Raw genomic sequence first — 726,361 nt, 5'->3', positions numbered from 1 at the left:
GTCGTTCTGATTTCGCTATTGCCTAACAAGGCGCAGCAATTCGCGGCCGATGGCCGCCGGACGCCCTTTACATTGCGGCTGCGCCTCCATTACAAGGGCGCCGTTGTGCGCTGGCGTTAGGCCTTGAGGAGGTCCGGGTGCCGATGAAAGACGAGCTGGCAGTGAATTTTCGTCGGACCGCTACAGAGTTGGAGCTTGCATTGGACATCGTAGGAAACACGAAGTCTGATGCGACCAGCCATGTTCTAAGCTGTCTATTCAGAGAAGCCTATCGGGAAATTGAGCGCCTTTTCCAATTCTCTGATGATCTAACGTTCGCTAGCCTTTCAGTTAGAAACCTGTTTGAGTTGTATTTGATCTCACAACATGTGCACTCGGACAAAAAGGCGTTGAGCAGATGGCTTGGGCAGACGCATAAGGACTCGAAAGATGTGAGGGATGGCTTTATCACACTTATGCGAAAAAAGGGCTTCAACACCAAAGAATTGGAGGAGCTTCAAGAATTTGAGGATCGAGCGCTTGCTGAGAGCCCATTTACATCGAATGGTCCTTTTCAGATGAGAGACTTAGCGAAAAAATATGGTCATCTGGATGATTACTATTTCATTTATAAATTGAGTTCCAAGCTTATTCATCCAACGTCCATGAAGATTATGGGCTACGAAGCTTTAAACGAGGAGTCGAACTATTTAACTACCGTTCTTCAAGTTGGTGCCTATTTTAGCCATAGATACAGGGAGTTAGTTCATCATGTCGTCTCTGAAAAAGCCTAACAATTGCAGGCACGGCGACGTCTTTTACATGGCGGCTTTGCCGCCATTCCAAAGCCGCGCATGCTGCAGGCGTTAACCAGGGAGTGATCTATGAACGTTGAATCCATGATTGACGCTCTCGAGAAAGCATTAGATCGGTACCTGAAAACCTCTCCTGACCACTTTGCGATGCTCGAGGTTAGAAAGTTAAGAAGCGAACTTAGGTCTGATCCAGAACGGTTGGTGGTGGAAATATCGAATATATTTAATGACCCAAAGACCGTTGTAACGGATTCATTTCAATCGCAGGCGAGCCGGGATGCTGCATCCGAGGTTGAGGCTGCTAGAAAGCCTCTAGGTAATTACTTCGCGAGGCAGCGTAGAGAGCGGCGGAGTAATGGTTAACAAGTCAATTAAGTTCGTTCCGGCCGTTGGCCTCCACCGGACGCCCTGTACAGGGCGCCGCTTATTTCAGCGTTCAAAGTCTCCTTCTGTCGGAGTCTGAGAAAGGAAATCGATGAATTTCATTCGAGAAGTAGTTTGGGGAGTCCTAGGTTGGGTCTGGCTTGTGATAACTGGCTTGGCGTCAATAGCTAGCTGGCTTGGGCTTCCTTCAGGCATCAGTGATCGTGAGCGAATCCTTGTCGTTGTAGCTCTAGCGTCTGTATTGGCAGCGGTGATGCTCCTATACAGGTGCCATCAGATTTATGCTCAAGTCAGAGCGCCGGTGACAGTTCGAAAGATTGCCGACGGCAAACATCATTACCTCGGGTCGATGGTTCTGATACTAGACCGTTCAAACTGGATTCATGCGGAACAAATACTGGTACTTCTCCAAACGACTGATGACGTTCAGACACCCTTAGCCTTATTAAGGGTCGAAACGTTTACAACAAAAAAGTTCCCCCAATGTGTGGTTCTGAGGTCGCTAACTAACGAAAATCTTAAAGATTATTTGTCAGACCAGTCTCGCTGGGCAAGCATGAGTGTCGTGCCAGAGATACGGTCCCGGTTTCTAGAGGATAATGCAGATGTCGAATAAGCAAACTGAAGCCGATGATGTTGTTTTTGAGGGTCGAATCGCTCAAATCATTGATGACCATCGGATCGTTATCAACAAAGGCCGCGAGCACGGTGTCCGTGTAGGGCAGCGCTTTCTGATTTTGGCAATCGGTGATGAGATATTTGATCCGGAAACCAAGGAAAGCCTGGGTCAGGTGGAAGTTGTCAAAGGGAGAGGCGAGGTTACTCACGTGCAAGAAAAAATGTCGACACTCCAAACAACGGAAACCCATGAAATCAGGCGGAAGCCATCTACGTTATTTGCTCTAACGCAAGGAGCGGAGGTCACTCACGAGCCAAAAGCATTCATCGACCCAGAGATAGGCGATATTGCGCGGCGTCTTTAAAAGATTTGAACAAGTCGCTGTTGTCGGACAATTTTTCCGCCGCTTCGCGGCTCCAAAATTGCCGCAAAGCTTCGCGTTACATTGAATCCAGTTTCTAAAAAATAGGTGTAGATAAATGGAACAAATCAGGCTGAAGGATATTTATCTAGGGGAAAATGATGGCAAAAAAGAAGCTGTCTACAGGTCTGATTTTGAGAGATTTTTTGTAGATATAGATAAAAACTATGAAAAAATTCAAGATAAGCGGAATTTTCTCGTGTTGGGTAGGAAAGGCTCGGGGAAAACATTCTTCGGCCAATATATAAAGAAAATGGCCGAAAGTGACCCTCTTCAATTCTGCGACATAAGTTCGTATAAAGACTTTAAGTTCCAAGAGCTTATCCATTTAAAGTCTGGAGATATTCAGCCCAATGAATACTATGAAATATGGCGTTGGTTGCTGCTACTAGATCTGGCAAAATTGTGCCTGACGGATCAAGGAATTCCGGAATCTGACGCCAAAGAAAAATTGATAGCTTTTTTTGATGCAAACTATAAGTCGATAAGTATCGATACAAAAAAAGTGGTTGAAATAACAAAAAAACGTCAGGTGAGAGGCGGTTTTTTAAAATCCTTCGCCGACCTTTCTTCAGGGCAAAAATTAGAAGAAGGCTCCTATTTAGATTACATTGATGACCTTGAAGAGGTCGTGCTTGATCTGCTCTCTAATTCGCAAAGTAAATATACGACAATATACGATGAGCTAGATGATAGGTTTCGAGATGATGAATATTATCGTCATTCTATTATAAGTTTGCTCAAAGCTGCTGATCACATAAATTTAAAAGCTGCCGAAAAGTCTATTAATTCTAAAGCAATAATCTTGCTAAGGTCTGATATATTTTCCACTTTCAATGATCCCGATTTGAATAAAATAAAGAGAGTTAACACAATAAAGATCGATTGGGGTGACAAAGTATCCGTCAGTTCTCCGCTGATGAAAATGATTGTTTTTAAGGCGAGGATTTCTAGCACCCTTATTTCAGCACTAAGAGATGAAGAAATTTTCCGGAGTCTTTTTCCCCAAAGTATTGATCGAACGTCAGCCGAGCGTTTTATGTTGGAGAGGTCTTTTTTTAGGCCCCGAGACATAATTACGATGCTAAATTTAATAATTGAAAAATATCCAAACTCTACGTATTTTGGCTGGAAAAGCTTTAAAGATGTAAATAAGGAATATTCAGAGTATCTTCTAGATGAAGTTCGAAATGAGATGTTTGGACACCATGCAGATGAGCAAATCGAAGGAATAATCAAGCTTCTAAAGAATTATAATAAGCACTTCATTGAGTATGAGGAGCTGAAAACGTATATGGAGGCGAATAGATATCATTATGATGGCCTCGATTTGGAGAAAATGCTGATTGCACTTTTCAAGTTTAATGCAATCGGGAATAAATGGTATAACCAATATAAAAAGAAGGAATACTACACATGGGCACACAGGGATGACAAAGCTGATCTTGATTTAGACAAAACTATTGTCATACACAGAGGTTTGCGAGAAGCGTTCTCAATGTAACAAATGGCTGTTGTCGGACGCATCTGCGCTTTCGCTCCGTTGCGCCGCAAAGCCAAGCGTTATGTGAATTCAGTCATGAAAGCTCGATTACGATTTTCGTCCAGGGTAACTCCCCGGAAAGAGGTCTTGTTGAGGAGGTTGCTTGCGAGTTGTCTTGCGCTCTCGATGACTTCTTGTACTCCCTCTAGAAATGAGGACGCACTAAAAGTGTTTCAACCTTGGAAATCCGGATACGTTGGAAATGTCGCGGGCTGGAGGCAGTTCCTAAAATGCTGGCAAACCGAGACGATGGCATTTCTCCACAGTGACGGCGCTCAAACTCCAATGGATAAAGAAGTGTTGGATCGAGGCAGCTTGATGTTTGAAGAAGCGACTCGTAGCGCGATTGAAGAAGCGGAGCATCGACTTGGGATGAGCTTTCCTAAGTCTGTTAAAGATTTTTGGATGGCTAGTGGAGGTTGGATCCAATTACGACTGGATGCTGATGACGGGAAAATCTACGGGCCCGCCGAGATAGATCGGATTGCGACGTTATATCCTGACCTAATAAACGCAGATGCACTTCCAGACAGCTCAGACGAGGACTATTTTACATACTCTGAAAGTCAGGACAGCATCGATGTTCGTGAGAGTTATATTGAAACAGCGTTTGCAATGAGCGAAATGGTAGACGCTGGCCTCTACGTGTTAAATCCATCGGTAAAAACTGAAGATGGAGAATGGGAGGCATGGTTCTTAGGGTGGGAATTGCCCGGCGCCCTAAGGTTCAAGTCCTTTGCTCACCTAATGCAATACGCCTATCTAAACTCCATGCATAAGGAAGAGCGAGAACACATGTATTACTCGGGATCGGAAATCAAAGGTACATGCGCAGACGCCGGCTTAACGGACCTTACTTTGGATTAGGCCGTCATCACATAACAAGTTGTTGTAGTTCGTTCTGCACTTCCCCCACTTCAATAGACACGCATCGATAACTCCAACTTGGGAGAACAGCGATGCCTGCAATGACGACCGGCAAGAAAACCGAGCGGTATACCACCGAGTTCAAAGTCAAAGCCGTTGAATGGAGTCACCAGGCGCATCGCAGCGTGAAAAGCGTTGCCGAAGCGCTGGATATTCACCCGATGATGCTGTCACGCTGGCGAAAGGAGCATCGTGAGGGGAAGTTCGGTATGAAACGGGTCAAGCGAGCACCGGCAGAGGCCAAGAAGAAGATCAGCGAGCAGGATGAGATTGCCCGCTTGAAGCGCCAAGTGTCAGAGCTTCAGGAGGAAAACGACATCCTAAAAAAGTTTCAACGCTTTCAGGCCGAAGAACGAAGGAAGCGTACCGATTCGTCTGGCAACACCGACGAGAGCACGGCGTAAAGACGCTGTGTCGTCACCTCAACATTTCCCGCTCAGGCTATTACGCCTGGGCGAACCGCAAGCCAGGTCAGCGGGCGTCAGAGAATGCCGCACTGTTGCTCAAGATCCGCAAGATCTTCAATGACAGTGAGGGTCGCTACGGCAGTCCCAAGGTGTATCAGTCCCTTCGCAATCAGGGGATTCGGGTTGGAGAAAACCGTGTCGCCCGGCTGATGAGAGAATGGGGCATGAAGGCCAGATCTTACCGAATCTACCGACGACTGCTGACCCGTAGGGCCGTCCTCAGGGCATGGCCAAACTACCGACTGGCAACGGAGAAGCCAGTGGCGATCAATCAGCAATGGAGTAGCGACGTGACCTACATCAAGATGGGGCGGAAGAACGTGTTTCTGGCGGTGGTGTTGGACTTGTTCTCTCGTCGCATTGTGGGCTGGAAACTGGAGGCTAGTCTGAATGGAGAGCTGTCACGCGGCGCTCTCAAACAGGCACTTCAGCTGCGTTCACCACCGCCAGGGCTTCTACTCCATACCGATCGAGGCACTGAATTCAGAGCGCTGAGAATGCGCGACATGATGACCCGCCACCAGATCGTCCACAGCATGAGCCGGCCGGGATACTGTACCGACAACGCAGAGGTGGAATCTTTTTTTAAAAGCCTGAAAGGAGAACTGCTGCACGCAACCAGCTTTGTCACGCTTCGCCAATTAAGACACCATATAAAACAGTATATTGAGCGTTTTTATAACACCCAACGACTGCACAGCAGCCTTGGTTACCGGGCTCCACTGGAATTCGAGGGAGCTAACTGATGGGAGCGTGTCTGTTTTTTTGGGGGAATACCATTCCGGCCCGATGGGCCTCCACCGGACGCCCTTGTCAGGGCGCCGCTTAGCTTCGCGTTAGGTGTATATGAGTATTTCCTCAGCACAAGCATCAGCATTCTACAAAGAGGTTGCCGAAAACGGAGTCGTTTGGGGCATTAAAGATAGCGGTGGCTTCCCCGCTCCGCATGGGACAGAGGACAAGCGCACAATGCCTTTCTGGTCTTCGCGATCCCGGGCCCAGGCAGTAATAGAAAATGTTGGCGCCTATGAGGGGTTTGAACCCGTGGCCATTCCTTGGACGGAATTTTGTGAAAGATGGGTTCCGGGCTTGTCCAAAGATGGCCTTTTGGCAGGGATAAACTGGTCTGGCAAACGTGCCACTGGTTTTGACATCCATCCATCTGAGTTGCAGAAAAATGTCGAAGCTCTGCGCAACAACACCTAACCAGGCCATTAAGTCTGTTTCGGGCCTTCGGCCCTTCACCGGACGGCTTTCAGCAGCCGCTTATAGCCGGCGTTATGTGTGCGTTACCTGCGGGCCATAGAAGGGAATCCTATGACTAAGCATGTTGGTTCTTGCCTGTGTGGCACAGTGAGATTCGAGGTCCATGGAGACTTCGACAGCTTTTACCTGTGCCATTGTCAGTATTGTCAAAAAGATACGGGATCTGCTCATGCGGCAAATTTGTTCTCGCAGTCAGCTAAACTGACTTGGCTGGCGGGTGTCGATGCTGTGACTTCCTTTACGCTTCCAGGTACTCGCCACAACAAAAGCTTTTGTAGATCGTGTGGTTCAGCATTACCAAGCACTCAACTTACAAATCTGCTCGTCGTTCCCGCAGGGTGTTTGGACACTAAAGTCTCTTTGTTGCCAACTGCTCACATCTTCACATCGAGTAGAGCGGTTTGGGACGGGGCGATAGGGGACGTGCCAGAGTTCGAGGGCCTGCCAGAGTAAGCTAGGATCATACATAACCAGCGGCTGTTGGAGGACGCACCTTCGTTGTCGCTCCGGCTCGCCGCAAGGCCGAGGCGTTATGCGCAAAAGGAGGAAGCGTGCATCATTTGGCAGCCCAATGGATTGTGGGGTTACTGAGAGACAGGAATATCCCCTTTCTGATCTGTGGAGGACTCGCCGCAAAGGGATATGGCTCCGAGCGTGATCTGAATGACATCGACCTTTTCGTCCCCGGTGAACATTTCTCGTCGGTGGTCCAAGCCGGCCAGAAATTTGTATCCAAAGCTGCCGCTCACCGCCAAGAGGAAGGCTGGGATCTAACCTACGTCCAGTTCAAGTATGAAGGCATCAAAGTGGAGGTAGGTAGCGCTGACAGTGCGAAAATCTTCGATGCAGGCAACCAGACCTGGGTTCCGCTCAACATAGATTTTTCTCGCTATTCGACCGTGCATTTGCTGGGTCTTCAGCTTCCCCTCATGCTGAAGGACGATCTGGTCCAGTATAAATCTGCGCTCTCGCGTCCGGTGGATATCGAGGATGTCCGTGCTATCCGTGAGAGCGCATAATAATGCTATGCAGGCGAGCCTTTAGGAAAGCTGCTGTTAACGAGTCGTCAGGCCTCCTCGCAAATACTCACCAATAACCTGCGTAAACTCCCGAATTCGCCTCACCCGCTTCAGATCAGGATGGGTCAGAATCCAGAGTGGAATGTCCAACTCCCCAATGGAATCCGTCAGCCGGCAGAGCTCCGGATCTGCTTCGCCCAGATAGTCAGGAAGCACGGCAACAGCCGCGCCTGATCGCACGGCGGTTTGCATGCCCAGCATGGAGTCGACCCGGTAGCGGCAGAACTCATCCAGTCCATTCCGGGCCATCCAGGTTTCCAGGGCACGGTTGCCCATATGGTTGTCCGGGCCAATCCATGGGTGTCCAGTTAGGGTGTGCAGGGGCAACCGCTCGTTCTGCCAATGCTGCCGCTGCCCGTAAACGCTTTGGCGGATCAAACCAACTTTGCGGCCAACCAGGGTTTCCGGGGGGTTATCGGTGGGGCGAATGGCGATGTCCGCTTCCCGCTTGCTCGAGCTTTGTACCTGGTTGGAGATGACCACTTCAAGCTGGATGTCGGGGTAGTCCGCACGGAACGTGTCGAAGGGTTTGGCCAGAAGGCCTGCAAACAGGGTGTCATGGCTGATTCCCAGCTGCCTGCCAGATGTGGCGATACGGTCCCTTGAACTTGTGGGGCATACCGTCGAACTGGTCGATCTCTATAGGGAGGGGTTCGATCCGGTTGAACGCCCCAGCCATTCTGAAAGGCTGGTTTGACCGGGTGCTGGCGCTCCAGGTTAGTTATGGCATTCAGGGCGGGGGTATTCGTTATCAGGATGAGCCCGAATTCAGGGACCAGCTGGAGCAGAGTAAAACGGTGTGGGCGGACCGGTTGCCGGGGCTGTTTAACGAGTCACCCATTCCTTTTACCGGATGGGAAGACTGGGATCAGAACGGTGTTCTTGAACAGACTCATCCCATGCGTTGGCGGCTGTAGGCAATTACGTGGCGGCGGCGCTATATTAACGTCAGGAGCGCCGATGATGACGGTGTGGTTCGATCGTTTACTTGAGGACTAGGCCATGAAGCTTGCAGGTGGATGTCATTGCGGCGCGGTTCGCTACGAAGTGGAGGGAGAGCCCTACACTCATGCGCTCTGCCATTGCTCGGATTGCCGGCATCATTCGGGTGCCCCCATGGTGGGGTGGACCATGTATCCCCGGGAGGCGCTGACAATCACCAAAGGCCAGCCGAAGCTTTACGAGTCGTCCGAAAACGGACGGCGACACTTCTGCCCGGATTGTGGCACCGGGCTGTTCTATTCCAACGCGCACGCGCTGCCGGGCCTGATCGATATTCAGAGCGGCACTTACGATACGCCGGAAGAGATTCCGGCGCGGATTCAGATTCAGATCGCAGAGCGAATAAGCTGGATGGAGCGTGTTCACGAACTGCCGGTGTTTGATCGGTTTCCGCCGACTTAGTAAGTTGGGTGGCGCGCTCCTTGGATTGGAATAACAGATGCACGATCACGTATTTCCAAAAATAAATGAACTCTGTGTGTTTGTGGTCACTGTACTGCTATACGCCACGATCATTATCTCCCCGGAGCTCCATGAATTTTTGGGCCTTTACTGGCAGGAGCTATTGCAGGATTGGGAGAGGAAGTGGAGCCGGGCAAATACGCTTTTTCTGATGTTTGAATTTGTCGGCAGCCTAATTTTCGGGTTTGTTTTTCTGGCGATTATTTTTCTTGGACCGTTGTTTCTTCCATTTACCAAACGGGATATCAGAGCCGTTTGTATCTGCATACTCTGGCTGGATGCAGCTCTCATCATTTACTGGAACAGTCAAACGCGAAGCGAATTCTCCTTTATTCAAGCGGCCCTGATTCTATATTGGGGCGCCTGGCTGGTGTATTCATATTTCGTCCTCCGCGCTGACTCGACCAATGGGGTAAAGCGGCTAATTAATAATGAGCAAACGACGCCTGTAACCGCGTTGCTGATTTCAGGGTATGGATGCATTTTTTTGTTGATATTTAAACTCTTGTTGGGTTGGTGGTGGCTGGATTCATACATGGCAGCGGTCTTTATGGCTTTGCTCGCCGCGCGATTTGGAGAACGCTTTTTATCCGGAATTGAAGACAAAGAAGGGATTTCGTAATTCATATTGGCTGGCACAGTAAGCAGCGCCATCAAGTCGAAAAGGATTGATTGATGCAAGGTGAATGTCTCTGCGGTACCGTTAAGTTCGAAATTCACGGGGAAATTCGGAATCTCTATCAATGTCACTGTTCGCTGTGCCGCAAAGCGACTGGGGCGGCAGCCCCGTTCCCAATAGCCTGAAGGGCACTAACGTGATTTGGGTTCCAGCCGGCTTGCTGGATGGGCTGGTTACATCAAGGGTTTCGGTTCACCTGCATACATCCTCCGCTGCCTTATGGGAGCAGGAATCTAACGAATGCGTTCGGTTGGAGGGCGGACCAGAGAGCCTGGAAGCGCTGAACAGGCTGTTGATGAATGGGGTGCGACCGTAATAGGCGTCACAAAGCCATACTCGAGGAAAATCTGCACGTCGTCATTGGTGGGGGTAGCGGCTTTATCGGCACGGCACCTCAGGCGGCCTGTCGCATTATCGATTCAGCGTTGGATGATCTTGTCCAGATCACAATATAGATTTGGGATGGTGCCGGCACAAATGAGCCTTTTCGGAGTTTTATGAATAAAACACTTCACTCTGCACCCGGCGTAGCTTCAGGCGACCGGGTAGTTCTGTTTGATGGGGTATGCAGGCTGTGCTCAGCCTGGGCACGTTTCCTTATAAAGTTTGACCGCAAGCGCCAGTTCAAGCTGGCAACAGTCCAGTCGCCCGAGGGCCAGGCGATACTGCAGTGGCATGGATTTCCAACCGACTATTACGAGACCATGTTGCTCGTTGAGGGGTCGGAGATTTATACCAAGTCGTCGGCGTTCTTTCGAGTGATGCGGCGGCTTCCCTGGCCCTGGCCGCTTGCATGCGTTGGCTGGGTTGTACCTTCGTTTATTCGGGATTGGCTTTATGATCGTGTCGCGCTGAACCGATACAGGCTTTTCGGCCGATACGATGCCTGCGTTGTTCCGAGCAAAGATCACGATGCCAGGTTTCTGGGTGAATAGTACCTTGCTGAGTTACGCAATCTGCCGGTGCACAGTAGCCTTTGTCTGGTTCTATCAGGGGTTGGTGCCAAAACTGCTCAATCAGCATGAAGACGAGCTGGCAATGACCATGGCTATCGGGCTATCACGGTCTGGTGCGGAAACAATGGCAACGATTGGTGGAGTGCTTGAGATAGTGATCTCTGTTGCTGTTCTGGCATATTGGCGCCACCGCTGGCCACTACTTCTGACTGTCGCCGCGATGGTTGGTTTGCTGGACTTTGTGGCTTTGTTCCAGCCCGTGTTACTGGGCGCAGCATTCAACCCAGTGACAACCAACGTCGCTGTGATGGCGCTTTCAGTAGTTGGATTGTGCCTTTTACCGTGAGAAGGATATGGCGCGCTGCCCGGCCTGATCGGTTTCCGCCGACTGAGTAGGTGGGGTGGCGCTACCAGGTTGGCTTACTGTTTCTGGCCGCACAAGCGATGACCTCAGTTTGAGGCAGTCACATCCGCACTTGAAAATGTGGGGTAACCGGACGGCTTTCCGTTATTGATGTTGTTCAGGAAGTTGCTGTCTTTGACTGGCAGGTTTGCGGAACCGTAGTCAAAGCTGTTGAGTCTCGAACGCATCTGCTGGTTGGACAGTCCGTCTCCGACCATTTGATACCAGCTGACGATCGTCGGTGTCAGGAAAGAGCCGTAAGGGTTCTCGGCATACTCATTACTTTTCGCGAAGCGGAAGGCATGTGTGGTAACGCCATCCTTGTGATAGACGATCTTCAAATGGCCATTTTCAAACGGTAATTCCGAAGCGGGTTTTGTGGTCTGGTTGCCATGGGAACTGTAAGTGCCATGCGTCACCACGCCGTTTCTGGTCCAGACAACAGCATGCTCCCAGTCATGGCGGTGGCCGCCGCCAAAATAGTCGAACAGCTGGTCTTTTTCGAAGTAGAGCGCATAGATATGGCCGCAATACTGGCTCCCACCAGACGTTTTACAGACGTAGCGATGCATGGTGTTGGAGGTCAGCAGAAAATTACCGGAGCGGCAGTCGCCGGTGATTTTTCCCGACGTGTTAAGGCCATCATTCTTCTGACCCAGGCGACTGATACCCGCGCTGGGCAAACAGCCATCCGTGTCAAAATCAAAAACGGGATAGGTGTTGAGGATCGAAACGTTGCTCGGCAGGGTTTGATCCAGTTTGGCAAAGTCGCTGGCCAGGGTGAGTTCGGTGTTCAAGAACAGGGTCAGGAGGGCCGTCGGAATCGACAGTTTCATTGTCGTTTTTGCAGGCATAATGGTCTTTCCAGTGTCGTTTGTTTTTGTGTATGTACAGGGCCTTGGGCACCTGAAAAAAAGCGTGGCACCCAGCATTTGGAAAAACCATCCCCCGTATGGGGTGAGCGGTCAGATTCGTGAACTCAGTCATAAAGAAAGCCAACCACGCGGGCCGGGGCGGCGGAGCATCCTTTCAGGCGCAGCGGGAATACCCCCACATCAAAACCGTGGCTGGGCAGATTCTCCAGGCCGCGTAACTGTTCCATCTGCCAGTAAGGCTTGTGGCGTCCGACCAGGTGGCCTTCCCAGAAGCTCTCACTGTCCTGGTTTTTTCTCGCTTTGCGGATCTGGTCGTGGAACGGCAGGTCCCATCCCCATTGATCGATACCCATCACAATAACGCCATGATCAATCAGCCATTCCGTGGCGGGGCCGCTCATGCCGGTGCCGCGTTTCCAGTACTCCCGTGTGCCCTGGTATTTGCAACGGCCGGTGCGAATCAGGGCGATGGTGCCCTGGCTGATCTGTGCGCCGGACTTTTCCAGGTCCGCCTCCATATCGGCCACGGTAATGCTGTCGCCTTCGGCCTTGTGGGTCATGTCGAAGACCACGCCGGGGCCGAAGCAGTGATCCAGCGGAATGTCTTCAACGGATGGCAGCCGGTTGCCGTCGGGGTCGGTGGGCCCGTAGTGCCAGGGGGCATCAATATGGGTCGTAGAGTGCACGCCCATCCGGGTAATGGTGTCGTCGGCCCAGCCGGCAAATTCTTTTGGCATCAGCCGGAAGGGTAACCCCAGGGCTCGCATGAGCCAGCGGGCCTGGGCATGGGGTTTGTGGGTGATCTTTACCCGCATGAACAGGGGGTCGTTGCGGTTGTAGGCGATTTCTTTGGAAAGATCGATGATCTGGCTGGGCTGGATACGGGCATTCGGGTTCATGAGCTGGCCTCTACAGAATCTTGTGGGTGATGTCACCAACGCCGGACAGGGTCAGCGTCAGGGTGTCTCCGGCGTTCAGCCAGTGGCCGTTTTCCATTCCGGAACCGCCGGGCAGGGTGCCGGTGCCGAACAGTTCGCCGGGGAAAAGCTGCTCGTCGCGGGATACGTGCGCCAGGACCTCGCCCAGGGAATACTGCATTCCGGCGGTGGTCACGGTGGCCACCTGTCGGTCATTGATCAGCACCGCGCCTTCCAGATTGTCCAGCCGGGGTAGCAAGGTTCTGGCATCCACGGTATTGGCCGCCATCGAGCTGAGGAAGTGCTTGGATTTCTGCGGCCCGAAGCCACTGCGCATTTCAGGCAGTTGTATGTCCCGGGCGCTAAAGTCATTCAACAGAACAAACGCGCCGATGGCGTCGACGGCTGCTTCCACGCTCGCGTTCTTCAATGGCCTGGCCAGCACAAAGCCCAGTTCCAGTTCGTAATCCAGCGCGCTGGTGTAGGCCGGTGGGTTGACGTCAACGCCGCTGGGCACGAAAGCCAGGTGGTTCCCCATATAGTAAATGGGCTGCTGGTACCAGAGCGGGTGGGGCCTGAACTTCGGAAAGGTTTTGCCACTGAGTTTCTCGTAGGCGCTGGCCAGGCGATAGGCGCCGGGCATGAACCGCCGGGCGAGGCCTCTGGAGGCGTTGATGACATGGGATTCGTAGAGCATGAAGTCGCGGAACGACAGCGGCTGGAAGGGCAGGCTCAGATCGGAACCCGGATTCATCAGTGCATGGTGCGTGGTCTGCCACTGTTCGGTGAAGGCGCCGGGGGAGTCGGTGGAAGGCATGTTCGTTCCTCGCGTCTGGTCTCAGGGTGGCGTTGCTGGCCACGCTGTTCTGAATCCACTGTAAGCCGGTCACGAGGGGAAGGGCGTATCCGGGCGAACCAGAAGGGTTACCCTGGGCGCCAGAATTCAGCCAAAGTTCAGCCGGAAGCCTGATTCCGGTATTCGCTGGGTGCCCTGCCGGTCCAGCGTTTGAAGGCGCGGTTGAAGGCCTGGGGTGAGGAAAATCCCAGCAGGTAGGCCGCTTCGGTGGTGGACATCTGGCCTTTGCCAATCCAGCGCAACGCGCAAGCCTGCCGCCGCTGGTCCACGAGTTCGCTGAAGCTGGTGCCCAGTTCAGACAGCTTTCTTTGCAGGGCACGGCTGGACAGGCGATGGGCGTTTGCAACCTCCTGCAGCGTTGGGCCGTCGAATGCGATGGTGGCTTCGATGTGGTTCACAACGCTGAGGTAAAGCGGGTCGCCATCGCTGGCGCTCAGCTTTTTCAGTTCCTCATCGGCGTGGGCTTGCAGCATTTCCCGCACGTCGGGGTTGGCCTGGTCCATGGGACGGTCAAACCATGCCTGGGGAAGGCTGATGGAAATCTCCGGCTGGTCCCATTTTATGTTGTGGCCGAATACCCGCTGCCGTTCGGCAATATCGGGTGGACGGGTTGCGATGAAGCAGGTTGCCAGCGGGTTTTCATGCTGTGCACCCACCAACCAGCGCACCAGGGTCAGCAAGGAGCAGAGGTAGGCTTCCTGCATCGCCAGGCTGGTTTTCACGGCTTCAACCTTGGGCTGAACCCTGATGATGATTGACGTGGCAGTCTGCTCTACATCCGCTCCGTAAACGGCGTAGACTAGGGTCTGGTAGCGGCAGTAGAACGTCAGCAGCTCCCGGGCATCGGATGTTGCTGTGGCCAGCAGCCCGGCCGCCCCGTAGTGGCCGGGCTTTACGGCTTCACCTCGGTGAAGCCCGAAGGCAGGGTCTCCGGACAGGCGTTCAGCGGCCATAAAGGCGCGTATGTAGTGGCTGGCAGGGATTCGTTGGGCCGTATTCTCCAGGTCAGCCGGTGTCAGCCCGGCAGCGGTCAGCACCTGGTTGCCATTAATCTGGCGGTCCTGGCAGTAACTGAGCAGGCTTTTGAGAAAGACCATGGAGCAGGTCAGGTGTTCTTCCGCACCCGGCATCCGGGAGTGACTGTTAGCCATCGCTTGGCTCTGCAACCTCTGGGGCAGCCTGAATTATGTCTGAAGCATAGGAGCAGATTCCGGGGGTCGCCACTGGCTGAAAGGCGATCATTATCGACTCCTGGTACAAAAATGCCTCTCAATGGACGGCTGCTGTGCGAGGTGGTCAGATTGAGAGTCGCAGGCTCGTAACGGACAGGGCCATAGTCGATGCCGTGCTGATGTACTCTCCCGAATCGGTGATCGATATTGGGTGTGGCGAGGGATGGCTGGTTCGGGAACCCGCCTGCCGGAATCTTTGGCTACAATCACTATACATCGATCGGTCATTCAGGCGCGCCAGCCTGGCGTAAACTGCACGGGTGTTGGTTATATGGATTGCACAGTAAGGATGGAGCCATATCTGCGACGCTTTCTCTTCTTCGGATGGGTGAGTCTGTGCTTTGCGCCTGCCAGTGTCCTGGCTGAGACCCTTAGATTTGCCACCATTGATTATTGCCCCTTTACCTGTGATCCCTCAAAGGAGGACGGCAAGGAAGGGTTCATGACGGATGTTCTTCGGGAGGCACTCGAGCCTGCAGGGTACACGTTGGAACTCGAAATGTTGCCCTACGTGCGTGCGGTGGAAGCCGTTCGTGACCGACGATACGACGGTATCGTGGTGGTCGGTAAGGATTACGCGCCTGATCTGGTTTATCCGGCACAGCCAACCGTGGTGCAACGGGTGTTGTTTCTGGTGAATGCGACCTCACCGTGGCGATATCTGGGGGTGGAGTCGCTGGCCGATGTCAGGGTTGGCGTTGTCAGGGGGTTCCACTATGTTGACCCTGACCTGGTAGCGTATCTTGACCAGGAAAAGAACAATGAAGATCGGGTGTATGTGATGCACGGCAACACCACAACGTCTCGGGCGATTCGCATGCTGCGTAACGGGCGGATTGCGGCGTTTCTTGAAGGCGAATATTCCGCGGTTTACCAGCTCAAAAAAATGGGTATCTGGAATGAAGTAACGGTGGCGGGGTACACAACCAATGCCTTCGAAGACTACACCGGCTTCAGCCCCCATAATCCCAACGCGGCCGACTACGCTGGAATCCTGTCTGATGCCCTTGCACGGATGAAGCAATCCGGTCGGCTTGATGACATCCTGCGCCGCTATGGTGTGACTCCGGAACTGACACCTTGATCGATCGAAACGTTAAAAACAGCCTGGCCGTAAAATGACGACAATTCCTGCCAAAAATCTGGTCGATGGCGAAGTTTCCTGCTCAAACTGCCGGGCTTGCTGCTGTCGCCTGGAAGTCATGATTATTTCCGATACGGGTGTTCCGGAGCGGCACATCGCAGTGGATAAGTGGGGCGGCGAGACCATGCTGCGGCTGGACGATGGCTGGTGTTCGGCGCTGGATCGGGACACCTTTATGTGTACGATCTATGAAAACCGCCCCTGGATCTGTCGGGAGTTTGAAATGGGCTCTTATGAGTGTCTTGAGGAAAGAGCCCGAGATTGACTCCTTCAGTTCTGCATGGGTATGTCGTCCTTCCAGCGGAATCCCACACCACCAGCCTGCCATACGCCGTCCTGATTGAGCGGGTGGGGCCGGGATATCTGGATGTATTGCGGTAAACCAAAGTGCGGTGCCAGGTTCTGTCTGGATTTGATAGTGACCCGGTCCATGATCCTCAGCCCCTGCTGATCCGCCGGCAGGTGGGCCTCCGGCGATGCCCGGTGAGCCAGGGCCCAGTTATCGATGAACAGCAGATCGCCGGTGTCGTACTGGTATTTTATGCCGTAGCCCTTCTCGAAAGACGCGTTCATCAGGTCGTTGTAGTCATTGAACAACTGCTTCATTTCATCTTCGTTGAGAAGGCGAAGCTGGCCGGTGTCTGCGGGTTTTTGCTGCAGCTCATCGATGGACAGGCCGTCTTCCGGCAGCCGTTCGATCACGCCCCCGGTCATTCCCAGGTGCAGCCAGACGCTCTTGCGGCCGGAAATGGGATGGGTGTGTACCACCGGATGGGTTACGCCTGTGGCTGAATTGACGGACACAAGGCGCTCCCAGAATTCCTGCTTTTCCCGGGGCAGAACATCAAAAGCGGCGCCCTGATGCGCGAAGTGGGTGCCGCCGCCCTGTTCCGGCGCCCGGGCCATGTAATAGGCGGAATGGGAAAACGTTGCCGCTTCAAAGCTGCCGTCGTTGTGCCACTGCGGGCCAACGCCCAGTATTCCATGGCGGTTGTCGTTAGAGCAGCGGAAGATGTCCCGGTTCATTCCCGGCGTGGCGGGGTGGACACCGTGGGTGGAATGAATTTCACCCGCGCCCCACCATTTGCTGGCGTTGACCAGCTCATCCGCAGACAGGCCGGGCTGGTGTTTGAACACAATGAACCCGCGGTGGGCCATTTCTTCTTCCAGGGCCTTGATGGCGGGCTCCGGCAACCGGGCGCGGACGTCGGCGCCGTATATTTCAACGCCAAGCGGCTCCAGCTGTTTGACGGTCAGCCCTGCTTCTTCAAGGATGGAGACCCGGGCAGGGTCCAGCGGTGGAATGGTGGGGTTACTGCTGAATTTTTTAAATGCGGTTCCCATAGTCGCGATTACCTTTATGGGTGAATTGCGACCAGCTTAACGCAGTGTGTTTCAGTGACAAGCCCCCGGAATCTACTTAGTTAATCCGTGCTGTCGGATACGGTTACTCGGTGTTGGAGGGATTTTTTGCCTGCTCTGCGGCCCGCTTGTTGTCTCTGGCGGTAAAGCCCCAGCCAACGGCGGTGAGCAGAATCAGCCCGGTGATGATGAGAGGCACCTGGCCTAATGTGAATATGGCTGCGAGCACGGACGCGACAGCCGCCACGGCGGAAAGCTTCCAGGAATAGCCGCTGGTGCCGGACTGTTTTTGGGGTACTTCTGCCATGAAAAATTCCTCAGGATTCTGGGTGCAGCTTAGCAGTGAAGATGCATTTTAGTGGCTTCAGGGAATGATGTGTTACACCATATACGCTTTCTTTCCGGAAAAATGTTGTCCGCTAACGGAGGTTCCGATTCGTGAATTTCAAAAGTCTGATCGTGGTTGCGGTCATGGGTGCTCTGGCAGGCTGCCAGACATCGAACTATGTGTCGTCTGCCGCCACTGATGGCAACGGTATTACCTGCACTGAAATCAGCCAGGCGTTTTCAGCCTATAAACAGGACCGCCAGTCTGCCGACGCCTGGACCCAACTGGCCCAGTTGATCAGCCCCACGGCAGGCAACTATGCCGATATGGGCGTGCAGACCGCTGCCCGATATTACGAGCAGATCAAAGGCACAACCAATCTTGCGCTTGCGGTACGGGGCTGCCAGCCGGTTCAGTGAGCCTGAGCCGCCTGGGCGTTGCCGAGATTGAGCGGGTCCAGGCGGTAGAATCCACGAAGAGCCCGGTAAACCTCTGGCTGCTCGTGTTTCAGGTGTTCCGGCTGCTGGAAAAAGGCTTCCGTCAGCACTGCGAAGAATTCAGCCGGCTCGGTTGCGCCGTAAGGATCAAGCCACGGCTGCTGGTGGTGGCGCAGTGAATCACGCAGTTGCTCATAAGCCTGGGTCATGGTCTGTTGCCAGTGCCGGGCCTGTTCGCCACTGAGCGGCGGCGCGCCATCGGCGGTGCCGTCCAGATAATCAAGCTGGTGGGCGAACTCGTGAAGGATCACATTGTGGTGTCCTTCAGGGTTTACCGCGCCTTCCTCACATTCCGCCCATGCCAGCACCACTTGCCCGTGGCTGGAAGCCTCCCCGGCGCGGATCTGGCTGCTTTCACTGACCACAAAGCCATCACTTTCAACTTGCCGAACATGATAGGCGTCAGGGTAGACCAGGATGCTGCTGACCTCGTCGAAATCCGTAAAGCTGCGAGCAAGAATCAGCAGACAGGCGTGCCCGGCTATGGTGATGCGTACCCGGTCGTTTACCTCGAACCCGTCGCAGCCGTAAAACGATTTCTCAGCGATAAACAACTGCACGTGTTGTTGCAGTTGGCCTTTCAGTGCCGTAGGCAGCTTGCGGTACAGGGGAACCTGGGTTTCCAGTAACTGCTGCCAGTCTTCGGGAAAAGGTTCCTGCAGTCGCCTTTCGCGAATCCAGCCACGATAGAAAAACAGATAGAACACCGAGAAGCCGATAACGGCCAGAACGCACAGGGTATAGAGCAGCATAGTCGCTGCTCAGGCGCCGGAGCCTGGCTGCGATTTCTGTGCCCCTGCCGCCTTGTCAGCCCGCCAGGGCTTGCCGTCACAGGTTGCATAGTTGGGGCAGTCGGGCAGGCAGCCCCGGCAGGGAAGCCGGGGTGCAGCTTGCGGTCTGGTGTTGTTGGTGTGGTGAGACATGTGATACCCGCCTTGTGTGAATGCCCCAGTCTATACGATTCCTGACGCAATTGGATGATAGAAATAAATATTAAGTCAAACCTTAATATTGTCTGATTTATATTGATCGGTTTTCAAAAATCAGCCGACATTAAATATGAAATAAAACTGCCGCAAATATGTCATTCCTGCGAAATAAATCACCGCTAAGTTAGCGTCTCAAAGCCTGAGCCCCAACAAGGCTTTGAATTCATGTTGCGATTTGAGTGAACAAACCTTTAGCCGGGGCTTTGCCCCGGATTTTTTCAAATTCTTGATGTCCTGGCTGATGTTTGTATTTGCAATATGTAACCAGGAATTAATTTCAGAAATCAGAGCATTTAAAAACCAAACGATAGTGGAGTTAAAGTAAATGAAAAAGCTTCTTCTGGCTGTTGCCATGTCCTCTGTAGCCGCAGGTTCGGTTAACGCAGCCACCATCTACGAAAAAGACGGCCTGACCTACAAGCTCAACGGTGATTTTCAGGTTCAACTGCGTCAGAACATTGGTGACGACGAAGATCTGTACGTTGACTATGACGACCTGGAGCTGAAGAACTACATCAGCTACGACCTGGGCAACAACATGAAGGCCTTCGGTCGTGTTGATCTGGACTTCAAAGACCACGCCAATGACGGTGGCACTGAGGAACCGATGGAAGAAGCCTACGTTGGCCTTCAGTATGGCGCGGTTTCCGGCTCTCTGGGCAAGCAGAACTTCGCTTCTGACGAGTTTGGTATTGAAGAAGCTTATGAAACGCCTCTGGCTGAAGACCGTTATGACGACATCGCGACTGACGGTGACGATACCATCCGTTTCGACGTTGATCTGGATACCGTTTACCTGGTGCTGAGTCACGAACTGGAAGCAGAGAACAAGCAGGGCATTACCGGCGAATACACCGACCTGTTTGCTGCTACAGAAATCGCCGGCCTGGCCCTGGCGGCGGCTTACCAGACCTACACCCCGCTGGCACAGGATTCCCTGGACACCTACGGCGTGAGCGCTTCCTATGATTTCGGTATCGCTTCGCTGGGCGCCGACTACAGCAGCACCGACGACACCAACACCGATGTTGAAATATCGCTGTTGAACGTGGCCGCAACCTTCGACATCACCAACACCACCGGTGTTGCCCTGGGCATGCAGAATCAGGAAGAAGACAATGTAGATGACATTACCGGCTGGTACGCCAACGTGACCTACAAGTTCCCGCAGCACAAAAATGTCAGTGCCTTTGCTGAAGTGGCAGACACTGACGAAGACAATACCGATCTGGGCTTCCTGGCCGGTATGCGCGTAAAGTTCTGATGATCCGTTGAGATTAGAAACTCAGCCGCACGTCAGAAGGCCGGGCCATGCCCGGCCTTTTTGTGTTTGGCGAACGGGCAGTTTCCATGGTGCGCTGGCCGGCTGAGCCGTTTCGCCGGGGACAGAAAGGCACTATGATTGGCGGCAATCATCACGCTTGAATGGGATCAGAAGCATGAACGTTGAAAGGAGGCTCCGTTTGGGCGGCCCGATTAGTATGCTGCCGCTGGTTGCTCTGATGTTACTTACCGCCTGCGACACGGCTGAATTGATCGCGCCCGACGCGCGCCTGCCTGATGGCAGCGTGTATTCCGGCGGCATCGTTGACGGATTATTCCACGGTGAGGGTACCCAGGAGTTTCCCAGCGGCAAGGTTTACCGTGGGGAGTTCCAGAACGGCTACTGGCATGGCGAGGGTGAAATTGAATCCCCCACGGGCTGGCGTTATGAGGGGCAATTCCGGCAGGGGATGATGTCCGGCCAGGGCCGCTATCTGTATCCGGGTGGCCTGTATGTCGCCGAGTTTCTGGAAGGCCAGCCGGTTGAGGGCCGTCATATCACCGATTATGGCACCTATCAGGGCGAGTTCGAGGACTGGGATTACCACGGCGAAGGCACCTACGCCTATGTGGATGAATGGGAAGGGGCAGGTCGGCTGTCCGGCACCTGGGAAAAGGGCGAGTTTGTTGGTGGTGAAGAAGGCGGCACTGACGAGAGCGCTGACGCACCAGCCGCTCAAACACAACCAGAGCCGCTGACCGAAACCATTCTTGCTGAGGATCAACAGCGTCTGAACGATCAGATCAACAGCCTGGCGCAGGAACGGCCGGGGAAAAGCGATGCGTATTTTCTGGCGGTCGGCGGTGATGGCACCGAATCGGTGTTTATGCGGGACATCAAGGTTGCCAGGAATGGCGTGCAGACGCTGTTTGATGTGGACAGTCGCGCCATCATGTTGCTCAACCACCGGGATTATGAAACCTTCCCGCTGGCTACCCGGCCTTCCGTGAGCACCGCCCTGAAAGCACTGGACCAGAAGCTGAACCCGGAGGAAGACCTGCTGGTGGTGCACCTTGTCAGCCACGGTGCTCGTGACGGTGCGCTGAGTTTCCAGCAGCCGGGGCTCGACCTGCCTGACCTGTCGCCCCAGGCGTTTGCTCAAATGCTGGAACCCCTTCAAGCCCGACGCAAACTGATCGTGGTGTCTGCCTGTTTCTCGGGCCAGTGGATTGATTCACTGAAAAGCAGTGACACCTGGATAATGACTTCCTCCAGGGAAGACCGTACCTCCTTTGGTTGCGGCGATGATTCCGAGATGACGTGGTTTACCAAAGCGGTTTACCAGAGCGTTGGCCTGTCACTGTCGGAGCCGGATGCCATGTTTGAGCAGGTCACCCGGCAGATCCGCAGCTGGGAGGAAGACATCGGCATGGATGAGGAAAGTTGGTCCTACCCCCAGGTTTACCTGGGCGAGGGTATGCGGCAATGGCTGAGTCAATGAACAAGCCCTGATTTTCGCCTACACTGTGAGTTCAAATCTGTTCCGGTACGCTTCATGCAGTCAGATCCTTCAACATCCACGGCGGGCATCAGCAAGCTGATCGCCCGTGTTGCCCAGGCGGACCGTGCCGCCTTTTCCAGTCTTTACCAGGCGACCGCACCGAAACTTCTCGGTGTGGTATTACGTATCCTTAATAACCGGGCCTGGGCTGAAGAAGTGATTCAGGACGCCTACCTGAAGGTATGGCAAAAAGCAGGGCAGTTTGACGAAGACAAGTCCTCGCCAATTACCTGGATGGTATCCATCGCCCGGAACAGTGCTATCGATGAGCTGCGCAAGCACCCCACCGGCCGCACCGTTAACGACGACCAGCTGGACCAGGTGCCCGGTGGTCAGACGACAGCGCAGCAACAGGTAGAAGACCAGCAATCCGTGAACCAACTGAATCATTGCATTGACCAACTGGAAAAAGAACGACAGGACATGGTGCGCCTGGCGTACCTGAATGGTTGGTCCCGGGACGATCTGGCCGGCCAGTTTGGCCAGCCGGTCAATACTGTGAAAACATGGCTGCGCCGTGCGTTGCAGGACATCAAGAGGTGCCTGGAATCATGATTGAGCGCGACGATCTGGACATGCAAATTGCCGAGTATGTGCTGGGAACCCTGCCGGTTGATGAGCGCAACGCCCTTAACGCCCGGCGCGAGCAGGACCCGGCGTTGGAGGCCCGCATTCTTGAGTGGGAGCAGCGCCTGGCTGATCTGGTCGATGACGTTGAGCCGGTTGAACCCGGCCCTGAACTGTTCGGTAGAATCGAGCGGGCGCTGGAGCGGAATGACAGCAGCTCTAATAGTAACCCCGGCAGCAACGTAGTTGCCCTACGTCGCCAGTTGAATCGCTGGCGCTGGAGCACGGCAGTAGCCTCTGCTGCTGCCCTGGTGCTGGTGGCGGTGCTGACGGTCCAGCCCCAGCCGTCATCGGAATCCTTTGTGGCGGTGTTCCAGCATGACGATCAGCAGCCCGCGTTTCTGCTGACCGTTGACCTGGAACAGCGCCAGGTCAACATTCGGCCGGTGACCGCGGAGGCCAAGCCTGACAAGTCCTATCAGTTGTGGATCAAGGCTGACGAGCTCGGCCCCAACCCCCGCTCCGTCGGTGTGCTGGGTGATCAGTTCCAGCTTGATGAAGCGGCCCTCAGCCAGTACGACCCGGACCTGCTGCGTGAGGCCACCTTCGGTATCAGCGTTGAGCCACCGGGCGGCTCGCCCACTGGCCAGCCTACCAGCCCGGCCATCCACGGCTACCTTTACCCGACTGGTGACGATGCTCAGGGCGATAATCCGTGAAAGGGCGCCTGGGCTGAAACTTTTCCATTGCATCACCCGTAGCTGTGGTTAACCCGTTCCGAGTGACTGGACGAACGGGAAAAACCACAGCAAGGAGAATGCAATGAACAAGCAACTAAAAACCACCGCATTGATGGCAGCACTGGTTTCCGGTGCGATGGCTACAGGTATGGCCCAGGCAGGCCATGGCGAAGACAAGGTCTGGGCTGAAGATCAGTCCGTTGCTGACGGAACGGTGACTGCCGACAAGGTAAATACAGGCGCCAACGGCTGGCTGGTGGTGCACCGCACTGACGAAGCCATGAAGCCCGGCCCGGTGGTTGGTCACGCGCCCATCAAGAAGGGCATGACCGAAGATGTCGCCGCCATTCTGACTGAGGAAGTGGCTTCCGGTGACATGTTGATGCTGATGGTGCACAGCGAGGAAGGCGGCATGAAAACCGGCGTTTTCGAATACACCCTCGGCGCCAAAGAAGATGGCCCGATCAAGAAAGATGGCAAGCTGGTGATGTCTACCATTACCGCCAAATAAGCCAACCTTGAGCGCTGCCCTGGCCTGTATGAGCGGGGCGGCCTCAGGCTCCGTGTTTGTTCAGGTACATGTTGGTGTCGGCCCTGATCAGTAGTTGCCGGGCGGTATCGCCGTCTTCAGGATAAAGGGCGACGCCAATACTGGACGTAATGCTGAAACTCTGTCCCGCAAAGTCGATTGGCTTGGCAAGGATGTCGCGGATTTTTTCGGCGGCTGCCTCGACAACGGCCGCCGCGTCCGGAATATCGTTTAACAGTACCGTGAATTCGTCGCCACCCATGCGCCCGATGGTATCGCTCTGTCTTGTTCCCGCTTCCAGCCGCTGAGCCACGGCCCGGAGTACCTCATCCCCGGCTTCATGGCCCCAGGTGTCATTGATGCGTTTGAATTCGTTCAGGTCCAGGTACAACAATGCCAGCCGGCTGTTGTTGCGGCTGGCGGTGCGCAGGGCGGTCTCCAGTCGGTCGTAGAACAGGGCCCGGTTGGTCAGGCCGGTCAGCGGGTCGTGGTGGGCCATGAAACGCAGGGTTTCTTCGGCCTTTTTTCGCTCAACCATGGCGGCCACCTGGGTTGCCACGAACTCGAGCAGTTCCCTGTCTTTATCGTCAAAGGCGGCCTGGGGAACGGTTTTTTCAAGGGTGAGCCTGCCCAGTGTGGCGTTCTTCGAAACCAGCAGAATATCCACCACGCGGTCAGACCGTTGTTGCCCTGATTCAGGAGCCGGCAGGGCGGAGGTTTCAGCGTCGTGGAACTCCAGGTTCAGCCTGTCTTTGGGGAATAGTTCCGCGATGACCTTTTTCACCCCGATGCAAAGGCTGTCAAAGTTATCTGCCGCGTGGGCCGCTTCGGAAATCCGGTAAAGAGCGTTGCGGGTCTGATCAGCCCGGCGCAGGGCGGTCACATCGCGGGCAACGCCAATTCGCAACCGTTCCTCTTCGTACAAGCGAGCCGACCAGAGGATATGTACCACACGGCCTTCCTTGTGGAGGTATCGATTCTCAAAGTCGTTGTGCGGTAGGCCATTCATAATGCGCTGGGCAGAAGCCCTGGTGGCTTCAAGATCATCCGGGTGGATAAAGTCCAGAATGGGGCGCCCGATCATTTCTTCAGGCTGATAGCCCAGCAGAGAATGACAGGCATCGCTGACAAAGACGATGTGGTTTGACTCGTCGACCAGAAAGACCGTGTCCAGCAGCAGATTGACCAGTTTGGGAAAGAGGGCCTGTACGTCAATGGTCATGGGCGGTCTTGGCAGTGGGGATACGGTGGAGTCAGGACTCCTGGTGCAGGAACCACTTTTCAGTTACCACTTTTCGGGTAAACCAGTGGGAGCGCATCAGTGTACTCGCTATAGGCATTTTTACCCAGTTTGGTACCTGAAATCCAGCTTTCTGATTTTCGCTGCGATTGCCGAAGCGGCGGGCGATGGCTTCACCGTAGGGTTGCAGTGATTGCGCCGAAAACTCTTCCAGGCCCCAGATCAGATCGGCGGCCATGAGTGCAGATTCGATGGCGGGGCGAATACCCTCACCGCTCTGGGTATACGCCAGACCAGCCGCATCGCCAATCAGCATAAGCCCGTCATCAACCAGTGGTCGTTCGGCGTGGTCATACAGCAGATAAGCGTGGCCCTTGAAGCGGCCCGGTAGGTCATCCGGTATGCGGCCGCTGGCTTTCATTTCGGAGACGAAGGCGTTCAGGTGGTCGTTCAGTTTGTGGTTGTCTTCGCGGCCCAGGCCAATGTTGAGAAAGTCCCCCTTGCGGAATACCCAGGCGTAGCCTTTCAGGTCTTTGCAGAACCAGAGTTCCGGGGTATCGCCACGGGCCTGGCACCGCTGGGCCTGATCTGGCGTCATTTGGAATTCCACTTCCTTGGCCGCGACCACCGTTTCGTGGGCGCCCGGGCCGTCACCAAGCAGTTTGGCAACCGGGCAGAAATGGCCTCCGGCGCCGACAATCAGGGGTGCTTGCCAGGTACTGTTTACAACCCAGTTGCCGCCGTCCCGCTCAACACTCTTGACCGCCGTTCCGAGCGCTTTGGGCGAATCTACCCGGTCCAGCAGGTAGGCGTCGAACTCGCAGCGGCGGATGCCATAGCTGACAACTTCACCGTGATCATTCTCCACCGCCGGCTGGCCCATCATGCCAATGCGGAACTGGCTGATGGGCTGAAGCGTTCGGCCACGACTGTAATCGTCCAGGTTGACGTTAAGGCTTTCCATGACCGTGGGTGTTACCCAACCGGCGCAGGTTTTGTCCCGGGGGAAGGTCTGCTTGTCCACAATCAACACGCGTTTGCCGCTGTTGCGCAGAGCGTTGGCCAGGGTGGAGCCAGATGGCCCTGCGCCAACGATGATCAGATCATAGTATTCCATTGTTATGCCTCTGGAGCGGCCGGGCTCTGGTAAAGGTCGCGACGGCTCTGTGGCAACTGATTATTCGACCCGTGGGTAAACACCACCTGGAATAACTGCAGGGAACCGGCGCGAAAAGCCGCAATTGAACCGGCCAGATACATTTCCCAGGCTCGGGTGAAGTTTTCGTCGTACAGATCGGTGATTGTCTGGCGGTGCTGCTGGAATCGTTCCATCCAGTGGGCCAGTGTCATGGCGTAGTGCAGGCGCAGGTTCTCTACATCCAGTACCGAAAAGTCTCCCTGCTCGCAGATGCCCATGAATTCGGAAATGCTTGGGGGGTAGGCCCCCGGGAAGATGCGCTTTTCAATCCAGGCGTTCATCAGCATCGGGCGATTTCGCCCAATGCTGTGGAGCAGCGCCAGGCCGTCGGGTTTCAGTACCCGGCGGATCAGGTCGGACATGGCCGGGAAGTTGTCCTTGCCGACGTGTTCGAGCATGCCAACGGAGACGAAGGCGTCGTACTGGCCATCGATATTGCGGTAATCGTCTTCAATGTAGTCGATCAGGTGGTCCAGGTTCTGGCGCTTCGCCTCTTCCCGCGCGTAGTCAAGCTGTTCCTTTGAAATATTGTAGGCGTGGACTTTGACGCCGTATTCCCGTGCCATATATCGGCCCAGACCGCCCCAGCCGCAGCCTGCCTCCGCTACGATCATGCCGGGTTTCAATCGCAGCTTACGGCAGACGTGTTCCAGTTTGGCCAATTGGGCCTGTTCCAGGGTCAGTTCCGGTGTTTCGTAATAGGCGCAGGTGTACTGCATTTCAGCCGTGTCCAGCCACAGCCTGTAAAAATCGTTGCCAAGATCGTAGTGATGATGGATGTTCTCCCGAGCTTCCGTGAGCCCAGTCGAACGGGGGTTATGGTTGCGCCACAGTGCTTCAAGCCATTTGGGCCATTGCTGCTTCGCCTGATGAATATTGCGATACAGCGCCTCCATCAGGTCTGGCAGGTTGCCTGTTACCTCTAGCCTGCCGGCACTGTAAAGATCGCCAAAGGCAAGGTTGGGGTTGGAAACCAGGGTCAGGAGGGCTTTGTGGTCATTCAGGCGGATGGTGAATTGGGGCTGGGTGCCTTCCAGTTCTACCTGTTCGCCATTCCAGAGTTCAAAGCGGATGGGCGGGGAGCCCGCCATGCGCAGCAGCTTGGCAATCAGCCAGCGTTCATAGCTGTGGGGCTCGCGGTCTGCCTGGGTTGCCTCAAGAGGCAGATCGAGCATGTTGGAGTGCTTTTTCTCGGGCTGGTTGCGGTAATCCGCTGTATTACGGGCTGTACTGTCGCGCATGGTGCCATGATCCCCTCTGGCCGTTTCCATATAGACTTTAGTATAGAAAACGTTTGGCGTTTGTCATTCCGCCAGAGGGGATCAGGGTCGGTTCAGTAGCTTGAGCTCATCCCGAACCATTCCGGCATGATGAAGATTGCCGCCAGCACGGCAATCTGTATCAGAATAAAGGGCATTACACCCCGGTATATGTCGGTTGTTTTCACTTCCGGGGGCGACACCCCCTTGAGGTAGAACAGACTGAACCCGAAGGGGGGCGTCAGGAAGCTGGTCTGCAGGTTCATGGCAATCAGGATGGCAAACCACAGCATGTTGATACCCAACGCTTCTGCCACGGGCGCCAGAATGGGCACGATGATGAAGGAGATTTCCACAAAGTCGATGAAGAAACCCAGCACCAGAATGACCAGCATGGCCAGGATAACGAAACCCCATTTCTCGCCCGGGAGCGCCAGCATCCACTCTTCCAGCAGATAATCACCGCCGGTGTAGCTGAACACCATTGAGAAGGCGGTCGCGCCAATCAGAATGGCGAATACCATGGCGGTTACCTTGACCGTGTCCTTGGAGGCGTCCCAGATCATCTTGAACGAGAACTGGCGATAGATCAGGGCCAGAATCACCGCACCGACACCGCCGAGTGCAGATGACTCAGTGGGTGTGGCGATACCGGCAAAAATGGAGCCCAGGACCACAACCATCAGTGCCAGTGGCGGGATGATCGCCAATAGTGCGTCACGTATCTCTTTGCTCCTGGATTTGTTGTTGTCGTCTGGCATGGCTGGCGCCATCTCCGGTCTGAACCGGGTGAGAATAAGAATATAGACAATATACAGACCAATCAGCACAACACCGGGTAGAACCGCCGCCTTGAACAGATCACCTACCGGAAGGCCCAGTACGTCCCCCAGAATGATCAGGATGATGGACGGAGGAACAATCTGGCCCAGGGTGCCGGCGCCACAGATGGTGCCCGTGGCCAGCCGTTTGTCGTAACCGTGGGCGAGCATGACTGGCAGGGAAATCAGGCCCATGGCCACCACACTGGCGCCTACCACACCGGTCGAGGCAGCAAGCAGCGCGCCCACCAGAATCGTGGAGATGGCCAGGCCACCGGGCAGTCCGCCGAACAGGCGGCCCATGGAGGTCAGCAACTGTGCGGCCAGTTTCGTGCGCTGCAGCACGACACCCATGAAAATAAACAGGGGTACCGCCATGAGAGTGGTGTTCTGCATGACGCTCATGATCCGGTAGGGCATGAAGGCGAACAGATCCATGCCTTCGGCAAACACCCCGAAGAACAGCGCAACACCGCCAAAGGTAAAGGCAACCGGGAAGCCGAACATCAGCATCAGCAGGGCGACCCCGAACATAATCATGCCAATCATGCGAGACCCTCCGCGCCGTGTTTCGCTTCGTAGGTTTTCTCCCCGGACATGACCCGGAGGGCCTGTGTGGCCATGTTCAGGCCGGCTATGCCGGTAAACACGGCGGAAATCGGGATAACGCTCTTGATGATCCAGCGGTGGGGAAGGCCGCCCGGGTCAGCGCTGCCTTCGCCCATGCTGAAGGACTCTACGGCAAAGGCGTATCCGTATTTCCAGATCAGATAGGAGAAGGGAATAATGAAAATAATGGCGCCAATGAGGTTGATCCATGCCTTGGTTTTGTCACTCCAGCGGGCATAGAGCACATCAACGCGTACGTGTCCGTCTGTGCGCAGGGCGTAGGGGATACCAAGCAGGAAGACCACCGAATACAGGTGCCACTCCATTTCCTGCATACCGATGGACACGTCGTTCAGGACGTAGCGGGTAAAAACGTCGTAGAAGACGTTCCCCGCCATCAGTATCATCGCGGCACAGGCGACCCAACCACAAAAAGTGGACAGCCAGGCCAGGCCGTTATCCAGCTTGATAATCCAACGCATCGATCATCCTCCGCCAGAGTGCCTGGCGATTTTCCGGTTACTATAAACGATAAAAACCGGGGCCCCCTGAGGTGGTCCCGGTTCGTTACTGCCGCTAGCTTACTCGACTTCAGTCATCGTGTTGAGATAGGCCCGGGTTGAGATATCCGTGTAGGCACGGCTCTGGTTCAGGTAATTTTCCTGGGATTCAATAATGCGTGCCGCCTGCTCGTTGCCTTCGGCCGCTTCCGCCAGAAGCTTCTCGTTGGCGTCATACATGGCCTGGAAAATTTCCTTGGGGAACTGCTTGATCTGCACGTTCGGGTGCTTTTCCTTGATGGTGGCCCAGGCTTCAGCGTTGGCGTGCTGGGAGTGAATCAGCATGTCGTAGGACGCTGTACGCATGGCTATGCGCATGATTTCCTGCAGGTCAGCCGGCAGCTTTTCCCAGACTTTCTTGTTGACCAGGAACTGCAGTTCGGTCGCAGGCTCGTGCCAGCCGGTGTAGTAGTAGTCAGCGATCTGCTGGAAACCAAGACGCAGGTCCAGTGCCGGGCCTACCCATTCAACGGCATCAATGGTGTTACGCTCAAGCGCGGTGTAAAGCTCGCCCGGGGCGATGTTGGTGGGGTTAACGCCCACTTCCGCAAATACCTCACCCTGAAAGCCCGGGATACGCATTTTCAGGCCTTGAAGGTCTTCCAAAGTCTTGATTTCCTTGCGGAACCAGCCGCCCATCTGAACGCCGGTGTTACCGCCGGGGAAAGACAGCATGTTGTGGGGCTCGTAGACTTCCTGCATCAGTTCCATGCCACCGCCGTGGTAGAACCAGGCCCACTGTTCAACAGCGGTCATGCCAAACGGCATGCTGGTGAAAAACAGGGTTTCGGGCACCTTGCCTTTCCAGTAGTAGGACGCGGAGTGGCCCATGTCGTACTGGCCGGCCTTGACCATGTCGAAAACGCCCAACGGTGCCTTGTGCTTGTTGGCGGAGTCGATGCGGACTTTCAGGCGTCCGTCGGACATTTTTTCAACGCGCTCGGCGAAGTTCTTGGTGGTGTCACCGAAGATCGGAAAGTTGGGTCCCCAGGTTTCCGCCAGGCGGAGAGTGAAGGTTTCCTGGGCCAGGGCCTGTGTCGAAGCAAAGGTGGTTGCAATTGCCATCACGGCTGCGGATAGAACAGAACGGATTCTCATTGTTCAGCTAACCTCTTTTGTCATTGTTGTATTTTCTTATGGGTATTCTGGCCGTCTTGGGCCATTTAGTTTTCTTACTCAACGATAAGGTAACAATATCCGGTAGCCAGTGGAACGAAAAACCGGTGTTTGTTCGACCTAGGTCTTAGCTGCCTCAAAACAGTGCAATCTGCTGGCCGCCAGGGCGACGGAACCGGTCAGTGCGCAACGGTTCGGCTTCGTGGAGTGCCAGACTCAGGCTGTTTGCCTTTTTTGAAAATCGCTGGCGAATCAGATCGGAATAGGGGCCTGTTCCGGTCATGCGGCGCCCGAACGTGGAATCGTAACTTTTGCCGCCACGCAAATCCTGAATGCGGCCCATGACCCGCTCAGCCCTGTCCGGAAAGTGACGCTGAAGCCAGTCTCGGAACAGTTCGTCCAGTTCATGGGGCAGTCGCAGCATGATCCAGCTGGCCCGGCTGGCGCCGGCTTCCGCCGCTGCCACCAGTATTTTCTCGAGTTCATGGTCGTTGATAAACGGAATCACCGGGCCGAGAACAATGCCGGTTGGTACACCCGCGGCAGACAGCTCACGGATGATTTTCAGGCGAGTTACGGGCGCCGCCGTCCGGGGCTCCATTTTTGCTTTGAGGGTGTTGTCCAGGGTCGTCAGGCTGACCCGCACCGAGCATAGACCCTGACTGGCCATATCCGAAAGCAGGTCGAGATCGCGCAGAATCAGCGCACCTTTGGTAATGATCGATACCGGGTGCTGGTATTCAGCCAGTACTTCCAGAACCTCCCGGGTGATCCGGCGCTGCTTTTCAATCGGCTGATAGGCATCAGTGTTGACGCCCAGGGCTATGGGCTTTGGCTGGTAGCCAGGCTTGTCCAGCGTTTCCCGGAGTTTTTGCGCGGCGTTGGGTTTGGCGATCAGCCGGGTTTCAAAATCCAGCCCGGGGGACATGTCCCAATAGGCGTGAGTGGGCCGGGCAAAGCAGTATACGCAGGCATGCTCGCAGCCACGGTAAGGGTTGATTGACTGATCAAAGGGCACGTCCGGCGATTGATTGCGGCTGATGATGCTTTTTACCTGCTCGTCGGTGACCTGGGTTGCGATTGAATCCGGGCACACCTCGTCTGCAGGGTCCTGATACCATCCGTCATCCGTGTCCCGGTCGGTGACGATCGGTTGAAACCGGTTGTGCGGGTTGGTTGCGGTGCCGCGTGTTTTCATGGCTGCTCACCTGAATACTGTTTATATATACAGTAACCTTTCGGGGATAATCTGGCCAGTGGTTACTGGTGATTGGCGATCAATATCAGCTAGTCTGAAACGATATTTATGTTCTACCCGACAGTGGGAAAAGGCAGTCATGGCATCAGCGATTGAACTTGGCATTATCGAGGGCTTCTACGGGCCGCTCTGGCGCTGGGACGAGCGTAAGCAGCTGGTTGCACAGCTGGCGCCCCACGGTTACCGGTTCTATCTGTATGCGCCCAAGGCCGATGCCTATCTGCGCCGTCGCTGGGATCAGCCGCACCCGCCCGAGCTGGCGGCAGAACTGGCGGATTTTGCAACGTTCTGCGGTGAAAAGGGTGTTCGCTTCGGGGTCGGGTTGAGTCCGTTTGAGGTATTCAATAATTTCGACGAACGGGCCCGCTCGGCGCTGTCGGCAAAGCTGACGTTTCTGGATGAGGTTGGCGTTCAGGAGCTGGCTATTCTGTTCGATGACATGCACAGCGATCTCCCTGACCTGGCCGCGAGACAGGTGGAAATCATGGAATGGATCCGCGCCCGGACCGGGGCCAGCCGGCTTACCATCTGCCCTACCTATTATTCTGACGATCCGGTTCTTGACCGGGTGTTCGGGCCCCGGCCAGAGAGCTATCTGGCAGATTTGGGGGAACATCTGCATCCGGATATCCGGGTGTTCTGGACTGGCGAGGAAGTCTGCGCCCGGGAAGTGTCGCCAGGGCACCTGGAAAGAGTGGGGCAGCTGTTGCAACGTAAGCCGCTGCTTTGGGACAACTACCCGGTGAATGACGGCGACCGGATGTCTCGACACCTGCATCTGAGAGGCTTCACCGGCCGACCCGCTGCCAATGCCGAAAAACTGTCGGGCCACGCGATCAATCCCGCTTTGCAGCCCACGCTGACCGGCATTCCGGCGATCACGCTGGCGACGGCCTATGAGCAGGGTGCGAGTTATGAGTATGGCCGGGCGTTTGGGAATGCCGCCTATGAGGTGCTGGGTGATGCGCTGGCGGAACAGGTCGGTGCGGATCTGCTACTGCTTCAGGACACCGGGCTGCAGCGGATGACCGGCGAGCGCAAACAGGCGCTGAAGGCGACCTACGAAGGCTTCGATCACCCGGCCGCCCGTGAGATCGTGCGTTGGCTGAACGGGGAATATCAGGTTACAGACGAGATGGTACAGACCCAGTAATTCCAACGCTCAGCTGTCTGGTTCAGTCACAGGAATATTCGCCGGCCTCGCGGAACTGCGCCATCATTGCATCGCGCTGGCGTTCACTGCTTTTATACTGAGTTGGCAAAGGCTGCAGGAAATAGAGATAGTCGCCCTTACCCTTGTGGGCTTCCACCAGGCTGTCCAGATCATCGCCCGCCTGCCAGAATACCGGGCTGACAACCGCGACCTTCAGGTCCGCACGCTGCTTTTCCAGGGCAGCCACCATGCCCAGACGGTCTTCGGAGTGAAAGGTGCCGGTCAGGTGAACCACCTGATGGCCAGGGTTCTCTGCCAGGGCCCCGACGACACGGTCCGCCATGGTATTATCCCGTAGAAGCTGGGCCAGATAGCTGTTTTCAAGCCGTTTTCCGGGCTTTGCGCTGTCCTGGTCTGAGCCATGAGCGCCACCGAGCGCTGCAAAAAATTTCTTGCGATAAGCTGGCGTGTCTAGAAAGGGCTCATCCGGCAGCTGTATGCGCCGCCGGGCATCGAGTTGATCGAGATAGTAGACACCGTTGCGACCCACACACCGGACAATATCCGCTGGTGCATTGGCAGCAATGACCGGAATGCCCCGGCGCTTTGAGAACTCCACCAGCGGCCGGTAGGAAGCCTTGTAGTTTGACCATGCGTCGGCATCGGCAATCAGCTCTTCTTCACCGGTCTTGCCGGCCAGATACCGGTCCAGTTCGGACTGATTATCGAGGGTGAACTGCTCCATACTCAGCACTTGCCGGGGGCGCTGCTGATACAGGGCTGATTGCAACAGCGCCTGCAGCAGGTGGGCGCCGTGATGGCCGTGGTATTCGCCAATCACTACTACATCCGCAGGCGCGAGTTTTTCTGCCAGCTGGTTGATGGATAGAGGGCTGCCCTGGTTATCGGTAATGATAGAATCATATTGGGATTGCGGTGCCAATACGCCGGACCCATTGCCCGGCTGGCTGCCGGTGACCGCCGCGCAGCCGGCAAACATCAGGCTGGCAAGCAATGCGGGAAGGCGCAGGAGAGCAGGAAACCTGTGATTCATGTGTCGGGCATACTGAAAGTTGGTCATAGTTGCTTATACGACCATGAAATCCGGTTGGCTGTCAGCCTTTTGTTGTTCTGGCCTGTTTTTAGGGACTTTTAATGTCGCATCGTGCCCATCTTTTCTCGCTTCGGCTGGCTCATGCCCTGCGTGAAGCCTGTTTTGATGAGCGCTACAGCTCCAGACGATTCGGCCGCGACCTCCTGGCCGGCATCACAGTGGGTATCATCGCCATACCGTTGGCCATGGCGTTGGCGATTGCCAGTGGTGTTCCACCCCAGTACGGCCTTTATACCGCATTCATTGCCGGCTTTATCATCGCTCTGACCGGCGGTAGCCGTTTCAGTATTTCCGGCCCGACGGCCGCCTTTGTCGTCATCCTCTATCCCATTGCCCAGACCTACGGCCTGGGTGGCCTGCTGCTGGCATCCCTGATGTCCGGCCTGTTGTTGCTGTTGATGGCATTCATGCGCCTGGGGCGCTTCATTGAATACATCCCCGAAGCGGTCACTCTGGGCTTCACCGGCGGTATTGCGGTGGTGATAGCAACGCTGCAGCTTCGCGATTTTTTCGGGCTTGATATCGAGCAGATGCCCGAGTACTACTGGGATAAACTGGCGGCGGTCTGGCAGGCGCTGCCGGGCCTGGATGGTCTGACCACGCTGGTGGCAGCCGCCACCCTGGCGGTAATGCTGCTGTGGCCCCGCCTGAAAACACCGGTGCCGCCCCATTTGCCGGCGGTGATCATTGGCAGCCTGCTGGCCGTTGTACTGAATGCCAGTGGCGCGTCCATTGACACCATCGGTTCGCGGTTCAGTTACCTGCTGGCGGACGGCACCACCGGCGCCGGCATTCCGCCTTTTCTGCCAGAGTTTGCCTGGCCCTGGGAGCGCCCGGATGCCAGTGGTAAGCCGCTCGGCATAAGCTGGGATATGGTGGTGGAGCTGTTACCCGCGGCCTTTGCTATTGCCATGCTGGGCGCTATTGAATCTCTGCTTTGTGCGGTTGTGCTGGATGGCATGACCGGCAAGCGCCATAGTGCCAACAGCGAGCTTCTGGGGCAGGGTATTGGCAACGTGATCACACCCTTTTTCGGTGGCATTACCGCGACCGCGGCCATTGCTCGTTCAGCGGCGAATTACCGTGCCGGGGCCGAGTCCCCGGTTGCGGCTATGGTGCATGCACTGGTCGTTCTGCTTGCCCTGGTATCACTGGCGCCGTTATTGGCTTATCTGCCTATGGCCGCCATGGCCGCGTTGCTTATGATGGTGGCCTGGAACATGAGTGAGGCCCCGAAATCCGTTCACCTGATCAAAAAAGCGCCCCGCAGTGACATTCTGGTGTTCATCACCTGTTTCTCGCTTACCGTCGTGCTGGATATGGTGATTGCGATTACCACCGGCATCCTTCTGGCAGCGGTGCTGTTCATGCGGGAAATGGCCCAGATGACCCGGGTAACCGACATTACTGACAGCAAGCGCCTGGCGCAGACCACGCTTCCGCCGGGCTGGCAGGTGTTCAAGATCAACGGGCCCCTGTTTTTTGCCGCTGCTGACCGTGTTTTCGGGGACCTGGCGCAACTCTCGGCCAGCGCCCGGGGGCTGGTTCTCAACATGGATGGTGTCACCATTCTGGATGCCGGAGGGCTATCCGCGCTGACCAGGCTGATTGACACCTGCCGCCGCGATGGCACCCGGGTCGTTATCGCGGATCTACAGTTTCAGCCCCTGCGCACCCTGGCCCGGGCCGGGGTCAGGCCGGAAAAGGGCGTAGTCAGTTTTCACCCGACGCTGGAAGAAGCCATTAACGAAGAATTGAAGGACGAACATGCTGCCATTCCGACTCATTGATCGCGTTAAATTTCTGGTAGAGCGCCAGCTCGTCAAAGGGGCTGGCTTCCAGCTTCTGGTGGTGGGTGTATTCATTGGTCTGATCTCGCTGATCGGTGGCCTGCTGGTGCTTCCGTTGGGGGACTCGTTCAGCGATGTGGGCGATGCCATCTGGTGGGCGTTTCTGCGGCTGACCGATCCCGGTTACCTGGGCGATGATGTGGGTAACTGGAAGCGCTTCGTGTCAACGATTCTGACCGTCAGCGGCTACGTGGTGTTCATGGGCACCCTGGTTGCCATCCTGACCCGCTGGTTGATTGCCAAGATGACAGATCTGGAGCGCGGGCTGACACCGGTTACCCTGCGAAACCATATTGTTGTGCTGGGATGGACCAGCCAGACCATGCCACTGCTGGTGGAGCTGCTCGGATCGTCTGGCCGAATGCGGCGATTCCTGGAAAAACACGACACCAGCCGGTTGCGGCTGGTAGTCCTCTCAGAGACCGCGTCTGCGGCCCAGGTCCATGAGCTGCGAAGCGAGCCGGGCATCGGCCGCAAGGCTCGCCAGATCATTCTGCGAGCGGGTGCCGCGATTCAGCCGGATTCACTACAGCGGGTCGCCTGCCTGGATGCCTCGGCAGTGATCGTGCCCAGTGCGGCTCATGAGGCTGGCAGCCTGGTGACGTCGGATGTGGAAACCGTAAAGGCACTGCTGTCGATTGCTGCCCAGGCACGCCAGCGCAACGCGCCACTGCCTTTTGTAGTGGCTGAGGTTCAGGATGTTCGCAAGCACCCGGTGATCGAGAGAGCTTATCCCGGTGATATAGAGGTGGTTGCCGGTGATGCCACCATCAGCCGGCTGATGGTACAGAACATCCTGCATCCGGGGCTTTCGGAGATTTTTAACGAGTTGCTGACCGCCGGTGAAGGTTGTGAGCTTTATATCCGTGGTGGTGATTCCCTGGCGGGGCTGACCCTGGGCGAATTGGCTTCGCAGCGCCCGAAGGTCATTGTGCTTGGCATTCTCAAACAGGCTGGCAAGGGCTGGAACGTGCAGATGCCGGCCTCATCGGACACCCGGATTGAGCTTTCCGACCGGGTGGTGATGCTGGCCCGTGACTACGCTGAAACCGAACCTGACCTAAAGGTGCCAGCATTGCCTGTGATTCGCCGCGCAGAATCGGCCAGTCACTCCGTGGCAGCCTCGGACCGCGTTCACCGGGTGCTGGTACTGGGCTGGAACCGTCGGGTGCCCAGCCTGATCGATGAATTCTCCAGCTATAGCCAGAAGCGATTTGAAGTCGATGTGGTTTCGGTGGTGCCCGCCCCGGAGCGTGAACAGGAGATTAACCGATACCTGACCGAGCCGGGCCGGGTGGTCTGCCGCCATGTGGAGGCTGATTACATGGTGGAAGGCGAGTTGCGCCGGGTTGGCCCGTTGAATTACGACGCCATTCTGCTGCTCAGCAGCGACCGGCTGGCTTCAGGCGAGGAAGCGGATGCCCGGGCCATGGTGGGTTATCTGCAACTGGAAGACCTGCTCAGCGAAGGTGGTAAACGCCCACAGTTACTGATGGAACTCAGCGACCCGGACAACCGTGACCTGTTGACCGGCCATCAGAGCGAAATGATGATCAGCCCGATGATTGTCAGCCACGTACTGGCCCAGGTGGCCTTGCGTCGGGAGCTGCGGGTGGTGCTGGATGAGCTGTTTACCGTGGGTGGCGCCGAGATCCAGTTTCGCGACCCTCAGGATTACCCCTTGCCGGCCAGCGCGGATTTTCAGGTTCTGGAAAAAGTAATGGCGGAGCAGGGTGAGGTGGCGCTGGGCGTCTGGCGCAGTCAGGCTAATGAACGGGGTCGTCATGTCAGCCTCAATCCGCCCCGCGACGAGTATCTGGACCTGGATAACGAAGACCGCCTCATCGTTCTGTGCCGGACCTGAAATGGCCTCGACGGACATTCACCAGAAAAATGCCGAATATAGATAATATAAATTTCAATTATAAAAACAAACGTTTTAAAGTGGTCGCCAACGTCAGCTCTCTGGTTGTTTTTTGATCGCCCGCTGACGCACGGAAGTCGCTTTTAAAGCAGCACTTGAAGAGCACCTCAAACCTTAGAAAACAGGACTGAGATCATGCCATACGCAAACGACGTAGACGCCATTGCTTCCATTCTGAAGCAGAACCCCACCTGGAACGCCATCAAGCCTGAGCACGCGGCCCGCATGCGCGCCCAGAACAAATTCAAGACTGGTCTGGACATTGCCAAGTACACCGCCAAGATCATGCGCGAAGACATGGCTAACTACGACAAGGACACTTCCCAGTACACCCAGTCCCTGGGTTGCTGGCACGGCTTCATTGGCCAGCAGAAAATGCTGTCCATCAAGAAGCACTTTGGTTCCACCAAGCGTCGTTACCTCTACCTGTCTGGCTGGATGGTTGCCGCCCTGCGCTCCGAGTTCGGCCCGCTGCCTGACCAGTCCATGCACGAGAAGACTGCCGTTTCCGGTCTGATCGAAGAACTGTACACCTTCCTTCGCCAGGCCGACGCATGGGAACTGAACCATCTGTTCCGTGCTCTGGAAGAAGCCCAGAAAGCCGGCGACAACGCCAAGGCTGACCAGCTGATCAAGCAGATCGACAACCACGAAACTCACGTTGTGCCGATCATTGCCGACATCGACGCTGGTTTCGGTAACGCCGAAGCGACCTACCTGCTGGCCAAGCAGATGATCGAAGCCGGTGCCTGCTGCATCCAGATCGAAAACCAGGTCTCTGATGAGAAGCAGTGCGGCCACCAGGACGGCAAAGTGACCGTTCCCCACGCCGACTTCCTGTCCAAGATCAACGCTGTTCGTCTGGCGTTCCTTGAGCTGGGCGTTGACGATGGTGTCATCGTTGCCCGTACCGACTCCCTGGGCGCTGGCCTGACCCAGAAGATCGCCGTAACCAACGAGCCGGGCGATCTGGGTGACCAGTACAACAGCTTCATCGATGGCGAAGTGATCGAGAAGGCTGAAGACATCAACAACGGCGACGTTGTGATCAAGCAGAACGGCAAGCTGGTTCGTCCGAAGCGTCTGGCTTCCGGCCTGTTCCAGTTCAAGCCGGGCACTGGCGAAGACCGTGTAGTTCTGGACTGTATCACCAGCCTGCAGAACGGCGCTGACCTGCTGTGGATCGAAACCGAGAAGCCCCACGTTGGCCAGATCGCTGCCATGGTTAACCGCATCAAGGAAGTGGTTCCCGACGCCAAACTGGTTTACAACAACAGCCCGTCGTTCAACTGGACCCTGAACTTCCGCCAGCAGGTGTTCGATGCCTGGAAAGAAGAAGGCAAGGACGTATCTGCTTACGAGCGCGCCGACCTGATGAACGCCAAGTACGACGACACTGATCTTGGCAAGCTGGCTGACCAGTGGACGGCCAACTTCCAGCGTGACGGTGCCCGTGAAGCAGGTATCTTCCACCACCTGATCACTCTGCCGACTTACCACACGGCGGCCCTGTCTACCGACAACCTGGCCAAAGGCTACTTCGGTGAAGAAGGCATGCTGGCTTACGTTGCTGGTGTACAGCGCAAGGAAATCCGTCAGGGTATCGCAACCGTGAAGCACCAGGACATGGCCGGTTCCAACATCGGCGATGACCACAAAGAGTTCTTCGCAGGTGATGCAGCCCTGAAGGCTGGTGGTAAAGACAACACTATGAACCAGTTCTAAGACCCAGTCTTGAACGACGTTTAGAAAGAAGTTGTCGCTCCCGGTTCGCCGGGAGTCGCCCACAAAAAGCCCCGCCGGTTGAACCCTGCGGGGCTTTTTTGCGTCTGAGCTTTGATGTTTATAACGCCGTGGACTGGCTGCGAGCCTACACTGGAAAGTGGCCCTTTTAGCGCGATTTTCCCTGGAACGCCTTTCTGATCGCCGTCATTTTCAGACCTCAGAAACTCATGATCGACTTGGTTGCTGAGGGTGATCTTGGCCTTCAAAATTGCCGTCCCCATTCATTTCCTCCCATTTCAACCAACCGAGACGCGGCTCGTCGAAAGGAAAAGGCGAGATCATTGGCGGACGATAGTTGTGCCAGTGACACGCCAATTCGACCCGTCGCCGACCACTCATAATATTCTCCCTCTTTGGTGCGAATCATGGTGGTCGCAAAGGAACTTGAGTTTCCTCCCTTTTCATTGACTATCAATTCTTCATCTCTGTCGCTGCTTTCGACTTGCGCTTCAAAATCAACAAACAACTCGTCGAGCGGGACTTGTGCCGCCAGCACCAAGCGGGTGCGAGATTCATAACACGCGTCAATGAGGGTCACGAATCGTCGTGCTTCGTTGAGGTGATTGGCGTCCAGTTGGGGGACGCGCTCCATGATGATGACCGGAAATCGGCGGCAGAGAGAAATATAATCGGCCGCCCCGAGCGGTTGGTAGCACAACTCGGAAAAGTCAAACCAGGCGCACCGGTCATTCAATCGGGTCACCTGGACGGTGCGACCAAAGAGGACGGGAATGATCTCGGCCTCAGTTCCGGATGCAGTGCTACCAAATATTTCTTCCAACTGCGCCTGTATGTTGTTGTTAGTATTATTATCGCCATGAATATCACTGTTTGACCAAAAATAGGATTGACCATCCGCTCGATTTTCAAGTCGATAATCCTTGCCGGAATCCCCCATGGAAAAAATGTCGAATGTGTGTTTTAGCATGTCGATGAATGGCAAAAAGAGGGAGCGGTTAATGCCTCCCTCATACAAGGCATCGGGAGAGCGATTCGAGGTAGCCACTACCACCACATTCAAATCCAATAATAATAAAAACAGTCGCTTCAAAATCATGGCATCGGCAACGTCTGTCACTTGAAATTCATCGAAACAGAGGAGTTGGGCTTCTTGTGCCAATTGTTGCGCGATGACGGGGATTGCATCACCTTGTGGGTGTTCCTGTTTGTAGACAAAGATTCGATGATGGACGTCTAGCATGAATTCGTGAAAGTGGGCGCGGCGTTTGGTTATGTTTATGTGTTTGTGGCTGTCATTAGTACAGCAAGAATTATCATCAGGAACAGAAACCGACGCGTAAAAGAGATCCATTAGAAAGCTCTTGCCGACCCCGACCGGTCCATGAATGTATATGCCTCGCGGTGGTGGACCAAAAGACCACAAATGGAACTTCTTTCGAAGAAAAGACTGAGCGTGTGCCAAGGATCGCGCCAGTAACCGTAACAGTGGACTGCTGTTTTTAAAGCTGCCCTCTGTCGGTTCGTCGCTGCGTACTGGTACTGGTGGGAGCGAGGTAAGAGAACCGTGCAGGGCATCGAATTTTGCCGCCAAAGCGACCTGCGCGTCATCTCGTCGCACCTCCCCCGCATCCACCATGCGTTTATACGCTGCTGTCACGGGGCCTGTCGGGAAGGACCGCCAAGCGACGCGATGTTGTGCTGTCATATTCTCCATCACAGTCTTCATCATGGAACTGATGAGTTTATTAACATGGTGGTTTGGTACGCTAGATTTCTGTATGGGTATCAAATTAACCCTGACACACCTCCTCTATTCGACAAGCCCCGGGTTCTGCCCTGTCGCTGCGAACATTCCTAAAAAAGAGGCTTAATACAGCGGGGGGAGAGTATTGCTCCAGCCGCTTGAATGTTCGCTTTGCGACCAAGCCGAATAGCCACATTGGCAGATAGTTAGCAGTGTTTATCTGATTGAGCGGAGCTATGCCGGATTTGTCTCCGCTGACGCCTAACTGAGACCGAATCGACGATATCTGTCAAAAAACTCCCTTTCGCCTCGTTTGCGAAGTAACCTCGATCAACACCAATGTCATCCTCCAAACGTTGCAGGTGAGCTCTTCCATTTTTCTGCGCAAGCGTAGATTTTATCCAGTTCCGATAGCGATATTTTCTGTACGCCCTTATTAATACGTCCAATTTCATGATGCTACCCCCTACGTTGCTGACCTCCCAACATTAATGAAACTGATTGGGCAGCAACGTAGTCAGCTCATGGACGAATGAAACGGACACGAGTGCTATTTTCGGGTCTGTGCTGATTAGATGAGCGAGATCTGTGCTGTTGAGGGGAGAAAAGTCCTGTAGTTCCACGAATCAGTGGCGTGATAGCTTTAGGCAATGGAGAGTTACTGGATTCAGGAATGAACAGGAAGTATCAGGCAATTGCCGAAAAAATTAAGAAGCTGGTCATAGATTCGGAATACCGACTGGGCGGCAAGATTCCAAGCATTCGTGATTTGGCGCTCACATATGGCGTCAGCATTACTACAATCACGGCTGCTCTCAGGTTGCTTGAGAGCCAGGGAATCATCGAAGCTAAAGATCGCGTTGGTTATTTTGCATCTTCGCGTGTGCTCAAAGATGTAGAACGACACCGCGAATATGAGCCAGTTCCCAAAAATCTCGCTGACAATATATTTATTAGAGACCTCGCGACACTGAACCAGAACCATGCAGTTCCTCTTGGATCTGCCATTCCCGCAGATGAATATTTGCCTAATCGACAAATACAAAAGTCACTTCTGAGGGCTGCAAGGCGAACTTCAGAGACGCTCAATTACTGGTTTCCCGGAACCCCTGCCTATCTCTCAGCAATCGCCCGCAGAATGTCGAATATAGGTGTCAACTCAACCGGTTCAGACATTATTGCGACCAATGGTGCCCAAGAAGCCGTCATGATTGCTCTGGCGGCCCTGACCAACAAAGGGGATACAGTTGCTATTGCGTCCCCATCTTACCCGGGGATCTTGCATGCCCTTAAAATGCTTGAACTCCAGGTTGTCGAGATTCCCTGTTTCCCTCATGGCCCGATCAGTCTCGACACACTTGAATTTGCCACGCGTAATTTTGAGATCAAAGCACTTTGTGTCTCTGCGAACTGTAGCAACCCCACGGGATACTCTCTCTCCGATGAGGACAAACAAAGCCTGATAGACATTTGCAAAAAGTCAGACGTCGCCATAATTGAGGATGATGTTTATGGGGACATCTTCCACGGCAAATCTCGGCCAACTCCACTAAAAGCCCTAGATACAGACGGATCTGTGATTTATTGCAGCTCTTTTTCTAAGACCATTTCGCCAGGCCTAAGGGCCGGATGGATTCACCCTGGCCGCCATTACCATTCAATTGCTAATCAGAAGTACTTTCTAAATTTGTCGTGCCCGGCAATTACGCAAATTGCTGTCGCAGATTTTCTTGACTGCGGCACCTATGACCTACACCTGAGAAAGATGAGGAAGATCTACCAACGGAACGTAAATACTCTTCGGGACCTTGTACTCAGGCATTTTCCTGAGGGTACCCACTGTACGGTGCCAGATGGAGGTTACGTGTTTTGGGTGACCCTCCCATATACCGTCAATATGGAGGAAATCTACGAACAAGCGTTGCGCCATCGCATTTATTTTGCGCCTGGGAGTATGTTCTCTATTTCTAAGAGTGCGGCTAGGTGTTTGAGAGTTTCTGGCTCCAATCCAGTAACTGCTCAGGTCAAAGATTCCATCAGGTATCTGGCTGACCGCATTGAAGAGAGCCCTCACACTCAGACCGATGCTTGTGAGCCGAATTGATTTATCTGTCATCCTAGTAATCGATGCCTCTGTACCTTTAGCGACGTCCGGCTTTTGGCCACAATCCGGGAGTGGACTTTGGAGGAAACGAATGCATCTCTCATCAGTTGTGCCGTGGGGGCGTAACCTTGCCGAATATCGGCAAATGTTTGATCTCACGCCCAAGGACCTCAAAGGAAGGATCCTTGGCGTCGGAGATGGTCCCGCAAGTTTCAACGCCGAACTCTCTGCGAAGGGAGGACAGGTTGTTTCAATTGACCCAATTTACAAGTTCTCTGGCAAAGAGATCGCGCGTCGAATTGATGAAATCACGCCCGTCATGCGCGCAGAGTTGAATAAACACGTAGACAACTATTTGTGGAATGACTTCTCTGATGTCGGTGCTCTGGTTACTTGCCGCACCTCTTCAATGTCGATCTTTTTAGAAGATTATGAGAACGGCATCCGTGAAGGGCGTTACCTGGAGGGTGCTCTGCCGCGATTACCCGATTCAGGTTTCTATGACTTGGCACTTTGTTCGCACTTATTGTTCCTGTACGAGGAAAACTTAAATTTTGAATTTCACATTAGTTCGCTGCTTGATATGTGTCGCGTTTCCGACGAGGCAAGAGTTTATCCGCTTGTAAATCAGGCTGGTCGGCCGTCTCGTTTCCTCAATCCATCCCTCAGGCGACTCTATGAGGCTGGCTACCAGTGCGACATCGTCCAGGTAGGCTACTGCTTTCAGCGTGGTGCGAATGAAATGCTTGTCGTCCGGAGAACATGAATGACTTTGCTAACTCGCCTGTGCGAAGTGCCTTACTTTGCCGTTATCTTTTCTTCCATCAAGGCCCAGGACGACACTGGTTACGCCCCAATGGCCGATCGCATGATGGAACTTGCGGCACAACAGCCTGGTTTTATTGGTGTTGATTCCGCTCGAGAGGAGGTGGGAATCACGGTTTCATATTGGAGAGACTTAGCCTCAATTCAACAATGGAAGAACCAAATAGAACACAGGGAGGCGCAACGGCTTGGCAAGGAGCAGTGGTACGAGTCTTATACGATTCGAATAGCAAAGGTCGAGCGGCAGTATGACTTCGGGCTTTGAGAACCAGGTTTTAACCGCTTGGGAATCGAACGCGGCGAGTTGGATTGATGCAGTTTCCAGCGGAGAGATACGGGCGCCCGGTTCGGTAACTCGTGAAGCGCTGCTCGCGGTCTTGGAGCCATACCTAGCCTCTCAGCTTAAATTTCTCGATGTCGGCTCTGGAGAGGGCTGGCTTGTAGAAATGCTGGCAAACCGCGGTCACGACGCCATTGGCGTAGATAGCAGTGCCGCACTCATCGAGCATGCTAAGAAGTTTCGAAAGGGAAGGTTCTACAACGCTAATCAGGGCTCGCTCGCCGCTCTTCAATTAGGCGATTTTGAACTAGTGGTCTGCAACTTTTCCTTGTTTGGCGATAAGCCGGTTTCAGACTTTATTGCCTCTTTGCCTTTTCTACTCAAACCAGGAGGCGTGTGCGTCATCCAAACGCTCCATCCTGCGCATTTTTTAAAAGAAAGCTATTACTCGACCGGATGGCGAAGAGGCACTTGGGCAGGCCTGCCGGGAGCTTTTGGAGCCTCACCGCCGCTTTTTATGCGGACACTCGAAAGTTGGTGGGCACTCTTTCGCGCTTGTGGGATTCAAATCATTGATCTGAAGGAACCTTCAGATACTAGCGGAATCCCTCAATCGATCATCCTCACTGTAAGTCCGTCGCGTAATTGACTGCGAGTATTGAATGCGTTGCTTCTGAATAAGCTTCATTAACTTGTTAGGTCGAGGTCATTGAGAATCTTGAGACACTCTGATGGGAGCAGGTCATTACGACCAAAAGAGGAGAATGACATTGGTTACCTGTTATTTGCGCTACCTGATTGATCCATACAAACTCAAGGAATTCGAACATTACTCGAGACTTTGGATATCATTGGTCGATAAACTTGGCGGCCAACACCACGGTTATTTTTTACCCTCAGAAGGCGCAAACGACGTTGCGCTGGCCCTGTTCACTTTCCCGAGCTTTGCTGAGTACGAGCAATATAGGAAAGACTCTTTCAACGATCCTGACTGCATTGCAGCCTTCCAATATGCGGAAGAAACGCGATGTATTCACAGTTACGAGCGTAGTTTTTTTCGGCCACTTTTCGAGTGATTGGATAACCAGTGAATGATCCTAACCCCACGCAGGAGTTCCTCGAATTGGACCTTTCTCGATATACACAATGTATCCTAGCCTCAAATCGGACCTTTGTGACTCGCGTCCGAATGTCCGCTATGCGACCTCAGCGTGCTTTGTTTCCGAATAGCGGATTGGCTTGTCCCAAATTCATTCCATCCTTTCGTTCAATCTTTTCCGTGTTTCTAGCCGACCCTCGCGCCGTATTTCTGCATTTTTAAAACGTCGTTTCTGCTCTTCTGTTTGTGGTTCAGCCGCGGGAACGTCGACCGGTTCATCGTTCTCGTCCAGTGCTACAAAGGTAAAAAAGGCAGACAGAATGTGGCGGCTTTCACCGGTGTAGCTGTTCTCTGCTTCCACCCGCGCACCGATTTCCATGGATGAACCCCAGCTGCGGTTCAGCGACAGGCTGAATAGCAGGGTATCGTTGCCCTTGGCCGGTGCCCGGAAATGGATGGAATCCACCGCAGCGGTCACGCACACATGCCCGGAGTGGCGTTCTGCCACTACCAGGGCCAGTCGGTCACATTTGGACATGATCATGCCGCCAAACACCGTGTGATGGGAGTTCATGTCGTTCGGGAATACTTTATAGACATGCTGCTCGATGGCTGATGCACTGACGGGGCGTGAGGCGCGGGGTTCAGGACGGGTCGCCATGGATGATCACCTTGATGCTGTTCGAAACTATGTATGGGTCTGGATGTCACCGGGTAAGCAGACAGCATATCATTGATCGGCCACCCTGATTTCATCTGCACCTGTTGTGATGTGGCATTCATCTGAACCGTAGTTTGTTATCGTAGAACCCTAGACGTTTCATCTGGAGAGAATGCAGCGCGTGGATAAAGCAACCCTGCTAGCTGAGCTTGAAACGGCGCGCCAGCGAACGCGTGCCCTGATTACGACTCTGCCTGAAGATCAGCTGGATGTGCCCTATCATCCGGGCGTGAACCCGCCCCTGTGGGAAATGGGGCATGCGGCGTTTTTCTACGAAGTGTTCGTGTTCAGCCTTCTTGATGGCACCCCCAGTTATGATCCGGCCATGGATGACCTCTGGGATTCGTTCCACATCGAGCACACAGACCGCTGGCGTCGAGACCTGTTCCCGGGCCGGGAAGCCACCCTGGCTTACTTTGACACCATCTACGAGCGGGTTGCCGAGCGAATCCGGAACAGGCCTCTGACCGACGAGGAGCTTTACCTCTATCGCTACTCCATTTTCCACCAGAACATGCACATCGAGTCGATTATCTGGTGTCGGCAGACGGTGGGCTATCCCGCAGTACCCGATTTCCAGCCCGAGCGAATCGCCCCGGGTGCGCCCCTGAATGACGGTGAGCCAGTCGATGCTAAGATTCCTGCCGGGCGCTGGCTGATTGGGATGCCAGGCGAATCCGATGCCTATGCCGATGAAGATTTCGCGTTTGACAATGAAAAGCCGCACTTTGAAATCGAGCTGCCTGCCTTCGAGATCTCGAAGCTGCCGGTGAGCAACCGTGAATTCATGGCGTTCGTGGACGACGGTGGTTATGAGCGTCCGGGGCTCTGGTCGTTCGGCGGCCGCAAATGGCTGCAGACCGCGGTCGACGTCACCCTGGCCCAGGGGGAATCAGAGCCCCTGGTGCAGGCGCCGCAACACCCTCTTTACTGGCGCAGGCAGGATGGCCAGTGGCAGGAACGAGTTTTTGACCGATGGCAGCCGGTGAATCCGGATGCCCCGGTGGTTCATATTACCTACTGGGAAGCCGAAGCCTGGTGCAACTGGGCGGGTCGGCGGTTGCCCACTGAATATGAATGGGAGGTCGCTGCCCTGGCAAATCGCCCGGGCCAGCCGTTCCGCCGTTTCCCCTGGGGCAATGAACCTCCCAGCCCTGAGCTGGCGGATCTGGGCGGCCGCAATATGGCGCAGAATCCGGTCTGGGATTACCCGGCCGGTGACAGTCCTTTTGGTTGTCGCCAGATGATGGGCAGCGTCTGGGAGTGGACTAGCAGTCAGTTCTTCCCCTATGACGGCTTTAAAATCGATGTCTATCCATTCATGTCGACCCTGCAGTTCGGCGACCACAAGGTGACCAGGGGTGGGGGCTGTGCGACGTCGCCGAACCTGATCCGGGGCACCTACCGGCAGGCCTACCTCGCGCAGCGCAATGACGTCTACACCGGGTTCCGCACCTGTGCGCCCTAAACTGACAGAACCCAAATAAGGACACGCGATGAACGTGTATGAGACTGATGAGCTGCTGAGCCAGTATCTGGATTTCCATTTCGGTGAGAGTCACTTTGGCGTTGGTAACTATCCGGCCCGGTGCGCCCGGATCTGCCAGGAACTGATGGCCGGTCGCGACAAACTGAAGGCCCTGGATCTTGGTTGCGCCGTGGGTCGCACGGCCTTCGAGCTGGGCCGCGTGTTTGACCAGGTGGTGGGGGTTGATCTGTCGTCCCGGTTTGTCGGGGCGGCTGCCACCCTGCAGAAAGACGGCGCCATTGATTTCTTCCGCCGTGATGAGGGCGAGCTTGGCAAACGGGTCACGGTAGAACTGGAAAATATGGACCTGGCCAGGGCCGCGGAGAAAGTGTCCTTTGCCACCGGCGACGCCTGCAACCTGTCAGAAGACCATCGGAATTACGACCTGATCTTTGCGGGTAACCTGATTGACCGCCTGCAGGACCCTGCGGCTTTCCTGATGGACATCCACAATCGCCTGTCGGAGAACGGCACGCTGGTCATCAGCTCCCCCTATACCCTGCTGGAGGATTTCACGCCCCGCGCCAACTGGATTGGTGGCTTCGAGCACAACGGCCAGCCACGTACTGTTCTGGACGGCATGCGTGAAGTGCTTACCGACCACTTCGAGGAAATCCAGGCGCCCGAGGATGTACCGTTCGTAATCCGGGAAACACGCCGCAAGTTCCAGCACACCATTGCCGAACTGAGCGCCTGGCGCCGGGTTCGATAGCGCAAAATCCCGCTGATCAGTTCCGGCGGGTAAAGAACGCGGTCTGGGTGGGGTGGCCTACGTCAGGGACAAAGTCCCCGATGCCACCGAAGCGAACGTCGTAACCGTTGCGGTCCGCGACGCCTCGCGCCCAGCGCTGGAACTTGACCCGGTCCCATTCGAACTTGTGGTCTTCCTCGCGAAACTCGCCGGGCGCCAGATCAAACAGTGGGTTGTATTCGCGATTCGGTGTGGTCATGAACAGGCATCCGGGCCGGTACTGGCCGAACACCGCCAGTTCCACTTTTGAAAGCTGCTCGGGGCGAACGTGCTCGATGGTTTCGACCATGGCAGCGGCCTCGTATCCGGTCAGGGCGGTATTGCGCTCTGCATAGGATCCCCGGATCAGCTGGATTCGGGGCGGGTTCTGGCCCAGAAAGTCCGCCAGAACCGAGCGCGCCTGCCGCAGCGACACGCCCGAGTCTTCCAGCCCCGTAACCTGATCAAACTGGCTGTCGGCCAGCAGCCGGTAGAGCAGGGAACCGGAGCCGCAACCTAGATCCAGAACTTTCCGGGCGCCGGTATCCCTGAGGGTCCGGAACACAAAATCCAGACGTTCCTCGTGCAGGGAGGTCATCTGGGTCATGGTGTGTTCACTGGCATGGCCGGGTTGGTACATCAGGTATTGCCTGCGGTTTGCGAGGGCATGGCAGGCCGATGATCCATCAGGTGGCTTGCCAGGGCTACGCCGGTTTCGCTCATGGTGAGGTAGGCTTCGTCAGCGCCGGCTTCGCAGATTTTGCGGGCTTCGTCGGTGTACATGGTGTGCGCGACAATGTAGCCGGTAAACCCTTTGTGCCTGAGCATACGCGCCGCAATCAGTTTGCCTTCGATATCACCCATGGCGAGTACAACCGCTTCCAGGGCCGGCATATGAAGTCCCTGCCAGAAAGTATTATCTTCGGCATCGGCAAACACCACGTTACGGCCTGCCTCCTGATGCTGCTGTATTTTTGCCGGGTCTGAGTCCAGGCCCATCAGGTCCCGTTCGTTTTCGCTGAGCCAGTCATAGGCCGCCGCCCCGGTTCGACCCATGCCCATGACCAATACGCGAGTGTTGCCCAGCGAGACCGGTTGTTCGTCAGGATGGCGGGTGCGGCTTTCGAAGCGCTCGAGCGAGCTGCCAAGGCGCTCATAAAGCGCATGAGAATATCGATTCAGCGGCGCCGAAATCACGAACGACAGTGAAACCGTGATCGCCAGGGGTACCAGCCATTCCGGCAGGGCAACGCTGGCGACAATCAGGCCGAATTCGCTGTAATTGGTCAGCGACAGGGAGCTGAGGAAGCCGCTGCGGGCCCGCAACCGGAACAGCAGCAACAGGAAGAAAAACAGCAGGCCTTTCAGTGGCAGTACCAGAGTGGCAACCACTGCAAATATCAGCGCTTCACTGTCGGGCAAGCCGCCAATACCGATCTGCAGAAAGAAGCCCACCAGAAACACTTCTTTCACGCTCCAGAGGGATTTGGCCAGTTCCTGCGAGCGGGGGTGATTCGCCAGCATGGCACCAAAAACCAGGGCGCCCAGTTCAGAGCTGAGCCCGACTGCCTCGAAGCCAAGCCCGCCCAGTACCAGAGCCAGCAACAGTCCCAGAAGCACCAACAGTTCATCGTGGCCGCTTGCATCCAGAAGCCGGTAGAGCAGCGGGCGCAGAAGTGGCAGCCCGAACACCACCAATGCCCACTTTGACGGCGCCTCGCCGGCTGCCAGGCTCATTACCACCAGGGCAATGAGGTCCTGCATGATCAGAATGCCAATAGCGACCCGGCCATGAAAGGCGCGAAGCTCGCGTTTGGTTTCCAGAACCTTGGCGGCCAGCACGGTGCTGGAAAAGGATAGGGCAATGGCCAGAAGGAAGGCGGTTTGCCACTCCAGGTCCATCAGCAGATAGAGACCGGGGGTGAATATGGCACAGGTGATCCCGAAGTGAAGCAGGCTGCCACCGATGACCTCGGGGCTGATGATCGAGCGCAGTTTGAGCTTCAGGCCAACCGTAAACAGCAGCAACAACACACCCAGATGGGCGATGTGCGCCAGTACGTCGGTGGCCTCAATGGTGACCTCAGTGACGGCGGAGATGCCACTGAGCACAAAACCAGCGGCCAGGTAACCTACCAGCGGCGGCAGGCCTACGGTCTTGACCAGAAGGCCAAGGCCGAATGCGAAGGATATCCATATAGCTTCTGGCATGCGGTTAGTTCACGGTTGCCCAACAGACTCCGCCAAGGCTACCGTGTTTCGGCCAGAAACTCACGGAACAGGCTCGCGGATCTTTCCGGCGCCTCGATCATCGGGGCGTGCCCAATGCCGTCAAGAAGAACTTTGCGGGCATCGGGGATTTGCTGAACAAATATCTCGGCATTGCGGGGATCGGTGATGCGGTCTTCCTGACCCCAGATGATCAGCACAGGAGCCCCGATTGCGGTAATGTCTTCACTGAATTTTGAAGCCATGGTGCTGTCGCGGATGTCATTGAAAATAACCGTGTTCACTTCGCGGTTCGCGATGGCTTTCTCTTCCATAACGCTATAGATCGGCCAGGGTACGAAGGGCTTTTTCTCCAGAGCAAAATCCACCAGGCGTTCGAAGTCGCCTTCTTCCGTGGGGATCAGCGGATTCTTACCCGCCACCACCTGGTCAGCCAGATCTGATTCGTAGGCCCAGATTCCAGCCGGGTCGAACAGGACGGCCGAGTGGATAGCTTCCGGATAGTAAGCGGCGTAAAGCGCCGTGATGGCACCGCCCATGGAATTGCCCATCATGTGGAAACGGCCCAGGTCCAGTTTATCCAGGATCTGCTTCAGGCGGTGGGTCTGTTCATCAAAGTGATAGCCGATATCCAGGGGTTTGCTGCTCTCGCCGTGGCCCGGCAGGTCAATGGCGTAGATGTTGAAGTTGTCGCTCAGTTGACGGGCCAGGCGGGTCCAGTTGTCCTTGTTGGCGCCGAAACCGTGGATCATCACGATGGTGTCGCCCTGGACGGTCTCTTTATTCTGCAGGTAGGCGATGTTCAGGTTACCAACCTCAATGGTAGATGCTTCCAGCCCGGCACTGGAGCGTTCCCAGCCTATGGCGGTTTCATAAATGCTCTGGCGTGAACAGGCGCTGAGCAGCAACGCGCAGGCCAGCAGTGTGAACACGGACAGTGGGGGCCTGGTCATCATTCAGTCGACTCCGTAAGGAAGGAATTCAAACGTCTGTTTGCGAAAGCGCTAACACTACCCCAAAAAAAGACCCGGTCAAGGACCGGGTCGAAGGATTGCTGAGTTAATTTGCCCGAAGGCAAGGTTTGTCCTCTGGGGTATCAGAAATCGACGCTTACACCCACGTAACCCGTGCGAGGGAGGTTTGGCCGGGCACCGTCCGGGGAGCGCGCCACAATTTTCTGGTTGTCGAAAACATTGGCCACCTTGGCAAACATCCGTGCATTGGAGGTCAGGGCATAGCTGCCTGACAGGTCCACCACGGTCAGAGACTCGGTCTCGCTGAAGGTATTGTCACCGCCACGTTCGCAGGTGTTGTCGATGCACATGCTGTCGACGAAGCCGACATTGGCGTAAACGTCCCATTGGTCGCCGCCACGCAGGCCTGCGCGCAGGTTGAAAACGTTTTCTGGCAGGTAAGTCAGGTTATCTCCCTTAAGGACGCTGCCGTCATCCGCGGTTTCGGTAACTTCGCCGTCAGTGTAGGTCCAGTTTGCTTGCACCGGTGCGCTCACACCATTGGCCAGAGCGAATTCATGACCGATCAGGGCTTCGATACCCTGAACCCGCGATTCCCCCTTGCTGAAGGAGCCGGACGTGGAATTGTTCTGGTCCGAGCAGGGCGTGGCAACCGAGCAGTTCTCCACGGTGTTGGAGTAGTCACTGTAGAAACCGATCAGCTCGGCGCGGGTCGCGCCGCGGCTGAAGCGCGCGCCCAGCTCGTAGTTGACGCTGATTTCAGGCTCCACGTTGTCTTCGCTGCCGGGGCCCGCCGGCGCCAGGCCACGATGCACGCCACCAAGCAGGGTGATGCCACCGTCCAGTTCGTAGGTGGCGCCTACCCCGGGCAGCCACTCGGCGGTGTCGTTGCTGACGGTGCGATCGACCGTGGTGCGGGCCTGGTCAGAGTAACGGGTTGCCCTGGTTTCGATGTCCTCGTAGCGCAACAGTGTGGTCACGGTGAGACGGTCGTTAACAGCGATCCGGTCGGCGATAAAGCTGCTCCAGGCATCCGCCTCTTCAACACGGTTGTCGCCAGAGCCGATACCGGTAGTCAGGGTTGAAGACTGGAACTCCAGGGTAGGACGACCATTCGTTACAACCTGCTCGTAGGTATCAATAGGCTGGAAGCGATCCACTTCATCTTCGTGCAGGCGGGTTCCGAAGGTGAGGTCATGGCTCATGCCGGCAAGCTCGGTATTCCAGTCCGCTTTGAAGTCCAGGCCCTGTGACACGTATTCGCGGTTGTTGTTCTTGATATCAAATTCAACATCCGCTTCACCGCGGAGCTGCGCCTGGGCGGTAGCGTCGCCGTTGTTCGCGTCGTCAATCAGGCCGCCAAGGCCGGCGGCCTTGTACCAGTTCCGCGCGAATTCATTGCGGTAAGCCGTGGTGGTGAGGGTCAGATTGTCGTTCAGGTCTACCAGGTGACGGGCCATGTAACCGGTGCGCTGGGTGTCCATGTTGTCACGCTCGGAGGCAAAGTAGCGCTGGTTGGGATCCTTGGCGAAGTCCTCGTCGGTCAAGCCAAGGTAGGTCTCGTTGCTGAGCTCTTCGCTGTAGTCCACTTTCAGATTAAGCTGGTGGTATACGTCGGCGCTGGAGGGCGAGTTGAGACGCAATTTGGCCACGAAGTCCTGTTTGTCGAAGCCGGTCTCCCGGTCAGAGCCCTGAATGTTTTTAAAACCATCGCTTTCCTGCTGGTGTGCCTCGATCAGAAAGCCCGCCTGTTCGCTGCTGGCGCCGTACCAGGTATGTAGCCGCTTACTGCTGTCCTCGCCGATCTCCGTGGTGACATTACCGGCCGCTTCCCGGGGAATGGGGGTGGACCGGAAGTTGATAGCACCGCCAACGGTCTGCGGACCGTAGCGCAACAGATCCGGACCTTTCAGTACTTCCACGCTGTTAATGCGGCCAAATGATGGAAAGTAATAGGCCGCCGGGGCAGCGTAGGGCGCCGGTGCCATCAGCACGCCATCTTCCATCAGCGTTACCTTGCTGCTGCGGCCGCTGCCGGAGCCGCGAATGCCGATATTGGGGCGCAATCCATAGCCGTCTTCTTCCTGGAAGTAGACGCCGGGTACCTGGCGAGCAACCTGGTGCACGTCCGTGTACTTCATGGTCTCCATATCCTCGTTGGAGACAACATGAGCTGAACCGGGCAGGGCGGAAGCCGACGCTTCATCACCGATGATCACCAGTTCGTTCAGGCTCTGCTGCTGGGCCATGGCTGCCGCGGGGGCGGACATGATCGCCAGGGCAAGCAGGTTGCGGGAAAATTGCGTTGGCATATTACTCTCCTGTTACAGCGTGGTCAGTTTCGGGGGAGCACTATACAAATGATAATCATTAACAACAAGTAAAAATAATCATCCGCAACTGTGATTGATTGCAAGGCGGGGTTTCCGGTAGGCACAAAAAAGCCCGGCATTGCCGGGCTTGAGACTCAAGGCAGGGGCAAATCAGCTCTTTTCTCGTGCAATAGCCCGGAAGCCGATGTCTGACCGGCAGAAAACACCATTCCAGTGAATGCCTTTTGCCAGTTCGTAAGCCCGTTGCTGAGCTTCGGTAACGGTATTGCCCAGTGCCGTGGCGCAGAGAACACGGCCGCCGTTGGTGACAACCTTGTCGCCATTCAGGCGGGTACCAGCGTGGAATACTTTTTCGCCGTCAGTGTCGGTTTGCGGCAGCCCGGAGATTTCGTCGCCCTTACCGTAGCTGCCGGGGTAGCCGCCCGCTGCCAGCACAATGCCCACAGAGGCGCGATCGTCCCACTGGGAATCGCAGTCGCCAAGTCTGCCATCAATAGCAGCGTCGCAGAGCTCCACCAGGTCCGATTTCATGCGCAACATGATGGGCTGGGTTTCGGGGTCGCCAAAGCGGCAGTTGAACTCGATGACTTTGGGGTTGCCCTCACCATCAATCATCAGGCCGGCGTACAGGAAGCCCTTGTAGGGATGTCCCTCGGCGGCCATGCCTTTCACTGTGGGGTAGATCACTTCGTCCATGATGCGTTTGTGAACATCCGGAGTGACCACCGGGGCCGGTGAATAGGCGCCCATGCCACCCGTGTTGGGGCCGGTGTCGCCATTGCCGACGCGCTTGTGATCCTGTGAGGTGGCCATGGCGAGAACGTTTTCGCCGTCCACCATCACGATGAAGCTGGCTTCTTCGCCGTCGAGGAACTCTTCTACGACAACCCGGCTGCCCGCCTCGCCGAAGGCATTGCCTGCCAGCATGTCGCGAACCGCGTCCTCGGCTTCGGCCAGGGTCATGGCGACGATTACGCCTTTACCCGCCGCCAGGCCGTCGGCCTTGATGACGATTGGTGCGCCCTGCTGGCGAACGTAAGCCAGGGCTTCATCCACGTCGGTGAAGTTTGCGTAGGCAGCCGTGGGGATTTTCTGGCGATCCAGAAAGTCCTTGGTGAAGGCCTTGGATCCTTCCAGTTGGGCGGCGCCTGCGCTGGGGCCGAAGACTCTCAGGCCGCGTTCCTCAAACAGGTCGACGATGCCCTCAACCAGCGGGGCTTCCGGGCCGACGATGGTCAGGCCGACGTTATTGGCAGCGGCAAAGTCGGCGAGCCCTTTGAGGTCACCGACTTCGATATTGACGTTCTGCAGATTGGGCTCGCGGGCGGTACCTGCGTTGCCGGGGGCAACAAAGACGCGGTCGGCTTTGGGTGACTGGGCTGCCTTCCACGCCAGGGCATGTTCGCGGCCGCCGGAGCCTATAACAAGAATGTTCATAGTTGATTCCTGGTTGTCGGATTACGCCTCAATGCCTGAAATGCCGCATGCCGGTGAAGACCATGGCAATGCCGTGCTCGTTGGCGGCGTCAATCACTTCCTGATCACGCATCGAGCCGCCGGGCTGAATCACCGCGGTAATGCCTGCTGCCGCGGCAGCGTCAATGCCATCCCGGAAGGGGAAGAATGCATCAGAGGCCATCACTGAGCCTTTCACTTCCAGATTCTCGTCCGCGGCTTTGATGCCGGCAATCTTCGCGCTGTAAACCCGGCTCATCTGCCCGGCGCCAACGCCAATGGTGCGGCCGGCGCGGGCGTATACGATGGCGTTGGATTTCACGTACTTGGCTACTTCCCAGGCGAACAACAGGTCGTTCAGTTCCTGCTCGGACGGTTGGCGTTCGGTGACCATCTTAACGTCTTCCATCGCCACCATGCCCAGGTCCCGGTCCTGAACCAGCAGGCCACCGGTAACCCGTTTGTAGTCCAGGGATTTCGCGCGCTCGCCATCAAACTCGCCGCAGGCCAGCAGCCGAACGTTCTTTTTGGCGGCGACCAGTTCTACCGCTTCCGGCGAGATGGTCGGGGCGATGATGACTTCCACGAACTGGCGGTCGATGATGGCTTTGGCCGTGGCTGCGTCCAGCTCCCGGTTAAAGGCAATAATGCCACCGAAGGCCGATGTGGGGTCGGTGGCGAAGGCCAGGTCATAGGCCTGGGCGATATCGGTGCCGATGGCGACGCCGCAGGGGTTAGCGTGTTTGACGATAACGCAGGCCGGGTCGGCGAAGGGCTTGACGCACTCCAGTGCCGCGTCGGTGTCTGCCACGTTGTTGTAGGACAGCTCTTTGCCCTGCAGCTGAGTAGCGGTGGCAACACAGGCTTCCCGCGGATGGCGCTCCTTGTAGAAGGCAGCGCGCTGGTGCGGGTTCTCGCCGTAGCGCATGTCCTGCACTTTTACATACTGGCTGTTGAAGGTACGGGGAAAATCCGGGTTGTCGTTATCAGCCGTGCGACCGCCCAGGTAGTTGGCGATGGCGCCGTCGTAACCGGCGGTGTGTTCAAAGGCTTTCACCGCCAGGTCGAACCGGGTGGCGTGGGTCAGTTCGCCATCGTTCGCCTCCAGCTCTTTCAGCACGCGGCTGTAATCCGAGGCGTTCACCACAATCGCGACATCGTTGTGGTTTTTGGCCGCGGCGCGGACCATGGTCGGGCCGCCGATATCGATGTTTTCAATGGCCGTGGCCAGGTCGCAGTCCGGCTTCGCCACGGTTTCCTCGAAGGGGTAGAGGTTCACCACCACCATGTCGATGGGCTGGATCTGGTGTTCTGCCATCACCGCATCATCTGTGCCCCGGCGGCCCAGAATGCCGCCGTGAATTTTCGGGTGCAGGGTTTTGACGCGGCCGTCCATCATTTCCGGAAAGCCGGTGTAGTCACTGACTTCCGTTACGGGTACCTGGTTTTCTTTCAGCAGCCGAAAGGTGCCGCCGGTAGAAAGAAGCTCAATGCCACGCTGGGTCAGCGAACGGCCGAATTCTACAATGCCGGTTTTGTCGGATACGCTGATCAAGGCGCGACGAACGGGAGTATTAGCCTGATTTGCCATGGGTCACTTTTCTGCCGGATATGAACGAATGAAGGCCTCGCGAATGGTGTCCGGGAGGCCCTCCTTAACAAATGGGGTTGCTGGATTATAGCAAATCGTACTGTTTGAGTTTCTTGCGCAGCGTTCCGCGATTCAGCCCCAGCATGGTGGATGCGCGGGTCTGGTTGTTGCGGGTGTACTTCATCACCTGCTCCAGCAGAGGTGCTTCAACTTCAGACAGCACCAGCTGATACACTTCCGTCACCGGGGCGCCGTCGAGTTGGGCAAAATAGTTTTTCAGGGCAACTTCAACGCTGTCGCGCAGTGTAACGGCGTTGCCGCTGTGGTTCACCGTCTGCAACTGATGAACATCATCGTTGGCGGATTGTGTGGTGTTTTCTTTTGCCAAAGTGTCAGCGGTCATGCTGCGAATACCTCTCCATTTCGTAAGCTTGCAAAATATTGTTGGATGCTTTCCTTCTGCTCTAACGGATCATCAATGGCGTTAAAGCGCTTTCGGAACTGTTTGTTTTCGTCGTGGGACTGCAGGTACCAGCCCACATGCTTTCTTGCGATGCGCACGCCCATGGGCATGCCATAGAAACTGTGCAGTTCGTCCAGGTGCTCGCTGAGCACCGTTTCTACCTCATCCAGCGGCGGCTGTGCCAGGTGCCTGCCGGTCTCCAGGAAGTGCAGTATCTCCCGGAAAATCCAGGGTCTGCCCTGGGCGCCGCGGCCGATCAGCAGGCCGTCAGCGCCGGTGTGCCGGAGTACATCCCTGGCCTTCTCGGCACTGGTGATGTCGCCGTTGGCAAACACCGGGACGCTGACCTGTTCTTTCACCGCCGCGATGGTGTCGTATTCCGCTTCACCCTTGTAGGCATCCGCCCGGGTTCTGCCATGAACGGCCAGGGCCTGAATGCCGGCATCTTCCGCCATGCGCGCGATCAGCGGGGCATTGCGGTTATCTCGGTCCCAGCCGGTGCGCATTTTCAGGGTGACCGGGATATCCACGGCGGCCACCACCGCTTCCAGAATCTCCCGTACCAGTTTTTCGTCTTTCATCAACGCGGACCCTGCCGCCTTGTTGCACACCTTCTTGGCGGGGCAGCCCATGTTGATGTCAATAATCTGGGCGCCGGACTCCGCATTCAACCGGGCAGCGTTCGCCAGCATGTCGGGGTCGCCGCCGGCAATCTGCACTGAGCGTGGCTCGGGTTCGCCCTGGTGGTTCAGGCGGGTCTGCGATTTCCGGGTATTCCACATTCTGCTGTCTGCAATCACCATCTCTGACACCGCAAGCCCCGCGCCCATACGCCGACACAGCAGGCGGAAGGGACGATCCGTCACCCCTGCCATGGGGGCGACAATCAGCGAATTAGGCAATGTGTACGGCCCGATGGTTGCCGTTGGCAGCATGATCTCAGTCCGTGTCAGTGCGGATTTGGCGAAACCGAAACGGAACGATTGCTCAATAAATAACCGATTACCGATCCGAAGGGCGCTAATGATACCGCTGCTCCGGATGGTATTGAAGGGGCCAGTGCCTGAAAAAATTGATTATTTTTCGTTCTTTCTGGTTGACTTTTGGCCTGCCCGATGGCCCGGCGGGATCCCGGAACCTGCTCCGAATGGGACAGGTTTCCAGGTCAGGGCGTGTTGGCGCGGAATACGATGTTGTAATTCACGGCGTCTTTGCCGGGATCGCGGATGTTGATCAGAATACGCACCGGGGTGTCTGGTGGCATGGATTCCAGATTCTGCCCATCGCCGGCCAGGTATTCTTCCGGCGTGAAAACACTCTGGGCAACCACATCGTTGTTGAGGTTCGAAAAGGTCAGCGCGATCGCCGGGAACGGCTGTTCAAATGAAGCCCGGTTGATGATCACCGCGTCTACCACCAGCTGGCTGCGGTTTTCGGGGTTGGTTTTTACAATCAGCTTCCGGCTCTGAATGGACTGAACGTCGACCAGGGGCTTGAGTTCGCAGCCGAATATTTCGCAGCCCTGAACATAAAGCGGGCGTAACTGGGGGATGGCTGACAGCCGATCAAACTGGAACCAGACCACCTGCGACACCAGCCCACCAAGCAGGGCAAGAATGACCACAAACCACAGAAACCCCCTCAATCGCCCGCCGCCACCGCCGGAGACCGCAACCGGCTCGCGTCGGAGATCATGGTAGGGCGTCTCTTTGGGGCTTTCGTAGCCATAGACGGAGGGCTCTGGCTCATCAACAAAGAAGCCCTCGTATTCGTCCTCCGCCAGCGCCAGAGGTTTATTCTCCCGGGAGCGCGGGGGCTCATCCGGTTCATCCATCTGCGGGGCGGGCGATGGCTCCGAGCGGAACTCAGGCTCAGATTCACGTTCAGATCCAGGTTGGGTGGTCGGCTCAGGTTCAGGCCTGGGTTCCTGTTCTGGTCGTGCCGCCGGGGTACGCCTGGATTCGTCGTCAGAAAGCATGGCTTCGGCCCAGCTTTCATCGATGGAATCCGACAATTCCTCTTCATCTTCAGAGGGGTATCCGGTGCCCTTGCCCGGTTGATTGATCGAACGGAAGCTGTCACTGAGCTCGTCATCAGAAAAGGTCAGGCGCGTGCCCGTATAGTTGCTTTCGGCAGCATCTTCTTCCGGGTTGTCGGCGAATAACAGGTCGTCTTCGGTACTTGTTGGTTCATCGGGGGGTGCCCCCGAGGTTGAAGAGGGCTGCGATTTGTCAGGTGAAGGCGGGGCAGACTCGTCAATCTTGTGCTCAATGGCATTGAACACGGACATGCAGTTGCCGCACCGGACCTTGCCACCGGCTACGCTCAGCTGGGCATCCGTCACCCGGAAACGGGTGTCGCATTTTGGGCAGTGTGTCTGCAAGCTGCTCTGGGGCATGCCGGGGTCCTGTCAGCAAAGTCGCTATAAGTGAGGCAGTTTAGTCGGTTATGTGAGGTTCGTCATCCGTCAGTGCGTCGTCCTGTGAGCCTGACCCACTCTTCGCGCTGCTCGGGTTCGTCCATGGTGAACCAGGGCTCATAAGCCGCCATCACGTCTCTGGCCTGATTCGACAGAATGCCGGAAAGCACCAAGTGGCCGCCGGGCTTCACTTTGCCGGCCAGATGGCCGGCCAGGCCTATTAATGGTTGCGCCAGGATGTTGGCAAGCATCACATCTGCTTTAATAGCGGGTTCATCCTCCGGCAGATACAGGTCCAGCCGGGTTTCCTCGATCGCGTTACGGCGTGCATTTTCGCGACTGGCTTCAAGCGCCTGGGGGTCGGTATCCACGCCGGTTACATGGTCGGCTCCCAGCAGCAGAGCTGCCAGGCCGAGGATGCCGGACCCGCAGCCATAGTCGATGACTTCCTGCCCGCTGACGTCCTGGCCATCCAGCCATTCAAGGCACAAGGCTGTGGTTGGGTGGGTGCCTGTCCCGAATGCAAGGCCCGGATCCAGAGCCAGGTTGGCGGCGTCCGGGTCAGGGGCGGTATGCCAGCTGGGAACAATCCACAGGCGGCTGCCGAACTGCAGCGGCTTGAAGTCGTCCATCCACTCTCGCTCCCAGTCCTTGTCTTCCACCAGCGTGACTTCGATCTCGGGAAGGGATTGCTGGGTTTGCTGGTGCCAGGCATCTTTTACCTCGGCGCACAGCTGGTCGATGTCCCGCTGGGAATCAAACAGGCCGGTTACGCTGGTCTGGTGCCAGAGCGGGGTGGTTCCGGGGTCCGGTTCATAGAGAGGCTGGTCGGCGGCGTCTTCCATGGAAACGGCTTCCGCACCCATTTCCATAAGCAGATCCTCCAGCTGATCGGCATTATCCGGATCAGCGGGGATCTGGAGTTGTATCCAGGGCATGCTTAGTCCCGTATCAGTTTTTCCAGGTAGTGTATGGTGAAGTCTACCTGTTTAAAGCCGCCATCGCGCACCAGTTTACGGTGCAGGGACTGATTGGTCTTGATGCCCTCGACCAGCAGCTCGTCCAGCGCGTTCTTCATACGGCGCCGGGCAATCTCTCGGTCGTCACCCCAGGTGATCAGCTTGGCCACCATGGAATCATAGTAGGGTGGGACTGTGTACCCGCTGTATAGATGCGAGTCCACGCGAACACCGTTGCCGCCAGGCGCGTGGAAATGTTTCACCTTGCCGGGGCTGGGCACGAAGGTGACCGGGTCCTCGGCGTTTATGCGGCACTCCATGGCGTGGCCGGAGATCTTGATTTCGTCCTGGGTGTACTGCAGCGGCAGACCGCTGGCAATGCGAAGCTGCTCGCGGACGATATCAACGCCAGTGACCATTTCGGATACCGGATGTTCCACCTGAACCCGGGTGTTCATTTCGATAAAGTAGAAAGCGCCGTCCTGGTACAGAAATTCAAAGGTACCGGCACCGACATATCCGATTGCCTTGCAGGCATCGACACAGGCCTTGAGCGTTTTTGCCCGCGCTTCCGGATCAATGTTGGGGGCCGGCGCCTCCTCAATGACCTTCTGGTGCCGTCTCTGCATGGAGCAGTCGCGGTCGCCAAGGTGGATAACGTTGCCGTGAGTATCGGCCAGCACCTGAACTTCAACGTGACGTGGACGTTCCAGGTATTTCTCAAGGTAAACCGTGGCATCGCCAAAGGTGTTACTGGCTTCGCTCTGGGTGATCTGGATACTCTTCAGCAGGGAGGCTTCAGAGTGAACCACCTGCATGCCGCGACCACCGCCACCAGAGGCAGCCTTGATGATCACCGGATAGCCAATGCGCCGGGCAATCTGCAGGGTACGCTCATCGTCATCGGTGATCGGGCCATCGGAACCGGGCACGGTAGGAACGCCGGCCTTGATCATCGAGTTGATGGCGGAGACCTTGTTGCCCATCAGGCGAATGGTTTCAGCCCTGGGGCCGATGAACCGGAATCCGCTTTTCTCGACCTGCTCGGCAAAATCCGCGTTTTCCGCCAGGAAGCCATAGCCGGGATGTATACCAACCGAGTCAGTCACTTCTGCTGCGCTGATAATGGTCGGAATGTTGAGGTAGCTCTGCGTGGCGTTGTTCGGGCCAATACACACCGATTCATCTGCCAGGCGCACGTGCATTAGATCACGGTCTACCTGAGAGTGAACGGCAACGGTCTTGATGCCCAGCTCTTTGCAGGCGCGCAGGATTCGCAGTGCAATTTCACCGCGGTTTGCGATCAGAACTTTTTCTAGCATAGCCATGAGAGAGTCACCGGGTTCAGGAAATGATGATCAGCGGCTGATCGAATTCGACCGGCTGCCCGTTTTCCACGAGAATCTCCGCTATGGTGCCGCTCTTGTCGGCTTCGATCTGGTTCATCATCTTCATCGCTTCCACGATGCACACCACGTCGCCGGCTTTCACCGACTGGCCAACTTCAACAAAGGCCTTGGAGGTGGGTGATGGTGAGCGATAGAAGGTGCCCACCATGGGCGACTTGAGCGAGTGACCTTCAGGCTCCGCGCTTTTCGCCGGTTCAGCCGAGCCGCCGCCGGATGAGGGCGCGGAAGGCTCCTGCTGGTATGAGGGGGCTGGGTAGTGTGCCATGTACTGGGGCGCCGGGGCCTGTTCGCGACGACGTGAGATGCGAACGGAGTCGTCCGCTTCGTGAATCTCCAGTTCTTCGACGTCGGATTCTTCCAGCAGCTCGATCAGCTTCTTTATTTTGCGAATATCCATAGTCAGTCCAGTCCGTTTGTCAGATCTAGCGATGAATTCGTTGCAGGGCGGCCGTCAGGGCCAGATCGTACCCAAGGCTGCCCAGCCCGCAGATAACGCCGTCGGCGATATCAGAAAAATAGGAGTGATGGCGGAACGCTTCCCGCGCATGCACGTTTGAAAGATGCACTTCAATAAACGGAATGCCGGATGCGAGGATTGCATCTCTCAGGGCAACACTGGTGTGCGTGAAAGCGGCGGGGTTGAAAAGAATGAAATCCACCCCCTCGGCACGCGCATCGTGTATCCGTTCGATCAGTTCATATTCAGCGTTTGACTGTAAATGTAGCAGGTGATGGCCAGCTTCGGCGGCCTGATTGTGCAGGCGGTCGTTAATGTCAGTCAGAGTCTCGTGGCCGTACACCTCTGGCTCGCGGATTCCGAGCATGTTCAGGTTGGGGCCGTGGAGTACCAATATCGTCGACATTTGTGTCTTTACCTTGCTGACTTTCCTACAGGATCGCCGAATATAATGACATTTTCCAGCAAATGGACTGATTTTACCTGTTTAAAATTAGCTGGCCGGATTTACGGACCGATCATGTCCATTGTCTGACGGTTATTGTCGTGAAGGGGGGCGGTGACTTCTATAAGACGTTGGTTTCATAAACCGGCCCGGTGAAAATCCGGGCCGGAACGCGTGCTGGCGTCAGTCGGTAAAGGCTGCAACGCAATTTCGACCCTGTTCCTTGGCCCGGTAGAGCGCTTTGTCGGCCCGCTCACACAGGGACTGGGAAGTTTCACCGGGTCTCAGTGTGGCGACACCACAGCTGAAGGTGACGTTGAACTCACGGTCCCCGGCGGGCTGAAGGAGTTCCGCAAAACGCTCGCGGATTTCATTGAGTACGTTGCGGGCATCGCTTTCCCTTGTTTCCGGCAGAATGATGGCAAATTCCTCCCCGCCGTAGCGGCCGATGTGGTCGGATTTACGCAATCGCTGCTTCAGGAACATCGACAGACTGCGCAACACCCGGTCACCGATGGGGTGGCCGAAGGTGTCGTTCACCTTCTTGAAGTAGTCGATATCAATCATCGCGAAGCACAGGGAGTGGTCTTTCTGCGCGGCACGTACAATTTCCTGATCCAGCAGATAGAGGGTATGAGTGTGGTTGTACAGGCCGGTCAGGCTGTCGCGAATCATCAGCGCCAGCAGTGACCGGGCCCGGCGTCCCCGGTTGTGAATGGTGGATATCAGGTGTTTGGGGTCAATCGGCTTGGTCAGGAAGTCGTCGCCTCCCAGGCTCATGGCATGGAGCTGCTTGCTGACATCATCCTCTGCTGACAGGTAGATAATGGGCACGCTATGGAAACGGTCCTGTTGGCGGATCACCCGGGCGATCTCCATACCGGTGCAGCCGGGCATATACATGTCCAGGATAATGATTTCCGGCAGGAAGGATTCCAGGGCGGTAATGATCTGCATCGGGTCGGTGATGATGTGGCCGTTCATGCCGGCTTTTTTCAGCACCGTTTCCATGTATTTGGCCTGGGCGCGGGAATCGTCCAGCACCAATACCTTATAGGGCTCGACGGTATTGCCGTGGGTATAGGTCTCAATTTTCTCGATCAGCTGGCCGGGGTCTACGGCGGGGTAGAAAAACTCCTCGCCGCCGCAGCGGGATGCCCGCAGCCGCGTTTCGATGGTGCCGTCCTCATCGCTCATGAAAATGATCGGGATGGGGGTATCGTGACGTTCCTGAAGCTTTTCGATGGTGGCAAGCCCGTCAAGCGCCGCGGCACCGAAATTTACGTCCATCAGGATGGTTTCGGGTTTGTGCAGGCCGCAGGCTTCAATCAGATCGTCTTCATTGTGGAACGCGGAGGCGCGAAAGCCGAAGAATTCAAGCTGACGGATCAGGCGATGAGCCATCTCATGGTTGGCCAGCGCAATGTAAACCGGTGTGCGCCTGAACTGTTGTGGCGCCTCGGTGGCCTGCTGGTCGGTGCGGCGTAGGGTGCTTCGGGAAAGCTGTTCGATGGCTTCTTCAAGAGCGCTCTCCAGGCCAGCTGGCAGGCCCTCGCCCTGGGGCCAGTCGGCCATCAGTTCGAACACCCGTTGGCCGGCGTCACTGTGGCCTGCCATTTCGAAGCGCTGGGCGTAGCGTACAAGCTTGTCCGCAGCCCGGGAAAAATCGTCGCGAAACACCGCCGCCTGGGCCGGGTTTTCATGAATCTTCTGCCATGTATCCAGAACCACCCGAGCCTGGGTGGTCACTCGTCGGGCAAAGTGCTGCCTGAGTTTGTCCTTCTGGCTTTCGTCGTTCATTGTGCTCCGGCCTGCTTTTTTTAGTTTTTTGGGCCGTCCGGCTCCGTTCCGGACAACCAGCTTTCACATTAGTCGTTTTGGTGAGTTTATAGTGTTTAGTGTTGTGGGCGTAGGTGACGCTGTGTAAATCTTTGTCAACAATCACAAGACCCTAGCAGGCTATTCCGCCCGCAGCTCCGTACCCAAAGAATGTAAGGATCTAGAGTACCCAGAAGGGTGCCCTCGAGAGTGCCCTTGAAACCTCGCTTCAAATTGCATCTGCCTAGGCATTGCTGCATGGTTACCCTAGTGAGAATTTCACCATAGGAGAAGAAACAACTGATGGCTGGAAAAATCAGACAATATTTCAAGGATCGCAAGGATGACGCCCAGGATTTCGGTGGCGGCGGCGTGGTTGGCAAGTTTGTGCTGGCGCTTGTTGTCGTCTACCTGCTGGTAGCTCTGGTGCTGGGCATGTTCTGGAGCAGCGATCCGGACGTTTACTCGGTTCGAGACCACGTTCGTGCCCAGGCCAACGAGATGCAGCGTGAGCCCGTTACCGGGTTTGCCACCACGGTCACGATGATTCGTCTGGCAGAAACGCTGCTGAACAAGCCGGGCGGTTACATCTCCAATGACCTTTTCCCTCCCGGAGTCTGGCTGGACAATATGCCTAACTGGGAATATGGCGTGCTGGTGCAGCTGCGGGACTTCTCCAGGTCCATGCGTCAGGATATCAGCCGTTCCCAGAGCCAGTCTGCGGAAGATCCGGATTTGACCATTGCAGAGCCGCAGTTCCACTTCGACAGTGGCAGTTGGGCGATTCCCTCAACCGAGGCTGAATATCGTCGGGGGATAAGAGCGCTGGAAAGTTATCTTGACCGGCTGTCCAACCCTGATCAGCCAAAGGCTCAGTTTTTCGCCCGTGCTGACAATCTGGCGAGCTGGCTGACGAATCTGGAATCAAGGCTTGGCAGTCTGTCACGGACCCTGGGGGAAAGTGTTGGCAAAGCTTCGGTGTCAGACGCGGTCGCAAACATCAATCCCAACGATCCGCTGATGGAAGAGGCTCTGGGTGAGGAGGTAAAGACGCCCTGGACCGAAATCGATGACGTGTTTTACGAGGCCCGGGGCGGCTCCTGGGCTTTGCTGCACCTGTTCAAGGCCATTGAAGTCGATTTTCGTGATGTGCTGCAGGACAAGAATGCCATGTCCAGCATCAAGCAGGTGATCATTGAGCTCGAAGGGGCTCAGGGTGAAATGTGGAGTCCGGTGATTCTGAATGGCAGCGGCTTTGGCGTTCTGGCCAACCACTCCCTGACCATGGCGGCCTACCTTTCACGGGCCAGTGCCGCAATCAGTGATATGCGGGATCTTCTCTCGAGAGGATAGGAGCTTCCTGAACAAAAAAACCGGGCCAGTAAACTGGTCCGGTTTTTTTACGCCTGAGGTTTGTGCCAATCAGCCTTTATAGGCTTTAACAGACTCCTCAATCGCCTTCTTGGCTTCGGCCGCATTGGCCCAACCCTGAACCTTGACCCACTTGCCGGGCTCAAGGGTCTTGTAGTTTTCGAAGAAGTGCTGGATCTGGTCGCGCAGCAGTTGCGGCAGATCGCCTATGTCCTTGACGTCGCTATAGGCATTGGTGAGCTTGTCATGGGGAACCGCGACCAGTTTGGCATCGCCACCGGCTTCGTCTTCCATGTTCAGTACGCCCACCGGGCGGCAGCGAATAACCGAACCGGCCTGAACCGCATAAGGGGTGACCACGAGTACGTCAATCGGGTCGCCGTCATCGGCCAGGGTGTGGGGAATAAAGCCATAGTTGGCCGGATAGAACATGGGGGTCGCCATGAAACGGTCAACCAGCAGGGCGCCCATATCCTTGTCCAGCTCGTATTTTACCGGTGAGCTGTTGGCGGGGATTTCGATGGCGACATAGATGTCTTCGGGCGGATTCTTGCCAGCCGGAATGTGATCAAAGTTCATGAGTGATCCTTTATGCTGTTCGTGTGTGAATGCGTTTATAGCGCTTAAAAAGTGGGCGCAATTATACGGCACAAACCTGCGGATCGAAACTAGAGCTTGGTAACCGTCAGATCCGTAGCTGTTTGGCGATCAGTTCTTTCATGATCTCGTCAGTGCCACCGCCAATCGACAGAATCTTCCCGTCTCGATAAAGCCGCTCCACTACCGATTCACGCATATACCCCATACCACCATGAATCTGCACCGCCTCACGGGTGACTTTTTCACAAACCTCTACCGCAAAATTCTTCGCCATAGCAACTTGTTTGATCGGGTTCTTACCAGCCTGCATCAGTGCCGCGCAGCGGTAGGTGTATTCCCGGGCTACGTCCACTTGCGTGGCCATGTCTACCAGCTTGTGGCGTGTGACCTGGAAGCCGCTGATGGTGCGACCGAAGGCTTCACGCTGCTGGGCCCAGTGTGTGGCCGCTTCGAGTGCGATCTCGGCGGTCATGTAGGCCATGATGGCCAGGCTGAGGCGCTCGAACAGAAAGTTGCTCATGATCGCAATAAAACCGGCATTCTCGGCGCCGATCAGCCGGTTTGCAGGTACCCGGCAGTCTTCAAAGAACAGCTCGGCGGTATCGCTGGCCCACCAGCCCATTTTCTTCAGTTTTTTACCGTTGGAGAAACCGGGCATATCCCGATCAATCAACAGCAGGCTGACGCCACCGTGGCCTTCGCCGCCGGTGCGCACGGCCACCGTAAAATGGTCCGCTCGCATGCCACTGGTGATAAAGGTCTTGCTGCCGTTTACAATGTAATGGTCGCCGTTTTTAACGGCGCGGGTTTTCAGACTGGCCACATCTGAACCGCCACCCGGCTCGGTCACCGCCAGCGCCGCAATTTTCTCGCCCCGCAGAACCGGCGGCACAATCGCCTCTTTCACCTCAGGCCTCGCCCACTTCGCCACCGGCGGCAACCCGATATCCAACGACCCGAGGCCCGCCACCAATCCACCGGAAGTGGACCGCATCAGCTCCTCGGACACCGCCACTTTCATGAAAATATCATCTTCCCCGACACCGCCCAGACTCTCCGGAAAGCCCACGCCGAGTATCCCAGCCTCGCCTGCTTTCAGGTATAGGTCCCGCGGAAACTCTCCGGCTTCTTCCCACTCGTCGATGTAGGGGAGTACATGGGTGGCGATAAATTTGCGGGCGCTTTGACGCACCTGCTCATGGGTATCGTTGAAATAATCGGACACGGAAAGTCTCTCCCGGTGATAAGAGGGCGATCAAAATCATCGGAAGCAGTCTCACTTAATTTTCAGAACCAAGCAAGCGCTTGGTATTTTCAGGCCCGATATGATTCCGGGCTGCGGAGGGGTGGGTTCATCAGGGGATGTCAAAAACATGGATGTTTTTGTCAAGCGTACATGGATGGATTCACAGCGTGCCCCTGATGAACCCACCCCTTCGTGGCCTGCACCCAAGTCAGCAGGCCAGAGGCAGGCAACCAGTGGGTCAGACTCCCTTGCGCGGAATACTCTGAACGCCCTCAGAAGTGCCAAGCAGCAACAGATCAGCCGGCCGCCGGGCAAACAACCCATTGGTTACAATGCCCACGATATTGTTCAGCTTCTCCTCCATCTGAATCGGCCGCGAAATATCCAGATTGTAGATATCCAGAATCACATTGCCGTTGTCAGTGGTAAAACCCTCACGATAAACCGGATCGCCCCCGAGCTTCACGATTTCGCGGCCAACGTGGCTGCGAGCCATCGGCAGCACTTCAACCGGCAGAGGAAAGGCCCCAAGGATATCCACCTTTTTGGACTCATCGGCGATACAGATAAACGTCTTGGAAACCTCCGCGACAATTTTCTCGCGGGTTAGCGCGCCACCGCCGCCCTTGATCAGCTCCAGCCTCTCGTTGGCCTCATCAGCGCCGTCTACATAGAACTCCAGCGGCGCGGCACTGTTCAGGTCATACACCGGAATGCCGTGGCTCTTGAGGCGCTCCGCCGTGGCATCTGAGCTGGCAACGGCGCCATCGAAATCATTGCGTATCGTGGCCAGCAGATCGATAAAGCAGTTGGCCGTACTACCGGTGCCCACGCCAATGATGCTGTCCTGGTCCAGATGCGGCTTGATGTAGTCCAGCGCGGCCTGGGCAACGGCCTGTTTCAGTTCGTCCTGATTCATCATGAGCTCCGGTATTTACGGGAAATGGGGAAACGCCCGCTGATTATAGCCGTTCAGGGGGTCTGCCTTATAGACGGCACCCGTCCAAAGTTTCTACACTGTGCGTTTTTCCGACGAATCTCCGACTCTTGCCAACCGAAAAATGTGGAACGCGCCATGCCGCAACGTTATATCAAGAAAATCCTCGATGCCCGTGTCTATGACGTGGCCATCGAGACGCCGCTGACTGAGGCCCGCAGCCTGTCCAAGCGCTTTGGCAATAACATTCTGCTCAAACGTGAAGACCTCCAGCCGGTGTTTTCTTTCAAGATTCGTGGCGCCTACAACCGCATTGCCCATCTGTCAGAAGAACAGAAAGCCAAAGGCGTGATCTGTGCGTCTGCCGGTAATCATGCCCAGGGTGTTGCGCTGGGCGCCAAGCATCTGGGTATCAAGGCAGTGATCGTGATGCCCCAGACCACGCCGGAGATCAAGGTACGCGCAGTGCGGGATCACGGTGCCAGAGTCGTGCTCAAGGGCGATGCGTTTGACGAAGCCGCCACCCACGCCCAGGAACTGATCAAGAAGCACGGTTACACCTATATCCCGCCCTACGATGACCCGGACGTGATCGCCGGGCAGGGCACCGTGGCCATGGAACTGATGTGGCAGTTCTCCAAGCCCCTGCATGCCGTGTTTATCTGTGTCGGCGGCGGTGGCCTGATTGCGGGTATGGCGGCCTACATTAAATACCTGCGTCCGGAAGTGAAGGTGATCGGCGTGGAGCCGGATGACTCCAACTGTCTGCAGGCGGCAATGGCCGCCGGTGAGCGCGTCATTCTGCCGGAAGTCGGCATTTTCGCCGACGGCGTGGCGGTAAAACAGATCGGTGCCCATCCATGGGAAATCTGCAAAGACCATGTGGATGAAGTCATCACCGTTTCAACCGATGAAATCTGCGCGGCCATCAAGGATATTTTTGAAGACACCCGCTCCATCGCCGAACCGGCCGGTGCACTGGGCGTGGCCGGGGTAAAGAAATACATCGAGCGGGAAAAGATCGAAGGCGAAAACCTCGCGGTCACTCTCAGTGGCGCCAACATGAATTTTGATCGCCTGCGTTACATTTCCGAGCGTACCGAGATCGGTGAAAAGCGCGAGGCCATTCTGGCGGTGACTATTCCCGAGAAGCCAGGGGCGTTCAAAACATTTATCAACTCCCTGCACAAGCGCAGCATCACCGAGTTCAACTACCGTTATGCCGATGCCACCGAAGCGACAATCTTCGTGGGTATCCAGATCCAGGCCGGCGGTCTGGGCCGGGATGAGTTGGTGCAGGAACTTCGCGAGAGTGGTTATGGCGTGGTCGATCTGACGGACAGCGACCTGGCCAAACAGCATATCCGCCACATGGTGGGTGGTCATGCGCCGACCATCACCAACGAAAAGGTCTTCCAGTTCGAGTTTCCGGAAAGGCCGGGCGCGCTGTTGAAGTTCCTCATGTCCATGGGCACCCGCTGGAATATCTCCATGTTCCATTACCGCAATCACGGTGCCGCCTACAGCCGGGTATTCCTGGGAGCACAGGTTAACGATGAGGAGGTGGCGGACTTTGAGGCCATGCTGGACAAAATCGGTTTCCGCTATGAAAACATGACAGATAATGAGGCTTATCAACTGTTTCTGGGGGCGGGAAACGGCGGTAAACAAATAAAAGAATAAAAATTAAAAAAAATTAATCTGTCAAAAATTGTAAAACGAGAGTTGCGTGATAGTCTTACTCCAGATTGTCGAAACCGGCAATATCCCACTGATTTCGATCATTTTTAGAATCCGGGGCATCGGAGCTCGCTGACATGAATCGCAAGCCTGACATCATTCGCGCTATCGTGCTGATCTTCGCCGTGGGCCTGGTTATTACCGGTTTTACCTCGATGAAAACCCCCGAAAGCGGTTTCTCTGCGGCGGCAAATGCGTTTGTCAGTGAAGCCCCTGCGGCTGATGACCGGCCACGTCCCAACTGATCAAATCCCGGTTCAGGCCCGTTTTGCCTGATATCTTTTCCTGTCCGTGACAATGCTGTGCAAGGGTATATCCCAGCTTTCCGTCGGTAACTCCGAAACTTTCTGACATTCGTGGGCCAGCCCGATCAGCTTGGGTGCCAGCCTTGGCGTGTGCCGGGTAAACGCAAAGGTGCGGTCGTAGAAACCACCGCCCATTCCCAGCCGTTCACCCGCCTCATTAAACCCCACCAATGGAAACAGCACTGCGTCCAGTGCCCAGGGCGGCCGTTTCAGGCCATCGCGGAAAGCCGGTTCAGGGATGCCAAAACGGTTTGGCGCCAACCGGGTTTCATCGGTGAAAGGGCTGAATACAAGTCGCCCGGGATAAACCGGATGGAGCACCGGCAGATAGAACTGAAGGCCGCGTTGCCTTGCCAGACTGACGTAAACCGAAGGGTCTATTTCGCCATCATTGGGCAGGTAGACCGCGACATGTCTTGCCCGGCGTAAATCCGGATGGCCAAGAAGATTGATCGCCAGGTTGTCGGCGGCGTCCTGATGTTCCTGAGGACTCAGGGCATTGCGTTGCTGGCGGAGTTCTTTGCGCAGGGCTGCGCGTGAGGGGATGGTGTTCGACAAAATAAGCTTCCCGGGCTGCCGTTATCGGATGTGGCCCTTGAACCCAAAGTTCAAGGTCGGTGGCCGCTGTGACATATTAGGCTTTCCCCAGAAGGGGACGTGCTCACAATGCCCTAGAGTAGCCACCTGGGTAATACGCATCGGCTCGAGGACGAATCCGACCAGCGAACAGCCCAGGAAGTTGTTTCGATTATACGGGTAGTTCGGGGGTCGAATGCAAGGTCTGTAAAAGCGGACTTTGGTAACCGGTTCTGTCAGCGGCCGGAACCTTCACCCAGGGCGGTGTCGAGTTTTTCATCCATGGCGTTAAGGATGCTGCTGGCGGAATCAGACATGGTGTCCTTTTCCAGCATGTCATGGGTGATGTTCAGTGCAGCCATCACCGCAATGCGCTCGGTGCCGAATACTTTGCCACTGGCGCGGATTTCCCGCATCTTGGTGTCCAGGTGTCGCGCCGCCTGTAAAAGCTGGTCACGCGCTTCGTCGGGGCAGGCCACCAGATAGTCCTTATCCAGTATTTTCACTTCGACGGTTGTCGGCTTTTCTGCCATTAGTGATGCTCCAGGGATCTCAGGCGTCCGATCATGGCTTCGATCTTGTTTTTGGCAAGATCATTCTTGTGCATCAACTGCGCACGCTCGCGGTTCCAGTCGTCCTGAAGTTCCCGCAGCATGGCGTTGTCACGCTCAAGTTTGCCACAGTGTTCGATCAGCCTGTCCAGCTTGTCCGCTAATGCCTGAAGTTCGGACTGTTCCATGAGTCGCTCAACACCTGAATGAAAGAAGTGAACTAACTATAAGTGTGGACCGCAAGTTGGTCAATTTACAGGGATGTCATGGGCCGCCCAGCTCTGTGCATCGGCAAGGGGGCGGGCCTCTCCAGAACACGCTTTGAATACGTCCCTGTACGCTCGGCCTCCGCCATCCATGGCTCCGGACGGTTCTGGAGAGGCCCACCCCCTTGCCTCGATCCGGGCTTTTACGGTTATTCCGGCGTGGCGTGGCTCAGACCCTGTTTGCGGCTGCCCTGCCAGGCTTTGAGGGCGGGAATCAGGCTGACCAGCATGGCGGCGACGGGTACGGCGGCTATTACCAGCCATTCGGTGCTGTTGAGAGGCCGCAGGGTGATCTGTACCCCCCAGGTGTCCAGCAGCCAGGGGCTGAGCCCGGCGATGCCAGCGGCGCCGACGGCAAGGGCGACAGCGCAGGCGATCAGTGCGAGTACGAGGCATTCGATGACGTGGAGCAGGGCGATCAGCAGGGGTGAGGCCCCGGCGGCCCGCAGGATGGCCACTTCCTGTCTGCGTTGCACCTGTAGCGTCAGCAGCACGGCGGCCAGGCCGATCAGGCTGGTGACCACCACAAAGCCGGTAATGCCCAGCAGGGCCTTTTCAAACTGTCCCATAAGCCGCCAAAGCTCGCTCAGGGCTACACCGGGCAGGATGGCGGACAGTGGCTCGCCGGAATACTGGTTAACCTCCCGTTGAACCTGGAAGGTCAGAATCTGCCGGTCAATGCCCACCAGAACAGCCGTGATGGTATCCGGGGTCAGGTCCCGTTGCCGGGCCTGATCGGGGGTGACGGTGCGGCCGGGAATGGCAACGCCGGATTCCCAGCCAATATGGATGGCTTCCAGGCCTTCCAGGCTGACGTAAACTGCCTGATCAATGGGTGTGCCGGTGGGGGCAAGTATGCCGGACACGGTAAACGGCATGTCTTTGTGGTTGGAAAAGCTGGTGCGGCCGCCACCGTGGGACAGGGTGATGTCATCACCCACGGCATGCTGGTGGGCGCGGGCGACTTCGGCGCCCAGGACCACTTCGAACATATCGTCAAACCAGGCGCCGGTGGCCAGTTCGGGTGCCTGATCCTGGCCGTAGCGGAAATGCTCCGGATACTGCTCATTGGTGCCCACCACGCGATGACCCCGGTAGCTGTCACCCAGGGAAATGGGCACCATCCAGCCGATCCGCTCGTCGTCCTGCAAATCCTGGAAGGTTTCCCAGCGGATGTTGTTGGTGGCATCGCCGATGTGGAACACGGTGTACAACAGCAGGTTCAGCTGGCCGCTGCGGGCGCCGACGATCAGGTCGGTGCCAGAGATGGTGCTGGTGAAGGACTGTTTTACTTCGGTGCGCAGGTACTGGATGCCCAGCAGCAGGGTGATACTCAGGGTGAGCGTCAGGGTTACCAGGGCCAGCACGTTGCGCCGGTGCCACAGGCTGGCAAAGGCCAGCGAAAAAGCCAGTCGCAGGTTCATGGGGTTGCCTCCAGGGCCGGCAGTTCCAGCTTCTGGTCAAAACGCCCGGCCAGGCTCTGGTCATGGCTGACAAAGACGACGGAGGACTGCTGTTTTGCCGCCAGTTGAAGCAGCAGTTCGATAAACCGGTCGCGGTTATCTGAATCCAGGGCAGAGGTAGGTTCGTCCGCCAGTATCAGTTCCGGCGCCCCGATCAGTGCCCGAGCCGCTGCGACTCGCTGTTGCTGGCCCACGCTAAGCCCGGTAACGGGTCTGCGCCAGTGACTTTCCGGAATGTTCAGGGCGTCCAGTAGGAAAGTTGCAGCGTCAGTGGGTGAAGGCTTTGATCGGTCGCGACGTTTCTGAGACAGCCGGCAGGGCAGCAGCACGTTATCCAGAGCGTTCAGGTAGGGCACCAGGTTGAACTGCTGGAAGATTACGCCCATGTGATCCGCCCGGAACCGGTCCCGCTGGCCGCCTGTCAGGCTGGCGAGGTCGGTGCCCAGAACATGAACGGAGCCCGACGAAGGGATAATCAGCCCACCAATCAGGCTCATCAGTGTGCTTTTGCCGCTGCCACTGGGTCCCTGCAGGAAAAGGTGCTTGCCGGCCGGCAGTGCAACATCCGGATAGCCCAGCGGTTGGTGATGCCTGTTCCACTGAAAGCTCAGGCCGCTGATTTCAAGGGTCCTTCCGAGCGGACGGGAACCATCTCTGGTGGTGTCTGTCTTGCTGGTCATGTTGAGTGTCTGGTATCCGGTGTATGATTGCCGCAGTGAAAATGAAAGCGATCATCAAAAGACGTCATTGGTTTATGTTGCAGCAAAGAGAGTCCTACATGAGATCTTTCCCATTTGCCCTTCTGGCAGGCCTGTTTCTCGCGCTTTGTCTGCCCGCCTTTGCCAGTGCGGAACAGCCACAGGAGATTGACTGGCTGGAGCTGATGCCGGCGGAGGACCTGTACCTGCTCGAGAATATGCCAGAAGTCGATCACGAGGGCGATGGCCCTGCAGCCTTGCCTGATGAAATCATGACCGGCCGCGTGGTGCCGGAAATGGGCGGTAGATCCGGCCGCATTCCCGGTTTCGTGGTGCCCCTGAAAACCACCGAAGACATGCGCATTCTCGAATTTTTCCTGGTGCCGTACTATGGCGCCTGCATTCACGTGCCACCACCACCGCCGAACCAGATTATTCATGTGAAGTACAAAGAAGGCTTCAAGCTGGAAGCCCTGTATGATCCGGTCTGGATAGAGGGCACGCTGGAAATCGAGAAAACAGAAAACGATGTGGCAAAATCGTCCTACTCGATTGTCGCGAAAGACGTGACCCCCTACGAGGAGTAGCGCGCCTGGCAGCCTGCTCCTAGTTTCCGGGCGAAAAGCTTGTGTCTGGTGATGTAATACGGGCGCTGCCCTGGCCAGACGCGCTGACCCATTCAACGGACAGTTCCTTCAATTCCGGGAAGCGGCTCATCAACGGCGAGTTAAACGCCTGACGGCTGATGTCGCTGTCGCATTCCAGTTGCTGGGCCACCTCATAATCCCGGTGAGTCGACTTGTCATCGTGGTTATCACCGTGACCGTGCTTGTCCTCGTCCTTTTCCTCATGATGATCGCTGTGATGGTGCTCATCGTGATGTTCATGCGTGCCATGAGATTCACTGTCGCCCCCGAGTTCCACGGTCGCGGCCGTTACTTTACAGGCGTTTGACTCGGTATTGATCAGCGCGTTGGTTTGCAGCCACTGACGAATACCGGCGAGCTTTTGTTTTTGCTCGTCGGTTCTTGCCTCGTGTTCAAAGCCGGCCAGATTGTAGGCGGGCGAGGTGAACATCAGGTCGATCCGGTTGTTTTCCACGGCCATCTGTAACCGGGCGCTGCCATGTTCGTGTGCTCCCGGATTGTCTGCGGCAATGACAGGCTGGCCAAAGGCGCAGGCGGCGATCAGCAAAGTCGGAATTCTGTGGATAAAAGTCTGATTGGGCATGGGTCGAGGTCTCGGATTGATATGTTATAACATAATGCCCCGTTTCATCGTCTGGAATCAACAGTGCAAGTGTCTTAAATCGGCCTGAATGCTAGGATAGGCCTTCACTCATCGATACAGGAATGTCCCGTTTCATGTCCGAAACTGACCTTTCCAGCTCACAGGCGGCAGCCTTCGAACAATGGGCCAATGTTTTCACCGCACACCAGGCGTTCAGCCATCCTTCCGAACTTCATGGCGCGCTTTGTGGTCGCCTGGCCGCCGGTGCTCGTATGCAGGAAGGAGACTGGCTGACGATGGTCTGTGAGCATATGGGATTGCCCCCGACCGGCGGGGAAGACTCCGGTGATCTGGGCAACTTCATGGTAAACGCCTATGAGGAAACCCTGGAGCGGCTCAAGTCGGCGGATATGAGTTTCCGGCCACTGCTGCCGGATGACGATTACGCCATCGAGCAGCGTCTTGAAGCATTGATTTCCTGGGTCCGGGGCTTTCTTGAGGGTATGGCCCTGTCCGCCGGCGAGTCTCTGGGGCAGGCGCCGGACGAAATCCGCGAACTGATTGAAGATCTGGTGGCCATCAGCCAGTTGTCCGATGAAGAAGAACAGGACGACGAGAGCGAGCAGCAGCTGATGGAAATTGTTGAATACGTGCGGCTTGGCGCCCTGTCGGTGTTTACCGAGTTCAACCCGCCGGAGAAGCCCAATCAGGCATCGCCAACCCTGCACTGATGCATTCTGATCGAGATAAAACGCGAGAGACACTATGGCTGCAATGATACCCGTGAAGGAATTCAGTGACCGCAGGCGCCGGTTGATGGAGCGCATGACCCCGGACAGTATCGCCATACTGCCGGCGGCGCCGGAGCGCGTGCGCAACCGGGACGTGCTGCACCCCTTCCGCCAGGACAGCGATTTCCATTACCTCACCGGTTTCGGCGAGCCCGAAGCAGTACTGGTGCTGATCCCCGGCCGCGAACACGGTGAATCAGTGCTGTTCTGCCGCGAACGTAACCCGGAAAAAGAGCTTTGGGACGGCTTTCTGGTAGGGCAGGAAGGAGCGATCGAGAACTATGGCCTGGATGACGCTTTTCCGATTTCGGATATCGACGACATTCTGCCGGGCATGATTGAAGGCCGCAGCCGGGTCTATTACCCGCTTGGCAAGGATCACGATTTCGATGCCCGTGTGATGGACTGGGTCAAGCTGATTCGCAGCAAGGTGCGCACCGGTGCCCATCCACCCGGTGAATTTGTCGCCCTGGAACACCTGCTACACGACCTGCGCCTTTACAAGAGCGCGGCGGAAATCAAGGTCATGGCCAAAGCAGGCAAGATCAGCTCCGAAGCCCACAAACGCGCCATGAAACGGGCCCGGCAGGGCGGCTACGAATACAACCTGGAAGCCGAACTGATCCACACCTTCATGGAAAACGGCGCCCGTTCGACCGCCTACCCGTCCATCGTGGGCAGCGGCGCCAACGGCTGCATCCTGCACTACATCGAGAACAGCGCCCCGCTGAAAGAAGGCGACCTGGTGTTGATTGATGCCGGCTGTGAATACGAGTGCTATGCCTCCGACATTACCCGTACTTTTCCGGTGAGCGGCAAGTTCAGCCCGGAACAGAAAGCGCTTTACGAAGTGGTGCTGGCGGCCCAGTACGCGGCCATTGATGCGGTGCACCCGGACAACCACTGGGATCACCCCCACCAGGCCGCTCTGCGGGTACTGACCCAGGGGCTGATTGACCTGGGGCTGTTGAAGGGCACCCTGGAAGACGCCCTGGAACAGCAGGCCTACCGTCCTTTCTTTATGCATCGCACCGGCCATTGGCTGGGCATGGACGTCCACGATGTGGGTGATTACAAGATCGGCGATGCCTGGCGTCAGCTTGAGCCGGGAATGGCGCTGACTGTCGAACCCGGTCTGTATATCGCGCCAGATAATATGGACGTGGATGAAAAGTGGCGTGGCATCGGGATTCGAATCGAAGACGATGTGGTGGTCACCAAAGAAGGCTGCCGGGTATTGACTGACGAGGTCCCGAAAACCATCCCGGACATTGAAGCGTTGATGGCGAGCTGACGATACCGTGACAAACACCAGCCACGATACCGACATAGTCATCGCCGGCGGCGGCCTGGCCGGAGCCACCCTGGCTCTGGCCCTTGCCCGCTGTGTGCCGGAACTGCGGGTAACAGTGGTAGAGTCTTTTCCGCTGTCTGCGGATGCCGTTCCGGAATCCTATCAGCCCAGTTACGACGCCCGCTCCACGGCGCTGGCCTGGGGTTCCCGGCTGATCTTCGAACAGCTCGGCCTGTGGCAGCGCTTATCCGCACACGCCACGCCCATTCGCCATATCCACGTATCGGATCGTGGTCATTTTGGGGCCACCCGCCTGAATGCCAAGGACCACCAGCAGGAAGCCCTGGGCTATGTAGCAGATAACCGCTGGATGGGTCTGTGCCTGATGCAGGAGCTGCTGGAAACCGGCGTGCATTGGGAAGCACCTGCGGCGGTGACCGGTATGGACCCGCTGGCAGACGGCGTCGAGGTTTTTCTGGGGGAAGGCGAGCGCGCTGACACAAACCCCCGGTCGCTGACGGCTCAGTGCCTGGTGATCGCCGATGGCGGGCGCTCCGGCCTGCGGGAACAGCTCGGTTTCCGTGTCAATCAGCAGGACTATGGCCAGCATGCCCTGATTGCTAACGTGTCTACCTCCCAGAGCCACCAGAATACGGCCTACGAGCGTTTTACCGATGCCGGGCCCATGGCGCTGCTGCCCAACAGCCCGGCTGATCAGGCTGAAACCAGTTCGTCGCTGGTGTGGACCCTGGATGGCGATACCCTGGATGATCTGCTCGCCCGGGATACCGCAGAACAGTGCCGTCGCTTGCAGGCACGATTTGGCTGGCGGCTAGGTCGCTTCACCCGCATTGGCGAATGCAGCCATTACCCGCTGACCCTGCAGACCGTCGACGAATCCGTCCGGCCTGGCGTGGTGCTGGTGGGTAACGCAGCCCATACCCTTCACCCGGTTGCCGGGCAGGGCTTCAACCTGGCTCTGCGTGGGCTGATGGCATTGGTAGAGCAGTTCCGGCTGGCCGTTACTGAAGACCAGCCGCTGGGCAGTCTGGCGGTGTTAAATCGCTATCAGGCCCGGCACCGCCAGGACTGGAAACAGACGGTGCAGTTCTCGGATTCATTGATTGAGATCTTCGGCCAGTCCATGCCCGCTGTGGCGGCAGTCCGGGATATGGGGCTGACCGGCCTGGATCTGCTGCCGGGTGCCAAGCGCTGGTTTGGCCGTCAGGCCATGGGGCTTGGGGGTCGTCGATCGCAGATTTCGCCGGTGGGCGGTGCTGTACACTCTGGAAAGGAGTCTTCCAGCCATGACTGATTCAGCGGATTTCGACATTCTGGTCATCGGCGGCGGCATGATCGGCTCTGCCGCGGCTTTGGGTCTTTCCCGGCAGGGCTGGCGTGTTGGACTGGTGGAAGGTCAGGCCCGTGATTCGCTCATTGATGCCCTTTCACCGGCCACTGCCGTTGATGACTTCGAGCCACGGGTCAGCGCCCTGTCACTGGCCAGCCAAAAGCTTCTGGATCAGCTTGGCGTCTGGGCTCATGTTCGCGAAAGCAGACATTGCCCTTATCAGGCCATGACGGTCTGGGACGGTGACGGTACCGGGCGGGTTCACTTTGAGGCAGCGGAGCTTCAGTCGGACCTTCTAGGCACCATCGTGGAGAACCGGGCCGTGGTCAGAGGCCTGTTCCGGGAAATTCTTGAAAGCCCGGTTACGCTGATCGATGGGGTAAAGGTCACCGGCTGGTGGCAGAATGCAGACCGCAGTGGCGTCCGCCTGGATGATGGGCGGTCCATGGGCGCGTCTCTGGTGATTGCCGCAGATGGCCCCAATTCACGATTGAGGCAGTGGGCCGGTTTACCCACGCGGGAGTGGGATTACGACCAGCAGGCCATTGTGTGCACGGTAAAGACGGCCCAGAGCCACCGTTCAACCGCCTGGCAGAGCTTTTCCCAGACCGGTCCCCTGGCCTTCCTGCCCTTGTTGAACGAACAGGGCGATGACCATTTCTGTTCCATTGTCTGGTCCCAGGATACCGAAGAAGCCCGGCGGCTGATGGCGCTGGATGACACTGCTTTTGCCGCCAAGCTTGAGAGCGCGATTGAACGGGAACTGGGGGCGGTTGAAGCCGTGTCAAAGCGCTTTGCCTTCCCCTTGCGACAGCGCCACGCCAAGGATTATGTAGCCAGGGGTATCGCCCTGGTGGGTGATGCGGCCCACAGCATTCACCCGCTGGCGGGGCAGGGAGCCAACCTGGGCTACTCCGATGTGCGGGTTTTGCTGGAAGAGCTGGCTCGTTCAAGGTCGGCGGGGCTCAGCCCTGCAGATACTGCTATGCTAGCCCGCTATCAGCGCCGCCGGAAAGGCGAAAACCTGGCGATGATGGCGGCCATGGAAGGCTTCAAACAGCTCTTCGCCCGGGATGAATTGCCGTTGCGCTGGCTAAGGAACACCGGGTTGCGATGGTTTGAAAGACTGGGCCCGGTGAAGCACCGAATCGCCGCCCAGGCCATGGGATTGCAACGCTGAGCTGGTAAGTTCTCTCTACTTTTTACCGTTTTATTCAAACAAGGGACAAGAAATGGCAGGAAGCAGCCTACTGATTCTGATTGACGACATCGCTGCAGTGCTGGACGACGTGGCGTTGATGACCAAAGCCGCCACCAAGAAAACGGCAGGTGTGCTCGGGGATGACCTGGCGCTGAATGCCCAACAGGTCGCAGGTGTCCGGCCGGCGCGGGAGCTTCCAGTGGTCTGGGCCGTGGCCAAGGGCTCGGCGGTCAACAAGGCAATTCTGGTGCCGGCGGCACTGGCGATCAGTTTTTTTATTCCCTGGCTGGTCACGCCAGTATTGATGCTGGGTGGCGCTTTTCTCTGTTTCGAGGGTTTTGAGAAGCTGGTCCATAAATTTCTTCATCGTGAGGAAGACCAGCAGCACAAGAAAAAGCTTCGCGAAGCGCTCAAGGATCCGGATGCCGATCTCAAAGGGGTGGAGAAAGACAAGATCAAAGGAGCCATCCGCACGGATTTCATCCTCTCGGCTGAGATTATTACCATCACCCTTGGCACAGTAGCTACCCAGACCTTCGCCATGCAGGCGGCGGTACTGACGGTGGTTGCGATTATGGTGACGGTCGTGGTTTATGGCCTGGTGGCCGGCATTGTAAAGCTGGATGACGCCGGCCTTTACCTGTCTGAACAATCCAGCGTTATGGCGCAGAAATTGGGCAGTGGCATTGTCTGGGTGGCGCCCTATCTGATGAAGGGGCTTTCCATTCTGGGCACCATTGCCATGTTCCTGGTTGGTGGTGGCATTCTGGTTCACGGGGTTCCGCCGCTTTATGAGGCGGTCAGTGAGTTTGCCGGTGGTATGGGTGGCGTTTCCGGTGCCCTGGTGCCAACCCTGGCCAATGGCGTCATTGGTCTGATCGCCGGGGCGATTCTGGTGGCTGTGATTACACCGCTCACAAAGATCTGGCAGGCGCGAAAGGCCAGCGCCTGAGCTACACGCAGCCGTCGAATAGCCGTGAGACAAGCACGGGCACAGCGGTTTCTACCCGCAGAATCCGCTGACCCAGATGCACGGCCTGGCAACCGGCCTGCTCCAGTTTTTCCACTTCGTAGGGAATGAACCCACCTTCCGGGCCTATGCACAGCACTGTTGGCGCGTTCAGATGTGTCGGGCAGGGGGTGGACGTGCCGGGATGCGCCACCAGCGCCGTTCGGTCGCCAATCAGTCGGGGCAATTCATCTTCCACGAAGGGTTTGAACAGTTTGCGGATGTGCACCTCTGGCATAACCGTGTCCATGGCCTGTTCCAGGCCCAGAACCATGTTTTCGGTGAGCGCCGGCTGTTCCAGCCAGGGAGTCTGCCAGAAGCTTTTTTCCACCTTCCAGGCGTTCAGTAACCAGAGATCTTTCACGCCAAGCGCAGTCGCCGTCTGTAATACCCGGCGAAACATTTTCGGCCGTGGCATCGCCATCACAAGAGACAATGGCAAGGGCGCGGGTGGGTGCCGGTTCAGGGTTACCGCCAGTTCCGCTTCCGTTTCTGTCAGGCGGATGATTTCGCCATGGCCCATCTTGCCGTTCACCTGGCCAACGGGGATTCGGTCGCCTTCGGCGGCTCTGAGGACGGTTTCCAGATGGACGCGTCGGCGACCGGTCAAGAGGGCCCGGTCGGGCGCGGTAAAATCGGATTCGAACAGAAGTGCCAGATTCATCGAAGGGTGAACCTCACGGCTCTGGCGTTTCTTCGTCGCTCGCCGTGTTACGCGCTGCCAGCCGGCCAAACAGGATGCCGAGTTCAAACAGCAGCCACATGGGCACCGCCAGCAGTGTCTGGGAAATGATGTCCGGGGGTGTCAGCAGCATGCCGACCACGAAGCAGCCCACTACGATATAAGGTCGCTTGGCCGCCAGGTCGTCAGGTGTGGTGGCGCCGGTCAGAATCAGCAGAATAGTGGCGATGGGAATCTCGAAAGCCACGCCAAAGGCGAAGAACATCTTCAACACAAAATTCAGGTAGCTGCTGATATCCGGCAGCTCCACCACCCCTTCCGGGCCGATGGCGGTGAAGAATCCGAACACCAGCGGGAACACCACGTAATAGGCAAAGGCCGCGCCCAGGTAGAACAGGACGATAGAGGTAAACAGCAGCGGAAAGGCCAGGCGTTTTTCATGGGCGTAAAGGCCGGGCGCGATGAAACTCCAGATCTGGTAAAGGATGATGGGGATAGCGCCAAACACCGCCAGCACCAGGGCAAGTTTCAGGGGTGCAAAAAACGGTGAGGTAACGTCTGTGGCAATCATGGTCTGGCCGACCGGCAACAGTGACGTCAGTGGTTCTGATACCCACAGGTAGATTTCGTTGGCAAAGGGGTAGATCGCCGCAAAGCAGATCATCACCGCCAGAACCATTTTCAGCAGCCGGTCCCGCAGTTCCAGAAGGTGCTCAACCAAGGGCATTTCGCCCTGGGCCTGGTTGGCAGAGGAGCGGGCGTTACGGTCTTGCGGGTCGGTCATGTGCGTTTATCCGGCGACTGTTCCGGCGCTCCTCCCGACGGCTCCCGGGGGGCAGAGGTATCTTCCGGCGTTTCCAGGGAAGAATGGCCGGAGTTGTTGGCGGCTGACGGGTCTTCATCCGGCTCGAGGTTTTCAGGGGCTTCCGTGCGGGTGGGCTCGCTGGCCTGCGCCTGACTTTCTTTCACCCGTCGGGTCGCTGGTGCTGGACGATGCCTGGGTGTTTCGCTGTCCGGTAGCACCATGTGCTCATATTTTTTGGCTTCGTCCAGCGCACCGCGCACGGATTTCTGTACGTCTTCGAGGCCAATGTCACCGGCTTCGCGAAGCTCCTTGCGCAGTTCTTCCGCTTTCAGTTGGCTGTCGAGCTCGGATGAAAACTGGCCGACCATGCGGCGCGCTGCGCCCACCCAGCGGCCCGCCGCGCGGGCAGCCGTTGGCAGGCGCTCCGGACCCAGTACGATAAGCGCGATAACACCGCAGATCAGCAGTTCGACAAAGCCGATATCAAACATTCAGCCCGTCTCAGCTGTGGGACTTGTCCCGGGAAGTTTCTTCAGCCTTGGCGGGCTGTTCAGTCTGTGACGTCACTGTGGCATCGTCTTTCTTGGCTTCGATGACGTCGGCGTCTTCTTCTTTTTTGTCATCCTCGTTCATGGACTTCTTGAATCCACGAATGGCGCCACCAAGATCGCCGCCGATGTTGCGGAGTTTTTTGGTTCCGAACAACAGAATAACAATGCCAAGAACAATCAGAAGCTGCCAGATACTGATACCCATGTCGGGTTCCTCACGTTACGTGTCTGTTAAGATTAGTGTACGTCAAACAGGCGCTGATCCGGAAACTAGATCATCGTCTAGGATCAGGAGTTTCTGGATGCCTTTTCTTCCAGCCCTGAAAGGTCGAACCGGTTAGCCAGTTCCTGCAATACGTCATCGGGGCCCAGGCCCAGCCGGGACAGCATGACCATGCTGTGAAACCACAGATCGGCGGTTTCATTGACCAGATCCCGGGTCTCGCCGGAGTGCTCTGCATCCTTGGCGGCCAGTAGCGTCTCGGTGCACTCTTCACCCACTTTTTCCAGGATCTTGTTCAGCCCTTTATGATGCAGGCTGGCCACATAGGACGATTCCGGGTCGGCCTGCTTTCTGGCTTCAAGCACCTGCGCCAGTTGCTGAAGAATATCACTCATCCCGTTTACCACCTGCCATGTTAGCTGACTTGCTGTGTTTCTGGCCGTAAATTTCCTCCGGGTCTTTCAGAACCGGGTCAACGCTCTGCCACTGGCCGTCTTCCAGCTTGCGGTAAAAGCAGCTTTTGCGACCGGTGTGGCAGGCCATGCCGCCTTTCTGTTTCACCTTGAGCAGGATTACGTCCTCGTCGCAATCCAGGCGGATTTCGTGAACGACCTGCTGATGCCCGGAAGTCTCTCCTTTACGCCAGAGTTTACCCCGTGACCGGGACCAGTATATGGCCTGGCCCTCGGTTGCGGTCAGTTGCAGTGATTCGGCATTCATCCAGGCCATCATCAGAATATCGCCGGATTCGGCGTCCTGTGCAATGGCCGGGATCAGGCCATCCTGGTTCCAGCGGATTTCATTCAGCCAGTCAGCGGATGAGACTGTAGCGTTGGTCTTTTGCATTTCAATGACGTCCGTTAATGTTTGCGGCCAATACCGGTCACCAGCCAGGCCGCACCCGCCAGTAGAAACCAGCCGTGGGCGGGCAGGGACTGCGCCAGTTGAGCCAAGTCATGGTCGATGCTCAGCCAGGCAATGCCCATTAGGGCAAGAGCCCCGATGCTTCGGCGCCAGCGCCGGTCTGCCCGGGTGCGGCTTTCCCGCAGCAGTTCGATGGCCTGGCGGCTGGCGCTGTCGCTCGGGCCGGAATGGCGCAGTTGCATCAGCGCATCGTGCACCAGTTGAGGCATTTCCGGAGATTGTTCGATCCAGTCGGGCAAATGTTGTTTCAGGGATTTTAGCAGGCCTGCCGGGCCCACGCGCCCGCGCATCCAGTTTTCGAGGAATGGCTGGGCCGTGCTCCACAAATCCAGGTCCGGGTAGAGCTGGCGGCCAAGACCTTCCACGTTCAGCAGGGTTTTCTGCAGCAGCACCAGTTGCGGCTGGACTTCCATATTGAAACGCCGTGCCGTCTGGAACAGGCCGAGGAGGAAATGCCCGAAGGAAATGTCCTTCAGCGGCTTTTCGAAAATCGGCTCGCAGACGGTGCGGATGGCGGCCTCGAACTCGTTGACCCGGGTGTCTGACGGCACCCAGCCGGACTGTATGTGGAGTTCCGCCACCTGGCGGTAGTCGCGACGGAAAAAGGCGAGCAGGTTGCGCGCCAGATAGCTCTGGTCGTCCGGTGCGAGGGTGCCGACAATGCCAAAATCAATCGCAATGTATCTGGGGTCAGCGGGATTGGACACGTCGACAAAGATATTCCCCGGGTGCATGTCCGCATGGAAGAAGCTGTCGCGGAAGACCTGGGTGAAAAAGATTTCCACGCCCTTTTCCGCCAGCACCTTCAGGTTCACACCGGCTTCGCGAAGGGCCCCAACGTCGGCGATGGGAATGCCCTGAATGCGTTCCATCACCAGTACATTCTTGCCCGTGTAGTCCCAGTCGATCCAGGGAATGTAGATCAGCGAGGAATTCTCGAAGTTACGCCGCAACTGGCTGGCGTTGGCGGCCTCACGCTGCAGGTTCAGCTCATCGTGGATGGTGGCATCATAGTCCGCCACCACTTCCGTGGGGTGCAGCCGCGGGCCCTCGGACCAGTAGCGTTCCAGCAGTATGGCCATCAGGTACATCAGCGACAGGTCCTGATTGATCACCCGCTCGATGCCCGGGCGGATGACCTTGACCACCACATCGCGGCCGTCTTTCAGTGTTGCTGCATGAACCTGGGCCACAGACGCGGAGGCCATGGGTTCTCTGGAGAAAGTGGCAAACAGGTCGCCAACGCTTGCTCCCAGGGATTTTTCAATGATGGCCTGGGCCTCGGTGCCGGGGAAGGGCGGCACACGGTCCTGCAGGTGTTTCAATGAATCTGCCATGTCGTCTGGCAGCAGGTCCCGGCGGGTAGACAGGATCTGGCCGAATTTCACGAACACCGGGCCCAGCTCCTCCAGGGCCAGCCGCAACTGGTCGCCCCGGTCTATGTTGGGCTTGGGGAAAAGATGCCAGGGCGCCAGAATGAACAATACCTTCAGCGGAACCGGCAGTTCTTTCAGTGGCAGAAAGGTGTCCAGCCGATAGCGGCAGATCACCCAGAGGATGCGGAAAATGCGTTGCAGTCGCGTCACGATGGCTCCGGCCCGGTAGTGTCATTGGCGGCTTCTATCTGCCGGATGCGGGCATCAAGGCGCTCCACGCGAAGGCTGACCTGATCGATATCCTCGAAAGTGGCTTCCAGTTCCCGACGACCGGGCAGGCTGCGACTTTCCTCGTGGATGTACTCCTCCACGTTGGCGTTGAGGGACTGGAACGCCTGGCGGCTCCATTTTATGGTGCCGCGCAGCCGCTGGCCCAGAAAGTGGGCGGGGACGTCGCCAATGCGTTCGGCCATGGCGGCTTCCCAGTCGGGGTCAAGCTGGTCAATGGCCCGCTGGAACTGGTGCGCCAGGGCCATGTCACCGACAACGCGAATGCGGCCCTGGCTGAATACCTGGTCGTCACCGGTGGCCAGGGCTGCAAACGCCATCGGCCTGCCAGTCAATTCAAGGGCTGGGGCTTGCGGTGGCTGGCTGACAACCTGAACCCGGTTCTCTGCCGGAACAAGCCCCATGGTCAGGTTCAGAGGCGCTTCCAGCGTAAACTGAATCGGGCCGCTCAGCGCTGCCATCAATGCTTTCCGGCCCGCAGGATCCAGGGCCAGCGCCCGGTTGAGCCCACGCTCCAGAACGGCCGTGATGGCTGACATCAGCGTCGGACCGGGAAACATCAGGGTTTGATTCCCACGTGCAGGGCGACCACACCGCCGGTCATGTTGAAGTATTTGCAGTTCGCCAGCCCTGCGTCTTCCATCATGACCTTGAGGGTGTCCTGATCGGGATGCATACGGATGGATTCCGCCAGGTATTTATAGCTGCTGGAATCGCCGGCGATCAGCTGGCCCATCAATGGCAGGGCATTGAACGAGTAGGCGTCATAGGCCTTGCTCAGCAGGGGGTTGGTGGGCTTGGAAAATTCCAGCACCATCAGTTTGCCGCCCGGCTTGAGTGTTCGTGTCATGTCCCGCAGTGCCTGATCCTTGTCGGTGACGTTGCGCAGGCCAAAGGCAATGCTGACGGCATTGAAGCTGTTGTCAGGGAAGGGCAGATGTTCGGCATCGGCCTGAACGTATTCAATATTACCGGCGTAGCCGCGGTCCACCAGTCTGCCACGACCAACCTGAAGCATAGAGGCGTTGATATCGGCCAGCACCACTTTGCCGGTTGGACCCACCAGATCAGAAAATTTCATGGTGAGGTCGCCGGTGCCGCCGGCAATATCCAGCACCTGGTGGCCCTTGCGAACCCCGGAAAGCTCAATGGTGAAACGCTTCCACAGGCGATGGATGCCCATGGACATCAGGTCGTTCATCAGGTCGTATTTGCCCGCCACCGAATGAAACACATCAGCGACCTGGCTGGCCTTCTGGCTTTTCGGCACATTGCGGAAACCGAAGTGGGTTACGTCGTCGGCGGAATCAACCGCTGCCTTGTCTGGCGCTTGCTGCTCGCTCATTGCGTTGTCCTGGCTGAATCTGAACCCTGTATTCTAACGGCTGCCGGATTGTCTACAAGGCTGGCTACAGGTTTAATGGCAACTTACACTGTAATTCATCATCAATTCCCGGAGAAACCTGCTTCATGTCCGTTATCGACATCCATCGCCCCCATGCCCTCGATAAGGCCCATGCTCGTGAAGCGGCCGAAACGCTGGCGAAAGATCTGTCCCGCCAGTTTGACGTGAATTATGAATGGGACGGGGATCTTCTGCGGTTCAAACGTAGCGGCGTGAAAGGAAAGCTGGAAATTTCCGAGCAGGAATTACACGTTCATCTGGAGCTGGGTCTGATGCTGCGGGCGTTCAAATCCCGGATTGAGCAGGAAATCCATACCCAGCTGGATCAGATAACCGGCGCCTGACGCTGGCTAAAGCTCGTCAGGTACCCGGAAGGGTTGGGCATGATGGTTCAGGATGTTATCCAGAACCCGAGTTTCCCTGGCCACCAGTCGATCGATCAGCCGTTCTACGTCTTCCATCTTCCGAAATGCCGAATAGCCCCGATGCAGAAAACTGTGCAGGTCGGTCAGGTCCGCCATCTCCGCCGGGCCCCGGCTAATGGCCAGTAGCCATCCTAATGTACGGTTGCGTACATAGCGGTCAAGCTGGCGGCCCACTTCCGCAACCAGCGTAATCTGTCGGGTTCTTTCTTCCATGCATTTACTGTTACGAAGTGCCTCGCAATAGGCGTCCTCGGTCAGCGCGCCGGGGTCTTTATTGGTGGCCGCCAGCACTTCCACCAGGCCCAGATCCAGCCGCTGTGTCAGCAGGTTCAGCTCCATCAGCCCGGCAAAGGTGTCCAGCTGGTTATCCGGCAACCACTTAACCATCTTGGGGAACACCCGGTCGATGTTGTCGTCCCTGCCACTGTTGTTGGTAGGCGCGTAAAGGTCGGTCAGCAGAAATTCCAGGCCGGTGTGGTAACCGGGATGGTTATAAAGGTCCTGATGGGTGGCTTTCAGGCGTTCAGCCTGCCATTGGGCCAGCGTGAAGGTGTCACCGAGTAGTCTGTGGCCGTTTTTGTGCTGCCGGAAATCGTGGTAGGCCAGCAGCACCTGTTGCAGGCGGCGGGCGCTGGGCGTCGTTACTGGGGTGGCAACGAGTCGCTCACGGTACATGAAGGCTCCACTGAGGCTCTGAAAGAGCGCGTCAGTGTAACCAAGCCCGCAAGTTTATGCAGCTGTTCTAGCTCTGGGCGGCCAGGGGCAGGGTTTCAAACCCCGGGATCCACTCTTTGCTGTCCAGGGTAATAAAGTGGCTGGGCGCCTCGGTTTCCACAATCCGCATGGTGGTTGGGCTCTGACGGGCGCTCCTGAGCATGGCCTCGCGGTCCAGGATCCGGTCGACTGCTGGGATCAGGAAGGTGCCGTAACGGAGATTGTCGTAGGCCGAGGCGTCTGTTCGCTCCATCCAGGCCATCAGGTTCTCGATGTTGCGAACAATGGTCAGGTGGTCCTGGGTTGCCGAGAACAGCTTGGAAAGCAGCTGTTTCTTGCGAGGATTCATCTTGCCGAAGAAGGTCTGGCCGTAAGCTGAAGACGGCGCGCTGTTGATCAGACGGATGAGCCAGGGCCACATGCCGTGGCTGACCGGTTCAAGCACTGCGGTTACCAGTGCCGAGAGTCTACCATGGGGCAGAACCGGGGCTTCCAGAATCACTTCCACGTTCTCATAAAGGTCCGGCCACTGGCGGGCGGCCTCCAGAATGACAGCGCCCCCCCGGGAATGACCGTGGATGCGGATATTGTCGGTGCTGGGGAGGTTTGCAAGTGCCTGGTTGAGCATACAGGCATCGTATTCAATGGTGCCTTCCAGATGCTTGATCGGCGCTTCCCATTCTGGTGCTTCCGGCGTTACACCATTTACCGGTATGTGATAGTTGCTGCAGGTAAGAAGAATCAGCTCAGTGGTCGGTGCTTCATAGGCCTGGGTAAAATAACAATGGTTCTCCAGAAAGCCATGAACGCCAATAACTGTCTGTTCGGCATCGCCGCTGTGATTGCGGACAGACACCGCGCCCATGCCGACTCGATAGACCCGGCCCGAGAACATCTCGGAGTAGGCGCTCTCGATGGGCTTGATCAGTTTACGAACATGACTCGCTTTCATGGCCTTCCTCCAGCACCGCCTGACTTGTGTTATTGGTGTATGTCTATGCTGGTTACACTTTGACGCTGCAACGGCGCACGTTTCTTGGCTCCATATACCGCTTATACGCTGCTCAGCAGGCAATAGCTTTCAAATCCAGAGTATATGAAGCCACTATTACTTGCCTGTAACGTTTTGTAAACCTGTTGAGCGCGGTTATGGGGTGGCGTTATATGGAGCCGCCCTGGCATGTCTGGCACAATGTTCCGTCTCGTTCGTTCTATTGGTAGTTTCATCGTTCATTCGCTGCATCTGGCCGGGGATACACAGGTTTGAGTCAAACGGAATCGCACCTCCTGTTGCCTGTGGATTCGGCGTGGCTGGCCCTGGAGCGCCCGGACAACCCGATGACCATTACAGTCATGCTCAGGGTTGAAGACCTTACCGCAGCCCGCTTCCGGGAATTCGTTAGAATCTACTGGATGGCCTGGGAGCGCTTCAGCTATATGCCGGTTCGCCGTGCCCCTGGCTGGTGGTGGGAAAAAGACCCGGTATTTTCCCTGAACCACCACCTGGAAGTGGTTCCCGGCCATTTCGATGAGTCGGCTCTGCAATCCTGGGTGTCTGCACGGCTCAACCAGCCACTGCCGGACTATCGGCCACTGTGGAAGTTCTGGCTGGTGCCGGGTGCAGAAGGCGGCGCTGCGCTTTTGCTGCGGGTTCACCACTGCTACGCAGACGGGCTGTCTCTGATGGGAATCTTCGAACGACTGTGCCCGCCGTCGCCACAACAGGCCCCGGCTGTATACGGGACTGCCGAGCGCGGAGACCTGGGGCAGTGGAAGAGGGCCGCCAGTGCCTGGCTGAGTGAACTGACTGCGGCCGATGAGCCTCGTGAGTCCGGCTCTGATGGTATTTCGGTTGAGGAAATACCCGGCAATGGCGGAACAGCTTCTCGAAACGCCATCGAACGCGCGGCCCTGAAGAGCATGAAACTGGTGAACGAGTTGAGCCAGATGATGGTGGAGCCGGAAGATACTCCGACCTCCCTCAAGCGCGCTCTGCTCGGCCGCCGCCAGTGCCGCTGGTCGCCACCGGTTGAACTCGAGAGGTTTCGCCGGATTGCCAACGCGACCGGCGTCAAGATCAATGATGTACTGCTCAGCTGCGTTGCGTCTGCGGTGCGAGCCCACCTTCTGGGGGACTTGCGGGAATCGGACCTTCCGAGCCTGGAAGATGCCGTGTTGCATGCAGCTGTGCCGGTGGATATCCGCAGCCGGCTGCCAGAAGAGATCAAACCGGATGCCGATGCCCTGGGTAACTATTTTGGTTCGGTATTTGTGCCCCTGCCAGTGGATGGCGAGAGCGCCCTGGAGCGCCTGTTCCGCATCAAGCATGAAACCCGGCGGCTGAAAAAAAGCTGGCAGCCCGGCCTTTCCTGGGCACTGACCGGGTCTGCATCGCTGATCCCCGAAGCCTGGCGCCAGCCGCTGGCGGACCTTTTCTATCGCAAGGCCAGTGCAGTGGTTTCCAACGTGCCGGGTACCCGCGATGCCCGATACCTGGCGGGCTGCCGCATCACCGAACAGATGTTCTGGGTGCCCCAGGCCGGTGATATTGGCTTGGGGGTGAGTGTCGTCAGCTATGCCGGACAGGTGCAGTTTGGCGTGGTGGCGGATGAAGCCGTGATGCCCCGGCCGGAAACCTTTCTGAATGACTGCCTGAATGAACTCGATGCGTTCTGACTAAGACCAATGGACGAGTCGCGGTTGCCGCAGAATCATGTTCTTCAGGTAGCACCGGGTTTACAGTGAAATGGCCAATAAACACAACAAAAGGTCATAGCCATGATTTACGCAAATCCCGGTAAAGAAGGTTCCGTCGTTTCTTTCAAGTCCCGCTACGGCAATTACATCGGCGGCGAATGGGTTGCCCCGGTCAAAGGCCAGTACTTTGATAACATTACTCCGGTCACCGGCGAGGTGTTCTGCGAGATTCCACGTTCGGGCCAGGAAGACATTGACCTGGCGCTGGATGCTGCCCACAAGGCGGCGCCGGCCTGGGGCAAAATGTCCACCACCGAACGTTCCAATATCATGCTGAAGATTGCCGATCGCATGGAGCAGAACCTGGAGATGCTGGCCGTCGCGGACTGCTGGGACAACGGCAAGGCGGTGCGGGAAACCATCAACGCCGACGTGCCCCTGGCCATTGACCATTTCCGTTATTTCGCCGGTTGTATCCGCGCCCAGGAAGACACCTCCAGCGCCATCGACAGCAACACCGTGGCCTATCACTATCACGAACCCCTTGGCGTTGTGGGCCAGATCATCCCCTGGAACTTCCCGCTGCTGATGGCGGTGTGGAAGCTGGCGCCCTGCCTGGCGGCAGGCAACTGCACGGTAATGAAACCGGCGGAGCAGACGCCGGCGAGCATTCTGGTATTGATGGATTTGATTGGCGACCTGTTGCCACCGGGCGTTGTCAATATTGTTAACGGTTACGGCATCGAAGCCGGCCAGGCCCTGGCGACCAGCAAGCGTATCGCAAAAATTGCGTTTACCGGCTCGACTCCGGTGGGCTCACACATTCTCAAGTGCGCCGCCGAAAACATCATTCCGTCCACCGTGGAGCTGGGCGGCAAGTCCCCCAACATCTACTTCTCCGACGTCATGCAGGCTGAGCCTGAATTCATCGACAAGTGCGTGGAAGGCCTGGTGCTGGCGTTCTTTAACCAGGGCGAAGTGTGCACCTGTCCATCACGCGCGCTGGTGCAGGAAGACATGTATGACGAGTTCATGGCGAAAGTGGTCGAGCGCACCAAGGCCATCAAGCGTGGTAACCCGCTGGATACCGATGTTCAGGTAGGTGCCCAGGCCAGCAAGGAGCAGTTCGACAAGATCATGTCCTACCTGGAGATCGGCAAGCAGGAGGGCGCAGAAGTACTGACCGGCGGCGGCCGCCAGGAAATGGAAGGCGAGTACAACAACGGCTTCTACGTTCAGCCTACCCTGTTCAAAGGCCGCAACGACATGCGGGTGTTCCAGGAAGAAATCTTCGGCCCGGTGGTGGGTGTGACAACCTTCAAGGACGAGGAAGAAGCCCTGGCCATTGCTAATGACACCGAGTTTGGCCTGGGCGCCGGGCTCTGGACCCGCGACATCAACCGCGCCTTCCGCGTAGGCCGTGGTATCCAGGCGGGGCGCGTGTGGACCAACTGCTATCACCAGTACCCGGCGCACGCTGCCTTCGGTGGCTACAAGAAGTCTGGTGTTGGCCGCGAGAACCACAAGATGGCACTGGACCACTATCAGCAGACCAAGAACCTGCTGGTCAGCTACGACATTAATCCTCTCGGTTTCTTCTGATCAGGCAATGTGATTTCGAGCACAGGGACGTGCCGCCTTCCTTCCGCAAACCAGCACCGCAATCCTGACTGGGTTGAGCAGTCTTAATCCCAAAGTCCTGTTTTTACGGCCTCCTAAATGAGCAGAAAACCTGCTCCCTTGGCGCATTTCCCCCGTTCGAAGCTTGATCGACCATGTTTTCAGGCGAGACAAAACGCCCGAGACGCGAGACATCACTCGTCGATCAACACCCAACTCGAACAAGAATCCGGGGGAGTTATGAGCATAACATTCAGAAAGTCAGGGATTGCTGTCGCACTTTCAGCTGCATTGGTTGCCAGTGGCGGTGCCAATGCCGCAGTGGAAGTCTACAACCAGGACGGAACATCCTTTTCCGTGGACGGTTACTTCAACGCCTTCTATGTAAACCGCAGTGATGAACTGGCTGACACCCGCGATTCACGCATCAAGATGGGTTTTCTACCCAATACCATTGGTTTTAATTTCAGCAAGGACATGGGCGACCTGACTCTGGGTGGCCGTTCCTCATTCTGGACCACCATCAACGACAGCCTGGACAGCCCTACCGCGACCGCCATCGACGTGCGTCAGTTCTATGCGACCGTCGACGGTGATTTTGGCCAGCTTCTGATTGGTAAAGACTTTGGCCTCTATGCCCGTAACAACATCTTTCTGGATGAGATACTGATGGGCTTCGGGTCACCGGGTGCGGCCGGCGGTGTGTCATTTGGCAACATCCGCACCGGTTACCCCTATCCCACCCCTTCTGCCCAGATGACTTACCGGGCACCGGCGATGGGTGGGCTGAACGTGGCAGTCGGCCTGCTGGACCCGGCCGATACGGCCACTGGCGCAGGCGATGAGAATTCAGCGCCCAGGCTTGAGAGCGAGGTCAGCTACGCAATGGATCTTGAGGGAGTGTCACTGACCGGTTGGGTCAATGGCCGCTACCAGAGCGCTGAAAACGGCGCAACGGAAGTGGATACCTCGGGAGTCGGTTATGGTGTTAAAGCGTCTCTGGCCGGGCTGTCGCTGGCCGCCTCCGGTTTCAGTTCAAGCGGTGACAATCCGGTGCTGATCACGAACGCCGCCACCACCGAAGACGATGCTGACGGCTTCCTGGTGCAGGGTTCCTACACGTTCGGAGCAAACCGGCTTGTACTGTCTTATGGCGAAACCGATGCAGAAGTGCTCGACCTTGAAACCGAGAACACGACAGTCGGCTTCTTCCACGACGTGAACAGCAACTTCAAACTGGTGGCTGAGTACAACATGTACGAAAGCCAGGTCCGCTCCAGCGGCGCTGCGTCTGAGGAATTCGATACCGTTGCTCTGGGTGCGATTGTGACCTTCTGATTCGCTGTTTAGAAGCGTCAGACTGACCGTCTGTGTCCGACCTCTGTTGGCACAGGCGGTGTTCTGTTAGCACTAAAGTACCGGTTTGGGGCGCCGCAATGTCCGTCTAAAACCCGGCATTGATTTTGGAGGCTTTTAATCAATGACTTACGAGCAGTTTGGCGCGCCGGTTAAAAGCACTGAAGTTGAATTGGCTCCTGTGGCGGAACTCGTACAATCAGAACGACGCCATATTGTTCAGGAGCGCGCACCCATGCGCCCAGTTACCACTCTTCCTGCCGTCCGTGTTGCCAGCTCAAGCGCCCGGGATCCGATGGTGGCAGCGACAACTCTTGCCAGCGAGCTCAACCGGGATCATCTGGGTTGTGTACTGTTTTTCTGCTCAGCGGAATACGATCTGGGACGCCTGGGTATTGCGCTTGAGCACGTGTTTAGAGGCATCAGGGTCAGCGGCTGTACCTCGGCCGGTGAGATTACTCCGGACGGCTATGGCCGCGGCTGTATTACGGCCATCGGTTTCGATAGCCGGTTCTTTTCCATTGATTGTGCGTTGATCCGTGAACTTGACCAGTTCCGGCTGCAGGACGCCCAGACTGTGATTGACGACCTGCTGTCCACCTGTCGCGACGCCAACCTGGCGCCCATCAAGGGCAATACCTTTGCGATCACCCTGCTTGACGGGCTTTCCAGTCGTGAGGAGCTGGTGCTGACAACCCTGAATTCGGCGCTGGGTACCATTCCCCAGTTTGGTGGCTCCGCCGGTGATGATGAAAAGCTGGCGAACACCCATGTATACCACCAGGGACAGTTCCACACTGGTGCGGCCACGGTCATGCTGGTCAATACCACGCTGGATTTCCGCGTTTTCTCAACCCATCACATGGTGGCGGAAGACCAGAAGCTGGTGGTCACCAGGGCGGATCCCGAAAGCCGGACGGTTTACGAGCTGAACGCCGAACCCGCCGCTGACGCCTATGCTCGCGCCATGGGCGTTAGCGTCGAGGTTCTGAACCGCGAAGTGTTTGCGCTGAGACCGCTGGGTGTTCGCATCGGCGGGCATTATTTCGTGCGATCGGTGCAACGGGTCAATCCGGACCGCAGCATGACGTTTTACTGTGCGGTTGAAACCGGCATCGTGATGACCTCTATGACCCCTCAGTCTCTGCTGGCCAGCGTTCGCACCCAGATTGAGGCGTCGGAAAGAGTGGTGGGGCTGCCCCTTGTGACCATCGGTTGCGACTGTTTCCTGCGCAGACTGGAGGCGGAGTTGACCGGAGTTGCCGACGAAGTATCCGAATTTCTGCGCCACCATCGCGTCATTGGCTTCAACACCTACGGCGAGCAGTTCAATGGAATGCACATTAACCAGACGTTTACGGGGGTGGTGATTGGCCAACCTGATGCCGGTTCCGAACCTGAAGCAGACTGATCCACAGGACCCTCGGGATCAGCGAATTGCCGAGCTTGAGGCAGAGAATGAACGCCTCATGGCCATCCGTGATGCGCTGATTTTCCGTGTGGAATCGGGGTCGGCACACAAGCCGGAGCCCTACGCAGCGTTTGAACATTCGGTGATGCTGGCGGAGCAGGTCCGGGAGCGTACCGAAGCCCTCAACCATGCCATGGACGAATTGAAGGTCAGTAACAAGGCGCTCAATCGCGCCCGGGAAGATGCCGAAACCATCCGTCACCGATTGGTGGATGCCATCGAAAGCATTGCCGACGGGTTTGTCCTGTTTGATAACCAGCATCGCCTGATCCAGAGCAACAGCCGCTTCCGCAACTACTGGAATTACTGCGGGCTGGAAGTGCCCGCGGTGGGCACTTCGGTTGTTGAGGTTAAACGGCGGGTGCAGGAGTCGGGGTTGATTCGCGAAGAGCATACCAACGGCGATTCGGAGGGCGCGGTCTTCCTGCTGTCCAATGATCGCTGGGTACAGATGACGGAACGCACCACACGCGAAGGCGGCCTGGTGGTGCTCTATTCCGACGTTACTGATGTCAAGAACAGCGAAATGGCGCGCCGCATCAAGGCCCTGGAAGAGAGCGAACGGTGGATTCGAGTGGTCACCGACCATGTGCCAGCTCTGATCGCCTACGTCGGAGATGATCTGACCATCCGGTTCTGCAATAAAGTCTATGAGCACTGGTACAGTCGCAATGGTGAATCGCCGCTGGGCAAAAGGCTGGAGGAGGTCCATTCACCGCAACTCTATGCACGTCTGGTGCCCCGGATTCTGGAGGTCATGGCCGGCGACAATGTTACCTTCGAATTCGAGGAAATCGGCGAGTCGGGGGAAGTCCGGTATATGTTGCGGTCCTACGTGCCGAATTTTGACGGGCACGGCGACATTGTCGGCTTTTTTGTACTGATTCGGGATATTACCGATCGCCGCAAAACCGCACTGGCCCTTGAGCAGGCCTATGACAATCTGGAAAGACGCGTAAAAGAACGCACCGCAGAACTGACCGGCCTGAATGAACAGTTGCGTGACGAGATCAGCGAGCGGGCGGCCGTGGAGGCGCGGCTTCGGGACGCCAAGCTGGAGGCGGAGCGAGCCAACCTGTCAAAAACCAAATTCCTCGCTGCGGTAAGCCATGACCTGCTGCAGCCACTCAATGCAGCACGGCTGTTCACCAGTGCCCTGCTGGAGCAGTCCTTCGGCCCGAAAGCGGAAGGTCTGGTGCGATCTGTCAGTATCTCTCTTGATGATGTTGAGAACCTGCTTGGCACGCTGGTGGATATTTCCAAACTCGACGCTGGGGTAATCAAGCCGGACATTACCGCGTTTGACCTGCGCGACTTGCTGAACAACATCGCCCGTGAATTCCGTCAGATGGCCACTGCTGAAGGACTGGCGCTGGACTTTGTGCCGTCCTCTGTCGTGGTGAATTCAGACTCCCAGCTGCTGGCGCGAATCCTGCGTAATTTCCTCACCAACGCTATCCGCTATACCGGCCAGGGCCGAATCCTGCTTGGCTGTCGCCGGCAGTCAGACCATGCGCTGATTCAGGTATGGGACACTGGGCCCGGTATCCCCGAGGACAAGCTCTCGGAGATTTTTCAGGAGTTCAAACGCATACGCCCCACGGGGTCGCGGCCTGACAAGGGTCTGGGTCTGGGGCTCGCGATTGTCGACAAGATCTCACGCATGCTGGGACACGACGTGACGGTTCGGTCATGCGAGGGGAAGGGATCGGTGTTCAGTGTCCGTGTGCCCGTCGGTCAGTTGGGTCCCAAGCGGGCGGTAGAGGAGCAGCCATGTCCGGCCGGCATGACCCATGGCCTGAACGGTGCTCGAATCTGGGTTATCGATAATGATCACGGTATCTGTCAGGGCATGAAAACCCTGCTTGAAGGGTGGGATTGCAAAGTCGTGACCGCGGTGTCATCGCTTGATCTGGAGCGTCAGCTTGATCCAGCGAGCGCACCGGTGGATGTGATTCTGGCGGATTATCACCTGGATAATGACGAGAACGGCGTTGATGTGGTCGCAGACCTTAACGGCCGCCGCAAAAATCCCGCGCCGGTGATAATGATCACGGCCAATTACACTAATGAACTGAAACAGCACATACGCCGACTCGGGCATCTGTTGATGAACAAGCCGGTCAAACCCCTGAAGCTGCGCAGTGCCCTGAACCATCTCCTCGGCGACTGAGTGCCAGAGCGCGGCGGCGCTCTCTGAGGTCCTCCGGCCTGGCCTAGCGTTTAAGATACTGACTGAAATCCACGTCACTGGCAGAGAGAATGGCCTGAACCCGGTTGTGAACACCCAGCTTGCGCAGAATGGCCGACACGTGAGCCTTGACCGTGGTTTCGGCAATGTTGAGGTTGTACGCGATCTGCTTGTTGGCTTCACCCTTGGACATACGCTCCAGCACCAGTAATTGGCGTCGCGTCAGGGAGTTAAGCAGTTCCGGTGAAATCGGGTTATCTTCATGGCGGCTGCGGCGTTGGCTAGACATTTTACCGGTGCGAATGATGTCCGATGGCAGGTAGACGTTGCCGTTCAGTATCTGCTGAATCGCATCGGTCATCTGCTGGCGAGGAGAAGATTTGGTGATGAACCCGACGGCGCCATAGGTGATCGCCTGTAACACTACCTGCTTGTCTTCCTCGGCAGACACAATGACCACAGGAATGGTCGGCGCTTCGTTGCGCAGAGCGATCAGTCCGTTCAGGCCGTGCATGCCCGGCATGTTGAGATCCAGCAGAATCAGGTCAATGTCGTTAGTGGCGCGGGTGATGTCGAGGGCTTTGTCCAGATCATCAGTTTCAATGATTTCACTGCCCACAAAACCGGACGCGATTACACTGCTGATGGCTTCACGGAACAGAGGATGGTCGTCGGCGATGAGGATCTTGTAGGCCGGTTCCATGGACGGTTCTGCCTCTCTGTTGTCGTTACAGGGGACTGTGTCCGTTTCAGAATAGCGGGTTTTCGTGGCAAGCGTAGCATCAAGCTCATTCAGCATGTTGGTCTCCGACGCTGGAAGTCGGGAACAGTCGTGTCTCTCTTCCAGTCATTATTGTGATAATCCCATTACAGTCTATTTCAGTCTTCGGTTGAATGAGACCATCGCACCAAAAAACAGGCACTAAAGTACTATTCTTGCGGGCCCCGGAGCTTCGTATGGTGGGGTTATGAAACGCTTCCTCAGACCTGCTTCCCTCTCATTAATCACCCGTTGTCTGGTCTTCGTACTGGGCCTGCTCCCGTTGAATCTGCCAGCGGCCGAGAACGGGCAGGCAAAGCCGGAGATACCCGCGCTTAGCCTTAGCGTTCTGCAGTTCGGAACCGCCCACTGGGAACTGGCGCATCTGGTGTCTCATGGCCTGGACCGGGCCAACGGTTACCGGCTTGACCTGCGATTGGTGGCAAATCTACCGGCGTCCCGGCTGGCTGTCACCAGCGGCAGCGTGAACGGCGCGGTGGCCGATCTGCTCTGGGCCCAGTCCCGGTTCGCGGCTGGTGCGCCCTACCTGTATGTGCCTTTCTCGGCGCAGATCGGCGATATTGTCGTGGCTGATGACTCGGATATCGGGACTGTCGCTGATCTGGCTGGCCGCCGCGTCGGCGTCGCCGGAGGGCCCGACAGCAAGGGCTGGGTGTTACTCCGGCGAGTTGCTGAACAGCAGGGTTTGGACCTGGGCGTGCAAACCGACGTCCAGTTCGGCGCCCCGCCCCTGTTGAGTCAGGCTCTGAAGCGGGGCCAGGTGGACGTGATCGTCACCTACTGGCATTTTGCCGCCCGGCTGAAAGGCGAGGGCGGCTGGCGTTCCGCTTTCGCCATGGAGGACCTGCTGGCGGCCCTGGATCTCGGCCCTCAGTTGCCCGTGCTGGGGTATGTTTTTCCGGCGGACTGGGCGGCGGATCATCGGGCGCTGATCGACCGCTTTGCACTGTCATTGAAACAGACCAAACAGGCGCTGGCTGAAAATCCGGACAACTGGCAGCCGCTGCGCGAATTGATGAACGATCCCGCTGAGCCGGTATTTGACGAGTTACGGCGGGGATTTATTGCAGGTACGCCACCGCTCATGACCGACCAACGGCTGGCTGACCTGAAGCAGCTACTGATATTGACTGGTGCAGACGCCAACACACTGATGCCTGACCGCCTGTTCTATCGCGGACCCGGCCAAGGCAGCCAGCCGTGAACATGCCGGCAGGCGCGCGCCCTCCGGTCTGGAGCTACTGGATCGTCCTGCCGTCGTTCGTTCTGTTGTGGGCTATGGTGGCCCAGCTTCTCGAAACGGCCTTGCTGCCCTCGCCGCAGTCTGTTCTGAACCGGTTTTTGGAGGAGGCGAATTCGGGTCAACTCTGGCATCACCTCGGCGCCACGCTCGGTCGGGTAGTGGTGGCTTTCACACTGGCCATGTTGCTGGGCGCTGTCATCGGTCTGGCCATGGGCCGTTCCGCACTCATCAATGCGTTGTTCGATCCGTTGCTGCTCCTGCTTTTGAATCTGCCGGCGCTGGTGACCATCATCCTGATGTACGTATGGTTTGGTCTGGTCGAAGTGGCCGCCGTCATGGCGGTCGTCATCAACAAGGTACCCAACGTGGCGGTCACCGTTCGGGAAGGCGCCCGTAGCCTGGACTACCGTCTGGAACAGATGGCAACCGTATATTGCTTCACCGCCTGGCAGCGCTATCGGGATGTCTGGCTACCGCAGCTTTTTCCCTACCTAATGGCGGCTACCCGCGGCGGCCTGGCGCTGATCTGGAAAATCGTGCTGGTGGTGGAACTGCTCGGCCGCTCAAACGGCGTTGGTTTTCAACTGCACATGGCGTTTCAGGTCTTCGATGTTGCAGCGATTCTGGCCTACAGTCTGGCATTCATTGCCATGGTTCAGTTGATCGAGCTGGGCGTTCTCCAGCCCCTGGAACGCCGGTCCAGCCGCTGGCGCCAGCCGGAGCCTGCCCATGCTTGAGCTCAGTATCAAAGGCCGCAGTTTCGGCCAGCCCGTGCTTGGAGAAGTGTTCACCAGTGTCGAGCGGGGCGATCGAATCTGCCTTCTGGGCCCCTCGGGCGTTGGCAAAACCACCCTGTTAAATGCCATTGCCGGGCTGGATACTTCCATACCCGCTGATGCCGTGACTGGTCGTGATCAGGTGCGGGTGGGGTACCTGTTCCAGGAGCATCGATTGCTGCCCTGGCGTTCGCTGCTGGCCAATCTCAAACTCGTCGGTGCGACTGAACAGGACGCCACAAGGCTCCTGAGTGAAGTCGGGCTGACTGGATATGAAGCCTACCTCCCCGACCAACTCTCGCTTGGCATGGCCAGACGGGCAGCTCTGGCGCGATGTCTTGCGGTAAAGCCGGACCTGCTGTTACTGGACGAACCCTTCGCCTCTCTGGATCCCGTCATGGCGAAGGATCTCAAAATGCTGATTTCGGGTCTGATGGACAACTACCCTGACATGGCCATGATCTGCGTCACCCACGATAGCCAGGATGCGTCGACCCTGGCGAACCGCCTCTGGTACCTCGATGGCAAGCCGGCCACGCTGAAATGGGATGATGCCATTGGTGATTCATTTGTCGTCGATGGACTTCTTGCAAAGCTGAGGGAGCCCGAAGCTGCCGTGATCTGATGGCCAGCCGGCAGGTCAAGCTAGGCTGTCCCCAGAATCCTGGTGCGCTGGGGACGAAACCCGGTTGTTGCCAGCAGGGCGAGCACCACCGTCACCCCGGCGGTAATCCCGAACGCCATTGGATTCCATTCCAGATAAAGAGAGAAACGTATGGCTTCTACCGCATGCGTAAACGGATTGAACTGACATACCCAGTAAAGCCAGGGACTGGCCTCGTTCATCCGCCATAGCGGGTAAAGCGCCGACGACATGAAGAACATTGGGAAAATCACAAAATTCATAACGCCCGCAAAATTCTCCAGTTGCTTGATCCAGGTCGCAATCAGAAGCCCGAGGGCACCCAGCATCAGGCTGGTCAGAATCAGTGCCGGTAACACCGCCAGATAACCCCAGGCTGGCGGCTCTACATCCACCAGTAGCGCAAGCAGCAGGAAAACATACACCTGCCCGATGGACACCACACCCATCGCCAGCAGTTTGGTCACCAACAGAAAGGGCCGCGGTAAAGGGCTCATCAGTAGCACCCGCATGCTGCCCAGTTCCCGGTCATACACCATGGACAAGGCACCCTGCATACTGTTGAACAGAATGATCATCCCGCACAGCCCCGGCGCGATGTAGGTCTCATAGGTGATGTAGGTTTCGTAAGGCGGAATGATGGAAATCCCCAGCACCGCCCGGAAACCGGCGGCAAACACCACCAGCCACAAGAGTGGACGCACCAGCGCGCTGGCAAAACGGGTACGTTGCTGCCAGAACCGCAGCCATTCCCGGGTCTGTATGCCGATAAAGCAGTGCCAGTATTGGGTTGCATTCATCTCAGCCCGCTCCGGTCAGGGAATGGAAGGTCTCTGCCAGGTTCCGCGTGCCTTCGGTCCTGCAGATTGCGTGGCCCGCCCCGTCAGCCAGAAGCTGGCCCTGATGCAGAATCAGTACCCGATCGTCCTCCCGCACCTCTTCAATCAGATGGGTGGCCCAGAGCACTGTCAGGCCATCCTGCTGGCACAGCATTCGCACATGCTCGTTCAAAGCCCTGCGGCTGGCCACGTCCAGGCCCACTGTGGGCTCGTCCAAAAGCAGCAGCGAGGGCTGGTGCAGAAGGGCGCGGGCAATTTCCACTCGCCGACGGTGGCCGCCATTGAGTTGTCGAACCGGCTCATCGGCACGGTCCAGCAAGCTGAACCGCTCCAGTTCCCGGTCGCCGCGCTGGCGGGCCTCGTGCCTGGACAGACCGTGCAGTGCAGCGTGGTATTGCAGGTTCTGGCGTACCGTCAGGTCCAGATCCAGCGCGTTCTGCTGGAAAACCACCCCGATTCTGCGCATGGCGTCGGCAGGCTGTTTGTTCAGCGATTGCCCGCCCAGCAGAATGTCACCGGCCTGCAACGCCAGCAGACGGGTCAGCAACCCGAACAGCGTGGACTTGCCCGCGCCGTTGGGGCCGAGCAGGGCGTGGAACCGGCCCGGTGTCAGTGAGAAACTGACGTCCCGGAGTACCGTTTTATCGCCGTACTGAAAGCTGAGATTGCTGGCATCGATGGTCATATCGGGATCAGGACGACGGGTCGATGACCACGCCCCAGGGATAGCGGCCGACCTTGATGGATTTGATCACCTTCAGGTCCTCAACATCGATGACCGACACGTCTCCGGAGACGCCGTTGGTGGTGTAGAGGTATTTCTCGTCTTTATCCAGGTCCAACTGCCACACCCGGGCGCCGACCAGCAGGTAATCCAGCACCTCGTAGGTTCTGGCATCGACAACGGCGACGTGGTTGGAAGGCCCCAGAGCCACAAAAGCGTACTTACCATCAGAGGTGAGCTCGATACCCACTGGCTGCACGCGATCCTGGTTCACCCCCGGCACTTTGAAGGACATTTCGTGGATCTGTTCCAGACTGTCCACGTCAATGATGTGCACGGTGCCGCCGATTTCGGCCGAGGCCCAGGCGATTCTGCTGTCATTGGTGAACTCGACGTGGCGCGGGCGCTGGCCGACGACGATATTCTTTTCGATTTTGAAGGTCTCGGTGTTGATCCAGTGCAGCATGCTGGTGGTTTCACTGGTGTTCACAGCCCACTTGCCATTGGGGCTGACGGCCATGCCTTCGGGCTCGATGCCCACATCAATCTGGGCCAGTACATCCTTGTTGGTCACATCGACAACGGTGACGATGGCGTCGTCTTCATTGGCGATATACAGGTGTTTGTTGTTCGGATGCAGGGCGAACTGCTCCGGGTCCTCGCCGGAAGGTAAGGTGTCCACGATTTTACGGGTAGCCAGGTCCAGCACCTGCACGGTGTCGTCGTCGCTGGCACAGATATAAAGCCTGGTGTAATCCTTGGAGAGCAGGATGCCCCTGGGGCGCTTGCCCACCTCAATGGTTTCGACCACCTCATGGGTCTCGGTATCGATCACTGACAGGGTGTTGTCTTTTTCGTTCGACACATAGGCCAGACCAGCAAAAGCCGGCGCGGAGAGGCCGATCAGGCTGGCCATTAATGTGGTTTTGAGGAAAGGCTTCATGGTTGTGGTCCTTGTTATTTTAAGAGCTGCTGCAGGCGCAGTCAGCCGTTGATTCGACAGGCGCTCTCCGGCCGGTCGAACCCCAGGGTGTCAAGTGTGGTGTCCGGGTGCAGAAAACTTTCAAACGGGGCGCGCGCCACCAGACCGCGGGGATGCACCAGCGGTATTGGCTGACGCAACTGGCCGTTCCAGTCGCGATAGGTCAGCTTGCGACCCTTGAAAGCGGCGAGCTGAAAGCCATCGCTGAACAGGAAGTCGCGGATGGCTTTGGGGTCGACTTTGCCCAGTGCGGTCACGGCGGTGCCAATAGACCGGGTAGCCGCCCACGCAGCATAGTCCTCGCTGTTCATTTCCCGACTCGCCAGCTCCCGGAAGCGGTTCTGCAACTGAGCGGCGCCCCAGCTTTCCACCACCCGATGCCAGGCGACCGGTGACATGCCCTGGGTGCCCACGACAGGGCGGGGCAGCCAGGTGTTGAAGGGCACATACTCGCCAAAGTCGCCCCGCACGTCCGCTACCACCACGGCATCGTAGTCAGCCCCTTGTGTGAATAGCGGAAGCTCTTTCGAGGCGGTGCGGCGCAGGTCGGCATCAAAGGTCCAGAGTCTGTCCTGAACAATCTCCAGGCCAAAGCGCTTGCTGGCCCGGCGGAAGGCGCTGGCCCAGTGCTTGTCGGCGTCAGTGGGGCCGGTAATCAGAAAAACCTCCTCCCATTGCCTCTGTTTCAGCCATTGGCCCAGAGCATCGGTGAGCATGGCGTAGCTGGGAATGGTGTGCAGGAGGTTGGCGCTGCAGTGCTCGGTGCGCAGCGAATCGTCTTTTGCGCCGGCGTTGAAAATCAGGGTGTCCGGTTCTGCCAGTCGCGTAAGCGCCAGCAGTGTGGCTGCTGGTAGATTGGTCACAAACAGGCGGACGCCCTGGCTTTGCATCTCGGCAAAGCGTTGGGTCGCCGATTCCGCCGAATCAGCCAGGGCGGTTGCCAACTGGTAGTTCTGACCGAGAAATTTCCCGGTGGTCTGATTGTCTGCCAGGGCCAGCTCGGCGCCTCTCAGCCCTGCATCCTCTGGCTCGGGGATCACGTTTGACAGTATCGGCCCCGGATCAGGCACCCACTGTATGTAGGCCATCCTGACATCGACGGTTTGCGCCTGCGCTGGCGCAAACATAGCACCGGACACAAGCATCAGAGCCAGCGCTTTCAGACCGCGGATAACCATGCATGCCCCTTTAGTCAGAAGTTTCTGTTGTCACTCATCCGAGCATAGAGAAGCGGGGAGGTGCCGGAAATATTCTGAAAGTTGCAATCAGGCAGTACTTAGGGAGGAGATTTCAGCGGTTATCGTTGTTGAGTACTACCAAGGAACTAGGCCAAGGCCTCGAAAGTGGCATTCGGATCGGTTGGGGCTCTCCTTAGACTTGTGGACATTGACGGCAGATGGACGGACATCGATCCCTGCCCGCCACATTTTATCAGGTAGTCAAAGAGGTCGTTATCATGCCCCAGCACGTTTCATTGAAGCTGTTTGTTGCTTCCGGACTGATCGGTATTGCCGGTCTGGTATTCGCCCACGGCAACGTGACACCGCAGGAAGTGGACACCGGAAATCTGCCTGAACTGGGTACGGAGGTTCGCACCTCTAACCCGTTCCGCGAAGATAATGAGTTCGGAGAATTCAACGCCCAGGCGGTCAAGGTCGGTGAAAGCGGTTATGCCGGAAACTGTGCTGTTTGCCACGGCATCCGTGCCATGTCCGGCGGTTTGACGCCTGATCTGCGGGAACTGACCGAATGGGATGACGAATACTTCGTCAATCGCGTTCTCAATGGCACCGGCCGGGGAATGCCGTCATTCAGGGAGAACCTGGACCAGAATGCCATCTGGGCCATCAAGACCTATGTGGAGTCGGTTCCCAAGCCTGAATAACAAGGGCCTGTGACCAATCAACGTTCAGAATCGGGCCGGCTTTTCGCTGGCCCTTTGTCGTTCCGGGGGAAAGGCTATGAAACCTCTTTTTCTGAGTCTGCTGCTATTGATGTGTTGGCCCTGGGCGGGCGCCCAGGAGATGAATGACGGCGAACCATTATTGAACCGTCCGGCGGATCGGACCTACGACATTATCCTCGAGTCCGGTTATATCAAAGTGGGTGTTTACAGGGATTTCCCTCCTTACTCCTATGAGCGGAATGGCGAGCCGGCAGGCATAGATGTGGACATCGGACGCCGTATTGCCGAAGAGATGGGGGTTGAGTTCAAGGTGCACTGGATAACCCCGGACGAGACCCTGGGCGACGATCTGCGGAATAACGTCTGGAAAGGCCATTACCTGGCCAAGCAGCGGCTGGCCGATCTGATGCTGCGTGTGCCTTACGATAAAGAATACGCCTACATGCAGGACTCCACCGGCGAATACATCAATGAGCAGGTAGTGATGTTCGGCCCCTATCAACAGGAAACCTGGCAGATCGCCTATGACCCGCAGCAGCTGGATTCGGTGCAGACAATTGCGGTGTTTCAGTACAACCCTGTTGGCGTGGAAATTGACACCCTGCCGGATTTCTACATGAGCTCCGGGCTTCAGGGGCGCATGCGTGATCAGGTTCGGCACTACCCGAACCTGAGAGAAGCTTTCAGTGGCATGCGAGCCGGCGATGTTAGCGCGGTCATGGGAATGCGCGCGGAAATCGACCACGAACTGGCACAGGTTGAAAATGAAAGGTTCGTGAAAGCGGCTAACGGCTTCCCGGGTATTGGCAAACAGGCCTGGGATGTGGGGATGGCGATCAAACACACCCATCGACAGCTGGGCTACGCGGTGGAGGCCATCATTGGCGAGATCGTGACATCCGGGCAGATGAATGAGCTGTTTTCCCGGAACGGCCTCAGTTACAGCGTGCCCCAGTACTACCGGGAATTCCTGGATGAAGAGTCTATTGCCCGGGCTGAGGGTTCGCAGGGTCAAGGTAGTAATACCAAGTGATTAGAAAACCAGTGCCGGGGGGTAATTGTTGGTTTTACGGCCAACGCGAAGAATCAGGTGCAGAGGCGGGAAGAGTTCCCGGTTCGCCAAAACCGAAAACAAGAGAAACTGGAGAGCGCAACCATGAGAACCAACAAGTTCGGGATTCGCATTGCTACCAGCGCCCTGGCGCTGGGGGTGTCTCTCGGGGCCCATGCGGTGACCGACCAAGACATCATGAACGACCAGAATACGCCTGAGGACATCGTCAGTTATGGCATGGGCACCCAGGGGCAGCGGTACAGCACCATTGAAGATCTGAACAGGGACAACATCCGCTTCCTGCAGCCAGCCTGGGCGTTTTCCTTCGGCAGCGAGAAAATGCGCGGTCAGGAGTCCCAGCCGATGATCAAGGATGGCGTCATGTACGTGACGGCCTCCTACTCACGGGTCTACGCGATCGATGCCCGCACCGGTCAAGAGCTGTGGCAGTACGATGCTCGCCTGCCTGACGGCATCATGCCCTGCTGCGACGTGGTAAACCGGGGCGTTGCCCTTTATGACGACAAGGTGATCTTCGGTACGCTGGACGCCAAGCTGGTCGCTCTTAACAAGGACACCGGCAAGCCAATGTGGATCAAGACCGTAGCCGACTATCAGGCCGGTTATGCCATTACCGCCGCACCGATTGTGGTAAAGGGAAAAGTCATCACCGGTGTGTCTGGCGGTGAATTCGGTATCGTGGGCAAGGTTGAGGCCTACGACGCCAACACCGGCGAAATCATCTGGACCCGTCCGACGGTTGAGGGCCATATGGGCTACGTCTACAAAGACGGCAAGAAGGTCGAGAATGGTATTTCAGGCGGCGAGGCTGGAAAGACCTGGCCCGGCGATATGTGGAAGAACGGCGGCGCAGCGACCTGGCTGGGCGGCACCTACGATGCAGACACTGACTCGCTCTTCTTCGGTACCGGCAACCCGGCTCCGTGGAACTCGCACCTGCGCCCTGGCGACAACCTGTTTTCGTCTTCTCGTGTCGCGATTGACCCGGACGACGGCAGCATCAAGTGGCACTTCCAGACCACGCCGCACGACGGCTGGGACTACGATGGCGTCAACGAGCTGATTTCCTTTGATTACATGGAAAACGGCAAGAAGGTCATGGCGGCGGCAACGGCTGACCGTAACGGCTTCTTCTACGTGTTGAACCGTGAGAACGGCGATTTCATCCGCGGCTTCCCGTTCGTGGACAAGATCACCTGGGCCGAGGGCCTGGATCCGAAGACTGGTCGCCCGATCTATGCAGAAAACGGTCGCCCGGGTGACCCTGCTGAGATGAGCGAAGGCAAAGGCGAGACCGTTGTGGCGTTCCCGTCCTTCCTGGGTGGCAAGAACTGGATGCCGATGGCTTACAGCCAACAGACTGGCCTGTTCTACGTGCCGTCCAACGAGTGGTCGATGGACATCTGGAACGAGCCGGTGTCTTACAAGAAGGGTGCTGCCTTCCTGGGCGCAGGCTTCACCATCAAGCCAGCCAATGATGACTACATCGGTGTGCTGCGTGCGATGGACCCGAAAACCGGCAAAGAAGTCTGGCGCTATGAAAACCCTGCACCCTTGTGGGGTGGCGTGATGACGACGGCTGGCGATCTGGTCTTTACCGGCACGCCCGAGGGTTTTCTGAAAGCCTTTGACGCCAAAACAGGTGAAGAACTTTACAAGTTCAATACCGGTTCTGGCGTGGTCGGTACACCGGTGACCTGGACCATGGACGGCGAGCAATATGTGTCGGTTGCCTCCGGCTGGGGTGGTGCTGTGCCGCTGTGGGGTGGCGAAGTCGCGAAGGTAGTCAAGGACTTCAACCAGGGTGGTATGGTCTGGACCTTCAAGCTGCCGAGTGACCGTGTAGCCAGTAAATAATACTGGCAACATCGGTGTTACAAGAGGCTGCCTGCGGGCAGCCTTTTTTATTGGAATCGTGCCAGTTGATTCGGTTTGGACCAGCTCCTGAGCATCGTTTAACCGACACTCTCAACCGATCTGATAAGGAAAGCTGGTCGCACCAGGGTGGTTCAAGGGGAACATGTTAGTTGGGATAATGTTTCTTCGAGCCCGGTGTCCTGCTTCAGCGCTGATAAAAACTGTTGCGCCGATGGCTGGCCTCCTTCCTCTGCCGCCTGGATCAGGCACAGGCCCTCAGCCGTGCTGCCCTCGTTATAAAGCCTTTTGCCGAGCCTCCAGCGAGCATCGTTGTTACCTGCCTGTGCAGCCTTTTGATACCAGTGCACCGCCTGGTGCCTGTTGATGTCGGTGCCCAATCCCTGGTCATAGGCTCTTGCCACTTCAACCATGCTGATGGAGTCGCCGCTCTCCGCTGCCCGAAAATACCACTGAAAGGCTTTTTCCTGGCTTTTTTCGACACCCTGTCCTTGAGCGAACATATTGGCTACGTTCACCATGCCCTGGCGACTGCCTTCTTCCGCCAACTCAAGATACTGCTCAAACGCAGATTCATACTGCCCCATCTTGTAGACCGCATAGGCGTTAAGAGAACGAATCATGTCCCGTGTTACATAATCCTGATCGTCGGACTCGTTATCCGCAGCCGTGGCTACCGGTGTGGACAGCATCAGACCCAAAGCCAGAGCCGGGACGGCCGTTCGCGTTAACCATCGTCTGTTCATTCTGTGCTCCGTCGCTTTGCAAATGTTTCCAACGCTAACACCGGCTTGCCGGACGGTCTGTCCGTCGAAAGTACCGTCCGGCTCATACATTGGTATTCGGAAGCTCTGTAAGTCATCTTGGAGGATAGACAGACCGGGAGGCGTTCTGGAGCAGTGATTTTCGAACACTGACAAATCAGCAGTTCATTCAACCGGCGTCTGTGGCCAGAATTCTGGAGGCTTTCAACTGCTTCTTGTTCTCGAGGCGCTTGTCCACACACTGCTCTTTGTCGTTGAGTATCACGACGCACTCCAGGCACTGGATGCACTCGTCGTAATCAATCCGCCCGTCCTTGCGGATGGCATTGATGCCGCAGGCATTTTTACAGTGCTGACAGGGCGTGCCGCAAAGATCAACACGGTCAAGCCAACTGAACAGACGAAGCCTGCCAAGCACTGCCAGGCCCGCGCCCAGTGGACAAAGGTAGCGACAATAAAACTTGTGTATAAACATACCAATGACCAGCAGGCCAACGGCATAGGCAACGAAAGGCCAGTGGCGTACGAATAGCAGCGTAATGCTGGTTTTGAACGGTTCCACTTCCGCCAGTTGTTCGGCCAGCGTGAGTGAGTAGAAAGCCGTGCCTACCAGTCCCAGAAGGATCGGGTACTTGAGCAGAATCAGACGCCGGTGCCATTGCTCCGGGATTTTGACCTGGGGGAACTTGAGCTTTTCGCCAAGCCAGGCCGCCATTTCCTGAAGCGCACCGAAAGGACACAGCCATCCGCAGAAAAGGCCGCGGCCCCAGACAAAAAGGGTTAAGAAAGTGTAGATCCAGAGAATAAAGATCACCGGGTCAAGCAGGAAAACATTCAGGGAAAAACCATCCCAGATCGCCAGGAACAGGGTGTAGATGTTGACCACCGACAGCTGGCCCTGAGCATAGAAACCGATGAAGAAAAGCGTGAAAAACAGAAATCCCCAACGAAAACGGTGAACCAGCTCCGGGTGGCGGCTCAGCGATCGTTGTCGGGCGAAAAATACCGTGAGAACCGTCAGCCCCAGAACCAGCAGGGAAATCTGCCACCAGCGTTCTTTCCACAGACCGATCCAGACTGGCTGTCTTGAATCGGAAGGATCGGGTGCGATTTCGACGGCTTCAAACAGGGAGTCGTCGAACCTGACTGGCATACTGAGGTCGGCGCGATCCACCACCAGGTGATTCAGGGCAAGCTCTACGTTGAGTTTGAATTCGGCGGAAGCGCCAGGATTGAAGCCTGCGTTGCCGCCAACCCGGAACAGATGGCGGGCATCAAAGGAGGGAGCGCCTGCCGCCCGGAACTCCGTGGTGGATTCCAGCAGGTTGAGATCCCGCATTTCCACCGAGAGATTGTTCTGGGTCAGCCCAATACGGTTCGGTGTGCTGCCGGGTACAAAGGTTTCAGACACGTGGGGATAGGCGCCACGCGACATGACTGCAAGCACCTGGGCCTGTTCGCCGATGGTCTGCATGAGCTTTCGGTAGCCTTCGTCTCCCAGCAGGTTCCTGCCGACCATCGGGGCGTTGATGTAGCCCAGAAACAGCTCGGCGAACAGCTCGCCTTCGGCGGGTTCAATGGCTATCGGGTAATCCCGGAGCGGCCGGCCCAGCCTGGCCTCAATGGCTTCTGCGGTCACCTGTGACCGGATAATATAACCACGGTCAATTAACTGCTGCCATGATAGCGGCTCGTAAAAATCCGGCTTTGCCCGGGTCGGAGCGCTCTGGGCAAAGCCGTTGAGCTTTTTGCGTGCCACCTTCAAGGCTGACGAGAGCACGGTGTCATTGATGATCAGAACAGACACTGTTGCCTTGCTGACCCCGTCAAAGTGCACCACGTTGCCCTGGCTGGTACGCCCCGAGCGGTCGGAGTTGGAGGTGTTGACAATGATCTGCTCCCTCAGTGAACGGCCTTCGTACTGCTCCACAAAATCAAACAGGGGTTCTTCCCCAAGCCCGTGCAGAAAGACCGGTTCATGGTGGTTTAGCACTCTGACGCCGGTAAACCGGCCTCTGGTGTCAAGCCCGATCAGCATGCTGATGGGTTTGCCGGCAAAACCCTGCAACCGGCTATGGTCCATAGACTCATAAGCGTAGCCGAGCAGTTCCTGAAGCTGATAGACCGGGTAAACAGGGAAATCCGGCAAGGCGTCTTCGATCACCGTTGCAGAAGGGAAGAGCTCCTGGATCAATGCCTGCTTGCTGTCGGATAGTTCGGCCTTCACCGGGGACAGCACAAACAGGCAGACAAGAAGGAGCTTGATGCGCCCCGCCATGGGATACTCCTGAGGTTATTTCTGTTTAACCTCCCATGCTAGGGCTCTGGCCCAGGGTCTCAATGCGACCTCGGAGCCAGCTGTCTGCTACTTTGTGATGAAAAAAGCCTGTAGTAACGGCTGGAGATATCAGGGTCGAATCATTTCCGGTACTGATACCGGAGTCGCTTACTACCAAGGGATGAGTTTTTCGCCCCTATCGAATCATTCCTCTCAGGCAATTGCCGACCTACATTATTGCTGTATCACTGCGATGAACGCGAAATGCCGCGTCGTTATGCGATAACCACAACAAGAGGTCGACACCATGATCTACGCAAATCCAGGTAAAGAAGGCTCAATCGTCTCCTACAAGTCCCGTTACGGTAACTACATCGGTGGCGAATGGGTTGCCCCGGTCAAAGGCCAGTACTTTGACAACATCACCCCGGTCACCGGGGAGGCTTTCTGTGAAATTCCTCGCTCCACGGCCGAAGATATCGAGCTGGCTCTGGACGCTGCCCATAAAGCTGCTCCCGCATGGGGCGCCACCTCAACCACCGAACGTTCCAATATCCTGCTGAAAATTGCTGATCGCATCGAGCAGAACATTGAGATGCTGGCGGTTGCTGAAACCTGGGACAACGGTAAGGCAGTACGCGAAACCATTAATGCCGACCTGCCGCTGGCGGTGGATCACTTCCGTTACTTCGCCGGTTGTATCCGTGCCCAGGAAGACAGCTCCAGCGCAATCGATAACAACACCGTGGCTTATCATTACCACGAACCGCTGGGGGTTGTCGGTCAGATCATTCCCTGGAACTTCCCGATTCTGATGGCCACCTGGAAGCTGGCGCCCTGCCTGGCCGCTGGTAACTGCACGGTGATGAAGCCTGCCGAGCAGACTCCTGCCAGTATTCTGGTTCTGATGGAGCTGATTGGCGACCTGTTGCCACCGGGCGTTGTCAATATTGTTAACGGTTACGGCATCGAAGCCGGCCAGGCCCTGGCGACCAGCAAGCGTATCGCAAAAATTGCGTTTACCGGCTCTACACCGGTGGGTGCGCACATTCTCAAGTGCGCCGCTGAGAACATCATTCCGTCGACTGTGGAGCTGGGCGGCAAGTCCCCCAACATCTACTTCTCCGACGTGATGAAAGCCGAGCCGGAATTCATCGACAAGTGCGTGGAAGGTCTGGTGCTGGCGTTCTTTAACCAGGGTGAGGTGTGCACCTGTCCGTCCCGTGCACTGGTACAGGAGGACATGTACGACGAGTTCATGGCGAAAGTGGTCGCGCGCACCAAGTCGATCAAGCGTGGCAACCCGCTGGATACCGACGTGCAGGTGGGCGCCCAGGCCAGCAAGGAGCAGTTCGACAAGATCATGTCCTACCTGGAAATCGGCAAACAGGAAGGTGCTGAAGTACTGACCGGCGGTGGCCGCGAAGAAATGGAAGGCGATTACAACAACGGCTTCTACGTTCAGCCCACCCTGTTCAAGGGTCAGAACAATATGCGCGTGTTCCAGGAAGAAATCTTCGGCCCGGTGGTGGGTGTTACCACCTTCAAGGACGAGGAAGAAGCCCTGGCCATTGCCAACGATACCGAGTTTGGCCTGGGTGCCGGGCTCTGGACCCGCGACATCAACCGCGCCTTCCGCGTAGGCCGTGGTATCCAGGCAGGCCGCGTGTGGACCAACTGCTATCACCAGTACCCGGCGCACGCCGCCTTCGGTGGCTACAAGAAGTCCGGCGTTGGTCGCGAGAACCACAAGATGGCGCTGGATCATTACCAGCAGACCAAGAACCTGCTGGTCAGCTATGACATTAACCCGCTGGGCTTCTTCTGATCCCGGCACGACGGAATATCTGCAACCGCGGGTCTTTCACACGGGCCCCATGTTGAGTCGGCACAGGGATGTGTATTTATTGCCCGGCGACTGATCGGGCCAGGTTTTCCGGCGGCGTCAGCCAGCCGATAAAACAGGGGTTTTGGTGTCGTTCATTAGGTCCTTCCCGGGACCTTTTTTTATGGGGGCCAAAAGGAGGAGGTTCGGCCACCGAACGCCGGAAAATCAGTTCCAAAGTACCATATGAGTGAGCTGACGGACTCGCTAGCATTGTGAGTGAGTTACCGGGAACCCGGCTAACGGACCCTGAATGCGACGATCAACAACAAAAAGAGGTAAGTGTTATGTGGACCAAACCAGCTTATGAAGATCTGCGGATCGGCTTCGAAGTTACAATGTACTTCGCCAACCGTTAAGCACCCTCTCAATGGCCAGCCTCTCGCGCTGGCCATTGTTTTCCGGGAGTTCCCACCATGCAGATTCGCGTTCTTGGCTCCGCAGCTGGCGGAGGATTTCCCCAGTGGAACTGTAACTGCCGCAACTGCGACGGTTTCCGCAAACGCTCCCTGAAGGCCCGGGCCAGGACCCAGTCCTCTATTGCCATCAGCGAAGACGGGGAGCACTGGATTCTCTGCAACGTTTCGCCGGATATCCGCGCCCAGTTGGCCTCTTTCAGTGCAATGCAGCCAAACCGGACACTGCGCGATACGGGTATCAATGCCGTTGTTCTTTTCGACAGCCAGCTGGATCACACGACCGGCCTTCTGATGCTGCGAGAGGGCATGCCGCTGGACATCTGGTGTACGGCTCAGGTGCACGAAGATCTGAGCACAGGGTTTCCGCTGTTCAACATGCTCAGGCATTGGAACGGCGGGCCCAGATGGAACGAGATCAAGGCCGGCCCGGACACCTTTTTTAGCATTCCCTGTGCGCCTTCGCTCCGCCTGACAGCCATTCCATTGATCAGCAACGCACCACCTTATTCGCCGCGTCGTCATAAAACCCATCCGGGGGATAATATCGGGCTGTTTATTGAAGACACGGGCAGCGGCGAGACGCTGTTTTACGCGCCGGGTCTTGGCCAGCCTGATGACAACATACTGGAATGGATGGGAAGGGCCGGCACTCTGATGGTGGATGGCACTGTGTGGCACGATGATGAAATGCTGCGTTGCGAAGTCGGCACCCGCACCGGCCAGGAGATGGGGCACCTGGCCCAGAGTGGTCCCGGTGGCATGATCGAGGTGCTGGATGGGTTGAGCGCGCGGCGTAAAATCCTGATTCACATCAACAACACCAACCCCATTCTCAATGAGGCATCGCCAGAGCGCGCGGTGCTGGAAAGCCATGGCATTGAAGTGGCTTATGACGGAATGCATCTGGATCTGGCGGGGCAGTCATGAAGGCAGCTGCAAACACCACGATGAACCGTGATGATTTTGAAAAGTCGCTGCGGGCCAAAGGCGAGTTCTATCACATTCACCATCCTTATCACCGCGCTATGTATGGCGGAGAGTGCTCGCCGGAAGAAATCCGGGGGTGGGTGGCAAACCGGTATTACTACCAGATCAACATTCCCCGCAAAGACGCCGCCATCATGGCCAACTGTCCCGATGCAAAGGTTCGGCGTCTCTGGCTTCAGCGCGTGCTGGACCATGACGGCCACGATGGTGATGACGGAGGGATTGAAGCCTGGCTGGGTCTGGCAGAAGCGGTCGGCCTGACCCGCGAAGAGGTGATTGATCAGCGCCACGTGTTACCCGGCGTGCGGTTTGCGGTAGACGCCTACCTGAATTTTGCCCGCCGAGCGACCTGGCAGGAGGCCGCCTGCTCCTCCCTTACGGAGCTGTTTGCGCCAGAGATTCATCAGTCCCGGCTGGATAGCTGGCCTGCCCACTACCCATGGATCAGAACCGAGGGCTATTCCTATTTTCGCAAGCGGTTGTCCGAGGCCCGCAGGGATGTAGAGCATGGTTTGAACATCACGCTGGACCACTTTACCACGGCGGACCAGCAGGCCCGCGCCTTAGAAATTCTTCAATTCAAACTGGATATCTTATGGACTATGTTGGATGCCCTGACTATGGCCTATCGCCACCAGACGCCACCGTATCATACGGTCGCCGATCACCCGGTATGGCATCGGGGGCTGTGATGGAGACTGCGGAAACAAAAGGTATTCCACGGCTTCGCGTTGGCTTCCGGTTTCAGTGGGAGCCGGCCCAGAACGCATACGTGCTGCTTTATCCGGAAGGCATGGTCCGTCTCAATGAAAGTGCCGGCGCGGTGCTCAGTGAAGTGGATGGCGAACGCTCTGTGGCTGATATTGTCCAGAATCTGGAGCGGCGGTTTCCGGAGGCAGGCCCACTGACGGTAGACGTGCTGGACTTTTTGAGGGATGCACGGCAGCAAAGCTGGATTGACATCAGATGACGGATAACCCGAACCCCACAGCGAAGGCTTCGGGCCGGATCGGTCCGCCGTTCTGGCTTTTGGCGGAATTGACCTACCGCTGTCCTTTGCAGTGCCCCTACTGTTCCAACCCACTGGATTTTGACAACACCCGCCAGGAGCTGACGACGGATGAGTGGGTCAGGGTGCTTCGCCAGGGCCGGGAAATGGGAGCGGCGCAACTGGGATTTTCCGGTGGCGAGCCGCTGGTTCGGCAGGACCTGGCAGAGCTGATTGCCGAGGCCCGGCATCTTGGCTACTACAGCAACCTGATCACCTCCGGCCTGGGCCTGACCGAGGCCAAAGTGCAGTCATTTCAGAACGCGGGTCTGGATCATATCCAGGTCAGCTTTCAGGCGTCCGATCCCGAGCTGAATAATGCCGTGGCGGGTTCGCGCAAGGCCTTTGAACAGAAGCTGGCCATGGCCAGGGCGGTGAAGGACGCCGGCTATCCCATGGTGCTCAATTTCGTGATCCACCGGCACAACATTCACCAGATGAACGACATCATCGAACTCTGCGACCGCCTGGATGCAGACTATGTTGAGCTCGCCACCTGCCAATACTATGGCTGGGCGTTCAAGAACCGGGAGGGTCTGATGCCATCCCGTGAGCAGCTGGTGAAGGCGGAAGCCGAGGTGAATGCCTGCCGTGAACGACTGGCCGCCGCCGGTTCCCTGATGAAGCTGATTTTTGTTACCCCGGATTATTACGAGGAACGCCCCAAAGCCTGCATGAATGGCTGGGGCAGCCTGTTTCTGACCGTAGCGCCGGATGGCACGGCCTTGCCCTGTCACAGTGCCCGCCTGTTACCGATTGATTTTCCCAATGTGCGTGAGTCCGGCCTGAGCTCCATCTGGTACGATAGTGCCGGATTTAATTATTACAGGGGTGACAGCTGGATGCCGGAGCCCTGTCGATCCTGCGACGAGAAAGGCAAAGACTTCGGCGGGTGCCGCTGTCAGGCGTATCTGCTGACGGGCAATGCGGACAATGCCGACCCGGTATGCAGCAAATCACCCCATCACGACCGGATTCTGGCGGCCCGTCGGGCTGCCGACCACGCGACCACCGGGCTGGAGGATCTTACCTATCGAAACCCGGAGAACTCCCGGCTTTTTTTCCGGGGCTGAAAGTCGTCTCACTGCAGAACAGGCCGCCCAGTCACTGATTCAGCGAAGTGAACTGGTAGCATCGCGGGCCGGTGTTTATTGGCTGGAATCCGATCAGGTCACCGGCCTGAATCTTATCCACGCCTTAACCGGTCAGGATGCCGAAGCAGCGGTAGCGCCAGCGCCTCTGCTGAACGATCTCGTTGGCGTTCGCAGTAACGTAAACGGCTACGGCGGGGGAGCCCTGTGTGTTTCGCCAGACACGCTATATGCCGTCGAATCCACCAGCCAGCAGATTCTTGCAATTCACCCCGCCGCGGGCACCTATGACGCTCTGACCGCTGACTCCGGGGCCTGTTATGGCGGGCTGGTGTGGGATGAAAAAGGCGGGCGTTTGCTGGCCGTCCGGGAATCCGCAGGGGAACAGCAACTGGTCTGTATAGAGCGCGGCCAGCCCCGGATCCTGCATCAAGGGCAGGACTTTTACAGTGCTCCGGCGGTTTCGGCCGACGGGCGGCAGTTGGCATGGGTGAGCTGGCAGCTGCCAGATATGCCCTGGGTAATGTCGACGCTCTGGCTGGCGGAGGTCTCGGTTGATGGTTCACTTGTTAATGCGCGAACAATCCCCACTCCTGAACCTGCTTGTGTTCAGCAGCCGCTGTTCATCGACGCCAGTGTAACCGTGATGTCCGACCACGACGGTTGGTGGCAACCCTGGCAGTGGTCAGAAAGCGGCTGGCGTTGCCTGGATCCGGTTTCGGCGGACGGCGCCAACGCGCCCTGGCAGCTAGGGGAGAGCCATCATCTGGCTTTGCCCGGGGGCGGTTGGTTGCGGGTGCGTTTCAGGCAGGGCATCGGCGAACTCTGGTGGCAGGGAACGGCCGATTCAGAACCGGCCCGGCTGGCGGAAGCGTATGTGGACTTTCGTTGCCTTCGACGGTGCGGTGACACTCTCTACTGCATCGCCCGATCGACTGACCGGCTGGATACGGTCCTCCAGATCCAGGCTGGTTCCGGTGCAGTAGCCGCAATTGCCGGTGGTGAATCTGCGTTCGGGGACATCAGGCTGTCGGTACCCGAGCCCTTTTCGCTGGCTCCGCACCCCGATGAAAGCGCCCTCATAAGTGGATTCTATTATTCGCCCGTCACCGGGGCCGAATCTAACAGCCAGGCAGAGAGTGCCCAACATCCGGCACCGCTGGTCATGATCGCCCATGGTGGCCCCACCTCGATGGCTTACGCGGCCATCAACCCGGCGATTCAGTTTCTGTGTCATCAGGGCCTTGCAGTAGTTGAAGTGAATTATCGTGGCAGCAGTGGTTTTGGTCGGTCCAGTCGTATGGCACTTGGTGGCCAATGGGGTGTACTGGATGTTCAGGACATGGAACGCGTTGCCGCGTTTCTGTGCAGTACCGGTAAAGCGGCCGAGGGCCGGGTAGCTATCCAGGGGCGCAGTGCGGGCGGCTATACGGCGTTGATGGCGATGGTGACCTCCGATGTTTTCGCAGCCGGTGTCAGCCAGTTTGGGGTCAGTGACCCTGCAGGGTTACGGAAGCTGACGCATCGTTTCGAATCCGGCTACCTGGACTGGTTGCTGGGGCCGCCCGACACCCCCCAGGCCAGCTGGCAGGCCCGCTCGCCGCTGGCCCAGGCCCACCGTATTCGCAGGCCCATGGCTTTTTTTCAGGGCGGACAGGACCCTGTGGTTGTGCCCGAACAGACTGAAGCCATAGCCCGGGCCATACGGGAGAATGGCCAGACGCCGCTGGTGCGACTCTATCCGGATGAAGGTCACGGTTTCCGGAAAGCGGGCAATCAGGCGGACATGTTGAGGCAGCTTGCCGTGTTCTATTGTAAAACCTTGCAATAGCATTCCAGCGGTCGCACCGGAACTTGGGTTAAACTACAAGTGTCCTATAACAATAACAGTGGAGCGCCAGCCCATGGTCTACGACATTTCGGCTTTGCGAAAATTTGTGTCTCCTGAAATCGTTTTCGGCGCAGGCTCAAGACGGGCGGTGACTAACTTTGCCAGTAATTTTGGCGCCCGCCATGTTTTTCTGGTGTCTGACCCCGGTGTTGAAAAAGCGGGCTGGGTGAGAGAAATCCAGGAGCTTCTGGTGGCCGCCGGCATTCGGGTTACTGTGTATACCGGCGTATCCGCCAATCCCAAAGTGGAAGAGGTGATGACCGGGGCGGAGCTCTATCGCTCCGCCGGGTGCGACGTGATCGTTGCCATCGGTGGTGGCAGCCCCATGGATTGCGCGAAGGGGATCGGCATTGTCAGTGCTCACGGCCGCAACATCCTGGAATTCGAAGGCGTTGATACCATAACAATCCCCTCACCGCCGATGATCCTGATTCCCACCACCGCCGGAACGTCCGCTGATGTCTCCCAGTTCGCGATCATTTCCGACCCGGATCGACGGTTCAAGTTCTCGATCATCAGCAAGGCGGTGGTGCCGGATGTGTCGCTGATCGACCCTGAAGCTACCGAGACCATGGACTCTTATCTCACTGCCTGTACTGGCGTCGATGCCATGGTTCACGCCATCGAGGCGTTCGTTTCAACCGGTGCCGGACCGTTAACCGACACCAATGCACTGGAAGCCATACGGCTGATCAACCGCAACCTGGAGCCGCTGGTGCGCAATACCGCAGACACCGCGCTGCGGGAGCGCATAATGCTGGCGTCCATGCAGGCTGGTCTGGCGTTTTCCAATGCCATTCTGGGGGCGGTGCATGCGATGTCCCACAGCCTTGGCGGCTATCTGGATCTGCCCCACGGTCTCTGCAACGCCCTGTTGCTGGAGCATGTGGTGGCCTATAACTTCAATTCTGCCGAGGACCGTTTCCGCCGGGTTGCCGAGGCCATGGACATCGACACCCGTGGTATGTCCAAACCGGAGGTCAAAAAACGCCTTATGGGCCGGATTATTTCGCTGAAACAGGCTGTTGGCCTGGAAGCCAGGTTGGCAGAACTGGGGGTAACCACTTCTGACATTCCCTATCTTTCCGGGTTCGCGCTTCAGGATCCGTGCATCATGACCAATCCACGAAAGTCCTCGCGCCGTGACGTCGAAGTGGTTTATGAAGAAGCCCTCTGAGTCACCGGCCGAGGCATCTGGAAAGCCCGAGGGTGATCCCGCGCGCTACGGTATTGGTGACCTGATTGGCCTTGGGCGCCAATCGGTGCGCAAGAACTATTATCCGGTGCTTCAGGAGCGAATCGACGAGCTGGAGCAGGAGCGCAATCGCTATAAATGGCTGTTCGAGAACGCCTTACACGGCATTTTCCAGGCCAACCTCCGGGGTGGATTCATTGCCGCCAACCCCGCTATGGCACGCATCTGCGGGTATGACAGTACCGAGGACCTGATCAGCCAAGTGATCCGGTTGCGGGAGCAGCTTTTCTGTCACTCCGGCGAATTCGATGCTCTGCGGCAGGCCCTGCTGGACGAAGGCAGCCTCAGCCTGCGAGAAACCTACCTGCGGCGCAAAGACAATACGCCCGTTGCAGTGGCAATTACCCTGCTGCGTAGGCCCGACCTGGGCCCGGAGCGGGTTGAAGCTTTTGTGGCTGACATTACCGAGCGCTACCAGGCCAGGGAAAAACTGAAACAGCTGAACGCGGATCTCGAGCGCCGGGTGGAAGAACGCACGGAAGCACTTCAAAACGCCAATGTGGGGTTGCGTTATCAGATTGAACAGCGCGAAAAGGTGGAGCAGGAGCTGGTCGTTGCTGTGAATGCTGCGCGCGAGGCTAACGAGAGCAAAGACAAATACCTGGCAGCGGCCAGTCACGATCTGTTGCAGCCCTTGAACGCTGCACGACTCCTGGTGTCTGCACTGGAAGACAGTGCATTGCCAAAAAATGAAGCCGGTATTGTCCACCGCGTGCAGCGATCGTTGGAAAGCGCCGAGGAACTGCTGGCGGATCTTCTGGATATCTCGAAGCTCGATCAGAAAGCCATGCAACCGGAGCGGGTTCCGGTGGACATTGGTGGCCTGATGCGAGGTCTTGCCGAGGAGTTCGAACCCCTGGCGGAAAACGCCGATCTGGATTTCCGGTTACGTACCTGTCAGGTCATGGTGCAGACAGACCCGCGCATGCTGACGCGAATACTCCGGAACCTTCTGAGTAATGCGTTTCGTTATACCCGCAAAGGGGGCGTACTATTCGCGGCGAGGCGTCGCCGTAACGGCCTTGAAATCGGCGTGTGGGACAGCGGTATCGGCATAGAGCCTGACAAACTGGAAGAGATTTTCACCGAGTTCCATCAGATTCTGCACAGGGATAACGGTGGCCGTCAGGGTGTCGGGCTGGGGCTTGCGATTGTGGATCGGATGGCGCGGGTGCTTGATTACGAGGTTCGTGTGGCGTCACGATACGGCAAAGGATCGCGCTTCACGGTTGCGCTGCCACAGGCGGTCTCGACCGGGGCAGTATTGTCCGTGGTTGAACCGTCAGTAACACACCCCACGTCGTTTAATGGGTTGCTGGTTCTGGTTATCGACAATGAGAAGGTCGTGCAGGAAAGTATGCGGGCGCTGCTTGAGCTCTGGGGCTGTGACGTGGTGACGGCAGCAAGCGTTAAAGAGGCCGTGGCAGCCCGCAGAGAAATGGACATCATTCTGGCCGATTATCACCTTGATGACGATCAGACCGGTTGCGAAGCCGTATTGGCTCTGCGTCACCATTATGGCAGGGACATCCCGGCTGCCATACTGACTGCCGATCGCAGCGATGAGATCCACCGGCTGGTTGCGTCAGCATCGCTGCCGATGCTGAACAAACCAGTGAAACCAAACCGCCTTCGGGCTCTGGTGACCAGTCTGATGAGTGCCTGCCATGAAGGCAGAGCGCCAATGTAGTGATACACGGCGATAGCGATACAACGGCGATAATGGAGGATGCCATGACAGATTTCAGGACAGAAAAAGACAGCCTGGGCGAAGTTCACGTGCCTGCAGATGCACTCTGGGGCGCGCAGACGCAGCGGGCTGTGGAGAATTTTCCGGTCAGCGGGCTTGCCATGCCGCCTGCCTTCATCGCAGCGGTCGTGCGTATCAAGCAGTCCGCGGCCGACGCCAATGCGAGCCTGGGTTTGCTGGATGTGCAGCAGCGGGATGCCATCGTTGGCGCCGGCGAGCGGATTATCGCCGGTGAACTTGCCGACCAGTTCCCGGTGGACCGTTACCAGACCGGCTCCGGCACCAGCACCAACATGAATGTTAATGAGGTGATCTCGGCCCTGGCCAGCCAGGATGGGGTCGAGGTGAACCCCAATGATCACGTCAACATGAGCCAGAGCTCCAACGATGTGATTCCCACGGCCATTCATGTCAGCTCGGTCACCGAAGTTCAGGAACGGCTTCTGCCCGCGCTCACGCACTTATGTGGCGTGATTTACGAGCGTGAAGGCCTGTTCAGCGACCAGGTGAAAACCGGCCGTACCCATCTGATGGACGCCATGCCAGTGACCCTTGGCCAGGAACTGCGAACCTGGCGGGAGCAACTGCTGGCCACGGAAAAGCGCCTGGACGGAGCCATTGACGATCTGTTGTCGATTCCCCAGGGCGGCACCGCCGTGGGCACCGGTGTGAATGCGCCGGAAGAGTTTGCCGGCCAGTTTGTAAAATCCCTGAAAGATAAAACCGGTTATGGTTTCCGTTCGTTGAATCACCGGTTTGTGGGCCAGAGTGCGATTGATGCGCCGGTTAACCTGTCGGCGCAGTTGCGGGGTCTGGCCGTGGTACTGACCAAGATAGCGAACGACCTGCGCTGGATGAACAGCGGGCCGATTCACGGGCTGGCGGAGATCAGCCTGCCGGCTCTGCAGCCGGGTAGCAGTATCATGCCCGGCAAGGTCAACCCGGTGATTCCCGAATCCGTGGCCATGGCCAGTGCCCAGGTGATGGGGCTGGACAGCACCAACGCCATTGCCGGTCAGTCGGGCAATTTCCAGCTTAACGTGATGCTGCCTCTGGTCGGCGCCAATCTGCTGGATATGATTGCGCTTTTGAGTAACGCCATGAAGGTGCTGGCGGACAAGGCGATCCGAGGGTTTACCGTTAACGCCGATAACCTGAACGAAGCCGTCGGTAAAAACCCGGTTCTGGTGACCGCGCTGAACCCGGAAATCGGCTATGCCCTGGCGTCTGACATTGCCAAGGAAGCCTATCAGACAGGACGCCCGGTCATTGATGTAGCGGAAGAACGAAGCGGCCTGGACCGGCAGCGGCTGGAACAGTTGATGGACCCATTGAAACTGACGAGAGGAGGTCTTGCCTGAACATGACTGAGCCCCGGGAGCCGAAATCGGCGCTGGCGATTTTTCTTCTGTTCCTGCGCCTGGGGCTCACCTCTTTCGGCGGGCCTGTGGCACATCTGGGGTTTTTTCATAACGAATTTGTGAAACGTCGGCAGTGGCTGTCAGATCAGGCCTATGGGGAAGTCGTGGCGCTCTGTCAGATGCTTCCCGGGCCAGCGTCCAGCCAGGTCGGGCTGACCGTCGGCTATCTGCGCGGGGGTTATCCGGGCGCAGTCGCGGCCTGGGTGGGTTTTACCCTTCCTGCGGCGCTGATTATGGCGCTATTTGCCTCTGGCCTGGCGCTCTGGCCGGAAGCAAGCGCCGGTGGCTGGGTGGTCGGCCTCAAGCTGTTCGTGATCGCGGTGGTCGCACAGGCGGTCTGGCAGATGGCGGGTAACCTCTGCCCGGACCGGCCCAGGCGCACGATTGCGGTGCTGGTCGCGGCTTTTCTATTATTCGCAGGCAGTGTCTGGATGCAGGCGCTGGCGTTGATCGTGGCGGGGGTTGCCGGCGTTTGCCTGAGCCTGCCTTCGGATAAAACCGGTGGCGATCTGGGTGTGGCAATCCGGACCCGCAAACCGCTGGTTTTTTTTGCCGTTTTTGCGGTGCTGCTGGTGCTCGCGTTTCTGCCGTGGCAGGCTGGCTCTTTTGCGGCCATAGCCGCTGAGCTCTATCGAGCTGGTGCGCTGGTGTTTGGTGGTGGGCACGTGGTTCTTCCCTGGCTTGAGGAAGGCTTTGTCGGTAGTGGCGCCATGTCTGCAGACACCTTTCTGGCGGGCTATGGCGTGGCCCAGGCCATGCCTGGGCCCCTGTTCAGTTTTTCCGCCTTCCTGGGCGGTGTGGAGGGTGGCTGGCCCGGCGCCCTGGTGGCCGTTCTGGCGGTGTTCCTGCCGGGTTCCCTGCTGGTTTTTGCGGGCCTTCCGCTGTGGCAGTATGTTCGTAGCCATAGCCTTGCCCGCTCTGCTCTGGCCGGGGTAAATGCTGGCGTGGTGGGCCTGCTAATTTCTGCCCTTTACGATCCGGTTTGGGTTTCGGGCGTAACATCTCCTGCATCAGTAGGTTTTGCGCTGATTGTCTGGATTGCCCTGGCCCTGTGGCGTGTGCCTGTCTGGCTGCTTGCGATGCTTAGTGGGCTGGTAGGGATGTGGGTATTCTGAATAGCAAAAATCAGAGGTTTATATGACAAGTTCCTGCGATATTTCCGGAATGAATGTTCCCCGCAGCCGGTTTCCTGACCCGGAGCAAGACCTGACCGATGTCGTTGGCGAGCAGCAACTGGTGCTGGGCGGCGGCTGTTTCTGGTGTGTTGAAGCGGTATTTCTGGCGGTGGAAGGTGTAAGCGGTGTGGTTTCCGGCTACGCCGGGGGTGCCCCGGAAACGGCCAATTACGAATCCGTCTGTTCCGGCCGGACCGGCCATGCGGAGGTGGTCGCGGTCCATTATGATCCGTCGAAAGTAAGCTTCGGTCAGCTTTTGAAGATCTTTTTTTCGGTGGCGCATGACCCCACCCAACTGAACCGTCAGGGTAATGATCGTGGCACCCAGTACCGGTCAGTGGTGTTCTATGAGAACGCAGAGCAGAAGCAGGTCGCGGAGGCCTACATCCGTCTGCTTAACGAGGCCGGCGTTTATAAAGAGCCGTTGGTGACAACCCTTGAGCCCTTGACAGCCTTTCATCCGGCGGAGGAATATCACCAGAATTTTGCCGCCAGGAACCCTTACCAGCCTTACGTGACAGCGGTTGCCACTCCAAAGATGGAGAAACTGGCGAGCAGCTTTCCTGAACGTCTGAAACCCGAGTTCACCAATAACACCTGAGGAATCACCCATGAGTACATCTGCTGCCGGGTACGACCTGACCCCGCTGACGCGGGAACAAATTGAGGAAAAGGCAGCACACTTGTCGGAGGAAGAGCGTAGAGTGCTGCTGGATCATGGCACTGAGCGCCCGTTCTGCGGGACCCTGCTGGACAATAAAACGGTGGGTGTTTACGACTGTCGCCTTTGCGAGCTGCCGCTGTTCAGTTCCGATTCAAAGTTTGATTCCGGCACTGGCTGGCCCAGCTTCTTTCAGCCTTTCGATACCGATCACATCCGTTATCTGGAAGATTCCAGTCTGGGCATGACTCGAGTAGAGGTACGTTGCCCGCGCTGCGACAGCCATCTTGGCCACGTATTCCCTGACGGCCCTGAGCCTACAGGCAAGCGTTATTGCCTGAACTCCGTTGCCATGACCTTCCGCGCGACCGGCGATTAACGCCGGTCAGGCAACCATGGTTGAAACCAGAAAGGAAGCATAGCCGACGTAGACGAGGCTGAGTATCAGGCCATCAAGGCGGGTGATGATTCTCGGCCTGCCGGTAAGCCCGAAGCCCATCAGCATCAGACCCAGGGTCAGGGCCGTCATCAGGGTCCAGTCTCGATAGAGAACGTCAGATTCAACCGCAAGCGGGTGAATGGTGGCGGCAACGCCAACCACAGCCAGCGTGTTGAAAATACCGGAACCAATGATGTTGCCCAGAATCAGGTCGTGCTCGTTTTTCTTGACTGCGGCCAGGGCTGACGCCAGCTCCGGCAGGGATGTGCCAATGGCAACTACGGTCAGGCCGATGATCAGGTCGCTGATACCCAGGCTCTGGGCGATAAACACAGCACCCCAGACCAGCATTCTTGAGCTGATCAATAGCAGCACCAGGCCAATAACCAGCCACATGATCGCCTTGTTCAGCGGCATAGGGTGGTCAATGATTTCAGTGTCCACATCGCCCGCCAGGGAGTCGCCTTTGCCACGAATTCCCTGAAAAATCGACCATCCCATCACCGCAAAAAACACCGCCAGCAGAACCCACCCGTCCAGGCGGCTCAGTTCGCCGTCAATCAGCTGGTACCCGGCAATAAACGTGAGCGCCAGCAACAGCGGCAGTTCTTTGCGAAGCACCTGAGAATGCACGGCAATGGGTGCGATCAACGCCGTTATGCCCACAATCACCGCAATGTTGGTGATGTTTGATCCATAGCCGTTGCCCAGGGCCAGCCCCGGGTTACCGTCCAGCGCCGCCATCGCAGACACCGCCAGTTCCGGCGCGGACGTGCCGAAGCCGATAATGACCATACCAATCAGCAGCGAGGGCATGCCCAGATGCTTGGCGGTGGCAGCGGCACCCTCGATGAAGCGGTCCGCGCTCCAAACCAGAAGAATCAGACCAAAGACAATAGCGAGACTGGCCAGAAGCATAGTGAAGCCTTGAGTGAATGCGTCTTGAGAATCATGAGCCAACGCATTCTAATCAGTTGACCTGCTCCCGGCTAGTCGTCGTAGACCCCGATAGAAAAGCACTCATTCAGAATCCCGTTTTATTATCGGTTGAAAAACCGGGATAATCGCGCCACCTATCGTACAGGGGCCGTTTGCTGATCGTAGGCGGCCCGCAGGCTTTTCCATAGCTAGGGTGATAACCAATGGCCGTTAGACAGGCAGACGTAGTGCTGATTGGTGGGGGCGTCATGAGCGCTACCCTCGGCATGATGCTCAGGCAGCTGGATCCGTCCCTGGACATCGTCATGGTGGAGCGTCTTGATCACGTTGCCCATGAAAGCACAGACGGATGGAATAACGCAGGTACCGGGCACGCCGGCTACTGCGAGCTGAACTACACCCCGGAAACCGACGATGGCGATGTGACCATCGAGCGGGCACTGAAGATTAACTCGTCATTCGAAGTGTCTCTTCAGTTCTGGTCCTACCTGGTCGAGCAGGGAATGCTTCCGGACCCGAAAACCTTCATCAACCAGACCCCGCATCAGAGTTTCGTCTGGGGTGAGAAAAACGTCGAATACCTGCGGCGCCGCTACCAGAAGCTGAGCGGCCACCACCTTTTTCGTGAGATGCAGTTCACCGAGTCTCCCCGGGTTCTGGAAGAGTGGATGCCCCTGGTGGTGCGGAATCGCGACCCCATGCAGCCGGTGGCCGCAACGCGAGTAGAACATGGCGCTGATGTGGATTTCGGCTCGCTCACCCGCAGCATGGTGGAGTACCTGGAAACAACGACCAATTTCGAATTGATGCTGAGCAGCCCGGTTCATTACCTTGCGCAGCGCGACAACGGGCGCTGGAAAGTACGGGTCAAGAACCAGAAAACCGGTGAACTGACCAAGCTGGAAGCGGGTTTTGTGTTTCTGGGTGCTGGCGGCGGCGCCTTGCCGATGCTTCAGAAGTCCAATATCGAGGAGTCGAAAGGCTATGGCGGTTTTCCGGTAAGCGGTCAGTGGCTGGTGTGCCAGAAGCCGGAAATCGTCGAACAGCATCGCTCGAAGGTATACGGCAAGGCCCCGATTGGCGCGCCGCCCATGTCGGTCCCTCACCTTGATACCCGGATTATCAATGGCAAGCCGGCACTGCTGTTCGGACCCTTCGCCGGATTTACCACTCGTTTCCTGAAACAGGGTTCGGTCTTCGATCTTCTGGGCTCGGTGAGCCCGACCAATCTTGGCCCCATGCTGTCGGTCAGCCGCACCAACATGGATCTGACCCGCTACCTGATCGGCGAGGTGTTCCAGTCGCACAGCGAGCGTGTGGACTCGCTGCGTAACTACTTCCCGGACGCCCAAGAAGACGACTGGAAACTGCAGGACGCCGGGCAGCGGGTTCAGATCATCAAGAAGTCGCCTGGCGGCGGCGGAAAACTGGAATTCGGTACCGAAATTGTTGCCGCCAAAGATGGCTCACTGGCGGCGCTTCTCGGGGCCTCCCCGGGCGCATCCACCGCAGTGCACGCGATGATTGATGTGATCGAGCGGTGCTTCGGTGACCGTATACAGTTGCCCGAATGGCAGGAGCGAATGAAAACCATGGTGAATTCCTATGGTCAGTCGCTGGTGGAAGATGAGCAATTGCTCAAAACAGTGAGGGGGCGGACGCTGTCTACACTGAAACTGGGCTCATATTCTTAATTGTTCTAATACACCGGAAAGCGCTGGCATCACAGGCTAAACAGCCTGACGTGCCAGCGCTTTTTGTTTTCTAGAGCGCTCGTGAGTTGCGATTTGATCTCAAAGCGTTAGTTTATAAGAACATTCAACGAGGAGAACGCATATGAGTGAGCAAAAGTACGATCCCAATAAAGGATACGTCGCGCTCCTGGGCTGGAGCCTGAATGCGATCGAAGCTGCAGACAAGTTTGATCGTCGCTACGTTGTCGTAGCGCCGGACTGGGCGGAAGCCTACTGTAAGGAGCACGACATTCCCTATGTGCCCTGGAACTTCGAGCGCCTCAATGACCGTTCTGTAGAAATCGCGCAGACCCTCAAGGAGATGGGCGTAGATGTGGCCATTCCGTTATTTGAGGAAACCGTGGAATGGGCAGGCGCCATCAACTCGGTTTTGATGGACCAGCCCAAGCTGTTCGGCCAGTCCATGCTGCTGCGTGACAAGGCTCTGATGAAGCGCCGGGCCCAGCTGGGCGGCATCCGCGTCGGCATCTTCGAGGAAGCCCACGACCGAGACGACGTCATCCGCTTCCTCAAGCGGGTCAACCAGACCCTGCTGAAGCTGGACGGTGATCCCAACGACCCGATTCACCTCAAGGCATTCGACAAGGCTGGCTGCCTGGGCCACCGGGTGATTCGTACCCCGGACGAGGTGGATACCATCCCGGAAGAAGAGTTCCCGGTACTGATGGAATCCCACCTGGACGGCTGGGAGTTCGCCGTTGAGGCCTGGATCCACAACGGTAAGGTCGCGTTCCTGAACATTTCCGAGTACGTGACCCTGGGTTATTCAGTGTTCGTACCCGCGACGCCGGATCTTGAGAAGTATCGCGAGCAGATTACCCGCGAGATCGAAAAGCTGATCAAGACTTTCGACATTGAGTTTGGCTTTATCCACCCCGAGTATTTTGTCACCAGTGACAGCACCATGTACTTCGGCGAGGTGGCCTATCGTCCGCCCGGTTTCAAGGTGTTTGAACTGCTGGAGAAATCCTATGGCTTCAATGCCTATCAGGGCATGATCATGTGCTTTGACCCGAAGACCACCGAAGAAGAGGTCAAGGCCTTCTTCCCGAAAGAGGTGGTGGACGCGAAAGGTTACGCCGGCTGCTTCGGTGTGTACCCGCGCCGCCGTGTGGTCAGCAAGCTGGAAATGCCCGAAGAAACGGAAAACCACCCGTACTTCGAGTCTCACGAGCTGACACCGCCGCTGGAAGAAACCGTCACCAAGCGGACCGCCTTTGGCACCCATTGGGGCCTGGTGTATTTCTTCGGCGACGATGCCTACACCATGCGTGATTTGCTGAAACACCAGGAAGAACTGGATTTCTATGTATAATTCCGTAAGGAATCTACAACAACGGGCCTGGTCCAGGTCCTGAGGAAATCGTTTGAGCAGTTCCGACGCTGGAAACCCGGCACCTGTCGTTGATTTCGATAAGCTGGTTCAGCGACTGGACGATGCGATTACGGCTCTCGATGAGAGCCGGTCCTTTGCCAAAGCCGGCAAGTTGCCCCGGGTGTTCGATACGGTTCGCCGGGTGCTGCTTCAGCCGGGCGGATGCCAGGCGATTCAGGACCGCGCAGAGCGGCTTGAGAAGGCTGGTGTCTTTCTGGGCACAGACTGGGCGGAACCGTCCATTCTGTTGCCCCAGTTAACCACCTATTCCCTTCAAAGCACCGAGGCCGATACGGTCATCGTTGAAGCCATGAGCGAACTGCGGCTGCTGTCCGTCGCCCTTGGCCACTATGCCCACGACTCTGTGTCTGCCGAGCAGGCGCACCATTACCTGACCCAGGTTCTTGCCATCAACCTCCCGATGCTGTTCGGTGAGGGCGGCGAGACCGAGCGTGAACAGGGCAAGCTGGCGGTGATCAGCCGTTCCCTGGTTCAGCATGTGGCGTCACAGATCGGTTATGAACACGTCATCGACCGCCTGATTGACGAAATCTGGCGCATCCTTCAACAACGGCCGATTCAGGTGAACAGTGTTCGCCAGATGATTACCCAGATCGCCCTGTGCCGCAGTGATCCGGGCGTAGACCTTGGCAGCGCCGGTCAGGGGGCAGAACGTCTGATTTCAAGCCTTTACGGGCCGACCCAGGCCTGCCGCGAAGATCCGGGTGTGGCGGTTTATGAAGAACGCCTGAGCCACATGGATTCCAGCGCGCTGCAGGGTGAAGCCACCGGGTTTGCCCGATCGATGCACGACACCGGGCTGGTCTCTCCCTATCACGCCAGCTTCATGCGGTTCATTCTTGAGAACCAGGATTCGCTGATTGCGGAATCGCTGGGGCTTTCCATGACCGGGCGCGACTGCCTTCTGCGTTACCGTGACCTGGTTCTGACGCTGATTCGCGAAGGTGTGTTCCCGGAGACATCACAAGGTATTTATGGCCTTGCGCTGCTGCTCGAGCGGGGCATTCTGTACCAGCCACCGGTCGAGCCGGCGCTCTGGCGACAGACGGCACTGTCGATATGCCCGGAAGCCCGCCACCGCCTGGAGCTGGCCTTTGGCTATCAACCCCAGCCCAAAGCCTGGCTGATACAGGGGGTTCTGAACATGCTGGGCCAACCGCTGGGCGTGGGGCAGGGCAACAACCCGACCTGTCAGGCCGCCCGGGCACTGTCCATGTGGGCCTACAATGACCCGGATTATCTGTTGCAGATGGTCACCTGGGCAGCACGGGATAACGAGATCATCATGCATTTCGAGGGTACACCGGTGTCATCCGCCAGCAGTCGCGGAGGCGTTGCCTCCGAGGTAACCATCGATCTCGATCCGGTGTCACTGGTGGTTGTGCCCCACCTTGACCGAATCTACGCCGAGATGGGACGCCTCTGCATCGGCCGTGACGGCGATCCTCACCGGTGGGTGAATCCCGAATTCCATGGCTGGTCAGCGGGCCGGGGCTTTCGTATCAACGTGGACGTTGCCACCGGTAAGCTGGACAACCTGGAAGAGTTTTTGCGGCATTTTTATGCCAGCTATCATCCTGATTACAACGGCAATCAGCCGCTGGTTCATCCACAGCCTGCGGGTGTTGCGGTGACAGACAGCGCCGCAAGGTTTATCGGCTGGCACGCCATTACCATCCTGCGAATCGCGCGGGACCCGGAAGGGGTCATGCGGGTCTATTTCTATAACCCGAACAACGACAGCGGGCAACACTGGGGGGGTGATGTACAGGTCAGCACCGCCAGAAAGGGCGAACGTTTTGGTGAAGCGTCACTGCCGTTCGAGCAGTTCGCGTCCCGTGTCTACATCTTCCATTTCGATCCGCTAGAGCGTGGCGAACCGGCGGAAGTAGGCGCAGAAGAACTGGCTCGGGTTATTGATCGTGTTCACCAGAGCTGGGGCCGCGACAGATTACCCGCCGATACGTTTCAGGCCGAACCGCCGGTTGTCTGAGCCGCCTGATTGCACCACCGCAACCAAAGAGGAACCAGAATGTCGTCAGAGGACAGCAGTAACCAGGTCAACGGTGAAAGCGGCGCCGAGCTGTTTATACGGGCGCTGGAAAGCGAGGGTGTTCGCTATATATTTGGCGTGCCGGGGGAAGAAAACCTGGACCTGCTGGAAGCGCTTCGCAAGTCCCGTATCCAACTGATCCTGACCCGTCACGAACAGGCGGCTGGTTTCATGGCGGCCACCTATGGGCGCCTGACGGGGCGGGTAGGGGTTTGCCTGTCTACCCTGGGCCCGGGCGCCACCAACCTGGTGACTGCGGCCGCCTACGCCCAACTGGGCGGCATGCCCATGATGATGATCTCCGGCCAGAAACCCATCAAGTCCTCCAAACAGGGGCTGTTCCAGATTCTGGATGTGGTGGACCTGATGCGCCCGCTGACGAAATACACCCGCCAGATCAGCAACGCCAACACCATTCCGGCAAAGGTTCGCGAAGCTTTCCGGCTGGCATCAGAGGAGCGCCCGGGTGCAGTCCACCTGGAGTTGCCGGAAGACATCGCCTCTGAAATCGCAAGCCCCGATACCCATATCTTCCAGCCCAGTGATGCCCGCCGGCCTACCGCCAGCAGCAAGAGCCTGGATACCGCGTGCGAGATGATCAAAAACGCCAGGCACCCACTGATCATGATTGGGGCCGGCGCCAACCGCAAACGGGTATCCCAGGCGCTGATCAACCTGGTCAATGCCAGTGGGATTCCGTTTTTCACCACCCAGATGGGAAAGGGCGTGGTGGATGAACGCCATCCCCGCTATCTGGGCAACGCTGCTCTGTCTGCCGGCGATTTCGTGCACTGCGCTATTGATCATGCGGACCTGGTCATCAACGTGGGCCATGACGTGGTTGAAAAGCCGCCTTTCTTTATGAAACACGGCGGGAAGAAGGTCATTCACGTGAATTTTTCCGGTGCCGATGTAGACCCGGTCTACTTTCCCCAGCACGAAGTGGTGGGAGACATTGCCAACAGTGTCGATTACCTGGCCGAGCGATGTGGGCCATGCCCAAGCCATGACTTCAGCCGGTTCATGGAAGTGAAAGCGGCGGTGGACGAGCACCTGGCCCAGAAGGCCGACGACGATCGATATCCGATCATCCCCCAGCGTATTGTCAGCGACGTCCGCAAAGTCATGCCGGATGACGGTATCATTGCCCTTGATAACGGCATGTACAAACTCTGGTTCGCCCGCAATTATCCCGCCTACGACAACAACACGGTGTTGCTGGATAACGCCCTGGCGTCCATGGGTGCGGGCCTGCCCAGCGCCATGATGGCCTCCATGCTCTACCCCGACCTGAAGGTGATGGCGGTGTGCGGTGATGGCGGCTTCATGATGAACAGCCAGGAAGTGGAGACGGCAGTTCGCCTGAATCTGAACCTTGTGGTACTGATCATCAATGACAACGCCTACGGCATGATCAAATGGAAACAGGGACAGGAAGGCTTTGAGGATTTCGGGCTGGACTATGGCAATCCGGATTTCGTGAAATACGCCGAGGCCTACGGCGCTGCCGGGCATCGGGTGACCCGTGCCGAAGACCTGCAGCCGACGCTGGAATCGGCCCTTTCTGCCGGCGGCGTTCACCTGATCGATGTGCCAGTGGATTACAGCGAGAACCGCCGGGTGTTCGATGAAGAATTGGTAAACCTCACCTGTAACCTCTGATCGCTGACGTATAATTGGCCGCACATACCGAATCAAAAGGCACTCAGATGAAGTACAGATGGTTGATGCTCGTTGTTCTGGCGACCCTGGTTACGGTGTTCGCGGGATGCTCCAGGCCCGAGACGCCACAGCAGGTTGCCACAGAATTCTGGCAGGCCCTGGCGGAAGGCAAGGCCGATGCTGCGGCAGAACTATCGACACTGGCCGATACCGCAACCCTGGAAGGTTTTGATGCTGGCACGTTCAATACTCTTCCGGAGTTTGGCCGTGTCGTCATCGAAGCTGACAAAGCGACCATTGAGACAGTTCTGGCGGCAAAGAAGTCTGCTGGCGATGCGGCGGAAGGCGCGCGTCGGGAGATTACCACCTACCTGGTGCGGGTCAATGACCAGTGGCTGGTGGACTATCAGCGCACCCAAGAAGCCGTGGCGAGCCGTTCACCCATTGAGGGCCTGAAGAGTGATATCAGCCGGTTGCGTGAACAGTTCGACGATGCGGTTGGTCGCTCATCTGAGCAGATTGCAGAACAGGTGGATCAACTGGCGAAAGATTTTGAAACCTATTCGGAAGAAACCGGCAGGAAAGCGGGCGAGGCGCTGGAAAATTTTGGAGAATCGCTGAAGAACTTCAGAAAAGAGATTGAAGAGAAGCTGGACGAGGCTGAAAAAGAGCGTCAGAACTCCCGCGAACCGGATCAGACTACGCTGGAACAGGCCTCAATCTGACTGTCCTGGCGTGAAAGATACAAAAAACCGGCAGCCTGAGAGGCCTGCCGGTTTTTCATTTTTAACAGAACCCTTATTTGACCTGACTGAAGTAGTCCGTCAGGCGGTCCTTGTTGGTTGCCGCAGCAGCGGTCAGTTTCTCAACCGCAGCTTTCGCTTCGTCGTAGTTGGTTGGCTCACCCACCTTGATAACACCTGCCATATTCAGCGGCGCATGGGGGGTGCACTTGTACACGTACACACCTTCTGCATCCAGCGTGACCGTGATTTCCTTGTTGATCGCGCCGGACCAGCTTTCCGCGCCCTCTGGAACGACCTCTGATACCGAGTTGTGGGCGGGGTCGGTCATCACGAATTTCACCGTGTCACCTTTCTCCGCTTCCAGGTAGCCAGGCTCGAATACCATGGCACCATCGGCACCGGAGTTCTTCATTTCCACCACATGCTCGGCGGCCATGGCACTGGTAGAAACCATTGCTGCAAAAAGGCCTGCAGTCATTGCGCTATGGAATTTCATCGTATTACCTCTCAGCGATGTGTGAATTCAAGATGGGATACGGGACGGGTGCCGCTATGGACCCCGCCCGGGGGTTCGTGAATCTACGGATGCCGGGGCGGGTAAACCCGCTTAGTGGCCCGGATGTCCGGTCAGTGAACCGGACGTCCGAGAGATTTCAGTGACACCAGCCGCAGGATGTAGGACAGCTTGATGGCCGTCGCAAAAAGCAGTGTGCCAATATGGGCTGCGATCTGAATAGACATGTTGAATTGGGCTGCAAATGGATAGGACACTAGCACGGTAACGATCAGTGCAAGGGTTGCCAGTAGCAGTGCTGTGTTGGCAAAGCCGAGTAGTTTCTCCATGATTCCTCCAGACCCTTAAACATACATACAAAATATATGTTATTGAATTGAGTTTGGCAAGACAAGCCTGAACGCGTAGAAAGAATAAAAACCAGAGAGGTCGTCCATGATTTTTGATTACGTGATTGTCGGTGGTGGCTCTGCAGGTGCGGTGATGGCCGCAAGGTTAAGCGAAGACCCGGACGTCAGCGTCTGCTTGTTGGAAGCTGGTGGCCGCGGCGACCATCTTCTGATTCGTGCGCCGGCAGGGGTGGTCGCGCTGATGCCTGGCCACGGCAAGATCAATAACTGGGCCCTGCAGACCGAGCCCCAGTCCGAGCTGAACGGGCGCCGGGGGTTTCAGCCTCGTGGTCGCGGCCTGGGTGGCTCCAGCCTGATCAACGCCATGTTGTATGTCCGGGGCCACCGGGCGGATTACGATGGCTGGGCGAGCCAGGGCTGTGAAGGCTGGGGCTGGGACGAGGTTTTACCCTACTTCCGCAAGGCCGAATGCCATGAAAAAGGCGCCAGTGAATTCCACGGCGCTGATGGGCCGCTTCACGTCAGCCAGCAGAAATCCCCCAGGCCCATGTCGAACGCGTTCATTGAAGCGGCTAAAGAACGTGGCTACCGGCCCAAGGATGACTTCAACGACGGCGACAATGAGGGAGTGGGCCTTTACGAAGTCACCCAGTTTCATGAACGGCAGCGAAACGGTGAGCGTTGCTCGACCGCCGCAGCCTATCTGCATCCGATCATGGAAGAACGGTCAAACCTCAAAGTTGTGACCGGCGCCCGCGCGACACGGATTGTTTTTGAGGGCAAGCGGGCGACCGGCGTTGAATACCGCCTGAAAGGCCAGACCTTCAGTGTCTCCGCCCATCAAGAGGTGATCCTGTCCGCAGGAGCTTTCGGCTCACCGCAGCTGCTTCAGCTGTCCGGCGTAGGCCGCCCTGAAGATATTGAGCCCCACGGCATACCCATGGTTCACGAACTGGCGGGTGTCGGCCAGAACCTGCAGGACCATCTGGATTTCATCCTGGCTTACAAATCTGACGACACCGACAACTTCGGTTTCAGCGCCCGGGGCATGATGGACATGCTGCGCCACACCCTTCAGTGGCGCCGGGATGGCACCGGCATGGTAGCCTCACCGTTTGCGGAGGGCGCAGCCTTTGTAAAGTCTGACCCTGCGTTGGAAATACCGGACCTGCAGCTTCATTTTGTGGTTTCCATTGTGGAGGACCATGCCCGGAAGCTGCACTGGGGACATGGCTTCAGCTGCCACGTATGCAATCTGCGCCCGAAGTCCCGGGGCCGCGTGTTCCTGCAGAGCGCCGACCCGATGGCCGAGCCGGCAATCGACCCAAAGTACCTGTCGGATCAACGAGACCTGGCCCTGACCATCAAGGGTGCCAAAATTACCCGTGAAATTCTGGAAGCACCGGCGCTGGCGCCTTATCGCAAGTCAGAGCTTTTCGGCATACACGATGACATGAGTGATGAGGAATGGGCGCAACACATCCGCGCCCGCGCCGACACCATCTATCACCCGGTAGGCACCTGCAAAATGGGTGTCGATGATCAGTCAGTGGTGGACTCTGAACTCAAAGTCAGAGGGCTGGAGCGTATACGCGTTGTCGACGCCTCGGTGATGCCTACCCTGGTGGGCGGCAACACCAATGCGCCGACCATCATGATTGCTGAGAAGATTGCGGAGGCTATCCGGGCTGGCAGGGAAAACCGGTCGAAGCCCTGAATTGTGTCAGGAGATCGAGGTGAGCGAACAGTCACCACAGGACCTGCCATTGGTGTTGGCCGGGCCTGTGCTCAGGCACACTACCCGCAACAGAATCACGCTCTGGCTGGTGGGGTCCAGCCTGCTGACCCTGCGTATGCGGCTGCAACCAGAAGACGGTTCCGGCCTGCCGTGGTTCGATTGCGTACTGACTGACAAAGAAGTTTGTCGGGTGCGTTTCGGGGCTTCCGCCTGCCTGCACCTGATCGAGGTTGAACTGGACGAGGCGCTACCGTCTAACACCTGCATAGGGTATGACCTGGGCGTATACCGCTCTGGGGCTGCAGAAAACGGCGACACTGCTGAATCCTGGATAGAAGAGTGGGCGCCACACCTGTGCATGCCGGGAACCCGATGCCCCAGCTTCGTCATCAAGGACCGGCTGGACCGGCTGATGCACGGCTCATGTCGAAAACCTCACTCGACAGCAGCCGATGGGTTAGTGCGGGTTGACGACGTGCTTCTGGAAACCCGGTCCGACATTTCAGAACGGCCCGCCCTGATGCTGATGACTGGCGACCAGATATACGCTGATGATGTGGCCGGCCCAATGCTAAGGGCGATCCACAGCCTGATAGAGCGCCTGGGTCTTTATGATGAAGCGCTCACCGGTGGCTCGAAAAGTAACAGTGCGGCGTTGCGGGAAGATTCGAATACCTATTTTCATCGGGAAAAGCTGCTGCCGGATACCGACAGTAACGAAGCGCTGGTCGATCGGTTTTTTGGCGGCGCCAGAAAGCCGGTGTTCACCACCGTCAATGCGCACAATCATCTGATATCGCTGAATGAAGTGTTGGCGATGTATTTGCTGGTCTGGTCGCCGGTGTGCTGGGAGCTGGTTAATACGGATCCGCCGACACTGTCTCGGGAAGATGAAGAGGTTTATCAGCGCCAGCAAACCGCCATCAGTGGATTTGTAGCAGGATTGCCCCGGGCCGCGCGGGCCATGGCAAACCTTCCCACCTACATGATTTTTGATGACCACGATGTGACGGATGACTGGAATCTGTCCGCTTTGTGGGAGCTTACCGCCTACGAGCATCCGTTCTCTCGCCGCATAGTCGGGAACGCTCTACTTGCCTATCTGCTATGTCAGGGCTGGGGTAATAACCCCGATGCTTTTGCCGACATCATGCCAGCGATCGAGAGTTTCATGGCGGCACGAACACCGGATAAAATGTTCGACGAAAACCGGCAGGACCAACTGATTGAAGGCCTGCTGAAATTCCAGCACTGGCACTATACCCTGCAGACCTCGCCCCGAATTGTCGTGCTGGATACGCGTACCCGCCGCTGGCGTAGCGAAACCAATCGGGCCAGGCCATCGGGCCTGCTGGACTGGGAAGGTCTCACCGAATTCCAGCAGGACATCATCGGCGAAAACGCAGTGATTGTGGTTTCACCGGCGCCCATGTTTGGCGTCAAGCTGATTGAAGCAATCCAAAGCGTATTTACGTTTTTTGGCAAGCCACTGGTTGTAGACGCCGAAAACTGGATGGCCCACCGGGGCGCAGCCAGTGTGCTGTTAAACATATTCCGCCATCCCCGCACACCGGAAACCTTTGTCATTCTTTCCGGCGACGTTCATTACTCTTTTGCCTATGACGTGCGCCTTCGTAACCGGCCGGACCAGCCCAGAATCTGGCAGATTACCAGCAGTGGTATCAAGAACGAGTTCCCTCACACTCTCATAGAGTGGCTGGACCGTATCAATCGCTGGCTTTACGCACCCTGGTCTCCATTGAACTGGTTTACCAAACGAAGGCGCATGCGGGTAAGCCCCCGCAAACCCCAAGGCCGGGATGCCGGCGAAAGGCTATGGAACGCTGCAGGCGTGGGATTGGTTAAGCTGGACGAGCATGGAGTGCCTACAGGCATTCATCAACTGAACTCACGTTCCGGCGGAACCCGCTTTCTGGATCCCGGTGGTGGACCGGACTGGTAAAGGCTTTCTACCCCGGTGTGCAGTCTCGCGAGATCAGAGTTTCAGAGAGAATTTACAGACATAAAAAAGCCCCGGAAGTCCGGGGCTTTTTGCTGTTTGGTGGAGACGGCGGGAATTGAACCCGCGTCCGCCAGTACTCAGCCTTGAGCTCTACATGTTTAGCGTCTCTCTATTGATTTAAGTTCAAGCGACCCGAGAGCCAGGGTGCAAGAACCGAGTTCTTTAAATCTTAGCCGTTAGCCAGTGAACTCTGGATAACGGAGCATCCCGTAAGCGATGACGTCCTGAGATGGTGCTTCTGGGCTACGGGCGACCCAGTCAGGACGACTAGCAGCTTACGCTGCTAGTGAGTAGTTTTCGTCGTTTGCGACTATTGCGTTGCAGCTTTGGATTAACGAGATTGGCTGCCATCTCGACATGCACCCAAGGGTTCGCCACCAGCGTCGAAGCCATGTCGTCCCCTTAACTCCAGTATATGTGGCCGGGTCAGCCAACTTCAAGGGCTTTCACGGATTGTTCGTCGTCCTGGCTCTGTTTCTCCAGCGCCCAGTTATAAAGTTCAATGAAACTGTCGCGGAAGTATTCCATGGCGGATTCCGGGTCTACCGGAATATTGCGGTCGATGGTAATACCGAACTGCACTGTGCCGGCGTAGCTGAAGATGCTCATACCGATACCGATGTGCCCGCTCTGGGGAACCCAGAACATCGGTTGTTTCAGTTTGGCGCCGGCCAGGTACACGGGTTCTTTCGGGCCGGGGACGTTGGTGAGAACCGCCGAGGCCTTGTCGCTCAGGAGTTTCAGGGCCCGGCGTTCCAGTATATCCGGGCCCCGCCCGAACAGGTCCAGCAGGCTGTAGGTCACCTGAGCCTGATACGAACGCTTCAGGCGATTCATGTTGTGCTGGATCTGGCGAAACCGCATGACCGGATTGCTGACCTCAACGGGCAGTGTCACCAGCACCAGCCCGAAGTGGTTGCCCAACGTTTCGATGGGTTGATGCAACGGGCGCAGATTGAAAGGCACGGCGACCCGGATGCCACACTCCGGCGGGGTTTCCCCGGTGTTCACAAAGTGTCTTTGCAGGGCACCGGCGGCGGCACATAGCAGTACGTCGTTGGCGGTGCCTCGCAAGGCCCGGGCGCAGACTTTCACTTCCGCAAGGCTGAGTGGCTCGGCCCAGGCAACCTGTTTGCGCCCGCTCAATGCCGGGTTCAGGCAGGTTTTTGGTTCCGCTGGCGCCAGCCCCAGCTTGAGAAGGTCGAGGGAGATATTGCCTGCCGTCGACGCCAGTTTCATGGGGTAATCAGGCTCGGTGCGAAGCGATTTCATAAACAGGCTAGCCTGGTCTTTTGCGGCCTGACCGGTGCGGAACAGGCTGCGTGCTGCGTGGCCGAGCTTTCCGGCCCTGCGCCCCGGCTGACTTGCGGTGCCCGTTGGGCGTATCTGTCGCAGGGGGGACTCTGGCTGTCGGTCAGTCAGCGATAGCAGTACTCGCACCAGTGATATGCCATCGGCAATGCAGTGGTGTATCCGTACCAGCAGGGCGCAGCCGCCCTGGTACTGATCGATGTAGTGAATTTTCCAGAGCGGTCGCCGGAAATCCAGGGATGTACTGTTCAAGTCGCTGACCAGCGCCTGCAGTTCCTGCTTGCCAGCGTCTCCGGCCAGTGCGATGCGGTGAACGTGGTTGTCGATATGGAAAAGCGGGTCATCCTGCCAGTAGGTACGATCACCCTGATGAATTACCCGTTGTCTGAACCGCCGGAACTTAAGGAAGCGCTCATCAAGAACGCGTTTGAGGCGGTTAATGGAAAGCGCGTCTTCAAAGATCAGAACCGCAGAGATCATCATCGGGTTCTCGGGGCTTTCCATTCGCAACCAGGACCGGTCCACTGAGGACATCGGTGTCTGGAAAATGGGTGTCTGATGGGTCGGGGTCTGAACCGGTGCCATTACCTGCTCCTTCAGTGTCGTTTTCCCTAGGCTGCCCAGTGGGCAGCGACGACAGGAAGGTCAGTATAGGCCGGTCAGATTCTGATCGAAAGAGGATGCAGATGCGACATGATTCATGGCGTCAGAGATTGGTATCCCTGAGAATGCGTTGCTTCTGGCGGTTCCAGTCGCGCTCTTTTTCGGTGGCGCGCTTGTCGAACAGCTTTTTGCCTTTAACCAGCGCAATCTCGCACTTCACCCTGTTTTTCTTCCAGTAAAGTGCCAGCGGAATGCAGGTATAGCCAGCCTGGTTGACCTGGCCGACAATCTTGGCAATTTCCTTCGCGTGCAGCAGTAATTTGCGAGTGCGCGTCGGGTCTGCAATCACGTGGGTGGATGCGGCGATCAATGGCGTTATGTGGGAGCCAAGCAGCCAGGCTTCGCCACCTTTGAGCAGCACGTAGGCATCGGTCAGCTGGGCCTTGCCGGCTCGCAGGGATTTTACCTCCCAGCCAAGCAGGGCCAGCCCCGCCTCGAAGCGTTCTTCAATGTGGTACTCATGTTTCGCTTTTTTATTTAGCGCGATGGTGGCGCTTGGGGCGCCGGGTTTCTTTTTACTCATGAAGCGATAATCCGGGGTCGGATACGAATTTACCGGCCAGTAGGGTCGCCGGAAAAACGGGCATTGTAGCCCAGGACTGCCAGACCGGTCACGAAATTGAACCGGCAGTGAGAGATGCCAGTCGTGCGGTCGGGAAATCATCCGCTACAATGTGGGCTAATAATGCTGTGAAGGTACGGAATGCCAACCCCTTACGAAACCCACATTGGATCATGGACTCGCCCTACCACCTTCTTCTGGGCGGCACTGGGGGCGACCTTCGGGCTGGCCAATGTATGGCAGTTTCCCTATCTGGCAAGCCAGAATGGCGGCGGGCTGTTCGTGCTTCTCTATCTTGGTTGCCTGTTGCTGATTACCCTCCCGCTGATGGTGACTGAAACGACCATGGGCCGCTACGCCCGCCATGGCCTGGTATTGGCGATGGACGGCTTCGTGCGCAGCGCCCGCTGTTCCCGCTGGTGGCTGTGGGCAGGCCGGCTGGGCATTCTGGCCGCCTTCCTGGTGCTGTCCTTCACCGCCGTGTTTGGCGCCATCTCGCTCGCCTATGTTTTCTTCAGTGCCATCGGCCGGTTTATAAACGTCGGGGCAGGGGACGCATCAGACATTCTTGCGGGGCTGGTTTCGTCACCGGATGAGTATCGGGCCTTCATGGCCTGGCACGGTTTCTTTCTGCTGCTGGTGATCTGGGTTTCAATGCAGGGGGTTGTGCAGGGGGTCGAACGTGCGGTCCGGGCGGTTACGCCGATTATGGTGCTGTTTGTTGCGGTGTTCTGCGGATTCGCTGCATGGCAGGGTGAGTTTGGCCAGGCCGCTGATGCGGTGCTCAGTTTCAATGCCGCTGCATTGTCCTGGGAAAGCCTGAATTCGGCGTTGTTCCACGCCTTTTTCACCCTGGGTCTCGGCATGGGCGTATGGACTCTGTTTGGTGCCTATACGCCGGCTGAAACACGCCTCAAGCGTACGGTTCTGGCGGTGGTGTTGATGGATACGCTGGTTGCAATCGGTGCCGGGCTTGCCATTTATTCGGTGGTGCCCGGCGATCCGGGTATGTCCGGTGAGCGGGGCTTTGATCTGTTATTCCTGTCGCTGCCCGTGGCGATGTCTGACCTGCCGGGCAGTCAGTTTCTGTTGGCGGCGGTTTATCTGCTGATGGTTATGGTGGTCTGGAGTACGTCGCTTGCTCTGCTGGAACCCATCGTGGGCTGGTTTCGCGAGTGGACGGGTGCTCCCCGGGCGCTGTCTGTTTTTATGATCGGGTTGGCGGTATGGCTGTTGGGGTTGGGGTCGCTGTTTTCGTTCAATGTCTGGTCCGGCCTGGAGTTTGCCGGGGGGACCTTCTTTCGCTGGCTGGAACTGTTCACGGGTGGTTTGCTGGTGCCTCTGGTCAGCATTCTGATATCTGTATTCGCGGGTTGGTACCTCACCCGCAGTCTCGCTCTGAGAATGCTTGGGAATACACCTGGCCTGTTCAGCCGGATCTGGCTCTGGGTTATGCGCCTGGTTCTGCCGGTTGTGGTTGCCTATATCGGACTTCAGTACAGCTTTTCCGGTGTCAAGGCCATGTGTGACGGGGCGCCGGGAATACCCTGGTGTGAGCCGCAGTTGCTATTGGAGTCGCCGGTGTTTGAGCAGGATGCCGAAACCGGGGCAGATCCCGCCGGTGAAAGCGCTGAAGAATCCGGGCCAAGGACGGAAGATGGCCAGGCCCCGCCCTCTGACAGCCAACCGGATGACCGTGAACAGCCCCAGGAAGACGTGGCGCCGGGTAATGAGGACGTTCTGTTCCAGAGTGCGTGAAGAGCGGGTGAAGATTGCGTATTATTGCAACCCCAGATACTCCCAGGACCCCGGTTTCAATGCCTCATCAGATCGACAAAACAGCGTTGGTTATGCATTCCGCAGAGCGGATGTTTTACCTGGTAAACGACGTCGCCCGTTACCCGGAATTCCTGCCCTGGTGTGATCGCACTGAAATCCACGATCAGTCTGAAGAGCAGATCACGGCCTCGATGGATATTGCGAAGGGAGGTATCCGTCACCGGCTGACGACCATGAATCAATTACAGCGCCCTGAAATCATAGATATTACCCTGGTGGATGGACCCTTCCGGAACCTGTCAGGCCGCTGGCACTTCAAACCATTGGATTCCTCAGCCTGCAAGGTGATACTGACGCTCGAATTCGAGTTCACCGGCTCCCTGGCCAGGATGACCTTTGGTCAGGTGTTCAGTCACGCCGCAAATACTATGGTGGATGCGTTCTGTCGCCGCGCGGACCAGCTTTATCGTGAGGGTGGGCAATGATTCGGGTAGAAGTGGCTTTTGCGCGCCCGGACCGGCAGGAAATCATTGCCCTGAACGTAGAAGAAGGCATTTCCGCGGTGGATGCTGTGAAGCAGTCCGGCATTGTGACGCTTTTTCCGGAAATTGATCCGGACACTGCAAACATGGGGATTTTTGGCAAGGCGATAAAGGCGCCGGAGAGCCATCAACTGCGCGACGGCGATCGGGTTGAGATATACCGCCCACTCAAGATTGATCCCAAGCAGGCCAGACTTAACCGCGCAAAAAAGAAAGGCTGAATCAGTAGGCCGGTGTCTCTTCCATCAGCTGAGCTTCGTAGTGGGAGAAGCGGTCGTCGTTGTAGTACACAATCACCCTTTGCTCTTTTATGTCGCCACCGCTGCGCTGGAAGGTATAGATGTAATATTCACGGGAAGGATCAATCGGATTCACCATCAGCGGCGTACCCAGAACAGACTGGACCTGACTCCTGGACATCCCCTCAGACAGCGATGTCAGCTCTTCGTCCGTGAGAATGTTGCCCTGCTGGACGTTGATCTTGTACACGCCGGGGAAGGCGCAGCCTGCGATCAGAAGGGTAAGAAGAAGCGCTGTGAGCTTTTGCATCGCCGGGGGAAATCCTCTATCTTGGAAACGCCTGCGCCAGGCAGGTTTCACACGGGTTGAGCACGTAACGAATCAAGTGCGGCACCATCATACCGGAAGCCGCTGAGCACACCAAAGAGCGAATCGTAAACATGGCATCCGAAAACTCCGAATTACGCAAAGTCGGCCTGAAAGTGACGCTTCCGCGAGTAAAGATTTTTAATATCCTCGAGAACGCGGAGGAAGAGCATCATCTGAGCGCAGAAGATGTGTATAAAAAGCTGCTGGAGCAGGGCGACGATGTCGGGTTGGCAACTGTGTATCGGGTGCTGACGCAATTTGAGGCGGCAGGCCTGGTATTAAGGCACAACTTTGAAGGCGGTCATGCAGTGTTCGAGATGGCTGGCGATGATCATCATGATCATATGGTGTGCGCCCAGACTGGCCAGGTTATCGAGTTTGTCGACGACGTCATCGAAGAGCGTCAGAAAAAGATTGCCGAAGAGCACGGTTTCGAGCTGGTCGACCACAGCCTGATTCTTTACGTGAAGCCGGCAGACACAAAGTAAAAAAAGCAAAAAAAGGGGCGGGAAACTCGCCCGCCCCATGAAGCTCTCAGGATCGAGAGGGGAATAGGTTTAACCTGCTTTCAGTTTCAGTGATGGGTCGCCTGACCCTTGCTGAACATCTCCCGGGCGTGGGCGATGGTGTGTTCTGTCATGTCAACGCCGCCCAACATTCTTGCCACTTCCGTAATTCGTCCGGTGTCGTCCAGGCTTTCAATCCTGGAGAAAGTGGCGTCTGAATCGGTGAATTTGCTGACGAACAGATGTTGGTGACACTGGGCCGCAACCTGTGCGAGGTGAGTCACGCACAGCACCTGTCCATTATCGCCCAGGCTTCGCAGCAGACGGCCGACCACTTCAGCGGTACCACCGCCAATACCCACGTCGACTTCGTCAAACACCAGGGTCGGTGTTGTCGATGTCTGGGCGACTACCACCTGTATCGCAAGGCTGATCCGCGACAGCTCACCCCCGGAGGCCACTTTCGCCAGCGGCCGCGCCGGCTGGCCGGGGTTGGCGCTGACCAGGAATTCCACCTCTTCCATTCCATGGGGGGCGGGTTCATCGTCCTTGTTGCGGCTCAGGTGCGTTACAAACTGAACCGCAGGCATGCTGAGCTCGGCCAGTTCTTCGGCAATGCGCTGGTCCAGATTGGCTGCGGCGGCCTGGCGGGCGTCGGACAATTCCGCCGCCACTTTGTCGAATTCGGCCCGCTGTGCCTGTAACTCCGCTTTCAGTTTTTCCACGCTGCCCTCACCATCGTCAAGTGATGCCAGCTCGTTACTCAGGGACTGATGCAGCTCCCGCAGGTTTTCCGGCCCGATTCGGTGTTTTCTTGCCATCTGATAAATGGCGCTAAGGCGTTCTTCCACCTTCGCCAGCCTGGCGGGGTCAGCGTCATAGTCGTCCACAAAGTGGCGAAGGTTGTCTCCGGCTTCACTGATCTGTATCTGGGCCTCGCTCAGCATCTGAATAGTGTCCGCCAGTGCCGGAACTTCCACCGGAAGCTGCTCCAGTTGCTGAAGCGCTTGGCGAACCAGTGCTGCGGCACTGTTGTCGTCTTCGGTACACAGCATGGTCGCCTGGTGGCAGTTGTGGAGTACGCCCTCAGCGTGGCTGAGCTGTGACTGTTCGGTTTCCAGGGATTCCTGCTCGCCGTCTTCCAGTGCAAGCCGGTCCAGCTCTTCTACCTGGTAGCGCAATAGCTGGATCCGGGCTTCGGCTTCGTCAGCATTCTGCTGGCGTTCGTTCAGGCGTTGCCGGGTTGTGTTCCAGGTTTTCCACGCCTGCCGGGCCTGATCAGCCAGGGTTTCGGCGCGGGCAAATTCGTCCAGCAGTTTGCGATGGGTGTCTTTTCTCAGCAGCGACTGGTGCTGGTGCTGGCTGTGGATATCCATCAGCGTGCTGCCCAGGTCTTTCAGGTGCGCCAGTGGGCAGGGTTGGCCGTTGATGTAGGCGCGTGTCCGGCCATCCTTGCTGATAACCCGACGCAGGATACAGTCGTTTTCGTCGTCCAGTTCATGCTCTTCCAGCCACTGCTGCGCTTCGGTGATCCGGGATACATCGAAGGAGGCCGTGATGTCTGCCCGTTTGGCGCCATGGCGAACCGCCCCGGCGTCAGCGCGCCCGCCCATTGCCAGTCCCAGCGCGTCCAGCACGATGGATTTGCCGGCGCCGGTCTCCCCGGTGAGCGCTGTCATACCCTGGCTGAACTGCAGGTCGACGCGCTCTGCGATGGCGTAATTGGAAACGGTAAGTTGTGTGAGCATGTGAGTGACCTCCACCCGATGATGAAAACACTGTGATTACATACAGTGACTGTGAATATATACAGGGATTTTGTGGTTTGCAAATTTCCGGTGTTTTTTGTGGCCGAATGCAAACGCGAAAGGTTGAAACCCGGAATAGGGGCCCCATATCCGTTCGCAAACAGCTTGTCCCTGAGCGAATGGGCAGGGTTCACAGTTAATTCGGTGGGTTGAAGCCCCCCGACGAAGAAGCAGGAGTTGCCATGAGCGCTGACGAGAATCGCAACGACAAGGTCGAAGAAGAGGTGAAAGAAGCCGCTGATACGGCGGCGGATAATGAAGACACAGCATCCGCAGCTGAGCAGGAAGCTTCCGGTAACGAAACGGACGAGCTTGAGGCCCGGGTAAAGGAATATCAGGAGCAGATGTTGCGGTCCCAGGCCGAGATGCAGAATGTTCGGCGCCGGGCTGAAATCGATGTGGAGAAGGCCCACAAGTTTGCGCTGGAAAAATTCGTGAAAGAGCTGTTGCCGGTGGCTGACAGCCTTGAGAAGGCAGTAGAAAGTACTGAAGGACACGAGAACGCCGGTGAGGTGGTGGCCAATATCCGTGAAGGCGTGGAGATGACGCTGTCACTGTTCATGAACAGCCTGGGCAAATTCAACGTGAAGCAGTTGAACCCGGTAGGCGAGCCTTTTGATCCCCAGCAGCATGAGGCCATGTCCATGGTGCCGGCGCCGGATGCAGAGCCTAACAGCGTGGTGGCGGTGGTCCAGAAGGGTTACACCCTGAATGATCGCCTGGTTCGCCCGGCCATGGTGGTGATTGCCAAAGCGGAAAACGGACCAAAAGTTGACGAACAGGCTTGAAAAGCTGAGTAACGCGCCAATATAGCCATTAAACGGCGGCGCACCGGAAATTTCTGAAAAAATCCAGAAGGGATCCGGAAACGCTTAAGACCAAGCAGGAATTGAACTGAACTGACGAATTGGAGTGGTTTAGATGAGTAAAATTATTGGTATCGACCTGGGAACAACAAACTCCTGTGTTGCCATTATGGATGGCGACAAGGTCAAGGTTATTGAAAACGCCGAGGGTGATCGCACCACCCCGTCCATCGTGGCGTATACCGAAGACGGTGAAACACTGGTAGGCCAGTCTGCGAAGCGCCAGGCGGTGACCAATCCGAATAACACCCTCTATGCGATCAAGCGTCTGATCGGTCGTCGCTTTGAAGACGACGTTGTGCAGAAAGACATCAAGATGGTGCCTTACAAGATTGCCAAGGCTGACAACGGCGACGCCTGGGTAGAAGTGAAGGGCGAGAAAATGGCGCCGCCGCAGATTTCTGCAGAAATCATCAAGAAGATGAAGAAGACCGCAGAAGATTATCTCGGCGAGAAAGTGACCGAAGCGGTTATCACCGTGCCGGCCTACTTTAACGACAGCCAGCGTCAGGCCACCAAGGACGCTGGCAAGATCGCCGGTCTGGATGTGAAGCGCATTATCAACGAGCCGACCGCTGCTGCCCTGGCCTACGGCCTGGACAAGAAAAGCGGCGATCGTACCGTGGCTGTCTATGACCTGGGTGGTGGTACCTTCGACATCTCCATCATCGAGATCGCTGATGTAGACGGTGAGCACCAGTTCGAAGTGCTGGCCACCAACGGCGACACCTTCCTGGGTGGTGAAGATTTCGACATGAAGCTGATCGAGTATCTTGCCGATCAGTTCAAGAAAGACAGCGGCATTGACCTGCGTGGCGACTCACTGGCCATGCAGCGCCTGAAAGAAGCGGCTGAGAAGGCCAAGATCGAGCTCTCCAGCAGCCAGCAGACCGACGTAAACCTGCCGTACGTAACGGCGGACGCTAGTGGTCCCAAGCATATGAACGTGAAAGTGACCCGTGCAAAGCTGGAGTCACTGGTGGAAGACCTGGTTGAGCGCAGTCTTGCGCCCTGCCGTACCGCTCTGGAGGATTCCGGCGCCAAGATCGGCGAAATCGACGAGGTTATCCTGGTCGGTGGTCAGACCCGCATGCCACTGGTTCAGGAAAAAGTTAAGAACTTCTTCGGCAAGGAAGCGCGCAAAGACGTGAACCCGGACGAAGCCGTCGCCATGGGTGCTGCCATCCAGGCTGCCGTGCTTTCCGGTGACGTGAAAGACGTTCTGCTGCTGGACGTGACCCCGCTGACCCTGGGTATCGAAACCATGGGTGGCGTAGCTACGCCGCTGATCGACAAGAACACCACTATCCCGACCAAGAAGTCGCAGACCTTCTCCACAGCGGATGACAATCAGACTGCGGTAACCATTCACGTGGTTCAGGGTGAGCGCAAACAGGCGGCTCAAAACAAGTCACTGGGTCGTTTTGATCTGGCCGACATTCCGCCGGCACCGCGCGGCACGCCGCAGATCGAAGTCACTTTCGATATTGATGCCAACGGCATCCTGAACGTGTCCGCCAAAGACAAGGCCACGGGTAAAGAGCAGTCCATCGTGATCAAGGCGTCTTCTGGCCTGAACGACGACGAAATCGAGAAGATGGTCCAGGATGCAGAAGCCAACGCCGACGAGGACCGCAAGTTCGAAGAACTGGTGCAGGCCCGTAACCAGGGCGATGCCATGGTTCACACGGTTCGCAAGACCCTGACCGATGCCGGCGACAAGGTGAGCGATAGCGAGAAAGAGTCTATCGAGGCTGCTATCAAGGAACTGGAAGAAGCGCTGGCCGGTTCCGACAAGGATGCCATCGAGGCCAAGACTCAGAAGCTGACCGAAGCTTCTTCCGAAATGGCACAGAAGATGTACGCGGATCAGGCCGAGCAGGCCGGCGGCGCCGGGGCTGAACAGCCTCAGGGTGAAGCTGGCAAGAGCGACGACGCCGTTGACGCCGAGTTCGAGGAAGTGAAGGACGAAGACAAGCGATAAATCCTCGGTACATCAGGTAGTTGGAAAACGCGGGATCACACCCGCGTTTTCCTCGTTATAAAAACAGGGTTTAAGACATGGCCAAGCGCGACTATTACGAAATTCTCGGGGTCGCCCGGGACGCGGATGAAAAAGAGATCAAGAAAGCCTACCGAAAGCTTGCGATGAAATATCATCCTGACCGGAATCCGGATGACAAGGACGCCGATCACAAGTTCAAGGAAGCCAGCGAGGCTTACGAGATACTGTCGGACTCATCCAAGCGCGGAGCCTACGATCAGTTTGGCCACGCCGGCGTTGATGGCCAGGCCGGCGGCGGCTTCGGAGGCGGTGGCGGAGCCAGCTTCTCTGATATTTTCGGTGACGTGTTCGGTGACATTTTCGGGGGCGGTGGTCGCGGCCGAAACACCCGTGGTGCCGACCTTCGCTACACTCTGGAGCTGGATCTTGAAGAAGCGGTAAAAGGCAAGACCGTGCAGATCCAGATTCCCGGCCACAAAGAATGTGAAACCTGCGACGGCAGCGGCGCCGAAAAAGGCTCCAGCCCGGAAAACTGTGGTACCTGTGCCGGTATGGGCCAGGTGCGCATGCAGCAGGGCTTCTTCACCGTCCAGCAGGCTTGCCCGACCTGTCGTGGTTCAGGTCAGATCATCAAGAATCCGTGCAAGACCTGTCGTGGTGCAGGCCGGGTCACAGAACAGAAAACCCTGTCGGTCAAAGTGCCGCCGGGCGTTGATACCGGTGACCGTATTCGTCTGTCCGGCGAGGGCGAGATGGGCATCGACGGCGGCCCACCTGGTGACCTCTACGTTCAGGTCGCCGTGCGAGAACACTCCATCTTCACCCGCGACGGGCGCAACCTATACTGCGAGGTGCCCATCAGCATCGTCGACGCCTCGCTCGGCGGCGAACTGGAAGTGCCAACCCTTGATGGCCGCGTGAAGCTGAAGATTCCGCCGGAAACCCAGACCGGAAAACTCTTCCGCCTGCGCAACAAAGGCGTCAGCCCCGTTCGCGGCGGCCCATCGGGCGATCTGCTTTGCCGGGTAACCGTGGAAACCCCGGTCAACCTGACCAAGCGCCAGAAAGATCTGCTGGAAGAGTTTCAGGAAACCCTGGACGGTGGCGATAGCAACCACCACGGGCCGAAAAAGAGTTCATGGTTTGAAGGCGTGAAAAGCTTCTTCGACGAAATGAAATTCTGAGGGAAGACAAAATGCGGGTAGCAATCATCGGCGCCGCCGGGCGCATGGGCAAAGTACTGATCGAAGCCGTCGATGGCACCGAAGGTCTCGAACTGGGCGCAGCCATCGTCGAACCGGGCAGCAGCCTGATCGGCGCCGACGCCGGCGAAATGACCGGCATCGGCAAAACCGGCGTGAAAATGGCGGCCAGCCTGACCGACGTGAAAGATGACTTTGACGTACTGATCGACTTCACCTTCCCGGACCTGACCCTGGAAAACGCCGAATTCTGCAAAGCCAACGACAAAATGATCGTTATCGGCACCACCGGTTTGACCGATGCCGAGAAAGAACGACTGGCGCTGGCGGCAGAAGGCACGCCCGTGGTGTTTGCCCCCAACATGAGCGTCGGCGTCAACGTCACCCTCAACCTGCTTCGCACCGCCGCTGCAGCCCTGGGTGACGACTACGATGTAGAAATCATCGAAGCCCACCATCGCCACAAGAAAGACGCTCCTTCCGGCACAGCCTTACGCATGGGCGAAGTGGTCGCCGACGCCCTGGGTCGTGACCTGAAAGAATGTGCGGTCTATGGCCGCGAAGGCTTCACCGGCGAGCGCACCCGCAAGGAAATTGGTTTCGAAACCATTCGTGCCGGGGATGTGGTTGGTGATCATACCGTTCTGTTTGCTACTGAAGGCGAGCGCATCGAGATTACCCATAAGGCTAGTAGCAGGATGACCTTTGCCAAGGGTGCGATGCGGGCGGCGTTGTGGTTAGAGGGTAAGGCTGCCGGTCTGTATGACATGCAGGATGTGTTGAATCTGAAGTAGGCCAGGTGGCTGAGTTGTCGGATTACGCGGCTGGTGCCGCAAATCCGACCTACGCTGGAAAGCGATAGGCTTGCACTGAGGCAGGTGGCTGAATTGGTCTTCTGGAAATGTCGGAGGCCATGGATGGCCGGAGATCAAGCGCTCAGGGATGAGCTTGTAGCGTTTTCCAGAAGACCAATTCAGGCGCCGGCCGGACCCAGCGGCGTACAGTAAAGAAGCAGATTTCACGTGGACACAAACTGCCGCATTTCGTACAATAAGGCGGTTTAACTGCACCAAGCGTATCATCGAAAAGTTTTTAAAAGCGGGACCGGGTCTTCACTCAGTCTCGCTTTTTTGCAACCTGAATTTGCGCTTGCGTTCCCGTTCGTGACGAACCTGTACGCCACTCGATGAGGATACAAGCCTTGAGTACACCAGCCATTCTAGCGCTCGAAGACGGAAGCCTGTTTTACGGCACCGCCATCGGTGCGGAAGGGGAGACCAGTGGAGAGGTGGTATTCAACACCGCCATGACCGGATACCAGGAAATCCTGACCGACCCCTCCTATTCCCGCCAGATCGTAACCCTCACCTACCCGCACATCGGCAGCACCGGCGTTAACGAAGAAGACGTTGAATCGGACCGGGTACAGGCTGCCGGACTGGTGATTCGCGATCTGCCCCTGATGGCCAGCAACTGGCGCAGCCAGGGCACCCTGAAAGACTACCTCCAGCGTAACAACATCGTTGGCATCGCCGACATCGACACCCGCCGGCTTACCCGAATTCTGCGCGACAAAGGCTCCCAGAACGGCGCCGTTATAGCCGGCGCGGATGCCACCGCAGAGCGGGCGCTGGAACTGGCGAAAGCTTTCCCCGGCCTGAAAGGCATGGACCTGGCCAAAGAGGTCACCAGTGACAAAACCTGGACCTGGAGTCAGAGCGAGTGGACCATCGATGGCGGCTACGGTGAACGCACCGAAGCGAAATTCAAAGTGGTGGCCTGGGATTACGGCGTTAAACTGAACATCCTCAGAATGCTGGCCGGGCGCAATTGCGACATCACTGTTGTGCCCGCCCAGACCCCGGCCTCCGAAGTGTTGGCGATGAAGCCGGACGGCATCTTCCTGTCCAACGGCCCCGGCGATCCGGAACCCTGCGATTACGCCATCAACGCCATCCGTGAAGTGCTGGAGACCGACATCCCGGTGTTTGGTATCTGCCTGGGTCACCAGCTTCTGGCCCTGGCCAGTGGCGCAAAATCTGTGAAGATGGGTCATGGCCACCATGGCGCCAACCATCCGGTTCAGGACCTGAAAGACGGCACCGTGATGATCACCAGCCAGAACCATGGCTTTGCGGTGGACGAAGACAGCCTGCCCGCCAACCTGGTGGCGACTCACAAATCGCTGTTCGATGGCTCGCTTCAGGGCATACGCCGCACCGACAAGCCTGCATACAGCTTTCAGGGTCACCCGGAGGCCAGCCCCGGCCCCCATGATGTAGCACCCCTGTTTGATGAATTTATCCGCCTTATGGAGGCACGTTGATGCCAAAACGTACCGACATTAAAAGCATTCTGATCCTGGGCGCGGGTCCTATCGTTATCGGGCAGGCGTGTGAGTTTGACTACTCTGGCGCCCAGGCCTGTAAGGCCTTGCGGGAAGAGGGCTACCGGGTGATTCTGGTGAACTCCAACCCGGCCACCATCATGACTGACCCGGTCATGGCCGATGCCACCTACATCGAGCCGATTACCTGGAAAACCGTCGCCAAGATTATCGAGAAAGAAAAGCCGGACGCCCTGCTGCCAACCATGGGAGGCCAGACTGCGCTGAACTGCGCGCTCGAGCTGGAAAAGCAGGGGGTGCTGGAAAAGCACGGTGTGGAAATGATCGGCGCCAACGCCGACACCATTGATAAAGCAGAAGATCGAGACCGCTTTGATAAGGCGATGAGGAAAATTGGCCTGGAATGCCCCAAGGCCAATTTCGCCCATTCCATGGCGGAAGCCCAGAAAGTGGCTGACGAGATTGGCTTTCCTTGCATCATCCGTCCGTCGTTCACTATGGGCGGCTCCGGCGGCGGGATTGCTTACAACCGCGATGAATTTGAGGAAATCTGTAGCCGTGGTCTGGATCTGTCCCCGACCAACGAGCTGCTGATCGATGAATCCCTGATCGGCTGGAAAGAGTACGAGATGGAAGTTGTCCGGGACAAAAACGACAACTGCATCATTATCTGTGCCATCGAGAACTTTGACGCCATGGGCGTGCACACAGGTGACTCCATCACCGTAGCGCCGGCCCAGACTCTCACCGACAAAGAATACCAGATCATGCGGAACGCCTCCCTGGCGGTGCTGCGTGAGATTGGTGTGGAAACTGGCGGCTCCAACGTCCAGTTCGGTATCAACCCGGACACCGGGCGCATGGTGGTGATCGAGATGAACCCTCGGGTGTCCCGTTCCTCGGCCCTGGCCTCCAAGGCGACCGGTTTCCCGATTGCCAAAGTCGCTGCCAAGCTGGCGGTGGGTTATACCCTGGATGAGCTGCGTAACGAAATCACCGGCGGCGTGACCCCGGCTTCCTTCGAGCCCAGCATCGACTATGTGGTCACCAAGATTCCCCGGTTCACCTTCGAGAAATTCCCCCAGGCCGACGCCCGCCTGACCACCCAGATGAAATCCGTGGGTGAGGTGATGGCCATTGGCCGTACCTTCCAGGAATCTCTGCAGAAAGCCATGCGTGGCCTGGAAGTAGGGTCTGACGGCTTCGAAGAGAAAGTCGACCTGAACACCGTCGACGGCCAGGAAACCCTGATCCAGGAAATGAACGTGCCCGGTGCCGAGCGCCTTTGGTACATTGGTGATGCCTTCCGTTCCGGCATGACCGTCGACGATGTCTTCCGCAATACCCACGTCGACCCCTGGTATCTGGTTCAGATCGAAGACCTGATCCTGGAAGAGAAAGCCCTTAAATCCGCAGGCATGGCGGATATTGACCGGGACACCCTATTCCGTCTGAAGCGCAAGGGTTTCTCCGATGCCCGTCTGGCAAAGCTGCTGGGTATTTCGGAAGTCAGCCTGCGCAAACTGCGCCATGACATGGACATTCGCCCGGTCTACAAGCGGGTGGATACCTGTGCTGCGGAGTTCGCGTCATCCACGGCCTATATGTATTCCTCCTATGAGGAAGAGTGTGAGGCAGATGTTTCTGACCGCGAAAAGATCGTCGTCATCGGCGGTGGCCCCAACCGGATCGGCCAGGGCATCGAATTTGATTACTGCTGTGTACACGCGGCACTGGCGATGCGGGACGATGGTTACGAAACCATCATGATTAACTGCAACCCGGAAACCGTGTCCACAGACTATGATACGTCGGATCGGCTGTATTTCGAGCCGATCACCCTGGAAGACGTGCTGGAAATCATCCACATCGAAAAGCCCAAGGGCGTGATCGTGCAGTACGGCGGCCAGACGCCGTTGAAGCTGGCCCGTGGCCTGGAAGCTGCCGGTGTGCCCATCATCGGCACCAGCCCGGATGCTATTGATCGCGCGGAAGACCGGGAGCGTTTCCAGCAGATGATCGGCCGCCTGGGCCTGCTGCAGCCGGAAAACGCGACCGTGCGAAGCCACGAAGAAGGCGTGGTGGCGGCCCGTGAAATTGGCTATCCGCTGGTGGTGCGCCCGTCCTACGTACTGGGCGGCCGTGCCATGGAAATCGTCTATGACGAGGAAGAGCTCGTTCGCTACATGCGCAGCGCCGTCCTGGTCTCGAACGACAGCCCGGTTCTGCTGGATCATTTCCTGAACGCTGCCATCGAAGTGGATATTGACGCCATCAGTGACGGTAAAACCGTGGTGATCGGCGGCATCATGCAGCACATTGAGCAGGCCGGTGTTCACTCCGGTGACTCCGCCTGCTCCCTGCCGCCCTACAGTTTGCCCAAGGCCGTCCAGGACGAGATGCGCGAAGCGGTCAAGAAGATGGCCATCGAGCTGGATGTCGTTGGCCTGATGAACGTCCAGTTGGCTTGGCAGGACGGCAAGATTTACGTCATCGAAGTCAATCCGCGGGCCTCACGCACGGTGCCGTTCGTGTCCAAGGCCATCGGGGTGTCCCTGGCAAAAGTGGCGGCACGAGCCATGGCCGGAACCTCCCTGGAAGAACAGGGATTCACGGCAGAAGTGGTGCCGACCTACTATTCTGTTAAAGAGTCGGTATTCCCGTTCAACAAGTTCCCGGCCGTCGACCCGATTCTGGGGCCGGAAATGAAGTCCACCGGTGAAGTGATGGGCATTGGCGACAGCTTTGACGAAGCCTTTGCCAAGGCGGCACTGGCGTCCGGCGAGCGTTTGCCAGCCCAGGGTACGGCATTTATGTCGGTCCGGGATGTCGACAAGCCGGGCGCGGCCAAAGTGGCCCAGGATCTGGTGGATGCCGGCTTCAAGCTAATCGCAACCACGGGCACTGCCAAGGCGCTGCGGGACGCAGGCATTCAGGCGCAGCGTGTGAATAAGGTCCGGGAAGGTCGGCCGCACATTGTGGATGCGATCAAGAATGGTCAGGTCCAGCTGATTATCAACACCACTGAAGGTCGCAAAGCGATCGCCGATTCGGCGCAGATCCGCCAGTCGGCCTTGCAGACCAAGGTGACCTACACAACCACACTGGCAGGCGGCGAAGCTTTCTGCAGGGCGATCAAGTTTGGCCCTGAGCGCACCGTTCGCCGCCTCCAGGACCTTCATTCAGGGAAGTAAGATCATGGCTGACAGAGTACCAATGACCGTCGCCGGGGAGGCCAGCCTCCGCGAAGAGCTGAAAAAGCTGAAGTCGGAAGATCGTCCCCGTGTGATCGCGGCTATTTCCGATGCGCGTGAACACGGCGATCTCAAGGAAAACGCCGAGTACCATGCGGCACGGGAGCAGCAGAGCTTCATTGAAGGGCGTATTCAGGAAATTGAGGGCAAGCTGTCTTCGGCCCAGGTGATCGACGTGCACACCATTGAGAACACCGGCAAGGTGATTTTCGGTACCACTGTTCATCTGTTGAATGTGGATACCGATGAGCAGGTGGTTTACAAGATCGTTGGCGAAGACGAAGCCGACATCAAAAAAGGTATGTTGTCGATTTCCTCTCCGATTGCCAGGGCGCTGGTAGGCAAGAGCGAAGACGATGTCGTGGCCATTCGTGTGCCGTCAGGTACGGTCGAATACGAAATCGAAAAGGTGGAGCACATCTGAGGGCGGCGGCCCGTGGTTGCCTGTAGAAAAGCCGGCCGGGGATACCGGGCCGGCTTTTTGTTTTCGTGATATTGGTTCAGGCGAGTGCGTTTCAGGCGCGGCCACTTTTCTCGCGAAGCAGGTTTGAAAGCTTGGGGTTCGGCTTCTTTGCCCGACGCATGATCACGGCAATTTTGCCAATGGTCTGGATCAGCTCTGCGCCGGTGGCCTCACACAGGGCTGCAATGGCCTCCTGGCGGACTTCCCGTTCCTGGCTCGCAACCTTGACCTTGATCAGTTCGTGGTCATTCAGCGCCCGCTCCAGCTCTTCCTGGAGTCCCTCAGTCAGGCCTTTGTCGCCGACGATGATGACGGGCTTCAGGTTATGGGCAATGCCCCGGTATTCGCGGCGCTGTTCCGGTGAAAGACTCATGATGGGATATCCTGGGTGGGTTTTTCAGATAGACTGAAATTGTACCAGATCAATCAGGAGGTGACAGTTGGCTCGCTCCAAAACCAGTGACCGCTGGCTCAAGGAACATTTTGACGACGTCTGGGTCAAAAAGTCCTGCCAAGATGGCTATCGGTCCCGGGCCAGTTACAAGCTGATTGAGCTTGATAAAAAAGACAGGATTTTTCGGCCCGAGCAGTAGTTCCTGGAATTGCTGGGTGATCGCCGGGCAGACGTTGTAATTTCGGACATGGCACCCAACATAGGTGGTATAGCGGCCACCCGGCGCGCGCCTCAGAGTATATTACCGGGGTGGGCCAGTTGTGGTGGGCAGACGTATATTTGGTGTATGGTGACAACAAAGGGTTTCTTCTCGCGGAGCGGCTCTTCAATTCACAGGTGACGATCCTTGAACGATATGGCTAAAAATCTGGTTCTCTGGCTTATCATAGCCGCTGTACTACTGATGGTTTTTCAGAATTTTACTCCGACCACCAGTGGGCAACAGGTCAATTATTCGCAGTTCGTTGAGATGGTGCAGGACGGGCAAGTGACCCGTGTGACCATCGACGGACTGGAAATTCAGGGTACTCGTGGCGACGGATCACAGTTCCAGACGGTTCGCCCGCAGGTGGCCGATAACAAGTTGATGGACGACCTGCTGGCCAACAACGTGGAAGTGATCGGCAAGGAGCCCGAGCGCCAGTCGCTCTGGACCCAGTTGCTGGTGGCCGCCTTCCCGATACTCATCATCATTGCGTTGTTCGTGTTCTTTATGCGGCAGATGCAGGGCGGTGGCGGTGGCAAAGGGCCCATGTCCTTTGGCAAGAGCAAAGCCAAACTGATGAGCGAGGATCAGATCAAGACCACCTTCGGCGATGTGGCCGGTGTTGATGAGGCCAAGGAAGACGTGAAAGAGCTGGTGGATTTCCTGCGGGATCCCAGCAAGTTCCAGCGTCTTGGCGGTAGCATTCCGAAGGGTGTGCTGATGGTCGGTCAGCCGGGTACCGGTAAAACACTGCTCGCCAAGGCCATCGCCGGCGAAGCCAAGGTGCCTTTCTTCTCGATTTCCGGTTCCGATTTCGTTGAAATGTTCGTGGGTGTGGGCGCTTCCCGTGTCCGCGACATGTTCGAACAGGCCAAGAAACAGAGCCCGTGTATCATCTTCATCGATGAGATCGATGCGGTGGGCGGCCGTCGTGGCAACGGTATGGGCGGTGGCCACGATGAGCGCGAGCAGACGCTGAACGCTCTGCTGGTTGAGATGGACGGATTTGAGGGCAACGAAGGCGTTATCGTCATCGCCGCCACCAACCGGCCGGATGTGCTGGACCCTGCGCTGCTGCGCCCGGGTCGCTTCGACCGCCAGGTGGTGGTGGGCTTGCCCGACATCATTGGTCGCGAACAGATTCTGAAAGTGCACATGAAGAAAGTGCCGCTGGATGACGGCGTCGAGCCACAGCTGATTGCCCGTGGTACCCCCGGCTTCTCCGGTGCCGACCTGGCGAACCTGGTGAACGAGGCCGCGCTGTTTGCTGCGCGCCGGAACCAGCGCCTGGTGTCCATGGAAGAATTCGAGCTGGCCAAAGACAAGATCATGATGGGCGCCGAGCGCAAATCCATGGTCATGAGTGAGAAAGAAAAGCAGAACACCGCTTACCACGAATCCGGACACGCCATTGTTGGCCGTCTGATGCCGGAACACGATCCTGTCTATAAAGTCAGCATCATTCCCCGCGGCCGTGCGCTGGGTGTCACCATGTTCCTCCCCGAGGAAGACCGGTACAGCCACAGTAAGCGGTTCCTCATCAGCTCAATATGCAGCCTGTTTGGTGGTCGTATTGCTGAAGAACTGACGCTCGGCTTTGACGGTGTGACCACTGGCGCATCGAACGACATCGAGAGGGCAACCAGCCTGGCACGCAACATGGTGACCAAGTGGGGCCTGTCCGAGAAGCTGGGACCTTTGCAGTATGACAACGATGACCAGGGCGGTTACCCTGGCATGCCGTCAGCGCCATCCCATTCACCGGGAACCGCTCAGCGGATCGATGAAGAGGTTCGCGAGATTATCGACAGCTGTTATGAGAAGGCAAAGCAGATTCTGATCGATAACCGTGACAAGCTCGACCTGATGGCCGAAGCATTGATGAAATACGAAACCATTGATCGTCATCAGATCGACGACATCATGGAAGGTCGGGTGCCACGTCCGCCGAAAGGCTGGGGTGACAGCGGGCCCACCGGTGGTGTCACGTCTGATGAGCCGGAGCAGGAAGCCGCTCCGAGAGGCTCGGACGATGGTCGTCGCCCTGACATCGGGCGCCCTGCCGGCGAACACTGACGCCGGTCGCCCGTGCGCCTGTCAGGGCTCGCGGGATATAGACGACGCCGTCCCTGCGGGGGCGGCGTTTCTTTTTGTATATGGCAGCAAAGGTCATGGTTATGGATTTTGCCGGTAGAACCCTTGATATGACGCTGTGTCATGTTATGGGGGTGCTTAATGTAACCCCTGATTCTTTTTCCGACGGTGGCCGTTTCAACCATATTGATTCTGCCCTGGCCAGAGCCCGCCAGATGGTGAGCGACGGCGCCGCGTTTATTGATGTGGGCGGAGAGTCCACCCGGCCTGGTGCAACACCAGTGCCCCTGCAGGAAGAGCTGGACCGCGTCTGCCCGGTTGTGGAGGCTATCGCCCGTGAGCTGGATGTTATCGTGTCAGTGGATACCAGCGCACCGGAAGTGATGCGCGAGACCATGTCCCTGGGCGCCGGGCTGATTAACGATGTCAGGGCGTTGCAGCGGCCCGGTGCGCCTGAGGAAATGGCGAAAACCGGGGTGCCGGTGTGCATCATGCATATTCAGGGCGAGCCTGATCACATGCAGGATAACCCCAGCTATCGTAATGTCCGGCAGGAAGTTTCGACCTTTCTGGCCGAGCGCCTGCGGGTAATCGAAGCGGCAGGAGTGGGGTCGCACCGGATCATTCTCGATCCCGGCTTCGGATTTGGTAAAACCGTTGAGCACAATTTCCAGCTTCTGAATTCTCTGGAGCAGTTGCAGCAACTGGGCCACCCTCTTCTGGTGGGTATGTCGAGAAAGAGCATGCTGGGCCACATTACCGGGCGGGATGTTGGTGAACGCTTGTCCGCAAGCATTGCAGCCGCGACAATAGCAGCCATGAAAGGGGCATCTATCATTCGTGCCCATGATGTCAGAGAAACGGTGGATGCCGTAAAAGTGGTTGCGGCAATGGAGGGGGCCGGTTTATGAGCGACAAGAAATATTTTGGTACTGACGGCATTCGGGGCCGCGTGGGGCAGCATCCCATAACTCCGGAATTCATGCTGCACCTGGGTTGGGCGGCCGGTCAGGCGTTCAAGCGGTCCGGTCAGCGTAACAGTGTGCTGATTGGTAAGGACACCCGTCTTTCGGGGTACATGTTCGAGTCAGCGCTTGAATCCGGTCTGTCTGCCGCCGGCGTGGACGTAAAGCTGCTGGGCCCGATGCCAACACCGGCAATCGCGTATCTTACCCGCACCTTCAGGGCGTCTGCGGGCATTGTGATCAGTGCCTCGCATAACCCGCACCACGATAATGGCATCAAGTTCTTTTCCCACGAAGGCACCAAACTTGATGATGCCCTTGAGCTGGAAATTGAGCGCTGGCTGGACAAGTCGATTGAAGTCTGTGGCGCCAAGGAGCTTGGAAAAGCTTCCCGGGTTGACGACGCCCCGGGAAGATACGTGGAGTTCTGTAAAAGCACCGTGCCGAATTCATTTACTCTCGAGGGACTGCACCTGGTTCTGGACTGTGCCCATGGCGCCACCTACCACGTTGCTCCAAAAGTGTTCCGGGAGCTTGGTGCCCGAATCTCTCTGGTGGGCTCCGATCCTGACGGGCTGAACATCAATCTGGATGTGGGTTCCACCCATCTGGCTACCCTGAAAAAGGCCGTTGTTGAAAAAGGCGCCGACCTGGGCATCGCCTTTGACGGCGACGGCGACCGGGTTCTGATGGTTGACAGGGACGGCTCAGAGGTCGACGGCGATGAGCTGTTATTCATTATCGCGTCCCAGCGCCACGCAGCAGGCACCCTGGGCGGCGGCGTAGTGGGCACACTGATGACCAATCTCGGAGTGGAATTGGCGCTTAGAGAGCAGGGCATCGCCTTTGAGCGGGCAAAAGTGGGCGACCGTTACGTTATGGAGCAACTGGTCCAGCGTGGCTGGCTGGTTGGTGGTGAAGGATCCGGGCATATGGTCATCCGTGACTGCACCAGTACCGGCGACGGCATTGTTTCAGCGCTCCAGGTATTGCTGGCGCTGAGTCGCGCCGGGCAATCCCTGTCTGAGGTTCGTCGTGGCATGAGCAAGCTGCCCCAGAAAATGATCAACGTAAGGGTCGAGGCTCGTTTCGATCCCCTGCAGCGTGGCGATATACAGGGGGCAGTACGAAAAGCTGAAGACCGGCTGGGCAGCAACGGGCGGATTCTTCTGAGAGCGTCGGGCACAGAACCGCTGATTCGGGTGATGGCGGAAGGCCAGGATGAGGTCGAAATTACCCGGGTTGTAGAGGAACTTGCGGCTGTCGTAGAAAACTCTACGGCCTGAGGTGGGCGGTTGTCTGCATCTGGGGGCTCCTGTATAGTTCGGCCTCCCTTGGGTTCCACCTATGCTGGGCCATAACTGAGGTCGGTATGCGACGCAGAATCGTAGCTGGAAACTGGAAAATGAACGGGTCCCGGGCGCTGGTGCAGCAACTGTTGCCGCCGGTGAGTTCGGAGCTCGCATCGCTGGATAACGGCGTTGGGGTGGTTGTCATTCCTCCCGCACTTTACGTTGCCAGTGTGCTTGAAAAGGCCGGGGCCGGTCTTGAAGTGGGCGTTCAGAATATTGCCTGCCAGGATGCCGGCGCTTTCACCGGAGAGATTTCTGCATCGATGGCCAGTGACACTGGCTGTCGCTACGCGCTGGTAGGTCATTCAGAGCGGCGTCAGCTGTTCGGGGAAACTGACGACCAGATCGCAGCCAAGGTGAGTCAGGCGGTAAGCCATGGGCTAACGGCCATCCTCTGTGTTGGCGAGACGCTGGCGCAACGAGAGGCCGGCGCTGCAGAGCATGTGGTTGCAGGGCAGGTTCAGGCAGGGCTGGCGAAGGTGGCCGCCGGCCAATGGCAGAATATTGTGGTTGCCTACGAACCGGTATGGGCCATTGGCACCGGCAAAACCGCCACGGCGGGAGATGCCCAGGCCATGCATGCCGCTATTCGGCAGGAGCTGAAAAAGCTGGGTGCACCGGCCGATGAACTATCGCTACTTTACGGCGGCAGTGTAAAAGCGGATAATGCTGCCGCTCTGTTTGCACAGCCGGACATCGATGGTGGCCTTATTGGCGGTGCGTCATTGAAAGCAGACGAATTTCTGAGCATTTGCCGCGCTATGCCGGGCGAGTGCTGAAGCCTTAGAGAATTTGAGAATATTCGAGAGTCGTTATGGATTGGGTAGAAACACTGGTTGTCGTAGTACACGTGGTGATCGCCGTAGCGCTGGTGGGTCTTGTATTGATCCAGCAGGGCAAGGGCGCGGACGCTGGCGCGGCATTTGGTGGCGGTGCGTCCCAGACCGTCTTTGGCAGCCAGGGCAGCGGTAGTTTCCTGACTCGTGCCACTACGCTGCTGGCCATCGTATTTTTTGTCACAAGTTTTTCGCTCGCGGTCTTCGCGAAGCAGCGCGCAGAAGTTGCCGGCCAGGCCGGCATTCCTCAGGTCCAGCAGTCGTCTGCTGAATCCTCGCCTGCCGATGAAGAATCCGCAAATGAGAGCGAATCCGGGGCCGGGGACGATAATGCGCTCCCCGACCTCGAGTAAGGTTGTTGCCCAGGTGGTGAAACTGGTAGACACGCTATCTTGAGGGGGTAGTAGCGAAAGCTGTGCCGGTTCGAGTCCGGCCCTGGGCACCATTTTCAAAAACATTTTTAAGAGCGTTTTGAAGTAAGTTGTGGAGAGAGCGGCTTGGTTATTCCAGGCCGTTTTTCTTTGGTCAGTCCTTGACCAGTAAGGCCGTCATCTCTATACTCCGGCGGTTATTGGAGTGGGTCAGAAGTAGTGACTTCAAGCCCGTTTCTGACAGGCCAGGTGTCTGTCAGCAGAAGACTATTCAAGCGCATTGAGCGCGTCTTCTGCGAGTTCTTGCAACAAAGGGCCCCAGTTTTCAGGGGCTTTTTGATTAAGGGGCCTGGCGCATCAGGTCCTGGTGCATAAAAAGGGCTGATAAACAGCCCTTTTTTTGTTTTTGGGTTTTGAAATTTTGCAGCGGAGACGTCACAGCCTTGTCAGCAAAGTTGAAACAGCTGGAAGAAATACTCAGACCGGTGGTCGAAGGTCTCGGTTACGAGTTCTGGGGCATTGAATTTCGCTCCCAGGGACACCAATCGTTACTGAGACTGTTTATCGACGATGCCGAAAACGGCATCGGAATCGAAGACTGCGAGTCTGTCAGCCGTCAGGCCAGTGGTGTTATGGATGTTGAAGATCCGATCCGCACCGAATACACCCTGGAGGTGTCATCGCCGGGAATGGATCGTCCGCTGTTCCGTCTTGAGCAGTATGAAGCGTTTGTTGGTCACCAGGTTCAGCTCAGGTTGCGAATGGCCTTTGAAGGTCGGCGCAAGTTCCAGGGGCTGATCAAGGGTATTGAGGGCGATGAGGTTGTGGTTGTGGTGGACGACCACGAATATCTGCTGCCATTCGACAGCATTGAGAAAGCCAATATCGTTCCCGTTTTCGAATAGGTCACCGACGCAGTTCGAACAAGTCAGATTACGCAATGTTTAAATCAAGGGCAGGGCAAACCGATGAGTAAAGAGATTTTGCTGGTGGTTGAATCCGTCTCGAACGAGAAAGGAGTCGAGAAGGATGTCATCTTTGAAGCCATAGAGCTGGCGCTGGCCACCGCTGCCAAAAAACGCTACGACGATGAGGAAGCCGACATCCGCGTGTCGATTGATCGTCGTACCGGGGAATATGAAACTTTCCGCCGCTGGCTCGTTGTTGATAACGACGCAGTCCCGGCGTTGGGGACAGAGCTGACGCTCCAGGAAGCAGAGGAAATCGATACCAACCTGAAGCCCGGCGACATGCATGAGGAAAAGGTTGAATCCGTTGCCTTCGGCCGCATCGGTGCCCAGGCTGCGAAACAGATCATTTTCCAGAAAGTCCGTGAAGCCGAGCGGATGAAGATCGTCGACAGCTATCGCGACCGTGTTGGTGAGCTGGTCTCCGGTACCGTAAAGAAAGTGACACGGGACAACGTCATCGTGGATCTGGGCGCCAACGCCGAAGCGCTGCTGCCCCGTGAACAGCTGATTCCCCGCGAAACCTTTCGCATGGGTGACCGGGTTCGGTCGCTGCTACTGGAAATCCGCACCGATCACCGTGGCCCGCAGCTGATTCTGAGCCGCTCTGACTCGCAGATGCTGATCGAACTGTTCCGCATCGAAGTGCCGGAAATTGCCGAGGAACTGATTGAGATCCGCGGCGCTGCCCGTGACCCGGGCTCCCGCGCCAAGATTGCAGTGAAGACCAATGATCGTCGGATTGATCCGGTTGGCGCCTGTGTTGGCATGCGCGGTTCGCGTGTGCAGGCGGTTTCCAACGAGCTCGGCGGCGAGCGCGTGGACATCGTGCTCTGGGACGATAATCCCGCCCAGCTGGTTATCAACGCCATGGCGCCGGCGGAAGTCGCCTCCATTGTGATGGATGAAGACCGCCATACCATGGAAGTGGCAGTAGCCGAGGACAACCTGGCCCAGGCCATCGGCCGTAACGGCCAGAATGTGCGCCTGGCGACAGAGCTGACCGGCTGGACCCTTAACGTGATGACCGAAGAAGAGGCCGGTGAACGTCAGGAGCAGGAATACAACACCCTGCTTGAGCACTTTACGGCCAACCTTGACGTCGACGAAGAATTTGCCGGCGTATTGATTGAGGAAGGTTTCACATCCATTGAGGAAGTTGCGTACATTCCCATGGAAGAGATGCTTGCAATCGACGGATTTGATGAAGAAACGGTGACCGAGCTGCGCCGCCGCGCCAAGGATGCCCTGCTGAACCAGGCCCTGGCCAGCGAAGAGGCCCTTGACGGTGCCGAGCCGGCGGAAGATCTGCTGGCAATGGACGGAATGGACCGTGGCCTGGCATTCAAACTCGCCGGTATGGGCATTCGCACCATGGAAGATCTCGCTGAGCAGTCAGTTGATGATCTGATGGACATTGAAGGTATGGAAGAAGAACGCGCTGGACAGCTGATTATGACCGCGCGCGCACCCTGGTTTGAAGACCAGGCCTAATCGGGAGGAGGACCAGTATGGCTGATGTAACGGTAAAACAACTGGCCGCAGATATAGACGCTCCCGTGGATCGTTTGCTGCGACAGATCGTGGAGGCTGGCCTGAAAGCCCGCTCCGAAACAGACTCTGTCACAAGTGATGAAAAGCAACAGTTGCTGACTTATCTGAGAAAGAACCACGGAGACAGTGAGGCTGAGCCGAAAAAAATCACCCTCAAGCGTAAAACGACCACGACGCTGAAGGCCGGCCGCACCAAAACGGTCAATGTTGAGGTCCGTAAGCGGCGCACCTACGTCAAACGCGCCGAAATCGAACCGGAAGCTGCCAAGCCGGAAGAAGCGCCGGTTGCACCAGAGCAGGAAGCGCCAGTGACTGCCGAAGCTGCACCTGTGGAAGAGGCACCGAAGCAGGACACAGCGGCACCGGAAGCGCCGGTTGCCGAAGACAAGGCGACAGAAGAAGACAAGCCGGAAGAAAAATCTGCGAAGAAGGCCGCTGAGCCGGAGCCATCTCTGATTCCGGCACCTGAAGATATGCCGATTCCGCCACCTGAAGAGGGCGAAGGCAAAGATCGTAAAGCGAAGAAGAAGAAAGAAAAAGAGAAAGCCCGCAGCCGTGGCGACGAGCCTGAAGAAGGCAAGCCCAAGAAGAAGTCTGCGGGACATCGCGGCCCACGTAACCGTCCGGTGGAAGAGCCTCTCGTCATCAACGAGGACGAGGAAGACACCACCCTGCGCAAGCCGCTTCGTGCCAAAAAGAAACCCAAAGAAAAGCGTCATGCTTTCGAGAGGCCGACAAAGCCAATGGTAAGAGAAGTTGATATTCCCGAAACGATCACAGTTGGTGATCTCGCCCAGCGGATGGCCGTCAAGTCAGCAGACGTCATCAAGAAACTGATGGGCATGGGAGTTATGGCAACCATCAACCAGCCTCTTGATCAGGAAACGGCGGTTCTGGTGACTGAAGAGCTCGGCCACAAAGCCAACACCGTCAGTGACGATGCGTTCGAAGAAGAAGTGCTCCACGAGTTCACCTTCGAGGGCAAGGAAAAGGCCAAGCGTGCTCCGGTGGTCAGTGTGATGGGCCACGTCGACCATGGTAAGACGTCGCTGCTGGACTACATTCGCCGTACCAAGGTTGCGTCCGGCGAATCCGGTGGTATTACCCAGCACATTGGCGCCTATCACGTTGAAACCGATCACGGCATGGTGTCGTTCCTCGACACCCCGGGCCACGCGGCCTTTACCGCGATGCGCGCCCGTGGTGCCCAGTGTACCGACATCGTGATCCTGGTAGTGGCCGCCGATGACGGCGTTATGCCGCAGACCAAGGAAGCGGTCGAGCATGCCCGGTCCGCCGGTGTGCCGATTGTTGTTGCCATCAACAAGATGGACAAGGAAGGCGCTGACCCTGAGAAAATCAAGGGCGAGCTGGCCGGTATGGAAGTCATTCCGGAAGAGTACGGCGGTGATGTCCAGTTCATTCCCGTTTCCGCTCACACCGGTGAGGGCATTGATAACCTGATTGAGGCACTGCTGCTTCAGGCCGAAATTCTCGAACTGGAAGCCTCCCCGGACGCCCCGGCCAAGGGTGTAGTGGTTGAATCCAGCCTGGAACGCGGGCGCGGCTCGGTTGCGACCGTTCTGGTTCAGAACGGTACCCTGCGCCAGGGTGAGATGGTTGTCGCCGGTTCTTTCTTCGGTAAGATCCGTGCCATGACTGACGAAGCGGGCAAGCAGGTCAAATCCGCTGGTCCTTCAATTCCGGTGGAAATCCTTGGCCTCAACGGTACGCCGAATGCTGGCGATGAGTTCTTTGCCGTAGCTGACGAGAAAAAAGCCAAGGAACTGGCCGAATTCCGCCAGACCCGTGAGCGCGAACAGCGTCTGCACAGGCAGCAGGCTGCCAAGCTGGAGAACCTGTTCGAGAATATGGGCAAGGACGAGGTCAAGACCCTCAACGTGGTCCTCAAGACCGACGTTCGCGGTTCCCTGGAAGCCATTACCAAGTCGCTGCAGGATCTGGGCAACGACGAAGTTCAGGTGAAGATTGTCTCCTCTGGTGTTGGCGGCATTGCCGAAACAGACATCAGCCTGGCGATGGCAACCAACGCCGTCATCTTCGGCTTCAACGTGCGTGCGGACACCGCGTCCAAGCGGCTTGTCGAGCAGGAAGGTCTGGATCTGCGCTACTACAGCATCATCTACAACCTGCTGGATGACGTGAAAGCCGCGCTGACCGGCATGCTTGCGCCGGAATTCCGCGAGGACATCGTGGGCATCGCCGACGTGCGCGATGTGTTCCGTTCGCCGAAGTTTGGCCAGGTAGCCGGCTGCATGGTGACCGAGGGCAGTGTGCACCGTAACAAGCCCATCCGTGTGCTGCGGGACAACGTGGTTATCTTTGAAGGCGAGCTGGAATCCCTGCGCCGCTTCAAGGACGACGTGCCCGAAGTTCGCAACGGTATGGAATGTGGTATCGGCGTTAAAGGCTATGACGTGAAGGTCGGTGACCAGATCGAAGTGTTCGACCGGGTAAGGGTTGAGCGCAAGCTGGAATCCACCGGAGCCTGAGGCTCCCGCAGTCAAGAGAAGCATAATGCCAAGAGAGTTCAGCCGAATTGATCGCATCGGCGATCAGATGCAACGGGAACTGGCCCAGCTCATCCAGCGGGAAGTCAAAGACCCGCGGGTGGGCATGGTCACAGTCAATGCCGTCAAGGTAAGCCGTGATCTGGGCTATGCCGACGTTTACGTGTCGCTGCTGACCACAGAAGAACTGACCGAAGACTCACCGCAGGTGCAGGATTCGCTGTCGGTTCTGAACAAGGCCGCCGGTTTCCTTAAAGGACAGGTAGGTCGTGCCATGAAGCTGCGGGTAACGCCCCAGCTTCGGTTCCATTTTGATGCGCTGCTGAGTCACAGCCGGCGCATGGATAATCTGATCCGTGAAGCGGTGGGCGACAAGCCTGCGGTTTCCAGTGATGAAGGTGGTTCTGAAGAAACGGACAAGCCGGAGAAAGACGTTTGAGTCGACGCCGGAAAGGACGGGACGTTAACGGTATCCTGGTGATCGACAAGCCCATGGATATTACCTCCAACGGTATCCTTCAGCAGGTCAAGCGCCTGTTTGGTGCGGCCAAGGCAGGCCATACCGGCGCTCTTGACCCGCTGGCGACCGGCGTTCTGCCCTTGTGTTTTGGTGAAGCCACCAAGTTCTCCCAGATGATGCTGGACAGCGACAAGGCCTATATCGCGACAGCCAAGCTGGGTGTGCGCACGGAAACCGGGGACAGTGAAGGCGCAGTCGTTGAGGAAAAGCCGGTCCCGGCTGAGCTGACGTCCGACATTCTTGAACCTGTTCTGGACCGCTTCCGCGGCGACATCCAGCAGGTGCCCTCGATGTACTCTGCCCTCAAGCATCAGGGTCGTCCGCTCTACGAATACGCACGTGAAGGCATTGAGGTGGAACGTCCGGCCCGCCCTGTCACCATCTACGAACTGACCCTGATCGAACTGCGCGACGACGAAATGGATATCGCGGTCAGCTGCACCAAGGGTACTTACATTCGTTCACTGGTAGAGGATATTGGCGAGGCCCTGGGCTGCGGCGCTCATGTGACGGCATTGCGCCGGACCATGGCATCGGGGTTCACGCTTGCGGATGCCTGCCAGGTGCCAACCCTTGAGCAGATGCGAGAACAGGGCGAAAGTCTGGATGGCTTGCTGGTGGCACCGGACGCGGCTCTGTCGATGTTCCCGGAGCAGCAGCTGGAGGGCCAGGCGCTGGTGTCGATATTGAACGGACAACCAGTTAGAATACCCGGTCAGTCCGAGGAAGGCTTTATCCGCCTGTACGGTGATAGAGGCTTTATCGGGCTGGCAGAAAAATTCCCGGAAGGTGGGGGCACCAAACTGGTGCCCCGTCGACTGGTGAAGAGCGGCTGACAGCCCCCGAGGGGTGCGGTCACCGATTAGCCGGGCTGTAGAGATGCGCGGTTCGGCTGGATTTTCATAGCATCGCAAAACTGAGGTGAGTTATGGCACTTTCTGCCAATGAGAAAGCAGAGATCGTAAAGGACTTTCAGCAAGCTGATGGCGATACAGGTTCCCCTGAAGTTCAGGTTGCCCTGCTGAGCCACAACATCAACAAGCTGCAGGATCATTTCAAGGCCAACAAGCAGGATCACCATTCCCGCCGCGGTCTGATCCGGATGGTAAACCAGCGCCGTAAGCTGCTGGACTACCTGAAGCGCAAAAACGCCGATCGTTACCTGGAGCTGATCCAGCGTCTTGGTCTGCGTCGTTGATCTGATTGTTCAGAACGGACCGGCGGGGTGTAAAACCCTCGCCGGTTGTGTTTTTCCTCCGAACATTGTTTGCGTTTGAATTCTGAAGCAACTGCCTGTCATGACTGGAAGCTGAAATTGATAGCAGGTTGTTGAAAGGCCCGGATGGCGGAATAGAAAGCAGCCAACGCCCCGGGGTTTTGCAACAGCCTGTTAGCTTTCAGACAGGTTGCTTTCTGATTCATCCGCACAACAAAACAGACAGTCCGCATGGGCGGCTGCTCTGAGTCTATTGAACAGATGAAATCGAGATAAATCAGGAGCAATTGTGGATCTGAAGCCCGTTAAAAAATCATTCGAACTCGGCGGCAAGACCGTCACCATCGAAACCGGCCGCATCGCGCGTCAGGCGACTGGCTCCGTGCTGGTAACCGTCGATGATATTTCGGTACTGGGTACCGTGGTCGCGGCGAAAGAAGCCAAGCCCGGCCAGCCGTTCTTCCCGCTGACCGTCAACTACTTCGAAAAAACTTACGCTGTGGGCAAAATCCCCGGTGGTTTTTTCAAGCGTGAAGGCCGTCCGTCCGAGAAAGAAACCCTGACGTCGCGCCTGATCGACCGCCCGATTCGTCCGCTGTTCCCGAAAGGGTTCATGAACGAGACCCAGGTGATCACGACGGTCATGTCTTCCAGCAAGAATCAGGATCCGGACATCGCGGCCATGCTGGCAGCCTCTGCCGCACTGGCCATTTCCGGTATTCCGTTTGACGGCCCGATCGGTGCAGCACGGGTTGCCTACACTAGCGAGCGTGGCTACTTCCTGAACCCAACGTTTGAAGAACTGGAAACCTCCCTGCTGGACATGGTGGTTGCCGGTACTGACGACGCGGTGCTGATGGTTGAGTCCGAGGCTAAAGGTCTGACCGAAGACCAGATGCTGGGCGCGGTACTCTACGGCCACGAAGAAATGCAGTCGGCCATTACCGCCATCAAGGAATTTGCTGCTGAAATCGGCAAGCCCCGCTGGGAATGGCAGCCAGAAGCCGAGAACACCGAGCTTCTGAACGCGGTAAACGCTGAAGCGGCGACGGCGATCGAAGAAGCCTACAGCATCCGTGACAAGATGGAGCGTTATGCCCGTCTTAGCGAGATCAAGAACGCGTTGGTCGAGAAACTGGCCGGTGAAGAGGAAGGCCAGCCGTCAGAAGACGACGTCAAGAAGTACTTCGGCAAGGTCGAGAAGACCATTGTTCGTAAGCAGGTTATCGACGGCAAGCCCCGCATCGACGGCCGTGACAACAAGACCGTTCGCCCGATCGAAGTTGAAGTTGGCGTTCTGCCCAGCACTCACGGCTCGGCCCTGTTCACCCGTGGTGAAACCCAGGCCATCGTGACCACCACGCTGGGCACCGCCCGCGACATGCAGATCATCGATGCCCTGGAAGGCGAGCGTAAAGATCCCTTCCTGTTCCACTACAACTTCCCTCCGTACTCGGTTGGTGAAGCTGGCCGTGTGGGTACGCCGGGTCGTCGTGAAGTCGGCCATGGTCGTCTGGCGAAGCGTGGTGTGGCAGCGGTTATGCCGACCATGGAAGAATTTCCGTATACCATTCGTGCGGTGTCCGAGATTACTGAATCCAACGGTTCCAGCTCCATGGCGTCGGTCTGTGGTTCTTCCCTGGCGCTGATGGATGCGGGTGTTCCGATCAAGGCACCGGTGGCCGGTATTGCCATGGGTCTGGTCAAGGAAGGCGACAAGTTCGCGGTTCTGACCGACATCCTGGGTGACGAGGATCACCTCGGCGATATGGACTTCAAGGTGGCCGGTACCTCTGAGGGCATCACCGCGCTGCAGATGGATATCAAGATCCAGGGTATCACTGACGAGATCATGGAAATTGCGCTTGAGCAGGCTAATGCAGCGCGTCTGCATATCCTGGGCGAGATGGCGAAAGTAATCTCTGCGCCGCGCAAGGAACTTTCCAGCCGCGCGCCGAGCATCACCACCATCAAGATCAACCCGGAGAAGATCCGTGACGTTATCGGTAAGGGCGGTTCTACCATCCGCTCTATCTGTGACGAGACCGGCGCTTCCATCGATCTGGATGACGACGGCAATGTGAAGATCTACGCGGACAACCAGGATGCAGCCAATGCGGCGATGAAGCGGGTGATGGAAATCACTGCGGAAATCGAGGTTGGTGCTATTTACAGCGGCCGTGTTGAGCGCATCGTGGACTTCGGTGCCTTTGTTAACATCCTGCCTGGCAAAGATGGTCTGGTGCACATTTCCCAGATCTCCGAGCGTCGCATTGAGAACGTGACTGACGAGCTGAGCGAAGGTCAGGAAGTTCTGGTGAAGGTACTGGACGTGGACAACCGTGGCCGCGTGAAGCTGTCCATGAAGGAAGTGAAGGAAGGCGAGCAGCCGACGGATCTCTCCGCTCTGTAATTTTGCCTCCCGTAGGTCGGATTAGGCAAAGCCGTAATCCGACAAAAAAGCCCGCCACTCATCAGAGTCCGGCGGGTTTTTTCATTTTCAGGCCTGCTGGTTTCGGAGTTCTCGCACGCCGGGCAAGGCTGTTCAGGAAACGCCACAAGCACGTCCCTGTGGGCTCGGGCTCCGCCATCCATGGCTCCGCACGTTCCTGAACAGCCTTGCCCGGCGCGCTCTCCGGAACTGGTTCGCGCCTACTGTCTCATGAAATCCAGCACTTCTTGCTTGTACCCCGGAATCACAAACGTCGACGCATGCCCGGTATCCGTCTGTAAAAACTGCTTGGGTTCTTTCGCCGCGTCGTATAAACGCTGCCCGTGGTGAAACGGAATAATCCCGTCCCGAACACTGTGAATCACCATCACCGGCACTGGGCTGATATCGCCAATCTGGTCAGTAGCCTCGTATTCGTCTGTAATGGTCCAGCTCAGGGGAATCTGTAACGGCCAGGTGAGCCAGAAGTCGCCGAGTTTTTCCCGGGCGATGGAACGGAAGCCGTCGAAGGTGCCGTCGACGATGACGCCGTCCAGGGGTGGTTGTTCGCCGCGTTTGACCCATTCGCTGGCCAGGGCAATGCCCAGGGCGCCGCCGAGGCTTTGGCCGAGGAGGAACAGGGGCTGGTTCTGGGCGTCCGGGTGTTCTGTCAGCCATCTCAGGCCGGCTTCTGAGTCATGCAGGGTGCCTTCTATGTCCGGTGCGCCGGTGGAGCGCCCGTATCCCCGGTAGTCGATCAAAAAGACGTTGTAGCGCTCCTCAGGCAGCCAGGCGACGTTCATTACGTGGCTGCTGATGTTCTGGGCGTTGCCGTGGAGGAAGTAGACGGTGCCTTTGGGGTCGGATTGGGCGGGTAGCCACCAGCCGTGGAGGGTTTCGCCGTCCGTAGTTTCGATGAAGACGTTTTCGTATTCAAGGTTCAGGCGGTCCGGGGTCACATAGGTGACCTGGTCGGGGTAGAAAAAGACGCTGCTGCAGCCGGTCAGGAACATGAGTGTCAGCGCTGCGGCCAGGCCGGTCAGTGCTTTCCGGGTGTTTAAAAGTACGCGTGGAGTCCGAGTTGCCATTCGCTGCGGTACCTGTCGTAGTGGTCTTCACGGCTGAATTTTCCGAACAGGCTGAAGTCTCGCCCGATGTGCCAGTTGGCTTCCAGGTAGGCCTGGTCCTGGCGGTGCTGGCTGCTGACGATCCAGGCTTTGGTTTTCACGCCCCCTAGCAGGCTGAAGCGGTTGTTCTGGTGGAGGATGCCCAGGTCGGCGCCGGGGGCAGCGTCGTAGCCGCGGCGGAGGTCGTCGTCAATTTCCAGGTCGGCGGTGCCCAGGGCGAAAGCCTGGGTACCGGTGGCCAGTTGCCAGCTGAATCCAGCGCCGCCTTCCAGGTAGGGCGTAAACACCCGCCTGGTTTCGGTATCGGTACGGCGGCCGCCGAAGCCGACCTGCCAGGACAGGGGCGAGAAGAACTGGTTGCGCGGTGACAGGGAGCGGATTTCCACGCCGGTCAGTTGTTCGATCTGCAGTTCGTCATTATCCGTGTACAAACGCGCATCCAGGCGCAGGAACTGAAGCTGGGCCCCGCCACGGTAGCCGGCGGGCGGGTCCAGAATGTCGTGGTAGGCCGGGCGCAGAGTCAGTTCGGTGAAGTTGCGCTCGCCCAGGCGTCCGCCGCTGAGGCTGGCGCGAAAGGTGTCGTGGCCCTGGTCGTCGCGGATTTCGGGCTCTTGCGGGCCTTCCTGGGCGTCCACCCCGCGAATCCGGCTGCGTTCCCGCAGCAGGTCATGAGACAGGGGGGCGGCGTGTTCCCTTGGCCAGCCGTCGGCTTCGCTCTGATAGCGTACATAGTCGTAGGTGGTGTCCAGCACCCGGGCTCGCTCTTCATCATTCAAGGTTTTTACTTCGGGAGCGTCAGCGTCCACGTAGCCGTTGGCAATGGCGGCCGCCAGGGTCTGGTGATCATCCGGCAGCGATTCGATGGAATGATTGACTTTGGTTGCAGCGGAAGGGCGGTAGGTCACGTCTGCCACCAGGTTTCTATCCACTACCCATCGAACGGTATCCGAGGGAATGGCGTGGGTGCTGACTTCGCTCAGCAGGTCGGTGCCGGGGCGGGCCACGTCAATCAGGGCCAGCAGCCGGTAGGCGCAGTTTTCATCAAAGAAGTAATAGTCGAAATTGCGGTCCCGGATTTCCCAGGTGTGGGCCAGCATCATGTCGACCTCCGGCTGGGTCAGGTTCAGCTGGTACTCCCACAGGTCCCGATGCTCAATGTCTGAATAGAGGCGGATTTTTTCATAGTAGGGCTGTATGGAGGTAATGCCCGGATAGCCGCCAAAAATGCCTTTGTAGGCAAACAGGATTTCGCTGTCGTGGGCGGCCGCGTCTGCCGCGTAAGAAATGGTGTTCGCCAGGATCAGGTTGGTTTCATCGTCTTCACGGGGCGGGTCCAGCCGCAGGAAGGTGTGGCCAAACATGGAAGACGGGCTGTTCAGGTAGGAAGCGGCAAACACCAGGGTCACGGTTTCGGTGTTCAGTTCCTCCATCCACTGATCATAGGCCGGGCAGTCTGCCGGTTGTTGGGGCAGATCCAGTTGTTGGCGCAGCCACTGGTCCCGTGCGGGGAAACGGCAGCGGGCATGATCATCGCCACCGCCCGGCTGGGTAATGGCTTCGAGGGTGGCTTTCAGTTCTGCCTCCGGTGAGGTCTTGCCCCGGGGGCTGAGGAAAAAGTCGTCATCATCTGCCTGCCCGGTGTAACCACTGCTGAAGCGGTCAGGTTGGTAGTGCACCAGGGTCAGCCAGGCAGGATGTTGATGAAGGTCGCCGGTATCTGGAAGCGGCGTGGCGAAAGCATGAAGTGACGATGCCAGCCAGGATAGGGCCAGCGCATACTGAAGCTTGGTGCGCATGAATGGTCAATCAGTTCCGGGTTAGGCGAAGGGTGGGTGCGCCGTCCCTGGCGCGTTGTAGTCCTTCAGTGCTGATCAGGCTGCTACGTATTTGCTCAGGGTCTGATCGCCTTCCAGCAGAGCTACGATGGCATCAACCGCCTCACCAGATGTGGTGTCGGACGACGGGAAGATGGTCGCAAAGTTGTCCTGCAGAACCTTGCGGAAAGAATCACGGTCCGCTTCGTCTACGCCCAGCAGTACAGCCAGGGTATCCAGGTTCTCACCGGTGCCACGGGACATGTCGCGGGCAACCTTGTCTATGTTGCTGTCCATGTACATGGCCATGGATTGCACAGACGCGTTGGTCTGGCAACCGAGGGTGCCGGTGGTCATACCGAAGGTCTGGTTGCCAAAGGTTCCGTTAGTAGTTGCAGCCAGAACGTGCGGGGCAATACCGGACTGTCCTTTCCAGATCATTGCGCCAACACCACATCCGGGCTGAGCAAAAGCCAGGGTAGAGGCTCCCATGAGCAGTGCGCCTGCGATGATTTTCTTCATTATTAACTCCTTGTTTAATTTTAGCTGTCGTCGCTAACGGCCCTGACTGATTTCCAGTAAAGACAGATTGGCCGTTGATTCTGAGTATAGTTGAAATGCTGAAAAGGCAAGGCCGATGGTTGCTCAACCGCCCAGATAGGCGTTCTGCACGTCCGGATTCTCCAGCAGGTTCTTGCCGGTGTCGTGCAGGCGAATGCGTCCTGTTTCCAGCACATAGCCCCGGTCCGCAAGGTTCAGCGCCTGATGGGCGTTCTGTTCCACCAGAAACACGGTAATGCCTTCCTCACGAAGCTGACCTATGATCTCGAAGATCTGTTTGATCACCAGCGGCGCCAGCCCCAGGGACGGCTCGTCCAGGATGATCATGTTCGGCCTGCTCATCAGTGCCCGACCGATGGCCAGCATCTGCTGCTCGCCGCCGGACATGGTGCCTGCGCGCTGGTGCTCCCGCTCTTTGAGGCGCGGGAACAGTTCGTAGACATGTTCCTGGCTTTTGCGGATTTCTGCCTTGGTATTGAAGAACCCTCCCATGTGCAGGTTCTCTTCAACGGTCAGACCGGAAAAAACCCGCCGGCCTTCCGGCACTATGGCGATGCCCGAGCGCATGATATTGGAGGTCAGGTCATTGGTAATGTCCTTGCCCTGAAGTATCACGCGGCCTGAAGAGGCCCGGGGGTTGCCGCACACGGTCATCAGCAGGGTGGTCTTGCCGGCGCCGTTGGCACCGATCAGCGATACGATCTCGCCTTTGTTGACCTGAACGGAGACGCCGTGAAGCGCCTCAATCTTGCCGTAATGGGTATGGACGTCTTCTAGTACAAGCATGATAGTTCCTCAGGCCTCACCCAGATAGGCTTTGATAACGTCGTCATTGCGACGGATTTCGTCCGGCGTGCCACTGGCAAGCGGCCGGCCCTGGTTGATGACGTTGATCCGGTCCGATATGTCCATAACCAGGCTCATGTCGTGCTCAATCAGAACAACGGACACGTTGTAGTCTTCCTTGAGGCTGATGATCAGCTGGTTCAGCTCCTTGGTCTCGGCCGGGTTCAGACCGGCTGCGGGCTCGTCCAGCATCAGCAGCTTGGGCTCGGTGACCATGCAGCGGGCAATTTCCAGCCTCCGCTGCTGGCCGTAGGCCAGGTTGCCGGCTTCACGGTTGGCCATGTCGGTCAGCCCGACCCTGTCAAGCCAATAGGCAGCGCGGTCCAGGGATTTACGCTCTTTCTCCCGATAGTTCGGGGTATTCAGAATACCGGAGAGCAGGTTGGTGTTGAGGTGGCGATGCTGCGCTACCAGCAGGTTTTCCACCACCGTCATCTTGCTGAACAGGCGCACGTGCTGGAAGGTACGCACCAGGCCAAGCCGGGAAATCTTGTAGTCCGGTTTGCCCTGGATTTCCTGGCCTTCAAACACAATCTTGCCGCCGGTGGGCTTGTAGAAGCCACTCATGCAGTTGAAAACCGTGGTCTTACCTGCGCCGTTGGGGCCGATGATGGCCACAATTTCGTGTTCCTTTACGTCCAGCGAGACCTGGTCAACCGCCAGGAGCCCGCCGAAGCGCATCGACAGATCTTTAACTTCAAGCATTATCCGTCACCCCTGTGGTTTGAGTTCAATGTGAATGCGTCGCATGGGTAGCAGACCCTGGGGCCGCCACACCATCATCAGTACCATGGCGGCACCGAAGATCAGCATCCGGTATTCAGAGAACTCCCGGGCAAGCTCCGGCAGGATAGTCACGGCAATGGCCGCGAGGATAACGCCCATCTGGGAGCCCATGCCGCCCAGCACCACAATCGCCAGAATGATGGCCGATTCCAGGAAGACAAATGATTCCGGGCTGATAAAGCCCTGCTTGGAGGCAAACACGGTACCGGCGAAACCGGCAAAGAAAGCGCCAATGGTAAAGGCAGATAGCTTCACCGCAGTGCGACTCAGCCCCAGGGATTTAGCGGCAATCTCGTCTTCCCGCAGTGCTTCCCAGGCGCGGCCAACCGGCATGCGCATCAGGCGACGGATAACCAGAGCCGTGATCACCGCCAGCACCAGGGCAATCAGGTACAGGAAGATCACCTTGTGCTCGCCGGCGTAGGCAATGCCGAAGGTTTCGTGAAAGGAGGTGTTGCCCTCTTCCTTCACTCGACGACCAAATTCCATTCCGAACAGGGTGGGGTCGGGAATACCGCCGATGCCGTTCGGGCCACCGGTGAGATTGGTCATATTGTTCAGCAGGATGCGGATAATCTCGCCAAAGCCAAGAGTCACAATGGCCAGGTAATCCCCCCGTAACCGCAACACCGGAAAGCCCAGCACCAGCCCGAACAGGGCGGCCAGAAGGGCACCAATGGGCAGGGCAAACCAGAAGGATATGCCGAAATACTGGGACAGCAGGGCAAAGCTGTAGGCACCAACTGCGTAGAAAGCGACGTAACCCAGGTCCAGCAGGCCCGCAAGCCCGACGACCACGTTAAGGCCCAGTGCCAGCATGATGTAGATCAGAACCAGCGTGGCCAGATCCACAGCGCCCCTTGACGCGATGAATGGCCAGAACAAAGCGCCAATCAGCATCAGGGTGAGCAGAACGGATTCTACTTTCAGTCGCTTCCTCTGGGGCATCGGCGGCCGGTTTGCCATGGGGTTAAGAGCCGGGAGTTTACCCAGACCACCCATGATGGTGTCGCGGAAAAGCTGAAACAGGAAAACCACAACCGCAGCCGCAAAAACCCCAACCAGGGTAAAGGTGTCTGCGCCCTCGAGCTGGACTGAAATGCCTTCACTGACCAGGTTAAAGCCCAGAATCGGATAGGAGATAATCAGTGTTACAACGGCGCTGAACAGCGCATGTTTGAAGTTTTGAGCAGCCATCAGATCTTCTCAACCTCCGGTTTGCCAAGCAGGCCGGTGGGTTTGAACAGCAGGATCAGTATCAGCAGGCTGAACGACACGACGTCTTTGTATTCGCCACTGAGATAGCCCGAGGTCATGCTTTCCGCAACGCCAAGAATCAGGCCGCCCAGCATCGCACCGGGAATGCTGCCGATGCCACCGAGAACGGCTGCGGTAAAGGCCTTGAGGCCGGCAATGAAGCCAAACAGCGGGTCGATGGAGCCGTAGTACATGCCCAGCAGAAGACCGGCGACTGCCGCCAGCGCGGCGCCGATCACGAAGGTAGCGGAGATAATGCGGTTGGTATCAATGCCCAGCAGGTTCGCCATGCCCAGATCCTGCGATACCGCGCGGCAGGCACGGCCAATTCTGGATCGGGAGATAAACAGTGACAACACGGTCATACAGACCAGCGTGACCGCAAAAATCATGATCTGCATGTAGGAGATTGAGGTCTGGAACGAGTCTTCCGGGCCAAAGCGGAAACCGCCTTCAACCAGCGCGGGAAAGCCGATGTTGCTGGAGCCCTGTGCCAGGTGAACGTAATTCTGCAGAAAAATGGACATACCGATGGCGGAAATCAGCGGAATCAGGCGATGCTTGCCCCGAACCGGCCGGTAGGCGACCCGTTCAACCGCCCAGCCCATGGAGCTGGACACAATCATGGCGCAGATCAGCGCGACGATCAGGATCAGAGGCAGCCAGACAATGCCAAGGGCAGTCAGGCCGGTGATGGTGATCAATGCCGTGTAGGCACCAATCATGTAGATCTCACCATGGGCAAAGTTGATCATGCCGATGATGCCGTAAACCATCGTGTAACCGATGGCTATCAGCGCGTAGGTGCTGCCAATCGTCAGCCCGTTAATGAGCTGCTGAATAAAATAAAGGAGATCTTGCATGGATTTGGGACTCCGCTAGCCTGCCTCCTCCCCTACAAACAGACACCTCCCGGGTCGCGGGAGGTGCTGGATACAGGCTCAACAGAAGCTTAGAAAAACACCTTCTCCCGGATCGCGGTGAGAAGGTGCTCTCATAATTACCGTTTTTTAACGATTTTGGCTTAGTTTACCGGAGTTTTACTTCCATCTGAATGCCATTCGTACACAACAAACTCGAATGACTCCATATCACCGGCCTGGTTGTACTCAACGGTGCCGATTGGCGTCTGGAAAGTACCTGCGCGCAGGGCCTCGGCCACATCAAACGGATCCTTTGAACCCGCTTCTTCGATGCCTTCAGCAACCAGTTGAACCGCTGCGTAGGAGGTCAGGACGAATGGGCCGGATGGGTCTTCGCCTTTGTCTTCAAAAGCCTGGACCAGGTCCTGGTTTTCTTCTTTCTGATCAAAGCTCGGCGGCAGCGTAACCAGCAGGCCTTCAGCTGCATCGCCGGCAATGGAGTTGATGTCCTTGTTACCAACGCCTTCCGGGCCCATGAAGGTCGCGTCCAGACCAGCCTGGTCAGCTTGGCGCAGAATCAGGCCCAGTTCAGGGTGGTAGCCGCCGTAGTAGACGTAATCAACGTCTGCCTGCTTGAGCTTGGTTACCAGTGACGAGAAGTCTTTGTCGCCGGCAGTGATGCCCTCGAACATGGCTACTTCAACGCCTGCGTCAGTCAGGGTGTCGCGCACGGCAGTTGCGATGCCTTCACCGTACTGCTGCTTGTCGTGAATGATGGCAACGCGCTCGGGGTTCAGGCTGGCAAGGTGGTTGGCCGCAACCGGCCCCTGCATGCTGTCCAGACCGATGGTGCGGAATACCAGTTCGTAGCCGCGCTCAGTGATTTCCGGACTGGTGGACGCCGGGGTTATCATCAGAATGCCTTCGTCTTCGTAGATGTCAGACGCTGGCTGGGTAGAGCTGGAGCACAGATGGCCAATCACGAAGCGAACGCCTTCGTTGACCATGCTGTTGGCAACGGTCACGGCCTGCTTGGGGTCGCAGACGTCATCGTATTCAACCGCGACCAGTTCTTCGCCCATGACGCCGCCGTTGGCGTTGATCTGCTCAATGGCCATACGGGCGCCAGAGAACTGCATATCGCCGTACTGGGCGACCGGGCCGGTCATCGGGCCGGCGATGCCAATGCGAATTTCAGCGGCGGCCTGGCCGGCTGCCATCAGCGCGGTGGTGGCGCCAACAGCGGTAACGATTTTTTTAATGGAAGTTTTCATTCGTTATATCCTGTTAGGTGTCAGGGTTTCTTATGTTTCCAACGGGTTAAACAAACACCACCACTGATTCCTTGTCAAGATTCGTGGCTGTCTTCGTCATCCTGGTGAACCAGCTTCCGGAAGCTTTCATGCTCATGAAGCTCGGAGAAACTGGGGTCCACTGAAGCATCGTCCCTGTACGCCTCGGAGATTGTAACGGCTTTGTGCAATGTATTTACAGCATCCTCCCAACGGCCGATTTCGGCGTAGGCGCAGGCCAGTTGATAAAGCGCGTGGCCATTTTCCGGCGCCAGCTTCAGGGCGCGCTGGCAAAGGCTGATGGCCCAGAGCGGCTCCTGCATTTCCAGCACCGCGTCTGCCTTGTAGCTCAGCGCCTCGACGTCGTCCGGGCGCAAATCAAGAATGGCGTCATAAGCCGAAATCTTGTTCTGCTGCGACGTTTCCTGGCTTGCCTGCAACCAGAGTGAGTGCAGCTTGTTAGTGCGCTCAATGTCTTTCTGGTTCTGCTGGATGATATCCGATTTCTGCCGCAACTGGTCTTCAATAAATTCCAGCCGGTTTTCGTATTCCACCACAAGCTCATTTACGCGCTTTTCCGCAAGCGTGGTCAACTGGTTCCGCATATCGCGAATGGAATTCCAGCCGATCAGCACCAGAATCGAGGTTGCGCCGGCAATCAGGTAGAAGAAGTAGGTGACCGTGTCCGTCGCGTAGGACATGGTCTTGTCGGCAACGGACAGCTCCTTGTCCACCACCTTTTCGATCAGCTCGGCGCGGGTGTTCATCATTTCCTTGCGCAGGGCCTTGCTCTCTTCAAGCAGATACAGCTCGATGAACGGGGTATACATTGGCTTTTCCAGATGGTCCAGCTGGGCACGTACGTCTTCCGCGTCTATATCTTCCGGCGGTTGCGCCTGGGCCAGAACGGCATGAGGCTGAAACATCGCGATCAGCACCAGAGCCAGTGCTGTTTTAAAGGTTCTCATGGGGCAGTTTTCCCGTTGCTGTGACTCAAAACGGTGCAGACCTTATCATAGTGCGTTAACAAAAAGGCTGGTTGCATTCGCCACGGCAAAGACCTCTAATACTTAGTGGTATAAAGAATCTGGTTTCTGGAACCCGGGAGTGAAGATTTGAACAACTACGAAGGTGTACTTGTGGCGCTTCGCCGTGTCATTCGGGCAACGGACCTGCACTCGAAAAGGCTCAGTAAGCATGCGGGGCTGACCGGGCCGCAGTTGCTGATTATGCGCAGTATCCGGGATCTGGGAGAGGTGACCATCGGCACCATTGCCGACAAGGTCAGCCTGAGCCAGGCCACGGTCACCACGATCCTGGACCGGCTGGAGCATCGCAAACTGGTTTACCGGGTTCGCAGTACCCAGGACAAGCGCAAGGTGCACGCCCATCTCACCGAGGAGGGCGCCGATATTCTTGCCCGCGCGCCCCAGCCGCTGCAGGAGGATTTCATCAAGAAGTTCCAGAGCCTGGCGGAGTGGGAGCAGACCATGATCCTGGCGTCGCTACAAAGAGTGGCCAATATGATGGACGCCGACGATATTGATGCGTCGCCGGTTCTGGATGTCGGGCCGGTGCTTCGGGAGGACGGCTGGAAGGCGAAAGCCTGAGGTCCATCAATGCACAGACGCCCCTTTCCGCGGCTTGTCCGCAAAACACACCTGAAACACATCGCTGTACTGCTTCGCGAAGTTCACGGTAATGCCTTCTTTCAGGTAACCCGGCAGTTCTTCGTAATCGCCCCGGTTACCCTCCGGCAATATCAGATTGCTGATCTTCTGGCGTCTGGCCGCAATGACTTTCTCGCGAATGCCGCCAACCGGAAAAACCTGCCCGGTTAACGTCAGCTCACCGGTCATGGCAATATTCTGCTGGGGCGCTTCACCCCGGGCGATCGATAGCAATGCTGTCGCCATGGTGACGCCGGCACTGGGGCCGTCTTTGGGTGTGGCACCCTCGGGCACATGCAGGTGCACGAAGGATTTGTCGAAAAACGTCGGATCGCCCTTGAACCGTTTGAGGTTCGAGGACACATAACTGTGGGCGATCTCGGCGGACTCTTTCATCACATCGCCCAATTGCCCGGTCAGTTTGAACCCCCGCTGGCTGCTGTGCACCCTTGACGCCTCGATGCTAAGCGTGGCTCCGCCCATGGCGGTCCAGGCCAGGCCGGTGACCACGCCTATGCCTTTCATGGATTTTTCCTTGCGGAAGGCGGGCTGGCCCAGCAATTCGGTCAGGTCAGAGACGCCGACTTTGACCGGCTGGTCCGGGTTTTCCAGCAGTCGCACAATGCCCTTGCGGATGACCTTATGCAGCAGTTTTTCCAGGCTGCGCACGCCAGCTTCCCGTGCATAGCCTTCGATGATCTGGCGGATGGCCGCATCGGTGATGTTCATCTGCTTTTTCAGCAGCCCGGCCCGCTTCAGCAGCTTGGGCAGCAGGTAGTGTTTGGCGATCGCCACTTTCTCTTCGGCGATGTAGCCGGACAGGCGAATCACATCCATGCGGTCCAGCAGGGGCCGCGGGATGGTGTCCAGCTGGTTGGCGGTGCAGATAAACAGCACCTTGGACAGGTCCATCCGCACATCCAGATAATGGTCCAGGAATTCCCGGTTCTGTTCTGGATCCAGGGTTTCCAGCAGCGCTGAGGCCGGGTCACCCTGGAAAGAGGCGCCAATCTTGTCGATCTCGTCCAGCATGATCACCGGGTTTGAAACCTTGGCGTCTTTCAGGGCCTGAACGAATTTGCCAGGCATGGCGCCGATGTAGGTGCGGCGGTGGCCTTTTATCTCGGCTTCATCGCGCATGCCGCCCACGCTGAACCGGTAGAATTCCCGACCAAGGGCGTCCGCCACCGAATGGCCGATGGACGTCTTGCCAACGCCTGGCGGGCCCACCAGCAGCAGGATGGAACCGCTGACTTCACCCTTGAAAGTGCCTTCGGCGAGGAATTCCACGATGCGGTCTTTGACATCGTCCAGGCCGTCATGGTCCCGGTCCAGAATCTTGCGGGCGGCGGCCAGGTCGAAGTGGTCCTCGGAACTGATACCCCAGGGTACCTGGGTCAGCCAGTCCAGATAGTTGCGGGTAACGCCGTACTCCGGCGAGCCCTGCTCCAGCACCTGCAGCTTCTGCAGCTCGTCGTCGAAACGCTCTTTTACCTCTTTGGGCGGATGGAGTTTTTCCATGCGGTCGCTGAAGCGTTCCGCGTCTGCGGTCTTGTCATCCTTGGCCATGCCCAGCTCGCGCTGGATGACTTTCAATTGCTCCTTCAGGAAAAACTCCCGCTGGTGCTTCTGTACCTTGTCGTTCACTTCCTCGCTGATTTCAGCCTGCAGGCGGGCGACTTCCTGCTCTTTTGCCATCAGCAGAAGCACTTTTTCCATGCGGCGCAGCAGGGGAACGGTGTTCAACACTTCCTGCAGTTCCGGGCCCTTGGCACTGGTCATGGAGGCGCCAAAGTCTGCCAGCGGTGAGCTGTCTTCCGGGCCGAAGCGGGACAGGTACTGTTTTACCTCTTCGCCATAGAGCGGGTTGGTTCGCAGCAGTTCCTTTATGGCGCTGATAATGGCCAGGGTGTAAGCCTTCAGCTCATCTTTCGGTTCCTCCGGCTCCTGAGGGTATTCCACTTCCACCAGGTAGGGCGGCTTGCGACGCAGCCACTGGGTAATGCGGAAACGCTGAAGGCCCTGGGCGATGAACTGCACCTTGCCGTTATCTTCCTGGGCGTGATGTATGCGCACGGCGCAGCCGATGGTTTCCAGTTCTTCACTACCGGGAATGGCCTGTTCCGGGTCGCTGTCTTCCACAAAGCAGATGCCCAGCACCCGATGGTCGGTTTCGCCGACCCGCTTCAGGGTTTCCTGCCAGGGGTTCTGGTTTACAACAATGGGCTGAACCTGCGCCGGGAAGAACGGGCGGTTGGACACCGGTAACACATACATACGCCGCGGCATCTGCTGTTTGGGCAGAACCAGGCTCTTGCTGTTCTCGTCTTTGCCGATGTACTCGGTAATGTCTTCGTCGAGGGATTCGAAAGAATCGTTTCGGCTGTCGTCGTTCATCGAGTGCTGGCATCCTGTAAGTTCAGACTGAAAAATGGTGCGGTCCACTGGCTATTTAGCGGCGTTCCCGCGTTTTTCAAGGTGTGTCAAACCGTCTTGTGGGCTGTACGATAACGACTTGAATTCCGTTCATTTGCCCCAAAGTCCTGAGGCAAATCAGCGTTATTCATCCGTTCACAGCATTCAGGTGCCCTAATGACGAATTCCCCCCATGTATTCGAAGCCACCATGGAGAACTTCCAGCAGGATGTGATGGAAGCTTCCGCCCAAGCCCCCGTACTGATCGACGTCTGGGCTGAGTGGTGTGCCCCCTGCAAACAGCTGATGCCGATTCTGGAAAAGCTGGCGGATGAGTACAAAGGCGCCTTCCGGCTGGCCAAGGTAAACGCCGACCAGCAGGAACAGCTGACCGCCAGCCTGGGCGTGCGCAGCCTGCCGACGGTGATTCTGGTGAAGGATGGGCAGGCCGTAGACGGCTTTAACAGCGCCTTGCCGGAGGGCGAAGTTCGCAAAATCCTGGAAAAGCACGTGGAACTGCCGAAGGATGAAGAGGCGCCCTACGATAAGGCCCATCGCCTGTGGGAAGAGGGCGATATAGAAGCGGCGCTGGCCGTGCTGTCTGAAATGAACCGCAACGACCCGGAAGACCTGAAAGTGCTGATTGACCTGGCGCAGTTGAAGGCCGAGCTGGGTGACATCGACACGGCAGAGCAGGTACTCAACAGCCTGCCCGCGGAAGAAAAGATGCAGCACCAGGCCAAGCAGCTGGCGGCGCGCATCAAATTTCTGAAAGCATCCGCCGAACTGCCGCCGATTCATGAATTGAAGGATGCGCTGGATAAAGATCCGAAGGATCCCAACGCACTTCACCTTCTGGCTTTGCATCACATACTGCAGGAAAACAACGCCGACGCTATGGAGCTGCTTATTCGTCTGATGCAGGTAGACAGCAAGTACAAGGACGAAGTGGCCAAAACCACCCTGATTGAGCTGTTCGACAAGCTGGGTAATAACAACCCGGACGTTCGAACCTACCGGCGCAAGCTGTATACCCTGATGCACTGAATGATCCGCCGAGGCAGCAGCAAACGTAGGTCGGGTAGAGCCAAAGGCGAAACCCGACAGAACCCTTGCCCATGCCAAGACTTCCCGATCAGCCACCAAGCTGTGAACTCTGCGAACGCCCGGTTGGCAAGCTCACCCGCCACCACCTGATTCCCAAACACCTCCACCGGAAGAAACGCTTCCAGAAGCTGTTCAGCAAAGAAGACATGATTACCCGCACCCTGTGGGTGTGCCGGCCCTGCCATAACGCCATTCACAAGGCGCGGTCGGAGTTCGAACTGGGACTTTATTTCAATACCCGGGAGAAGCTGCTTGAGGTGGAGGAGCTGCGGACGTTTGTTGAGTGGCTGAAAGATAAGCCGGAGGGGTTTGTGCCGAAGTAATCAGCGAAATGACTCAATGCGTTAAAAGGTTATGATGCCGGGCTTGAGCCCGGCATCACCCGTTTAGGTTAGTTAACCTGTTTGATCAGTAATACCAGATTGGTGAAATCGAAGAGGTCCGGATTGGTCGCGTCACCGCCCTCGATACTTTTCTCCTGCAGCACCATCAGCCTGGGACCGGCCTTGGTGAAGGTCACCGAGCCACCCTCCGGGAAGGTCGCAATCACGCTGTTGCCATCCTCGGTCCAGGTCCCGCCTAGATTTTCCGTGGCTGTCTGGCTGAAGTCAGGCTGGTATGCCTGACGGCACTGCTGCTGCGTGCTATCGCAAAGCGTGGTATCGAAAAGAATCGAGAAGGTCTCATTGATAGTGCCAGAGAAAGTCCCGTCCGAGAGGAAGGTGAAGCTGCCCGTGCTGGACCAGGTACCGATCTGGGAATAGCCGTCGAAGAACCCTGTTCCAGGAGCGCCTCCCAGTTCCACCGCGATCTCGACGAAATTGTAGGTGCCTTCGGCGGTATTGATGCCGGCGGCCTGTTCCTCCAGGGCCGTGATGCGTTGATTGTTGTCGTTGATCGCACTAATCAGAGCGTTGAAGTTGGCGTTGATGTCTGCCGCCGTTGCGGCCGAGCCACTGGTGGCATCCGTGTATCCGGTTACTTCGCCTGCGATTGCGCCTGCGCTCAGGGCCATGGCCAGAAGGCCGGTCAGAAATTGCTTTTTCATGGTATTTACCTCATTCATCATTCTTTATGTCAGCCGGCAACAGATTATTGCCAGACTGCCTCATCCCAGTTGAAACTGTCCCAGACGGCGCTGGGTAAGGGCGTGTCGTTCTCCAAGAAGGTGGCGGTGATGGTGCAATCGCCGGTAATTCCTGCCGTGATGAAAGTGCTGTCGGTGAGCGTTCCGCCGCATCCGGTGACCGTGTCGATCTCGAAATTGGTATCAGGGGTCACATCAAACTGCTTGGCTTCGCCTTCAAGCGCCGGGGTGTCGCCCGCCGGGGTAATGCTGCCGCCTGCGCCGGCCGTGGCCGTGATGGTGAACAGGGTCCGGAACTCGGCGGTCACGGTGCAATCGGAGGTGACAGAGCCAGTGGTATAGACACCTGCAACTTCGCTTCCGGGGCATCCCTGAGCCGTCACATCAAACAGACCCGCACCAGCCTCTGGTGTCAGAGTCAGTGCTGCCGTATCGCCGAAATTCACCGTCGTTGATGCAGGAGCGACAGAACCCGGGCCAATTGCCGTTCCAGTCACAGTGTAAGTGATTGGCTCGAAGCTTGCGGTCAGCTCGCAGTCCGCCGTCACCGAAGTGAAGGTGAACACATCGTTGCTCAGCGTGCCTTCACAGCCCACAACACCCCCGGTGTCGACGGCGCCAATGGTAAAGCCGATTTCCGGAATTAGAGTGACGGCCAGCTCGGAACCATAATCGACGGTTATCGGGCCTTCGGGATCAAAGGTGCCGCTGTTGGCGGGAGAGGCCGTCAGGTCAACCTGGCGCTGCTGCAGTTCAAACACTGGTACGATTTCGCAATCGGCGGTAATGCTGCCGGTTGTGAAAGTCGTGCCTTCGAGTAAGCCGCCACAGCCGGAAGCCGAGATCAGGTCATAGCCGGTGTCAGGCGTCAGCTCGAAAGCGACAGTTTCCCCGAACAGGGCGGAAGCGCTGGTAGGGCTGGAAGTGCCACCGGTAACGTCAGCGACGGTTACGCTGTAGTTGATGGCGTCGAAAGTGACGCTGAGCGCGCAGGCTGAAGTGAGAGCGCCTGTGTCATAGACGTTGCCCGACAGGGAACCCGGGCAGTTGCCGGTTATGGCTCCGATTTCCGAACCCGGATTGGGCGCCAGAGTGAAGGCCACGCTTGCGCCTTCAAATACCGACACTGACAAAGGTGAGACGGTTCCGTCTCCAGTGGCTGAGGCTGTCACGGTGAAGCTAGTGACGTCAGTCAGGCCGTTATCCGGATTGGACGTAAAAGTTGTGGTGGCCTGGGTCACATCGTCAGCATCCAGATCAGTCCGGAGCGTCGTCGATGACCCTTCGATGGTCACGGCGGTGCCGTCCACCTGGCCGTCTACCTGGCCGTCGCTGGCGTCATCCAGAAGCGCGATCACGGTGTCCAGAGGGTCCGTGTCCGCATTGCCCGCGTCCGGGTTCTCGTTTTCGGCCAGTTGGGAGAGCCCGCCCAGAATCGCCGCATACTGCCGGGATTCGAGGGTTTCACCGTTGGCGTCGGGAGTGACGGTCAGTGGGTCAAAGTCGATGCCCAACGCGTTTCGCAGCGTTGTTTTGCCGCTCTCCACGCTTTCTTCCAGCGTTGCGCCCGTGTTGGTTGCCAGGAAACGCCGTGCAGCCCGAACCACCACTTCCGAGGCGGGGCTGATGGACGACGTCTCGGCGCCTTCGGGCAGGAAGGAGCTGAGCTTGCGATCGCCCACGTTGACCGTGGCTCCGGTGGCTTCGTCAGTGTAATTGCCCCCAGTGGCTTCCACCAGCAGCGGCCGGGCCGCGCTATCGGGAATGTCGGCACTCCAGGTGCCATTTTCATCCGCCGTGACCGGGCCGGCAATCGGTTCCCCCGATGCTTCTCCAGCGGCATTCATTGAATAGATACGAACGATTGCTCCGGCAACAGGCCCTTTGACCACTGAACCGCTGACGCTTGATGCCGTCGGTTCAGAAGGGGCCCTTGTGGATGAGCCATCACCACATCCGGACAGAGCAATCGTCAACGCAAGCAGCGTTAACTTTAACTTCATCGGATTTTCCTTTTCGTTTTTAGTCCCTCGCTCACGCTGGTGACCTGCATGGCCTTCAGGGCAGGGCGAGTCGAAACCGGCTAAGGGTGTAGTGTTTGTCTACATGCTAGCCTGCGAAAAGATTAGCAATTGTTAATGAAGTTGCAACCTGCAATTTTTGACGACAAAGGGCCTCGCGGCAGCTCGAACCATTGAATTGCCGGGGATTTCGTCAGCCAGCCTTTTGAAAACAGGCATATGCAAAGCACTCGTTCACTTCTGTAATTTGCCGGTCAAATTTTGTTATTGCGGACGTTTGTTGAGTAACCGGGGCGAGCGGGAGGGGATATGCCTGAAAAAAAGTGACAGACCGCCCGGTGGCGGCCTGTCCGTTTCAGCTTAATTGCGGAACATGAAACCAGGTTCGATATCATTCAGATCATTTTCGTGGGTGATCACGAAAATGAATCCATTTGCGCGATTTGCCATCTGCCAGACCTGTGCGGTTGCATCACTGTCGGCTCCGAAAGTAATGGAGGCCACACCATCGATGACATCCCAGTTACATCCTGTTCCGGAGTAGTTGCAGGAATCACCCTCGAAAATGACCAGTGTTTCGGTCGCTTCTTCCGTTGGAATCGCTACGGTGTAGCTGCCAACAAAGCTTGCGTCAGTGATTGGCTTGGCAATTGAAGTGGACGTGATCCGATTGACTTCGGAAGTATCTCCATCGGATTCTGATTTCATGGCGAAATACAGAGACGTCGCGGACAGCGCAACCCGATAGGTTTCAGAGCCTCCACCGGTTTCATTGAGGGTGAGTTCTCCGTTACTGACGCTCCAGGTCCCTCCTCGCGTACCGGCAGGCTGGCGCACATCGCCGTTGTAGCTGTCGTTGTAGTATTCAACGTAATTGTTGTCTGCCTGTAGCGAGAAGGTCACGACGTCATTAGCGTCTGACCGATAAAGCGACGTCAGCCCGCTCAGTTCTTCTGCAGTTGGCACTGCAGATACGATCGGCGCTGTGCTTTTGAAGGTTCCCAGCCTGGAGAAAGATCCGTCTTCACCAATATCAACATAGATCCCTGCACGCTTTGCCTGGCCTGAGAGAAACAGCAGCTGGTCGGTGGGTTCGCCGATTCCCCAGTTAATCGCGGTTCGGCCTTCGACGGTTGTTGTTGAAGCCGAAACCACATCTTCACCCTGAATATAGGTGAGGGCGTTGTCTTCGCCCACGGTTATGACGGCACCCGTTTCGTCCGGGAAGCCAAGCAGGTAAGTGCCGGCAGTGCGGGCACCATCGACAGCGGTATTCAGCTTGTAAGCTGTGCTTGTACCTTCGCCTGTTTCGAACAGTATGCTGTTGCCGGCATCACAAACGCCGTAAACCTCGTTCACCGTCTGGCCTTCGCTTTCGAAGGTCAGCGTCAGGGAGTCGGTGCTCTGGTTCAACGCCCAGGTGCCGGTTCGTTTGAATGCGCTACCCGGGGTGGTGGTATCGCTGTTGTATTCGGTGAACACGCCCTGACCAAATTCAAAAATCAGGGTTTCATCATCTTTGATGTGCCCGAGTGTCATGCCGGCGAGATCCGTCGCAGTCAGGCTTTTGGCGTTGCTGTCTGAACAGTCCAGAATTGTGGAATCGCCAAGGCTGTCGAGGGTCTCATTGAGGTGCGCTTCGGCCTCTGTCTCGGACACAAGCTGGGTGGCGCCATTCGATGCAATGGCCAGTATCTCCGCCGAGATTGTGTTCAGATCCGCCAGTTTGGAGATGTCTCTTGGCGTAGCGGCCTGGCTAGCCTGGGTGCGGACCTGGCTGCTGATGGTAATACCATTTGAAGGGTCCTGATCATCGTCCAGGGTCTGCAGCACTCTGGCAACGTTGATAGCGCCGTTGTCCTCACCGAGATCACGGGGCGACACGGTGCTTTTACCCTGAACGCTGCCAATGGTGTATTGGCCGATGCTGAACGTAATGTTTTCACCACTGGTGTAGGTGAACTGGCCGTTTTCATCGGTCAGGTAGCGGGTGTTGCCAGACTCAGAGCGCGTGTATTCAAGGCCTGCAACCGGGCTGTCAACGAAGGTGCCGGTCTGGGGTGTGCTTTTGCCACTTCCGGAGTCGCCGCCGCCAGAGGAGCTGCCGCCACCGCCGCAGGCTGCGAGTCCGGTTGTTAAAGTCGCCGCCAGAATAGACCTGAATAGAAGGTGTTTTTTAAGCATTATTGGGTTCCATTTGATATGCCAATCGAAATCCGCCGGTTCCGGGCGGAGGGCCCGAAAAGGGCAGGCCCAATGAAACCTATGCAATAGTCGGTAGCTTGGCAATCAAGAGGATGTTAACCAATGTAAAACATTGATATTGGATCATTCTTTGAGCGTTCAGATGATTTTTTGAGCAAAATCAGAGCTGGAAAAGCCTGGCCAGCACCCCATAGTGTCCCGCGCCCGCAACAAGTTCTGATCTGATTGGTTGCAGGTGGTGGACCAGTGCGCGGAAGTGCGGTTCATGAACCAGCAGGTCCTCATCGCCGTGGAACACATGATCAGGTTGGGGTGGTTTCTGAAGATTGAAGCGCCAGGGCAGCACCATCAGGCGCGAATCCCGCGCAAGTGCCATGGCAGCGTCTTTCGAGCCCTGCGCAATGGCAGTCTGCAGACTTTTGCGGAACGTCCACAGGTGGGAGTCCGAGGTGAGTTGCCGGATATCCGCCGGGCCCATAGCGCCCAGCATGGCCTCATAAAGCAGGTCTTCTGATTGGGTCAGTGATTCAAGCTCGTAGGCAAGATTTTCCGGATCGGCCAATGCCGCCTGCCAACTGCCGGCGGTAAGCTCAGAAGCATGCTCAAAGGGATTGGCCATCAAAGGCACCGCCGGAGTTGCGGCAATGGCGAGCTGTTTAACACGGTCGCCCAGATCATGCGACAGCGCCAGGGCAAACACTCCGCCCCCCGAGAACCCGGACACAGAAAACCGCTCCAGCCCCAGATTATCCGCCAACTGGCGAACGTCATTCGTGTGTTGGGCAAAGTCGTATCCGGGGCAGGGCGTCGAGCCTCCGTAACCCGGCCGGTCCGCAACGACGACCCGCAAGCCCGCGGCAGCCAGCGGTTCACTCAGGTGGGCAAGCTCATATCGTGAACCCGGAATGCCGTGGCAATGAACCCAGGTGCCGCCCTGCCCGGTTCCGGTGTCGGAATAGCTCAGAACCCGACCATCCGCGAGCCGGAGCTGCCGCGTGACAGAATTATCCATGGTTATTTTTCAGGGTGTCGGCGCACAGCAGAAGTTTGCGCTGCAGCGCCGCCTGTCTGTTTACACCGGCTTTGCGCATCATGGATTTCAACTGGGTGCGGCCGGTGTGGGGGGAAATCTGCAACAGCGCGCTGGCTTCACCGACGTCGAGCCCGCGCACCAGGAGATTTGCCAGCCGGTATTCGGCGGGCGTCAGGCTGTAGATGGCGGCCAGGTGCCTCTCATTGAGCTGTGAAGGGCGAGCCGGGTCCAGGAGGAAACAGAGAATGCCCGGGTTCAATGATCTGCCAATCTGAAAACCGTGGTTGGACCGGCGTGACTGGGTCAACACCAGGCAGGCGCCTGTTCGGTCCAGTTTCAGCGTTTCTGTCACGGAACGGTTTTCAATCAGTCGAGCAGCTATTGTTCGCAAGGCGTTTGCATGCTTGCCGTCAAAGACATTAAGGCGGTTACCGGCCAGCCCGAGTCCATAGGTATGTGCCGCCAGAGCTTCCTCGGCGGCAGTATTCATCCATTGCACCCTGAGCCTGCCGTCGGTCTGCCAGACCCCAAACGGAAGATTGTTGAGGGCGTGGCGCGCATCATTGACGGCCTGGTTCAGATCGGACATCAGGCGGGCCAGCCCGCACGCCCGGCGAAGGTGCGGGCTGAAGAGCTCCAGAGCCGACTGTTCTTCTCGGGTAAAGGTGCCTTTGCGTCGTGCCCTGTGAACGCCAATATGCATCCCCTGGCCGTTCTGCCGCTCGAACTGGGTACCCAGGGCGTAAAAATTGCCGTTGGGACGGAATATCCGCTGATAATGATCGGAGCGCTCAAAATCACGGTCGCTGATGATGGCGGTGCTCACCACCGCTTTTCCGAGCGGACTCGTTGCAAGCGTTTCCCGAAAGGGATCTCTTTCGACGGCGCCGGTTTCGTAAAACTGGTTGATGCTTTGGTGAAAACCGGTCGTGAATGACTGGTAGACCACAGGGTCATTCAGATCCGTCAGGCGGATGGTGGCGGTGTCGGTGCGGAACAGCCTTGCGAACTTCTCGAGAAATCTCGGCCACTCGTCAGGCGCTGTCGCGTGTTCGTAAAGATCGTTCAGCAGAGACGGAACGGCTGACACCAGGTCTTTCAAAACGAACGGCTCCTGTTGCTTTTTTCTACACATTTACTTGCAAACCTTAAGTAAAGCATAGGATTTTTCACGGCGCCAACATGCCAGGAAATTGTTACAGGTGAAAAAAAGCCCCGCCAAGGCGGGGCTGAAGTGAGAAGACGAGCCCGTCTAGTTACAGTTGTTGCAGATAGCGTAGGCTATGTAGGTACCGCCGGGGCCCATGGGTGTGCCGCCGGAATTGTCGTAGAACCTCGATACCAGAACCAGCAGCCGGTTGTCCGCAGAGGAATAACCCACTTGCTCACCAAAGCCTGTACCTCCGCCCGAGTAAGTATAGTTGGGCGATTCCATTCTGATCAGCCCGGTCGTTGTGTCCACCTGATAAGTCCAGGTGTTGGGATCAAGATTCGCGGATTGCCGGGTCGTGTCGAATACGTCTGTGTCCAGCCCGAAATTCGTAAAAGCAAAGGTAAGGCCTCTTTGCGATGTAGCTCCACCACTAGCGTCAAAGGCCAAGGTGGCCCCAGGCAGCCAGATGTCCGTTTCAAAATAATTCTGGCCGGCAAAATAGCCTTTCAGAATTACATCGTAGGACTTACCGGCGAGGTCAGCGGCCTGGAAATTCGGGTCCAACTTGACGCCAGTGAGCAACGACGATTCTTTGGTCTGCACCGTGTAAGGCGTGAACGGATTGGGCAGCGCCAGTGTCATGACATCCGCGCCCTGGGAGGCAAAGCCGCCGACCTCGCCGTTCAGCAGGCTCAGTGTGCCGTCAGCGGCAATGCTGAACGCGCCCAGGCTATCGCTCAAGCCGTTTTCTTCCATGATCGGATCGATTGATACGCCCTCATCCTGCAACGGTTTCAGGCCCTGCAGCAGCAGTAACTGAAGCTCGTCTGTCAACGTGGCGTTACCGGTCGCGTCAACGGTAATGTTGAGTGCGCCGGCCCCATAATCCATGAAGTTGGCCACAAGCACAGTGTCATCGATAGGGTCTGTTGTCTGGTTAATGCGTAGGGTGACGAACCCCCAGTCTCCCGCAAGCGCGTCTGCCGTTAGCGCAGGGTCTTTTTTGCTCAGCACATGAGTGTTCATGTCCCGGCCATCGGTGAAACTTCCATTGCTCTCTTCGTACTGGAAGGTATTCGCCTCATTGGCAATGAACAGGCTGCGCTCTGCGTCGAGAGCCCTGAAATCGATCTCGGTGGCACCGTTGATAATCTGGCTGCCATCCTCTGGGTCGATGAGTGTGTTTCCGGGAACCGCTGCGAAAAGCCCTGTGTCAGTGAAGCTCAGGTCAAAGTTGCCGCTTATACCCAGGCACTCGCTGACTGAGTCGAATACCGCATCCCGTCCATCCTCGCTGGCACCGGAATCGATCAGCAGGTCGCCTATGCAGAGGTCGGTCCAGCTAAGAGTGCCGGTTCCGTCGGTGTTATCCACAATGTTGGCACCCTCATGGGCGAAGTGCACCTGAAACACGGATGGTGGATTGCTCAGTCGCGAGCTTTCAATACCAACGGAAGAGCGAAGGTAGTGGAAATCACCTGTGACCGCTGGGCCAGGGGTGGTTTCATCGTCCGGGCTGACGTAGTTGACGGTAACCGTGCCGTCGCTAGGGGTAACACCCGGGGCAATTTCACTCAGCTGGAATGACTCGCCATCATCGATGATCAGGAAACCATCAATCACTGTGGCGTAATCGAAACCCTGAATCGGGTCTGAAAGGCCATACTCACCGTTCTGGTCGACAACAGCTGTCGGGTTGAGCACCAGAGTTGCACTGTCGTAAGTGAAGGTGCCGAATTCGAGGCCGGGCTGGCCTGTGGCGTCGGCTGGTTGAGTGGTGCCCAGGAAGTAGAAATTATCTTCCAGGATCGTCAGCACAGAGGTATTGGTAGGGTCTGCCGGATCCTGAATAATCCAGCTTCCGGCAATACCGGACTGATTCGTGGGTACCCTGGTAAACACTGTGCTTTCCGTCAGGCCAACGTCAGGGTTGTAGGCGGTGAGCGTATCGCCATCCACGACCAGGGCGAGGGGGTCAGGGTTGGTGCCGGCAAGATCGCTCAGGCCCCATTCGCCGTTGTCATCCCTTACGATAGATACATTGGTCACTTCGCCGGTCTGGTTGTCCCACTGGTACTGGCCGAATTCGAGGCCAGTCATACCCGCAGTGTCTTCTTCCGGGCGGAAGGGCAGGTCCAGTTCCTGGTGCATGTAATAGCCGTTTTCCAGGAAAGTCAGTTGCACCCAGGGTGCGTTATCGGTGCGATCAGGATTGCGGGCAATCCAGCTTCCGATCAGGGCATCTTCCGCCATGGGTGGTGGAACCTGATCTGCAAACGGGTTTGCAAGGCGTGTAGAGACAAAGACACCGAAAGGATCGCGGGCGATAATGCGAAGCTCGTCGCCCTCGCTTGGAACAAACGCCGCCGGGAGCTCGCCAGTGAAGCTTGTGGCTTCGTTATTCAGCGGGTTTCCGGTAAAGCCGTTGCCTTCGCCGCCCGTAGTTTGGCCGGTGAAATTGTTACGCACGGAAACAGAGTCATAGCCAGGTGGCAGTGTCCACTCGAAGGTGTAGGTGTCGGCATCGAGGTCGGCAGACTGGCTGGTGATTTCGGGAGCGCCGTTGCTTAAATCGGGAGTTCCACGCCTGATGGTGTAGGTGGCCTGGGCTTCGCCGTTCCAATTGAAAGTGACCTGATCACCCGATGCGATGGCGTTTGGCTCCAGCACTGCAAATTCTTCGTACCGACCAAGGCTTGAGTTAAGTGTAAGGTTGCCCTCAAGAATGGGCAGGTCGCCGCTTGTCACTGAAACGAACGACGGTGAGGCTGTCAGCGTATCTGCGGGAAAACCTGCATAGATCAGTGTTCCAATAGCCGTTACTTCCGGCGTTTCAGCGCCGCTCTGAACCACATGGGTTGGTTCTACGAACGCGAAGAATTGAAGCTGGTTGCCCTGAATCTGCCAATCGCCGCTATCAGTGTCCCGAACAACATTCCAGGGGCCCTGTGCGGCACCAATGTTCAGCTGTGCGGTTCCGGCTTCGGTGTCCAGGTCTGCCAGAGACCAGTTGCGAATCTCATCCGCCAGCTCTCCAGCGTCTTCAATACCGGGGTCTGAACCGAACAGACGATCCTGCAGGCCAGAAATGTCCTCTCCGTTGTTCAGGTAGTCCGCCGTGACCAGTGCTTCCAGGGCGGTTCCGTCCTGAGCGTCCAGGGCAGCTGCAAAAGCCGTTGCCAGAGTGTCCAGTGCCTGTAGCGTGGTTACGCCATCAGAGAGTTCGGTTTCATCGACCACGATGGGATCGGTCTCGACTTCTGGCTGGGTAAAGTTGTTCTGGATGGTCTGGGTCGGGTTGATGCGGTTGGTGATGGTGGCCGTGTTGGTAGCCGAGTCAATCTGAATGTCGATAACATCAAGCGCCGCATCGAATCCGCTGCGGTCAGCGTTAAAGGGTGTGTTTCGAAGGTCAAAATCCTCGTCCACGCCAACACCGTCGAACAGGGGCTTCAGGCGCGCCTTGAGGGCCGTTTCCGCTTCTTCAACCCTGGTCTGGGTGAGCTGAGTAAAGTCCGGGTTGTTGAAGAAAGTCAGGGGGTCACCACCCACGGCGTTACCCACGATCAGGTCGGTGATTGGAGTGATGTTAACCGTGCCGTTCACTTCATCGTCGAACACAACTGACAGCAGCTGGTAGGCGTTACCGCCGGCTATACCGCTGGCGTAGATCAGCACCGGCGGTGACAGGCCATCCAGTGGTAGCTCGAAGGAGCCATCAGCATTGATGTTGGCGGTTGCGGTTTCACCGGCATTATCCCGCGCGCCCACAAACCCCACCAGTGGCGCGCCTGCAGCGGCGGTACCGGATACGGACGAGGTTTCCTGGGGTGTAGAGGAACTGGAGCTGCCGCCCCCACCCCCGCCACCACAGCCGGTTAAAACAAGTGCGGCTGCCACTGCATACAGCAGCAGCCATAGACGACGTGTGTGTTGCCTGATCATCGGGTAACTCCTTGACGTTTTTTTTCTGGTTTCCGAGACCTTCAACCTAGAAAAACCGTCAGGAGCTGGCATCACCCATATGGTGTACGACTGTTATTTTAACCGTCTTTCACAAAACCTTTCTAAGCATTTGATGAAAACGCTCCGGCATTTCCACCTGCGGAAAGTGCCCGGCGCCGTCCAGCCGGTGCTCGGTCACATGGCCATTGCAGCGTGCCCTGGCGACTTCTGGCACCAGGTCGCCGTTGATGGCGTGAATGGGCATTTTCAGGCTGGAAAAGGCCGCCTCCGGTGTCCAGCGAAGCAGGTCAGACCACAGGGGCAGCATGTATCTGGGGTTTGCTGCCGCCATTTCAGCCTTCATCCGGTCCTTGTTCTGTTCGCTCGCCATGCTGGCGGTAAAATTGTCCACCAGGCCATGGATGGCACTGGGAAAATCGTCGTAAAACGGCTGGGCGGTCTGTTGTGCCTGTTCTTCTGTCAGGTCGCCGTAGGGAATCACAAAAGTGTCCACCAGCACCACGCTGCTCACATTGGCCAGTTTCCGTGCGGCCTCAAGCGCCACGGCGCCGCCCATGGAATGGCCAACCAGCGTGATCTGCGGCTCGTTGATGGTCTGGACAGCTTCTGCCACCGCGTCTGCCATGCCCTCAATGGTCCACTGCTCCGCCAGTTGCTGATGGCTGTCGCCATGGCCGGGCAGGTCAATGGCGGTCAGCCGGAAAGCATCCTGAAGGGCGGCCATGGCGGGGTGCCAGTCGCTTCGGCGGCAGGTCCAGCCGTGGATCAGCAATACCGCAGGTCCCTGAGTGCCAGCCCGGGTTACGGCTGCGTTGATACCAGAAGGCAAAGTTAGGGTGTCGTTCGTCATGGGGTTCCTCGTGTCGCCTGAATAGATATGTTTGTTTTTTGAGCAAGCGTTATCTATAGTTCAAAAACTGAACTTTTAACACAAGGATGTCCGATAGTTCTCCTGGCATTGAACTGCCATGGACCGGAAGATCATGAGTGATAACCCGACATTTCTGAATTACGTTCAAAAGCTCCCGGATCTTCTGGAACAGCTGTATAACACGCCCGCCGATGTGGGCCAGTGGCATGGCTTTCTGGAGAAACTGACGGATGCTACTGGCTCGCGTTCCGCCCGCCTTCTGGTGATGGACAAGGAAGCAAAGCGGGTCCATTACAGCGATAAGGTCAATATTGACGACGATCAGCACAGGGATTACGTCAATCACTTCGTGAATCTCTGCCCCTGGCGGCCGGAGCTGGCGCTTAAAGCGCCGGGGCGGCTTTATAACACCTACCACGACTTTTCCTGCAAGCAGGACAGGTTCTACCAGACGGAATTCTTCAATGACTGGGCCCGCCACCTGGACATTGAGCATGGCCTGTGTGGCACCGTCTATCACGATACCCGCTACACCGTGCAGCTTCTGGTTCAACGCACCGGCGGCCAGGGCGCTTTCCCCAAAACATTGACGGCGCAGATCAACCGGCTGATTCCCCACGTGCAGCAGGTTCTGCATCTGAACCGGGCCTTGACGCTGCAACAACAGCAGAATCTTTCGGTGCTGCAGGCGGCCGAGCGTACCTTTATGCCATTTCTGCTGATGAGCGGGCAGGGTGAACTGATCTATGCCTGCCCCCGCGCCGAAAGACTGGCCGATGGCTGTTCCGGCATGACGTTGAATGGGCAACAACTGACCCTGCAATGCCAGCGAACGCAGAATCAGCTACTGAACCGTGTCCGGGGACTAGCGGCGGGTATGGCGGCAGGCGTCGAGCCGGTTCTGGTGTTTTCCAGTGAGAAAAGAGCACCGCTGAGGTTATTGGTTGAACCCATGGAAATGCCGGGCGTTTCACCGGTGTTCTGGGCGGGTGAGGCAACGGTCGCGGTGTATATCCAGGACCCGGAAGAGCACCTGGATATCGATCATGAACTGCTGGCTCGGCTTTTCGGTTTAACGCCGGCAGAAAGCCGCGTGGGAGCCTGGATTGCAAAAGGCGGTGAGACCGCGCAATTTGCTGAACTGAACGATGTGTCGGTTCACACCGTGCGTACCCAATTAAAGTCGGCGATGGCCAAGCTGCGTGTAAGACGCCAGGCGGAACTGGTGGGCGTGGTGCTGTGCTCCGCAGCGGTCAGGTGCATCAACCGGAATCAGGCGCCCATTCTGGGCGCCGACGCCGGCTGATTCAGTGGGTCGGGCAGGTCGGCCCGGTTCAGCCGTTGCCTTTTTTCATCTGTTCGTACTCATCCTCGAAGAAGAACTTCTCCTCCCCAAGCGCCGGTTCCAGCTCGTGCAGCCAGGTGGCGGTCTCGCTGTACTTGGCAAAGAACGGGCGCTGAACCCAGTCCGGGTTGCGGGCCTGTATGAAGCGCAGAACGAATACTTTCTCGCCATGGATTTCGGTGATGCCTTGAACTTCTACTTTGCCCGGGCCTGCACTCATTGAGGGGCCACGCGCAGTGCGGGCCAGGCCGGATACCTGTTTGATGGCCTCACGGTAGATGTGGAAGGCTTCCACCAGAGGCACTTCAAAGTAGTTCTTGGCGCCGGTATCCCGCTCCACAAACATGTAGTAGGGGATGATGCCAAGCTGCACTTCCTTGTTCCAGAGCTTTGCCCAGTCATCGGCGTTGTCGTTCACATGCTTGATCAGCGGGCCCTGGGCGCGGATTTCTGCACCGGTGGCGCGGATGCGACGAATGGCTTCTTCCGCAATATCGGTGGTGATTTCCTGCCAGTGATTGTAGTGCGCCATGATGGCCAGATGCTTGCCGGCATCGACCAGGCGAGCGAACAGGTCGATCAGCTCTTCAGAATCCTTGTCGGTGACAAAGCGATAGGGCCAGAAGGTGAGCGCCTTGGTGCCGATGCGAATGGTCTGGATATGGTCGAATTCCGGCTGTAGCAGCGGCTCCAGGTACTGAACCAGATGTTTGGTTTTCATGACCATGGGGTCGCCGCCGGTCACTAGCAGGTCGCTGACTTCGGTGTGCTCTTTCAGGTAGCCGTGCAGCTTTTCCGCTTCGGTGCTGGCCATTTTCAGGTCCTTGTCACCGACAAACTGCGCCCAACGAAAACAGAAGGTGCAGTAAGAGTGGCAGGTCTGGCCCTGGGCCGGGAAGAACAGCACGGTCTCGCGGTATTTGTGCTGAACGCCATCCAGAACTTCGCCGTCCAGGGTGGGCATATTCATTTCCATCTGGCCCGCCGGGTGCGGGTTCAGCTCATCGCGGATTTCTTTCGCGACTGCCTGTATTTCCTGTTTGTCCGCACCGTTACGGTGAAGCTCGGCCATGCGTTCAAAGTGTTCTTCTTTGAGCATGCTTTTCTGCGGGAAAACCAGCTGGTAGATCGGATCGTTGGGCACCTTGTCCCAGTTGATCAGTTCGTTCATCACGTATTCGTTTACCCGGAAGGGCAGCACACTGGCTACAACCTTCATTTCAAACAGCGTGTCTTCCGGCAGGTTCTGAATCACTTCGATCTTGTCGAGCTGCTTGTCGGTGTAGACCTTGAAGCGCCGCTCTTCGAACTCCACCGCAGGGATGCGGTTCGGGAACGTGACGATTGAATTCATAGGTCGCCCTCTCTGGATGCCTGGGTTGAATGCGTTGGTTAAAAAACGGGCAACGGAGTATACATAATTAGAAACTCATTTTCAGGTCTAATTAAAAGCTTCGCGTCAGCGTAGTGAAAAACCGGTTAAAAACGAGATTATGTGGCTAAAATCGTCAAAAAATTGTTAAACGATAAAGTTTCGGTGGCAGAGTTCTTTAGCGCGGTAAGATTTTTGGCCGGCTGAGTGAAATACTACATTGGTCTCATGTCCCTTGTTTAGAACCCCCTATTTCGACAATATTGCGTAATTAAACTAAAGATAAGCCCTTTCCGGCCTGGTTTTTGCCAAGAACAGCGATTTACTGTCGTAATTTAATAACGACCTCGCGATTGCGGGCGGTCAAAACCGCCATCCTGTTCTATGCTTGATGGATTCGGTGCTGCACCTTTTTATCGACACAGAGAATAATTTACACAGAGCGTGTTAAGCGGAGGTTTTGATGTACCAGGACGATGATCCCACAGAGACCAGTGAATGGCTGGATGCGTTGGAATCGCTGATTGATCAGGAGGGCGTGGACCGCGCCAAGTACATACTCGAACGCCTGTCAGAGCGGGCGAGCCGAGATGGCACCGAGTTGCCCTATTCAATCACCACGCCTTTCCGGAACAGCATTCCCGTTACCCAGGAAGCCAGAATGCCCGGCGACCTGTTCATGGAGCGCAGAATCCGGTCACTGATTCGCTGGAACGCCATGGCGATGGTTATGCGCGCCAACCAGCGCCCGGGTGACCTGGGTGGCCATGTGTCGTCCTTCTCTTCAGCTGCCACGCTCTACGATGTGGGCTTCAACTACTTCTTCCACGGTGGTGATGAAAAGCGGGAATCGGACCTGATCTACTTCCAGGGCCATTCATCCCCCGGTATCTATGCCCGGTCCTATCTCGAAGGCCGTTTTGATGAAAGCCAGCTGGACAAATACCGTGAGGAAGTCGACGGCACTGGGCTGTCTTCCTACCCCCACCCCTGGCTGATGCCGGACTACTGGCAGTTCCCGACTGTTTCCATGGGCCTGGGCCCGATTCAGGCGATCTACCAGGCCCACGTCATGAAGTACCTGCACAGCCGTGAGCTGATCGACATGGGCGAGCGCAAGGTGTGGTGTTTCGTTGGTGACGGCGAATGTGACGAGCCGGAAACCCTGGGCTCCATTTCCATGGCCGGTCGTGAGCACCTGAGCAACCTCATCTTCGTGGTGAACTGTAACCTGCAGCGTCTGGACGGCCCGGTGCGCGGTAACGGCAAGATCATCCAGGAACTGGAAGGCATCTTCCGTGGTGCTGGCTGGAACGTGCTCAAGGTTGTCTGGGGCCGCATGTGGGACCCACTGTTCGAGAAAGACAAGGACGGCTTGATGCAACGGGTAATGGACGAAGCAGTCGACGGCGACCTCCAGAATTTCAAGAGCAACGGCCCGGCCTATACGCGCAAGAACTTCTTCGGCAAATACCCGGAGCTGTCCAAGCTGGTCGAGAACCTGTCTGATGAAGACATTAACCGCCTCAACCGTGGCGGCCACGACCCCTACAAGATCTACGCGGCCTATCACAAAGCCGTGAACGATCACGGCGACCGCCCGACTGTGATTCTGGCCCACACTATCAAAGGTTATGGCTTCGGTACGGCCGGCGAGGCACAGAACACCGCGCACTCCCTCAAGAAGATGGATATTGAACAGCTCAAGGCCTTCCGTGATCGCTTCGCGATTCCGCTGAAGGACGACGAGCTGAAAGACGTGCCTTACTTCCGTCCCGCGCCGGACAGCCCTGAAATCGTCTACATGAACAAGCGGCGTCAGGAGCTGGGCGGTTTCTATCCCAAGCGTCGTAAAGACTGCCAGCGTCTGGAAACCCCGTCGCTGGATACTTTCAAAGCGCTGCTGGACGGCTCCAACGGCCGCGAAATTTCCACCACCATGGCGTTTGTTCGCCTGCTGACGGCGTTGACCAAAGACAAGCGCATCGGCAAGCGGGTAGTACCGATTGTTCCGGACGAAGCCCGCACTTTTGGCATGGAAGGCATGTTCCGGCAACTGGGGATCTACACCTCCGAAGGCCAGAAGTATGTGCCGGAAGACCGTGAACAGATCATGTACTACCGGGAAGACAAGAAGGGCCAGATTCTGGAAGAGGGCATCAACGAGGATGGCTCCATGGCGGCCTGGATTGCGGCGGCCACTTCCTACAGCACCAACAATTTCCCGCTGATTCCGTTCTACATCTTCTATTCGATGTTCGGTTTCCAGCGGGTGGGCGATCTGGCCTGGGCCGCTGGTGATATCCAGGCCCGTGGCTTCCTGATCGGCGGCACCGCCGGGCGAACCACGCTTAACGGCGAAGGCCTGCAGCACCAGGACGGCCACAGCCACGTGCTGGCCCAGACAGTTCCGAGCTGCAAGTCCTATGATCCGTCCTACGGTTATGAGATGGCGGTGATCGTTCGCCAGGGGATCAAGGAGATGTTCGAGGACAACCAGAACGTCTACTACTACCTGACCATCGAGAACGAAAACTACGAGCAGCCGGCCATGCCGAAAGGCAAGAAGGTCGAAGACGGCATTATCAAGGGCATGTATCTGCTTGAATCAGTCGAGACCAAGGGCAAGAAGAAGTCGCCCCGGGTTCAGCTGATGGGGGCAGGCGCGATCCTGAATGAGGTCCGTGCCGCGGCCCAGATGCTGAAAGACGATTTTGATGTGGCCAGTGATGTCTGGAGCGTAACCAGCTACAACGAGCTGGCCCGCGACGGCCTTCACATCGAGCGCTGGAACCGTCTGCATCCGGACGACACCCCCAAGAAGGCATACATCACACAGTGCCTGGAAGGCCAGCAGGGGCCAGTGGTGTCATCCACTGACTACATCAAGCTGCTGTCGGAGCAGGTAAGGGCGTTTATTCCCAAGACCTACCTGACCCTGGGTACCGACGGATACGGCCGCAGTGACACTCGCGAGAAACTGCGTAGCCACTTTGAAGTGGATCGCTACTATGTCGCGGTCACGGCGCTGTCAGCCCTGGCTCGTGATGGCGAGATAAAACAGGATGTGGTTCTCGAAGCTATGCGCAAATACGGAATCGATCGCAACAAAACGAACCCGGTGCTGGCTTGAGGAGATCGTCATGAGTGAACAGGAAATCAAGGTTCCCGATCTCGGCGGCGCTGATGAGGTCGAAGTTATCGAAATTCTCGTCAGTCAGGGAGATTCGGTTGAAGCAGAAGACCCGATTCTGACCGTCGAATCCGACAAGGCCTCCGTTGAGCTGCCCTCTCCGGGTGCCGGCAAGATCACCAAAATCACCGTCAAGGTGGGTGACAAGGTCAAAGAAGGCGATGTGGTTGGCATGATGGAAACCAGTGCCGACGCGGGTTCGGACGATGGCGAGAAAGAAGAAGCCAAAGCCGAACCGGAAGCCAAAACCGAAGAAAAAGCTGAAGCACCGGCCGAAGAAAAAAAGCCTGCGCCGAAGAAATCCGGCGGTTCCCGCAAGGAAACCGTGCAGGTGCCGGCGCTGGACGGCTTCGACAATGTGCCGATCATTGAGATCAACGTCAGCGAAGGCGACGAGATTCAGGTGGACGACCCGCTGGTGACCGTGGAGTCCGACAAGGCCACCATGGAAATTCCGTCCCCCTTCGCCGGCAAGGTTGGCAAAATCCTGGTGTCCGAGGGCGACAAGATCTCCGAAGGCCATGACCTGATTGAAATGACGGTGGTGGAAGACGGGGATTCTGGCGATGACGAAGAGGCAGGCGAGGAAAGCGCGTCTTCCGAGCCCGCCGCCAGTGACAGCAAGCAGGAAAGTGAGTCCAGGCCTCAGGGTAAGAGCGAAGAGCCAAAGGCCGAGCCTGCATCGGCAACCTACGAACCGCCAGCGCCAGGCGCCAAGGTTCATGCCGGCCCGGCAGTTCGAAAGTTGGCGCGGGAAATGGGTGCAGACCTTACCCGCGTCAAGGGTTCCGGCCCCAAGAACCGGATCCTGAAAGACGACATTCAGGCCTATGTGAAAAGCCAGCTGCAGCAGACCCAGCAGGGTAGCGTTGTGGCAGGTGGTGGTGGCTCCGGTATTCCGGGCGTCAAGCTGCCGGACTTCAGCCAGTTTGGTGAGATTGAACGGGAATCCATGTCCCGCATGATGTTCGCTACGGCCAACAACATGCAGCGCAGCTGGTTGAACGTGCCCCACGTGACCCAGTTTGAGGATGCGGACATCACCGATATGGAGGACTTCCGCAAGTCGCAGAAAGCGGCGGGCGAGAAGAAGGGCGTGAAGATGACGCCGCTGCCGTTCCTGCTCAAGGCCTGCGCCACCGCGCTGGCGGAACTGCCGCAGTTCAACGTGTCGCTGGATATGGACCGCAAGGAAGTCATCCGCAAGAAGTTCATCCACATTGGTATCGCGGTTGATACGCCCAACGGGCTGATGGTGCCGGTGATCAAGGATGTGGACAAGAAGGGCCTTTGGGAACTGGCGGCGGAAAGTGCCGAGCTGGCCCAGAAAGCCCGTGACAAACAGCTGAAGCCGGCAGAAATGCAGGGCGCCTGTTTTACCATCACCAGCCTGGGTGGCATCGGCGGTACGGCGTTTACGCCCATCGTGAACACCCCTGAGGTGGCGATTCTGGGTGTTTCCAAAGCGGCCATGAAGCCGGTCTGGGATGGCAAGGAATTCCAGCCACGGCTGATGTGCCCGCTGTCGCTGTCCTACGACCATCGGGCGGTGAACGGCGCCGACGCAGCCCGTTTCACCACGCTGCTGGCCCAGTTGTTGGGCGACATCCGGTCGCTGCTGCTGTAACGCAATGTGAAGTGAAGCGCGGCCATAAGCCGGCATGCTTTCGAAGGAAAGCATGCCGGCTTTTTTGTGCCAGGCCCGATTACTTTTCTTCAAACCAACAAAAACCCCGGCCGAAGCCGGGGTTTTTGTATTCAAGACTTCTAAACGGTTGCTTAGAAGTTGTACTGACCTACGAACATCACGCGGTTGGCGTCGCCGTCGTCACCGTTCTGATTCTCGGTAGACAGGCGAGCGAACTCAACGCCCATGTTGACGCGGTTCACCGGCTTCCACTGGTAGTTCACGGCAACCATGGTGTTGCTCTCAGCAGTTGTAGCTGCGATTACGCCATCGTCAACGCCATCATCCAGGTCTTTCATTGTTGTGCCGTAACCGACGTTGATGGACCGACCGTTGCCCAGGTTCAGGCCAGCACCGATGTTGGCGCCATAGGCTTCGATGGTCTCGAGGTCACCGTTGGTTTTGGCATAGGCTTCAAAGCCGCCGAAGTTTTCACCGGACCGGTAGATGTAGTTTGCTGCTCCGTCAGTAAAGCTTGCAGAGCCCATGATGGTAAGCATATCCGTCACTGCAATGCGACCTGCAACGAAAGTTGCGAAACCGATTGCGCTATCGTCTTCTACAGTGTCGTCATAGGAAACCTGTTTCAGCAGTGCGCCAACCGAGTAGCTGATTCCGCCCGCTTTGTCTTCCAGGCGCGCAGTAAATACTGGAAGTGACGATTTGTCTCCAGTTGTGCCGGCAACGTTAGTTTGAGCGCTGGAGCTGCTGGTGTCATCCTCAATTGAGAAAGACAGGGCGCCAGTTGTATACCGAGCTTGCGTGATACGGCTCTGGAGGCCAGCACGGCCTGGCAGGTTGTCCCAGTCGAGGATAGAAGGGTTGCCTACAAAGCTGTTGTAGTTTGACCATTCCTGACCGATAAGAACACCCTTGTATTCACCGAAGCCGCGGCGCAGGCGAGGGTCGAGGTTCCCGCTATTGTCGAAGTCGAATTCGACCAGAACTTTTACGCCTTCTGGGGAAGTCGTGGTCAGACCCAGACGGGTACCGGTGGCGTCAGCGCCAAAGTGGCCGTCGTTCGTGTCACTGCCGTCTGTTGCAATGCTGGCGAAGTTGCCAGCGCGGCCGCCAGAGGCGATATCCTGATCAATGTCATAGGCCGCTGCCATACGAGCAAAACCATACAGGTCTGCTTTCCACTCTCCGGGGTTCAGCTCGATCGCATTAGCCTGACCTGCAACACTGAAAACAGCGGCGGCTGCCGTTGCACGAATAGCGAGTCTTAATTTGTTGCTTTGCATTATTGTTTTCTCCACACGTTATTATTGTTCGAACACCCTTAAAATAATTACCAATCAGTGACTACACAATTAAATTCGTGCATTAATCATACTAATGTCTATACAGCCGAATTTTCCTGCGATGAACTTTTGACGACCTTGCTGGTCCCCAACCATCCGCACTCTGTTCTGTGGCGTAGAATGGGCCATGGCCAACAAAGCAGATACCCTGACTTCAAACACCTTTGCGTTTCTCGACATCGAGACAACCGGCGGTAATTCATCCCGGGACCGGATTACCGAAATCGGCATTCGCTTCTGGCGGGATGGCGAAATGGTGGGGCAGTGGCAGACCCTGCTGAATCCCGAAACCCGCATCTCACCCTTCATCGAACGGTTCACCGGTATATCGAACGAGATGGTGGCAGACGCCCCCAGATTTGAAGCGATTGCGGATGATCTGGAAGCCCAACTTGAGGGCAAAATATTTGTCGCCCACAACGCGCGCTTTGATTACGGCTTTATCAAATCCGAATTTCGCCGCCTGGGCCGATTGTTCTCCGCGAAGGTGCTTTGCACGGTGAAGCTTTCCCGGCGCCTGTACCCGGAATTCCGTCGTCATAACATGGATGCGCTGATCGATCGACACAACCTGGCCCGGGTACAGCGCCACCGCGCCATGGGGGATGTGGCGGCTATGCTGGCGTTCTTCGAGCATGCGCTGGCCGAGCACGGGCCGGAGCCCATGAACGCGGCCCTGAACAATCTGCTGCAGCGGCCCAGCATTCCCTCCCACCTGCCGACTGACATACTCCATGATCTGCCCCGGGCGCCTGGGGTCTATCGCTTCTACGGTGAGAATGACGTACTGCTATACGTGGGCAAAAGCACCAACATTGCCCAGCGGGTGGCCTCGCATTTTTCCGGGGACCACAACACCAGCCGTGGGGTCAGAATGTCCGAAAGCCTGCGGCGGGTGGACTGGACCGAAACCGCCGGGGAACTGGGCGCACTGTTGCTGGAACTGAGACAGATCAAGCAGATGAAGCCGCTGTTCAACCGCCGCTCTCGGGCCGCCAAGAATCTGGTCAGCATTGAACTGACGGAGAACAGTCAGGGCTACCTTCAGGCGCGCCTGGTTCGGGAAATCGAGCCCCACAGGCTGGGGGATTACTTCGGTCTTTTCCGCAGCAAGAAAGACGCAGAAAAGGCGCTCAGCGGCATCGCCGCCAAGAACGATCTGTGCAACAAGCTGCTTGGCCTGGAGCCCGACCAGGAAGGCCCCTGTTTCCAGCGGACACTGGGGCGCTGCAAGGGTGCGTGCGACGGCGGAGAAGACAGGGTCAAGTACAACCTGCGCATGCAGATTGCCTTCCACGGCCTGCGTCTGAAAACCTGGCCATGGAAAGGGCCGGTAGGGGTGGTTGAGCATAATCCGGATCGTGAACGGACGGACATTCTCATAGTCTACAATTGGATGCACGTAGCCACGGTGCATGAACGCGAGGAGCTGGCGGACCTGTCTCTGAACAGCCAGGCGGTGAATTTTGATCTGGACTCCTACAAACTGATCGTTAAAACACTGATGGCCAGAAGTCAGCAGCGCCCACTGGAAGTAATCGAGCTGAATGCAGTGGGTTCTCCGGATGTGCTGATGCCCTGAGTGGCGTATCATCGAACTCATATCTGAGATAACGCTTGAGAGATGCCAATGAATAAACAGCCGGTCAGTCGCGAATTGTTTGATGAAGTCATGGTCCCTAACTACGCCCCCGGAAAGGTGATTCCGGTCAGGGGCGAAGGCTCGCGGGTATGGGATCAGGAAGAGCGTGAGTTCATTGATCTAGCCGGCGGCATCGCCGTGACCTGTCTGGGCCACTCGCACCCGGGGCTGGTGAGCGCACTGATGGAGCAGGCAGAGAAAATCTGGCATCTGTCCAATGTGATGACCAACGAACCTGCACTGCGCCTGGCGAAAACCCTGTGTGACCTGACCTTTGCCGAACGGGTGTTCTTTGCCAACTCCGGGGCGGAAGCCAACGAAGCGGCGTTCAAACTGGCCCGGCGCTACGCCTGGCAGCACACCGGGCCGGAGAAAAACGAAATCATTGCCTTTAAAAACGCCTTTCACGGGCGGACGCTGTTCACCGTCAGCGTGGGCGGGCAACCCAAATACCTGGAAGGCTTCGAGCCGGCTCCCGGGGGTATCCAGCATGCGGATTTCAACGATCTGGAATCGGTGAAAAAGCTGATTTCGAAAGACAGAACCTGCGCTGTAGTGGTAGAGCCGATTCAGGGTGAAGGCGGCGTCATGCCCGCTGATGAGGATTTCCTGAAGGGCCTTCGGAAGCTGTGCGATGAACACAATGCCCTGCTGGTGTTTGATGAAGTGCAGTCCGGCGTTGGCCGCACCGGTCACCTCTACGCCTACCAGATGTACGGCGTGACTCCGGATATTCTATCCACCGCCAAAAGCCTGGGTGGCGGCTTCCCGGTGGCGGCAATGCTCACCACAACGAAGATTGCTGAAAGTTTCGTGGTGGGAACCCATGGCAGCACCTACGGCGGCAACGCGCTGGCCTGTGCGGTGGCCCAGCGGGTGGTGGATACCGTCAGCCAGGGCGATATCCTGAAAGGCGTGGCGGCCCGCTCTGACAAGCTGCGTAAGGGCATGATGGACATTGGTGAGCGCTACGGCGTGTTCAGCGAAGTGCGCGGCGCCGGGCTTTTGCTAGGTTGCGTGATGTCTGACCAATGGCAGGGCAAGGCGAAGGAATTCCTCGCGGCAGGTATTGAAGAGGGTGTCATGGTGCTGATTGCCGGCCCCAACGTGATTCGGCTTGCGCCCTCACTGATTATCCCCGAGCCTGACCTGGACGAAGCCCTGACCCGTTTCGAAGCCGCTGTAAAGCGAGTGGTCGGTCAGTAACCGCCAACGAGAGGAGCTGCCTATGTGGCTGGTGCGACCGGCACAGCCGGGCGACCTGAAAGCTATTCTGGCGCTGGCCGAGGGTATCGGCCCCCGGTTGTCCTCAACGCTGCCCAGAAAAGATGAAGCCCTGGCAGCAAAAATCGAGCAGTCGGTTCGGGCTTTTCAAAATGCTGGTGGCACGACTGGACCCGACGAAACCCTGCGCTTTCTGTTTGTGCTGGAGAACACCGACACCGGCGACGTTCGAGGTGTTGCCGGTATCGACTCCAGCGCTGGGCACGGACAGCCCTTCTACAACTACCGTAAAGATGCTCTTATACACGCCTCTCACGAGCTGGGTGTGTCCAATCGGGTAGACGTTCTGTATCCCTCTCACGCACTGACCGGCCACACCTTGCTGTGTGCTTTCACTATCGACCCGGAACTCAAGGGAAGCGAAGCGTTCGAGCTGTTATCCCGGGCACGGTTGATGTTCATCGCCAGCCATCGACCGCTGTTCAGTGATCACACGGTTGTGGAAATCCAGGGCGTGCAGACTGAAAACGGCGAGGTGCCGTTCTGGGACAGCCTGGGGCGTCATTTTTTCAATATGGATTTCGAGACGGCAGACCAGCATTCCGGCGCGCTCAGCAAAACCTTTATCGCCGAGCTGATGCCGCCGAATCCGATCTACGTCACCCTGCTAACGCCGGAAGCCCAGGCGGCATTGGGTCAGGCCCATGAAAAAACCCGGGCCACCTATGAACTGCTTCAGCGTGAAGGTTTCCAGGCAGGGGCCTATCTGGATATTTTTGATGCGGGGCCAGTACTTGAAGCCCGGACAGACAGCCTCAAAACCATCGTTTCCAGTCTGTCTGGCAAGCTGCATGGCAGCCCGACCGATGACGGTGAACGCTGCCTGATTTCCGGCGGTATCCAGGCACAGTTCCGCTGCACGGTGACCTCGATGCAGGAAGCCCTGACCGGCGATATCAAAGTGCCGGTCAAAGCCTGGCACTGCCTGGGCCTGGATGCCGGCGACAGTGTTCGGGTGTCCCCATGCTGATTATCCGCCCGCTGCAGGACAACGACCTTGAAGCGCTCTATGCCATGGCCCAATCAGCCGGTAAAGGCCTGACTACGTTGCCCGCAGACCGGGAACTGTTGCAGCGCAAGATTCGCCACGCTAGGGATACCTTTGATCAGCGCTGCGCCCCGGAAGCCGGCCTTTACCTGTTCGCCCTGGAAGATACCGAACTGCAGCGATGCGTGGGCATCAGCGGTATCCAGGCTCGGGTTGGCCTGGACGAGGTGTTCTACAATTACCGGCTGAGCGTGACCGTCAATGCGTCCCGGGAACTGGGGGTTCACGTGCGAACGCCAACCCTGCACCTGTCCAACGACATGACGGACACCTCAGAGATCTGCTCACTGCTGCTGTCGGACTCCCATCGCGGAGGTGGCAACGGGCTGTTGTTGTCGCGATGCCGGTTCATGTTCCTGGACCAGTTTCGCCGGCACTTCTCAGAGAAGGTGTTCGCTGAAATGCGCGGTGTGTCAGATAAGGAAGGGCGCAGCCCGCTCTGGGATGCCCTTGGCCGCCAGTTCTTCGACATGGATTTTACCGAAGCCGATATGCTGTCCGGGCTTGGCAATAAATCGTTCATTGCCGAGCTGATGCCGAAGTTTCCCATCTATCTTCCAATGCTGCCGGACGAAGCCCGCTCGGTCATTGGCCGAGTGCACGACAACACCGCCCCGGCGCTAAAAATGCTGCAGGCAGAAGGCTTCAACTTTAACGGCATGGTGGATATTTTTGACGGCGGGCCAGTGGTCGAGGCCTTTGTCCACAACATACGCACGGTGCGCGAGTCGACCGACCGCATTGTGATGATCCGGTCAATAAAACCGGCGGTTGATCAGGTGGATGAGCAGGCGGACAGGAGCGAGATCATGGTCTGCAATGGGTCCTTCCAGAATTTCAGGGTAACGACGGTGCCGGCCAACTGCGTCGGCATTGAAACCATAAGTCTCAGCCAGCCAGTGGCCAGTGCCCTGGGCGTGGAAGCCGGGGATCGGGTTCGCCTGGCCCCCTTGAAGGACACCGGGCGGAATCCCACCTACAGTCGTAGGGATGCTGATCACGCCGGCCGGTCCTCCCGGGGCTGAATTTGCAAGTCGGCACTGTTTTTTAAGGAGTTTCTATATGGCTACCCTCACAGGTGACCTGTACATCAGGGGAGTCTGGATTCAGGGCCACGGCGATGAGTTCGAATCCATCCAGCCGGTAACCGGCGAGACGGTCTGGTCCGGCACCAGCGCCAGTTTTGAAGATATCGATGCAGCGGTGCGCGAGGCCCGTGATGCCTTTGCCGAGTGGCGTAGAACGCCCTTTGAGGTCCGGCAGGCCGTCATTAAAGCCTTTGGCGAGCAGCTAGAGCAGAACAAGGAAGCGCTGGCCCATCAGATCGGCCTGGAAACCGGTAAACCGCTGTGGGAATCCCGCACGGAAGTGGCGGCGATGATTGGCAAGATCGGTATCTCCATCAATGCTTACCATGACCGCACCGGACACAGCGAATCCGATGTGCCGGCCGGGCACGCGGTGCTGCGGCACCGGCCCCACGGTGTGGTGGCGGTGTTCGGCCCCTACAACTTTCCTGGCCACCTGCCCAACGGGCATATCGTGCCTGCGCTGCTGGCAGGTAATACCGTTTTGTTCAAACCCAGCGAACTGACCCCGGGTGTGGCAGAGATGACGGTCCGGCTCTGGGAAAAAGCGGGGCTGCCCGGGGGCGTGCTCAATCTTGTTCAGGGGGCGGCGCTGACCGGTAAAGGCCTGTCGGCCCATCCGGGTGTTGACGGCCTCTTTTTCACTGGAAGCTCCACCGTCGGTCACCTGCTGCACCGGCAGTTTGGCGGCCAACCGGAAAAAATTCTGGCCCTGGAAATGGGCGGCAACAACCCGTTGATTGTCCAGGATGTGTCTGATCTTGATGGTGCGGTGCACCACGCACTGCAGTCTGCCTTTCTCTCCGCCGGTCAGCGTTGCACCTGTGCCCGGCGCCTGCTGGTGCCGGAAGGGGACGAAGGGGATCGTTTTCTCCATCGCTTTGTCAGTGTGGTCAGCCAGATTTCAGTGGGCGAATTCGACGCTGATCCCCAGCCGTTCATGGGGTCGGTGATCTCATCCAACGCCGCGGACAGGTTGCTTGAAGCCCAGCAGAGCCTGTTGCAAAAAGGCGCTGAGTCGCTGCTGGAAATGACCCGCTTGCAAGATGACACCGGTTTGCTGTCACCGGGGATCATTGATGTAACCGGATTGGAGATGGTGGACGAGGAATTCTTCGGGCCCTTGCTGACGGTTCACCGTTATAAGGACTTCGATCATGCGATGGAGCTGGCCAACAACACCCGCTTTGGTCTGTCCGCAGGGATACTCACCGATGATCGGGCGCTTTATGAGCGGCTGACCGAAGAGGTCCGCGCCGGCATCGTAAACTGGAATCGGCCTCTGACCGGCGCCAGCAGCGCTGCACCTTTCGGGGGTGTCGGTGCCAGCGGTAACCATCGTGCCAGCGCCTATTACGCGGCAGATTACTGCGCCTGGCCCATGGCCTCCCTTGAGGCAGAGAAAAGCCAGGTGCCGGATACGCTCGCCCCGGGGCTCAACTTCGACTGACGGAACCGATCATGGCCAGACACGCGGTAGAAGCCAATTTCGATGGCCTGGTAGGGCCGACTCACAACTACGCTGGATTGTCCTGGGGCAATGTCGCGTCAAAATCCAACGTCCACGCGGTGTCCAACCCAAAGGAAGCGGCGTTGCAGGGCCTGGCCAAGATGAAACGGCTGGCAGACCGGGGCTATGTACAGGGCGTACTGCCGCCCCACGAAAGGCCTCATCTGCCAACGCTCAGGGCGCTGGGTTTTGAAGGCACGGATGAACAGGTGCTAAGAGCCGCCGCCGAAAACCACCCGTCGATACTGGCCGCGGTGTCTTCCGCTTCCACCATGTGGACGGCGAACGCGGCGACCGTATCGCCCAGTGCCGACACCGCAGACCACCGGGTGCATTTCACGCCTGCGAACCTCAGTGCCAAGTTTCACCGTTCCATCGAACACAGGGTTACCGGTCGCGCGCTGAAAGCGATGTTTGCGGATGACGCCTACTTCGCCCACCATCCGGCGCTGCCTTCAGTCAGCCAGTTCGGGGACGAGGGCGCCGCCAACCACACCAGATTGTGCAACGGTTACGGTGATCCGGGTGTTGAGCTTTTCGTGTATGGCCAGGTGGCGTTCAATGAGCAGGCACCAGCGCCAAAGCGCTACCCGGCAAGGCAGACACTGGAGGCGTCCCAGGCTATTGCCCGGTTGCATGGCTTAACGGACCGAAACGCGGTATTCGCCCAGCAGAACCCGGATGCCATCGACGCAGGTGTGTTCCACAACGACGTTATCGCCGTAGGCAATGGCAACACACTTTTCTACCATGAAATGGCCTTTCTGGACGAAGGTCGGGTGCTGGCAGATATCCGCTCGCGCCTGACCGGCGCAGAGCTGGAAGCGGTTAGAGTCAGCCGGGATCAGGTGCCCCTGGAAGATGCGGTGGCCTCCTATCTGTTCAACAGCCAGTTGCTGAATACACCCGATGGCATGATGCTGGCGGTGCCCGGCGAGTGCCGTGAAATTGATTCGGTCAGCCGTTATCTGGATGACCTGGTCAGTGGCCCGGGCCCGATCACCTCGGTGGAGGTGTTCGATGTCAAACAGTCCATGCGCAATGGCGGCGGGCCCGCGTGTCTGCGGCTTCGGGTGGTTTTGAACGACGACGAGCTGAATGCCATGCACCCGGGCGTATTGATGACGGATGCCCTTTATCAGCGGCTGACCACCTGGGTTGAAGCCCATTACCGGGATCAATTGAGCCAGGAGGATCTGGGCGATCCCATGCTGCTGGAGGAAGTCCGCAAGGCGCTGGATGAACTCAGCGGCATTCTGGGCCTGGGCTCGATCTACGATTTCCAGCTGTAGGCCGGTTATCCCGCCGAGATTGACGTCGTCAGCATCTCCATAGTGTGGCGGATCAGCGATTCCGCCGCGCCCTGGTCGAGGCCAGCCATGGCGTTAAAGCCTGCCTGCTCGCTCTGGCAAAGCATGATCACGCCGTGCAGGGCGCCCCTGAGATAAAGCGCGGTCTCCAGTGGGTCCTGAATACGGTTGCGGTCGATCGTGCCGTCTTCAAGCCCCAGGCGTATGGCGCCTACCATCAGTTCCATCATATCCGATTTGGAGCACATCATGGCCTCGGCCTGTTCCTCATCAGCGCTGGCCATGGCGGTTGATGCTGCGGTCAGTGCGTTGAAATAGTCCGGCTCGTCCCGGTAGAACTGGTAATAGGCCCGGCCCATGGCAGAAATCTGCGCCAGCCCGGTGCTGGCGGTCGCCCGTGCTTCCTTGAATCTTCTGCGAAGACTTTCGCCGGCCCGCAACATGATCCCCCGCTGGATCGAAGCCTTGTCCTTGAAGTAGACATAGAGAAGCGCCCGGCTGAGGCTGGCGGTGCGCGCGATGTCATCCATCGATGTTCGCTCGTAGCCTTTTTCCGAAAAGACCAGTTCGGCGGCGTCAAGAATGGCGTCGTATCGGGCCTGCTTTTCCTTCTCTCTTCGGGTTTTCAGGGGTTCGGTCATGGGTTTCCTGGGGCGGGTTGGCAACGTCAGTATAAAGGATAGGGTAAATGAAAACTCATTATTGACAATTTGTCAAAGAATGACATTATGTCGAAATAGTGGTTTTTACATTGAAGAACGGACTCTTTAAACAGGAATAACAAAATGACCATCCGGCGCCTTTCACTTCGCCCCCTGATTCGCCCCGTTACGCGCCTGGCAACTGGCGACTTGCGCAAGACACTGTTAAGCACGCTGATGGCTGTAATGGTGTTTCTGTTCGTGGGCTGTAAATCCACGGAGCCTTCAAATGATCGCGGCCAGCAACAGAGCAGCCAGGTGGTTCCGGTGCGAACGGCAGAAGTGACGGGTGGGCAGACCGAAGGCGTTCAGCTTCGCTTCTCCGGCATTGTGCAGGCAGCGCAGCGTGCAACTTTGACGTTTCAGGTCAGCGGTACGCTGGAACAGCAGTCGGTAGAGCTGGGCCAGAAAGTGGCGGCCGGGGATCTTCTGGGTAGGGTCTACAATCCCGCCCTTGAACCGGCCCGTGATTCGGCCGCGGCCAGGCTGGAAGAATTGCGGACCCAGTTTGATCAGGCCCAGCGCGAATGGGAACGTTCGCGGCGGCTGCACGAGCGCGGCATGGTGTCAGAGCAGTCCCTGGAACAGCTGGCTTCCCGCCGGGACAGCCTGCGCGCCAGCATGGCTACCGCCAACGCTTCGCTGGCGGAGGCGACACGGCTGCTGAAGGAAAGCGAGCTGCGGGCACCTTTTGCCGGCCGGGTTGAGGCAATTCTGGTGGAGCAGGACGAATTTGTGGCCGCAGGCCAGCCGGTCATGCGTCTGTCTTCCCCCCAGGGCCGCGAGGTAGAAGTGCGTGTGCCGGCATACCTGCTTGACCATGTGGCACTGGGTAATCTGCTGCCGGTCTGGTCGGTTCAGGACCGCAGTCGCCCGCCGGAAAATGGCTCGGTGGTGGAGATTGCCCAGGCAGGCAGTGTCCGCGGTGAGCTACATCCGGTGCTGATCAGCCTGCCAGCAGAGACCCTTGAGCCGGGTGAGCCGGTGGAAGTGGGGATAACCCCGACCAATCTGACGGCCACAACGGTACCCATGCTGGCGGTGATGAAATCCAACGGTGGTGAAAGCGTATTCCGGGTGGTCGATGGCAAGGCTGTCCGGGTACCGGTCACGGTGCAGCGGATTGTCGGGGAGCGGGTTGTTGTAAGCTCCAGCGAGCTCACCAGCGGCGACCAGGTGATTTACGCAGGCATGACCAAGGTGACCGACGGCGACGCCGTGGAGGTGCGCTGATGGTCTCCAGTCCGTCGAAGGCCTCACGCCTGCTGAAGTTCCAGCGTCTGCTGGGCATGATTGTGGTGATGATGTGCATACTGGGTATTGCCGCCTATAGCACCATGCCTCGCCAGGAAGACCCTACCTTTCCTTACCGGGCAGGTCTGCTGACGGTGAGCTACCCGGGTGCCAGTGCCGAGGCGGTGAATCGCCTGGTGGTGGACCCGCTGTCTGACGAGCTACAGCAGGTTGAGGAAATCGACTGGATTCAGGCCACCGGTCGTACCGGTGTGGCGGTGCTGAATATACGCCTGAATGACACCATCTATGAAACAGCCGCAGCCTGGGAACGGGTTCGCCTGGCCATGGAACGCGCGCGCCTGCAGTTTCCCGATGATGTTGGCGATATGGTGCTGGATGACCGGATGATCGATATTCCCGCCATCATCCTGGCGGTCGGCGGTTCTTCATCGGTGGTAGAACTGACGGACGTGGCGGAACGCCTGAAGGATAATCTGTCGGATATTCGCGGCATGTCGCGGGTTGAACTGGCAGCAGACGCCGATGAACAGGTCACCCTGGCGCTGGACGATGCCGCCATGTACCAGCTGGGCATTTCCCCTGCCCGGGTGCTGAACACCCTGGCCCAACGCAACCAGACCATTCCCGGTGGTTACATTGTTTCCGAGGGGCGCCGCGTGTCGGTGCTGCCCAACAGTGAATTCAGCAGTGTCGATGCCATTCGGGCAACCCCCATTGAATTACCGGATGGCTCCCAGGTGCCCCTTGCCGCTGCCGCCGACGTTTGGCGCGGCCCGGCGGAACCAAGGCAGCCAGAAGCCTGGTTCGATAGCGAGCGCGTGGTGTTGGTGTCGCTTTACCTTGAAGAAGGCTCAACGGACGCCATCCGTTTTGGCGAGCGGGTGCGGGAACGTCTGGCCCTGATCGAGGACAACTTTGCCCCCTATGAAATCCGCGAGATGTTCTTCCAGCCAGACAAGGTCAAGGACCGGCTGGATAACCTGGCCTGGAGCCTGGTGTTGTCTGTGCTCATTATCGTCGCGGTGGTGTTTACCGGCATGGGCATCCGCATGGGGCTGCTGGTGGCGTCAATACTGCCCATGGTGGCGTTGATCAGTATTGGCCTGTATGACCTTGGGGGCGGTGTGCTGCATCAGATCGCGGTGATCGGCATGGTGATTTCCCTGGGTATCCTGATTGATAACGCCATCGTGATTGTGGAGAGCATCCAGGGCTATCTGGACGACGGCATGCGCCGGCTGGACGCGCTGACCCGGGCGGTGAAAGAACTGGCTGGGCCACTGGGTGCGTCTACGGGTACCACCCTGGCGGCCTTTGCGCCGCTGCTGCTTTCCAAGGGCGGTACCGCCGATTTCACCCGGGGTGTGCCGGTCATGATCATGCTGACGCTGTCGGTCAGCTACCTGCTGGCGATTTCAGCGGTGCCTCTGCTGGCGGCCCGGTTTCTGAAGCGCCGGGAAGCCGGTGTGAAAGAGAACCCGCTGGTCGGCTTTTCCCGGTTTCTGGGGGCGCTGGTGTCCCGGCGGCCAGGGGTTCTTGTTCTGGCCGGTACCGCCCTGGTTGCGGTCAGCCTGGCCATGACACCCTTCATGAAGAAGCAGTTTTTTCCCAATGCTGATCGGCCCCAGGTGGTGGTTGAGCTCTACATGCCGGAAGGCACAGATCTTGAACGCACCTCTGATGTCGCCTCTGACCTGGAGCGGGCCATACGCACCCGGGAAAATGCGGTCAGGATTCACCGGTTCATCGGGTTTACGGGCCCGAGCTTCTACTACAACCTGCAACGGGAGCCCAAGGCGCCCAATCGTGGCCGTATTGTGGTTGAAACACCGACCCTGGAAGACACCACGGAAATGGTGCGTTGGATTCGCGAGCACGCCCGCAATGAATTCCCGGAGTTGCGGCTGACCGTGGGTATTCTCGGCCAGGGCCCACCCCGGCCGGCCCCGGTTGAGATAAGGCTCTATCACGCCGATGACCAGACTCGCGCGCAGGCGGTTGAGCAGGTGTATTCCGCATTGCGGCGTGTTGAAGGCACGGTCGACGTGCGCCATAACCTCGACCTTGGGGTGCCGAGCATTGCCATAAATGTGGACGATGCCAGCGCCGCGCGCTTCGGGCTGGACCGGTCGGACGTAGCCCAGAGCCTGTACGGCCAGAGTTTTGGTGTAGTGGCCGAGCAGTACCGCCAGGAAGAAGACCCGATTCCACTGGTGCTGCGCTCCCGTGAGGGCATCAATCTGTCCCTGTCCCGGTTGTTGTCGATCAATATCTACAACGAACAGGGGGATGCGGTGCCCCTGTCAGCGATTGCCTCGGTAGACACGGCCTGGGAATCCGCTGCGATATACCAGCGCAACGGCACGCCCATGAATTCGGTGTGGTCTAACCTGTTGGTGGGGTACAGCTTCAGTCAGGCTCTGGAGGGGCTGGACAAAGCGCTGGCAGACAATCCACTGCCAGAAGGTACACGGATGGAACTGGGCGGCGATGCCGAGGGTTCGGGCGAGGCCAACGACGCCCTGCTGACCACCGCTCCCATCGGGCTACTGCTGTTGCTGTTTTTCCTGTTGCTGCAGTTCAATTCGTTCAAGCGCGTGGGTATTATTCTGCTGACGGTGCCCCTGGCTACGGTGGGCATATTCCCGGGCCTGGTGATGTCGGGCTCGCCGTTTGGTTTCCAGTCCTTGCTGGGGGTTATCGCCCTGGTAGGTATCGTGGTGAACAACGCGATTGTCCTGCTGGATGTGATGGACCGTCAGCTGGAACAGGGCGATGCCATCCGTGACGCCGTCCGCAAGGCCGTGGAGCAACGCACGCGGCCAATCCTGCTGACCACAGCTACAACCGTGGCAGGGCTGCTGCCACTGGCGTTCTCCAGCTCCACCCTCTGGCCGCCTATGGCCTGGGCCATCATCTCGGGGCTGCTGGCGTCTACGGTGCTGACGTTGCTGGTGGTGCCGTCGGTGTGTATCTATGTGATTCGCTGTCGCGTGGCTGACCCGGTCAACGCACCGGCCTGACCATCAGGCCCACGCGTTGGCCCACTGGCACCCTGGGGTTCGGGAAAATAATGGCTTCCGGCGCGTCACCCACGGTATAGCGGGTGGCGGCGTCTTCCCAGATCGGGGCGCCAGTGTCGTACTCGGTAAAATTGGCCACATCGTCGGGAATGTGGAACCGGAAATCCTCTCCGGTGTTGATAATCTCGTGCACTACTTCAAACAGGGTGGGGCTCGCCGCGCCCGACTGCTCGGGTGGTGTTTCCCCCTTGAACCGACGACGCAGGGCATCGCGGATGCCGCTGAACTTGTTCAGGTCGTTCTGTCCGAAAGGCTGCACCTTGCCCAGCTCAATGGTAAAGCTTTCGGCGCCCAGTTCTGCTGACGAAAAAGCCGCAAAAGTCGTGGCTTCCCTGTGCTGAAGCAGCAGGGTTTCCACCCCGGCTTCCAGCAGGAAATCCGTCTGTACCTTCGGCAATTTTCGCCCTTCAACAAACGGATAAAGCGCAAACTTCTCCCGCAGGGAGGGGCGGATAGCGGTGTGCAGGTCGTAGTGGCTCAACCCGGCTGGGTGACGCGCGGCGAAGGCCCGGCAGGCGTCTTCCAGTTTTCGCGCCCGGTCTGCCTCCCGCAGGTTGGCATAGTCGGGTTTGCCGTGGGCACCACTAAACAACCGGTTGAGATTGACTTCCATGAAGCGCTCGCCCAGGTCGATGGCCAAGGGGTTGCCCAGAATCAGCAGCACCGGGCAGGCCAGCTGCCACTGGCCCTCAATTAGTTCATTGACCAGGCCGTTCAGCACTTCGATGGGGGCGGTTTCATTGCCGTGAATGCCCGCCGAAACAATCAGGGATTCAGCGTTGGGGTTGGGCCGATCTGCTGGCGGTATCAGGTACAGCAACCCGGCGTCCTGCAACTGTATGCCGGTGCCATCCGCCATGACCACGATTTTTTCTTCGGTCACCCGAGTCGTGGCCGAGGTGGTGTGGGACAGCCAGTCCAGATTGTTGCCAAAAAGCTGTTCGGTGACCGACGACATAGGGAGATTGCCTTAACCGTTGACCGGCCGTTGATGTCGCAGCAGGTAGTTTTCCAGTTTGCGGAATGCAAACACCAGCAGGAACGTCAGGGCCATGTAGATCAGTGCCACGAAAATGAAGGCATCAAAGGGCGCGTAGAACCGGGAGTAGATATTCCGGGCGGCGCCGGTCAGGTCTACCAGGGTCACCACGCTGGCGATTGCGCTGGAGTGCAGCATGAAGATCACCTCGTTGGAGTAGGCCTGCACCGCCCGCCTTGCTGCACTGGGCAGAATGATTCGGCGCATGCGCAGGGCCCAGCTCATGCCGTAGGCCTTCGCAGCTTCAATTTCGCCATGAGGTGTAGCAATGATCGCCCCGCGAATGATTTCCGTGGTGTAGGCCGCAGTATTCAGCGTGAAAGCGAGCAGGGCGGGGTAGAAAGCCTCCCGGAAAATATCCCACCAGAAGGTCTGCTGGATACCGTGAATCTGGGCGATGCCGTAATAGATGATGTAAAGCTGGATCAGTAGAGGTGTGCCGCGAAACACGTAGGTGAATAGCCAGATGGGGCCGTTGATCAGCGGGTTTCTGGAGGTGCGCATGATCGCCAGCGGCACCGCCAGAATCAGGCCCAGAATCAGTGACAGGAACACCAGCTGAACGGTGGTTACCAGTCCGCCCCAGTATTCCATGATGGTCGAGCCCACAAAAATCTCGTTGCCACTGAGCAGTTCGTTCAGAAATTCCGGCATGGCTTAACCTCCCTGAATCACGCCAACGTTGGCGCGTTTGTTAAGCCAGCGGATGAACAGTTCTGAACAGGCAGTCAGGCTCAGATAGACAAAAGCCACCGGAATGAAAAAGTGGAACGGCATACGTTCGGCCTTGGCAGCTTCCTCGGCAACCCGGACCATGTCGGTCAGGCCGATAATTGAAACCAGAGCCGTGGTCTTGAGCAGCACCTGCCAGTTGTTACCCAGGCCGGGCAGAGCATGGCGAAGCATCTGCGGAAGAATGATGCGGCGAAAGGTATGAAAACGGGTGAAGCCAAAGGCACGGGCGGCTTCAATCTGGCCACTTTCAACCGCCAGAAACGCGCCGCGAAAGGTTTCCGTCATGTAGGCACCGAAAATAAGCCCAATGGTCACCACGCCGGAAATAAAAGGATCAAACTGGAAAAAGAAGTCGTAGCCGTAGGCCGCGTAGATTGCATCTGAAAGCCGGTTCACCATCACCTGGCCGCCGTAATAGAACAGCAGCATCATAACCAGGTCGGGTACGCCACGAATCAGCGTGGTGTAACTGGTGGCAATGCCAACCGCAATTCGACTGCCCGAGAGTTTGGCCGAAGCGCCCACCAGGCCGAGAGCCAGGGCGAGCGCCAGGGAAAGGAAGGCCAGTTCTATAGTGACAATGGCCCCGTCCAGAAGTGCGGGGCCATACCCTTTCAGGTCGATCATCAATTTACATCTTGATGTCGTAGGCGAAGTATTTATTCATGATGGTGTCGTAGGTGCCATCTTCTTTGAGGGTCGCCAGTGCTGCGTTGACTTCCTTGGCTAGGTCAGCGTCACGCTTGCGCATGGCAACGCCAACACCTTCACCGAGTTTGACCGGTTCGCCAACTTCCTTGAAGCCGTCTTTGGTCAGGATGGTCTGCTCGCCCACCGGGTAGTCTACGAAGACCACGTCCAGACGCTGGCCTTCCAGGTCCAGGACCATGTCGTCAGCGGTGGTGTAACGGTTGATCGTCACGGTGCCGCCCATTTCCTCTGTCACGTAGGTGTCCATGGTGGTGCCGCGCTGAACGCCTACGGTCAGGCCTTCCATTGCGGCCATGTCCGTTACGTCAGTGTCGAAGTCTTCACGGGCGAACCAGCCGCCTGGTGTGTTGTAGTAGGGTTCAGAGAACAGTACCCGCTCAGCGCGCTCCGGGGTAATGGACATGGAAGACATGATCAGATCGAATTTGCGAGCCAGCAGGCCCGGAATCATGCCGTCCCACGCCTGAATCACGAATTCACAGTTGGCGCTCATTTCTTCGCACATGGCTTCGGCCAGCTCGACTTCAAAACCGGTGAGTTCGCCATTTTCGTCTTTGTATTCAAACGGTTCGTAGGGCACGTCGAATGCAATGCGCAGATCCCTTTCCTGGGCCTGTGCGACGCCTGCCACCATTGTAAGGCTGGCCAGAACGGCGCTTGCTGTAACTATCAGTTTTTTCATGAGTCACTTCTCCAGTTGTTATGTGCCTTGTGGGCTGTTTTTTACCTTGTACTGTCTGCATTCAAGATAGCACTGCGTATCAGAACTTGGGAGCCAGGAACTGCCTCATTCGTTCTGAGTCCGGATTGTTGAACACCTTATCCGGGGTGCCTTGCTCTTCAATCACTCCCTGATGCAAGAACAGGACCTGAGAGGACACATCCTTTGCAAACGCCATTTCGTGGGTCACCACGATCATGGTGCGTCCTTCTTCTGCCAGGTTCTGCATGACCCGCAGAACCTCGCCAACCAGCTCCGGGTCCAGAGCTGACGTGGGTTCGTCGAACAGCATTACTTCCGGCTCCATGGCCAGCGCCCGGGCTATCGCTGCACGTTGCTGCTGGCCGCCGGACATCTGGGCCGGGTAATAGTCTTTGCGTTCGTAGATGCCGACTTTGTTGAGATAGGACTCGGCCCGCTCGATGGCTTCCTTCTTGGGAACACCCAGCACGTGGATAGGGGCCTCAGTGATGTTTTCCAGCACGGTCATGTGGGACCAGAGGTTGAAGCTCTGGAATACCATTGAAAGCTTGGCCCGAATCAGCTCGACCTGTTTATTGTCAGCCGGAATCCGCTCGCCTTTTCGGTTGGTTGTGAACCGGATTGGGTCGCCGTGCACGATAATGTCGCCGGAGGTGGGAGTTTCAAGCATGTTGATGCAGCGCAGGAAAGTGCTTTTGCCGGAACCGGAACTGCCGATCAGTGATACAACGTCACCCTTCCTGGTCTCCAGGGAGATGCCTTTCAGCACCTCTAACTGGTCAAAGGTCTTGTAGATGTCCCTGCAGATCAGAGGCGCGGATTCCGCCATGGGGAAGCTCCTGCGGCTGGCTTCGGAAAGCCACTGTTGTACGGGCTGTGCTGTATGAAATCAACACCCATTGTGGATCACTTCACCAGCTATGCAAATCTTTTGCCGCCTAGACCCGGCTGGAGGGCTCATGGGCTTTGCCGGTGGTGTCGGTCAGGGGCTGGTCCATGGACACACGGATGATTTTCGTGCCCTGGCGTTCGATGTCCCTCATGGATTCGTGAACAAAGCGCACGTGGGCTGTTGCAAGACGTTTGGCGGCATCCGGCTTCCTGGCCATGATGGCCTGATAGATGCGCCTGTGTTGGGTAGTGATCCTGTTACGCATTTCTTCCCGCGGATTGAGATTGGCTACCGAGGCCTGCACGGTCAGCAGCATCAGGTTCTTCAGGCCGTTCAGCACGTGCACCAGTACCGGGTTATGGGAAGCCTCGACAATGGCCTGGTGAAACAGATGGTCGGGTTTGGCATTGCTGAGCGGGTCGGTCTGGTCCAGCGTTGAAAATGCCTTGGTGATCTTGTGAAGGTCCTGAGGGGTCGCCCGCAGGGCGGCCAGATAAGCGGCCTGGCCTTCCAGTTGCTCGCGCACTTCCAGCAGGTCATAGAGGGTGCGGGGGTGCCCGGCGAACATCTGTAGCAGTGGCCCTTCCTGGGAGGCTTCCGCTTCTGCCGAAATGATTCGCGAGACAAACGACCCTTTGCCGTGGCGGGTTTCAATCACGCCGCGGCCCTGCAGTTCGTGCAGCGCCTCGCGGATGACGGCGCGGGAAACCCCCAGTCGGGTCGCCAGTTGCCGCTCAGACGGCATTTTCTGCTCGGGGGCCAATCCACCGTCGAGTATAAGTTGTTCAAGTCTGAAAGAAATTTCCTGAGCAATCGCCATGATGGTGCCTGTGAAGCCTGACTGGTCTAACCAGTTAAATTTTATTGTTATGGAAAATGGAAACCCACATCCTATCCACTGAATATGGCTGATTTCAGAGGATTCGTCTATTGAACAACTGTAAAACTGGTCAGACCAGTGGGTAATCCTCTGGACTAAATCCCGGCTGCCAACGAATATCATGTAAATGTCGGTAGCTACCGACGTTTAACTGACGCAGATAACAACAAAGTCAACGGAGATGTGTCGATGAATACGAATAACAACGAACAGCAATCACTGGCTGGGCGCACCGGCGCGCGGTCATCGAAACGCGGGATCTTCAAATCAGTAGCGCTGGCTGCTGCGGTTGTGGGTTCAAGCCTGCTTGGCGCCGCTCAGGTTCAGGCCGCCACCACCTGGAAAATCCAGTCTGTTTGGGACGCCGGCACGGTCGGTTACGACCTGTTCGAAGAATGGGCCAACAGTATGGAGCAGAAGTCGGGCGGCGAGCTGATCATCAAGCCGTATCCTGCCAAATCCGTTGCAGCAGATAACAACGGTCTGTTTGAAGCCGTTCGGAACGGCGTATTGCAGGGCATGAACCCGTTCACTCTGTACTGGTCAGGCAAGATTCCGGCATCAGTATTTCTGTCGTCCTACCCGGCCGGCCCGGATCAGCCGCACCACTGGGATATCATGTTCTATTCCATGGGCATGCTTGAAAAGACCCGCGAAATCTATGAAAAGTTCGGTCTGTTTTACGTAGGCCCGATCCAGCACGACGCCAACATCATCCACTCCAAAAAGCCGGTAAACAGCCTGAAAGACCTGGAAGGCATGAAGATGCGTGTTCCGGGCGGCATGGTTGCCGAAGTATTCCAGGAGTTCGGCGTATCAACGGTCAGTCTGCCAGGCTCGGATATTTTCCCTGCGCTGGAAAAAGGCACCATCGACGCGGCTGACTTCGTAGGTCCTGCGGTGAACTACGAGCTGGGCTTCTCCCAGGTGACTGACTACATCATGTTTGGACCTCCTGGCGTTATGTCTATCTACCAGCCAGTGGACCTGATGGACCTGACCGTGAACCTGCGTGCTTGGAATGCTCTGGACCCAGAGCTGCAGCAGCTGGTTGAAGATGAAGTTCGCAACTACTCCCAGAAGCACTACCTGACCATTCAGGCGCGCAACATTGAAGCCATGAAGAAGTTCAAGGCTGACGGCTCTACGGTTACCCGCCTGAGCCAGGCTGATATGGAAGAATTCCGTAAAGCCGCCATTCCCATCTGGTTCAACTGGGCCGGCAAGAACGAGGACGCCCGTGCCATCCTGGACATTCAGCTTGAATACATGATGAACGAAACGGTTGGCTATCTGGAGCCGGAAGATATCGAAGGCATGTAAGCCCCATTAACTAAACAAAACTGATCACGGGGAAGGGCAGGTAGTGTGAAATTGGCACCACCTACCTTCCCCGCTCTGTGATTAAGGTGATAACAACATGTCTGATCTGAGTTCGTTCGGCTTTGTGTTGCCCCACTGGTTCTATTGGGGCTGGCTGGCGGTGATGCCGCTGATCATGATGGCGCTGGACCGCTGGTTGTCCAGTCGCGGCGTGGGAGCCGTCGACAAGAATGCCGAGGCCAATGAAAAGCTTCAGCAAATAGAAGCAGAACTTAAAAAAAGCGTCGATTACAGCGATGCGAATAACTGGTTCACTAACGCGGTGGACTGGATGAGTGAAAAATCTGGCGTATTCATCTCTTTCTGGACCGTGAACGCGGTGGTTTTCTACTTCTTTGAAGTAGTTATGCGTTATGTGTTCAACGAGCCCACGATCTGGGTTCACGAAGCCAGCTTTCTGCTGTTTGGTATGCAGTACCTGATGGCCGGAGCCTTTGCGCTCCTGCACGGCGCCCATGTGCGGGTTGACGTGGTTTACAACTTCTTGCCTGATCGCGGGCGCGTTGGCATGGATATTTTTACCTCCATGTTTTTCTTCATGTTCGCGATTGCGTTGATGATTACCTCCTGGACCTTCCTTGAAAACTCCTACTCCATGGACGAGCGAACCGTTGAAACCTGGGGTATCCAGTACTGGCCGGTCAAAGGCGTGATGATGTTCGGATCACTGCTGCTGTTCCTGGCGGGACTGTCAAAACTTCTCAAGGACATTGTCATCTTTATCAAACTCGGCCGGGAGCAACACGCATGAGCGCGGATACCATGACCAATTCCAACCCCGGCAACCCATTGATCGGCAAGCTTGGCACCTGGCTGATGATTGTCGCCACGGTTGCCCTGGGTTTTGTGATGCTGGTGGAAGTCATCAACATCCTGTTTTACGACCCCTGGAGCGATGAAAGATTCCTGTTCCGGCTTTCCGGCCTGCTGGCTGACGTCAAGATAGGACCGCTGACCTACATCATGTTCGGCTCGCTGGCCGTGCTGCTGATGATGGGCTTGCCCCTGGCTTTTGTTACAGGTGGCCTGGGCGTAATGTTCATCTATCTGGTGGGCGACTCGATGATGCTGAACATCATCCCCAGCCGCATCTTCCCGATGATGACCAACTCTGACCTGGCAGCGATTCCGCTGTTCATCTTCATGGCCTCCATGCTGGAGCGGGCGGGCCTGATCGAAGAAATGTTCAACGTGGTCTACAAGTGGATGGGCGGCCTTGGCGGCGGCCTGGCGATTGCGACCATATTGGCCTCGACGATTCTTGCGGCAATGGTGGGCGTTATCGGCGCGGCCGTGGTGACCATGGGTATTATTGCGCTTCCAGCGATGCTCAAGCGGGGTTATGACCAGAAAATTGCGCTGGGTTCGATTATGGCAGGCGGCACCCTGGGTATCCTGATACCGCCGTCCATTCTTGCCATCCTCTACGCCGTTGTGGCGCAGCAGTCAGTGGGCGAGCTGTACCTGGGCTCTGTTGTTCCGGGCCTGATCCTGTCCACCCTTTATATTCTTTACGTGGCCACTCGCGCGAAAATCAATCCGAAACTGGGGCCACCGGTGCCAGAGGAGGAGCGGATCAGCCTGAGGGAAAAACTGCTGCTGCTTAAAGACCTGGTTGCCCCTCTGGTTCTGGTGTTTCTGGTGCTTGGCCTGCTATTTGGCGGCGTTGCCACCCCGGTTGAAGCCGCAGGCATTGGTTCGTTTGGCGCGATTCTGGTAGCGATGAAGCACAAGGTATTTTCCATTGCAACCTTGCGCGATGCGTCGGTCACTACGGCTAAAGCCTCAGCCATGGTGCTGTGGATCATGTTCGGTGCCTCTGTCTTTGTCGGGTTCTACATCCTGCAGGGCGGCCAGGACTTCATAACGGAAACCATCCTGGGCATTGGTCTTTCGCCCTATATGGTTCTGCTGCTGCTGATGGTTTTGCTGGTAGTGCTGGGTATGTTCCTGGACTGGGTCGGTATTCTGCTATTGGCAGTGCCGATTTTTATTCCCATTGTTGAAGCATTGGAGTTTCCGGGCCTATTCGGCCTGCCAGGAGTGGAGGGCGCTGACGTAGTGCTCTGGTTCGGGGTGCTGTATCTGGTGAATATGCAGATGTCGTTCCTCAGTCCGCCGTTTGGCTATGCGCTGTTTTACATCCGTGGCGTGTGCCCGCCGGACATCACCATGGGTACGATCTTCAAGTCCTCGCTGGTGTTCCTGGCAATCCAGGCGTTCGGGCTGTTTATCTGCGTACTGATTCCGGGTGTAGTCACCTGGCTGCCAAATCTCGTTTACGGATAGAAACTAAGGAGAATTGATCGATGTTGACAGTTAACCGGCTTGATCTGGCGGATGCCAGACTCCTGATCGAAGGCGCGGCCGAGAAGGCCCGTGAGATTGGCGTACCCATGTGCATCGCCATCACCGACGAGTCTGGCAACCTGATTGCGTTTGAACGTATGGACGGCGGCAAGATCACCAGCGTGACCATTGCCCAGGACAAATCGTTCACCGCATCCGCGGCCAAAAAGGCAACACACGACTACAACGCAGTGAACGTGCCCGGCAAATTGGCCTTTGGCATCCACACTGAGGTGGGTGGTCGTATCAGCTCAGTAGGTGGCGGCCTGCCGGTGATTGTTGACGGAGAAGTTGTGGGCGGTATCGGACTCAGTTCCGGTACGCCCCAGCAGGACATGGACTGTGCCCAGGCAGGCATTGATTACTTTGAATCCAAACGCGGTTAGTCGTTGGAAAAGCAGTGACTTTCCCAGGCAGAGGCTGCTATGAAAACCAGGCCAAGCATCAGTAAAGCGGAGCTGGCGGAGAAATTCCGGAGTTTTATCGACCCGGACTTCGTCATTACCGACAACGAAACCATGAAGCCCTACGAATGCGACGGCATGTCGATGTATTGTGAGATGCCGATGCTGGTAGTGCTGCCGGAAACCGCATCCCAGGTTCAGCAGGTCATGCGCCTGTGTAATGAATACCGGGTGCCTGTGGTGGCCCGTGGTGCGGGAACCGGGCTGAGTGCCGGCGCCATGCCCCACAAAGAGGGCGTGGTGCTATCCCTGGCCAAGTTCAACCGCATTCTGGAGGTTGATCCTCTGGCGCGGACGGCACGGCTGCAGCCCGGTGTTCGTAATCTGGCGATCAGCGAGGAGGTTGCACAGCATGGCCTCTACTACGGGCCGGACCCTTCGTCGCAGATTGCCTGCACCATTGGCGGTAATGTCGCGGAAAACTCCGGTGGTGTTCATTGCCTGAAGTACGGCCTGACGGTTCATAACATCCTGAGCGTGGAAATGATCACCGCCGAGGGTGACCGGGTGGTTGTTGGCAACGACGCCCTGGACGGTTGCGGGATGGACCTGCTGGCGGTAATGACCGGTTCAGAAGGCCTGCTTGGTATTGTTACTGAAGTAAAGGTCAAACTGCTGCCCAAGCCTGAGGTGGCGCGGGTGGTGATGGCAGGCTTTGATAGCGTGCAGAAAGCCGGCGATGCCGTGGGCGGTATTATTTCCGCTGGCATCATTCCCGGTGGTCTGGAAATGATGGACGGCTACGCCATTGTCGCCGCCGATGATTTCGCCCAGGCAGGTTACCCAAGAGACGCCAAAGCTCTGTTGCTGTGTGAAGTAGACGGCACGGTGGAAGAAGTGCAGGAGCATATTGAGCAGGCCGAGAACCTGTTCAGGGAACTGGGTGCGACATCGGTGAAAACCTCCCAGAGCGAAGAAGAGCGTGCGCTGCTGTGGAAGGGCCGTAAATCTGCCTTCCCTGCGGTCGGGCGTATCTCGCCGGACTATTACTGCATGGACGGCACGATTCCGCGCCGGCAGTTGGCCCATGTGCTGCTGGAAATGGAAAAAATGTCCGAGAAATTCGGCCTGCGTGTCGCCAACGTATTCCATGCCGGCGACGGCAACCTGCACCCGCTGATCCTGTTTGATGCCAACGTGCCCGGTGAATTTGAACGCACCGAGGCCTTCGGCGGCAGCATCCTCAACCTGTGTGTGGAAGTGGGTGGTTGTATCACCGGCGAACATGGGGTGGGCGTGGAGAAAATCCGCCAGATGGCGGTGCAGTTCAACGACGAGGAGCTGCAGCAGTTCCACGACTTGAAAGTCGCGTTCGATCCCAGGGGCATACTGAACCCCGGCAAGGGCGTGCCTGCGCTGAAATTCTGCCAGGAATACCGCTCTCTTGAATACAAACAACACGACCATGACACGGTGGAAGTAGCGCATGGCTGATGAATCCGAGGCGTTAAGGAAACAGATCCTGAGCGCCCGAAAAAATAACCAGAAGCTCAACATCGTCGGCGGCGGTACCAAAGACTTCATGGGCCGCACCGCCGACAGCCACGCAGAAACCCTGAGCCTGGCTGAACACACCGGCATTGTGGAGTACCACCCGGTTGAACTGATCATGACCGTTCGCGCGGGCACCCGGATTGCCGACATCGAGGCGGCCCTGGCGGAAGAAGGCCAGTGCCTGCACTTCGAACCGCCGCGTTTTGGCGACGCGTCCACCCTGGGCGGCACTCTGGCCTGCAATCTGTCCGGCCCGGCCCGACCCTGGACCGGTTCCGTGCGGGATCAGGTACTGGGTATTCGTCTGTTGAACGGCAAGGGCGAACACCTGCGTTTTGGCGGCCAGGTGATGAAGAATGTGGCCGGTTATGACGTCTCAAGATTGCAGGCAGGTGCCATGGGTACACTGGGGGCGATCACTGAAATCAGTCTGAAGGTGATGCCGTTGCCGGCGTCATCGATGACTCTGGTTCAGGACATGCCGATGGCAGACGTCATCAGATACATGAACCAGCGTGCTGGCGAATCCAAGCCGATTACCGGCGCCGCCTGGGTCGACGGCAAGGTGTATCTGCGATTGTCTGGCGCCAGGTCCGCCGTGGAAGCCACGGCAGAAAAATGGTCTGGCGAGGTGATGGAGCAGGGCGAAGCCTTCTGGAAGCAACTGCAACATATGACCCATGAGTTTTTTCAGGGCGATGCACCACTGTGGCGTTTTTCTGTGGGTTCAACGGCACCCAATCCTGAACTGGACGGCCCGATGCTGATCGACTGGGCTGGTTCACAGCGATGGTATCGCGGCGAAGCCAACATGGCCAAGCTGGAGTCCATGGCAAAACCTGCCGGCGGACAGGTAAGCCTGTTCCGTGGCGGGGACCGCTCCGACGAGGTAATGCATTACCAGCCAGAGGCTTTGCAGAACATCCAGAAGCGGCTGAAAGAGTCCTTTGATCCTGACGGTCTATTTAATCCGGGGCGCCTGTATAGCTGGCTTTGAGCTCGGCATTGGAGTGGGCAGAGCCGCTGGGACCGTCGTTCCGAAACACGCTCCTTCGGCACATCCATGTGACGCTTGGGCTCCGCCATCCATGGCTCCGCACAGTTTCGGAAGGACGGCCCCAGCAGCTCCGCATCTGAGCTCCAGTCAGGCCGTTAGCAACAATTCAAGAGCAGGAAAATCATGCAAACCAATCTGGTTCAACAATTTGCGAATACTGCAGAGGGACAGGAAGCTGAATCCATCCTGCGTGCCTGCGTACACTGTGGGTTCTGTACTGCCACCTGTCCGACTTATCAGGAACTGAACGATGAGCGTGACGGTCCCCGAGGCCGTATCTACCTGATGAAGATGTTCCTTGAGGGTGAAGAAGTTACCGAGAAATCCCGGGAACACCTGGACCGTTGCCTGACCTGTCGGAGCTGTGAAACCACCTGTCCGTCAGGTGTTAAATATGGCCGTCTGGTCGACATCAGTCGTGGCCTGATGGAAAAGGAAATGCCTCGCGCGCCGAAAGAGCGCTGGATACGTTGGGGTCTGGGTCGCGTAATTCCGAACAGGAAACTGTTTGGCTTCCTGCTGAGAATGGGGCAATTCTTCAAGCCGATCCTGCCTGGTGCATTGGGCGCCAAGGTGCCACCGAAGAAGAGAGCCAGTCCTTGGCCCGCATCCAGCCATAGCCGTATTGTGCTGGCGTTGGCGGGCTGCGCCCAGCCTTCGGCGACGCCGAATACCAATGCGGCGGCTGCAAGGGTTCTGGATAAGCTTGGCATTACCATGGTGGAAGCACCCGAAGCCGGCTGTTGCGGCGCTGTCAATCACCACCTCTCGGAGCATGAGATCGCGCTGAACGCCATGCGCCGCAATATCGACGCCTGGTGGCCAGCCATTGATGCCGGGGCAGAAGCCATCGTAATGACCGCTTCAGGCTGTGGCGCCATGGTTCAGGACTACGGCCATCTGCTGAAGGACGACCCGGTCTACGCCCAGAAAGCGCAGAGAGTCAGCGAACTGTGTACTGACCTTGGCGCGTTCTTGCTGAAGCAGGATCTTGAGAAGCTCAAAGTGCACCAGAGCCCTGGCAAAGTAGCTTTCCACTGCCCCTGCACCCTGCAGCACGCTATGGGTCAGAGCGGCGTGGTTGACCAGGTTCTTGCAAAAGCGGGTATCGAGCTGGCGCAGACCAAAGACAAACACCTGTGCTGCGGTTCCGCCGGAACCTATTCGATTCTTCAGCCGGAATTGAGCCAGCGTTTGCTGAAAAATAAACTGGAAGCGCTTACCATCGACAAGCCGGATCGCATTGTCACCGCCAATATCGGCTGTCAGATGCATCTGGAAACCAAATCACAGGTGCCCGTGCAGCACTGGATAGAGCTGCTGGACAACTGATCGACAAATAAACACCACAAGGAGTGTGGATTCCATGCCAGGAAGGCATTTCGTATTTCTTTACCTATGGGTGCTGGCTTCGCCAGTCAGTGCTGAACTTTACACCTGGACTGACGACCAGGGGGTAACCCATTATTCCGACCGGGCGCCTGTTGCTCAGGATTCTGAGCAGGTCACCCTCGGAACTTCTTCGGTCATCCCCATGGCTGGCAATGTTCGCCAGAGCAGGGAAGTCAGCGCCATTCGCAGGGACGTTCAGCAAGCGCTGGAGCGGGACCGGCCGCGCCAGTCCCGCCCCGCAAATCGTGACTCTTCCGCTACAGAAACACAGTGTGACGGCCTTGCGCGCCGCATCAGCCAGATCCAGCAGCGCCTGCGCGCGGGCTATTCCAATGATCGCGGTAACAGCCTTCGGCGCCAGCGTAGAGAGCTCAGCCAGAAGCATTCCCGCGAATGCATTCTTGGCTGAGGTGCGTCAGGCGAAGTTCGTGGCTACCAGGTAAGCGGTGTAGCCCACGAACGCGGCCAGTAACAGCCCGCCTTCGATGCGGTTAATCCTTCCGGGCCCACGGAAGCCGTAGCCCAGAACAAACAGCGACAGGGTAAGTGCGGCCATCACCAGGATGTCCCGGGACAGGATTTCTGGTGCGACCTGCATCGGGCTGATAACGCCTGCAATACCAACCACAGCCAGGGTGTTGAACAGGTTTGAGCCCAGAATGTTGCCCAGGGCGATGTCGTGTTCGCCCTTGCGTGCGGCCGCTACCGAAGATGCCAGCTCGGGCAGGGACGTGCCCACCGCAACAATGGTCAGGCCGATGATCAGGTCGCTGACGCCAAAGGCCTGGGCAATGTCTACCGCACCCCAGACCAGCACCCGGGAGCTCAGGATCAGCAGTAACAGGCCAACCACAAGCCATATGACAGCGGTACGAAGCGGCATGGCGCGAATTTCCAGTTCGCCGGAAATTTCAGCCGCAAGTGCATCGGATTTTGCCGTCATGCCCTGGTAGATGGACCAGGCCATTAACATGGCGAATACGCCCAGCAACACCAGGGCATCAACCAGAGTCAGCTCGCCGTCAAGCAGCTGCCAGGCAGCCAGGGCGGTTACGCCAGTGAGTATCGGGAGCTCCTTTCGCATCACTGCAGAGTGAACGGCAATCGGGCTGATCAGCGCGGTGATACCCAGAATCAGCGCAATATTGGTGATGTTCGAACCATAAGCGTTTCCAAGCGCCAGCCCTGGATTGCCCTGGGTAGCGGCCAGGGCAGAGACCACCATCTCCGGTGCGGAGGTACCGAAGCCAACCACCACCATGCCAATCAGCAGAGGTGGCATGCCGAAATGCCCCGCTGTTACCGCAGCACCCTCTACAAACTTGCCCGCACTCCAGACCAGAAGTGCCAGGCCGAGGACAATGGCGAGAAGGGGTAAAAACATCAACATCTCCTGACTTAAATGGTGGAAAAAAACCACGGGTTGGATAGCATGGTAGAGATAACTAACTGATTGTCTATCTCAGCATTTATGCGGATAGCATCGGGTATGGTGTTGGCCCAGGAACTCATGACTTTGACGCCCCCGCTGAACGACGTTGAACCGACAGACATTCACCTGCTGACCGGCATGCTGGATACCATGACTGATCATGTGTTCCTGTTGCGGGTAGAGGGTGAGCGTTACCGGCTGGTTTACTGCAACGAGGCCATGGAACGGTTTATGAATCCTACGCAGGAATCCTTCTGTGGCCGGTTCCTGGATGACATAGTGCCCGACCCAGGGGCTTACCAACAGGTCGCAGACAACTACGCCCGAGCCAGGGCTGTTGGTCATGTTATTCGCTACGAGGAAAGCACCGAGGGGTTTGATGCCGCGCCACTGACATTCTTCGAAACAACAATCTCCCCCCTGGTCGCGCGGGACGGCAATACCGTCTATATCTGTGGAATCTCCCGGGATATTACCGCCCGCCGCTCGGCCGAACTGGCCTTGAAGCAGACCAACGAACGGCTCGCCCAGCAGCTAGCGGAAAACCATCGACTCCATGAAATACTGCACGAAGAGGCCATTCGCGACCCACTGACCAACCTGTTCAATCGCCGTTATTTCCTCGAGAGCCTGAACCGGGAAATGAACCTGGCGCAGCGTGAACGCCACCCGGTTACCCTGATGATGCTGGACATTGATCACTTCAAAAAGTTGAACGACCAGCATGGCCACGTTGTTGGGGATCAGGTGCTGGTGGAATTCAGTGAAAGGCTGAAAGAGGGCATGCGCAAAGCCGACGTGGTTTGCCGTTGGGGTGGTGAGGAGTTCCTGATCATGATGCCTGGTCTGTCCCAGGAAGACGCCTACAGGCGAATGCTGGAGTGGCGGGAAATCAACAGTCCCATGGTTTTCAAAGTGGCAGACCAACGGCTCACGATTCGCTTCTCATCCGGTCTCGCTACGGCACCGCAGAATGGAGTGACGGCAGATGAACTGATTACTGCTACGGATAAAGCGTTGTATCTTGCCAAGGAGGCCGGGCGGGATCAGGTCAAGTTGTCTGGGTAGGATTGGGTGCCTGATTCCCGGAAACAACAAAGCCCGCATAAGCGGGCTTTGTCTTGAATCTTAATGGTGCCCGGAGGCGGAATCGAACCACCGACACGGGGATTTTCAATCCCCTGCTCTACCAACTGAGCTATCCGGGCGTGTTGCGTCTGTGCTGCAACGGGGCGCTATTAAACCGGTTTAGGGGTTTTGAGTCAAGGCTGCGCTGTAAAAAATTGCCGGGTGCTCATTGCTCTGGCGGAACATAGCCTTCGGCCTTGTCGAAGGGTTCGTTATTGAAGAAGCGTTCCATCTGGGCCTGCAGGTATTTGCGGGTATTGGGGTCCATCAGGCTCAGATGTTTTTCGTTGATCAGCATGGTCTGCTGGGCCTGCCATTCTTCCCAGGCTTTCTTGCTGACATTCTCGTACAGGTCTTCGCCTTTTTTGCCGGGCATGGGCGGGAAGTCCAGGCCTTCGAGCTCTTCCTGATATTTGCGACAGAATACGGTACGGCTCATGTCTGCTCCTGTGGACTGCTTTGAGAACTAGTCAGAATGGTGCGAATGGGGGCGGGCAGGCCAAGTGTCAGCGCTTCATCCCGGTAAACCCATTGGTGGTTGCCATTGTCCGCAACCTGGCTGGTATTGGCAACGTTCAGTCGGGCAGGCTGGATGTGAAGATGGTAGTGGCTGAAAGTGTGGCGGAAGCCATCAGCCAGCTCGGGCTGGCTGCAGTCGTATCCGTAGGCCTGCTCACAGGCGTCTGGCAGTTCCTCCGGCTGGTAGGCCGGGTCCAGCTCTGGAAGGCTCCACAGGCCGCCCCAGATGCCGCTGGGCGGTCGCCGCTCGAGGAGTATGCGCCCTTCGCGGTCTTCTAGTATCAGCATCCAGGTGGTTTTTTCCGGCTTTTCTTTCTTGGGTTTGGAGCCGGGGTAGAGTTTCTGTTCGCCCCTGGCCTTGGCTTCGCAGTCGGAGTTGAGCGGGCAAACGTCACAGGCAGGGCGGCTGCGGGTACAGACCATGGCGCCGAGATCCATGATTGCCTGGGTGTAGTCGCGGATTCGCTCCTCTGGAGTATGCTGTTCGGCGCATTTCCACAGGCGGTTCAGGACACTGGTCTTGCCCGGCCAGCCGGGGACCGCGTGGTAGCGGGCCAGTACCCGTTTTACGTTGCCGTCCAGAATGGTGGCCCGGGTCTGAAAAGCCTGTGCCAGAATCGCTGCTGCGGTGGATCGGCCGATGCCAGTTAGTGATTCGAGCTGTTCCTGGTCAGCCGGAAATTCTCCGCCATGGTCACTAACAATCTGTTTTGCGGCTTTGTGGAGGTTGCGCGCACGGGCATAGTAACCAAGGCCTGACCAGTGGCTGAGCACGTCGTCCACGGGTGCTTCGGCCAGCGCCGCCACGTTCGGAAAGCGGCGCATGAAGGCTTCGAAGTAGGGGATAACGGTGGTTACCTGGGTCTGCTGCAGCATGATTTCCGAAACCCACACGCGGTATGGGTTCCGGTCATGATGCCAGGGCAGGTCGTGCCTGCCGTTTTTGTCGTACCAGGCCAGGAGCTTGCGGGCGAAGCTGTCGCTCATTGCCCGAACAGGCCCTTCAGCGCATCTTTGACCTTGGCACCATCTTCACCCAGACGCTTGTCGATTTCCTCGCTGGCTTTCTCTGCGGCTTTCTCTTTCGCGCGCTCTGTTTCTTCGCTGACTTTTTTACGGGCAGCGTTGGCGGCGATGGTTTTCAGGGTGTCGCGGAAGCGGGAGCCGTCGAAGGAGCAAAGGCCTGCAGGGTCTTCCGCAAAGTCGCCACGGCACTCAACGGGGATGACCACGTCCTCGACGTATTCTGTTACCCGGCAGGCTTCATCGCGGTGAATTTCGCCAACGATGCGCAGGCCGATTTCGTAATCCAGATCAGTGGCCGCCAGATCAACCGTGCCATCGCCCTCCAGCCTCATGCCGGCGAGTGCCGCCACCAGGTCGGTGTTGTTGAGGGTGTTGCCGTCAATCTTCAGGGTGCCTTTCATGTCGTTGAATGGGGTGCTGGTGCCCCAGCCTGAGGTGCCCAGGGTTTCCTGATTGACCATGGCAATGCCCTGACAGGCCATGCGTGTCAGGTTTACCCGGGTAAACTCGCCCTCGGCCAGGTTGAAGTTGATTTCCCCCTGGGCGTTGTTGCGCAAGGCGGAGATGCGGTTGCCCGTGGTTTTAACGTTTACGTTCATGTTGGCGCCGCCAGAGAGCATGTCCACTTCGGCCAGGTCGGTCAGCAACGGCAGGGTCTGGATGTTCTTGATGTTCTTGGTGATGGTCCATTGGGGATTATCCGTGCGCGCATCCAGCGTGACGCTGGAGGCAAAGGAACCCTCATAGAGCTTACCGCTGAAGTCTTCCACTTTCAGCAGGCCGTTGCGGGCGGTGATCACTGACTTGATCTCGTTGATGGTGAGGTTGCTGATAATCAGCTCACCCAGGCCGAGGTTGATATCCAGCGCGAGCGCACGAAGGGTTTCCAGTGGCAGCAGGTCACCTTCTTCGGCGGAGCCGCCTCCTTGTGGTGCCTCTTCAGTTGCCGCTGCTTCCTCTTCGCTCGCTGGTGGCAGGTAGCGGTCGGCGTTAATGGCATCACCCTGCAGGTTCAGGCCAATGCCGCTATTGGCGAGTGCGTAGCTGGCGCTGCCTTTGAAGGTGGTGTCGTCCAGGCTGAACATCAGGTTGCTCAGTTCCACGGTCCCGGCCGGGCCGCCAATGTCGGTCGAGAAGGCGATGGACTTCATTACATCCGGATCTTCGGTTTCGAGTTCCGGTTGACCGAGGGCCGCCAGCAGCGCCTTCAGAGAAAATTCTTCAATGCTGAGATTACCTTCAAGCTGAGGCTGATCGCCAAAGCCTTTTACCGACAGGTCGGTGTTCAGCGTCAGGTCCGCCAGGCTTGCGCTGAAGCCGCGGATATTGGCGGTTTCATTTTCCAGGTTGGCGTCCACTGAGCCGGCCAATTCGGCGCGAACAGATTCGCCGCCGAAGGGTTCGCCACTCATATCAAAGATGGCTTCAAGGCCAGATACGCTGAACTGATTGAGCGCCTCATTGGCCGCCAGGCTGGCGCTGATATCCCCCTGCACTTCAAATTGCGGCTGGTTGGTCGCGAAGCGAAACGTCAGGTTCAGGGGGAAGCTGGAACCCAGGGTGATTTCGCTGGCATTCAGGGTGAAATCTTCCAGGGTGACGGACTGGCCGGTTGTTCTGTCCTCATAATTGATGCGGGCGTTGCTGATTTCCACGCTCTCGACATTGAAGTTCAGCGGCTTGCTCGCCTCGCCGGTGCTTTCCTGAGCAGTTTCCTCGGGCGCGGTTTTTTCAGGCTGAGGCTCGGCTTCACCTTCGCCTTCCGGCATGATCCGGGTCCAGTTGCCGTTGCCGTCCTGATCAACAACCAGGTTTGCGTCCAGGCCGCTCAGCAGGAAGGTCTCTACCCGGGGCGACATGGTTACCAGCGACCAGAAGCTGAGCTGGGCAACCAGCTGGTCCAGGCTGACAAGGCTCTCGTCCTCCAACCTTGCCTCAACGTTATTGAGCTCAAGCCCCAGCGGGATGAACGACCAGCCAATGTCGCCAGCCAGAACCAGGTCCAGATTGGTGCTGGATTCCACGGCATTTTCAATCTGGGGCTTGTAGGTATTCGGGTCGATCACTGCGACGGCCACAGCCACCGCGATGATGGCGAGAACGATCAGCCCGATGATGGTAAAGGCAACGTAGCGAACAGCTTTCATGGTTCTGGCATCCTTCCGTTATTGCGCGCCCGCCGGGAAAGCGGATGTATGGCTCAAGGATAACCCAGGGTTAACAAAATAAAAGTGGGTGAGTATGACAATACGTTAGTGATCAGCCAAAATAGGCGGCAGATTTCAACAAATAATGATAAGAGGAAGACTCTGTGGCTATTACCGTATCGATCGAGCTGAACCGCGAACTGGAACTGCCGGCCAGCTATGATGAAGCCTTCGACCTGCTGGCCGACGTTCCCGCATCGGTCAGCCATTTTCCCAAGGTTCATAAACTGGTGGATCTGGGCGACAACACCTACCGCTGGGAAATGGAAAAAGTGGGCGTGGACAAGCACGCAATCCAGTCGGTTTACGCCTGCAAATACCACCCGGACAAAGAGAACGGCAAGATCACCTGGGAGCCGGTCAAGGGTGAGGGCAACGGCGTAGTCAGCGGATACTGGACACTGAAAGCCAAAGGTGACAAGGCAACCGCTGTGAAATTCCACACAAGTGCAGAGCTGACCCTACCGCTGCCGGGTATGCTGAAACTGGCGATCAGCCCGGTGATCAAGCACGAGTTCAACAGCCTGGTGGATACCTACATGAACAATCTCAAGAAGGCCTTCTGAACCAGGCTATCAGGGCGATTAAGGCAATCGCGGGACGCCGGGAATCTTAACGGGTATAATAGCCGCCTGAATTTTCCGGCATTTGCCAACTGATAATCGGGAGCCTCCATGGCCGAACGCAAGGCTCGGGTAGAACGAAATACCCTGGAAACACAGATCACAGTCGAAATCGACCTCGACGGCACCGGCAAGTCCTCGTTTGATACCGGCGTTCCCTTTCTGGAACACATGATGGACCAGATTGCCCGCCACGGCCTGGTCGATCTGAACATTGTGTCCAAGGGCGATCTGCATATTGATGACCACCACACAGTGGAAGACATCGGCATCACCCTGGGCCAGGCCTTCAAACAGGCAGTGGGTGACAAGAAAGGCATCCGCCGTTACGGCCATGCCTACGTGCCGCTGGACGAAGCGCTCTCCCGCGTAGTCATCGATCTGTCCGGCCGCCCCGGCCTGCTAATGGATGTACCCTACACCCGTGGCGCTGTCGGTGGTTTTGACGTGGACCTGTTCGCCGAGTTCTTCCAGGGCTTTGTAAACCACTCCATGGTGACCCTGCACATCGACAATCTGAAGGGCAAGAACACCCACCACCAGATTGAAACCGTGTTCAAGGCCTTCGGCCGTGCCCTGCGTATGGCCATTGAAATGGATGAGCGGATGGCGGGCATCACCCCGTCTACCAAGGGGTCGCTGTAAGCGGCCTCTGTTTTTTAAGACTCCCGGTTCAGGAAACCTCTCTTCGCATGAAAACCGTTGCCATTATCGACTACGGCATGGGTAACCTTCATTCCGTCAGCAAGGCAGTTGAGCACGTAGCACCCGACACCCGTGTGCTGGTCACCGACAACGCGGAACAGATTCGCAGCGCAGACCGCGTGATCCTTCCCGGTGTGGGAGCGATTCGTGACTGCATGGCCGAAATCCGCCGCCTGGAAATCGATACGCTGGTCCGGGAAGTGTCCGCTGACCGGCCGCTGCTAGGTATCTGCGTTGGCATGCAGGCCCTGATGTCCCGGAGCGAAGAAAACGGCTGGGTGGACTGCATTGATCTGTTCCAGTCCGAAGTCCGCTTCTTCGGCGATAGCCTCACAGAAAATGGCGAACGCCTGAAAGTGCCTCACATGGGCTGGAACGAAGTTCACCAAAGCATGGATCACCCGCTCTGGCATGATATTCCTGATGGGGACCGTTTCTACTTTGTGCACAGCTACTACGCAGAAGCTGACTACAACCCGGATATCGCCGGCCGTACTCATTATGGTGTCGATCTGGCAGCGGCGGTCGCAAGAGACAATATCTTTGCAGTGCAGTTCCACCCGGAAAAAAGCGCAAGGGCGGGGCTGCAACTATTGAAAAACTTCACAAACTGGACCGGAAAAAACTAGCAGGCAATAGAAAAGCAGTGCTTTGCCGGGGCGGAGTGGCTGTTCGGGGACGTCAAAAACATGGATGTTTTTGTCGAGCGTACACGGACGTATTAACAGCGTGCCCCGAACAGCCACTCCGCCCCGACGAAGCACGGGCGCCCAATTTTCATTGCCCGAAAATCCAGTCCCAAGGAAAAGAGAAAACATGCTGATCATCCCGGCCATAGACCTCAAAGACGGCAAATGCGTAAGACTGCGCCAGGGCCGCATGGACGACTCCACCCAATATGGTGATGATCCGGTCGAAATGGCGACCCGCTGGGTAGAAGCCGGTGCCCGCCGCCTGCACCTGGTGGACCTGAATGGAGCCTTTGCAGGAGAGCCGGTGAACGGGGAGATCGTCCAGGCCATTGCCCGGAAATACCCGGATCTGCCAATCCAGATTGGCGGCGGCATTCGCTCTGCTGAAACCATCGAAGCCTATCTCAAAGCCGGCGTGCAGTGGGTCATCATTGGCACCAAAGCCGTAAAAGAGCCCGATTTCGTCACCGAGATGTGCAAGAAATTCCCCGGGCATATCATCGTCGGCCTGGATGCCAAAGATGGCCGGGTTGCCACCGACGGCTGGGCGGAAGTGTCCGAGGTCATGGCCACCGACCTGGCCAAACGCTTCGCCAACGATGGCGTCGACGCCATCGTCTACACCGACATCAGCCGCGATGGCATGATGCAGGGCGTAAACGTCGAAGCCACTGCCGCCCTGGCGAAAGAAGGCGGCATTCCAGTCATCGCGTCCGGCGGCGTCACCAACATGGACGACCTAAAGCGGCTCGCAACAGTGGCGGACCAGGGCATCCTCGGCGCCATTACCGGCCGTGCCATCTACGAAGGTACCCTGGACATGGCTGAAGCCCAGGCCTTCTGCGACAGCCTGAAAGGATAAGACGTTATGGCGCTGGCGAAACGCATCATTCCCTGTCTCGACGTTGATAAAGGCCGCGTGGTGAAGGGCGTAAACTTTGTTGATATCCGCGATGCCGGTGACCCGGTGGAAGTGGCCCGCAAATACAACGAGCAGGGCGCCGACGAGATCACCTTTCTGGATATCACCGCCAGCCACGAAAGCCGCGATACCACCTACGAAACCGTCGAACGCATGGCTGCGGAAGTGTTCATTCCGCTGACAGTGGGTGGCGGCGTTCGTACCGTGGAAGACATCCGTAAACTGCTGAACGCCGGAGCCGATAAGGTATCCATCAATACCGCGGCTGTCTTCAACCCGGAATTTGTTCGCGAAGCCGCAGACCGTTTTGGCAGCCAGTGCATTGTGGTCGCCATTGATGCCAAGCAGGTCAGTGGCGAAGGCGAAGAGCCTCGCTGGGAGATCTTCACTCACGGCGGCCGCAAGCCGACCGGCCTGGATGCCGTGGAGTGGGCCCGCAAGATGACTGCCATGGGCGCCGGTGAACTGCTGCTAACCAGCATGGACCGGGACGGTACCAAGGTCGGGTTTGATCTCGGACTGACCCGGGCAATCAGCGACGCTGTGTCAGTGCCCGTAATTGCGTCGGGAGGTGTTGGCGAGCTTCAGCACCTGGCGGACGGTGTGACCGAGGGGCGAGCGGATGCGGTTCTGGCGGCTTCGATATTCCACTTTGGGCAGCACACGATTCCGGAAGCCAAGGCGTTTATGAAGGCGCAGGGGATTGTGGTAAGAGATTAGATCGGCGTCTGAGTTGTCGGATTACGCCTTCGGCTAATCCGACCTGCTCTGCTTCGCCAGTGTCGGCCGAATGGCCCGCTTCTCGCCTTCTGCAAACATGGCCCGGTTACCATTCCTCATGGCCCAGACGCCGCTGACGGTCGCCACGGCGATGCCTTCCTCGTCCAGTTGTGGCAAACGTTTTTCCAGATAATCCACAGTGACCCGGTGCGGGTGACCGATGCCCACGGCGCTGCCGTTTTCCTTTGCCCTCTCGATCAGCAGATCGAATTGCCGAGCTACATATTCCTCTGTCTGTTCATGGTCGAGAAACACATCGCGGGTGAGGGTGGGAATCCGGTACGCGGCGGCGACATCTCCGGCCACGGACGATGCGATGGTCCGGCTGTCGACAAAGTAGACCGGATAGTGGGTCAGCTCCGACATTACCCAGTCCATGGCTTTCAGCTGCTGGGTCAGCAGGCTGCCCATATGGTTGTTCACACCCATGACGTGGGGGATAGATCGCAGGGCACGGCGCAGGGTCTGGGCCAGTTCGTTCTGGCTCATTTCCGGGTTTAGTCCGCCCGGGCCCAGTTCCAGCAGCCGCGTGTTTGCCATGGGCGCATGCAGCATGATTTCTTTCTGGCGCTGGTGGGCCTTTTCAGCCAACGCGGTGGTGTGGCGTCGAAACGGCAGGAAAGCCAGAGTCAGTGGCTGATCCAGGGCAATCAGGCGCTCCCCCTGGGCCAGGTTATGGCCCATATCGTCGATGATGATCGCAATAGTGGGGAGCGTTTGCGGCTCGGTGGCCGGCTTTTCACCGGCCAGGGTTGTCGTTGCGCCAGTGATCATCATCAGGGCACTGGCGACGAGGATCGTGATGGATCTCAATCCGTACTTTCCTTTTCGGCATTGCTTTCACTATTGTCGCGCTTGCCAAGAATTCGCAGGCCTTTCAGCAGGTTCAGGGCCGAGCGCAGCTGGAAGTCTCTGTCGGCTGCCGATTCTTTCTGCTCACCCTTCATGTCGGCAGATTCGTCACCGCTTTTGTTCTCAGTTGCCTTCTCGGTCTGGCCGTCCAGGTGTCCGCTCAGGTCGGCTTCTGTGAAGAAGGACTGGCCTTCAAGTTCGGTCAGTTCCGCCGGCTTCACCTCGATATCCGGGCGAATGCCTTTGGCCTGAATAGACCGGCCATCCGGTGTGTAATAACGGGCGGTGGTCATCTTGATAGCGTGGGTCTCGTCCAGCGGGATAACGGTCTGAACGCTGCCTTTGCCAAATGACTGGGTGCCCATGATGACCGCCCGCTGGTGATCCTGCAGGGCGCCGGCCATGATTTCAGAAGCCGAGGCAGAGCCGCCGTTGATCAGAACCACGATGGGGGTATCCGGTACCAGGGCGCCGGGCTTGGCATTGAATCGCAGTCGTGAACTCTGGATGCGGCCTTCGGTGTAAACAATCAGGCCTTCGTCCAGAAGCGCATCGGAAGCTTCGACGGCAGCCTGAAGAATGCCGCCGGGATTGTTGCGCAGGTCGATAACCAGGCCGTCCAGCGCGCCGCCAGCCTCTCTCTCAAGGTCCTTCAGTGCCTGGGAAAACTGCGAACCGGAATCTGACTGGAACTGGGTGATTCGAAGGTAGCCATAACCGTTCTCGATCATCCGCGATTTAACGCTGGTTACCTTGATAATGTCCCGTTCAACGTCAATTTCGATGGGTGCGGACTGGCCTTCGCGCACAATGGTCAGGGTCAGCACTGAACCGGGTTTGCCCCGCATCAGTTTTACGGCTTCTTCAAGGGAGAGGCCCTTTACCGGCTTGTCGCCGAGCTTGACGATAAGGTCGCCGGCACGAACGCCCGCTTTCTGAGCCGGGGTGTCGTCAATGGGTGAGATCACTTTAACAAAGCCGTTTTCCATGCCCACTTCAATGCCCAGGCCGCCGAACTCGCCGGTGGTGCTTTCTTCCAGCCGTTCGTAATCCTTGGGGGCCAGATAGGTGGAATGCGGATCGAGATCGGACAGCATGCCTTTGATGGCGCTTTCCAGCAGTTGCTGGTCGTCGACTTCTTCAACGTAGGCGTCCTTGATGCGGCCGAAGACTTCGGCAAACTTGCGCAGGTCATCCAGGGGCAGCTGTTTTTCCGGGTCGGGCAGTTTGATGTTGACGGTTTCGCCAGCCTCGATACCTTCCAGAAGGTGCTGCGCGTCTTCCTCAGTCTGCTGGCCGTAGGCAGCGCCGGGCAGGGCGCTCAGTGCAAGTGGCACCAGGCAGGTGGCAAGAGTGAGTGCGCGAAAGGCGGCACCATGCTGAATACGTCTGACCCGTCTCATTCACATGTCCTGTGTTATTCCGGTGGCTGGCTGGTTCCCAGGCAATGCTCGACAGTATGGCGTTATCCGGCTGATTTGTCAGCCTTATGGGCGGGCGTGGAATTCGGGTGTTAGCGGGAGCCCAGCCAGCGACCGGGGTTGACCGGCTTGCCATTCTGGCGAATCTCGAAATATACGGCAGGGTCTTCGGTGCCGCCGGTTCGGCCCGCCTGGGCGATGCTTTCACCGGCTTCGACCCAGTCACCGGGGCTGGTGAACAGACTGCTGCTGTGGCCATAGAGCGTCATATAGCCGTCGCCGTGATCGAGGATGGTCATTAGCCCGAATCCCCGAAGCCAGTTTGCAAACACCACCCGGCCGTAATGGACCGCCTTGATCTCGGCTTCTTCCGGCGTGTTGATCAATATGCCCGAGCGGCGGAGCTTGCCGTCGGCATAGCTGCTGCCAAAACTGCTGGCAAGGTTGCCGGATGCGGGCCAGGGCAGTTTTTTCTGCAGTGAGCCGAAGGGCGCGGATTCGTTGGGGGAGGGAATGTCGGCAATGGCCTGTTCCACTTCCCGCAGAAGCCTTTCAAGGCGCTGGCGGTCGGCTTCCAGTTGTTCGCGTTCGTTCAGACGGTTACTGATTTCGGTTTTGAGCGAGGCGAGTGTCTGCTGGCGCTGGCTTTTGCTGGCGGCCAGTTTCTGTTGGCGGTCGGCGACGTCGGCTTCAAGCTTTGCCAGCCGGGCCCGACCCTTCTGGACTTCCTCACGGGTTGCCTTCAGCTGCCGCAGATTGGCTGAAAATGCTTCCAGCCGTTCTACTGTGTCCCGGCTGAGGTATTCGTAATAGGTCATGGTCCGTGCAATCTTGTCCGGATCAATCTCATTGAGCAGCACTTTCACGGCAGGGGCATCGCCTTCCATCCAGGCGGCACGGATCTGTTTTTTCAGGCTTTCACGCTGGTTGTCGAGGGTGCGAACGAGTTTGGTTTCCTCTCCGTCCAGCTCTGCCAGGCGGGCTTGCTGCTGGCTGGCCTGTATCCGGAGTTCCCGTCGTTCGCGGGTCAGCTGGCCAATGTTCTTTTCGAGATCGGCAAGCTGACGCTCCAGTGATGAGCGGTCTTCTTCAGCGTCGCTGAGCCACTCGTCAATGTCGGCAATTTCTTCCTGCAGGGCTTTGATCTGGCCAGGCGTTACCTGTTGTTCCGCCAGCACTGGCGAGGCGCCAGATATCAGCGCCACCGCCAGCAGAAGAGAGCGAATCAACCGATTTTCACCAGGCTGTGCCCGGTCATCTCGGATGGCTGGTCAAGCCCCATCAGCGCCAGCAGACTGGGCGCGACATCGCTCAGTGCGCCGTCGTCGATCAGTGAGACCTTGCGCGGGCCGACATAGATCAGCGGCACAGGGCCGATGGTGTGTGCAGTGTGCACCTGGCCGGACTTGGGGTCCTGCATCTGTTCGCAGTTACCGTGGTCGGCGGTGATCAGGGCCTCGCCACCAACTTCTGCCAGCGCGTCTGCAATCCGGGCAACACAATGGTCGATGCACTCTGCGGCTTTGATGGCGGCGTCCAGATTGCCGGTGTGGCCGACCATGTCGCCGTTGGCGAAGTTGCATACAACCAGATCGTACTTGCCGCTTTTTATGGCTTCGCAGAGTTTGTCAGTCACTTCCGGCGCGCTCATTTCCGGCTGCAGATCATAGGTGGCCACCTTGGGTGAGGGCACCAGGATGCGGTCTTCGCCTTCAAAGGGCGTTTCCAGACCGCCGTTAAAGAAGAAAGTGACGTGGGCGTATTTCTCGGTTTCTGCGATCCGGAGCTGGGTCTTGCCCAGGCTGGATGCGTATTCACCAAGACCGTTGGACAGCTGCGCTGGGGGATAGGCGCAACTGGTGTCGATATCGGCGGCGTATTCAGTAAGCATTACAAAGTCTGCCAGCTCCGGGTGCTTCTTGCGCTCGAAGCCGTCGAAGTCCCTATCGACAAAGCAGCGGGTCATTTCCCTTGCACGGTCAGCGCGGAAGTTCATGAAGATTACGCTGTCACCGTCGTTGATGGTGCCTTCAGTATCGCCGCTGGCCTTGATGCGGGTCGCTTTCACAAACTCGTCGTTCTCGCCCCGGTCGTAAGCCTGTTCCAGCGCGGCAACCGGGTCATCTGCGGTGAACTCAGTTTCGCCGAGGGTCATGGCGTTGTAGGCCTGTTCGACCCGATCCCAGCGGTTGTCCCGGTCCATGGCGAAGTAGCGGCCAACAATGGTGGCAACGCGGCCAACGCCCAGACTTTTCAGCTTGGCTGCGGCTTTCTCGAGGGAAGGCTTGGCGCTTTTCGGCGGCATGTCACGGCCATCGAGGAAGGCGTGAATATAGACTTCTTTCGCGCCCCGGGCTGCGGCCATTTCCGCCGCTGCCAGAATGTGATCTTCATGGCTGTGAACACCACCCGGTGACAGCAGGCCCATCAGGTGAACAGCGCGCCCGCTGCTGACGGCCTTGTCGATGGCGGCAGACAGGGCCTTGTTGTCGGAAAACGTGCCTTCTTCCAGGTCTTTGTCAATGCGGGTCAGGCTTTGATACACAATACGGCCGGCTCCGAGGTTCATGTGGCCGACCTCGGAGTTGCCCATCTGGCCTTCCGGCAGCCCCACGTACTTTCCGGAGGTGTTAATCAGGGTTCTGGGATTCTCCTGCCACAATTTGTCCCAACAGGGGGTGTTGGCAGAGCTGATTGCGTTGTCTTCAGCCGGGTCGCGGTGGCCCCAGCCATCGAGAATGATCAGTGCGGTCGGCTTTTTTGTGGCAGTCATTGCGTATCCCATCAGTGAATTCTGTAAATTTCGTAAAACTACTACATTTTAAACTTATTCGCATTCCATGGCCAACTCTGGCAACTTCGGTCACCTTCTGTCCCCGGCCGTGGGTGTGTATAATCTCGCACCTGGCTCTATCGCACCTAACCTTGCAGCAGGATGATTTAATGGAACGGGTATTCGAATTTGTAGTCAACCACTACATTCTGGTGTCTCTGTTTGCAGCGCTGCTGCTGGCGCTGATTGTTCTGGAGTCCCGGCGTGGTGGTCAGAAGGTTTCCGCGCAGGCGGCCGTCAGCCTGATCAACCGTGACGAAGCTATTGTGGTGGACATCCGTGACCGCAAGGATTTTAACGAAGGTCGCATCACCGGTTCCATCAATATTCCGCTCAGCGGCCTCAAAAGCCGGGTGTCTGAGCTCAAGAAACATGAGAACAAGCAGATCATCGTGGCCGACAAAATGGGCCAGCATTCTGCCATGGCGGTCAAACAGTTGAAGGAAGAAGGCTTCAGCAACGTGGTCCGTCTCAATGGCGGCATTGCCGACTGGCGGGGCAGCAATCTGCCTCTGGTGAAGAAATAATCCAACACAGCTTAACCAAACATAAAAAGGAATGACCATGGCTGAAAATGATCAGGCCGCAGCAGGCACCGAAAACCAGAACCAACCACAGTTCGCGCTTCAGCGTATTTACCTGAAGGACCTGTCGTTCGAGTCCCCCAATTCGCCGGCCGTGTTTCAGGAGCAGTGGAAGCCCCAGGTAAACCTGGACCTGAACACCTCTCACAGCAAGCTGAACGATGAAGGCCAGTACGAAGTGGTACTGTCGCTGACGGTTACCGCCAAGATGGGCGAAAAAGTGGCTTACCTGGTGGAAATCCAGCAGGCAGGCGTGTTCGCCATCAAGAATGTGGAAGGCCAGCAGCTGGGCCACATGCTGGGCGCTTACTGCCCCAATATCCTGTTTCCCTATGCCCGCGAAGCGATTGACGGAGTTGTGAACAAGGGCAGCTTCCCGTCCCTGATGCTGGCGCCGGTCAATTTTGACGCCATCTATGCCCAGGCGCTCAAGCGCAAGCAGGAAGAAGCAGCTGGTCAGGCCAAGGAAGAGCAGACCCACTAATCGCGTTTTCTGCACAAAGAAGCCCCGCCTGGGTTCATGCCAGCCGGGGCTTCTTTGTGGGAGTCGGAAAGGTTCCGGCTATAGAGCGCCCTCAAAGCCGAGCTGCCGCCAGGCCTCGTAGACCACCAGTGCCGCAGTGTTGGACAGGTTCAGGCTTCGGTTTTCGGGCTGCATGGGAACGCGAAGCCGGTGGTAGGCTGGCAGGGAATCGCGGATGTCGGCCGGCAGCCCCCGGGTTTCCGGGCCAAACATCAGGTAGTCTCCTTTTTCATAGGCGACTTCGTGATAGTAGTGGCTGCCCTTGGTGGTTAGCCCGAACAGCCGCTGTGGCTTTTCGCTTTCCAGGAAACTCTGATAATCCGGGTGGACGGTTACCGTGGCGTATTCGCTGTAATCCAGCCCCGCCCGGCGCATCTGTTTATCTTCCAGGTTGAATCCCAGGGGTTCAATCAGGTGCAGCCTGCACCCGGTGTTGGCGCACAGCCGGATGATATTACCGGTATTGGGCGGTATCTCCGGCTCATACAGCACTATATTCAGCAGTGCGTTCGGCACCTTGGATCAGCGCTCCACGGCCAGGGCAACGCCCATTCCGCCGCCGATGCACAGGGTTGCCAGGCCTTTCTTCGCATCCCGCCTGGTCATTTCGTGAAGCAGGGTGACCAGAATACGGCAGCCGGATGCGCCAATGGGATGGCCCAGGGCGATGGCGCCACCGTTCACGTTCACTTTGCTGACATCCCAGCCCAGGTCGCGGTTGACAGAAATCGCCTGTGCAGCGAAGGCCTCGTTGGCTTCGATCAGGTCCAGCTCGTCCACGGTCCAGCCGGCACGCTGCAGGCAGCGCTGGCTGGCGGGAATTGGGCCTGTGCCCATAATGGTGGGGTCAACGCCCGCATTGGCGTGTGCACGAATGGTTGCCAGCGGGGTCAGGCCCAGGGCCTGTGCTTTTTCGGCGCTGCAGACGATCACCGCAGCAGCCCCATCGTTCAGGGCAGACGCATTGCCAGCAGTCACGGTGCCGTCTTTCTTGAAGGCCGGGCGCAGTTTGCCAAGGCTGTCGGCCGTGACACCGGCGCGCGGGTTTTCGTCTCTATCCACGATGATGGGGTCACCCTTACGCTGGGGCACGGAAACGGGAACAATCTGGCTGTCGAAATAACCCGCGTCCATGGCGGCCGCGGCTTTCTGCTGGGAAGCCGCGGCGAACTCATCCTGCTCCTCGCGGGAGATGCCGTACTTCTCAACGATATTCTCGGCGGTCACGCCCATGTGGTAATTGTTGAACGCATCCCACAGGCCGTCGGAAATCATGGTGTCCACCATATTCCAGTTGCCCATGCGCTGACCGTTGCGGCTGTTGGGTAGCACGTGGGGTGCCTGGCTCATGCTTTCCTGGCCACCGGCAATCAGTAATTCGGCATCGCCGCACTGGATGGCCTGCACCGCCATATGAACCGCTTTCAGGCCGGAACCACAAACCTTGTTGATGGTCATAGCGGGAACGGTTGCCGGCACGCCTGCGTTAATCGAAGCCTGGCGAGCCGGGTTCTGGCCGCAACCGGCGGTAAGCACCTGGCCCAGAATGACTTCGTCGATCTGGTCCGGGGAGATGCCCGTTTCTTCCAGCAGGGCTTTGATCACAATGCTGCCGAGCTGGTCGGCACGGAGGCTGGACAAGCCGCCCCCGAATCCGCCTACGGCGGTACGTTTGGCGGCGGCGATAACAACATCACGCATGGCTTGTCTCCGGCTGTTTCAAAAGTTGCACGGCATTGTATCCGAAAGCCGGAGTTGGCCAAAGCTACAGGCCAGAGCGTTACATGTTGAGGCTACGCCCTCCATCCACGGATAGAATCTGACCCGTTACGAAGGGAGCGTCGCAAAGCAGGAACGCAATGGCACCGGCAATATCGTCTGGTTTCCCGGTTCTCGCCAGCGGCGTTTTTGCCAATATGCTTTGTTGATACTGGGGGTCAATTTCCGCATCGCCTTCCGGCCACAGAATCGCGCCGGGGGATACGCCATTGACCCGCACATCCGGTGCCAGATCCTTCGCCCACGACAGGGTCAGCGACGCGAGACCGGACTTGCTTGCACAATACAGCGGGTGGTCCGCCAGTGGCCGCTGGCTGTAGATGTCGATCAGGTTAACGATGGCGCCGCGGGCTTCGCGAAGCGCTGGCAGGCAGGCCTGGCCAAGGAAAAACGGCGCCCGCAGGTTGGTGCCCATGACCGTGTCCCAGTCACTGATCCCGGCTTTTTCAGTGGGATTGGGATAGAACACCGAGGCGTTATTGAGCAGACCATTCAGGCGACCCCAGGCTGCGATCGCCTGTTCTGCCAGCGGCGTGATGGCTTCCGGGTCCGACAGGTCGGCCTGAATCGTGGTGGCAGAATCTTCCCGTTGTTGATTCAGTTCGCTGGCCAGTGCTTCAGCCTGGTCCCGCCGGGACCGGTAGTGAATCACGATATTCCAGCCGCGACCATGAAGATGGCGAGCGGTATGTGCGCCCAGACGATGGGCAGCGCCGGTGATAAGGGCGACAGGGGCAGGCGTGGTCATAGGTATCCTCAAGCGCTGTGAACAGAGTTCTGGATACGTCGCAGGCGTTCATTGTGGATTGCTTCGCCCAGGGCTTTTCCGGTGAAGCCTTCGGCCATCAGCGACTGTGCGCTGACGGAATTGGCGGCTTCCAGTGCGCTCCTGAGCTGCTCGGCCTTACCTGTATTGCCGCTTGAAAGCACACAGCCAAGGGTGTCGAGCAGGTTGGCAAATCTTTCCGGGCGACGCCAGGCATCGGCCTTGTCGAGCAGGTCGAGGATGTTCTCTGCCGTCAATGGCGTTGATGATTCCAGAACGGGAGTGGCGATCGCCACCAGCCTTGCCATGGCGCTGCAGTCGTTGGGGGCTTTGAGGCGTTTGGCCCGTTTTTCGGCGGAGCCAGATTTCATTACGGCCAGGGGAGAGAGTAAAGCTGCGAAGCGCGCTTCGGTGCCCAGGCCCTGCTGGTGGGCGCAACGCAGTGCGGCCACTGCGCGATCAAGCATGGCCTGGTCTGAAGCCAACTCCGGAATCAGCGATTCAAGGGCGCCGCAGTCCCGTAGCACGGTGAAAAAGATGCCGGGTTCTTTTTCATGAAGGGCCCGCTGAACTTCCTGCCAGACCCGTTCCGGCACCAGATGATCCACTTCGCCGGCTTCGGCCATTGCAATCATCAGTGCCATGGTCTGATCACAAACCCTGAAACCCATAGGTTCAAGCCTTGCTGCAAACCTTGCCGTGCGCAGGATTCGCAAAGGGTCTTCGTTAAAGGCATCGGAAACGTGGCGAAGCTGGCGGGATTCGAGATCTTCCCGGCCGTGGAAGGGGTCCACAAGCGTGCCGTCGGTCGCCCTGGCCATGGCATTGATGGTCAGGTCCCGGCGTTTGAGATCGTCTTCGAGAGTAACGTCTGGCGCGCTGTAGACTGTGAAGCCATGGTAGCCCTGGCCGTTCTTGCGCTCCGTGCGGGCGAGGGCGTATTCCTCATGGGTGGTCGGGTGCAGAAAGACAGGGAAATCTGCACCCACCTGTTTATAGCCCTGTTTCAACATCTCGTCGGGTGTGGCGCCGGTGACGACCCAGTCCCGGTCTTTCACCGGCAACTCAAGCAATTCGTCACGAACAGCACCCCCTACGAGATAGATTTCCATGGATTAAAACGCGGCTCCCAGTTCCAGTGCGGCACCCATTTCGGCATCGCTCACCAGTGCGCCCAGGTCCAGGCGGGCACCGAAAACGGATACACCAATACCAGCGGTGAACTGAGTGTCTTCCTCAATGCCGTTGTTGTCATCATTGCTGGCTAGGTTCTGGCGGGCACCGAAACGCAGCTGGGCATAGCGCCAGGCGTCCAGTTCCACGCCAACCGCGAGCCACTGGGTATCGTCGGCGTAGCCAAAGCCTTCTTTCTTTGTCAGATCGAGCTCCGCCGTCAGGACGTGGAAATCACCGCTGTGGGCGATGCCTGCGGTCAGCATTGGGTTCAACTCCAGGGTGTACTCCTCTTCTCCCAGTTGCGGGCGGCTTGCTGCTGAATCCAGTTCCATTGGGATCAGGTTTCTCACAACCACGCCTGCGTTCCATGCTTTCTCGTCGCCAAATGCGTAGGCGGCGCCGATATCGAGGTTGATGCCGCTTTCATCGGTCTCATTCTCGTCACTGTCGAAATCGTCGTCTTCAAAGCCGGAGACAGCTTCAGTGTACTGGAAAGTTCGAAGCTGTACGTACTTGGGTGACACGCCAACCTGAAGCTGGTTGCCGTTGGCCAGTTCAATGGATTTGGCGATAGAGATCCCGACTTCAGAAACGGCCGCTGCCAGAACGCGACCGCGAGATTGAAGCTCGGTGTCGAGATCAGCGCCGGCTGCGGGAACCACGTTGTTCTCGATGTCTCTCAGTAGTTGCTCGTCGGCGGCGTCAAATTCACCGCGAACCGTGGCCTGCAGGTTGCCATTAGTGAAAAAGCCAACGGAATAGGACTCTGTGGGTATCGCAAACGCGACGCCCACCGCCGCATTGATCCGAACTGTATCCCGGTCAAAGGCCGTCAGACGTTCACGAAGGTCGCCGGCGATGCGTCGTGCTTCCGCCTGATCAACGTTCTGGATATCCCCGAATTCGTCAATGGCATCCTGAATATCATCGATCTGGTCGATGGTTTCTTCTTCATCCGCAAAGCGGGCGTTAACAGACGGAAGAATCAGTCCAAAATCGTCTGACCACTCATGATTCTTCGATGCCAGCATGGCAGGGTTGGAAGCGCCGGCGGCTGCCGGGTGCGCAATTGCTACGCCCGTTCCGCCCATGGCGAAAGAGCGCGAAGGTGAAAAAGCCTCAGGGCTGGCCAGGGCAGATGCGGATGTCACGCATAGGGCAATGGCCAGCGGGGTCTTTGCAAAAGTTGTGAAGGCAGCACGGGAGCGAGCGTTAGGTTTCATCAGAGTCCTCATGGGTGGGGCAAGAAATTAACTTTTCGCAAGATTATCAGGACACCGGAGTGAAATGCGCCTATGAGAAACATCATTTAACAAAAGAGGACGAAAAACAGGAAGTGGCAACAAGACTATCGATTACAGTGCATAAAGCGCTGCCGTTTTCTAGCTGGCATGAAATTTTCATGTTTATTCTGTAACCGTGTGGCAGCCACTTTGCCTTTGGGTCATCCGCCGACACCGAACCCTGCGTTATCTGGAGTAACAGATAGTGATACTGAAATTCAGGCACAGCCATCGAATCATTCTCATGCTCGTTGCGGTCTTACTTCCGGGTACGGTTTCCTATGCCGAGGATGGAACGGCGAAATTCCTGCCGCCCAGGGTCAACCTCATCATCAGCAAAGACGTAGGCGGCTTCCAGGCCGAACTGGACAAGCTGGCCGCAACTATTCGAGCGGAGCGTAACAGCACCCCTTTTGAGCTCAACCAGCAGTGCTCCAATCAGGAAGCATCCCGAATTCGTAAGAAGGTGGTTGTTGCAGGGTTCAATGTTGAAAAGCCCGACCAGACTGTTTTTGGCGGGCTGGGTTCGGTGGGCTACGCGGCCAGTGAGTGGCTGTATCAGAACCTTCTGGACACAGGCGAGGTGTTGCCGTTATCTGCGCCGACAAGGCAAATGTTTGCCAGTCTGAGGGCAGGGCCAACCCGGGAGACTGCCGGTAACCGGCTGGAGCAGTATTCTGCGGTGAGTCGCCAGATGGGTGCCCAGTTTGTGGTGTCTGGTGTCATTCGCAACCTGAACGTCAACCGGGCGGAATCCTGGGATTCGTCCTATGCAGCCTCGATCAAACGGTCGCTGTTCAGTGCCGACACCGAACGGGAGTTTGTGGTGGATGTTGTTCTGCACGATGGTTACACCGGGCGGGTGGTTACGGAGCAGCGTTATACGGCATCAGGCCGATGGGATATTCCGCGCACCGGGAAGGTCAGTTTTGGCTCGCCAGAGTTCAATGATTCAGATTATGGAAAGGCTGTGGCAGGGGTGTTTGACGATATCACTGCCGACCTGATGAGCACCATTGACTGCCAGGCGCTGCTGGTGCCGATTCTTGAGGTAGATGGTAAGGATCTGTTGCTGGACATTGGCACCAAGTCTGGCCTGTTGCCTGGCGACAAGTTGCGGGTTGTACGGGCTGAATGGTCCTTGCAGAGGCCCGATGTGCCGCCCAAGCTTTGGGATACCGGCGTGGATCTTCACCTGCACCAGTTAAGCCTCGACACCAGTCGCGCCTGGATGCCGGCGGAGGGCGCCAGCATCAATGTTCGGGAAGGTGATTACGCGGTAATGTATTAGGGCAGGCGTTAGGGCTGTGGCAGCTGCTCAGGCTGCCTCAGCCGCCGCAATATCCCGGATCTTGCCAACCATGGCCCGCAGGCCGTTGCCCCGTGTGGGAGAAATATGGCGGAACAGGTCCAGTTGCTCGAAGAGCTCATCGATATCGGTCGCCAGCAGGTCGCGTGGAGTCTTGCCATTCAGCGCCACCAGAATGATAGCGGCCAGACCGCGCACGATGATCGCATCTGAATCGATCAGCAGATAGAGCTTGCCAGTGGCTTCATCGTGATGGTGAATCAGCCATACCTGGCTCTGACAGCCGTGAACGTAGTTCTCTTCACGGCGTTCATCTTCCGGAAAGGCGGGAAGCTGTTTGCCAAGGTCAATGATGAACGCGTAGCGCTCTTCCCAGTCGTCCAGAAACTCGAAACCGTCCAGTACGTCCTCAAGCGTGGTGTCTTTGCCCAGAGGGTTGTTTTCAAAAGTCTCTGCAGAGGCAGTCATTACAGCATTCCCAGTTCAAGCTTGGCTTCGTCGGTCAGCATGTCGTTATTCCAGGGCGGGTCGAAGGTGAGTTCAACCGTCACCTTGTCCACGTTGGGTACGTGTTCAAGCTTGGTTTTAACGTCTTCGGTAATCACCGGGCCCATGCCACAGCCGGCGGCGGTCAGGGTCATCAGAACGTAAACGTGGTTGCCGTCTTCGGTGCCATTCTCGATCTTGCAGTCGTAAATCAGACCCAGGTCCACCACGTTGACCGGAATTTCCGGGTCGTAGCAGTTCTGCATGGCTTCCCAGACCTGATTTTCGTTGACCGTGCCGTCTTCGGGGGTCTCAAAGCTACTTTCCAGGGGCTTCTTGCCCAGCGCATCGGCGTTGTGGCCTTCAATGCGGGCCAGGTTGCCGTTTACCGCAACGGTGAAGCTGCCGCCCAGTGACTGGGTAATGGTCACGAAAGTATCCGACGGAATCATGATTTCCGTGCCAGCGGGCACCAGCCGTGCCTCTACCTCGCGCTTTGTCAGTACGACTTCCCGTTCTTGCATGCTGATCAAACCTTTAAGCTACAGTAAAGCTCTCTCCGCAACCGCACTCTGCCGTCGCATTCGGATTCCGGAACTGAAATACGGAGTTGACCCCCTCAGTCACAAAATCAATTTCGATACCGTTGACCAGCGGCAGATGCTCATCTTTCACAAACAGATCCACACCGTCGATGTGAAACACCTTGTCGTCTGCGCCAACGTCTTCCACCCACTGGGTTTCGTACTTGAAGCCGGAGCAGCCACTCTTCTTGATGGCCAGTCTAATGCCTTTGGCTTCGGGCTTCTTGTCGAGTTGTTTGCGTACGTGCTTCACCGCGCTGGGCGTCATGGTGACGGCAACGGTTGGTGTATAGACTTCGGCTGTCATGTTTCCACCTCCATCAGGCAAACAGGCGCTGAACTTTCTGCAGCGCGGTGAAGAGTTGTTCTACCTCTTCCATTGTATTGTAAAACGCGAAGGATGCCCGGGCTGTACCGGGAACCCCGTAAAAATCCATTAACGGCATGGCGCAGTGGTGGCCGGTGCGAATGGCGATACCCTGCTGGTCCAGCAGGGTGCCTATATCACTGGGGTGCAGGCCTTCGATTTTAAAGGACATCACCGGTACTTTGTTTTTGGCCGTGCCAATAATCTCCATACCGGGTACGGTTTCGACCAGTTCGTTGGCTCTCACCAATAGTGCGTCTTCCGCTGCCTGCATGCCTTCACGATCCAACCCGTCCAGGTAATCAATCGCTGCGCCAAGTCCGACCGCTTCGGCGATGGCCGGGGTGCCGGCTTCAAACTTGTAGGGCAGGGTGTTCCAGGTGGTGCGCTCGAAGGAAACCCGCTCGATCATTTCGCCGCCGCCCTGATAGGGGGGCATTTCTTCCAGCAGCTCGGCCCTGCCGTAGAGCGCGCCGATGCCGGTAGGCCCGAACAGCTTGTGGGCGGAAAACATGTAGAAATCACAGCCCAGTGCCTGCACATCCGGCTGGAAGTGGGGCACCGCCTGGGCGCCGTCAATCACCGTGATCACGCCCCGGGCTTTCGCCTGTTCCACCAAAGCGGCCACCGGGTTGATGGTGCCCAGCACGTTGGAGACGTGGGTCAGTGCCAGGATCTTGGTGTTGTCGCCCAGCAGGCTATTGAACGAATCCAGGTCCAGTTCGCCCGCCGGGGTGACCGGAACCGGCACCACTTTGGCACCAGTGCGCTCGGCCATCATCTGCCAGGGCACGATGTTGGCGTGGTGCTCCATCTGGCTTACCAGAATCTCATCGCCGGCTTTAAGGCGCTGGGCCAGGCCGTTGGCGATCAGGTTGATGGCTTCCGTGGTGCCGCGGGTCCAGATGATTTCTCTGGTGCTTGCGGCATTCATGAACGCGCGGACTTTCTCCCGGGCGCCTTCAAAGGCACTGGTGGCCCGGTCGCCCAGGGTATGGGCACCACGATGCACGTTGGAGTGCATTTCACGGTAATAACGATCCATCGCGTCCAGCACGGCCAGCGGTTTCTGGGCCGAGGCGCCGTTATCCAGATACACCAGCGGCTTGCCGTTGACCTGCTGGCCCAGGATTGGAAAATCCCTGCGCACGGCGTCAACGTCGAAGCGGGCCTGGGGTGCTGTTTTGGCCATGGATAGATCGTTCATAACCGCTCAGATCTCCTGAAACGCCTGATTGAAAAAGTCGTTCAGCCTCAGCTGTACGGCATCGCGAACGGCCTCAACGGGCACCTGTTCAACCAGTTCATTAATGAAGGCCATGGTCAGCAGGGTGTTGGCTTCCCGGCGGCCGATGCCGCGGGATACCAGATAGAACAACGAGGTTTTATCCAGCTGGCCGATAGTGGCACCGTGGGCACATTTGACGTCGTCTGCGTAGATTTCCAGCTCGGGCTTGGTGTCGATTTCTGCGCCAGTGGAGAGCAAAAGGTTCTTGTTGCTCATGTTGGCGTTGGATTTCTGGGCATCCTGATGAATGTGGATGCGCCCGTTGAAAATTGCGTGAGACTCGTCCGCCGCGATGTTGCGATAGGTTTCTTCACTGTCGCAGTGGGCGGCTACGTGTTCAATCGACGTGTGGTTGTCGTAGTGCTGTTTGCCCTGGGTAACCACAACGCCGTTCAGCTTGCATTCGGCGCCTTCGCCTTCCAGGCGCACCTGCAGGTCATGTCGGCGCAATGGGCCACCGAAACCGACGCAGTGGCTTTCAAAACGGGATGTCGCTGCCTGACGAACACCGGTGGCGCCTATGTGCTGAACGTTTTCGCCTTCCAGTGTCAGCCGCACGTCGGTGACCTGAGCGCCTTCCGCCAGAACGAATTCGGTGACGGTATTGACCAGTACAGGCTCGTTGCCGCTTGAAATGTATTCTTCTACCAGCGTCATCTGGCTGTGCCTTGCCGCGTCCACATAGATACGCGGGTAGGCAGACCCGGCCGAGGACGCGGTAACCTCATGGACGATGAACAGGGGCTGGTCGAGAACGGCTTCCTTATCCAGTTGGATAAGCAGGCCATCTTCGAAACGGGCGGAATTCAGCCGGGCCATTTGCACAGCGTGGCTGTCCAGGGTGTTGTCCAGACGCTCTGCCAGTGCCGCCGCTTCCTGATCATCCAGATCGCAGAAGCGTTGAATGCGAATGCCGTTCATGTCCGGGAAATCGCTGGCTTCCGGAACCATGACGCCATTGCGGAAAATGACACGATAGCCGGGCAGTGCCAGGCTGCTGCCTTCCTTGCCACTGCTCGGCAGGGAAGCAGCAAGTTCGTCGGACAGCTTCAGATGCCGGCTGGAATATTTCCAGTTTTCGGTTTTGCGGGTCGGCAGTGGCATATCGACCAGTGCCGTGCCCCGTTGTTTGCGCAATTCAAGCAGTGGCCCTGGCAGAAACTCGCCGGCCGGCTGAAGAAAGGCGCTGGAAAGCGTTGGTGCTGACTTCATTCCGCGTCCTCCCTTATGTCACTGAAGAACTGGCAGTAGCTTCTTCGTCTTTCACCCCGAGCCAGCCATAGCCGCGCTCTTCCAGCTCGTGGGCCAGCTCGCGCCCACCGGATTTAACGATTTTTCCGCCGGCCAGTACGTGGACGTAATCCGGTACTATGTGGTTCAGCAGGCGCTGGTAGTGAGTCACCATCAGGATGGCGCGGTCTTCAGCACGTAGTGCGTTCACACCGTCGGAAACCACGTGCAGTGCGTCGATGTCGAGGCCGGAATCGGTCTCATCCAGGATTGCCAGCTTCGGCTGCAGCAGCAGTGCCTGCATGATTTCATTACGCTTTTTCTCGCCACCGGAGAAGCCTTCGTTCACGCCGCGCTTGAGAAAGGCCGGGTCCAGGTCCACCTGTTTCGACACTTCCTTGGCGTGCTTCATGAATTCCGCCGCGTTCATTTCCGGCTCGCCACGGTGCAGTCGCATGGCGTTCACCGCGGTACGCAGGAACTGAAGGTTGCTGACGCCGGGAATTTCAACCGGGTACTGGAACGCCAGGAATACGCCTTCGCGGGCGCGTTCTTCGGTTTCCAGCTCCAGCAGGTTTTCGCCGTTGAGCGTGATCTCGCCTTCAGTCACTTCGAAGGTTTCGCTGCCCGCCAGAACCTGGGACAGGGTGCTCTTACCGGAGCCGTTCGGGCCCATGATGGCGTGGACTTCTCCGGCCTTGATTTCAAGGTTGATGCCCTTGAGGATTTCTTCGCCCCCGACGGATGCGTGCAGGTTCTTGATGCTTAGCATGTAATGGTTTCTCTCTTTCGAATCTGTCTCTGAATTTCGTCTTTAACCGACCGAGCCTTCCAGGCTTACCTCAAGCAACTTGCCAGCCTCTACCGCAAATTCCATGGGCAGTTCCTTGAACACTTCCTTACAGAAGCCGTTCACGATCATGGACACTGCCTGTTCCGGGTCGATACCGCGCTGGCGGCAGAGGAACATCTGCTCGTCGCTAACCTTGGAGGTCGTTGCCTCGTGTTCGACGATGGCCGATTTGTTCTTGCTCTCGATGTACGGGAATGTGTGCGCGCCACAGCGGTCGCCGATCAGCAGCGAGTCGCACTGGGTAAAGTTGCGCGCGCCCTCTGCACCGGGACCAAACTTCACCAGGCCACGGTAGGCGTTGGAGCTTTTACCGGCAGAAATACCCTTGGAGATGATGGTGCTGGAGGTGTTTTTTCCCAGGTGAATCATCTTGGTGCCGGTATCGGCCTGCTGGTAGTTATTGGTCAGCGCTACCGAGTAGAACTCGCCCACGCTGTTTTCGCCGCGAAGAACGCAGCTGGGGTATTTCCAGGTCACAGCGGAACCGGTTTCTACCTGAGTCCAGGAAATCTTCGAGTTCTTGCCGATGGCGGCGCCGCGCTTGGTGACAAAGTTGAAGATGCCGCCTTTGCCGTTCTCGTCGCCGGGGTACCAGTTCTGAACCGTCGAGTACTTGATCTGGGCGTCGTCCAGAGCAACCAGTTCGACCACGGCGGCGTGCAGTTGGTTCTCATCCCGCATGGGCGCGGTGCAGCCCTCCAGATAGCTCACGTAGCTGCTGTCTTCGGCGATAATCAGGGTGCGTTCGAACTGGCCGGTGTTAGCCGCGTTGATGCGGAAATAGGTGGACAGCTCCATAGGGCAGCGAACGCCTTTGGGAACGTACACGAAGGTGCCGTCAGAGAAGACCGCTGAATTCAGGCCGGCAAAGAAGTTGTCACCGGCAGGCACCACTGACCCGAGGTATTTCTTGACCAGTTCCGGGTAATCCTGAATGGCCTCGGAAATGGAGCAGAAAATAACGCCTGCCTTGGCCAGCGGTTCCTTGAAGGTGGTTGCCACTGAAACCGAGTCAAAAACGGCGTCTACCGCCACACCGGCGAGTTTTTCGCGCTCATGCAGGGGAATGCCCAGTTTTTCGTAGGTGCGCAACAGCTCCGGATCGACTTCGTCCAGACTCTGAGGCATGTCCTCGGGGCGCTTGGGCGCGGAATAGTAGGAGATCGAGTTGTAGTCGATCTTCGGATAACCTACGTGGGCCCAGTCCGGCTCTTCCATTTCCAGCCAGCGACGATAGGCTTTCAAACGCCACTCCAGCATCCACTCCGGTTCATTCTTGATGCCGGAAAGGCGTGCGATTATCTCTTCGTTCAAACCGGGCTCGAAGGTGTCGGACTCTATGTCAGTCACAAAACCATGTTCGTATTCCCGTTTGACCAGCTCGCTAACCTCTTTATCGGTGGTCGCCATGATCGTCGCTCCGTATCTCTCATCGAGGGCTTCAGCGCCCTGGTGTTTCTGCGTTTTACAGGAGTACGCCCTGCAATCGCTTTTTGGATGACGGATTTCCCCGCATACCCCTAAAAACTTTAATCCGGGTAGCGAACTCCGTTCTTCTGGTGGGCGATTATACAATACCAGAGTAAAATAGTCAGGTATTAAATCGGATGTGTCGCCATTATACCGTATGGCGGAGTTCGGCAGGTGAGTGGTGCGAAGGTAAAAAAGGGTTGAGCCGGCGTCAGTGGCCAAAGTAAGTGGCCACTGACAGCGGTTCTGACGTGCAGGCCCTGCGATCAGGTCTTGCGGAACACCAGGGTGCCGTTGGTGCCGCCAAAGCCGAAGCTGTTGCTCATGACCAGCGGCAATTTCACGTTGTCCTTGCGCTCTCGCACGATCGGGTAGCCTTCGGCGCCTTCATCCAGGTTCTGGATATTGGCCGACGGTGCAATAAAGTTTTCCCGCTGCATGATGATGCTGTAGATCGCCTCATGCACACCCGCTGCGCCCAATGCGTGCCCACAGAGCGGCTTGGTGGAACTCAGGGGCGGAATCCGGTCGCCGAAGGTTTTCTTCAGTGCCGTCAGTTCCGTCACGTCGCCCGCCGGTGTGCTGGTGCCGTGGGTATTGATGTAGCTGATGTCGTCATCCAGGCCTCTCATGGCCTGCTGCATGCAGCGGATGGCGCCTTCGCCGCTGGGCGCAACCATATCAGCGCCGTCAGACGTGGCACCGAAACCAACCAGCTCTGCCAGGATGTTCGCGCCCCGGGCTTCCGCATGCTCAAGTGCCTCAAGCACGACAATGCCGCCACCACCGGAGATCACGAAGCCGTCGCGGTTAGCGTCGTAGGTGCGCGACGCAAGTTCCGGCGTGTCGTTGTACTTGGTCGAAAGGGCGCCCATAGCGTCGAACATCAGGCTCAGGGTCCAGTGAATATCTTCACCGCCTCCGGCAAACATCACATCCTGACGGCCAAGTGCGATCAGATCGGCGGCATGGCCGATTGAGTGCGCGCTGGTGGCACAGGCAGATGTGATGCCGTAGTTCACACCCCGGATACCGTAGGCTGTGGACAGAGTCGCGTTAATCGAACTGCCCATGGTGCGGGGCACGCGGTAGGGGCCAACCCGGCGGATGCCACGTTCACGGTGGGTGTCGATGGCGTCCATCAGTTCCACCGTGGAGGCACCGCCCGCACCGGTGATCACACCGGTGGTGTCCGCGCGGATATGCTCCTCCTTCAGTCCGGACTGCTCGATCGCTTCCTGCATGGACAGGTAGCAGTAGGCCGAAGCCGGGCACATGAAGCGCATCAGCTTGCGGTCGATCAGGCTTGGAAGGTCCAGGTTGATCTGCCCGCAGATGTGGCTTCGGAGGCCGTTATCGATAGCGTCCTGGCTCAGGCCAATGCCGGATTTTGACTCTTTCAGCGAATGAGTTACTTCTTTCTGATTGGTTCCAAGGCTGGACACGATGCCCATGCCAGTAACGACAACACGACGCATTTAATCGCTCCTAAAAATCATCGGTAGAAGTAAACATGCCCACTTTCAGGTCCTTGGCGGTGTAGATCTCACGGCCATCCACTTCCATTCGGGCATCGGCGATGGCCATGGTCAGCTTGCGCCGGATAACCCGCTTGATGTCCAGATGGTAGCGCACCAGTTTGGCGGTGGGCAGCACCTGGCCGGAGAACTTCACCTCGCCGCAGCCCAGGGCGCGGCCCTTGCCTTCGCCGCCGGTTGCAGCCAGGAAAAAACCGACCAGCTGCCACATGGCGTCCAGTCCCAGACAACCCGGCATCACCGGGTCATCAACAAAATGCACCTTGAAAAACCACAGATCCGGGTTGATATCCAGCTCTGCCACAATGCTGCCTTTGCCGTAAGGGCCGTCGGTCTCACTGAAGTGAGTGACACGGTCCATCATCAGCATTTCATTGACAGGCAGGCGCATCTTCCCTGGGAAAAGAGTGCCTTGACCACAGGCCTCAAGGTCGGCCTTATCAAAGTGATCTGGGGTCATATTGCGGTTGTCCCTGTTACAAAGTTATATCATCCACTTTAACGCCAATTGCACAGAAGGCTATTGACCATTGGTTGCAGTCTGCCCCCCGGGATGCAGGATTTCTAGTCGCGGAAGGCGTTTTTTTGCGTACAATGCCGGTTTTCGCAACCATTTCCCCACTCCGGAGCGGGCAGCACTATGAACAGCTACATGATTCTGAAGAGCATCCACATGACAAGCGCATACCTCACCATTGCGCTGTTCCTGCTTTGCGTCATTCTGGATGCCGTTGGCAAGCCGGGCTGGCGCACAACGCCCCTGCGCTGGATTCCTCATGCCAACAATACGGTTTTGCTGGTTGCCGCCATAGGCTTGCTAATAGTAGGCCCCTGGATGGTGTTTGTGGATGGCTGGGTGACAGCGAAACTGTTTTTGCTGGTGGGCTACATTGGCGCCGGTGCGGTTGCACTGAAAGACACCCGTCGCAAGTCAGTTCGCGTTATCGCCGGTGTCCTGGCCATTGTGCAACTGCTGGCGATTCTGCATCTGGCGCTTGCCAAGCCTTTCTGATTTTGCGAACACGGGCTGCCGGTTCCAGCGACCGGCGGCCTTTTTTCCGTTCTGAATTGTCTGTTTTAAGACTCTCCCTGCCGCATTTTCTACGTAGTAATACGTACGTACGTCCGCCTAGCGCTCAGTAGTTCCTGCTTATATTTTGGTCATTCCTACGGATTGTTAGCTTTCATGGCGCCATGGATCATGAGCCGTGAATGACCTTGTTTGATTAAATTCAAAGCAAACAACAAATATAAATAGGCAGGTCTTACATGAATGTTCAAGCTGGCAATCTGAACGTGCTTTTTATTCCACTGCTGGTTGTAATTCTTTTCTCAGGCTGCAAAGAGTCGCCGCCTCCGGAAACCACTACGGCACCCACGGAGCCGGCACCAGAACCCACCGTTTACACCTTGACGCTCGCGCAGACCTGGTCTGCAAATGCCCCTATTTTTGGTGAGACAACCATCAATTTTGCGGAGATGGTCAACGAGCTTTCGGCAGGGCAACTGGTGGTTGAGGTGGTCGCCGCTGATGAACATCAGCAGCCCTTCGGCGTTTTCGAAATGGTGAAATCCGGCGAGTATGACATGGGGCATTCTGCGTCCTACTACTGGAAAGACATCGACCCCAATACCCTGTTCTTTACCACCTTACCCTTCGGAATGTTGCCTCAGGAGCAGTACGCCTGGTTTTACCACGGTGGCGGCATGGAACTGATGCACAAGGTTTACAGCAAGCATGGGTTGATGTCCTTTCCCGGCGGCAACACCGGCAACCAGATGGGAGGCTGGTTCAGGAAAGAGATCAAGGGCCTGGAGGACCTCAAGGGCCTGAAAATGCGGATTCCGGGGTTTGCCGGTGAGGTGCTCAAGGATCTTGGCGCTGAACCCGTCAATCTGGCCCCCGGAGAACTCTATGACGCATTGAATGATGGTCAGATCGACGCTCTTGAGTGGGTCGGTCCGTCATTGGATCTGGGCATGAAATTTCACCAGATCGCCCGGTTCTATTACACCGGCTGGCATGAACCGGCTACCGAGTTGCAGTTCCTGATCAACGAAAAGAGCTTTGAACAGCTGCCAGTGCACCTTCAGAAAGTTCTGAAAATTGCCATGCGCACTGCCGCCTATGACATGTATACCCAGTCAACCTTCGAGAGCGCGGAAAACTGGTCCACCATTCAGGTGGAATATCCGGGCGTCGAGCTTCGAACCTTTCCTCCGGAAGTTCTTGAGGCCCTCTATGATTCCACGCGAAAGCTGCTAGAGGAGCGGTCTGACGAAGACCCGCTTGCCAAAAACATCCTGAGCTCCCAGTCGCGGTTCTTCTGGAAAGTGCGCCGCTGGACTCAGATTGCAGATCAGGCCTACCTGAACAGTCAGCCGAGGGGCGGCGTGGCCACTTGTAGACCCTGATGTCAGGCCCGGTTCGGGCGAAATAACTGAACGAACAATAAAAGGAATGAAGTTATGAAAAAGCTTGTTAAAGCCGCCGCAATTGGCGCAGTGGTTTCCTCGATCCTCTTTGCCTCGTTGGCTCAGGCGTCGGAAAAGACGTTCACTCTCCGCCTGGCGGAAACCTGGGGACCCAACTTTCCGATCTTCGGTGACACCACCAAGAACTTCGCCGAGCGCGTTGAAAAAATGTCCGACGGACGCCTGAAAGTCCGCATCGACTCCGCCAACAAGCACAAGGCACCGCTGGGCGTTTTCGACATGGTCAAGGCCGGCCAGTACGACATGGGCCACTCCGCGTCCTACTACTGGAAAGGCAAGGTGCCCGAAACCCTGTTTTTCACCAGCATGCCGTTTGGCATGACCGCTGTTGAACAGTGGGCCTGGTTCTACCACGGCGGTGGCATGGAACTGATGCAGGAAGTCTACGAGCCCCACAACCTGCTGTCCTTCCCCGGCGGTAACACCGGCGTTCAGATGGGTGGCTGGTTCCGTGAGGAAATCAAGACTCTGGAAGACCTTCAAGGCCTGAAAATGCGTATCCCGGGCTTCCAGGGTGAGGTATTTGCGGAAGTGGGCGTTAACCCCACCAACATCGCCCCGGGCGAGCTTTACACCGCACTTGAGCGTAACACCATTGATGCCGTTGAATGGGTAGGCCCGGCACTGGACCTGCGCCTTGGCTTCCAGCAGATCGCTGACTACTACTACACCGGCTGGCACGAGCCTGCGACCGAACTGCAGTTCCTGGTCAACAAAAAAGTCTGGGATGAACTGCCGGCTGACCTGCAGGAAATCATGCGAATCGCCATGCGTACAGCGTCCTACGACATGCTGATTCACTCCCAGCACGCCAACGCTGAAGCCTGGGCCACCATCAAGGACAAGCACCCGAACGTGCAGATCAAGCAGTTCCCCAAGGAAATTTTCCAGGCCATGTATGACGCCAACGAGAAGCTTCTGGCAGAAGCGGCCGAAGGCAACGAGCAGGCGGCACGCATTATTGAATCCCAGGAGGAATACCTGAACAAGAGCCGCGCCTACACGGACATTTCCACGCGCGCCTATCTCAACACAATGACAGAAGTTGAGTAAATATCGGCGCTAACTGAACCGGGGTCACTCTATGCGACCCCGGTTCCATCGTTTATACCCATCGGAAAATCGCCAGTTCACCTGGCGGAGGAAGAGTAATGCGTTGGATTATCAAGCTCGATGACGGGCTGGCCTGGTTTTCAATTTTTTGTGGCTGGGTCGCCTGTGCCGCGATGATACTGATGGCGGGGAATGTCTTCTACGACGTTTTTACCCGCTACGTCCTGAACGACGTGTCTATCGGTATGCAGGAGATGGAGTGGCACCTGTATTCGGTGGTTTTCCTGCTTGGTATTCCCTACGCTCTGCGCACCGACGGACACGTACGCGTTGATGTGCTTTACACCCGTTGGAGCGACAAAACCAAGGCGTGGATCAACCTTATTGGCGCCATTATCTTTATCATCCCGTTCTCCTACCTGATCTGGCATTACGGCCAGGCATACGCTGTAGAGTCTTACAGTATGGGCGAGGGCAGCCCCGACCCGGGCGGTCTTGCGCATCGGTGGATTATCAAGAGCGTGATTCCCATATCTGCCGTGTTTACCGGCATAGCCGGATTCAACATGGCCACACAGGCCCTCCGGGTAATGTCGGGTGAAAAAACCTACGAAGCGAAACACGGCGCGGAGGGTCTCGCATGATTGGCATGATTATGTTCGGGGTCGCCCTGCTGATGCTGATGTTCGGCTTCCCTGTCGCCTTTACTTTTGGTGGCGTGGCACTGTTTTTCGGAATTTACGCAGAAGGCATGGACCTGTTTGCCTTTATGCCCTTCCGCATTATGAGCGTGATGCAAAACACCACGCTGATGGCGGTACCCCTGTTCATCTTCATGGGTGTGGTTCTTCAGCGGACCAAGCTGGCCGCCCAGCTGCTAACCTCCATGGGCCGCCTGTTCGGCGGACTGCCCGGTGGCCTGGCCATCTCCACCATTCTTGTTGGCGCGCTGCTTGCTGCCTCGACCGGTGTGGTAGGCGCCAGTGTGGTGGCGATGGGCCTGATTTCCCTGCCAGTCATGCTCGCCCACGGTTACGACAAACGGCTGGCCACGGGCACCATCTGTGGCGCCGGCACCCTGGGCCAGATTGTTCCACCTTCCATCATTTTGATTATTCTGGGTGATGTTCTAGGCCTTCCGGTCGGAGATCTGTTCAAGGCAGCTGTTCTGCCTGGCGTTGTCCTGATCGGTCTTTACATCGTCTACATTCTCATTCTCACCCGATTCAAGCCTGAAATGGCGCCAGCCATGCCAGACGACAACAACAAATCCAGGAGCAAAGAGATACGTGACGCACTATTGGCGATCATCCCGCCACTGGCGCTGATGGTTGTAGTCCTGGGCTCCATTTTTGCCGGTATCGCCACACCCACTGAATCATCTGCACTCGGCGGTGTCGGTGCAGTGATTCTGGCCCTGATCTATCGCCAGTTCTCGTTCAAGATGATCTGGGACGCCTCCAAGGACACGGTCAAGGTGACCGCTATGGTGTTTGCCATCCTGATCGGGGCAACGGCTTTCTCGATGGTATTCAGCTACACCGGAGGGGATTACCTGCTGGAAGAATGGATGTTACAGCTTCCCGGCGAGAAATGGGGCTTCCTGATACTGACGATGATCATCATTCTGGTGCTGGGCTTCTTCATCGATTTTGTCGAAATCTCGTTCATCATTGTGCCGATCCTGGCTCCCATTGCCGAACTGATGGGCATCAACATGCTTTGGTTCGCCATCCTGATTGCCATGAACCTGCAAACCAGCTTCCTGACGCCACCCTTCGGGTTCAGTCTGTTCTACCTCAAGGGGGTGTCGCCCCCGGAAGTTCAAACTACCGACATCTACAGAGGTGTTATGCCGTTTATCCTGATACAGATCGCAGTGTTGATCGCCATTATTGTTCTCCCGGAGGTTTTTGGAATGTCGGCGTCCTGAGGTACAAAAAGCGCCGGTCTGGGCTAGACTTTGGTCTTATCTGGAGGCTACAGCACCGGTGGATAGCTCCGCCGGTGCGCCAAAACAATAAAAAGAGCAGCAGCTATGTCATTAAGAACAAAACTTATACTGCTTGCCCTGGTGCCACTGCTTATTGTCACCGGCATTTTCTCGATTGTGACACTGCATCAGGGGGAGAGGCTGACGGAGCGGGAATTGCAGATCTTCGAACAGAACCTTCGGCGCTCCAAGGAAACCGCGTTGAAAGACTATGTGTCGATCATGCGCACCGCGGTGGAGTTCGTTCGCCAGAATTCCACCACCGAGGAAGAAGCCCAGGACAGGGTGCGGGCCCTGATGCAGAAAGCGTTTTTCAGTGACGACGGCTATTTCTACGCCTACACAAAAGACGGGGTCAACGTTGTTCACGCCGCACAGCCGCAACTGGTGGGCAGGCAGATGTTTGATTTCCAGGATAGAAGCGGCGACTACCTTATCCGCGAGCTGATCAGCATTGCAGAAAACGGTGGCGGTTATTATCAGTACCTCTGGAATCAGCCAACCACTGGCAAGGAAGTGGATAAGGTCGGCTACGTCGAACAGATCGAAGACTGGCAGTGGATGTTTGGCACCGGGCTGTATATTGACGACATTGCCTCGGAGATGCGCCTGATCGAGGCGGGCGTGGATGCCAACGTGCGACAGACGCTGGTGGCTATTCTGGTTGCCCTGATTGTTTCCATCTGCATCATTCTGATCGCCGTGGTTCTCTTCAACGTGCACGAGCACCGCCTGGCAGACCAGAATCTCAAAGAACTCAGCCATAGAACCGTTCAGCACCAGGAAGAGGAGAGGCGTCGAGTCTCCCGTGAGCTGCACGACGGTATTAATCAACTGCTCGTGTCCGTGAAATATCGCCTGGAAACGGCGATGAAGCAGATTCCCCAAACCAACACGGCGATTCAGGAATCCTTGGCCAAGGGAGATGAAGGCCTGAAGCACGCGATCCACGAAGTAAGGCGTATTTCCCACGACCTGCGCCCCAGCGTACTGGATGATCTGGGTTTGCTGGCGGCCCTGAACCATTTGCTGGCGGATTTCCGTGAACGAAATGACATCACCACCTACCTTGATATCCAGTCACCCAAAAGCGAGATATCAGAGGAAGTTGCAACCACCCTCTACCGCATCGTTCAGGAAGCACTCTCGAACATCGAAAAACACGCCCGTGCGTCGAGAGTAGCGGTGAGCCTGGAGGAGGACGCCGAAGGGCTCTTCCTGTGTATCTCCGACAACGGCATGGGAATTGACAAGAAGGATGCCTATGCCAAGGTCGGAATAGGATTGCGGAACATGCGCGAGCGCGTGGAGTTTCTGGGAGGAAGTTTTGAAGTGTTGCCGGGGCAGATAAGCGGCACCCGGATCATGGCCTCATTTGCGCATTTTCAGGCGAGGCCCGGCTAGAACAATAATTCGAAAGCCTGTGTGGCATAACGGTGATAATGCGATGAGCTCATCGGAATCGGTATTGAAAGTCTTACTGGTGGACGACCACATCCTGATACTGGAAGGCATAAAGGCCAGGCTCGATCAGGAGGAGGGTATTGCCGTCGTCGGGCAAGCCGCCGACGGTCTGAATGCACTGGCACAAGTGGAGGATTTGCGCCCGGATGTTGTGGTGATGGACGTTAGCATGCCAAACATGAACGGCATCGAAACAACAAAGATATTGCATGAACGTTACCCGGACCTGAAAGTGCTGATTCTCAGCATGCATGACAACCGGGAATATATTTCGCAACTCATGTCCCACGGCGCAAAAGGCTATATCCTTAAGGACATTTCGGTTGAAGAAATGGTGCGGGCGATTCGCACGGTCGCTGACGGCGCCACTTATATCTGCCGTGCGGCGACCGAAACACTTTTCAACAGCGAGCAGAGCAGTGGCTCGGCAGCCAGTAAACTCACCCGTCGGGAAGAGGCTATCCTGATCAGGGTGGCGAAAGGGCTCAGCAGCAAAGCCATATCCAATGAGCTGAATATCAGCGTCAGAACCGTTGAGACCCATCGGCAGAACATCAAGGCAAAGCTTGTTCTTAATACGACCGCAGAATTGACCAAGTATGCCTACGATCAGCATCTGATCTAGGGCAATCGAGGCTATTGATCGGCCCGGTCTTTTGGCGGCGCGCAGACCAGGTCAAGTAACGTCCGACCTGCGTTTTCGATCTGACCTGCATCGCCAGTAGTCAGGAAGTCCAGAGTGAAACCGCGCATGGCGGCCAGCATGATTCGGGCTCTCTCGTTAGCCTGTTGTTCCGTAAATCCCACCTTTCTGAAAAGCTCGGAAATTGCGCCAACCCAGGGCTCAACCACACCGCTCAAGAAATCTGCGCATTCTTCCCGGTGACGCAGTGCATAGCTGTAGGTTTCGAAATGCAGTTGGTAAAAAGCACGGAATTCTGTCGTTGTATACCGGCGCCAGAAGGTCAGGAAGAACGCTTTCAGATCATCCACGGAATTAACCAACTCGGTTTCGGCCTTGAACAGGGCGCTTTCGGATCCGCGAACCTCGCCGATGATGGCCGCCCATAGCCCGTACTGGCTGCCAAAATGGTAGTTCAGCATGCGGTGACTGATGCCTGAGGTTTCTGCAATCGCACGCATCGATCGAAACACATACCCGTGTTCGAGCGCATCGTTTACAACCTTTCTAAGAATGCTTGCCGGCGGCGTTTTGACCGGCTGTTCCGCCCCTTCAGTTTTCTTTCTCACAGGATTCCTTTGTGTGTCAGTTCTGGTCTCGACGATCAATAAATCACGCCGCAAAGGTTGACATTTTCAAAAAATGATTACTACACTAAAAATGTACCAAGTGGTACATACCGGTAATGATCTTGCCGGATGCGCCTTACAAAAACAAATACGGCAAAGAAGGGTATGTCATGAAAATACCTGGCATCTTGAAAAATTATCCCGGGCTCGCCGGAGTAGCGACATTACCGATGCTTTTCTGCGAGAGCGCAATGGGTCTGGACCTGTCGCCGGCAAACAGCGCATTGTCCATCAATCTCAATACTACCGCTTCTTACGGTCAGGTCTGGAGAATTGAGGGACAGGACCCGAACAACGATCTGATGAACCAGAACGACGGCAACCGGAATTTCGACACCGGACTGGTTTCAGAAGTGTTCAAGATTACCTCTGAGGCATCGCTCCGCTATCGAAATTATGGCGCCTTTATCCGGGGAACTGCATTTTATGACACCCAGATAATGGACCGGTCGACGGACTACGAGGACAACAACACCCCCTTCCAGCCCAGCGCCAATTACCCGAACAATGATCGGTTCACTGAGGAAACACGCGATGAGGCCGGGCGTGATGCAGAACTGCTGGACGCCTATGTTTACGGTAACTGGTTTCTGGGTGACCGGCTTTTGTCGGCACGCCTCGGGCGTCAGGTATTCAACTGGGGTGAAGGGCTGTTCTACCGAAGCGGGCTTAACAGTACCAACCCGGTGGACGTGGCCAAATTCAGGCTGCCAGGTTCCGAAGTAAAGGAAGTTCTGGTGCCGCTGGGTGCCATTTCGGCCAGTATCGATGTGACGGAAAGCCTGAGCGCCGAAGCTTTTTACCAGTGGGAATGGGAGGCTTCGTCGTTTGACCCGGTGGGTACGTTCTTCTCAACCTCTGACCTGTTTGTGCCGGGCAGCCATACCGCTTATACCAACAGCCCGGCATTCGCCAACCCGACGTTCCAGGCCACCTACAGTGGTCTTTCAGCCATGAGTGTGGCCGGGCTCCAGGGTACCGACTATCTGGACAGCGTTGGCAATTTCAAGGTGTCCAGCGTTGGCGACGATATAGAACCACCCGATGATGGCCAGTTTGGCCTGGCGTTCCGGCTGCTGGCCGAGGACCTGAATTACACCGAGTTCGGATTTTACTTCGTGAACTATCACGATAAAGAGCCGGTGATTTCCTCGTCTTTTAACGAGACCTCGCTGGATCTGGATGCGCTCACCAGTGCCGTGACTGGCGGAAGCATCAACAGCTACCAGAATCTGTTGGCAGCCGCCGCTACCGGTGACCCGACTGCAGCTGCAGCCGCCGGACTGGTTCAGGGTTCATCGGTCCTTGAGGCGGGCAACCTGTCCGTCGCCCGCAGGGAATTCCTTGAGGACATCCAGGTGTACGGTGCCAGTTTCAATACCACGGTCGGAAAGGCCTCGGTGTTTGGTGAGGTGACCTACCGCCCGGAAATGCCCATTGGAAAAGCCGCCCTGAATGACCTGGTTGCAGATGTGCTGGCACAGACGCCCCAGCTTTTCGCGGGTCAGGATGTGAACGTCGGTGGTACCGAAACCAACAAGAATTCGACCCTCAATAACTATGAAGAGGTTGAACTTTATAACCTTTCACTGGGCACGGTTTACAACTTCGGGCCGGGGCTGTCCTTCGACAATATGGTTGGCGTTGCCGAGGTGGCCTCGGAAATGGTTCGAGGTAGCTCCCTCAAGTACACCGCTTACGATGGCTCCACCCGTTATTACGCCGGTCGCGCCAACAAGGAATACGCCGCAGGTTTTGGCAGGGACGAGCAGATCGACAGAAATGCGTTTGGCGCTACGGTCTTTGTTTCCGGCCAATGGAACGATGTCTTTGCGGGGGTAAATCTGTCGCCTTACGCCGTCTACAAGGATGATTTCAAGGGTAACTCCCATTCCAACGGTAATTTCATTGAGGGGCGCAGCGCTTACACCCTGGGTGTGAAAGCCAGTTACCTGGCCTCATTGGAAGCGGAAGTTCTGTACACCGGTTTCTCCGGCGCGGGCGAGAGTAACGTCTCCCGCGACCGCGACAATATCGGCCTGAACATCAAGTATTCTTTCTGAGAGGTGCGTATGAAGTCTTTAAAACAAACTCTGTTCGCGTTGACTTTGACCGCCATTCCCACGCTTGGCGCAGCCGCAGTGTCAGAATCTGAAGCGGCACAACTGGGGCAATCCCTGACCCCAATGGGTGCCGAAAAGGCCGGTAATGACGACGGCAGCATTCCCGCCTGGTCCGGCGGAATGACCAGCATGCCCGAGGGTTACCGCCCGGGTGATCCATACCTAAACCCCTTCGGGACTGAAAAACCTTTATTCGTGATCGATGCCACGAATATGCAGGAATATCGTGAAAACCTTACGGACGGCCAGGTAGCTATGCTCGAGCGCTACCCGGAAACCTTCAGAATTCCGGTATACCAGACGCATCGAACCGCGGCCGCGCCGGACTGGGTTTATGACAATGTTCTGCAGAATGCTGTCAGCGCTGAGCTGGTGGCAGGTGGTGCGGGTTTCGAAGGGGCCTATGGCGGCGTTCCATTCCCGATTCCGAAATCCGGCCTGGAAGCCATCTGGAACCACATGACCCGTTATTTCGGGACCTATCTTGAGCGCACTTCTGCCGATATTGCGACCCAGGAAAACGGGGCTTACGCAACGTCCATTATCGATATCAAGCGTTATTCACCGTTTTATCAAAAGGATGGTGATGCCAGCTCCCATGACAATATTCTTTATTACTACCTGGGTGTTGCGACGTCGCCGCCCCGCACCGCCGGCCAGGTGTTCATTATCCACGAGCCGCTGAATCAGGTGTCTGAACCACGCCGGGCCTGGATCTACAACCCGGGTCAGCGTCGGGTCCGTCGGGCCCCGGTTGTCTCTTATGACACGCCGGTTGGCAGCTCAGACGGCCTGCGCACCATTGATGATACGGATATGTTCAACGGTGCCCCGGATCTCTACAACTGGAAGCTGGTGGGAAAGCGGGAAATCTACATCCCCTACAACAATTACAAGCTTCTGGACAAGTCCCTGGAGTACGACGACATCATTCAGCCGGGACATCTGAACCCGGAATACACCCGGTATGAACTGCATCGGGTGTGGGAAGTTGAGGCGACCCTGAAAGAGGGCAATCGCCATATCTATTCCAGACGCACTTTTTACATCGATGAGGACAGCTGGAGCACCGCCGCCGTGGATCTCTATGACGGGCAGGGCGAGCTCTGGCGAGTCTCAATGGCCTATCTGGTGAATTACTACGATCTGCCAGCCGTTCTCAGCAGCGTCGATGTCTTTCATGACCTCAATGCCCGTCGTTACCAGGCCCAGGGATTGGCAAACGAAGAGCGGGAAGTCATTCATTTCTCCAGTACACCGCCCGAGGTCCGGATGTTCAATCCCTCGCACGTCAGGCGGTTTAGCGGCCGGTAACTGGTTGCAACTGCCGGCTGAATGGCAAGGCCGGCCGGCAGGTTTTTTTTACTCGGAGGTTTTTATGGAAAACAACAAAGTTCGCACGCTTGTTGGCACGGGCGTAGGCAATTTTTTTGAGTGGCTGGATTTCACCATCTATGGTTTTTTCTCAACGGCTATTTCACTGACCTTTTTCCCTGGGGAGGATGAAGTCCTGGCCCTGGTGGCCACCATTGGTGCATTCGCAATTGGCTTTCTTACACGGCCACTGGGGGCCTATGTCATGGGGCGGTATGCCGACACGATTGGCAGAACCAACGCGCTGGTCATTACCTTTGCGATGATGGGGCTGGGCACCGTGTTTATCGTGGCGGCGCCCAGCTATCAGGCCGCCGGGGCTGTCGGTGCTGTCTGTGTTCTGCTTGGGCGCTTACTTCAGGGGTTCGCCGCATCCGGGGAATATGGTGCTGCCGCAGCCCAGTTTCTTGAGGTGGCTCCAGACGGTAAAAAAGGACGCTATGTAAGCCTGCTGGCGGTATCTACCTATCTGGCACTTGCCGCCGGCGCCCTACTTGCAGTGGGTGTCTACCAGTTCTTCGGTACCGAGGCTGCCGAAGCGTACGGCTGGCGATACGCCTTCATTATCGGGCTGTTCATTATTCCATTGGGCATGTGGGTCCGGGTTCATATGTCGGATTCTGAGGAGTTCAAAAAAGCCAGGGCCGTCGCCCCTGAAAAACCGGGGAAAATCGACTGGCGTGCCATCATGATTGTCATCGGGTTTACTTCCCTGGGGACCTCGTCCCTGTACCTGTCGATGATTTTTATGCCCAGTTATGCCAAAGCAGCCTTCGATATACCGGTGATGTACACGTCCATAACCACCAGCCTGTCCTGCGCCGTTGTGGCGGTCTGCGCCTACCTGGGTGGGTGGATGAGTGATCGCGCCGGGCCAGTCGTTCCAACCTGTGGTGGCCTGCTGGTGATAACCCTTGGAGGGCTGAGCGCTTATCTCTATGTGCTCTCCGAGCCGATGTTCCTGAGCATTCTGCTTTTTCAGCTGGTGAATGGCATCGGGCTGGGCTTTTTTGTTGGCGGTAGTCTGAGCACCATCAGCCTACTGTTTCTGACCTCGGGTCGTGCACTGGGTATGGGCCTGGGTTACAACCTCGGAGTGGCGGTGTTCGGGGCTTTTGCGCCGATTGTCTCGACGGCCGCCCTGAGTTACAGCATCAACTATGCCCCAGCGCTTTACATTGCGTTTACCTCGGTTATCAGCATGTTTTCCGTCAAAGCGCTGTTGGCGCATCCGGCCCAAAAATTCGACGTAGGAATTGCAAAATGATTGAAGATACTGAATTCCTCGCCCGCCGGGAGAGAGTGAAATCGAAATTGGCAGAACTGGGTGCGGGCCAGTTGGTTGTGACCAACTCCGAAAGCATTTATTACCTCTGTGGTGCCACGTTTGAGGCACTGGAAAGACCCTTTTTCCTGATCATTCCACGCACAGGTCCGGAACGCCTGGTGGTGCCTTTTCTGGAGAAGGATCACCTGAAAAAAGCCCGGGCGCTGGACTCGAAAAATATCTATACCTACTGGGAGTTTCCGGCACCTACCAATGTAGACTGGGCGGCTTCGCTGCGCCGCTATGGCCAACTGGATAAAGGATTCATTTACGAATCCTCCTGCCCCATGGCGGTGGCCAGCCTGTTGCAGGAACTGGGCGGGCGACATATGGATCTGATCGAGCAACTGCGTCTGGTGAAATCGCCGGCAGAGATAGAGATGGTTCGAAAAGCAGCTTACTATGCCGACATGGGCGTGCAGCAGTTATTGGATTACTCCTACTATGGCTCAACGGTTGCCGAAGGCTTCGCGAGAACCAATAAGGTGACCCAGTCCATTATTCGCGATACCCCGGACTGGGATGTTCTGACCACCAAGGTACTGATGGGCACTTTCCCTGCGCCGGTCAGCGCCAAACCGCACTCGGTTCCCTCAACCGATGATCTACTTTGTGAGGGCCCCCATGTGGCACTGGTTCTCACCCGGGCCAACGGCTACGCCGCCGAAAGTGAACGAACCTACTTTACGGCGCCACCCAGCAAGCAGGATATGAAGTACTTCAATGCCATGTTGAGGGCACGGAACCTGGGTCTATCCCTGGTGAAACCCGGGGCCAGATGCTCTGACATCGATAGCGAAGTTAACCAGTTTCTCGCCAGTGAGGGCATTAGCAAGCCGGAGCAGCGGTTGCACCGCATTGGCCACGGCCTGGGGCTGGGTAACCACGAGGGGCCCTGGTTGTCTGAAGGTTCTGATGATGTGCTGGAGGCTGGGATGATTGTGTCCATCGAGCCGGGCATCTACGTGCAGGGGGTGGGTGGCTACCGGCATTCCGACACGGTGCTGGTGACGGAGTCCGGTTATGAACTGCTGACCAAAGCCCCCGGTGTCGACAAACCTCTGGTGCTGGGCAGGAAAACCCTGAAACACCGGATTTTCCGTCGGCTGGTCAGCAAGGCGATTGGCTCAAGGGCCTGACAGACAGTGCTGACAACCCTGCAGTTTTCCTATGTCCTGCTGGGCATCATCATGAACCTGATGAGCCTGCTACATTTCCGGGCCACAGGCACCTATTACACGCCAACCCGGCCCGGTGCCGGCATTGCCGCCATGGCCACCTACGGCATCTGCGCGCTGCTTAGTATGCTGGATTCCCAGTGGCCGTTCCGGATCACCATGACAGTGCTCATGGTGATCCTGGCCGGCGGTGGTGTGATCAAGCATCTGGCGACTGGCAGCCCGGGACAATACGCATCGACAGGCACACGCTGGCTGGCAGTTCTGATCAATGGCTATGGCGTGGTTGTGACGGCTTTTGTTTTGACGGTTTCGTTTTTTGAACCGGGGGGCTAGGAGCTTCATGTTTCCTTCGATCGCCGTCCAGTTAAAACGACTCCAGCGCTATTGTAGCGACGGTCTGTTTGAGTGCAGGCAACTCATCGAAAATGCTTTGAAGCCAGCCGTAAACGGCATCAATCTGAGGTAGCGAATGGTCGCTTTCAGGAACGACCATCCAGTAGCTTCTTCCCGTGCGATATTGAACCGGGAAAGGCAGCACTATGCGGTTGCTGTCCACCCAGGTGTTTGCGGTCGGGAAAATCGCCAAGGCCACGCCCAGGCCGTCCGATGCCGCTTTCAAGGCACCCAAATAGGAATCACAGATAATCGGCTTGTTCTGCGGTTGAAAATCATTAACGCCGAAGTAGTGCCCCCAGTCGTTCATTGCTGGCTCGGCATAGATCAGCCGATGCTGGCTGAGATCGCCTGGTTTTGTGAACTCATGGGAAGCCGCATAAGAGGGGCTACAAACTGGTGCCACAAATGCCTCACAGAGCTTTCGACAGTGAAGTTCCGGCCAGTTGCCATCCCCTAGCCGTATTGCCGCGTCAACTCGTTCGGCGTCGAAATCAACATATGACATACGGGCCTCAATCCGCAGTTCTGTCGCTGATGCATAGTCGTTAAACCTGAGGTAGTTCGGCAGAAGAACCTCTTGTACCGTAAACAAGGGCGCGCTGATATGAAGCACGGACTTATCGAACCTGCGGGAAAATTCTATGTAGCCCTTCTTGTGCGCGGTCATTATTGCTTGAGCTGCTCTGAAGTAACATTCACCCTCCGCGCTCAGAGATAACTGCCGTGCAGAACGCTGGAAAAGCGGTTTTCCCAGCCACTCCTCAAATGCCTTTATCTGTTGCCCGACCGCCGGTGCCGTAACACACAGCTCTTCCGCCGCTTTTTTGAAGCTTAAATGCCTGGCCGCCGCCTCAAAGATTGGAATGTACTTGATCGGTGGTGTCCGTCTGTAGTTCATGGCTCTGCCGACTAAAAAGATTTTCTTTTCTATAGCGTAGAAAAAACCTTTTGATCGGGCAATGGGGCAAAGGATACCTTTATCGTGAATCGTTCAATTCCGGAATTTCTTAGAAAAAGAGGATTTCATGAGATTTACCCCCAAATCACTCAAGCGCCTATTGAACGTCTATCCACCCTATCTGGGTGCTGGCATCAGGATTCAGTATGTCAGCGACGACTGGAAAGAACTGCACGTTGGCATGCCTTTGCGCTGGTACAACCGCAATGCCGTCAACACCCATTTCGGGGGAAGTCTCTATTCGATGGTAGACCCGCATTTAATGCTGCTGTTGATGCAACTCCTGGGACGGGATTATCTGATCTGGGATAAAGCCGCCGATATTGAATTTGTGAAAGCGGGCAAGAAAAAAGTGACGTCCGTTATAAGGATTGAGGATGGTGACCTGGAGGACATCAAACATAAGACGGCCGGAGGGGAAAAGTACTTGCCCGAGTTCACAATTGACGTTGTTGATGAGGCCAATGAGCTGATCGCGCGAGTCAGGAAAACACTGTATGTGCGGAAAAAGAATCAGGACTGAACCTGTGTTATCCAGAAAAGTGGATTTTATCTTGCAGGAACCAACGAATGATTTTTAATAATCGACTTAGCCGAACGCTAAGTAAAATAGAAAAATTCCCGGAATCGCTTCAATACCGTTTGCTTACGTTCATGGTCGGAAGAACGGTCCCATTTGTTGGAACAGCAGGATTGTCATTCGAACACCTCGACCAGAACAAAGCCCGGCTTAGCCTGAAAAGCCGGAAAAAGGTGCTGAACCATATCAATACAATTCACGCCGCAGCGATGGCACTGCTCGCGGAATCAGCAACGGGCATGGTGTTTGCCATGAACGTACGAGATGACTGTGTCTACGTTCTGAAGTCCATGGACATTGATTTCGTCGGTAAAGCAAAAGGGTCTCTGTCTGCAGAAGCAACGCTGAGTGAGGATGCGTGCCAGGCCATCCGAAATACAACAAAAGGCGAGATCTCCGTCCCCGTGACAGTACTCGATAGTGAAGGTGACTCTCCGATTGTGTGCAAGATGGTTTGGGCATGGCGGCCAAAGAGATAGACAGGTCGGCCCCCTCAAGCCATGTTTTAGCTCTGCGATTTCTCCATTTTCTCGGTTAGTTGATCGAGCTTCGATTGAACGGATTGAAGCTGCTGGATGATCTCATCGCGTTCGTCATGAGCCGACTGGGCTTCTTTGGCGTTTTTCTCTTCGCCCATGACTTCCAGAATCGCGCCAATCATCATGTTCAGAAAAACGAACGCGGTCAGGAAGATAAACGTCAGGTAGTAGAGCCAGCTCAGCGGATGCTGCTCCATGGTGGCGTACATCACGTCGGTCCAGTCTTCAAACGTGGCCACCCGGAACAGGGTCAGCATGGCGATGGACACGTCACCCCAGAGAAATTCATCAACATCTGCGAAAAACATCGAGCCCATGGCGGCGTAAATGTAGAAAATGATGAACATCAGCAGCGCGATATAGCCCATTCTGGGAATGGCCTTGAGCAGTGAGTTAATCAGGAAGCGCAGTTCCGGCACAACCGATACCAGTCGCAACACCCGGAAGACTCTCAATAAACGTCCCAGTAGCACCGCATCGGAATTATTCAGCGGGATCAGGCTGCCCACCACAACCAGGGTGTCGAACAGGTTCCAGCCGTCCAGGAAGAAGCGTTTTTTGTCTGGGCAGGCGGCAAACCGGAACAGAATTTCAATCAGGAAGAACAGGGTTATGGCTATGTCCATGATGCTCAGGGACTGTTCAGCCAGGGGCGGCAGTTCGTAGGTTTTGGCGCCGATGGTCAGGGCGGAAAGAATGATGATACCGATGACCACGCTCTGGAAGATCCGGCTGGATTCTATGCGCCGCAACTGGGCAAATCGGTTTTCGGTAGCTGGCTGGGACGACATTGAAAACGGCTCCATGAAACTGCGGGAGCCTGAATTCTAATGGCAGCCGGGCTGATTGGATAGCATCGGCCCGGCCAGGATCTCAGCCGGGCTTTCCATCGGCCCGTGGCGACGCCAGAATTCCTGCGTAACGGGCGAGAAAAATACCGAAGGAAAGCACCCACAGGAGGGAGCTGGACCCCACGCCTGCATGCCAGGGCACGACATCAAAAGCGGTCAGAACCCGCACCAGCGCGGCCAGATGAATCATCAGGAATGCGGTCACCATGCCCCGGGGTAGAACAAGCGGGTGGCCGGCATGGCCAAGAGACACCCGGGCAATCACTCCCAGAATCAGGCAGCCGACCGCGCCAGTGCCTGCGGCATGGGTCCAGGCACTGGTGGGCCAGCCCGCCAGAATGGCACCGGCCAGAAGAAGCAGGGCTATCGGCACCCACAGGATGGACAAGTGCAGCATCCACAGCAGCGGCTCCTTGCGGAATAACCAGCCCTTCCAGCCGGCCAGGCGCACCAGCATCAGAGTAGCGGCGGCTATGGCCAGAGCTGCTGTTACGGCCTGCCACTGCGATACCAGCGACACCATCAGCAGCACCATGTTGAGCAGGACTGCCATATCCAGCGCCGGAACCATTTTAACCCGGGAGGCATCCAACCCTCGCTGGCGAAGCCAGCCTGCGGAAAACGCCGGGGTGATACGCCCACCGATGATGCTGATCAGTGCCATGGCCATGATCAGGGCGCCGTAGCTGAACGCCGGGTCGAAGCGGGTAACAAAGCCGATCTGCATCAGCCACAGCAGCCCCAGTACCAGCAGAATCATCAGTTGCCGCTTCTGCCTGGCGCGCCAGATCCGCCAACCGGCGTCAAGCATGACCAGCGGCAGAAACGCCAGGTTCACGCCATGGATCAGCCAGTCCGGCAGGCCTGAGCCAAAAGCCAGCAGAAGCCGCCCGGCAAGCCATACTCCCCACAGCAATGCCAGCCTGGTACCGTGGGTTCGTTCGGTCTGGGTCCATACGCATACGGCGGTCAGCAGGAAGCCGGCGATGGCGGCGGAAAGAAAGCCAAACAGCATTTCATGCTGGTGCCAGAACAGGCCCGGCATGGTCAGGGGAAGCCGGATCGCGCCGGTGACCTGAAGCACCCACAAAGGAATGGCAACAATGGCAAGAATGGCCATAGACAGAAAAAAAATGCGGAATGGGTAAGCAAAAAGCTGGCGGGCGTTTGCCTGCATCAGAGAGGCTCCACTGGGGTCTGTTTTAAGTATCATTCTAAATAAATGTTTATAGTGATGACATACTCCTCAAGCGGTATGTTTAAAGGTGATATCCATGAACAGCTATCTGGTGCTCAAAAGTATTCACATGATGGCCGCCTATCTGACGGTGGTGCTGTTTTCATTGCGTCTGCTATTGGATGCGGTAGGCAAACCGGGCTGGCGACAGACCCCGCTGCGCTGGATTCCCCACGCCAATGACACGGTGCTGCTGACAGCAGCAATCAGCCTGTTGTTTGTCACCTCCTGGATGCCGTTTGTTCACGGCTGGCTGACGGCCAAAGTGTTACTTTTGCTCGGCTATATCGCCGCTGGCGTTTTTGCCATTAAGCAAACCGCCAACCTGCAAGTTCGGCTGGCGGCATCGGCGCTGGCACTGCTCCAGATCACGGCAATTTTTCATCTGGCGATCAACAAGCCTTTCTGAAGGATTACCTCAGCAGGGTGTTGGCGCATTTTTCCGCGCGTAGTACCACCAGGTGATCACCAGGCAGCTGGCATAGAACACCACGAATCCGATCAGCGCAGCCGATACACCTCCGGTCAGGTCAATGGATGTGCCATAGGACTTGGGAATAAAGAAACCGCCGTAGGCTGCAAAGGCCGAGATAAAGCCCAGCACCGCTGCAGATTCGCGGTTGGCCGCTTTACCGGCTTCCTCTGGCCGGTCGGGCTGTTCTTTCATCAGCAGGTTCCGAAAAATCACCGGTACCATGCGGAAGGTGGACCCGTTGCCAATACCCGTTGCAATGAAAAGCACCAGGAAGCAACCGAAAAAGCCCCAGAAGTTACCTTCGGTAAGTTTGCCTGGCAGGAAGGAGATGACTCCGAAAACCCCGGCAATCATGACTGCGAATGTCCAGAGCGTGACTTTCGCTCCGCCGAGTTTATCGGCCAGAATGCCGCCAACCGGCCGGGCGAGGGCGCCCACCAGAGGCCCAAGAAACGCATATTTCACCGGGTCCACACTCGGGAACTGCATGCCGGAAAGCAACGGGAAGCCAGCGGCAAAGCCGATGAAGCTGCCGAACATGCCCAGATAAAGCCAGCACATCAGCCAGTTGTCCTTGCGGCGGAAGATGACGGCCTGCTCTCGGAAACTGGCTTTGGCATCGGCAATGTCATTCATGCCAAACCAGGCCGCCACCGCTGCAATGATGATCAGCGGAACCCACAGGAAGGCCGCGTTCTGTAGCCACAGGGATTCGCCAGCACGGGCGCCCTCCTGAATGATCAGCGGGTCGCCTACCACCGGGCTGAAAACGCTTGTGGCGATGACCAGTGGTGCCAGCAATTGCATGCCGGACACCCCGAGATTACCCAGCCCGGCGTTCAGTCCCATGGCCCCGCCTTTCTGCGCCTGGGGGAAGAAAAAGCTGATATTGGCCATGCTTGAGGCGAAGTTGCCACCGCCAAATCCACAGAGCAGGGCCAGGATCAGCATGATCAGGTAGGGTGTGTCGGGGTTCTGCACGGCAAAACCGATCCACAGGCAGGGTACAAGAAGGGATGCGGTGGAAATTGCCGTCCAGCGACGCCCCCCGAAAATCGGCACCATGAAGCTGTAGAAAATCCGCAGGGTGGCACCAGATAGCGCCGGCAGGGCGGCCAGCCAGAATAGCTGGTTGGAGCTGTAGCTGAAGCCCAGGCTGGGCATTTTCACAACGAGAATGCTCCAGATGGTCCAGACCGCAAACGCCAGAAACAGGTTGGGAATGGAGATCCAAAGGTTGCGCCTGGCAATGGCCTTGCCTTTGGTTTCCCAGAAGGTCTTGTCTTCCGGTTTCCACTCTTCAAGCACAAAAGCGTTGGGCGTGGACAGTTCCGGCAGATCGGTTTTTTCTTCCTGTGAGCTCCATTCAACCCGCTCAGCGGAACGGATGGCAATGTGCATCCAGCTCAGGGCAGCGGTCGCAATGACAAACAGCAGCATAAAGCTGCTCTGCCAGATACCGATCACATCGTTCAGCATGCCAAAGGTCAGGGGTAGGAAGAAACCGCCCAGGCCGCCAATCATACCGACCACACCGCCAACCGCGCCGACGCTGTCGGGATAATAGGCCGGAATGTGTTTGAACACCGCTGCCTTGCCCAGAGACATGAAAAAACCCAGCACAAAGGTTAGCAGGATAAAGCCGAGCAGGTTCAGCTCAAGGCTGAAGCTGATGGTGCCCTTGATGCCTCTGATCTGATAGTCGGTGGGTGGATAGCTCAACAGGAAGGTGCACACCGCAGAGGCAATGAAGGTCCAGTACATGACCCGGCGGGCGCCATATCGGTCAGACATCCAGCCGCCCAATATACGGAACAGTGACGCCGGAATGGTGTAGAGCGCCGCCACCAGGCCCGCCGTCTTGATGTCCAGTCCGTAAACCTGAATCAGATAGTGGGGCAGCCAGAGGGCTAAAGCGACAAAGGCCCCGAAAACGAAGAAATAATACAGGGAAAAGCGCCATACCCGCAGGTCAGCCAGTGGGCTGAGCTGCTGAACGAACGACTGGGACCGCCTTGCTGCCCGCTGTGATGCCAGCGGATCCTCCCGGGCGATCATTGGGAAAACGATGCCCATAACCGCAAGAATGGCGGCATAGATTTGCGCGGTGTACTCCCAGCCAAAGGCCACGAGCAGGAAAGGCGCGCCAAAGTTGGTGATGGCTGCACCCACGTTGCCCGCCCCGAATATGCCCAGAGCGGTGCCCTGCTTACCGGGCTCAAACCAGGCGGAGGTGTAGGTAACGCCCACAATGAAGGCGCCGCCTGCCAGTCCCACCCCCAGTGCACCGGCCAGCAGCATGCCGTAACTGGTGGCCAGGGTAAGCGCGTAGACACAGGCCGCAGTCACCAGCATTAGCACACTGAACACCAGCCGACCGCCAAAGCGGTCGGTCCAGATGCCCAGGAAAAGGCGGCTGATAGAGCCGGTCAGAATCGGCGTTGCCATCAGCAGGCCAAGCTGGGTATCGCTGAGACCGAATTCCTGCTTTAGCCGGATGCCGATAATGGAAAAAATGGTCCACACGGCAAAGCAGAGGGTGAATGCCAGGGTCGATAGCCCAAGAGCCCGGTTCTGCTCGCTCCGGGTGGCGACGGCGTTTGTGTCCATAATGCGCTCCATATCATGGATGGTGGGATATGGAGTGACTGTAATGGCGGGCTGGGGCCGTAGAATTGAGAAATATCAAGATTGACAGGTTGCCTCCGATGTTGTCCGGAGTCATTGCTTTTTCTATCGCGTGATTCTATAAAAAGGCATATAAAACAGTAGATTGAGAGGTATAGCCCGGAGGTGGTAGTCGCGCTCGGAGGTGAGGGCATTGGAGGTAGCTGCCTGGCCTCGTGTCTCAGGCAGGTGAAACGTAGGGCAGCACGCCGTAGTAAACCGCGCTGAAATGTAACGCACTGCCGCCAATGACAAACAGATGCCAGATCGCGTGCATGTACGGGACACGGTCAGCCAGATAGAAAACAACCCCGGCGGTGTAGGCGATACCGCCGGCAATCATAAGGTAAAGCGCCTGGTCACTGAGACTGGCGACCAGATCTGACGAGGCGAAGACAATCAGCCAGCCCATGGCAATGTATATCCCCACCCTGGCCAGCTTGAAGCGATTCCCGAACACGAACTTCAGAGCCACGCCCGTAATGGCCAGTGACCAGATAATGACCATTAGCGTCCAGCCGGTGGTGTCGCGCATGTTAACCAGCAGAAACGGTGTGTAGGTTCCAGCGATCAGCAGGAAAATGGCGCAGTGGTCCAGGGTTTTGAACAGGGCCCTCAGCTGCGGCCGCCGGGTGCCATGGTAAAGCGCCGATGCGGAATAGAGGAGTATCAGCGACGCCCCGAAGATACTGAAGCTGACCAGCTTCCACATATCCCCCAGCTGGCTGGCAGCGACAATCAGCAAAATGGTGCCGACCGCGCTGAGAACAGCGCCGAGCCCGTGGGTAGCGCTGTTGAGCCATTCTTCAATCCGATAGTGAGTAGAGTCATTCATGGCGCTACAGTACTTCAGCGTACACCTGTACGCAAACCCTTCGAGTCAGAAACTGGGAACTCGATCAGATATTCTGAATAAAGCGAATGAAATCTTCCGGTTTTTCCTGCCATGGCAGGAGAGTACTCTTCAGGTATCAATAACTGCAAAAGCAGGAGGATTTACAGTATGGCAAAGGTACTCGTTCTTTATTATTCCATGTACGGGCACATTGAAACCATGGCGAATACGGTAGCTGAGGGCGCCAAAGGCGTGAGCGGCGCTGAAGTAACGGTCAAGCGCGTACCGGAAACCATGTCCGATGAAGCGTTTGCCGGTGCCGGCGGCAAGTCGGATCAGTCAGCGCCTTTGGCAGATCCCAAGGAACTGCCAGAATACGACGCCGTGATTTTTGGCACACCTACCCGTTTCGGTAACATGTCCGGGCAGATGCGCACCTTCCTGGATCAGACCGGCGGGCTGTGGGCCAACGGAAAACTCCACGGCAAACTGGCCAGCGTGTTTACATCAACCGGCACAGGCGGCGGGCAAGAGCACACCATCAGCTCATTCTGGACCACGCTGGCACACCACGGCATGGTGATCGTGCCCCTCGGTTACGGTATTCCGGATTTCTTCGACATATCGGAAACCAATGGCGGCACACCTTACGGGGCTTCAACCATTGCCGGTGGCGATGGCGCACGCCAGCCCAGCAAGAAAGAGCTGAATATTGCCCGTTATCAGGGTAAGCACGTGGCTGAATTGGCCGTGAAACTGTTTGGCTAATAGCTGAGCAACCACGTCTGTAACGATTGGCTGAACGGGGCTCCGCTGGGGTGCTAGAATCTGGTCCTTACCAGCCCCCTCGGAGCCCTGATGGCCGCAGCGTTCGCTCTTTTTTACAAACTCCTTCCTCTATATGTGACGGTCCTTCTGGGCTGGATTGCCGGCCGCTACCTTGAAGCCAGCGGCCGGCACATTGCCGGCATCATGCTGTACATCGTAACGCCATCGGTTATTTTCTCCGGCGTTATGGCGGCACCCCTTTCACCCGCTGTGATTCTGCTGCCGGTACTGACGTATAGCCTCTGTTCGGTGCTCGGAATACTGCATCTGGCCGTGGCCAAACGTGTGGTCAAGGATGAAAGCGCGAACCTGATGCCATTGGCGGTGGGTACCGGCAACACTGGCTATTTTGGTATTCCGGTGGCGCTGCTGCTGTTTGGTCAGGAAGGATTGGCCCTGTATGTCGTGTGCATGCTGGGAACGTCGCTGTTTGAAAACTCGCTGGGCTTCTATCTGGCCGCCAGGGGTCGCTACAGCATCGGTGATGCTCTGGCGCGAGTGGCCCGGTTGCCCGCGGTTTATGCCTTTGTACTAGCGGTGATGCTGAACCTGTCCGGGTTATCGATTCCGGAGGTGTTTGTGCCGCTCTTTGACAACCTGCGGGGCGCTTACAGCATCCTCGGCATGATGATCATTGGCATGAGTATCATGTCGGTGCGGGGTCTGGCGGGGAACCTGCGGTTCACCGCGCTGTCGTTTTTCGGCAAGTTTGTGTCCTGGCCTCTGGCGGCACTGGCGTTTTGGTGGCTGGATGCAAACTGGTTCGGGATCTACGACCTGGCGGTGCATCAGGCCATTTTCCTGATCTCGATAACGCCGATGGCCGCCAATACCGTGGTGATCGCCACCCTGCTGGATACCTCACCGCGCCAGGCCGCGGGCACCACTCTGCTGAGTACCCTGTTTGCGCTGGCGTTTATTCCGGTGATGGTGGCTCTGGTTATTCCCTGAGCATCCATCGCTGACTCGCAAGGAATAGCCCTCCGGCAAAAAGCCCGGTCAGCGCGCCCAGCCAGTGGGCCTGGTAGATTACGGCGGCGCCAATGAAGGAAGCGGTGCCAGACGGATAGACTGCCTCAAAGCCGAGCTTCAGAGCCATGCCCGCCAATAACAGGCCGTGCCAGACAGGTTGTTGGCGAAGGCCGGCCAGGGCCATAAACACGAACAGCCCGTGAAGACAGCCGGAAAAGCCCCGGTACCAGTCCAGTTGTGGAACTGCCCACTGCAGCCCCAGCGATATGCCAACGGGCGCTGCAAGAAGATACCCGGTTGCCCAGACGGCTGGCAGGCTGCGCCCGAACAGCAAGGGTAAAAGCGCCAGCCCGCCGAGATTCAGTGCCAGATGGACAAATCCCAGATGTATCCAGTGGCCGGTAAGCAGTCGCCACCATTGTCCTGCAGCCATTTCTGCCCGTGACCATTCCAGCCCCTGGCCCAGGGGCGGATACAGACTGATGACCCCCTGAAGCATGATCAGTGCGCCGCCTGCAACCAGCAGCCAGGCCCAGTACCGGATAAATGTTCGGTTTTTGGCGTTATTTCGCATAAATACAAGTCGTTACTGAATGAACACAGCCAGAGCCCGGTTTATCGGTTAGGTTCGGGAAAACCGTGTCTGAATGAGCGTTGATATGTACAACAAGTCTATACAGTTTGCTTTGGCCGTGCTTGCAGGCCTGATGTTAGCCGCACAAGCGTTGTCCGCAGAGTCGGGCGCGATTGTCAAAGAACTCTGGATTGGCGGCCATGGCTACGAGGCAGAACTCACCCCCAGTCGCATCAACGAGCTGGCTGATTCCGGCGAGGGCCGCCATTACCAGGGCCATTTTCCCGAGGACCCAGCCAGCTGGATCCGCGTCACCCGGCTGGAGGATGGCTGGCAAGGCCTGGCTTTTGCCTTCAACCGGCTGCACACCATAAAAAGCGGAGGTGAACATGAGCAGGTTGCCTCTTTCAGCTTCAGTCCCGACCAGGCGCCACAGTGCGGTGTGGACCATCTTCATGCCGATAGCAGTATTACGCCGGACAGCCTGGCCAGCAAAGCCATGGCCCAGGCCGTCTCCGCCAACTACGACACTCTTTGCGCTGATGAGGTCGGTGGCGCCTGCCTGATGCTTGAGCTTGAACTGGCGTTCGATCTGGAATTTCAGAACCGGTTCGCAAACTACAAGACCCGTGCCGGGGCCATCATCAACATGGTTGAGGGTTTCTACCAGGCTCAGCTGGGGGTTATTTTTGACACTCTGTCACTTATCTATCTGGACAGTGGAATTTTCAGTGGTACGAGCAATGCGAGTGACTTGCTGACAGACATTGCCAACAAACGAGGCAATGGTGAAATCGGGTTTCTGGAGAGTTCCCAATCCATCTTCCATTTTATTACCGGTCGTTCGTTGGAAGACGGTATCGCAGGCATCGCCTACCTAGGGTCACTGTGTAACCGATTTGGGGCCGCTAGCGGATTATCCAGAGCGAGTAATTCTGATTCTACGACCGCGATTATCGTCGCCCATGAAATCGGACATAACTTCGGGGCACGGCACGACGGTGAAAACAACAGCTGTCCTGCAGGTGAACACATCATGAGCCCAAGGGTCCAATCTTCATTCACCAGCTTTTCGTCGTGTTCGATTGACTATATGAGAGACGAGATCTCTTCCCTCGGCGCCGTCGAACAATGCTTCAACTTCCCCGCCGATGCCGGCATAGAGTCCGCTACCGGAAATCCGATAGAAATCGATCAGGGCCAGGCGTTCCAGAGCACGTTCGATGTGATCTACAGCGATGCTGCACAACCCGCCGATGGCCTGGTGGTTGAAGGTTCCATTGGTGACGGCGAGGGTACCCTAGAGGAAGTCACACTCAATGGCGCCATCTGCACAGTGACGTCGTCAAACAGCTTTAGCTGCCCGGAGGCGCCAGCCCAGGCCAGACTGACTCTGACAGTCCAGGGAATCGCCGGAGCCAGTTCCGAAGTGAATCTGGCAAATGGCGTTGCCCTTGTCAGCAATAGTGGTGAGGTGAAAGACATACTGTCGGACAACGATACGCTGCTAACCCAGATCACCGTCAATCAAAGCACCGACCCGGATCCCACGCCGGAAGACGATACCCAGGATCCTGATGGCCAGCCAACGGATGCCGACGCCGGTTCAGATACGACCAGTTCCAGCGGCGGCGGTAGCAGCGGTGGCGGTGGCTCATTGGGCTGGTTCTGGCTGCTGGCAGGGCTGGGCGGTGCTGCACGGTTGGCACGGAGGACGTTCTGATGGGGTTGGGTAAAGCGACCATCCTATCCGTCCTGCTTTTTCTGGGGGGTTGCGGCTCGAACGCCGTATCCGGTGCGGGCGAAAGCGACGTCAGCGCCAAACCACCGGCTAACCTGCAGGAAGCTCGCCAGCTCTGGCGGGAATCCGGGGTTGTGAATTATTCGGTCACTGCGCAAATGACCTGCTATTGCCCCCAGGAACTGGTACAGCCCATTCGCCTGATAGTTGAGCAGGGCACGGTCGTGTCCTCAAAGGGCCTGGAGCAGCCGCTGAAAAATCTCACGGAGGACGGCGCCCAGCGGCTAACAGTGGACGGCCTGTTCCTGTTCATTGAAAAAGCCGTGGGCAAGAACGTCGAGACCCTGGAAGTCTCTTATGACCGCAATTACGGCTACCCCATGTTTATCAATTACGACGGTCACGCCATGATTGCTGACGACGAACGCCAGTACCGTCTAACGGACTTCGAACCCTTGCCCGACAGTTGAATCTTCCCGGGCCTGACGGATGTCGGCCCTGGCATGTCGCACAACGCTGACGCCAGCAGTAATTGCGAGCCCGCCCATTACGGCAGCCACGGCAAGGTCAGGCCAGGCAGAACCGGTGCCGAACACACCCAGGGCTGCCGCCATCACCGCAAGATTGCCAATGGCATCATTTCGGCTGCACAACCATACCGAGCGCATATCGGAATCGCCGGCCCGGAACCGGAACAGGGTGATGGCTACCGCAACATTGGCCGCCAGAGCAAGCAAGCCGATAGCGCCCATGGTGAAAGGTTCCGGTGTAATGCCACTCTGGGCCACCCAGGCAGCACGTCCCAGTACGGCCACGCCAAACAGGGCCATGGTGATGCCTTTCACCATCGCTGCCCGCCCACGCCAGAGCATGCCCATGGAGAGCACGGTCAGCGACAGAATATAGTTCGCGCTGTCCCCGAAGAAATCGATGGCGTCGGCCATCAGGGAAACAGAGCCGGACTGAAGGCTGGCATAACCTTCCACCACGAACATCGCCAGGTTCACCCACAGGGCAAACCATAGCGCTTTGCGAAAGCGCGGGTCGGGCTGTCCGGGTTGCGGAGCGCAACAGCTGTTGCATGCCATGATGATCTCCCGTTAACGATTTAACGGTAGTTAAAAGCCTGTAGTTGCTACAGAGTCAACATGTTTCAGGAATTCGGGCCGTGAGTGCCCGGAATGTGGTTATCGCCCTGGGCCCCTGGCTCTGGCAAGTCTTCGGAATAGAGTCCGCCAAGAATGCCGCATTCACTCACAGTGCGGCCCTGGGAGCAGGCAGTCTGAAGCTGAATCAGGGTTTCTTCCAGGTGGGTCAGCTCTTCAAGTCGCTTGCGGACATGGGCCAGGTGGCGAGCCAGCAGCTCGTCAACCTGGCTGCAATCGGCGTCCGGTTGATCGGCCAGACGAATAAACTCGCGTATTTCATCCTGCGCCATATCCAGATTGCGGCAGCGGCGTATGAAATGCAGGCGCTCCAGGTGATGCTGGCGATACGATCGATAGCCGCTGGCTTCCCGTTCCGGTGCCGGTAACAGGCCAATTTTCTCGTAGTAGCGAATGGTTTCTACCGGAATGCCGGTCGTCTTCGAGATCTCACCTATTTTCATGGTCTGTTATCCGTTCTGTGCTCTGGACAGCGTAACACTGACCCTCAGCCCGCCCATGGTACCTTTGCTGAATTGCATGCCGCCGCCATAACGCTCTGTGATTTCCCGGGTTATGGCAAGCCCCAAACCATGACCGGGAACCTGCTCATCCAGACGCATGCCGCGTTTACCCAGTGTTGAAAATGCGTGCTGATCGACGCCAGGGCCATCGTCTTCAACGGTGATAATCAGTTGTTCCCCATTTTCCGCCAGATTGACCACCGTGCTCTGGCGTGACCACTTTCCGGCGTTATCCAGCAGGTTGCCCAGAATTTCATTCAGGTCATGCTCTTCCACGGGCCAGCGGGTGTCGGGCGCCAGGTCCGTTTCCAGCTCAAAATTCTTGTCGGCGTCCAGTCTCCCCAGCATCCACAGCAGGTCCCGCGCCTGGCTCACCGGCTTCGCGGCCTTGCCGGCCTGGGGCCCGGCGAACCGGCTGCGGCGCATTTCGCTTTCAAGCTGGCGGTCTATGTCGGAAAGCCTCTGGGCCAGTTGCTGTCGCATCTCCGGGTCCAGGGCGCGGGTTTCGTCCTCGAGCACCTGGCGAATGGCCGAAACCGGCGTTTTTACGCTGTGGGACAGGTTGGCAAGCGCATCCCGGGACCGGGTCAGGCGCTGGTCCAGGGTGTCCAGAAGCTGGTTCAACTGGCGGATCAGGGGCTGGAATTCGGCTGGCGCTTTGACGTCCAGCCTTTTGCTGGCGCCGGTCTGCAGGGATTTCAGGCCGTTCTGAAGGCGGCCTACGGAGCGGAGCGATAACCGTATGGCCTGCCAGATCGCCAGTAACAGCAACACCAGCAGAATGCCGGATACCACGGCCGTCCAGAGGTGCAGCTCCTGCTGGCTGTGTTGCAGGGTGCTCAGATCTTCCGCCACCACAATCACCACGGGCCGGCCATTCAATGTTAGCGCCTTGCGGTAAGCCAGAAACTCGGAAATGGCTCTGTCTGTTCCGGGGTCGCCCTGGTGAACGAAGCCGCTCTGCGGCTCTTCCAGCAGCGGTTCAAGGGTTTCGGTCCACAGCTCTGGGGAGCTGTGCATCTGCTCGCCGATGCGAATGGCGAAAGCGTGATGAAACACTTCTTCAAAGTAGTCACCTTCGGCGATATCGCGGATTTCGTCCGGGCCGGACTGGCGTAGCTGGTGTTCAAGAAAGGCAACTTCATCCTGCAGCCGGTCTTCCACAAAATCCCGGGCCATACGTTCCAGCAGCAGACCGTGAACTATCCAGGCGGCGAACATCAGGGCGATAGCCGCAGGCAGCAGCAGGGTCAGTAAGCTTTTGCGAATCGAGCTCTGGGTATCAATCCACGGCATTGAAGATATACCCCTGGCCGCGGCGGGTGACGATGGCGTCCGCCCCGGTGATTTTCCGCAGCCGCCGCACATAGGCCTCGATGGTATTGTTGCTGGGGCTGTCGTTCAGGTTATAGAGCTGTTCCAGCAACTGTTCCTTGGAGAACAGCTGCCCCGGGCGGCTCATCAGGCAGCGCAACAGGCGGAATTCGGTACCGGTCAGGGAGTGTTCCTGCCCGTCCGGGGTCTGCAGATACTGGCGGTGTTCATCCAGCTCAAAGCCTCCGGCCGTCAGTTTTGCCTCTACCCGGCCCTCACTGCGGCGGATCAGAGCGTTTAGCCGGGCCAGCAGTTCCTCGGTCTGGAAGGGTTTGGCCAGATAATCGTCGGCCCCGGCTTTCAGGCCATTCACCTTGTCTTGCCAGTCGCCCCGGGCGGTGAGAATCAGCACAGGCATGGTGAGTTTATTGGCCCGCCAGCTTTTCAGTACGTCCAGTCCGTTGCCATCCGGTAGGCCAAGGTCAAGCACCACTGCGCGATAGTCTTCCTGCTTACCCAGCTGTTCTGCCTGTTTTGCCGTCCGGGCTTCATCAACAGTAAAGCCGGCAACCGTCAACTGCCGGTTAAGGCTGTCGGCAATCAGGGTGTCGTCTTCTACCAGAAGCAATCGCATGACGGTTCCCGTGTCGGAGGAGTGTCTGAGTCTAGGGCCTTTTGCTGAATGTAACCTGAAAAACTGTTCATGGAAAAATTCAGCAAGGATTCAGGTTACTGCGGCACAGTGACAGCCATTGTCAGGATACCCATCGGTTTTCAGGAGAAAATAATGAACCCAATCCTCAGAAATGCATTCTTTCCCGCCCTTGCGCTGGCCCTATCTTCGAGCCTTTACGCTGCCGGTGAGCACGGCGGTCATCATGGCAACAGCGCCATGGGCGAGCCGGGTAAGGCGGAAGATGTCTCCCGCACCATTGATGTCACCATGATGGATAACTACTACGAGCCCGAATCCATCTCGGTGAAGCCCGGCGAAACCATTCGCTTCAGGGTGAAAAATGAGGGCGCCCTGGTGCACGAATTCAACATCGGGACCGCAGACATGCACGAAGCCCACCAGGAAGAAATGCAGATGATGGTCAAGCACGGCGTGATCAAGGGCGACCGGATTGATCACAAGATGATGGAAATGGACATGGGCGACGGCCATTCCATGAAACACGATGACCCCAATAGCGTGCTGATGGAGCCAGGTGAAACGAAAGAAATCATCTGGACCTTTACCAAAGCCACCGACCTTGAGTTCGCCTGCAACGTGCCGGGCCACTATCAGGCCGGCATGTACGGCGACATTGATTTTGAATAAGCGGGTGTACGACATGAAAAAATCTATCCTGCTGGCCATGCTGGCCGGTTTTGCCTCTCTGGCAGCTCACGCTGGTGAGTACGATATTTCCGTTGACCGGGTGCAGATCGACACCGGGGATTTCGTGAAGGAAGGCATTGGTTACAACGGCGCATCTCCTGGCCCCATCCTGAGGTTCAAGGAAGGGGAAGAGGTGACTATCAACGTGACCAACAACCTGGACGAAATGACCTCCATCCACTGGCACGGGCTGATCCTGCCTTTCGAGCAGGACGGCGTGCCGGGCATCAGCTTTCCGGGTATCAAGCCTGGTGAAACCTTCACCTACAAGTTTCCCATTGTTCAGGCTGGTACCTACTGGTTCCACAGTCACTCCGGCTTTCAGGAACCCAACGGTGCCTACGGTGCCATCGTGATCGAACCGGAAGGCCGCGAACCCTTCCGCTATGACCGGGATTACGTGGTGCAACTGACCGATAAACATCCCCATTCCGGCGACCGCATCATGCGCAACCTGAAAATGTCCGCGGATTACTACAATCGGCAGCAGCAGACGGTGGGTGACTTTTTCGCCGAGTCGGGCGAGAAAGGCGTCATGGCCACGCTGAAGGACCGCATGATGTGGGGCGATATGCGTATGATGAAAGCCGATATCGAGGACGTGCAGGGTTTCACGGCCCTGATCAACGGCAAAGGCCCAGACCAGAACTGGACCGGCCTGTTCGAACCGGGTGAGCGCATTCGTCTGCGCTTTATCAACTCCTCTGCCATGACCTACTTCGATATCCGCATCCCTGGCCTGGAAATGACGGTGGTGCAGGCCGATGGCAACAACGTGCAGCCGGTGAATGTGGACGAGTTCCGCATTGGCGTTGCGGAAACCTACGATGTGATTGTCCGCATCAGGGACGAGAAAGCCTACACCATTTTCGCCGAATCCATGGGGCGTTCGGGGTTTGCCCGGGCCACTCTGGCGACGGAAGCGGGTATGACCGCCGAGGTCCCGGAAATGCGCGAAGCGCCGGTACTGACGATGGCCGATATGGCCGGGCATATGGATCACGGCAGCATGGATCACGGTGCCATGAACCATGGTGATATGGAGAGCATGGACCATTCCAAAATGGAGGGCATGGATCACTCCATGATGTCTGGCATGGACCACTCCGACATGGGCATGTCTAGCGATTCTTTCTATGCCAGTGGCAGTGGCCTGATGCCGCAGGCCGCCAATGGCGGCAAGTTTCTGTCCTATGCCGATCTGAAAGCCCAGAACCCGCTTTACGAAGATCGCGAGCCGACCCGTGAAATCGAGATGCGTCTGACTGGCAATATGGAACGCTATGAGTGGAGCATTAATGGCGTGAAATACGAGGACGCTGACCCGGTTGTTCTGCAATACGGCGAGCGGGTGCGCTTCAAATTCGTCAACGAAACCATGATGACCCACCCTATGCACCTGCATGGCATGTGGTCGATCCTGGACGTGGGCGCCGATAAGTGGAACCCGATAAAGCACGTAATCAGCGTGGCTCCTGCCACTACCGTTTACATGGAAACGGAAGTGGATGCCCCGGGCCAGTGGGCGTTCCACTGCCATTTGTCTTACCACGCGGCATCCGGCATGTTCCGCAAGATTGTGGTTGAGGGCGGCCCGGAGGGCACTGTGGCCCAGGGTGAGTCAGACGGGCAACAGGGAGGGGAGTCATGAAGTTGCGGATCTCCTTCTTGTGGGGCATTGCCCTGGCCGCCGCTCTGGCAAATCCGGCTCTGGCACAGCAGGACCCGGCCAAGAAAACCCAGACGGCCAAGACCTTCTGGGGCGTGTCTGCGGAAAAACTGGAGTACCGCTACAGCGATTCAGATGAGGAGCTGGCAGCGGTTGAGGGTGGAGCCTTCTACGGTACCGATGAGCTGGAATTCCACTGGTTGTTTTCTGGTGAGTGGGAAGAAGCTCACAACGCGTGGGAAAGTCTGGAGAACCAGTTCGTCGCTCAGATTCCGGTGAGTGATTTCTGGGACGCCAAGGCGGGTGTTCGCGTGGATACCCCAGAGGGAACCGACCGTGTTTACAGCGTGCTGGGCCTGACCGGCCTTGCGCCCTACTGGTTCGAGGTGGATACCAATCTGTATGTCAGTGACGAAGGCGATGCCTCGGTGGATTTTGAGGCCGAGTACGAGCTGCTGATCACCAATTACTGGATTCTGTCAGCCACTTTTGAAAGCCTTGTGGCCTTTTCCGAAGATCGGGAGATCGGTTCCGGTAAGGGCCTGAATTCCACGGAACTGGGCCTGCGGCTGAGCTACGACCTGATCGGCCGCGCCTTCGCTCCCTACGTTGGTGTGGTTCACGAACGCAAATACAGTGACACTGCCGATCTTGCAAGAGATTCCGGCGGCAGTACCGAGGACTGGTTTGCCGTAATCGGTGCCCGAGTGATGTTCTGATTGTGATCTTAGCGGGCCCAGGGGCTTCCCTCGGCCCGTTTTTAACGGCCAATATGATGTAAAATAGATCCATTATTGTTTATCAGGTGCCATGATTGGCGCAGGTCCGCCGGCATTATCACTAAATAGTCGTATCAGACACGGAGGATAAGCACATGTTTGAAGGAAATATGTTTGGGCACACCATGTGGGGAGGGCACTGGCTCTGGATGCTGTTGATGGCCGTCGCAGTGGTCGTTCCCGTTTGGCGAATCTGTCAGCGGGCCGGGTACCCTGGCTTGCTGGGCCTTCTTATTCTGATTCCCATGGTTAATCTTGGCCTGCTTTACTTCCTGGCCTTTGCCGACTGGCCGGCAAGTAGGGCTGGAGATGGTAATGGCTGAGCATCACCACGATCATCACGACCACGAGGCAACCGGCAGTCGTGAAGTCAAAGGTCCGGTACCTCCCGGCACCATGTACACCTGCCCGATGCATCCGGAAATTCGCCAACAGGGGCCGGGGGACTGTCCTATCTGTGGCATGGCCCTGGAGCCAGAAGAGGTGAGCCTGGACGACGGGCCTTCCGAGGAGCTCACGGACATGACCCGGCGGTTCTGGATTGGTCTTGTTCTGACCTTGCCGGTGTTTCTGCTTGAGATGGGCGGGCACCTGATTGGCCTACACCAGATCATGGAGCCGCAAACGTCAAACTGGATCCAGCTGGTACTGGCCACGCCCGTGGTGCTCTGGTGTGGCTGGCCCTTCTTTTACCGGGGCTGGAAGTCAGTGGTCAGCCGCAATCTGAACATGTTCACACTGATCTCCATCGGTACCGGGGTGGCGTTAATCTACAGCCTGGTGGCGACACTGGTACCCCAGGTCTTCCCGGATGCTTTCCGGCAGGCGGATGGCTCGGTTGCCGTCTATTTTGAGGCGGCTGCAGTTATCGTGGTTCTGGTTCTACTTGGCCAGGTGCTGGAACTACGAGCCCGGGAGAAAACTTCTGGCGCCATCAAGGCTCTGCTCGATCTGGCTCCCGCGACGGCAAGAAAGCTGGACGATGACGGCAGCGAGGCTGATGTGTCGCTGGATCAGGTCAAGGTCGGCGACCGCCTGCGGGTGCGCCCGGGAGACAAGGTGCCGTTGGACGGCGAGGTGCTTGAAGGCAGCTCCAATGTGGACGAATCCATGGTGACCGGTGAGCCTCTTGCCATCAGCAAGAAATCCGGCGACCCGGTGATCGGCGGCAGTATCAACCAGCAGGGTAGCTTCATCATGCGGGCCGACAAGGTTGGCCGGGATTCCATGCTGTCGCAGATTGTGCAGATGGTGGCCAGCGCCCAGCGCAGCCGTGCACCGATCCAGGGGTTGGCTGACAAGGTCGCCGGCTACTTTGTGCCGGCGGTGATCTTCATCGCCATTATCGCCTTTATTGTCTGGTCGTTATTGGGCCCGGAACCGCCCATGGCGTTCGGGCTGATTGCTGCGGTCAGTGTACTGATCATTGCCTGCCCCTGTGCGCTGGGTCTGGCAACCCCCATGTCCATCATGGTGGGTGTCGGGCGAGGCGCCCAGAACGGTGTGCTGATTCGTGATGCAGAAGCCCTGGAGCGGATGGAGAAAGTCGACACTGTGGTGGTGGACAAGACCGGCACACTGACCGAAGGCAAACCTCAGGTGACAAAGCTGGTTCCAGCCGAGGGATTCAGTGATGACGAACTGATGCGATTGGCTGGCGGCCTGGAAAAAGGCAGTGAGCATCCGCTGGCCCACGCCATATTGGCCAAAGCCAGGTCCATGGATCTGAAGCTGCCGGATGCAGAGGACTTTGATTCCCCGAATGGCAAAGGCGTGACCGGTACAATTGATGGCAAGCGGGTGCTGTTGGGCAATCGGCTGTTGATGGAAGCTGAAAGCGTCGATATGTCTGCCTTTGAGGATGAGGCGGACCAGCTCCGACAAGACGGCGCTACGGTCATTTTCACGGCCATCGACGGTGAAATCTGTGGTTTGCTCGCCATCGCCGACCCGGTCAAGGAAACCACGGCGGCCGCTATATCGGCACTGCAGAAAGACGGCATCCGCGTGGTCATGCTGACCGGCGATAATCGCGTCTCGGCCGAGGCCGTTGCCCGCAAACTGCATATCGATGAAGTGGAGGCAGAAGTGCTTCCCGAGGACAAGGGCAAGATCGTTCAGCGGCTGAAAGACGAAGGCCGCGTTGTGGTCATGGCTGGCGACGGTGTTAACGATGCGCCGGCCCTGGCGACGGCGGATGTGGGCGTGGCCATGGGCACCGGAACCGATGTGGCTATCGAAAGTGCCGGTATCACCCTGCTGCGCGGCGACCTGATGGGCATTGTGGAGGCACGCCGGTTGTCGCTGGCCACCATGCGCAACATCCGCCAGAACCTGTTTTTTGCTTTCGTTTACAACTCTGCGGGTGTTCCGATTGCCGCCGGTGTTCTGTATCCCTTCTTCGGAATACTGCTGTCACCGATCTTTGCGGCGGCTGCCATGTCGCTGTCTTCATTCAGCGTTATTGTGAATGCTCTGCGTTTGCGGGTGATCAGACTGGCGCCAGAGCGTTAATGCCTTGAGCGGGCCAGGCGACTTCCTATCGGTTGGGTGGCCGGTAATCCGGGTCCAGCCGAGCGCGCTCAGCAACTGATGGGTGAATGGTCGTCGGGATTCCCTCTGGTTGCAGATCGCGAATCAGCGGCCTGGCGAAACGGAAAACGTGGCGCCTTGAATTGTGCAGTCGGGCTCTGGGACTGGGATTAATGTCGGCTAGCAGATGACCTTCTATCTCCAGCCCCGAATCCATCGCCTGCTGCACCATCCATTCCAGAGGCGCATCCGAGGCCAGCAGGCCCTGGTGATCGGCCGGATAACCGCCGCCGATGTCGCTGTGGGAGCCGGCAAACCATACCTGTTCCAGATCCAGCCCTTCCCGGGGAACCCAGAGCGTGGGCTGGAAGTCCTCACGGCGCTCATCAATGGCCAATGCATGGCGGGCAATGCGCACATTGCCTCCGAGTTTGGTGTCGTAGAACTCGTCCTTGCGATCAAAAAGACCCATGAGCGAGAAGGGCACACCAAGGGCGCCGACGGTATCCCAGGCGCCGACAAAGCGGATTTCCCGGGATTCGTGGCTGTGAGCCTTCCTGAATTCCAGGGATTTTGCGCCGTTCGGCTTCCAGGCTGCGCCGGTTTTCTTGTAATGATCGAAGGCCTGCTGAATCAGCCGCGCGTCGGGCCTTTTGAGAATGCCGCAGTTGTTGATGAGCCCGCACAGAGAGCGAATGGTATAGGCGCCGCGGCTAAACCCAAAAAGGTAAATATCCGTGCCGGGCGTGTAGTTCTGAACAATGTACCGGTAGGCATCCATGATGTTCTTCTGGATTCCCTGGCCGGTAATCCCGCCGATGATCGCATTGTGGTAGGACCCGATTCCCCAGTCATAAAAGACATGCTGAGGAAGACCGTCGGCGGTAATGGGCTGGATAGACCGCGCCACCCTTAATACGTTGGTTGGAACATCCGTCTGCAGGTCGTCTTCCGGGCGATTCCACGTGCCGTCTGCACAGATAACGAGGCGCTTGACCATGGCCGTCTCCTTCGCCAAAGATTAAGCGGGGTGTTATTTCGAGTATACCCCAGCTTCAAAACAGGGACAGCTGGCCCGAATCACGGTCGGATGGCACTTTTGGTCGCTTCTGGACGGGGCCTTTGCGACTTCCATGACGTTGCAGAACGCGATCGGTTTCTGAGCGGCTGACATGCTGTTTGCGAAAATCGCCAACGGCCTTGCGGGCCACTCGCGCTGCCTGTTCATGGTCGCAGACCGGGGCAATATAGGTGTTGCCACCAAACCGCTGTTTCTGGGCAGGCGTCATCAGCCACGGGGTGTGGATCATCTCCGCTGGCAGGCCCGCCAGCTCCGGTACCCAGCGCCGGATGAATTCGCCTTCCGGGTCCAGCTTCTGGCTTTGCATGACCGGGTTATAGATTCGCAGGGCATTGATTCCGGTCAGGCCGGACTGCATCTGGGTCTGGGAATAGTGGATGCCCGGTTCGAAATCGGTAAACAGCCGCGCCAGGTGCAGCGCCGGATCCCGCCAGTGCAGCCACAACTGGTAGCTGGCAATGGCCATCAGCATGGCCCGCATGCGGAAGTTGATCCAGCCGGTATGATCAAGGGCCCGCATGCAGGCGTCCACCAGGGGCCAGCCGGTCTGGCCTTCCTGCCAGCGGTGCAGGCGCTCGGAATCGTTAGGGCCGGACTTCAGTTGTTCCATTTCCCGGTGCATGGCGCGGAATTCCAGCGCCGGTTCGTCTTCCAGTTTCTGGATAAAATGACAGTGCCAGTGCAGGCGGGAACGGAAGCTGGTCAGGCTTTTCTGTTTCCGGGGCAGAGTGTTGCGATGGCCGCCGGTGGCTTTGGCCTGCTGGTAAATGTTCCTTAGGCTGACGCTGCCGTAGGCAATGTGGGGGCTGAGCCGGGAGCAGGCATTCACCGCAGTAACCGGGCTCGATATGTTGTACTGGTAGCCAATGCAGCGACGGTCCAGAAACGATTTCAGCAGGGTCTGACCCTTCTGGCTGCCCCCGGCCTGACGGTCATGGCAGGGTGCGCTGGCATTCACTTCAATTCCTGCGGGATCAAGTGTGCCTTCGACCGGTTTATCCGGGGCCGGCAGGTGATCCGGGGCGGGTAGCACCGGTTGGCGCATCAGGTCGGTCCAGGCCTTGTCCCACAGATCACGGTCTTTCAGGCGCCGGACCACGCCAAACTGGTTCCATTCCCGGAACTCCACTTGATGTTCCGAGCACCAGCCAATGACCGCTTTATCGCGCTCAAAAGTCCAGTGTCCGCCGGTTTCCCGGTGGCCGTAGATACGCTGGATTTTGTGGCTGCGCTTGAGCTTCTCCAACATGGTGATCATATCCCCGCGCAACACCGTCAGGCGGTTGCCTGCCCTGGCCAGTTGCCGGTCCAGGTCCGCCAGCGAATCGGCGATAAAATGCCATTGCCGGTCGCTGGTATCCGACTGCTGCCAGTAGTCATCTTCGACAACATATAGCGCGATCACCGGCTTGCCCAGATTGCTGGCGGCCATGAGCGGCGCGTGGTCTTCCGTGCGCAGGTCGCGTTTGAACCAGACTACCGTGGTCATGTCGCCTGAGCCTTCGAACGCCGGCACCGCTCGCTGCAATAGACCACGCTGGCCCAGTCTTTCGCCCATTTCTTGCGCCAGGCGAAGGGCCGGCTGCAGACCGGGCAGGTTTTTTCGGGGAGGTGGGGTTTTTTGTGCATACCGATTTTACGTTGCCGGTTACCCCACAGATTTTACTCCATCACAATCTCGGGCATCGCCCGGGTGCTGGCGCTTTCGGACTTTGCCTTTTCTCGCGCCTCAAGTTCGTGAACGACGCGGGTGGCGATTGACTGATAGGCAGCAGCCAGAGTGCCATCCGGATCGGTCACCAATACCGGCTGGCCCGAATCCGAGCCGGTGCGGATGCGGATATCCAGCGGTAGCTCTCCGAGCAGTTCGGTACCCGCCTCCTCGGCCATTTTCCGTGCGCCGCCTTCGCCGAAGATGTGTTCCTCGTGGCCGCAATGGCCGCAGACGTGGGTGCTCATGTTCTCGATGATACCCAGTACCGGCACGTTCACCTTCTCGAACATTTTCAGCCCTTTGCGGGCATCCAGCAGGGCGATGTCCTGGGGTGTGGTAACAATCACCGCCCCGGACACCGGCATTTTCTGGGCCATGGTCAGGTGGATGTCGCCGGTGCCCGGGGGCATGTCCACAATCAGGTAGTCCAGGTTGTCCCAGTGGGTTTCATACACCAGCCGGGTTAATGCCTGGGTTATCATCGGGCCGCGCCAGATTATGGGGGACTCATCGTCCACCAGAAAGCCGATGGACATGGTCTGGATACCGTGGCCGACCATAGGCTTCAGAATCTTGCCGTCGGTGGTGTCTGGCAGGCCGCTCAGATTCAGCATGCGGGGCTGGCTGGGGCCGTAAAGGTCGGCGTCCAGAATCCCGACCCGGGCACCGGTATTGGCAAGCGCCATGGCCAGGTTGGTGGTGGTTGTGGATTTGCCGACGCCACCCTTGCCGGAGGCAACGGCGATCAGATGTTTTACACCGGGCACGGGATTGGACATGTTAATTCCTCCTGTTATTGCTCGACAAAGGCGCGCTCGATCACGTAATCGCCGCGCACCCCCTGCTGCGGTGACTGGGTGAAACCCATGCCGTCGAGCATCGCGGTGAGATCCTTCAGCATCGCCGGGCTGCCGCAGAGCATCGCCCGGTCAGTCTCAGGGTTGAGCTGGGGCAGGCCGATGTCTCTGGCCAACTGGCCGGTCTCAACCAGGGTGGTGATGCGGCCCTCGTTGCGGAACGGTTCCCGGGTAACCGTGGGGTAATAGATCAGCTTGTCGCCGATGATTTCCGACAGGAATTCATGATTTGGCAGCTGCTTGGTCAGGTAATCGTGATAGGCCAGTTCGCTGACTTCCCGCACGCAGTGCACCAGCACCACCTTTTCAAAGCGATCGTAGGTTTCCGGGTCGCGGATGATGCTCATGAAGGGGGCCAGGCCGGTGCCGGTACCGAACAGGTACAGGTTCTTACCTTCGTTCAGGTCGCCCATGACAAGGGTGCCGACGGGCTTGCGGCCAATGTAAAGGGAGTCGCCTTCTTGCAGATGCTGCAGCCGTGATGTCAGCGGGCCGTCCTGAACCTTGATGCTGAGAAACTCCAGGTACTCTTCATGATTGGCGCTGACAATGCTGTAGGCGCGCAGCAGGGGCTTGCCGTCGACCGGCAGGCCGATCATCACAAAGTGGCCGTTTTCAAAGCGCAGGCTCTGGTCGCGGGTGGTTCTGAAACTGAACAGGGTGTCGTTCCAGTGGTGAACGCTGATGACGTTTTCGGTTCCAATTGCAGCCATGGGATAGTCCTCCGTGTTGGCTAGATCATTTAACTTTCACAGTGAAAAGGCGGCCATGGATGTCATGGCAGTGATAACAAGCAGGGTGCTGAGCATGGCCAGCAGCGCAAATGGCCGCCAGCCCTGGGCAATCAGTGAAGACAGGCTGGTGCGCATACCCAGCGCGGCCATGGTAATCAGCAGGCAGGCTTTGGATGCGGTGGTCAGGGCATCCTGCAAATTCTCGGGCAGCCAGCCCAGGCTGTTCATGGCGAACAGGGCAATGAAACCCAGCAGAAACCAGGGGTGTTCGGCCTTTCCGGTGTTATTCCGGTTCAGCATCGCGCCCAGCAGCAGAACCAGCGGTGCCAGCAGGGCGACCCGCAGCAGTTTGGTCAAGGTGGCGATATCACCGGAGGTGTCCGACACCAGGTAGCCCGCACCTGCGGCCTGGGCTACATCGTGAATGCTGGCACCCAGCAACAGGCCGGTCTGCACTTGGTTGTAACCCAGTGATGAAAACAGCGGTGGCAGCACCAGCATACTAAGGGTGCCCAGGGCGGTAACGCCCACCACCACGCCCAGCAATCGGCGGTCTTCCAGGCGGCCCTGGGGGATCACGGCGGCAACTGCAACGGCAGCGGAAACACCGCAGATGGCCACTGCCACACCCGCCACGAGGCTCTGCAGTGTGGGCAGCCCCAGCCATTTGCCCAGCAGCAGCGCGGAGCCGATGGTGATGGGCACACAGGTCAGCACCATCAGCAGTGGCAGGCTGCCAACGGTAATCAGCTGTTCCACGCCAATTCTGGCACCCAGAAAGGCAATGCCGATGCGCAGAACCTGGCGGCTGCAGAAGGCGATGCCGGGTTGCAGCCGGGTATCACTGGCCTGGCTGGCAAATCCGAATCCCAGGAGCAGAACCAACACCAGCGCAGGCGCACCGTAATGATTGGCCAGGAAGCTGCCGGCCAGCGCTAGCACCACACACAGTGCAGTGCCCGGATAGCGCAGCCGCGCAGGGGCCCACCAATGGGTGTCGATGGCGCGCAACGTCTGGTTCATGACACCTGCTCGCTCAGTTCACGCAGAAAACCCCAGGGATACAGGCCCCGGTAGTGGCCGTCGCTGAAGAAAAACTGCAGGCCGCTAACACCGGAAAGCTCAACTTTTTCAATGCCAATGTCGGCATCGATCAGGCTCAGGCGACCCATGCGCTTTGCCTGGGTGCAGTGTGAGCAGGCGCAGGAGCGGCGCAGAATCAGGCAGCTCAGCCGCGAGGTCAGGCCATCGGGCCAACTCAGCTCCAGCTCGTTGAGTTTGCGCTTAAGGCGGACTTCTTTCGGTGGTTCTACCAGGGTCTGTGCAGACATTGTGGCCTCCGTATTCTTGCAACTCGTTATGACAAGTTGAGGGACAGTTCAGCGTTCCAGAAACTGCAGCTTGTCCGGTTGATCCACCCATTGCTCAGCTTCCGGCATCGGGTTCGAGGTGGAGTCAATCACCGGCCAGATCTGCGAAAGATCCGCGTTCAGCTGAATGAAATGGCGCTGATCCACGGGCAGGTCTTTCTCGTCGAAGATGGCATCGGCCGGGCACTCGGCCACGCACAGGCTGCAGTCAATGCAGGTTTCCGGGTTGATCACCAGGAAATTGGGGCCTTCGTGAAAGCAGTCCGTGGGGCAGACGTCCACGCAGTCGGTGTATTTGCAGCGGATGCAGTTCTCAGTCACAACAAAGGTCATGGTGCTCTCCTCTAATTCGGTGTCCATCGGCCGGCCCGGTGCGGAACGGGCCGGCCGGTGAATCAGGCCGCAGCGTCCAGTTTCGACATGGCCCAGCGGGCCAGTTTGCGAACGTCCGGGTCCGGGTCGTCCATGGCGATTTCCACAAACGGACGGCAGTCGCTGTGGGCGATGGCGCCCAGGGCGCCGATGGCGGCCTTGCGAAGGTTGCTCATGGCATCCTTCGAGCACTCGCCGAGCACCGGAATCGAGTCGGTCGAGCCCAGCTTCCCAAGCGCATCCACCGCCTTTTCGCGGACCTGCCAGAGCTGGTCTTTGGTGGCATCCATCAACGGCTGGACCGCTGCCTGATGATTGAGCTTGCCAATGCTGTTGGCGGCTTCGCAGCGCACCTGCCAGTGGCCGTCCTGCAGCAGACCGATCAGTGCCTGTCCCACCTGTTGCGGGCTGGCATAAACCAGGGCACCGGTGGCCGCCCGGCGCACTTCCGGGTCTTCATCGCGCTGGGCGGTTTCCACCAGGGCCGGCAGGTTTTCGGTCTGTTTCAGCCAGCCCAGGACGGCCACGGCCTCTCGTCGCACGCGGGGGTCACCATCGCTGAGGCACTTCAGGGCCGGGCTCTGGGCACCTGCCAGGCGAAGGGGCTTCAGGGCCCGCAGAATGCCGGAAACCACGAAGGCGTCGGTGCTGTTGTCCAGGGCTTTCAGCAAAGGCTCGCCGGCGGCCGGGTCTTTCAGGTCGGCCAGGGCGTGGGCGGCGCTGTTGCGTACCACCTCATCGTTATCGCCCAGGGCGGCAATCAGGGCATCGGCCATATCCGCAGCTTCAAATTCGTCCACCACCTTGGCCGCTTCCTGACGCACGTTGGTGTCCGGGTCGTTGAGAGCGTGGATCACCAGTTCGACGGCTTCCGGTTCGCCGGAATCCACCAGGTCCATGACCGCCACCCGGCGTATGCCCGGGTCGTCGGAGGTGAGTTTGACGGCAATAGCCTGCAGTTCGGGATCGTCGTAGGTTTTCATGGCTTACCTCAGCGCAGCAGGTAGGGAATGTTGACGGTGACGGCGTCAGTGGGGCAGTCGGCCTCACAGGGCATGCAGTACCAGCACTCGTCGTATTTCATGTGGGCCTTGCCAGTGGCTTCGTTGATCCACAGCACGTCCAGCGGACACACGTCGATGCACACGGTGCAGCCTTTGTCGGCGATGCATTTATCCTCGTCAACAATGACGGGAACGCTTGAATGGTGATTGGCGATAGGCATGTGTTCGTCCTCTCTCAGGGAATCTGTTTGGTGGAATATCAGCCGTTAGCCGCTTTCTGGACCCGCATCTTGCGGTAGGCGTCTTTTTCTTCACCCAGGGATACCAGGTAATCCGCAATGGGGCGTTTGCCGCTGGCCATCTGGCCGTTCTCGTCCTTGAACAGACGGCTGTGGTAGAACCACTCGGCGTCGTTCTGCTCCGGATAGTCCACGCGGTAGTGGTAAAGGCCCCAGCGGGATTCGGTGCGATACAGGGAGGCGCGGGCGGCCATTTCGGCGCAATCGATAATGGACTGCACTTCCATGGCTCTCAGCAGCTCGTGGGGATCACGGGCGCAGAGCTGGCCGACGTCGGCACGCACGGCCAGGATCCGCTCCAACCCGATTTCCATCTTTTTGGTGACCTTGGGCGGCTGAAGGTAGTCGTTGACCAGGCGGCGGACCTTGTATTCCATCTGCTCCGGCGGGATGCCGTCGGCCACTTTCATGGGCGCCTGAATACGCTCAAGTTCCTGCTTGATGAAATCTTCGTCGAGCTTTGGCTCACCCCGGTCCTTGGCGAACTCGACGGCGCTTTCGCCGCAGATCTGGCCGTACACAAAGGCGCCAAGCATGTAGTTGTGGGCCACGCTGGCCATGTCGCCGGCGCAGTAGAGCCCAGGCACGGTGGTGGCGCCGGTTTCATCGGTCCACACGCCTGAAGCCGAATGCCCCGAACAGAAGCCCACCTCAGAAATGTGCATTTCCACCATGCGCTGGCGGTAGTTCACATCCCGGCCCTCATGGAAGCGGCCCCGTGACGGGCGCTCGTTGGTGTGAAGTACCGTTTCGATTTCCTCGATGGTTTCTTCCGCCAGATGATCAAGCTTCAGAAACACCGGGCCTGTGCCGGATTCCAGTTCCTTGAAGAATTCCAGCATCATCTGACCGGACCAGTAGTCGCACTCGATAAAACGCTCACCGAAGGCGTTGGAGGTAAAACCACCTAGCGGGCCGGTCACGTAGGCGCAGGCCGGGCCGTTGTAGTCCTTCAGCAGCGGGTTCACCTGGAAGCACTCCAGGTTCGCCAGATCGGCCCCGACGTGGTAGGCCATGGCGTGGCCGTCGCCGTTGTTGGCGGGGTTCTCGTAGGTGCCGAACAGGTAACCCGAAGTGGGCAGCCCCAGTCGACCCGCGGCACCGGTGGCCATGATCACCGCCTTGGCGCGGATGATGATGGGCTCAGCGGTGCGAGTATTCACCCCGATCATGCCGGCGATATTGCCGTCCGGGTCCTTCAGAAGGCGGGTGGCAGTGAAGCGGTTTTCAATCTGCACCCGGTTGCGGCGCAGGCGGCGGTAAAGGATCTTCTTCACGTTGTGGCCCTCCGGCATGGGCAGCACGTAAGTGCCCAAGTGGTGGACCTTCTTCATGTCGTAGTCGCCGGTTTCGTCCTTCTGGAAGTGCACCCCCCAGCTGTCCAGCTTCTCGATCATCGGGAAGGAGCGGGTGGCGTAGGCCATCAGCGCGGGCTGATGTACAACGCCATCGTTGGCGATGGTGATTTCCTTGACGTACTGCTCGGGCGTGGCATGGCCGGGTACCACAGCGTTGTTCAGTCCGTCCATGCCCATGGAGATGGCGCCGGAACGCTTGACGTTGGCTTTTTCCAGCAGCATCACGTTCAGGTCCGGGTTCTGTTCCTTGGCGGTCACGGCGGCCATGGGGCCAGCGGTGCCTCCACCGATCACCAGGATGTCGGTTTCGATCACAGGAATGTCATTGATTTTCATAGTGCGCTCCTATTTCCGGTCAATCCGGAACTGGTATTTGAATGAATCACCGCGATAGCAGAGGTACTCGAAGTCGATCGGGCGGCCTTCCTGGCTGTGGGTGAGTCGCTCCACGCGCAGAATGGCTTCGCCGGTCTTCAGGTTGAGGTGTTGTTGGGTTTCGGCGTCCGCCAGCACGGCGTCCAGTCCGATGTCGGCGCCGCCGAGGGGGATGCCGAACAGGTTTTCCAGCATCGGGAAAATGTCGCCGGACAGGTCCAGGCTGAACATCTGTTTCCCGATATCCATGGGGAAATAGCTGTTGTCGATGCACACTGGTGAGCGGTTGAGGTATCGCACCCGTTTGACTTCAACGACCTCATCGCCGGGCTGAAGGTCAAGGGCAGCGGCCACGGCTTTCGGCGCCTTCATCTGCTGGATGCTAAGCACTCGCGCAGACGCCTCGTAGCCCTGGGCGGCCATGGCTTCGCCGAAACCTTCCAGACGTTGCACGTTCTGTACTGCTTTGGGTTTGCTGACGAAGGTGCCCTTGCCCTGGGCACTGAACACCAGGCCCTCGTTGTGAAGGTCCCGCAGGGCCTGGCGGATGGTGATCCGGCTGACCCCGAAGGTGTTCATCATTTCGTTTTCCGACGGCAGCCTCTCGTGTACTTGATAGCTGCCATCCAGAATCTGCCGGCGCAGGTTGTCACGAATCTGGACGTACAATGGCAGCGGCGATTGCCCGGCCATCATCTGGGTCACGTTACTCATCGCGCATCCTCCCGGTTGTTATGACAGGTTATGGCGAGTTGGGGCGAAATCAGGTCTGAAAAGTCCATGGGTTCACCCCGCCCTGTTCTGTTGCTTGAAGGCATTGAGGGTTTCCTTGCGGATCAGATCCAGGCACTGGCGTTTGAGGGCCATGAACTCCGGGCTGGTCAGCAGGGACTGCTCCCTGGGCCTTGGCAAATCCACGTCGATGTCGGCAATGATCTTTCCCGGGCTTGCGCTCATCACCACAATCCGGTCAGACAGGAACACGGCTTCGTCAATGTCGTGGGTCACGAATACCACGGTGTTGCGGAACTCCCGCCAAATATCCAGCAGGTTTTCCTGCATCATGATCCGGGTCTGGGCGTCCAGGGCGCCGAAGGGCTCGTCCATCAGCAACACGCTGGGGTAGTTGGCCAGGGCGCGGGCGATGCCCACTCTCTGCTGCATACCGCCCGACAGGGTGTTGGGATACGCATTCTCGAAAGCGGCCAGCCCCACGAGCGACAGGAAGGTGCGGGCAACGCTGTTGGCTTCCTGGCTGCCCACGCCAGACATCAGCGGGCCGAAAGCCACGTTTTCCTTGACGGTTTTCCAGGGAAACAGCGAGTGTTGCTGGAACACCATGCCACGATCCGGGCCGGGCTCAGTCACAGCGACACCGTCCACTCTCACTTCACCACTGGATGGTGTGACGAACCCCGCGATGGTATTCATCAGGGTGGATTTACCGCAGCCGGAGGGGCCAAGCAGGCAAATGAATTCGCCGGGGCGCACTGTCAGGCTGGCATTCTCCACCGCCGTATGAGGGCCGCTTGCAGTATCGAATACAATGTCCACGTCCCTGACCGAAATCCGGCCCCGTTCTGCTCCGGGCGTGCCGGACTTCGCCTGTAAGCGGCTGTGATCCAGCACGGCAAGGCGATTGTCGTTTGCAAGAGCTTCGTTCATGAGCGACCTCCTTTGGCTTGCCACTTCAGCAGCGGGTTGCAGCCCTTGCGGACCAGCAGGGTGCAGAGTGTGCCCAGGCCACCGATGGTGAGCATGCCGATGATGATCTGCGGGTACTGGATCAGGGTGTAGGAGTTCCAGGTGTAGTAACCGATGCCGTACTGGCCACTGATGATTTCGCCGGCCAGCAGCGAGAACCAGGCCACGCCCATGCCGATTGCCAGGCCTGCAACGATCGAAGGCATGGCGCCGGGCAGTACCACATGCCACAGAATGGCGGTGCGGCTGGCACCCAGGCTTCTGGCGGCGCGCACCAGCACCCCGTTGGTCTGCTCCACGCCGTGTACGGTGTTCAGAATCACCGGAAACAGAGCGCCCAGGAAGGTGATGAAGATGATGCTGGACTGCTCGGTTGGCAGCATCAGGATGGCAAGGGGAATCCAGGCCACCGCCGGAATCGGCCTTAACAGCTCGATGTAAGGCAGGATGATGTCCTCGGCCCAGCGCGAACGGCCCATGGCCACGCCCAGAAGCACGCCAATGATAACTGCGAGCAGGTAGGCAATAGCCACACGCTCCAGACTGTGAAGAATGTGCAGGTAGAATTCCTGGCCGGTCAGCTCTGTGATCAGTGCACTGCCCACCACGGAGGGGGCAGGGATATTGTCGAAGTTGATGTAGAAATTGAATCCCCGGGTTGAAGCCAGTTCCCAGAGGAGAACCGCAACAATCAGGGCGGCAATCCGCACCAGGTATCTGGGGCCCATGGTTTTCAGCCAGCCGGTCTGGAGGCGCCTGGGCGCTTCGCTTGTCTGCGCCGCATTCCGGGTCGGCGAAGTGGGCTGCTCTGAATCCTGTCTTTTCAAGCCGGAGGTTGTTCCGGCTTCGGCCAGCGGTTCGGCAGTCCGCAGTGCCGCGTTGCTTTTGCTATCCATCGTTCTTGCTCCTCAGATCATTGCCGGGCAGCCGTGTTCGGTGACTGCCCGGCAAACCATCAATTGGCCATTGCCAGGGCGTTTTCCGGTGTGACCGGGGTGCCGCCGTTATCTGCAATGTATTTCTCTGAGTCGGCTTTCTTGAGGAAGGCCACCACTTCGCCGTCGTCGTCACGCACCATGTAGGACGCCTTTCCGAACAGCTTCAGGCCGGTCAGGTTGTCGTAGACATAGGTGGCGTTGATGGTTTCGCTGGCGGATTCCATGGCATCCAGCATGTCTGCTACCGAGTCGTAGGTGACGATGCCCTGGTCGGCGAACCAGATCTCAGCGGGGGCGAAGTCCGGATTGTTCGGCTGGGTCTCTACTACCGAGCTCACCATGGCTTCGTAATCCAGCCCCATGGTGTCGTAGGCGTTGCGCAGGTAGCTGTCGTCTACCCAGCGACCAAAGTCCAGGTCGGGGACTTCCACTTCCCGCTGTAGCAGGGCATGGTCGTACTCCAGGGCGTCTATCCATTGCGGTTTGACGCTGGCTTCGAAAGTGGTGATGCCGCCTTCGCTGAAGTAGAGGTAGAGCACCTCCTTCTCCACACCGGTCCACTCCGAGACCTTAATCGCCGCTTCCATGGGGTCGTCCTGGATCCATTTTTGGGCTTCCAGGGTGGCACTCAGATAACCCTCAACAACTTCCGGGTATTCATCGGCGAATTCCTTGCGGACCACGGTGCCGTGAAAGGTGGGGATTTCTGCTTCGCTGCCGTCGTAGATCTTGCGGCCGGTTTCCCGGAACTCCATGATTTCCGACCAGGGACAGAAGTCCGCATGGGCGTCGATGCGGCCGGCCTGGATATTGGCCGCGCCAACGGCGGGGCTCTGGTTGACGATCCGTACCTTGTCGCTCAGGCCGGCTTCACTCAGGGCTTTCAGAGTCATGCCCCAGGCTGCACTGCCTACAGGGACCGACAGGGTTTTGCCTTCAAGGTCTGCCAGGCTCTGGGTGTCGGAATCAATTGGCACCACAATGCCATTGCCGGTACCGCGGAGGTTGTAACCGGTCACCCCGATAAAGCGGGTTTCCTGCTTGCCGGTTTCCTGGAACTTGGCGCCATTCACGATCAGCGGGTAGTCCCCCATCACGCCGAAATCCAGCTTGCCGGCCAGCATCTGGTTGGTAATGGGCGGGCCGGAATCGTAATCCCGGTAGATGATTTCGTACTCAACGTCTTCGTATTTGCCGGTAGTCGGCAGATGTTTTTCCAACAGCTCGAGTTTCTCAAGGATGATGCCGCCGGGGATGGTGTTGGTGACCATGCTCTGGTGGCCGATACCGACGCGGATGGTGTCTGCGGAAGCAGCGCTGGTATACAGCGCCAGTGATCCGCACAGCGTCATCGCCGTAATTAGTTTTAGCTCTCTCATCGTTCGTTCCTTCCCGTTTGATTGCACTTGTACTAACAAGTCATGACCCGTGGTGTAGGTGTTGCACCTGCTGTGCCAGAAAGCGGTCGTCGATTTAAAAGCATTTGTTTTTATTGGAATTGAAAGAACACGCACCCGGAAACTGACCAAAAATTGAACGATGGTTCAGCGCCCGTGTTTGGTGCGCAGGGCTTTGTGCGGTGCCAGGAAGGCGCAAAGGGATTTGCCGGTGCTATAACAAGTAGTGCAAGTTAGAGGAACGGAAACCGGAAACAACGGAACCAGACAGGAAGCCGCGATGGCCCAATTCAGTGAAGAGCTACCCGCACCCTCAGTGATGGTGTTTGACTGGCACGGAACCCTGGTAGACACCCACGATGCCATGTTCAGCGCCATGGAAGAGATGCTCCCCCAGCTGGAGGAACTCGGCCTGGTAGAAAGGCTGCTGCCCGAGAGCAAATGCCGCACCGCAGACGATGCCCGCCTGGTGCGTTACATCCGTATATTCCGGCGCCTGCACCCGCGAATTCTTGCCGAACGAAGGGTGTCCCGTACCGACATCTTCAACGCCATATTCGGTGATGACAAAGAGGCCCGGCTGATTGCCCATCAGGCTTACAACGAATGCTACCGCAAATATTTCGGCAAGGTGCGCCCGTTCCAGCAGGGCGCCTATGACTATCTGACCGCTCTCAAACAGATGGATATCCGGCTGGCGGTGTCTACCAATCGCAACCGGGAGTTTCTGGATAAAGAACTGCAAACCGTGGACGAAGGGCGCTGGCAGAAACTGTTCGATGCCACCGTTTGTGCGGACGATGTCACCGAATACAAACCGGACCCGGAGGTCATCACCCGGGCGCTGGAAAAGCTTGATCTGCCCGTGGACGCCACCGCCTGGTACGTCGGCGACAGTTTCGTGGATATGGTGACGGCTAACCGAGCCGGGGTATCCGGTATTTTCTACAACGGCGCCTGCTGGGAGCCCGAGCGCATCAGCAGCTGGTTTACCAGCCGGGACGCCCCGTCTGCCATTGTCGACAGCTTCGAAGAACTGATGGACCTGTTGGCCCTGCTGGAACGAAAGCAGCCGGAGGCTTTCCGGGCCGCACCGGCGGAAGTGCGGCCCCGGCCCTTCCCGAAACCGGTGCGTCCGACCCCCAGGGAAGAGCCCGACTGGCACCCGGCGGTGGTCCGGCTGATCAGGCCGGCGGTGGTGCTGTTCGACTGGCACGCCACCCTGGTAGATACCCTGGACGCCATGTACCACGCGGTGGACGATATGTTCCCGGAGTTTGAAGGCCTGGGGCTGATTGACCGGATGCTGGCGCCGGAAGATAGCAAAACGCCCGAGGACGCCCGGCTGGTGGCCCATGTTCGCGAATTCGCCCGGCTGCACCCGAAGGTAAAAGCCGACCGCAAGATTTCCCGCACCGATATTTTCGAGGTGCTGTTCGGCGACGATCAGGACGCAAAACACGCCGCTCATCTGGCATTCAATCGCCATTACCGCAACCATTACGGCACGGTCAAAGCCTTTGAGCCAAGGGTGCGCGATGTGCTTGAAGGCCTGGCACGGCTGGGCATTCAGGTAGGTGTCATCACCAACCGTGACCGGGAATTTTTCGAGTATGAACTAGCGGCGGTGGAGGACACCGGCTGGACCCACCTGTTTGAGGTGAATGTGTGCGGTGACGACGTGCCCCTGCGCAAACCCCACCCGGACCAGCTGTTGCTGGCTGCCGAAAAACTTCATTACCCGGCGGACCCCAGCGTCTGGTACGTGGGCGACAGCACCACGGATGTGATTGCCGCCAAGCGCGCCGGGATGACCGCCGTGTTTTTCAATGGCGCCCAGTGGGATCAGCCCTGGCTTAACCAGATATTCCCCGGCACCCATAAGCATCCGGACAAGCCCGACGTGGTGGTGAACGATTTTTCCGAATTCTGGGCGCTGGTGCTGGCCTGCGAGATCGGTCCGCCCTAGCCTAGGGGCTGGCCTTTCCGTTAACGCCGGTAAGATAGTGAACGTTTCCTTCGGCTTTCAGCGCCTGTTCAACATCCAGCCCGATCACCAGCACCCCCGCCGGAAGCCACTGCCCCTTGCGAATAATCGGCATGCTGACCGTCACCTGAAAGCGAGAGGTGGATGCATCGTAGCGAATGGGAGAAACGTAGATATCACGTGTGTCCCCGCGAATGTGGCGCTCGAATTTCGGCTCGTCTCCCTGCCAGAAATCCGAGGTCAACTGGCTCATGGCAACCAGGGTGCCAACACTGTTGGTCAGCATCACTTCAGTGACCAATGTTTCATGGCGCTTTTGCCATTGGGCCATGGCCACGGACGCGTCCTGATCCGCAACGCGCCGGGCCATGTCTGAATAGTGGCTGGGCGCCAACGCCTGCCATTGAGCGTCCAGATTCAGGATTTCCGAAAGACTGTTGATTTGTGGACCCTGACGTATGGCGTCCTCCATCGGAATAAGCGCCTGCAGTTCGCGGAACAGATCATAGGCTGAAGCGCGGATATCGCCGGTCTCGGATTCATCCAGGTCAAAACTTCTGTTAATACAGCGCGGGATTTCACGGTTGAAAGCGTCAATAAACCCCGGGTTGCGGCTTGCAAAATCTTTGTTGAAATAGACATGCAGTGGTACGTAGCGCAGGAACTGGGTGCGAAGCCCGCTGGTGTCGCTAAGGGATTCCAGCACCCGGTGATCCATCAGCGCCTGGTCAATCCGCTGGCGATGAAGCAGGGCGATCAGCTGTTCCGACGTCGTGACGGTGAGAAAAATGTCTTTGCCCCGGGAGCGCAGCCAGGCCTCTTCGTTGCTGCCTATAACGGCACCCATTCTTGGGGCTTCCGCCGGTTCCCCGTCGGCTAGGGAGATCAGATGCCATTTTTCCAGGGAAACCGGATTGGTGCGGGATGCTATCTGGTCCAGATAGGTCGACGGGTCAACAGCGAAATAGCCATCAATCTGACTGTTAATCAGTAGCTGGATGGCCCGCCTGGGTGGCGATGCATGGATACGGGTGGTTCGGCCGGCGCGGTCCGCGCTGCAGACAACGGTATCAACGGTCAGCCCGCTTACCTCAGTACCTGCCCCCGGTGTTTCGCTGACAATCTGATAGGGCGGTGCCGGAAAGGTATAAAGCTTGATGTCCTCCGCCTGTGCCGGCCCGAGCAGGGCCAGAATCGCAAGCAAGACTGCCAATACACCCTTCATATGTTCCATGATCTGCAGGCTTTCCGTATCCGGTTGGCATAGTGACTTCTAATCAGGATAGCACCAACCGGCGATTTCGCTGTGCGTATTAAACCCTATCCAGATTGGCCAGCAGGAAGTCTGCTCGCCTGATCAGCGCGTCCCGTTTTTCGGGTTTCTGTTTGTCCCAGTTCCGGTACATCATGCCCATTCGCGGATTGTTGGCGAAATCGTCCCGATGACGGTCAATAAAGTGCCAATAAAGCGAGTTGAACGGGCAGGCGTCATCTTCCGTGCTTTTGTTTACGTTGTATTGGCAGTTACTGCAGTAGTCAGACTGGCGCTGAATGTATTTACCGCTGGCGGCGTAGGGCTTGGACCCTAGATAACCGCCGTCGGCGTGCATCACCATACCCAGAACGTTGGGCAGCTCCACCCAGTCATAGGCATCGGCGTAGACCGCCAGGTACCAGTCGCAGATTTCTTCCGGGCGCACGCCAGCCAGCAGCGCGAAATTACCCGTGACCATCAGACGCTGGATATGGTGGGCGTAGGCATTACGACGGGTGGCATCGATGGCCTTGTGCATGCAGCGCATTTTCGTGTCGCCGGTCCAGTAGAACCAGGGCAGGTCGCGGGTATTGCCCAGGCGGTTTTCCTTGGCGTAGCCGGGCATGGTCATCCAGTAGATGCCCCGAACGAATTCCCGCCAGCCCAGAATCTGGCGAATAAATCCTTCCACGGCGTTAATCGGCGCCTGCCCGGCATACCAGGCCTTTGCTGCCGCTTCGCAAACAGCCAGCGGGTCCAGCAGGCCGCAGTTGATGTAGGGCGACAGAATGGCGTGGAACAGCCAGTCCTCGTCGTCTGACATGGCGTCCTGAAAATCGCCGAAACAGGGCAGGGCGAAGTCGATGAAGTGGTCCAGAGCCCGCTGCGCTTCCTCGGCGGTGACGGCAAAATGAAAGTCGTCCGTGGTGCCGAAATGGTCGGCGAAATGGGTGTCGACCAGTTCGATCACTTCCCGGGTCACGGGGTCCGGTTCTACACGGAAAGGCGCGGGTGCGGGTGGCTTGCCAGTCCATTTCCGGCGGTTGTCAGCATCGTAGTTCCATTCCCCACCTTCGGGTTTGCCGTCGGGAGTCATCAGCAGTCCGGTCTTGCGACGCATCTCCCGGTAAAAAAACTCCATCCGCAGCTGTTTGCGGCCTTCTGCCCAGTCGCTGAATTCCTGTTTGCTGGCAAAAAAACGGGTGTCCGGGCGTATTTCCACGGGCACGCCCAGGGTTTCATGCCATTGACTGATCTGCTCATGCAGGCGCCATTCGCCACATTCGGTGGTTATGACCCGTTCTGCGTCCTGTTCACGTATATGATGTGCCAGTACCGCTTCCAGAGACTGGTGCGGATTATCCGGGTGGTAGCTCTGATAGAGCACAGACCAGCCCTGATCCCGAAGCTGTTGCGCGAAATGTCGCATGGCGCTGAACAGCAGAACCAGTTTCTTTTTGTGATGGTTGGTATAGCTGGCTTCATCATGCACTTCGGCCATGACAATCTGGTCAGTTTCACGGTCGGCCTCTTCTAAGGCACTGATATCCGTGGTTAACTGGTCGCCGAGAATCAGTATCAGGTTTGCCATGGCCGGTTTGCCGCTCCGTTGGGTGAGGGTATTTCATCCTGTGATCATAAGGTACGCGGCCGCATGATCGGTGGTTCAGGCCATCAAGGGATAAAAAACGAACCGGGCAAAGGAATAAAACCGTTGCTCTCCCCGTTGTAGCTACAGGACGTTTAAATGTCAGAAGACATCAGTGAGCAACTGGTCAGCCTGCTGCCAAAACTGCGTCGTTTCGCCACCGGTCTGACCGGCAATCTGAGCGACGCCGACGACCTGGTTCAGCAGTCCTGCGAGAAGGCCTTGCGCAAACAGCATCAATGGCAACCGGGTACTCGCCTGGATTCCTGGATGTACCGGATCATCCAGACCACCTGGATTGACCAGAAGCGGCGCCAGCGAAGCGATACCGTATCGCTGGACGCAGAGGCGGTGCCGGAAACCCGGGATCCCCGCAGCGAAAAGGCGGCGGAGAACCAGAACATGCTGGACCGGGTGTCGCAGGTGCTGAAACTTTTGCCGGAAGAGCAGCGGGTAATCATGCTGCTGATTGCCGTTGAGGGGCGCAGTTACCAGGAAGTGTCCGACATGCTGGAGTTGCCCAAAGGCACGGTGATGAGCCGGCTGTACCGGGCGAGAAGCCGGGTGCAGGCTGAGCTGGGGTCGTCTGACGGGCCGGGACAGGGCTCGGAACATTATGGGGAGAAAACCCAATGAACGATCACGATTTTGAAAAGATCATGGCCTACGCTGACCAGGAGCTGGAACCTGATCAGGTTGCCGACGTGGAAAAGCTTCTGGCAGAAGACACCGAGGCCCGGGATTTTCTCGCCCGGCTTCGCGAATCTGACCAGCTGATCAGCGGCGGCCTGGACAGTATCCTTGATGAGCCGGTTCCCCAGCGGCTGATCGACGCGGCCCGTGGCCAGTCTGCTGAATCGTCTTCGGAGTCAGACACCGGTTCAGGGCAGAGCGCCAGAGTTGTGGAATTCCCGAAGAAACCGGCGTTCAGCCGCTGGGCCTATGCCACGGCGGCAAGCGTCACCCTGTTGGTAGCTGCCGGTGCCTTTATACTGTCGCCGGGCGATTCCCGCCAGGGTACTCTGGCCGAGGCATTGAATGAGGCCCTTGAGCAGACGCCCAGTGGTTCGATTCATGGCCAGCCAGACGACACGGTGCAGGTGATGCCGGTTGCCACGTTCCAGACTGCAGAGGCGGGCATCTGCCGCCAGTTTGCAGCCCAGGTTCAGGGTCAGCAGACAGTCGGGCTGGCCTGCCGCTCTGGTCAGGGCCAGTGGCAGATCCGCGCTGAAAAGATCCTGGCAGAGGGAGAGAACGGGCAGAGCTATGCCCCCGCTTCCGGCGGCAGTGGCCCTGTGGCTGATGCATTATCAGACCTGCGTGGGGGCGAGCCCCTGAGCGCCGGGCAGGAGCAGTCTCTGATTTCAGATGGCTGGGAATAGGGGCTGCGCCCCTTCTCAATGGTTTTTTGACAGGGAGTTCCAATGTCATCATTTTCATCGCCGGCATCAAATGCGCGTTATGCTCGCCTGGCACTGGTATCGGGCCTGGCGTTTGCTTTCAGCCCTGAACTCTTCGCCCAGTCAGACAATCTCGAAGCCTCTGTGGCCGGCGGTCTGCGCTTTGAAGACAATCTGTTGGTGGATTCGCTGGACGTATCTTCCCCGGAAAGTGATTTTGCCGCCGTCGGAAACCTCGATCTGACCTATCGGGATAAAGTCCGCAAGAACATCGATCTTCGCTTCGGATATGCGTTGGAAGGTCGGCGGTATTTCCAGGAAGACGACTTCGATCTTCAGCTACATTACGGCTACCTGGATCTGAGCCGCGACCTGTCCGGGATAACCGCAGGGGCTATCGTGGATGCAACCTACGCCCGCATTGGCGGCGAAGCGTTACTGAACAAACAGAAGCTCAGCGGCTATCTGAGTGATCTGGTAACCCGGGATCTCTATATCCGCGGCAGCCTTGGCCTCGAGAATACGGATTTCAGCGGCCAGCAGGGGCGCGATAACAAGGGCCAGAGGCTGGACGCCTCCGGCTATTACTTTCTCAATGGCACCAATCGGTACCTGACGGTAAGTGCCCGCTACAACCAGCGTCAGGCCAGCGACTCAGTATTTGATTACAACGCCCGCCGGATCAGCTTTGGTTATGTGGAACGGATGACACTGGCTGATGACTGGCCGATCAGAGTGCGGGCTGACTGGCGTTACGAAAAGCGGCGGTACGATGAAACCGATCCGGCCCTTGGTGTTCGCCGCGAGGACGACCGCACCCGCTGGCGTTTGCGAATGGATGCCCCTGTCTCTGATTCAGTGACGGTCGAGCTGAAGTATGAACACCGTAACTACAGTTCCGATAACCCCGCCCTGGATTTTGACGACAACCGCATTGAAGTGATGCTGGAAGTCGCCCTGCTCTGACTGAAGCTGGTGGTCAGGGGGCTTCTGATAGCGAAAGTGTGTCTGCAATCCAGTTCCTGCCAGGCAGACCTTTTCCGTAAAGCGGATCGCGGCCGGGTTGTCCCAGGTCCACCAGGTCACGTTCGATCAACCGGTTCAGGGCGTCTGGGTCCCCACTGCTGACGTCTTCCTGGCCACCATAGGCCAGTAACAGACCGGTGATCAGCGGGGTGGCGTAGGATGTGCCACTGGCGGGTGTGTACGCTGAACCCGATCCCGCTTCGGCCACCTCAACGGCAACGCCCGGTCCCGCGTAATCCACATGGGCCCCGCGTCCGGCCCGGCTGTAGAGCCGGCCATCCCGGTCAACTGCTGTTACGCCTACCACGCGGTCATAGGCCGCCGGATACCTGGGCGCGGCAAACGGGCCCTCATTGCCCACCGCTGCCACCATCAGAACCCCGGCGTCGGCCAGCCGGCTGATTGCGGCGGCAACGACCTGGTTGGCAGGGCCGGCCAGGCTGATGTTGATAGCGGCCACCTGCTGGCTGATCAGCCAGTCCATGGCGGCGACCAGATCATGGGAAGTTGCCACCAGCCCGCGATCACGATAATGGGCAAAAACCGATGCGGCGAACAGGTGGTGTCCGGTGGCGACTCCCCGGAATCCGGGCGTTTGGCCAACGAGCAGAGACGCAACCCCGGTGCCATGCTCCCGATCGCGGTCACGATTCTCTGACAGAAAATCCCTGCGGGTAATCTGACTGTCGGAGAATACCAGGTGGTTAATATCGATATCGGTATCAATCATGCCAATGCGAAGGCGTTTGCCGGCCGACGTCTCCGGTAACTGGTATACGCCACCGGCGAGAGCGCCCGTAGCCGGTTCAGAAGGCCATTCGCCGGAAGCCTCGGAAATCCGGTAACCATGGTTCAGGTCAATGCTGGCGCCGGGCAGCTGGCCCTGAAGCCGCTGTCGCACCTGCTCGGGGCTGTAGGCGTCGCCCACACGGAACCTGGCCAGGGTGCCGGGTAGCTGGTTCAGCGGGCGGCGGCTGATCAGGGTCAGCTCGGACTGGGTTAACAGCAGGTCGACCTGTTCTGGCTCGGCCATGATCAGCAGCTCCTGTTGCACCACCAGGTCGCGCTCGCCGAAATCCTCGAAAACCCGGTCCGCAAGGTCGCGTTGGCTTGCCCGCATGTCCGGGTTTTCCATCTCGCCACTGACCTCCTCCATGGCGTCTTCCGAGGATTCTTCGGCTGATTCTTCCGCCGACTCTTCGGCTGCTTCCTCTGCGGATTCTTCCGCAGCCTCTTCAGCGGCTTCCTCGGCGGCTTCTTCAGCGGATTCCTCAGCAGCTTCCTCCGCGGCTTCTTCGGCGGCTTCCTCCGCCGATTCTTCCGCAGCCTCCTCGGCCAGATCCTCGAACTCGTCGTCGGCCAAAGCCTTTACTGGCAGGCTCAGCACGAGCGCCAGTGCCGGAACCAGAAGAAGGGCAAGGCAATGACCTGATCCGCCGTTGGGTGTCCGGGATTTCAGAAAGGGGTAGAGGGTCTTCATGCGTCCATTCTCATTGGCAACGTTGTCTGGGTCACTGACGTTTTCTGGCGCTGGTCCAGGGTGATCTTTTGATCAAACAGTTCAGAGGGCAGGTTCACTTGTTCACTGGCCATCACCGTCGCATTCTGGTGGGCCACCCAGTCAGCCAGCGCCTGAATGCCGCTTCTGTCCAGTTGCGCTGCCGAGCTGTCTATCAGAATAAGGCCCGGCCGTGACAGCATGGCCCTGACCATGGAAATCTTTACCCGCTGGCCCGCCGAAAGGTTGCGCCCGCCTTCGGCCACCGTGTATTCCAGATCATCCGCGGATTCAAGCATGGCATCAAGACCGGCTTTTCCGGCAGCTTTCAGGATACGACCATCGTCTGGTCTTCGATCAAGCCCCAGCGTTAATGCCTTACGCAGAGTGCCTTTCAGAATCGCCGGGTTGCTGCCGATTCTGACTATGCTCCGCCGCAGACTGCCCTGGGAAAGGTCGGCCAGATTCTCGCCATTAAGGGTGACTGCGCCTCCGTCCAGAGTGTCCAGGCCTGCCAGTGCGTTCATCAACCGGGATTTGCCGGCACCGTTGGCACCAGCCAGTTTAACTCGGCTGCCGGCCGAAATCCGTGCGTTCAGCCCCGAAATTGGCGGCAGAACCGTATCAACAAAACTCACCGATAGGGGCCTGTTTCTGGCCAGTTGCCTGCCGCCCGGGGCTTCCCGGCGCCTTGGCCGTTGCAGTGCTGCCACGCATTTTTTATGGGCGGCTGAGAAGGCGGCTCCGTGGTTCCAGACCCCTGCCAGATCCCGCATTGGCTTGAGCGCAATGCCGAGCGCCGACAGGGCACCGGCGATGGTGCCGGTGTCGAGATTGTGCCGGCTGCCGATCCAGATCACTGCAACCGCAGAACAACCCGCTACCATGTCGGGCACGCTTTTCAGAACTTCAGCGTGTCGGACCCGGGTCAGTGCGGCGGATATCAGCCGCCTGGATCGACGGTCGATGCGTTTTGCTTCCAGGCTGCGGCGGCCGAGTTGCCCCAGTTCCGGAGCTATGGGCATGCGTTCGGCCATATCCGCGGCAATGGCGGCCCGGCGCGAGCGCACCCGCCGCTGCATGGACGGAAGCTTCAGACCACCCAGACCGATAGCCATCAGAGCCGCCAGGAACAGCGGCGCCACGACCCAGATAAACGGCAGGTGCATCCAGCCCAGAACCAGCAGCGTGGTGGGTATCAGTACCACTGCGGCCAGCAGCCGGGGCAGGCCCAGCCCCAGCCAGTTGCGAAAGGCCGTCAGATCCCCGACGAATCGCAGTGACATATAGCCCGCCCGCCTTGCCGACACGTCACTCACCGACATGGCAGTGCCCTGGTTGAACAGGGCATGGCGAATATCCAGGGCGTAGTGCTGTCCCATCCGTTCACCACGGGTGCGGGCTGCTACACGGCAAAGGGCGATCAGCAGGCCGGAGATCGCCAGCAGGGCCATGGGCTGCGTGGGCAGCGACTGTTGGCCGTGCAGGGCGTTGAATAACATGCGGGTGGCGAAGGCCGCAGCCCCGGCCGCAGCGCCCTCTGCACAGATCAGTGCAAAAACGCCAATCAGCATCCGGCGGCGGCCTTGCCCTAGCAGTTCCGGCATCATGAGGTTGCCGCGGTTTTCGTTTCCGGCCGGGTGGTTTTACGCAGGATTGCCATGGCTTCACCCGGGTCAGACAGTTCGCCTTTGGTCATGACCCGAATGCCGGTGGCGGCCTGGGCCTCGGCAACGGCCATGGGCGAACAGCTCAGCATGCCGGTGAGGACGTCTGGCTCGTAACCCAGGCGGCGCAGTTCCTGGACACCGCCGGCGGCGGCAACGGCGTCGCCGCAGGCAAAAACCATCCCACCGATCCGGTCGTGGAATTCGGTGTCGGCCAGCAGTGCCGCCGATTCACGCTGGAAAAGTCCGTCTGCCACTTCCATGACTACCACATCGCACTCGTGGCGCTCGGCGTCGGCCAGCAGCCGTTCTATGCAGCGTTTGATCGGTGGCAGTGGCACCAGGTAAGTCGTCGCCAGGCCGGCGTCGGTGAAGTCCGCGGTGTAGTGCACACCCGTGTCTTCGTATTCGTTGAAATCACCGAATGAGCCGGTGCCGGTTACCTTGATGGTGGCGACCCGCAGGCCGGTCTGTCGCAGGCCATAGCCCAGCCGGGCCGTGGCCAGAGTCTTGCCCGAATTCATCGCGGTGCCGAATACGGCGATAACGGGAATACGGGACGCACGCTCCGGGTCTGGCAGGGCGTAATCCGCGACGTTTACGGCCTGGCCGGATGAGTTGGTCAAACGGCCAATGGGCAGCACCCGGGTGGGCGGTTTTACCCGTTCGTTGCGTGCCCGGACCTTGCCCAGGCATCCGCCACCGGCAAGCATGTCGGCGCCTTCCGGGTCTATCTCGGCGATACCTTCAAACTGGTCCGGCGCATATCGGGCAGCACAGGGAAGCACCACCAGATCGCCTACGAACAGCTCTGAGCGGCGGCCGGCGGCAAGCTGTATGCCTCCATGCTTGCCTAGCTCCATGACGCGGCCAAGGATCAGGTCGCCGTGGCGGGTATTCTCAAAATCCGTCATCAGCGATACCGCATGGTCGCGGTTAACGCGCCGGCTGGCGAAGCACCACTTGGCTTCGGCCAGTTGCGTTGCAGGGTCATTCACAATGGCTTCAAAACTCATGATCGGGTCTCCTTGTCTGGGTTGGCGGTTGGTTAATTCACGCGACTCATAATCTGGACCAGGCCCCCAGCCGAGCAGCACTGGGCGAAGTCGTGGCCGCAGCCCTCAAGCAACGTCAGCCGCGCGGTTACCGGCAGGCCCAGTTCGGCCTGGCAGTGAGAAATCAGGCTGACGTAGCGTTCGGCGCGCTCAACTCGGGTATCTCCCTGCACCTGGTTCAGCAGTGGCTCACGACGCAGTGACCGGTCCTGGGCGGTATCCTCGTCACCCACGTACACGTGAATCGGGCGCTTGAGAAATTGCGGTAGGCTGCTTTCCATAAGCAGGTGCCAGTTGCCCCGGGATGAGCCAGCGCCCATGCCCAGGGGGTAGGGCAAGGTGGGCACGGGCAGGGTGTACCAGCCAGCAGCACCCAGGTGAATCTGATTGACGAGTTCCGGAAACAGCATGGCGAACCTGTGGGCCAGTTGGGCGCCACCGGAGAAACCGAAAAGGTCGACAGGCTGGTCGTCAATGGTGCCGTTCTGGCGCAGGGTGTTGAGCAGTGCCAGCAAAGCGAGATCCGGCCGGTGTTTACCGGTGATGCGCTGAAAAACCGGCCAGTTGTTCTTGTCGAACTCCGGGACGATGATGACGCGGCTGCGGGCAGCGGCTTCTGACTGGAAATGCTCGACCAGCTCATCGGCGTTGCGGGAAATGCCGTGAATCGCCACCATCGGCGCTCCGGTCGTTGGCCGCTCTGGCGCGATCACCCGTGCTGAGATCGGGCCTTTGGCACTGACACCTGTCATCTGAGTGACGCGGGTGCCAAAGGCCTTGCTGTCATTGAACAGGGCTGAGATATTCACTATGAGTTCCCTCTTGATTCCGGTGTATCGTGTTATGTCTGGACAACGCAGGCGCGCGGACATTTATTCCGTGGTTTCTGAAAATAATGGTCAGAAATCCAGTCGAAAGCCGACCATGGCAATCAGGATGTCATCGAAGTTCTGGGTATCGCGGTCGAGGGAGGCGCGCCTGAGTGTTGCGTAGGCCTCTGTGTTGATGGCGTCGATATCCTGGGCCAGTTGCACGCCGATCACGTCGGACTGGTCGTTGTTCTGGTCCTCATTTCGGGTCTGACCCCAGTCGACTGACAGGGCGGTATCGCCCAGTTCCGGAAACGGATTGGTGCGGTAGCCGGCCTTGGTATAGAGGAACGTCAGATCATCGCGGTTGCCGTCGATGGCTGTTGCCCGGCCAGTGGCAAAGGTCAGGTTGTAACCTTGATCATTGCGAACCGAGATGGAGCCGGACATCAGATAGTCATAGGTGGGCGGGCTGTTGATGTCACCAAGCTCACTGGCATTGCCCACGCCAAGGGCGGCGATCACCCGAATGTCTTTGATTTCCGAGCTGTAGAAAGCGCTGGCGTCAATTGCCCCGTCATTGATGACAGAGGTTCGGAACTGCCAGTCATCAAATTCCGGTGAGTCGTATCGCAGGCGGGTATTCCGGCTGAATCCGTCCAGGTTGTCAGACACATCGCCAAGGTCCGTGTTGGTCAGCAGGCCGGTGTTGCTGTCCCGGAACAGAATGCCGCCGCCCACAAGGCTGGTGAATGAGAACCCTGCATTCATGGTGCCTGAGAGATCACGCTGGCTGACGCCGTCGGTTGCCGTGGGCCCCTGGCCCAGCCATACCGTGCCGAGATCGTCGTGTGCGATGTAGATTTCAGCGCGCCGGGCTTCGAAGGCTTCGGTGTCGTTCTCGCTGCCGTCCTCCTGGCTGATGCTGGCGCTGTTATTGACCTTGAACTCGGCCTCATAAGCGGCGCCTGCCGCCAGTGGGCCGTCATTGTTGGATTCCGCGATAAAGCGGATCCGGGATGAACTGTTGTTGTTATCCACATTCAGCAGCGTGGTCTTCTTGCCATCGTCTGCTGCCATCAGTGCACGGTTGATCTGGCCGGAAATTTTCAGGCTGAAATCGTCAGTTTCCGAGTGGACCAGGGGGTCGTCGGCATGGGCGGTACCCAGCGGCGCTGTGGCCGCAAGAACAATCGCTGAGACCAGGGCCGGGCGGAAAGTTGAATACATATCGCATCCTCCGTTTGTCGTGTATGTGCCAGTGACAACGAGAGGAGTGCTAAAAATATTCCGTGCTGAAGTTTTGCCTGATGAACTGGGAGCTTCGGGAAAGACGCCCGGGTTGAAGGAGGGTAACGGGGACCTTAGCCCCCGGTCATGTTCATGAAGCGCAGAATCTGCACATCACCTTCAGTGGAAAAGTGATGACGCTCGGGCTTGAGGTCCATGGCGCCGATGATGGCTTCGCGCAGTTGATCATCGGTTTCCGGGTGGCTGCGCAGAACATGGCGCAGATCCATGGAATGTTCATTGCCCAGGCACAGCAGCAAACGGCCCTCTACCGTTACCCGAACCCGGTTACAGGTAGAGCAGAAATTGTGGGAATGGGGTGAAATGAAGCCCACCCGGGTGTTACTGTCCGGCATCCGGAAATAGCGCGCCGGGCCGCCGGAATCCTCTGGCGTGGGAATCAGCTCGTGGTGTTGACTGATGATGTCGCGAACCTCGTCACTGGTACACAGCACCTGGCCGCGGTCGTGATCAGAGATTTCGCCCAGAGGCATTTCCTCAATAAAAGTAATATCTATTTTCTTTTTACGGGCAAACTCTACCAGGTCCGGCACCTCTTCATCGTTGCCGCCTTTCATCACAACGGCATTCAGTTTGATGCCTTCAAAGCCGGCTTCTTTGGCAGCATCGATACCGTCCAGCACCTGGCTCAGGCGACCGGTGCGGGTAATCCGGTGAAATTTCTCGGCGTCGAGGGAATCCAGGCTGATGTTCAGGCGTTTGAGCCCGGCCTTTCGCAGGTCCTGGGCCATGGTAGGTAACTGGCTGCCATTGGTGGTCATGGCAAAGTCCCGCAGGCCGAAGCTGCCAATTTCCTTGACCAGTTCCAGAATGTCCTTGCGCACCAGTGGCTCGCCACCGGTCAGCCGGATTTTTTCAGTGCCAAGGGATACAAATGTCCTGGCTACCCGGGCAATTTCCTCCAGGGTGAGGACCTGCTGGCGGGGAAGAAAAGTCATTTCCTCGGCCATACAGTAAACGCAGCGGAAATCGCAGCGGTCAGTGACGGAAAGGCGCACATAGTTGACGGTACGGCCGAAACGATCTGTCAGCTTGGCTTGTGCCATGAGGAGCGTCCACTTCTTAGTTATTATGAGTAAAGAATAACCCGACTCTTACAGATTGCACAGTCCAATCCGATACCTCCGGGGAGTAGCCCGTTTTCAGTTACCTGAGTAAATCAACGAATATCTGATCGCGAAGAACCGGTTTAAGATTCACTGCGTATACCAGTAATCAATTTTTCACCTGCTTCGCGCCAACGTTGCATTAGAAGTATTGGAGCCTGTAAATGCATATCACCCGTTATACTGATTATTCTCTCAGGGTTCTGATTTACCTTGCCACCCGGGACAATGAGTTGTCCACTATCCAGCAGATTGCCGATAGCTATGACATATCCCGGAACCACCTGATGAAAGTGGTTCACCAGCTGAACAAGAAAGGCTATATCGAAACGATACGGGGCAAAAAGGGCGGCATGAAGCTGCGCATGCATCCCGGGGATATCAACATCGGCGTCCTGGTACGTGAAACCGAACAGGATCTAAGTGTGGTGGAGTGTCTGTCCGGTAACAATGGCTGCCGTATTGCGCCTGTGTGTGGGCTGAAGGGCATGTTCAATGAGGCGGTGGAAGCCTTCCTGAAAACCCTCGACCAGTACACCCTGCAGGATGTGATTCCTGAAGCCCATCGCGCCCAGCTTCTGCGGCTTCTACAGATTGCCTGATGAGCGAGCCCGATACGCAGCCTGTCAAGTTCAACGAAACCGTTCACATCTGCGACACTTTTAACGGGTTTCTGACGCTAGCTTCGGTTAAGCTGTAGGTCGTCCAAAAAAACAGCAATAACAATAATCTGGCTGAGAGGCTCTCGTTGCTTCGTTCCTGTGCATTTCTGGCGATCTGCCTGCTGCTCATCAGTGGATTTGTCAACGCCAGCACTCCAATGGCGTACTCGCCTCCTGTCGTGCTTCAGCAATCCAGTGAACGGATTGATATATCCCGTGAACTTTCCTATTTCAAAGACGCAGAAGCGGCTTACACCATTAATGAGATTATTGGCCAGTGGTCTGAGCTGGCTGATTTTGAGCGCCCCGAGGAAACCCATAACTTCGGTTTCACCGAGTCCCCCTACTGGTTTCACACCCGGGTGCAGAACCGCAACGGACCCTCGACTGACTGGGTGCTGGAAGGCATGTATTCCATCATCGACCGGATGGATCTGTACCTGGTGCGTGAAAATGGCGAGATAGAACGCTACCAGGCTGGTGATGCAGTAAAGTTCGACAGTCGCGGTCGCGAACACCACAACATCAATTTCCGCTTTGATCTGCAACAGGGTGAAACCGTAGACCTGTTTTTCCGCGTGCAGACGACCGGTGCCGTGCAGATGCCTCTGGTGTTGTGGACTAACGAGGCCTTCAGCGCGTCCGACCACCAGGAGCGTTTCCTGTTCGGGCTCTACTACGGCCTGCTACTTTGTATGGCGGTTTTCAACCTGCTTATTTTCCTGTCGATCCGGGACACTAACTACCTGTGGTACGTGTCCTACATTCTGTTTTACGGCCTGCTTCAGTTTTCGGTAAACGGTCTGGCGTTTGAGCATCTCTGGCCCGATCAGCCCTGGTGGAACAACCGTGCCATCTCCTTCTTTATTGCCATGGGGATGTTCAGCATTCTGGGGTTTGCCCGGTCATTCCTTCAGCTAAAGGATAATGTGCCCTGGCTCAGCCGCATCATTGTCGCTGTGATGACCTTTTTCCCCTTTATGGCGCTGGCTGCTGTGGTTTATCCCGATTACAGCCCGGTTATCCGCATTACCACTTTCGTGGCTGCTGTGTCGGTACTGTTCATCCTCGCGGGTGGACTGATCACGCTTTATCAGGGGTTCAGGCCCGCCCGGTATTTCATGATCGCCTGGTCGGCGCTGCTGGCGGGCATGATGATGTATACCCTCAAAACCTTCGGCTTACTGCCCGCCAACTTCCTGACCGAGTACGCCATTCAGATTGGCTCCGCGTTCGAGGCCATTCTACTGTCGCTGGCCATGGCGGCACGGTTGCGGATGCTGATGCTCGAAAACCAGAAAATTCAGGAAGACATGAACCAGCAGCTTGAAAAGCGGGTATCCGAGCGGACATCCGAGCTTGAGGTGGTCAACCGTAAGCTGGAAGCACTCAGTTCCACCGATAGCCTGACCGGGCTTTACAATCGCCGGTTTTTTGATGAGCGCCTGGACCTGGAAGTCGGCCGCAACAGCCGCAGTGGTCCGCTGTCGCTGCTGATGGTGGACGTGGACCTGTTCAAACCGCTGAACGATACCCATGGCCACCTGGCCGGTGATGCCTGTCTGCGCAAGATCGCCCAGATCATCGCGGACGGAGTGTCCCGCAAAGCGGATGTGGTCACCCGCTATGGGGGTGAAGAGTTCGCCGTTATTCTGCCGGACACCGGTGCCGAAGGCGCGCGGAATCGGGCTGAAACCATTCGCCGCAGCGTTGAGCAGGATCTGGATTTCAGTTGGGAAGGCCAGGCCATTGAGGTCACCGTCAGCATTGGTATTGCCACCATTGGGCCGGGTAGCCGGGTTACGGCCGAAGACATGATCGGCGCGGCGGACAAGGCCCTCTACGATGCCAAACAGAATGGCCGCAACACGGTAGAGTTCCGGGAGTGTTCCGGAGACTCGGCCCCCGGAACCCTGATTACCGAGTCTTAGCCCGTCTTTATGCAGCGGGCTGACTGAACTCCGGCCACAGCCGGGTCCGCAACCGGTCCGGCAGTGAATAACCCGCAATCCGTTTCAGCACGGTGCCGTACTGCTTCGCAAAGCGGCCGGTGTTGTAATGGATGCCGTATTTTTTGCACACCGCCTCTACCTGCCCGGAAATTTCCGGATACCGGTGCGCAGGCAGATCCGGGAACACGTGGTGTTCGATCTGGTAACTGAGGTGACCGCTCAGCAGGTGCACCCAGCGGCTGCCGGTGAAGTTGCTGGAACCGGTCAGCTGGCGCAGATACCAGTGTCCCTTGCTTTCGCCATCGCTCTCTTCCTCGGTAAAGGTTTCCGCATCCTGGGTAAAGTGGCCGCAGAAAATCACCGTCGATGACCAGAGGTTGCGCATCAGGTTGGCGCTGACATTCCCCGCCAGAACGATCGGGGCCACCGGAAGGGTCACGGCCGGGAAAAAGATGTAATCCTTGAATGCCTGCCTACCGCCTTTACGGAAAAACTCCTTCAGGAACGGAATCTTCTCTTTCAGTGTTATGTCCCCTTTGCGAAGCCTTTCGAACTCCAGTTCATGCAGGCCCACGCCCCACTGGAAGAACGTAGTCAGCAGAACATAGTTGGCGAACTGAAGCAGGTGTGCCGGCCGCCATTTATCATCCTCGCTCAGACGCAGCAGGGCGTAGCCGTAATCCCGGTCCTTGCCGATGATGTTGGTGTAGGTGTGGTGCTCGTAGTTGTGGGTTCGGCGCCAGGAGTCACCTCCGCAGGCTGTGTCCCATTCATAGGTCTGGGAGTTCAGTGATGGGTCGTTCATCCAGTCGTACTGGCCATGCATGACGTTGTGGCCGATTTCCATGTTCTCGATAATTTTCGATAGCCCGAGGGCGGTGGTGGCCGTGAGGAAGACCGGCGGAATAAATCCGAAGGGCATCATTACGCGGCCGCCTACTTCCAGGCTACGGTGAAGGCGCACCACCCTGCGGATGTAGTTAGCATCGCGTTCGCCAAGGTCGGCAATGACCTGATCGCGGATCTGGTCAAGATCCTGTTGAAGTTCGTTGAGCTGGCTTTCAGTTAACCGTTGCATAAAGCCTTCCTTAAAGATCGATCGCTACCGCGCCCGCAGGCACGGAAACGCAGAGTTGAATGGTTTCTTCGCCGTTGCCGGAGGTTTTGCCGGTCAGGCGGTTTATCACGGTGCCGCTGGTTTTGGTGCAGCTGCACTGGTGGCAGATGCCCATGCGGCAGCCGTGTTTCGGCGACAGGCCGGATGCTTCGGCGATATCCAGCAGCGAAGCGTCCCCACGGGAATCGGTCTGTTTTCCGCTTTTCGCAAATTGGACCTGCCCGCCCAGACTGTCCGCATCAAGTTCGACGGCATCTTTCATGGGCGGAGCTGAGAATCGCGTGCAGTGAATGCGACTTTCCGGAACATCGCGGCGATCGAGCAGGTCACTGGCCAGGTCCATCAGCCCTTCCGGACCGCAGAGGTAGCAGCGGCGGGCACTGATGCCCGGCACCTGATGCAGATGCTGATCGCTCAGGCGTTGAGCCTTGCCGGGTTCATTGGTGGTAAATATGCTCAGTGTCAAAGCGGGCCATTGCTCCGCCAGAACTGCCAGGCGTTTGGAAGCAATGACATCGTTCCGGGTGCGCACGTAGTAGAGGAGGGTAACCGGGGCGTGGGAGCCGGCAGCAGCCATGGTCTCCAGATGACTCAGTACCGGGGTGATACCGCTGCCGCCGACAATGTAGAGCGAAGGTTCAGCCGCTTCCGGAATCCCGAAATCACCAAAGGCTTCGCTGACGCTGAGGGTCTCTCCGGGGGTCAGGCAATCGTGCATCCAGCCGGTCACCAGCCCATCTTTGATGCGCTTGATGGTTAGGGCAATGGTGCCGTTTTCCTGCCATTGGGATGGGGTGCTGGACAGGCTGAAGGTGCGGGTGCGACGCACGCCGTTAATGTCCAGGGTCAGGGCGATATGCTGGCCCGCCCGGAAGCCCTGCCAGCGGCTGGCCGGTTTGAGCACAAAGGTTCTGGTGTCTGCGGTTTCCGTTGTGATTGATACTACCCGCGCCCGGATGGTCTGCTGGGCCAGCATGGGGTCAATGCGCTCCAACAGCGGGTCGAAAAAGGCGGCCGGGTCAGTGCGGTTGAAGAGCTGACGGCCGAGCCAGTGCAGGGCGTTTGACGTTTGAAACTGAGCGAGCATGATGGTCTCCTTTCCTCATGTGTACAAGTGTTCACAATTGTGTACGACTGTACACATAGCCGGATGACAATGCAATCAGTTAGCACGCACTAGCCCCAAAAGACAGGCTCCGGTTATTTTTGATACGACTTTGTGTACACTCGTTTTTTACAAACAGCGCAGGCGACCGTGATCAATGGCGGAGAGAACAAGGCCGAAGCCCGGTGAAACCCGGGAAAAACTGATGGACGCGGCATTGGCACTGGTGGGTAAGGGCCGGCACTTTGCCAGTCTGGGGATACGTGAAGTCACCCGCCAGGCGAGTGTGGTGCCCACGTCCTTCTATCGGCATTTCAAGAATATGGACGATCTTGGGCTTCAACTGGTGGATGAGTTGGGGCTGGTCCTGCGGCGGATGATGCGGGAGGCCCGCTCCTACGTGTTGCAGGCGGACAAGCTGATCGACGAATCCGTGGGCATTTTTATCAGCCACGCCCAGAACAACCGCAGTTTTTTCATGTTCATGGCTCAGGGGCTGGCGGGTGAGAGCCGGGCAGTGCAGGAAGGGATTCGCAGCGAAATGCGCTACTTTGCCAGCGAGCTAGCCAACGATCTTCGCAGGCTACGGGTCGTAGACCACCTGAACGATGCGGATCTGGATATGACCTGCGATCTGGTGGTGCGCAGCGTGGCCTTCAGCCTGACCGATATACTCAGCCTGGCGCCGGACGATGAACCCCAGATAGAACAGGTGAGAAAGCGCACCGCGCGCTTTCTGCAACTGATTTTTGTGGGTGCTGCTAACTGGCGCCGCTAGTTGCATCGCTGAGGGGATGTGGCGCCCTGGCGAAAACGACGAATCTCTGCTATTGCTGAAACGAGCGTTCAAAAATAAAAATTACACCGATAGGAGAAATCGAAATGTCTGAAAAACGGTCTATTCAGTCATTGGGTGCAACAATCGCCGCGTCAGCTCTGATTCTGGGGGCGCCAATTGCTGCGCACTCAGCCAGTGATGGTCCTGAGCTTAAACACACCACGGTGCTTTCTGACCTGGAAAATCCCTGGGATATGGCGTTCCTTTCCGATGGTGCCATGCTTTTCACCGAAAAGTGCAAGGGCCTGTCTATTCGCCTGCCCAACGGAAACGTCAATCATCTATTGGGAATGAACGGTACCGAGGGCTACGCTTCGACGGCAGATGACCTGGTCTGTGCCGGGCAGGCGGGGATGAACGGTGTTGCGGTTGACCCGGATTTTGCCGAGAACCGAACCATTTACGTTTATTCTGCCTCCACCATTAGCGACCTGCGCACCAACAGAGTCCTGCGCCTGAAGTTGAATGAAGAACTCACGGATGTATCCGGTCGCACGGATATCGTCAAGGATATTCCCTATAAACAGGAAGCCACAGACCATCCGTTCGGCGATTCTGGCGCTCATAATGGTGGCCGTATCCGCTTCAACCCGGATGATGGTTACCTTTATGTCACCACCGGCGATAACCACAACAGTCAGTTGCCGCAGTCCGGCGGTTCCCTCGGCGGCAAGGTTCTGCGTATCGACGCTGATGGCAAAGGTGCTCCGGACAACGCAGACGCAACGCCTGAAGGATTTGACCCCCGCATCTACACCTACGGGCATCGTAACGTACAGGGAATTACCTTCCACCCGGAAACCGGTCAGCCCTATGTGACCGAACACGGCCCATGGCACTCGGATGAGGTGAATGCGCTTGTGGCCGGCGGAAACAGTGGCTGGGACCCGCGCCCCAATATGGCGGGCCGTGGCGATTGCCCGGATAACTACTGCGGTTACATGCCCAACCAGAACGAAGGAATGGATCCGGATGAACGGCGCAAGTTCATGCCGATTACCGACACTGCAACCTATCCGGATGCCATGAAGCCGGTCTGGGGTAACAATGGTCTTTCCCAGGGTATCAGCAGTGGCGTGTTCCTGACTGGCGAACAGTGGGGCGACTGGAACGGTCAGCTGGCGGTCAGCTTCCTTGGCATTGGTTTTGGCGGTACGCCGGTTGGGCAGCGCATCAATCTGCTTGACCTCAGTGAAGACGGCGCGTCTGTCCGGAACGTCGTAGAAATGCCGGTGCCCACGGGCGCAATGAGGTATCGCTCACTGGTTCAGGCACCGAATGGTGATCTTTACGCTGCGGTGGATGAAGGGCAGATTTACCGCATCCAGCCACAGTAAGCAGGTCTGAACCGCGCTGTCTCAGGGCAGCGCGGTTTTAATTCCCATCAAAAGGAAACTACATGAAAACTCCAATACTCTGGGCAGTCGCTGCTGTACTTGCCATCGGTATGAGCCATGCGCAGGCTGCGGACGAATCCGCCGGAGAAACCCTGTATTCAAGCAATTGCGCGCAATGCCACGGCCCGAAAGCCAAGGGAATGGCGAGCTTTCCGTCGCTTGCCGGCAGGGATGCGGAATATCTGTCCTCACGCCTGGAGCAGTACCGTGCTGGGGAAAAGGTCGGGGCCAATTCCGGGTTGATGATTCCCAATGCAAAAAATCTCTCCGACGACGATATCGCCAATCTGGCCGCTTACATATCCAGCAACTTTCAATAAGCCGTCACTTTTCTGCCACCCCCGGCCCTGGTCGGGGTAGACCGAAGGCTGCTTCTGAGGTTCCGCACGGTGCTAGAGCAATAAAGCCAGCCCGATGGCTACCAGCGTTGCGATCACCGGTATCGCGACGGTAACCACGAAGATGTCTTTGTAGGCTTCTTTGTGTTTGAGGCCCATGATCGTCAGCATGGCGATGACCGCTCCGCAGTGGGGCAGTGAGTCTATGCCGCCGGAACCCAGGGTGGCGATACGGTGAAGCACCTCGGGTTCAACGCCCATTTCCAGATACCGCTCCGCAAAAGTCTGCATGAAGATCTGCAGCCCGCCAGAGCCAGAGCCCACAATGGCTGACACCACGCTGACCGATGTGAATACCGACAGTAGCGGCGGCAGCGGCAAACCGAGTACCCATTGGGAGAAGCTGCCGAAGCCGTCGGTCTGGGTCACTACGCTGCCGAAACCAATCACTGCTGCAGTATTGAGCAGCGGCATGATCGAATCATTCGCGCCTGCCCCCAGGCTTTCCATCGCTTTCGCCCGAAACTCCGCAAACAGGACGACACAGCTCGTGGCTCCGAGCACCAGGGCAAAGCTTGGCCACAGAATGGGTTCACCGCTGGCGAAGGCGATGATGCCACCAATCCCTGCAGTGTCTTCATCCGCAAGCCCCAGTGCCGTTAGCAGGCGCGGCAGAATGATGGTACCCAGCACCACCGCCAAAGGCAGAATACTGAGCTTCCAGGCCGGGCCGTGTTCAAGGGCGGGCGCCAGGTTTTCCATGGCCTTGTCCTGATCGTTTACCTGGTAGCCTTCTCCGATTGCCCGGGCTTTGGTCCATTCCCGTTCCAGATACGCCATGCCCAGCACAAACATCACCGCTGCAGCGGTCAGGCCGATCAGTGCCCCGGCGAACAGGTCCGTGCCCAGAGAAGTGGCAGCAATGACGTTATGAATTGAGGGCGTGCCGGGCAGGGCGGTCATAGTGAAGGTGCCTGCACCCAGGGCGGTAGCGCCGCAGAACAGGCGTTTGGGCAGGTTTGCCTCGCGCATCAGCGCCACACCCAGCGGATACATGGTGAAGATCACTACGAAAACGACCACACCGCCATAGGTCAGCAGGGCACACACCAGCATGGTGATCAGGATGGTGCGCTTGGCGCCCAGCCCCCGGGTAATGGCGCTGGCGATGGAGCCCGCCGCACCACTGGACGCCATCATCTTGCCGAAGATGGCGCCGGTCAGGAACAGCACGAAGAATTTACCGGCAAAGCTGAAGGCGCCCAGCGGGCCAAAGGGGAAGTGGTCCAGTAATGCGGCAGAAAATCCCATGCCGTTGGTGATGGCGACCACCAGGCTGGACACCAGCGCCGCTACAAGAATGTTCACTCCCCGAAGGGCCATGATAATCAGCAACACCAGTCCGGCCAGCAGCCCCAGGTTTGCAAGCATATAAAAACTTCCGTCTAGAGAGCGTTCGAGAAGAAGGGGTTACATCACCCCTTCAGCTTCCTTGTAAAGAGAACGGACCGGCTGGGCGAATATTTTCCGGACCATAGGTTCAAAGTAGGACAAAGGCAGGGTTTCTGCCTCCGGATCGAAGGCGGGGGAATCGTATTTGCTGACGAATTCCAGGGTCCGCCCGAAATGCGGATTGTCTTTGTAGTTATCCCGCATGTCCCGGTCCATGCCCAGGTAGTGGAAGAAGTAGTAGCCCTGGAAAATGGCGTGGTGCTTCACCATCCAGTGGTTGGCGTCGCTGACGAACGGCTCTAGCAGAACCGCGGCTACATCGGCATGGTTGTAGGAGCCCAGGGTGTCGCCGATGTCGTGCAACAGGGCGCAGACTACGTATTCATCGTCCTTGCCGTCGCGGTGGGCGCGGGTGGCCGTCTGCAGGCAGTGGGTCAGCCGGTCGACGGGGAAGCCGCCAAAATCGCCTTGCAACAGCATCAGGTGGTCCATGATGCGGTCTGGCAGGTCCTTGGCAAATTCACCAAAGGACTGGGCGATGATTTTCCAGTCCTCAGGCTTGCCGTCCTTCATATGGGTGAAGGAGGCATGGGCTGTATCGGCAGAAGCGTTGTGACTCATGATGTGAAATCCTTAATCCCGGAAGCTGTTGTCGATGCGGTCCAGTTTGCGCAGCAGACCCGGCCAGGCCAGATTTCCGCCGAGGCCTTTGGTGACCTGTTCCGCCTGCTGTTTCATGGTGTCGACAATGGTCTGCGGTACCTGGGTCAGCGGCCGGTTGCCTGCCAGCGCGCGAACCTGGATCTCGCAGGAACGCTGCAGGATGAACATGCTCAGGAAAGCATCAGCGATGCTGCCACCGGTGGTTAGCAGGCCGTGATTGCGCAGGATCATGAAGTTGGCGTTGCCCAGATCCTTCTGCAGCCGGGCTTTCTCGTCTTCCCGCAGCGCCACGCCCTCGTAGTCGTGGTAGGACATGCTGGCCAGCGCGAACAGGCTCTGCTGGGAAAGTGGCAACAGGCCTTCCTGTTGGGCCGACACCGCAATGCCGTCCATGGTGTGCAGGTGCATCACGCAGGCAGCATCCTCCCGAACGGCATGGATCGCGCTGTGGATGGTGAAGCCCGCAGGGTTAACGTCGAAATCGTCCGGGTTGATCTTGTGACCTTCCTGATCAATACGAACCAGGCTGGAGGCCGTGATTTCCTCGAACATCATGCCGTATGGGTTGATCAGAAAGTGGTGTTCATCCCCCGGAATCCGAGCGGAAATATGGGTGAATACCAGATCGTCCCAGCCGTAAAGCGCGACCAGGCGATAGGCAGCGGCGAGATCAACCCGCAGTTGCCATTCCTGCTCGCTGACTTCGTCTTTTTTCGATGGAATAGACAGCAGGTTGGGCATAGGACACCTCTTGTTGTTGTGTGGTTGAAGTAAGTTAAGTTTAGGCCCGTGGAATCGGCAAGGAATGTCAACTGGTTTACAATTGAGCCATGACAGGGATAAAAACCGTACTTGCAGACTGCCCGATACTTTCCGGCTTCCCGCCCGAGGCAATGGAAGAGCTAGCTGCGATCGGCCGCGTTCGTACTTTCTCGGGCGGTGAGCAGATTTACGAACAGGGAGCTGCTAACACCACCCTGTGCGTGATCGCCGACGGGGTGGTTCGTATCAGCTCGATCAACCCCGGGGGCCGGGAAGCGACGCTGGTGATGTTCAGCACCGGAGCCTGGTTCGGCGATGCCGTTTTCTCGCCTGGCATGCCACGGGTATATGGCGCAACGGCTCACGAGCCGGTAACGCTGGTGGAGTTGCCCGGCGACGGCTTCAGAGCATTGATGGGGCGCTATCCGCAATGTTACCCGGTGGTTCTTGACATGGTCAGTCGCCGGTTATGGGCGGCGATGTCGATTATCGAGGACGATGCGTTGCGGAACATCCCCACCCGGATTGGTCGTCGGCTGCTGTTTCTGGCACAGATGCAGAGCGACGGTGAGCCGGACGCAGAACCGGTCAGCATCCGCATCACCCGCGAACACATGGCCAACATGATGGGCATGACACGCCAGGGTGTGCATAAGTGGATCAAGGCATTCGAGCGGGAAGGGTTGCTGAGCCTGGGTTACGGCAGCATAACCCTGACCGACCCGGCCGCCTTGCAGGCATTTTTAAGCCGGGTTGACTCAGTCTGATATCAGGAGTTTTCGGCGGCTTTCTTTCGTGGAGCTGCAGCTTTTTTTCTGGCTGTAGTCGGCTTTTTTGGGCCTGTCGCGGTTTTTTTCGCTGCTGCGGGTTTCCTTTTGGGTGGCAGCAGCAGGCTTTCCAGCTCGTCGAGGGCCTCACCAGTGTATACCGCCAGTTTCTGCATGCTTGGCAGGGTGTCACGGCAGCCGGTGTAACCGAAGTTCAGAGAGCCGGCGTAGCTCAGGCAGGTGATATTCAGCGCGCCGCCGTGGGCAATCAGGGACACCGGGTAGATGGCTTCCAGCTTGGCGCCCTGGAAATACAGGAACTCCTGGGGCCCCGGCACATTGGAAATGGTCACGTTGAACACCGGGCGCATACGCCCGCCCATACCGGACATCAACTGCAGAATGTAGGGCGACATCAGCAGCATGGTGTACTGGGTCAGCGCCTTGCGTGGCAGCTTCTGCAGGTGTTCCTTGGCGCTGCGGCTGGACTGTTTGATGTGCTGGAGGCGCACAATCGGGTCTTCCTGGTCGGTCGCCAGGGACGCAATCATGAAGCTGATCTGGGTGCCGGTACCCTGATCGTCAGCCGGACGGATGTTGACGGGGATACCGGCCGTCAGCGGCGTATCCGGTACCTTGTCATTCTCCAGCAGGAAGCGGCGCAGGGCAGTGCCGCAAAGGTAAAGCACGATGTCATTCAGCGAACCTTCCGCAGCCTGGGCCACCTTCTTGATCCGGTCCAGCTGGTAATGCTGGGTAGCGAAACGGCGCTGGGGTGTTACCCGGTGGTTCAGCGCAGACATGGGGCCTGCAAAGGGCGCGGTCAACCCGTCTTCCGGATGGCGCACGGAGTTCACCAGCCGGGTCATGGCTTTGGCCAGTCTTGGTGCCATATCCGCCTGGAGCTTGAGGGCTTCCTTGGCCTGGGCGAGGGCCGCCGTCATGCTGGCTTCCTCGTCGGATTTGCTGGCTCGTGTGCGCTCCGGGCGAACGGCCCAGGGCGGCGGCATGTCGGTGTCGGCCGGGTCTTTGCTCAGTACCCGCTGCAACAGGCGTACGCCGCTGATGCCGTCAATCAGCGAATGGTGCATCTTGGTGTAAAGCGCAAACCGGTTGTTTTCAAGGCCCTCGATAATATGGCATTCCCAGAGTGGCCGGGAAAAATCCAGCGGGTTGGAGTGCAAGCGGGACACCAGTATGCCCAGCTCCCGCTCGCTGCCCGGGCGGGGAAGCGCCGAATGGCGAACGTGGTAATCCAGGTCGATTTTCTTGTCCACTTTCCAGGATGGCGCGATCACGCGACCCAGGTAACCGGGGAAGGCCAGCTTGTAACACCAGGGAGGCGCAATCTCTCCGTCGGCCTTCATCTTTGCCAGCATGTCGCGCAGGAAAGTCTCCGGCGCGTTTTCAGGCAATGAGAAAATCTGAAGATTTCCGACGTGCATTGGTGTGTCTTCCGACTCCACCGCGAGCCAGGATGCGTCCAATGTTCCCAGGCGTTTCATGTGCGTTCCTCTTTGATCTGTTGTAGCTGGAATTCAGGCTTTAGTTGAAGAGCGCAAGTATACGCAACCTACGTCTTTCGCACACCGGGCGACCCCGGAAACTCGCCTACTTTTTGTTTGCTTTGTGCTATGTTTCCGTTCACTAGCAAAAAATGAACGGGGGTTCCGTGGAGTCTAGTCCACTCATCTCGGCCGGGCTACCGGTTGCACTGTTTATCATCATGATCGGTATCGGGATGACGCTGACCCTGCGGGATTTCCGACTGGTGGCGGTCTACCCCAAAGGGCTGATCATCGGCACGTTCGCGCAGATACTGGCGATGCCCCTGTTCGCTTTTATTCTGGCCTCGCTGCTGGGGCTGGCGCCGGCGATTGCGGTGGGGCTGGTGATTATTGCCGCCTGCCCGGGAGGCACGACGTCAAACCTGTTCGTGCTGCTATCCCGCGGCAACATTGCGCTTTCGATTGTGCTGACGGTCAGTGCCAGCCTGATCACCATCGTGACGCTTCCGCTGTTCACCAATTTAGCGCTGCAGTTCTATGCAGGCGAAAGCGAGTCGATTTCCTTACCGGTGGGTCGAACGGTGGCTATGCTGGTGGGTATTGTGCTGCTGCCGGTGACTGTGGGAATGATTGTCCGCACGAAAGCGCCGGATCTTGCCCACCGGGCGGAGAATGCGGTCAGTATTTTCGGCGGGCTGGTACTGGTGGTGCTGGTGGCAGGGCTGATGTGGAGTGCCCGGGATCAGCTCTGGTCACTGCTTCAGCAGGCGGGGCCAGCGACACTCTTGCTGAATCTTTCGGGTATCTTTCTGGGGTTGCTTGCAGGTCGTGCTGGTGGTCTGTCCCAGCGCGAATCCATGGCCGTGGCGGTTGAACTGGGTATCAAGAACAGCACCATTGCACTGCTGGTGACGCTGACGCTGCTGGAGTCCAGCACCATGTCGATTCCGGCTGCGGTCTATGGAGTGTTGATGTTTCCGGTGGGTTTCCTGCTGGCGGCTTACGGGCGAAGAGTCATACCGGCGCCGGCATCAGCCCCGGGTGGGTAACCGCGGGGCTGTGATTACTCAGATGTTCAGAAGTCCAGAGTGACGCCGCCAATCAGGCCGAGCTCGCCGTCATACAGGTCGACTTCACCGAACAGTTTGAGGTTACGGTCAACGGCGTATCGGCCGGTGCCGGTCAGGCCAACGTAATCCAGGTCGCCGGTGATAATTCGGGCACTGCCGCCCACTTCCAGCTTTTCATCAACCTGGTGGCGAAGGCCGCCGCGAAGACCCAGGGCAGTATCGTCTACTGATCCGCAGCCGTTGCAGACGCCGGAATAGTCAGCATCCTGGTATTCCATGGTCACACCGCCCCACAGGTCTGTTCTGGCGTCGATGCCGTGGCGGAAGCCGCCACCGATATGAAGCGCGGTCAGGTCGACGTCGTCAGTCAGATACTTCAGCCCACCAAACGCAAACACGTTTTCATTGATGGCGATTGAGCCGCGGGTATCCAGGCCGATGAATGTCTGTGATTCAAAGCTTGGATAGAGTGCGAGGCCACCTTCAACAAAGTTGTAGCTGAGGCTTTCGGCCGAGACGGCTGCGGGAAGCAAAGTGGCGGCAATCAACCACCCGTGAAATCCTTTTTTCATGATAGACCTTTGAGTTCTTTTGATTTCTATTTTAGGAAAGGCTCCTACTCTCCTGAGTGACGAAGCCGGGCAGAAGCCTACCAGAACGGAAGGGGGGTGGGTTCAGCTTATGCTGTATTTTTGTTACCTCTTGTAGCCTATGTCCCGTTATCGGAGCGGCTTACGGCTATCGAGACCAATGTGGGCTAGGCACAATCGCGCTTAGTGACTAAGCTTCGAATTCGGGCCATTCTGGCTGCACGGAGCCTTCACCATGAATTTTCTTAACGGGATAACCTTGCTGCTGGCTTATCAACTGGTAGGCGAAGTCACGGTAAGACTCTTGGGATTGCCTATTCCCGGCCCGGTGCTGGGGATGGTGATGCTGTTTATCACGTTACTGATCCGGGGTTACACGCCAGAGCCCCTGAACAACGCATCCAGTGCTTTGCTCAGCCATCTTTCGTTGCTGTTTGTGCCCGCAGGCGTCGGCATGATGGTGCATTTCGACCGGATAGCCTCCGAGTGGTTGCCGATTACCCTGGCCCTGTTTTTCAGCACGCTCATTACTATGGTGGTTACCGCAGCGGTTATGCATTTCACCAGCCAGTGGCTGTCGCCGAAGCCGTCGAGCCAGTCAGCAGAGGGTGGCCACGATGAATGAACCCGTTATCACCGATATCTGGGTCTACCTTTCTGCCTCGCCGCTGCTGGGGCTGACCATCACCCTGATAGCCTACGGCATGGCCTATCGTCTTTACCTGAAAGCCAATTCCAGCCCCTTTGCCAACCCGGTGCTGGTGTCGGTCATCCTGCTGATTGTGCTGCTGTTGGTGACGGGCACCAGTTACAGTGAATATTTCGAAGGCGCCCGTTTCGTCCACTTTCTGCTGGGGCCGGCAACGGTGGCGTTGGCGGTTCCGCTCTATGACCAGCTGTCGCGTCTGAAGGCACTTTGGCTACCGGTGACCATTTCACTGTTCTGTGGTGTAGTGGTGGCCGCCGGCAGCTCTATCGGCCTGGCCTGGATACTGGGTGGGTCGCTGGAAATACAGATGTCCCTGGCGCCCAAATCTGCAACGGCACCTGTGGCCATGGGCATTTCGGAAACCATTGGCGGTATCCCGTCACTGACGGCTGTTCTGGTGGTAATCACGGGTATTACGGGCGCAGTGACCGGTACCCGGCTGTTCGAGTTGATGCGCATCCGCGATGATAGTGTTAAGGGTATTGCAATGGGCGTGGCGGCCCATGGTATTGGAACCGCGCGCGCCTTTCAGGTCAGCAATCAGATGGGTGCATTCTCCGGATTGGCCATGGCGCTTTCCGCCTTTGCCACGGCGCTGGTCGTGCCCTGGCTGGTGGATCTGATAGGAATCTGAACTCTGGAACCGAGAACGGGAGTGAAGGTTTATGACGGCAGTTGCACACCAGTCCCTGTGGCTACTTCCAGCCATGGCGCTCAGTCTTGTTGCGCCAAATGTCTGGGCACAGTCGGAAGAGGATGCCGCTGAACCATTCATCACCGTGACTTCTCCACGACTTGAACGAAACCTTTACGAGACTCCCGCAGCCGTATCGGTGACCAACGCTCCTGAAATTCGCGAAGGCCAGCAACGTCTGCAACTGGACGAATCCCTCAGCACGGTGCCCGGCCTGTTTTTCCAGAACCGGTATAACTTTGCCCAGAACCTGCGGCTGTCTACCCGCGGGTTCGGCGCACGGTCGCCGTTTGGTATTCGGGGTATCCGCATCCAGGTGGACGGCATTCCCTACACGTTGCCGGATGGCCAGTCCCAGGTTGATTCCATTGATCTGGACTCCGCGCAGCGCATCGAAGTGATCCGAGGGCCGGCGTCGGTCCAGTACGGCAACGCGGCAGGTGGGGTTATCGATATCACCACCGCCCGGGGCGATGAACTGCCGCAAGGTGGCCGCATACGGCTTGATGGCGGCAGTGACGATTATCGCAAAGCCACGGTTCAGGGCAGCGGTGTGAACGGCAACACCAGCGCCGTCGGCACCCTGTCCTGGCTGAATGTCAACGGTCACCGGGAGCAGAGCGAAGCCGAGAAGGGCATCTTCAACGGCCGCCTGTCCCACGTTCTGAGTGAAGGCCGGCGGGTGACCGCCACCTTTAACGCCCTGTATAACCCCAAATCCGAAGATCCTGCGGGTCTCACCGCCGCGCAGGTAGCCGAAGACCGGAACCAGGCCACTGACAATGCAAAGTCGCTGGACAGCGCGCAATCGGTGGATCAACAGACCCTGGGGGTTGAGTACCGGGACAGTCAGCTGTTGCCGGGCACCCTGACCGTCAACACTTTCTACAACCGCCGGGATTTCCGTCAGCAGCTGCCATTCCCAGGCCCGAGTCAGATCGCGTACGACAGGAATTTTTACGGCACAGGTGCGCAATATCAGCAGGTGTCTGAACTCACTGGTCGGACGTTTAAATGGGTGGTCGGTGCGGATCTGCAGCGTCAGGAAGACGACCGTCGCCGGTACCGCGTGGTATTCAATCCCGGTCAGATTCAGGACGAGGCGCAAACGGCGACCAATTTCGCGGTATTCGGCCAGGGAGATCTTGCGTTAACGGATCAGTGGAATCTGTCCCTGGGTGCAAGGTGGGATCAATTACGCCTGGCCATAGACGACCGGTTTTTTAACGATACCGCGTTTGATTCCGGCGACAGCGTTGCGGATGATTCTGGTTCCCGCACCTTCCGTGAGGTCAGTGGCGTGGTCGGATTGAGCTACCGGTTTGCGCCCCAGCACCAGGTCTACGCCACGGTAGGCACGGCATTTGAGTCGCCCACGTTCACAGAGTTCGCCAACCCGGATGGCGGCAATGGCTTCAACCCGGATATTGAGCCCCAGCAGGCGCTGAATCGCGAGCTCGGCATGCGCGGCGTGATCGGAGAGGGCCTTGCCTTCGACGTCGCGATCTTTTCCATTCTTGTTGATGATGAGATCGTGATCAATGATCAGGGCGCGCAGACCTTTTACCGGAACGCCGGTGAGACCCGCCGTCAGGGTTTGGAGCTGGGCATCGACTGGGATATTTCCTACGCCTGGCGTGTGACCAGCGCGCTGACCCTGGCGGACTATGAACTGCGGGACTTTACCGACGAGCAGGGCAACGATGCCGACGGCAATGATATTCCCGGTCTGCCCTCAACCCTCTGGGTCAATGAGGTGAAATGGCAGGGTGCCGGCGGCCGGTTTGCAGCGCTGGAAAGCCAGTACATTGGCGAGTTCTACGCGGAGAACAGCAACCAGACCGAAGTCAGTGATGTCTGGCTGTTGAGTGCGAGGGTCGGCGACCGGTTCCTGATCGGTGACCAGACCTTAAGTGTGTACGCTGGCCTGCGCAATCTCCTGGACGAAGATTACTTTGCCAATGTGCGCGTTAATGCCAATGCCGACCGGCCCGTGGCGGACCGGGGTTACTTCGAGCCTGGCCCCGGCCGCACCTTCTACGCGGGTGTGGAGTGGTCGTTCTAGCGGCGTTCTAGTCTTCTTTGGACTCCCGTGGTGGGCAGTGACTTTCGCCAATCACAGTCCCGTTATCCACGCTCTCCAGATGCACGTCAAAGCCCCACAGCCGATGCACATGGCGCAGCACTTCTTCTGTGGCATCACCCAGTGGCACCCGGTCCACGGGCACATGCCGCAGGGTCAGCGACCGGTCGCCCCGAACGTCCACATTCCACACCTGAATGTTGGGTTCGCGATAGCTCAGGTTGTACTGGCGGGCGAGTTTTTCTCTCAATGCGCGGTAGCCCGGGTCGTCGTGAATGGCGGTCACCCGGTAGACATCCTCCAGATCGTCATTCTGGATCGCAAAGAACTTCATGTCCCGCATCACCTTGGGCGACAGGAACTGTTGGATAAAGCTCTCGTCCTTGAAGTTCTTCATGGCGAAATGCAGGGTTTCCAGCCAGTCGGAACCTGCGATGTCGGGGAACCACTCCCGGTCCTCGGCAGTCGGGTTTTCGCAGATTCGCCGCAAGTCGGTGAAAATGGAATAGCCCAGAGTGTATGGGTTGATGCCCGAGTACCAGGGGCTGTCGAACGGCGGCTGATATACGACCGCAGAATGGCTCTGCAGGAATTCCAGCATGAAGCCATCATTCACAAGGCCCTTGTCGTACATCCGGTGCAGCAGGGTGTAGTGCCAGAAAGTGGCCCAGCCCTCGTTCATCACCTGGGTCTGGCGCTGGGGGTAAAAGTACTGGGCCAGCTTGCGCACGATGCGAATGATTTCCCGTTGCCAGGTCTCCAGCAAGGGCGCGTTTTTCTCGATGAAATAGAGAATGTTTTCCTGAGGTTCCTCCGGGAAGCGCTGTTTGCGTTTGATCGGATCGTCGTCCTCGCCGGGCTTTGGAATCGTGCGCCACAGGTCGTTCAGTCGGCGCTGCTGGTACTCTTCCCGGTCCTTCTGGCGTCGGGCTTCTTCCGCTGCGGAAATCGGCGACGGGCGCTTGTAGCGGTCCACCCCATAGTTCATAAGGGCGTGGCAGGAGTCCAGAATCTGCTCCACCGCATCCAGCCCGTGGCGTTCTTCGCACTCGGCCACGTAATCCCGGGCAAACACCAGATAATCGATAATAGCGCTGGCGTCGGTCCAGGTGCGGAACAGGTAGTTGCCCTTGAAAAACGAGTTGTGGCCATAGGAGGCATGGGCAATCACCAGGGCCTGCATGGGCAGGGTGTTCTCTTCCATCAGGTAGGCGATGCAGGGGTTGGAGTTGATCACGATCTCGTAGGCCAGCCCCATCTGGCCACGTTGGTAACCTTTGGACGTAGACAGAAACTGCTTGCCGAAGGACCAGTGATGGTAGCCTACCGGCATGCCCACGGAGCTGTAGGCATCCATCATCTGTTCGGCGCTGATCACTTCCACCTGGTTGGGGTAGGTGTCCAGGCCGAATTCCGCGGCGCATTTGGCAATTTCGTCGTCGTACTGCTGAATCAGCTCAAAGGTCCACTCCGAGCTGGTCGAAATGGGCTTTTGCCTCTCCGCCGAGGTGGGCGTGTCCTCCCCGCCGGGGCGGTCCTGAAAAGAACGATCCATCAGGTTGGTCATGCGGCTTTCCTCTCGAACAGCTGGCGGAACACCGGGTAAATCTCGCCAGGGTCTGCAATCTGCTGCAGGGCAAAGCTCTGGGGAAACTGCTCTTGCAGCCTTTCATATTCGTACCAGAGCATCTGATGATCCTGGGGTGTGATTTCCACATAGGCGTAATACTGCACCAGCGGCAGGATGCTGTCGGCCAGCAGCTTGCCGCAGACCGGTGAGTCATCGTTCCAGTTGTCGCCGTCAGACGCCTGGGCGGCGTAGATGTTCCACTCCGCCGGTGAGTAGCGGGACTCGATGATTTTCTGCATCAGCTTCAGGGCGCTGGACACGATCGTGCCGCCGGTTTCCCGGGAATAGAAAAACTCTTCCTCGTCCACTTCCTTGGCACTGGTGTGGTGGCGGATAAACACCACGTCGATTTTCTTGTAGCTCTTTTTCAGGAACAGATAGAGCAGAATGAAAAACCGCTTGGCGATGTCCTTGTGCATCTGGGTCATGGACCCGGATACGTCCATCAGGCAGAACATCACCGCGCTGGTGGCCGGTTGTGGCTGCTTCAGGTGCTGGCGGTAGCGCAGGTCGATTTCATCGATAAACGGAATCTTGCGGACATTGGCTTTCAGCTCCGCGATTTCCTCTTCCATTGCCTTGATCTGGTCTTCGTGGCTGAAGGCTGCGTCCAGGTCTGCGGGAGCGCTTTTCAGGGCTTCCAGCTGGCGCTCCATTTCGCGGATTTTTTTCTTGCGGGCGCCGCCCAGGCCCAGTCTTCGTGCGTGGGCACCACGCAGGGAGCGAACCACATCCAGTCTGGCGGGAACGCCCTGGGTGGAAAACCCGGAGCGAACATACTTGAACGCTTCGGTGTCTTTCAGCTTCTTGCGGGCGAGGTTTGGCAGTTCCAGATCGTCAAACAGGAATTCCAGGAACTCTTCCTGGGTAATCTGGAAGGCGAATTCGTCCATGCCTTCACCGTCGGGGCTGGCCTGTCCTTGCCCCTGGCCCTGACCGCCGCCGCCCTCCGGCTTCGGCAGTTCGTCTCCGGCCACGAATTCCTTGTTGCCGGGGTGTACCACTTCCCGTTTGCCGCCCTGGCCGTGGTGGAAAATCGGCTCGTCGGTATCCCTTGCGGGGATGCTGACTTTTTCGCCGCGTTCAATATCGGTAATCGAGCGCCGATGCACCGCGTCTGCCACCGCTTTCTTGATGTGGTGGCGATAACGGCGCAGGAACCGTTCCCGGTTCACCGCGCTTTTGTTCTTACCGTTCAGTCGCCGGTCGACTATGTGGGTCATGCCCATAGCGTTACTCCCGTACAGCGTATTACGCCATGCTTAATGAGACTTGCGAACACGCAGGTACCATTCCGCCAGTAAGCGGACCTGCTTTTCGGTGTAGCCTCGATCGACCATACGCTCGACGAACTGTTTGTGCTTGTTCTGATCTTCCTGGCTGGCCTTGGGATTAAAGGAAATAACCGGCAGCAGATCTTCAGTGTTCGAGAACATTTTCTTCTCGATCACGCTGCGCAGTTTTTCATAGCTGAGCCAGGACGGGTTGCGCCCCTGGTTGTTGGCCCGCGCCCGCAGCACGAAGTTGACCACTTCGTTGCGGAAGTCTTTGGGGTTGCTGATGCCCGCCGGTTTCTCGATTTTTTCCAGCTCGTCATTGATGGACGAACGGTCGAGAATCTCCCCGGTTTCCGGATCCCGATACTCCTGATCCTGTATCCAGAAATCGGCATAGGTGACGTAGCGGTCGAACAGGTTCTGGCCGTACTCGCTGTAGCTTTCCAGGTAGGCGGTCTGGATTTCCTTGCCGATGAATTCCACGTAGTGAGGCGCCAGGAATTCCTTGATGAACCGCAGGTACCGGTCCTGAACCTCCGCCGGGTATTGCTCCTGCTCGATCTGCTTTTCGAGCACATAAAGCAGGTGAACCGGGTTGGCGGCCACTTCCGTGGTGTCGAAATTGAACACCTTGGACAGGATCTTGAACGCAAAGCGTGTCGACAGCCCGTCCATTCCTTCGTTCACGCCTGCGGCATCCCGGTATTCCTGAATCGATTTGGCCTTGGGGTCGGTATCCTTGATGTTCTGGCCGTCATAGACCCGCATCTTGGAGAAGATACTGGAGTTTTCCGGCTCCTTGATCCGCGACAGAATCGAGAACTGCGCCAGCATGTCCAGGGTATCCGGGGCGCAGGGCGCACCGGACAGGGAGCTGTCTCGCAGCAGTTTGCGATAGATATCGATCTCTTCGGTCACCCGCACACAGTAGGGCACCTTGACGATATAGACCCGGTCAAGAAAGGCCTCGTTGTGCTTGTTATTGCGGAAAGTCTGCCACTCGGATTCGTTCGAGTGAGCCAGAATGACGCCGTCGAAGGGCACTGAACCCATGCCCTCGGTGGTGTTGTAGTTGCCTTCCTGGGTTGCCGTCAAAAGAGGATGCAGCACCTTGATGGGCGCCTTGAACATCTCCACGAATTCCATCAGACCCTGATTGGCCTTACACAGACCGCCGCTGAAGCTGTAGGCGTCCGGGTCATCCTGGGAATAATCCTCCAGCATGCGAATGTTGACCTTGCCCACCAGCGCGGAAATGTCCTGGTTGTTGTCATCGCCGGGCTCGGTCTTGGAAACACCGATCTGGTCCAGTACCGATGGGTACATCTTGACCACCCGGAACTGGCTGATGTCGCCGCCGTATTCATGAAGGCGCTTTACCGCCCAGGGCGACATGATGGACTTGAGATAGCGGGGCGGAATGCCGTACTCCTCTTCCAGAATCGCGGCGTCTTCTGCCGGGTCGAACAGGCCCAGGGGGGATTCGTTCACCGGTGAGCCCTTGATGGCGTAGAAGGGCACTTTCTGCATCAGTAACTTGAGCTTTTCGGCCAGCGAGGACTTACCACCACCAACGGGGCCGAGCAGGTACAGAATCTGTTTCTTCTCCTCCAGGCCCTGGGCGGCATGGCGGAAGAAAGAAACGATGTTTTCGACGGCTTCTTCCATGCCGTAGAACTCAGAGAATTCGGGGTAACGCTTGATGACTTTATTGGAAAAGATGCGTGACAGCCGGGAGTCACGGGAGGTGTCGATGGGTTCCGGCTCGCCGATGGCCAGTAACATTCTTTCTGCGGCAGTGGCGTATGCCGCTGGGTCCTTCTTGCAGATCTCCAGGTATTCCTCAAGGGTGTATTCTTCCTCCTGAGTGGCTTCATACCGGTCTTTGAAATGCTGCATAATGCTCATAGATGGTGCCTCGCTTGCTCTCATACTGTGTAAATACAGCTTCTAAATCACGCAACTTCCCCGTCTGCTGTTGGCTCCGTCCTTTCGGTCGGTCGTTATGGTTATGGGTGAAATGATAGGGAGAGCCCGGCAGAAAAACACGGTGGCTTTCGCCAGTGCTTTTCCGCGCGGGTTATTCTGAGCTTAGTTCAAGCTCGGAGGCTTGGACAGACCGAACATGGTTAAGGTTCATTAAATTATGTTACCGCCGGGTCAGGCGGAAAACGCTTTCGGTTGCACCCGTTAATCCTTTGCGTTTTGCGAACGGATGGTCGTTAGCCAGGGTCTGGGTGTGGATGTGCTCGATGTGGTAATCCTCGGCATAGAGCTCATGGACTTCGTCGTTGCTGACGTTGAACGGCGGTGCAGTGGGTGACCCATCATAGTCCAGGGTAATGAGCAGGGTCCGGGTATTTTCGGGAGTGACGGCTGTCAGGTGCTCCACGTATTTCGGGCGCAGCTCTGGTGGCAGGGCGATCAGGGCGGCGCGGTCGTACACCAGTCGCACATGAGAGAGTTCCGACGGCACCAGTTGGAAAAAATCGCCGTTCCAGATCTCCAGGTTGTCGTGCCGGAACACGGTGAAGGGCTCGCCGGGGTGCACCATGGCCTTTTCGCCGGCTTCTTCGAAAAAGTCCTTACAGGCAATATCGCTCAGTTCCACTCCGATTACCGGATGGCCACGGTCATGCAGCCACCACAGGTCATGGGCTTTGCCACAGAGCGGAACAAGGACCGTGCCCGCGCCCTTGCCGGCGAGTTCGGGCCAGTGTTGATACAGGTATTGATTCACCGAGCCTTCGTGAAAGCCGATTTCTTTATTGGCCCAGCGCTTGTGCCAGAATTCATGTTCCATTGGTGATCTCCTTTGGGAATTTGGCGGTTTCACCCAGTCTAACTTACTCTTGGGGTTTGTTTGTGGAGAGGCAATAATGAAAGCAGTTTTTCTGGATGCGGATACCCTTGGCGACGACGTTGACCTGTCGCCCATTACCGACGTAACCGGTGATCTGGTTCTGCATGGACACACCGGGCCGGACCAGGTGCTGGAGAGAATCCAGGGCTTTGACACGGTACTGGTCAACAAGGTGGTGCTGACCAGGGCGCACTTTGAGGCGAGCCCGGGGCTCAAGACCATTGCCGTGGTCGCCACAGGGATCAACAACATTGATCAGCAGGCGGCGAAAGAGCACGGCATCAGGGTCATGAACGTGACCAATTATGGCCGCTCGACCGTAGCGCAGCACACCCTGGCGCTCATTCTTGCCCTGGCAACCCGGCTTATTGATTACGACCGGGACGTGCGAGCCGGGCGCTGGGCCGACAGCGACATGTTCTGCCTTATGGGGCACCCGATTATGGAGCTGGAAGGCCGCACGCTGGGGCTTGTCGGTTACGGTGACCTGGGGCGGGGCGTGGTTGAGCGGGCCAAAGCCTTTGGTATGAATATTCTGCTGGGCGCCCGCCCGGGCCAGTCCACCGGTGAGCGGGATGGCTACCCCCAGGTTGCAATGGATGAGTTGCTGCAGCGGGCGGACGTGCTCTCCCTTCATTGCCTTCTGACCGAAGAAACCCGCCATATGATCGGCGAGCGGGAGCTGGCGATGATGAAACCCTCGGCCCTGCTGATCAACACCAGCCGTGGCGGCCTGGTGGATGAACAGGCGCTGGCGGATGCCCTGCGAAAAGGAACCATAGCCGGTGCCGGCTTTGATGTGCTGACGGAAGAGCCACCGCGAAACGGCAACCCCTTGCTGGCGGATGATATCCCGAACCTGATCGTCACGCCCCACTCAGCCTGGGCGAGTCAGGAGGCAAGACAGCGAATTGTTCACATAACGGCGAAGAATCTGGCGGGGGCCTGAGAACCGGTCCCGTGAAACCGCCACAATGGCCCAAACTTTCATCGATACTTTTTACTTTTCAGCCATACTCTGCGTATGGTCTGTTATCTGACTGAAAACTGTAAAAAATAAACGAACGCAGGATTGCCCGTGGCTTCATCGCAATTCAAGGACCGGCTCAAGGCCGCTGAAGACTGGATACTGGCCAACCCCGACCCGCCCCAGAGCTGGCCCTGGACCTGGCTCTACAAGACCGGGCGCACGGCTTATGCGCTGGCGCGGGATCTGGTGCTCGGCCATCTTGCGCTACACGCCATGAGCCTGGTCTACACCACCCTGCTGAGCATAGTCCCGCTACTTGCCCTGAGTTTCTCGGTGCTCAAAGCACTGGGGGTGCATCAGCGAATGGAGCCCATGCTATACCAGTTCTTCCAGCCAATGGGCCCCCAGGGGGTGCAGTTGGCAGAACAGATTCTGGGGTTTGTGGACAATATGAAAGTGGGGGTGCTGGGTTCGGTTGGCCTGGCGCTTCTGGTTTATACGGTCATTTCCCTGGTCCAGAAAATCGAGCGCTCGTTCAACATGATCTGGCGGGTGCCGGATATGCGGTCCATGGCCCAGCGTTTCAGCAACTATCTCAGCGTGATCATGGTCGGACCCTTGCTGATGGTATCTGCCATTGGCATTACCGCCACGATTTTTTCCTCCACCATTGTGCAGACTCTGATGGAAATTGAGCCGCTGGGCTCGATCATTATTTTCATAAGCCGTTTCACGCCCTTTGTGATGGTTGTGGGCGCCTTTACGTTCGTTTATGTATTTATTCCCAACACCCGGGTGAAGGTGAAATACGCGTTTATCGGCGGCCTGATTGCCGGTGTTTCCTGGCAGGCGGCGGGCATGCTGTTCGCCTCCTTCGTGGCCGGCTCGGCAAAGTACGCCGCCATTTATTCCAGCTTCGCGATCGGGATCATCCTGCTGATCTGGGTCTATCTGAACTGGATGATTCTGCTGCTGGGTTCCAGTATTGCGTTCTATCTGCAGAATCCCGGTTCGGTTGCCAAGCGTTACAAGGTGCGGCTCTCCCCGGAATTGCTTGAGAAAACCGGCCTTGCCCTCATGTGGCTGGTGGCGAAACCCTTCCATCAGGGCAAACCGGCACCGCAGCAGGAGGACCTGGAAAGCCTGTTGCGGGTGCCCGGGGAAGTGACACGCAACCTCAGTGACAAGCTGATCCGTGCGGGGCTGATCAGCCTGGCCGGTCGCAACGGGGATTGCCTGGTGCCTGCCTGCTCGCTGGAGATTGTGACTATCGGGCGTGTTCTGGGGGCGATTCGCGCCGATGAGGATCGTGTTGTGGATCGGCTGCCCTACAGCATCCCCAGAGATCTGCTGACCCATCATGAAGAGTACGAGTCGGTCACCTTCGCAAAACTGTTGACTGACGAACTGGGTAGCGAAGCGAAAGCCGAAGCCAAAGCCAAAGCGTCAGGCCCTGGCTTTTGACCCTGCTTCAATTGAGTCAAGAATGATCCGCCGTATCCGGACAAACTGGTCGGGTGGAATATGCACCAGTTTCAGTACGTCTTCTTCTGCCATGTTCTTCTGGTGGGCATGACGAAGTATTTCTCGGGTGCCAATGATGATGCCATCGTTCAGAGGCGCGTGGGTCTGGTTTGGTGTGGGCCGCTCGGCTTCCATCAGGCGCGCGTGGTATTCCGGTTCCAGATTCCATTCATTGGCCAGCACCTGGGCAGTCGCCCACTGAAAACGTGACAAGGCCTGATGTGTAAGGCTGGGAGACGGTTCAAACGGTTGCGGTGCCGAGCGACAGATACGCTGTAATTCCCGCCGCAGGGTGATATAGGACAGGGCCGGCAGCAGCCCGGTCATAAAGTACAGGCTGCTGTCTTTTTCCCTGAGTGCCGAGACCAGTTCCGCCGCTTTGGCGCAGGTCAGCCCCCAACGCCAGACCCGTTGTGCAAAAAGGGCTTCACGGCTGTTACGGGCGGCCATCATGGGCCGCATCACCGCGGCTGAAATCACGTTGCGGATGCCGTTAAGGCCCAGGCGGAAAACTGCCTGGTCCACAGACTCAATGGGCTTGTCGCCGGTGCGGAACAATGGGCTGTTGGCCACATGCAAGAGCTGATCGGTCAGCGCCGGGTCGCTGAGGATGATTTCAGCCAGCTCTTTACGGTCGGTTTTTTCGTCGGACAGCGCACGGGTCAGCATGGGCAGTGTCATCGGTCGACGCGGCAGCTCGTCCAGCGTCTGCCGGTGGATGCGCTGTTCCAGGGTATGGAGTATCGACTGGGCGCCACTGTCCTGCTCACGGGTAAGTGCTGCCGGCGGCGCGTCCAGCAGCCAGCAGAAGAGATGTTTTTCCAGCTCGAGGGTGGACGGCTGCTGAGCAGCTTCATATGTCAGCCCAGGCCTTCCGGTGGGGTTTAACAGGCGAGGGCTGGGCTGGGCCGCCACAGAAGTGCGTGGCGAGAATTTCGCCGTAAACCAGGAAAATAAGCCTGGCATCCTTTGCCTCCGGGAAGTGAACGAATGTCCGGGAACTGCATCGTCCCTGTCTATGCAGTATAGAGCGTCACTTCGGTTCTGCCACGGTCACAACCGCTTGTTTTACGTTGTTTTCTAAAAAACTGACCCGCCAAAGACGAAAACAAGCTGGCCAACACCAGCGGTAAAGCCGAGGAAGGCGCCCACCAGGATCAATTTGATCTCATCTTCCTGGAAACAGGGGCGTAGCAGGTCCTGGAATTCTTCAGAAGACAGGGCAATCATCCGCTCTACCATGATGGATTCCACGGCTTTTGCGCGATCGGTTTCAAACACCGGGTTATTGAAGGAAACCCGGGAAATTTCCAGCGCTTTCTCGCCAACCTGGCTCTTCAGGGTGGCGAAGCCGGTGGGGCCGAAGGCAACCTGGGTCAGTGCCTTGCCGAGCCCGGCGGTCTCATCCACCAGGGGCTTGATGTGTTTTTTGACCATGTTGCTGGCACGGTCCCCTTTGGGGCCGTCCATAATGGCGTTGATGATGTTGCCTACGGTCAGGATTTCATGGGTCACTATGTGGCAGAAAGATTCCGCCACTTCCTGCTGGCGCTTCAGGAACAGCCCCTGCAGCCTGAATGGGCCGACTTTTTTCTCGTGCAGGGGCCGGAAGATGACGTTCAGGGCAATCCAGTTGGTGGCGTAGCCGACCAGCAGGCCGAAGAAGGGAAGCACCCACCAGCTCTGGTAAAAGTACCAGACGGTCATCTGGATCAGGCCGAACAGGAAGCCGAAGTAGAAGCCGGAGTTGACGATAAAGCGGAATTCCACTTCGCCGCATTCTAGGAATATCCGGTTGAGCAGGCGTTTGTCTTTGGCCAGGCGGTCGATGACCATGCCTTTGATGTCCAGCAGGTCTTCGATATTGTCCGATACGTCGTCGACCAGATTGTCCACCAGGTGCGGGGTGGATTTGCGTACCCGGTCGTACACCATTCTGCGGGCGGAGGCGGGCAGGTTTTCCCAGAAGGTGGGATATTCCTGCAGCATGAGTTCGTCGACGTATTCTTCGGTGCGCGGTTCGACGGTGCTGATAATGTGGGCCGCGAGTACTTTGGGGTCGATCTGCTGGAAGATTTCCCGCACGGTGCCAATCTTGGAGATGGTGGCGTCAACGCTAATGGCGGCCATTTTCCGGGCTTTTGAGGGGATGATGCCTTGCCAGCCAAGCAGGGGTGGTTTGCCGACGAATTCCAGCGGGTAGAAGGTCATTTTGATGGCCAGCCAGTTGGTGGTCCAGCCGATCAGGGCGGCAATGACGGGGATGCTGAGGTATTGCCAGAATTCTTGATTGCTTAGCAGGCTTGTCATCCGGTGTTCGCTTTTTATGGTCTGGAGTTTGCTACATTACGGGGAGAGGCTTCCAAAACACGCTCCTTGCGGCAAATCCATGTGACGCTTGGGCTCCGCCATCCTTGGCTCCGCACAGTTTTGGAAGCCTCTCCCCGTAATACAGCCCCGACTTCGGAGTTGTCCTTAACGGCGCTATAACTGCACACGGATCATGTTGGTCGGCCCCGCCCCTGTCAATGACTGCCGTGCCGGGCTGAGACGGCGTTACGGTCGGAGTGGCTAGTATCCGATGTCGCCCCAGAGCCACTGGCACAGGGCCATGGCTGCTACGGGGGCGGTTTCTGTTCTCAGGACTCTTGGTCCCAGTGCTACCGGTAAAAAACCGGCTGTTTCAGCAGCGGCGATCTCGTCCTGGCTTAACCCGCCTTCGGGGCCGATCATCAGGGCGATTCGGGTGGGTCTGTTCATCGAGTCTAACGACTGCTCTGTGCGGTGGTGCATTACCAGGCGCAGGTCGCAGTCGCCGGCGTGGTTGAACCAGTCGGGTAGGGTCATGACCGGGAGTATGTCCGGTACCTTTGCGCGGCCGCATTGTTCGGCGGCGCTGATGGCGACCTGGCGCCAGTGGCGCAGGCGTTTGTCTTCACGGTCGCCTTTGAGTTTGACTTCGGAGCGTTCGGTGGCCAGGGGGACAATGCGGGTGACGCCCATTTCCACGGCTTTCTGTACCGCGTAGTCCATGCGGTCGCCTTTGGAGAGGGTCTGGCCGAGGACGATCTCGAGGTTGGATTCGGTGAGGTTGGGTGCGGCACTTTCAACCTCGACTTCGACCCGTTTCTTGCCTGCTTCGGTAATCGTGGCGGTGTAGTCATTGCCGTTGCCGTTGAACAGCAGCAGTGATTGCCCCGCCTGCATGCGCAGAACGCGGCCTGTGTGGTTGGCCGCGTTGTCGTCCAGGTCGCACCGGCTGCCAACAGTCAGCGGCGAGTCGGTGAAGATGCGGGGGATGCGCATGGTGGTTGGCTCAGTCCCTGGTCGCGATGTCGATGCCTTCGGTCAGCACCTGCCCAAGGTGGCGGATCTGCTCCTCGGTGATGACATAAGGCGGCATGAAGTAGCTCACGTTGCCCAGGGGGCGCAGCAGGGCTTCGCGGGTCAGGGCGTGTTTGAATACCCGCATGCCGCGCCGTTCTGCAAACGGGAATGGCTCTTTGGTGGCTTTGTTTTTGACCATTTCCACGGCCAGGGTCATGCCTGTCTGGCGGACATCGCCAACGTGGGGATGGTCAGCCAGGTGGGCCACAGATTCGCCCATCACCTGGCTCAGGCGCTTGTTGTTCTCAATCACGTTATCGTCGCGAAAGATGTCCAGTGTTGCCAGTGCCACGGCGCAGCCGATGGGGTTGCCGGTGTAGCTGTGGGAATGCAGGAACGCTTTCAGGGTTTCGTAGTCGTCGTAGAAGGCGTTGAAAACGTCATCGGTGGTGACCACCACGGACAAGGGCAGGTAACCGGCGGTCAGTCCCTTGGACAGGCACATGAAATCTGGCGTGATGTTCGACTGCTCGGAGGCAAACAGGGTCCCGGTGCGGCCAAAGCCTACGGCGATTTCGTCGGCAATCAGGTGAACGCCATAACGGTCACAGGCTTCGCGCAGTTTGGTGTGGTAAATCGGGTGATGCATGCGCATACCGCCGGCGCACTGGATTAGCGGCTCGGTGACCACGGCGCAGATTTCGTCGTGTTTCTCCGCCAGGATCTTTTCCATGGCTTCGAACTGCCGCAGTGCGTAGTCCTCGTCGGTTTCGCCGGCTTCCTTGTTGTAGGCGTCCGGGGATGGAGCGGTGATGACTTCCATCAGCAGCGGCGCGTAGGTTTCCTTATAGAGTGGCACGTCGCCCAGTGCCAGGGCGCCCAGGGTTTCACCGTGGTAGCTGTTGCTCAGGTTGACGAAATTCTTCTTGGTCGGCTTGCCGTGGTTTTTCCAGTAGTGATAGCTCATCTTCAGGGCACACTCGACGGCAGACGATCCGTTGTCGGCGTAGAAGCACTTGGACAGGCCGTCCGGTGTGACCTCAATCAGGCGCTCAGACAGATTCACCACGGGTTCATGGGTGAAGCCTGCCATGATCACGTGTTCCAATTCGCCGATCTGTTTCTGGATGGCCTCATTGATGCGGGGGTTGGCGTGGCCGAAGAGGTTGACCCACCAGGAACTCACGGCATCGATATACCGGTTGCCGTCGAAGTCTTCCAGCCAGACGCCACTGCCCCGCTTGACGGGCACCGGCCCCAGGGTTTCGTAATCCTTCATCTGGGTACAGGGATGCCAGACGGACTTGATATCGCGGGCGATGAGATCGGCGTTGCGCATGGAGGGCCTCCTAGGAATTCAGGGTGCCAATGATACTGGTCACGGGGTGCCTGTCGCCAGTGCTGTGATTTGGCTAAGGGGCCCTGGCAGTATATTATGGGGGATTCAAACACGGATGAATGCAACGCAAAGGATGCGATATGAGCAAAGCCATTGTTCTTCTTGGCGACCTGGGTACAGAGCACCAGGGATTTCCGCCCACACCCGTAATTGCCGGTTCCCCCACGGTCATGGTCGACGGCAAGCCTGTCGCCCGTGTAGGTGACCCCCTGGCGCCTCATTCCAAACCCAAGCACCCGCCTCACCCCCGCGCCATTGCCGCAGGTTCCGGCACCGTGATGATTGACGGCATACCTGCCGCGGTAACTGGTGGTGCCATTACCTGTGGGGGTGTGACGATTGGGTCTGGGTCGGTGATAGTCGGTAGTTAAATCCCCCCTGATTTAGAAACGACATTTGAGACTAATTGGATAGGCCAGGTTGTCATATGACAACCTGGCCTATACTATAGGCTATGGAATGGCCGAAATGGTCCGTAGACGTCACAAAGACAAAGAGATTGAGGCTGCCCTGGTTTATGCCGAGGAAAACGGCTGGCGGATAGAAATGCGGAGTGGCCACGCCTGGGGCCGGATGTATTGCCCTGCTAATGATTCACAGTGCAGATGCGGAGAGTTCTGTGTTGCCAGCATCTGGAGCACTCCCAGAAATGCTGGAAATCATGCCCGGCAGATTCGTCGAATCGTGGATAACTGCTCTGGGCTAGCGGATCTGACGAGAGAGGATGAAAGTGACCAGTGACTTCGATTTTACATTGACCTTCGCAGTGCCCGAATTAATCGACTCAGAGACACTGGAAGCGCGGTTGTTTGAAGCCGGCTGTGATGACGCAATTATTGGTCTTGGCCAGAAAGGCCGCCTGGCACTGAACTTAAGCCGTGAAGCAGAATCTGCTGAGGCGGCGCTTATGACTGCATTGCGCGATGTAAAAATGGCTGTGCCAGAAGCGAAGTTGGTAGAAGCCGGGCCCGATCTCGTCGGTATTTCGGAGATGGCAAGGCTGTTGGCATTTTCCAGACAGAATATGAGGAAACTTATCCAGACCAACCTGGCCAGCTTCCCTTTACCGATTCATGAGGGAGCAGCGGGTATATGGCATCTTGCGGACGTGCTGTCCTGGTTCTCCGATAGGCAGAAACGGGATATTCCGCATGATTTGATGAGCGTAGCGCAGGTGGCGATGAGTGTTAACCTGGCGCGGGAAGCGGACCGGGTTGATCCTGGGGTAAGCGCACAACTGAAAGATATTGCTTGAACTCAAGGTGCGATCTGGTTTTTAAGTCCTGCCTCGGTGAGCGCCTCGGCAATGCCGTCAGCCAGTTGCCGATAGCCCTGCGCGTTCGGGTGAATCCGGTCGGCCCTCAGGCGTTCTTCGGAGAGCACTTCTGAAAAAACATCGTCTATTAGCAGGATGCTTTCTTCTGCGGCCAGTTCCTCGTAAATGGGTGAGTCTGACAGGCTGCCGACGGTGGCGCTGATCACGGAGAATTCCGGGACCGCCACCAGCACGGGAAGGGCGCCGTAATCGCGCACAGCGTTGATAATTTCCCGCAGATGTTCCTTTACCTGCGTTGCCGGCTGGCGCCGCAGAAAATCATTGCCACCCAGCTCAACGATGACCAGTTCCGGATCGTGCTCCTGTAGCAGTCCCCCAATTCGTCCCCGGGCTTTTTCGGCAGTGTCGCCGGGTATTCCGGCGTTGACCACCTGCCACCCGGTATCCCGGGCCAGCAGCGTGGGGAAGTCTTCTCCCGCCTGGGCTCCAGTGCCGTGGGTGACGCTGTCCCCAAAGGCCAGTACCACGGCATCCCGCCCCAGGGATTGATAGGCAGGTGGTGGGTCACTGCACGCAACCAGCATTAGCAGCAGCGTCAGTGGGATAAATAACCGCAGTCCCGAAAATCTTTTAGTCAAAGTTACTCGCCAATTACCGTCAGTGCGCCAATACCCTCGAAAGAAACGCCTGGGTCCGCTCGTTCTGTGGATTATCAAAAACGTCGGCGGGTTTTCCTTCTTCCACAATCCTGCCTTCATGAATGTAGATAACCCGGTCCGCCACTTCCCGGGCGAAGCCCATTTCGTGAGTGACCACCATCATGGTCATGCCTTCTTTTGCCAGTTCACGCATCACGTCCAGCACTTCACCGATCATTTCCGGGTCAAGGGCTGACGTGGGTTCGTCGAACAGCATCAACCTGGGGTCCATGGCCAGGGCGCGAGCGATCGCCACCCGCTGTTGCTGGCCGCCGGACAGGTGCGTGGGGTACTTGTCCGCCTGGTTTCCTATACCCACGCGGTTCAGCAACCGCTCAGCTATCTCACTGGCCTCGCTTTGTGAGGCGTCTTTCACTTTCTTCGGGGCCAGCATGATGTTCTGTTTCACCGTCAGATGTGGGAACAGGTTGAACTGCTGGAACACCATGCCCACTTCCTTGCGGATTTCCGCCAGGGACTGCGGGTTGCCGCTTCTGGGTGCCAGCGGGTGGCCGTCTACCGTCAGCTCGCCGGACTCGAATTCTTCAAGGCCGTTCACGCAGCGGATCAACGTGGATTTTCCCGAGCCGCTGGCGCCAATCACCACGACTACTTCGCCCTTGGCAACCGTCAGGTCAATTTCCTTGAGGACATGCAACGGGCCGAAATACTTGTTCATGCCCTTCATGTTCACAATATCAGTCATGATCAGAATTCCTTCAGACAGAAGCAAGTCCGCGCCGCTCGACGAAGCGGAGGATGATGGACAGTGTCAGGGTGATGCACAGGTACAGAATGGCCACCACAAAATACACCTCGAACGCGGTGAAGGTATTGGCAATGTAGATCTGGCCCTGGCGCACAAGTTCACCCACGCCGATGACCGAGAACAGAGATGTGTCCTTGATGCTGACGATGGCCTGGTTGCCCAGTGGTGGAATCATCCGGCGGAAGGCCTGGGGCCATACGATGGACCAGAAAGTCTGATTGCGGGACAGCCCAAGCGAGAGCCCGGCTTCGGTCTGGCCCTTGTCGATGGATTGCACGCCACCGCGAACCACTTCCGAAATGTAGGCGCCGGAGTTCAGGGCAATGGCGGCAATACCGGCGGTTAGCGGCTCAATGGGAGCGCCAATCAAATCCGGTAAGCCGTAGAAGATGAACAGCACCTGCACGAGAATAGGCGTGCCACGGAATATTTCGATGTAGGCCGTGGCAGGCCAGCGCAGGAACCAGTTCTTGTTGATGCTCAGCAGGCCAAAAAAGATGCCCAGGCCAAAGCCGATAATCAGGCCGCCGAACGAAATCATCAGGGTGTAGGGAATCCCTTCGATCAGGAAAGGGATCGAGTCGATGGCCGCTTGCCAGTCGAACTGAAACTGAAATTCCACAGTGAGAATCTCCGAAGGATGGTGCAGTCGGGAGTGGCCGGGGCAAATCTGCCCCGGCTCAGGGGTTCAGGCCGCCAGGGCCCGGTTGCCCTTATTTACCTTCCGGCATCGGGCCAAACCATTTCTCGTAAATGGTCTTGTAGGTGCCGTCTTCCTTCATGGCGGCCAGGGCGTCATTAACGTCATCAACCCATTCACTGCCGCTTTTGAGTGCAATGCCATACTGCTGGCCTTCATAAAGCGGGCCAACGGTCTGCACTTTACCTTCACCCTTGGTGCGGGCGAAGTAGCCGACGTTCGGTGCGTCGTAGAAAACCGCATCGATAGCACGGGACATCAGCGCCATATACATATCGGAGCTTCCCGGGTAGGGCGTTACGCCATCGTCTGCTTCGATGTTTTCGGTGAGATAGTCATAGCTGGTGGAGCCGATTTTGGTGCCGATTTTCTTGCCTTCGAGGTCGCTGAATTCAGTCACGTCCTCGTTACCCTTGCGCACCAGAATCCGCAGGCCGGAATCGTAGTACGGGTCGGAAAAATCAACAATTTCCTCGCGCTCGGCGGTAATGGTGATGCCGGCGATGGCGATATCCACGTTGCCGGTCTGCAGGGCCGGAATAATGCCGTTGAAGTCCATGGTGTTCAGGTCGATTTCAAAACCGGCCCGATCAGCGACTTCGCGAATAATCTCCATATCGAAACCGATCATCTCACCGGTTTCCTGATCCATCATCTCAAAAGGAACGAAACTCGGGTCCGTCACAACCCGGAGGGTCTCAGCGCTTACAGTGCCCGCCGCTACGGTCAGTGCCAGGCTCGCGCCTACGGTTTTCAGCCATTTGTTATTCATGCTTTCTCCTTTCGCGTTTTGGGCCTTATAAACAAAAGCACCCGTACCACCTTAGACCATTGAGGCCGCGATTTCAGTGAATCGCCGGTGATACGGGTTAGCGAAAGGTGGAATTGACTTACTTCTAGAACGGGATGCGTTCGCGCTCGCCAATGCCGAGATTTTTCCAGATGCTGAGGCTAGGCTCTGCCTGGTTCAGCGTGTAAAAGTGAAGACCGGGAGCCCCCGCTTCCAGCAGTTTTTCACACATGTTGGTGACCACTTCTTCACCAAACTGGCGGATGCTCTCGCTGTCGTCGCCGTAGGCTTCCAGCTGCTTGCGAATCCAGCGCGGAATTTCTGCCCCGCACATGTCGGAAAACCGGGTCAGGTTGGAAAAATTGACGATGGGCATGATGCCCGGCACCACCGGAATGGTGACACCCATCTTTTCCAGCCGGTCTATAAAATAGAAGTAGCTGTCCGGGTTGAAGAAGTACTGGGTGATGGCGCTGTTGGCCCCAGCTTCGACCTTGCGGGCGAAGTTCTTCAGATCTTCCTCGGCGGTACGGGCCTGGGGATGAAACTCCGGATAGGCCGCCACTTCCAGATTAAAGGTATCGCCACTGTGTTCGCGGATAAAGCTGACCAGCTCATTGGCGTAGCGCAGCTCACCGGCGGCGCCCATGCCCGAGGGCATGTCACCGCGCAGCGCGACAATCCGGTTGACTCCGTTTTCCCTGTACAGGTCCAGCAGCTCCCCGATTTCCTGGCGGGTACCACCCACGCAGGAAAGGTGGGGCGCTGTGGAAATGCCCTGTTTGTGCAGGTTGATCACGGTTTCAATGGTGCGGTCACGGGTTGAACCGCCAGCACCAAAGGTGACCGAGAAAAAATCCGGGTCAACCTCGGCCAGTTGGCCCCGCACCGTTTGTAGCTTTTCCTTGCCCGCATCGGTTTTGGGTGGGAAAAATTCAAAGCTGAAACGGCGCTTGAACTGCTTCTGGGATTCCATGTTGTTACCCAATCAGTACTTGTAGCTTTCCGGCTTGTACGGGCCTTCGACCGGTACACCAATATACTTCGCCTGTTCCGGAGTCATCTTGGTCATGACGCCACCGAAACCTTCTACCATGGCACGGGCGACTTCTTCGTCCAGGTGCTTCGGCAGAACCTGCACGTAGATGCCTTTATCGCGGGCTTCTTCCGGCAGATCAGCAAACTTGCGCTCAAACAGGTACATCTGGGCCAGCACCTGGTTGGCGAAGGAACCGTCCATGATCCGCGACGGGTGACCGGTCGCGTTACCCAGGTTCACCAGGCGGCCTTCAGACAGCAGCAACAGATGATCGTTGGTGGCCTTGTCACGATAGATCACGTGAACCTGCGGCTTCACCTCGTCCCATTCCCAGTGTTTGCGCATGTAGGCGGTGTCGATTTCGTTATCAAAGTGGCCAATGTTACAAACAATCGCGCCGCTCTTGATCGCCTTGAGCATGTTGGAGTCACACACGTTCATGTTGCCGGTGGTGGTCACCAGAATGTCGGTGTTCTGCAGCAGCGGCTTGTTGATGCACGATTCTGTGCCGGTGTTGATGCCGTCGATGTACGGGGACACCACCTCAAAACCGTCCATGCAGGCCTGCATGGCGCAGATCGGATCGGATTCAGTGACCTTCACGATCATGCCTTCCTGACGCAGAGAGGCAGCAGAGCCCTTGCCCACATCGCCATAGCCGATGACCAGGGCTTTCTTGCCGGACATCAGGTGGTCGGTAGCGCGCTTGATGGCGTCGTTCAGGCTGTGACGGCAACCGTATTTGTTGTCGTTCTTGGCCTTGGTGACGGAATCATTCACGTTGATGGCCGGTACTTTGAGGGTACCTTCGCGCATCATTTCCTGCAGGCGGTGTACACCGGTGGTGGTTTCTTCGGTCACGCCGTGGCAGTTGCGCAGGATTTCCGGATACTTTTCGTGCAGCAGGGCGGTCAGATCGCCGCCGTCGTCCAGAATCATGTTGGGCTTCCAGCCTTCGACGTCGGCACCGACAGTGCGCTCGAGGCACCAGTCGTATTCTTCGTCGGTCTCGCCTTTCCATGCGAAAACTGGGATGCCGCGCTCAGCGATGGCGGCAGCGGCCTGGTCCTGGGTGGAGAAGATGTTGCACGATGACCAGCGTACCTCTGCGCCAAGCTCGATCAGCGTCTCGATCAGTACGGCGGTCTGAATGGTCATGTGAATACAACCCATGATGTTCGCGCCTTTCAGCGGCTGCTCGCCTTTGTACTTTTCACGAAGCTTGATCAAGGCTGGCATTTCGCCTTCGGCGATGTTGATCTCTTTACGGCCCCAGGCCGCCAGGGTGATATCGCGTACTTTGTAGTCGTCGAATTGCTGCAGTTTTTCTGCTGGAGTGCTCATTTTTTGCTCCTCGTTTTAACTTTTGGCCCCGGAGTTTGATCTCCTAGCCTCGAAACTTGTGCTTGTCGGCGGTGGGGGGATCTTCTCCCCGGAAACGCTACGAGCACCCCTGGCGGGGTCCGGCCAGCAATCGCAGATTGCTGTCGTCCAGCTGTCGCATGAAGCTTCGCTTCATAAGCGCTCGGCTTGACCCATGTGCGCTTGGGGTCGGCCATCCTTGGCCGACCACATTCCGGGGAGAAGATCCCCCCACTGCCTCGTTGAACTTTTGGTGATTGCCGTCTTTTTCTAGAAGCCCTCAGCGCCGCTATCACGAAAGCTGAGAGCTAACCCAAGCCCGAGATCAAACCCCGGCCGCGTCCTTCAGGGCAGCAGCGCGGTCGGTCTTCTCCCATGGGAAAGTCGTAAAGGTCTTTCCACCCACGGTGACTTGCTGTGGCTCGCGGCCGAAGTGGCCGTAGGCTGCTGTGGCCCGGTACATCGGGTGCAGCAGGTCCAGCATGTTGGTGATCGCATAGGGCCGCAGGTCAAAGTGCTCGCGCACCAGTTTGATGATCTTGTCGTCACTGATCTTGCCAGTGCCGAAGGTGTTCAATGAGATCGACGTTGGCTGTGCCACGCCGATGGCGTAGGAAACCTGGATTTCGCACTTGTCGGCCAGGCCAGCGGCGACGATGTTCTTGGCAACGTAGCGGCCGGCGTAGGCTGCTGAGCGGTCGACCTTGGACGGGTCTTTGCCGGAGAAGGCGCCGCCGCCGTGGCGGGCCATGCCGCCGTAGGTGTCTACGATGATCTTGCGGCCGGTCAGGCCGCAGTCGCCAACGGGGCCGCCGATGACGAATTTGCCAGTCGGGTTGATGTGGAATTCGGTGTCCTTGTGCAGCAGTTCAGCCGGCAGCACGTTCTTGACGATCAGCTCCATCACCGCTTCTTTCAGATCGGCCTGTGACACGTCTTCGTCGTGCTGGGTTGACAGAACCACAGCGTCGATACCGGATACCCGGCCGTCTTTGTAGCTGCAGGTCACCTGGCTCTTCGCGTCCGGGCGCAGCCAGGGCAGCAGGCCGCCTTTGCGGGCCTCGGCCTGGCGTTCCATCAGTCGGTGCGCGAAAGTGATCGGCGCAGGCATCAGCACTTCGGTTTCATTGCTGGCGTAGCCGAACATCAGGCCCTGGTCGCCGGCGCCCTGGTCTTCCGGCTTCTGGCGGTCAACGCCCTGGGCGATGTCGACGGACTGCTTGCCGATGATGTTGATGACGCCGCAGGTATCGCCGTCGTAGCCAACTTTAGAAGAGGTGTAACCAATGTCCTTGATCACGCCACGGACCAGATCTTCCAGATCTACCCAGGCGTTGGTGGTGATTTCGCCACCGACGATAGCCACGCCGGTTTTTACCATGGTTTCGCAGGCAACACGGGCGTGGGGATCGTCCACAAGGATGGCGTCGAGTACGGCATCGGAAATCTGGTCTGCCAGTTTGTCAGGATGGCCTTCTGAGACCGATTCGGACGTAAAGATGCTGTAATCAGCCATAGGTGCTTTTTCCTCTATAAGCGTTGTTGTGAGTTACTGTACGAAGCGTACACAATTCTATATCAAAAAACTTTGATATGTATTCGATATTTGAAGTCAGTCAGCCTCGGCGGTCTTCCAGAATTCCCGTACCTGTACCTGGAATCCGTTACGTAATCCGATGAACAGTGACTCTCCCGCAACCAGCCCGGCGTCGTCCGCCCAACTGGTGAGTTCTTCCGGCTCGAAGCCCAGCCACAAGTCACCGCAATTCTCTTTGGCCCAGTCCTGGTCGTGGCTGCACAGATCACTGATAACCAGGCAGCCGCCGTTGTTCATCAGCGCCGATGCGTCCAGAAAAATATCCGCCGGGCTGGGCACGTGGTGCAGCACCATATTGGCAACCACCAGGTCGAAAGCATCGCCCCGGGCCAGCAGGTTGTCGGTCACGCCCTCGATCAGATCGATGTTATTCAACCGCTCGTCAATGCAGGTTCGGGTGGCTTTCGCCAGCATGTCCCGGGAATTGTCCAGGGCCACCACGTGTTCGCAGGCTTTCGACAGCACCGGAAGAAAGCCGCCCTCTCCGGGCCCGATTTCCAGGGCGGTTTTCCAGCGCTGCTTCTTCGAACGCTTGCCAATCAGCTCTGCAACGGGCTGGGCGTAAAGATCGAAGGCGGCGATCAGTTCCTGCTGTTCGCGGAATTTTTCCGCGTAGCGGGCGAAGAACGCCTGGGACTGGTCCGCTCGCTGGTTGCGGATGGCCTGGATCTTTTCCTGCAGGTGCTGGGGCAGAGCTATCCGGTCCACGGCATCGAAAATCTGACGGATGGTTTTGTCGATCAGCTTTTCGCTGTCCAGGTGCAGGGGGCGCCGGTAGAAGATGGCGTTGCCCTCGCGCTGAGGCTCCAGTAATCCTGCTTTGTTCATCACTTTCAGGTGGTGGCTCATGCCTGACTGGCGCATGTCGAAAAGCTGGCTGAGCTCAAGAACACCAAACGTATCGCGGCGCAGCACGCGCAGAATTTCCAGCCGAAGCGGATCACCGCTCGCCTTGAAGATGGGGGCGAGTGTGTCGACTTCGGAAGGATGCTCCGACGGTATCTGTGCAGCGGTAGATGTCATGAAACGCAGTCTAGATGGGTTCATTTTCGGGATCAACAACAATATCAAAAAAAATTGATATAGTGCCGGCCCATTGATTTGGCAGGGGCTTTTTAATCCGTAGAAATCTGTAGCGCAAAAAGACGGAGGTTCATTTGCCCCCGCGGTCACTAATCGGCGAAAATACGCGCCTTATTTTTAACTGTTCCCTTAATTCGCGTTAGTTCGCTGACCAAACACTGGAGAAACGTCAATGCCGTCTCGCACAGATCTCGCCAACGCCATTCGCGCGCTGAGCATGGATGCGGTTCAGAAAGCCAAATCCGGCCACCCGGGCGCGCCCATGGGTATGGCGGATATCGCCGAGGTCCTCTGGAACGATTACCTCAGCCACAACCCGGCCAACCCCAAGTGGGCCAACCGCGACCGGTTTGTGCTGTCCAACGGCCACGGCTCCATGCTGCAGTATTCATTGCTGCACCTGAGCGGTTACGACGTTTCCATTGACGACATCAAGAACTTCCGCCAACTGCACTCGAAAACCCCGGGCCACCCGGAATACGGCTATACCCCGGGGGTTGAAACCACCACAGGCCCACTGGGTCAGGGCATTGCCAACGCTGTCGGCTTCGCGCTGGCGGAGAAAACTCTGGCGGCACAGTTCAACCGTCCCGGCCACGAGATTGTTGACCACTACACCTACGCCTTCCTGGGCGATGGCTGCCTGATGGAAGGCATCTCCCACGAAGTGGCTTCACTGGCAGGCACCCTTGGCCTGGGTAAGCTGGTGTTCTTCTACGACGACAACGGCATTTCCATTGACGGTGAAGTGGAAGGCTGGTTCAACGATGACACCCCCAAGCGTTTCGAAGCCTACGGCTGGCAGGTAATTCCCAAGGTCGATGGCCACAACCCTGACGCCGTGCGCGCTGCCATTGAAGCGGCCCGCGCCAATACCGATCAGCCCACGCTCATCTGCTGCAAGACCATCATTGGCTTCGGTTCCCCCAACAAGCAGGGCACCGAAAGCTGCCACGGCGCCGCGCTGGGGGAAGAGGAAGTAGAGCTGACCCGCAAACAGCTGGGCTGGTCGCATCCACCGTTTGAAATTCCGGGCGAGGTTTACCAGGGCTGGGATGCGCGCGAGAAAGGCGCTGCCGCCCAGGCCGAGTGGGAACAGACTTTTGCGGCGTATGAAAAGGCCGAGCCGGAACTGGCCGCCGAGTTCAAGCGCCGTATGGCCGGTGAACTGCCAGCAGACTTCTCCGAAAAAGCCCAGGCTTACATTCAGGAATGCCAGGACAAGGGCGAAACCATCGCCAGCCGCAAGGCTTCCCAGAACACCCTCAACGCCTATGGGCCGCTGCTGCCGGAACTGCTGGGTGGCTCTGCCGATCTGGCCGGTTCCAACCTGACTATCTGGAACAACACCAAGCCACTGACCAAAGAAGACGCCAGCGGAAACTACGTTTACTACGGCGTTCGCGAATTCGGTATGGCTGCCATCATGAACGGTGTGGCCCTGCACGGTGGTCTGGTGCCTTACGGCGCCACCTTCCTGATCTTCATGGAATATTGCCGTAACGCCGTTCGTATGGCGGCCCTGATGAAGCAGCGTTCCATCCTGGTATTCACCCACGACTCCATCGGTCTGGGGGAAGACGGCCCGACCCACCAGCCGGTTGAACAGCTGGCCAGCCTGCGCACTACGCCGAACATGAGCACCTGGCGCCCGGCGGACACCGTTGAATCCGCCGTCGCCTGGAAAGCGGCCCTGGAGCGCACCGATGGCCCAACCGCGCTGGTGTTCTCACGTCAGGCACTGCCGCATCAGGATCGCGACGCGACCCAGTTGCAGAACGTTGCCAAAGGCGGCTATATCCTGTCTGACAGCGAAGGCACCCCGGATCTGATCCTGATTGCTACCGGTGGTGAACTCGGAATCACTCAGGACGCGGCCGCCGCCCTGCGTGAAAGGGGCAACAAGGTACGCGTGGTGTCCATGCCCTCCACCGACACCTTTGACGCACAGAGCGCTGCCTACAAGCAGGAAGTTCTTCCGCTGGAAGTGACCAACCGCATTGCAGTTGAAGCGGGCATCGCCGACTACTGGTACAAGTATGTTGGCCTGGACGGTCGCATCGTGGGCATGACCACTTTCGGTGAGTCAGCGCCTGCCGGTGACCTGTTCAAGGAGTTCGGGTTTACGGCGGAAAATATCGTCGCGACTGCCGCGGAGCTGCTGGAAGCCTGATGACTGCTGCTGCACCGTATCGCATCGCCATTAATGGATACGGCCGTATCGGTCAGTGCGTCCTGCGGGCACTCTATGAAAACCGTTTCCGCGACCACCTGCAGGTGGTCGCGATTAACGAACTGGCGGATATCGATACGATTGCCCACCTGACCCGGTACGACTCGACCCATGGCCGATTCCAGGGTGAGATTGGGGTGGAGGGCGATTCCTTGCTGGTGAACGGCGACCGGATCCGGGTGCTTCGGCACTCTGACCCGGCGGAGCTACCCTGGGATGAACTGGGCGTGGATCTGGTTCTGGAATGCTCCGGCGCCTTCAGCGACCGGGCAACAGCCGAGCAGCACCTGACGTCGGGCGCAAAACGCCTGCTGTTCTCCCAGCCTGCGGAATCCGATGTAGATCGCACCGTGGTCTACGGTGTCAATCATGACCAACTGACCACAGCAGACCGCATAGTGGCCGCTGCTTCCTGCACCACCAACTGCCTGGTACCCGTTATCCAGATTCTTGATGAGGCGTTTGGTGTCGAGCAGGGCAGCACCACCACCATCCACGCGGCGATGAACGATCAGCCGGTCATCGACGCCTATCATCATCAGGATCTGCGCCGTACCCGCAGCGCACTGCACAACATAGTCCCGGTGGACACCGGCCTGGCCAAAGGCATTGAGCGCCTGCTTCCGCATATGGAAGGCAGATTCAGCTCCGTGGCCATGCGCGTGCCCACCATGAACGTCTCCGCCATCGACATGGTGGTTAACGTTCGCGAAAACACCTCGGTGGAGGCGGTGAACAACTTACTAAAAAACGCCGCCCGCGGCCCTTTGCAACACATTCTGGGCTACACCGACGAGCTTCTGGCCAGCTCCGACTTCAACCACGACGCCCACTCCGGCATCGTGGACGGCGGCCAGACGCGTGTAACCGGCGGCACCATGGTAAAGGTGCTGTGCTGGTTTGATAACGAGTGGGGGTTCGCAAATCGAATGCTGGATGTGAGCCATGTTTGGCTTAAAGGGGTCTGACCCCGAACGGGGTCGGACCCCAATCCAGATTCGATTTAATTGCAAAAGATCCGAACAAGGAAACCATGTAATGACCATCAAACGAATGACCGATCTGAACCTCGCAGGCAAACGCGTGCTGATCCGCGAAGACCTGAACGTACCGGTGAAAAACGGCCAAGTATCCAGCGACGCCCGCATCCGCGCCTCGCTGCCCACCATCAAGGCCGCGAAAGACGCCGGCGCCAAAGTCATGCTGATGTCCCACCTGGGCCGTCCGGAAGAAGGCGTGTATGACGAAGCCTCCTCCATGAAGCCGGTCGCGGAACACCTCGGCAAACTGCTGGGCCAGGAAGTCCGCCTGATTACCGATTACCTGGACGGCGTCGAAGTCGCCGACGGCGAAGTGGTCCTGTTCGAAAACGTCCGCTACAACAAGGGCGAAAAGAAAGACGACGAAGCACTTTCCAGAAAGTACGCCGCCCTGTGCGACATCTACGTCATGGACGCCTTCGGCACCGCCCACCGCGCCCAGGCCTCAACCCACGGCGTTGCAAGATTCGCCCCCGAAGCCTGCGCCGGCCCGTTGCTGGCGGCGGAGCTGGAAGCTCTCGGCAAAGCCCTGGACAACCCGGCCAAGCCCGTGGTTGCCATCGTCGGCGGCTCCAAGGTTTCCACCAAACTGGACGTACTCAACGCCCTGGAAAAAGTCTGCGACTCCATCATCGTCGGCGGCGGCATCGCCAACACCTTTCTGGCGGCGGCCGGTCACCCGGTGGGCAAATCCCTGTGCGAACACGACCTGATCGACACCGCCAAGGAAATCGCCTCCCGCGTTGAAATCCCGCTGCCGGTAGACGTCGTCGTCGCCAGCGAATTCGCCGAAACCGCTGAAGCCACCGTCAAAAAGATCGCGGACGTCACCGACGACGACATGATCCTGGATGTGGGCCCGGAAACCGCTTCCAAATTTGCAGGCCTGCTGAAGTCGTCCAAAACCATCCTCTGGAACGGCCCGGTCGGCGTCTTCGAGTTCGACCAGTTCGGCAACGGCACCAAATCCCTGGCCCACGCCATCGCCGAAAGCGACGCCTTCTCCCTGGCCGGCGGCGGTGACACGGTCGCGGCCGTTGACAAGTACGGTGTGGCTGACAAAATCTCCTACATCTCCACCGGCGGCGGTGCTTTCCTGGAATTCGTGGAAGGTAAAACTTTGCCCGCTGTTGCCGTACTTGAAGAACGCGGCGCATAAAAATGATTGACTAGGGCCTCGGATATTACGCCGAGGTTAGAATCGCAAGGAGAGCGGGGTAGGTCTTTCGCGGAATTTGCGAGGCCATGGATGGCCGAGGATAAGCGCACATGGGTGAGGCAAGCGTTTATGAAGCGAAGCTTCATGCGCAGCCGAACGGCAGCAATCTATGATTGCTGACTGGACCCCGTAGGGGTGCTCGTAGCGGTTCCGGGAGCCCCTGCCCTTAAGCTCCGTAGCAGACTCACAAGTCAAAGAAGCGGACCCCAGAATCCGCGACCTAAAATGATTAAACGACCCAAAATCCAACCAAGGAGAAAACCCCAATGGCCCTGATATCGATGCGGCAACTGCTGGATCACGCCGCCGAGCACGGCTACGGCGTGCCGGCCTACAACGTGAACAACCTGGAGCAGATGCGCGCCATCATGGAAGCGGCTGACAAAACCAACTCCCCGGTGATTGTCCAGGCCTCCGCAGGCGCAAGAAAATACGCCGGCGCCCCCTTCCTGCGCCACCTGATCCTCGCGGCCATTGAAGAATTTCCCCACATTCCCGTGGTCATGCATCAGGACCACGGCACCAGCCCGTCTGTGTGCCAACGCTCCATCCAGCTTGGCTTCAGCTCCGTGATGATGGACGGCTCCCTGGGCGAAGACGGCAAAACCCCGACCGAGTACGACTACAACGTCGACGTCACCCGCCGCACCGTCGAAATGGCTCACGCCTGTGGCGTCTCGGTGGAAGGCGAGCTGGGTTGCCTGGGCTCCCTGGAAACCGGCCAGGCCGGTGAAGAGGACGGCATCGGCGCCGAAGGCACCCTGGACCACAGCCAGATGCTGACGGATCCGGAAGAAGCGGCGGACTTCGTCAAGAAAACCCACGTGGATGCCCTGGCCATCGCCATCGGCACCAGCCACGGCGCCTACAAGTTCACCCGTCCGCCGACAGGCGACATCCTGGCCATCGAGCAGATCAAAAAGATCCACGCTCGCATCCCGGACACCCACCTGGTCATGCACGGCTCCAGCTCCGTGCCCCAGGAGTGGCTGAAAATCATTAACGAATACGGCGGCGAAATTCCGGAAACCTACGGCGTGCCGGTCGAGGAAATCGTGGAAGGCATCAAGCACGGCGTGCGCAAGGTCAACATCGACACCGACTTGCGCCTGGCCAGCACTGGCGCTGTCCGTCGCTTCCTGGCCCAGAACCCGGCCGAATTTGACCCGCGCAAATTCCTGAAGGAAACCATGAAGGCAATGACCGACGTCTGCGTTGCCCGCTATGAGGCCTTCGGAACCGCTGGCAACGCCGACAAGATCAAACCGGTTAACCTTGAACGCATGTTTGAGCGGTATGCTTCTGGCGAGCTTGATCCCAAGGTTCGTTAAGTTTGGGAGTTGGCCCTCCTGTTGCAGCCTGATGGCATGGCGGGAGGGTCAACGGTGGGAGAGACTGCTCAGAAAACGCCCGTAAATACATCCATGTAGGGCTTGATCGCGCCATCCCTGGCGCTCAACATTTCTGAGCAGTCTCTCCCACCGTTGCCCGACATGCTCCAGCGATATCTCAAACGCAATTGCAAACGGTCTTTTTGCTTTCCTGTCTTTCTGAATGGGGCCAGAAATATCTGAAAGCTCAGAACAAGCGAAGGCGGGGCACTCTTCCGGGAACGTCAAAAACATGGATGTTTTTGTCGAGCGTACATGGACGTATTCACAGCGATTCCCGGAAGAGTGCCCCGCCTTTGCGCTATCTGCGAACCATTCAGGCTAGGCCCGCAGCCCAGACCATAAAACAAAGCCCAAACCCGATACGCATTAATTTGAATATGCGCGCACCTTGCAATTCCCACCGGGCCGACTCATATAAGGGGTATTAAACGGGCCACTTATGCCCAGCAATCTCAACAGGTGCGAGGACAAGAATGGATTTCAAAGACTATTACGCCGTACTCGGTGTGAGCGAGTCTGCCTCCCCCGAGGACATCAAAAAGGCCTACCGCAAACTGGCCCGGAAATACCATCCGGACGTTAGCAAAGAAGAGAACGCCGACAGCAAATTCAAAGACGTCGGCGAGGCCTACGAAGTATTGAAAGACCCCGAAAAACGCGCCGAATACGACGAGCTCAAAAAATACGGTGCCCGCAAAGACGGATCGTTTGAGCGCCCGTCCGGCTGGCAGAGCCGGTCTGGCTTTGGTGGCGGTGGTTATACCGAAGCCGATGCGGGGCAGTTCAGTGACTTTTTCGAGGAAATCTTCGGTGGTGGCCGTCGTGCAGGCGGCGGTTTCGGTTCAGGCTTTGGTGGTCAACGCCACTCCATGCGCATGAGGGGTGAAGACGTGCATGCGAAGCTGGCGCTGTTCCTGGAAGAAGCCATTCAGGGCTGTGAAAAGCAGGTAACCTTTACCGTTCAGGAACCGGATGCTTACGGCAGGGCCGTGCCACGGCAGAAAACCCTGAAGGTCAAAATTCCCGCCGGTATGAAAGAAGGCCAGCACATCCGACTGAAAGGCCAGGGTGCGCCCGGTGCCGGCGGTGCGGACAGCGGCGACCTGTTTATCGAAGTGGAATACGCACCGCATCCGCATTTCACCGTCGAAGGTCGCGACATATTGGTCACCGTGCCCATTGCGCCCTGGGAAGCTGCGCTTGGTGGTTCAGTCACGGTGCCGACCGTGGGTTCGAAGGTGAACGTGAAAGTTCCGAAGGGTTCCACCAGTGGCAGCAAGCTGCGCCTGAAAGGCAAGGGCCTGCCTGGCAAACATCCCGGAGACCAGATTGTGATCCTCCAGGTTGCAATGCCAGAGCGGCATTCTGAAGAGGCGGAAGCGCTATACAGAAAGCTCGCCGAAGCCGAAAAATCGTTCAATCCACGTCTTAAGCTGCACGTTTAAGCGGGGGGAAGGATGACTGACAAAGACCGGATTCTCAGCGTCGAACTGGTAGAGCCCTCTGCCACATTCACCTTGAGAGAAATCTGTGAACGCGGGGGCTGCCACGCGGAGTTCGTGATCAAACTGGTCAACTACGGCGTTATCGCCCCGGTTGAAGAAACTCCGGAACAGCGCCAGTGGCGGTTTGATCTTCACACGCTCGCGCGTCTGCGCAAAGCCCAGCGCCTGCAGCGGGATCTGAAAATCAACCTCCCGGGCCTAGCGATGTCGCTGGAGCTTCTGGACGAGGTTCAGGACATGCGCCGAGAAGTCGATCGCCTCAATCGGCAGCTACAACAGTTTTTAGGCGACTCCTAGCTAACGGTCAGGGGGCGCTACTCCTTACCAATCTTCTGCAGTTCCGCGTAAATCTTCTCTGCCTCTTCCATCAGCGTGCCGTGGGTACGCAGATCGCCGTTGCGCTGGGCGTGCAGCGCCTTTTCAAGTTTGGCTTCATATTCTTTCTGCAGCTTTTTCTTCGGATCGCCCTTCAGAAACCCCAGCATTATTTTCACCTGTTTTCATTTGTGTGTTCAGTAGCTTACGCCCAGTCGGCCGGAAAGTTCACAAAATATTCATGGTTAAAAACTGGACAGCGCGAAAAAATGGGAATAAATTCCCAAATACAGATTGGGAAAATAATCCCAATCCTGAAAAAACAGAAAACAGTAAACAGGGAAACGGGAGAAACACAATGAAACGCAGTGCTTTGACAACAGCAGTAAAAATGGCGCTCACCGGCGCAGTTGCAGGATCACTGGTGGCCTGTGGCGGCGGTGGTTCAGGTTCCTCGGATAGCGGGTCGGCGGCATCAACCGGCACCAGTGTCGGGCCGGTATCCGGTTTTGGCAGTGTTTATGTAAACGGCACCCGCTTTGAAACCAACGGCAGCGTCAGCAGCGATGACGGCATTGAACGGGAAGGTCAGCTTGAAAAAGGCATGATCCTGAAGGTTCGCGGCAGTTGGGGCGATGACGGCCAGGGCCGTGCGGACCGGCTGGATTATGACGACAGCGTTCGTGGTCGTCTGCAATCTGCGACCTGGAATGAAGTAGAGGGTACGGGAACCCTGCAAGTCGCCGGCCAGGACATTCTTGTGGATGGCCAGACGGTATTCAAAGGCGCGACACCGGAAACGTTGGCCGCGGCAAGCGCCAACACCTACAAAGTCCGCATCAGTGCCTGGCGGCTTCAGGATGGCAGCTTTCGCGCCAGCTTCGTTGGTGCCAAGCTGATCGGCAGTGGCTTCGATGACTTTGACGACTTCAATGAGGTAGAAATCGAAGGCGCCATCGCCGGCCTGGACACCCAGTCCCAGACTTTCGAGATCAACGGCATCACCGTGGACTATCAAAGTGCCGAATTTGATGACGACCTTGAGCGGGATGACCTGACAAATGGCCTGATCGTTGAGGTGGAAGGCTACATCGACGGCAATGGCGTTCTGATCGCCGAAGAAATCGATGACGAAGACGACCTGTTCGGTGACGACGATGACGTCGAAATTGCCGGCGCGATTTCCGGGGATTACGACAGTTCTGCCCGCCAGTTCCAGCTCAACGGCATCACGGTTCAGGTAACCGGCAGCACCGAGTTCGATGACGGCTTAGGCGAGGATGATCTGTCTGACGGCCTGCTGGTCAAAGTGGAAGGCAATTTCCGCAGTGGTGTCCTGGTTGCCGAAGAGATCGAGCCCCGGGATGGCGATGCCGAGCTGGATGGCCGGATTGAATCCCGTAACGGTAGCGACCTGGTTGTCAGTGGCGTTCGGGTGATGCTCACCAGTAACACCCTTATTGAAAACGACGATGATGACGATGACGACGACAACATCGTTCTGCGGACCCAGGATATCGAAAGCCTGATGGTCGGCGATTTCGTCGAGATCGAGGGTCTTCAGCGCCTCGCCGACGGCGGATACCTTGAGGCCATCACCATCGAACGTGAAGACGGCGATGATGATGACTATCAGATGGAAGGCCGGGTGACCGCAATCAATGACAACTCCATAACCGTTCTGGGCCTGACATTAGGCCGCGGAGATGCCGATTTTTCAGGCATTCAGGTGGGTCAGGAAGTAGAAATTGATTATCTGCGGAATATTGGTGGCGATTACATCGTTGTAGATATTGAGGATGACGACTGATCAATGGATGCTTTTGAACCCACTATGGGAATACAATCCCAAATATGAAAGATTCGGACACCAATCCACTGCACCGGGCGCTGTATCGTATTCTGCGCCCGCTGGCCCGCCTGCTGCTTCGCAACGGTATTCCGTTTGCGGAGTTCGCAGAGCTGGTCAGGCGTGCCTATGTGGATGCGGCGCTTGAGGATTTCGCTGACGAGCGCAAGAAGCCCACGGACTCCCGCGCAGCGGTGATGACGGGGCTGACGCGCAAGGAAGTCAAAAAACAGCGGGATATCCTGGCAGGGGAACACCGCCAGGCTCCGGCATTGCGCCATGAAAACCGGGCTTCCCGCGTGGTGTCCGGCTGGGTTCACGACCCGGCCTTTCACGCAAGCAACGGCGAACCTGCGAAGCTTTCATTTGACTCATCGAACCAGTCGTCCAGCGGACCAGCCAGCTTCAGTGAGCTGGTCCGGCGCTACAGCGGTGATATGACGCCTCGCGCCGTGCTCGAGGAACTGGTTCGTGTGGGGGTAGTGGCTGATGATGGCAGCGGAAATCTGGAGTTGCGTCAGCGGGCCTATGTGCCGGCGGGCGACAGTGAAGAAATGCTCCAGATCTTCGGTGAGGACGTATCAGATCTTATAGCGACCATTGATCACAATCTCGTGGGGAGCGAAGCCACCGGCCAGCCCCTGTTTCAGAGAACACTGGTGTACAACAACATCCCTCCGGAAGTCATGGAGCGTTGGCGACACTACGCCGCTCTGCAGTCCCAGGATCTGCTGGAGCAGCTGGACAAGTGGCTTGGTCCCTATGACCGGGACATTGCCAGCCATGGCAAAAGTGATACCGAGGGGAATGTGGTAAGGACTGGCGTCGGAATCTTCTACTTTGAAGACCCGGTCCAGCCAGATATCAATGGAGAGTCGAAATGATCAACCCTGAAGCCTGTGCCCCAACGGAGATTTTCTGGCAGCCAACCGAACTGGTTACCACCCTGCTGTCACGGGGTGCTCGCGACGTGGTCCGACACTGGATCAGCCACAAACGCTTTCTGGACGACAACAACCAGCCCAGATCCCTGTCTGTCGAGAACCCGGGGTCTGACCCTGCTATTAACCCGGACCGCTCAGATTTCAGTCACCTGATCAGTCTTGTCAGCCCGCATCTTGCGCCGGCGGTAATCTGCAACGAATTACTTCGAAAAGGCATTGTTGAGCAGCACGACAACGGTTGTCTGCTGCTTCGCCGAAGTGCCTACGTGCCCGGTGCGGCCAGTGCCGCACAACCCGTTTTTTTAGCGGAAGAACAACTGGCGTACGACAGGCCTGTTCGCCGTCGCCGAAACGATTTTATCTGAAGAATATTGGCCAGAAGCCCGGCCAGGGAGAAACACGCATGAAACCCAAGTCCATTCAGTCAGCAGTCCGTTACACGCTGGTCGCCCTGTCTGCGGGCGTTCTTGTTGCCTGCGGTGGCGGCGGGGGCGGTGGAGGCAGCTTCGGTGTTGCTGATGGCGGTATCCGCGGGACCGGGTCCAGCGTGGGGCCGGTTTCCGGCTTTGGTAGCGTGTTTGTTAACGGGGTTCAGTTTGATACCGGCGGCCTGAACGGCCAGGTAACAGGTGACGATGGCATAACCTTCGAAGAGAACCTGGATGAGGGCATGATCCTGCGCGTTGATGGCGAATGGCGCGCCAACGGCGAGGGCACCGCCAGCGAACTTGAATATGACGACACCCTGCGCGGGCCTATCACCGTTGAGTCCGCCTGGGACCCTGCCAGCAAGACCGCGGTGATCTCCATTCTGGGCCTGCGGGTCAACATCGACCGGCAAACCGTGATCAAGGGTGTGCCCCTGCCTGAGAACCTGGCAACCGACGACCTGGTGCGGGTCAGCGGATGGCGGCTGGCTGATGGAGAATTCCGGGCGAGCCTGGTAAGGGTTCATTCCGGGTCAGCAACCGCCTTTGATATCGACAACGAGATAGAGCTTGAGGGTGAGATTCGTGGATTCGATCCAGTCCCCTGCAGCTTTGAGATCGGAACGGTGATTGTAGACTGCAATAATCTGAGTTTTGGTTCAACGTTGAATCCGGGAGATCTGGCCGACGGTGTCATTGTAGAAGTTGAGGGCAACCTTAACCTTGCTGGGACTGAGTTGCTTGCCACAGAAATTCGCGAAGACGACCAGCGCCGCTATCGCCGGGGAACAGAGGACGACATCGAATTCTCAGGCCCGGTTGCCGAAAACTTTGATGCCAACACTGAAAGCTTCGTAATCAACGGCATCACGGTATTTGTTACCAGCGATACGGAATTTGATGATGGCCTGTCAGCCCCGGATCTGGTGGTTGGACTGCTGATCCAGGTTGAAGGTGATTACCAGTCTGACGGCACCACCGTGATTGCCGATGAAATCGAACTTCGGGAAGCCAATGCCGAGGTTGATGGCCCGATTGGTGCGGCGCTGAACCGCACCGAAGGCACTTTCACGGTGGGTGGGGTACTGGTCCAGATCACATCCGCGACGGTAATTGAGAATGACGACGACTCGCAGCTGCCCCGCGAGCAGCTACTGGATCGCCTGACGACGGGCGTTGAAGTAGAAGTCGAAGGCATCGAACGGGAGGACGACAGCGGTATTTTCCTCGAAGCGCTGAACATTGAAATCGATGACCAGGAATCCGGCGCAGAGCTCGGCGAAGTAGAGCCGCCCGAGTTCGAACTGCAGGGCAAGCTGCGTTCTGTTGACGCTGAATCAATCAGCATTCTGGGTGTTGAGATGAGGGCTCTGGCGGGAGCTTATGACGGAAGCAGTGCCGGGATCCTTCAAGGCCTGATTAATGTCTCAGAGGGTGTTTATCCGCTTGTAGAGGTCGAGTATGTGCCGCTTTCGGGGCAAGCCTTCCTTTACGACGCCACCGAAATCGAACTGGAAGAACAGGACGACGACTGATGCCTCCCTGGCCCGGTCAGGTTTGCTGTCGGGCCTAGCCGGGCCCGCACAGCGCTGATCGGGCAGCGTTGTATTCCTGCCTTATCCGCTGCACCAGCTCGCTGGTGCTCAGCACATCATGGATCTGGCTCACCCCCTGGCCGGCAGACCAGATGGTTTTCCAGGCCTTGGCTTCGTCTTCCATGGGTTTGAGTTTTTCGCCATAATTAATCTCGCCCGGCTGATTCAGCTTTTTCATGTCATAGCCCGCCGCTTCCAGGCTCTGGCGCATGAAGTTGGCAGGAATGCCGGATACCGCCGGGGTGTGGATGATGTCACCGGAAACCGCTTCGATGATCATCTTCTGGTAGCCGGCTTCCGCCTGGGATTCGGTGGTGTTGATAAACCGCGTGCCCATGTAGCACAGGTCAGCGCCCATGGCCTGGGCGGCCAGAATGTCTTCGCCTTTCGATAACCCGCCGGCCAGCAGAATCAGGCCGTCAAAAACGTCGCGTATCTCGTGCACCAGAACAAACGGATTGATTGTGCCGGCATGGCCACCGGCCCCGGCGGACACCGCAATAATGCCGTCAACACCCGCTTCGGCAGCCTTGCGGGCGTGTTTCTGGTTGGTGACGTCATGGAATACCAGTCCGCCATAGCCATGAACGGCTTCTGTGACTCTGGTCGCAGCCCCCAGCGAGGTGATCACAATCGGTACCTGGTGTTTCACGCAAAGCTCCAGGTCCGCTTCCCAGCGGGGATTGGTCTTGTGCACAATCAGGTTGACGGCATAGGGCGCCACCTTGCGCCCGGGTTTGTCTGCCTTCAGGGCGTCCAGGCCTTCGTTCATCTGCACCAGCCAGGACTCAAAGCCCTTACTGCTGCGCTGGTTAAGCGCGGGAAAGCTGCCTACAATGCCTTCCTTACAGCAGGCCAGCGCCAGGTCCGGCCCGGAGATCAGAAACATGGGTGCGGCGACCAGGGGCAGTTCCAGCCTGGCGAGAATATCCAGAGTATCCGGAGTATCTGGAGAGTGTGGCAGTGGCATAGGCAACCTTCTGGGTAAGTGATCAGTGACAGGAACTTTGCGGCACAGTCCGAATCTTAGCCTGCCTGTCAGACTGTGCAAACGAACCATTACATCACGCGCAAGGAGTTACGGAATGGGTGAAGCAAAACGCCGGCAGAAGACCGGTCAGCCGGCACCGAAAAGCACGGGCAACAACCAGAAGCCTTTGATCATCGCCCTGAGCGCAGGGGTGATCGCGCTGATTATCGGCATTGTCTACATTATTACCGCGGCGCCCGATCCCACCTCGGAGTCGCTGCCAACGGCCGGGCCCAATGCTGCACCTTTCCCGGAACAGGTTGATCAGTTCGGGGTTTCGGTCGGCGACCCAGATGCCCCGGTGGTGGTGCGGGAATTTGCAGACTACCAGTGCCCGGCCTGTAAAAACTTCGCCAGTGCCAGCCAGCGCCTGAAAGAAGAGTATGTGGCATCCGGCCAGGTGCGGTTTGTGTTCTTTGACCTGCCGCTGCAGCAGCACGACAACGCAGTGCCTGCTGCGCTGGCCGCGCGCTGCGCCGGTGACCAGGACAGCTACTGGGCCATGCACGACACCCTGTTCGACAAGCAACTGGAGTGGAGTGGCTCCGGCAGCCCCACGGACACTTTTACCCGCTATGCCGAAGACCTGGGGCTTGAAGCCCGGCGCTTCCGGCGCTGCATGGAAACCGACCTGCACATTGAAGAAATCGAACAGAGCCGCCGTGTGGCCATGCAGCTACAGTTGACCAGCACACCCACGGTTCTGGTGGACAACATCCGCCTGACCCGCCCTGGCTGGGGCCAGCTGTCTGCGGTTGTCGAGCGCGAGCTGTCCAGACAGTAATCTCTGAACTGGTGCTTCTGCGGCCGGATTCGATAGAATACGCGGCCACACACATGCTCCGGATTTACGATCCGGCCCGCAGGAGAACCCGAACCAATGAGTCAGAACGTTGTTGTCTGCGCGCTTTACAAGTTCGCAGTCCTGAATGATTACCAGTCCCTACGCCAACCCCTCCAGAAATTGATGCAGGACCACGATGTCCACGGCACGCTGCTGCTTGCCCGCGAAGGCATCAATGGCACCATTGCCGGTTCCCGTGAAGGCGTTGATGCGGTCAAGCAATGGCTGAATGCCGATGGCCGGTTCGAAGGCATTGATTACAAGGAATCCTTCGTGGATATCCAGCCGTTCAAGCGCACCAAAGTGAAGCTCAAGAAAGAGATCGTCACTATGGGCGTGGAGGGCATTGATCCGAAACGCATCGTTGGAACCTATGTCGAGCCGAAAGACTGGAACCAACTGATCTCCGATCCGGACGTTCTGGTCATCGATACGCGGAATCAGTACGAAGTCGAGATCGGCACGTTTGCCAATGCGAAGAACCCTGCCACCGACACTTTCCGGGAATTTCCGGATTACGTGAAACAGAACCTCGATTCGTCCCGTAACAAGAAAGTGGCCATGTTCTGCACCGGCGGTATTCGCTGCGAGAAATCCACGGCCTATCTGAAAGAGCAGGGTTTTGAGGAGGTTTACCACCTCAAGGGCGGGATTCTGAAATACCTGGAAGAAGTGCCGGAACAGGAAAGCCTCTGGCACGGTGAGTGCTTTGTATTTGATGACCGGGTCACGGTGAATCATCGCCTTGAGCGCGGAGAGTATGACCAGTGCCACGCCTGCCGCCGACCGATCACCGAGGCCGACAAACAGCGCCCGGAGTACGAGCAGGGCGTGAGCTGCCATCAGTGCATCGAGTCGCTGACGGAAGAACAGAAAGCCCGCTTTGCCGAACGTGAACGCCAGATCCGCCTGGCTGAACAGCGTGGAGAAGTGCACGTTGGCGGCGAGGCAGCGCGCCTCATTGAGGAGCGCAAAGCCCGAAAGCGGGCAGAACAGGAGCGTCAGGCTCTGCAAAGCGCCGCAGGTGAACGCGCGCAGAGGAAGCCGGGCGCTTGAAGCTGAAAACGAGCAAAGGAGCCCACATGGACCTGAGATCTCTGGCCACCAACCGGCTGAACATGGCCTGTCTGGCCTTGATATTTCCCCTTGCCGCCCAGGCGCAGGATTCAGATTCCCGCAACTGGGAGGGCGAGGCCGAACTGGGGGTGCTGGCGTCAACCGGCAACACCGAGGAGACCAATATCAACGGTCGGGTGGGGCTGAAGCATGAGGTGGCCAGGTGGCGGAACACCGGCGAATTCCGCTCTGCCTTTTCGGAAACCGAGGATGTAACCACGACGGAAAAATACCGGTTGGAACTGGAGTCCGATTATAAATTCGATGAGCAGCAGTACTGGTTCGTGCGGCTGTTTCATGAGGAGGACCGGTTTTCCGGTTATGACTTCCAGTCGTCACTCACCACCGGTTACGGAAACCGTGTCTGGCAGGTGGGCGAGCGGTCTTTTCTGGATCTGTCCGCCGGTGCCGGTTACCGGTTCAATAAACTGGAAGAGCCCAATGCGGACGGCACCCGTGATGACGACGAGGCCATTGGCCGCATCGCTGGCCGATACGATCAGGCGCTGTCTGAAAACGCTCTGTTCCGCCAGACCCTGAGTGTTGAAATGGGGCTGGACGATAACGAAACCACCACCGAGTCGGAAACCTCAATTCAGGCCAACATAGTGGGGGGAATCTCCATGAAAGCGGCCTACCGGGTCCAGCATCTGTCCGATCCACCGGTGGGGTCTGAGGACACAGATACCGAACTTTCCGTGTCGCTGCTTTACGGCTTCTGAAACCAGACCATGCCGCCCTGGCCAGCCGCCACTCAGCGCTTGCGCTCAGAATCGGCGCGGGCCAGGGTCAGGGCATAGATTTCCCGCACGTCTGCGGCAAATTGCTCTACCGAATAATCCGCGGCGAAAGCCAGGGCGTTTTTGGCCAGCCTGCTGCGAAGCGCCTCATCCTCCAGTAACTGCTGAACCCTGTCGCACCACTGATCCTGTTTTTCCGGAGTCTTGAAGCCGTTGAAATCCTGTCGCACCACATCTTCAATGCCACTGGAGCGCACCGCCACAACCGGCAGCCCGGCGGCCATGGCTTCCAGAATCACCATGCCCTGGGTTTCGGACTTAGAGGCAAACAGGAACGCATCACCCAGGTGATACCAGGTGGCCATGTCTTCCGGTGGAACCGGCCCCACCAGAGTGAAATGCTGGCCAAGATCCAGCTCGTCGATGCGCTGTTGCAGCCGCTCCTGCTGGTGCCCCTTGCCGATCATCAGGAACCGGAAGGGGTGATCTGTACGCTGGCGCAGGCTGTGAATGGCATCAATCATGAAGTCGATGTTCTTCTCGTTGGACAGCCGCGATACGCTTACGAACACGGTTTCATCGCCGATATTCAGGGATTCTCTCAGCCGCTGCACATCCTCATCGGACACTGCCTGAAACCGCTGGTATTCAATGCCCGTGGGCTGCACGAAGGTCGGTGACTTCACGCCGATCATGCGCAGGTATTCCTCGGTGGAGTAGGTAGGCACGATCACCCCGTCACACTTGTTGGCAAACCGCTTGATCAGCGCGTGGGAGATCAGATTCCGGAACAGGTTGCCGGGCAGTGGCACAAAGTGGGCGTAATGCTCCAGCCGGGTGTGATAGGTGTAGATCACCGGAACCCGCAGCACCCGGCCCAGAAACAGGCCCAGGGAGCCAAGCCAGAACGGGTGGTGCACGTGAATCAGCGCGGGCTGGAAGATTCTCACACGGTTGCGGATGCGCTTCAGGAAAATGTTCGCCAGGCGGAACTCCCGCTTTTCGCCCATGGCCAGCAGTGACGGTACCCGCAGCACGTTGTCTTCATGCTTTGGCTGGTCCCGGTAGCGGGGCGCCACAATCAGCACCGAGTCATGAAGGGTCTGCAGCCCCTGCCGCAAGCGTTCGATGGAAAGCGGGACTCCGCCGATGAACGGCAGGTAGTTGTTGGTGAACATGGCGATGCGCAGCGGCCTGTCCAGCCAGGGCTTGGGGTCCAGGTCGTAATCCGGATAGTAGTTTTTTTCGACGAAAATAGCGGCGTACAGCTTGGTGCCGATCAGCGCGAACAGACCAACCAGCAGGAAAAAGTTCACATAACCGACGTAGAACAACGAGTAGACAAAGAACCAGAGTGACTCCAGGGTGCTGAGTATGGCGTTGGAGCGGGCTTCCATGGGTTTCATGGAGTAGCTGACCGTGCCGTCGCCGGCGACATCCACGCGAACATAATGGTAAAAGCTGGTGTCATCGTTCAGCACCAGGCCGCCCGCACCACCGGTTGCGATAAAGTGGGTGGCATCGGATACCTGGTCGGAATACAGTGAAAGATTCGCAGAGAATACCGCGTTGATGCCGCGATCCCTGGCCAGCTTCAGCAGCGCCTCTTTGAACTCGGGCGGCTGCAGAAAATCCTCGCTCTGCTCGAAGGGAGCCTCTTCGGAAGGGTCAAGAACAGGGTGGCCGACGAACACAAACGTCGGTTTATCCTCTTTCTCATCCATCAGGTCTCGCAGCCAGCGCATCTGCCATCGCCAGGGGGTCTTGCCGGTACTGTCCAGAAAGATCAGCCGCGCCCTGGCGGTGTTTACGCTGTAAAAGTGTGGTCCGAAGTGTTCGTAAAACCGGAAGGCGCCGAAGTTCTCTTCCTCGTTTTCACCAAAAGTCAGCAGATACGGAATGGTCAGGTTGCTCAGGGTTCCCTGGATTGCCCGGTACTTGTCTTCGCCCCCGCCGCTGACCGCGTTGCCCGCCGATACCATGAAATCCAGCCCGGCCTGATTGAGCTCGGGAATGATCTGGTCCTCGAACACCCGCACCGAATTATTGATATTGCCAACCACCGCAAAGCTGAACCCGTCGCCGTCCGAAAGGCGGGCTTCAATCTGGTCTACCTGTTCGGTGTGCAGTGCCTGGAAATCCGGCTGATAAAGGTTCAGATAGAGCTTGTAGCCGATCAGCAGAATCACGATCGCCAGGTTGACGTAGAACAGGAGTTTCAGAGGCGTGGGTTGCTTCATCTGGGGTCCTTCGGTTTGGTGAGCAGCTCCCTCTGAAGGATAACCAGCCCGATCAGCATGCCAAGATAAATGGTGATAAACCGCCAGGCAACCGTCACCAGTATCAAATGGCCAGAGCCGAGCGAATCCCGGAAAAAGCTGCCGAAGACGCCCTCGGAAATGCCCGACGCACCGGGGGTGGGGGAGAAATACATCACGAACGTGGTTACCACCAACAGGCCCAGACTGACCACGTAATCCACCTCATAATCCAGTGCCCACATCAGCAGTGCGGGAAAACTGAACAGGCTCATCAGGAACACAAAGGTGAAGAACACTGACAGGCTAACGTAAAGCTTCGGGCCTTTCAGGTAGTGTCCGAAGCTGACGGAAAACCGCAGCATTTCCCGCCGTGCCTTGAATTGCCAGCGCCGGTGGCGTGAATCGCCTAACAGGTGCAGCCGGTGTAGCAGGCGCAAAAGCCGGGTCAGGGGGCCAATGAGCCAGCGGGTGCGAAACAGCACCACCATGAAAAAACCAAGATAGAGCATTATCAACACGGCCAGCACCGGGCCCAGGTCACCGGCCAGGGATTCACCCTTGAACGCGTCCAGAGTCAGCAGGAAAAGCGGTGTCAGGGAAAAAATGAATATAACGGCCAGCACGGTGCGAATGGTGGTGGCCGCGGTTGCTCGCCCCAACGGTACACCGTGACGTTGCAGGTACCAGATCTGCGCGAAGCCGCCCCCGGTGGCCATCGGGGTAACGTTTGAGAAAAACAGATTGATAAACACCAGCCGCGCCATGGCAGGCAGGGGAATCGCGTGGCCCAGGGCCCGCAGCGTGAAATACAGTCGCAGCCCGTCGGCGGTGAAATACACCAGTAGCAGCGCAGCCACCGCTGCAAGGGCGCCCGGGGCCAACAGCCGGCTGTCAAAGCTGACGGTACGGCCGGCAAACTGGTCGTAGACCGCCCAAAGCCCGGCAGCCGTCATCGCAACAAAAATCAGGGTGAACACCATCAGCCGCGGGCCAGAGGTGTTACTGCGGTAACGCTCGTCGATCGGTGCGGTCATGAAGCCGCCAGCGCTTGCTGAATCAGTGTTTTCTGATGGTTAGACGGGGCCTGAAAGTACATAAGGGCTCTGAACGGCAGAAAAAACGCAGTCTATCACAGTGACAACCCCCTCAATTTACCAATGGTTTATCTTGACGATTGCAAGATTGTAGAACAATATTACAGTAGGACAATAAATAAAGATTCTGTTCAAACGAGGGATGCACTGTGAACTCAAATCGGATCACCTGGAACACGGAGTCTGCCCGGCGCCGTACCATGCTGACGCTGAAGAAATACAGTTACCTGATTGCCGTGGTGCCGCTGGTGTTACCGCTGCTTATGCTGGAAGCAGGCAGGGCTACTGGCTGGCTCAACCTGTTCGCCTGGGGCGTGCCCCTCTTCGTGTTTGGCATTATTCCGGTGCTGGACCTGATTCTGGGCAAGGACGCGCTCAACCCGGATGAAGAAGCCGACACGCCGCGCATGAACGGCCAGCTGTTCTACCGGGTTATCACCATCGGCTGGGTGCCGGCCTACGCGATACTGCTGGTCTGGAGCATGATGGTCTTGGCAGCTGAACCCTTTTCGTTCATTGGCGGCCTTGGCTGGGTGGTGTCTATCGGCATCATTGGCGGCCTGGGTATCAACGTCGCCCACGAGATGATTCATAAGGACGACAGGCTGGAGACTCTGGCCGGCGGGCTGCTGCTGTCGCTGGTGACTTACGCCGGTTTCAAGGTCGAGCACCTGCGAGGCCATCATGTGCACGTATCCACCCCGGGCGACGCGTCATCGGCCCGCTACAACCAGTCCCTTTACCACTTCCTGCCCCGGGCCTATACCCGCAATTTCATCAACGCCTGGCGCCTGGAAACCGCTCGGCTACGACGCAAAGGGCTAGCCGCCTTCCATTGGCGCAACGAACTGATCTGGTGGTATGGCCTCTCTGCGCTGGCGCTTGCGGGATTTACCCTGGCCTTTGGCTGGCTGGGCGCGGTTTTCTTCCTGGGCCAGAGCTTCATCGCCCTTAACCTGCTGGAAGTGGTGAACTACCTGGAGCATTATGGCCTGCATCGCCGCAAACTGGAAAACGGCCGCTATGAGCGCACCGGTCCGGAGCATAGCTGGAATTCCAATTACTTCCTGACCAACGTTTTCCTGTTTCACCTGCAGCGCCACAGCGACCACCACGCCTGGGCCAAACGCCGCTACCAGATCCTGCGTCACCACGAGATTGCACCACAGCTGCCCGCCGGCTACGCCACCATGTTCGTACTCGCGTTCATTCCGCCGCTGTGGAAGAAAATCATGAACCCCCGGGTTGAGGCCTACTATGAGGGAGAGAGCCATCAGCTGACCCTTAACACTTGAAATCCCTTTGCGCCGCACACAGGTATATAGGCTAAATACAACGCAAACAGAGGGATTTCCCCATGCCCAGGCATTTCGAGCAGGCCCCAGGTCTTCATCAGGAATCAGTGCCGGAAACCGAAGGTTTTGTCTTCAACCAGACCATGATGCGCATTAAGGATCCCGAGCGCTCTCTGGATTTCTATACTCGCGTAATGGGTATGCGCCTGGTCAGGAAACTGGACTTCCCGGAGATGAAATTCACGCTCTATTTCCTGGCCTTTCTGGATGACCGCCAGGCCAATACCGTGCCCACGGATGATGCCCACCGCACGACGTTCATCTTTGGCCGGGAAGCCATGCTGGAACTGACCCACAACTGGGGCACCGAAAACGATGCGGATTTCAGCTACCACAACGGCAACGACGAGCCCCAGGGCTTCGGCCACATCGGGTTTGCGGTGCCGGATGTTTACGCCGCCTGTGACCGGTTTGAGCATCTTGGCGTGGAATTCGTCAAGAAGCCGGACGACGGCAAAATGAAAGGCCTGGCCTTTGTAAAAGACCCGGACGGCTACTGGATCGAGATTCTGCAGCCGAACATGCTGGAAAAGCAACGCAAGGAAGACTGATCAACGGGGGTTTGAGACGCAGTCCCGGAGTAAGCCATCCAGCGCAACTGGATCCAGTCGCTGATCGCTGATGATTTCCAGGCGGCTTTCCTCCTGTTCCGGAATGGGCTGGGTGGTGACTATCCCGTTCAACGCGTTGAATGACATCCAGCCCTTGCTGGTGTTTAAGAACCCTTTCAGTCTTTGCCACTGCCCGTCATTGGCAAGCGTATCGAGCGAGGTGTAATCCATGGTGATGGCGGGTTCGATGCGCCAGCCGCAGGAATAGAAACCTTCACCCTGGTTACTCGCCTGTTGCCACCCGCAATCCTGCAGACTCTGCCACTGTTTTACCGGCGCATCGCCTTTGTGCTTATGGCCTTTGGCACCAGGTGGCGGGTTGAGCCCGCGAGGTCTGTCCAGCCACTCGACGGGAAAGTCACCCATCGACGTCAGATACGCCGACTCATCTGATTCCTGGTGGTCAAGTCCCCAGATTCTGAAAAAACTCCTCTCGCTTTCTTCGCAACAGTCGGACTTATTACCGATCAAAACATCAGCCACCGCAACCTGGGCCTGGAAGTTTTCATTTGCCAGAACCTTTGGCTCCTGCAACCGTTTGGGGTCAATCAGGGTAAAGCAGGCCCTGATCTCGAGTACGTCACGGTAGAATTCTGACTGTAGCGTCTCCAGAATCTGCTTGGGATGACCCAGCCCGGTTGGTTCAATGAGCAGTCTGTCCGGCTGCGCCTGTTTGATCAGCATGTTCAATCCCATCTGCATGGGAAGCCCCGCAACGCAGCACATGCATCCCCCGGGAACCTCCCTGACCACAGCGCCTTGCCCTTCCAGCAAGTGGCCGTCAATGCCTGCCTCCCCGAATTCGTTGACCAGAACGGCCCAGGTCTCGCCGGCCGGTTTTTTGGCCAGAAGGCTCTGGATAGCGGTCGTTTTACCGCTGCCAAGAAAGCCAAAAATAAGGTTTGTGGGTATGGGGTGTTTCATAAGTTTCTCATTCGGGTTGCATGTATATAATGTTATAACATAACATTCCGGCTCGATGATTTCGAATCGAAAAGGAAATTCCAATGGTCAATATTACCTCTTCGCAGTGGCTTGATCGCATAGCCGTCAGTATGTCTGGTATCTGTGCCTTACACTGTCTTACGTTGCCCCTGATCCTGATTCTTGCACCCGCGCTGAGCGCTTCATTTTTCGGGGATGCGCTGTTTCACCAGAGCCTTCTTCTGCTGGTTATTCCGTCGAGCATCGCAGCCATCGGGATAGGCTGTAAGCGCCATAAAGACGGAAAAGTCTGGATCTATGGTATCTCCGGGCTCGCCTTAATGACTGTAGCTGCTTTCTGGGGCCACGACCTGGTCGGGGAATGGGGAGAGAAAGTTCTGACTCTTGCCGGCGCCGGCATCCTTGCTGCCGGTCATATCCGGAATCATGCACTTTGCCGCCAGTCACACTGCGATCACAGCCAGGATTCATGCAACCACTGAGATCTTCCGTGGCAGCGCGACAAGACTCAGCGTGCGCTGTTCTTTGAGGCAACAATCACTGCGGCGGTCAGAATCACTGCGCCAGTTATGCCAACGGCGCCCAATACTTCTCCCAGAAAAATCCAGGCCAGAAGGGCAACGAACAGGGGTTCCAGAGCCACGATAATGCTGGACAGGGTGGCCGGTGTTGATTGCATGCCCGCAAAGAAGCTTACGTAACCAATACAGGTTGGCACCACGCCAATGTAGGCCACCATCAACCATTGCCAGACACTCAGGCTGGCCATGCCCTCGAACCCGCCTATTCCCCAGACCACTGGCAGAAGCACAATGGCGGCGGTCAGGAAACAGATAAAGGCAGTGGTGAACACCGGCGCCCCGGTGGAGGAGTAGCGGCTGGTGAGAGTAAAGCCGGCATAGATGAAGGCGGCGAAGACCGCGATCAGAATGCCGGCCAGGCGCAACTCGCCGGCACTTTCGATGTCGCTGATCACCAGCATGGCGGTGCCGCCAATGGCCGCGATCAGAGCCAGAATGGTGATAATGTTGGGCTTTTCACCCAGCAGCGGTGCCGCCATGATGGCGACCAGAACCGGTGACAGGCAAAGCGCAATCAGGGTGGCAATGCCGGCCCCGGTCAGATCAACCGCCAACAGATAGCTGCCCTGATAGAAGGCCTGGAAGACGCCGAGCGCCAACAAAGGTAGCAGCGCTCTTGGTGTGAGCTTCCAGGCGGAGCGTAGCTCGGCCCTGGCATTTCTGGCCTCCACTCGCTGTTCCCGGAGCATCAGAACAAAGAAAAACGGCAGCGCAACCACCAGGCGCAGGAACCCCAGCGAAATGGCCTGCAGATCGGACGCGTTAAACAGGAATTTTGCCACGATGCCGGTGGTTGCCCAGAGCAGCGCCGCCAGGGCAATCAGTAAAGCGCCTCGAATCATTCGATGAAAAGCTCGATCAGTAAGGGATCACGGCATCATAGGTGGGTAGGCAGCGGCTTTCCAGCCGACTTTAGGGGCAGAGAAGCTGCCCCTGAATAACCGATGGATTGACCGGGTTATTTAACGGTCACGCGCTTGGCATTCTTTTCAAGCGTGCGCTCACCAATGCCGTCTACCTCGGTCAGATCGCCAGCGGACTGGAAAGGGCCGTTCTCTGCGCGATAGTCAACAATGGCCTGGGCTTTGGCTTCGCCAACGCCGTCCAGGCTGGCCAGTGTTTCTACGGTTGCGGTATTGATGTTGATCTGGCCGGGCTCGGCCTGGGCAAAACCGGTCATCAGGCTCAGTACCAGCAGCAGAGTGGCGAAAATCGGGGTGCGTTTCATTATGAAGAGCTCCTTGTAGTTAACGGTGGTAAGACATTCGATAATGCATCGTGTCAGGCCGTCAAAGCGCGGAGCTGGTCTGGTCAAATCCCGGGTAAGCCAAAGTGGGGGAGGAGTGCACGGAACCCGGAACACATTCCATGTGAACCAAAGTCCGTGGCTGACCCCGTGCCTGATCCTTCAGGCTGCGACACATCCTGTGCGCTTCGTCCCTGTCGTTCTTCCCTGTAAGCCCCTGTTCCCTGGGCTGCTCTCCCTGCCCGGCACTCAGTGCCTGGCAATTCCCTGGAGACGTCTTCCCTGAGCCAGCTTTCCTTGCCGGCTTCTCATCCCTGACAATGACCATTCTACCCATGCGCTTGCGTACAGAAATCGGACATACGCTCTGAGCTTTGTGAGACATCTCTTACGGATCTGTAATCATTGCCAGAATCAAATAATGAACCGAAATTCAGTAATTTACGCGAAAAAAATCCCGCCCTGTCGTGGCGCGCGGGCACTACAAACGAGCGGCCGTTTTCCGGGCGCGCACATCCCTGGTGCAAAAGCGGTTGCCCTCAGCGCGCCCGCACTGATAAAGGGCGGCCAGGACAGTCGCGGGTGCAGGAGGGTATATAACAAGTCGTTGAAATATGAGAAATAAACCTGGTTGTGGAACGGCAGATGCAACGCGCCAGCGGTGATAACTAGAAAACAGCACCAACCAAACCAGGAAAAGGACGCACATCATGACGATCAAACATCACGTGAAACTGGGCCTCTCTGCACTTGCTCTTTCTGTCTCTCTGAACTCGGTGGCCGCCGAAGACCCGATCAAGGTCGGCATTCTTCACTCGCTGTCCGGCACCATGGCCATCAGTGAAACCGTTCTGAAAGACACGGTTGAAATGCTCATCGAAAAACAGAATGCCGAAGGCGGTGTGCTTGGACGCCAACTGGAAGCGGTTGTGGTAGACCCGGCCTCCAACTGGCCGCTGTTTGCCGAGAAAGCTCGCGAGTTGCTGGCCCAGGAAGAAGTGGACGTGATCTTCGGCAACTGGACGTCGGTTTCCCGTAAATCCGTATTGCCCGTGGTCGAGGAATTGAACGGCCTGCTGTTCTACCCGGTTCAGTACGAAGGTGAGGAGTCTTCCGAGAACGTTTTCTACACAGGCGCGGCCCCCAACCAGCAGGCGATTCCTGCCGTGAACTACCTGATGAACAACATTGGCGTAGAGCGCTGGGTACTGGCCGGTACCGACTATGTGTATCCGCGCACCACCAACAAGATCCTTGAGACCTACCTGATGGACATGGGCGTGGCCAAGGAAGACATCATGATCAACTACACGCCTTTCGGGCACTCCGACTGGCAGAACATCGTGTCTGACATCAAGAGTTTCGGTTCTGCCGGCAAGAAGACTGCCGTAGTGTCCACCATCAACGGCGACGCCAACGTGCCTTTCTACCGTGAACTGGGTAACCAGGGCATCTCGGCTTCCGACATTCCGGTTGTTGCCTTCTCGGTTGGTGAACAGGAACTGTCTGGTATCGACACCGGCCCGCTGGTAGGGCATCTGGCCGCCTGGAACTACTTCATGAGCGTCGACAGCGACGCCAACTACGACTTCATCGACCAGTGGATTGCCCACACCGGTGACGAAGAAGCCGTGACCAACGACCCGATGGAAGCCCACTACATCGGCTTCAACATGTACATCGAAGCGGTGAAAAAAGCCGGCACCACCGATGTCGACGCCGTTAAAGACGCCATCATCGGCGTTACCGTGCCCAACCTCACCGGTGGCTACGCCGCCATGATGCCCAACCACCACATCACCAAGCCGGTGCTGATTGGCGAAATCCAGGACAACGGCCAGTTCTCCGTAGTCTGGGAGACCCCGTCCACCGTGGCCGGCGATGCCTGGTCTGACTACCTGCCCGGTTCACGGGACATGATCGCCGACTGGCGCAAGCCGATGTTCTGCGGAACTTTCAACACCGCAACCGGCAAGTGTGGCGCGTCTGCTGGTGAAATGGCCGCTGAGTCCAACTAAGGCGGGTTGAAGTAAGGCAACCGGGGGTGGCGCCGCTGCCCCCGGTTTTGCGACCGCAACGCAACATACCTATAACAGACAGGATGGAACCATGAGCATCATCCGATCGCTCACCTTGCTGCTTTTTGCCATCATCATGATCAACCCCGCGTTCGCTCAGGACCAGAACACAGATTCCGGCCGGGCCTTGCTGACCAATCTGGCGGAAGCACCGGCCAGCGAAGTAGAGGACGCCATCAAGTCCATTGTCCGCAGCGGCGACGAACGCGCCCGGGGCTGGCTCGAAGCCTACGGTGCTAACCGGCTGAGCCGCATCAAGGACACCGGGCAAGTGGTACTCGTCCTGAATAACCGGGGCCGGGACTGGGAAATTGCCGACCCGCTGACCGGAGAGAACATGGGCGAAATGTCCCGCCGCGAGCTGGACAGAGTCGCCATTAACAATCGTATTCGGGGCCAGCTGGAAGGCATTCTGGCCATTCTGGACCTGAACGCCGCCGACCCCGATGTGCGCGAAGCCTCCGCCCGGGACCTGATGGGGAAGGTCGATGCGGCGCTGGTCGAACCCCTGCAGGCCCAGCTTGAAACCGAGGAAAACGCCGCCGTGCGCGACCGCATTCAAGCGGCCCTGGCAATCTACCGGGTAGGTGAGGGCGACCTTGATGCCGTCGACGAGCTGTCCGGTAGCCTGCACCCTCGCGCCCGCGCCGCTCTCAGTGAAGCGGTTCGCGGCGACAACCCGGCGCTGGCCGCCAAAGCCAGACAGGCCCTGGCCGCCATCGAACAGAAACTCAAACTGAACAGCGCCGCCGAAACCCTGTATTTCGGTCTTTCCATGGGCTCGGTACTGGTACTGGCCGCCATCGGCCTGGCCATCACTTTCGGCGTGATGGGCGTGATCAACATGGCCCACGGCGAATTGATCATGCTGGGCGCCTATACCACCTGGGGCATGCAGCAGTTGTTGCCCGGCCAACCCGGCCTGGCGTTGATCCTGTCGATTCCGGCCGGCTTCATGGTAGCAGCCACCGCCGGCATCATCATCGAACGCAGCGTGATTCAGTTCCTCAAGGGCCGCCCGCTGGAAACCCTGCTGGCCACCTTCGGTATCAGTCTGATTCTGCAGCAGCTGGTGCGCACCGTGATCTCCCCCCAGAACCGCACCGTGGTGACGCCGGAATGGATGAGCGGTTCGCTGGTGATTAACGATGCACTGTCGCTGACCCTCAACCGCATGTACGTGCTGGCCTTCGCGTTGATTGTGTTTGCCGGGCTGATGCTGATCATGCGCAAGACCCGCCTGGGTCTGGAGGTGCGCGCCGTCACCCAGAATCGCAACATGGCCCGCTCCATGGGCATCCGCGCCACCCGGGTGGACATCCTGACCTTCGCCCTGGGCTCCGGTGTGGCCGGCCTGGCCGGTGTGGCGCTGTCCCAGCTCACCAATGTGGGCCCCAACCTGGGCCAGAACTACATCATCGATTCTTTCATGGTGGTGGTGTTCGGCGGCGTCGGAAACCTTTGGGGCACGCTGATTGCGGGTCTGTCGCTGGGCACCATCAATCAGCTGCTGGAGCCCTGGGCCGGTGCCGTCCTGGCGAAGATCATCGTGCTGGTGTTCATCATTTTATTCATCCAGAAACGGCCGAAGGGACTCTTCCCCCAGAAAGGCCGGGCAGCGGAGGGTTAAGTTATGTGGTTAACGCGACCTCTGCGTGAACGTTCCACGCAACTGTTTCTGGGTGTGCTGTTCGCAGCGCTGGCCGTGGTCACGCTGCTGCACCTGACCATGCCGGAAGACAGCCCGTTCTATGTCAGTTCCTTCACCGTCACGCTGATGGGCAAGTACCTCTGCTACGCGCTTCTGGCGGTGGCGGTGGACCTGGTGTGGGGTTACCTGGGCATTCTCAGCCTGGGCCACGGGGCGTTTTTCGCCCTGGGCGGGTACGCCATGGGCATGTACCTGATGCGCCAGATCGGCGACCGGGGCACCTACGGCGACCCGATACTGCCGGACTTCATGGTGTTCCTGAACTGGCAGGAACTGCCCTGGTTCTGGCACGGTTTCGACATGGCCTGGTTCGCCTTCCTGATGGTCATCCTGGCGCCGGGCCTGCTGGCCCTGGTGTTCGGTTTCCTGGCTTTCCGCTCGCGGGTGACCGGGGTTTATCTGTCCATCATCACCCAGGCGCTGACCTTCGCGCTGATGCTGGCCTTCTTTCGCAACGAAATGGGCTTCGGTGGCAACAACGGCCTGACCGATTTCCGCGATCTTCTTGGCTTTAACCTGCGCACCGACGCCACAAGGCTGGGGCTGTTTATCGCCTCCGGCATCGCCCTGGCGATTGGTTACCTGATCTGCCGTGGCATCGTCACCAGCAAGCTGGGCCGGGTCAGCGTGGCTTGCCGCGACGCCGAAGCCCGGGCCCGCTTCCTGGGTTACCGGGTAGAGCGGGTACAGCTGTTCGTGTTCGTGGTCTCCGCGATGATCGCCGGTGTGGCGGGCGCGCTCTACGTGCCCCAGGTGGGCATCATCAACCCCAGTGAGTTCTCGCCCATTTTCTCCATCGAGATTGTGGTGTGGGTGGCCCTGGGCGGCCGCGCGACCCTCTACGGCGCCGTCATCGGCGCCATTCTGGTGAACTACGCCAAAACCGTGTTCACCGGCGTAATGCCGGATGCCTGGCTGTTCCTGCTCGGCGGCCTGTTTGTGCTGGTTACCGTGTTCCTGCCCCGCGGCATTGCCGGCCTGCTGGCCAGCCGCCGCAAAAAACAGGACGAGCCGACTGATACAGACTCTGACACCGGCAAGGAGGCAACCGCATGAGCCTGTTTGAAGAATTTGCCAACCGGGACCGGGTATTCGAGTTTCTGACGCCTGTTGAATCCCCGGTAGACGTCCGCCACGGCCCGATCCTGTACCTGGAAGATGTGAACGTCAGCTTTGACGGCTTCAAGGCCATCAACAACCTGAACCTGACCATCGACGACGGCGAACTGCGCTGCATCATTGGCCCCAACGGCGCGGGCAAAACCACCATGATGGACATCATCACCGGTAAAACCGCCCCGGACACAGGCTCCGTCTGGTTCGGCAGCCGCCATAACCTGCTGCGGATGAACGAACCGGAAATCGCCAGCCTGGGTATCGGCCGCAAGTTCCAGAAACCCACGGTGTTTGAAGCCCTGACCGTGTTCGAAAATCTGGAACTGGCCATGGCCACCGACAAACGCATCATCCCCACGCTGCGGGCCATCATGCGGCCGGAATACCGCGAACGCATCGACGAAGTGCTGGAAACCATCGGTTTGAAGGACCTTCGCGACAATCTGGCGGGCATCCTCTCTCACGGCCAGAAACAGTGGCTGGAAATCGGCATGCTGCTGATGCAGAAACCCAGACTGCTGCTGGTGGACGAACCCGTTGCAGGCATGACCGAACAGGAAATGGAACGCACCGCCGAACTGCTTACCAGCCTGGCGGGCAAACAGTCCGTGGTGGTGGTGGAGCACGACATGGGCTTCGTGCGCTCCATCGCCCGCAAGGTGACGGTGCTGCACCAGGGCAGCGTGCTGGCGGAAGGCAGCATGGACCAGGTCTCCAACGACCCGGAAGTCATCAAGGTCTACCTGGGGGAGGAAGCCTGATGTCGGATAACAACCTGATGCTCAAAATCGACAAACTCAACCAGTTCTACGGCGAAAGCCACACCTTATGGGATCTGGAACTGGATGTGCCCCAGGGTAAATGTACCTGCGTGATGGGCCGCAACGGCGTGGGCAAAACCACCCTGATGAAATGCGTGATGGGTGAAGAAACCGTCAAAAGCGGAAGCATCGAATTCGCCGGTGACGTAGAGCTGACCAAAAAGAAAGTGGAAGACCGCTCCCGCCTGGGCATCGGCTACGTGCCCCAGGGCCGCCAAATCTTCCCGCTGCTGACCGTGGAAGAAAACCTGCGGGTGGGGCTGGCGGTGCGCAAGGACGGCAGCAAGAAAATCCCGGAACGGATCTACGAACTCTTCCCCGTGCTCAAGGAAATGAAAAACCGCCGGGGCGGCGACCTCTCCGGCGGCCAGCAACAGCAACTGGCCATCGGCCGCGCCCTGGTGATCGAACCCAGGCTGCTGATCCTGGATGAACCGGGGGAGGGCATACAGCCCAACATCGTCACCCAGATCGGCGAGGTTATCCGCCGGCTGATCGAAGAAGACGGCCTGACAGTTCTGCTGGTGGAACAGAAGCTGCCCTTCGCCCGCAAATTCGCCGACCACTTCGCCATCATGGACCGCGGCCGCCGCGTCGCCGGGGGCGAGATTGGCGAGCTGTCTGACCAACTGATCAAGAAGCACCTGACGGTATGACAGTCTACGAGCGCATTCCCAGGCACATGGATTCGGGCCACCGCTTCGACCAGACGCGGCGCTGGGCCGCCACCCTGTCCCTGGGCTTCGAAGCCAGGCAGGAACGGGAACAGACCGTCACCCGCATGACCCGCATCCGCCACCAGGGCCCATTGCGGGTGCAGCGGCCTTTCTACCCCGAAGGCAAAGCCGGCTGCTGCCACGTTTATCTGCTGCACCCACCGGGCGGGTTAGTTAGCGGTGACTCACTGGGCATAGACGTATCCGTGGGCCCTGGCGCCCTCAGCCTGGTCACAACGCCCGCCGCCGCCAAGCTATACAAGGCCGACAGCAACGGCGTGGCCTGGCAGCAACACACAAAGCTGAACGTAGCGGAAGGCGGCACCCTGGAATACCTCCCCCAGGAAACCCTGGCCTTCAACGGCTCCAAAGGCGAACAGACCACCACCATTGATTTGGAAACTGGCGCCAAGTGCATAGGTTGGGAAGTTCTGGCCCTGGGCCGCCCGGTGGGCAATCTGCCTTTTGTTACCGGGCACCTGGAACAACGCTTCCGCCTGAACATGAACGGCAAGCCGTTATGGCTAGAACGCCAGATCCTCGACCCCCTGCATGCCCGCTTCCAGGGCAAATGGGGCCAGGGCGGCGCAACGGTTCAGGCCACCCTGTGGGTCGTCGGCCTGGAAGACGAAGCCGCTGCCATCGAGCAAATCCGCGAACAGTTACCCGCCTCTAACCGCTGGGCCGTCACCCGGCGCCGTGGCGTGGTGCTATTGCGGTACCTGGGCAATGAACGCAACGAAGCCTGGTCGGTTTGCCAGCAAGCCTGGGTGTTACTGCGACCGCTATTGACCGGTTGCTCAGCGGTTGTTCCGAGGATTTGGCTGACATGAAATTTTGTGCGGGAACAGGGCGGGTGGGTCCGTTCGGGGCACGCTGTGAACCCATCCATGGGCGCTTGAGAAAAACATCCATGTTTTTCACATCCCCGAACGGACCCACCCGCCCTGTTCAGCGGAAATTTGAGTTAGCGCACTAGCTCGATGAGAACACTGACTGTTTGCCAGATTCGACCACTCGGATTGGCAGGCTAATTCAAGAGATAGACAAGGTAGGAGGGGGGAACTGCTTCCGGGATCGTCAAAAACAAGGATGTTTTTGTCGAGCGTACATGGACGTATTCACAGCGTATCCCGGAAGCAGTTCCCCCCTCCTGCCGACGAACTCCAAAGCAGAGGGAGAACAAAAAATGGAACTAACCCCAAGAGACAAAGACAAGCTGCTCCTTTTCACCGCAGCGTTATTAGCCGAACGCCGCAAAGCCAAAGGCCTGAAACTCAATTACCCCGAGGCCGTCGCCCTAATCAGCGCCGAAATCATGGAAGGCGCCCGCGAAGGCCGCACCGTGGCTGAAATGATGACCGCCGGCACCGAAATCCTCACCCGCGACGACGTCATGGAAGGCGTGGCCGAAATGGTCGACGAAGTCCAGGTAGAAGCCACCTTTCCCGACGGCACCAAGCTGGTCACCGTCCACAACCCGATTGTCTAAGGAGCTCGCCATGATCCCCGGAGAATACGATTTAAAAGACGGCGACATCGAACTCTGCGAAGGCCGCGAACGCATCACCATCGAAGTCGGCAACACCGGCGACCGCCCGGTTCAGGTTGGTTCCCATTACCATTTCGCGGAAACCAACCCCGCTCTCGATTTCGACCGGGCCAAAGCGAAAGGCTACCGCCTGGACGTAGCCGCCGGAACCGCCATCCGTTTCGAACCCGGTCAGACCAGAGAGGTCACCCTGATTCCATATGCGGGAAATCGGGAAATCTACGGTTTCCGCCAAGAAGTCATGGGCAAGTTGGACACAAAGAGCTGAAGGCAAAACAGAATTTTGGGGGCGGGCCGGAGAAGGCTTTCCGGGAATGTGCGGAGCCATGGATGGCGGAGCCCAAGCGCACATGGATGTGCTTGTAGCGTTTCCTGGAAAGCCCTATCCGACCGGCCCCGGCTCCAAAGCATCAGGCCACCAGAACCCAGGCACCCAAGCAAAAAACGAGGGATAGCATGAAAATCACAAGACAGGCTTATGCAGACATGTACGGCCCCACCACCGGGGACCGAGTCCGCCTGGGCGACACCGAACTGTGGATCGAAGTGGAAAGCGACGCCACCCACTACGGCGACGAAGTAAAATTCGGCGGTGGCAAAGTCATTCGTGATGGCATGGGCCAAAGCCAGCGGGCCGACGACACCGTGATGGATACCGTCATCACCAACGCCCTGATACTCGACTGGTGGGGCATCGTAAAAGCCGACGTCGGCCTGCAAAAAGGCCGCATCGCCGCCATCGGCAAAGCCGGCAACCCCGACACCCAGCCAGACGTCACCATCGTCATCGGCCCCGGCACTGAAATCATCGCCGGTGAAGGCAAAATCCTCACCGCCGGCGGCATCGACGCCCACATCCACTTCATCTGCCCCCAGCAGATCGAAGAAGCCCTGATGAGCGGCATCACCACCATGCTCGGTGGCGGCACCGGCCCCGCCACCGGCAGCAACGCCACCACCTGCACCCCCGGCCCCTGGCACATCGGCAAAATGCTCCAGGCCGTGGACGATATGCCCATGAACATCGGCTTCCTGGGAAAAGGCAACGCCAGCCTGCCGGAATCCCTGGAACTGCAACTCAAAGCCGGGGCCATGGGCCTGAAGCTGCACGAAGACTGGGGCACCACCCCCGCGTCCATCGACAACTGCCTGACGGTCGCGGACAAATTCGACGTTCAGATCGCCATCCACACCGACACCCTGAACGAATCCGGGTTTGTGGAAGATACGCTCGCAGCGTTCAAAGGCCGCTGCATCCACACCTACCACACCGAAGGCGCAGGGGGTGGCCACGCCCCGGACATCATTACCGCCTGTTCCAAGGACTACGTGCTGCCGTCCTCGACCAACCCCACGCGGCCCTACACCGTGAACACCATCGACGAACACCTCGACATGCTGATGGTGTGTCACCACCTGGACCCAAACATCCCCGAGGACGTGGCCTTCGCCGACTCCCGCATCCGGCGGGAGACGATCGCCGCAGAAGACATCCTCCAGGACATGGGCGTGATCAGCATGATCGCCTCGGATTCCCAGGCCATGGGCCGGGTTGGGGAAGTGGTGTGCCGCACCTGGCAGACCGCCCACAAAATGAAAGTCCAGCGCGGCCTGCTACCGGAAGACCAGGACCTGGGCGCCGACAACCTGCGCGCCAAACGCTACATCGCCAAATACACCATCAACCCCGCCATCACTCACGGCATCGCTCACGATGTCGGCTCCGTGGAAGTGGGCAAGCTGGCGGATCTGGTGCTATGGGACCCGGCCTTCTTCGGCGTAAAACCCGCGCTGATTCTGAAGGGCGGCATGATTGCAGCGGCCCCCATGGGCGACCCCAACGCCTCCATCCCCACGCCACAACCGGTGCATTATCGAATGATGTTTGGCGCATTCGGCCGCGCGGCCAGCGCCACGCGACTGAGCTTTGTCAGCCAGGCGGCATTTGATGCGGATATCGGCAAGGAACTGGGGCTGAACAGCACGCTCTCCGCCTGCAAGAACGTGCGCAACGTGCGCAAAGGCGACCTGAAACTGAACGACGCCTGCCCGCACCTGACCGTGGACCCACAGACCTACGAAGTACACGCCGATGGCGAACTGCTCACCTGCGAGCCCGCCACCGAACTGCCATTAGCACAGCTATATCATCTGTTTTAGGAGCCCAACATGCTGGAACTCACACAACGATTGGGCCTGGTAGACGCCAGCGAAATCCACGACCACCTTACGCTGCCGTTTGAACTGCGCATGCGCGGCCGCCTGCGGGCCAGAACCGATACCGGTCAGGACGTCGGCCTATTCCTCGACCGCGGCCCGGTTCTGCGAGACGGCGCCTGCTTGCAGGCCGAAAGCGGCGAAGTCATCCGCATCCGGGCCGCAGACGAACCGGTGGTCACCGCCTACATCGAAATGGGCCTGCCCATGGCAAGGCTGTGCTACCACCTGGGTAACCGCCACGTTTCGCTGGCCATCGGCGAAGAAATCACTGCAAAAAATGGAACCCGCGGCTGGGTACGCTTTCCGCCGGACCACGTGCTCGAAGAACTGGCCGAACGCCTGGGCGCTACCCTGGTTCACCACCAGGCCCCCTTCGACCCGGAACCCGGCGCCTACTCCCAGGCAGGGCAGGGGCATGCACACAGCCATGACCACAGCCACTCGCATAGCGAATCCCACAGCCGTTCCCATAACCAGGTGCATAACCATGACCACACTTATGCTCGCAGATAGCAACCAGACCGCCGTTGACGACATGGCTCTGCTGGGCCTGATGCAACTGGTCAGCCCCGCACTGCCAATCGGCGCCTTCGCCTGGTCCCAGGGCCTGGAAAGCGCCTTTGAACTGGGCTGGGTGAACAACGAACAGCAACTGGGCGGCTGGCTCGAAGGCGTACTGGAAGACGGCCTGACCCGCTGCGAACTCCCCCTGCTGGCCCGGCTGCAAAGCGCCTGGGCCGAACAGGATGCAGACGCGCTGGCCCACTGGAACGCCTGGCTGCACGCCACCCGGGAAACCGCCGAACTCAGCGACGAAGACCTGCGCCTGGGCGCCGCGCTCGCCCGCCTGCTGGGTAGTCTTGAACTGCTGCCCCCGGAAGACTTAATGCCCAACGAACCCGGCTACGTCACCCTCTTCGCCTGGGGCGCCACCCTGCGAAAGGTACCGGTTCGTCAGACCCTGCTCGGCTTTTCGTGGGCCTGGATGGAAAACCAGCTGGCCGTCGCCTGCAAAGCCATGCCCCTGGGCCACACTGCCGCCCAGCGACTGACCGAACAGCTACGCCCGAAACTGGTGGAAGCGGTGAATAACGCTTTGCAAATGAACGATGCCGAACTCGGCCCAATCATCCCGGGCCTGGCGCTTGGCAGCGCCCAACACGAAACACAGTACTCACGACTGTTCAGAAGCTAAGGAGATAAAACAATGACACATTGCCTGAGAGTTGGAGTTGGTGGCCCAGTGGGCTCCGGTAAAACGGCCCTCCTGCGCCAGTTGTGCAAAGCCCTTAAAGACCATTACGACATCGCCGTGGTCACCAACGACATCTACACCCGAGAAGACGCCGACTTTCTGCTGAAGCACGAAGCCCTGCCAGCGGACCGCATCCTGGGCGTAGAAACCGGCGGCTGCCCCCACACAGCCATCCGCGAAGACGCCAGCATGAACCTGGCCGCCATCGACGACCTGCAAAGCCGCCACCCCAACCTGGAACTGGTGCTGGTGGAATCCGGCGGCGACAACCTCTCCGCCACCTTCAGCCCGGAACTGAGCGACCTGACCCTCTACGTGATCGACGTATCCGCCGGTGACAAAATCCCCCGCAAAGGCGGCCCCGGCATCACCAAATCCGACCTGCTGATCATCAACAAGATCGACATCGCCGAACAGGTGCATGCGTCCCTGGACGTGATGGAGCGCGACAGCAAGAAGATGCGGGGTGAGCGGCCGTTTGTGTTCACCAACCTATACGACGGAGTAGGGCTGGAGACGATCATCAGCTTTATTCTGGAGCGGGGGATGTTGCCGGAGAGAAGGCCAGAAAAAGTCGCTGAAAGCGCCTGACCCGAACCACAAAGATTCAGAACCACCAAGACACGGAGAAACACCATGAACACAGTAACCCGCCTGCTAATCGCCACCGGCCTGATACTGACAGCCACCACCGCAGCCGCCCACACCGGCCACGGCGCCCACGCTGAAAGCGGTTTCCTCAGCGGCCTGCTGCACCCCATGCTGGGCCTGGACCACCTGCTGGCCATGGCCGCCATCGGCTTCTGGAGCGTGCGCCAGAACAACACCATGAAAAACGCCACACCGGTGTTCGTGATCGGCGGCATGATACTGGGCGCGGGGCTTGCTTGGGGTGGGTTGAGTTTGCCGGGTGTTGAAATGGGAATTACGTTCTCTGTGCTGGTAGCCGGTATTCTTATCGCTACGCTCGCCAAGATACCGACGGTTTTGGGTGGCAGCATAGTGGGGGCTTTTATGCTGTTCCACGGCTTTGCGCACGGCACTGAGATGCCTGCTGGGGTCAAGCTGGCGGCTTATCTGGCCGGCTTCTCGATTGTGACGCTGGCGGTCATGTTTTTTGGGCGTGTGATGGGTGGCCTGATGATGAAGGCGGATAGTCGGTTTAGTCGTGGTGTTGGGGGTGTTTTGGCGGTTGTTGGGGGTTATCTGGCGGCTGCTTGACCTAATCCAGATTGTTGGGTGAAAACAAGCGCCGCTTATGATAGCAAGCGGCCTCTCGACTCTACATGGGGAGCCAAGAATTCCGAGACCGACTCTCCGTCGGAGGGCAATCTCCTCAAACTATGTCCGTATAACACCAAATCCTATCTGATGACCACCAACTATTACCAACGTTGGCAGGCTAACTTATGCCAGTCCGTGCCTGATGGTTGGTGTCGGTAAAAGGCTTTTGGAGTAGGGCTTTTGATGTTCACCAACTTGCATAGCTAGCTAGGGATGGCGCTTGCTAATCATCGGGTTTCAAAACCGGGCGTGCTGGTTTTAGGTGCTAGCTTTCCCAGCTGATGGTGATCTAGAGTGACGAGATATTCGATGCTTTTTGGCTCGACAGACTAAAAGCGCTTTAAGGCTGAGTGTGCCGAAGTTCTTCAGGCGCCCAGCTCAAATGTCCACGTTATCAATTTTCAATTTAAGATATCTGTGTCAGGAGCTTTATAGACAGACTCATCGCGCAGTTACTGAAAATTACCGGCGACTTCGAGACATTTATCCAATGTTGGTCTAGCCTTTACGAAAAATCTACGAATCAAACTCTGAGTAGTTAAGTTTTACAGATTACCGGTTTTATGGTCTAACCTTCAATTTGGGAGATTAAAAGCCATTCTAAAATGCAAGCTGCTAAAAATTAATAAGGATCGTCATGAAGCAGGTAGTCGTTCTTACAGGGCGTCTTTACACAGGAAAGTCAGGATTGGCGAGCCTATTGGAGAAAGAGTTTGCCTTTGAGGTATTCAAAGTTAGCAGGCATCTAAAGAATGTCTCAGAAAGCCAAGGTGAGCGCTCAAATAGGGCGGCTCTGCAAGATTTGGGCATGAAGTTGGATAGTGATACCGACGGAGAATGGCTCTCTAAGACGATAAAAAGCCATATAGATAACGCCAAAAATCTTCGGCCCCTAGTGATAGATAGTGTCGTTAATCGGCGGCAGCTTGAGCACCTTCGAAAGCTGGATGATTTGAACGTTGTTCACGTTCATTTATATGCTGGACGAGTAGAACTGAAAGGCAGAAGCAACCACCAAGACCCTGCTGGAAATCAAGGTGATTATTTCGACCTAGACAATATAAAAGACGAAGAAGATATACTCTATTTTAAGCATGATGCTGATGTGAGGATTAATACCTCTCGAACAGATGAGCTCGATACTCTCGTGAGGGTGGCGGGCAGGCTGGGTCTTTATTCTTCCCCAGATATTAGATGCGTAGACGTACTTATTGGCGGGCAGTATGGAAGTGAGGGCAAAGGGCATGTGGCTGCCTATTTGGCTAAGGATTATGATGTTTTGGTAAGAGTCGGTGGCCCGAACGCAGGTCATACGGTATCAAGTTCCTCTGGACTCTACACCTATCATCACCTGCCGTCTGGATCTAAGGACACTCGGGCAAAGCTGTTGTTGGGACCAGGCACGACGATTTATGTAAAAACACTGCTTCAGGAAATCAAAGACTGCGGAATCTCTCCTGATCGTTTGTTCATAGACCCGCAAGCGATGATCATAGAAGACCGAGATTTAGAGAGTGAGCAAGGTTTAGTTGGAAGTATTGCTTCGACCGGCAGAGGGAGCGGAGCTGCGCAAGCGCGCAGAATAACCGGCCGTCATGACAGTGAGTTAAGGCTGGCTAAAGATGTTCCGGAGCTGAGATCTTTCGTCGGAGACGAAGCGCCATATCGTGGTTCAACTTTGAACCAGCTTGAGTTGGCTTACTATCAGCGAAAGCTGATTCTCTTGGAAGGGACCCAGGGAAGTGGTTTGAGTATCTTTCACGGTAACTATCCCTACGTTACGTCCAGAGATACTAATGTAGGTGGATGTCTGGCTGAAGCGGGGATTTCTCCCAATAGAATCAGGAGAACTTTGATGGTTGTCAGGCCAACTCCAATAAGGGTCGGCAACCCTGACGGATCCAACGGTGAAACGTCTGGGCCGCTGAAACACGAAGTGACTTTCGAAGAGGTTTCAAAAGCAGCTGGTTTGGATCCTATGGAGGTGTCCGGATATGAGAGAACCTCAACAACGAATCGGGCACGAAGAGTTGGCTGGTTCGAATGGGACCAATTTAGGCGAGCCTGTGCCCTGAATGCGCCGACAGATATTGTGTTGACTTTTGCGGACTACATTGACGAGTCTAATCGCAATGCACGTAGATTCGAGCAGTTAACAGAGGATACCATTAAATTTGTGGAGGAGTTAGAGCGAATCGCGAAGGCCCCCGTATCGCTGATCAATACAAGATTCGTGAGGCCAGAAAAAGGCGGGATCGATCTTCGGACAGTCATAGACAGAAGAAATTGGAATAGTTTTAGCAAAAGTGAGGGACCGTAGTGACACCAGATATGCTCATAAATAGTTACCCTCGATTGTTTCACATGGCTGAGCCCGAAAGTTGGGATCTGATTCAGGAATATGGATTGCTGAGTACAAAAGCGACTTTGGACAGATTTGTCGGCGAAGACGAACTACGAAAATCGTTGGAAGAGAGGCATAGAAGCTCGAAGACCAAAGTGGAAGTGAATGAAAACGGTCAGAGCATAGTGTTGCGCGACCAGAAGCCCATGCCTCGAGACCGCCTAGCGTTGGTTCTCAATGACGGAATTACCCCTGAGGAGTGGTATAGTTTTTTAAATAGCAAGGTTTTCACTTGGGCAGAAGAGGAAAGGCTCAATCGTCTTTTGAAGGCTAGAGAGTATCGAAAAGATGAGCACGATGTTCTTGTTCTTGATACAACGGCTCTGATCGAAAAATATGATCGAAGTGTGTTGCTCTGCCATATGAACTCGGGCAACACATTTCCTTACCTTCACAAACGAGGGTGGGAAATATTCAAGAGTGTTGAAGCATACCCTGTCTCAAAAAAGACAGGCAAGCCTCAAAAGAAGGTTGCAGAAGTGGTTTTTGACTACAGCATACCGGATATAAAAGACTTTGTTTTGGAGGCAAAAAGAGTCAAGGGCGATCAATTTATAAAAAATCTCGATTTATGACCGATATTGCGACAAATAAGACCTTGGTTCTTTTGAGTGGGCCTGTGGCGGCTGGAAAAACAAGTCTACTGAAAACTGTTGGCCAGCATATTCCGCTGGGTAGAATCAGCACTGGTTGGTTTTTGAGACAACAGGTTGAACGGCTTTCCTCTGAGTTTACCAGGTACGACCTTCAAGAGTATGGCGATAAGTTAGATCTAGAAACTAACTTTAGTTGGATTTATTGGGATCTGGTTCTTCCATATTTAAAGGACTCACCTGATTGTAATTTATGGTTCCTAGACTCGGTCCGAAAGCTGGAGCAGGTGCATTGTATTCGCAGCAATTTCGAAGGTAGGGTCCTTCACGTGCATGTAACGGCGTCCGATGACGTGCTGAGTGAGCGATATCTTTCTAGGGGGCGAATTGAGGATGAAAACGCATATACAACGGTTGGTCTTCATTCAAATGAAATTGCCGCGCGAGCTTTAATTGATGTGGCTGACTCTGTACTAGAGTTAAGTAGTGGCCCTAAAAATAGAGAGAAAATTGAGTCTCTCATTGAAAATTTAAAGGTGTAGATGCTTACGGTTTGGTTTTAGGCAGTAAAGGTCAGCCTTCCTATGCCCGCCACATGGATGTCACATGAATATTATTTTTCGACTTCTTCTTACATTTAATGCAACGTCACTGTTGATTGTTGTGTTTTTAGTTCAAAATGACTGTCCCCTTGAATGCTCAATCAGGTTCAACTTTTTTGGTCTTGGTTCTTCAGTTTGGTTTTCATATGTAATTTATTCAGCTGTTCCTCTTTTGCTTACTGCCTTGAGTATAGGTCTGAGCGCAAAGCTTGGAAGTGACGAATTCAAGAGGGGAGAGGTCTCAAACGTTGAATATGCAAACAATAGCTTTCTGCCTAGCTATCTTGGTTATTTCTTTGTCGCTTTAAGTGTCAGTGACTGGCAGTCGTTGGTTTTCGTTTATTCAATCTTGTTTGTTTTTACTTTTCTATCTCAGGCTTTGTATTTTAATCCACTGTTTTTGGTGTTTGGCTACAATTTTTATAATATAAGAACGTCGTCTGGATTATGCGTATTTCTCATAAGCAGAGAGAGATACAAGAATCCATCAGAAGTATGTATAGCGAGAGCATTTAGAATAAATGATTACACTTTTATCGAAAGAGGAAGTTTATGGACTACCTATTGGGAAAGGTGAAAGGTAAGGCGAAAAAATCGTATTTTAAGTTGCTTTCAGGCTGCTCTATATTTGATTCGTTTTATTTTGATAGGATTCAAGGTGTAGATTATTCGCCGGATCACAATCTTGACGAGGATTCGTTCTTTAAGATAGAAAATTTCAGTGGGAAAAGCTATTGTTTGGATTTTCTTAAGGGTGACTTTGATTCTAAGGAATATAACGATCTTGATTCAGATAGTTTCAAAAAGCTAGCATTTCTTGTCTCGATTCAAGACGAGAATTACTATTTTCAGAAGGTCACACCCTCGCTTTTCGTTCAAAAGAAAATGATTGTTTTCGGAGAGGTTGCGAAAATTGAGAAAAACCAGAACCGTTTAACGGTTAATGCGGTTCCAGATGCCATTTATTTCAAAGATCAGGATACTATTTTTTTTAAAAGCCTCGCAACAATATCGAGTATATTTCGTGGCATTGACACTCTTTATAAAGTAGCTACCGACGACGAGGTTAGCGAGTTCTTGAATGAGTCATTTCTAAAATTAGATGGTGATTATTCAGTAGAAAAAGTGTCTAAGCCGAATAGGAAGCGGTTGGCACTGGCGATGAATACCCTGGCAAAGATGTCAGATGGCGATAGGGAGAATATGCTTTCATACGTCGAACGTTATTGTCATGGAAAATTAAAGTTTGACGATGAATCTCGTCAGTTTCAGATTTCGAAAGATGAAGAGTTGAAGTTCTTGCTATATGGGATTGAACAGAGGTTTTACACCACTCCTTTCGGAAATGAGAAAAGACTGGCAAACTCTGTTCAAAAGATCGAGTGATTATCATTACATATGATCTGCTTTGGTATCAGGGTTCTCTAAAATGTGTTCCCTGACGCTAGGTTCTGCGGCCTTTTTTGGAAAGATATTCCCGCCGCCGGCAATACCGATCAGCTCGGACACCCAGCCGATTCCGGTGATCATGGGGTCGCCCCATTTTTCAAAATAGACGCGTGGTCGGTTGGGCCTCACGGATGGCGGCGGGTACAAATACACCGCGCACCTCCGCCGGCACGCTCAGGCGCTAACCAGATGCATATCACTAGCAAAATCGAGGAGGTCTGTACTCTGGATAAAGCCCATGGCTCTGGCCAACTCTGGTTTTTTATCGGCCTAGACCGCTCTCAGCTTTGCTCCAGAACTAACCGTTCTCACCTTCTCGTGATCTCCACCAAGAATGCCTTCAATTAAAGCTGATATTTCATCAACTGGAATCCCTAGTTCTGCAGCAATGTGGTCCTTGGTGAGGCGTTCCTTCCACAACTGACCAAAGACCTTTTTCCATAGTACCGACTCTTCACGTCTCATCGGCTCTGGCTCGTTCTTACGAAATCCTCGATAGCTAATCTGCTTACAGAGTTCTCGGTAATGCCACTCTGAGAGGCTCCCGACATCGTAGGCGGTTCGTGTGATGGCTGCGAGAGACACACCCCATCGGTGCTTGCAGGCCATTAATTGTTGCAATGAATGGACCATTGGGACATTTGCGATGAAATCGTCCCTAGGTACCAGAAATGCTGATGCGAATTGGTCAGCTTCTCGCTCTACTTCTCGACCACTTGTCCCTCCATGAAGATGCAGAACTAAATGGCCAAGTTCGTGAGCAGCATCGAACCGGCTTCTTTCAGCTGACTTAAAAGTATTTAGGAATACGTAGGGGACTCCATTTCTCCAGCAAGAAAATGCATCCACGTTCTTGTTACTTTCGGCTAAAGAGAAAACACGTATTCCTTTCGCTTCCAGTAGCTTTAGCAGGTGAGGTACTGGTTTGGAGCCAATTCCCCAATGACGTCTCAGCGCTATTGCAGCAGATTCTGGATCTTCATTCCTCAGATCGAGAAGGTCTGGCTCCGGCAGGTTAAACCGGTCGGTAATCCAGTCATCAAGCAGGTGAGCGATAGCTCCGGCAGATAAAGCCGCGTCTCGCTGTCTTGCAGTGAGTGAGGACAAACTTCGAAAGCTGACTGCTTCTACTGGCAGTTCCTCACAGTCTTCCTGGTAAAAAAAGCTTACCGGATACGAGAGCGCTTTTGCCAAAGCACTAACGGTTTCGTCGCCGGGATCGGCTGTTTGTCCTGATTCAATCCGAGTCAGGGTAAGTTGGGATATTCCGGCGCTTTCCGCTAGACGTTTTTTTGTCAACTGCCGGCGTTTTCTGGCTGTTGATAAGCGCGTTGGATTGAACATTTTTTAAAGCTTTCTCGAAATCTTAACGTCGAAGTCATCGAAGGTATCTGAATCGCGGACACTTGGTTCGAATCCAGGCTCAAAGCTTTCGTCCAAGACAAATATACGATGGTGAAAATCTTCAAACTGGGAGCCTTCAAACCGTTTAGGGCGAGAGACTTCTGCTCTCACTGACCGGCCATCTGATGATACGCAGACGATCCAAACTGTTGGAACAGCCCCGTGTACGTTTTCGCCTACATCATGTGATAGCTCAGTAAACATGTCGGTTTGACCTGCTGCTACGAGATCACGAGATGCTTTGCCCTTCCTGGAAATCGCCTGCGGGTTCCGTTTACTGCAGGCTCTATCAACGTTTTGAAAGAAGAGCTGGATCCCAAGATCATAGTTGACAGTGGCTTCAACATTTCCATCTCTATTGATTTTCCAACCTTCTCGCTCCAAGCCTAATCGGAGTTCTCGTACCCCATGGATGTACGCAAGCTGTCCTGGAGCACTTACAGGATCAACTCTCAAGCTTTCGGCTCTTCCCGCAGCGGCTGCAAAAGCGATTTTCCTAATCAGCTCTGTTGATAGGCCAATTGCGGCAAGATCTTGCTTGACGCTGATTTCGTCGTCAACGATAGTTGATTGCTGCTGATTCTCCATGGGATACGCCTCGCGATGTTTACTTTTTCAACCTACATTGTAGGGTGAAAAAATAAACATAGCAACGCGAAAACGAGAACCGCGACAGATCTATTTTACCCCTGCCCGTTCCCGCCAAATCAGCAGTACCAAAGCCAGCGCCGCCAGTGATCCCATCACAGCGGCGAAGGTGATCCCGGTCGTATTCAGGCTGGTCACGCTCGCCATCAATCCCAGGCCGATCACCGGCACCGAGATAGCGATATAGGCCACGACAAAGAACGTGGACGTCACCGCTGCCTTCTCCCCCGCAGGGCTGGCTGCGGCGATGGCGCCCGTGCCGGCGCGGAATGAGATGTCCTGGCCGATACCGGCAACCACAGCACCCACGACGAACAGGGCGAGGGACTGGGTGTAGATGCCCAGCGCTATCGGAATCACACCGAGTATCAGGGAAACGCAGCCCAGAGGAAGGCGCAGCCTGAGGGGCAGTGTGCCCTGGAGGAAGTGACCCAGGAAAACCGGGACAGATCTATTTTCCGAGCGTTAATTCCTCACCTCGGGATTTTGGCTCACTTTCAGTTTTCGAGATTTTCGGAGGTGGCGGTGTCCAAGCTTTCAGCAACTGCCCAGCCTCCTGATAAAAATGAGGCACTGCTTTTTCCAACTCCTCAACAAACACCTTCCGCCCACTGAACTTCCCGGCCAGGTCGACTTCAAAGACAATCTCCAACGTTGTCGCAGCAGTATTGGACGTATCAGATTCCAGCAATTCCGGCGAATCCCGCAAGTCCTTCAGTGCTTGATAGGTGGTTTCAGCCTTACCCGGTCTGGTAGCGCGAATGAAGAACCCGCCCGGTGCTGTCTTCTTCAGCTGGCGCAGTAGCCAATTAACCCTGGCTTTGGTGCTCTGCTTGTCTTTGGGTGCCGTGAGGCGCATTGAGCAATAGATCATTCTCCGCTGAAGGTCTGCCGTTATTTCCAGGTCCGCCGCTGCGTTGATGATGTGGAGTGCGCAATTCAGCGTCGGTGCTTTGCAGAAGGCATCGGCGTCGTCCTTCACGCGCTTTGCGGCATCGAGGCGGTGATCGTTTTTCAGTTTCAGGGAAACATCGCTGCCTGTGAGGCGGGACATGATAAGGCACAGGTCCCGTTGTTCCTGATGCCAGGCGGCGATGGTGTTCTGTACCTCGTCGCTGGTTTTCGCGAGTGTGGCATTGCTCTTCACTTTGTTGACGACGTCTTTCCATTCGGCGTTCATCTGGTCGAAATGGCTGATGCCTGAGCGGTCGCTTTCCAGGTAGCGCAGTATTTCACTGAGGATAAATACCTGGTCCTCATCCTCCACGCCATCGTTCTTGAGCAGGAGCTGGCACTGGGTACGGATGAATGCCCATGACCAGTGGAAGAGGGATACTGACTTGGTGGCGTTCTTTGAGAGCTTCACGGGGTGATGCGTTGGAAGTGCTGCAAACTGGTTGGTGATGGTGATCACAGCATCCAGTTTGTGGTTTTTTGCCTGCTGGAGGTAACGGGATACCTGTTCCTCCCCAACCGTGTCATTGCCAACTTTGGCCTCTATCAGCGCCCGCCACTCACGCCTGCCGGTGCTGAGGACGAGCAGACCGTCTGGTCGGTCTTTGTTTTTGACGGCTTTCTTGTCTTCATTCTGGAAGACCACCTCTGTCCACGCTTCCAGTTTTGCGCTAGTACCAACACGCACGCCCAGAGATTTCAGCAGAGACTGGCGCAGCTCAAGTACGGAGCGCAGGCCTGCCATGATGACGGAGACGGATTTCAGTTCTCTTGTGCTGTCTGGGGTGATGGGGATGAGTCGGGCAGGTTCTCCGCCAATCAGGTAGTCGGGACGAGACATGGCGAAACGTTCCTTGTTTTTATTGGATTTAGGTTGCTAATTAAGGCTAGCATTAAATTTCGGTTATGCTCGGGGATTCGGCAAGGAAATGTAAAATATTCGGGCCCACATATAACCGGAGTCTGGCGGACCCCGATGGTCCTGGCTTGGAGGGGGTGAGGATGGATTGCATGCAACCTGTGTGGGGATAGTGACCGGTGGTATCGGAAATTAAGTACGACCTCAGTCCGGAAGAGATTAAATCCGTTTATCGACTACGATATGACGTCTACGTGACAGAGCTTGGCTATCCACAAAAGCACGCCTGTCATGTGACAGGGACGCTGCCTGATCCATTGGATGAATCAGGCGATTTATTTGCCGTGTTCAGGAACGGTCTGGTCATCGGTACCTGCCTCAGCAATTACACGAAAAGCAATAATCTCGAATACTATCCTTCGCTGTATAAAATGAGTCGCTTCGCAAAGTCCTATAAAGAGCACGCGTCGGTCACCACCAAGCTGGTTGTCCAAAAAGGCTTCAGAAACAGCTCCGCTGCCTTTCAGCTTGCGCTCGCAACCTACCTGAAAGGGTTGAGTGACGGCGTCAGATACAATTTCATTGATTGCGACCCAAAGATGGTGAAGTTCTTTCACCGGCTGGGATACGTCGTTCATTTACCGGAAGTAAACCACCCTGAATTCGGCAGCGGTATTGTGATGGCGTTGGAGTTGAGGAATGTGGAGCGGCTGATGGATGCCCGTTCCCCCTTTTAAAAGCATCTGCAGGCAGCGGGGTAGCGTTAAAACGGGGACAGATCTATTTTCTGGATCTTAGTGCTAGGACGTGAAACCACCCCTTCTGCCAGGAAACACCTCTCGGGCCAGAAATAAAGGGAAGCCGCAGCCGCTTTTTCGGTGACACGGAGATCTCCCAAACACAATCCCCGAAAAACTCAAAAGTGATTCCGGCGGAACCCACACAGTTCAGGTTGCGAAAGTGCCCGGTTGTATAGGGGGCGCCGAGTGTCGCAGTATCAACTCTCTCGAGGTCTTCATCCAACAAGTGGATATGGAGTGAGTCTTCGAACGGGATGTCGTCGGTCAGAAATAGAAGGTACTGGTTGCCAAGCTGTACACAAGCTTCGAGAACGGTTCCCTCCAGCGGTTCCTCTGAGGTCTTGCCCGCAATGGTTACGAAGCTCGTTGCGAGTTCTTGGTCGTTGCCTTCCTTTGCCAGGGTCAGGCTGGCGTCTTCCCGGATACGTTGCTGCATGTATTGAACCCTACCAGAAAAAACTGACGCCGAAGGCTGCCAGAGCGCCACCTACAAATGCGCCGACTCCAACGCACACAGGCGCACCCGGTCCACAGGCCAGTCCCGCTATAGCACCACCGGCCATCCCGCCCCCGATTCCAGCTCCAGTAATCGCTGCTTCCTGGGTGGCGGCGTCAACCTTGTCCTCAGCATTTGCGATGCGGTAAATCGATAGCCCGAGAGAAAGAACGATCAGGCCCTTTCCAGCGTTGGAAAGCCTCTGCATCGTCGCTGATACTTTCGGGTTGGATTTGCCGGCAGACTCGACGATGGCTCCGTACACAGCCTGTTGCTGTGAGTTCGTCAAAGACTGGAAGTTGGCGCCACGACCAAACAGTTGTTGTGTCTTGCGCCCAACCAGCTCATTGAGTGTTTTGCCTTCACTTTTGATCTGCTGTGCCAGTGCACGGCCGACTGGCGTACTCCTCCCCCGTATCATATCCATGATGAGGTTGCGGGCTTCTTCTGCCTGCCCAGCAGCCTGTTTCCAGGTAATGCGTCCTGACCTTGCTTCGGCACGCAGCTCTTCCGCCATTAGCCGTATTTGACGTGCGTAGGCCTGCCGAGCTTGTCCGTCTATCGTGGCGTGGGTTCCGATATTTGCAATTTCCGCTTCTAGGGCACGTATTGCATGTTCAAAGATCTCCTGATCCGAGCTTTCTTCCGTTGGCCCCGTGTGCTCGGGAGTCGCGTCGCTGTTCACCTGGCCGCTCGAATTCTCGTGCACTAAGGGGGATGCCACGTGGCCTTCCTGGCCAGAACTCGTTGTACTTGTTGAGCCGGGAGTTAGAGCTGAGTCATCTCCGGTCTGTGACAAGCTTGCTTGATTTGCAGCGGAGTTTTTTTGCATACCAGCTAGCCGTGGGCGCACTGGCGCAGGAGAAATCCCAGAAAAAGACGCAGGCGAATGGCTGTCACCAATCACAACGCTACCACTTCCAATAGTGACGCCTCCGCAGGAAATCGCTCCGCCAGTCACGGCAGCTGGAATACCATTGATTAGAACGGTTGAAGAACCGGCGGCTATGGCACGGGGATGTGGTGGATGTTTGGGTTTGGAGTGAGGGGCGAGGGGGTCTCCGACACGGGCAACGGGCTTACCATCAATCAGTACATCAGGCGAGCCGGCCGTCACCGGGGTTGGTGGAAATCCGTTATGGTCTGTACCAACGTCGCCGAGCAAGACAACTTTCTTTCCGCTCATGGTTGTTCATCCTTGATAAATACAGTGCTGAGGATAGACATAGCACTGAGGGCTTTCCATTTGGTCACGTTATTCCATCGCGACCACCGGTAGTTTACCGAGGCGCTGTGATCTGTCAATTTTCCTCGCAAACCGGGACATACCTATTTCCCCCCCAGCCCGTTCCCGCCGAATCAGCAGTACCAAAGCCAGCGCCGCCAGTGATCCCATCACAGCGGCGAAAGTGATCCCGGTCGTCATTAGGCTGGTCATGCTCGCCATCAATCCCAGGCCGATCACCGGCACCGAGATAGCGATATAGGCCACGACAAAGAAGGTGGACGTCACCGCTGCCTTCTCCCTTACAGGGCTGGGCGCGGCGATGGCGCCCATGCCGGCGCGGAATGGGATGCCCTGGCCCAGGGTTGAGGCGATGAAGGTACGTTCAGGCTCTGGATGGTCAGTTTGGGGCGGCGGCCCCCGTTTTCTGGCATCATGCCTGCTTTCAACACCGTCACAGGAAAGTTCTATGTCCCAACTCCCACCGTGTCCTCAATGTGGCTCAGAATACACCTACGAAGATGGCGTGCAGATGGTGTGCCCCGAGTGCGCACACGAGTGGAACGCTGCTGAAACGGAGGCCGCAGAAGCTGCGAGTATGATCCGCGATGCGAATGGCAACGAGCTGCAGGATGGCGACACGGTGACTGTGATCAAAGATCTGAAGGTTAAAGGGACCAGTTCGGTAGTTAAGGTTGGCACCAAGGTGAGAAACATTCGCCTGGTAGACGGCGACCACGACATCGATTGTAAGATTGACGGTATCGGCGCCATGAAACTGAAGTCGGAATTCGTGAAGAAGGTGTGACCAGAAAACCGGACCAGAAAACCGGGACAGATTTATTTTCTCGGCTTTCCCCATGATCAGCTTCCTTTATTCAGCCAGGAGCCACGCCATTACCTCTCTGCTGCCTCGTTTATATTCTTTCCGTCGTTGTCCCTACGCTATGCGCGCTCGGCTCGGGATCTTGTTTGCCGGACTGACGGTAGAGCTGCGGGAGATCGTGCTAAAAAACAAGCCGGCGCAGATGCTGGCGGTCAGTCCCAAAGGTACAGTTCCTGTTCTGGAGCTGGCAGAAGGCGATCGTTCTGAGAGGCTCGTTATTGAGGAAAGCAGGGAAATCGTCGAATGGGCGGGGCGTTGCGGCAGAGTGATCCAAAGGGTTTGTTGAATACTGATTTAGTAAGCGCTAATGCCCTGATCGACTGCAATGATAATGAATTCAAACACTGGCTGGATCGTTATAAATACGCGGATCGCCATCCAGAACTCTCCCAGTTGGATTACCAGCAGAAGGGTGAGGTCTTTTTGCAGGCGCTGGAAACCCTATTGGCCAAGAACCGCTATCTCCTGGGGAGCAACATCAGCATCGCTGATATTGGCATCATGCCTTTTGTACGCCAATTCGCCCACGTCGATCGGGAGGTGTTTTACAGTCTGCCCTATCCGAATTTACAGAAATGGCTGGGGGATTGGCTGGAACATCCAGTGTTCCTGCAGGCCATGATAAAATTCCCGGATTGGCAGGAAGGCGATGATAAGGTGGTATTTCCGCTCTGAAAATCAGCTTAAGCCAGGGCTCTACGGCTTCGGCTCCATTCCGTGGCCGCCGTGCTTAGCGCTAGGTTTACATGAAATATCCAGTGACCCCCGATGGGCGATACATGGTGGTTCGAGGAAGGTTGTGGCGCGTCGCCAATCCATTTCTTTCTGAGCCTGAGCGAGCGTCTCATGTCCAGAGGTTGATGAGCGCTCGCCGCGAGGTCAAAGCGGCCAAGGCTGCAAGCGACGATGCGCGCCTGGCCGCAGCGCGCCGCTCGGTGAATGACGCGAAGGTCGCTCTGGGTGAACGTGGGCCGGTCTGGTGGCAGGACGGCGCCAGGGACTATAACCGCCATCTCGTCAAAAACACTCCCTATCGGGACTGGTATGAGCGGCTAAACGAGCCGAAGGCTTAACAAGCGAATGTACCGGACAATGTCTGCGCCACTTCGCCGCTCCATAACTGCCGCAAATTTCGGAGTTGTAAGGAACCAATGACCAAATCAGTCGGCATAGACGGATGCAAATCCGGATGGTTCTTTTTCCAAAAAGCGGGCGAAGAAATCACCTTCGGAGTGGAAGAAAGCATTTCAAACCTATTCGATTCGCTCCCCGATAACTCCAAAGTATGCATCGATATCCCAATCGGCCTGATCGACCAGGGCTCAGCCGGCCGCGTATGCGACGTGGAAGTCCGAAAACTCCTCGGCCGCGCCAAGGCCTCTTCGGTTTTTCCCGCGCCATGCAGGTCTGTGCTTTTGGCGCGCAACTACGAGGAGGCTAAGGCACTGAGCGTTCAGGCGATTGGCAAGAAGCTCAGTAAGCAGGCCTTTGCGATCACACCAAAAATCAGGGAAGTCGATGAATTCCTGCGCAACAGCGGTCGAAAGGTTTCGATCAGAGAGGTTCACCCAGAGGTGTGCTTCTGGGCTCTGAATGGCCGCAGAGCGCTTGCCACTAAGAAAAAGAAGTCCGATGGTTTCGAGCAGCGGTTGGCGTTGCTCGAAAGGGTGTTTCCGAACGCCCGTGACATGGTCAGCGAAGCCCTGGATGACTATCCCCGCAAATCCGTGGCGAGGGACGATGTGTTGGATGCACTGGTTGCGCTGGTCGTCGCGTGTGCACCGGATGAGGCACTGCAAACCGTTCCTACTTCGCCCGTCGCCGACTCAGAGGGGTTGCCGATAGAGATCGTTTTTACAGAGCCGAAGCACTAGGAATACCGCAAAAGGTATATCTTCCCTATTAACGCCACAAGCGAGAGCGTCATGAATTTTTTGATCGCCGGTATTTTTGCATTCATCGTCGGGTTTCTGGTCTGGCGCAGTAAACGGACCACGGATCCTGCGGAACAGGCCTGTGCGATTGAAATCGGCGCCTTGCTTAAATCTGATCCGGATGCACAGCCTAAGGCCATTGCCGATATTTTTGTCAAACATGGCATTGCGCGGTCTCGCTGTCAGAGCGTTGGCCGGATGGTGATGCCGCAGTTGCGGAAAAATGGTCTGAACCCGGGGGATGCGATGCTTACAATGGGCAGGGTGAAGGCGGCTTATACTCTGGTGCCTTTGTAGGGTATTAGTAGGGTAAACCGGAAAAGATGTATTTTCCCAATAAGAGCGTTCGACATAACCATTCACAGCAGTAGTCTCCGAGGGACCGATTTCAACCTGACCTGGCGTGGCGAGGCCATCACCGGGCGCGGCGTGAACGTATTGCTGGTCCCCGACAACGATACCCGCGAGCCTGGGATCTCACCGGTGGAGCTGGAAAGTGCCAGGCGAACTGTCCAGCGCTGCTTTGCTTACTCCGAGTCCGGTACGACGGTGTCGTCCGATCTTGTCATCGAATGCCGGAGCGATCTACTGCGCGACTATGCAATGGCCGTACCCGACTCTCTGCCTGCCAGCAACGCAGTGCTGGAACAGCGCAGGCAGTGGGAGGCGCGACTGGCGGCAGACACGTTGCGCCAGACCTTTCGCGAGTTGGACCTTAGTGAGGCTTTGCGGAGAATCTGAATTTAGGATGGCCCGCCATGAGAATCGTGGGAAAACCGGGACAGATCTATTTTCTCGGCTTTCTTTGGCGTTACAAAAATCCTAAGGTGCAAAACGAAAGACTGATTTATCTTTCACGCTTAAGCGAAGGAAGTAATACAAGGACGTCTGCACGATGGATTTCAGCCCGATCTACCAGCAACTGACTGGTTTCCTGTGGTATTTGATACCACTCGCCGTTATCGGGGGGTTGATTAAATCACCCTGGTTCAAAGGCAAGGTTGGCGAATTTCTCGTTAACGCCTCGGCTCGTTTGTTCCTGGATAAATCCCGCTATCACCTGATCAAGAACGTCACCCTCCCCACGCCGGACGGCACCACGCAGATTGACCACGTCCTGGTTTCGGAATTTGGCGTGTTCGTTGTAGAAACGAAGAACATGAAGGGCTGGATTTTCGGCAGCCCCCATCAGCGTTTCTGGACTCAGAAAATTTTCCGATCCAACCATAAGTTTCAGAACCCACTGCATCAGAACTACAAGCACGTAAAAACCTTGCAAGCGCTGCTTGGGTTGGGCGACCACCAGATGCATTCGGTGGTGGTGTTTGTTGGTCACAACACATTCAAAACACCGGTGCCTGACAATGTAACGCGAGGTTTTGGCTATGTTCGTTACATCAAATCGAAGCAGGAAGCGGTGCTGAGCCCGGAGCAGGTGGAAGAAGCTCTGGAAAAAGTCGCTTCTGGTCGCCTCGAGGAATCCTTTTCGACTAATCGGGCTCATGTTAGGCATGTGAAAGAGTTGAAGGAAAAAGTGCGATGAACCAGAAAGGATTGCTCACCGCCTGGAGCGACGACAAGGGTTTCGGTTTCATCACCCCAGAGGCCGGTGGCGAGCGAGTTTTTGCTCATATCAGCGTTTATGCGGGTCAGGGCCGTCCCGTGTCTGATCGTAAGGTGAAGTACACCGTCACCAGAGATGCTCAGGGAAGACTAAGGGCTGGGCGTTTCGAGTATTTGGGTGCGGCCGGGATCGGCGCTAAGTTTGCGCCCGGAACCTTATTGGCCGGTGTTTTTGTGTTGGGGTTTTTCGCCCTTTTGGCTAGCCTGTTTTATCAGCACTATCTGCCCATTTCTGTCCTGGCTGCCTACGGTGGCGTAAGCGTGGTGTCGTTCGTGATGTACGGGATGGACAAAGCGGCTGCGCAGCGGGGCGGACAGCGTACGGCGGAAAATACGCTGCACCTTTTTGAGGTTTGTTGTGGCTGGCCCGGCGCGCTTATGGCCCAGCAGGTTTTTCGGCATAAAACGCGGAAGGGCAGTTATCAGTTCGTTTTCTGGCTGGCGGTTCTGGCAAACCTGGGAGCACTGGGCTGGTTGATGATTGCGCCAGAAGCGATGAGCTTCCGGCAGCAGTTGGGTTTTGATTTGTCGAGGTCTCTGACCTTCGATTGGGATGTATTCTGGAGTACAAGATCTTGGACCCTGTAAGTTTGCTGTTTTCTGCGTATCTGAATACGGTGCAGTCAACGGTATCGAATCATTTCAACGAAACCAGAAACTTAGAGGTTACTCCCGTCATCGTACAATACGAGGGTATTCCCGTTTCATTTCAGCATCAGTTATGGCGAGTGCGCCCGGAAAGTGTCTGTGCGAATTATCAGCAAAACATCAGGCAGTTCTCAGAGTGTACCGTTACGGCCTCAAGGCTTTTCAACGCGCTGTGTTTGGAATTGAAGCAATCCAGACCAGACGATTGGCGGCAGGTGCAGATCCAGAACATGTATTGCAATGCTGCTGTGTCTTTCAAGCCCACAGTTGCCAATATAGGCGCCGCACCTAAGCTTTCCGGGTTGGAGGAGGCTCGTCAGGTGTGCAACGCGGCGACGGTTGCGGCTATGGGGAATAGCGATCCCAAGTTGGCACGCGAGCGAGACAAGGCCTGTGAGGTTTATCGGGAATCGAAAAACCATTGACAATTGGGATCTCCGTGGGGTCAACCCCCCCTGCGGGGAGAACCGCGACAGATCTCTTATCTTGGTCATTTGGGTAAACTGGACCTCTTTTCTGGAGTCATTTCCCGCTCCCACTCAGCTTCGTCTCCCGGAGCTGGAAGAAACCGGCCAAACTCGATCATCTGAGTGGCTGGAATGTCCTGGAGATAAATCCAGACGTCCTCAGCAGTGATGCCCGCAATTTGGGCTATCGCTTCAAGCATCTGGCTCATCAGGGCCTGCTTGATCTCGATACTGCGGCCTTGCCGTACCAGGCCGTGCACGAAAACCTGGGGCGTCGTGTTCACTCTGCCACCTACAAAGTGCTCGCTCTCATTGGTAGAGAAAAACAGAACCTGGGCAAAAAAGCGGGGCGCGCCGGTTTGCGTGTTATGGGCCGTTGTTATGGCCTCCGCGATCTGTGATTTCTCCTGCTGCGACAGGGAAAGATTCGCGACCGTGACGGTATAAGTGGGCATGGGGAAATCCTACCGGGATAGATATGCATTTACCTGTTCTGGCTTACATTGAGAATCAGGTGGTCTTGTTTCACTATAGCAACGCTTACCTGCCTGGCCACGCGTACCGGCCTGGTAGGTCGACTGAGAGATTGAACGAGGCGTAAACATGCAAATCGGAGTGATCGCAGACACCCACAGCAAGATGCGTCCCGAAGCCCTGGAGGTTTTGAAGGGCTCGGACATCATCCTTCATGCCGGTGACGTTGGGCGTGACGAGGTTCTGGAAGCGCTGGAGGCGATCGCACCGGTGATTGCGATTCGGGGCAATATCGACACAACAGGGCGTGCAGCAACGCTTCCCGATATTCAGGAAACGCAATTCCTTGACCATACTTTCTACATGCTCCACGACGTCAAAACCCTCGACTTCGATCCGCAAGGCCGTTACCGCGTAGTGATCGCCGGCCACTCCCACAAACCCCGCAATGAATGGATTGGCGATGTGCTTTATTTCAATCCAGGCGGCGCCGGCCCCCGGCGCTTTACTCTGCCGATCACGGTGGGGCGGCTGCAGGTGAGTGAAGAGGGTGTTGTTGGTGAAATTATTGAACTGCCGGTTTGATCCGTTGGATGGCCACGTCCATTTTGAAACTGATGGCACCGCCTGAAAATCTGCCTTTTGGACTCCGATCTTTGATCACCACACCGGTAACCCTTACCCGGCCAATTCGCCAATTCATAGACAGGCCTGGACGTCGTCCCCAAGAGCAATGTCACCCGCCTCAACCACCCGCGTTGTGATTCCTCCGTGCCCGCGCATGGCGTTGTACCCGCCGGGCCCCAGTGAGGTTTCCATCTTGCTGCAGGGGTGGCAAAGGCCGGTGTATTCCAGCACCACATTGCCGATTCGGAATTGCTTGCCCTTCAGGGCCAGCAGGTTCAGGCCAGACACCACGATGTTGCGCCGGAAAACCTCGGGTGCGATGGCTTCACGTTGAAGACAGGACGCAATGGCATGCAGGTGTTCTTGCTGGATCAGGGTTAAAAAAGGGGGGGGTTACCGTATGACCACCTTGACTCACGGCTCACCCAGTGTCTTTGCGATGGCATCGCAGATATCAATGGGAAGCCAAAGCTTTAGGCCGCTCTCATCGATAATCTCGAAATCATCGCCGCCCCGGCTAAGGTAAAACGCCTTCGCATGATTGTCTTTTGCGTCGACCACCAAACCAACACCACCGACTCTTTTAGAGGTCTCTGATGCTTCTTTGATCGCAAAGGTGAGAAGGCGCTTTCCGTAGCTGGAGCCCTTGTATCGATTATCGACGGCCATTTTGGCAAGGAGTAAGGCAGGCACAGGATTCTTCAGTTTCCGCGCAGGCGTGCACTCAACAGGTAAATCAATCGTTGTGTAGGTTAGCGTGATGTACGCCATGATCATGTTTGGATCGGAAGGATCTTCTATCACGAAGGTTCGGGTCATCCGCTTGTCAGAGGAAGCTCTGGCGCTGTGAGCCAGGAATTCATTCAGGTCAGCATAACCGCAATCAAAAGCCTTGCGGTTATGGCGTTTCTGAATCGGCGTCAGCCTCGTCTGTCGTGGCAGTATCATTTATGGATTCCTTGTAGTCCAGTGCGTCCTGCATGAGCTTGCTCGATGGCTTCCGAGGCTTCCGATCCAGGATTTCAAGCATCCTGTTTCCTGTTTCAATGGAAACCTGGATTCTGGTAACCCGATCCACAACCTCTTCAGCTTTTGAGCGGGCTGAATCAATCAGAAACTGGCTCATCGTCATCCCGGATAGCTCAGCAGCTTGTGCGATAAATTGCTGCGTTTGTTTATCCACTCGTGCGACGAGACGAGGATCTTTGCCCGCCTCATTAGTCTGAGTTTTCATTCCCGTGCTCTCCGTAGTTATATGACTTCCCGACCAGGCGTTTATTATCAAATGGCCCATATTGGTCAGTGTCAGGGTGAACGATAGCAAGAGTCCTCATCCTGGTCAATCTGTGTGACGAAACGGCACACAGTTTTGAAGATGTGGACTTGAGTGAAAACCGGCACAGATTTATTTTCTGGCCCTTAGTGCCAGAACGTGAAGGATGTCGTCGGTCAGAAATAGAAAGTACTGGTTGCCAAGCTGTACATAAGCTTCGAAAACGGTTCCCTCCAGCGTTTGCTCTAAGGTCCTGCCCGCAGCACTTCACTGGCATTCTGGTAGCGACCAGAAGCCACAAGATGATCAACGACTTGTGATTGATGGCGGTGAGTAAGATGTTTCTCGTTGCCATGGATGCGGGTCCTTCAAGAATGCTTTTGGCATAATACGCCAATAAATGCTTTTAAGTTCCAGTGTGTTCAAGGCAAGCTATTGACTGGATGGCCAACTCCCTCAAGGATCGAAGGAGCAAAGGAATGAGTAAGAAGATCGTGTTGTTAGGCGATCTCGGCACGGATCACGCCGGGTTTCCGCCCACTCCGGTAATCGCCGGTTCACCGAATGTGTTGATTGATGGAAAGCCAGTTGCCCGCGTTGGTGACCCTTTGGCGCCACACTCCAAGCCCAAGCATCCACCCCACCCATGAGCCATCGCTGCCGGATCTTCAACTGTGATGTCAGTCCAGAATCGGAGACAGATGAGCAGAAGACTACCGTTGAGCCGGGGTTCCACGTTGTTCAGAGCCCAATGAGCAAGACCACTCTGTTAGCTGGTTTATATGGAGATGCATCTGCAAAGCCCAACAGCTTCGATCGCCTGAATCCCGGCCTTGGCAGTCAAGTTTTACCCGGTGAAATGATTGTGCTGGGTGATCCGGAGGGCATGGAGTGTACTCGGGAAGAAGCAGACTTGATGGATGTAGCCGCACAGGTGAATGCAAAAGTGCGGGCGCTCGATGAGGACGAGGCGCAGTTTCTGATCAAGTATTACGATCTTTTGGAAGTCGTGACCTCAACGGGTACTGAGGGGCTTGGCGCTGGTGCAGTCATGGTCTCAAAGCAGATCAAGAGCATCGAAAACACATTAAGAGACATTGAAAAGCTCTATCAGGACAGCTTCCGAAAGCATGGACACCTAAACAATCCGGACTTTTTCGAGAAGCGGCAGGCACTTTACAGAAAACTGGACTTCTCGCTGGGCAGCGTGGCCCGCAAAGGCATGTCACTGGACGATGATGCGAAGGTGAAAAAAGCGCTGGGGTTGTCTTCGAAAAGTATTGTGCATCATTGGAAAGCTGCCGGGGTTGGTAAGATTCCAGGCTATGCCACCCACTACGAGCGTTTGGCGACGGGCGCTCGATATGCTCGAAGCGCTGGCTATATCGGCATTACTCTGGATGCGACTCTGGCTGTGATGAAAATTCACGAAGCCTGCACGGCAGGGGACGATAAGGCTTATGAGGTGGTTTCGTATCGGGAAGGTGGCAAGTTAGTTGGCTCCATGGCAGGTGGCACTCTAGGGGCGGGTGCTTCATATGGTTGTTTGGCATTCGGAGTCACTTCAGCAGGCATTGGCGCTGTGGCTTGTGCGGTGATTGTTGGTGGCCTCGGTGCTGCGGCCGGCAGTCAGGTCGGTAGAAATACGGGTGAGGCTGTCGGCGAGAAGCTCCGAGAGGTAGTTCATGAGTGAGGAGCAATTGACTGCAACAGCCGCAGTTGTGGGTGCGGCTGCTCTAGGAATCGCGATCATTCTGCTCGTGCTGATGGTCACGCTGTTTTTCCGAAAAACGATGGAAGTAGAACGACGGATAGCGACTCCAGGCAAGCAACTCGATGAGATTCGCAGTATCTGGGGAAACGGTCCGATCGGGCGCTGGATGAGGGTGATGCACGTGTTCGCATTCGTGGTCTTCCGGCACATTCCCCGAATAGGGCCTCGTATTGAATCGAGAATGGGGGATGAGTTTGAACCGCTGCCGCTCTCATTGAAACTCTGGGTGACTGTGCCTTACACAAGCTTTGTGGTTTCTATGTTTCTGTTTTTCTTCTCTGGCTGGTATCTTGGCGCCTTCGACTAGGCCCGCACTGTCGGCCCTCTAAATTTTTACTGGCCAGGGTGTGAAAACCCCATTAACCAAGTTCAAGGAAGAGCGAGGTGATTGCAAAAAACCGCCTGAACCACAAAAAGTCACTCGCTATTGGCGGAGTGGTTTTGGTCATTTTTATGGCGTTCTCTCCAATGGTCTATCGCACCTGGGCTTTCGGCTCGGACGCCTGGGGGCTTACCGTTATTGCGCTTCTCGACCCGCAGGAAATGCCATGGAGCCCATTCGATCGTAACAGTTCAGTGATCAGGCCATCAGTGGCTTACTGGCTTCTAACGCACTTTGATTGGCCCTACGAGCGCTGTGGTAGAGCAATGAGCGCGATGGGCGATTGTTCGCAACCTTTGGTTAATTTCGTGGGCGCGTCTTTGGATACACATGGTGCCAACTCGATCATGGAGCGCCGGGGTTATTCGCTGCTTCGGCACTTTGCCGCGAGGGGGAAAGTGTGAACGGTTATCACCGCGGATTTGCGCCGGTACACGAGGCTGTGCTGTACGCCAATGTCGACTACCTGAGTGCATTGCTGGAGTTGGGCGCGAATCCGGACTTGCCAATTCGTCGTCCCGAAAAGCAATACGATGGCTTTAACGCTTATGAGTTTGCAGAGTTACTGGAATCTCGGGATCCAGAGGTGTTTCGAGACGTCCGGGCTGAGCTGGAGAGCAGCTAGCTTCTGATCGATTTTACCCCTACCCGCTCCCGCCGAATCAACAGCACTAAAGCCAGCGCCGCCAGTGATCCCATCACAGCGGCGAACGTGATCCCGGTCGTCTTCAGGCTGGTCATGCTTGCCATCAATCCCAGGCCGATCACCGGCACCGAGATAGCGATATAGGCCACAACAAAGAACGTGGACGTCACCGCGGCCTTCTCCCTCACCGGGCTGGCTGCGGCGATGGCGCCCATGCCGGCGCGGAATGAGATGCCCTGGCCCATACCGGCAATCACGGCACCGCCGATGAACAGCGCGAGGGACTGGGTGTATATGCCTAGCGCTATCGGGATCACACCGAATATCAGGGAAACGCAACCCAGCGGCAGGCGCAGCCTGAGCGGCAGTGTGCCCTGCAGGAACTGCCCCAGGGTTGAGGCGATGAAGATGCTGCCGGCCACAACGCCGATCAACAACCGATTGTCGTAGCCCAGGACCTTGCCCATCATCGCCGGGGCGATGGAGGTGAAGAAGCCGCACATGGCGAAGCCCGCGAAACCGGCAATGGCGGCGGGAATGAATACACCGCGGACTTCCGCTGGCACGTTCAGGCGCTGGATGGACAGTTTGGGGCGAGCAGGTTTCGAGACGGTCTCAGGCGCGGCCCAGATGCAGCACACGGCCAGCACGGCCATGGCAATGTGCACCAGAAAGGTCAGATGCAGTGGCCAGGGCAGGTACTGGGAAAGCGCGCCCGCTAACATTGGCCCCAGGCCCAGCCCGCCCATGTTTGCCGCGGTGGCAAAGAAAGTGGCTTTCTCCCGCCAGTGGGGTGGGGCAAGCTCAATGACGGCCACCGTGGCCGTGCCGGTAAAGATCCCTGCGGACAGCCCCGAGAGCACCCGGCCGGTCAGGATCATCCCCAGGCCATCGGCCTGCCAGAACACCAGGTCACTGATGATGGCGCAAGCCAGGCCCGCAAACAGTAAAGGCCGGCGACCTATCTGATCAGACCAGCGCCCGGTCGTTATCAGTGCGGCGATCACACCAAAGGCATAGGCGGCAAAAATGATGGTGATCATCAGGTCGGAAAACCCGAAACGGTCCTGGTAGATCGGGTAAAGCGGCGTCGGCATGGTGGTGCCGATCATCGTGACACTGAAGGTGAAGGCTGCGCCCAGGAAAATAAGCAGCGGAAACCAGCGGTGTTGCTTGGGTGAGGGCATGCAGGGGTCCCGGTCGGCGATCTTTAAAGGCTGGCTACCCTAACAGAAGGGGCGGGCGAGCCGAAGCTATTTGGAGCCCGAAGACGCTTCTCTGTAAGATGAACCGATTAGGGCAAATAGGACTGTCGGATTTTATGCGAGTACCTGAGCGATTACAGCCGCTTGTTGATGATGGCATGGTGGATGAAGTGCTTTACCAGTTGATGAGCGGGAAGGAAGCCCAGGTCTATGTGGTTCGCTGTGGCGACCAGGTACGCTGCGCCAAGGTGTTCAAGGAGGCGAGGAAGCGCAGCTTCAAGCAGGCCGTGGAATATCAGGAGGGGCGGAAGGTCCGCAATAGCCGCCGCGCCCGGGCCATGGGCAAAAAAACCCGTTACGGTCAGAAAGAGCAGGAAAGCGCCTGGCTGAATGCCGAAGTGGATGCCCTTTATCGCCTGGCTGAGGCGGGTGTGCGGGTGCCGGAACCCTTCGGCTTTGTGGACGGGGTTCTGCTGATGGAACTGGTTGGCGATGATCAGGGCAATGCCGCGCCGCGGCTGGATGAGGTTACCCTGACACCGGATCAGGCCCGGGATTATTATGCCCGGGTCATTGCTGAAGTGGTGCGGATGCTCTGCGCCGGGCTGATTCATGGCGACTTGTCGGAGTTCAATGTGCTGGTGGACGGCCAGGGCCCGGTGATTATCGACCTGCCCCAGGCGGTCAACGCCGCCGGCAACAACAGCGCCGAGCGAATGCTGGAGCGGGATGTGGATAATATGCGCCGGTATTTCGGCAAGTTTGCCCCGGAGCTTCTGCTGACCGACTACGGCAAGGAAATCTGGGCCCTGTACGAAAGCGGCGACCTGCACCCGGAAAGCAGGCTCACCGGTTGTTTCGAGCACGCCACCCAAAGCGCGAACGTGGACGAGCTGATGGCGGTAATCGATGCCGCTAAGGAAGAAGAGTCTGAGCGGCAGGAGCGCCTGCGTGATGATGACGACGAGTAAATCATTGAATCAATTGGACTATCTTCACTAATGAGACTGGCTTGTCTGGGGTAGGAGATATGAAATACATTTCTGGGGTGGTCCTGATGATTTGTATGTCTGTCGCACATGCAACCAGGCAGGACATCGAGATCTATGTAGACAGCGCCTATGAGCCTTTCTCCTACGGTGATGAAAAGGGAGAAGCCAAAGGGGTCTACATCGACATCCTTCGCACCGCTTTTTCCAGGATGGAAGGCTACGATGTCACGCTTACACCCATCCCCTGGAAACGTGGTCAGCGCATCATGGAGCAGGGCGAAGGCATTGGGCTGGCTCCCGTTTTCTTTCATGGCCACGACTGGCCTTATCTCTATCCTTACTCGTTGTCATTTTATACCGAAACCATTCTTGCCATCTGCGATCAGGAAGTGCTCAAACAGCCCCGGCCTGACTGGCCGAATGACTATGTCGGCCTGCGCATCAGCAACGTCGCCGGATTTGACGGCTGGGGTGGTCAGGCGTTCAGACAGCTGGTTGATGAAGGAAAAATCCAGTACGAAACGGCCAACGGCGCCGCACAGAACGTCATGATGCTGCTCAAAGGGCGAGTTGACTGCATCATGATGGAAGAGAACGCCTTTAAGTTTCTGACAAAGCAGATATATGCATCGGAAACGTACGACAGGCGTACGGATGTAACGTATGAAGTGGGCGCGGTAGTCGGTACGGACCCGGTCTATATCGGATTTTCAAAAACGGCCAGGGAAAGCGGTGAATGGCCTTTCTTGCTCGATTTCATGCAGGCCTTTGATTCCCAGATCTATCAGATGATCAAGTCGGGGGAAATCCGTAAGATTTTTGACAACTACACGCTGTGACGACCAGGTGCGCTGCCGGAAAGCAGGCTCACCGGCAGTTTCGAGCACCTTATTCCCGCAGCTTCGACTTAATAGTATGACATGTCTTCATTCCAGTTAGAGATCTTGCCCGAACAGACCCAGTCTTTCGACGCCTGTTCCGAGCCTACGAATCGCCAGGCGTGGCGACCACTGTCATCCGGGTTGTACATGACCGAGGAGTAGGACCGTCCCCGGCCAATGTGGGAGGCCCCACAGCCGTCGCTGCCGTCCGACTCGAGCACACACCATCTAACGTAAATGCCTGCCTGGCAGTTGTTCCTCATCGTCAGCTTGAGATTACCGGAACTCGTCCAGTCGGAAGAAACTGATAGGCAATCATTTGGTGGAAAGTAACACCCATCCTCATCGGCGGCTTTTGCCACTGTCAATGGCGCCATAAGGCTTAAGGCGGCTATAAAAGAGAATATCGGAGTTGGCCTTCTGGAAATTCGGGGAACTGTTTTTCTAATTCTCATCGCGAGCTCCAATCAATGTTTTATCCAAGGAAAAGCTGCGCTCGACCGAAATGCTCCCGTCGGGCACAATTTTAATATTAGTCAGTCAAATAGCGCCTACGCATCGCCCAGATGAGGTATGCGTTCACAGAAGAGTCAGGTCAATAATTCCACACAACGCATCCAGCCCGTCGTTCGGTGGAGTCTTGATAGGAATAAAGCAAAAAAGCGTATCTAATGCGACATGGATATTTTACTGGGAGAAAACGCCAATGAGCTGGGAAGGAAAAACCGCACCTGATTTCACTCTGCAGGACCAGGAAAGCAAAGAGCACACTCTGTCTGCCTATCAAGGACAGAAAGTCTTGCTCTACTTTTACCCACGTGACAACACGCCCGGCTGTACCATCGAGGCCCAGCAGTTCCGGGACCGGTTGGACGAGCTTGCAAGCCAGGGAGTGCAGGTGCTGGGGGTGAGTCGTGACACGGTTAAGTCACACGAAAAATTCGCCCGAAAAGAGTCGCTGAATTTCCCGATTCTGGCGGACCCGGACGAAGTGGTGGTGAACCAGTACGAAGTGCTGAAGCAGAAAAACATGTACGGCAAACAGGTGATGTCGGTGAACCGTGAGTCATTCCTGATTGATGAAAAAGGCGTGATTGTCCGCCATTTCGGCAAGGTAAAGCCGGCAGAGCATGTGCAGGAAATTCTTGATAGCCTGAAGTAACGGCCAAGCCCTGTCTCGATAGGGCTTACTAGGATACTGTTGGAGGCATGCAGGGCAATCGACGTTGCCGAATTCAAAGTCTGGAGGACGTTCATGCAGCCGAGGGACATTGTGGCTCATTTCATAGAGCACATCCGCGCCCAGCGCTTGGATGAAGCCAAGGAGCTGCTGGCAGTGGAGGGCTTTGAATATGTGGGCCCGAACATGCGATTTCTTAGCCGTGAAGACATGCTGGGCTATCAGTTTGGGATGTTTGCCATCCAGAAAGACCTGGTCTTGCGCCAACTCAGCGCCGATGGCGAGTCTGTGTTCGCGATCCTCGATTATCGAACCTATTTTGACGCGATTGGGGATGTTCGTCTTGCCGTCTGGTTTCGCGTTCGAGACGAAAAAATCCAGTCCGTCGAAACCTTCTATAACGCCGCGGTCATCGAAAACATGCTGGGTGGAAGCCTGCCCGACACGGGCTGAGAAGTGCCAAACATTATCATGGGCGCTTCTCCTTTTTTCAAATTGTGGCGCCGTCGCCCTGCTGTAATTAATTCTGCGAATTAACGTTGCATGGGCTTTCGATCAGCTATGCTTTCTGAGTGAGTCCCAACAACAAGGAAAGATCATGCGTTATCTAATGGCTTTGTTAATGATGGTATTTTTATCAAGTACGGCACTGGCTGGCCAGTGCCCTTCTTTGGTCGCTGAGATTGATGAAAAGCTCAGCACAGTTAAGCTGGACAGTGAGGCCACGGCCAGTATTAAAGCACTTCGGGATAAAGGCGAATCGCTGCACAGCCAGGGTAAGCACAGCGAGTCGGAAAAGGTTCTCAAGCAAGCGATGGATGAACTGGAAGCCGCGAGTGAGCTGGCGGGTGAGGCGTAATCCAGGACAACGCCAGATAGTTTGTGCAGTCGGCGACGATGCAAACCCATCGCCGTCTGCACAGGATCGACAATCATTCCGGACAGGGCCGCAAGTACTGCCATTACAGCGACCATAACGCCGGCGGTGGTTGCCGGCATGGATGCTAGTATCAGCCCCTGACCGATCCTTCCAAGCGTAGACTTTTTTCAAGGCACCCGGGCCCGGCATTTATCAACATAGCTCTCAATGCCCCTTGTCAGCCTCTGGCTCAATCGGGAACCATTCGCTCTTTCCCTGAATCTGACTGCGGCTGTCACCGATCTGGATCGGTATCTGCCAGCGCTTGACCAAACCCGGCTGTGAAGGGTTCTCCACTCGGCCAGAATAGCTTGTCCGCGGTTCGATCCAGCCATAACTGCTTCCACCGGAAATCCGCGCCCATAGCACTTCCGACCCGTTGTCGTTTCCAACGTATGACGGTGCACCTGCCGGCGCAACGGTGGCCCAGGTGGGGCTGTTGCGATTTGCTTCCACGCCCTGCTGAGAGAATCGCAGGAAGGGTTCATCCTGCTCGCCCATCAGTGTTAGCGGGGAATCGCCGTAGTAGGACAGAAACAGTCCCGGACGGGAACTCCCAGGCATGGCCCGCACCATTGCTTTACCCTGCAAGGCTCCGAGATCCGCCACGTTTGCCTGGATCATGCCGTTGGCATCCGGGCGGTATTCGAAATGCCCAGAGATCATACTGACCGTATCTCCAAACTGAACAGGGAGTGACCATGTCCCGATGGACGCGGTTTTACCACTGTCGACAACCTGATCAGGGACATCGACGCTGTCAGTGCGCAGTCGCAGATCAAACCAGCCCCAGTTTGGAGTGGCTTCGACCACAGCCCAGCGCGGGTCTTCGGAAGCTTCGGCGGGGATTGCACCGGGCGCCATTAAGGCGTTGGTACGGTGGAATGCCGCTGCTCCCAGATCGCCTTCGGCATGGTCAGGGCCAATGCGCAAAAACGGCCGACCGGTCTCATCTTCGACCACCAGAGACTTGCCCGTTGGGTTGGCAACCAGCAGTTGCGGTGCGAGGGTCCTGCGCAGTTGTACGCGCAGTTCCGACAGCTCCGGAGGTAACGGGTCCAAAACTGCATGCACGGTGCCTTTGTCCTCGCCAGAGCCTTCGCCATGGCCGTGCGCAACCGCTGCCCACACGAGGATTGCCGGAACGGCAAGCAAGTTGACGTATCGCCGGCCCCGAGGGGGCCGGCTATTATTCAGGCAACGCATTACGCGCCATCTGCCTGAGCAAGAAAGTCAACGATGAGGTCTTCGGATACACCAGGCAAGCTGTTGACTGTGTCTCCGAGGACGTTCATGCCACCGTCAATTGCTACACCAAGCTCGTTCAGCAGTTGCGGTGTGCCGTCCTCAAGCTGACCCAGAGTAGGCACAGCACTGGTGGCACCTGACCCTATGTCAAGGATCGGATCCAGCAGGGTTCCAGGATCGCTGAGGATGCCTGTCAGACCACCGATCAGGCCGCCATCGTCATTGCCGTCCGTGGAGGCCGCTGGCTCAAGCTGGGTAACCAGAGGACCGTTAGGTGCACTCGGATCAGCCAGCACGCTGACGGGGGTGGACTTCGAGGGCAGACGCATACCGTCTTCGCCTTCGTAACTCACAAACAGCATGTACTGGCCTGCTGGAAGCACCGCGCGGTTGCCGGTCATCTTGACGCGCACCTTGTTGTTTCGGCGATCAACGATGGGCAGTTCAACGGCGCGCTGGTCGCCATCAGTCAGGTGAGTCGTTGCCTTGCGACGGATCAGCATGACCTGATCAATATCATCACGGTCTGTGCGGATATCGAAGACACCGCCATTGGTCATTACAGCCACGGGCGCTTTTTCAATGACCGGGCGGTCATCTCTCATGGCGTAAGGTGGCGTGTAGATTTCGAATGACGGATCGCGACCTGCGTAGTCAGCAAAGCCAAGCTCGTCGAAGTTGATAAACGACGCATAGGCCGTGTTGATAGGCGAATGGCCGCCGATCAGAACACGTCCATCCGGCATCAGCGCGGCTGTGTTGTGATAGGTGCGCTCACGGTTCGCCGACGCCATTGGTTGCCAGGTTTCGGTTTCGATATCAAAACGCTCGGATTGAATGATCGCACCTTCCAGGCCAGTCGCAACAACACCGTCGCGCGTACCGCCGGAAAAGACCATGACACTGTTGTCCGGCATCATGACGCCAGAGCCGTACCAGCGTGGCTGGTTCAGCGAGCCCGTCAGGCGCGACTCGTACGCCATGTCGTCACCGTTGGTTGCAACGGTATCTATACGCGATGATGACACCGGCAGGTAGCCACCCGGGCTGCCAGCGGCAACGTAGGTCGGTACACCGCCTGCGGTCAGGAACTCGGAGGTGTGGTAGCCGCCGTTTGCGTCAGGGCGCAGTGGAAGCTGGATCGAGAAGGTCGACCCACGCATGCCGGCACCAATGGCACGCTCCAGTGATTGCTCATCAACTTCTGTTTCTAGCAACTGAGCGACGGCTTCTGTCGGGTCGGTCAGGGTCTGACCGACCAGGTCACCCAGAAGGCTCTCGACCTGGTTCGGATCCAGATTGGTCGGGTTGAGTGTGGTGCTCAGTTCCGAAAGCCCGAGCTCATTGAGGCGAAGCGGCAGGCCGGCATAGCCAAGGTCTGTCCACTGCTTGGATTCCGGATTGTAGGTACCGACGATGTTCCACAGCGCCTGGTCGTAAGCCTGGCCGAAGGGGTTAAAGGCCTGGCCGCCAGCGTTGTAATAGACGTGGCCGTTGGGCAGCAGGTGCATACGTGGGTAGAGCGGCAGGGAACGCTGAGCCGCGGTACCGTTGTTGCTCCAAGTGCCAGTGTCGGCATCGTAAGTTTCAGTTTGTGGCACGTTGCGGCCAGACTGAAGCGGGTCTTCTGGGTACACCGGCTTGAGAAGCTTGGTGACACCACTGGCTACAAATACGTCGCTATTCGCCAGGCTTACCAGGCTTGGATACCAGCGACCGAACTCCATGTTGCCACTCTGGCTCCAGGTGTTCGTCGCAGGATCAAAGATCCGTGCCGCTCGGAGACCCTCCAGCTCAACAACACCCACCGGTAAGCCATCGACGCCAGGCTCGGAGTAGTAGTCGGTGCCGCCTACCGCCATCATCCTGCCATCAGACAGAAATACGACGTCGGCGCAGAAAAGGGCACCGTCGTTCTGTGCGGTATTGTCGGCGGTATCCAGCAGACCGTCAGTCAGCGTGGTGCTGTCGTTGCCATCCGGGTTGGCACCGCCATCAATCGGCGAAGGCTTGGCCCAGCTGGGCTGGTCGTTTTCGTCGAGCGTCATGACGCGAGACTGGTCGTTGACAGATACTTCGCCGAATTGGGCGATAACGGCCAGCTCTGCGTTTTCTGTCCCTTCCAGCGCATTCAGATAAACAAAGCGACCGTCGCCAAGTACAGCAATGGTACCGGCTGTGGGTTTACATTGCAGACTGCCGCTTGCATCGACGATGCATCGTTCGCTGGTTGCCACCTGTTCACCGTCCACCTGAATGGTGGGCTCTGCGAAAGGATCACTAAAGAAGCCAACGTTGCCGTTGGTTTCAGATGGCTGTCCATCGCCCGCACTGCTTCCGTCGCCGCCCAGTAGGCCTCCCAAAAGGGCATGGGCAGGCATGGGCCCCGCGACGGCCAATGCCATCGCTGATGCTAACGCTGCTCGCTTGTAGCTTTTTTCGAGTCGCATTTTTTTCTCCCGGCAGATGCCGTTATTAAAACGGTTCCGCCTGTTTTTGTATTTGTCGTCCGGCCGGCTGGCCGTAACGCCCAGACCAGCTACGGGAGGGGGGCAGGAAAAGTTTCAAAAAAGTGATTTTCGACTAACTGATTGTTGAACACGGCCGATAACACAGGGATCCCTCACCGTGAAAAGGTCCCAGATACGGTCGTGGCAACTGATGCCTTGATCGACTTGTATCGGATGAGTCTGCGCGTCGGACTGCTACTTTGGCCCAGAACGGACAAATCACTGTGGATAGCGCTATCCGTTCTGTGAATGAGCTTTGAGTTTTTGGCCCGGTGTCTCGCTGGGTGCAAGCACACCACTGCGATGATGCACATCCTTATGCTGCGCAAGGTCGTGGTCTTCATGGTGCAGCCCACAAAACCTGAATGAACCGCCCGGCTGGAGGTGTTTTTCGAAATGCGTTCCAAGCTTCAAGCGGGCTGGTTCGCCGGTGTGCGCGAAACCAGCCAATCTATACACAAGGTGATTGAGCGGTAACGGAGCGCAGATCAATGGCTGGCAGACAGCGTCGGCAGCTTCTCAGCCAAGAAGGACTTGCGGAACAAGGACTTGACTTTGGCCGTGAGCGCCGCGGCTTTGAGCGCGATGTATTCACTACGCTGCTGGGATGCAAGCCGTGTGTAGTAATCAATATCGATGTTGCCATGTTCGTTCAGTTTAATCGTTTGGTTACTCATGCGTTGTTTCCTTTCTAGAGAGTTGAATATCTTTTACAGGATCTATGGTAATGAGTGCAGGGCTGTTGAAAAAGCGATCGTTTCTCAGCAGAATGATGAAATAATCTCATCAATCGAGAAATGCTATGCGCCACCTTCCACCGCTCAATGCGCTTCGGGTATTTGAGTCAGCCGCGCGACACCGCAGTTTTGCCGCAGCTGGCAAAGAACTTTTTGTGACGTCATCTGCGGTCAGCCATCAGGTTAAGACACTTGAAGAATATTTGGGCCTTTCACTTTTCAGCCGAAGCAAGCGAACGGTGGCGTTGACCCCGGCAGGCGAGCAATACCTCACATCTGTCAGGCACGCGTTTGACGAGATTGAAATGGCCACCCAGCGACTGACTGCGAACCAGGAATCCAAGGTGGTGAAGATCAGCGTTGCACCCAATTTCCTGACTCGCTGGCTGATGCCACGCATGGCGCGATTCCAGGCACTGTACCCGGATATCGAACTGGAAATTAACGCGTCCATGGGGCTGCTGGATTTTGACCGTACCAGTACCGATATGGCGGTCTATTTCGGGAATGGTGAGTGGGACGACATTGAGGTGCACTTCCTGCGCAAAATCATGTTGGTGCCGGTGTGCAGCCCGCAGTTATTGGAGGGCGAGTTACCGCTGGAAAAGCCTGAAGACCTGGCCAAACACACGCTGATCTATGTCCGCAAGCGGAAGTGGGAGTGGGAGAACTGGCTGCATCAGTCAGGCGTGGATTTTATATCCGCCCGGGGCAGCCTTCAGATGTCCAGCGGGCAACTTGCCACCGCGGCGGCCGAAGAGGGCCTGGGAGTTGCGCTGGCTGATAGCACCCTGACGTCCCGTGAGATTAAGTCGGGGAAGCTGGTGGTGCCTTTCGACATCCAGCTTGACACCAATCGGGCCTTCTACCTGGTCTACCGCAAACAACGTCCGCTGACCATCGGGATGAAAGCCTTCAAGGAATGGATGATGAGCGAGATGTAGGCCATCTGAAAACCGGCATCAGGTAGGTCACGCTTGCCATCCATCCTGGGGCGAAGCCCGCGAAGAGGTTCTCGGGCTAGTGGGGATTGATGTTCTGGTTCACCCGGAACAGGTTGTCTGGATCGTATTTCTGCTTGATCTCGACCAGCCGCTGGTAAGCCTGTCCGTAGGCGAACTCGACGCGGTCCGTTTCGTCGCTGGACAGAAAGTTGATGTAGGCGCCCGAACTGGCGTACGGGCTCGCGTCGTCAAAGAAGGCCCGCGCCCACTTGCGGCAATGGTCATCTTCTTCTGGCGTTTCCCATCGTCCATGAACGTTCATCACATAATTGGCATCCCGGCTCGAATACGCCATGGCATCCTGGGCCACGCGGCCGGCGGCACCTCCAAGGCAGGCAATGAAAATTTCACAATGGGGTGAGGGCAGTTTGCCGCCATATTCTAGCGCCACGCCTATGACATCGTCCGTCAGGGATGCAAAGTTGTGGGATTTCCAGTAATTGCGCGCACCCTCGGTTAACAGGGGGTCGAAGGCCTGCTGCCAGTCCACAAACGGTTGCACTCCGATATGTTCGCCGTGGGCTGTACCGAACGACCGTAACGGGGCAATCAGCTGTTCCCCGGTCTCCGGGTCGCCCGCGTAGCAGATTGCCAGGGCGACGATCGGCGTGCCATGAACGGACTCCGGCAAAAAGGGCAACGGTGGCGCGTGTCGAATCACCAGCCACACGTTCAGGTCCTCGGGCATGGTTTCGGTGAAACGGGCGAACTGCGGGACCACAGAGGCGGCCTGGTCGAACGGAAAGACGATCAGCCCACTCAGCAATTCCGGCCCCACGGGATGAAGCTGAAATTCGAATTGGGTGACGATACCGAAGTTACCGCCGCCGCCGCGCGTGCCCCAGAACAGATCTGGATGATCGGTGGCGCTGGCATGGATCTGCTGGCCGTCGGCCGTGACCGTGTCCACGGAGATCAGGTTGTCGACGGTCATGCCGTATTTGCGGCTCAGCCAGCCGAATCCCCCGCCCAGAGTCAGGCCTGCGACGCCCGTGGTCGAGTTGATGCCTAACGGTGTCGCCAACCCATGTTGCTGGGCGGCCGCGTCGAAATCCGCCAGCGTACAGCCCGGCCCAACGTAGGCTCGTTGCTTGTCTGCGTCGATCTCGATCTCTTTCATCTGCGAGAGATCGATCATCAGGCCGTCGTCGCACACGGCGTTTCCGGCGATGTTATGGCCGCCACCCTTGACCGAAATCCGCAGCGACTGATCGCGCCCGAAGTTGACGGCCGCGACCACGTCCTCTGCCGAATGGCATCGGGCAATCAGTGCGGGCTTGCGATCAATCATCGCGTTCCAGATCTGCCGCGCCTCGTTATAGCCGTCATCTGCCGGCTCATAGACAGAGCCATGAAACTGGCCTCTGAAGGTATCAACGGTTCCTTGCTGCAATCCGGTCATGGCCATCTCCCTGCTCTTATGAGCCTTACTGATCAGCTTGCGCCGTTTGGGCGGAAACACCAGCGGGTTATTAGACTGATTTCGGTCAATGGGTTGGCGCTTAGACTGTTTTTGTCCATGCAGCGGTATTGATGGTGGCGCGTCGTCCGTGGGAGTAGCCTCGAGGTTCCCCCTCAGGACAGGAGCGTCTGATGACTCAGGACACCCATGAAGTGTTGGATCTGGTGATTGTGGGCGGCGGTATTGGCGGTGTCATCTGCCTGAAGTACGCCTTAGACGCGGGCCTGAAGGTGCGGCTTCTGGAGCGCAGTGACCGCGTGGGCGGCCTGTGGAGGGACTTGCCTGCCTGGCAGGACATCCAGTTCCGCAAAGAGGACTGGACGCTCGGCAACCTGCCACTTGAGGGCGAGGGCCAGCCTCATATTCTCAAGAACATCGAAGCATGGGTGGAGCGCTTTGAACTGGCGCCACACATTGAACTGAATGCGCCCGTGATTCGGGCGCGGCCTTCAGGCGACAGCTGGGAAGTGACCACCGAGACTATAACCTACCGGGCGAAATGGCTGGTGGCTGCAACGGGCGGGCACAACCGCCCCATTGTGCCCGAGCCAGAGCGCGAGGCGTCGTTGATTCGGGAATACCATTCATCGGCGTTGCGTGATCCCGGGGAACTGAAGGGCCGGCGGGTGACCGTGGTGGGTGGTGGAGCGTCGGCTTACGATTTGCTGGATCTGTGCTTTGCGCAGGGCGCTGACCGAGTTGACTGGGTTTATCGTTCCACCAAGTGGATGCGGCCTACCCGACGCTTTAAACACCTGGGTGTCGATGTGCGGACGCTGTCGAGGTACCAGATGCTCGGTTTGCCCGAGGGATGGATCTACAGGCTACTCAACAGGGATCTGCGGGCCCGGTACGCAAAAGCAGGCATCAATGCCATTTTGCCGGAGCGCGATTTCGATATCCGCGTTGATCAGCTGATACCCGGCCGGCCGAGGATGCTTGAACATTTTGTGGACATAGAACGGCATCAGGGGGAGGTGGGTTCCTTGAGCGACCACACGGTTACGCTATCCGGTGGCGAGACGTTTGAAACCGATCTCTTACTCTGGGGAACGGGTTACGGCGTCGATTTTCGCTATCTTGGCCTGGAAGGGCTGAACCAGGCGAAAAACCTGAATGAGATTGGCAGCCGCTGCTATTCCGGCTTTCTTTCCTCCGACGCGCCGAATCTGTTTCTGTTAGCGCCGGGCGTCCTGGACACCAATACTTCAACCCCCTGGGCCTATGCCCATGTGGCGAAATCCATCATGTCGCAGATCGGGGGGCACTCCGTGTTTGTGAGACCTCCCCGCGATGCCTTCACCAACCACTTTGATCTGGTCAAATTGCTCGCGCCACAGGATCGTGAGAACTACCGGTTCGGCACCTGGTACCTGAAGTATCTGTGGCTCGCCCTCTACTATCCTCGGCAGCGGCCCCTGCCGATTCCCTGAGCGCTTGGTCCCGATCTGGACAGAGACACACAACATCCGCTAGCTGTGGCCTAAAAAATGGGATCGCCCGTTGCTTTGACCGCATAGAACAGGCAATCGCTCTTCGCAATCACCGGGTTGGTGGTGATCATGAAGGTCTTGATGGCCTGGGCAGGGTAGATTCGCCCATCCCTGATTTGCAGCACCTGTTCCATGTTCTCGGTGCGGTTGTGGCTGATTGCCGTGAGAACGTCCAGGCCTTTTTGCCCTACCCATCCGAGAGGCTCATCCGGCGACACAATCCCGAAATTGCGGTTTTCGATGTCGGGCGGAAACGTCAGGTCCGCATGCCCACTCGGCGTTAACCGGTACTCGATCGTTGCATCGGATGCCAGCTCCACCCGAATCGGATTGCGCAGAACCGCAACGTTCCATTCCGCTTTTTCCAGCGATAGCACGTCAGATTGCGAGGCATACCGAACAAGCCCCTCGTAGGCCAGTTGGTGTGCGTGATCATCCTGAGCCCCGCCACACTCGATGGTCACGGTGGGCACCTCCTGCTCGGAATATTCCATCAGTGCACCCAGGCGAAGATCTGTCATGATCAGCCGGTCGGTAAAGAGCGACGCCAGCGCCTGATGGGCAGCGTCGTTGGTGATGGTCACGGCGAAGGCAGGGCCCGTGCCGGAGGTGTTGTGTACGTCCAGCAGGCACTCGGGGTTGGCGGTCTGAAGCTCGTCCAGTATGGCCCTGGCGATGGCGCCTTCCTCTCTTTCAAACGGTTCTTTGAAGCACCGGTTCAGATCACGTCCGCCTGGCACCTGGCGCAGCGAAAATGTCGGCGGGATTTTCGCGGGATAGACGCCGCCCAGAAGGAAGAGCAGGTTGACCTCTGGGGTGTGCTGCTCCATTAGCCATCGGTGAATCGCGAACAGCCCTGAGGGTTCGTTGCCGTGAAGCAGCGTTGCCATGGCACGGGTTCTGGAAGGGTCGCGGCCAGCAACGCGAATCACCGTGGGCCGTTGCAGCTGGTTCAGCCACTCCAGGGGCGAGCGGCCCAGGGTACGGGGTGACGGGTTGTTGAGGTAATCAAGGGTGTGCGAGTGGCTCACGATGACAGGGTCCATTCGTGCAGTGGTGTGTTTGTTTTCTGATTGCTCATGTAGAGAGACAGCATATTCTTGAACGCTTCGTCGCTGGTCTGGGACCTGGAAAAAGACTCGGTGACCTGTCGCTGCCATCGCGCGCCGGTCATCCCGGTTTGAATCCGGCCGTCGATGATACCCAGCAAGCGGTGGATCTCCGCCTCGTCCACAGCGGTTCGTTGCAGGGCTTCCCGGGCGCGGGGCAGCAGCTCACGGGCAACGTTCAGCAGGGGGGTATCCTGTAACTGTACCTGGTCTTTGTGGGGCCAGATGATGTCTGCATCGATGCCGTATTTGGCGGCTCGATAGAAATTGTGTTCAGCGTAATGAAAGGGAAGTATCGACGTCAGGTGGCGGATATCCTCGAGTACCGCCAACGCCGCTCCGATCACGAACAGCCCGTTCGCGCACATATCCACCGCCGTTGGTCCGGCCGGCATGGAACGAATCTCGATGCGCAGATGACCACCTTCTGTGTGATCAAAAATGGCCCGGTTCCAGGGCCACGTCGTGCCATGGTGCAGTCGCAGTTCGGCCAGTTCCGGTACGTCTCCGCGATCAATCACCGCCATCGGGTCTTCTTCCGACATCAATGGAATGATGGGGGGATACAGGGATGCCGAGGCGGCAAACAGTTCCCAGGCGCTGCGTGCCCAGCCGTTGCCGTAATAGACCCGTGACGGGTGTTTCCAGGTTCTGTGGTTGGGCGACCGGCTGTCGACGGATTGTTTGAACAGGGCGATACGGGTTTCTTCCCAGAGGTGGTGGCCAAACAGGCTGGGCGAATTGCTGGCCAGAGCCAGCGCAATGGGTGTCACCAGCTGCACGGCGTTGAAATAGTCGGCATAGCGGTGGGCAGGAACGCGCCAGTGCAGTTGGAACGAGGTGTTCGCCCCTTCCATGGTGACGTCGTCCGCTTCCAGGTCGATGACGTCATTGCCACCGATATGGATACTGAAGGGCTCGCCCCGTTGCTGGATCAATGCGTTGGATAGCGCATGGTAGCGGGGTTCGTCGGTCATCACCTTCGCGCCCATATCACACTGGCGCAAGGTGGGTAGAATGCCGATGGGGACCAGTTCGCCATTCAAGGGGGCGGCGTGCCGGTTGATGCGCTGAATAGCCCCGAGCAGTTCCTGCTCGGTTCTGGCGAAGGGGGTTCCCTTGAAGGCCTGGGGGCTGAGGTTGTATTCAAGGTTGAAGCGGTTGAGCTCAACCGTCAGTTGCGGATCCTGAGCGCTGGCGGCGATTTCGGTGTTGATCGGCTGAACGCGCAGGTCCGGGTTTACGATGTAGAACTCGACCTCCGCACCAATGGAAGGCTCTCCTTCACCAAAGCCGGGCCGGTCCAGAAGGCGGGTGAGTGCGGTCAGGTCCGTTCGCACCTTGGCAGCAAAACGCTCAAAGTCTTCCGTCGTAAATTCCGATTCTTTTACTGACAGTCCCATCGCGGCTGTGCCTCTAACACCGACCTACCTTGATAGTAGCAAAACCGGGACAGATCTATTCTCCATTGTCACAAAACCAATCGGGTACCGGCCGCCAAGCTGTCCGCCGGCGGCAACTGTGGTGCTTGCAAGCAACCGCTGTGGCCCGATCAGTTGTTGGAACTGACCGAGCAGAGCTTTGCGGCGCATACCGGGCGCAGCGATGTGCCGGTGCTGGTGGATTTCTGGGCCAGCTGGTGCGGCCCCTGTCAGGCCATGGCGCCGCTCTGGCGGCCGGGAAGTCACCCGCCAGAGCGGCGCCATGAACCAAGCCCAAATCAGCCAGTGGCTTCGTTCGAAGGGTATTTAGAAAACCCTATCGGTATCTGAGTTCAAAGCGGCAGTATCCCGACTTCTGAGTTAGCACCTCATGCCCGACGGCTGTCGTCCACGTTATCTGCAAGCCAAGCTTTTAAACAAAAGCGAACATTCGAGTCAGGCTTTTCCCCCGAAGGTTCCAGAGGTGGTGCGCCAGTGATAAACTGCAAAACCGAATTGCGAATGAGTTGCAGTTAGATTAAAGTTACGTACTTTAATTCCAACTAACTGAAACAGGTTTTGCATGCAGCAACATAACTCTAATCTTCGATATGCAATTTTGCTGGCGCTCGGATGCGCCACCTCTGCGGCAGCTCAGGATGAAGCCAACACGCCCCTTCAGACTCTGGCGCCTCTTGAGGTAACCGCAACCCGGGGGCTGGACTCGCTGAATGTCAATCCCGGTGCTGTGACGGTAGTTGACCGCAAGACCGTGGAAGAGCAGGCCAAACTTGGTGGCAATCTCAGTGACATTCTCGCCAAGACGGTACCGGGGCTGTCGCCGTCCACACACGGGCTGACCACGGTGGCGCAGACGCTTCGGGGCCGGAACCTGTTTGTCTTGATTGATGGTATTCCCCAGACCATCAGCCTGCGGGACGGCCTGCACTCCCTCAATTCCATTGATCCCCGGGCCATTGAGCGGATCGAGGTCATTCGCGGCTCGAATGGCGTTTACGGGTTCGGGGGAACCGGCGGCATTATCAACATCATCACCCGGAAGAACGAAAAGGGCGCACCGCTGATGCGCACCGAGATCAACGGTGGCTTCTCCACCGAGCACGTCAAGGACAGCGGCCAGTATGGTTTGTCGCACAGTGTCACGGGTGGCACCGACTTTGCGGATTACCAGCTGCAGGGCTCCGTGGAGAAACGCAACTCCTTCTTTGATGCCGATGGCGACCGGATCCCGCCAGATCCAAACGGACAGGGCGGCATTGCCGATTCCATTGAATACAATCTGTTGGCGAAAGTCGGCTTTGATCTCGATACCGAGCGTCGTGTTCAGCTAATGGCCAACTACTACGACATCAAGCAGGACACCACCTATGTGCTTCAGCCCGGTGTCTATGGCGAGCAAAAGACCCGCGCTGTAAAAGGTGACCCGGGCGGAAAGGATCAGGGTACCGAGAACCTGAATCTGAGCGTTAACTATGACGATGCCAGGCTGTTCGGTGATACCTCGTTTGGTGCCCAAGTGTACTATCGGGATTACATGACACGGTTTGGCTATTTTGGCACTTTCTATCCGGGTGGTGGTCAGTCCAAGACTGAATCCGATCGCCTCGGTGCTCGTCTCGATTTTGAGACGCCGCTGGATGTTGCGTCCGGTGCAACCTTGCTGTGGGGTCTGGATGCGCTGACGGAGACCACTTCACAGCCACTTGAGGATGGCCGGATCTTTGTGCCGGAGATGGATCAGAACAGTCTCGCGCCCTTCCTGCAGGCCGAGGTTCGCCTGGATCCGAAATGGACCGTCAACGCCGGGCTGCGGTACGAAAAATTCTGGCTTGAGGTGGACGATTACACCACGGTTTACGGCAATGACGTCACTGGTGGTGAGTTGGATTATAGCGAAACGGTATTCAACGCCGGTGCCAAGTATCAGATCAACGATGTCTGGGCCGCCACAGCCGCCTTCTCCCAGGGGTTTACCGTGCCAGAAATTGGCCGGACACTCCGGAATGCCCCGGACGGAACCTCTCTTGAACAGATTCGTCCCGCGCCCCAGGTAGTGGATAACTACGAACTGGGTACCGAGGCTGCGTGGGAGCGCGCGGATCTCGCGTTGACCGTGTTCTACAGCGAGTCTGAACTGGGTACCAGCCTGGCCGCTGCCAACCCGAACGAACCGATTCCGGTTTTGCGCAGCCCGGAGCGGATCTACGGGCTCGAAGCCGAGTTCAACGTCTATCCCACGGACGACCTGAGCACCGGTGGTACGTTCACCTGGCTGGAAGGCAAGACCGATTCGGACGATAACGGCAGTTACGAGTCCTACTTGCCGGGCAATCGGATTTCACCGCTCAAGGTCACCGGCTACGTTGAGCATGACACGACCAGTCGTTGGTCCAACCGTCTGCAGGCCATGGTCGTGGGAGAAAGGGATCGGTTTGACGGCAGCGGCTTTGGCCGGGGCCCGGTGGAATCCTACGCGATTCTGGATCTGAGCAGCAGTTGGCAACTGCCCCAGGGTGATCTCACACTGGCTGTGAACAATCTGTTGAATGAAGACTACTTCCCGGTGATTTCGCAGGTCTATAACTTTGACACCCAGTATACCCAGGGCCCGGGCCGCTCAGTGATGCTGACCTACGGACTGGATTGGTAACAATCGTGGGCCGGCTGATCTCCGCTAGCGTGGGATCAGCCGGCTAACAAACCAGCATTCGGAAACGGATGGCCCCTCGTCGAGGTCGGCACAGGTGTCCACCCGACTGATCTCGCGAGTTTCACACCTGGCATCCAGATACCCGGTCGCACCTTCCCCGGAGTACCAGGAAACCGGCACAACGACTGCGCCGTCCTGCTGGGCCACCGCATCGTCGATCTGAAGTTCAGCGCTTATTCCCTGCTTTTCCAGCCACTCCAAAACCGCAATTTCCACACACTGCTGGGCCGGCGTCAGCCTGCCATAGCCCCGGTAGCATGCCAGATAAGGTCGGCCGGCTGCCTCGTGTGCGATCAGGGGTGCCACATCCTGTTCTGAAATTCGCCCGTATTTCCGTAGCGCTGGAAAGACAATCACGCTTGCCGCCAACCGGCACCCGCCCAGATGTGAGCTCTCCCAGACATCGAACTGGCTCTGCTGCTTGTGTGATTCCCTGGCGAGTGCCTGGTAGGTGCGGTATCCGAACTTGGCGCAGCACTTGTCTTTCTTGCCGTGAGTGCAGCAAAGAATCAAGCTGCCGGTGAGGGATGCCGGGGACCAGCGGGTCAAGGACTGGCGGTTTACCAGTGCGTCCAGCAATGCCGGAAGGGCCTCGCGGTCGACATCCAGCCAGAGGTTTTCAGGGAAGAGATACAGCCGATGACGGTCCTGGGGCCAGTCCCTGCGATGGATAAGGTTGACCCGTCGCCCGCCTGCCACAAGGGTTTCAATCCGGTCTACCAGGGCTGGCTCCATATCATTGGCAATCCGGAGGCTTCGGGACCAGGTTTTGCGAGGCCAGCTGATAAGCAGGTTGCATTGCGGATGGGCGCCGGTGCCGGGCAGTGGATCGCCGACTTCGAGGCTTTCTACCGTACAAAATCTTTGCCTGGTCATGGCGTGGAGACTGTTTCGGTGGAGCTTCCGACCGCTGCCGATGTGTCTTGACTCTTGCCTTTGGTGGGAATACAGAACGGACGCCCGTTCACCGCGTCTACCATCACCTGTGCCCTCAAACCGAAGACATCGTCCAGGGCCTGCTGGTGGAAAACGTTAAGGGGATCGCCCCGGTACCGGATCCGGCCCTCACGCATCAGGACCAGTTCATCGGCGTAGGCCGCGGCCAGATTCAGGTCGTGGAGTACAACGAGCAGAGTGCGGCCATGCTGGTGACACAGGGACGCCAGCAATTCCATCAGATCCACCTGAACTTTCAGATCGAGGAAGGTGGTGGGCTCGTCCAGAAGTAACCACTGGGTTTCCTGGGCCAAAACCATGGCAATCCAGCAACGCTGGCGCTGCCCGCCGCTAAGGGAATCAACCGGGCGATCCGCAAACCGGCTGACGTCGGCAGCCTCCATGGCTCTGGTAACCGCCGCTTCGTCCCGCCGGGACCACTGCCGCACCAGCGTCTGATAGGGAAATCGCCCAAGCCCGACCAGTTCACGGACGCTCAGGCCATCGGGCGCATTGGGGCTCTGTGGAAGCACGCCCAACTGACGGGCAACAGCCCGGGTGGACTGCCGGTGGATATCCTGGCCGTCAAGCAGAACCCGGCCAGCACGGGGTGAAAGGGTCCGGGCGAGCGTTTTCAGCAACGTCGATTTACCACAACCGTTAGGCCCCAGCAGAACGGTCAGCTTTCCCGGTTCCAGGTGAAAATCAACGTTATCAAGGATAATGGTCTCGCCGTAGCCTACCGACAGGTGTTCCCCCTTAAGGGAGCCTTCGTCGGAGTGACGGGGAAGAGAATGCTGTGTCTGATCGGTCATGGGATAGTCGCTTTGAATCTGACGCAGATGATAGTATTACGCATTCTCATTAGCAAACCGCAAGCGGCCAATTATGATCCACCCCACCCGTCTGTCCGGGCACCGGAGCCCGGTGGTGTTGTTGTTTTTTCTGGGCATCACTTTTCTGGGCCTTATACCGGCCGTCGTGGCGGGTACGGTAACCGTTGATCACGCCCTCGGGGTAGCGACAGTCGAAACCCCGCCTGAGCGTGTCGTTTCCCTTTACCAGGGCGCTACCGATACCGCGGTTGCCCTGGGTATCAAACCGGTGGGAATGGTTGAATCCTGGACTGAAAAACCGATGTATCGGTACCTTCGTCCTTACCTTTCCGACGTCCGGATGCTCGGCCTTGAAACCCAGCCGGATCTGGAGGGGATTGCCCTGCTGGATCCCGATCTGATTGTCGCCACTCGCAATCGCCACCTCGCGATATTTCCTTTGCTCGAGCAGATCGCCCCAACCGTGGTTATCGAGGATGTCTATGACTTCAAGACTCTGCTGTCGGTGATGGCCAGGGCGACTGGCAAACAGGCACAGGGGCGTTGCCTGCTCGAGCACTGGCAGGCACGGACCCGCGATTTTCAGTCACGGATCCGGAAAAAGCTGAGTGATGCCTGGCCCACCGAGGTAGCCATCCTGAGTTTCCGTGCTGATCACGCAAGAATCTACTATGGCGGGTTTGCGCGCAGTGTCTTGGAAGAACTGGGTTTCCTGGTCCCGAAAGCCCATCGCCAGGACGGCTGGGGTATAAAACTGACGAGCCAGGAAAGCATTCCCGCCATGGACGCCGAGACGATCTTCCTGTTCATGCAGGATGACCCGGCGGTGCAAAGAACCCACCGAAGCTGGACGGCCCATCCCCTGTGGCAGAATCTCAAGGCGGTCAGGGCCGGTGAGGTCTATCCAGTCGATCCGGTAGCCTGGAATATGGGCGCCGGGATTCTGGCCGCCAATCTCATGCTGGACGATCTGTACCGCCATTACCGGCTACCCGATACCCTGCCGGAGGTAATGGACGCATGCTGATGACCAGGTCCACCCGGGCCGCCGGCCTGCTGGGTGGCATTGCCATTGCCGCGGCGGCCCTGTTTGCCAGCCTGATGTTCGGTCATATCCCGGTGTCTGTCGCGGACCTATACCGCAGTGTGGTGGCGTACAATCCCGGCGACCTGGAACAGCTTGTCATACGCTCTGAACGTCTTCCCCGGACTCTGATCGCCCTGGCAGTGGGAGCCGGGCTCGCAGTGGCGGGGGTGCTGATGCAGGCGCTGACCCGCAATCCGCTGGCCTCGCCAGGCATCCTGGGAATCAATGCCGGCGCCCTTTTTCTGGTGGTTGTGGGGGCGAGCCTGTTTGGCCTGACCGCACCAACCCAACTGATCTGGCTGGCCTTCGCCGGGTCCGGCCTGGCGGCGATGCTGGTGTATTTTCTCGGCCATGAACCCGGCCGGGGAATTTCGCCGATCCGGACGGTGTTGGCCGGTGTCGCGTTGACTGCCCTGTTTATGTCGTTTTCCCAGGGCCTGCTGATTCTCAACCAGGAGCGTTTCGAAAGCATGCTGTTCTGGATTGCCGGTTCGGTTTCCGGTCGGAGTCTCGAGGCGGTTGCCCCCTTGTTGCCCCTCATTGCAGGGGGACTGGTGTTCAGTCTGTTGCTCGGCCGTCAGCTCAATCTGCTCGGCCTTGATGATGAGGTCACCCAGGGGCTGGGCCTGAACGTGGCACAGATCCGCCTGCTTACGGGGCTGATGGTGATCGTACTCGCCGGAACCTCGGTGGCCATCGCAGGGATGATCGGCTTTGTGGGTCTGATCGTGCCCCACATTGCCCGGGGATTGCTCGGTACCGATCATCGCTGGCTGATCCCGGGTGCCGCCGTGATTGGTGGCGCGCTGCTGATGGGCTCGGATACCCTGGCGCGGCTGCTGATTCCGCCCCGTGAGGTGCCCATCGGTGTTGTGACGGCCCTGATGGGCACGCCGCTGTTCCTCCATCTTGCACGTCGGGTCGGGCAAAGCTCATGAGTAAAACACTGGTATTGCGTGGACCGGCAGATCGATGGTCGGTGCGGATACAGCCGGCCGTGCTTTGGGTCTGCCTGGGCTTGGCCGGCCTGCTTTGCCTGAGCGCCCTGGTCTCGCTCTCCCTGGGTACCTACCCGACTACGGTGCCCCAGATAATCCAGGCCCTGTCGGGTTCGGAGGATCTGTCCGGGATCAGGCTCATTCTGCTGGAGATACGCCTGCCGAGGATCCTGATGGCGATTCTGGCCGGAGGGGCACTGGGGCTTGCCGGGCTGCTGTTGCAGGGTCTGGTGCAGAATCCGCTGGCGTCACCGGATGTGGTCGGGATCACCAGTGGTGCATCGGCCGCAGCGGTGTTCACCCTGTGGATAACCGGCAGTGCCGGGGGCACACCATTGCTGGTACCCGCCGCCATTGGTGGTGCGCTGGTGGTAACGGTGCTACTGGTAATGCTGTCTTGGCGCGGCGGGGTCAGCCCGACCCGGTTGGTGCTGATTGGCGTCGGGCTTGCGGCCGGGCTTTCTGCGGTCACTACCCTGATTCTGGTGGTCAGCCCCGACGCTACGGCCATGTCTGCGTACATCTGGCTGACCGGAAGCCTCTACGCCGCGCGCTGGAATGATGTTTTCGGTCTGGCACCGGTGGTCATGGGCGGTCTCGCCGTGGCCATTGCCGTGGCCCGGCATCTGGATCTTCATGCCCTGGGTACCGATTTGGCCCTGGCCCTTGGCAGCAGTGTCAACCGCCAGCGCCTCGTGCATCTGCTGCTGGCGGTTTTGCTGGCCGGCGGTGCGGTCGCTTACGCTGGCGCCCTGGGTTTCATCGGGCTACTGGCCCCGCATATGGCCCGTCGGATCATTCGCACCGGCCACGTCGGTCTAACCGTGATCAGTGCCTTGCTCGGATGCCTGATACTACTCTGGGCGGACCTTGCCGGTAGGGTTATGTTCATCCCCAGGGATCTACCGGCGGGACTTTTCGTAGCCGGTGTCGGGGCGCCGTTTTTCGTTTTCCTGTTGTACCGACTGAGACGCCAATCCTGAACGCTGGACGCAGGCATAAAAAAGCCGGGGTATACCCCGGCAAGGAAGACCGCAACATCGGTCAGAAATCGTGCTGATAAGCGAGCGTGATGGTCCGGCCCCGGCCCCGGAAATAGTAGTCATCGCTGGCCCGGGCTGCCTGGGAGTAATAAGTGATGTAGGTTTCGTCCAGCAGGTTCTCGATGCCCAGGGAGACTTTGCCGGCACCGGTCTGGTAGGCGAGTGAGGCGTCAAACAGGCCGTAACCGTCAAAGTCCAGGGTGTCGCCTTCCACATCCCGGTCTAGGAAGTGGCTGTACTGGAAATGACTGGACAGCGCCTGTGTCCAGCCGGCCGACCAGGTGGTCCGGAGCGTTTCGGGGGGAACATTAATGCCCGTCAGCTTCTGGTCAACCCGGCCATCACCGTCGGTATCCGATTCACCTTTCACGTAACTGTACGAGAACCCGAGCTGATGACGGGGGTGAATATCTGCCTCTGCGGTGACTTCCCACCCCTCGATCTCGGTTTTCTCGCGGCTGCCGACCCAGACGCCGTTGCGCTCGGTCAGGCGCTCACCGAAATCCGAATTGGACTGGTAGTAGCTGACCTCCAGCCGATAGGTCTGCCAGTCCATGCGCGTACCGATTTCACGGTTATCAGTCACGATGGGCTGTAGCTGCAGAAGGCTGTCAACATCCTGATTGGGCGTGCTGATGCCGCGAAGAACCCGGCCAACATCCGGCATCCCGAAGCCTTCCGAGTAGTTGCCATAAACCTGGGCCCAATCGTTCAACTGGAGGACCACGCCGGCGTTATAGAGCGTTTCATTGAAGTCCGGGTTGCCACCGTCAACCACGACGTTGTCCTGGGTAACATTGCTGCGATCAATAGTGGTGTAGGTATCGACCTTGAGCCTGGCCCGTTCGTGGCGGGCCCCGCCGTGAAGCGACAAACGGTCTGTGACGTTCAGGTCCGCCTGCAGAAAGGCGGCCAGGTTCCTGAAACGGGACTCTGGTACATAGGTCCGATCGGTTTCGACCAGTACCTGGGTGGTCTCATCCTGCAGCAGATCCAGGCCGGTGGTCAGGGTCAGGCGGTCATCAAGCAGGCCGTTGCGAGTCAGCGTGAACTTGCCTCCCAGCTTGTCGGATTCATTACGGGTCTGGTCGTACTGGGTGTCGCCATTGCTATCCAGGTAGGGGAAAAAGGGGGTGGTCGCGAATTGGGCCCGGAATGACTGGCGATAGAGCTGGGTATCCACCCGGTTGCCCAGCCAGTCATCGTGAGTATAGGAGAGGCGGGCGGTTGTTACCTCGTTGTATCCCGGCTTGCCATCGGGATTGCCCGGCCGTGCAGTGGTCGGCACACCGTTGGCGCGATCACCTGATACCGGCTCGTAATCGCCATCGGCTTCGAGCTTGAAGCGATTGATGAAGATTTCAATGTTCTGGTTGTCGTCCAGCCAGTAACCGATCTTGGCCAGTACATCGTGGCTGTCGGAGTTCTGGATTTCACCCGGGTACGCAATACCGACGATCTCGTCCTCGCCATCGTAGAACACGCCGCGCTGCTGGTATGTGGCACCACCCAGGTACTCCCAGTTGCCGGCCTGGCCACTCACACGGTAGTTCAGCTTGTAGCCCTGGCCGTCCGAGTCTACGTCGTCGTCGGAGGTCACGCTGGCAGAGACCGACTGGTTTACCTGGCCGCTGGCCGTTTTTCTGGTGACAAAATTAATTATGCCCCCGGTGGCGCCGAGACCATGTTCGGCACTGGCACCGTGAATCACCTCGATGCGCTCAACCATCGACAGATCAATGGTATAGCTGTCGCGGGCGCTATCGCGCAGCGGGTTACTCTGCGGCACCCCGTCAATCAGAAACAGGGGCGACCGGCCACGAAAAGTTTCACCGGCATTGGACAGTTTTTGACGACTTGGCGAGTAGGAGGGGATCAGGTTGGCAAGAACCTGTCCCGGGTCATTGCTAATGGCAAGTTGCTGCTCGATTTGTTCCCTGGAAATGATGGTGGTCTTTTGCGGCATCTGGTCCGTGCTGGCCTGGTTTCGTGTGGCGCTCACCACCAGTTCATTCAGGTTTGCGGTGTGAACGGCAGGCGTGGTTTGCGTCTGACCCGGGCTGATTGCTGGAAGTGTGGCCAGCCCGGCCAGAACCAAAGTGCGGGCGGAAAAGGTTTTAGGCATGAGGGTTAACTCGTTTTTGGTGTATTTAAAGCCGCAGGCAGCAGATGTTGGGCTCCCATAAAACGCAAACGATAATGATTACGATTTAGAAATGCAAATTATTAGATTTGCGGGCTGCAGGCAATGTTTCTCTTGATTAAGACAATAATCATCATTCAAGAAGGGGTTCTACCCCGTTTCTGAGTACACTCCTAAAACGAGGCGGAATTTCTGGTAGCGAGAGCGTTGGTCTATCTTCCTGAATGTTCGCTTTGCGACCCAAGCGGCCAATTCATGGCGTCAATCTCCGGCCAAATTAGGATCCCAATACCAACCTCGGGCAGATCACCGTGAATCAGCTCGGTGTCTTCCTGCTCCTTCTGCCCGTGGCGCATAGCCTAAATGAAAATACTTTTTTACGGCGAAGAAAGGTGCAATGGTGGTGTGACTGTAGCCTGACGTCTGAAAACAACAGAAATGAATCTGGAGACCGCTATGAAACCCGCCCAACGCCGCGACAGTTCTCTTTCGAGCCCTGATTTTGCAAGCCTGCAGGGTGTCTGGCGTTCCCAGGGTTACGGCACTGTGTTGCTGATCGAGGAGGATGGGTACACCCTTTTTGAAGAAACCAGCATCAGCTGCCTGAAGATTCATGAGGGCAGCATTGAAGAACTCGATCACTATTACGAAGATTTGGTGGTATCGCTGGGTGGCCAGGCGTTCAGTGCCCATCGGGTAACGGGCGTAGCACGGATCAGCTTCCGTCGCCTGAAAGGATTGCCCGCCAGTGTCACTGAAAGTCGCAGGCATAACGCAAAGGATCCGCAATTCAACTTTGACGTTTTCTGGCGAACCTTTCACGAGCAATACGCCCTGTTTGAACTCAAGGGTGTGGCCTGGGACCGGGCGCATCATGACTATCTTCCCCAGATTAACGCGAACCCATCACAGGAAACGCTCTTTGCCGTCATGGTTGCGATGCTTCGGCCCTTGAAGGATGGCCATATTCGCCTGCATTCCGCCTTGGGTCATTACCGGGCAGGTGCCGAGCCGGCGCTCTTCAGGCGGCTGACGCGGGAACTTGAAGAGGCCAATGATGACCGTGAGCTCACCAGCTACCTGGGCGAGGTCAACGAGTCGGCCCGTGACTTGATCCATGAGGATTATCTTTCAGGCGCCGTTAGCCGTGGCGGCAACCGGCTAGTGGAGTGGGGGCGGCTTAATGACCACATCGGTTACCTGAACATCCGGGCCATGGCCGGGCAAAGCGGCAAGTCAGGCAAACCGGCTGCGGATCTCAATGCGGTCGACAATGTGATGAAGAGGGTGCTGGCCGATGTTGGCGAGCTCCCCAATCTGGTGATCGATCTTCGCAACAATGGTGGGGGCTTCGATGGGGTTGCATTGCGCTTTGCCGCGTACCTGATGGATCGCAAACGGCTGGCTTTCACCAAGTCAGCCCGTCATGGCAATGGATTCACCGGAAAGCAGTCTGTCTATGTCACGCCAGCCGATGAGACTTATCAGGGCAACCTGTTTGTGCTGACCAGCGAGCTTACGGCCAGTGCCGCAGAAATCTTCGTGCTCTCTTTGCTGCAGCATCCCCGTCTCACCCTGATTGGCGAGCCTACCCAGGGCATCCTTTCCGACACGCTCGAGCGTCATCTGCCCAATGCCTGGCACCTGACCTTGTCCAATGAAATCTATCGGGCTTACGACGGGGAGTTTTATGAAGATGTCGGCATCCCGCCACACATCCGTCTCAAGTATTTAGGCCGAAAAGGGCGCGAGGAAGGCAAGGACCCGATGCTGGAGCGGGTCATGGGGTTGTGCTCTCGATTGTCAGGCAGCTGAGCGATAAATCCTTCGCCAACCGGTAGGTATCGAAATCCCGAGCCAGGAACAACTGGCCCTGGTAGTGCTGCATGGCTTCGGCAGCCAGTTGATTGATATGAGGCGCGCCGCCAGGCCCCGACTGGTAACGGGAGCTGAAGTGAGTCAGCACCAGGTTGGGAAGCTGTGACTGCTGGGCGAATCTTGCCACCTGCTCGGCAGAACTGTGTTGCGGCCATGGCCCGACGCGGTCGGCCACGTCCTGGGTATAGGTGGCTTCGTGGATCAAAACATGGGCGCCTTCGCAGGCCTCGGCCAGCAGGGCCGGGTTCGATACCATCCTTGCGGAGTTTGTTCTGCAGCAGTTGTCGCTCCAGCTTCGTTTCGGTGAACACATAAGCGCGACAGGAAACGCGATGGGACAGCGCGACGGCGCTCACGCTGAACTGCTCATCCTGCCAGTGGAAGTTGGGCGCTTCGGAGTCTATGAAGTTCAGCGGGTAGCCCAGGGTGGAGTCGCTGTTATCCATCACTGCGGTGATCAGGTGCTGCACCTGGACGGGGGCGATGATATCCAGTGGCTCCGTACGGCCGAGCATGGAGGCACTGGTGAGCAGCCCCGGCAAACCGAAGGTGTGGTCGCCGTGGATGTGGGTGATGAATATGGCCCGCAACTGCATCACCGAGTAGCGAGTACGCATCAACTGGTGCTGCGTACCTTCGCCACAGTCCACCAGGTACCAGGGTTTGGGGCCGGAGTGGCACAGGGCCAGGCCGGTGACGTTGCGTGACCGTGTGGGGGTTCCGGCGGATGTGCCCAGGAAAGTGAATTCCATGGTTCCTCGCTTTGTTCAAATGGGGTCAGACCCCATGTCGTTTTGCGGCATCAAATGTCTTGGGGTCTGACCCCAACCTACTTGTTAACACTAGACATTGCTTTATCGTGTATTCAAGTGAACGTGCTGCAACGAAGGGAGAGGGCTATGACGGCACCAGGCGATCAGCTTCGCGTGTTCTACGATGGCGCCTGCCCGAGCTGTGTCAAGGACCGCAGGCTCTATGAGCGACTCGCGGGCAGGACCGGCGAATCGGTGGAGTGGGTTGATATCACTGGCCGTGACGATGAGTTGAAGGAGCTTGGTATAGACCCGGAAGCAGCGCTTCAGGAGCTCCATGTGGAGGATGGCCAGGGCAACATCCACCGGGAACTGGATGCCTATATCCTGTTGATGTCGCGGGTCTGGCTGCTGAAACCTCTGGCCTGGCTGATTGGTCTGCCGGTTATACGGCCGGCGCTGGCGAAGCTTTACCACAAATGGGTCGGCGAGAGGCTGGAGAAAACCGGGCGTATGCCTACTTCAAAGGAAAAGCAGAGAGAAATCGAAGCGCGGAGGGCCGAGGTTGAAGCTGAGGAAAGCGCGGAGGACAGAGAGCAATGGTAAGGATCGGCGGAAAACTGGGACAGATTTATTTTCTTGTCCGTTTACACCCGATCAATAATCCCACACAACGCATCCAGCCCGTCGCTCAGCCACTTGCTCTGGGCGGAATTTTCGGCCAGGCCCAGCATGCCCGGAAATGCCAACGATACGGTCCTCGGCGCCGATGGCGTAAAGGGTCTCGGTGGTTTCTTCGGTGAGGGTCTTTTCTATCAGCGTTACCTGCCTGTTTCTGTTCTCGCGGCCTACGGTGGTGTCAGCCTGCTGTTGTTCGTGATGTACGGGATGGACAAAGCGGCCGCGCAGCGTGGCGGGCAGCGTACGGCGGAAAATACGTTGCACCTTTTTGAGCTTTGCTGTGGCTGGCCAGGCGCGCTGATGGCCCAACAGATGTTCCGGCATAAAACGCGGAAGGGCAGCTATCAATGCGTTTTCTGGCTTGCAGTGCTGGCAAACCTCGGCGCCCTTGGCTGGCTCATGATTGCGCCAGAAGCGATGAGCTTGCGGCAGCAGTTGGGCTTTTCCTAGCTGCTTGATTTCCGCTCATCTGCCCTGATTATTTCTAGCATCCGATCAATCAGAGGCAGATCCACCATGACCGACATCCGACACCTGGTGTGTCCCCATTGCCACAAAACCAATCGGGTACCGGCCGCCAAGCTGTCCGCCGGCGGTAACTGTGGTGCCTGCAAGCAACCGCTTTGGCCCGATCAGCTGTTGGAGCTGACCGAGCAGACCTTTGCGACCCACACCGGGCGCAGTGATGTGCCTGTGTTGGTGGACTTCTGGGCCAGCTGGTGCGGCCCTTGTAAGGCGATGGCGCCTCAGTATGAACAGGCCGCCAGGGAATGGCAGGGCAGGGTCCGCTTTGCCAAACTCAATACCGAACAGGCGCCTGGGCCGTCCGGCCAGTTTGGTATTCGCAGCATTCCCACGCTGATTCTGTTCCGGGGTGGCCGGGAGGTCGCCCGCCAGAGCGGCGCCATGAACCATGCCCAGATCAGCCAGTGGCTTCGTTCGAAGGGATTAACTTAGGCCTGGATATGGGCCAGGTGGTGCCCAGTTACTCGATGGTGTAATCCCGCGAGCTCTTGGATTACGTCTAGGAAATCTTCGGTCATTGCCTATGTTTTTGTAGGGGCTGAAGCCTCATGGTGAGGTGCGGAGGGCATCTCTGCCCCGCAATCCGATAACCTGATGGAGTGAGTCAGACTATGAACAGGCTTTTTTCTTTTATTTCGATTGCAGCCCTGGGCACACTTTCTGCGACCGCATCCGCCGATATGTACAAATCCGGCGGAGGAAGTCTCTATGCGGGGGGCAATTACACTTTCGTTGATGTTGAAGGCGATGGCTTCGACGCAGACCTGGGAACGCTGTCGGCAAAGGTAGGTGGCTATGTTACTCCGATCCTAGGCCTTGAGGCCCGTGCCGGTTTTGGCGTTGCCGATGAGGATCTGGGTTTTGGTAACGATCTGTCGGTTAACAGCTTCTTTGGCGGTTACGCAACCATCAATGCGGTGAATGAGTCCCCGGTAACGCCCTACGGGATTCTCGGTTTTACCCGCTATGAACTGGAAGTGGATGGCCCCTTGGGATCGGCCAAAGAGGATGATTCCGACCTTTCCTACGGTGTGGGCGTGAACATTGCACTTTCCGAGGAGTTATCGGGCAATCTTGAATACATGCGTTATGCTGACAAAGACGATGTCACCGTGGACGGCATCGGCTTGGGTCTGACTGTGCACTTCTGAGTCTGCACTGCTAACGGCAGTGGGAGCCGGGGATAGGGCTATTGTTTGGCGACTTACCTATCCCCGCCTGTTACCTTGGCAACGTAAGCCGCCACAGCCTGGATCTGCTCTGCAGACAGGGATTCTTCAAACGCCGGCATAATGCCAACGCCGCCGGTGACGGCGTTGATCACGGCTTCCCTCGATGGTTTTAATTCATCCAGGTCCGGGCCGATAGCGCCGGTAGAGCCAGCGTCTGCAAGGGCATGGCATACAGCACAGGCAGGCTGTGCTTCCTGGGTGAATACCTTTTTTCCCTTTTCGATGTCGCTGGCCTGGACGAGAGGCGACAAGCCAAACAGGGGAACAACAAACAATAGGGCAATCAGTCTCATATCACGTCTCTCTGAGAATGCTGGGTGGGGCCGCCCTGATTTCGGGCGGCTCCTCTGGGTGTATCAGCTGATCGCGACGGTGACGCCGTGGTCTTTCCAGCCATTGTGGCCATAGCCACGCTCATTATCGGTCCGGCCTTCCGGCTGGCTATTGCCTTCAACGTCGGTCGCCCGGCTGACAATACGATGTTCGCCGGGTTGCAGGTCCGCTGCCATGACAAATGGTCGCCAGGCGTGGGGGCCAAGGTCCGGCCCCAGGAACCGGGCCTGCTTCCAGGTTTTACCGCCATCAACCGAAACATCCACTTTTTCAAGCGCTACCGTGCCGCCAAACGCGACGCCGTAGATCATGTTCCGGCCACTGCTGCCGGTTGTCAGAGGCGCGGTCACCCAGGATTTGACGTTCATCTCCCACATCGAGGGTTGGTCCGGGGCGCCTTTCACCCCCACATCCCGGATGCGGTAACCCGAGGCCTGGATCTTGGCATCGGTCTGATTCTCGGTGAAGGCAATGTTCTTCACATACTTGACGTTGTTAACGCCGTAGTAGCCCGGCACCACCATGCGCAGGGGGCCGCCATGGGTATTGCTGAGGGGCTCGTCGTTCATTTCCCACGCCAGCATCGCCGTTTCCAGTGCTCTGGTCGGTACCGATCGCTCGACCACGACCGTTTTGGGGTCAAGCCCGTCAGGCAGGGTTTCGCCGCCCGTGCTGGTGATGTACTTCGCACCCGCTACGGTCCCTCCGAGGGCTTTCACAACATCTTTCAGGGGTACGCCCGTCCACATAACGCAACCGGCGGCACCAACCGACCACTGGGTACCACCCGCACCATGAGGGAAAAAGGCTCGGCCGTTTCCGGAGCACTGAAGTACCGAGGCGGTGGTGGTAACGCCCATCTTTTTCAGTTCCCCGACGGTAAGGGTTCGGGGATTTTTGACACCTTCGATGTTAACTTCCCAGACATCCGGATTTTCAGTTACCGCCTCCGGAGGTGCGGGCAGGTTGTTGCGAACAAAGAGGCGATCACTGGCTGTGATGACGCCGTTGCCGATGGCACCCCTTTTGGTCTCCATCGTGTTGGCGCTATGCACAATCAGGGCATTGCGCTCTTTCCAGGCGGCATAATCGGGCAATGATTTGGGTTCCTCGCCTTTTGCGAGCGGTATAAAGCCCAGGAGGCTCACCGCGGCCATGGCCCCGGCGCTGCCAAGCAGAAGGCTTCTGCGCGTGGGGTTTTCCAGGCCAGGGTTATTCCGGTCTTGCTGAAGTGCTGCTTCCGATTGCATGTTCCTTCTCCTTGCTTGCCTTGTTGTTGTTGGAAGGTGTGACCAGCGCTGATGACGATTACAGGTAACATCTTTATTAGTTATAGGCGCTGGTCAAATAATGAGCAATGTTCCAGGCAAAACGGGGCGGTTTTTCTTCAGGTAATGTCGGTAAACCGGCAGGCCATGTGCTGGGATATGATCAGTGAAGCCTGTTGCCACGGTGCGGCTGGCGCCGGATTTCCGGCCGAGTCAATTGACTCAACGGGTGTTTTTAATGATCGACAGAAAGTCATCTAAAGGCAGGGGCTTGCTGAAGAGGTAGCCCTGGAAGGCATGGCAGCCCATGTCTTTGAGTGCGGTCATCTGGCTGTTCGTCTCGATGCCCTCGGCAACAACCTCCAAACCCAGCGATTGGGCAAGAACAATGACGGATTTTGCGATGGCTGAGCTGTTCCGGTCCAGAAGGACGTCGTGCACGAAGGACCGGTCAATTTTTAACTCGTCGATGGGCAAGTTCTTAAGACTGGTCAAGCTGGAATAGCCCGTACCAAAATCGTCGAGGGAAAATCTGACGCCGAGCGCTTTCAGCGTGAGCATTTTTTCGTGAATATCCTCTGGCCCATCAATAATGGCGCTTTCCGTAATCTCGATTTTGACCTGTGAGGGATTAACGCCGGTTGTCTCTATCTGTTGCTGGATTGTGTCGGTGAACTCTTTCTCAAAGATCTGCAGAGAGCTGACGTTAATCGCCATGACAAACTCTGGATCGACGTATGGCTGAATCTGGTCTTTCAGGTCACTGCAAGCTTTGATAAAGATCCATGAACCAAGCTCCTGAATCTGGCCGGAGTCTTCGGCAATGCCTATGAACTGGTCGGGTGAAATAAAACCTTTGGTTGGATGACGCCATCGTGCGAGCGCTTCTGCGCCTCGGATCGTGCCGTCTTCATGCACCTGTAGCTGATAGTGAACCTCGATCTGGCCAGCGTTTATTGCGGTAAGCAGGTCGTTTTCTATCTGGACTCTCTCCAGAAAAAGCCTTTGCATGTCAGGGTTGTAGAAGTGTATCTGATTTCGGCCAGATTCCTTGGCCTTGTACATCGCAAAATCCGCTTCGCGAAGCACGTCACCGGCTGAGATTCCTCCTTTAAAGAGCGTGATGCCAAAACTTGCCGTGATCGTTTCCGGTCCTGTGGAAATGGCAAACGGTTCCCGGATCAGTTCGACGACTTTATGGGCAAACTGATCAGACAAATAGATCGCGGTTTTCAGGTTTCCGCTCAGGCTATTGAGAATGATGACGAACTCGTCACCACCGAACCGGCCGAGAGTATCCGCTTTTCTGATTTTGTCTTTGACCCGGCGTGCAAATTCAGTGAGTAGTTCGTCGCCTACGGCATGGCCTGCGGTGTCGTTAATTTTTTTAAAATTATCAACGTCTATGAACAACAGGGCGCTATAGGTCTGGGTGCGTTCACTGAGCGCGAGTGACTGGTTTAACCGGTCACTGATCATGGTTCGGTTGGGCAATTCCGTCAGGGGGTCGAAGTAGGCGAGGAGCTCAACTTCCTGCTGCGCTTGTTTGCGATCCGAAATATCAATATTGACGCCAATCAGTTTGTCCGAGTCATCCGCGCCGCCTTCCTTGAAAACAGCGTGGGCATGAATGTGTTTTATCTGCCTCGTTTTCTGACAAATGATCCTGAACTCACTATCAAAATCATTTCCGGTCTTTACGGATTTTTCCAGATCATAGTTGATCCTTTTTCGGTCGTCCTGGTGAAGACCGTTTTCCCAGATCGTGAGCGGCAGGTCGGGAGTCGAAATGGGAACTCCGTATATCTGATACATACTCGTGTCCCAAATAAGTTTTTGGGACAGCAGGTCGTACTCCCAGATACCAATATGGGCCGCTTCAGTGGCAATCGATAATCGTTCCTGGGAGATTTTAAGTTCTTTTTCCGATCGCCGGATGTGAGATACATCGACGCCCGTGCTGATAAAAACATCATCGTCGACAGGCACGCTGGTCATTTGAAGGGTCTGATCGGTGCCTGCAAAGTTGACCTCCCAGGAATGGGGCTGTTTCTCCGTAAAGATTTTCTCAACGATGGGCATGAAGGCCCTGGTCGCTTCCACCCCCGGAAAAATCTCGTCAGTGGTTTTGCCTTTCACCTCGTTGAGGGATTTTCCCCAGTTTTTCAGGGCGGCAGGGTTGGCATTTAACAGACGCCAGGTTTGGATAGCGCCATTAGCGTCTTTTTCCAGTTGCCAGATATGGACTTCCTGAAGGATTTGATAAAAAACCGTTTCGTACAAACGGTTGGGATCGAACGCATTCGATCTGCCCATTCTGGACTCTCCTGAATCTGGCACCGATGCCCGTTTGTCTGACGAAGACCCTTCAAGACTTGGCTGGCTGTGCTATATGAGATCAAATTCTTTGGATTGTAGCCGATAAAACATCAGGAGCGATGTGATTTTGGACCACCGGGCGGACCGCAAAGCCATGCGCGAGATATCGTGGAGTAACGCCAATCCCGAGAAGCAGCATCGCGTCGCTTCTCGAAGGTAATAAATCGGTTGGTTTTTAGTTTCCTTTCTTGAATTTTGCTTTGCAATTCCCAGCCATGCACAGAGCACAGTAGTGCTCACGATCCTCATGTTCCTTGCCTTCGGCGATAAAGATGCCGCAGCCGTTGCAAAGCAGGGTGGCGACGTTGCCTTCAACTTTCACAATTGCGTGTTCATAGTCCATCAGACACCTCGCGTTGAATCCGTCTACTGGCCAGCCAGTTGCCCGACATAGGCAGCGGTAAAGGCCGCCTCCTGAAAAGCCTTCAAACCTGTGTCGGCAAAGGCAATGGGCAGGGGGTTGGATGCCAGGGTGGATTTGATCAGTGTCGGGGGCAGCAGCGTCACTGTCAATTCGGGTTCGGTGATCAGTTGAATGGCGGCTTCCATTTTGAAACTGATGGCGCCACCGGCAAATTTGCCTTTTGGCATCCGCTCTTTGATCGCGACGTGGGTAACCCCGTAATCGGCCTGTAACTCCGCAAAGTTTGCCTGGAACTGTTTAAGATCGTCACGGCTGTGGTTCTTCGGTAGTGACAGTTTACGCACCTTGCAATCAGGCAGGTTGAACTGCCCCCTGTCCATGTTTAGCAGGCAAATCACTGCATCGCTGCCGCTCAGTTCAACTCCACACACGGTCATCGCTGTTGTTCCTTTGTCGTTGTTCGGAGCAATGGGGGCTGCTCGCGCAATGTTCGGGCTTTACTAATTGGGGAATCAACAGCCACTTGTGGTCAATGCGATGCCGGGCTGGCGGTTCTGCCTTGCCGACGTATAACGGATCTTACAGTTGGCAGGATCCGGCGCGTCGGTAATCTGCACATCGACGGCTCCTAGTTGCCCGCTACAGTTTCCGCCAACGAACGAATAATTGCCGGTGGCGTCAACGGCTTTGCCGATGCCATTGGGATGGGGGCAGGGGTATCCGCAGCGCATGGTGACCGTTTCGCCTTCCATCTCCACGGTATGGTTCGTTGGGCAGTCGAGCTTGTTCCCAACGATTGCAAGGGAGTGTGCTATGCCTGCAGCTGATCGCATGGACCCCTCCAGGGCTTCAAGGGTGGCAACCCGGCTGTCAGCGCCGAGATCTGCAAAGCGAGGCAGGGCAAAGGCGGCGAGAATTCCGAGAATAGCGATTACGATGACAAGCTCAATCAGGGTGAAGCCTTTTCGGGATGCTTTTGTCATCTTGTTTCCCTGTTTCATTTCGATTAACCGAATAGCAACAGCATCGTGCTTTCGAAACAACGGCTGTTGTGAACTTATCCAAGGGGTTTTATCGTAAAGTGTGGCAACCCGCAATGTCAGGAGTCTTTTATGCTTAAGTTTGTATCAGTGAGGACAGCCCTGATTCTGGCATCACTGACGCTCACCCCGATGCTCGCGCAAGCGAAGTCGGTCTGGATTGATGTACGTTCGGAAGCCGAGCATCAGCAGAATCACATTGATGGAGACCCCCTCATTCCGCACGGCAACATTGTTGCAGAGGTGACCGAACGGTTTCCGGACAAAGACACGGAAATAAATCTGTACTGCAAAAGTGGAGGCAGAGCCGGTAAAGCCAAATCTGCCCTGGAAAGTGCGGGCTACACCAATGTAAATAATGTGGGTAGCGTTGCCGAGGCGCGGGAGGCGCGTAATCCATAAACACAATGTTTGTTGGGCGCTAATGCTGATCCTGCTGACTGCGCAAACGTGGCTGGTGGCGTTGAAAGGGATGTGACAGATCTGCTCAACAAGTCCCGTCCTGAGGACAGGGTGTTGCTGATCGGAAAAGACGGTGGCATCAAGAGCCGTGAACCCGGCCTCAACCTTGAGGGGATTTTCCGCCGGATCGATGCCATGCCGATGCGCAGGCAGGAGATGCGTCAGTGACTGGACCGAGGAACAGCGTCGAATGAACACAGTTCCGGCAACTTATCCAATCGGCGCGCCCGGTAAACCATGGGGCGCGGAGGAGCGCGCTGAGTGGCTGTTACAGCAGACCCGTCAGCGCAGTTACGAATCCGATGTGCTCAGCGCGCTCGAGAGGCTGCGTTCGCGCTTCGATGTGCAGGAGTACGGCCGCCTGGAATATGGCCCGGACGTTTACCCGCTGATGGCGGTCCGCAGTCGGGACTGGCGAGCCGATCGGCCGGTGGTGCTGGTTACGGGCGGGGTGCACGGTTATGAAACCAGCGGTGTTCATGGAGCGCTGCAGTTTGTTGAGCGGCACACAGCGGGCTATGCCGACCGAGTAAATCTACTGGTCGCGCCATGCGTCAGCCCCTGGGCTTATGAGCGTATTCACCGCTGGAATGCGCACGCGGTGGATCCCAACCGCTCGTTTCGTGATGGTGGCCAGGCCGGAGAGTCCTTGGCGCTAATGCAACTGGTCGCGTCGATTGATGAGCCGATATTGCTGCACATCGACCTGCATGAGACTACCGATACCGACGAAACCGAGTTCCGCCCGGCGCTTGCGGCCCGTGATGGCAAGCCGTTCGAGCCGGGGACCATTCCGGATGGCTTCTACCTGGTGGATGACACCGAGCGTCCGCAGCCTGAATTCCAGCAGGCGCTGATCAAGGCCGTGGAAAAGGTGACCCATATCGCACCGGCGGATGAAAAGGGCGAGATTCTGGGCTCACCGGCGGCGGACTTGGGCGTTATCCGGTATCCGCTAGCCCAGCTTGGCCTTTGCACGAGTATGACCAATGCCCGCTATCGGACCACAACCGAGGTCTACCCGGACAGCGACCGGGCAACTCCCGAACAATGCAATGCGGCGCAGGTAACCGCGGTGTGCGCGGCGATTGAATATGCGCTTTCAACCTAACAGGGTATAGAGATCCCTGTGTTTTTGCTGCACCAAATGTCCTGGGGTCTGACCCCAGTCTCCAGTCTCATTGAGACTAGGTCTTTTTACGCAGAAAACTCCAGATAATTGTGCCGACACCGATGAGAATAAACGCAACGTTCGAAATCACGAACGGAACCGGGTCGCTCTCCATGGTCCAGGTTTCCCGCATCGTGTAACTGTTGAAAACGTTGTACTCCCGGCGTGAGCCAATCATAGTCCCACCCGTGAAATTCCCGATTCCAACCAGTATCCAGCCTATGCCGAACACCGGGTAGGAAACTTTTCCCAGACTCTCTATCGTTTTTTTCTTGAGGAGAAGCGACGGGAAGACCGCCAGAGCAATTAGAATATAACCGAGTGTTGTCACTGATCTGCTCCGTTTGTTTTTTGGCTTGAACCTTTCGAAGTTTTTAGTCAGGGGGCGCTCTTTTGCGCTGTCACGGCACTTCACCAGTTCGCATGGCTCAGCGCCTCGGGTGTAATCTCACTGATGGACTTGCAACCGGAAAGCCCCATGGTCAGTTCAAAATCCGTTTTCAGGTTGGCAATCACTTCCCTCACACCGGCCTCGCCGGCAATCGCCAGGCCGTAGACCCAGGGCCGGCCCAGACAAACGGCTTTGGCACCCAGCGCCAGCGCCTTGAAGACGTCGGCGCCGGTGCGGATGCCGCTGTCCATGATGACGGGTATTCGGCCGGCAACCGCTTCAATCACCGCTGGCAGGGCCTCGAGGCTGCCAATGGCGCCGTCCACCTGGCGTCCGCCGTGGTTGGAGACAATGATGCCGTCCATGCCATAGTCGACCGCTTTGCGGCCGTCGTCCGGATGCTGGATGCCCTTGAGCACGATTGGCAGGCGGGTGTGGTCACGCAGCATCTTCAGATCGTCCCAGGTTAACGAGGGTTTGGAATAAACAGCGATAAATTCCTGTACCGCCGCCATGGCCTTGCCGGAACTGATGCCGTCCAGGGCACCACCGGGCCAGGACTGGCCGATCTGTTTCAGGGTCTTGAGGGTCTCCAGCGACAGTTTGGGCCTTGCCATATTGGCCTGCGGGCTTGGGTTTTTCAGGCTTTCCAGAAACACCGGGTCGCTGGTGTACTGGGCTATGCCTTTGCCCCGCAGAAAGGGCAGGTAGGCCAGATCCAGATCCCTGGTGCGCCAGCCCAGCATGGTGGTATCCAGTGTGACCACGATGGCTTCGCATCCACATTTCTCGGCCCGGCTGACCAGGCTTCGCACCAGGTCGTCGGATTTACTCCAGTACAGCTGGAACCAGCGTGCGCCGTCACCCATGGCATCGGCTACCTGCTCCATGGGCTGCGACGCCTGGTTGGAGAAGATCATGGGTATGCCCTCGGCTGTGGCGGCACGGCCAACAGCCTCGTCTGCATTCTGGTGCGCCATTTCCAGCACGCCGATCGGGCTCAGCAGGAAGGGGCTGGGCAGGGTGCGGCCGAACAGGTTAACGGTTGTGTCCCGCTCGGAAACGTCGTTGAGCATGCGCGGAACAATGCGCTGGCGGTCAAAGGATTCCCGGTTTGCTCGCATGGTACTTTCGAGGCCTGCCCCGCCGGCGATGTAGGCATAGGCTTCCGCGCTCATGGCGTCGCGGCCCTTGCGCTCGAGCGCATTAAAATCCACCGGCACCAATGGTCTTTCGCCGCTAAGGCCCTTGCTGTAAATGTCTTGCTGGCGGCTGATGGTCGGTGCTTTACGACCTCCGGGGCCGTTGCCCATTCTGGAGCTCCTTATGGCCGTGCGTTGCGGCATTCAGTTGTTTTTATGGGTGCTACTATAACGCTAGGGCCAATAGGGTGTAAAAAACCCCGGATGGCTAGGCTTTATTGAAAATCGTAATCAGACAACCGCGACATATCTATTTCACTGGCAGCTTTAACGCCATAGAATTGGTGGATGGTATCCAGCCTGGTGTTCACATGGCGCCCAGATGACGAGCCGGGAGCGCCTCAGAGGTGAATTTGGTCAATAAACATTTTTTGGAAAGATTTTCGGCATCATTGCGCCCTGCGTTTTTGGCTTTATGCCTCGCTCTGCCCGCTGTCTCGCTGGGTAGCAACAAACTGATCTTTGCGTTCAGCGGAGCATCTGCGCCTTATAGTTCGTCGCTTGACGATGTGGCTACCGGGCTGTTTCCGGATCTGGTGAGGTTGGCATTCAGTTATATTCCGGAATACACCGTGGAAACTGTGGTGCTGCCCTGGGCAAGAGCGCAATACAACGTCGGACAGGGTATCAATGATGGCCTTCTGACTTACCCCTCGAAGGAGCGACAGGACTACGCAATTTTTTCGGCGAAGCCGCTCTTCACACAGGACTATGGTCATCTGGTCTACTCTGCTGACAACCCGAACATCGAGTTGATCGAATCAGCGACCAGCTTTGCTGACCTGTCCGGTTTGACGGTGATTGTTGAGAAAAGCTCCGAATGGGAAGAAGACAACATCCCCGGCTATCTGGAGCGTGAGCCTGGCCAGAACATGACGGCGATGATGCATTTACTAATGCTGCGCGGGGCAGGGGATTTCATGGTGCAGCCTGCGGAAGACGCCCGATTCAACGCCCAACAACTGGGCTACTCCAAGAATCTGAAAGTTCGCAAAGTTGATTTTATTCCAGACTCCCGGATCCCTTTTCACATAGGCATTTCGCGAAAGCTTCCGTCCGCTGGCGCAATCATCGAACAGGTCGATGCGGTCATGCAGAATCCCGAATTCCAGTCCCAAGCAAACACTCTGATCGAACGTTATCGGTAGCATACACACCGGGGCCCAGGTCACCTGCCGATCCATTCTACCCGGCCGGTTTGGGGGAGGGTGTCGAACAGGATTTGTAGTGGGGTCTGTTCAGGCATTGGCCAGCGCCCTGACACAGCGGCGGAACAGGTCCGCTGAGAAGAACGGGTGCTCGCCTGCCTGCTCTGCCACAAATAGTTGCCCGCCAGAACCATAGATGCCACCTTCGATCATCAGGTTGTCGCTCATTTCGAAGTCCTCAATGGTGTGGCCCCGTTCGTCCCGACAGGTTGCGCCTACCCGTTCCCGATAGTGCTGGCTGTCCAATGTGAATCCGTAGGCGCGTTTGCCCTGTCCGATCATATAGCCGACCTCAAAGACGGTGCCGGGGTCTGCGCTGATGCCGCGAAAGGGTGTCAGGTTGGCGATGATGGCATCGCAGCTGTCCATCAGGCCGCGGTTCGCCCGGTAGATTTTGTGACCGCGCCTGAGTTTTGCCTCATTGCCTGAAAATGCCAGTTCGGTGTCCAGCGGGTCGATGCCCTCGAACCCGTGCTCCTGAAGCAGGCGTTTTTTCTCGGCGACGATGGTCTTATGTTCCGCCGCGGGGAAGAAGACTTCTGGTCCCGCAAGGTAAATTCGTTTTGTTTGTGCCATGGATCAACTATTCCAGAACTCCAGGCCAGTTTGCATCCGCCTGAACAATGAACTCTTCTGGGCTCTTCAGCCAGCTGTCCTGCACCGATTGGTTGTAGTTCAGGTATAGCCTGCCCTGTTTGATGCTCCAATGCCTCGGGTCGCCCTTGGCAAGATAACCCTGGCTGACCGCCCAGGCGCAGTAGCCGCCATAGGCTGGTGCGTAGCGCTCAGGATTGTCTTTGAAGCGCGCAAGGTTCTCGGCGCTGGCGAATCGCCAGGTTGCTCCCTGGTAGTCGGTGGTGTAATCCGCCGAACCCTTCGTGGGTTTCCCTTCCTCAAAGTAGCTCACCGTGTCATAACCGCCCGCGCCGGTGTTGCTGAGCAGGCCTGTATAAACCGGTGATTCGGCGGCCAGCGGGCTGGCGGTTGTCAGCAGGGCAGTGACGATGAATATCAGGAATCTGTGCATGCTGTTTCCCCTGATCAATGATGGTGTTAATCACTAGGACACGGTTCGCGGTCATTTGTTACTCATTGCCTGGCTAAAAATGGGTATTGGCCTCTGTAGCGTAGGAGGGTTCGGTTTTTACTACCATTTTAAGGTCTGCATCCAGCGAAAACCTGAATTAAACTTTTTGATGACACACAGCGACTAAGGGAGGCTTCACTATGGCTTACCCACCGAATGTCGTTTTATTCGATGTCCTTGAGACATTGATTGACTTGGATCCGCTGGCGCTTCGGCTGGAAAAAGTCGGCCAGCCCGCCACTACTCTGGCGCCCTGGTTTCTGCGCTTTCAGCGCGATGCCATGGCACTGACCCTTGCCGGTGATCCGGCACCCTTCGAAGCAGTTGCACGGGAAGCTCTTCGCACGGAAACGAAATATACGCTCAGTGAGCGTGATATTGAGTACGTGGTCGAAGGTTTTGCCACTCTGCCCACGTTTGATGATGCTGCGCCTGCATTGAGGCAACTCTGCGAGGCGGGCGCCTCGGTCGGGTGCCTTACCGTGAACAGTCCCGATAAAACGCGCCGTTTTCTGGAAGGGGCAGGGCTGTCCAGGTTTGTTGATCAGGTTGTGACGGCTCAATCCGCAGGCGTCTGGAAACCTCATCCAAACATCTACCATTTCGCCGCAAAGACCATGGAAACGCCCATTGAGCGCCTTGCTCTGGTAGCGGTGCATGCCTGGGATTGCCACGGCGCGAAACGCGCCGGAGCCCTTGCCGGTTGGTGTGCGCGCCTTGAGTGTCGGCCCGGTGATGTTTTTGTGCCGGCGGACGTGACTGGCGACAGCCTGGTTGAGGTTGCGGACAGGCTGATGTCGTTGCACTGAACGTCAGCTATGACTGATTCTGTCGGGCAACCCAGCCAGGATCCGGGTTCTGGTTGCGATCACTCAGAGACCAGCAGGTCGGCATTGATCTCGCTGATGGATCTGGCGCCGGTCAGCACCATGGCGACCCGCATTTCTTTTTCAATCAGGTCCAGCAGGTTGCGGACGCCGGCCTCGCCGTCGGTGGCCAGGGCGTATATGAAGGAGCGGCCGAGCATGGTGCAGTCGGCACCCAGCGCCAGCATGCGCACCACATCAAGACCGGTGCGGATGCCGGAGTCCACCAGAATTTTCAGGTCGCCTTTGACCGCATCAGCAATCGCAGGAAGCGCCCTGGCGGTGGATGGAACGCCGTCAAGCTGGCGGCCGCCATGGTTGGAAACAATAACGCCGTCGGCGCCAAAGCGCACCGCATCCTTAGCATCCTCTGCATCCAGAATGCCTTTGATAAGCATTGGGCCATCCCAGAATTCGCGGATCCATTCGAGATCCTTCCAGGAGATCGAGGGGTCAAAGTTGTTGCCCAACCAGCCAATGTAGTCTTCCAGGCCGGTCTGGGTGCCGCGATAGGCGGAGATATTGCCCAGGTCATGAGGCTTGCCGAGCAGGCCCACGTCGTAGGACCACCGCGGGTGAGTCATGGCTTGCAGATAACGGCGCATGGCCGCATTGGGGCCGCTCATGCCGGAGTGCGCGTCCCGATAGCGGGCGCCTGGTACGGGCATGTCGACGGTAAATACCAGAGTTTTTACACCGGCTGCCTTGGCGCGCTCCAGTGCATTCTTCATGAAACCGCGATCTTTCAGCACATAGAGCTGGAACCACATCGGCCGGTTGATCGCCGGTGCGACTTCTTCAATCGGGCAGACCGACACGGTAGACAGGGTAAAGGGAATGCCTTTGCTCTCTGCCGCGCGCGCTGCCTGAACCTCGCCCCGGCGGGCACACATACCGGTCAGGCCCACGGGTGACAGAGCCACCGGCATGCTCAGGGTTTCATCAAAGAGCGTGGTTTCCAGGCTCAGGTCTTCCATGTTCTTCAGAACCCGCTGGCGCAGGCCGATGTCGGCCAGGTCCGCGACGTTGCGCCTGAGGGTGTGCTCGTTGTAGGCGCCGCCATCGACGTAGTGAAACAGAAAGGGCGGTAAGCGGCGCTTGGCAGCAGCGCGGTAGTCAGTCGAGGCGGAAATGATCATCGCGGATTCCTTAAGGATTTTTTTATTCGGCCATGTTTTTGGGCATTGGCGTAAATTGGTAAGGCCAATTAACCGCTATTGGCTGACTAGATTAAAAAACCATCAATCCTGTGTCAAACATGGTAATAGGGTTTTTGTGAAGAGCGAGGGGTTGTCATTGATCGTTTGGCTGCGAGTGGTTATTATTTTTGTAAATTGGTAAGACCAAAGGATCGACAATGGAAGTGGGGCAGATTCGCCAGCACCGGCTCTCAGACGACATTGTAGAGCAGTTGGAAACCATGATTCTGGAAGGCACCCTGCAGCCCGGGCAGCGCTTGCCCGCCGAGCGGGCCCTGGCAGAGCGGTTCGGTGTTTCCCGGCCGTCGGTGCGCGAGGCCGTGCAAAAGCTGGCGGCCAGGGGACTGTTAATCAGCCGTCAGGGCGGTGGCAATTACGTCAGTGACTCCCTGGGCTCGAGCTTCAGCGACCCTTTAATGGGCCTGCTGGAAAGCCGCCCTGAAGCCCAGCGCGATCTGTTGGAATTTCGTCATACGCTGGAAGCCGATTGCGCCTATTACGCTGCCCGGCGCGCCACCGACCTTGACCGTCAGCAACTGCAGCACGCCTTTGACGAACTGCAGGCCTGCTATGCCTGTGAGCCCAGGGCAAGCCGGGCTGACGAAGCCGCCGCCGACGCGCGTTTTCACCTGGCAATTGCCCAGGCCAGCCACAATCTGGTGCTGCTGCACACCATGCGCGGTCTGTTCGATCTGCTCAAGCGCAGTATGGTCACGAATATCGGCGGCATGTACGCTCTGCGCAGCGAAACACGGCACACCCTGATTGCGCAGCACCAGGCACTGTTTGATGCAATCATGGATGGCCGTGCCGAAGATGCAAGGCGCGTTGCTGGCGAGCACATCCGTTTTGTGCAGGACGTGCTGGACGAGCGCGAGGAAGAAATTCGCCGAATGGCCCGGGCGCAGCGGCGTGAGCGGCCATAGATGTAACGGCCTATATTTTACGTACAGCCGTTATGGTTGGAGCAACTCAAAGGTTTTTTCGATCAGGGAACGTTCTTCCTTGGCAATTCGCTGGGAAAACAGTTCACCAAGGGCTTTGTCCTCTGGGGCCGGGCAGGTCGCGGCGATTTCCAGGCAGGCATGAAACAGTTGGTCTGTGCTGAACAACGAATCGCTGCCCTGGGGACTTGGCGCTGACTCTCTGTTGGCAATGACTCCGCTCGCCATTCCGGTAAGTGCTTCCAGCACCTGAGGGTCCGGCCGATGGGCGATGAAAGCCTGGTCAAATCGTTCAATATCGTTGGCGCTGACAATTTCAGCACCGCCGGCAAGCTCCGACAGCGTTTTACAGTGGTTCTCGATAATGCAGTGCAGCTTGGCCCGCTCTGGCATCTGGTTTCTGCCGTCTGCCCACATCACCTGAACAATAGGAAGAACCGGTGCCAGGTAGATAAAAGAGGCCGGAAGGTCATGTTGGGACAGGAGGGCAGACAGGCCTTCTTTGCTCATCCAATAAGCCTTATGGTTGTATAGTAGAGAGGCCGTTGCCTCTGTATTAAACGGAGTCCTATCGTAAAACAATGAGAAGTTCATGTAAAAGACGGTGTTACCTTGGTAGCGGGTCTAACGGTTGGCCCTGTCAGCAGGTGTTATCGTATTAACTTACCATTAGAGAACTAAGCTTTTTATTTGACTGACAGGAGGTACCAGATTTTGCGAGCTTCATTTCGATTACAGGCCAGTGTTCTGTTGTTTGCCATAATGATGCCGTTTGCCTCAGGCCACGCCGCAGAAGGTGATGGCGATGCAACGGAGGAGTCACTGCGCCAGGATATTCAGACCCTGAGCGAGGAGTTGGCGGATGCGACCGACGAGCAACAGGAACGCTTGATGGCGGACATCGAAGACGTTCTTGGCGCAATCGATGCCCGCATCGCGACGCTGGAGAACCGGCTGGAAGAGGAATGGACGTCCGCCGACAAGCTGGCCCGGGCCAAGGCGCAGACGGCTGTTGCACACCTGCGCCGTGAGCGGGCAAGGGTGATGGAATGGTACGAGCGTATGCAGGACAGTACCGGCGTTACCTGGGAATCCATGAAAGACAGTTTCGATCAGGCGTTAGATAAACTATCTGGGGCTTGGCAGGATGCAGAGCAGAATGTTCGTGAAGCCGTTGACGAGGATAAATGAAGTTTGAGCATCTAGTTCAGGTCAATGACCTGACGAAGCCGGAACTGCCGTTCCTGACCCGCTTTCAGCTCTGGGAAGGCCTGGTGCTGAGGGCCCGTCGCCCCGACAAGTTCCTGGTAGGCGTTGATGAATACGAGATTATTGAGCAGCACCCAGCCTACATGAAACGCTGCCTGGAGTTGCCGGGGCTGCAGGTTGTCGACGAGGTTACGTTCTGGCCGGAGTCGAGAATCGAATATCGCACGTTTCGGACAGACACTCTTTCGAGTGCCGCTCTCACGATGGATATTGAAGAACCGGAGCCCGGATCGCTGTTTGTGCGTTTCAGCTATCACACCGCAAGCATCGAGAACCGGGGCGATTCGATGCCCTACGACCAGTTTCTGCAGGAAGCCTATCTACAGACAGACATAGAAACCATTCAGACCATAAGGCAACTGGCGGAAACCGGCGTGTTCTGATTCTGGTTTTCTCCGCTGGAGTACGGACTGCGGCTGGCTATAATGGCGTGGTTTGGTCTGCCTCCGTAACGCTGACAACAATCACCAGCCCTTTCCTTTCTTTCATACCGGGGATAGTAACAATGCCTAAAGCCAGTGAGATCAAAAAGAACCAGCCCGTTGAATACAATGGCCGGGTGTATTTTGTGAAGGACATCGAGCGTTCCGTGCCCCAGGGCCGTGCCGGTGGCAGCCTGTATCGCATGCGCATGTATGACGTGGTAAGCGGCGCCAAGCTGGATGAGACCTTCAAGGATTCTGACATGCTGAACCTGGCAGATCTGGTACGCCGGGCGTCTGTGTTTTCCTACTCTGATGGTGAGGAGTATGTTTTCATGGATTCTGAGGATTACACCCAGTACACCCTGAACCGTGAGGCCATTGCCGACGAGCTTCTGTTCATTGATGAGCAGACCCAGGGCATCATGGTGATTCTGCTAAAAGATGCCCCAGTGGCCCTGGAATTGCCGCCGACAGTGGATCTGGATATCGAGGAGACAGACCCGTCGGTCAAAGGCGGTTCGGCAACAGCCCGTACCAAGCCTGCAAAAATGACCACAGGGCTGGTGGTGCAGGTGCCAGAACACATCTCAACCGGGGACCGTATCAAGATTAACGTCGAAGAGCGGAGATTCCTGAGCCGGGCATAATGAGTGCTGTATTCACTCTGCGGCCTTATCAGCAGGAAGCCGTTGACGCTACGCTGAATCACTTCCGCAAATCGGATGAATCCGCCGTTATCGTGCTGCCAACCGGTGCGGGCAAAAGCCTGGTAATTGCTGAGCTGGCCCGCCTTGCCCGGCGCAGGATCCTGGTGCTGACCCACGTCAAAGAGCTGGTTGAGCAGAACCACGCCAAGTACGAGAGCTATGGGTTAACCGGCGGCATTTTCTCCGCCGGACTCCGGCGCAAGGAAAACCGGCATCAGGTGACTTTTGCCAGCGTGCAGTCTGTGTCGGCAAATCTGGATCAGTTCCGGGATGAGTATTCGTTGTTGATTATCGATGAGTGCCATCGGGTCAGCGGCGAGGACACCAGCCAGTATCAGGTGATCATCGAGCAGTTAAAGCAACAGAATGACTCCCTCAAAGTACTGGGCCTGACAGCCACACCCTACCGGTTGGCCATGGGTTGGATTTATCGCTATCACTACCGGGGCTTTGTCCGCGGCTCTGTCGATGAACAGCACAAGCCGTTCCAGCACTGCATTTACGAGCTTCCACTAAGCTACATGATTAACCGAGGGTATCTCACCCGGCCTGAGCTGGTGAACGCGGCGGTGGCGCAATACGATTTCTCCGCATTGCCCCAGGACCGCTTTGGTGAATATGCAGAGAACGACGTCAATCAGCTGTTGAGCAAACATAAGCGCGTGACTCGTGCCATCACTGAGCAGGTGATAGAGCTGGCCGCCCAGCGCAAAGGCGTGATGGTTTTTGCGGCCACGGTGGAGCATGCCCGGGAGATTACCGGCTATCTGCCCGAAGATCAGACCGCGCTGGTGATCGGCGCAACCGATCTGAAAGACCGGGACCTGATGATTCAGCGCTTCAAACAGCGGCAACTAAAGTATCTGGTGAACGTGTCCGTGCTCACCACCGGTTTCGATGCCCCCCACGTGGACTTTATTGCCATTCTTCGTCCTACCCAGTCAGTCAGCCTTTACCAGCAGATCGTTGGCCGCGGTCTGCGCCTGGACGAGGGCAAGCGGGATTGCCTGGTGATCGATTACGCAGGCAACCATGTGAACCTGCATCATCCGGAAGTGGGAGAGCCGAGACCGAACCCGGACAGCGAGCCGGTGCAGGTGTTCTGCCCGGGCTGTGGTTTTGCCAATATTTTCTGGGGCAAAACCGACGAGGATGGCCATGTGATCGAGCACTATGGGCGCCGATGCCAGGGGTTGCTGGAAGCTGCGGCAGTCGATGAACCCGGCCGCCTGCAGCAGTGCGATTACCGTTTCCGGTTCAAGGAGTGCCCCTACTGCGGTGGCGAGAATGACATTGCCGCCCGTAACTGCCACCAGTGCGACAAAGCCATCATTGACCCGGATGATCAGCTGAGGAACGCCTTGAAACTCAAGGACGCGATGGTGATCCGTTGCGCGGGAATCACACTGGATGGTGCCGGTAGTAGGCTGAAAATCACCTATCACGGCGAGGATGGCGAGGAGCTAAGCGAATCTTTCGAATTCAACAAACCAGCGCAGCGAAACGTGTTCAACAAGCTGTTCGGACGTCGTTTTGACAATGGCCAGGCTCCGAGGCAATTCAGCACAGTGGCTCAGGTGATTGAGGTGGAGGCCTGGTTACCCGCGCCGGATTTTGTGGTTGCCCGCAATCAGAAGCACTATTGGCAGGTGCAGGAGCGGATTTTTGATTATCAGGGTAACTACCGTAAGGCGTACCAGGCGTGAGACTTTTTCAAACACGCGTCAGTCTGCTCCATCCTCTTTTTCGTCTGGTGAAAACCCATATTGGGTAAATAATTGCCCAATATGGGTAGCGCGTCCTGAGTGGTCGCTTTTAGCCGAACGCTGGCTGGCGTGGCTGACTACCAGCGACCCATTTCATCCAGGCCATATCCAGCGGAACCAGCACGTTCAGGGCGAACAGCGCCCAGCCCACGGGTTGCAGGCTGCCTGCAAACCACATCATGAGAGCAACCGCTAGCAGGCTCCAGACGACATCGACTGCAATCATCACGTTCAGGTACTTCTGCTGCCAGCCTTCATTGAAGGCCACGGCTGCCATGTCTACGCACCACAGCAGCATCACAACGCCGACTACCAGGTAGAAGGTGGCGCCGGGGCCACCCGCCCACTGGGCAACGGGTCCTGAGGCCAGGATGAGCGCCAGCGCCAGGGGCGCGGACAGGAAGACATCGCTCAGAAGAATCTGTTTCACGCTGAATCGACGGATCAGGTTTTTCATGGGATCACCTCAATCGGGTTTCGCAATGGGTTTGACTACGCTACAAAGCTTCTACCCGGGCGGTGATAAGCTCAATTACCTGTGAGGTAATGGTGCAGCCGACCTTTGGCAACGATAATGTTGAAACACTCGGAATTGACAGGAAACTCAATGAGCGCCTTCGGTACGCTGTTCAGAGAAATGCGGCAGGGTAAGCGCCTGAGCCAGATGGATTTTGCGCTTGCATGCGAGGTGTCGTCGAAACACATCAGCTTTCTGGAAACCGGCCGCAGCAAGCCCAGCAAAGGCATGGTTCTGCATCTGGCGCAGATGCTGCAGGCGGACCTGGCCGGAACCAATCGCCTGTTGTCGTCGGCGGGTTACAGCCAGGTCTATTCTGACCAGGATCTGAATGCCCCCGGCATGGCCATGATCAGGGAGGCGCTTGATCACTTGTTGCAGGGCCACCTGCCATACCCTGCGGTGGTGTTCGACCACGAGTATTATCTGGTGATGGCCAACAAGGCGATGCAGGCGATGATGGCCAGAATGATAGAGCTTGGCGCCCAGTTTCCGGCCCGGCCAAATTTTCTGCTATCGCTGCTCGATGAGCAGGGCATGAAACCCTTCGTAGGCGACTGGGAGAACATCGCTTGCCACATGCTCCAACGTGTCTACCATGAGCATCTTGCCGGCCCCTTCCGCGACCAACAGAATCGATTGTTGGAGCAGGCGCTTAGGGTGCCCGGAGTTCCCGAAAACTGGAAAAGCCACGTGGTGGAACACCTGGATTACCCGGCAATTCCCTTTACCCTGAACCTTGGAGACCAGCAGCTCAGGATCTTTTCCACCATCGCAACCATTGGTACGCCCCTGGATGTGACCGCGCAAAATCTGAGGATTGAGCATTTCTTCCCGATGGATGAGCACAGTAAGGCGTATTGGCGGGAGTGAGGCTGGTGTACTACAGCTCTACAAAACGCGGCACCAGCATGAGCACTAGATCAGCGCCAGGAAAATTTCTGCAGTTTCCATCGGGTTGGGTCCTCCTGCATTGCCAAGTTCTCCGGCGAAGAATAGATTGAAAGGCTGGATTGAGTGAAACAGGCCAGACCGATGAAGCCGCTATGCTTGATTGCTGTTTATCTTGTCGCTGTGACATTTCCATTGATTCTGTCGATGTCGTTTGGATGGCCGCCACGACAGTTCCATCAGGAATTGGCGTCTGGTCTGGGCATTCTGGCCTTCTCGATGATTCTGATGGAGTTCGTCCTGTCTGGTCGCTTCAGGGCGGTTTCAAATGGGGTCGGGCTGGACAGGACCATGCGACTGCATCAGTTGGCGGCTCGGGCAGCGCTGGTCTTTGCTTTGCTTCATCCTTTGCTTTATCAGGGTACGCCATCGGGTGGCCCGCGCCCGTGGGATCCTGGCCGCCAGTTAACGCTCACGACGGATTTTTCGGCCCTGTCCACAGGCATCGTTGCCTACCTGCTTCTTGCAGGACTGGTTGTGATGGCAATCGGGCGCACCCAACTGGGCTATAGATACGAAACCTGGCGCCTGTTACATGGGGTCGTCGCGTTACTGATCGCGATTCTGCTGTTGCATCATACCGTGTCTGCAGGGCGTTACGGCTCGCACCCCGTGATGACCTGGGTGTGGCTGGTGATGACAGGCGTGGCTGTCGGTTCCCTGCTGGTCGTTTATCTATGGGTGCCCCTACGGAAGAGGGCGCGCCCATGGCATGTTGCATCGGTGAATCGATTGACCCCCAAGCAGTGGGAAATGACCCTGGCGCCGGACGGGCATTCCGGTTTTTGCTACAGAGCCGGTCAGTTCGCCTGGGTGACTGTCGGGCACAGCCCATTCTCGATGAGCGAAAATCCGTTCTCTATCTGTTCAGCGCCAGCAAGTGGCTCGAAGATCTCGTTCATGATTAAAGAGCTTGGTGACTTCACGCGAACCGTTGGCCAGATAGAGCGTGGGACATTGGCCTACCTGGATGGGCCTTATGGCAATCTTTGTGTGGATCATCGAACAGAACCCGGTGTTGCGCTGATTGCCGGTGGTGTGGGTCTTGCGCCGCTACTGAGCATTCTCAGACAAATGCGTCTGACCGGGGATTCCCGAAAAGTGAAGCTGGTTTATGGTAATCGGCTGGCGGACCAGATTGCCTATGGTGAAGAGTTGGGGGAAGAGGACGTTACATACGTGCTTTCGGAACCGCCTGAACACTGGAAGGGCGAAGTGGGCTTTATCGATGCAGCGCTTCTGGACCGTGTTTTTTCAGATAAAGAATTCGGGGAATGGGTTTTTGTGATGTGCGGGCCCACAGCCATGATGGGGGTTGTCGGCGATCATCTGATAAGCAAAGGGACGCCCTCCCATCGTATCCTGTCGGAGCGGTTCAGCTATGACTAGTGCAGTCATCGGCAAACCAGATGCTGATGGTTGAAATCCCGCCAGCGCAGGTCCTCGGAGGCTTGCGCTGCCGATAACGGTCACGCGGTCAGTAAAGTCCACACAAAGACCATCTGGGCACCAAAGCTGATAAAGAATGAAAACGTGCGAACCAGAGGAATCTTGAAAGTAAAAGCCACTGCATGTGCCAGTCGCATCCAGAAATAAACCATGCTGGCGATGGCAGTAGATTCGGTTCCGATTTCCATTGCGTTTGCAACCAGCACCAGTGCCGTGAAAACAACCAGGTTTTCGACGGCATTCTGATGGGCCTTCATGAGACGCTGCGCCCAGGGAGACTGCGGTTTCGGTGTGTCCGGATAGCCCATTGCCTCGCCTAGTCCACGCACGGCAATACGATTGACAATATAGGGTATCCAGAGTGTACCTGTGAGCAGTGTGGTCAGTGTGAGATAAAATAGCTCAGTCGTCATGGTCGTCTCGCTCTCAAAGTGGGTCGGCTTGGCTTTTTACGTCTGAATCCGCGATAGGTTTATTTTCAAACCTCCTGCAGCGGCGCCGCCGTCTTCCTTAATCTGAACACCAGAAGCCGATTGTTTGCTGGCATGTCGAAAATATCTGCCAGCATCAGGCCAGCTTCTTCAGCCAATCTGTCAATATCATCCAGATCCCGGATGCCCATGGCGGGTGCCTGGGCTCGAAGGTGTCTGTCGAACTGGCGGTTGCTTTCGCTTGAATACTGCCCCTGCTGGTTAAAGGGGCCGTAAAGACAAAAGGCGCCGTTTTCGAGCAGGCGTTTTCCGATTTGGCGGAACATTTGCTCCACTTCATTCCAGGCCATGATGTGTGCTGTGTTCGCGGAGAAGGCCCAGGTGAAGCGGTCTACAGGCCAGTCAGGGTCGCTTACGTCCAGCGCTATGACCGGTAGTACGTTCGGCAGCGCCGCCTGTGCAAGGCGCGGGCGGCAGGTATCTGCAGCATCTGGATGGTCGGTGGGCTGCCACTGAAGGTGAGGCATGGCCTGGGCGAAGTGCACGGCGTGTTGTCCGGTGAGGCTTCCGATTTCCAGCACCTTGCCCGGTGTATCAAAGATCTGGTGCAGCTTTTCCAGGATGGGAGCCTTGTTGTTTTCGCAGGCCTGGGAATAGGGCAGGTGGCTGGGCATTCAGTTGCCACCCATGGCCATCAGTTGGTCCACTTCAGTGCGATCAGGCATCGAAAGTGCTGCACCGGCACGGGTGACGGATATGCCTGCCACGGCATTGCCGAAGCGGGCCGCCTCTGCCAGTGAGCGGCCCTCTGCCAGTGCCGTTGCCAGGCCGCCATTGAACGCATCGCCGGCGCCGGTGGTTTCAACCACCGCACCCGCATTGACAGCGGGGATCACTCCCTCGAAGTCATCGCTGCTGACGTAAACGCCTTTCTCACCCAGGGTGATCAGTACGTTGGGCACGCCCCAGCTGCGCAGTGTGGCAGCGGCGGCCTCTATTTCCTGCATGGTATCCACCGGCTTACCCACCAGTGCACTGGCTTCTGATTCATTGGGAGTGAGGTAATCGATGCTTTGAAATATTTCCCGTGGCAGTTCGCCACCCGGTGCCGGGTTGAGCAGAACCGGAACACCATGCTCCTTTGCCAGCGCCATACCCCGTTGGCACACGGCGAGTGGTAGTTCCAGTTGGGAAATGAACAGAGCCGAGCCGGCAATCACGTCGGTGGCGGATTCAACGTCCGCTTCGCTGATACCGTCGCAGGCGCCCGCCACAATAATAATGGCATTTTCGCCACGGGCATCGTCTACCACAATGCTGGCGGTGCCGGTCGGGCGATCCGGATCTTCAGAAATCAGGGCGGTGCTCATGCCTTCCTTCTGATAGATATTGCGGGCCATATCACCAAAGGCATCGCGGCCCAGGCGGCTGATCAGGTTTACTGGTGCGCCCTGGCGTGCTGCGGCGATGGCCTGGTTTGAGCCTTTGCCACCAGGGCCCACCGCAAACGCATTGCCCCGTAACGTTTCACCCCAGGCAGGCATGCGATCGGCGCGAACGACCAGGTCGGCCATGAAGGAACCCAATACAGTGATGGGTTTGGGGCTCATAGTAGTTCTCCGTTGATTTGTTTCACTAACGCCCCGCGGCCCAGCTGCCTTTCGCCAGCTCCATCGCCCTATCAACCTCCTCGGCCGGAACTTCGGCCGGATCGGCTATTTCCAGAGGGTCATAGTGGAATACATACAGCCGGGAGACGAACTCGGCTACCGGCAAAGAGGCTTCACCATAACGCTCGTTGTGGCCGTGAGTTGAGGTGACGATGCCCTGGCCCCAGTTCTGCCCGCTGTCGTTGTTGGGGTTGAAGAAATAGACCCGCATGGTTTTGTCGGCATCCAGCGCCAGCCGCTGAATGGTAATGGCGTGCCAGCCAAGAAAGCGCGTGGCGCTATCAGTCACCGCTATTCCCGCCGGCTGTGGATTGATGACCGGAATGTTGCCGTTATAGAAGGGGTGGTAGGACGCATAGAAATCGCGGATAAATCCGTCGAAGTCTTTAAGGTTACCGGTGAACACGTCGACGGCAATGCGGAAGCCATGGCCGACATGATCGCCGTGGAATTCTGAATTGACCCACTTGTGGGGGTCTTCGCCGCGACCAATGCTACGCCGGCCCATTTCGAAGTAGATACGGTCCAGGTGCGGCACGGTCAGCAGGGAGACCGCGTCGACATCGACCGGCGGCTCGGTCGCCAGGCCAGTGCCAAGTTCCCGCGATGAGATGCTGTCACCTTCAAAACGCATGGTGATTTCATCATCCCGCGCTGCCCAGGCAAGAATTCTCAGCAGTTCTGCCGGCATGTTATAGGCCCACATGGACAGGGCGCGGGTGGATTGGCAGGTAGGATAGTTGCCCTGGCCGATGCCCAACGGGCGCCCGAGGACATTGAGCACATCGGCCAGCAGGAAGCATTCTGGCGACCGACTGGTTCCAAAAACCGCTTTTATTTTCTCGGCCGCCGCATCACACAGCGGCAGGCGTATCTGGCGCCACAGCGAGGGTGCGACGGGCGGCGCGTAAAGAATGCCCCGTTCGAGCATCATCGCCAGGCCATAGGCACACTGGCTGGTTTCCGGGAACAGGGCTTCGTCAATCAGTCGATGAATCAGCGCCGGATAGCAGTGAAACGCGTCGGCACCGGTGTAACTCAGCCCCAGGGCCGTTGGAATCAGTTCATTCCAGCGTTCTCTCAGGTACCTTATGAAAACCGGCATGTAGGCGGACACCAGTCCGGTGGAATGCATGGCCTGGGCGAAGGCGATGGATTCCTGTAGCAGGGTGGCATCGTCCATTTCCGCCAGTCGTTCGGCGTAGACTTCAAAGCCGGGATCCTCCCGGCAGCCCTCGGTAGGGCTGAACACGGCGTTAATCAGTTGCACCGCATCGTCGTTGATCTCGCCGCCGAGTGCGTCGGGCTTTTCCAGGCAGACTGCGATCTGGGTTACCATGTGTTTGACGCCCGCGACCTGCACCGGGCGCTGCGCCAGAATTCGCCAGACCTCAGCAACCAGATGCTCCAGCAGATTTTCGTAGCCCAGGTGCTGCAGCAGGTAGTGATAGAGGCTCTGGACCGCGTGGCCCAGTTGCTCTGGCCGTAGCCGGTCGCTCTCATGAAGATCACCCACGACCAGATCGAGATTCATTGCCAGCACCTGGGCGAGGAAATGATGGGCGTGTTCCGCGGAAATGGACGCGTGAGTGTAATCGCCTTTGGCGACTGCGAGCAGGCGAATCTGGCTCAGGCTTTCAACCAGCGTTGCGACCGGTTCCCCATGCCGAACTGTGCGAACCGCCAGTGACGGCACCAGCGTCTGGGGGTAATCCCAATCGCTGCCGCCGAATAACCTGGCTGCCTCAATGGCAGGCACACGCCGGTAGAGCGCGTCCAGACCTTCCGGACTGAACATCAGGGGCCTGGCGGCATCGATGACTTCGAAGACCGGTGAAACGCCGTGAAGCGCGTTGGCTTCCGCAAGGCGGCTGATGGCCGCGTCGAGCTCTTCAAGACGCTGGTCTGATGGGCCGTTGCTCTGGTTGTCAGGCTCAATGCTGTCTTTGGTCATAGTGTCCATCCTTCAATGAACCCCGGGACATGTCAAATAGCGTCGCCCTGCCGAAGCGCCAGACCTCTGGTTTTTACGTCAGCCTTGCATTCATTTAAACTCAGTGCCGGTAGTCATCGAGTCCGTTTCTACCTACGCCTGGACCCTGCCCCTTTATGAATAACGATGCGTTTAAGCAAAAGCTTGATTACCAGTTGCTGGATAGCCTGGTAAAGCAGACGCCTATTGTGATTGCGGGGCATGCCATTGTGGCCTTGATCAATATCGCGCTGTTCTGGAACACAGTCAGTCTGGCCTTTGTGCTGGCGTGGGCCACCTTTGTGCTGATCACCGTGTTGTCCCGGTGGGCCATGAAAAACCACTATCAGACGAACTGGCAGCTCAGGAGCCCCGGTTACTGGCGTCGCTTGTTTGCGGTCAGCTCGTTGATGCTGGGCCTTGTGTGGTGTATCTGGTCTTTGTATGTAGGGTCGGCCATCGGGTTTGACGGGCTTGGTCTCTCGATTCTGGCAATCACCGCCTCGGGGCTGGTGTCCGGCGCCGTGGCGTCTACGTCTTCATCGTTGCTTTCCTACGTTCTGTTTACCGGCCCGACACTGCTTCCCCTGAGCGTGGCGCTGTTGATGATTGATCAGACCCAGTTGCAGGGCATTGGTGCGTTAATGGTGTTGTTTTTCATCATTACTCTGCGCCAGGTCCTGCAAATTCATTCGGTGCTGAAACAGAGCATCACCAATGGTCTGGAGCTGGAAGAAGCGAAAGAGCAGACCGAACGGCTGGCGCAGGAGCTGTATGAGCAGTCAACGATGGATGCACTAACGTCCGTCACCAACCGTCGGGGCTTTGATGAAGCGTTGAACGACGAATGGCAGCGGGCCAGACGGTCCGGGCTGCCACTGACCCTGCTGATGATCGATGCCGACTGCTTCAAGGCCTACAACGATAGCCTGGGGCACCCGGCCGGAGATGAATGCCTGAAGCAACTGGCCGCTACCCTGCGTTCCCGGATTAAAAGGGCCGGAGAAACCATTGCCCGCTATGGCGGAGAAGAATTCGCGGTGCTTCTGCCGAATACAACGGCGAGCGAGGGTGTCGAGGTTGCAGAAATTATTCGCAAAGGTGTGTTTGAACGGAACATTCCCCACCCGGCGTCTCACGTATCCGACAGGGTAACCGTGAGCGCTGGCGTACACTGTGTTTCCCCCGATCAGATGGAAAGCAGCCAGACACTTATCGAACTTGCGGACCAGGCCCTGTATCAGGCAAAAGCAGACGGGCGAAATTGCGTTCGAAAAGCCTAAAGGAGATTTATCCAATGCCAGTGACTTTCAGTCTGTTAACCCCGGCGGAAATTGTGTTTGGCCGGGGCCGGATTGCTGAACTTAACGAACGCGCTTCTAAACTGGGGTCCCGTGCCCTGATCGTGCATGGCAGTAGCCCTGGCAGGCTGTCGGCGGTGTTCGAATCACTGACGGCGGTGGACATAGTCCAGACCCTGTCCGTCGGCAAAGAACCGGATCTGGACACGCTGACCAGCGCGATTGAAGAAGGTAAGTCACTGGGGGTGGATCTGGTGCTGGGTATTGGCGGTGGCTCTGTAATGGATTCAGCCAAGGTGCTCGCCGCCATGCTGCCGGCCCAGACCGGTTTGATGAGCCACCTTGAGGTGGTCGGCGACGGGCTTCCGTTGTCTGGCAGGCGTCTTCCACTGATCCTGATTCCAACCACCTCAGGAACCGGTGCCGAAGTCACTCGCAATGCGGTGATCGATATTCCACAAGCCCAGCGCAAGGTAAGCCTGCGGGATAAAGAACTACTTCCGGATCTGGCTCTGGTGGATCCGGCACTGACCGACAACTGCCCCCGGCATGTCACCCTGCACTCGGGGCTGGACGCCGTTACCCAGGTCATCGAACCGTACCTGTCATCCCGCGCCAACCTATTTACGGACATGCTTTGCCGCGAGGCGATTCCGAAGGGCCTGATGGCGTTGAAGCAACTGATGGAAGGCGAATCGGCGCAGGCGCGGGACGCGTTGGCGCAGTTGAGTCTATTCGGCGGACTGGCGCTTGCCAATTCCGGGCTCGGCGTTGTACACGGGATTGCCGGGCCATTAGGCGGGCTCTGCGGCGCCCCCCATGGTGCGATTTGCGGTGCATTACTGCCAGCGGGCATTGCCGCAAACCGGGATCATGTGGTGAATGCCGACCAGAAGGCGCGGATCGATCAGGTCATTGGCTGGATCGCTGAGGTGTTCGAGACGTCGGCAGAACAGGCATTACCCCGTTTCCGGGAATGGATTATCCAGAGTGGTCTGCCGGGGCTGGAGTCGCTCGGCGTGACGGAAGAGCAGATCGTTGCCGCCTCACAGGCGGCGGCCAGCTCTTCCTCCATGAAGGCCAATCCGGTCGAGCTGTCTACCGCAACCGTTGAGACGGTGATGCGCCAGTCGTTCTGATCACTCGACGGTCAGGTTTGGCGGGGCTTTTGGCCGTCGGTCATCCATGTTTTCCGGCATCTGAAAATCCTCCCAACTGATGGCTCTGGGCTGCTCACCCAGATCGGGAGTTTCACTGTCTTCCCGCGAACCGGGGAATTCAGTGTGAGCTACAAAAACTACGCTGAGCGGGCGGGGCAGTCGGTGCGCTAGCGCGCTAACCGATCAATCGCTCAGATTCAATCCCATCTCCCAGAAGTCGATTTCCAGTCGCGTAGCATCCCGGAAGATGCGGGTCAGTTGCTCGAAGCGTGTTGGTGAAACATCTGCCAGACGTTCATCCAGCCAGCGAATTTCTGCCTGCATGGCTTCCTGGAACTCCTCGCTTTCGTACATTCCGATCCAGGCGTCATAGGGATTGGCTTCGCCGCGAATGGTTTCAGCGCGCTGGTTCAGCCAGTTGGCAATTTCGCCATAGCCCACCATGCAGGGTGATAGGGCAACGTGCAGGTCCAGAAGATCACCGCGGTTGCCCGTGTCGAGCACGTAGCGGGTGTAGGCCAGGGTAGCGCGAGCTTCCGGCAGGTTAGCCAGTTCGTCCTCTGAAATTCCCCAGTCACGGCAGTAACGGATGTGCAGGTCCAGCTCTGTATCCAGGATCGCCTGCATGCCGTCCTTGGCTTGCCGCAGGTCTGCCAGGGTCGGGCTTTTGTAGGCGGCCAGGGCGAAGGCACGGGCAAACTGGATCAGGAACAGATAGTCCTGTTTGAGGTAATGCCTGAACGATTCCCCCGCCAGGGTGGCGTCGCCGAGTTGTCGCACAAAACTGTGTTCGATGTAATCACGCCATTCGCTTGGGCAATGGTTTTTGAGGTCTTGAAACTGGAAGGGCATGGGGCCTCTCTGATTAAAATCCGGGAACAGTGGTCAGGCAGCTATGGTAGAGCTTACTCTAGGGCAGCGAAAATCGGTCTTGTAAACATAGCAATAGGTCAGAACATTGCATCTGTTCACCCCGGGAGGGCCATTTCATTGCCTGAACTGAAAACACTAGGCTTGTTTCTTGTGACCGCGCTGGCGGAGATCGTGGGTTGTTACCTGCCCTATCTCTGGCTGCGTGAGGGCAAAACCATCTGGCTGCTGGTGCCCGGTGCTTTCAGCCTAGCGGCGTTTGCCTGGCTGCTGTCATTGCATCCAACAGCAGCGGGGCGGGTCTATGCAGCCTATGGTGGCGTCTACATCTTTATGGCCATTGCCTGGCTGTGGGCAGTGGATGGGGTTCGACCTACCGCCTGGGACCTGGTTGGCTCAGCGGTTGCGCTGGTGGGCATGGGAATCATCATGTTCGCACCGCGCACCACTTGAGCCGGAACGGGGCCAGTCTCAGTGTCCTGGCCCTTCAGCACCTACCTGATCTTTGTCGAACTGAGAGTGGGTGCCGTCGCAATAGGGCGCATCGTTGGTGTGTTTGCACTGGCACAGGAAAGCGTGGCCATCATCCTCTGCGGTAAACATTTTCGGGGTGATGCCGGTGCCCGAATGGGAGCCGTCGCAGAAAGGTTGATTGTCTGAGCGGCCACAGGCACAGAAAGCGTATTTTTTGCCTTTCTCCAGCGTGACTTTTACGGGTTTGTTATCTGCAATGACGGGGTTGCTCATAAAGTCTCTCCTTGGTTGTTATAAGAAGGTGGTACGGACTTGCCGCCGATGCGGATCGGATCGCCGTCAGACCTGACGATAGAACTGCCGAATCGCCTCCAGTAACCTGTCCACATCCTTCCGGTTTACATCCAGATGCGTCACGAATCGGATTGGTTCACCGGCGGTAATTAGGATGCCCTGTTCGGCAAGGTAGTTTTTCAGTTCCGAGTCTCTGCCAGATCGGCAACGGGCGTAGACGATGTTGGTCTGGGTACTGGCCGGGTTGATGTCCAGTTGCGGAATGTCGGCCAGTCCGGCGCTCAGGTAGGCGGCGTTTTCATGGTCTTCGTGCAGCCGCAGCGGGTTCATTTCCAGGGCGATTCGGCCGGCAGCGGCAAGTATGCCGGCCTGGCGCATTCCGCCGCCGACCATTTTGCGAAGCCGGGTTGCGCGTTCAATAAAGGTCTCAGAGCCCAGCAGTAGTGAGCCGACAGGTGCGCCCAGTCCTTTGGAAAGGCAGACGCTGACGGAATCATAGTGCCGGGTTATCTCGGTCACGTCACAGTCGGATTTCACGGCCGCATTGAATACCCGGGCGCCATCCAGATGCAGTTGCAGCCCGTGCTCGTTGCAGAATTCACGGGCCCGGCGCTGGTAGTCCAATGACAGTGCTTTGCCGCCAATGGTGTTCTCCAGCGAGAGCAGGCGGGTGCGGGCGAAATGAAAATCGTCGGCCTTGATGGCGGCCCTGGCTTTGTCGAGGTCGATGCTGCCGTCAGCTTCGTTTTCGATCGGTTGCGGCTGCACGCTGCCGAGTACGGCGGCGCCACCGCCCTCATAACGGTAGTTGTGTGCCGACTGGCCGCACAGGTACTCATCGCCCCGCCCGCAGTGGCTCATGATCGCCAACAGGTTGGCCTGGGTGCCAGTGGTGGTGAACAGCGCGGATTCAAAGCCCAGCCGTTCGGCGGCGTAAGCCTGCAGGCGGTTAACGGTTGGGTCGTCGCCGTAGACGTCGTCACCTACCTCTGCGCTTGCCATGGCCTCGCGCATTTCCGCGCTGGGGCGGGTGACGGTGTCGCTACGGAAATCGATCATGGTGCCGGTACCCTGTGTTGTCTGCATCACTGCATTCTACAGGGCACCGTGGAGGAGGGAAGTTGTTGGCGTTAATCAGAAATACTGTTTAACACCCAGCAACAGCCGGTCCCGGTCTTCAAACTGGCCGAACAGGCCGCGCTCGGTGCCATGGAAGGTTTCGAATTTCAGTTCAAACTCGGTGTCCGTCCGGTACTCGTAGGTGGCAGCGGCTGACATCATGCGGTCGCCGGTGTTCAGCGAACTGTTCCAGCGCAATTCCGTTTCGATGGTGTCGTAGCTGAAGCTTCGGCGAACAACGGCGGTGGCGATGCGATCCTGAGCCGGGCGAACCAGGTCGCCTGGGGCATTTCGGACGTTGTCGAATAGCAGTTGCAGGTTGATGAACAGGTCCATGGGCGCAAAGATGTCCGCGCCCAGGGCGAGCGTGCCCTGATCCAGATCGACGCTGTCCAGGCTGGTGGCCGAGCGGGTGTTGAAGGTGCGGCTTGGGTGCCAGGCGCCCTCTGCCCGCAAGGCTACGGAACCGATAGCCATATCGGCGCTCAGCCCCAGCATGTTTCGCCGTTCGTAGTAACGTTCCAGCACGGGTGCGTTGTTTTCAATTTCGATGCGCCCCAGTGGTTCGTGTTCCATGCCGGAATAAGCCATGGCGCTGACGCCAACGGAGCCGAAGAATCCTGATACCTGCAGCCCGGCTGCGGTTCCCTCGATCAGGCTCTGGTCCCGAACGGTGGTGATTCTGGGTGCTGGCTGGCCGGGGTCGGCGCCGTAGCGGAATCGGGGTGCTGTCAGCTGGAACCAGGCGCCTTCATCCGGGATCTCGTGGCCGGTCGCATCAGGAATCAGCGCAAGCTCAACGCGCCAGTCGTCTACGGTTGTGTCGAAGTAGGCGCTCCACAGGCCAATGCGTGCATGGTTCGCGTCTTCCAGAATAAACTCCTGGAAGCTCTGGGGGTTCAGTACGTCAAGCACCTTAAGGCCATCCAGTCGCCCCCATACAATCTGCTGTTTGCCGAATCGGGCGATGCCGTTATCCAGCTCAACCTCTATGTAGGCGTCACGCAGTGCTAGCGTGCCGGCCTCGCCCAGATTAGCCGGGCGGGACAGGTTGGAATAGGTGTCCAGCGGCGCCTTGCCGGGCTCCAGGCGGTCGACTTCATCCAGCCGGGCGCGGGCAGACAGTTCCAGCCTTGCGCCTGGGGCCAGGGAAAAACTGGCTGAGGGAGCCAGTTCAAGTTCGCCCTGAACGGATTTGCCCGCTTCAGTGCCATAGCCGTAGGACAATTCGGTGGGCAGCTGCCAGCTGGTGAGTTCCGCTGCAGCTGCGGTGTTGACGGCCAACAGGCCGCTAGCGATAAATAATCGGAGTTTCATAAGCTTACTTCAGAACTGAGGATGGCAGGCCGCGTGTCAGGCCACTGGGCTGGAAAATGCTGCCGGGCAGGGTGTCCGGATGGCTGACGTCCCGCAGTGCAAACACGGTGCTGTGGCCGGTCTGGTGGTTGGTGGCCTCAATCCGGATGGCGGTAACGATACCGTCGATGGTTTCCACCTGATGGACGTCGATGGTTTTCAGGGGCTCAAGGTCCGGGTCCTGAAAATCCACTTTGGCAGGCATCCAGGTGCTGGTGTCGACCAGTGCTCTGAAGGCGCCGTAACCAAGCTGGCGGGCAATGTCGTCGCTCTTTGGCGAACCGGTGATCACTTGCAGCTTTCTGCCGTCGAGGGTTTCGGTACCTTCGTAGCTAAAGTTGTAGTCGTCCATATCAAACTTGAGTTCGGACTGAATGTCTTCGTAGGTGAAGTCGGTGCCCAGGAAATAGTCACCCCGCGCCGAGGCCGGCAGGCGACGGGCCCGGCGTGTGGCGGGCACGTAAAGCCAGCGGTCGTCATCACTGGCCGCTTCATGAAAATCGTGGCTGAGGAAGGACACGCCTTCGACCGACCGGGGCTCCAGGTAGCTGATGCGGGTCAAACGGGCGTCGTCTTCATTCAGTTTCAGTACCAGGGCCTGGCGCTCGCGAACCTTGTCGTTGCGGTCTGTCAGGGTGATGTCCAGAATCCGTCGGGCGGCAGCACCTTCTTTTCGGTCCGCCACATTCTGGGCGATGGTGTTGCCATCAAGGGTTTCTTCCGCGCTGGCATTGTTGGGGTAGGCAAAGAAGCCAATCACGATGGCCAGTACGGCGGTGGTGGCAGCTGCTGCGAAGACGCCACGGCGGGCTGAACTGGCAACGGCAAACAAGGCAGGCACCAGCAGCAGAGCGGCGAGGAAGCTGGTAAAGGTGGCGACGGCGATCAGCCCGCCAAAGCGTTGCAGTGTGGGCAGTTCGCTCAGGGTAAGAACTGCGAACCCAAGGCCAAGGGCGGCAGAGTTGAAAAAGCATGCCCGGGCGACCGGGGGGAGTGCATGGTCTACGGCGGCGATGACATCTCCGTTGTGCATACGTAAAGCCTCTTTTAATTTGTCGACAAGATGAATGGCGAAATCAACGCCCACGCCCAGTGCAATGGCGGCGAACATGGACGTTGCCGGCTCCAGGTAAACGCCGCTGTAACCCATGCAGGCATAGAGCACGAGCAGGGCGAAACAGACCGGAACAATGGACACAAAGCCGGACGCCAGAGAGCGGAACATAAAGGTTGCGGCCGCCAATACCAGCAGCAGGGAAACGGCGACGCCGGTCAGGTGGCTTTCCTGCAGGCTTTTCATCCAGTGGTAGGTAAGATTGACGTCACCCCCGAGCTTGGCGGTAAAGCCGGGCTCATTGAATTGCTGGTCTATGTACCCCTGGATGGCTTCCACCGCCTGCCGGTTTTCGCTGAAGTGGGGGTCGTTCAGGATTACCCGCACCAGCCCTTTCTGGTAAAGCGTGTCGATATCTTCTTCAAGTTCGGTGGGGTCGCCGGAAATCTCATAAATCAGCAGGTACTGGGCGATGGCATCGTTGCTGTCCGGAAGCAGCCGCTTTTCGCCCGCGGGCAGTTCTTCGATGGCTTTATGCAGTTGGCTGATGTAATCGGTAATGGCGACGGTTTTCTGCACGTGGGGCTGGCGTTCCACGAAGGTTTGCAGATCAATGATCTTCTGCATTCTCTCGACATCGATCAGCCCGTCTGCCTGGTCTGCCTCTACCATGATGTTGAGGAAGGCGGTGCCGGCGAAGGTATTGTTGATCATCTCGTCGGCAACGCGAATGTCTGCGTCTGGCTTGAAGTTATCCACCTGGGAACGGTCCACGGTGACTTTCAGGGCGCCGTTGACGGCAATGATGGCCAGTACCAGGAAAATCCCCAGAACCGTTTTTGAGTTGGACGCCGCAAAGGAACCGCAGTGGGCCAGGAAACGGCCGGTGCCGCTGGGGCGGTTTTCCTTCCAGTTGTCAAAGGCTGAGCTGGCTTTGGGCTTCATCAGAACCAGCAGGTTTGGCAGCGCAAAGATGGAAAACAGCCAGGCCAGGAATACACCCAATGCCGCAAACCAGGCAAAAGCGGTGATCGGCGGCATGATGGAGACTGCTGCAATACCGATAAAACCGGCGATGGTGGTCAGGGTAGTCAGGGTGATCGGGCGCAGCATGTCTGCCATGGCTGCAACGACCAGCTCTCGGGTAGGGGCTTCCGGCTGGCGGGCCCGGCGCTGGTAATAGGCCGACAGGATATGAATGGCATCTGCCACAGCAATGGCAATGATGATGACCGGCAAGGCGTTAGTAATGGCGTAGTAAGGCACATTCAGCCAGGCCATCAGGCCCATGGCGCCGCCGGTGGCGCCCAGTACCACGAACACCGGGCCGGGCAGGGCACCGAAGCGGCGGAAAGCCAGGAAAATAAAGCTGACCACCAGAACGAACACAAACGGCTGCATCTTCCGCGCGTCTTTATCGATGTAGGCGCTCATCAGGCCGCTGACGGCACCGGGGCCGGCAACGTGGAATTCGAAGTTCAACCCTTTAGTATCCAGGTCAGCGATGATGCCCTGGATGGCATTGTAGGTCGCGCCCGCCTGGTCGATGTCGAGCATCTCAGCCATCACGATGGCGGCGGTGGCATCGGTATTGACCAGGGTGCCCTGATGCTGGGGCATATTCTGCCAGCGCTCTTGGGCATCCCTGGCATCGGCTTCGCTCAGGCTGCCGTAGGGGATGTATTCATCCACAAGAACGGCGCCGTCGTCGCCGCGAATGGAGGATTTGGTCGCAAGGCTGGACACCCGGTCATCGCGAACATTGTCCAGATCGGCGATCCGATCGGAAAGCAGCGCCAGTTGTTCAAGCACATCCCCCTGAAATACGGTGCTGCCATCATGGCTGACCATGGCCACGGCCACTGTGTCGGTCAGGCCGAAGGTCCGGGTGATGTCCTGATCGGTCAGCAGTGAAGGGTGATCAGAGGGAATGAAGGCTTTGACCGACGTATCTTTGACCAGGTCCATCAGCCCTGCGGCCGTGCCCAGCAGAAGTGCGAATGAAATCAGTACGACGATCAGGGGATGGCGGGTGATATTCCAGAAAAAGCGTTCGGTTTTCGTACGCGCAGGCAATGCGTCAGTCGGGCGCAGATGGTTTTTCATTGTCTATGACATCCTTGTCATCATAAAACGAGGGTTGATCCCTGAGCTGTCGGGCTCTGTTTGTGTTCACAAGAGCGTTGAGCCAGGGAAAGGTGCCAGCTATCCTTGGGCACCCTTTTGCGGCGGCTAGGTTATGTGATAAGTGTCGTTAAAGCAACCGCAGTGGTTCAGGCAGTATTCTGATGCCCGTTACCCTTTTGCCATAACAGGTATTGTCATAACAGGAGCTTTTCAATGGCGGAAACATCACTGAAAGAACAGCTGAGTAGTGCAGTAAAAGATGCAATGCGGAATAAGGACAAAACCCGTCTGGTGACCTTGCGCATGGCCCAGTCCGCCGTGCGACAGATCGAGATTGATGAACGCCGTGATCTGAGCGATGACGACGTGCTGAAGGTTCTGGACAAGATGCTCAAGCAGCGTCGCGATGCGGCCAGTCAATATGATGAGGCAGGGCGCGAAGAGCTGGGGGACAAGGAACGGGCGGAGATGGTGATCATTGAGGAATTCATGCCCGCTGCCCTGACCGAAGACGATCTTGACGCGCTCATCCGGATGGCGATCAGTGCTACGGATGCCAGTGGTATGCAGGATATGGGAAAGGTGATGGCTGAGCTCAAGCCCCAGGTTCTGGGACGTGTTGATATGGGTCATCTGAGCAAGAAGGTGCGGGCAGCGCTGGCGGGTTGAACCGCCAGTGCCGGCCACACGTTCAAGCGATCATCGCACTTTTGAAAGAAATTTCTGGGTCAGTTCATTCTGGGGTTCGTTAATGACCTGTCTGGCCTCTCCGATCTCTGCAATCACGCCCTGGTGAAAGTAGGCCACGCGATCAGAGACATCCCGGGCAAAACCCATTTCGTGGGTCACGCAGATCATGGTCATGCCTTCTTCGGCCAACAGACGCAGCGTTTCCAGAACCTCGCCGACCAACTCCGGGTCAAGTGCAGACGTTACCTCGTCAAGCAGCATGAAGTCCGGTTTCATGGCCAGTGCGCGGGCAATGGCCAAACGCTGTTGCTGGCCGCCGGACATTCTCGTCGGGTAGACGTCGAACTTGTCTCCCAGGCCAACGTGCTCAAGCTCTTTCTTGGCGATTTCCATCGCCTCATCTCGGCTCATCTTTTTGACAATGCGAGGTGCAAGAGCCGCATTTTCCAGCACGGTCATGTGCGGGAAGGCGTTGAACTGCTGGAACACCATGCCGAGCTTCTGACGAAGTTTGTCTTTGTTGGTGGCCTTGCTGTGAACGTCGATATCATTGACCAGGATCTTGCCCGAATTGATGGACTCGATGGCGTTGATACAGTAAAGCAGAGTTGATTTTCCGCTGCCGGAACCGCCGATGACGCTGACGACCTCACCATTCGGAACATCCAGACTGACGCCTTTCAGTACCTCAAGGTCACCAAAGGATTTATGGACATTCTGGACGCTGATCATATTGCCATTTTCCTTTCGAGAGACCGCCCATAGTGGGAGAGCGGGTATGAAATAATGAAGTAGAAGATACCAACACCAATCAGGATCGTGAGTGGTTGCTGGGTCCGGCCAATGAGCTGTTCCGACGTGCGCAGCAGTTCCATGTAACCGATCACCGATACCAGGGCCGAGTCCTTGATAACGCTCAGGGCTACGCCCAGCCAGGACGGCAATACCGCACGCAGGCCGATGGGGAAACGGATGTGATAAATGGTCTGCCAGTAGGTCATCCCCAGTGACCGAGCCGCGGTCTGCATGGATTGACTGACGCTTTCGAAGCCGCCCCGGAATACCTCACTCATGAACGCCATGGTGTACAGCGACAGAACAATGGAGCCTGCAACGAACGGATCCAGGGGATAACCGATCGCGCCCACGAAGGTTGAGAATAGAACCAGTTGGATGATCAGCGGAACGCTTCTGAGAACGTCCAGCACGCCGCCAAACAGGACGTTGACCGCCCGGTTGCTTTCCGCTCTCGCAAAGCCGATGACCATGCCCAGTAGGGTGCCTACGACAATGGCCACCACGGAAATGGTGATGGTGTTCCAGATACCGGTCAGAATGTAACCGGTGTCGTCCCAGGAAAGAGGAGTAAACAGTGAGTTCATCAGATTTCCCCCTTGAACAGTCTGCGGGAAAGAAGCGATGAACCGAACAACACCAGCTTGGTAATGATGAAGTACATGACCGCCGCTACGATGAAGAATTCGAGGGTGCGGAACGACGCGGACTGAAGCCTCTGGGTGGTGCCAGACAGTTCACTCATGCCGACCAGGATACCCAGCGAACTCATCAGGATGGACCAGACAAACTGGTTGGTCATCGGATGATAAATGCGCCGCAGCATCTGCGGAAGAATAACGTATCGATAGGTCTGAATGCTGGACATACCCAGGGATTTGGACGCGCTGTACTGGGTGCTGGGAATAGACTGGAACCCGCCCCGGAAGGTCTCGGTCAGGTAACCTGCATTAATAAAGACCAGGGCGCTGAGAACGGCTACGTAGGGGCTGAGGTGAATACCAAAGGCCCCTAGGCCGAAATACGCCATATAAATCTGAAAGAGTGCCGGAGTGTTACGGGCAATTTCGACCCAAACCGTCGCGACATAGCAAAAGGGCTTGCTGTTGTTCATCTTGGCGATTGCCAGAAGGATAGCGATGACAATACCCAGAAGCATGGCGAGCACGGAGACGTGCAGGGTGACGAAAGCACCGTTCAGTAACTCGGGCATTTTCTGGAACACGATGTTCCAGTGAAATTGATATTCCATACCTTGGCCACTTGGTGTGGTTTAAGAGGGCTGACCAGCGCCCGGTTCGGGTCACTGGCCAGTGTGCAAAGCAGTTACACAAGAGGCTGTGCGACTTACTTGTTATCCCTCAGGGACTGGATCAGGTCAGCAGGAGCGTCGGACCCGAAGTACTTGTTGTACGCTTCATTCATGTTGCCATCGCGAATCTGGCGTACCAGGAACAGGTTCAGGTAGTTGATCCAGGCAACTTCACTGCGCTTGGCGATGATGCCGACTACGTCATCGTAGTTGGGAACGAAGGGGCCGGCTTCGAAATCCGCAAACTCTTCGCTTTGCAGTTTGGTGGCGATGTTGGTGTTGGTGGAGATGATGGCATCTACCTTGCCCTGATAGAGACCAAGGAACGCATCGTTTTCGGATTTGAAAGATGTGTAGTTGTCTTTGCCCCAGCCCTGCTGCTCGGCATAGGCAAGGTATTCGGTTTCGTAGGTTGTGCCCAGTGCGGCGCCGACTTTCAGGTCTTTCAGATCATCAAAGGATTCGATGTTCTTGTCTTCGTTGGCGATCACCTGGAATTTGAACACGAAGTACGGGTAGGTGAAGCCAACAGACTTGGCGCGCTCGAGAGTGTCAGACGTTGAGCCGATAACAACGTCGGTCTTGCCGGAAACCAGGGAGGGAATACGGTCGCCCCAGGTGAGGTTCAGGACGTTCACGTCGACACCCAGCACTTCGGCCAGGTCCTTACAGTAGTCAACATCGAAACCGGCCGGCTCGTTGTTGCTATCCAGATAACCCATTGGCGGGAAATCAAGAACCACGCCGCAGTTCAGTGTGCCCCGTTTGATGACGTCGTCAAGCTGATCCGCCGTCGCATTCATTGAACCGAATGCAACGCAGGCAAGCGCTAGAGTTGTTAATTTCTTTATCATAATTCTCTTCTCCGTTTGTTTGTCATCGGCCAGAAAATACAATATGTATATGCACTGACAATCTACACAACAAAGTCTACCCCAGAATTTTTAGTGATAATCACTAAAATCCCCAATTAAAAAGACTTTTCGACTCTTATTTAATGTTCAGGCAGGCTTCCTCCTTCAGATTGGTTAAAATTTGACAGTTAGCGCAATCGCGCTTCGAAAGCACCTCGTCAGGCAAAATCGTAGTCTCCCCCTTTTTTGAGCGCCTCCTGGTAGGCCGCTCGGGCGTGTACGTTCTTCACCCAGGCGTTGATGGCGGGCCGGTTATTGCCAACGATGCCCCGGGCCACGGATGCTTCCAGCGGGAAGCTCATCTGGATATCCGCGGCGCTGAGATTTTCCCCCAGAAACCAGGTGTTTTTCGCCAGGTGGGCTTCCACGAAATCCAGGTGTGTGTTGATCATAGGGCCGATGAAGATTTCATTGGTTTTGTCTGAAATGCCTTTCGCCACAGGTTTGATGAAAAACGGCATCGGGCTGGTTTTGACTTTTTCAAACACCAGGCGCATCACCAGCGGCGGCATCAATGAGCCTTCGGCATAGTGCAGCCAGTATGTGTAATCCAGCCAGGCCTGGCCGCCGGTTTCAGGCAGCATGCTATCCTTGCCGTAGGTATGAGCCAGGTATTCAATTATGGCGCCAGATTCTGCCACCACCAGATCGCCGTCGGTGATCACCGGTGATTTGCCCAGAGGGTGCACCTTCTTGAGGCTGGCCGGCGCCAGCATGGTTTCTGAATCGCGCTCGTAGCGCTGGATTTCGTAGGGCACGCCGAGCTCCTCCAGCATCCACAGGATGCGTTGTGAGCGGGAATTATTGAGGTGGTGAACGGTTATCATTCGGGCGCTCCGTTGGTATTGGAAAGGTAAGTTGTTAAGCAGTGTAGTCCTCAAAGGGCTTTTTGGTTCACCAGAAATACATCTGCGGTCAGGAAAGGATGCCAGGCTATTTCTTATAAGGCGGTATTGATATATCTTGAATGCGCTAATTGCGGTAACAAGAAAAAGTCCTATGCAACGCAAGCAGTTCCGGCTTATCACCGCAGTGTTGGTTGTTCTCGCCGGGTGGTGGCATACGCCCATTCATGCAGAGTTACGGCCCTTTACATCCCAGCCGGCCAATGCGGTGGATCTGCAACAGAGCGGAAACCTTCACATGGCCCGCAGCAGGACCTTTCCGGATACCTATCAGCAGATTCCCGCCTGGATAGCAGACCAGGAGCCGGCTAATGCCGTTGCCCTGACCGGTGGCGAGTACTGGCTGTTCAGCGAGGTGCGCCATGATGCGGACGTCACAAGCTGGGTGCTGAACCCCCATAATTCCCTGATCAACCGTATCGAGGCCCGGGTATACAGTGAAGACGGGCAGGTGCAGACTTTAAAGATGGGCTATCAGCATGATTCGGAATACATGCTGCATTACGGCAAGCGCCTTGAATTGGAGCCTGACACCACTTATCGGGTGCTGATGCATTTTTCCAGCCCCTACTTTTCATCACACCCTGAATTCGACCTGATGCCGGAAACGGACTATCGCCGGCAGGTCGCGATTGAGAATGCCCAGCTGCTTTCTTGCGGTTGGTTATGCTCACTCCCTGGCGACGGTGGTCATCACCATCTGGCTGGCTCTGGCGTTGATCAGTGGCACTCTGGCCTGGCGCCGGGGCTACCGGCCGGCCCGCTACTTCGTGTTCGCTTTTGTCGCGCTGATTATTCCGGGTGCGCTGATTCTGCCCGCCAAGGAACGGGAGCCTGAGCTTCACGAAGCCATCAGTGGTATAGAAACCCCGGCCAGCGCCGGGGTCAATTTACTTACATCTGGTAGGTTGGCATCCGGAGTCAGTGCCCGGCGCTCTGGTCTGCGCTCTCTGAGCTTTCAAAGATCGCCGGGTCGGCTTCGCCGTTCACCTGCAGGATACCCACCAGGCCCTTTTCTGCCCGTGACAGCGCGTGGTCTACCAGGATGTACCTGCCTGGATAGTCCGTTACAAACTCAACCATTGTTGCACCGCCAGGAGGCACCAGCGTGGTCTGGACATCCGTGAGTGGAGGGCTGGTCAGGGACGCCTGATCGTAGACCCTGTCAAAGATCTCGCCGATTACGTGGAAGCTGGATACCAGGTTGGGTCCACCAACGCCGAAGAAAATGCGGACATTGTCGCCGGTTTCAGATTCCATTTTGTGGATACCGGTGAGGGCATCCATGGCACCGTTGAACATCATGTGCTCGGGGCGCTCGTCGAGCATCTTGTCGAGCGAGAACTCCTGCAGGCCGGAGGAGCCGTGACGTTGTGCGGTGTAGAGCTCGCCCTGCATCACATAGAATTCACGATCGACTTCGGACAGCCCGCCTTCAGGTTCCACCAGAATCATGCCGTACATACCGTTGGTGATGTGCTGGGCCACCATTGGCGTGGCACAGTGGTAAACGTACAGGCCCGGGCTCAGCGGCTTGAAGCTGAAGCTTTTGGATTGGCCGGGCGCTGCCTGGGTGACCGCTGCACCGCCACCCGGGCCGGTGACCGCATGAAAGTCGACGGAGTGAATGTTGGAGCTTTCGTCGGCGTTTTTCATATTCACTGTCACCGTATCGCCAACCCGCACCCGGATCATCGGCCCAGGGATGGTGTTATTGAAGGTCCAGAACTTGTAGCTGCTGCCATCACTCAGCCGACCGACTACTTCGGTAGTTTCAAGGTCAACGGTGACATTCTTGGGTCCCCGCTTGCCGACCGGTTCACCGACGTCATGAGGGTCTTTGGAAAGGTCTTTGTCGGTACCGCCCGCCTGCTGCTGCGGGTCGCCGACGATCAGTTTGCCGACCATGCCCGCGGCCTTGTGTCCGGGCAGTGTGCAAAGGTACTCGAAGGTCCCTTCCTTATTGGCGCGGAACACGATGGACGTGGCCGCACCTTTGCCGGAAATCTGGTCGGACTGGGCATCGAACTCGGGTATGGCCAGGTCATGAAGCGCGCCATCGCCATTGACGACGTTGATCTGAACCACAGCGCCCTCAGCTACTTTAAGGTCAGGATTTACCTGACCTTTGGTGGGGCCGGCTTCACTGATATAGACCAGCTTGCCGTCTGCGATGTCGGTTCGCAGAGTAAAGGTGACATCCGGTATGTAGGTGACTTCGGAATTGCTTTGCGGGTGTTCTGCGTAGGCCGGCATGCCGAGGCCGACCATGGCGGATAAAGCGGCTAGCATCATAAAAGCTTTCATGGCATTTCTCCCTGCTTCAATGACCCGCTGTGAGCGAGTCCATGATTAGTTTTAACATGTAAATAAAATAAATGTAATAAGTGAGGAGTAGGTAATTTCCGGAAAAGCGGAACTGATGTGTTTTGGGGTGGTCTTCCGGTTTATCGGTGTCTGTTATGGTGAAAAATCTGCCTTGAGGGACGACTAGTTATAATTTCAGAGGAGAAGCCGGCCATGGGCACTTTGCTGACGATACTCGCGGTTCTGTTTCTGGGTTTGATCGTAATTATTCCACTGGTTGAAAAATATGCCCCCAAGGGCGAGTCCCGGGACTACAGCAAAATCACGCGGTGGATTTTCCCGCTGCTGGCGCTGGCTCTTGTTCTGCAGATGCTTCGCCATTTCTTTATGTGAAGGTAAGGGCCGAACCTGTGAATCCCGCTGCGATTGCCCTAGGCTTAGAGAGATTCATTGGCTGGAACGGGCGGTTCCCAGAAGCTTATGCCTGACAAAAAACTACGCACCAGATCCGATAAACAGTCGATTGACCGTTTCATTAACGAGGTTCGCACCCTTCCCAACCGGGGTGGCAGCGGGCAGGGCAGGCTGATTTTTGCCCTGGACGCCACCGGTAGCCGGGAGCCAACCTGGGACCAGGCGTGTCACCTGCAGAGCGAGCTGTTTGTGGCGACCCGGGACCTGGGTGGCCTCGCAATTCAGCTTTGTTACTACCGGGGGTATGGTGAATTCAAGGCGACACAGTTCGTGTCCGAGACCGGGCAACTATTGAATCTGATGAACGGCGTTTCCTGCCTCGGCGGTCGCACCCAGATCAGCCGGGTGCTGGCCCACGCCTTAAAAGAAACCCGCACAAAAACCGTCAAGGCCGTAGTGTTTATCGGCGATTGCTGCGAAGAGCCGGTGGACGAGCTATGCCATACCGCCGGCGAACTGGGCATGCTGCGAACCCCGGTGTTCATGTTCCATGAAGGTGCGGATGCCCATGCCAGGGCGGTGTTCCAGCAGATCAGCAAGCTTTCCGGCGGCGCTTATGCCCCGTTTGATCGCAACAGCCCGCAGGCACTCAAGGATCTTCTGGCCGCCGTTGCGGTCTATGCTTCAGGGGGCGCCAAGGCCCTGCAGGACTTTTCCAGCCGCAGCTCTGCTGAGGTAAAACGTCTGACCCAACAGATCAGGTAGTCAACCGGGAGTCTACGAGTGCCATTGACCTTATTGGTTGTTTTTCTGTCGGTTGTGGCCTGGGTCTGGCTGCGGAATCAGCCGCCGGGCCAGCGCAAGCCGGCCATCATCAAGCTGGCCGTTGCCTCCGGTATCGCAATTGTGGTGGTGATGGCGCTCACCGGCCGGCTGCACTTTCTCTTTGGTTTGTTGGCGTTTCTTCTGCCCTTCCTGCGGCGGATGCTGCCTTCTCTGTTGATGGGGCAGATGGGTGGTGTCGGCGGGGCCAAAGCGAAACCGGGAAACCAGTCCCATGTGTCCAGCGATATCCTTGATATGACTCTGGATCATGATTCCGGAACCATGAGTGGCCAGATCCTTAAGGGGCCTATGGCCGGGCGTGCGCTGGCGGATCTGGGCGAGGACGAGTTTCTTGATCTGTTGCAATACTGTCGGGCGCAGGACGAGGATTCCGCCAGGTTACTGGAAAGCTACCTGGACCGCCGGTTCGGCGATTCCTGGCGCGCCGATGACGATGGCGGCGAGGGCGCCGAGTATGGGCCTTCTGGTGGCAGTAGTTCCGCGGGTGGCCCGCTGACGGAAAGCGAGGCCCGGGACATTCTGGGCGTAGAGCCCGGCGCCAGCCGGGACGAGATCATTCAGGCCCATCGCCGGATGATGCAGAAAATGCACCCCGACCGGGGTGGCAGCAACTATCTGGCTGCCCGGATTAATGAAGCCAAAGAGTGCCTGCTGGGCTGACAAGCAGACAGAGTTTAGCTCCGGTCGCGGATTGTGAGGGCCTGTTGTTTCAGGTCCTTGATGAGCTCCGGCACTTTGAGTGGCAGCAGTGCCCTCGCCGTTTTCAGTAAGTGAATCACCAGATTCATGCGCTTGTACCACAGCACCCGCTGGATCTTTTTCTTCATCGGGCGATAGCCTTCCTGGAACAGCTCATCGATACAATCAGCGTTGTTGGTGAGACTGTATCGGCTAAGGTTCAGCGGTACCGCAATATCCGCTTTTTTCAGCTGTTTGCGGGTGTTGAAGTCAATGCCGATATTGATGGCGTTGCTGATGACATCAAAGGTGTCTTCAGGCTTCGGGTAACGGGTGACGTGGCTCAGGTCGATGGCAATGGTGATGCCTGCACCCATGCTTGCCAGGGGTGAGATTGGTACGTTCTCGACCAGTCCGCCATCGACCAGAATGCGACCGTTCACTTCTACCGGAACAAACAGCCCGGGCACTGCCATCGAGGCACAAACCGCGTCGGCCAGGTTTCCTTCCCGGAAGACCAGCTGTTCGCCGGTTTCGATATCCGTGGCGCAGATAGCGAGCGGGATATTGGCGTTTTCAATTCGCACGTCCCCCAGATCACGATGGATCATGCTGCGGATGTTATCGGTACTGAACAGGCCGCCGCGCTCGAAGGTGAAGTTAATAATCTTGGACAGGTTCAACGTTGAGCAGATCGAAAGTATGGATTCTGCCGGGCGACCAAAGGCGTGATAACTGGCAACCAGTGCACCCACGCTGGTTCCGGCAATGCAGTGGATATCGATCTGCTCTTCCTCGAACGCTTTCAGCGCGCCAATGTGAGCGATGCCCTTGGCAGCACCGCCGCCCAGAGCGAGGCCAATTCGGGTATTAAAGGGGTTGAGTTTCATCGTCGAATTCCTGTTTCAGTCACCGCCCATCTCCTTTGACCCCCAGCCGATCAAGATACAGGTGAAGTTCCGCTTCGCTCATGTCCACGTATTCCAGAACACGCCCGTAAAGCATAACCGTGGGGACGTTGCGGTCCTGCAGTTCCTTCTGGGTTTGTTGCAGCACATACAGAACGATTCGTTCGGTGCGGGTCAGGCCATCCCGGACATCTGGGATGGCTTCCAGTATGGCCTGCCATTCTTCGGGGCGCATCAGCGATGTTCGACGGGTGGCTGGTTAGAACGAGTGTCCAAGAAGCCCGAGCACCCCCAGGGCGATCAGATATCCGGCAACGATGTAGTTGAGCAGTTTGGGGAATACCAGAATACCGATGCCGGCACCAAGGCTGATGAGGGGGGCGAGTTCAAGATGCAGGGTCATGAGAGGCTTTCCTATGGTTTTGCTTTGTCGAATTAATGTCGGATAGTTCCGGGTAACTTAGCATGTACCGACAATCTTCTGAAATCTTGTCCTCCCGTTACCTTCTATCACCTTCTATCACCTTCTATCACAACCCCAGCCGATCCCGCATTGCGTAATACCAGGCGCCAATGGCCGTTAATGGCACCCTGAACGCCCGCCCGCCCGGGAAGGGGTAATGAGGCAAGCTGGCGAAGGCGTCGAAGCGTTCAGCCTGGCCCTGAATCGCCAGTGCCAGAGCCTTGCCGGCAACGTGGGTGAAGGTGACACCGTGGCCAGAGCAGCCCTGGGAATAGAATACGTTGTCCTGCAGGCGGCCCAGTTGCGGCAGCCGTGACAGAGTGAGCAGAAAGTTGCCGGTCCAGGCGTAATCCACTTTTATCCCGGTCAGTTCGGGGAACGTTTTGGTCATTTTGGGGCGAATCAGCCGTTCGACGTTGGCGGGGTCGCGGGCACCGTAGACCACGCCGCCGCCATAGATAAGGCGTTTGTCGCCAGACAGGCGGAAATAATCCAGCAGGTAGTTGCAGTCTTCCACGCAGTTGTCTTCGGGTAACAGGCGCTGGGCCGTGGCCTCATCAAGGGGCTCGGTAGCGATGATCTGCGAGCCACAGGGCATGGATTTGGCGCCCAGTTCCGGCACCAGGCCGCCCAGGTAGGCATTGCCGGCCAGCACCACGAACTGTGCTTTGACTTCGCCATCGCGGGTTTTTACCGTTGCCGGCTGGCCGGGAACAAGCTGCGTGACTTCTGAATGCTCGTGAATGACACCGCCCAGGCTCTCCAGTGCGGCCGCTTCACCCAGGGCAAGGTTCAGGGGGTGGATATGCCCGCCGGTGTGATCAATGGCGCCGCCCACGTAGCGATCGGTACCGACCCGGGCCCGGATGGCTTCCTGGTTCAGCAATTCTAGCTGGCTGTAACCAAACCGCTGCCATAGTGCCTGCTGGTTTTCCAGGTGTCTGAGCTGGCGCGGGTTGAGGGCGGCGAAGATGCCACCTTCTTTCAGGTCACACTGAATGGCGTAATCCCGAACCCGCTGGCGGATGATCTGGCTGCCTTCGAAGGCCATGTCTGCCAGCAGGCGCAGGTGATCGGGTGTGGTCTGGCGCTCAATGCTGTCCAGGTCCCGGCTGAAGCTGTTGACGATCTGGCCGCCATTTCTGCCGGACGCGCCCCAACCAACGGTTGCTGCCTCCAGCACCACAACACGGTAACCGGCTTCGGCCAGGAACAGGGCGGTGGATAGACCGGTGTATCCGCCACCCACCACACACACATCGGCCTCAAACTGGCCTTTAAGGGCAGGGCGCGGCGGTGCCGGATTGGCACAGGCGGCGTAATAGGAGGGAACCGGAGAATGCTGTGTCATGGTGTGTCGCCAAAGGGAATGAGCGCCAGTCTATGTCAGGGTTCGGAAATGGGGAAGACACGTTCTTCTACCTATATCGGAAGCCAGGATTGCGGGTAAAAGTACTGCTATTATCGGCTGGCAACCACGCCTGCGCCCCATGCTAAAGAGAGTCCCGATGAACGCTACCAGCTCTTCTACCACACCCACAGACCAGGCCGGATGGCAGGCTTTGGCAGACCAACTGACTTTTGAGGGGCGCGCCTATGTAAATGGCCGTTACCAGTGGGCAAGTAGCGCCGAAACCTTTGCCTGCCTGAGTCCGGTTGACGGCTGTGAGCTGGCCAGGGTTGCCAGTTGCGACAATGCTGATGCGGAGCTGGCTGTCGTGGCTGCCAGAAAGGCCTTCGAAAGTGGTGTATGGAGTCAACTGGCACCGGCTGAACGCAAAGCTGTCCTGATCCGTTTTGCTGCGCTGATTGACCAGCATGGCGATGAGCTGGCGCTCCTGGAAACCCTGGATATGGGCAAGCCCATTGGCCATGCACGCACGGTGGACGTGCCAGCAACGGTGCGGGCAATCCGCTGGACCGCCGAGGCCGTTGATAAGGTGTATGGTGAACTGGCGGCCACGCCCCACAATCAGATTGGCATGATTTCCCGTGAGCCGATGGGTGTCGTGGCGGCCATTGTGCCCTGGAACTTCCCGATGATCATGGCCTCCTGGAAGATTGCGCCGGCATTGGCCACGGGCAATTCGGTGATCCTCAAGCCTTCCGAGAAATCCCCGCTAACCGCCATTCGTCTGGCCGCTCTGGCAGCCGAAGCCGGTATTCCAGAGGGTGTTTTTAACGTGCTGCCCGGCTATGGCCACACGGTGGGCAAGGCTCTGGCGCTGCACATGGACGTGGACTGCCTGGTATTCACCGGCTCCACCAATGTAGCCAAGCAACTGATGATCTACGCGGGTCAATCCAACATGAAACGGGTGTGGCTGGAGGCCGGTGGCAAAAGCCCCAACATTGTCTTTGCCGATGCGCCGGACCTGAAAAAAGCGGCCGCAGAAGCGGCGACTGCCATTGCCTTTAACCAGGGTGAGGTCTGTACCGCTGGTAGTCGGCTACTAGTGGAAGAGAGCATTCGCGCCGAATTTGTGGGGATGATCTGCGAGGCCCTGCAAACCTGGCACCCGGGCCACCCGCTAGACCCGGCGACCACCTGTGGCGCTATTGTCGACCAGGCCCAGCTTGACCGGATTATTGAGTACATCCGGGTAGGTCAGGCTGAAGGGGCAACCCTTGTAGAAGGCGGCATGCGGATGATGGAAGACACTGGGGGGCTGTTTGTTCAGCCTGCCGTGTTTAATGAGGTGACCAATGACATGCGGATCGCATCGGAGGAAATCTTCGGGCCGGTGCTGTCGGTTATCGGTTTCACCACCGCAGAGGAGGCGATTGCCATTGCCAATGATTCCATCTACGGTCTGGCAGCAGCGGTGTGGACCTCAAACATCAACACCGCTCACAAAGTGGCCAGGGCACTAAGGGCAGGCAGTGTGTGGATCAATCACTACGACGGTGGTGACATGACCGCGCCCTTCGGCGGCTTCAAGCAGTCTGGCAATGGCAGGGATAAATCCCTGCATGCGTTCGACAAGTACACCGAACTCAAGGCCACCTGGCTGGTACTGGAATAAGTTCAATAATGTAAAACGGCGCCCTATCGGCGCCGTTCTGGTATTCGTAAGCCGGCTAAACGGTGTGCAGATACCACAGGTATTCCAGATCCGAGATGGTCATCTCGAATTCATTCAGTTCGTGCTCCTTGCAGGCTACGAACACGTCCATGAAGTCCCGGCCGAGATAATCTTCCATCACCGCTGATTGGCCAAGTTCCCGCAGGGCATCCCGCAAATTGTTCACCAGGCTGGCTTCGTGCTGTTCATGGGCGTTGCCCACGGTAACCGGTGGCGGCTCGATCCTGTTGGAAATACCGTAGTGAATACCCGCCAGTACTGCTGCCATCAACAGGTAAGGGTTGGCATCCGCACCCGCTACCCGATGTTCAATGCGCAGTGCCTCTGGGTCGCCACCCGGCAGCCGCAATGAGGCGGTGCGGTTGTCCACGCCCCAGGTCGCCGCGCTGGGTACGTAATACTCCGGGCTGAACCGCCGGTAGGAATTGATATTGGGGCAGAACAGCGCCATGGCATCGTTCATGGTGGCGACCAACCCGCCAACTGCCCAGCGCAGCATGTCGTTGGGTTCCTCGGCATCACCGGCGAACACATTCCGGCCCTGTTCATCCACCAGGCTGACATGCAGATGCATGCCGCTGCCTGCCTGGTTGTGGTAGGGCTTGGCCATAAAGGTGGTGTCCATCTCATGGTCATAGGCCATGTTCTTGATCAGGCGCTTGAGCAGGGTGGCGTGGTCGCAGGCGCGCACGGCGTCTTCCACATAGTGCAGGTTCACCTCGAACTGGCCCGGGGCGGATTCCGCTACCAAGGCGTCTGCCGGCAACTCCTGCTCACGGGCCGCATCCAGGACATCTGCCAGGAATTCGGCGTACTCGTCCAGATCGTCAATCGAATAGGCCTGGGTGCCCGCCGGACGTTTGCCGGAAATGGGCGATTTCGGCGGTTGCGGGCGGCCAGCCAGATTTTCCTGGTCAATCAGGTAGAACTCCAGCTCATAGGCGGCGACCGGCGTCAGGCCCAACTCATCGAAACGCTTGACGATGTTCTGCAGCACCACGCGTGGGTCCGCGAAAAACGGTGTTTCCCGGTCCAGTTCGAACATCGTCAGAAGAAGTTGGGCGGTAGGCCGCTTTTGCCAGGGTTCCATGGTCAGGGTCGCGTCGATAGGCAGGCACACGCGGTCGGCCTCGCCAATATCAAGGCCAAGGCCGGTTTCTTCGACGGTCGTGCCCTGGATATTCAGCGCAAAGATGGAGGCCGGCATGGCGACGCCGCGCTCAAACACCTTGGCTAGCGCAGACGGATCTACCCGCTTGCCGCGAACAATGCCGTTCATATCCGGAATCAGCAGGTCAATAAACTGCAACTCGGGGTGCGCCTGAAGAAACGCGTCAATGCTCGCAAAACCAGAACCCATAGGAAAAGCCTTACACCACTCGAACCGACCTGTGGCGAGGGGCCGACACAGGGAATTTTAAGGTTACGTTATCCTGCTTTCCGGGGCGTATTGCAATATAGGCATATACCGCAGCGGTACGCGCCGGCATCTGCATTTCCGGCTTTCCGCCCAGAGCAAACAGGTCTGCTTGCCCAAATCTGGTTAAGGTCAATGCACCAGTGCATGATAGTCTGACCTGTATCGCGCGAAACTCAGATACTGTCCCCGGTGGTCAACCAGGTCAAGGGCATCGAACGCTGCCACGAAGGCCCGTGATTCACCCGTGCTGATCACACCCTGATATTCACCTTTCCAGTCCATGAACTGGACCAGATCCAGCAACAGGGTCATGGCCAGTGAACCATTGGCTTTTTCCAGGTACTGGTAGGCCAGGCCATAGTGCTGGTAGCGGTAGCTGGCATTACCGGCATCGTGCGCGGTCACGTCCCACAAGGGCTCATAATCGTAATGCTGATAGGCCGCTGCGATTGGCTCACCGGCCACCACAGTGGCCTGGCCTTCGGCGAACCAGAGGGGCAAAAGAGTCTGGTCGGAATGGTATCGGCTCAGATTTTCCTGAACGTAGTGGGCAAGGTCGTGGGTGAAAATCCGGCCTGCGTCGTAGGGCCAGCTGCCGGAATAGGGCGCGATGGCAACAGCGGCGAGGGAAGCGGATGAAAGCTCTGTGGTCGTGACTCTTGAACTCAGGCAGGCAACAAGTCGCTTTGGATAGGGGGCCACTGCACTTCGCTCGTCAATAAAATCGCTCCAGTTCATGCGGAAATGGTTCAGCACGCCGTCGATCCGGTTATCCAGCTCAGTGGCTGCCGCGCGGAAGGTATTTTCGCTGTAGGCGGGGGAGCCGTAGACACGAACCCGCCCGCTGGCGGTCTCGAAATACATTGTCTCGCCGACACAGGCTTTAGATGTGTGGTTCAGGCTCCAGCTCGCCGTTGGGAAGAAGCGCCCGGTATCCCTGGCATCCAGAAAGTAACCATGGTTGTAGTAGCTGTCATCATCTCCGTAGTGAGGGTCGCTGCTTGAGCTGCTGACTTTACAGCCTGCCAGCAGGACAACGATCAGCCCCAGCAGTCCTTTTTTCCACCCGTTTTTACACCTTTCCTGCCAGGCTGTTGAGTTCTGTCCCATGAGTCCTCTCCGCGAGCTTATGTTGCTGTTTATCGTCGCGAAGATCAGGGGGCCTGTCCGTCAAGGGGTGTAAAAACCGGGTAAAGGTCGTTTACCCGGCTCGGTTACACTTTGAATGGGGCCGTTGCCGGAGCAGGTAAGTTCAGATCTGCTTATGGACAACATTCGATAACTGGCTACGGCGGCCATCCATATCCAGAGTGCGAATGGCGAAATACCAGGTGCCTGCTGCGAGTTCATCGATCAGTAATTCGTCGACGTATGCGTCGCCGATGGCAAGGCTCTGATCCAGTGCCTCCGCGCTTGTACCGTAAACCACTTCGAAGCCAGCGATTTCACTCATGGCCAGGCTTTCGCCATTTTCGCGCGTCAGCGGGGCTGTCCAGCTAAGCAGCGCAGCATTGGCAGGAATGGTTGATTCAGGTGTTGTGTCTGTCCCGGAGCCTGTACCGGTATCAGTATCTGCCAGGGTTTCATCGTTGGTGTCGACAGCAGGTTCATCGGTACTGGTGCCAGAATCATCCGTTGTTGGATCGCTATCGGTGGTCCCTGTAGGCGCTTCTGTGTCAGTAACGTTGGTATCGCTGTCGGCATCGCTGTCGGCATAGGTGTCTGCAATCGTTTTGAAATGCTGCACGTTGCGATATTCGACAATCACCAGTTTCTGACTGATAACGCTTGAGCTTACTGTGGCCTGAAGCTCTGAGGCTTGTAGGGCCGCCGCAGAAATAAGATCTGTAAGCGCTATGTTAGTGCCATCACCCATCAGGCTTATCTCGCCGGTCGTGCTGACCTGGGAACTGAGGTTGGCGAGCACCTCAGAGATTGAGTTCCACTGTGCCTGGTCGTTGACCAGCGCGAGGAAGGCGGCATTTGCAATGGCAACCTGAATGGCGTCAGCGGTCACACTGGTCATCTGGTCAAGTTTGGTCAGATCCGGTGGGGAAAGACGCAGGGCGCCGGCCGGCAGGTCAAACCAGTTTTCTACGGTTGCATAGGCGCTTGAAAGTGAATCCGGCGAAAGACCGTTTGCATTGCGTTCTGCCAGAGCCACTGCCAGGTGCGTCAGGGGTGTCAGGTTGACGATCTCGGTGGTCAGATCCCCGGCTCCACGAAGGCTGAAGCTGCTGTCCACGGACATTGGCTGACCAAAAGCAATGGATGAAGCGTCGGCCTGATCGCACTGGGGGGCTACATCGCAGATCATACGGGTAGCGTTATCTGCCTGGAGCTCTACAAGGGCCCAGCCATCAGCCTTGCCGCGAAGCTGCCATTCATAGCTGCCATCTTCTGCTGTTCTTACGGGTTTGGCGGCCTGACGCTGAGGCGTGTAATGGCCGTTCTTGTCGGCTATCAGGCGGTTGGCGACAACGAGGCCTTGCTGGATGACCCCTTTCATGGCTGCGCCGGCAATCTGCGCTGTCGGCTCGCTGGTGTTTTCGGTCCGAGTAGTTGTAGAGCTTTCTGCAAAAGGAATGTCAAGGTCGCAGCCGGAAAGCAGGACCACCATAAAAATAACAAGCAGTCCCTGCCTAGACAAAATATTGCCGCGATATTGCATAGTTCCGCACCATTTTATTGACGAATTCGTGCGAATCATACAGCGGCAGTTTTTGGTTATATGCGGTCTGGTTCCGGATTTTCCGGGCTGGAATCGTCAGGAAATTGGCGTTTACGCATCGATACAGGTTGTGGTGAAAGTGTTACACCGAGAGAGGTTGAACACTTGCCGTTAAGGTACTGTTCTGGTGAAATTTTGCTCAGCCATGGTCGGAGATCTAGCGCACTTGCCGGAGAAACGTCTGTTGCGGGGATTACAAATTAAAACAGTGGGATTGGGGCCGGGTCAGCGAAACCACTTATTCCCGGCGTCAAGATTTATCTAGCGTACCCCGGGTTCTCGTGTTACATATCGCCCGAACTACCTACACAAGAACGCGTGCGTCCTGCACGTTTGTATCCATCCCTTTTCTTTGAGGGACACTACTGATGTTGAAGCCTTTCAAGCCTGCGGCACTCGCTGCCGCTATTGCTGTGTCAATGGGTGCGTCTTCAGCCATGGCGGCGGAAGAAGTGCGTGTTTATAACTGGTCCGACTACATTGCCGAGGACACCCTGGCAAAGTTCACGGAAGAAACCGGTATCAAGGTGATCTACGACGTGTACGACAGTAACGAGATCCTGGAAGCGTCGCTGCTTTCCGGCCGCTCCGGTTACGATCTTGTTGTGCCTTCCAACCACTATGTGGCGAAGCAGATTTCAGCAAAGGCTTTTGAAAAACTGGATCATGACAAGTTGCCCAACATGACCAATCTGAATCCGGACCTGATGGATGATCTGGAGAAAGTGGACCCGGGCAGCCAGTTCGCCATTCCCTATCTGTGGGGCACCAACGGCTACGGCTATAACGAAGGCCGTATTCAGGAAATCCTGGGCGAAAGCGCCCCTACCGACTCCTGGGCACTGGTGTTTGATCCGGAAGTAACCAGCAAGCTGGCCGCTGGTGGTTGTGGCATTGCCATGCTGGATTCCGGCGAGGAAATGGTGCGTGCGGCCATGGCCTATGCCGGGCTGGATCCGAACAGCAATAACGCCGAAGACATTAAGAAGGGCGGTGAAGTGATAAAGGCGGTTCGTCCGAATATCACTTACTTCCATTCGTCCCGCTACATTGGCGACCTGGCTAACGGTGATCTTTGCGTCGCCGCCGGCTATTCCGGCGACATCCTGCAGGCGGCTGCCCGCGCTGAAGAAGCCGGGAACGGCAACGTCATCCGCTACACCATTCCAAAGGAAGGTGCGGTGCTGTGGTTTGACATGATGACCATTCCCGCCGGTGCCCCCAACGTTGAAAACGCCCACAAGCTGATGAACTTCCTGATGCGTCCGGAAATCATCGCGGACGTGACCAACTATGTCTGGTACGCCAACCCCAACAAGCCGGCCAACGAGTTTGTTGATCCGGAAATCCTCAGCGACACCAGCATTTACCCCACCGATGAGGTGATGAAGAAGCTGTACATCATGGAAGGTCGTCCGCAGGACGCCCAGCGCCTGATGACACGCACCTGGACTAACGTGAAGTCTGGTCGTTAAGGGGTGGACAACGGTAACGATACCTCCGCGCAAGCGGAGGTATTACTCAGCATTCAGGGCATCTCCAAGAGTTTTGATGGCACCCTGGCCGTCGACGATGTAAGCCTGGATATCCGTAAGGGTGAGATCTTTGCCCTGCTGGGTGGATCTGGCTCCGGCAAGTCGACCTTGCTGCGCATGCTGGCCGGATTTGAATCGCCCAACGCTGGCAAAGTCATGCTCGATGGCGAAGACATCACTGGATTGCCGCCCTATCTGCGCCCGACCAACATGATGTTCCAGTCCTATGCTCTGTTCCCTCACATGACAGTGGAGCAGAACATCGCCATGGGGCTGAAACAGGACCGGTTGCCCAAAGCGGAGATCCGCGACCGCGTTCAGACCATGCTCAAGCTGGTCAAAATGGAAACCTTTGCCAAACGCAAGCCACACCAGTTGTCCGGTGGTCAGCAGCAGCGCGTTGCCCTGGCCCGTTCTCTGGCCAAGCGTCCCAAGTTGTTGCTGCTGGACGAGCCCATGGGAGCACTGGACAAGAAGCTCCGATCAGAAATGCAACTGGAGCTGGTGGAGATTCTGGAGCAGGTGGGTGCGACCTGCCTGATGGTGACGCACGATCAGGAGGAGGCGATGACCATGGCCAGCCGTATCGCCATCATGTCCCAGGGCCGTATTGCCCAGGTCGGCTCGCCAGTTGATATCTACGAGAGCCCGAACAGCCGGATGACGGCCGAGTTCATCGGTTCGGTGAATATTTTCGAGTCCCGGATTCTGGCGGACGAATCCGACAGCATCACCCTAGAGAGCGCGGCTCTGGATGCGCCTGTGTTTATCGACCGGGGCGTCAGCACCCCGGCGGAAAGCACCGCGACCCTGGTTGCGCTGCGCCCCGAGAAGGTCTACCTCTCAAGCGAAAAACCGGAAGGCGAGACCAACTGGAGCAAGGGCACGGTCGATAACATTGCCTATCTCGGGGACATCAGCTGTTACTACGTAAAGCTGGCCAGTGGTAAGCGCGTGCAGGCCACCATGGCCAATGTTGAGCGCCGTGGCGAACGCCCGACCTGGGGCGACACGGTGTTCGTGTCCTGGGAAGCCTCCAGCCCCATTCTGCTGTGGAGCTGACGCCATGGCTCGCAAACTGATGTCTACGGCACTCAAGGGCCGGATAGGTGCGGTTGTATTCCACCGCCGGGTGGTGTTCGGCATCCCGTTCCTGTGGTTGCTGCTGTTTTTCCTGTTGCCGTTCGCGCTGGTGCTGAAGATCAGTTTCTCTTCCGCCGTGATGGCGATTCCGCCCTACGAGCCGGTGTTCAGTTTTGTCGACAACACCTTCACGGTGATGGTGAATTTCGGCAACTACCTGTTTCTGCTATCCGACAGCCTGTACATCGCCGCTTACTGGGGCTCGGTCAAGATAGCCCTGGTTTCCACCCTGGTGTGCCTGCTGATTGGCTATCCCATGGCCTATGCCATGGCCCGCGCTTCGGCCAGCACACAGATGGTGCTGCTGTTATTGGTGATGCTGCCTTCCTGGACCTCGTTCCTGATTCGCGTCTATGCCTGGATGGGCATCCTTGGCAATCAGGGGCTGTTGAACAACCTGTTGCTGTGGCTTGGGGTGACCGACGAACCGCTGAAGATGCTGAACACCAATTTTGCGGTGATCCTGGGCATTGCCTATGCCTACCTGCCGTTCATGGTGCTGCCGATCTACACCAACCTGGTAAAGCTTGATGTGCGTCTGCTGGAAGCCGCATCTGATCTGGGATGCCGCAGCCTGACTACCTTCTGGGCGATTACGCTGCCACTGTCAAAAGCGGGCATCATTGCCGGTTCCATGCTGGTATTCATTCCGGCGGTGGGTGAATTCGTGATTCCGGAACTGCTGGGCGGGCCGGATACGCTGATGATCGGTAAGGTGCTGTGGGAGGAGTTCTTCAATAACCGTGACTGGCCGGTGGCCTCTTCGCTCGCCATTGTGATGCTGGCGCTACTGCTGATCCCGATTGTGCTGTTCCATCGTTTTCAGGCCAGGGAGCTGGAAAAGAATGGTTAGGTCGCGGCCCGTCAGTTTCTCGAAGGTAATGCTGATACTGGGCCTACTTTTTCTCTACCTCCCCATGGTTGTGTTGATTGTCTACTCGTTCAACGCATCCCGGCTGGTGTCTGTGTGGGCCGGCTTCTCCACCCACTGGTATGGTGAACTGTTCCGGGATCAGCAGATACTGTCAGCGGTATGGATGAGCCTGCAGATTGCTTTTTACTCGGCCAGCATGGCTGTGTGCCTGGGCACCCTGTGTGCGTTCGTGATGACCCGGTTCAAACGCCTGCGCGGGCGCACTCTGCTTTCCAGTATGATCACCGCGCCCCTGGTCATGCCGGAGGTAATCACCGGTCTGTCTTTGCTGCTGTTGTTCGTGCAGATGGCGCAGACCATTGGCTGGCCGGTGGACCGGGGCATGGCAACCGTATGGATTGCCCACACGACTTTCTGCAGTGCCTATGTGGCGGTTGTGGTCAGCGCCCGATTAAAAGAAGTGGACCGTTCAATGGAAGAAGCGGCGATGGATCTGGGCTGCACGCCATGGAAAACGTTTTTCGTGATCACCCTCCCGGTCATCCTGCCGGCCCTGGTTTCAGGGTGGCTACTTGCCTTCACTCTGTCTCTGGATGACCTGGTTATTGCCAGTTTCGTCTCCGGTCCTGGCGCGACGACCTTACCGATGGTGGTGTTTTCATCGGTCCGGATGGGAGTCTCCCCGAAGATCAATGCCCTGGCTACGTTGATTATACTCGCCGTGTCGCTTATTGCTTTTATTGCGTGGTATCTGATGCGACGGAGTGAGGTCAAGCGGAGAGAGAGTTGATTACTGTACCCAAAGCCAGGGTTGTAGGTGCTGAGGGAGAAGCTGGCGATCAGGCTCAGCCGGGGGTTAGCGCGAAACTGAGCAACCAGCGGTTACCACGCTCAATTTTCGACACCCGGTGTTGGTAAAGGTCGGGGCGAAACAGGTAAAGCCGCCCGAAGAGGTTGAAAATGTTTTTCTCGCAGATGAACTTGCCGCCGGCTTTGGGTTTGATCAGCACGTAATTCAGCTTGTACAGCTTGCCCTCAGACACCATGTCGATATGGGGGCCGACTTTATGACCTTCCGGGTAGCGAACCAGATAGATATTCAGGCGTCTGGAGTGGAAAAGAATCCGGGTTTTTACCTTAGCTGGCATGGTTCGCGAGTCGCTTGAGCAAAAGTGCATCATGATTCTGCGCGCCTTATTCCTTCTGGGTCAAGCGAGTGAACCCTGAGCCTACCGGAAGGCTTCTGCCATACTCATTCGGTCGCTTTTCACTTTTGCGTATATGACGATTACCGGAAGCATGCTAAAACGTCTCGCCCGCTGCCTGCCAGTCTTTCCTGCCGAGCGCCGGGTAAACTTCTGTTCAACGGGCTTTACCATCAGGATTTCAGCATGTCAGACAAATTTTTCTACAAAGGCCGGCAGGACGCGCGCCAGCACCACACCGCTTACGGCGGCTTCCAGACCAGAGCCAGCCAGAAGAGTGGGAGCCGAAAGTACCCGCTGACGCTGGTGGTTACCAGCGAGGCGCGCAAACAGGAAATTGAGGCGCAGGTGTCTGCGGCAAAGCTGCATGCAAACATAACCGTTGATACCCGAGACGGCGCGGCTGAGTCCATTGGTGAACTGACCGTGCTTCTGAATAAAGGGTCAACCGTCATCACCGAAGAAGCGCCGTCCCGGAACGACCCATGCCGCTGCGGCAGCGGGTTGAAATTCAAGAAGTGCTGCGGCTGACGACACAGACATGAAGAGGGCAAATGACTGAACAACTTGCTAACGCCCTTGTTCCCCTGCTTTCGCTGATTGCCCTGGGGGCCATTCTCGGTCGCAAAACCGATTTTTTCGAAACCGGGGCGCTGTCCGGCCTGGTGACGTCTGTCGGTATTCCGGCGCTGTTGCTGCATTCTGTGCTGAGCATGGAAATGGACATCAGTGGCATGGGTGCGCTGGTTGGCATAACCATCGCCTGGCTGGTGGTGATGTCGCTGGTCACCGCGCTGATGCTTTCTCTGGCTGGTCTGCCGGTCAGGTCTTATCTGCCGGCGTTGGTCCACCCCAATACCGGCAACCTGGGCATTCCGGTGTGTTTTGCCCTGGTTGGTCCTCAATCGCTTGGTCTGGCGGTGGTGATTTCATCCGTGATTCAGGTCAGCCACTTCACTCTGGGCATTGGCTGTCTGTCTGGCCGGTTCTCCATGGGCGCAATGCTGAGGAACGGTCCGGTTCTGGCGTTGATTGCCGGGGCTTTGCTGCTGGCAACGGATAGCCGTCTGCCGGGGCCGGTGATGACAACCCTGGATATGCTGGGGGCGATTACCATTCCGGTTATGCTGATGTTGCTGGGCAGCTCTATTGCCGGGCTCAAACTGACCGGCGCCCGTGATATGGTTTGGCCTCTGGCGTTCAGCTTCTACCGACCACTGGCCGGCCTTGCCCTGGCATGGCTGATGTTGCTGGTCTGGCCACTGACCGAACTGGAGGCGCAGGTTTTTCTGATTCAGTGCGCTATGCCGGTCGCGGTCATGAGTTACGTGCTGTCGGTCAAATACCGGGGCCCATCACAGGAGATTGCAATGACCGTTCCGCTGTCACTGGTGGTTTCGTTGGGAGCTGCCATCCTTATCGCCGGATGCGATACCGGGCCGGCTGCGCCTTCTAAAGCCAATCAGATGGGCCACAGCGCTCCATCGGCAAGCACTGCCAAGGCCAACCAGCAGATGCTTGATCGGCGACCCTTTGCCAATCGCGAGGATTTTACCGATGCCCGGCGAGGCCTGATCGCCCAGGACCCTGAACTGATGATCGAGCATCTTGAGGGCGGTGAAGTCTGGAATATGATGGACTACGCCTTTATTGACACTGCGGGCAATAACGCACCTGTGTCGGTAAACCCCAGCCTCTGGCGCCAGGCGGCCCTGAATAATATCCACGGCCTGTTCGAGGTCACCGATGGCCTTTACCAGGTACGGGGTTACGACCTGGCGAACATGACCATTATCGAGGGCGACTCCGGCTGGATTCTGGTGGACCCGCTTACAGCGCGGGAGACGGCCAGCAGGGCCCTGTTGTTTGCCCGGGAACATCTGGGCAATAAGCCTGTGCGCGCGATTGTCTATACCCACAGTCATATCGATCATTTTGGCGGCGTCCAGGGCATCCTTGAGCATCTGAGTGAAGAAGAAAAAGCCGACCTCAGAATCATTGCGCCGGAAGGCTTTGCGGATGAGGCCACCAGTGAAAATATCATCGCTGGACCGGCCATGACCCGTCGGGCCACGTTCATGTACGGCAGCCGCCTGTCGCGGGATGAGCGCGGCCACGTTGGCACCGGCCTGGGCAAGGGTCCCGCCTTTGGTACTTTCGGTTTTGCCGAACCGACCGACCTGATCCGTGACACCGGCACCGAAATGACGGTGGATGGGGTGCCCATGGTTTTCCAGATAGTGTCCGGATCCGAGGCGCCAGCGGAGTTCACCTTTTACCTTCCAGAGAAAAAAGCGTTCGGCGGGGCCGAGCTGGTCAGCCGCAACCTGCATAATCTTTACACTCTTCGGGGCGCCAAGGTTCGTGATGCCCGGTTGTGGAGTGGTTTTATCGATGAAGCCAGAACCCGGTTTGCAGAAGCCGAGGTGTATTTTGGCAGCCACCACTGGCCAATGTGGGGACAGCAGAACATCCAGAATTTTCTGGCCAGGCAGCGGGATACCTATAAATTCATCCATGACCAAACGGTGCGCCTGATGAATCAGGGCGCCACGCCAAGGGAAATTGCCGAGCAACTGCAACTGCCGCCGGCGCTGAACCAGGATTTTCATAACCAGGGTTACTACGGCACTGTTTCCCACAATGCCAAGGCGGTGTATCAGCACTACATGGGCTGGTTTACCGCTAACCCGGCGCAGCTGAACCCGCTGCCGGAGAGTGAATCGGCCGCACGCTATGTGGAAATGATGGGCGGCGCCCAGAAGGTTCTGGACAAAGCCCGCGAGGAATTTGAGGCTGCGGCAAATATGAGTGCTGCCGAGGGCCGGGATACCTATCGGTGGTTGGCGGAATTGCTGAACCAGCTGGTTTTCGCCGAACCGGATAACGAACATGCAAAGCAGCTGCTGGCCAACGTCTACGACCAGTTGGGTTATCAGGCGGAATCCGCACCCTGGCGGGACTTTTACCTGACAGGTGCTTTGGAATTGCGCCATGGCGCTCCGGAAGAAGGTATCAAGCCGGCGATGATGAGAGAGGTCTTGCTGAATACGCCGGTAGCGCTTTTCTTCGACAGTATGGCGGTGCGCCTGAAAGCGGAGGACGCAGAAGGGGAGAGCGCAACGATTAAAATCACCTTCACTGACCTGCAGGAAAGCTATCTGTTAACCTTGCAGAACTCGGTGTTGCATAACCGCCTGACCAGTGAAGACACCCCGGCCGACGCGACCCTGAAGCTGACTCGGCCGCTGTTCGTGGATCTCCTGATTGGCCGGGCCGGCCTTAAAGAATTGCTGTTCAGCGACGACATCCGTTTTGAGGGCAGCCGGCTTGAGTTGATCAGTTTCTTCAGCATGCTGGATAAACCGGACGGCCGGTTCAACATCGTGACGCCGTGATGACCATAAAACACCAACGGCTCGTAGTGTCCTGATATCAACTTTTCGGGATAGGAGCTCAAAATGGAAGCGACAGCCCTGTTGCTCACGGCTGCACTGTTTGGTGGGATGGTGCTTTACTCTGCAGGCTTTGCAGGTTTTCTGTTCAAGGTGCTACCACCGAACACCGCCGGGGCTTCCCTGCGCCGCGCCTTTCCGGTTTTCTACCTGCTGGTGATCGCGACCTCCTTAGCGGCAGCAGTCATGGTGTTTTCATCAGATCTGATGAGTGCTCTGGCGTTGGCGGCGATTGCGGTCACAACGGTGCCGACTCGCCAGCTTCTGATGCCCGCTATCAACGACGCCAGTGATGCGGGGAATAAACGACGGTTTGGCATTCTGCACGGGGTCTCTGTGCTGATTACCCTGGCGCATATTGCATTGGCTGGCTGGGTGCTAATACGGTTTCTGTAAACCTGCAAAGGAATGGCCATAGAGGTCGGGAGAACTGATGACAGAGACGACCGAAGCCCGCCAAAGGGCAGTTCTCAGGCGGTTGGACAAGTTCAGCCGTTTCACCGATAACAGCATCGCACTGCCGTTTACCCGTTTCCGGATCGGCGTAGAGGCCATCATCGGCCTGGTGCCAGTTGTTGGCGATGTGGCAGGCCTGGTGATGTCCGGTTACGTGCTGCTGGAGGCGCAAAGGGTCGGTGCCAGCAAGGACTTGAAACTGCGCATGTTGCGCAATGTGGGCATCGACTTTGTGGGCGGCCTTTTACCGGTGTTCGGTGATGCCTTCGACGCCGTTTACAAAGCCAACACCCGCAATACGCGCCTGCTTCGGAACTACCTGGAGGAACAGCTTGCCGTGGAGCCGCCCCAGCCGCCTTTTCCCTGGCGGGCACTGATCGCCCTTGCCATTGTGTTTGCGGTGATCACCGGTGGGTTGTCGCTGATTCTCTAGGCGGGAGATGGCCATGAATGACCAGTGGCTTCTGATACTGGCTGATGCTCTTCTCATTTTTCATACGCTGCTTGTGGCCTTCGTTATTCTCGGCCTGGTAGCCATATTCATGGGTCATTTTTTCTGTTGGCGCTGGGTTCGGAATATCTGGTTCCGGTTGAGCCACCTAACCGTCATAGGCGTGGTGGTTCTTCAGGCCTGGCTTGGGGTGCTATGCCCGCTGACTGAATGGGAGATGGCCCTGCGCGAAAGCGCGGGGCAGGCGGGCTATGAGGGGTCCTTCATTCAGCACTGGTTGCATTCCATCCTTTACTACAGCGCGCCGGAGTGGGTGTTCATTCTGGCCTATACCCTGTTCGGATCCCTGGTTTTGGCCAGCTGGTTTCTTGTTCGCCCTGGCAGCCGACGCAAGTAGCCCGGAAAACAGACTGCTGCGTACTACTGATGTGAATCCATTTTTCGGGAAAGGTTGATTGTCGATGACATTTCCAGTGAAGCTGGCCTTTGTCACCCTGTTATCCGTACTCTGGATCCTGGCAGCGCCCGCGTGGGCCGAGCAGGCCATCGGGGGAGAAGGGGCGTTTCCAGGCCTTACTGAAAACGCGCCTGAACTGGATCGGCTGCACAGCCTGGTGATTGCGGTTGATGGCGAAACGGTCTATGCCCGGGCATTTCGTGGGCCCGGGATCGATCAGCCCGTCAACATCAAATCACTGTCCAAAACCGTGCTGTCTGCGGTTGTCGGAATGGCGATTGAGCGGGGTGTATTCAGCGGCACCGGGCAGCCAGTAGCGGACATTCTTGATGTGCCTGCCGGGGCCAGTGACCGCATTGGCGAGGTAACCATCGGCCATCTCCTGTCCATGCAGGCCGGTCTGCAGCGAACGTCGGGGCAGTATTACGGGCCATGGGTCAACAGCGATAACTGGGTGGATTATGCCTTGAGCCGCCCGTTTGTGGCGGAGCCGGGGGGTGAAATGCTGTATTCCACCGGCAGTTACCACCTGCTATCCGCGGCATTAACCACAGGCACCGGGCGTAGCACCCTGGCGGTTACCCGGGACTGGCTGGGTGACCCGTTGGGCGCCGACATTCCCGCCTGGCTGACTGACCCACAGGGGGTCTATTTCGGCGGTAACGACATGCAGCTGTCGCCCATGGCTCTGCTTAAACTTGGTGAGCTTTACCGCAACGGTGGGGTGCACGACGGCGAACAGATTCTTTCCAGGGACTGGATTGATCAGTCATGGACCGAGCGTGGCAGGTCTCGGTACACCGACGACCGTTACGGCTATGGCTGGTTCATGACCGACCTGGGCGGCCACCGGGGCTATTACGGGCGGGGTTACGGCGGCCAGATGCTGTATGTTTTTCCTGACCTGGGCATGACCGTGGTGATGACGTCTGACCCCCAGCCACCGGCGTCCCCGTCGTTCATGCAGAAGCAGAATGCGCTGCTCGAGGAGTTTGTCATTCCCGTTTTGTCGCCTGCTCCTGCTTCCGCGTCTCAAAACTCTCAAGCTCAACGTTGATGGCGTTGGTCGAGATCACGATTTCGTACAGTGAATACAGCAGGGATATGGACAGCAGAATCAGGCTGAACCCAAAGGCAATGGCGCCCGCCAGTTCGACGCCCAGAAACAGGACAAACATGGACATGGTGCAGAGGAAAAAACTGAGCACGCCGTAAGCCTGCATGCGTTTGGTCAGCACAATACGCTTGCGCAGCATGCTGATCTGGCGGGCAATCAGTGCGTGGTCTTCTTCCGTATCCATCTGCTTTAGCTGGCGGATCAGTTGTGCAAGCACCAGAAAGCGGTTGGTGTAGGCCAGCAGCAGTAGCGAAATGGCCGGGAACAGAAGGGCGGGGGTGGTCAGAGTCAAGGTTTACTCCTGGTCTTTGGCTGGGCAGGCTTTGTAGTATGGTCGCAGATGTTACCGGCATACAATTTTCTTTAAAGGAGCAACACGCCCTATGCGCTCTATTGCATTACTGGACGGCGGCCTGGGCCAGGAAATCTATCGTCGGGCCCGCTCGGTAAGCTCACCGCTGTGGTCTGTGGCAGTCATGCAGGAGCAGCCTGAGGTGGTGAAGGGCGTGCATGAGGACTTTATCCGGGCGGGCGCTAAAACGCTCACGCTGAACACCTACGCCGCAACGCCGACCCGTCTGCGGAAGCAAGGCTTGCACGAACAGATAGGTGCCATCCATCAGAGGGCGTTTCAGGTTCTTGAGCAGGCGATTGATGCCACTGGCCTGTCGGTGGACATAGCCGGTTGTCTGCCGCCACTGGCGGCCAGCTACCAGGGCGAGCCAGCCCGATCTTTTGACGATCTGAAAAGCGAATACGATACCCTGGTCCGCCTACAGGCGGGGGCGGATGTTCTACTGATCGAAACCATGACCAATATCGCTGAAGCGACCGCTGCCTGTGCCGCTGCAAAACAGCTGGGCAAGCCTTTCGGAGTGTCTTTTCGTCTTGAAGTCGACGGTGCGCTGAAATCCGGTGAAAGCCTGGCCGAGGCCGTGGCCGCAGTTGCAGACTATTCGCCCGACGCAGTGATGCTGAACTGCTGTGACCTGGAAATCCTCACCGCTGCCATGCCACAGCTGGTGGTCATGTATCCCCGGGTAGGCGGTTACGCCAATGCGTTTGAATCGGTTGAAGCCGTCGCCGAAGGTGGCTTGGTGGATTCACTGCAGGCACGGCCCGATGTTTCGCCGGGTGCCTATTCAGCGCAGGTGCAGCAATGGTTACAGGCCGGAGCATGCGTAGTAGGTGGGTGCTGCGAGATCACGCCCGACCATATTCGCGACCTGGCCGGGGCAATGGCTGATCAGTACCGACTGGTCCGTTTTTCCGACCTTACTTCCTGAAGAAGCGCGGGTTGCGCTCGATGAATGAGTCGATCCAGCGCTCCAGAAAGGATTTTCGGTCCGGCTGTTTGAGATAGCGCCACCCCAGAACCGAAATTACAAGGGCGCCCAGGGCGTCGACGATCAGGTCCCACATGGTGTCCGTCAGCCCCGACGGGTCACCCAGCATGGGCTTCTGCATGTTCATGCCGAACAAGGAATCCATGGTGAACTCAAGGATTTCCCAGAGTGCGCCGACCCCCAGGGCAAACATGAACGCGAAGAAGGCGACAAAGCCGGGTTTCATGTGCACTTGGATTTTCTCGGTTTCGTTCATGATGTGAACCAGCAGAAAGCCGAGAATGCCCAGCAAAAAACCGGACATGGTATGCAGCGCCATGTCCCACCACCAGAACAAGGTGTAGTAGTCCCGAATCTCCCCCAGAAAAAGCGACGCGAACACAAAGCCGATGGCAGCCAGTTGAAGTTCCGGTGGAATGTGAATGCGGAATCGACGTTCGAACAGCAGCGGGAAAAACGTGATGGCGATAATCATTGCTGTCAGGAAAGCGGTAAACCAGCGCTGTCCCCAGATAGCAAAAACCGTTTCGGCCAGAAGAATGAGTTGAAGGGCTACAGTGATTCTTTGATGGGTAATCCGGATGCGCATAGGGTCGTTGTCTGCGGCGAGTGGTGATTCACCCTAACACATCACAGATCTGCGAAGACGCGTCAGCCGTCGATGGATTCGTCCTGACCCCACTGGAAAAACTGATAGCTGTTCCGGCCATTGGCCTTTGTGGCATACATGGCAACATCGGCGTTGCGCATCATGGTGTCAGCGTCGGTTCCGTTCTCCGGATAGACCGCAATACCAATGCTGAGCGCCACCTGCAGTTCGATGCCGTCAATGGTGCGTGGCGATGCAAACCGGGCCAGCACTTTTTCAGCAATCTGGGCCGCGTCCTGACGTTCTTCAATTTCCGTCAGCAGGATAACGAACTCGTCACCGCCGTGGCGGCTGACCGTGTCAGTGGTTCTGACGCAACTCTGAAGCTCAGTAGACACTTCCTGTAACAGATGGTCACCCACGGCATGGCCATGGGTGTCGTTAATCATCTTGAAATCGTCCATGTCCAGAAACAGCACGGCGATTTTCTTGTTGTGGCGGTTTGCCATGCCAATGGCGTGGGTCAGCCGCTCCATCAGGCACATGCGGTTTGGCAGGCCGGTCAGAAAGTCATGCTGGGCGCGATAGCTCATTTCCTGAATGGCAGCTCCAGACTGGCGGGCATCGTGGAATACGATGACGGCGCCAGTTGCCCTGCCATTGCGATCGATTATCGGGGCTGCGGAATCTTCAATGGCAACGACCTTGCCGTCCCGCCTGACAAGAATTCTGCCCAGGGCCAGTTCCACAATCTGGTTTTCCTCTATGGCGCGCTGGGCTGGATTGGGGGCCCTTTCACGGGTGGCGCCATCAAAAATAAAAAATACCTGTTCTACATACCGTCCCAGTGCCTCGGCGCGGGGCCAGCCGGTCATCTTCTCGGCCACTTTATTGAGGTAGATCAGTTTGCCGTCGGGGTCTACCACCATTACGGCGTCACTAATCGCATCGAGGGTAATCAGTGCCATGTCCTCAAAGGATATATTGCCCAGTGGGCCGGGATTTGAAGGGCTCACGATTGAAACACCCTTCGATGCCCAGGGCGCGCGGCTGAGATGAGTAAAGCGAGTATCCGGTGTAATCTCCCCATCCGATGGGGTTGGCGTGGGCTGCATCAGTATCTCCCTGTGGTGTCCGCTACTACCAATGCTGGGCTTCTGGTTTTATTGAGTCTGTACGCAAGCTCACTCAGAGCCGGGTTGCCGGCAGCAATCTGTCGGATTCCTTCTTGACGACCTGATAACACTCGCAGCTTCGGCGCTCCAGCTCACTGCGGTCCAGAACCCGTATGCGGCTGCTCCCTGCTGTCCACGTGAACCAAAGTGCATTCAGGATACAGCAATTAATGATGGCCTCTGTACGTTACCGAACATAGTGCGCCTTTCCTAAAAGATTTGCTGAAGTTATTCGGTGATTATCAGTCTTATTTCATCTTGCATCTGAATTGCATCTGAATTGCATCTAACGCCCTCTGTGTATGTCAGCGCACAGACCGGCGCCCACGAAAGGTTCACGTGCCCGCCCGTTTTTTACAGCGATTTTGGCGAGCGGGCTTTTTATTTTCAGGTGCGAGTTGATCTGATCGGCCGGTTAGCCAGTCTTATTCAAACCGCCTGACCTGGCTGAGTCGGTTTCGCCAGTAGTACCCGTTCAGGGATGAGCGGGTGACGCCCAGGGATGTGGATGAGTGAATGAACTTGTCCTCCCCCATGTAGATCCCCGCATGCTGGTCCTTACCCTTGATCCGGAAAAATACCAGGTCGCCGGGCTGGAGCTGGTCAGGTGGGACTGTTTTGCCGGTGGCCAGCATCTGAGAGGTTGTTCTAGGTAACTGGCGCCCCAGAGCTTCATCAAACGCCGTTGCAATGAACCCCGAGCAATCGAACCCGCTGTCTGACATTCCGCCATATTGGTAGGGCGTGCCCTCGTAACGCTCGAAAACCCGCCAGAGACTGTTTGCCACCGCCGATTCAGGTGTGGCGTTCTGCGCCGGTTTCCAGCCTGTATCAGTCGCGGCAGGAAGCTGTTGATGGCTGGCGCAGCCGCCAAGCCCAAGCAGAATAATCAGTACCAGGAGGGGAAACGCAGGCCGGGAATTCATCGGTTATAACCTCAACCAGACAACAAAACTTGAGGTTAAAGCGGCAGGGGCCAAGTTGTCAGGTTAAACTTTGCATCGATTTGTATTAACGGAGCTACCTATGCTTATTGATCTCTCCACGATAGATGCCAGTCACATTCACCCAATCCTGACCCAGGCCATTATTCCCCGGCCAGTGGCCTGGGTGCTGTCCAGGAACCCCGGGGATGACTTCAACCTGGCGCCTTATTCGTTTTTCACGGTGGTAACCAGCAAACCGCCTATTCTGATGGTATCGGTGGGCAAGAAGCCCGCTGACGGCGTTTTCAAGGACACCCGGGTTAATATCGAAACCCGTAAACAGTTTGTGGTGCATATTGGCGATCAGAGCCATGCCCGGGCCATGACCCTCTCATCCCGGCATCTGGACCATGGACAGTCAGAGCTGGACGAGCTGGATCTCAAACTGGTGCAGGATGAAGGATGGCCCATGCCCCGGGTTGAGGGTTGTCCGGTAGCCCTTTACTGTGAGCTGCGGGAAGTGATTGAAATGGGCGATACGCCCCAGTCCCTGGTGTTCGGGGACATCAAGCAGGTTTTCGTTGATGATCGGGTTGCTACCATCAACGAGCGGGGGCGCTTCGTCTTTGATGCCAAAGGCATCGACCCGATTGCCCGCCTGGGTGGCAGCGAATATGGCACCCTCGGCGAGATCCTGAACGTTCCGCGGCCGGACTGAGGCACGGCGGTGCCTCAGCTCTCAACCGCCGGGCCGGCTACTTCTTGAAAAACGCCATGAAGGCACCGGCAGCAACGGCCGCGGCGCCACCAATCAGGTACCACATGGTTTCATCGGTAAACCGGCCGGTCAGTGATTCTGTGATCTGGCCGCCCACTGACTGGGATGACTGATACCCGAAGTAGAGCAGGATGGCGCCGACAACCAGCAGAACAACGCCGACAAGTTTCTGATTTCCCATAATGTTTACCGCCTAGATAACAGGTTTTGATTGTATGTCTGAGGATCCGCTGAAAACACTGTCTGATATGGCCAGCGATGCCCACGCCCGCATCCAGGCCGCCCATGAGCACATTAATCCGGTTGTGGAGGTGCGCCGTGGCATGCGTGATACCGGTATTCCTGCCGATGTGATGACCATCGACTGCCTGCGCACCCGCCGCCGTATCACGTTGATTCTGCACGATGAGCAGCCGGGGGTCTTACTTTACCAGTTTATTACCATCGAAGAAGAGGTCGGCAACGACTTCCAGAGCATGGCCTTCTCGCAGATGGATGCTCACAAGCTGTTTCAGTGGATAGAAGGGTATTTTGGCTGAAGGGCTAGAAACCTGTGTCGCTCTGTTAACGGAACCCTTTGTTATTTAAGGGGTCCAACCGGGCTCAGAATGAATCCAAAGGAGTACGGAATGAAATATCTGATGATGATGCTTGTTGCCTTTGCCCTGGTAGGGTGCTCGGCACAGCCCAGGACCATTGTGTCCCAGGATCCGGGCGACACGGTGGTTGGCGACAGGCCTGAAGGTTATCCCAGAACGGTGGTCAAGGCCCTGCCTGATCAGCCGGGTTTCTGTGTTGAGGTCACTGAAAGTTGGAAGGAAGGCCAGCAGAACGGAGACACTGTCTGGACCAAGCAGAAAACCGTCGAAAGCACCGCTTGTACCAAAACCCGCTGGGAACGGCTGTCTATGGGTAAATACTGAAACCTGCCTGGTTGGCATCCGGCGCGGTATGTCTTTATGATCTCTGAATAATTTCCATACCGGATGCGCCCATGAAATTCCCCACGGCTACCGTGATTTTGGTGTCGTCAGCCCTTGCCTTTGTGCTCTGGAGTCAGACCCGTGAGCCGGCAGCACCGCTGGATGCAAGCCGTTTTGCCAACCTGTCGGCCAACCCGGTAGAGCGCGGCTCAGCCGTTGACTGGATAACGGAGCAGTTGCCAAGGCTTTGCGAAGAAGCCACGGGTCTGCCAGAGGACAGCCGCGAGCATGCTGACTGCATGGCGGCCAGCGAATCAAAAGAACCATCCTGTCGCCGGGCAATGGCCGACCGTTTCCCCGCTTTGATCGGGTCCGAACAGACCTTTCGTGATCTTTCTGTCACCATGATGGACTGTCTTGTGCAACAGTCCCGCCTGCTTGGCGAGTGAGAAGCCAGAACGATTGAAATGGGGGTGAAAAAGGCTGTCTGGGAGGCAGAATTTCATCGCCCTGCATTCAGCGACGAAGAGTAATTGCTATGTTGGTTTTTTCCAATCCTATCGGGTCCGGCGGGCTCTGGTTTGACAACCTGACGACGTCGGAAGGCATGCCGGTGGCATACGATCCCCAGGCCAGGGCTTTTGTGCCTATGCCGCCCTTCTGTGCCAACCGGGAAAGAATCGGCTGCAACTGGATCGCGCCCGAAGAGGGGGCTTTCTGCCGGTCCTGCGCCATGACCGCGCTGGCTCCGGACCCCAGTATTGAAAACGCCATTCCCAACTGGGCCGAAACCGAGGCCGCCAAACGCTGGGTGCTGGACAATCTTGGCCGCTGGCACTGGTTCCGGCCGGAAGACCCGGGCACACGCCCGGTTTTCCATATGCTTGCCGAGGGTGTGATGCCGGTACAGATGGGCCATGGCAATGGCGTGGTGACCATCAGCGTGGCAGAGGCGGACCCACTGATCAGCACCACCCGCCGCAAGGCTCTGGATGAGCCCTATCGTACGATGATAGGCCACATGCGCCACGAGATATCCCACATGCTCTGGTGGCGCCTGAGCCTGAGGGAGGATTTTCTCAATGAGTTCCGTGAGAGGTTTGGTGACGAACGGGCTGACTACTCCGCTTCGCTCCAGCGCCATTACGAGAATGGCCCGCCGGTCGAGTGGCGCCAGCGCTACCTGACCAGCTATGCGTCTGCGCACCCCCATGAAGACTGGGCTGAAACCGCTGCACATCTGCTGCACCTGACCGATATAGCAGACAGCGCCGTTGCCTCGGAACTGGGTTCCCCGGAATTGCCGGATTATAAATGGGACCCCTATTCGGAGATGGACTCAAACAGACTGATTCACATCGCGTCGCAACTGACGGTCAGGATCAATCACGTGAATCGTTCCATGGGGCTGTCGGATCTTTATCCGTTTACCCTGTCGCCGGTGGCCCGGGAAAAGCTGGTTTTCGTGCACGACTGGCTGAAACGCGGGGCTCAGGGCTGGTAGCGGCGCCAGAACGAAAACATTGAGACCCGGTGCAGAAGCTGGCAAAGTTCAGCCTTTCGAATTCTATCCAAGCGAGAGGGACAGCCGGTGACGGATCTTGTTAATTACCAACTGAACGACGGCGTAGCCACCATTTCCATCAGCAACGGCAAGGCAAACGCCCTCAGCCACGAGGTTTTTGCAGCGCTGAACACGGCTCTGGACCGTGCTGAGCAGGACAAGGCGGTGGTGATTCTCACAGGCCAGCCTGGCATTTTCTCCGGCGGTTATGATCTCAAGGAAATGCAGAAGGGTCCGAAAGAGGCTACGGCGCTGGTCACTGTGGGTTCCACCTTCACGCGGCGGCTGGCGGCGTTTCCGCTTCCGGTCATCGGTGCCTGCAGCGGCCACGCCATTGCCAAGGGCGCGTTCGTGATGCTGTCTGTGGATTACCGCATTGGTATCCAGGGTAGCTTCAAGCTCGGCCTGAATGAAGTGGCTATTGGCATGACCATGCACCACGCCGGCATCGAGATCGCACGTCACCGTCTTGCCCCTGCGCATTTCTATCGTTCGGTTGTTAATGCCGAAATCTACAGCCCCACCGGCGCCATCGAAGCCGGTTTCCTGGACGAGGCGGTTGAGCCTGACACCCTGATGGCTCGTGCCAATGAAGTGGCCCAGCAGTTCAAACAGCTGAACATGAAGGCTCACGCCCAGACCAAGGTCAAGGCCAAGGCGGAGTATCTGGAACTGCTGGACCGCTGCATACTGAAAGATGGCGAGAGCCTGGGCCTGCAGGACTGAGCCGGCCACCAGCGCCGCTAGACGCCCAGCAGAAAATCTGACACGGCGGCGTTGAAGCGGCGCGGATCTTCAATGTAGGGCGCGTGGCCCAGACCTCTGAGCTCGAGATGCCTTACATTTCCAATGTTGTCCAGCAGTGGCTGGGCTTTGGCCAAGGGCGCTACCGCATCCTTGTCGCAGGTGATGACCAGAGTGGGGGCCTGAATCTGATCCAGCTCTGGCACCAGGTTCGCGGTCTGGATCGCCCAGGCCGCATTTACAACACCTTCCGGACGCGATTCTGCGGCGATACTGGCCACTTTCTGGAATAGCGCCTCGCTGGTGTTCGCTGGCAGCATGCCTTTGGCGCGCCGCCTGCCATATTCCATTTTTGGCAGTTCCTCCAGCTCCCGCAGCCGACGCTGATAGCGCTCGTTGGCGCCATCAGAGGGCGACAGGCCGTGGCCCGGATGGGTACAGGACAGAATCAGGCGTTTGACCAGGCCGGGTTTCAGAATCGCGATTTTCATCGCCACCAGGCCGCCCATCGAGTGACCCACAATATTCACCGGGCCGGAATGGCAGGACGCCAGAAATTCGATCGCCACTTGCGCCAGATCGGCCACGGAATCACCGGCAACGTCGGATTCGCCATAGCCAGGGGCATCCCAGGCCCACATTTTCAGTGACGGTGCCAGGGCGGTGAGCTGGCCCACCCAGCTTGAACCATTGCCATTCAGGCCGTGAAGGAATAACACGGGTTCACCACTGCCATTTTCCAGGTAGCTGAGACGACCATGCGACAGGCGGATGATCGACCGGGGCATTTGATTGTCCATAATGGTTACTTCGCTCATGGTTGCTTGTTGTCAGAACGGGGAAACTTCGCCGTCGTCCGAGCCTTTCAGAAGTCTGCTGCTTTCCGGACCTTCGCCGCTGTCTTCCTGGTCGTCCTGTCGGTTGCTCCCGCCGTCGTCAGAGAAAAGCGCCTTTTCGGTTTTGCCCTGAAGCAGGAACTCGGCGCCGGCTTTCGCCATCTTCTGGCCGCTGTGAGCGATGCCGTAAACGGTCTGAATCTCCCAGTTGTATTCGGTGTTCAGTTTTTCGGCCTGAGCTTTGTTGACCTTGTAAAAGTTCTGTCCTTTTTCGAACCGGTGTGCGCCCTGTGCAAGGGCAATATCAAGCTGGCTCAGCAGGCGGTGGGATGGGTCGTTGTCTTCAGTTCCGAGCATGATGACCAGCCTGTGCTTGTAGGCAGGCTTGAGATCCTCAGGCTCGATACCTGTGTTCTTCAGGCCATACCGAAGCGGCAGCGTCCAGTCCGGAAAGGTGTAGCTGCCGGCGTTTGCTGCTACGGCAGTGCCAATACGGGCCTGTGGCCACATCATGACCATGCGGTGGACGAACTGGGCACCACTGCCGTGGCCCCAGATGTCGTAGGTTTCTGCATTCAGGGCAAACTGGTTTTTTACGGCGTCGAAGACCCGCTCGAGGGCCGCGAAAGACGATTCCTCAGGCGGATTGCGCTGGCCTTTGGATTCATCGTAAGAGGCAGAATCGGCGGTAACCCAGTTACCGGACTGGTAACCCCAGCCAGTGGGGAAGTTATCCTGGGAAAACTCCGGAGCAATGATCAGCGCATTGTGGCGCTTGGCATAGGTGCCCCAGTAATCCCGGTAGGTGTTGGCGTCCCGGCGGGCGCCGTGCATGACCATGACCACCGGGGTGTCGGCTTCAACCTTGTCGGGCCGGGCGTACCAAAGCCGCATATTCACCGGCTTGCTCTCGGTGCCGGCTGACACCACGAAAGAGCCGTAGCTTTCGAAGGTTGCAGGCTGGAACAGGTCGGAGTCCTCAGCGTAGGCGGCTTCATCAGGCTGAACGGAGGCGCAGCCTGAAAGCAGGGAGATGAGCCCGACAAGCAGTAACGCAATGAGTTTCATGGGGCAGGTCCTCGGTATTGTTGTTGGTTCAGGATTTCAGCTGGCTGCCGGAAGTTTTTGCCTTCCAGCACTGAACCAGCGTGTTATCAATCAGTTCCGGCCCCGGGGCCTGTTCCCGGCACTGCTGGTCTGCCAATGGGCAGCGAGGGTGGAACGGGCAGCCGCTGGGACGGTTCATCGGGTTCGGAAAGTCTCCGGCAAGGCCAGGATCTGGCACGGTTTCACCCGGGGAAATGCTTAGGGCAGAGTCCATCAGCGCGTGTGTGTAGGGGTGTTTGGGATCGGTCATAACCTGATCCCGATCGCCGCATTCAACGATCTCGCCCAGATACATCACCGCCACCCGGTCGGCCATGTGCTGCACAACCGACAGGTTGTGAGTCACAAACAGGTAGGTCAGGTCCATCTCGTCCCGCAGATCCAGCAGCAGGTTCAGAATCTGGGCCTGGACTGACACGTCCAGCGCCGACGTGGGCTCGTCACAGATCACTACTTCCGGATTCATGATCAGCGCCCGGCCAATGGCAGCGCGCTGGCGCTGGCCGCCTGAAAGCTGGTCCGGGTAGCTGTTGAATACCCGTGTTGGCAAGCCCACAAGTTCCATGATCCTGCGGGCCTGGGCGTGCTGTTCCTGACGGCTGCCGATGCGGTGCACGGCCAATGGCTTGGTGATGATTTCACCAATGGTCTTGCGCGGGTTCAGTGACGAATAGGGGTCCTGGAAAATCGGCTGAATCATCCGCGCCCGCTCCATGGGTGGCAGGTTTTCAATGCGCCTGCCATTGAGGGTTACGGAACCGGAATCCGGCTTCTGAAGTCCCATGATGGTGCGGGTCAGGGTGGATTTGCCGCAGCCGGATTCGCCCACCAGGGCCAGTACTTCGCCCTTGTTCAGGGTCAGGCTGACGTTGTCCATGGCCTGAAGCGGCTTGCGTTTGCCAAACAGCCCACGGCGGACCATGAAGGTGCAGCTGACGCCGTCGACCGTCAGTATCGGTTCGCCTTTTTTGAGGGCAGAATCTTCCGGCGTCTGGTTTGCTGCCTCTCGTGCCGTGTTAGCGGTGTTTTCCGGGGTCTGAATGTTCGGCTCATGGCAGACGAAATAGCGCCCCTGCTGCAGAGCTTTGGTGGGCGGCGTGTCGGTTTTGCAGATATCCGCCGCTCGTGGGCAGCGGGATGCGAACGCACAACCGCTAATGGTGCCGGTCATCGCCGGGACAATACCGGGAATGGCGCCCAGGCGCTGCTGGGAAGTGCCGCGATAGCCGGGCACGCACTCAAGCAGGCCCTGGGTGTAGGGGTGGCGCGGATCTTCAAGCACCTCGGCGGTTCTGCCGGTTTCTACAATATCGCCGGCGTACATCACAGCGATATGGTCGGCCGCTCGCGAGACGACACCCAGGTCGTGGGTGATCAGGATCATGGACATGCCGAATTCCTGCTGCAGTTCCCTCAGCAGATGAAGAATCTGGGCCTGAATAGTCACGTCCAGTGCCGTTGTCGGTTCATCGGCGATCAGCAGTTCCGGCTCGTTCATCAGCGCCATGGCAATCATTACCCGCTGGCGCTGGCCGCCGGAAAGCTCATGGGGATACTGCTTCAGGCGGCTGGCCGGGTCAGGCAGGCCGACTTTCTCCAGTAGATAAATGGCGCGTTTTTCCGCTTCAGATTCCGACACCTTGCGATGCAGGGTCATGGTTTCCTTGAGCTGGCGGCCAATGGAATACACCGGGTTCAGGCTGGTCATCGGCTCCTGGAAGATCATGCCGATGCGTTGGCCGCGAATCTTGCTGGCCAGCTCTTGCTCGGTGGCGTGGGTCAGGTCGCTGCCCTCGAAACTGATGCAGCCGGCCGAGCGTTTAGCTGCGGGCGGAAGCAGGTTCATCAGTGCCAGGGCGGTCATGGATTTACCGGAACCGGATTCGCCAACAATGCCCAGGGTTTCGCCCCGGTTCAGCTCCAGGCTGATGCCTCTTACCGCATGCAGCGTGCTGGAGTCGGTTGGAATATCCACGGACAGATTCTGGATATCGAGAATGGATGTCGTGCTCATTTCACTACCCATGTCAGTTCCTCCGGTTTGTCACAGTCACGTCCCGCACGCCGTCGCCCAGCAGGTTGATGGCGATCACCAGAATGAAGAGCGAAATGCCGGGGAGGATTACCAGCCAGGGCTGGAAGAACATCGCCTGTTTTCCTTCGGCGATCATCAGACCCCAGGACGGAATGGGCGAGGGAATGCCCAGGCCCAGGAACGACAGGGTGGCTTCGTTGAGAATGGCTACTGCCACTTCCAGGGTGAAAATCACCATGATCTGGTTCACCAGATTGGGGAGCACTTCTTTCACCGCAATCTGGAACTTACTGCAGCCCATGGCTTGGGCGGCGGCGACAAAGTCCAGTTCCCGTAATCGCAGGGTGGCCGAGCGGGTAACCACCAGATAGAACACCCAGTGGGTGGCGCCGATCACGAAGATGACCACGGTGATGGACTGGCCAATTACAAATACCAGCGCCATGATCAGCAGCAGGCTGGGCACCGCAAGCTGGCAGGTCACCAGGAAATTCACGGCCTGGTCCAGCCAGCCACCGTAGTAGCCGGCAATCAGCCCGAGTGTGACCCCGATGATCATTCCGATGGTGGCGGCACCAATGCCGATGGTCATGGAAATTCGGGCGCCGTAGATAATTCGGCTGAGGTAGTCGCGACCGAGATGGTCAGTGCCCAGCAGGTATTCCCAGCTGCCACCTTCCACCCATACCGGTGGCAGCATACGCAGCGGCAGGTTCTGCATGTAGGGATCATGAGGCGCCAGCCAGGGTGCGAACAGGGCAAAAATGGCCATCACCAGCAGAATGCCCAGGCCGATTTTCAGGCCATAGTGGCTTCGCGCGCGTTTAAGCGCCGCCATGGTTGGGCTCAGCCCCAGGTTGTTTTCTTCCTGAGTGGCGTCAGTCGCTGTCAGGCCGGATTTGTTCATTGTTTGATCAGTCGTCATCATTCACCCCATCCGGATCCGCGGGTCAAGCCAGGCGTTGATCAGGTCAGCGGCCAGCGTGAGCAATACAAAGGTCAGTACAAAGATCAGGATCAGAGACTGAACCGTGGGGATATCCGAATTGAATATGGATTCAACGGCCAGCCGGCCAAGCCCGTTCATGCTGAACACCGACTCGGTGACCACCGAACCACCCAGCTTATTGCCCAGTTGTACCGCCAGCACGCTGACGATGGGCAACAGGGCATTGCGCATGGCCTGTTGCAGAATCAGCCGGTAGCCCATGAACCCCTTGGCCCGGGCGGTGCGGATGTAGTCCGAGGACAGCACGTCCAGCAGCCCGGTACGGGTCAGCCGCATCACGGCTGGCACAGAACTGGCACCCAGCACCAGCGATGGCAGGACAAAGTGTCGCCAGGTGGCGTCGCCGGATACCGGGAAGATCGGGAATGTCACCGCGAACAGAATGATCAGCATCAGCCCCAGCCAGAAGTTTGGAATGGCCTGGGCGGACACCGCCGTGGACAGGGCAAAGCGGTCAACCCAGCTGTTGGGCTTCAGAGCAGCGCTGATACCCAGGGGCAGGGCGATCAGAATGGTAACGGACAGCGATGCCAGCGCCAGGGTAATGGTGACGGGGGCGTGGTCCTTGATCAGCTGGACCACCGGCTGTTTCCAGAAATAGCTTTCACCAAAATCACCCTGCAGGGTGCTTCCCAGCCAGTCGAAGTACTGTACGGCAGCCGGGCGGTCAAAGCCGTATTGTTCACGGATGTCGTCGACCATTTCCTGGGGCGCGTCTTCACCGGCAATGGTCTGGGCCGGATCAGTGGCGTAGTGGAACAGCGCGAAAGTGCCGAAGGACACGGTCAGCGCGACCAGAATGGCCATCAGCCCGCGGCGGAGGATATAAGTAAACATTATTGTTCGCTCCAGCTGGCCTGCCAGAAACGGGGAACGCCGTCTTTGGGAACCGGAAATTCGAGCCCCGGTGCCAGCAGATAGTTCTGACTGTAGGAAAACAGGGGTACCCAGTAGGCCTGTTCGGCGATGCGGTTCAGAGCCTGGCGATACAGGCGCTTGCGCTCCTGGGTATCGATGGTGCGCTCGGCCGCCAGTACGGTGTCGGCCAGGGCCGGGTCGCCGCTGTAATTCCGGGCGGAACTTTCGGCGAAATGGACACCTGTCGATGCCGATGCATCAGCGGTGCCGCCGCTGCCGTAGGAGGCGAAAAAGGCACCCATGTCCTTGTCGTTACGCACCTTGGCAAAGACGTTTAATTTCACAAATCGAAGGTCTACGTCCAGCCCGATGGCCTTCAGATTGCTGACCACAGCTTCGGCAATGATCTTCTCCCGGTAGGCCCAGAGCTTGAACGAGAAGCCATCGGGGTAACCCGCCTCTGCCAGTAGTTTCTTTGCCTTTTCCGGATCGTAGTCATAACGCGGGCCGTCGGCTTCACAACCGAACTGGCGCGGATGGCAGGCGAAATCGATAACTTCAGCGCTGCCGCGAACCAGGTAACGGGTGATTTCCTCGCGATTGATGGCGTAGTTGATGGCCTGGCGTACTTTGCGGTTGGTGAAGGGGCTGTCCGGGTCTGCGTAGCCACCGGCATCCAGGGTGATGTAGCCGATCCGGATATCGTTGCCTTCTTTGCGGCGCACACCGGGCAGATGGCTGATGTTGTCGGCCACATCCGGTGGAACATCCATCATCAGGTCGATGCCACCACTGAGCAGCTCTGCCTGCTGGGTGCCCTGGTCAGGAATAACCCGGAAAACCATGGTATCTATGGCGGGGTTGGCTTTCGGACTGGCCTGATAATAATTGTCAAACCGTTCAATGACGATTTCGCGGCCCGCGCTGAATGATTTGATGCGGTAGGGGCCAATGCCGTTGAGGGGCCTGTCTTCAGCCGAGTTCTGCCTTCCCTCGACGCCATCGTAGGTACCCTCTTTGCGAACCGGAATGCTGATGGCCATATCCCGTAGCGCCATCGGGTATGGCAGACGCAGGTTGAATCGCACGGTTCGCGGGCCGACTTTCTCAACACTTTCAAGCCAGGACTGAATCACCGGTCCACGGCTGGTATCGGCGTCGTCGTTCAATACCCATTCGTAGGTGTACACAACGTCATCCGCCGTCATTGGGCTGCCGTCGTGAAAAGTGACGTCGTCGCGAACGGTGACTTCAAGTCGGGTCTGGTTGACCCACTCGTAGGATTCTGCAGCCAGCGGCTCGAACTCCAGCGTGTCCGGGTTAACGTAGAACAGGCCGTCGTCCGTCAGACGCGACAGAATCAACCCTTCGCGCTGGATGGAATAGAGCCGGTCGACTGTGGTCAAGGGTTTTGCAAAGGCAACCACTAGCGAGTTGTCTTCCTGGCCCGCATCCGCAGGTACGGCCAACAGGCTGGCGATAAGCGCGCCCAAGAGGCAGATGCCTGATTTCACCGGGGTCCGGGTCCTCATCTTCTCTCCTGATTGTAGTTGTTGGAGATTCTGATCGTTCCACCCTGGCAGTCACCATGGATGCAGGATCAGTGATTGAGGCCAGTCTAGGCAGGACGAATGGATTTTAAAATTGAATATAAGTCATAACTTTATGCATTTTCTGCATGCATTGAGGTTACTGCTCGGCATGGCCGGTCATGGTGGCGTATTCACCCAGTGAGGATTCAACCTGGCGCTGAAGGCATCGCACCAGGCTGGTAATGGCGGGCGTTTCTTCAAAGCCGGGTGGAAACAGAAGTACAAACTGCAATCGGTAAGCAGGGGCAAGTGGCATCAGGCTGAAGCGTTTCTGGTCCATAGACATAGCGGCCAGCCGGTCAATGATGGTAACACCCAGCCCTTCCACCACCATCTGGCAGGCCATGACGCTGGAGGTTGTCTCAATCTTGCAGTTCAACTCGATACCGGCGCTGTGAAATATTTCCTCCATCTGAAAGCGCGGCCGCAAGCCGGGTGCGAGAGCAATTATGTCGTGCTCTGCCATCTGCGCCGGCGTGACTGAGCCAAGCTGCTCGAGAGGATGGCCCTTGGGCACCATCACCATGGCGTCGGTATCAAAGAAAGGCCGCTGTATAACTGAAGGATGGTTGCAGGGCCTGGTAAGGGCCACTGCAATATCGTAATGACGGCCTGCTACCCATTGCTCGATGTCACGGTGGCCGCGGACGTCCACACTGAACCGCTGTTCGGGGTGTTCCTGGACAAACCTTGCGAGCGCAGGGGAGACGAGGCTGTTGGCCAGGCGGGCCAGGGCAACAATACGCAGGGTTCGCGTTTCACCATCCTTGATTTCCTGCACGATGCGGGGCAGATCATCCAGATTCGCCAGGATCTTTTCGGCCTCACGAAAGAACTCCTTTCCCTCTGGTGTCAGAACCAGGCGTCGCTTCTCCCGTTTGAACAGTTTCATCTTCAGTTCATCTTCGAGTGTCGAGATCAAACGGCTGGTGGCCGGCTGGCTGAGATTCATTACTGACGCTGCGGCGACCAGGGAGCCATGAATCACAACCGCGCGAAAGCACTTCAACTTTTTGATATTCAATCTATTCTCCAAGTTAGATGCATAAAACGCATAAACCTATCCAATGTTTTCAATTTACATAGGTATCAATAGTAGACGATAACGTCAGTGTGAAGTAATAAACGCCACTGACGTATGCATCAGTAAAAAACAAGAACCGGAGGCAATATGAAGTTCTCAAAATCGCTGCTGGCAGCTGGAATGGCCAGCCTGGTGGCATCCCCGGCATCAGCCCTTGAAGTGGAAGTAGGCGGCCAGGTCAACCGGGCAGTCATGTACGTGGAGGACGGTTATAGCTCTGAAGCCAGTGACGGGAGCGGAATTCTTGGTCAGGGATCGGACACCGAGTTTTATCACGTCGACAACCGGAACAGTCCAACCCGTTTTACTTTCGGCGCGACCCAGCGGCTGTTTGAAGGTTGGACCGCAGGGGCGGTGATTGAAATCGGTGCCTATGCCAACTCCTCTCTTGATGTCAGTCCTGCCGAGAAAAACACAGATGCGGAACTGGATGAGCGGATTACTGACGCGTTCGTGGATTCGCCCTACGGTAAGCTCACCCTGGGGCGCGGCGAAGGCGCGGCCTACAATACGGCCCGTCGGGATTATTCCGGGACAGGGGTTATCAGCTTCCGTCACCCGGGCCTGATCGGCGGAGGACTCTATTACGCGCTGAAAGACTCTTCCGTCAAAACCAGTTTCAATGCTGACGGCAGTTTTCGCGACCGCCAGAATTTTACGGCTGATGAGTTAAGTACGGAGGAAGGCGCCGGGAGGTTAAACCGTACAACGATCGCCGGAAGCATACGCGATTACAATTTTGAGGGACGACACGAAAGAATCCGTTACGACAGCCCCCGCATCGGCCCGGCGACGGTCTCCGTCAGCGCTGGCAACGATGGTGATACCGGTTCGAACTCGGTTTTGCAGGTTGGCGTGACATCAGGGCTCCGGGTACCCGGCGGCCGAATGCTGGTTGGTGCAGGATACTCACGAGCTACCGTGAACAGGGAAGCGCCGAGTGGCTCTGATGATCCCGATATCAATACCTACGGTGGCTCGGTTTCCTATTTCCACAGTGATACCGGGCTTAACCTGACGTTCGCAGCGGTCAATCGTGCCGAAGAGCTTTCGGAAGAAGAAGCCACCGGCAACTTCTCTTCAACACGCTCTGAGCTGGGTCAGTTTCGCTACGCAAAGCTCGGGTATCGTCCCAACCGGACCCATGCGTTTGATATCCACTATGGCGAGACCCTGAATCGTAACAAGGACGATGAAAAAGGATCCGTAATCGGTGTCGGCTACGTCTGGAGCCCGGTGGATATGTTCGATGCTTACGCCGGCGCCAAGATTCACAGTTTTGAGCGTGGTTTCTGGTGTACGGAGTCAGGCAGAACCTGCTACAGCCCGGAGTATGAGGACATCACGATTGTCACCACGGGCCTGAGGGTCAAGTTTTAAAGTGAAGACCTTACGAAAACAAAGAAAACAAAAAAGTGGAGTGTGATTATGCATCCCCCCCTGAAAAGCCTGATTATTCTAGCGACAGTTGGTCTGCCGGGTGTGGCAATGGCTGCCCCTAACGGTGACTTTACTGACGTGAACCCCTTGAATGAGGATACCAATTTTGCGGCGGTGGACATCGGTGGCGACACTGGTATCGGCTACCTGCCGTCCTGGACATTCTTGCGGGATCTGACGATAGCGACCCGAGACTCATCCGCAACGGTATCCGTAGCGGGATCAGCCATCACTGATGCACCGGACCCCGTGTCGGGCACGGGCGTATTCTCCTTTGAAGAAATAACCGATGATTACAATGCCAACAGACTCGAGCAGTGCGTGGCCATTGACGAGAACCTTGACATCAAGTTCAGCTATCAGGTTTTCACTAATCGCGGTTCGGTGAACAACAGCCTCCGGCTCCAGTTGAATACCAACTTTTATAGTGACCTGGAAACCTGCAACAGGGACATGCAAGCGAACAGTACCGCCAATCGCCTGACAGACGCTGAGTTTGATGTGAACCGAAGGTTTCACTTCGGCGATGGGGGTGTTCTGCAAAACGAATGGGCTCTTGTCGAAGAAGCGAACCGCGAAACAACGGGCCCGATGGTGCACCCCGCCGAGCAGATTTCTGACGGGGCAAAGGCTGTTCGCTTGTCACTTCGCCCCTTCAGCTTTAATGCCGACTCTGACCCGGACGATGTGCGTATCTGGCTGGACGATATTCGGGTAGAGCAGGATGGCAGGAATCTATTGGTTAATCACGATTTCAGCGATCCGGATCTTATGGATGGGGAATTCGTGACGGCGGATGCCAGTGGCTGGCAGCTTGCGTTGGCACCCCGCAATGGCGTGGTTCCGCTGGCTTCTGCAGGCGACTTGCCCTTTGCATTGAGTGGTGAGAACGGGGTCTATTTCAAGCGTCTCACCGGCGAATACGATGATACCAGCCTGGTTCAGTGCATCAGCAGGGCGGATATCCCGTCCGGCGTTCTGCAACCTTCGGCCAACGTCACGAGTGATGAGCCGGCCGCTGGTTTGACGGCCGCGATCCGTGCGGAGTTCTTCACTGACGGGGCCTGTACCAATGCCGATACCCTGGAAGATCTCGCAGGGGAACTGGAGATTACAGGGGATGCTCGCCAGTGGCAGTTCCTTGGGACCACCGGCGATATCGCTGCAGACAGCATTGCAGGCAGTGGCTCGATGCGCCTCACTCTCAGCGTCCGCGACCGGACCGGTGGCAGTGACGGCCCGGACGCAGCGCTGGCCCGGACAGTATTCATGGATGATGTCCAGTTGTCGGCCCTGACCCTTGCCAGGCCCACCTTCAGCCCGAGCGGCGACCAGAGTTTCCTTGAGACGCTGACTGTCACTGTCGACGGCCGTCCGGGGACCACGCTGTATATCACCACGGACGGCTCCGATCCTGATACCAGCAGCATGGCATATCAGCCCGGAGAGACCATCGTATTGACGGAAACAACAGAGCTACGGGCGATTGCATCAGACGGGCAGGCGACATCAGAGGTACAGTCGGCTCTCTATACCCGCCTGAATCGCTCGGATCTTGGCAGTGAAAGCAGCGGCAGCTCATTCGGTTGCAGCCTGGGCGGTGCCAAGGACCCGGTGTTGCCTCTGCTGGTTCTGCTGGCGTTAGTTGGATTGGCGAGGAGCAAGTGGCGGGCTAACGCCTGACGAGCAACAAAGCCGGTCGCGACCTTTGCTCCCTGTCTGATGACAGGGAGCTTTTTTTTCGCCCGGCAGAACGTACGCACTGATTCTGTCAGCCCGGACGGGCTGGTGTGGCATGATGGGAGTGAATCAACCCGGGAAATGAACCAGATGCCAAACAGCGGTGAAGTCAGCCAAACCAGCGCGGCATGGTCCAGCATCGAGATACTGCGGGATTGGCAGTTTCAGGCCGTGATGGGTGCCGCCATCCCTGTCGGGTTCCTGTGGGTGGCGTGGATCAGGCCAGACGCTGCCGCTTTGGGTGCCGGAGTCACAACCCTGCTTGCGTTCGTGGTTGTGTTTCCCCTTCTGGAAGAATTTGTGTTTCGGGGAATGATTCAGCGCTGGCTGCTGAACAAGTCGATTGGAAAACGACGCTACGGACCCATCACCCTCGCCAACCTTGTTACCACCGTACTGTTCGCAATCGCTCACCTGCCACGAGGTGGGTTACTGCTCGGTTCAGGTGTGATTGTCCCCAGTGTTTGCCTCGGGTATTTCTTCGAGCGTCACCAGCGGCTGGTGTCTCCCATCATGATGCATATGGCCTTTAACCTGATTGTCACAGTGGCGGTCATTGTTATTGGCGATGGCTGATTGGCCCGAAAAAAGGTCTGACATCACAGGGCCCCTCATTCAGGGTGTCGCAAACGTTATGGAGCCGCGCTAGTCTTAAGGCAATCTAAAAGGACTTTGGAGGACACTGGTGGCACCCAGGCAGCGTTTTCTTCTGATCGCAGTGCTGGCCATGGTTGCAATTGGCATTTCTGCAAAGGTTGCGCTGACACCGCCCTGGCTGGGGCTGGACCTTTCTCCCCACACGAATCCGGGTGGCCTGGAGGTCACGGCCATTCATCCCGATTCTCCCAATGCCAATGCAGTTTCTATCGGTGATGTTCTGGTTGCACTTGAAGCTGCTGACGGCCGCCGTATCGAACTTGCGGGCAATCTGGTCATGGAAGAGCCTGATCTGCTCAGGTACCACGAGCTCAATCTGTTCATGCAGCGCCAGACCGCTCTCGACAGGACATTGCGAGAGGGTGGCGGGTATTTCATAACGGCGTCAGGAGAGAGGTTGCCAGCCGCTGCCACCCGCACACCCTGGCATCAGCTGTTTCGCGGTTTTGCGTTACACACCTTCTACGGGTTGATAGCGTTGGCTGTCGCTGTTGGTATCTGGGCCTTCCGCCCGCGAAGTGCTGCGACCCGGCTTTATGCGCTGTCCGGCGTGGCAACCATGGTGAATACGCTGACTCTGGCCATCTATGGCGACCGTGAGTTTGTGCTCAGCGGCGAACTGTTCGGTGTGGTTGCCGCGGTTAACCATCTGGCTACGCTGATGGTCAATGCCTCCCTTGTTTCCCTGTTCTGGGTGTATCCCCGCCCATTGGCGCGGGCGCCGGTTCCGACTCTGCTGATCCTCACAGCGGTGGTTATGTGGATACTGAGCGAGCTGCAGGTCGGCGACAGCGCCCAGCTGACGGTTTATCTGCCGGTGGTGGTGGGGTATCTGCTGGGCCTCGCCTTTGCCGCGGCGCAGTGGATCGCTTCGCGGGGCAGACCCCTGGAGCGGGCGGCGCTGAAATGGTGTGTGCTGGCCATCTTCCTCGGCAGTGTGCTGCTGATGGGGCTGATCATGATACCACCGGCTTTCGGTTACCCGCCGGTGGTTCCATTGCTGTTCGGGTTTGGCGCCTATCTGATTCTCTACCTCGGCATTGCCGCCGGGCTGGTACGTTATCGGCTGTTTGACATCGAACGCTGGTGGTTCAAAACCTGGCTCTGGTTTGCTGGCGGTTTAATGGTGCTGGTGCTGGATGCAGTGTTGATAATGGGCGCGGGGCTAACCAGCGCTTATGCCCTGACACTGTCACTGGCCATCGCAGGCTGGCTGTATTTTCCGCTGCGCCAGTGGCTGTGGGACCGGTTTGGTCAGCGAACCGGAATCTCGCTGAATGAGGCATTGCAGGAGCTGGTGGACAAGCTTTTCTCGGCGTCGACCGAAGCCGAGGTACGCCGGGCCTGGCCCGACCTTTTGCGCATGACGTTCAAGCCCCTGAGTCTGAAGATGCAGGACGTGTCCGGCCCACATCAGGCGGTAGAGGTTTCCGATGACGGGGCGCTGATGGACATGCCGCCGCTGGCCGGCGATTGCCAGCGGGCCAGCCTCGAATTTGCCAGCGGCGGGGCAAGATTGTTCACCAAGGAAGACATCCGCGTTGCGAACCTGCTTTACGACCTGACCGGTAAGGCATTGCAAGCCTTACAGGCCAGGGATGCCGGGGCCGCAAAAGAACGAAGCCGTATCATGCGGGATCTGCATGACGATCTGGGGGCGCGTCTTCTCAGCCTTGTCTACGTTGCCGAAACCGACAGCGTCCGGGAGGTTGCACGTTCGGCGCTGGCCGATCTCCATGGCCTGGTGGATACCGCCTCAGGCCAACCCGTTCATCTGGTGGATGTGGCCAATGCCTGTGAGGGGGAAGTACGCCAGCGTCTGAATGATTCCGGCATTGAGCTTGAATGGCAGGGCGGCTCCGATCTGCCGGATCAGCATCTGTCTGCGCGAGCAGCCACGAACATTGCCCGAATTGTGCGGGAGGCAATTTCTAATACCATCAAGCATTCGGGGGCCGATCGTGTGCAGGTTGTGTGGCGCATTCAAGGTGGCCAGTTGACCGTGCGCGTCCAGGATAATGGCAGCTTCGACATGTCTGCGGGAATGGGCGATGGCCATGGGCTAAAAACCATGCAGGTCCGCGCTCGTGATCTTGGCGGATCTGTGGAATGGCGAACAGATCCCGGGGAAGGCTTCGAGATTGAGCTGCAGATGCCTGCCAGCTAGCGGTCAATCATGCCCATTCGCATGGCTTCGCGGGTGGCTTCCGCCCGTGATGAGACTTCCAGTTTGCGGTAAACGCTTTTGACATAGCCAGCCGTGGTGTGGCGTGTGATACCCAGTGCCTGTCCCACCTGAGCGAGCGTGAAACCCTTGGCGATCAGCTCCAGTACTTCTTGCTCCCGTGGTGTCAGGTCTGGCTGGCTTGAGGTGTCGGGCGGTGCAAAGGTGGCCAGCACCCGGCGAGCTACCGAGGGAGATAAAGGCGGCTCGTCCTCAATCAGGCCGGAGAGGCGTCGAGCCAGCTCTGCCTGGGGCTGTTGCTTGAGCAGATAGCCCCGGGCACCGGCCCTGAGCGCCGGGAAGACATGACGGTCGTCGTCATGGATGGTCACCACAATGCAGAGGCATTCCGGAGCCTGTTCGCGTAGATCGCGTATAAAATCTATGCCGGTGCCATCGGGCAGGCTCAGATCGATCAGCGCGATATCCGGCGTGAAACCAGCTTGAAGCAGGTGAGACAGTTTGTCCCGGGCCTCACTGAGGCGACCGGAAACGGTCACCGAAATGCCCGGGAATACTTCCGTCAAAACACCCTGTAGCCAGTCCTGGGCGCCTCCATGGTCTTCCAGTAAAAAGCCCAATTTCATTGCATCGTCCTGAAACCAACAGTGGATATATCCTTATCTGGTACCTGTTGCTCGGATCGCTTCAATGACTCAATCCAATGCGTCTTCTATCAAGATACTCCCCGCGAATGAGGGGGTCAAAGCTGAAATCGCGCCCCTCAGTTGCGGTCTGCCGGCCTTTGTTCGTTCCCGATAAGCTTTTTACACAAGTCTGATGAAGCAGTGCAGATGGGGGCAGACATAGCCAGAAGGAAGTTCGATGAAAACATCGTTCGCTATTCCCTTGACCGCAAGGTGAATGGATTTCTAAAGAGTGTCTTTTAAGGATAAAACCATGAAAACGATAAGTCTGTTTACAATCAAGGTTCTCACTATTATCACCGTGTGTTTTTCATTGGCTGCCTGCGACTGGTTCGACGGGGACAACGACAACAGCGCGACCACGACAGGCGATGAAACCAGTACAGGGGGTGGTGGCGATAACGGCAGTGACGATGGTGGCGATGGTGGCGGAGACGGCGGTACCGTTTCCGACGCACCCGCAGCGCCGGTAGTGACGCCGTCCTACGACGACTGGACACTGACATTTACCTGGCCGGACGTTGCGGAGGCCACGTCTTATCAAGTGTTCGAAGATCCAGACGGAGTGAGTGGTTTTTCCCGGATTGGTCCCGACCTGACAACGAACGAATACGTCAACAACATCAGCCTGACCGAGCGCAACGGCGCCCGTTATGTCGTGGCTGCCTGCAATAGTGTTGGTTGTACGGATTCGGATGAGGTGACGCTGGATGGGCTTGATAGCGGCATCACAGCCGTCGTGGTCAGCGGCGATACGGCTCCCGGGATTGGCAGCGGAGCCGTGTTCAATGATGCACTGGGCACACAACTGCGCTTTGATACCAACAGACTTGGCACAATAGCGTTTCTGGGTTCGACGGACCAGACCGATAGCAGCGGGTCCCTCAGGGACGGCGTTTTTCGCCAGAGCGCCGGGTCTGGCGTTGAGCTTGTCCAGGCGGATGATACGACGCTGCCCTCCAGTGATGCCTCCTACAACGGATTCCTTGAGGTCCTGGTCGCAGAAAGCGATCAGATTATTTTCAGCGGGATTCTCAACCGGCAGTCGGCCGGTTCGTCGACAGACGACGTGGATGGTCTGAATAACGAGGCGCTCTTGCGCAACACGGCGGGAGTGACGGGCCTTATTGCTCGCGAGGGCGAGCCGGGGCGCGGTGGCACAAGCTTTCCCACGATGGACGCTGGCGATATTTATTTCACCGAGAATATTCAGGGTAACAGACTCTTCGGATCTCTCAGCATTGACGGGGCTGGCGGGGTGACGTTCAAACCCGGCTCCAATACGGATGGTTTTGAGGTTCTTGATGACTCGCCCTACTCGGTCGGTGGCGCTTTCTGGACGGTTACTGGCGCTGGCCAGAAGGAGCAATCCCTGCGTCGGGCTGTTACTGACCTGCCCGGCAACCTGAAACCGAATTTCTTCGGCTCCAAGGAATACGACCAGAACCCGGCGGGCCAGCTTGCATTCGGGCTGGCCGTTCGCAACGCCGATGGTACTTCGCTGCCTGACTCTTCGAACTCCGGCGTCTACGTCCGCAATGCTGACGGCACGTTTACGGAAGCGGTAAGAGAAACGGGCAGTTCTGCAAGGGATTCTATCGACGATCTGGGTAGCGCAACGGTCCGCATAACCGATAACGGCGAGGTGTTTTATCTGGCTCAGCGCGATGTTTCGTCTTTCGGGTTCAGGGGGCTGTATACAAACTCGGTGGATAACAGCGACTTTACCAAAGTTGTCCGCACCGACCAGCTGTTCCTGCTTGAAGACGGATCGACGATGGAGATTACCGATTTTATCGGGGGCGGGGGCGCCTTTGATGTGGGCGCAAACGACAAGGTTGCGTTTCTGGCGAATGCCGGCGCGGTTTCGGACGAGGATACCCTGCTGTTCTGGACGAATGACGGCGCCAACACCAGCATTCAACGATATTTCGTTGAGGGCGACCCGGTGCGCGGCTTACCCGATGCGTCTTCGGTGAATCTTGACGTACCGAGCGTAAGCCCTGCTCCCAGGCTGAGGCTGAGCCGCGATGATTGGGCCGCTTTCCAGGCCAGCGATGAGTCCGACTCGTCAAACCCGCGCAGGGTTCTGCTTGCCACCAGCCCTGCAGGCTATACCCGGCTGATTGTTCGCGAACAGCAGCAGTTTGCCGTTGACGGAGTCGAATATGGTGAAGTGACTGAAATCCTGGACTACAGGATGGCCTCGGCCGTTGAACTGGTTATTTCACTCCGGTTTGATCGTGACGGCATATACGGCCTTCAGCCTGACGGCACCTTTGTCCCATCGGATGGAAAGAACGGTATCTTCAGGGTAAACCTGTGTAGTGCCGACGAGCCCTGCTAGGCGAAACTTCAAGCAGAGGTTTCATCGGCAAAGCTCGGCATATCAATAAAAAACGGGTAGGGCGCCAGTGGACGCCCTATTCTTCTTTCCAGGAAATGGTGACTGTGCGTTTGCCCCACTCTTTGGCGGCTTCGACGTCCAGCCCCATGTAGATATCAATCTTGTCTTCCCAGCGTTTGTTCATCTTGTCGCGAACAATGTAGGTTCCCGGCAAGCCGTCAATGGTAACCTCTGTGCCATGGGTCAGGCCGTCGTCAATCAGGTCGCGGGAGACCGCGATGGCCTTCATGCCGGGCTTGAGCGTATCGCCCCAGGCCGTCAGGGTGGGGTCACCGGCTTTGGTCTGGCTGTTTACGGAGTTGTAGGCGGTAGCGGTGACTTCTCTGGGATTGCCGCCGCTGCAGCCAACCATGGTGGTCGCGGTGACGAGGGCGATTAAAGTGGTGCGCATAGCTGATTCGTCCGTTTGTGAGAGTAACTGTATAGATAGGCTACGATCATAATGGTCTGACGTTTCACTGCAAATGCTGTAATTTGATGCGATCAGCAGAGTTTAGGCGGAAATAAAGCAGGAGAAGCCGGCAGGATGTTCCACATACACGTAGAGCGAACTATCGCAAAAGACATCGACACCGTGTTCGAGGCCCTTTCGGATCACGCGGCTTACGATCGGTTTCCCGGAGTGGATAAATCCTTGTTGATCGAGCAGGGAACTGATGAAAAAAATGGCAAAGGCGCGCTGCGGGTAATCGGAGCCGGCGCCCTTGAGTTGCATGAGCGGATTACTCAATTCGAACGGCCGGTCAGAATGCATTACCACATTGAAAAGTCCCGGCCGTTTCCGCTGGACCACCGCCGCGGCGAGATCACGCTTCAGCGTGTGGGGGACAGCACCCGTGTTATCTGGATCTCGAGTGGGCACATCAAGGTGCCTCTGGCAGGGCACATTCTGGACAGGCTGGCGGGTAAACAGTTTTCCAGAGCCTTTGCCTCGGTATTGAGAACTATCGAAAAGCGTTGAACCAGACGCCGGGGCATCAGATACCTACGTCCTTCACATTTTCCATCACCACATACGTACTCGTCTGCAGTACGTGGGGCAGGGCGGAGATCTGCTCGCCAAGCACCTTGCGGTAATCGGCCATGTTGCCGGTGCGGACTTTCAGAAGGTAATCAAAATTGCCTGCGATCATGTGGCACTGCTCGACTGCGGAAATCTGGCGCACTGATTCGTTAAACGCAGCAAGAGCCTGGCTGCTGGTGTCGTTAAGCTTTACTTCGGCAAACGCGATGTGGTTCTGACCCAGCTTGGTGTGATTGACCAGCGCGGTGTAGCCGGCGATGTAGCCTTGCTCCTCCAACCGGCGCATCCGCACCTGGCAGGGGGTTTTCGATAACCCGACGCGGGATGCCAGTTCGGTCACGGTCACCCGCGCATTTTTTTGCAGTTCCCGGATAATTGAGTGATCAATCCGGTCCAAATCAACCATGTGTGCCTCCTGATCTTTATGGAACTCCCCTGCGTAAACCCGTTAAAGCTACTAAGCTAAAGACAGTAGAGGCGCCTGAAAACCGGCGTTGCGGATCAGTTCCCAGCGTACACAATAAGGCTTTTTGCCTGCGCAGTAAAACTTCTGAAAAACGAGTCTTTGTTTTTGCCTGCTAAAAAAGCCACAACGATCTGCCTAATCCATTTTTACAGTGAAACTGTCTTTGTCGTTCTCGGTAGAATGCGAAGAAGACTGTCAAAGCACTCAAACATGAGGGTTCAACTATGAGACCACAGCAATCAGTGACGCCAGAGCTCGTCGATAGCCGCCAGGCCATCCGCGATTATTACCTGGCTGACGAGTACACAGTCATCAGTGAAATGATTGCCGGTGCCCAGTTGACCCGGGAAGAGCGAGATGCCATTTCCAGACGTGCGGCGGGCCTGGTCCGCAGAGTCCGGCACAACTCCAAATCCACCATCATGGAAAAGTTTCTGGCCGAGTACGGCCTGAGCACCAAAGAGGGTGTGGCCCTTATGTGCCTGGCCGAGGCCATGCTGAGGGTGCCAGACAGCACCACGATCAATGAGTTGATTGAGGACAAGATCACTGCCGGTGCCTGGGGCGATCACATGGGCAAGGCGTCATCCTCGCTGATCAACACCGCAACGATCGCCCTGTTGATGACCAGTAATCTTCTGACCGAGACCGAGCGCCAGAGCGTTGGTCAGACCCTGCGCCGTCTGCTGAAGCGCCTGGGCGAGCCGGTCATCCGCACGGTGGCGGGGCTGGCCATGAAGGAAATGGGCCGGCAGTTCGTGCTTGGGCGTGATATTAACGAAGCCCAGAAAGCCGGCGAAGATTACATGAAGAAGGGCTACACCTACTCCTACGACATGCTGGGCGAGGCGGCCCGGACAGATCACGACGCCCAGCGCTATTACAACTCCTACTCGGATGCCATCGACAGCATCGCCCAGCATTGCAGCGGCGACGTGCGCAAGAACCCGGGTATTTCGGTCAAATTGTCCGCGCTGCTGGCCCGCTACGAATACGCCAACAAGGACCGGGTAATGAAGGAGTTGGTGCCCCGCGCCAAGCGCCTGGTCCACAAAGCTGCTGCCGCCAACATGGGCTTCAACATCGATGCGGAGGAGCAGGAGCGGCTGGACCTTTCACTGGACGTGATCGAGACACTTCTGAGCGACCCGGACCTGGCCGGCTGGAACGGCTTCGGGGTTGTGGTTCAGGCCTATGGTAAGCGTGCATCCCATACCCTTGACTGGCTCTACGGCATGGCCGAGAAGTACGACCGCCGCATTATGGTCCGCCTGGTAAAAGGTGCCTACTGGGATGCGGAAATCAAACGCAGCCAGGTTATGGGGCTGAATGGATTCCCGGTGTTCACCCGCAAGGCCTGCAGTGACGTGTCCTATCTGTCCTGTTCAACCAAACTGTTGAACATGACGGACCGCATCTATCCGCAGTTTGCGACCCACAACGCTCATTCTGTGTCGGCCATTCTCGAGCTGGCCCGCGTGCGGGGCGAAGCCAACTATGAGTTCCAGCGCCTGCACGGCATGGGCGAGTCCCTGCACGCAGAAGTCATGCAGGAAAGCGGCGTACCCTGCCGTATCTACGCGCCGGTTGGCCCCCATCGGGAATTGTTGGCCTACCTGGTACGTCGTCTGCTGGAAAATGGTGCCAACAGTTCGTTCGTCAACCAGATTACCGACGAAGAAATCACGCCGGAGATGATTGCACGGGATCCGATCGACACGGTGCAGGAGATGGGCAGCACCATTTCCAGCGACGCGATCGTCCATCCTCTGAAAATCTTTGGCGAGCATCGCCGCAACTCCAAGGGCTGGGACCTGAGCGACCCGGTTACTATCGAGGCCATCGAGAAAGGCCGCGGTGCCTTCAAAGAGCATCACTGGAAAGGTGTCCCGCTGATATCCGGCAAGGTTGCCGGCACCGAGGTGCAGGTGGTTCGTAACCCGGCGAATCCGGACGACCTGGTTGGCCACGTCACCCAGGCCAACGAAGCCGACATTGATACGGCCATCTCCGCCGCCGAGAAAGGTTTCAAGAAGTGGTCAGAGACCTCCGCCGAGGATCGTGCCGCGATGCTGCGCAAAGTCGCGGACCTGTATGAGGCAAACACCTACGAACTGTTCGCGCTGACCTGCCGCGAGGCGGGTAAATCGTTGTTTGATGCGGTAGCGGAAATTCGTGAGGCGGTCGATTTCGCTCATTTCTATGCCAACGAGGGTGTTCGCTACAAAGACGACGGCCAGGCCCGGGGCCCCATGGTGTGTATCTCGCCCTGGAACTTCCCGCTGGCCATTTTTACCGGCCAGATTCTGGCGAATCTGGTGGCAGGCAACACCGTGCTGGCCAAACCAGCGGAGCAGACGTCACTGCTGGCCGCCCGTGCCGTTGAGCTGATGCACGAGGCCGGTATCCCCAAGGACGCCATTCAGCTGTTGCCGGGCACCGGTGCCACTGTTGGCGCTGGCCTGACGTCGGATTCGCGGATTGCCGGCGTGTGCTTTACCGGCTCAACGGCAACCGCCAAGAACATCGATAAGGCCATGGCGGAAAACATGGCCCCGGATGCGCCCCTGGTGGCGGAAACCGGTGGCCTGAACGCCATGATTGTGGATTCCACAGCATTGCCGGAGCAGGTGGTGCGTGACGTGCTGGCCTCTTCTTTCCAGAGTGCCGGCCAGCGCTGTTCCGCTCTGCGGATGCTTTATGTCCAGAAGGACATTGCTGACGGCCTGTTGGAAATGCTGTACGGCGGCATGGAAGAGCTGGGTATTGGCGATCCCTGGCTGCTGTCCACAGATGTGGGCCCGGTCATTGACGATGCGGCGGCCAAGAAAATCACCGATCACTGCAAAAAGTACGAAAACAAGAATCAGCTTCTGAAGAAGCTGTCTGTGCCTCATACAGGCAATTTCGTATCGCCAGCGGTGATCCGGGTCAGCGGCATTGAGGATCTGGAAGAGGAAATCTTCGGCCCGGTGCTGCACGTGGCCACCTTCGATGCCAAAGACATTGACAAGGTTGTGGATGACATCAATGCGAAGGGTTATGGACTGACCTTTGGTATACACAGCCGTGTGGACAAACGGGTGGATCGAATTTCCCGCCGAATCAAGGTGGGTAACACCTACGTCAACCGGAACCAGATCGGCGCCATTGTGGGTTCCCAGCCGTTTGGTGGTGAAGGTCTTTCCGGTACGGGTCCCAAGGCTGGCGGCCCTCAGTATGTGCGCAGGTTCATGCACGGTGATGCCGTTCAGGTTGCGACAGAGTCTGTCGATGGAAAGGTGGATGCAGGCAAACTTAGAAGCCTGATTGGCAAACTGGATTCAGTGGAGCCCCTGGAGCCGAAGACCCGCATCGAAACCATGAAGTCGGTGCTGGAGTCAGTGCCAGAGGCGCTGGATGCGCACCCTGAAGAGATGCCGGGGCCAACCGGTGAGAGCAACATCCTGACCAACCATGCTCGCGGCACGGTGATCTGCCTGGGGCCGGACAAAGAGACGGCTCTCGAGCAGATGACCATGGCACTGGCCCAGGGCAACAAGGCGGTGGTGATTGCCCCGGGTGTCAGCCATACCGTTGATCGCGCTGCCCACGTTGGGCTGCCGGTAGTCGGGTTTGAGGGCCGCCTTGAGGCAGAGGCTCTGGAAACGGTTAATGGTTTTGAGGCCGTGGTCAGCTGTGCCAAGCCGACGCTGCTCAAGCCATACCGTCAGGCGCTGATGAAGCGTGACGGCGCGATCTTGCCACTGATCACTGAGCACAAACTGGATCAGCGCTATGTGATCGAGCGGCACCTGTGCGTGGACACGACGGCTGCGGGTGGTAACGCCAGCCTGATTGCGGCGGCGGAGTAGTTCCGGGCACGAAAAGCCCGGGAATAACGAGGTGGCGCTCCGGATGTGGAGCGCCGTTCTCGTTTATATGTGTCAGATTTCTTCGGAAATTTCCCGGAAGGCCTGAGTCAGGGTTTCTGGTTCCTGGGCGCCGGATATCAGGTAGGTCTGGTTAATAATGTAGGCGGGTACCGCAGATACGCCGGCCTGCTGATATTTTGCTTCGTCCTCGCGAACGGCGTCGGCGTACCGATCTGATGACAACACGGCTCTTGCCTCATTGCCATCAAGCCCGGCGCTCTCAGCGCAGGCGACCAGCACGTCTGAATCTGAAATGTTTTCTGCACGGCCGAAATAGGCCTCAAAACAGGCCATCTTCATATCCGTCTGTTTACCCTGCTCACCGGCCCACTTCACCAGGCGGTGCGCATCGAAGGTGTTGCGGGTGTAGCGTTCCTGCAGCTTTTCGAAATTCAGGCCCAGCTCCTTTGCAACGACCATCATCTGGGACTGGTTGTCCCGCACTTCGTCTTCGCTGCGGCCATACTTGCGGGCCAGGGCGGGGAGGATCGGCTCCGCGTCGGCGGCCGGGTCCGGGTTCAGTTCAAACGAATGCCACTCAATGGCAAAGTCCATTTCATCGTTCAGGGCCGCCATGGCCTTTTCAAGCCGCGCATACCCGATGGCGCACCAGGGGCAGGCAATGTCTGACACTATGTCGATCTGAAGGGTGGTCACGGTCGCTCCTGTTTATGAGTCGGTTCAGCCAACAGCGTAACCCAATCAGCCCGCTGTCGCCTCATCAGTCACTGACCGAATTTCCTCGTTGGTCAGCGGGCGGTAATCGCCGGGAGCCAGGCTCGGGTCCAGGGTGATAGCGCCCATGCTTTCCCGATGCAGGCGGGTTACCCGGTTACCTGCCGCATGGAACATGCGCTTGACCTGGTGATAGCGGCCCTCGTAGATCGTTAGCCTCGCCTCCCGGTCGCTCAATATGTCCAGGTGGGCCGGCGAAGTTCGGAGCTGCTCGTATTCAAACCAGATACCTTCGGCAAACTGCCTGACGGTTTTATCGTCAATCGGGTGGGCGGTCTGCACAAGATAGACCTTGGGTTTTTTCACCTGGGGGTCGGTCAGTCGGCGGGACCACTGGCCGTTATTGGTCAATATCAGCAAACCGGTGCTGGCACGGTCCAGGCGGCCGGCAATGTGCAATTCATCGATGGCAGGATCAATCAGGTCGATAACGGTTGTGTGACTGGAGTCCCGGGTAGCGCTGAGAATGCCGGCAGGTTTGTTCAGCATCAGATAGTGGGCGGTCATGCCCTGCTGAACGACGCGGCCCTGCTGGATTACCTGCTCGAAGACAGTCACTTCCCGCGCGGGGTCGTGACAAGGGGCGCTATCGATCAAAACGGTACCACTGGCAATCAGCAAATTGGCCTGCTTGCGGCTGATACCGTTCTGGTTGCTGATAATGCGGGAGAGTTTCATGGCGTGTATGTTAGCCCGCCATGAAACCGGAATCACTGGATTTTACCGATCCAGAAACTGGGAGAGATGCAGCGCAAAGGTGCCGTTATGTTCGGCGCTGTAGCCGGCATACAGGCGGTTGCCATCAATTGCGATGCTGCCTGTGGTGATCTGCACATTACCGCCGACTTCGGATTCGGCGAGGCGGTCACCGTCACGATTATACTTGCCGTTCTGACCACCGCCGACTACAAACAGTTCGCCGTCTTTCAGGGCCGCATCACGAACAATGCCCTTGCGTGACCGGGTATTCCAGACCACACGGCCGGACGCATCCAGCTTGGCCACGCGATGACCTGCCGCACTCGATGTGGTCATCACCAGGTCGCCCCGGTTGTCTTCAAACACCATTGGCTCGCCGGGCAGGCCGTAGCTCTGGAATGCCGCGGTGAAGTTGCGGCTCCACTGCTGCTGGCCCTGGGCCGAATAACGCACAACCTGTGCAGCGCCATTCTCTTCAAGGGAATTGGTGGCAACTATGTCGCCGCTCATGGTGAAGATGGCTTCGCCGAATGCATATTCCGGATCTGCCTGCTGGCGGGTCCAGAGCCGGTTGCCATTGGCACTTAGCAGGCTGGTGGCGGAGCCTCCGCCAAGCAGAATCTGGCCATTGATGTTCACCGTTACAGACTGGGCATTATGATTGGGGTGATCAACGCTCAGGAGGGGTTGACCGTTGAGATCGTAAACGCGGGTTTTTACGCCGGATACATAGACTTTGCTGTTGGCTACCGTCAGCGCGTTCATGGGCTGGTTTTCGCCCAACAGCCTGCGCCAGCGCTCGTTGCCCTGGCTGTCAAAACTGATCAGAACAGAGCCCTCAGAGGATGACTGCTCGCCCTGGCGACGGAACTGATTAACCAGAACATAGGCGTTATCCTGGTTGTCCAGCACCAGTGCTGCCGGTGAATCGTCGCTGCTGTAGGCTGCCGTGGACAGATCATAGTCCCGGGCCCAGAGGCGTTGGCCAGAAGGCGAATACTTGACCAGGGCAAGGTCGTGTACCCTGGCCTGAAGGTTGGCGCTGATGGTTGAGGCGGCAACAACAACATTGCCGTAGCTGTCTACCTGCATGTCTTCCAGCCAGGCCAGACGGTCGGGATCGACGTCTGCCCTGGGGTTATAGATGTTGACCCATTCCGGGCTGATGGTTGCGGTGCAGGCAGCCAGGATTACAAAGGCAAAGAATAGCGACGGCCATTTCAGGCGGGATTGAACGTTCATACAACACTCCTATCCGTAGGTTGGTTTCATCGGGTTATTGGTAAAACGGAACCAGTGTTGTTTTTGAAGTTGATGCTTCCGTGCAGGCCATAAAGCATAATTACCCAAACTAGGGAATTCATACTAATTCCCTGAAAGTCCAATATTTTTCGGGATTTACATCGTGCTGATGCTGAACTGGCCGTTATTGTCGGCCTTTATTCCCACATTCTTTGTGGTGTCGATTACTCCGGGTATGTGCATGACCATGGCGTTATCCATGGGCATTACCATCGGGGTTCGCAGGGCGCTGTGGATGATGGCAGGGGAGCTGGTTGGCGTTGCCGTGGTGGCAGTTTCCGCAGCCGTGGGTGTAGCAGCTCTGATGCTGCAGTATCCCACCGCGTTTACCCTGTTCAAGTATGCAGGCGGAGCCTATCTGGCGTGGCTGGGTGTCCAGATGTGGCGGTCAAAGGGCCGCATGGCGATGCCGGAGGGGCCACTTGAACCCGGCGCCGAAGTGTCCCGTCTGCAACTGGCTTCCCAGGGGTTCATAACCGCCATTGCCAACCCCAAGGGCTGGGCTTTTTTTGTGGCGCTGCTGCCGCCGTTTATCGACAGCAGTCTGCCCATGGCGCCGCAGCTGACGGCGCTGATACTGATTATTCTTACGCTCGAGTTCATCTGTCTGCAGATCTACGCCCACGGCGGCAAAAGTCTGAGCCTTGCACTCAGCCGGGGCGGTGGTGTCAGAACGGTAAACCGGGTTGCGGGCAGTCTGATGATTCTGGTGGGTGCCTGGCTGGCGCTTGGCTGAGCAGGTCAACAGGCAGTCAGTTACTGGCGTAACGTTCGTGCAGTATGCCCACGCGGTTAACGTAGGCTTTGGTTTCGGCATAGGGTGGAACGCCGCCATGGCGGCCAACGGCGCCCGGGCCGGCATTATAGGCGGCCGTTGCCAGGGTGATGTCACCCTTGAAGCGCTGAAGCATCTTGGCCAGGTAGTGAACCCCGCCGCGAATGTTCTCGTTTGCGGACAAGGCGTTGTTCACCCCCAGTTCGCGGGCAGTGCCGGGCATAAGCTGCATCAGGCCCTGGGCACCAGCCGGGGAAACCGCGGTTTCATTGAATGCGGACTCGGCGTGGATAACGGCGCGTACCAGGGCAGGGTCTACGCCAAACTCCCGGGCGGCAACCGCAATTTCGCGCTCGTAGGGTTCAAGAAACAGGGGAGTCTTACTCCAGTCAACGCTGGAGTCCGGGTCACAGGCGAAGCAGTGGAAGCGAATCACTTCGAAACTGGTATTGGCCGGCTGGATACCACTGAAAGCCACCACACCGTCGTCGTCAGTGTAGCGGTACACCACTTCGTCTTTGGTGGATGGCAGCTTTTGGCCGGAACTGCCAACATTGGTGAACTCAACGGTGCCGTCGGGGTGAACTATCCTTTTTACGTCACCGGTCGCTGTCAGCGGCAACATCAGCACGCAGAAAACCAGTTGAGCAGCCAGTCGGCGGGTAAACCCCATAATGTCTCACGCCTGAAAAATCGTTTATGTCCGGATTATACGACCATTACCGACCGGGAGTAGAGGAATGAGTTCAAAAAACATCGTGCTGATCGGCATGCCCGGCTGTGGCAAAAGCACGGTGGGTGTGCTTCTGGCCAAGCGCCTGGGCCTTGGGTTCACCGATACAGACCTGCTCATTCAGCAGCAGGTCGGCCGCACACTACAGACCATTGTCGACGATGAGGGCTACCAGGCCCTGCGGCGGGTGGAAGGTCAGGTTCTGCTGGGTCTGGCTGTGCACGGTCATGTAATTTCGACCGGCGGCAGTGCCGTCTACAGCGAAGCGGCCATGGCCCATCTTGCAGAGAATGGCGTTGTGGTGTTTCTGGATATTCCGCTGGAGGAAGTGAAGCGCCGGATAGGCGACCATAGCCTGCGAGGTATTTCCCGGCATCCCGAGCAATCCCTGGAAGATCTTTTTCAGGAGCGCCTCCAGTTGTATCGTCGCTATGGGCAGCTTGTCATCCGGGCAGATCTGCCGACGCCGGACCAGGTCTGTGACGCGGTCGTGGCGGAACTGGTTCGTCATGATCTTGCCCCGGCGGTGCACTGAGATGGCGGCCAACCCGAAATCATCGGCGCTGTTTTCGTTTGGTGTTCCGGCGCTGTTTGTCTGGCTCTGGAGTACCGGTTTCATTGGCGCCAAGTATGGCCTGCCTTACGCCGAACCCTTCACGCTGCTGGCCATCCGTATGCTGATTACCATCAGCCTGCTGAGTTGCCTGGCCTGGGTTCTGAAGGCGCGCTGGCCGGGCTGGCGCAGCGCAGGCCACCTGGCGGTGACTGGCCTGCTGGTCCATGGTTGCTATCTGGGTGGGGTTTATCACGCTATTGATGGCGGCATGCCTTCCGGCATCGTGTCGTTGATTGTGGGCCTTCAACCTCTGGTCACGTCCGCCGTGGCCATTATGGTGCTGAATGAAAAAATCGTTCCGCGACAATGGCTGGGACTGGTGCTCGGGCTTGTCGGCATATTTCTGGTGCTGCTGGAGAAGTTCGCGGCTGATGAGTCCCAGGGCGGTTTTCCGGCCTGGACGCTGATCTGGGCGGCGCTGTCACTGGCGGGTATTTCCCTGGGCACGGTGTATCAGAAGCGCCGTGGCACCACGGCGGATCTGGTATCGGGGGCGCTGATTCAGTTCACCGCTGCCGCAACCCTGTTTACCATTGGCGCTTTTACCCTGGAGACCCGTGAGGTGGAATGGGCGCCGCCGCTGATTTTTTCCATGGCCTGGCTGGTGTTCGGGGTGTCGATCGGTGCCATCCTGCTGCTGATGTGGCTGATTCGCCGGGGAGCGGCGTCGCAGGTGGCCAGCCTTTTCTACCTGGTGCCACCCGTCACCGCGCTGGAGGCTTACCTGCTGTTTGGCGAACGGTTGGGGCTGCTGGCCATGGCCGGTGGTACCCTGTCTATTGTCAGTGTCGCCCTGGTGGTCGTGCGCCCGCCCACCAAAGCTATTGGTTGAGAGAATAAAGCGCCTTGAGGATTTCTATGGAAGGATTTTTGCGAGTATCGGTCGGGCAGTCTTCAGACGCTGGCCGAAAACCCGTCAATCAGGATTTTCATGGCGCGCAGGTTCCCGTCGGCGCCGAGCTTGATTCCAAGGGCATCGCCATGGCGCTGGCCGACGGCATCAGTTCCAGCGATGTGGCGCATATCGCCAGTGAAACCGCCGTCGCCAGCTTTCTGCAGGATTATTACTGCACTTCTGCCGCCTGGTCAGTAAAGAAGTCCGGCAACCGTGTCATCGCGGCCACCAACGCCTGGCTTGCCTCCCAGACCAACCGGTCCTGGGCCCGTTATGACAAAGACCGCGGCTATGTCTGCACTTTTACCGCCCTGGTGGTCAAATCCACCCGCGCGCATTTTTTTCACGTGGGTGATTCCCGGGCATACCGGGTTCAGGGCCGGGGCCTTGAACAGCTGACCCGTGACCACCGGCAGTGGATATCGCCAGACAAGAGCTACCTGGGGCGGGCCCTGGGGGTGAATGATCAGGTAGAGATAGACTACCACTCTGTGCCCGTTGCCCCGGGTGATACCTTTCTGCTGGTTACGGATGGCATCTACGAGACGCTCCGCCCCGGTGTCATAGCTGGCATCATTGCTGAGCATTCCGACGACCTGAACGCCGCTGCCGCGGACATTGTGAAGGCCGCCCATGACCAGGGCAGCGACGACAACCTGACGGTGCAGATCCTGCGCGTTGAGCAGTTGCCCGAGCCCAGGCTCCATGAACTCCAGCAGCACGCAACGGAACTGCCGTTTCCGCCAGAGCTTTCTGCCCGCAGCCTGCTGGACGGGTACGAGATTGTTCGCGAACTTCACGCCAGCAGCCGCAGTTATGTTTACCTGGCCCTGGATACAGAAACGGGAACGCCTGTAGTGCTTAAGGTGCCCGCCACGGATGTCCGGGAAGACCCGGTGGCACTGGAGCAGTTTCTGGCGGAAGAATGGGTGGCGCGTCGGATTGACAGCCCCTTTGTGCTGCGCGCCTATCCCCGGTCACGACCGCAGAATTACCTGTATGTGGCGACGGAATACATTGAAGGTCAGACCCTGGTCCAATGGATGCGGGACAATCCCCGTGCCCACGTTACTCGCGTCAGGGCGGTGGTCGACCAGATTGGCAGGGGGCTAAGGGCTTTCCACCGGCAGGATATGATTCACCAGGACCTGCGCCCGGCAAACGTGATGATCGACAGTGTTGGTACCGCCCGGCTGATCGACTTCGGTGCTGTGCGGGTTGCGGGCATCAGTGAGGGTATAGGCGCGGATAATGAGCCGATGCTGGGCACCCAACAGTATTCAGCGCCGGAATACTTCATGGGCGAGGGCGGTTCAGCGCGTTCCGATGTGTTTTCGCTGGGGGTGATCACCTATGAGATGCTTGCCGGGCGCCTTCCCTACGGCCCCGAAGCGTCACAGGTCCAGAATCGTGCCGGTCTCAATCGCCTGAAATACCAGCCGGTCATCCAGTACAATCGCAGCTGCCCGGTCTGGGTCGATGGTGCCCTGCGCAAGGCACTGCACCCCGACCCCCAAAGGCGATATGCCGAGGTTTCAGAATTTATCTACGATCTCTATCATCCCCGGCAGGAATTCGTGAATGCCGCCAGACCACCGCTGATTGAGCGTAATCCCGAGGCCCTGTGGAAGGGCCTCTCCCTGGTGCTGGCGGTTCTTCTGATGGGCCATCTGGCCCTGTCTTACCTGTAACCTTTAGGCAAAAGACTTCTTGGCCTGGGTGCGAACGTGGGTGGTGTAAAGCACCAGGCCGACCAGGGTCAGGCCGCCCACCAGGTTGCCCAGAACCGTGGGGATTTCATTCCACATGATGTACTGGTAGAGAGAGAAATCCGCGCCCATCATCAGGCCGATCGGGAACAGGAACATGTTTACCACGGAGTGCTCGAAACCCAGATAGAAGAACACGATGATCGGCATCCACATGGCCATGATCTTGCCAGTTACGTGGGTGGAAATGGTGGCACCGACCACACCCATGGACACCATCCAGTTACAGAATACGCCGCGCAGGAACAGCACCAGCCATCCGGCTGCGCCGGCTTCCTGATAGCCCACGGTGCGGCTTTCGCCCACTTCCATCATTTTCTGGCCAATGGCGCTGATTTCTTCGGTGCCGCCCATTGAAAAGTTCAGGTAACCAAAGGTGGCGATAAAAAGTGCGCCGCCGAGGTTACCCAGCCCAACCAGTCCCCAACATTTGAGCATGCGTGGCACGGTTACGCCGGGCCGTTTGTCCAGAAGAGCGAGTGGTACCAGCGTGAAGACACCTGTAAGCAGGTCATACCCCATCAGGTAGAGCATGCAGAAACCCACCGGGAAAAGCAGTGCACCTAACAGGAAAGAGCCGGTCTGAACGGCAATGGTGATCGCAAAAATGACGGCCAACGCCAGTGTTGCCCCCGCCATGAAAGCGCGAATCAGTGTGTCCCGTGTGCCCATGTAGATTTTGGCTTCACCGGCATCCACAAGTTTGGTGACAAACTCGTTGGGTTGAAGATAAGACATGCTTTTTACCTCGTTGTGTAGCGTGTGAACATGATTTTCAGGCCCAAAAAAAAGCGCCCACAACCGTCTGACATTGTCAGATTGTGTGGACGCCATTGTCCAAAACTCAGTTTTCCGGGACTGCAATATCAGTGAAGATCGTCAACAGGATCTGGCTTATCTGACGCAAGCGCCGTGCCGGTTAAGGCGTGAATCTGAAAATAGTCTGAATTTCAATTAACTGAAGGCAGTTCGGAGGGCCACGCGGAGAGCCGAAAAACAGAGCGGGATCTTTATGCTCCGCGCATTGTCCCGTTTTGGTGCGCCTGGCGTTGCGGCGCACCAAAACGGGATCGCTGGTTGGGCTGCTAGTGGACTGCTAGAAAGTGGTTTCGAGAACTTTGCCCATCCGGGTGTTACCCAGATCCTGCTCAAAGTCATCCCCGTTCCAGGCCGCATGGCCGGCAATCATCACCAGGGGCACAACGCCGTCGGTGCGGTTGACCAGTTGTTCATGCTGGAATTCTTCACGATACTGGCGTTTAACGGTGTTGTTGTGGTCCAGGCGGCGCAGGGCAGAGGGGTCGATGAGGATCAGGTCTGCCTGGTCACCCACATTGATGCTGCCACCTTTAACGCCGAAGACCCGGGCCGGGTCGCTGGTCAGGCGGCGGACCATGTAGGCGACGTCTTCATCACCGCCGTCCGAGGCCAGTTTCAGTGCCCGCAGGTTGCCGTCGTAAAACGCCATATTGGTCAGGTGGGCGCCACTGTCGTTAAAACCGGGCAGCAGCTGGCGGTCCATCAGCAGTTTGCGCACCAGCCGTTCATCCCGGTTGGCAGAGACGGTATACCAGCTCAGATCGCGGTCGAAGGCGCGCAGCATGGCCATCACGAAATCGCCTTCGTCTTTCACCCTGGCAAAGTGCTCCTGAATCAGGGCTTTTTCGCTGTCTGAGAGCTCCATCCTTCCCTTGTTGGCCGCCTTTATGCGGTCGTAGACTGCTTCAAAGGTCATGCCTTCCCATTCCCGGAGCGGGCAGACGTCGATGGTCATGTCCGACATGGTGCGATTGAAGGCGTAGTCTTCCAGACGCAGCAGCCGCTTGAGCCGGGCCAGGCCAAAGCCTTTCTTGCCGTGCATCCACATGGCCTTGAACTGGTCGATGTATTCCGGGTCGTCCAGAATCCGGCGTCGGGTTTCCCGGTCTTCAAGCTCGGTTTCGTTCAGAATCCGCAGCTCTTCGATTTCCTCGGAAAGCGGTGTTACTGCGCCATCGGACCAGGTCTTGAAGGGCGCGGCCAGTGCCTGCAGGTGGAAGTCTCCCTTCAGCAGGCGGGAGTTCAGAACCCGCGCCAGCAACCGGGCCAGGCGCACGATCTTACGGTTGCTCTGCACATCCAGTGCTGCCACCACGGTGGTTTTCAGGGGCTTGCCGTGAATCCTGCCACAGCTGAGCAGGAAGGTCTTGATGGTACCAATGGTGCTGTCCTTGGGCGGCGTGGCCTGCCAGACACCGCCCTTACGGCGCACTACGTCGGTCAGCCGCTTGATCTCGTGGTACTTGGCGAACTGGGTCGGAATGGTTTTGCGGGTGTTGGGCTGGTTCGCCAGATAGTGAAAGGGCAGGGCGTCGGTGGAAAAACCGGCGTAGCCGTCATCCAGGGCCTGTTCCAGCAGCGTTTCCATGGCCACCAGTTCGTCTTCGGTCGGGTCCCGGGAAATGCTGGCTTCAAACCCCATCACCTCTATACGCAGCATGGAATGGGGCACCATGGTGACCAGGTTGGGGCCCAGGTTAAGCCGGTTCAGATGCTGCATGTATTCTTTTGGATTCTGCCAATCCACCTTGTCGGCAGTTGCCCTGAGCACCGTTTTTGGAATGTTTTCGACCCGGGCGTAACAGTCGACAATTGGATCGGCGCCGTCCTTGCGCTGGGCGCCGAACGCCAGCCCGAGGCTGCAGTTGGCAATAACCACGGTGGTGGTGCCGTGGCGGACGGATTCGGGCAGGCCAGGGGCGACTTCCAGCTCCAGATCATAGTGGGTGTGGATATCGAACAGGCCGGGCATGGCCCAGCGGTCCTCTCCGTCAATGACCTTGCGGGCCATGGCGGGGTCCAGTTCCGGCGCCCGGGCAGCTATTTTGCCGCCGGCGATGGCGATGTCTTCCCGTACCGGCAGATTGCCGCTGCCATCAAAAACCTTGGCGCCGCGGATCAGATAATCCCAGACTCTGTTCTGTGCTGATGTATCACTCATGATCGCCTCAACGTTTGCTCTGCTGTTCGAAATAGGCCGATAACAATCGGGTTCCCGTTTCAATGACCTGATCCCGGGAAACGGCCGGGTGCCCCTGAAAAACATGACGGTGCACGATGCCTTCAGCCATGGAAAACAGGCAGAAAGCGGTGGTTTCAATCTGATCGCGCACATAACGGGCCACGAACGCCCGAACCCGCTCCATCAGTATGGCTTCACCCTTATCCATCAGCGCCGCCAGGCCAGGGTCAACCCGCCGCCGGTACTCCAGAACATCATGAAGACCGGCTTCCTGCTGATGAAAGTCGTATAGAAACCCCAGTGCCTGCCGGAAGATCGGCTTGACGTTACCGGCGTCATTGGCGCTGCCGGCCACTTCCAGGCCGGTATCGGGCACCTGTAGATGGTCATGCAGCTCTTCAAAACGCTGCCGGGTGATTTCCAGCAATACGTCATCCTTGTTGTGGAAATACTGGTAGAAGGTGCCAGTGGCAACGCCCGCTCTGTCGGCAATGGATTTGGCGGTTGTGGCTTCAAAGCCCCGGGCGGAAAATTCGGCAAAGGCGGATGCAAGCAGGGCGTTCCGTTTGAGAATTGCACGCTGCTGTTTTGGGGCAGCTTTCGGAGTTGCTTTCATAGGGATTGTCCAATCGGTATAGGCGGATTGAACAACAACCAAAACTTGACGTCAAGTTCAGGTTCTAGCATTCTCAGTGGCATAAACGGTCGCCAGGCCGTGACAACAGCACAAGGAATCCAATGTGAAACCCGACGACTGGAAGGCCAGAGGCGTCTACCACAACATCCGTGGTCGCAACCTGTTCACGGTGGACGAAGGCGATCCGGGCCAGGAAACCATTCTTCTGATTCATGGCTTTCCCACCTCCAGTTGGGACTGGTTGCCCATATGGTCCATGCTGCGCAGGTATTATCGACTGGTGGCCGTGGATATGCTGGGTTTTGGATTTTCTGACAAGCCCGCTGACCATCGTTATTCCATTCATGAACAGGCGGACCTGATTGAGGGCCTGGTCAAACTCCTGGAGCTGGAAGAGTTTCATGTGCTGGCCCATGACTATGGTGACACTGTGGCGCAGGAACTGTTGGCGCGGCAGAATTCAGGGGAGGGCGTTGGCCAGTGGCGGTCCGTCTGCTTTTTGAACGGTGGGCTGTTTCCGGAAACTCACCGCGCGCTGCTGACCCAGAAACTGCTGCTGAGCCCGCTGGGGTGGCTTTTCAACAAGCTATCGAGCAAACGGAAGTTCGACAGTGCCTTTTCCCGTGTGTTCGGGCCGGATACTAAACCATCGGCTCAGGAGCTGGACGATTTCTGGTCACTGGTGACCTACAACGATGGCAAGCACATCTTCCATAACCTGATTACTTACATGAGTGATCGCAAACGGCATCGAGACCGCTGGGTGGACGCCCTGCGTCAGTTCCGTGTCCCGATTAGCCTGATCAATGGCTCGGTTGACCCGGTGTCCGGCCTGCACATGGTGTCGCGTTACCGGGAGCTTGGCCTGCCGCTGGCCTGGCTGGAAGAGCTGCCGACGATTGGCCACTATCCGCAGGTTGAGGCGCCCTGGGCGGTGTCTGAGTCCTACCGAAAGTTTCTGGAGTCGTTTTCCGCTCGGGCATAGTCTGTTAATTTGACCGTCAATTGTCAGGGAAACCGGTGGAGGGACGGATGCAGGCAATCTTGGAAGAGGGCGTAAAAGCCTGGCTGGATACGGCTGCACTTTCGTTGCTCGCGGTTCTGGCCGCCTATGTGTTCAGCCGGATCGTTGCGTTTCTGGTCAGGCGCCTGTCCAAAACGACGTCTGTGGCCCGTCTGTTTTTTGATGCCTCCGCCCGGGCCCTGGGAATGGCTTTCTGCCTGCTGGTCCTCAACGGTGTTCTTGAGGCAGCGCCTGACGACCTTCCGTTTCTGGATAACTTCCAGCAGCTTGCTACAGTGCTTCTGGTTATTTCCGTTACCTGGGCAGCGGTGCGCTGTACGTCGTCAATCGGTGAGGTGATTGTAAAACTCAATCCCGTGCTTGAGGGGCAATGGAAGCGAGCCCGCAAGGTGGAAACCCAGACCCGTTTCCTGGTGCGTGGCCTGAATATCGTTATAGTGCTGCTCGGTACCGGTATCGCGTTGATGACGTTTGATCCGGTCCGTCAGCTGGGTACCAGCCTACTCGCGTCGGCCGGTGTTGGTGGCATCATACTGGGCTTTGCCGCGCGCCCGGTTCTGAGTAACCTGCTTGCGGGCATGCAGATTGCGCTGACCCAGCCGTTCCGGATAGACGATGTGCTGCACGTCCAGGGCGAATGGTGCTGGGTGGAAGAAGTAACCGCCACCTATGTGGTGTTGCGGGTCTGGGACCTTCGGCGCCTGGTGGTGCCTCTGCAGTGGTTTATTGAGAATCCGTTTCAGAACTGGACCCGTAACAGTGCGGACCTGATCGGCAGCGCCATGATCTGGACTGACTACGGCATTCCGATCGAACCGCTGCGTGAGGAATACGCAAGGCTGCTGAGGGCTTCGTCCGCCTGGGATGGCGTCACAGAATCCGTGCAGGTGGTTGATGCAGGCGACAAGGCTATCCAGATCCGTTTTCTGATGAGCGCCGGTGACTCCAGTACACTGTGGAACCTTCGCTGCGACATGCGAGAGGGAATGATCCGGTTTATCCAGAACCAATACCCCGAGTATCTGCCCAGACACCGTGCGCAGATGCTTGAGACAGCCAACGAGCTTCTTTGATTCGACGCTTATTCAGCTCTTATTCAAATCTGATTCAAAAAAGGAAAGACTATGTTTGCAGGCAAGCGACCCGGCAACCTTGGGGTAAAAGATGGCAAACTGGCGGCCTGTCCTGGCACACCAAACTGTGTGTCCAGCCAGGCGAGTTCGCCACGGCAACGGGTGATGCCCCTGCGGATTTCCGGTGATCCGGGCGCCGAAATGAGAAGATTAACAGACGTGGTCAATAATATGTCCGGCACCCGACTGGTCGACGAGGGCGAGAATTACCTGTATTTCGAGTGTTCGTCAAAACTGTTGGGGTTTGTCGACGATTTGGAGTTTTTCTGTGATCCCGATGAGGGGGTAGTGCACGTCCGCTCCGCTTCACGCCTTGGCTATTCCGACCTTGGCGTCAACCGCAAGCGGGTAGAGGGTATACGCAGAAAGTTCGAGCTTGCCTGACCTGGGCGTCAGTCCCAGGCTTTTTCCTTGAGGCGGTAAAACTGCTCAACCACGGCATCCATGGCCTGTGCGTCATATTCCCGCAGGCCGCTGACCACCAGTTTTTTAGACACCAGCCCGGCTTCGCGGCCCCGGGACATTAACCGGTAGTCCAGGGCAACGTTGCCGCGTTTGCCGTCAGGTACCAGTTCCGCATGCCCAAGCTCCAGCTGTGGCTCCGGGGCGTCCAGGGTTTCCATGGTCAGGCTCATGCTTTGATACATGATCATCGGCCGGTCAGGGTTGAACATCACGCCCTGCTTTTCCATCAGCGGCTTGATGGTGTGGGGGAAGTTCTTGCCTGATTCCGCCACATAGCTACGTACCAGGTGCTCAATAATGTCCGGGTCCCGCGTTGACTCACCTTCGCGTTCTACTTCGATATACACCTTGTCCCGGTCGTCACACACCCGGATAACGCCGTCGTCATCTTCTCGAAATGTCAGCGGTACACAATCTCCCAGCAGGCTTCGGAAATGAAATGTCATCTGCCGTGACAGGCCGAAATGCGCCACCAGTAAAGCGAACAGAAGGTCACCGGGCACGCAGAAACGCCGTGCATCAGGGTTGTGAATAGGGTTGAAATCGCCGGCGACTTCCTTGGCAAAACGACTGCCCTGCTGGGCGCTGATCAGTAGTTTGCCGTCCTGGATCGAGTGGTAGCGTTCGAGAAACATGGTGTCCTTTTCATTATCGCAACTTCAGAGCTTTGAATAGTGGCCTTAAAAAGCCGGTGTCACAAGGCTCTCTCAACCAATGTCTAAGGTATCCGGCCCCAATTTCTGCCTTTATGACTACACTTATGGATCCGGGAAACTGACCGGGTGGCGTCAGGATACGAATTGTCACTGAATTTTTGAACCAGAAATTACATGATGTTCGTATTGCAGAAATGTTCAGGTGGATTAGCGTTTTCTGCCATTTCCGGGAAAAAAAGAGACAAGTGAGTTCAGGGGGGATCACAGGATGGTTAGAAACCTTAAAAGCACCTTGGTAGGGCTGGGGCGGCGATTTCGGATAAAAACAGGGTCTGGAGCGCTTGCGGGCCTTGTGCTGATGGTAGCTGCGAGCTCGCAGGTGAGCGCGAACGACGGCGAGCGCTTTTACATATTCACGGAAAGTTACCCACCCTACAATGCGGCCGTGACCGGCCAGAGCTTCGCCCATGAGGCGGAGGACATTACCGGTATCTGCACGGACATGGTAAAAGCCATGATGTCCCGCCTGGATTACCACTTCATCATGAAAATGCGCGACTGGAGTCTGGCCTATAACTGGGTTCAGGGGCGCGAGAACCACGGCCTTTTCTGCACGGCCAGAACGGAAGAGCGGGAAAACGAGTTCCAGTGGGTTGGCCCGCTGGCGTCCATCGAGTGGACCCTGTTTGCGGCCCCGGATTCAGACATTACCCTGAATTCGCTGGATGAAGCTCGCCAGTACAAGATTGCCGGGTACAAAGGCGACGTGATGTCCGATTACCTGATTGACGAAGGCTTTGACGTTATTGCGAATGTCAGTGGCGAGCAGAACCCGCGACGTCTGACCCTTGGTCAGGCTGATCTATGGGTCACTGACGGTGCTGTCGGCCCGCTGATTGCGGAAGAAAAGCACGGCATTACCGGCCTCAAGCCGGTGCTGGTGTTCCGCGAAACGCCGATGTATCTGGCGGTCAGCAACGAAACTGATCCGGAAGTGGTTGAGGATCTTCAGTCGGCTATCGATGAAGCCCGCGCGGCCGGCGAGCTGTCGGCCATTCTGGCGGAATACACCCAGTAATTCCGGGTATTGCGTCAGGAATAAAGGTCAGTAACGGTTATTTAACGCACGGGTCCGGGGTGTGTGCTAGCGTTAGGGCATACCCTTGTTTCTGATCGGTGCCTTTCATGAGTAACCCCAAGCACACCCTGTTCTGGATGACCACCTTTCTGGCCGTCGTGGTGGTGGTTTGCGCACTGCTGTACCAGCCCCTTCAGACGGCTTTCCTGGCTAACTGGGTGTTCAATCTCCTGATCCTGGGCGTGTTGTTGGTGGGGATTGCCATCACCTATCGGCAGGTATTTGTGCTGTTTCCGGAACTGCGCTGGATTGCCCAGTTCCGGACCGGCAACGCCGGGCTGTCGGTCTTGCAGGAACCCCGCCTGCTAAAGCCGCTGGCGCGCCAGCTCAATGACGATGCCAAGCGCGACCGGTTTTCGCTGTCCACGCTTTCCCTGCGCACCGTGCTCGACGGCATTCACAGCCGCATGGACGAGCAGCGGGAAATCACCCGCTACTTTATCAGTCTGCTGATTTTCCTGGGTCTGCTGGGTACCTTCTGGGGCCTGCTGGGCACTATCAATGCAGTGGGTGCTGTGATTGTTGATCTGGATATGGGCCAGGAAGATTTCGGCAAGGTGTTTGGCCGGCTGCAGGCCGGGTTGCTGGAGCCGTTGGAGGGCATGGGCACCGCGTTCAGTTCGTCCCTGCTGGGGCTGGGTGGCTCTCTGATTCTGGGGTTTCTGGATATACAGGCAGGCCACGCCCAGAATCGCTTTTACGACGGCCTGGAAGAGTGGCTGACTGGCGTCACCAACCTGGTGGGGCGCGCCGCGGAAGTCTATGACGAGAACGAGCTGACGGATCAGCCATGATTGGATCCAAGCGCCGGAGCCGGAGCACCATCAACGTGTGGCCCGGTTATGTCGATGCCCTGTCAGCCCTGTTGATGCTGATCATTTTCATGTTGATGATCTACGTGGTCAGCCAGCTTTACCTGGCCCAGGTCCTGTCTGACAGGGATTCAGAGCTGGCCCGGTTAAATAGCCGGCTGCAGGAAATCTCCCGGCTCCTGGGCCTTGAACAGGAAGAGACCCAGGCGCTGGAGCAGGCGATGTCTGCGCTTCAGACCGAATACGGCGAAACCCTGGCGGAGAAAGCCGAGCTGTCAGAGGCTCTGGAAGAAGAGCGCGACAGCCGCCTGGAACAGCAGTTCAATGCTGAAGCGCGTATGGCGCAGCAGGCCGAACAGTCCGAAGCCCGGCAGGCGATCATTCTGCAGCTTTCAAGGCAGATTGCGGCATTGCAGGACCAACTGGCCAGAATAGCCGCGGCATTGCGTCTGCAAAAAGAGGTGACGGCGGAAAAAGAGGCAGAGCTTGCCGATGTGGGTAAGCGCCTGAATACCCTGCTGGCAGAGCGGGTCAATCAGCTTGAGCGTTATCAGTCGGAGTTTTTTGGCCGGCTTCGGGAAATCCTTCAGGATAACGAGAACATCCGGATAGTGGGCGACCGCTTCCTTCTGCCGTCCGAGCTGCTGTTTGCCTCAGGCTCCGCAAGCCTTGATGAGAGTGGCCAGCAGGAACTGGACAAGCTCGCCAGCGTATTGCTGGACGTAGTGTCAGAAATCCCCGGTGATATCGACTGGATACTGCGTATCGATGGCCATACTGACCGTGTTCCAATCAACACCGAAGAGTTTCCATCCAACTGGGAACTGTCCACGGCCAGGGCAGTGGCTGTGGTGAGGTATCTGGCGTCAGAAGGAGTGCCCCAGTCCAGAATGGCGGCGGCAGGTTTTGGCGAGTATTTCCCGGTAGATCAGGGCGGTTCCGCTGAGGCGCTTCAGCGAAACCGACGGATCGAGATCAAACTGACTGACCGCTGACCGGTCTAGCTTGCGCGCCCGAAGAACCGGTCGAAGAAGCCGACCTCCCGGACGTCCGGAATGCGCTGGTCCGTCGTGTTTTCCATGGCCGGACGCCAGAACAACTCCGGGTTGTCCAGATGTGCTGCGCCGGCGCGTTCAGTGGCACTGTAGGAATTGTGATCACCGCCAATGCCGGCGGCCTTGAGCTCCTGACACCAGAGATACAGCGAAGTCCGGATAACCCGCAGCAACCGATTGTAGTTTTCCCGGCTGATGGTAATAGCCAGTTCGGCCGTCAGGTTGATGTTTGACTGCAGAAGCGCCATTTCCTCTTTATCAAAGACAATCCGGTTGCCTGTGCCTTTTTTGCATTTGAGACAGGTTTTCTCAAGGGACTTCACGCCTTCCAGCATATCCCTACGCCCGAACTTCTGCTTCTGTTTATCGTCGACCGGGGCCGGTATCCAGCCATATTGCGGTGATCGGGCAACAATGTAACCCATCACGTCACGCCGGTAGGGGGGCAGGTCGTCTACGTTGGCGTATCCGTCAAATTCGGTGCGCATCCAGGCCGCCATGGTGCGCTGGCGCAGCATCATTGCCAATGTGATTGCCGATGGCATGATGTCTTCAAGTAGTTCACCGGCATCTTCAAGCCGTTCTTCAAGGTGCTCAACTGCTGCTGACATAGCTGGTTCCCTCCACCATGCGACTGAGTTCGCGGTCTTCAGTTCGATGGTGCCATGATTGTTATTAAATTGGTTTTGAAGGCTCTGGCGGAATCCCGGAAGAGTCATTGCTTAATATTTAGTCAGTGACGGCGCCGGCCGCAACGGTAAAAAAGTAGCCTATTTGTTACTGGAAGTAAGGAAAGGTGATGGGTATGCTCTCAGCCCCTGGTTTCCTGTGGCTTGGCTGACGTCATCCGAGCAGCACTATCTAGTTAGTAGCACTGTCGAGTAACCATATGTCTGACCTGGCGTTGTACCAGTATGTCCTGATCGGTCTGATTTTTGTCTGGAGTGGTTTTGTCCGTTCCGGGCTGGGATTTGGCGGTGCGGTGCTGTCGCTGCCGTTTCTGTTGCTGGTGGTAGACAACCCGCTGCTGTTCCTGCCACTGATTGCGGTGCATCTGCTGGTATTTTCGTCGCTCACCATCTGGATGAATAATCGAAAGTCATCAAGAGTTGACGATCAGGGCAGGGCATCCGCTGGCACCGTCGACTGGCGCTACCTCTGGCGCATTCTGGCGATCATGATTGTGCCGAAACTGATCGGCGTATTCGGCCTGATTACCCTGCCTTCAGACATCATGAGCCTGATTATTTTCGTGATTGTGGCGGTGTATTCCATGTCCTACATTCTCGACCGTCCGTTTCGCAGTAACAACCGGTTTATTGATGTGGTGTTCCTGATGCTGGGTGGTTACGTCAGTGGTACCTCGCTGATCGGTGCACCCCTGATTATTGCGGTGGTGGCCCAGCATCTGCCGAAGGAGAAGCTGCGGGACACGCTGTTTGCGCTCTGGTTCATTCTGGTGCTGATCAAGATGGCGGCGTTTATTTGGCTGGATATTGACCTGCAGCTGATCCATCACCTCTGGCTTCTGCCCTGCGCTGCGGTGGGCCATATTATCGGGCTTTATGCTCACGACCGGATACTCAAAGCCGAGACCCCGGTGTTTTTCAGGGTGCTGGGTTCGGTGCTGCTGATTGTCAGCAGCATCGGAATGTTTCAGGTGATTGCGTCAGCCTGACGCGGGCTTTGGCGTATCAAAGCAGGCCTAACCCAGGGTTGCGTCCAGAAACATCATCACCACGAAACCGCCCAGCAGCGAGAAGGTCGCCAGGGTTTTGTGTTCGCCGCGGTGGGTTTCGGGAATGATTTCATCGCTGATGATGAAGATCATCGCGCCGGCCGCAAAGCCCAGGGTCCAGGGCATCAGTGGCTCTGCTAGCCACACCATGGTGCTGCCAAACAACCCGCCCAGTGGCTCCAGCAGCCCTGTGAGCAGGGCGATGGTGAACGCCTTCAACCTCGACTTTTCAATGGCCAGCAGGGATATGGCCACTGCCAGGCCTTCAGGAATATTCTGCAGGCCAATGCCGATCGCCAGAGCGGTGCCGTTACCAATATTGCCGCCGCCAAAACCAACGCCGACCGCCATGCCCTCGGGAAAGTTATGCAGTGCAATGGCAATGATGAATAGCCAGATGCGGCGGACACGAGCGCTTTGCGGCCCTTCCCGGCCAAGCCGGAAGTGTTCGTGGGGCAGGCGCTGGTGAATCATGTAGAGCAAAATGGCGCCCATCAGCAATCCCAGGATGACAATGAGCGTCGCGGTCCAGGTTGTCCCTGTGAGTTCTTCGCCGTATTCAATGCCCGGTAACAGCAGCGAGAAGAAGGAAGCAGCGAGCATCACGCCCGCTGCGGCGCTGAGCATGCCATCCTGCAGCGAGGGTGTCAGGCGGCGGACAGCAAACACACCCAGCGCGCCGACACCCGTGCCCAGGCCGGCCAGCAGGCTGGCGATCGACCCCATCCACACAACGCTTAAATCACCGAACATCAAAAACCCTTATCAGACAATAAGTTTGCAATCACTGTCGTCTACGAAATGATGTCGGGATTGTCTCTGCTTCAGCGTTTGTTGTCAGTGCGGTTGCTATCAGTACTTTCGAAGATCTTGTCGGCAGAGGCGGCCACAAACCCGCTGTAGAGCTGTCCGTCGGCTTTGGGATAGCGCAGGGCAAACTCGTAAAAGCAGCTCGGGATGATGGCATTCTTGTCGGAGAATGCCACCTCCGCGCGATCCGCCATGGTGGAAGACTGCTCCAGGAGTTCCTCCGGTGAGCCTTTGATCTCACCGCCGGAGCTGTTCAACTGGTAGCCCTCATCTTTCAGGCGCTGGTTGACCTCCGCCAGGGTTTTGAACTGGCTCAGATGGTTCACGCTGACGGTAAAGTGGTTGGCGCGATAGCCCCAGGCGGCAAGCCATGCGGCGTACTCGCTCTCCTCCAGAAGCTGTTGATAGGTGGCGTAATCGAGATCCCAGTGGCGACCGGAATAGAGGAAGTTGTCGGCAGTGGTCACTGACGGATCCACTGCGTCTACCAGGGCGTGAACGGTGGACTGCAGAGCCGCCGAGCACTGGTCGACCAAGAGCTCGGAAATGAAAACTTTGGGGGCGGTCGGGTCCGGGTGTTCAAAATGTTGGGCATACAGCTTCTTGGCTTTGAAATGATATTCGCCGCCCTGCTGATAGCCCAGGGCCTTGAAATGCGCCGCCAGCTTTTCCAGGTTGAGCCTGTCCGGGTTGAAGGTTCGAAGCGCGATGTGATCGTTGACGATGGCCTTGCCCTGGGTGTTGTCCAGCAGCCGGTGGATGTGCCCGGCTGACGGTGTCACCTCGCAATAGTTTTCCCACAGGTTCTGGAACAGGGTGTCTCTGTCAGTGTGCACGGAACGCCTCCTTGATGGGGTCTGATTGGCGGCTTGTGGCCATTGCCCGGTTCTGGTTCTGGCCCGCGGCCTCCAGGTCAGCAAACCAGACGTCGGCACCGCCCATGCTGTCGATGTCCAGGCCCAGGCTGTTTGCCAGGGACTCGGGGATTTCCAGTAGCTGGTGGGCCGGCAGATAGCGGGCGGCGGTGGTGATGGTCGCCCGGAAATCCGCCAAACTGGTGTTTGCGACCATCAGTGTCTTACCCTGTCCGCCGTTTGTCCATGGGGCTTTTGAAGGCGTTCTGTCAGGCCCAATGCGCGCGCGGCAGTGGCTGGATTGGCGAACTGATCGCAGCGTCTGGACCGGGGCTTCTATCGTTGGCCCGCCGTCAAACGGGTCGATAAAGCCGTTGAACCGGAAGCCCTCCGACTCGAGCATATGCAAGGCCGGACGTGTATCCGGATGGACCTTGCCAATTACGGCCCGTGCCGGTTCATCCATCAGGCTGGTATACAGGGGGTGTTCCGGCATCAGGTCCGCAATAAAGCCGTTGTCGCCGGTGCCGACCATCTGGCTGACGGTGGCAAAATCCAGGTCGACAAAGTGTGTCTGCAACCAGCGCCAGAAGGGGGATTCGCCGGATGGGTCAGACACGCCCCGCATTTCGGCAATCACGGTGTTGGCGAATCTTTCCGGGTGCTGGGCCATGAACAGGAACCGCACCCGGGACAGCAGTTTGCCCGCCCAGGCGCGTCGATACTGCGGGCGCAGGTAAAGCGTGCAGATTTCACTACCGCCTTTGTAGTGGTTGCAAAGGGTCAGTGTCTGTTGATGGCGGCTCAGCCCAAGGGTGGGCGACTGGCGTGTGGCATGGCCTACGCGGTAGTGGTAAAGCGGGCGCCGGGTGCCTACTGATGCCTCAATGCCGGTGGTGCCCATGATGCTGCCGGTGTTCGGCTCCACCAGCACGAACAGATAGCTCCCGGCCGCCTGTTGCCCGTTGGCATCGGCAAAACTGGCTATAGAACGTTCGATCTTCTGGACCAGAAAATCATGATCATTCACCAGCGAGGTGAAACCGGGGCCGGATTCGGCGGCAATGGTTTTGAGTTCAGCAAGGTCGCTCATGGCGACGGGGCGAATGATCATGGGGGAATCCTCTTCCGGTTTGCCCCAGTATGACCTGGCCTGATGCCATATTGCAGTGATAAAAATGATAGATTGACTTACAATTATGGCAAATTAACAGATATTTTTATCATTATGGCAATCATGAAAACTAACAGGCTCAGTCCCCAGGATCAGACGTTGCTACTGCACCTGCGCCAGAATGCCCGCATCAGCGTGTCGGATCTGGCGCGGCAGCTGAACCTGTCGCGCTCGACCGTGCAGAATCGCATCGCCAGGCTGGAAGCTTCCGGCGCTATCCGTGGCTATTCAGTGGAACTGGGTGGTGAATATGCGGCCAGCCAGGTAGAAGCCCATGTTTCGATCAAGGTGCTGCAGAAACTGACGGCCCGCACCAACCGGGCTCTGGAAGCTATCAGCCAGGTGTCCCAGCTGTATTCCGTCAGCGGTGAGTACGATCTGATCGCCATCGTTCAGGCCCAGTCGCTTGAGGAACTGAGCGCCGTACTGGACCAGATCGGCAATCTTGAGGGTGTCGAGCGCACCAATTCCGCTGTCGTGCTTGAAACCCGCTTTCGTCGTTAGTAAGGCTTGGGCCTAATACCCAAATGTTCTTAATGGGCTGCTGGTGCCGGTCGATAACCTGTTTATTCAGGAATCGAGGATGATTGTCATGGTTTCCCCCATTAACGTGCCCGGCTTTTCAAGGTCCACCACCGAGTCGCCGTCTGGCAGTCAGCCCGGACGTGGTCGCGGCGACGTTGCGAATCAGGGCGTGACCGGCGATCAAAAAGCTCAGAAGTCCCAGGGTTCAGACATCCGCACTGTTGAAGACGCGATGAATGTGTTGAAAGCCCGCTTGTCCCAGCGTCTTGAGCAGCAGTTAGGCAACCTGCCTGCAAGCGCGTCCGGGCGATTTTCCGCGCCCGCCTTTGAAGCGCCTTCGGCGGAAGTGGTGGCCCAGCGGATTCTGGGGTTTGTGCAGCAGCGCCTGCAGGCTGAGGCCCGCGCCGGTGCTGATCCGGAACGTCTGGCCGGGTTGCTGTCAGACGCCAGGGCCGGAGTAGAACAGGGGTTTGCCGAAGCCCGCGAACAGATTCAGGCCATGGGTCTGATGAATGACCAGCTTGGTAGTGACATTGACGACAGCTACAGCCGGATACAGAGCGGCCTTGATGGCTTGCGTGACCAGTTTGTCGAGGGTAAGAGCGGGACCGTTGTGGCGCAGCCGGAGACTTCATCCGGCTATCGGGTAGAGCGAGCTGTCGAATCGCTATTTTCCTTCGAGGTGACCACCGAAGAAGGCGACAAGGTAACTGTGCAGATGGCCGAGCAGCGCTACAGTGGCGCATCTGGACAGACCACCACGGGCGAGAATGGCCGCACCACGGAATTGAGCACCATCGACGCCTTTTCCGGACGCTATTCCTTCAGCGTTGAGGGTGACCTGAACAGCGAGGAGCAGCAGGCGCTAGCGAAGCTGTTCGAGAAGGTCGGGAAAGTTTCTGAGCGGTTTTTCGATGGCGATATTCAGGGCGCCTTCCGCAAGGCACAGGATCTGAATCTGGGTGGCGACGCCCTGGCAAGTTTCAGTCTCAGCCTGACCTCAACCCGAATCGTATCGGCTGCCGCCTACGAATCCGTGTCTGCGCAGCCGGCTGAAAATGCCCAGCTCAGGCCCCTGGGCGGGCTTGCCCGGGACCTGCAGGGGCTGGCCCAGTCAGCGTTTGAGCGGGGCCTGTCTGAACCTGCCTTTGAAGGGCTGATGAAATCGCTGCTTCAGGAAATCCGCCAGTGGCAGGGCGGACGGGCCGATGGCTCGGCGCTGGCCCCGCAATCACTGATGGACGATTTTTTAAGCGGCGTTATTGGCTCGCTTCAGCCGCCTCAAGCGTAAATCCCTGGCGGGGGAAATGGACGTGAACCTCGCCAACGCGCTTGTGACTGCGGGACAGGATGATGCGCCGGTCGTCGGCGAACACCAGGGTGCCTTTGACGGGGTCGCGACCATAGTCATCCGGAGCCACCGTCACCCGCTGGCCGGTCAGGGGATCTTCGCTGGCTGATGCCAGGGCGCGCGGGCTGGCGGCTTTGGCGGTATCCAGCCCCTGTTTGTCCCCTATCTTCTGGCTGCTGCCATGGCCAAAGGCTTTCATGCGCGCCAGCCAGTCCTTCACTTTCGGGTAATCCTCAATCCACGGCTTTTCCCCCAGTTCGGTGACGAACCAGAGGCCGTGATAGGCCGAGAAATCCGCAATGGTGGGCTGGTCGCTGAACAGGAAATCGCTGGTCAGCATCTGTTCCATGGCCGCCATATGCTCAAGCACCACGGCTTTCGCCTTGGGGCCACGGGCGGTGCGAACGCGGGATGTTTTGCCCATCGCCATTCGGTCTTTCAAGAACAGAAAGGCATTCCACAGCGACGTTTCCTTGATCAGCTTCTTCAACATGTTCTTGTCGCTGGCGGACATCACGCAGGCAAAGAAGATCTCCAGGTCCGCCTTGCGGACGAAATCGAGGATCTCCTGAGGCTGGCCGTCAAGGCTGAGCTCCGGTCGGCCGCTGATGCGGGCCAGCTCATCAGAAATGACCCGGGTGTCGCAGAACACATCGGCGCCAATCTGGGCCACGGGCACTTTGCGATAACCACCGGCAAGAATCGATAGCACCTTGCGGGGTGGCATCTCACGAACCGTTACGGACTGCCAGGGAATGCCGGTATAGCCGAGCATGGCGCGCATTTTCTCGGCGAAGGGCGACATGGAATAGTGATAGAGAATCAGGTCCTGCATGGAATACCTTTTTGAGTCAGGGCACGAGCGGCAATCACTCTAGACTAATTGCCGACCTTGTCACGCGTAAAAGTGTGTTTTGCTTCGCAATGTTCTATCTTTGCAGAATAAAAAAACGGTTCAATTATAAATAAAAAGGAGCCTTCGATGGCCGATGAAAGCCAGAAACAGACATCGATCCACTGCCTATTTTACTGGGCGGAAAAAACACCGGACAAAGTGTATCTGACCCAACCATTTTCCGACGGCTCCACCGAAGACATTACCTGGAAGCAGGCAGCGGACCAGGTGCTGCGTATGGCGACCTACCTCAACGGCCTTGGTATTCCCGAGCGCAGCAATATCGCCATTCTTGGCAAGAACAGCGCCCACTGGATTCTGAGCGACCTGGCGATCTGGGCCGCTGGGCATGTATCAGTACCACTTTATCCCACCCTGAACGGCGACACGGCGGCCTACATACTGGAACACAGCGAGGCCAAACTGCTGTTCCTGGGCAAGATGGACGGCAAAGCCGATGGCTGGAACGATATCAGGGACCATATTCCGGCAGACCTGCCGATTGTTTCCCTGCCCATGTCGCCCAGGGACGATACCCCAAAATGGGTGGAGATCATCGAACAGAATGAACCGGCGGAGCCAAAGCTTCCGGACCCGGATGACATGTCCACCATTGTTTATACCTCCGGCAGCACCGGGCGCCCCAAGGGCGTGATGCACAGCTTCCGCACCATGATCGCGGCGGCTCACGGGCTCCAGCAGATCTTCCCGGTGTCCAATGAAGAACGGATGCTGTCCTATCTGCCCCTGGCCCACGTGGCTGAACGTGCGGCGGTTGAAACTCAGTCGCTCTACTACGGTTTCCACCTGTACTTTGCCAACTCACTGGATACCTTCCAGGAAGATCTCCAGCGGGCCAAACCGACGCTGTTTTTCTCGGTGCCGCGCCTGTGGATGAAGTTCTATCTGGCCATCAACAGCAAGCTGCCACCCAAAAAGCAGAAGATTCTGTTTAACCTGCCGGTACTGAACAAACTGGTGAAGAAGAAGGTTCTGAAGCAGCTGGGGCTGGACCATTGCCGTGCCGCACTGACCGGCGCCGCGCCCCTGTCTGCCGACATCATTGGCTGGTACCGAAACCTTGGGCTGGAACTGCTGGAAGTCTACGGCATGTCCGAAAACTTCGGTTATTCCCACGCCAACCGTCCGGGCCAGGCCAGAGTCGGCACCGTGGGTGTGACCAATCCGGGTGTCGAGCACCGGCTGGCAGAGGGTGAGGAAGTGCAGGTTCGCAGCCCCAGCCAGATGCTGGGTTATTACAAGAACGAAGAGAAAACCCGGGAAGACATCACTGAAGACGGTTTCCTGAAAACCGGCGACATGGGGGAGATCGACGCCGAGGGTTACCTGCGGATCACCGGCAGGGTCAAAGACCTGTTCAAGACATCCAAAGGCAAATACGTGGTGCCGGTGCCCATCGAGAACCGCTTTAACCACCCCAAGGCGGAAGTGGTCTGTGTGGCCGGTGCCAATCAGCCCCAGCCGTGCCTGATGATTCTGCTATCGGAAGAGGCCAGGGCAGATCTTGACGCCGGTGGCAGCCGTGATGAGCTGGAAAAGGAGTTGGCCCAGGAGCTGGACGCGGTAAACCGGGAGTGCGAAGGCCATGAAAAGCTGGCGTTTGCGGTGGTGGTGAAAGAACCCTGGACCATGGAAAACGGGATGCTGACGCCTACCATGAAGATCAAGCGTAACGTGCTTGAGGATTTCTATAACCGCAGGATGGACGACTGGTTCGCCCAGAAGAAGAAGGTGGTCTGGGAGTTCTGAGGCTTTTCACAGGCATAAAAAAACGCCGGGCCCCGAATACATCGGGGTTCCGGCGTTTTTCGTTCAGTAACGCTGAATCTGCGTTAGCCCTGCATGCCTGGCTGGTAGTCCTGGGTGACATCGGCCGCGCGCTTCTTCAGGAAGCCGATTTTGTAACTGATCACCTGGAATGCTCTCTGAGCTGCTGCACGGGTGTACTGGCGCCTGACATCGTTTCCGTTGTGGAGGATGCTGGACGGCAGCGGGTGATGAGATACGTTATGGATTTGAGTCATAGCGCCTCCTCCTTTGTATAAGTGGGTTGATAGTGAGTCGCAATTGATTAGCTGACTATGCAATGAATTCTACGGGTTCGTTTTTGCAGCGTGAATACGTTAAAATCCGTACAAACGTTGCAAATATGCAGTTATTTATGGATTGGGACTACCTTCGTTATATTCACGCCCTGGCCACCGGTGGAACCTTTGCCAAAGCCGGCGAAATCCTCGGTGTGCATCAGACCACCGTGCTCCGCAGGCTGGACCAGATGGAAGAGCAGATGGGGATTCAGTTCTTCGAGCGCGACCGCGAAGGGCTGCACCTCACGCCCGTGGGCGAAACGGCCTTCCGTGAGGCCGATCGGCTGGCTTCTGACATGGAAAATCTGGAACGCCAGCTGATTGGGCAAGATACAGTGCCGGTTGGCAAAGTCCGGCTGGCGGCAACGGATGTCATGGTCAATGCCCTGATCGGCCCGCTGGTGTCGGAACTGCTGCAGGCCTACCCCGACATTGAGCTGGAAGTACTGACCGATAACGATGTGCTCAATCTCAGCCATCGCGATGCGGACCTGACCCTGCGCCCGGTCAACAAGCCTCAGGCCACGCTGGAAGGCGACCGGATCGCCACCATCGAATCCGCGGTCTACGGCTCACCGGATTACTGCCAGCGGCATCCGGATATGGATCTGGACAATGCCCCGGAGCTGAACAGCTGGATATTGCCGGACGAAAGCTTCAGCCATCTCGCGACGGGGCGTTGGTATCGCAAGTCCCTCAAGAACACCCGGTCGCTGGTGAGGTGCAACAGCCTGCAATCCATGTATTCGCTGGCCAGAGCCGGGGTCGGTCTGGCCGTTTTGCCCTGTTACCTTGGGGATATAACCACCGACCTCAGGCGGTTGACGCCACCACTGGAAGGTGAGGGGGTGGACCTGTGGCTGATAGTCAATAACGAAACCCGGCATATGGCCCGGGTCCGCCTGGTGATGGAATTTCTTGGCCAGCGTCTTTTGGGTCTTGGCCCCCATATTGAAGGTACGGCCTGAGCCGCTTACCAGTCTCCGCAAAACGGCCAGAACTGGTAGAAGCGCCAGCACTGGAATTCCTGCTCGCAGCTCTGCAGCTGGTTGTCATAACGGAAGGCGCGGTTCTGCACCCGCTCTGACAGGGACACCACCGCCGGTTTGGCAAGGTAGGTCTGCCGCCGGTATCCCGCGCGTCCTTCATGGTAGGCCAGATACAGCTCCCTTGGCTGATTCAGCGTGATGTCAGTTTCTTTCCGGGTCAGGTGGTTGTACCAGCCGACAAAATCCAGCGCGTACTTCATGTTGGTGCGCACCACCGATACGCCCCCTCCATTGGCCTGAAGGTATTCGCCCCAGGCCGGGTCCAGGGCCTGGGCATAGCCGTACGCAGTGGTGGGACGAAGCCAGGGAATAAAGCCCAGGAGCTGCGTTCGGGGTGGTCGGGCATGGCTGCGGAAAGACGATTCGTAATACACAAACGCCAGTTGAGTCGCGATCGGAGTGCCCCACTGGTCCTGTGAATCCTTTGCGTAGTCATACCAGACCGGGTGTTCGCGAAAAATCTCGCAGATATCCTCCGGGTTGGCCGGCGGATCCGGCTCCAGCAGGCTGAATCGCAAAGTTACCAGAATGGTAATAATCAGCCCCAGGGTCGGCAAACCGTACCATCGCAGGCGTGATGCCCATGTTGCGGGCAGCAGTTGGCGTCTTCTGGGTCTGGACATATCTTGCGTCGGTTACTCGGCTCGTGGCATAACGGGGCTTTCGTACCAAGGATACTAAGTTCATGCCCGCACTATCCCAAATTAAACCGCTTTTAGTTTGTCTGTTGTTGCTGCCTGGCTTTGCCCATGCCAGTCCACTGGCAAAGTCGGTGCTTGAGGCCTCGCCCGTTGACGATATTGTGGCCCAGTATCCGGCGATGATGACCGAGGGTGTTCGTCAGGGGCTGAGGCAGAGCGGGCAGTCCGACCCGATGGTGGTTACCACGGTCACCGCAGTGGTGCGCAATGCCTTCCGGGCAGCGGATATGCAGTCGGCACTGGTATCAGACCTGTCCTCTGAGATGAATGAAGATCAGCTCAAAACTGTGGGTCGCTGGTATGAGACGCCATTGGCCCAAAAGGTTTCACAGGCGGAGATCGCGGCTTCAAGCCCGGATGTCTGGCCCCGGATTGAGCGGGGCGCGCCGGATATGCAGGCCAGGTTCAAGGGCAGCGACCGGGCCGCACTGTTCACCCGCTATGATCGCGCAGCCCGCGCCACTGAAAGCGCGGTAGACACCACCGTAGCCGTACAGTTGGGCCTGGCGACAGCCATATCGGCCTTCCAGGGCAGCAATGGCCCGGGGTTTGACCGTCTGAAACAGATGATTGAAGGCAACCGGGATCAGGTTCGGGCAATGGTCGCCCAGCAGGTCTACGATGCCTACCTCTACACCTACCAGGATCTGACCGTTGACGAGCTGAAGGATTACATCGGGTTTCTTGAATCCGATGCCGGAGCCAGGTTCACGCGCGTGGTAACCGGCAGTATCCAGGATTCCATCACCCAGCCGGTGGAAGCCGTAGGGCGTCAGCTTACTCGCTTTCTGGGGTCTTCCTGAGCCTGAGCGTACCGAGACACAAGCGGGCGGGCTGGTTCAGATTGGAGGTGAAAAACATCAACCGGCGAACATCGTTCATTTCCATCTTCCGGCCACTCGGCGCCACGGCAACCTCCGCCAGGCTCTGCTCAATCCGGTTGATTCCTGGGGCAATGTCCAGAGTGCGATTGAACCGGTCCTGATAGACATTACTGTTCTGCTCATGGGTCATATCGTTGATTCTGAGCGTCAGCGGTATGCTGTAGTCCTGTGGATTCCAGAGCAGGATCTCCAGGGCCTGGTACCCCCGCCAGTCCGAGGGCAGGTTGTCCAGTGATGCGCCTGAATAGCGCCGGGTCGTGAGCCCGATGTGTAATGCGTTGTCGGGAAGGGGCCCACAGCTGCCGTCCGTATTGGTGGTTACGTTGCCACGCCAGAACTCCCCGGGGTTGGCCTGCCGGAAGTCATAAAGATTTGGTAGCCACTGGCTGACCTGAACCTGCTGAAGCGCCACCCGGCTGACCGTGATCAGATCGATGGCCAGCATGGCCGCGGCAAATAGTCTAAGCAGCCGTACCTGTAACCTGCCGGATTGCTGGAAACTTGCCAGCGGCCGTAACGCCAGGACCGCCCAGAAGCCGGTGAGATTGCGGAACATGTCCCCCGTGTCCGGGTCCCGGGTGTCCAGGGACTGCAGCAGTTCGATGCCTGCGCCCAGAAGCAGCACCGCTGCGGTTCCATACAGCCAGAGTTTCCAGCCGGAATAAAAGCGCCACGGCCGAACAGCCAGCGTGAGCAGAGCAAAAAACAGGGGGTGGCCGAGGTTCCAGGCCGATATGATCAGCGGGCCGCCACTCCAGCCGGGGCCGCCAATGAAAAACAGGGGAAACAGGCAGATGAGACCCGCCAGAGCCAGCCAGAAAACAGCACGGCCCCGGCGGGAGAAAACTGAGGGCAAACCCATCAGCTCCGGCTGGTCACCTCCAGCAGGTGGTAGCCAAACTGTGTTTTCACCGGGCCAAGTACAGTATTAACGTCGCCGCTGAAAACCACCTTGTCGAATTCCGGCACCATCTGACCGGGGCCGAAGGAGCCCAGGTCACCGCCATTGCGGCCGGAGGGGCAGGATGAGTGCTTCTTTGCCACTTCCGCAAAGTCTTCGCCGCCTTCAATGGCTTTTTTCAGTTCTTCACATTTTGCTTCGCTGTCTACCAGGATATGACGGGCAGTTGCCTGTGCCATGGTGATGTTTCCTCATTTAGCTTTTTACGTAATTACACGAACCTGAATGCTGCCCGCCACAGCGATTTCAGGCAAGCCCTTTTTATCCGTGTTATTGCGGCCTCACGGTTTGTGCCTGAAATCTGTACAATGCGCGCCTTTCGTTCCGGTGTGTAACCGGGCATTCACCTGATGACGGATTGTTCCTTTGATTTCCACCGCAAACATCACCATGCAGTTTGGCGCCCGCCCGTTATTCGAAAACGTGTCGGTCAAATTTGGTAACGGCAACCGCTACGGCCTGATTGGTGCCAATGGTTGCGGCAAATCCACCTTTATGAAAATCCTGGGTGGAGATCTGGAGCCGTCCGCCGGTCAGGTGATGCTGGACCACAACCAGCGCTTGGGTAAGCTGCGCCAGAACCAGTACGGTTATGAAGACTGTACCGTTCTGGATACGGTGATTATGGGACACGAAGAGCTCTGGCAGGTGAAGGCGGAGCGCGACCGCATCTACTCGCTGGCGGAGATGAGCGAGGAAGACGGCATGGCGGTGGCGGACCTTGAAGTCCAGTTTGCCGAGCTGGATGGCTATACCGCTGAAGCCCGGGCCGGCGAACTGCTGTTGGGGCTGGATATTCCCGAAAGCCAGCACAATGGCCTGATGAGTGCTATTGCCCCAGGGTGGAAGCTGCGTGTGCTGCTGGCCCAGGCACTGTTTTCCGACCCGGATATCCTGTTGCTGGACGAGCCCACCAACCACCTGGACATCAACACTATCCGCTGGCTGGAAAACATTCTGGTGGCCCGCAACAGCACCATGATCATCATTTCCCACGACCGCCACTTCCTGAATAGCGTGTGCACCCACATGGCGGACCTGGACTACGGTGAGCTGCGCCTGTTCCCGGGCAACTACGACGAGTACATGACCGCCGCCACCCAGGCCCGCGAGCGCATGCTGTCGGATAACGCCAAGAAGAAGAAAGAGATTGCCGAACTGCAGCAGTTTGTCAGCCGCTTCTCGGCCAACGCGTCCAAAGCCAAGCAGGCGACTTCCCGTGCCCGTCAGATCGACAAGATCCAGCTTGAGGAAGTAAAGCCCTCCAGCCGCGTGAGCCCCTTTATCCGCTTCGAGCAGACCAAGAAACTGCATCGCCAGGCGGTAACGTTGCACGGCTTTAGCAAAGGATTCGAGAACGATCCGCTGTTCAATAATCTGGATCTGAAAGTGGAAGCCGGGGAACGGGTGGCTATCATCGGTCCCAACGGCATCGGTAAAACCACGCTGATGCAGTGCCTGGCCGGAAAAATGGTGCCGGACAGCGGCGAGGTGAAGTGGACCGATAGCGCTCAGGTGGGCTACTACGCCCAGGACCATTCCGACGATTTTGCCAACGACATGACCCTGGCCGACTGGATGGCCCAGTGGACGCCGGACGGTGAGCAGATGGTGCGCGGAACGCTGGGGCGGATGCTGTTTTCCGGTGATGAGATTGGCAAGTCGGTGAAGGTGATTTCCGGTGGCGAGGAAGGCCGAATGCTGTTCGGCAAACTGATTCTGCAGAAGCCGAATGTGCTGCTGATGGATGAGCCCACCAACCACCTGGATATGGAATCCATCGAGGCGTTGAACCTGGCGCTGGAAAACTACCCGGGCACACTGATTTTTGTCAGCCATGACCGGGAATTTGTGTCGTCCCTGGCCACGCGCATTCTGGATCTTTCCGGTGAAGGCGTGACGGATTTCAGTGGTAGTTATGATGACTATCTGCGGAGCCAGGGGTATTACTGAGGACTGCTGACTTGGTTGCAAAGCGAGCGTTCAGGTTTGGGAATGGCGCCGGCCCTTAACTGCGCCGAAAAATGCGATCCATGACAAAGCCAATTACCCCGCCCACTCCAATCGGTAAAAGCGCGTAGACCGGGATAATCACCAGTGCGATCGGAGCATTTGGGTTCGTACTCAAATCCAGTGTGCCATGCGACCAGGCTAAATAGCCGAAACCTAGTAAGCATGGCGCGATCAGCGAAGCAGGCCGTTCATACGTAAAGCTGATAGCAAGGATGGCACCCCAGGCAATGGCATTTAAGCCACTGATTAACAACCAGCCGCTCAGACCGGCGTCGGTGTACTGCCCAAGCCATTCAGAGCCCCGAGGCAAGCGTGCCAGGTAGGGTAGGATGATTCCTATCACCACCAGCATGAGGCGAGCTTTAAGGAGAGCCGGGGCGGACTTATTAATCCCTGACTTCATCGATCCACGTGTCCGAGCGAGCGTTCAGGGTCGATTTCGTCCCGCACCAATTGCTTTAGCACCTTGATCTCCGGAAATCCCCCTTGCTCCTTGCGGGACCAGATCCGCTTTTCATTAACCCACACCTCGAAAATTCCACCGCTTCCCGGATGCAATGCCAGCGAATCCAGCTCGCCTTCGAAGGTGGTCAGCAGTTCCTGTGCCATCCAGGCCGAACGAAGCAGCCACCGGCACCCTGTGCAGTAATAAATATCAACTCTGTTTGTCATTGTGCTCGCCCATTAATTCCCGAGTGTATTTGTTCGCAGTATGTTGGCGCCAGTTGCCTTACCCGGCTGCAGGTCATGCCAGAAAACCAACGGGGTGCCGCTCATACCCAGTGTCCCGCCTCACAAGCTGACCAGATTAACGCTTTTGCTTAAGAGTTTGGGGAGCCGGGCTTGGTCGCAAAGCGGACATTAAGATCCCAGTCACGAAGGTCAATTTTGAGGTTCGGATATGTCGTGCCTTTGGGGCATAGCTTAATCATAGGCCAGGAGTATACTAGAACCCGGGTAAGTCCAAACATTTGGTTGACTTCGCTTGCATGGTCGACAGGAGCTGGATATTAAAAGCAATCGTAAGCTCAAAAGCCGAAATTCGTATCGTTTAATCAAACAGAGAATCATCGGCAATTTTTAAGGGGAGTAAAGTTTATATTGGTAAGTAAACCTAAAAGACCTTCCTAAGTCTGCGCGAAAAGTGGTGTCAGACGAGTTTAAGACTGAACGGCGGAACGAAATATGATCGTTGGACCGACGCCGAAATGCTTCGTCTGACACCTTCTGTTCAATGCAACCCGACGGAGTTAGGAATGGATTGAATAGACCCTCGACCGCGATTTTCTGCGCGCGTATGTTAAGCCAGCCAGGCCCAAGCCAAGCAAGGCAAGAGTGCTGGGCTCAGGGACTTTTGTTGTGGGCGTTGTTCGGACCAGCGCAACTCCGCCACCAAAGTAAGTACCTCCAGGTGAATAATTATCAGATGTTAGGTCGAAGTATTCGGCTCGTTCTCTGTATACCCCATTTTCAGGGTTATCGAAGATGCTTTCTGATAAAACTGATGTTCTATTGATTCGACCATCGCCATCTAAATCATTTCCAAAATATGCGTAGGTAGCGTTGAAACCTGTTGAGTATTCGAATGGCCGGCCAGTCTGAACACTCTTTGAGTCCCTCGCGTAAGTCCAACCAAACAACTCTCCAAACTTGAACGCATTATCAATGCCGTCGCCGTAGGTCGTAATACCATAAGAGAATTGGCTGGTATTCTCATCGGCGTCCCAAACGATGGATGGAAAAAAAGCGTCATACAATGCTGACATTTGTTCGTTGGAAGCGACACTCCAGCCACCACCTTGAATGCTGCTGAAATCGTCATCGACTGCCATGCCGATGGTTTCAGTCCACTGAAGCCACTCTGTCCCGCTGTCTTGATCTGTAACTATTCTGGTGGTCTCATCCAGACTGTAAGCGTCTGATATGGCGGGGGTTGCCATGGTTAGTGCGATAGCCAACTGCCTCAAGTATTTCACATCCAATCTCCTATTAGTTCTAGGCAATTCTCATTCCGAGCTAATAACGAAACGTAACCAGAGAAAACTAAAGCATAGAAAATGCCAGCATTTAATTTGCATTATTTTCAGTTTTTTATGGGTTTGCATTTAAATTAGTGTAAAATATCTCGACACATAAATTGTGCAACCTCATTATGTGCCTGCCTGATCGGATAGGGAATTGAGATGCCGTTGGCAGCCTATCTATAGATATGCCTCAAATAGCGTTGTGCAATCACGTCACTGTTTTACCGGAACTATCGCGTAGCTTGGATTCTAACCACGTTACCGAGGACATCAGAAAGAAGAAAAATGCTTTTACCAGCGGTGACCTATAACAGCACCTTAGGTGAGGGTGTAAGGATGTTCGCTTTTGTTTAGTTGAGTTCGGAGTGGATCTTGGTTGCAGAACGAACATTCAGATTTGATGATGCTAGCGGCTAGAAACGTTTAGCCAAGCCTGAAAAGGGGCACCCGAGTTCTCTAACTCGATATGAACCAATCCCAATTGCTCGGCCCGTGCAGGATGAATCTGGCCATAGAGCTGCTCTGCAATGTTGCCGTCGGCAAAGCCGGCCTCATTCGCAGTTTCTTGAGAGGCAGCAAATACAATGCGCGGGATTCGAGCCCAGTGGGCGGCCGCCAGGCACATGGGACAGGGCTCGCAGCTTGAATACAGGGTTGCTTCCGGCATCTGGGCATCGCCCAGCTTCTGGCCGGCCTTGCGTATTGCCGCTACTTCAGCGTGGGCAGTGGCGTCGAAATCCTGCTTTACCCTGTTACCCGCTTGCGCAATGACTTTGTTGTTATGAACCACCAGAGCGCCAAACGGGGCTCCGCCATCGTCAACCGATGCCAGGGCTTGTTGAATGGCCTGCTGGAGAAATGTGATGTCAGTGTCGCCTGCCAAAGGATTGCTCACGGTAGGCCTCCATTCGTTCCGGAAAATTGGTTGGGTGAAATGTACCGGTTCTGAAAGTCAATACGACGGAAATACCGTTATGTCCCGCTTTTTTAGCTGAGGTCCGCGAGTAGCATTGGTCGCAAAGCGAACATTCAGATGGTGCACCTTGTTACCTGAGTTTTCGGTTTTATTCACAGTAATTCAGCCTCTACTCGCCAAACTGTTTCTAACAGGAACGCCACATACCTGAGCTACCTTTTGAGCGAGATATTCGGCATCCTCGGCATATTCTGTGCTGTGAAAACTGCCAATTCTCCAAGAGTTTTTTCCGGGATAGGTATGCCTTGAATCCTTTTCATATCTGACTCTTACCAGAACGCCGGGGCCGGTTTCCTCGATCCCACGTTGATTCGTTCTTGGCGTGGTCATTATCTGGACGTCTTCGAATTTGTGAATCGGAATTTTTTTAGACGGCTTAAACTTACTACCCGGCCACCTCGCTTCAAAAACGACCATTTGAGTAGAGTGGTCCCAACGTTGTCGACGTTCTTTCAATACCAGAGTCATTCCAGCTGCAACAAGCGCCAACCAGAACAGAATTACAAACAATAAAATTGGCCACGGTGCAGTAAACAAAGCAAGGAATGGCATGAATGATGCGCCCAAGACAATCCACCCTAGTACCTTATAATTATCCTGATAGGCGACTATTTGATGGTTGGAAATGTCCATTTCCAGTCTGACGTAATTGCTCGCCGGATTCGTCACTTCATCCATTACACTACCCCATGATTATGCGTTGAGCGGTGAGTATTTCAACTTGCCTTCGGTCTTACGCTCAAGGTCCTTGCCAAGGTCGATCAGCGCTTGCTCTTTCATGCTTCCAAGGGAGCTGATACCCATCATGAAGCGAAGGCCGTCGTCAGTGCGAACCTCCATGTGATAATTTTTGGACGTATCACCGCTGGAAACAGTAATTCTCCCGATCCGGTAAACGCCTTTGGTTGAAAACCGTTTTCCTTTTTTCCCGAGAAAGTGCTTTCCTCGAAGAACGAATTCAGCACCGTCGTTCTCAATCGTTATCAGCTTGTCCCTGAGCACGTGGTAAGGAATAGCCAGAGCCATCAAACCAATCCATCCGCCAAAAAAATAAACGTAAGGCTCCCAACGGGGTCTGTCCCAAATAAAAAATAAAATAACAGCCGATACCGCTGTAATTCCCCAGAACCAGTACAGACGGGGATATATAGCTCTTCTAAGTTGCCAAGTTCCGTTGACAGCCTTGTCCACTTTGTAAGTATCAGTCAAATACATAGGCGCATCCCGAACCCAGGCGCGAGCATTGTGCGTGTGTAACCAAGCTGACCGTAGTACGAATTGGCTTCTGACGCTGCGATGATTATCAATTTCTTGGCAATTTACGCTGAAAATATGCGGCAACCTTGGCAGAGCGAAGCGGCGAAAAGGCAAAACGTTGCAGGGCCGTCAAGCTCAGAATGGAGTGTTCGCTTTTTTTTAAAAGCGTGAAAATGAAGCATTGTTTGCAGTCGACTGATCAGGCCAAGTAATGTTTAAACTGCGATTAGTCGTCCAGAAATGTACTGTGAGCCCGGAATGCAACAAACCCAGAACACGAGCCACTGCCCCTGCGGCAGCGCGAAGCCTTATTTACAATGCTGCCAGCCGTTGCACCAGGGGCAGGCGGCGGATACGCCGGAAGCGCTGATGCGCTCCCGCTTTGCTGCGTTTGTACTGGACCTGCCGGACTATCTTCGTTCAACCTGGCATTCAAGTACACGGCCTGCTTCGCTCAGTCTTGAAGGCTCACCGGCCTGGTCGTCATTGCAGATCCTGCAGAGCTCGCAGGAAGGTGATTCGGGCCGCGTTCATTTTCGGGCAGTCTACCGTGCCGGGAGCGGATGGGGATTTCTGGAAGAGAACTCCGATTTCCGCAAGGAAGCAGGGCGCTGGTATTACCTTCAGGGCGACACCCGGGAAGGCCGGCTTAATCCCGGCCGCAATGACCGCTGCCCGTGCGGCAGCGGTAAAAAACACAAGGCCTGCTGTCTCTAGCCCAATCCGCCACCATCCATTCTCGCAAGCAAATCGTTCACGGCAGTCGCAAACTGCACGGGCGAATCTTCCTGCAGGAAATGGCCACCGGTGAGCGTGACATGGGGTTGGCCTTTGGCGCCGGGAACGCGTTCCTGCACGTACTTGTCGCCGCCGCGGGTAACCGGGTCGCCGTTGCTGAAGGTGGTCAGGAAGGGTTTTTCCCACTGCTCCAGAACCTTCCAGGCGGCGCGGTTGGCTTCGGTGGCCGGGTCGTTGGGTGAGGCGGGGACCAGCTTGGGGAAGGCCCGGGCGCCGGCTTTGTATTTTTTGTTGGGGAAGGGGGCGTCATAGGCGCGCTTTTCATCCGGCCCCAGTTTTTTGAAGCTCCCGGTGTCGATGATTTTTGCGATGGGGAACCAGGGGCTGTAAATCGCGAAGTTTTTCCAGATCTGGAAGGCTTTCGGCAAGGCCTGGTCGCCGGTGGGCAGCATGCCGTTGCCCAGCACGATGGCGCGGAAGCGGTCGGGGTTTTCCGCGGCCAGGCGCAAGCCCAGCAGTGAGCCCCAGTCCTGGCATACGAGGGTGATGTCGGTCAGGCCGGTCTGGTCCAGAAAGCTTTGCATCCAGTCCATGTGTTGCTGGTAGCTGTAATCGGTGATGTCGGTGGGCTTGTCGGATTTGCCAAAGCCGATCAGGTCCGGCGCGATTACCCGGTGGCCGGCGGCGGCACATATTGGGATCATGTGGCGGTACAGGTAGGACCAGGATGGCTCGCCGTGCATCATCAGTATGGGTTTGGCATCGGCCGGCCCTTCGTCCACGTAGTGCATGCGCAGGCCGTCTACCTCGATGTAGTGGGGTTCAAAGGGGTAGTCCAGCAGGCGGTTGAATCGTTCGTCGGGGGTGCGCAGTGCGTCCATGTTGTTTCTCCGATATCCGTTGGCTGTCGCGTTATTATTGTAAGCTTGCTTAACATATCATGACTTTCAGGGTTTTGGGGGCCATGGTTGAAACAGCGTCAGGGAGATAACTTGGATAAGTTGCAGATTGAGCAAGTCAGCCGGCAATGGCTGGAAGAGATTGTGATCGGCCTGAACCTGTGCCCCTTTGCACGCAGGGAGCTGGTGAACAATCGCGTGCGGTTTGCAGTGTCTGAAGCAGATTCAGAAGAAGCGTTATTGCGAGGCTTGCAGGAAGAGCTGCGGTTTCTGGAGGAACATCCGGATACCGAGACCACCTTGCTGATTCACCCCGGTGTGCTGACCGATTTTGATGAGTACAACGATTTTCTGGCGGCTGTGGACGGCCTGCTTCAGCTCCTGGAGCTTGAGGGCATATACCAGGTGGCCAGCTTTCACCCGGACTACCGCTTTGCCGGAACCGGGGCCGAGGATGCGGAGAACTACACCAACCGCTCACCCTATCCGATGCTGCATCTGCTTCGTGAGGCCAGCGTTGAACGGGCGGTGGACAGCCACCCAAACCCGGACGCCATTCCGGAGCGCAACATCGCTGTGATGGCGGAGCTTGGCGCCGACGACCTGCGCCAGCGGCTTGCGCGAATCATAGCTGGAAACGCTTGATCTCCTGGTCCAGGTTGTTGGCAATTTCATCCAGCTCCGCTACCCGCTGGGAAGTCAGTTCGAAGTCGGTAGCGACGGCGGCGCTGCTGTCGCTGGTGGTGTGAATGCGCTCTGTGATCTGTTCCGAGACGGACTCTTGCTCGCCGGTGGTCACTGACACTTCGTTGTTGATTTCGCTGATTCGCTCAACGTAGGTCAGGTACTCTTTGAACGCTTCATGAACATGGCCAACCCGACCGGATATGTCGTCGGCGTTCCTGACGCTGGTGGCAATGGATTCGACGGCATTGCGTGACCCGGCCATCACCGAGTCTATTTTCTGGCGGATCTCTTCCGTGCTTGACTGGGTTCGGCTCGCCAGGGTTCGCACTTCGTCAGCGACCACGGCAAATCCTCGGCCCTGTTCACCGGCCCGCGCTGCTTCTATGGCGGCATTCAGTGCAAGCAGATTGGTCTGTTCAGCGATATTGCGGATGACATCGAGTATCTGTTCGATGCCAACCACTTCCTTATCGAGCATCTGAATGACCTCTGTTGCGGATTGCATGGTTCTGCCTAATTCGCCGGTGGAGGTTACCGCCGCGTTGACGGCGGTTTCGATGTCATGGGCCTGGGTTTCGCTCTGTTTGACTTCGGCGGCGGCTTCGCGGGTATTCTGGGCGACCTCCCGAACACTGGCCGACATCTGGGTCACCGCTGTGGCAACGGATCGCAGATCCTGGCTCTGGTTGTTCAACCGGGTACGCACCGAATCGGTCGCCTTCGCAGAATCGGTGGAGATGGTGTTGATGTCTTTGTTGAGCTCGGCGATCCGGGCAATCATGTCCCGGATGTTGTGAACCAGCTGCTCAGTAGACTGGAAGATCTCGCCGATTTCGTCCTTTGCGTAGTGCCCCACCTCGCCGCTGAAATCACCGTTCCCCACCTGTTTCATATAGTCTCTCAACCGGCGGATGGGTCGGCGTACACTTCGTACCACCAGCCAGGATACAAGCAGGCAGAGCGCCAGAATCAGGGCTGTTGCCGTAATCATGATGGTACGGCCAAGCCCTACCTGTTCAAGTGCCTGATCGCTAATGCCCACAACTGCATCATCCACCTGCTGCGAGACCGCCTGTAGGCCACGACCGGCCTCCGCCAGTGCAGATTGAACCGCGTCTACACGTGCCGGCAGCACACTGCGAATCTCAACAAACAGGTTTTTCTGTTGGGCAATCAGGCCGTCGTTTGCCGTTGTCAGGCGCTCCAGTTGATCAAACAGGGGGTCCATGTCGTCGTAATAGTCGGCAAAGGCGGGATCGGCCCGTTTCTGGTCCAGAATCGGAAAAGTCAGTCGCGCAACGCCGTCCAGGCTGTCTCTCAGGTCTGCCTGAACCGTCTCAATGACCTCCAGGCTGTCAGCGAGTGAGGCGTTAATAGCCAGCAGGGAAGCATTGTTGAACAGTCCCTGTAGCCGGTAGGCCAGGGCGATGGCATCTACCTGCTCCATTGCATCCAGGTTGCGCTGGAAAACCGGTTCCGCCCGGGTTTTCAGTTCATTGATTTCAGCGCGAACTTCGGTGATACGGGCTTCGGCGTCAATTGAACGCTCGTGGCTGTTCATGTTCCTGATCAAAAGCTCAAACTGCTCGCGGGCCTGTTCCACTGACTCCGCCAGGCCAGCTTTTATGGCCGGCACCTGGTTCAGCAGAGGGAAGTCGTTTTCCAGCCGGGCAATGATTTCATTGAAGCTGTTGATGTCGGTTTCCACTCGCGACCGGATGTCTGCCGATTCCCCGGCTACCCGGGCGTTGTAATGCTCCGCAGCGCTGGTGCTGATGTCTTTCAGGGTCAATCGTGCACTTGCGATGGTCTGTTTGACCGGCAGGGCTTCAGAGACCAGGGCGTCCAGTCCCTGGCTGGATTGCTGCAGGCTGAACAGGCTGGCGACCAGAATTCCGATGACGCCCAGACCGACCATCCCGAAGCCAAGGCTCAGGCGGCTGACAAGGGTCAGGCGAAAACGGGTCAGCCAGGAAAAGCGGCCTGCCCGGGGGCGGGAAGAAGAGAGATTGGATTGAGACATCGGCAAAGGCACCCATTAATCGGCCACTCAACAGGCGTCATCTCTTTTGAGACAGACACTGAAGGTATAGTCTAAATGCCCTATAAATGCAATCGATTGCATATTCTGGTGTAGAGTTGTGCTGAGGCGGAGTGGAACATGATCAATCAGCAGTCATCAGAGGCTTTCCCGAATCCACTCCCCGAAGGTCTGAACCGCCGCCACGCGCTCGGGGCTCCAGCCCTGAGCGAAGTTGATCCGGAAGCAGCACTTGTACTGCCCGGAGGCGGAGAAGATCTCGCCGGGAGCAATGGTCAGGTTCTGGCTGCGGCCCCGATGGTAGAGTTCGGTGGTGTTGACCCGGTCCGGCAGTTCTACCCAGGCCACCAGCCCGCCTTTGGGACGTGACAGCCGGGTGTTTTCCGGGAAGTGCTGGCTGACCAGATCCACCAGCTGCTGGCTGCGCATCCGGTAGGTTTCCCGGGCCTGGCGCAGGTGCCGGTCGTAGGCGCCCTGGGCCATGATCTCTGCCGTCACCATCTGGGGCAGGGTAGAGCCGGATACTTGCTGGATGAATTTCTGATGGGTCACCTTCTCCAGGTAACGGCCCGGCATGATCCAGCCCACCCGCAATTGCGGGTCAATGGTTTTGGATACCGAGGAGCACAGCAGTACCCGGCCGTCACGGTCGAAGGCCTTTACCGATTTGGGACGACGGTCGCCAAAATACAGCTCGCCGTAAATGTCGTCCTCGATCATTGGTACATCGTATTTTTCCAGCAGCTCCATCAGCTCCTGTTTGCGTTCATCGGGAATGATGGACCCCAGCGGGTTTGAGAAAGTAGCCACGGACACCAGCGCCTTGATCGGCCATTTCTCCAGCGCCAGCTTCAGGGCTTCTACGCTGATGCCGGTGTCGTGGTGGGCCGGTATTTCAATCACTTTCAGGCCAAAGGCTTCTGCCATCTGGATCAGCCCGTAATAGCAGGGCGATTCCAGGGCAATGATGTCGCCGGGTTGGGTCAGCACCCGCAAACCCAGGGCCATGGCGTTCTGGCAGCCAGCGGTGCTGATGATTTCATCCGGTGATACATGCACCCCAGCGTCCACGGCGCGGCGGGCGATCTGCTGGCGGAATTCCGGCAGGCCCTCTGGGGCGTCATAACCCACCCCCAGATATTTGCGGGTTCGGGACAGACGGGTGAAGGCCCGCTGAACGTTGCCCAGAATCGGAAAGTCCAGCGCCGGAATCGCCGCGGACATGCTGACGCCTTTCTGGTTGGCAGAATCCCGCTGAACTTCCATGACCAGTTCCGAGGTCGTTGCGGCCCGTGGCCTTGGCTTCATCTTCACCTGGCGTGGCATGGCCAGCCGGTCGTCCTGGCGCCGGGCCACGAAATACCCGGATTTCGGCCGTGCCTCTACCCAGCCCCATTGTTCCAGCAGGCTGTAAGCGGTGGTCACCGTGGAAATGCTGACGGCTTCCCGCCGTGCCAGGTGGCGTACCGAGGGCATCTTGTCGCCGGTCCGGAACAGGCCTTCGCGAATCTGCTGGCTCAGTGAATCCGCCAGTTGCGCATACAGATTGGTTTCCATTGTTGCCCTCGCTTCGCAATCGACCAGTACAGATGAAAGAAAATGGACCATGACAGATGGGGGTTTGGCACATCTGTACCGATCAAAATACCAAATAAGTGAATCTGTAACCATTGCAAAATTCGGTTCAGGATGAACAGGCTCACAAACCGATAATGAAGGAGAAGGACCATGACCACTGCAAACATCCAATCGCTTAAAGGCCTGGGGATTATTCGCAAGGCGGACGCCGCAGCGAAAGCGCAGAACGCGGTCATGGTGGTGATTTCCGGAAAGTGGGTGATGCAGATGCTTCAATCTCGTCGAACCCGTCGGCACCTGGCCCAACTGAGCGACCACTTGCTGGCCGACATCGGGCTGACCGAGGAGCAGCGTCAGGCTGAGCTGCTCAAGCCATTCTGGAAAATCCAGGGATTGGGGAGATGACCATGGAAGTGCTTCTGAGCGTTTTACTTTTTGCGTTGGTTTCAACCGCCACGCCGGGCCCGAACAACATCATGGTGATGACCTCGGGCATGAACTTCGGGGTATGGCGAACGCTGCCTCATTACCTGGGAATCTGTATTGGCTTTCCGGCCATGGTGCTGGCCATCAGCATGGGGCTTGGCAAAGTGTTCGAGGCGGTTCCGGTGATGCATCAGGTGATCAAGGTGCTGGGTATCACCTATCTCATGTATCTGGCATGGCGGATTGCGACCACTGCCACGGAGATTAAAGAGGATGACACCAGCCGTCCTCTGTCCTTCTTGCAGGCTGCTGCTTTCCAGTGGGTGAATCCCAAGGCCTGGGTGATGGCGGTTGGCGCTCTGGCCACTTTTACCACGGTGAGTGGGGCAGTGATCCAGCAGGCAAGCTGGATTGCTGCGGCGTTTCTGGTGGTGGCGGTGCCCTGCGTTGGGGCCTGGATGCTTGGAGGTGCGGGGTTGCGACGGTTGCTGCAGAAACCAGTCTATCGCCGCTGGTTCAACTGGACCATGGGGCTGCTGCTGGCGCTGTCGGTGATTCCCATGGTGTCCGTGGAATTTGCCGAGCTGATGTAAAAAAGGCAGCGGGGAAGCCCGCTGCCTTTTTAAACGATCACACTTCAAGCGTGCTTCCGTTTACACGCGTGTCAGCGTGACATCGATGTTGCCACGGGTGGCGTTGGAATAGGGGCACACCTTGTGGGCTTCTTCGATCAGCTTATCCGCCTGGGCGTCGTCCATGCCCGGCAGGGAGATCTTCAGCTCTACTTCAATGCCAAAACCGTTGGGGATCTGGCCGATGCCCACTTCACCTTCGATGGAAGCGTCGTCAGGCATGGGCAGCTTGTCCCGACCGGCGACAAACTTCATGGCGCCGATAAAACAGGCGGAATAACCGGCCGCAAACAGCTGCTCGGGATTGGTGCCTTTGCCGCCAGCGCCGCCCATTTCTTTGGGGGTGGCTAGTTCAACGTCCAGCACTCCGTCAGAGGAAATAGCGCGGCCGTCACGGCCACCGGTGGCTTCTGCTGATGCGCGGTACAGAACTTCTTGAATCGCCATAATCTGTTCTCCCTGTGTCTGCTTCTGATTGTAAGATCAACCCCAACTTAACGCACAAAAGATTTGCGCGCAAGATAAATGTCCGGTTTGCGTAATGGATTGGGTTACATCCGGCTATACCGGGGTTTTCAGGTTTTCGCGAAGTTTCAGTAACTGGCGCTTGAGCTCCATCAGGTCGGACACGCTCTGGTTGCTGGCGTTTACGATACAACCGGGAATGGTCTTCGCCTGATCCTGAAGCGCTTTTCCTTTCGCAGTCAGATGAAGATCAACCACTCGCTCGTCCTCCTTTCGACGCTGGCGGGTCAGCAGCCCGTCGGCTTCCAGTCTTTTCAGCAATGGCGTGACCGACCCCGGGTCCGTTAACAACCGCCTGCTGATATGGCTGACGGTAATCCCGTCTTCCTCCCAGAGCACCAGCATGGCCAGATACTGGGGGTAGGTAAGGTCCAGCGCTTTGAGCAGTGGTTTGTAGGTTTTGGTCATCATCAGCGATGTGGAATAGAGGGCGAAGCAGAGCTGGTTATCCAACAGCAGTTCGGAACAGGTGGTGTCTTTAGTCATGGCGTTAAAAACCGTTGCGCTAAGAATCTGCGCACAAGTTTACGGCCATGGTGCCGGGTATTTCCAGCAGGGGACGTTGGCAGCGCCGGTTTTGCCCCTTAAAGTAGGCAATCCAGCCTGACGATGAGGGTTTATGACCGCATTCCGACATCCCACAAAAGGTGTTTCCATGCCCATCGGCGAGGAGCCCCTGGAAGCCCATGAGCCTGAACAGGCAGGGCAGCTGCTGGCTGATTTTATTCGTCGGCATCCCCGGTTACTGATTCTGACTGGCGCCGGTGTCAGTACCGATTCCGGCATTCCGGATTATCGCGACGGCGAGGGCAGCTGGAAGCGCAGGCAGCCGGTCCAGCACGGGGATTTCATGGCTAGCCAGCAGGTGCGTCAGCGATACTGGGGTCGAAGCCTGATTGGCTGGCCGATTATTCGAAACGCCACGCCCAACCCGGCCCATCAGCGGATTGCCGAACTGGAAAAGCGAGGCCACAGCAACCTCCTGGTGACTCAGAATGTGGACCGTTTGCACCAGAAAGCAGGAAGCCATCTGGCGATGGATCTTCACGGCCGGGCCGACGAGGTAATCTGCATGACCTGCGGCAACCGCTCCAGCCGGGACCTGGTTCACGAACGCTGTGCCGAACTGAACCCCGGCTTCGATAACTACTCGGCAACGGCAGCCCCGGACGGAGACGCCGACCTGGAAATCGATTTCTCCCGGTTCAACATTGCCGACTGCACCCACTGCGGCGGTATTCTCAAGCCGGACGTGGTGTTCTTCGGCGACTATGTGCCAAAACAGCGGGTGCATTCGGCGCTGGACGCACTCAAAGCCAGTGATGGCCTGCTGGTGATCGGCTCGTCCCTGATGGTCTATTCCGGTTTCCGTTTCTGCCGCTATGCACAGGAATGGTCGCGACCAATGGCAACGCTGAACCTCGGCCGAACCCGCGCGGATTCGCTGGTGGATCTGAAGCTGAATGCCACCATCAGCCAGACCCTGGACCACGCACTGGCCGAACTTTAGTCTATGAAGGGCCGGTTTTTCGGCATCTACCTATAGGGAAGTGATGCCAATTTCATTAGCTTGCTACAATGACGCCCACAACCTATTCCTACCAGTTCAGCGCCACGAAAGTTCGTTATGAATTTTTCCGGCTGTTACCCATCTCGTTATTCGTGGTGGCGTTCGGCGCTGCGTTCGGTTTAGCCGCTGTACAGAAGGGGTTGGAACCACTTCAGGCGATCCTGATGAGCGCCACCGTCTTCGCCGGTGCTTCCCAGTTCGCAGCAATCGATATGTGGGGTAGTGAAGTATCCCTGCTTCCGCTGATTGCCGTGGTTTTCGCCATCAATTCCCGCCACCTGCTGATGGGCGCCTCGCTCTACCCCATGCTCAGGGACATGTCCCCGGGCCGTCGCTACAGCCTGCTGCTGTTGCTCACTGACGCCAACTGGGCGGTGTCTGCCCAGGAACACCAGCGGGGCAAACGCAACCTGGAGGTCATCCTCGGCGGCGGCATCGCCATCTGGATGGCCTGGATCATTGGAACCTGGCTGGGCGTCTATTTTGGCGGCTTACTGCAGGACCCGAAATCCCTGGGGCTGGACATGGTGCTGGGCTGCTTCCTGCTGGCCATGGCCCTGGGTGGCAATAAATCCCCGAGAACCCTGGTGGCCTGGGCGGTAGCCGCAATAACGTCCCTGGCTGCCTGGAAGTGGTTGCCGCCGAATATGCATGTGGTGGTCGGGGCGCTGGCTGGCGGTGCTATTGGTTTTTTCTGGCTGGAAAAAAAGCCCGGGGATAGCGGTGTTAAAACCGCGGAAAACGAGGGGGATGCATGAGCATCGATACAACAACCGCAGGCATCCTTGCGCTGATCGCAATTATCACCGCTGTAACGGTGGTTACTCGCTTCGGCGGTGTTTTCCTGATGTCTTTCGTCACCATCAGTTCCAGAATCGAAAGCTTCATCAACACCATGGCCAGCTCGGTTCTTATTGCCATAATTACACCAATGGCTTTTAGCGGGGATGCGGGTTCTGTGGCGGCGCTGATTGTGACGGCCGTAATCATGCTGGCAACCAAAAAACCGTTGCCTTCGATTGCCGGGGGTATCGCTGCAGCAGGTCTCGTCCGCTATGCGGGACTAACCATATTCTGACGGCATACTCGTAGAGAGGACGGGGCAGGGTAGGCCGCCCAAAAATGTGCGGAGCCATGGATGGCGGAGCCCAAGCGCACATGGGTTCGGCCGAGCGTTTATGAAGCAAAGCTTCATGCGACAGCCGAACGACAGCAATCTGTGATTGCTGGCTGGACCCCGCAGGGGTGCTTGTAGCGTTTTTTTGGGCGGCCTACCCTGCCACGGCCGTGCTGGTAGCACCTGAAGCGGACTAAGGCGTTGCTTCAGACATTGGATTGGTGTTGCGTAACGCCAGTTCTCCCACTCCGGGGAGTTTGATGCCAAGTCCCAGCGGATTAACGCCCAGCGACAGGCCGAGAATGTTTAACTCCAGCCCTTCCCGTGTACCTGCAAGAATTCCAAAGTAGCCACCCAGCGATAGCTGATAACCGGTGCCACCCGGCACCTCGGCCACCAGGTCATCGCCAAGAAAGTCCTTGCCAATCGCATGATTGGGTAAAGCTACATCCATCTCCGGAATCTGACGAATCACCCAGGAAACAAATGTATTGCTGTTAGGCCCTGGCCAGGCCTCGTATTCAGTAGGGTAGGGGTAGCGTTCGATAACGCCGCCCAGTTGATCAAGGATCGCCTCGGCCCGGTCACCACGAATGTCGGCAATCAGTGTGGGTTCGGACCCATACCAGGCACGGTCCGGAGCGTCCGGTCGGGACTGGACGACATAATGGCGCCATCCCGTTACCTCATGCACGTAGTAGGTATCGGCACTGGCTTCCTTGGTGCTGATCCAGGTGTGCACCGCGAAATAACCGCGCCAGTTGTAGGCACGGGCGCCATATACCTGCACCACAGCGCGTTGTTCCTGTTCAGGGGTGGGCGCAATGCCGGTGCTGGAGCGGTCGGCCGTGCGCCAGCTTGATGAATCCTGGAAACTCGCGCAGGCGGCCAGGAAAAGTGGGCCTGTTAACAACACGGCCAGCGTCAGGGCGACGCCGATAAAACACTGCTTCACTTTGCGCATGGGTATCCGAAGTCAGAGGAAGTCGTTCAATTTACGATACGGAACCCATAGAGTTCATCCGCCCGCCGAAGTTCCCTGGCTGAGCATCCTGCGCCTGATCAGCGTCACCAGCTGGTTCAGCATTTCCTTGGCCTGGCCATCGTAAAGCATGTGGAATTTCTCCTTCTGCACGGCCATTTCGTGGCTCGAGCTGGAAGCCAGGGAATCTTTGCGCAGATCCATCAGATGGCATGCGGCCAGATGCGCTTTTATGTGGTTGTCGATCAACTGGGTGACGAGTTCGTCGATGTCGGCGTGGCAGAAAGGTCGAACGCGATTCAGTACCTTCCGGGCTTCCAGCGCCGCATTCCGGGCTTCCAGACGGAGTTCGCCGGTGTTGTCGTCGGATTCAACGGCCCGTAGAAACATGCCCAGTTTGTCATGCAGTGACCACACCAGTGGCCAGATAGCGTCGTAGGCTGATTTTTCCGTTGCGTAGCGTTCGCCGGCATTGGCATCCTGATGGTTTGCCGTAACGGGGCTGCTGAACTGGGAGGCCTGCCAGGCATTGATGTCTTTCCACAGGCTGTCTACCCGGTATTTTACGACGTTGTTCTGCTCGGCCATTTTGCGCCGGGCCAGACTGCCTGAGATGACAGCGTAAATAGCCACGGCCAGCGCAGTGACGGCGATCAGCAGGAGAAGGGGGTTGTCGTTCAGAAGGTTGAAAAGATAGTCCGTTTCCATGGATGCCCGCTCCGTTGTGTGTCAGTAGGCGCCTGACGCTGCTACTGATCCGGGCCGGCCTGCCTGAAAGGTAGTGCGTTCAGTGCGTCTTCGGCGTAGGCCATGACATGGCGCGCCTCTTCCTCGGTAAATCTGGCAATGGCGTCCTGGAAACCGGGGTGCACTATGCCGTGCCAGGAATGTGTGATAACCGGCTCGAACCCGCGGATCAGTTTATGCTCGCCCTGCGCGCCTGCATCGAAGCGCGCCAGGCCCCGATCAATGGCCAGCTCGATTCCCTGATAGTAACAGGTTTCAAAGTGCAGAAAGTTATATTCATCCAGACAGCCCCAGTAACGGCCATAGAGTGTATCTTCACCTGACATGAACAGGGCGCCGGCGATCATTTTGCCCTGGTGACTGGCCATGATCAGGGTCAGATGTTCCGGCAGGCGCTCCCGGACCTGCTCAAAAAAATCCTTGTTCAGATAAGGCCGCTGCCCACGCTTCAGGTAGGTGGCCTGGTAAAACACATAAAACGTCGACAGCACCCGGTCGGAGATGTCACGGCCATGGAAACGGCTGAAGCTGATTCCCTGTTCTGCCACCTGCCGGCGCTCTTTGCGGATAGCCTTGCGTTTGCGAGAGGTCAGGGCAGTCAGAAAATCCTCGAAGTCCTGGTAGCTTCTATTATTCCAGTGGAACTGGCAGCCAATCCGGTGCAGTTCTGTTTCCTGGTGCAACAGTGACTGATCAGCGGCGTCTGGAAACAGCAGGTGCCAGGAATGCACCCCCAGATCGGCAATCAGGTTATCCAGCAGGGTGGGAACATCGCCGGTTTCAAGACTGGCCCGGACGGCAGGGTCAATCAGCAGTCGGGGCCCCCGGGAAGGGGTAAACGGCACCGCGACCAGCAGTTTCGGATAGTAAGGCAGGCCATGGCGCTGATAGGCCTCGGCCCAGGCAAAATCAAAAACATATTCGCCCATGGAATGGGTTTTCAGATAGGCGGGCGCCACACCAACGACCGCGTCGCCGTGCTGAATGACCAGGTGTTGGGGCTGCCACCCGGTTTCCGCGCTGGTGCAGCCCGACTGTTCCAGGGCCGCGAAGAATTCGTATCTCAGGAACGGATTGGCCTTGCCCGCCAGTGCTTCCCACTGGGCTTGACCTATACCTTCGATGGAATCACGGGTCGTAATGGTCAGTGGCTGGTGTTCCGGAACGGGCATCTGGGGTCTGGCTCCTCTTGCTGTATCGATACCATACGCCAGAACCCGGCGAATGATCACTGCCTGTGAGTCTCGCAGTGCCAAAAAGACGGCCTCCGTGTAAAGGTTTTGCAAAAACAGGACCGGCCGGGCAGCGGATTTTCAGGGCATGATAAACTTCCGGCAGGTTTCAGGAGGAGTTTTATGCAGAACCGGGTTTTGCTGGTTGAAGATGATGAAGAGCTTCGCACCCTGCTGGCACGTTATCTGACCAATCAGGGCTTTACCGTGCGCGAGGCAGCCAACGGTAATGACGGCCTGTCTCTGGCCATGGGCCAGGATTGCGACATCGTGGTGCTGGATATCATGCTGCCTGATATCAGCGGCCTGGACGTACTGCGCCAGATACGGGCGAAAACCCATCTGCCGGTGGTGCTGCTTACCGCCCGGGGCGATGAAACCGATCGTATCGTCGGGTTCGAAGTGGGCGCCGACGATTACATTCCCAAACCCTGTAACCCGCGTGAGCTTATTGCCCGGTTGCAGGCCTTGCTGAGGCGAATCGCCTGGGATCAGGAAGTGGGTGTGGATGAAACCAGACTCTATGGCGACCTTCGAGTAGAGCCGGTACAGCGCCGAATCTACCAGAACGACACCGCCATGGACCTGACCGCCACCGAATACGAAGTGCTGCAGGTGTTACTGGCCCATGCTGGCAGTGTTGTTCGCAAAACCGATCTGATGCAGTGGGCCCTGGGCCGGCGGCTTGAGGCCTATGACCGGACCCTGGACATGCACATCAGTAACCTTCGCAAGAAACTGGGTAACGATGACCCGCCGCGAATCGAAACGGTGAGAGGGTTGGGCTACAGCTACCGGGTGCCGGCATGATGCCGAGGCTCAGAGTCACGCTGTTCTGGCGTGTGTTTATCTCGATCTGGATGGCCATGGCGATCACCCTGGTTGCGGGGAACATGGCAACCCACGCGCTGCAGGATCGCGAGCGGGCCGCCATCGAACGCCAGGCCGGTTTGCGGGATGTGGCGATGCAGGCGCTGGCGTTTCGCCGGGACGACGATGGTGGCAGTCTCTGGCGTTATCTGAAATCCGAAGGCCAGCGGCTGGACCTGCACCTGAGGCTGATCGAAGTCGACCAGAATGATGAAGAGTTGCCCCAGGTGATCCGCGAGCGGCTGGAGTCCAGTGGCTGGTATTCCCTGAGGCCCGCGGTCATCCCGGTGGCGGATGACTACCAGTTGGTGGCCTGGCCGCGCAAGGGTGCAGAAGGCTGGGTGGATGCGCGGCTGTATCGCTGGATGGAAGTGCTGCTGGCGTTTGTGATTATCACCCTGGCCTGCTGGTGGGTAGCGCGCCGGGTTGCGCGCCCGCTGAAGCATATGGAATCCACCGCCCGTGAGATTGCCGGCGGCCATATCGACCTTCGGGTCAGCCGGAAAATTGCGTCCCGCCGTGACGAAATCGGCGCCATGGCCACCGCGTTCAATGGCATGACCGAGCGGCTTTGCTATCTGCTGGAGCGCCAGAAGCACTTGATGCGGGATATCTCGCACGACCTGAGAACGCCCCTGGCGCGCCAGCGCGTGGCTATTGAACTGGCGAGTGACGCCAGTGCCGATGATGAAATGATGGCGTCTATCCTTCGCCAGAATGAACGTCTGGATGCCATGACGACCCAGATTCTGACCCTGTATAGCGTGTCTGAGCAGGGTGGCGATATACAGCGTGAACCAGTGCAGTTGCTGCACGTATTGAATCGTGTACTGGCGGATGCAGCGGACTATGCCGAGCACCGGGGTATCGATTGCAGGTTGACGGTAATGCCCGATTCAGAGCGTACTCTGGTTCTGGGCGACCCCAATCTGTTGCAGCGGGCCTTCGATAACGTGCTGCAGAATGCCCTGGACCATACGCCGCCGGGTAACCCGGTTTCACTTGGTCTTAAAACCGTTGGCCAGCGCCTGGTGGTGGACATTACCGATGAAGGGCCGGGTGTGCCGAGCAGCGCACTGGGCCATCTGTTCGAACCCTTCTACCGGGCCGACAAATCCCGGGGTGGCAAAGGCTGGGGGCTGGGGTTGGCTATTGCCCGGGATATCCTTGGCCTGCATGATGGGGAAATTGAAGCATTCAACGGTGATCGGACCGGGCTTGTAGTGCGCCTGAGCCTGCCGGTATTCACCCGGAACGTGTGATGTCTGAGCGGGATAGGACAATGGCGGTTGACTACCCGGTACCCGCCGGGCTTCTGGAGCGGGAAACCGAGATTAAAAAGAGTCGGTTCATTGCCCGGGTTGTCCCGGTTTCTAACCGTGAACAGGTCAAGGCCTGGCTGGCCGAAGCCCGCGCGGACCACCCGGACGCCCGACATATCTGCTGGGCCTATCAAATCGGACAGCCTGGTGCGGCTGCGGAAGCCGCCATGAACGATGACGGCGAACCTTCCGGTACCGCAGGTAAGCCTATCCTTGGGGTGATTCAGCACAAGGATATGGGCGATGTGCTGGTTATGGTCATCCGCTATTTCGGTGGCGTGAAACTGGGTGCTGGCGGCCTGGTCAGGGCTTATGCCGGCGCGGCTGAAAGCGTGCTTTCGGAGGTTGAGCGAGTTGTTCAGAAACCGCTGGAAGAGGTTCGGGTGAACATTGGCTTTGCAGACGAACAGCCCCTTCGGCACTGGTGTGAATCTAACGATGCTGTGATTGAAAACGTGGATTACGGAGCCACAGTAAAGGTAACGATGGAGTTGCCGCAGGAAAAACGTGACGGGTTAATCGAATTTTGCAATGCGCGAGGGCTGAATATTCTGACCGAAAGCCAACACACAGGAGTGACCGAATGATCAGGTTGTTATTGATATCGATGTTTGCGGTGGCCATAACCGGCTGCGCCAGCAATGTGGTTACGGATTACGATTCAGGGGCCGCATTCAGTGATTACAGCTCCTGGAATTTTGCGCCCACCAAAGACGGTGAAGACGCCTACGTTTCCCTGGACGGCGCCAGGATTCGCACCGCCATTGAGCGGGAGATGGAGCGCGAGAACCTTGAACAACGGGCAGCTGGTGAGGCTGACCTGTTGGTGACCTGGCGGATCGTTACCGAAGAGCGACTCGAACGTGTTGGCTCGGGCTTTGGTTTCGGTCTGGGATTCGGCAGTGGCAACTTTGGCTGGGGAATTTCGGCACCGCCGCCGATCGAGAAAGTAGAAGAGGGCAAGTTGGTGGTTGAGCTGGTCGATTCCCAGAACAAGCAGGTGGTCTGGCGTGCTGCCAGCCGACGCTACCTGAACGAAAGCCAGTCCTCTGAATCCCGGCAGGAGCTGATCGATGAGATCGTCACAGACATGTTCGAGAAATATCCACCCGGGGTTTGAACAGGTAACGTGTTGAAAGGTTGGATGTAATGAAGAAAAACTCTGGCGGCGGGCTGGTCTTTTCCACCGAACAGGGACGAATGTGCCCTGATTGTAGAGAACCAGTGGCCGAATGCCGCTGCGGCGATGCTCAGGCGCCGTCTGGTGACGGCGTGGTCAGGGTCAGCCGTGAAACCAAGGGGCGCAAGGGCAAAGGGGTAACACTGATCACCGGTATTCCGCTGGCCGGCGCTGAGCTCAAGGCTTATGCAAAGCTGCTCAAGGCCCGCTGCGGCGTTGGCGGCACGGTGAAAGAGGGCGTGGTTGAAATACAGGGCGACCAGCGCGACACCCTGGTGCCGCTTCTGAAAGAAAAAGGCTGGACGGTCAAGCGCGCCGGCGGCTGACATTTTGAAATTCCTGCAGCGAGGAGGTAGTGAATGCACGTCATAGTGCTGGGTGCGGGCGTTGTCGGTGTTACATCGGCCTGGTACCTGCGCCAGAAAGGATATGACGTTACGGTTGTTGAAAGACAGCGCAAGGCCGGCACAGAAACCAGCTTTGCCAATGGTGGCCAGATATCGGTATCCCATGCCGAGCCCTGGGCGGGTCCGTCTGCACCAATGAAGGTGCTCAAATGGATGATCAGGCCGGATGCGCCCCTGCTGTTCCGGCCCCGAATGGACCCTGCGCAATGGCGCTGGGCCGCGTCTTTTCTGAGGGAATGCACTTCCGCCCGTGCCGCCTACAACATCCGCCAGATGGTGAATCTGGGCACCTACAGCCGAAGCTGCCTTCAGACACTGCGCAAAGACCTGGGCCTGAATTACGACCACCTTGAAAAGGGCATTCTCCACTTTTATACCAGCCAGAAAGAATTCGATGCCGCCCAGGAGCCTGCAAGGATCATGCGGGAACTGGGCTGCGACCGGCAGGTGATTGACGCCCGCCGCGCAGTTGAGCTGGAGCCGGCATTGTCCCCAGTCCGTCATCGCATCACCGGAGCCACCTACACTGGCGATGACGAGTCCGGCGACGCCCGGAAATTCACCCAGTCGCTGGCGAAGAAGGCCGAGGAGGCCGGTGTCCGGTTTCTGTATGGCACCGACGTCGTCGGCCTGGAAAAGGCATCTGGGCGGATTCTTGGGGTCAATGTGATCCATGATGGGCAGCACCAGACCCTGAGGGCTGACAACTATGTACTGAGTCTTGGCAGCTACAGCGCCATTCTGGCTCGCAAAATCGGCGTGTTTCTGAATATCTACCCGGCCAAAGGCTATTCCATCACCGTGCCGGTGAAAAACGAAGAGGCGGCCTACCGGGTCAGCCTGACCGATGACGAGTATAAGCTTGTGTTTTCCCGGCTGGGAGACCGAATCCGGGTTGCCGGCACGGCCGAACTGAACGGTTACAGCCGCAAGCTGAACCTGACCCGCTGCCGAGCGATTGTACGGCGCACGGCCGAGTTGATGCCCGACGCAGCCCATTGGGATCAGGCGGAGTTCTGGGCAGGCTTACGCCCGACCACACCTTCCAATGTACCCTACATTGGCAGAAGCAAATTCCCCAATCTGTTTCTGAACACCGGTCATGGCACCCTGGGATGGACGCATTCCTGCGGCTCGGCTGCGGCGCTGGCGGACATAGTGTCAGGGGTGCGTCCCGACCTGGACTTTGCCTTTACCGGGCTATAGAAACAGGCGGTTCAGATTCCGGTTACGGCCGGATCTCAAGGTCGTCCCCGGCCCGTGGCCGCTAATTCTTCGCTGATAGCGGTATCTGCAATAATCATTTCAGATCTGAAATAAAAATTTCATAATGAAATAAAGTTAACCCTGCGATTGAACCATCGGCAGCCCTCCCCGATTACGTATTAACACCTACTTTTCAGTGTCTTATCGATAACTATCGTTTTTTTGTACAAGTTGGCACCCCCTTTGCGATGACGGTGTAAAGCGACCCTTTGAATCGGGTAATCCTTTCACCATCAATTGCGTGCTGACTGATTATGACGAAACCACTGGAAGGCGTGCGGATCATTGATCTGACGCACATGCTCTCAGGCCCCTACGCAGGAATGATTCTTGCCGACCTCGGTGCGGACTCCATCAAGGTCGAGCCATTGAAAGGCGAGGGCACACGCAGCCTGCTGGCGAAGGATCCGAAGAATTCCTACAACGGCCAGGGTGCCTATTTTATTACCCTCAACCGCAACAAGAAGAGCATCTGTATTGATCTGAAATCTGAGGAAGGGCTTCAGACTTTCTATGATCTGGTTAAAGAATCCGATGTGGTTATCGACAATTTTTCTGCGGGTGTGCCCACCAAGCTGAAGATTGGCCATGATCATCTGTCGGAAGTGAATCCCAAAATCATCACCTGCTCGGTCACGGGTTTTGGCCAGGACGGTCCCAACTACCTGCGACCCGCGTTCGATCAGGTGGTACAGGGTATCGGCGGCGGTATGTCCATTACCGGCCACGACGAGAACCATCCCGCCCGTGCAGGGATTCCCATCGGTGACCTGGGTGGTGGCATGTTTGCGGTGATGGGCATTCTGGCAGCCCTGCATTCCCGTGCTGCCAATGGCTACGGCCAGCATGTGGATATTTCCATGCTGGACTGCCAGGTCAGCATGCTGAACTACATGGCCACCATGTATTTCCTCAGTGGCGAAAACCCATCGCCCATTGGCAACGCCCACTTTGTTCATGTGCCCTACGACGCTTATCGCACCAGTGATGGCTTCGTAATCATCGCCGTGATCTTTGACAGCTTCTGGGAAAACCTCGTTGAGCTGCTTGGTATCGACGACCTTAGAGACCCGAAGTACAAAACCCAGCCAGGCCGTTTTGCCGACAAGCACAAGATCAACGGCATTCTCACCGATCTGCTTGAAACCAACACCACTGAGCACTGGGTGAGGCTGCTTTCAAGCGCCCGTATCCCCTGCGCGCCAGTCAATAAATTCTCCGATGCCCTGACCGATCCCCAGGTGCTGTTCAGAAAGATGGTGGTGGATATTCCCCAGGCGGATGGGGGCTTCGTCAAGGCGCCCGGTAATCCCATCAAGCTGAGCAAAGACGCCTCGGATTCTTACACACCGCCCCCGCTGCTGGGCCAGCACACTGAAGAAGTGCTCAAAGCGATGGGTTACAGCAGCGAGCGCATTGCCCGGCTGCGTGAACAGAAAGTGGTGGGGTGATTCATGGCTGACACAGTTCGCATTAATGAAGTGGGTCCGCGTGATGGCCTTCAGAGCCAGGGTAAAACCCTGTCGGTTGAAGATCGCCTGGCGATGATCGGCCATCTTGTGGGTGTGGGCATCCGCAATCTGGAAGCCGGAAGTTTTGTGTCACCCAAAGCGGTGCCACAGATGGCGGGCACTGACCGGGTGTTTGCTGCCCTGCCATCTTCGGATTCTGTGCGCTACGCCGGGCTGATTCCCAACATGAAGGGCTACGAACTGGCACTGGCAGCCGGCGCAAGAGTGATGAACGTGGTTCTGTCAGTGACTGAAACCATGAACCAGAAAAACATCCGGATGTCGCTGGACCAGACTGCCCAGGTCTGTGAAGCCATTGTACGCCGGGGTTGTGATGACGGTGTTGAAGTGCAGGCCTATCTGGCGGTGGCCTTCGAGTGTCCGTTTGAGGGCAGGGTGGCTCCGTCAGTGGTCAGACAGTTTGCCGAACACATGCAGGCGGCCGGTGCGGCAAAGATCATCATCGCCGACACCATTGGTGCTGCCAACCCGGCTCAGGTGCGCCAGGTACTCCAGGAAGTGTCGCGGGTCGCGCCCCTGGAAAAAGTATCCTGTCATTTTCACGATACCCGGGGCATGGCCCTGGCGAACATCCTCGCGTCAGTTGACTGCGGGGTCAGGGAATTCGATTCGTCGATTGGTGGCCTTGGCGGCTGCCCCTTCTCACCGGGGGCGACCGGCAACGTGGCCACTGAAGATGTGGTACTGATGCTGGACAGCATGGGCTACCAGACCGGTATCGATCCGCTGGAGCTGGTGCCCGTGGTTCGTGAAGTGGAAGCCCTGACCGGCATGAGTCTTGGCGGTAAATCCTTCCGCTGGCTGACCCAGCAGTGGGAAAAGCGCAACGAGGGGCCTGGCCATGGTGGGTAAAGTGCTCGGGTTTGCCGCGCAGATCGCCCCCTGGGCGGTGGTCAGCGGTCTGGCCTATGCCGCTGCGTTTATCAAACCGACGGTAGAGCCGCTGCCGCTGCCCCAGCCGTTGAGTGAGCCTCGGGATCTGTTCTATGACGTCGCCGGTTCACCGCAGAGCAGTGTCTGGTTTGCGGGCAACAACGGCGTGATTCTGGAGCGCAACGGTGCGGACGATAGCTGGGTTCGCCACAGCATGGAGCGGGCCATTAATCTCCAGGGCATCGCCACTTCCGATACCGGCCTTGTGGTCGCCGTTGGCAATCAGGGCTGGCTGTTTCGCAACGACGGCTCGGGCTGGGAGAGCCAGCAACTTCCGGTTTCCGAGATTGCCGGCAAGCTGATTGAGGTCGCCTGGCTGGATGGTCATTTCTGGGCCATTGGCGAAATGGGTGCCGTCTTCCGGGGCAGCGCCGACGGTCAGAACTGGACCGACCTCAGCCTTGACGGCGATGTGGCGATGAACGATATCGCCCGTTCTTCCGATGGCCGGCTCTGGGTCACCGCGGAATTTGGCACGCTTTACCAGTCCACTGATAACGGCCAGTCCTGGCAAGGCGAAGAGTTGGGTTATGAGAGCCTGCGTTCACTTGCCTTTAATGACGACCAGGGTGTCATTGTGGGCAACGGAGGGGTGGTCTACCTCAGCATGAATGGCGGCGAGAGCTGGCAGCGCCACCAATCCGGCACCGAAGAACACCTCTACGACGTGATATACGACGGCGAACGATGGCTGGCCACAGGCAATGGTGGCGCCCTTATCAGCTCGGATAACGGGGCGAAATGGTCAGACATACAGCCGGATGGTTTCGCAAGCGGCTATCACGCCCGCCTGATGGCAACCGAAGAAAGCGTTCTGCTCGCTGGCTCAACCATTGGCCGGCTGTCTGGTGAGCGCTGGACGCAATGGCCTGAGGGGGGCGAGTAATCATGTCAGTCAGCCGGTTTGCAGGGTCTTTATCCGAGTTCTGTATTCGCCATCGGGTGCCCGTGGCCGCGGTCATCCTGGTGTCCACACTGCTGATGTCGCTGACGCTGTTCACCATGGACGTGCGCACCGTATTCAGCGACATGGTGCCCAGCAACCATCCCTATGTCGATGTACACGAGGGATATAAAGATACCTTTGGTGGTACCAACAAGGTCAGCATTCTGATCGAAGCCAATGAAGGCACTATCTTTACCGCTCCGATCCTGGAAGAAGTGCAGCGGGTGACCCGCGAGCTGGCAAAAGTCAGTGGCGTAAATCCGTTTCAGGTGGTGTCCCTGGCGTCCCGCAAGCTGAAGTCGGTCAGCGCTTCGTCCATGGGCATCGAAAGCGTCCCATTGATGTGGCCAGATGTGCCGGAAAGCCAGCAGGGCATTCAGGAGCTTGAAGAGGCGGTGGTGAATAACCCTCTGGTTTACGGCATCTACGTTGAGCAGGACCTGGGCTCCACGCTGCTGCAGATGGATTTCTACGATCACCTGGTGGATTACAGCAAGATCTTTCCGCAGATCCAGGCGATTCTGGATGACTCGCCGATCAAGGATCAGGTGTCCCACCACGTTGTCGGCGAGCCGATTCTGTATGGCTGGGTGGATTTCTATCTGGAAGAAACCGTGGCCATTGCCCTGCTGTCACTGGCAGCCATGCTGCTGGCGCTGTTTCTGCTGAACCGGACCTGGCGCGGCACGCTGTTGCCATTGCTCAGCGGCGTGGTATCCACCATCTGGGCCCTGGGTATCGGCGTTTTGCTGGGATTCAACTTTGACCCATTGGTCATTGTGGTGGCATTCATCATTACAGCCCGCTGTTTCAGCCACGCGGTACAGCTCATTACCCGATTTGACGATCTGTGCGACGGCGAAGGCGTGGCTCCAAGGCTGGCCGCGGAACAGACCATGAAAGAACTGTTCAGGCCCGGTCTGTTGGGGCTGGTGTCTGATGCGGGCGCCATTCTCTGTGTGGTGCTGACGCCGATTCCGCTGCTTCAGAAGGTCTCCATCATCGGCGCCATCTGGGTCATGACCATCGGATTTTCAGCGGTCATTCTCACGCCCGTCATGCTGAGCTGGGTCAAGGCGCCGTTGCGTTACGCCCATCCGGTCAATCTGCGTTTTCTGCTGACGGCGGTTCTGAACGTTGCAGTAAAGGTGGTCGAAACCCGGGGACGCTATTATGTTCTGCCCATTACGCTGGTGGGTGTTGGTTTGCTGGTTTTCAAAGCCACGGATCTGACCATTGGCGATGCGACGACCGGTTCCCCAATACTCTGGGAAGACTCTTCCTTCAACCGCGACAGCGCGCTGATCAACGCCAATTATCCCGGCACCGAACAGATGTTCATTGTACTGGAAGGGGACGAGGACGATGCGCTCAAACGTCCGGACGTCCTCGACTGGATGCAGCGTTTCCAGCGCCGGATGGAACGCATGCCCCAGGTCGGTGGCAGCATTTCGCTGGCGGACATTGTGGTGGACGTGCGGCGCAACCTGTACGAAGGCAACCCCCGGTACGGCGAGCTGGGCAACACCCGGATTGAAAACGGCGAACTGATCAGTTTCTACATGCAGGGCGCAGCCCCGGATGACCTGGCGCAATTTGCCGACACCCTGTTCCGCAACGGCTCAGTGATCCTGTTTTTCCGCGACCGCCAGGGTGAAACGCTGCGCCAGGCCACTTACCAGATCAAGCGCTTTATCGCCGATAACCCGCTGGAGGGTGTGGACGTTCGGCTGGCAGGGGGTTCCCTGGGCATTATCGCGGCGGTCAATGAAATCCTGCTGTCGGACCAGATCGAGGCCATCGCCCTGGCGCTGCTGGTGGTCATTCTTTCCTGCCTGGCGGTTTACCGGTCGTCGGCCAGCGGTATCTTTTTCATCGTTCCGGTGCTGATTTCGAATGTGGTGACCTTTGCCTTCATGGCGTGGCAGGGCATCGGCATGAGCATCAGCACACTGCCTGTGGTGGCGCTGGGCATCGGGCTGGGAGTCGATTACGCCTTCTACATCGTCGATTCGATCAAGGAATATCTTGAGAAGTATCCCGACGCCGATCATATGGAAGCCATCCGCCAGTCGCTCTATTCCGCAGGGCGCGGTGTACTTCTGACATCCGTCACCCTGGCGGCTGGCGTTCTGCTCTGGTCTTTCTCGTCCCTTCGCTTCCAGGCGGAGATGGGCACTCTCATCGGGCTGTGGCTGCTCGTGTCAGCGTTTACCTCGCTGTTCGTCATGCCCTCCCTTGTCCGGGTGTTAAAGCCGAAATTCATATTCGGTGACTCACCAACACAGGCCGATCCCGCCCGAAATTCGGACCGGCTAGCGCAATCCACTCACTGAGAATGGGTAATTCATATGAAAACCGAAAAAAAGAAAATCCATGTGGATAGCCACCCCTGGAAGCCTGCGCTTCTGGCTGCGGGGGTAATGGTCGCCTCTCTGGGGGTTCCCCGGACGGTGTTGGCTGAGGAAGACTGGTTGACCAAAGACTGGGAGGTCAGCGGTTACATCCGGGAATATCTGTCCTGGAATCTGGAGAACCCGACGCTGATTGGCCCAGGGCCGAACGTGTTCGACGGCGAGCAGCGGGATGATTATCGCTACGACCTGTCCATGGCTCGAACCGTTGGCAAGCTGAACCTGTTCCGGGATTTCGACGGCGTAAGGTTCAAGTTTACCGGCCGGGTAGCGCGGGAAACGCCGACAGACTACCTCAAGGACCTGCAGGCCGTGGCCGATGAATGGGCGCAGACGGGTGGTGCGCCCGGAACCTCCGTGGACCTTCGTCGCGATGTCTATGACAGCGAGGATATCCGCGAGCTGTGGCTGCAGGGCGATGTGACCGATACCACCAACCTGAAAGTGGGCCGGCAGCAGGTGGTCTGGGGTGAGACCGACTTCTTCCAGTTGCTGGACGTAGTACACGGCTACGATTTCCGCTGGCGTTCGTTTCTGGAACCAGAGAACGAAGAGCTTCGCAAGCCGCTGAACCTGGTCAACCTGGTCCAGCGCGTGGACAGCCTTGATGGCAGTGTGCAACTGCTCTACATACCCGGACGCCTGAACGACAGCGAAGACCGCGGTAACAGCTATGACGTCGAAGGCGGACGCTGGGCCAACAATCCGAACAAGGGTATTACCTTTGAGGCGGCACCGCTGGGTGCAAATGTACCCTATAACTATGACCACTCAGAAGCCGATATGGATGACGATTCCTACGGCCTGCGTTGGAACGGCCTGGCTGGCGACTGGGGCTACTCGCTGGGCTGGTTCCATGGACCCAACCCGAATCCGGTGGTCAATCCGAACCCGGTGGCTAACGGTGCCCGTCCTGATCTTCAGACCAACCCCTACGACTACGAGGGCGACCCGGCAGAGGCGGGAGAGTTCATCTACCCCTACATCGACATCTTCGGTGTAACCGCCAACAACTACTTCGCCGGGCCGGACCTGGTGTTCAGTACCGAAATTGCCTACATACCAGATGCACCCTACAACGTCGGCACTGCTGGCGGACTGGCGGGTCTGGGTGCCGGTGAGGCCTGTGGCTTCTTCCCGGGTTTTTGCGGCATCGAAGAGAAGAGCCTGGTGCGCACCATGATCCGCATAGACAAGCAGTTAGACCTGCAGAACGTGCTTGGCACCAGCCGCCCGTCCTTCTTCACCGTGCAGTTGTTCAGCAACTACATCACCGACTTTGACGAAGATGAGCAACTGGTGAATCTGGCCGGCTTTGGCGGCGAGACCGAGGAGTTCAGCAGCATCATCACAGCGGTTCTGGCCACCAACTATGCCAATGACCAGATCAATCCTTCCCTGGCGGTCGGTTCTGACCTGACCTACGGCGGTGGTTTTGTGATTCCGTCGGTTGAGCTGGCCTATGGCGACCACGTCCGGGTTCGTTTGGAAGCGGATATCTTCTTCCATGAGACAGATCAGGAGCGCCCGCTGGAAGGCTTTAACGATACCAACCTGTTCGGTTACTTCTCGGGCAACGACCAGCTTACCGCCCGTCTGACCTACCAGTTCTGAGGAGAGCATCATGAAAACAATGACATCTATCAAACGTCTTACCCTGGCCATTGGCCTGTTGGCGAGCGCCGGAAGTCTGGTGGCGGCAGAGCTGTCGCCGGGCGATGTGATCAATGCCGGTAACCTGAGCGAGCAATTGAATAACACGTTCGAGGGCGACAGCATTGATTCCCTGTTGACCGACCTGCAAAAGCGATTGATTCGGGAAGAAGGTCTGCAGATTACCCTGAAGGCCTCTGAAGAGATTCAGTTAGGTAGCGATTATCTTGCAGCGACTGAGCAGTACTCTGACCAGGCAACTTTTAATCCGGAAACACGGATGATGGAAGGCTGGAAGGCTGGCATGCCGTTTCCCGACGTAACGGAAGACACGCCTAATGCCGCTGAAAAGCTGATCTGGAACCACCATGTGGCCCAGCCAACCAAGAACTTCCAGGATTATCCTGAGTTCGCCTATCTGTTCATTGATGATGAACGTGGTCTGGAACGGACCCAGGAATGGGTGCTGCGCCGGTACTACATGAAAGGTCGCCTGGGTGAGGAAAGCACCGTGGAAGGCGATGGCGATATACTGTGGAAGCAGCTGCTTTACGCCACTTACCCCAACGACATTCGTGGCCTGGGCCTGTTCACCGTGCGCTACGACAGCCCGAAACTGGATGATAGCTGGGCGTATCTGAAATCCGTTCGTCGTACCCGCCGCCTGTCGGGTGGCACCTGGATGGACCCCATTGGTGGTACTGACCAGTTGAACGACGACATCGAGATCTTCAACGCCCACCCGACCTGGTACCCGGAATACAAGCTGCTGGGCAAGCGCAAGATTCTGGTGGTGGCAAACAGTCAGGCGACCTCCTGGGACCAGGATGCCAGCGGCAACGCTGAGTATCCGATTGTTGATCTGGAAAACGCGCCATACTGGAACCCTAGCGACCAGTGGGAGCCACGCGAAGTCTGGGTTATTGAGGCAGTTGCTCCGCCAGAGCACCCCTACAGCAAGAAGGTCATGTACATGGACACCAAGTTCCCGCGTTTCTATATGGCGGATGTGTACGACCGCAAGGGCGAATTCTGGAAATGGATGAACTACAACCTCAAGACCATTGAGACAGAAGACGGCGACCGTGGCATCGTATCCAACGCCGGTTTCACCATCGATTACCAGCGTCGCCACGCGACTATTTTCGTGCTGGCAGCCAACGCGAAACTGAACACTGAAGGCACCGATGGTGATTCCATCAGTCTCCGCGAACTTGAGCAGGCAGCAGTACGCTGATGCCCGCAAATACCCGACTGAACAGTCAGGAGGAAGTATGAGCTTTCGACTAGGGGTTGATGTGGGCGGCACCTTTACGGACCTGCTCCTCATCAATGATGATACCGGGGCTACCTATACCGCGAAGGTGCCCTCTACACCCTCTGACTCGTCCCAGGGGGTACTGAACGGCATCGAGAAAATCTGCCGTACGTCCGGGATTGATGCCAGGGAGATACGCTCGGTCATGCACGGCACGACCGTCGCGACCAACGCCATCCTGACCCAGAAAGGGGCCAGGGTGGGGCTGGTGACCACCCAGGGCTACCGGCAGGTATTGCACATTGCACGGTCGTTCGTACCGGGTGGCCTGGGCGGCTGGGTGATCTTCAACAAGCAGCCATTGCTGGCGTCACTGGAACACACGGTGGAAGCTATTGAGCGTGTCAGTGCCAAAGGTGAGGTGGTCACTGAACTTGACGAGGCCGATATCCGCGGCAAGCTTGAACAGCTTCGCGATGCGGGCATCGAAGCGCTGACGGTATCGCTGATCAACGCCTACGCCAGTGGTGTCAATGAAGAGAAAATTGCGGTGATTGCCGCAGAAGTGATGCCGGATATACCGGTATCACTGTCCTCCCGCGTGGTTCCTGAAATGCAGGAATACGAACGCACGGAAACCACGGTGGTGAACAGCTTTGTTCGCCCCGAGGTATCCAATTATCTGGATCATCTGGAGCACGAGATCAAGGCGCGGCTGGCAGACGATGTGCAACTGTCCATTCTGCGCTCTGACGGTGGTCTGGCGACCTGCGATTCGGCGTCCTATACGCCGGTGAACCTGTTGCTGTCTGGTCCGGCTGGCGGTGTCGCCGGCGCCATCTGGTTCTGCTCCCGAGGTGGGTTCGACAAGGTACTGACCTTCGATGTAGGGGGCACATCAACCGATGTGGCGTTGATCGAAAACAACAGCGCCCGTTTGCGCCGGGAAACCCGGGTTGGCGACGTAGCGGTTCGGGCACCGTCGGTGGACGTGCGCACCGTGGGCGCCGGTGGCGGCTCCATTGCCTTTGTACCGGAGCTGACCCGCGCCTTGCGGGTTGGCCCTGACAGCGCCGGCGCTGAGCCCGGGCCCGCGGCCTACAACAAGGGTGGTGAACAGCCCACGGTAACCGATGCCAACGTGGTGCTGGGCTACCTGCCTGCAAACCAGAAGCTGGGCGGCGATATGGAGATCCGCAGGGATCTGGCCGAAGCGGCGGTCCAGAAAGTGGCCGACGGTATGGGCGTATCCCTGAAGGAAGCCGCCGAAGGCATAGTGCGAATTGCCAACGAGCACATGTTTGGCGCCCTGAGGCTGATTTCCGTCGAGCAGGGGTATGACCCCCGGGAATTCGCCCTTTGTGGCTTTGGCGGTGCCGGCCCTCTGCACGCCAATGCGCTGGGTATTCTGATGGATGCCTGGCCAGTGATTGTTCCGCCGTCGCCGGGGGTGCTTTGCGCCTACGGAGATGCCACAACCCGGGTAAAAGACGAAGCCTCGCGGTCCCTGGTCAAAGGCTTTTCAAAACTGGATCAAGCCCAGGTTGTCGAAATTCTCGAGTCCCTGACCCAACAGGTCAACCGGTCTCTGGAAGGACAGGACATTCCCCGCCAGGACCAGACCATTACCTGGCAGGCCGACGTGCGTTACCAGGGTCAGGCCCTGCTGCTGACCCAGGACGTGGAACCGGACGAACTCAAGTCCAAAGGATTGGGCGTGCTGCAAACGGCTTTTGATGCCGAGCACCAGCAACTGTTCAGTTTCTCGCTGGATGAAGAGCATGAACTGGTCAACCTGCGCGCCATCGCCAGGGCACCCAGGCCAAACATTACCGAAAAGGAATGGACCGCCGAAGCTGAGCAACTGAGTGACGCCGTCACCGGTGAAAGCCCGATCTATTTCGACGGCCAGGACCATACCGCCACGCTGTATGACCGTGAAAAACTCTGGCCCGGCCATGTGATACCCGGCCCGGCTATTGTTACCGAGATGGATTCAACCACCGTGGTCTTCCCGGGTTATCAGGCCGAAGTCGACAAGGTGGGTAACCTGTTGATTGAGCCTGTTGGCCACAAGGGTAGGGAGTAATCGTATGCCTGCGAATATCATTCAACCCAATAGCACGCCGCTTCAGCGAGTGGATGTGGATACGGTCACCCTCGATATCATCGAGAACGCCATGGCCAACGCCCGTAACGAGATGGACGCGGTACTGATCCGCACCGCCATGTCGCCGGGTATTCGCGAACAGGGCGATGCGTTTCCGATGATCGCCAACCACGACGGCAAGATGGTGGTGGGCCAGTTCGGCTCCTTTATCACCGGCTTCACTGAGTCCTATGGGGGCACAATCGAAGAGGGTGACATCTTCCTGACCAATGATCCCTACATGTGTGACGGTGCCGTCAGCCACCTGCCGGACTGGCTGGTGCTGGTGCCCATTTTCAAGGACGGCCGGCTGATCAACTGGTCGGCCATGTTCGGGCACATGTCGGACGTCGGCGGCAAAGTGCCGGGCAGCCTGCCCACCGATGCCCAGACCATCTTTGAGGAAGGTATCCGCATTCCGCCGGTGAAGATCTACAAGAAAGGCGAGCTGAATGAGGACGTGCTGGACCTGATCCTGCACAACGTGCGGATGCCGCGCTGGAACAAGTCTGATTTCAACGCCATCGTGGCGTCCTGCCGCACTGCCGCAAAACGCTGTATCGAGTTGGCCAACCGTTTCGGTGACGACGTCTTCACCAGTGCCCTGAGCATGATGCTGGAGCGCAACTACATTGCCATGCGGGAAATCATCCGCAATGTGGTGCCGGAAGAAAAGCGCTCCTTCGAAGACTACATCTGTGACGACGGTGCGGGCCTTGGCCCATACACCATCCGCTGCACCATGTGGCGGGAGGGCGACAAGGCCATTTTCGATTTTGAGGGTACAGACCCCCAGGCGCCGTCATCCGTGAACTTCTACCTTAACGAGGAGATGTTCAAGATGTTTTTCGGGGCCTTCACCATCAACCTGTTCGATCCGTCGATCCTGTTCAACGATGGCTTCTACGATCTGGTGGAGGTGAATATTCCCCAGGGTTCCATCCTAAAGCCGAACTTCCCGGCGGCGCTTTCGTGCCGTACCCACCTGCTGGGCCGGATTTTCGACGTGATGGGTGGCCTGCTGGGTCAGGGCACACCGGACGCCATGAGCGGCGCCGGCTTCTCTGATTCGCCGCACTTCATGTATTCGGGTTACGACGAGAACAACGAATGGTTCCAGCTGTTCCAGATCGGCTTCGGTGGTATTCCGGGTCGCCCGGTGGGTGACGGCCCCGACGGTCACTCACTCTGGCCGGGCTTCACCAACGTCCCCAATGAGTTCGTTGAAGCCTACTTCCCGCTGCGGATTGAAACCTACGAAACCATTACCGATTCTGGCGGTGCAGGCCTGCACCGGGGCGGTAACGGCATTCGCGTGGGCTATCGCCTGCTGGCGGACGGCGAGATCTCGATACACGACGACCGCTGGCTGACCTATCCCTGGGGCGTGAACGGTGGCGATCCGGGCCAGCGTAGCCGCAAGGAACTGATCCGTGCCAATGGCGAGCGTCAGATGCTGCCGTCCAAGTGCGACCATGTGAAAGTTCAGGCCGGTGACCTGGTGGTCTTCGACACCTGGGGTGGTGGTGGCTGGGGTAACCCCCTCAAACGCGAGCCGCAAGCCGTTGCTTCGGATGTTCGCAAGGGGCTGGTCAGCGTTGATGGCGCCAAGCGCTACGGCGTTGTGCTGGATGCCACCGGAACGGTTGATGCGGATGCCACCTCGGCACTGCGTGCTGTCATGGCGAATAGCCGGGACGATTCAGCGCTGTTCTCACGGGGCGGCACCATTGAGGAAATCAAGGCCCGTTGCCTGGAAGAGACCGGATTGCCAGCGCCGGCCATGCCGGTTTGGAAGTCTGGTGCCGGAGGTCGGGCATGAGCCTTGATTCCCGCACCCTGGCGAAAGCCGAACGGTATGCGTTGATCATTGTGGACATGAGCCTCGGGTTCACGGACCCCGCCCGCAGCCCCCTGGCTGCGGAGTGCGGGTCAGTGATCGACGCAAACCGGGTGCTGATTGAACGCTTTCGCATGGCGGGACTGCCGGTGATTTTCACAACCGTGGCCTACAGCTCACCGGAGCAGGCCCGGGTGTTCCGGGAAAAACTGCCGGATCTGGACGTTCTACAGTCTGGCTCCGGGCTTGAGCTGATTGACCCCAGGCTTGGGCGGTTGGACAAGGAAGTGTTGATCACCAAACACTGGGCCAGTGGGTTCTTCGGAACCGATCTGCACCTGCAACTGAAAAGCGCCGGTGCAGACGGCGTCATTGTGACCGGCCTGACGACCAGCGGCTGTGTTCGTGCTACGGCGCTTGATTGCCTGCAACACGACTACCGCACCATTGTGGTTGAAGAGGCCTGTGGCGACCGGGACATGGACGCTCACAGGGCCAATCTGAAAGACCTCAACACCAAGTACGTTGATGTGCTTTCCCTCGAAGCTACCCTTGCCCATGTTTTCTGAGCGGCTGGCAGCTGTAGCGTTTGGTCTGCTGCTCTCGGCTTGCAGTACAGTGCCCGAGGCACCAGGGGTGGGTTCCAACCGGCAGGCCCTGATCGACGGGCTGGCCGACGAACCAAAGGCCTGTGGTCAATACCGCCGTCTTTATGTGCAGGGATTCAAGGCTAATGTCGCGGCGCTGAGCGATTCCGATGACGCCCTGAAATCCGAGGCGGAAAGGTTGTTGCGCCAGAGCACGGATTTACTGGATGCAGCTGGTGTCGAACAACGGGACTGCTCACGCCCTTACTGCATCATTGAGCCCCTGCAAGGCGGGCGCCTTGATAGCTGGTGCGGTTTCCGGATTGCGGCGGATGAGGGTGAGGAGCTTTACCAGTGGCTGAACTGGTCAGATCTGGGCAATAGCGGCCCAAGCCAATAACGAGGATAAAAAAATGGCTGCACAAACGCTTTACGACAAGCTGTGGAGTCGCCATCTTGTCGATGAGCTGCCCGATGGCAGTTCGCTGGTGTACATCGACCGTCACCTGTTGCATGAAGTCACCTCTCCCCAGGCCTTTTCCGGGCTCCGCTCCCTGGGCCGAAAGCCCTGGCGGTTGGACGCCAACATTGCCGTTCCTGATCACGCGGTGCCTACACGCAACCGTGAGCTGGGTGTGCCGGGTATTGCCGATCTTATTGCCCGAAAACAGGTGGAAACCCTGACCGCCAACTGCCATGAATCCGGTATTGAGCTGATTGAGCTTGAAGACTCCCGCCAGGGCATTGTGCACGTTGTGGGGCCGGAGCAGGGGCTGACGCTGCCGGGTATGACCATTGTATGCGGCGATTCGCACACCTCGACCCACGGTGCTTTCGCAACCCTGGCCATGGGTATAGGCACCAGCGAGGTAGAGCATGTGCTGGCCACCCAGACCCTGCGGACCCGGAAGCAGAAAAATCTGCGAGTCAGGTTTGAGGGTGAGCTGGGTTACGGTGTTACTGCCAAAGACCTGATTCTTGCCCTGATCGGGCGAATCGGTACGGCGGGTGGAACCGGATATGCTATTGAATACGCCGGCAGTGCCATCGAACAACTGTCCATGGAAGGGCGGATGACCATCTGCAATATGAGCATTGAGGCCGGCGCTCGCGCTGGCATGGTCGCTTACGACGAGAAGACCCGAGCTTTCGTCAAAGGTCGCCCCCGAGCGCCGGAAGGCGCAATGCTGGAACAGGCCCACAACTACTGGCAGACCCTGGTGTCGGACGCCGACGCCGTGTTTGACCGCGAGGAAGACTTCAACGTCAGCGAACTTGGCCCACAGGTAAGCTGGGGAACGTCCCCTGAAATGGTGACGGGTATCGGCGGCACCGTGCCCGATATCGACCGGGTGAAAGACGAGTCGGCTCGCAGGAACCTTCAGCGCGCATGCGATTACATGGGCCTGAAAAGCGGCCAGCGGCTGGAAGGCCTTGCCATCGACAAGGTCTTTATCGGTTCCTGCACCAATGCACGCATCGAAGACCTGCGTGAAGTCGCCCATCTGATCAAGGGGCATAAGGTTCATTCTGCTGTCAAACAGGCGTTGATAGTGCCAGGCTCGGGTCTGGTTGGCTTGCAGGCTGAACGGGAAGGGCTGGCAGAGGTGTTTGCACGGGCCGGTTTCGAATGGCGCTCTGCAGGCTGTTCCATGTGCCTGGGTATGAACGATGACCGTCTCTCAGCCGGTGAACGCTGCGCGTCCACCTCTAACCGCAACTTCGAGGGTCGGCAGGGCAAAGGCGGGCGCACTCATTTGATGAGCCCGTTGATGGCGGCTGCTGCGGCCATTACCGGTGAACTGACTGACGTGAGGAAATTCTGACCATGCAGCCTTTCGAAACCCACACCGGTATCGTGATTCCGTTCAATCGCTCGAACATCGATACGGATGCCATCCTGCCTAAACAGTACCTGAAAATGCTGGAAAAGACGGGTTATGGGCCGCACCTGTTTGACGACGAACGATACCTTGACCCGGGCGACGTGGACACACCCGTTGCTGATCGCCGCCTGAACCCTGAGTGTATTCTGAATCAGACGCCCTACAGCCAGGGTTCGATCCTGCTGGCACAGGCCAACTTCGGGTGCGGCTCCTCCCGGGAGCATGCGGTCTGGGCACTGCGGGATTTTGGCATTCGCGCCTTGCTGGCGCCGAGTTTTGGCGACATCTTCTTCAACAACTGTTTCAACAACGGCCTGTTGCCGGTGATTCTCGATCAGGAATTGATTGATGAACTGTTTGAGCGCTGTGGCGTTGAGCCCGGATTCGAGCTGACGGTGGATCTGCAGAACTGCGAGATCCAGGGAGGCGGTTCGACCTGGCCATTCGTGGTCGAAGAAGGTCGCAGACAGAACCTGCTGCAAGGTTTTGACGAAATCGGGCTGACGCTTGAGCGGTCTGACGCCATCCGGCATTACGAGGCCGGCCGCAAAATTCAGGAGCCCTGGCTGTTCCGATAGGCACGGGCATCGGCTATTCTGACTACCTAACGGTCCGAACAAGAGGCGCCCGTGAAGTTCAACAACTCTGAAAACAAACGGGTCAGGGTTTGTCTGATTGGCAACTCCAAGCTCAGCAAGATGGTGCATTCGCTGGTGCCTGAGTTCCAGTCGATCGCCGATATTGTCATCATCGACAGCATCTTCAATGACGCTTTGCTGGCTGCAAGACGACTGGTAGAGCATGACGCTGTTGATGTGTTCATCAGCGCCGGTGCCAACGCCTACTACCTCAAAGACACGTTGCCGGTTCCGGTTGTTTCCCTGAAGGTTCGCCAGTCTGATCTGGTCAATGCGGTGCTCAGAGCGCGGCAGGTCAGCCCGCGGATACTGTTGATGACCCATGAGCATCAGGCCACCTGGACAGAGTTTCTGGATTACGTAGAAGGCGTCAACGTTGACCATCGAACCTATGCCATGGCGGAGGAAGCAAAAGACATCTTTCACACCATTCGCAAGGACGGCTTTGGTGTCATTATTGGCTCCAGCTATGTGTGCGACCTGGCAGAGCAGGCCGACATTCCCTATGTGATGGTGTATTCCCGCGAGTCCTGCCGTTACATGATCCGGCGGGCGATCACCGTGGCCGGGGAGTACAAACGGGAACGGGAACAGAGCACCTTCGCCCAGTTCATGATCGACAATGCACCGCGGCCAACCATCATCACCAACCGTGACGAACAGGTGATCAGCTTCAATGAGGGCGTCAGGGACCTGATTCCCGACATGGCCACCGGCAAGCGCATTGACCGGTTTCTGGACCGGCGCTTTCTGCAGTCTGCCGATACGGTAGCGGAAGGTCTGCTGCTGGGGGACCGGTTGTGTCGCGTGGCCAAACGGGCCTTTGAAGTCGGTGATGAACGGGTTGGTAATCTCTATGCGATCACCGCGGCGCCGGTCAGGCAGCACGACCGTTCGGCTGCTGGTCGTCAACTGGTGTTCAGGTCTGAAAAAATGGACGAGGTCACTCGTCTGCTGCAGATCTACGGCGCTACGCCGGGCGCGGTGCTGCTGCGGGGTGAAACGGGCACCGGCAAGGAGCTGGCTGCCAGGCAGATTCATGAATCCAGCACCCACAGTAACGGGCCCTTTGTCGCGATCAACTGCGCGGCCATTCCCGATGAACTGTTTGAGTCCGAGCTGTTCGGCTATGCCGATGGTGCCTTCACCAATTCCAAGAGTGGTGGCCAGTCGGGCCTGCTGGAATCCGCCAATCGCGGCACTTTTTTTATGGACGAAATCAACTCACTGCCTATGCCGCAGCAGGCAAAACTGTTGCGGGTATTGCAGGAGCGGGAAGTGAGGCCGGTCGGTGCCCGCAAATCCATTGCGCTGGACATTAAATTTGTAGCGGCGTGTAATCACAACCTGCTGGAAGAGGTCAAAGCGGGCCGTTTCCGTGAGGATCTTTATTACCGGTTGAATGTATTCATTATCAATCTGCCGCCTTTGAGAGAAAGGCCGGAGGATATCGAGCCGCTGACCCGGCATTTCATCGACAGGCTGGGGCAGCAATACAGCATCGACGCGGACTCTGAGGCGCTTATTGGCGTCTTGATGCCATTGTTTAACCGTTTTGACTGGCCGGGAAACGTGCGACAGCTTGAAAACCTGCTGGAACGTTTGCTGGTTTCCACGACCCTTTACCCGTCGATTGACGAGTTCTCCCGCCATCTGGAAAGCCTGGCACCGGAGCTGTTCACGCGAGATCTCGCGCTGCCGGTCGGGCCGGACTCAGGCCACCTTCAAGTGGTGGAGCAGGAGGAAATTCTCAAGGTACTGGATCGCTTTGGTGGCAATAAGACTCAGGCTGCCGAGTATCTGGGTATCAGTCAGACCACACTCTGGCGGCGCCTGAAACAGATCAGGGCGGCGACAGAGCGCTGAACTTTTGAAAAGTTCCACAGGTCACCCGAGGGTGCCGGGTGACCTGTGGCAAGTCAATCAGTTATCCAACTGATCCCTGATCAGCTTCTTGTTGATTTTGCCCACACTGGTCTTGGGAATATCGTCCACGAAATCAATTTTGCCCGGAATGGCCCATTTGTTAATTTCGCCGGATTCCACAAACTGCTTCAGATGGTCCTGAAGGTCTTCCAGCGTGGCTTGTTCGCCGGGCTTGAGCACGACCAGCGCATGGGGGCGTTCACCCCATTTTTCGTCCGGCACACCCACAACAGCGGCCGCTGCAATGGCCGGATGCTGGCTGATCAGGTTTTCCAGATCCAGTGAAGACAGCCATTCGCCCCCGGTCTTGATCACATCCTTGATACGGTCCTTGATGACCAGGGTGCTGTCCGGCTCCATGGACGCTACGTCGCCGGTGTGCAGCCATCCGCCCTGCCAGAGCTCCTCGCCTTTCTCCGGTTCCTTGAAGTAGCTCTGGGTCAGCCAGGGCGCCCGGGCCACCACTTCGCCCTTGGCGTCGCCATCGTGTGCAACCGGATTGCCGTCAGGGTCAGTGATCTCAATTTCCACCATGGGTACCGCTATACCGGTCTTGATGCGTTGGGTGGTCTGCTGTTCCAGTGGCAGCTCAAGGTCTTCCGGTTTCAGGTGCGTGGTCGACAGCAGCGGGCATGTTTCCGACATGCCGTAACCGGTATACATCCGGATGCCCAGTTTGGCGCCGGCATCACACAGGCCGCGGGTCAGGGCGCTGCCGCCGATCAGTACATGCCAGTTGCTCAGGTCTGCGGTCTTGATGGACTCGGTGGCCATCATCATCTGCATAACGGTGGGCACGCAGTGAGAGAAAGTGACCCCGTGCTCTTTCAGCAGATCCACCAGCAGTTCTGGTTCATAGCGGCCGGGATAGACCTGTTTTATGCCGAGCAGGGTGGCGGCATAAGGCACGCCCCAGGCGTGAACGTGGAACATCGGAGTCACCGGCATGTAAACAGACGATGACCGCAGCATGGGCATTTCATCAAAGGCCGACAGTGAGCCGGTCATGGCCAGTGTGTGCAGCACCAGCTGACGGTGGCTGAAGAACACGCCCTTGGGATTGCCGGTGGTGCCGGTGGTGTAAAAGGTGGTGGCGATGCTGTTCTCGTCAAAATCCGGAAAATCAAAGCAGTTGTGGGCATTGGCCAGTAGTGCTTCGTATTCGCCAGCACTGTCCAGAGAGGTCGACTTTGCCTGGGCTTCGTCTGTCAGCTGGATGTATTTGCGGACGGTTTTGATATCGCCTTTGACGCTTTCAAGAATGGGCAGGAAGTCATCGTGGATCAGAACCAGGTCGTCTTCGGCGTGGTTCATGGTGTAAACGATCTGGTCCGGCGACAGGCGTACGTTGATGGTGTGCAGCACCGCCCCGATCATCGGAATGGCGAAGAAGCATTCCAGATAGCGAGGGGTGTCCCAGTCCATAACGGCGACCGTGTCACCTGGCTTGACGCCAGCGTCGGTCAGGGCGTTCGCCAGCCGGTGGATGCGGTCCACCAGGTCGGTGTAGGTGTACTTGCTCTTATTGGCGTAAACGATTTCCTGGTCTGGCGCATAACGCGGCGCCGACAGCAGAAGCTGTTTGATCAGCAGTGGGTATTGGTAGGCGTTGTCTGCCGGCGGCAGAATGCGCGTATTGGCCATGACTGTCCCTCTTTCTCGCTTGTTGGTTTTATTGGAGAAGAGGGACTAATCTGCCACAGATCGAGCTTTACTGATAGGTACAAAGGTAGGCGGTGTCGACGTCGGTTTTTGCCTTGAAACTGGCCTGGCCGGCCACTTCAAAAAACTCGCCCGCGCCATAGGTCATCCATTCGTCCATACCCGGCAGCAGTACGGTCAGAACGCCGCTAAGTACGGTCATGGTTTCGCGCTTGTTGGTGCCGAATTCGTATTCGCCCGGGCTGATGACGCCAACGGTGGCGGGCAGGGTGGCGGACTGGAAGGAAATGGACTTGGCCCGGCCGTCAAAATATTCGTTTACTTTTAGCATGTGTCAGGCTCCTGAAAAAATGAGGATGCCCACTATACGGGAATTTTATGCACTTCCAATGACAAATTTTGGGCGCCGTTTGCGACGGCGCCTGATGGATTCCGGTTATTGATCCCAGGGATGGCCGCGTGTCCCTTTGGCCGGATCGATACCCATGTGCATGGCGGCCTTGGCCATGATATTGGCACTGACCGGTGCCGTAATGAACAGGAACACCACAATCAGTACTTCAGAGATACCGATACCCTCGCCCCGGGTACTGAAAAACACCACCGAGGCCATGACAATAGAACCGATGCCTACGGTTGTTGCCTTTGTTGGCCCATGCAGACGGCTGTAAAAATCCGGCAGCCGGGCGAGGCCAATGGCGCCGACCAGGGTGAAAAAACCGCCGGTCAGCAACAGGATGACAATGGCGTACTCTGCGATCGTACTCATGATGAGTGCCTCCGATGATTATTCGATCACGCTGCCGCGCTTGAGATACTTGGCCAGGGCAACGGTGCCGACAAAGCCCATGACCGCAATCAGCAGGGCTGATTCCAGATAGAGCCGGGTGCCCAGGGTAATGCCCAGCAGGATAATCAGGCCGATAGCGTTGATGTACAGCGTGTCCAGAGCCAGCACCCGGTCCGGCGCGTCCGGTCCCTTGATCAGGCGATAGACGTTGAGCAGGGCCGCAATGACGACCATGCCAATGGTTATCTGTAGCGCGATGGTCATCATTGAAACATCTCCTTCAGGCGGCGTTCATAGCGCTCACGGATGCTGCTGATTACCTCATCAGCATTGTCGGCATCCAGCGCGTGAATCAGTAGCAGCTTGTTGTCGTCGCTGACGTCTGCGCTGACGGTACCCGGGGTCAGGGAAATGGTGCTGGCCAGAATGGCAATGGCCAGCGGGTGTTCCAGCTCCAGCGGGTAGGATACGAAAATGGATTTTGGTTCACGCCCACCCAGAATCAGCTTTGCGACACTGACGCTGGCAACCACGATATCCAGCAGTACGATGCCGATATAGCCGGGCAGCTTCCAGGCGTTGACGAAAGCGCGGCGCTCCGGCCAGAAACCGCGGGTAATCTGGGGAATCAGCCACGCCAGAATAAGACCCATGACGATGCTTGCCCCGGAAACGCCATTGCTGAGGAACTGCCACACAATAAACAGCAGCAGGCTGAGGTAGGGCTGGGGGAAGGTCAGTCGATCCAGCATGGTTACTTCTCCTCAACCATCGGGGTTTTGAGAACTTCGATATAGGCCGCCGGGTTATGCAGTTGGGCAGCGGTGCTGTCTACATAGCGGCTCAATGGCTCGGCCAGAACCACGATCACCAGGCTCAGTGCGATCAGCGCACTGGCAGGTACGGCAATGGTGCCGGTGAGTTTTCGCGGCTCCTCCAGGTGGCCTTCGACGTTGCGCCAGAAAACAATGCTGCCGGCGCGGCTGTAGGCAATCAGCGTAAAGAAACTGCCGACCAGCATGACCAGCCATAACCAGGTCCGTACCGTGCCAGGCACCGCCGAATCAAGAATCAGCAGCTTGGCAAAAAAGCCACTCAGCGGCGGCAGCCCGGCAGCAGCGACCGCGCCGACCAGGTAAAGCACACTCAGAAACGTGCGGTTCCGCATTCGTGGGGCGGTTACGATCTGATCGGATGCTGTGCCTCTCTGGCCTGAAATCAGATCGGCCAGCAGGAACAGGCCGCCCACTACCCAGGTGGTGTTGACCAGGTAAAACAGTGCCGCTGAGGTCCCCCTTTCCGAGTTCAGGGAAATCGCCGCCAGAAGGGTGCCCACCGAGATAATGACCTGCCAGGCAAAGAGTTTTCTCAGATTGGTGGCTCCCAGCGCGCCTATCACGCCCATCACCAGAGTGATCAGCGCCAGTGGGAACAGCCAGTCCATGCCCAGACCTGAAAGATCTCCGGCCTGTTCGCCGAAAATCAGATTGCAGACCCGGATAATGGCGTAAATGCCGACCTTGGTCATGATGGCGAACAGCGCCGCTACCGGCGCCGTGGCATTGGCGTAGGCGCTTGGCAGCCAGAAGCACAGGGGCAGAATGGCCGCTTTCAGCCCGAAGACCACCAGCAGCATCATGCCGCCGGCCTGCACTATAGGCAGATTTCCCGGGGCGACCTGAGGAATTTTCTGGGCCAGATCAGCCATGTTTAGGGTGCCGGTCACGCTGTAGATCATGCCAACACTGATCAGGAAAATGGCCGACCCCACCAGGTTCAGCACAACGTAATGCAGCCCCGGTACCGTGCGGTTTTTGCCCTCGCCGTGCATCAGCAGGCCGTAGGAGGCGATCAGCAACACCTCGAAGGCTACAAACAGGTTGAACAGGTCGCCGGTCAGGAAGGCGATGTTCAGGCCCAGCAGCTGGAACAGGAAAAGCCCGTGAAACTGACGGTTGTTGCCGTCAGCACCGCCCAGGGAATAGATGTGGGCGAACAGGGCAAGCACCGACGTCAACACCAGCATCAGAGCGGCCAGGCGGTCGAGAACCATCACAATGCCGAACGGCGGCTGCCAGTTACCAAAGGCGTAGAGCCGGTAGCTATCATCGTTGGCCAGCCCCATCAGCAAAATCGCGGAGGCCAGGGTCAGTGTTGTGGTTGCGATACCCAGGGTGCGGCGCAGTGCAATGGGCGCGTACCCCATGAAAGCCTGCAGGATGCCACCCACCAGAGGTATAAGAATCGGCGCAATCAGCCAGTGGTTCATGATTTGGCGTCCTCCCGCCCGGTTTCGCCTTCAGTCTTCTCTGGCTCAACGCTATCCGAGACCTTGCCATCAACATGGTCATCACTGTGGTCCGCAAGGCTGCGCAGCGACAGTACAACCACAAACGCGGTCATCGCGAAGCCGATAACAATGGCGGTCAGAACCAGTGCCTGGGGCAGTGGGTCGGAATAGGCCTCGGTGCTGCCAATGATTGGCTGGCCACCGGTTGCCAGGCGCCCGGATGAGAACAGGAACAGATTAACGCCGTAGGAAAGTAGCGTCAGGCCCATCACCACGGGAAAGGTTCGGGCTCTGAGTAACAGGTACACACCGGACGCGGTCAGTGCGCCAATGACGATTGCGAATGCCAGCTCCATCAGTGGCTCTCCCCTTGTTCGTTGTTCACTGTGGCCTGGTGCTCCGACCGGCTGGTAATCGCGGAATGGGGCGACAGCCGGCCAATACTTACCAGTGCCAGCAGGGTCGCGCCGATAACGGCCAGATAGACTCCCAGGTCGAACACCAGCGCGGATGCCACTTCAAACTTGCCGACAACCGGCCAGGAAATGTAGTCGAACGTGGATGTCAGGAACGGGTAGCCGAAGGCAAAACTGCCGGCGCCGGCAATAACCGCAAACAGCAAGCCCAGGCCGATCACGTTGTGGTACTTCACTGAAATACGGTCCTGGGTCCAGGACATGCCGTTGGCGACATATTGCAGAATCAGGGCAATGGCTGTAATCAGCCCCGCGATAAATCCACCGCCGGGCAGGTTGTGCCCGCGCAGGAAAATATAGGCGGAAATCATCAGTGCCAGCGGCAACATGGGCCGCGCCACCTGCTGGAGCATCATCGGGTAGGCGTCCCTGGACCAGACATTGCCAAGGCTGTCGGTGCTCGGTGGCGTCATGGCGGTGTTCCGCAACATGGCAAAGATGCCAAGGGCAGCGATGCCCAGCACTGCAATCTCACCCAGGGTATCGAAGCCCCGGAAATCCACCAGAATCACGTTGACCACGTTGGTGCCACCGCCGCCGGGTTTACTGTTTTCCAGGAAGAAATCAGAAATTGAGGTAAACGGCTGGGTCAGCATTGCGAGCGTTACCAGTGTCATGCCCAGGCCAGCTGCACCGGCGATCAGTATGTCCCGGGTACGGCGGCCCGCCGGCGTCTCTATCGGGGTCCAGGCCGGCATGTAATAAAGCGCGAGCATCAGCAGCACGATGGTGACCACTTCCACTGAAAGCTGCGTCATGGCCAGATCCGGAGCGGAGAAGCGGGCAAAGCCCAGGGAAACCATCAGGCCGACCACGCTCAAAAGCACAAGTGCGTAGAACCGGTTGCGATGCAACGCTGCGGTTGCCAGCGCACAGACGACCAGTACCGCGATGCCAATCAGGGTTGGCCAGTCCGCTGGGGACAGGCCGTTGGAGCCGATTGAAATACCCATGGTCGTCAATGGAACGACGGCAACCGCGATAACGCTGGCTACCAGGAGCATGGCGTAGCGCTGAAGCGAACCGTTCTCGATGCGCGCGGTAATGCCGTTTGCCAGTTCCGAGGTCCGGCTGACGAAGGCTTCGAAAATTGCTTTCTCGTCAATTTCCTTGAAGCGTTCGTGAAAAGCGAAAAAGCGCTTGCGCTGGCTGTACATCAGCAGGCCACCGGCAAATGCTGCAAAACTCATAAGCAGTGGCAGGTTGAAGCCGTGCGCGACCGCAAGTTTGTAGTCCGGAACCGGTCCGCCGAGGGTCGCAGACGCGGCAGCGAAGAGAATCGGGCCCACGGAAAGTGCAGGGAACATGCCGACGGCGAGGCAGGCAAAGACCAGAATTTCCACCGGAATTTTCATGTACCGGGGGGGTTCATGGGGCGGAAAAATAGGCAGGTTTTTGGGCTTGCCATTAAAGAAGACGTCGTGAATAAATCGGGCCGAATAGGCCACCGCAAAAATACCGGCAAGGGTGGCAATCAATGGCGGCAGATAGGCCCAGATGCCGGGAAGGTTCAGTTCCAGTGCTTCAGCGAAGAACATTTCCTTGCTGATAAAGCCATTAAGCAGCGGAACGCCCGCCATTGAGGCAGCCGCCACCATGGCCAGGGTGGCGGTGTGCGGCATGTAGCGCCAGAGGCCGTTAATCTGGCGCATATCCCGGGTACCGGTCTCATGATCAATGATGCCGGCAGCCATGAACAGGGAGGCCTTGAAAATAGCGTGGTTGATGACATGGAATACCGCCGCGACCGCAGCAAGATTGGTACCCATGCCGAACAACAGCGTTATCAGGCCGAGGTGGCTGACGGTGGAATGCGCGAGCAGCCCCTTGAGGTCGTGCTTGAACATGGCGACATAGGCACCGATGAGCAGCGTTGCCATGCCGGTGAAACTGACCATATAGAACCATTGCTCGGTTCCCGCCAGGGCCGGGTAAAGCCGGGCCATCAGGAATATGCCGGCCTTGACCATGGTTGCAGAGTGAAGGTAGGCGGAAACGGGCGTTGGCGCCTGCATGGCGTGGGGTAGCCAAAAGTGGAACGGAAACTGTGCGGACTTGGTGAACGCACCCAGCAGGACGAGCGTCAGCGCAATCGGGTACAGGCTGTGGTTCTTGATCAGCTCGCCGGAGGCAAGCACAACGGATAGCTCATAGCTTCCCACAATGTCGCCAATCAACAGAATACCGGCCAGCAGTGCCAGGCCGCCGCCACCGGTAACGGCCAGTGCCATACGGGCACCCCGGCGGGCATCCTTTTTATGGGTCCAGAAGCTGATCAGCAGGAACGAAGTCAGGCTGGTCAGTTCCCAGAAAATCAACATCAGCAACAGGTTGCTGGAAAGCACAATGCCGAGCATTGAGCCCTTGAAACACAGCAGCAGGGCGTAAAACTTGCCAACGTTTTCGTAAGGCTTCAGGTAATAGCGGGCGTATAGAATGATCAGCAGCCCGATGATCATGATCAACAGGGCAAACAGCAGCGATAGCCCGTCCAGACGGAAGCTGAACGCCAGTCCCAGCGAAGGCATCCATGCATAACTGGTTTCGACGATGCCGCCGTCAGCAAGGGTCGCCCAATGCGGATAGAGCGCCGCCAGACCAATAATGGCAGGCACGGATGACGCTATGGCAATCGCCGTGCGCCCGCCCTGGGCAAACAGCGGTGCTGCCAGGGCACCCAGAAAAGGTAATAAAACAACCAGCGGTAGCGACATCGCAACCTCTTTTTAGTTTTTCTTTCATGGATGGAGAGGTTTTATTGACGGACTGATAATACTTGGCCGTCGGTTCAGGTCAAGACAATGAAAGTCTTAGAGGTTTCGGCGATCCAGGTAGGCTTTGTCCGGTTCGCCGGAATTCCGGGCGATGGCAATGCGCTGGTTGGCCCGGCCGATCACCTTTTTCTGCAGGCGGGTTTCCCAATCCAGAGCCTCTTTGTCAGACGCGCTCCAGGTTCTGTTGAACAGTAGTTTGCTGGCGGCCACGGCATCCGGTGACCGCTCTGCAAGCTCACGGGCAAAGGCCAGCGCCTCGGCCATGGGGTCATTACAGACCCGGCTGACCAGGCCCATGGCTCTGGCCTCAGTGCCGTTGAACCGGCGTGCGGTCATTGTCAGTTCCTTGGCCAGATCAATGGGGATGAGTTCCCGCAGGGTGACTGCCAGGCTCATGTCCGGAATCAGCCCCCACTTGCTTTCCATAATGGAAAACTCGCAGTTCGCCGTGGAGAACCGGAAATCCGCACCCAGGGCAATCTGGAAGCCGCCGCCAAAACAGTAGCCGTGGGTTACAGCGATGACCGGGGCCGGCACATCGCGCCATAGATAGCCCACATCCTGCGCCAGGTTGCTGATCTTGCGGCCGGGTTTGAACAGAAGTTTGAGAAAGTTCACCGGGTTTTTCGACACGGTTTTGACATCAAGGCCGGAGCAGAACGCCTCGCCCGCACCACTGAGAATGATGGCACGGACACTGCGATCCTTTTTGAGCGAACGGGCAGCCTCGGTGATCGCCTTGAACATCGGCATGTCCAGGCCATTGTACTTTTCCGGCCGATTCAGCGTAACCATGGCAATGCCATCTTCGATGCTGATCTGAACCCGTTCTTCAGGTTGCGTCTTTAACGAATCGCGAGTGCTCATAATGTCGGTTCCGTGTCATACATTCGTCTAATGCCGCTATGCTACCATGTCGCATCCTGATGAGAATGCCCGCGCAACGCAATGAGAGAGCTGATAATGACCCAAGCCTACCCCAATCTTCTGAAGCCGCTGGACCTTGGTTTTACCGCGCTGAAAAACCGTGTGCTGATGGGTTCCATGCACACCGGCCTGGAAGACCGCTTCTGGAATATCCACAAGCTCGCCCGATATTTTGCAGAGCGTGCCGAAGGGGGCGTGGGCCTGATGGTTACCGGCGGCTTTTCGCCAAACATGGTCGGTCAGCTTTCGCCTTTCGCATCCACCATGAATAACCGTGGCACCGCCATTCTGCACCGACATGTCACCAGCGAAGTGCACGACGCCGGTGGTAAAATCTGTCTGCAGCTGCTTCATGCCGGGCGTTACAGCTACCATCCGTTCAGCGTATCAGCGTCGGCTACCAAGGCGCCAATTACCCCGTTCAAAGCGAAAGCCCTTTCTACGAAGGCCGTGGACAAGCAGATCGACGATTTCGTCAGTGCCGCGAAGCTGGCAAAACTGGCCCGTTACGATGGCGTGGAAGTGATGGGATCGGAAGGCTATTTCATCAACCAGTTCCTGTGCGAGCGCACCAACAAGCGCAAGGACAAATGGGGCGGGCCCTTCGAGAACAGAATGCAGCTGCCGGTGGAAATTGTTCGCCGCATGCGCGAAGCGGTGGGCCCGGATTTCATCATCATCTACCGGCTATCGATGCTGGACCTGGTAGAAGGCGGCCAGACCTGGGATCAGGTGGTCAAGCTGGGCAAGGCCATCGAACAGGCGGGCGCCACCATCATCAATACCGGCATTGGCTGGCATGAAGCGCGGGTGCCCACCATTGTGACGTCTGTGCCGCGCGGTGGATTTTCGGAAGTCACCGCCAAATTCTATGGCGAAGTCAGCATACCCGTGTGCACCACCAACCGGATCAACACGCCGGAGAAAGGCGAGGAGATCCTGGCCAGCGGCAAGGCGGATATGGTGTCCATGGCCCGGCCGCTGCTGGCGGATTCCGAGTTTGTCCGTAAGGCCCAGGAAAACCGTAGCGACGAAATCAACACCTGCATCGCCTGCAACCAGGCCTGCCTGGATCACGTATTTCAGCTCAAACGTGCCTCCTGCCTGGTCAACCCCAGGGCCTGCCATGAAACCGAGTTGGTACTGACCGTGGCACCTGTTCGTCGTCGTGTGGCCGTGGTGGGAGCTGGCCCCGCAGGACTCGCGGCAGCAACAACAGCAGCGAAACGTGGCCACCTGGTTACGCTGTTCGAGGCGGACGGCCAGATCGGCGGACAGTTCAACTACGCCAAGCGAATTCCCGGCAAGGAAGAGTTCTTTGAAACCCTGCGTTATTACCAGCGTCAGATCGAACTTCTGGATATCGATCTTCAACTGAACACCCGGGTTGATGCCGACCTGCTGAAAAAAGATGGTTTCGACGACGTCATCATTGCCACTGGCGTGAAACCCAGAACGCCGGGCATTCCCGGCATCGATCACCCGAAGGTACTGGGGTATCTGGATGTGCTTAAACACAATAAACCCGTTGGCAAATCGGTTGCCGTCATCGGCGCGGGTGGCATAGGCTTTGACGTCAGCGAGTTCCTGACTCACGACTTCAGCCATCATCCGGAAGGCCAGCAGGCGGACTTCGAGGACTGGAAAGCCGAGTGGGGCGTGCAGCCGGATTTTGAAGGGCCGGGCGGCCTGGCTGAGCGCAAACCGACCTCTTCCCCGCGCAAGATTTACCTGATGCAGCGCAAAACCAGTAAGGTGGGTGGTGGTCTTGGTAAAACCTCGGGCTGGGTTCACCGCAACAGCTTAAAGCACCGGGACGTCGAAATGCTGGGTGGCTGCAGTTATGACCGGATTGACGACCAGGGGCTTCATATCACCCTGTCTGACAAAGACGGCAAAGCGCTTGAAACCCGGGTGCTGGATGTGGATAACGTCGTGATCTGTGCGGGCCAGGAGCCATTCCGGACCCTATACGACGAGCTGGCAAGCGAGGGCATCAAAACGCACCTGATCGGCGGCGCCGATGTGGCAGAAGAACTGGACGCCAAGCGGGCCATCCGCCAGGGCACTGAAGTGGCAGCGGGAGTCTAGGCAACCTTTATGACATTACTGATCGCGTTTGCGGTTCTATCCATAGGCTTCTCGTTCCTCTGTTCGGTCCTGGAAGCGGCATTGCTATCGATTACGCCGAGTTATATTGCCTCGCTTAAAAAGGATAGCCCGAAGCTTTTCAAACGGCTGAGAAAACTGAAAGACGACATTGATGACCCGCTGTCCGCCATTCTGACCCTCAATACCATTGCCCACACGGTCGGGGCAATTGGTGTGGGCGCACAGGTAGCTGTGGTTTTTGGCGAAGCCTGGGTTGGTGCGGCATCGGCGGTCATGACCCTGGCTATCCTGTTTCTCTCCGAGATTATTCCAAAGACCATCGGAGCCAAATACTGGCGCGGTCTTGCGCCCCGTTTGCCGGTGATTCTGGGTTTGATGATGAAATCGCTGCTGCCGTTTATCTGGCTCTCAAAAATGGTAACCCGCCGGATCGGTTCGAAAGAGGCAGAAGTGGATGTCCGTGCGGAAATAAGCGCGCTGGCAGAGATCGGTCGTGACCAGCAGGCCCTGGATGAGGACGAGAGGCGAATGATCCAGAACGTCCTCCGATTCCACGAGATCAAGGTCAGTGCGGTAATGACACCACGCACGGTGTGTAAAACGATTCCGCCGGACATCACCGTTGAGGCGTTTCGCAACAAGGTCAAAGCAGGGCCGTTCTCCCGCTACCCAATGATTGACGAAGACGGCGAAGCCCTGGGCTACATCCACCGCAGCGATCTTATTGGCATGTCGGATGACCAAGACCTGAAACAGGCGCTCAGAACGGTAAAACGGATCAAGGGCAACACCAACATTGAATTCGTCTTCGCCGATATGCTGCGCGAGCGGCAACACCTGGCAGTGGTCTATGACGAATTGGGCACCTGGCTGGGCATAGTGACGCTGGAGGACATATTGGAGACACTTTTGGGCACTGAAATCATGGACGAAACCGACAACGTGTCCAACCTTCGACGCTACGCAAAACAGCGCTGGAGCCGCCGCCTGAAGAAATATCAGGCCTGAAAAGACCGGCCTGACGGGTCAGCGGAGGCTTTTCATGGCACTAAAAATGGCATTTGCTTCAGCTTCAAGTACCTGACTGCGAAGGGAATTGCCCTGAAGGAGGGCCTGTTCGAGTTGCTTCTGCTTCATCGTGTAGAGCCGGTTCAGGATATCTGCCTGGCTTTGCTGTATCGGTGTGTTCATGGTTGTCTCCCCATCATGCCACCTGTCGGTAAACTTTACGTTCGGGAGCCTGAGTGGCGCTCTCAATCTCTTGGATGCATAACCCGGGCCAAACCCGCGTGGGGTGGGCCTTACAGGCCGAATCGTGATCGGTAGGCGCCCGGTGCCAGGCCGGTATGCTTGCTGAACAGACGACTGAAAGAACTGACATCCTCATAGCCGATGCGCCGGGTGATCTCGTCGACCGACAGTTTTGACTGCTCCAGAAACTGCCGGGCCGATTCAATTCTCAGCACCTGCAGGTAGCTGGTTGGTGTGTCACCGGTGGCCGCTTTGAAGCGGCGAATCAGGGAGCGTTCTGTCAGCCCACTCAGAGCGGCAAGAGTTTGCAGTGTCACTGGCTGGCTGTAGTGCTGGTCCAGCCATTCCTGAAGCTGCATGATGGCGGTGTCCGAATGATAGCGTCTGGCCTGAAGCGCAGAGTAGGGCGCCTGGCTGGTCCGGCCGGCATCGACTACAAAGGCTTTTGCCAGCTCACGGGCGGTCTGTGCACCGGCGTAGCGTTCGACCAGATAGATGCCAAGATCCCACCACGCCATACCACCGCCGGCACAGGCGACAGGCTCGTCCACAGTGATCAGTTTTTCCGGATGCAGATCCACCTTCGGGTAACGCTGTCGAAACTGCTCACTGAAGCCCCAGTGGGTGGTTGCCTCCCGGCCATCCAGCAGCCCGGCTTCTGCCAGCAGAAACGCCCCCGTGCAGTTGCTGGCCAGCCGCACCTGGCCGTTATTCTGCTGGCTGGACTGCGCCAGCCAGTCAACCAGCCCCCGGTTTTCGTTCAGTACCCGTGGAATCGGTGCGCCGATGGTGGGAATCATCACCAGGGAGTTCTCAGCGGGTTTGGCGGCAGGGTCGGTCAGTGCGCCATCTGGCAAAAGGGTAATGCCGTTAATACAGCGAAACGGCTGGCCGTCGAACGTTAGCAGACGCGTGGTGAATTTCGGTGTCGGTTCTTCGTTGTTAATCCGCGCCCAGGTAACCCCCGCCAGTCGGAAAAGATCAATAATGCCGGTAATGGCACTCCCTAGAGCACCGTCAAACCCAATAACAGTGACTGTCTGCATGCGAACTCCAGGTCAGGGCAATGGCGGGGATACCTATCCGGGACTGTCGTCAGCATGGATGCTGACGTCAAGCTTACATGGATGTATTAACAGCGTGTCCCGGATAGGTATCCCCGCTATTGCCCGATCGCCGAACTCAAAACATGGCAGTATTGACCAGGATTATGTCATAAATGCCGATTTTCAGGGAGTGCAGGCTGTGAGAGGCTTACCGCAATTAACAGGAGATCCGAAATGACCGACACACTGATCGACCGCCGTGACCTGGCATTCCAGCTTTACGAAGTCTTTGATACCGAAAGCCTGAGTAAGCGGGAGCGATTCAGCGAGCACAGCCGCGAGACCTTCGACGCGGTAATCGAGACCGCCGACAAGATCGCCCGGGAAAAATTTGCCACCCACAACGCTCTGGCCGACAAGGACGAGCCGAAGTTCGTGGACGGCCAGGTCGAGATGTTGCCCCAGGTCAAGGAGGCATTTGACGCGTACGCCGATGCCGGGTTTATTGCCGGACGTTACGACTACGAGCTCGGCGGTATGCAGCTTCCGGAATCGGTTATGGCAGCCTGCAATGGCTTCTTTACCGCTGCCAACCCGGGAACGGCCGGTTATCCCTTCCTTACTGCTGCGGCCGCCAACCTGATTCGGGTGTTTGGTAACGACCAGCAGAAGAACACCTTTTTGCCCCACATGCTCAGCGGCCGTTTCAGCGGCACCATGGCACTGAGCGAGCCCCATGCCGGTTCTTCGCTTGGAGATATCCGCACCTCAGCGACGCCGACCGACGAGGGCGATTACCTCATCAAAGGCGCGAAGATCTGGATTTCCGGCGGTGAACAGTCCATCACCGAAAACATCGTTCATATGGTGTTGGCAAAAATCAAGGGTGCCCCAGCCGGGGTCAAGGGTATTTCCCTGTTTATTGTTCCCAAATACCTGGTGAACGAGGATGGCAACCTGGCCGAACGCAATGGCGTGCACCTGGCCGGTCTGATTCATAAGCTGGGTTACCGCGGCACGACCTCGACGGCGCTCAGTTTTGGTGATGATGCCCCCTGCCACGGCTATCTGGTGGGCGAGCCTCATCAAGGCCTGAAATACATGTTCCAGATGATGAACGAGGCCCGGGTGGGCGTTGGCATGGGCGCCGCCCTGATTGGCTACCGCGGATACATGCACAGCCTGGAATATGCCAAAGATCGGCTGCAGGGTCGAAAAGCCTCGGAAAAGAACCCGGAGACGCCTCAGATTCCAATCATTGAGCACGCCGACGTTCGCCGCATGCTTCTGGCCCAGAAAGCCTACAGCGAAGGCGGCCTGGCTCTGTGCCTCTATGGCGCACGGCTGATGGACGATCAGCACACACATCCGGATGAAGAAAAACGGGTGGGCGCCGGCAAACTGTTGGACCTGCTGACGCCGGTGATCAAGGCCTGGCCTTCCGAGTACGGCCCTAAAGCCAACGATCTGGCGATCCAGGTCTACGGCGGCGCTGGTTACACCCGTGAATACCCGGTGGAGCAGTGCTGGCGCGACAACCGTCTGAACCCGATCCACGAAGGCACCAACGGCATCCAGGCGCTGGATCTTTTGGGTCGCAAAATCTGGCAGGACCAGAGCCACGGCCTGCAACTGCTGATGCAGGAAATGCAGATCGATCTGGAGGCGGCGACGACAGAACGCTGCCAGCAGTGGGCACTGTCCCTGAGCGAAACACTTCAGCAGGCGGTAAAAGTAACCCAGGGCCTGGGCAAATCGCTGATGTCGGAAGACCCGGACCGGGTGCTGGCAAACGCGTCCTGCTATCTGCACCTGTTCGGACACATCATGGTGTCCTGGATGTGGCTGCGCCAGGCCAATGCCGCGGCTCATGCGCTGGGCTCGGCCAACACCGACGATGAGCGAAATTTCTATCAGGGCAAACTGCAGGCGGCGCAGTACTTCTTCCACTGGGAGCTGCCGACAGTGGCCCAGGATCTGGTGTTGCTGAGAAATCAGGACGACACCTGCCTCAACATGAAGGCCGACTGGTTCTGAGGCTGGCGCTTCTGTAATTGGCGAACCGGGGCTTTGTGAACCAGACTTGAGGGCATGTCAGCTGCAAACGGATGCACTGTTATGCCCCCGTCATTCACAAATGGCGAATCGCCGCCGGTTTCCTGCGAAATTCAGGCGCTGCTTCGTGAATATCTGACGTCCTCCCGGTTGGCAGAAATCGTCTACCGGGACGACGCCGGGCAGATTCAGACAACCCACGATATGATCCGTGACCTTTTTGGCCGTGCCGGTCAGGATTTCATGCTTTTGGGCCGAGGCCAGATGCTCAGGCTGGATCACGTTCTCAGCCTGGATGGCCGACTGCTCTCCCCGCCTTCGTCGTTCTGAAAACCGTATAAACAAAGCGTAACCTGCCAGCCATCGGGGGGAAGGATTCCCTGCTGTAGACTCCGCCGTGTTGTTTCAAGCAATCATCGAAAGGATACGATTATGAACAAGCTGACTTTGAGCGCACTGGCACTTCTAATGACCCTAGGCCTTGCTGCCTGTAGCCAGGATGACGAAGGCGCTGATTTTGAAGAAGCCGGCGAAAACGTGGAAGACATGGTCGACGACGCCGGTGACTCTATCGAGGAAACCTATGAGGATGCCACGGGTCAGAACGACACAGCCTGGGAAGAAACCAAGGATACCGCTGGCGACGCAGCCGAAGAAGTGGGTGAAGCCGTTGAAGAAACGGGTGACGAGATTGAAGAAAGCGCAGACGAGATGGGCCAGTAGGCCAGTCTGATACCCGTTGACGGAAACCCGGCCACTGGCCGGGTTTTTTATTGGTAGTGTCAAAAAACGTTAAACAAAGTGACGCGGATCTGACCGCTATCTGTCATCTGCCTTGCTGAAACTGAAGCCTCACGCCAGACCACAACACTGCCGAGAGGGACTTTTACCATGGCGAAGCAAGACATCGATCCGAACTACCTTGATCCAAACTACGAACCCGCCGTCAATCACACTGAAAACCCGACCTTTGCCTCTGTCCTGAGTGCCCGGATGAACCGCCGGGTGGTTATGAAGGGCAGCGTCGGTGCCGCACTCGCCAGCCTTATGGGTGCCAGCCTGGTGGGTTGCTCTGACAGCGATAGCGACAGCGGCAACGTCGGTGGCTCGGGCACGGGGGCCAGCAACACTGAACTGGGTTTCAAGCCGGTCGCCGTCTCGACTGAGAATCGCGCCGTCGTACCGGAGGGCTATACTGCGAAATCATTCGTTCCCTGGGGTACGCCACTCACTGGCAGCTACCCTGAGTACCGCGCAGACGGCACCAACACCGGTGCGGATCAGGAACAGCAGGTCGGCATGCACCATGACGGCGTCCACTTCTTCCCGATTGACCAGAAGGCCGGTGGCAACAGCTCCACTGAAGGCCTTCTGGTGATGAACCATGAATACATCAATCAGGGCGCCTTGCACGCCGATGGTCCAACCAGAGCCGCTGATAATGGTGGCGTCCGTCCCGCCGATGAGGTTCGCAAGGAAATCGCAGCGCACGGCGTGTCGGTCATTCACATCAAGCAGGGTACCGATGGCGAATGGGAGGTTGTGCACGGCAGTCCCTTTAATCGCCGTGTAACTGGCAATACTGCAATGGATATTCGTGGCCCGGTGCGTGGCTTCGAAAAACTGATCACCAAGCACAGTCCTGATGCGACTGAGACCCGTGGCACCCTGAATAACTGCGCCATGGGCCCGACGCCATGGGGCACCTACCTTACCGCGGAGGAAAACTGGCACGGTTACTTCGCCACCGCCGATGAAACCCGGCCCCGTGAATACGTCCGCCACGGCGTTGACAGTACCTCCCGCTATGATTGGGAGCTTGCCGATAACGGTGCCGATGAATATCTGCGCTTCAACGTATCAACCCTGGGCGCGACCGCGGCAGACGATTATCGCAATGAGGCCAACACTTACGGCTACATGGTCGAAATTGACCCCTTCACGCCGGAAAGTAAGCCCCAGAAGCGCACGTCTCTGGGCAGGTTTGGTCATGAGGGCGTCATTTTCGCGCCGGCTGTCGAGGGCCAGCCCCTGGTGTGTTACTCAGGAGACGATTCTCGCTTCGAATACATTTATAAGTTCGTCTCTGCACAACCCTATTACGCGGCTACCGCAGGGGGATATCTGCTGGATACGGGCACGCTTTACGTGGCCCGTTTCAACGAGGACGGCAGCGGTGACTGGCTGGCACTTTCCCTGGAGGACGCCGATTTCGCTGCCGCAGTGACGGCTGCGCAGGGTACGACCGTTGGCAACATCGCCTTTGACGGCTTCTCCAGCCAGGCGGATGTGCTGGTCAATACCCGGCTGGCGGCGGATATTGCCGGGGCAACCCCAATGGATCGTCCTGAGTGGGGCGCTGTCGATCCGAACACGGGCGAGGTCTATTTCACCCTGACCAACAACAGCCAACGAACTGAAGATCAGGTGGATGCGGCGAACCCTATTGCCGAGAACAGGACCGGGCACATCATCCGCTGGATGGAAGACGGGGGCGACCACAGTGCTGACAGCTTCATGTGGGACATCTTCGTGTTTGCCGGTGAGCAGGGCACCGAAACCGTTGTGGATGGCGAGGCAGTGGTCACACTTGATGACACCAACATCTTCAACAGCCCCGACGGACTGTGGTTCGACTATAACGGTCGGCTGTGGATCCAGACGGACGGCAGTGACGCTGCCCCTTACCAGAACAACATGATGCTGGCGGCCAACCCCGTAACCCGGGAAATCAAGCGGTTCTTTGTTGGTCCACAGGGCTGCGAAGTGACTGGTGTCGTCACCACGCCGGATACCCGGACCATGTTCGTGAATATCCAGCACCCGGATGGAAACTGGCCGAATTCGGCTGAGTCACGACCCCGTGATGCGACGGTGATTGTGACTCGCGATGATGGTGGTGTCGTGGGCGCCTGACGGCCCCGAAACCACTGCAACGAGAATGGCCGCCCGGGGAAACCGTGGCGGCCGGCCGTAAACCGAGTGTTGACGCACGAAATAAACGGGGTGTTAATGCAGTAAATACCATTTATAAAAATAACGAGGTTGCTATGGGTTTTCTCAGTCGGCCTGTTCTTTTGGTGGGGGTACTGGTTGCGGTTGTTGCAGCCATCGTTCTTGGCCTGGCTGCACCTGTCATGGGGCTGGATACGGTATCGATCCTGGCCGGGTTGGTCGTCGGCCTTGCATTGGCCACGATGTATCTGGTGTTGCGAGTCCTGGAGCCGCTGGATAGTTCCATCAGCCAACTGGGCGCCGGTGAGTTGGGCCCGGAAAGTCCCCTTGGCAAACAGTGCGCGAACCTGCTGGCTGATGCCAGGGCGGGCCGTGCGCTTGTGAAAACCCTGTCCGGCGGCGCCGACCGCAGCGCTATTTCGGCGGCACAGGTTTCTTACGCCGCCGATCAGTTGAAGCTTCGGCTTGATCTTCAGGTTAACGAAACCGCCCAGATGGCCGACTATGCCGGCCAGATTACCGAAAGCGTTCGGGAGTCGGCCCAGCAGGCCACGGAAGCGGCGACCATGGCGATACAGAATCGCCAGGTGAGTGTTGAAGGCCGGGAAGCATTGGCATCGGCCATCGACAGTGTGCGCGTGGTTCACGAACAGTCCAGTGAAAATCTGCGCCTGATTCAGGAGCTGGATGAAAAATCCAATCGCATTCAGGGTGTAACCACCACCATTCAGGGCATTGCCGAGCAGACCAACCTGCTGGCGCTCAATGCCGCGATTGAGGCGGCCCGCGCAGGAGACCAGGGCCGTGGGTTTGCCGTGGTTGCCGATGAAGTCAGGCAATTGGCGGGTCGCACGGCGCAGGCCACGAGTGAGGTGGCAGAAACCCTGCAGGAAATAAAATCGGATACCTCATTGATTGTCTCCCGCATTGAAGACCTTGCCAGAAGCGTAGAAACCGGTCTGCAATCGGTTGAAAGCGTTGGCGGTCGGCTGGACCAGATTCGCGATCAGTCTGACCGGGTTCAACAGCAGGTTGCCCGTATTGCGGAAATTGACCAGAACAATGAACAGAGTCTGCAACAGGTGTCGTCGGCCATTGAAACCGTTCGGGACCAGATCAGCGAAAGCGACGCCAGCGTCGCATCCCTGGCCGAGCAGGCGGCCACACTGATGGAGCTGGCGGAACAGGCCAATGCGTCGTTTGCGTTTAACAGCGAGACCAGCTATCACCGGCCGTTCTACGACCTGGCCCGTTCCGGCGCTGACCGCATTGGCCAGGTGTTTGAGCGGGCGATTGCCGATAACACCCTGTCCGAGAGCGCTCTGTTCGACAGAACCCGTGCTACGATTGGTGATACCCAGCCACCCAAATACTCCAGCAGTTTTGACCGTTTTACGGACCAGTACCTGCCGGACATTCAGGAATCGGTGAAAAACGCCCATAACGCGATTGTTTTCGCCATTTCCACCGCCCCCGATGGTTACGTGCCCACCCACAACCGGGACTTTGCCCATGCCCCCACCGGCGACCCGCAAGTGGATCTGGTGAAGAGCCGCAGCAAGCGACTGTTCAATGATCGGACCGGCATCCGCTGTGGTCAGCACACGGAAAGCATGCTGCTACAGACCTACCGCCGGGATACCGGTGAAATCATGCACGACCTGTCGGTACCGGTTTACGTGAATGGCAAGCACTGGGGCGGTTTCCGGGTGGGGTATCGTCCGGACAATCACTAACGGTCGCGGGATTTGCGTTTTCTGTCGCTGTGATAGACTCGGAACGAGAGCATCAGAGGAGGCCTGCATTGAGTGATCCAGAGTTTATCCCGGCGAGTCCGGACCCCGAATCCCGGCGCTCTGACCCGGCCCGCAATCTCGCGGTGGCAGTCTATATCCTTCAGGCGCTGGCCTTTTTTCTGGGTGGTATCACCGGTCTTGCCGGGGTCATCATTAACTACATCAAGCAGGACGAAGTGCGGGGCACCTGGATTGAACCCCATTTTCGCTGGCAGATCCGCACTTTCTGGATCGGCCTGTTGTGGGGTGTGATCGGTTTTGTAACCACGTTTATCATCATTGGCTGGTTTATCCTGCTTGCCGTCTCCATCTGGGTGATCTATCGCATCGTCAAGGGCGCGCTGGCCCTCAACGACGGGCTGCCACCTGAGTAAACGCCATCAGTCATTGGTGACATCAGCAAGGCCCACGGCGCTGATGGCGCCGGCAAGCCCCATCAGGCCGAGCATCAGAATCACCGCGACTTCCGAGATCATCGAAACCAGCGCGGTCAGGCCGCCGGTGACCAGCAACAGAACGCCAATGACGGTGTTGCTGACCGACGTGTAATCGGTGCGCTTGTTGCCCCCGGCCATATCCACCAGATAGGTTTTTCTGCCCAGGCGAACCCCGGCGTGGGCAATGCTCAGCACAAAGAACCCGGCGGGATAGAACCAGCCAACCCAGGCGCTGCTCCCGAACTGCCACGCCACCAGGCCAACGGTCAGGCACGCAGCGCTGGCAATCAGCGCGCCGCGAATCATCACCTTCCGGCTGGAATCGTCGGCCATCCAGCCCCAGACACTGGCGCTGACAGAACTTGCCAGACTGCTGGCCAGCAGGAACACGCCCAGCAGCATGCCGCTGTCGTTCGCCCCCTGGGCCAGCACCACAAAATAGGGAGCAGCCAGGGCCGAACAGAGTAGTAGCGCGCGGGTAATCACAAAATGTCGGAAAGGCGGGTCGTCCCGAAGCAGTGACAGGCTTTGCACCGCCTGTTTAAGGGCGCTGCCACCGCCGCCGGTTTCCCCCTCGTATTCATCAACCGAGGCAAACAGCAATCCCGCGATAACCCACAGGCCGGCCGCCAGCAGCAACAGCAGTGTGTAAAAAAGCAGGCCGGGGTCACCACGGTTCCAGAAAAGCAGCAGGGTGAGAATGACGGTGGCGGTGCCGCCAATGGTTGAGGCAAGGCCAGACAGCCGGCCCCTGCGCTTTTTGGGAATGCATTTGCCCTGAACGTCTTTCATCGACACCGAACAGAAACCCCGCGCCAGAGAGAACAGGACCAGGGCGATAATCACGCCGTAACCCGCCGCGTAGCCGTCAAGAAACCAGATACTGGCGGCCATACCCCCGACACTGGCCGCCTGGCCAAAGCTGCCCAGGGTCCAGAACCACTTGCGCACGGGCTTGCGCCGGACCCAGGCACCGATCACCATTTGCGGAATCATCGAACCGGATTCCCGGATTGGCACCAGCCAGGCCACCAGGGCCGGTGCGCCAACGGCGCTGAGCAGCCAGGCCAGAACCGTTTTCGGGCTGACCAGCAGGTCGCCCAGTTTGGTCAGAACGTTACTGCCCATGATCAGGAAAAAGTTTCGTGGCACCTCTCGGCAGGCTTCATCAGGGATGTCGGTGCAGGCCCGGGCGTCTTCTTCATTGGCAATGAGGCTGTAGACCTGATCCAGAGTATCCTTCGTGTTGTCGGGCAAGGTGCTCTCTCCTGCGGGTAGTTTTTTTAAAAGGATACCAGTTCTGTCTGTAAACTAGGGGCTTTGCACCCCTGGAGTTCTGAATGCTGAGTTACCTTCATGCTTTCCACGCCGGTAATTTTGCCGATGTTCACAAACACGCGTCACTGGTCCTTGCTATTCGAATGATGCAGGCCAAGGCGTCCGGCATTGCCTGCTTCGATACCCACGCCGGTAGCGCCCTTTATGACCTGACCGGGGAACGGGCACTGAAAACCGGGGAAGCCGACTCTGGAATTCGCAGGGTCTGGGCCTGCCGCAGCAAACTGTCCGGCGACGATTGGCGGGCACTTCTGAGCGCCCTGAGTAGCGCCGGGAATGACACGGGTTCGTTAACAGAGTATCCGGGTTCGCCAATCTGGTTTCAGCGCTATCTGCGACAGCAGGATTCGCTGTCGGCGTTTGAGCTGCACCCGGCCGAGGGCGGTGCCCTGGCAGATTGGGCCGTCCGTCAAAAGGGCGGCGGCCGGGCTGGCGTACGAGTGTTCCAGGAAGATGGCCTGAAAGGGCTGATTGGCAAACTGCCGCCAGCCCAACCCCGACTGCTGGTTCTGATCGACCCCTCCTATGAGGTAAAAGCCGATTATGAGTCGGTAGCGGCAACACTTCAGCAGGCGTGGCAGAAATGCCGGCACGGGGTTTTTCTGATCTGGTACCCGATCCTGGCCGGTCGACCGGATGAACGCCTGAAAGCTGCCATCGCTACTGGCCCTGTGCGCAAGGTGCTGTGCAGTGAAATTGTTCTGAATCAGCAACCTGATCGGGGCATGTCCGGTTCCGGCATGCTGGTGGTGAACCCGCCCTGGGGGTTTGATGCCAGACTGTCGGCCATGCTGGCGGATGTTGCGGGTGATCAGTGCCTGGGAGTAATGCCCAGTCTTGACTGGCTGGTACCTGAGTAGCCGGTCTGTTTGCACAAAAGGCCCTGTCGCCACGGGCGAAGTTTTCTGCAATTTCTCTAGGTGGCGTCAGGCATTCTTGCAGATTGCCCGATTTTTGGTAACGTGCGTGAGCTCTCCGGCGCCATTGAGCGGGCGGTGACCTTCTGTGACGGCAATAAACGCCGTGCCGCGCAGATACTGGAGGTAAACCGTCGCACGCTTTACCGTTGGCTGGATGCAGATAAGGACGAAACTGATGACTAACCAGAAGCACGCGATGCTGTTCGGACTGGGGGCCGTATTGTTGTGGTCTACGGTAGCAACGGCCTTCAAGCTGTCGCTGAGGGAGTTGAGCCCTGTTCAGTTGTTAGTGGTGGCCTGTTCCGCCTCGGTTGTGGTGATGGCGCTGATTCTTATGGCCCAGGGCCGTTGGCACCTGGTGTTTTCGCTCACTCGCCGCCAGTACCTGCAATCTATTGGCATGGGGCTGGTGAATCCCTGTCTGTACTATTTTCTGCTGTTTGGCGCTTTTGACCGCTTGCCCGCCCAGGAAGCTCAGCCCCTGAACTATACCTGGGCGCTGGTGCTGGCCTACCTGTCGGTGCCTTTCCTGGGGCATAAACTGAGGCGCTCGGACATAATTGCCGGGCTTGTCTGCTACAGCGGTGTGGTTGTGATTGCGACTCGTGGCGACCTGCTGGCGATGACCTTTTCAGACCCATTGGGCGTTGCTTATGCCATCGGCAGTACTTTGGTCTGGGCGTCCTACTGGATTATTGCCACCCGCGACACTCGCGATCCGGTTGTGGGGCTATTCCTGAATTTCACCTGCGGCTTGCCGGTGATTGCCCTGGCCTGTGGCCTGACTGACGGGTATGACTTCCCGGTGACCACCGGGCTAGCTGCCGCTGTCTACGTAGGCGTGTTCGAAATGGGCATCGCCTTTGTGCTCTGGTCTTACGCCATGAAAAAAGCTGAAAATACCTCGAAAGTCAGCAATCTGATCTTTATTTCGCCGTTTCTCTCGCTGGTATTTATCTACTTTATTCTCGGCGAGATTATCCTGCCGTCCACATATATTGGCCTGGTGCTGATCATGGCGGGGCTGTGGATTCAGCAGAAGCGGTCAAAACCGCCTGCCGTGGCGGCCGTGGGCTGAAAGGGAGTGAACGTGGCAGGCTGGTCTGTTTACATGGTCAGAACCTCTGGCGGCGCCCTGTACACGGGTATCACCACGAACGTAGAGCGCCGGTTTGCGGAACATCAGGCCGGGGCACCGAAAGGCGCCCGCAGCCTGAGGGGCAAGGGGCCATTACAGCTGGAGTACCAGGCGCAGGTTGGTGACCGCGCCATGGCTTCCCGGCTGGAATGGGCCATCAAGCAATGGCCCCGGGATCAGAAAGAGGCTCTGATCAGAGGTGAGCGTTCTCTTCCTCAATTTCCTGATGACGCCGGATGAATTCGCCGGCGTCATCGACCGCCCGGGTGGCCCGGTCCAATTCGCCGGCGTGAATCTGGAACACGTGCCAGAGGCTGTTGTAGATATCGAGTGTCACTTCTACGCCATCCCGCTTCGCGGCGTCAGCCAGGCGCTGGGAATCGTTCATCAGAATTTCTTCGCTGCCAACCTGAATCAGCATGGGCGGTAATCCCGACAGGTCCCCGTGTATCGGCGAGATCAGCGGATTGGCCCGGCTTTCAGGGCCACAGTAGAGCCGAGCGGCTTTATCGATCCATTGCCGGTTCAGCAGAGGCTCCTGTTCTGGCGAATACAGGTGATCATTCGACAGATCGACCCAGGGTGAAAACAGGGTCAGGGAGGCGGGTAAAGGAATGCGCTTTTCCTTCAGCCTGAGGCAGAGCGCGACTGCCAGACCGCCGCCGGCAGAGTCCCCGGCAAAGGAAATGGCACCGGGCGGGTGCTCCTCATCGAGCAGAGCGCGGTAGAGTTTTTCAGCATCGTCCAGAGCGGCGGGAAAGGGGTTTTCAGGGGCCAGCCGGTAGTCGGGCACAATCACCATGGTGTTGCTGGACTTGGCAAGGTGGCCGGTCAGGCCCCGGTGTGTTGTCGGCGACCCGCAGATGAAGCCTCCGCCATGCAGGTACATCACGATGCCTCGGGGCTCCTCAGTATAACTGACCCGGTTTATTGCCATGCCCTCGGCTTCAATCTCCTGGAAATGGCAACCCTTTGGCGGACGGGAGGTCAGGTACGCCTTGCTGATCAACTGCCTTTGCAGCCTGACTGGAACAGACGGCTTGAGCATCGGGCTCACAAGCCATCGCATGGTCTGGCGCAGGGCGAATTCGAGGGCTTTCTGGTTCATATACTCGGCTCTGTGTCGGTTTTCCACGGCATCGACCGTGCACTCAATCATGGCCCTGGTGTGCTAACCTTACGGCCTGACAGCATGACTGGTCTTTACGAATCTTTTACTCAATTTTGACAGGCGCTTAACTCTACGTGTACTGGAAAACAGATACCATAGAAATACCTGGCTGGGATAGAGCGTCCCTTCTGGAGAACGTTGTCCGGTTCGATTCGGCGAGGCATGACGGGCTTAACGACGACATGGTGGCCTACTGCCGGTTCTACGGTCTGGATCTTTGGGTTGAGTATCCCGAGGTGGCATACCATCAGGGTTATGTGGATGCAGAAAAACATCAGGTGATGGTTCATTATTTTCGCCTGCCGGATCAGGATGACCAGCCTGGTAAATCCGCCAAAGGCACCGTGTTTATTTTTCACGGCTACTTTGACCACGTCGGGCTATACAGCCAGTTGATTGAGCGGTGCCTTGGGGAAGGTTTTGATGTTCTGGCCTATGATCAGCCCGGACACGGCCTTTCCAGCGGTACGCCTGCGGCCATTGGCAGCTTTCTGGAATATCAGGCGGTATTGACGGACGTGATGGAAAGTGTGCGGGGCAAGGTGCGTGGGCCCTGGTTTGCGGTGGGGCAGAGTACCGGGGGAGCCATATTGATTGACTACCTGTTGTCCAACCAACATACCCGCGAAACCTCTGATTTCAGGGGTGTGGTGTTGCTGGCCCCGCTGGTTCGCCCGGCAGGCTGGCTTGGTGCCAAGTTGTTACACAGCGTTGTGAAACCTTTTGCGTCCCGCTGGCGCCGCGCGTTCGGTACCAATAGCAGCGATTCCCGGTTTCTGGAATTCCTGCGCGAGCATGATCCGCTGCAGGCGCGGGCCGTACACGTGGACTGGGTCAGCGCATTAAGGCAATGGGTGCCGCACATCGAGTCGGCCCGGCCGGTGGATTTCCCGGTAACGGTGGTGCAGGGCGAAAAGGACACAACAGTGGACTGGCCCCACAATCTCAGGATAATCAGGAACAAATTCTCTTCGGTGGAGGAACTATTGATTCCGGACGGGCGTCATCATCTGGTAAACGAAGCCAAGGATTTGCAGGCAGCGGTGTTCAACACCATTGTCGATACATTCGAACAGAAATCAGAAGGGCCTCTGTCCGAGGCCTGCTAATAACAAACCCACTATCGGGAGAATACCGTGAAGAAAACAGTCCTCGCGTTTGCATTTTCCACCCTGACCTTGGGTGGTTGTATGACTTATGACCCATACACTGGCGAAGAGAAAACCTCGAACGCCACCATGGGCAGTGTAATTGGTGCCATTGGCGGTGCAGCGGTTGGTGCTGCTACTTCCAGCAAGAGCGACCGGGGCAAGGGCGCCCTGATCGGTGCCGCTTCCGGTGCGGCCGTTGGTGGCGGTATCGGCTATTATATGGACCGCCAGGAAGCTGAACTTCGCAACAAACTGGAAGGCTCTGGTGTGCGGGTCGTGCGCAATGGCGACCAGATTGACCTGGTCATGCCCGGCAACATCACTTTTGATGTTAACCAGACCACCATCAAACCTTCATTCAGCAATACCCTTGAGTCGGTGGCGCTGGTACTGAAAGAATTTGACAAGACCACGATTCAGATCGAAGGCCACACTGATAGCACTGGCTCCCGGGATTACAACCAGCTGCTGAGTGAGCGCCGTGCCGGCTCCGTACGTGATTTTCTGCTTAACCAGGGTATCCAGGCCGGTCGTACCCGGGCAGTGGGCTATGGGCCGCGTTACCCCATCGCTTCAAACGATACTGCAGCAGGGCGTGAGCAGAACCGCCGCGTTGAACTGACGCTGGTGCCGACCCAGCAGTAAAGCAGGGTCATTACGGCGCTGTAAATCAGACGTCAGAAAGAGAAATGCCCGGCCAATGGCCGGGCATTTTTTTATCCGTTCAACTCCGGGTCAGTCCCGCTTTGACAGCCAGTCGTCGATGCGACCTTTGAGCTTGTTCAGATGATCTTCACCGGATTCGCGGATCTCGGCAATTTTCTTTTTCGCTTCGTCCATCCGGCCTTCAAGCTTCTCGATTTCCTTGTCGAAATCCTTGCGGATCTGCCTCTCAGCGTGCTCGTCCTTGGCCTTGGCGATCCTCTCCCTGGCGTCAGCCTTCAGGCTGTCGATCTGCCTTGACCAGCTATCTGTCTGGGTTTCCAGTTTCTTCTGCAACGTATCCTTGAGTGACATAGTGCTCTCCCTTTCTCGAAAATGTCTGTCTGGAACGAATGTCTGACAGGAGCGCGTCTGATCAGAACAGGACGCGGCAGCGAATCGTGCCTTTGACCTGAAGCAGTTTCTTCAGAGCAAGCTCGCCATATTCCTTGTTCACATCCACCACTACGTAGCCAATGTCCTCTTTGGTTTGCAGGTACTGGCCACAGATGTTGATACCATTCTCGGAGAACACCTGGTTGATCTCGGACATGACGCCCGGCACGTTTTCGTGAATGTGCAGCAGGCGATGCTGGTTCGGGTGCGATGGCAGGGCGACTTCAGGGAAGTTCACGGAAGACACTGAGGTACCGTTGTCGCTGTACATGGCCAGCTTCTCCGCTACTTCCCGCCCGATGTTTTCCTGGGCTTCGATGGTGGAACCGCCGACGTGAGGCGTAAGAATCACGTTATCAAACTCGCGCAGCGGCGAAATGAATTCTTCGTCATTCGACTTGGGTTCAACCGGGAAGACGTCAATGGCGGCGCCCAGCAGTTTGCCGCTCTTCAGGGCATCGGCAAGTGCGTCAATATCGACTACCGTGCCGCGCGAGGCGTTCATCAGAATGCTGCCCGGCTTCATCTGGGCAAACTGCTCTGCCTTGAACATGTAACGGGTGGACGGTAGTTCCGGCACATGCAGGCTGATGATGTCGCAGGTGTTCAGCAGTTCCTGCATCGTGCCAACCTGAGTGGCGTTGCCGATGGACAGCTTGGATACGACGTCGTAGTAGTAAACGTCCATGCCAAGGCCCTCGGCCAGCACGCTGAACTGGGTGCCGATGTTGCCGTAACCGATAATGCCAAGCTTCTTGCCGCGAATTTCATAGCTGTCTTTCGCAGACTTCAGCCACTCGCCGCGATGGGCCTTGGCGTTTTTCTCCGGAACGCCGCGCAGCAAAAGGATGGCCTGGGCAAGAACCAGTTCGGCCACACTGCGCGTATTGGAAAAGGGCGCATTAAAAACCGCAATGCCACGACGGGTTGCCGCCTGCAGGTCCACTTGATTGGTACCGATGCAGAAACAGCCAACGGCGACCAGCTTCTGGGCTGCTTCGAAGACTCTCTCAGTCAACTGGGTGCGGGAGCGGATGCCGACAAAGTGGGCGTCGGCAATCTTTTCAATCAGCTCGTCTTCGGCCAGTGAGTGGGACAGGAATTCGATGTTCGTATAGCCTGCGGCGTTCAGGGTATCAATCGCGGACTGATGAACGCCTTCAAGCAGCAGGATGCGGATTTTGCTCTTTTCCAGAGACGTGTTTGACATGGCTGGGTTCCGAACCTTTCGACATTGAGTTGGTCATTGGAAATGACCTGTGAGCGGCGCAGACAGCGGGCAGGCTCACAGAACAGGGGCGGTATGATACCATAGCTCACGCATTTTACAGCGCGTCACGATCAACCTTTTGTGAGACTGCAATTCCATGAATTCTGAACAGATTATCGCCGCTCTGAAATCCCTGATGGCAGAGGGCCCTGCTCCGGGCAAAGTCCTGACCGATCCAGCCGACCTCGATACCTACGGCAAGGACTGGACCAAAATCTACCCGCCCAAACCGGTGGCCATTGTGCTGCCGAAAACCACGGAGCAGGTGCAGGCGCTGGTCAGGTTCGCCAATGACAATCAGGTGGCACTGGTGCCGTCTGGCGGTCGTACCGGGCTGAGTGCCGGTGCGGTAGCCGCCAACGGTGAAGTGGTTGTGGCGTTCGATAACATGAACCAGATTCTGGATTTCAGTGCCAGTGACCGCATGGTTCACTGCCAGGCAGGCGTGGTTACCGAGCAGCTTCAGAATTTTGCCGAAGAAAACGACCTGTATTACCCGGTAGATTTCGCCTCGGCCGGTTCCAGTCAACTGGGGGGTAATCTTTCAACGAACGCGGGTGGCATCAAGGTCATCCGTTACGGCATGAGCCGGGACTGGGTTGCCGGGCTGAAGGTGGTCACCGGCAAGGGCGAAATTCTGAATCTGAACAAGGATCTGGCCAAAAATAACACCGGCTACGACCTGCGCCATCTGTTCATTGGCGCTGAGGGCACTCTGGGCTTTATCACCGAAGCCACCATGAAACTTGCCCGCCAGCCGAACAATCTGACGGTGCTGGTGCTTGGCCTGGGCGATCTCACCAACACCATGGACGTGCTGCAGACCTTCCAGAAGAAGATCGACCTGACCGCTTACGAATTCTTCTCCCACCAGGCCATGGGCCATGTGCTGGCCCACGGGCAGGTGCAGGCGCCGTTTGAAACCGAAGCACCCTATTACGCGCTGCTGGAATTCGAGGCGGTGTCCGACCAGGTAATGGACGATGCCATGGCCCTGTTCGAACAGTGCATGGAAAATGGCTGGGTGCTGGACGGCGTGATCAGCCAGAGCGAAACCCAGGCCCAGAACCTGTGGCAGTTACGTGAGCGGATTTCCGAGTCCATCGCGCCGCGAACACCGTATAAAAATGATATCTCCGTGGTGGTATCGAAGGTGCCCGGTTTCCTGGAAGAAATTGATGCCGTTGTGAACGAGCACTATCCGGATTTTGAAATCATCTGGTTCGGCCACATCGGGGACGGCAACCTGCACCTGAACATCCTCAAACCGGAAGACATGGCAAAAGAGGATTTCTTCGAGAAATGCCAGCAGGTGAACAAGTGGGTTTTCGAGATTGTTCAGCGCTACGAGGGCAGTGTGTCTGCCGAGCACGGCGTCGGTATGACCAAGAAGCCCTATCTGGAGTACACCCGCAGTGCCGCCGAAATAGCGTATCTGAAGGGTATCAAGCAGGTATTCGATCCGAACGGCGTGATGAACCCCGGCAAGATCTTCGACTGATACCTGATTTTCCGATACCCGGGAAGGAGCGGCGGTGCGGGCAGCAGGATATCCGCCATGGTTGAACAGCTTCCGTCTGATGATGACGCCGCCCGCTATCTGCTGACGCCAAACCGGTCCATGAGCTGGCAGGGCAATGTCCGTATCTGGATGGCGCTGCTTGCGCTGTCTGCGGTAATCGTCACTGGCTTCACCCTGATCGGTGCCTGGGTAATCCTGCCGTTTGCAGGGCTGGAGCTGGCAGCGCTGGCGGCCGGCTTTTATATAAGCTCCCGCCAGTGCCAGAAACAGGAAGTACTGGTTCTGGGCCCGGACAACATCCGTCTCGAAAAAGGCATGAAGCGCAAGGAAGCCGAATGGGAAATGCCCCGCCAGTATACCCGCCTGTGGCGGAACGAAGCCCGCCACCCGTTTACCCCTTCCAAGCTTTTCCTGCAGTTCCGCGATGAGGAAATTTCCGTCGGCGGTTTTCTGAATATGGAAGACACCGAGGCATTGCTTGCTATCCTTCAGCGATACGGCATCACCATTCAGAAGCGTAAAAAGCCGGAACCACGCTGGTTCTGAGGCAAAAACAGGATTCACCATGCAAGATCATATTGTAGTTCTCACCGGTGCCGGGATGAGCGCCGAGAGCGGCCTTTCCACCTTTCGCGACAACGGCGGCCTTTGGGAGCAGTACAGCGTTTATGACGTGGCCACACCCGAAGCCTTCGAGCGCAATCGGGAACTGGTTCTGCGCTTCTATAACGAGCGCCGCAGGCAGCTTGAACACGCGCAGCCCAATCGCGGCCACCAGCTTCTGGCACAGCTTGAGAAAGACTACCGGGTAACCGTGATTACCCAGAACGTGGACGACCTGCACGAGCGGGGCGGCTCCTCAAACGTCCTTCACCTTCACGGGGAACTGACCAAAGCCCGCAGCCTTGACCACCCAGAGCTGATTTACGACATTGGTTACGCTGACATCAACCCGGGCGATACCTGCGACCGCGGCTCCCAGCTGCGCCCCCATGTGGTCTGGTTCGGTGAGGAAGTGCCCATGCTGGATGCGGCTGCAGAACTGGTCAGGACCGCAGATCATCTGCTGATCGTTGGCACATCGCTCCAGGTCTATCCGGCCGCCAGCCTGGCTCACGAGGTGGATATGACGGTGCCAATCACCGTGATTGATCCTGATGCGCCGGGTTCCCTGGTTCGCGCAAGGGTTATCCGGAAAGGTGCCGGCGAAGGGCTGGCAGAATGGATGGAAAAGACGCCCCGTGGAGGGGCCATCTGATTGTAAACTCGGCTACACTCCAATTACGCCCGAGCGGGCGTGCCCTTTGCTGTTTGTGGGGCCAACGGGTCTGACCTTCAGGGAGTCGATTGCCATGAGTATTGTCAAGGAATTCAGGGAGTTTGCGGTAAAGGGTAACGTCATGGATATGGCGGTGGGCATTATCATCGGTGTTGCCTTCGGCAAAATTGTCTCGTCGTTTGTGGCCGATGTGATGATGCCCCCAATCGGGTTACTGATTGGGGGTGTGGATTTTTCCAATCTTGCGATCGTCCTGCGCGCGGCGGAGGAGGGGGCAGAGGCGGTCTCTCTCCGTTATGGCGTGTTTATCCAGTCGGTATTTGATTTTGTCATTGTCGCGTTTGCGGTTTTCGTGGCCGTGCGGGCACTGAACAGTATGCGGAAAAAAGAAGCGGAAACACCGGCTGCTCCACCGGCCCCGTCAGCGCAGGAGCAGTTACTGATGGAAATCCGGGATCTGCTTAAACACAAGGCTGAGTAATCCCCGGAATTTGCGTCGGGCCGGGCGCAAGCTCAGCCCGGCGTTTTCCTCAGGTATTCTTCAAGTTCCTGCCGGAATGCTGCCTGAACCCCAAGCCGTTTCATCATCCAGTAGTGTCCTGCGATCATCCGGTCGATGAAAATACTTTCAATCGGCGGTTTGAAGTAATCCAGGTACTTGAACACGGTTGTGGTTTTTGCCGCTACGTCCTTGTGCAATTCTGATTCGGCGAAGTTGTAGGGCGTGTCGCCTTCGAAGGGCTTGATCAGAATATCCCGCCACATGGCGTAATAGGCCTCGTCCACCGCGGGCTGGGATTCGACACGGGCGCCAAGATCAATCAGGTGGCGGTCAAGGGCGGCGTAATCTTCTTCCAGCGCTGACACCAGCGCCTTGCGGTAAGCTTCAATAATCTCCGGCTTCAGTTTTTTCACGCAGCCGAAATCGTAAAGAATAATGGTGCCGTCGGGCCGGTAGGCAAAGTTGCCCGCGTGTGGGTCGCCATGGATGCACTGGTAGCGGAACAGCTGGTCCGCCATCATGGTGAAGATGCGGTGGCCGATCAGGTTGATGGAGTCCTGGCTGTACTTTTCCGGTGTGACCTTGCTGATATGGTCGCCTTCTACCAGCTCCATGGTCAGCACCCGTCGAGACGAATGGCTGCTGAACACCTGGGGAATCACGATCCATTTGTCGTTCTTGTGGAAGTCCTGGAAAAGCGCGAGGTTGCGGGCCTCGTTTTCATAATCCAGCTCTTCTTTCAGTCGCACCCGGATTTCGCCGAACAACTGATCCACGTGTTCTTTCGGCAGTTTCAGCAAGCCGCCGAGTTTCAGCGCCATACGAAGCTGCTTCAGATCGCTGTCGCAGGATTCGTCAACGCCTGGGTATTGCACCTTGATGATCACGTCGGTGCCGTCTTTCAGCCTGGCCCGGTGGACCTGGCCAATGCTGGCAGCGGCGTAGGGCTGTTCCTGCAGGTAGTCAAAGAGTTCTGATACAGGCTTGCCCAGCTCGTTCTCGATCTGGCCGACAATCACCTCGAACGGCATGGGCGGTGCTTCTTTCTGCAGCCGCTGCAGGGCATCGGAAAATTCTTTGGGCAGAAAATCCTGGGTCTGGGAAGCAATCTGGCCGACTTTCATGACGGCGCCTTTCATTTCGCCCAGAGTGTCGGCGATCCGGTCCGCCATTCGGGTATAGCTTTCGGAGCGTGCACCTTCGTTGTCTTCTTCGCTGCGGAATAGCCGTCGCGCCCGTTGGCCAGCATATTGCCCGGCCACCGAGGCCGTCATGCCAGCAAGTTTGAAGAATCGTCCACTACGGGTGGTAACAGGTTTTTTGCTCATGCTGGATATACGTTCTCAGGAACGGTTGGACCAGAAACGTCGGGCGGCTTTCAGCCGTCTGAGGAAGACACCACATGAGTCTCGACAAACAGGGCTCGTTCCAGTTCCAGAGACAACGTCTGGCCGGGTTCAAGCGGCCCGACTCCGCTGGGAGTGCCGGTGAGGATGACATCCCCTGGAAGCAATGTGAAGTGAGTACTCATGTGGGCGATCAGGGGAAGGATCGGGTTGAGCATGTCGCGGGTATTGCCGGTCTGGCGGCGTTGCTGGTTGATATCCAGGGTAAAGGCCAGGTGGTCGCGGGGAAGCTGCTCTACGGGCACGAAAGGCGATAGCGGGCAGGCGCCATCAAAGCACTTGGCCCGCTCCCAGGGGTGGCCCTTTGCTTTCAGCTCCGACTGCAGATCCCGGAAGGTCAGGTCCAGCGCCAGGCCATAGCCCAGAATGGCGCCTTCCACATCGCTGGCGGATGCATTGGTCAGCGGGCGGCCAATCAGCACCGCAAGCTCGGTTTCATAGTGCACCGCGCCCTTGCTCGGGGAGAGACTGATCGGGCGAGTAAGATGGACGGCGGACGTGGCCGGCTTGATAAACAGCAGCGGCTCGTCGGGCACCGGGTTGTTCAGTTCCCGCGCGTGCTCGGCGTAATTGCGCCCGACACAGACAATTTTGCCCAGCGGCAGGTTTACGGGTGTGCCATCTTTCCAGTGGTGCTGATAGTCCATCAGGATTCATCCTCAAATGAGCAGACAGTATAGACCTCTAACCCTTCATCCTTCAGCCTCTTTGAGCCACCCAGGTCGGGCAGGTCAATCATCGCTGCGACCTCGACGATTTCCGCGCCAATGCGACGGATCAACCTGGTGGCTGCCAGCATGGTGCCACCGGTGGCAATCAGATCGTCTACCAAGACTACCTTGTCGCCCGGACGAAAGGCGTCCTTGTGCAGCTCGACGGAGGCCGTGCCGTACTCCAGCTCGTAATCCTCTACCAGCGTATCGAAGGGCAGTTTGCCCTTCTTGCGCACCAGCACCAGAGATGCGTTCAATTCGTAGGCCAGCGCTGAACCAATGATAAACCCCCGTGCGTCCACGGCGGCGACCGCATCAATACTCTGGCCGTGATAGCGATGTACAAAGGCATCAATCAGTTTGCGAAACGCGGTCCGGTCCTGAAGCACGGTAGTGATGTCGCGAAAGGCCACACCGGGCTTGGGCCAGTCCGGCACCGTGCGGATGGCTTTTTTGATGCTATTGGCAAAGTAGTCCATAGGAGCTCCGGCAGATCGCGGTTTATGCCGCGTCCAGGAAAATGAATTTCAGAACGAAGACCACGGCAATGGTTACAACGCTGGCGTTCAGGTCTGACCAGCGGCCGCTGAGGGCTTTCAGGGCGACGTAGGTGATAAAGCCCAGGGCAATACCGTTGGCGATGGAGAAAGTGAGGGGCATCATCAGGGCCGTAACAACGGCTGGCGCGGCATCTGTGACATCGTCCCAGTTCACCAGTTTCAGACCACTGGCCATCAGCACCGCGACATAGAGCAGGGCGGGGGCAGTGGCATAGGATGGAATGATTTTGGCGATGGGCGATAGCAGCAGGCAGGCCAGGAACAGGCCAGCGACCACGACGGCTGTCAGGCCGGTGCGGCCTCCGGCGGATATACCGGCAGTGGATTCGATGTAGCTGGTAGTGGTGGATGTGCCCAGTGCGGCCCCTGACATGGTGGCGACGGAATCGGACATCAGCGCACGGCCCAGGCGGGGTAGTTTGCCGTCCTTGTCCAGGAGTCCACCACGTTGAGCGGCACCGATCAGGGTACCCGAGGTGTCGAACAGGTCGACGAACAGAAAGGCAAAAATCACGCTGATCATGCCAACATTGAAGGCGCCCGCAAGATCCAGCTGCATGAACGTCGGCGCCAGACTCGGCGGCGCAGAGACAAACCCGTTGTATTCCACCATGCCAAGCATCATCGCGATGCCGGTCACCGCCAGAATGCCGATCATCACCGCCCCGGTGATCTGGCGGAAAGACAGCGCGCAGATAACCACAAAGCCGCCGAAGAACAGCAGGCTTTCGGCTACCTTGATTTCACCCAGGCCCACCAGTGTGGCGGGGTTATCTACCACAACGCCTGCATTTTTAAGGGCGATCAGGGCCAGGAAAAAACCGATGCCGGCGGAAATGCCGAATCGCAGGGACATGGGAATACTGTTGATGATCCATTCACGGATCTTGAAAATGCTCAGGAGGAAGAAAATGAAACCTGAGATGAAAACTGCGCCCAGGGCGACCTGCCAGCTATAGCCCATGCTGCCAACAACGGTGAACGAGAAAAACGCATTCAGGCCCATACCTGGCGCCATGGCGATCGGATAATTGGCCCACAGCCCCATGATCAGGGTGCCGATGGTGGCGGCCAGGCAAGTCGCGACAAACACCGCGCCGAAATCCATGCCGGTGTTTGACAGAATCGCGGGGTTTACCACGATGATGTAGGCCATGGTCAGGAAGGTGGTGAAGCCTGCCAGTATTTCTTTGCGGACGGTGGTTCCGTGGTCCTGGAGCCTGAAAAGTCGTTCGAGCATGACGGGTGTCTGCCTCGCTGATGCCGGATGAGTCGCGCCCGGGAATCGGGCCATGGGAAACGCCGCATTCTACCGGCTGGTGCCCTTGAGGCCAAGGCAGCTGACACCTGGGGGCTGTCGAAAATTTTGACACCCGGCTGGCCTCGGTCTCGCCTGCAAAAACCAGACAGGCGGACACTACTCTCTCGATTGAGCTGTGATCCGTCTTGGCAGTATCAGGCGTATTTTAGACTCATCATAAAGCTGCCGGTGCACAACTGTGTCGGCGATGTAGCTGACAAGAGGAGTATGCTTGATGTCTTTAATACGCCTGGCTTATGCCAGTGAAGCCACCTTCAATGAAAAGCCCGTTGAACAGGGTGTCGAGCCGAACGTGGCGAGAATTCTGATGACGTCCCGCAAAAACAACGCCAAGACCCAGATTGTCGGTGGGCTGTATTACGGAGACGGCTGTTTCTTCCAGTACCTGGAAGGTGAGGAAGAAGCCGTCAAGGAACTCTATGAACGTATTGCAGCGGACGACCGTCATCGTACGGTGACGACCCTGGTGGAAGAGCCCCTGTCCGCGAGGACGTTTTCTAACTGGTCGATGAAATACGTGCCCCTGTCGTCTGACGTTCAGAACTTTCTGGACCGCCACGGCATGAAATCCTTCCAGCCCCTGAACTTTACCCGCCCACTGTGCGAAGAAATGATTCAGCTCATCCGGGACTCCAGCGAGCAGGGCCGGGTCGTGAACCACAGCGAACTTGCGTCCTCCCGCAAGGCGGCGTCTTCGGGAACGAGCGGCATTGGGATTGGCCTGGTTGTCGCAGGCGTCGCGATCGTCGGTGCGTTGATCTACGCTGCCACCATGCTGTGATCAGGCGGGGCCTGGCGCTATAAGCAGGCCTGATCCGCGAACATAAGATTTGTTCATTTGATTCATGGCGTGACTCTGTTTAGCGTCAGGTTTATTAGCAACTATCCTTAGACGATCTTGCCGAACCGATGCTGACAAACGGAGCAACACCATGAGAGCGATTCTCTGCAAGGAATACGGCCCTGCCGAAAAACTCGTCATCGAAGACATCGCCAGCCCTGAAGTGAAGGGTCGGGGGGTGAAAGTGCGGGTGAAGGCTGCGGGCCTTAACTTTCCGGACACCCTGATCATCGAAGGCAAATACCAGCTTAAACCCACCATGCCGTTCTCGCCGGGTGGTGAAATGTCAGGTGAGGTAATTGAAGTCGGCGAGAAAGTGACCCGTTTCAAACCCGGTGACCGGGTAGCGGGCCTGACCGGATATGGTGCATTTGCAGAGGAAGTGATCGTTCCCGAACAGAACATACTGCCGATTCCTGAATCCATGTCTGACGAGAAAGCAGCTGCTTTTTCCATGGTTTATGGCACTTCCTATTACGCGCTCAAGCAGCGGGCCAACATCCAGCCGGGCGAAACCCTGCTGGTACTGGGCGCCAGCGGTGGTGTGGGGCTTGCGACTATCGAGCTTGGTAAAGCCATGGGGGCGAAAGTGATTGCCGCGGCCAGCACGGCTGAAAAACTGGCGGTTGCCAAAGAAGCCGGCGCTGACGAGCTGATCAACTACACCGAAGAGCCGCTGAAAGAAGCGGTGAAAAAGCTGACCAACAGCAAAGGCGTGGACGTGATTTACGACCCGGTCGGCGGTGACTTCACCGAACAGGCTTTGCGCGCCATGGCCTGGAACGGCCGCCACCTGATCATCGGCTTCGCCGCGGGCGACATTCCCCAGATTCCGGCCAACCTGACGCTGCTGAAAGGCTGCTCGGTGGTCGGTGTTTTCTGGGGTAGCTTCACCCAGCGCGAGCCGGAGAACAGCGCCAAAAACATGATGGAACTGCTGCAGATGTTCGCCGAAGGCAAGATCGACCCGAGAATCAGCCAGGTCTTCGAATTCGAGGATTACGCCAAGGCGCTTGGTGCGCTGACTGGGCGCACGGCTACTGGGAAGATTGTTCTCAAGGTTGGTTCCTGAGGTCTGGTTTTGAGGTGGCCTGTTGAGTCTGGCCCTAGCCTTCCTAGTTTGGTGCGTGGCCGTGGCTGAGGGCCCCTCCACAAAACCGCTACGAGCACATCCATGTGCGCTTGGGCTCCGCCATCCCTGGCTCCGCACATTTTGTGGAGGGGCCCTCAGCCACGGCCTTCAGACTTTTCGGATATCTCTCGAACCGTAAAATTGTGGGTCGGATTAGCGTTATCCGACCTAAGTTTCATGTCCATCTTGGCGATATCTTGAAGGTTACGCGAGTACCGGTGAGACTACCTTCCCAAAAATGTGCGGAGCCAGGGATGGCGGAGCCCAAGCGCCCATGGATGGGCTTGTAGCGTTTTTTGGGAAGGTAGTCTTACCGGTGCTTAGCACCAAATTTGTAGGCTAGGGTCGAAGCTAACAAGCTCGACTGAAGCCTCAGAACTGAACCGAACCAGAATCAATCTGCTGCTTTAATTTCGGCGTCAGCCGGGTGTAAGTCTTTTCCCGAGGCAATAGCGCGAAGACCTCGTCACCATCCCTCTCCAGCGAATACCCCAGCTTCTGAATATCCACCTTCCGGTACTTAAACGTCCCCGTTTTCTCGATGGCATCGGTCACGCGGACAAACACAGGAACAGCATAGGCCGGCAAGTTTTCAGCCAGGTAACTCAGCAGCCTGTCCGGCTCGAACTGGTTGATATCCGTCTGGGGAACCAGAGTGACCATACCGGCTTTGCCGTTAGTGCCGGGGATTTCCACGCCGTAAACGATGGCTTCTTCCACCAGGCCGGAGCCGTCGATGATGTTTTCCACTTCGTTGGTTGACACGTTCTCGCCTTTCCAGCGAAAGGTATCCCCCATGCGGTCCACAAACTGCAGGTGGCCGCAGCCGATGTTTTTCAGAACATCACCGGTGTTGAACCACTCATCGCCTTTCTTGAAGGCGTCCCGCAGGATGGATTTTTCCGTGGCTTCTTTCTGGGTGTAGCCTTCGAAGGACCAGACCTTGGTGATTTCGCTGATCAGCAGGCCGGGCTCGCCTTTGGGGACTTCCTGCATGAAACCTTTTCCATCCCGTACCGGATCCCGGGTGCCGTCGTGGAAGGCCACCAGTTTGTAGGGCGCGGTTGAGAATCCGACGGTGTTGTTCATGTTGAAGAAGTTGCTGAAACCAATATTGCCTTCGCTGGAGGCATAAAGCTCTGCCACCGTCTCTATGCCGAACCGGTCTTTGAACTCGTTCCAGATCGAGGGCCTCAGTCCGTTGCCGATCATTTTGGTGAGGTTGTGCTGAAGGTCTCTTTCAGATCGCGGCTGGTTCAGAAGATAGCGGCATAGCTCGCCTACGTAACCGAAAGTGGTGGCCTGGTAGTAGCGCACGTCGCTCCAGAATTCGGTGGCGGAGAATTTGCGTCGCATGACCAGGGCGGAACCACCGGCCAGCACCGAGCCCCAGCAAACCAGCAACGCAGTGCCGTGGTAGAGGGGTAGGGTGCAGTAAAGAACGTCTTCAGGCTTCATCGCCAGGGACATCAGGCCAAAGCCGCCGTAGGCTTTGACAAATTTCCGGTGGGACCCAGGCGCCGCCTTGGGCAGGCCGGTGGTGCCGGAGGTAAACAGGTAGACTGCGGTGTCGCCCATGGTCGGCGGGTTGACCACCTGCGGTGGGTCGCTGCGATGGCTGCTGACCTTCGCGGCCATGTTGGTGTAGCCCTCGGGGGCCTCGCCAAAGGCGTTCAGGGTATTGGTGTCTGCCAGGATCTGGAATGGTTGCGGGTGGTCCAGCTTGAGGGAGCTCTTGATATCATCAAAGCTGCTGATCAGCTCTTCTCCCACAATCACCATTTTGGGCTCGATCAGGTTGATGCTGTGGTTGAGCACCTTACCTTTCTGGGAGGTGTTAAGCATGGCGCAGGCAACGCCAAGCTTGGCCGCACCGGCCACCACTGCCAGCAGTTCGGGGCGGTTTTCCAGAAACACCGCAATGGCATCGCCCTTGGTCAGCCCCTCAGACATCAGGTAGTTGGCAATCTGGTTGGCCCAATGATCGAACTCTCGCCAGGTCAGGCTGCGGTCTTCATAGAGAATGGCGGTGCGATGGCCGTGCCTGGCGGCGTTGCGTTCGATCAATCTGCCCAGGGTCAGCGGCTTTTGCGGTCCCTTGGCTCCGTAGTAATAAAGGCCTTTGGCAACACTGGGAACTCGCCTGGCGATTCCGGGAATACTGCGAACAATGTCCCTTGCTGTAACGGTATCCTGGCTCATGCGGTTGCTCGTTATCCGGCGTTTTCATTTTGGGGGTTGTCATGGTTTTCGTCGGCCGTGACCTCTGCCAGCAACTGGCTGCGTTTCACCTGATCGCCTTTTTTGGCGAGAAGGCTGGTCACAGTGCCATCCCGGTCTGCTTTAACCGGATGCTCCATTTTCATGGCTTCCAGAATCACCAGCGTGTCGCCCTGTTTGACGGTTTGCCCCTGCTGTACCAGAACGTCGATCAGTGCGCCGTCCATGGTGGCCTTGATCCGGCCGCTGCCACTGGCGGTTTGTCCGCCGGCGGGCTGATGGGTCAGGTCACGCAGGGCCAGGGTCTGGCCGAATGCCTGCAAATATAGATGATCCCCCCGGCGGTGATATTGGCAAACCTGACGGACACCATTGTCGATAATGCATGCCTGGCCTTTCTCGGCCCGCACCAGCGTGAGTTCATACTGATCTCCGCCGGCGGTGACGGTGATGTGATTGCCGTTGGCGCGCACCAGAACATCCAGAGTCTGTTCGCCTGCATCCAGCTTCATTGGCGTCACGGTAGCGGGTGCGTTGCTCCAGGCACTCTGCCGGTTCGCTGAATGTACCTCGCCCTGATTGAATAGGGTTGCTGCTAATGCCAGTTCCCGAATACCGATCTTTGCGGGTGACATGGAGCAATCATTCTGGAAACTCGTCTGAAGGAATGCCGTGGTTGCTTCGCCCCGGCCAAAGGTGTCGTTGGCGATAATTCTGGCCAGAAACTGCTGGTTGGTGGTGATGCCGAACACGGTGGTGTCTTCCAGCGCGCGGATCAGGCGGCGGCGGGCTTCGTCCCGGTTCTGGCCCCAGGCAATGACTTTGGCCAGCATGGGGTCGTAGTGGGGGCTGACCTGATCACCGGTGCGCACGCCGCTGTCGAATCGGATGCCCTCGTCCATGGCAGGGCGGAATTGGTGCAGGGGGCCGGTCTGTGGTGTGAAGCCGTTGGCCGGGTCTTCCGCATAAAGCCGAACTTCGATAGCGTGACCGGTCAGGGTAATTTCACTCTGGCCCAGAGGCAGCGGCTTGCCTTCAGCTACTGCCAGTTGCCAGGCTACCAGATCCTGGCCGGTGACCAGCTCCGTGACTGGGTGTTCAACCTGCAGCCGGGTGTTCATTTCCAGGAAGTAGAAGTTGCGATCCTTGTCGACCAGGAATTCCACGGTACCGGCGCCTTCGTAATTGCAGGCTAGCGCGGCTTTGACCGCAGCGTTACCCATGGCTGCTCGAAGTGCGTCGGTCATGAAAGGTGAGGGCGCTTCTTCTACGACTTTCTGGTGCCGGCGCTGGATGGAGCAGTCCCGTTCGCCCAGATAGACGGCGTTGCCGTGTTGATCGGCGAAGACCTGGATTTCGATGTGGCGGGGTTCGATGACGGCTTTTTCCAGAATCAGCTCGTCGTCGCCGAAGGCCTGTTTTGATTCGGATCTGGCGCGCTTGAGGCTGTCGGCCAGTTCGGATTCCTGTTCGACCAGGCGCATGCCGCGACCACCGCCACCGGCGGAGGCTTTGATCATCAGGGGGTAGCCTATATTGGCCGCGGCTTGAACGAGCTCGGCGTCGCTGGCATTATCCCCCTCGAAGCCGGGTACGACAGGCACACCAGCTTCCTGCATGGCAATCTTCGAGCGCCGTTTGCTGCCCATCAGTTCAATAGCCGGCTCCGGTGGCCCGATAAATACCAATCCCGCGTCTTTGCAGGCGCGGGCGAAGCCGGAATTTTCTGACAGGAAGCCGTAGCCGGGGTGAATGCAGTCGGCCCCGGTTTTGCGAGCGGCATCGAGTATGGCATCAGCATTCAGATAGGAGGCGTTTACCTGCGCCGGGCCAATGCACACGGCTTCGTCAGCCAGTTCTACGTGCAGGGCTTTGGCGTCTGCCTCTGAGAAGACGGCAACAGTGCGGTAACCCAGGGCTTTGGCGGTGCGGATGATCCGGACGGCTATTTCACCGCGGTTGGCTATCAGGAGTTTTCTTAGCATTGTGTTGTTCTCTTGTTTTGGTGCCCGACCGCAAGCGAATTTTCTACTCGCCTGGCTTTTTGCCTTTTTCTACATCTGTTTCTGCCCAGCTTGGTGGCCGCTTTTGCATGAAGGCCATTGTGCCCTCTGAGCCTTCGCCGCCGCGTATCGCCCGCGCGAATTTCTCGGCCGCGCTGTCCAGCAGCTCGCCCAGATTCTCATTGCCCACCCTGAGCAACAGCGCTTTTGTCTCAGCCGTGGCGTTCGGCGCGCAGTGGCGGATGCGGGTCAAAATCCTTCCCAGCATTCTTTCCAACTCTTCGTCAGAACTGGCTACCTGGTGAATAATGCCAAGATCACATGCTTCCCTTGAATCGATCCTTAACCCCAGCAACGCCAGCCGCCGGGCTTGTGTCAGGCCGATTCGTTGAACCACGAACGGGGCAATCTGGGCAGGAATGACGCCCAGGGTTGTCTCAGGCATGCCAAACTTGGCGGTTGGGCCGGCAATGGCTATGTCCGATACACAGGCAAGTCCAAACCCGCCACCCATGACCGCGCCCTCAATAACCGCGACCACCACTTTCGAGCTTTCATTCACCTGCTGGATCATCTGCCCGAAAGCCCGGTTCAGTCGGTAGAATGGATCTGTCTCCCCCTCAGCAGTCTTCTGGGAATGCGCCGCTGCCATGTCCCGGATATCACCGCCGGCACAGAAATGGCCATCGGAACCACGGATCACCACCGCGCGAATGCTGGTGTCCGTTTCGATCTGCGAAAACACCGCCGAAAGTTCCGCAACCATCTCAAGACTCATGGCATTGCGGGCGTCGGGGCGGTTGATGGTCAGGAACAGGGTCGGGCCCTGTTTTTCTAACAGAAGCGTTTCACACTGGGGTAGGTTTTCCATAAATGACTCCACGATAATGGCCTGGCACCCAGGGTCAGTCTTTCTGTTTGCCTGGCAAAATGCCCATGGTCTTGCAGATAATGCCCAGCATAATTTCATCTGCACCGCCGCCGATAGACACCAGCCGCACATCCCTGTAAGCCCGGGACAGCGGGTTGTCCCACATGTAACCCATGCCGCCCCAGTACTGCAGGCAGCTGTCCGTCACTTCGCGCCCCAGCCGCCCAGCCTTCAGCTTGGCCATGGACGCCAGCCGGGTGACATCCTTGCCTTCCACGTGCAGCTCACAGGCCTGATAGGTCAGGGCGCGCAGTGCTTCCACTTCACTCTGCAGTTCGGCCATACGGAAGTGGATCGCCTGGTTGTTGATCAGCGGCTGCCCAAAGGTCTTGCGCTCGCGGCAGTAATCGATTGTCTTCTCAATGCAGCCTTCCAGCGCCTTGATCACATTGGCTGCGCCCCAGAGTCGTTCTTCCTGAAATTGCACCATCTGCATCATGAAGCCGGTGCCTTCGGCGCCAATCCGGTAGCGCTGGGGTACCCGCACGTCGTCGAAGAAAATCTGCGCGGTTTCAGAAGAGCGCATGCCCAGTTTGTTCAGGTGCGGGCTGAAGGAAATGCCCGGTGAGTTCATGGGCACCACAATCAGGGATTTATTCTTGTGGGGTTTATCGTCGGAGGTGTTCGCCAGCAGGCAGATAAAGTCGGCCTTGGGGCTGTTGGTGATCCACATCTTGGAGCCGTTGATGATGTAGTCATCGCCATCTTTCCTGGCACTGGTGGTCATGCCCGCCACATCGGAACCGGCGCCTACTTCACTGACGCCGATGCAGCCCACCATGTCACCGCTGATGGCCGGCGCGAGGAAAGTACGTTTCAACTCATCCGAACCGAACCGGGCAATGGCTGGTGTGCACATATCTGTCTGAACCCCAACCGCCAGTGGCACACCGCCACAGTGAGCGGTGCCCAGCTCTTCCGCTGCGACCAGGTTGTAACTGTAATCCAGCCCCATGCCGCCATATTCTTCGGGTTTCTGGATACCAAGAATGCCGAGGTTGCCCAGTTTCTTGAAAACCTCGTGAATCGGAAATTCTCCGGCTTCTTCCCATTCGTCGCAGTGGGGGTTTATTTCCTTCTCCACGAAATCGCGGACGGTTTTTCTCAGGGCTTCGTGTTCTTGTGTGAACTTCATTCTTGTTCTCCTGATGGTAGAGAGTCCGTGCCTGGTTGTCTGGGGGCACTTTTCTAGCTTGGGTGGCGGGTGTGTGGGCCCGGTTCCAGAAAACCGCTACAAGCACGTCCGTGTGCGCTTCTCTTCGGCCATCCATGGCCTCCGACATTTTCTGGAACCGGGCCCACACACCCGCATATGTCTGAACATTTACTCGTTACCCGATCAATTTTGTGGCCTTTGGAAAAGCGTGTTCAGTAAAGGCGCTTTCCCCTGGGCTGATAGAACCGTTTGGGAGGGGCTGTCCAAAAATGTGCGGAGCCATGGATGGCGGAGCCCAAGCGCCACATGGATGTGCCGTAAGGAGCGTTTTTTGGACAGCCCCTCCCAAACGGTTCTCCCCCCAAGCTGAGCAGGCCTACAGGCGGGCCACACCAAAAGAATTAGGCCGCAACTGCCGGACTTCAGCCTCCCGGCAAACCGAAAGCACCAAAGCCAGAACCCGACGCGTATCCCGGGGGTCAATCAACCCGTCGTCCCACAACCGGGCAGTGCCAAACAACGCCGTTGAACCATCTTCCAGCTTTTTGGCCGTCGCCTGTTCCAGAAAATCCAGCGTCTTGGTATCCGGCTCAATGCCACTGCGGCGCTGTTTGTCTTCAGCCACAATTCGCATCACCTTGCCAGCCTGAGCCGGGCCCATGACCGCTGTGCGGCTGTTGGGCCAGGCGAAGATGAATCTTGGGTCCAGCCCGCGGCCGCACATCGCGTAGTTACCTGCACCATAGGAACCGCCGATCACAATTGCGACCTTTGGTACCCGGCAGTTGGCCACCGCCTGAATCATTTTGGACCCGTGTTTTATGATTCCGTTCTGCTCGGAATGAGTCCCTACCATGAAGCCCGTGGTGTTATGCAGAAACAGCAAGGGCGTGCCTGCCTGGTCGCAGAGCTGGATAAATTGCGCGGCCTTGGTAGCGCCGGCCGGGGTGATTGGGCCGTTGTTGCCGATGATGCCGACGGAATGACCCTCAATCCGGATAGTGCCGCACACGGTCTGGTCGTCGTATTCGTTCTTGAAATCCATGAACTTCGAGCCGTCTGCCAGGCGAGCGAGTATGTCCCGGACGTCGTAGGGCTTTTTGGCGTCTGCTGGAATCAGGCCCAATAGCTCCTCTTCCGGATACAGCGGTTCTTCCCACTCTAATTCACGCAGGGGTGGCAGCTGCTCGTTCCAGGGTAGGGATTCCAGAATGTTGCGAGCGTGGCGGATGCCGTCGGCGTCGTCCTCGGCCAGGTATTCGGCGGTGCCGGCGACTTCGGCGTGCATCTGTGCGCCGCCCAGTTCTTCATCGGTGGCCACTTCGCCGGTGGCGGCTTTCAGCAGGGGCGGGCCGGCCAGGAACATTTTGGCTTTCTCGCGAATCACCACAACGTAGTCGGACAGGCCAGGCTGATAGGCGCCGCCTGCGGTGGCGTTGCCGTGAACCACCGTGATCTGGGGGATTCCGGCCGCCGACATTCGGGCCTGGTTGGCAAAACCCCGGGCGCCCAGCACGAAGATGTCGGTGGCGTAGTTCAGGTTGGCGCCACCGCTTTCCGACAGGGACACCACCGGCAGCTTGTTTTCCATGGCGATCTGCTGCAGTCGCAATGTTTTGTCCAGGCCTGCGGGGGTGATGGTGCCGCCCTTGATCGCGCTGTTGCTGGCCACGACCAGGCAGCGAACGCCGCTGACGGTTCCGATGCCCGCGATAATGCCGCCGCCGGCCTGGCTGCCGTCCTTGTCGTCGTGCATTTTGTAGCCGGCCATGGAGCACAGCTCCAGAAACGGCGTGCCCCGGTCCAGCAGGCGGTTGATGCGGTCCCGGGGGAGCAGTTTGCCGCGGCTGGTAAATTTTTCCCGGGCGGCTTCGGCCAGGGCCAGTACTTTCTGTTCGGCCTCCCGGAAGGTATCAATGTGCGCCTGCATGGCCTGGGCATTGGCCTCAAAGTCTTCGGATGCAGCTGTGGTGGTCGGTTCGAGTACCTGCATAATGCTCTCTCAGTCCTCGCTCAACACTTTTGGTGTTACGGCGCGATGGAAGCCATTGAACGGTTCGTTGTTCCTCGCTTTCGGGAAGGGCCAGACCCGGCCGCCCTGGGAGGCACCGCCGTCGATGCGCAGGCAGTCACCGTTGATAAAAGCTGCGCCTGGGCTGAGCAGAAAACAGATAGCCGCGCTGATTTCGGATTCGGTGCCCATGCGCTTCAGGGGCACGTTGTCGCCCAGGCTGCGTATCCACTGCCTCATGTGTTCCGGGTAGTTGTCCATGCCGCTGGAGGCAATCCAGCCGGGCGCCACTGCGTTCACTCGAACGCCGGCGGCGGCCCACTCCACGGCGGCGGTCTGGGTAAAGTTCACCATGCCCGCCCTTGCTGCACCGGAATGGCCCATGCCCGGCATGCCGCCCCACATGTCTGCAACGATGTTTACAATGCTGCCGCCGGTTTTGGACAGAGCCTGGTTGTAGGCTTCCCGGGCCATCAGGAAACCGCCGGTCAGGTTGGTGCGAACCACGGTTTCCCAGCCTTTCTGGTTGATGCCAGCAAGCGGGGAGGGGAATTGGCCACCAGCGTTATTGACCAGTCCGTTCAGCCCGCCGTGTTCGGCGATAATGGCTTTCACAGTGGCCTTTACCGGTTCTTCTTCACGAATATCGCAAACATGGGCAGAGGCAATGCCGCCGTCTTCGAGAATCTCGGCTTTCACCGTTTCAACTTTTTCAGACTTGCGCCCAACCAGGGCGACCTTTGCGCCGAGGGCGGCAAGCTCGTGGGCGGTGCAGCGGCCAATGCCGGAGCCGCCGCCGGTGACGATGAAGGTCTGCCCCTGAAAGAGGTCGGCTTTGAATACAGATTGATAACTCATGCCTTTGGTCTTCCTTACAAAGAGGCCAGTGCCGATGGAACCGGCACGGGAAATTCCAGTAACTGCTGGGCGAATGCCTTGCCCTGGGGGTCAATACGCAGGCTTGCCACGCCGCCGCCGCCCAGGCTGTGCTCCAGCAGGAAATTGAACGCGTGGAAGCCCGGCAGGGCCCAGCGGGTTACCTTGCCCTTTTCCGGGTCCAGGGTGTGGCGCATCCAGTCGGCTACGGCGTGTTCGGTCAGTGCGGCTTCGATATAGGGGGCGTAAGCAGCCCGGCGGGCAATTACGCCTATGTTGCTGTGGTCGCCCTTGTCGCCGCTGCGTGCCCAGGCCAGTTTGATCAGCGGCACCGATACGTCTGTGTCTTCGGTTATCTCGCTGTGGCTTTGAGGCCTGATCTGTTCAGCGCTAAAACCGCCACTGGTGTCGACCTCGACCGACGTTGTGTTCTGGTTCAGATCCACCGATACCGATACGTCGGATTTGGGCACCAGACAGGAATACAGGCGAATCTTGGGCCAGACAGTCGGTCGGCCGCCGACAATGCCGGTGATGCCGGGCGCCATGCCGGTAGCGGCCTGGGCAATTTCCCGTGAAAACAGCACCAGGGCCTCTTTTTTAGGGTGGGCCACGCTGATCTTGACCACCACTTCCCGGCAGCAATCAGCGTGGCCGTGGGGACCGTAGGTCGCTTCGGTGCCCAGAAGCTCGACGTGGGTGTCGGTGTAGTCGGCGTAGCCTTTTTCGGCGAACATTCGCGTGGTCTTTGCGAGGATGGCATCAGCAACCGTCTGGGCTTTCGCTTTCGCGTCCAGTCCCGCCAGCAGAAAAGTCACCGTACATTTGAAGCCGTCCGGCCAGGTGCCGGAGACCTTGTAGCTATCGGTGGGCGGAAGCCCTTTGGCGCCGGTCACAGCGACCTGGTCTTCACCTGTCTCGTCCAGCTTTACCTCAGTGAAATCACACACGACATCAGGCAGCAAATAGGCTCGCGGGTCGCCGATTTCATAAACCAGCTGTTCGGCAATCGTGCCGCGAGACACCTTGCCCCCGGTGCCCGGGGGTTTGGTGACCACGAAGTCGCCGGTCTCACTGACTTCCGCAATCGGGAAGCCCATGTTGTCAAAGCCGTCGGCCACATCTTCCCAATCCGTAAAGTTTCCGCCGGTGGACTGGGCGCCGCATTCCAGCAGGTGGCCTGCCAGGCTGCCCTGGGCGAGTCTGTCGTAGTCCGTCCAGCTCCAGCCAAATTCATGCACCAGAGGCGCAAGCACCAGGGCGCTGTCGGCGACGCGGCCGGTGATCACGATGTCTGCCCCCTGTTCCAGTGCAGTGACCAGCCCCGGCGCGCCCAGGTAGGCGTTGAGACTGACCATCATGGGTGGCATGGCTTGGCCAGTGGTCATTTCGGTGGTGCCGGCTTCCGCCATTTGCTTTTTCTGGGGCAGCAGGTCATCCCCCAGCACCAGCGCAATTTTCAGATCTACGCCTGCGTTTTTGCACAGCGTCTGCAGAGCTTGGCGGCAGGCAACGGGGTTCACGCCGCCGGCATTCGCCAGCACCCGTATACCTTTGGCTTTGATGTCGCCCAGAAGCGGCGCCATCACGGTCTCAACGAAATCCCGGGCATAGCCCTGGGTGGGGTCCTTCATCTTCTGCCCGGCCATGATCGACATGGTGATTTCCGCCAGGTAGTCGGCCACCAGGTAGTCAATATTCCCGCTTTTAACCAGCTGCTCTGCGGCGGTTTCGGTATCGCCCCAGAAGGCGGCGGAGCAGCCGATGCGGATGCTACGGGGGGCAATGTCGGTCATTGGGTCACCTTCTATCGACTGGCGGAGTCAGTAAGCGGACTGGTCTTTCCAGAACACGCTGTAAATACGTCCCTGTACGCTCGGCCTCCGCCATCCCTGGCTCCGGACGGTTCTGAAAAGACCAGTCCGCTTACTTTCTGGCTAAGATAGTAGAACGTGAAACTGACAATACCAAGCAAGCGCTTGGTTTGTAAACAGGCCGAATGAAGATAGAATAGGAGTTTCTTAGCTGCTGTATGGAATTCCTTTTGAATCAAGACGCCATTCTCAAATCCCTGGTCGCAGACAATCTTGTATCCGACCCGTCCAGTGCCCGCGGGCGGCTTTTGCACGAAGCGGCCGGCCTGTTCCGTGACAAAGGCTATGAACGCACGACGGTGAGGGATCTGGCGGCAGCTGTCGGCATCCAGTCTGGCAGCCTGTTTCACCATTTCCGCACCAAGGAAGAGATTCTGAAAGCGGTAATGGTGGAAACCATTCGCCTTAATACCGCGCTGATGCAGGCGGCAGTGGACGAAGCAGGCACCGACCGTGACAAGCTGCGGGCGCTGGTGAGGGCGGAGCTTGAATCCATCAACGGCCAGACCGGCGAGGCTATGGCCGTGCTGGTTTTTGAATGGCGCAGCCTGTCTGAGCCCTCTCAGGCAGAGGTACTTGAGCTTCGGGATATTTACGAGGCCATTTGGCTTGATGTGCTCGGCGCGCTCAGCCGTAAAAAAGTGCTTCTGGCAGACCCGTTTGTGATCAGACGGATGCTGACCGGTGCCCTCAGCTGGACAGTTACCTGGTATCGCCCGGACGGTGGGCTGAGCCTGGATGATCTGACAACGCAGGTGATGGCGATGATGGGGCTGGGTAGCAGTACCTGACAAGGCCTGGTCCGAGATGAGGCATTCACGCGTATGGCCTGTTCCGCTCGCAGTAATGCATCGATGGAGACCATACTGACGTATAGCTCCAGGGGTTAGTCGTCAAAACAGTGGGGTCGGTATGGCAGGTTTTTTTCGAACGGCAATGGTTCTAGCTGGCTGCGGCATCTGGATGGCTGGTTGTGGCGGTGGCGGTGGAAATTCTAACAGCGAACCCCCGCCGGACCTCTCGGGCTCTATCGCCATAGAGACCAATACACGTATAGACCTTGATACCGCTGACGAAATCCGCCTTGGCCTGTCAGTCAATAATGACCTGCCCGAAAATGCCCAGGGTTTACCCGCCAATGCCGCCGTTGGCGGTTACCTCAGTTCAGCTGGCGGAGACTATATCGGGCCGGCGAGTAGGTTTCGGTTCTATCGGGATCACATCGACCTGTACACCGCAGAGCTGATTCCGGGTACTCGTATCTCATTGCAGATATTCAGTTCTCCTGCAGACTTTCTTGCCACTGATGCCGAGTTACCCACCCGCCGTGTCCGCATCCTGAAATCCGAAGCCGGAGGCCTGATTGAGGCGACCGAGCCCGTATCGGCAACCTCCAATCTTGACCCTATCAATATCACATTGCCCGACGGTTTCGAGCCCGGGTCCTACATCATCGAATTGAGTACCAGCGCCGGTCGGCCTTTTCGCTACGTTTTGTCGCTGGCAGACCCTACCAGCGTCCGCGGATTCAATGCCCGATACACCGAGCCCGCTTTCGTGATGGACGAAGCGGTGGTTCGTATGGCGCCGCAGGCCGGCGTGCAGGCCCTGGCTGCCCTGGGCGTAAGCTCAAGAAAGCATCTTGGTGACGATGTCTGGTTGATACAACGTGGTCCAACAGGCGTTCGGGCTATGTCCGGGAGTGCTGGTGCCGGTGAGAGAAAAGCTGCGATAGACTGGGTTCGCTCTTTGGGGCAGCAGCCGGGAATAGATCTGGCGGAACCCAATTATGTTTATGCCTCAATGATGGTGGCGCCGGACGACGATGACCTCTATTCCCGCCAATGGGCTCTACCTTTCATTCAGGTTCCCCTTGCCTGGCAGGTGGCAGAAACCAGCGGTGCAGGCGTTGGCATTGCCGTGCTCGATACCGGGTTGTTCAGTGTTACTCCCGTGGCAGGCGGAAACTGGCATCCGGATCTTGCTGAGAACGTTCGATTGTTGCCGGGAATTATGGATTATGTTTCTGGCAGCCTCGATATCGATCAGGAGGACACCGGCTTGCGGGACAGCAATCCCGCTGACCCCGGCGATGGCCGAGCCCAGAGCAGTAACTTCCACGGTACTCATGTTGCTGGTATTGCGGCCGCCGCAGACAACGCCGAAGGTATTGTCGGCGTTGCGCCCAATGCGCTCATCTACCCGGTTCGGGTGTTGGGTCGGGATGGCCTAGGATCCGGTGCGGATCTGATTGCAGCGATAAACTGGGCTGCTGCTCAACCTGAAATCGACGTGCTCAACCTCAGCCTTGGGGGTTTGGGCCCTAGCGAATTACTGAAAAGTGCCATAGACAATGCCTACAAGAATGGTGAGGGCCAACTGATTGTCGCAGCTGCAGGCAACGAAGCATCAGATCAGGCGACGTATCCGGCTGCCTATGCAAATGTGGTTGGGGTTGGCGCGGTTGCCGGTGATGGTGTGCGTGCGGGTTACTCCAATGTGGGGCCGTCTGTCGACGTGATGGCGCCCGGCGGTGATGGTTCAAGAGACGCCAATCAGGATGGTTTTCCGGATGTTATCGTCAGTTCCTGGGGCACCGACGAAGGGGGTGAGTTTTTGCCAAGCTATGCCGCGCTTCAGGGCACTTCCATGGCGGCACCTCACGTTGCCGGTGTCTACGCCTTGATGAAAGGTAAACTGCGGGCCGACGGAAGTGATTACACGCCCGAGCAGTTTCTGGCCAGTCTGAGAGCAGGAGCACTCACACGGCAGGTTGGTCCCGCCTTCGAATACGGCGCAGGCCTCATTGATGCTCTCTTCGCCATGGATGCCGCTCTTGCAGGCGATTTGCCGGTTACTCTTTCGTCTTCACCTTCGGCCCTGCAATTCAATGCTGCGGTCACCAGTGCTGAACTTGTTCTGAACGCTTTCCCTGAGAATGAGCAGGTGACGGTCGAGTCAGCAACCTCATCGGCCAGTTGGCTTCTCGCGACAATTGACCAGCCCCAGCCGCCATCTTCTTCTGCCAGGGTTACAGTGACGGCAGAAACAGGTCAGCTTGATGCGCAAAAGCGTTACGCCACAGAGCTTGATATTAGCTATCTGACGGCCAGTGAAGGTGTGAAAGCACTCACCGTTCCGGTTTCCTTGAAACTTGGGACCTCGCCAGATGAAAAGGAGGCCGGGCGCCACTATGTTCTGGTCATCAGTGCAGAAGGCGAGAACAATGGCGGTGTGGTTAGCCAGGCCGTGGTCACGTCTGCAAATGGCCGCTATACCTTTGCCTTTGACGATATTGAACCGGGCAACTATTTCCTGGTTGCGGGCACCGATACCGACAACAACGGATTTATCTGCGAGAATGGCGAAGCCTGCGCTGAATACCCGGTTAACGGTTTGCCGGAAACCATCAGTCTGGGCAACGACCCGGTCTCGGGTGTAGTGCTTAGTACCAGTTTTAGGCGGCCAGCGATCAGCGCTTTGGGCCTGCCCCGGATCGGCTTCGAGGGTTATCGGGTTGAGCCGGAAAAAACGGGGCCGTCCGCGATCAGAGAGTATGCACCTTGAGAACACTACCAGAATTCATTGGCGCCGCTGTCACGGCCATGCTCGCAGCTCTGGTGCTGACCGCCTGCACCAGAACATACTCTTCTACGGCAGATGGCGCCCCCCTGGCCCGCCAGATCACCGCATCGGATCAGTGTGGGGTTGGTTCTGAAGGCCTGACATACCTGGCCAGCAAAGACGACCTGTCTACGCTTGATCGCTGGCCAATGCAGAACATCACGATGAAGCCCCTCACTGAGCTGGATTTCAGCCGCGAGCACATACTGATTGTGGGCATGGGGCAGAAGCCAACCGGGGGCTTCGGGTTGACCCTCGCCAATTCGCAGATTGTCGATGATACCCTCAGGCTGACCGTATTCCTGCGGCGCCCGCCGGCCGATGCGGTGGTTTCACAGGCGCTTACCACACCCTGTGCCGTTCTCGCGATTACCCCTGACCACTGGCAGATGCTGGAAGTAAACGGCAACGGTCTGGCGCCGTTGCGCCTTGATCCACAATTCAACCGTTGATCTTTCCCCACGAATCCCTAAGCTATGGCTCAGTTTTATCCACTAACCCGTAGAGTCTCGTCCCGCCTATGAGCCAGCAAAAACAGCCACTGAGCCAGCAAAAAGAGTACAACGCTGATGCCATTGAAGTCCTCAGCGGCCTGGACCCGGTTCGCAAGCGCCCGGGCATGTACACCGACACCAGCCGGCCCAATCACCTGGCCCAGGAAGTGATCGACAACAGCGTCGACGAGGCACTGGCCGGTCACGCCCGGCGTATTGACGTGATTCTGCACAGTGATGGCTCGCTGAGCGTGGAAGACGACGGTCGCGGCATGCCGGTGGACATGCACAAGGAGCATGGCGTTCCCGGTGTTGAGTTGATCCTTACCCGCCTTCACGCCGGCGGCAAGTTCTCTCAGGGTAATTACAATTTTTCCGGCGGTTTGCACGGGGTCGGGGTTTCGGTGGTTAACGCCCTGTCGACCCACCTTGAAGTATTGATCAAGCGCGATGGACAGCTTCACCGGATGACTTTTGCCAGCGGCCACAAGGAAACCGACCTTGTGGTTGTGGATACGGTGGGTAAACGGAACACCGGCACCCGGCTGAAATTCACGCCAGACGCCAGCTATTTTGACAGCCCGAAATTTTCTATAAGCCGCTTGCGCCACAACCTCCGCGCCAAGGCGGTACTCTGCCCGGGCCTGCATGTGACCTTCGTGCAGGAGCAGACCGGCGAGAAAGACGAATGGTTCTATGAGGATGGTTTAAGGGACTATCTGCGCAGTGAACTGGCGGATATTGAAGCGGTGCCGCTGGAGCCGTTTGTTGGCAGTTTTGCCGGTAATTCCGAAGCGGTGGACTGGGCCATCCAGTGGCTGCCTGAGGGTGGCGAAACCGTGATGGAAAGCTACGTCAACCTGATTCCGACAGCCCAGGGTGGCACCCACGTAAACGGGCTGCGCACCGGTCTGCTGGAAGCCATGCGCGAGTTCTGCGAGTTCCGCAGTCTGCTGCCCCGTGGTGTGAAACTGTCGCCGGAAGATATCTGGGAACGCTGCGCTTACGTGCTTTCGTTCAAGATGCAGGAACCCCAGTTCAGCGGCCAGACCAAGGAGCGCCTGTCTTCCCGGGAAGCCGCCGGCTTTATCTCCGGAGTGGTAAAAGATGCCTTCAGCCTGTGGTTGAACCAGCACACCGACATTGCTGAAGTACTGGCAGAACTGTTCATCAGCAACGCCCAGCGCCGGCTGCGAGCCAGCAAGAAAGTGGCGCGTAAAAAGGTGACCTCGGGGCCAGCGCTGCCCGGCAAGCTGGCGGACTGTTCCGGTAATGACACTGCCCGGTCCGAGCTGTTCCTGGTTGAGGGTGATTCCGCCGGCGGTTCTGCCAAACAGGCACGTGATCGGGAATTCCAGGCGGTGATGCCACTGCGGGGCAAGATCCTCAATACCTGGGAGGTGGATTCCGGCGAGATTCTGGCATCCCAGGAAGTGCATGACATCGCCGTTGCCATTGGCGTTGACCCGGGTTCCGATCAGCTTGACGGGCTGCGCTACAACAAGGTCTGTATCCTGGCCGACGCAGACTCGGACGGCCTGCACATTGCCACGCTTTTGTGTGCACTGTTTGTGAAGCATTTCCGTCCGGTGGTCGCTGCAGGCCACGTGTTTGTTGCCATGCCGCCACTGTACCGGGTGGATCTGGGCAAGGAGACCTTCTATGCCCTGGATGAGCATGAAAAGCAGGGTATTCTGGATCGGCTGACGGCGGAAAACCGGAAAGGCAAGATTTCCGTTACCCGTTTCAAGGGGCTGGGTGAAATGAACCCGCTGCAGCTGCGTGAGACCACCATGGCACCGGATACCCGCCGGCTGGTGATGCTCACCATTGAAGATGGGGACGACACCGATGCGCGCATGGATATGTTGCTGGGTAAGAAGCGCGCCTCTGACCGCCGTACCTGGCTTGAAACCTACGGCAACATGGCGGATATCGAGGTCTGACCGCGGGGCCAGACCTTTATTACTAAACGTGCTTTGACCAGCACCCTTTATTCTTTCTAAGTTTGATCTAAAGTCGCTATCCTGCCGGTCTTTGTTCAAAGGATACGGGAATGGATTGGCAGGGCTGGTTTGTATTGAGCCTGGCCGTGATCGCGCTGGTACTGATGAGCGTGGGGCGGTACGGGCCGCACCTGGTGATGTTGTCGGTGCTGATCGTGCTCAGCGCTACAGGTGTTATCAGTGCAGACGAAGCGCTGTCCGGTTTCAGTAACAGCGGCCTGATTACCGTTGTCGCCATGTTTGTGGTGGCCGCCGGCATTCACCACTCCGGCGGCGTGGATCTGGTTGTTAACTACCTGCTTCGGTCGCCCCGGAGTGTACGGTCTGCCCAGGCGCGGATCATGCTGCCGGTTGCCCTGCTGAGCGGCTTTCTGAACAACACCCCGGTGGTTGCCACCATGATTCCGGCGATACACGCCTGGTCCCGGAAAATCGGCATTTCTCCCTCCAAACTCATGATTCCGCTGAGCTATTCCGCCATTCTTGGCGGTACGCTGACACTGATTGGCACCAGCACCAACCTTGTGGTCAACGGCCAGTACCAGCAGCTGACCGGTGATGACGGCTTTTCCATCTTCTCCATTACCGCCGTGGGCCTGCCCGTTGCCGTGGTTGGTATCGGGGTTATGCTGCTGTTTCTGCCGCGTTTTCTGCCTGACCGCAAGGACCAGCAGAAATTCGGCTCGATGCGGGAATTCACGCTGGAAGTGGCGGTGGCCTTTGATGGTCCGCTGGTGGGTAAGACAGTGGGCGAAGCCGGTTTGCGGGAACTTGACCGGCTCTACCTGGTAGAGATCGAACGGGACGGCAGCGTGGTCACCGCGGTACCGTCCGAGGAGCGCTTGCGGGGTGGCGACCGCCTGGTATTTGCCGGGGACACCCAGGCCATATCCGACCTGCTGCGCATCCATGGCATTGTGCCTTCGGTGCACGATGATGAGCCTAGCCTGAGCAAGGACCGCGCAGAGCGTCGTCTTGTGGAAGCCGCACTGTCGCCCCAGTCCGAGGTTCTGGGCATGACCATTCGCGATGCCCGTTTTCGTGACCGTTACGGTGCGGTTGTGCTAGCGGTTGCACGGGGAGGTGAACGGGTATCAGGCAACCTGGGCAACATTCGCCTGAAGCCCGGCGATGTTCTGCTGCTGGAGGCGCGCCCGGCGTTCGTCAGTCGTCAGCGATACGCCAAGGACTTCCTGCTGATCAATGATCTTGAAACTGATACCCCACGCCATGACCGGGCCTACCTGTCATGGGTCATTCTGCTGGTGCTGGTGGGTTTTGCTGCCAGTGGCAGCCTGAGCATGCTGAATGCGGCGCTGCTGGGCGCAGCGCTGATGGTGCTGACCGGGTGCTGCTCCGTGGGCCAGGCCCAGAAAGCGGTGGACGTACCGGTGATGCTGACCATTGCCGCTTCCTTTTCGCTGGGCGCCGCCCTGGAGGCCACGGGCGCGGCGGGATTTGTCGCCCGGGGGATTCTTTCGGTCAGCAGTGGCAACCCCTTGTTAACGCTTCTGCTGGTCTACATTGCGGTGTCAGTGTTGACTGAGGTGATTACCAACAACGCGGCAGCGGTGCTGGTTTTGCCTGTGGTTCTGTCCATGACCGGTTCCCTGGGCATTGCTCCGGAACCCTATGTGATTGCCGTGATGATGGCCGCCTCAGCCAGTTTTGCCACGCCGCTTGGCTACCAGACCAACATGATGGTGTTCGGACCGGGGGGCTACAGGTTCATGGACTTTGTTAAAGTGGGGCTGCCGATGAATGTGTTTATCGGCCTGCTGACAGTGGGGGTTATCTCGCTGGTTTACGGTATCAGAGTCTACTGAGTTCGCCGTCCAGAGCGTTGGCCAGAATGTCGCAACAGAGCACATTCAGCCGGCCATTTTCGCGGTAGCCCAGTGACAGGGTCACGCACATGTAGGCGCCGGTAATGCAGAGGTAGGGCGCCGTCACCTGCAGCGAGCCGGGCCTGGCGATGGCCTGACGCAGATATTGCTGGCGGTACCAGTCAGCGCTGCTGGTGCTCTCCAGAGGGCGGAACCGGGGGTCCAGGTTTCTTGATGTGGTGTCTGATACCAGCGTATCGCGAATCTGAACGCCATTTTCGTCCACAAGGTAGCACCGGGACACCGTGGGGTGGTTCAGCAAGGTCCGGCAGGCTTCCGTCATTGCACTTCCCTGGCACAGCGACTCAACGGCCCTGTGAAAATCCTGCTCGAAGAATGACGTCAGTTGATCGGTAGGTTCCAGGGTTACCCGGTTGCGGCTTTTGTAATCACTGAGGAGCTGGTCCAGATTGGCAAAATCCCGGTGCTGCATCTGATCCAGCAGGATGCTGGGCTTCTGGAAATAAAAGCCCTGGACAAAGTCGACGCCGGCGTCAATGGCAATCATTGCCTGATCGTGAGTTTCCACGCCTTCCAGAAGGACCAGGCAGCCGGACTGATGAAGCAGGCCGACAATGCCGTTCAGAATCTGTCGTGCCTTGTGGTCATCTGTGGCACGGGTCAGAAGCGTACGGTCCAGTTTGACAATGTCGGGTGACAGATTCCAGATCCGCTCAAAGTTGGAATGACCCGCGCCGAAATCATCAATAGCGGTCAGGCAACCCAGTTTCTGATAATAGGATACGGTCTCGCGCAGCTTGTCGGCATCGTCGGTTGGCTGCTCAACAATTTCCATCACGATGCGATGGGGAGGCAGCCCGGTTTTTTTGAGCAGCTCGCCGAAAAACGAGTCGGCCTGGCTGCCGGAAGAAACTACCCGCGGTGATACATTCAGGAACAGCCAGTTCAGCTGATCATGGAAACTGGAGTAGTTGCTGATATGTAAATAGCGGCAGAGGCGGTCCAGCAGTAGATTGTCGGCATCGGTTGCCGCCAGTTCGAACAGGTGCAGCGGCAGAACGGCTGAGTTGTCATTATCAAAGGCGCGGATCAGTGCTTCGTAACCGACAACGCGTTTGTGGGAGAGGCTGAAAATGGGCTGCAGTGCAGTTCTGAGTGTCAGACCCTGGTAGTCGGCGGTCCAGGTGCTTCCCTCTCGGGTCAACATGGGGGATAACAGATCAACGTCCGGAACGGCCGGTGCTTCTGAGAACGGTCGTGGCATGGGCTTTTCTGTGTCTGATTAACGAATTCACCGGAAGCCGGGTTTCTGCCCCGCTGCCGGTCTGTTGATCATCCCGCCCGTAAAACTGGTGCTAAAGCAGTCGCTTACTGACCAAAGCGGACATTTGAACAGAAGATTGCCAAAAACCGCCCTGTATTGCCAGTTTTTCATGTAAAAACACGAAACCTAGCGTAACTGTATACACTTGAAAGTTCTGAAAAAATCTAGTTGTTACTTGGAACAACGACTGACTCGTCGAATTCGATTTCCATTTTTATCTCTCTTGTTTGATTGATGTGGAACCTGCCAGGCTGCGTGGGGTTCCAGCGATAACCATAGTTTATAACAGTCATCTTTGGCCTCAATCCGTAAAACCCCTATCAGACCAAAGACATAAGGAATAGTACCTACAGTTTTGGTCAGTATTTCTGATCATGGCGTACAAAACATTATGTTTGGTTTGTGCACGTCCTGTTTCTAGACTGCAGAGGTAGACAGAAGGGAGTCAGCAGATGCCGCAGTTACGGAATACCGTCAGGGAATATGGGCTGGTAGCCATCGTGCTTCATTGGCTGGTTGCAGTCGTTATTTTTGGACTGTTTGCCCTTGGATTCTGGATGGTGGACCTGGACTACTATCATGAATGGTACAAACAGGCTCCGGACATCCATCGAAGCGTTGGTATCCTTTTGCTGGGCGCGATGCTGTTCAGGTTGTTGTGGCGTCTGACCAACCTTCGGCCCGGACCGTTGCCAGGCCACAGCCGTCTCGAAGCGCTGGCTGCCCACGGGGCGCACCTTCTGCTTTATCTGCTGATTTTCACGGCGATGATTAGTGGTTACCTGATCAGTACTGCCGACGGGTCTTCGATCAGTGTCTTTGGCTGGTTTGACGTGCCGTCACTGACCGGTCGTATTAAAGGCATGGAGGACATTGCTGGTGTTGTTCATTACTGGGTGACCTGGGTGATCGTAGGCCTGGCGTCGCTCCACGGAGTGGCAGCGCTCAAGCATCATTTCGTTGATCGGGACGACACTCTCCGGCGCATGCTGGGCAGGTCCGGAAATCATTGACAGGCATTGCAAGGCACACATCTCAAGGCGCCAAGCCTTGATTACATCCGATAGGAGTGGATTATGAAAAAACTGATTCTTGCTTCCGCGGTTTCCCTGGCTGTTGCCGGTGGTTCCGTTCAGGCCGATGAACACAGTGGCACTTACGCCTTTGACAAGAAGGGTGCGCACCAGTTCATCACGTTCAAGATCTCCCACCTGGGTTACAGCTGGCTCTACGGCCGGTTCAACGATTTCGATGGCGAGTTTGTCTATGACGCCGAGAATCCGGAAAACAGCTCGGTATCCGTCACCATTGATACCGGCAGCGTGGACTCCAACCACGCCGAGCGTGACAAGCACCTGCGCTCAGACGACTTCCTGAACGTCGGCGAATTCCCCGAGGCCACCTTTACCAGCAAGCGCATCGAGGTGGATGACGACGGTGAGGCCGATATCATTGGTGACTTCACGCTCAACGGCGTGACCAAAGAGCTGACGCTGGACGCGGAAATGCTGGGACACGGTAAAGACCCCTGGGGTGGCTATCGCATGGGTTTTGAAGCCGAAACCGAGTTTAATCTGGACGACTTCAATATTTCCTATGAAAAGCTGGGTGAAGCCTCCAGAGAAGTAGAAATCATCATTTCTGTCGAAGGCATTCGTCAGTAACGGTGAGGCCAGAGCCGCTACCCGACCGAGAGGGTAGCGGCGGTTGTTCACACCCTGAATCGGCCCGTCTGCTGACGAAGCTCGTCGGCGTAACTGTCCAGGTTTGCACTGATCTCGCTGATGCTGCCGGAACGCCGGGAGCTTTCAGACGCCAGCTCGTTGATATTCACGATGTTGCGGTTGATTTCCTCGACCACCTGGGTCTGTTCTTCAGTCGCAGAGGCAACACTGGTATTCACATCCATGATGTCGTTCATGGACTCCAGAATTACTTTCAGCTCTTTTTCCGCTTCTGACGCCATGCTTCGGGTCTCGCTCGCCTGTTCGCTGCCGGTTTCCATCACGCTCACGATATCTGAAACGCCGGTCTGCAAGGTGGTGATCATGCGCTGGATATCTTCCGTGGATTGCTGGGTTCGCTGGGCCAGGGTGCGGACTTCATCCGCCACGACCGCAAAGCCGCGCCCCTGTTCACCGGCCCTTGCTGCTTCGATAGCCGCGTTGAGTGCAAGCAGATTGGTCTGTTCGGCAACGCCACGGATTACATCCAGCACTGAGGTGATGTTCTCGGAATCCTGGGACAGTTTCCGTATGACCTCGACAGCTTTTACGATCTGCTCTGCCAGTGACTGCACCTGAGCTGATGAATTGTGAATAATTTCCCCACCGTTCCTGCTGGTTTCCTGGGCGTGTCGTGTGACATCCGCCGCCCGGGAGGCATTACCGGCTACTTCTTCAATGGCGCTTTGCATCTGGTTCATGGCGGTGGCCACCATGGAGATCAGGTCGCTCTGGCGCGTAACTCCGTCATTGTTGTCTCGCGCGGCGGTGGACAGTGATCTGGCTTCTTTCCCCAGGTTGTCGCTGAGTGCCTGAATAGTGCCGATCATTCCCTGCAGGTTGGCCAGGACCTGATTGAAGCTGGTCGCCAGCTGGCCCAGATCATCCTTGGACTCAACCGGTACGCGCTGGGTCAGGTCGCCCTCGCCCTGGGCGATGTTGTCCAGCTGGTCCCTCAGGGATTTGATCGATCCCACGATCATGCGCAGGAAAATAACGAACAGCGCGACACACACCAGCACCGTGGTGATGCCGGCAGTCATGATGACCAGTGAGCGGCTGACTGCCTCCGCCGACGCATGGGCAGCCGATTTCTGGGCCTGCTCATCGGCATGAGACCCGACAACATCAAAGTAGGCCCGAAGTTCGTTAAAGGCGGACTGGCTTTCGCCCTTGAGCGTCGATTCTGCGGCCTGCCTGATACCCGACTCGGCAAGGTCCATGGATTTTTCCGCCGAGGTCATCCAGCTCTCATAGGCGGTATCAACGCCTACAACTTTTTCTTCGACGCCTGTTCCCCTGAGACGGTTAACCGCCGAGTTCAGACGCTCCTGGGCCTGACTGGCGTTTTCAAGGAAGTCTTCCTTGAAGTTGGCGGTATCCCGCCCCAGGCTTGCCGCGTCAACGAAGGACATCTGGGCCACCAGGGCCTGGTAAAGATCCCGGTCGGCGTTCAGTACCTCGCTGATGGCTGGCAGTGAGTTACCGGCAATATCGTCAGTGTCGGCTACCAGGTCCCGGAAAGTCAGTGCGCTCAGAATGCCCATCAGAAGCAGGGCAACGGCGGTAATCGCAAAAGGAAGGCAAATCTTGGAGCGAATCCCCAATATTCGATTAAGGTTCATTGAGCAGCCCCCTGCTGGTCAGCCGGTCGATCCCGGTCTGTTGAGAATAGCAGGGGATGGGTTTATGTCACGTATGTAATCTATTGCTTTTTGTATATTTACTGATCAGGTGGTTCGTTCATTCTCGTATTGGTCTGGGTTGTCGTCGCGGCATAGATGACGCTGGCGCCAGAACTGGGCAAAGAAAATGACCAGACCGATGACGGCGACCGCCCATACGTAGGCTTCCGCAATCTGGAACGAGCCACTGATGGCAAATTCCAGTAGTAGCATCAACGCCAGCGCTAGCAGGGCGTTGATGATTGCAGTGACCAGAGCTTGTCCGCAGGCTTTGAGGTTCTGTTTCATAGATCTCCACGGATGCGCGCCAGAAAGGATTATCCATCTGTAAACGTTTGTAATGGAGAATACGGTGCCGGCGGCAGCTGCTCCATGCGGGAATTCCGCTATTGGAATCGGCACAGGGTGTTGGTGTATCCGCGCCAGGCTCCATATAATGAGGCGCGTTTAAAGATACCCAAAGGTTATTTCTGACAGGCAAAAGGGGCATCCATGCCAGAATTCCAGACGACGGACGAAGGCTTTGAGAGAGTTTCGCTGAGGGACTACACCGAAAAAGCGTACCTTGATTATTCGATGTACGTCATTCTCGACAGGGCATTGCCCAACATCGGTGATGGCCTGAAGCCCGTTCAGCGCCGCATTGTTTACGCCATGTCCGAGCTGGGCCTGAAATCGACGTCGAAGTACAAGAAGTCTGCCCGTACCGTGGGTGACGTGCTGGGTAAATTCCACCCGCACGGTGACAGCGCCTGTTATGAAGCCATGGTGTTGATGGCGCAACCGTTTTCCTATCGCTATCCGCTGGTGGATGGCCAGGGTAACTGGGGCGCGCCGGATGACCCCAAATCCTTTGCTGCCATGCGTTACACCGAATCCCGGCTGGCGCGTTTTTCCGACGTGCTGCTACGCGAGCTGGGCCAGGGCACGGTTGATTGGGTGCCGAACTTCGATGGCACCATGAACGAGCCTTCGGTACTGCCAGCGCGGCTGCCCCATGTTCTGCTGAACGGTACCACCGGAATCGCCGTTGGCATGGCAACGGATATTCCGCCCCACAATGTTCGCGAAGTCGCTGCCGCCTGCATTCGCTTGCTGGACCAGCCGGATGCGACGGTGGAAGACCTGTGCGAACACGTGAAAGGCCCGGATTTCCCGACGGAAGCGGAAGTCATCACACCGCGTAAGGATATTCGCCAGCTTTACGAAACCGGCCGCGGTTCCCTGCGTATGCGGGCCCGCTGGATCAATGAAAGCGGTGAGATCGTGGTGACCGACCTGCCGCATCAGACTTCCGGTAACCGCATTCTTGAGCAGATCGCCCAGCAGATGCAGGCTAAGAAGCTGCCCATGGTGGCGGACCTGCGGGACGAGTCGGATCATGAAAACCCGACGCGCCTGGTCATTGTTCCGCGCTCAAACCGGGTGGATCACGAAAGCCTGATGGCGCACTTGTTCGCCAGTACCGATCTGGAGAAAACCTACCGGGTAAACATCAACGTCATCGGCAATGATGGCCGTCCGGCCGTGAAAGGCCTGAGGACGATTCTGACCGAGTGGCTGGCATTCCGCCGTACCACCGTGACCCGCCGGCTTCAGCACCGGCTGGACAAGGTGCTGGCACGCCTGCATATCCTTGAGGGTCTGCTGGTTGCCTACCTGAACATTGACGAAGTCATTGCCATTATCCGCTATGAGGACAAGCCCAAAGAGCAGCTGATCGCCAAGTTCGGGCTGAGTGAAGACCAGGCGGAAGCAATTCTTGAGCTGAAACTGCGCCACCTGGCCAAGCTTGAGGAAATGAAAATCCGCGGCGAGCAGGACGAGCTGGCGGCGGAGCGTGATGAATTGCAGTCGATTCTCGGTTCCGAAGACCGTTTGCGGGAGCTGATCAAGTCGGAACTGATCGAGGATGCGGAAACCTACGGCGATGATCGTCGCTCGCCCATTGTTGAGCGCGGTGAGGCCAAGGCCTTCAGCGAGACCGACCTGGTGTCCAATGACCCGGTCACCGTTGTGCTTTCGGAAAAGGGCTGGGTCAGGGCAGGCAAGGGCCACGATATCCAGCCAGACGCTCTCAGTTACAAGGCCGGTGACAAATTTTCAATGGCCGCAAAAGGCCGCAACAGCCAGCAGGCCGTTTTCCTGGACTCCACCGGTCGGGCCTATTCCCTGGTGGCGCACTCGTTGCCCTCAGCAAGGGGCCAGGGCGAGCCGTTGAGTGGACGGATTAACCCGCCCTCCGGCGCGACCTTCTCCGGATTGTTGATGGGTGAACCGGCGCAGAAAGTGCTGCTGATCACCGATGGCGGTTACGGTTTTGTGACGTCTCTGGGGGATATGATCAGCAAGAACAAGAACGGCAAAGCCGTTGTCTCCGTGCCCAAGGGCGCGCGTATCATGCCACCGGTGATGGTACCGAAAGCCTCTGAAACTCTCTATCTTGGTGCCATTTCCAACGAAGGCCGTATGCTGGTGTTCCCGCTGAGCGAGCTGCCGGAGCTGTCAAAAGGCAAGGGCAACAAGATCATCAGCATACCTTCGGCTCGGGCCCAGAACCGTGAGGAATACGTGGTCGCAGCCGCCGTGTTTGCCAAGGACGACCAGATTGAAATCTGGGCCGGCAAGCGCAAGATGGGGCTTCAGTTCAGTGACCTGGAGCATTATCTGGGCGAGCGCGGACGCCGCGGACATAAGTTGCCCCGTGGCCTGCAGCGTGTGGATGGCATTGAAGTCATACCGTCTGCAAACAACGCTGCGGCACTTGCACAGGCCGCCGAAGAACCATCCGAAGGCCAGCCGTCAGCAGGGGAGCCATCCGACCGTGAGTGAACTGGTACTGATTAACGTATCCGGCCGGGACAAACCGGGCCTGACGTCGGAGATAACCGGCATCATGGGCCAGTACGACGTGCGGATTCTGGATATCGGCCAGGCGGTGATACACGATCACCTGACCTGGGGCATCCTGATCGAGATCCCGGACGAGTCCAAGTCCTCGCCGGTGATTCGTGACCTGCTGTTCCGGCTTCACTCCCTGGACCTCCAGGTGCGTTTCGCGCCCATTACCATGGCGGAGTACCAGCAGTGGGCGGAGGGCCGCAACCGTGCCTGCTATATCGTGACCCTGCTGTCTCGCGACATCAAGGCGGAACAGATTGCCCGGGTGTCTGCTATTACCGCCCGCCACGGCCTGAATATTGACAACATTACCCGGCTGTCGGCCAGGCCATCGCTGAACCAGGCCGATAATCGCCTGGCCTGCGTGGAATTTTCGGTGCGTGGAACTCCGTCGGACCTGGAGCAGCTTCGGGCCGATTTCCTGCACATTGCCGGGGAAATGAACGTCGACATTGCTTTCCAGGAGGACTCCATCTTCCGCCGCAACCGGCGCCTGGTCGTGTTCGACATGGACTCCACGCTGATTGATGCCGAAGTGATTGATGAGCTGGCAAGGGAAGCCGGCGTCGGTGAGCAGGTGGCAGAAATCACCGAGCGGGCCATGCAGGGCGAGCTGGATTTCAGTCAGAGCTTTGCCGAACGCCTGGGTTTGCTGAAGGGGCTGGATGAATCGGTGCTTGAAGGTATCGCCGCGCGGCTGAACCTGACCGAGGGTGCGGAGCACCTGATTCTCAGCCTGAAATCACTGGGCTACCGAACGGCCATTCTGTCTGGCGGCTTCACTTACTTTGCGCGGCACCTGCAGCGCAAACTCGGTATTGACTACGTTTACGCCAACGAGCTGGAAATCGAGAACGGCAAGGTGACCGGCCGGGTCGCTGGTCAGATTGTCGATGGCAACCGCAAAGCCGAGCTGTTGCTGGAGATTGCCAAGCGGGAGCGCATTTCCCGGGAGCAGGTCATTGCCGTCGGGGATGGCGCCAATGACCTGCCGATGCTAAGCCAGGCCGGGCTGGGCGTGGCGTTCCGCGCAAAGCCCCTGGTGAAGGAGTCCGCCCGCCATTCCATATCCACCCTCGGGCTGGACGCGATCCTGTACCTGATCGGGTTCCGGGAAAGCGACAGTCGTCAGTGATCGCCGAAGTCGTAGTTCATCTCCGGCACAGGCGCCTGCAGATAGTAGCCCTGAATGTAGTTGACGCCGGCCTGCCATAACGTCGCCAGCACGCCGGCGTTTTCCACCAGCGGTACGATGGTCAGCTTGCCCGCGCTCTGCAGGCTCTTGACCATCTCGTTCACCTCGTCCCGAGCTTCGCCGTTTTTCTGGATTTCCTCGGTAAAGGATCCATCAATTTTCACGTAGTCAACGTCGATATGCTTCAGCGTATTGAACGGATTGAGTGCACAGCCAAACTGTGAAATCGACACTTTGCTGTGCAACTGGTGCACCGCCTTGGCAAACTCTTTTGCCTGCTTCATGAAGTTGTTGGCGTCCCCTTCACGAATCTGGAAGATCAGCGAATCCCCCGGCAGGCGCGCGGCTTTCAGGGCGACACTGAGCCAGGGGGTGAAGGTCTTGTCGTCAAGGGTCTCGGCCGTGATGTTCAGGAACAGGCGGGTGTCGTGGCCCCGGGACCGGTGGCTGGCCAACTGTTTGATGGTCTGCAGAATCACCCAGCGATCGATCTTGATGGCCATATCAGACGGCCCGACCGGCGGCAGGAAGTCGTAAGGGGAGACTTCTTCATCGTCTTTGTTGAGCATGCGGACAAAGGCTTCGTAATGTTCCTCGCCCTCGCCGCGCAGATTGATGATCGGCTGGAACAGCAGGCGGAAGCGGTTATCGTCCAGGGCCTTCTGAATGGCGTCAGCCGAATTACTTTCGTCCAGGGACTCGTAATCCGCCGGGTTGTAAACCAGAACGCCGTTGCCGAGTTCATGGCCTTCTTTTTTCTTGAGCTCGGACGACGCCGTGTGGGCCCGGCCCATCAGGTCCGGCGCCTTGGGAGCGTTTTCGGTGATTGCGGCAACACCAATACTTACGGTGATCTGGACGGTGCGACCATTAATGTCGAACAGATGGTCTTCGACTTTCCTGCGGATGTTTTCGCACACCTCTGCCATGGCTTTCTCTTCGCAAGGATGGCTCAGCAGGCAAAAGGCATCATCGCTGAGCCGCGCAAGGGTGTAGCCTTCCGGCGTCTGGTCGCTCAAAACCTTGGCCAGATCGCCCAGCATCAGGTCGGAACCGGCGATGCCAACCTGGCTTTTCATGGACATGAAACTGTCGATGGAAATGTAGGCCAGGGCGCCACTCTGGTTGTCCTTACCGGCGTTGGCGATGGTCTTTCCGAGCAGGTCCATCAGGTGCTGGCGATTGTACAGGCCGGTCAGAAGGTCCTGGCTGCTTATCTGTCGCAGCTTTTCTTCCAGCTCCGCATCGTTCTGTTCCGGTTGCAGCACAATCTGGGTGCACAGCTCACCATCGTAAGTGGCGGCCGACACGGTCATGTTCACGTTCAGTTCCTGGTCGTCGCTGCGGCGAGCAACACAGGTGAGGGTCTTGCTTTCGTCGTCTTTGCCGGTGAAGGCTTTCATGAACTCTTTGTATTTGTTCGCGCTCTCGCCGGTCAGTGTGTCCAGCACCGGAATGCAGATCAGGTCGTCGATGTCGTCATAGCCCAGGAATTCCATATAGGACTGGTTGGCGTAGATATGCATGCCATCGTTGATATAGGCAATGGCGTCCTTGGAGCTTTCCAGCAGCAACTGACACCGCTGCTCGGATTCCCGCAGGTGGGATTCCAGGGTCCGGCGGCGACGGCGGTCCTCAAGGGCGGACAGCTCGCGATTCACCACCAGAACCAGTTGGTCTGTGTTGTCAAAGGGAACCGTGTCCTGGCCACCGGCTTTCATAATGGCGACCGCCCGTTCGTGGCTGAATTCCCTGGTTAGAAGGATAAAGGGAATGTCTTTGTCCATGCGCCGGATCATTGCCAGAGCGCCATCCGGACCGAATTCCTGTTCCACATCATCACGGGCGAGCAGCAGGTCCCACTGGCCTGTTTTCAGGGTTTCCTCAAGGTCTTCTTCGGAGGTGATCCGGTGTGCCCGTGTGGCTTTGCCGGAGTTTCTGAGCAGGCTGACCATGGACTCCGCGTCATTCTGCGAAGGGTCGAGAATCAGCAGGTGAACAGTGGTGTTTTTTTTCTGCATTCGTCAGGGATCTCGCAGTACGCAATGGCTTGTAGCTAACGCTGAATGATGCAGGGGTTACCTGTTAATAACAACCCTTGAAACGGGCTCTGACGGTTCGCTTCCCTCTGGCCGCCGTTAGAGAGACGGCCAGAGCGAATCGAACTCGTCTTCACTGGTGCCTGAGGACGGGGCGGGGTTGTGAACCGGTGACGCGCCGGCGTTCTGGAGCTTCAGCTCGAACTGGCTGATGCTGCCGGTAGCGCTTACCTTGCGGGACAGGGTGCCCTGATCTTCCCGGCCGTCATAAAGCATGGATATGCGGCTGCCGGACTGAAAGGGCAGTCTCGGCGTGATCAGGGTTGCGGCCTGGTTTACCACGCTGATTTCCGGCAATAGCAACCCGCGAAGATACTCGCTGCTGTTACCGATCTTCTGGATAAGGCGAACGCCACAGGGGGCCGCGCTGGGTGCCAGCAGTTCTATACCGATCTGGGTGCCCTGGTTTTTGACCTGGCGAATCCAGCGTACAACCGCGATGCTCCAGGGATGGTTAGACTGTTCCCGCACACCCAGTACTTCGCCAGCCTGCAGCGACGGGGGAATATGGGTCTCCCAGGCAACGCAGTAGCCACCCGGGCTGGTGTTGATCAGCAGCGCATGGTGAGACTTCGGCCGATTCTGGTCCGACGCGCTGTCTGGGGTGGCGCCAATGCTGTTGCGGAAATTGATGGGGGTATCCGCGGAGTGTGAAAGCTCGTCGCTGGGCCCGGCATCGTGGGCGCCGGCCCAGGCATCTTCCCGCTGCCTGGAGCCTCGCATGAACATATTGTTTTCCGGGTCGCCGTCATCCACTGCGCGCTCGTTGTTCCCGCTGACAAACTGATTGAAGGTTTTTCCGCCGGCAACGTAATAGTGAGTCGCGGTCAGCCCCACGCAGATTTCCAGGGTGCCCCGGCTGGCAATTCGGTTGAAGTTCCGTTTGGCCAGAATGCCCAGCGCCTGGCTGAGATGGGTCAACAGTGTGTTGCCCACCGAAGGCGGCAGTTTCAGTCGCGTTCCGGACTCTGACGATGTGCTTCTTGCATGGAGGACATCGCCGATTTCTGCTGACAGGTTGCGGGTGTCAAAGTTGAGACTGTCGTGGCCCGGTGACTGATCCAGCAGGCTGCGATAAACCGGTGCATTGTCACGTTCGAGATTGACGACAAACAGGCTGTCCTCTTCCGCGGCGGGTCCGCATTGGACCCAGTCTGTCCAGGTTTCGAAAAGGTCGTAAGCCTGGCTCAGTTCCGACTGGCGCAACTGGTTCGGCCGTGAACAGCCCAGCAGCAACAGCCGCTTGTAGGCATCTTCGACCGTGCTTGAGCGTCTTTGCTTGAGCGCTTCATCATCGATCGCCTGGTTGTGCAGTTTGTTTCGCAGGGCAAAGCGGAACATTCTGTGGCATTCCAGCCAGCTCTGTGCCGGGCTGGGACAGTACAACTGGTGTGAGCGAAGAATGGTAGCCGCAAGTTCTGACGTGGCGCGGTGAATGGACGTTGCAATGGCTTTGCGATTCTTGTCGACCCCGCCGTTGTCCAGGCACTCCATTACGCACAGTTTGTAACCCGCAGCGGCATGCAACTGCAGTGCCTGTGACAAGTTGGCAATTTTCCGTTGTTTTTCCGGCAGCGCAATGGACAGACCCAGGTAATGCCGGGAGAGCTCCTCGCAGACAAAATGAATCTTGGGGCGGATCAGCTCTAGCAGCTGAAGCCTGTGGCCATGGGATATAAACAGCTGGTTGAGCTCAATGATGGCGTGATAGAGCTGACGTGACGCTTCCCCGATGTTTGCCATCGGTAGCTGATTGACCCAGTCCCTGAACGCTTTTGGCGTTGTTTCACAAAAGGACAGACTCGCTGTTTTCTGGTCGGGAACTTTCAGATCTGGTTTCAGGGTCGTGCCTTCCATTTAATAATCACGCCAACGCTGTGTTTTTTCGTTATAGATATTATGACCTTAAAATAGCAAACGCACGGCAAAAAGCGAGCAATAGTCAAGTTGACAATAGTTAACAACTGATTCCCGCAACAGGTTGCGAAACCCGTCACGCAAATAGATCAATCGGAGTCTTGCCCGGTTTGTCTGGGACTTCCCGAACCAGCCGGGGCACAAGAAAGCCCGGAAGCCGGCCCAGTAACTCCCTGACAATACCGCGGGCCCTGTCATCGCTGACCGCAAAATGATGGGCGCCTGCCACCGGGTCGAAGGCATGAAGGTAGTAAGGTAGCACATGGCATTCGAACAGGCGCTCACTCAGCTCAGCGAGGGTATCGGCGCTGTCATTGATGCCCCGCAGAATGACCGACTGGTTCAACAGGGTAACGCCAGCGCTCCTGAGCCGGGCCATCGCGGCTCTTACAGATTCATCCAGCTCATTGGGATGATTGACGTGCACCACGACCACGATTTGCAGCCGGCTTTCGCCCAGCAGCGACAGCAGGTCAGGGGTGATGCGCTGGGGAATCACGATGGGCAGCCGGGTGTGGATGCGTAAACGGCGTATATGGGGAATATTGGCAATGGCGCTGGCCCAGTACGACAGCAGGCGGTCGCTGGCCACCAGCGGGTCACCGCCGCTGAGGATAACTTCATTGATGTCCGGGCTGGCAGCCAGAAACCGAAGGGCGGCGTCGCGGTCGTCCGGGGTCAGGCGGTGTTCATCGTAGGGAAAATGGCGCCGGAAGCAGTAGCGGCAGTTGATGGCACACTGGCCGGTTACCATCAGCAGGGCACGGCTGTCATATTTGCGGATCAGCCCGGTGGTGACCATGGCATCGGCTTCTTCCAGCGGGTCGTCCAGATACCCGGGCAGTGTCTGGCCCTCGTCAGTGACGGGCAGTACCTGGCGTAACAACGGATCATCCGGATTGCCAGGCTCTATCCTTTGGGCGTAGGGTTCGGGAACACGAATGGCGAACAGCTGATGGCCAATGCCAGCGCCTTCACGCCATTGCGCAGGGTCCAGGCTGAGCCGGTTCAGAAGCGCATCGGGCGAGGTGATCGAGCCGGACAGCAAAGCCTGCCAGGTCTGGTCAGTTGGGGTATCCAGGTGGTCGCCCCGGCTATCGACGGCGTGGGCTTCTATAAGCGCGGCGGTTCGCTGTATCATAGCGACCTTTGAATTTTTAACTGCATCGTTTCAGGTGATAATTTCATGGCTTCATATTCTACCAACGAATTCCGCAGCGGTCTTAAAGTTTTGCTGGACGGCGACCCCTGCATCATCCTCGACAATGAATTCGTTAAGCCCGGAAAGGGCCAGGCGTTCAACCGTGTGAAACTGCGTAACCTGACGACGAACCGGCAGTGGGAGCGCACGTTTAAATCCGGCGAAAGCCTGGAAGCGGCGGACGTGATGGATCAGGAAATGGAGTACCTGTACACCGATGGTGAATTCTGGCACTTCATGAAAACCGACGGATCCTTTGAGCAGTATCCCGCTGATGCCAAAGCGGTCAGCGATGTTCTGAAATGGCTCAAGGAGCAGGATGTCTACACCGTGACCCTGTATAACGGCGCGCCGCTGGCGGTGACGCCGCCGAATTTCGTTGAACTGGAAGTGGTTGATACCGACCCGGGTATGAAAGGTGATACCGCCCAGGGCGGCACCAAGCCGGCGACCCTGTCCACCGGTGCGGTGGTCAACGTGCCGCTGTTCATCACCATTGGTGAAGTTCTGAAAGTGGATACCCGGTCCGGCGAATACGTGAGCCGCGTCAAGAGCTGATTGATTCTTCATGTCTGACCTGGATGACTGGCAGCCAACCGCTTCGTTGGCCGCCCTTGAAAGCCGCGCACAACAGCTTGCCTGGGTGCGCGGCTTTTTTGCGAGCCGCAAAGTCATGGAGGTGGAAACACCGGTGATGGGGCGGTGCAGTGTGACTGATCTGAACATCGGCAGCGTCCCCGCGTCTCCGCAGCTGCCCGGCGACGAATCCCGGCAATACTGGCTACAGACCTCGCCCGAATATCCCATGAAGCGCCTGCTGGCAGCGGGCGCAGGGCCAATCTATCAGGTTGCCCGGGTATTTCGTGATGGCGAGCGTGGCGTTCGTCATAACCCGGAATTTTCATTGCTTGAATGGTATCGGCCCGGTTTTGATGATCGGGAACTGATGGCCGAGGTGGCCGATCTCGTCTGCGGCTGGCTGGGGTGCCCAAGACCCGCTTACCTGACCTACCGGCAGGCGTTTGAGCAGTTTGTAGGCGTTGACCCGTTTGCAGCAGACGATGAGTCATTGAGGCGACTTTGCGCGCCATGGATGACGGACGCGCAGTTATCACGCCTGTTGCGGGACGAGTGTCTGGACCTGTTGATGAGTCTGCGTGTCGAGCCGGAACTGGCGCGGATGGGGCCGGTGTTCATTACCGGGTATCCGGAATCCCAGGCAGCGCTGGCAAGAGTGTCGGAGGTTGACGGGCTGCGCCAGGCACACCGTTTCGAGCTTTACGTTGGTGGAGTCGAGCTGTGCAACGGCTATTGGGAACTGACAGACGCTGACGAGCAGCAGCGCCGTTTTGATGCCGATAACCGCGCCCGGCGCCGGGCGGGGCGGCAGGAAATGCCCGTTGATCAGGCCCTGCTTGCGGCGATGCGTGCCGGCGTGCCCGATTGCGCGGGCGTTGCCCTGGGGCTGGACCGGCTGCTGATGCTCAAGCTGGGGCTTGACGATATCGCCGGAGTCCTAGCGTTTCCCGTGGAGCGTGCCTGAGCACAACCCGTCCTGTCAGTCCCGGTTGTGTTCCAGTTCGGGCAATGCCCCGAAGGCTTCACCCATTCTGACGGTTTTCCCGGCCACCTGGTCCCCGTTCCAGGTGACTTTGCCCCGGGGCATCACCATGACAACGGTCGAGCCAAGCCGGAACCGGCCCATTTCCTCGCCCTTTGCAAATGAAATCGGCTTGGCCAGGTGTTGGTAATTGCTTGTGCTGACGCCTTCAGTACCGGGTGCGACCACGCCGGCCCAGGTTGTTTCCATGCTGCCGACAATCATCGCCCCCACAAGCACAAGCGCCATTGGGCCTGCCTCTGTATCGAACACGCAGGCAACTCGCTCGTTGCGGGCGAACAGGTTGGGTACCTGTTCGGCGGTGATCGGGTTGACTGAAAACAGTTTTCCCGGGACGTAGGTCATTTCCCGCAATGTGCCTGCCATTGGCATGTGGATACGGTGGTAATCTTTCGGCGACAGGTAAATGGTGGCGAACTCTCCGTTCTCGAAGTCTTTCGCCCGCTCCGGGTCACCGCCGAGCAGTTCGTTCAGGCTGAAGGATTGACCCTTGGCCTGGAAAACCCGGTCGTCAGTGATTGTGCCGAGCTGGCTGATAGCGCCGTCTACCGGGCTGACCAGAACCGATGCACTGTCGTCAACCGGGCGCAGGCCGGGCTTGAGTGCCCGGGTAAAAAACGCATTGAAGCTTGGGTAGGCTTCGGGGTCCGGCTCCAGGGCTTCACTCATGTCTACGCCGTAGCGGCCGATAAACCATTTAATGACGCGGTTCTTGAGCACCGGGCTCTTGTCCATGTCTGCAAGCCATCCGGCTAGGCGCGAAACCGTCAACTGCGGTGTGACGTACTGGCTCAATACAAACAGCTTGTCGAACATTCACTCGGATCCTTTGCACTCAAGAGCGGCAAAGCTTAACAAATGCTGTGGCCGGGGTATAAATGCTTTTGCATCTTCGCGGTTACCGCCTGCGCTTGCTATGATCAAGTCAGGCCGCGAGGGCGGGCTACTGCCACGCCGGGATTCGCTCGGATCATCATTATAAAAAGGTACGTTTTCTCGCCATGCTATTCATAATCGGTGCAATTGTTGTAACTGCATGCGTTCTGGGAGGCTATGTCCTGCACGGGGGCAACCTGGCCGTACTCTGGCAACCCACGGAAATCCTGATCATTGGCGGTGCCGCGGTGGGTTCCTTCATCATCGCGAACCCGGTTCACACCATAAAGGAAGTGGGCAAGGGCATCATGACCCAGCTCACTGGCTCGCCCTACAACAAGAAGTTCTACATGGACCTGCTCAGCCTGATGTACGAGGTGTTCGACAAATCCCGGAAGCAGGGCGTGATGGCCATTGAGGAAGATATTGACGACCCGGCCTCCAGCCAGATTTTCAGCCGCTACCCGGCGATCATGAAATCCAAGTACCTGCTGGCTTTCATTACCGATTATCTGCGCATCATCAGCGCCGGCAACATGGCCACCCATGAGCTGGAAGGCATGATGGAAAACGAGATCTACAGTCGCAACCACGAAGTTGAAGAACCAGCCCATGCCGTTAACAAGATTGCAGACGCACTGCCCGGCCTGGGTATCGTTGCAGCGGTACTGGGTATCGTCATCACCATGAACTTCCTCACCGAAGGGCCGGAGCGGATCGGCCTCAGTGTGGCCGCAGCGCTCGTTGGTACCTTCCTGGGCATCTGGATGGGTTATGGTTTTGTGGGGCCCCTGTCCGTTGCCATGGAGCATTCCGCCAAGTATGAGATGAAAGCCTACGAATGCGTGAAATCAGCCATTGTCGCCACGGTTTCCGGCCAGGCGCCGCAGATGGCCATTGAATTCGGCCGCAAGGCGCTGCCTTCCGACAAGCGCCCGGGCTTCCAGGAGCTGAACGACCATGTTCGCGGCAAATAGTCAGTCTCTAGCGGCTCGGGAGTAGTACCGTGGAAGATCAGCCAATCATCATCAAACGCAAAAAGGTTGTTGCGGCCGGTCATCATGGCGGCTCCTGGAAAGTGGCGTTTGCCGATTTCGCGACGGCCATGATGGCGTTCTTCCTGGTGCTCTGGCTGACCGCAACGGCCTCGCCAGAACAGAAGCTGGCGGTTGAAGGCTATTTCAAGGACCCGGTGGGTTATACCGAGGGTGGTTCGCGCAATCCCGTCGACCTCGGAGGCAGCGCTTCGGTTGTCAACGAGTCCAGCGAGGATATCGCCGACAGTGACATTCAGATAGAGGACCAGGTGGTAGAAGAGCTGGCCCAGACCCTGGAACAGCAGAAAATGGAGCAGCTGTTCCAGGATCTCAAAGAGCGCATTGAGCAGAACGAAACCCTGCAGGATTTCAAGGATCAGTTGCTGATTGATATCACCAGTGAGGGGCTGCGCATCCAGATCGTTGACCGGTCCCAGCGCCCGATGTTCGACAGTGGCCGCGCCGAGCTCAAATACTATTCCCAGGATATTCTGTTCGAGCTTGCCAAGACCCTGTCCACGGTGAATAACAAGCTCAGCATTACCGGCCATACCGATTCCTCGCCATTCAACGGTCGCCCGGGGTACACCAACTGGGAGCTGTCGGCAGATCGCGCCAATACGGCGCGTCGTGCGCTGGTTGCGGGCGGGGTTGATGGCGGGCAGATTGGACGTGTGGTCGGTCTCAGCGATTCGGTGCTGTTCAACAAGGACGACCCGCAGGCCCCGGTGAACCGGCGTATTTCCATTATCGTGATGAACAAGAAGGCCGCCGACGGAATCCAGAACAATGCGCGGCAGTCTGACGAGCCGCTGATTGACCTGACCGCACCTACGGAGGAAGACCAGCAGAGAGCCATGCAGTCGCTGGAAGAGGGAAGCTGGACAAACGACCAGGAGCCGCCGAAAGAAGGTGAGTTGAACTGGTAACCTGGCCGGTCAGTCGAGCTTCAGCCCTCGGGCCTGCTGCTCGGCCATATCCTCCAGAATCCGGTGGAAGCTTTTCAATCTGGCGCGGCTGAGACGACCTTCATCGGCCGCCGCCTGAATGGCACAGCCCGGGTCGCCCAGATGGCTGCAGTTGCGGAATTTGCAGTGGCCGATCAGGTCCCGGATCTCCCGGAAACCATACTCTATTTCCGAGGGCGACATGTGCCACAGGCCGAATTCGCGAATGCCCGGCGAATCGATCAGGTGGCCGCCGCAGGTCAGGTGGAACAGTTTGGCGGTGGTCGTGGTGTGAACGCCCTTGCCAGTGCTCTCCGATACGGCACCTACGCGGATGGCCTCGTCCGGCAGTAACGTCTGGATAATGGAGGACTTGCCCACGCCGGACTGCCCCACAAAGACACAGGTTTGGCCAGCGATCAGGTTTTCAACACCCGCCGCCTTTCCGCCTTCGGTCTGAGCAGAGGTCTGTTCTACCCGATAACCCAGGGCTCGGTAGCGTTCCAACAGGGTGTTAATGGCGTCCCGGTTCTGGTCATCCAGCAGGTCGGATTTGTTCAGAAGCAGAATGACAGGAATATCAGTGATTTCTGCGGCGACCAAGTAGCGGTCAATCAGATTGTCGTGGGGCTCGGGCTCCGGGGCTATGACCAGGATTATATGGTCGATGTTGGCAGCCACCGGCTTCAGGGCGCCGAAGTTGTCCGGGCGCTGCAATAGCGATTGGCGCTCACATCGGGCCACGATCACGCCGGTGTCGTTGCCGCTCATGCGCCAGACGACCCGGTCCCCGGTGACCAGGCTGTCGATGTTTGCGCGCACAAAACAACGAACGACCTTGCCGGCGTCTTCGCCTTCCAGCGCCTCAATGTCCAGCTGCTGACCGTAGTGGGCGATGATCAGCCCCTCCTGCTCTGGGCCAAGGTCGCCGGCTTCAATCTGTTCGCCGATCATCTTCTCTTTGCGCGCGGCGCGGGCTGTGCGTTCCTGCTGGACTTTCGAGATCCGCCATTGCTGCTGCTTGTTGAGTCGACGTTTGGCCATTGCTTTGGTGGTTATCCGCTGGGGCATTGAGGTGGTGTCACATCATACGTTATTCGTCTACCATTGGCCGAATTGTGTTTATTGCTGCGGAGTCTTTGATGCCTGAAGCCAACTACCTTGTCTGGATTGATCTTGAGATGACTGGGCTGGACCCGGAAAAAGAGCGCATCATCGAGATCGCTACCATTGTGACCGACTCTGAGCTGAACACTATTGAGGAAGGACCGGTAATAGCCGTTCATCAGTCAGACAGCCTGCTGAACGCCATGGACGAGTGGTGCACCCGCACCCACGGCGAAAGCGGTCTGACCCAGCGGGTTCGGGACAGCCGGATCAGCGAGATTGACGCCGAGCAACAGACCATCGAGTTCCTGCAACGCTACCTGGAGCCCGGGCAGTCACCGCTGTGTGGCAACAGCATCGGCCAGGACCGCCGGTTCCTGGTGAAATACATGCCGGAACTGGAAGCGTTTTTCCATTACCGGAACCTGGACGTAAGCACCGTGAAGGAACTGGCCCGGCGCTGGCGGCCCGATGTACTGGAGGGCGTTCAGAAAAAAGGTAGCCACCTGGCGCTGGATGATATCCGCGATTCCATCAATGAGCTGCGGCATTACCGTGAGCACTTTTTCAACCTGTAAACCGGCGGGCTTCAAAGACCATGGCGTGCCAGGGCCCATTGAACGTGCTCACGCACGAGTTCCGATGGATGATCTGCCCGCTGCTTGAGCGCCTCAATCACCGGAATGGTTGACGGCGCATTACCAAGCCCCACTGCAAGATTGCGAAGCCAGCCCTGATAGCCGGTACGGCGGATGGCGGAGCCCTCCGTGCGCTTCAGGAATTCTTCTTCGGTCCACAGAAACAGGGTGGCCAGTTCCGCGTTGTCCAGCCCGTGGCGGGGCTGAAAGTCGGTTTCGGCGGTGGGCTTACTGAACTTGTTCCAGGGGCACACCAGTTGGCAGTCGTCGCAGCCGAATACCCGATTGCCCATCTTTTCCCGCAATTCCAGCGGAATGCTGCCCGAAAGTTCAATCGTCAGATAGCTGATGCACTTGCGCGCATCCAGTCGATGCGGGCCTTCGAAAGCGTCGGTGGGGCAGATATCCAGGCAGGCAGTGCAGGAGCCGCAATGCTCTTTCTCAAAGGGTTCATTCACCGGCAAGGGGGCACTGGTGAAAATTTCACCCAGGAAAAAAAACGAGCCGGCTTTTGGATGAATCACCATGTTGTTCTTGCCAATCCAGCCAAGCCCGGCGCGCTGGGCCAGGGCCCGCTCGAGTACCGGTGCGCTGTCAACGAAGGCCCGGTACTCAAAACCCGACACCGCTTCATCGATTTTCTTCGCCAGGGTCGCCAGGCGCTTGCGCATCAGCTTGTGGTAATCGCGACCTACCGCATAACGCGTCACGTAGGCTTTCTCGGGGTCAGTAAGTACTTGCGCCGGGCTGTCTGGTGCGGGCAGGTAATCCAGTCTTACCGAAATAACCCGGCGGGTACCTTCGACCAGCGATCGGGGCGTGTATCGCTTATCGCCATGGTCGGCCATGTAGCCCATCTCGCCGTGAAAGCCGTCGTCCAGCCATTGTTGTAAATGTTGGGCGTGCACACCTGTGTCCGGATAGGTAATGCCCAGATCACTGAAGCCCAGATCCCGGGCCCATTTGTCAATCATATCAGGCAGGTGCGATAGATTTGGGTCGGTGGTTTCGGTCATTTCGGTCTCACCGGTAACAGCTGTCCCGGACAGGATGATGAAAAGATAATGTAAAGACGTTGATTAAGTTATGACCTTTTTTTGTATTTTGCTATGCTTTACAGGCAACTGGCCGATTTTCTTAAACCGGATTCTTTAGCAGGAGCGGCTTTCAATGCCCCTGGTCAACTATCACAGCTTACCAGAAGAGCTCTATTCCGCCGATGCGGTCAGGGCGATTGATCGCTATGTGATTGATCAGCAGGGAGTTGATGGTTTTCAGTTGATGCAGGCCGCCGCTGCCAGCGCATTCCGGCGGCTGATGAAAGAGTGGCCGGAACCGTCATCGATTCTGGTGCTCTGTGGCGCCGGCAACAACGGTGGCGACGGTTATCTGATTGCCGCCAGTGCCCGGCGCCATGGTATTGAGGTCTGTTGTGTGGCAGTTGCGCCCACGGAAAAGTTGGCGGGCGATGCCCGTAAAGCCTGGCAGAAGGCACTGGCGGACGGGGTCAAGGTTCGGCCGCTGGACGCCTGTGCCGATGAGCTGCCCTTTGACCGGGTAGATCTGATTGTCGATGCGATGCTGGGTACCGGCATTACTGACCAGCCCCGGGAACCTTTCGCGGTCTTGATCGAACGCTGCAACCGGGCAGTGGCGCCGGTTATGGCGGTTGATGTGCCGTCGGGGCTGGATTCAACCCTGGGTAAGGTTGCAGGGGTTGCAGTCCGGGCTGACCTGACGGTGACCTTTATAGCCCTTAAGGCCGGACTGTTTACCGCGCAGGGGCCAGAATACTGTGGCCGTCTGGCCTTTGAATCGCTGGATACGGATGAATGGGCCTCGGAAAGCGGGCAGGTGCCAATGGCGCGGCGGGTTGACTGGAGCTCGTTGATGCCCTCGCTGCCTCGCCGCCCTGCCGGCGCCCACAAGGGCCGGTTTGGCCACGTATTGATCGTAGCCGGGGAGCGCGGGTTCGGTGGCGCAGGCCTTATGGCCGCAGAGGCGGCGGCAAGGTCCGGCGCCGGGTTGGTGTCGCTGGCTACACGCCCGGAACACGTCGGGGCGGCGCTGGCAAGGTGCCCGTCGCTGATGGTTCAGGCGGTCACCCATGGCTCGGAACTGCAGGGCCTGATTGATGCTGCCACTGTGATCGTTTGCGGCCCGGGAATAGGTCAGGGCGCCTGGGGCCAGCAGATGCTTCAGCAGGTGATTGCCAGTGGCAAACCGAGAGTTCTGGATGCTGATGCCCTGAATCTGCTGTCTGCCAGAGCGACCTATCCGGCAGCGAATCAGGTGCTGACCCCACATCCAGGGGAAGCCGCACGGCTGCTTGGCTGCGCAGTGACGGAAGTGGAAGCAGACCGATTCAATGCCGCCAAACGCATTCAGGCGATTCATGGCGGCGTTGTTCTGCTCAAGGGCGCAGGCACCGTGATTACGGATGGCGAAGGCGTTCCGGCGGTTGTCAGTGGTAGCAACCCCGGCATGGCTACCGGCGGCATGGGCGACGTGCTTTCCGGGCTGATTGGCAGTCTCTGGGGGCAGTTGAAGAATGCGCGGCAGGCCACGGTGATGGCCGCGTCTCTGCATCTTGAAGCGGCTCGGGTGGCATCGCGATCCAGGGGGTTCATGGGGTTGCTGCCGACGGACGTCATTGATTGCTTGCCGACGGTGTTGTCGCAGGCAGAGAATGCTGCCCTGGTTACCGCGGGTATCCGGCGGGGGGAGGAATAGATGGCAGGCGCCGTTATTGAAAAAAATCTGTTCCTGGCTGATGAAACCGCGACAGAAGCGCTGGGGCGAGCTCTGGCCATGGCCGTGAAGACCAGAGGCAGCAGGGGCGCCACAATGTATCTGCGAGGCAACCTGGGCATGGGCAAGACCACGTTCAGCCGGGGTGTGATGCGGGGCATGGGCCATGAAGGCGCGGTCAAAAGCCCGACTTACACCATTGTCGAGCCCTACGAGCATCTGCAGCCGATGGTGTATCACTTTGACCTGTATCGCCTTGGCGATCCGGAAGAACTCGAGTACCTGGGTATCAGGGATTACTTCGGCAGTGCCAGCCTTTGCCTGATCGAATGGGCGGAACGCGGTGCGGGAATCCTGCCGGCACCGGATATCGAGGTTGAACTGACACCGGAAGAAACTGGGCGCAGGGCCGTTTTGCGATCCCTGACGCCCCTTGGAAAAGAATTACTGGAAGACCTGCGGGCATCAGCGCCCGTGGGTAACTAACAAGGAATCAGAGAAGGCTATTCCAATGCAGACAAGGCAGATTTACAGCATGAAAACCGGGCTCTGCTGGTTGCGCAGGGCAGGTGCGGCGCTGCTGATGGTCGCGGCGCTGCCCCTGAATGCCGGGGTCAATGTGGAAAGCGTCAGAATCTGGCCGGCACCGGATCATACCAGGCTGGTTCTGGATGTGGGCGATGCCATTGAGCACAATGTGTTTTCCCTGTCTGGCCCATCCCGTCTGGTTATTGATCTCAAGAACAGCAGCCTCAAGGCGAACTTTGATTCCCTGGACCTGAGCGGCAGCCCGATCCGCCGTATTCGCAGTGCCCCCAGAAATGGCACTGATCTTAGGGTCGTTCTGGACCTCAAGAGCGATATCAAGCCCAGAAGTTTTCAGCTGGAACCGAATCAGCAATACGGCCACCGGCTGGTGGTTGATCTGATCGAAGAAGGCGCCCGCAAAGCGCGCCAGGAAGCCCAGCCAACGGTTACCGCCAGCGCCAACGGCAAGCGGGATATCGTGGTGGTTATCGATGCTGGCCACGGTGGTGAAGACCCGGGTGCCATCGGCCCCCGCGGTACCCGCGAGAAAGACGTGGTGCTGAGTATGGCCCGCACCCTGGCAGACATGATTGAGCAGAAACCAGGCTATACAGCCCGGCTGACCCGCACCGGTGACTACTACATTGATCTTCGGAGCCGGACGATACTGGCCCGCAAGCACAACGCTGACCTTTTCGTGTCAGTACACGCGGACGCCTTCCGCACCCCCCAGCCCAGGGGTGCGTCGGTGTTTGCCCTGTCCCAGCGTGGTGCGACCAGTGAAACCGCCCGTTGGCTGGCAAAGTCCGAGAACCGGTCTGATCTGATCGGTGGTGCCGGCGGGGTGTCGCTGGAAGGCCGCGATGACATGCTGGCGGGGGTGCTGCTGGACCTGTCGATGACCGCCAGCATCAATTCCAGTCTCGGTGTTGGCAGCACGATCCTGGAGCAGCTCGGTGGCGTGGCCAAGCTCCACAAGAGCGGTGTTGAGCAGGCGGCTTTCGCGGTTCTCAAGTCGCCGGATATTCCATCAGTCCTTGTTGAGGCGGGATTTATTTCCAACCCGACCGAAGAAAAGAATCTGGGCAGTGCGGCCTATCGCCGCAAGTTGTCCGAAGCGGTGTTCCGGGGTATCGATGACTACTTTACTAAAACACCACCACCCGGCACTCTGCTGGCCTGGCAGAAGCACAACGGCAACGTGACCAGTCAGGCAAGTCAGTATCGGATCCAGCGTGGCGACACCCTGTCTGGCGTTGCCCGCAGGATGCAGACCACCGTCAGCGAGTTGATGCAGTATAACGGACTGAACAATGACCGTGTTATGGTAGGCCAGACGATCCGCATTCCCGCTTCCTGATAACGAGGTTGTTCTGTCAATGCCCGCCATCCGATTGCTGACACCACGCCTGGCAAACCAGATTGCTGCTGGCGAGGTGGTCGAGCGCCCGGCCTCCGTTGCGAAAGAACTGATTGAAAATGCCCTGGACGCCGGGGCCCGTCGGGTCGATATCGATATCGAACAGGGCGGCGTCAAGCTGATCCGGGTGCGGGACGACGGCAGCGGTATTGGCGAAAGTGACCTGCCACTGGCGCTCAGCCGCCATGCCACCAGCAAGATTGCTGACCTGGACGACCTGGAGGCAGTCGCCTCCCTGGGTTTCCGGGGCGAAGCCCTTGCCAGTATCTCATCGGTATCACGGCTGGCCCTGACATCCCGCACTGTAGATCAGGAAGCAGCGGCAAAGGTTGAGGTGGAAGGCCGGGATATGGCTGCCACCATTGCGCCAGCCGCTCATCCTGTGGGCACCACCGTTGAAGTCAGGGACCTGTTTTTCAACACGCCCGCCCGCCGTAAATTCCTGCGCACTGAAAAAACCGAGTTCAATCACGTTGAAGAGTGCGTTCGGCGCCAGGCGCTCAGCCGTTTCGATACCGGCTTTACCCTGCGGCATAACCAACGGGTGATCCAGAGCCTGCGGCCTGCAGAAAACCCGCTGGACCGGGAGCGCCGCATTGGCTCGCTCTGCGGCCAGCAGTTCATTGATAACGCGGTGGTGATAGACACCGAAGCTACCGGGCTTAGGCTCTGGGGCTGGGTTGCGCTGCCGACGTTTTCCCGCAGTCAGGCCGATCTGCAGTACTTCTTTGTCAATGGCCGGGTGATCCGTGATCGGCTGGTGGCCCACGCGGTGCGCCAGGCCTACCGGGATGTGCTCTATAACAATCGTCACCCGGCGTTCGTGCTCTATCTGGAAGTGGATCCGGCCTCGGTTGATGTGAACGTCCACCCCACCAAGCACGAGGTGCGGTTCCGCGACGGCCGGCTGGTTCATGACTTTATTTTTCGTACGCTGCACAAGGCGTTGGCAGATGTTCGCCCGGACGATCATCTCCGCGGTGCGGTGGCGCAGTCCGAAGGTCGGCACCCCTCGGCCCATGCCCAGGCGTTCGGTGTGCAGGTTCCGATGACCGACGCCCAACCGGCGGGTTTTGAGACAGGGCAGAACCCCTATCCCGCAAACGGACACTCTGGCGGCCAAGGGCAGCGACCTTTTCAGCAGGAATGGCAGGCCAGGGACCAAATGGCGTTTTATCAGTCGCTGAACCAGGGCGGAGGAGTCGAATCTTCTGGTTCCGGTGTAGGCGCCATGCCCTCGGGCGATCGGTCGGCGATGGCCGTCACCCCACCGGTCGATCAGGGCGACAGCCCGCCTCTGGGTTACGCCATCGCCCAGTTGCACGGCATCTACATTCTTGCCCAGAGCCACCAGGGCCTGATTGTGGTGGATATGCACGCCGCCCATGAACGTATCACCTATGAGCGTATGAAGCGTGCGCTGGAAGCGCAGGACCTGAAAAGCCAGCCCTTGCTGGTGCCGGTCTCCCTTGCGGTCAGCCAGAAAGAGGCGGCCCTGGCTGAAACCCATGGCGCAGAACTGCTTCAGCTTGGCCTGGGCGTTGAGCGAATCGGTCCGGAAACCCTCGCCATTCGCCAGGTACCTTCGCTGCTGCGGGGCGCTGACACGGAACAGCTGGTCAGGGACGTGCTCTCGGACCTGATTGAGAACGGCGAGAGCGACCGGGTTGAAGCTGTCACCCATGAACTGCTGGGCACCATGGCCTGCCATGGTTCGGTGCGGGCCAACCGGCAGCTTACCATTCCGGAAATGAATACCCTGCTGCGGGATATGGAGGCGACAGAGCGAAGCGGTCAGTGCAATCATGGCCGTCCGACCTGGACGGTGATGACCCTGGCCGAGCTCGACAAGCTGTTTCTCAGAGGCCGCTGAACCCGTCATGGTGGCGTCTCTCCCCCCGGCCATTTTTCTGATGGGCCCTACCGCCTCCGGTAAAACCGACCTTGCGATTGAGCTATGCAGACGGTTGCCCTGCGATATCATCAGCGTGGATTCCGCGATGATTTACCGGGGTATGGACATAGGTACCGCGAAACCGTCACCGGCAGAGCTTGCCGCTGCACCCCACCGGCTGATTGATATCTGCGACCCGGCCGATACCTACTCGGCGGCGGACTTCCGGCGTGATGCCCTGGCTGAAATGGCCGTCATCAGCGCGCGAGACCGAATTCCCCTGTTGGTGGGCGGTACCATGATGTACTTCAAAGCGCTGCTGCAGGGCCTGTCGGCGCTGCCTTCAGCCAGTCCATCGCTGCGGCGTGATATTGAGAACCAGGCAGAGGCGCAGGGCTGGCCATCGCTCTACGCCGAACTTGCACATAAGGACCCGGTGGCGGCCAGACTGATCCATCCCAACAACCGGCAGCGCCTGATGCGCGCGATTGAGGTCATCCGGCTGACCGGTAAACCCATCTCGGTGCTGTGGGAGCAGACGGGTAAACACCCGCCAGAACGGGATTCAGTTGAAAGGGTTGAGGATTACACCTATTTCACTCGCTGGCAGGCAGACGAATCGCCGACTCTTCCGTATACTGTAACGCAGCTTGCGATAGCGCCGTCTGAACGATCTGTGCTTCATGAAAGAATTGCCCGGCGTTTCCACCAGATGCTGGAAACTGGTTTTCTGGATGAAGTCCGGTCACTGATGGCCAGAGGAGATCTCGATCCTGATCTGCCGTCCATGCGATGCGTTGGATACCGCCAGGCCTGGGAACATCTGGCCGGCGAGTATGGTGAACAGGAAATGGTCGCCAAAGGCATTGCTGCGACCCGGCAACTTGCGAAAAGGCAGCTGACTTGGCTGCGCAAATGGTCCGATTTGGACTGGCTGGACAGCGATGATCCGCAAAAGGTTGATCTGACCTTGAAAATAATCGGATCTCGCACCAAATTGAAATCATAAAAGACGATCTGCACTTATCATAAACAGGAGAATAAACATGTCAAAAGGGCAGTCTTTACAAGACCCTTACCTCAATGCTTTACGCAAGGAACGCATTCCGGTTTCTATCTTTCTGGTGAACGGTATCAAGCTGCAGGGCCAGATCGAATCTTTCGACCAGTTTGTCATTTTGCTCAAGAACACCGTAAGCCAGATGGTCTATAAACATGCGATTTCGACGGTCGTGCCGGCGCGCAATGTTCGTATTCCGCCCCAGGCACCCGGTGGCGAAGAATCCGAAGACTGATCTGGAGTTGACTCTACTTGTTTGAACGCCCCGATGTTGGTGAACGAGCGATCATCGTTCACATTGATTTTTCTGCCTATTACGATGTAGAAGATCTGGACGAGTTCCGCGAACTGACATGGTCCGCAGGCGTTGAGCCCGTCGGTGTGGTAACCGGAACCCGCAAACAGCCCAGTTCCCGGTTGTTTGTGGGTACGGGCAAACTTGAAGAAATCCGGGACGCGGTCAGCGCCAACAACGCCGATATCGTGCTGTTCAATCATTCGCTCAGCCCCAGTCAGGAGCGCAACATTGAACGCGAGATCCAGTGTCGGGTTCTCGATCGCACCGGTGTCATTCTGGATATTTTTGCCCAACGTGCGCGTACCCACGAAGGTAAGCTTCAGGTTGAGCTCGCCCAACTCGAGCACATGTCGACCCGCCTGATCCGCGGCTGGACGCACCTTGAACGCCAGAAGGGCGGCATCGGCCTGCGCGGTCCCGGTGAAACCCAGCTGGAAACTGACCGGCGGCTGCTGCGGGAACGCATCAAGTCGATTCACAAGCGCCTGGAGAAAGTTCGTCGGCAGCGCAACCAGGGCCGTCGTGCGAGAACCCGCGCAGATATTCCGACCGTTTCTCTGGTTGGCTACACCAACGCCGGAAAGTCGACCCTGTTCAATCGGCTGACAACCTCTACCGTCTACGCAGCCGATCAGCTGTTTGCGACTCTTGATCCAACACTGCGCCGCCTGGAACTTCCGGACATTGGTCCTGTCGTTATGGCGGACACCGTGGGTTTTATCCGCCATTTGCCGCATAAACTTGTGGAAGCCTTCAGAGCGACTCTCGAAGAAACCACCCAGGCATCCATCCTGCTTCATATCGTTGATTGTCACGATGATCGGCGCGACGACAACATCGAGCAGGTGGAAAACGTGCTGGCGGAAATTGGTGCTGATGAGATTCCAATGCTTCAGGTTTTTAACAAAATTGACCTGTTAGAGAACTTTTCACCACGTATTGAACGTAATGAAGAAGGCGTGCCGGTTCGTGTCTGGGTCTCCGCTGTCTCGGGGCAGGGTATGCAGGAGCTGTTTGACGCCCTGGTAGAGCGACTGGCCGAGGACGTGGTACATCATTTCGTCCGGTTGGGTCCGGTCGACGGCAAGCTGCGCGCGCTTTTGCACGAGGCGGGCTCGGTAATTGAGGAAACCCACAGGGATAACGGTGATTCCGTACTTGAGGTAAGGCTCCAGCAGCGGGACTGGCTGCAACTCCTGAGCCGCGCCGACATGAAAGAACACGATGTGATGCTTGAGCAGATGTAGAGTTGGCCTGATGGCGAACTGGCCGGAAGGTCCCATTAACAGTTAGGCAGGCTGTGCTATTGCCGGGGCGCTTATAAATCCCTAGTATTTGCAGCCATTCGAACAGTCTGGAACGGAGAACACTATGGCCTGGAATGAACCGGGTGGAAACCGCAACGATAACGATCCCTGGGGAACCGGCGGTCGTCGCGGTGGTAATGATCAGGGGCCGCCTGACCTGGACGAGGCGCTGAAGAAAGGCCTCGATAAACTGAACAAGCTTCTGGGTGGCAAAGGCAATAAATCCGGTGGCAACGGGTCATCGTCCGGTGGCAGCAGTGGCGGCTTCGGCGCCGTGCTGGCCATTGCCGCGATTGTTTTCGTCGGTTACGTGATTTTCCAGTCCTTCTACACGGTGGACGAACAGGAGCGGGCAGTGGTGCTGCGTTTCGGTGAGTTCAGTCGTATCGAAGAACCCGGCCTGCGTTTCAAGGTACCGCTGATCGACAGTGTGGCTCTGGTGCGGGTGACCAACGTGCGCACAGCCGAGTCCTCGGGGCAGATGCTGACCCAGGATGAAAACCTGGTGTCGGTGGACCTGCAGGTACAGTACCGTGTCAACAATGCCCGTGACTATGTGCTGAACGTCCGGGACTCCAACCAGGCCCTGGCCTTCGCCACAGACAGTGCCCTGCGTCATGAGGTTGGCAGTTCGACCCTGGATGGCGTTCTCACAGAGGGTCGTGCGGAACTGGCGGTCCGGATTGAGGAAAGGCTTCAGACCTTCCTGCGGGAGTACAGCACCGGTCTTGGCATTGTCCGGGTCAACGTTGAGAGCACCCAGCCGCCAGAGCCGGTTCAGGATGCCTTCCGTGAAGTGCAGCGAGCCCGTGAGGACGAGCAGCAGGTCAAGGAAGAAGCGGAGCGCTATCGCAATAAGGTGGTTCCGGAAGCGCGGGGCCGTGCCCAGCGTCTGACGGAAGAAGCTGCCGCTTACCGCCAGCAGGTTGTTGAGCGGGCCCGCGGTGAGACCGCCCGTTTCCTCGCCGTTCTGGATGTTTACGACCGGGCGCCTGAAGTGACCCGTGAACGTATGTACATACAGGCACTGGAAACCGTGCTGAGCAACACCAGCAAAGTCATGGTGGCCACCGAGGGTGACGACAACATCATGTACCTGCCGCTTGACGGGCTGACGAATCGTGCCGGTGCCAGCGGGCAGAGCGGAAACAACGGTAGCTCAGGCAGCAACCAAACAGACATCAAGGCGCTGTCTGACCAGGTAATGCAGGAGCTGCAGAGCCGTCAGGATTCAGGCGTGCGGAGGAGCCGTTAATATGGGAGCTAAAGGTGTAGTGGGCCTTGCGGGCGCCCTCATCGTCGTGCTGGTGGTTTTGTCCAGCGTCTATATCATCCCGGAAACCCATCGGGGCGTGCTTTTGCGCTTCGGCGAGCTGATCGAGACTGACATCCAGGCTGGTATTCACTTCAAGGTGCCGGTGATTGACCGGGTTCGTGAGTTCGATGTCCGGCTGTTGACCACGGACCTGCCGTCCCGTCAGTACCTGACCATCGAGAAAAAGCCGCTGGACGTGGATTCCTACATTGCCTGGAAAATCCAGGACGTGGATCAGTTCTACCGGGCCACCGGTGGCGATGAATATCGCGCGTCGTCTTTGTTGATGTCCCGAGTTGATAACGGTCTGCGAGACGAATTCGGTGTGCGCACCATGGTCGAGGTTGTATCCGGTCAGCGGGATGAGCTGATGACCACCCTGACCACACGGGTCAACGAGACTGCACAAAAGGAATTCGGCATTCAGGTTGTCGATATTCGGGTCAAGGCTATCGAATTTCCCGGGGAAGTCAGCCAGAACGTTTACCGTCGCATGGCGGCCGAGCGTCAGGCGCTGGCACAGGAATTCCGGTCCCGGGGTAACGAGCTGGGTGAAGGCATCAGGGCTGACGCAGACCGTCAGCGTACGGTGATCCTGGCAGAGGCCTTCTCCAAAGCGGAAGAGGTCCGCGGTGAGGGTGATGCGGAAGCGGCGCAGATCTACGCTGATGCATATGGCTCGAACAGTGAGTTCTATTCGTTCTATCGCAGCCTGGAAGCTTATCAGAGCACCTTTGCTGACAAGGGCGATATCATGGTGATCGACACCGAGAGCGACTTCCTCAAGTATCTGCAGGACCCCATGGGCAGCCGCTGATACCAGAGTCAGAAAGACGAAAACCGGAATGCTCAGGCATTCCGGTTTTTTTGTGCCTGCCAACAGTGTAAAATCTCGCCGGTTTTGGCCCGGCTTTTATTGATTCCGGGCATCGCCCTAATTCCTGTGAACGGACAACCGAATCTCATGACCGTATCTGATCGCTGGCTATTGCCGGATGGCGTCGAGGATATTCTTCCGCCACTGGCCGGACAGATCGAATCCCTGCGCCGGGAAGTAATGGATACCTGCCAGCGCTGGGGTTATCAGCTGGTTATCCCGCCGTTGATCGAATACCTGGAATCCCTGTTCACCGGCACTGGTCACGATCTGGAGCTACAGACCTTCAAGCTGACCGACCAGCTGACGGGTCGTATGATGGGGCTGCGGGCCGATATGACACCCCAGGCTGCCCGTATTGACGCCCACACCCTTGGCCAGAAGGGCATTACCCGTCTCTGCTATGCCGGGCATGTATTGCATACCCGTCCCCGGCATATGCTGACCGGGCGTACGCCCATCCAGGCGGGCTGCGAACTGTTTGGCAGCAGCTCTGAAACGGCGGATATGGAAGTGATCAGCCTGATGCTGGAAACCCTGAGGGTTTCCGGTCTTCCCCGGGTACATCTGGATCTGGCCCATGTCGCCATTTACGAGAACCTGGTCAGCGAAGCGGGATTCGACCGGGTCGCAGGCGAAGCGATTTTCGATGCCATGGGTCGCAAGTCCGTGCCCGAGCTGGACGCCTGGTTGGGTGACTGTCCCGCAGGGTCGGCCGGTGAAATGCTGAGAAAACTGGCCCGTGTCAGTGGCGGCGTCGAAGCGCTCGCTGAAGCAAAACAGATTCTTGCCGGCGCTCCCGAACCCCTGCAGCATGCGCTGGGGCAACTGGAGCGGGTTGCTGACATGCTGAGCCGGGATTTTCCGGAAGTCAGTTTCGGCTTCGATTTCTGCGAATTGCGTGGTTACAACTATCATACCGGGCTGGTTTTTGCCGCTTATGTGCCGGGCCACGGCGATGCCGTGGGCAAGGGTGGCCGTTACGATGCCATCGGCAGTGATTTTGGCCGGGCTCGCCCGGCAACCGGTTTCAGTCTAGACATTCGGTCGCTGGCCTCTCTGGGTCATCGTGCCAGTCATGCCAGCGGCCTGATCTGGGCGCCGGCAGAAGACGATGACGCCCTGGATGGTGTCATCGCAGGGCTGCGCCTGACCGAAACCGTGATTCGCGCCCTACCGGAGGACAAAGATACCGACCCCCGGGCCCGCGGATGCGACCGCATACTTGTAAAGAAGGACGGCCAGTGGGTCGTGGACCACCTGGACTAACTGAGCTGGACGAATCGAGAGAGAATCATGGGTAAGAACGTTGTAGTACTGGGCACCCAATGGGGTGACGAAGGCAAAGGCAAAATCGTCGACCTTCTGACCGACAAGGTTTCAGCCGTCGTCCGGTTTCAGGGTGGTCATAACGCGGGGCATACATTGGTCATCGAGGGCAAGAAAACGGCCCTGCATCTGATTCCGTCAGGCATTTTGCGCAAAGAGGTCCTGTGCCTGATCGGTAACGGTGTGGTTCTCTCCCCGGAGGCCTTGCTGAAGGAAGTCCGCGAGCTGGAAGCCAACGGTGTGGCTGTGCGCGAACGTCTGAAAATCAGTCTGGCCTGCCCGGTTATCCTGAAAACCCACGTTCGCATCGACCAGGCCAGAGAGCGCGCCCGTGGCGTTGACAAGATCGGCACCACCGGCCGCGGTATCGGCCCCGCCTATGAAGACAAGGTCAGCCGCCGTGGCGTTCGTCTGGGGGATCTTCTCAACCCCCAGAGCTTCAAGGAAAAACTGCTCGAGATCATGAGCTATCACAATTTCGTGCTCACCGAATATTTCCACGAAGAGCCGGAAGATATCGATCAGGCGTTCTCCGAGCTGATGACCATGGGCGAGGAAATTCTGCCCATGGCCGCTGACGTTACCGATATTCTGCATGATCTGCGCAAGCGTGGTGAACACATTCTGTTTGAGGGCGCCCAGGGGTCACTGCTGGATATCGATCTTGGAACCTATCCCTATGTGACCTCGTCCAATACCACTGCTGGTGGTACCGCGACCGGTACTGGTTTTGGCCCACTGTTTCTCGATTACGTTCTGGGTATTACCAAGGCCTACACCACCCGTGTGGGTTCCGGCCCTTTCCCCACCGAGCTGTTTGACGACATGGGCAAGCATCTGGCGGTGAAAGGTAATGAAGTGGGCACCACCACCGGGCGCTCCCGCCGCTGCGGCTGGTTTGACGCGGTTGCCCTGCGTCACGCCATACAGATCAACAGCGTGTCTGGCATCTGTCTGACCAAGCTGGACGTTCTGGATGGTATGGATACCGTCAAGGTATGTATTGGTTACAAGACTCCGAACGGGGAGATTACTCGCCCGCCAATTGGCTGTGACACCTACAAGGACATCGAGCCGGTGTTCGTCGATCTGCCGGGCTGGCAGGAGAGCACGGTCGGTCTGACGACGCTGGAGCAACTACCGGAAAACGCCAGGTCCTATATCCGTTTCCTGGAGGAGCAGATCGAAGCACCGATCGACATTATTTCCACTGGCCCGGACCGGGTCGAAACCGTGATCCTGCGGCACCCGTTCGGGGAATAACGCCCGTCAGGGCTTGCCCGCAATCAGTGTCGCCCGCTTCGGCCCGGGATAACCCTCGATGGTTTTCCCCGGGTCGTCCGGGTCCAGAAAATCCGCGAGAGAGTTAAACCGCATCCACTCGGTCTGGCGCTGTTCATCAGTGGTCGTCACGCTGACGTCGACCACACGTCCGTTAACGAACCCCGTCCGTCTCAACCAGAGCAACAGCGTGTCGCAACTGGGTAGAAACCAGACGTTTCTCATTTGGCCATAGCGGTCTTCCGGCATCAGGCTGTAGCCTTCCGGGCCTTCCACAACCAGGGTTTCCAGCACCAGTTCGCCACCGGGCTTCAGGGTGTCTTTCAGTTCCAGAAGATGGTCCAGAGGAGACCTGCGATGGTAGAGCACACCCATGGAAAAGGTGGTGTCGAAAGATTCCAGCCTGGGGGGCAGGTCTTCCAGCTTGATCGGCAGCAGGTCCGCCCGTAGTGCTGGTGAAACGTAGCCTTTGACCGCGAGAAACTGGAACAGGAACAGTAATCCCGGATCCACGCCAATGACCCGGCCGGCACCTTCCCCAAGCATTCGCCATAGGTGGTAGCCCGAACCACAGCCCACATCCAGAATCTGGCGCCCGGACAGGTCCGACAGGTGGGGCAGCACCCGGTCCCATTTCCAGTCAGAGCGCCACTCGGTATCAATGCGGGTATCGAAAAAGTCGAAGGGGCCCTTGCGCCAGGGCATCAGCCCTCGCAGGCCGGACTCCAGCTGTTGTCTGGCTTCATCCGGCAGCATTTTTTCGCTGTACAGCCCAACCGCTGACTGGTTGAGCTCAGGGCGAACAGCATCGATAGCGGGCAGGGTGTCCAGCGCTGACAGCCAGCGGCTTATGTCACCGTGGGGGTTCTGGTCAAAGCGTTTGTGAAGCTGGGTTTCGAGCAGCTCGCGCCAGTGTTGCCGGCCACTATTGGTCAATTCATCGAACAGCGGGGCATAACAGGTTTGCCAGTTGAAGCGGGTCATGGGCGTGAAAGTTCCGTCAGGACGATTTGATGGCCAGCATGGAAACAAAATTGAAGCACTGGTACCACACCATCACCTCTGAAAAGCCGCACTTCTCCAGCCGCTGCTGATGTTCTGCCAGAGTTTCCGGCAATAGTACACGCTCCAGCGCCGAGCGTTTCTGGCTGATTTCCAGATCGGAATAGCCGTTGGCCCGCTTGAATTCGTGGTGCAACCGCGTCTGGGTTTCCTGCTCCGAGTCCGATTCGAAGCGGATTTTTTCAGAGAGAATCAGTACGCCGCCGGGTAGGGTGGCGCTGGCAATGCGTTCCAGAAGGGCATTTCGATGCCTGGGTGGCACGAATTGCAAGGTGAAGTTGAGGGTGGTGACCGAAGCCGTTTGTAAGTCAGTCTGCAAAATATCTTCACAGCGCAGCGAGACGGGCAGAGGGTGATCATCCAGGGCAATGTAATGCTCGGCCCGCTCAATCATGTCCGGCGAATTATCAACACCTACGAGCGTGCAGTGCCTGTCAGCGATGCCGTGGCGCATAGCCAGAGTGGACGCGCCCAGGGAGCAGCCCAAATCATAACAGTGGCTGCCAGGCTGGGCGTACTGGTCGGTGATGACCTCGATCATCGGAATGATGGTGGTATAGCCGGGCACAGAGCGGCGGATCATATCCGGGAAAACCCGCGCGACCGCCGCGTCGAAGCGGAAATCAGCGGACGCCTGTTCACTGGCGAATAGCCTGTCCTGCGACTGGTCCGGCTTGTGTGTGCTTCTGGGCATCTGCCTTATTCCTCTTTCTGGCCAGTGCCTTCATTCACCGGGCGGTCATGAACAGGGGCGGGGCCCCGGCTGCAACGGACGCCCCGGTTTTTGTAATCCACCAGTACGCCCCTGAAAGAGGGGTCCACATCCGCAGCAATGGCCAGATATCCCTGTTCACAGACGGCGTGGAGCTCGGAGGATTTAGGCGACATCCGGAAGGGTTCGCCGGGTTGCAGATGTATGGCTTCAAACTCGCCAACTGGCACATGGTCCTTGTTGTCGGAATGGTCGATCTTACCGCTGATTTCCAGGGCTACGACCGTGGCAATGAGGGTGGCAATGGCGGTCAGGATCAGGCTGCGGATGGTAAATCTGGCTTCGGTCTGGCTCACAGTGGTCTCCGAGAGTTGGGGTTGCTGTCGGTCAGAACTGGCCCGGTATACTGATGGACGGGCTCTGCAGGGCGGCAAGCTGCTCCCTGAGTGACAGTATCTGGTCTGACCAGAATCGTGGCTGGGCGAACCACGGGAAAAACCGGGGAAAGGCCGGGTCATTCCAGCGTTTTGCCAGCCAGGCGCAGTGGGCAATCTGGCGATAGCAACGCAGGGGTTCAATCAGGTGTCTTTCGCGCCGGTTGAAGTCGCGGAACATCTCATAGCCTTCCAGAAGCTCGCCGAACTGCCGGCCCCGCTCGAGATCATCGCCGTTGAGCAGAAGCCAGAGATCCTGAATCGCGGGCCCCGTGCGGCAATCGTCCAGGTCCACAAACAGCATCTGCTCATCGCGACAGAGGATGTTGCCGGCATGGCAGTCGCCATGGATCCGCAACTGGTGCACGTCGCCCGCGTCTTCCATGCGTCGCTTGCAGTGTTCGATCAGGTCCGGAACCAGAGAATCCCAGGCCGGCCGAAGATCGTCAGGGACCCAGTTTTCACGAACCAGAAATTCGGTGTTGGCGGTCATGCCGTTGATCAGGTCGAGTGTTGGGCGTTCAATAAAGCGGGCCGTGTCACCGTGATTGTGAAGCTGCCCCAGCCATTGGCCGAGCCTGAAGAGGGTATCCGTCACGCTGGTGTCCGGCGCCTGCCCGCCACGCTGGGGAAAAACCGCGAACAGGAAATCGCCAGTGCGCCCGAGAGTGTCGCCAGTGGGCAGCGCCATGGGCGCCACCACCGGAATGTCAGCGTTCAGAAGCTGGAGGGTAAATTCGTGTTCTTCGCGAATCTGGGCTTCGCTCCAGCGGCCGGGGCGGTAAAATTTGGTGATGACGGGGGGCTTGTCTTCCAGGCCAATCTGATAAACGCGGTTTTCATAGCTATTCAAGGCAAACAGCCGCCCGTTTACCACAAATCCAGCGTCTTCCATGCCGTCCAGAATGGTGTCCGGTTTCAGGGCGTCGTAAGGATGGCTACTGGTGTGGGTCATAAACGGGTTTAGCGCCTTGCCGTCTGTCGGGCTTGCATGTTACTGAGATGGTACCAGTTCTCGTCCAGTTCCCAGCGAATACGGTCAATACTGTCCTGACTGAGGATGATGTCGCCGGCCCGGGCCTGAACCTGGGCCAGTTCCCGCTCGGCCTGTTGCCACTCGCGGCTGGTGTCGGCCAGATTTCGCATGCTGGGGAATATGGCGTTCAGGGCATCCCGGGTTGGGGTTTCCAGTGAGCGCAGGGATGTCATAATGGCGGTGTTCCCTTCAACCCGGACAACCCGGTGCTGGTAGGGATAATTTGCGACAATGTCGTCTGCCTTGAGGGCATGATTGAGGCTGATCACCTCAAATCCGCGCCATCCGAGCCAGCCTACAAATAGCGCGGCGACCAGCATAACGATGATGAACTGCTTCCTGTCAGACATTGTTTCACGGCTCCCAGCACTTTCCTGATCGCGGAGTATAACGGTTTTGGGCGGCTCTCCGGAATGTGATTGAGTGTTTTTCAGGCATGAACGCTTTTGCGATACTTGAATTCCGGACCAACAGGCTTGCAGGCACTGGCTATGATGAATTCTGACGCGAACTCCGAAACTTTTCACGTTCAGACAGTGGTGATCGGCGCTGGTGTGGTGGGGCTGGCTATCGCGCGCAAGCTTGCTCATGAGGGCCGGGAAGTTCTGGTGCTGGAAGCCGGCCCGCGGTTCGGTGAAGGTCTGTCCTCCCGGAACTCCGAGGTGGTGCATGGCGGGCTCTATTATCCCGAGGGCTCGTTGAAGGCGACTTTATGCGTTCAGGGGCGACGGGCGCTTTACGAATACTGTGAAACCCGTCATCTGCCGTTTCGAAAATGTGGCAAATGGATTGTCGCGCAGGGAGGTGAGGTGGAGCGCCTGACCCAGATTCAGGATCAGGCCCGGAAAAACGGCGTGGAGCTGGATCTTCTGGGGGGGCGGTCATTATTGAAACAGCTTCCTCAGGTGGTTGCTGACGCTGCGCTGCATTCCCCTGAAACCGGGATTGTCGACAGTCACGCACTGATGTTGTCACTGCTGGGGGAACTGGAGAGTGCCGGAGGACAACTGATATGTCAGGCGCCGGTCGAGCAGGTTGTGAATGACTCTGATGGTTGTTACGGGCTGACAGTGGGTGGGGCAGAGCCCTGCTTGCTCAAGGCTACGGAAGTGGTCAACAGCGCCGGGCTGGGGGCCGTGCCCCTGGTCAGCAATTGGGAGGGAATGCCCGCTAACAGCTTACCCACCCAGCGCTTTGCCCGTGGCGTCTATTTCAGCTATAGCGGGCAGCATCCTTTCAAATCCTTGATCTACCCGGTTCCCGAGCCGGGCGGGCTGGGCGTTCATCTGACCCTGGATATGGCGGGACAGGCCCGGTTCGGGCCTGATGTGGAATGGATTGATGCTCCCGATTATTCGGTTGACCCTGAAAGGGCGAAGGCGTTTGCAAAGAGCATCCGAAAATGGTGGCCCGAACTGGATCCGGACAGGCTTCAGCCTGCCTATGCCGGCGTGCGGCCCAAGCTTCACGGTCCTGACCAGTCGTTCGCGGATTTTCGAATTGATGGTCCCGATGTCCACGGCCTGGAGGGCGTGGTTCACCTGTTCGGCATTGAATCACCTGGCCTGACGTCCTCACTGGCTATTGCCGATCATGTGGCTGGAATACTGAAGCCCTGACCGGACCTCAGCCGGGTGTGCGGGCCAGAGCCCAGACCTGAACCTCCTGCGCGCCGGCCTGCTTCAGGGCTTTGGTGAAAAGCCTGACGGTGGCGCCGGTAGTGACCACATCATCAACAATCGCCACCCTGGGTGGTGGCGTTTTAACGATTCGGAAGATGCCCGCAAGGTTGTTCAGCCTTGCATGGCGATCCAGGCCGCGCTGGGTTCGGGTTTGGCGGGTGCGGGTCGATATGCACGCTGACCAGGACAGATCAAGCGCCCGGCTGAGGTGTTCGGCAATGTCCGAGGCCTGATTGAAACCCCGCGCCCGCCGTCTGGCCGGGTGCATGGGGGTGGGAACCAGCAGGTCAGGCCTCTGGTCCGGCTGCTGGGTGAGAAGCTCGGACAGATGTCGTTCCAGCCCTTTTAGGAGCGGTTTGGCAAAGGCCCTTTGCCCGGAATCTTTGTACCGATGGATCATCCGGTCAACCGGAAACCGATAATGCCAGGGAACGATCACCCGGGAAAACGGCGGCGGGTTCTGCAGACACTCGCCGCAGCTGAGCCCCTCGTCGGGGAAAGCCAGCGGTAACCCACACTGCCGGCACTGCCGGCACTGCCAGCGGTTCCAGGGCAGTTCATCATGGCACCCTGTGCACAATCCAAAGCTGGCCGCCGGTTCCAGGCAGGCCACGCAACTTCCTTTGCCGTTAACCTTTAGTGCTAACAAGGTTGACAGCGTGTCCAGTCCCTTTATCATTTGTTCATTCGCTATCCATAGCCAATTGGCGCTTTCCAGCCCGATGCTCAACGCAGGACTGTAAGCAGGGCAAAATTAACAGGACTCAACCATGACTGCCACCTCAACCAAGCTTTCCACCGGACCACGCCACGACTGGACCATGCAGGAAGCCCGCGAACTGTTCGAGCTGCCGTTCAATGATCTGATGTTTCGGGCCCAGAGCGTTCACCGGGAAAACTTTGACCCCAACGAGGTTCAGGTGAGCACCCTGCTGTCCATCAAGACCGGCGCCTGCCCGGAAGACTGCAAGTACTGCCCCCAGAGCGGTCATTACAACACCGGCCTGGAAAAAGAAAAACTGCTTGAAATTGAAAAGGTCATTGAAGAGGCCAAGGCGGCCAAGGCCAAGGGCGCGTCACGATTCTGCATGGGCGCCGCCTGGCGCAGCCCCTCGAAAAAAGACATGGGCTATGTGGTGGATATGGTTCGCCAGGTTAAATCCCTGGGCCTGGAGACCTGCATGACCCTGGGCATGTTGAAGCAGGAACAGGCGGATGAACTGGCCAGCGCCGGCCTGGACTACTACAACCACAACCTCGACACCTCCGAAAAATACTACAGCCACATCATCACCACCCGCACCTATCAGGACCGCCTGGATACCCTTGATAACGTTCGCAAAGCTGGCATGAAAGTCTGCTGCGGCGGGATTGTTGGTATGGGCGAGGATCCGGACGACCGGGTCGGGCTGCTGGTCCAGTTGGCCAACCTGCCACAACAGCCGGAGAGTGTGCCGGTGAATATGCTGGTAAAGGTGCCGGGTACCCCGATGGAGGACGTTGAGGATCTGGATCCGTTCGATTTTATTCGCACTATCGCGGTAGCGAGGATCATGATGCCTGCGTCTCACGTACGCCTGTCTGCGGGCCGTGAGGACATGAACGAGCAGATGCAGTCCCTGTGTTTCCTGGCGGGTGCCAACTCCATTTTTTACGGTGAAAAACTGTTGACCACTGCCAATCCCGGCGCCGATGCGGATATGGCGCTGTTCAAGCGCCTGGGTATTCGCCCCGAGCAGCGTGAGCAGGCTCACCCGGAAGAGGCCGAAGAAGCTGCAATCGTCGAAGCCGTGGAGCACGAGCAGAACCGTCATCTGTTTTACGACGCCACCCGCGAATCTGCATAGATTCATAGCGTCTATAGAGGACAGCCATGCGCGATTTCGCGGCGGAACTGGAACACCGGAAACAGGCGGGCTTATACCGCACCCGCCGCCAGATCAGCGGCCCCCAGCAGCCGGCCCTGGTGTCTGACGGTAGGGCGCTGCTTTCCTTCTGCAGTAACGATTATCTGGGGATGGCCAGCCGTCCTGAGCTGTCCCGGGCAGCCGCCGAGTCCATGGCATCCAACGGGGTGGGTGGCGCAGCGTCCCATCTGATCTGCGGCCATCACGATGCCCATCATCAGCTTGAGCAGCGGTTGGCCGAGTTTACCGGTCGCAGCGCCGCGCTGTTTTTCTCCACCGGCTACATGGCCAATATGGGTGTGATATCTGCCCTGGCCGGTCGCGGCGACACCATTTTTTCAGACCGTCTCAATCACGCCTCCATCATCGACGGCTGCATTCTCAGCCGCGCTCGCGTGCGCCGCTATCCCCACGGGGATGTCAAAGCCCTTGAGGAACTGCTGAGCAGCACCGACGGCCACAAGCTGGTGGTGACAGACGGTGTCTTCAGCATGGACGGTGACGTGGCGCCGCTGGCGGAACTTGCCAGGCTGTGCCGTGTTTACGATGCGTTGCTGGTTGTGGACGACGCCCATGGTCTCGGTGTGTTGGGGCCGGAAGGGCGGGGCAGTGTCGCCGAGCTTGGACTCTCAGAAACCGATGTGCCGGTGTTGATCGGCACCCTTGGCAAGGCCGTAGGCACCAGCGGCGCGTTCGTGGCGGGACCCCGGTTGCTGATCGATTACCTGGTGCAGAAAGCGCGTACCTACATATACACCACAGCCATGCCACCGGCCATTGCCTCAGCTACCAGTACCAGCCTGGACCTGATCCGGCGGGAGCAGCACCGACGGGATCATCTCGATGGCCTGATCGCTGCTTTCCGTAAAGGTGCATCCGAGCTTGGTTACGAACTGATGCCCTCCCGCACACCGATTCAGCCGATCATGGTCGGCGACAACTGGACGGCACTGGCGCTCAGCCAGGCGCTGGAGCAGCGTGGCCTTCTGGTGACGGCCATTCGCCCGCCGACCGTACCGGAGGGAGAAGCCCGCTTGCGGGTGACGCTCAGTGCCGCTCACACCCAGGCTGACCTGCGGCAATTGCTGAACGGGCTTGCGGAGTGCCGGCAAATACTTGATGCCCGGGAAAAGCAGGCGGTATGACGGCGCTCTCGGATGCCCAGTCTCTGGTCGTGATTGGCGGCTGGGGCGTCGATGCCCGGATGCTGCAGGCGGTCGTGGCCCGGTGGCCTGGCCGGGTGCACTTTGTGTCCCTGGGCGATGAATTGCTGTCTTTGAATCAGACCCTGTCTGATGTTGCTTTGGGACTTGTTAGCGAGTACTCCCAACCCGCCGCATGGCTGGGCTGGTCTCAGGGTGCTCAGGTTGTTATGGCGGCAGCGAATCTCCCGGGAACCCCAGTTGAAAAGGTCATTACGTTGGCGGGTTTCCCACGTTTTGTCGCGGGCGATGGCTGGACTGACGGAATGGCAGCGGAAACCTTCGAAGCCTTTCGCATGGGCCTGGCGGCCGACGCCAACCGGACCTGGCGCAGGTTCCAGCAGTTACTGATCCATGGTTGCCCTGGCGAAGAGTCGAACCAGGCCCGGAAAGAGCTCAGCCGGTGGATCAAACAGGGGCCAGTGGCCAGGAGTGACAATCTGGAAAACGGCCTGGCCTGGCTGGCCCATGAAGATCAGCGCCTGCTCTGGCAGCGTCTTGAAGTACCTGCCTTGCATCTGCTGGCAGGTGCCGACGCACTGGTTCAGCCCTGGGTGAAACATCTGCCTGTTCCCGACTCTTCAAGAGTTCAGGTCATGCCCGATATGACTCATTGGCCAGTCGGGCTGAAAGCGGCTGAGTGCGGCCGGTGGTTGAAGGACTTTGCAGCCATTGGCGAGGCAGTCACATGACGGGTTCGGCACATTTTGAAGCCCAGGCTGCGCCGGACAAATCCTCTATCGCCCGGGATTTTGGCGCGGCATCCGGCACCTACAACCCGGCAGCCAGGCTCCAGCGTTACATGGGCGAGGTGATGCTCGACCGGGTTGAAGTGCTTCCGGCTGAAGGCGAATCTCCCTCCACAGCCCTGGATCTTGGCTGCGGTACCGGCTGGTTTACCGGTGAGGTCGCGGCCCGCTCAAAAGCCGTGCAGACCCTGGGTGCAGACCTTGCCCCGGGCATGATTCACTTTGCCCGTTCCGCCGGCTCAACAGGGCTGAACTGGCTGGCGGCCGACGCTGAGGCGCTGCCACTGGCGGATCACAGCGTGGATCTGATTTTCAGCAATCTGATGATCCAGTGGGCGGAAAACCCTCGCAGGGTGCTGGCTG

General features: G+C 57.3%; 699 protein-coding genes, 2 tRNA genes, 2 other RNA genes and 9 pseudogenes (1 of these 712 cut by a window edge). 377 read left to right on the top strand and 335 right to left on the bottom strand.

Annotated elements, in window-relative coordinates; all coding sequences use genetic code 11:
• Window positions 1-143 precede the first annotated feature (143 nt).
• From E5Q11_RS10600 to E5Q11_RS10555, 10 genes and pseudogenes are all read left to right on the top strand, one after another.
• Window positions 144-773 (top strand): DUF5677 domain-containing protein, encoded by a 630-nt coding sequence (locus E5Q11_RS10600; protein ID WP_135803343.1) that lies wholly within the window; start codon window positions 144-146, stop codon window positions 771-773.
• A gap of 90 nt (window positions 774-863) precedes the next feature.
• Complete coding sequence (locus tag E5Q11_RS10595; RefSeq protein WP_135803342.1) at window positions 864-1,157, top strand: hypothetical protein; 294 nt, start codon at window positions 864-866, stop codon at window positions 1,155-1,157.
• Between the two features lie 626 nt (window positions 1,158-1,783).
• Complete coding sequence (locus E5Q11_RS10590; protein WP_168215642.1) at window positions 1,784-2,161, top strand: hypothetical protein; 378 nt, start codon at window positions 1,784-1,786, stop codon at window positions 2,159-2,161.
• Between the two features lie 115 nt (window positions 2,162-2,276).
• The gene (locus E5Q11_RS10585; RefSeq protein WP_135803340.1) at window positions 2,277-3,722 is read left to right on the top strand and encodes a P-loop ATPase, Sll1717 family; all 1,446 of its coding nucleotides are present in this window, start codon (window positions 2,277-2,279) and stop codon (window positions 3,720-3,722) included.
• 324 nt (window positions 3,723-4,046) lie between these two features.
• A complete protein-coding gene (locus E5Q11_RS10580) occupies window positions 4,047-4,628 on the top strand; it encodes an SMI1/KNR4 family protein (protein WP_135803339.1) in 582 nt (193 codons plus the stop codon).
• Between the two features lie 92 nt (window positions 4,629-4,720).
• Complete coding sequence (locus E5Q11_RS10575) at window positions 4,721-5,092, top strand: transposase (protein WP_135803338.1); 372 nt, start codon at window positions 4,721-4,723, stop codon at window positions 5,090-5,092.
• Window positions 5,071-5,901 (top strand): annotated as a pseudogene (locus tag E5Q11_RS10570) (IS3 family transposase); the annotation flags it as partial. The gene E5Q11_RS10575 and the pseudogene E5Q11_RS10570, both read left to right, overlap by 22 nt.
• A gap of 100 nt (window positions 5,902-6,001) precedes the next feature.
• A complete protein-coding gene (locus tag E5Q11_RS10565) occupies window positions 6,002-6,361 on the top strand; it encodes a DUF2750 domain-containing protein (RefSeq protein WP_135803336.1) in 360 nt (119 codons plus the stop codon).
• Window positions 6,362-6,472: 111 nt separating this feature from the next.
• Window positions 6,473-6,874, top strand: coding sequence for a GFA family protein (locus tag E5Q11_RS10560; protein WP_135803335.1), 402 nt, complete (start codon window positions 6,473-6,475; stop codon window positions 6,872-6,874).
• A gap of 98 nt (window positions 6,875-6,972) precedes the next feature.
• Window positions 6,973-7,440, top strand: a complete 468-nt coding sequence (locus E5Q11_RS10555; RefSeq protein WP_168215641.1) for a nucleotidyltransferase family protein — start codon at window positions 6,973-6,975, stop codon at window positions 7,438-7,440.
• 36 nt (window positions 7,441-7,476) lie between these two features.
• Here the strand turns inward: E5Q11_RS10555 and E5Q11_RS10550 are convergent, their stop codons facing one another.
• On the bottom strand, window positions 7,477-8,052 hold the full coding sequence (locus E5Q11_RS10550; protein WP_225314929.1) for a substrate-binding domain-containing protein: 576 nt from the start codon (window positions 8,050-8,052) through the stop codon (window positions 7,477-7,479).
• Window positions 8,053-8,162: 110 nt separating this feature from the next.
• Between E5Q11_RS10550 and E5Q11_RS10545 the strand changes: the two genes are divergently transcribed.
• The 6 genes from E5Q11_RS10545 (at window position 8,163) to E5Q11_RS10520 (ending at window position 10,945) form a co-directional block, all read left to right on the top strand.
• On the top strand, window positions 8,163-8,417 hold the full coding sequence (locus tag E5Q11_RS10545) for an NAD(P)H-dependent oxidoreductase (RefSeq protein ID WP_210426312.1): 255 nt from the start codon (window positions 8,163-8,165) through the stop codon (window positions 8,415-8,417).
• Between the two features lie 85 nt (window positions 8,418-8,502).
• Window positions 8,503-8,904, top strand: a complete 402-nt coding sequence (locus E5Q11_RS10540; protein WP_135803333.1) for a GFA family protein — start codon at window positions 8,503-8,505, stop codon at window positions 8,902-8,904.
• 37 nt (window positions 8,905-8,941) lie between these two features.
• Entirely contained in the window at window positions 8,942-9,586 is a 645-nt protein-coding gene (locus E5Q11_RS10535) for a hypothetical protein (RefSeq protein ID WP_135803332.1), read from the top strand.
• A 53-nt stretch (window positions 9,587-9,639) separates the two neighbouring features.
• A complete protein-coding gene (locus tag E5Q11_RS18245; RefSeq protein ID WP_449806437.1) occupies window positions 9,640-9,768 on the top strand; it encodes a GFA family protein in 129 nt (42 codons plus the stop codon).
• A gap of 372 nt (window positions 9,769-10,140) precedes the next feature.
• Window positions 10,141-10,578 (top strand): thiol-disulfide oxidoreductase DCC family protein, encoded by a 438-nt coding sequence (locus E5Q11_RS10525; protein WP_135803331.1) that lies wholly within the window; start codon window positions 10,141-10,143, stop codon window positions 10,576-10,578.
• Window positions 10,526-10,945, top strand: coding sequence for a DoxX-like family protein (locus tag E5Q11_RS10520; protein WP_404802754.1), 420 nt, complete (start codon window positions 10,526-10,528; stop codon window positions 10,943-10,945). The genes E5Q11_RS10525 and E5Q11_RS10520 overlap by 53 nt, the downstream gene beginning before the upstream one ends.
• A 104-nt stretch (window positions 10,946-11,049) precedes the next feature.
• Here the strand turns inward: E5Q11_RS10520 and E5Q11_RS10515 are convergent, their stop codons facing one another.
• The 4 genes from E5Q11_RS10515 to E5Q11_RS10500 all read right to left on the bottom strand — a co-directional run bounded on the left by E5Q11_RS10515 (window position 11,050) and on the right by E5Q11_RS10500 (window position 14,801).
• On the bottom strand, window positions 11,050-11,934 hold the full coding sequence (locus E5Q11_RS10515; protein ID WP_225314901.1) for an NPP1 family protein: 885 nt from the start codon (window positions 11,932-11,934) through the stop codon (window positions 11,050-11,052).
• Window positions 11,935-11,981: 47 nt separating this feature from the next.
• Window positions 11,982-12,776, bottom strand: a complete 795-nt coding sequence (locus tag E5Q11_RS10510; protein WP_210426310.1) for a cyclase family protein — start codon at window positions 12,774-12,776, stop codon at window positions 11,982-11,984.
• Window positions 12,777-12,786: 10 nt separating this feature from the next.
• Window positions 12,787-13,611 carry a fumarylacetoacetate hydrolase family protein gene (locus E5Q11_RS10505; protein WP_135803329.1) on the bottom strand — a complete coding sequence of 275 codons (825 nt, stop codon included), beginning with the start codon at window positions 13,609-13,611 and terminating at the stop codon, window positions 12,787-12,789.
• Between the two features lie 137 nt (window positions 13,612-13,748).
• Window positions 13,749-14,801: an AraC family transcriptional regulator gene (locus E5Q11_RS10500; RefSeq protein WP_135803328.1), complete on the bottom strand. Its 1,053-nt coding sequence runs from the start codon at window positions 14,799-14,801 to the stop codon at window positions 13,749-13,751.
• A gap of 523 nt (window positions 14,802-15,324) precedes the next feature.
• On the opposite strand from E5Q11_RS10500, the gene E5Q11_RS10490 reads away from it, so the two are divergent.
• Together E5Q11_RS10490 and E5Q11_RS10485 are read left to right on the top strand one after the other, a co-directional pair.
• Window positions 15,325-15,966, top strand: coding sequence for a substrate-binding periplasmic protein (locus tag E5Q11_RS10490; RefSeq protein ID WP_404802753.1), 642 nt, complete (start codon window positions 15,325-15,327; stop codon window positions 15,964-15,966).
• Window positions 15,967-16,000: 34 nt separating this feature from the next.
• Window positions 16,001-16,291: a YkgJ family cysteine cluster protein gene (locus E5Q11_RS10485; RefSeq protein ID WP_135803326.1), complete on the top strand. Its 291-nt coding sequence runs from the start codon at window positions 16,001-16,003 to the stop codon at window positions 16,289-16,291.
• A 5-nt stretch (window positions 16,292-16,296) separates the two neighbouring features.
• Here the strand turns inward: E5Q11_RS10485 and E5Q11_RS10480 are convergent, their stop codons facing one another.
• On the bottom strand, window positions 16,297-17,370 hold the full coding sequence (locus tag E5Q11_RS10480) for a TauD/TfdA dioxygenase family protein (RefSeq protein WP_135803325.1): 1,074 nt from the start codon (window positions 17,368-17,370) through the stop codon (window positions 16,297-16,299).
• A gap of 103 nt (window positions 17,371-17,473) precedes the next feature.
• Window positions 17,474-17,695, bottom strand: a complete 222-nt coding sequence (locus tag E5Q11_RS10475) for a hypothetical protein (protein ID WP_135803324.1) — start codon at window positions 17,693-17,695, stop codon at window positions 17,474-17,476.
• A 131-nt stretch (window positions 17,696-17,826) separates the two neighbouring features.
• Here E5Q11_RS10475 and E5Q11_RS10470 point away from each other — a divergent pair, with 131 nt between their 5' ends.
• Complete coding sequence (locus tag E5Q11_RS10470) at window positions 17,827-18,135, top strand: hypothetical protein (protein ID WP_225314900.1); 309 nt, start codon at window positions 17,827-17,829, stop codon at window positions 18,133-18,135.
• Here E5Q11_RS10470 and E5Q11_RS10465 read toward each other — a convergent pair.
• Window positions 18,129-18,965 carry a M90 family metallopeptidase gene (locus tag E5Q11_RS10465; RefSeq protein ID WP_135803323.1) on the bottom strand — a complete coding sequence of 279 codons (837 nt, stop codon included), beginning with the start codon at window positions 18,963-18,965 and terminating at the stop codon, window positions 18,129-18,131. The genes E5Q11_RS10470 and E5Q11_RS10465 overlap by 7 nt on opposite strands.
• A gap of 9 nt (window positions 18,966-18,974) precedes the next feature.
• On the bottom strand, window positions 18,975-19,136 hold the full coding sequence (locus tag E5Q11_RS17865; protein ID WP_210426309.1) for a hypothetical protein: 162 nt from the start codon (window positions 19,134-19,136) through the stop codon (window positions 18,975-18,977).
• A 391-nt stretch (window positions 19,137-19,527) separates the two neighbouring features.
• Between E5Q11_RS17865 and E5Q11_RS10460 the strand changes: the two genes are divergently transcribed.
• From E5Q11_RS10460 to E5Q11_RS10440, 5 genes are all read left to right on the top strand, one after another.
• On the top strand, window positions 19,528-20,466 hold the full coding sequence (locus E5Q11_RS10460) for a porin (protein WP_135803322.1): 939 nt from the start codon (window positions 19,528-19,530) through the stop codon (window positions 20,464-20,466).
• 199 nt (window positions 20,467-20,665) lie between these two features.
• A complete protein-coding gene (locus E5Q11_RS10455; RefSeq protein WP_168215639.1) occupies window positions 20,666-21,967 on the top strand; it encodes a C13 family peptidase in 1,302 nt (433 codons plus the stop codon).
• A gap of 54 nt (window positions 21,968-22,021) precedes the next feature.
• Window positions 22,022-22,582 carry a sigma-70 family RNA polymerase sigma factor gene (locus E5Q11_RS10450; protein ID WP_135803320.1) on the top strand — a complete coding sequence of 187 codons (561 nt, stop codon included), beginning with the start codon at window positions 22,022-22,024 and terminating at the stop codon, window positions 22,580-22,582.
• Window positions 22,579-23,313, top strand: a complete 735-nt coding sequence (locus E5Q11_RS10445) for an anti-sigma factor (protein ID WP_135803319.1) — start codon at window positions 22,579-22,581, stop codon at window positions 23,311-23,313. The genes E5Q11_RS10450 and E5Q11_RS10445 overlap by 4 nt, the downstream gene beginning before the upstream one ends.
• A gap of 103 nt (window positions 23,314-23,416) precedes the next feature.
• Window positions 23,417-23,845: a DUF7282 domain-containing protein gene (locus E5Q11_RS10440; protein ID WP_135803318.1), complete on the top strand. Its 429-nt coding sequence runs from the start codon at window positions 23,417-23,419 to the stop codon at window positions 23,843-23,845.
• Window positions 23,846-23,888: 43 nt separating this feature from the next.
• On the opposite strand, the gene E5Q11_RS10435 is transcribed toward E5Q11_RS10440, so the two are convergent.
• The 7 genes from E5Q11_RS10435 to E5Q11_RS10405 form a co-directional block, all read right to left on the bottom strand.
• Window positions 23,889-25,085, bottom strand: a complete 1,197-nt coding sequence (locus tag E5Q11_RS10435; RefSeq protein WP_135803317.1) for a sensor domain-containing diguanylate cyclase — start codon at window positions 25,083-25,085, stop codon at window positions 23,889-23,891.
• 31 nt (window positions 25,086-25,116) lie between these two features.
• On the bottom strand, window positions 25,117-26,220 hold the full coding sequence (locus E5Q11_RS10430) for an NAD(P)/FAD-dependent oxidoreductase (protein ID WP_135803316.1): 1,104 nt from the start codon (window positions 26,218-26,220) through the stop codon (window positions 25,117-25,119).
• Between the two features lie 2 nt (window positions 26,221-26,222).
• Window positions 26,223-27,542: an SAM-dependent methyltransferase gene (locus E5Q11_RS10425; RefSeq protein ID WP_135803315.1), complete on the bottom strand. Its 1,320-nt coding sequence runs from the start codon at window positions 27,540-27,542 to the stop codon at window positions 26,223-26,225.
• Between the two features lie 92 nt (window positions 27,543-27,634).
• Window positions 27,635-28,930, bottom strand: a complete 1,296-nt coding sequence (locus tag E5Q11_RS10420; RefSeq protein ID WP_135803314.1) for a TRAP transporter large permease — start codon at window positions 28,928-28,930, stop codon at window positions 27,635-27,637.
• Window positions 28,927-29,472 (bottom strand): TRAP transporter small permease subunit, encoded by a 546-nt coding sequence (locus tag E5Q11_RS10415; protein ID WP_135803313.1) that lies wholly within the window; start codon window positions 29,470-29,472, stop codon window positions 28,927-28,929. Before E5Q11_RS10415 ends, E5Q11_RS10420 begins: the two co-directional genes overlap by 4 nt.
• Before the next feature lie 99 nt (window positions 29,473-29,571).
• On the bottom strand, window positions 29,572-30,648 hold the full coding sequence (locus tag E5Q11_RS10410; protein ID WP_135803312.1) for a TRAP transporter substrate-binding protein: 1,077 nt from the start codon (window positions 30,646-30,648) through the stop codon (window positions 29,572-29,574).
• Between the two features lie 154 nt (window positions 30,649-30,802).
• A complete protein-coding gene (locus E5Q11_RS10405) occupies window positions 30,803-31,864 on the bottom strand; it encodes a PA0069 family radical SAM protein (protein ID WP_135803311.1) in 1,062 nt (353 codons plus the stop codon).
• 139 nt (window positions 31,865-32,003) lie between these two features.
• Here E5Q11_RS10405 and E5Q11_RS10400 point away from each other — a divergent pair, with 139 nt between their 5' ends.
• Window positions 32,004-33,077: a beta-N-acetylglucosaminidase domain-containing protein gene (locus tag E5Q11_RS10400; RefSeq protein ID WP_135803310.1), complete on the top strand. Its 1,074-nt coding sequence runs from the start codon at window positions 32,004-32,006 to the stop codon at window positions 33,075-33,077.
• Between the two features lie 22 nt (window positions 33,078-33,099).
• Here the strand turns inward: E5Q11_RS10400 and E5Q11_RS10395 are convergent, their stop codons facing one another.
• The gene (locus E5Q11_RS10395) at window positions 33,100-34,131 is read right to left on the bottom strand and encodes a ChaN family lipoprotein (protein ID WP_225314899.1); all 1,032 of its coding nucleotides are present in this window, start codon (window positions 34,129-34,131) and stop codon (window positions 33,100-33,102) included.
• A 101-nt stretch (window positions 34,132-34,232) separates the two neighbouring features.
• Between E5Q11_RS10395 and dauA the strand changes: the two genes are divergently transcribed.
• The 3 genes from dauA (at window position 34,233) to E5Q11_RS10380 (ending at window position 39,690) form a co-directional block, all read left to right on the top strand.
• Window positions 34,233-35,981 (top strand): C4-dicarboxylic acid transporter DauA, encoded by a 1,749-nt coding sequence (dauA, locus tag E5Q11_RS10390; protein ID WP_135803309.1) that lies wholly within the window; start codon window positions 34,233-34,235, stop codon window positions 35,979-35,981.
• Window positions 35,959-37,905 carry a CASTOR/POLLUX-related putative ion channel gene (locus E5Q11_RS10385; RefSeq protein WP_135803308.1) on the top strand — a complete coding sequence of 649 codons (1,947 nt, stop codon included), beginning with the start codon at window positions 35,959-35,961 and terminating at the stop codon, window positions 37,903-37,905. The genes dauA and E5Q11_RS10385 overlap by 23 nt, the downstream gene beginning before the upstream one ends.
• 195 nt (window positions 37,906-38,100) lie before the next feature.
• Window positions 38,101-39,690 carry an isocitrate lyase gene (locus E5Q11_RS10380; RefSeq protein WP_135803307.1) on the top strand — a complete coding sequence of 530 codons (1,590 nt, stop codon included), beginning with the start codon at window positions 38,101-38,103 and terminating at the stop codon, window positions 39,688-39,690.
• 262 nt (window positions 39,691-39,952) lie between these two features.
• On the opposite strand, the gene zapE is transcribed toward E5Q11_RS10380, so the two are convergent.
• Entirely contained in the window at window positions 39,953-41,425 is a 1,473-nt protein-coding gene (gene zapE / locus E5Q11_RS10375; protein WP_228260632.1) for a cell division protein ZapE, read from the bottom strand.
• A gap of 703 nt (window positions 41,426-42,128) precedes the next feature.
• On the opposite strand from zapE, the gene E5Q11_RS10370 reads away from it, so the two are divergent.
• From E5Q11_RS10370 to E5Q11_RS10350, 5 genes are all read left to right on the top strand, one after another.
• The gene (locus E5Q11_RS10370; RefSeq protein ID WP_135803306.1) at window positions 42,129-43,559 is read left to right on the top strand and encodes an aminotransferase-like domain-containing protein; all 1,431 of its coding nucleotides are present in this window, start codon (window positions 42,129-42,131) and stop codon (window positions 43,557-43,559) included.
• Between the two features lie 91 nt (window positions 43,560-43,650).
• Window positions 43,651-44,325 (top strand): SAM-dependent methyltransferase, encoded by a 675-nt coding sequence (locus tag E5Q11_RS10365; RefSeq protein WP_210426308.1) that lies wholly within the window; start codon window positions 43,651-43,653, stop codon window positions 44,323-44,325.
• The gene (locus E5Q11_RS10360; RefSeq protein ID WP_135803305.1) at window positions 44,326-44,649 is read left to right on the top strand and encodes an antibiotic biosynthesis monooxygenase family protein; all 324 of its coding nucleotides are present in this window, start codon (window positions 44,326-44,328) and stop codon (window positions 44,647-44,649) included.
• On the top strand, window positions 44,633-45,313 hold the full coding sequence (locus E5Q11_RS10355; protein WP_135803304.1) for a class I SAM-dependent methyltransferase: 681 nt from the start codon (window positions 44,633-44,635) through the stop codon (window positions 45,311-45,313). Before E5Q11_RS10360 ends, E5Q11_RS10355 begins: the two co-directional genes overlap by 17 nt.
• A gap of 121 nt (window positions 45,314-45,434) precedes the next feature.
• Window positions 45,435-45,740, top strand: a complete 306-nt coding sequence (locus E5Q11_RS10350; RefSeq protein WP_135803405.1) for an NIPSNAP family protein — start codon at window positions 45,435-45,437, stop codon at window positions 45,738-45,740.
• Between the two features lie 174 nt (window positions 45,741-45,914).
• On the opposite strand, the gene E5Q11_RS10345 is transcribed toward E5Q11_RS10350, so the two are convergent.
• Window positions 45,915-46,424 carry an acyl-CoA thioesterase gene (locus E5Q11_RS10345; RefSeq protein WP_135803303.1) on the bottom strand — a complete coding sequence of 170 codons (510 nt, stop codon included), beginning with the start codon at window positions 46,422-46,424 and terminating at the stop codon, window positions 45,915-45,917.
• A 181-nt stretch (window positions 46,425-46,605) separates the two neighbouring features.
• Between E5Q11_RS10345 and senA the strand changes: the two genes are divergently transcribed.
• Window positions 46,606-47,952, top strand: a complete 1,347-nt coding sequence (gene senA, locus E5Q11_RS10340) for a selenoneine synthase SenA (protein ID WP_135803302.1) — start codon at window positions 46,606-46,608, stop codon at window positions 47,950-47,952.
• A gap of 28 nt (window positions 47,953-47,980) precedes the next feature.
• On the top strand, window positions 47,981-48,724 hold the full coding sequence (locus E5Q11_RS10335; RefSeq protein WP_135803301.1) for a putative 4-mercaptohistidine N1-methyltransferase: 744 nt from the start codon (window positions 47,981-47,983) through the stop codon (window positions 48,722-48,724).
• 16 nt (window positions 48,725-48,740) lie between these two features.
• Here the strand turns inward: E5Q11_RS10335 and E5Q11_RS10330 are convergent, their stop codons facing one another.
• The 14 genes from E5Q11_RS10330 to E5Q11_RS10265 all read right to left on the bottom strand — a co-directional run bounded on the left by E5Q11_RS10330 (window position 48,741) and on the right by E5Q11_RS10265 (window position 65,276).
• Entirely contained in the window at window positions 48,741-49,382 is a 642-nt protein-coding gene (locus E5Q11_RS10330; RefSeq protein ID WP_135803300.1) for a methyltransferase domain-containing protein, read from the bottom strand.
• Complete coding sequence (locus tag E5Q11_RS10325; RefSeq protein ID WP_135803299.1) at window positions 49,382-50,953, bottom strand: cation:proton antiporter family protein; 1,572 nt, start codon at window positions 50,951-50,953, stop codon at window positions 49,382-49,384. Before E5Q11_RS10325 ends, E5Q11_RS10330 begins: the two co-directional genes overlap by 1 nt.
• A gap of 38 nt (window positions 50,954-50,991) precedes the next feature.
• Window positions 50,992-51,927: an alpha/beta fold hydrolase gene (locus E5Q11_RS10320; RefSeq protein WP_135803298.1), complete on the bottom strand. Its 936-nt coding sequence runs from the start codon at window positions 51,925-51,927 to the stop codon at window positions 50,992-50,994.
• A gap of 140 nt (window positions 51,928-52,067) precedes the next feature.
• Window positions 52,068-54,257, bottom strand: coding sequence for a TonB-dependent receptor family protein (locus E5Q11_RS10315; protein WP_135803297.1), 2,190 nt, complete (start codon window positions 54,255-54,257; stop codon window positions 52,068-52,070).
• A gap of 171 nt (window positions 54,258-54,428) precedes the next feature.
• Entirely contained in the window at window positions 54,429-55,715 is a 1,287-nt protein-coding gene (gene purD, locus E5Q11_RS10310) for a phosphoribosylamine--glycine ligase (RefSeq protein WP_135803296.1), read from the bottom strand.
• Between the two features lie 28 nt (window positions 55,716-55,743).
• Complete coding sequence (gene purH / locus E5Q11_RS10305) at window positions 55,744-57,324, bottom strand: bifunctional phosphoribosylaminoimidazolecarboxamide formyltransferase/IMP cyclohydrolase (protein WP_135803295.1); 1,581 nt, start codon at window positions 57,322-57,324, stop codon at window positions 55,744-55,746.
• 85 nt (window positions 57,325-57,409) lie between these two features.
• Window positions 57,410-57,727: a DNA-binding transcriptional regulator Fis gene (gene fis, locus E5Q11_RS10300; RefSeq protein WP_135803294.1), complete on the bottom strand. Its 318-nt coding sequence runs from the start codon at window positions 57,725-57,727 to the stop codon at window positions 57,410-57,412.
• Window positions 57,724-58,722: a tRNA dihydrouridine synthase DusB gene (gene dusB / locus E5Q11_RS10295; protein ID WP_135803293.1), complete on the bottom strand. Its 999-nt coding sequence runs from the start codon at window positions 58,720-58,722 to the stop codon at window positions 57,724-57,726. The genes fis and dusB overlap by 4 nt, the downstream gene beginning before the upstream one ends.
• Window positions 58,723-58,952: 230 nt before the next feature.
• Complete coding sequence (locus E5Q11_RS10290; RefSeq protein WP_135803292.1) at window positions 58,953-60,185, bottom strand: DUF3426 domain-containing protein; 1,233 nt, start codon at window positions 60,183-60,185, stop codon at window positions 58,953-58,955.
• A 62-nt stretch (window positions 60,186-60,247) separates the two neighbouring features.
• Window positions 60,248-61,144, bottom strand: a complete 897-nt coding sequence (gene prmA / locus E5Q11_RS10285; protein ID WP_135803291.1) for a 50S ribosomal protein L11 methyltransferase — start codon at window positions 61,142-61,144, stop codon at window positions 60,248-60,250.
• A gap of 2 nt (window positions 61,145-61,146) precedes the next feature.
• Entirely contained in the window at window positions 61,147-62,493 is a 1,347-nt protein-coding gene (gene accC, locus E5Q11_RS10280) for an acetyl-CoA carboxylase biotin carboxylase subunit (protein WP_135803290.1), read from the bottom strand.
• Between the two features lie 16 nt (window positions 62,494-62,509).
• A complete protein-coding gene (gene accB / locus E5Q11_RS10275; protein ID WP_135803289.1) occupies window positions 62,510-62,971 on the bottom strand; it encodes an acetyl-CoA carboxylase biotin carboxyl carrier protein in 462 nt (153 codons plus the stop codon).
• A 25-nt stretch (window positions 62,972-62,996) separates the two neighbouring features.
• Window positions 62,997-63,437 carry a type II 3-dehydroquinate dehydratase gene (gene aroQ / locus E5Q11_RS10270; RefSeq protein ID WP_135803288.1) on the bottom strand — a complete coding sequence of 147 codons (441 nt, stop codon included), beginning with the start codon at window positions 63,435-63,437 and terminating at the stop codon, window positions 62,997-62,999.
• 222 nt (window positions 63,438-63,659) lie between these two features.
• On the bottom strand, window positions 63,660-65,276 hold the full coding sequence (locus E5Q11_RS10265; protein ID WP_135803287.1) for a diguanylate cyclase: 1,617 nt from the start codon (window positions 65,274-65,276) through the stop codon (window positions 63,660-63,662).
• A 321-nt stretch (window positions 65,277-65,597) separates the two neighbouring features.
• On the opposite strand from E5Q11_RS10265, the gene E5Q11_RS10260 reads away from it, so the two are divergent.
• Complete coding sequence (locus E5Q11_RS10260; RefSeq protein ID WP_135803286.1) at window positions 65,598-66,647, top strand: DUF2333 family protein; 1,050 nt, start codon at window positions 65,598-65,600, stop codon at window positions 66,645-66,647.
• 69 nt (window positions 66,648-66,716) lie between these two features.
• Here the strand turns inward: E5Q11_RS10260 and ppa are convergent, their stop codons facing one another.
• From ppa to rpiA, 3 genes are all read right to left on the bottom strand, one after another.
• The gene (gene ppa, locus E5Q11_RS10255) at window positions 66,717-67,244 is read right to left on the bottom strand and encodes an inorganic diphosphatase (RefSeq protein WP_135803285.1); all 528 of its coding nucleotides are present in this window, start codon (window positions 67,242-67,244) and stop codon (window positions 66,717-66,719) included.
• Between the two features lie 106 nt (window positions 67,245-67,350).
• Window positions 67,351-68,490, bottom strand: a complete 1,140-nt coding sequence (locus tag E5Q11_RS10250) for an acyl-CoA dehydrogenase family protein (protein ID WP_135803284.1) — start codon at window positions 68,488-68,490, stop codon at window positions 67,351-67,353.
• Window positions 68,491-68,749: 259 nt separating this feature from the next.
• Entirely contained in the window at window positions 68,750-69,430 is a 681-nt protein-coding gene (gene rpiA, locus E5Q11_RS10245) for a ribose-5-phosphate isomerase RpiA (protein WP_135803404.1), read from the bottom strand.
• A 156-nt stretch (window positions 69,431-69,586) separates the two neighbouring features.
• On the opposite strand from rpiA, the gene ilvA reads away from it, so the two are divergent.
• Both ilvA and E5Q11_RS17790 read left to right on the top strand, forming a co-directional pair.
• Window positions 69,587-71,131 carry a threonine ammonia-lyase, biosynthetic gene (ilvA, locus tag E5Q11_RS10240; RefSeq protein ID WP_135803283.1) on the top strand — a complete coding sequence of 515 codons (1,545 nt, stop codon included), beginning with the start codon at window positions 69,587-69,589 and terminating at the stop codon, window positions 71,129-71,131.
• Between the two features lie 134 nt (window positions 71,132-71,265).
• Window positions 71,266-71,433 (top strand): hypothetical protein, encoded by a 168-nt coding sequence (locus tag E5Q11_RS17790; RefSeq protein ID WP_168215618.1) that lies wholly within the window; start codon window positions 71,266-71,268, stop codon window positions 71,431-71,433.
• Window positions 71,434-71,445: 12 nt separating this feature from the next.
• On the opposite strand, the gene E5Q11_RS10235 is transcribed toward E5Q11_RS17790, so the two are convergent.
• From E5Q11_RS10235 to E5Q11_RS10210, 6 genes are all read right to left on the bottom strand, one after another.
• Window positions 71,446-72,051 (bottom strand): 5-formyltetrahydrofolate cyclo-ligase, encoded by a 606-nt coding sequence (locus E5Q11_RS10235; protein WP_225314897.1) that lies wholly within the window; start codon window positions 72,049-72,051, stop codon window positions 71,446-71,448.
• Window positions 72,052-72,054: 3 nt separating this feature from the next.
• Window positions 72,055-72,234: non-coding RNA, 6S RNA (ssrS, locus tag E5Q11_RS10230), on the bottom strand.
• 71 nt (window positions 72,235-72,305) lie between these two features.
• The gene (locus E5Q11_RS10225; RefSeq protein ID WP_135803281.1) at window positions 72,306-72,602 is read right to left on the bottom strand and encodes a cell division protein ZapA; all 297 of its coding nucleotides are present in this window, start codon (window positions 72,600-72,602) and stop codon (window positions 72,306-72,308) included.
• Window positions 72,602-72,808 (bottom strand): TIGR02449 family protein, encoded by a 207-nt coding sequence (locus E5Q11_RS10220; protein WP_135803280.1) that lies wholly within the window; start codon window positions 72,806-72,808, stop codon window positions 72,602-72,604. Before E5Q11_RS10220 ends, E5Q11_RS10225 begins: the two co-directional genes overlap by 1 nt.
• A gap of 227 nt (window positions 72,809-73,035) precedes the next feature.
• A complete protein-coding gene (locus E5Q11_RS10215) occupies window positions 73,036-74,310 on the bottom strand; it encodes an ABC transporter permease (protein WP_135803279.1) in 1,275 nt (424 codons plus the stop codon).
• On the bottom strand, window positions 74,307-75,029 hold the full coding sequence (locus E5Q11_RS10210) for an ABC transporter ATP-binding protein (protein ID WP_135803278.1): 723 nt from the start codon (window positions 75,027-75,029) through the stop codon (window positions 74,307-74,309). The genes E5Q11_RS10215 and E5Q11_RS10210 overlap by 4 nt, the downstream gene beginning before the upstream one ends.
• Window positions 75,030-75,127: 98 nt before the next feature.
• On the opposite strand from E5Q11_RS10210, the gene E5Q11_RS10205 reads away from it, so the two are divergent.
• Window positions 75,128-75,634 (top strand): DUF3299 domain-containing protein, encoded by a 507-nt coding sequence (locus tag E5Q11_RS10205; RefSeq protein ID WP_135803277.1) that lies wholly within the window; start codon window positions 75,128-75,130, stop codon window positions 75,632-75,634.
• A gap of 19 nt (window positions 75,635-75,653) precedes the next feature.
• Here the strand turns inward: E5Q11_RS10205 and E5Q11_RS10200 are convergent, their stop codons facing one another.
• Window positions 75,654-76,277, bottom strand: a complete 624-nt coding sequence (locus tag E5Q11_RS10200) for a ZrgA family zinc uptake protein (protein ID WP_135803276.1) — start codon at window positions 76,275-76,277, stop codon at window positions 75,654-75,656.
• A 134-nt stretch (window positions 76,278-76,411) separates the two neighbouring features.
• Between E5Q11_RS10200 and E5Q11_RS10195 the strand changes: the two genes are divergently transcribed.
• Genes E5Q11_RS10195 through E5Q11_RS10175 form a run of 5 tightly spaced genes read left to right on the top strand, consistent with a single transcriptional unit; the run spans window position 76,412 to window position 81,866 of the window.
• Complete coding sequence (locus E5Q11_RS10195) at window positions 76,412-77,008, top strand: UPF0149 family protein (protein WP_135803275.1); 597 nt, start codon at window positions 76,412-76,414, stop codon at window positions 77,006-77,008.
• Window positions 77,009-77,042: 34 nt separating this feature from the next.
• Window positions 77,043-78,362, top strand: coding sequence for a Xaa-Pro aminopeptidase (pepP, locus tag E5Q11_RS10190; RefSeq protein ID WP_135803274.1), 1,320 nt, complete (start codon window positions 77,043-77,045; stop codon window positions 78,360-78,362).
• Between the two features lie 7 nt (window positions 78,363-78,369).
• Window positions 78,370-79,677 (top strand): 2-octaprenyl-6-methoxyphenyl hydroxylase, encoded by a 1,308-nt coding sequence (gene ubiH, locus E5Q11_RS10185; protein ID WP_135803273.1) that lies wholly within the window; start codon window positions 78,370-78,372, stop codon window positions 79,675-79,677.
• Window positions 79,670-80,893: a UbiH/UbiF/VisC/COQ6 family ubiquinone biosynthesis hydroxylase gene (locus E5Q11_RS10180; protein ID WP_135803272.1), complete on the top strand. Its 1,224-nt coding sequence runs from the start codon at window positions 79,670-79,672 to the stop codon at window positions 80,891-80,893. The genes ubiH and E5Q11_RS10180 overlap by 8 nt, the downstream gene beginning before the upstream one ends.
• 52 nt (window positions 80,894-80,945) lie before the next feature.
• A complete protein-coding gene (locus tag E5Q11_RS10175; RefSeq protein WP_135803271.1) occupies window positions 80,946-81,866 on the top strand; it encodes a DUF808 domain-containing protein in 921 nt (306 codons plus the stop codon).
• Between the two features lies 1 nt (window position 81,867).
• Here the strand turns inward: E5Q11_RS10175 and E5Q11_RS10170 are convergent, their stop codons facing one another.
• The 9 genes from E5Q11_RS10170 to ubiE form a co-directional block, all read right to left on the bottom strand.
• Complete coding sequence (locus tag E5Q11_RS10170; protein ID WP_135803270.1) at window positions 81,868-82,587, bottom strand: 16S rRNA (uracil(1498)-N(3))-methyltransferase; 720 nt, start codon at window positions 82,585-82,587, stop codon at window positions 81,868-81,870.
• Between the two features lie 13 nt (window positions 82,588-82,600).
• On the bottom strand, window positions 82,601-83,389 hold the full coding sequence (gene tatC / locus E5Q11_RS10165; protein WP_135803269.1) for a twin-arginine translocase subunit TatC: 789 nt from the start codon (window positions 83,387-83,389) through the stop codon (window positions 82,601-82,603).
• Window positions 83,386-83,901 (bottom strand): Sec-independent protein translocase protein TatB, encoded by a 516-nt coding sequence (gene tatB, locus E5Q11_RS10160; protein WP_135803268.1) that lies wholly within the window; start codon window positions 83,899-83,901, stop codon window positions 83,386-83,388. Before tatB ends, tatC begins: the two co-directional genes overlap by 4 nt.
• Window positions 83,902-83,911: 10 nt before the next feature.
• Window positions 83,912-84,166: a Sec-independent protein translocase subunit TatA gene (gene tatA, locus E5Q11_RS10155; protein WP_135803267.1), complete on the bottom strand. Its 255-nt coding sequence runs from the start codon at window positions 84,164-84,166 to the stop codon at window positions 83,912-83,914.
• A gap of 83 nt (window positions 84,167-84,249) precedes the next feature.
• Window positions 84,250-84,579: a phosphoribosyl-ATP diphosphatase gene (locus E5Q11_RS10150; protein ID WP_135803266.1), complete on the bottom strand. Its 330-nt coding sequence runs from the start codon at window positions 84,577-84,579 to the stop codon at window positions 84,250-84,252.
• Window positions 84,572-85,030: a phosphoribosyl-AMP cyclohydrolase gene (gene hisI, locus E5Q11_RS10145; RefSeq protein WP_135803265.1), complete on the bottom strand. Its 459-nt coding sequence runs from the start codon at window positions 85,028-85,030 to the stop codon at window positions 84,572-84,574. Before hisI ends, E5Q11_RS10150 begins: the two co-directional genes overlap by 8 nt.
• A gap of 14 nt (window positions 85,031-85,044) precedes the next feature.
• Complete coding sequence (gene ubiB / locus E5Q11_RS10140) at window positions 85,045-86,694, bottom strand: ubiquinone biosynthesis regulatory protein kinase UbiB (protein WP_135803264.1); 1,650 nt, start codon at window positions 86,692-86,694, stop codon at window positions 85,045-85,047.
• Entirely contained in the window at window positions 86,691-87,332 is a 642-nt protein-coding gene (locus E5Q11_RS10135) for a ubiquinone biosynthesis accessory factor UbiJ (protein ID WP_135803263.1), read from the bottom strand. The genes ubiB and E5Q11_RS10135 overlap by 4 nt, the downstream gene beginning before the upstream one ends.
• Window positions 87,332-88,117, bottom strand: coding sequence for a bifunctional demethylmenaquinone methyltransferase/2-methoxy-6-polyprenyl-1,4-benzoquinol methylase UbiE (gene ubiE / locus E5Q11_RS10130; protein ID WP_135803262.1), 786 nt, complete (start codon window positions 88,115-88,117; stop codon window positions 87,332-87,334). The genes E5Q11_RS10135 and ubiE overlap by 1 nt, the downstream gene beginning before the upstream one ends.
• A 125-nt stretch (window positions 88,118-88,242) precedes the next feature.
• Between ubiE and E5Q11_RS10125 the strand changes: the two genes are divergently transcribed.
• A complete protein-coding gene (locus E5Q11_RS10125; RefSeq protein WP_135803261.1) occupies window positions 88,243-88,521 on the top strand; it encodes a polyhydroxyalkanoic acid system family protein in 279 nt (92 codons plus the stop codon).
• A gap of 6 nt (window positions 88,522-88,527) precedes the next feature.
• Here the strand turns inward: E5Q11_RS10125 and E5Q11_RS10120 are convergent, their stop codons facing one another.
• Both E5Q11_RS10120 and E5Q11_RS10115 read right to left on the bottom strand, forming a co-directional pair.
• Window positions 88,528-89,277, bottom strand: coding sequence for an FFLEELY motif protein (locus E5Q11_RS10120; RefSeq protein ID WP_135803260.1), 750 nt, complete (start codon window positions 89,275-89,277; stop codon window positions 88,528-88,530).
• 67 nt (window positions 89,278-89,344) lie between these two features.
• Window positions 89,345-90,268, bottom strand: a complete 924-nt coding sequence (locus tag E5Q11_RS10115) for an alpha/beta hydrolase (RefSeq protein WP_135803259.1) — start codon at window positions 90,266-90,268, stop codon at window positions 89,345-89,347.
• 311 nt (window positions 90,269-90,579) lie between these two features.
• Here E5Q11_RS10115 and E5Q11_RS10110 point away from each other — a divergent pair, with 311 nt between their 5' ends.
• The 5 genes from E5Q11_RS10110 (at window position 90,580) to E5Q11_RS10090 (ending at window position 98,633) form a co-directional block, all read left to right on the top strand.
• Entirely contained in the window at window positions 90,580-91,992 is a 1,413-nt protein-coding gene (locus tag E5Q11_RS10110) for a WS/DGAT domain-containing protein (protein ID WP_135803258.1), read from the top strand.
• Between the two features lie 102 nt (window positions 91,993-92,094).
• Window positions 92,095-93,615: an acetaldehyde dehydrogenase ExaC gene (exaC, locus tag E5Q11_RS10105; RefSeq protein ID WP_135803257.1), complete on the top strand. Its 1,521-nt coding sequence runs from the start codon at window positions 92,095-92,097 to the stop codon at window positions 93,613-93,615.
• Between the two features lie 258 nt (window positions 93,616-93,873).
• Window positions 93,874-94,971 carry a porin gene (locus E5Q11_RS10100; protein ID WP_135803256.1) on the top strand — a complete coding sequence of 366 codons (1,098 nt, stop codon included), beginning with the start codon at window positions 93,874-93,876 and terminating at the stop codon, window positions 94,969-94,971.
• A 253-nt stretch (window positions 94,972-95,224) separates the two neighbouring features.
• Window positions 95,225-96,400, top strand: a complete 1,176-nt coding sequence (gene nosP, locus E5Q11_RS10095) for a nitric oxide-sensing protein NosP (protein ID WP_135803255.1) — start codon at window positions 95,225-95,227, stop codon at window positions 96,398-96,400.
• A complete protein-coding gene (locus tag E5Q11_RS10090) occupies window positions 96,360-98,633 on the top strand; it encodes a hybrid sensor histidine kinase/response regulator (protein WP_404802750.1) in 2,274 nt (757 codons plus the stop codon). Before nosP ends, E5Q11_RS10090 begins: the two co-directional genes overlap by 41 nt.
• Window positions 98,634-98,676: 43 nt before the next feature.
• On the opposite strand, the gene E5Q11_RS10085 is transcribed toward E5Q11_RS10090, so the two are convergent.
• Window positions 98,677-99,354, bottom strand: coding sequence for a response regulator transcription factor (locus E5Q11_RS10085; RefSeq protein WP_191964441.1), 678 nt, complete (start codon window positions 99,352-99,354; stop codon window positions 98,677-98,679).
• A gap of 265 nt (window positions 99,355-99,619) precedes the next feature.
• Here E5Q11_RS10085 and E5Q11_RS10080 point away from each other — a divergent pair, with 265 nt between their 5' ends.
• The 3 genes from E5Q11_RS10080 to E5Q11_RS10070 are packed head-to-tail and all read left to right on the top strand — an operon-like array spanning window position 99,620 to window position 102,076.
• Window positions 99,620-100,636 carry an ABC transporter substrate-binding protein gene (locus E5Q11_RS10080; protein WP_135803253.1) on the top strand — a complete coding sequence of 339 codons (1,017 nt, stop codon included), beginning with the start codon at window positions 99,620-99,622 and terminating at the stop codon, window positions 100,634-100,636.
• Window positions 100,637-100,638: 2 nt separating this feature from the next.
• Window positions 100,639-101,412 (top strand): ABC transporter permease, encoded by a 774-nt coding sequence (locus E5Q11_RS10075; RefSeq protein ID WP_135803402.1) that lies wholly within the window; start codon window positions 100,639-100,641, stop codon window positions 101,410-101,412.
• Window positions 101,405-102,076, top strand: coding sequence for an ATP-binding cassette domain-containing protein (locus E5Q11_RS10070; protein ID WP_135803252.1), 672 nt, complete (start codon window positions 101,405-101,407; stop codon window positions 102,074-102,076). Before E5Q11_RS10075 ends, E5Q11_RS10070 begins: the two co-directional genes overlap by 8 nt.
• 20 nt (window positions 102,077-102,096) lie before the next feature.
• Here the strand turns inward: E5Q11_RS10070 and E5Q11_RS10065 are convergent, their stop codons facing one another.
• The 4 genes from E5Q11_RS10065 to E5Q11_RS10050 form a co-directional block, all read right to left on the bottom strand.
• Entirely contained in the window at window positions 102,097-102,894 is a 798-nt protein-coding gene (locus E5Q11_RS10065; protein ID WP_135803251.1) for an ABC transporter permease, read from the bottom strand.
• A 1-nt stretch (window position 102,895) separates the two neighbouring features.
• Window positions 102,896-103,618 carry an ABC transporter ATP-binding protein gene (locus E5Q11_RS10060; protein ID WP_135803250.1) on the bottom strand — a complete coding sequence of 241 codons (723 nt, stop codon included), beginning with the start codon at window positions 103,616-103,618 and terminating at the stop codon, window positions 102,896-102,898.
• 7 nt (window positions 103,619-103,625) lie between these two features.
• The gene (locus tag E5Q11_RS10055; RefSeq protein WP_228260637.1) at window positions 103,626-104,573 is read right to left on the bottom strand and encodes a YVTN family beta-propeller repeat protein; all 948 of its coding nucleotides are present in this window, start codon (window positions 104,571-104,573) and stop codon (window positions 103,626-103,628) included.
• Window positions 104,574-104,641: 68 nt separating this feature from the next.
• The gene (locus E5Q11_RS10050; protein WP_225314928.1) at window positions 104,642-105,784 is read right to left on the bottom strand and encodes an ABC transporter substrate-binding protein; all 1,143 of its coding nucleotides are present in this window, start codon (window positions 105,782-105,784) and stop codon (window positions 104,642-104,644) included.
• A 311-nt stretch (window positions 105,785-106,095) separates the two neighbouring features.
• Between E5Q11_RS10050 and pedF the strand changes: the two genes are divergently transcribed.
• The 3 genes from pedF (at window position 106,096) to E5Q11_RS10035 (ending at window position 109,477) form a co-directional block, all read left to right on the top strand.
• On the top strand, window positions 106,096-106,524 hold the full coding sequence (gene pedF, locus E5Q11_RS10045; protein WP_135803247.1) for a cytochrome c-550 PedF: 429 nt from the start codon (window positions 106,096-106,098) through the stop codon (window positions 106,522-106,524).
• Window positions 106,525-106,600: 76 nt separating this feature from the next.
• Window positions 106,601-107,578: a substrate-binding periplasmic protein gene (locus E5Q11_RS10040; protein ID WP_135803246.1), complete on the top strand. Its 978-nt coding sequence runs from the start codon at window positions 106,601-106,603 to the stop codon at window positions 107,576-107,578.
• Window positions 107,579-107,701: 123 nt separating this feature from the next.
• Complete coding sequence (locus E5Q11_RS10035; protein ID WP_135803245.1) at window positions 107,702-109,477, top strand: PQQ-dependent methanol/ethanol family dehydrogenase; 1,776 nt, start codon at window positions 107,702-107,704, stop codon at window positions 109,475-109,477.
• 152 nt (window positions 109,478-109,629) lie between these two features.
• Here the strand turns inward: E5Q11_RS10035 and E5Q11_RS10030 are convergent, their stop codons facing one another.
• Together E5Q11_RS10030 and E5Q11_RS10025 are read right to left on the bottom strand one after the other, a co-directional pair.
• Entirely contained in the window at window positions 109,630-110,241 is a 612-nt protein-coding gene (locus E5Q11_RS10030; protein ID WP_135803244.1) for a tetratricopeptide repeat protein, read from the bottom strand.
• 187 nt (window positions 110,242-110,428) lie between these two features.
• The gene (locus tag E5Q11_RS10025) at window positions 110,429-112,537 is read right to left on the bottom strand and encodes a NosR/NirI family protein (RefSeq protein ID WP_135803243.1); all 2,109 of its coding nucleotides are present in this window, start codon (window positions 112,535-112,537) and stop codon (window positions 110,429-110,431) included.
• A 307-nt stretch (window positions 112,538-112,844) separates the two neighbouring features.
• Here E5Q11_RS10025 and exaC (E5Q11_RS10020) point away from each other — a divergent pair, with 307 nt between their 5' ends.
• The 13 genes from exaC (E5Q11_RS10020) (at window position 112,845) to msrB (ending at window position 126,499) form a co-directional block, all read left to right on the top strand.
• On the top strand, window positions 112,845-114,365 hold the full coding sequence (gene exaC / locus E5Q11_RS10020) for an acetaldehyde dehydrogenase ExaC (RefSeq protein WP_135803242.1): 1,521 nt from the start codon (window positions 112,845-112,847) through the stop codon (window positions 114,363-114,365).
• A 344-nt stretch (window positions 114,366-114,709) separates the two neighbouring features.
• Complete coding sequence (gene pqqA / locus E5Q11_RS10015; RefSeq protein WP_007153157.1) at window positions 114,710-114,781, top strand: pyrroloquinoline quinone precursor peptide PqqA; 72 nt, start codon at window positions 114,710-114,712, stop codon at window positions 114,779-114,781.
• Window positions 114,782-114,838: 57 nt separating this feature from the next.
• Window positions 114,839-115,768 carry a pyrroloquinoline quinone biosynthesis protein PqqB gene (gene pqqB, locus E5Q11_RS10010; RefSeq protein WP_135803241.1) on the top strand — a complete coding sequence of 310 codons (930 nt, stop codon included), beginning with the start codon at window positions 114,839-114,841 and terminating at the stop codon, window positions 115,766-115,768.
• A complete protein-coding gene (gene pqqC, locus E5Q11_RS10005) occupies window positions 115,765-116,520 on the top strand; it encodes a pyrroloquinoline-quinone synthase PqqC (protein WP_135803240.1) in 756 nt (251 codons plus the stop codon). Before pqqB ends, pqqC begins: the two co-directional genes overlap by 4 nt.
• A complete protein-coding gene (gene pqqD, locus E5Q11_RS10000) occupies window positions 116,520-116,798 on the top strand; it encodes a pyrroloquinoline quinone biosynthesis peptide chaperone PqqD (protein WP_225314896.1) in 279 nt (92 codons plus the stop codon). The genes pqqC and pqqD overlap by 1 nt, the downstream gene beginning before the upstream one ends.
• Complete coding sequence (gene pqqE, locus E5Q11_RS09995; RefSeq protein ID WP_135803238.1) at window positions 116,795-117,949, top strand: pyrroloquinoline quinone biosynthesis protein PqqE; 1,155 nt, start codon at window positions 116,795-116,797, stop codon at window positions 117,947-117,949. Before pqqD ends, pqqE begins: the two co-directional genes overlap by 4 nt.
• Window positions 117,840-119,798 (top strand): alpha/beta hydrolase family protein, encoded by a 1,959-nt coding sequence (locus E5Q11_RS09990; protein ID WP_225314927.1) that lies wholly within the window; start codon window positions 117,840-117,842, stop codon window positions 119,796-119,798. The genes pqqE and E5Q11_RS09990 overlap by 110 nt, the downstream gene beginning before the upstream one ends.
• A 73-nt stretch (window positions 119,799-119,871) precedes the next feature.
• On the top strand, window positions 119,872-121,035 hold the full coding sequence (gene ercA / locus E5Q11_RS09985; RefSeq protein ID WP_135803237.1) for an alcohol dehydrogenase-like regulatory protein ErcA: 1,164 nt from the start codon (window positions 119,872-119,874) through the stop codon (window positions 121,033-121,035).
• Window positions 121,019-122,803 carry a PAS domain-containing hybrid sensor histidine kinase/response regulator gene (locus tag E5Q11_RS09980; RefSeq protein WP_135803236.1) on the top strand — a complete coding sequence of 595 codons (1,785 nt, stop codon included), beginning with the start codon at window positions 121,019-121,021 and terminating at the stop codon, window positions 122,801-122,803. Before ercA ends, E5Q11_RS09980 begins: the two co-directional genes overlap by 17 nt.
• A 44-nt stretch (window positions 122,804-122,847) precedes the next feature.
• Window positions 122,848-124,224 (top strand): class II fumarate hydratase, encoded by a 1,377-nt coding sequence (locus tag E5Q11_RS09975; protein WP_135803235.1) that lies wholly within the window; start codon window positions 122,848-122,850, stop codon window positions 124,222-124,224.
• A 2-nt stretch (window positions 124,225-124,226) separates the two neighbouring features.
• Complete coding sequence (chrA, locus tag E5Q11_RS09970) at window positions 124,227-125,399, top strand: chromate efflux transporter (protein ID WP_135803234.1); 1,173 nt, start codon at window positions 124,227-124,229, stop codon at window positions 125,397-125,399.
• A gap of 22 nt (window positions 125,400-125,421) precedes the next feature.
• The gene (gene msrA, locus E5Q11_RS09965) at window positions 125,422-126,060 is read left to right on the top strand and encodes a peptide-methionine (S)-S-oxide reductase MsrA (protein ID WP_135803233.1); all 639 of its coding nucleotides are present in this window, start codon (window positions 125,422-125,424) and stop codon (window positions 126,058-126,060) included.
• Window positions 126,061-126,070: 10 nt separating this feature from the next.
• Window positions 126,071-126,499, top strand: a complete 429-nt coding sequence (gene msrB, locus E5Q11_RS09960) for a peptide-methionine (R)-S-oxide reductase MsrB (protein WP_135803232.1) — start codon at window positions 126,071-126,073, stop codon at window positions 126,497-126,499.
• A gap of 6 nt (window positions 126,500-126,505) precedes the next feature.
• On the opposite strand, the gene E5Q11_RS09955 is transcribed toward msrB, so the two are convergent.
• The gene (locus tag E5Q11_RS09955) at window positions 126,506-127,477 is read right to left on the bottom strand and encodes a calcium/sodium antiporter (protein ID WP_191964428.1); all 972 of its coding nucleotides are present in this window, start codon (window positions 127,475-127,477) and stop codon (window positions 126,506-126,508) included.
• A 224-nt stretch (window positions 127,478-127,701) separates the two neighbouring features.
• On the opposite strand from E5Q11_RS09955, the gene mqo reads away from it, so the two are divergent.
• The 5 genes from mqo to E5Q11_RS09930 all read left to right on the top strand — a co-directional run bounded on the left by mqo (window position 127,702) and on the right by E5Q11_RS09930 (window position 135,088).
• Window positions 127,702-129,192: a malate dehydrogenase (quinone) gene (gene mqo / locus E5Q11_RS09950; RefSeq protein WP_135803231.1), complete on the top strand. Its 1,491-nt coding sequence runs from the start codon at window positions 127,702-127,704 to the stop codon at window positions 129,190-129,192.
• A 142-nt stretch (window positions 129,193-129,334) separates the two neighbouring features.
• Window positions 129,335-130,567, top strand: coding sequence for an ATP-grasp domain-containing protein (locus tag E5Q11_RS09945; RefSeq protein WP_135803230.1), 1,233 nt, complete (start codon window positions 129,335-129,337; stop codon window positions 130,565-130,567).
• Window positions 130,568-130,619: 52 nt separating this feature from the next.
• A complete protein-coding gene (locus E5Q11_RS09940; RefSeq protein WP_135803229.1) occupies window positions 130,620-132,641 on the top strand; it encodes a hypothetical protein in 2,022 nt (673 codons plus the stop codon).
• 39 nt (window positions 132,642-132,680) lie between these two features.
• The gene (locus tag E5Q11_RS09935; RefSeq protein ID WP_135803228.1) at window positions 132,681-134,363 is read left to right on the top strand and encodes an acetolactate synthase large subunit; all 1,683 of its coding nucleotides are present in this window, start codon (window positions 132,681-132,683) and stop codon (window positions 134,361-134,363) included.
• A 47-nt stretch (window positions 134,364-134,410) separates the two neighbouring features.
• Entirely contained in the window at window positions 134,411-135,088 is a 678-nt protein-coding gene (locus tag E5Q11_RS09930; RefSeq protein ID WP_135803227.1) for a hypothetical protein, read from the top strand.
• A gap of 73 nt (window positions 135,089-135,161) precedes the next feature.
• On the opposite strand, the gene E5Q11_RS09925 is transcribed toward E5Q11_RS09930, so the two are convergent.
• Window positions 135,162-135,605: a pseudoazurin gene (locus E5Q11_RS09925; protein WP_210426306.1), complete on the bottom strand. Its 444-nt coding sequence runs from the start codon at window positions 135,603-135,605 to the stop codon at window positions 135,162-135,164.
• A gap of 131 nt (window positions 135,606-135,736) precedes the next feature.
• Window positions 135,737-135,952: a hypothetical protein gene (locus E5Q11_RS09920; RefSeq protein WP_135803226.1), complete on the bottom strand. Its 216-nt coding sequence runs from the start codon at window positions 135,950-135,952 to the stop codon at window positions 135,737-135,739.
• Between the two features lie 106 nt (window positions 135,953-136,058).
• Between E5Q11_RS09920 and E5Q11_RS09915 the strand changes: the two genes are divergently transcribed.
• Together E5Q11_RS09915 and E5Q11_RS09910 are read left to right on the top strand one after the other, a co-directional pair.
• The gene (locus E5Q11_RS09915) at window positions 136,059-137,690 is read left to right on the top strand and encodes a GMC family oxidoreductase (protein ID WP_135803225.1); all 1,632 of its coding nucleotides are present in this window, start codon (window positions 136,059-136,061) and stop codon (window positions 137,688-137,690) included.
• Between the two features lie 19 nt (window positions 137,691-137,709).
• Entirely contained in the window at window positions 137,710-139,674 is a 1,965-nt protein-coding gene (locus E5Q11_RS09910) for a metallophosphoesterase family protein (RefSeq protein ID WP_210426305.1), read from the top strand.
• A gap of 97 nt (window positions 139,675-139,771) precedes the next feature.
• Here E5Q11_RS09910 and ssrA read toward each other — a convergent pair.
• From ssrA to smpB, 3 genes are all read right to left on the bottom strand, one after another.
• Window positions 139,772-140,136, bottom strand: a transfer-messenger RNA (tmRNA) gene (gene ssrA / locus E5Q11_RS09905).
• A gap of 24 nt (window positions 140,137-140,160) precedes the next feature.
• On the bottom strand, window positions 140,161-141,528 hold the full coding sequence (locus E5Q11_RS09900; protein WP_404802760.1) for a wax ester/triacylglycerol synthase family O-acyltransferase: 1,368 nt from the start codon (window positions 141,526-141,528) through the stop codon (window positions 140,161-140,163).
• Between the two features lie 223 nt (window positions 141,529-141,751).
• Window positions 141,752-142,231 (bottom strand): SsrA-binding protein SmpB, encoded by a 480-nt coding sequence (gene smpB / locus E5Q11_RS09895; protein WP_135803223.1) that lies wholly within the window; start codon window positions 142,229-142,231, stop codon window positions 141,752-141,754.
• 180 nt (window positions 142,232-142,411) lie between these two features.
• Between smpB and E5Q11_RS09890 the strand changes: the two genes are divergently transcribed.
• Genes E5Q11_RS09890 through E5Q11_RS09880 form a run of 3 tightly spaced genes read left to right on the top strand, consistent with a single transcriptional unit; the run spans window position 142,412 to window position 144,812 of the window.
• Window positions 142,412-144,028 carry a sodium-dependent transporter gene (locus E5Q11_RS09890; RefSeq protein ID WP_135803222.1) on the top strand — a complete coding sequence of 539 codons (1,617 nt, stop codon included), beginning with the start codon at window positions 142,412-142,414 and terminating at the stop codon, window positions 144,026-144,028.
• Window positions 144,029-144,087: 59 nt separating this feature from the next.
• Window positions 144,088-144,534 carry a type II toxin-antitoxin system RatA family toxin gene (locus E5Q11_RS09885; protein WP_135803221.1) on the top strand — a complete coding sequence of 149 codons (447 nt, stop codon included), beginning with the start codon at window positions 144,088-144,090 and terminating at the stop codon, window positions 144,532-144,534.
• Window positions 144,531-144,812, top strand: coding sequence for an RnfH family protein (locus E5Q11_RS09880; RefSeq protein ID WP_135803220.1), 282 nt, complete (start codon window positions 144,531-144,533; stop codon window positions 144,810-144,812). The genes E5Q11_RS09885 and E5Q11_RS09880 overlap by 4 nt, the downstream gene beginning before the upstream one ends.
• A 1-nt stretch (window position 144,813) precedes the next feature.
• Here the strand turns inward: E5Q11_RS09880 and E5Q11_RS09875 are convergent, their stop codons facing one another.
• Entirely contained in the window at window positions 144,814-145,140 is a 327-nt protein-coding gene (locus tag E5Q11_RS09875) for an outer membrane protein assembly factor BamE (protein WP_135803219.1), read from the bottom strand.
• Between the two features lie 131 nt (window positions 145,141-145,271).
• On the opposite strand from E5Q11_RS09875, the gene fur reads away from it, so the two are divergent.
• A complete protein-coding gene (gene fur / locus E5Q11_RS09870; protein ID WP_135803218.1) occupies window positions 145,272-145,688 on the top strand; it encodes a ferric iron uptake transcriptional regulator in 417 nt (138 codons plus the stop codon).
• 86 nt (window positions 145,689-145,774) lie between these two features.
• On the opposite strand, the gene recN is transcribed toward fur, so the two are convergent.
• The gene (gene recN, locus E5Q11_RS09865) at window positions 145,775-147,454 is read right to left on the bottom strand and encodes a DNA repair protein RecN (RefSeq protein WP_135803217.1); all 1,680 of its coding nucleotides are present in this window, start codon (window positions 147,452-147,454) and stop codon (window positions 145,775-145,777) included.
• Window positions 147,455-147,696: 242 nt separating this feature from the next.
• On the opposite strand from recN, the gene grpE reads away from it, so the two are divergent.
• The 7 genes from grpE to greA all read left to right on the top strand — a co-directional run bounded on the left by grpE (window position 147,697) and on the right by greA (window position 157,612).
• Entirely contained in the window at window positions 147,697-148,302 is a 606-nt protein-coding gene (gene grpE, locus E5Q11_RS09860; protein ID WP_135803216.1) for a nucleotide exchange factor GrpE, read from the top strand.
• Window positions 148,303-148,435: 133 nt separating this feature from the next.
• The gene (gene dnaK / locus E5Q11_RS09855; RefSeq protein WP_135803215.1) at window positions 148,436-150,364 is read left to right on the top strand and encodes a molecular chaperone DnaK; all 1,929 of its coding nucleotides are present in this window, start codon (window positions 148,436-148,438) and stop codon (window positions 150,362-150,364) included.
• A gap of 77 nt (window positions 150,365-150,441) precedes the next feature.
• Complete coding sequence (gene dnaJ / locus E5Q11_RS09850) at window positions 150,442-151,569, top strand: molecular chaperone DnaJ (RefSeq protein WP_135803214.1); 1,128 nt, start codon at window positions 150,442-150,444, stop codon at window positions 151,567-151,569.
• Window positions 151,570-151,580: 11 nt separating this feature from the next.
• Window positions 151,581-152,381, top strand: a complete 801-nt coding sequence (dapB, locus tag E5Q11_RS09845; RefSeq protein ID WP_135803213.1) for a 4-hydroxy-tetrahydrodipicolinate reductase — start codon at window positions 151,581-151,583, stop codon at window positions 152,379-152,381.
• A 407-nt stretch (window positions 152,382-152,788) separates the two neighbouring features.
• Window positions 152,789-153,913 (top strand): glutamine-hydrolyzing carbamoyl-phosphate synthase small subunit, encoded by a 1,125-nt coding sequence (gene carA / locus E5Q11_RS09840; protein ID WP_191964427.1) that lies wholly within the window; start codon window positions 152,789-152,791, stop codon window positions 153,911-153,913.
• The gene (gene carB / locus E5Q11_RS09835; protein WP_135803211.1) at window positions 153,913-157,128 is read left to right on the top strand and encodes a carbamoyl-phosphate synthase large subunit; all 3,216 of its coding nucleotides are present in this window, start codon (window positions 153,913-153,915) and stop codon (window positions 157,126-157,128) included. Before carA ends, carB begins: the two co-directional genes overlap by 1 nt.
• 4 nt (window positions 157,129-157,132) lie before the next feature.
• Entirely contained in the window at window positions 157,133-157,612 is a 480-nt protein-coding gene (gene greA, locus E5Q11_RS09830) for a transcription elongation factor GreA (protein WP_135803210.1), read from the top strand.
• 91 nt (window positions 157,613-157,703) lie between these two features.
• Here greA and yhbY read toward each other — a convergent pair whose 3' ends face one another.
• Window positions 157,704-158,024 (bottom strand): ribosome assembly RNA-binding protein YhbY, encoded by a 321-nt coding sequence (yhbY, locus tag E5Q11_RS09825; protein ID WP_135803209.1) that lies wholly within the window; start codon window positions 158,022-158,024, stop codon window positions 157,704-157,706.
• Window positions 158,025-158,091: 67 nt separating this feature from the next.
• Between yhbY and E5Q11_RS18195 the strand changes: the two are divergent.
• The 14 genes and pseudogenes from E5Q11_RS18195 to pnp all read left to right on the top strand — a co-directional run.
• A pseudogene (locus E5Q11_RS18195) lies at window positions 158,092-158,235 on the top strand (23S rRNA methyltransferase); the annotation flags it as partial.
• Window positions 158,236-158,451: 216 nt separating this feature from the next.
• Window positions 158,452-160,386 (top strand): ATP-dependent zinc metalloprotease FtsH, encoded by a 1,935-nt coding sequence (ftsH, locus tag E5Q11_RS09815; protein ID WP_225314895.1) that lies wholly within the window; start codon window positions 158,452-158,454, stop codon window positions 160,384-160,386.
• A gap of 95 nt (window positions 160,387-160,481) precedes the next feature.
• A complete protein-coding gene (folP, locus tag E5Q11_RS09810) occupies window positions 160,482-161,315 on the top strand; it encodes a dihydropteroate synthase (protein WP_135803396.1) in 834 nt (277 codons plus the stop codon).
• The gene (gene glmM, locus E5Q11_RS09805) at window positions 161,312-162,655 is read left to right on the top strand and encodes a phosphoglucosamine mutase (RefSeq protein WP_135803208.1); all 1,344 of its coding nucleotides are present in this window, start codon (window positions 161,312-161,314) and stop codon (window positions 162,653-162,655) included. Before folP ends, glmM begins: the two co-directional genes overlap by 4 nt.
• 86 nt (window positions 162,656-162,741) lie before the next feature.
• Complete coding sequence (gene tpiA, locus E5Q11_RS09800) at window positions 162,742-163,500, top strand: triose-phosphate isomerase (RefSeq protein WP_135803207.1); 759 nt, start codon at window positions 162,742-162,744, stop codon at window positions 163,498-163,500.
• Window positions 163,501-163,535: 35 nt separating this feature from the next.
• Window positions 163,536-163,910 carry a preprotein translocase subunit SecG gene (gene secG, locus E5Q11_RS09795; protein ID WP_135803206.1) on the top strand — a complete coding sequence of 125 codons (375 nt, stop codon included), beginning with the start codon at window positions 163,536-163,538 and terminating at the stop codon, window positions 163,908-163,910.
• Between the two features lie 7 nt (window positions 163,911-163,917).
• Window positions 163,918-164,002: transfer RNA gene (locus E5Q11_RS09790), tRNA-Leu, on the top strand.
• Window positions 164,003-164,371: 369 nt separating this feature from the next.
• Window positions 164,372-164,833, top strand: coding sequence for a ribosome maturation factor RimP (rimP, locus tag E5Q11_RS09785; RefSeq protein WP_135803205.1), 462 nt, complete (start codon window positions 164,372-164,374; stop codon window positions 164,831-164,833).
• A gap of 63 nt (window positions 164,834-164,896) precedes the next feature.
• Window positions 164,897-166,390 carry a transcription termination factor NusA gene (gene nusA / locus E5Q11_RS09780; RefSeq protein ID WP_135803204.1) on the top strand — a complete coding sequence of 498 codons (1,494 nt, stop codon included), beginning with the start codon at window positions 164,897-164,899 and terminating at the stop codon, window positions 166,388-166,390.
• A gap of 17 nt (window positions 166,391-166,407) precedes the next feature.
• Complete coding sequence (gene infB / locus E5Q11_RS09775; protein ID WP_135803203.1) at window positions 166,408-168,963, top strand: translation initiation factor IF-2; 2,556 nt, start codon at window positions 166,408-166,410, stop codon at window positions 168,961-168,963.
• Between the two features lie 25 nt (window positions 168,964-168,988).
• Complete coding sequence (gene rbfA / locus E5Q11_RS09770; protein WP_135803202.1) at window positions 168,989-169,420, top strand: 30S ribosome-binding factor RbfA; 432 nt, start codon at window positions 168,989-168,991, stop codon at window positions 169,418-169,420.
• On the top strand, window positions 169,417-170,337 hold the full coding sequence (gene truB, locus E5Q11_RS09765) for a tRNA pseudouridine(55) synthase TruB (protein ID WP_135803201.1): 921 nt from the start codon (window positions 169,417-169,419) through the stop codon (window positions 170,335-170,337). The genes rbfA and truB overlap by 4 nt, the downstream gene beginning before the upstream one ends.
• 92 nt (window positions 170,338-170,429) lie before the next feature.
• The gene (gene rpsO, locus E5Q11_RS09760) at window positions 170,430-170,699 is read left to right on the top strand and encodes a 30S ribosomal protein S15 (RefSeq protein WP_135803200.1); all 270 of its coding nucleotides are present in this window, start codon (window positions 170,430-170,432) and stop codon (window positions 170,697-170,699) included.
• A gap of 313 nt (window positions 170,700-171,012) precedes the next feature.
• Window positions 171,013-173,130 (top strand): polyribonucleotide nucleotidyltransferase, encoded by a 2,118-nt coding sequence (pnp, locus tag E5Q11_RS09755; protein ID WP_191964440.1) that lies wholly within the window; start codon window positions 171,013-171,015, stop codon window positions 173,128-173,130.
• A 239-nt stretch (window positions 173,131-173,369) separates the two neighbouring features.
• Here pnp and E5Q11_RS09750 read toward each other — a convergent pair whose 3' ends face one another.
• The 9 genes from E5Q11_RS09750 to E5Q11_RS09710 all read right to left on the bottom strand — a co-directional run bounded on the left by E5Q11_RS09750 (window position 173,370) and on the right by E5Q11_RS09710 (window position 182,662).
• Complete coding sequence (locus E5Q11_RS09750; RefSeq protein ID WP_135803198.1) at window positions 173,370-174,236, bottom strand: alpha/beta hydrolase; 867 nt, start codon at window positions 174,234-174,236, stop codon at window positions 173,370-173,372.
• Window positions 174,206-176,071 (bottom strand): Lnb N-terminal periplasmic domain-containing protein, encoded by a 1,866-nt coding sequence (locus E5Q11_RS09745; RefSeq protein ID WP_135803197.1) that lies wholly within the window; start codon window positions 176,069-176,071, stop codon window positions 174,206-174,208. The genes E5Q11_RS09750 and E5Q11_RS09745 overlap by 31 nt, the downstream gene beginning before the upstream one ends.
• A gap of 75 nt (window positions 176,072-176,146) precedes the next feature.
• On the bottom strand, window positions 176,147-176,611 hold the full coding sequence (locus tag E5Q11_RS09740) for a DUF3015 domain-containing protein (protein ID WP_135803196.1): 465 nt from the start codon (window positions 176,609-176,611) through the stop codon (window positions 176,147-176,149).
• A gap of 123 nt (window positions 176,612-176,734) precedes the next feature.
• Window positions 176,735-177,436 (bottom strand): ABC transporter ATP-binding protein, encoded by a 702-nt coding sequence (locus tag E5Q11_RS09735; RefSeq protein WP_135803195.1) that lies wholly within the window; start codon window positions 177,434-177,436, stop codon window positions 176,735-176,737.
• A 9-nt stretch (window positions 177,437-177,445) separates the two neighbouring features.
• On the bottom strand, window positions 177,446-178,201 hold the full coding sequence (gene livG, locus E5Q11_RS09730; RefSeq protein WP_135803194.1) for a high-affinity branched-chain amino acid ABC transporter ATP-binding protein LivG: 756 nt from the start codon (window positions 178,199-178,201) through the stop codon (window positions 177,446-177,448).
• A 6-nt stretch (window positions 178,202-178,207) separates the two neighbouring features.
• Window positions 178,208-179,479 (bottom strand): high-affinity branched-chain amino acid ABC transporter permease LivM, encoded by a 1,272-nt coding sequence (locus E5Q11_RS09725; RefSeq protein WP_135803193.1) that lies wholly within the window; start codon window positions 179,477-179,479, stop codon window positions 178,208-178,210.
• Entirely contained in the window at window positions 179,479-180,402 is a 924-nt protein-coding gene (gene livH, locus E5Q11_RS09720; RefSeq protein WP_135803192.1) for a high-affinity branched-chain amino acid ABC transporter permease LivH, read from the bottom strand. The genes E5Q11_RS09725 and livH overlap by 1 nt, the downstream gene beginning before the upstream one ends.
• A 161-nt stretch (window positions 180,403-180,563) precedes the next feature.
• The gene (locus tag E5Q11_RS09715) at window positions 180,564-181,676 is read right to left on the bottom strand and encodes a branched-chain amino acid ABC transporter substrate-binding protein (RefSeq protein ID WP_135803191.1); all 1,113 of its coding nucleotides are present in this window, start codon (window positions 181,674-181,676) and stop codon (window positions 180,564-180,566) included.
• A gap of 74 nt (window positions 181,677-181,750) precedes the next feature.
• Complete coding sequence (locus E5Q11_RS09710; protein ID WP_168215638.1) at window positions 181,751-182,662, bottom strand: tetratricopeptide repeat protein; 912 nt, start codon at window positions 182,660-182,662, stop codon at window positions 181,751-181,753.
• 147 nt (window positions 182,663-182,809) lie between these two features.
• Between E5Q11_RS09710 and E5Q11_RS09705 the strand changes: the two genes are divergently transcribed.
• Entirely contained in the window at window positions 182,810-183,304 is a 495-nt protein-coding gene (locus E5Q11_RS09705) for a MarR family winged helix-turn-helix transcriptional regulator (RefSeq protein WP_135803190.1), read from the top strand.
• Between the two features lie 6 nt (window positions 183,305-183,310).
• Here E5Q11_RS09705 and lon read toward each other — a convergent pair whose 3' ends face one another.
• Window positions 183,311-185,761, bottom strand: coding sequence for an endopeptidase La (lon, locus tag E5Q11_RS09700; RefSeq protein WP_135803189.1), 2,451 nt, complete (start codon window positions 185,759-185,761; stop codon window positions 183,311-183,313).
• A 195-nt stretch (window positions 185,762-185,956) separates the two neighbouring features.
• Between lon and E5Q11_RS09695 the strand changes: the two genes are divergently transcribed.
• Complete coding sequence (locus E5Q11_RS09695) at window positions 185,957-186,826, top strand: tetratricopeptide repeat protein (protein ID WP_135803188.1); 870 nt, start codon at window positions 185,957-185,959, stop codon at window positions 186,824-186,826.
• A 71-nt stretch (window positions 186,827-186,897) separates the two neighbouring features.
• On the top strand, window positions 186,898-187,209 hold the full coding sequence (locus E5Q11_RS09690) for a hypothetical protein (RefSeq protein ID WP_135803187.1): 312 nt from the start codon (window positions 186,898-186,900) through the stop codon (window positions 187,207-187,209).
• 68 nt (window positions 187,210-187,277) lie between these two features.
• Here E5Q11_RS09690 and E5Q11_RS09685 read toward each other — a convergent pair whose 3' ends face one another.
• From E5Q11_RS09685 to E5Q11_RS09655, 7 genes are all read right to left on the bottom strand, one after another.
• A complete protein-coding gene (locus E5Q11_RS09685) occupies window positions 187,278-187,934 on the bottom strand; it encodes a hypothetical protein (protein WP_135803186.1) in 657 nt (218 codons plus the stop codon).
• Window positions 187,935-187,978: 44 nt separating this feature from the next.
• Entirely contained in the window at window positions 187,979-189,976 is a 1,998-nt protein-coding gene (locus E5Q11_RS09680; RefSeq protein ID WP_135803185.1) for a hypothetical protein, read from the bottom strand.
• Between the two features lie 378 nt (window positions 189,977-190,354).
• The gene (locus E5Q11_RS09675) at window positions 190,355-192,178 is read right to left on the bottom strand and encodes a lipocalin family protein (protein ID WP_135803184.1); all 1,824 of its coding nucleotides are present in this window, start codon (window positions 192,176-192,178) and stop codon (window positions 190,355-190,357) included.
• A gap of 181 nt (window positions 192,179-192,359) precedes the next feature.
• Window positions 192,360-193,211: an alpha/beta fold hydrolase gene (locus E5Q11_RS09670; RefSeq protein WP_135803183.1), complete on the bottom strand. Its 852-nt coding sequence runs from the start codon at window positions 193,209-193,211 to the stop codon at window positions 192,360-192,362.
• Window positions 193,204-194,334 (bottom strand): helix-turn-helix transcriptional regulator, encoded by a 1,131-nt coding sequence (locus E5Q11_RS09665; protein WP_135803182.1) that lies wholly within the window; start codon window positions 194,332-194,334, stop codon window positions 193,204-193,206. Before E5Q11_RS09665 ends, E5Q11_RS09670 begins: the two co-directional genes overlap by 8 nt.
• 150 nt (window positions 194,335-194,484) lie before the next feature.
• Window positions 194,485-198,330: a hypothetical protein gene (locus E5Q11_RS09660; protein ID WP_135803181.1), complete on the bottom strand. Its 3,846-nt coding sequence runs from the start codon at window positions 198,328-198,330 to the stop codon at window positions 194,485-194,487.
• Window positions 198,331-198,439: 109 nt separating this feature from the next.
• Window positions 198,440-199,201, bottom strand: coding sequence for an alpha/beta fold hydrolase (locus tag E5Q11_RS09655; protein ID WP_135803180.1), 762 nt, complete (start codon window positions 199,199-199,201; stop codon window positions 198,440-198,442).
• 133 nt (window positions 199,202-199,334) lie between these two features.
• Between E5Q11_RS09655 and E5Q11_RS09650 the strand changes: the two genes are divergently transcribed.
• Window positions 199,335-200,528: a helix-turn-helix transcriptional regulator gene (locus E5Q11_RS09650; protein WP_168215637.1), complete on the top strand. Its 1,194-nt coding sequence runs from the start codon at window positions 199,335-199,337 to the stop codon at window positions 200,526-200,528.
• Window positions 200,529-200,556: 28 nt separating this feature from the next.
• Here E5Q11_RS09650 and E5Q11_RS09645 read toward each other — a convergent pair whose 3' ends face one another.
• Entirely contained in the window at window positions 200,557-201,921 is a 1,365-nt protein-coding gene (locus tag E5Q11_RS09645; RefSeq protein WP_135803178.1) for a KamA family radical SAM protein, read from the bottom strand.
• A 481-nt stretch (window positions 201,922-202,402) separates the two neighbouring features.
• Between E5Q11_RS09645 and aceE the strand changes: the two genes are divergently transcribed.
• Entirely contained in the window at window positions 202,403-205,072 is a 2,670-nt protein-coding gene (gene aceE / locus E5Q11_RS09640) for a pyruvate dehydrogenase (acetyl-transferring), homodimeric type (RefSeq protein ID WP_135803177.1), read from the top strand.
• Window positions 205,073-205,082: 10 nt separating this feature from the next.
• Window positions 205,083-206,759: a dihydrolipoyllysine-residue acetyltransferase gene (gene aceF / locus E5Q11_RS09635; protein WP_135803176.1), complete on the top strand. Its 1,677-nt coding sequence runs from the start codon at window positions 205,083-205,085 to the stop codon at window positions 206,757-206,759.
• A 152-nt stretch (window positions 206,760-206,911) separates the two neighbouring features.
• Here aceF and E5Q11_RS09630 read toward each other — a convergent pair whose 3' ends face one another.
• Window positions 206,912-208,063, bottom strand: coding sequence for a DcaP family trimeric outer membrane transporter (locus E5Q11_RS09630; RefSeq protein ID WP_135803175.1), 1,152 nt, complete (start codon window positions 208,061-208,063; stop codon window positions 206,912-206,914).
• Window positions 208,064-208,250: 187 nt separating this feature from the next.
• Here E5Q11_RS09630 and E5Q11_RS09625 point away from each other — a divergent pair, with 187 nt between their 5' ends.
• Genes E5Q11_RS09625 through astB form a run of 6 tightly spaced genes read left to right on the top strand, consistent with a single transcriptional unit; the run spans window position 208,251 to window position 215,987 of the window.
• Window positions 208,251-209,705: an exonuclease domain-containing protein gene (locus tag E5Q11_RS09625; protein ID WP_135803174.1), complete on the top strand. Its 1,455-nt coding sequence runs from the start codon at window positions 208,251-208,253 to the stop codon at window positions 209,703-209,705.
• A gap of 48 nt (window positions 209,706-209,753) precedes the next feature.
• Entirely contained in the window at window positions 209,754-210,971 is a 1,218-nt protein-coding gene (locus E5Q11_RS09620; RefSeq protein WP_135803173.1) for an aspartate aminotransferase family protein, read from the top strand.
• 22 nt (window positions 210,972-210,993) lie between these two features.
• Entirely contained in the window at window positions 210,994-212,019 is a 1,026-nt protein-coding gene (locus E5Q11_RS09615) for an arginine N-succinyltransferase (RefSeq protein ID WP_135803172.1), read from the top strand.
• Window positions 212,013-213,122 (top strand): arginine N-succinyltransferase, encoded by a 1,110-nt coding sequence (astA, locus tag E5Q11_RS09610; protein WP_135803171.1) that lies wholly within the window; start codon window positions 212,013-212,015, stop codon window positions 213,120-213,122. The genes E5Q11_RS09615 and astA overlap by 7 nt, the downstream gene beginning before the upstream one ends.
• A gap of 37 nt (window positions 213,123-213,159) precedes the next feature.
• A complete protein-coding gene (gene astD, locus E5Q11_RS09605) occupies window positions 213,160-214,635 on the top strand; it encodes a succinylglutamate-semialdehyde dehydrogenase (RefSeq protein WP_135803170.1) in 1,476 nt (491 codons plus the stop codon).
• 11 nt (window positions 214,636-214,646) lie between these two features.
• Window positions 214,647-215,987, top strand: a complete 1,341-nt coding sequence (astB, locus tag E5Q11_RS09600) for an N-succinylarginine dihydrolase (RefSeq protein WP_135803169.1) — start codon at window positions 214,647-214,649, stop codon at window positions 215,985-215,987.
• Window positions 215,988-215,992: 5 nt separating this feature from the next.
• Here astB and E5Q11_RS09595 read toward each other — a convergent pair whose 3' ends face one another.
• Window positions 215,993-216,646, bottom strand: coding sequence for a TetR/AcrR family transcriptional regulator (locus E5Q11_RS09595; RefSeq protein WP_135803168.1), 654 nt, complete (start codon window positions 216,644-216,646; stop codon window positions 215,993-215,995).
• Window positions 216,647-216,790: 144 nt separating this feature from the next.
• Here E5Q11_RS09595 and E5Q11_RS09590 point away from each other — a divergent pair, with 144 nt between their 5' ends.
• Together E5Q11_RS09590 and E5Q11_RS09585 are read left to right on the top strand one after the other, a co-directional pair.
• Window positions 216,791-217,939 carry an efflux RND transporter periplasmic adaptor subunit gene (locus E5Q11_RS09590; RefSeq protein WP_225314894.1) on the top strand — a complete coding sequence of 383 codons (1,149 nt, stop codon included), beginning with the start codon at window positions 216,791-216,793 and terminating at the stop codon, window positions 217,937-217,939.
• Window positions 217,939-220,986, top strand: a complete 3,048-nt coding sequence (locus E5Q11_RS09585; RefSeq protein ID WP_135803167.1) for an efflux RND transporter permease subunit — start codon at window positions 217,939-217,941, stop codon at window positions 220,984-220,986. The genes E5Q11_RS09590 and E5Q11_RS09585 overlap by 1 nt, the downstream gene beginning before the upstream one ends.
• Here E5Q11_RS09585 and astE read toward each other — a convergent pair.
• The 6 genes from astE to E5Q11_RS09555 form a co-directional block, all read right to left on the bottom strand.
• Window positions 220,970-222,004, bottom strand: coding sequence for a succinylglutamate desuccinylase (gene astE / locus E5Q11_RS09580; RefSeq protein WP_135803166.1), 1,035 nt, complete (start codon window positions 222,002-222,004; stop codon window positions 220,970-220,972). The genes E5Q11_RS09585 and astE overlap by 17 nt on opposite strands.
• Window positions 222,005-222,016: 12 nt before the next feature.
• Window positions 222,017-222,739 (bottom strand): ABC transporter permease, encoded by a 723-nt coding sequence (locus tag E5Q11_RS09575; protein WP_135803165.1) that lies wholly within the window; start codon window positions 222,737-222,739, stop codon window positions 222,017-222,019.
• A gap of 3 nt (window positions 222,740-222,742) precedes the next feature.
• The gene (locus E5Q11_RS09570) at window positions 222,743-223,447 is read right to left on the bottom strand and encodes an ABC transporter permease (RefSeq protein ID WP_135803164.1); all 705 of its coding nucleotides are present in this window, start codon (window positions 223,445-223,447) and stop codon (window positions 222,743-222,745) included.
• A gap of 4 nt (window positions 223,448-223,451) precedes the next feature.
• Window positions 223,452-224,213, bottom strand: a complete 762-nt coding sequence (locus E5Q11_RS09565) for a transporter substrate-binding domain-containing protein (protein ID WP_135803163.1) — start codon at window positions 224,211-224,213, stop codon at window positions 223,452-223,454.
• 79 nt (window positions 224,214-224,292) lie between these two features.
• Window positions 224,293-225,063 carry an ABC transporter ATP-binding protein gene (locus E5Q11_RS09560; protein WP_135803162.1) on the bottom strand — a complete coding sequence of 257 codons (771 nt, stop codon included), beginning with the start codon at window positions 225,061-225,063 and terminating at the stop codon, window positions 224,293-224,295.
• A gap of 109 nt (window positions 225,064-225,172) precedes the next feature.
• The gene (locus tag E5Q11_RS09555) at window positions 225,173-225,946 is read right to left on the bottom strand and encodes an FCD domain-containing protein (RefSeq protein ID WP_135803161.1); all 774 of its coding nucleotides are present in this window, start codon (window positions 225,944-225,946) and stop codon (window positions 225,173-225,175) included.
• Window positions 225,947-226,195: 249 nt separating this feature from the next.
• Here E5Q11_RS09555 and dctP point away from each other — a divergent pair, with 249 nt between their 5' ends.
• From dctP to E5Q11_RS09515, 8 genes are all read left to right on the top strand, one after another.
• Entirely contained in the window at window positions 226,196-227,329 is a 1,134-nt protein-coding gene (gene dctP / locus E5Q11_RS09550) for a TRAP transporter substrate-binding protein DctP (RefSeq protein ID WP_135803160.1), read from the top strand.
• 97 nt (window positions 227,330-227,426) lie between these two features.
• Window positions 227,427-228,140 (top strand): TRAP transporter small permease subunit, encoded by a 714-nt coding sequence (locus E5Q11_RS09545; RefSeq protein WP_135803159.1) that lies wholly within the window; start codon window positions 227,427-227,429, stop codon window positions 228,138-228,140.
• Complete coding sequence (locus tag E5Q11_RS09540) at window positions 228,137-229,678, top strand: TRAP transporter large permease (RefSeq protein ID WP_135803158.1); 1,542 nt, start codon at window positions 228,137-228,139, stop codon at window positions 229,676-229,678. Before E5Q11_RS09545 ends, E5Q11_RS09540 begins: the two co-directional genes overlap by 4 nt.
• Before the next feature lie 20 nt (window positions 229,679-229,698).
• On the top strand, window positions 229,699-230,124 hold the full coding sequence (locus E5Q11_RS09535; protein ID WP_135803157.1) for a GlcG/HbpS family heme-binding protein: 426 nt from the start codon (window positions 229,699-229,701) through the stop codon (window positions 230,122-230,124).
• A 39-nt stretch (window positions 230,125-230,163) separates the two neighbouring features.
• Window positions 230,164-231,636 carry an FAD-linked oxidase C-terminal domain-containing protein gene (locus tag E5Q11_RS09530; protein ID WP_135803156.1) on the top strand — a complete coding sequence of 491 codons (1,473 nt, stop codon included), beginning with the start codon at window positions 230,164-230,166 and terminating at the stop codon, window positions 231,634-231,636.
• Complete coding sequence (gene glcE / locus E5Q11_RS09525; RefSeq protein ID WP_135803155.1) at window positions 231,629-232,693, top strand: glycolate oxidase subunit GlcE; 1,065 nt, start codon at window positions 231,629-231,631, stop codon at window positions 232,691-232,693. Before E5Q11_RS09530 ends, glcE begins: the two co-directional genes overlap by 8 nt.
• A 183-nt stretch (window positions 232,694-232,876) precedes the next feature.
• Window positions 232,877-234,085 (top strand): glycolate oxidase subunit GlcF, encoded by a 1,209-nt coding sequence (glcF, locus tag E5Q11_RS09520; RefSeq protein ID WP_135803154.1) that lies wholly within the window; start codon window positions 232,877-232,879, stop codon window positions 234,083-234,085.
• 34 nt (window positions 234,086-234,119) lie between these two features.
• Entirely contained in the window at window positions 234,120-234,554 is a 435-nt protein-coding gene (locus E5Q11_RS09515; protein ID WP_135803153.1) for a DUF4124 domain-containing protein, read from the top strand.
• 6 nt (window positions 234,555-234,560) lie between these two features.
• On the opposite strand, the gene E5Q11_RS09510 is transcribed toward E5Q11_RS09515, so the two are convergent.
• Window positions 234,561-235,529 carry a calcium/sodium antiporter gene (locus tag E5Q11_RS09510; protein WP_135803152.1) on the bottom strand — a complete coding sequence of 323 codons (969 nt, stop codon included), beginning with the start codon at window positions 235,527-235,529 and terminating at the stop codon, window positions 234,561-234,563.
• Between the two features lie 126 nt (window positions 235,530-235,655).
• Between E5Q11_RS09510 and E5Q11_RS09505 the strand changes: the two genes are divergently transcribed.
• Window positions 235,656-236,645, top strand: a complete 990-nt coding sequence (locus E5Q11_RS09505; protein ID WP_168215636.1) for a GGDEF domain-containing protein — start codon at window positions 235,656-235,658, stop codon at window positions 236,643-236,645.
• 64 nt (window positions 236,646-236,709) lie between these two features.
• Here E5Q11_RS09505 and E5Q11_RS09500 read toward each other — a convergent pair.
• The 4 genes from E5Q11_RS09500 to E5Q11_RS09485 all read right to left on the bottom strand — a co-directional run bounded on the left by E5Q11_RS09500 (window position 236,710) and on the right by E5Q11_RS09485 (window position 240,397).
• Window positions 236,710-236,785 (bottom strand) — tRNA-Phe (locus E5Q11_RS09500).
• 86 nt (window positions 236,786-236,871) lie between these two features.
• The gene (locus E5Q11_RS09495; protein WP_135803150.1) at window positions 236,872-237,144 is read right to left on the bottom strand and encodes an oxidative damage protection protein; all 273 of its coding nucleotides are present in this window, start codon (window positions 237,142-237,144) and stop codon (window positions 236,872-236,874) included.
• Complete coding sequence (mutY, locus tag E5Q11_RS09490) at window positions 237,141-238,211, bottom strand: A/G-specific adenine glycosylase (RefSeq protein WP_135803149.1); 1,071 nt, start codon at window positions 238,209-238,211, stop codon at window positions 237,141-237,143. Before mutY ends, E5Q11_RS09495 begins: the two co-directional genes overlap by 4 nt.
• On the bottom strand, window positions 238,208-240,397 hold the full coding sequence (locus E5Q11_RS09485) for an AsmA family protein (RefSeq protein ID WP_135803148.1): 2,190 nt from the start codon (window positions 240,395-240,397) through the stop codon (window positions 238,208-238,210). The genes mutY and E5Q11_RS09485 overlap by 4 nt, the downstream gene beginning before the upstream one ends.
• Before the next feature lie 164 nt (window positions 240,398-240,561).
• Between E5Q11_RS09485 and E5Q11_RS09480 the strand changes: the two genes are divergently transcribed.
• The 5 genes from E5Q11_RS09480 (at window position 240,562) to hisF (ending at window position 244,119) form a co-directional block, all read left to right on the top strand.
• A complete protein-coding gene (locus E5Q11_RS09480; RefSeq protein WP_135803147.1) occupies window positions 240,562-241,023 on the top strand; it encodes an SRPBCC family protein in 462 nt (153 codons plus the stop codon).
• A 108-nt stretch (window positions 241,024-241,131) separates the two neighbouring features.
• Entirely contained in the window at window positions 241,132-241,725 is a 594-nt protein-coding gene (hisB, locus tag E5Q11_RS09475) for an imidazoleglycerol-phosphate dehydratase HisB (RefSeq protein WP_135803146.1), read from the top strand.
• 47 nt (window positions 241,726-241,772) lie between these two features.
• Window positions 241,773-242,414, top strand: coding sequence for an imidazole glycerol phosphate synthase subunit HisH (gene hisH / locus E5Q11_RS09470; protein WP_135803145.1), 642 nt, complete (start codon window positions 241,773-241,775; stop codon window positions 242,412-242,414).
• Between the two features lie 187 nt (window positions 242,415-242,601).
• Window positions 242,602-243,339: a 1-(5-phosphoribosyl)-5-[(5-phosphoribosylamino)methylideneamino]imidazole-4-carboxamide isomerase gene (gene hisA, locus E5Q11_RS09465; protein ID WP_135803144.1), complete on the top strand. Its 738-nt coding sequence runs from the start codon at window positions 242,602-242,604 to the stop codon at window positions 243,337-243,339.
• A 6-nt stretch (window positions 243,340-243,345) separates the two neighbouring features.
• Window positions 243,346-244,119: an imidazole glycerol phosphate synthase subunit HisF gene (gene hisF / locus E5Q11_RS09460; RefSeq protein WP_135803143.1), complete on the top strand. Its 774-nt coding sequence runs from the start codon at window positions 243,346-243,348 to the stop codon at window positions 244,117-244,119.
• A gap of 33 nt (window positions 244,120-244,152) precedes the next feature.
• Here hisF and E5Q11_RS09455 read toward each other — a convergent pair whose 3' ends face one another.
• The 4 genes from E5Q11_RS09455 to gpmI form a co-directional block, all read right to left on the bottom strand.
• Window positions 244,153-244,956: a divergent polysaccharide deacetylase family protein gene (locus E5Q11_RS09455; RefSeq protein WP_135803393.1), complete on the bottom strand. Its 804-nt coding sequence runs from the start codon at window positions 244,954-244,956 to the stop codon at window positions 244,153-244,155.
• Window positions 244,957-244,988: 32 nt separating this feature from the next.
• On the bottom strand, window positions 244,989-246,434 hold the full coding sequence (locus tag E5Q11_RS09450; RefSeq protein WP_135803142.1) for a S41 family peptidase: 1,446 nt from the start codon (window positions 246,432-246,434) through the stop codon (window positions 244,989-244,991).
• A gap of 110 nt (window positions 246,435-246,544) precedes the next feature.
• Window positions 246,545-247,681 (bottom strand): murein hydrolase activator EnvC family protein, encoded by a 1,137-nt coding sequence (locus tag E5Q11_RS09445; protein WP_135803141.1) that lies wholly within the window; start codon window positions 247,679-247,681, stop codon window positions 246,545-246,547.
• Window positions 247,678-249,225: a 2,3-bisphosphoglycerate-independent phosphoglycerate mutase gene (gene gpmI, locus E5Q11_RS09440; RefSeq protein ID WP_135803140.1), complete on the bottom strand. Its 1,548-nt coding sequence runs from the start codon at window positions 249,223-249,225 to the stop codon at window positions 247,678-247,680. The genes E5Q11_RS09445 and gpmI overlap by 4 nt, the downstream gene beginning before the upstream one ends.
• Window positions 249,226-249,395: 170 nt before the next feature.
• Here gpmI and E5Q11_RS09435 point away from each other — a divergent pair, with 170 nt between their 5' ends.
• Window positions 249,396-249,812 (top strand): rhodanese-like domain-containing protein, encoded by a 417-nt coding sequence (locus E5Q11_RS09435; protein ID WP_135803139.1) that lies wholly within the window; start codon window positions 249,396-249,398, stop codon window positions 249,810-249,812.
• A gap of 37 nt (window positions 249,813-249,849) precedes the next feature.
• Window positions 249,850-250,353: a protein-export chaperone SecB gene (gene secB, locus E5Q11_RS09430; RefSeq protein ID WP_135803138.1), complete on the top strand. Its 504-nt coding sequence runs from the start codon at window positions 249,850-249,852 to the stop codon at window positions 250,351-250,353.
• 78 nt (window positions 250,354-250,431) lie between these two features.
• Here the strand turns inward: secB and trmL are convergent, their stop codons facing one another.
• The 5 genes from trmL to E5Q11_RS09405 all read right to left on the bottom strand — a co-directional run bounded on the left by trmL (window position 250,432) and on the right by E5Q11_RS09405 (window position 255,336).
• Window positions 250,432-250,896 carry a tRNA (uridine(34)/cytosine(34)/5-carboxymethylaminomethyluridine(34)-2'-O)-methyltransferase TrmL gene (gene trmL / locus E5Q11_RS09425; RefSeq protein WP_135803392.1) on the bottom strand — a complete coding sequence of 155 codons (465 nt, stop codon included), beginning with the start codon at window positions 250,894-250,896 and terminating at the stop codon, window positions 250,432-250,434.
• A gap of 18 nt (window positions 250,897-250,914) precedes the next feature.
• The gene (locus E5Q11_RS09420; RefSeq protein ID WP_135803137.1) at window positions 250,915-252,093 is read right to left on the bottom strand and encodes an acetyl-CoA C-acetyltransferase; all 1,179 of its coding nucleotides are present in this window, start codon (window positions 252,091-252,093) and stop codon (window positions 250,915-250,917) included.
• Window positions 252,094-252,172: 79 nt separating this feature from the next.
• Window positions 252,173-252,919 carry a pteridine reductase gene (locus E5Q11_RS09415; RefSeq protein ID WP_191964426.1) on the bottom strand — a complete coding sequence of 249 codons (747 nt, stop codon included), beginning with the start codon at window positions 252,917-252,919 and terminating at the stop codon, window positions 252,173-252,175.
• 8 nt (window positions 252,920-252,927) lie between these two features.
• Entirely contained in the window at window positions 252,928-254,049 is a 1,122-nt protein-coding gene (locus E5Q11_RS09410) for a multifunctional CCA tRNA nucleotidyl transferase/2'3'-cyclic phosphodiesterase/2'nucleotidase/phosphatase (protein ID WP_135803136.1), read from the bottom strand.
• A gap of 3 nt (window positions 254,050-254,052) precedes the next feature.
• Window positions 254,053-255,336: a conjugal transfer protein TraF gene (locus E5Q11_RS09405; protein ID WP_225314892.1), complete on the bottom strand. Its 1,284-nt coding sequence runs from the start codon at window positions 255,334-255,336 to the stop codon at window positions 254,053-254,055.
• A 265-nt stretch (window positions 255,337-255,601) separates the two neighbouring features.
• On the opposite strand from E5Q11_RS09405, the gene E5Q11_RS09400 reads away from it, so the two are divergent.
• A complete protein-coding gene (locus tag E5Q11_RS09400) occupies window positions 255,602-256,687 on the top strand; it encodes a flagella assembly protein FlgT middle domain-containing protein (protein WP_135803135.1) in 1,086 nt (361 codons plus the stop codon).
• 27 nt (window positions 256,688-256,714) lie between these two features.
• On the opposite strand, the gene E5Q11_RS09395 is transcribed toward E5Q11_RS09400, so the two are convergent.
• From E5Q11_RS09395 to fabA, 9 genes are all read right to left on the bottom strand, one after another.
• Complete coding sequence (locus tag E5Q11_RS09395; protein ID WP_135803134.1) at window positions 256,715-257,173, bottom strand: SufE family protein; 459 nt, start codon at window positions 257,171-257,173, stop codon at window positions 256,715-256,717.
• Window positions 257,173-257,715 (bottom strand): putative Fe-S cluster assembly protein SufT, encoded by a 543-nt coding sequence (gene sufT / locus E5Q11_RS09390; protein WP_135803133.1) that lies wholly within the window; start codon window positions 257,713-257,715, stop codon window positions 257,173-257,175. Before sufT ends, E5Q11_RS09395 begins: the two co-directional genes overlap by 1 nt.
• A 13-nt stretch (window positions 257,716-257,728) precedes the next feature.
• A complete protein-coding gene (locus tag E5Q11_RS09385) occupies window positions 257,729-258,082 on the bottom strand; it encodes a HesB/IscA family protein (RefSeq protein ID WP_135803132.1) in 354 nt (117 codons plus the stop codon).
• Between the two features lie 13 nt (window positions 258,083-258,095).
• Window positions 258,096-259,349, bottom strand: coding sequence for an aminotransferase class V-fold PLP-dependent enzyme (locus E5Q11_RS09380; protein WP_135803131.1), 1,254 nt, complete (start codon window positions 259,347-259,349; stop codon window positions 258,096-258,098).
• 6 nt (window positions 259,350-259,355) lie between these two features.
• A complete protein-coding gene (gene sufD, locus E5Q11_RS09375; RefSeq protein ID WP_135803130.1) occupies window positions 259,356-260,642 on the bottom strand; it encodes a Fe-S cluster assembly protein SufD in 1,287 nt (428 codons plus the stop codon).
• A gap of 13 nt (window positions 260,643-260,655) precedes the next feature.
• Window positions 260,656-261,432, bottom strand: coding sequence for a Fe-S cluster assembly ATPase SufC (gene sufC / locus E5Q11_RS09370; protein ID WP_135803129.1), 777 nt, complete (start codon window positions 261,430-261,432; stop codon window positions 260,656-260,658).
• A gap of 42 nt (window positions 261,433-261,474) precedes the next feature.
• Window positions 261,475-262,923: a Fe-S cluster assembly protein SufB gene (gene sufB / locus E5Q11_RS09365; protein WP_135803128.1), complete on the bottom strand. Its 1,449-nt coding sequence runs from the start codon at window positions 262,921-262,923 to the stop codon at window positions 261,475-261,477.
• A 326-nt stretch (window positions 262,924-263,249) separates the two neighbouring features.
• Window positions 263,250-264,461 (bottom strand): beta-ketoacyl-ACP synthase I, encoded by a 1,212-nt coding sequence (gene fabB / locus E5Q11_RS09360; RefSeq protein ID WP_135803127.1) that lies wholly within the window; start codon window positions 264,459-264,461, stop codon window positions 263,250-263,252.
• A gap of 10 nt (window positions 264,462-264,471) precedes the next feature.
• Window positions 264,472-264,981, bottom strand: a complete 510-nt coding sequence (gene fabA, locus E5Q11_RS09355; RefSeq protein ID WP_135803126.1) for a bifunctional 3-hydroxydecanoyl-ACP dehydratase/trans-2-decenoyl-ACP isomerase — start codon at window positions 264,979-264,981, stop codon at window positions 264,472-264,474.
• 180 nt (window positions 264,982-265,161) lie between these two features.
• Between fabA and E5Q11_RS09350 the strand changes: the two genes are divergently transcribed.
• The 7 genes from E5Q11_RS09350 to E5Q11_RS09320 all read left to right on the top strand — a co-directional run bounded on the left by E5Q11_RS09350 (window position 265,162) and on the right by E5Q11_RS09320 (window position 272,152).
• Window positions 265,162-265,533 (top strand): SirB2 family protein, encoded by a 372-nt coding sequence (locus E5Q11_RS09350; protein WP_135803125.1) that lies wholly within the window; start codon window positions 265,162-265,164, stop codon window positions 265,531-265,533.
• A gap of 257 nt (window positions 265,534-265,790) precedes the next feature.
• Window positions 265,791-266,936: a TRAP transporter substrate-binding protein gene (locus E5Q11_RS09345; RefSeq protein WP_135803124.1), complete on the top strand. Its 1,146-nt coding sequence runs from the start codon at window positions 265,791-265,793 to the stop codon at window positions 266,934-266,936.
• Window positions 266,937-266,990: 54 nt separating this feature from the next.
• A complete protein-coding gene (locus E5Q11_RS09340; protein WP_135803123.1) occupies window positions 266,991-268,070 on the top strand; it encodes a TRAP transporter substrate-binding protein in 1,080 nt (359 codons plus the stop codon).
• 98 nt (window positions 268,071-268,168) lie between these two features.
• Window positions 268,169-268,714, top strand: a complete 546-nt coding sequence (locus E5Q11_RS09335) for a TRAP transporter small permease subunit (protein WP_135803122.1) — start codon at window positions 268,169-268,171, stop codon at window positions 268,712-268,714.
• Complete coding sequence (locus tag E5Q11_RS09330; protein ID WP_135803121.1) at window positions 268,711-270,003, top strand: TRAP transporter large permease; 1,293 nt, start codon at window positions 268,711-268,713, stop codon at window positions 270,001-270,003. Before E5Q11_RS09335 ends, E5Q11_RS09330 begins: the two co-directional genes overlap by 4 nt.
• A 105-nt stretch (window positions 270,004-270,108) precedes the next feature.
• Entirely contained in the window at window positions 270,109-271,467 is a 1,359-nt protein-coding gene (locus E5Q11_RS09325) for a cache domain-containing protein (protein WP_135803120.1), read from the top strand.
• A 43-nt stretch (window positions 271,468-271,510) separates the two neighbouring features.
• Complete coding sequence (locus tag E5Q11_RS09320) at window positions 271,511-272,152, top strand: response regulator transcription factor (RefSeq protein ID WP_135803119.1); 642 nt, start codon at window positions 271,511-271,513, stop codon at window positions 272,150-272,152.
• Window positions 272,153-272,163: 11 nt separating this feature from the next.
• On the opposite strand, the gene E5Q11_RS09315 is transcribed toward E5Q11_RS09320, so the two are convergent.
• Complete coding sequence (locus E5Q11_RS09315; RefSeq protein ID WP_135803118.1) at window positions 272,164-272,778, bottom strand: TetR/AcrR family transcriptional regulator; 615 nt, start codon at window positions 272,776-272,778, stop codon at window positions 272,164-272,166.
• A gap of 230 nt (window positions 272,779-273,008) precedes the next feature.
• Here E5Q11_RS09315 and E5Q11_RS09310 point away from each other — a divergent pair, with 230 nt between their 5' ends.
• The 5 genes from E5Q11_RS09310 (at window position 273,009) to E5Q11_RS09290 (ending at window position 279,176) form a co-directional block, all read left to right on the top strand.
• Window positions 273,009-274,901 carry a DUF1302 domain-containing protein gene (locus E5Q11_RS09310; RefSeq protein WP_210426304.1) on the top strand — a complete coding sequence of 631 codons (1,893 nt, stop codon included), beginning with the start codon at window positions 273,009-273,011 and terminating at the stop codon, window positions 274,899-274,901.
• A 9-nt stretch (window positions 274,902-274,910) separates the two neighbouring features.
• Window positions 274,911-276,275 carry a DUF1329 domain-containing protein gene (locus tag E5Q11_RS09305; RefSeq protein ID WP_135803116.1) on the top strand — a complete coding sequence of 455 codons (1,365 nt, stop codon included), beginning with the start codon at window positions 274,911-274,913 and terminating at the stop codon, window positions 276,273-276,275.
• Between the two features lie 64 nt (window positions 276,276-276,339).
• Window positions 276,340-277,602, top strand: a complete 1,263-nt coding sequence (locus tag E5Q11_RS09300) for an MFS transporter (protein ID WP_135803115.1) — start codon at window positions 276,340-276,342, stop codon at window positions 277,600-277,602.
• Window positions 277,599-278,801, top strand: coding sequence for a M24 family metallopeptidase (locus E5Q11_RS09295; protein ID WP_135803114.1), 1,203 nt, complete (start codon window positions 277,599-277,601; stop codon window positions 278,799-278,801). Before E5Q11_RS09300 ends, E5Q11_RS09295 begins: the two co-directional genes overlap by 4 nt.
• 6 nt (window positions 278,802-278,807) lie before the next feature.
• The gene (locus E5Q11_RS09290; protein ID WP_135803113.1) at window positions 278,808-279,176 is read left to right on the top strand and encodes a hypothetical protein; all 369 of its coding nucleotides are present in this window, start codon (window positions 278,808-278,810) and stop codon (window positions 279,174-279,176) included.
• Between the two features lie 31 nt (window positions 279,177-279,207).
• Here E5Q11_RS09290 and E5Q11_RS09285 read toward each other — a convergent pair whose 3' ends face one another.
• Complete coding sequence (locus tag E5Q11_RS09285; RefSeq protein ID WP_135803112.1) at window positions 279,208-280,137, bottom strand: LysR substrate-binding domain-containing protein; 930 nt, start codon at window positions 280,135-280,137, stop codon at window positions 279,208-279,210.
• Between the two features lie 127 nt (window positions 280,138-280,264).
• Between E5Q11_RS09285 and E5Q11_RS09280 the strand changes: the two genes are divergently transcribed.
• Both E5Q11_RS09280 and E5Q11_RS09275 read left to right on the top strand, forming a co-directional pair.
• Window positions 280,265-280,720 carry a DUF4442 domain-containing protein gene (locus tag E5Q11_RS09280; protein WP_135803111.1) on the top strand — a complete coding sequence of 152 codons (456 nt, stop codon included), beginning with the start codon at window positions 280,265-280,267 and terminating at the stop codon, window positions 280,718-280,720.
• Between the two features lie 47 nt (window positions 280,721-280,767).
• Window positions 280,768-281,256: a DUF4442 domain-containing protein gene (locus tag E5Q11_RS09275; RefSeq protein WP_135803110.1), complete on the top strand. Its 489-nt coding sequence runs from the start codon at window positions 280,768-280,770 to the stop codon at window positions 281,254-281,256.
• A gap of 26 nt (window positions 281,257-281,282) precedes the next feature.
• Here E5Q11_RS09275 and E5Q11_RS09270 read toward each other — a convergent pair whose 3' ends face one another.
• Window positions 281,283-282,107 (bottom strand): ion transporter, encoded by an 825-nt coding sequence (locus tag E5Q11_RS09270; RefSeq protein WP_135803109.1) that lies wholly within the window; start codon window positions 282,105-282,107, stop codon window positions 281,283-281,285.
• An 82-nt stretch (window positions 282,108-282,189) separates the two neighbouring features.
• Window positions 282,190-283,344: an NnrS family protein gene (locus tag E5Q11_RS09265; RefSeq protein WP_135803108.1), complete on the bottom strand. Its 1,155-nt coding sequence runs from the start codon at window positions 283,342-283,344 to the stop codon at window positions 282,190-282,192.
• Between the two features lie 97 nt (window positions 283,345-283,441).
• On the opposite strand from E5Q11_RS09265, the gene E5Q11_RS09260 reads away from it, so the two are divergent.
• A complete protein-coding gene (locus E5Q11_RS09260) occupies window positions 283,442-283,813 on the top strand; it encodes a SirB2 family protein (RefSeq protein ID WP_135803107.1) in 372 nt (123 codons plus the stop codon).
• A gap of 9 nt (window positions 283,814-283,822) precedes the next feature.
• Here the strand turns inward: E5Q11_RS09260 and E5Q11_RS09255 are convergent, their stop codons facing one another.
• The 3 genes and pseudogenes from E5Q11_RS09255 to trhA all read right to left on the bottom strand — a co-directional run bounded on the left by E5Q11_RS09255 (window position 283,823) and on the right by trhA (window position 287,381).
• Entirely contained in the window at window positions 283,823-285,745 is a 1,923-nt protein-coding gene (locus E5Q11_RS09255; RefSeq protein WP_263641507.1) for a nitrate/nitrite transporter, read from the bottom strand.
• A gap of 6 nt (window positions 285,746-285,751) precedes the next feature.
• Window positions 285,752-286,489 (bottom strand): annotated as a pseudogene (locus E5Q11_RS18080) (MFS transporter); the annotation flags it as partial.
• 238 nt (window positions 286,490-286,727) lie between these two features.
• The gene (gene trhA / locus E5Q11_RS09250; RefSeq protein WP_135803105.1) at window positions 286,728-287,381 is read right to left on the bottom strand and encodes a PAQR family membrane homeostasis protein TrhA; all 654 of its coding nucleotides are present in this window, start codon (window positions 287,379-287,381) and stop codon (window positions 286,728-286,730) included.
• Window positions 287,382-287,549: 168 nt separating this feature from the next.
• Between trhA and wrbA the strand changes: the two genes are divergently transcribed.
• Window positions 287,550-288,149 (top strand): NAD(P)H:quinone oxidoreductase, encoded by a 600-nt coding sequence (gene wrbA / locus E5Q11_RS09245; protein WP_135803104.1) that lies wholly within the window; start codon window positions 287,550-287,552, stop codon window positions 288,147-288,149.
• 90 nt (window positions 288,150-288,239) lie between these two features.
• Window positions 288,240-289,160 carry an AEC family transporter gene (locus E5Q11_RS09240; RefSeq protein WP_135803103.1) on the top strand — a complete coding sequence of 307 codons (921 nt, stop codon included), beginning with the start codon at window positions 288,240-288,242 and terminating at the stop codon, window positions 289,158-289,160.
• Here E5Q11_RS09240 and rrtA read toward each other — a convergent pair.
• Window positions 289,150-289,755, bottom strand: coding sequence for a rhombosortase (gene rrtA, locus E5Q11_RS09235; protein ID WP_135803102.1), 606 nt, complete (start codon window positions 289,753-289,755; stop codon window positions 289,150-289,152). The genes E5Q11_RS09240 and rrtA overlap by 11 nt on opposite strands.
• A 73-nt stretch (window positions 289,756-289,828) precedes the next feature.
• Between rrtA and E5Q11_RS09230 the strand changes: the two genes are divergently transcribed.
• Together E5Q11_RS09230 and E5Q11_RS09225 are read left to right on the top strand one after the other, a co-directional pair.
• A complete protein-coding gene (locus E5Q11_RS09230; RefSeq protein WP_135803101.1) occupies window positions 289,829-291,478 on the top strand; it encodes a M12 family metallo-peptidase in 1,650 nt (549 codons plus the stop codon).
• Window positions 291,478-291,966 carry a DUF6174 domain-containing protein gene (locus E5Q11_RS09225; protein WP_135803100.1) on the top strand — a complete coding sequence of 163 codons (489 nt, stop codon included), beginning with the start codon at window positions 291,478-291,480 and terminating at the stop codon, window positions 291,964-291,966. Before E5Q11_RS09230 ends, E5Q11_RS09225 begins: the two co-directional genes overlap by 1 nt.
• On the opposite strand, the gene E5Q11_RS09220 is transcribed toward E5Q11_RS09225, so the two are convergent.
• The 4 genes from E5Q11_RS09220 to E5Q11_RS09205 form a co-directional block, all read right to left on the bottom strand.
• Window positions 291,934-292,584 carry a cation diffusion facilitator family transporter gene (locus E5Q11_RS09220; protein WP_135803099.1) on the bottom strand — a complete coding sequence of 217 codons (651 nt, stop codon included), beginning with the start codon at window positions 292,582-292,584 and terminating at the stop codon, window positions 291,934-291,936. The genes E5Q11_RS09225 and E5Q11_RS09220 overlap by 33 nt on opposite strands.
• 65 nt (window positions 292,585-292,649) lie before the next feature.
• Window positions 292,650-293,105, bottom strand: coding sequence for a Cd(II)/Pb(II)-responsive transcriptional regulator (gene cadR / locus E5Q11_RS09215; protein WP_135803098.1), 456 nt, complete (start codon window positions 293,103-293,105; stop codon window positions 292,650-292,652).
• Window positions 293,106-293,111: 6 nt separating this feature from the next.
• Window positions 293,112-294,461: an ATP-binding protein gene (locus tag E5Q11_RS09210; protein WP_135803097.1), complete on the bottom strand. Its 1,350-nt coding sequence runs from the start codon at window positions 294,459-294,461 to the stop codon at window positions 293,112-293,114.
• Window positions 294,448-295,113 carry a response regulator transcription factor gene (locus E5Q11_RS09205; protein WP_135803096.1) on the bottom strand — a complete coding sequence of 222 codons (666 nt, stop codon included), beginning with the start codon at window positions 295,111-295,113 and terminating at the stop codon, window positions 294,448-294,450. The genes E5Q11_RS09210 and E5Q11_RS09205 overlap by 14 nt, the downstream gene beginning before the upstream one ends.
• A 153-nt stretch (window positions 295,114-295,266) precedes the next feature.
• Between E5Q11_RS09205 and E5Q11_RS09200 the strand changes: the two genes are divergently transcribed.
• The 5 genes from E5Q11_RS09200 to E5Q11_RS09180 all read left to right on the top strand — a co-directional run bounded on the left by E5Q11_RS09200 (window position 295,267) and on the right by E5Q11_RS09180 (window position 300,825).
• Complete coding sequence (locus tag E5Q11_RS09200) at window positions 295,267-295,803, top strand: cupredoxin domain-containing protein (RefSeq protein WP_135803095.1); 537 nt, start codon at window positions 295,267-295,269, stop codon at window positions 295,801-295,803.
• Between the two features lie 13 nt (window positions 295,804-295,816).
• Complete coding sequence (locus E5Q11_RS09195; RefSeq protein WP_135803094.1) at window positions 295,817-297,514, top strand: copper resistance system multicopper oxidase; 1,698 nt, start codon at window positions 295,817-295,819, stop codon at window positions 297,512-297,514.
• Window positions 297,511-298,251 (top strand): copper resistance protein B, encoded by a 741-nt coding sequence (locus E5Q11_RS09190; protein WP_135803093.1) that lies wholly within the window; start codon window positions 297,511-297,513, stop codon window positions 298,249-298,251. The genes E5Q11_RS09195 and E5Q11_RS09190 overlap by 4 nt, the downstream gene beginning before the upstream one ends.
• Before the next feature lie 155 nt (window positions 298,252-298,406).
• Complete coding sequence (locus E5Q11_RS09185; protein WP_135803092.1) at window positions 298,407-298,634, top strand: hypothetical protein; 228 nt, start codon at window positions 298,407-298,409, stop codon at window positions 298,632-298,634.
• A gap of 88 nt (window positions 298,635-298,722) precedes the next feature.
• Window positions 298,723-300,825, top strand: coding sequence for a copper-transporting P-type ATPase (locus E5Q11_RS09180; RefSeq protein ID WP_449806439.1), 2,103 nt, complete (start codon window positions 298,723-298,725; stop codon window positions 300,823-300,825).
• Window positions 300,826-300,850: 25 nt separating this feature from the next.
• On the opposite strand, the gene E5Q11_RS09175 is transcribed toward E5Q11_RS09180, so the two are convergent.
• The 15 genes from E5Q11_RS09175 to E5Q11_RS09105 form a co-directional block, all read right to left on the bottom strand.
• Window positions 300,851-301,843 carry a DUF2235 domain-containing protein gene (locus E5Q11_RS09175; RefSeq protein WP_135803090.1) on the bottom strand — a complete coding sequence of 331 codons (993 nt, stop codon included), beginning with the start codon at window positions 301,841-301,843 and terminating at the stop codon, window positions 300,851-300,853.
• Window positions 301,844-301,898: 55 nt separating this feature from the next.
• Complete coding sequence (locus E5Q11_RS09170) at window positions 301,899-303,413, bottom strand: FAD-binding domain-containing protein (protein WP_135803089.1); 1,515 nt, start codon at window positions 303,411-303,413, stop codon at window positions 301,899-301,901.
• A complete protein-coding gene (locus E5Q11_RS09165; RefSeq protein WP_135803088.1) occupies window positions 303,410-303,553 on the bottom strand; it encodes a DUF2256 domain-containing protein in 144 nt (47 codons plus the stop codon). The genes E5Q11_RS09170 and E5Q11_RS09165 overlap by 4 nt, the downstream gene beginning before the upstream one ends.
• 33 nt (window positions 303,554-303,586) lie before the next feature.
• A complete protein-coding gene (gene apbC / locus E5Q11_RS09160) occupies window positions 303,587-304,417 on the bottom strand; it encodes an iron-sulfur cluster carrier protein ApbC (RefSeq protein ID WP_135803087.1) in 831 nt (276 codons plus the stop codon).
• 14 nt (window positions 304,418-304,431) lie between these two features.
• The gene (locus E5Q11_RS09155) at window positions 304,432-305,208 is read right to left on the bottom strand and encodes a ferredoxin--NADP reductase (protein ID WP_135803086.1); all 777 of its coding nucleotides are present in this window, start codon (window positions 305,206-305,208) and stop codon (window positions 304,432-304,434) included.
• A gap of 36 nt (window positions 305,209-305,244) precedes the next feature.
• Window positions 305,245-306,252: a YeiH family protein gene (locus E5Q11_RS09150; protein ID WP_135803085.1), complete on the bottom strand. Its 1,008-nt coding sequence runs from the start codon at window positions 306,250-306,252 to the stop codon at window positions 305,245-305,247.
• Window positions 306,249-306,560, bottom strand: coding sequence for a DUF971 domain-containing protein (locus E5Q11_RS09145; RefSeq protein WP_135803084.1), 312 nt, complete (start codon window positions 306,558-306,560; stop codon window positions 306,249-306,251). The genes E5Q11_RS09150 and E5Q11_RS09145 overlap by 4 nt, the downstream gene beginning before the upstream one ends.
• Window positions 306,561-306,608: 48 nt before the next feature.
• Window positions 306,609-306,932, bottom strand: coding sequence for a ferredoxin FdxA (fdxA, locus tag E5Q11_RS09140; RefSeq protein ID WP_135803083.1), 324 nt, complete (start codon window positions 306,930-306,932; stop codon window positions 306,609-306,611).
• A gap of 62 nt (window positions 306,933-306,994) precedes the next feature.
• Complete coding sequence (locus E5Q11_RS09135; RefSeq protein ID WP_135803082.1) at window positions 306,995-307,954, bottom strand: HEAT repeat domain-containing protein; 960 nt, start codon at window positions 307,952-307,954, stop codon at window positions 306,995-306,997.
• Between the two features lie 8 nt (window positions 307,955-307,962).
• Window positions 307,963-308,196, bottom strand: coding sequence for a 4Fe-4S dicluster domain-containing protein (locus E5Q11_RS09130; protein ID WP_135803081.1), 234 nt, complete (start codon window positions 308,194-308,196; stop codon window positions 307,963-307,965).
• 38 nt (window positions 308,197-308,234) lie between these two features.
• The gene (locus tag E5Q11_RS09125; protein ID WP_135803080.1) at window positions 308,235-309,968 is read right to left on the bottom strand and encodes a fumarate reductase/succinate dehydrogenase flavoprotein subunit; all 1,734 of its coding nucleotides are present in this window, start codon (window positions 309,966-309,968) and stop codon (window positions 308,235-308,237) included.
• Window positions 309,969-309,977: 9 nt separating this feature from the next.
• A complete protein-coding gene (locus E5Q11_RS09120) occupies window positions 309,978-310,721 on the bottom strand; it encodes a GntR family transcriptional regulator (RefSeq protein WP_135803079.1) in 744 nt (247 codons plus the stop codon).
• Between the two features lie 72 nt (window positions 310,722-310,793).
• Window positions 310,794-311,672 carry an ABC transporter ATP-binding protein gene (locus tag E5Q11_RS09115; protein ID WP_135803078.1) on the bottom strand — a complete coding sequence of 293 codons (879 nt, stop codon included), beginning with the start codon at window positions 311,670-311,672 and terminating at the stop codon, window positions 310,794-310,796.
• Window positions 311,669-312,439, bottom strand: coding sequence for an ABC transporter permease (locus tag E5Q11_RS09110; RefSeq protein WP_135803389.1), 771 nt, complete (start codon window positions 312,437-312,439; stop codon window positions 311,669-311,671). The genes E5Q11_RS09115 and E5Q11_RS09110 overlap by 4 nt, the downstream gene beginning before the upstream one ends.
• 227 nt (window positions 312,440-312,666) lie before the next feature.
• Complete coding sequence (locus E5Q11_RS09105) at window positions 312,667-314,028, bottom strand: ABC transporter substrate-binding protein (protein WP_135803077.1); 1,362 nt, start codon at window positions 314,026-314,028, stop codon at window positions 312,667-312,669.
• Between the two features lie 298 nt (window positions 314,029-314,326).
• On the opposite strand from E5Q11_RS09105, the gene E5Q11_RS09100 reads away from it, so the two are divergent.
• On the top strand, window positions 314,327-316,015 hold the full coding sequence (locus E5Q11_RS09100; RefSeq protein WP_135803076.1) for an HAD family hydrolase: 1,689 nt from the start codon (window positions 314,327-314,329) through the stop codon (window positions 316,013-316,015).
• A 1-nt stretch (window position 316,016) separates the two neighbouring features.
• Here the strand turns inward: E5Q11_RS09100 and E5Q11_RS09095 are convergent, their stop codons facing one another.
• Together E5Q11_RS09095 and E5Q11_RS09090 are read right to left on the bottom strand one after the other, a co-directional pair.
• Entirely contained in the window at window positions 316,017-317,267 is a 1,251-nt protein-coding gene (locus E5Q11_RS09095; RefSeq protein WP_135803075.1) for a transporter substrate-binding domain-containing protein, read from the bottom strand.
• A 79-nt stretch (window positions 317,268-317,346) separates the two neighbouring features.
• Complete coding sequence (locus tag E5Q11_RS09090) at window positions 317,347-318,879, bottom strand: cryptochrome/photolyase family protein (RefSeq protein ID WP_135803074.1); 1,533 nt, start codon at window positions 318,877-318,879, stop codon at window positions 317,347-317,349.
• Between the two features lie 156 nt (window positions 318,880-319,035).
• Between E5Q11_RS09090 and E5Q11_RS09085 the strand changes: the two genes are divergently transcribed.
• The 3 genes from E5Q11_RS09085 to E5Q11_RS09075 are packed head-to-tail and all read left to right on the top strand — an operon-like array spanning window position 319,036 to window position 321,302.
• Window positions 319,036-319,572, top strand: coding sequence for an RNA polymerase sigma factor (locus E5Q11_RS09085; RefSeq protein WP_135803073.1), 537 nt, complete (start codon window positions 319,036-319,038; stop codon window positions 319,570-319,572).
• On the top strand, window positions 319,569-320,318 hold the full coding sequence (locus tag E5Q11_RS09080) for an anti-sigma factor (RefSeq protein WP_135803072.1): 750 nt from the start codon (window positions 319,569-319,571) through the stop codon (window positions 320,316-320,318). The genes E5Q11_RS09085 and E5Q11_RS09080 overlap by 4 nt, the downstream gene beginning before the upstream one ends.
• Before the next feature lie 42 nt (window positions 320,319-320,360).
• Window positions 320,361-321,302 carry a surface lipoprotein assembly modifier gene (locus E5Q11_RS09075; RefSeq protein ID WP_135803071.1) on the top strand — a complete coding sequence of 314 codons (942 nt, stop codon included), beginning with the start codon at window positions 320,361-320,363 and terminating at the stop codon, window positions 321,300-321,302.
• A gap of 13 nt (window positions 321,303-321,315) precedes the next feature.
• On the opposite strand, the gene E5Q11_RS09070 is transcribed toward E5Q11_RS09075, so the two are convergent.
• The 6 genes from E5Q11_RS09070 to moaA all read right to left on the bottom strand — a co-directional run bounded on the left by E5Q11_RS09070 (window position 321,316) and on the right by moaA (window position 328,748).
• Window positions 321,316-322,842: a S8 family serine peptidase gene (locus E5Q11_RS09070; RefSeq protein WP_135803070.1), complete on the bottom strand. Its 1,527-nt coding sequence runs from the start codon at window positions 322,840-322,842 to the stop codon at window positions 321,316-321,318.
• A complete protein-coding gene (locus tag E5Q11_RS09065) occupies window positions 322,839-324,470 on the bottom strand; it encodes an ATP-binding cassette domain-containing protein (RefSeq protein ID WP_135803069.1) in 1,632 nt (543 codons plus the stop codon). Before E5Q11_RS09065 ends, E5Q11_RS09070 begins: the two co-directional genes overlap by 4 nt.
• Entirely contained in the window at window positions 324,467-325,543 is a 1,077-nt protein-coding gene (locus tag E5Q11_RS09060; protein ID WP_135803068.1) for a P-loop NTPase family protein, read from the bottom strand. The genes E5Q11_RS09065 and E5Q11_RS09060 overlap by 4 nt, the downstream gene beginning before the upstream one ends.
• Before the next feature lie 32 nt (window positions 325,544-325,575).
• Window positions 325,576-326,391 (bottom strand): alpha/beta fold hydrolase, encoded by an 816-nt coding sequence (locus E5Q11_RS09055; RefSeq protein WP_135803067.1) that lies wholly within the window; start codon window positions 326,389-326,391, stop codon window positions 325,576-325,578.
• Window positions 326,392-326,481: 90 nt separating this feature from the next.
• The gene (locus tag E5Q11_RS09050) at window positions 326,482-327,621 is read right to left on the bottom strand and encodes a porin (protein ID WP_135803066.1); all 1,140 of its coding nucleotides are present in this window, start codon (window positions 327,619-327,621) and stop codon (window positions 326,482-326,484) included.
• A gap of 134 nt (window positions 327,622-327,755) precedes the next feature.
• A complete protein-coding gene (moaA, locus tag E5Q11_RS09045; RefSeq protein ID WP_135803065.1) occupies window positions 327,756-328,748 on the bottom strand; it encodes a GTP 3',8-cyclase MoaA in 993 nt (330 codons plus the stop codon).
• A gap of 224 nt (window positions 328,749-328,972) precedes the next feature.
• Here moaA and E5Q11_RS09040 point away from each other — a divergent pair, with 224 nt between their 5' ends.
• Both E5Q11_RS09040 and E5Q11_RS09035 read left to right on the top strand, forming a co-directional pair.
• Window positions 328,973-329,410: an RrF2 family transcriptional regulator gene (locus E5Q11_RS09040; RefSeq protein WP_135803064.1), complete on the top strand. Its 438-nt coding sequence runs from the start codon at window positions 328,973-328,975 to the stop codon at window positions 329,408-329,410.
• Between the two features lie 218 nt (window positions 329,411-329,628).
• On the top strand, window positions 329,629-331,401 hold the full coding sequence (locus tag E5Q11_RS09035; RefSeq protein WP_135803063.1) for a sensor domain-containing diguanylate cyclase: 1,773 nt from the start codon (window positions 329,629-329,631) through the stop codon (window positions 331,399-331,401).
• Between the two features lie 7 nt (window positions 331,402-331,408).
• Here E5Q11_RS09035 and E5Q11_RS09030 read toward each other — a convergent pair whose 3' ends face one another.
• Together E5Q11_RS09030 and E5Q11_RS09025 are read right to left on the bottom strand one after the other, a co-directional pair.
• Window positions 331,409-332,500, bottom strand: a complete 1,092-nt coding sequence (locus E5Q11_RS09030) for a fatty acid desaturase family protein (RefSeq protein ID WP_135803062.1) — start codon at window positions 332,498-332,500, stop codon at window positions 331,409-331,411.
• Between the two features lie 10 nt (window positions 332,501-332,510).
• Window positions 332,511-333,626 carry a ferredoxin reductase gene (locus tag E5Q11_RS09025; protein ID WP_135803061.1) on the bottom strand — a complete coding sequence of 372 codons (1,116 nt, stop codon included), beginning with the start codon at window positions 333,624-333,626 and terminating at the stop codon, window positions 332,511-332,513.
• Window positions 333,627-333,801: 175 nt separating this feature from the next.
• Between E5Q11_RS09025 and E5Q11_RS09020 the strand changes: the two genes are divergently transcribed.
• The 3 genes from E5Q11_RS09020 (at window position 333,802) to E5Q11_RS09010 (ending at window position 336,199) form a co-directional block, all read left to right on the top strand.
• Window positions 333,802-334,422 carry a TetR family transcriptional regulator gene (locus E5Q11_RS09020; RefSeq protein WP_135803060.1) on the top strand — a complete coding sequence of 207 codons (621 nt, stop codon included), beginning with the start codon at window positions 333,802-333,804 and terminating at the stop codon, window positions 334,420-334,422.
• 104 nt (window positions 334,423-334,526) lie between these two features.
• On the top strand, window positions 334,527-335,819 hold the full coding sequence (locus E5Q11_RS09015) for a PQQ-dependent sugar dehydrogenase (protein ID WP_135803059.1): 1,293 nt from the start codon (window positions 334,527-334,529) through the stop codon (window positions 335,817-335,819).
• Between the two features lie 62 nt (window positions 335,820-335,881).
• Window positions 335,882-336,199 (top strand): c-type cytochrome, encoded by a 318-nt coding sequence (locus E5Q11_RS09010; protein ID WP_135803058.1) that lies wholly within the window; start codon window positions 335,882-335,884, stop codon window positions 336,197-336,199.
• Window positions 336,200-336,271: 72 nt separating this feature from the next.
• On the opposite strand, the gene E5Q11_RS09005 is transcribed toward E5Q11_RS09010, so the two are convergent.
• The 3 genes from E5Q11_RS09005 to E5Q11_RS08995 are packed head-to-tail and all read right to left on the bottom strand — an operon-like array spanning window position 336,272 to window position 339,073.
• On the bottom strand, window positions 336,272-337,648 hold the full coding sequence (locus E5Q11_RS09005) for a GntP family permease (RefSeq protein WP_135803057.1): 1,377 nt from the start codon (window positions 337,646-337,648) through the stop codon (window positions 336,272-336,274).
• A 39-nt stretch (window positions 337,649-337,687) separates the two neighbouring features.
• A complete protein-coding gene (locus E5Q11_RS09000) occupies window positions 337,688-338,290 on the bottom strand; it encodes an HD domain-containing protein (RefSeq protein WP_135803056.1) in 603 nt (200 codons plus the stop codon).
• Window positions 338,291-338,302: 12 nt separating this feature from the next.
• A complete protein-coding gene (locus E5Q11_RS08995; RefSeq protein WP_135803055.1) occupies window positions 338,303-339,073 on the bottom strand; it encodes a class II aldolase/adducin family protein in 771 nt (256 codons plus the stop codon).
• A gap of 89 nt (window positions 339,074-339,162) precedes the next feature.
• Here E5Q11_RS08995 and E5Q11_RS08990 point away from each other — a divergent pair, with 89 nt between their 5' ends.
• On the top strand, window positions 339,163-339,861 hold the full coding sequence (locus tag E5Q11_RS08990; protein ID WP_135803054.1) for a Crp/Fnr family transcriptional regulator: 699 nt from the start codon (window positions 339,163-339,165) through the stop codon (window positions 339,859-339,861).
• Window positions 339,862-339,863: 2 nt separating this feature from the next.
• Here the strand turns inward: E5Q11_RS08990 and E5Q11_RS08985 are convergent, their stop codons facing one another.
• A complete protein-coding gene (locus E5Q11_RS08985; protein WP_135803053.1) occupies window positions 339,864-341,366 on the bottom strand; it encodes a WS/DGAT/MGAT family O-acyltransferase in 1,503 nt (500 codons plus the stop codon).
• Between the two features lie 167 nt (window positions 341,367-341,533).
• On the opposite strand from E5Q11_RS08985, the gene E5Q11_RS08980 reads away from it, so the two are divergent.
• The gene (locus E5Q11_RS08980) at window positions 341,534-342,418 is read left to right on the top strand and encodes a bile acid:sodium symporter family protein (RefSeq protein WP_135803052.1); all 885 of its coding nucleotides are present in this window, start codon (window positions 341,534-341,536) and stop codon (window positions 342,416-342,418) included.
• Between the two features lie 26 nt (window positions 342,419-342,444).
• Here the strand turns inward: E5Q11_RS08980 and E5Q11_RS08975 are convergent, their stop codons facing one another.
• A complete protein-coding gene (locus tag E5Q11_RS08975; RefSeq protein ID WP_135803051.1) occupies window positions 342,445-343,011 on the bottom strand; it encodes a hypothetical protein in 567 nt (188 codons plus the stop codon).
• Window positions 343,012-343,264: 253 nt separating this feature from the next.
• Here E5Q11_RS08975 and E5Q11_RS08970 point away from each other — a divergent pair, with 253 nt between their 5' ends.
• Genes E5Q11_RS08970 through E5Q11_RS08960 form a run of 3 tightly spaced genes read left to right on the top strand, consistent with a single transcriptional unit; the run spans window position 343,265 to window position 346,497 of the window.
• Window positions 343,265-343,654 carry a CidA/LrgA family protein gene (locus E5Q11_RS08970; protein ID WP_135803050.1) on the top strand — a complete coding sequence of 130 codons (390 nt, stop codon included), beginning with the start codon at window positions 343,265-343,267 and terminating at the stop codon, window positions 343,652-343,654.
• Window positions 343,647-344,372, top strand: a complete 726-nt coding sequence (locus E5Q11_RS08965; protein WP_135803049.1) for an LrgB family protein — start codon at window positions 343,647-343,649, stop codon at window positions 344,370-344,372. Before E5Q11_RS08970 ends, E5Q11_RS08965 begins: the two co-directional genes overlap by 8 nt.
• A 31-nt stretch (window positions 344,373-344,403) precedes the next feature.
• Window positions 344,404-346,497 carry a TonB-dependent receptor family protein gene (locus tag E5Q11_RS08960; protein ID WP_135803048.1) on the top strand — a complete coding sequence of 698 codons (2,094 nt, stop codon included), beginning with the start codon at window positions 344,404-344,406 and terminating at the stop codon, window positions 346,495-346,497.
• A gap of 7 nt (window positions 346,498-346,504) precedes the next feature.
• Here E5Q11_RS08960 and E5Q11_RS08955 read toward each other — a convergent pair whose 3' ends face one another.
• The 4 genes from E5Q11_RS08955 to tmpT form a co-directional block, all read right to left on the bottom strand.
• The gene (locus tag E5Q11_RS08955) at window positions 346,505-348,070 is read right to left on the bottom strand and encodes a SpoVR family protein (protein ID WP_228260636.1); all 1,566 of its coding nucleotides are present in this window, start codon (window positions 348,068-348,070) and stop codon (window positions 346,505-346,507) included.
• A gap of 8 nt (window positions 348,071-348,078) precedes the next feature.
• Complete coding sequence (locus E5Q11_RS08950; RefSeq protein ID WP_210426315.1) at window positions 348,079-349,368, bottom strand: YeaH/YhbH family protein; 1,290 nt, start codon at window positions 349,366-349,368, stop codon at window positions 348,079-348,081.
• A gap of 39 nt (window positions 349,369-349,407) precedes the next feature.
• Entirely contained in the window at window positions 349,408-351,330 is a 1,923-nt protein-coding gene (locus E5Q11_RS08945; protein WP_135803045.1) for a PrkA family serine protein kinase, read from the bottom strand.
• Window positions 351,331-351,571: 241 nt separating this feature from the next.
• Window positions 351,572-352,225: a thiopurine S-methyltransferase gene (gene tmpT / locus E5Q11_RS08940; protein ID WP_135803044.1), complete on the bottom strand. Its 654-nt coding sequence runs from the start codon at window positions 352,223-352,225 to the stop codon at window positions 351,572-351,574.
• Window positions 352,226-352,301: 76 nt separating this feature from the next.
• Here tmpT and E5Q11_RS08935 point away from each other — a divergent pair, with 76 nt between their 5' ends.
• Window positions 352,302-353,234, top strand: coding sequence for a D-2-hydroxyacid dehydrogenase (locus tag E5Q11_RS08935; protein ID WP_135803043.1), 933 nt, complete (start codon window positions 352,302-352,304; stop codon window positions 353,232-353,234).
• 129 nt (window positions 353,235-353,363) lie between these two features.
• Window positions 353,364-354,719, top strand: a complete 1,356-nt coding sequence (locus tag E5Q11_RS08930; RefSeq protein ID WP_135803042.1) for a YihY/virulence factor BrkB family protein — start codon at window positions 353,364-353,366, stop codon at window positions 354,717-354,719.
• Here E5Q11_RS08930 and E5Q11_RS08925 read toward each other — a convergent pair.
• The 4 genes from E5Q11_RS08925 to E5Q11_RS08910 form a co-directional block, all read right to left on the bottom strand.
• Window positions 354,702-355,745 (bottom strand): HDOD domain-containing protein, encoded by a 1,044-nt coding sequence (locus E5Q11_RS08925; protein WP_135803041.1) that lies wholly within the window; start codon window positions 355,743-355,745, stop codon window positions 354,702-354,704. The genes E5Q11_RS08930 and E5Q11_RS08925 overlap by 18 nt on opposite strands.
• A gap of 114 nt (window positions 355,746-355,859) precedes the next feature.
• Complete coding sequence (locus tag E5Q11_RS08920; protein WP_135803040.1) at window positions 355,860-357,089, bottom strand: hypothetical protein; 1,230 nt, start codon at window positions 357,087-357,089, stop codon at window positions 355,860-355,862.
• A gap of 261 nt (window positions 357,090-357,350) precedes the next feature.
• Window positions 357,351-358,085: a 16S rRNA (uracil(1498)-N(3))-methyltransferase gene (locus E5Q11_RS08915; RefSeq protein WP_135803039.1), complete on the bottom strand. Its 735-nt coding sequence runs from the start codon at window positions 358,083-358,085 to the stop codon at window positions 357,351-357,353.
• A 10-nt stretch (window positions 358,086-358,095) separates the two neighbouring features.
• Window positions 358,096-359,445, bottom strand: coding sequence for an adenosylmethionine--8-amino-7-oxononanoate transaminase (locus E5Q11_RS08910; RefSeq protein ID WP_135803038.1), 1,350 nt, complete (start codon window positions 359,443-359,445; stop codon window positions 358,096-358,098).
• 140 nt (window positions 359,446-359,585) lie between these two features.
• On the opposite strand from E5Q11_RS08910, the gene E5Q11_RS08905 reads away from it, so the two are divergent.
• On the top strand, window positions 359,586-359,876 hold the full coding sequence (locus tag E5Q11_RS08905; RefSeq protein ID WP_135803037.1) for a type VI secretion system PAAR protein: 291 nt from the start codon (window positions 359,586-359,588) through the stop codon (window positions 359,874-359,876).
• A gap of 353 nt (window positions 359,877-360,229) precedes the next feature.
• Complete coding sequence (locus tag E5Q11_RS08895) at window positions 360,230-360,760, top strand: helix-turn-helix transcriptional regulator (protein ID WP_135803035.1); 531 nt, start codon at window positions 360,230-360,232, stop codon at window positions 360,758-360,760.
• Between the two features lie 2 nt (window positions 360,761-360,762).
• Here the strand turns inward: E5Q11_RS08895 and E5Q11_RS08890 are convergent, their stop codons facing one another.
• The 8 genes from E5Q11_RS08890 to E5Q11_RS08855 all read right to left on the bottom strand — a co-directional run bounded on the left by E5Q11_RS08890 (window position 360,763) and on the right by E5Q11_RS08855 (window position 368,759).
• Window positions 360,763-361,419: a GDSL-type esterase/lipase family protein gene (locus E5Q11_RS08890; protein ID WP_210426302.1), complete on the bottom strand. Its 657-nt coding sequence runs from the start codon at window positions 361,417-361,419 to the stop codon at window positions 360,763-360,765.
• A 19-nt stretch (window positions 361,420-361,438) separates the two neighbouring features.
• The gene (locus tag E5Q11_RS08885; RefSeq protein WP_135803034.1) at window positions 361,439-362,185 is read right to left on the bottom strand and encodes an amino acid ABC transporter ATP-binding protein; all 747 of its coding nucleotides are present in this window, start codon (window positions 362,183-362,185) and stop codon (window positions 361,439-361,441) included.
• A gap of 13 nt (window positions 362,186-362,198) precedes the next feature.
• The gene (locus E5Q11_RS08880) at window positions 362,199-362,870 is read right to left on the bottom strand and encodes an amino acid ABC transporter permease (protein ID WP_135803033.1); all 672 of its coding nucleotides are present in this window, start codon (window positions 362,868-362,870) and stop codon (window positions 362,199-362,201) included.
• Window positions 362,871-362,961: 91 nt separating this feature from the next.
• Complete coding sequence (locus tag E5Q11_RS08875) at window positions 362,962-363,720, bottom strand: transporter substrate-binding domain-containing protein (RefSeq protein ID WP_135803032.1); 759 nt, start codon at window positions 363,718-363,720, stop codon at window positions 362,962-362,964.
• 124 nt (window positions 363,721-363,844) lie between these two features.
• Entirely contained in the window at window positions 363,845-364,714 is an 870-nt protein-coding gene (metF, locus tag E5Q11_RS08870) for a methylenetetrahydrofolate reductase [NAD(P)H] (protein ID WP_135803031.1), read from the bottom strand.
• A 12-nt stretch (window positions 364,715-364,726) separates the two neighbouring features.
• Window positions 364,727-366,121, bottom strand: coding sequence for an adenosylhomocysteinase (gene ahcY / locus E5Q11_RS08865; protein ID WP_135803030.1), 1,395 nt, complete (start codon window positions 366,119-366,121; stop codon window positions 364,727-364,729).
• Window positions 366,122-366,464: 343 nt separating this feature from the next.
• The gene (gene metK / locus E5Q11_RS08860; RefSeq protein WP_135803029.1) at window positions 366,465-367,655 is read right to left on the bottom strand and encodes a methionine adenosyltransferase; all 1,191 of its coding nucleotides are present in this window, start codon (window positions 367,653-367,655) and stop codon (window positions 366,465-366,467) included.
• Between the two features lie 96 nt (window positions 367,656-367,751).
• Complete coding sequence (locus E5Q11_RS08855) at window positions 367,752-368,759, bottom strand: metalloregulator ArsR/SmtB family transcription factor (RefSeq protein ID WP_135803028.1); 1,008 nt, start codon at window positions 368,757-368,759, stop codon at window positions 367,752-367,754.
• 232 nt (window positions 368,760-368,991) lie between these two features.
• Here E5Q11_RS08855 and tkt point away from each other — a divergent pair, with 232 nt between their 5' ends.
• From tkt to E5Q11_RS08825, 6 genes are all read left to right on the top strand, one after another.
• Window positions 368,992-370,992, top strand: a complete 2,001-nt coding sequence (tkt, locus tag E5Q11_RS08850; protein ID WP_135803027.1) for a transketolase — start codon at window positions 368,992-368,994, stop codon at window positions 370,990-370,992.
• Complete coding sequence (gene gap, locus E5Q11_RS08845; protein ID WP_135803026.1) at window positions 370,992-372,020, top strand: type I glyceraldehyde-3-phosphate dehydrogenase; 1,029 nt, start codon at window positions 370,992-370,994, stop codon at window positions 372,018-372,020. Before tkt ends, gap begins: the two co-directional genes overlap by 1 nt.
• A gap of 70 nt (window positions 372,021-372,090) precedes the next feature.
• Window positions 372,091-373,251 (top strand): phosphoglycerate kinase, encoded by a 1,161-nt coding sequence (locus E5Q11_RS08840; protein WP_135803025.1) that lies wholly within the window; start codon window positions 372,091-372,093, stop codon window positions 373,249-373,251.
• 326 nt (window positions 373,252-373,577) lie between these two features.
• Window positions 373,578-374,642, top strand: coding sequence for a class II fructose-bisphosphate aldolase (fba, locus tag E5Q11_RS08835; RefSeq protein WP_135803024.1), 1,065 nt, complete (start codon window positions 373,578-373,580; stop codon window positions 374,640-374,642).
• Window positions 374,643-375,178: 536 nt separating this feature from the next.
• Window positions 375,179-376,150 carry a DnaJ C-terminal domain-containing protein gene (locus E5Q11_RS08830; protein ID WP_135803023.1) on the top strand — a complete coding sequence of 324 codons (972 nt, stop codon included), beginning with the start codon at window positions 375,179-375,181 and terminating at the stop codon, window positions 376,148-376,150.
• A 12-nt stretch (window positions 376,151-376,162) separates the two neighbouring features.
• Window positions 376,163-376,507, top strand: coding sequence for a chaperone modulator CbpM (locus E5Q11_RS08825; RefSeq protein WP_135803022.1), 345 nt, complete (start codon window positions 376,163-376,165; stop codon window positions 376,505-376,507).
• A gap of 17 nt (window positions 376,508-376,524) precedes the next feature.
• On the opposite strand, the gene E5Q11_RS08820 is transcribed toward E5Q11_RS08825, so the two are convergent.
• Window positions 376,525-376,695 carry a DUF6435 family protein gene (locus E5Q11_RS08820; protein ID WP_135803021.1) on the bottom strand — a complete coding sequence of 57 codons (171 nt, stop codon included), beginning with the start codon at window positions 376,693-376,695 and terminating at the stop codon, window positions 376,525-376,527.
• Window positions 376,696-376,883: 188 nt separating this feature from the next.
• On the opposite strand from E5Q11_RS08820, the gene E5Q11_RS08815 reads away from it, so the two are divergent.
• From E5Q11_RS08815 to E5Q11_RS08800, 4 genes are read left to right on the top strand one after another with little or no spacing between them, the layout of a single operon-like run.
• A complete protein-coding gene (locus E5Q11_RS08815; protein ID WP_135803020.1) occupies window positions 376,884-378,335 on the top strand; it encodes a DUF5666 domain-containing protein in 1,452 nt (483 codons plus the stop codon).
• A 44-nt stretch (window positions 378,336-378,379) separates the two neighbouring features.
• Window positions 378,380-379,258 carry a DUF6502 family protein gene (locus E5Q11_RS08810; RefSeq protein WP_135803019.1) on the top strand — a complete coding sequence of 293 codons (879 nt, stop codon included), beginning with the start codon at window positions 378,380-378,382 and terminating at the stop codon, window positions 379,256-379,258.
• Window positions 379,255-379,683, top strand: coding sequence for a hypothetical protein (locus E5Q11_RS08805; protein WP_135803018.1), 429 nt, complete (start codon window positions 379,255-379,257; stop codon window positions 379,681-379,683). Before E5Q11_RS08810 ends, E5Q11_RS08805 begins: the two co-directional genes overlap by 4 nt.
• 38 nt (window positions 379,684-379,721) lie before the next feature.
• Complete coding sequence (locus E5Q11_RS08800) at window positions 379,722-381,281, top strand: DUF5666 domain-containing protein (RefSeq protein WP_135803017.1); 1,560 nt, start codon at window positions 379,722-379,724, stop codon at window positions 381,279-381,281.
• Between the two features lie 34 nt (window positions 381,282-381,315).
• Here the strand turns inward: E5Q11_RS08800 and E5Q11_RS08795 are convergent, their stop codons facing one another.
• Window positions 381,316-382,311, bottom strand: a complete 996-nt coding sequence (locus E5Q11_RS08795; protein WP_135803016.1) for an NAD(P)H-dependent flavin oxidoreductase — start codon at window positions 382,309-382,311, stop codon at window positions 381,316-381,318.
• Between the two features lie 115 nt (window positions 382,312-382,426).
• Here E5Q11_RS08795 and E5Q11_RS08790 point away from each other — a divergent pair, with 115 nt between their 5' ends.
• The 3 genes from E5Q11_RS08790 to E5Q11_RS08780 all read left to right on the top strand — a co-directional run bounded on the left by E5Q11_RS08790 (window position 382,427) and on the right by E5Q11_RS08780 (window position 385,053).
• The gene (locus E5Q11_RS08790; RefSeq protein WP_135803015.1) at window positions 382,427-383,155 is read left to right on the top strand and encodes a DsbA family protein; all 729 of its coding nucleotides are present in this window, start codon (window positions 382,427-382,429) and stop codon (window positions 383,153-383,155) included.
• 96 nt (window positions 383,156-383,251) lie between these two features.
• Entirely contained in the window at window positions 383,252-384,271 is a 1,020-nt protein-coding gene (gene trhO / locus E5Q11_RS08785; protein WP_135803014.1) for an oxygen-dependent tRNA uridine(34) hydroxylase TrhO, read from the top strand.
• 26 nt (window positions 384,272-384,297) lie between these two features.
• The gene (locus tag E5Q11_RS08780; protein ID WP_225314891.1) at window positions 384,298-385,053 is read left to right on the top strand and encodes a DUF481 domain-containing protein; all 756 of its coding nucleotides are present in this window, start codon (window positions 384,298-384,300) and stop codon (window positions 385,051-385,053) included.
• 32 nt (window positions 385,054-385,085) lie between these two features.
• On the opposite strand, the gene E5Q11_RS08775 is transcribed toward E5Q11_RS08780, so the two are convergent.
• The gene (locus E5Q11_RS08775) at window positions 385,086-387,311 is read right to left on the bottom strand and encodes a glycosyltransferase (protein WP_135803013.1); all 2,226 of its coding nucleotides are present in this window, start codon (window positions 387,309-387,311) and stop codon (window positions 385,086-385,088) included.
• Window positions 387,308-388,366: a lysylphosphatidylglycerol synthase transmembrane domain-containing protein gene (locus tag E5Q11_RS08770; RefSeq protein WP_135803012.1), complete on the bottom strand. Its 1,059-nt coding sequence runs from the start codon at window positions 388,364-388,366 to the stop codon at window positions 387,308-387,310. Before E5Q11_RS08770 ends, E5Q11_RS08775 begins: the two co-directional genes overlap by 4 nt.
• 260 nt (window positions 388,367-388,626) lie before the next feature.
• On the opposite strand from E5Q11_RS08770, the gene E5Q11_RS08765 reads away from it, so the two are divergent.
• Together E5Q11_RS08765 and gloA are read left to right on the top strand one after the other, a co-directional pair.
• Window positions 388,627-389,721 carry an alkane 1-monooxygenase gene (locus tag E5Q11_RS08765; protein WP_168215643.1) on the top strand — a complete coding sequence of 365 codons (1,095 nt, stop codon included), beginning with the start codon at window positions 388,627-388,629 and terminating at the stop codon, window positions 389,719-389,721.
• Window positions 389,722-389,783: 62 nt separating this feature from the next.
• The gene (gene gloA / locus E5Q11_RS08760; RefSeq protein WP_135803010.1) at window positions 389,784-390,332 is read left to right on the top strand and encodes a lactoylglutathione lyase; all 549 of its coding nucleotides are present in this window, start codon (window positions 389,784-389,786) and stop codon (window positions 390,330-390,332) included.
• Here gloA and E5Q11_RS08755 read toward each other — a convergent pair whose 3' ends face one another.
• The gene (locus tag E5Q11_RS08755; RefSeq protein ID WP_135803009.1) at window positions 390,333-391,316 is read right to left on the bottom strand and encodes a CobW family GTP-binding protein; all 984 of its coding nucleotides are present in this window, start codon (window positions 391,314-391,316) and stop codon (window positions 390,333-390,335) included.
• A gap of 83 nt (window positions 391,317-391,399) precedes the next feature.
• On the opposite strand from E5Q11_RS08755, the gene E5Q11_RS08750 reads away from it, so the two are divergent.
• Window positions 391,400-391,819 (top strand): MerC domain-containing protein, encoded by a 420-nt coding sequence (locus E5Q11_RS08750; RefSeq protein WP_135803008.1) that lies wholly within the window; start codon window positions 391,400-391,402, stop codon window positions 391,817-391,819.
• Between the two features lie 26 nt (window positions 391,820-391,845).
• Here the strand turns inward: E5Q11_RS08750 and E5Q11_RS08745 are convergent, their stop codons facing one another.
• A complete protein-coding gene (locus tag E5Q11_RS08745; RefSeq protein ID WP_135803007.1) occupies window positions 391,846-392,760 on the bottom strand; it encodes a DMT family transporter in 915 nt (304 codons plus the stop codon).
• 116 nt (window positions 392,761-392,876) lie between these two features.
• Window positions 392,877-393,146, bottom strand: a complete 270-nt coding sequence (locus E5Q11_RS08740; RefSeq protein ID WP_135803006.1) for a ComEA family DNA-binding protein — start codon at window positions 393,144-393,146, stop codon at window positions 392,877-392,879.
• Between the two features lie 728 nt (window positions 393,147-393,874).
• On the opposite strand from E5Q11_RS08740, the gene urtA reads away from it, so the two are divergent.
• From urtA to E5Q11_RS08650, 17 genes are all read left to right on the top strand, one after another.
• Window positions 393,875-395,182, top strand: coding sequence for an urea ABC transporter substrate-binding protein (urtA, locus tag E5Q11_RS08735; RefSeq protein ID WP_135803005.1), 1,308 nt, complete (start codon window positions 393,875-393,877; stop codon window positions 395,180-395,182).
• Between the two features lie 91 nt (window positions 395,183-395,273).
• Window positions 395,274-396,872: an urea ABC transporter permease subunit UrtB gene (gene urtB, locus E5Q11_RS08730; protein WP_135803004.1), complete on the top strand. Its 1,599-nt coding sequence runs from the start codon at window positions 395,274-395,276 to the stop codon at window positions 396,870-396,872.
• A gap of 3 nt (window positions 396,873-396,875) precedes the next feature.
• Window positions 396,876-398,009: an urea ABC transporter permease subunit UrtC gene (gene urtC, locus E5Q11_RS08725; RefSeq protein WP_135803003.1), complete on the top strand. Its 1,134-nt coding sequence runs from the start codon at window positions 396,876-396,878 to the stop codon at window positions 398,007-398,009.
• The gene (gene urtD, locus E5Q11_RS08720; RefSeq protein WP_135803002.1) at window positions 398,006-398,830 is read left to right on the top strand and encodes an urea ABC transporter ATP-binding protein UrtD; all 825 of its coding nucleotides are present in this window, start codon (window positions 398,006-398,008) and stop codon (window positions 398,828-398,830) included. The genes urtC and urtD overlap by 4 nt, the downstream gene beginning before the upstream one ends.
• Before the next feature lie 17 nt (window positions 398,831-398,847).
• Window positions 398,848-399,546, top strand: coding sequence for an urea ABC transporter ATP-binding subunit UrtE (urtE, locus tag E5Q11_RS08715; protein WP_135803386.1), 699 nt, complete (start codon window positions 398,848-398,850; stop codon window positions 399,544-399,546).
• A complete protein-coding gene (locus tag E5Q11_RS08710; protein ID WP_135803001.1) occupies window positions 399,543-400,439 on the top strand; it encodes an urease accessory protein UreD in 897 nt (298 codons plus the stop codon). Before urtE ends, E5Q11_RS08710 begins: the two co-directional genes overlap by 4 nt.
• A gap of 356 nt (window positions 400,440-400,795) precedes the next feature.
• Window positions 400,796-401,098: an urease subunit gamma gene (gene ureA / locus E5Q11_RS08705; protein WP_135803000.1), complete on the top strand. Its 303-nt coding sequence runs from the start codon at window positions 400,796-400,798 to the stop codon at window positions 401,096-401,098.
• 10 nt (window positions 401,099-401,108) lie between these two features.
• A complete protein-coding gene (locus tag E5Q11_RS08700) occupies window positions 401,109-401,426 on the top strand; it encodes an urease subunit beta (protein ID WP_135802999.1) in 318 nt (105 codons plus the stop codon).
• Window positions 401,427-401,614: 188 nt separating this feature from the next.
• Complete coding sequence (gene ureC / locus E5Q11_RS08695) at window positions 401,615-403,318, top strand: urease subunit alpha (protein WP_135802998.1); 1,704 nt, start codon at window positions 401,615-401,617, stop codon at window positions 403,316-403,318.
• A gap of 9 nt (window positions 403,319-403,327) precedes the next feature.
• A complete protein-coding gene (gene ureE, locus E5Q11_RS08690) occupies window positions 403,328-403,891 on the top strand; it encodes an urease accessory protein UreE (RefSeq protein ID WP_135802997.1) in 564 nt (187 codons plus the stop codon).
• A complete protein-coding gene (locus tag E5Q11_RS08685) occupies window positions 403,866-404,573 on the top strand; it encodes an urease accessory protein UreF (protein WP_404802748.1) in 708 nt (235 codons plus the stop codon). Before ureE ends, E5Q11_RS08685 begins: the two co-directional genes overlap by 26 nt.
• A gap of 12 nt (window positions 404,574-404,585) precedes the next feature.
• Window positions 404,586-405,224, top strand: a complete 639-nt coding sequence (ureG, locus tag E5Q11_RS08680; RefSeq protein ID WP_135802996.1) for an urease accessory protein UreG — start codon at window positions 404,586-404,588, stop codon at window positions 405,222-405,224.
• Between the two features lie 45 nt (window positions 405,225-405,269).
• Window positions 405,270-405,854, top strand: coding sequence for a HupE/UreJ family protein (locus E5Q11_RS08675; protein ID WP_135802995.1), 585 nt, complete (start codon window positions 405,270-405,272; stop codon window positions 405,852-405,854).
• A 700-nt stretch (window positions 405,855-406,554) separates the two neighbouring features.
• Window positions 406,555-408,237, top strand: a complete 1,683-nt coding sequence (locus E5Q11_RS08670; RefSeq protein ID WP_210426301.1) for an adenylosuccinate synthetase — start codon at window positions 406,555-406,557, stop codon at window positions 408,235-408,237.
• 11 nt (window positions 408,238-408,248) lie between these two features.
• Complete coding sequence (locus E5Q11_RS08665; RefSeq protein WP_135803384.1) at window positions 408,249-408,896, top strand: DUF7002 family protein; 648 nt, start codon at window positions 408,249-408,251, stop codon at window positions 408,894-408,896.
• On the top strand, window positions 408,893-409,456 hold the full coding sequence (locus E5Q11_RS08660; protein WP_135802993.1) for an adenylate kinase family protein: 564 nt from the start codon (window positions 408,893-408,895) through the stop codon (window positions 409,454-409,456). Before E5Q11_RS08665 ends, E5Q11_RS08660 begins: the two co-directional genes overlap by 4 nt.
• Before the next feature lie 612 nt (window positions 409,457-410,068).
• The gene (locus tag E5Q11_RS08650; protein WP_135802991.1) at window positions 410,069-410,902 is read left to right on the top strand and encodes an ATP F0F1 synthase synthase; all 834 of its coding nucleotides are present in this window, start codon (window positions 410,069-410,071) and stop codon (window positions 410,900-410,902) included.
• A 6-nt stretch (window positions 410,903-410,908) separates the two neighbouring features.
• Here the strand turns inward: E5Q11_RS08650 and E5Q11_RS08645 are convergent, their stop codons facing one another.
• The 5 genes from E5Q11_RS08645 to E5Q11_RS08625 all read right to left on the bottom strand — a co-directional run bounded on the left by E5Q11_RS08645 (window position 410,909) and on the right by E5Q11_RS08625 (window position 414,812).
• Entirely contained in the window at window positions 410,909-411,046 is a 138-nt protein-coding gene (locus tag E5Q11_RS08645; protein ID WP_225314890.1) for a hypothetical protein, read from the bottom strand.
• Between the two features lie 189 nt (window positions 411,047-411,235).
• Window positions 411,236-412,309 (bottom strand): helix-turn-helix domain-containing protein, encoded by a 1,074-nt coding sequence (locus tag E5Q11_RS08640; protein ID WP_135802990.1) that lies wholly within the window; start codon window positions 412,307-412,309, stop codon window positions 411,236-411,238.
• A 3-nt stretch (window positions 412,310-412,312) separates the two neighbouring features.
• Window positions 412,313-412,957: a hypothetical protein gene (locus tag E5Q11_RS08635; RefSeq protein WP_135802989.1), complete on the bottom strand. Its 645-nt coding sequence runs from the start codon at window positions 412,955-412,957 to the stop codon at window positions 412,313-412,315.
• Between the two features lie 90 nt (window positions 412,958-413,047).
• Complete coding sequence (locus E5Q11_RS08630; RefSeq protein ID WP_225314889.1) at window positions 413,048-413,377, bottom strand: hypothetical protein; 330 nt, start codon at window positions 413,375-413,377, stop codon at window positions 413,048-413,050.
• A 91-nt stretch (window positions 413,378-413,468) separates the two neighbouring features.
• On the bottom strand, window positions 413,469-414,812 hold the full coding sequence (locus E5Q11_RS08625; RefSeq protein WP_225314888.1) for a hypothetical protein: 1,344 nt from the start codon (window positions 414,810-414,812) through the stop codon (window positions 413,469-413,471).
• Between the two features lie 197 nt (window positions 414,813-415,009).
• Here E5Q11_RS08625 and E5Q11_RS08620 point away from each other — a divergent pair, with 197 nt between their 5' ends.
• Window positions 415,010-415,567 carry an N-acyl amino acid synthase FeeM domain-containing protein gene (locus E5Q11_RS08620; protein WP_135802988.1) on the top strand — a complete coding sequence of 186 codons (558 nt, stop codon included), beginning with the start codon at window positions 415,010-415,012 and terminating at the stop codon, window positions 415,565-415,567.
• Between the two features lie 43 nt (window positions 415,568-415,610).
• Here the strand turns inward: E5Q11_RS08620 and E5Q11_RS08615 are convergent, their stop codons facing one another.
• The 4 genes and pseudogenes from E5Q11_RS08615 to E5Q11_RS08600 form a co-directional block, all read right to left on the bottom strand.
• Window positions 415,611-416,066: a hypothetical protein gene (locus E5Q11_RS08615; RefSeq protein ID WP_135802987.1), complete on the bottom strand. Its 456-nt coding sequence runs from the start codon at window positions 416,064-416,066 to the stop codon at window positions 415,611-415,613.
• 10 nt (window positions 416,067-416,076) lie between these two features.
• Window positions 416,077-416,850, bottom strand: a complete 774-nt coding sequence (locus tag E5Q11_RS08610) for a hypothetical protein (protein ID WP_210426319.1) — start codon at window positions 416,848-416,850, stop codon at window positions 416,077-416,079.
• 186 nt (window positions 416,851-417,036) lie between these two features.
• Window positions 417,037-417,312: pseudogene (locus tag E5Q11_RS08605) on the bottom strand (type VI secretion system PAAR protein); the annotation flags it as partial.
• A gap of 69 nt (window positions 417,313-417,381) precedes the next feature.
• The gene (locus E5Q11_RS08600; protein ID WP_225314887.1) at window positions 417,382-417,639 is read right to left on the bottom strand and encodes a hypothetical protein; all 258 of its coding nucleotides are present in this window, start codon (window positions 417,637-417,639) and stop codon (window positions 417,382-417,384) included.
• Between the two features lie 181 nt (window positions 417,640-417,820).
• Here E5Q11_RS08600 and E5Q11_RS08595 point away from each other — a divergent pair, with 181 nt between their 5' ends.
• From E5Q11_RS08595 to E5Q11_RS08555, 9 genes and pseudogenes are all read left to right on the top strand, one after another.
• Window positions 417,821-418,159, top strand: coding sequence for a zinc ribbon domain-containing protein YjdM (locus E5Q11_RS08595; RefSeq protein WP_135802986.1), 339 nt, complete (start codon window positions 417,821-417,823; stop codon window positions 418,157-418,159).
• Window positions 418,160-418,298: 139 nt separating this feature from the next.
• Window positions 418,299-418,912 (top strand): annotated as a pseudogene (locus E5Q11_RS08590) (glutathione S-transferase).
• A 71-nt stretch (window positions 418,913-418,983) separates the two neighbouring features.
• On the top strand, window positions 418,984-419,310 hold the full coding sequence (locus E5Q11_RS08585; RefSeq protein ID WP_135802985.1) for a hypothetical protein: 327 nt from the start codon (window positions 418,984-418,986) through the stop codon (window positions 419,308-419,310).
• Window positions 419,311-419,388: 78 nt separating this feature from the next.
• Entirely contained in the window at window positions 419,389-420,111 is a 723-nt protein-coding gene (locus E5Q11_RS08580) for a DUF429 domain-containing protein (protein WP_135802984.1), read from the top strand.
• A gap of 51 nt (window positions 420,112-420,162) precedes the next feature.
• Window positions 420,163-420,468, top strand: a complete 306-nt coding sequence (locus E5Q11_RS08575) for a hypothetical protein (protein ID WP_135802983.1) — start codon at window positions 420,163-420,165, stop codon at window positions 420,466-420,468.
• A 252-nt stretch (window positions 420,469-420,720) separates the two neighbouring features.
• A complete protein-coding gene (locus E5Q11_RS08570; RefSeq protein ID WP_135802982.1) occupies window positions 420,721-420,912 on the top strand; it encodes a hypothetical protein in 192 nt (63 codons plus the stop codon).
• A 154-nt stretch (window positions 420,913-421,066) separates the two neighbouring features.
• Complete coding sequence (locus tag E5Q11_RS08565; RefSeq protein WP_135802981.1) at window positions 421,067-421,714, top strand: nuclease-related domain-containing protein; 648 nt, start codon at window positions 421,067-421,069, stop codon at window positions 421,712-421,714.
• Window positions 421,711-422,382, top strand: a complete 672-nt coding sequence (locus tag E5Q11_RS08560) for a DUF1294 domain-containing protein (protein ID WP_135802980.1) — start codon at window positions 421,711-421,713, stop codon at window positions 422,380-422,382. The genes E5Q11_RS08565 and E5Q11_RS08560 overlap by 4 nt, the downstream gene beginning before the upstream one ends.
• Window positions 422,370-422,867 carry a hypothetical protein gene (locus E5Q11_RS08555; protein WP_168215634.1) on the top strand — a complete coding sequence of 166 codons (498 nt, stop codon included), beginning with the start codon at window positions 422,370-422,372 and terminating at the stop codon, window positions 422,865-422,867. The genes E5Q11_RS08560 and E5Q11_RS08555 overlap by 13 nt, the downstream gene beginning before the upstream one ends.
• Window positions 422,868-422,932: 65 nt before the next feature.
• On the opposite strand, the gene E5Q11_RS08550 is transcribed toward E5Q11_RS08555, so the two are convergent.
• Window positions 422,933-423,364, bottom strand: coding sequence for a tautomerase family protein (locus E5Q11_RS08550; RefSeq protein WP_135802979.1), 432 nt, complete (start codon window positions 423,362-423,364; stop codon window positions 422,933-422,935).
• Window positions 423,365-423,512: 148 nt separating this feature from the next.
• Between E5Q11_RS08550 and E5Q11_RS08545 the strand changes: the two genes are divergently transcribed.
• Window positions 423,513-423,968: a metallophosphoesterase family protein gene (locus E5Q11_RS08545; RefSeq protein ID WP_135802978.1), complete on the top strand. Its 456-nt coding sequence runs from the start codon at window positions 423,513-423,515 to the stop codon at window positions 423,966-423,968.
• Here the strand turns inward: E5Q11_RS08545 and E5Q11_RS08540 are convergent.
• The 5 genes and pseudogenes from E5Q11_RS08540 to E5Q11_RS08520 all read right to left on the bottom strand — a co-directional run.
• A complete protein-coding gene (locus E5Q11_RS08540; RefSeq protein ID WP_135802977.1) occupies window positions 423,949-424,086 on the bottom strand; it encodes a DUF3010 family protein in 138 nt (45 codons plus the stop codon). The two genes, E5Q11_RS08545 and E5Q11_RS08540, sit on opposite strands and share 20 nt — an antisense overlap.
• Window positions 424,083-424,382 (bottom strand): MOSC domain-containing protein, encoded by a 300-nt coding sequence (locus E5Q11_RS08535; protein WP_225314924.1) that lies wholly within the window; start codon window positions 424,380-424,382, stop codon window positions 424,083-424,085. The genes E5Q11_RS08540 and E5Q11_RS08535 overlap by 4 nt, the downstream gene beginning before the upstream one ends.
• Window positions 424,383-424,424: 42 nt before the next feature.
• Window positions 424,425-424,958, bottom strand: a complete 534-nt coding sequence (locus tag E5Q11_RS08530; RefSeq protein WP_135802976.1) for a GNAT family N-acetyltransferase — start codon at window positions 424,956-424,958, stop codon at window positions 424,425-424,427.
• Window positions 424,909-425,244, bottom strand: coding sequence for a type II toxin-antitoxin system TacA family antitoxin (locus E5Q11_RS08525; RefSeq protein WP_135802975.1), 336 nt, complete (start codon window positions 425,242-425,244; stop codon window positions 424,909-424,911). The genes E5Q11_RS08530 and E5Q11_RS08525 overlap by 50 nt, the downstream gene beginning before the upstream one ends.
• Window positions 425,245-425,534: 290 nt before the next feature.
• Window positions 425,535-425,638 (bottom strand): annotated as a pseudogene (locus E5Q11_RS08520) (ribbon-helix-helix domain-containing protein); the annotation flags it as partial.
• Window positions 425,639-425,762: 124 nt separating this feature from the next.
• Here E5Q11_RS08520 and E5Q11_RS08515 point away from each other — a divergent pair.
• The 5 genes from E5Q11_RS08515 (at window position 425,763) to E5Q11_RS17985 (ending at window position 428,064) form a co-directional block, all read left to right on the top strand.
• Complete coding sequence (locus E5Q11_RS08515) at window positions 425,763-425,933, top strand: PAAR domain-containing protein (RefSeq protein ID WP_135802974.1); 171 nt, start codon at window positions 425,763-425,765, stop codon at window positions 425,931-425,933.
• A gap of 101 nt (window positions 425,934-426,034) precedes the next feature.
• Window positions 426,035-426,976 carry a hypothetical protein gene (locus tag E5Q11_RS08510; protein ID WP_135802973.1) on the top strand — a complete coding sequence of 314 codons (942 nt, stop codon included), beginning with the start codon at window positions 426,035-426,037 and terminating at the stop codon, window positions 426,974-426,976.
• Window positions 426,969-427,364, top strand: coding sequence for a hypothetical protein (locus E5Q11_RS08505; protein ID WP_135802972.1), 396 nt, complete (start codon window positions 426,969-426,971; stop codon window positions 427,362-427,364). The genes E5Q11_RS08510 and E5Q11_RS08505 overlap by 8 nt, the downstream gene beginning before the upstream one ends.
• A gap of 77 nt (window positions 427,365-427,441) precedes the next feature.
• Window positions 427,442-427,843, top strand: coding sequence for a hypothetical protein (locus tag E5Q11_RS17990; protein WP_225314885.1), 402 nt, complete (start codon window positions 427,442-427,444; stop codon window positions 427,841-427,843).
• Window positions 427,840-428,064 carry a hypothetical protein gene (locus E5Q11_RS17985; protein ID WP_225314884.1) on the top strand — a complete coding sequence of 75 codons (225 nt, stop codon included), beginning with the start codon at window positions 427,840-427,842 and terminating at the stop codon, window positions 428,062-428,064. Before E5Q11_RS17990 ends, E5Q11_RS17985 begins: the two co-directional genes overlap by 4 nt.
• Here the strand turns inward: E5Q11_RS17985 and E5Q11_RS08495 are convergent.
• On the bottom strand, window positions 428,061-429,272 hold the full coding sequence (locus E5Q11_RS08495) for an MFS transporter (protein ID WP_135802971.1): 1,212 nt from the start codon (window positions 429,270-429,272) through the stop codon (window positions 428,061-428,063). The two genes, E5Q11_RS17985 and E5Q11_RS08495, sit on opposite strands and share 4 nt — an antisense overlap.
• Before the next feature lie 134 nt (window positions 429,273-429,406).
• On the opposite strand from E5Q11_RS08495, the gene E5Q11_RS08490 reads away from it, so the two are divergent.
• A complete protein-coding gene (locus E5Q11_RS08490) occupies window positions 429,407-430,261 on the top strand; it encodes a PA4780 family RIO1-like protein kinase (RefSeq protein ID WP_135802970.1) in 855 nt (284 codons plus the stop codon).
• A 95-nt stretch (window positions 430,262-430,356) separates the two neighbouring features.
• Window positions 430,357-431,121 (top strand): substrate-binding periplasmic protein, encoded by a 765-nt coding sequence (locus E5Q11_RS08485; protein ID WP_210426299.1) that lies wholly within the window; start codon window positions 430,357-430,359, stop codon window positions 431,119-431,121.
• A 68-nt stretch (window positions 431,122-431,189) separates the two neighbouring features.
• Here E5Q11_RS08485 and E5Q11_RS08480 read toward each other — a convergent pair whose 3' ends face one another.
• Window positions 431,190-431,384 (bottom strand): hypothetical protein, encoded by a 195-nt coding sequence (locus E5Q11_RS08480; protein ID WP_150960203.1) that lies wholly within the window; start codon window positions 431,382-431,384, stop codon window positions 431,190-431,192.
• Between the two features lie 485 nt (window positions 431,385-431,869).
• Here E5Q11_RS08480 and bcp point away from each other — a divergent pair, with 485 nt between their 5' ends.
• Complete coding sequence (gene bcp / locus E5Q11_RS08475; protein ID WP_135802967.1) at window positions 431,870-432,325, top strand: thioredoxin-dependent thiol peroxidase; 456 nt, start codon at window positions 431,870-431,872, stop codon at window positions 432,323-432,325.
• Window positions 432,326-432,418: 93 nt separating this feature from the next.
• A complete protein-coding gene (locus E5Q11_RS08470) occupies window positions 432,419-432,796 on the top strand; it encodes a nuclear transport factor 2 family protein (RefSeq protein ID WP_135802966.1) in 378 nt (125 codons plus the stop codon).
• A 150-nt stretch (window positions 432,797-432,946) separates the two neighbouring features.
• On the opposite strand, the gene E5Q11_RS18120 is transcribed toward E5Q11_RS08470, so the two are convergent.
• The 4 genes from E5Q11_RS18120 to E5Q11_RS08450 form a co-directional block, all read right to left on the bottom strand.
• Window positions 432,947-433,318, bottom strand: a complete 372-nt coding sequence (locus tag E5Q11_RS18120; protein ID WP_323053112.1) for a DUF6635 family protein — start codon at window positions 433,316-433,318, stop codon at window positions 432,947-432,949.
• A 109-nt stretch (window positions 433,319-433,427) separates the two neighbouring features.
• Entirely contained in the window at window positions 433,428-434,393 is a 966-nt protein-coding gene (locus E5Q11_RS08460; protein WP_225314883.1) for a hypothetical protein, read from the bottom strand.
• Window positions 434,394-434,467: 74 nt separating this feature from the next.
• The gene (locus tag E5Q11_RS08455) at window positions 434,468-436,960 is read right to left on the bottom strand and encodes a galactose oxidase early set domain-containing protein (RefSeq protein WP_135802963.1); all 2,493 of its coding nucleotides are present in this window, start codon (window positions 436,958-436,960) and stop codon (window positions 434,468-434,470) included.
• A gap of 548 nt (window positions 436,961-437,508) precedes the next feature.
• Window positions 437,509-437,697 (bottom strand): RSP_7527 family protein, encoded by a 189-nt coding sequence (locus E5Q11_RS08450; protein WP_135802962.1) that lies wholly within the window; start codon window positions 437,695-437,697, stop codon window positions 437,509-437,511.
• 125 nt (window positions 437,698-437,822) lie between these two features.
• On the opposite strand from E5Q11_RS08450, the gene gcvA reads away from it, so the two are divergent.
• Window positions 437,823-438,701 carry a transcriptional regulator GcvA gene (gene gcvA / locus E5Q11_RS08445; RefSeq protein WP_135802961.1) on the top strand — a complete coding sequence of 293 codons (879 nt, stop codon included), beginning with the start codon at window positions 437,823-437,825 and terminating at the stop codon, window positions 438,699-438,701.
• Window positions 438,702-438,777: 76 nt separating this feature from the next.
• On the opposite strand, the gene E5Q11_RS08440 is transcribed toward gcvA, so the two are convergent.
• Complete coding sequence (locus tag E5Q11_RS08440; protein WP_135802960.1) at window positions 438,778-440,163, bottom strand: FAD-binding oxidoreductase; 1,386 nt, start codon at window positions 440,161-440,163, stop codon at window positions 438,778-438,780.
• 191 nt (window positions 440,164-440,354) lie between these two features.
• Between E5Q11_RS08440 and E5Q11_RS08435 the strand changes: the two genes are divergently transcribed.
• Complete coding sequence (locus E5Q11_RS08435; RefSeq protein ID WP_135802959.1) at window positions 440,355-441,656, top strand: NAD(P)-binding domain-containing protein; 1,302 nt, start codon at window positions 440,355-440,357, stop codon at window positions 441,654-441,656.
• Between the two features lie 50 nt (window positions 441,657-441,706).
• Here E5Q11_RS08435 and E5Q11_RS08430 read toward each other — a convergent pair whose 3' ends face one another.
• Together E5Q11_RS08430 and E5Q11_RS08425 are read right to left on the bottom strand one after the other, a co-directional pair.
• Window positions 441,707-442,747 (bottom strand): M14 family metallopeptidase, encoded by a 1,041-nt coding sequence (locus tag E5Q11_RS08430; protein WP_225314882.1) that lies wholly within the window; start codon window positions 442,745-442,747, stop codon window positions 441,707-441,709.
• On the bottom strand, window positions 442,744-444,228 hold the full coding sequence (locus E5Q11_RS08425) for a glutamate--cysteine ligase family protein (protein WP_135802957.1): 1,485 nt from the start codon (window positions 444,226-444,228) through the stop codon (window positions 442,744-442,746). Before E5Q11_RS08425 ends, E5Q11_RS08430 begins: the two co-directional genes overlap by 4 nt.
• A gap of 57 nt (window positions 444,229-444,285) precedes the next feature.
• Here E5Q11_RS08425 and E5Q11_RS08420 point away from each other — a divergent pair.
• Window positions 444,286-444,577, top strand: a pseudogene (locus E5Q11_RS08420) (thioredoxin domain-containing protein).
• 252 nt (window positions 444,578-444,829) lie between these two features.
• A complete protein-coding gene (locus E5Q11_RS08415) occupies window positions 444,830-446,917 on the top strand; it encodes a TonB-dependent receptor (RefSeq protein WP_135802956.1) in 2,088 nt (695 codons plus the stop codon).
• Between the two features lie 24 nt (window positions 446,918-446,941).
• On the opposite strand, the gene E5Q11_RS08410 is transcribed toward E5Q11_RS08415, so the two are convergent.
• Together E5Q11_RS08410 and E5Q11_RS08405 are read right to left on the bottom strand one after the other, a co-directional pair.
• A complete protein-coding gene (locus tag E5Q11_RS08410; RefSeq protein WP_135802955.1) occupies window positions 446,942-447,853 on the bottom strand; it encodes a sucrase ferredoxin in 912 nt (303 codons plus the stop codon).
• Window positions 447,850-448,728: an ABC transporter ATP-binding protein gene (locus E5Q11_RS08405; RefSeq protein ID WP_135802954.1), complete on the bottom strand. Its 879-nt coding sequence runs from the start codon at window positions 448,726-448,728 to the stop codon at window positions 447,850-447,852. Before E5Q11_RS08405 ends, E5Q11_RS08410 begins: the two co-directional genes overlap by 4 nt.
• 73 nt (window positions 448,729-448,801) lie before the next feature.
• Between E5Q11_RS08405 and E5Q11_RS08400 the strand changes: the two genes are divergently transcribed.
• The 3 genes from E5Q11_RS08400 to E5Q11_RS08390 are packed head-to-tail and all read left to right on the top strand — an operon-like array spanning window position 448,802 to window position 451,817.
• Window positions 448,802-449,776, top strand: a complete 975-nt coding sequence (locus E5Q11_RS08400) for an ABC transporter substrate-binding protein (protein ID WP_135802953.1) — start codon at window positions 448,802-448,804, stop codon at window positions 449,774-449,776.
• The gene (locus tag E5Q11_RS08395) at window positions 449,776-450,774 is read left to right on the top strand and encodes a FecCD family ABC transporter permease (protein ID WP_225314880.1); all 999 of its coding nucleotides are present in this window, start codon (window positions 449,776-449,778) and stop codon (window positions 450,772-450,774) included. Before E5Q11_RS08400 ends, E5Q11_RS08395 begins: the two co-directional genes overlap by 1 nt.
• Window positions 450,771-451,817: a FecCD family ABC transporter permease gene (locus E5Q11_RS08390; RefSeq protein ID WP_135802951.1), complete on the top strand. Its 1,047-nt coding sequence runs from the start codon at window positions 450,771-450,773 to the stop codon at window positions 451,815-451,817. The genes E5Q11_RS08395 and E5Q11_RS08390 overlap by 4 nt, the downstream gene beginning before the upstream one ends.
• A gap of 61 nt (window positions 451,818-451,878) precedes the next feature.
• Here E5Q11_RS08390 and E5Q11_RS08385 read toward each other — a convergent pair whose 3' ends face one another.
• Window positions 451,879-454,002, bottom strand: coding sequence for a TonB-dependent receptor (locus E5Q11_RS08385; RefSeq protein ID WP_135802950.1), 2,124 nt, complete (start codon window positions 454,000-454,002; stop codon window positions 451,879-451,881).
• A gap of 474 nt (window positions 454,003-454,476) precedes the next feature.
• Here E5Q11_RS08385 and E5Q11_RS08380 point away from each other — a divergent pair, with 474 nt between their 5' ends.
• A complete protein-coding gene (locus E5Q11_RS08380; protein WP_168215633.1) occupies window positions 454,477-455,835 on the top strand; it encodes a S41 family peptidase in 1,359 nt (452 codons plus the stop codon).
• Here E5Q11_RS08380 and E5Q11_RS08375 read toward each other — a convergent pair.
• A pseudogene (locus E5Q11_RS08375) lies at window positions 455,801-456,650 on the bottom strand (ribonuclease Z). The gene E5Q11_RS08380 and the pseudogene E5Q11_RS08375 sit on opposite strands and share 35 nt — an antisense overlap.
• Window positions 456,651-456,797: 147 nt before the next feature.
• Here E5Q11_RS08375 and E5Q11_RS08370 point away from each other — a divergent pair.
• From E5Q11_RS08370 to E5Q11_RS08355, 4 genes are all read left to right on the top strand, one after another.
• On the top strand, window positions 456,798-457,256 hold the full coding sequence (locus E5Q11_RS08370) for a thiol-disulfide oxidoreductase DCC family protein (protein WP_168215632.1): 459 nt from the start codon (window positions 456,798-456,800) through the stop codon (window positions 457,254-457,256).
• Between the two features lie 126 nt (window positions 457,257-457,382).
• On the top strand, window positions 457,383-457,781 hold the full coding sequence (locus tag E5Q11_RS08365; protein ID WP_225314879.1) for a DUF1294 domain-containing protein: 399 nt from the start codon (window positions 457,383-457,385) through the stop codon (window positions 457,779-457,781).
• A 66-nt stretch (window positions 457,782-457,847) separates the two neighbouring features.
• The gene (gene trxC / locus E5Q11_RS08360) at window positions 457,848-458,288 is read left to right on the top strand and encodes a thioredoxin TrxC (RefSeq protein ID WP_135802948.1); all 441 of its coding nucleotides are present in this window, start codon (window positions 457,848-457,850) and stop codon (window positions 458,286-458,288) included.
• A 179-nt stretch (window positions 458,289-458,467) separates the two neighbouring features.
• Window positions 458,468-459,007, top strand: a complete 540-nt coding sequence (locus E5Q11_RS08355; protein WP_135802947.1) for a porin family protein — start codon at window positions 458,468-458,470, stop codon at window positions 459,005-459,007.
• A 53-nt stretch (window positions 459,008-459,060) separates the two neighbouring features.
• Here E5Q11_RS08355 and sorU read toward each other — a convergent pair whose 3' ends face one another.
• The 6 genes from sorU to E5Q11_RS18115 form a co-directional block, all read right to left on the bottom strand.
• Window positions 459,061-459,381: a SorU family sulfite dehydrogenase c-type cytochrome subunit gene (sorU, locus tag E5Q11_RS08350; protein ID WP_135802946.1), complete on the bottom strand. Its 321-nt coding sequence runs from the start codon at window positions 459,379-459,381 to the stop codon at window positions 459,061-459,063.
• Window positions 459,382-459,444: 63 nt separating this feature from the next.
• Window positions 459,445-460,671 (bottom strand): SorT family sulfite dehydrogenase catalytic subunit, encoded by a 1,227-nt coding sequence (sorT, locus tag E5Q11_RS08345; RefSeq protein WP_135802945.1) that lies wholly within the window; start codon window positions 460,669-460,671, stop codon window positions 459,445-459,447.
• Between the two features lie 240 nt (window positions 460,672-460,911).
• Complete coding sequence (locus E5Q11_RS08340; RefSeq protein WP_135802944.1) at window positions 460,912-463,005, bottom strand: sensor domain-containing protein; 2,094 nt, start codon at window positions 463,003-463,005, stop codon at window positions 460,912-460,914.
• 238 nt (window positions 463,006-463,243) lie between these two features.
• The gene (locus E5Q11_RS17785) at window positions 463,244-463,411 is read right to left on the bottom strand and encodes a hypothetical protein (RefSeq protein WP_168215631.1); all 168 of its coding nucleotides are present in this window, start codon (window positions 463,409-463,411) and stop codon (window positions 463,244-463,246) included.
• Window positions 463,412-463,434: 23 nt separating this feature from the next.
• Window positions 463,435-463,869, bottom strand: a complete 435-nt coding sequence (locus tag E5Q11_RS08335) for a DUF3010 family protein (protein WP_135802943.1) — start codon at window positions 463,867-463,869, stop codon at window positions 463,435-463,437.
• A 75-nt stretch (window positions 463,870-463,944) separates the two neighbouring features.
• On the bottom strand, window positions 463,945-464,415 hold the full coding sequence (locus E5Q11_RS18115) for a pilus assembly FimT family protein (protein WP_318527249.1): 471 nt from the start codon (window positions 464,413-464,415) through the stop codon (window positions 463,945-463,947).
• 129 nt (window positions 464,416-464,544) lie between these two features.
• Here E5Q11_RS18115 and E5Q11_RS08325 point away from each other — a divergent pair, with 129 nt between their 5' ends.
• The 3 genes from E5Q11_RS08325 (at window position 464,545) to E5Q11_RS08315 (ending at window position 466,045) form a co-directional block, all read left to right on the top strand.
• Entirely contained in the window at window positions 464,545-464,874 is a 330-nt protein-coding gene (locus tag E5Q11_RS08325) for a rhodanese-like domain-containing protein (protein ID WP_135802941.1), read from the top strand.
• A 72-nt stretch (window positions 464,875-464,946) separates the two neighbouring features.
• Window positions 464,947-465,102, top strand: coding sequence for a DUF4174 domain-containing protein (locus E5Q11_RS08320; RefSeq protein WP_225314878.1), 156 nt, complete (start codon window positions 464,947-464,949; stop codon window positions 465,100-465,102).
• Between the two features lie 22 nt (window positions 465,103-465,124).
• On the top strand, window positions 465,125-466,045 hold the full coding sequence (locus E5Q11_RS08315) for a M14 family metallopeptidase (protein WP_135802939.1): 921 nt from the start codon (window positions 465,125-465,127) through the stop codon (window positions 466,043-466,045).
• 76 nt (window positions 466,046-466,121) lie between these two features.
• Here E5Q11_RS08315 and E5Q11_RS08310 read toward each other — a convergent pair whose 3' ends face one another.
• Together E5Q11_RS08310 and E5Q11_RS08305 are read right to left on the bottom strand one after the other, a co-directional pair.
• Entirely contained in the window at window positions 466,122-466,436 is a 315-nt protein-coding gene (locus tag E5Q11_RS08310; protein ID WP_135802938.1) for a hypothetical protein, read from the bottom strand.
• Window positions 466,437-466,516: 80 nt separating this feature from the next.
• Entirely contained in the window at window positions 466,517-467,809 is a 1,293-nt protein-coding gene (locus tag E5Q11_RS08305) for a lactate 2-monooxygenase (protein ID WP_135802937.1), read from the bottom strand.
• A 236-nt stretch (window positions 467,810-468,045) separates the two neighbouring features.
• Here E5Q11_RS08305 and E5Q11_RS08300 point away from each other — a divergent pair, with 236 nt between their 5' ends.
• On the top strand, window positions 468,046-468,846 hold the full coding sequence (locus E5Q11_RS08300) for a substrate-binding periplasmic protein (protein WP_135802936.1): 801 nt from the start codon (window positions 468,046-468,048) through the stop codon (window positions 468,844-468,846).
• 90 nt (window positions 468,847-468,936) lie between these two features.
• On the opposite strand, the gene E5Q11_RS08295 is transcribed toward E5Q11_RS08300, so the two are convergent.
• Both E5Q11_RS08295 and E5Q11_RS08290 read right to left on the bottom strand, forming a co-directional pair.
• Window positions 468,937-469,482, bottom strand: coding sequence for a nucleoside 2-deoxyribosyltransferase (locus E5Q11_RS08295; RefSeq protein ID WP_135802935.1), 546 nt, complete (start codon window positions 469,480-469,482; stop codon window positions 468,937-468,939).
• 7 nt (window positions 469,483-469,489) lie between these two features.
• Window positions 469,490-469,933 (bottom strand): YHS domain-containing (seleno)protein, encoded by a 444-nt coding sequence (locus E5Q11_RS08290; protein WP_135802934.1) that lies wholly within the window; start codon window positions 469,931-469,933, stop codon window positions 469,490-469,492.
• 200 nt (window positions 469,934-470,133) lie between these two features.
• Between E5Q11_RS08290 and E5Q11_RS08285 the strand changes: the two genes are divergently transcribed.
• Entirely contained in the window at window positions 470,134-470,802 is a 669-nt protein-coding gene (locus E5Q11_RS08285) for an HAD family hydrolase (RefSeq protein WP_135802933.1), read from the top strand.
• Between the two features lie 59 nt (window positions 470,803-470,861).
• Here E5Q11_RS08285 and lldD read toward each other — a convergent pair whose 3' ends face one another.
• A complete protein-coding gene (gene lldD, locus E5Q11_RS08280; protein WP_135802932.1) occupies window positions 470,862-471,998 on the bottom strand; it encodes an FMN-dependent L-lactate dehydrogenase LldD in 1,137 nt (378 codons plus the stop codon).
• Between the two features lie 218 nt (window positions 471,999-472,216).
• Between lldD and E5Q11_RS08275 the strand changes: the two genes are divergently transcribed.
• Complete coding sequence (locus E5Q11_RS08275) at window positions 472,217-472,984, top strand: GntR family transcriptional regulator (protein WP_135802931.1); 768 nt, start codon at window positions 472,217-472,219, stop codon at window positions 472,982-472,984.
• Window positions 472,985-473,014: 30 nt separating this feature from the next.
• Here the strand turns inward: E5Q11_RS08275 and E5Q11_RS08270 are convergent, their stop codons facing one another.
• Window positions 473,015-473,512 carry a hypothetical protein gene (locus E5Q11_RS08270; RefSeq protein ID WP_135802930.1) on the bottom strand — a complete coding sequence of 166 codons (498 nt, stop codon included), beginning with the start codon at window positions 473,510-473,512 and terminating at the stop codon, window positions 473,015-473,017.
• A gap of 204 nt (window positions 473,513-473,716) precedes the next feature.
• On the opposite strand from E5Q11_RS08270, the gene E5Q11_RS08265 reads away from it, so the two are divergent.
• The 4 genes from E5Q11_RS08265 (at window position 473,717) to E5Q11_RS08250 (ending at window position 477,109) form a co-directional block, all read left to right on the top strand.
• Window positions 473,717-474,193, top strand: a complete 477-nt coding sequence (locus tag E5Q11_RS08265; protein WP_135802929.1) for a sll1863 family stress response protein — start codon at window positions 473,717-473,719, stop codon at window positions 474,191-474,193.
• Complete coding sequence (locus tag E5Q11_RS08260; RefSeq protein WP_135802928.1) at window positions 474,190-474,654, top strand: AtaL-like protein; 465 nt, start codon at window positions 474,190-474,192, stop codon at window positions 474,652-474,654. Before E5Q11_RS08265 ends, E5Q11_RS08260 begins: the two co-directional genes overlap by 4 nt.
• 122 nt (window positions 474,655-474,776) lie before the next feature.
• The gene (gene efpL, locus E5Q11_RS08255; RefSeq protein ID WP_135802927.1) at window positions 474,777-475,343 is read left to right on the top strand and encodes an elongation factor P-like protein EfpL; all 567 of its coding nucleotides are present in this window, start codon (window positions 474,777-474,779) and stop codon (window positions 475,341-475,343) included.
• Window positions 475,343-477,109, top strand: a complete 1,767-nt coding sequence (locus E5Q11_RS08250; protein WP_135802926.1) for a DEAD/DEAH box helicase — start codon at window positions 475,343-475,345, stop codon at window positions 477,107-477,109. Before efpL ends, E5Q11_RS08250 begins: the two co-directional genes overlap by 1 nt.
• A gap of 109 nt (window positions 477,110-477,218) precedes the next feature.
• Here the strand turns inward: E5Q11_RS08250 and E5Q11_RS08245 are convergent, their stop codons facing one another.
• Window positions 477,219-477,626: a hypothetical protein gene (locus E5Q11_RS08245; RefSeq protein ID WP_135802925.1), complete on the bottom strand. Its 408-nt coding sequence runs from the start codon at window positions 477,624-477,626 to the stop codon at window positions 477,219-477,221.
• 150 nt (window positions 477,627-477,776) lie between these two features.
• On the opposite strand from E5Q11_RS08245, the gene E5Q11_RS08240 reads away from it, so the two are divergent.
• Window positions 477,777-478,559 carry a helix-turn-helix domain-containing protein gene (locus E5Q11_RS08240; RefSeq protein ID WP_135802924.1) on the top strand — a complete coding sequence of 261 codons (783 nt, stop codon included), beginning with the start codon at window positions 477,777-477,779 and terminating at the stop codon, window positions 478,557-478,559.
• 225 nt (window positions 478,560-478,784) lie between these two features.
• The gene (locus E5Q11_RS08235; protein WP_168215630.1) at window positions 478,785-480,026 is read left to right on the top strand and encodes a ferredoxin reductase family protein; all 1,242 of its coding nucleotides are present in this window, start codon (window positions 478,785-478,787) and stop codon (window positions 480,024-480,026) included.
• 80 nt (window positions 480,027-480,106) lie between these two features.
• On the opposite strand, the gene E5Q11_RS08230 is transcribed toward E5Q11_RS08235, so the two are convergent.
• From E5Q11_RS08230 to E5Q11_RS08215, 4 genes are all read right to left on the bottom strand, one after another.
• Window positions 480,107-480,499 (bottom strand): MAPEG family protein, encoded by a 393-nt coding sequence (locus E5Q11_RS08230; RefSeq protein WP_135802922.1) that lies wholly within the window; start codon window positions 480,497-480,499, stop codon window positions 480,107-480,109.
• A gap of 65 nt (window positions 480,500-480,564) precedes the next feature.
• Window positions 480,565-481,191 carry a DUF938 domain-containing protein gene (locus E5Q11_RS08225; protein ID WP_135802921.1) on the bottom strand — a complete coding sequence of 209 codons (627 nt, stop codon included), beginning with the start codon at window positions 481,189-481,191 and terminating at the stop codon, window positions 480,565-480,567.
• Window positions 481,192-482,127 carry a ribokinase gene (gene rbsK / locus E5Q11_RS08220; protein WP_135802920.1) on the bottom strand — a complete coding sequence of 312 codons (936 nt, stop codon included), beginning with the start codon at window positions 482,125-482,127 and terminating at the stop codon, window positions 481,192-481,194.
• A gap of 25 nt (window positions 482,128-482,152) precedes the next feature.
• The gene (locus E5Q11_RS08215; RefSeq protein WP_135802919.1) at window positions 482,153-484,141 is read right to left on the bottom strand and encodes a hypothetical protein; all 1,989 of its coding nucleotides are present in this window, start codon (window positions 484,139-484,141) and stop codon (window positions 482,153-482,155) included.
• Between the two features lie 155 nt (window positions 484,142-484,296).
• On the opposite strand from E5Q11_RS08215, the gene E5Q11_RS08210 reads away from it, so the two are divergent.
• Together E5Q11_RS08210 and E5Q11_RS08205 are read left to right on the top strand one after the other, a co-directional pair.
• The gene (locus E5Q11_RS08210; protein WP_135802918.1) at window positions 484,297-485,442 is read left to right on the top strand and encodes a GGDEF domain-containing protein; all 1,146 of its coding nucleotides are present in this window, start codon (window positions 484,297-484,299) and stop codon (window positions 485,440-485,442) included.
• A gap of 14 nt (window positions 485,443-485,456) precedes the next feature.
• Window positions 485,457-486,599, top strand: coding sequence for an iron-containing alcohol dehydrogenase (locus E5Q11_RS08205; RefSeq protein WP_135802917.1), 1,143 nt, complete (start codon window positions 485,457-485,459; stop codon window positions 486,597-486,599).
• Between the two features lie 204 nt (window positions 486,600-486,803).
• On the opposite strand, the gene tenA is transcribed toward E5Q11_RS08205, so the two are convergent.
• The gene (gene tenA, locus E5Q11_RS08200; protein ID WP_135802916.1) at window positions 486,804-487,472 is read right to left on the bottom strand and encodes a thiaminase II; all 669 of its coding nucleotides are present in this window, start codon (window positions 487,470-487,472) and stop codon (window positions 486,804-486,806) included.
• A 138-nt stretch (window positions 487,473-487,610) separates the two neighbouring features.
• Between tenA and E5Q11_RS08195 the strand changes: the two genes are divergently transcribed.
• A complete protein-coding gene (locus tag E5Q11_RS08195) occupies window positions 487,611-487,943 on the top strand; it encodes a YnfA family protein (protein WP_135802915.1) in 333 nt (110 codons plus the stop codon).
• Window positions 487,944-487,961: 18 nt separating this feature from the next.
• Here E5Q11_RS08195 and E5Q11_RS08190 read toward each other — a convergent pair whose 3' ends face one another.
• The 4 genes from E5Q11_RS08190 to E5Q11_RS08175 all read right to left on the bottom strand — a co-directional run bounded on the left by E5Q11_RS08190 (window position 487,962) and on the right by E5Q11_RS08175 (window position 493,893).
• Window positions 487,962-488,237 (bottom strand): CDGSH iron-sulfur domain-containing protein, encoded by a 276-nt coding sequence (locus tag E5Q11_RS08190; protein WP_135802914.1) that lies wholly within the window; start codon window positions 488,235-488,237, stop codon window positions 487,962-487,964.
• A 66-nt stretch (window positions 488,238-488,303) separates the two neighbouring features.
• Window positions 488,304-489,317 (bottom strand): low-specificity L-threonine aldolase, encoded by a 1,014-nt coding sequence (gene ltaE, locus E5Q11_RS08185; protein ID WP_135803380.1) that lies wholly within the window; start codon window positions 489,315-489,317, stop codon window positions 488,304-488,306.
• 75 nt (window positions 489,318-489,392) lie between these two features.
• Complete coding sequence (locus E5Q11_RS08180; RefSeq protein WP_135802913.1) at window positions 489,393-490,694, bottom strand: DUF1302 family protein; 1,302 nt, start codon at window positions 490,692-490,694, stop codon at window positions 489,393-489,395.
• Window positions 490,695-490,698: 4 nt separating this feature from the next.
• A complete protein-coding gene (locus tag E5Q11_RS08175; protein ID WP_135802912.1) occupies window positions 490,699-493,893 on the bottom strand; it encodes an outer membrane lipoprotein-sorting protein in 3,195 nt (1,064 codons plus the stop codon).
• Window positions 493,894-494,127: 234 nt separating this feature from the next.
• Here E5Q11_RS08175 and E5Q11_RS08170 point away from each other — a divergent pair, with 234 nt between their 5' ends.
• Window positions 494,128-494,583 (top strand): GatB/YqeY domain-containing protein, encoded by a 456-nt coding sequence (locus tag E5Q11_RS08170; protein ID WP_135802911.1) that lies wholly within the window; start codon window positions 494,128-494,130, stop codon window positions 494,581-494,583.
• A gap of 30 nt (window positions 494,584-494,613) precedes the next feature.
• Here E5Q11_RS08170 and E5Q11_RS08165 read toward each other — a convergent pair whose 3' ends face one another.
• From E5Q11_RS08165 to E5Q11_RS08145, 5 genes are all read right to left on the bottom strand, one after another.
• A complete protein-coding gene (locus tag E5Q11_RS08165) occupies window positions 494,614-495,336 on the bottom strand; it encodes an amino acid ABC transporter ATP-binding protein (RefSeq protein WP_135802910.1) in 723 nt (240 codons plus the stop codon).
• On the bottom strand, window positions 495,333-495,986 hold the full coding sequence (locus tag E5Q11_RS08160) for an amino acid ABC transporter permease (RefSeq protein ID WP_135802909.1): 654 nt from the start codon (window positions 495,984-495,986) through the stop codon (window positions 495,333-495,335). Before E5Q11_RS08160 ends, E5Q11_RS08165 begins: the two co-directional genes overlap by 4 nt.
• Entirely contained in the window at window positions 495,986-496,651 is a 666-nt protein-coding gene (locus tag E5Q11_RS08155; protein WP_135802908.1) for an amino acid ABC transporter permease, read from the bottom strand. Before E5Q11_RS08155 ends, E5Q11_RS08160 begins: the two co-directional genes overlap by 1 nt.
• Before the next feature lie 95 nt (window positions 496,652-496,746).
• Window positions 496,747-497,565 (bottom strand): transporter substrate-binding domain-containing protein, encoded by an 819-nt coding sequence (locus E5Q11_RS08150; RefSeq protein WP_135802907.1) that lies wholly within the window; start codon window positions 497,563-497,565, stop codon window positions 496,747-496,749.
• Between the two features lie 218 nt (window positions 497,566-497,783).
• Window positions 497,784-498,452: a glutathione S-transferase family protein gene (locus E5Q11_RS08145; protein WP_135802906.1), complete on the bottom strand. Its 669-nt coding sequence runs from the start codon at window positions 498,450-498,452 to the stop codon at window positions 497,784-497,786.
• Between the two features lie 716 nt (window positions 498,453-499,168).
• Between E5Q11_RS08145 and E5Q11_RS18190 the strand changes: the two are divergent.
• A pseudogene (locus E5Q11_RS18190) lies at window positions 499,169-499,279 on the top strand (hypothetical protein); the annotation flags it as partial.
• Window positions 499,280-499,451: 172 nt separating this feature from the next.
• On the opposite strand, the gene nirK reads toward E5Q11_RS18190, so the two are convergent.
• Entirely contained in the window at window positions 499,452-500,837 is a 1,386-nt protein-coding gene (gene nirK, locus E5Q11_RS08135; protein ID WP_135802904.1) for a copper-containing nitrite reductase, read from the bottom strand.
• Between the two features lie 213 nt (window positions 500,838-501,050).
• Between nirK and E5Q11_RS08130 the strand changes: the two genes are divergently transcribed.
• The 3 genes from E5Q11_RS08130 to E5Q11_RS08120 all read left to right on the top strand — a co-directional run bounded on the left by E5Q11_RS08130 (window position 501,051) and on the right by E5Q11_RS08120 (window position 502,757).
• Entirely contained in the window at window positions 501,051-501,230 is a 180-nt protein-coding gene (locus E5Q11_RS08130; protein ID WP_135802903.1) for a hypothetical protein, read from the top strand.
• Window positions 501,231-501,317: 87 nt separating this feature from the next.
• Window positions 501,318-502,016 carry a VWA domain-containing protein gene (locus E5Q11_RS08125; RefSeq protein ID WP_135802902.1) on the top strand — a complete coding sequence of 233 codons (699 nt, stop codon included), beginning with the start codon at window positions 501,318-501,320 and terminating at the stop codon, window positions 502,014-502,016.
• Window positions 502,017-502,034: 18 nt separating this feature from the next.
• A complete protein-coding gene (locus E5Q11_RS08120; protein ID WP_135802901.1) occupies window positions 502,035-502,757 on the top strand; it encodes a DnaJ domain-containing protein in 723 nt (240 codons plus the stop codon).
• Between the two features lie 14 nt (window positions 502,758-502,771).
• Here E5Q11_RS08120 and E5Q11_RS18110 read toward each other — a convergent pair whose 3' ends face one another.
• From E5Q11_RS18110 to E5Q11_RS08100, 4 genes are all read right to left on the bottom strand, one after another.
• Window positions 502,772-503,665 carry a patatin-like phospholipase family protein gene (locus E5Q11_RS18110; protein WP_135802900.1) on the bottom strand — a complete coding sequence of 298 codons (894 nt, stop codon included), beginning with the start codon at window positions 503,663-503,665 and terminating at the stop codon, window positions 502,772-502,774.
• Between the two features lie 19 nt (window positions 503,666-503,684).
• Window positions 503,685-503,918 carry a hypothetical protein gene (locus E5Q11_RS08110; protein WP_135802899.1) on the bottom strand — a complete coding sequence of 78 codons (234 nt, stop codon included), beginning with the start codon at window positions 503,916-503,918 and terminating at the stop codon, window positions 503,685-503,687.
• 24 nt (window positions 503,919-503,942) lie between these two features.
• On the bottom strand, window positions 503,943-504,086 hold the full coding sequence (locus E5Q11_RS08105; protein WP_135802898.1) for a DUF3096 domain-containing protein: 144 nt from the start codon (window positions 504,084-504,086) through the stop codon (window positions 503,943-503,945).
• 127 nt (window positions 504,087-504,213) lie between these two features.
• Complete coding sequence (locus E5Q11_RS08100; RefSeq protein ID WP_135802897.1) at window positions 504,214-505,497, bottom strand: NAD(P)/FAD-dependent oxidoreductase; 1,284 nt, start codon at window positions 505,495-505,497, stop codon at window positions 504,214-504,216.
• 157 nt (window positions 505,498-505,654) lie between these two features.
• Here E5Q11_RS08100 and E5Q11_RS08095 point away from each other — a divergent pair, with 157 nt between their 5' ends.
• Window positions 505,655-507,172: an aldehyde dehydrogenase gene (locus E5Q11_RS08095; protein ID WP_135802896.1), complete on the top strand. Its 1,518-nt coding sequence runs from the start codon at window positions 505,655-505,657 to the stop codon at window positions 507,170-507,172.
• Window positions 507,173-507,227: 55 nt separating this feature from the next.
• On the opposite strand, the gene E5Q11_RS08090 is transcribed toward E5Q11_RS08095, so the two are convergent.
• From E5Q11_RS08090 to E5Q11_RS08080, 3 genes are all read right to left on the bottom strand, one after another.
• Window positions 507,228-508,592 carry a glutamine synthetase family protein gene (locus tag E5Q11_RS08090; protein ID WP_135802895.1) on the bottom strand — a complete coding sequence of 455 codons (1,365 nt, stop codon included), beginning with the start codon at window positions 508,590-508,592 and terminating at the stop codon, window positions 507,228-507,230.
• A gap of 189 nt (window positions 508,593-508,781) precedes the next feature.
• Window positions 508,782-509,762 carry a hypothetical protein gene (locus tag E5Q11_RS08085; protein WP_135802894.1) on the bottom strand — a complete coding sequence of 327 codons (981 nt, stop codon included), beginning with the start codon at window positions 509,760-509,762 and terminating at the stop codon, window positions 508,782-508,784.
• Between the two features lie 142 nt (window positions 509,763-509,904).
• Window positions 509,905-511,161, bottom strand: coding sequence for a hypothetical protein (locus tag E5Q11_RS08080; protein WP_228260629.1), 1,257 nt, complete (start codon window positions 511,159-511,161; stop codon window positions 509,905-509,907).
• Between the two features lie 590 nt (window positions 511,162-511,751).
• Between E5Q11_RS08080 and E5Q11_RS08075 the strand changes: the two genes are divergently transcribed.
• From E5Q11_RS08075 to E5Q11_RS08060, 4 genes are read left to right on the top strand one after another with little or no spacing between them, the layout of a single operon-like run.
• The gene (locus E5Q11_RS08075) at window positions 511,752-512,858 is read left to right on the top strand and encodes a polyamine ABC transporter substrate-binding protein (protein WP_135802892.1); all 1,107 of its coding nucleotides are present in this window, start codon (window positions 511,752-511,754) and stop codon (window positions 512,856-512,858) included.
• Window positions 512,859-512,861: 3 nt separating this feature from the next.
• Window positions 512,862-513,980: a polyamine ABC transporter ATP-binding protein gene (gene potA / locus E5Q11_RS08070; RefSeq protein ID WP_135802891.1), complete on the top strand. Its 1,119-nt coding sequence runs from the start codon at window positions 512,862-512,864 to the stop codon at window positions 513,978-513,980.
• 4 nt (window positions 513,981-513,984) lie between these two features.
• On the top strand, window positions 513,985-514,914 hold the full coding sequence (locus E5Q11_RS08065) for an ABC transporter permease subunit (protein WP_135802890.1): 930 nt from the start codon (window positions 513,985-513,987) through the stop codon (window positions 514,912-514,914).
• Window positions 514,907-515,725, top strand: coding sequence for an ABC transporter permease subunit (locus tag E5Q11_RS08060; protein ID WP_135802889.1), 819 nt, complete (start codon window positions 514,907-514,909; stop codon window positions 515,723-515,725). The genes E5Q11_RS08065 and E5Q11_RS08060 overlap by 8 nt, the downstream gene beginning before the upstream one ends.
• A gap of 55 nt (window positions 515,726-515,780) precedes the next feature.
• On the opposite strand, the gene E5Q11_RS08055 is transcribed toward E5Q11_RS08060, so the two are convergent.
• Window positions 515,781-516,083: a 2OG-Fe(II) oxygenase gene (locus tag E5Q11_RS08055; RefSeq protein WP_135802888.1), complete on the bottom strand. Its 303-nt coding sequence runs from the start codon at window positions 516,081-516,083 to the stop codon at window positions 515,781-515,783.
• 243 nt (window positions 516,084-516,326) lie between these two features.
• Here E5Q11_RS08055 and E5Q11_RS08050 point away from each other — a divergent pair, with 243 nt between their 5' ends.
• From E5Q11_RS08050 to E5Q11_RS08025, 6 genes are all read left to right on the top strand, one after another.
• On the top strand, window positions 516,327-516,671 hold the full coding sequence (locus tag E5Q11_RS08050; RefSeq protein WP_135802887.1) for a PBPRA1643 family SWIM/SEC-C metal-binding motif protein: 345 nt from the start codon (window positions 516,327-516,329) through the stop codon (window positions 516,669-516,671).
• A gap of 23 nt (window positions 516,672-516,694) precedes the next feature.
• A complete protein-coding gene (locus E5Q11_RS08045) occupies window positions 516,695-519,538 on the top strand; it encodes an alkyl sulfatase dimerization domain-containing protein (RefSeq protein ID WP_225314876.1) in 2,844 nt (947 codons plus the stop codon).
• A 63-nt stretch (window positions 519,539-519,601) separates the two neighbouring features.
• Window positions 519,602-519,991, top strand: coding sequence for a DUF4149 domain-containing protein (locus E5Q11_RS08040; protein ID WP_135802886.1), 390 nt, complete (start codon window positions 519,602-519,604; stop codon window positions 519,989-519,991).
• A 37-nt stretch (window positions 519,992-520,028) separates the two neighbouring features.
• Window positions 520,029-520,484 carry a DUF4112 domain-containing protein gene (locus E5Q11_RS08035; protein WP_135802885.1) on the top strand — a complete coding sequence of 152 codons (456 nt, stop codon included), beginning with the start codon at window positions 520,029-520,031 and terminating at the stop codon, window positions 520,482-520,484.
• A 13-nt stretch (window positions 520,485-520,497) separates the two neighbouring features.
• Window positions 520,498-520,899, top strand: coding sequence for a DUF2784 domain-containing protein (locus E5Q11_RS08030; RefSeq protein WP_135802884.1), 402 nt, complete (start codon window positions 520,498-520,500; stop codon window positions 520,897-520,899).
• A 64-nt stretch (window positions 520,900-520,963) separates the two neighbouring features.
• The gene (locus tag E5Q11_RS08025; RefSeq protein ID WP_135802883.1) at window positions 520,964-522,016 is read left to right on the top strand and encodes a serine hydrolase domain-containing protein; all 1,053 of its coding nucleotides are present in this window, start codon (window positions 520,964-520,966) and stop codon (window positions 522,014-522,016) included.
• Here the strand turns inward: E5Q11_RS08025 and E5Q11_RS08020 are convergent.
• Window positions 521,955-522,368, bottom strand: a complete 414-nt coding sequence (locus tag E5Q11_RS08020) for a DUF2721 domain-containing protein (protein WP_135802882.1) — start codon at window positions 522,366-522,368, stop codon at window positions 521,955-521,957. The two genes, E5Q11_RS08025 and E5Q11_RS08020, sit on opposite strands and share 62 nt — an antisense overlap.
• A 91-nt stretch (window positions 522,369-522,459) precedes the next feature.
• Between E5Q11_RS08020 and E5Q11_RS08015 the strand changes: the two genes are divergently transcribed.
• On the top strand, window positions 522,460-523,362 hold the full coding sequence (locus E5Q11_RS08015; RefSeq protein ID WP_135802881.1) for a homocysteine S-methyltransferase family protein: 903 nt from the start codon (window positions 522,460-522,462) through the stop codon (window positions 523,360-523,362).
• Here the strand turns inward: E5Q11_RS08015 and E5Q11_RS08010 are convergent.
• The 3 genes from E5Q11_RS08010 to E5Q11_RS07995 form a co-directional block, all read right to left on the bottom strand.
• Window positions 523,352-524,011 carry a hypothetical protein gene (locus E5Q11_RS08010; RefSeq protein ID WP_135802880.1) on the bottom strand — a complete coding sequence of 220 codons (660 nt, stop codon included), beginning with the start codon at window positions 524,009-524,011 and terminating at the stop codon, window positions 523,352-523,354. The genes E5Q11_RS08015 and E5Q11_RS08010 overlap by 11 nt on opposite strands.
• A gap of 62 nt (window positions 524,012-524,073) precedes the next feature.
• Window positions 524,074-525,126, bottom strand: a complete 1,053-nt coding sequence (locus E5Q11_RS08005) for a diguanylate cyclase domain-containing protein (RefSeq protein WP_135802879.1) — start codon at window positions 525,124-525,126, stop codon at window positions 524,074-524,076.
• A gap of 485 nt (window positions 525,127-525,611) precedes the next feature.
• A complete protein-coding gene (locus E5Q11_RS07995) occupies window positions 525,612-526,112 on the bottom strand; it encodes a C40 family peptidase (protein ID WP_135802878.1) in 501 nt (166 codons plus the stop codon).
• Window positions 526,113-526,212: 100 nt separating this feature from the next.
• Here E5Q11_RS07995 and E5Q11_RS07990 point away from each other — a divergent pair, with 100 nt between their 5' ends.
• Window positions 526,213-526,830: a flavin reductase family protein gene (locus tag E5Q11_RS07990; protein ID WP_135802877.1), complete on the top strand. Its 618-nt coding sequence runs from the start codon at window positions 526,213-526,215 to the stop codon at window positions 526,828-526,830.
• Between the two features lie 37 nt (window positions 526,831-526,867).
• Here E5Q11_RS07990 and E5Q11_RS07985 read toward each other — a convergent pair whose 3' ends face one another.
• A complete protein-coding gene (locus E5Q11_RS07985) occupies window positions 526,868-527,071 on the bottom strand; it encodes a DUF3185 family protein (protein ID WP_135802876.1) in 204 nt (67 codons plus the stop codon).
• Between the two features lie 34 nt (window positions 527,072-527,105).
• Between E5Q11_RS07985 and E5Q11_RS07980 the strand changes: the two genes are divergently transcribed.
• The 5 genes from E5Q11_RS07980 to E5Q11_RS07960 all read left to right on the top strand — a co-directional run bounded on the left by E5Q11_RS07980 (window position 527,106) and on the right by E5Q11_RS07960 (window position 530,103).
• Entirely contained in the window at window positions 527,106-527,429 is a 324-nt protein-coding gene (locus E5Q11_RS07980; protein WP_135802875.1) for a hypothetical protein, read from the top strand.
• Between the two features lie 90 nt (window positions 527,430-527,519).
• A complete protein-coding gene (locus tag E5Q11_RS17855) occupies window positions 527,520-527,813 on the top strand; it encodes a putative periplasmic lipoprotein (protein ID WP_191964425.1) in 294 nt (97 codons plus the stop codon).
• Window positions 527,814-527,884: 71 nt separating this feature from the next.
• On the top strand, window positions 527,885-528,262 hold the full coding sequence (locus E5Q11_RS07970) for a hypothetical protein (RefSeq protein WP_135802874.1): 378 nt from the start codon (window positions 527,885-527,887) through the stop codon (window positions 528,260-528,262).
• Window positions 528,263-528,351: 89 nt separating this feature from the next.
• The gene (locus E5Q11_RS07965; protein WP_135802873.1) at window positions 528,352-529,317 is read left to right on the top strand and encodes a zinc-binding metallopeptidase family protein; all 966 of its coding nucleotides are present in this window, start codon (window positions 528,352-528,354) and stop codon (window positions 529,315-529,317) included.
• Window positions 529,318-529,404: 87 nt separating this feature from the next.
• Complete coding sequence (locus E5Q11_RS07960; RefSeq protein ID WP_135802872.1) at window positions 529,405-530,103, top strand: crotonase/enoyl-CoA hydratase family protein; 699 nt, start codon at window positions 529,405-529,407, stop codon at window positions 530,101-530,103.
• A gap of 17 nt (window positions 530,104-530,120) precedes the next feature.
• Here E5Q11_RS07960 and E5Q11_RS07955 read toward each other — a convergent pair whose 3' ends face one another.
• The 7 genes from E5Q11_RS07955 to E5Q11_RS07925 form a co-directional block, all read right to left on the bottom strand.
• The gene (locus tag E5Q11_RS07955) at window positions 530,121-530,939 is read right to left on the bottom strand and encodes an alpha/beta fold hydrolase (RefSeq protein ID WP_135802871.1); all 819 of its coding nucleotides are present in this window, start codon (window positions 530,937-530,939) and stop codon (window positions 530,121-530,123) included.
• 12 nt (window positions 530,940-530,951) lie between these two features.
• Complete coding sequence (locus E5Q11_RS07950; protein ID WP_135802870.1) at window positions 530,952-532,025, bottom strand: alpha/beta hydrolase family protein; 1,074 nt, start codon at window positions 532,023-532,025, stop codon at window positions 530,952-530,954.
• A 28-nt stretch (window positions 532,026-532,053) separates the two neighbouring features.
• A complete protein-coding gene (locus E5Q11_RS18185) occupies window positions 532,054-534,078 on the bottom strand; it encodes an ABC transporter ATP-binding protein (RefSeq protein WP_135802869.1) in 2,025 nt (674 codons plus the stop codon).
• Between the two features lie 13 nt (window positions 534,079-534,091).
• Window positions 534,092-535,027: an ABC transporter permease gene (locus E5Q11_RS07940; RefSeq protein ID WP_210426298.1), complete on the bottom strand. Its 936-nt coding sequence runs from the start codon at window positions 535,025-535,027 to the stop codon at window positions 534,092-534,094.
• Window positions 535,028-535,945: an ABC transporter permease gene (locus E5Q11_RS07935; protein WP_135802868.1), complete on the bottom strand. Its 918-nt coding sequence runs from the start codon at window positions 535,943-535,945 to the stop codon at window positions 535,028-535,030.
• Complete coding sequence (locus tag E5Q11_RS07930; RefSeq protein ID WP_135802867.1) at window positions 535,945-537,498, bottom strand: ABC transporter substrate-binding protein; 1,554 nt, start codon at window positions 537,496-537,498, stop codon at window positions 535,945-535,947. Before E5Q11_RS07930 ends, E5Q11_RS07935 begins: the two co-directional genes overlap by 1 nt.
• Before the next feature lie 157 nt (window positions 537,499-537,655).
• Window positions 537,656-538,582, bottom strand: a complete 927-nt coding sequence (locus E5Q11_RS07925; RefSeq protein WP_135802866.1) for a LysR family transcriptional regulator — start codon at window positions 538,580-538,582, stop codon at window positions 537,656-537,658.
• A gap of 147 nt (window positions 538,583-538,729) precedes the next feature.
• Here E5Q11_RS07925 and E5Q11_RS07920 point away from each other — a divergent pair, with 147 nt between their 5' ends.
• The 4 genes from E5Q11_RS07920 to E5Q11_RS07905 all read left to right on the top strand — a co-directional run bounded on the left by E5Q11_RS07920 (window position 538,730) and on the right by E5Q11_RS07905 (window position 544,646).
• Window positions 538,730-540,022 carry a porin gene (locus tag E5Q11_RS07920; protein WP_135802865.1) on the top strand — a complete coding sequence of 431 codons (1,293 nt, stop codon included), beginning with the start codon at window positions 538,730-538,732 and terminating at the stop codon, window positions 540,020-540,022.
• A 48-nt stretch (window positions 540,023-540,070) separates the two neighbouring features.
• Window positions 540,071-541,765, top strand: coding sequence for an FN3 associated domain-containing protein (locus E5Q11_RS07915; protein WP_135802864.1), 1,695 nt, complete (start codon window positions 540,071-540,073; stop codon window positions 541,763-541,765).
• A 147-nt stretch (window positions 541,766-541,912) separates the two neighbouring features.
• Window positions 541,913-542,398 (top strand): JDVT-CTERM system glutamic-type intramembrane protease MrtJ, encoded by a 486-nt coding sequence (gene mrtJ, locus E5Q11_RS07910; RefSeq protein ID WP_168215629.1) that lies wholly within the window; start codon window positions 541,913-541,915, stop codon window positions 542,396-542,398.
• 109 nt (window positions 542,399-542,507) lie between these two features.
• Window positions 542,508-544,646, top strand: a complete 2,139-nt coding sequence (locus E5Q11_RS07905; RefSeq protein ID WP_135802862.1) for a sensor histidine kinase — start codon at window positions 542,508-542,510, stop codon at window positions 544,644-544,646.
• Here the strand turns inward: E5Q11_RS07905 and E5Q11_RS07900 are convergent.
• Entirely contained in the window at window positions 544,643-545,290 is a 648-nt protein-coding gene (locus E5Q11_RS07900; RefSeq protein WP_135802861.1) for a response regulator, read from the bottom strand. The genes E5Q11_RS07905 and E5Q11_RS07900 overlap by 4 nt on opposite strands.
• Window positions 545,291-545,603: 313 nt before the next feature.
• Between E5Q11_RS07900 and E5Q11_RS07895 the strand changes: the two genes are divergently transcribed.
• On the top strand, window positions 545,604-547,697 hold the full coding sequence (locus tag E5Q11_RS07895; protein ID WP_135802860.1) for a hypothetical protein: 2,094 nt from the start codon (window positions 545,604-545,606) through the stop codon (window positions 547,695-547,697).
• 76 nt (window positions 547,698-547,773) lie between these two features.
• Here the strand turns inward: E5Q11_RS07895 and E5Q11_RS07890 are convergent, their stop codons facing one another.
• Window positions 547,774-548,148 (bottom strand): 3D domain-containing protein, encoded by a 375-nt coding sequence (locus E5Q11_RS07890; protein WP_135802859.1) that lies wholly within the window; start codon window positions 548,146-548,148, stop codon window positions 547,774-547,776.
• Window positions 548,149-548,283: 135 nt separating this feature from the next.
• Here E5Q11_RS07890 and E5Q11_RS07885 point away from each other — a divergent pair, with 135 nt between their 5' ends.
• Entirely contained in the window at window positions 548,284-548,718 is a 435-nt protein-coding gene (locus tag E5Q11_RS07885) for an SRPBCC family protein (RefSeq protein ID WP_135802858.1), read from the top strand.
• Between the two features lie 16 nt (window positions 548,719-548,734).
• On the opposite strand, the gene E5Q11_RS07880 is transcribed toward E5Q11_RS07885, so the two are convergent.
• Entirely contained in the window at window positions 548,735-549,187 is a 453-nt protein-coding gene (locus tag E5Q11_RS07880; protein WP_135802857.1) for an Lrp/AsnC ligand binding domain-containing protein, read from the bottom strand.
• A gap of 284 nt (window positions 549,188-549,471) precedes the next feature.
• On the opposite strand from E5Q11_RS07880, the gene putA reads away from it, so the two are divergent.
• On the top strand, window positions 549,472-553,101 hold the full coding sequence (gene putA, locus E5Q11_RS07875) for a bifunctional proline dehydrogenase/L-glutamate gamma-semialdehyde dehydrogenase PutA (RefSeq protein ID WP_135802856.1): 3,630 nt from the start codon (window positions 549,472-549,474) through the stop codon (window positions 553,099-553,101).
• Window positions 553,102-553,173: 72 nt separating this feature from the next.
• Here putA and E5Q11_RS07870 read toward each other — a convergent pair whose 3' ends face one another.
• From E5Q11_RS07870 to E5Q11_RS07860, 3 genes are read right to left on the bottom strand one after another with little or no spacing between them, the layout of a single operon-like run.
• A complete protein-coding gene (locus tag E5Q11_RS07870; protein ID WP_135802855.1) occupies window positions 553,174-553,818 on the bottom strand; it encodes a DsbA family oxidoreductase in 645 nt (214 codons plus the stop codon).
• A gap of 45 nt (window positions 553,819-553,863) precedes the next feature.
• Window positions 553,864-554,574 carry a 16S rRNA pseudouridine(516) synthase gene (locus tag E5Q11_RS07865; RefSeq protein WP_135802854.1) on the bottom strand — a complete coding sequence of 237 codons (711 nt, stop codon included), beginning with the start codon at window positions 554,572-554,574 and terminating at the stop codon, window positions 553,864-553,866.
• Between the two features lie 42 nt (window positions 554,575-554,616).
• Window positions 554,617-555,837, bottom strand: a complete 1,221-nt coding sequence (locus E5Q11_RS07860) for an outer membrane protein assembly factor BamB family protein (protein WP_135802853.1) — start codon at window positions 555,835-555,837, stop codon at window positions 554,617-554,619.
• A 169-nt stretch (window positions 555,838-556,006) separates the two neighbouring features.
• On the opposite strand from E5Q11_RS07860, the gene E5Q11_RS07855 reads away from it, so the two are divergent.
• Window positions 556,007-556,633: a LysE family translocator gene (locus E5Q11_RS07855; protein WP_191964438.1), complete on the top strand. Its 627-nt coding sequence runs from the start codon at window positions 556,007-556,009 to the stop codon at window positions 556,631-556,633.
• A gap of 16 nt (window positions 556,634-556,649) precedes the next feature.
• Here the strand turns inward: E5Q11_RS07855 and E5Q11_RS07850 are convergent, their stop codons facing one another.
• Complete coding sequence (locus E5Q11_RS07850) at window positions 556,650-557,297, bottom strand: lytic transglycosylase domain-containing protein (RefSeq protein ID WP_404802759.1); 648 nt, start codon at window positions 557,295-557,297, stop codon at window positions 556,650-556,652.
• Between the two features lie 115 nt (window positions 557,298-557,412).
• Between E5Q11_RS07850 and E5Q11_RS07845 the strand changes: the two genes are divergently transcribed.
• From E5Q11_RS07845 to E5Q11_RS07835, 3 genes are read left to right on the top strand one after another with little or no spacing between them, the layout of a single operon-like run.
• Complete coding sequence (locus E5Q11_RS07845; protein WP_135802850.1) at window positions 557,413-557,940, top strand: shikimate kinase; 528 nt, start codon at window positions 557,413-557,415, stop codon at window positions 557,938-557,940.
• Window position 557,941: 1 nt separating this feature from the next.
• Complete coding sequence (locus tag E5Q11_RS07840) at window positions 557,942-558,853, top strand: DMT family transporter (RefSeq protein WP_135802849.1); 912 nt, start codon at window positions 557,942-557,944, stop codon at window positions 558,851-558,853.
• Between the two features lie 26 nt (window positions 558,854-558,879).
• Window positions 558,880-560,607: a bifunctional protein-serine/threonine kinase/phosphatase gene (locus E5Q11_RS07835; RefSeq protein WP_135802848.1), complete on the top strand. Its 1,728-nt coding sequence runs from the start codon at window positions 558,880-558,882 to the stop codon at window positions 560,605-560,607.
• A 3-nt stretch (window positions 560,608-560,610) separates the two neighbouring features.
• Here the strand turns inward: E5Q11_RS07835 and E5Q11_RS07830 are convergent, their stop codons facing one another.
• From E5Q11_RS07830 to E5Q11_RS07820, 3 genes are all read right to left on the bottom strand, one after another.
• Window positions 560,611-561,423 carry a formate/nitrite transporter family protein gene (locus E5Q11_RS07830; protein ID WP_135802847.1) on the bottom strand — a complete coding sequence of 271 codons (813 nt, stop codon included), beginning with the start codon at window positions 561,421-561,423 and terminating at the stop codon, window positions 560,611-560,613.
• A gap of 358 nt (window positions 561,424-561,781) precedes the next feature.
• The gene (locus E5Q11_RS07825; protein ID WP_135802846.1) at window positions 561,782-563,665 is read right to left on the bottom strand and encodes an N-acyl-D-amino-acid deacylase family protein; all 1,884 of its coding nucleotides are present in this window, start codon (window positions 563,663-563,665) and stop codon (window positions 561,782-561,784) included.
• A 7-nt stretch (window positions 563,666-563,672) separates the two neighbouring features.
• Window positions 563,673-564,302, bottom strand: coding sequence for a TetR/AcrR family transcriptional regulator (locus E5Q11_RS07820; RefSeq protein ID WP_135802845.1), 630 nt, complete (start codon window positions 564,300-564,302; stop codon window positions 563,673-563,675).
• Window positions 564,303-564,426: 124 nt separating this feature from the next.
• On the opposite strand from E5Q11_RS07820, the gene E5Q11_RS07815 reads away from it, so the two are divergent.
• The 3 genes from E5Q11_RS07815 to E5Q11_RS07805 are packed head-to-tail and all read left to right on the top strand — an operon-like array spanning window position 564,427 to window position 566,864.
• The gene (locus E5Q11_RS07815) at window positions 564,427-565,308 is read left to right on the top strand and encodes an alpha/beta fold hydrolase (protein WP_135802844.1); all 882 of its coding nucleotides are present in this window, start codon (window positions 564,427-564,429) and stop codon (window positions 565,306-565,308) included.
• A 47-nt stretch (window positions 565,309-565,355) separates the two neighbouring features.
• Window positions 565,356-566,420 (top strand): mechanosensitive ion channel family protein, encoded by a 1,065-nt coding sequence (locus E5Q11_RS07810; protein WP_135802843.1) that lies wholly within the window; start codon window positions 565,356-565,358, stop codon window positions 566,418-566,420.
• Window positions 566,421-566,471: 51 nt separating this feature from the next.
• Entirely contained in the window at window positions 566,472-566,864 is a 393-nt protein-coding gene (locus tag E5Q11_RS07805) for a DUF1499 domain-containing protein (protein WP_135802842.1), read from the top strand.
• Between the two features lie 8 nt (window positions 566,865-566,872).
• On the opposite strand, the gene E5Q11_RS07800 is transcribed toward E5Q11_RS07805, so the two are convergent.
• On the bottom strand, window positions 566,873-567,580 hold the full coding sequence (locus E5Q11_RS07800; RefSeq protein WP_135802841.1) for a DUF3581 family protein: 708 nt from the start codon (window positions 567,578-567,580) through the stop codon (window positions 566,873-566,875).
• 400 nt (window positions 567,581-567,980) lie between these two features.
• Between E5Q11_RS07800 and E5Q11_RS07795 the strand changes: the two genes are divergently transcribed.
• The 3 genes from E5Q11_RS07795 to E5Q11_RS07785 all read left to right on the top strand — a co-directional run bounded on the left by E5Q11_RS07795 (window position 567,981) and on the right by E5Q11_RS07785 (window position 570,546).
• Window positions 567,981-568,679: a substrate-binding periplasmic protein gene (locus tag E5Q11_RS07795; RefSeq protein ID WP_225314874.1), complete on the top strand. Its 699-nt coding sequence runs from the start codon at window positions 567,981-567,983 to the stop codon at window positions 568,677-568,679.
• Between the two features lie 107 nt (window positions 568,680-568,786).
• Window positions 568,787-569,533: a flagellar motor protein MotA gene (locus tag E5Q11_RS07790; protein WP_135802839.1), complete on the top strand. Its 747-nt coding sequence runs from the start codon at window positions 568,787-568,789 to the stop codon at window positions 569,531-569,533.
• A complete protein-coding gene (locus E5Q11_RS07785; protein ID WP_135802838.1) occupies window positions 569,530-570,546 on the top strand; it encodes a peptidoglycan -binding protein in 1,017 nt (338 codons plus the stop codon). The genes E5Q11_RS07790 and E5Q11_RS07785 overlap by 4 nt, the downstream gene beginning before the upstream one ends.
• Before the next feature lie 5 nt (window positions 570,547-570,551).
• Here the strand turns inward: E5Q11_RS07785 and E5Q11_RS07780 are convergent, their stop codons facing one another.
• On the bottom strand, window positions 570,552-571,217 hold the full coding sequence (locus E5Q11_RS07780) for an AbiTii domain-containing protein (RefSeq protein WP_135802837.1): 666 nt from the start codon (window positions 571,215-571,217) through the stop codon (window positions 570,552-570,554).
• A 278-nt stretch (window positions 571,218-571,495) separates the two neighbouring features.
• Here E5Q11_RS07780 and E5Q11_RS07775 point away from each other — a divergent pair, with 278 nt between their 5' ends.
• A complete protein-coding gene (locus tag E5Q11_RS07775) occupies window positions 571,496-572,284 on the top strand; it encodes a sulfite exporter TauE/SafE family protein (protein ID WP_135802836.1) in 789 nt (262 codons plus the stop codon).
• 27 nt (window positions 572,285-572,311) lie between these two features.
• Here the strand turns inward: E5Q11_RS07775 and E5Q11_RS07770 are convergent, their stop codons facing one another.
• The 3 genes from E5Q11_RS07770 to E5Q11_RS07760 form a co-directional block, all read right to left on the bottom strand.
• A complete protein-coding gene (locus E5Q11_RS07770) occupies window positions 572,312-573,097 on the bottom strand; it encodes a ZIP family metal transporter (protein WP_135802835.1) in 786 nt (261 codons plus the stop codon).
• 71 nt (window positions 573,098-573,168) lie between these two features.
• Window positions 573,169-573,990 carry a DUF1338 domain-containing protein gene (locus E5Q11_RS07765; protein WP_135802834.1) on the bottom strand — a complete coding sequence of 274 codons (822 nt, stop codon included), beginning with the start codon at window positions 573,988-573,990 and terminating at the stop codon, window positions 573,169-573,171.
• Window positions 573,980-575,122, bottom strand: coding sequence for an arginine N-succinyltransferase (locus E5Q11_RS07760; protein WP_135802833.1), 1,143 nt, complete (start codon window positions 575,120-575,122; stop codon window positions 573,980-573,982). Before E5Q11_RS07760 ends, E5Q11_RS07765 begins: the two co-directional genes overlap by 11 nt.
• A gap of 123 nt (window positions 575,123-575,245) precedes the next feature.
• On the opposite strand from E5Q11_RS07760, the gene E5Q11_RS07755 reads away from it, so the two are divergent.
• Complete coding sequence (locus E5Q11_RS07755) at window positions 575,246-575,686, top strand: Lrp/AsnC family transcriptional regulator (RefSeq protein ID WP_135802832.1); 441 nt, start codon at window positions 575,246-575,248, stop codon at window positions 575,684-575,686.
• 88 nt (window positions 575,687-575,774) lie between these two features.
• Window positions 575,775-576,998, top strand: coding sequence for a DUF5610 domain-containing protein (locus E5Q11_RS07750; protein ID WP_135802831.1), 1,224 nt, complete (start codon window positions 575,775-575,777; stop codon window positions 576,996-576,998).
• Here the strand turns inward: E5Q11_RS07750 and E5Q11_RS07745 are convergent.
• Complete coding sequence (locus E5Q11_RS07745; protein ID WP_135802830.1) at window positions 576,967-577,893, bottom strand: glutathione S-transferase family protein; 927 nt, start codon at window positions 577,891-577,893, stop codon at window positions 576,967-576,969. The genes E5Q11_RS07750 and E5Q11_RS07745 overlap by 32 nt on opposite strands.
• Window positions 577,894-578,040: 147 nt before the next feature.
• Here E5Q11_RS07745 and E5Q11_RS07740 point away from each other — a divergent pair, with 147 nt between their 5' ends.
• On the top strand, window positions 578,041-579,723 hold the full coding sequence (locus tag E5Q11_RS07740; protein WP_135802829.1) for an AMP-binding protein: 1,683 nt from the start codon (window positions 578,041-578,043) through the stop codon (window positions 579,721-579,723).
• 83 nt (window positions 579,724-579,806) lie between these two features.
• Here the strand turns inward: E5Q11_RS07740 and E5Q11_RS07735 are convergent, their stop codons facing one another.
• Window positions 579,807-579,998, bottom strand: a complete 192-nt coding sequence (locus E5Q11_RS07735; RefSeq protein ID WP_135802828.1) for a hypothetical protein — start codon at window positions 579,996-579,998, stop codon at window positions 579,807-579,809.
• Between the two features lie 137 nt (window positions 579,999-580,135).
• Between E5Q11_RS07735 and E5Q11_RS07730 the strand changes: the two genes are divergently transcribed.
• Window positions 580,136-581,029 (top strand): LysR family transcriptional regulator, encoded by an 894-nt coding sequence (locus E5Q11_RS07730; protein ID WP_135802827.1) that lies wholly within the window; start codon window positions 580,136-580,138, stop codon window positions 581,027-581,029.
• Window positions 581,030-581,034: 5 nt separating this feature from the next.
• Here E5Q11_RS07730 and E5Q11_RS07725 read toward each other — a convergent pair whose 3' ends face one another.
• Window positions 581,035-581,733, bottom strand: coding sequence for a transglycosylase SLT domain-containing protein (locus tag E5Q11_RS07725; RefSeq protein ID WP_135802826.1), 699 nt, complete (start codon window positions 581,731-581,733; stop codon window positions 581,035-581,037).
• A gap of 62 nt (window positions 581,734-581,795) precedes the next feature.
• On the opposite strand from E5Q11_RS07725, the gene E5Q11_RS07720 reads away from it, so the two are divergent.
• A complete protein-coding gene (locus E5Q11_RS07720; protein ID WP_135802825.1) occupies window positions 581,796-582,614 on the top strand; it encodes a DUF2059 domain-containing protein in 819 nt (272 codons plus the stop codon).
• Here E5Q11_RS07720 and E5Q11_RS07715 read toward each other — a convergent pair.
• Window positions 582,589-583,557 (bottom strand): VanZ family protein, encoded by a 969-nt coding sequence (locus tag E5Q11_RS07715; protein ID WP_135802824.1) that lies wholly within the window; start codon window positions 583,555-583,557, stop codon window positions 582,589-582,591. The two genes, E5Q11_RS07720 and E5Q11_RS07715, sit on opposite strands and share 26 nt — an antisense overlap.
• Window positions 583,557-583,835, bottom strand: a complete 279-nt coding sequence (locus tag E5Q11_RS07710) for a peptidylprolyl isomerase (RefSeq protein WP_135802823.1) — start codon at window positions 583,833-583,835, stop codon at window positions 583,557-583,559. The genes E5Q11_RS07715 and E5Q11_RS07710 overlap by 1 nt, the downstream gene beginning before the upstream one ends.
• A gap of 187 nt (window positions 583,836-584,022) precedes the next feature.
• Here E5Q11_RS07710 and E5Q11_RS07705 point away from each other — a divergent pair, with 187 nt between their 5' ends.
• Window positions 584,023-585,609 carry an ABC-F family ATPase gene (locus tag E5Q11_RS07705; protein ID WP_135802822.1) on the top strand — a complete coding sequence of 529 codons (1,587 nt, stop codon included), beginning with the start codon at window positions 584,023-584,025 and terminating at the stop codon, window positions 585,607-585,609.
• A 55-nt stretch (window positions 585,610-585,664) separates the two neighbouring features.
• Here the strand turns inward: E5Q11_RS07705 and E5Q11_RS07700 are convergent, their stop codons facing one another.
• The 6 genes from E5Q11_RS07700 to E5Q11_RS07675 all read right to left on the bottom strand — a co-directional run bounded on the left by E5Q11_RS07700 (window position 585,665) and on the right by E5Q11_RS07675 (window position 589,884).
• A complete protein-coding gene (locus E5Q11_RS07700) occupies window positions 585,665-586,072 on the bottom strand; it encodes a hypothetical protein (protein ID WP_210426297.1) in 408 nt (135 codons plus the stop codon).
• Window positions 586,069-586,341: an Rdx family protein gene (locus tag E5Q11_RS07695; RefSeq protein ID WP_135802821.1), complete on the bottom strand. Its 273-nt coding sequence runs from the start codon at window positions 586,339-586,341 to the stop codon at window positions 586,069-586,071. Before E5Q11_RS07695 ends, E5Q11_RS07700 begins: the two co-directional genes overlap by 4 nt.
• 578 nt (window positions 586,342-586,919) lie before the next feature.
• Window positions 586,920-587,645 (bottom strand): PEP-CTERM sorting domain-containing protein, encoded by a 726-nt coding sequence (locus E5Q11_RS07690; RefSeq protein ID WP_225314872.1) that lies wholly within the window; start codon window positions 587,643-587,645, stop codon window positions 586,920-586,922.
• A 454-nt stretch (window positions 587,646-588,099) separates the two neighbouring features.
• A complete protein-coding gene (locus E5Q11_RS07685; RefSeq protein WP_210426296.1) occupies window positions 588,100-588,588 on the bottom strand; it encodes a nucleoside deaminase in 489 nt (162 codons plus the stop codon).
• A gap of 183 nt (window positions 588,589-588,771) precedes the next feature.
• Window positions 588,772-589,347 (bottom strand): hypothetical protein, encoded by a 576-nt coding sequence (locus tag E5Q11_RS07680; RefSeq protein WP_135802820.1) that lies wholly within the window; start codon window positions 589,345-589,347, stop codon window positions 588,772-588,774.
• Between the two features lie 15 nt (window positions 589,348-589,362).
• A complete protein-coding gene (locus E5Q11_RS07675; protein WP_135802819.1) occupies window positions 589,363-589,884 on the bottom strand; it encodes a hypothetical protein in 522 nt (173 codons plus the stop codon).
• 300 nt (window positions 589,885-590,184) lie between these two features.
• On the opposite strand from E5Q11_RS07675, the gene E5Q11_RS07670 reads away from it, so the two are divergent.
• The gene (locus E5Q11_RS07670) at window positions 590,185-590,643 is read left to right on the top strand and encodes a YchJ family protein (RefSeq protein WP_225314871.1); all 459 of its coding nucleotides are present in this window, start codon (window positions 590,185-590,187) and stop codon (window positions 590,641-590,643) included.
• On the opposite strand, the gene E5Q11_RS07665 is transcribed toward E5Q11_RS07670, so the two are convergent.
• Complete coding sequence (locus E5Q11_RS07665) at window positions 590,640-591,545, bottom strand: haloalkane dehalogenase (RefSeq protein ID WP_135802818.1); 906 nt, start codon at window positions 591,543-591,545, stop codon at window positions 590,640-590,642. The genes E5Q11_RS07670 and E5Q11_RS07665 overlap by 4 nt on opposite strands.
• Before the next feature lie 111 nt (window positions 591,546-591,656).
• On the opposite strand from E5Q11_RS07665, the gene E5Q11_RS07660 reads away from it, so the two are divergent.
• Window positions 591,657-592,208 (top strand): DUF1415 domain-containing protein, encoded by a 552-nt coding sequence (locus tag E5Q11_RS07660; protein WP_135802817.1) that lies wholly within the window; start codon window positions 591,657-591,659, stop codon window positions 592,206-592,208.
• On the opposite strand, the gene E5Q11_RS07655 is transcribed toward E5Q11_RS07660, so the two are convergent.
• Both E5Q11_RS07655 and E5Q11_RS07650 read right to left on the bottom strand, forming a co-directional pair.
• A complete protein-coding gene (locus E5Q11_RS07655) occupies window positions 592,189-594,273 on the bottom strand; it encodes a HAMP domain-containing methyl-accepting chemotaxis protein (protein ID WP_135802816.1) in 2,085 nt (694 codons plus the stop codon). The two genes, E5Q11_RS07660 and E5Q11_RS07655, sit on opposite strands and share 20 nt — an antisense overlap.
• 156 nt (window positions 594,274-594,429) lie before the next feature.
• The gene (locus E5Q11_RS07650) at window positions 594,430-595,848 is read right to left on the bottom strand and encodes an aminotransferase-like domain-containing protein (RefSeq protein WP_135802815.1); all 1,419 of its coding nucleotides are present in this window, start codon (window positions 595,846-595,848) and stop codon (window positions 594,430-594,432) included.
• A 171-nt stretch (window positions 595,849-596,019) separates the two neighbouring features.
• Here E5Q11_RS07650 and E5Q11_RS07645 point away from each other — a divergent pair, with 171 nt between their 5' ends.
• Entirely contained in the window at window positions 596,020-596,274 is a 255-nt protein-coding gene (locus tag E5Q11_RS07645) for a DUF1127 domain-containing protein (protein WP_210426295.1), read from the top strand.
• A 2-nt stretch (window positions 596,275-596,276) separates the two neighbouring features.
• Window positions 596,277-596,888 carry a LysE family translocator gene (locus tag E5Q11_RS07640; protein WP_135802814.1) on the top strand — a complete coding sequence of 204 codons (612 nt, stop codon included), beginning with the start codon at window positions 596,277-596,279 and terminating at the stop codon, window positions 596,886-596,888.
• Window positions 596,889-596,948: 60 nt separating this feature from the next.
• Here E5Q11_RS07640 and E5Q11_RS07635 read toward each other — a convergent pair whose 3' ends face one another.
• Both E5Q11_RS07635 and E5Q11_RS07630 read right to left on the bottom strand, forming a co-directional pair.
• Complete coding sequence (locus E5Q11_RS07635; RefSeq protein ID WP_135802813.1) at window positions 596,949-597,374, bottom strand: organic hydroperoxide resistance protein; 426 nt, start codon at window positions 597,372-597,374, stop codon at window positions 596,949-596,951.
• Window positions 597,375-597,488: 114 nt separating this feature from the next.
• Complete coding sequence (locus E5Q11_RS07630) at window positions 597,489-597,938, bottom strand: MarR family winged helix-turn-helix transcriptional regulator (protein WP_135802812.1); 450 nt, start codon at window positions 597,936-597,938, stop codon at window positions 597,489-597,491.
• A 133-nt stretch (window positions 597,939-598,071) separates the two neighbouring features.
• Here E5Q11_RS07630 and E5Q11_RS07625 point away from each other — a divergent pair, with 133 nt between their 5' ends.
• The 3 genes from E5Q11_RS07625 (at window position 598,072) to E5Q11_RS07615 (ending at window position 600,100) form a co-directional block, all read left to right on the top strand.
• Window positions 598,072-598,962: an NAD-dependent protein deacetylase gene (locus tag E5Q11_RS07625; RefSeq protein ID WP_404802746.1), complete on the top strand. Its 891-nt coding sequence runs from the start codon at window positions 598,072-598,074 to the stop codon at window positions 598,960-598,962.
• Between the two features lie 68 nt (window positions 598,963-599,030).
• Window positions 599,031-599,780 (top strand): AzlC family ABC transporter permease, encoded by a 750-nt coding sequence (locus E5Q11_RS07620; RefSeq protein WP_135802811.1) that lies wholly within the window; start codon window positions 599,031-599,033, stop codon window positions 599,778-599,780.
• Window positions 599,777-600,100 carry an AzlD family protein gene (locus E5Q11_RS07615; RefSeq protein WP_135802810.1) on the top strand — a complete coding sequence of 108 codons (324 nt, stop codon included), beginning with the start codon at window positions 599,777-599,779 and terminating at the stop codon, window positions 600,098-600,100. Before E5Q11_RS07620 ends, E5Q11_RS07615 begins: the two co-directional genes overlap by 4 nt.
• Before the next feature lie 232 nt (window positions 600,101-600,332).
• Here E5Q11_RS07615 and E5Q11_RS07610 read toward each other — a convergent pair whose 3' ends face one another.
• Genes E5Q11_RS07610 through E5Q11_RS07600 form a run of 3 tightly spaced genes read right to left on the bottom strand, consistent with a single transcriptional unit; the run spans window position 600,333 to window position 603,040 of the window.
• Entirely contained in the window at window positions 600,333-601,103 is a 771-nt protein-coding gene (locus E5Q11_RS07610) for a DUF3750 domain-containing protein (protein ID WP_135802809.1), read from the bottom strand.
• Window positions 601,104-601,157: 54 nt separating this feature from the next.
• Window positions 601,158-601,829 (bottom strand): hypothetical protein, encoded by a 672-nt coding sequence (locus E5Q11_RS07605; RefSeq protein ID WP_135802808.1) that lies wholly within the window; start codon window positions 601,827-601,829, stop codon window positions 601,158-601,160.
• Window positions 601,830-601,870: 41 nt separating this feature from the next.
• On the bottom strand, window positions 601,871-603,040 hold the full coding sequence (locus E5Q11_RS07600) for a GNAT family N-acetyltransferase (RefSeq protein ID WP_135803371.1): 1,170 nt from the start codon (window positions 603,038-603,040) through the stop codon (window positions 601,871-601,873).
• Window positions 603,041-603,223: 183 nt separating this feature from the next.
• On the opposite strand from E5Q11_RS07600, the gene E5Q11_RS07595 reads away from it, so the two are divergent.
• The 19 genes from E5Q11_RS07595 (at window position 603,224) to E5Q11_RS07505 (ending at window position 625,847) form a co-directional block, all read left to right on the top strand.
• The gene (locus E5Q11_RS07595; protein WP_135802807.1) at window positions 603,224-603,910 is read left to right on the top strand and encodes a response regulator transcription factor; all 687 of its coding nucleotides are present in this window, start codon (window positions 603,224-603,226) and stop codon (window positions 603,908-603,910) included.
• Complete coding sequence (locus E5Q11_RS07590; protein WP_135802806.1) at window positions 603,907-605,232, top strand: sensor histidine kinase; 1,326 nt, start codon at window positions 603,907-603,909, stop codon at window positions 605,230-605,232. Before E5Q11_RS07595 ends, E5Q11_RS07590 begins: the two co-directional genes overlap by 4 nt.
• 20 nt (window positions 605,233-605,252) lie before the next feature.
• Window positions 605,253-605,879, top strand: a complete 627-nt coding sequence (locus E5Q11_RS07585) for a YigZ family protein (protein WP_135803370.1) — start codon at window positions 605,253-605,255, stop codon at window positions 605,877-605,879.
• Complete coding sequence (locus E5Q11_RS07580) at window positions 605,876-606,412, top strand: DUF4136 domain-containing protein (RefSeq protein ID WP_135802805.1); 537 nt, start codon at window positions 605,876-605,878, stop codon at window positions 606,410-606,412. Before E5Q11_RS07585 ends, E5Q11_RS07580 begins: the two co-directional genes overlap by 4 nt.
• A gap of 29 nt (window positions 606,413-606,441) precedes the next feature.
• Window positions 606,442-606,798 (top strand): translation initiation factor Sui1, encoded by a 357-nt coding sequence (locus tag E5Q11_RS07575; protein ID WP_135802804.1) that lies wholly within the window; start codon window positions 606,442-606,444, stop codon window positions 606,796-606,798.
• 33 nt (window positions 606,799-606,831) lie between these two features.
• Window positions 606,832-608,085: a D-amino acid dehydrogenase gene (locus tag E5Q11_RS07570; protein ID WP_135802803.1), complete on the top strand. Its 1,254-nt coding sequence runs from the start codon at window positions 606,832-606,834 to the stop codon at window positions 608,083-608,085.
• A gap of 314 nt (window positions 608,086-608,399) precedes the next feature.
• A complete protein-coding gene (locus E5Q11_RS07565; RefSeq protein ID WP_135802802.1) occupies window positions 608,400-609,596 on the top strand; it encodes a CaiB/BaiF CoA transferase family protein in 1,197 nt (398 codons plus the stop codon).
• 3 nt (window positions 609,597-609,599) lie between these two features.
• Window positions 609,600-610,529 (top strand): hydroxymethylglutaryl-CoA lyase, encoded by a 930-nt coding sequence (locus E5Q11_RS07560; RefSeq protein WP_135802801.1) that lies wholly within the window; start codon window positions 609,600-609,602, stop codon window positions 610,527-610,529.
• Window positions 610,519-611,496 (top strand): WD40/YVTN/BNR-like repeat-containing protein, encoded by a 978-nt coding sequence (locus E5Q11_RS07555; protein WP_135802800.1) that lies wholly within the window; start codon window positions 610,519-610,521, stop codon window positions 611,494-611,496. The genes E5Q11_RS07560 and E5Q11_RS07555 overlap by 11 nt, the downstream gene beginning before the upstream one ends.
• A 2-nt stretch (window positions 611,497-611,498) precedes the next feature.
• A complete protein-coding gene (locus E5Q11_RS07550; RefSeq protein WP_135802799.1) occupies window positions 611,499-613,892 on the top strand; it encodes an efflux RND transporter permease subunit in 2,394 nt (797 codons plus the stop codon).
• 15 nt (window positions 613,893-613,907) lie between these two features.
• Window positions 613,908-615,584 carry a DUF1302 family protein gene (locus E5Q11_RS07545; RefSeq protein WP_135802798.1) on the top strand — a complete coding sequence of 559 codons (1,677 nt, stop codon included), beginning with the start codon at window positions 613,908-613,910 and terminating at the stop codon, window positions 615,582-615,584.
• A 10-nt stretch (window positions 615,585-615,594) separates the two neighbouring features.
• On the top strand, window positions 615,595-616,860 hold the full coding sequence (locus E5Q11_RS07540) for a DUF1329 domain-containing protein (RefSeq protein WP_135802797.1): 1,266 nt from the start codon (window positions 615,595-615,597) through the stop codon (window positions 616,858-616,860).
• A 37-nt stretch (window positions 616,861-616,897) separates the two neighbouring features.
• Window positions 616,898-618,970: a hydantoinase/oxoprolinase family protein gene (locus E5Q11_RS07535; protein WP_135802796.1), complete on the top strand. Its 2,073-nt coding sequence runs from the start codon at window positions 616,898-616,900 to the stop codon at window positions 618,968-618,970.
• 4 nt (window positions 618,971-618,974) lie between these two features.
• A complete protein-coding gene (locus E5Q11_RS07530) occupies window positions 618,975-620,852 on the top strand; it encodes a hydantoinase B/oxoprolinase family protein (protein WP_135802795.1) in 1,878 nt (625 codons plus the stop codon).
• Window positions 620,849-621,439 carry an isochorismatase family protein gene (locus E5Q11_RS07525; RefSeq protein ID WP_135802794.1) on the top strand — a complete coding sequence of 197 codons (591 nt, stop codon included), beginning with the start codon at window positions 620,849-620,851 and terminating at the stop codon, window positions 621,437-621,439. The genes E5Q11_RS07530 and E5Q11_RS07525 overlap by 4 nt, the downstream gene beginning before the upstream one ends.
• A gap of 67 nt (window positions 621,440-621,506) precedes the next feature.
• Window positions 621,507-621,857, top strand: coding sequence for an isopropylmalate isomerase (locus E5Q11_RS07520; protein ID WP_225314870.1), 351 nt, complete (start codon window positions 621,507-621,509; stop codon window positions 621,855-621,857).
• A 13-nt stretch (window positions 621,858-621,870) separates the two neighbouring features.
• Complete coding sequence (leuC, locus tag E5Q11_RS07515; protein WP_135802793.1) at window positions 621,871-623,283, top strand: 3-isopropylmalate dehydratase large subunit; 1,413 nt, start codon at window positions 621,871-621,873, stop codon at window positions 623,281-623,283.
• 2 nt (window positions 623,284-623,285) lie between these two features.
• A complete protein-coding gene (gene leuD / locus E5Q11_RS07510; RefSeq protein WP_135802792.1) occupies window positions 623,286-623,921 on the top strand; it encodes a 3-isopropylmalate dehydratase small subunit in 636 nt (211 codons plus the stop codon).
• 51 nt (window positions 623,922-623,972) lie between these two features.
• Window positions 623,973-625,847, top strand: a complete 1,875-nt coding sequence (locus E5Q11_RS07505) for a sigma 54-interacting transcriptional regulator (protein ID WP_225314869.1) — start codon at window positions 623,973-623,975, stop codon at window positions 625,845-625,847.
• 57 nt (window positions 625,848-625,904) lie between these two features.
• On the opposite strand, the gene E5Q11_RS07500 is transcribed toward E5Q11_RS07505, so the two are convergent.
• The 9 genes from E5Q11_RS07500 to E5Q11_RS07460 all read right to left on the bottom strand — a co-directional run bounded on the left by E5Q11_RS07500 (window position 625,905) and on the right by E5Q11_RS07460 (window position 634,766).
• Window positions 625,905-627,551, bottom strand: a complete 1,647-nt coding sequence (locus E5Q11_RS07500; RefSeq protein WP_135802791.1) for a fatty acid--CoA ligase — start codon at window positions 627,549-627,551, stop codon at window positions 625,905-625,907.
• Between the two features lie 67 nt (window positions 627,552-627,618).
• The gene (gene ppnP, locus E5Q11_RS07495; RefSeq protein WP_135802790.1) at window positions 627,619-627,900 is read right to left on the bottom strand and encodes a pyrimidine/purine nucleoside phosphorylase; all 282 of its coding nucleotides are present in this window, start codon (window positions 627,898-627,900) and stop codon (window positions 627,619-627,621) included.
• A gap of 105 nt (window positions 627,901-628,005) precedes the next feature.
• Entirely contained in the window at window positions 628,006-628,338 is a 333-nt protein-coding gene (locus E5Q11_RS07490) for a Na+/H+ antiporter subunit G (RefSeq protein WP_135802789.1), read from the bottom strand.
• A gap of 18 nt (window positions 628,339-628,356) precedes the next feature.
• Complete coding sequence (locus E5Q11_RS07485) at window positions 628,357-628,626, bottom strand: K+/H+ antiporter subunit F (RefSeq protein ID WP_135802788.1); 270 nt, start codon at window positions 628,624-628,626, stop codon at window positions 628,357-628,359.
• Window positions 628,623-629,111 carry a Na+/H+ antiporter subunit E gene (locus E5Q11_RS07480; RefSeq protein WP_135802787.1) on the bottom strand — a complete coding sequence of 163 codons (489 nt, stop codon included), beginning with the start codon at window positions 629,109-629,111 and terminating at the stop codon, window positions 628,623-628,625. The genes E5Q11_RS07485 and E5Q11_RS07480 overlap by 4 nt, the downstream gene beginning before the upstream one ends.
• A gap of 2 nt (window positions 629,112-629,113) precedes the next feature.
• The gene (locus E5Q11_RS07475; protein ID WP_135802786.1) at window positions 629,114-630,628 is read right to left on the bottom strand and encodes a monovalent cation/H+ antiporter subunit D; all 1,515 of its coding nucleotides are present in this window, start codon (window positions 630,626-630,628) and stop codon (window positions 629,114-629,116) included.
• Complete coding sequence (locus tag E5Q11_RS07470) at window positions 630,625-631,005, bottom strand: Na+/H+ antiporter subunit C (protein ID WP_135802785.1); 381 nt, start codon at window positions 631,003-631,005, stop codon at window positions 630,625-630,627. Before E5Q11_RS07470 ends, E5Q11_RS07475 begins: the two co-directional genes overlap by 4 nt.
• Window positions 631,005-633,839, bottom strand: coding sequence for a monovalent cation/H+ antiporter subunit A (locus tag E5Q11_RS07465; RefSeq protein WP_135802784.1), 2,835 nt, complete (start codon window positions 633,837-633,839; stop codon window positions 631,005-631,007). The genes E5Q11_RS07470 and E5Q11_RS07465 overlap by 1 nt, the downstream gene beginning before the upstream one ends.
• A 96-nt stretch (window positions 633,840-633,935) precedes the next feature.
• Window positions 633,936-634,766, bottom strand: coding sequence for a crotonase/enoyl-CoA hydratase family protein (locus E5Q11_RS07460; protein WP_135802783.1), 831 nt, complete (start codon window positions 634,764-634,766; stop codon window positions 633,936-633,938).
• Window positions 634,767-634,862: 96 nt separating this feature from the next.
• Between E5Q11_RS07460 and E5Q11_RS07455 the strand changes: the two genes are divergently transcribed.
• Together E5Q11_RS07455 and E5Q11_RS07450 are read left to right on the top strand one after the other, a co-directional pair.
• On the top strand, window positions 634,863-636,917 hold the full coding sequence (locus E5Q11_RS07455; protein WP_135802782.1) for an NADPH-dependent 2,4-dienoyl-CoA reductase: 2,055 nt from the start codon (window positions 634,863-634,865) through the stop codon (window positions 636,915-636,917).
• Window positions 636,918-636,926: 9 nt separating this feature from the next.
• Complete coding sequence (locus E5Q11_RS07450) at window positions 636,927-637,946, top strand: CNNM domain-containing protein (protein WP_135802781.1); 1,020 nt, start codon at window positions 636,927-636,929, stop codon at window positions 637,944-637,946.
• 18 nt (window positions 637,947-637,964) lie between these two features.
• Here the strand turns inward: E5Q11_RS07450 and E5Q11_RS17775 are convergent, their stop codons facing one another.
• A complete protein-coding gene (locus E5Q11_RS17775) occupies window positions 637,965-638,129 on the bottom strand; it encodes a hypothetical protein (RefSeq protein WP_168215628.1) in 165 nt (54 codons plus the stop codon).
• A 110-nt stretch (window positions 638,130-638,239) separates the two neighbouring features.
• Window positions 638,240-639,235 (bottom strand): GlxA family transcriptional regulator, encoded by a 996-nt coding sequence (locus tag E5Q11_RS07445; protein WP_135802780.1) that lies wholly within the window; start codon window positions 639,233-639,235, stop codon window positions 638,240-638,242.
• Window positions 639,236-639,469: 234 nt separating this feature from the next.
• Between E5Q11_RS07445 and E5Q11_RS07440 the strand changes: the two genes are divergently transcribed.
• From E5Q11_RS07440 to E5Q11_RS07415, 6 genes are all read left to right on the top strand, one after another.
• Window positions 639,470-641,272 (top strand): acyl-CoA dehydrogenase, encoded by a 1,803-nt coding sequence (locus E5Q11_RS07440; RefSeq protein WP_135802779.1) that lies wholly within the window; start codon window positions 639,470-639,472, stop codon window positions 641,270-641,272.
• 81 nt (window positions 641,273-641,353) lie between these two features.
• Complete coding sequence (locus E5Q11_RS07435) at window positions 641,354-641,620, top strand: hypothetical protein (RefSeq protein WP_135802778.1); 267 nt, start codon at window positions 641,354-641,356, stop codon at window positions 641,618-641,620.
• Between the two features lie 102 nt (window positions 641,621-641,722).
• The gene (locus E5Q11_RS07430; protein WP_135802777.1) at window positions 641,723-642,013 is read left to right on the top strand and encodes a hypothetical protein; all 291 of its coding nucleotides are present in this window, start codon (window positions 641,723-641,725) and stop codon (window positions 642,011-642,013) included.
• A 168-nt stretch (window positions 642,014-642,181) separates the two neighbouring features.
• On the top strand, window positions 642,182-644,206 hold the full coding sequence (locus tag E5Q11_RS07425; RefSeq protein ID WP_135802776.1) for a PhoX family protein: 2,025 nt from the start codon (window positions 642,182-642,184) through the stop codon (window positions 644,204-644,206).
• A 134-nt stretch (window positions 644,207-644,340) separates the two neighbouring features.
• A complete protein-coding gene (locus E5Q11_RS07420) occupies window positions 644,341-645,981 on the top strand; it encodes a methyl-accepting chemotaxis protein (protein ID WP_135802775.1) in 1,641 nt (546 codons plus the stop codon).
• 68 nt (window positions 645,982-646,049) lie between these two features.
• The gene (locus E5Q11_RS07415) at window positions 646,050-646,415 is read left to right on the top strand and encodes a DUF4870 family protein (protein ID WP_135802774.1); all 366 of its coding nucleotides are present in this window, start codon (window positions 646,050-646,052) and stop codon (window positions 646,413-646,415) included.
• Between the two features lie 6 nt (window positions 646,416-646,421).
• Here the strand turns inward: E5Q11_RS07415 and E5Q11_RS07410 are convergent, their stop codons facing one another.
• Window positions 646,422-647,735 (bottom strand): MFS transporter, encoded by a 1,314-nt coding sequence (locus tag E5Q11_RS07410; protein ID WP_135802773.1) that lies wholly within the window; start codon window positions 647,733-647,735, stop codon window positions 646,422-646,424.
• An 83-nt stretch (window positions 647,736-647,818) separates the two neighbouring features.
• On the opposite strand from E5Q11_RS07410, the gene E5Q11_RS07405 reads away from it, so the two are divergent.
• Genes E5Q11_RS07405 through E5Q11_RS07390 form a run of 4 tightly spaced genes read left to right on the top strand, consistent with a single transcriptional unit; the run spans window position 647,819 to window position 650,114 of the window.
• A complete protein-coding gene (locus E5Q11_RS07405) occupies window positions 647,819-648,676 on the top strand; it encodes a 23S rRNA (adenine(2030)-N(6))-methyltransferase RlmJ (RefSeq protein ID WP_135802772.1) in 858 nt (285 codons plus the stop codon).
• Window positions 648,677-648,736: 60 nt separating this feature from the next.
• Window positions 648,737-648,919 (top strand): helix-turn-helix domain-containing protein, encoded by a 183-nt coding sequence (locus tag E5Q11_RS07400; RefSeq protein WP_135802771.1) that lies wholly within the window; start codon window positions 648,737-648,739, stop codon window positions 648,917-648,919.
• Entirely contained in the window at window positions 648,912-649,814 is a 903-nt protein-coding gene (locus E5Q11_RS07395) for a DMT family transporter (protein WP_135802770.1), read from the top strand. The genes E5Q11_RS07400 and E5Q11_RS07395 overlap by 8 nt, the downstream gene beginning before the upstream one ends.
• Window positions 649,815-649,847: 33 nt before the next feature.
• Window positions 649,848-650,114 carry a GIY-YIG nuclease family protein gene (locus tag E5Q11_RS07390; protein ID WP_135803367.1) on the top strand — a complete coding sequence of 89 codons (267 nt, stop codon included), beginning with the start codon at window positions 649,848-649,850 and terminating at the stop codon, window positions 650,112-650,114.
• Here the strand turns inward: E5Q11_RS07390 and E5Q11_RS07385 are convergent.
• Window positions 650,068-650,982, bottom strand: a complete 915-nt coding sequence (locus E5Q11_RS07385) for an alpha/beta hydrolase (protein ID WP_135802769.1) — start codon at window positions 650,980-650,982, stop codon at window positions 650,068-650,070. The genes E5Q11_RS07390 and E5Q11_RS07385 overlap by 47 nt on opposite strands.
• A gap of 137 nt (window positions 650,983-651,119) precedes the next feature.
• On the opposite strand from E5Q11_RS07385, the gene E5Q11_RS07380 reads away from it, so the two are divergent.
• Window positions 651,120-652,154 carry an alpha/beta hydrolase gene (locus E5Q11_RS07380; RefSeq protein WP_135802768.1) on the top strand — a complete coding sequence of 345 codons (1,035 nt, stop codon included), beginning with the start codon at window positions 651,120-651,122 and terminating at the stop codon, window positions 652,152-652,154.
• Window positions 652,155-652,181: 27 nt separating this feature from the next.
• A complete protein-coding gene (locus E5Q11_RS07375) occupies window positions 652,182-652,841 on the top strand; it encodes an OmpA family protein (RefSeq protein WP_135802767.1) in 660 nt (219 codons plus the stop codon).
• 90 nt (window positions 652,842-652,931) lie between these two features.
• On the opposite strand, the gene E5Q11_RS07370 is transcribed toward E5Q11_RS07375, so the two are convergent.
• Together E5Q11_RS07370 and serA are read right to left on the bottom strand one after the other, a co-directional pair.
• Window positions 652,932-653,213: a sll1863 family stress response protein gene (locus E5Q11_RS07370; RefSeq protein ID WP_135802766.1), complete on the bottom strand. Its 282-nt coding sequence runs from the start codon at window positions 653,211-653,213 to the stop codon at window positions 652,932-652,934.
• A gap of 61 nt (window positions 653,214-653,274) precedes the next feature.
• Window positions 653,275-654,504 carry a phosphoglycerate dehydrogenase gene (gene serA, locus E5Q11_RS07365; RefSeq protein ID WP_135802765.1) on the bottom strand — a complete coding sequence of 410 codons (1,230 nt, stop codon included), beginning with the start codon at window positions 654,502-654,504 and terminating at the stop codon, window positions 653,275-653,277.
• Between the two features lie 157 nt (window positions 654,505-654,661).
• Between serA and E5Q11_RS07360 the strand changes: the two genes are divergently transcribed.
• The 4 genes from E5Q11_RS07360 to mscL all read left to right on the top strand — a co-directional run bounded on the left by E5Q11_RS07360 (window position 654,662) and on the right by mscL (window position 657,846).
• A complete protein-coding gene (locus E5Q11_RS07360) occupies window positions 654,662-656,065 on the top strand; it encodes an FAD-binding oxidoreductase (protein ID WP_135802764.1) in 1,404 nt (467 codons plus the stop codon).
• A 57-nt stretch (window positions 656,066-656,122) separates the two neighbouring features.
• Window positions 656,123-656,632 carry a DUF2244 domain-containing protein gene (locus E5Q11_RS07355; RefSeq protein WP_135802763.1) on the top strand — a complete coding sequence of 170 codons (510 nt, stop codon included), beginning with the start codon at window positions 656,123-656,125 and terminating at the stop codon, window positions 656,630-656,632.
• 19 nt (window positions 656,633-656,651) lie between these two features.
• Entirely contained in the window at window positions 656,652-657,344 is a 693-nt protein-coding gene (locus tag E5Q11_RS07350; protein WP_135802762.1) for an SIR2 family NAD-dependent protein deacylase, read from the top strand.
• Window positions 657,345-657,438: 94 nt separating this feature from the next.
• On the top strand, window positions 657,439-657,846 hold the full coding sequence (gene mscL, locus E5Q11_RS07345; protein ID WP_135802761.1) for a large-conductance mechanosensitive channel protein MscL: 408 nt from the start codon (window positions 657,439-657,441) through the stop codon (window positions 657,844-657,846).
• Between the two features lie 32 nt (window positions 657,847-657,878).
• On the opposite strand, the gene E5Q11_RS07340 is transcribed toward mscL, so the two are convergent.
• The 4 genes from E5Q11_RS07340 to E5Q11_RS07325 are packed head-to-tail and all read right to left on the bottom strand — an operon-like array spanning window position 657,879 to window position 661,786.
• A complete protein-coding gene (locus E5Q11_RS07340) occupies window positions 657,879-659,195 on the bottom strand; it encodes an ABC1 kinase family protein (RefSeq protein WP_135802760.1) in 1,317 nt (438 codons plus the stop codon).
• Between the two features lie 50 nt (window positions 659,196-659,245).
• Entirely contained in the window at window positions 659,246-659,920 is a 675-nt protein-coding gene (locus E5Q11_RS07335; RefSeq protein ID WP_135802759.1) for a fumarylacetoacetate hydrolase family protein, read from the bottom strand.
• The gene (locus tag E5Q11_RS07330; RefSeq protein ID WP_135802758.1) at window positions 659,920-660,465 is read right to left on the bottom strand and encodes an adenine phosphoribosyltransferase; all 546 of its coding nucleotides are present in this window, start codon (window positions 660,463-660,465) and stop codon (window positions 659,920-659,922) included. The genes E5Q11_RS07335 and E5Q11_RS07330 overlap by 1 nt, the downstream gene beginning before the upstream one ends.
• Before the next feature lie 22 nt (window positions 660,466-660,487).
• A complete protein-coding gene (locus E5Q11_RS07325; RefSeq protein ID WP_135803366.1) occupies window positions 660,488-661,786 on the bottom strand; it encodes an NCS2 family permease in 1,299 nt (432 codons plus the stop codon).
• Between the two features lie 295 nt (window positions 661,787-662,081).
• Between E5Q11_RS07325 and E5Q11_RS07320 the strand changes: the two genes are divergently transcribed.
• The gene (locus E5Q11_RS07320; protein ID WP_135802757.1) at window positions 662,082-662,648 is read left to right on the top strand and encodes a BLUF domain-containing protein; all 567 of its coding nucleotides are present in this window, start codon (window positions 662,082-662,084) and stop codon (window positions 662,646-662,648) included.
• A gap of 151 nt (window positions 662,649-662,799) precedes the next feature.
• Window positions 662,800-663,780, top strand: a complete 981-nt coding sequence (locus tag E5Q11_RS07315; protein ID WP_135802756.1) for an NADPH:quinone oxidoreductase family protein — start codon at window positions 662,800-662,802, stop codon at window positions 663,778-663,780.
• A 432-nt stretch (window positions 663,781-664,212) separates the two neighbouring features.
• Here E5Q11_RS07315 and E5Q11_RS07310 read toward each other — a convergent pair whose 3' ends face one another.
• From E5Q11_RS07310 to E5Q11_RS07280, 7 genes are all read right to left on the bottom strand, one after another.
• A complete protein-coding gene (locus E5Q11_RS07310; RefSeq protein WP_135802755.1) occupies window positions 664,213-666,042 on the bottom strand; it encodes a long-chain-acyl-CoA synthetase in 1,830 nt (609 codons plus the stop codon).
• 11 nt (window positions 666,043-666,053) lie between these two features.
• Window positions 666,054-668,045: an acetyl/propionyl/methylcrotonyl-CoA carboxylase subunit alpha gene (locus E5Q11_RS07305; RefSeq protein ID WP_135802754.1), complete on the bottom strand. Its 1,992-nt coding sequence runs from the start codon at window positions 668,043-668,045 to the stop codon at window positions 666,054-666,056.
• A gap of 43 nt (window positions 668,046-668,088) precedes the next feature.
• On the bottom strand, window positions 668,089-668,934 hold the full coding sequence (locus E5Q11_RS07300; protein WP_135802753.1) for an enoyl-CoA hydratase/isomerase family protein: 846 nt from the start codon (window positions 668,932-668,934) through the stop codon (window positions 668,089-668,091).
• A gap of 34 nt (window positions 668,935-668,968) precedes the next feature.
• Window positions 668,969-670,129: an acyl-CoA dehydrogenase family protein gene (locus tag E5Q11_RS07295; protein ID WP_135802752.1), complete on the bottom strand. Its 1,161-nt coding sequence runs from the start codon at window positions 670,127-670,129 to the stop codon at window positions 668,969-668,971.
• 397 nt (window positions 670,130-670,526) lie between these two features.
• The gene (locus tag E5Q11_RS07290) at window positions 670,527-672,143 is read right to left on the bottom strand and encodes an acyl-CoA carboxylase subunit beta (RefSeq protein ID WP_135802751.1); all 1,617 of its coding nucleotides are present in this window, start codon (window positions 672,141-672,143) and stop codon (window positions 670,527-670,529) included.
• A 9-nt stretch (window positions 672,144-672,152) separates the two neighbouring features.
• Window positions 672,153-673,019, bottom strand: coding sequence for an SDR family oxidoreductase (locus tag E5Q11_RS07285; RefSeq protein WP_135802750.1), 867 nt, complete (start codon window positions 673,017-673,019; stop codon window positions 672,153-672,155).
• A gap of 14 nt (window positions 673,020-673,033) precedes the next feature.
• On the bottom strand, window positions 673,034-674,833 hold the full coding sequence (locus tag E5Q11_RS07280; RefSeq protein WP_135802749.1) for an acyclic terpene utilization AtuA family protein: 1,800 nt from the start codon (window positions 674,831-674,833) through the stop codon (window positions 673,034-673,036).
• A gap of 248 nt (window positions 674,834-675,081) precedes the next feature.
• Here E5Q11_RS07280 and E5Q11_RS07275 point away from each other — a divergent pair, with 248 nt between their 5' ends.
• The 5 genes from E5Q11_RS07275 (at window position 675,082) to E5Q11_RS07255 (ending at window position 682,861) form a co-directional block, all read left to right on the top strand.
• Complete coding sequence (locus E5Q11_RS07275) at window positions 675,082-675,702, top strand: TetR/AcrR family transcriptional regulator (RefSeq protein WP_404802745.1); 621 nt, start codon at window positions 675,082-675,084, stop codon at window positions 675,700-675,702.
• A gap of 121 nt (window positions 675,703-675,823) precedes the next feature.
• The gene (locus E5Q11_RS07270) at window positions 675,824-678,478 is read left to right on the top strand and encodes a S8 family serine peptidase (protein WP_135802747.1); all 2,655 of its coding nucleotides are present in this window, start codon (window positions 675,824-675,826) and stop codon (window positions 678,476-678,478) included.
• A complete protein-coding gene (locus tag E5Q11_RS07265; RefSeq protein ID WP_135802746.1) occupies window positions 678,475-678,987 on the top strand; it encodes a protease complex subunit PrcB family protein in 513 nt (170 codons plus the stop codon). The genes E5Q11_RS07270 and E5Q11_RS07265 overlap by 4 nt, the downstream gene beginning before the upstream one ends.
• Window positions 678,988-679,055: 68 nt before the next feature.
• Window positions 679,056-680,975 (top strand): DNA topoisomerase IV subunit B, encoded by a 1,920-nt coding sequence (gene parE, locus E5Q11_RS07260; protein WP_135802745.1) that lies wholly within the window; start codon window positions 679,056-679,058, stop codon window positions 680,973-680,975.
• A 110-nt stretch (window positions 680,976-681,085) separates the two neighbouring features.
• Complete coding sequence (locus tag E5Q11_RS07255; RefSeq protein WP_135802744.1) at window positions 681,086-682,861, top strand: SLC13 family permease; 1,776 nt, start codon at window positions 681,086-681,088, stop codon at window positions 682,859-682,861.
• Here E5Q11_RS07255 and E5Q11_RS07250 read toward each other — a convergent pair.
• Window positions 682,848-684,146 carry an EAL domain-containing protein gene (locus E5Q11_RS07250; RefSeq protein ID WP_135802743.1) on the bottom strand — a complete coding sequence of 433 codons (1,299 nt, stop codon included), beginning with the start codon at window positions 684,144-684,146 and terminating at the stop codon, window positions 682,848-682,850. The two genes, E5Q11_RS07255 and E5Q11_RS07250, sit on opposite strands and share 14 nt — an antisense overlap.
• Window positions 684,147-684,658: 512 nt before the next feature.
• Between E5Q11_RS07250 and E5Q11_RS07245 the strand changes: the two genes are divergently transcribed.
• Both E5Q11_RS07245 and E5Q11_RS07240 read left to right on the top strand, forming a co-directional pair.
• Window positions 684,659-685,219, top strand: coding sequence for a cytochrome b (locus E5Q11_RS07245; RefSeq protein WP_135802742.1), 561 nt, complete (start codon window positions 684,659-684,661; stop codon window positions 685,217-685,219).
• Window positions 685,220-685,282: 63 nt separating this feature from the next.
• Window positions 685,283-685,870 carry a YceI family protein gene (locus tag E5Q11_RS07240; protein WP_135802741.1) on the top strand — a complete coding sequence of 196 codons (588 nt, stop codon included), beginning with the start codon at window positions 685,283-685,285 and terminating at the stop codon, window positions 685,868-685,870.
• Window positions 685,871-685,917: 47 nt separating this feature from the next.
• On the opposite strand, the gene E5Q11_RS07235 is transcribed toward E5Q11_RS07240, so the two are convergent.
• Window positions 685,918-687,555, bottom strand: a complete 1,638-nt coding sequence (locus E5Q11_RS07235; RefSeq protein ID WP_135802740.1) for a methyl-accepting chemotaxis protein — start codon at window positions 687,553-687,555, stop codon at window positions 685,918-685,920.
• 105 nt (window positions 687,556-687,660) lie between these two features.
• Window positions 687,661-687,903 (bottom strand): hypothetical protein, encoded by a 243-nt coding sequence (locus E5Q11_RS07230; RefSeq protein ID WP_135802739.1) that lies wholly within the window; start codon window positions 687,901-687,903, stop codon window positions 687,661-687,663.
• Window positions 687,904-688,107: 204 nt separating this feature from the next.
• Here E5Q11_RS07230 and parC point away from each other — a divergent pair, with 204 nt between their 5' ends.
• Together parC and serB are read left to right on the top strand one after the other, a co-directional pair.
• Window positions 688,108-690,447, top strand: a complete 2,340-nt coding sequence (gene parC, locus E5Q11_RS07225; protein ID WP_225314867.1) for a DNA topoisomerase IV subunit A — start codon at window positions 688,108-688,110, stop codon at window positions 690,445-690,447.
• Window positions 690,440-691,651: a phosphoserine phosphatase SerB gene (gene serB, locus E5Q11_RS07220; protein WP_135802738.1), complete on the top strand. Its 1,212-nt coding sequence runs from the start codon at window positions 690,440-690,442 to the stop codon at window positions 691,649-691,651. Before parC ends, serB begins: the two co-directional genes overlap by 8 nt.
• Here the strand turns inward: serB and E5Q11_RS07215 are convergent.
• The 3 genes from E5Q11_RS07215 to epmB form a co-directional block, all read right to left on the bottom strand.
• Complete coding sequence (locus E5Q11_RS07215) at window positions 691,645-693,732, bottom strand: EAL domain-containing response regulator (RefSeq protein WP_135802737.1); 2,088 nt, start codon at window positions 693,730-693,732, stop codon at window positions 691,645-691,647. The two genes, serB and E5Q11_RS07215, sit on opposite strands and share 7 nt — an antisense overlap.
• 117 nt (window positions 693,733-693,849) lie before the next feature.
• The gene (locus tag E5Q11_RS07210) at window positions 693,850-695,667 is read right to left on the bottom strand and encodes a GTPase (protein WP_135802736.1); all 1,818 of its coding nucleotides are present in this window, start codon (window positions 695,665-695,667) and stop codon (window positions 693,850-693,852) included.
• 136 nt (window positions 695,668-695,803) lie between these two features.
• The gene (epmB, locus tag E5Q11_RS07205; RefSeq protein WP_135802735.1) at window positions 695,804-696,868 is read right to left on the bottom strand and encodes an EF-P beta-lysylation protein EpmB; all 1,065 of its coding nucleotides are present in this window, start codon (window positions 696,866-696,868) and stop codon (window positions 695,804-695,806) included.
• A gap of 45 nt (window positions 696,869-696,913) precedes the next feature.
• Here epmB and efp point away from each other — a divergent pair, with 45 nt between their 5' ends.
• Both efp and epmA read left to right on the top strand, forming a co-directional pair.
• Window positions 696,914-697,486 (top strand): elongation factor P, encoded by a 573-nt coding sequence (gene efp, locus E5Q11_RS07200; protein ID WP_135802734.1) that lies wholly within the window; start codon window positions 696,914-696,916, stop codon window positions 697,484-697,486.
• 10 nt (window positions 697,487-697,496) lie between these two features.
• A complete protein-coding gene (epmA, locus tag E5Q11_RS07195; RefSeq protein WP_135802733.1) occupies window positions 697,497-698,471 on the top strand; it encodes an EF-P lysine aminoacylase EpmA in 975 nt (324 codons plus the stop codon).
• Between the two features lie 15 nt (window positions 698,472-698,486).
• Here the strand turns inward: epmA and asd are convergent, their stop codons facing one another.
• Entirely contained in the window at window positions 698,487-699,365 is an 879-nt protein-coding gene (gene asd, locus E5Q11_RS07190) for an archaetidylserine decarboxylase (protein WP_135802732.1), read from the bottom strand.
• A gap of 185 nt (window positions 699,366-699,550) precedes the next feature.
• Here asd and motA point away from each other — a divergent pair, with 185 nt between their 5' ends.
• Together motA and motB are read left to right on the top strand one after the other, a co-directional pair.
• Window positions 699,551-700,402: a flagellar motor stator protein MotA gene (motA, locus tag E5Q11_RS07185; protein WP_135802731.1), complete on the top strand. Its 852-nt coding sequence runs from the start codon at window positions 699,551-699,553 to the stop codon at window positions 700,400-700,402.
• A 29-nt stretch (window positions 700,403-700,431) separates the two neighbouring features.
• Window positions 700,432-701,391: a flagellar motor protein MotB gene (gene motB, locus E5Q11_RS07180; protein WP_135802730.1), complete on the top strand. Its 960-nt coding sequence runs from the start codon at window positions 700,432-700,434 to the stop codon at window positions 701,389-701,391.
• A gap of 9 nt (window positions 701,392-701,400) precedes the next feature.
• Here the strand turns inward: motB and rsgA are convergent, their stop codons facing one another.
• On the bottom strand, window positions 701,401-702,453 hold the full coding sequence (gene rsgA, locus E5Q11_RS07175; protein ID WP_135803365.1) for a small ribosomal subunit biogenesis GTPase RsgA: 1,053 nt from the start codon (window positions 702,451-702,453) through the stop codon (window positions 701,401-701,403).
• 98 nt (window positions 702,454-702,551) lie between these two features.
• Here rsgA and orn point away from each other — a divergent pair, with 98 nt between their 5' ends.
• Window positions 702,552-703,094 (top strand): oligoribonuclease, encoded by a 543-nt coding sequence (orn, locus tag E5Q11_RS07170; RefSeq protein ID WP_135802729.1) that lies wholly within the window; start codon window positions 702,552-702,554, stop codon window positions 703,092-703,094.
• Between the two features lie 11 nt (window positions 703,095-703,105).
• Here orn and queG read toward each other — a convergent pair whose 3' ends face one another.
• The gene (queG, locus tag E5Q11_RS07165) at window positions 703,106-704,170 is read right to left on the bottom strand and encodes a tRNA epoxyqueuosine(34) reductase QueG (protein ID WP_135802728.1); all 1,065 of its coding nucleotides are present in this window, start codon (window positions 704,168-704,170) and stop codon (window positions 703,106-703,108) included.
• Between the two features lie 154 nt (window positions 704,171-704,324).
• Here queG and E5Q11_RS07160 point away from each other — a divergent pair, with 154 nt between their 5' ends.
• The 11 genes from E5Q11_RS07160 (at window position 704,325) to E5Q11_RS07110 (ending at window position 717,196) form a co-directional block, all read left to right on the top strand.
• Window positions 704,325-705,887: an NAD(P)H-hydrate dehydratase gene (locus E5Q11_RS07160; protein WP_135802727.1), complete on the top strand. Its 1,563-nt coding sequence runs from the start codon at window positions 704,325-704,327 to the stop codon at window positions 705,885-705,887.
• The gene (tsaE, locus tag E5Q11_RS07155; RefSeq protein WP_135802726.1) at window positions 705,888-706,391 is read left to right on the top strand and encodes a tRNA (adenosine(37)-N6)-threonylcarbamoyltransferase complex ATPase subunit type 1 TsaE; all 504 of its coding nucleotides are present in this window, start codon (window positions 705,888-705,890) and stop codon (window positions 706,389-706,391) included.
• A 97-nt stretch (window positions 706,392-706,488) separates the two neighbouring features.
• Window positions 706,489-707,793: an N-acetylmuramoyl-L-alanine amidase gene (locus tag E5Q11_RS07150; protein ID WP_225314921.1), complete on the top strand. Its 1,305-nt coding sequence runs from the start codon at window positions 706,489-706,491 to the stop codon at window positions 707,791-707,793.
• A gap of 19 nt (window positions 707,794-707,812) precedes the next feature.
• Window positions 707,813-709,726 (top strand): DNA mismatch repair endonuclease MutL, encoded by a 1,914-nt coding sequence (gene mutL / locus E5Q11_RS07145; RefSeq protein WP_135802725.1) that lies wholly within the window; start codon window positions 707,813-707,815, stop codon window positions 709,724-709,726.
• A gap of 10 nt (window positions 709,727-709,736) precedes the next feature.
• Window positions 709,737-710,756, top strand: coding sequence for a tRNA (adenosine(37)-N6)-dimethylallyltransferase MiaA (gene miaA / locus E5Q11_RS07140; RefSeq protein ID WP_228260634.1), 1,020 nt, complete (start codon window positions 709,737-709,739; stop codon window positions 710,754-710,756).
• A 37-nt stretch (window positions 710,757-710,793) separates the two neighbouring features.
• Window positions 710,794-711,042, top strand: coding sequence for an RNA chaperone Hfq (gene hfq, locus E5Q11_RS07135; protein ID WP_135802723.1), 249 nt, complete (start codon window positions 710,794-710,796; stop codon window positions 711,040-711,042).
• Window positions 711,043-711,059: 17 nt separating this feature from the next.
• Window positions 711,060-712,352, top strand: coding sequence for a ribosome rescue GTPase HflX (gene hflX, locus E5Q11_RS07130; protein WP_135802722.1), 1,293 nt, complete (start codon window positions 711,060-711,062; stop codon window positions 712,350-712,352).
• Between the two features lie 124 nt (window positions 712,353-712,476).
• Window positions 712,477-713,667: an FtsH protease activity modulator HflK gene (gene hflK / locus E5Q11_RS07125; protein WP_135802721.1), complete on the top strand. Its 1,191-nt coding sequence runs from the start codon at window positions 712,477-712,479 to the stop codon at window positions 713,665-713,667.
• A gap of 1 nt (window position 713,668) precedes the next feature.
• Window positions 713,669-714,544 carry a protease modulator HflC gene (hflC, locus tag E5Q11_RS07120; RefSeq protein WP_135802720.1) on the top strand — a complete coding sequence of 292 codons (876 nt, stop codon included), beginning with the start codon at window positions 713,669-713,671 and terminating at the stop codon, window positions 714,542-714,544.
• A gap of 147 nt (window positions 714,545-714,691) precedes the next feature.
• Window positions 714,692-715,873: an ATP phosphoribosyltransferase regulatory subunit gene (locus E5Q11_RS07115; RefSeq protein ID WP_135802719.1), complete on the top strand. Its 1,182-nt coding sequence runs from the start codon at window positions 714,692-714,694 to the stop codon at window positions 715,871-715,873.
• Between the two features lie 27 nt (window positions 715,874-715,900).
• On the top strand, window positions 715,901-717,196 hold the full coding sequence (locus E5Q11_RS07110) for an adenylosuccinate synthase (protein WP_135802718.1): 1,296 nt from the start codon (window positions 715,901-715,903) through the stop codon (window positions 717,194-717,196).
• A 6-nt stretch (window positions 717,197-717,202) separates the two neighbouring features.
• Here E5Q11_RS07110 and cmoB read toward each other — a convergent pair whose 3' ends face one another.
• The 5 genes from cmoB to E5Q11_RS07085 are packed head-to-tail and all read right to left on the bottom strand — an operon-like array spanning window position 717,203 to window position 720,808.
• Entirely contained in the window at window positions 717,203-718,198 is a 996-nt protein-coding gene (cmoB, locus tag E5Q11_RS07105; RefSeq protein ID WP_135802717.1) for a tRNA 5-methoxyuridine(34)/uridine 5-oxyacetic acid(34) synthase CmoB, read from the bottom strand.
• A gap of 16 nt (window positions 718,199-718,214) precedes the next feature.
• A complete protein-coding gene (gene cmoA, locus E5Q11_RS07100; RefSeq protein ID WP_135802716.1) occupies window positions 718,215-718,970 on the bottom strand; it encodes a carboxy-S-adenosyl-L-methionine synthase CmoA in 756 nt (251 codons plus the stop codon).
• Window positions 718,971-718,975: 5 nt separating this feature from the next.
• Window positions 718,976-719,344 (bottom strand): kinase, encoded by a 369-nt coding sequence (locus E5Q11_RS07095; RefSeq protein ID WP_135802715.1) that lies wholly within the window; start codon window positions 719,342-719,344, stop codon window positions 718,976-718,978.
• A 31-nt stretch (window positions 719,345-719,375) separates the two neighbouring features.
• Window positions 719,376-720,377 (bottom strand): serine/threonine protein kinase, encoded by a 1,002-nt coding sequence (locus tag E5Q11_RS07090; RefSeq protein ID WP_135802714.1) that lies wholly within the window; start codon window positions 720,375-720,377, stop codon window positions 719,376-719,378.
• An 8-nt stretch (window positions 720,378-720,385) separates the two neighbouring features.
• Window positions 720,386-720,808, bottom strand: coding sequence for a hypothetical protein (locus E5Q11_RS07085; protein WP_135802713.1), 423 nt, complete (start codon window positions 720,806-720,808; stop codon window positions 720,386-720,388).
• 141 nt (window positions 720,809-720,949) lie between these two features.
• Here E5Q11_RS07085 and E5Q11_RS07080 point away from each other — a divergent pair, with 141 nt between their 5' ends.
• Window positions 720,950-722,077, top strand: coding sequence for an NAD(P)/FAD-dependent oxidoreductase (locus tag E5Q11_RS07080; protein ID WP_225314866.1), 1,128 nt, complete (start codon window positions 720,950-720,952; stop codon window positions 722,075-722,077).
• 7 nt (window positions 722,078-722,084) lie between these two features.
• Here E5Q11_RS07080 and E5Q11_RS07075 read toward each other — a convergent pair whose 3' ends face one another.
• Entirely contained in the window at window positions 722,085-722,753 is a 669-nt protein-coding gene (locus tag E5Q11_RS07075; protein WP_225314865.1) for a ComF family protein, read from the bottom strand.
• Window positions 722,754-722,910: 157 nt separating this feature from the next.
• Between E5Q11_RS07075 and bioB the strand changes: the two genes are divergently transcribed.
• The 4 genes in view from bioB to bioC are tightly spaced (at most 26 nt apart) and all read left to right on the top strand, a layout consistent with a single transcriptional unit that may run on beyond the window.
• Window positions 722,911-723,987 carry a biotin synthase BioB gene (gene bioB / locus E5Q11_RS07070; RefSeq protein WP_135802711.1) on the top strand — a complete coding sequence of 359 codons (1,077 nt, stop codon included), beginning with the start codon at window positions 722,911-722,913 and terminating at the stop codon, window positions 723,985-723,987.
• 26 nt (window positions 723,988-724,013) lie between these two features.
• Entirely contained in the window at window positions 724,014-725,192 is a 1,179-nt protein-coding gene (gene bioF / locus E5Q11_RS07065) for an 8-amino-7-oxononanoate synthase (protein ID WP_135802710.1), read from the top strand.
• The gene (locus E5Q11_RS07060) at window positions 725,189-725,941 is read left to right on the top strand and encodes an alpha/beta fold hydrolase (protein ID WP_135802709.1); all 753 of its coding nucleotides are present in this window, start codon (window positions 725,189-725,191) and stop codon (window positions 725,939-725,941) included. Before bioF ends, E5Q11_RS07060 begins: the two co-directional genes overlap by 4 nt.
• Window positions 725,938-726,361: the 5' portion of a malonyl-ACP O-methyltransferase BioC gene (gene bioC, locus E5Q11_RS07055; protein WP_135802708.1), read on the top strand. The gene runs 410 nt beyond the window's last position; the window shows 424 of its 834 coding nt (coding positions 1-424); the start codon lies at window positions 725,938-725,940; its stop codon lies off the right edge, out of view. The genes E5Q11_RS07060 and bioC overlap by 4 nt, the downstream gene beginning before the upstream one ends.

It is taken from the genome of Marinobacter confluentis, from assembly GCF_004785685.1.
In the GTDB taxonomy this organism is placed as follows: domain Bacteria; phylum Pseudomonadota; class Gammaproteobacteria; order Pseudomonadales; family Oleiphilaceae; genus Marinobacter; species Marinobacter confluentis.
This window is presented reverse-complemented; position numbering and strand designations above follow the sequence as displayed.

Coding starts and splice junctions, on each gene's coding strand:
- carB (WP_135803211.1), top strand. CDS start 153,913: ATGCCAAAACGTACCGACATTAAAAGCATTCTGATCCTGGGCGCGGGT.
- livG (WP_135803194.1), bottom strand. CDS start 178,201: ATGCTTGAAGTTAAAGATCTGTCGATGCGCTTCGGCGGGCTCCTGGCG.
- E5Q11_RS07290 (WP_135802751.1), bottom strand. CDS start 672,143: ATGCAGGTACTCGAACCGACCACCACAGCTGCATCCGAAGACTTTGAG.
- E5Q11_RS10070 (WP_135803252.1), top strand. CDS start 101,405: ATGCTTGAGCTCAGTATCAAAGGCCGCAGTTTCGGCCAGCCCGTGCTT.
- E5Q11_RS08205 (WP_135802917.1), top strand. CDS start 485,457: ATGCCAGTGACTTTCAGTCTGTTAACCCCGGCGGAAATTGTGTTTGGC.
- E5Q11_RS09645 (WP_135803178.1), bottom strand. CDS start 201,921: ATGAATTCAATCGTCACGTTCCCGAACCGCATCCCTGCGGTGGAGTTC.
- E5Q11_RS09330 (WP_135803121.1), top strand. CDS start 268,711: ATGATTGGCATGATTATGTTCGGGGTCGCCCTGCTGATGCTGATGTTC.
- astB (WP_135803169.1), top strand. CDS start 214,647: ATGGCCAGACACGCGGTAGAAGCCAATTTCGATGGCCTGGTAGGGCCG.
- exaC (WP_135803257.1), top strand. CDS start 92,095: ATGATTTACGCAAATCCCGGTAAAGAAGGTTCCGTCGTTTCTTTCAAG.
- orn (WP_135802729.1), top strand. CDS start 702,552: ATGCCTGAAGCCAACTACCTTGTCTGGATTGATCTTGAGATGACTGGG.
- ercA (WP_135803237.1), top strand. CDS start 119,872: ATGGTCTACGACATTTCGGCTTTGCGAAAATTTGTGTCTCCTGAAATC.
- E5Q11_RS09615 (WP_135803172.1), top strand. CDS start 210,994: ATGTGGCTGGTGCGACCGGCACAGCCGGGCGACCTGAAAGCTATTCTG.
- E5Q11_RS08965 (WP_135803049.1), top strand. CDS start 343,647: ATGAATGAACCCGTTATCACCGATATCTGGGTCTACCTTTCTGCCTCG.
- E5Q11_RS09035 (WP_135803063.1), top strand. CDS start 329,629: ATGGCGTACTCGCCTCCTGTCGTGCTTCAGCAATCCAGTGAACGGATT.
- E5Q11_RS09080 (WP_135803072.1), top strand. CDS start 319,569: ATGAACGATCACGATTTTGAAAAGATCATGGCCTACGCTGACCAGGAG.
- lon (WP_135803189.1), bottom strand. CDS start 185,761: ATGAACGACGACAGCCGAAACGATTCTTTCGAATCCCTCGACGAAGAC.
- hflC (WP_135802720.1), top strand. CDS start 713,669: ATGGGAGCTAAAGGTGTAGTGGGCCTTGCGGGCGCCCTCATCGTCGTG.
- E5Q11_RS07210 (WP_135802736.1), bottom strand. CDS start 695,667: ATGGAAGGCACGACCCTGAAACCAGATCTGAAAGTTCCCGACCAGAAA.
- E5Q11_RS10560 (WP_135803335.1), top strand. CDS start 6,473: ATGACTAAGCATGTTGGTTCTTGCCTGTGTGGCACAGTGAGATTCGAG.
- E5Q11_RS07725 (WP_135802826.1), bottom strand. CDS start 581,733: ATGTCCAGACCCAGAAGACGCCAACTGCTGCCCGCAACATGGGCATCA.
- E5Q11_RS09595 (WP_135803168.1), bottom strand. CDS start 216,646: ATGACCGAACCCCTGAAAACCCGAAGAGAGAAGGAAAAGCAGGCCCGA.
- E5Q11_RS08830 (WP_135803023.1), top strand. CDS start 375,179: ATGGATTTCAAAGACTATTACGCCGTACTCGGTGTGAGCGAGTCTGCC.
- E5Q11_RS08315 (WP_135802939.1), top strand. CDS start 465,125: ATGAACACAGTTCCGGCAACTTATCCAATCGGCGCGCCCGGTAAACCA.
- E5Q11_RS10460 (WP_135803322.1), top strand. CDS start 19,528: ATGAAAAAGCTTCTTCTGGCTGTTGCCATGTCCTCTGTAGCCGCAGGT.
- E5Q11_RS07595 (WP_135802807.1), top strand. CDS start 603,224: ATGCAGAACCGGGTTTTGCTGGTTGAAGATGATGAAGAGCTTCGCACC.
- pepP (WP_135803274.1), top strand. CDS start 77,043: ATGGCTGCAATGATACCCGTGAAGGAATTCAGTGACCGCAGGCGCCGG.
- E5Q11_RS07915 (WP_135802864.1), top strand. CDS start 540,071: ATGCATCCCCCCCTGAAAAGCCTGATTATTCTAGCGACAGTTGGTCTG.
- E5Q11_RS07475 (WP_135802786.1), bottom strand. CDS start 630,628: ATGAACCACTGGCTGATTGCGCCGATTCTTATACCTCTGGTGGGTGGC.
- efpL (WP_135802927.1), top strand. CDS start 474,777: ATGCCTAAAGCCAGTGAGATCAAAAAGAACCAGCCCGTTGAATACAAT.
- E5Q11_RS17855 (WP_191964425.1), top strand. CDS start 527,520: ATGAAATATCTGATGATGATGCTTGTTGCCTTTGCCCTGGTAGGGTGC.
- urtB (WP_135803004.1), top strand. CDS start 395,274: ATGAGCATCATCCGATCGCTCACCTTGCTGCTTTTTGCCATCATCATG.
- E5Q11_RS10115 (WP_135803259.1), bottom strand. CDS start 90,268: ATGAAAGCGAGTCATGTTCGTAAACTGATCAAGCCCATCGAGAGCGCC.
- E5Q11_RS09145 (WP_135803084.1), bottom strand. CDS start 306,560: ATGTCTGCACAGACCCTGGTAGAACCACCGAAAGAAGTCCGCCTTAAG.
- E5Q11_RS07780 (WP_135802837.1), bottom strand. CDS start 571,217: ATGTCAGCAGCAGTTGAGCACCTTGAAGAACGGCTTGAAGATGCCGGT.
- E5Q11_RS08615 (WP_135802987.1), bottom strand. CDS start 416,066: ATGCAGCAACGTATCCGGGAAGACGCCAGCCTGACCCTGGCAAAGGAA.
- trhO (WP_135803014.1), top strand. CDS start 383,252: ATGAGTCAGAACGTTGTTGTCTGCGCGCTTTACAAGTTCGCAGTCCTG.
- E5Q11_RS17790 (WP_168215618.1), top strand. CDS start 71,266: ATGAATCGCAAGCCTGACATCATTCGCGCTATCGTGCTGATCTTCGCC.
- E5Q11_RS17865 (WP_210426309.1), bottom strand. CDS start 19,136: ATGTCTCACCACACCAACAACACCAGACCGCAAGCTGCACCCCGGCTT.
- E5Q11_RS08045 (WP_225314876.1), top strand. CDS start 516,695: ATGACTGAACAACTTGCTAACGCCCTTGTTCCCCTGCTTTCGCTGATT.
- E5Q11_RS10315 (WP_135803297.1), bottom strand. CDS start 54,257: ATGCCAACGCAATTTTCCCGCAACCTGCTTGCCCTGGCGATCATGTCC.
- E5Q11_RS09120 (WP_135803079.1), bottom strand. CDS start 310,721: ATGAGTAACGTGACCCAGATGATGGCCGGGCAATCGCCGCTGCCATTG.
- E5Q11_RS09630 (WP_135803175.1), bottom strand. CDS start 208,063: ATGCAAAGCAACAAATTAAGACTCGCTATTCGTGCAACGGCAGCCGCC.
- E5Q11_RS10335 (WP_135803301.1), top strand. CDS start 47,981: ATGAACGTGTATGAGACTGATGAGCTGCTGAGCCAGTATCTGGATTTC.
- purH (WP_135803295.1), bottom strand. CDS start 57,324: ATGGCAAATCAGGCTAATACTCCCGTTCGTCGCGCCTTGATCAGCGTA.
- E5Q11_RS08400 (WP_135802953.1), top strand. CDS start 448,802: ATGATCCACCCCACCCGTCTGTCCGGGCACCGGAGCCCGGTGGTGTTG.
- cmoB (WP_135802717.1), bottom strand. CDS start 718,198: ATGACCCGCTTCAACTGGCAAACCTGTTATGCCCCGCTGTTCGATGAA.
- E5Q11_RS08515 (WP_135802974.1), top strand. CDS start 425,763: ATGAGTAAGAAGATCGTGTTGTTAGGCGATCTCGGCACGGATCACGCC.
- E5Q11_RS10600 (WP_135803343.1), top strand. CDS start 144: ATGAAAGACGAGCTGGCAGTGAATTTTCGTCGGACCGCTACAGAGTTG.
- E5Q11_RS10060 (WP_135803250.1), bottom strand. CDS start 103,618: ATGACCATCGATGCCAGCAATCTCAGCTTTCAGTACGGCGATAAAACG.
- dusB (WP_135803293.1), bottom strand. CDS start 58,722: ATGCTGCCAACGGCAACCATCGGGCCGTACACATTGCCTAATTCGCTG.
- E5Q11_RS08805 (WP_135803018.1), top strand. CDS start 379,255: ATGATCAACCCTGAAGCCTGTGCCCCAACGGAGATTTTCTGGCAGCCA.
- E5Q11_RS09090 (WP_135803074.1), bottom strand. CDS start 318,879: ATGGCAAACCTGATACTGATTCTCGGCGACCAGTTAACCACGGATATC.
- leuD (WP_135802792.1), top strand. CDS start 623,286: ATGCAGCCTTTCGAAACCCACACCGGTATCGTGATTCCGTTCAATCGC.
- E5Q11_RS09205 (WP_135803096.1), bottom strand. CDS start 295,113: ATGCGATTGCTTCTGGTAGAAGACGACACCCTGATTGCCGACAGCCTT.
- E5Q11_RS09260 (WP_135803107.1), top strand. CDS start 283,442: ATGAACAGCTATCTGGTGCTCAAAAGTATTCACATGATGGCCGCCTAT.
- E5Q11_RS09130 (WP_135803081.1), bottom strand. CDS start 308,196: ATGCCTATCGCCAATCACCATTCAAGCGTTCCCGTCATTGTTGACGAG.
- E5Q11_RS09065 (WP_135803069.1), bottom strand. CDS start 324,470: ATGATGCCGGAACTGCTAGGGCAAGGCCGCCGCCGGATGCTGATTGGC.
- E5Q11_RS10320 (WP_135803298.1), bottom strand. CDS start 51,927: ATGATGACCAGGCCCCCACTGTCCGTGTTCACACTGCTGGCCTGCGCG.
- E5Q11_RS08385 (WP_135802950.1), bottom strand. CDS start 454,002: ATGCCTAAAACCTTTTCCGCCCGCACTTTGGTTCTGGCCGGGCTGGCC.
- E5Q11_RS07580 (WP_135802805.1), top strand. CDS start 605,876: ATGATCAGGTTGTTATTGATATCGATGTTTGCGGTGGCCATAACCGGC.
- fba (WP_135803024.1), top strand. CDS start 373,578: ATGGCCCTGATATCGATGCGGCAACTGCTGGATCACGCCGCCGAGCAC.
- E5Q11_RS07730 (WP_135802827.1), top strand. CDS start 580,136: ATGGATTGGGACTACCTTCGTTATATTCACGCCCTGGCCACCGGTGGA.
- dctP (WP_135803160.1), top strand. CDS start 226,196: ATGAATACGAATAACAACGAACAGCAATCACTGGCTGGGCGCACCGGC.
- E5Q11_RS10490 (WP_404802753.1), top strand. CDS start 15,325: ATGACGGATGTTCTTCGGGAGGCACTCGAGCCTGCAGGGTACACGTTG.
- E5Q11_RS07655 (WP_135802816.1), bottom strand. CDS start 594,273: ATGTCTCAATCCAATCTCTCTTCTTCCCGCCCCCGGGCAGGCCGCTTT.
- E5Q11_RS08240 (WP_135802924.1), top strand. CDS start 477,777: ATGAGCGCCTTCGGTACGCTGTTCAGAGAAATGCGGCAGGGTAAGCGC.
- E5Q11_RS08490 (WP_135802970.1), top strand. CDS start 429,407: ATGCGAGTACCTGAGCGATTACAGCCGCTTGTTGATGATGGCATGGTG.
- E5Q11_RS09305 (WP_135803116.1), top strand. CDS start 274,911: ATGAAGTCTTTAAAACAAACTCTGTTCGCGTTGACTTTGACCGCCATT.
- E5Q11_RS07550 (WP_135802799.1), top strand. CDS start 611,499: ATGTCAGTCAGCCGGTTTGCAGGGTCTTTATCCGAGTTCTGTATTCGC.
- E5Q11_RS09685 (WP_135803186.1), bottom strand. CDS start 187,934: ATGAAAAAGCAATTTCTGACCGGCCTTCTGGCCATGGCCCTGAGCGCA.
- E5Q11_RS07560 (WP_135802801.1), top strand. CDS start 609,600: ATGGCTGACACAGTTCGCATTAATGAAGTGGGTCCGCGTGATGGCCTT.
- E5Q11_RS10475 (WP_135803324.1), bottom strand. CDS start 17,695: ATGGCAGAAGTACCCCAAAAACAGTCCGGCACCAGCGGCTATTCCTGG.
- zapE (WP_228260632.1), bottom strand. CDS start 41,425: ATGGAGAATATGACAGCACAACATCGCGTCGCTTGGCGGTCCTTCCCG.
- E5Q11_RS09295 (WP_135803114.1), top strand. CDS start 277,599: ATGATTGAAGATACTGAATTCCTCGCCCGCCGGGAGAGAGTGAAATCG.
- E5Q11_RS08625 (WP_225314888.1), bottom strand. CDS start 414,812: ATGTCTCGTCCCGACTACCTGATTGGCGGAGAACCTGCCCGACTCATC.
- E5Q11_RS09485 (WP_135803148.1), bottom strand. CDS start 240,397: ATGAAAGCTGTTCGCTACGTTGCCTTTACCATCATCGGGCTGATCGTT.
- E5Q11_RS09395 (WP_135803134.1), bottom strand. CDS start 257,173: ATGACTGCCTCTGCAGAGACTTTTGAAAACAACCCTCTGGGCAAAGAC.
- E5Q11_RS08550 (WP_135802979.1), bottom strand. CDS start 423,364: ATGCCCACTTATACCGTCACGGTCGCGAATCTTTCCCTGTCGCAGCAG.
- E5Q11_RS07805 (WP_135802842.1), top strand. CDS start 566,472: ATGTTTGCAGGCAAGCGACCCGGCAACCTTGGGGTAAAAGATGGCAAA.
- E5Q11_RS08305 (WP_135802937.1), bottom strand. CDS start 467,809: ATGGGCAACGGCCCCGGAGGTCGTAAAGCACCGACCATCAGCCGCCAG.
- E5Q11_RS09585 (WP_135803167.1), top strand. CDS start 217,939: ATGGTCTCCAGTCCGTCGAAGGCCTCACGCCTGCTGAAGTTCCAGCGT.
- E5Q11_RS09110 (WP_135803389.1), bottom strand. CDS start 312,439: ATGGGCCCCAGATACCTGGTGCGGATTGCCGCCCTGATTGTTGCGGTT.
- E5Q11_RS08795 (WP_135803016.1), bottom strand. CDS start 382,311: ATGCCACTGCCACACTCTCCAGATACTCCGGATACTCTGGATATTCTC.
- E5Q11_RS08270 (WP_135802930.1), bottom strand. CDS start 473,512: ATGAGCAAAGAAGGCCTGTCTGCCCTCCTGTCCCAACATGACCTTCCG.
- E5Q11_RS07585 (WP_135803370.1), top strand. CDS start 605,253: ATGGCGGTTGACTACCCGGTACCCGCCGGGCTTCTGGAGCGGGAAACC.
- E5Q11_RS07810 (WP_135802843.1), top strand. CDS start 565,356: ATGCAGGCAATCTTGGAAGAGGGCGTAAAAGCCTGGCTGGATACGGCT.
- hfq (WP_135802723.1), top strand. CDS start 710,794: ATGTCAAAAGGGCAGTCTTTACAAGACCCTTACCTCAATGCTTTACGC.
- efp (WP_135802734.1), top strand. CDS start 696,914: ATGGCTTCATATTCTACCAACGAATTCCGCAGCGGTCTTAAAGTTTTG.
- E5Q11_RS10520 (WP_404802754.1), top strand. CDS start 10,526: ATGCCTGCGTTGTTCCGAGCAAAGATCACGATGCCAGGTTTCTGGGTG.
- E5Q11_RS09345 (WP_135803124.1), top strand. CDS start 265,791: ATGAATGTTCAAGCTGGCAATCTGAACGTGCTTTTTATTCCACTGCTG.
- E5Q11_RS10380 (WP_135803307.1), top strand. CDS start 38,101: ATGCCATACGCAAACGACGTAGACGCCATTGCTTCCATTCTGAAGCAG.
- pqqB (WP_135803241.1), top strand. CDS start 114,839: ATGCAGATTCGCGTTCTTGGCTCCGCAGCTGGCGGAGGATTTCCCCAG.
- E5Q11_RS08435 (WP_135802959.1), top strand. CDS start 440,355: ATGACTCAGGACACCCATGAAGTGTTGGATCTGGTGATTGTGGGCGGC.
- urtE (WP_135803386.1), top strand. CDS start 398,848: ATGCTCAAAATCGACAAACTCAACCAGTTCTACGGCGAAAGCCACACC.
- E5Q11_RS07395 (WP_135802770.1), top strand. CDS start 648,912: ATGACTAACCAGAAGCACGCGATGCTGTTCGGACTGGGGGCCGTATTG.
- E5Q11_RS08575 (WP_135802983.1), top strand. CDS start 420,163: ATGAATTTTTTGATCGCCGGTATTTTTGCATTCATCGTCGGGTTTCTG.
- E5Q11_RS09725 (WP_135803193.1), bottom strand. CDS start 179,479: ATGGCTGCTCAAAACTTCAAACATGCGCTGTTCAGCGCCGTTGTAACA.
- E5Q11_RS07720 (WP_135802825.1), top strand. CDS start 581,796: ATGCCCGCACTATCCCAAATTAAACCGCTTTTAGTTTGTCTGTTGTTG.
- E5Q11_RS09310 (WP_210426304.1), top strand. CDS start 273,009: ATGCTTTTCTGCGAGAGCGCAATGGGTCTGGACCTGTCGCCGGCAAAC.
- E5Q11_RS08030 (WP_135802884.1), top strand. CDS start 520,498: ATGAATGACCAGTGGCTTCTGATACTGGCTGATGCTCTTCTCATTTTT.
- E5Q11_RS10565 (WP_135803336.1), top strand. CDS start 6,002: ATGAGTATTTCCTCAGCACAAGCATCAGCATTCTACAAAGAGGTTGCC.
- E5Q11_RS08285 (WP_135802933.1), top strand. CDS start 470,134: ATGGCTTACCCACCGAATGTCGTTTTATTCGATGTCCTTGAGACATTG.
- folP (WP_135803396.1), top strand. CDS start 160,482: ATGGTTATGGATTTTGCCGGTAGAACCCTTGATATGACGCTGTGTCAT.
- E5Q11_RS07970 (WP_135802874.1), top strand. CDS start 527,885: ATGAAATTCCCCACGGCTACCGTGATTTTGGTGTCGTCAGCCCTTGCC.
- E5Q11_RS07340 (WP_135802760.1), bottom strand. CDS start 659,195: ATGAGCAAAAAACCTGTTACCACCCGTAGTGGACGATTCTTCAAACTT.
- E5Q11_RS08995 (WP_135803055.1), bottom strand. CDS start 339,073: ATGCCCAACCTGCTGTCTATTCCATCGAAAAAAGACGAAGTCAGCGAG.
- astA (WP_135803171.1), top strand. CDS start 212,013: ATGCTGATTATCCGCCCGCTGCAGGACAACGACCTTGAAGCGCTCTAT.
- secB (WP_135803138.1), top strand. CDS start 249,850: ATGGCTGAAAATGATCAGGCCGCAGCAGGCACCGAAAACCAGAACCAA.
- E5Q11_RS09450 (WP_135803142.1), bottom strand. CDS start 246,434: ATGAGACGGGTCAGACGTATTCAGCATGGTGCCGCCTTTCGCGCACTC.
- E5Q11_RS07335 (WP_135802759.1), bottom strand. CDS start 659,920: ATGGACTATCAGCACCACTGGAAAGATGGCACACCCGTAAACCTGCCG.
- E5Q11_RS09220 (WP_135803099.1), bottom strand. CDS start 292,584: ATGGCATGCAACAGCTGTTGCGCTCCGCAACCCGGACAGCCCGACCCG.
- E5Q11_RS08825 (WP_135803022.1), top strand. CDS start 376,163: ATGACTGACAAAGACCGGATTCTCAGCGTCGAACTGGTAGAGCCCTCT.
- E5Q11_RS09930 (WP_135803227.1), top strand. CDS start 134,411: ATGAAGTACAGATGGTTGATGCTCGTTGTTCTGGCGACCCTGGTTACG.
- E5Q11_RS08700 (WP_135802999.1), top strand. CDS start 401,109: ATGATCCCCGGAGAATACGATTTAAAAGACGGCGACATCGAACTCTGC.
- E5Q11_RS09015 (WP_135803059.1), top strand. CDS start 334,527: ATGTCTGAAAAACGGTCTATTCAGTCATTGGGTGCAACAATCGCCGCG.
- E5Q11_RS08810 (WP_135803019.1), top strand. CDS start 378,380: ATGAAAGATTCGGACACCAATCCACTGCACCGGGCGCTGTATCGTATT.
- bioF (WP_135802710.1), top strand. CDS start 724,014: ATGCGCGATTTCGCGGCGGAACTGGAACACCGGAAACAGGCGGGCTTA.
- E5Q11_RS09735 (WP_135803195.1), bottom strand. CDS start 177,436: ATGCTTGTACTAGAAGACGTCCATACCCATTACGGCAAGATTGAGGCG.
- E5Q11_RS08885 (WP_135803034.1), bottom strand. CDS start 362,185: ATGACTGATATTGTGAACATGAAGGGCATGAACAAGTATTTCGGCCCG.
- E5Q11_RS08970 (WP_135803050.1), top strand. CDS start 343,265: ATGAATTTTCTTAACGGGATAACCTTGCTGCTGGCTTATCAACTGGTA.
- E5Q11_RS07315 (WP_135802756.1), top strand. CDS start 662,800: ATGAGAGCGATTCTCTGCAAGGAATACGGCCCTGCCGAAAAACTCGTC.
- E5Q11_RS09435 (WP_135803139.1), top strand. CDS start 249,396: ATGGAACGGGTATTCGAATTTGTAGTCAACCACTACATTCTGGTGTCT.
- E5Q11_RS07880 (WP_135802857.1), bottom strand. CDS start 549,187: ATGGTTGATTTGGACCGGATTGATCACTCAATTATCCGGGAACTGCAA.
- E5Q11_RS09085 (WP_135803073.1), top strand. CDS start 319,036: ATGTCAGAAGACATCAGTGAGCAACTGGTCAGCCTGCTGCCAAAACTG.
- E5Q11_RS10075 (WP_135803402.1), top strand. CDS start 100,639: ATGCCGGCAGGCGCGCGCCCTCCGGTCTGGAGCTACTGGATCGTCCTG.
- E5Q11_RS07455 (WP_135802782.1), top strand. CDS start 634,863: ATGACCCAAGCCTACCCCAATCTTCTGAAGCCGCTGGACCTTGGTTTT.
- ureA (WP_135803000.1), top strand. CDS start 400,796: ATGGAACTAACCCCAAGAGACAAAGACAAGCTGCTCCTTTTCACCGCA.
- E5Q11_RS08040 (WP_135802886.1), top strand. CDS start 519,602: ATGGAAGCGACAGCCCTGTTGCTCACGGCTGCACTGTTTGGTGGGATG.
- E5Q11_RS07280 (WP_135802749.1), bottom strand. CDS start 674,833: ATGACCGACATTGCCCCCCGTAGCATCCGCATCGGCTGCTCCGCCGCC.
- fabB (WP_135803127.1), bottom strand. CDS start 264,461: ATGCGTCGTGTTGTCGTTACTGGCATGGGCATCGTGTCCAGCCTTGGA.
- E5Q11_RS09195 (WP_135803094.1), top strand. CDS start 295,817: ATGAAAAAATCTATCCTGCTGGCCATGCTGGCCGGTTTTGCCTCTCTG.
- E5Q11_RS09650 (WP_168215637.1), top strand. CDS start 199,335: ATGAGTGATAACCCGACATTTCTGAATTACGTTCAAAAGCTCCCGGAT.
- rsgA (WP_135803365.1), bottom strand. CDS start 702,453: ATGGCCAAACGTCGACTCAACAAGCAGCAGCAATGGCGGATCTCGAAA.
- E5Q11_RS09415 (WP_191964426.1), bottom strand. CDS start 252,919: ATGACCACGCCTGCCCCTGTCGCCCTTATCACCGGCGCTGCCCATCGT.
- E5Q11_RS08790 (WP_135803015.1), top strand. CDS start 382,427: ATGGGTGAAGCAAAACGCCGGCAGAAGACCGGTCAGCCGGCACCGAAA.
- E5Q11_RS10175 (WP_135803271.1), top strand. CDS start 80,946: ATGGCAGGAAGCAGCCTACTGATTCTGATTGACGACATCGCTGCAGTG.
- tmpT (WP_135803044.1), bottom strand. CDS start 352,225: ATGGAACATGAATTCTGGCACAAGCGCTGGGCCAATAAAGAAATCGGC.
- E5Q11_RS08215 (WP_135802919.1), bottom strand. CDS start 484,141: ATGACCAAAGACAGCATTGAGCCTGACAACCAGAGCAACGGCCCATCA.
- metK (WP_135803029.1), bottom strand. CDS start 367,655: ATGGCTGATTACAGCATCTTTACGTCCGAATCGGTCTCAGAAGGCCAT.
- E5Q11_RS10025 (WP_135803243.1), bottom strand. CDS start 112,537: ATGGCGGGGCGCATCAAGCTCCTTCTTGTCTGCCTGTTTGTGCTGTCC.
- E5Q11_RS07480 (WP_135802787.1), bottom strand. CDS start 629,111: ATGCTGGATCGACTGACCTTCCCCCAGCCCTACCTCAGCCTGCTGCTG.
- E5Q11_RS18110 (WP_135802900.1), bottom strand. CDS start 503,665: ATGAAACTCAACCCCTTTAATACCCGAATTGGCCTCGCTCTGGGCGGC.
- E5Q11_RS08485 (WP_210426299.1), top strand. CDS start 430,357: ATGTCTGTCGCACATGCAACCAGGCAGGACATCGAGATCTATGTAGAC.
- E5Q11_RS08645 (WP_225314890.1), bottom strand. CDS start 411,046: ATGATCACCGGAATCGGCTGGGTGTCCGAGCTGATCGGTATTGCCGGC.
- E5Q11_RS10500 (WP_135803328.1), bottom strand. CDS start 14,801: ATGGCTAACAGTCACTCCCGGATGCCGGGTGCGGAAGAACACCTGACC.
- E5Q11_RS09625 (WP_135803174.1), top strand. CDS start 208,251: ATGGCCAACAAAGCAGATACCCTGACTTCAAACACCTTTGCGTTTCTC.
- E5Q11_RS08990 (WP_135803054.1), top strand. CDS start 339,163: ATGACAGGGATAAAAACCGTACTTGCAGACTGCCCGATACTTTCCGGC.
- bioB (WP_135802711.1), top strand. CDS start 722,911: ATGACTGCCACCTCAACCAAGCTTTCCACCGGACCACGCCACGACTGG.
- E5Q11_RS09200 (WP_135803095.1), top strand. CDS start 295,267: ATGAACCCAATCCTCAGAAATGCATTCTTTCCCGCCCTTGCGCTGGCC.
- ureE (WP_135802997.1), top strand. CDS start 403,328: ATGCTGGAACTCACACAACGATTGGGCCTGGTAGACGCCAGCGAAATC.
- E5Q11_RS07835 (WP_135802848.1), top strand. CDS start 558,880: ATGGAAGGATTTTTGCGAGTATCGGTCGGGCAGTCTTCAGACGCTGGC.
- E5Q11_RS07760 (WP_135802833.1), bottom strand. CDS start 575,122: ATGATCATTCGCCCCGTCGCCATGAGCGACCTTGCTGAACTCAAAACC.
- E5Q11_RS07270 (WP_135802747.1), top strand. CDS start 675,824: ATGGCAGGTTTTTTTCGAACGGCAATGGTTCTAGCTGGCTGCGGCATC.
- E5Q11_RS08010 (WP_135802880.1), bottom strand. CDS start 524,011: ATGCGCATCCGGATTACCCATCAAAGAATCACTGTAGCCCTTCAACTC.
- trhA (WP_135803105.1), bottom strand. CDS start 287,381: ATGAATGACTCTACTCACTATCGGATTGAAGAATGGCTCAACAGCGCT.
- E5Q11_RS09915 (WP_135803225.1), top strand. CDS start 136,059: ATGATTTTTGATTACGTGATTGTCGGTGGTGGCTCTGCAGGTGCGGTG.
- E5Q11_RS08095 (WP_135802896.1), top strand. CDS start 505,655: ATGAACGCTACCAGCTCTTCTACCACACCCACAGACCAGGCCGGATGG.
- E5Q11_RS07525 (WP_135802794.1), top strand. CDS start 620,849: ATGAGCCTTGATTCCCGCACCCTGGCGAAAGCCGAACGGTATGCGTTG.
- E5Q11_RS07295 (WP_135802752.1), bottom strand. CDS start 670,129: ATGAAGTTCACACAAGAACACGAAGCCCTGAGAAAAACCGTCCGCGAT.
- E5Q11_RS07150 (WP_225314921.1), top strand. CDS start 706,489: ATGGTCGCGGCGCTGCCCCTGAATGCCGGGGTCAATGTGGAAAGCGTC.
- E5Q11_RS10400 (WP_135803310.1), top strand. CDS start 32,004: ATGGCATCAGCGATTGAACTTGGCATTATCGAGGGCTTCTACGGGCCG.
- E5Q11_RS09325 (WP_135803120.1), top strand. CDS start 270,109: ATGTCATTAAGAACAAAACTTATACTGCTTGCCCTGGTGCCACTGCTT.
- E5Q11_RS07240 (WP_135802741.1), top strand. CDS start 685,283: ATGAAAAAACTGATTCTTGCTTCCGCGGTTTCCCTGGCTGTTGCCGGT.
- E5Q11_RS10065 (WP_135803251.1), bottom strand. CDS start 102,894: ATGAATGCAACCCAATACTGGCACTGCTTTATCGGCATACAGACCCGG.
- E5Q11_RS07785 (WP_135802838.1), top strand. CDS start 569,530: ATGATTGGATCCAAGCGCCGGAGCCGGAGCACCATCAACGTGTGGCCC.
- E5Q11_RS08425 (WP_135802957.1), bottom strand. CDS start 444,228: ATGGGACTGTCAGTAAAAGAATCGGAATTTACGACGGAAGACTTTGAG.
- sufC (WP_135803129.1), bottom strand. CDS start 261,432: ATGCTAAGCATCAAGAACCTGCACGCATCCGTCGGGGGCGAAGAAATC.
- E5Q11_RS09740 (WP_135803196.1), bottom strand. CDS start 176,611: ATGAAGAAAATCATCGCAGGCGCACTGCTCATGGGAGCCTCTACCCTG.
- E5Q11_RS07680 (WP_135802820.1), bottom strand. CDS start 589,347: ATGGATGAAGTGACGAATCCGGCGAGCAATTACGTCAGACTGGAAATG.
- E5Q11_RS09955 (WP_191964428.1), bottom strand. CDS start 127,477: ATGCTTCTGGCCAGTCTCGCTATTGTCTTTGGTCTGATTCTTCTGGTT.
- E5Q11_RS10485 (WP_135803326.1), top strand. CDS start 16,001: ATGACGACAATTCCTGCCAAAAATCTGGTCGATGGCGAAGTTTCCTGC.
- E5Q11_RS07600 (WP_135803371.1), bottom strand. CDS start 603,040: ATGCCCGTTCCGGAACACCAGCCACTGACCATTACGACCCGTGATTCC.
- putA (WP_135802856.1), top strand. CDS start 549,472: ATGAGACCACAGCAATCAGTGACGCCAGAGCTCGTCGATAGCCGCCAG.
- E5Q11_RS07865 (WP_135802854.1), bottom strand. CDS start 554,574: ATGAAACTCTCCCGCATTATCAGCAACCAGAACGGTATCAGCCGCAAG.
- E5Q11_RS08190 (WP_135802914.1), bottom strand. CDS start 488,237: ATGAGCAACCCCGTCATTGCAGATAACAAACCCGTAAAAGTCACGCTG.
- E5Q11_RS09495 (WP_135803150.1), bottom strand. CDS start 237,144: ATGAGCCGTACCGTATTCTGTCGCAAATATCAGGAAGAGCTCGAAGGC.
- E5Q11_RS10430 (WP_135803316.1), bottom strand. CDS start 26,220: ATGGAATACTATGATCTGATCATCGTTGGCGCAGGGCCATCTGGCTCC.
- E5Q11_RS08595 (WP_135802986.1), top strand. CDS start 417,821: ATGTCCCAACTCCCACCGTGTCCTCAATGTGGCTCAGAATACACCTAC.
- E5Q11_RS09350 (WP_135803125.1), top strand. CDS start 265,162: ATGAACAGCTACATGATTCTGAAGAGCATCCACATGACAAGCGCATAC.
- E5Q11_RS07665 (WP_135802818.1), bottom strand. CDS start 591,545: ATGGACGCACTGCGCACCCCCGACGAACGATTCAACCGCCTGCTGGAC.
- E5Q11_RS07430 (WP_135802777.1), top strand. CDS start 641,723: ATGAACAAGCTGACTTTGAGCGCACTGGCACTTCTAATGACCCTAGGC.
- E5Q11_RS07460 (WP_135802783.1), bottom strand. CDS start 634,766: ATGAGCACTCGCGATTCGTTAAAGACGCAACCTGAAGAACGGGTTCAG.
- E5Q11_RS07790 (WP_135802839.1), top strand. CDS start 568,787: ATGAGTAACCCCAAGCACACCCTGTTCTGGATGACCACCTTTCTGGCC.
- rrtA (WP_135803102.1), bottom strand. CDS start 289,755: ATGCGAAATAACGCCAAAAACCGAACATTTATCCGGTACTGGGCCTGG.
- E5Q11_RS09100 (WP_135803076.1), top strand. CDS start 314,327: ATGGCCCAATTCAGTGAAGAGCTACCCGCACCCTCAGTGATGGTGTTT.
- E5Q11_RS08665 (WP_135803384.1), top strand. CDS start 408,249: ATGCTCATAAATAGTTACCCTCGATTGTTTCACATGGCTGAGCCCGAA.
- E5Q11_RS07820 (WP_135802845.1), bottom strand. CDS start 564,302: ATGAAAGCAACTCCGAAAGCTGCCCCAAAACAGCAGCGTGCAATTCTC.
- E5Q11_RS09675 (WP_135803184.1), bottom strand. CDS start 192,178: ATGCTTAAAAAACACCTTCTATTCAGGTCTATTCTGGCGGCGACTTTA.
- E5Q11_RS08925 (WP_135803041.1), bottom strand. CDS start 355,745: ATGCCAGGCTTATTTTCCTGGTTTACGGCGAAATTCTCGCCACGCACT.
- E5Q11_RS09105 (WP_135803077.1), bottom strand. CDS start 314,028: ATGAGAGAGCTAAAACTAATTACGGCGATGACGCTGTGCGGATCACTG.
- E5Q11_RS07555 (WP_135802800.1), top strand. CDS start 610,519: ATGGTGGGTAAAGTGCTCGGGTTTGCCGCGCAGATCGCCCCCTGGGCG.
- E5Q11_RS09890 (WP_135803222.1), top strand. CDS start 142,412: ATGCCAACCCCTTACGAAACCCACATTGGATCATGGACTCGCCCTACC.
- nirK (WP_135802904.1), bottom strand. CDS start 500,837: ATGAAAGCTTTTATGATGCTAGCCGCTTTATCCGCCATGGTCGGCCTC.
- E5Q11_RS07570 (WP_135802803.1), top strand. CDS start 606,832: ATGCACGTCATAGTGCTGGGTGCGGGCGTTGTCGGTGTTACATCGGCC.
- dauA (WP_135803309.1), top strand. CDS start 34,233: ATGTCGCATCGTGCCCATCTTTTCTCGCTTCGGCTGGCTCATGCCCTG.
- E5Q11_RS09175 (WP_135803090.1), bottom strand. CDS start 301,843: ATGGTCAAGCGCCTCGTTATCTGTGCAGACGGCACGTGGAATCGCCCG.
- E5Q11_RS17785 (WP_168215631.1), bottom strand. CDS start 463,411: ATGGACTATGAACACGCAATTGTGAAAGTTGAAGGCAACGTCGCCACC.
- E5Q11_RS10325 (WP_135803299.1), bottom strand. CDS start 50,953: ATGCCAGAAGCTATATGGATATCCTTCGCATTCGGCCTTGGCCTTCTG.
- E5Q11_RS08755 (WP_135803009.1), bottom strand. CDS start 391,316: ATGAAACACCCCATACCCACAAACCTTATTTTTGGCTTTCTTGGCAGC.
- apbC (WP_135803087.1), bottom strand. CDS start 304,417: ATGTCCAATCCCGTGCCCGGTGTAAAACATCTGATCGCCGTTGCCTCC.
- E5Q11_RS09560 (WP_135803162.1), bottom strand. CDS start 225,063: ATGGCGGAATCCGCGCCTCTGATCTGCAGGGACATCTACAAGACCTTT.
- E5Q11_RS09510 (WP_135803152.1), bottom strand. CDS start 235,529: ATGTTTTTACCCCTTCTCGCCATTGTCCTCGGCCTGGCACTTCTGGTC.
- purD (WP_135803296.1), bottom strand. CDS start 55,715: ATGAACATTCTTGTTATAGGCTCCGGCGGCCGCGAACATGCCCTGGCG.
- E5Q11_RS09230 (WP_135803101.1), top strand. CDS start 289,829: ATGAGCGTTGATATGTACAACAAGTCTATACAGTTTGCTTTGGCCGTG.
- E5Q11_RS08565 (WP_135802981.1), top strand. CDS start 421,067: ATGGATTTCAGCCCGATCTACCAGCAACTGACTGGTTTCCTGTGGTAT.
- E5Q11_RS10465 (WP_135803323.1), bottom strand. CDS start 18,965: ATGCTGCTCTATACCCTGTGCGTTCTGGCCGTTATCGGCTTCTCGGTG.
- E5Q11_RS08395 (WP_225314880.1), top strand. CDS start 449,776: ATGACCAGGTCCACCCGGGCCGCCGGCCTGCTGGGTGGCATTGCCATT.
- E5Q11_RS07695 (WP_135802821.1), bottom strand. CDS start 586,341: ATGACAAACAGAGTTGATATTTATTACTGCACAGGGTGCCGGTGGCTG.
- E5Q11_RS07250 (WP_135802743.1), bottom strand. CDS start 684,146: ATGCCACGACCGTTCTCAGAAGCACCGGCCGTTCCGGACGTTGATCTG.
- E5Q11_RS10575 (WP_135803338.1), top strand. CDS start 4,721: ATGCCTGCAATGACGACCGGCAAGAAAACCGAGCGGTATACCACCGAG.
- E5Q11_RS08290 (WP_135802934.1), bottom strand. CDS start 469,933: ATGCACAGATTCCTGATATTCATCGTCACTGCCCTGCTGACAACCGCC.
- E5Q11_RS08455 (WP_135802963.1), bottom strand. CDS start 436,960: ATGCGACTCGAAAAAAGCTACAAGCGAGCAGCGTTAGCATCAGCGATG.
- E5Q11_RS08150 (WP_135802907.1), bottom strand. CDS start 497,565: ATGATAAAGAAATTAACAACTCTAGCGCTTGCCTGCGTTGCATTCGGT.
- E5Q11_RS08910 (WP_135803038.1), bottom strand. CDS start 359,445: ATGCGCAACGCCGATCTCATCGCCCGCGATATCAAGTCCGTCTGGCAT.
- E5Q11_RS07370 (WP_135802766.1), bottom strand. CDS start 653,213: ATGTCACTCAAGGATACGTTGCAGAAGAAACTGGAAACCCAGACAGAT.
- E5Q11_RS07445 (WP_135802780.1), bottom strand. CDS start 639,235: ATGCAGACAGTCACTGTTATTGGGTTTGACGGTGCTCTAGGGAGTGCC.
- recN (WP_135803217.1), bottom strand. CDS start 147,454: ATGCTCACACAACTTACCGTTTCCAATTACGCCATCGCAGAGCGCGTC.
- E5Q11_RS08640 (WP_135802990.1), bottom strand. CDS start 412,309: ATGTTCAATCCAACGCGCTTATCAACAGCCAGAAAACGCCGGCAGTTG.
- E5Q11_RS17775 (WP_168215628.1), bottom strand. CDS start 638,129: ATGAACACACCGATACAGCAAAGCCAGGCAGATATCCTGAACCGGCTC.
- E5Q11_RS09025 (WP_135803061.1), bottom strand. CDS start 333,626: ATGCTCGCTCAGTTTCAAACGTCAAACGCCCTGCACTGGCTCGGCCGT.
- E5Q11_RS10225 (WP_135803281.1), bottom strand. CDS start 72,602: ATGGCAGAAAAGCCGACAACCGTCGAAGTGAAAATACTGGATAAGGAC.
- E5Q11_RS09875 (WP_135803219.1), bottom strand. CDS start 145,140: ATGCAAAAGCTCACAGCGCTTCTTCTTACCCTTCTGATCGCAGGCTGC.
- tkt (WP_135803027.1), top strand. CDS start 368,992: ATGCCGTCTCGCACAGATCTCGCCAACGCCATTCGCGCGCTGAGCATG.
- E5Q11_RS08530 (WP_135802976.1), bottom strand. CDS start 424,958: ATGATACTGCCACGACAGACGAGGCTGACGCCGATTCAGAAACGCCAT.
- E5Q11_RS07675 (WP_135802819.1), bottom strand. CDS start 589,884: ATGTATTTGACTGATACTTACAAAGTGGACAAGGCTGTCAACGGAACT.
- E5Q11_RS07750 (WP_135802831.1), top strand. CDS start 575,775: ATGGTTTCCCCCATTAACGTGCCCGGCTTTTCAAGGTCCACCACCGAG.
- E5Q11_RS09655 (WP_135803180.1), bottom strand. CDS start 199,201: ATGACGAACGACACCCTAACTTTGCCTTCTGGTATCAACGCAGCCGTA.
- E5Q11_RS07490 (WP_135802789.1), bottom strand. CDS start 628,338: ATGAGTACGATCGCAGAGTACGCCATTGTCATCCTGTTGCTGACCGGC.
- sufB (WP_135803128.1), bottom strand. CDS start 262,923: ATGGCGACCACCGATAAAGAGGTTAGCGAGCTGGTCAAACGGGAATAC.
- E5Q11_RS09000 (WP_135803056.1), bottom strand. CDS start 338,290: ATGAGTCACAACGCTTCTGCCGATACAGCCCATGCCTCCTTCACCCAT.
- E5Q11_RS07885 (WP_135802858.1), top strand. CDS start 548,284: ATGTTCCACATACACGTAGAGCGAACTATCGCAAAAGACATCGACACC.
- asd (WP_135802732.1), bottom strand. CDS start 699,365: ATGTTCGACAAGCTGTTTGTATTGAGCCAGTACGTCACACCGCAGTTG.
- dnaK (WP_135803215.1), top strand. CDS start 148,436: ATGAGTAAAATTATTGGTATCGACCTGGGAACAACAAACTCCTGTGTT.
- glcE (WP_135803155.1), top strand. CDS start 231,629: ATGGCTGATGAATCCGAGGCGTTAAGGAAACAGATCCTGAGCGCCCGA.
- E5Q11_RS07620 (WP_135802811.1), top strand. CDS start 599,031: ATGACGCCCACAACCTATTCCTACCAGTTCAGCGCCACGAAAGTTCGT.
- E5Q11_RS08450 (WP_135802962.1), bottom strand. CDS start 437,697: ATGAGTAACCAAACGATTAAACTGAACGAACATGGCAACATCGATATT.
- E5Q11_RS08545 (WP_135802978.1), top strand. CDS start 423,513: ATGCAAATCGGAGTGATCGCAGACACCCACAGCAAGATGCGTCCCGAA.
- E5Q11_RS10355 (WP_135803304.1), top strand. CDS start 44,633: ATGACTTCGGGCTTTGAGAACCAGGTTTTAACCGCTTGGGAATCGAAC.
- E5Q11_RS09620 (WP_135803173.1), top strand. CDS start 209,754: ATGAATAAACAGCCGGTCAGTCGCGAATTGTTTGATGAAGTCATGGTC.
- E5Q11_RS08950 (WP_210426315.1), bottom strand. CDS start 349,368: ATGACCCACATAGTCGACCGGCGACTGAACGGTAAGAACAAAAGCGCG.
- E5Q11_RS08560 (WP_135802980.1), top strand. CDS start 421,711: ATGAACCAGAAAGGATTGCTCACCGCCTGGAGCGACGACAAGGGTTTC.
- fdxA (WP_135803083.1), bottom strand. CDS start 306,932: ATGACCTTTGTTGTGACTGAGAACTGCATCCGCTGCAAATACACCGAC.
- E5Q11_RS10515 (WP_225314901.1), bottom strand. CDS start 11,934: ATGCTGGGTGCCACGCTTTTTTTCAGGTGCCCAAGGCCCTGTACATAC.
- E5Q11_RS07635 (WP_135802813.1), bottom strand. CDS start 597,374: ATGGCGATTCAAGAAGTTCTGTACCGCGCATCAGCAGAAGCCACCGGT.
- E5Q11_RS07920 (WP_135802865.1), top strand. CDS start 538,730: ATGAAGTTCTCAAAATCGCTGCTGGCAGCTGGAATGGCCAGCCTGGTG.
- E5Q11_RS10510 (WP_210426310.1), bottom strand. CDS start 12,776: ATGAACCCGAATGCCCGTATCCAGCCCAGCCAGATCATCGATCTTTCC.
- pqqC (WP_135803240.1), top strand. CDS start 115,765: ATGAAGGCAGCTGCAAACACCACGATGAACCGTGATGATTTTGAAAAG.
- E5Q11_RS09750 (WP_135803198.1), bottom strand. CDS start 174,236: ATGGCAACTCGGACTCCACGCGTACTTTTAAACACCCGGAAAGCACTG.
- ureC (WP_135802998.1), top strand. CDS start 401,615: ATGAAAATCACAAGACAGGCTTATGCAGACATGTACGGCCCCACCACC.
- E5Q11_RS08905 (WP_135803037.1), top strand. CDS start 359,586: ATGAGCAAAGCCATTGTTCTTCTTGGCGACCTGGGTACAGAGCACCAG.
- E5Q11_RS07350 (WP_135802762.1), top strand. CDS start 656,652: ATGCAAGATCATATTGTAGTTCTCACCGGTGCCGGGATGAGCGCCGAG.
- E5Q11_RS10265 (WP_135803287.1), bottom strand. CDS start 65,276: ATGAACGACGAAAGCCAGAAGGACAAACTCAGGCAGCACTTTGCCCGA.
- E5Q11_RS09135 (WP_135803082.1), bottom strand. CDS start 307,954: ATGAAAACCTACGACGATCCCGAACTGCAGGCTATTGCCGTCAAACTC.
- E5Q11_RS18245 (WP_449806437.1), top strand. CDS start 9,640: ATGCAAGGTGAATGTCTCTGCGGTACCGTTAAGTTCGAAATTCACGGG.
- E5Q11_RS07995 (WP_135802878.1), bottom strand. CDS start 526,112: ATGAATTCCCGGCCTGCGTTTCCCCTCCTGGTACTGATTATTCTGCTT.
- E5Q11_RS07310 (WP_135802755.1), bottom strand. CDS start 666,042: ATGAGCCAGGATACCGTTACAGCAAGGGACATTGTTCGCAGTATTCCC.
- E5Q11_RS08745 (WP_135803007.1), bottom strand. CDS start 392,760: ATGATTCGAGGCGCTTTACTGATTGCCCTGGCGGCGCTGCTCTGGGCA.
- E5Q11_RS07565 (WP_135802802.1), top strand. CDS start 608,400: ATGACGAAACCACTGGAAGGCGTGCGGATCATTGATCTGACGCACATG.
- E5Q11_RS08055 (WP_135802888.1), bottom strand. CDS start 516,083: ATGCCAGCTAAGGTAAAAACCCGGATTCTTTTCCACTCCAGACGCCTG.
- mutL (WP_135802725.1), top strand. CDS start 707,813: ATGCCCGCCATCCGATTGCTGACACCACGCCTGGCAAACCAGATTGCT.
- E5Q11_RS08370 (WP_168215632.1), top strand. CDS start 456,798: ATGACGGCACCAGGCGATCAGCTTCGCGTGTTCTACGATGGCGCCTGC.
- E5Q11_RS07425 (WP_135802776.1), top strand. CDS start 642,182: ATGGCGAAGCAAGACATCGATCCGAACTACCTTGATCCAAACTACGAA.
- motA (WP_135802731.1), top strand. CDS start 699,551: ATGCTATTCATAATCGGTGCAATTGTTGTAACTGCATGCGTTCTGGGA.
- E5Q11_RS10395 (WP_225314899.1), bottom strand. CDS start 34,131: ATGAATCACAGGTTTCCTGCTCTCCTGCGCCTTCCCGCATTGCTTGCC.
- E5Q11_RS10450 (WP_135803320.1), top strand. CDS start 22,022: ATGCAGTCAGATCCTTCAACATCCACGGCGGGCATCAGCAAGCTGATC.
- E5Q11_RS18185 (WP_135802869.1), bottom strand. CDS start 534,078: ATGAGCACGACATCCATTCTCGATATCCAGAATCTGTCCGTGGATATT.
- E5Q11_RS09385 (WP_135803132.1), bottom strand. CDS start 258,082: ATGACAGCCGAAGTCTATACACCAACCGTTGCCGTCACCATGACGCCC.
- E5Q11_RS10150 (WP_135803266.1), bottom strand. CDS start 84,579: ATGAGTGATATTCTTCAGCAACTGGCGCAGGTGCTTGAAGCCAGAAAG.
- E5Q11_RS07855 (WP_191964438.1), top strand. CDS start 556,007: ATGCTGAACTGGCCGTTATTGTCGGCCTTTATTCCCACATTCTTTGTG.
- prmA (WP_135803291.1), bottom strand. CDS start 61,144: ATGCCCTGGATACAACTCCAGATCCCCGCTGATCCGGATAATGCCGAT.
- E5Q11_RS10360 (WP_135803305.1), top strand. CDS start 44,326: ATGACTTTGCTAACTCGCCTGTGCGAAGTGCCTTACTTTGCCGTTATC.
- E5Q11_RS08025 (WP_135802883.1), top strand. CDS start 520,964: ATGACATTTCCAGTGAAGCTGGCCTTTGTCACCCTGTTATCCGTACTC.
- E5Q11_RS08060 (WP_135802889.1), top strand. CDS start 514,907: ATGGTTAGGTCGCGGCCCGTCAGTTTCTCGAAGGTAATGCTGATACTG.
- E5Q11_RS07320 (WP_135802757.1), top strand. CDS start 662,082: ATGTCTTTAATACGCCTGGCTTATGCCAGTGAAGCCACCTTCAATGAA.
- E5Q11_RS07890 (WP_135802859.1), bottom strand. CDS start 548,148: ATGCGCACCACTTTAATCGCCCTCGTCACCGCGACCACCATGGTTGGC.
- E5Q11_RS08355 (WP_135802947.1), top strand. CDS start 458,468: ATGAACAGGCTTTTTTCTTTTATTTCGATTGCAGCCCTGGGCACACTT.
- E5Q11_RS07800 (WP_135802841.1), bottom strand. CDS start 567,580: ATGTTTCTCGAACGCTACCACTCGATCCAGGACGGCAAACTACTGATC.
- E5Q11_RS09925 (WP_210426306.1), bottom strand. CDS start 135,605: ATGAAATTCCATAGCGCAATGACTGCAGGCCTTTTTGCAGCAATGGTT.
- E5Q11_RS08145 (WP_135802906.1), bottom strand. CDS start 498,452: ATGATAACCGTTCACCACCTCAATAATTCCCGCTCACAACGCATCCTG.
- livH (WP_135803192.1), bottom strand. CDS start 180,402: ATGCAAGATCTCCTTTATTTTATTCAGCAGCTCATTAACGGGCTGACG.
- E5Q11_RS07085 (WP_135802713.1), bottom strand. CDS start 720,808: ATGTCTGACAGGAAGCAGTTCATCATCGTTATGCTGGTCGCCGCGCTA.
- rpiA (WP_135803404.1), bottom strand. CDS start 69,430: ATGAATCAGGACGAACTGAAACAGGCCGTTGCCCAGGCCGCGCTGGAC.
- E5Q11_RS08820 (WP_135803021.1), bottom strand. CDS start 376,695: ATGCTGGGGTTTCTGAAGGGCGATCCGAAGAAAAAGCTGCAGAAAGAA.
- E5Q11_RS08770 (WP_135803012.1), bottom strand. CDS start 388,366: ATGACCGCACCGATCGACGAGCGTTACCGCAGTAACACCTCTGGCCCG.
- E5Q11_RS08230 (WP_135802922.1), bottom strand. CDS start 480,499: ATGACGACTGAGCTATTTTATCTCACACTGACCACACTGCTCACAGGT.
- secG (WP_135803206.1), top strand. CDS start 163,536: ATGGATTGGGTAGAAACACTGGTTGTCGTAGTACACGTGGTGATCGCC.
- mscL (WP_135802761.1), top strand. CDS start 657,439: ATGAGTATTGTCAAGGAATTCAGGGAGTTTGCGGTAAAGGGTAACGTC.
- E5Q11_RS09885 (WP_135803221.1), top strand. CDS start 144,088: ATGCCTCATCAGATCGACAAAACAGCGTTGGTTATGCATTCCGCAGAG.
- E5Q11_RS10180 (WP_135803272.1), top strand. CDS start 79,670: ATGACTGATTCAGCGGATTTCGACATTCTGGTCATCGGCGGCGGCATG.
- hisI (WP_135803265.1), bottom strand. CDS start 85,030: ATGCAAAAGACCAACGCTACAGTCTCATCCGCTGACTGGCTGAATGAA.
- E5Q11_RS08540 (WP_135802977.1), bottom strand. CDS start 424,086: ATGAATTGGCGAATTGGCCGGGTAAGGGTTACCGGTGTGGTGATCAAA.
- E5Q11_RS08225 (WP_135802921.1), bottom strand. CDS start 481,191: ATGCCCAGCCACCTGCCCTATTCCCAGGCCTGCGAAAACAACAAGGCT.
- ltaE (WP_135803380.1), bottom strand. CDS start 489,317: ATGATCGATTTCCGTAGCGACACCGTCACCCGCCCCAGCGCGGAAATG.
- E5Q11_RS10445 (WP_135803319.1), top strand. CDS start 22,579: ATGATTGAGCGCGACGATCTGGACATGCAAATTGCCGAGTATGTGCTG.
- ahcY (WP_135803030.1), bottom strand. CDS start 366,121: ATGAGCACTCCAGCAGAAAAACTGCAGCAATTCGACGACTACAAAGTA.
- E5Q11_RS09570 (WP_135803164.1), bottom strand. CDS start 223,447: ATGATCGACCTGAAAGGGTATGGCCCCGCACTTCTGGACGGGGCCATT.
- greA (WP_135803210.1), top strand. CDS start 157,133: ATGGCTGACAGAGTACCAATGACCGTCGCCGGGGAGGCCAGCCTCCGC.
- E5Q11_RS09980 (WP_135803236.1), top strand. CDS start 121,019: ATGAAGAAGCCCTCTGAGTCACCGGCCGAGGCATCTGGAAAGCCCGAG.
- E5Q11_RS07985 (WP_135802876.1), bottom strand. CDS start 527,071: ATGGGAAATCAGAAACTTGTCGGCGTTGTTCTGCTGGTTGTCGGCGCC.
- E5Q11_RS10420 (WP_135803314.1), bottom strand. CDS start 28,930: ATGATTGGCATGATTATGTTCGGGGTCGCCCTGCTGATGCTGATGTTC.
- leuC (WP_135802793.1), top strand. CDS start 621,871: ATGGCTGCACAAACGCTTTACGACAAGCTGTGGAGTCGCCATCTTGTC.
- E5Q11_RS08440 (WP_135802960.1), bottom strand. CDS start 440,163: ATGACCGGATTGCAGCAAGGAACCGTTGATACCTTCAGAGGCCAGTTT.
- ppa (WP_135803285.1), bottom strand. CDS start 67,244: ATGAACTTTGATCACATTCCGGCTGGCAAGAATCCGCCCGAAGACATC.
- E5Q11_RS10195 (WP_135803275.1), top strand. CDS start 76,412: ATGTCCGAAACTGACCTTTCCAGCTCACAGGCGGCAGCCTTCGAACAA.
- epmB (WP_135802735.1), bottom strand. CDS start 696,868: ATGATACAGCGAACCGCCGCGCTTATAGAAGCCCACGCCGTCGATAGC.
- E5Q11_RS08065 (WP_135802890.1), top strand. CDS start 513,985: ATGGCTCGCAAACTGATGTCTACGGCACTCAAGGGCCGGATAGGTGCG.
- E5Q11_RS10220 (WP_135803280.1), bottom strand. CDS start 72,808: ATGGAACAGTCCGAACTTCAGGCATTAGCGGACAAGCTGGACAGGCTG.
- E5Q11_RS07935 (WP_135802868.1), bottom strand. CDS start 535,945: ATGTTTACTTATATCCTCCGCCGCGGGCTGATGGCCATTCTGGTCGCG.
- E5Q11_RS07540 (WP_135802797.1), top strand. CDS start 615,595: ATGAAAACAATGACATCTATCAAACGTCTTACCCTGGCCATTGGCCTG.
- E5Q11_RS09670 (WP_135803183.1), bottom strand. CDS start 193,211: ATGGATAATTCTGTCACGCGGCAGCTCCGGCTCGCGGATGGTCGGGTT.
- E5Q11_RS09715 (WP_135803191.1), bottom strand. CDS start 181,676: ATGAAAACTTCCATTAAAAAAATCGTTACCGCTGTTGGCGCCACCACC.
- E5Q11_RS10100 (WP_135803256.1), top strand. CDS start 93,874: ATGAGCATAACATTCAGAAAGTCAGGGATTGCTGTCGCACTTTCAGCT.
- E5Q11_RS09935 (WP_135803228.1), top strand. CDS start 132,681: ATGTCGTCAGAGGACAGCAGTAACCAGGTCAACGGTGAAAGCGGCGCC.
- E5Q11_RS09155 (WP_135803086.1), bottom strand. CDS start 305,208: ATGGCTGCAATTGGAACCGAAAACGTCATCAGCGTTCACCACTGGAAC.
- E5Q11_RS08815 (WP_135803020.1), top strand. CDS start 376,884: ATGAAACGCAGTGCTTTGACAACAGCAGTAAAAATGGCGCTCACCGGC.
- metF (WP_135803031.1), bottom strand. CDS start 364,714: ATGGAATCCCAGAAGCAGTTCAAGCGCCGTTTCAGCTTTGAATTTTTC.
- E5Q11_RS08165 (WP_135802910.1), bottom strand. CDS start 495,336: ATGATCAGCGTCCAGAATGTCCATAAATCCTTTGGTGACCTTGAGGTA.
- E5Q11_RS08085 (WP_135802894.1), bottom strand. CDS start 509,762: ATGGGACAGAACTCAACAGCCTGGCAGGAAAGGTGTAAAAACGGGTGG.
- E5Q11_RS08670 (WP_210426301.1), top strand. CDS start 406,555: ATGAAGCAGGTAGTCGTTCTTACAGGGCGTCTTTACACAGGAAAGTCA.
- E5Q11_RS09240 (WP_135803103.1), top strand. CDS start 288,240: ATGGCCGCAGCGTTCGCTCTTTTTTACAAACTCCTTCCTCTATATGTG.
- nosP (WP_135803255.1), top strand. CDS start 95,225: ATGCGCCCAGTTACCACTCTTCCTGCCGTCCGTGTTGCCAGCTCAAGC.
- E5Q11_RS08015 (WP_135802881.1), top strand. CDS start 522,460: ATGCGCTCTATTGCATTACTGGACGGCGGCCTGGGCCAGGAAATCTAT.
- tatB (WP_135803268.1), bottom strand. CDS start 83,901: ATGTTTGATATCGGCTTTGTCGAACTGCTGATCTGCGGTGTTATCGCG.
- E5Q11_RS07900 (WP_135802861.1), bottom strand. CDS start 545,290: ATGAAATTGGGCTTTTTACTGGAAGACCATGGAGGCGCCCAGGACTGG.
- E5Q11_RS07735 (WP_135802828.1), bottom strand. CDS start 579,998: ATGACTCAAATCCATAACGTATCTCATCACCCGCTGCCGTCCAGCATC.
- aceF (WP_135803176.1), top strand. CDS start 205,083: ATGAGTGAACAGGAAATCAAGGTTCCCGATCTCGGCGGCGCTGATGAG.
- exaC (WP_135803242.1), top strand. CDS start 112,845: ATGATCTACGCAAATCCAGGTAAAGAAGGCTCAATCGTCTCCTACAAG.
- mutY (WP_135803149.1), bottom strand. CDS start 238,211: ATGAGCGACAGCTTCGCCCGCAAGCTCCTGGCCTGGTACGACAAAAAC.
- E5Q11_RS08855 (WP_135803028.1), bottom strand. CDS start 368,759: ATGACATCTACCGCTGCACAGATACCGTCGGAGCATCCTTCCGAAGTC.
- E5Q11_RS09380 (WP_135803131.1), bottom strand. CDS start 259,349: ATGAACGATCTATCCATGGCCAAAACAGCACCCCAGGCCCGCTTCGAC.
- nusA (WP_135803204.1), top strand. CDS start 164,897: ATGAGTAAAGAGATTTTGCTGGTGGTTGAATCCGTCTCGAACGAGAAA.
- E5Q11_RS09535 (WP_135803157.1), top strand. CDS start 229,699: ATGTTGACAGTTAACCGGCTTGATCTGGCGGATGCCAGACTCCTGATC.
- fur (WP_135803218.1), top strand. CDS start 145,272: ATGGCATCCGAAAACTCCGAATTACGCAAAGTCGGCCTGAAAGTGACG.
- E5Q11_RS07230 (WP_135802739.1), bottom strand. CDS start 687,903: ATGAAACAGAACCTCAAAGCCTGCGGACAAGCTCTGGTCACTGCAATC.
- E5Q11_RS09455 (WP_135803393.1), bottom strand. CDS start 244,956: ATGATGATCACTGGCGCAACGACAACCCTGGCCGGTGAAAAGCCGGCC.
- E5Q11_RS07850 (WP_404802759.1), bottom strand. CDS start 557,297: ATGTTGCCGCTGACAGCGACCGGTGACGTAAAAAGGATAGTTCACCCC.
- E5Q11_RS09190 (WP_135803093.1), top strand. CDS start 297,511: ATGAAGTTGCGGATCTCCTTCTTGTGGGGCATTGCCCTGGCCGCCGCT.
- E5Q11_RS08075 (WP_135802892.1), top strand. CDS start 511,752: ATGTTGAAGCCTTTCAAGCCTGCGGCACTCGCTGCCGCTATTGCTGTG.
- E5Q11_RS07670 (WP_225314871.1), top strand. CDS start 590,185: ATGCAACAAACCCAGAACACGAGCCACTGCCCCTGCGGCAGCGCGAAG.
- mqo (WP_135803231.1), top strand. CDS start 127,702: ATGGCCGTTAGACAGGCAGACGTAGTGCTGATTGGTGGGGGCGTCATG.
- E5Q11_RS09690 (WP_135803187.1), top strand. CDS start 186,898: ATGCCAAGACTTCCCGATCAGCCACCAAGCTGTGAACTCTGCGAACGC.
- E5Q11_RS10540 (WP_135803333.1), top strand. CDS start 8,503: ATGAAGCTTGCAGGTGGATGTCATTGCGGCGCGGTTCGCTACGAAGTG.
- rbsK (WP_135802920.1), bottom strand. CDS start 482,127: ATGAGCCCCAAACCCATCACTGTATTGGGTTCCTTCATGGCCGACCTG.
- accB (WP_135803289.1), bottom strand. CDS start 62,971: ATGGATATTCGCAAAATAAAGAAGCTGATCGAGCTGCTGGAAGAATCC.
- E5Q11_RS07390 (WP_135803367.1), top strand. CDS start 649,848: ATGGTCAGAACCTCTGGCGGCGCCCTGTACACGGGTATCACCACGAAC.
- E5Q11_RS08915 (WP_135803039.1), bottom strand. CDS start 358,085: ATGCGCATCCCCCGCATCTTCACCGACTCGCCGCTGACTGTTGGCAGC.
- E5Q11_RS07990 (WP_135802877.1), top strand. CDS start 526,213: ATGCTTATTGATCTCTCCACGATAGATGCCAGTCACATTCACCCAATC.
- ilvA (WP_135803283.1), top strand. CDS start 69,587: ATGCCGCAACGTTATATCAAGAAAATCCTCGATGCCCGTGTCTATGAC.
- E5Q11_RS07420 (WP_135802775.1), top strand. CDS start 644,341: ATGGGTTTTCTCAGTCGGCCTGTTCTTTTGGTGGGGGTACTGGTTGCG.
- E5Q11_RS07305 (WP_135802754.1), bottom strand. CDS start 668,045: ATGCTAAGAAAACTCCTGATAGCCAACCGCGGTGAAATAGCCGTCCGG.
- E5Q11_RS08840 (WP_135803025.1), top strand. CDS start 372,091: ATGACCATCAAACGAATGACCGATCTGAACCTCGCAGGCAAACGCGTG.
- E5Q11_RS10580 (WP_135803339.1), top strand. CDS start 4,047: ATGGATAAAGAAGTGTTGGATCGAGGCAGCTTGATGTTTGAAGAAGCG.
- E5Q11_RS09285 (WP_135803112.1), bottom strand. CDS start 280,137: ATGAACTACAGACGGACACCACCGATCAAGTACATTCCAATCTTTGAG.
- E5Q11_RS09505 (WP_168215636.1), top strand. CDS start 235,656: ATGACTTTGACGCCCCCGCTGAACGACGTTGAACCGACAGACATTCAC.
- glcF (WP_135803154.1), top strand. CDS start 232,877: ATGCAAACCAATCTGGTTCAACAATTTGCGAATACTGCAGAGGGACAG.
- lldD (WP_135802932.1), bottom strand. CDS start 471,998: ATGATCATTTCCGCCTCGACTGACTACCGCGCTGCTGCCAAGCGCCGC.
- trxC (WP_135802948.1), top strand. CDS start 457,848: ATGACCGACATCCGACACCTGGTGTGTCCCCATTGCCACAAAACCAAT.
- E5Q11_RS09900 (WP_404802760.1), bottom strand. CDS start 141,528: ATGATGATCTCTGCGGTTCTGATCTTTGAAGACGCGCTTTCCATTAAC.
- E5Q11_RS10410 (WP_135803312.1), bottom strand. CDS start 30,648: ATGAGAATCCGTTCTGTTCTATCCGCAGCCGTGATGGCAATTGCAACC.
- E5Q11_RS09005 (WP_135803057.1), bottom strand. CDS start 337,648: ATGCTTGCAAACCTGGGGCTGCTGGCCGGACTGGTGTTGCTGATTATC.
- E5Q11_RS09945 (WP_135803230.1), top strand. CDS start 129,335: ATGAGTGAGCAAAAGTACGATCCCAATAAAGGATACGTCGCGCTCCTG.
- sorU (WP_135802946.1), bottom strand. CDS start 459,381: ATGAGACTGATTGCCCTATTGTTTGTTGTTCCCCTGTTTGGCTTGTCG.
- E5Q11_RS09410 (WP_135803136.1), bottom strand. CDS start 254,049: ATGGAAATCTATCTCGTAGGGGGTGCTGTTCGTGACGAATTGCTTGAG.
- E5Q11_RS10435 (WP_135803317.1), bottom strand. CDS start 25,085: ATGACCATTGACGTACAGGCCCTCTTTCCCAAACTGGTCAATCTGCTG.
- E5Q11_RS08920 (WP_135803040.1), bottom strand. CDS start 357,089: ATGACAAGCCTGCTAAGCAATCAAGAATTCTGGCAATACCTCAGCATC.
- E5Q11_RS08100 (WP_135802897.1), bottom strand. CDS start 505,497: ATGACACAGCATTCTCCGGTTCCCTCCTATTACGCCGCCTGTGCCAAT.
- E5Q11_RS09095 (WP_135803075.1), bottom strand. CDS start 317,267: ATGGAACATATGAAGGGTGTATTGGCAGTCTTGCTTGCGATTCTGGCC.
- E5Q11_RS09170 (WP_135803089.1), bottom strand. CDS start 303,413: ATGACCACGGTAGTCTGGTTCAAACGCGACCTGCGCACGGAAGACCAC.
- E5Q11_RS07700 (WP_210426297.1), bottom strand. CDS start 586,072: ATGAAGTCAGGGATTAATAAGTCCGCCCCGGCTCTCCTTAAAGCTCGC.
- E5Q11_RS09540 (WP_135803158.1), top strand. CDS start 228,137: ATGAGCGCGGATACCATGACCAATTCCAACCCCGGCAACCCATTGATC.
- E5Q11_RS09150 (WP_135803085.1), bottom strand. CDS start 306,252: ATGAACCAGACGTTGCGCGCCATCGACACCCATTGGTGGGCCCCTGCG.
- E5Q11_RS08105 (WP_135802898.1), bottom strand. CDS start 504,086: ATGACCCTGCATCTTGAACTCGCCCCCCTCATCAGCCTTGGTGCCGGC.
- E5Q11_RS09340 (WP_135803123.1), top strand. CDS start 266,991: ATGAAAAAGCTTGTTAAAGCCGCCGCAATTGGCGCAGTGGTTTCCTCG.
- E5Q11_RS08710 (WP_135803001.1), top strand. CDS start 399,543: ATGACAGTCTACGAGCGCATTCCCAGGCACATGGATTCGGGCCACCGC.
- E5Q11_RS07470 (WP_135802785.1), bottom strand. CDS start 631,005: ATGGAGCTGGCATTCGCAATCGTCATTGGCGCACTGACCGCGTCCGGT.
- E5Q11_RS09920 (WP_135803226.1), bottom strand. CDS start 135,952: ATGGAGAAACTACTCGGCTTTGCCAACACAGCACTGCTACTGGCAACC.
- E5Q11_RS10050 (WP_225314928.1), bottom strand. CDS start 105,784: ATGCTTGTGTCCGGTGCTATGTTTGCGCCAGCGCAGGCGCAAACCGTC.
- E5Q11_RS07245 (WP_135802742.1), top strand. CDS start 684,659: ATGCCGCAGTTACGGAATACCGTCAGGGAATATGGGCTGGTAGCCATC.
- E5Q11_RS10595 (WP_135803342.1), top strand. CDS start 864: ATGAACGTTGAATCCATGATTGACGCTCTCGAGAAAGCATTAGATCGG.
- E5Q11_RS07255 (WP_135802744.1), top strand. CDS start 681,086: ATGGATTGGCAGGGCTGGTTTGTATTGAGCCTGGCCGTGATCGCGCTG.
- yhbY (WP_135803209.1), bottom strand. CDS start 158,024: ATGAGTCTTTCACCGGAACAGCGCCGCGAATACCGGGGCATTGCCCAT.
- wrbA (WP_135803104.1), top strand. CDS start 287,550: ATGGCAAAGGTACTCGTTCTTTATTATTCCATGTACGGGCACATTGAA.
- rpsO (WP_135803200.1), top strand. CDS start 170,430: ATGGCACTTTCTGCCAATGAGAAAGCAGAGATCGTAAAGGACTTTCAG.
- sufD (WP_135803130.1), bottom strand. CDS start 260,642: ATGAAGTCAGCACCAACGCTTTCCAGCGCCTTTCTTCAGCCGGCCGGC.
- E5Q11_RS08975 (WP_135803051.1), bottom strand. CDS start 343,011: ATGAAAAAAGGATTTCACGGGTGGTTGATTGCCGCCACTTTGCTTCCC.
- E5Q11_RS08410 (WP_135802955.1), bottom strand. CDS start 447,853: ATGACCAGGCAAAGATTTTGTACGGTAGAAAGCCTCGAAGTCGGCGAT.
- E5Q11_RS08895 (WP_135803035.1), top strand. CDS start 360,230: ATGAAAGTGACCAGTGACTTCGATTTTACATTGACCTTCGCAGTGCCC.
- E5Q11_RS10210 (WP_135803278.1), bottom strand. CDS start 75,029: ATGACCAGCAAGACAGACACCACCAGAGATGGTTCCCGTCCGCTCGGA.
- E5Q11_RS07160 (WP_135802727.1), top strand. CDS start 704,325: ATGCCCCTGGTCAACTATCACAGCTTACCAGAAGAGCTCTATTCCGCC.
- E5Q11_RS07545 (WP_135802798.1), top strand. CDS start 613,908: ATGAAAACCGAAAAAAAGAAAATCCATGTGGATAGCCACCCCTGGAAG.
- rbfA (WP_135803202.1), top strand. CDS start 168,989: ATGCCAAGAGAGTTCAGCCGAATTGATCGCATCGGCGATCAGATGCAA.
- E5Q11_RS10200 (WP_135803276.1), bottom strand. CDS start 76,277: ATGCCCAATCAGACTTTTATCCACAGAATTCCGACTTTGCTGATCGCC.
- E5Q11_RS08340 (WP_135802944.1), bottom strand. CDS start 463,005: ATGGGCAGATCGAATGCGTTCGATCCCAACCGTTTGTACGAAACGGTT.
- E5Q11_RS09050 (WP_135803066.1), bottom strand. CDS start 327,621: ATGTATTCAACTTTCCGCCCGGCCCTGGTCTCAGCGATTGTTCTTGCG.
- E5Q11_RS08765 (WP_168215643.1), top strand. CDS start 388,627: ATGCTGACGCTGAAGAAATACAGTTACCTGATTGCCGTGGTGCCGCTG.
- hisF (WP_135803143.1), top strand. CDS start 243,346: ATGGCGCTGGCGAAACGCATCATTCCCTGTCTCGACGTTGATAAAGGC.
- E5Q11_RS08525 (WP_135802975.1), bottom strand. CDS start 425,244: ATGAAAACTCAGACTAATGAGGCGGGCAAAGATCCTCGTCTCGTCGCA.
- E5Q11_RS07895 (WP_135802860.1), top strand. CDS start 545,604: ATGAAAACGATAAGTCTGTTTACAATCAAGGTTCTCACTATTATCACC.
- E5Q11_RS07060 (WP_135802709.1), top strand. CDS start 725,189: ATGACGGCGCTCTCGGATGCCCAGTCTCTGGTCGTGATTGGCGGCTGG.
- infB (WP_135803203.1), top strand. CDS start 166,408: ATGGCTGATGTAACGGTAAAACAACTGGCCGCAGATATAGACGCTCCC.
- E5Q11_RS07630 (WP_135802812.1), bottom strand. CDS start 597,938: ATGACTAAAGACACCACCTGTTCCGAACTGCTGTTGGATAACCAGCTC.
- E5Q11_RS08415 (WP_135802956.1), top strand. CDS start 444,830: ATGCAGCAACATAACTCTAATCTTCGATATGCAATTTTGCTGGCGCTC.
- E5Q11_RS07980 (WP_135802875.1), top strand. CDS start 527,106: ATGTCTGAGGATCCGCTGAAAACACTGTCTGATATGGCCAGCGATGCC.
- E5Q11_RS07770 (WP_135802835.1), bottom strand. CDS start 573,097: ATGTTCGGTGATTTAAGCGTTGTGTGGATGGGGTCGATCGCCAGCCTG.
- E5Q11_RS07450 (WP_135802781.1), top strand. CDS start 636,927: ATGACATTACTGATCGCGTTTGCGGTTCTATCCATAGGCTTCTCGTTC.
- E5Q11_RS10440 (WP_135803318.1), top strand. CDS start 23,417: ATGAACAAGCAACTAAAAACCACCGCATTGATGGCAGCACTGGTTTCC.
- E5Q11_RS08090 (WP_135802895.1), bottom strand. CDS start 508,592: ATGGGTTCTGGTTTTGCGAGCATTGACGCGTTTCTTCAGGCGCACCCC.
- E5Q11_RS10260 (WP_135803286.1), top strand. CDS start 65,598: ATGGCTGGAAAAATCAGACAATATTTCAAGGATCGCAAGGATGACGCC.
- tenA (WP_135802916.1), bottom strand. CDS start 487,472: ATGCCCTTCCAGTTTCAAGACCTCAAAAACCATTGCCCAAGCGAATGG.
- E5Q11_RS08780 (WP_225314891.1), top strand. CDS start 384,298: ATGGACCTGAGATCTCTGGCCACCAACCGGCTGAACATGGCCTGTCTG.
- E5Q11_RS09405 (WP_225314892.1), bottom strand. CDS start 255,336: ATGAAACCTAACGCTCGCTCCCGTGCTGCCTTCACAACTTTTGCAAAG.
- accC (WP_135803290.1), bottom strand. CDS start 62,493: ATGGCTATGCTAGAAAAAGTTCTGATCGCAAACCGCGGTGAAATTGCA.
- cmoA (WP_135802716.1), bottom strand. CDS start 718,970: ATGCCCAGAAGCACACACAAGCCGGACCAGTCGCAGGACAGGCTATTC.
- E5Q11_RS09695 (WP_135803188.1), top strand. CDS start 185,957: ATGACGAATTCCCCCCATGTATTCGAAGCCACCATGGAGAACTTCCAG.
- chrA (WP_135803234.1), top strand. CDS start 124,227: ATGACTGAGCCCCGGGAGCCGAAATCGGCGCTGGCGATTTTTCTTCTG.
- E5Q11_RS08510 (WP_135802973.1), top strand. CDS start 426,035: ATGAGCAAGACCACTCTGTTAGCTGGTTTATATGGAGATGCATCTGCA.
- grpE (WP_135803216.1), top strand. CDS start 147,697: ATGAGCGCTGACGAGAATCGCAACGACAAGGTCGAAGAAGAGGTGAAA.
- E5Q11_RS08960 (WP_135803048.1), top strand. CDS start 344,404: ATGACGGCAGTTGCACACCAGTCCCTGTGGCTACTTCCAGCCATGGCG.
- E5Q11_RS07645 (WP_210426295.1), top strand. CDS start 596,020: ATGACCACTGCAAACATCCAATCGCTTAAAGGCCTGGGGATTATTCGC.
- E5Q11_RS18120 (WP_323053112.1), bottom strand. CDS start 433,318: ATGGTCGCTGTAATGGCAGTACTTGCGGCCCTGTCCGGAATGATTGTC.
- E5Q11_RS08050 (WP_135802887.1), top strand. CDS start 516,327: ATGTCAGACAAATTTTTCTACAAAGGCCGGCAGGACGCGCGCCAGCAC.
- E5Q11_RS10370 (WP_135803306.1), top strand. CDS start 42,129: ATGAACAGGAAGTATCAGGCAATTGCCGAAAAAATTAAGAAGCTGGTC.
- E5Q11_RS10480 (WP_135803325.1), bottom strand. CDS start 17,370: ATGGGAACCGCATTTAAAAAATTCAGCAGTAACCCCACCATTCCACCG.
- E5Q11_RS07115 (WP_135802719.1), top strand. CDS start 714,692: ATGACCGTATCTGATCGCTGGCTATTGCCGGATGGCGTCGAGGATATT.
- E5Q11_RS09125 (WP_135803080.1), bottom strand. CDS start 309,968: ATGAAAATCAATGACATTCCTGTGATCGAAACCGACATCCTGGTGATC.
- E5Q11_RS10425 (WP_135803315.1), bottom strand. CDS start 27,542: ATGCGCGACAGTACAGCCCGTAATACAGCGGATTACCGCAACCAGCCC.
- parE (WP_135802745.1), top strand. CDS start 679,056: ATGAGCCAGCAAAAACAGCCACTGAGCCAGCAAAAAGAGTACAACGCT.
- E5Q11_RS07080 (WP_225314866.1), top strand. CDS start 720,950: ATGATGAATTCTGACGCGAACTCCGAAACTTTTCACGTTCAGACAGTG.
- E5Q11_RS07625 (WP_404802746.1), top strand. CDS start 598,072: ATGACCGCATTCCGACATCCCACAAAAGGTGTTTCCATGCCCATCGGC.
- pedF (WP_135803247.1), top strand. CDS start 106,096: ATGCCCCAGCACGTTTCATTGAAGCTGTTTGTTGCTTCCGGACTGATC.
- E5Q11_RS07715 (WP_135802824.1), bottom strand. CDS start 583,557: ATGGGTTTGCCCTCAGTTTTCTCCCGCCGGGGCCGTGCTGTTTTCTGG.
- E5Q11_RS09020 (WP_135803060.1), top strand. CDS start 333,802: ATGGCGGAGAGAACAAGGCCGAAGCCCGGTGAAACCCGGGAAAAACTG.
- dnaJ (WP_135803214.1), top strand. CDS start 150,442: ATGGCCAAGCGCGACTATTACGAAATTCTCGGGGTCGCCCGGGACGCG.
- sufT (WP_135803133.1), bottom strand. CDS start 257,715: ATGCAAGAACGGGAAGTCGTACTGACAAAGCGCGAGGTAGAGGCACGG.
- E5Q11_RS08080 (WP_228260629.1), bottom strand. CDS start 511,161: ATGAAAGGGGTCATCCAGCAAGGCCTCGTTGTCGCCAACCGCCTGATA.
- E5Q11_RS10120 (WP_135803260.1), bottom strand. CDS start 89,277: ATGTACCGTGAGCGACTCGTTGCCACCCCAGTAACGACGCCCAGCGCC.
- E5Q11_RS07360 (WP_135802764.1), top strand. CDS start 654,662: ATGAATTCTGAACAGATTATCGCCGCTCTGAAATCCCTGATGGCAGAG.
- E5Q11_RS07485 (WP_135802788.1), bottom strand. CDS start 628,626: ATGATGACCATCGCGCTACAGATAACCATTGGCATGGTCGTCATTGCG.
- E5Q11_RS08495 (WP_135802971.1), bottom strand. CDS start 429,272: ATGCCCTCACCCAAGCAACACCGCTGGTTTCCGCTGCTTATTTTCCTG.
- E5Q11_RS07640 (WP_135802814.1), top strand. CDS start 596,277: ATGGAAGTGCTTCTGAGCGTTTTACTTTTTGCGTTGGTTTCAACCGCC.
- E5Q11_RS07285 (WP_135802750.1), bottom strand. CDS start 673,019: ATGAGTTATCAATCTGTATTCAAAGCCGACCTCTTTCAGGGGCAGACC.
- epmA (WP_135802733.1), top strand. CDS start 697,497: ATGTCTGACCTGGATGACTGGCAGCCAACCGCTTCGTTGGCCGCCCTT.
- E5Q11_RS07710 (WP_135802823.1), bottom strand. CDS start 583,835: ATGGCACAGGCAACTGCCCGTCATATCCTGGTAGACAGCGAAGCAAAA.
- E5Q11_RS08955 (WP_228260636.1), bottom strand. CDS start 348,070: ATGGATCGTTCTTTTCAGGACCGCCCCGGCGGGGAGGACACGCCCACC.
- E5Q11_RS07940 (WP_210426298.1), bottom strand. CDS start 535,027: ATGATGACGACTGATCAAACAATGAACAAATCCGGCCTGACAGCGACT.
- E5Q11_RS07500 (WP_135802791.1), bottom strand. CDS start 627,551: ATGGCCAATACGCGCATTCTGCCGCCGGCAGACAACGCCTACCAATAC.
- E5Q11_RS09420 (WP_135803137.1), bottom strand. CDS start 252,093: ATGCGTGATGTTGTTATCGCCGCCGCCAAACGTACCGCCGTAGGCGGA.
- E5Q11_RS09975 (WP_135803235.1), top strand. CDS start 122,848: ATGACAGATTTCAGGACAGAAAAAGACAGCCTGGGCGAAGTTCACGTG.
- E5Q11_RS07235 (WP_135802740.1), bottom strand. CDS start 687,555: ATGAACCTTAATCGAATATTGGGGATTCGCTCCAAGATTTGCCTTCCT.
- E5Q11_RS08390 (WP_135802951.1), top strand. CDS start 450,771: ATGAGTAAAACACTGGTATTGCGTGGACCGGCAGATCGATGGTCGGTG.
- gloA (WP_135803010.1), top strand. CDS start 389,784: ATGCCCAGGCATTTCGAGCAGGCCCCAGGTCTTCATCAGGAATCAGTG.
- ppnP (WP_135802790.1), bottom strand. CDS start 627,900: ATGCTAAAAGTAAACGAATATTTTGACGGCCGGGCCAAGTCCATTTCC.
- E5Q11_RS10365 (WP_210426308.1), top strand. CDS start 43,651: ATGCATCTCTCATCAGTTGTGCCGTGGGGGCGTAACCTTGCCGAATAT.
- urtA (WP_135803005.1), top strand. CDS start 393,875: ATGACGATCAAACATCACGTGAAACTGGGCCTCTCTGCACTTGCTCTT.
- E5Q11_RS08110 (WP_135802899.1), bottom strand. CDS start 503,918: ATGCGCCCCGAAGAATGGCAGGCCATACTGGAAGCCATCCCAGATGTC.
- E5Q11_RS08365 (WP_225314879.1), top strand. CDS start 457,383: ATGCCCGGAAATGCCAACGATACGGTCCTCGGCGCCGATGGCGTAAAG.
- E5Q11_RS10535 (WP_135803332.1), top strand. CDS start 8,942: ATGCACGATCACGTATTTCCAAAAATAAATGAACTCTGTGTGTTTGTG.
- E5Q11_RS08275 (WP_135802931.1), top strand. CDS start 472,217: ATGGAAGTGGGGCAGATTCGCCAGCACCGGCTCTCAGACGACATTGTA.
- gap (WP_135803026.1), top strand. CDS start 370,992: ATGACTGCTGCTGCACCGTATCGCATCGCCATTAATGGATACGGCCGT.
- E5Q11_RS08235 (WP_168215630.1), top strand. CDS start 478,785: ATGTCGTTTGGATGGCCGCCACGACAGTTCCATCAGGAATTGGCGTCT.
- E5Q11_RS07930 (WP_135802867.1), bottom strand. CDS start 537,498: ATGAGGACCCGGACCCCGGTGAAATCAGGCATCTGCCTCTTGGGCGCG.
- E5Q11_RS08155 (WP_135802908.1), bottom strand. CDS start 496,651: ATGGAATATCAATTTCACTGGAACATCGTGTTCCAGAAAATGCCCGAG.
- E5Q11_RS10085 (WP_191964441.1), bottom strand. CDS start 99,354: ATGGAACCGGCCTACAAGATCCTCATCGCCGACGACCATCCTCTGTTC.
- E5Q11_RS09030 (WP_135803062.1), bottom strand. CDS start 332,500: ATGCAACGGTTAACTGAAAGCCAGCTCAACGAACTTCAACAGGATCTT.
- sorT (WP_135802945.1), bottom strand. CDS start 460,671: ATGCAATCGGAAGCAGCACTTCAGCAAGACCGGAATAACCCTGGCCTG.
- E5Q11_RS07745 (WP_135802830.1), bottom strand. CDS start 577,893: ATGCAGGACCTGATTCTCTATCACTATTCCATGTCGCCCTTCGCCGAG.
- E5Q11_RS08210 (WP_135802918.1), top strand. CDS start 484,297: ATGAATAACGATGCGTTTAAGCAAAAGCTTGATTACCAGTTGCTGGAT.
- E5Q11_RS09880 (WP_135803220.1), top strand. CDS start 144,531: ATGATTCGGGTAGAAGTGGCTTTTGCGCGCCCGGACCGGCAGGAAATC.
- E5Q11_RS09180 (WP_449806439.1), top strand. CDS start 298,723: ATGCATCCGGAAATTCGCCAACAGGGGCCGGGGGACTGTCCTATCTGT.
- E5Q11_RS10590 (WP_168215642.1), top strand. CDS start 1,784: ATGTCGAATAAGCAAACTGAAGCCGATGATGTTGTTTTTGAGGGTCGA.
- E5Q11_RS09565 (WP_135803163.1), bottom strand. CDS start 224,213: ATGAAAAAACTGATAGTTACAGCAAGCGCCGTTCTGGCCAGCCTTACA.
- gcvA (WP_135802961.1), top strand. CDS start 437,823: ATGCGCCACCTTCCACCGCTCAATGCGCTTCGGGTATTTGAGTCAGCC.
- E5Q11_RS07530 (WP_135802795.1), top strand. CDS start 618,975: ATGCCTGCGAATATCATTCAACCCAATAGCACGCCGCTTCAGCGAGTG.
- E5Q11_RS09335 (WP_135803122.1), top strand. CDS start 268,169: ATGCGTTGGATTATCAAGCTCGATGACGGGCTGGCCTGGTTTTCAATT.
- tatA (WP_135803267.1), bottom strand. CDS start 84,166: ATGGGTATCAGTATCTGGCAGCTTCTGATTGTTCTTGGCATTGTTATT.
- E5Q11_RS09300 (WP_135803115.1), top strand. CDS start 276,340: ATGGAAAACAACAAAGTTCGCACGCTTGTTGGCACGGGCGTAGGCAAT.
- E5Q11_RS07385 (WP_135802769.1), bottom strand. CDS start 650,982: ATGAACCAGAAAGCCCTCGAATTCGCCCTGCGCCAGACCATGCGATGG.
- urtC (WP_135803003.1), top strand. CDS start 396,876: ATGTGGTTAACGCGACCTCTGCGTGAACGTTCCACGCAACTGTTTCTG.
- smpB (WP_135803223.1), bottom strand. CDS start 142,231: ATGAGTAAAAAGAAACCCGGCGCCCCAAGCGCCACCATCGCGCTAAAT.
- E5Q11_RS07845 (WP_135802850.1), top strand. CDS start 557,413: ATGAGTTCAAAAAACATCGTGCTGATCGGCATGCCCGGCTGTGGCAAA.
- hisH (WP_135803145.1), top strand. CDS start 241,773: ATGAAAACCGTTGCCATTATCGACTACGGCATGGGTAACCTTCATTCC.
- E5Q11_RS09545 (WP_135803159.1), top strand. CDS start 227,427: ATGTCTGATCTGAGTTCGTTCGGCTTTGTGTTGCCCCACTGGTTCTAT.
- E5Q11_RS07355 (WP_135802763.1), top strand. CDS start 656,123: ATGGTTGAACAGCTTCCGTCTGATGATGACGCCGCCCGCTATCTGCTG.
- E5Q11_RS08180 (WP_135802913.1), bottom strand. CDS start 490,694: ATGAAACTCCGATTATTTATCGCTAGCGGCCTGTTGGCCGTCAACACC.
- E5Q11_RS07325 (WP_135803366.1), bottom strand. CDS start 661,786: ATGCTCGAACGACTTTTCAGGCTCCAGGACCACGGAACCACCGTCCGC.
- pqqD (WP_225314896.1), top strand. CDS start 116,520: ATGGAGACTGCGGAAACAAAAGGTATTCCACGGCTTCGCGTTGGCTTC.
- E5Q11_RS09590 (WP_225314894.1), top strand. CDS start 216,791: ATGACCATCCGGCGCCTTTCACTTCGCCCCCTGATTCGCCCCGTTACG.
- E5Q11_RS10030 (WP_135803244.1), bottom strand. CDS start 110,241: ATGAACAGACGATGGTTAACGCGAACGGCCGTCCCGGCTCTGGCTTTG.
- E5Q11_RS10385 (WP_135803308.1), top strand. CDS start 35,959: ATGCTGCCATTCCGACTCATTGATCGCGTTAAATTTCTGGTAGAGCGC.
- E5Q11_RS08685 (WP_404802748.1), top strand. CDS start 403,866: ATGACCACACTTATGCTCGCAGATAGCAACCAGACCGCCGTTGACGAC.
- queG (WP_135802728.1), bottom strand. CDS start 704,170: ATGACCGAAACCACCGACCCAAATCTATCGCACCTGCCTGATATGATT.
- E5Q11_RS08945 (WP_135803045.1), bottom strand. CDS start 351,330: ATGAGCATTATGCAGCATTTCAAAGACCGGTATGAAGCCACTCAGGAG.
- E5Q11_RS09745 (WP_135803197.1), bottom strand. CDS start 176,071: ATGCGCACCAAGCTTCAGTATGCGCTGGCCCTATCCTGGCTGGCATCG.
- E5Q11_RS10415 (WP_135803313.1), bottom strand. CDS start 29,472: ATGCGTTGGATTATCAAGCTGGATAACGGCCTGGCCTGGCTGTCCACT.
- E5Q11_RS09115 (WP_135803078.1), bottom strand. CDS start 311,672: ATGAACGAAGCTCTTGCAAACGACAATCGCCTTGCCGTGCTGGATCAC.
- E5Q11_RS09270 (WP_135803109.1), bottom strand. CDS start 282,107: ATGTCGTCCCAGCCAGCTACCGAAAACCGATTTGCCCAGTTGCGGCGC.
- E5Q11_RS09060 (WP_135803068.1), bottom strand. CDS start 325,543: ATGAGTTTTGAAGCCATTGTGAATGACCCTGCAACGCAACTGGCCGAA.
- E5Q11_RS08245 (WP_135802925.1), bottom strand. CDS start 477,626: ATGAAAAACCTGATCCGTCGATTCAGCGTGAAACAGATTCTTCTGAGC.
- E5Q11_RS10290 (WP_135803292.1), bottom strand. CDS start 60,185: ATGCCCCAGAGCAGCTTGCAGACACACTGCCCAAAATGCGACACCCGT.
- E5Q11_RS08250 (WP_135802926.1), top strand. CDS start 475,343: ATGAGTGCTGTATTCACTCTGCGGCCTTATCAGCAGGAAGCCGTTGAC.
- E5Q11_RS10080 (WP_135803253.1), top strand. CDS start 99,620: ATGAAACGCTTCCTCAGACCTGCTTCCCTCTCATTAATCACCCGTTGT.
- dapB (WP_135803213.1), top strand. CDS start 151,581: ATGCGGGTAGCAATCATCGGCGCCGCCGGGCGCATGGGCAAAGTACTG.
- E5Q11_RS09075 (WP_135803071.1), top strand. CDS start 320,361: ATGTCATCATTTTCATCGCCGGCATCAAATGCGCGTTATGCTCGCCTG.
- E5Q11_RS07775 (WP_135802836.1), top strand. CDS start 571,496: ATGTCTGACCTGGCGTTGTACCAGTATGTCCTGATCGGTCTGATTTTT.
- E5Q11_RS07740 (WP_135802829.1), top strand. CDS start 578,041: ATGGCCGATGAAAGCCAGAAACAGACATCGATCCACTGCCTATTTTAC.
- pqqE (WP_135803238.1), top strand. CDS start 116,795: ATGACGGATAACCCGAACCCCACAGCGAAGGCTTCGGGCCGGATCGGT.
- E5Q11_RS08675 (WP_135802995.1), top strand. CDS start 405,270: ATGAACACAGTAACCCGCCTGCTAATCGCCACCGGCCTGATACTGACA.
- E5Q11_RS07610 (WP_135802809.1), bottom strand. CDS start 601,103: ATGCGCAAAGTGAAGCAGTGTTTTATCGGCGTCGCCCTGACGCTGGCC.
- E5Q11_RS08130 (WP_135802903.1), top strand. CDS start 501,051: ATGGGCACTTTGCTGACGATACTCGCGGTTCTGTTTCTGGGTTTGATC.
- E5Q11_RS08125 (WP_135802902.1), top strand. CDS start 501,318: ATGCCTGACAAAAAACTACGCACCAGATCCGATAAACAGTCGATTGAC.
- E5Q11_RS07535 (WP_135802796.1), top strand. CDS start 616,898: ATGAGCTTTCGACTAGGGGTTGATGTGGGCGGCACCTTTACGGACCTG.
- gpmI (WP_135803140.1), bottom strand. CDS start 249,225: ATGACTGCCACAAAAAAGCCGACCGCACTGATCATTCTCGATGGCTGG.
- msrB (WP_135803232.1), top strand. CDS start 126,071: ATGAGTACATCTGCTGCCGGGTACGACCTGACCCCGCTGACGCGGGAA.
- E5Q11_RS09575 (WP_135803165.1), bottom strand. CDS start 222,739: ATGCCGGAATTTCTGAACGAACTGCTCAGTGGCAACGAGATTTTTGTG.
- mrtJ (WP_168215629.1), top strand. CDS start 541,913: ATGCCAAACAGCGGTGAAGTCAGCCAAACCAGCGCGGCATGGTCCAGC.
- hisA (WP_135803144.1), top strand. CDS start 242,602: ATGCTGATCATCCCGGCCATAGACCTCAAAGACGGCAAATGCGTAAGA.
- E5Q11_RS07110 (WP_135802718.1), top strand. CDS start 715,901: ATGGGTAAGAACGTTGTAGTACTGGGCACCCAATGGGGTGACGAAGGC.
- E5Q11_RS07090 (WP_135802714.1), bottom strand. CDS start 720,377: ATGACCCACACCAGTAGCCATCCTTACGACGCCCTGAAACCGGACACC.
- E5Q11_RS08260 (WP_135802928.1), top strand. CDS start 474,190: ATGAAGTTTGAGCATCTAGTTCAGGTCAATGACCTGACGAAGCCGGAA.
- astE (WP_135803166.1), bottom strand. CDS start 222,004: ATGTCGTCGGTCACCGAACAGCTTTTTGGCAACAATCTGGACTGGCTG.
- E5Q11_RS07215 (WP_135802737.1), bottom strand. CDS start 693,732: ATGCAGAAAAAAAACACCACTGTTCACCTGCTGATTCTCGACCCTTCG.
- E5Q11_RS07860 (WP_135802853.1), bottom strand. CDS start 555,837: ATGAACGTTCAATCCCGCCTGAAATGGCCGTCGCTATTCTTTGCCTTT.
- E5Q11_RS18115 (WP_318527249.1), bottom strand. CDS start 464,415: ATGACAAAAGCATCCCGAAAAGGCTTCACCCTGATTGAGCTTGTCATC.
- E5Q11_RS08170 (WP_135802911.1), top strand. CDS start 494,128: ATGGCGGAAACATCACTGAAAGAACAGCTGAGTAGTGCAGTAAAAGAT.
- E5Q11_RS08405 (WP_135802954.1), bottom strand. CDS start 448,728: ATGACCGATCAGACACAGCATTCTCTTCCCCGTCACTCCGACGAAGGC.
- E5Q11_RS07955 (WP_135802871.1), bottom strand. CDS start 530,939: ATGAGCGAAGTAACCATTATGGACAATCAAATGCCCCGGTCGATCATC.
- E5Q11_RS07435 (WP_135802778.1), top strand. CDS start 641,354: ATGCCCCCGTCATTCACAAATGGCGAATCGCCGCCGGTTTCCTGCGAA.
- E5Q11_RS10405 (WP_135803311.1), bottom strand. CDS start 31,864: ATGAAAACACGCGGCACCGCAACCAACCCGCACAACCGGTTTCAACCG.
- E5Q11_RS10345 (WP_135803303.1), bottom strand. CDS start 46,424: ATGGCGACCCGTCCTGAACCCCGCGCCTCACGCCCCGTCAGTGCATCA.
- E5Q11_RS08775 (WP_135803013.1), bottom strand. CDS start 387,311: ATGAAGCAACCCACGCCTCTGAAACTCCTGTTCTACGTCAACCTGGCG.
- E5Q11_RS09225 (WP_135803100.1), top strand. CDS start 291,478: ATGGGGTTGGGTAAAGCGACCATCCTATCCGTCCTGCTTTTTCTGGGG.
- E5Q11_RS09515 (WP_135803153.1), top strand. CDS start 234,120: ATGCCAGGAAGGCATTTCGTATTTCTTTACCTATGGGTGCTGGCTTCG.
- E5Q11_RS08750 (WP_135803008.1), top strand. CDS start 391,400: ATGGTCAATATTACCTCTTCGCAGTGGCTTGATCGCATAGCCGTCAGT.
- E5Q11_RS07825 (WP_135802846.1), bottom strand. CDS start 563,665: ATGAGTGATACATCAGCACAGAACAGAGTCTGGGATTATCTGATCCGC.
- E5Q11_RS08005 (WP_135802879.1), bottom strand. CDS start 525,126: ATGCAGCCCACGCCAACCCCATCGGATGGGGAGATTACACCGGATACT.
- E5Q11_RS08295 (WP_135802935.1), bottom strand. CDS start 469,482: ATGGCACAAACAAAACGAATTTACCTTGCGGGACCAGAAGTCTTCTTC.
- fis (WP_135803294.1), bottom strand. CDS start 57,727: ATGACCGCTGACACTTTGGCAAAAGAAAACACCACACAATCCGCCAAC.
- E5Q11_RS10330 (WP_135803300.1), bottom strand. CDS start 49,382: ATGTACCAACCCGGCCATGCCAGTGAACACACCATGACCCAGATGACC.
- E5Q11_RS08175 (WP_135802912.1), bottom strand. CDS start 493,893: ATGAAAAACCATCTGCGCCCGACTGACGCATTGCCTGCGCGTACGAAA.
- E5Q11_RS08335 (WP_135802943.1), bottom strand. CDS start 463,869: ATGACCGTGTGTGGAGTTGAACTGAGCGGCAGCGATGCAGTGATTTGC.
- E5Q11_RS10215 (WP_135803279.1), bottom strand. CDS start 74,310: ATGAACCTGCGACTGGCTTTTTCGCTGGCCTTTGCCAGCCTGTGGCAC.
- E5Q11_RS08875 (WP_135803032.1), bottom strand. CDS start 363,720: ATGAATAACAAATGGCTGAAAACCGTAGGCGCGAGCCTGGCACTGACC.
- E5Q11_RS10525 (WP_135803331.1), top strand. CDS start 10,141: ATGAATAAAACACTTCACTCTGCACCCGGCGTAGCTTCAGGCGACCGG.
- E5Q11_RS10205 (WP_135803277.1), top strand. CDS start 75,128: ATGAGATCTTTCCCATTTGCCCTTCTGGCAGGCCTGTTTCTCGCGCTT.
- E5Q11_RS09070 (WP_135803070.1), bottom strand. CDS start 322,842: ATGAAGACCCTCTACCCCTTTCTGAAATCCCGGACACCCAACGGCGGA.
- E5Q11_RS08935 (WP_135803043.1), top strand. CDS start 352,302: ATGAAAGCAGTTTTTCTGGATGCGGATACCCTTGGCGACGACGTTGAC.
- urtD (WP_135803002.1), top strand. CDS start 398,006: ATGAGCCTGTTTGAAGAATTTGCCAACCGGGACCGGGTATTCGAGTTT.
- E5Q11_RS07755 (WP_135802832.1), top strand. CDS start 575,246: ATGAAAACTAACAGGCTCAGTCCCCAGGATCAGACGTTGCTACTGCAC.
- E5Q11_RS07590 (WP_135802806.1), top strand. CDS start 603,907: ATGATGCCGAGGCTCAGAGTCACGCTGTTCTGGCGTGTGTTTATCTCG.
- E5Q11_RS08660 (WP_135802993.1), top strand. CDS start 408,893: ATGACCGATATTGCGACAAATAAGACCTTGGTTCTTTTGAGTGGGCCT.
- E5Q11_RS08505 (WP_135802972.1), top strand. CDS start 426,969: ATGAGTGAGGAGCAATTGACTGCAACAGCCGCAGTTGTGGGTGCGGCT.
- E5Q11_RS09660 (WP_135803181.1), bottom strand. CDS start 198,330: ATGATCAGGCAACACACACGTCGTCTATGGCTGCTGCTGTATGCAGTG.
- E5Q11_RS09280 (WP_135803111.1), top strand. CDS start 280,265: ATGAGATTTACCCCCAAATCACTCAAGCGCCTATTGAACGTCTATCCA.
- E5Q11_RS07465 (WP_135802784.1), bottom strand. CDS start 633,839: ATGTCGCTACCGCTGGTTGTTTTATTACCTTTTCTGGGTGCCCTGGCA.
- E5Q11_RS07605 (WP_135802808.1), bottom strand. CDS start 601,829: ATGGAAACGGACTATCTTTTCAACCTTCTGAACGACAACCCCCTTCTC.
- E5Q11_RS07650 (WP_135802815.1), bottom strand. CDS start 595,848: ATGGAAACCAATCTGTATGCGCAACTGGCGGATTCACTGAGCCAGCAG.
- E5Q11_RS10035 (WP_135803245.1), top strand. CDS start 107,702: ATGAGAACCAACAAGTTCGGGATTCGCATTGCTACCAGCGCCCTGGCG.
- E5Q11_RS10505 (WP_135803329.1), bottom strand. CDS start 13,611: ATGCCTTCCACCGACTCCCCCGGCGCCTTCACCGAACAGTGGCAGACC.
- E5Q11_RS09275 (WP_135803110.1), top strand. CDS start 280,768: ATGATTTTTAATAATCGACTTAGCCGAACGCTAAGTAAAATAGAAAAA.
- E5Q11_RS09555 (WP_135803161.1), bottom strand. CDS start 225,946: ATGGCGATTGCTCAGGAAATTTCTTTCAGACTTGAACAACTTATACTC.
- E5Q11_RS07840 (WP_135802849.1), top strand. CDS start 557,942: ATGGCGGCCAACCCGAAATCATCGGCGCTGTTTTCGTTTGGTGTTCCG.
- E5Q11_RS07440 (WP_135802779.1), top strand. CDS start 639,470: ATGACCGACACACTGATCGACCGCCGTGACCTGGCATTCCAGCTTTAC.
- hflK (WP_135802721.1), top strand. CDS start 712,477: ATGGCCTGGAATGAACCGGGTGGAAACCGCAACGATAACGATCCCTGG.
- E5Q11_RS07300 (WP_135802753.1), bottom strand. CDS start 668,934: ATGGAAAACCTACCCCAGTGTGAAACGCTTCTGTTAGAAAAACAGGGC.
- E5Q11_RS09710 (WP_168215638.1), bottom strand. CDS start 182,662: ATGAGAACCTTTAAAACAGCACTGGCTCTGGTGCTGATCGCGATGTTT.
- E5Q11_RS07830 (WP_135802847.1), bottom strand. CDS start 561,423: ATGTCTTATCTTCAACCCAACGAGTTTGTCACCAAACTTGTGGATGCC.
- E5Q11_RS10125 (WP_135803261.1), top strand. CDS start 88,243: ATGTCCGTTATCGACATCCATCGCCCCCATGCCCTCGATAAGGCCCAT.
- E5Q11_RS10585 (WP_135803340.1), top strand. CDS start 2,277: ATGGAACAAATCAGGCTGAAGGATATTTATCTAGGGGAAAATGATGGC.
- ureG (WP_135802996.1), top strand. CDS start 404,586: ATGACACATTGCCTGAGAGTTGGAGTTGGTGGCCCAGTGGGCTCCGGT.
- hisB (WP_135803146.1), top strand. CDS start 241,132: ATGGCCGAACGCAAGGCTCGGGTAGAACGAAATACCCTGGAAACACAG.
- E5Q11_RS09680 (WP_135803185.1), bottom strand. CDS start 189,976: ATGAAGTTAAAGTTAACGCTGCTTGCGTTGACGATTGCTCTGTCCGGA.
- cadR (WP_135803098.1), bottom strand. CDS start 293,105: ATGAAAATAGGTGAGATCTCGAAGACGACCGGCATTCCGGTAGAAACC.
- E5Q11_RS08585 (WP_135802985.1), top strand. CDS start 418,984: ATGAAATATCCAGTGACCCCCGATGGGCGATACATGGTGGTTCGAGGA.
- parC (WP_225314867.1), top strand. CDS start 688,108: ATGCCAGAATTCCAGACGACGGACGAAGGCTTTGAGAGAGTTTCGCTG.
- E5Q11_RS09320 (WP_135803119.1), top strand. CDS start 271,511: ATGAGCTCATCGGAATCGGTATTGAAAGTCTTACTGGTGGACGACCAC.
- aroQ (WP_135803288.1), bottom strand. CDS start 63,437: ATGTCGACGATATTGGTACTCCACGGCCCCAACCTGAACATGCTCGGA.
- astD (WP_135803170.1), top strand. CDS start 213,160: ATGGCTACCCTCACAGGTGACCTGTACATCAGGGGAGTCTGGATTCAG.
- E5Q11_RS10170 (WP_135803270.1), bottom strand. CDS start 82,587: ATGAATCTGGCACTTCTGTTCGAATCCGATTTTACCGCGCCCGACCGG.
- E5Q11_RS09530 (WP_135803156.1), top strand. CDS start 230,164: ATGAAAACCAGGCCAAGCATCAGTAAAGCGGAGCTGGCGGAGAAATTC.
- E5Q11_RS07575 (WP_135802804.1), top strand. CDS start 606,442: ATGAAGAAAAACTCTGGCGGCGGGCTGGTCTTTTCCACCGAACAGGGA.
- E5Q11_RS07965 (WP_135802873.1), top strand. CDS start 528,352: ATGTTGGTTTTTTCCAATCCTATCGGGTCCGGCGGGCTCTGGTTTGAC.
- E5Q11_RS08160 (WP_135802909.1), bottom strand. CDS start 495,986: ATGAACTCACTGTTTACTCCTCTTTCCTGGGACGACACCGGTTACATT.
- E5Q11_RS08635 (WP_135802989.1), bottom strand. CDS start 412,957: ATGGAGAATCAGCAGCAATCAACTATCGTTGACGACGAAATCAGCGTC.
- E5Q11_RS08985 (WP_135803053.1), bottom strand. CDS start 341,366: ATGAAACGCCTGGGAACATTGGACGCATCCTGGCTCGCGGTGGAGTCG.
- E5Q11_RS09165 (WP_135803088.1), bottom strand. CDS start 303,553: ATGCACAAAAAACCCCACCTCCCCGAAAAAACCTGCCCGGTCTGCAGC.
- E5Q11_RS09040 (WP_135803064.1), top strand. CDS start 328,973: ATGCATATCACCCGTTATACTGATTATTCTCTCAGGGTTCTGATTTAC.
- E5Q11_RS10040 (WP_135803246.1), top strand. CDS start 106,601: ATGAAACCTCTTTTTCTGAGTCTGCTGCTATTGATGTGTTGGCCCTGG.
- E5Q11_RS08035 (WP_135802885.1), top strand. CDS start 520,029: ATGACAGAGACGACCGAAGCCCGCCAAAGGGCAGTTCTCAGGCGGTTG.
- E5Q11_RS10135 (WP_135803263.1), bottom strand. CDS start 87,332: ATGTTTCCCGGTCCGACGCTGATGTCAGCCATCACGGCCGTTCTGGAG.
- tsaE (WP_135802726.1), top strand. CDS start 705,888: ATGGCAGGCGCCGTTATTGAAAAAAATCTGTTCCTGGCTGATGAAACC.
- aceE (WP_135803177.1), top strand. CDS start 202,403: ATGTACCAGGACGATGATCCCACAGAGACCAGTGAATGGCTGGATGCG.
- E5Q11_RS07950 (WP_135802870.1), bottom strand. CDS start 532,025: ATGAAACTCATTGCGTTACTGCTTGTCGGGCTCATCTCCCTGCTTTCA.
- E5Q11_RS07615 (WP_135802810.1), top strand. CDS start 599,777: ATGAGCATCGATACAACAACCGCAGGCATCCTTGCGCTGATCGCAATT.
- E5Q11_RS09265 (WP_135803108.1), bottom strand. CDS start 283,344: ATGCAGGCAAACGCCCGCCAGCTTTTTGCTTACCCATTCCGCATTTTT.
- glmM (WP_135803208.1), top strand. CDS start 161,312: ATGAGCGACAAGAAATATTTTGGTACTGACGGCATTCGGGGCCGCGTG.
- E5Q11_RS08800 (WP_135803017.1), top strand. CDS start 379,722: ATGAAACCCAAGTCCATTCAGTCAGCAGTCCGTTACACGCTGGTCGCC.
- E5Q11_RS08325 (WP_135802941.1), top strand. CDS start 464,545: ATGCTTAAGTTTGTATCAGTGAGGACAGCCCTGATTCTGGCATCACTG.
- E5Q11_RS09185 (WP_135803092.1), top strand. CDS start 298,407: ATGTTTGAAGGAAATATGTTTGGGCACACCATGTGGGGAGGGCACTGG.
- tatC (WP_135803269.1), bottom strand. CDS start 83,389: ATGACCGACCCGCAAGACCGTAACGCCCGCTCCTCTGCCAACCAGGCC.
- E5Q11_RS08580 (WP_135802984.1), top strand. CDS start 419,389: ATGACCAAATCAGTCGGCATAGACGGATGCAAATCCGGATGGTTCTTT.
- ubiE (WP_135803262.1), bottom strand. CDS start 88,117: ATGAGCGAGCAGCAAGCGCCAGACAAGGCAGCGGTTGATTCCGCCGAC.
- E5Q11_RS08650 (WP_135802991.1), top strand. CDS start 410,069: ATGGACTACCTATTGGGAAAGGTGAAAGGTAAGGCGAAAAAATCGTAT.
- E5Q11_RS09010 (WP_135803058.1), top strand. CDS start 335,882: ATGAAAACTCCAATACTCTGGGCAGTCGCTGCTGTACTTGCCATCGGT.
- E5Q11_RS08380 (WP_168215633.1), top strand. CDS start 454,477: ATGAAACCCGCCCAACGCCGCGACAGTTCTCTTTCGAGCCCTGATTTT.
- E5Q11_RS08470 (WP_135802966.1), top strand. CDS start 432,419: ATGCAGCCGAGGGACATTGTGGCTCATTTCATAGAGCACATCCGCGCC.
- E5Q11_RS08740 (WP_135803006.1), bottom strand. CDS start 393,146: ATGAAACGCACCCCGATTTTCGCCACTCTGCTGCTGGTACTGAGCCTG.
- tpiA (WP_135803207.1), top strand. CDS start 162,742: ATGCGACGCAGAATCGTAGCTGGAAACTGGAAAATGAACGGGTCCCGG.
- serA (WP_135802765.1), bottom strand. CDS start 654,504: ATGTCAAACACGTCTCTGGAAAAGAGCAAAATCCGCATCCTGCTGCTT.
- E5Q11_RS10055 (WP_228260637.1), bottom strand. CDS start 104,573: ATGGCCAGCCTGATCGGCCTCTCCGCGCCGGCTTTTGCTGGTCTGGCC.
- fabA (WP_135803126.1), bottom strand. CDS start 264,981: ATGACCCCAGATCACTTTGATAAGGCCGACCTTGAGGCCTGTGGTCAA.
- moaA (WP_135803065.1), bottom strand. CDS start 328,748: ATGGCACAAGCCAAGCTGACAGATCGTTTCGGCCGTACCGTCAACTAT.
- E5Q11_RS09210 (WP_135803097.1), bottom strand. CDS start 294,461: ATGCCGTGGATTGATACCCAGAGCTCGATTCGCAAAAGCTTACTGACC.
- E5Q11_RS07405 (WP_135802772.1), top strand. CDS start 647,819: ATGCTGAGTTACCTTCATGCTTTCCACGCCGGTAATTTTGCCGATGTT.
- E5Q11_RS07330 (WP_135802758.1), bottom strand. CDS start 660,465: ATGGACTACTTTGCCAATAGCATCAAAAAAGCCATCCGCACGGTGCCG.
- bcp (WP_135802967.1), top strand. CDS start 431,870: ATGAGCTGGGAAGGAAAAACCGCACCTGATTTCACTCTGCAGGACCAG.
- msrA (WP_135803233.1), top strand. CDS start 125,422: ATGACAAGTTCCTGCGATATTTCCGGAATGAATGTTCCCCGCAGCCGG.